Annotated in this window: 822 protein-coding genes, 6 tRNA genes, 1 other RNA gene and 3 pseudogenes (2 of these 832 running past the window's edge); 312 read left to right on the top strand and 520 right to left on the bottom strand. The window is 59.4% G+C overall.

The genetic code is table 11. The features are described 5' to 3' along the window. Both A8C75_RS05055 and A8C75_RS05050 read left to right on the top strand, forming a co-directional pair. Positions 1-664: the final stretch of an FAD-binding and (Fe-S)-binding domain-containing protein gene (locus tag A8C75_RS05055; protein ID WP_067379027.1), read on the top strand. Its footprint begins 2,210 nt before the window's first position; only the last 664 of its 2,874 coding nucleotides appear in the window; its start codon lies off the left edge, out of view; the stop codon is at positions 662-664. 174 nt (positions 665-838) lie between these two features. Further along, positions 839-1,732 (top strand): AEC family transporter, encoded by an 894-nt coding sequence (locus A8C75_RS05050; protein WP_067379025.1) that lies wholly within the window; start codon positions 839-841, stop codon positions 1,730-1,732. Between the two features lie 218 nt (positions 1,733-1,950). Here A8C75_RS05050 and A8C75_RS05045 read toward each other — a convergent pair whose 3' ends face one another. The 11 genes from A8C75_RS05045 to gyrA form a co-directional block, all read right to left on the bottom strand. Continuing rightward, positions 1,951-2,238, bottom strand: a complete 288-nt coding sequence (locus A8C75_RS05045) for a ComEA family DNA-binding protein (RefSeq protein WP_067379021.1) — start codon at positions 2,236-2,238, stop codon at positions 1,951-1,953. A gap of 85 nt (positions 2,239-2,323) precedes the next feature. Then, complete coding sequence (gene pyrF / locus A8C75_RS05040; protein ID WP_067379017.1) at positions 2,324-3,037, bottom strand: orotidine-5'-phosphate decarboxylase; 714 nt, start codon at positions 3,035-3,037, stop codon at positions 2,324-2,326. 289 nt (positions 3,038-3,326) lie between these two features. Further along, the gene (locus tag A8C75_RS05035; RefSeq protein WP_067379015.1) at positions 3,327-3,632 is read right to left on the bottom strand and encodes a LapA family protein; all 306 of its coding nucleotides are present in this window, start codon (positions 3,630-3,632) and stop codon (positions 3,327-3,329) included. Positions 3,633-3,667: 35 nt separating this feature from the next. Beyond that, positions 3,668-3,961: an integration host factor subunit beta gene (ihfB, locus tag A8C75_RS05030; RefSeq protein ID WP_067298806.1), complete on the bottom strand. Its 294-nt coding sequence runs from the start codon at positions 3,959-3,961 to the stop codon at positions 3,668-3,670. 108 nt (positions 3,962-4,069) lie between these two features. Further along, positions 4,070-5,752, bottom strand: coding sequence for a 30S ribosomal protein S1 (rpsA, locus tag A8C75_RS05025; protein WP_067379013.1), 1,683 nt, complete (start codon positions 5,750-5,752; stop codon positions 4,070-4,072). A 28-nt stretch (positions 5,753-5,780) separates the two neighbouring features. Then, positions 5,781-6,479 carry a (d)CMP kinase gene (gene cmk / locus A8C75_RS05020; RefSeq protein ID WP_067379009.1) on the bottom strand — a complete coding sequence of 233 codons (699 nt, stop codon included), beginning with the start codon at positions 6,477-6,479 and terminating at the stop codon, positions 5,781-5,783. Further along, on the bottom strand, positions 6,479-8,692 hold the full coding sequence (locus A8C75_RS05015; RefSeq protein WP_067379002.1) for a bifunctional prephenate dehydrogenase/3-phosphoshikimate 1-carboxyvinyltransferase: 2,214 nt from the start codon (positions 8,690-8,692) through the stop codon (positions 6,479-6,481). Before A8C75_RS05015 ends, cmk begins: the two co-directional genes overlap by 1 nt. Further along, positions 8,689-9,792 (bottom strand): histidinol-phosphate transaminase, encoded by a 1,104-nt coding sequence (hisC, locus tag A8C75_RS05010; RefSeq protein ID WP_067378991.1) that lies wholly within the window; start codon positions 9,790-9,792, stop codon positions 8,689-8,691. The genes A8C75_RS05015 and hisC overlap by 4 nt, the downstream gene beginning before the upstream one ends. 22 nt (positions 9,793-9,814) lie before the next feature. Beyond that, positions 9,815-10,918 (bottom strand): prephenate dehydratase, encoded by a 1,104-nt coding sequence (gene pheA, locus A8C75_RS05005; RefSeq protein WP_067378988.1) that lies wholly within the window; start codon positions 10,916-10,918, stop codon positions 9,815-9,817. 24 nt (positions 10,919-10,942) lie between these two features. Further along, positions 10,943-12,025 carry a 3-phosphoserine/phosphohydroxythreonine transaminase gene (serC, locus tag A8C75_RS05000; RefSeq protein WP_067378984.1) on the bottom strand — a complete coding sequence of 361 codons (1,083 nt, stop codon included), beginning with the start codon at positions 12,023-12,025 and terminating at the stop codon, positions 10,943-10,945. A 67-nt stretch (positions 12,026-12,092) separates the two neighbouring features. Next, positions 12,093-14,750 carry a DNA gyrase subunit A gene (gene gyrA / locus A8C75_RS04995; protein ID WP_067378980.1) on the bottom strand — a complete coding sequence of 886 codons (2,658 nt, stop codon included), beginning with the start codon at positions 14,748-14,750 and terminating at the stop codon, positions 12,093-12,095. Between the two features lie 214 nt (positions 14,751-14,964). Between gyrA and ubiG the strand changes: the two genes are divergently transcribed. From ubiG to A8C75_RS04980, 3 genes are read left to right on the top strand one after another with little or no spacing between them, the layout of a single operon-like run. Further along, positions 14,965-15,681 carry a bifunctional 2-polyprenyl-6-hydroxyphenol methylase/3-demethylubiquinol 3-O-methyltransferase UbiG gene (ubiG, locus tag A8C75_RS04990; protein WP_067378977.1) on the top strand — a complete coding sequence of 239 codons (717 nt, stop codon included), beginning with the start codon at positions 14,965-14,967 and terminating at the stop codon, positions 15,679-15,681. Between the two features lies 1 nt (position 15,682). Further along, a complete protein-coding gene (locus A8C75_RS04985; RefSeq protein WP_067378974.1) occupies positions 15,683-16,369 on the top strand; it encodes an HAD family hydrolase in 687 nt (228 codons plus the stop codon). A gap of 30 nt (positions 16,370-16,399) precedes the next feature. Next, the gene (locus tag A8C75_RS04980) at positions 16,400-17,140 is read left to right on the top strand and encodes a YciK family oxidoreductase (protein WP_067378971.1); all 741 of its coding nucleotides are present in this window, start codon (positions 16,400-16,402) and stop codon (positions 17,138-17,140) included. A gap of 173 nt (positions 17,141-17,313) precedes the next feature. Here A8C75_RS04980 and rluB read toward each other — a convergent pair whose 3' ends face one another. The 4 genes from rluB to A8C75_RS04960 all read right to left on the bottom strand — a co-directional run bounded on the left by rluB (position 17,314) and on the right by A8C75_RS04960 (position 20,316). Then, the gene (rluB, locus tag A8C75_RS04975; protein WP_067378968.1) at positions 17,314-18,165 is read right to left on the bottom strand and encodes a 23S rRNA pseudouridine(2605) synthase RluB; all 852 of its coding nucleotides are present in this window, start codon (positions 18,163-18,165) and stop codon (positions 17,314-17,316) included. Between the two features lie 74 nt (positions 18,166-18,239). After that, on the bottom strand, positions 18,240-18,635 hold the full coding sequence (locus A8C75_RS04970; protein WP_067378964.1) for an H-NS histone family protein: 396 nt from the start codon (positions 18,633-18,635) through the stop codon (positions 18,240-18,242). Between the two features lie 166 nt (positions 18,636-18,801). After that, positions 18,802-19,422, bottom strand: a complete 621-nt coding sequence (locus tag A8C75_RS04965) for an L-threonylcarbamoyladenylate synthase (RefSeq protein WP_067378961.1) — start codon at positions 19,420-19,422, stop codon at positions 18,802-18,804. Positions 19,423-19,479: 57 nt separating this feature from the next. Then, a complete protein-coding gene (locus A8C75_RS04960) occupies positions 19,480-20,316 on the bottom strand; it encodes a PHP domain-containing protein (RefSeq protein ID WP_067378958.1) in 837 nt (278 codons plus the stop codon). Between the two features lie 69 nt (positions 20,317-20,385). Between A8C75_RS04960 and A8C75_RS04955 the strand changes: the two genes are divergently transcribed. The 3 genes from A8C75_RS04955 to A8C75_RS04945 all read left to right on the top strand — a co-directional run bounded on the left by A8C75_RS04955 (position 20,386) and on the right by A8C75_RS04945 (position 22,065). Further along, complete coding sequence (locus A8C75_RS04955) at positions 20,386-20,928, top strand: septation protein A (protein WP_067378955.1); 543 nt, start codon at positions 20,386-20,388, stop codon at positions 20,926-20,928. A gap of 30 nt (positions 20,929-20,958) precedes the next feature. After that, positions 20,959-21,258 carry a YciI family protein gene (locus A8C75_RS04950; protein ID WP_067378953.1) on the top strand — a complete coding sequence of 100 codons (300 nt, stop codon included), beginning with the start codon at positions 20,959-20,961 and terminating at the stop codon, positions 21,256-21,258. Positions 21,259-21,450: 192 nt separating this feature from the next. Continuing rightward, on the top strand, positions 21,451-22,065 hold the full coding sequence (locus tag A8C75_RS04945; protein WP_067378952.1) for an OmpA family protein: 615 nt from the start codon (positions 21,451-21,453) through the stop codon (positions 22,063-22,065). A 314-nt stretch (positions 22,066-22,379) separates the two neighbouring features. On the opposite strand, the gene purL is transcribed toward A8C75_RS04945, so the two are convergent. Then, positions 22,380-26,282 carry a phosphoribosylformylglycinamidine synthase gene (purL, locus tag A8C75_RS04940; RefSeq protein WP_067378949.1) on the bottom strand — a complete coding sequence of 1,301 codons (3,903 nt, stop codon included), beginning with the start codon at positions 26,280-26,282 and terminating at the stop codon, positions 22,380-22,382. 108 nt (positions 26,283-26,390) lie between these two features. Here purL and mltF point away from each other — a divergent pair, with 108 nt between their 5' ends. Next, positions 26,391-27,854, top strand: a complete 1,464-nt coding sequence (mltF, locus tag A8C75_RS04935; RefSeq protein WP_067378946.1) for a membrane-bound lytic murein transglycosylase MltF — start codon at positions 26,391-26,393, stop codon at positions 27,852-27,854. Between the two features lie 79 nt (positions 27,855-27,933). Here the strand turns inward: mltF and tadA are convergent, their stop codons facing one another. The 3 genes from tadA to guaB form a co-directional block, all read right to left on the bottom strand. Further along, the gene (gene tadA, locus A8C75_RS04930; protein WP_067378942.1) at positions 27,934-28,467 is read right to left on the bottom strand and encodes a tRNA adenosine(34) deaminase TadA; all 534 of its coding nucleotides are present in this window, start codon (positions 28,465-28,467) and stop codon (positions 27,934-27,936) included. A gap of 202 nt (positions 28,468-28,669) precedes the next feature. Then, positions 28,670-30,250, bottom strand: a complete 1,581-nt coding sequence (gene guaA / locus A8C75_RS04925; RefSeq protein WP_067378939.1) for a glutamine-hydrolyzing GMP synthase — start codon at positions 30,248-30,250, stop codon at positions 28,670-28,672. A 262-nt stretch (positions 30,251-30,512) separates the two neighbouring features. Continuing rightward, positions 30,513-31,982, bottom strand: a complete 1,470-nt coding sequence (gene guaB, locus A8C75_RS04920; protein WP_067386995.1) for an IMP dehydrogenase — start codon at positions 31,980-31,982, stop codon at positions 30,513-30,515. Positions 31,983-32,215: 233 nt separating this feature from the next. On the opposite strand from guaB, the gene xseA reads away from it, so the two are divergent. The 4 genes from xseA (at position 32,216) to A8C75_RS04900 (ending at position 36,155) form a co-directional block, all read left to right on the top strand. Beyond that, positions 32,216-33,568 carry an exodeoxyribonuclease VII large subunit gene (gene xseA, locus A8C75_RS04915; protein WP_067378936.1) on the top strand — a complete coding sequence of 451 codons (1,353 nt, stop codon included), beginning with the start codon at positions 32,216-32,218 and terminating at the stop codon, positions 33,566-33,568. Beyond that, a complete protein-coding gene (locus A8C75_RS04910; RefSeq protein WP_084783767.1) occupies positions 33,568-34,443 on the top strand; it encodes a peptidoglycan DD-metalloendopeptidase family protein in 876 nt (291 codons plus the stop codon). Before xseA ends, A8C75_RS04910 begins: the two co-directional genes overlap by 1 nt. 57 nt (positions 34,444-34,500) lie before the next feature. After that, entirely contained in the window at positions 34,501-35,124 is a 624-nt protein-coding gene (locus tag A8C75_RS04905; protein ID WP_067378933.1) for an FKBP-type peptidyl-prolyl cis-trans isomerase, read from the top strand. Between the two features lie 269 nt (positions 35,125-35,393). Further along, positions 35,394-36,155 (top strand): alpha/beta fold hydrolase, encoded by a 762-nt coding sequence (locus A8C75_RS04900; protein WP_067378929.1) that lies wholly within the window; start codon positions 35,394-35,396, stop codon positions 36,153-36,155. A 293-nt stretch (positions 36,156-36,448) separates the two neighbouring features. Here A8C75_RS04900 and A8C75_RS04895 read toward each other — a convergent pair whose 3' ends face one another. The 4 genes from A8C75_RS04895 to kynA all read right to left on the bottom strand — a co-directional run bounded on the left by A8C75_RS04895 (position 36,449) and on the right by kynA (position 40,735). Then, positions 36,449-37,855: a sodium-dependent transporter gene (locus A8C75_RS04895; protein WP_067378926.1), complete on the bottom strand. Its 1,407-nt coding sequence runs from the start codon at positions 37,853-37,855 to the stop codon at positions 36,449-36,451. 139 nt (positions 37,856-37,994) lie between these two features. Then, positions 37,995-39,236: a kynureninase gene (kynU, locus tag A8C75_RS04890; protein ID WP_067378923.1), complete on the bottom strand. Its 1,242-nt coding sequence runs from the start codon at positions 39,234-39,236 to the stop codon at positions 37,995-37,997. A gap of 2 nt (positions 39,237-39,238) precedes the next feature. Then, positions 39,239-39,865 (bottom strand): arylformamidase, encoded by a 627-nt coding sequence (kynB, locus tag A8C75_RS04885; RefSeq protein ID WP_067378920.1) that lies wholly within the window; start codon positions 39,863-39,865, stop codon positions 39,239-39,241. A gap of 9 nt (positions 39,866-39,874) precedes the next feature. Then, positions 39,875-40,735 (bottom strand): tryptophan 2,3-dioxygenase, encoded by an 861-nt coding sequence (gene kynA, locus A8C75_RS04880; protein WP_067378917.1) that lies wholly within the window; start codon positions 40,733-40,735, stop codon positions 39,875-39,877. Positions 40,736-40,854: 119 nt separating this feature from the next. Between kynA and A8C75_RS04875 the strand changes: the two genes are divergently transcribed. Beyond that, positions 40,855-41,760, top strand: coding sequence for a LysR family transcriptional regulator (locus A8C75_RS04875; RefSeq protein WP_227819836.1), 906 nt, complete (start codon positions 40,855-40,857; stop codon positions 41,758-41,760). A 97-nt stretch (positions 41,761-41,857) separates the two neighbouring features. On the opposite strand, the gene A8C75_RS04870 is transcribed toward A8C75_RS04875, so the two are convergent. The 14 genes from A8C75_RS04870 to antA form a co-directional block, all read right to left on the bottom strand. Further along, on the bottom strand, positions 41,858-43,117 hold the full coding sequence (locus A8C75_RS04870; protein WP_067378913.1) for a TRAP transporter large permease: 1,260 nt from the start codon (positions 43,115-43,117) through the stop codon (positions 41,858-41,860). Continuing rightward, on the bottom strand, positions 43,114-43,662 hold the full coding sequence (locus tag A8C75_RS04865; protein WP_067378910.1) for a TRAP transporter small permease: 549 nt from the start codon (positions 43,660-43,662) through the stop codon (positions 43,114-43,116). The genes A8C75_RS04870 and A8C75_RS04865 overlap by 4 nt, the downstream gene beginning before the upstream one ends. Before the next feature lie 54 nt (positions 43,663-43,716). After that, positions 43,717-44,694: a TRAP transporter substrate-binding protein gene (locus A8C75_RS04860; RefSeq protein ID WP_067378907.1), complete on the bottom strand. Its 978-nt coding sequence runs from the start codon at positions 44,692-44,694 to the stop codon at positions 43,717-43,719. A 196-nt stretch (positions 44,695-44,890) separates the two neighbouring features. Then, entirely contained in the window at positions 44,891-46,507 is a 1,617-nt protein-coding gene (locus tag A8C75_RS04855; RefSeq protein ID WP_067378904.1) for an indolepyruvate oxidoreductase subunit beta family protein, read from the bottom strand. Next, positions 46,507-48,669, bottom strand: a complete 2,163-nt coding sequence (locus A8C75_RS04850; RefSeq protein ID WP_067378901.1) for an indolepyruvate ferredoxin oxidoreductase subunit alpha — start codon at positions 48,667-48,669, stop codon at positions 46,507-46,509. Before A8C75_RS04850 ends, A8C75_RS04855 begins: the two co-directional genes overlap by 1 nt. Positions 48,670-48,737: 68 nt before the next feature. Continuing rightward, positions 48,738-49,868 carry an alpha-hydroxy acid oxidase gene (locus A8C75_RS04845; RefSeq protein ID WP_067378898.1) on the bottom strand — a complete coding sequence of 377 codons (1,131 nt, stop codon included), beginning with the start codon at positions 49,866-49,868 and terminating at the stop codon, positions 48,738-48,740. 73 nt (positions 49,869-49,941) lie between these two features. After that, positions 49,942-50,907, bottom strand: coding sequence for a TRAP transporter substrate-binding protein DctP (gene dctP, locus A8C75_RS04840; RefSeq protein WP_067378896.1), 966 nt, complete (start codon positions 50,905-50,907; stop codon positions 49,942-49,944). Between the two features lie 53 nt (positions 50,908-50,960). Beyond that, positions 50,961-52,280, bottom strand: coding sequence for a TRAP transporter large permease (locus tag A8C75_RS04835; protein WP_067378894.1), 1,320 nt, complete (start codon positions 52,278-52,280; stop codon positions 50,961-50,963). Continuing rightward, positions 52,280-52,801 (bottom strand): TRAP transporter small permease, encoded by a 522-nt coding sequence (locus tag A8C75_RS04830; protein ID WP_067378893.1) that lies wholly within the window; start codon positions 52,799-52,801, stop codon positions 52,280-52,282. Before A8C75_RS04830 ends, A8C75_RS04835 begins: the two co-directional genes overlap by 1 nt. 99 nt (positions 52,802-52,900) lie before the next feature. Further along, positions 52,901-53,338 carry an acyl-CoA thioesterase gene (locus tag A8C75_RS04825; protein WP_067378892.1) on the bottom strand — a complete coding sequence of 146 codons (438 nt, stop codon included), beginning with the start codon at positions 53,336-53,338 and terminating at the stop codon, positions 52,901-52,903. Between the two features lie 208 nt (positions 53,339-53,546). Continuing rightward, entirely contained in the window at positions 53,547-53,993 is a 447-nt protein-coding gene (locus tag A8C75_RS04820; RefSeq protein WP_067378889.1) for a MarR family winged helix-turn-helix transcriptional regulator, read from the bottom strand. Between the two features lie 188 nt (positions 53,994-54,181). Further along, complete coding sequence (gene antC / locus A8C75_RS04815) at positions 54,182-55,201, bottom strand: anthranilate 1,2-dioxygenase electron transfer component AntC (protein ID WP_067378887.1); 1,020 nt, start codon at positions 55,199-55,201, stop codon at positions 54,182-54,184. A 39-nt stretch (positions 55,202-55,240) separates the two neighbouring features. Then, positions 55,241-55,729: an anthranilate 1,2-dioxygenase small subunit gene (antB, locus tag A8C75_RS04810; protein WP_067378884.1), complete on the bottom strand. Its 489-nt coding sequence runs from the start codon at positions 55,727-55,729 to the stop codon at positions 55,241-55,243. Then, positions 55,729-57,129: an anthranilate 1,2-dioxygenase large subunit gene (antA, locus tag A8C75_RS04805; RefSeq protein ID WP_067378881.1), complete on the bottom strand. Its 1,401-nt coding sequence runs from the start codon at positions 57,127-57,129 to the stop codon at positions 55,729-55,731. The genes antB and antA overlap by 1 nt, the downstream gene beginning before the upstream one ends. A gap of 255 nt (positions 57,130-57,384) precedes the next feature. Here antA and A8C75_RS04800 point away from each other — a divergent pair, with 255 nt between their 5' ends. After that, positions 57,385-58,398 (top strand): AraC family transcriptional regulator, encoded by a 1,014-nt coding sequence (locus A8C75_RS04800; RefSeq protein WP_067378878.1) that lies wholly within the window; start codon positions 57,385-57,387, stop codon positions 58,396-58,398. Positions 58,399-58,465: 67 nt separating this feature from the next. On the opposite strand, the gene A8C75_RS04795 is transcribed toward A8C75_RS04800, so the two are convergent. The 5 genes from A8C75_RS04795 to A8C75_RS04775 form a co-directional block, all read right to left on the bottom strand. After that, positions 58,466-59,359 (bottom strand): SphA family protein, encoded by an 894-nt coding sequence (locus A8C75_RS04795; RefSeq protein ID WP_067378876.1) that lies wholly within the window; start codon positions 59,357-59,359, stop codon positions 58,466-58,468. Positions 59,360-59,489: 130 nt separating this feature from the next. Beyond that, entirely contained in the window at positions 59,490-60,023 is a 534-nt protein-coding gene (locus A8C75_RS04790; RefSeq protein ID WP_067378873.1) for a flavin reductase family protein, read from the bottom strand. Then, a complete protein-coding gene (locus A8C75_RS04785) occupies positions 60,020-61,264 on the bottom strand; it encodes a styrene monooxygenase/indole monooxygenase family protein (protein ID WP_067378871.1) in 1,245 nt (414 codons plus the stop codon). The genes A8C75_RS04790 and A8C75_RS04785 overlap by 4 nt, the downstream gene beginning before the upstream one ends. A gap of 59 nt (positions 61,265-61,323) precedes the next feature. Further along, entirely contained in the window at positions 61,324-62,112 is a 789-nt protein-coding gene (locus tag A8C75_RS04780; protein WP_067378869.1) for an SDR family oxidoreductase, read from the bottom strand. Next, the gene (locus A8C75_RS04775; RefSeq protein WP_067378866.1) at positions 62,109-63,356 is read right to left on the bottom strand and encodes a dienelactone hydrolase family protein; all 1,248 of its coding nucleotides are present in this window, start codon (positions 63,354-63,356) and stop codon (positions 62,109-62,111) included. The genes A8C75_RS04780 and A8C75_RS04775 overlap by 4 nt, the downstream gene beginning before the upstream one ends. Positions 63,357-63,569: 213 nt before the next feature. Here A8C75_RS04775 and A8C75_RS04770 point away from each other — a divergent pair, with 213 nt between their 5' ends. Then, complete coding sequence (locus A8C75_RS04770; RefSeq protein WP_067378863.1) at positions 63,570-64,580, top strand: AraC family transcriptional regulator; 1,011 nt, start codon at positions 63,570-63,572, stop codon at positions 64,578-64,580. Between the two features lie 99 nt (positions 64,581-64,679). On the opposite strand, the gene A8C75_RS04765 is transcribed toward A8C75_RS04770, so the two are convergent. From A8C75_RS04765 to bioB, 6 genes are all read right to left on the bottom strand, one after another. Beyond that, positions 64,680-64,940: a hypothetical protein gene (locus A8C75_RS04765; protein ID WP_067378861.1), complete on the bottom strand. Its 261-nt coding sequence runs from the start codon at positions 64,938-64,940 to the stop codon at positions 64,680-64,682. Positions 64,941-65,042: 102 nt separating this feature from the next. Then, positions 65,043-65,741, bottom strand: a complete 699-nt coding sequence (bioD, locus tag A8C75_RS04760) for a dethiobiotin synthase (protein ID WP_067378858.1) — start codon at positions 65,739-65,741, stop codon at positions 65,043-65,045. Positions 65,742-65,783: 42 nt separating this feature from the next. Then, positions 65,784-66,587, bottom strand: coding sequence for a malonyl-ACP O-methyltransferase BioC (gene bioC / locus A8C75_RS04755; protein WP_067378855.1), 804 nt, complete (start codon positions 66,585-66,587; stop codon positions 65,784-65,786). Further along, the gene (locus tag A8C75_RS04750; protein WP_067378852.1) at positions 66,584-67,360 is read right to left on the bottom strand and encodes an alpha/beta fold hydrolase; all 777 of its coding nucleotides are present in this window, start codon (positions 67,358-67,360) and stop codon (positions 66,584-66,586) included. Before A8C75_RS04750 ends, bioC begins: the two co-directional genes overlap by 4 nt. Continuing rightward, complete coding sequence (gene bioF, locus A8C75_RS04745) at positions 67,357-68,571, bottom strand: 8-amino-7-oxononanoate synthase (RefSeq protein ID WP_067378849.1); 1,215 nt, start codon at positions 68,569-68,571, stop codon at positions 67,357-67,359. Before bioF ends, A8C75_RS04750 begins: the two co-directional genes overlap by 4 nt. 73 nt (positions 68,572-68,644) lie before the next feature. Beyond that, positions 68,645-69,688: a biotin synthase BioB gene (bioB, locus tag A8C75_RS04740; protein WP_067378845.1), complete on the bottom strand. Its 1,044-nt coding sequence runs from the start codon at positions 69,686-69,688 to the stop codon at positions 68,645-68,647. Positions 69,689-69,784: 96 nt separating this feature from the next. Here bioB and A8C75_RS04735 point away from each other — a divergent pair, with 96 nt between their 5' ends. The 7 genes from A8C75_RS04735 to A8C75_RS04705 all read left to right on the top strand — a co-directional run bounded on the left by A8C75_RS04735 (position 69,785) and on the right by A8C75_RS04705 (position 76,531). Beyond that, on the top strand, positions 69,785-70,492 hold the full coding sequence (locus tag A8C75_RS04735; RefSeq protein WP_067378842.1) for a ComF family protein: 708 nt from the start codon (positions 69,785-69,787) through the stop codon (positions 70,490-70,492). Positions 70,493-70,599: 107 nt separating this feature from the next. Further along, entirely contained in the window at positions 70,600-72,243 is a 1,644-nt protein-coding gene (locus A8C75_RS04730; protein ID WP_067378839.1) for a Na/Pi cotransporter family protein, read from the top strand. 151 nt (positions 72,244-72,394) lie between these two features. Next, a complete protein-coding gene (locus tag A8C75_RS04725; protein WP_067378836.1) occupies positions 72,395-73,141 on the top strand; it encodes a sulfite exporter TauE/SafE family protein in 747 nt (248 codons plus the stop codon). Positions 73,142-73,196: 55 nt separating this feature from the next. After that, positions 73,197-73,910 carry a tRNA (N6-threonylcarbamoyladenosine(37)-N6)-methyltransferase TrmO gene (tsaA, locus tag A8C75_RS04720; RefSeq protein WP_067378833.1) on the top strand — a complete coding sequence of 238 codons (714 nt, stop codon included), beginning with the start codon at positions 73,197-73,199 and terminating at the stop codon, positions 73,908-73,910. Between the two features lie 102 nt (positions 73,911-74,012). Continuing rightward, the gene (gene bioA / locus A8C75_RS04715) at positions 74,013-75,305 is read left to right on the top strand and encodes an adenosylmethionine--8-amino-7-oxononanoate transaminase (protein WP_193788188.1); all 1,293 of its coding nucleotides are present in this window, start codon (positions 74,013-74,015) and stop codon (positions 75,303-75,305) included. Between the two features lie 104 nt (positions 75,306-75,409). Further along, positions 75,410-75,943, top strand: coding sequence for a glycine zipper 2TM domain-containing protein (locus A8C75_RS04710; protein WP_067378830.1), 534 nt, complete (start codon positions 75,410-75,412; stop codon positions 75,941-75,943). A gap of 156 nt (positions 75,944-76,099) precedes the next feature. Continuing rightward, on the top strand, positions 76,100-76,531 hold the full coding sequence (locus tag A8C75_RS04705; protein ID WP_067378827.1) for an acyl-CoA thioesterase: 432 nt from the start codon (positions 76,100-76,102) through the stop codon (positions 76,529-76,531). 64 nt (positions 76,532-76,595) lie between these two features. Here the strand turns inward: A8C75_RS04705 and dnaB are convergent, their stop codons facing one another. The 9 genes from dnaB to A8C75_RS04660 form a co-directional block, all read right to left on the bottom strand. Beyond that, positions 76,596-77,993: a replicative DNA helicase gene (dnaB, locus tag A8C75_RS04700; RefSeq protein ID WP_067298870.1), complete on the bottom strand. Its 1,398-nt coding sequence runs from the start codon at positions 77,991-77,993 to the stop codon at positions 76,596-76,598. A gap of 249 nt (positions 77,994-78,242) precedes the next feature. Then, positions 78,243-78,689, bottom strand: a complete 447-nt coding sequence (gene rplI, locus A8C75_RS04695; RefSeq protein ID WP_067298871.1) for a 50S ribosomal protein L9 — start codon at positions 78,687-78,689, stop codon at positions 78,243-78,245. A 38-nt stretch (positions 78,690-78,727) separates the two neighbouring features. Continuing rightward, positions 78,728-79,576: a hypothetical protein gene (locus A8C75_RS04690; protein WP_067378825.1), complete on the bottom strand. Its 849-nt coding sequence runs from the start codon at positions 79,574-79,576 to the stop codon at positions 78,728-78,730. Positions 79,577-79,591: 15 nt separating this feature from the next. Beyond that, complete coding sequence (gene rpsR, locus A8C75_RS04685) at positions 79,592-79,819, bottom strand: 30S ribosomal protein S18 (protein WP_020681675.1); 228 nt, start codon at positions 79,817-79,819, stop codon at positions 79,592-79,594. Between the two features lie 32 nt (positions 79,820-79,851). Next, positions 79,852-80,265: a 30S ribosomal protein S6 gene (rpsF, locus tag A8C75_RS04680; protein ID WP_067298873.1), complete on the bottom strand. Its 414-nt coding sequence runs from the start codon at positions 80,263-80,265 to the stop codon at positions 79,852-79,854. Positions 80,266-80,476: 211 nt separating this feature from the next. Continuing rightward, positions 80,477-80,887 carry an OsmC family protein gene (locus tag A8C75_RS04675; RefSeq protein WP_067378821.1) on the bottom strand — a complete coding sequence of 137 codons (411 nt, stop codon included), beginning with the start codon at positions 80,885-80,887 and terminating at the stop codon, positions 80,477-80,479. Between the two features lie 21 nt (positions 80,888-80,908). Next, the gene (gene trpC / locus A8C75_RS04670; protein ID WP_067378818.1) at positions 80,909-81,721 is read right to left on the bottom strand and encodes an indole-3-glycerol phosphate synthase TrpC; all 813 of its coding nucleotides are present in this window, start codon (positions 81,719-81,721) and stop codon (positions 80,909-80,911) included. Beyond that, positions 81,718-82,761 (bottom strand): anthranilate phosphoribosyltransferase, encoded by a 1,044-nt coding sequence (gene trpD / locus A8C75_RS04665; protein ID WP_067378814.1) that lies wholly within the window; start codon positions 82,759-82,761, stop codon positions 81,718-81,720. Before trpD ends, trpC begins: the two co-directional genes overlap by 4 nt. A 151-nt stretch (positions 82,762-82,912) precedes the next feature. After that, entirely contained in the window at positions 82,913-83,509 is a 597-nt protein-coding gene (locus tag A8C75_RS04660; protein ID WP_067378811.1) for an aminodeoxychorismate/anthranilate synthase component II, read from the bottom strand. 210 nt (positions 83,510-83,719) lie between these two features. On the opposite strand from A8C75_RS04660, the gene A8C75_RS04655 reads away from it, so the two are divergent. Then, the gene (locus tag A8C75_RS04655; protein ID WP_067378808.1) at positions 83,720-84,820 is read left to right on the top strand and encodes a zinc-binding metallopeptidase family protein; all 1,101 of its coding nucleotides are present in this window, start codon (positions 83,720-83,722) and stop codon (positions 84,818-84,820) included. Positions 84,821-84,938: 118 nt separating this feature from the next. Here A8C75_RS04655 and A8C75_RS04650 read toward each other — a convergent pair whose 3' ends face one another. The 20 genes from A8C75_RS04650 to rpe all read right to left on the bottom strand — a co-directional run bounded on the left by A8C75_RS04650 (position 84,939) and on the right by rpe (position 107,766). Beyond that, on the bottom strand, positions 84,939-85,352 hold the full coding sequence (locus A8C75_RS04650; protein WP_067378806.1) for a DCC1-like thiol-disulfide oxidoreductase family protein: 414 nt from the start codon (positions 85,350-85,352) through the stop codon (positions 84,939-84,941). A 19-nt stretch (positions 85,353-85,371) separates the two neighbouring features. Then, positions 85,372-86,112 carry a calcium-binding protein gene (locus A8C75_RS04645; RefSeq protein WP_157890224.1) on the bottom strand — a complete coding sequence of 247 codons (741 nt, stop codon included), beginning with the start codon at positions 86,110-86,112 and terminating at the stop codon, positions 85,372-85,374. 261 nt (positions 86,113-86,373) lie between these two features. Then, the gene (locus A8C75_RS23555; RefSeq protein WP_157890223.1) at positions 86,374-86,799 is read right to left on the bottom strand and encodes a hypothetical protein; all 426 of its coding nucleotides are present in this window, start codon (positions 86,797-86,799) and stop codon (positions 86,374-86,376) included. A 200-nt stretch (positions 86,800-86,999) separates the two neighbouring features. Then, complete coding sequence (locus A8C75_RS04635; protein ID WP_067378797.1) at positions 87,000-88,034, bottom strand: IS630 family transposase; 1,035 nt, start codon at positions 88,032-88,034, stop codon at positions 87,000-87,002. A gap of 178 nt (positions 88,035-88,212) precedes the next feature. Then, positions 88,213-88,662 (bottom strand): hypothetical protein, encoded by a 450-nt coding sequence (locus A8C75_RS04630; protein WP_067378794.1) that lies wholly within the window; start codon positions 88,660-88,662, stop codon positions 88,213-88,215. 916 nt (positions 88,663-89,578) lie between these two features. Beyond that, positions 89,579-92,734 (bottom strand): NAD-glutamate dehydrogenase domain-containing protein, encoded by a 3,156-nt coding sequence (locus A8C75_RS04620; protein WP_084783764.1) that lies wholly within the window; start codon positions 92,732-92,734, stop codon positions 89,579-89,581. A gap of 61 nt (positions 92,735-92,795) precedes the next feature. Next, a complete protein-coding gene (locus A8C75_RS04615) occupies positions 92,796-93,716 on the bottom strand; it encodes a 5-oxoprolinase subunit C family protein (protein WP_067378785.1) in 921 nt (306 codons plus the stop codon). Then, positions 93,706-94,398, bottom strand: a complete 693-nt coding sequence (gene pxpB, locus A8C75_RS04610; protein ID WP_067378783.1) for a 5-oxoprolinase subunit PxpB — start codon at positions 94,396-94,398, stop codon at positions 93,706-93,708. The genes A8C75_RS04615 and pxpB overlap by 11 nt, the downstream gene beginning before the upstream one ends. Beyond that, on the bottom strand, positions 94,395-95,129 hold the full coding sequence (locus A8C75_RS04605) for a 5-oxoprolinase subunit PxpA (protein WP_067378780.1): 735 nt from the start codon (positions 95,127-95,129) through the stop codon (positions 94,395-94,397). Before A8C75_RS04605 ends, pxpB begins: the two co-directional genes overlap by 4 nt. A gap of 128 nt (positions 95,130-95,257) precedes the next feature. Then, on the bottom strand, positions 95,258-96,565 hold the full coding sequence (locus A8C75_RS04600; protein WP_193788187.1) for a TRAP transporter large permease: 1,308 nt from the start codon (positions 96,563-96,565) through the stop codon (positions 95,258-95,260). Continuing rightward, entirely contained in the window at positions 96,565-97,083 is a 519-nt protein-coding gene (locus A8C75_RS04595) for a TRAP transporter small permease (protein WP_067378775.1), read from the bottom strand. Before A8C75_RS04595 ends, A8C75_RS04600 begins: the two co-directional genes overlap by 1 nt. A gap of 54 nt (positions 97,084-97,137) precedes the next feature. Next, positions 97,138-98,100, bottom strand: a complete 963-nt coding sequence (locus tag A8C75_RS04590; RefSeq protein WP_084783762.1) for a TRAP transporter substrate-binding protein — start codon at positions 98,098-98,100, stop codon at positions 97,138-97,140. Between the two features lie 159 nt (positions 98,101-98,259). Continuing rightward, complete coding sequence (locus A8C75_RS04585) at positions 98,260-99,081, bottom strand: putative hydro-lyase (RefSeq protein WP_067378769.1); 822 nt, start codon at positions 99,079-99,081, stop codon at positions 98,260-98,262. Between the two features lie 113 nt (positions 99,082-99,194). After that, on the bottom strand, positions 99,195-100,091 hold the full coding sequence (locus A8C75_RS04580) for a LysR family transcriptional regulator (RefSeq protein WP_067378765.1): 897 nt from the start codon (positions 100,089-100,091) through the stop codon (positions 99,195-99,197). 285 nt (positions 100,092-100,376) lie between these two features. Further along, positions 100,377-102,059: an electron transfer flavoprotein-ubiquinone oxidoreductase gene (locus A8C75_RS04575; protein ID WP_067378762.1), complete on the bottom strand. Its 1,683-nt coding sequence runs from the start codon at positions 102,057-102,059 to the stop codon at positions 100,377-100,379. Positions 102,060-102,631: 572 nt separating this feature from the next. Then, complete coding sequence (locus A8C75_RS04570) at positions 102,632-103,567, bottom strand: electron transfer flavoprotein subunit alpha/FixB family protein (RefSeq protein ID WP_067378760.1); 936 nt, start codon at positions 103,565-103,567, stop codon at positions 102,632-102,634. Further along, positions 103,567-104,316 (bottom strand): electron transfer flavoprotein subunit beta/FixA family protein, encoded by a 750-nt coding sequence (locus A8C75_RS04565; RefSeq protein WP_067378757.1) that lies wholly within the window; start codon positions 104,314-104,316, stop codon positions 103,567-103,569. The genes A8C75_RS04570 and A8C75_RS04565 overlap by 1 nt, the downstream gene beginning before the upstream one ends. A 403-nt stretch (positions 104,317-104,719) precedes the next feature. Further along, positions 104,720-106,201, bottom strand: coding sequence for an anthranilate synthase component I (trpE, locus tag A8C75_RS04560; protein WP_067378754.1), 1,482 nt, complete (start codon positions 106,199-106,201; stop codon positions 104,720-104,722). Positions 106,202-106,414: 213 nt separating this feature from the next. Further along, on the bottom strand, positions 106,415-107,095 hold the full coding sequence (locus A8C75_RS04555; RefSeq protein ID WP_067378751.1) for a phosphoglycolate phosphatase: 681 nt from the start codon (positions 107,093-107,095) through the stop codon (positions 106,415-106,417). Continuing rightward, on the bottom strand, positions 107,095-107,766 hold the full coding sequence (rpe, locus tag A8C75_RS04550; protein WP_067378748.1) for a ribulose-phosphate 3-epimerase: 672 nt from the start codon (positions 107,764-107,766) through the stop codon (positions 107,095-107,097). Before rpe ends, A8C75_RS04555 begins: the two co-directional genes overlap by 1 nt. A 92-nt stretch (positions 107,767-107,858) precedes the next feature. Here rpe and A8C75_RS04545 point away from each other — a divergent pair, with 92 nt between their 5' ends. Then, positions 107,859-108,875, top strand: a complete 1,017-nt coding sequence (locus A8C75_RS04545; protein WP_067378745.1) for a DUF3530 family protein — start codon at positions 107,859-107,861, stop codon at positions 108,873-108,875. 61 nt (positions 108,876-108,936) lie between these two features. Here the strand turns inward: A8C75_RS04545 and djlA are convergent, their stop codons facing one another. The 3 genes from djlA to A8C75_RS04530 are packed head-to-tail and all read right to left on the bottom strand — an operon-like array spanning position 108,937 to position 111,504. Then, positions 108,937-109,776 carry a co-chaperone DjlA gene (djlA, locus tag A8C75_RS04540; RefSeq protein ID WP_067378742.1) on the bottom strand — a complete coding sequence of 280 codons (840 nt, stop codon included), beginning with the start codon at positions 109,774-109,776 and terminating at the stop codon, positions 108,937-108,939. Next, positions 109,766-110,449, bottom strand: a complete 684-nt coding sequence (gene murU, locus A8C75_RS04535) for an N-acetylmuramate alpha-1-phosphate uridylyltransferase MurU (protein WP_067378739.1) — start codon at positions 110,447-110,449, stop codon at positions 109,766-109,768. Before murU ends, djlA begins: the two co-directional genes overlap by 11 nt. Then, positions 110,446-111,504 (bottom strand): aminoglycoside phosphotransferase family protein, encoded by a 1,059-nt coding sequence (locus A8C75_RS04530; RefSeq protein ID WP_067378736.1) that lies wholly within the window; start codon positions 111,502-111,504, stop codon positions 110,446-110,448. The genes murU and A8C75_RS04530 overlap by 4 nt, the downstream gene beginning before the upstream one ends. A 160-nt stretch (positions 111,505-111,664) precedes the next feature. Between A8C75_RS04530 and A8C75_RS04525 the strand changes: the two genes are divergently transcribed. The 8 genes from A8C75_RS04525 to A8C75_RS04490 are packed head-to-tail and all read left to right on the top strand — an operon-like array spanning position 111,665 to position 120,132. Beyond that, the gene (locus A8C75_RS04525; protein WP_157890222.1) at positions 111,665-114,304 is read left to right on the top strand and encodes an LPS-assembly protein LptD; all 2,640 of its coding nucleotides are present in this window, start codon (positions 111,665-111,667) and stop codon (positions 114,302-114,304) included. Next, positions 114,294-115,595: a peptidylprolyl isomerase gene (locus A8C75_RS04520; protein WP_067378729.1), complete on the top strand. Its 1,302-nt coding sequence runs from the start codon at positions 114,294-114,296 to the stop codon at positions 115,593-115,595. Before A8C75_RS04525 ends, A8C75_RS04520 begins: the two co-directional genes overlap by 11 nt. Before the next feature lie 11 nt (positions 115,596-115,606). Then, positions 115,607-116,620: a 4-hydroxythreonine-4-phosphate dehydrogenase PdxA gene (pdxA, locus tag A8C75_RS04515; RefSeq protein WP_067378726.1), complete on the top strand. Its 1,014-nt coding sequence runs from the start codon at positions 115,607-115,609 to the stop codon at positions 116,618-116,620. Then, the gene (rsmA, locus tag A8C75_RS04510) at positions 116,617-117,441 is read left to right on the top strand and encodes a 16S rRNA (adenine(1518)-N(6)/adenine(1519)-N(6))-dimethyltransferase RsmA (protein WP_067378723.1); all 825 of its coding nucleotides are present in this window, start codon (positions 116,617-116,619) and stop codon (positions 117,439-117,441) included. Before pdxA ends, rsmA begins: the two co-directional genes overlap by 4 nt. Further along, on the top strand, positions 117,428-117,814 hold the full coding sequence (apaG, locus tag A8C75_RS04505; protein ID WP_067378720.1) for a Co2+/Mg2+ efflux protein ApaG: 387 nt from the start codon (positions 117,428-117,430) through the stop codon (positions 117,812-117,814). Before rsmA ends, apaG begins: the two co-directional genes overlap by 14 nt. A gap of 11 nt (positions 117,815-117,825) precedes the next feature. Continuing rightward, entirely contained in the window at positions 117,826-118,683 is an 858-nt protein-coding gene (locus A8C75_RS04500; RefSeq protein WP_067378717.1) for a symmetrical bis(5'-nucleosyl)-tetraphosphatase, read from the top strand. Next, positions 118,676-118,993, top strand: coding sequence for a thiosulfate sulfurtransferase GlpE (glpE, locus tag A8C75_RS04495; RefSeq protein WP_067378714.1), 318 nt, complete (start codon positions 118,676-118,678; stop codon positions 118,991-118,993). The genes A8C75_RS04500 and glpE overlap by 8 nt, the downstream gene beginning before the upstream one ends. Continuing rightward, a complete protein-coding gene (locus tag A8C75_RS04490) occupies positions 118,993-120,132 on the top strand; it encodes a tRNA nucleotidyltransferase/poly(A) polymerase-related protein (RefSeq protein WP_067386987.1) in 1,140 nt (379 codons plus the stop codon). Before glpE ends, A8C75_RS04490 begins: the two co-directional genes overlap by 1 nt. 54 nt (positions 120,133-120,186) lie before the next feature. On the opposite strand, the gene folK is transcribed toward A8C75_RS04490, so the two are convergent. Both folK and folB read right to left on the bottom strand, forming a co-directional pair. Beyond that, on the bottom strand, positions 120,187-120,705 hold the full coding sequence (folK, locus tag A8C75_RS04485; RefSeq protein ID WP_067378711.1) for a 2-amino-4-hydroxy-6-hydroxymethyldihydropteridine diphosphokinase: 519 nt from the start codon (positions 120,703-120,705) through the stop codon (positions 120,187-120,189). Then, positions 120,705-121,061: a dihydroneopterin aldolase gene (gene folB, locus A8C75_RS04480; protein WP_067378707.1), complete on the bottom strand. Its 357-nt coding sequence runs from the start codon at positions 121,059-121,061 to the stop codon at positions 120,705-120,707. The genes folK and folB overlap by 1 nt, the downstream gene beginning before the upstream one ends. Positions 121,062-121,430: 369 nt before the next feature. On the opposite strand from folB, the gene plsY reads away from it, so the two are divergent. Continuing rightward, a complete protein-coding gene (plsY, locus tag A8C75_RS04475) occupies positions 121,431-122,021 on the top strand; it encodes a glycerol-3-phosphate 1-O-acyltransferase PlsY (RefSeq protein ID WP_067378704.1) in 591 nt (196 codons plus the stop codon). Between the two features lie 242 nt (positions 122,022-122,263). Here plsY and tsaD read toward each other — a convergent pair whose 3' ends face one another. Further along, the gene (gene tsaD, locus A8C75_RS04470; RefSeq protein ID WP_067386985.1) at positions 122,264-123,292 is read right to left on the bottom strand and encodes a tRNA (adenosine(37)-N6)-threonylcarbamoyltransferase complex transferase subunit TsaD; all 1,029 of its coding nucleotides are present in this window, start codon (positions 123,290-123,292) and stop codon (positions 122,264-122,266) included. A 249-nt stretch (positions 123,293-123,541) separates the two neighbouring features. Here tsaD and rpsU point away from each other — a divergent pair, with 249 nt between their 5' ends. From rpsU to A8C75_RS04435, 7 genes are all read left to right on the top strand, one after another. Further along, positions 123,542-123,757, top strand: coding sequence for a 30S ribosomal protein S21 (rpsU, locus tag A8C75_RS22940; protein WP_067298946.1), 216 nt, complete (start codon positions 123,542-123,544; stop codon positions 123,755-123,757). A 67-nt stretch (positions 123,758-123,824) separates the two neighbouring features. Beyond that, entirely contained in the window at positions 123,825-124,274 is a 450-nt protein-coding gene (locus A8C75_RS04460) for a GatB/YqeY domain-containing protein (RefSeq protein ID WP_067378698.1), read from the top strand. A gap of 32 nt (positions 124,275-124,306) precedes the next feature. Next, complete coding sequence (gene dnaG / locus A8C75_RS04455) at positions 124,307-126,163, top strand: DNA primase (RefSeq protein ID WP_067378694.1); 1,857 nt, start codon at positions 124,307-124,309, stop codon at positions 126,161-126,163. A gap of 156 nt (positions 126,164-126,319) precedes the next feature. Further along, positions 126,320-128,155: an RNA polymerase sigma factor RpoD gene (rpoD, locus tag A8C75_RS04450; protein ID WP_067378691.1), complete on the top strand. Its 1,836-nt coding sequence runs from the start codon at positions 126,320-126,322 to the stop codon at positions 128,153-128,155. Between the two features lie 159 nt (positions 128,156-128,314). Continuing rightward, positions 128,315-128,391: transfer RNA gene (locus A8C75_RS04445), tRNA-Ile, on the top strand. Positions 128,392-128,975: 584 nt separating this feature from the next. Beyond that, positions 128,976-131,189, top strand: coding sequence for an MFS transporter (locus A8C75_RS04440; protein ID WP_067378688.1), 2,214 nt, complete (start codon positions 128,976-128,978; stop codon positions 131,187-131,189). Positions 131,190-131,348: 159 nt separating this feature from the next. Beyond that, positions 131,349-132,197 (top strand): DNA ligase, encoded by an 849-nt coding sequence (locus tag A8C75_RS04435; RefSeq protein WP_067378685.1) that lies wholly within the window; start codon positions 131,349-131,351, stop codon positions 132,195-132,197. Positions 132,198-132,246: 49 nt separating this feature from the next. Here A8C75_RS04435 and A8C75_RS04430 read toward each other — a convergent pair whose 3' ends face one another. From A8C75_RS04430 to tviB, 25 genes and pseudogenes are all read right to left on the bottom strand, one after another. After that, positions 132,247-134,157, bottom strand: coding sequence for a polysaccharide biosynthesis protein (locus A8C75_RS04430; protein ID WP_067378682.1), 1,911 nt, complete (start codon positions 134,155-134,157; stop codon positions 132,247-132,249). Between the two features lie 46 nt (positions 134,158-134,203). After that, positions 134,204-136,105: an SEC-C metal-binding domain-containing protein gene (locus A8C75_RS04425; protein ID WP_067378679.1), complete on the bottom strand. Its 1,902-nt coding sequence runs from the start codon at positions 136,103-136,105 to the stop codon at positions 134,204-134,206. Positions 136,106-136,182: 77 nt separating this feature from the next. Beyond that, positions 136,183-136,347, bottom strand: coding sequence for a hypothetical protein (locus A8C75_RS23550; protein WP_157890221.1), 165 nt, complete (start codon positions 136,345-136,347; stop codon positions 136,183-136,185). Positions 136,348-136,497: 150 nt separating this feature from the next. Beyond that, positions 136,498-137,673: a DegT/DnrJ/EryC1/StrS family aminotransferase gene (locus tag A8C75_RS04420; protein ID WP_067378676.1), complete on the bottom strand. Its 1,176-nt coding sequence runs from the start codon at positions 137,671-137,673 to the stop codon at positions 136,498-136,500. Between the two features lie 25 nt (positions 137,674-137,698). Next, positions 137,699-138,325: an acetyltransferase gene (locus A8C75_RS04415; protein ID WP_067378673.1), complete on the bottom strand. Its 627-nt coding sequence runs from the start codon at positions 138,323-138,325 to the stop codon at positions 137,699-137,701. Continuing rightward, positions 138,322-138,918, bottom strand: a complete 597-nt coding sequence (locus A8C75_RS04410; protein WP_067378671.1) for a sugar transferase — start codon at positions 138,916-138,918, stop codon at positions 138,322-138,324. Before A8C75_RS04410 ends, A8C75_RS04415 begins: the two co-directional genes overlap by 4 nt. Then, positions 138,918-140,042 (bottom strand): glycosyltransferase family 4 protein, encoded by a 1,125-nt coding sequence (locus A8C75_RS04405; RefSeq protein ID WP_067378667.1) that lies wholly within the window; start codon positions 140,040-140,042, stop codon positions 138,918-138,920. The genes A8C75_RS04410 and A8C75_RS04405 overlap by 1 nt, the downstream gene beginning before the upstream one ends. Before the next feature lie 113 nt (positions 140,043-140,155). Beyond that, a complete protein-coding gene (locus A8C75_RS04400) occupies positions 140,156-141,184 on the bottom strand; it encodes an NAD-dependent epimerase/dehydratase family protein (RefSeq protein ID WP_067386983.1) in 1,029 nt (342 codons plus the stop codon). Positions 141,185-141,465: 281 nt separating this feature from the next. Next, the gene (locus A8C75_RS22935; RefSeq protein WP_084783758.1) at positions 141,466-142,524 is read right to left on the bottom strand and encodes a glycosyltransferase family 4 protein; all 1,059 of its coding nucleotides are present in this window, start codon (positions 142,522-142,524) and stop codon (positions 141,466-141,468) included. Next, positions 142,521-143,450, bottom strand: a complete 930-nt coding sequence (locus A8C75_RS22930; protein ID WP_084783755.1) for a glycosyltransferase family 2 protein — start codon at positions 143,448-143,450, stop codon at positions 142,521-142,523. The genes A8C75_RS22935 and A8C75_RS22930 overlap by 4 nt, the downstream gene beginning before the upstream one ends. A gap of 90 nt (positions 143,451-143,540) precedes the next feature. Continuing rightward, complete coding sequence (locus A8C75_RS22925; protein WP_157890220.1) at positions 143,541-144,797, bottom strand: glycosyltransferase; 1,257 nt, start codon at positions 144,795-144,797, stop codon at positions 143,541-143,543. A gap of 139 nt (positions 144,798-144,936) precedes the next feature. Then, positions 144,937-145,516: pseudogene (locus tag A8C75_RS24230) on the bottom strand (IS5/IS1182 family transposase); the annotation flags it as partial. Between the two features lie 439 nt (positions 145,517-145,955). Continuing rightward, a complete protein-coding gene (locus A8C75_RS04395; RefSeq protein WP_157890219.1) occupies positions 145,956-147,413 on the bottom strand; it encodes an MOP flippase family protein in 1,458 nt (485 codons plus the stop codon). Beyond that, positions 147,410-148,099, bottom strand: a complete 690-nt coding sequence (locus A8C75_RS22920; RefSeq protein ID WP_227819834.1) for a methyltransferase domain-containing protein — start codon at positions 148,097-148,099, stop codon at positions 147,410-147,412. Before A8C75_RS22920 ends, A8C75_RS04395 begins: the two co-directional genes overlap by 4 nt. Positions 148,100-148,105: 6 nt before the next feature. Then, entirely contained in the window at positions 148,106-149,266 is a 1,161-nt protein-coding gene (locus tag A8C75_RS22915) for a TDP-N-acetylfucosamine:lipid II N-acetylfucosaminyltransferase family protein (protein WP_084783748.1), read from the bottom strand. Between the two features lie 11 nt (positions 149,267-149,277). Next, positions 149,278-149,838: an acyltransferase gene (locus A8C75_RS22910; protein WP_084783745.1), complete on the bottom strand. Its 561-nt coding sequence runs from the start codon at positions 149,836-149,838 to the stop codon at positions 149,278-149,280. After that, on the bottom strand, positions 149,839-150,948 hold the full coding sequence (locus A8C75_RS04390) for a DegT/DnrJ/EryC1/StrS family aminotransferase (protein WP_067378661.1): 1,110 nt from the start codon (positions 150,946-150,948) through the stop codon (positions 149,839-149,841). Between the two features lie 252 nt (positions 150,949-151,200). Next, positions 151,201-152,634, bottom strand: coding sequence for an MBL fold metallo-hydrolase RNA specificity domain-containing protein (locus tag A8C75_RS04385; RefSeq protein WP_067378658.1), 1,434 nt, complete (start codon positions 152,632-152,634; stop codon positions 151,201-151,203). A 124-nt stretch (positions 152,635-152,758) separates the two neighbouring features. Beyond that, a complete protein-coding gene (locus A8C75_RS04380) occupies positions 152,759-154,168 on the bottom strand; it encodes a mannose-1-phosphate guanylyltransferase/mannose-6-phosphate isomerase (RefSeq protein WP_067378655.1) in 1,410 nt (469 codons plus the stop codon). Between the two features lie 161 nt (positions 154,169-154,329). After that, positions 154,330-154,857, bottom strand: a complete 528-nt coding sequence (rfbC, locus tag A8C75_RS04375) for a dTDP-4-dehydrorhamnose 3,5-epimerase (RefSeq protein ID WP_067378652.1) — start codon at positions 154,855-154,857, stop codon at positions 154,330-154,332. Next, entirely contained in the window at positions 154,857-155,738 is an 882-nt protein-coding gene (gene rfbA / locus A8C75_RS04370) for a glucose-1-phosphate thymidylyltransferase RfbA (protein ID WP_067378650.1), read from the bottom strand. Before rfbA ends, rfbC begins: the two co-directional genes overlap by 1 nt. Next, positions 155,735-156,634 (bottom strand): dTDP-4-dehydrorhamnose reductase, encoded by a 900-nt coding sequence (gene rfbD / locus A8C75_RS04365; protein ID WP_067378646.1) that lies wholly within the window; start codon positions 156,632-156,634, stop codon positions 155,735-155,737. The genes rfbA and rfbD overlap by 4 nt, the downstream gene beginning before the upstream one ends. 167 nt (positions 156,635-156,801) lie before the next feature. Then, the gene (gene rfbB, locus A8C75_RS04360) at positions 156,802-157,890 is read right to left on the bottom strand and encodes a dTDP-glucose 4,6-dehydratase (RefSeq protein ID WP_067378643.1); all 1,089 of its coding nucleotides are present in this window, start codon (positions 157,888-157,890) and stop codon (positions 156,802-156,804) included. Positions 157,891-158,130: 240 nt separating this feature from the next. Beyond that, positions 158,131-158,634 carry a transcription/translation regulatory transformer protein RfaH gene (rfaH, locus tag A8C75_RS04355; RefSeq protein WP_067378641.1) on the bottom strand — a complete coding sequence of 168 codons (504 nt, stop codon included), beginning with the start codon at positions 158,632-158,634 and terminating at the stop codon, positions 158,131-158,133. A gap of 116 nt (positions 158,635-158,750) precedes the next feature. After that, the gene (gene tviB / locus A8C75_RS04350) at positions 158,751-160,034 is read right to left on the bottom strand and encodes a Vi polysaccharide biosynthesis UDP-N-acetylglucosamine C-6 dehydrogenase TviB (RefSeq protein WP_067378638.1); all 1,284 of its coding nucleotides are present in this window, start codon (positions 160,032-160,034) and stop codon (positions 158,751-158,753) included. Between the two features lie 147 nt (positions 160,035-160,181). On the opposite strand from tviB, the gene mnmC reads away from it, so the two are divergent. Next, positions 160,182-162,173, top strand: coding sequence for a bifunctional tRNA (5-methylaminomethyl-2-thiouridine)(34)-methyltransferase MnmC2/FAD-dependent 5-carboxymethylaminomethyl-2-thiouridine(34) oxidoreductase MnmC1 (mnmC, locus tag A8C75_RS04345; RefSeq protein ID WP_067378634.1), 1,992 nt, complete (start codon positions 160,182-160,184; stop codon positions 162,171-162,173). A gap of 97 nt (positions 162,174-162,270) precedes the next feature. Then, entirely contained in the window at positions 162,271-162,942 is a 672-nt protein-coding gene (locus tag A8C75_RS04340) for a CBS domain-containing protein (protein ID WP_067378629.1), read from the top strand. A 400-nt stretch (positions 162,943-163,342) separates the two neighbouring features. Here A8C75_RS04340 and A8C75_RS04335 read toward each other — a convergent pair whose 3' ends face one another. The 14 genes from A8C75_RS04335 to ccmA all read right to left on the bottom strand — a co-directional run bounded on the left by A8C75_RS04335 (position 163,343) and on the right by ccmA (position 176,307). Next, positions 163,343-164,041 carry a DUF4126 domain-containing protein gene (locus A8C75_RS04335; RefSeq protein WP_067378628.1) on the bottom strand — a complete coding sequence of 233 codons (699 nt, stop codon included), beginning with the start codon at positions 164,039-164,041 and terminating at the stop codon, positions 163,343-163,345. Between the two features lie 72 nt (positions 164,042-164,113). Further along, positions 164,114-164,356 (bottom strand): YheU family protein, encoded by a 243-nt coding sequence (locus A8C75_RS04330; RefSeq protein ID WP_084783738.1) that lies wholly within the window; start codon positions 164,354-164,356, stop codon positions 164,114-164,116. Further along, the gene (locus tag A8C75_RS04325; protein ID WP_067378625.1) at positions 164,329-164,973 is read right to left on the bottom strand and encodes a transglycosylase SLT domain-containing protein; all 645 of its coding nucleotides are present in this window, start codon (positions 164,971-164,973) and stop codon (positions 164,329-164,331) included. Before A8C75_RS04325 ends, A8C75_RS04330 begins: the two co-directional genes overlap by 28 nt. Next, positions 164,939-167,314 carry an NAD-dependent DNA ligase LigA gene (ligA, locus tag A8C75_RS04320; RefSeq protein ID WP_067378624.1) on the bottom strand — a complete coding sequence of 792 codons (2,376 nt, stop codon included), beginning with the start codon at positions 167,312-167,314 and terminating at the stop codon, positions 164,939-164,941. Before ligA ends, A8C75_RS04325 begins: the two co-directional genes overlap by 35 nt. A gap of 94 nt (positions 167,315-167,408) precedes the next feature. Then, a complete protein-coding gene (gene zipA / locus A8C75_RS23895) occupies positions 167,409-169,040 on the bottom strand; it encodes a cell division protein ZipA (RefSeq protein WP_067378621.1) in 1,632 nt (543 codons plus the stop codon). Positions 169,041-169,167: 127 nt separating this feature from the next. Beyond that, positions 169,168-170,421, bottom strand: a complete 1,254-nt coding sequence (ccmI, locus tag A8C75_RS04310) for a c-type cytochrome biogenesis protein CcmI (RefSeq protein ID WP_067378618.1) — start codon at positions 170,419-170,421, stop codon at positions 169,168-169,170. Beyond that, complete coding sequence (locus A8C75_RS04305) at positions 170,421-170,921, bottom strand: cytochrome c-type biogenesis protein (protein ID WP_067378615.1); 501 nt, start codon at positions 170,919-170,921, stop codon at positions 170,421-170,423. Before A8C75_RS04305 ends, ccmI begins: the two co-directional genes overlap by 1 nt. Beyond that, entirely contained in the window at positions 170,918-171,460 is a 543-nt protein-coding gene (locus A8C75_RS04300) for a DsbE family thiol:disulfide interchange protein (protein ID WP_067378611.1), read from the bottom strand. Before A8C75_RS04300 ends, A8C75_RS04305 begins: the two co-directional genes overlap by 4 nt. Positions 171,461-171,474: 14 nt before the next feature. Then, entirely contained in the window at positions 171,475-173,433 is a 1,959-nt protein-coding gene (locus tag A8C75_RS04295; RefSeq protein WP_067378609.1) for a heme lyase CcmF/NrfE family subunit, read from the bottom strand. After that, positions 173,430-173,891: a cytochrome c maturation protein CcmE gene (ccmE, locus tag A8C75_RS04290; protein WP_067378605.1), complete on the bottom strand. Its 462-nt coding sequence runs from the start codon at positions 173,889-173,891 to the stop codon at positions 173,430-173,432. The genes A8C75_RS04295 and ccmE overlap by 4 nt, the downstream gene beginning before the upstream one ends. Then, positions 173,888-174,067 carry a heme exporter protein CcmD gene (ccmD, locus tag A8C75_RS04285; RefSeq protein ID WP_067386979.1) on the bottom strand — a complete coding sequence of 60 codons (180 nt, stop codon included), beginning with the start codon at positions 174,065-174,067 and terminating at the stop codon, positions 173,888-173,890. Before ccmD ends, ccmE begins: the two co-directional genes overlap by 4 nt. An 80-nt stretch (positions 174,068-174,147) precedes the next feature. Next, the gene (locus A8C75_RS04280) at positions 174,148-174,915 is read right to left on the bottom strand and encodes a heme ABC transporter permease (protein ID WP_067378601.1); all 768 of its coding nucleotides are present in this window, start codon (positions 174,913-174,915) and stop codon (positions 174,148-174,150) included. A gap of 10 nt (positions 174,916-174,925) precedes the next feature. Beyond that, a complete protein-coding gene (gene ccmB / locus A8C75_RS04275) occupies positions 174,926-175,645 on the bottom strand; it encodes a heme exporter protein CcmB (RefSeq protein WP_067378597.1) in 720 nt (239 codons plus the stop codon). Next, positions 175,642-176,307: a cytochrome c biogenesis heme-transporting ATPase CcmA gene (gene ccmA / locus A8C75_RS04270; RefSeq protein ID WP_067378594.1), complete on the bottom strand. Its 666-nt coding sequence runs from the start codon at positions 176,305-176,307 to the stop codon at positions 175,642-175,644. The genes ccmB and ccmA overlap by 4 nt, the downstream gene beginning before the upstream one ends. Before the next feature lie 84 nt (positions 176,308-176,391). Between ccmA and fliK the strand changes: the two genes are divergently transcribed. Beyond that, the gene (fliK, locus tag A8C75_RS04265) at positions 176,392-177,588 is read left to right on the top strand and encodes a flagellar hook-length control protein FliK (RefSeq protein ID WP_067378591.1); all 1,197 of its coding nucleotides are present in this window, start codon (positions 176,392-176,394) and stop codon (positions 177,586-177,588) included. A gap of 35 nt (positions 177,589-177,623) precedes the next feature. Beyond that, positions 177,624-177,902, top strand: coding sequence for an EscU/YscU/HrcU family type III secretion system export apparatus switch protein (locus tag A8C75_RS04260; protein ID WP_067378589.1), 279 nt, complete (start codon positions 177,624-177,626; stop codon positions 177,900-177,902). A gap of 397 nt (positions 177,903-178,299) precedes the next feature. Here the strand turns inward: A8C75_RS04260 and A8C75_RS04255 are convergent, their stop codons facing one another. From A8C75_RS04255 to A8C75_RS04130, 26 genes are all read right to left on the bottom strand, one after another. Beyond that, the gene (locus A8C75_RS04255; protein ID WP_067378586.1) at positions 178,300-178,719 is read right to left on the bottom strand and encodes a DUF2802 domain-containing protein; all 420 of its coding nucleotides are present in this window, start codon (positions 178,717-178,719) and stop codon (positions 178,300-178,302) included. Between the two features lie 63 nt (positions 178,720-178,782). Further along, complete coding sequence (locus A8C75_RS04250) at positions 178,783-179,694, bottom strand: flagellar motor protein MotB (protein WP_067378582.1); 912 nt, start codon at positions 179,692-179,694, stop codon at positions 178,783-178,785. Positions 179,695-179,702: 8 nt separating this feature from the next. Continuing rightward, on the bottom strand, positions 179,703-180,443 hold the full coding sequence (locus tag A8C75_RS04245; RefSeq protein WP_067378581.1) for a flagellar motor protein: 741 nt from the start codon (positions 180,441-180,443) through the stop codon (positions 179,703-179,705). A 168-nt stretch (positions 180,444-180,611) separates the two neighbouring features. Beyond that, entirely contained in the window at positions 180,612-181,322 is a 711-nt protein-coding gene (locus A8C75_RS04240) for an RNA polymerase sigma factor FliA (RefSeq protein ID WP_067378576.1), read from the bottom strand. Positions 181,323-181,341: 19 nt separating this feature from the next. After that, positions 181,342-182,148 (bottom strand): MinD/ParA family protein, encoded by an 807-nt coding sequence (locus tag A8C75_RS04235; RefSeq protein WP_067378567.1) that lies wholly within the window; start codon positions 182,146-182,148, stop codon positions 181,342-181,344. A gap of 19 nt (positions 182,149-182,167) precedes the next feature. Further along, entirely contained in the window at positions 182,168-183,871 is a 1,704-nt protein-coding gene (gene flhF / locus A8C75_RS04230; RefSeq protein WP_067378564.1) for a flagellar biosynthesis protein FlhF, read from the bottom strand. 96 nt (positions 183,872-183,967) lie between these two features. After that, complete coding sequence (flhA, locus tag A8C75_RS04225) at positions 183,968-186,052, bottom strand: flagellar biosynthesis protein FlhA (protein ID WP_120785167.1); 2,085 nt, start codon at positions 186,050-186,052, stop codon at positions 183,968-183,970. A 204-nt stretch (positions 186,053-186,256) separates the two neighbouring features. Next, a complete protein-coding gene (flhB, locus tag A8C75_RS04220; RefSeq protein WP_067378556.1) occupies positions 186,257-187,396 on the bottom strand; it encodes a flagellar biosynthesis protein FlhB in 1,140 nt (379 codons plus the stop codon). A gap of 2 nt (positions 187,397-187,398) precedes the next feature. Next, entirely contained in the window at positions 187,399-188,181 is a 783-nt protein-coding gene (gene fliR / locus A8C75_RS04215) for a flagellar biosynthetic protein FliR (protein WP_067378551.1), read from the bottom strand. Between the two features lie 27 nt (positions 188,182-188,208). Then, positions 188,209-188,484 carry a flagellar biosynthesis protein FliQ gene (fliQ, locus tag A8C75_RS04210; RefSeq protein WP_067378544.1) on the bottom strand — a complete coding sequence of 92 codons (276 nt, stop codon included), beginning with the start codon at positions 188,482-188,484 and terminating at the stop codon, positions 188,209-188,211. A 58-nt stretch (positions 188,485-188,542) separates the two neighbouring features. Then, on the bottom strand, positions 188,543-189,292 hold the full coding sequence (gene fliP, locus A8C75_RS04205; protein ID WP_067386977.1) for a flagellar type III secretion system pore protein FliP: 750 nt from the start codon (positions 189,290-189,292) through the stop codon (positions 188,543-188,545). Positions 189,293-189,333: 41 nt separating this feature from the next. Then, positions 189,334-189,876: a flagellar biosynthetic protein FliO gene (gene fliO / locus A8C75_RS04200; protein ID WP_067378539.1), complete on the bottom strand. Its 543-nt coding sequence runs from the start codon at positions 189,874-189,876 to the stop codon at positions 189,334-189,336. 3 nt (positions 189,877-189,879) lie between these two features. Continuing rightward, positions 189,880-190,281: a flagellar motor switch protein FliN gene (gene fliN, locus A8C75_RS04195; protein WP_067378538.1), complete on the bottom strand. Its 402-nt coding sequence runs from the start codon at positions 190,279-190,281 to the stop codon at positions 189,880-189,882. A gap of 77 nt (positions 190,282-190,358) precedes the next feature. Continuing rightward, complete coding sequence (fliM, locus tag A8C75_RS04190; protein ID WP_067378536.1) at positions 190,359-191,339, bottom strand: flagellar motor switch protein FliM; 981 nt, start codon at positions 191,337-191,339, stop codon at positions 190,359-190,361. Positions 191,340-191,356: 17 nt separating this feature from the next. Continuing rightward, positions 191,357-191,881, bottom strand: a complete 525-nt coding sequence (locus A8C75_RS04185) for a flagellar basal body-associated FliL family protein (RefSeq protein ID WP_067378529.1) — start codon at positions 191,879-191,881, stop codon at positions 191,357-191,359. An 81-nt stretch (positions 191,882-191,962) separates the two neighbouring features. Beyond that, positions 191,963-193,591 carry a flagellar hook-length control protein FliK gene (locus A8C75_RS04180; RefSeq protein WP_157890218.1) on the bottom strand — a complete coding sequence of 543 codons (1,629 nt, stop codon included), beginning with the start codon at positions 193,589-193,591 and terminating at the stop codon, positions 191,963-191,965. Between the two features lie 101 nt (positions 193,592-193,692). After that, positions 193,693-194,136 carry a flagellar export protein FliJ gene (gene fliJ, locus A8C75_RS04175; RefSeq protein ID WP_067378526.1) on the bottom strand — a complete coding sequence of 148 codons (444 nt, stop codon included), beginning with the start codon at positions 194,134-194,136 and terminating at the stop codon, positions 193,693-193,695. Further along, complete coding sequence (gene fliI / locus A8C75_RS04170) at positions 194,133-195,518, bottom strand: flagellar protein export ATPase FliI (protein WP_067378523.1); 1,386 nt, start codon at positions 195,516-195,518, stop codon at positions 194,133-194,135. The genes fliJ and fliI overlap by 4 nt, the downstream gene beginning before the upstream one ends. A 15-nt stretch (positions 195,519-195,533) precedes the next feature. Then, entirely contained in the window at positions 195,534-196,286 is a 753-nt protein-coding gene (locus A8C75_RS04165; RefSeq protein WP_067378521.1) for a flagellar assembly protein FliH, read from the bottom strand. Between the two features lie 7 nt (positions 196,287-196,293). Then, on the bottom strand, positions 196,294-197,310 hold the full coding sequence (fliG, locus tag A8C75_RS04160) for a flagellar motor switch protein FliG (RefSeq protein ID WP_067378518.1): 1,017 nt from the start codon (positions 197,308-197,310) through the stop codon (positions 196,294-196,296). Beyond that, positions 197,303-198,985: a flagellar basal-body MS-ring/collar protein FliF gene (fliF, locus tag A8C75_RS04155; protein ID WP_067378515.1), complete on the bottom strand. Its 1,683-nt coding sequence runs from the start codon at positions 198,983-198,985 to the stop codon at positions 197,303-197,305. The genes fliG and fliF overlap by 8 nt, the downstream gene beginning before the upstream one ends. A 37-nt stretch (positions 198,986-199,022) precedes the next feature. Beyond that, positions 199,023-199,370: a flagellar hook-basal body complex protein FliE gene (fliE, locus tag A8C75_RS04150; protein WP_067378513.1), complete on the bottom strand. Its 348-nt coding sequence runs from the start codon at positions 199,368-199,370 to the stop codon at positions 199,023-199,025. A 216-nt stretch (positions 199,371-199,586) separates the two neighbouring features. Beyond that, positions 199,587-200,216, bottom strand: a complete 630-nt coding sequence (locus A8C75_RS04145) for a 3'-5' exonuclease (protein ID WP_067378510.1) — start codon at positions 200,214-200,216, stop codon at positions 199,587-199,589. Next, positions 200,216-202,048, bottom strand: a complete 1,833-nt coding sequence (locus A8C75_RS04140; RefSeq protein WP_067378508.1) for a DUF294 nucleotidyltransferase-like domain-containing protein — start codon at positions 202,046-202,048, stop codon at positions 200,216-200,218. Before A8C75_RS04140 ends, A8C75_RS04145 begins: the two co-directional genes overlap by 1 nt. Before the next feature lie 273 nt (positions 202,049-202,321). Next, positions 202,322-204,121 (bottom strand): sodium:solute symporter family protein, encoded by a 1,800-nt coding sequence (locus A8C75_RS04135; protein ID WP_067378505.1) that lies wholly within the window; start codon positions 204,119-204,121, stop codon positions 202,322-202,324. A gap of 34 nt (positions 204,122-204,155) precedes the next feature. Then, the gene (locus A8C75_RS04130; protein WP_067378504.1) at positions 204,156-204,416 is read right to left on the bottom strand and encodes a DUF4212 domain-containing protein; all 261 of its coding nucleotides are present in this window, start codon (positions 204,414-204,416) and stop codon (positions 204,156-204,158) included. 281 nt (positions 204,417-204,697) lie between these two features. Here A8C75_RS04130 and A8C75_RS04125 point away from each other — a divergent pair, with 281 nt between their 5' ends. Then, positions 204,698-208,639, top strand: a complete 3,942-nt coding sequence (locus A8C75_RS04125; protein WP_067378499.1) for a hybrid sensor histidine kinase/response regulator — start codon at positions 204,698-204,700, stop codon at positions 208,637-208,639. A 511-nt stretch (positions 208,640-209,150) separates the two neighbouring features. On the opposite strand, the gene A8C75_RS04120 is transcribed toward A8C75_RS04125, so the two are convergent. The 5 genes from A8C75_RS04120 to A8C75_RS04100 all read right to left on the bottom strand — a co-directional run bounded on the left by A8C75_RS04120 (position 209,151) and on the right by A8C75_RS04100 (position 216,444). Next, entirely contained in the window at positions 209,151-209,816 is a 666-nt protein-coding gene (locus A8C75_RS04120; protein ID WP_067378497.1) for a response regulator transcription factor, read from the bottom strand. A 291-nt stretch (positions 209,817-210,107) separates the two neighbouring features. Further along, a complete protein-coding gene (acs, locus tag A8C75_RS04115) occupies positions 210,108-212,063 on the bottom strand; it encodes an acetate--CoA ligase (RefSeq protein ID WP_067378494.1) in 1,956 nt (651 codons plus the stop codon). Between the two features lie 357 nt (positions 212,064-212,420). Then, entirely contained in the window at positions 212,421-213,809 is a 1,389-nt protein-coding gene (locus A8C75_RS04110) for a sigma-54-dependent transcriptional regulator (RefSeq protein ID WP_067378491.1), read from the bottom strand. Between the two features lie 41 nt (positions 213,810-213,850). After that, positions 213,851-214,999, bottom strand: coding sequence for a sensor histidine kinase (locus A8C75_RS04105; RefSeq protein ID WP_067378488.1), 1,149 nt, complete (start codon positions 214,997-214,999; stop codon positions 213,851-213,853). After that, positions 214,996-216,444 carry a sigma-54-dependent transcriptional regulator gene (locus A8C75_RS04100; protein ID WP_120785166.1) on the bottom strand — a complete coding sequence of 483 codons (1,449 nt, stop codon included), beginning with the start codon at positions 216,442-216,444 and terminating at the stop codon, positions 214,996-214,998. Before A8C75_RS04100 ends, A8C75_RS04105 begins: the two co-directional genes overlap by 4 nt. A 364-nt stretch (positions 216,445-216,808) precedes the next feature. Between A8C75_RS04100 and A8C75_RS24170 the strand changes: the two genes are divergently transcribed. The 6 genes from A8C75_RS24170 (at position 216,809) to A8C75_RS04070 (ending at position 221,790) form a co-directional block, all read left to right on the top strand. Then, entirely contained in the window at positions 216,809-218,344 is a 1,536-nt protein-coding gene (locus A8C75_RS24170; protein ID WP_067378485.1) for a flagellin, read from the top strand. 72 nt (positions 218,345-218,416) lie between these two features. Then, positions 218,417-218,794, top strand: coding sequence for a flagellar protein FlaG (locus A8C75_RS04090; protein ID WP_067378482.1), 378 nt, complete (start codon positions 218,417-218,419; stop codon positions 218,792-218,794). Positions 218,795-218,823: 29 nt separating this feature from the next. Continuing rightward, a complete protein-coding gene (gene fliD / locus A8C75_RS04085) occupies positions 218,824-220,233 on the top strand; it encodes a flagellar filament capping protein FliD (RefSeq protein ID WP_067378479.1) in 1,410 nt (469 codons plus the stop codon). A gap of 26 nt (positions 220,234-220,259) precedes the next feature. Then, positions 220,260-220,667, top strand: a complete 408-nt coding sequence (fliS, locus tag A8C75_RS04080) for a flagellar export chaperone FliS (protein ID WP_067378477.1) — start codon at positions 220,260-220,262, stop codon at positions 220,665-220,667. Continuing rightward, positions 220,667-221,029, top strand: coding sequence for a hypothetical protein (locus A8C75_RS04075; RefSeq protein WP_067378475.1), 363 nt, complete (start codon positions 220,667-220,669; stop codon positions 221,027-221,029). Before fliS ends, A8C75_RS04075 begins: the two co-directional genes overlap by 1 nt. 227 nt (positions 221,030-221,256) lie before the next feature. Continuing rightward, complete coding sequence (locus A8C75_RS04070; RefSeq protein ID WP_067378473.1) at positions 221,257-221,790, top strand: REP-associated tyrosine transposase; 534 nt, start codon at positions 221,257-221,259, stop codon at positions 221,788-221,790. Positions 221,791-222,575: 785 nt separating this feature from the next. On the opposite strand, the gene flgL is transcribed toward A8C75_RS04070, so the two are convergent. From flgL to flgB, 11 genes are all read right to left on the bottom strand, one after another. Next, on the bottom strand, positions 222,576-223,496 hold the full coding sequence (gene flgL, locus A8C75_RS04065; protein WP_067378470.1) for a flagellar hook-associated protein FlgL: 921 nt from the start codon (positions 223,494-223,496) through the stop codon (positions 222,576-222,578). A 37-nt stretch (positions 223,497-223,533) separates the two neighbouring features. Continuing rightward, the gene (gene flgK / locus A8C75_RS04060) at positions 223,534-225,228 is read right to left on the bottom strand and encodes a flagellar hook-associated protein FlgK (RefSeq protein ID WP_067378467.1); all 1,695 of its coding nucleotides are present in this window, start codon (positions 225,226-225,228) and stop codon (positions 223,534-223,536) included. Between the two features lie 62 nt (positions 225,229-225,290). After that, positions 225,291-226,355, bottom strand: coding sequence for a flagellar assembly peptidoglycan hydrolase FlgJ (flgJ, locus tag A8C75_RS04055; protein ID WP_067386974.1), 1,065 nt, complete (start codon positions 226,353-226,355; stop codon positions 225,291-225,293). 52 nt (positions 226,356-226,407) lie between these two features. Beyond that, positions 226,408-227,496: a flagellar basal body P-ring protein FlgI gene (locus A8C75_RS04050; protein WP_067386972.1), complete on the bottom strand. Its 1,089-nt coding sequence runs from the start codon at positions 227,494-227,496 to the stop codon at positions 226,408-226,410. A 39-nt stretch (positions 227,497-227,535) separates the two neighbouring features. Continuing rightward, positions 227,536-228,225, bottom strand: a complete 690-nt coding sequence (gene flgH, locus A8C75_RS04045; RefSeq protein ID WP_227819833.1) for a flagellar basal body L-ring protein FlgH — start codon at positions 228,223-228,225, stop codon at positions 227,536-227,538. 48 nt (positions 228,226-228,273) lie between these two features. Further along, positions 228,274-229,059, bottom strand: coding sequence for a flagellar basal-body rod protein FlgG (flgG, locus tag A8C75_RS04040; RefSeq protein ID WP_067378464.1), 786 nt, complete (start codon positions 229,057-229,059; stop codon positions 228,274-228,276). Between the two features lie 59 nt (positions 229,060-229,118). Further along, on the bottom strand, positions 229,119-229,862 hold the full coding sequence (locus A8C75_RS04035; protein WP_067378462.1) for a flagellar basal body rod protein FlgF: 744 nt from the start codon (positions 229,860-229,862) through the stop codon (positions 229,119-229,121). A gap of 314 nt (positions 229,863-230,176) precedes the next feature. Further along, positions 230,177-232,060, bottom strand: coding sequence for a flagellar hook protein FlgE (locus A8C75_RS04030; RefSeq protein WP_067378460.1), 1,884 nt, complete (start codon positions 232,058-232,060; stop codon positions 230,177-230,179). A 64-nt stretch (positions 232,061-232,124) separates the two neighbouring features. Continuing rightward, entirely contained in the window at positions 232,125-232,793 is a 669-nt protein-coding gene (locus A8C75_RS04025) for a flagellar hook assembly protein FlgD (RefSeq protein ID WP_067378451.1), read from the bottom strand. 19 nt (positions 232,794-232,812) lie between these two features. Next, positions 232,813-233,244 carry a flagellar basal body rod protein FlgC gene (gene flgC / locus A8C75_RS04020; RefSeq protein ID WP_067378449.1) on the bottom strand — a complete coding sequence of 144 codons (432 nt, stop codon included), beginning with the start codon at positions 233,242-233,244 and terminating at the stop codon, positions 232,813-232,815. Between the two features lie 3 nt (positions 233,245-233,247). Further along, a complete protein-coding gene (gene flgB / locus A8C75_RS04015) occupies positions 233,248-233,652 on the bottom strand; it encodes a flagellar basal body rod protein FlgB (protein WP_067378446.1) in 405 nt (134 codons plus the stop codon). Positions 233,653-233,696: 44 nt separating this feature from the next. On the opposite strand from flgB, the gene flgA reads away from it, so the two are divergent. The 3 genes from flgA to A8C75_RS04000 all read left to right on the top strand — a co-directional run bounded on the left by flgA (position 233,697) and on the right by A8C75_RS04000 (position 235,700). Further along, positions 233,697-234,611, top strand: a complete 915-nt coding sequence (flgA, locus tag A8C75_RS04010) for a flagellar basal body P-ring formation chaperone FlgA (RefSeq protein WP_067378443.1) — start codon at positions 233,697-233,699, stop codon at positions 234,609-234,611. 283 nt (positions 234,612-234,894) lie between these two features. Beyond that, positions 234,895-235,209: a flagellar biosynthesis anti-sigma factor FlgM gene (gene flgM / locus A8C75_RS04005; RefSeq protein WP_067378440.1), complete on the top strand. Its 315-nt coding sequence runs from the start codon at positions 234,895-234,897 to the stop codon at positions 235,207-235,209. Between the two features lie 62 nt (positions 235,210-235,271). Further along, the gene (locus A8C75_RS04000) at positions 235,272-235,700 is read left to right on the top strand and encodes a flagella synthesis protein FlgN (protein WP_067378438.1); all 429 of its coding nucleotides are present in this window, start codon (positions 235,272-235,274) and stop codon (positions 235,698-235,700) included. 113 nt (positions 235,701-235,813) lie between these two features. Here the strand turns inward: A8C75_RS04000 and A8C75_RS03995 are convergent, their stop codons facing one another. From A8C75_RS03995 to A8C75_RS03985, 3 genes are all read right to left on the bottom strand, one after another. Then, the gene (locus A8C75_RS03995; protein ID WP_067378436.1) at positions 235,814-240,382 is read right to left on the bottom strand and encodes an ATP-binding protein; all 4,569 of its coding nucleotides are present in this window, start codon (positions 240,380-240,382) and stop codon (positions 235,814-235,816) included. Positions 240,383-240,433: 51 nt separating this feature from the next. Then, positions 240,434-241,612, bottom strand: coding sequence for a response regulator (locus A8C75_RS03990; RefSeq protein WP_067378434.1), 1,179 nt, complete (start codon positions 241,610-241,612; stop codon positions 240,434-240,436). Positions 241,613-241,961: 349 nt separating this feature from the next. After that, positions 241,962-242,037: transfer RNA gene (locus tag A8C75_RS03985), tRNA-Arg, on the bottom strand. Positions 242,038-242,350: 313 nt separating this feature from the next. Between A8C75_RS03985 and A8C75_RS03980 the strand changes: the two genes are divergently transcribed. The 7 genes from A8C75_RS03980 to A8C75_RS03950 all read left to right on the top strand — a co-directional run bounded on the left by A8C75_RS03980 (position 242,351) and on the right by A8C75_RS03950 (position 249,226). Next, the gene (locus A8C75_RS03980) at positions 242,351-243,208 is read left to right on the top strand and encodes a MotA/TolQ/ExbB proton channel family protein (RefSeq protein ID WP_084783722.1); all 858 of its coding nucleotides are present in this window, start codon (positions 242,351-242,353) and stop codon (positions 243,206-243,208) included. Then, a complete protein-coding gene (locus tag A8C75_RS03975; RefSeq protein WP_067378431.1) occupies positions 243,198-243,590 on the top strand; it encodes an ExbD/TolR family protein in 393 nt (130 codons plus the stop codon). Before A8C75_RS03980 ends, A8C75_RS03975 begins: the two co-directional genes overlap by 11 nt. Further along, complete coding sequence (locus tag A8C75_RS03970; protein WP_067378428.1) at positions 243,587-244,018, top strand: ExbD/TolR family protein; 432 nt, start codon at positions 243,587-243,589, stop codon at positions 244,016-244,018. The genes A8C75_RS03975 and A8C75_RS03970 overlap by 4 nt, the downstream gene beginning before the upstream one ends. Next, a complete protein-coding gene (locus A8C75_RS03965; protein WP_067378425.1) occupies positions 244,015-244,833 on the top strand; it encodes an energy transducer TonB in 819 nt (272 codons plus the stop codon). Before A8C75_RS03970 ends, A8C75_RS03965 begins: the two co-directional genes overlap by 4 nt. Positions 244,834-244,974: 141 nt before the next feature. After that, positions 244,975-247,251, top strand: coding sequence for a TonB-dependent receptor (locus A8C75_RS03960; protein WP_157890217.1), 2,277 nt, complete (start codon positions 244,975-244,977; stop codon positions 247,249-247,251). Between the two features lie 119 nt (positions 247,252-247,370). Next, positions 247,371-248,072: a Fe2+-dependent dioxygenase gene (locus tag A8C75_RS03955; protein WP_067378419.1), complete on the top strand. Its 702-nt coding sequence runs from the start codon at positions 247,371-247,373 to the stop codon at positions 248,070-248,072. A 50-nt stretch (positions 248,073-248,122) separates the two neighbouring features. After that, entirely contained in the window at positions 248,123-249,226 is a 1,104-nt protein-coding gene (locus tag A8C75_RS03950) for an alpha-hydroxy acid oxidase (RefSeq protein ID WP_067378416.1), read from the top strand. A gap of 142 nt (positions 249,227-249,368) precedes the next feature. Here the strand turns inward: A8C75_RS03950 and A8C75_RS03945 are convergent, their stop codons facing one another. The 5 genes from A8C75_RS03945 to pobA all read right to left on the bottom strand — a co-directional run bounded on the left by A8C75_RS03945 (position 249,369) and on the right by pobA (position 254,696). Further along, positions 249,369-250,655 (bottom strand): TRAP transporter large permease, encoded by a 1,287-nt coding sequence (locus A8C75_RS03945; RefSeq protein WP_067378411.1) that lies wholly within the window; start codon positions 250,653-250,655, stop codon positions 249,369-249,371. Continuing rightward, positions 250,652-251,164 carry a TRAP transporter small permease gene (locus A8C75_RS03940; protein ID WP_067378409.1) on the bottom strand — a complete coding sequence of 171 codons (513 nt, stop codon included), beginning with the start codon at positions 251,162-251,164 and terminating at the stop codon, positions 250,652-250,654. Before A8C75_RS03940 ends, A8C75_RS03945 begins: the two co-directional genes overlap by 4 nt. A 73-nt stretch (positions 251,165-251,237) precedes the next feature. Continuing rightward, positions 251,238-252,278, bottom strand: coding sequence for a TRAP transporter substrate-binding protein (locus A8C75_RS03935; RefSeq protein ID WP_067378407.1), 1,041 nt, complete (start codon positions 252,276-252,278; stop codon positions 251,238-251,240). Between the two features lie 243 nt (positions 252,279-252,521). Further along, a complete protein-coding gene (locus tag A8C75_RS03930) occupies positions 252,522-253,442 on the bottom strand; it encodes an MBL fold metallo-hydrolase (protein ID WP_067378404.1) in 921 nt (306 codons plus the stop codon). Between the two features lie 72 nt (positions 253,443-253,514). Next, positions 253,515-254,696 (bottom strand): 4-hydroxybenzoate 3-monooxygenase, encoded by a 1,182-nt coding sequence (gene pobA, locus A8C75_RS03925; RefSeq protein WP_067378401.1) that lies wholly within the window; start codon positions 254,694-254,696, stop codon positions 253,515-253,517. A 327-nt stretch (positions 254,697-255,023) separates the two neighbouring features. Between pobA and A8C75_RS03920 the strand changes: the two genes are divergently transcribed. The 4 genes from A8C75_RS03920 to A8C75_RS03905 all read left to right on the top strand — a co-directional run bounded on the left by A8C75_RS03920 (position 255,024) and on the right by A8C75_RS03905 (position 259,742). Further along, positions 255,024-255,953 (top strand): helix-turn-helix domain-containing protein, encoded by a 930-nt coding sequence (locus tag A8C75_RS03920; RefSeq protein ID WP_067378398.1) that lies wholly within the window; start codon positions 255,024-255,026, stop codon positions 255,951-255,953. Between the two features lie 333 nt (positions 255,954-256,286). Continuing rightward, positions 256,287-257,615, top strand: coding sequence for an MFS transporter (locus A8C75_RS03915; RefSeq protein WP_067378395.1), 1,329 nt, complete (start codon positions 256,287-256,289; stop codon positions 257,613-257,615). Then, a complete protein-coding gene (locus tag A8C75_RS03910) occupies positions 257,612-258,790 on the top strand; it encodes a M20 aminoacylase family protein (RefSeq protein WP_067378390.1) in 1,179 nt (392 codons plus the stop codon). The genes A8C75_RS03915 and A8C75_RS03910 overlap by 4 nt, the downstream gene beginning before the upstream one ends. A 43-nt stretch (positions 258,791-258,833) precedes the next feature. Then, entirely contained in the window at positions 258,834-259,742 is a 909-nt protein-coding gene (locus tag A8C75_RS03905) for a LysR family transcriptional regulator (RefSeq protein ID WP_067378388.1), read from the top strand. Between the two features lie 135 nt (positions 259,743-259,877). Here the strand turns inward: A8C75_RS03905 and pntB are convergent, their stop codons facing one another. From pntB to A8C75_RS03890, 3 genes are all read right to left on the bottom strand, one after another. Continuing rightward, positions 259,878-261,284, bottom strand: coding sequence for a Re/Si-specific NAD(P)(+) transhydrogenase subunit beta (pntB, locus tag A8C75_RS03900; protein WP_067378386.1), 1,407 nt, complete (start codon positions 261,282-261,284; stop codon positions 259,878-259,880). A gap of 10 nt (positions 261,285-261,294) precedes the next feature. Then, positions 261,295-262,857 carry a Re/Si-specific NAD(P)(+) transhydrogenase subunit alpha gene (locus A8C75_RS03895; RefSeq protein WP_067378384.1) on the bottom strand — a complete coding sequence of 521 codons (1,563 nt, stop codon included), beginning with the start codon at positions 262,855-262,857 and terminating at the stop codon, positions 261,295-261,297. Positions 262,858-263,429: 572 nt separating this feature from the next. Further along, positions 263,430-264,107 carry a GntR family transcriptional regulator gene (locus A8C75_RS03890; protein WP_067378375.1) on the bottom strand — a complete coding sequence of 226 codons (678 nt, stop codon included), beginning with the start codon at positions 264,105-264,107 and terminating at the stop codon, positions 263,430-263,432. Positions 264,108-264,427: 320 nt separating this feature from the next. Between A8C75_RS03890 and A8C75_RS03885 the strand changes: the two genes are divergently transcribed. Both A8C75_RS03885 and A8C75_RS03880 read left to right on the top strand, forming a co-directional pair. Then, a complete protein-coding gene (locus A8C75_RS03885; RefSeq protein WP_157890215.1) occupies positions 264,428-265,276 on the top strand; it encodes a VOC family protein in 849 nt (282 codons plus the stop codon). A gap of 6 nt (positions 265,277-265,282) precedes the next feature. Beyond that, complete coding sequence (locus tag A8C75_RS03880) at positions 265,283-266,137, top strand: sugar phosphate isomerase/epimerase family protein (protein ID WP_067378369.1); 855 nt, start codon at positions 265,283-265,285, stop codon at positions 266,135-266,137. Between the two features lie 23 nt (positions 266,138-266,160). On the opposite strand, the gene A8C75_RS03875 is transcribed toward A8C75_RS03880, so the two are convergent. Continuing rightward, positions 266,161-267,081 (bottom strand): LysR substrate-binding domain-containing protein, encoded by a 921-nt coding sequence (locus tag A8C75_RS03875; RefSeq protein ID WP_067378366.1) that lies wholly within the window; start codon positions 267,079-267,081, stop codon positions 266,161-266,163. 126 nt (positions 267,082-267,207) lie between these two features. Between A8C75_RS03875 and A8C75_RS03870 the strand changes: the two genes are divergently transcribed. The 4 genes from A8C75_RS03870 (at position 267,208) to A8C75_RS03855 (ending at position 271,552) form a co-directional block, all read left to right on the top strand. After that, entirely contained in the window at positions 267,208-268,257 is a 1,050-nt protein-coding gene (locus tag A8C75_RS03870; protein ID WP_067378362.1) for a Gfo/Idh/MocA family protein, read from the top strand. A 230-nt stretch (positions 268,258-268,487) separates the two neighbouring features. Further along, complete coding sequence (locus A8C75_RS03865; RefSeq protein WP_067378359.1) at positions 268,488-269,492, top strand: Bug family tripartite tricarboxylate transporter substrate binding protein; 1,005 nt, start codon at positions 268,488-268,490, stop codon at positions 269,490-269,492. 54 nt (positions 269,493-269,546) lie between these two features. Beyond that, entirely contained in the window at positions 269,547-270,017 is a 471-nt protein-coding gene (locus A8C75_RS03860; protein ID WP_067378357.1) for a tripartite tricarboxylate transporter TctB family protein, read from the top strand. A 20-nt stretch (positions 270,018-270,037) separates the two neighbouring features. Further along, complete coding sequence (locus tag A8C75_RS03855; RefSeq protein ID WP_067378354.1) at positions 270,038-271,552, top strand: tripartite tricarboxylate transporter permease; 1,515 nt, start codon at positions 270,038-270,040, stop codon at positions 271,550-271,552. A gap of 115 nt (positions 271,553-271,667) precedes the next feature. Here A8C75_RS03855 and A8C75_RS03850 read toward each other — a convergent pair whose 3' ends face one another. From A8C75_RS03850 to A8C75_RS03825, 6 genes are all read right to left on the bottom strand, one after another. After that, the gene (locus tag A8C75_RS03850) at positions 271,668-273,488 is read right to left on the bottom strand and encodes a sensor domain-containing diguanylate cyclase (protein WP_067378351.1); all 1,821 of its coding nucleotides are present in this window, start codon (positions 273,486-273,488) and stop codon (positions 271,668-271,670) included. A gap of 330 nt (positions 273,489-273,818) precedes the next feature. After that, positions 273,819-275,153, bottom strand: a complete 1,335-nt coding sequence (locus tag A8C75_RS03845) for an MmgE/PrpD family protein (RefSeq protein ID WP_067378349.1) — start codon at positions 275,151-275,153, stop codon at positions 273,819-273,821. Between the two features lie 65 nt (positions 275,154-275,218). Then, positions 275,219-276,244 (bottom strand): glycine betaine/L-proline ABC transporter substrate-binding protein ProX, encoded by a 1,026-nt coding sequence (proX, locus tag A8C75_RS03840; protein WP_067378346.1) that lies wholly within the window; start codon positions 276,242-276,244, stop codon positions 275,219-275,221. Between the two features lie 28 nt (positions 276,245-276,272). After that, positions 276,273-277,235, bottom strand: a complete 963-nt coding sequence (proW, locus tag A8C75_RS03835; RefSeq protein ID WP_067378343.1) for a glycine betaine/L-proline ABC transporter permease ProW — start codon at positions 277,233-277,235, stop codon at positions 276,273-276,275. A 27-nt stretch (positions 277,236-277,262) separates the two neighbouring features. Further along, positions 277,263-278,444, bottom strand: a complete 1,182-nt coding sequence (proV, locus tag A8C75_RS03830) for a glycine betaine/L-proline ABC transporter ATP-binding protein ProV (protein ID WP_067378340.1) — start codon at positions 278,442-278,444, stop codon at positions 277,263-277,265. A gap of 312 nt (positions 278,445-278,756) precedes the next feature. After that, positions 278,757-279,968: an aromatic ring-hydroxylating oxygenase subunit alpha gene (locus A8C75_RS03825; protein ID WP_067378337.1), complete on the bottom strand. Its 1,212-nt coding sequence runs from the start codon at positions 279,966-279,968 to the stop codon at positions 278,757-278,759. A gap of 230 nt (positions 279,969-280,198) precedes the next feature. Here A8C75_RS03825 and A8C75_RS03820 point away from each other — a divergent pair, with 230 nt between their 5' ends. The 5 genes from A8C75_RS03820 (at position 280,199) to A8C75_RS03800 (ending at position 286,588) form a co-directional block, all read left to right on the top strand. Continuing rightward, entirely contained in the window at positions 280,199-281,182 is a 984-nt protein-coding gene (locus A8C75_RS03820; protein ID WP_067378334.1) for a LysR family transcriptional regulator, read from the top strand. A gap of 416 nt (positions 281,183-281,598) precedes the next feature. Further along, positions 281,599-282,507: a dihydrodipicolinate synthase family protein gene (locus A8C75_RS03815; protein WP_067378331.1), complete on the top strand. Its 909-nt coding sequence runs from the start codon at positions 281,599-281,601 to the stop codon at positions 282,505-282,507. Then, a complete protein-coding gene (locus tag A8C75_RS03810; RefSeq protein ID WP_067378328.1) occupies positions 282,507-284,000 on the top strand; it encodes an aldehyde dehydrogenase in 1,494 nt (497 codons plus the stop codon). The genes A8C75_RS03815 and A8C75_RS03810 overlap by 1 nt, the downstream gene beginning before the upstream one ends. A 91-nt stretch (positions 284,001-284,091) precedes the next feature. Further along, the gene (locus tag A8C75_RS03805; protein ID WP_067378325.1) at positions 284,092-285,438 is read left to right on the top strand and encodes an NAD(P)/FAD-dependent oxidoreductase; all 1,347 of its coding nucleotides are present in this window, start codon (positions 284,092-284,094) and stop codon (positions 285,436-285,438) included. A gap of 40 nt (positions 285,439-285,478) precedes the next feature. Then, positions 285,479-286,588: an FAD-binding oxidoreductase gene (locus tag A8C75_RS03800; protein ID WP_067378323.1), complete on the top strand. Its 1,110-nt coding sequence runs from the start codon at positions 285,479-285,481 to the stop codon at positions 286,586-286,588. 570 nt (positions 286,589-287,158) lie between these two features. On the opposite strand, the gene A8C75_RS03795 is transcribed toward A8C75_RS03800, so the two are convergent. Continuing rightward, positions 287,159-289,039, bottom strand: coding sequence for a bifunctional sugar phosphate isomerase/epimerase/4-hydroxyphenylpyruvate dioxygenase family protein (locus tag A8C75_RS03795; protein ID WP_067378320.1), 1,881 nt, complete (start codon positions 289,037-289,039; stop codon positions 287,159-287,161). Between the two features lie 240 nt (positions 289,040-289,279). On the opposite strand from A8C75_RS03795, the gene pcaQ reads away from it, so the two are divergent. The 10 genes from pcaQ (at position 289,280) to A8C75_RS03745 (ending at position 299,033) form a co-directional block, all read left to right on the top strand. After that, positions 289,280-290,233: a pca operon transcription factor PcaQ gene (gene pcaQ, locus A8C75_RS03790; RefSeq protein WP_067378317.1), complete on the top strand. Its 954-nt coding sequence runs from the start codon at positions 289,280-289,282 to the stop codon at positions 290,231-290,233. An 83-nt stretch (positions 290,234-290,316) separates the two neighbouring features. Next, positions 290,317-291,501, top strand: a complete 1,185-nt coding sequence (gene pcaDC, locus A8C75_RS03785; RefSeq protein WP_067378313.1) for a bifunctional 3-oxoadipate enol-lactonase/4-carboxymuconolactone decarboxylase PcaDC — start codon at positions 290,317-290,319, stop codon at positions 291,499-291,501. Between the two features lies 1 nt (position 291,502). Continuing rightward, a complete protein-coding gene (pcaH, locus tag A8C75_RS03780) occupies positions 291,503-292,201 on the top strand; it encodes a protocatechuate 3,4-dioxygenase subunit beta (protein ID WP_227819832.1) in 699 nt (232 codons plus the stop codon). A gap of 3 nt (positions 292,202-292,204) precedes the next feature. Continuing rightward, positions 292,205-292,804 carry a protocatechuate 3,4-dioxygenase subunit alpha gene (gene pcaG / locus A8C75_RS03775; protein WP_067378308.1) on the top strand — a complete coding sequence of 200 codons (600 nt, stop codon included), beginning with the start codon at positions 292,205-292,207 and terminating at the stop codon, positions 292,802-292,804. A gap of 13 nt (positions 292,805-292,817) precedes the next feature. Then, positions 292,818-293,648, top strand: a complete 831-nt coding sequence (locus A8C75_RS03770; RefSeq protein WP_067378306.1) for a 3-oxoadipate:acetyl-CoA acetyltransferase — start codon at positions 292,818-292,820, stop codon at positions 293,646-293,648. A gap of 94 nt (positions 293,649-293,742) precedes the next feature. Continuing rightward, a complete protein-coding gene (locus A8C75_RS03765; RefSeq protein WP_067378303.1) occupies positions 293,743-294,600 on the top strand; it encodes a CoA transferase subunit A in 858 nt (285 codons plus the stop codon). 13 nt (positions 294,601-294,613) lie between these two features. Further along, positions 294,614-295,384 (top strand): CoA-transferase subunit beta, encoded by a 771-nt coding sequence (locus A8C75_RS03760; RefSeq protein WP_067378300.1) that lies wholly within the window; start codon positions 294,614-294,616, stop codon positions 295,382-295,384. Positions 295,385-295,394: 10 nt separating this feature from the next. Beyond that, positions 295,395-296,606, top strand: coding sequence for a 3-oxoadipyl-CoA thiolase (gene pcaF / locus A8C75_RS03755; RefSeq protein ID WP_067378297.1), 1,212 nt, complete (start codon positions 295,395-295,397; stop codon positions 296,604-296,606). A 113-nt stretch (positions 296,607-296,719) separates the two neighbouring features. Then, positions 296,720-298,051, top strand: coding sequence for a class-II fumarase/aspartase family protein (locus tag A8C75_RS03750; RefSeq protein ID WP_067378294.1), 1,332 nt, complete (start codon positions 296,720-296,722; stop codon positions 298,049-298,051). Positions 298,052-298,097: 46 nt separating this feature from the next. Then, positions 298,098-299,033, top strand: a complete 936-nt coding sequence (locus A8C75_RS03745; protein ID WP_067378291.1) for an AEC family transporter — start codon at positions 298,098-298,100, stop codon at positions 299,031-299,033. 378 nt (positions 299,034-299,411) lie between these two features. Here the strand turns inward: A8C75_RS03745 and A8C75_RS03740 are convergent, their stop codons facing one another. Further along, complete coding sequence (locus tag A8C75_RS03740; protein ID WP_067378288.1) at positions 299,412-300,077, bottom strand: GntR family transcriptional regulator; 666 nt, start codon at positions 300,075-300,077, stop codon at positions 299,412-299,414. Between the two features lie 353 nt (positions 300,078-300,430). Beyond that, positions 300,431-301,282, bottom strand: a complete 852-nt coding sequence (locus A8C75_RS03735; RefSeq protein ID WP_067378284.1) for a shikimate dehydrogenase family protein — start codon at positions 301,280-301,282, stop codon at positions 300,431-300,433. A 590-nt stretch (positions 301,283-301,872) separates the two neighbouring features. On the opposite strand from A8C75_RS03735, the gene A8C75_RS03730 reads away from it, so the two are divergent. The 4 genes from A8C75_RS03730 (at position 301,873) to aroQ (A8C75_RS03715) (ending at position 305,241) form a co-directional block, all read left to right on the top strand. Further along, positions 301,873-302,892: a DctP family TRAP transporter solute-binding subunit gene (locus A8C75_RS03730; protein WP_067378282.1), complete on the top strand. Its 1,020-nt coding sequence runs from the start codon at positions 301,873-301,875 to the stop codon at positions 302,890-302,892. A 78-nt stretch (positions 302,893-302,970) separates the two neighbouring features. Continuing rightward, on the top strand, positions 302,971-303,432 hold the full coding sequence (locus A8C75_RS03725) for a TRAP transporter small permease (protein ID WP_067288151.1): 462 nt from the start codon (positions 302,971-302,973) through the stop codon (positions 303,430-303,432). Between the two features lie 85 nt (positions 303,433-303,517). Next, positions 303,518-304,786: a TRAP transporter large permease gene (locus A8C75_RS03720; RefSeq protein ID WP_067378279.1), complete on the top strand. Its 1,269-nt coding sequence runs from the start codon at positions 303,518-303,520 to the stop codon at positions 304,784-304,786. A gap of 17 nt (positions 304,787-304,803) precedes the next feature. Further along, the gene (aroQ, locus tag A8C75_RS03715) at positions 304,804-305,241 is read left to right on the top strand and encodes a type II 3-dehydroquinate dehydratase (protein WP_067378276.1); all 438 of its coding nucleotides are present in this window, start codon (positions 304,804-304,806) and stop codon (positions 305,239-305,241) included. Positions 305,242-305,309: 68 nt separating this feature from the next. On the opposite strand, the gene A8C75_RS03710 is transcribed toward aroQ (A8C75_RS03715), so the two are convergent. The 4 genes from A8C75_RS03710 to aptA all read right to left on the bottom strand — a co-directional run bounded on the left by A8C75_RS03710 (position 305,310) and on the right by aptA (position 309,791). Next, positions 305,310-305,810 carry a Crp/Fnr family transcriptional regulator gene (locus A8C75_RS03710; protein ID WP_067378274.1) on the bottom strand — a complete coding sequence of 167 codons (501 nt, stop codon included), beginning with the start codon at positions 305,808-305,810 and terminating at the stop codon, positions 305,310-305,312. A 144-nt stretch (positions 305,811-305,954) separates the two neighbouring features. Then, positions 305,955-306,593, bottom strand: a complete 639-nt coding sequence (gene folE / locus A8C75_RS03705; protein ID WP_067378272.1) for a GTP cyclohydrolase I FolE — start codon at positions 306,591-306,593, stop codon at positions 305,955-305,957. Positions 306,594-306,925: 332 nt separating this feature from the next. Further along, positions 306,926-308,416, bottom strand: coding sequence for a CoA-acylating methylmalonate-semialdehyde dehydrogenase (locus tag A8C75_RS03700; protein WP_067378269.1), 1,491 nt, complete (start codon positions 308,414-308,416; stop codon positions 306,926-306,928). A gap of 31 nt (positions 308,417-308,447) precedes the next feature. Further along, a complete protein-coding gene (gene aptA, locus A8C75_RS03695) occupies positions 308,448-309,791 on the bottom strand; it encodes an omega-aminotransferase AptA (RefSeq protein ID WP_067378266.1) in 1,344 nt (447 codons plus the stop codon). 180 nt (positions 309,792-309,971) lie between these two features. Here aptA and A8C75_RS03690 point away from each other — a divergent pair, with 180 nt between their 5' ends. After that, positions 309,972-310,904, top strand: a complete 933-nt coding sequence (locus A8C75_RS03690; RefSeq protein WP_067378263.1) for a LysR family transcriptional regulator — start codon at positions 309,972-309,974, stop codon at positions 310,902-310,904. Positions 310,905-310,925: 21 nt separating this feature from the next. Here A8C75_RS03690 and A8C75_RS03685 read toward each other — a convergent pair whose 3' ends face one another. The 3 genes from A8C75_RS03685 to A8C75_RS03675 form a co-directional block, all read right to left on the bottom strand. Then, the gene (locus A8C75_RS03685; protein WP_157890214.1) at positions 310,926-312,050 is read right to left on the bottom strand and encodes a YeeE/YedE family protein; all 1,125 of its coding nucleotides are present in this window, start codon (positions 312,048-312,050) and stop codon (positions 310,926-310,928) included. A 13-nt stretch (positions 312,051-312,063) separates the two neighbouring features. After that, complete coding sequence (locus tag A8C75_RS03680; protein ID WP_084783714.1) at positions 312,064-312,552, bottom strand: DUF302 domain-containing protein; 489 nt, start codon at positions 312,550-312,552, stop codon at positions 312,064-312,066. A 177-nt stretch (positions 312,553-312,729) separates the two neighbouring features. Beyond that, entirely contained in the window at positions 312,730-313,419 is a 690-nt protein-coding gene (locus tag A8C75_RS03675; RefSeq protein ID WP_227819831.1) for a nucleotidyltransferase family protein, read from the bottom strand. 554 nt (positions 313,420-313,973) lie between these two features. On the opposite strand from A8C75_RS03675, the gene A8C75_RS03670 reads away from it, so the two are divergent. The 4 genes from A8C75_RS03670 to A8C75_RS03655 all read left to right on the top strand — a co-directional run bounded on the left by A8C75_RS03670 (position 313,974) and on the right by A8C75_RS03655 (position 318,344). Then, entirely contained in the window at positions 313,974-315,476 is a 1,503-nt protein-coding gene (locus tag A8C75_RS03670; protein WP_067378257.1) for an NCS1 family nucleobase:cation symporter-1, read from the top strand. A gap of 107 nt (positions 315,477-315,583) precedes the next feature. Continuing rightward, positions 315,584-317,026 (top strand): dihydropyrimidinase, encoded by a 1,443-nt coding sequence (gene hydA, locus A8C75_RS03665; RefSeq protein WP_067378254.1) that lies wholly within the window; start codon positions 315,584-315,586, stop codon positions 317,024-317,026. A 45-nt stretch (positions 317,027-317,071) separates the two neighbouring features. Beyond that, the gene (locus tag A8C75_RS03660; protein ID WP_157890213.1) at positions 317,072-317,515 is read left to right on the top strand and encodes a DMT family transporter; all 444 of its coding nucleotides are present in this window, start codon (positions 317,072-317,074) and stop codon (positions 317,513-317,515) included. A 274-nt stretch (positions 317,516-317,789) separates the two neighbouring features. Then, entirely contained in the window at positions 317,790-318,344 is a 555-nt protein-coding gene (locus tag A8C75_RS03655) for an inorganic phosphate transporter (protein WP_067378248.1), read from the top strand. Between the two features lie 341 nt (positions 318,345-318,685). On the opposite strand, the gene A8C75_RS03650 is transcribed toward A8C75_RS03655, so the two are convergent. Genes A8C75_RS03650 through A8C75_RS03630 form a run of 5 tightly spaced genes read right to left on the bottom strand, consistent with a single transcriptional unit; the run spans position 318,686 to position 323,703 of the window. After that, positions 318,686-319,036, bottom strand: coding sequence for a cytochrome C oxidase subunit IV family protein (locus tag A8C75_RS03650; RefSeq protein WP_227819830.1), 351 nt, complete (start codon positions 319,034-319,036; stop codon positions 318,686-318,688). Positions 319,037-319,046: 10 nt separating this feature from the next. After that, a complete protein-coding gene (locus A8C75_RS03645; RefSeq protein WP_067378245.1) occupies positions 319,047-319,763 on the bottom strand; it encodes a heme-copper oxidase subunit III family protein in 717 nt (238 codons plus the stop codon). Between the two features lie 4 nt (positions 319,764-319,767). Continuing rightward, positions 319,768-320,442 (bottom strand): cytochrome c oxidase subunit 3, encoded by a 675-nt coding sequence (locus tag A8C75_RS03640; RefSeq protein WP_067378242.1) that lies wholly within the window; start codon positions 320,440-320,442, stop codon positions 319,768-319,770. Next, entirely contained in the window at positions 320,439-322,208 is a 1,770-nt protein-coding gene (gene ctaD / locus A8C75_RS03635; RefSeq protein ID WP_227819829.1) for a cytochrome c oxidase subunit I, read from the bottom strand. The genes A8C75_RS03640 and ctaD overlap by 4 nt, the downstream gene beginning before the upstream one ends. A gap of 40 nt (positions 322,209-322,248) precedes the next feature. Beyond that, positions 322,249-323,703: a c-type cytochrome gene (locus A8C75_RS03630; RefSeq protein ID WP_067378239.1), complete on the bottom strand. Its 1,455-nt coding sequence runs from the start codon at positions 323,701-323,703 to the stop codon at positions 322,249-322,251. A gap of 640 nt (positions 323,704-324,343) precedes the next feature. Here A8C75_RS03630 and A8C75_RS03625 point away from each other — a divergent pair. Continuing rightward, complete coding sequence (locus A8C75_RS03625) at positions 324,344-325,456, top strand: tryptophan 2,3-dioxygenase family protein (RefSeq protein WP_067378236.1); 1,113 nt, start codon at positions 324,344-324,346, stop codon at positions 325,454-325,456. Beyond that, positions 325,449-326,648: an aminotransferase class V-fold PLP-dependent enzyme gene (locus A8C75_RS03620; RefSeq protein ID WP_067378233.1), complete on the top strand. Its 1,200-nt coding sequence runs from the start codon at positions 325,449-325,451 to the stop codon at positions 326,646-326,648. Before A8C75_RS03625 ends, A8C75_RS03620 begins: the two co-directional genes overlap by 8 nt. A gap of 79 nt (positions 326,649-326,727) precedes the next feature. Here the strand turns inward: A8C75_RS03620 and A8C75_RS03615 are convergent, their stop codons facing one another. The 12 genes from A8C75_RS03615 to cofG form a co-directional block, all read right to left on the bottom strand. After that, entirely contained in the window at positions 326,728-328,122 is a 1,395-nt protein-coding gene (locus A8C75_RS03615; RefSeq protein WP_067378230.1) for an NAD(P)(+) transhydrogenase (Re/Si-specific) subunit beta, read from the bottom strand. Then, positions 328,103-328,444, bottom strand: coding sequence for an NAD(P) transhydrogenase subunit alpha part 2 (locus tag A8C75_RS03610; RefSeq protein ID WP_067378227.1), 342 nt, complete (start codon positions 328,442-328,444; stop codon positions 328,103-328,105). Before A8C75_RS03610 ends, A8C75_RS03615 begins: the two co-directional genes overlap by 20 nt. Further along, on the bottom strand, positions 328,444-329,613 hold the full coding sequence (locus A8C75_RS03605) for an NAD(P) transhydrogenase subunit alpha (RefSeq protein WP_067378225.1): 1,170 nt from the start codon (positions 329,611-329,613) through the stop codon (positions 328,444-328,446). Before A8C75_RS03605 ends, A8C75_RS03610 begins: the two co-directional genes overlap by 1 nt. Beyond that, complete coding sequence (locus A8C75_RS23545) at positions 329,576-329,887, bottom strand: hypothetical protein (protein WP_157890212.1); 312 nt, start codon at positions 329,885-329,887, stop codon at positions 329,576-329,578. Before A8C75_RS23545 ends, A8C75_RS03605 begins: the two co-directional genes overlap by 38 nt. Before the next feature lie 56 nt (positions 329,888-329,943). After that, complete coding sequence (locus tag A8C75_RS03600) at positions 329,944-331,176, bottom strand: Zn-dependent hydrolase (RefSeq protein WP_067378221.1); 1,233 nt, start codon at positions 331,174-331,176, stop codon at positions 329,944-329,946. 166 nt (positions 331,177-331,342) lie between these two features. Beyond that, positions 331,343-332,347 (bottom strand): TIGR03842 family LLM class F420-dependent oxidoreductase, encoded by a 1,005-nt coding sequence (locus tag A8C75_RS03595; RefSeq protein ID WP_067378218.1) that lies wholly within the window; start codon positions 332,345-332,347, stop codon positions 331,343-331,345. Between the two features lie 36 nt (positions 332,348-332,383). Further along, on the bottom strand, positions 332,384-333,055 hold the full coding sequence (gene npdG / locus A8C75_RS03590; protein ID WP_067378214.1) for an NADPH-dependent F420 reductase: 672 nt from the start codon (positions 333,053-333,055) through the stop codon (positions 332,384-332,386). Positions 333,056-333,161: 106 nt separating this feature from the next. Then, positions 333,162-334,040: a coenzyme F420-0:L-glutamate ligase gene (gene cofE, locus A8C75_RS03585; protein WP_227819828.1), complete on the bottom strand. Its 879-nt coding sequence runs from the start codon at positions 334,038-334,040 to the stop codon at positions 333,162-333,164. Next, entirely contained in the window at positions 334,028-334,669 is a 642-nt protein-coding gene (cofC, locus tag A8C75_RS03580; protein ID WP_067378211.1) for a 2-phospho-L-lactate guanylyltransferase, read from the bottom strand. Before cofC ends, cofE begins: the two co-directional genes overlap by 13 nt. Next, entirely contained in the window at positions 334,666-335,661 is a 996-nt protein-coding gene (cofD, locus tag A8C75_RS03575) for a 2-phospho-L-lactate transferase (protein ID WP_067378208.1), read from the bottom strand. Before cofD ends, cofC begins: the two co-directional genes overlap by 4 nt. Further along, positions 335,658-336,899: a 5-amino-6-(D-ribitylamino)uracil--L-tyrosine 4-hydroxyphenyl transferase CofH gene (gene cofH / locus A8C75_RS03570; protein WP_084783709.1), complete on the bottom strand. Its 1,242-nt coding sequence runs from the start codon at positions 336,897-336,899 to the stop codon at positions 335,658-335,660. The genes cofD and cofH overlap by 4 nt, the downstream gene beginning before the upstream one ends. A 14-nt stretch (positions 336,900-336,913) precedes the next feature. Further along, entirely contained in the window at positions 336,914-338,044 is a 1,131-nt protein-coding gene (gene cofG, locus A8C75_RS03565; RefSeq protein ID WP_227819827.1) for a 7,8-didemethyl-8-hydroxy-5-deazariboflavin synthase CofG, read from the bottom strand. Here cofG and A8C75_RS23540 point away from each other — a divergent pair. Further along, complete coding sequence (locus A8C75_RS23540) at positions 338,043-338,228, top strand: hypothetical protein (protein ID WP_157890211.1); 186 nt, start codon at positions 338,043-338,045, stop codon at positions 338,226-338,228. The two genes, cofG and A8C75_RS23540, sit on opposite strands and share 2 nt — an antisense overlap. 103 nt (positions 338,229-338,331) lie before the next feature. Here the strand turns inward: A8C75_RS23540 and A8C75_RS23535 are convergent, their stop codons facing one another. Then, on the bottom strand, positions 338,332-338,619 hold the full coding sequence (locus tag A8C75_RS23535) for a hypothetical protein (protein WP_157890210.1): 288 nt from the start codon (positions 338,617-338,619) through the stop codon (positions 338,332-338,334). A 458-nt stretch (positions 338,620-339,077) separates the two neighbouring features. Between A8C75_RS23535 and A8C75_RS23530 the strand changes: the two genes are divergently transcribed. The 3 genes from A8C75_RS23530 (at position 339,078) to A8C75_RS03555 (ending at position 341,656) form a co-directional block, all read left to right on the top strand. Then, positions 339,078-339,701, top strand: coding sequence for a hypothetical protein (locus tag A8C75_RS23530; protein ID WP_157890209.1), 624 nt, complete (start codon positions 339,078-339,080; stop codon positions 339,699-339,701). 110 nt (positions 339,702-339,811) lie between these two features. Further along, complete coding sequence (locus tag A8C75_RS03560; RefSeq protein ID WP_084783707.1) at positions 339,812-340,597, top strand: endonuclease/exonuclease/phosphatase family protein; 786 nt, start codon at positions 339,812-339,814, stop codon at positions 340,595-340,597. A gap of 24 nt (positions 340,598-340,621) precedes the next feature. Beyond that, the gene (locus A8C75_RS03555) at positions 340,622-341,656 is read left to right on the top strand and encodes an IS630 family transposase (protein ID WP_067378204.1); all 1,035 of its coding nucleotides are present in this window, start codon (positions 340,622-340,624) and stop codon (positions 341,654-341,656) included. 361 nt (positions 341,657-342,017) lie between these two features. Here A8C75_RS03555 and A8C75_RS03550 read toward each other — a convergent pair whose 3' ends face one another. Further along, complete coding sequence (locus A8C75_RS03550; RefSeq protein WP_067378201.1) at positions 342,018-342,677, bottom strand: TetR/AcrR family transcriptional regulator; 660 nt, start codon at positions 342,675-342,677, stop codon at positions 342,018-342,020. Between the two features lie 91 nt (positions 342,678-342,768). After that, positions 342,769-344,382, bottom strand: a complete 1,614-nt coding sequence (locus tag A8C75_RS03545) for a tetratricopeptide repeat protein (protein ID WP_084783705.1) — start codon at positions 344,380-344,382, stop codon at positions 342,769-342,771. Positions 344,383-344,906: 524 nt separating this feature from the next. Here A8C75_RS03545 and A8C75_RS03540 point away from each other — a divergent pair. Further along, positions 344,907-345,830: a histone deacetylase family protein gene (locus A8C75_RS03540; RefSeq protein ID WP_067378195.1), complete on the top strand. Its 924-nt coding sequence runs from the start codon at positions 344,907-344,909 to the stop codon at positions 345,828-345,830. Positions 345,831-345,928: 98 nt separating this feature from the next. On the opposite strand, the gene A8C75_RS03535 is transcribed toward A8C75_RS03540, so the two are convergent. The 6 genes from A8C75_RS03535 to A8C75_RS03510 all read right to left on the bottom strand — a co-directional run bounded on the left by A8C75_RS03535 (position 345,929) and on the right by A8C75_RS03510 (position 351,648). Beyond that, positions 345,929-347,257 (bottom strand): purine-cytosine permease family protein, encoded by a 1,329-nt coding sequence (locus A8C75_RS03535; RefSeq protein ID WP_067378191.1) that lies wholly within the window; start codon positions 347,255-347,257, stop codon positions 345,929-345,931. Positions 347,258-347,353: 96 nt separating this feature from the next. Then, a complete protein-coding gene (locus A8C75_RS03530; RefSeq protein WP_067378188.1) occupies positions 347,354-348,331 on the bottom strand; it encodes a 5-oxoprolinase subunit C family protein in 978 nt (325 codons plus the stop codon). Next, the gene (locus A8C75_RS03525) at positions 348,321-349,202 is read right to left on the bottom strand and encodes a 5-oxoprolinase subunit B family protein (protein WP_067378185.1); all 882 of its coding nucleotides are present in this window, start codon (positions 349,200-349,202) and stop codon (positions 348,321-348,323) included. The genes A8C75_RS03530 and A8C75_RS03525 overlap by 11 nt, the downstream gene beginning before the upstream one ends. A gap of 1 nt (position 349,203) precedes the next feature. Continuing rightward, a complete protein-coding gene (locus tag A8C75_RS03520) occupies positions 349,204-350,595 on the bottom strand; it encodes an acetyl-CoA carboxylase biotin carboxylase subunit (RefSeq protein ID WP_067378183.1) in 1,392 nt (463 codons plus the stop codon). A 12-nt stretch (positions 350,596-350,607) separates the two neighbouring features. After that, on the bottom strand, positions 350,608-350,856 hold the full coding sequence (locus tag A8C75_RS03515) for an acetyl-CoA carboxylase (RefSeq protein WP_067378180.1): 249 nt from the start codon (positions 350,854-350,856) through the stop codon (positions 350,608-350,610). Between the two features lie 33 nt (positions 350,857-350,889). Then, complete coding sequence (locus tag A8C75_RS03510) at positions 350,890-351,648, bottom strand: 5-oxoprolinase subunit PxpA (RefSeq protein WP_067378178.1); 759 nt, start codon at positions 351,646-351,648, stop codon at positions 350,890-350,892. Between the two features lie 120 nt (positions 351,649-351,768). Between A8C75_RS03510 and A8C75_RS03505 the strand changes: the two genes are divergently transcribed. Then, complete coding sequence (locus A8C75_RS03505; RefSeq protein WP_067378175.1) at positions 351,769-352,683, top strand: LysR family transcriptional regulator; 915 nt, start codon at positions 351,769-351,771, stop codon at positions 352,681-352,683. A 108-nt stretch (positions 352,684-352,791) separates the two neighbouring features. Here the strand turns inward: A8C75_RS03505 and A8C75_RS03500 are convergent, their stop codons facing one another. The 12 genes from A8C75_RS03500 to A8C75_RS03445 form a co-directional block, all read right to left on the bottom strand. After that, positions 352,792-354,093 (bottom strand): sodium ion-translocating decarboxylase subunit beta, encoded by a 1,302-nt coding sequence (locus A8C75_RS03500; RefSeq protein ID WP_067378172.1) that lies wholly within the window; start codon positions 354,091-354,093, stop codon positions 352,792-352,794. Between the two features lie 16 nt (positions 354,094-354,109). Continuing rightward, positions 354,110-355,894, bottom strand: coding sequence for a sodium-extruding oxaloacetate decarboxylase subunit alpha (gene oadA / locus A8C75_RS03495; protein ID WP_067378169.1), 1,785 nt, complete (start codon positions 355,892-355,894; stop codon positions 354,110-354,112). Positions 355,895-355,949: 55 nt separating this feature from the next. Then, positions 355,950-356,207 (bottom strand): OadG family protein, encoded by a 258-nt coding sequence (locus A8C75_RS03490; protein WP_067378167.1) that lies wholly within the window; start codon positions 356,205-356,207, stop codon positions 355,950-355,952. A 322-nt stretch (positions 356,208-356,529) separates the two neighbouring features. Further along, the gene (gene thiI / locus A8C75_RS03485) at positions 356,530-357,993 is read right to left on the bottom strand and encodes a tRNA uracil 4-sulfurtransferase ThiI (RefSeq protein WP_067378164.1); all 1,464 of its coding nucleotides are present in this window, start codon (positions 357,991-357,993) and stop codon (positions 356,530-356,532) included. 548 nt (positions 357,994-358,541) lie between these two features. Then, positions 358,542-358,618: transfer RNA gene (locus A8C75_RS03480), tRNA-Arg, on the bottom strand. A gap of 25 nt (positions 358,619-358,643) precedes the next feature. Next, positions 358,644-358,720: transfer RNA gene (locus A8C75_RS03475), tRNA-Arg, on the bottom strand. A 47-nt stretch (positions 358,721-358,767) separates the two neighbouring features. Continuing rightward, positions 358,768-358,844, bottom strand: a tRNA-Arg gene (locus A8C75_RS03470). 12 nt (positions 358,845-358,856) lie between these two features. After that, positions 358,857-358,944: transfer RNA gene (locus tag A8C75_RS03465), tRNA-Ser, on the bottom strand. 59 nt (positions 358,945-359,003) lie between these two features. Further along, entirely contained in the window at positions 359,004-359,195 is a 192-nt protein-coding gene (gene csrA, locus A8C75_RS03460; protein WP_067288377.1) for a carbon storage regulator CsrA, read from the bottom strand. A gap of 229 nt (positions 359,196-359,424) precedes the next feature. Then, on the bottom strand, positions 359,425-360,660 hold the full coding sequence (locus A8C75_RS03455) for an aspartate kinase (RefSeq protein ID WP_067378161.1): 1,236 nt from the start codon (positions 360,658-360,660) through the stop codon (positions 359,425-359,427). A gap of 113 nt (positions 360,661-360,773) precedes the next feature. After that, positions 360,774-363,371, bottom strand: a complete 2,598-nt coding sequence (gene alaS / locus A8C75_RS03450) for an alanine--tRNA ligase (protein WP_067378159.1) — start codon at positions 363,369-363,371, stop codon at positions 360,774-360,776. 171 nt (positions 363,372-363,542) lie between these two features. Then, the gene (locus tag A8C75_RS03445; protein WP_067378156.1) at positions 363,543-363,995 is read right to left on the bottom strand and encodes a regulatory protein RecX; all 453 of its coding nucleotides are present in this window, start codon (positions 363,993-363,995) and stop codon (positions 363,543-363,545) included. 196 nt (positions 363,996-364,191) lie between these two features. On the opposite strand from A8C75_RS03445, the gene A8C75_RS03440 reads away from it, so the two are divergent. Further along, positions 364,192-364,755 carry a thioredoxin family protein gene (locus tag A8C75_RS03440; RefSeq protein ID WP_067378153.1) on the top strand — a complete coding sequence of 188 codons (564 nt, stop codon included), beginning with the start codon at positions 364,192-364,194 and terminating at the stop codon, positions 364,753-364,755. Between the two features lie 61 nt (positions 364,756-364,816). On the opposite strand, the gene A8C75_RS03435 is transcribed toward A8C75_RS03440, so the two are convergent. Together A8C75_RS03435 and A8C75_RS03430 are read right to left on the bottom strand one after the other, a co-directional pair. Next, positions 364,817-365,794, bottom strand: a complete 978-nt coding sequence (locus A8C75_RS03435) for a calcium/sodium antiporter (protein WP_067378150.1) — start codon at positions 365,792-365,794, stop codon at positions 364,817-364,819. 484 nt (positions 365,795-366,278) lie between these two features. Next, positions 366,279-367,406 carry an FAD-binding oxidoreductase gene (locus A8C75_RS03430; RefSeq protein WP_269465729.1) on the bottom strand — a complete coding sequence of 376 codons (1,128 nt, stop codon included), beginning with the start codon at positions 367,404-367,406 and terminating at the stop codon, positions 366,279-366,281. A 320-nt stretch (positions 367,407-367,726) separates the two neighbouring features. Here A8C75_RS03430 and A8C75_RS03425 point away from each other — a divergent pair, with 320 nt between their 5' ends. The 3 genes from A8C75_RS03425 to A8C75_RS03420 all read left to right on the top strand — a co-directional run bounded on the left by A8C75_RS03425 (position 367,727) and on the right by A8C75_RS03420 (position 370,772). Further along, positions 367,727-369,013, top strand: coding sequence for an aromatic ring-hydroxylating oxygenase subunit alpha (locus A8C75_RS03425; RefSeq protein WP_067378147.1), 1,287 nt, complete (start codon positions 367,727-367,729; stop codon positions 369,011-369,013). Between the two features lie 784 nt (positions 369,014-369,797). Next, complete coding sequence (locus A8C75_RS23525; protein ID WP_157890208.1) at positions 369,798-370,178, top strand: GreA/GreB family elongation factor; 381 nt, start codon at positions 369,798-369,800, stop codon at positions 370,176-370,178. A gap of 393 nt (positions 370,179-370,571) precedes the next feature. After that, entirely contained in the window at positions 370,572-370,772 is a 201-nt protein-coding gene (locus tag A8C75_RS03420; RefSeq protein ID WP_067378144.1) for a hypothetical protein, read from the top strand. A gap of 290 nt (positions 370,773-371,062) precedes the next feature. Here the strand turns inward: A8C75_RS03420 and A8C75_RS03415 are convergent, their stop codons facing one another. The 3 genes from A8C75_RS03415 to A8C75_RS03405 all read right to left on the bottom strand — a co-directional run bounded on the left by A8C75_RS03415 (position 371,063) and on the right by A8C75_RS03405 (position 374,316). After that, entirely contained in the window at positions 371,063-371,734 is a 672-nt protein-coding gene (locus tag A8C75_RS03415; protein ID WP_067378141.1) for a glutathione S-transferase, read from the bottom strand. Between the two features lie 658 nt (positions 371,735-372,392). Further along, positions 372,393-372,647 (bottom strand): hypothetical protein, encoded by a 255-nt coding sequence (locus A8C75_RS03410; protein ID WP_067378138.1) that lies wholly within the window; start codon positions 372,645-372,647, stop codon positions 372,393-372,395. A gap of 85 nt (positions 372,648-372,732) precedes the next feature. Further along, positions 372,733-374,316 carry a BCCT family transporter gene (locus A8C75_RS03405; RefSeq protein ID WP_067378135.1) on the bottom strand — a complete coding sequence of 528 codons (1,584 nt, stop codon included), beginning with the start codon at positions 374,314-374,316 and terminating at the stop codon, positions 372,733-372,735. 1,320 nt (positions 374,317-375,636) lie between these two features. Between A8C75_RS03405 and A8C75_RS03395 the strand changes: the two genes are divergently transcribed. From A8C75_RS03395 to A8C75_RS03345, 11 genes are read left to right on the top strand one after another with little or no spacing between them, the layout of a single operon-like run. Beyond that, a complete protein-coding gene (locus A8C75_RS03395; RefSeq protein WP_067378129.1) occupies positions 375,637-376,824 on the top strand; it encodes a LuxE/PaaK family acyltransferase in 1,188 nt (395 codons plus the stop codon). Positions 376,825-376,849: 25 nt separating this feature from the next. After that, positions 376,850-377,230 carry an iron-sulfur cluster assembly scaffold protein gene (locus A8C75_RS03390; RefSeq protein WP_067378126.1) on the top strand — a complete coding sequence of 127 codons (381 nt, stop codon included), beginning with the start codon at positions 376,850-376,852 and terminating at the stop codon, positions 377,228-377,230. Beyond that, positions 377,227-378,408, top strand: coding sequence for a cysteine desulfurase family protein (locus tag A8C75_RS03385; protein ID WP_067378123.1), 1,182 nt, complete (start codon positions 377,227-377,229; stop codon positions 378,406-378,408). Before A8C75_RS03390 ends, A8C75_RS03385 begins: the two co-directional genes overlap by 4 nt. Positions 378,409-378,421: 13 nt before the next feature. Next, positions 378,422-380,131, top strand: a complete 1,710-nt coding sequence (locus A8C75_RS03380) for a fatty acyl-AMP ligase (RefSeq protein ID WP_067378120.1) — start codon at positions 378,422-378,424, stop codon at positions 380,129-380,131. A gap of 16 nt (positions 380,132-380,147) precedes the next feature. Beyond that, a complete protein-coding gene (locus A8C75_RS03375; protein ID WP_067378117.1) occupies positions 380,148-380,420 on the top strand; it encodes an acyl carrier protein in 273 nt (90 codons plus the stop codon). Then, positions 380,420-381,487, top strand: a complete 1,068-nt coding sequence (locus A8C75_RS03370) for a flavin-containing monooxygenase (protein WP_067378114.1) — start codon at positions 380,420-380,422, stop codon at positions 381,485-381,487. Before A8C75_RS03375 ends, A8C75_RS03370 begins: the two co-directional genes overlap by 1 nt. Before the next feature lie 14 nt (positions 381,488-381,501). Further along, positions 381,502-383,835, top strand: a complete 2,334-nt coding sequence (locus A8C75_RS03365; protein ID WP_067378112.1) for an efflux RND transporter permease subunit — start codon at positions 381,502-381,504, stop codon at positions 383,833-383,835. After that, positions 383,825-384,637 (top strand): outer membrane lipoprotein-sorting protein, encoded by an 813-nt coding sequence (locus tag A8C75_RS03360; protein ID WP_067378109.1) that lies wholly within the window; start codon positions 383,825-383,827, stop codon positions 384,635-384,637. The genes A8C75_RS03365 and A8C75_RS03360 overlap by 11 nt, the downstream gene beginning before the upstream one ends. Before the next feature lie 5 nt (positions 384,638-384,642). After that, positions 384,643-385,830, top strand: coding sequence for a hypothetical protein (locus tag A8C75_RS03355; protein ID WP_067378106.1), 1,188 nt, complete (start codon positions 384,643-384,645; stop codon positions 385,828-385,830). 9 nt (positions 385,831-385,839) lie between these two features. Then, positions 385,840-386,637, top strand: coding sequence for a 4'-phosphopantetheinyl transferase family protein (locus A8C75_RS03350; protein WP_067378102.1), 798 nt, complete (start codon positions 385,840-385,842; stop codon positions 386,635-386,637). Between the two features lie 46 nt (positions 386,638-386,683). Beyond that, a complete protein-coding gene (locus tag A8C75_RS03345; protein ID WP_067378099.1) occupies positions 386,684-387,364 on the top strand; it encodes a MaoC family dehydratase in 681 nt (226 codons plus the stop codon). Between the two features lie 379 nt (positions 387,365-387,743). On the opposite strand, the gene etfB is transcribed toward A8C75_RS03345, so the two are convergent. The 7 genes from etfB to gbdR form a co-directional block, all read right to left on the bottom strand. Continuing rightward, positions 387,744-388,520: an electron transfer flavoprotein subunit beta gene (gene etfB, locus A8C75_RS03340; RefSeq protein WP_067296686.1), complete on the bottom strand. Its 777-nt coding sequence runs from the start codon at positions 388,518-388,520 to the stop codon at positions 387,744-387,746. Positions 388,521-388,549: 29 nt separating this feature from the next. After that, positions 388,550-389,788 (bottom strand): electron transfer flavoprotein subunit alpha, encoded by a 1,239-nt coding sequence (gene etfA, locus A8C75_RS03335; protein WP_067378097.1) that lies wholly within the window; start codon positions 389,786-389,788, stop codon positions 388,550-388,552. Beyond that, on the bottom strand, positions 389,785-391,731 hold the full coding sequence (locus A8C75_RS03330) for a (Fe-S)-binding protein (RefSeq protein WP_120785233.1): 1,947 nt from the start codon (positions 391,729-391,731) through the stop codon (positions 389,785-389,787). The genes etfA and A8C75_RS03330 overlap by 4 nt, the downstream gene beginning before the upstream one ends. Positions 391,732-391,833: 102 nt before the next feature. Then, positions 391,834-393,897, bottom strand: coding sequence for a dimethylglycine demethylation protein DgcA (gene dgcA / locus A8C75_RS03325; protein ID WP_067378092.1), 2,064 nt, complete (start codon positions 393,895-393,897; stop codon positions 391,834-391,836). Between the two features lie 140 nt (positions 393,898-394,037). Next, positions 394,038-394,568 (bottom strand): 4-vinyl reductase, encoded by a 531-nt coding sequence (locus A8C75_RS03320; protein ID WP_067386949.1) that lies wholly within the window; start codon positions 394,566-394,568, stop codon positions 394,038-394,040. A 127-nt stretch (positions 394,569-394,695) separates the two neighbouring features. Next, positions 394,696-395,673, bottom strand: coding sequence for a dipeptidase (locus A8C75_RS03315; protein ID WP_067378089.1), 978 nt, complete (start codon positions 395,671-395,673; stop codon positions 394,696-394,698). A gap of 563 nt (positions 395,674-396,236) precedes the next feature. Beyond that, on the bottom strand, positions 396,237-397,373 hold the full coding sequence (gbdR, locus tag A8C75_RS03310) for a choline metabolism transcriptional regulator GbdR (RefSeq protein WP_067378086.1): 1,137 nt from the start codon (positions 397,371-397,373) through the stop codon (positions 396,237-396,239). A 424-nt stretch (positions 397,374-397,797) separates the two neighbouring features. Here gbdR and A8C75_RS03305 point away from each other — a divergent pair, with 424 nt between their 5' ends. Then, positions 397,798-398,688 carry a LysR family transcriptional regulator gene (locus A8C75_RS03305; RefSeq protein ID WP_067378082.1) on the top strand — a complete coding sequence of 297 codons (891 nt, stop codon included), beginning with the start codon at positions 397,798-397,800 and terminating at the stop codon, positions 398,686-398,688. 93 nt (positions 398,689-398,781) lie between these two features. On the opposite strand, the gene A8C75_RS03300 is transcribed toward A8C75_RS03305, so the two are convergent. Continuing rightward, complete coding sequence (locus A8C75_RS03300; RefSeq protein ID WP_067378080.1) at positions 398,782-400,158, bottom strand: L-serine ammonia-lyase; 1,377 nt, start codon at positions 400,156-400,158, stop codon at positions 398,782-398,784. Between the two features lie 373 nt (positions 400,159-400,531). Here A8C75_RS03300 and fdhA point away from each other — a divergent pair, with 373 nt between their 5' ends. Further along, positions 400,532-401,728 (top strand): formaldehyde dehydrogenase, glutathione-independent, encoded by a 1,197-nt coding sequence (gene fdhA / locus A8C75_RS03295; RefSeq protein WP_067378076.1) that lies wholly within the window; start codon positions 400,532-400,534, stop codon positions 401,726-401,728. 395 nt (positions 401,729-402,123) lie between these two features. Here fdhA and A8C75_RS03290 read toward each other — a convergent pair whose 3' ends face one another. The 9 genes from A8C75_RS03290 to A8C75_RS03250 form a co-directional block, all read right to left on the bottom strand. Then, on the bottom strand, positions 402,124-403,101 hold the full coding sequence (locus tag A8C75_RS03290) for an ABC transporter permease (protein WP_067378072.1): 978 nt from the start codon (positions 403,099-403,101) through the stop codon (positions 402,124-402,126). Continuing rightward, on the bottom strand, positions 403,098-403,889 hold the full coding sequence (locus A8C75_RS03285) for an ATP-binding cassette domain-containing protein (RefSeq protein ID WP_227819826.1): 792 nt from the start codon (positions 403,887-403,889) through the stop codon (positions 403,098-403,100). The genes A8C75_RS03290 and A8C75_RS03285 overlap by 4 nt, the downstream gene beginning before the upstream one ends. Before the next feature lie 4 nt (positions 403,890-403,893). Then, positions 403,894-404,871: an ABC transporter permease gene (locus A8C75_RS03280; RefSeq protein WP_227819825.1), complete on the bottom strand. Its 978-nt coding sequence runs from the start codon at positions 404,869-404,871 to the stop codon at positions 403,894-403,896. Between the two features lie 226 nt (positions 404,872-405,097). Beyond that, entirely contained in the window at positions 405,098-406,123 is a 1,026-nt protein-coding gene (locus A8C75_RS03275) for a substrate-binding domain-containing protein (protein WP_067378069.1), read from the bottom strand. Between the two features lie 392 nt (positions 406,124-406,515). Beyond that, positions 406,516-407,265, bottom strand: a complete 750-nt coding sequence (locus A8C75_RS03270) for a creatininase family protein (protein ID WP_067378066.1) — start codon at positions 407,263-407,265, stop codon at positions 406,516-406,518. 10 nt (positions 407,266-407,275) lie between these two features. Then, entirely contained in the window at positions 407,276-408,250 is a 975-nt protein-coding gene (locus tag A8C75_RS03265; protein WP_067378063.1) for an aldo/keto reductase, read from the bottom strand. 111 nt (positions 408,251-408,361) lie between these two features. Then, a complete protein-coding gene (locus A8C75_RS03260; protein ID WP_067386944.1) occupies positions 408,362-409,603 on the bottom strand; it encodes an NAD(P)/FAD-dependent oxidoreductase in 1,242 nt (413 codons plus the stop codon). A 105-nt stretch (positions 409,604-409,708) separates the two neighbouring features. Beyond that, positions 409,709-410,026 carry a MocE family 2Fe-2S type ferredoxin gene (locus A8C75_RS03255; RefSeq protein WP_067378060.1) on the bottom strand — a complete coding sequence of 106 codons (318 nt, stop codon included), beginning with the start codon at positions 410,024-410,026 and terminating at the stop codon, positions 409,709-409,711. 36 nt (positions 410,027-410,062) lie between these two features. After that, entirely contained in the window at positions 410,063-411,154 is a 1,092-nt protein-coding gene (locus tag A8C75_RS03250; RefSeq protein WP_067378057.1) for a fatty acid desaturase, read from the bottom strand. A 156-nt stretch (positions 411,155-411,310) separates the two neighbouring features. Here A8C75_RS03250 and A8C75_RS03245 point away from each other — a divergent pair, with 156 nt between their 5' ends. After that, positions 411,311-412,339, top strand: coding sequence for a LacI family DNA-binding transcriptional regulator (locus A8C75_RS03245; protein ID WP_067378054.1), 1,029 nt, complete (start codon positions 411,311-411,313; stop codon positions 412,337-412,339). 117 nt (positions 412,340-412,456) lie between these two features. On the opposite strand, the gene aroQ (A8C75_RS03240) is transcribed toward A8C75_RS03245, so the two are convergent. The 6 genes from aroQ (A8C75_RS03240) to A8C75_RS03215 form a co-directional block, all read right to left on the bottom strand. Next, the gene (gene aroQ, locus A8C75_RS03240; RefSeq protein ID WP_067378051.1) at positions 412,457-412,885 is read right to left on the bottom strand and encodes a type II 3-dehydroquinate dehydratase; all 429 of its coding nucleotides are present in this window, start codon (positions 412,883-412,885) and stop codon (positions 412,457-412,459) included. Between the two features lie 30 nt (positions 412,886-412,915). Continuing rightward, positions 412,916-413,731 (bottom strand): shikimate dehydrogenase, encoded by an 816-nt coding sequence (gene aroE, locus A8C75_RS03235; RefSeq protein WP_067378048.1) that lies wholly within the window; start codon positions 413,729-413,731, stop codon positions 412,916-412,918. Beyond that, positions 413,728-414,993, bottom strand: coding sequence for a CaiB/BaiF CoA transferase family protein (locus A8C75_RS03230; RefSeq protein WP_067378045.1), 1,266 nt, complete (start codon positions 414,991-414,993; stop codon positions 413,728-413,730). Before A8C75_RS03230 ends, aroE begins: the two co-directional genes overlap by 4 nt. Before the next feature lie 162 nt (positions 414,994-415,155). Further along, on the bottom strand, positions 415,156-415,635 hold the full coding sequence (locus A8C75_RS03225) for a MaoC family dehydratase (protein WP_067378042.1): 480 nt from the start codon (positions 415,633-415,635) through the stop codon (positions 415,156-415,158). A 41-nt stretch (positions 415,636-415,676) separates the two neighbouring features. Then, entirely contained in the window at positions 415,677-416,075 is a 399-nt protein-coding gene (locus tag A8C75_RS03220) for a VOC family protein (RefSeq protein WP_067378039.1), read from the bottom strand. Positions 416,076-416,098: 23 nt separating this feature from the next. Beyond that, positions 416,099-417,025: a ketopantoate reductase family protein gene (locus tag A8C75_RS03215; protein WP_067386942.1), complete on the bottom strand. Its 927-nt coding sequence runs from the start codon at positions 417,023-417,025 to the stop codon at positions 416,099-416,101. Between the two features lie 244 nt (positions 417,026-417,269). Between A8C75_RS03215 and A8C75_RS03210 the strand changes: the two genes are divergently transcribed. The 5 genes from A8C75_RS03210 (at position 417,270) to A8C75_RS03190 (ending at position 422,212) form a co-directional block, all read left to right on the top strand. Then, positions 417,270-418,178, top strand: a complete 909-nt coding sequence (locus A8C75_RS03210) for a LysR family transcriptional regulator (protein ID WP_067378036.1) — start codon at positions 417,270-417,272, stop codon at positions 418,176-418,178. Positions 418,179-418,462: 284 nt separating this feature from the next. Continuing rightward, complete coding sequence (gene dctP, locus A8C75_RS03205) at positions 418,463-419,467, top strand: TRAP transporter substrate-binding protein DctP (RefSeq protein WP_067378032.1); 1,005 nt, start codon at positions 418,463-418,465, stop codon at positions 419,465-419,467. A 14-nt stretch (positions 419,468-419,481) separates the two neighbouring features. After that, entirely contained in the window at positions 419,482-419,994 is a 513-nt protein-coding gene (locus tag A8C75_RS03200; protein ID WP_227819824.1) for a TRAP transporter small permease, read from the top strand. Further along, positions 419,991-421,286, top strand: coding sequence for a TRAP transporter large permease (locus tag A8C75_RS03195; RefSeq protein WP_067378026.1), 1,296 nt, complete (start codon positions 419,991-419,993; stop codon positions 421,284-421,286). The genes A8C75_RS03200 and A8C75_RS03195 overlap by 4 nt, the downstream gene beginning before the upstream one ends. A 65-nt stretch (positions 421,287-421,351) precedes the next feature. Further along, positions 421,352-422,212: a shikimate dehydrogenase family protein gene (locus A8C75_RS03190; protein ID WP_227819823.1), complete on the top strand. Its 861-nt coding sequence runs from the start codon at positions 421,352-421,354 to the stop codon at positions 422,210-422,212. Between the two features lie 98 nt (positions 422,213-422,310). On the opposite strand, the gene A8C75_RS03185 is transcribed toward A8C75_RS03190, so the two are convergent. Further along, positions 422,311-422,475, bottom strand: coding sequence for a DUF1328 domain-containing protein (locus A8C75_RS03185; protein WP_067386938.1), 165 nt, complete (start codon positions 422,473-422,475; stop codon positions 422,311-422,313). A gap of 402 nt (positions 422,476-422,877) precedes the next feature. Here A8C75_RS03185 and A8C75_RS03180 point away from each other — a divergent pair, with 402 nt between their 5' ends. The 8 genes from A8C75_RS03180 (at position 422,878) to cls (ending at position 430,476) form a co-directional block, all read left to right on the top strand. Then, complete coding sequence (locus A8C75_RS03180; RefSeq protein ID WP_067378023.1) at positions 422,878-424,326, top strand: sensor histidine kinase; 1,449 nt, start codon at positions 422,878-422,880, stop codon at positions 424,324-424,326. Then, positions 424,319-425,731: a sigma-54-dependent transcriptional regulator gene (locus A8C75_RS03175; RefSeq protein ID WP_067378020.1), complete on the top strand. Its 1,413-nt coding sequence runs from the start codon at positions 424,319-424,321 to the stop codon at positions 425,729-425,731. Before A8C75_RS03180 ends, A8C75_RS03175 begins: the two co-directional genes overlap by 8 nt. 286 nt (positions 425,732-426,017) lie before the next feature. Then, on the top strand, positions 426,018-426,860 hold the full coding sequence (locus A8C75_RS03170; protein WP_067378016.1) for a BON domain-containing protein: 843 nt from the start codon (positions 426,018-426,020) through the stop codon (positions 426,858-426,860). A gap of 82 nt (positions 426,861-426,942) precedes the next feature. Further along, a complete protein-coding gene (locus A8C75_RS03165) occupies positions 426,943-427,221 on the top strand; it encodes an ElaB/YgaM/YqjD family protein (protein ID WP_067378013.1) in 279 nt (92 codons plus the stop codon). A 3-nt stretch (positions 427,222-427,224) separates the two neighbouring features. Continuing rightward, positions 427,225-427,644: a hypothetical protein gene (locus A8C75_RS03160; protein ID WP_157890207.1), complete on the top strand. Its 420-nt coding sequence runs from the start codon at positions 427,225-427,227 to the stop codon at positions 427,642-427,644. Further along, positions 427,631-427,885, top strand: a complete 255-nt coding sequence (locus A8C75_RS23520; RefSeq protein ID WP_157890206.1) for a hypothetical protein — start codon at positions 427,631-427,633, stop codon at positions 427,883-427,885. The genes A8C75_RS03160 and A8C75_RS23520 overlap by 14 nt, the downstream gene beginning before the upstream one ends. A gap of 36 nt (positions 427,886-427,921) precedes the next feature. Next, positions 427,922-429,064 (top strand): AI-2E family transporter, encoded by a 1,143-nt coding sequence (locus tag A8C75_RS03155; RefSeq protein WP_067378008.1) that lies wholly within the window; start codon positions 427,922-427,924, stop codon positions 429,062-429,064. Positions 429,065-429,069: 5 nt separating this feature from the next. Further along, positions 429,070-430,476, top strand: coding sequence for a cardiolipin synthase (cls, locus tag A8C75_RS03150; protein WP_067378005.1), 1,407 nt, complete (start codon positions 429,070-429,072; stop codon positions 430,474-430,476). Positions 430,477-430,482: 6 nt separating this feature from the next. Here the strand turns inward: cls and A8C75_RS03145 are convergent, their stop codons facing one another. From A8C75_RS03145 to A8C75_RS03125, 5 genes are all read right to left on the bottom strand, one after another. Continuing rightward, complete coding sequence (locus tag A8C75_RS03145; RefSeq protein ID WP_067378002.1) at positions 430,483-431,757, bottom strand: cation:proton antiporter; 1,275 nt, start codon at positions 431,755-431,757, stop codon at positions 430,483-430,485. A gap of 294 nt (positions 431,758-432,051) precedes the next feature. Next, on the bottom strand, positions 432,052-432,771 hold the full coding sequence (locus A8C75_RS03140) for a YebC/PmpR family DNA-binding transcriptional regulator (RefSeq protein WP_067377998.1): 720 nt from the start codon (positions 432,769-432,771) through the stop codon (positions 432,052-432,054). A gap of 181 nt (positions 432,772-432,952) precedes the next feature. Continuing rightward, a complete protein-coding gene (locus A8C75_RS03135) occupies positions 432,953-433,375 on the bottom strand; it encodes a DUF1353 domain-containing protein (protein WP_067377995.1) in 423 nt (140 codons plus the stop codon). 280 nt (positions 433,376-433,655) lie between these two features. Beyond that, positions 433,656-434,021, bottom strand: a complete 366-nt coding sequence (locus A8C75_RS03130; RefSeq protein ID WP_067377993.1) for a DUF817 family protein — start codon at positions 434,019-434,021, stop codon at positions 433,656-433,658. 167 nt (positions 434,022-434,188) lie between these two features. After that, positions 434,189-435,166, bottom strand: a complete 978-nt coding sequence (locus tag A8C75_RS03125) for a LysR family transcriptional regulator (protein WP_067377989.1) — start codon at positions 435,164-435,166, stop codon at positions 434,189-434,191. Between the two features lie 165 nt (positions 435,167-435,331). Here A8C75_RS03125 and A8C75_RS03120 point away from each other — a divergent pair, with 165 nt between their 5' ends. The 5 genes from A8C75_RS03120 to A8C75_RS03100 all read left to right on the top strand — a co-directional run bounded on the left by A8C75_RS03120 (position 435,332) and on the right by A8C75_RS03100 (position 439,815). Next, on the top strand, positions 435,332-436,639 hold the full coding sequence (locus tag A8C75_RS03120) for an NAD(P)/FAD-dependent oxidoreductase (RefSeq protein ID WP_067377986.1): 1,308 nt from the start codon (positions 435,332-435,334) through the stop codon (positions 436,637-436,639). Positions 436,640-436,731: 92 nt separating this feature from the next. Continuing rightward, positions 436,732-437,082 carry an ethanolamine utilization protein EutQ gene (locus A8C75_RS03115; RefSeq protein WP_067377982.1) on the top strand — a complete coding sequence of 117 codons (351 nt, stop codon included), beginning with the start codon at positions 436,732-436,734 and terminating at the stop codon, positions 437,080-437,082. Positions 437,083-437,225: 143 nt separating this feature from the next. Then, positions 437,226-438,266 (top strand): GlxA family transcriptional regulator, encoded by a 1,041-nt coding sequence (locus A8C75_RS03110; RefSeq protein WP_067377980.1) that lies wholly within the window; start codon positions 437,226-437,228, stop codon positions 438,264-438,266. 77 nt (positions 438,267-438,343) lie between these two features. Further along, positions 438,344-438,778: a GFA family protein gene (locus A8C75_RS03105; protein WP_067377977.1), complete on the top strand. Its 435-nt coding sequence runs from the start codon at positions 438,344-438,346 to the stop codon at positions 438,776-438,778. 167 nt (positions 438,779-438,945) lie between these two features. Continuing rightward, positions 438,946-439,815: a tetratricopeptide repeat protein gene (locus A8C75_RS03100; protein WP_162272095.1), complete on the top strand. Its 870-nt coding sequence runs from the start codon at positions 438,946-438,948 to the stop codon at positions 439,813-439,815. A 135-nt stretch (positions 439,816-439,950) separates the two neighbouring features. Here the strand turns inward: A8C75_RS03100 and purU are convergent, their stop codons facing one another. From purU to A8C75_RS03065, 7 genes are all read right to left on the bottom strand, one after another. After that, complete coding sequence (gene purU, locus A8C75_RS03095; RefSeq protein WP_067377974.1) at positions 439,951-440,817, bottom strand: formyltetrahydrofolate deformylase; 867 nt, start codon at positions 440,815-440,817, stop codon at positions 439,951-439,953. A gap of 111 nt (positions 440,818-440,928) precedes the next feature. Then, positions 440,929-441,612 (bottom strand): sarcosine oxidase subunit gamma, encoded by a 684-nt coding sequence (locus A8C75_RS03090; RefSeq protein WP_067377970.1) that lies wholly within the window; start codon positions 441,610-441,612, stop codon positions 440,929-440,931. Then, on the bottom strand, positions 441,605-444,640 hold the full coding sequence (locus A8C75_RS03085) for a sarcosine oxidase subunit alpha (RefSeq protein ID WP_067377967.1): 3,036 nt from the start codon (positions 444,638-444,640) through the stop codon (positions 441,605-441,607). The genes A8C75_RS03090 and A8C75_RS03085 overlap by 8 nt, the downstream gene beginning before the upstream one ends. A 12-nt stretch (positions 444,641-444,652) precedes the next feature. Next, positions 444,653-444,940: a sarcosine oxidase subunit delta gene (locus A8C75_RS03080; protein ID WP_067377963.1), complete on the bottom strand. Its 288-nt coding sequence runs from the start codon at positions 444,938-444,940 to the stop codon at positions 444,653-444,655. A 14-nt stretch (positions 444,941-444,954) separates the two neighbouring features. Further along, on the bottom strand, positions 444,955-446,208 hold the full coding sequence (locus tag A8C75_RS03075) for a sarcosine oxidase subunit beta family protein (protein ID WP_067377960.1): 1,254 nt from the start codon (positions 446,206-446,208) through the stop codon (positions 444,955-444,957). 97 nt (positions 446,209-446,305) lie between these two features. After that, a complete protein-coding gene (gene glyA / locus A8C75_RS03070; protein WP_067377957.1) occupies positions 446,306-447,565 on the bottom strand; it encodes a serine hydroxymethyltransferase in 1,260 nt (419 codons plus the stop codon). A gap of 377 nt (positions 447,566-447,942) precedes the next feature. Beyond that, a complete protein-coding gene (locus tag A8C75_RS03065; RefSeq protein ID WP_067377954.1) occupies positions 447,943-448,866 on the bottom strand; it encodes a DMT family transporter in 924 nt (307 codons plus the stop codon). Positions 448,867-449,015: 149 nt separating this feature from the next. Here A8C75_RS03065 and A8C75_RS03060 point away from each other — a divergent pair, with 149 nt between their 5' ends. Beyond that, positions 449,016-449,483: an Lrp/AsnC family transcriptional regulator gene (locus tag A8C75_RS03060; RefSeq protein ID WP_067377951.1), complete on the top strand. Its 468-nt coding sequence runs from the start codon at positions 449,016-449,018 to the stop codon at positions 449,481-449,483. A gap of 4 nt (positions 449,484-449,487) precedes the next feature. Here A8C75_RS03060 and A8C75_RS03055 read toward each other — a convergent pair whose 3' ends face one another. From A8C75_RS03055 to A8C75_RS24225, 7 genes and pseudogenes are all read right to left on the bottom strand, one after another. Further along, entirely contained in the window at positions 449,488-449,883 is a 396-nt protein-coding gene (locus A8C75_RS03055; RefSeq protein WP_067377949.1) for an MAPEG family protein, read from the bottom strand. A 72-nt stretch (positions 449,884-449,955) separates the two neighbouring features. Then, positions 449,956-450,654 carry an HAD family hydrolase gene (locus A8C75_RS03050; RefSeq protein WP_067377946.1) on the bottom strand — a complete coding sequence of 233 codons (699 nt, stop codon included), beginning with the start codon at positions 450,652-450,654 and terminating at the stop codon, positions 449,956-449,958. Between the two features lie 100 nt (positions 450,655-450,754). Further along, positions 450,755-451,801, bottom strand: coding sequence for a recombinase RecA (gene recA, locus A8C75_RS03045; protein WP_067377943.1), 1,047 nt, complete (start codon positions 451,799-451,801; stop codon positions 450,755-450,757). Between the two features lie 139 nt (positions 451,802-451,940). Beyond that, complete coding sequence (locus A8C75_RS03040) at positions 451,941-452,420, bottom strand: CinA family protein (RefSeq protein ID WP_067377940.1); 480 nt, start codon at positions 452,418-452,420, stop codon at positions 451,941-451,943. Between the two features lie 151 nt (positions 452,421-452,571). Next, the gene (locus A8C75_RS22895; protein ID WP_157890204.1) at positions 452,572-453,738 is read right to left on the bottom strand and encodes a ComEA family DNA-binding protein; all 1,167 of its coding nucleotides are present in this window, start codon (positions 453,736-453,738) and stop codon (positions 452,572-452,574) included. Positions 453,739-454,021: 283 nt separating this feature from the next. Further along, entirely contained in the window at positions 454,022-454,366 is a 345-nt protein-coding gene (locus A8C75_RS23875) for a TetR family transcriptional regulator C-terminal domain-containing protein (RefSeq protein WP_067377937.1), read from the bottom strand. An 89-nt stretch (positions 454,367-454,455) separates the two neighbouring features. Next, positions 454,456-454,557: pseudogene (locus A8C75_RS24225) on the bottom strand (TetR/AcrR family transcriptional regulator); the annotation flags it as partial. Positions 454,558-454,861: 304 nt separating this feature from the next. Here A8C75_RS24225 and mutS point away from each other — a divergent pair. Together mutS and fdxA are read left to right on the top strand one after the other, a co-directional pair. Then, the gene (mutS, locus tag A8C75_RS03025) at positions 454,862-457,444 is read left to right on the top strand and encodes a DNA mismatch repair protein MutS (RefSeq protein WP_067377934.1); all 2,583 of its coding nucleotides are present in this window, start codon (positions 454,862-454,864) and stop codon (positions 457,442-457,444) included. An 85-nt stretch (positions 457,445-457,529) separates the two neighbouring features. Further along, positions 457,530-457,853, top strand: a complete 324-nt coding sequence (gene fdxA, locus A8C75_RS03020) for a ferredoxin FdxA (protein ID WP_067377931.1) — start codon at positions 457,530-457,532, stop codon at positions 457,851-457,853. 94 nt (positions 457,854-457,947) lie between these two features. Here fdxA and rpoS read toward each other — a convergent pair whose 3' ends face one another. The 26 genes from rpoS to rpsB form a co-directional block, all read right to left on the bottom strand. Further along, positions 457,948-458,982: an RNA polymerase sigma factor RpoS gene (gene rpoS, locus A8C75_RS03015; RefSeq protein ID WP_067377928.1), complete on the bottom strand. Its 1,035-nt coding sequence runs from the start codon at positions 458,980-458,982 to the stop codon at positions 457,948-457,950. A gap of 47 nt (positions 458,983-459,029) precedes the next feature. After that, positions 459,030-459,890 (bottom strand): peptidoglycan DD-metalloendopeptidase family protein, encoded by an 861-nt coding sequence (locus A8C75_RS03010; protein ID WP_067377925.1) that lies wholly within the window; start codon positions 459,888-459,890, stop codon positions 459,030-459,032. 29 nt (positions 459,891-459,919) lie between these two features. Next, a complete protein-coding gene (locus A8C75_RS03005) occupies positions 459,920-460,861 on the bottom strand; it encodes a polyprenyl-phosphate transporter (RefSeq protein ID WP_067377922.1) in 942 nt (313 codons plus the stop codon). Between the two features lie 10 nt (positions 460,862-460,871). Continuing rightward, positions 460,872-461,510 (bottom strand): protein-L-isoaspartate(D-aspartate) O-methyltransferase, encoded by a 639-nt coding sequence (locus tag A8C75_RS03000; protein ID WP_227819996.1) that lies wholly within the window; start codon positions 461,508-461,510, stop codon positions 460,872-460,874. A gap of 26 nt (positions 461,511-461,536) precedes the next feature. Continuing rightward, on the bottom strand, positions 461,537-462,289 hold the full coding sequence (gene surE / locus A8C75_RS02995; RefSeq protein WP_067377916.1) for a 5'/3'-nucleotidase SurE: 753 nt from the start codon (positions 462,287-462,289) through the stop codon (positions 461,537-461,539). Then, entirely contained in the window at positions 462,282-463,352 is a 1,071-nt protein-coding gene (gene truD, locus A8C75_RS02990) for a tRNA pseudouridine(13) synthase TruD (protein ID WP_067377913.1), read from the bottom strand. Before truD ends, surE begins: the two co-directional genes overlap by 8 nt. Continuing rightward, the gene (ftsB, locus tag A8C75_RS02985) at positions 463,349-463,642 is read right to left on the bottom strand and encodes a cell division protein FtsB (RefSeq protein ID WP_067292974.1); all 294 of its coding nucleotides are present in this window, start codon (positions 463,640-463,642) and stop codon (positions 463,349-463,351) included. Before ftsB ends, truD begins: the two co-directional genes overlap by 4 nt. A gap of 280 nt (positions 463,643-463,922) precedes the next feature. Next, a complete protein-coding gene (gene eno / locus A8C75_RS02980) occupies positions 463,923-465,218 on the bottom strand; it encodes a phosphopyruvate hydratase (protein ID WP_067377909.1) in 1,296 nt (431 codons plus the stop codon). Between the two features lie 40 nt (positions 465,219-465,258). Then, positions 465,259-466,884 carry a CTP synthase gene (locus A8C75_RS02975; RefSeq protein WP_067377907.1) on the bottom strand — a complete coding sequence of 542 codons (1,626 nt, stop codon included), beginning with the start codon at positions 466,882-466,884 and terminating at the stop codon, positions 465,259-465,261. A 230-nt stretch (positions 466,885-467,114) separates the two neighbouring features. Beyond that, on the bottom strand, positions 467,115-468,452 hold the full coding sequence (gene tilS / locus A8C75_RS02970; RefSeq protein ID WP_084783687.1) for a tRNA lysidine(34) synthetase TilS: 1,338 nt from the start codon (positions 468,450-468,452) through the stop codon (positions 467,115-467,117). Positions 468,453-468,471: 19 nt separating this feature from the next. Continuing rightward, positions 468,472-469,428, bottom strand: coding sequence for an acetyl-CoA carboxylase carboxyl transferase subunit alpha (gene accA / locus A8C75_RS02965; RefSeq protein WP_067377904.1), 957 nt, complete (start codon positions 469,426-469,428; stop codon positions 468,472-468,474). Between the two features lie 124 nt (positions 469,429-469,552). Beyond that, positions 469,553-473,047 carry a DNA polymerase III subunit alpha gene (dnaE, locus tag A8C75_RS02960; protein WP_067377901.1) on the bottom strand — a complete coding sequence of 1,165 codons (3,495 nt, stop codon included), beginning with the start codon at positions 473,045-473,047 and terminating at the stop codon, positions 469,553-469,555. A gap of 6 nt (positions 473,048-473,053) precedes the next feature. Further along, complete coding sequence (gene rnhB / locus A8C75_RS02955) at positions 473,054-473,671, bottom strand: ribonuclease HII (protein ID WP_067377898.1); 618 nt, start codon at positions 473,669-473,671, stop codon at positions 473,054-473,056. Continuing rightward, positions 473,672-474,826 carry a lipid-A-disaccharide synthase gene (gene lpxB / locus A8C75_RS02950; protein ID WP_067377895.1) on the bottom strand — a complete coding sequence of 385 codons (1,155 nt, stop codon included), beginning with the start codon at positions 474,824-474,826 and terminating at the stop codon, positions 473,672-473,674. Between the two features lie 6 nt (positions 474,827-474,832). Continuing rightward, positions 474,833-475,603 (bottom strand): acyl-ACP--UDP-N-acetylglucosamine O-acyltransferase, encoded by a 771-nt coding sequence (lpxA, locus tag A8C75_RS02945; RefSeq protein ID WP_067377892.1) that lies wholly within the window; start codon positions 475,601-475,603, stop codon positions 474,833-474,835. A 3-nt stretch (positions 475,604-475,606) separates the two neighbouring features. Continuing rightward, positions 475,607-476,047, bottom strand: a complete 441-nt coding sequence (gene fabZ / locus A8C75_RS02940; RefSeq protein WP_227819822.1) for a 3-hydroxyacyl-ACP dehydratase FabZ — start codon at positions 476,045-476,047, stop codon at positions 475,607-475,609. Beyond that, positions 476,044-477,096, bottom strand: coding sequence for a UDP-3-O-(3-hydroxymyristoyl)glucosamine N-acyltransferase (lpxD, locus tag A8C75_RS02935; RefSeq protein ID WP_067377886.1), 1,053 nt, complete (start codon positions 477,094-477,096; stop codon positions 476,044-476,046). The genes fabZ and lpxD overlap by 4 nt, the downstream gene beginning before the upstream one ends. Before the next feature lie 6 nt (positions 477,097-477,102). Then, positions 477,103-477,600 carry an OmpH/Skp family outer membrane protein gene (locus tag A8C75_RS02930; protein WP_067377883.1) on the bottom strand — a complete coding sequence of 166 codons (498 nt, stop codon included), beginning with the start codon at positions 477,598-477,600 and terminating at the stop codon, positions 477,103-477,105. A 9-nt stretch (positions 477,601-477,609) separates the two neighbouring features. Then, entirely contained in the window at positions 477,610-479,931 is a 2,322-nt protein-coding gene (bamA, locus tag A8C75_RS02925; RefSeq protein WP_067377880.1) for an outer membrane protein assembly factor BamA, read from the bottom strand. A gap of 45 nt (positions 479,932-479,976) precedes the next feature. Further along, a complete protein-coding gene (gene rseP, locus A8C75_RS02920) occupies positions 479,977-481,329 on the bottom strand; it encodes a sigma E protease regulator RseP (RefSeq protein ID WP_067377877.1) in 1,353 nt (450 codons plus the stop codon). Between the two features lie 18 nt (positions 481,330-481,347). Next, a complete protein-coding gene (locus A8C75_RS02915) occupies positions 481,348-482,154 on the bottom strand; it encodes a phosphatidate cytidylyltransferase (RefSeq protein ID WP_067377874.1) in 807 nt (268 codons plus the stop codon). After that, entirely contained in the window at positions 482,147-482,911 is a 765-nt protein-coding gene (gene uppS / locus A8C75_RS02910) for a polyprenyl diphosphate synthase (protein WP_067377871.1), read from the bottom strand. The genes A8C75_RS02915 and uppS overlap by 8 nt, the downstream gene beginning before the upstream one ends. A 52-nt stretch (positions 482,912-482,963) precedes the next feature. Then, on the bottom strand, positions 482,964-483,521 hold the full coding sequence (frr, locus tag A8C75_RS02905; RefSeq protein ID WP_067377867.1) for a ribosome recycling factor: 558 nt from the start codon (positions 483,519-483,521) through the stop codon (positions 482,964-482,966). Then, a complete protein-coding gene (pyrH, locus tag A8C75_RS02900) occupies positions 483,511-484,269 on the bottom strand; it encodes a UMP kinase (RefSeq protein ID WP_067377864.1) in 759 nt (252 codons plus the stop codon). The genes frr and pyrH overlap by 11 nt, the downstream gene beginning before the upstream one ends. 88 nt (positions 484,270-484,357) lie before the next feature. Continuing rightward, the gene (gene tsf, locus A8C75_RS02895) at positions 484,358-485,218 is read right to left on the bottom strand and encodes a translation elongation factor Ts (RefSeq protein ID WP_067377861.1); all 861 of its coding nucleotides are present in this window, start codon (positions 485,216-485,218) and stop codon (positions 484,358-484,360) included. A 114-nt stretch (positions 485,219-485,332) separates the two neighbouring features. After that, a complete protein-coding gene (rpsB, locus tag A8C75_RS02890) occupies positions 485,333-486,064 on the bottom strand; it encodes a 30S ribosomal protein S2 (protein ID WP_067377858.1) in 732 nt (243 codons plus the stop codon). A 267-nt stretch (positions 486,065-486,331) separates the two neighbouring features. Between rpsB and map the strand changes: the two genes are divergently transcribed. The 3 genes from map to A8C75_RS02875 all read left to right on the top strand — a co-directional run bounded on the left by map (position 486,332) and on the right by A8C75_RS02875 (position 490,218). Beyond that, on the top strand, positions 486,332-487,102 hold the full coding sequence (gene map, locus A8C75_RS02885; RefSeq protein ID WP_067377855.1) for a type I methionyl aminopeptidase: 771 nt from the start codon (positions 486,332-486,334) through the stop codon (positions 487,100-487,102). Positions 487,103-487,123: 21 nt separating this feature from the next. Further along, positions 487,124-489,814: a [protein-PII] uridylyltransferase gene (locus A8C75_RS02880; protein ID WP_067377852.1), complete on the top strand. Its 2,691-nt coding sequence runs from the start codon at positions 487,124-487,126 to the stop codon at positions 489,812-489,814. A gap of 107 nt (positions 489,815-489,921) precedes the next feature. Beyond that, complete coding sequence (locus A8C75_RS02875) at positions 489,922-490,218, top strand: DUF1244 domain-containing protein (RefSeq protein ID WP_067377849.1); 297 nt, start codon at positions 489,922-489,924, stop codon at positions 490,216-490,218. Between the two features lie 24 nt (positions 490,219-490,242). Here A8C75_RS02875 and A8C75_RS02870 read toward each other — a convergent pair whose 3' ends face one another. Then, entirely contained in the window at positions 490,243-490,710 is a 468-nt protein-coding gene (locus tag A8C75_RS02870) for an LPP20 family lipoprotein (protein ID WP_067377846.1), read from the bottom strand. Then, complete coding sequence (locus A8C75_RS02865) at positions 490,707-491,417, bottom strand: FlgO family outer membrane protein (protein ID WP_067377843.1); 711 nt, start codon at positions 491,415-491,417, stop codon at positions 490,707-490,709. Before A8C75_RS02865 ends, A8C75_RS02870 begins: the two co-directional genes overlap by 4 nt. A gap of 397 nt (positions 491,418-491,814) precedes the next feature. Here A8C75_RS02865 and A8C75_RS02860 point away from each other — a divergent pair, with 397 nt between their 5' ends. Both A8C75_RS02860 and A8C75_RS02855 read left to right on the top strand, forming a co-directional pair. Beyond that, entirely contained in the window at positions 491,815-493,011 is a 1,197-nt protein-coding gene (locus A8C75_RS02860) for a flagellar assembly protein T N-terminal domain-containing protein (RefSeq protein WP_067377840.1), read from the top strand. Positions 493,012-493,352: 341 nt separating this feature from the next. Next, positions 493,353-493,553 carry a hypothetical protein gene (locus A8C75_RS02855; protein ID WP_067377837.1) on the top strand — a complete coding sequence of 67 codons (201 nt, stop codon included), beginning with the start codon at positions 493,353-493,355 and terminating at the stop codon, positions 493,551-493,553. 174 nt (positions 493,554-493,727) lie between these two features. Here A8C75_RS02855 and A8C75_RS02850 read toward each other — a convergent pair whose 3' ends face one another. After that, on the bottom strand, positions 493,728-494,384 hold the full coding sequence (locus tag A8C75_RS02850; protein ID WP_067386930.1) for a YiaD family glycine zipper/OmpA-like lipoprotein: 657 nt from the start codon (positions 494,382-494,384) through the stop codon (positions 493,728-493,730). 310 nt (positions 494,385-494,694) lie between these two features. Here A8C75_RS02850 and A8C75_RS02845 point away from each other — a divergent pair, with 310 nt between their 5' ends. Then, a complete protein-coding gene (locus tag A8C75_RS02845) occupies positions 494,695-496,605 on the top strand; it encodes a beta-ketoacyl synthase (RefSeq protein WP_067377834.1) in 1,911 nt (636 codons plus the stop codon). A 41-nt stretch (positions 496,606-496,646) separates the two neighbouring features. Continuing rightward, complete coding sequence (locus A8C75_RS02840; RefSeq protein WP_067377832.1) at positions 496,647-497,036, top strand: hypothetical protein; 390 nt, start codon at positions 496,647-496,649, stop codon at positions 497,034-497,036. A gap of 26 nt (positions 497,037-497,062) precedes the next feature. Here A8C75_RS02840 and A8C75_RS02835 read toward each other — a convergent pair whose 3' ends face one another. The 4 genes from A8C75_RS02835 to A8C75_RS02820 form a co-directional block, all read right to left on the bottom strand. After that, on the bottom strand, positions 497,063-497,869 hold the full coding sequence (locus tag A8C75_RS02835; protein ID WP_067377829.1) for a TatD family hydrolase: 807 nt from the start codon (positions 497,867-497,869) through the stop codon (positions 497,063-497,065). A 95-nt stretch (positions 497,870-497,964) separates the two neighbouring features. Then, complete coding sequence (locus tag A8C75_RS02830; protein ID WP_067377825.1) at positions 497,965-499,551, bottom strand: peptide chain release factor 3; 1,587 nt, start codon at positions 499,549-499,551, stop codon at positions 497,965-497,967. Between the two features lie 595 nt (positions 499,552-500,146). Then, entirely contained in the window at positions 500,147-501,238 is a 1,092-nt protein-coding gene (locus tag A8C75_RS02825; protein WP_067377822.1) for a peptidoglycan-binding domain-containing protein, read from the bottom strand. Positions 501,239-501,421: 183 nt separating this feature from the next. Beyond that, a complete protein-coding gene (locus A8C75_RS02820; protein ID WP_067377819.1) occupies positions 501,422-502,054 on the bottom strand; it encodes a TetR family transcriptional regulator in 633 nt (210 codons plus the stop codon). 134 nt (positions 502,055-502,188) lie between these two features. Between A8C75_RS02820 and A8C75_RS02815 the strand changes: the two genes are divergently transcribed. The 5 genes from A8C75_RS02815 (at position 502,189) to A8C75_RS02795 (ending at position 509,795) form a co-directional block, all read left to right on the top strand. Next, positions 502,189-503,391, top strand: a complete 1,203-nt coding sequence (locus A8C75_RS02815) for an efflux RND transporter periplasmic adaptor subunit (RefSeq protein WP_269465728.1) — start codon at positions 502,189-502,191, stop codon at positions 503,389-503,391. A 16-nt stretch (positions 503,392-503,407) separates the two neighbouring features. Next, positions 503,408-506,551: an efflux RND transporter permease subunit gene (locus tag A8C75_RS02810; protein ID WP_067377813.1), complete on the top strand. Its 3,144-nt coding sequence runs from the start codon at positions 503,408-503,410 to the stop codon at positions 506,549-506,551. Next, positions 506,544-507,914: an efflux transporter outer membrane subunit gene (locus A8C75_RS02805; protein ID WP_067377810.1), complete on the top strand. Its 1,371-nt coding sequence runs from the start codon at positions 506,544-506,546 to the stop codon at positions 507,912-507,914. Before A8C75_RS02810 ends, A8C75_RS02805 begins: the two co-directional genes overlap by 8 nt. 83 nt (positions 507,915-507,997) lie before the next feature. Next, the gene (locus tag A8C75_RS02800) at positions 507,998-509,266 is read left to right on the top strand and encodes an ATP-binding protein (protein ID WP_067377807.1); all 1,269 of its coding nucleotides are present in this window, start codon (positions 507,998-508,000) and stop codon (positions 509,264-509,266) included. After that, positions 509,253-509,795 carry a response regulator transcription factor gene (locus A8C75_RS02795; protein WP_067377805.1) on the top strand — a complete coding sequence of 181 codons (543 nt, stop codon included), beginning with the start codon at positions 509,253-509,255 and terminating at the stop codon, positions 509,793-509,795. Before A8C75_RS02800 ends, A8C75_RS02795 begins: the two co-directional genes overlap by 14 nt. Positions 509,796-509,831: 36 nt before the next feature. Here the strand turns inward: A8C75_RS02795 and A8C75_RS02790 are convergent, their stop codons facing one another. The 4 genes from A8C75_RS02790 to A8C75_RS02775 are packed head-to-tail and all read right to left on the bottom strand — an operon-like array spanning position 509,832 to position 513,542. Beyond that, entirely contained in the window at positions 509,832-510,500 is a 669-nt protein-coding gene (locus A8C75_RS02790) for an energy-coupling factor ABC transporter permease (protein WP_067377801.1), read from the bottom strand. 21 nt (positions 510,501-510,521) lie between these two features. Beyond that, positions 510,522-510,971, bottom strand: a complete 450-nt coding sequence (gene rimI, locus A8C75_RS02785; RefSeq protein WP_067377797.1) for a ribosomal protein S18-alanine N-acetyltransferase — start codon at positions 510,969-510,971, stop codon at positions 510,522-510,524. Beyond that, positions 510,964-512,001 (bottom strand): uracil-DNA glycosylase family protein, encoded by a 1,038-nt coding sequence (locus A8C75_RS23515; RefSeq protein ID WP_157890201.1) that lies wholly within the window; start codon positions 511,999-512,001, stop codon positions 510,964-510,966. Before A8C75_RS23515 ends, rimI begins: the two co-directional genes overlap by 8 nt. Then, entirely contained in the window at positions 512,001-513,542 is a 1,542-nt protein-coding gene (locus A8C75_RS02775; protein ID WP_067377791.1) for a 2-isopropylmalate synthase, read from the bottom strand. Before A8C75_RS02775 ends, A8C75_RS23515 begins: the two co-directional genes overlap by 1 nt. A gap of 325 nt (positions 513,543-513,867) precedes the next feature. On the opposite strand from A8C75_RS02775, the gene A8C75_RS02770 reads away from it, so the two are divergent. Continuing rightward, complete coding sequence (locus A8C75_RS02770) at positions 513,868-515,022, top strand: MalY/PatB family protein (RefSeq protein ID WP_067377788.1); 1,155 nt, start codon at positions 513,868-513,870, stop codon at positions 515,020-515,022. Between the two features lie 8 nt (positions 515,023-515,030). On the opposite strand, the gene epmA is transcribed toward A8C75_RS02770, so the two are convergent. Both epmA and efp read right to left on the bottom strand, forming a co-directional pair. Then, a complete protein-coding gene (gene epmA, locus A8C75_RS02765) occupies positions 515,031-516,005 on the bottom strand; it encodes an EF-P lysine aminoacylase EpmA (RefSeq protein WP_067377785.1) in 975 nt (324 codons plus the stop codon). A 126-nt stretch (positions 516,006-516,131) separates the two neighbouring features. Continuing rightward, complete coding sequence (efp, locus tag A8C75_RS02760) at positions 516,132-516,695, bottom strand: elongation factor P (protein ID WP_067377782.1); 564 nt, start codon at positions 516,693-516,695, stop codon at positions 516,132-516,134. Between the two features lie 120 nt (positions 516,696-516,815). Here efp and epmB point away from each other — a divergent pair, with 120 nt between their 5' ends. Together epmB and A8C75_RS02750 are read left to right on the top strand one after the other, a co-directional pair. Continuing rightward, entirely contained in the window at positions 516,816-517,835 is a 1,020-nt protein-coding gene (gene epmB, locus A8C75_RS02755) for an EF-P beta-lysylation protein EpmB (RefSeq protein WP_067377779.1), read from the top strand. Between the two features lie 124 nt (positions 517,836-517,959). Further along, positions 517,960-518,496 (top strand): hypothetical protein, encoded by a 537-nt coding sequence (locus A8C75_RS02750; protein ID WP_067377776.1) that lies wholly within the window; start codon positions 517,960-517,962, stop codon positions 518,494-518,496. Positions 518,497-518,580: 84 nt separating this feature from the next. Here A8C75_RS02750 and A8C75_RS02745 read toward each other — a convergent pair whose 3' ends face one another. Further along, positions 518,581-518,907, bottom strand: a complete 327-nt coding sequence (locus A8C75_RS02745; protein WP_067377773.1) for a DUF1820 family protein — start codon at positions 518,905-518,907, stop codon at positions 518,581-518,583. 200 nt (positions 518,908-519,107) lie between these two features. On the opposite strand from A8C75_RS02745, the gene miaB reads away from it, so the two are divergent. From miaB to A8C75_RS02715, 6 genes are all read left to right on the top strand, one after another. After that, positions 519,108-520,457 (top strand): tRNA (N6-isopentenyl adenosine(37)-C2)-methylthiotransferase MiaB, encoded by a 1,350-nt coding sequence (gene miaB, locus A8C75_RS02740; protein ID WP_067377770.1) that lies wholly within the window; start codon positions 519,108-519,110, stop codon positions 520,455-520,457. Positions 520,458-520,516: 59 nt separating this feature from the next. Beyond that, positions 520,517-521,527: a PhoH family protein gene (locus A8C75_RS02735; protein ID WP_067377768.1), complete on the top strand. Its 1,011-nt coding sequence runs from the start codon at positions 520,517-520,519 to the stop codon at positions 521,525-521,527. Continuing rightward, on the top strand, positions 521,524-521,979 hold the full coding sequence (ybeY, locus tag A8C75_RS02730) for an rRNA maturation RNase YbeY (RefSeq protein ID WP_067377765.1): 456 nt from the start codon (positions 521,524-521,526) through the stop codon (positions 521,977-521,979). The genes A8C75_RS02735 and ybeY overlap by 4 nt, the downstream gene beginning before the upstream one ends. 12 nt (positions 521,980-521,991) lie before the next feature. After that, positions 521,992-522,834, top strand: coding sequence for an HlyC/CorC family transporter (locus A8C75_RS02725; RefSeq protein WP_067377761.1), 843 nt, complete (start codon positions 521,992-521,994; stop codon positions 522,832-522,834). Between the two features lie 15 nt (positions 522,835-522,849). After that, positions 522,850-524,415 carry an apolipoprotein N-acyltransferase gene (gene lnt / locus A8C75_RS02720; protein WP_067377759.1) on the top strand — a complete coding sequence of 522 codons (1,566 nt, stop codon included), beginning with the start codon at positions 522,850-522,852 and terminating at the stop codon, positions 524,413-524,415. 114 nt (positions 524,416-524,529) lie between these two features. Further along, positions 524,530-524,850: a carboxymuconolactone decarboxylase family protein gene (locus tag A8C75_RS02715; RefSeq protein WP_067377756.1), complete on the top strand. Its 321-nt coding sequence runs from the start codon at positions 524,530-524,532 to the stop codon at positions 524,848-524,850. Positions 524,851-525,308: 458 nt separating this feature from the next. On the opposite strand, the gene A8C75_RS02710 is transcribed toward A8C75_RS02715, so the two are convergent. The 4 genes from A8C75_RS02710 to A8C75_RS02695 are packed head-to-tail and all read right to left on the bottom strand — an operon-like array spanning position 525,309 to position 528,000. Next, positions 525,309-525,740 (bottom strand): YqaA family protein, encoded by a 432-nt coding sequence (locus A8C75_RS02710; RefSeq protein WP_067377752.1) that lies wholly within the window; start codon positions 525,738-525,740, stop codon positions 525,309-525,311. A gap of 12 nt (positions 525,741-525,752) precedes the next feature. Continuing rightward, a complete protein-coding gene (locus A8C75_RS02705) occupies positions 525,753-526,451 on the bottom strand; it encodes a gamma-glutamyl-gamma-aminobutyrate hydrolase family protein (protein WP_067377749.1) in 699 nt (232 codons plus the stop codon). Continuing rightward, positions 526,430-527,425, bottom strand: coding sequence for an amidoligase family protein (locus A8C75_RS02700; RefSeq protein WP_227819821.1), 996 nt, complete (start codon positions 527,423-527,425; stop codon positions 526,430-526,432). The genes A8C75_RS02705 and A8C75_RS02700 overlap by 22 nt, the downstream gene beginning before the upstream one ends. 29 nt (positions 527,426-527,454) lie before the next feature. Beyond that, positions 527,455-528,000, bottom strand: a complete 546-nt coding sequence (locus A8C75_RS02695; protein WP_067377746.1) for a zinc ribbon-containing protein — start codon at positions 527,998-528,000, stop codon at positions 527,455-527,457. Positions 528,001-528,146: 146 nt separating this feature from the next. Here A8C75_RS02695 and leuS point away from each other — a divergent pair, with 146 nt between their 5' ends. The 6 genes from leuS to A8C75_RS02665 all read left to right on the top strand — a co-directional run bounded on the left by leuS (position 528,147) and on the right by A8C75_RS02665 (position 535,112). After that, positions 528,147-530,741, top strand: a complete 2,595-nt coding sequence (gene leuS / locus A8C75_RS02690; RefSeq protein ID WP_067377743.1) for a leucine--tRNA ligase — start codon at positions 528,147-528,149, stop codon at positions 530,739-530,741. A 15-nt stretch (positions 530,742-530,756) separates the two neighbouring features. Continuing rightward, positions 530,757-531,242, top strand: a complete 486-nt coding sequence (locus A8C75_RS02685; protein ID WP_067377740.1) for an LPS-assembly lipoprotein LptE — start codon at positions 530,757-530,759, stop codon at positions 531,240-531,242. Beyond that, on the top strand, positions 531,239-532,267 hold the full coding sequence (holA, locus tag A8C75_RS02680) for a DNA polymerase III subunit delta (RefSeq protein WP_067377737.1): 1,029 nt from the start codon (positions 531,239-531,241) through the stop codon (positions 532,265-532,267). The genes A8C75_RS02685 and holA overlap by 4 nt, the downstream gene beginning before the upstream one ends. Positions 532,268-532,811: 544 nt before the next feature. Continuing rightward, a complete protein-coding gene (locus tag A8C75_RS02675; protein WP_067377735.1) occupies positions 532,812-533,258 on the top strand; it encodes a VOC family protein in 447 nt (148 codons plus the stop codon). A gap of 116 nt (positions 533,259-533,374) precedes the next feature. Further along, complete coding sequence (locus A8C75_RS02670; RefSeq protein WP_067377732.1) at positions 533,375-534,184, top strand: transglutaminase-like domain-containing protein; 810 nt, start codon at positions 533,375-533,377, stop codon at positions 534,182-534,184. 76 nt (positions 534,185-534,260) lie between these two features. Beyond that, the gene (locus A8C75_RS02665; protein WP_067386926.1) at positions 534,261-535,112 is read left to right on the top strand and encodes a transglutaminase family protein; all 852 of its coding nucleotides are present in this window, start codon (positions 534,261-534,263) and stop codon (positions 535,110-535,112) included. Between the two features lie 459 nt (positions 535,113-535,571). On the opposite strand, the gene A8C75_RS02655 is transcribed toward A8C75_RS02665, so the two are convergent. From A8C75_RS02655 to lhpI, 3 genes are all read right to left on the bottom strand, one after another. Then, positions 535,572-536,849: an NAD(P)/FAD-dependent oxidoreductase gene (locus A8C75_RS02655; protein ID WP_067377727.1), complete on the bottom strand. Its 1,278-nt coding sequence runs from the start codon at positions 536,847-536,849 to the stop codon at positions 535,572-535,574. Next, positions 536,849-538,333, bottom strand: coding sequence for a Na+/H+ antiporter NhaC (nhaC, locus tag A8C75_RS02650; RefSeq protein ID WP_067377725.1), 1,485 nt, complete (start codon positions 538,331-538,333; stop codon positions 536,849-536,851). The genes A8C75_RS02655 and nhaC overlap by 1 nt, the downstream gene beginning before the upstream one ends. A gap of 186 nt (positions 538,334-538,519) precedes the next feature. Continuing rightward, positions 538,520-539,476 (bottom strand): bifunctional Delta(1)-pyrroline-2-carboxylate/Delta(1)-piperideine-2-carboxylate reductase, encoded by a 957-nt coding sequence (gene lhpI / locus A8C75_RS02645; protein WP_067377722.1) that lies wholly within the window; start codon positions 539,474-539,476, stop codon positions 538,520-538,522. 125 nt (positions 539,477-539,601) lie between these two features. On the opposite strand from lhpI, the gene A8C75_RS02640 reads away from it, so the two are divergent. Further along, a complete protein-coding gene (locus tag A8C75_RS02640; protein WP_067377719.1) occupies positions 539,602-540,399 on the top strand; it encodes an AraC family transcriptional regulator in 798 nt (265 codons plus the stop codon). Between the two features lie 128 nt (positions 540,400-540,527). Here A8C75_RS02640 and lipA read toward each other — a convergent pair whose 3' ends face one another. The 13 genes from lipA to A8C75_RS02575 form a co-directional block, all read right to left on the bottom strand. Beyond that, positions 540,528-541,508: a lipoyl synthase gene (gene lipA, locus A8C75_RS02635; protein WP_067377716.1), complete on the bottom strand. Its 981-nt coding sequence runs from the start codon at positions 541,506-541,508 to the stop codon at positions 540,528-540,530. A 7-nt stretch (positions 541,509-541,515) separates the two neighbouring features. Beyond that, positions 541,516-542,166, bottom strand: coding sequence for a lipoyl(octanoyl) transferase LipB (gene lipB, locus A8C75_RS02630; RefSeq protein ID WP_067386924.1), 651 nt, complete (start codon positions 542,164-542,166; stop codon positions 541,516-541,518). Then, complete coding sequence (locus tag A8C75_RS02625; protein WP_067377713.1) at positions 542,166-542,438, bottom strand: YbeD family protein; 273 nt, start codon at positions 542,436-542,438, stop codon at positions 542,166-542,168. Before A8C75_RS02625 ends, lipB begins: the two co-directional genes overlap by 1 nt. 3 nt (positions 542,439-542,441) lie before the next feature. Further along, entirely contained in the window at positions 542,442-543,296 is an 855-nt protein-coding gene (locus A8C75_RS02620) for an aminotransferase class IV (protein ID WP_067377710.1), read from the bottom strand. A gap of 60 nt (positions 543,297-543,356) precedes the next feature. Next, positions 543,357-544,577 carry a D-alanyl-D-alanine carboxypeptidase family protein gene (locus A8C75_RS02615; protein ID WP_084783681.1) on the bottom strand — a complete coding sequence of 407 codons (1,221 nt, stop codon included), beginning with the start codon at positions 544,575-544,577 and terminating at the stop codon, positions 543,357-543,359. Positions 544,578-544,645: 68 nt separating this feature from the next. Then, the gene (locus tag A8C75_RS02610; RefSeq protein WP_067377707.1) at positions 544,646-545,530 is read right to left on the bottom strand and encodes a septal ring lytic transglycosylase RlpA family protein; all 885 of its coding nucleotides are present in this window, start codon (positions 545,528-545,530) and stop codon (positions 544,646-544,648) included. Further along, complete coding sequence (mltB, locus tag A8C75_RS02605) at positions 545,527-546,585, bottom strand: lytic murein transglycosylase B (protein ID WP_067377703.1); 1,059 nt, start codon at positions 546,583-546,585, stop codon at positions 545,527-545,529. The genes A8C75_RS02610 and mltB overlap by 4 nt, the downstream gene beginning before the upstream one ends. 13 nt (positions 546,586-546,598) lie before the next feature. Next, entirely contained in the window at positions 546,599-547,741 is a 1,143-nt protein-coding gene (gene rodA / locus A8C75_RS02600; protein ID WP_067377699.1) for a rod shape-determining protein RodA, read from the bottom strand. Positions 547,742-547,781: 40 nt separating this feature from the next. Beyond that, positions 547,782-549,704: a penicillin-binding protein 2 gene (gene mrdA / locus A8C75_RS02595; RefSeq protein WP_067377696.1), complete on the bottom strand. Its 1,923-nt coding sequence runs from the start codon at positions 549,702-549,704 to the stop codon at positions 547,782-547,784. 7 nt (positions 549,705-549,711) lie between these two features. Continuing rightward, the gene (gene rlmH, locus A8C75_RS02590) at positions 549,712-550,179 is read right to left on the bottom strand and encodes a 23S rRNA (pseudouridine(1915)-N(3))-methyltransferase RlmH (protein WP_067377693.1); all 468 of its coding nucleotides are present in this window, start codon (positions 550,177-550,179) and stop codon (positions 549,712-549,714) included. 5 nt (positions 550,180-550,184) lie between these two features. Beyond that, on the bottom strand, positions 550,185-550,526 hold the full coding sequence (rsfS, locus tag A8C75_RS02585; protein ID WP_067377690.1) for a ribosome silencing factor: 342 nt from the start codon (positions 550,524-550,526) through the stop codon (positions 550,185-550,187). Between the two features lie 6 nt (positions 550,527-550,532). Then, positions 550,533-551,201: a nicotinate-nucleotide adenylyltransferase gene (gene nadD, locus A8C75_RS02580; RefSeq protein WP_067377687.1), complete on the bottom strand. Its 669-nt coding sequence runs from the start codon at positions 551,199-551,201 to the stop codon at positions 550,533-550,535. Positions 551,202-551,207: 6 nt separating this feature from the next. Beyond that, positions 551,208-552,464, bottom strand: coding sequence for a glutamate-5-semialdehyde dehydrogenase (locus A8C75_RS02575; protein WP_067377684.1), 1,257 nt, complete (start codon positions 552,462-552,464; stop codon positions 551,208-551,210). 258 nt (positions 552,465-552,722) lie between these two features. Here A8C75_RS02575 and A8C75_RS02570 point away from each other — a divergent pair, with 258 nt between their 5' ends. Continuing rightward, a complete protein-coding gene (locus A8C75_RS02570) occupies positions 552,723-554,402 on the top strand; it encodes a hypothetical protein (protein ID WP_067377682.1) in 1,680 nt (559 codons plus the stop codon). Positions 554,403-554,504: 102 nt separating this feature from the next. Here the strand turns inward: A8C75_RS02570 and parC are convergent, their stop codons facing one another. From parC to ffh, 21 genes are all read right to left on the bottom strand, one after another. Beyond that, on the bottom strand, positions 554,505-556,760 hold the full coding sequence (gene parC / locus A8C75_RS02565) for a DNA topoisomerase IV subunit A (RefSeq protein ID WP_067377679.1): 2,256 nt from the start codon (positions 556,758-556,760) through the stop codon (positions 554,505-554,507). 33 nt (positions 556,761-556,793) lie between these two features. Continuing rightward, a complete protein-coding gene (parE, locus tag A8C75_RS02560) occupies positions 556,794-558,692 on the bottom strand; it encodes a DNA topoisomerase IV subunit B (RefSeq protein ID WP_067377676.1) in 1,899 nt (632 codons plus the stop codon). A gap of 16 nt (positions 558,693-558,708) precedes the next feature. Continuing rightward, positions 558,709-559,338, bottom strand: coding sequence for a YqiA/YcfP family alpha/beta fold hydrolase (locus A8C75_RS02555; RefSeq protein WP_067377673.1), 630 nt, complete (start codon positions 559,336-559,338; stop codon positions 558,709-558,711). Positions 559,339-559,385: 47 nt separating this feature from the next. Further along, positions 559,386-560,171 carry a metallophosphoesterase gene (locus tag A8C75_RS02550; RefSeq protein WP_067377670.1) on the bottom strand — a complete coding sequence of 262 codons (786 nt, stop codon included), beginning with the start codon at positions 560,169-560,171 and terminating at the stop codon, positions 559,386-559,388. A gap of 38 nt (positions 560,172-560,209) precedes the next feature. Continuing rightward, positions 560,210-560,650, bottom strand: coding sequence for a DUF1249 domain-containing protein (locus A8C75_RS02545; protein ID WP_084783679.1), 441 nt, complete (start codon positions 560,648-560,650; stop codon positions 560,210-560,212). A gap of 11 nt (positions 560,651-560,661) precedes the next feature. Then, positions 560,662-561,282, bottom strand: a complete 621-nt coding sequence (locus A8C75_RS02540; protein WP_067377664.1) for an NUDIX domain-containing protein — start codon at positions 561,280-561,282, stop codon at positions 560,662-560,664. Between the two features lie 82 nt (positions 561,283-561,364). After that, on the bottom strand, positions 561,365-563,134 hold the full coding sequence (locus A8C75_RS02535; protein WP_067377660.1) for a GGDEF domain-containing protein: 1,770 nt from the start codon (positions 563,132-563,134) through the stop codon (positions 561,365-561,367). A 101-nt stretch (positions 563,135-563,235) separates the two neighbouring features. Beyond that, entirely contained in the window at positions 563,236-565,995 is a 2,760-nt protein-coding gene (locus A8C75_RS02530) for a sensor domain-containing protein (protein ID WP_162272094.1), read from the bottom strand. A 242-nt stretch (positions 565,996-566,237) separates the two neighbouring features. Next, on the bottom strand, positions 566,238-566,420 hold the full coding sequence (locus A8C75_RS02525; RefSeq protein ID WP_067377653.1) for a hypothetical protein: 183 nt from the start codon (positions 566,418-566,420) through the stop codon (positions 566,238-566,240). A gap of 54 nt (positions 566,421-566,474) precedes the next feature. Next, a complete protein-coding gene (gene recJ, locus A8C75_RS02520) occupies positions 566,475-568,211 on the bottom strand; it encodes a single-stranded-DNA-specific exonuclease RecJ (protein ID WP_084783675.1) in 1,737 nt (578 codons plus the stop codon). A gap of 4 nt (positions 568,212-568,215) precedes the next feature. Next, positions 568,216-569,013, bottom strand: coding sequence for a YdcF family protein (locus A8C75_RS02515; RefSeq protein WP_157890200.1), 798 nt, complete (start codon positions 569,011-569,013; stop codon positions 568,216-568,218). Positions 569,014-569,082: 69 nt separating this feature from the next. Beyond that, on the bottom strand, positions 569,083-570,477 hold the full coding sequence (gene thrC / locus A8C75_RS02510; protein WP_067377650.1) for a threonine synthase: 1,395 nt from the start codon (positions 570,475-570,477) through the stop codon (positions 569,083-569,085). Between the two features lie 10 nt (positions 570,478-570,487). Further along, positions 570,488-571,789, bottom strand: a complete 1,302-nt coding sequence (locus A8C75_RS02505) for a homoserine dehydrogenase (protein ID WP_067377648.1) — start codon at positions 571,787-571,789, stop codon at positions 570,488-570,490. Positions 571,790-571,993: 204 nt separating this feature from the next. Further along, entirely contained in the window at positions 571,994-572,740 is a 747-nt protein-coding gene (locus A8C75_RS02500; protein ID WP_067377644.1) for a DsbC family protein, read from the bottom strand. A gap of 74 nt (positions 572,741-572,814) precedes the next feature. Further along, positions 572,815-573,750 (bottom strand): site-specific tyrosine recombinase XerD, encoded by a 936-nt coding sequence (gene xerD / locus A8C75_RS02495; RefSeq protein WP_227819820.1) that lies wholly within the window; start codon positions 573,748-573,750, stop codon positions 572,815-572,817. 7 nt (positions 573,751-573,757) lie between these two features. After that, positions 573,758-575,203, bottom strand: a complete 1,446-nt coding sequence (locus A8C75_RS02490; protein WP_067377641.1) for a hypothetical protein — start codon at positions 575,201-575,203, stop codon at positions 573,758-573,760. 164 nt (positions 575,204-575,367) lie between these two features. Beyond that, positions 575,368-575,724, bottom strand: a complete 357-nt coding sequence (gene rplS, locus A8C75_RS02485; protein ID WP_067286209.1) for a 50S ribosomal protein L19 — start codon at positions 575,722-575,724, stop codon at positions 575,368-575,370. 22 nt (positions 575,725-575,746) lie between these two features. Further along, the gene (gene trmD, locus A8C75_RS02480; RefSeq protein WP_067377639.1) at positions 575,747-576,496 is read right to left on the bottom strand and encodes a tRNA (guanosine(37)-N1)-methyltransferase TrmD; all 750 of its coding nucleotides are present in this window, start codon (positions 576,494-576,496) and stop codon (positions 575,747-575,749) included. A gap of 3 nt (positions 576,497-576,499) precedes the next feature. Further along, positions 576,500-577,027, bottom strand: coding sequence for a ribosome maturation factor RimM (gene rimM, locus A8C75_RS02475; protein ID WP_067377636.1), 528 nt, complete (start codon positions 577,025-577,027; stop codon positions 576,500-576,502). Between the two features lie 24 nt (positions 577,028-577,051). Beyond that, complete coding sequence (gene rpsP, locus A8C75_RS02470) at positions 577,052-577,303, bottom strand: 30S ribosomal protein S16 (protein WP_067377634.1); 252 nt, start codon at positions 577,301-577,303, stop codon at positions 577,052-577,054. Between the two features lie 178 nt (positions 577,304-577,481). Next, positions 577,482-578,876, bottom strand: a complete 1,395-nt coding sequence (ffh, locus tag A8C75_RS02465) for a signal recognition particle protein (RefSeq protein WP_067377627.1) — start codon at positions 578,874-578,876, stop codon at positions 577,482-577,484. 177 nt (positions 578,877-579,053) lie between these two features. Here ffh and A8C75_RS02460 point away from each other — a divergent pair, with 177 nt between their 5' ends. Both A8C75_RS02460 and A8C75_RS02455 read left to right on the top strand, forming a co-directional pair. Next, positions 579,054-579,848: a cytochrome C assembly family protein gene (locus A8C75_RS02460; RefSeq protein ID WP_067377621.1), complete on the top strand. Its 795-nt coding sequence runs from the start codon at positions 579,054-579,056 to the stop codon at positions 579,846-579,848. 89 nt (positions 579,849-579,937) lie between these two features. After that, on the top strand, positions 579,938-581,224 hold the full coding sequence (locus A8C75_RS02455; protein ID WP_067377618.1) for an HlyC/CorC family transporter: 1,287 nt from the start codon (positions 579,938-579,940) through the stop codon (positions 581,222-581,224). 43 nt (positions 581,225-581,267) lie between these two features. Here the strand turns inward: A8C75_RS02455 and A8C75_RS02450 are convergent, their stop codons facing one another. From A8C75_RS02450 to A8C75_RS02440, 3 genes are all read right to left on the bottom strand, one after another. Next, a complete protein-coding gene (locus A8C75_RS02450) occupies positions 581,268-581,576 on the bottom strand; it encodes an MTH1187 family thiamine-binding protein (RefSeq protein WP_067377615.1) in 309 nt (102 codons plus the stop codon). A gap of 12 nt (positions 581,577-581,588) precedes the next feature. Beyond that, positions 581,589-581,780 carry a DUF1289 domain-containing protein gene (locus tag A8C75_RS02445; RefSeq protein WP_067377612.1) on the bottom strand — a complete coding sequence of 64 codons (192 nt, stop codon included), beginning with the start codon at positions 581,778-581,780 and terminating at the stop codon, positions 581,589-581,591. Between the two features lie 122 nt (positions 581,781-581,902). Then, a complete protein-coding gene (locus A8C75_RS02440; protein WP_067377609.1) occupies positions 581,903-582,499 on the bottom strand; it encodes a CoA pyrophosphatase in 597 nt (198 codons plus the stop codon). 142 nt (positions 582,500-582,641) lie between these two features. Here A8C75_RS02440 and A8C75_RS02435 point away from each other — a divergent pair, with 142 nt between their 5' ends. Beyond that, entirely contained in the window at positions 582,642-583,196 is a 555-nt protein-coding gene (locus A8C75_RS02435) for an NUDIX hydrolase (protein ID WP_067377606.1), read from the top strand. A 30-nt stretch (positions 583,197-583,226) separates the two neighbouring features. Here A8C75_RS02435 and A8C75_RS02430 read toward each other — a convergent pair whose 3' ends face one another. Next, positions 583,227-584,189, bottom strand: coding sequence for a LysR family transcriptional regulator (locus A8C75_RS02430; RefSeq protein ID WP_067377604.1), 963 nt, complete (start codon positions 584,187-584,189; stop codon positions 583,227-583,229). A 213-nt stretch (positions 584,190-584,402) separates the two neighbouring features. Between A8C75_RS02430 and A8C75_RS02425 the strand changes: the two genes are divergently transcribed. Both A8C75_RS02425 and oadA (A8C75_RS02420) read left to right on the top strand, forming a co-directional pair. Next, positions 584,403-585,818, top strand: coding sequence for an acetyl-CoA carboxylase biotin carboxylase subunit (locus A8C75_RS02425; protein ID WP_067377601.1), 1,416 nt, complete (start codon positions 584,403-584,405; stop codon positions 585,816-585,818). Positions 585,819-585,935: 117 nt separating this feature from the next. After that, entirely contained in the window at positions 585,936-587,729 is a 1,794-nt protein-coding gene (oadA, locus tag A8C75_RS02420; protein WP_067377597.1) for a sodium-extruding oxaloacetate decarboxylase subunit alpha, read from the top strand. A 23-nt stretch (positions 587,730-587,752) separates the two neighbouring features. Here the strand turns inward: oadA (A8C75_RS02420) and A8C75_RS02415 are convergent, their stop codons facing one another. Continuing rightward, the gene (locus A8C75_RS02415) at positions 587,753-588,655 is read right to left on the bottom strand and encodes a DMT family transporter (RefSeq protein WP_067377594.1); all 903 of its coding nucleotides are present in this window, start codon (positions 588,653-588,655) and stop codon (positions 587,753-587,755) included. Positions 588,656-588,868: 213 nt separating this feature from the next. On the opposite strand from A8C75_RS02415, the gene A8C75_RS02410 reads away from it, so the two are divergent. Together A8C75_RS02410 and A8C75_RS02405 are read left to right on the top strand one after the other, a co-directional pair. Continuing rightward, positions 588,869-589,477 carry a MarC family protein gene (locus tag A8C75_RS02410; RefSeq protein WP_067386915.1) on the top strand — a complete coding sequence of 203 codons (609 nt, stop codon included), beginning with the start codon at positions 588,869-588,871 and terminating at the stop codon, positions 589,475-589,477. Positions 589,478-589,583: 106 nt separating this feature from the next. Further along, positions 589,584-589,772 carry a hypothetical protein gene (locus A8C75_RS02405; protein ID WP_067377590.1) on the top strand — a complete coding sequence of 63 codons (189 nt, stop codon included), beginning with the start codon at positions 589,584-589,586 and terminating at the stop codon, positions 589,770-589,772. Between the two features lie 38 nt (positions 589,773-589,810). On the opposite strand, the gene A8C75_RS02400 is transcribed toward A8C75_RS02405, so the two are convergent. The 7 genes from A8C75_RS02400 to grpE form a co-directional block, all read right to left on the bottom strand. Beyond that, the gene (locus A8C75_RS02400) at positions 589,811-591,772 is read right to left on the bottom strand and encodes a putative bifunctional diguanylate cyclase/phosphodiesterase (RefSeq protein WP_067377587.1); all 1,962 of its coding nucleotides are present in this window, start codon (positions 591,770-591,772) and stop codon (positions 589,811-589,813) included. 232 nt (positions 591,773-592,004) lie between these two features. Next, complete coding sequence (locus tag A8C75_RS02395) at positions 592,005-592,322, bottom strand: YqfO family protein (protein ID WP_067377584.1); 318 nt, start codon at positions 592,320-592,322, stop codon at positions 592,005-592,007. Between the two features lie 137 nt (positions 592,323-592,459). Further along, positions 592,460-593,263 carry a 4-hydroxy-tetrahydrodipicolinate reductase gene (gene dapB, locus A8C75_RS02390; RefSeq protein WP_067377581.1) on the bottom strand — a complete coding sequence of 268 codons (804 nt, stop codon included), beginning with the start codon at positions 593,261-593,263 and terminating at the stop codon, positions 592,460-592,462. A 45-nt stretch (positions 593,264-593,308) separates the two neighbouring features. Next, positions 593,309-594,112 (bottom strand): serine O-acetyltransferase, encoded by an 804-nt coding sequence (gene cysE, locus A8C75_RS02385; RefSeq protein WP_067377579.1) that lies wholly within the window; start codon positions 594,110-594,112, stop codon positions 593,309-593,311. Positions 594,113-594,162: 50 nt separating this feature from the next. Further along, the gene (dnaJ, locus tag A8C75_RS02380) at positions 594,163-595,287 is read right to left on the bottom strand and encodes a molecular chaperone DnaJ (protein WP_067377576.1); all 1,125 of its coding nucleotides are present in this window, start codon (positions 595,285-595,287) and stop codon (positions 594,163-594,165) included. 110 nt (positions 595,288-595,397) lie between these two features. Further along, a complete protein-coding gene (dnaK, locus tag A8C75_RS02375) occupies positions 595,398-597,320 on the bottom strand; it encodes a molecular chaperone DnaK (RefSeq protein WP_067377574.1) in 1,923 nt (640 codons plus the stop codon). Between the two features lie 120 nt (positions 597,321-597,440). Beyond that, positions 597,441-598,019 (bottom strand): nucleotide exchange factor GrpE, encoded by a 579-nt coding sequence (gene grpE, locus A8C75_RS02370; protein WP_067377570.1) that lies wholly within the window; start codon positions 598,017-598,019, stop codon positions 597,441-597,443. A gap of 186 nt (positions 598,020-598,205) precedes the next feature. Between grpE and recN the strand changes: the two genes are divergently transcribed. Then, on the top strand, positions 598,206-599,873 hold the full coding sequence (recN, locus tag A8C75_RS02365; RefSeq protein ID WP_067377567.1) for a DNA repair protein RecN: 1,668 nt from the start codon (positions 598,206-598,208) through the stop codon (positions 599,871-599,873). A gap of 424 nt (positions 599,874-600,297) precedes the next feature. Here the strand turns inward: recN and fur are convergent, their stop codons facing one another. Beyond that, a complete protein-coding gene (gene fur / locus A8C75_RS02360) occupies positions 600,298-600,723 on the bottom strand; it encodes a ferric iron uptake transcriptional regulator (protein WP_067377564.1) in 426 nt (141 codons plus the stop codon). Between the two features lie 76 nt (positions 600,724-600,799). Between fur and A8C75_RS02355 the strand changes: the two genes are divergently transcribed. Further along, entirely contained in the window at positions 600,800-601,135 is a 336-nt protein-coding gene (locus A8C75_RS02355) for an outer membrane protein assembly factor BamE (RefSeq protein ID WP_084783670.1), read from the top strand. A gap of 72 nt (positions 601,136-601,207) precedes the next feature. Here A8C75_RS02355 and A8C75_RS02350 read toward each other — a convergent pair whose 3' ends face one another. The 3 genes from A8C75_RS02350 to A8C75_RS02340 are packed head-to-tail and all read right to left on the bottom strand — an operon-like array spanning position 601,208 to position 603,347. Then, the gene (locus tag A8C75_RS02350) at positions 601,208-601,513 is read right to left on the bottom strand and encodes an RnfH family protein (RefSeq protein ID WP_067377562.1); all 306 of its coding nucleotides are present in this window, start codon (positions 601,511-601,513) and stop codon (positions 601,208-601,210) included. 23 nt (positions 601,514-601,536) lie between these two features. After that, on the bottom strand, positions 601,537-601,968 hold the full coding sequence (locus tag A8C75_RS02345; RefSeq protein ID WP_067377558.1) for a type II toxin-antitoxin system RatA family toxin: 432 nt from the start codon (positions 601,966-601,968) through the stop codon (positions 601,537-601,539). 14 nt (positions 601,969-601,982) lie between these two features. Beyond that, positions 601,983-603,347 carry a sodium-dependent transporter gene (locus tag A8C75_RS02340; RefSeq protein WP_067377556.1) on the bottom strand — a complete coding sequence of 455 codons (1,365 nt, stop codon included), beginning with the start codon at positions 603,345-603,347 and terminating at the stop codon, positions 601,983-601,985. A 235-nt stretch (positions 603,348-603,582) separates the two neighbouring features. Between A8C75_RS02340 and smpB the strand changes: the two genes are divergently transcribed. The 6 genes from smpB (at position 603,583) to A8C75_RS02310 (ending at position 609,940) form a co-directional block, all read left to right on the top strand. Then, positions 603,583-604,056, top strand: coding sequence for an SsrA-binding protein SmpB (gene smpB / locus A8C75_RS02335; RefSeq protein ID WP_067377553.1), 474 nt, complete (start codon positions 603,583-603,585; stop codon positions 604,054-604,056). Between the two features lie 128 nt (positions 604,057-604,184). After that, positions 604,185-604,543, top strand: a transfer-messenger RNA (tmRNA) gene (ssrA, locus tag A8C75_RS02330). A 518-nt stretch (positions 604,544-605,061) separates the two neighbouring features. Continuing rightward, a complete protein-coding gene (locus A8C75_RS02325) occupies positions 605,062-606,174 on the top strand; it encodes a phosphoribosylaminoimidazolesuccinocarboxamide synthase (protein WP_067377550.1) in 1,113 nt (370 codons plus the stop codon). A gap of 577 nt (positions 606,175-606,751) precedes the next feature. Next, positions 606,752-607,720: a tripartite tricarboxylate transporter substrate binding protein gene (locus tag A8C75_RS02320; protein ID WP_067377548.1), complete on the top strand. Its 969-nt coding sequence runs from the start codon at positions 606,752-606,754 to the stop codon at positions 607,718-607,720. Between the two features lie 158 nt (positions 607,721-607,878). Then, positions 607,879-608,388, top strand: a complete 510-nt coding sequence (locus A8C75_RS02315; protein WP_067377545.1) for a tripartite tricarboxylate transporter TctB family protein — start codon at positions 607,879-607,881, stop codon at positions 608,386-608,388. 34 nt (positions 608,389-608,422) lie between these two features. Next, positions 608,423-609,940: a tripartite tricarboxylate transporter permease gene (locus tag A8C75_RS02310; RefSeq protein ID WP_067377542.1), complete on the top strand. Its 1,518-nt coding sequence runs from the start codon at positions 608,423-608,425 to the stop codon at positions 609,938-609,940. 160 nt (positions 609,941-610,100) lie between these two features. Here the strand turns inward: A8C75_RS02310 and A8C75_RS02305 are convergent, their stop codons facing one another. The 7 genes from A8C75_RS02305 to A8C75_RS02280 all read right to left on the bottom strand — a co-directional run bounded on the left by A8C75_RS02305 (position 610,101) and on the right by A8C75_RS02280 (position 622,600). Further along, positions 610,101-614,999 (bottom strand): NAD-glutamate dehydrogenase, encoded by a 4,899-nt coding sequence (locus A8C75_RS02305; protein WP_157890199.1) that lies wholly within the window; start codon positions 614,997-614,999, stop codon positions 610,101-610,103. Positions 615,000-615,371: 372 nt separating this feature from the next. Beyond that, the gene (gene hutU / locus A8C75_RS02300) at positions 615,372-617,045 is read right to left on the bottom strand and encodes a urocanate hydratase (protein ID WP_067377536.1); all 1,674 of its coding nucleotides are present in this window, start codon (positions 617,043-617,045) and stop codon (positions 615,372-615,374) included. A gap of 11 nt (positions 617,046-617,056) precedes the next feature. After that, positions 617,057-618,028 (bottom strand): formimidoylglutamase, encoded by a 972-nt coding sequence (gene hutG, locus A8C75_RS02295; RefSeq protein ID WP_067377533.1) that lies wholly within the window; start codon positions 618,026-618,028, stop codon positions 617,057-617,059. Beyond that, positions 618,021-619,286, bottom strand: coding sequence for an imidazolonepropionase (hutI, locus tag A8C75_RS02290; RefSeq protein WP_067377530.1), 1,266 nt, complete (start codon positions 619,284-619,286; stop codon positions 618,021-618,023). Before hutI ends, hutG begins: the two co-directional genes overlap by 8 nt. 25 nt (positions 619,287-619,311) lie before the next feature. Further along, the gene (locus A8C75_RS23510; RefSeq protein ID WP_157890198.1) at positions 619,312-619,461 is read right to left on the bottom strand and encodes a hypothetical protein; all 150 of its coding nucleotides are present in this window, start codon (positions 619,459-619,461) and stop codon (positions 619,312-619,314) included. A 138-nt stretch (positions 619,462-619,599) separates the two neighbouring features. Continuing rightward, positions 619,600-620,925 (bottom strand): tetratricopeptide repeat protein, encoded by a 1,326-nt coding sequence (locus tag A8C75_RS02285; RefSeq protein ID WP_067377528.1) that lies wholly within the window; start codon positions 620,923-620,925, stop codon positions 619,600-619,602. A gap of 352 nt (positions 620,926-621,277) precedes the next feature. Continuing rightward, positions 621,278-622,600: a YjiH family protein gene (locus tag A8C75_RS02280; RefSeq protein WP_067377525.1), complete on the bottom strand. Its 1,323-nt coding sequence runs from the start codon at positions 622,598-622,600 to the stop codon at positions 621,278-621,280. 285 nt (positions 622,601-622,885) lie between these two features. On the opposite strand from A8C75_RS02280, the gene hutC reads away from it, so the two are divergent. The 8 genes from hutC (at position 622,886) to manD (ending at position 632,727) form a co-directional block, all read left to right on the top strand. Beyond that, on the top strand, positions 622,886-623,596 hold the full coding sequence (hutC, locus tag A8C75_RS02275) for a histidine utilization repressor (protein WP_067377523.1): 711 nt from the start codon (positions 622,886-622,888) through the stop codon (positions 623,594-623,596). Between the two features lie 370 nt (positions 623,597-623,966). Beyond that, positions 623,967-625,340 (top strand): MATE family efflux transporter, encoded by a 1,374-nt coding sequence (locus A8C75_RS02270; protein WP_227819819.1) that lies wholly within the window; start codon positions 623,967-623,969, stop codon positions 625,338-625,340. A 552-nt stretch (positions 625,341-625,892) separates the two neighbouring features. Continuing rightward, on the top strand, positions 625,893-627,026 hold the full coding sequence (locus A8C75_RS02265; RefSeq protein WP_067377520.1) for an ABC transporter ATP-binding protein: 1,134 nt from the start codon (positions 625,893-625,895) through the stop codon (positions 627,024-627,026). Between the two features lie 53 nt (positions 627,027-627,079). After that, on the top strand, positions 627,080-628,006 hold the full coding sequence (locus A8C75_RS02260) for an ABC transporter permease (RefSeq protein ID WP_067377517.1): 927 nt from the start codon (positions 627,080-627,082) through the stop codon (positions 628,004-628,006). 15 nt (positions 628,007-628,021) lie between these two features. After that, a complete protein-coding gene (locus tag A8C75_RS02255) occupies positions 628,022-628,903 on the top strand; it encodes a carbohydrate ABC transporter permease (RefSeq protein ID WP_067377514.1) in 882 nt (293 codons plus the stop codon). 96 nt (positions 628,904-628,999) lie between these two features. Continuing rightward, entirely contained in the window at positions 629,000-630,550 is a 1,551-nt protein-coding gene (locus A8C75_RS02250; RefSeq protein WP_067377512.1) for an extracellular solute-binding protein, read from the top strand. Between the two features lie 128 nt (positions 630,551-630,678). Next, positions 630,679-631,428, top strand: a complete 750-nt coding sequence (locus A8C75_RS02245) for an SDR family NAD(P)-dependent oxidoreductase (RefSeq protein WP_067377510.1) — start codon at positions 630,679-630,681, stop codon at positions 631,426-631,428. A gap of 72 nt (positions 631,429-631,500) precedes the next feature. Beyond that, complete coding sequence (gene manD / locus A8C75_RS02240; protein ID WP_067377506.1) at positions 631,501-632,727, top strand: D-mannonate dehydratase ManD; 1,227 nt, start codon at positions 631,501-631,503, stop codon at positions 632,725-632,727. A 354-nt stretch (positions 632,728-633,081) separates the two neighbouring features. Here the strand turns inward: manD and A8C75_RS02235 are convergent, their stop codons facing one another. Continuing rightward, positions 633,082-634,857, bottom strand: coding sequence for a sodium:solute symporter family protein (locus A8C75_RS02235; protein ID WP_067377503.1), 1,776 nt, complete (start codon positions 634,855-634,857; stop codon positions 633,082-633,084). 104 nt (positions 634,858-634,961) lie between these two features. Then, complete coding sequence (locus A8C75_RS02230; protein ID WP_067377501.1) at positions 634,962-635,294, bottom strand: cupin domain-containing protein; 333 nt, start codon at positions 635,292-635,294, stop codon at positions 634,962-634,964. A 299-nt stretch (positions 635,295-635,593) separates the two neighbouring features. Between A8C75_RS02230 and A8C75_RS02225 the strand changes: the two genes are divergently transcribed. The 8 genes from A8C75_RS02225 to A8C75_RS02190 all read left to right on the top strand — a co-directional run bounded on the left by A8C75_RS02225 (position 635,594) and on the right by A8C75_RS02190 (position 646,859). Further along, positions 635,594-637,753 (top strand): heparinase II/III domain-containing protein, encoded by a 2,160-nt coding sequence (locus A8C75_RS02225; protein WP_067377498.1) that lies wholly within the window; start codon positions 635,594-635,596, stop codon positions 637,751-637,753. 3 nt (positions 637,754-637,756) lie between these two features. Then, positions 637,757-639,934, top strand: a complete 2,178-nt coding sequence (locus tag A8C75_RS02220; protein WP_227819818.1) for a heparinase II/III domain-containing protein — start codon at positions 637,757-637,759, stop codon at positions 639,932-639,934. Beyond that, positions 639,931-640,899 (top strand): 2-dehydro-3-deoxygluconokinase, encoded by a 969-nt coding sequence (kdgK, locus tag A8C75_RS02215; protein WP_067377492.1) that lies wholly within the window; start codon positions 639,931-639,933, stop codon positions 640,897-640,899. Before A8C75_RS02220 ends, kdgK begins: the two co-directional genes overlap by 4 nt. A gap of 69 nt (positions 640,900-640,968) precedes the next feature. Further along, entirely contained in the window at positions 640,969-641,745 is a 777-nt protein-coding gene (locus A8C75_RS02210; protein ID WP_067377489.1) for an SDR family NAD(P)-dependent oxidoreductase, read from the top strand. 228 nt (positions 641,746-641,973) lie between these two features. After that, positions 641,974-642,723: a FadR/GntR family transcriptional regulator gene (locus tag A8C75_RS02205; protein WP_067377486.1), complete on the top strand. Its 750-nt coding sequence runs from the start codon at positions 641,974-641,976 to the stop codon at positions 642,721-642,723. A gap of 311 nt (positions 642,724-643,034) precedes the next feature. Next, complete coding sequence (locus A8C75_RS02200) at positions 643,035-643,856, top strand: HAD-IIB family hydrolase (RefSeq protein ID WP_067377483.1); 822 nt, start codon at positions 643,035-643,037, stop codon at positions 643,854-643,856. A gap of 21 nt (positions 643,857-643,877) precedes the next feature. Continuing rightward, positions 643,878-645,104: a glycosyltransferase family protein gene (locus tag A8C75_RS02195; RefSeq protein ID WP_067377480.1), complete on the top strand. Its 1,227-nt coding sequence runs from the start codon at positions 643,878-643,880 to the stop codon at positions 645,102-645,104. Positions 645,105-645,131: 27 nt separating this feature from the next. Further along, a complete protein-coding gene (locus A8C75_RS02190) occupies positions 645,132-646,859 on the top strand; it encodes an alpha-amylase family glycosyl hydrolase (protein WP_067377477.1) in 1,728 nt (575 codons plus the stop codon). 70 nt (positions 646,860-646,929) lie between these two features. Here A8C75_RS02190 and A8C75_RS02185 read toward each other — a convergent pair whose 3' ends face one another. After that, the gene (locus A8C75_RS02185) at positions 646,930-647,397 is read right to left on the bottom strand and encodes an Hsp20 family protein (protein WP_067377474.1); all 468 of its coding nucleotides are present in this window, start codon (positions 647,395-647,397) and stop codon (positions 646,930-646,932) included. A gap of 108 nt (positions 647,398-647,505) precedes the next feature. Next, on the bottom strand, positions 647,506-648,768 hold the full coding sequence (locus tag A8C75_RS02180; RefSeq protein WP_227819817.1) for a cyanate transporter: 1,263 nt from the start codon (positions 648,766-648,768) through the stop codon (positions 647,506-647,508). Between the two features lie 109 nt (positions 648,769-648,877). Here A8C75_RS02180 and A8C75_RS02175 point away from each other — a divergent pair, with 109 nt between their 5' ends. Continuing rightward, positions 648,878-649,732 carry a LysR family transcriptional regulator gene (locus A8C75_RS02175; protein WP_067377468.1) on the top strand — a complete coding sequence of 285 codons (855 nt, stop codon included), beginning with the start codon at positions 648,878-648,880 and terminating at the stop codon, positions 649,730-649,732. A 127-nt stretch (positions 649,733-649,859) separates the two neighbouring features. Next, positions 649,860-650,582 carry a TorF family putative porin gene (locus tag A8C75_RS02170; RefSeq protein ID WP_067377465.1) on the top strand — a complete coding sequence of 241 codons (723 nt, stop codon included), beginning with the start codon at positions 649,860-649,862 and terminating at the stop codon, positions 650,580-650,582. 51 nt (positions 650,583-650,633) lie between these two features. Here the strand turns inward: A8C75_RS02170 and A8C75_RS02165 are convergent, their stop codons facing one another. After that, on the bottom strand, positions 650,634-651,524 hold the full coding sequence (locus A8C75_RS02165) for a DMT family transporter (RefSeq protein WP_067377462.1): 891 nt from the start codon (positions 651,522-651,524) through the stop codon (positions 650,634-650,636). 181 nt (positions 651,525-651,705) lie between these two features. On the opposite strand from A8C75_RS02165, the gene A8C75_RS02160 reads away from it, so the two are divergent. From A8C75_RS02160 to A8C75_RS02145, 4 genes are all read left to right on the top strand, one after another. Beyond that, positions 651,706-652,113 (top strand): PA2779 family protein, encoded by a 408-nt coding sequence (locus tag A8C75_RS02160; protein ID WP_084783667.1) that lies wholly within the window; start codon positions 651,706-651,708, stop codon positions 652,111-652,113. A gap of 2 nt (positions 652,114-652,115) precedes the next feature. Next, positions 652,116-653,123 (top strand): PA2778 family cysteine peptidase, encoded by a 1,008-nt coding sequence (locus tag A8C75_RS02155; protein ID WP_067377456.1) that lies wholly within the window; start codon positions 652,116-652,118, stop codon positions 653,121-653,123. A gap of 86 nt (positions 653,124-653,209) precedes the next feature. After that, positions 653,210-653,413 (top strand): hypothetical protein, encoded by a 204-nt coding sequence (locus tag A8C75_RS02150; protein WP_067377451.1) that lies wholly within the window; start codon positions 653,210-653,212, stop codon positions 653,411-653,413. Between the two features lie 192 nt (positions 653,414-653,605). Beyond that, complete coding sequence (locus tag A8C75_RS02145) at positions 653,606-653,911, top strand: c-type cytochrome (RefSeq protein WP_067377448.1); 306 nt, start codon at positions 653,606-653,608, stop codon at positions 653,909-653,911. Between the two features lie 106 nt (positions 653,912-654,017). On the opposite strand, the gene A8C75_RS02140 is transcribed toward A8C75_RS02145, so the two are convergent. Together A8C75_RS02140 and pomA are read right to left on the bottom strand one after the other, a co-directional pair. Then, positions 654,018-654,950, bottom strand: a complete 933-nt coding sequence (locus A8C75_RS02140; RefSeq protein WP_067377445.1) for a flagellar motor protein MotB — start codon at positions 654,948-654,950, stop codon at positions 654,018-654,020. 7 nt (positions 654,951-654,957) lie between these two features. Beyond that, entirely contained in the window at positions 654,958-655,719 is a 762-nt protein-coding gene (pomA, locus tag A8C75_RS02135) for a flagellar motor protein PomA (protein WP_067377442.1), read from the bottom strand. Between the two features lie 169 nt (positions 655,720-655,888). Here pomA and A8C75_RS02130 point away from each other — a divergent pair, with 169 nt between their 5' ends. From A8C75_RS02130 to A8C75_RS02120, 3 genes are read left to right on the top strand one after another with little or no spacing between them, the layout of a single operon-like run. Continuing rightward, positions 655,889-656,131 carry an exodeoxyribonuclease VII small subunit gene (locus A8C75_RS02130; protein WP_067286079.1) on the top strand — a complete coding sequence of 81 codons (243 nt, stop codon included), beginning with the start codon at positions 655,889-655,891 and terminating at the stop codon, positions 656,129-656,131. Positions 656,132-656,134: 3 nt separating this feature from the next. After that, a complete protein-coding gene (locus tag A8C75_RS02125) occupies positions 656,135-657,019 on the top strand; it encodes a polyprenyl synthetase family protein (RefSeq protein ID WP_067377438.1) in 885 nt (294 codons plus the stop codon). Next, positions 657,019-658,797 carry a 1-deoxy-D-xylulose-5-phosphate synthase gene (locus tag A8C75_RS02120; RefSeq protein WP_067377435.1) on the top strand — a complete coding sequence of 593 codons (1,779 nt, stop codon included), beginning with the start codon at positions 657,019-657,021 and terminating at the stop codon, positions 658,795-658,797. Before A8C75_RS02125 ends, A8C75_RS02120 begins: the two co-directional genes overlap by 1 nt. A gap of 565 nt (positions 658,798-659,362) precedes the next feature. Here the strand turns inward: A8C75_RS02120 and ribA are convergent. The 14 genes from ribA to glyA (A8C75_RS02050) form a co-directional block, all read right to left on the bottom strand. Continuing rightward, entirely contained in the window at positions 659,363-660,013 is a 651-nt protein-coding gene (gene ribA, locus A8C75_RS02115) for a GTP cyclohydrolase II (protein WP_418287453.1), read from the bottom strand. A 70-nt stretch (positions 660,014-660,083) separates the two neighbouring features. Then, a complete protein-coding gene (locus A8C75_RS02110) occupies positions 660,084-661,466 on the bottom strand; it encodes an ATP-binding protein (RefSeq protein ID WP_067377432.1) in 1,383 nt (460 codons plus the stop codon). After that, positions 661,463-662,122, bottom strand: a complete 660-nt coding sequence (locus A8C75_RS02105; RefSeq protein ID WP_067377429.1) for a response regulator transcription factor — start codon at positions 662,120-662,122, stop codon at positions 661,463-661,465. Before A8C75_RS02105 ends, A8C75_RS02110 begins: the two co-directional genes overlap by 4 nt. A 14-nt stretch (positions 662,123-662,136) precedes the next feature. Continuing rightward, positions 662,137-662,439 (bottom strand): PepSY domain-containing protein, encoded by a 303-nt coding sequence (locus A8C75_RS02100; RefSeq protein ID WP_067377426.1) that lies wholly within the window; start codon positions 662,437-662,439, stop codon positions 662,137-662,139. Positions 662,440-662,684: 245 nt separating this feature from the next. Then, positions 662,685-663,023 carry a PBPRA1643 family SWIM/SEC-C metal-binding motif protein gene (locus A8C75_RS02095; protein ID WP_067377423.1) on the bottom strand — a complete coding sequence of 113 codons (339 nt, stop codon included), beginning with the start codon at positions 663,021-663,023 and terminating at the stop codon, positions 662,685-662,687. 75 nt (positions 663,024-663,098) lie between these two features. Continuing rightward, positions 663,099-663,566, bottom strand: coding sequence for a phosphatidylglycerophosphatase A family protein (locus tag A8C75_RS02090; protein WP_067377421.1), 468 nt, complete (start codon positions 663,564-663,566; stop codon positions 663,099-663,101). A 14-nt stretch (positions 663,567-663,580) separates the two neighbouring features. Continuing rightward, positions 663,581-664,573, bottom strand: a complete 993-nt coding sequence (gene thiL, locus A8C75_RS02085; protein ID WP_067377418.1) for a thiamine-phosphate kinase — start codon at positions 664,571-664,573, stop codon at positions 663,581-663,583. A gap of 11 nt (positions 664,574-664,584) precedes the next feature. Further along, positions 664,585-665,061: a transcription antitermination factor NusB gene (gene nusB, locus A8C75_RS02080; protein ID WP_067377417.1), complete on the bottom strand. Its 477-nt coding sequence runs from the start codon at positions 665,059-665,061 to the stop codon at positions 664,585-664,587. A 7-nt stretch (positions 665,062-665,068) separates the two neighbouring features. Continuing rightward, complete coding sequence (gene ribH / locus A8C75_RS02075; protein WP_067377414.1) at positions 665,069-665,542, bottom strand: 6,7-dimethyl-8-ribityllumazine synthase; 474 nt, start codon at positions 665,540-665,542, stop codon at positions 665,069-665,071. Between the two features lie 12 nt (positions 665,543-665,554). Further along, positions 665,555-666,670, bottom strand: coding sequence for a bifunctional 3,4-dihydroxy-2-butanone-4-phosphate synthase/GTP cyclohydrolase II (gene ribBA, locus A8C75_RS02070; RefSeq protein ID WP_067377410.1), 1,116 nt, complete (start codon positions 666,668-666,670; stop codon positions 665,555-665,557). Positions 666,671-666,694: 24 nt separating this feature from the next. Continuing rightward, positions 666,695-667,381, bottom strand: a complete 687-nt coding sequence (locus A8C75_RS02065) for a riboflavin synthase (RefSeq protein ID WP_067377407.1) — start codon at positions 667,379-667,381, stop codon at positions 666,695-666,697. Then, complete coding sequence (ribD, locus tag A8C75_RS02060; protein ID WP_067377404.1) at positions 667,381-668,532, bottom strand: bifunctional diaminohydroxyphosphoribosylaminopyrimidine deaminase/5-amino-6-(5-phosphoribosylamino)uracil reductase RibD; 1,152 nt, start codon at positions 668,530-668,532, stop codon at positions 667,381-667,383. The genes A8C75_RS02065 and ribD overlap by 1 nt, the downstream gene beginning before the upstream one ends. Further along, on the bottom strand, positions 668,532-669,008 hold the full coding sequence (gene nrdR, locus A8C75_RS02055) for a transcriptional regulator NrdR (RefSeq protein WP_067377401.1): 477 nt from the start codon (positions 669,006-669,008) through the stop codon (positions 668,532-668,534). Before nrdR ends, ribD begins: the two co-directional genes overlap by 1 nt. Before the next feature lie 264 nt (positions 669,009-669,272). Continuing rightward, positions 669,273-670,529, bottom strand: coding sequence for a serine hydroxymethyltransferase (glyA, locus tag A8C75_RS02050; RefSeq protein ID WP_067377399.1), 1,257 nt, complete (start codon positions 670,527-670,529; stop codon positions 669,273-669,275). A 330-nt stretch (positions 670,530-670,859) separates the two neighbouring features. On the opposite strand from glyA (A8C75_RS02050), the gene ettA reads away from it, so the two are divergent. Both ettA and A8C75_RS02040 read left to right on the top strand, forming a co-directional pair. After that, positions 670,860-672,518: an energy-dependent translational throttle protein EttA gene (gene ettA / locus A8C75_RS02045; RefSeq protein ID WP_067377396.1), complete on the top strand. Its 1,659-nt coding sequence runs from the start codon at positions 670,860-670,862 to the stop codon at positions 672,516-672,518. 176 nt (positions 672,519-672,694) lie between these two features. Further along, the gene (locus A8C75_RS02040; RefSeq protein ID WP_157890197.1) at positions 672,695-673,015 is read left to right on the top strand and encodes a hypothetical protein; all 321 of its coding nucleotides are present in this window, start codon (positions 672,695-672,697) and stop codon (positions 673,013-673,015) included. Positions 673,016-673,090: 75 nt separating this feature from the next. On the opposite strand, the gene radA is transcribed toward A8C75_RS02040, so the two are convergent. Beyond that, on the bottom strand, positions 673,091-674,464 hold the full coding sequence (radA, locus tag A8C75_RS02035; RefSeq protein WP_067377390.1) for a DNA repair protein RadA: 1,374 nt from the start codon (positions 674,462-674,464) through the stop codon (positions 673,091-673,093). 149 nt (positions 674,465-674,613) lie between these two features. Between radA and A8C75_RS02030 the strand changes: the two genes are divergently transcribed. Further along, on the top strand, positions 674,614-675,885 hold the full coding sequence (locus tag A8C75_RS02030) for an O-acetylhomoserine aminocarboxypropyltransferase/cysteine synthase family protein (protein WP_067377387.1): 1,272 nt from the start codon (positions 674,614-674,616) through the stop codon (positions 675,883-675,885). A gap of 65 nt (positions 675,886-675,950) precedes the next feature. Here A8C75_RS02030 and can read toward each other — a convergent pair whose 3' ends face one another. Both can and hemE read right to left on the bottom strand, forming a co-directional pair. Then, positions 675,951-676,613: a carbonate dehydratase gene (gene can / locus A8C75_RS02025; protein ID WP_067377384.1), complete on the bottom strand. Its 663-nt coding sequence runs from the start codon at positions 676,611-676,613 to the stop codon at positions 675,951-675,953. 39 nt (positions 676,614-676,652) lie between these two features. Beyond that, positions 676,653-677,717, bottom strand: coding sequence for a uroporphyrinogen decarboxylase (hemE, locus tag A8C75_RS02020; RefSeq protein WP_067377382.1), 1,065 nt, complete (start codon positions 677,715-677,717; stop codon positions 676,653-676,655). Between the two features lie 229 nt (positions 677,718-677,946). On the opposite strand from hemE, the gene A8C75_RS02015 reads away from it, so the two are divergent. The 4 genes from A8C75_RS02015 to putP all read left to right on the top strand — a co-directional run bounded on the left by A8C75_RS02015 (position 677,947) and on the right by putP (position 684,377). Further along, the gene (locus tag A8C75_RS02015; RefSeq protein ID WP_067377379.1) at positions 677,947-678,717 is read left to right on the top strand and encodes an AraC family transcriptional regulator; all 771 of its coding nucleotides are present in this window, start codon (positions 677,947-677,949) and stop codon (positions 678,715-678,717) included. Positions 678,718-678,942: 225 nt separating this feature from the next. Beyond that, a complete protein-coding gene (gene putA / locus A8C75_RS02010) occupies positions 678,943-682,053 on the top strand; it encodes a bifunctional proline dehydrogenase/L-glutamate gamma-semialdehyde dehydrogenase PutA (protein WP_067377376.1) in 3,111 nt (1,036 codons plus the stop codon). Positions 682,054-682,082: 29 nt separating this feature from the next. Further along, positions 682,083-682,787, top strand: coding sequence for a hypothetical protein (locus A8C75_RS02005; RefSeq protein ID WP_067377373.1), 705 nt, complete (start codon positions 682,083-682,085; stop codon positions 682,785-682,787). Positions 682,788-682,886: 99 nt separating this feature from the next. Then, positions 682,887-684,377, top strand: coding sequence for a sodium/proline symporter PutP (gene putP, locus A8C75_RS02000; protein WP_067377370.1), 1,491 nt, complete (start codon positions 682,887-682,889; stop codon positions 684,375-684,377). On the opposite strand, the gene A8C75_RS23505 is transcribed toward putP, so the two are convergent. The 11 genes from A8C75_RS23505 to pilM all read right to left on the bottom strand — a co-directional run bounded on the left by A8C75_RS23505 (position 684,359) and on the right by pilM (position 699,328). After that, a complete protein-coding gene (locus A8C75_RS23505; RefSeq protein WP_157890196.1) occupies positions 684,359-684,508 on the bottom strand; it encodes a hypothetical protein in 150 nt (49 codons plus the stop codon). The genes putP and A8C75_RS23505 overlap by 19 nt on opposite strands. 128 nt (positions 684,509-684,636) lie before the next feature. Further along, the gene (locus A8C75_RS01995) at positions 684,637-686,070 is read right to left on the bottom strand and encodes an FAD-dependent oxidoreductase (protein ID WP_067377367.1); all 1,434 of its coding nucleotides are present in this window, start codon (positions 686,068-686,070) and stop codon (positions 684,637-684,639) included. Between the two features lie 128 nt (positions 686,071-686,198). After that, positions 686,199-690,653 carry a glutamate synthase large subunit gene (gltB, locus tag A8C75_RS01990; RefSeq protein ID WP_067377365.1) on the bottom strand — a complete coding sequence of 1,485 codons (4,455 nt, stop codon included), beginning with the start codon at positions 690,651-690,653 and terminating at the stop codon, positions 686,199-686,201. A 429-nt stretch (positions 690,654-691,082) separates the two neighbouring features. Next, the gene (locus A8C75_RS01985) at positions 691,083-692,759 is read right to left on the bottom strand and encodes an AAA family ATPase (protein WP_157890195.1); all 1,677 of its coding nucleotides are present in this window, start codon (positions 692,757-692,759) and stop codon (positions 691,083-691,085) included. A gap of 8 nt (positions 692,760-692,767) precedes the next feature. Further along, the gene (gene aroB / locus A8C75_RS01980; RefSeq protein WP_067377360.1) at positions 692,768-693,856 is read right to left on the bottom strand and encodes a 3-dehydroquinate synthase; all 1,089 of its coding nucleotides are present in this window, start codon (positions 693,854-693,856) and stop codon (positions 692,768-692,770) included. A gap of 27 nt (positions 693,857-693,883) precedes the next feature. Next, the gene (gene aroK / locus A8C75_RS01975) at positions 693,884-694,402 is read right to left on the bottom strand and encodes a shikimate kinase AroK (RefSeq protein WP_227819816.1); all 519 of its coding nucleotides are present in this window, start codon (positions 694,400-694,402) and stop codon (positions 693,884-693,886) included. A gap of 17 nt (positions 694,403-694,419) precedes the next feature. Then, entirely contained in the window at positions 694,420-696,474 is a 2,055-nt protein-coding gene (gene pilQ / locus A8C75_RS01970) for a type IV pilus secretin PilQ (RefSeq protein WP_227819815.1), read from the bottom strand. Between the two features lie 79 nt (positions 696,475-696,553). After that, entirely contained in the window at positions 696,554-697,126 is a 573-nt protein-coding gene (locus A8C75_RS01965) for a pilus assembly protein PilP (RefSeq protein WP_227819814.1), read from the bottom strand. After that, complete coding sequence (locus tag A8C75_RS01960) at positions 697,110-697,706, bottom strand: type IV pilus inner membrane component PilO (protein WP_067377353.1); 597 nt, start codon at positions 697,704-697,706, stop codon at positions 697,110-697,112. The genes A8C75_RS01965 and A8C75_RS01960 overlap by 17 nt, the downstream gene beginning before the upstream one ends. Beyond that, positions 697,706-698,257, bottom strand: coding sequence for a PilN domain-containing protein (locus A8C75_RS01955; RefSeq protein ID WP_067377351.1), 552 nt, complete (start codon positions 698,255-698,257; stop codon positions 697,706-697,708). Before A8C75_RS01955 ends, A8C75_RS01960 begins: the two co-directional genes overlap by 1 nt. Positions 698,258-698,266: 9 nt before the next feature. Beyond that, the gene (gene pilM, locus A8C75_RS01950; protein ID WP_067377349.1) at positions 698,267-699,328 is read right to left on the bottom strand and encodes a type IV pilus assembly protein PilM; all 1,062 of its coding nucleotides are present in this window, start codon (positions 699,326-699,328) and stop codon (positions 698,267-698,269) included. Between the two features lie 214 nt (positions 699,329-699,542). Here pilM and A8C75_RS01945 point away from each other — a divergent pair, with 214 nt between their 5' ends. After that, entirely contained in the window at positions 699,543-701,855 is a 2,313-nt protein-coding gene (locus A8C75_RS01945; RefSeq protein ID WP_227819813.1) for a penicillin-binding protein 1A, read from the top strand. Between the two features lie 383 nt (positions 701,856-702,238). On the opposite strand, the gene A8C75_RS01940 is transcribed toward A8C75_RS01945, so the two are convergent. Together A8C75_RS01940 and rpmE are read right to left on the bottom strand one after the other, a co-directional pair. Further along, the gene (locus A8C75_RS01940) at positions 702,239-703,510 is read right to left on the bottom strand and encodes a malic enzyme-like NAD(P)-binding protein (protein ID WP_067377343.1); all 1,272 of its coding nucleotides are present in this window, start codon (positions 703,508-703,510) and stop codon (positions 702,239-702,241) included. A gap of 535 nt (positions 703,511-704,045) precedes the next feature. Next, entirely contained in the window at positions 704,046-704,261 is a 216-nt protein-coding gene (gene rpmE / locus A8C75_RS01935; protein ID WP_067377339.1) for a 50S ribosomal protein L31, read from the bottom strand. Positions 704,262-704,467: 206 nt separating this feature from the next. On the opposite strand from rpmE, the gene A8C75_RS01930 reads away from it, so the two are divergent. The 8 genes from A8C75_RS01930 (at position 704,468) to A8C75_RS01895 (ending at position 713,418) form a co-directional block, all read left to right on the top strand. Beyond that, complete coding sequence (locus tag A8C75_RS01930; RefSeq protein WP_067377336.1) at positions 704,468-706,678, top strand: primosomal protein N'; 2,211 nt, start codon at positions 704,468-704,470, stop codon at positions 706,676-706,678. A gap of 164 nt (positions 706,679-706,842) precedes the next feature. Further along, positions 706,843-708,603: an arginine--tRNA ligase gene (argS, locus tag A8C75_RS01925; RefSeq protein WP_067377331.1), complete on the top strand. Its 1,761-nt coding sequence runs from the start codon at positions 706,843-706,845 to the stop codon at positions 708,601-708,603. Between the two features lie 4 nt (positions 708,604-708,607). Continuing rightward, on the top strand, positions 708,608-709,279 hold the full coding sequence (locus tag A8C75_RS01920; RefSeq protein WP_067377328.1) for an SPOR domain-containing protein: 672 nt from the start codon (positions 708,608-708,610) through the stop codon (positions 709,277-709,279). 275 nt (positions 709,280-709,554) lie between these two features. Then, positions 709,555-710,085 (top strand): ATP-dependent protease subunit HslV, encoded by a 531-nt coding sequence (hslV, locus tag A8C75_RS01915; protein ID WP_067377326.1) that lies wholly within the window; start codon positions 709,555-709,557, stop codon positions 710,083-710,085. Positions 710,086-710,108: 23 nt separating this feature from the next. Beyond that, positions 710,109-711,440 (top strand): ATP-dependent protease ATPase subunit HslU, encoded by a 1,332-nt coding sequence (hslU, locus tag A8C75_RS01910; protein ID WP_067377324.1) that lies wholly within the window; start codon positions 710,109-710,111, stop codon positions 711,438-711,440. Between the two features lie 81 nt (positions 711,441-711,521). After that, positions 711,522-711,899 carry a gamma-butyrobetaine hydroxylase family protein gene (locus A8C75_RS01905; protein WP_067291926.1) on the top strand — a complete coding sequence of 126 codons (378 nt, stop codon included), beginning with the start codon at positions 711,522-711,524 and terminating at the stop codon, positions 711,897-711,899. Positions 711,900-712,001: 102 nt separating this feature from the next. After that, the gene (ubiE, locus tag A8C75_RS01900) at positions 712,002-712,760 is read left to right on the top strand and encodes a bifunctional demethylmenaquinone methyltransferase/2-methoxy-6-polyprenyl-1,4-benzoquinol methylase UbiE (RefSeq protein WP_067377321.1); all 759 of its coding nucleotides are present in this window, start codon (positions 712,002-712,004) and stop codon (positions 712,758-712,760) included. Between the two features lie 22 nt (positions 712,761-712,782). Then, entirely contained in the window at positions 712,783-713,418 is a 636-nt protein-coding gene (locus A8C75_RS01895) for a ubiquinone biosynthesis accessory factor UbiJ (protein WP_084783664.1), read from the top strand. A 54-nt stretch (positions 713,419-713,472) separates the two neighbouring features. Here the strand turns inward: A8C75_RS01895 and A8C75_RS01890 are convergent, their stop codons facing one another. Continuing rightward, positions 713,473-713,886 (bottom strand): CopD family protein, encoded by a 414-nt coding sequence (locus A8C75_RS01890; RefSeq protein ID WP_067377319.1) that lies wholly within the window; start codon positions 713,884-713,886, stop codon positions 713,473-713,475. 145 nt (positions 713,887-714,031) lie between these two features. On the opposite strand from A8C75_RS01890, the gene A8C75_RS01885 reads away from it, so the two are divergent. Together A8C75_RS01885 and A8C75_RS01880 are read left to right on the top strand one after the other, a co-directional pair. Next, entirely contained in the window at positions 714,032-714,865 is an 834-nt protein-coding gene (locus A8C75_RS01885) for a pirin family protein (RefSeq protein WP_084783662.1), read from the top strand. A gap of 157 nt (positions 714,866-715,022) precedes the next feature. Then, positions 715,023-716,900, top strand: a complete 1,878-nt coding sequence (locus A8C75_RS01880; RefSeq protein WP_067377314.1) for a di-heme-cytochrome C peroxidase — start codon at positions 715,023-715,025, stop codon at positions 716,898-716,900. Between the two features lie 82 nt (positions 716,901-716,982). On the opposite strand, the gene A8C75_RS01875 is transcribed toward A8C75_RS01880, so the two are convergent. The 3 genes from A8C75_RS01875 to A8C75_RS01865 all read right to left on the bottom strand — a co-directional run bounded on the left by A8C75_RS01875 (position 716,983) and on the right by A8C75_RS01865 (position 719,839). Then, positions 716,983-717,726, bottom strand: coding sequence for an SDR family NAD(P)-dependent oxidoreductase (locus A8C75_RS01875; protein WP_067377312.1), 744 nt, complete (start codon positions 717,724-717,726; stop codon positions 716,983-716,985). Positions 717,727-717,873: 147 nt separating this feature from the next. Next, on the bottom strand, positions 717,874-718,536 hold the full coding sequence (locus tag A8C75_RS01870; protein WP_067377309.1) for a fumarylacetoacetate hydrolase family protein: 663 nt from the start codon (positions 718,534-718,536) through the stop codon (positions 717,874-717,876). A gap of 109 nt (positions 718,537-718,645) precedes the next feature. Next, on the bottom strand, positions 718,646-719,839 hold the full coding sequence (locus A8C75_RS01865; protein WP_067377306.1) for an MFS transporter: 1,194 nt from the start codon (positions 719,837-719,839) through the stop codon (positions 718,646-718,648). A gap of 263 nt (positions 719,840-720,102) precedes the next feature. Between A8C75_RS01865 and A8C75_RS01860 the strand changes: the two genes are divergently transcribed. The 3 genes from A8C75_RS01860 (at position 720,103) to serA (ending at position 722,833) form a co-directional block, all read left to right on the top strand. Next, positions 720,103-720,999: a LysR family transcriptional regulator gene (locus tag A8C75_RS01860; protein ID WP_067377302.1), complete on the top strand. Its 897-nt coding sequence runs from the start codon at positions 720,103-720,105 to the stop codon at positions 720,997-720,999. 112 nt (positions 721,000-721,111) lie between these two features. Beyond that, the gene (gene ppnP, locus A8C75_RS01855; protein WP_067377299.1) at positions 721,112-721,393 is read left to right on the top strand and encodes a pyrimidine/purine nucleoside phosphorylase; all 282 of its coding nucleotides are present in this window, start codon (positions 721,112-721,114) and stop codon (positions 721,391-721,393) included. A gap of 207 nt (positions 721,394-721,600) precedes the next feature. Beyond that, the gene (gene serA, locus A8C75_RS01850) at positions 721,601-722,833 is read left to right on the top strand and encodes a phosphoglycerate dehydrogenase (protein WP_067377296.1); all 1,233 of its coding nucleotides are present in this window, start codon (positions 721,601-721,603) and stop codon (positions 722,831-722,833) included. A 55-nt stretch (positions 722,834-722,888) separates the two neighbouring features. Here the strand turns inward: serA and A8C75_RS01845 are convergent, their stop codons facing one another. Next, positions 722,889-723,884 carry an alpha/beta hydrolase gene (locus A8C75_RS01845; RefSeq protein WP_067377293.1) on the bottom strand — a complete coding sequence of 332 codons (996 nt, stop codon included), beginning with the start codon at positions 723,882-723,884 and terminating at the stop codon, positions 722,889-722,891. Positions 723,885-724,021: 137 nt separating this feature from the next. On the opposite strand from A8C75_RS01845, the gene A8C75_RS01840 reads away from it, so the two are divergent. The 8 genes from A8C75_RS01840 (at position 724,022) to A8C75_RS01805 (ending at position 734,372) form a co-directional block, all read left to right on the top strand. After that, on the top strand, positions 724,022-727,252 hold the full coding sequence (locus tag A8C75_RS01840) for a mechanosensitive ion channel domain-containing protein (RefSeq protein ID WP_067377290.1): 3,231 nt from the start codon (positions 724,022-724,024) through the stop codon (positions 727,250-727,252). Continuing rightward, positions 727,245-727,715 carry an acyl-CoA thioesterase gene (locus tag A8C75_RS01835; RefSeq protein WP_084783658.1) on the top strand — a complete coding sequence of 157 codons (471 nt, stop codon included), beginning with the start codon at positions 727,245-727,247 and terminating at the stop codon, positions 727,713-727,715. The genes A8C75_RS01840 and A8C75_RS01835 overlap by 8 nt, the downstream gene beginning before the upstream one ends. Then, complete coding sequence (locus A8C75_RS01830) at positions 727,693-728,064, top strand: DUF4870 family protein (RefSeq protein WP_067377288.1); 372 nt, start codon at positions 727,693-727,695, stop codon at positions 728,062-728,064. The genes A8C75_RS01835 and A8C75_RS01830 overlap by 23 nt, the downstream gene beginning before the upstream one ends. Before the next feature lie 193 nt (positions 728,065-728,257). After that, positions 728,258-730,438: a malate synthase G gene (locus A8C75_RS01825; RefSeq protein WP_067377285.1), complete on the top strand. Its 2,181-nt coding sequence runs from the start codon at positions 728,258-728,260 to the stop codon at positions 730,436-730,438. 224 nt (positions 730,439-730,662) lie between these two features. After that, entirely contained in the window at positions 730,663-731,157 is a 495-nt protein-coding gene (locus A8C75_RS01820; RefSeq protein ID WP_067377282.1) for a hypothetical protein, read from the top strand. 99 nt (positions 731,158-731,256) lie between these two features. Beyond that, positions 731,257-732,102, top strand: coding sequence for an NAD-dependent protein deacetylase (locus A8C75_RS01815; protein ID WP_067377279.1), 846 nt, complete (start codon positions 731,257-731,259; stop codon positions 732,100-732,102). 105 nt (positions 732,103-732,207) lie between these two features. Continuing rightward, a complete protein-coding gene (gene dbpA / locus A8C75_RS01810; protein ID WP_067377276.1) occupies positions 732,208-733,584 on the top strand; it encodes an ATP-dependent RNA helicase DbpA in 1,377 nt (458 codons plus the stop codon). Positions 733,585-733,706: 122 nt separating this feature from the next. Further along, the gene (locus A8C75_RS01805; protein ID WP_227819812.1) at positions 733,707-734,372 is read left to right on the top strand and encodes a 2OG-Fe(II) oxygenase; all 666 of its coding nucleotides are present in this window, start codon (positions 733,707-733,709) and stop codon (positions 734,370-734,372) included. Between the two features lie 104 nt (positions 734,373-734,476). On the opposite strand, the gene A8C75_RS01800 is transcribed toward A8C75_RS01805, so the two are convergent. The 4 genes from A8C75_RS01800 to A8C75_RS01785 all read right to left on the bottom strand — a co-directional run bounded on the left by A8C75_RS01800 (position 734,477) and on the right by A8C75_RS01785 (position 739,175). After that, positions 734,477-736,021: a bifunctional GNAT family N-acetyltransferase/carbon-nitrogen hydrolase family protein gene (locus A8C75_RS01800; protein WP_067377273.1), complete on the bottom strand. Its 1,545-nt coding sequence runs from the start codon at positions 736,019-736,021 to the stop codon at positions 734,477-734,479. Positions 736,022-736,138: 117 nt separating this feature from the next. Further along, entirely contained in the window at positions 736,139-737,236 is a 1,098-nt protein-coding gene (locus tag A8C75_RS01795) for an ABC transporter permease (protein ID WP_067377269.1), read from the bottom strand. Continuing rightward, a complete protein-coding gene (locus A8C75_RS01790; protein WP_227819811.1) occupies positions 737,236-738,222 on the bottom strand; it encodes an ABC transporter ATP-binding protein in 987 nt (328 codons plus the stop codon). The genes A8C75_RS01795 and A8C75_RS01790 overlap by 1 nt, the downstream gene beginning before the upstream one ends. Further along, entirely contained in the window at positions 738,219-739,175 is a 957-nt protein-coding gene (locus A8C75_RS01785; protein ID WP_067377267.1) for an HlyD family secretion protein, read from the bottom strand. Before A8C75_RS01785 ends, A8C75_RS01790 begins: the two co-directional genes overlap by 4 nt. Before the next feature lie 632 nt (positions 739,176-739,807). Here A8C75_RS01785 and A8C75_RS01780 point away from each other — a divergent pair. From A8C75_RS01780 to A8C75_RS01770, 3 genes are all read left to right on the top strand, one after another. Next, a complete protein-coding gene (locus A8C75_RS01780) occupies positions 739,808-740,695 on the top strand; it encodes a DMT family transporter (RefSeq protein WP_067377265.1) in 888 nt (295 codons plus the stop codon). Positions 740,696-740,750: 55 nt separating this feature from the next. After that, positions 740,751-741,671, top strand: coding sequence for a DMT family transporter (locus tag A8C75_RS01775; protein WP_067377262.1), 921 nt, complete (start codon positions 740,751-740,753; stop codon positions 741,669-741,671). A 154-nt stretch (positions 741,672-741,825) separates the two neighbouring features. Then, positions 741,826-742,341: a disulfide bond formation protein B gene (locus A8C75_RS01770; RefSeq protein WP_067377259.1), complete on the top strand. Its 516-nt coding sequence runs from the start codon at positions 741,826-741,828 to the stop codon at positions 742,339-742,341. Positions 742,342-742,427: 86 nt separating this feature from the next. On the opposite strand, the gene leuA is transcribed toward A8C75_RS01770, so the two are convergent. The 3 genes from leuA to A8C75_RS01755 all read right to left on the bottom strand — a co-directional run bounded on the left by leuA (position 742,428) and on the right by A8C75_RS01755 (position 747,143). Beyond that, positions 742,428-744,110, bottom strand: coding sequence for a 2-isopropylmalate synthase (gene leuA, locus A8C75_RS01765; protein WP_067377256.1), 1,683 nt, complete (start codon positions 744,108-744,110; stop codon positions 742,428-742,430). 652 nt (positions 744,111-744,762) lie between these two features. After that, the gene (locus A8C75_RS01760) at positions 744,763-746,169 is read right to left on the bottom strand and encodes a sodium:solute symporter family protein (protein ID WP_084783654.1); all 1,407 of its coding nucleotides are present in this window, start codon (positions 746,167-746,169) and stop codon (positions 744,763-744,765) included. A 50-nt stretch (positions 746,170-746,219) separates the two neighbouring features. Beyond that, positions 746,220-747,143 carry a LysR family transcriptional regulator gene (locus A8C75_RS01755; protein WP_067377253.1) on the bottom strand — a complete coding sequence of 308 codons (924 nt, stop codon included), beginning with the start codon at positions 747,141-747,143 and terminating at the stop codon, positions 746,220-746,222. A 245-nt stretch (positions 747,144-747,388) separates the two neighbouring features. On the opposite strand from A8C75_RS01755, the gene A8C75_RS01750 reads away from it, so the two are divergent. The 5 genes from A8C75_RS01750 (at position 747,389) to A8C75_RS01730 (ending at position 753,823) form a co-directional block, all read left to right on the top strand. After that, the gene (locus A8C75_RS01750) at positions 747,389-748,396 is read left to right on the top strand and encodes a TAXI family TRAP transporter solute-binding subunit (protein WP_067377251.1); all 1,008 of its coding nucleotides are present in this window, start codon (positions 747,389-747,391) and stop codon (positions 748,394-748,396) included. A gap of 116 nt (positions 748,397-748,512) precedes the next feature. After that, complete coding sequence (locus A8C75_RS01745; protein ID WP_067377242.1) at positions 748,513-750,597, top strand: TRAP transporter permease; 2,085 nt, start codon at positions 748,513-748,515, stop codon at positions 750,595-750,597. 71 nt (positions 750,598-750,668) lie between these two features. Continuing rightward, on the top strand, positions 750,669-751,937 hold the full coding sequence (locus A8C75_RS01740; RefSeq protein WP_067377240.1) for an NAD(P)/FAD-dependent oxidoreductase: 1,269 nt from the start codon (positions 750,669-750,671) through the stop codon (positions 751,935-751,937). Between the two features lie 75 nt (positions 751,938-752,012). Continuing rightward, entirely contained in the window at positions 752,013-752,744 is a 732-nt protein-coding gene (locus A8C75_RS01735; protein ID WP_067377237.1) for an aspartate/glutamate racemase family protein, read from the top strand. A gap of 128 nt (positions 752,745-752,872) precedes the next feature. Further along, positions 752,873-753,823 carry a LysR family transcriptional regulator gene (locus A8C75_RS01730; protein ID WP_067377234.1) on the top strand — a complete coding sequence of 317 codons (951 nt, stop codon included), beginning with the start codon at positions 752,873-752,875 and terminating at the stop codon, positions 753,821-753,823. A 169-nt stretch (positions 753,824-753,992) separates the two neighbouring features. Here A8C75_RS01730 and A8C75_RS01725 read toward each other — a convergent pair whose 3' ends face one another. The 6 genes from A8C75_RS01725 to A8C75_RS01700 all read right to left on the bottom strand — a co-directional run bounded on the left by A8C75_RS01725 (position 753,993) and on the right by A8C75_RS01700 (position 761,474). Further along, positions 753,993-754,697, bottom strand: a complete 705-nt coding sequence (locus A8C75_RS01725; protein ID WP_067377231.1) for a glutamine amidotransferase-related protein — start codon at positions 754,695-754,697, stop codon at positions 753,993-753,995. 27 nt (positions 754,698-754,724) lie between these two features. Further along, the gene (locus tag A8C75_RS01720; RefSeq protein ID WP_193788185.1) at positions 754,725-755,894 is read right to left on the bottom strand and encodes an iron-containing alcohol dehydrogenase; all 1,170 of its coding nucleotides are present in this window, start codon (positions 755,892-755,894) and stop codon (positions 754,725-754,727) included. A gap of 60 nt (positions 755,895-755,954) precedes the next feature. Continuing rightward, complete coding sequence (locus A8C75_RS01715) at positions 755,955-757,346, bottom strand: aldehyde dehydrogenase family protein (RefSeq protein WP_067377225.1); 1,392 nt, start codon at positions 757,344-757,346, stop codon at positions 755,955-755,957. Between the two features lie 63 nt (positions 757,347-757,409). Continuing rightward, positions 757,410-758,789 carry a glutamine synthetase family protein gene (locus tag A8C75_RS01710; protein WP_067377222.1) on the bottom strand — a complete coding sequence of 460 codons (1,380 nt, stop codon included), beginning with the start codon at positions 758,787-758,789 and terminating at the stop codon, positions 757,410-757,412. 90 nt (positions 758,790-758,879) lie between these two features. After that, a complete protein-coding gene (gene eat / locus A8C75_RS01705) occupies positions 758,880-760,313 on the bottom strand; it encodes an ethanolamine permease (RefSeq protein ID WP_067377220.1) in 1,434 nt (477 codons plus the stop codon). Positions 760,314-760,580: 267 nt separating this feature from the next. Next, positions 760,581-761,474: a LysR family transcriptional regulator gene (locus tag A8C75_RS01700; protein ID WP_067377217.1), complete on the bottom strand. Its 894-nt coding sequence runs from the start codon at positions 761,472-761,474 to the stop codon at positions 760,581-760,583. A gap of 235 nt (positions 761,475-761,709) precedes the next feature. Here A8C75_RS01700 and A8C75_RS01695 point away from each other — a divergent pair, with 235 nt between their 5' ends. From A8C75_RS01695 to A8C75_RS01685, 3 genes are read left to right on the top strand one after another with little or no spacing between them, the layout of a single operon-like run. Continuing rightward, the gene (locus A8C75_RS01695; RefSeq protein ID WP_067377214.1) at positions 761,710-763,119 is read left to right on the top strand and encodes a sodium/glutamate symporter; all 1,410 of its coding nucleotides are present in this window, start codon (positions 761,710-761,712) and stop codon (positions 763,117-763,119) included. After that, complete coding sequence (locus A8C75_RS01690) at positions 763,120-764,748, top strand: amidohydrolase (protein ID WP_067377211.1); 1,629 nt, start codon at positions 763,120-763,122, stop codon at positions 764,746-764,748. Further along, the gene (locus A8C75_RS01685; RefSeq protein WP_067377208.1) at positions 764,735-765,718 is read left to right on the top strand and encodes a CobW family GTP-binding protein; all 984 of its coding nucleotides are present in this window, start codon (positions 764,735-764,737) and stop codon (positions 765,716-765,718) included. Before A8C75_RS01690 ends, A8C75_RS01685 begins: the two co-directional genes overlap by 14 nt. Before the next feature lie 73 nt (positions 765,719-765,791). Here the strand turns inward: A8C75_RS01685 and A8C75_RS01680 are convergent, their stop codons facing one another. The 14 genes from A8C75_RS01680 to A8C75_RS01615 all read right to left on the bottom strand — a co-directional run bounded on the left by A8C75_RS01680 (position 765,792) and on the right by A8C75_RS01615 (position 781,264). Further along, complete coding sequence (locus A8C75_RS01680) at positions 765,792-766,253, bottom strand: hypothetical protein (RefSeq protein ID WP_067377207.1); 462 nt, start codon at positions 766,251-766,253, stop codon at positions 765,792-765,794. A gap of 65 nt (positions 766,254-766,318) precedes the next feature. After that, on the bottom strand, positions 766,319-767,785 hold the full coding sequence (locus A8C75_RS01675; RefSeq protein WP_067377204.1) for an NADH-quinone oxidoreductase subunit N: 1,467 nt from the start codon (positions 767,783-767,785) through the stop codon (positions 766,319-766,321). Beyond that, positions 767,782-769,299, bottom strand: a complete 1,518-nt coding sequence (locus A8C75_RS01670) for a complex I subunit 4 family protein (protein ID WP_067377200.1) — start codon at positions 769,297-769,299, stop codon at positions 767,782-767,784. Before A8C75_RS01670 ends, A8C75_RS01675 begins: the two co-directional genes overlap by 4 nt. Next, positions 769,296-771,110 carry an NADH-quinone oxidoreductase subunit L gene (gene nuoL / locus A8C75_RS01665; RefSeq protein ID WP_067377197.1) on the bottom strand — a complete coding sequence of 605 codons (1,815 nt, stop codon included), beginning with the start codon at positions 771,108-771,110 and terminating at the stop codon, positions 769,296-769,298. The genes A8C75_RS01670 and nuoL overlap by 4 nt, the downstream gene beginning before the upstream one ends. Before the next feature lie 126 nt (positions 771,111-771,236). Continuing rightward, the gene (gene nuoK, locus A8C75_RS01660; protein ID WP_067377194.1) at positions 771,237-771,557 is read right to left on the bottom strand and encodes an NADH-quinone oxidoreductase subunit NuoK; all 321 of its coding nucleotides are present in this window, start codon (positions 771,555-771,557) and stop codon (positions 771,237-771,239) included. A 6-nt stretch (positions 771,558-771,563) separates the two neighbouring features. Continuing rightward, positions 771,564-772,070 (bottom strand): NADH-quinone oxidoreductase subunit J, encoded by a 507-nt coding sequence (nuoJ, locus tag A8C75_RS01655; RefSeq protein WP_067377192.1) that lies wholly within the window; start codon positions 772,068-772,070, stop codon positions 771,564-771,566. 174 nt (positions 772,071-772,244) lie between these two features. After that, positions 772,245-772,760, bottom strand: coding sequence for an NADH-quinone oxidoreductase subunit NuoI (gene nuoI, locus A8C75_RS01650; protein ID WP_067377189.1), 516 nt, complete (start codon positions 772,758-772,760; stop codon positions 772,245-772,247). Positions 772,761-772,792: 32 nt separating this feature from the next. Then, the gene (gene nuoH, locus A8C75_RS01645; RefSeq protein WP_067377184.1) at positions 772,793-773,737 is read right to left on the bottom strand and encodes an NADH-quinone oxidoreductase subunit NuoH; all 945 of its coding nucleotides are present in this window, start codon (positions 773,735-773,737) and stop codon (positions 772,793-772,795) included. Further along, positions 773,730-776,528, bottom strand: coding sequence for an NADH-quinone oxidoreductase subunit NuoG (nuoG, locus tag A8C75_RS01640; protein WP_067377182.1), 2,799 nt, complete (start codon positions 776,526-776,528; stop codon positions 773,730-773,732). The genes nuoH and nuoG overlap by 8 nt, the downstream gene beginning before the upstream one ends. Positions 776,529-776,597: 69 nt before the next feature. Beyond that, positions 776,598-777,881, bottom strand: coding sequence for an NADH-quinone oxidoreductase subunit NuoF (gene nuoF, locus A8C75_RS01635; protein WP_067377180.1), 1,284 nt, complete (start codon positions 777,879-777,881; stop codon positions 776,598-776,600). 3 nt (positions 777,882-777,884) lie between these two features. After that, positions 777,885-778,409 (bottom strand): NADH-quinone oxidoreductase subunit NuoE, encoded by a 525-nt coding sequence (nuoE, locus tag A8C75_RS01630; protein ID WP_067377177.1) that lies wholly within the window; start codon positions 778,407-778,409, stop codon positions 777,885-777,887. A gap of 18 nt (positions 778,410-778,427) precedes the next feature. Then, the gene (nuoC, locus tag A8C75_RS01625; protein ID WP_120785165.1) at positions 778,428-780,209 is read right to left on the bottom strand and encodes an NADH-quinone oxidoreductase subunit C/D; all 1,782 of its coding nucleotides are present in this window, start codon (positions 780,207-780,209) and stop codon (positions 778,428-778,430) included. Between the two features lie 12 nt (positions 780,210-780,221). Beyond that, complete coding sequence (locus A8C75_RS01620) at positions 780,222-780,854, bottom strand: NADH-quinone oxidoreductase subunit B (RefSeq protein WP_067377175.1); 633 nt, start codon at positions 780,852-780,854, stop codon at positions 780,222-780,224. After that, positions 780,851-781,264 (bottom strand): NADH-quinone oxidoreductase subunit A, encoded by a 414-nt coding sequence (locus A8C75_RS01615; protein ID WP_067377171.1) that lies wholly within the window; start codon positions 781,262-781,264, stop codon positions 780,851-780,853. The genes A8C75_RS01620 and A8C75_RS01615 overlap by 4 nt, the downstream gene beginning before the upstream one ends. A 355-nt stretch (positions 781,265-781,619) precedes the next feature. Here A8C75_RS01615 and A8C75_RS01610 point away from each other — a divergent pair, with 355 nt between their 5' ends. From A8C75_RS01610 to A8C75_RS01600, 3 genes are all read left to right on the top strand, one after another. Beyond that, positions 781,620-781,970: a hypothetical protein gene (locus A8C75_RS01610; protein WP_227819810.1), complete on the top strand. Its 351-nt coding sequence runs from the start codon at positions 781,620-781,622 to the stop codon at positions 781,968-781,970. Positions 781,971-782,001: 31 nt separating this feature from the next. Next, positions 782,002-782,856 carry a c-type cytochrome gene (locus A8C75_RS23500; RefSeq protein ID WP_227819809.1) on the top strand — a complete coding sequence of 285 codons (855 nt, stop codon included), beginning with the start codon at positions 782,002-782,004 and terminating at the stop codon, positions 782,854-782,856. A 77-nt stretch (positions 782,857-782,933) separates the two neighbouring features. Further along, positions 782,934-783,671 (top strand): DUF6969 family protein, encoded by a 738-nt coding sequence (locus tag A8C75_RS01600; protein WP_067377168.1) that lies wholly within the window; start codon positions 782,934-782,936, stop codon positions 783,669-783,671. A 53-nt stretch (positions 783,672-783,724) separates the two neighbouring features. Here A8C75_RS01600 and A8C75_RS01595 read toward each other — a convergent pair whose 3' ends face one another. Beyond that, positions 783,725-785,053: a Glu/Leu/Phe/Val family dehydrogenase gene (locus A8C75_RS01595; RefSeq protein WP_227819808.1), complete on the bottom strand. Its 1,329-nt coding sequence runs from the start codon at positions 785,051-785,053 to the stop codon at positions 783,725-783,727. A 130-nt stretch (positions 785,054-785,183) separates the two neighbouring features. Continuing rightward, complete coding sequence (locus A8C75_RS01590; protein ID WP_067377162.1) at positions 785,184-786,020, bottom strand: LysR family transcriptional regulator; 837 nt, start codon at positions 786,018-786,020, stop codon at positions 785,184-785,186. A gap of 127 nt (positions 786,021-786,147) precedes the next feature. Here A8C75_RS01590 and A8C75_RS01585 point away from each other — a divergent pair, with 127 nt between their 5' ends. Both A8C75_RS01585 and A8C75_RS01580 read left to right on the top strand, forming a co-directional pair. Then, positions 786,148-787,920, top strand: coding sequence for a SulP family inorganic anion transporter (locus tag A8C75_RS01585; RefSeq protein ID WP_067377159.1), 1,773 nt, complete (start codon positions 786,148-786,150; stop codon positions 787,918-787,920). An 87-nt stretch (positions 787,921-788,007) separates the two neighbouring features. Then, positions 788,008-788,955 carry a L,D-transpeptidase family protein gene (locus A8C75_RS01580; RefSeq protein WP_067377156.1) on the top strand — a complete coding sequence of 316 codons (948 nt, stop codon included), beginning with the start codon at positions 788,008-788,010 and terminating at the stop codon, positions 788,953-788,955. A gap of 119 nt (positions 788,956-789,074) precedes the next feature. Here the strand turns inward: A8C75_RS01580 and A8C75_RS01575 are convergent, their stop codons facing one another. Both A8C75_RS01575 and A8C75_RS01570 read right to left on the bottom strand, forming a co-directional pair. Beyond that, entirely contained in the window at positions 789,075-789,350 is a 276-nt protein-coding gene (locus tag A8C75_RS01575) for an Lpp/OprI family alanine-zipper lipoprotein (protein ID WP_067377153.1), read from the bottom strand. A gap of 99 nt (positions 789,351-789,449) precedes the next feature. Continuing rightward, positions 789,450-790,058: a L,D-transpeptidase family protein gene (locus A8C75_RS01570; RefSeq protein WP_084783651.1), complete on the bottom strand. Its 609-nt coding sequence runs from the start codon at positions 790,056-790,058 to the stop codon at positions 789,450-789,452. A gap of 161 nt (positions 790,059-790,219) precedes the next feature. Between A8C75_RS01570 and A8C75_RS01565 the strand changes: the two genes are divergently transcribed. The 8 genes from A8C75_RS01565 (at position 790,220) to A8C75_RS01530 (ending at position 799,882) form a co-directional block, all read left to right on the top strand. Next, entirely contained in the window at positions 790,220-791,113 is an 894-nt protein-coding gene (locus A8C75_RS01565) for an AraC family transcriptional regulator (protein ID WP_067377150.1), read from the top strand. Between the two features lie 175 nt (positions 791,114-791,288). After that, on the top strand, positions 791,289-792,176 hold the full coding sequence (locus A8C75_RS01560; protein ID WP_067377147.1) for an AraC family transcriptional regulator: 888 nt from the start codon (positions 791,289-791,291) through the stop codon (positions 792,174-792,176). Between the two features lie 143 nt (positions 792,177-792,319). Beyond that, positions 792,320-793,354, top strand: a complete 1,035-nt coding sequence (locus A8C75_RS01555) for an NAD(P)-dependent alcohol dehydrogenase (RefSeq protein ID WP_067377144.1) — start codon at positions 792,320-792,322, stop codon at positions 793,352-793,354. Between the two features lie 372 nt (positions 793,355-793,726). Then, positions 793,727-795,064: an ABC transporter substrate-binding protein gene (locus A8C75_RS01550; protein WP_067377141.1), complete on the top strand. Its 1,338-nt coding sequence runs from the start codon at positions 793,727-793,729 to the stop codon at positions 795,062-795,064. A gap of 218 nt (positions 795,065-795,282) precedes the next feature. Beyond that, positions 795,283-796,125, top strand: a complete 843-nt coding sequence (locus tag A8C75_RS01545; RefSeq protein WP_227819994.1) for a carbohydrate ABC transporter permease — start codon at positions 795,283-795,285, stop codon at positions 796,123-796,125. A gap of 114 nt (positions 796,126-796,239) precedes the next feature. Continuing rightward, positions 796,240-797,073, top strand: coding sequence for a carbohydrate ABC transporter permease (locus A8C75_RS01540; protein ID WP_067377134.1), 834 nt, complete (start codon positions 796,240-796,242; stop codon positions 797,071-797,073). Positions 797,074-797,143: 70 nt separating this feature from the next. Beyond that, on the top strand, positions 797,144-798,253 hold the full coding sequence (locus A8C75_RS01535) for an ABC transporter ATP-binding protein (RefSeq protein WP_067377131.1): 1,110 nt from the start codon (positions 797,144-797,146) through the stop codon (positions 798,251-798,253). Positions 798,254-798,403: 150 nt separating this feature from the next. Continuing rightward, positions 798,404-799,882, top strand: a complete 1,479-nt coding sequence (locus A8C75_RS01530; RefSeq protein WP_067377128.1) for a mannitol dehydrogenase family protein — start codon at positions 798,404-798,406, stop codon at positions 799,880-799,882. Positions 799,883-799,961: 79 nt separating this feature from the next. Here the strand turns inward: A8C75_RS01530 and fba are convergent, their stop codons facing one another. The 4 genes from fba to tkt form a co-directional block, all read right to left on the bottom strand. Beyond that, the gene (gene fba, locus A8C75_RS01525; RefSeq protein WP_067377124.1) at positions 799,962-801,026 is read right to left on the bottom strand and encodes a class II fructose-bisphosphate aldolase; all 1,065 of its coding nucleotides are present in this window, start codon (positions 801,024-801,026) and stop codon (positions 799,962-799,964) included. A 130-nt stretch (positions 801,027-801,156) separates the two neighbouring features. Beyond that, positions 801,157-802,317: a phosphoglycerate kinase gene (locus tag A8C75_RS01520; RefSeq protein WP_067377121.1), complete on the bottom strand. Its 1,161-nt coding sequence runs from the start codon at positions 802,315-802,317 to the stop codon at positions 801,157-801,159. A 54-nt stretch (positions 802,318-802,371) separates the two neighbouring features. Continuing rightward, positions 802,372-803,391, bottom strand: a complete 1,020-nt coding sequence (locus A8C75_RS01515; protein WP_067377118.1) for a type I glyceraldehyde-3-phosphate dehydrogenase — start codon at positions 803,389-803,391, stop codon at positions 802,372-802,374. A 49-nt stretch (positions 803,392-803,440) separates the two neighbouring features. Then, positions 803,441-805,435 (bottom strand): transketolase, encoded by a 1,995-nt coding sequence (gene tkt / locus A8C75_RS01510; RefSeq protein WP_067377115.1) that lies wholly within the window; start codon positions 805,433-805,435, stop codon positions 803,441-803,443. A gap of 291 nt (positions 805,436-805,726) precedes the next feature. Here tkt and metK point away from each other — a divergent pair, with 291 nt between their 5' ends. Next, positions 805,727-806,917 carry a methionine adenosyltransferase gene (metK, locus tag A8C75_RS01505; RefSeq protein ID WP_067377112.1) on the top strand — a complete coding sequence of 397 codons (1,191 nt, stop codon included), beginning with the start codon at positions 805,727-805,729 and terminating at the stop codon, positions 806,915-806,917. A gap of 229 nt (positions 806,918-807,146) precedes the next feature. Here the strand turns inward: metK and A8C75_RS01500 are convergent, their stop codons facing one another. The 4 genes from A8C75_RS01500 to A8C75_RS01485 all read right to left on the bottom strand — a co-directional run bounded on the left by A8C75_RS01500 (position 807,147) and on the right by A8C75_RS01485 (position 811,899). Beyond that, positions 807,147-808,232, bottom strand: coding sequence for a BMP family ABC transporter substrate-binding protein (locus tag A8C75_RS01500; protein ID WP_067377108.1), 1,086 nt, complete (start codon positions 808,230-808,232; stop codon positions 807,147-807,149). Positions 808,233-808,314: 82 nt separating this feature from the next. Continuing rightward, a complete protein-coding gene (locus tag A8C75_RS01495) occupies positions 808,315-809,241 on the bottom strand; it encodes an ABC transporter permease (RefSeq protein WP_067377105.1) in 927 nt (308 codons plus the stop codon). A 5-nt stretch (positions 809,242-809,246) separates the two neighbouring features. Beyond that, on the bottom strand, positions 809,247-810,344 hold the full coding sequence (locus A8C75_RS01490) for an ABC transporter permease (protein ID WP_067377102.1): 1,098 nt from the start codon (positions 810,342-810,344) through the stop codon (positions 809,247-809,249). Beyond that, a complete protein-coding gene (locus tag A8C75_RS01485; protein ID WP_067377099.1) occupies positions 810,337-811,899 on the bottom strand; it encodes an ABC transporter ATP-binding protein in 1,563 nt (520 codons plus the stop codon). Before A8C75_RS01485 ends, A8C75_RS01490 begins: the two co-directional genes overlap by 8 nt. Before the next feature lie 368 nt (positions 811,900-812,267). Here A8C75_RS01485 and A8C75_RS01480 point away from each other — a divergent pair, with 368 nt between their 5' ends. The 11 genes from A8C75_RS01480 to A8C75_RS22870 all read left to right on the top strand — a co-directional run bounded on the left by A8C75_RS01480 (position 812,268) and on the right by A8C75_RS22870 (position 822,841). Further along, the gene (locus A8C75_RS01480; protein ID WP_067377096.1) at positions 812,268-813,002 is read left to right on the top strand and encodes a 16S rRNA (uracil(1498)-N(3))-methyltransferase; all 735 of its coding nucleotides are present in this window, start codon (positions 812,268-812,270) and stop codon (positions 813,000-813,002) included. Between the two features lie 80 nt (positions 813,003-813,082). Then, positions 813,083-814,033: a glutathione synthase gene (gene gshB, locus A8C75_RS01475; protein WP_067377093.1), complete on the top strand. Its 951-nt coding sequence runs from the start codon at positions 813,083-813,085 to the stop codon at positions 814,031-814,033. A gap of 8 nt (positions 814,034-814,041) precedes the next feature. Further along, the gene (locus A8C75_RS01470; RefSeq protein ID WP_227819806.1) at positions 814,042-815,019 is read left to right on the top strand and encodes an energy transducer TonB; all 978 of its coding nucleotides are present in this window, start codon (positions 814,042-814,044) and stop codon (positions 815,017-815,019) included. A 33-nt stretch (positions 815,020-815,052) separates the two neighbouring features. After that, positions 815,053-815,622 carry a YqgE/AlgH family protein gene (locus A8C75_RS01465; RefSeq protein ID WP_067377090.1) on the top strand — a complete coding sequence of 190 codons (570 nt, stop codon included), beginning with the start codon at positions 815,053-815,055 and terminating at the stop codon, positions 815,620-815,622. Positions 815,623-815,939: 317 nt separating this feature from the next. After that, positions 815,940-816,416 (top strand): Holliday junction resolvase RuvX, encoded by a 477-nt coding sequence (gene ruvX, locus A8C75_RS01460; protein ID WP_067377087.1) that lies wholly within the window; start codon positions 815,940-815,942, stop codon positions 816,414-816,416. Beyond that, the gene (gene pyrR, locus A8C75_RS01455; RefSeq protein ID WP_067377084.1) at positions 816,397-816,906 is read left to right on the top strand and encodes a bifunctional pyr operon transcriptional regulator/uracil phosphoribosyltransferase PyrR; all 510 of its coding nucleotides are present in this window, start codon (positions 816,397-816,399) and stop codon (positions 816,904-816,906) included. The genes ruvX and pyrR overlap by 20 nt, the downstream gene beginning before the upstream one ends. 14 nt (positions 816,907-816,920) lie before the next feature. Continuing rightward, positions 816,921-817,931 carry an aspartate carbamoyltransferase catalytic subunit gene (locus tag A8C75_RS01450; protein WP_067377081.1) on the top strand — a complete coding sequence of 337 codons (1,011 nt, stop codon included), beginning with the start codon at positions 816,921-816,923 and terminating at the stop codon, positions 817,929-817,931. A 20-nt stretch (positions 817,932-817,951) separates the two neighbouring features. Further along, the gene (locus A8C75_RS01445) at positions 817,952-819,223 is read left to right on the top strand and encodes a dihydroorotase (RefSeq protein WP_067377078.1); all 1,272 of its coding nucleotides are present in this window, start codon (positions 817,952-817,954) and stop codon (positions 819,221-819,223) included. A 435-nt stretch (positions 819,224-819,658) separates the two neighbouring features. After that, on the top strand, positions 819,659-820,081 hold the full coding sequence (locus tag A8C75_RS01440; protein WP_227819805.1) for a putative pterin-binding protein: 423 nt from the start codon (positions 819,659-819,661) through the stop codon (positions 820,079-820,081). A 29-nt stretch (positions 820,082-820,110) separates the two neighbouring features. Next, entirely contained in the window at positions 820,111-822,072 is a 1,962-nt protein-coding gene (locus A8C75_RS01435) for a putative bifunctional diguanylate cyclase/phosphodiesterase (protein ID WP_067377072.1), read from the top strand. Positions 822,073-822,127: 55 nt separating this feature from the next. Next, positions 822,128-822,841, top strand: a complete 714-nt coding sequence (locus tag A8C75_RS22870) for an SDR family NAD(P)-dependent oxidoreductase (RefSeq protein WP_157890194.1) — start codon at positions 822,128-822,130, stop codon at positions 822,839-822,841. On the opposite strand, the gene A8C75_RS01420 is transcribed toward A8C75_RS22870, so the two are convergent. The 4 genes from A8C75_RS01420 to A8C75_RS01405 form a co-directional block, all read right to left on the bottom strand. Next, on the bottom strand, positions 822,722-823,243 hold the full coding sequence (locus A8C75_RS01420; protein WP_067377063.1) for a 2-amino-4-hydroxy-6-hydroxymethyldihydropteridine diphosphokinase: 522 nt from the start codon (positions 823,241-823,243) through the stop codon (positions 822,722-822,724). The genes A8C75_RS22870 and A8C75_RS01420 overlap by 120 nt on opposite strands. Positions 823,244-823,388: 145 nt before the next feature. Then, positions 823,389-824,639 (bottom strand): MFS transporter, encoded by a 1,251-nt coding sequence (locus A8C75_RS01415; RefSeq protein WP_084783647.1) that lies wholly within the window; start codon positions 824,637-824,639, stop codon positions 823,389-823,391. A 225-nt stretch (positions 824,640-824,864) separates the two neighbouring features. Beyond that, entirely contained in the window at positions 824,865-826,031 is a 1,167-nt protein-coding gene (locus tag A8C75_RS01410; RefSeq protein WP_067377060.1) for a PilT/PilU family type 4a pilus ATPase, read from the bottom strand. A gap of 27 nt (positions 826,032-826,058) precedes the next feature. Beyond that, positions 826,059-827,093 (bottom strand): type IV pilus twitching motility protein PilT, encoded by a 1,035-nt coding sequence (locus A8C75_RS01405; protein ID WP_067377057.1) that lies wholly within the window; start codon positions 827,091-827,093, stop codon positions 826,059-826,061. Between the two features lie 93 nt (positions 827,094-827,186). On the opposite strand from A8C75_RS01405, the gene A8C75_RS01400 reads away from it, so the two are divergent. From A8C75_RS01400 to hemW, 8 genes are all read left to right on the top strand, one after another. After that, positions 827,187-827,900, top strand: a complete 714-nt coding sequence (locus tag A8C75_RS01400; protein WP_067377054.1) for a YggS family pyridoxal phosphate-dependent enzyme — start codon at positions 827,187-827,189, stop codon at positions 827,898-827,900. Further along, the gene (gene proC / locus A8C75_RS01395) at positions 827,897-828,721 is read left to right on the top strand and encodes a pyrroline-5-carboxylate reductase (RefSeq protein ID WP_067377051.1); all 825 of its coding nucleotides are present in this window, start codon (positions 827,897-827,899) and stop codon (positions 828,719-828,721) included. The genes A8C75_RS01400 and proC overlap by 4 nt, the downstream gene beginning before the upstream one ends. A 96-nt stretch (positions 828,722-828,817) precedes the next feature. Next, complete coding sequence (locus A8C75_RS01390; RefSeq protein ID WP_067377048.1) at positions 828,818-829,360, top strand: YggT family protein; 543 nt, start codon at positions 828,818-828,820, stop codon at positions 829,358-829,360. Between the two features lie 263 nt (positions 829,361-829,623). Continuing rightward, positions 829,624-830,790 carry a homoserine O-succinyltransferase MetX gene (gene metX, locus A8C75_RS01385; protein ID WP_067377044.1) on the top strand — a complete coding sequence of 389 codons (1,167 nt, stop codon included), beginning with the start codon at positions 829,624-829,626 and terminating at the stop codon, positions 830,788-830,790. 1 nt (position 830,791) lies between these two features. Next, positions 830,792-831,382 carry a methionine biosynthesis protein MetW gene (metW, locus tag A8C75_RS01380; RefSeq protein WP_067377042.1) on the top strand — a complete coding sequence of 197 codons (591 nt, stop codon included), beginning with the start codon at positions 830,792-830,794 and terminating at the stop codon, positions 831,380-831,382. A gap of 14 nt (positions 831,383-831,396) precedes the next feature. Next, positions 831,397-831,858: a DUF4426 domain-containing protein gene (locus tag A8C75_RS01375; RefSeq protein WP_067377038.1), complete on the top strand. Its 462-nt coding sequence runs from the start codon at positions 831,397-831,399 to the stop codon at positions 831,856-831,858. Further along, entirely contained in the window at positions 831,855-832,472 is a 618-nt protein-coding gene (gene rdgB / locus A8C75_RS01370; protein ID WP_067377035.1) for an RdgB/HAM1 family non-canonical purine NTP pyrophosphatase, read from the top strand. The genes A8C75_RS01375 and rdgB overlap by 4 nt, the downstream gene beginning before the upstream one ends. Before the next feature lie 131 nt (positions 832,473-832,603). Continuing rightward, on the top strand, positions 832,604-833,743 hold the full coding sequence (gene hemW, locus A8C75_RS01365) for a radical SAM family heme chaperone HemW (protein ID WP_067377032.1): 1,140 nt from the start codon (positions 832,604-832,606) through the stop codon (positions 833,741-833,743). A gap of 6 nt (positions 833,744-833,749) precedes the next feature. On the opposite strand, the gene A8C75_RS01360 is transcribed toward hemW, so the two are convergent. From A8C75_RS01360 to lptM, 6 genes are read right to left on the bottom strand one after another with little or no spacing between them, the layout of a single operon-like run. Next, on the bottom strand, positions 833,750-834,475 hold the full coding sequence (locus A8C75_RS01360; protein ID WP_067377028.1) for an HAD family hydrolase: 726 nt from the start codon (positions 834,473-834,475) through the stop codon (positions 833,750-833,752). Next, entirely contained in the window at positions 834,468-835,370 is a 903-nt protein-coding gene (gene xerC, locus A8C75_RS01355) for a tyrosine recombinase XerC (protein ID WP_067377025.1), read from the bottom strand. Before xerC ends, A8C75_RS01360 begins: the two co-directional genes overlap by 8 nt. Further along, positions 835,370-836,056 carry a DUF484 family protein gene (locus A8C75_RS01350; RefSeq protein WP_067377022.1) on the bottom strand — a complete coding sequence of 229 codons (687 nt, stop codon included), beginning with the start codon at positions 836,054-836,056 and terminating at the stop codon, positions 835,370-835,372. Before A8C75_RS01350 ends, xerC begins: the two co-directional genes overlap by 1 nt. After that, positions 836,053-836,883, bottom strand: coding sequence for a diaminopimelate epimerase (dapF, locus tag A8C75_RS01345; protein WP_067377020.1), 831 nt, complete (start codon positions 836,881-836,883; stop codon positions 836,053-836,055). Before dapF ends, A8C75_RS01350 begins: the two co-directional genes overlap by 4 nt. A gap of 14 nt (positions 836,884-836,897) precedes the next feature. Next, positions 836,898-838,157, bottom strand: a complete 1,260-nt coding sequence (gene lysA / locus A8C75_RS01340) for a diaminopimelate decarboxylase (protein ID WP_067377017.1) — start codon at positions 838,155-838,157, stop codon at positions 836,898-836,900. Between the two features lie 14 nt (positions 838,158-838,171). Continuing rightward, positions 838,172-838,321 carry an LPS translocon maturation chaperone LptM gene (lptM, locus tag A8C75_RS23280; RefSeq protein ID WP_120785162.1) on the bottom strand — a complete coding sequence of 50 codons (150 nt, stop codon included), beginning with the start codon at positions 838,319-838,321 and terminating at the stop codon, positions 838,172-838,174. A 110-nt stretch (positions 838,322-838,431) separates the two neighbouring features. On the opposite strand from lptM, the gene cyaY reads away from it, so the two are divergent. Next, complete coding sequence (cyaY, locus tag A8C75_RS01335; RefSeq protein ID WP_067377014.1) at positions 838,432-838,755, top strand: iron donor protein CyaY; 324 nt, start codon at positions 838,432-838,434, stop codon at positions 838,753-838,755. Between the two features lie 605 nt (positions 838,756-839,360). Here cyaY and waaA read toward each other — a convergent pair. Further along, positions 839,361-840,641, bottom strand: a complete 1,281-nt coding sequence (gene waaA / locus A8C75_RS01330) for a lipid IV(A) 3-deoxy-D-manno-octulosonic acid transferase (RefSeq protein ID WP_067377011.1) — start codon at positions 840,639-840,641, stop codon at positions 839,361-839,363. A gap of 3 nt (positions 840,642-840,644) precedes the next feature. Then, a complete protein-coding gene (msbA, locus tag A8C75_RS01325; RefSeq protein WP_067377008.1) occupies positions 840,645-842,405 on the bottom strand; it encodes a lipid A export permease/ATP-binding protein MsbA in 1,761 nt (586 codons plus the stop codon). A gap of 247 nt (positions 842,406-842,652) precedes the next feature. Here msbA and lpxL point away from each other — a divergent pair, with 247 nt between their 5' ends. From lpxL to A8C75_RS01290, 8 genes and pseudogenes are all read left to right on the top strand, one after another. Next, positions 842,653-843,612 (top strand): LpxL/LpxP family Kdo(2)-lipid IV(A) lauroyl/palmitoleoyl acyltransferase, encoded by a 960-nt coding sequence (gene lpxL / locus A8C75_RS01320; RefSeq protein ID WP_067377005.1) that lies wholly within the window; start codon positions 842,653-842,655, stop codon positions 843,610-843,612. After that, entirely contained in the window at positions 843,609-844,613 is a 1,005-nt protein-coding gene (locus tag A8C75_RS01315; RefSeq protein ID WP_067377000.1) for a hypothetical protein, read from the top strand. The genes lpxL and A8C75_RS01315 overlap by 4 nt, the downstream gene beginning before the upstream one ends. Further along, a complete protein-coding gene (locus A8C75_RS01310; RefSeq protein ID WP_067376997.1) occupies positions 844,610-845,623 on the top strand; it encodes an N-acetylneuraminate synthase family protein in 1,014 nt (337 codons plus the stop codon). The genes A8C75_RS01315 and A8C75_RS01310 overlap by 4 nt, the downstream gene beginning before the upstream one ends. Then, positions 845,620-846,771, top strand: coding sequence for a UDP-N-acetylglucosamine 2-epimerase (neuC, locus tag A8C75_RS01305; RefSeq protein ID WP_067376994.1), 1,152 nt, complete (start codon positions 845,620-845,622; stop codon positions 846,769-846,771). The genes A8C75_RS01310 and neuC overlap by 4 nt, the downstream gene beginning before the upstream one ends. Then, positions 846,771-847,469 (top strand): acylneuraminate cytidylyltransferase family protein, encoded by a 699-nt coding sequence (locus A8C75_RS01300; protein WP_067376991.1) that lies wholly within the window; start codon positions 846,771-846,773, stop codon positions 847,467-847,469. Before neuC ends, A8C75_RS01300 begins: the two co-directional genes overlap by 1 nt. Positions 847,470-847,515: 46 nt before the next feature. Continuing rightward, a complete protein-coding gene (locus tag A8C75_RS01295; RefSeq protein ID WP_067376988.1) occupies positions 847,516-848,196 on the top strand; it encodes a sulfotransferase family 2 domain-containing protein in 681 nt (226 codons plus the stop codon). A gap of 245 nt (positions 848,197-848,441) precedes the next feature. Next, positions 848,442-848,688 (top strand): annotated as a pseudogene (locus A8C75_RS24220) (ISAs1 family transposase). A 39-nt stretch (positions 848,689-848,727) separates the two neighbouring features. Continuing rightward, positions 848,728-849,117 (top strand): ISAs1 family transposase, encoded by a 390-nt coding sequence (locus tag A8C75_RS01290; protein WP_067376985.1) that lies wholly within the window; start codon positions 848,728-848,730, stop codon positions 849,115-849,117. Positions 849,118-849,313: 196 nt separating this feature from the next. Here the strand turns inward: A8C75_RS01290 and A8C75_RS22855 are convergent. The 11 genes from A8C75_RS22855 to A8C75_RS01225 all read right to left on the bottom strand — a co-directional run bounded on the left by A8C75_RS22855 (position 849,314) and on the right by A8C75_RS01225 (position 860,084). Next, positions 849,314-850,866, bottom strand: a protein-coding gene (locus tag A8C75_RS22855) for an IS3 family transposase (RefSeq protein WP_120785161.1) whose coding sequence is annotated in 2 segments (ribosomal slippage) — positions 849,314-850,404 and positions 850,404-850,866 — 1,554 coding nt in all. Because the reading frame shifts where the segments join, the coding sequence is not laid out codon by codon here. Positions 850,867-851,260: 394 nt separating this feature from the next. Next, positions 851,261-851,860, bottom strand: coding sequence for a glycosyltransferase family 29 protein (locus A8C75_RS01270; RefSeq protein ID WP_067376979.1), 600 nt, complete (start codon positions 851,858-851,860; stop codon positions 851,261-851,263). A 107-nt stretch (positions 851,861-851,967) separates the two neighbouring features. Then, entirely contained in the window at positions 851,968-853,011 is a 1,044-nt protein-coding gene (locus A8C75_RS01265; protein WP_067376976.1) for a polysaccharide pyruvyl transferase family protein, read from the bottom strand. A 7-nt stretch (positions 853,012-853,018) separates the two neighbouring features. Continuing rightward, entirely contained in the window at positions 853,019-854,020 is a 1,002-nt protein-coding gene (locus tag A8C75_RS01260) for a hypothetical protein (protein ID WP_067376973.1), read from the bottom strand. A gap of 436 nt (positions 854,021-854,456) precedes the next feature. Further along, positions 854,457-854,873, bottom strand: a complete 417-nt coding sequence (locus A8C75_RS23855) for a glycosyltransferase family protein (protein WP_067376970.1) — start codon at positions 854,871-854,873, stop codon at positions 854,457-854,459. A gap of 39 nt (positions 854,874-854,912) precedes the next feature. Further along, positions 854,913-855,188: a hypothetical protein gene (locus A8C75_RS23850; protein ID WP_227819804.1), complete on the bottom strand. Its 276-nt coding sequence runs from the start codon at positions 855,186-855,188 to the stop codon at positions 854,913-854,915. Positions 855,189-855,243: 55 nt separating this feature from the next. Then, entirely contained in the window at positions 855,244-856,272 is a 1,029-nt protein-coding gene (locus A8C75_RS01245; RefSeq protein ID WP_067376964.1) for an ELM1/GtrOC1 family putative glycosyltransferase, read from the bottom strand. Next, on the bottom strand, positions 856,269-857,297 hold the full coding sequence (locus tag A8C75_RS01240; protein WP_067376961.1) for a glycosyltransferase: 1,029 nt from the start codon (positions 857,295-857,297) through the stop codon (positions 856,269-856,271). Before A8C75_RS01240 ends, A8C75_RS01245 begins: the two co-directional genes overlap by 4 nt. Beyond that, positions 857,294-858,109 carry a polysaccharide deacetylase family protein gene (locus A8C75_RS01235; protein ID WP_067376958.1) on the bottom strand — a complete coding sequence of 272 codons (816 nt, stop codon included), beginning with the start codon at positions 858,107-858,109 and terminating at the stop codon, positions 857,294-857,296. The genes A8C75_RS01240 and A8C75_RS01235 overlap by 4 nt, the downstream gene beginning before the upstream one ends. After that, positions 858,106-859,206, bottom strand: coding sequence for a glycosyltransferase family 4 protein (locus tag A8C75_RS01230; protein ID WP_067376955.1), 1,101 nt, complete (start codon positions 859,204-859,206; stop codon positions 858,106-858,108). Before A8C75_RS01230 ends, A8C75_RS01235 begins: the two co-directional genes overlap by 4 nt. Then, positions 859,203-860,084 carry a mitochondrial fission ELM1 family protein gene (locus tag A8C75_RS01225; protein ID WP_067376953.1) on the bottom strand — a complete coding sequence of 294 codons (882 nt, stop codon included), beginning with the start codon at positions 860,082-860,084 and terminating at the stop codon, positions 859,203-859,205. Before A8C75_RS01225 ends, A8C75_RS01230 begins: the two co-directional genes overlap by 4 nt. A 352-nt stretch (positions 860,085-860,436) precedes the next feature. On the opposite strand from A8C75_RS01225, the gene A8C75_RS01220 reads away from it, so the two are divergent. Then, complete coding sequence (locus A8C75_RS01220) at positions 860,437-861,432, top strand: branched-chain amino acid aminotransferase (protein WP_067386880.1); 996 nt, start codon at positions 860,437-860,439, stop codon at positions 861,430-861,432. A gap of 414 nt (positions 861,433-861,846) precedes the next feature. Here the strand turns inward: A8C75_RS01220 and glnE are convergent, their stop codons facing one another. Together glnE and A8C75_RS01210 are read right to left on the bottom strand one after the other, a co-directional pair. Further along, positions 861,847-864,771, bottom strand: coding sequence for a bifunctional [glutamate--ammonia ligase]-adenylyl-L-tyrosine phosphorylase/[glutamate--ammonia-ligase] adenylyltransferase (gene glnE / locus A8C75_RS01215; protein WP_067376950.1), 2,925 nt, complete (start codon positions 864,769-864,771; stop codon positions 861,847-861,849). A 96-nt stretch (positions 864,772-864,867) separates the two neighbouring features. Beyond that, on the bottom strand, positions 864,868-865,947 hold the full coding sequence (locus A8C75_RS01210) for a CYTH domain-containing protein (protein ID WP_067376947.1): 1,080 nt from the start codon (positions 865,945-865,947) through the stop codon (positions 864,868-864,870). A 193-nt stretch (positions 865,948-866,140) separates the two neighbouring features. Between A8C75_RS01210 and A8C75_RS01205 the strand changes: the two genes are divergently transcribed. The 4 genes from A8C75_RS01205 to argA all read left to right on the top strand — a co-directional run bounded on the left by A8C75_RS01205 (position 866,141) and on the right by argA (position 870,779). Beyond that, complete coding sequence (locus A8C75_RS01205) at positions 866,141-866,821, top strand: TIGR00153 family protein (RefSeq protein ID WP_067376944.1); 681 nt, start codon at positions 866,141-866,143, stop codon at positions 866,819-866,821. 24 nt (positions 866,822-866,845) lie between these two features. After that, the gene (locus A8C75_RS01200; protein ID WP_067376940.1) at positions 866,846-868,111 is read left to right on the top strand and encodes an inorganic phosphate transporter; all 1,266 of its coding nucleotides are present in this window, start codon (positions 866,846-866,848) and stop codon (positions 868,109-868,111) included. Positions 868,112-868,264: 153 nt separating this feature from the next. Beyond that, on the top strand, positions 868,265-869,434 hold the full coding sequence (gene argE, locus A8C75_RS01195) for an acetylornithine deacetylase (protein ID WP_067376937.1): 1,170 nt from the start codon (positions 868,265-868,267) through the stop codon (positions 869,432-869,434). A 1-nt stretch (position 869,435) separates the two neighbouring features. Next, on the top strand, positions 869,436-870,779 hold the full coding sequence (argA, locus tag A8C75_RS01190; protein ID WP_084783636.1) for an amino-acid N-acetyltransferase: 1,344 nt from the start codon (positions 869,436-869,438) through the stop codon (positions 870,777-870,779). 35 nt (positions 870,780-870,814) lie between these two features. Here the strand turns inward: argA and A8C75_RS01185 are convergent, their stop codons facing one another. From A8C75_RS01185 to A8C75_RS01170, 4 genes are read right to left on the bottom strand one after another with little or no spacing between them, the layout of a single operon-like run. Beyond that, positions 870,815-872,191, bottom strand: a complete 1,377-nt coding sequence (locus A8C75_RS01185; RefSeq protein WP_067376934.1) for an ATP-binding protein — start codon at positions 872,189-872,191, stop codon at positions 870,815-870,817. Continuing rightward, positions 872,191-872,877, bottom strand: coding sequence for a response regulator transcription factor (locus tag A8C75_RS01180; RefSeq protein ID WP_067376932.1), 687 nt, complete (start codon positions 872,875-872,877; stop codon positions 872,191-872,193). The genes A8C75_RS01185 and A8C75_RS01180 overlap by 1 nt, the downstream gene beginning before the upstream one ends. Beyond that, on the bottom strand, positions 872,874-873,218 hold the full coding sequence (locus tag A8C75_RS01175) for a PepSY domain-containing protein (RefSeq protein ID WP_067376928.1): 345 nt from the start codon (positions 873,216-873,218) through the stop codon (positions 872,874-872,876). The genes A8C75_RS01180 and A8C75_RS01175 overlap by 4 nt, the downstream gene beginning before the upstream one ends. Positions 873,219-873,254: 36 nt before the next feature. After that, positions 873,255-873,833: a glycine zipper 2TM domain-containing protein gene (locus A8C75_RS01170; protein ID WP_084783634.1), complete on the bottom strand. Its 579-nt coding sequence runs from the start codon at positions 873,831-873,833 to the stop codon at positions 873,255-873,257. Positions 873,834-874,043: 210 nt separating this feature from the next. On the opposite strand from A8C75_RS01170, the gene ilvD reads away from it, so the two are divergent. The 3 genes from ilvD (at position 874,044) to bfr (ending at position 877,031) form a co-directional block, all read left to right on the top strand. Next, positions 874,044-875,891, top strand: coding sequence for a dihydroxy-acid dehydratase (ilvD, locus tag A8C75_RS01165; RefSeq protein WP_067376922.1), 1,848 nt, complete (start codon positions 874,044-874,046; stop codon positions 875,889-875,891). Between the two features lie 341 nt (positions 875,892-876,232). Further along, on the top strand, positions 876,233-876,427 hold the full coding sequence (locus A8C75_RS01160) for a (2Fe-2S)-binding protein (RefSeq protein ID WP_067286538.1): 195 nt from the start codon (positions 876,233-876,235) through the stop codon (positions 876,425-876,427). A gap of 127 nt (positions 876,428-876,554) precedes the next feature. Beyond that, positions 876,555-877,031, top strand: coding sequence for a bacterioferritin (gene bfr, locus A8C75_RS01155; RefSeq protein ID WP_067376919.1), 477 nt, complete (start codon positions 876,555-876,557; stop codon positions 877,029-877,031). A 531-nt stretch (positions 877,032-877,562) separates the two neighbouring features. Here the strand turns inward: bfr and A8C75_RS01150 are convergent. From A8C75_RS01150 to ectA, 6 genes are all read right to left on the bottom strand, one after another. Then, positions 877,563-878,807: an EAL and HDOD domain-containing protein gene (locus A8C75_RS01150; protein ID WP_120785160.1), complete on the bottom strand. Its 1,245-nt coding sequence runs from the start codon at positions 878,805-878,807 to the stop codon at positions 877,563-877,565. Positions 878,808-879,055: 248 nt separating this feature from the next. After that, complete coding sequence (locus A8C75_RS01145) at positions 879,056-880,486, bottom strand: aspartate kinase (protein ID WP_067376912.1); 1,431 nt, start codon at positions 880,484-880,486, stop codon at positions 879,056-879,058. Positions 880,487-880,552: 66 nt separating this feature from the next. Further along, on the bottom strand, positions 880,553-881,479 hold the full coding sequence (thpD, locus tag A8C75_RS01140) for an ectoine hydroxylase (protein ID WP_067376909.1): 927 nt from the start codon (positions 881,477-881,479) through the stop codon (positions 880,553-880,555). A 93-nt stretch (positions 881,480-881,572) separates the two neighbouring features. Continuing rightward, positions 881,573-881,968: an ectoine synthase gene (locus A8C75_RS01135; RefSeq protein WP_067376906.1), complete on the bottom strand. Its 396-nt coding sequence runs from the start codon at positions 881,966-881,968 to the stop codon at positions 881,573-881,575. Between the two features lie 13 nt (positions 881,969-881,981). Continuing rightward, the gene (ectB, locus tag A8C75_RS01130) at positions 881,982-883,259 is read right to left on the bottom strand and encodes a diaminobutyrate--2-oxoglutarate transaminase (RefSeq protein ID WP_067376903.1); all 1,278 of its coding nucleotides are present in this window, start codon (positions 883,257-883,259) and stop codon (positions 881,982-881,984) included. Between the two features lie 11 nt (positions 883,260-883,270). Further along, the gene (ectA, locus tag A8C75_RS01125; protein ID WP_067376900.1) at positions 883,271-883,786 is read right to left on the bottom strand and encodes a diaminobutyrate acetyltransferase; all 516 of its coding nucleotides are present in this window, start codon (positions 883,784-883,786) and stop codon (positions 883,271-883,273) included. A gap of 322 nt (positions 883,787-884,108) precedes the next feature. On the opposite strand from ectA, the gene A8C75_RS01120 reads away from it, so the two are divergent. The 4 genes from A8C75_RS01120 to purT all read left to right on the top strand — a co-directional run bounded on the left by A8C75_RS01120 (position 884,109) and on the right by purT (position 889,613). Further along, complete coding sequence (locus A8C75_RS01120; protein ID WP_067376897.1) at positions 884,109-884,606, top strand: MarR family winged helix-turn-helix transcriptional regulator; 498 nt, start codon at positions 884,109-884,111, stop codon at positions 884,604-884,606. A gap of 55 nt (positions 884,607-884,661) precedes the next feature. After that, positions 884,662-885,288, top strand: a complete 627-nt coding sequence (locus A8C75_RS01115; RefSeq protein WP_067376894.1) for a M15 family metallopeptidase — start codon at positions 884,662-884,664, stop codon at positions 885,286-885,288. A gap of 172 nt (positions 885,289-885,460) precedes the next feature. Then, positions 885,461-888,031 carry an ATP-dependent chaperone ClpB gene (clpB, locus tag A8C75_RS01110; RefSeq protein ID WP_067376891.1) on the top strand — a complete coding sequence of 857 codons (2,571 nt, stop codon included), beginning with the start codon at positions 885,461-885,463 and terminating at the stop codon, positions 888,029-888,031. A 406-nt stretch (positions 888,032-888,437) separates the two neighbouring features. Next, positions 888,438-889,613 carry a formate-dependent phosphoribosylglycinamide formyltransferase gene (gene purT, locus A8C75_RS01105; RefSeq protein WP_067376888.1) on the top strand — a complete coding sequence of 392 codons (1,176 nt, stop codon included), beginning with the start codon at positions 888,438-888,440 and terminating at the stop codon, positions 889,611-889,613. A gap of 474 nt (positions 889,614-890,087) precedes the next feature. Here purT and A8C75_RS01100 read toward each other — a convergent pair whose 3' ends face one another. Next, positions 890,088-890,324: a GlsB/YeaQ/YmgE family stress response membrane protein gene (locus tag A8C75_RS01100; protein WP_067376885.1), complete on the bottom strand. Its 237-nt coding sequence runs from the start codon at positions 890,322-890,324 to the stop codon at positions 890,088-890,090. 93 nt (positions 890,325-890,417) lie between these two features. Here A8C75_RS01100 and A8C75_RS01095 point away from each other — a divergent pair, with 93 nt between their 5' ends. Together A8C75_RS01095 and A8C75_RS01090 are read left to right on the top strand one after the other, a co-directional pair. Next, entirely contained in the window at positions 890,418-890,831 is a 414-nt protein-coding gene (locus A8C75_RS01095; protein WP_067376882.1) for a hypothetical protein, read from the top strand. Between the two features lie 28 nt (positions 890,832-890,859). Continuing rightward, complete coding sequence (locus A8C75_RS01090) at positions 890,860-891,189, top strand: DOPA 4,5-dioxygenase family protein (protein WP_067376879.1); 330 nt, start codon at positions 890,860-890,862, stop codon at positions 891,187-891,189. Here the strand turns inward: A8C75_RS01090 and A8C75_RS01085 are convergent. The 5 genes from A8C75_RS01085 to A8C75_RS01065 form a co-directional block, all read right to left on the bottom strand. After that, positions 891,183-892,085, bottom strand: a complete 903-nt coding sequence (locus A8C75_RS01085; RefSeq protein WP_067376876.1) for a carbon-nitrogen hydrolase family protein — start codon at positions 892,083-892,085, stop codon at positions 891,183-891,185. The genes A8C75_RS01090 and A8C75_RS01085 overlap by 7 nt on opposite strands. After that, entirely contained in the window at positions 892,082-892,726 is a 645-nt protein-coding gene (locus A8C75_RS01080) for a GNAT family N-acetyltransferase (protein ID WP_227819803.1), read from the bottom strand. Before A8C75_RS01080 ends, A8C75_RS01085 begins: the two co-directional genes overlap by 4 nt. Positions 892,727-893,272: 546 nt before the next feature. Further along, the gene (gene arsJ / locus A8C75_RS01075; protein WP_067376873.1) at positions 893,273-894,493 is read right to left on the bottom strand and encodes an organoarsenical effux MFS transporter ArsJ; all 1,221 of its coding nucleotides are present in this window, start codon (positions 894,491-894,493) and stop codon (positions 893,273-893,275) included. Between the two features lies 1 nt (position 894,494). Then, positions 894,495-895,508: an ArsJ-associated glyceraldehyde-3-phosphate dehydrogenase gene (locus tag A8C75_RS01070; protein WP_067376870.1), complete on the bottom strand. Its 1,014-nt coding sequence runs from the start codon at positions 895,506-895,508 to the stop codon at positions 894,495-894,497. Positions 895,509-895,881: 373 nt separating this feature from the next. Continuing rightward, a complete protein-coding gene (locus A8C75_RS01065) occupies positions 895,882-896,226 on the bottom strand; it encodes a metalloregulator ArsR/SmtB family transcription factor (protein ID WP_067376867.1) in 345 nt (114 codons plus the stop codon). A gap of 262 nt (positions 896,227-896,488) precedes the next feature. Between A8C75_RS01065 and A8C75_RS01060 the strand changes: the two genes are divergently transcribed. Then, positions 896,489-898,705: a putative bifunctional diguanylate cyclase/phosphodiesterase gene (locus tag A8C75_RS01060; protein ID WP_067376864.1), complete on the top strand. Its 2,217-nt coding sequence runs from the start codon at positions 896,489-896,491 to the stop codon at positions 898,703-898,705. After that, positions 898,702-900,618 (top strand): sensor histidine kinase, encoded by a 1,917-nt coding sequence (locus A8C75_RS01055; protein ID WP_067376861.1) that lies wholly within the window; start codon positions 898,702-898,704, stop codon positions 900,616-900,618. The genes A8C75_RS01060 and A8C75_RS01055 overlap by 4 nt, the downstream gene beginning before the upstream one ends. Before the next feature lie 93 nt (positions 900,619-900,711). Here A8C75_RS01055 and A8C75_RS01050 read toward each other — a convergent pair whose 3' ends face one another. From A8C75_RS01050 to A8C75_RS01025, 6 genes are all read right to left on the bottom strand, one after another. Continuing rightward, positions 900,712-901,479: a hypothetical protein gene (locus A8C75_RS01050; RefSeq protein ID WP_067376859.1), complete on the bottom strand. Its 768-nt coding sequence runs from the start codon at positions 901,477-901,479 to the stop codon at positions 900,712-900,714. Positions 901,480-901,489: 10 nt separating this feature from the next. After that, positions 901,490-902,215: a tyrosine-protein phosphatase gene (locus A8C75_RS01045; protein WP_067376856.1), complete on the bottom strand. Its 726-nt coding sequence runs from the start codon at positions 902,213-902,215 to the stop codon at positions 901,490-901,492. Between the two features lie 259 nt (positions 902,216-902,474). Continuing rightward, a complete protein-coding gene (locus A8C75_RS01040) occupies positions 902,475-904,709 on the bottom strand; it encodes a GumC family protein (RefSeq protein ID WP_067376853.1) in 2,235 nt (744 codons plus the stop codon). Between the two features lie 2 nt (positions 904,710-904,711). After that, positions 904,712-905,254, bottom strand: coding sequence for a polysaccharide biosynthesis/export family protein (locus A8C75_RS01035; protein WP_067376850.1), 543 nt, complete (start codon positions 905,252-905,254; stop codon positions 904,712-904,714). A gap of 78 nt (positions 905,255-905,332) precedes the next feature. Further along, positions 905,333-906,499: an outer membrane beta-barrel protein gene (locus A8C75_RS01030; RefSeq protein ID WP_067376848.1), complete on the bottom strand. Its 1,167-nt coding sequence runs from the start codon at positions 906,497-906,499 to the stop codon at positions 905,333-905,335. A gap of 81 nt (positions 906,500-906,580) precedes the next feature. Further along, the gene (locus A8C75_RS01025) at positions 906,581-907,075 is read right to left on the bottom strand and encodes a hypothetical protein (RefSeq protein ID WP_067376845.1); all 495 of its coding nucleotides are present in this window, start codon (positions 907,073-907,075) and stop codon (positions 906,581-906,583) included. Between the two features lie 381 nt (positions 907,076-907,456). Here A8C75_RS01025 and A8C75_RS01020 point away from each other — a divergent pair, with 381 nt between their 5' ends. Beyond that, positions 907,457-908,848 (top strand): O-antigen ligase family protein, encoded by a 1,392-nt coding sequence (locus A8C75_RS01020; protein ID WP_227819802.1) that lies wholly within the window; start codon positions 907,457-907,459, stop codon positions 908,846-908,848. 599 nt (positions 908,849-909,447) lie between these two features. Continuing rightward, positions 909,448-909,981, top strand: a complete 534-nt coding sequence (locus A8C75_RS01015) for an REP-associated tyrosine transposase (protein WP_067376843.1) — start codon at positions 909,448-909,450, stop codon at positions 909,979-909,981. 221 nt (positions 909,982-910,202) lie between these two features. Here the strand turns inward: A8C75_RS01015 and A8C75_RS01010 are convergent, their stop codons facing one another. From A8C75_RS01010 to A8C75_RS23495, 10 genes are all read right to left on the bottom strand, one after another. Next, positions 910,203-910,580, bottom strand: a complete 378-nt coding sequence (locus A8C75_RS01010; protein WP_227819801.1) for a VanZ family protein — start codon at positions 910,578-910,580, stop codon at positions 910,203-910,205. An 89-nt stretch (positions 910,581-910,669) separates the two neighbouring features. Next, positions 910,670-911,746: a UDP-glucose 4-epimerase GalE gene (gene galE / locus A8C75_RS01005; protein WP_067376837.1), complete on the bottom strand. Its 1,077-nt coding sequence runs from the start codon at positions 911,744-911,746 to the stop codon at positions 910,670-910,672. Between the two features lie 482 nt (positions 911,747-912,228). Then, the gene (gene cysQ, locus A8C75_RS01000) at positions 912,229-913,008 is read right to left on the bottom strand and encodes a 3'(2'),5'-bisphosphate nucleotidase CysQ (protein ID WP_067376834.1); all 780 of its coding nucleotides are present in this window, start codon (positions 913,006-913,008) and stop codon (positions 912,229-912,231) included. A gap of 320 nt (positions 913,009-913,328) precedes the next feature. Then, positions 913,329-915,236: a sulfate adenylyltransferase subunit CysN gene (gene cysN / locus A8C75_RS00995; RefSeq protein ID WP_067376831.1), complete on the bottom strand. Its 1,908-nt coding sequence runs from the start codon at positions 915,234-915,236 to the stop codon at positions 913,329-913,331. Beyond that, entirely contained in the window at positions 915,236-916,135 is a 900-nt protein-coding gene (cysD, locus tag A8C75_RS00990) for a sulfate adenylyltransferase subunit CysD (protein WP_067376828.1), read from the bottom strand. Before cysD ends, cysN begins: the two co-directional genes overlap by 1 nt. A gap of 284 nt (positions 916,136-916,419) precedes the next feature. Continuing rightward, a complete protein-coding gene (locus A8C75_RS00985; protein WP_067376825.1) occupies positions 916,420-917,166 on the bottom strand; it encodes a WecB/TagA/CpsF family glycosyltransferase in 747 nt (248 codons plus the stop codon). Further along, positions 917,153-918,349 carry a glycoside hydrolase family protein gene (locus A8C75_RS00980; RefSeq protein WP_269465727.1) on the bottom strand — a complete coding sequence of 399 codons (1,197 nt, stop codon included), beginning with the start codon at positions 918,347-918,349 and terminating at the stop codon, positions 917,153-917,155. The genes A8C75_RS00985 and A8C75_RS00980 overlap by 14 nt, the downstream gene beginning before the upstream one ends. Before the next feature lie 26 nt (positions 918,350-918,375). Further along, complete coding sequence (locus A8C75_RS00975; protein ID WP_067376820.1) at positions 918,376-920,553, bottom strand: bi-domain-containing oxidoreductase; 2,178 nt, start codon at positions 920,551-920,553, stop codon at positions 918,376-918,378. A 33-nt stretch (positions 920,554-920,586) separates the two neighbouring features. Beyond that, positions 920,587-921,714, bottom strand: a complete 1,128-nt coding sequence (locus A8C75_RS00970; RefSeq protein WP_157890192.1) for a phenylacetate--CoA ligase family protein — start codon at positions 921,712-921,714, stop codon at positions 920,587-920,589. 269 nt (positions 921,715-921,983) lie between these two features. Then, on the bottom strand, positions 921,984-922,746 hold the 3' portion of the coding sequence (locus tag A8C75_RS23495; RefSeq protein ID WP_157890191.1) for a phenylacetate--CoA ligase family protein. It continues 551 nt past the right edge of the window; 763 of the gene's 1,314 nt are visible here — the last part of the coding sequence; its start codon lies off the right edge, out of view; it ends in the stop codon at positions 921,984-921,986.

Raw genomic sequence — 922,746 nt, 5'->3', positions numbered from 1 at the left:
AGCCCTGCTACAAAAAGCCGGATATGAGGTGATTTATCCACAGGAACTGGAAGGACAGTGCTGTGGCATGCCGTTTCAGTCCAAGGGCATGTTCGAGGCCGCCGACTTCAAACGCGACGAAACCGCCGACATGCTGCTCGCCGCCAGCGAAAACGGCGCCCTGCCGGTGTATTCGGACACCAGCCCCTGCAGCCTGCGACTGAAGGAGTTGCTGGACAGCCGTATCCGCCTGTTCGACAGCGTGGACTTTATCGACCAGTTCCTGCTGCCGCGCCTTGAATTCCAGCCGCGCACTGAGCCCGTAGCCTTGCACGTCACCTGCAGTGCGAGCCGCATGGGGCAAACCGAGGCGCTTAAACGCATCGTCGGCCAGTGCACCACCAAACTGGTGATACCGGAGAACATAGGCTGCTGCGGCTTTGCCGGCGACAAGGGCTTCACCACCCCGGCACTGAATGCCTCAGCGCTGCGCACCCTGAACCAGGCCGTACAGGGCTGCCAACAGGGCGTATCCACCAGCCGTACCTGCGAGATTGGCCTGACGCATCACAGCGGTATTGATTACCACTCGATTGTCTACCTGCTGGATGAATGCTCCCGCGCCGGGGCGCCTCAGGCACAGGCTGCAACCCAAGAGACACCCCCGCCTATTCAACAGGCTTGATTCAGGCAAAACAGGGACAGTACCATGTCGCACTCAGGCTACAATCTGTAGCCCGGGTACGGCGTGCCTAGATCGCGTTTACTGCACCGCCTGATGTGATGCCGCCTGCCCCTCATACCGAAGCGACCTGCGTCGACCGGTGCCACCGCTTTTACTGCCCAGGGAAAAATATCAATGGACGACGCTTCTCTCCTGCTACTGGAACGCATTTTCCAGGTCGTCTTCCCGCTCGTCGCCATTGTCACCGTGGGCTATTTCTATGCGCGCCGCATTCACACCGACATGTCGGTGGCCAACCGCGTAAACATGGATGTCTTCACGCCGGCCCTGATACTGTCCGTCATGGCGGACCAGTCCTTTGATCTGGCACTCTACCAGCCGCTGGCGATCGCAGCGGTCTGCGTGGTCATTGGCTCCGGGCTCCTGCTGGCGCCGTTTTGCCGCCTGATCGGCATTCACCCCAAGACCTTTTTACCCCCCATGATGTTCAACAACAGCGGCAATCTCGGGATTCCACTGGCCGTGCTGGCCTTTGGTGACTATGCCCTGCCCGCGGCTGTGGTGCTTTTTCTGGTGGAAAACACCCTGCATTTCACCCTCGGCATGTACATGCTCAACCCCCGCACGCATCCACTTTCAATGCTGCGTATTCCCATGATCCTCGCCGCCATCGCAGGTCTGGTGATCAGCAGTGCAGGCTGGGTACTGCCCGTCTATGCGAAAACCTTTATCGACATGCTGGGGCAGATCGCCATCCCGCTGATGCTGTTTTCGCTGGGCGTACGCATGCTGAGTATTGATTTGTCGAACTGGCGCAGCGGTGTCATAGGCGCAATCCTGTGTCCGCTCAGTGGGATTCTGATGGCACTGGCAACGCAGCAGGTCATGCAGCTGGATGATACCCAGTTCCGCTATCTGATTTTGTTCGGCGCCCTGCCGCCGGCACTGCTGAACTACCTGGTGGCCGAGCGTTACAACCAGGAGCCGCAGCAGGTGGCATCCATTGTACTGCTGAGCAATATTGCCAGTCTGGTGATCATTCCGCTGACGCTGGCCTTTATTCTCTAACCACCGCGCCTGCTTTCGCCTCTGCGCATGACCGCCAGGGATGGTGGAAATCCTGAAAATGCAGGAGCACTTTTCAGGGAACGGCCATGCGCCCGCAGGATACATACATCCCTGTAAACCCCACTCCTGCGCATCCATGCGCCCGCGGGATACATACATCCCTGTACATAAAAACGGCACCTGTGCAGGTGCCGTTTCATTTGCGAGCCGGGGTAACGCTACTTGGCAGGCGCCGACGTCACGCTAATCAATTCCCGGTTCTTATCTACTGTTGATGCGCCTATGCCCTTTACTGCACTGAGTTCATCAACACTGCCAAAGGGACCCTTGCTATCGCGATAATCCACAATGGCCTGGGCCTTGGCAGGTCCGACGCCAACCATCACGCTGGATAACTGCTCAGCAGTGGCGGTATTGATATCCAGAGTATCCGCTTGAGCCACAGAGAGAGGCACAAAAGCGAGGCAGAACGTCAACAGCAGGGCACGCAATATTCGAGAGTTCATATGAACCTCCTTGTTATTTATTTAACAGCCAACGTACCTGTTAGGCTGTTAAATAGGGATAGCACAGAGGTCGAATTTGCGCCACTCAGCCGCGAAGTTGAGCCAGCTCCTGCTGAATGCTTTCGAGCACCGCCAGCGGATCTGCCGCCTGGGTTATAGGCCGCCCAATCACGAGATAGTCACTGCCGGCCTGCACCGCCTGCGCCGGCGTCATGATGCGGCGCTGGTCACCGGCATCCGCATTGGCCGGGCGAATGCCTGGTGTTACCAGCTTGAAATCGGCGCCGATCAAGCCGCGCAGCGGCCCCACTTCCTGGGCCGAACAGACCACGCCATCCAGACCACTGCGCTCGGTGAGCTGAGCCAGTCGTTTTACATGCTCAAGCGGCTCGATATCGATACCGATATCGCAGAGATCCTGCCGCTCCATGCTGGTCAGCACGGTAACGGCAATCAGCAGCGTCTTGCTGCCGGCAACACTGTCGATCTCATTGCGCGCGGCTTCCATCATGCGGCGCCCGCCCGACGCATGGACATTCACCATCCAGACGCCAAGCTCGGCCGCGGCCCGTACCGCCTTGGCGGTGGTATTGGGTATGTCGTGGAACTTGAGGTCGAGGAACACATCAAAACCGCGGCCTTGCAGTGTTTCCACAATTGCCGGCCCGCTGCGGGTAAACAGCTCCTTGCCCACCTTGAGCCGACACTGCGCCGGATCGAGTCGTTGCGCCATTGCGATGGCCTGGGCCTGATCGGGGTAGTCCAGCGCGACCAGTACCTGTTTTGAATCCGTTGCCATGAAACCCTCGTGTGTTAGCGTTCACTCTGCCATCAGGCCGGTATGCAGCGGCCATAGAATGCCGCGCGGCGCCTATTATACAGCCAAAAGTGCAGTTTGCAGGCTCCATTGTACACAAACAGAATCGTGCCTCGGCGCGAGCACAGATGCTTAGATTTAGACGATGAAGAGAGGCCATGAACAGAGGGGGTATCAAGCAGGGAGGGAATAACAGAGGTGAGCCAAAAGCACAGCAGAATCAAACACAGGGATCTGAGTCGCCTGTGTTTGATTGCGACCTATAGAGCCATCAGACGCTGTCTTTGGCCACCAGAGCACGCTGCTGCTCCAGATCATGCTGCGCCACGGCCAGGCGCTTGCGGGCCGAACGCAGGCGGGTTTTGAGACCCAGCACGGCGACACTGCTGAGCAATATCCCGAGAATGCCGCCGCAGACAAAAGCGGCAATCAGCCAGAGCGACAGGCTGGCCTGGGGCAACTGCACCAGGATCAGGTCAATCGAGACCTTGTCGGTATTATGAATAGTGAAGAGTATCCCGACGAACAGGACAACGAGACACAAAACAACGAGTAGTAGCGTTCTCAACCAGCGCACCGGATCAAGCCTCCAACAGGCAGAGTAGATAAACTCTAGTATTCAGACAGACTGTCATTGACCTGCTCCCGCAGTTCCTTGCCAGGTTTAAAATGCGGCACATGCTTGGCCGTCAATGGCACCGACTCACCGGTCTTGGGATTACGTCCCACCCGAGGTGCGCGGTAGTGTAACGAAAAACTGCCAAAGCCGCGAATCTCGATCCTGTCACCATGCGCCAGCGCCTCGGTCATATGATCCAGCATCGTTTTGACGGCAAGCTCGACGTCCTTTACAGATAGCTGATTATGACGATCTATCAGTCGTTCAATCAACTCTGACTTGGTCATGACAACTCTCCCTAAAGATTCAGGCTATTTGGCAAGCCTTCATTCCACTGGCGCTTGGCCGCCATATACCGGTGATACAAACAGGGAGAGCCAAGCTCTCCCTGCTGATCAACTATCCGACTTGTTCATTTGCGCCTTGATCAGGTCACCAATGGTCGTCGGGCCGGCGGATACCACCGGTTGCTCCTGAACCGTCTTGAGTGCCTGTTGATCAACCCTGGCATCGCGTTGCTTCTGCGACAGCTGGATACTGCGATTACGCCGATCCACATTGATAACGGACGCTTCAACCGCATCACCCACCTTGAAATGGGCCGCCAGGTTGTTGCCGTGCTCAACCGATACATCTCCCGCCCGCAACACACCGGTGATGCCGTCTGCCAGCTGCAGGCTAACCTGCCTGGCATCCACCTCAGTCACAGTTCCGGTCACAAGCGCGCCCTTGCCGAACTGCGCGGCAAAGTCTCCAAACGGATCCCCCGCCAGTTGCTTGACGCCCAGCGCAATACGCTCGCGCTCGGTATCGATCGACAAGAGCACGGCGGTCAAGTCGTCACCCTTGCTGAGGGTTTTGGCGACCTGCTCGCCCGGCAGATCCCAGGACAGATCGGACAGGTGTACCAGGCCATCGATACCACCATCCAGGCCGATAAAGACGCCAAAGTCGGTAATGGAACGAATCTTTCCGCTCAGGGTATCGCCCTTGCTGTATCTGCTGGCAAAAGCCTGCCACGGATTGTCGCGGCACTGTTTCATGCCCAGCGAGATACGACGTCGATCGGTGTCGATATCGAGCACCATGACTTCGATCTCGTCGCCCACCTGCACCACCTTGGAGGGGTGCACGTTCTTGTTGGTCCAGTCCATTTCGGACACATGCACCAGACCTTCGACACCGGCCTCGATCTCCGCAAAGCAGCCATAGTCGGCCACATTGGTGACCCGGGCGCTTGACCTTGTACCGACTCCATGGCCATCCATCAGCGTCAGCCAGGGATCCTGACTGAGCTGTTTCAGCCCCAGGGATACACGATTGCGCTCGGTATCAAATCGCAGCACCTTGACGTCGATCTCATCGCCAACCTGCAACACTTCGCTCGGATGCTTCACCCGCTTCCAGGCAATGTCGGTAATGTGCAGCAGCCCATCCAGACCACCCAGGTCTATAAAGGCACCGTAATCGGTCAGGTTCTTGACGATACCCTTGATAACGACGCCTTCCTTGAGCTGCGACAGCAACTTGTCGCGCTCCTCGTTGTAAGAGGCCTGCAGTACCGCACGACGGGATACCACTATATTGTTGCGCTTGGCGTCCAGCTTCACCAGCTTGAATTCAAGCTCCACACCTTCAAGGTGGGCGGTATCACGAATGGGGCGAATGTCGACCAGCGAGCCCGGCAGGAAGGCCTGTACGGTATCCAGATCCACGGTAAAACCACCGCGCACCTTGCCGACGATCATGCCTTTGACGACCTCGTCGTTCTCGAACGCCTGCTCCAGCAGATTCCAGCTTTCGGCGCGCTTGGCCTTCTCGCGGGACAGCATGGTGGCGCCAAAGCCGTCTTCAACCGCTTCAAGTGACACCTGCACGGTATCGCCGACGGCAATCTCCAGCTCACCCTGCTCATTGAAAAACTGCTCTCGGGGAATAAAGCCTTCAGATTTGAGGCCCGCATGCACCATGACAAAGTCATTTTCGATCGCGACCACTGTTCCCGTGACGATGGAGCCAGGCGCCATCTTCAGGTCCTTGAGGCTTTCCTCAAAGAGTTCGGCAAAACTTTCGCTCATTACCGCCCCATCCTCACAAAACAGAAACCTACCAGGTCAAACCCTTGTGTCTGGCCTGATCCATAACCACCTTCAAAACCTCGTCAATACTCATCTGGGTTGAGTCCAGAATCACCGCATCGCTCGCGGGTTTCAGCGGCGCCACGGCGCGGTTCATATCGCGGTCGTCACGTGCTTGAATATCAACCAATATCGTATCAAGGCTAGCACCGAGACCCTTATTTATCAACTGGTTATAACGGCGCCGCGCACGCTCTTGCGCACTGGCATCCAGATATATTTTCAACTCGGCAGCGGGGAACACCACCGTGCCCATGTCGCGCCCGTCTGCGATCAGCCCTGGGGCCTCGCGAAATGCACGCTGGCGCTCCAGCAAAGCCTCGCGCACAGGCCCACAGGCAGCCACCCGGGACGCATCGGCGCCGGCTTCTTCGGTACGAATCTGCTGGGTCACTTCTTCGCCTTCAAGCAGCACCTGCACCTCATTCTCTTCACCGCGCGGCACAAACTTCACATCCAGATGCGCCGCCAGCACCACCAGCGCTTCCTCGTCATCCAGCGCAACGCCGTGATGTCTTGCCGCCAGTGCTGTCAGTCGATACAGGGCACCGCTGTCCAGCAGATGCCACCCCAGCTGGCGCGCCAGCAGGCGGCAGATGGTTCCCTTGCCTGAACCACTGGGACCGTCAATGCTGATTACCGGCACGCTCAATTGCTTCGAGACCATCAGTCCCTCTCCTTACCTATTCTGAACCCCGCCTGACAGGCGAGGGCAACAAACTCGGGGAATGCAGCCTCAAGACAGGCACATTCCGTAATATGAACTTCGCCGCTGGCACGCAGCGAGAGGGCCGCAAACGCCAAGGCGACACGATAGTCGCCAGAGGCACTGAGCTCACCGCCACCGATGTGGCCTCCTCTGACGCAAACACTGCCAGCGCCCACCAGAGCCTCAACGCCCAGCTCATCCAGCCCTGCCACCAGGGCCTGCAGCAATGCATCCAGCCCGTAACGCAGCTCACCGATGCCGCGAATCCAGGTGGTGCCCTCGGCACAGGCGGCAGCCGCCATCAACAGCGGCAGCTCATCACTGGCGCGAGCCAGCAGTGCGTCCGGAACCTCGATGGCTCGCAATGGACGGTAACGTACGCGAAGATCCGCAACCGGCTCGCCCCCCACCTCGGTGGCATTATCGAATGTGATATCTGCCCCCATCAGACGCAGTATCTCGATCAGGCCGATGCGAGTCGGATTAATACCCACATGTTCAAGCAGCAGCTCTGAGCCCGGCGAAATCGCCGCGCCGACGATAAAAAATGCCGCCAGGGACATATCACCCGGCACATTGATCCGGGCCGCCTGCAACTGGCCACCGGCCTGCAGCGCCACCTGCCCCCTGGGGCGATCCAGCGTCCAGCCCAGCCCCTGCAGCATGCGCTCGGTATGATCGCGGGACGGCGCAGGCTCGATGACCGTCGTGGTACCACTGGCGTAGAGCCCGGCCAGCAACAGCGCCGACTTGACCTGGGCGCTGGCCAACGGCAACTGCTGCGCAATACCCTGCAGCGACTGGCCACCGCGAATCTGCAGCGGAGGCAGGCAACCATCTGCAGTATCTATCTGCGCGCCCATCTGACGCAGCGGCCGCACCACCTGCTCCATCGACCAGCTCGACAGCGAAGCGTCGCCCGTCAGCTCGGTATCAAAACTCTGGCCCGCCAGCACACCGCACAGCAGTCGCATCGACATGGCCGAACGCCCCAGATAGAGCGGACCCGGCGGCGGCTGCAGACCCTGCAGACCAACGCCGTAGATCTTCACGGCACCCTGGTGAGGCCCTTCGATCACCACCCCCATATCGCGAAACGCCTGCAGCGTGGCGAGGCTGTCTTCACTTTCAAGGAAGCCCTCGATCCGCGTGATACCTGTCGCCAGGGAGCCCAGCATGATGGCCCGGTGCGAAATCGACTTGTCGCCCGGCAGCCGTACCTGGCCTGCCAGCGCAGATCCCTGCTGCGCCCGATAACTGACCGCAGCGCTGTGCTGTTTCTGTGAATAGGCGGAGCTCGACAATATGCGGCTGAAATGATCCCGCGACGCCTTGGCGCGGGTGAAAATACCCAACATCGCCTGACTGTCGGCCGAACTGATGGCATGGCGCAGCTTTTCGACACCGGCACTGAAGCGATCCAGCTGTGCCAGTATGGCATCACCATTGGTCAGGCAGATGTCATGCCACATGGTGGGGTCTGAAGCCGCGATGCGGGTAAAGTCCCGAAAGCCGCCGGCAGCATAGCGAAAGATATCGGTATTGGCCGCTTCTGCGGCCAAGGTGTCGACCAGGGAGAACGCCAGCAGATGCGGCAGATGACTGGTCGCGGCCAGTACCTGATCATGCCGCGCCACCTCCATCTGCAGCACCTCGGCGCCGACGGCCTGCCACATGCGAGCAATCACCAAAGTGGCTTCAGCGGAGGACTCGGCCGTTGGCGTGAGGATCACCTTGTGACGCTCGAACAGGTGCGCATCGGCCGCCGCCACACCGCTTTTCTCAGACCCGGCAATCGGGTGACCGGGGACAAAGGTGGCGGGCAAGCTGCCGAATACCGCTTCGGCCGCCGCCACCACATTGCCCTTGGTACTGCCGACATCGGTCAACAGGGTATGCGGGCGCAGCGCCGTACTGATGTCTGCCAGCACCGCATCGGTCGCCTTGACCGGCACCGCCAGCACCACCAGATCGGCGGCGGCGACAGCCTGGCGCAGATCATGTGCCGCCTCGTCAATCACGCCCAGCGCAAGCCCGGCCTCGAGCTCAGCGGTATTACGGTCATAACCAACCACTCGCTGGCAGTAGCGTCGATGCTTCAGCGCCTTGGCCAGGGAACCGCCTATCAGCCCCAGGCCGATAACCAGTACGTTGTTGATGGGAAACCTCACGCAGACAAAACCTCTTCGAGCACCTGCAGACAACGCAGATTCTGTGCCAGGAGGCCTATGCTGATGCGCAGATGATCCGGCATCTGATAGTTGGCCACCGGGCGCACAATAACCCCGCGCTCTAACAGCTGCTGATAAACCGGCCCCGCCGGGCGCCCCAGGCCGACACAGACAAAGTTGCCCGCCGAGGGAATCACCGCCAGCCCCAGACGCTTCAGCCCGTCTATCAGTTGACGCATGCCGGCGCGATTAGTCTCCAGCGTACGCGCCAGGTACGCCCGATCCTGCAGCACGGCTTCGGCCGCCGCCAGCGCCGGCCCCGAAACATTGAACGGCTGGCGCACCCGGTTCAGCAGATCCGTAATCTCTCTGTTGGCGGCGGCAAAGCCGACCCGCAGGCCCGCCAGTCCCCAGGCCTTGGAGAAGGTTCGGGTCACAACCAGGTTCGGATAGCGTGCCAGCAGCTCAAGGCCATCGGGAAAGTCAGGATCTTCGCTGTATTCGGTGTAGGCCTCATCCAGCACCAGCACTACAGACACAGGCAGCGCATCCATAAAGGCACAGAGCTGCGCCCGGCTTAACCAGGTGCCCGTAGGATTATTGGGGTTGGCGATAAACACCAGGCGGGTGCGTTCGGTCACGGCCGCCAGCATGGCATCCAGATCATGCCCCCAGTCCCGCGCCTCGGTCACCACCGCCGTGGCGCTGCTGGCCTGGGTAATGATCGGATACACCAGAAACGCATACTGGGAGTAGACCACCTCATCGCCTGGGCGCAGAAAAGCCCGGGCAATCAGTTCCAGTACATCATTGGAACCATTGCCCAGGGTAATGCAGTCTGGGCTAAGGCCGTAGTGCTGCTGCAACGCCTGCTTCAGACGATAGCCGCTGGCATCGGGATAAAGGTGCAGTTCGGCCAGCGCCTGCTGCGCCGCGGCCAGGGCGACAGGGCTTGGGCCAAGGGGGTTTTCATTGCTGGCCAGTTTGATGATGTCGGTCAGGCCCAGCTCGCGTTCGAGCTCCTGCGCCGGCTTGCCGGGGACGTACGGCTGTAGCCCCTGCACACCCGGGGTAGCCCGGGCGATAAAATCACAACCCATATTGCGACTCCTGCGATGACGCTTACAACACCGCCTGCGGGTAAGATCCAAGGAGCTTGAGTTCAAGCGACTCCGCCTCCAGATCCTTGAACAACGCCTGCACAGGCGCATCAGATACATGGCCTTCGAAATCGATATAAAATACGCTGCTCCAGGGCCCCGACAGGGTACGGGTTTCGATCCGCGTCAGGCTGATGCCACGCAGGCGGAACGGTGCCAGCAGATCATAGAGTGCGCCCGGCTTGTCGTGGGCGCATACCAGAATGGAGGTCTTGTCGTGACCACTGGGGCCGACATCCTGGCACCCCAGAATCAGGAAGCGACTGCTGCTTTCGGCCTGATCCTCGATATTGCGCACCGCAACCTGCAACGGGTACAACTCGATGGCCAGCTCGCTGCCAATGGCGGCAGCCAGACCAACATCGGTTTCGATCGAGGCCTGGCGCGCAGCATCGGCATTGGTCGCTACTGCGACCCGCTCCACCGAGGGATAATGCGCGTCCAGCCAGCTACGGCACTGGGACAGCGCCGACTGGGTGGCATAGATCCGGGTGACGGCATTGCGATCAATAGTCGGGCGCACCAACAGGTGATGGTGGATGTTCAGCTCCACCTCGCCGACGATCGACAGCCGAAAACGCGAAAACAGGTGCAAGGTGTGGTTAACCATGCCTTCACTGGTGTTTTCGATCGGTACCACGCCATAGTGCGCGGTCCCTGCTTCAACCTCGCGAAAGACCTCATCCAGCGACGCCAGGGGCGCAGTAATCGCCGACAGGCCAAAGTGTTTCACCGCCGCCTGCTGGGTAAAGGTACCCTCGGGCCCCAGGAAGGCGATCCGCATCGGCTGTTCCAGCGCCAGACAGGCGGACATGACCTCACGGAACAAGCGTGCGACATCCCGCTCAGGCAAAGGCCCGGTGTTGCGCTCCATCACCCGACGCAGCACCTGGGCTTCGCGTTCGGGCCTGTAGAACACCGCATCGCGGCTGCCCTGATACTTCTGCTTCACCTCGGCTACCTGTTGAGCACAGGCCGCACGCTGGTTAAGCAGCGTCTGAAGCTGCTGATCGATCTGATCGATCTGATCACGCAGAACCTGCAGTTCCTTTTCCTGGTCACTCATGGCTATGCCACTCTCATATCTGACTTAAGCGTGCTGCTGCGCAAATGTCTGCATGAACTCAATCAAGGCATCCACAGCGGCTTCAGGCACCGCATTGTAAAGACTCGCCCGCATGCCACCCACTGAACGGTGCCCCTGCAGGTTAAGCAGACCCGCAGCTTCAGCCTGCTCTAGGAACATGCCATCCAGCCCGGCGTTCGCCAGGGTGAAGGGCACGTTCATCCAGGAACGGCAGTCCGGTGCTATGGGGTTGGCGTAAAAGCTGCTGCTATCTATATAGTCATAGAGTTTGGCCGCCTTGCGACGGTTCACCGCTTCGATAGCCGCCACACCACCCTGGCGCTTGAGCCACTTAAACACCAGCCCCGCCAGATACCAGCCGAAGGTTGGCGGTGTGTTGTTCATGGAGTCCGCACCGGCATGCACCTGATAATCGAACATGGCGGGCGTTGCTGCCGCCGCCTTGCCGAGCAGGTCTTCGCGCACGATTACCACTGTCAGACCCGCAGGACCTATGTTTTTCTGCGCACCGGCATAGATGAGTCCGAAACGGCTGACATCAATTTCCCGGGACAGAATACTGGAAGACATGTCCGCCACCAGCGGCACCGATCCGGTGTCCGGAATATAGTTGTACTCGACACCACCGATGGTTTCATTCGGTGTGTAGTGTACATAGGCAGCATTGGGATCCAGCTCAAGCTCGTCCTGGGTCGGCACGCGCGTGAACTGCTCGGATTCGGTGCTGCCGGCAATACGCACATAGCCATAGCGCCGGGCTTCAGCGATACCTTTCTTGGACCAGATACCGGTATTGATATAGTCAGCGCTGGTCTTGTCGCCCAGCAGGTTCAGCGGCACCATGGCAAACTGACTGGTCGCGCCCCCCTGCAGGAAGAGCACCCTGTAGTTGTCCGGAATGGACATAAGGTCGCGCAGATCCTGCTCGGCCTGCTCGGCAACCGACACAAAGGCATCGCTGCGATGGCTCATTTCCATGATCGACAGCCCCTGGCCATGCCAGTCGAGCATTTCATCACGGGCCTGTTCCAGGACCTCTGCCGGCAACGCCGCGGGACCAGCACTGAAATTGTATTTGCGACTCATGTTCTCGCTCACACTCGATCCAAGGTTACAGATAATAAGGCGACGGCCCCGAAGGGCCGCCGCGGGATTACGCCTCGGTGTCAGGCGCAGGGGCCTGCTCTGGCGCATCGCTGCCCTGATCGGCATCCACGACTGTGGATTCGCCATCAATCGTTTCGCCATCAAGCTCCTCGCTACCTTCCGGCAGTTCGACTTCTTCCGGCTCTTCGATACGGGCCAGGCCGACCAGGGTTTCATCTTCGGCTACCCGAATCAGCATTACGCCCTGGGTGTTGCGGCTCAGCTCCGAGATTTCCTCGGTACGGGTGCGAACCATGGTGCCGCGATTGCTGATCAGCATCACGTCATCCCCGGTAAACACCTGCACGGCACCTGCCAGTTCGCCGTTGCGATCGGTACACTGCATCGCAATCACGCCCTGACCACCACGTCCCTTACGGGGGAAGTCTTCCATGGCGGTGCGCTTGCCAAAGCCGCGGGCCGATGCCGTCAGCACCTTGCCTTCAGGCTGCGGAATGATCAAGGAAATCACCGAGGTACCCGGCTGCATGCGCACACCGCGTACACCGCGCGCCAGACGACCCATGGCGCGAACGGCATCTTCCTCGAAACGCATCGCCTTGCCGGCGCTGGTCACGAGCAGAATGTCGTCTTCACCGGTGGTGATGGCGGCACCGATCAGGGTGTCGCCCTCATCCAGCCCCAGCGCAATCAGACCACTGGTACGCGGACGGGAGAAGCTGTTGAGCGGTGTTTTCTTCACTGTACCGTTGGCGGTCGCCATAAAGACAAAACGGTCTTCGCGGTATTCATTTACCGGCAGGATGGTGGTGATACGCTCACCCTCTTCCAGCGGCAGAATATTCACGATCGGACGACCACGGGCCGCGCGGCTGGCCTGGGGAATTTCAAACACCCGCAACCAGTACACCTTGCCACGGCTGGTGAAGCACAGAATGGTATCGTGGGTACTGGCGATCAGCAGATGTTCGATGAAGTCTTCATCTTTCATCGTCGTCGCCGACTTGCCACGACCACCACGGCGCTGCGCCTGATAGTCCGTCAGCGGCTGGGTCTTGGCATAACCGCCGTGGGAAATGGTCACGACCATGTCTTCGACGGTAATCAGATCCGCCACCGTCAGGTCACGACGCGAAGCCGTAATCTCGGTGCGACGCTCGTCACCGTACTCTTCCAGCACGGCTTCCAGCTCTTCGCGGATGACTTCCATCAGGCGGGTGTGAGATCCCAGAATTTCCAGCAGTTCGGCAATGCGCTCCAGCAGTTCGCGGTATTCACCGATCAGCTTTTCATGCTCCAGCCCGGTCAGGCGGTGCAGACGCAGATCCAGAATCGCCTGTGCCTGAACCGGCGACAGGTGATAGCGCCCTTCGCGCAGGCCAAACTGCGGCTCGAGATCGTCCGGACGGCAGGCGTCTTCGCCGGCACGCTCGAGCATTTCCAGCACGTTGCCAGGCTCCCAGGCCATGGCGACAAGACCTTCTTTCGCCTCAGCCGGTGTCGGCGAGCGCTTGATCAGCTCAATGACCGGATCGATATTGGCCAGTGCAACCGCCAGACCCTCAAGGATATGACCGCGTTCACGCGCCTTGCGCAGCAGGTACACCGTACGACGGGTGACCACTTCGCGCCTGTGGCGAACGAAGTTTTCGATCAGCGACTTGAGATCCAGAATCTTCGGCTGGTTGTCCACCAGGGCAACAACGTTGATGCCAAAGACGCTTTCCATCTGCGTCTGGGCAAACAGGTTGTTGACCACTACCTCGGGTACTTCACCGCGACGCAGTTCGATCACGATCCGCATGCCGTCCTTGTCGGACTCGTCCCGCAGCTCGGAAATGCCTTCCAGGCGTTTTTCCTTCACCAGGTCGGCGATCTTTTCGATCAGTCGAGCCTTGTTCAGCTGGTACGGAATCTCGGTGACGATAATCGTCGAACGGTGAGTCTTGGGATCTTCTTCCACATGGTGCTTGGCACGCACATAGATACGACCGCGACCCGTGCGATAGGCTTCCAGAATACCGGCACGACCATTGATGATACCGCCGGTCGGGAAGTCCGGCCCGGGGATGTATTCCATCAAGTCATCAACCGTCAGCGTGCTGTCATCGATCAGCGCGATACAGCCGCGCACGACCTCGGACAGGTTATGCGGCGGTATGTTGGTCGCCATGCCCACTGCTATACCGGATGAACCGTTTATCAGCAGGTTGGGCACACGGGTCGGCAGCACGTCGGGAATCTGTTCCGTGCCGTCATAGTTGGGCACAAAGTCGACGGTTTCCTTGTCGAGATCCGCCAGCAGATCATGGGAGATCTTGGCCATGCGGATTTCGGTGTAACGCATGGCTGCCGCGGAATCACCATCGACGGAGCCGAAGTTGCCCTGGCCGTCGACCAGCGGATAGCGCATGGAAAAATCCTGCGCCATTCGCACAATAGTGTCGTACACGGCACTGTCGCCGTGGGGGTGGTATTTACCGATCACGTCACCAACGACACGAGCGGACTTTTTATATGGTTTGTTCCAGTCATTGTTCAGTTCGCTCATCGCGAACAGCACTCTGCGATGCACAGGCTTGAGGCCGTCGCGCACGTCTGGCAACGCCCGACCGACAATCACGCTCATGGCATAATCCAGGTACGACTGTTTCAGCTCGTCCTCGATATTGACTGGCAGAATCTCTTTGGCTAGATCACCCATTCGTCTCAGCTTTCCTTAGATCCGGTCTGCTCGATAGGGCCGGTATTCCGGCGTTTTTAACCGGGCGAGTATACCACAAAGCAATGCAAAGATTCCCTTAAAAAGAAGGCGTTGCGTCAGACCCCGTTGACAGCAGCCGGGCCCGACCTGTATTCACTTCAAGCCCGATGCTAGAATGACCGCCATCCTTTTACTGTCAGCGAAAACAGCCACCATGACCGATTCGCACAACCGCAACATTGATCCGGACGAGATCGCCAAATTTGAAGAACTGGCGAGCCGCTGGTGGGACCGCAACAGCGAGTTCAAGCCACTGCACGATATCAACCCGCTGCGCGTGGGCTACATCGACCGCATCGCGCCCCTGGCTGGCAAGCGCGTGCTGGATGTGGGGTGCGGCGGCGGCATACTGTCGGAATCCATGGCGCAGCGAGGCGCCGAGGTTTCAGGTATCGACATGGGCGAGGCGCCACTGAAAGTTGCCAAACTGCACGGCCTGGAAAGCGGCATCATGATCAATTACCGCCAGGTCACCGTGGAACAACTGGCCGACGAAGCCCCCGAGAGTTTCGATGTTATCACCTGCCTGGAAATGCTGGAGCATGTACCGGACCCGTCATCCATCGTCAGCGCCTGCGCCCGCCTGACCCGCCCCGGTGGCAAGCTGTTCTTCTCGACCCTGAACAAGAACCCGAAAAGCTATCTGTTCGCCATCCTCGGCGCCGAGCACCTGCTCAAACTGGTCCCCAAGGGCACCCATGATTTCAACAAGTTCATCCGCCCGTCCGAGCTTGGCCGCTGGATACGCGAAGCCGGGTTGCGCCTGAATGATGTCACCGGCATGACCTACAACCCCCTGACCAAGGTGTACAAACTGGATCCCAGGGATGTGGATGTGAACTACATCATGGCCGCGAGCAAGCCCGAATAAGATGACCCAGCCCGACACCCCACTGCAGGCGGTACTGTTCGACCTGGACGGTACCCTGCTCGACACAGCGCCGGACTTTATCTGGGTGATCAACCGCCTGCTGGCCCAGGAGCAGCATAGTGCGCAGGATTTTGATGCGCTGCGCCAGCAGGTATCCAACGGCGCCACCGCCATGGTCTGCACGGCGTTCGGTCTGCCGGAGGACCACCCCAGAGTTGCCAGGCTGCGCCAGCGCTTTCTGGATATCTACCTTGAACACCTGGCCATCAAGACCGAGCCCTTCGCGGGCATCATGCCGCTGCTCGACTGGCTCGAGCACTGCGCCATTCCCTGGGGCATCGTTACCAACAAACCGGAACTCTACACCCACAAGCTACTGCAGCGACTCAACCTGCATCACCGCGCCGGCACCATTATCTGCCCCGAGCAGGTACAGCACCGCAAGCCCCACCCGGAATCCATCTGGCTGGCCTGCAGGGAACTGGACTGCACACCAGAGAACAGCGTCTATGTCGGCGACCACATCCGCGACATCGAAGCCGGGCGCCGGGCAGGACTCAGCACCATTGCGGCACTCTACGGCTACATCGGGCCCGACGAGGACCCGCGCGACTGGCGCAGCGATCACAGCGTTGATCACGCCGATGCCATCAAACCCCTGCTACAATCCCTTTATCGCCTGAGTTGAACCCGGCCGCCGGCCCGTGAAGGAAGTTTCATGTTCGAATACAAAGCTCCTGAAAACCTGCTGCAAGACCGCATTATCCTTGTCACCGGCGCAGGTGCAGGCATCGGCCGCGCCGCCGCCCTCGCCTATGCAGCCCTGGGGGCTACTGTTGTGCTGGTTGGGCGCACACTGGAAAAACTGGAGCAGGTGTACGACGAAATAGAAGCCGCCGGCCACCCTCAGCCCGCCATAGTGCCATTAAACCTCGAGAGCGCGACCGAGCACGAATATCAGGAACTGGCCAACACCCTGGAGCAGGAGTTCGGCCATCTGGACGGACTACTGCATAACGCCAGCCTGCTGGGCCTGCGCACCCCCATAGAATCCTATGATCCGGTGGTATGGAACCAGGTCATGCAGGTGAACGTCAATGCAGGCTTTATGCTGACCCAGGCCCTGATACCCCTGCTCAAGGAAAGCCAGGATAGCTCCATCGTCTTCACAACCTCCAGCGTTGGCCGCACCGGCAAGGCTTACTGGGGCGCCTACAGCGTATCAAAGTTTGCCACCGAAGGGCTGGCGCAGATTCTGGCGCAGGAACTGGAAAACACCAGCAACACCCGCGTTAACTGCATCAACCCCGGCGCCACCCGCACCCAGATGCGCGCCAGCGCCTACCCAGCCGAAAACCCAGAGACCAACCCCACGCCCGAGCAGATCATGCCGCTGTACCTGTATCTGATGGGGCCGGACAGCAAGACGATCAACGGCCAGTCACTGGATGCCCAGTAAGCCGCAATTCTGATTGTGCAGGGTGTAAAGCGATCTTGAACGGGAAACGGCCTGACCTTTAAAGGGAACCCGGGCCGGACATAAAGCAGAAGCGGTAAGCGGTAAGCGGTAAGCGGTAACTTTGCAAAAAAGCGGTGCGATCCGCAACGGATAGCACCGGGCACTCATATCACTTATTCGCCCGAAGGCTTGCGACGACCACCTACCTCACGACGGCTGCGCTGGCGCTTGTAACGGCGCTCCAGCACTTCCTTCTCCTTGGTATCGAGTTTCACCGGCCGCTTCTCTTTCAGCTCCAGCATCTTGCCAAGATTGGTGATTTCCTTGGGCGCCAGTTCTTTCCAGGTACCGACGGGAACGTCGCTGGGCAGGAATAGCGGCCCGTAGCGCACGCGTTTGAGACGGCTGACCTGAATGCCCTGGGATTCCCACAGGCGACGTACTTCACGGTTGCGGCCTTCCATCACCACACAGTGGTACCACTTGTTGGCACCCTCACCGTCAAAGAACTGCACATCGGTAAAGCGCGCCATGCCGTCTTCCAGCAACACGCCCTCTTTCAGGCGGGCCAACATGGCCTCATCAACATTGCCCAGCACACGCACCGCGTACTCACGATCGATCTCGGCAGACGGATGCATCATCGCATTGGCCAGATCGCCATCGGTGGTAAACAGCAGCAGACCACTGGTATTAATATCCAGACGACCAATGGCAATCCAGCGCCCCTGGTTCAGCGGCGGCAGATGGCTGAATACGGTCTTGCGACCTTCAGGATCGTGGCGCGTCGATATCTCACCCAGAGGCTTGTTATAAATCAGTACCCGGCGCTGACTTTCGCGCTCGAATACCAGTTTGACCTCGCGGCCATTCATCAAAACCTGAGCCTTAGGCCCAATACGATCGCCAAGCGTTGCCGTTGCACCATCAATGGTGAAACGACCCTCGCCGATCCAACGCTCCATCTCACGACGTGAGCCCAATCCGGAGCGCGCCAGTACTTTTTGCAGTTTTTCATCTGACATTTGACGCTTCCTTTAAAACCAAAAAAGCCCCCCATGATTGTCGTGGAGAGCTTCGACGAATAATAGCACGTAACCTATTTGATAAGGGTATCTTCCTTGGTGACACCATGCTTTTCAAAGTACTCATTAAACGCCACCGGTGTACGACCACGCCCCGACCACTCATGCACTGTACCGCCGGCACCCTTGATACGATATTTCGCCTCAACCTTGCGCTTGGGACCCTCCGAGGCCTTGATCGCCTTCAAGTCATCCAGCCCGATACCCGCATCATCCATGCGCTTGCGAATCTCGGCAATTTTTTTCATCCTCTGCTGTTCGGCAGCCTGCGCCTGAGCTTCTTCAGCATGACGTTCCTCAAGTATTTCATTCAGGTCCGCCAGTACCTTTTCGACATCAGCAACAGACATATCCTGACACTGCTTGCGCAGTGAGTTTTTGCGGGTGAGGACTTTCACAAAATCAGACATGGGCCGGGCGCTCGCAAATTAGAGAGAATGGATAAGGCAATTATCGTTCTAAAACTATTAATTTCAAGTAAAGCGGCCTTAATTAAAGCACCATCTCATTTAACCACCCTGAAACCGCACCGCCCCAGTTACCCGAAAGTAAATGGCGCAGCGCAGCAAAACCGCCTCAGGCAAGAGTACCTATTGGCCCCGCGCCCTGGCGAATGATCTCCGGCACACCGTCCACCAGATTAACCACGGTTGTAGCCTCAACGCCGCAATAACCACCATCGATAACCAGGTCGACACTGTGCTGCAGCAAATCACGGATCTCATAAGGATCCGCCAGCGGCTCAACATCCCCCGGCAAAATCAGGGACGTGCTCATAATAGGCTCACCAAGGGCTTCCATCAGCGCCAGTGCAATTGGATTATTGGGAATACGGATACCAATGGTGCGGCGCTTGGGGTGCATCAGCCGGCGCGGAACTTCGCTGGTCGCATTCAGGATAAAGGTGTAAGCCCCAGGCGTATGCGCCTTGATGAGGCGATAGCACTGATTATCCATCTTGGCGTAAGTACTGATTTCACTCAGATCCTGACACACCAGCGTAAAGTTATGCTTGTCATCAAGCTTGCGAATACGCTGAATGCGCTCCATCGCCGACTTGTCACCCAAATGACACCCCAGGGCATAGGCACAATCCGTGGGATAGACGACAACCCCGCCTTGCCTGATTATCTCGGCCGCCTGCTGAACCAGACGCTTTTGGGGATTTTCCTGATGTATCTGAAAAAATTGACTCACGATTAGCCTGCCTGTCCTGATTCCCTCTCAAGGCGCAGTGTAGCCCAGCACAGAGGACTAAAGAAGAGAGGACAACACATGCCGGCACTCAGTATCCGGCGGCTGAAAACGCCCAAGTTCCACCCAGGGCTTGCCTGGCTGATGAAAATCACTGCCGGCTGATACCATCAGATCCATTTTACGGGCAATCTTTTGCAATTCCCGCTGATGCTCCGGCTTTATACCCGAATAACTCACTTCAATACCGTCGCCACCAGCAGCAATAAAATCCGTCAACAGAGAGCGCAACCGAGTAAAGGTAAGGCGATACTTGGTAGGGTGCGCCAATATTCCCACGCCCCCGGTATAGTGCAACAAATCCAGCGCCACCGACATGGCCGGCCAGGCCATCTGCACATCCCCTACCTTTCCGGTACCCAGATAGTTTTTAAACGCCTGCTGCTCGGTTTCACAGACACCGGCGGCCACCAGAGCCATGGCAAAATGCGGCCGCCCCACCTGACCGCCCCCCGCCAGCTCCAGCACAGCCGGCAACAGATCCGGCAACTTGCGGCCAATCAGCCTCTTGGCGATACGCTGCGCCCGATCCGTTCGCAGTTCCGTCAGGCCCTCAAGGTAACGCTGCAGCGACGGCGCCGTCGGATCAAAACCAAGACCCACCAGATGCACGACCCGGGAACCCCAGCTGGCCGTAAGCTCAACCCCCGGCAACAGACGTATATTGGCCGCCTGGGCCACCACCGAAGCCTGCTGTAGAGCAGCAACACTGTCATGATCAGTGATCGCCAGCACCTCAACCCCCTGATCCGCCGCCCTGGCCACCAGCTCGACAGGACTCAGCACACCGTCGGAAGCCGTCGTGTGACAATGCAGATCATATTTCGGTAATACCATTACAGGGTCCGGTTTATAAGTCATGAACAGGCCTTTATACTGGGGCTCCACACAGTAGACATCAAGCCCATGAAACTTTTACTCGATTTTTTACCCATCATCATCTTCTTTGCCGTCTACAAGACCAGCGGGGACATCATCCTGGCAACCGCCGTGCTGATCCCGGCCACCATGCTGCAGATGCTGTACACCTGGATACGCACTCACCGTATCGAGAAAATGCAACTGGTCACCCTGGTACTGGTGGTGCTAATGGGCGGGGCCACCGTCATTTTTCAGGACAAGACATTTATTCAGTGGAAGCCCACCGTCGTTAACTGGCTCTTTGGCGCCGTATTTCTGGGCAGCCAGTTTATCGGCAAAAAAACGGTTGTGCAGCGACTCATGGATGCCAATATAGCCCTGCCAGCACAGGCGTGGCGCAACCTCAACATCGCCTGGGTTATATTCTTCATCAGCATGGGCATTGCCAACCTTGCGGTGGCCTACTCTCTGAGTGAAGAAGCCTGGGTAAACTTCAAACTGTTCGGTATGCTTGGACTCACTTTTGTATTTATCCTGGCTCAGGGGTTCTACATGTCCCGGCATATCCAGAGCGACACCCCAAAATAACGCATACAAAAAAAGAGGAGTACCGGTAACATGTTTTACGCAATCATGGCCGAGGATAAACCCGATAGCCTGGAGCGACGACTGCAGGCACGGCCCGAGCACCTTGCCCGCCTCGAACAGCTTAAGAATGAAGGACTTCTGCTCGTAGCCGGGCCACACCCGGCAATTGACAGTGAAGATCCGGGCCCAGCAGGTTTTACTGGTAGCCTGGTTATTGCGCAATTCAGTTCGCTGGAAGCGGCACAGACCTGGGCCAATGAAGACCCCTATATAAAGGCAGACGTATACGCGCGCGTTACGGTAAAACCTTACAAAAAAGTTTTACCATAATCACACAATCTGTATGTTAGTATGTTGCCGATTAGCTATACCGTAACCGGTAGCTGTCTACAGCTGTGAAAAGTACCCCTGGCCACCACGGACGTTGACGGTTACATTCAACCATCATTCAGGAACCGTGGGAGAGAATTTGGGCTATTTTTATAGACTGACCACCCACAACAGGCACAAGGAAATCTTACTATGAAAAAGTTTGCCCTCTCCGCCGGTGTCGCTTTGGCTATGACTTTGTCTGCCGTCGCCCAGGCGCACCCAACCAATCAAGGCTACGTTGAAGACTCTTCCGCCACTATCTGGCGCAACAGCTTCGGTGAATGCTGGCACACCGGCTTCTTCACCGAAGCAGATGCCACAGTTGAAGGCTGCGACGGCTACCAGGCCATGGCTAAAGCCGAAGAACCCGCTCCGGCTCCGGTTCCCGCCGCGCCAATGATGGTCAGCGCTGACAAAAAATTCAGCCTGTTCTTCGACTTCGACAGCGCCAAGGTTGAAGAAGACATCAGCGCCATCGTTAACTACATTGGCTCCATGTCCAAGCTGGACAACGTAGATCTGGTCGGTAACGCTGACTTTATCGGCAACGCCGATTACAACCAGCGTCTGGGCCAGCGTCGCGCTGAAGCCGTTGCTTCCGAGCTGCGTGCTGCCGGCGTTGATGGTGGCAAGATCAGCGTCAGCTCCCTGGGCGAATCCGCACCTGTCGCCAGCTGCTCCGGCCGCGGCGCTGCTCTGATTGCCTGCCTGCGCGCAGACCGTCGTGTAGACGTGCAGATCTCCGGTGACAAGAAAGACATGTAATCTTTCTTAAGCGGTAAAAAAGCCGGCATCTGCCGGCTTTTTTTGTGCCTGTGATTCCAGCTCGCAGCTGCAGACCCCATGCGCTAGTAGGATGACCGCCAGGGATGGCGGGACTATTGTTATTGCAGGAGCAAATAACAATAAAGTACGTCCCTGTAAACCCCGCTCCTGCGCATCCATGCGCACGCGGGATACATACGTCCCTGTATAAACCCTACTCCAGCGCATCCATGCGCCCGTAGGATAAGTACATCCCTGTACAAAAAACGGCAGCCCGAGGGCTGCCGTTTTAGTTTCGAGCGAGGGAAAGCGGTTTAGCCAACCCAGACGCGGGCATTGCGGAACATGCGCATCCAGGCGCCGTCTTCTTCCCAGGCGTCCGGCGCCCAGGAGTTCTGCACAGCCCTGAACACACGCTCCGGATGCGGCATCATGATGGTGACACGGCCATCCGCCGTGGTCACACCACCAATACCGACCGGCGAGCCGTTCGGGTTGGCCGGATACTGCTCGGTCACGCGGCCATAGTTATCCACATAGCGCAGCGCAATGTCTCCAGCACCCTGCAATCCGATCAGGTGCGCTTCGTCACGGAACTCCGCACGGCCCTCACCATGGGCAATAGCGATCGGCATGCGCGAACCCTGCATCCCCTGCAGCAGAATGGACGCACTCTGCTGCACCTCCACCATGGCGACGCGGGCTTCGAACTGCTCGGACATATTACGCACGAAGTGCGGCCAGAGTCCTGCGCCCGGAATCAGCTCATGCAGGTTGGATAGCATCTGACAGCCGTTACAGATACCCAGCGCAAAGGTATCGGTACGGTTGAAGTAGGCTTCGAACTGCTCCCGCGCGACAGCGTTGAACAGTATCGACTTGGCCCAGCCTTCACCGGCGCCCAGTACGTCACCGTAGGAGAAGCCGCCGCAGGCCACCAGGCCCTTGAACTCTTCCAGCGTGCGACGCCCGGAAATGATGTCACTCATGTGCACATCCACCGCCGCAAAGCCGGCCTTGTCAAAGGCCGCCGCCATCTCCACCTGACCGTTAACGCCCTGCTCACGCAGCACCGCAATGCGCGGACGCGCACCGGTATTAATGAAAGGCGCTGCCACATCTTCGTTCTGATCAAAGCTCAGCTCGGCATGCAGACCAGGATCCGCCGCATCCAGCAGGGTATCGAATTCCTGCTGGGCACATTCGGAGTTATCACGCAGCGCCTGAATGCGGTAGGAGGTTTCAGACCAGACCCGCTGCAGCTCAATGCGTGCAGCGCTGTACACTTCTTCGTCATCGAAGTGAATACACAGCTGATCGTCGTCATTCAGCGAACCTATAACCTTGGCAATATCGCCCAGACCCGCAGCGTTAAGCTCCGTCAGTACGGTTTCGGTATCAGCCCTGGAGACCTGCACCACGGCACCAAGCTCTTCGGCAAAAAGCGCCGCCGCGATTTCGGATGCATCCGCCGCCAGCAGATCAAGATGCAGATCCACACCGGCATGACCGGCAAAGGCCATTTCAGCCACGGTCGCAAGCAGACCACCATCAGAACGGTCATGGTACGCCAGCAGCAGATCCTGCTCGTTCAACTCCTGAATGGCGGCAAAGAACGCTGCCAACTGATCGGCATCATCCACATCCGGTACCGACTGACCGACCTGGCTATACACCTGCGCCAGCGCAGACAGTCCCAGGCGGTTCTGGCCGTTACCCAGATCCAGCAGGATCAGATCGGTTTCGCCCTTGTCGGTACGCAGTTGCGGCGTCAGTGTCTTGCGCGCATCCAGCACCGGCGCAAAGCCGGAAATAATCAGCGACAGTGGTGCAGTAACGCTCTTCTGCTCGCCATTGTCATCCCAGACAGTACGCATGGACATGGAATCCTTGCCCACCGGCACGGTAATGCCCAGCTGCGGGCACAGCTCCATGCCAACGGCACGCACTGTGTCATAGAGTTTTTCATCTTCACCCGGGTGACCGGCAGCACACATCCAGTTGGCCGACAGCCGCACTTCGCCGATCTCGCCAATGCGCGCCGCCGCCAGGTTGGTCAGGGTCTCGCCGATGGCCATGCGCCCGGAAGCCGGGCCATCCACCAGCGCCAGCGGCGTACGCTCGCCCAGCGCCATGGCTTCACCAGCATAGGTATCGTAGGCCGAAGTGGTGACGGCACAGTCCGCCACCGGCACCTGCCAGGGACCGACCATCTGGTCACGGGCCACCTGGCCGGTAATGGAGCGGTCGCCAATGGTGATCAGGAAAGACTTGGAACCCACCGCCGGCAGACGCAGCACGCGCTCAACCGCTTCACCCAGCACGATACCATCGGTCGAGAACTCGGCCACCTCGTAGCTGCTGCGCTGCACGCTGCGGTGCATCTTCGGCGGCTTGCCGAAGAGCACGCTCATCGGCAGATCCACCGGCTTGTTATCAAAATGCGTATCGCCAAGCGTCAGGTGATGCTCTTGCGTCGCCTCACCGACGATGGCATAGGGGCAGCGCTCACGGGCACAGATAGCTTCGAAGCGCGCCATGTCCTGCGGTTGCACCGCCAGCACATAGCGTTCCTGCGCCTCGTTGCACCAGATGGCCAGCGGCGTCATGCCAGGCTCGTCACTGTTGATATTGCGCAGCCCGAAATCACCGCCGCGACCGCCGTCCTTTACCAGCTCGGGGAAGGCATTGGACAGACCGCCCGCGCCGACGTCATGAATAAAGGCGATGGGGTTGACGTCGCCCATCTGCCAGCACTGATCGATGACTTCCTGGCAGCGGCGCTCCAGCTCGGGGTTGCCACGCTGCACCGATGCAAAATCCAGATCTTCGGAAGAAGTGCCGGAGGACATGGACGATGCCGCCCCGCCGCCCAGACCGATCTGCATGGCAGGCCCGCCGAGGCACACCAGCTTGGCGCCGGTCTGGATCTCGCCTTTTTCGACATGATCCCCACGGATATTGCCCAGACCACCCGCCAGCATGATGGGCTTGTGGTAACCACGCACTTCCTCGCCGGCAGCACCGTTGACGCGCTGCTCAAAGGTACGGAAGTAGCCCGTCAGGGCCGGGCGGCCAAATTCGTTGTTGAAAGCCGCACCACCTATGGGGCCTTCGAGCATGATATCCAGCGCCGAGACAATGCGGTCCGGCTTGCCGTACTGGGATTCCCAGGGCTGCACAAAACCTGGGATATTCAGGTCGGAAACGCTGAAACCGGTCAGACCCGCCTTCGGCTTGCCGCCACGCCCCGTCGCACCTTCGTCGCGAATCTCGCCACCGGAGCCCGTTGCTGCACCCGGGTGGGGCGCAATGGCGGTCGGATGGTTGTGCGTCTCAACCTTGATCAGGATGTGGATATCTTCCTGATTGGCGCCATATTCGCGGCTTTCAGCATCCGGGTAGAAGCGTCCGGCCCGGCTGCCAACGATAACAGCGGCGTTATCCTTGTACGCCGATAGCACGCCTTCACCGCCCAGTTCGTGGGTGTTGCGGATCATCGCAAACAGGGAACGATCCTGCTCTTCACCGTCGATATCCCAGGAGGCATTGAAGATCTTGTGACGGCAATGTTCGGAGTTGGCCTGGGCAAACATCATCAGCTCGACGTCGGTCGGATTGCGATCCAGCCCCTTGAAGCTGTCGACCAGGTAGTCGATCTCGTCGTCGGCCAGTGCCAGACCCAGAGCCGTATTGGCCTGAGCCAGGGCATCACGCCCACCGCCCAGCACATCAACGCGACTCAGCGGCTGTGGCACGTCCTCCACAAACAGCTGCGCGGCTTCGTCCAGCGAACCCAGCACGGCTTCAACCATACGATCCTGCAGCTCTGCACGAATCAGCGCACGATCGGCTTGATCCAGCGCCTGGGATGACTGAATATAGTACGCCACACCACGCTCGAGGCGCTTGACGTCAGACAGACCACAGTTGCGGGCAATGTCGGTCGCCTTGGAGGACCAGGGTGAAATGGTGCCGGGACGGGGAACCACCAGCACCAGTTCACCCTGGGGCTCACCGGCTTCGGCTTTGGGGCCGTAACGCAGGATACGATCCAGTACATTACGCTGGCTATCCGCCAGCTCCTGCTTGAGGTCGGCAAAATGGATGAACTCGCCGTAGAGCGCCGTAACCGCTGCAACTTTGGATTGCAGGGCTGACAGCAGCTTTTCGTGACGGAATGCAGAAAGAGCGGGCGCTCCACGCAGTACGAGCATGTCGTTTTCGAGCCTCTTGAAAGTATGCCTGGACGGACAGGGATTACAGAAAAAACAGGCCCTGAATTTTACCGAAACAGCCCTACGGATACCAGAAAAGCCCGAACTATGTTGCTGAACCTTCATCGCCGCAAAGATGCCCTTATCCTGCTCAGCCTGCTTGTTTTGCTGAGTTTTCCGGCACTTGTGAGCTACAACAGCCTGACGCGACTGGAAGTTATCCAGGAACGCGGCGTGCTGCGCCTGGCGACCCGCAACACCCCCAGCGACTATTTTCTCGACAAGGGCGAGCCCTCCGGCTTCGAATATGAGCTCGCCCAGGCCTTCGCCAGCGAGATAGGCGTGCGACTGGAACTGCAGATCCCGGACAACTTCTCCGACCTGCTGCGTCAGGTACGCGAGCGCAGCGCCCACCTCGCCGCCGCCGGCCTGACCATCACCCCCGAGCGTCAGCAGGACTTCAGCTTCGCACCGCCCTACATGGAAAGCGCCGCCAACCTGATCTACCGCGTCACCCAGGGCAAGCCCGCCCCCACCTCCATCAAGGACCTGATCGGCAAGCAGATCCGCGTGGTCGCCAACTCCAGCCACAGCGAACTGCTGCGCCAGTACCAACAGGACTTTCCGGAGCTGAGCTGGGAAGAAACAGACGCGCTCAGTGTCAACGACCTGCTGGAACAGGTGCACAACCAGGAGATCGATTACACCATTGCCGACAGCATCCGCTTCGACGGCCAGTACTCCTTCTTCCCTGGCCTCGAAAAAGCCTTTGCACTGGAACAGCCCCAACCCGTCGCCTGGATGCTGCCCAAACTGCAGGACGGCTCCATGCTGGAAGCGCTGAACCAGTTCTTTGCCAAGGCAGAAACCCGCGAACTGATTCGCCAGCTGCGGGAAAAATACTTCGAGCGCAGCAACGCCCTCAATTACTTCGATACCGTCACTTTCAAGAAAGACCTGCGCGAGCGCCTGCCGGAATACGAGCAGTACTTTTACATCGCCGAACAGGAAACCGATATCGACTGGACCCTGCTCGCCTCGGTGGCCTACCAGGAGTCACACTGGAATCCGGCGGCGGTCTCCCCCACCGGCGTAAAGGGCATCATGATGCTGACCAATGCCGCGGCCTCGGAAGTGGGCGTGGAGGATCGCACCGACCCCATCCAGAGCATCATCGGCGGCGCCCACTACCTGATCAGCGTAAAGAACCAGATTCCCGAGCGCATCCCCGAGCCCGATCACACCTGGATGGCCCTGGCCGGCTACAACGTCGGCTTCGGCCACCTTGAAGATGCCCGCATCCTTACACAGCGCGCTGGCAAGAACCCCGATAGCTGGGAGGATGTCGCCAAACACCTGCCCCTGCTAACCAAGGAAAAATACTATAGCACCGTGCGCCTGGGGTACGCCCGCGGCTATGAGCCCGTGCTCTACGTCAACAATATCCAGAAATACATCGACCTGCTGCGCTGGGAAAAACAACTAGACCGTATTCGCCAAAACCGCGACAACACAGTATCGGAACCCAGCCCCGGCGAGGCCGTACTGGAAACCCTGCCACCAACACTTTAAGCGCTTCACCGGAGCCCAGCCCCGGCGAAACGCTGATCAAAAGCCGCAGGAAGACCGTCCGCCCTATCACTCTGCGCGCTCAGCCCTGCCCATCGCCCGGCGCAGCCTCCGGAAGAGCCCGCGACGCCTGCTTCTGAGCCCGCTTCTGTTCCCGGCGACGGTGAAAGAAATCACTGATGCGCTCGCTGCACTGCTGCGCCCTTATACCGCCCTCTACCACAACGCCGTGATTCAGCCAGGCCTGCTGCAACAACTGGCCGTTGCTGACCACAGCACCGGACTTGGGCTCAGTGGCGCCAAACACCAGCCGACGGATGCGCCCGTGCACTATGGCACCGGCACACATGGTGCACGGCTCGATGGTGACATACAGGTCCGCCCCCACCAGACGGTAATTGCCGATCGCCGCCGCCGCCTCGCGCAGCGCCATGATCTCGGCATGGGCGGTGGGATCATGGCCGCTGATGGGCCTGTTCCAGCCACGGCCGATAATCTCGCCATCCAGTACCACCACGGCACCGACCGGCACCTCACCGGCGGCATCGGCCTGCATGGCCATCAGCAGCGCCTCATCCATCCAGCGCTCGTCGATCGTTCGCTGCTCGTCAACCATGCCCTCTCCTGCCGCCGCCCCTGCGCATCCCTGCGCTCGCGGCATACTGTACATAAACCCTGCTTTTGTGCATCCGTGCACACGCAGGATAAATACATCCATGTATAAACCCTGCTTTTGTGCATCCATGCACACGCAGGATAAATACATCCATGTATAAAAAAGCCCGCAGCAGCGGGCTTTTGGATCACTTAGTTAACGATCATTCCCACTCGATAGTGGCCGGCGGCTTGCTGGACACATCATAGGTCACGCGGGATACCTGCGGGATCTCGTTGATCACGCGGCTTGATACGGTTTCCAGCAGCTCGTAGGGCAGGTGCGCCCAGCGGGCAGTCATGAAATCGATGGTTTCGACAGCGCGCAGCGCGATGACGTATTCGTAACGGCGACCGTCACCCACCACACCCACGGACTTCACCGGCAGGAAGACAGCAAAAGCCTGGCTGGTCTTGTGATACCAGCCGGCGTTGTGCAGCTCTTCAATAAAGATGGCATCCGCCTCACGCAGGATATCGGCGTATTCCTTTTTGACTTCACCCAGAATACGTACGCCCAGACCCGGACCCGGGAAGGGGTGACGGTAGACCATATCGTAGGGCAGGCCCAGCTCCAGACCTATCTTGCGCACTTCATCCTTGAAGAGTTCGCGCAGCGGCTCAACCAGTTCAAACTGCATGTCATCCGGCAGGCCGCCCACGTTGTGGTGCGACTTGATCACGTGCGCCTTGCCTGTCTTGGAGGCCGCAGACTCGATTACGTCCGGATAGATAGTCCCCTGCGCCAGGAAGTTAACGTCCTTCAGCGTGGTGGCTTCTTCATCGAAGACTTCGATAAAGGTGTTGCCGATCAGCTTGCGCTTCTTCTCCGGGTCATTTTCACCCAGCAGACGGGACAGGAACTTTTCCTGGGCATTGGCACGGACCACGCGCACACCCATGTTCTGGGCAAACATGTCCATGACATGATCGCCTTCGTTCTTGCGCAGCAGGCCGTTATCGACAAACACACAGGTCAGCTGATCGCCAATCGCCTTGTGCAGCAGCGCCGCCACAACAGACGAATCCACACCCCCAGACAATCCCAGCAGAACCTTCTGATTGCCAACCTGGGCACGCACCTTGGCGGTCAGGTCGCTGACAATGTTCGCCGCCGTCCAGAGGCCGTCGGTGTTGCAGATTTCACGCACGAAACGCTCGAGGATGCGACCACCCTGCTTGGTGTGTGTCACCTCAGGATGGAACTGCACGCCATAGAGCTTGCGCTTGGGATCGCACATGGCTGCCACTGGCGCAGAATCGGTGGATGCGATGATCGCAAAACCTTCCGGCAGCTCGGTGACCTTGTCGCCGTGGCTCATCCACACATCCAGAATCAGCGAGCCGTTGTTGGCCAGATGATCCTCAATACCTTCGAGCAGACGGCTCGGGCTGCCGGCAAGGCGTACCTTGGCATAGCCGAACTCGCGCTTGTCGGAAGTCTCAACCTTGCCGCCCAGCTGTTCGGCCATGGTCTGCATGCCGTAGCAGATGCCCAGCACCGGAATACCCAGGTCAAACACGGCCTGGGGCGCACGGGGCGAATCATACTCGGTGACCGATTCAGGACCGCCGGCGAGGATAATACCCACAGGGGCGAACTCGCGGATGGCCGTTTCGTCCATATCCCAGGGATGAATTTCGCTGTACACACCGATTTCGCGAACCCTGCGCGCGATCAGCTGGGTGTACTGGGAACCAAAATCCAGGATCAGGATGCGTTGTGCATGAATATCTTGTGTCATTCGACAGTGTCTCCACCGGTTGCCGGGCAACTAATGCACTAGGAGACTGGCCAACAATACTCAACCTGCTGCGAACCACCTGAGTTTGGCTGTTTTCTGTGCTGTTTTTCGTTAAATAGAACCACTATTCGCCTCAAAACATCACCAAAATCAGCTCAAATCAGTCGGCTCTCGCTACGGCCAGCATTATCGGACAGCCTCCTGGCAAAAAAAAAAATGGAGCGGTCAGTTGCCACCCCATTTGTCGGAGATGTTACAAGGTTTAGCCGACGCGGTAGTTCGGCGCTTCCTTAGTGATGCTTACATCATGTACATGGCTTTCGTTCATGCCGGCACTGGTGATGCGCACAAACTGCGGCACCGTACGCATGACATCAATATTGGCGCTGCCGGTATAGCCCATGGAGGACCGCAGACCGCCCATCAGCTGATGCACAACACCCGCCACCGGGCCCTTGCAGGGCACGCGACCTTCGATGCCTTCAGGTACCAGCTTCTCGACACCTTCAGAGGCATCCTGGAAATAACGGTCCGAAGAACCGGAGGTCTGCGCCATGGCACCCAGGGAACCCATGCCACGGTAGGACTTGAACGCCCGCCCCTGAAACAGCTCCACTTCGCCCGGCGCTTCATCGGTACCGGCCAGCATGGAGCCGACCATGATGCAGGATGCTCCAGCCGCCACAGCCTTGGCCAGATCGCCAGAGAAGCGCACGCCGCCATCGGCAATAACCGGGATGCCGCGCTCGCTCATTACTGCGGCAACATTGGCCACGGCGGTAATCTGCGGCACACCAATACCAGAGACGATACGGGTCGTGCAGATGGAGCCCGGACCAATACCCACCTTGACGCCATCGGCACCGGCGTCCGCCAGGGCAATGGCCGCAGCGGCGGTCGCGATGTTGCCACCAATGACCTGCACCTGCGGGAAGGTCTTCTTGACCCAGGCCACGCGATCAATCACGCCACGGGAATGCCCATGGGCCGTATCGACGATAATGACATCAACACCGGCCTCAACCAGCGCCGCAACGCGGTCTGGCGTATCGGCACCGGTCCCCACAGCCGCGCCCACGATCAGGCGACCCTGGGAGTCCTTGGCGGCATTGGGATAGGCCTTGGCCTTGTACATGTCCTTGACGGTCATCATGCCGCTGAGCTTGAAGGCATCGTCAACCACCAGAATGCGTTCGATGCGGTGCTTGCGCAGCAGGTTGCGAACCTTGTCCGGGTCAGCCCCTTCCTTCACGGTCACCAGGCGCTCTTTGGGCGTCATGATAGTGGAGACCTTGGCGTCCAGGTACTGCTCGAAACGCACATCACGGCTGGTGACGATACCGACCAGCTCGCCATCATCCACCACAGGGAAACCGGAGTAGGTCAGGCGTTCGGACAGCGCACGCAGCTCGCCCACGGTCATATCAGAGTGGCAGGTGACCGGATTATTGACGATGCCGGCCTCGAATTTCTTCACCCGGCGCACTTCGTCAGCCTGCTGCTCAACGGTCAGGTTCTTGTGAATGATGCCGATGCCGCCTTCCTGCGCCATGGTAATCGCCAGACGCGCTTCGGTAACGGTATCCATCGCCGCCGACGCCAGCGGGATATTCAGCTCGATCCCCCGGGTCAGGCGCGTCTTGAGGGATACATCCTTGGGCAATACCTCGGAGTATCCGGGCATCAACAGAACGTCATCAAAAGTGAGCGCTTCTTCAACGATTCGTAACATTATCAGCAGCCCATAGTAGCGTGAAAGGAGCATAAAAAATGAAACGCGCAATTATACAGATATCACCGACAAAAGTACAAAAACGATTAACCTCTGACCAGCCTGTATCCGGGCCAGGCGGCTCTCTCTGGCCGCCGTCGCACACAGGCTAACACAGACGCAACCGACAACCGCTTATCCCGGTGCGAATACGCCCTATTGCGACTTGTTCGGCGCCTCCTTAAGATGCAGCCATGATCCTAAAAGCCCAGACCCACGCCCTCTCCGTTTCCGACCTTAACCGGCAGGCCCGATCCTTGCTGGAAAGCTCGTTCATGATGATTCAGGTACAGGGGGAAATATCGAATTTTGTGCGCCCCAGTTCCGGCCACTGGTATTTCACCCTCAAGGATGAACGCGCCCAGGTGCGCTGCGCGCTGTTTCGCAACCGCAGCCAGTTCCTGAAATACCGCCCCAGGGATGGTGATCAGGTCATGGTGCGGGCCAAGGTATCCCTTTATGAGGGCCGTGGCGAATTCCAGCTGATCTGCGATTACATGGAAGAAAGCGGTGTTGGCCAACTGCAGCAGGCATTCGAAGCCCTGAAACTGCGCCTCGACGCCGAGGGCCTGTTTGACCAGGCCGGCAAGCAGCCTTTGCCAGCGCACCCGCGCCACCTGGGCGTGATCACCTCGCCCACGGGCGCCGCCATCCACGATATTCTCAGCGTGCTGAAGCGCCGTTTCCCCGGCCTGCCCGTCACGCTCTATCCCAGCGCCGTACAAGGTGCGGAAGCGGCCCCCGCCCTGGTGCGAGCGCTGAAATTGGCCCAGCAACACGATCAGTGTGACGTGATTATTATTGGCCGCGGCGGCGGCTCACTGGAGGACCTGTGGCCCTTTAATGAAGAGAGCGTGGCCCGTGCCATTCACGCCTGTCGCATCCCCGTCGTCAGCGCCGTGGGCCATGAAACCGATATATCGATCAGCGACTTTGTCGCCGACCTGCGCGCCCCCACTCCCTCCGCCGCCGCCGAGCTGTTGACCCCCGATCAGCGCGAACTGCAGCTGCGCCTCGACCAGGCACGCAGGCGCCTGCAGGCACGGCTCGGACAACAGCTGCAGCAGTATCAGGAACGCCTGATCGCACTGCAGCGCCGACTGCGTCACCCCGGGGAGCGCCTGCGCGAACGCGCCCAGCGTCTGGATGAGCTGGAACTGCGCCTGCGCAAGGCCGCCCTGCGCCTGCTCAGCGACAAGCGCACCCGGCTCGAACGCCAGCAGGCTCGGCTGGTACAGAGTCGCCCGCAGCGCCAGATTGCCCAGCTGCGCCAGCACCTGGCCGCCCTGCGCATGCAGTTGGAGCGCCAGATGCACTACCTGCTGCACGACAAGCGTCTGCGCAGCGCCGCCATGGCCGGCCAATTGAACGCCGTGAGCCCGCTGGCCACGCTGGAGCGTGGCTACGCCATAGTGCAGGACAACCGCGGCCAGGTCATCGACGATGCCAGCCTGCTTGCGGTTGACGACCTGATCGAAACCCGCCTGGCCAAAGGCCGCGTGCACAGCCGGGTTACCGCCACCCTGATGCCCGACGAGAACCGCTAATGCCCGCACCGCTTTCCAACCGGATATCCAAACAGCTTTTGCTGCCGGTGTTGCTGCTCGGCAGCCTGCTGACGGCCCACGCCGCCAGCGCCGACAGCCGACTTCCGCAGGAGTCCCGCGTACCCGGCGGCGTGGCCCTGGTGCCCTTCCAGGCCGCCGCCGCGCCCAGGGTCAGCTATCAGGATGCCCGGGTACTGGTGGTACCGAACCCCGCAGCCGGCCCCGACCAGTGGCTCGCCGTCGTCGGCATCCCCCTGGACGCCGATGCCAGCGCCTCGCAGCAACTGGATATCAACGGCAAGGCCCTGGCTTTCGATATCAAAGACAAGACCTACAAGGCGCAGTACCTGACCGTTAAAAACAAACGCCATGTAGACCCGGATCCGGAGGACCTGAAACGCTGGACGCGAGAAAGAGCCGAGATGGATGCAGCCTTCAGTTACTGGTCTGAACCCGCAGCTCCGGTGCTGCATTTCGCCTTGCCGGCAGACGGGCGCTTCAGCAGCCCCTTTGGCCTCAAGCGCTACTTTAACCAGCAGCCGCGCAACCCCCACAGTGGTCTCGATATCGCCGCCCCCGAAGGCGCACCTATACGGGCACCGGCGCCAGGCGTCGTGCGCGCCACCGGCAACTACTTTTTCAACGGCAATACCATTATTGTCGATCACGGTTTTGGCCTCAGCAGTCTCTACTGCCACCTCAGCCGTATCGATGTAGCGCCGGGCCAAAGCATGGCCGCCGGCGAACAGCTGGGGCTGGTTGGCAAGACTGGCCGCGTCACCGGAGCCCACCTGCACTGGAGTCTTAGCCTTAACAACGCACGGGTCGACCCGTTGCTGTTTGTCAACGAGCAGCCATTTATCGACAAGAAATAAAGCGCCGCTTGTGGTAGCCTGCCCGCTTTTAAAATCACAGAACCGACAGGGTTATGCATGTCTGAACTGAAACTGGAAACACTGGAACAACACGCGAGCTACGGCATTGGTCGCCAGATGGGCGATCAGCTGGCACAGGGCGGCTTTGAAGGCCTGGATCTGGATGCGGTTGCCACCGGCATCAAGGATGCCTACAACAACCTGGAACTGCGCGTTGAAGTTGCCGACATTCAGGCGGCTTTCAATGAGATCAATCGTCGTCTGAGCGAGCAGAAAGAAGCCGAAGCCAAGGAATTTTCCGCTGTCGGCGAAGCTTTCCTGAGCGAGAACGGCCAGCGCGACGGTGTTACCACCCTCGAATCCGGCTTGCAGTATGAAGTTGTTAACGCCGGCGATGGCAGCGTTAGCCCGACAGCCGACTCCAAGGTGCAGGTTCATTACCACGGCACCTTCATCGACGGCAAAGTCTTCGACAGCTCCTACGACCGTGGCCAGCCGGCTGAATTCCCGGTCGGCGGCGTTATCGCAGGCTGGACCCAGGCTCTGCAGCTGATGTCCAAGGGTGCCAAATGGCGCCTGTACGTGCCTTATAACCTGGCCTACGGTGCTCAGGGTTCCCCCGGTGGCATCCCGCCCTACGCCACCCTGATCTTCGACGTAGAGCTGCTGGAAATCCTCTGATCCGGCCCCGCGCCTGATCGAGTCGCGTTACCGCGCTCCCGCCTGGCAGCCTATCGGGCTTGACCGATCGTAGCGAGGGAAAGGCCGATTTGAGGCAGTTTTTGGGCTCTTTTGAGGCGAATAGTGGTTCTATTTAACAAAAAAGAGCACATAAATTGACCAAATTCGGCTTTTCCGCAGTAGATCAGTGTTAAGTCCGACAGGCTGCTAGCGGGAGCCATTCCCCGTACAACCCGCTCTGGTGCCGAGCCAGAGGCACGGAGCCATCCATGCAATTGCATCACCAGATTCAAGGCCAGGGCGAGCCCCTGCTCATCCTGCACGGCCTGTTCGGCAGCCTCGACAACTGGGGTAGCCAGGCAAAGGCACTGGCAAGCGACTACCAGGTCATCAGTATCGACCTGCGCAACCATGGCCGCTCCCCCCACGACAATGAGATGACCTACGCCGCCATGGCGCAGGACCTGATCGAACTGATGGACAACCTCGGTATCGACAGCGCCCGGGTACTGGGTCACTCCATGGGCGGCAAGGCCGCCATGCAGCTGGCACTCAGCGCACCTGCGCGCGTCAACAAACTCATAGTGGTGGACATAGCCCCGGTGCAGTACCCCGACCACCACAGCGATGTTTTCAGCGGGCTCCAGGCGATCGACCTGTCGACGGTAAAATCCAGAAGCGACGCCGAAAAACAGCTCGCCCCCCGCATCGAGGATGCCATGGTACGGGCCTTTCTGCTGCGCAACCTGTACCGCACCGAGGCCGGCCAGTTCGACTGGCGCTTCAACCTGCAGGCCCTGCACCGCGGCTACCCGAACATCAGCGCCCCACCGACAGGCGCGCCCTTTGCTGGCCCCACCCTCTTCATCAAGGGCGGCAACTCGGACTACATCCAGCCCAGCCACCGCGATGCCATTCTCGGCCTCTTCCCGGCCGCGGGCTACAAGGTTGTGGAAGGTACCGGTCATTGGCCCCATGCAGAGAAGCCGGCCCTGATGACACGCTTGATACGAAACTTCCTGCAGGAATAACCAGACAAGTCACTGACGCCTGCCAGTGCCCGAAAAACCCGCACTGGTGACGCGGCTGATTCAAGGCTTTTTGCAGGATTAAGCCGGAATTAACCCAATAGGCCACAGGCACTCTCACATGCCCGAAAAACCGGCACTGATGACCCGACTGATACAGACTTTTCTGCAGGATCAAGCCGGCAGGCTAACCCGGAAATTAAAGCAAGCTCAAAAAATCGCCTCCCCTGGGCGAAGCCTGCGATATTTCACAGGCACTCCCCCGGGCTGAGTTCCCTCGATAACCTCATAGCCCCTTACAAAACCCCAATGGCGTTGAGGAAGATGGCGACGATCCCGACCGGCACCACATAACGAATCAGCCAGCGCCAGAGGCTATAACCAAGCCCTGTGCCCACCTCTTCGCCAGTCGCGGCACGGGTCATTACCCAGCCGGTAAAGATCGCCATCGCCAAACCACTCAGCGGCATAATCCAGCCGCTGGTCAGGTAGTCCAGCACATCAAAGAACGTCTTGCCGTACAGTCTGTGCTCCTGCCAGAGATTGAAGGAGAACACCGACCCCAGGCTCAGCAGCCAGATGCCAGCGGCGGTCATCAGCCCGGCCCTGAGCCGGGACAGACCGCGCTTTTCGGTCAACCAGGAAACTGCCGGCTCCAGCAGCGAGATTGCCGATGTCAGGGCCGCAAATGACAGCATCACAAAGAAGAGCACGCCCACCAGCTGGCCGAGGGGTAACTGCCCGAAGGCGAGCGGCAGGGTGACAAAAATCAGCCCAGGGCCCGCCCCCGGTTCAAGACCGTTGGCAAATACGATCGGAAAGATCGCAAGACCTGCTATCAATGCCACCAGGGTATCGAGCAGGCCTATTGTCAGGATGGTCCTGCCCAGCGAGACCTGCTTGGGCAGATAGGAGCCGTAGGTCATCATGCCGCCGCCGGCCAGGCTCAGGGAAAAGAACGCATGGCCGAGCGCCACCAGTACGCTGGTGCCGGTCAGCTTGCTGAAATCCGGATTGAACATGAAGGCGAAGCCCTGTCCGAAAGATCCGGTCGTCATCGAATAACCCACCAGCAGCAACAAGATCAGCAGCAGCCCCGGCATCATGATGGTGACGGCCCGCTCCAGTCCCTGCTTGACGCCCTTGATGACAATGGCCGCAGTCACCGCCAGCACCAGGGTCCCCCAGAGCGTCGAGGCTACGGGGTCGCTCACCAGACTGTTGAACAGTGCGCCTATGTCGTCACTGGAGGCACCGGTAAAAACGCCGCTACCGGCATTGAAGATGTAGGCCACGGCCCAGCCCGCCACCACCAGATAGAAGCTCAGCAGCACAAAGCCGGTCATGACTCCGACCCAGCCGACCAACTGCCAGCGCGGGCTCACACCGGCTTCCAGCGCCAGGGCCCGCATTGCATCCGGCGGGCTCTGTTTGCCGCGCCGGCCAATCAGCACCTCGGCCATCAGCAGCGGAATACCGATCAGGGCGATGCAGCCGAGATAGAGCAGCACGAAGGCACCGCCGCCATTTTCACCGGTGATATAGGGAAACTTCCAGATATTGCCCAGCCCCACGGCCGAGCCTGTGGCTGCCAGGATAAAGGCCAGCCGGGTCGACCACTGGGTCCGCCCACGCTCAGGCGCAGCCTGGTTCAGCGAGGCCGCCGCTGCAGCTGCCCCCTCAAAAGTACCGTTGTTACTCATGCTTGATGGTTCCTGATCTTATAGTTATGTGCAGGAGCGCCCTTACGCCGCACGGGCGGCGCATAAAACGCAGGCGCCCGTTCTGCGGGCGAATCAAATGGGGGCTGGCCGCTCGCGTGCAGGCGAGCTCCCGCATGCCTCAGGTCACGGCGGTCAGACTCTTGAACGCAGGCCGATCCCAGTCGCGGGTCGCCATAATGTCGACCAGTGCATCGACACAGTCCCAGAGATCCACAAAGCGGACATAGAGCGGCGTAAAGCCAAAACGCAGGATATCAGGGGCGCGGAAGTCACCAATGATGTTGCGCGCAATCAGTGCCTGCATGATGGCGAAGCCCTGCGCGTGCGTCAGTGATACCTGGCTGCCCCGTAACGCAGGATCCTTCGACGAGGCAATACCAAAGCCGTAACCACCCAGGCGCTGCTCCGCCAGCTCGATAAAAAGCTGCCCCATCTGCAGTGATTTTTCGCGTACCAGCGTCATATCGGCCGAGGCCATGATATCGACCCCGATCTCAAGCAGACTGGCACCGATCACAGGAGTGGTACCGCACAGCATGCGCTCGATTCCCGGGGCGGGTTCGTAGTCGTCACGCATCTGGAAAGGGCTGGCATGGCCAAACCAGCCGCTCAGGGGTTGCTGCAGCTGCGCCTGATGGCGTTTGGCGACGAACAGGAAGCCCGGTGCACCGGGGCCGCCATTGAGGTACTTGTAACCGCAGCCGATGGCAAAGTCGGCACCGACGCTGTTCAGCGCCACAGGCACGGCACCGGCGCTGTGGCTCAGATCCCACAGCACCAGCGCTCCCACTTCATGGGCACGGGCCGTGATCGCCGCCATGTCGAACATGCTGCCGCTCTTGTAGTGCACCTGGGTCAGCACCAGCAGCGCGGTATCTTCGTCGATGGCCGACAGAATCTCGTCGCGGTGCACCGTATTCAGCTGCACACGACCGTCCATAAAGGCTTCAAGGCCCTGCAGGATATACAGATCAGTGGGGAAGTTGCCCGGCTCAGACAAAATCTTGCTGCGCCCGGGGCGCAGCTTTACCGCCGCCGCCGCCAGCTTGAACAGGTTAACCGAGGTGGAGTCCGCCACCACCACTTCGCCAGCATCTGCGCCAATCAGGCCGGCAATTTTGTCACCAACCCTGCGCGGCAGGCCCACCCAGTCAGCGGTGTTCCAGCTGCGGATCAGGCCCTGCCCCCACTCCTGCTCCACCACATCCCGTGCCCGCGCCTTGGCCGTTTTGGGCAGCACGCCGAGCGAATTGCCATTGAGGTAGATATGCTCGGCCGGCAGCTCGAATTCTTGCCGAAAACCGGCCAGCGGATCCTGCTGATCCAAAGTGGTGAAGTGATCACGCGTCAGTGTTGTCATGCTTAAATGCTCCTTAGCAGGGCTCGCACGGGCGAGGCATCAAGTGTGTCCAGTTTCAAAGGCGGCGCGATCAACTCGTAGGGACCGGCGGGGACCCCGTCGAGCACCAGGCCTTCGAGGATCGCCATGCGGTGACGCCGCACCGCCCGGTGCGCATCCAGCGTCTTTGAGTTCTGCGGGTCCAGCGACGGGCTGTCGATACCGATCAGGCGGGCGCCGCGTGCGGCAATCAGATCGATGGTCTCGGGCGCGACGGCGGTGAAGTCCGCCGGCCAGTGATTGTGGGGGAACTGTCTGAAGGTACGCAGCAGCACCCGCTCTACCCGCGCGGGCAACTGATCGGCAATATCCTCCGGGCGCACCAGTGCGCCCGACACCGTCGCATCGATCAGCACGCAGGGGCCTATGTAATACTCGAGGCTCACCTCGGCAATCGGCAGACCCTGCGCATCGTAGTGCAGCGGCGCATCGGCATGGGTGCCGGCATGGGTCGAGAGGCGAAAGCGCCCCACATTGACCGGACAGCCATTTTCCAGCACCCAGTGCGGATCGGATTCAAATGCGGTATCGCCGGGCCAGACCGGCAGGCCCGCACGCAATCTTTGTGATATATCCCAGAGCTTGCTCACTGGCGGGCCTCAGACCGAGGTCCGCACGGACCAAAGTTCCGGGAAGAACTGCAGGTCCAGCGCCTTGACCAGATATTTCACGCCGGCGGTGCCGCCGGTTCCGTGGCGATAGCCGATAATGCGCTCCACCGTTTTCATGTGACTGAAGCGCCATTTCTGAAAGTTGTACTCCATGTCCACCAGCTTCTCGGCCAGCTCGTACAGATCCCAGTATTTAGAGGTATTGCGGTAGATCTCGGACCAGGCCGCCTCGACCTGCGGGCAGGCACTGTAGGGCTCGGACCAGTCGCGCTGCAGATGGCTGGCGGGAATATCGAAGCCGCGCTTTTGCAGCAGTGCCAGCGTGATGTCGTACAGGCTCGGCGCCTTGAGTACCGCCTGCAGATGTGCGTAATGCTGCGCATGGGCGCGGTGCGCCTCGATCATGCGGGCATTCTTGTTGCCCAGCAGGAACTCCAGTTCACGGTACTGGTAGGACTGGAAACCGGAACTCTGGCCCAGATCATCGCGAAAACTCGCGTAGTCCGCCGGTGTCATGGTCACCAGTACTTCCCAGGCATTGATCAGCTGTTCCTGGATGCGGGCAACGCGACTCAGCATCTTGAAGGCAGGCCGCAGATTATCCTCGCGGATATGCTTCGCAGCGCCATAGGCCTCGTGCAGGCAGAGCTTCATCCACAGTTCCGAGGCCTGATGGATAACAATGAACAGCATCTCGTCATGCTGGTCGGAAACCGGATTCTGGCAGGCCAGCAGCGGCTCCAGCGCCAGATACTGGCCATAGCTCATGTTCTGATCCCAATGGACCTTCTCGTCGTCCAGATTAACCTGCTGCCTGTCCGCCGCCTGTGCCCTGCATCCATCGCTCATCGTTCGGTACCCTTGCTGTTATTGAATTGTTGTTATTGAGTTGCAGTGAGTTTACGTAGCGCAGATTTGCATGTAAATTTCATAAAATTCCCACTTTCTATTAGTTTTTTACATACTTTATGAGCACCAGAGTCAGCACCCGCCATCTGCAGATGATCCTGGCGATCGCCACCTCCGGCAGCGTTTCCGAGGCCGCCGGGCTGATCGGGCTGACACAGTCGGCGCTGAGTCACCGCATCCGCGAAGCCGAACGCCTGCTCAATACCGAACTTTTCTACAGGCGCCACAAGAAGCTGATCCCCACCAGCGCCGGCAAACGCCTGTTGCAGTCGGCGCGGGTGGTGCTGGGAGAGCTGGAACGGGCAGAAAACGATATCAACAAGCTGTCGGTGGGAATCGAACATGTGGTGCGAATCGGCAATGAAGCCTATGGCAGCTATCACTGGCTGCCGCCCTTCCTGACCGGCTTTATGGGCGCACACCCGAGCATCAGCGTCGAAATCATTCCGGATGTGTCGATGGACCCCTATACGGCACTGCGTAACGGCAGTATCGACCTGTCGATCGTGTCGGGAACGGTGGTACAGACGGGTTTCCGCACACTGAAGCTGTTCCGGGACGAGATGGTGGCGGTATTACCAGAGGGCCATAGCGGCGCAGACAAGGACTGGCTATCGCCCGAAGAAATCGCCGACAACACCTATATCACCTACCACACCAACCCGGGGCCGGGTCGGGAGTACGAGCAGCTGTTCAGCCACTATCAGCTACTGCCCCGCAGGGTAATCCGCGCCGGCGTCACCGAAGCTGTGGTGGAGTTTGTGCGCGCGGGCGCAGGCATCACCATCATGCCGACCTGGGCCCTGAAACCCTACCTGCGCCACGGCGGTCTCAGTACGGTAAAAGTGACCAAAGCAGGACTCTATCTGGACTGGCAGGTGGTACTGCGCAAGGACGAGCGTCTGGATTCACCGATCACGATGCTTGCCAAAGCGCTGAAACAGGCCGATTTGAAACACTTCTAGAGCGCAATCCCCTGCCCTTAACGCGGCAAAGGCTGTCGCCGTTCATCGACAGCCAAACAGCCTTAACCTTGACAGCACTGTGTGATCAGACTCGCCGTCACAGCAGCAGGGTCACCAACTCGCCTTTCCAGCTCAGCAGCACCAGGGTCAGCAAGGTCGCGATCAGGAACGGCCAGAGGGCGCGGAAAATCCGCATGGGCGGCTCGCCGGTCATGCTGGAGGCAATAAAGAGCCCGGCACCCACCGGAGGTGTCAGCAACCCCAGCACCAGGGTCAGGCACACCACCACGCCAAACTGGTACGGGCTGATGCCGTACTGCTGCTGGGCGATGGGCAGCAGTATGGGCACCACCAGAATCAGCGCGGCGATGCCGTCAATCACCATGCCCACCAGCAGCAGAATGCCCACCACCATCAGCAGAAAGATAAAGGGGTCCGCCGTCTGGGCCGCAATCCAGACGGCCGCGTTCTGGGGAATTTCCTCAAATACGATGACCCAACCGAAGACACCGGCCACGGCGATCAGCATGATCACCATGCCGGAGTTGAAAGCTGTGCGTTTTAGAATGTCGAACAGGCGGGAATACTGCAGATCCCTGTAAACATACTTGCCGATCAGCAACGCCCCCAGGGATGCCAGTGCCGCCGACTCGGTGGGCGTTGCCAGCCCCGCAAGGATGCCACCGATAATGATCAGCGGTATCAGCCCGGCCGGAATACCCGCCAGCAGGTACTGCCGGGCCTGCTGGCGCGTGGGCCACTCGCCCCTGGGGTAGCTGTGCACCAGCCCCATCAGGCTGATGGCGACAAAGAACAGCAACGCCATGATCAGCCCCGGCACTATGCCGGCAATAAACATCTCCGCAATGGGTACCTGGGCCAGCACACCAAAGAGCACAAACAGCATCGAGGGCGGGATAATCGGCGACAGCAGACCGCCGGCCGCGGTAATGGCCGCGGCATAGGACTTGTCGTAGCCTTCCTTTTCCATCGCCGGCACCATGGCGCGGGACATGATGGCAATCTGGGACGCCGCTGACCCCATGATCGCCGCCATCATCATGTTGGCCACCAGGTTGATATAGGCCAGGCCGCCGCGAAAACCGCCCACCAGGATGCGGGCCAGGTTGACCAGGCGCGAGGTTAGCCCCCCCTCGTTCATCAGCTCGCCCGCCAGCATGAACAGCGGAATGGCCAGCAGACCATAGCTTTCGACGGCGCCAAAGAGTTGCTGGGCGTAGGAATCAAACAGCACCGCATTGCCCGACACTGCGATGTACCAGAGTGCGCTGAGGGCCAGCACCAGCGCAATGGGGACGGCGCTGAACAGCAATACCGAAAAAATCACCAAGGTCATGCGGCTTCTCCCGCCAGGGCCGGTCGCGCGCCCAGACATTCAACCAGATTACTCAGGGCATGCAGGCTCAGTGACACCGCAAAAAAGGGCAACGCCAGCCAGATCCAGAACTTTTTCAGTCCCAGGGTGCTGGTGTTTTCGGCATAGATAAAATTGAAGGTCTGGGCTTGAAACGCCTGCAGATCAAACCCCGACTGGGCCAGCGTGACAGGGTCATACCAGCGCAGACACAGCCACAGCAGCACCAGGGCAAAAACCAGGATCACCAGATCGCTGAACAGCGACAGCGCTCTGCGCACGGCCGGCGTGCAGCTGTCGGTCAGCAGGGTCACACTCACCCCCTCACGCTGTTTCAGCAACACGGCGGTCGTCAAAAAGGCCATCCAGACCATGCAGTAAATCGCCAGCTCATCCACCCAGTAAATGGCATGCCCCAGGGAGCGACTGGCGATATTCAGCAGTACCAGCAGGGTGACAGCCCCTGCCAGTACCGCGGCCACCCTGGTTTCCATCCGGGCAACAGTATTCGAGACCTTGTGCAACATGGCATTCTCCTGCGTGCCCCCGACCCCGGGGGCAGTTTGGGTGTGCAGCGTCAATCAGCTGCCCTTGATATCAGCCGCGGCCTTGCGCAGGGACTCCAGCGCCGGCGCCTTGGCCGACCAGGTTTGCTCCCAGACTCCGATCGCCTCGCTGAAAGTGCTGCGATCCGACTCGGTGATGGTGATATCAAGCCCGCGCAGCTGCGCTTCCTGATCCTTTTCCTGTGCCTGGAAACGGGCGATGACAGAGTCCAGCTGCACCTTCATGCTGCTGCGAATCAGGTTCCTGTCGTCCTCGCCCAGCGAGCGCCACAGACGCCCGGAGACCACCCCCACCATCGGAAACATCATATGGTTGGAAATCATCAGGTTATCGGCGCGTTCATAGAATTTGAGAATCAGGATGGAGTCGAAATCCATGTCGATGGCATCGACCTGACCGTTGGCCAGGGCATCGTAGACCGCCGGCAACGGCAGGGGTGTCGGCGCGGAGCCCAGGGCCGCATAGAAGTCGCGGATCGGCTCAAACGGCGTTATGCGCAGTTTTTTGCCCTTGAGATCCGCAGGGCTCGCCACGGTTTCGCGACTGAGCACCTGACGCATGCCCGCCATGCCGTAGCCGATACCCACCAGACCTGCGCCTGCGGGCAGCTGATCCAGCAGACCGACAGCGGCATCGGAGCGCAGCAAGGCCGCAGCCTGATCGATATCGTCCACCAGGTAAGGCGCGTAGAGGGCACCAAAGTCCGGTACCCGGTTGGATATTTCGGCGATCGTCAGAAAGGCCATGTCCAGGGCGCCGGTTTGCAGTTGTTGTACCATCTGGGCTTCATTGCCCAGTTGCTGCGCCGGGAAAACCGAGACCCGATGCTCCCCGCCGGACTTTTCATTCAGCGCTGTGGCGAAATCGTTAGCCGCCTGGGTCCAGATATGGGGTGGTGGCGTTATCAGTCCGAGACGGAAGTCCTGGGCCTGGGCCGTGACGGCGGATAGCGCCAGCGACGTCGCCAGCAGCAGGGGTTTGAAGTCGATCATGGTGAGCTCCATTGTTGTTATAGGCAGCCTCTGCCCACGAACAAGCAACGGGGCAGTCTGTGCTGTCTGGCACCCGGCTTACGCCTGCGGGCCAGATACAGCTATCAGACCAGAGAGCGCCGGCATCGAACTATCCCGATACTTCACGATCCCTATCCGTTTTTAACCCCAATGGAAACTCGGATTCCGGCGCTACCTACCGGGCCGCCGCATCAACATACTGCGAAGCGCAGCCAGCGCTGTCCTGCTGCTTGCCTGGCAGTGGCTCGAACAGGTGCCCTAGCTGATAACGCTGCAGGGCGGCGTCAAGCTCGGAGCCCTCTTCACTTTGCAGCGCGGCGGCCTTGAGGCTGCGCAGGATCTCACGGGCATCGGAACGACCACCGAGCGCCCGGGCCGCTGCCGAAATCGCCCTGAAACTGCGCAGCCCCCGCTCCCGGGTTTTGCTGTAGCCCTTGATCAGCTCCGGCAGTGCCGCCACTTCGCAGCCCAGGTCATAGTCTGCCACCAGCGTGGCCTCGAGCTGCTCCAGCCAGGCATCAATCTGTGTCTGCTCGATAGCATCACGCAACGAAAAGCGCCTGAGTGGGCGTAACTGTGCCACCAGGTACAGCGACACAAAACCGCAGAGGCTCTGGGTCGAGAGCTTTTTCGGGCCGGCGAACAGGACTTCCAGCAGCCGCCCCGCCCAGCCGGTGCGCAACACCCAGCGCCCGACACCCGCGGGCAGTGTTTCGGCGATTTCTTCGAGCCGCGGGTGCATGAACTCGGTGAAGTGGGAGACCTGGTCCGCATCGATACCCACCTCGTCGTACAGGCGCTCAAAACGCTGCGAGCGCGTTTTGATATCCGCCACCCGGATCGTATCCTCATAGGCCATCCAGAGCCCCAGGGTGCGGGCTGCCACGGTACTGCAGCGCCCAGCCTCTTTGCCCCCGGCATCCGCCCCGGCTTCCAGGGCCACCAGCCGCTGCATCCGCTGGACATAGCGCCTGGCGTAACGCAGGTCGCTGTGATCCAGCATTCTGCGCACCCCTTCCTGAATCAGCGGTTGCAGCACGAGCGCAAAGTCCCGCTCCACGTCGGCCAGCAGCTGGCGAATACCGCCGTCCTGCCCCCCGTAGTGCCAGCCCGGTGCAACAGCACCGGGAACCACAGGATTTTCCGGCTTGCGGTTGGCCTCGGCCTGCGTGGCACCGGCGGCAAAGGCGGCAAGGCTGGCATCCACCCCTACACCGCCCCGGCGTATGGCCTGCTCAAATTCCTCCCGCCCAAAAGGCAACACGCCGCTGCCATGGATGGCACCAAACAGCACCGCGCTCACAACGCTGCGGCATTGCTCGGCCAGGGCTGCCATATCAAAACAGATATAGCGCTGCGCCATTTCCGCCGCCGTGACATGCACCGAGTCAGAGTCGGCGATGGCATTGCCCATGGATTCCTTTTCCGCCACGGCATAGGCCCGGTGCGACGAAGCGATCAGGGTGGTGCGATCCGGCGTTACAAAGCCCCGCTGCAGGGCACGACCGGCCTCCATCAGCTCAGCCGCGACCACCAGGTCCACATCACCGCTGGCCGGTGACAGCGACAGCACGGGCCGCCTGGTATCGGCATCGCCCGGCTGCGGCCGGAACAGCTCCAGATAGTAGATGGTCGCCCCGGTACGCTGGGCCACGCCCGGCACCGAGGTGGTCTGGGCGTGCCAGTTCGCCGCCTCCGCCATGCCTACTATCCAGTCGGCCAGCACACCACCGCCCTGCCCGCCCATGGCGGTAATGGCAATATTGAAACGCTGTTTATCGAGTGTTTTCATCAGGCCGCTCCATCCAGCTGGTAGATTTCATGGCGCCTTTGCGCCCTTTTCTGCAGCCTGCGAATCACGCTTTGGGACAGGCGACGTCTGAAGGTCTCCCAACGGCCGGCATTGCGCACCACTTCCACCCGCACAAAGGACGGGCAGAGAATGTCAGCGTGCACGTTTTCCCCGCACAGGCCGCAGCCGACACAGCTGCTGTCGATGCGTGTCACCGGGTCCGAGCGCCAGGGATCGGGGTTTTCCTTCACCGTCAGGGACGGGCAGCCCGACAGACGGATACAGGCCCGATCACCGGTGCAGGTCTGCTCATCAATGGCAAAGCGCGCCTCGGTCACCCGCTTGCCGGCTTTTAAATCCGCGCGCTTGTTGCGCTTTTCCCGCCGCTGCAGGTTCAGCATGCACTCGGACTGCGCCACTATCACCTTGGGCCCCTGGCCCTTTGTGCTGACCGCCTCGCGCAGCGTCTTGAGCATGGCCGTCACATCGTAGGTGCGGGTCAGGGTCCGCACCCACTTCACCCCCACGCCCTCAACCGCGCGGGAAATCGGATTATTAGTCGCCAGGTTCGCATTCGCGGCCCGGGATGACAGAATATCCTGGCCCCCGGTGGCGGCGGTGTAGGCATTGTCGATAATCAGATTGACGCCATCGCTCTTGTTGAAGACCGCATTGCCGACCCCGCTGGTCAGGCCGTTATGCCAGAAGCCGCCATCCCCCATGATCGAAATCGCGGGCTTGTCGGAGCTGACATTGAAGGCCGAGGCCGAGGCACTCCCTAGGCCATAACCCATGGTGGTGGCGCCCAGGTTAAAGGGCGGCAGGATCGAGAACAGGTGGCAACCGATATCACAGCTGATATGAAAGTCGCCGCGCTCCTTCTGCAGAAGCTTGATGGCGGAGAAAATCGGCCGCTCCGGACAACCGGTACAAAAGCCCGCCGGGCGGGCCGGTACCACGTCGGTCAAAGTCTCCACTGACAGAGACCGGGCCGGCACGAAGGACAGCGCAGTTTCGTGCTGCAGCAAGTCCGTGGTCTGGGCCTGCAGGAAGTTGCGGAGACCGGCCTTCACCACATCGGTGGTGTATTCACCCACCCGTGGCAGCACCGCCTTGCCCTGCAGCAGCGTCTTGCAGCCGGCCCGGGCGAAGAGGGTATGAAGTTCATGCTCGATAAATTCAGGGTTACCCTCCTCCACCAGCAGCACCGCAGACTTGCCTTGCGCAAAGCGCAGCAGCTCGTCATCAATCAGCGGAAAAGCCACGTTCATCACATAGAGCGGGATCTGCGACTGACCATAGGCATCCGCCAGCCCCAGGTGCTCCAGGGCACGAATCACGGTGTTGTAGCTACCGCCCTGCAAAATAATGCCGATATCCTCGCGGCTGCCGGGAAAGAACTCGTTCAGCTCCTGCGCCTTGATAAACTCGATGGCCGCCGGCAGGCGCGCTTCGATCTTTTCCCTTTCGTGCACAAAGGTAGACGGTGGCAACACCACCCGGCTCAGGTCCCGCTTGGGATTCTGCAGCGCATCCTGCAAGGTAAATTCGGCCTTGCGGTTGTCCTTGGCCACAAACTGGCCATGCACATGGCAGGCGCGAATGCGCATCTGCAGCATGACGGGGGTGTTACTGGCCTCGGACAACTCGAAGCTTTTCTCAACCATATCAACGATGCTCGGCAGGTTGGGCCTGGGGTCGAGCAGCCAGATATGAGACTTCATCGCAAAGGCATGGGTACGCTCCTGCATGATGGAAGAGCCTTCGCCATAGTCCTCGCCGATAATGATCACGGCACCACCGGTCACGCCGCCTGATGCCAGGTTGGCCAGCGCATCGGAGGCCACATTGGTGCCTACCGTTGACTTCCAGGTCACGGCGCCGCGCAGCGGATAGTGCACCGATGCCGACAGCATGGCGGCTGCGGTGGCTTCACTGGCACTGGTCTCGAAGTGAATGCCCATATCATCGAGAATTTCTTCCCGCGCATCGGCCAGCACATCCATCAGATGAGAGATGGGCGAGCCCTGATAGCCCCCGACATAGGACACGCCCGACTGCAGCAGCGCCTTGGTCACCGCAAGGATGCCCTCGCCGTGGAACAGCTCGCCTTCGCCTGCGTGCAATTTCTTCACTTCACTCTTGAACGATCTTTCCGCCATCTGGCCTGTTCTCCCGCACCGATCACGCGAGCCTGTCGGCTCACGATCAACATTAGTAAAAGCCGCTTTCAGCCCTGCCAGTGCCTGAGCCCGGCGATATCCGGGCAGCAGAGCATCTGCATTGCGTTGTTCAGTTCATCCTCCAGCATGCGCATCACATGATCAGCCCCCGCCGGGCCCAGGGCCGCAACGCCATACATGAAGGTGCGCCCCAGCAGGGCAAAATCAGCCCCCGCCGCAATGCCCCTTGCCACATCGAGACCCGAGCGCAGGCCGCTGTCCAGAATCAGCGGGAAATCCGGCCCCACCGCCTGGCGTACCGCCGGCAGTACCGCCAGGCTCGACGGGCAGGCATCCAGCTGTCGCCCGCCATGGTTCGACACGACGATGCCATCCACCCCCAGATCGCGGCAGCGCAGCGCATCCTCGGCACTGAGCACCCCCTTCACCACCAGGGTGCCGGGCCAGCGCTGGCGGTAGGCCTTGAGCCGCGCCCAGGGCACCCGCCCGGCGATCTTCGCCGGCAGGTAGTCATTGGAATGGCGCCGATAGGGCTCCAGATTGCTGAAGGCCGGTACGCCCCGGCGGGCACTGCTGAGCGCCCAGTGTGGCCGACGCATGATATCCAGCAAGGTACGGGGGCCAAGTTTGGGCGGCAGCGAAAGACCGTTGTGCATGTCCAGCTCGCGGCGCCCGCCCACCGGCACATCAACGGTGACCAGCAGCACCTTGTAGCCCGCCTCGGTGGCACGCTGCATCAGGCTCTGTTCCACCGCCTCGTCACTAAAGGGGTAGAGCTGGAACCAGGCCATGTCACCGGCAAGCCGCGCCACCTCTTCAAGGCTCGACGTGGCAAAAGTGCTGGCCGCAATGGGGCAGCCCGCGGCCTTTGCCGCCCGGGCAAGGGCTGCCACCGCCCCCGGCCAGACCAGGCCATCCAGACCTATGGGCGCCACTCCGAAGGGCAGGCGGTAGCCTTGCCCGAACAGGGACGTACTCAGATCAGGCCCGTCACCGGCATTAAAATAACGTGGCGCCAGTTCCATCTGCTCGAAGGCGGCGGTATTGCGCAGCAGGGCGCTCTGGCGTCCGCTGCCGCCCTGCAGATAATCAAACACAAATCCGGGCAGGCGCTGCCGGGCCCGTCGCTCCAGATAGGCGGAGGACGGAAAACGCTGCATCAGGCGGGTTTCAGGCATAGCTCAGCCTCCATTGCCATATTGTCGTATCCGTTCAGGGACCCAGGCCCGGCGGTTGCCCGCCGGGTGAATATCAGCTGCCAAAACTGGCCTTGAGCTGCTGCGCATACTGCGGGCTGAGCTCTTCCACCGCCTGCCAGCCGGCACTCTGAGACAGCGCCTCAAACTGATCCGCCTGCGCAGGCGCCAACTGGATGGCTTCGATGCCGGCATCGGCCTGGTGCTGCTTGTCGGCCTTTGCATCTTCACCGGCCCCCTCGTTGAGGGATTCAATCCAGGCTACCTGCTGGCGCATGAATTCACGCTGCGGCTGATCGAGCTTTTCCCAGCTCGCCTGATTCATGAACAGACTGACTTCCACGTTGTAGAAGCCGGGTTCAACGCGGTAACGGGTCTTTTCCTGCCAGCCCAGATCGAAAATACCGACAGAGGGCCAGCCATAGCCGTCCACCACGCCCCGCTCCAGCGCCGTAAAGACTTCACCGGGTGCCACCTGCAAAGGCGTGGCGCCCAGGGCCTGGAAGAAGGAGCGGTATACCGGTACCCCCCGCAGCTTGAAGCCGGACAGATCAGCCGACTCAACCTTTTTGTTGGTATAGATATGGTATTGCAGGCCATCGGACAGACGCGCCAGCCATACCATGTTGGCCTTGTCACGGTGGATCTGATCCATCAGCGCATAGCCGCCATTGGCACGCAGCTCCGACATGGGCTTGCGGGTGAGGGTCATGGCGAGGGATTCAGGCACCATGTTGGCGTGGAAAACGCCGGTGCTATTGGCGATATCCACAATACCGGCGCGCACCGCATTGCCAACCTCAAACGGCGGCATGGATTCAGGACCGCCCATGACCTGAATCTGTACCAGGCCCTTGCCCTGCTCGTTCACGCTGCTTACAAACTGTTTGAAACGCTCGTTGAAGTAGGTGTCCTGGCCAAAGGCCGTGACCGCCTTGAGGGTAACTTCCTGCGCCTGGGCCAGCCAGGGAACACAGACCAGCAAACCGCCGCATAATGCTTTCTTAAAATTATTCGTCATGGGGTTTCTCCAGTTAATTTATTGCACGACCAGGGAATCAGGGGTGTCGTGTCCTACCCCATCAGATTGGGTAGCCCGGTTGCCAGCCAGGGCATCAGCAGAATGCAGCTCAGCACCAGCAACTCGATCAGCAGGAATGGCACCGCCGACGCATAGATCTGGGTCAGGCGAATGGACGGCGGTGCCACGCTTTGCATCACCATCAGCAGCAAGCCAAAGGGCGGCGTCAGCAGACCCAGCTCCATGGCAATCAGCATCATGACGCCGAGCCAGATCGGATCTATACCGGCGGCCGCAGCCAGGGGCATAAAGAACGGCAGGGTAATCATCATCATGCTGACCTGATCGATGACACAGCCCATGACCAGAATCACCACCAGCATGCCGACCACCAGCCAGAACGCCGACAGCTCGTACTCACCGACCAGCGACAAGAGGCCACCGGTGGCACCGGAAAAGCTCAGCTGCTGGGAGAAGGCCGTGGAGGCCACCAGCACAAACAGAATGATCACCGAAATACGCGCTGTTTCGACCAGCGCCCGAATCAGCTTGGCCTTCGTCAGAACGCCGTAAGCCAGGGTCGCCAGTACCGCCGCCAGGGCACCGATGGCCGCCGATTCCGTCGGCGATGCCCAGCCCGCCAGCATGCTGCCCACCACGGCGACAAAGATCCCCAGCAAGGGCACCACATCCCGCAGAAACGGCCACCAGCGCTCCCAGCGTGTTTCGCGGACCTCATCAGCGGTATCGTCCTCGCGGCTATTGCCGTACAGGCAGGAACGCACAATAACGAATCCAAGAAAGCCCGCCGCCATCAGCAAGCCCGGCACTATGCCGCCGATCAGCAGACCGGAGATAGACACACCCGCCAGGCTGCCCAGCATGACCGCCAGCGCCGAAGGCGGAATCAGCATGGCGATGCCGCCCACGGCCATAATGGGCCCCATGGCGACCGTCGGGTGATAGCCACGCTTGAGCATTTCCGGCAGCAGGGCGCTGCCCATCATCGCCGTATTGGCGATGCTGGAACCGGACAGCGCCGCAAACAGGGTGCCGCCGAGAATCGAGACGATGGACAGCTGGCCCGGCACCCTGGCGATCAGACGCTCGATGCTCGAGATGGCGCGATAGGCCAGACCACTGTGAAACAGCACCTCCCCCATCATCACAAACAGCGGAATCGGGGTCAGGGAAAAACTGCTCACAGACCCCACAGAGTTGCGCACCAGCTGGCCTATGCCGGCCTCAGCACCCATAAACAGCCAGGCACCGAGCAGATTCACCCCAAGAAAAGCGAAGGCAACCGGCATGCCAATCAGCATCAAGCCAAAGAGCGTGCCCAGCAATACCGTCAACGCCAGATACCAATCCATCAGTGGGCCTCCTTCACGGCCGGAGCGGGATCAAGCAGACGGCGCACAAACTCCACCGTCAGCAGCACAAAGCCCGCGATCATGGGCAGGTTCAGCCACCACTGGGGAAACACCAATACCTTGAACACCAGCCCGCCCTGGCGCGCCGTATCCAGGGTGACTTCCAGGCTGTACCAGCTCAGTACCGCGCATATGCTGGCGCCCAGCAGGCTGAGACCGCGCTCGAACAGCCCGCGCCAGTGCGGGGGCATCAGCTGCAGCGCAAGGTCGATGCGAATATGGTCGCCGCAGTACAGCAACCAGGGGGCGGCCAGCATGGTCGCCGTCATCAACAGGTATTCCGAGGCTTCCACCGTCCATGGCAGCGAGAAGCTGGTTATGTTGCGCAGCGCTATATCGGTGCATACCAGCAGCGCCATAAGCGCGAACATCAGCGCCGCCAGCAGGCCACAGCCGTTAAACAGCCCATGGTAAAACCGGTTGACGGCTATCGTATCCGGCAGTTCAGTCACCCTATCCATGTCTTCGCTTCCGTTATTGTTATGGTTTCCCGCCACCGCAGCGTCCGGTAACGGCCTGTTCGCAGTAGGTCAGTGTTAAGCCTGGCAGGCTGCCAGGCCTCAGCCCGCAGGGGCCGGCGCCACTGCCGGGGCAGCTTGATATTTCAGCAACTGCTGGCGAATCTGCGGCGGAATCGAGACCTTGCCCACCCGCTCACCAATGGCGCTAAAGCACAGCACCAGCTGCGCTTCCAGAATGGCCTCCCCCTCGCGCCAACCGCTGATCCTGACTTCGAACGAGCTGTCACCGACCCTCAGGCACGAAAGCAGCAGCGACAGCCGGTCCGCCTGGCGGCAGGGTTTTGAAAAAGTGATGTTGAGATTTACCGTCGGTACACCGGCACCGAAGCGCGCCTGCATATCGCTGAACGCAAAACCCATAGCCTGAAACCAGTCTTCCACAGTGTCATTCAGGATTTCCAGGTAGCGCGGGTAAAACACGATTCCGGCGGGGTCACAATGCCGGAAGCGAATGACTTCTTCCTTCTGAAAAACCATGGCTTTGTCCTGTATGCGTTAATTCGAAAACGTTATTAAACCGGTGGCATTTTATGTCTGTAGAACCGGTCTAATACTGTGGCGCAGGATGCGCCGCCATTGGCCAACGGCCAATGCGAGCCCTTGAAAATCCAGGGATTTCACAAATTCCGCCCGATTTTCAAGGGCGATGATGAAACAGGGCGGGACGACCTGTTTCATCGCCAGGTTAATAGCCGGCTCTGTCTTTCAGAATCCGGCTCATCAGCACCAGCTGGCGGTGCAACTCACCCATATCTTCATCACCCAGCCCGCCGAGCACCTCGGTAATCCAGGCCTTGTGGACAGCTGCCATGCGCTCAAACGTATCCCGTCCCAACAGCGTGAGGCTGATCAGCTTGACGCGCCTGTCGTCCGCCTGCGCCTGGCGCTGCACCAGGCCATCGCGCTCCAGCCGGTCCACCACCCCGGTGATATTGCCGTTGGAGACCTTCATCCATTGCGACAGGGCCGACATCTTCTCGGTCCCGCCGGCGTGCTGCAGCGCGGCCAGCAGGTCGAACTGCGGCAGGGTGACATTGAACTCCTTCAGCAGCAGGGCCCGCAGTTCCTGCTCGATCAGTGCGGTGTTGGACAGCATCCGAAACCAGGTTTTCAGTGATAGTTCGTCTCTCATCGGCCCCTGCTCCCGCCAACCCGCACCGCGCCCTGGCTGTCAGCCTTGCGGTGCTCCTGCGGGAATCTCCTTTGCGGTTAAATTATTCATACACTAATATTTTAAGGTTAAAGTATCTAGCTAAAAATATACTCCGTCCTCACCCCTGATGCGCAAGAACGGAGCGCCCTGGCCATGCGCAACACGGCTCAGCTGGCAGAAAATTTCTCGAAATACACCTGGCAGTTCGCCATGGCCCGCTGATCCAGCCACTGCTTGACCGCTTCAACCATGGGCGGTGGTCCGCACAGGTAGGTATCCACCTCGCCGTCGTTGAAATGACTGTCCTCGAACAGGTCCGTCACCACGCCAACGGGGCCCTGCCAGTCTTCGCTCTCCCGCATCACAATGCGGTGATAGCTGAACCCCGGCAACTGTTCGGCATAACGCTGCAGACGTTCCAGCTCGCACAGGTCCTGCGCCTGGGTCACCCCATAGAACAGGGTCACCGGCTGGGTGCAGGCACCGGGCTCTGCTGCCATCTCGTCAAGCATGCCCAGGAAAGCCGAGAGTCCGGTGCCACCGGCCACCAGCACCAGCGGACGGCTCACCTTGCGCAGGTAAAACGCACCCAGGGGCGCCTTCAGCCGGATACGATCCCCGGGCGCTGCCCGCTCGCGCAGGTAATCACTCATGGCTCCCCGGGGCAGCAGCCGAATCAGGAACTGCAGGCCGTTGGTCGCATTGGGCGCGCAGGCGAAGGAATAGGAACGCCACTCGTCGGTACCCGGCACCTGGACGTGGGCGTACTGCCCCGGCAGAAAGTCGAGCTGCTGATCCAGCGAAGCCGCATCGATATGCACGATGGCGGTGGAGTCGGACAGCTGCTCGACGCTCTGCACCACAGCCTCAACCTCCAGCGGTCCGGCCGAGGTGCAGAGGGTCGACTCAAAGTCGAACTTTACCGCGCAGTCGGAGCTGACCCGCATCTGGCAGGCCAGCACCGCGCCCCGCGCCAAATCGGCCTCGGACAGCGCATCTTCATCCACGTAATCCAGGCTGTAGTCGCCGGACTCGCAGGTGCCCTTGCAGGTAGCGCAGACGCCCTCGCGGCAATCCACCGGCAACGTGATGCCCTGGCGCAGAGCGGCATCCAGCAACGGCTCGTTGGCATTAACACCGACAAAATGGGTCCGTCCGTCGGTAAAACTCAAGGCTACTTTGTGCATGGCGCACCCCCTTGTTTCTGTCCGTCACTTGCGTGCCGATCAGACGTGATAGAAGTCCAGTACGTGGCGAATCTTGTCGTTCAGCAGCACCACCTGCTTCCTGCGGATACGAAAGCTGTCGCCCTCGGCGCGCAAGCGGTATTCGACCCGGCCAAAGAACACCTCGGCCTCGCCAAAGCGGTAAAAATGGGTCGCCCAGTTGGCCTTCACCAACCAGCTGCCATCATCCTGCGGCTGTGCCTGTACATTGCTGACAAGGTGCAAGGTGCGCGGCATGGGGGTACAGGCCGCCGATTTGCCGGTGCGAATGCGAAATACCCTATCTTCAAGCCCGGCACGGCTCGGGTAGTAAATCAGTGACATTTCCCGTCTGGGATTTGTGGTGTGGACATGCTCCGACTCCCACTGCGGCATATGAAACTCGGCGTCCTCGTCAAACAGCGCCAGGTATTCATCCCACTGCTGACGATCACAGAGCTCGGCCTTCTGGTACAGAAACTGTTCAATGCTGTGCAAGGTCGGGTTCATCAGTTGCTCTCCTCTGCCTGGCGAGTCTTGGCGGCCAACCCCTGCAGCAGGTAGCGCTGCCAGGTGGAATGCTGATTCACGTACAGGCCTTCCTGGGTAAATTCGGTGCCGGTCAGCACCGGCCGGATACCCAGCGCCTCGGTATTGGCCGTGGGGCCCGTGACCCAGTTTTCACAACCGCGGGAAATGTCGCTCCAGCGCTCGGCGCGGCCCTGGAACCCCTTCTGGGCTTCGCGGAATTCCACCAGATCATCCGGGGTTCCCATGCCGGACACATTGAAAAAGTCCTCAAACTGGCGGATGCGGTTCTCGCGGTCGGCGTCGGACTCATTTGTGACACCCAGGCACAGACTGTGTACCTCGGTCTTGTTCCAGGCCACCGGCCGCACTATGCGCAGCTGGGAGCTGATCTGATCCATAAAGAACAGGCTGGGGTAGATATTGAGGTTGCGCAGGCGGTGCATCATCCACTGTGCCCGGGCCTCACCGAACTCTGCCACCAAGCGCGGCATAACGCTGGCATAGCCGGGGCGAACTTCCGGGTTGGGCATGTCGCTGAACAAAATGGTGTGACCGTTCTCGAACGCAAACCAGCCGTCATCGGTGTCCTTGTCGCCGGCGCCCAGCTTGCTGTAGTCCAGCGTCTTGCTGTTGTCCGCGGATTCCTTCTTGGACTCTTCCTGCTGACGATGCTGCACCGTGGCAACGTAGTTGTAGTGCACCGTGCTGACGTGATAGCCGTCCAGACCGTTCTCGTTCTGCAGCTTCCAGTTGCCATCGAAGGTGTAGGACGAGGCCCCCGGCAGCACTTCCAGCTCAGCCGTCGCGGACTGGGCCACCATCATGTCAAAACCGATGCGGGCATCACCGAGGAAATCCTCCAGCGACACATCAGACTCGGTGTTGAGGTTGATAAAGACAAAGCCCTTGTAGCTGCTGATCAGCGCCTTGCGCAACCCGCGGCTGGTCTTGTCGAAATCCTGCGGATACTCGTCCGGCGCCTTGACCTTCACCAGACGGCCATCGGACTTGTAACACCAGGCATGGAAGGGGCAGGTAAAGGTGGACTGGTTGCCCTTGCACACCCGGGTCAGGGTGGCGCCGCGATGCTGACAGGCATTGACCAGCGCATTCAGCTCGCCCTTGCCGTCACGGGTAATGATCATGGGCTGGCGCCCGGCCTGCATGGTGAAAAAGTCGTTTGCATTGGCAATCTGGCTTTCATGGCAGGCATAGATCCAGGTGTTCTCGAAGATCAGCTCCATCTCCAGGTCAAACAGTTCCTGGTCGGTAAACATTTCCCGCGCTATCTTGAAGACGCGCTCATTCGGGCGGAAGTCAAGCGCGCCCTCAATCTGTTCGCGCCAGGCGTTCAGCTTTTGCGTATTATTGTTGCTCACGGTCTTGCCTCCAATCGCGGCCAGTTCGAGCCTGTTTCAGCCCGCTCATTCAGTGCCTCCATGAAAACAGAGAGCAGGGATAGCGGGCTATCCCGATATTGTGTGAGCTCTATCCGTTTTTTCACCCCCGCTCTAAAAACCGGGATAAAACCCGCAGGATTGACGCCGGGGACAGGAAAGTGGTATTTTTCCGAAGCGCTAAGTGATGATAAAAACGATTAGAACTCATAAAAAACTGACTTAAGGTAACGCGCTATGCTGGGTATTCAGAATCTGGTCGAAGGCCGTATAAAGGATGCTATCAGCACAGAAATACTCGATGCTGAAGGTGCCCGATCCTGGATGGAAAGCATTTGCGGCCCACATTACCTGAAAGTAAAAAACACCAAATCCATTCGATTCCGACATGTGGGCAATGTTTTAACATCCACTACCACAGCCATTGGTCATATTGAATATGGCACCGATGTGACCGTTGAAATCGATGACTTGCAGAGCAGCTACAGTATCAGTTTGCCCGTCAGCGGATTTCAGGCACTGGAAGGTCCCAGCCTGCAGGCCCAGTCGGACATCACCCGGGGCGTCATTATCTCCCCGTCTACCGCCTGCCGCCTGCATATCAGTGGCAACTGCCGCAAGACACTGGTGCGGATATCCCGCCAGGCCATGGAAACGGGGCTGGAAAACCTGCTGCGACGCCCGGTGACCGAACCCCTGGTATTCCAGACCCAAATGGATGCCGCCATAGGTGCCAACAGCGCTTGGTGGCGCACCATCCGGCACATCGAGAACGAACTTCGAAGCACTAACGGGCTCTACAACAGCTCACATTTTATCCGCGAAATGGAGCAGGCGCTGATCAAGGGCATTATTATCTCGCAGCCCAACAATTACTCCCAAGCCATTGAAAACGCCACCTGCACATCGATGCCGGCCTACCTTTCACGCACGATCGAATTCATCAAAAAACATGCCCATGACGATATCAGTATTGAAGATATCGAGCAGGCCGCCTGCGTTTCACGCAACAAACTCTATAACGACTTCAAGAAGTATATTGGTGAACCGCCAACATATCACCTTAAAAGAATTCGACTGGAAGGCGCACGCCAGGACATTCTGACCGACAGCGCCAACGAGAATATCTCGTCCATCGCCATGAAGTGGGGATTCTCCCACCTCGGTCGTTTTTCCGTGGACTACAAAAAACAGTTCAATGAATCCCCCTCTGAAAGCATTCAACGTATCAAGAACGCAACATCATTTTGAAAATCATAATTCAGCACTAAAAAGGCCGACAATATGTCGGCCTTTTTGAATAACACTTAAAATATGTTCAAAAGGGTAATACAGCCTTAATCCAGAAAGCATCGCCCTGCGGCCTGTTTTCAACCGCCATTTCCTTTTGGTACTTGGCGGTTACAAAAAATCCTTTGCCGTTATCGAACTTGATTGACGGTCCTATGGCAAACGCCTGCCCCTCATTGCCGATATCCAGCCCATTGAGCTTATCGCTGCTGACCTGCCGGTAGGCATAGCCCCCCAGGCCAAGCACCCAGCCGGGGCCAACCCCATAGCCCAGCGCATAATCGAGATGCAGCTCCTGGCCCGACTGGTAGCCCGTGGCGTCATTTTCAAAGTTGTAGTCATACATCAACTTGAGGTCCCAGTTAACGCCTGCTGGGTTGATATGGGAGGCGGCATATACAGCCTGCATAGACCAGTAATTGCGCCCGATATTGGCCAGGTTACCGGCCCGGTAACTGCCCGTCGGCACGAAGACATCGATGCCCACCGCGCTGTGCAGATTGGCGCTGTGGTGGTAGGCCAGCAATGCGGTCAAATCCAGATCACCCGCACCGCGGGCGCTGTCGCTCATGCCATTGACCGAAACATCCAGATCAACCAGCGGCAGCAACGCCGCATACACCAGCTGGCCACCCAGCACACTTTGGTCCGTCACCCAGAGCAGTCGAGGTGCCACCACCTTAGCCCGCAGGCGAAAATCAATGGGCAGACTGTCGCCGCGGGCGTCATTCAGGCTGTCGGCCGCATAATGGCTGGCATAGATCAGCGGGTACACACCCGGCGGGGGCAAGGCGCCCACCAGATAGTTCTCTGCCCCCATGGGATAACTGGAACCCCCGCCTTCAGTGGCCTGTACAGACACTGAAAAGGCGAGTGCGCCCGTCGCGAGGCCAAGACCTGCGCGCGTCAAATATGTCTTCATGATGATGTATCCGATTTTTCTTATTGGGTCAGCTGTCCGCGGCCCCACGAGGATCGGCACAGGGACAGGCTGTTATGGATAGGTCTCGCACGGGGCCTGGCGTTGAGACCCAGACCAGGGCGAGAGGTACTCAGGCACAGAGCTGACCGAAAGCGCCCCGGTAAAACAGTAGCGGGTCACCTTCTCGGGTGCTGAACGCTTCGACTCGTCCCACAATCAGAAGATGATCCCCCGCGATACGCGTGAACTCGACGCTACACTCCAGCTGCGCCAGGCTCTCGTCGATCAGTGGAACCCCGGCCCGGCTAACGCCATGGGACACACTGGCGAACTTGTCATCCGCAGCCCTTGCAAACGTCATCGCCAGCGCATCCTGCTGCCGATCAAGTATATTCACCACGAAGGGCCGCCCTTGCCCAAAGACATCAAGGTTTGGGGATTTCAGCGCCAGACTCCAGAGAATGAGCGGCGGGTCCAGCGACAGCGACGAAAAAGAGTTGGCAGTAATGCCGATGGGTTTCCCATCTTCCCCCTGTGCTGTTACCACTGTGACCCCGGTGGCAAACAAGCCCAGGGTGTTGCGCAGTTCCCGACTGTCGAGAATAGGTCCTGCTGGCATTTCGTCGGCCAAGGCAACGGCGGCCGATGTCTTCAGAGTGGTCATTTCAGGCCCCTTTTCAGCTGTTCGTTAACAAAGTGATCGCAGGACTCAGGCTCCAGCCACCAGGGCATGAAATCCGGCGGATTATTGAAGCCATTGGCAATGCTCGCCGCCAGGGCCGGCGAGCGCTGTGCAGCGCCGAGCAGGTTTAAAATATGCTCGGGCGGTGGCAGCAACAGACTATTGGTCCAGCTCACGACATCCTGGGCGTAGCGCCAGTAAGTCTCGAAGGTCTGCTGCATCCAGGCCGTATCGAAGGGCGCATCGCCGCGGGATAATATTGCCTGCAGATACACCCGGCTGCATTTGGCACCATTGTTGGACCCCTGCCCGGTAATCGGATCGTTCACCACCAGGGTGTCGGCGATGCCGAACACCGCTCGACCCGATGGCAGTGTTGCGACCGGCTTGCGTACCGTGGGGGCAAAACGACCGGCCAGAATGCCATTGTCGTCGGTGAGCTGCACATCCGTGCAGCGTTCTGCCTCGCCCGGTGCATAGGTACGGATGATTTCAAGACTCCTGGCCAGGTGCTGCGCGGGACTCGATACATCCTGCCAGCAGTCCATCGGACCGCCGGGGATACCCTCGAACACCATGATTTCACAGGGTCCGTTTAGCGTCAGAGCCGGAAACACAAAGTACTCGCCGACACCGGGTATCAGGTTGAACGCCACGCGTGAATAGGGTTCGGCGGGCGCCATGCCCTGCACGTAAGTTAACGCCAGTGCCCGCTGCGGCTTGTCGAACACAGAGCGCTCGGCATCGCGCTCGAACAGCCGCACGATCTCGCCCTTGCCTGCGGCAATCAGCACCAGATCATGGGACGCCGCCAGCTCTTCCAGTTCGTCGATACCGGCATCTCGAATCACCAGCTCACCTCCAAGACGAACAAACTCATCCATCCAGACCGGCATTTTCAGGCGCTGATCCACCGATTGAGCTGGCTTGTCGAGACGCGCCGACCAGTTGATCAGCGCCTGACCGGCCCGTTCAGAATCAGGTACCGTCATGCCAATACCCTGTACCGGCGGACAGTCGTTTTCCCAGAAGTTAATCCCCAGCGCGCGCTCCGTTTCAAGCGCATTGTCGAACATGCACTGGCTCGACATCACCCGGCCTGCACTGATCTGCTCCCCTGTGCGATTGGATATCAGGGTGACCTGATACCCCTGCTGCAACAGGCCAATCCCGGTCTGCAGTCCGGACTGACCGGCCCCCACGATAGCGATACGTCGCGTCATAATGATCTCCAGAAACTTTTTTTGTTGTAAGCAACGCCAAATGGCGACTGCTGGTACGCTCAGCCCGCAAGCTTGGGAATCGCCGGGTCACGCTGCTCCGGGCCCAGTGCCCCGTAACCGCCATCGACGGCATAGTCAGCGCCGGTGACGAAGCTGGCCTGGTCTGAACACAGAAAGAGCACCACGGCGGCCACTTCCTTCGGCTCGCCGAGCCGGCCCAGCATATGGAAGTCCGCCGCGACGAGGTCCGCCCGGGGACGGTCACCACCGCTGACCTCGCTGATCACCCGGGACCAGGTCCAGCCCGGGGACACAGAGTTGACACGAATACCGTCGTCGGCAAAGTCCAACGCCATACTGCGGGTCAGGTGCTTGATAGCCGCCTTGCTGGCCGGGTAGAGCCAACGTCCGGTCTGAGCCACCTGTGCCGAAATGCTGCTGAAATTCACGATGGCGCCACCGCCGCGCCTGCACATCAAAGGATGCACGGCTTTGGCGGCCATCACGGCGCTGACCAGGTTTACGTCCAGTGCCCTGAGCCAGTCCGAGCGCGGTGATGCGGCCCCGTCATCCAGGTAGCTACAGGCCAGATTGACCAGGCAATCGATGCCATCGAAACGTGCTTCAGCCTCATTGATGGCCCGGCTCAGCTGCTCGTCGCAGCAGATATCGGTGGCAATAAAGTGCGCCTTTGAGCCCAGGCGGTCGGCCAGGGCAGCGCCGGACTCGGCGTCAATATCGAGTACCGTGACATTGGCGCCGGCGGCGACAAAGGCTTCTGTAACGGCCTGCCCCATCAGCGTCGCACCGCCGGTAATCACGACACTTCGTTCATTAAAATCAGTCATGCGCTCTTCCCCGACTGATGGGCACTCTGGGCCCATTTGGCCATCAGGCCATTGGATTCAAGGGTCTCATCCAGCAACTTGGCAGCGGTTTCACGCCCGGCCACCGGCAGGCCGGCGGGATCGAGCACGCCGATTTGCACCAGCACCGAGGCCTGATCCCAGTAGATATGCTCGTGATAGAGCTTGTCGCCGCGGAACTTGACGATAGCCACCAGCGGAATCTCGACCCGCTTGCCGGTGGGGGCTATGCCCGGCAACAGCCAGTCGATTTCACGGTCATGGGTAAAGCTGAACAGCACTTCATCGACGATCTGGGTCGCGCCTATGGTGCGGGAGATCGGTAACAGTTGCGTGTCGTCCGGGTTGGAATCCACAAAATGGTGCTTGTAGAAACGGAACAGCTCGGTCGCACCGACGCCGCCGGTCAGAGTCGGAATATGGTTGACGTAGGGTTCAGCCACCATGGTCGCCATGGTCGCCTCCACATTGCGGCTGGAAAACTCGTATTCACAGTGTTTGTCCCACAGCATCGAGAGATCATAGTTGGGCCCCATTGCCTGGCGAAATGCGGTCACCGAACGCTGGTGCGCCATCAGCGCCGAGGGCTTGTGATAATGCTCCGACGCCGGCCGGGCAAAGGCATGATCCACATCAGGGTAGGTATAGAGTTCAATATTGTCCCGTTCCTGCAGCGCAACACAGATATCCTGGCGAGCAGCCGTCGGGCAGAACTCATCATTGCCAGCGAAGTGCAGCACCAGACGCCCTTTGATATTCGTCGCCTCATCGAGGTGATTTTCGATACCCATGCCGTAATAACCGACAGCCACATCAACATCGCAGCGACAGGCGCTCAAATAGGCCAGACGGGCACCGAGACAGAAGCCAAGGGTGCCCACCGCACCGCTGCACTCGCTGCGCTGACGCAGCGCCTGGACAGTGGCATCGATATCATCAATGCCAAGGTCCTGATCGAACGCCTGATAGAATCCAAACGCCTTCTGCCAGTCCTGCTGCGTGTAGCCCAATTCGACACCGGCCTTCTGACGCCAGAACAGATCCGGCACCAGCACCACATAGCCCTCCTCGGCGTAGTAGTCCGCAATCTGTCGCATGGTGCCGTTGACACCAAAGATCTCCTGCAGCAGCACTATGCCGGGGCCACTGCCGCACTCGGGTACTGCCAGATACCCCTGGAAAGCTCCGCTGCCGTCCTTTGCCCTGATCTCGATCGATGTACTCATACTGGTCTCCTGGATAGATATTGAGTTGCGCAGCTACATCCTAAGTACCCGGGAGGCGTGGACACGAGCCGCTGCGTGCGCCGACTATCCATTGTGTGCAGAAAACTGTGCAAGGATCGCCGCCCGCCAGGCCCGCTCGCTTATACTGGCGACAGAATAAACGACCGCGGGCACAAGCCTCGACGGCCAGAACAATAAAAACGAGACCACGCCATGACGAGAACTACATTGTCGCCATTGCTGAGATCTGCCCTGCTGAATAACGCCCGCCAGTTGATTTTCTGCTCTCAGGATCTGGATGAGACCCGGGACCGGGTCGGTGCTGTCTTCAAGCCCCACCGCCTGCAGGCACTCGGCAAGACAAAGGCTATCGACTCGCGACTGCATCATGTCCCTATCCAACGGGTATCCCTGAACCGCCTCAGGTACGGCGCTGATGTGCAAATCGAACCCGAATGCCTGGAACAGTTTTTCCTGATCCAGATGCCGTTGCAGGGCGAGGGAGAAGTTCAATGTGACGGCGAGCGCGTCGATCTGGATCACAGACGGGGTGCTATCCTCAACCCCGCGCAAGCGCTGGTCATGCGCTACAGCCAGGGCTGTGATCAGTTAATGCTGCGTATCGAACGCGAGGCGCTGGAACAGGCCTGCAGTCGAATTATCGGCCGGCCGTTGCCCCGGCCTCTGGCATTCGAGAACACACTGGACTGGCAGCAGGACGCCAGCTGGATGAACATGCTGCTGTATCTGGTGCGGCTGCAAAAAGAATCGCCCGAAGGCCTGCAAGAACCCCTTATCGCCCAGCAGCTTGAACAGCTGATCATCAGTACTCTGCTCTGTGTACAGCCGAGCAATTATTCGGATGCACTGCGTCAGAATGATCGCCGTCTGGCACCACGACACGTCAAGCGAGTGGAAGAGCATATGGCAGAGCACGCCAGCGAGCCGATGGCTCCAGCGCAACTGGCGGAGCTGGCCGGCGTCAGCCTGAGAACGCTTTACGCCGGCTTTCGGGAATTTCGCAATCAAAGCCCCATGGAATATCTGCGCCAGATACGCCTGCAAAATGTGCGGCACGATTTACTGCACCACAGCCAGGCAAAAACGGTGACCGAGCTGGCCATGGGGTGGGGCTTTACGCATATGGGACGTTTTAGCCGGGACTATCGTTTGCTTTACGGCGAAAGCCCCAGCGAAACAAAACGCAGGACAGGCCGCTTGTGACACAGGGTCAGCGACCTGAGTGCAAGCAATTAAAAACGGAGAGTGAAAGAGACAGCGGCTGACTCATACAAGCAGGGGGTGCAGCGCCCGCCGCAGCGGTCAGGCGTGGGTATCGATAATGGCGCCGAGAACACCTTCAAGGTCGTTTGATTCTTTAACTGCGGATACCACCTGGGTGGTCGGGGCTTGGTGCCCGGACGATGCCGAGGTCTCAGCCACCTCATCGGGTGTGCGGCCGCTGGCCAGCTCCGCCTTGTCGGCCTTGCCGGAACCGATCATATCGCCGGCGACTTTCTGCACATTGTCGATGCCGCGATTCAAACCGAGCAAACCGGACTGCGGCGCTGATGTAACGTTCATATCGGTATCTCCCTGGCTATCTGCGCGGATTTTCCGGGGCGCAGACTACCGCCCCAGTATAGTGCGCACCTCGCTGCCGGGCCAGTACTGTACAAACTTTGTTCAGCCCCTGACGTCAGCCAGCAGCGCCGACAGATCCAGGCAGTCCGCCACCGCCTCAGGTGTCGGGTTCGCCAGATAAGGCACCTCCCCCAGCAGCGGCGCCTGAAACAGCCCGCGCAGTGTCGCCAGGTTGTCCTCATAACAGGCCATATGCGGGTCGATACGATTCGCCACCCAGCCCGCGATGCGCAGGCCATCACGCACTATGGCTTCGGCGCTCAGCAGCGCATGGTTGATGCAGCCCAGCTTCATGCCGATGACCAGAATGACCGGTGTTTCCAGCAGCTGCGGCACCCGCGACAGCATTTCCCGCCCGTTCAGCGGCACCCGCCAGCCGCCAGCCCCCTCGATCAACAGCAGATCAGCGCGCTGCATCATGCTGCCGCGACAGAGCGCCGCGATACGATCAGCCGACAGACTACGCCCAACCTGGGCGGCGGCAATATGGGGTGCCACGGCCGCCGCCAGGGTGATGGGATTGACCGAGTCATACCCCAGCTTGATCGAGGCGGCCTGCTGCAGCTTCAGCGCATCGTCATTGCGCAGCCCCTCGGGCGTTTCCTCCGAGCCCGCTGCGACCGGTTTGAGGCCGATGGTCTGCAAGCCCAGCCGGTTGGCGGCCTGCAATATGCCGGTGCTTACCAGGGTTTTGCCGGCATCGGTATCGGTGCCGGCGACAAAGAAATTATGCTTGGCCATGTATGTGTATTCCGTTAGGCCCGGGCAAGGCCCGGCAAGAGATCAGTCTTTTTGCAGCTGCAGATAATAAACCTGATAGGTCGCAGGAAGCAGGCCATCGGCGTCGCGGTGCTGCTCGTAGGCAGTCTTGAATGCCTGCACCCGCGCCTTGCCGGTAAGGCCTGCGGCCTGGCCCTGGTTCATGTTGTGCGCGCCTATACCCTTGAGTTCAGAGGTCAGCTGGCGCAGCTGGGTATAACGCAGCACGCGGTTTTCGGTGCAGCAATCCTGCAGACGCAGCCCTGCTGGCAGGCCTTCGAGCAGCTGTTCGCGGGGCATAAAGCGATTGACGTGCATGTCACCATCCACCCGCGCCCAGGCATCGCGCAGCTCGTGCAGGGTATCAGGCCCGAGCGTTGCCACCACAAAGCGCCCACCGGGACGCAGCACCCGTGCGATCTCGGCAAAGAGCCGCGCCGGCTGCTCACACCACTGAATCGCCAGGCTGGAAAAGATCAGATCCAGGCTGTCACTGGCCAGCGGCAGGGCTTCGGCATCGCCGCACACCCAAACGGCATGGGGGTCCGGCCTATGCTGGCGCGCATAGGCCAGCATGCCCTGGGCCAGATCCAGACTGACGAGCTGGCTGGAGGCAAAGCGCTGGCGCAGCAACGGCGTAAAATAGCCGGTGCCAGAGCCCAGATCCAGCACTCTCCCGGGTTCTGCCTCAGAGCCGCCTGGGGGCAACAGCTCCAGCAGCTGATGACCGATCTGGCGCTGCAGTTCGGCCGCAGCGTCGTAGGTCAGGGCCGCACGGCTGAACGAGTCCGCGATACGGTGCTTGTCGAGCAACGCAGCCGCATTCACAGCTGGGCTCCGACAAACGCTATCAGGTCTTCGACAAAGCGCGCCCGGTGAGAATAGAACGGCAGATGTCCGGCACCCGGATAAAGGCGCACCTGGGCCCGCGGTTGTAGTTGCTGCAAGGGCACCTCGATACTGGCCGGCACCAGCTGGTCATCCCCCCCCAGAATATGCAGCGCGGGCTGTGTCAGAGCGCCCAGGGTGCGGCGATAGTCGCCGGCCAGCAACTGCAGAGTATCGCCAGGGGCTGCCGGCTCCGACTCTGCCAGCAGCGCCTTGAGCGCCCGCAAAGTGTCCCGCGCGCCCTCTCCACGACTTTGCAACAGGGCAAAGCTTGCCAGGGTACGGGCTGGGTCGCTCTCCAAGGCGCGGACAAAACCGTCGAAAGTGTCTGGCGCCATGCCACAGGGCCAGTCGTGCTGTGCCACAAAGCAGGGATTGGAAGCCACGGTCACCAGGCCGCGTACCCGCTCCGGCGCCTGACGCGCCGCCTCCGCCGCCACCAGCCCACCCAGAGACCAGCCCAGCCAGATGGCGCTTTCAGGCCGCCGTTGTTGCACCGCCTGCAACACCTCGGCGGCAAGCGTCTGCACACTACAGGGTCCCGCCAGTGCAGGCGAACGCCCAAGGCCCGGCAGATCCACCTGTACTGTATCGAAATGCTGCTGCAGCGCTGGCAGCACCGGCTGCCAGACACCGCTGTGCAGACCCCAGCCATGCAGCAACACCAGCAGGGGCCGCCCGCTTCGAGGGCTGAATTCGATATGCAGACTCATCCCGGGAGGGCTCCGTGCGCCTGCGTACTTGTCACCTGCGCTCCAATCACCTGTGCACCTATCACTTGTCCGAGCGCCTCAAGCAGCTCATCGACCTGGGCTTCGGTGTGACTGGCGCTGAGAGTGACGCGCAGGCGAGCACTGCCCACCGGTACCGTGGGCGGGCGTATGGCGCCGACAAAGATGCCCCGCGCCTCTAGTCCTGCGCTGATGGCCATGGCCGCATCGGCCTCGCCGATCAGAATGGGCTGGATAGGTGTGGGGGATGCCATCAGGTTAAGGCCCAGCTGCTCACAACCAGTGCGAAAGCGTGCAATAAGCGCGTTCAGATGCTCACGGCGCCAGTCTTCGGCCTCCAGCAGGCGCAGGCTCGCAAGGGAAGCACAGGCCACCGCAGGCGGCATGCTGGTGGTGTAGATATAGGTACGGGCAAACTGGATCAGGGTTTCGATCAAAGCGCTGGAGCCGGCCACGAAGGCGCCGGAGGTGCCGAACGCCTTGCCCAGGGTGCCGACCAGTACCGGCACCTCGTCCTGGCCCAGGTCAAAGTGATCGGCAATGCCTCGGCCGCCACGCCCGATGCAGCCAAAACCATGGGCATCGTCCACCATCAGCCAGCCGTTCTCTGCCCTGGCAGCAGATGCCAGCGCCGGCAGCGGCGCCAGATCGCCATCCATGCTGAAGACGCCATCGGTCACCACCAGCTTGCGTCGACCGGTGGTTTTAGCCAGGCGCTGCTCAAGACTGGCAACATCATTGTGCAGATAACGCTGAAAACGGGCGCCGCTCAGCAGGCCTGCATCGAGCAGGGAGGCGTGGTTTAAACGGTCCTGAAAGATCGCATCGGCTTTGCCCAGCAGGCCATTGATGGCGCCAAGGTTGGCCATGTAGCCGGTGGAGAACAGCAGCACCCGCTCGCGACCGGTGAATTCGGCCAGGGCTTCTTCCAGTGCATGGTGAGCACGGCCGTGGCCGTTCACCAGATGGGAGGCACCACCGCCAACGCCGTAGCGATCGGCGCCCTGCTGCAGCGCGCGCACCACCTCGGGATGGTTGGCCAGGCCCAGGTAGTCGTTGGAACAGAACGCCAGATAGCGCTTGCCATCGACCTGCACCTCGGGCCCCTGGGCGCTGTCGAGCACGCGGCGGCGGCGGTACAGGGCATCACGTTCACGCTGATCCAGCTCGGCCTGCAACTGATCAAAGGACATGGGTCACTCCAGCTATGGCCCCCAGCCGCGCCTGTATGTTCAGCGCGCGACTGGGGTCAGAGGCACAAGAAAATCAGGCGGGGTAGAAGCGCGGACTGTCCTGATTGGTCTGCACCTGCTGCATCAGCTGTTCCTGCTGCGTCTCGTCGGACTCGGAAATCCGCTGCTCGGGATTGATGCCCAGGCGCTTGAACAGCTGCAGATCGCTATTGGTATCCGGGTTCGGTGTGGTCAGCAGGCATTCGCCGTAAAAGATCGAGTTGGCGCCAGCAAAGAAGGTCATGGCCTGCATTTCGTCGCTCATGCTCTCACGCCCGGCGGACAGGCGCACATGGGACTCGGGCATCATGATGCGGGCGACCGCGATGGTGCGAATAAAATCGAGGCGGTCCAGATCCTTGGCGTTTTCCAGCGGCGTTCCCTTGACCTTGACCAGCATGTTGATGGGCACGGACTCGGGGTGATGCGGCAAATTCGCCAGCTGACTCAGCAGGCCGATACGGTCGGTGGCGGACTCACCCAGCCCCAGGATACCGCCGCTGCACACCTTCATGCCGGATTCGCGCACATGGTGCAGCGTATCCAGGCGATCCTGATAGGTGCGGGTAGTAATAATCTTGTCGTAATACTCGGGCGAGGTATCGAGGTTGTGATTGTAGTAATCCAGCCCCGCCTCAGCCAGGCGCTCGGCCTTGTCTTCATTCAGCATGCCCAGGGTCATGCAGGTTTCAAGGCCCAGTTTCTTGACCTCGCGCACCATCTCGGTCACATAGGGCATGTCCTTTTCAGCCGGGTGCTTCCAGGCAGCCCCCATGCAGAAACGGGTGGAGCCGGCCGCCTTGGCGGCGCGGGCCTTCTCCAGCACCTTGTCGACCTGCATCAGACGTTCTTTTTCGAGTCCGGTGTTGTAATGGCCGCTTTGCGGGCAATACTTGCAGTCTTCCGGACAGGCGCCGGTCTTGATCGACAACAGGGTGCTGACCTGCACTTCGTTGGGGTTGAAGTGCTGACGATGCACCGTCTGGGCCTGAAACAGAAGATCATTGAACGGCAGTTCGAACAGTGCGCGAACTTCCTGCTGGGTCCAGTCGTGACGAACAGCGGCCTTGGCTTGCATCTTGGCGAATCCCTATCAAAAATTCTGTCAGGCGCAACCGGGCGCCACGTGAAGTCTAGGCAGCCATAATAAACCGACAGAAGGATCTGTCAACCAATGCATAAACTACTGGTAAACCTTAGGTTGTTTTTTAGTCAATCATGCAACCTGTGCTTGCAGCATCCACAGGCCCGCGCCGGCCTCTGCCATCGCTGTCTTGCAGACATGCCCCGCATTGCGCCCGCCTGTCAGCGTTGCGCCCTGCCCCTTGAAGGCAGCGACGGCCTGATCTGCGGCCGCTGTCAGAAGCGACCACCCCCCTTTGACCGTACCTTCGCTGCCTTCGCCTATCGCTTCCCCCTCAACCAGCTGATACCCCTGATCAAGTACCAGGGCCAGACCGGACAGCTGGGCTGGCTGGCCGACGGCCTCGCCGACCACCTGCAACACTGCGACGGTGAACTGCCACAGGTGTTGATACCTATCCCCCTGGCGCCATCAAGGCTGCGCCGGCGCGGCTACAATCAGGCTGCCTTGCTGGCCGGGCGCCTGGGCAGGGATCTCGGAATACCGATTGATCTGCGCAGCCTGGCCAAACCCAAGGAAACCGCGCACCAGATGGAACTCAAGGGCGAGGCCCGGCGGCACAACCTCAGGGGCGCCTTCAGCTGGAGTGGCCCGGCCTATGATCATGTTGCCCTGATCGACGATGTCATGACCACCGGCACCACTGTGAGTGAAATCAGCCGACTGCTGAAAAAAGCAGGTGTGCGCCGGGTGGATATCTGGGTGCTGGCCCGCACACCCTCACCGGGCGATCACTGAAGATTCAACAATCGGTTTGAAGCAAACACCAAAGCACGCCTACGCTTTAATGTACCTCGGGCGCCTGATTGGAAGACACCGAGCCTCAGTCAGTAAGGAGGCTATACATGCAATTCACCCTGTTTGGAGACCTTGTCGGCGGTATCGGATTATTCCTGCTGGGCATGCACCTCATGACCCAGGGGCTGCGCAAGGCAGCAGGCTCGTCACTCAAGCAGATTCTGCGCACCGCCACCCGCTCACGTCTGCGCGGACTCGTTTCCGGCACTCTGATCACCGCCATGGTGCAATCTTCCGGCGTCGTGACCATCGCCACCATCGGCTTCGTCAACGCCGGTCTGCTCACCCTGGCCCAGTCGGTATCGGTCATCTACGGCTGTAATATCGGCACTACCATGGTCGGCTGGCTGATTGCCCTGATCGGCTTCAAGATCAAGATCAGCGCCCTGGCCCTGCCACTCATCGGCGGCGGCATGCTGCTGCATCTGGCCGGACGCGGCCGCCTGGCCCATATCGGCTTTGCCCTGGCGGGCTTTGGGGTCTTCTTTATCGGACTGGATTTTCTCAAGGGCGCCTTTGCCGGCATCGAGCAGCATCTGGACCTGTCGGCCTTTGGCAGCAGCGGCCTGAGCCTGATGCTGTTTGTCGCCGCAGGCTTCGCGCTTACCCTGCTGATGCAGTCCTCCGCCGCCGCCCTGGCCATCACCCTGTCCCTCACCGCATCCGGCGCCATCCCGCTGGCCGCCGCCGCCGCCATGGTGATCGGCGCCAACGTCGGCACCACCTCCACCTCTATCATTGCGGTACTCGGCGCCACCTCCAACGCCAAGCGCATCGCCGCCGCCCATGTCCTGTTCAACCTGATCACCGGCCTTGTCGGGCTAGGGCTGCTGCTGCTGCTAGCCCCCTGGGTTAACCACATTGATGCCGCCCGCTTTGATCTGGTGCTGTTGCTGGCGCTGTTCCACTCACTGTTCAACCTCGCAGGCGTGGCCCTTCTCTGGCCCCTGACCGACCGCCTGGTGGCAATTCTGGAACAGCGTTTTCGCAGCCAGGAGGAAGACGAGGGCCGCCCGCGCTATCTGGACGAAACCCTGGTACAGATGCCATCCCTGGCCATCGAAGCCATGGCCAAGGAGATGACACGCCTGGACCAGATCTGTTCGCGCATGGCGCGCGAGGCCATCAGCTCCAGTAATGGCGATACCAGCCACCTGCGCGCCCAGCAGCTGGGGGTGGATCAGCTGGCCGGCAAGATCGGTGCTTTCTGCCAGCGCATTGCCGAAAACGATATCAGCAGCGAAGTCAGTGGCATTCTGCCGACAGCACTGCGGCTGGTGCGCTACCTCAACGAAGTCAGCCGCCTGTCGTGCCTGCTGCCAGGTTACTATGATCGCTTTGAGGTCATCGCCGACGAAGCAACAAGGCGCGACGTGCACCAGTATCAAAAGGCCAGCATCGCGCTGATTGATGCCTGCGAAATCGACGACAGCGTTGATCGCGGTGCCGACAGCGCACATCTGCTGCTGCACCAGCTGGAGCGTCAGTATCAGAGCCTCAAGACATCCATCCTGCTGGCCACCACCGAACGGCGCCTGTCGCCGGAAGATACCGTTCAGCTGCTGGATGCCCTGAGTCACATCCATCGCCTGGCCGAACAGGCCGAGAAGGTATCCCGTTACTGGAGCGGTATCACACCGCTGCAACATCGTGATGCGGCGCACATCGCAGCGGCTTCGCCACAGCACTGAGCTGAATGGCCCCGCAGGATGCACTGCCCAGGAAAGATATGCGGCCCGAGGCAACTTCAGGAGTTCGGCAGCCTGCCTTGGTACCTTTACAAGGCCCGGCGTCCGGCCTTAGGATAAGCGCCCGCCCAGCCTCGAACGGACTCGCCTGCCCATGATTCAGGATCCCTTTTTCTATCTGGTCGCCATCCCGGCGGTGCTGATTGTCGGTATATCCAAAGGCGGCCTGGGCGGAGGTCTTGGCCTGATCGCAGTGCCCCTGCTGGCCCTCGCCGTACCACCCACCACCGCCGCCGCCATCATGTTGCCGATCCTCTGCCTGATGGACCTGGTGGGGTTGTGGAAATTCCGTGGCAAGGGGGATGCCCGCTGCCTGAAAACCCTGCTGCCGGCGGCGCTGGTTGGCATAGTGCTGGGAGCACTGAGCTTTCGCTACCTCACCGATGATCACATCCGCCTGATCGTCGGCACCATTGCCATCAGCTTTACGCTCAACTATTACCTGCGCAAAAGCAGCCAGCAGCCGCGGCAACAGAACCTGGCCCGTGGCAGCTTCTGGGGAGCATTGTCGGGTTTCACCAGTTTCAGTGTGCATGCCGGCGGCGCCCCGCTGAATATCTACCTGCTGCCCCTGCGGCTGGAAAAGCAGGCCTATATCGGCACCACCATCGTTTTCTTCGCCGCCGTCAACTACATCAAGCTGATCCCCTACGGCATGCTTGGCCAGTTCAATACCGACCTGCTGACCACCTCCGCCGTGCTGGCAGTGCTCGCGCCCGTGGGGGTACTGACCGGCGCCTGGCTGCAGCACCGCATCAACGAAGGTGTTTTTTACCATCTGTGTTATGGCTTTCTGATGCTGGCCGGCATCAAGCTGTTTTACGATGTGTTCAGTCACTGATGCCAAAAGGCGAGCCTGTTATACTGCCGAGCTTTAATGCCTTGAATGACGACTGATGCAGCCCATTGAATTTCAGCCCATCGGACTTATCCACAGCGGCTACAAGGAAAAGTTCGGTATTCCGCGCCAGCCAGGCCTGGTGCACTCCGTCGGTGCCACCCTGGAACTCCTGCCGCCCTATGGCAACCGCGAATCGGTCCGCGGACTCGAAATGGCCAGTCATATCTGGCTGCTGTTCCTGTTCAGCGAATGCGTCGACAAGGGCTGGAGCCCAACGGTGCGCCCACCGCGTCTGGGGGGCAATCAGCGCATCGGCGTTTTCGCCACCCGCTCCCCCTTCAGGCCCAATCCCGTCGGTCTCTCTCCGGTACGGCTGGACGGCATCCGCTTTGAAGGCGATCGCGTGCTGCTCTATATCAGCGGTGCCGACCTGCTGGATCAGACCCCGGTGTTCGATATCAAGCCCTACCTGCCCTACTCGGACCGTATCGACAGCGCCACCTTCGAGCTGGCCGGGCGCATCGAGCTGCTGGATCTGCCGGTGCATTTCAGCGAGCAAGCGGAGCACTTCTGCAGTGATTACGAACGCCGCCGCCAAGAACCGCTGCGCCAGCAGATCGAAGACCTGCTGCGCTGCGACCCGCGCCCGGCCTATCAGAAAAAGCAGGCCGAGCGCATCTACGGCATTCGTCTGCATGATCTGAATGTCCGCTGGAGCATCGATCAGGACAAGATCCGGGTTCTGGAGATCCGGCCCCACGCCGACTGACGCTCAGCCACCACAGACAGAGCCGCAGGGCCAGATCGGTGCTTGCGCCCGGGTGCGTTGCTCGCTTTAATAGCGCTCATTATTTATCCACAGGGAGTTTTCATGCCCAGCCCAGAGATTACATCTGAACAGATAGCATTCGATCAGCAGCACATCTGGCATCCCTACTCGTCGATGATCAACCCGCCACCGGCCTACCCGGTGGTGGCCGCCAAAGGTGTGCGACTGGAGCTGGCCGATGGCCGCCAGCTGATCGACGGCATGGCGTCCTGGTGGTCGGTCATTCACGGCTATGGCCACCCGGAGCTTAATGCCGCGGCCCATGCCCAGATTGATCGCATGAGCCATGTCATGTTCGGCGGCATCACCCATGAGCCTGCCATCGAACTGGCCCGACGCCTGGTAGAGATGACCCCGGAGGGGCTCGACAAGGTATTTATCGCCGACTCAGGTTCGGTGGCGGTGGAAGTGGCGATCAAGATGGCGATTCAGTACTGGCACGCCAAGGGCCTGCCGGCCAAGCACCGCCTGCTGACCATTCGCAGCGGCTATCACGGCGACACCTTTGGTGCCATGTCGGTGTGTGACCCGGTCGGCGGCATGCATGAAATCTTTACCGGTGTACTGCCGCAGCAGTTCTTCGCCCCGCGCCCCGAAATCCCCTTCGGCGGCGACTGGGACGAGGCCGACATCAGCGCGCTGGAACGCCTGCTGGCCAAAGAGCACGCGCACATTGCCGCCCTGATCCTGGAACCCATAGTCCAGGGTGCCGGCGGCATGCGCTTCTATCATCCCGGGTACCTCAAGCGCGCCCGCGCACTCTGTGACGAGTACCAGGTGCTGCTGATTGCCGATGAAGTCGCCACCGGCTTTGGCCGCACCGGCAAGCTGTTTGCCTGCGAGCACGCCGGCATTACCCCCGACATTCTCTGCGTCGGCAAGGCCCTGACTGGCGGTTACATGACCCTGGCGGCCACCCTGACGCGCAGCGATATAGGCGAAACCATCTCCGCAGGCGGCGCCGGCTGCTTTATGCATGGCCCGACCTTTATGGCCAACCCCCTGGCCTGCGCCGTCGCGGCCACCAGCCTGCGACTGCTGCAGGAGGGAGACTGGGCCGGCAATGTCGCCCGTATCGAGCGCGGCCTCAAGACCGGTCTTGCCCCCGCCGCCGAACTGGCAGGCGTGGCCGAGGTGCGTTGTCTGGGCGCCATAGGTGTGGTGGAGATGAAAGCCCCGGTGAACACCGTGGCCATCCAGAAGGAGTTCGTCGCCGAGGGCATCTGGATCAGGCCCTTTGGCAAGCTGGTCTATGTGATGCCCCCGTATGTCATGAACAATGAGGACCTGGCAAGCCTGACCAGCGCCATGGTGCGGGTACTGTCCCGCGCCTGACCCGGCCGTTCAACTCAGGTACAGGCACTTTGGACTATGCTGTGTAGTCAAAGATATTCAGACCGCAGAGGTAGCCCGACAACCTTTGCCCGGGAGATACAAAGATGAACAAATCGATGCTCGTAGGTACAGTGCTCGGCGCCGTCCTCGTCACCGCCGGTGGCGGCTTCGCCGGATATCAGATGATGAACTCGGCTCCCGCCGAAGCCGAGGTGCTCAAGGTCACTGAAGCCTACAAGACCACCAAGGTGCCACGGGAAGTCTGCGAAGACCGCGTTGTCACCCGCCAGGCACCGGTGAAGGATGAAAACCGCGTTGCTGGCTCCGTCGTCGGTGCCGTCGTCGGCGGTCTGCTGGGCAAGCAGGTTGGCGGTGGTAACGGCAAGAAGCTGGCGACCATCGCTGGCGTCGCCGCCGGGGGTTATGCCGGCAATCAGGTACAGAAGAACCTGCAGGAAAAAGACACCTACAGCACCACCGAACGGGTCTGCAACACCGTAACCGACAGCCGCAAGGACCTGATTGGCTACGATGTCGAATACCGCATCGGCGAACAGGTGGCCTCGGTGCGCATGGATCACAACCCCGGCAACAGCATCCCGCTCAAGGATGGCCAGCTGGTGCTGAACGCCCAGTAAGACCACAGCATATCGCGTACACAGGGGCCCTTCGTCGGCCCCTTTTCTGTGTTTGGCGACAGGCTGCGGCGCTCGCCTGCAGCTTGCACCTCAGGCTCGACCCAAGCGCCTGTTTTCATTATGCTTTAATGACATGGGTCTGCAGCGGAAACAGCAATGCCACGTATCAAGATTGAGATGCCAGAGCACTTTACCTTTACCACCGAAATGCCGGTACGCATCAGCGATATCAATTACGGCGGACACCTGAGCAACGACTCCATCGTTTCCCTGATTCACGAAGCCCGGGTGCGCTTTCTGGCACAGTACAACTATGGTGAACTGAACGTCGAGGGGGTGGGCATGATCATGACCGACTCGGCGGTGATCTATAAGGCAGAGGGCTTTCACGGTGACGTGCTGCAGATCGATGTCTGCATCAGCGACTTCAACAAGTACGGCTGTGATTTCTATTATCTGCTGAGCAACAAGCAAACCGCGGTGGAGGTGGCCCACGCCAAAACCGGTATGGTGTTTTTCGACTACGAAGAACGCAAGGTCACGGCCGTGCCGCAGAAATTCCGCGACCGCATGCAGAAAACCACCTGACCCCAGATACGGAAACAGCCCTGGTCAGGGCTGTTAACAGAGGCAGACGCTTTAACAACCGGCATCAGCCGCCGTCAAAGCCGCCGTATTCTTCGTAGTGCTGCGGCGCCAGATTCTCGAAGCGGGTGTACTTGCCGATAAAGGCCAGTCGCGCGGTGCCGATGGGACCGTTTCGCTGCTTGCCGATAATGATTTCGGCGATCCCCTTCTGCTCGCTGTCCTCGTTGTAGACCTCATCACGGTAGATAAACATGATGACGTCGGCATCCTGCTCGATGGCGCCGGATTCACGCAGGTCGGAGTTCACCGGGCGCTTGTTGGGGCGCTGCTCCAGCGCTCGGTTAAGCTGCGACAGCGCCACCACCGGGCACTCCATTTCCTTGGCCAGGGACTTGAGGGAACGGGATATCTCGGAGATTTCTGCCGTGCGGCTTTCCATCTTGGTGCCCTTGATCTGCATCAGCTGCAGATAGTCGATCATGATCAGGGCCAGATCGCCGTGTTCGCGCTTGATACGCCGCGCCCGGGAACGCATTTCATTGGGGCTTATACCGGCCGTGTCGTCGATATAGAGCGGCTTGTCCCGCAGCATATTGACCGCCGTGGTGAGACGCGGCCAGTCTTCCTCTTCCAGCTGACCGGTACGCACCTTGGTCTGGTTAATGCGACCAAGGGATGACAGCATACGTGTCACCAGCTGGTCGGCGGGCATTTCCAGGCTGAACACCAGCACCGGACGGCCACTGAGCATCAGGGCATTTTCCACCAGGTTCATGGCGAAGGTGGTTTTACCCATGGACGGACGCGCCGCAATGATAATCAGATCCGATGGTTGCAGACCCGTGGTGCTCTCGTCCAGATCATCAAAGCCGGTGGACACCCCGGTCATGGCCTCGGCATTGTTGAACAGCATGTCGATGCGCTCAACGGCCTTTTTCAGCAGCGGATTAACCGGCTCAGGGCCACCCTGGTTCGGCCGGCTCTCGGCGATCTGAAAGATCTTGCGCTCGGCATCGTTGAGCAGATCCTCCGGCAGCATCCCCTCGGGATTGAAGGCACTGTCGGAAATTTCCTGGGACACCGAGATCATCTGGCGCAGCAGGGCGCGGTCACGCACGATCTCGGAATAGGCGCGAATGTTCGAGGCACTAGGCGTGTTGCGCGCCAGCGTCACCAGATACTCCAGCCCGCCACCGGCTTCAAGTTCACCGACCCGGTCGAGCTCTTCCTGCACCGTCACCACATCGACCGGCTGACTGGCATTGATCAGCCTGTCCATGGAGCGGAAAATCAGACGATGATCCCGACGGTAGAACAGATCTTCGGTCAGTATCTCGGACACGGTATCCCAGGTGCTGTTGTCCAGCATCAGCCCGCCGAGTACCGACTGCTCCGCCTCTATGGAGTGCGGTGGCAGCTTGATACTGGCCAGATCATCATCATGCAGTTCTGAAAAGTCCATCGTATAACCTACAAGCCGAAAACAGGGGTCTATCTATCGCTGAGCCGTGCCTCTATACCCACTCCTGGTGCCAGGCATCACCAATGCGCCGCTCCTGCGCATGAGCGCCAGGGAAGGCGTGAATGCCGTTTTTGCAGGAGCAAAAAACGCCCCATGCGCCCGCGGCATACCGTACATCCTGTACATAAAAAAAGGCACTGCGCAGTATTCTACGCAGTGCCTTTTCAGCAAACAAATTGTCAGACGAAATTATTCGCCAACAACGTTCAGCTTGATTGTCGCATTCACTTCAGCGTGCAGCTGCAAGTTGATTTCGAACTCGCCAGTCGTGCGGATAGCACCTTCTGGCAGACGAACTTCACTTTTCTGAACAACAACACCGGAGCCGGAGATCGCATCAGCGATATCGCGAGTACCGATAGAACCGAACAGCTTGCCTTCGTCGCCAGCTTTGGCAACAACAGACAGTTCCAGTTCGTTCAGCTGCGCTGCACGCGCCTGAGCGTCGCTCAGCTTGGCGGCAGCAGAAGCTTCCAGTTCCGCACGACGTTCTTCGAACTTCGCGACGTTGTTTTCAGTGGCAGATACAGCCTTGCCCTGAGGAACCAGGTAGTTACGACCGAAACCGGCTTTAACGTTAACCTTGTCACCCAGGTTACCCAGCTTGCTAACTTTTTCGAGCAGAATAACTTCCATCTCGTAAACCTCTTTGTTCTGCAAATGTCATTGCAGTACTAAGTCTTGGCCGGTATGCGTCGACGGATATCGACCAGGCTGTCTATCACAGCCAGCAACACCAGCATCGTAATCAGGTAAGGACCCAGCACCACGACCGCCATGTAAAACATGAACAGCCAGGTACCCCCTACTTTCCGTTTGGCCACGCTGCCGTGAACCAGTGCCAGACCGGCAAATACCAGCGGCAAAACCAGTAATGGCAACCAGTGCACCATTACGAGACCGAACTGTGGCCCCAGGACCAGCACCGCCATGACAGCCAGTGTCAGTGACGGGCTCAGTCTGAGCCGGTGAAATTCCTCGCGGAAGCCACCGGGGTTGTACAGTACCGACTGCCACCAGCGTGCCAGCACTAGACTGGCCAGCATCATTGCTGCATGGGAGGCACTAAGGCCACCGGCAAGCAACTGATACCAGCCATCGGCACCGAGCTCGGCGCCTGGCACTGTCGCCTGCGACTGTGCCAGCAGTTCCTGCACAACCTCGACCAACTGCCCCAGAACCTCGCGCAGCATCTGCTCAAGAGCAATGCCGGCGATTACACCCACGGGTATCAGAACCGCAAGGGTGCTGCCCCAGGACACCGTCCGTCTGAGTATCACTGCAAGTACGTAAGTACCCAGGATAACCAGAGCGGGGGTCGGATCTCCGATCAGCCCCCAGGCTCCGGCCGGAAGCAAGCTCCAGGCCAGGAGTCCGGCACCCTCGCTGGTCCCTCTTCTGAGGGTGACCAGGCCGACGGCCGCTGCGCTGATCCAGTACATCATCGGCAGCATGGTGGCGATAAACACCACCAGTATCGCCTGCGAGCGGCCGCGCATTATCAGCTCAGCCAGCTTGCGCATGACGACTAACCCGGCTTACAGGTGGCTATCGGTGTACGGCAGCAGAGCGACAAAGCGCGCACGCTTGATCGCAGTCGCCAGCTGACGCTGGTAGCGCGCCTTGGTGCCGGTGATGCGGCTGGGTACGATCTTGCCTGTTTCGGTGATGTAACCTTTCAGGACTTCCAGATCTTTGTAATCGATCTCTTTAACACCTTCCGCCGTGAAACGGCAGAACTTGCGGCGACGGAAAAAACGAGCCATGGGATTTCTCCTCAATCAAATAAAAGGTGGGGTTACTCGGCAGCAGCTTCTTCAGTCGCTTCAGCCGGTTTCTCTTCCTGCCTTTCTGGCCGGGAATCTTCACGACGTGGCTTGCGCTCTTCGCGGGATTCAGCAGCTTTGATCGGAGAAACTTCAGTGATCGCTTCTTTACGACGGATGAACATGTTACGCAGAACGGCATCGTTGTAGCGGAACATGTTTTCCAGCTCGTCCAGAACTTCCTGGCTGCATTCTACGTTCATCAGAATGTAGTGTGCTTTGTGAGCATTGTTGATTGGGTAAGCCAGCTGACGGCGACCCCAGTCTTCCATGCGGTGGATCTTGCCGTCAGCACCTTCGATAACGCCGGTGTAACGCTCAACCATCGCAGGAACCTGCTCGCTCTGGTTCGGGTGAACCAGAAATACGATTTCATAATGACGCATTGGAACTCCTTTCGGTTTTACAGCCTTCGACGAGCTCTTAAACAGGGAAAACCTGTGTATGCACGCGAAAGCAAGGAGGTTAATGAAGTACAAATGGACGCGGAATTATACGCAGATCACACAGCAGATGCAATGCAGCCAGATAAAACCGAAGGCATGGCCTTCGGCTTCTCTGTTTAAGCCGTAAGCTTTAGGCTTCGGACTTTGAACCTTAAACGTCGAGCTCGATGATCTCGTAGCTGTGGCTCATTTTGACGCCGCCCTTCTCCAGCATCAGCGATACCGAGCAGTACTGCTCCGCCGACAGCTGCACCGCACGCTTGACGTGGGCTTCCTTGAGCTTGCGCCCCGTCACCACAAACTTGAGATGAATGGCGGTGAACACCGCGGGCACGGTATCGGCGCGTTCGGCGTCAATTTCCACTACACAGGCGGTGACATCCTGACGGCTCTTGCGCAGGATCGCCATGACATCGACGCTGCTGCAACTGCCAAGGCTGGCCAGCAGCAATTCCATCGGCCGCGGACCTTCTTTCAGGTCACGGTCCAGCATCACATCAAAACCGGAACCGGTAGTCGCCTTGAAACGATCATCACCCGCCCACTGAACCTTGGCACTCATTGTCATCTTCGCAGCTCCCTATCAGTCAAACAGTTCAGCCAGCTTCAGACCCGGGTCTTCGGCACGCATAAAGGTTTCGCCCACCAGAAAGCTGTGCACGCCGTGCCCACGCATCAGGGCCACATCGGCAGGCCCGGTAATGGCGCTCTCGGTCACGACGATACGATCGGCCGGCACCTGATCCAGCAGTTCGATGGTGTTGTTCAGCGACACTTCAAAGGTGTGCAGATTGCGGTTGTTGATGCCCACCAGGCGGTTGCCGAGCCCAAGAGAGCGCTCAAGCTCTGCCCGGTCATGCACCTCAACCAGCACATCCATGCCCAGCTCCAGCGCCAGGGCATTCAGATCCGCCATCTGCTGATCCTGCAGTGCCGCTACTATCAGCAGGATGCAGTCCGCCCCTATGGCCCGGGCTTCATATACCTGATAGGGATCGACGATAAAGTCCTTGCGAATCACCGGCAGACTGCAGGCGGCGCGGGCCTCCTGCAGGTAGGCTTCGCAACCCTGAAAGTAATCGAGATCCGTCAGGACCGACAGACAGCTGGCGCCGCCACGCTCATAGGAGCGGGCAATATCGGCCGGCACAAAAGGATCACGCAACAGCCCCTTGGACGGGCTGGCTTTCTTCACCTCGGCGATCACCGCCGAGCGACCGGCGGCAATGCTGCGCGCCATGCTGTCGACAAAACCGCGGGGATCGGTGGCAGAGCCCTGCTGATCGGCGATACGCAACTTGAGATCGCCGATCGATACCTTCGCAGAGCGCTCGCTGACTTCCTCGGCCTTGCGGGCCAGTATTTTCTTCAAAACCGTGGGCGTATCGTTGCTCATGCCTGCTCCTGCGCCAGTTGCTGACTGAAGGCCGCCAGCTGCTCCATTTTTTCCAGCGCCGCGCCGTTTTCCAGCTGCTCCCGCGCCAGGGTCACACCCTCGGCCAGGGTTGCCGCCACACCGGACAGGTAGATGGCCGCACCGGCATTGAGCGCAATAATATTGCCGGCCTTGCGCGCCGCGGTGTTGTTGGCGTTTTTAAAGGCATCCATGATCAGGCGCAAGGAGTCCGCCGAGCTGCTGACTTCAAGCCCGATCAGGCTCTGGCTCTCGATGCCGACATCTTCCGGCATCAGGCTGTATTCGGTTACCACGCCATCTTTCAGCTCCGCCACATGGGTATGGGTCGCCAGGCTGATTTCATCCAGCCCATCGTGGGCGTGCACCACCATCACATGCTCGCCGCCGAGCTCGCGCATGACCTCGGCCATGGGGCGACACAGGGAATCGCTGAACACGCCGATCAGCAGGCGCTTGACGCCGGCCGGGTTGGTCATGGGCCCGAGAATATTGAACAGGGTACGGATGCCGAGCTGACGCCGCGGCCCTATGGCGTACTTCATGGCACTGTGGTGACTGGGCGCGAACATGAAGCCCACGCCGACATCTTCCACACAGCGCGCCACACCGGCGGCATTGAGGGTCAGATCGACGCCACAGGCTTCCAGCAGGTCAGCGCTGCCGCTGGAGGACGACACGGCCCGGTTGCCGTGCTTGGCCACACTGGCGCCGGCGGCGGCGGTAACAAAGGCACTGGCGCTGGAAATATTGAACAGGTTGGCGCCATCGCCACCGGTGCCGACGATATCCACCAGGGGGCCTGCATTGATATGCACCGGCGTCGCGAGGTCACGCATGACCTGAGCCGCACCGGTAATTTCGTCGATGGATTCGCTCTTCATGCGCAGTGCCACCAGGAAACCCGCGATCTGGGCTTCAGTGCACTGTCCAGTCATCACCTGCTGCATGACCTCGATCATTTCACTGCGTGTCAGATCCAGATGGTCGACCACCTTGGCGATCGCTTGCTGAATGTTCATTGTCTCTCCTTAGCAGGCTGCTAAAAAAACCTGCATGGCCAATCCTGCGTTAAAAATCCGTTCAAAATCCTCATTTACACCGCGTAAACTGCGGTTTTTCACGGATGTTTGCCTTGTCTTGACTGCTTCGCCAACGTATTTCAACACCCTGCTAGGCCGCCTGTGGACGGCGACGCTTGAGAAAGTTGGCCAGCAGTTCATGTCCCTGCTGTGTCAAAATCGATTCGGGATGGAACTGCACACCTTCGATATCCAGGCTGCGGTGGCGCACGCCCATGATTTCATCGAGAGTGCCATCGTCATTCTGGGTCCAGGCCGTCACTTCCAGGCAGTCGGGCAGGGACGCCTGCTCGATCACCAGTGAATGGTAGCGGGTCACTTCCAGCGGATTGGCAAGGCCTGCAAAGACACCGCTGTCGTTGTGATACACCATGGAGGTTTTACCGTGCATCACCTGCTTGGCGCGTACAATCTTGCCGCCAAACGCCTGGCCAATACTCTGATGGCCAAGACAGATACCGAAAATGGGCAGTTTGCCGGCGAACTGCTCGATGGCCGGCACTGACACCCCCGCCTCTTTGGGCGTACAGGGGCCAGGCGATATCACCAGCTGCTCCGGGTTCATGGCGTCGATCTGCTCCAGGGTAATTTCGTCATTGCGAAACACCCGAACATCAGCGCCCAGCTCACCCAGATACTGCACGACGTTGTAGGTAAAACTGTCGTAATTGTCGATCATCAGCAGCATATAGCACCCAATCTGTTGATACGTATAAAGCCTTATTCGTCCGATCCGCGACCATGGCATTGCCTGCGAATCAAAAGCGCCATTGTGCGCCTACGCCGAACCCGACGGGAAATAATACACGACTTCGCCGGCTTTTCCTCTTGCCGACACAGGGAAAGCTATTGCGGGGACCTTGGTGCGGCTACACTGCCTGCACATCAGGAGCCTGACATGAAACTATTCACCTGCCAGCATTGCGGCCACACCCTCTACTTCGACAATTTCAGCTGCATTCGCTGCCAGCACGAACTCGGCTTCCTGCCCGATAAAATGGTGCTTTCAGCCCTAAAGACCCACGACGATCACTGGGTTGCCGTTGATGCCGAACCCAGTGAGGCCGGTTATCGCAAGTGTGTTAACTACAGCGAACACAACCTGTGCAACTGGATGATCGCGGACAGCGATCCCTGCGAGTACTGTGTGGCCTGCCGCCTGACCCAGACCATTCCGGATTTGAGTGTCGAGGGTAACAAGACCCTCTGGCACCGGCTGGAGGCGGAAAAGCGCCGCCTGGTATTCAGCCTGATGCGCCTCGGCCTGCCCCTGGAACCCAAGCCTGAACCCGATGCCGAGGGGCTGGCGTTTGCCTTTCTGGCGGATGACCTGAGCAAGGCGTTTCACGAAGACGACGAGCGTGTAATGACCGGTCATGCCGCCGGCCTGATTACGCTGAATATCGCCGAGGCCGACGATGCCATCCGCGAAGACATGCGCCAGCAGATGGCCGAGCCCTACCGCACCCTGCTGGGCCATTTTCGCCATGAGTCAGGGCACTACTACTGGGACAGACTGGTACTGGATAGCGACTGGCTGGAGCCTTTTCGAACCCTGTTTGGCGACGAGACGCAGGACTACCAGAAATCCCTGCAGCATCACTACGAGAAAGGTGCGCCCGCCGACTGGCAAAACAGCTTCGTCAGCACCTATGCCAGCAGCCATCCCTGGGAAGACTGGGCCGAGACCTGGGCTCACTACCTGCATATCGCCGACACCCTGGAAACCGCCCGCGCCTTTGGCCTGAGGGTAAAGCCCCGGGTGGAAGAAGCCGAAGACCTGAGCACAGGCGTGCCCTTCGATCCCTATCGCAGCAAGAATTTCGAGCCATTGATAGAACAGTGGTTGCCGGTCACCTACGCCCTCAACAGTCTGAATCAGAGCATGGGCCAGCCCGACCTCTACCCCTTCATCCTGGCGCCGGACGCCATAGAAAAGCTGTCCTTCGTACACCGGGTCATACTTGATCAGCGCGAGCGCAAAGTGCAGTCGGCTTAGGTTAGGGCACCTGACTCGCGTTTTATCGGAATCCGGTCAGCCGTCGGCCTGGGATTCGTGATTTGTGATTCGTGATTCGTGATTCGTGATTCGTGATTCGTGATTAGAAGATGGGCAATTAGAAACGGTCGCGGCCTGCGCGCTGCAGATTGTTGATCCGGGACTTGCCCATCAGCTTCAGCACCCCGTTACGACAGCTGCGCAGCAGCGGATAGAGCAGCGCCGAGCGGCGCTTCGAGCGGAAGATCCAGTAATTCAGGCGATTAAACGCGCCCGAGCGGCTGCTGAGCAATGCCAGCCGTTCGATGGCATCAGCACCGTAATAGAGCCGTTCACCCATTTTCAGCACCATGCCCTGGTCGATATCCAGCCCGGCTGCCGTGACCTCAGCCATCAGTATGGTCCTCTCTTCGGCAGTGTCGCGGGCATTGACCAGCCGCAGCGTCCCCACCGCCGCCCGAATACGCACCAGGCGACAGTAGTGCTCACAGAAGGGGCATTGCTTGTCGTAGATCAGCAGGAGTTCGCGCATCGACTTCCCATAAATATATTCACACCGCCACACTCAGTACTTGGTCGACTGTACCGGAATAAAAAAGTCGGGAGTAGTAGATCCCGACTTGGTAGCCCCAGTCGTAATCGCTGACCACGTCCTGGCCGTCGCCGCGGTTGAACACATAGGTGTCGCTGCCGGTCCAGCCTTCCAGCCGGTCGTTGCCTTCGCCGCCGATCAGGGCGTTACTGTTGCCGGCGGCGGTCTGGGCGTTGTAGCTGCGGTAGGTATCGGTGCGTGCCACCCGCAGCAGGTCGTCGTCGCTGCCACCGTGCAAATAGTTGGAACCGGAGTGGGATGCAGTGACAACGTCATTGCCAGTCCCGGCGAAGACCTCGTCATTACCCGCCCCCGTATTGACAATATCGTCGCCGGCGCCCGCCAGCATGAAATTGTCAGAGGCTGTTCCTGTCAATGTTTCAGCCGTCAAAGTGCCGGCAATATAACGCTCATTGTCAAATGGGGTATCACCCAGCACGCCGAGACTGGGCAACGTGTCGATGCTGGCCTGTACGAAGTCTCTGAGGCTCCAGCTCGAGCTGTTATTATCCAGCACTGTGGCCAGATCGAAGGCGTCATAGACCTTTTCACTGTCGAGGCTCAATTCGGCTGTTAGCAGCTGCTCCATCTGCGAGAAATCAAATAGCAGTTCTTCGCCTGACCACTGGACACCGATTGCATTCATATAGGGTGACAGGCGTGTCTGAGCCAGGAGGCCGCAGTAAACTGAGTTGGCCACTCGATGGGCTCCTCTGGCTCGCCCCGTCGACTCAACCGGGATATCATTGCTTGCTGGCGCGCCAGGTTGAAACCTGCGGCCAGCAACTCGTATTCCAGCCGCTGCCGGTCTGCATTAGTCTGGGAATTATCAAACTCCACCAGCACCTGGCCCTTACTGACCGGCTCCCCATCCCAGCCTATGGGCTGCTTCGGGCAAACGAATTGCATTATCGGATGCATGAAGCTTTCGAAAGTAAATGCAGTCATCTTATTTTCGTTCTTATTTTATGGAAATAAAATTGTTTATTTTCCAGTTTTCACTCTCTTTGACTAATCGTACGCTAATGCTGGCCGACTTTTTCTCAAACCTGACGACCACTGTACAATCAGAATAGTTCCTTTCTACACTTTCATGCTGAGCAATGCCTTTATATAGATCGCAATCAGGATCACCATCTATATAAGCTAGGTCTCCAAGCTCGACCTTCCCTTTCCTAACAATTTCATCTGGTTTTAGGCCAGAATGTTTATTAAGCCAAATAGATGCTCTTGCCGTTAGTCTTGATGAACTCCAAGGTTGAGCTACATCTAGCAGTGCTTCTGAAACATAATTTTCCACCTCATTTATTGCTAGCTTTGCCCTAACCAAGGCGCTGCTGGAATATAGCGCCACAACAACTCCAAGCACAACTATAATTCTTATCATAACTGAGCTATTCCTTCATTGTTCAGTCTGTAGAATGAGATAAAAGCCCTAACCTACGCACCATATAAACTTTATAAAAAAGACCTTAACGAATTTATTAATACTGACATAGCCCAGTATACAGTGATGTACAAAATCACAGAAAGGACTATTTAACCCACCACCCATTTTGATATTAACCCGGCGGATAAATACATCGATCATGCGGCATACCGAATGTGTCCTGCCCGGAAATAGGTTTTTACCCGTTCTGGCCGACGTTGCAATGTGAGCATGCACGATCGAGTGCGTTTCTTCAGGTCGTCAATCGAACGAACCGCCGGACCGCTGTGCACCATGTTCTTCAAATCGCAGTTCAAGTATTCATCCGGGTTCAGTTCAGGCGAGTACGCGGGCAAAAAGAACACTTCCAGATAGCGCTTCACGGGCTTCTTTGCGAGCCAGCGCTTCACTATCTTGGCATGGTGGACGCGCAGGTTATCCAGAATCAGAAACACTTTGCCGGGCGTAGATTCGATCAGTGCCCGAAGAAATTTGATCAGAACCTTGGCGTTCATCATCGATTCGTACAGCATGAAACGCACGGTCCCCTGGTTGGTGATCGCCGAGATCATATTCAGTGATACGCGCTTGGCCGGCAGTGGCTGCACGGGCGTTTTGCCGATCGGAGCATAGCTACGGCCATGCTGGGTTGTATTCTTGATCCCGGTTTCATCACCCCAGAAAATCTGCGCGTTCTCTGCTTTGGCGCGCGCCTTGATTTGCGGATACTCCTCTTTTAGCCAAGCATCGACCCGGGCCGGGTTCTGTTCCCAGGCTTTCTTTAGCGGCTTCTGCGGCGAGAAGCCCCAGCGCTTGAGGTAGTCTCCCAGAGTCCGAACCGGAATGTCGATCCCCCAGAATTGCTTGATTAGCTGAGCGATAGCACGCCGCGTCCAGAGCGCAAAACCCAGTTTGTACTGATCCGGCATCTGGTCTTTAACCGCCTCAATGACACGCTGCTCCTGCGCCTCGGTCAGGCGACGCGGTTTGTTCTTGGGGCCCCGTTTTTGTACTGTCAAGGCCGCCTTGCCGCCGGCTTCATAACGCTGGTACCAGCGTCCAACAGTATCGGGGTGAACATTGAGCAGCTGCCCGATTTCACGGAAAGTTTTGCCTTTCAAACGGAGTCGAATGGCTTGCTGCCTGAGAAGTTCCTGTTGCTCTGTGCTGAGCTTGCGTGCGTCGGTATTCATGCGCACATTATATCAGACCTAAATTGCCGCCGGGTTAATATAAATATGTAGATCGCCAAAATAGAAAATGCAACTTAAACAAATAAAAACACTAAAAAGATCATGTTTTTCAAACACGGCAACTCATACAGAAAGACCAATAATTAAGAAAATAATTTTCTTGATAAACAATGAAGCATCACTCATATCGAGATTCACTCTGCATAGCCGTGGTCTTTTCGTAGGCTGTATTGAAGCCTGTAACCAGCTGCACCAGCCCATATCTGATATTAACCCAATCATCCAGCAGCGGCCGTGGAAAAGTGACCAGTATCATGACCTCAGGACTGAAATTGAATCGGGTATTACAAGACGGATAGGAAGCGTAACCATCTTTCATGCAGCTGAAGTACTGTTTATCTTTACTGTTATTATTTAGTATGATGAATTCATACCCTTTATTACGACTGTCATATATTTCAAACTCACCCAAGGTATTTATTGTTTCCGGTAGAACATGGTTAATTAAATGCTCATTGATTATTTGATTTACCGCCTTGGAGCTATTATAGCTTTTGAAATAGAATAATATTTTTTTCCCTTCGCTAAGGCCTGTGGTTTTAAATATTTTCTCATTACTTTCGTTCATTGGTTCAAAATTGGGATAGAGTTAATGCAAGTTAGGCTCATATACGACCCCATCTCTGATTTTGCTATAAGACCACATGTAGTTTTTGGGTATTATAAATCGGTGATTTTCCACTTCAAATATGTAGTCTTTGCTTTTGACTGATGGCTTGTACCAGCCAGACTCCTGCCACAGATACAGTACAAAACCACCGAAAAACAAAACGGCGGCCACACCAAAGGCGATATAAAACAGAGTCTTAAAACTGCTTAGCAAGCCGTTTAGAATACGTATCAGCATATCCGTCACCAGAAAGCTGAAAAGTCAGGGCATTCACACCCTCTATCGCATAGATGAGCCGTATCCGGGACAGCCTTGGGGGCCTTCAGGCGCTCTGTATTGCGCCGATGAAATCCAGCGATGCAGTAACGGATTAACACCTTGGGACTAATGCTCCGTACAACGCCCAAGGAATTTCGCAGCACCCGGGTTTTCCCGGCAGCGCCTGTATGGTGCCTTGTCGCCAAACGAGCTTTAAACAGGGTTGGATCAGGCGGAAATTGCCGGCAACAGGCAACTGGGCGTAAATAATGAAGGCCGGAATCCCTGCCTTCCCGGCAGGACTCAGGTGTATCTGATCGCTTTGACACAGACTACATTCCTTGTAGCAACTGAAAATCCTATGGCGACCTTAAACCAAAGCCGCCCGACAACACAAGTGCCCAGGCGCAGCAGGCTGCTTCCTTCATTGGTTATGTTCAGGGCTGCTAAAGCGCAAAACAATGAGGGCCAGGACCCAAAACGCAGCATCGCAATCCGTGCTGCGCTTTGGGGCTGTAAAGAACCGACAGCGGTCGATGCTTGCTGGAGGCAGGCCCCAGCCACAAGACGCAGGCCCCAATGATTCCATTCATACGGGCACAGCTAGTCTACTGCGTCAGTCACCCAGCTGATTGACCAGACAGCTCATCATCGCCAGATGCTGACCCGTCTGGGATTTCGCTTCAGCGACGCTGCCCCGCAACTCACCAAGCGTGGCGCAGCTTTCGATCAGGTCAGCAAACTCACCCTCGCCGCCACAGGCGCCGCTGGCCTGCAGCAGCGCCAGCACCCGGCGTCGCACCGCGGCATCCAGAGTCTCGCTCAGCTGCTGTTTGCTTTTGCGCTGCCATTTGTCGAACGCAGGCAAGCTGTCCAGGGCGCGGCGCAGCCAGAACAGATCCAGAGAGTCGTTGAGGCAGAACCAGGCGCTGGCGGCCACTGGCACGTCGCATCCGGCCTGCTGGGCGATGGCGGCGATATCAAAGCCAAAATACAGCCGCTCAAGCTCGGCGACCCTGGACTCCAGCAACCCATGAGGCCCCTGGGTCGCGCCATCCATGCCAGGCATACGCCCGCGGGTGTCGTCGATAGCCCGACGGAAACGCGCCGCGATCACCGCTGTCGGCTGCGACCAGTCCGCATGTTTGAGCAGCCAGTAGGTCGCCCGCTCCACCGGATGATGCATGCGCAGCTGCAGATCCATCTGCTGCCGGTTGCTGATGCCGGCATCCAGCCCATCGATATCCCGCGCCAGATCGGCGATACCCAGGGCTTCGCGCGCCACCGCATAGGAACGAATCCAGCGGGCGCAGTCGGTTTTAACCTCTTCCAGCAACAGCAGGCAGAAGCTCGACCCCATGCGATTGATGACCTGGTTGGTCAGCTGGGCGGCGAGTATTTCCCTGCGCAGCGGGTGATGCTCAATATCGTCGCGGTAGTTGTCCCGCAACAGGGCCGGGAAATACTGCAGCAGGGATTCGGCAATGATAGGGTCGTCGATCAGGTCGGTATCGATAAGCTTTTCGAACAGCCGACTCTTGCTGTAAGCCAGCAATACCGCAATTTCGGGCCGGCTCAGGCCTTCCTGGCGGGCGATGCGCTCGGCAATTTCAGCGTCGTCCGGCAGACATTCGAGCTGGCGGTCCAGCCGGCCTTCGCGCTCCAGCAACTGGATCAGCTGCGCATGCTTGCCGATAAAGGCCGCCGCCGTCTGGCTGGACTGACTCAGCATCTTGCTCTGGGCGTAGTTGTTGCGCAGCACCAGCGCCGCCACCTCATCGGTCATGGCATCCAGCAGCTCATCCCGCGCCGGCGCCGCCATGACGCCCGCGCGCACGCGCTGATCCAGCAGAATCTTGATATTGACCTCATGATCGGAGCAGTCGACCCCGGCCGAGTTGTCGATGGCATCGGTATTGATCAGGCCGCCACGGCGGGCGAACTCGATACGGGCGCGCTGGGTCAGCCCCAGGTTGCCACCCTCCACCACCACCCGGGCACGCAGCTCGGTGGCGGCAAGGCGCAGGCCGTCATTGATGCGATCCCCCACATCGAGATCGGTCTCGTCGCTGGCGCGCACATAGGTGCCAACGCCACCGTTCCACAGCAGATCCACAGGCGCGCGCAACAGCGCTGCGATAAGCGCGTCGGGCGAGAGATACGCAATTTCATCGCTGATGCCCAGCGCCTGCTTCATGGGCAGGCTCAGGGGGATTTTCTTGCTCTGGCGGGAGAACACGCCACCACCGGGGGATATCAGGGCTGCGTCGTAGTCACTCCAGGCCGAGCCTTCGAGGCCGAACAGCCGCTGCCGTTCGGCAAAAGACGTAGCAGGATCGGGCGTCGGATCGACAAAGATATGCCGGTGGTTAAAGGCTCCCAGCAAACGGATCTGATTCGACAGCAGCATGCCGTTGCCGAACACATCACCGGACATGTCGCCGATACCCACGACACTGAACGCCTGACGCTGGGTATCCAGCCCCAGCTCGCGAAACAGCCGCCTTGTGGACTCCCAGGCTCCGCGGGCGGTAATGCCCATTTTCTTGTGGTCGTAGCCCTTGGAGCCGCCGGAAGCAAAGGCATCGCCGAGCCAGAAGTCGTACTCGGCGGCGATGCCATTGGCCAGATCGGAAAAACTCGCCGTACCCTTGTCGGCGGCCACAACCAGGTAGCTATCATCCGCGTCATAGCGCACCAGGTGCTGCGGTGGCACCACCTGGCCATCGACACGGTTGTCGGTGAGATCCAGCAGGCCGCGGATAAAGGCCGAATAGGCCAGGCGCACCTTGGCTGCACGCAGAGCCGGTTCAGTATCGGTGCCCAGCGCCTTGCAGACAAAACCGCCCTTGGCGCCGGTGGGCACGATCACGGCGTTCTTCACCATCTGCGCCTTGGCCAGCCCCAGCACTTCTGTGCGGTAGTCCTCCATGCGCTCGGACCAGCGCAGACCGCCCCGCGCCACCTTGCCACCGCGCAGGTGCACCCCTTCCACGGTGGGGCCGAAAACGAAGATTTCGAAGGCCGGCACGGGCTTGGGCATATTGCGGATGCGCCCCGGCAACAGCTTGAACGCCAGGCAACGCTGCGGGTCGGCCCAGACCGCGGGATTGAAGAAGTTGCTGCGTACCGTGGCACAGATCACATCAACGAAGGCTGTGAAGATGCGGTCGTCGTCCACCGAGGCCACGCCGTCGATCTGGGCCAGCAGCGCCCGCTGCGCGCTCTCGAGATCACCCTCACTGCCCTGGGCGGCGGGGTCGAATTTGAGATGGAAATATTCCACCATGGCGCGGGCCAACTGCGGATAACGGCACAGTGCGCCCTGCATGTAGGCCTGACTGAAGGGCAGCTTGATCTGCAGCAGATAGCGGGCCAGAGCGCGTAGCAGAATACAGCCGCGCAAATCCAGCGCGCAGAGGGTAATCAGGTTATTGAAGCCATCGTTATCCACCTCATCCGTGGATACCGCCAGCAGCGTCTGGCAGAACTGCTGCTGCATCGCCCGACTCCCTACCAGCTGCGCACCCCGGGGCTGCAGACTCAGCTCAATCACCCAGTCGCCATGCTGCTGCGTGCTGGCGGAGCTAATGACATCAACCCCCAGGTTTTCAACGATGGGCAGCAACGCCGACAGGGTCATAGGCGCCCCCTGCCCCGCAACCGCTAGCCTCAGGTTTTGCTCGCCCGGCCTGAGGACTAGGAACTGACTGCGGACGATGCGCGCAGGCGCGGGCATCTGAGATGTGCTGGCATCCATAGGTATTTTCATGCTCTGCCCCGATAGTATTCAGGCGTTAAGGACGACGTCAGGAGGTAAAGCTATTCAGACATCAAAGCCCGAAGCTGTGATTGAAGATCATGCGCTGGGCTTCGGCCTCGGACACATCCATGGGGCGAAAACGCACCCGGGCACCGGGCCCGCGCTGGGCCAGCTGGGCCGCCCCCAGGGCGCTGATACAGCCGATTTTGGGATAACCGCCGATGGTCTGGCGATCCCGTAACAGCACTATGGGCTGGCCATCACTGGGAATCTGGATGGCGCCAAAGGCGATGCCTTCCGAAATGATGCCGTTGCGCCTGGGCTGAATCGCATCGCCGCTGAGCCTATAGCCCATGCGGTCCATGTTCTGGCTCACCTTATAGCTGGCGGAAAAGAATTTCGTGCGCTGCACTATATCGAACTCATCATGCTGATAGCCCGGCATCACGCCCAGCTCCAGCGGGCTGTCGTAGTCGGGGATGGCCCAGGCGGGCACCCGGGCGTCAATCGCCGTGCGGTTTGGCTCAAAGGGCAGGATATCCCCGGCCTTGAGCTTGGCGCCGGTACCATCGCCACCGCCCAAGCCTTCGCGGCAAACGGTGGCACAACTGCCCAGGCGCGCCTCGGCCTGAAAGCCCCCCGGCACCGCCAGATAAGCCCGCAGTCCGGTAACCGGGGTCGCGAAAGTGATCTCGTCGCCTTTGCGCACCCGCCGCGTGCACCAGGGTGCCAGCGGCGCACCGTTGATACGCGCCCCCAGGTCCGCCCCCGCCAGGGCGATGCAGCTATCGGCCTGGCAACGCAGCTGCAGCAGCCCATAGGTGATTTCGAGCTGTGCAGCACCCGGCGCGTTGCCCAGCAGATGGTTCGCCCAGACAAAGGCATGCTCATCCATAGGGCCGCCGCTGGTGACCCCCAGGTGCTGATAGCCAAAGCGCCCGCCATCCTGCAACAGACTCAGAATGCCCGGATTAATAACCTCAAAGCTCATCGAACTGCCCTCCCAGACTCAGGTATTCCTGCCTCGACACCGGTTCGAAGCGCACCCGATCACCGACTTCCATCAGCGCCAGCGAACGGCTGTTCCAGTCGATCATCTGCCGCGGTGTGCGGCCGATAAGCTGCCAGCCCCCCGGCGTAACACTGGGATAGATGGCGGTCTGGTTGTCGGCAATACCGAGGCTGCCGCGGGGTACTTTCAGTCGTGGCGTGGTCTTGCGGGGCATGCACAGGCGCGGGTCTGTATTGCCCAGAAAGGCAAAGCCCGGGCTAAAGCCAATCGCATAAACGCGGTAGCTGACACTGCTGTGCAGGGCGATCACCTCATCGCTAGACAACCCCAGATGCTGACAGATCGCAGCCATATCCAGCGCCACTTCCTCGCCGTAATAGACCGGCAATACCAGCTCGCGCACCTCCAGAGGGCTATCATCGGCGAGTTCCAGCCGCTGCATCAGCACCCGCAGTCTGGACTGCATGCCCAGGTGGTCGATCCGGCGCAGATCAAAGCTCAACAGTATCGAGGTATAGGATGGCACCAGATCGATCACACACTCCGCCAGTTCGCGGCGAATGCCATCCAGCACCAGGCGCACGCGCTGGGCGATGGCATCACAGATCTCGTCACCCAGGCTGATCAGCAGAGTGTTTTCGTTAACGCTTTCCAGTTTCATCGGCCAGGTCTCAGGAACTGCAGCCGCTGCACCACCTGCAGCGCCAGCGGATTGTCGCCGTGAATGCACAGGGTGTCGGCCTGGATGGGCACCCGCACGCCATTAATGGAGGTAACACTGCCATCATTGATCATCTGCGTTACCTGCTGCTCGATCGCCTCACAGCTGTGATGCACAGCGCCTGGCACCGAGCGGGATAGCAGCCGCCCCTGGTCGTCGTAGGCGCGATCCGAAAAGGCCTCGAACCAGAGTGTCAGCCCCAGCGTTGCAGCCTGGGCCCGAAAGCGCTCGGCATCGGGCGTGGCCATGATCACCAGTGGGCACCGCGGGGCGTAATCCAGTACCGCCTGCATCACCACCGCCATGGTGGCCGGGTCTGCGATCATGCGGTTATAGAGCGCACCGTGGGGTTTTACATAATCGATACAAGCCCCGTTCACGCGGCAGATGCCGTCCAGGGCGGCAATCTGATAGACAATCAGCGCGCGCAGCTCATCCGCCGAGCACTGCAGATCGCGCCGGCCAAAGCCCAGCAGGTCGGGATAACCGGGATGGGCACCAATACTGACGCCGCTGACCAGGGCCAGCTTGACGGTTCTGTCCATGGTGAGCGGGTCCGAGGCATGGAAACCGCAGGCGATATTGGCCATATCGACAAAGGGCATTACCTGTTCGTCCATGCCCATCACCCAGCTGCCAAAACTTTCACCCATGTCACAATTGAGCTTCATTGAGTTTCTCCAGGCACAGCCTTGCCGTAGCCCCGCAAGGGTGCGCAGAACAGGGCAAGATCAGAAAATTAATCCAGGCTGATGCAGGGCTGTACCGCCAGGCGGCACAGCCCCTGTACGTTATATCACTAGCGCTGCGACATGGTCGTCGGCAGGTAGGTCACGATCTCGGGAAACCAGCTGATCAGCACTATGGCAAACAGGATCAGCAGGAAGAACGGCAGTGCCGCCCGGGCCACGTAGAGGATGTCCTTGCCAGTGAGCGCCTGAATCACAAACAGATTGAAACCCACCGGTGGCGTGATCTGGGACATTTCCACCACCAGCACTATGTAGATACCGAACCAGAGCAAATCGATATTGGCCTGCTGCACCATGGGCAGAACCACAGCGACAGTCAGTACCACCACCGAGATACCGTCCAGAAAACAGCCCAGTACCACAAAGAGCAGCGTCAGTGACATCAACAGCACCACCGGCGAGAGCGCCATGTCGCCAATCCACTGCGCCAGGGCGCCGGGGATGCCAAGAAAGCCCATGGCCAGCGTCAGAAAATGCGCACCGACCAGAATCAGCCCGATCATGCAGGAGCTCTTTACCGCCCCCAGCAGACTGCCGAGAAAGCTCTCGCGATCCAGGCTGCCGGTCACCAGGGCCAGAAACAGTGAACCGAAAACCCCCAGTGCAGCCGCTTCGGTCGGTGTGGTCAGGCCACCATAGATGGAGCCCAGCACGAAGCCGATAAGGGCGACAATAGGCAGCAGCTGTTTCAGCGCCTTCAGTTTGACGATAAAGGGTACGCGGTCGGAAGTGTTGCTCGGCAGCTCATCCCTGTTCAGCAGCGCCCACACCATGGTATAGCCCATAAAGAGCACCATCAGCAGCAAGCCCGGCAAGGCACCGGCGATAAACAGCCGACCAATCGACACCTCGGCGGCCACGCCGTACACGATCAGGATAATGGAGGGCGGTATCAGCAGCCCCAGGGTGCCGGAGCCGGCCAGGGTTCCCACCGCCATGCGCTCGCTGTAGCCCTGGGCCTTGAGTTCCGGCAGGGTCATGCGGCCAATGGTGGCGGCCGTGGCGGCGGAAGAACCCGATACGGCGGCAAAGATGCCACAGCTGAGCACGTTCACATGCAGCAGTTTGCCCGGCAGGCCACTCAGCCAGGGCGACAGCCCCTTGAACAGGTCCTCCGACAGGCGGGTGCGAAACAGCACCTCCCCCATCCAGATAAACAGCGGCAAGGCGGTCAGAGACCAGGAGGTACTGGCGCCCCAGCTGGAGGTGGCGAACAGCAGGCCGATCTGGTCGTTGCCGGACAGCATGAGCCCCAGCACCGCCACGCCTGTCAGCGCCAGCGCCACCCAGATACCCATGGCGAGCATCAGCAGCATGCTGACGGCCAGTACAATCGATAGCAGCGTCATATCCATCAGACTTCCTCCAGATTGAGTTCATTCTCATGGGTCTGATAGGCCGGTACCCGCCCTTTCACGACACAGACAAGGCTATCCAGAATGGCCAGATTCAGCGCCAGCATTCCCAGCGCCAGTGGCACCTGCGGAATCCATATAGGCACCGGAATATAGCCGTAGGAGACTTCCTCGAAGACGTAGGACTCCCACACCATATAGATGCAGTGCCAGGTCATGTAGCTAACCAGCACCAGGGCAAACAGCAGTACCAGTAATTCCTGCAGGAAGCGCACCCGGGACGAGCAGCGCTGAATCAGCAGCGTAACCCTGATATGCCCGCCTTCGTGAAAGGTATAGGCCAGGCCGAGGAAGGTGGCGCCGGCCAGGGCATAGCCGGAAAAGTCTTCCGCCGAGGGCACGATAAAGCCGAACAGCCTACCGACTATCTGGGCCAGGATGATGAGCATGATGACGACCAGACAAAAGCCCGCCAGGTAGCCCGATGCCAGATACAGTTTTTCTCGAAGTGAGTGCATAACAGGCGCCTCGCTGAACAGGCTCCACAATCGGAGCCTGTGACACTGAAATTACTAGCGGTAGCTGGAGAGGATGGCGCCAACGTCATCCGGAGACTCGGCCTTCCACTCATCGATCATGATGTCGCCGATCGTCTGCAGTTCAGCCATCAGCTCGGCGGAAGGCTCTGCCACCTGAATACCGTTCTCGGCCAGGGTTTTGGTATCCTCGGCCGCCGTGACACGCACACGCTTCCAGCCTTCGCTTTCGGCTTTGGCGGCGGCATCCAGAATAATCTGGCGGGTCTTGTCATCCAGACGCTTGAACGCCCGCTTGTTCACGACCACCACGTTCTTGGGAATCCAGGCACGCACATCGGTGAAGTGCTCCAGGTAATCCCAGGCCTGGCCGTTCACGCCGGTGGAGGGTGACGTGATCATGGCGTCGATAATACCGGTGCTGAAGGCCTGGGGAATGTCCGGCACCTGCACAGTGGTCGGGGTGGTATGCATCAAATCCGCCAGGCGGGAAGTCGACGGGCTATAGGCGCGCATCTTCAGGCCACTCAGGTCTTCCAGCCGGTTGACCGGCGCCTTGGTGTAAAGGCTCTGGGCCGGCCAGGCAACGGTGTACAGCAGGGTCATGCCGTCTTTATCCAGCTGCTTTTCGACTTCGGGCCGGGCCGCCGCCCAGAGTTTCTCGGCATCATCAAAGGTGGTGGCCAGAAACGGAATATTGTCGTGTTTGAACACCGGATGGGTATTACCCATGATGCCAATAAAGACCTCCCCCAGCTGCACCTGACCGGTTTTCACCGCCCGCGGTATTTCCGGATGCTTCACCAGGGAAGCGCCCGAATGCACGGTAATATCCAGTTCACCGGCGGTATTGGCCTTGATTTCCTCGGCAAATTCACGCGCGATCTGGGTCGGCAGATTGGCATCGGCGTAGGGCGTGGGCATATGCCACTTGTCGGCCTGAACCGCAGAGGTCGCAAGGGTACCCAACAGCAGCATGGCGCTGGCTAATTTTTTCATCTTGATGCTCCAGTTTTCATTGTTATTAAAAAGTACCGGATCTCATCCTGAGCCGGATAACGATTACCTCTGGACGACAACATTCCTGCTATCAATAATAGCTGTCGGCATTAAAGCTCACTGGGTTACCGGGAAAGGTGGCGCTGCAGCGTGCAGGCCTCAGAGAATCGCAAGTTCTGCATTAAGAAGATCGGTGATCAGCATCTTGCCGGGCACATGGGTGATGCAGATAGGCGGTTTGGCATTGCCCACGGCCACCTGGGGCGTCACACCGCAGGCCCAGAAAACAGGCAGCTCATCGCCACGCAGCTCAACCGCATCGCCAAAGTCAGGCGCGGCCAGGTCTGCAATACCGATCAGTGATGGATCACCCAGATGCACAGGCGCACCGTGGGCCTTGGGCAGCCGGGTGGTGACCTGTACCGCGCGAATGGCGTCGCTGGCGATGAAAGGCCGCATGGACACCACCATGTCACCGTGGAAACGCCCACCGGGCACGGTCGGGATATTGCTGCGGTACATAGAAACGTTCAGGTCCATGTCGATATTGCGCACCGACAGGCCGGCCTGCTGCAGGGCATCTTCAAAGGAAAACGAGCAGCCCAGCACGAAAGCCACCATGTCATCCTGCCAGAGGCTAGCGATATCCGTCGGGGTTTCAACCAGCTCGCCGTCGCGAAAAATATTGTATTCGGGTACGTCGTGACGAATATCGATATCCAGCCCCAGGCCCGGCAGGGCCGGATTACCCACCTCGGACACGGCGATCAGCGGACAGGAAACCGGATTGTTCTGACAATAGGTGAGAAAGTCACCGGCCCAGTCGGCGGGCAGAATAACCAGATTGCCCTGCACCAGACCCGGCGCCAGGCCGCTGGTCATGGCACTGTGCTCGCCGCGGCGAATAGCCTGACGCAAGGCACTGGATTCGCCCAGCAGGCGCTCTTTGTAATCGGACAGACTGCGTTGCAACCTGGACATGGCGGGAACCTCTGCTGGTCTTGTTATTGTGTCTTCTGCTAAAGACTCTACTCCAGTCAGAAAAAATTTCTAATTATCATTTTATTGCCATGTTAATAAAAAAAATTGATCAACTAAGCCGTTACGGCGGTCGTGGCTACCCTAACCGCCATCTGTGCCGCGAGCTCCGCCAGCGGATTGCACGGCACTGTAGGATAGGAGGCCGTAAAGGCCAGGGCGCTGGGCGTCCAGTCTACCTCGACCCTTTTCAGGGTACCGGCGGCCAGTTCCGCGGTGATCATGACCTCTGGCAAGGTCGAGACACCCACGCCATCCAGGGTCAGACGGTGGCAGGCCGCCAGTGAACTGGATGAAAAAAAACGCACCGGCGGCCCGTCCAGCGCCCGGAATTGCTGGCTGATCTCGGCAAAGGGTTTGGTGCTTCTGGCATAGGTAATAATCGGCCAGCGCGTCAGCTCGTTGAGCACCACCGGCCGCTGCGGCAGATCCAGCCCGGGGCTGGCAACCCACACCAGCGGGAAGGTGCAGAGTTCAAGGTCAGCGATATTGGGGTCCGAGACGGGCCCCATCAGAAAGGCCAGATCCAGCGAGCGCTCCAGCAAGCCCATGCGCAGGTTGCTGGTCACATCCACGGTCAATTCGACTTCCAGATTGGGCATATCGATATGCAGGCACCGCAGAAAATCGGGCAGCCAGGTATGGACGATGGTTTCAGATACCCCCAGGCGCAAAATGCCGCCCAGCGCCAGTGACAGGTTGGCACGCTTGCGCAGCTGTTCCGACATGAAAATGATCTTCTCGGCGTAGGGCAGTAGCTCCTTGCCCTTGGCCGTGAGGGCGACGGGGCCTGGCCCTACCTCGCGTACAAACAGCTTGGCGCCGAGTTCCTCCTCCAGCGCGGCTATGCGCGACGAGATCGCCGGCTGCGTAGTGCACTGGCGTTCCGCCGCCTTCCTGAAGCTTCCGAGGGTCGCTACCCAGACAAAGGTTTCCAGACGTTTGAAGTTCATCAGATTCCCCTTCGAAATAAGTTCAGCGCCGCAAAGGTGCGCTCTTTGGGGAAAAACAGCAAGACGCGCCGGCCAGGCACGCTCAACCGTAGCCTGATTTTACGAATTCCGGGAAATGAGCCCCAGGCGAATTTCGGTGCACCACCAATCCACCAATTACCAATGACTACTTACCAATCTTCGTGATTCGTGATTCGTGATGTCAGCTTACGGCTTACGGCTGAAAGCTGCCGGTTTACCAATTACCAATTACCGGTAGCCCGGTCGCTTTCTCGCCCCTTGCCCCTACATATTCGGGTAAGTCGGGCCGCCGCCGCCTTCTGGCACCACCCAGGTGATGTTCTGCGACGGGTCTTTGATATCGCAGGTCTTGCAGTGCACACAGTTCTGGGCGTTGATCTGAAAGCGCGGGCCGCTTGCCTCTTCCACCACCTCGTACACCCCCGCCGGGCAGTAACGCTGCGCGGGCTCCGCCCAGGTGGGCAGGTTAGTGCCAATGGGGATGCTGGCATCCCTCAGCTGCAGGTGGCTGGGCTGGTCTTCTTCATGGTTGGTGTTCGACAGGAACACCGATGTCAGTTTGTCAAAGCTCAGCTTGCCATCCGGCTTGGGGTAGTCGATCTTCTGGCTCTGAGCCGCAGGCTGGAGCTGGGCATAATCCGCACGGGTATCGTGCAGGGTGACGGGCAGCTTGCCGCCGCACAGGTTCTGATCGATGAAGTTGAAGGCGCCCCCCATCAGAGTGCCGAACTTGTGCAGCGCAGGGCCAAAGTTGCGGCTGCGATAGAGCTCGTCGTAGAGCCAGGAGGCCTTGAAAGCATCGGTGAAAGCGGTGATATCCTGGCCGGCGCTGTCGTTTTCACCCAGGGCTTTGAACAGGCTTTCGGCGGCCACGATGCCTGATTTCATCGCCGTGTGGGTGCCCTTGATCTTGGAGAAGTTCAGGGTGCCGGCATCACAGCCCAGCAGCAGTGCGCCCGGCATGGTCATTTTGGGCAGCGAGTTGAAGCCACCCTTGGTGATGGCGCGGGCGCCGTAGGACACGCGCTTGCCACCCTCCAGATACTGCGCAAACAGCGGATGGTGCTTCATGCGCTGGAATTCATCGAACGGGCTCAGCCAGGGGTTGCTGTAGTTCAGATCAACGATCAGCCCCACCACCACCTGGTGGTTGTCGGCGTGGTACAGGAAGAAGCCGCCACTCGTGCCTTCCTGCCCCTTGCCCGTCAGCGGCCAGCCGGAGCCGTGCAACACCAGGCCCGGCTGATGCTTGGCGGGGTCTATATCCCACAACTCCTTGATCCCCAGGCCGTAGTGCTGCGGATCGGCGTCCTTGTCGAGCGCAAACTTTTCGATCAGCTGCTTGCCCAGGTGGCCGCGGCAACCTTCGGTGAACAGGGTGACCTTGGCGTGCAGCTCCATGCCTTGCGTATAGCTGTCTTTGGGCTGGCCATCGTGGCCGATGCCCATGTCGCCGGTGGCGATACCCTTAACGCTGCCGTCTGCGTGATAGAGCACTTCGCTGGCAGCAAAACCCGGGAAGATCTCTACGCCCAGGGCTTCGGCCTGCTCCGCCAGCCAGCGGCACAGATTGCCAAGACTGGCGACATAGTTGCCATGGTTGTGCATGGTCTTGGGCACCAGCGCATTGGGGATGCGCCGGGCAGAGGTCGCATCACCCAGCAGGTAGATCTGATCTTCGGTGACTGCGGTGGTCAGGGGCGCGCCGCGCTCTTTCCAGTCAGGAAAGAGTTCGGCCAGGGCGCGGGGTTCGATCACGGCACCCGAGAGTATATGGGCGCCGACTTCGGAGCCTTTTTCCACCACACAGACCGACAGCTCGCGTTCGGCGTCCTGCGCCTGCTGCATCAGGCGAATGGCGGCGGACAGACCCGCAGGGCCCGCACCTACAATCACCACATCGAATTCCATCGATTCGCGTTCAGCAGCGTTCACGGCTTCGCTCATGGGGACTTACCTCTTGTTATGCTGTGTAGTGGAATTAGAAAATGGGTGGGTAAATTGCGTCTGTAAAAATAGATAAATGAATAAATAGCTGTACCAGGCAAAAAAACAGGGGCCGGCAACTGAGGCCCGCCCCTGAAGGCACAATGTTGAACAGATACTTGAATATTACAGGCTGGCTTCCAGCTCAGGCACGGCCTCGAACAGACCTACAACCAGGCCGCAACTCGAGAGCGCCACCTGGAAGCTTTACAAGCTCGCTTCCAGCTCAGGCACAGCCTCGAACAGACCTACACAACCAGGCCGCAACTCGAGAGCGCCACCTGGAAGCTTTACAAGCTCGCTTCCAGCTCAGGCACAGCCTCGAACAGACCGACAACCAGGCCGCAACTCGAGAACGCCACCTGGAAGCTTTACAAGCTCGCTTCCAGCTCAGGCACAGCCTCGAACAGACCGACAACCAGGCCGCAACTCGAGAGCGCCACCTGGAAGCTTTACAAGCTCGCTTCCAGCTCAGGCACAGCCTCGAACAGACCGACAACCAGGCCGCAACTCGAGAGCGCCACCTGGAAGCTTTACAAGCTCGCTTCCAGCTCAGGCACAGCCTCGAACAGGTCTGCGACCAGACCATAATCCGCCACCTGGAAGATCGGCGCCTCTTCATCCTTGTTGATCGCGACTATCACCTTGGAATCCTTCATGCCGGCCAGGTGCTGGATGGCACCGGAAATGCCCACAGCAATGTACAGCTCGGGCGCGACAATCTTGCCGGTCTGGCCGACCTGCATGTCGTTGGGTACAAAGCCCGCATCCACTGCCGCGCGGGACGCGCCCACGGCCGCACCGAGCTTGTCGGCAACCTTTTCCAGCAGGGCGAAATTCTCGCCGTTGCCCATGCCGCGACCACCGGAGATAATGACACGCGCCGCCGTCAGCTCAGGACGGTCCGACTTGGCGACTTCTTCACCGACGAAGCGCGACAGCGCAGCATCATGTACCGCCGTCACGGCTTCAATAGTGGCAGAACCGCCTTCAGCAGCCACCGGGTCAAAGGCCGTGCCACGCACTGTGATGACCTTGATGGCATCCAGCGACTTCACCGTGGCAATGGCGTTGCCGGCATAGATCGGGCGTTTGAAAGTATCGGCCGACTCGACCGCAACGATATCGGACAGCTGACCCACATCCAGCAGGGCTGCCACGCGGGGCAGCAGGTTCTTGCCGGTGGTGGTGGCCGGCGCCAGCACATACTCAAAGCCAGCGGTCTTGGCCAGCTCTGCCACCAGCGGCGCGACGTTCTCCGCCAGCTGATGCCCATAGGCGGCATTGTCGGCCAGCAGAACCTTGCTGACGCCGGCAACCTTTGCAGCCTGATCGGCTACGGCCTGACAGCCTTCACCCGCCACCAGCAGAGCCACATCGCCACCGATGGCAACGGCTGCAGCAACGGTATTAAGCGTGGCCGGTTTCAGGATGCTGTTATCGTGTTCCGCAATAATCAGGGTCGCCATCAGATCACCTTCGCTTCGTTTTTCAGTTTTTCCACCAGCTCGGCCACCGAGCTCACCTTGATACCACCCTTGCGTTCGGCCGGCGGCTCAACACTCAGCAGCTCGATGTGCGCGCGCAGCTCCACACCCAGATCCGCCGGCGTTTTCACCTCCATTGGCTTCTTCTTGGCTTTCATGATGTTGGGCAAAGACGCATAACGCGGCTCGTTCAGGCGCAGATCGGTGGTAACGATGGCGGGCAGCTTCAGACCCAGGGTCTGCAGGCCGCCGTCGACTTCACGGGTCACCAGAGCTTCATCACCCTCGATCTTCACTTCAGAGGCGAAGGTACCCTGGGACAGGCCCGTCAATGCCGCCAGCATCTGGCCGGTCTGGTTGTTGTCGGAATCGATCGCCTGCTTGCCGAGAATCACCAGACCCGGCTGCTCGTCGGCCACGATCTTGGCCAGCAGCTTGGCGACGGACAGGGATTCGGGGCTGTTTTCGGTTTCAATATGGATACCACGATCAGCACCGAGCGCCAGCGCCGTGCGAATCTGCTCCTGCACCGCCTTGGGGCCTATGGAGACGACGATCACCTCGGTCGCCACGCCGGCCTCTCTGAGCCGCACCGCCTCTTCCACCGCGATCTCGCAGAAAGGGTTCAGCGACATCTTGACGTTGGCCAGATCCACATCGCTGCGATCCGCCTTGACGCGTACCTTGACGTTGTAGTCGAGGACACGCTTGACCGTTACCAGTACTTTCATGCTGTTCTGCCTTTTCGCATTACTGTCCAGGCCCACACCCGCAAGGGGCGGACCGCATCGATAACATGAACTTGTGCCTACCTGGCCATAAGGATAGAACCAAACAGGACACTCGCTCGCCCATAGGGCATGCCAGCCACAAAAAAATACGCTTCAAGCGCCGCTGGCCGGTAAGTCAGTGTCATGCAGTGTCGCGCGTAGTCGCGTATCGGACAATAACAAATGGAGCCTATTAATTGACATATGAGGCCAGCAGCACAAAAACCCGCGGCCACACAGGTGAAACAAGGGAACATCACAGGTTCGAATACCGACAAGCGACAGACAAAGACAGGCAAAAAAAACCGGAGCTCAGGGCTCCGGTCTTGGGTTCAGTGCTGCGGTCTGCGCAGCAGCAGGCCTGTTAGAGGTTATCGAGGCCCTGCTCCACCATGGCCACGGCACGGAAAATGGCCCGCCCCTTGTTCATGGTTTCATCCCACTCGTTCTGGGGTACCGAATCGGCCACGATACCGGCGCCGGCCTGAATGTGCAGGGTTTTGTCCTTGATCACCGCAGTGCGAATCGCGATGGCGGTATCCATGTTGCCATTCCAGGACAGGTAGCCCACGGCGCCGCCATAAACGCCGCGTTTCACCGGTTCAAGCTCGTCGATAATTTCCATCGCCCGCACCTTGGGCGCACCGCTGAGGGTGCCGGCCGGGTGGGCCGCACGCAACACATCCATGGCACTGACATCATCGCGCAGGCGGCCATTCACGTTGGAGACGATATGCATCACGTGGGAATAGCGCTCTACCACCATTTTCTCGGTGAGCTGCACCTCGCCTACCCGGGCCACGCGCCCCACATCGTTGCGCCCCAGATCGATCAGCATCAGATGCTCGGCCAGCTCTTTGGGGTCCGACAGCAGATCCTGCTCCAGCGCCCGATCCTCGGCCTCGGTTTCACCGCGGGGGCGTGTTCCGGCGATGGGCCTGACGGTCGCAATACCATCCTCCACCCGGGCGAGAATTTCCGGCGATGACCCCACCACATGGAAATCATCCAGATTCAGCAAATACATGTAAGGGGACGGGTTCAGGCAGCGCAGTGCGCGGTACAGATCCAGCGGCCGGCTCTCGAAGGGAATCGACATGCGCTGGGAGATCACCGTCTGCATCATGTCACCGGACAGGATGTATTCCTTGATACGGGCCACCGCCGCCTTGAAGGCATCTTCACCAAAGCTGGACTTGAACGCAGTCTCATCAACATGACGCGCAGGCGCAGCCTCGGGCGGCCGCGGCGTGGCGGTGCGCAGCCTGGCCACCAGCTCATCGAGCCTGGCTTCGGCACGGGAAAGTGCATCCGGCAGCGCAGGATCGGTATGACAGATCAGAATCAGCTTGCCGCTGAGATTATCGAACACCACCAGCTCATCGGACACCATCAGCAGGATATCGGGCGTGCCTATCACATCCGGCGGGGCCGTCGCCGCCAGGCGCTTTTCGATATAACGCACTGTGTCGTAGCCAAAGTAACCCACCAGGCCACCATTGAAGCGCGGCAGATGGGGTAGATCCGGTACCCGGTAGCGGGCCTGGAACTGCTCGACAAAATCCAGCGGATCTTCCACCTCCAGCTGCTCGACGATGGAACCGTCGGTACTGATGCTGACCTCATGGCCGCAGACCTTGAGCAGGGTACGGCACGGCAGGCCGATAATGGAGTAACGCCCCCACTTTTCACCGCCCTCGACGGACTCGAACAGATAGCTGTAGGGCGCGTCGGCCAGTTTCATGTAAGTGGAAAGCGGGGTGTCCAGGTCGGCCAGTACGGTGCGCATCACCGGAATACGGTTGTAATTCTGCGCGGCCAGATCGGAAAACTGTTCAGGCGTCATTTTGCTGCCTCAAAAAGTGGGTATGAAGGTGTGTCAGGCGGGAATTACAGACGCCATCGCCAGCGCGACTCCAGCTGCAATACGCCGAGTCGAAAGCCCATTTGATGAAGCACAAAGAATAGATTCACGGCTGAAAGTTGTCAGTCAAATCAGAATGTTGGAACCATACGATATAGCAAGCCCGAGGGCCTGCGCAACCGCTGCCACAGCGACTCACAGCAGCGCATCCAGCCGCGCCACTATCAGATCAGGCGCGCTGGCCTCGATAGGTTCACCGTGGTTGTAGCCATAGGGCACGCCCACCACCTTGCACCCGGCAGCCCGGGCGGCACGGATATCGTTGCTCGAGTCCCCCACCATCAGGGTAGTGGCAGGCGTGGCGCCGCACTGTTCGATGGCGCTGAGCAGCATGGCGGGATCCGGCTTGCAGCTGGGCAGGCTGTCGCCACCGATCACCACATCAAAGTAGCCATCGATCCCGAGCCCCTGCAGCATGTCACCGGTAAAGCGCATCGGCTTGTTGGTCGCAACGCCAAGACGAATACCCCGCGCCCTTAGACCATCCAGGCATTCGCTCACACCGGGATAGAGTGCACTCAGTGCCGCGGTGGACTCGCCGTAGAACTGCAAAAAGAGCTCATAGGCCTGCTCGAAGCGCCCCACTGGCAGGGTGGCATCGGCTATATCCAGCTGCCCATGCAAGGCGCGGCGCACCAGCGTCGGTGCGCCATTGCCGACCCAGTCCCGCACCCGTGCAACGCCGGCAGGCTCAAGCTCGAGCGCCGCCAGCATGCGATCAATGGCCAGGGCCAGATCCGGCACGCTATCCACCAGGGTGCCGTCCAGATCGAACAGCACCAGCGCGGGGTCACTGCCTCCGAACAGGCTGCGCATCAGGACACCTTCGCCAGCTCGGCACGCATGGCTTCGATAGTCGCGCGGTAATCATCGGTATTGAAGATGGCGGAACCGGCGACAAAGGTATCGGCACCGGCGGCCGCGATCTCGGCGATATTGCCAATACCGACACCACCATCCACTTCGAGGCGGATATCCAGGCCACTGGCGTCGATACGCTGGCGCACCAGCCGCAGCTTGTCGAGGGTAGAGGGAATGAACTTCTGACCGCCAAAACCCGGGTTAACGGACATCAGCAGAATCATGTCCAGCCGATCCATCACATGGTCAAGGTAATGCAGCGGTGTCGCGGGATTGAACACCAGGCCTGCCTGACAGCCGCCATCACGAATCATCTGCAAGGAGCGATCTATATGCTCCGAGGCTTCGGGGTGGAAGGTGATAAAGCTGGCACCGGCCTCGATAAACTCGCCGATCATGCGATCGACCGGCTTGACCATCAGATGCACATCGATAGGCGCCTTGATGCCGTGCTTTCGCAGCGCCTTGCAGACCATGGGGCCAATGGTCAGATTCGGCACATAGTGATTGTCCATGACATCAAAGTGCACAATGTCAGCACCTGCCGCGAGTACATTTTCAACCTCCTCACCCAGGCGGGCAAAGTCGGCGGACAGAATGGACGGGGCTAGTTTGTAATCGGCCATGGTCAGACTCTTTGTGAAGGAAATTTTCAATCGGCGCTATTGTAACCAAGCAAGGCCTTGCCTGCGACCGGGCAGTTCTGAATAATCCGGACATGAAGCCAATACTCTGCGCCCTCACCCTGAGTCTCCTGCTGCCCGCCGCCCTGGCTCAGGCCGCTGCATCCACTGCCCAGACGACTGTCGAAAGCGACCCCGAAGCCAGCCCAGCTGTCGCCCTGCGTGAACGGGTCGAGCCGACACCGCAGCAACAGGGCATGCTCGACCTGGCCCGCGCCCTGGCGCTGGCGCCGGAAACCGAGGCCAACTGGCTTGAAACCAACAGCGACCGCAGCCTGACGCTCTATCAGCCCGCCAGCCAGGCCGACCCCACCGGCGCCGTGATTCTGCTGCCCGATGAGCACAGCCACCCGGACTGGCCGCAGGATCTGCATCCGCTGCGCACAGGCCTGGCGCGCCACGACTGGGATACTCTGGCGGTTGCGCTGCCGCGCAGCGCCGCCATGCCCGTACCGCCGCGCCGTTTTTCATCCAGCAACAGCGCAGCCGTCAGTGGTGCAGAACCCAGCGTCACCGACCAGACAGATCCGCAGAACACAGCCGATGCCACAACGCAGGACACCGAAATCACACCTATGGAGCTGTATGCAGAGCGCGTTATTCGGATATGCGAAGCCGCCATCCGACACCTTGAGTCCCGCCAGCACGACTATCTGATCTTTCTGGGCACTGGCACGGGCGCGACCTGGGCGGCACTCTGCGCCCAGGAGTTCCAGCAAAGTCACCGCTTAGGTCTGGCCCTGCTGAATGCACGCCAGCCCGCCGCGCAGGGCGCCCCCCAACTGACCCAGCTGCTGACGGAGCTGAGCCTGCCGGTAGTGGATATTTATCAGATAAGTTATATGGCGAGCGAGGCTGCCCGCCTGCGCGGCAATAGCGCGCGCCGGGCGCTGCTTGAAAGCTATCATCAGGGAACACTGCCGGAAATACTGCCCGCCGATAACGGCGCCCTGCTGGTGCGCGAAGTGCGCGGGCGCATCAAGCGCTACCTGATGCCCCCGCCGATGGTTAACCAGGATGCTGAGCCCGCCGAGCAGCAGCCGGGGCGCTAAATCCCCCAGGCGCGTTCAGCCCGAACGGGCTCCGATAGCTCATATCAAGCTGTTTCTTTTATCAGGCGGCTTTGCGGGCGTTTTTGACGCGATCGTAGGCGGCCTGAATTTCCTGGGTTTTTTCCTTGGCCAGCTGCATCATTTCCGCCGGCAAGCCCTTGGCCACCAGCTTGTCAGGATGATGCTGACTCATCAGCCGGCGGTAGGCTTTTTTCACCTCGGAATCCGACGCCGACTCGCCCACACCCAGCACGCCATAGGCATCTTTCAGCAGCTGCGGCTCGGCAAAGCCCTGCTGATGACTGTTAAAACTGTGTTCGCCGTACGCCTGCTGCGCCTGCATGCGGGCGATCAGCGCCGCCACTTCACGCTCGGTCATCATCAGCTGCTGACATACCTGACGCACCAGCGCGAGCTCCGCCGGGCTAATGCTGCCATCGGACATCGCCGCCTGCAGCTGAATTTCAACAAACATCAGCTTGAGCGGCACATTGTAGCGAATCATCGCCGACAGGGGCCGCAGCACTTCGGCGATATCGAAATTCTCGTGCTTGCCCTCGTTGAACAGGCCTATCGCCTCTTCACGCCGGGTCTGATCCAGATTCATGCGCGCCATCACATCCCGCGCATAGCGAATCTCGTTTTCCGTTACCCGGCCGTCGGCCTTGGCGATCTTGCCCATCACGGCAAAGGTGGCGCGAAAAAAAGCCTCGCGCGGATTAAAGCGTCGCAGGCTGCCCTTGAGCCAGCGATCCAGCATAAAACCGATACCAGCGCCAAAAACCAGCCCGAACAGCCCACCGCTGAACAGACCAATCAGACCACCAATGACCAGCCCGGTACGGTGCTGACGCACGCTGTCGGCCAGCCCTGCCCCGAATTGCTCCGGATTAATTGCCATCTGGGTGCTTCTCCCTCAAATCCCTGTCTAGCTGTTGCAGTCGTTCGACGGTGCCCACATCCACCCAGCAGCCGTCATGATATTCACCAGTCACCCGCCCCCGCGCGATCGCATCGCGCAACAGCGGCGCCAACGCAAAGGCGCCGGCCGTGCAGCCGGCATAGAGCGCTGCCGACTGCACACTGACCCCGCTAAAGGTATAGCGTTCCATCCCCTGAGCCTCGATACGCCCCTGTGCCAGGGCAAAATCACCCGCGGGATTGTGTTCAGGGTTGTCCACCAGTACCAGATGAGCCTCGCCGTTGAGCGCGCGGGGCAGGCGACTGAGCGGATAGTCCGTGAAAACATCACCGTTTACCACCACAAAGGGGCCGCCGTGCGGGGAAAGCCAGTCGAGCACACGAAAAATACCGCCGCCGGTTTCCAGCGGTTCACCTTCGACGGAATAGCAGATATGGGCACCGTAGCGCGCGCCATCCCCCAGATAGGCCTCGATCTGAACGCCGAGCCAGGCGTGGTTGATGATAATTTCGTCAAAACCCGCCGCCACCAGCCGCTCTATATGGTATTCGATCAGCGCCTTGCCGCCGACGCGCAGCAGCGGCTTGGGCGTGGTCAGCGTGAGCGGACGCATCCGCGCCCCCAGCCCCGCCGCCAGTATCATGGCTCTCATCGTTGCAGCCACCGCCTGATCGCATCGGCATCAAACTGGCCCGACGCCACCATGGCCGGTATGACCCGCTGGCGCAGCCACTGGGCCTGGGCATCAAATTCGGGGTAGGCGTCGGCCACCTGCTGGATATAACCCAGGGTACGGGGCACATCAACCAGGTAATTCGATTTGCCGTCACGCAGTTTCAGACGGGCAAAAATGCCCACAGCCTTGAGGTGGCGCTGCATGCCCATCAGGTCAAACCAGCTGCGAAACAGCTCATCGTCGTAGGTTTCCATCAGCCCCTCGCGCGCCAGCACCTGGCCGAAGCGAGCCATCCACTCGTACACCTTGCCGGGGGGCCAGTCGATATAACAATCGCGCAGCAGGGATACCAGGTCATAGGTGACAGGCCCAATGACCGCGCCCTGAAAATCGATCACGCCGGGCGTTGTTTCCCGGCTCACCATCAGATTGCGTGAATGAAAGTCCCGGTGCACGCATACCTGGGGCTGCGCCAGGGCTGAATCCGCCAGCGCAGCAAACAGCTGATCCAGCAGGGTCACTTCGGCGGCTTCCAGCTCCAGCCCCAGCAGCTGTTCGACAAACCACTCGCGAAACAGGCCCATCTCGAAGGTGAGCATTTTTGCATCGTAACGGGGCAACGCCACACCGCGCCCGAGCGTGACGCACTGCTGTATGTGCGTCAGCGACACCAGCGCCTTGGCATAGAGCGCTTCAGCATTGCTCGCATCAAGCACATCCAGATAGAGGGTATCGCCCAGATCCGACTGCAGCATGAAGCCCTGGGCCAGATCACAGGCGTGAATACGTGGCACATGAATATTCAATGGCGCCCAGGCCCGGGCAATCGCAACAAACTGACGCGAATCCTCGGTCTCGGGTGGCGCATCGACGGCAACCCAGGTCAGATTGTGGCTATGAACCCTGAAATAGCGCCTAAAGCTGGCGTCTCCGCTTACTGACGTCAGGCGCCAGTCAGGGGCGAGATCCAGCCCCAACTGCTCAAATGCCCGCGTCACCCACGCTGTCAATTCAACCTGACGCTGGTCCATACTTGGAATCCTCTAGCACTGTCTCTTGCGAATGATTTATCATTCCACGTTTGGATTTAGGCTGGCACTCATTTGAGGGTGCCTCAGAGCCTCCTATGGTACCGGTGTTTGGCAAGAAACAGGAACCCGTGCTCGCAGGCTTGCAACTGGATGTGACTGAATGCCTTTCTTACGACGCTCTGCTTATAAACTCTCACTGGCGATTTCATCCGCCTTGTTTGCACAGATGTCTGCCGCCCAGACGACAGAGGCGGCGGGCTGGGATTGCGCCCAGACGACCCAGGGTCAATGGGAATGCGGCGCAGGCGCGGCCAGCGCCAGCACGCCCGCCGCGACTAGCGCCCCTGCTGCGCCGGCACCTGCTGCTGTGCCGGCGCCACCGGCCGCCGCCGTGACGGTCGCGCCCGAAACACAGGCCCCTACTGAGGTGGCCCCGACACCGGCACTCGCGCCTGCTGCCATCCCTCTTGCGCGTCCGGCTTCTGCGTCACAGGAAGCCGCGCCTCAGGAAACGGCACCACAGCAAAGGGCGCAGACAGCGGCAGCCGCTGAACTTGCCCGTGCGCAACAGCAACAAATCGACAACCCCTATGCCCATCTCGACTGGTACCCCTACGCCCCTGGCGAGCACACTGGCTTGTGCCGGGGCCGTTATATAGAGCCGGAAATGGACGTCGCCGATGGCGACACGCCGTTCAACCTGCAACGTGTACTGATCGCCGCATCCAGTTCCCAGAGTGAACTGGGCGGCCTGACTCAGCTCGAAGGCGGTGTCCAGGTCACCCAAGGCGGACGACAGCTGAGCAGCGCCTACGCGGAATACGACCAGTTTACCCAGCTGGTACGCCTTGAAGGCGACGTCAGCTACCGCGAGCGCGGTCTGCTGCTGGTCAGCGACGCCGCCCAGACCAACCTCAACAACCTGGAAACCATTTTTTCCCAGTCGGAGTATGTGCTGCATCCCCAGCATATCCGCGGCAATGCCGAGCGTATTCTGCGCCTTGAAGACGGCCGCATCCGCATTGAAGATGGCTCCTACACCCAGTGCGAACCGGGCAACAGCAGCTGGCAGCTGGCAGCCGACAGCATAGTGCTGAACCCCAACACCGGCTTTGGTGAAGCCCGCGGCGCGGTGCTGGAGATCCTGGATGTGCCGGTGCTGTACATGCCGTACTTCTACTTCCCGATCGATGACCGCCGTGTCTCCGGCTTTCTCTATCCAGCCATCAGCTACTCCAGCAGCGAAGGCATCGACATTGCAGCGCCCTACTATTTCAACCTGGCGCCCAACTACGATGACACCTTCACACCGCGGCTGCTGAGCGAACGCGGCCTGATTCTGGAGAACGAATTCCGCTACATGAATCGCTGGTCCCAGACAGCCCTGAGCAACGCGGTACTGATCGACGACGACAAGACCGGCGAAGACCGCTGGCTGCTGGGTGTCGATCACGAGGGCACACCCTGGACGGGCTGGCAGAGCTACATCGACTACACCGCGGTCAGCGACGTGGACTATTTCGACGACCTGGATCCGACCAATCTGGATATCGGTTATACCAGCCATCTCAACAAGCTCGGCGAGCTGCGCTACGACACCCAGGACTGGAGCTTTATTGCCAGAGCCCATGGGTACCAGTCCCTCACCAGCAGTGAAAAATCGCCCTACCGCCGCCTGCCGCAGTTCCTGTTTGAAGGCCAGGTACCGGAGCTGCCCGCCGGACTTGAAGCCGGCTACAGCGCCGAGTACGTGCATTTTGACCGCGACAGCAGTGACCCGCTGCTCAGCCTGGCCGACCAGGTACAGGGCGATCGCGTCCACCTGAGCCCAGGCGTCAGCCTGCCGCTGGAAAGCAGCTGGGGCTACGTCAAGCCTGAGGTAAAACTCTGGAGCACCCAGTACCAGCTCGACGACCAGCTGGCAGGGCTGGATCAGAACCCCAGCGTCAATACATTCATCGCCCGCGTGGATTCAGGCCTTACCTTCGAGCGCCAGGCAAACTTTGACAGCCGCAGCTACACCCAGACGCTTGAGCCGCGCTTGCTCTACCTCTATGTACCCGAGGAAGACCAGACCGACATTCCGGCCTTCGATACCAGCGAGCTGGATTTCCGCTACGACAGCCTGTTCCGCAGCAACCGCTTCAGTGGCCGCGACCGCATTGGCGACGCCAACCAGTTCAGCCTGGGCCTGGCGAGCAATTTCTACGATGACAGCGGCCGCGAGCGCTTCGGCATGGCACTGGGTCAGGCGTACTACTTCGATGACCGCACTGTACAGCTCGACAGCACCACAGCTGCGGATACCGAAAGCACATCGAACTTCGCCGCCAAGATCGACTGGAGCCCTACACCGGACCTGCGCATCAGTCACGACAGTGAACTCGACAAGGACGACTTCGGCGCCGTGGCCCAGAACTACCGCCTGACGTTCTCACCCGACGACGATCGCCTGATTTACGCCAGCTACCGCGACCATGAAACCGAACGTCAGCAAGCCGATTTTGGTCTGCGCTGGCCCATCAATGCACAGTGGAACCTGCTGGCACGCTGGCGCGAAGACCTGATGGAAAGCGAAACCCTTGACGCCCTGCTGGGGGTCGAATACAAGGACTGCTGCTGGAAGGTACGCCTGGGCGTACGTCAATGGGCTGACGACAACGACGGCACCCGCACCACCAATGAAGCCGTCATGCTGCAGTTTGTACTTCGTGGTCTGGGATCTGTCGGCGACGACAATACCACCCTGTTTATCAGAGAAATTACCGGATTTAACGAGGATAAGGATAATGAGTTTTAAGCAATCCCTGCGCCGCTGCGTGCTGCCGCTGCTGTCCGCGACACTGCTCAGCGCCAGCGTCAGCGCCCAGGCCGAGCTAGTCCTGCTCGACCGCATCGTTGCCATCGTCAATGACGACGTCATCATGCAGAGCGAGCTGGACAACCGTTCTGCGGTTATCCGCGCCCAGCTGAGTGCCAACCAGACCCGCCTGCCGTCCGAGGAAATCCTCAATCGCCAGGTGCTCGACCGCCTGATCATTGACAACATCCAGCTGCAGATCGCCGAGCAGCAGGGCCTGAAGATCTCCGACCGTCAGCTCAACGAAACGCTCGAGCAGGTCGCCAGCCGCAACGGCATGACGCTGGCGCAGTTCCGTGAAGCCCTGATCGCCGAAGGCCAGGACTACAACTCGGCCCGCGAGCAGATTCGCGACGAACTGCTGCTGACCCAGGTACAGCAGAGCAGCGTCAACCGCCGCATCCGCGTATCCGAGCAGGAAGTGCAGAACTTTCTCGCCTCCGAACAGGGCAAGAGCGCCATCAGCCCCGACTACCTGCTCAGCAACATCCTGATCGCCATTCCCGAGCAGGCGACACCGCAGATGCTCAGCAGCGCCGAACGCAAGGCACTGGATATCTTCCAGCAGCTGCGCAAGGGTGCCGACTTCGCCGAAGCCGCCGTGGCCAACTCCAATGCCCAGAACGCCCTGAACGGCGGCGATCTTGGCTGGCGCAAGGCCTCTGAACTGCCCGAGGTGATTGCCACCATCGCCAGCACCCTGGCGCCGGGCGATTTCAGCAAGCCGGTGAAAACCTCATCGGGTTACATCATAGTGCAGCTGCGCGACAAGCGTGGCGGCCAGTCTGCCCTGGTTGAACAGACACAGGTTAGCCATATCCTGCTCAAGCCCACCGAAATCCGCAACGCAGCCCAGACCCGCAGCGCCATAGAAGACCTGTCGGTACGCCTGCGCAACGGCGAGCCCTTCGATCAGCTGGCCCGTCAGTACAGCGACGACACCGTCAGTGGCTCACTCGGCGGCGACCTGGGCTGGACCCAGGACGGTCAGATGGTGCCTGAATTCGAACAGATCATGAAAAACACCGCCAATGGCCAGATCAGTACGCCTTTCGAGTCCCGCTTCGGCTGGCATATTCTCTGGGTACGGGACAGGCGCACCCAGGACATGGGTGACGAAATGCGCGAAAACCGCGCCCGTTTCAGCATTCGCCAGCGCAAGTTCAACGAAGAGCTGACCACCTGGTTGCGGGAAATTCGCGCCCAGGCCTACGTTGAGCTGAAGATCTGAGGCCGCCGCACGTGACATCCCAGACTGTAAGGCGCCTGGCGATCACGCCGGGCGAGCCCGCCGGCATTGGCCCGGACCTCTGCATCCAGATCGCACAGCAGAGCCACCCCCATGAGCTGGTCGCCGTGTGCGACCCGGATCTGCTGCGCCTGCGCGCAGAGCAACTGCAACTGCCGCTTAGCATCGAACTGTTTGATCCAGCAGCAGCCCCGGGGCCGAGCCTCGCCCGCACCCTGAAGGTCTTGCCAGTACCCCTGGCCGCGACCGCCAGGGCCGGGCAACTCGACACCCGCAATGCCGCCTATGTGCTGCAAACGCTGGAGATCGCCACCCGTGGCTGCCAGCAGGGCCTGTTCGATGCACTGGTCACAGCCCCGGTACACAAGGGCGTGATCAACGATGCCGGCGTGCCCTTCAGTGGACACACCGAACTGCTGGAGCAGCTTACTGGCAGCGACAAGGTCGTGATGATGCTGGCCACCGAGGGCCTGCGTGTCGCCCTGGCCACCACCCACCTGTCATTGCGCGATGTCGCCGATGCCATAACAGCACCCTTGCTGGAACAGGTGCTGCAGGTGCTGCAGCACGACCTGATCCACTCGTTCGGCATAGCGGATCCCCATATACTGGTGGCGGGTCTCAACCCCCACGCCGGTGAAGGCGGGCATCTGGGGCGCGAAGAAATCGACATTATCGAACCTGCGCTGGAGCGCCTGCGCGCCCAGGGCATGCATCTGAGCGGCCCGCTGCCGGCCGACACGCTGTTTAACGAAAAATATCTGAGCCAGGCGGATGCCGTGCTGGCGATGTATCACGACCAGGGATTGCCCGTACTCAAGTACAAGGGTTTTGGCAACGCCGTCAATATCACCCTGGGGATGCCGATCATCCGCACCTCGGTTGATCACGGCACCGCCCTGGACCTGGCTGGCAGCGGCACCGCCGGCTGTGGCAGCCTCAAGGCCGCCATCGACTGCGCCGCGCTAATGGCCAGCCACCGCCATCTTACCCCTGAGGATTCATGAGTAAAAAACCCGCTGGCCACAAGGCCCGTAAACGATTCGGCCAGAACTTCCTGCATGATCAGGGCATTATTCGCCAGATCATACGTTCAATTTCGCCGCGCGAAGGCCAGCACATGGTCGAAATAGGCCCGGGCCTCGGCGCCCTGACCGAAGAGCTGCTGGCTGAAGCCAATGCGCTGGATGCCATAGAGCTGGATCGCGACCTGATCCCGATCCTGCGCACCAAGTTTTTCAACTACGAAGACCGTTTTCGCATCTTCGAAACCGATGCGCTTAAGTTCGACTTCGCCGAGCTGCGCACTGACGACCGGCCGCTGCGGGTCGTGGGCAACCTGCCCTACAACATCTCAACGCCGCTGATCTTTCACCTGCTCAGCCATGCCGGCCTGATCCAGGACATGCACTTCATGCTGCAAAAGGAAGTGGTCGACCGTCTGGCATCGGAGCCCGGCACCAGCGATTACGGCCGCCTTGGCATCATGACACAGTACTTCTGCAAGGTTGAGCCGCTGTTCCTGGTGCCCCCGGGTGCCTTCAATCCGGCGCCCAAGGTGGACTCCGCCATTGTCCGCCTGACGCCGCATACAGTACTGCCGCACCCGGCCATCAGCGAGCGCATGCTGCAGGATCTGCTGCGTACCGCCTTCAGCCAGCGCCGCAAGACACTGCGCAACAACCTGCGCACTCTGCTGGATGCCGAGGCCCTGACGGCGCTTGAAATAGATCCGGGTCTGAGACCCGAGCGGCTTACACTGGCAGAATTTGTTAGAATCAGTGATTACCTCAGCGGTATCGAAGCGGAACATCATGGAGCCGAGTAAATTGGGTGACAACGTTCAGATCGACGTCAAGACAAACTACCTCAGCGAGCAGTCGGATCCCGACAGCAAGCGCTTTGTCTTTTCCTATCACATCACCATCACCAACAAGGGCGCGCACAGCGTTCAGCTGCTCAGCCGTCGCTGGCTGATTACCGATGGCAACGAGCACGTGCAGGAAGTGGCCGGTGAGGGCGTGGTTGGCGAGCAGCCCATGATCGAGCCCGGCGCCAGCTACAGCTACACCAGCGGCACTGTGCTGGCGACCCACGTCGGCAGCATGCAGGGGCACTATCACATGCGCAGCAACGACGGCCATGAATTCGACGCCCCCGTCGTTCCCTTCACCCTCGCCCAGCCTAACGCGCTGCACTGAGCCGCGCTGCCATGGCCACCTATGCAATCGGCGACATCCAGGGCTGCTTTGACCAGCTGAAGAGCCTGCTGGAGTGCACAGGCTTTAGCGACACCGACCAGCTCTGGCTGGCCGGTGACCTGGTCAACCGCGGCCCCAAATCCCTCGAAACCCTGCGCTTCGTCCGCAGTCTGGGGGATCGGGCCCGGGTGGTGCTGGGCAACCACGACCTGCACCTGCTGGCGATCCACTATGGCGTGACCCAGCCCAGACGCAGTGACACCCTGGGCCCTATCCTGGGCGCGCCCGATCGCGAAGAACTGATGCACTGGCTATTGCAGCAGCCGCTGCTGGTGCACGACGACGCCCTCGACTATGTCATGGTGCACGCCGGCATACCGCCCGACTGGTCGCTCAAGCAGGCCTGCAATCGCGCCCGGGAAGTCGAAGCTGTGCTCCGGGGGCCCGAGGCCGAAAGCTTTTTCCAGCACATGTACGGCAATACGCCGGATCGCTGGAGCAAGGAACTACAGGGCTGGGACCGACTCCGGGTGATCACTAACTACCTCACCCGCATGCGCTTTTGCGACAGCGAAGGCCGGCTGGATTTCGCCGCCAAGGGTGGCCTGGAAACCCAGCCCAAAGGCTTCAAGCCCTGGTACAGTCATACACGCAAGGCAGATGCGCAGCGCATTATTTTCGGCCATTGGGCCGCGCTTGAAGGCGGCCTGCAGCATCCGCAACTGTTCTCCCTGGATACCGGCTGCGTCTGGGGTAATCGCCTCACCGCCCTGCGGCTGGAAGATCAGCGCTATTACTCCTGCGATTGCAGCGTTAACCGCAGACCCACATCCGGCACCGCCAAGAAAAAGGTACTTTCCAATGGATGAGTTCAAATGCATCTCGGGCCAGCAAGCCCTGGCCCTGATCGAAGAAGGCGCCGCCATCGTCGATATTCGCGACTCCGACAGCTTCACCCAGAACCACATCACTAATGCGGTACAGCTGAATAACGAGAATCTGCAGGATTTCATTCGCGACAGCGATATGGACAAGCCCTTGATCGTCTGCTGCTACCACGGCTTTAGCAGCCAGAACGCCGCCGCCCAGCTGGCCCACGTCGGCTTTGATGCCGTCTACAGCCTCAATGGCGGCTTTGAAGCCTGGCAGGCAGAACATCCGGACAAGTGCAGCCGCTGATGCAGATCTACCTGGTGGGGGGCGCCGTGCGCGACCGGCTGCTCGGCTACCCCATCTATGACCGTGACTGGGTTGTCGTGGGCGCCAGCGCCGAGCAGATGATCGCCCAGGGCTACAAACCGGTCGGCGCCGACTTCCCGGTGTTCATCCACCCCCACAGCGGTGAGGAATACGCCCTGGCCCGCACCGAACGCAAGTCCGGCCACGGCTATGGTGGTTTTGTCTATTACGCCAGCCCCGATGTCACTCTGGAACAGGACCTGTTGCGCCGCGACCTCACCATCAACGCCATGGCCGAGGCGCCCGACGGCAGCTTGAGCGACCCCTATGGCGGACAGGAAGACCTGCAAAAGCGCATCCTGCGCCATGTATCCCCCGCCTTTGCCGAAGACCCATTGCGAGTGCTTCGCGTCGCGCGCTTTGCCGCCCGTTATGCCGCGCTGGGTTTCAGCATCGCCGATGAAACCCTGGCGCTGATGCAACAGTTATCCACAGACGGTGAGTTGGGGTATTTGAGTGCAGAAAGGGTCTGGCAGGAATTCGACCGGGCGCTGGGCGAGCCCTCGCCGGCGGTATTTATCGACGTTCTGCAGCGCTGCGGTGCACTCGACAATCTCTTTGGCGAATTCACCGCCCTGCAGGGCGATCCGGCCTGGCCGGCGCTGGCAGCACTGCTGCCACAGCTGCCCTCGAGCTGCGAGCGCTTTGCAGTACTCTGCTGCGCGGCGCTGCGCATAGCCAGCATCGAAGCAGACGCCTCGCGCCAGCACATAGAAGCACTCTGTCTGCGCCTCAAGGCCCCCAAGGCTTTCCGCGATCAGGCCCTGCTGGTGTGCGCTCAGTACGCGGGCCTGCTAAGACTGTCCCAGGCCGATGGTGACACCCGCCTCGACGTCGCCAGCGGGCTCGACCTGTTGCGCCGCCCCGAGCGCATCGCCAGCCTCGCCCGCTGCTTCGACACCCTGGCCGCCTGGCTCAATGTCGATGCACCCGCTGCACAGCATTCCCTGCAGGCACTGCACGAGGCACTGACCGCAACGGCCCCGGCCGAGCTAATGCGCCAGGGGTTCAAGGGCAAAGCGCTGGGGCAAGAGTTGAAACGCCGCCAGCGTGACGCCTGCGCCCGAATCGAGCTGTAGTTAACGGCGTCAAGCTTTAAGCTGCGAGTTTTAAGCTGCGAAAAGCGAGAGGAGTTAGACCTTCGCCCGGGAGAAACTGCGCCCCTGCCAGACAAAGTCCACCGCCCAGAGTCGTTGCTTTTGTTTGTCATACTGCTGCCAGAGTGCGGCATAGGACAGCCCGTTCAGCGGATGCAGCCCCTGGGGCGCGATTTCCGCCAGCGGCTGCAACACAAAGGCATTGAACAGAATTTCGGCCCGGGGCAACTCGACCCCCTCGACCCGCCCGCAGACGTCATCATAGGTCAGGATATCGATATCCAGCGTACGACCACTGAATTTGGGCCCCTGGCGGCAACGCCCGTTACGATCCTCAATGGCCTTGATTTCCCGCGACAGCTCGCCGACCGCCAGGGTCGTCTCGAAGCCCGCCACCAGGTTATAGAAATGATCACCGGCAAAGCCGACCGCCTCGCTCTCGAACACCGAAGACAGCGTCAGCTCGCCGAAGGATTCTGCCAGCCCGTCCAGCCCGGCTGCAATATTGTGCTCGCGCTCGATATTGCTGCCGATACTGACATAGACCTGTGCCATCAGAACGCCTCTCCCCGCTCAATCAGCACACCAACATCCCGCGCCCCGCGAATGGCACCGGGCTTGCCCAGACGCAGGCGCAACCAGCGCACGCCGAACTCCTGCATGACCAGCTGCGCTATCTCTTCGGCCATGGTTTCCACCAGCAGAAACTCGCTGCCCTCGATAAAGGCAATCAGGCGCTTGGAGACCGACTTGTAGTTCAGGGTGTTGCCAATATCCTCGGTGGCCGCAGCCTCACGAATATCAGTGCCCATTTCCAGATCCAGACTCACCGCCTGGCGAACTTCACGCTCCCAGTCGTAAATGCCGATCACGGTCTGCACCTGCAGCTCGCGTATGTAAACTATATCCACGTATGACCCAATAAATTACTGATTTAGATATGGTTTCAGCGCCACCGACAATAACTGTCAGCTTTGTTTTCCAGGCCTGGCCCGCGCAGCCGTAATCCAGCCTGGACCACAGCCAAAGTACACAGGACCTGGGCCCCACTTCAAGGCCGCTAGTTTAACACCGACTGCACCCCGTTGGCGTACAGACGCACCAGATCCTACCGCCGGCCCAATCAAGGCTGCAACTGCATGCGCCTGTCAGCAGTTGTCTCAGGCACCGGGATCAGGCAACAAGCCGTTGATTCAACACAGTATCCAGTCTGTTTGTATCTCAGCGAGTTTGGTATTAGGGTATAGAATCACACCGTTGAACAACCCGCGGACAGACCCATGCCGGGATCGGAAACCCTGTTGCCCATACTGCTTGCAGCCCTTGCCTATCTGCTGGGTTCAGTGCCGACTGCAGTACTGGTGTGCCGCAGCATGGGGCTTGCAGACCCGCGGCAGCTTGGCTCCGGCAACCCTGGCACCACCAATGTCCTGCGTCAGGGCAATCGCACCGCCGCCGTGCTGACACTGCTGGGCGATGTCGCCAAGGGCGCTCTTGCTGTACGCCTCGCCCTTTATGCAGACCTTGGCTCGATACAAACCGGCCTCTGCGCCCTGGCGGTATTGCTCGGGCATATATACCCGCTGTTCGGGCGCATGCGCGGCGGCAAGGGTGTTGCCACCACCTTTGGCCTTTGCCTTGCGCTGAGCCCGCCGCTTGGGCTCATAGCTCTGGGCGTCTGGCTGCTGCTGGCGGCCATCGGTAAAACAGCATCGCTGGCATCGGTGGGCACTGCTCTGATCACGCCGCTGGCAACCTTTATGCTGCTACCCGAACAGCTCGCGGCCATCAGCCTGATCTGCCTGCTACTGGTACTGCGCCACCGCGACAATATTCGGCGCCTGCTTGGCGGCCAGGAACACAGGCTTTAGCAGTTACCGGAGTCGCGAGTGACCGGTGATTGGTGATTGGTGATTGGTGATTGGTGAATCGTAATTGGTAAACCGGCAGCTTTCAGCCTTAAGCTGACAGCTTTAAGCTTACGGCTGAAAGCTCTAATCACGAATAACGAATTACAAAGCCAGATTTAACCGGATAGGGGTCGGGAATATGACCCCTTTCACCTTTCACCTCGCCTCTTTAACCTTGCTTCGTGCCCCTTGCCCCCTGCACTTCAGAGCGGCGGCAGCGTATCCATCGGCCAGCGCGGGAACACACTGATTTTCAGATCATTCGACTGGCCCGCCAGCAGTCGCTGGCAACCGGCGAACGCGATCATGGCGCCGTTGTCGGTGCAAAAACGCGGACGGGCATAGAACAGGGTCGCCCGCTGTCGCCGCACCACTTCATCGAGCTTTTCACGCAAACGCGTATTGGCGCTGACCCCGCCTGCAATCACCAACTGATGCAGGCCGGTCTGTTGCAGCGCACGCTTGCACTTGATGGCCAGGGTATCCACCACAGCCTCCTCAAAGGCAACGGCGATATCGGCCTTGCTCTGGGGATCGAGCTGACCGTCAGCATCGCGCAACTTATTGGCGGTGTTCAGCGTAAAGGTCTTGAGGCCGGAAAAGCTGAAATCGAGCCCCGGCCTGTCGGTCATGGGGCGGGGGAAGCGAAAGCGGGTGGCATCGCCGTGACGGGCGAGCTTGGCGATCTCGGGCCCGCCGGGATAATCCAGCCCCAGCATCTTGCCGGCCTTGTCGAAGGCTTCACCGGCGGCATCATCAAGAGACTCACCCAGCAGCTCGTAGCGACCTATGCCATCGACCCGCACCAGCTGGGTGTGCCCGCCGGACACCAGCAGCGCCACAAACGGAAAGGCCGGCGGCGTATCTTCCAGCATCGGCGCCAGCAGGTGACCTTCCATGTGATGCACGCCCAGCGCCGGAATACCCAGCCCCAGCGCCATGGCACGGGCGGTGGACGCGCCCACAATGAGCGCCCCTATCAGGCCAGGTCCCGCGGTATAGGCAATGGCATCGAGTTCCGACTTGTCCATCCGCGCCTGCGCCAGGGTCTCGCGCACCAGCGGCAGCAATTTGCGCACATGATCGCGGGATGCCAGCTCCGGCACCACACCACCGTACTCGGCGTGCATGGCGATCTGGCTGTAGAGCGCATCGCCCAACAGACCCTGCTCACTGTCATAAATTGCAACGCCGGTTTCGTCGCAGGATGTTTCGATTCCCAGTACTCGCATCAGTATCGCCGCCAATCGCTGTAGATGATTCGCCCAACCGGCCTGCCTCCAGGCCACAATGGGCGCATTATCACCCAAAAATGCCTCAATATCACCGCCTGGACTTTACAGCCAGCCCCCTGCGATATAAAATTTTGCGCCTTCATCAAAGTTGTGAGAACTGTGGCCACTGCGTGGTACCCGTTTCAGGCCGCGATGAAGAGGTAGAAAAGTCCTACGTAACCCTAGTAACAGCAAGGTCCAAGATAGATGCCTAGCGTAAAAGTTAAAGAAAACGAGCCATTTGACGTAGCCCTGCGTCGTTTCAAGCGTTCCTGCGAAAAAGCCGGTGTTCTGGCTGAAGTACGTCGTCGCGAGTTCTACGAAAAGCCCACTTCTGTTCGCAAGCGTAAAGCTGCTGCAGCCGTTAAACGTCACATGAAAAAGGTTTCCCGCGAGCAGGCTCGCCGCGTACGCCTTTACTGATCGACTGGAGTTGAACGTACATTCAGTCTGTTCCATCGACTAGCAACCGCTCTATAGAGGATGTTTGATGTCTGAACTCAAGCTCAAAATCAGTGCCGAGATGAAAGCTGCCATGCGTGCCAAAGACAAGGCTCGTCTGGGAACCATCCGCCTGATGATGTCTGAGATCAAGCGCATCGAAGTTGATGAACGCATAGAACTGGATGATACCCGCGTGCTGGCCGTGCTCGACAAGATGCAGAAGCAGCGCCGCGATTCAATCTCGCAGTTTGACACAGCGGGTCGCCAGGATTTGGCAGACCTAGAGCGCCAGGAGCTGGAGGTGATTAAAACTTTCCTGCCGCAACCGCTGACAGAACAGGAGCTGGCCGACCTGATTGCCCAGGCCATTAGTACAACCGCTGCCCAGTCTATGCAGGACATGGGCAAGGTGATGGCGATTATCAAGCCACAAATTCAGGGGCGTGCCGATGGTGGCGCAGTCTCCAAGCTCGTAAAAGCCCAGCTAGCCGGTTAAACTCCCGCTGAATCTTTCTCAGCAGGTCCGCAATGGCAGGTCGTATCCCGCAATATTTTATCGACGACCTTCTGGCCCGCGTCAATATCATTGACGTCGTCGACGGCCGCGTTGAACGTCTCAAGCGCGCCGGCAAGAACTACTCCGGGCTCTGCCCGTTCCACAAGGAAAAGTCACCCTCCTTCAGTGTCAGCCCCGAGAAGCAGTTCTACTACTGTTTTGGATGTGGCGCCGGCGGTAATGCCATCGGCTTCCTGATGGAATACGATCGCCTCGACTTCCCCGTCGCCGTGGAAGAGCTCGCCCGCCTGGCCGGCATGGAAGTGCCGCGCGAAAACAACAGCCCACAGCAGGCCCAGCGCGAAAAGCAGCTCAAGGACCTCTATGGCATTCTCGATGAAGCCGCGCGTTTCTATCAGCAGCAACTGACCCAGCATCCCCAGCGCGACAGCGCCGTCAGCTACCTCAAGGGGCGCGGCCTCAGTGGCCAGGCAGCCAAGGCCTTCGGTATTGGCTATGCCCCGCCCGGCTGGGACAACCTGATGCAGGCGCTCGGCGCCGACAAGCAGCGCATCGAAGCGCTGGAACAGGCCGGCATGCTGATCCACAACGAAGAGCGCAACAGCCATTACGACCGTTTTCGTGATCGCATCATATTTCCGATCCGGGACATGCGTGGCCGCGTTATCGCCTTCGGCGGCCGGGTACTGGGGGACGAAAAGCCCAAGTACCTCAACTCCCCCGAAACCGAGACCTTCCACAAGGGCCGTGAGCTCTATGGCCTCTACGAAGCGCGCCAGACCAACGCCCAGTTGCAGCGCCTGCTGATCGTCGAAGGCTATATGGATGTCGTTGGCCTGGCGCAGAACGGCATTCACTACGCCGTGGCCACCCTGGGCACCGCCACCAGCGCCCAGCATCTGGAGCGGCTGTTCAAGGTCGTACCCGAAGTCGTGTTCTGTTTCGATGGCGATACCGCTGGCCGCAAGGCCGCAGAGCGGGCGCTGGAAACCACTTTGCCGGTGATCCGTGACGGCCAGGAAGCGCGCTTTCTGTTTCTGCCCGAAGGCGAAGACCCGGACAGCCTGGTGCGCACCGAAGGGAGAGATAACTTCCAGACCCGCATCAATCAGGCGCTGCCGCTGTCAGAGTATTTTTTCCGCTCCCAGACCGAACAGGCCGATCTGGAAAGCATGGACGGGCGTGCCCGCTTCAGCACCCGCGCCCTGCCGCTGATCCGCGCCATGCAGCCGAGCCTGCTGCAGCAAATGATGCTTGAGCGCATCTGCGAGATCACCGGCCTGTCGCTGGAGCAGATCAACAGCGTGATCAATTTGCATCAGGTCACCACAGACACGGCCGCGCCTGAACGCCCGCAGCAAGCTGCGCAGCCCGCCCCCTCAGGCTCCCGCTCAGCCGGACCGCAGAACCAGGAGATGCCCAGTCGCCGGCCGCGACCACGTAACCCGACGGGCAACCTGGATCTGTGCGACAAGGCGATTTCCTGCCTGCTGCACTTCCCCCGACTGGCCGCCAGCATTCCGGCAGCCAGCGAATTGCAAGGCATGGCGGAGCGCAATGCCGACATGCTGATCGCCCTGGTGGACTACCTGCAGAAAACGCCCAATTCATCCCTCGGCACCCTGGTGGTCGACTGGCAGGAAGATCCGCAGCGTTCAGCCTGGCTGATGCTGCTGAACGAAATCGCCCACAACACCCCATTGGCGGACGGCGCCGAACGCGAACTGCAGGACGCCGTTAGCCGCCTGCTGCGCGAGCGCCGGCCGGAAATGGAACTGGATGCGCTGCTGAAAAAGAACCGCCAGTCCCCTCTGACCCAGGCCGAAAAGCAGCGCCTGACCGCACTCCTGGCGAGCCGACAAAATTAATCTTGGCCGGCGTGCAACTCCCGCCCCACAAATCTGGTCTATTTTTAATGGATAGCGCGTCGAAAACCGGCGCCAACTGGATTTAAATCATCTTCGAATGTATAATATCGCGCTCTCTTTTACGCCACCTATCTTTCATCTTCTCGTAGGGCCTCTATGACAGATACCTCTCAGCAGCAATCTCGTCTCAAGGAACTGATCGCCCGAGGCAAGGAACAGGGTTACCTGACCTATTCCGAGGTAAACGATCATCTGCCAGAAGATATCGCTGATCCGGATCAGGTCGAAGACATCATCCGCATGATCAACGAACTGGGCATCTCGGTTACCGAGGTAGCACCGGACGCGGAAACGCTCCTGATGACCGAAGGCGACTCGGCCGAAGAAGCGGACGAGGATGCGGTTGCCGCCCTCGCCGCTGTCGACTCCGACGCCGGACGCACCACCGACCCGGTGCGCATGTACATGCGCGAAATGGGTACCGTCGAACTGCTGACCCGCGAAGGCGAAATTCTGATCGCCAAACGCATAGAGGAAGGCATTCGTGAAGTCATGTCCGCGCTGGCATGCTTCCCGGGCTCGGTTGAAACTCTGCTTGGGGCCTATGAGGTTACCCTGCTGGAAGAAGGTCGCCTGAGCGATATCTTCAGCGGCTACATAGACCCCGACGAAAGCAACTTCGTACTCGAAGTGCCTGAGACCGAAGAAGTCGACGAAGAAGACGATGACGACGATGATGACGACGACAGCGATGACGACGCCGAGGAAGAAAAGGACCGTGGTCCCGACCCCGAAGAGGCCCGTCAGCGTTTCGCCAACCTGCTGGACAAGCTTGAAGCCGTAAACCTTGTCATGGTCGATGCTGATCGCAATTCCCCGGAAGGCCTTAAGGTTCTGGCAACCCTGGGCGAAGCCTTTTCGCCGATCAAGCTGTCACCGCGCTACTACGAACTGCTGGTTACCCGCGTACGCGCCTGCGTTGCCCGCATCCGCGAGCAGGAAAGGTCCATCATGCGCATCTGCACCCAGCGTGCCCAGATGCCGCGTCGCGACTTTATCAAGGCATTCCCGGGCAACGAATCCAATACCAATTGGTTCGAAGAAATCATTGCCACCGGCCCCGTCTACGCCGGCGCCATGCAGCGCAACCTGGTTGACCTGAAACGGGCGCAGAAGAAGCTGATTCAGATCCAGGATGAGGCCAAGATCGACCTCACCGAAATCAAGGAAATCAATCGTCGCATGTCGATTGGTGAAGCCCGCGCCCGCCGTGCCAAGAAGGAAATGGTCGAGGCCAACCTGCGTCTGGTTATTTCCATCGCCAAGAAGTACACCAACCGCGGTCTGCAGTTCCTCGATCTGATCCAGGAAGGCAACATCGGTCTGATGAAGGCAGTGGACAAGTTCGAATACCGTCGCGGTTACAAGTTCTCGACCTACGCCACCTGGTGGATTCGTCAGGCGATTACACGCTCCATCGCCGACCAGGCACGCACCATCCGTATTCCGGTGCACATGATTGAGACCATCAACAAGCTCAATCGCATTTCCCGCCAGATGCTGCAGGAAATGGGCCGTGAAGCCACGCCTGAAGAACTGGCCGAGCGCATGGACATGCCGGAAGACAAGATCCGCAAGGTGCTGAAGATCGCCAAGGAGCCGATCTCCATGGAAACACCGATCGGCGACGATGAAGACTCCAGCCTTGGGGACTTCATTGAAGACATCACTCTGTCTTCACCGGTCGATTCCGCTACCGGCGAAGGTCTGCGTGAAGCGACCCGCGAAGTTCTGGCCGGCCTCACCGCCCGCGAAGCCAAAGTGCTGCGCATGCGTTTTGGTATCGACATGAACACCGACCACACGCTGGAAGAAGTCGGCAAGCAGTTCGACGTCACCCGCGAGCGAATCCGCCAGATCGAAGCCAAGGCGTTGCGCAAACTGCGTCACCCCAGCCGCTCCGATCACCTGCGCAGCTTCCTCGACGAGTAGGCCGCACAAGGCGTAACGCACCACAAAAAACCGCAGCCCAGGCTGCGGTTTTTTATTGTCACCAAGAAGCTACGATTCTTTATGGGCAAGAAAACCGCAGGAATTTCAAACGGCTATTGGCTCCGGGTACCGCAGCCGTTATAATTCGCCCTCGTTGACGGGCCCATAGCTCAGTTGGTTAGAGCAATCGACTCATAATCGATTGGTCGCAGGTTCAAGTCCTGCTGGGCCCACCACTTCTTTCAGTCGCGCTGAACCTCAGCGGACTATTCAATCCTCGAATCACAGATTCGAGTCGCACAAAACGATCAAAGCGGTGCTTTGAGAAAATCTCATTTTGTTGCTCTGCTGGGCCCACCACTTCTTTCAGTCGCGCTGAACCTCAGCGGACTATTCAATCCTCGAATCACAGATTCGAGTCGCACAAAACGATCAAAGCGGTGCTTTGAGTAAAACGCGTTTTGTTGCTCTGCTGGGCCCAGCATGTAATTGCATGTTTCCGTAGGAGCGGCGTCCCGCCGCGAACAGCCGCAGAGCTTCCTCGCGAGGTATCATGCCCGAGGTTGGGTGCGCATCTCCTACGGGCGTTCAGGCCCACCGCTCCTTGCTTTCTCTGTGTGCAACTCTGCTCACCTGCGCCCTGAGTCCCGACTGCATCGCTCGATCCTGCTTTCATCGATCAGCCCACCAGTAGGCTATTATCCCGCCCGCTGAACTGATTGCAGATATATTTGCTGATTGACTTCGCCATGTTTGACTTCCCCTGCCGGCAAAACTAGATTGCCCTGTCCTTATCCTCATCTTCGTTTGGAAGCCTTTAGTGATCCTCACCCTGTTGCCCCTGTTTTCGCTGTTGCTGAGCTGCTTCATCATGATGCTCGGCTTCGGACTTATCGGCCTGTTACTGCCCGTGCGCATGGGCATTGAGGGCATGGGTACGGACACCATCGGTCTGGTGCTGTCGATGTATGCCGTCGGCATGCTGCTCGGTGGACTTTATAGCCGTGTGCTGATTATTCGCGCCGGCCATATACGCATGTTTGCCGCCGTTGCGGCCCTGGCCGCCATCAGTATTCTGGCCTGCGGCCTGTCGACCAATCCCTGGCTCTGGGGCGCCATGCGCATGCTGATGGGCTTTTGCATCGCCTGCACCTTTGCCGCCATCGATAGCTGGCTGAGCGAAAGCGCCACAGCCAAGACCCGTGGCCGCATACTGGCGGCCAACCAGATCGTCATCATGGGCGCCTTTTTTATCGGCCAGTTCCTGCTGAACCTGGCAGACCCAGGCACCCAAACCCTGTTCATGGTGGCCGGCATGCTGCTGGCGCTGGCGCTGGTGCCCATCGTCATGAGCCGCAAGTCCGGCCCTGCGGTGGCGGATATCCGCTCCATGTCGATGCTGGATCTGTACCGGTTATCACCACTGGGCGTGGTGGCCTGCTTCTTCTGTGGTTTGCTTTACAGTGGTCTGCTAAACATGCTGCCACTGTTCGCCAGCAGCAATGGGCTCAGCGGTTTTGACCTGTCGCTCTTCATGGCGTCCGCCATCTTCGGCGCCTTTATACTGCAGATTCCAGTGGGCTTCCTGTCGGATCATTTCGACCGTCGAAGCGTGCTCTTCGTACTGTTGCTGATCACTATCGGTGCCTGCCTGTCGGTGCCGCTGCTGTCCGGGCTCGACAGCCGCTACCCGCTGATGCTGGCGATCGCCATCACCACCGGCATCATCGCCTGCATCTACCCCATGAGCATTTCCGAGACCTTCGACAAGGTGCTGCAGAATGACATGGTCGCCGCCATGGGTGGCCTGATCGCAATCTATGCACTGGGCAGCATCATAGGCCCCTATGCGGCATCCCTCGCCATGAAGCAGTTCGGTAACAATGCCCTGTTCCAGTTCCTGGCGGTACTTGAAACTCTGCTGGTGATCTTCGTTATTTATCGGATGAAAGTCCGTCACGCCCTGCCGGTGGAAGCGCAGGAAAAATTTGTTATGCATGGCCTGACCGGCTCCAGCTCTATCGAGATAGACCCGCGCTTTGAATACCACGCCCCTGAGCAGCCGCTGAGTGAAGCCGCTGCCGTCGCTGTGAAGGTGGCGCAGAATAATCCGGCCGCCGCCGTGCGCATGGCCGTCGCCCTGGCAGAAAGCGCCCCGCAGGAAGCGGCCCAGCTGGCGGTTGCCCTGAACCAGGTAGAGAAAGTCGATATAGCAAGGCTCTATGCAGCCATTACCACGGCAGCCCCCGAGCTGAGCCTGGATATCGCCGAAGCCCTGGCCACCGCCTCACCGGAGAGTACCGACGAGCTGGTGACCTGGCTGGCCCGCGAGCGCCCCGAGCAGTTGTCGGGCATTCTGGTGGCTATCGCAGAAGCCGTGCCGGAACATAGTATGGACATCATCGGCAGCGCCGCCGAGTCCTTCGCTGAAACCCACGCCGAAGACGCCTCTGAAATAATGCTGGATCTGGCCGAAACCTATGCCAGCCACCTGTCCGAAGGGCTTGAGGAAATGCGTCCCGTTGACCGTGCCGCAACCTACCCGGAACATCAGGCCGCCGACCTCTATACACGCCTGTACGACGTCATGCCGGAACATGCGGCAGATCTGGCCTATACAGTGGCTGAAGCCATGCCTGAAGCCGCCACCGAAGTGGCCGAGGCCTATGTGCACAGCCTGATCGACGAGCCCGAGGAAGACACTGCGGCCAAAGGCCACGAGAATGAAGTAACGACCAGCGATACTGCTGAAGATATAGCGCTGCAGGAAGCCGAGACGCTGGAAAACAATGAGCGCGTGGCCGACGCCTTCAGCGACTACATCAGCCACAGCAGCGAGAGCATGCCGGACCAGACCATCGATGTCGCCGCCATGATGGTGGAATCACGCCCGGATCTGGCGTCCGATGTCATCGAACAGCTGCAGGCGATGGAAGGCTTCGAGGAGCGCCTGTCATCCAGTATTGAAGATAAGCCCCAGGACAGTATCTTCCCGGACTACGAACCTGACCCGGAAAAGCCCGCCAAGCCCTGAGCTCTAAGCTCTAAGCTCTAAGCTCTAAGCTCTAAGCTTCGAGCTGACAGCTCGCAGCTGTGAGCTGTGAGCTGGCAGGCTCTGCTGCAAGCCGCTAGTCTGTTTGCAGATGCCACGGATTCGGCATCGGCTCGACTAAGTTTCACGGAGGAAACCATCATGCACCCAACTAGCCTGCTATTTGGCAGCACCCTTGTCCTTGTCCCCGCCATCATCAACGCCGCTCCTGCGCCCCTGATGCTGGCGAGTGAGGCGATTACAACAGCGCACCTGTCCAGCCTCGACCTCAGCCAATACAGCGTCAGCGAAAAACTCGATGGTATTCGTGCCTACTGGAATGGCCAGCAGCTGCAGAGCCGCAGTGGCTACCCGATCAGCGCTCCGCCCTGGTTCACCCAGGGCTGGCCCGCCACGCCCATGGATGGCGAGCTCTGGATCGGCCGTGGCCGCTTTGCAGAAGTATCAGGCATCAGCCGCAGCTATAAAGCCGATGACCGGCTCTGGCGCCAGGTACAGTATCGGGTGTTTGACTTGCCGGCCCAGCCGGCAACCTTTGATCAGCGCCAGCGAGCCCTGCAACGGCTGCTGGAGCAGATAGACCAACCCTGGGTGAGCATCATTGAACAGCGCTTGCTGGGCAGCCAGAAGCAGCTTGAGGCCTATCTGGCGCAGGTCAGCGCCGAGGGTGGTGAAGGCCTGATGTTACAGCGGCGCGACGCGCTCTATCACATCGGCCGCAGCAGTGATGTACTCAAGTACAAGCAGTATCAGGATGCGGAAGCTGTGGTGACGGGATACCAGCCTGGCAGCGGCAAGTACGAGGGGATGGTGGGTGCCTTGCGAGTGACAAACGATGCGGGACAGCAATTTAGCCTAGGCTCAGGCCTGAGCGATGCCCAGAGGCGTGACCCGCCGCCGCTGGGCAGCCGTGTCACCTACCGCTATAACGGACTCACGGCCGGCAAGCTGCCCCGCTTCGCCCGCTTCCTGCGCATAAGGCTCGATTAACCACGCGGGTTCGCGGCGGGATGCCGCTCCTACGGGAATCATGACGCCCTTAATGCAGTTGCGCCGGCAGATGCAGCGCATCACGGATCTCATGCTGGGGCTGATAGCCGCTGACATGACGCAGCAGCAGTGCCCGGATACCGGCGCAGTCGTAGGTGTCGCAGCAGGCCTCGATCTGCTGCAGCACAGGCGCCAGCTGTGCCTGGGATAGCTTCTCTTCGTTGGCCTTCATGATCATCGGGTGCGGCGTACCGGCAACATCATCGCCGATAAGCAGCTCTTCGTAGAGCTTTTCGCCGTCGCGCAGGCCCGTGTATTCAATGCCGATATCACCGCCTGGGCAGTCCTCGTCATTGACGGAGAAACCCGCCAGGCGAATCATCTGCTCCGCCATCTCGCGTATCTTCACAGGCGCGCCCATATCCAGCACGAACACATCGCCGGACTGCGCCATGGCACCGGCCTGGATCACCAGCGCAGCCGCCTCCGGGATGGTCATGAAATAGCGCGTCATTTCAGGATGCGTCACGGTAAGCGGGCCGCCGGCAACGATCTGCTGGCGAAACAGCGGAATCACCGAACCGGAGGAGCCCAGCACATTGCCAAAGCGCACTATGGCGAAGCGGGTCTGGTGGCCGGGCTCCGCCGCCAGCGCCTGCAGCACCAGCTCCGCGCAGCGCTTGGTCGCGCCCATCACATTGGTCGGGCGCACGGCCTTGTCCGATGAAATCAGCACAAAGTTCCTGACCCCCGTCGCCTGCGCCGCCAGCGCTACAGCCCGGGTGCCCAGCAGATTGTTGCGCACCCCCACCACCATGTTGCGCTCAACTATAGGCACATGCTTGTAGGCCGCCGCATGGTAGAGCGTCGCCACCCGGTAGTGACTCAGCGTGCGCTCCAGCAGCGGTTGTTCCGTCACTGAACCCAGTACGCCGGCCAGCTCCACACCGCTGGCGAGGCAGAGCGGCGTCAACTCCTGCTCGATCTGGTAGAGGCCGTACTCGGAGCTGTCCAGCAGCACCAGGCGCTTGGGCTGCTGAGTCAGGATCTGGCGACACAACTCCGAGCCGATCGAGCCGCCGGCCCCGGTCACCATCACCACCTGGTCGCGGATATTCGCCGCCATGAGATGCGGATAGGGTGAGACCTCTTCCCGCCCGAGCACATCGGCAATTTCGATTTCGCGGATATCGCTCAGGGCCACCTTGCCGCTGGCAATGTCCGACAGCCCCGGCAGTGTCAGCACCTTGACCGGCAGGGTTTCCAGCAGTGTCAGCAGCTCGCGGCGCCGCGTCCGCCCTGCCGACGGCATGGCAAGCAACACCTCGGCCACCTCAAAGCGATCAATCAGCCGCTCCAGTTGCTCCGGTGGATAGATCACCAGCCCGTGTACCTCGAGCCCCGCCAGCGCCCGGTTGTCATCCACAAAGGCCACGGCACTGAGCTCACTGGAGCTTTCGAGCGCCGTTGCCAGCTGACGCCCGGCGGAACCGGCACCATAGATGATCACCCGGTCGGTGGTGGCAATGCGATGCAGGCCACCGGGGAACTGCTGCAACAGCAGCCAGCGCGCCAGCAGGCGACTGCCCCCGATCACCACCAGGGCAATAAACCAGTAAATCGGCAGCACCGAGCGCGGCACCCGCATATCGAAGCCAATCAGATAGGTCACCGCCGCCCAGACCAGTACAAACAGCGAGACCGCCTTGACCACGGTCCAGAGCGCCCGCGGGCCTATATAACGCGTTACCGCACGATAGAGCCCAAGGCGCACAAACACCGGCAGGGCGACGACAGGCGCAATCAGGTAGGCGGGCCAGTGCGCAAAGCCCATGGCATCCCATTCCCCGTAACGCAACGCAAAACTGAGCCAGCAGGTAATCACCAGCGCCAGCACATCGAAGATTAGAAACACCAGCCGCTTCTGGTTGCGCGACAGGGACAGCACTTCATTCAGCATGCGTGTATCCGTTACGGGGTGGCCGACGCCTTAATGCGTCGGTGTATCAGGGCAGGCTTCTGGAAAGCTTTTTCAGCCAATCCAGCGCGCCCTCGGTCGTTTCCCAGGTGGCCCGCATGGCATCGCGGTACAGCCAGGCCTGATCTTCGCCTCCCAGGGTTATGCCGTATTCGTCCAGCTCGGGCTGGCGAATGCGCTTGAGGCAGAGATAACGCGCAACATAGGGCAAATCCGCGTGGGCTTCACGCACCGCCGCCTCTGCGCCGGCCAGATCACCGGTGCGAAACAGCGCCAGTACCTTGCCATAGCGCGTTTGCGGCGCCATATCCTCTTCATAGCGCTGCGCCAGGGCAAGCGCGTCCTGATCGCGCCCGGCCATCAGGTAGGCATCCATCAGCTCCCAACGCAAACCATGATTGTCTTCAGCATTAAGCCGGACTATCCACTCACTCAGCTCAACGGCCTGGGCATCGCGGCCGGTCTCATTCAGCAGGGACACCAGCCGCGCCAGCGCCCGCAACGCCGGCCTGTTCTCCTGCATAGCCCAGGGCAGATGCGTATCTTCAGCCACAGCAGCGGCAAGAATCGCGTGACTGCGGCGCAGTACCCGCTCCAGCAACTGCTGTGCCGCAGAATCGCCCCAGAACTGTTCATCCAGCAACAGCGCCGCCAGATCATCCAGTATCGCGAGATCATCCCAGGCCGCCGGATAGCGGCTAAGAACACCCATCCAGCGATCGAACAGTTCCGACTCCCAGGGATCAAGTTCATCAAACCCATGGGGGGCTGTACCTGAGGGTGTATCAAGCGGGCACACCTTGGCCCAGCGTGAACGCACGGACTTCAGCGAGGAGAGCTCAATCAGCATGGCGGCAGAGTCCGGCTGAGCCCCTGGCTCCTCAAGCGGCATCACCTCGAGCTGATAGGCCGGCACCGCTCTGCTCTGTTGCTGCTCGATCCAGCGGTACAGCTCCAGCAGCTCTTCGGCCCCGGAGAGCTGCAGCATCATGCCCACCGGATCTTTCATAAAGCCATTGAGCAGCTCGACCTGGGGGTCATCCTTGTACAGGCCTGCGCGCAGCAGCTGGCGGCGCCAGAACTCGGCCCGTGGCGGTATTTCACTCAGACGCCCACCCGCCATCAGCAGCTGCACCTCCAATACACCCAGGCTATCGCTGTGGGGGGTATCGCGCTGGGCCTTCTGAAACGCCTGCCAGGCAGCCTTGTCGTCACCTTCATCCATCAGAATACAGGCCAGACGCTGCCAGGCACCGCCGCGCAATACCGACTTGGGCGCCTGCTCTACCAGCGTATCCAGCAGCCCCCGCTTCTTGCGGTGGAACCCCAGGGCATCGTAGCAGTTGCACAGCAGATTCAGCGCGTAGTCGTGCAGGTTGCCGGACTTGCTGGCATGCTCGAGCGCCACCATGGGCTCCAGCAGCGCCGCCGACTTGCGATACAGCTGCCGATCAAACAGCTCAATGGCGGCCTCGAGCAAACCTTCCAGCGGTACCTGCCGGCTGGCAACCGCCTTTTCCAGCAGACCAAACTCCTGCAGTGCCGGAATGGCAAACACCCACACCTGCTCACTTTCGAGCGTCAGCGAGAAACTGCCCGTCAGGCGCTGACAGCATTGCTTGAACTTGGCGCCGGAGCCACAGGCACAGGGATCATTGGGTTTAAGCTTGGGCAAGGGACGCGGTTTGAAGTGATTGCCAGGCAAGGGCATGAACTGCCAGATCTCCCGCGCCAGATGCCCCGTCAGGGCCGCAACCGTACCGGGTGCCAGGCCCTCATCGAACATGCTGGGCGCGCAGTAATTGTCAAAATTTTGCCGCAGCCACTGGCTGAATAACTCGAAATCTTCGACACGGAAAATCTCGCGCGCAGCATCCTGCAGCAGGGACTCAAGTTGTAGCGGCTCATCATCGGGTTCGAACGGATGCACAGTCAACCTTCAGTAATATCAGGAATAATGGAAGCGGACGCCAGCATAGCGACTGTAGCCATAGGGCGCAAAGGCAATCAGCGCCGCGCCCTTTGCCCAGAGGCAGCGACCTGCTCGGCGGCACCGGCGCTGAAGTACAAAGCCAGCACAATCAGGGGCCCATAGGCCAGCAACATCGCCAGCAGCGGCCCCACCCACCCGATCACACAGAGGGATGCCAGTGGCAGCAGCCAGCACATCAAATGCAAAAAACTCAGCCCACATCTGGATGTGCGAAAACGCCACTATCGCGCTAAGCATAGGGAATCCAAATTCAGATCTACTGCCTCATTTAACTATCCTATGGATATTGCTCTTATTTTCACTCGAAGGGCGCAAAATACCTGTGAGCGTTATCGGGCCGCCAGGTTCATGACTTCCTCAAGCACGGCACAGGTCTTGTCGATTTCATCCGGCCTCAACGTCGGATGCACAAGAAACATCAAACAGGTTTCACCAATTTCCTTGGCGATGGGCAACGGCTTCGCAGGCCGCCACCCTGTGTCATCAAAGGCCTGCTCGCGATAAACCTCCGAGCATGAGCCCGTGTAGCAAGGAACACCTCGAGCGACTATTTCAGCCAGTATTCGGTCCCGGCTCCACCCCGGCTGCAAGTCAGAGGGCTCGACGAACACATAGCATTTATACCAGGCATGGCAAATATGCGCTGGTACGGCAGGCACTCGCAATCCGGGCAACTGACGGGCGATATCGAGGATGCGGTGTGCATTGCGCTGGCGAACCTCCTGCCACCCCTGAAGCTTCTTCAGCTGTAGCCGGCCAATCGTCGCCTGCATTTCCGTCATTCTCGCATTAGTGCCAAAACTCTCGTGCAGCCACCGAAACCCTGGCGGATGATCCTGACTGAATACAGCCTTTCTGTTTTTCCCATGATCCTTAGACGACCAGAGACGCTCCCGGAGCGCCGGATCGTTGGTTGTGATCATCCCACCCTCCCCGCCCGTCGTGACGATCTTATCCTGGCAAAAAGACCAAGCGCCGACATGCCCAAGCGTGCCGACACTTTTTCCCTTGTAGAAAGCCCCATGTGCCTGGGCGCAGTCTTCAATCACCTTAAGATTTTTTGAGCTGGCAAGCTGCAGAATCGAATCCATATCACAGGGCCAGCCGGCAAGGTGCACACAGAACAAAGCTCTGGTTTTGGCCGTCAGAACTGGCGTTATAGTGTCTACGGTAATGTTTTGAGAATCACGGTCTACATCAGCAAAAACAGGCACAGCCCCGACCGAAACAATTGCCGAAACGGAAGCAATGAACGTACGGCTCGTCACGATGACTTCGTCACCGGCACCGATATCCAGCGCCTGCAACGCGAGCTCCAGTGCAACAGTGCCATTCGAAACCGCCACAGCAAACTGGCAGCCTACAAGGTTCGCAAACTCTTCCTCGAAAGCCTGCCCCTCGTTACCCGTCCAGTAATTGACCCTGTTGGACAGAAGCACTCGCTTGACCGCCTCAGCCTCTTCGTCGGTGAAACTTGGCCAGGGTGAAAACGGGGTATTGAGCAATTGCTGTCTCCTTTAAAGCTTTGAATCAGGCCGATCCGACAATCCGGGCCGGAACACCTAGCGCAGTACAACGATCAGGTAAGTTCTGGACAACTGCAGCGCCTGCGCCTACAACCACCCCGTCTCCAATACTTACAAGTTGCTTCACAGAGGCCCCAATACCGATCCAACTTGCTCGACCTACTTTAACTCCTCCCGCCAAGTGCACCCCCGGACTCAAGTGCACGCCATCACCCAACTCACAATCGTGATCGACCGTAGCTCCTGTGTTGATAATGCACCCCTTGCCCACATGGGCATCAACATTGATCACAGCGCCGGCCATGACCACAGAGCCGGCTCCGATCGATGCATAGCGGCTAACGGACGCCTGCGGATGTATTAGTGAGACCAACGCCCCCCCGCTTTCGGCAAGAAGACGTTGTTTATCCAGGCGTACAAGATTGTCTCCAATCGCTACGATTACCCCGTCATAGGCCGCGACCGCAGCAGTCAACGCCCTAGTATCCCCCTCTACTCGCCATTGGCCCGCCTTCTCCAGCCCGGGCCAGGCATCGTCGAAGAAGACCGTTTCCCCCCAACCAACCAGCTCGGCCATATCGGCCAGGACCTTACCGTGCCCGCTGGCGCCAAGTATTGCCAACCGTTTCACGAATCACTTCCTCTGAACTTCTCGCAGGTCGCCTGGCCTTGCGCATTGATTCCTTCTCGCGAAATGACCTTCTTGACGGTGAGCAACAGGATCTTGAGATCCAGCCATAATGTTCGGTGGTCCACATACCAGACGTCGAGCTTGAATTTTTCTTCCCAGGACAGGTTGTTGCGCCCATTCACCTGGGCCCAGCCGGTAATGCCTGGCCGTACTTCGTGGCGACGCCGCTGCTCTTGGCTATAGAGCGGCAGGTATTCCATCAACAGCGGACGCGGCCCGACAAGGCTCATATCGCCTTTCAGCACGTTCCAGAGTTCTGGTAGTTCATCGAGGCTAGTCGAGCGTAACCAGAGCCCAAAAGAATCGAGTCGTTCGTCGTCTGATAGTAACCTGTTATTCGCATCTCTCGCACCGCACATCGTGCGAAACTTTAGTAGCAGAATAGGTTTACCGTGTAGGCCTGGACGAGGTTGTCGAAATAGTATCGGGGGGCCAAGCTTAAGGCGAATTAGAATAGAGATCAAAGCAATAACAGGGGAAAACAGACATAAAATGCAAAGTGCAAATATAATGTCGACAAGACGCTTAAACATCAGACCCCCATTTCTTTTAACATTACTTCATTGATGAGCTTAACATCATACTTTCCTACCGCAATCTGTCTTGAACAGTTACCCATTTCTGCCATCAATTCCGGATCGTCAATGAATCGTTGCATTGCACATGCAAGCTTATCTACTGACTTAACAGGTACCAGGAAGCCATTTTTTCCCTCAACAACTGTTTCGCGACAACCTGGCGCATCTGTTGTGATGATGGCGCGTCCCATAGCCATAGCCTCCAATACCGTGCGTGGAGTACCCTCCCGATAAGATGGCAATACATAGACATTACAACAGGCGATGACGGACCTGACATCCTCCAATCGACCCAAGTACTCTATGACCCCCTCAGAAATCCATGCATCTAACTCTTGCTGAGTAATCGCATCCGGATTTTCATCTATCCAACCCACCAAGCTGAAAACTACTTCAGGATATCTTTCACGGACCCATCGCGCGGCTGAGACATACTCGCGCACTCCTTTACTACCAAGAAGTCGAGCAATTAAAAGAAAACGGGGAATAGTCGGCAAGGGAACAACTTCAAAGCGGGTCAAATCTACCCCTGAACCGTTAACTACTATCGACGGTGTCATAGGCTTAATTATCCCAAGAGAACGAAACAGCGCCTGATCATCTGGATTCTGAAAGAAAACCTTCTGCGTACCTTTTAGTGCCAGGGTATACAACTGTTCCACCAAAAATCGTAGACTAGAACGACGAGCATCATTTATTTTCTGATCTTGAAAGGCGTACCCCAGCCCCGTGATCAATGCAAACCGATGAGGTACTTTTGACAACAAAGCAGCAAGAGAGCCATAGATAACCGGTTTGATCGTATAACTAAGAACAAAATCCGGTCGGATATTATTCATCAAGCGCCATAGGCGCCACAAACTGTTTAAATCACTCCATGGACTCATATCAGTCCGACGTAATGGTATCTCATGAACGCGCAGCCCTTTCAATTCCAACTGTTTACGTAGTGGACTACCGAAATAAAGGTCAGGAGCAGCAACATGCACAACCATACCTCGAGCAATCAATGCCTCAATCAACGCACCTCTGAATCCAAGAATCGACTCAGGAAAACTTGAAATAACTAGAAATATCATCCCCACAAAAACAACTCAAACAACATAGATAACCGCCCGCGACAAATGATATTTAACATAGCTATCACAATTTTTCTGAAGGAATAACTTCAGCACTTTTCAAGACTATAGTTTCACCTTTCCTTAAGATACTCCATATACCAAGGCATAGCCTGCGCCAACCCCACATGAATATCAAATTCTGGCGAATAGCCTAGCAGACGCTTCGCCTTGCTTATATCCGCGTGGGAATGGCGAACATCCCCCTTACGGAATTCGCAATAAGCAGGCGATTTTGTGTAAAAAACCTCATGACCGGCCAGATTACAACGAATGAGCTCAAATAATTCATTAAGACTTGTCCGAGCCCCAAATGCAATATTGCAAATCTGGTTTTGTGCAGAAGATGTAGACATAGCTGCCAATATTCCCGCCTGTATGACATTGTCTATAAAACAAAAGTCGCGACTCGTTCCACCATCCCCATAAATATAGATATCTTCACCTTCTATCATCGCAGCCGTCCACTTCGGGATAACGGCCGCATAGGCACCATTAGGATTCTGACGCTTTCCAAAAACATTAAAATAACGCAAACCTATACTGTTAAAACCATAGGTACTCGCGAATACCGCCGCATATAACTCATTTACATACTTTGTTAATGCATATGGAGAAAGGGGGTTTCCAATTTCACCTTCTACTCTGGGAAGTACTTTTGAATCCCCATAAGTAGAACTGGATGCGGCATAGGTAAAATTTTTGACATTCGAGTCCCTCGCAGCCACCAACATATTAAGAAAGCCGTCGATATTAGTAGCATTAGTGCTTATTGGGTCATCGATTGAGCGCGGGACTGAGCCCAAGGCCGCATATTGCAATACATGATTTATTCCTTCGCAAGCCATGCGACAGTCGTCAAGATCTCGAAGATCCCCTTCTATGAACTGAAAGCGTGCCCACTGTTCAAGGCTTACATCGTCGCAAACCTCATCAAGATTTCTCTGAAATCCGGTAGAAAAATTATCGATACCTATGACATGTTGATTAAGCTTCAGAAGTGCTTCCAGCATATTAGAGCCAATAAAACCAGCCACTCCCGTAACAAGCCATTTTCTTGGCTTCTGTCTCAACTCTGCTTTTATTTTTTGGTAATGAGTCATCTGCGTTTCCTTTCGACACAGTCCAATAAATTTGAAAAGCATATCGCTCGTTTCCATATGTAGAAGCCGAGCTAAAAAATAAAATTTAAATATTCCTGAGCCGCTTTAAACATACTACGTGACTATTTATAGAATTTATTATCGATTTCATCGTTTGTCGACCCTAAAGCTTTTAGACTTCATGCTTTAAAACCAAAAGCTTCACTTATTTAAAATAAAATTACAATTTCTTATAAACACCAGACCGATGTTTTCCAGGACCTAGAATTTATATATCTTAACTAATAAGACACATCTTGTAAAAGTGCTAGTAATCTCGGCGCTTGTATTTGAAGCGAGTACAACCGTTCTACCTTATCGCGTCCATTTTCCCCTAAACTTACACGTTTACTTTTATCTTTTAGCAAAGTTAAGAGAGCTTCTCGCCATTGTGCCAAATCTTCAGGTAGATAACCGTTAACATCCGGCTCTACGATGTTTTTATTTACACCAACTGGCGATGAAACTACCGGCACGCCACATGCCATATATTGAATTAATTTGTAACCACATTTTCCGCGTTCCCAAGGCGAATCATGTAATGGCATGATACCGACATCAAATCGCTGAATCAACTCAACTTCCGTTGCTTCTGACCATGGCCAAGCTTCTATTGGCATATCCTTTAACTGTTCCGGCCTAGCCCCAACCGCAACAAAACGTACATCAAAATCATTTCTAAGAGACAAAAATACATCTTTCAAGGGGAACAAGTAGTGGCATGTTTTAGGGGTTCCAATCCAGCCGATAATCAGCTTATGTTGGGTTCGTTGCTCCCGTACCTGATAACGTTCCAAATCAACAACAGACGGTAATATTTCAACTCGACTCGCCCCAGCGGCTCTGGCCCTTTGTGCCAGATATTCATTGCCGGCAATGACCAAACTGGCGTGCTTCATTACGGAATCAATCTTGCGAGTAAAAAGTGCGCGAATCGGCCATCTTGGATGCTTATCATACCTGTGAAAAAGCGCATCGTCATAGTCAACTATATATTTCACTCCTGTTTTTTTCAGAAGGAATTCAAACCACGATGGCATAAAAGGGAATAGCTCTTTTTCGATAATAACCAAGTCATATTTGATACCCGAAATTACGCTGAACAAACGTTTAACGTACCCTCGACACACTTCCGGCCAACTCTGTTTTCCCTTGTACAGAGCATCAAGGTATCGGTTTGAAAGCAAAGGCGATACGGTTAGTTCGATACCTCTCTGTCGCAGATAGGGAAGATACTGCAAAAATCTCACCCGGCTACTAGCCCCATGCGTACCATAGCGTGAAAGCAAAAGAATTTTCATTGGCCTGATCGATCTCTATTTTTCAACATACCTGGCAAGGCAGAAAATAACATCTGGTATCCAGAAAACGTATTCTTTATCCCCTTCCAATCTCTTCCCAAGAAACAATATAATGTTCTAGTGAACGGTTCAACCAGACAAGTAAGTAATAGAAGGGTCCAAGATTCCCAAGTTGAAAAATGCTTAAAACCATAGAGCAAACGACTTCTCAAAGAATAAAATAATCGTTTATCCTTTACCTGATCGGATGTGCCTCCACCCGCATGAAAAGCCTGAGCACCCGCCAAATATACACTCTTCCAACCAGCCTGATGTGCTCGGCAGGAAAAATCCAAATCTTCCAAGTAAACAAAAAAACGTTCATCAAAGCCGCCTAATTGTTCAAAAAGACTACGACGTACTAGATAAAATGCACCAATAACATGGTCAACTTCTCGAGTATCATCGTGTGACCATTCAGACATAAAGTAACTGGTTTTTGGCAGAAATCGGTTAAGTCCAATAGTATTAGAAAAGAAGTGCATAAGAGTTGGGAACCGTGTGCATGAACGAGCTACGTGTGCCTGATCATCTATCAACTGGACACCACAAACACCGATTTCAAAATTCTCTGCCAACTGCATATAGGCAAGTGACTTAAATATAGTATTTTCAAAGACCCTGGCATCGGGATTTAAAAAAAGCAAAAACTCACTTCTAGCCTTCTGCGCCCCCAAATTGCATGCTCTACCAAAACCTAGATTAGCGCCTGCACGAATCAGAGTTACTAAAGGAATTCCCTCAAGACAGGATTCGGACCCATCAACAGAACCGTTGTCGACAACGATAATCTGACTCACTAAACCTGCACCATACTTAACAACGGAATTGACACACTCATGAAGTTGGTCTCCAGAATTCCAGTTGACTATTACTACTTGGATCATCTAAAGGCCACCATAAATTTAAATCAAATAACCGATATTTATACAAAAAATTTAAAAAAACAACTTGTTAAAATAATCTTTTATTAAAAATCAAATGAAATCAACACATCTCAAAAATATACGGGAAGTATATTCTTCGCTATATTCTACCGGCGAGATACCACTTAAAAATCCAGAAGATGCAGTTATAAAATCGCGCACAACTTTATCGGATGATTCAGCATCCCCAAGAATATCAAAAAGAAAAGACTGAGGTAATTTTTTACAGATATTCCAAGTTGCACTTCCCACATAGGTTACAACTAGTATCGGCTTTTTCTCTGGTATATATTCAAATAATTTACTGGGTATTGCAGCATAAGACGCACATAACAATAAAAATCCATCAACGCTATTAAGCATTGATATAATTTCCGCTCTTACAATCGGTCCTTCCAACGTTAATAGCCAGTTATTTTCCTCGAATTCAATGCGATAAGGGTTAATTCGTTCAATCTCATCTGTGGAAAGATCACCTATAAATCGAACCATCGCGCTTCCAGTTAGTTTTTGAGCTGCATTCAGTAATGGGGAAAGTAATATTTCCGGAGACTGTGTACTTCGCGAACCTATAAATCGGCCTGTATGAACAAAAACCAGCTGATTTGAATCTGTCCTGCGTACTGAAGGATTCATCTTCGATAATGTATGCGGATACGAATTCGTCAACACATTTATTTTTGAAGACATATGAGGAAATCTTTTACAAAGTAATAGTTTCCAAGTATCAGAAGTTACAAAGACTGCAGCCGCATCGGATAAAATTTTCCGCTCATGGCGGGATTCTAGCCAACGGCGAACACTCGGCTTACTAAGAAAGGGCTTCAGAGGCTCATCTAACCAACCATCTCGCATATCAATAACTAATGGTATTCTTGTCTTTTTAGACAGTAAAAAAGCACAAATATGAGCCGACTCAGGAGGGCTTGAAGATAGAATAAAAGAGGCACCTTCCATTACCTCCAATACACCAGAATTTCTGGCAGCAATCCTAGCCCAAACCACCCCAGGATCCGGATTAAAAAACAAGTACGCCAATGATCTTCTAACTTTACTCGGTTTCCGCGGTGATTGTACAATCACTTCGTTCGAGTTAACGTCTCGATATAAGCCTAAAGGGTCTCTTACACTAACTTCCACTCCCCAGTTTTTCTTTTCAGTTCTGTTTTTTCTAGCAGCCTTAACTACTACTACACTATAATTAGCAGCATTCAACCAACGTATAAAACGATCAATTCTGTTGTTTCCAACATTCCCTGGCTGTCCCCAAAAAGGGGCAATTATTACAGCGACTTTTCCTTTAATCATACATAACTCAAAAACAAAAAATACATAATCACCCCTAAAACATGGCGCTTCAAGCAATAGAGTCCATTCGTTCCGGATCACTTTTGAGTGCTGTCAGCACGCGTACTAGCATATATCGCGACAACGGGCGACATTTTATCGGTGTGAAATAAAGCCACCACAGAAACTTGCGCAGTATCTGACCACAGGCGCTCGGCAGTACGTTAAGCACATCGCCTAGAACACTTTTCAGGAAGCACTGTTTCATCTTGCCATCTGATTTCAAGTGCCTGATGATCGGTTCGAAACTGTTGCATCGTCGCACCCAGCGCTTCTCCGATTCCGGCACACAGTGCTTCTGCCCCGCGATAATTATCCGAGTGTCATCACTCGATAGCCACTGTCAAAAAAGCAGGTATCGGGCTGCGGCCCGGTAATGTTTCTACTTGCAGCAATTGGTCTGCCACGTGTGCGCGTCATACGTATTGCTGAGTAGCCGCGGGTTCCGATGATGAAGGAATCCTTGGCGGTGACTGCAATGCCGGCTTTAACGCTGAACTTGTAGCGCTTGTACAGTTTCGCATGCCCGTATCGGCCATCGTCGGCATCAGTTCGTTGAAAAACGTTTTGTAGGGCTGCCGCAGCGTGAGCGTCAAATCATGCACAACACTGTTCAGTAGCTAACGTGCTTTGTGGTAAAGCTTAGCTTCCATCGGAAAGTTGATGTTCTTCTCTGCTACCAAAGCTCTGCATCGATCCGATCCCAGCCAATAATCTGTCTCAGGAGTTCCAGCGCATGTGCCAGATTGACGATGTCTTCCAAGATCGGTTTGAACAGCTTATTCTGAGGTTCTCGAGTTTCCTTTCTCTGTTTCATATTTCAACAATTTCGAAACCTTTCGGGCCATCAAGCGTGAAAATGAAGGTGTTTAACAGTTAAAATAACATTATTATCAACCACAAGCCAATAGGTTGAGAGCTTTTCAGGGAAGACCATGTAGTCGCGTACTTTTAAAACTTACGGTTCGCCTCTACATTTTTTCAGCATCGGAGTAAATAAAACTTTCACCCTCTCTTGCCAACCCATTGCGCTACAATACTTCAACAGTTCTTTGCAGATGCCAAAGTCGATATTAAAATAACAAGACTAGATTATATAAACTCATCCATTTAAAATCACTATTTCAGTATAACTATACCCTGTATAGGCTTGAGCAGCCGCGCCACTTCTATTATCCAATCACGGTTTAAAAAATAACTAAGCGTCATATACAAAGATGCTGAAAAAACGATACCTAACGCTAGTTTTAAAAAAGAGCTCTCAATATGGTTTAAAAAATAATAGACAAACGAAGTACTTAAAAAAGCGATAAAAAACGGCCGCAGCGTCATTATCGAATAATCCAATAATCGAGCATGACACAAAGGCCTAATCAAGATATACCAGCCGGGAATAAACAATGCCGCAGCTAAGCCCAGCAATGCCCACGCCAAACCTAAGGATCCAAAGTGGGAACCTCCCCACAAAGTAGGTGGCACAACTACGAGCAAGCCAAGGTTCCACCGGAGCGACAGATCGGCACGCCCCATGCCCAGTAACAAACTGCCTGCAGGATTACCGACAGAACGAAAAAAACCCCATATCGCTAGCAATCGTAACAGGCCAGCAGCGGCTATCCATTTGTCACCCATTAATACCTGAACTACTTCGGGCGAAAAAAAAGCAATACCCAGATACAGCGGTGCATTTGTTGAGGCGGTCATATTCAAAGTTTGAAGATAGACTTTCCGGACCTTTGGCAGATCAGACTGAATTTCAGCGATAAGCGGAAAGCCAACTCGAGTTACTATTGGATTTACAGTGTTCTGAATTTGAAAAATCAGTTGACGTGGCACGCTATAAAAGCCCAACGCCGCAGCTGCAAGCATTCGGCCACCTAATATAAGGTCCACGTTTCTGTTTATTTCGTTAACCATATTACTGATGACCAAGGCACTACCAAACCCCAAGTAGCTTTGAACATCCGCCACTCTAAAGTGCCACATCGGTCTCCAGCCATGTGCCAGAAAAATCCACGACAACAGCATCCCGCTAGACGCCGCAACGATAGCGCCCCAAATAAGCGAATAAACACCAAATCCAGATTTAGCAACTGTTACCGCCACAGCAAACCCAAGAACTGCGGCACCTACCTCAATAAATATCACCGGCCCAAATTCCAAAGCCTTTTCCGATGTCATCCGTATTTGTTGGCCCAGGGCACTCAGCACAAAGGTCATAGCTGCCAACATTATTAGTGGAACCAGGCGATCATCATCGAAAAAGCCAGCTATAGCTGGACTCAAAATCATAACAAAAGCAGTCACCAACACGCTAAGGCCAACATTTAGCCAAAAGAGGCTGGAACGTTGCTCAGTTGTCACATCCTGTCGCTGTACATAAGCAGCGTTAACCCCCATATCCGAAAAAATGTATGCAAAACCCAATACAAGGCTCACAATAGACATAAGCCCAAAATCTTGCGGTGATAACAAACGCGCCAGCACCCCAATCTGAGCCAACTGTAACAACGCTCGAGCGACCGATGCCATTGCAGTCCAGCGTACAGCCGAGTAAGCTCTACGCTTAAGACTCAAGCTCTTTTCGCCGTGACAAAGTAACCACATGATTCCAAAGCCCAGTTACGGTCCAGCCTGTCTAATATAGGTGCCATTTTCTGTCCTAAATACCAGCATGGTAATAGACATGCCTTAATAATCCAACGTAGCGGCTCTGGACCACGGATTAAGCGACAGGTAAAATAGTTCCATTTAAGTATTGTGGTAGTGAAATAGCCGGCTTGCGCCTCAACAACAACATCGCTAAAGCCAGCCTTTTCAAATAAATATTTTAGTCCATATGGCGTATAGCGGAAAAAATCATAAGGAGCCTCATGTATCCACCACTGCCAGGGAACCTGCAGAATAATATTTCCGCCAGGTTTCAATATTCGAAAGGCTTCGTTAAGCATAATTTGTGGTTCACAGAGGTGTTCCATTACAGATAATGAAACCACGGTATCTGCAACTTCTGAATCTATCGGTAGAGGTTGGTTAAGATTGGCGACAACATCAGACATTGTATCGTGTAAACTATCGGTCCAATCTACCGCGATGTATTGTTGAACGTGCCCCAAGAAAAAATCTTTATAAGGTGCTTCGCCTGCGCCAAGATCGTATAAGACTCCGTTATACAAACGCGTATGCATTTCCAAAAAACGATCATTTATATTGTAACCAAGCCAATTGTGATAGCCGCGATTAATGTGATTCTTGCTGACCAATGAGAACTACTCGTTAACAGTTTTTATAAATTTAACTACGTTTTCTTCAATGATATCCGCGCCCCAAAATTGTTCTATCACCTGTCTATTTTTATTCTTCTGACCTTCATCAAGCTTACAATCAATATCTTCATCGACTTTACCAATATCATTTACATCAAAAACATATGCACCGCGATCTCTTAAAAAAAATCCGACATTACTATTATTACTTAAATAAAGTTTTCCACCGTTATAAAGAACAAAACCAATATTACCCAAAGCCTGTTGACGATAATGATTCATTATCGCAACCGAACACGTTCCAATTAATTTATTATACTCAAAAAGAGACATAAATTTGACTATAGGATAAAAATTCGAACCAAGTAACTCTCTTCCTTTATTCAAAACAGCATTACGGTAAGCCGTATCACCATAACACAGCGGCACAATTATTTTACGGTCCGCCAAATCACATTTAGCCAATGTACGAAATACTTCCATATGGTTGTTAGTAGGCGTCGCGGAATTACCGACCAAAATATTCAACCTTTCTTTACTGCTAGAATTAAGAGTGAATGTTTCATTTACGCCTCCATAATTCAGTTGTACATATGAGGCGGAAAAATCATCTCCCAAACAACTTTTCAGAATATAAAAATCATTAGGGATTGGTGAGGAAAAAAAATCTACCCGCCTAATTGCTGGCATCAGATTAAAACGTTGCAAATAAATTCGACGCAACGGTCTTAGAATCATTTTGATAATAGACCAGGGATTCCCCCTTGTCTCTTTTATTTTCATTATCCGTACAGCTTTTTTTGTTTCAGGACCTAAAAGAGAGCTCTCACCACCTGGTAATAAATGATAATAATCGGCACCCCACCCACTCCAGACAATTTTTATATTATCAGGCGCAGCTTTAATCATCTTCGTACTTTCAAATGTGAGGAAGTGCACTACTAAAACATCACAATTTGAGAGATCATCTAACATGATTTTAGAGTTAAAATAAGAATAATCTACTTTTCTAAATGGATTGACTTTAAAAACATGAACCAAACTATCAACTGAATAAACACCATAAACAATATAGCGATGATTGTGTTCTATACCAGAATATTTCATCGTATCAGCAAAAAAATCAATAAATTTTTCATCCTGAACCAGATGGATAAATCTCATATTTAAATTGATTAACCTTGAGTAAATATTTTTTCCAACGCAAGTAGGTCGCGTTTTCTATTTTTAATCCATTTCACCGGTACACCAGTATAAATTCCGAACGCTTTGCAACTCTTAGCCACCAAGCTTAACGCGCCTACGGCAACACCTTCCTCAAGAGTAACTCCAGGAAGAATCACGCTACCTGATCCAACAATGACATGCCTACCCACAGTAACGGCCGCATGAGTAACGTTGGTAAATTGCTCGGGAACCATTGGGTTGGTCATACTTGCGCCACTATAGTCGTCATTGCTACTGTATATTGAAACCTTTGATGAAATATTACTAAAATCAAGAAGTGTAATTTTCTCTCTACCTATAAGAGAGCTAAATACGGCAATGTGTACATAACTACCAATTTCAATTCCGCCCATTCCTGCAGATAGCACACAAAAATCATCAATACGAACACTATCTCCTATAAATATATTTTCACAGTTATAATAAGAGGCTTTGTCAGAAAGATAAGAATTTGATCCCACGTACGAAAAGCCCATCTCCGAAATTTTTTCTTGGGTAAGGTATCCCATTCAAGAGTTCCTTAGAACATTGATAATATTCGCCATGTCTTTTTTATCGAGCAATGGATAAATCGGCAAACAAATAACTTTATTCGAGACTGAATTAGCCACGGACAAATTACTAATTCGAGCAGACTCCATGCCCCGATACATAGGAAATTCACTGATCAATGGATAAAAATATCGACGAGAATAAATATTATGATCCTTCAATTTATTATAAAGCTCATCTCGACTCAAGGGAAACTCATCTTCCACAAGAATGGGAAAATACGAGTAATTGGCCGTCACCTGATCACTCCCATCATAAAAGGTAATTCCCTTTACATCCTTTAACGACTCCCGATAAATCCTATCGATTTCGCAGCGTTTCGCTAATGCCTCGTCAATGTACTTGAGTTGAAGAAGTCCAAAAGCCGCATTAATCTCACTCATTTTTCCATTGATACCCGGAGCAACGACCGTAACTTCATCCACAAATCCAAAATTTTTAAGGTGATCAATGTGGAGTTTCGTTTTCGCATCTGGGCATATAATGGCTCCGCCTTCAAATGTATTAAACACCTTCGTCGCATGGAAGCTCAGTATACTTAGGTCGCCGTGACGCAATATGCTGCCGCCACTGTCCTTAACTCCAAAAGCATGAGCAGCATCATAGATTACATTTAGATTGTAAGCATCAGCTATCTTCTGGATAGCAACCACATCACAGGGGCGACCGTAGCAATGTACAGGCATAATCGCGGTCGTCTCTGGAGTGATTGCTGCTTCGATTTTTGATGGATCCAGGTTGAAACTATGTGGATCAATATCGACGAAAACCGGTTTGATTCCATTCCACAGTAAGGAATGTGCCGTAGCTACAAAAGAATATGGTGTTGTGATTACCTCACCGGTTACCCTTAGTGCCTGCAAAGCAGTAAGTAGTGCTATCGTCCCATTATTGAAAAGTGCGATATGCTCTACACCTAAATATTCAGATAGCGCCTGTTCAAGCTGTTCATGCATTGGTCCAGCATTCGTGAGCCTTTTGCTATCCCAAATACTTTCAAGATACGGAATAAACTCATCCAGAGGTGGCAAGCTGGGTTGCGTTACATAAACTGGCCTATCGCTCATTCTGATTCATCCGTAAGATATAATGAAATTTAGGCAATTAATACATTTGAACATAGGAAATAAAAACTCAATCAATGAACGAGAGTAAATAACGCGTCGCGCCGTTCAAATCCGTACTATTCGCATCCTAATTCGACAACAGTCGTTTTTAACATTCAGTTTTCGGACACTCACTCCTGTTGGCTTCACTGCGATACACGCCGTGACTTGCCGAAGGTCGGCGAGTCGCGGCGGCTATCCTCCGCACATCACCTACTCAATCAACACCTCAAGCCCGCGCTCGTCATACAGTCCCCTGATCTTTTCAGCCAGCACCTGTTTCGCCTGCGCCTCACCGTGGATCAGTCGTATTCGGCTGGGCCACTGCTGCATTCGGGTGACGAAGTTCAGCAAGTCCTGCTGGTCGGCGTGGGCGGAGTAGCCGCCGATGGTTTCAATGCCGGCGCGGATGTCGATGCGTTCGCCATCCAGCTCGACATAACCGCCGCTGGGGCCATGGGTCTGAATGGCATTCCCTGCGGTGCCACGAGCCTGGTAGCCAACGAAGAGTACATTATGGCGCGCATCGTTCAGCATGGCCTTGAGGTAGTTGACGATGCGCCCGCTGCTGCACATGCCGCTGCCGGCGATAACAATGGCAGGGCGTGCGGTATCGGCCAGATGGTGCACGGTTTTCAGATGCTCATGGTGGCTGTCGATGGTCAGCAGTTGCTCGAATCCCAGCGGCTTGCGCCCGGACTGCAGGCGCTTGTGGGCTTCTACATCCCAGTAGGGCTGCAGGGATCGATAAACACGGGTAAAGCGACTGGCCAGCGGCGAATCCAGAATAACGGGGAGCTCTGGCCAGTCAGGCTGCGGTTCGATGCGTTTCAACGCGGCCTGAACGCTCTTGCTGCGATGGATGATATCTTCCAGTTCGTACAGCAATTCCTGGGTGCGGCCAATGCTGAAGGCCGGAATCAGTACGGTGCCCTTGTCCTGCAGCGCCCGCGTAATGGCGCTTTCGAGCCTTGCGCGGCGGCTGCGCCTATCCTGATGCACGCGGTTGCCGTAGGTGCTTTCCATCACCAGGGTATCCGCTCGCCGCGGTGACTGGGGCGGCGGTAACAGCGGTGCATGGGGCGCCCCCAAGTCCCCGGAGAAGACCACAAGGTGTTTTTCTGCACTATGGCGGTTGTGCAGGTCGCATTCGACATAGGCCGAGCCGAGAATATGGCCGGCGCGCTGCAAGCGAATCCGGCACAGCATCCAAGGCTCGTCTATAAGCGTAAACCAGGTTTTATAGGGTAACGGTACCAGCCGTTTGCTCACCTGGCTGATAAAGCGCTCGACCTGCTGCTGATCACGGCTGATGCCCAGCTTGAAGGCATCCTCCAGCACAATCGGCAGCAGTTTGGCCGAAGGTTCACTGCACAGGATGGGCCCCTTGAACCCCGCCGCCATCAGGTACGGAATACGCCCGACATGATCGATATGCACATGAGTTGCCACCAGTGCCCGAATTCCCTTGAGCGAAAATTCCACCGCCAGCCGATCTGCACCGTTGCGACCGTCACCCGAGGTTTCAGCCCCCTGAAACAGGCCACAGTCGATCAGCAGGCTCTGATGCTCATCGATGTGCAACTGATGGCAGGAGCCGGTGACACCGTCTCTGGCGCCGTGGTGAATGATTTCAGGGTAGTCCATGGCGTTAATCCTTTAACCTGCGGGTTACGCTCGACTCGGTATAGATCACTTATCCACGGCCCTCGAGGCTCGCGCTACCACCTCAGGACTGAGCGTAATTCAAAAGAACGACCACTCTTTTAACTTATCGTCCGTAAACATCATCCAGTCTTATAATGTCATCTTCCCCCAGGTACGAGCCTGTCTGAACTTCAATCAGATCCAGTGGTATTTTCCCTGGGTTTTCGAGCCGATGTACTTCCCCTATCGGAATATAGGTAGACTGGTTTTCGCTAACTAAATAAGTTTTATCACCTCTGGTGACCCGAGCCGTGCCATTGACGACGACCCAGTGCTCGGCCCTGTGGTGATGCTTTTGCAGTGAAAGCTGCTCGCCGGGTTTCACACGGATATGTTTTACCTGAAAGCGTTCACCATGGTCAATGGACTGATAATTTCCCCAAGGGCGATAAACTCTGACTTGGTCAGCCGCTTCGGTTCTTCCTGCGCTTTTAAGCTGTTCAACAATCTCCTTAACATCCTGAACATGATCTTTAGAGGCGACCAACACAGCATCTGGGGTCTCCACAAGCACCAGGTTATCAATACCTACCGCACCAATCAGTCGTCCTGAGCTGCTAATGTAAGAGTTCGTAACATTGGATAGAAAGACATCGCCTTTAAGCACATTACCAGTTTCATCTTTTATACCAAGATCCCAAATAGCAGACCAGGAACCAACATCACTCCAGCCGGAATTCAGCGGAACCATCACAGCCTGACTTGTTTTCTCCATCACTGCGTAATCAATAGATATATTAGGAGATCTTTCAAATTCTTCATTGTTTAAGCGGATAAAATCGAGATCTGTACGCTCGCCCTGCAAAGCGGTTTCACAGGCAGCGACTACGTCCGGCTGAAAGATAGTCAACTCTTCGATATAACGAGAAGCACGGAATAAAAACATACCACTATTCCAGTAGTATTCACCGGAATCTATATAGGACTGCGCAGTAACTAAATCCGGCTTTTCAGCGAATGACTCAACAGATAAAACGCCATCACCCGTGTCTGGCCCAGTGCGGATATAGCCATAACCGGTCTCGGCATAAGTAGGCATTACACCAAAGGTAACCAAACTCCCTTCTTTTGCAGAAGCAGCCGCCTTTTCAATCGATTGGTGAAATGCATCTCTGTCTTGAATCACATGATCCGCAGCTAACACAAGAAGCAATGGATCCTGCCCTCTGCGTAGCAAATGCAAGGCCGCCAAGGCCACGGCGGGAGCCGTATTCCGTGCAACAGGCTCGAGTAAAATACCGCTATGAGCGCATTCAATCTGACGCAGCTGTTCTGCCACCAGAAAGCGATGAGATTCATTACAGATAAACAAAGGTGGCTCAATGCTCTCAATACCCTCCAAACGCTGCACGGTATCCTGAATCATCGATGTACCATTAACCAAAGACAAAAACTGCTTTGGACAATTACTCCTGGATGCGGGCCAAAGACGGGACCCCGAACCTCCAGACATGATGACAGGTAATAGTTTCATTGTTTTTTTTATCAACTAAACCTCCTGCTAGCTTCCTTACCCAATGTCACAATGGACCGCTGCCAGTGCTGGAAAGCTATCACTTCTTCCATAAATTACTGTAGTGGCGTTTTATTCAAAATCATAAAAATTAAATGTTCACTCACGCAAAATGTCGGAAATTACACCTGCAGTAAAAAGCTACCCTTGCTGTCTTTGATCGACAACAACGGATCAGAACTTGGCCACTCAATCCCAATTCCCGGATCATCCCACCGGATACAGCGTTCATGCTCCGGTGCATAGTAATCCGTGCACTTGTACTGCAGTTCCGCCTCTTCCGAGCTCACATAAAAACCGTGGGCAAAGCCTGGGGGTACCCAGAGCATCTGCTTATTGGCTTCGCTGAGATAGACGCCGACCCATTTTCCGAAGGTTGGCGAGCTTTGGCGGATATCCACGGCGACATCAAATACCTCACCCCGGGTGACCCGTACCAGCTTGCCCTGTGGCCGCTCAACTTGGTAATGCAGCCCGCGCAATACCCCCTGCTTTGAGTGGCTGTGGTTTTCCTGCACGAAGCTGTGGGCGCCGCACTGGGCTTCGAACTCGTTCTGGCGAAAGCATTCCATAAAGAAGCCGCGTTCGTCTTCAAACACCTTGGGGGTTATCAGTACGACATCGGGAATTTCGAGTGGAGTGAACTGCATCAGCTGTTTTCCTGTACCAGGTTCAGCAGGTACTGGCCGTAACCGGTTTTGTTTAGCTCTTCTGCGTACTTGCGTACCTGCGATGCCGTGAGCCAACCCTTGTAGAAGGCGATTTCTTCGAGGCAGGCGACTTTCAGCCCCTGGCGCTGTTCTATGGTCGCAACGAACTGGCCCGCATCCAGCAGGGAGTCATGGGTGCCGGTATCGAGCCAGGCAAAGCCGCGGCCGAGCATTTCCACGTTCAGGCTCTGATCCTGCAGGTAGTAGCTGTTGATATCGGTGATTTCCAGCTCGCCACGGGGCGAGGGGCTTATCGACTTGGCGATGTCGATCACGCGGTTGTCGTAGAAATAGAGGCCGGTCACGGCGTAATTGGATTTTGGCTGTCTGGGTTTTTCTTCGATGCTGATGGCGCGCCCTGCGCTATCGAACTCCACCACACCGAAACGCTCGGGGTCCGACACATGGTAGCCAAACACAGTGGCGCCTTCAGCTCGGCTGTCGGCGGCGCGCAGCTTGTCGGTAAAGTGCTGCCCGTAAAAGATATTGTCACCGAGAATCAGGCAACAGTTGTCGCGGCCGATAAAGTCTTCACCAATGATAAAGGCCTGCGCCAGACCATCCGGGGATGGCTGTTCGGCATACTCCAGCGTTATGCCAAAGCGGCTGCCATCCCCCAGCAGATGCCGGAAATTGGGCAGGTCTTCGGGGGTGGAGATGATCAGAACCTCGCGTATGCCCGCCAGCATCAGCACCGACAGCGGATAGTAAATCATCGGCTTGTCGTAGATCGGCAGCAGCTGCTTGGATACGCCCAGGGTGATGGGGTGCAGACGGGTACCGGCGCCGCCGGCGAGAATAATGCCTTTGCGTTGCGTCATACATTACTCCCTGTCATTTGCTGCAGCAGGCGGGACACCCCGTTCTGCCAGTCTGGCAGGCAAAGGCCAAAGCGCTCTTGCAGCTTGTGGGTATCGAGTCTGGAGTTTAGCGGGCGCTGCGCCGCAACGGGGTAGTCCTGGCTCGCAATCGGCGTTATAGCCCTCACCGCCAGGGTTGCGCCCTGGCTACGGGCCTGGTCGACCAGATAGCAGCCATAGTCGTACCAGCTGGTTTCGCCGCCCGCCGCCAGATGGTAGAGCCCGCCGAGATCCGCATTCGACTGGGCACTGCGCAGTGCATGGGCCGTAACATCCGCCAGCAGATCCGCGCCTGTGGGTGCGCCTATCTGATCGTTTATCAGGCTCAGCTGCTCCCGTTCACGGGCCAGACGCAGAATCGTCTTGATGAAATTATTGCCATGCAGGCCATAGACCCAGCTGGTGCGAAATATCAGGTGCCGGCAACCACTGGCGGCAATGGCCTCTTCACCGGCCCGCTTGCTGTGACCATAGACATTCAGCGGCGCTGCGGTATCGCTTTCGAGCCAGGGGCGCTTGCCGCTTCCATCGAAGACATAGTCGCTGGAGTAATGTAGCAACCAGCTATCAGTCCTGCGCATTTCATCCGCCATCAACTGTACCGCCCGGGCATTGATCAGCATCGCCTGGGCCTGTTCCGTTTCGGCCCTGTCCACCGCTGTATAGGCGGCGGCGTTCACCAGCACATCAGGCTTCACCCGGCGAATGCTATCACGCAGGCCATCGAAATCGGCCAGGTCGCCGACAAGCCCGTTCGTGCCGTTGCGATCCAGCGCGACAAGCTCACCCAGCGGCGCCAGAGCGCGTTGCAGCTCCCACCCAATCTGACCGTTCTTGCCGAGCAGCAGGATTCTCATGCCCAGGAGCCTGCCGGACTTAACACTGATCTACTACGGAAAAGCCGACTTTGGTCATTTCTTGCACTCTTTTTCGTTAAATAGAACCACTATTCGCCTCAAAATAACTCAAGAACTGCCTCAAAGCGGTCTTCCCCTCGCTGCGATCGGCTAAGCCCGGCAGGCTCCTAGAGCCTTCCGCCATACTGGCTGTCGATCCACTGCTGGTAGGCCCCGCTTTTAACGCGGGCGATCCAGGCAGGATTATCCAGATACCATTGCACGGTCTTGCGCAGCCCCGACTCAAAACTTTCCTCTGGCACCCACCCCAGTTCGCGCTGAATCTTGCTGGCGTCTATGGCGTAGCGCAGGTCATGGCCCGGGCGGTCCTGTACCCGGGTGATCAGCCCGCTGAAACCCTGAAGATTGCCGCTGGCGCGGGACTGACGATTGTCCGGTACCAGTTCTTCCAGCAGCTCGCAGATACTGTGGATAACGTCCAGATTCTGTTTCTCGTTCAGGCCGCCAATGTTGTAGGTCTCACCCACCTGCCCCAGGCTCAGTACCCGGCAGAGCGCCCGGGCATGGTCTTCCACGTGTAGCCAGTCACGCACCTGGTCTCCCTTGCCATACAGCGGCAGGGGTTTGGCCTCCAGTGCATTGAGGATCATCAGCGGTATAAGCTTTTCAGGAAACTGGCAGGGGCCATAATTGTTGGAACAGTTGGTGATCAGCGTCGGCAAACCGTAGGTGCGCTGCCATGCCCGCACCAGATGATCGGAGCTGGCCTTGCTGGCCGAATAGGGCGAGCTTGGCGCATAGGCGGTGGATTCAGTGAACAGGGCATCGGTACCGGCCAGATCACCGTACACCTCATCGGTGGAGACATGGTGAAAACGAAAGGTGCTTTTGTGCTCGGCATCCAGCCCCAGCCAGTAGGTCTTGGCGACTTCAAGCAGGCTATAGGTGCCCACAATATTGGTTTCGATAAAGGCCGCGGGGCCGTCGATGGAGCGGTCCACATGGCTTTCGGCCGCAAGGTGCATCACGGCATCAGGGCTATGGCGGGTGAACACCTGCTCCAGCGCTGCGCGATCACAGATATCAACCTGTTCAAACGCATAACGGTCGCTGCGGGAAGTCCCACCCAGGGAATCCAGATTGGCGGCGTAGGTCAGCTTGTCGACATTGACCACCTGATCCTGCGTCTTCTGTATCAGATGACGGATCACGGCCGAGCCGATAAAGCCTGCCCCGCCGGTAATCAGTATTTTCATCTGAATGTTTCTCCTGTGGGACTACGCCTGCAAGAAGCCTCCCGAGGGACCTTTTATGAAAGCAGACTTATGACAGCATGTTCTGGAAACGTCTGTTGCAAGCGCTTTGCGAGATCCTATTGCCGGCGTGTCATGGGCGAATCGGCGTCAGCCGCAAAGGCTTTAAGCACGCTACCGCCCCGGGATTGACCGTCAATTTCCCGAGAACGCAGCCTGACCAAGTGCTGCCCGAAGGCAGACTCAGGCCTGGCGGATGTTGGCCAGCGGCATAACCAGTCGCTGGTTTCGTTGCATCAGATTGAGCAGTATAACCACCCGTTCGGTGCCATCGTAGCACTCAAACAGGGCATCAAGTTCGGCAAAGGCACCGTCCGATATACGTACCGGGTCACCGGGTTTCAGCAGGGTTGCCGCAGGCTGTTTTTTCTCACCGGCCACACGCTTGCGCAACTGGTCGACAATGTCGTGACCAACCGGCAGCGGGGTATCGTTGAATGTGACCAGGCGACTGACGCCGCGGGTCGAGCGGATAGGACGCCAGTTATCGGCGATCTGATCCAGATAAATAAACAGGTAACCGGGGAAAAGAGGTTCAGACAGCTCGCAGCGCTTGCCGGCTCGGATTCGTTCAACAGTCATGAAAGGCGCGAAGCAGTCGAAGCCCTGGAACTCCAGGTTCTCCAGAGCACGGGTGTCCTGCCGAGGCTTGGTTTGCAACAGGTACCAGGCGCGCTTTACAGCCATTGCGCTCTCCGTGTTCAGATTCCGTTTCGAGCGAGCCGAACAGCCAGAATCAGATGTCGACGCTTGTTTCTGGCTTGAGTATGAGTGGATCGCCAAAGGTTATCCACTGCGTTGAATTACAGGCGTTTATCCACCTGATCCAGCGCCAGCATTCCTTTCACATCAAACAATACACTGTGTTCCCTGTCCCTGCACAGCCCGCGGATGCGTTCTGCCCCCATATCCTGAAACTCTCGATGGGCCACGGCCAGCACCACGGCATCAAACTGACCCGGCTGCAGATTTTCAAGCAGATCAAGGCCATACTCCTCACGGGCCTGATGCGCAGAAACCCAGGGGTCGTGCACATCCACATGGGCGCCATAGGACTCAAGCTCGCGTACTACGTCAATGACCTTGGTATTGCGGATATCGGGGCAGTTTTCCTTGAACGACAGCCCCAGAATCAGCACCTTCGCATCGGCTACATGCACACGCCGCTTGATCATCAGCTTGACCACTTCTTCGGCCACGTATTGGCCCATACCGTCGTTGATGCGCCGTCCCGCCAGGATGACATCGGGGAAATAGCCCGCTGCCTGCGCCTTGTGGGTGAGGTAATAGGGGTCAACGCCTATACAGTGTCCGCCCACCAGGCCTGGGCGAAACGGCAGAAAGTTCCACTTGGTGCCGGCGGCTTCCAGTACCTGAGCGGTATCGATCCCCAGCTTGCCGAAGATGATCGCCAGCTCATTCACCAGGGCAATGTTCAGATCACGCTGGGTATTTTCAATCACCTTGGAAGCCTCGGCCACCTTGATGCTGCCCGCCTTGTGGGTACCTGCGGTAATAACGCGGCGATACAGATCGTCGACAAAGTCAGCGACCGCAGGCGTGGAGCCCGAGGTGACCTTGACGATACTGGGAAGGCGGTGCTGCTTGTCACCAGGGTTGATGCGTTCGGGGCTGTAACCGACGAAGAAATCCTGGTTGAAGGTCATGCCGGATGCCGTTTCCAGCTCGGGCACGCAGACCTCTTCGGTCGCACCGGGATAAACGGTGGATTCATAAATGACGACGGAGCCTGGCTTCAGGACTGAGCCTATCGCCTGGCTGGCGCGGCGCAGAGGCGACAGATCCGGCTGCTTGCTTTCATCGACGGGCGTTGGCACTGTGACGATAAAGACATTGCACTGTGCCACATCCGCCAGGTCCGCACTGAAGCCCAATTTACTGGCGGTGCGCAGCTCCTCGGGTTCGACCTCAAGGGTACTGTCCTTCCCGCTGCGCAGCTCATCGACCCGCCCGCGATTGATATCAAAACCGACGGTCTCGAATTGCTTCCCAAATTCGACCGCCAGTGGCAGCCCTACGTAACCCAGACCCAACACACAGATCCTGATGTTATCCAAGTCCAACATTCTTTACGCCCTTGTGCTCGGAATTTCGCAAAGCAGGTATCATAGCAGCCACAAGCGGATTGCGGGTAGCCGTGAGTTAGTGCTAAACCTGCGCCGCCGCTGCCAAGAACCCCGAACCGGATTCAGCAAACCCGTGACCCAAATACTGTGACTCAACTTCAGCACGCCGTCATCGACTGGAAACTGCCCAGGGCGCGGTCCACCCGCTTCGATGAGGACTATTTCAACAGCGACACGGGCCCGACTGAAGCCCGCCATATTTTCGTGGATGGCAACCGGCTTGGCCCGCGCTTCGCGGCCCTCACACAGCCTCATTTCAGCATTGCCGAAACCGGCTTTGGCAGCGGACTCAACTTTCTCGTCACGCGGGCGCTCTGGCTGCAACAGGCACCACACAACGCCCGGCTGAACTACATCGCGCTGGAGAAATACCCCTTAACGCTGCAGGATCTTAGCCGCGGCCTCGGGCACTGGCCGGAATTCGCCAGCGCCGCCACGCAGCTGACCGCGCAGTACCCGCCCCTGCTGGAGGGATTTCACCGCCTGGAGTTCGATAAGGGCCGCATCAGCCTGACGCTCATATTCGCCGATGCCACCCAGGGCCTTGCCGAGTTCGAAGGCCCCGTGGATGCATGGTTTCTCGATGGTTTTTCACCTGCCACAAACCCGGATCTCTGGTCCGAGGCGCTGTTTGAGCAGGTCGCGCGCCTGAGTCACAGCGGCACCACACTGGCCGCCGCTCGCACCGAGAGCTGTGTGCAGCAGGGCCTTGCGACAGCAGGCTTTGATATCAACCAAGCAGCGGGGCTTGATCGCTCAGGCCAGATGCTAAGCGGCATCCATAGCGGCCACTTTGCCCCTGACAACCCGCCTGCCCGCACATCCATCAGCCCCTGGTTTGATCGCCCCAGGCCTCGCCCAAGGCCAGAGTCCGTGCTGATCCTGGGCGCAGGTCTGGCCGGCTGCTGTGCGGCCTACGCGCTGGCCCGCCGGGGCATCCCGGTCCGAGTACTGGAAGGCAGCGGCCAGGCGGCCAATGGCGGGTCCGGCAATCGACAGGGCGCGCTCTACGCCAAACTGCCGGTGCGCCCGACCAAACAGGGGTTGCTGCACAGCACCGGGCTCGACTACAGCCGCCATCTATTGCAACAGCTGAGCGCAGAAGGGTTACTGCCAGCACACAGCTGGCAGGCCTGCGGACTGCTGCAACTGGCTCAGAGCGACAAGGAAGCCAATCGCCAGGGTCAACTGCTCGACGCCGGTGCTTACCCCACGACTCTGGTGCATGGGGTCAGCGCCGCCGAGGCCAGCTCACTGGCAGGCAGCGACACGCCCCACAGCGGCCTGTTTTTCCCCACTGCCGGCTGGGTATCGCCGGTGGACCTGTGCCAGGCGCTGCTGCAGCATCCGCTGATCAGCCTTGAAACCGAGGTGACTGTAGAGGCATTGGAATATCAGCAGGACGCGCAGCGCTGGCAGGCCCTATGCGACAGCGGCGAGCGCTATCTGGCCGCGGCGGTCATCGTTGCCACCGCAGGGGCCGCCAAGGCACTGCCTCCCCTCGCCCAGCTGCCGCTCAAGTCCATTCGCGGCCAGGTCAGTGAAGCCCCGGCGCCGGCGACAGAACCTGCGCTGCGGACCGTGGTTTGCGGCGATGGCTATATTCCGCCCGCCATGAACGGGACTTACTGCTTTGGCGCCACCTTCGACCTGCACGACAGCGATACCGATATCCGCGACCAGGATCACCAGAGCAACCTCGCCACCCTGAGCAAAACCCTGCCGGCCCTGGGTGCAGCACTGGCACAACAGCCGCTGCAGGGCCGGGTGGCGTTTCGCTGCTCCACGCCGGACTATCTGCCCATCGTCGGACCCGCGCCCGATGCCGAGCGTTTCACAGAAGACTATGCGCGCCTGCGCCAGGACCGAAAGTGGCGCTTCGACACTGAACCCTGCCATTACCCCGGACTCTATGTGAGTGTCGGCCACGGCTCCAAAGGGCTGTTGACCTGCCCCATTGGCGGCGAACTGCTGGCGAGCCTGATCTGCAATGAACCGCTGCCACTGGGACGCACCCTCACCGAGGCGCTAAGCCCGGCACGCTTTATCATCAAGAATCTGATCCGCGGGTCGATATAGTGGGAAGTGGTGAATGGTGGAAACCCACTCTGAGGATGAATCGTCCGCCCGAGGACCGGGGCTCTCAGCCACACCGCAGCTACCGCGAGGAGGCAATATGGCACTTGTCATCTACGATCAGGGGTACCGGATCCAGACCCCGGTGCGGGCGCTGTTCAAGCCCGGCGGCGTCGACAGCATCGAACCTATCAAGGCCACCCATGCCGCTGCCGGGGAAGAACAGCGCGTGGAAACCGAAGCCGAGCGTTTCAAACTGCCGGACTCGGCTCAGCGCAACAAGACCCAGACAGGCACCCGATCGACACAGCAGCCCGCCCAGCGCGCCTATGCAGCCAGTGAGAAATCCGCTGAAGACACCGCTGCACAGCGCAAGGCACCGCAGCTGCTAGCCGCCCAGATAATGACAAGCCCGGTGCAGCACATAAGCCCCGACACCCCCATAGGCGAAGCCCGCGAGCGCATGCGGCGTCTGCATATTGAACACCTGGTTATCATCTCGGCCGAACAGCGCCCGCTGGCCATGCTCAGCAGCCGGGATTTGCACCAGACGGCGCTGCCACCGCAAAGCCCGGTCGCCGCCATTCATGGCCGCCACCTGCTGGCAGCATCCCCCCAAACCGATGCATCGCACCTGGCGGCAAGTTTTGTCGAGTTTGATCTGGGCGCTATGCCCATCGTCGATACAGAGGACAAGCTGGTCGGTATTGTGACCCGCACCGACCTGCTACGCCTGCTGATTACCGGCGCTCACATCGAAGGCTGGGCCTGATTCAGGACGAAGTGGCAGAGGAAAGGGCGAGGTGAAAGGTGAAAGGTGAAAGGTGAAAGGTGAAAGTAGCAAGCGGATTCGTGATTCGTGATTCGTGATTCGTGATTCGTGATTCGTGATTCGTGATTCGTGATTCGTGATTCGTGATTCGTGATTCGTGATTCGTGATTCGTGATTCGTGATTCGTGATTCGTGATTCGTGATTCGTGATCAGCGTGCAAGGCCAACCCACCAATTACCAATAACTATTTACTATTTACTAATAACCAACGGCAAGGCACGTGATTCGGGATTAGTTATTCGTAATTCAAAGCACTCAAGCCGACCGCTCTTTCTTCTCTCCCTTGCGCCTTTTACCTTGCACCTTTAACTTACTCGTCCAACCGGCTCTTTCCCTGTTTCAGTGGCGCGGGCGTTCGCCCGGCAGGGCCCGGCTTGAGCCTGGACTAGAACCAGAGCCTGAACTCGAGTGCAGCGGCGCGACCTCATCGCCACCGCCGCCAAAGAGCCGCGTCAGGAAACGAAACACCCGCTTCACGCCACGCCAGACCTTGGGCAGCAGCCACACCAGCAGCAGCACGAATACAATGAGACCGGCGATAAACAGCCAGGGGTTGTACAGCGCCGCCCAGATACCGCCGACGACCATCACGTCTTCAGCCACGGACGCCGTCCAGTTACTGAAGGGTTCCGGCGAGGTATTGATCAGCACCCGGCTGCCGGCCTTGGCCGCATGGGTCGCAGTCGCCAGCGAGCCGCCCACAATGGCGGCGGCCAGTTCCACCGGCAGGCCAATCTCGCCCACGGCCCCCGCCGCCAGCGCAGCGCCTGCGGGAATACGGATAAAGGTATGCAGGGTATCCCAGCCGGTGTCGACGCCCGGTATCTTGTCGGCGAAAAACTCGACGCAGTACATCAAGCCCGCGGCCATCAGCACCATGGGGTCGCCAACAACCTCGAGCCCAGGCGGCAACACTATATTGCCGGTGTTGGACAGCACCCCCAGCATCAGCAGGGTGGCGTACAGATTGATACCACTGGCCCAGGCCAGGCCCATGGACAGGGCAATCATTTGGGTGATTTGCTCTAGCTGATCCATAGCGCCTCCGATTTAGGCAATGAGTAAAAAAGGGGAAAGCGTCCGCTCAATAAATATGACCACGGAACAGGCTTATTTTTCCAGCTGGTCCTTTGCCACTATATTGCACAGCCCTGTACTTTCGCTGAACAGTATAACCACCTGGCCGCGCTGCAGCAGCTGGCGCACCTGCCCTATCCGGCTCGCCAGGGGCGTTTCCTGCTCACCGTAGTCGGTACCATCACGGGTGACAAACTCGCTGATCAGGTTATCCAGAGTCTCGGGCGATAACTCACCATGGGGAATAATCACCACCAGCTCCAGAGTCGCCGCCATTCCCAGCGACTGGAATCCACCAGCTCGGGGCAACGCTGCAGCTCGTCACTATATTGTCTGGCTCTTGCCGCCACGCGCTCGGCTTCCTTCTCGATCCAGATACCCTTGTGCACGCCCTGGCTGTAGGCACCGGGTCCCAGACGGTAGGCCAGATAAAGTGCATCTACCTGCTGGATATCCAGCTGCAGCATCTGGCGATTGCGTGCCACACCCCAGCCGAGGAAGTCCACCGCATCCGCGATGTCATCGGTTGTGGCCGACCAGTTACTCTCGGCAATGCGGTACTCATCCCAGGTATTGCCGAAGGGCAGCACATGGCGCTTGCGCCCGCCTCCCAGCGGCGGCTCCAGCAGCGCCAGGGCGACCGCAGGTTCCAGCCCCCACTTGCTCCGGGTATCCTGCAGCGCCACACGCAGCGGGCCCTGGCGTTCGAGCAGCGTACAGGTTGCAGGTGTGGCCATCTCGACGGTAGCAGTCTCGACGGTGGCAGCCTCGCTACCGCCTGCCCAGCCGGGGGCCCAGGAGGGCGTGACAGATGCGCATCCGGCCAGCCAGACGACAGGAGCCAGCAGGATCAGGCGTTTAATGGGTAATACCGTAGTGCTGGAGCTGTTCAACGAATTCTCCTTCATCAATCACTTTGACCGCCAGTGACTGCGCCTTTGCCAGCTTGGAGCCGGCACCAGGACCTGCAACCACACAGTCGGTTTTTGCGGATACACTGCCCGACACCTTGGCGCCGAGCGATAGCAGATAAGCCTTGGCCTGATCCCGCGTCATGAGTTCCAGGGTCCCGGTCAGCACCCATGTCTGACCGGCGAGGGGTTCAGCCGCCGCCTCGGATTCATCGGCACGCTCGGCTTCGCAGCTCCAGTGCATGCCAAACGCCAGCAGCTGCGCTTCGATGGCCCGCGCCTGCGCACACCAATCAGCGTCCTGCAGCTTGTGGCGCAGGTTGAGACAGGCAGCCTTGGACAGTTTGGGCACGGCGTCCAGCTGAGCAGCATCCGCCTGCAACAGGGCCTGCAGCGAGCCAAAGTGATGGGCCAGATGCTGGGCCATCACCGGGCCGACCTTGTCGATCTTCAGCTTCACCAGCAAATCAGCCAGGGTTACGCTGCCGCGCAACACAGCCCCCAGCTCACCACTGCCCTGGGGCACTACGCCGAGCTCCGCCAGGTCCGTAATCACCTGACGGTTATGCTCATCGCCAAAGAATCCGGCGATCTCCCGCGCCACACCCAGCCCTACCTCGGGCAGGCAGGTCAGCAACAGCGGCAAGGCCGCTGCGACGCGTTCCAGGCTGCCCAGATTCTGTGCCAGCACCCGCGCCGTGCCTTCACCCACTTCGCTGATACCCAGGGCATAAATGAAGCGCGGTAATGGCACCTGCTTGCTGGCCTGAATCGAATGGTACAGGTTGGCTGACGAGACTTCAGCAAAGCCTTCCAGCGTCATGAAATCACTGATACCCAGGCGGTACAGGTCGGCCGGTGAGCGCACCAGTTCACGCTCGACCAGCAGCTCAACGCTCTTGTCTCCAAGACCGTCGATATCCAGGGCGCGCCGCGAGACAAAATGAATAATGGCCTGGGACAGCTGCGCCCGGCAGGCGAGACGCCCGACGCAATGAAAGCCGGTGCCATCAACCAGCTCTTCCTTGCCCTTTACCATGCGTACCAGCTGGTTGCGCACAACCTGAGAGCCACATTCGGGGCAGGTCTCGGGCACAGTGACCGGCGTCTCTGCACCGCTGCGTCGCTCGGTCACCACCTGCACCACCTGGGGAATCACATCCCCTGCCCGGCGCACCACCACTGTATCGCCAACACAGAGCCCCAGACGGGCGATTTCGTCCATGTTGTGCAGCGTGGCGTTGCTGACCGTCACACCACCGACAAACACCGGCTCCAGTCGCGCCACCGGCGTCACCGCACCGGTGCGACCCACCTGAAACTCCACCGCCAGTACTTTGGTCATTTCTTCCTGGGCGGGAAACTTGTGGGCGATGGCCCAGCGCGGCGCCCGGGAGATAAAGCCCAGCTGTTCCTGCTGCGCCCGATCGTTCACCTTGAACACTATGCCGTCAATGTCGTAGCTCAGGCTGTCACGCCGGGCGGCGAGATCCTCGTAGTACTCCAGGCAACCTTCGGCACCCTGTACCAAGCGCATGTGCGCATTGATACGAAAGCCCCAGCGGTGCAGCAACTGCAGGGTTTCGAAATGTCCCTCAGGCAGTACTGCGTCATCTGAGACGATACCGGTGCTGTAGCAGCACATCTCCAGCGGCCTGTCCGCCGTAATGCGGGCATCCAGCTGACGCAGGCTGCCGGCGGCGGCATTACGCGGATTTACAAAGGTTTTTTCGTCCCGCTCGCGCTGGCGTTCATTCAGCGCGTCGAAACCGGCCTTGGGCAGGTAAATTTCGCCTCGCACTTCAAGTCTCGCCGGCCAGTCGGTGCCATTGAGCTGCAGCGGCACACTGCGCAGGGTGCGCACGTTCTGGGTGATATCCTCACCGGTGGTGCCATCTCCCCGCGTCGCGGCCCTAACCAGCAGCCCGTCTTCATAGAGCACGCTGACGGCAATACCATCCAGCTTGGGCTCACAGGCAAAGGCGATCTCATCACCGCTGGATAACTTGAGGCGCTCCTGCACCCGGCGTACGAAGTCGCGCAGTTCCTGGGCATTAAAGGCGTTATCCAGCGACAGCATCGGTATTTCGTGCTGTACCTGGCTAAAGGCCGACAGCGGCCTGGCGCCAACCCGCTGGGTCGGGGAACTTGCGCTAATCAGCTCGGGATGTTCGGTTTCCAGTGCCTTGAGGCGCTGAAACAGACGATCATATTCGGCATCCGGCAACTCGGGGTCGTCGAGCACATAGTAGCGGTAGTTATGGTGATTAAGGGCATCACGCAGTTGCCGCAGCTCCTGCTCAATCGTTACAGCCGAACACATGGAATCAGAGTCATCCTGAAAAGAAATTGTGGGACAGGGAGAGGGCCTGAAGCGGCGGGCTCAGCGCGGCTATAAGCGCGCAGGCGGCTCAGGCTCAGACGCGCGAGCCGCCCCGGCGGGACCGGTTGTGCATTTCGAAATCACGAATGCGCTGACGATAATGTTCCTTGGTCTGCGGGCGCAGCACCGAGCGATTTTCATCCAGCAGGTCACCGTCAAGATGCCGCGCCAGTGTCTCGGCCGTCGCCAGCATGCACTCAAAGGCATTCATCACATCCCGTGGCTCTCGCATGGACATGAAAAAAGTCACGGCCTGGGTGGTCATCTCATCGATGGTCGCCAGATCAAAGGTGCCGGGGTTGACCGCGTTGGCCATGCTGAACTGCACCGGCCCTGTGTCACTGCCATCCTCGTGGCGATGGAAAATATCCATGTCACCGAAGTGCAGATCACAGGCGCTGATGATCTTGTACAGCAAGGCACCGGGCAAGCCCTCTGGCACACTGGAAACAACGGTGATAACCAGAACGCTGTCCGGGTTCGGCGCAGCCGCCGAGCTATCGCCCGTGCGCGCCTGAGGCGCTGCAGGTTCGGCGGCACGCCCACGGCTGCCTGCTGGCTCAGGCTGTTCCGGTGCATTGCCGAACAGCAAATCCTGCTGGGGCGCAGCCGGCGCTTTCGAACTGGACGACCCCGCTGCACTCTCGGCCGAAGCGCTGGCGCGTTTGGGCTGACGATTGCGCTCCATCAGCAGCGGAATCGGTTTTTCCAGGTCCAGTGCTGGCGCTACGGGCAGATCATCAAACAGCGGGTCGGTTTCGCCCATCTCCGGTGAAAAACCCCGGGAGACGTGCTGAGGAACTTCCTCAGCGGGTTTCTGTACCGCGCTTTGTGGATAATTTCGCCCAGAGCCCGCCGCAGACTTGGCATCAGCAGCTTCAGGCAACTTGGCATCAGCACTTGCTGCGTGACTGTCGTCAGCTTCAGGCTCCAACGCCGCAAAAGACGCCCTGCGCGGTGCCGGATAGTCTTCCTCTGTCGGTTCGTCAAACAGGGGGTCTGCATCAAAAGAGACGTGGCTTTCAGCCCGTGGCGCAGCTGCCGGCGGTACCGCTGCCTGATTAACAGCGACCTGGTTAGCAGAGGCGTGCTCAACGGAAGGCCGGGCAGCAGGGGGCTGCACAGCAGACTGAGCATCGCTGTCGGGTTCAATGCGCTGCTCGACGCGGGACTCTGTACCCGCCTGCCCGTCGGCCTCTGTGCCAGCGCGCAGCGGTGCACGGAAATCCGATGCCCCACGGGCCTGAGGCTCGAGTGCTGATGACTCAGGCGCCGACGCACGCGCGGGCTCAGCCACGCGGGGCTGCCCCTGCTGGCGAGACTCGGCACTAAAGCCGAAGGTCGGCTCAATACGTTCAGCGGGTTCCGTTGCCGACTCATCCGCAGCCTTGGCCGTGGCGGCCATTTTCGCGGCATAGGCAGCACCGGGCTTGCGCTTGGGCACAAACTCCGGCACCTGGCCACTGATGGGTCTGGCACCGCCGTAAGGCAATTCAGGATTGCTCGAAGGCTCCACGGGCTCTTCCGGCAGGTCACGCAGCTTGCGATCAATATCCATGCGCAAACTGTTGCGGCCACCACGCACACGACGCCAGCCATCAAAGATGATCAGCGCAATGACAATCACACCGCCGACGACAAGCCACTCTCTGAGGCTGATCTCCATAAATCCGCTGCTATCTCAAAGTTTTTTGACTGGCGCCCAGTCGAACTCTGGCCACCGACTACTTTATCTCGCCAGAGCGACTAGGTCGCCCCGGCAATAACAGATGCAACTATAGACCGAGCGACGACTACTCCACAACCTGATCAATAACCAGATCAATCGCTTGCGTCTGTCCACGCACCGAAACAGGACTCAGAATCGCGAACAGATCACCCGCTTTGGGCTCAGGTGTGCCCGTCAGGGAAATGCGCGCTCCAACCTCGACCTCATCCACACCAGACAAGCGCGCCTGGGGCGTCATCGCCAGGGTATCATCAAGCACCACTTCCAGCGGCAAGTCCGATACCTTGAGCTTGACCGCCGCCAGCGGCATGCGTCCTCCTACCGGGCGGGCGAAGATGAAGACTGCCTGATCCGGTTCCAGGGTCGCGCCAAGGCCTTCGGCCAGGCGCACCGCCAGTCGAATTTCCGCAGGCTCGATGCCTGCAACTTCAGGTACAGGCTCGCCCAGCGCCCGCAGTTCCTGCTGGGCACGACTAATACCGGCACGCAGTGACTCAGCCGCGGAAGGCTCAGCCTGGGCCAGCGCCCGGGACCAAAAATCGATGGCTTCGGCATAGCGCTGCTGTTCGAACGCATCTATGCCCAGCAGCCCCAGGGCGGTTATTTCGCCGGGATTACGCTGCAATGTGGCCGCCACCTGCTCGCGCACCGCGTCATTCATCTTGCCACCATTGGCGAAATACAGCGCCTGGGCGTACTGTCCCATAACACCAATATACTGCGGCGCATCCTGCGGCAGCCGCGCCAGCACCTGCTTGAAGGCGGCGATGCCGTCGTCGTAGCGCCCCGCCCCCATGTAGGTGGTGGCCAGCAGATACCAGCCCTCGACATTTTCCGGCGTGACCTCCAGTTCGTGCTCCAGTCGCGACAGGGCTTCCTCCAGCGTCGGCGTACGGCCCTCAAACGGATCTGGCTGCGCCTGACGTTCCAGCGCCAGCTCAAGCCGCGGGGCACTGCCAAGCTTCGCATAAAGCCCCAGTGAACTGATCACCAGCAGCACCGCCATCACGGACACCGTGATCACCTGCATGCTACTGATTTTCGACACCCGCAGCGCGGCTTCGGTATCGCCCACGTCCTGCAGCAGGCTGCGCTCAAGCTCCAGCTTCAGCTCATCGAACTCGGGCTGGGCCAGATTGCCCTGGGCCTTTTCTTCCTCCAGCTCAGACAGGCGCTCGCGATAGATATCGATATTCTGCCGGTCACGATCCTCGGCCACTTCCTGCTGCTGCAGCCTGCGCGCACGCAGCAGGGGCAACAGCACTATGCCCAGCGCACAGAGTGTCAACAGAGCTATTCCGGTCCACAGACCCACCATTATTTCTCATCCTGTTTAAGCAATTCATCCAACCGCTGCCGCTCGGCGTCCGACAAAGGCTCCACCGGCTCAAGCGGGCCCGGCTCCGAGCTCGCAGAGACACCCGGGCGAGGCGCTTTTTTGCGCCTGCGTGTCATGACCAGTACGACCAGCGCCCCTATGGCCAGCAGGCCAAAGGGGCCATACCAGAGCACCAGCGTCTGGGCGGTGACACGCGGGCGATAGAGTACAAACTCGCCATAGCGCGCCACCATGAAGTCGACGATGTCCTGATCCGAATCACCCTGTTGCAGCATGCGGTGAATCTCGTTACGCAGATCCTGGGCAATGGGCGAGTTGGAGTCGGCGATATTCTGGTTCTGACATTTGGGGCAGCGCAGTTCGGCGGTCAGACTGTAAAAACGCTCCCGGGTCGCCTCATCGCTGAACTCGAAACTGTCGATGGCAGCCAGAGCCGTCAGCGGCAACCAGAGCAGCAACGCGATTAACAGATGCCTCATGAGCCGCTCCCCTCCAGATCCTGCATCAGGCCGCGCAGCTTGGCCCAGACCTTCTCGTTAACCTCGCCCACATGGCGATAACGGATAATGCCATCCTTGTCGAGAATATAGGTTTCAGGCGCACCATAAACGCCGAGATCTAGCCCCAGCAAACCCTTGTCATCGTAGATATTGAGGACATAGGGATCCTCGTAACGGGTCAGCCAGTCCTGTGCCTTGGCACGATCATCCTTGTAGTTGATACCGTAGATGGTCACGCCTTCGTTACGGGCGATACGGTTGAGCTGCTCGTGCTCCTGCTTGCAGGTCGGGCACCAGGTGGCCCAGACATTCAGCAGCGCAGGCTTGCCCTTGAGCTGTTCCTGGGTCAGCAGAGTGTTTTCGTCGAACACCGAGCTGAGGCTGAAGGCAGGCACGGGCTTGCCGATCAGCGCCGAAGGCAGCTCGGCCGGATCCAGCTGCAAACCGCGCCAGAGAAACGCAGCGACCGTCACGAAAATGACCAACGGAATAAAAACCAGCAATCGTCTTAGCATCATCAGAATCCTTGATATCAGGCCGCGACAGGCGCCTTGCGGCGCGCCTGTTTGCGATAACGCGGGTCTGTTGCGGCCAGCAGGCCTCCGAGGGTCATCAGCAGACCGCCCAGCCAGAGCCAGCGCACAAAGGGTTTGTGCTGCACGCGCACAGCCCAGGCACCATCACCCAGGGACTCACCCATGGCCACATAAAGGTCGCGGAAAAGACAGCCATCGATGGCAGCCTCCGTCATGACACTGCCCCGTGCCTTGTAAAAGCGCTTCTCCGGGAACATTTCACTATAGGCTTCGCCGTTTTTCAGTACCCGGATGCGGGCCATGTCCGATACATAGTTCGGACCCTGCTGCTCGCGCACACCATCAAAGATGAAGGAATACTGGCCGAACTCGACCTTGTCACCCGGCGCCATGCGCAGATCCTGGGCTTCGCTGTAGAGCGACACCATGGTAACGCCCACCACTACGGCGGCGATGCCAGTATGGGCCACGACCATGCCGCAATAGCTGCGTGACAGACTGCGCAGGCCATCGCGCAAGCGGCGCTTGCTGCGCACCTTGGCGTACAGATCACGCAGCTGGCTGAAGAATACCCAGTAGGCCAGCGCCATAGCCGCGGCCGCCACCAAATTGAAGCTGCCATCCATCAGCAAGGGGGTGGCAATGCCGCACAGAATCGCCAGCACGGCCGGCAGCCAGAGCACCAGGGAGATCTGCTTAGCCTGGCTTTGCTTCCAGCGCGATACGGTACCCACGCTCATAAACAGCACCAGCAGCGACATCAGCGGCACAAACAGGCTGTTGAAGTACGGTGGTCCGACCGAAATCTTGCCCATGCCCAGGGCATCGATCAGCAACGGATAAAGCGTGCCCAGCAGCACCATCAGACAGACCACGACCAGCACAATGTTATTGACCAGCAGCATGGTTTCCCGGGACAGCAGCGCAAAGCTTGAATCGCTCTTCACATGAGCCGCCCGCAGCGCATACAGCAGCAGCGAACCACCGATGGAAATGCCCAGCAGCGCCAGCACGAAGAAGCCACGCTCGGGGTCCGTGGCGAAGGCGTGGACCGAGGTCAGCACGCCGGAGCGCACCAGGAAAGTACCCAGCAGGCTCAACGAGAACGCAAAGATGGCCAGCAACACCGTCCAGCTTTTGAAGACACCGCGCTTTTCCGTCACCGCCAGGCTGTGTACCAGAGCCGTACCCACCAGCCAGGGCATGAAGGAGGCGTTTTCGACCGGATCCCAGAACCACCAGCCGCCCCAGCCAAGCTCGTAATAGGCCCACCAGCTGCCCAGGCCAATACCCAGGGTCAGAAAGGCCCAGGCCATGACGGTCCAGGGTCGCGACCAGCGCGCCCAGGCGGCATCCAGCCGACCGCTCAGCAGTGCCGCTATGGCAAAGGCAAAGGCCACTGAGAAGCCGACATAGCCCATATAGAGCATCGGTGGGTGGATGATCAGACCTATATCCTGCAGCAGCGGGTTAAGGTCACTGCCCTCAAGCGGGAAGCCTGGCAACAGGCGCTCGAACGGGCTCGAGGTCAGCAGAGTGAACAGCAGAAAGCCCACCGAGATCATGCCCATTACACCCAGTACGCGGGCAAGAATTTCCAGCGGCAAATCGCGACTCTTGGCAGCCACCGCCCAGGTCCAGCCCCCCAGGATCAGCACCCACAGCAGCAGCGAACCTTCGTGCCCGCCCCAGACCGCACTGAACTTGAAGTAGCTCGGCAGCAGGGTGTTGGAGTTGCCCGCCACATAGGCCACCGAAAAATCATCGGTCAGAAAGGCATAAATCAGGCAGGCCATGCTGATGGTCAGAAACAGGAACTGCCCCCGCGCCAGCGGTCTGGCGTACCCCATCCACAACAGGTTGTTGGTACTGGCGCCCACCATCGGCACCACCGCCAGCAGGACCGACATGCACAGCGCCAATATCAGCGCGTATTCACCCAGTTCAGGAATCATTTGTTAAACACCTCAGGCTCTGGCGTGGGCATGGTACCGGCCGCCTTGAGCGCTTCAGCCACTTCAGGCGGCATGTAGTTTTCATCGTGCTTGGCCAGCACTTCGACCGCGGTAAAGACACCGCGCCCATCCACCGAACCCTGGGCGACTATGCCCTGACCTTCGCGGAACAGGTCGGGCAGGATACCCGTGTATTCAACCGCCACGGTTTCGGCGAAGTCCGTCAGTTCAAAACGTACCATAAGTGATTGCGTATCACGGATTACGGAACCTTCAACCACCATGCCACCGGCACGAATGCGGGTGCCTTCAGGCACTTCACCGGCCGCGATCTGAGTGGGCGAGTAGAACAGGTTGATGTTCTGGTTGAGTGCGAACAGGGCCAGTCCAACAGCCACTGAGACACTCACCAGAATGGCCAGCACAATGACCAGTCGACGCTTGCGCTTGGGATTCATGACAACCCTTTCTCCCGTCGCACAAGGCGCGCCTGCTGATTAAGGAGCTGACGCGTCTGGCGCAGCGGCTGCACCACATTGAACAACAGGATCGCCAGTGCTATGCCATAGGCCAGCCAGACGTATAGCCCGTGTCCGCCCATCCCGATGAAATCTGCCATACTTTCGAACTTCACGTTCACCTCAACAACTTGCATTCAAATTCGGTCTGCCTGTTCGCAGGAATTTGTAGTTCCAGCTATCCGGCAGGTTTCGCTCAGCGTGACTCGACCAGCGCCTGCACCCAGGAGCTGCGTCTTTCACGGCGAAGAATTTCGTGGCGCAGGCGCAACATCAGCGACACTGCAAAGAAACAGTAGAACCCCACCACCATCACCAACAGCGGTAGCCACATTTCAGGCGGCATGGTCGGTTTTTCGGTCAGTTTGAAGGTGGCGGGCTGGTGCAGGGTATTCCACCACTCCACCGAGTACTTGATGATCGGAATATTCACCAGCCCCACCAGCGCCAGCACCGCCGTGGACTGCGCCGCAGTAGTATCATTTTCGATCGCCGAATGCAGCGCCATCACGCCCAGGTACAGAAACAGCAAAATCAGCATGGAGGTCAGGCGCGCATCCCAGACCCACCAGGAACCCCAGGTGGGCTTGCCCCAGATAGCACCGGTGGCCAGGGCCAGCAAGGCCAGGGAGGCTCCCAGCGGTGCGCAGGCCTTGGCGACCATGTCGGCCACCTTCATTTTCCAGATCAGACCAATGGCGCCTGCCAGCGCCATCATCATGTAACAGGACTGCGCCAGTATGGCCGAGGGCACATGGATATAGATGATCCGAAAGCTGTTGCCCTGCTGATAGTCCGCCGGCGCAAACAGCAGCGCCCAGACAGTACCGCCGAGCAGCAGCAGCAACGCCAGCACACTGAATGCCGGCAGCAATTTGCCGGTAATGTCATAACACCAGCGCGGTGACGCCAGCTGATAGAACCAGCGCGGCATCCAGTTTTTATCGGTTTTATTCTTGGCCATAAACAATCAACTATCCGCTCACAGAAATTCGTAAAGCTGCCCCGATCGCCAGCGGCGCCAGCACCACACCCAGTGCCAGCATGGCCCCCAGCAGCGCCAGATAACCCGCCAGTGGCAGGCCCGTCACCGCCGCCTGTACCGCCCCCGAGCCAAAGATCAGCACCGGGATATAGAGCGGCAGTACCAGCAGCGAAATCAGCACGCCGCCCTTGCGCAGGCCCACCGTCAGCGCCGCCCCTATGGCGCCGATCAGGCTCAGCGTCGGCGTCCCGAGCAGCAGACTCAGCATCAGCCCGCCCATGCCGTCCGCTGGCAGAAACAGCATCAGCCCCAGCAGCGGTGCCATCAGCGTCAGCGGCAGGCCGGTCATTATCCAGTGCGCCAGCACCCGCGCCAGCACAATCAGTATCAGCGGCTGCGGGCTTAGCAGCGCCTGCTCCAGGGTGCCGTCCTCAAAATCAGCCCGAAACAGGCTGTCCATCGACAGCAGCGTGGCCAGCAATGCAGCCACCCAGACCAGCCCTGGTGCCAGCAGCGCCAGAAAACCGGGCTCCGGACTCACCCCCAGGGGAAACAGGGTCGCCACCATCAGAAAAAAGATCAGCGGGTTCAGCAGATCACTCTTGCTGCGAAACGCCAACAGCAAATCACGCTTCAATGCCGCCCGAAACACGCCGACAGCGGAGGGTCCCCGCGCTTTGGCCGGCTCATTAGTCGCTATCTCGCTCATGAAGTTCCAGCCAGTTGATCCAGATTCAGTCGACGCAGCCCGTCGAGGTGCAATTCATGGTGTGTGGTGAGGATAACCGTGCCGCCGGCCGCGGCATGACGCAGGATCAGTTGTTCCTTTTGCGCCACGCCCTTTTTATCGATCGCGGTAAAGGGTTCGTCCAGTATCCACAAGCTTGCCTGGCTCAGATAGAGCCTTGCCAGGCTCACCCGGCGGTGCTGCCCGGCGGACAGCATATGGCAGGGCACATCCTCGTAACCGGCCAGCCCCACCTGGCGCAGCGCCGCATCGATGGAGGCGCTATCCGTGCCCGGTTGCAGCGCAGCATACCAGCCCAGATTCTCCTGCGGTGTCAGGGTCGCCTTGACGCCCGGCAGATGGCCGAAATACAGCAACGCCTGACGATACTCATCGACCACCTCGTCCATGGGCTCGCCGCGCCAGTAAAGTTCGCCCTCATAATTGCGCGACAACCCACTGAGAATGCGCAGCAAAGTGGTTTTACCACTGCCGTTCTGCCCCTCGATCTGCAGAACCTCACCGGCACCGATTTCGAACGAAAGACCATCGAACAGAACCCGCTCATCGCGCTCGCAGTAAAGATTCTCAACTTTCAACACAGGCTCAGACTCCCCAATCGGCGAAAGCGCTATACTCCCCATGCCCGACCATATGCATAAAACCCGCCATTATATACAAATAATCTAATGCAGGCGCCGTGCATTCAACCCGTCTTTGGAGCCATTTTGATACCTACTTTGGGCCCCAACCTGTTGCAGACCCAGCCGTCCGTCGAACCGACTCTGGCACGCCTGCTCCCCGCCGGTGGCCAGCTGGCGGCAACCGTGCTGCAGGCCAGCACCGATGCCAGCGGCATCCGCCTGCAACTGCAGCTGCAGCGTGCAGGCCAACTGCTGGAGCTGAACACCCAGCGCGCACTAGCGGCCGGCACTGCCGTTGTGCTGTCACGCAACAGCGCGGGCCAGCTGCAACTCAGCCTGACCGCCGAAACGCCGGCCCGTCCACCAGCAACCCCCAGCAGCCAGCCCAGCAGCCAGCCCGCCCCCCCTGCGACTGCGACTGCGACTGCGACTGCGACGCTGGACAGCCTGCTGCGTACCAGCCTGCCGCGCCAGCAACGTTTTGGCGACGTACTCAATCAGCTACTGCAACAGGCACAACCGGGCACGGCGGCCGCCACCCAGGCGGCGCGCCAGCTCAGTCCCGTCGTACAATCCCTGCTGCAGATATTCGGCATTACACCTGGGCTACGTGATTCAGGCCTGGCCGTGCGCCGCAATATAGAGAAAGGCGGATTTTTTACCGAAGCAAACCTGGGCCGCACAGCCACCCAACCCAGCGGCACAAAGAGCACCGCCCCCGGCAATACGGGCAGCGCCACTACGGACCTCAAGGCTCAAATGGGCCAGCTGCAACAGCTGGCAGACGCCCTGCCACCCCAGGCTCGAAAGCAGATGCACAAGCTGCTGGGCGACCTGCTGGCCCGCATCACCAGCTCGCAACTGAACAGCGCCAGCCAGAACAAGGATCTGCCGGACGGCACCAGCGAGCGCCACCTGGCGCTGGATTTGCCGGTGCGCCTTGGTGAGCGCATGGAAAACGTGGAGTTACGGCTCAAACGCTACCGCGCCCGCCGGGGCGAGGACCCAGCCAGCAGCCACTGGCTGGTGCGGCTGCATTTTGATCTGCAAGCCCTGGGACCGCTGGAAGCTGAACTGCGACTGCGCGATGATAGCCGCATGAGCGCCCGTTTCTGGACACCGGAGCCGGAAACCGCCCGACTGATAGAGCAGCGCCTGCCTGAATTTGCCCGCAACCTGGGCCGCCAGGGTATAGAGCTCGACGATCTGGGCTGTCACCAGGGCACGGCACCGCGCGGTGAAACCGGCATTCGCCGCCAGCTTATCAACCTTAAGACCTGACCCAGGAGAATCTGGAAAGATGGCAACCTGAGACGATGAAACCGATCAAGCCTGAAGACAGCGCCATCGCGCTGGGGTACGCCCCAGGCCAGCGGGCACCGGAAGTACTCGCCAAGGGCCGCGAGCTGATTGCCGAACAGATCATCGCCCTGGCCGAGGAGCACCAGATACACATTCACAAAAGCCCGGAGCTGCTGGAGGTGCTGATACGGCTGGAACTGGGTGACGAAATCCCCCAGGCGCTTTACCAGGCCATTGCGGAGGTCATCGCCTTTGCCTACCAGCTCAAGGCCGAGCCGCCGCTGCAACCCTGATGTTTGCGGGCCTGGGGAGCAGGCGCAAGGTTAAAGTGAAAGGTGCAAGGTGAAAGGGAGAGAAAGGCAGTTCGTAGCCTGATGAGCGAAGCGAATTCCGGGAAAGGAGCCCCAGGCGAATTTCGAGAATGTGGCCATTCAGGCTGCGTGATTCGTGATTCGTGATTCGTGATTCGTGATTCGTGATTCGTGATTCGTGATTCGTGATTCGTGATTCGTGATTCGTGATTCGTGATTCGTGATTCGTGATTCGTGATTCGTGATTCGTGATCAGCATGCAGGCTACGCCGACCAATGACCAACCACTATTTACCAATTACACGTCACCAATTACCAATTACCAATTACGATCCACCATTCACCATTCACCAGCGATCAGCGATCAGCGATCAGCCGCCTAGCGTGACGGCTGGGGCAGCGACTCGGTGGACTGCAGCTCGCGGTGCAGCAGCGCCATCAGCTCGGCTTCGGGCCGGCCTATGCCGCAGCTTTTCACCAGATCATCCACATTGCCACCCATCTCCATCAAGCGCGCCGCCTGATTGTAGGCCAGCACGCCAGGGTCGCGATTTTCCAGTTCCTGCTGTTTTTCAACGGTAATGTTGAGCCTGCGTTCGGCGTCCATCAGACGTCGCCCCATGCCAATGGAGCCACTGGTCATGGATCGAATCTCGTTGCGCAGTACGTTGACCAGCGCCTGTTGCTGTCGCTCGTAATAGCGCATACGCCTGTACAGCATGATGCCCGCCCCCGTCCCCGCCAGGGACAAGAGCGCAAAGCCAAGCCAGAGTAGTGTTACTTGAGTCACCCGAACCATCCAGTCTTGCTGTCAGCGCTCAAGGATACTCGATCCCGCCGCCCGCGGACAACGGCGCGGCTATCAGCGCTGCGCATCGGGCTGTACCTCGGCACGACGAAAGAGTACACCACCATTTTCGGTTTCAAGCTGCTCAATGGCGGGCAGGGGCGGCGCCTGTTCGGCATCCAGCAGTTCGCTGACGGTATCAGTGCTGATCTGCTGACTGCCAAAGGAGGACACCGCCCGGCGTACCCGCTTGTCGCGGGACACCACGATCAGCACGCGCCGGTTCATGCCGCGCCCCTCTGCGGTACGGTTGCTGTAGGCCGGCTGATATTCCCCATAGCCTACCGCCGCCATGCGCTGGGGGCTGACACCATTAAGCGCCAGAATGCGTACCACGGCCGCAGCCCGGGCGGCAGACAGCTCCCAGTTGGAGGGATAGAGGTCGGTCGCAATGGGTTGATTATCGGTAAAGCCTTCAACATGAATCGGGTTTTCGAGCCCGCGCAACAACTCTGCAATCTTGCCCAGCAGCGCATCGGCTTCTATTTCCGGCAATGCATCGGCGCTGCCAAACAGACGTGATGCGCGCAGCTCGATCGACAACCAGAGGTCGTTACCGTCGATTTTCATGCTGCCCGCCTCTATCTGGGGCGAAAACCTGCGCTGCAACTCGGCCTGCAGACTGCGCAGCTGTGCGGTCACCGCAGCATCGGCGGGGTCGATTTCAATAGCAGGGGCATCGGGTCGTACGGCGTTGCCAATGGCCAGATCACTGGCGGCATCCTGGGTGGTCGCGCCCGCTGGGCGGCCGGAACCCTCGAAGACGCCGGACAGCGCATCGGAAATGGAGCGATATTTCTCCTCGTTCACCGAGGAAATGGCATACATGACAATAAAGAACGCCAGCAGCAGCGTAATGAAGTCGGCGTAGGACAACACCCAGCGATCCTGGCGCGTATCATCAATCGGTGGCATCCGACGCGCCATAGTTTCTCCTACCCCAGATAGCCTTGCATACGCTGGCGAATGAGTTGCGGGCTCTGCCCTTCGGAAATCGACAGCAGGCCTTCGAGCATCATTTCCTGGTAGCGGTAACGCGCCAGCACCAGACTCTTGATCTTGTTGGCCAGCGGAATCAGCAGCAGGTTGGCCAGGGCCACACCGTAGATGGTGGCCACAAAGGCGGTGGCGATACCCGCACCCAACCCCTCAGGATCCTGCAGGTTGCTCATCACCTGAATCAGGCCAATAACGGCGCCAAGAATACCCAGCGTCGGGGCATAGCCGCCCATGCTCTCGATCACCCGGGCCCCCTGCAGGTCACGCTGCTCCTGGGACACCAGCTGTATCTCCAGCATGCCGCGAATGACGTTGGCGTCCTTGCCATCCACCAGCAGCTGCAGACCACTGCGTACCACGGGATCCGACTCGGCTTCAATCTCCGCCTCCAGCCCCAGCAGCCCAAGTTTGCGGGTGCGCTGACACCACTCCACCACGCGCTCGATTCCGCGCTCGAAATCATAGCGGGGCCCGTTTACCAGCCAGCGCATCAGCCAGAGGGCACGGCGAAACTCATTACTGGGGGTCTGAATGGCCGCCGCCGCCAGAGTGCCGCCAACAACGATCACCACCGCAGGCCCGTTAAGCAGCTGCTGAATCTGGCCACCATCCAGATAATGACCGCCCGCAATGGCGACGACGGCGAGTAACAGTCCTGCAACGCTCAGGCGATCCATGCACAAGGCTCCGTTAGAAAAAGTAGGCCGCAGCAGAACCTGCCTGGCGCTAGATAAACGTACTGGCTGTCATGCGCCTTATAAGCGCACCCGGGCAGCCTGTGCAGTGATTTGTGGTTATCGGCCAAGATCTGCAAATATCCAGTGTTAGTCCAACCCAAACTACAACTAACGCCAGTCTCGCAGGCGGCCCTTCAGCCGATGCGCCGCCTGACTGTGAATCTGGCTGATGCGCGACTCACTCACGCCCAGCACCTCGCCAATTTCCTTCAGATTGAGCTGCTCGTCATAGTAAAGCGCCAGCACCAGCCGCTCGCGTTCCGGCAACCCCTGGATGGCCTTGGCCAGCGCCTGGTTGAAGACATTCTTTTCAACCTGATGCTCGGGTTCGGGATCATCCGCCACAAACTGCTCGCCGGCACTCTCGTCGTCTGGCCTTTGCAGTTCTTCAAAACTGAACAGACGGCTTTCCATCGAATCCTGCAGCAGGCCGTGGTATTCGGTCACGCTGATGTCCATCTCGGCCGCCACCTCGGCATCGGTGGCATCGCGCCCCAGGCGCGCTTCAAGCTGATGGATGCTGTCGGAAATACGCCGGCTGTTGCGATGTACCGAGCGCGGCGTCCAGTCACCGCGGCGCACTTCATCGATAATGGCGCCGCGAATGCGAATACCGGCGTAGGTCTCGAAACTGGCACCCTTGGCGGGATTGTATTTGCGGGACGCTTCCAGCAGACCGATCATGCCGGACTGAATCAGATCGTCCAGCAGAACACTGGCCGGAAGGCGGGCAAGCAGATGGTAGGCAATACGCTTAACCAGCGGCGCATACTGCGTGATCAGATCCTGACTAGAGGTAAATTCCAGCTGGTTATACATGGAGCCTCTTTATTAACTGCTAGCTTCCCTGCACCAGGCGCTCGACAAAGAATTCCAGGTGCCCACGCGGCGTTGTCATCACCGGCCAGCCATCGACCCGGTTGGCAAGCTGACGATAGGCAAGCGCCGCATTACTGCTGGAAAACGCTTGCAAAACAGCTGTTTGCCGCTTAACCGCCTTGCGTACCGCCTCATCATAAGGGATTGATCCGACGTATTGAAGCGTTACATCAAGGAATCGATCCGTCACCGTCAGCAGCTTGTTATACATGTTGCGACCTTCAGACTCGCTGCGCACCATGTTGGCCAGCACCCGAAAACGCGTGACCTTGTGATCCCGATTCAGCAGCTTGATCAGCGCATAGGCATCGGTAATGGAGGTGGGCTCGTCACACACCACCATCAGCACTTCCTGGGCGGCGCGCAGGAAGCTGATCACCGACTCGGATATGCCCGCCGCGGTATCAATCACCAGTACATCGATTTCGTCGGCGATATCGGTAAAGGCATGAATCAGCTCGGCATGCTCATGCACACCCAGGGCCGCCATGGATTGGGTACCTGAGGATGCCGGTACTATGCGCACGTTTTCGCCCGCCTGCAACATCACATCGGACAGCGCACAGTCCCCGGCCAGCACATCGGATATATTGTATTTGGGCCTCAGGCCCAGCAGCACGTCGACGTTGGCCAGCCCCAGATCCGCATCCAGCAGCACCACGCGACGGCCCATCTGCCCCAGTGCCAGCGACAGATTTACCGAAACGTTGGTTTTGCCAACACCGCCCTTGCCGCCGGTGACAGCCACTACTTTTACTGGATGCATAATCTGCTTCTTCCCTGGGTCATCCTGCCCGACCTATAAAACTCAGATCCGGACCTTCGTCCGCCTGCTGTTCACGTTCCTGCGCTTTCTGCGTCGTCACCACGGCACGGCTCACCAGATCATGACGCCGCGCCACCCCTATATCATCGGGAATCTTCTGACCATCGGTTACATAGGCAATAGGCAACTGTTTCTCGATCGACAGCGTCAGCGCCTCGCCCAGACTGCCGGACTCGTCGAGCTTGCTCAGTACGCAGCCGCTCAGACCCAGCGTCTGATAGGTATTGTAGGCACTTTCGATCACCCGTTTCTGGCTGGAACATGACAGCACCAACAATTTTTTAAGCCGCAGCGACACACCCTGCAGCAGCTCGATCTGCGCTGCCGTATGGGGCTCGTCGGCGCTCATGCCGGCGGTATCAATCAGTACCAGGCGCTTGCCCTTGAGTGAGTGCAGCACTTCATCCAGCGAATGATTTTCATCCACCACCCGCACCGGCACATCCAGAATGCGGCCAAAGGTACGCAGCTGCTCATGGGCCGCGATGCGGTAGGTATCCGTGGTCACCAGCGCGAGACTGGCACTGCCGTACTTGAGCACGTAGCGTGCTGCCAGCTTGCCGATCGTGGTGGTCTTGCCCACTCCGGTGGGACCGACAAAGGCCACCATGCCACCGCGCTCGATAAACTCTTCCCCGACCACCGGGATGGCATCGGACAGGCGCGCCAGACTGCTGCGCCAGGCCTTGTCGATTTCAACATCCTGCTCAATGCTCGACACCAGATGGCGCACCACCCGGGGCCCGATGCCGAGACTGTCGAGCCTGCGACTGAGGCGCACCTGGGCCTGCGGCATGGCAGCGGGTTGAGCGGCCGGTGGCGGAGCCGGCTGGGATGGCGCGGGCTGAATGGGTGCCGCTGGCGGCGCCTGCATCTGAGGCTGCATCTGAGGCTGCGCCTGGGCCTGCAACTGCTGCTGCAGCATGACTTTGAGCTGCTGAATCTCATCCTGCATGCTGAGGATGCGCTCATGATCCTGCGTGTCCCGAGAATTGCGAGAGCTCCGGGATTCCCCTGGATACTCGGCTGCCGCCGGCCCCTGAGGTGCAGATGCTGACTGCGGCCGCAACTGCGGCTCGGAGCGCAGTTGCGCCGCTGATCTTGGTGCCGGTTCTTGCCGTGGTTCAGGCCCTGGCGCAGCTTCAGGCCTGAAGGTCGGTTCAGGCCGGGATCCAGGGGCGAAGGGGTCAGCCTCAAAACCGCTGCCTTCAAACGGTGGCGCTACCACCTCAGCGCGGGATTTTTGCCGCTGCTTGAGGGATTCCAGAATACTGCGCAGATCCTCGTCATCATCCTGGCCGATCTGACGATTACGCATGACCCCCATATCCGGCTCCATCGCAACACCGCTCTGTTGCTGGGCCGAGGCGATACGCGCCCTGACCTTGCGCATTTCGTCTTCCAGCACGCCACCCTGGCGCCCGGCGCCCGAACGATCAGCACCGGTGAGCGTCTGCACCTGTTCGTCACGCCGGCGGCGCTCCTGGCTCTGGCGCTTGAACTCGGCCTGGGCCGCCTCGTATTCCTGTTCGTGGGCGGCAACCACTTCAACACCGCCGGCCACACGGTGATTGGAGACAATGACCGCATCGGGGCCGATCTCTTCCCGCACCCGTCGCATCGCCTGGCGCATGTCAGGGGCAAAAATGCGTTTTACTTTCATAGTCGTCCTCTGAGTAAGGCGTTGCAGGGCCAGCTTCGCGTTCTGGCAGCCTGCCGGGCTTGGCCGGGCGCAAAGCCAGACCGCCAACAGGCGGGATTAACCACCCTGTCCGCCCACGGTCGCCACTATGGTGACTTTCTTGTTTTCCGGTATCTCCTGATAGGAGAGTACATGAATCCGGTGGTTTCCATAGCGCACGAACTTCGCCATCAGCGGCCGCACCGGTGCCGCCACCAGCAATACCGACGGTTTACCCGCCATTTCCTGATTCTGCGCCGTCGTGGCCAGAGACTGCTGCAGGCGCTCGGCCATACCGGGCTCCAGCACCAGACCGTCGCCAGCGCCCTGATTCTGCACCGAGTTGAGCAGCATCTGCTCAAGCTTGGGGTCGAGGGTAATCACCGGCACCTCATCGGAGTAACCGTTGATTTCCTGCACGATCAGCCGTGACAGCGAGACCCGTACCGCCGCGGTCAGCGCCATCGGATCCAGGCTGCGGCCCACAGCCTCGGCCAGGGCTTCTGCGATACTGCGAAAATCCTTCAGCGGCACCTGCTCCATCAGCAGGTTCTGCAGTACCCTCAGCAGGCCGCTGATCGACAGCTTGGCCGGTACCAGTTCATCCACCAGCTTGGGTGAGTGCTTGCCCAGCATGTCCAGCAGCTGCTGCACCTCTTCATGCCCGAGCAGTTCATGGGCATGGTTCTGCAGCAGCTGATTCAGATGCGTGGCAACCACGGTACTGGCATCCACCACCGTATACCCCAGCGACTGCGCCTGCTCCTTTTGCCCGGTTTCAATCCAGACCGCTTCCAGACCGAAGGCCGGATCCGTCACGGCGACGCCCTTGAGGGTACCAAACACCTGGCCCGGATTGATCGCCAGCTCACGATCGGGGTAGACCTCGGCCTCACCCACAATAACCCCCATCAGCAGAATGCGGTAACCACCTGGCACCAGGTCCAGGTTGTCGCGGATATGTACCGAGGGCACCAGAAAGCCCAGATCCTGCGACAGCTTGCGCCTGATGCCCTTGATGCGCCCGAGCAGCTGACCACCCTGCAGCTTGTCCACCATGGGAATCAGCCGGTAACCCACTTCCAGGCCGATCATGTCCACCGGCATCACATCATCCCAGTCGAGTTCTTTCTGTTCATCCACAGGCACCGCCGTCTGGGTACGCGCCAGTTCCTGCTTGCTCGTCTGTTCCTCCTGCGCCTCCCGCGCCTGGCGACGCAGAATCATCCAGGCGATAGCACCGGCGGCGGCGGCAAGCGTCAAAAAAGCGACATGTGGCATGCCGGGCACTATACCGATCACACCCAGCAGGCAGGCGGCGACAATCAGCGCCCGGGGTGCCGAGAACATCTGCTGCAGGATCTGGTTGCCCATATCCTGGGACGAGTTCTGCCGCGTTACCGTAATCGCCGCTGCGGTGGAGAGCAGCAAGGACGGAATCTGCGCCACCAGACCATCACCAATGGTCAGCATGGAGTAATACTGAATCGCCAGATCAAAGCTCAGGTCATGCTGCAGCATGCCGATGGACAACCCGCCCACCAGGTTGATCACCAGGATCAGGATACCGGCAACCGCATCACCGCGAACAAACTTGGAGGCACCGTCCATGGAACCGTAGAAGTCGGCTTCTTCGGTCACTTCCCGCCGGCGCAGCTTGGCCTCTTCCTGCGTAATCAGACCCGAATTGAGGTCCGCATCCACCGCCATCTGCTTGCCGGGCATGGCGTCCAGTGTAAAGCGAGCGCTTACTTCCGAAATACGCCCGGCGCCCTTGGTCACCACCACAAAGTTGATAATCACCAGGATCAGGAACACCACTATGCCGACCACATAGTTGCCGCCGATCACCACCTGACCGAAGGCCTCGATCACCTTGCCCGCCGCATCTCCGCCCTCGTGACCATAGAGCAGCACCACCCGGGTAGAAGCCACGTTCAGCGCCAGCCGCAGCAAGGTGGCCACCAGCAGGATGGTTGGAAAGACGGTAAATTCCAGCGGCCGCAGCGCGTACACGCAGACCAGCAGCACCACCAGCGACAGCGCTATATTGAACGTGAAAAAAACGTCCAGCAGGAAGGGCGGGACCGGCAGCGTGACCATGCCTATCACCACCAGCAGCAGCAGCGGAACCCCCAGGTTGCCCTGGCTGAGGCTGCGCATGCCGTTGCTTAAGAAGGTTCGATCCAATCGACTACCCGTCAATATTCAGTCACAGACAGCCGAAAACCGGCTAAATGTCGCTGTATTCAGACTCAATGGAAACAAAACTCAAAATATTGACGCCTGTATTTCCAACCAGAATAAGTAATGCAATAAACTAGCCAATTAACTGACAACCCGGGCTTTTCCTCCTGGACGCTGCGTTTAATCATCGAAGCGCAGGTCATCCGGAATATCCAGATCATCATCCCGTACCTGGGTAGGCGCCACCGACTCGCGCTTGCGGTAGCTGCGCAGCTGATACACATAGGCCAGCACCTGGGCCACGGCCTTGAACAGACCGGCGGGAATTTCCTGATCCAGCTCCGCATGCTGAAACAGGGCTCGAGCCAAGGGTGGCGCCGACAGCATGGGCACTTCATGCTCCACCGCCAGCTCACGAATCCTGAGTGCGACAAAATCGGCGCCCTTGGCCAGCACCACCGGCGCCCGGCCGGACTCAGGATCGTATTTCAGTGCCACCGCATAGTGGGTCGGGTTGGTAATGACGACATCGGCCTCGGGTACCTTGCCCATCATCTGACGCTGGGAAATTTCGCGCTGCAGCTGGCGAATGCGTCCTTTCACCTCGGGCTTGCCCTCGGTGCTTTTCATCTCGTCCTTGACTTCCTGCAGCGTCATTTTCATTTTCTTGCTGTAGTCGTACAGCTGAAAGGGGACATCCAGCAGCGAAATCAGGATCAGGCTGGCGCTGATCAGCAGGAAGGTCCAGATGACAATATCCACCGCATCACTGATGGCCGGCACCACATCCTGCGATCCAAGCCCCAGCAGCCTTGGCTGCATGACCTTGAGCACCAGGATGGCAATGGACGCCACCAGCAGAAACTTGGCCAGCGCCTTGACCAGCTCCACCAGGGCCTTGAGGGAAAACATGCGCTTGAGGCCGGAAAGCGGGTTTATTCGGCTCGCCTTGGGCTGTATTGATTCGCCGCTGAAATTCCAGCCCCCCAGCGCAAGAGGGCCGACAATCGCCGCCAGCAGCACCAGCCCGAAGAAGCCGGACAGCGCCATCAGCGCATCAAACATGGAGCGCGCCAGATAGGCCACCATCATGGAGGAGTCGAACAGGGCTTCACGTTCCAGCGAGAGGTTACCCGCCATCATGTCCCGCATGCGGTTGGCAACAAGGTCGCCAAATATCAGCGCACTGGCGGCGGCGGCCAGCAACAGCACAGTAGCGCCCAGCTCTTTTGAACGGGGTATATCGCCCTTCTCCCGCGCCTCTCTTATTCGCTTGGGGGTAGGGTCTTCGGTTTTCTCCTGACCGGTTTCTTCAGCCATGCTCAGCCGCCACCCAGGAAAGTGATGCTGATCAGCTCCAGCGCATACTCGGCGATGCGCTGATACTGCCCCAGAAAACCGCCCAGGCTGACCCAGGCAATCAGCAGCCCCATCAGCATGGTAAAGGGGAAGCCGATAGCGAAGATATTCAGCTGGGGCGCGGCCTTGGTGATAATGCCAAAGGAAAAGTTGATGATCAGCAAGGCCGTCACCGGCGGCAGCGCCATCATCAGGGCGGCGGCGAACATCCAGCCACCGGTGCGCACTATTTCAGAAAAGATCTCCGGACTCAGGCCCGACATACCTACCGGGATCTGCTCGAAACTGCGCGCCAGCACATCGATCATCACCAGATGGCCATTCATGGCAAGAAACAGCAACATCACCAGCTGCAGATAGAACTGGCTCAGCACCACCACCGAGACGCCATTGACCGGATCCGACACCGATGCAAAGCCCAGCCCCATCTGGGTTGAGATCAGCTGCCCGCCCACAACAAACACCTGCAGCAACAGCTGCACCATAAAGCCCATGGCGGCGCCAATAAGGATCTGCTGGGCGATCACCAGGTAACTTTCGACGGAAAAGGCTGCAAAGGATGGCATGGGCGGCAGCACTGGCAACAGCAACACTGTGACCCCGATCGCCAGCCCCAGGCGAATGCGCGGCGGCACCAGACCACTGCCGATCATGGGAATGGCCATAAAGAAGGCGGCGATACGAAACAGAGGCCAGAGGAAATCTGCCACCATCTGCTCGATTTGCAGCAGCCCTATATCGAACATCAGCGGTCTCCCGGACCCGGCATCTCGCTATCCGACCTGAATCATCTGGGGAATGGCATCGAAGATGAGGCGAAAGTGATCCAGCAGACGGGTCACGATCCAGGGGCCGGCCCACATCACCATGCCCAGGGTAATAATCAGACGCGGCAGAAAGCTCAGCGTCTGTTCGTTAATCTGGGTGGCAGCCTGAAACATGGAGACCATCAGCCCCACCATCAGGCTCGGCAGAATAATAACGCACACCAGCAACACCACCAGCCAGAGCGCCTCGCCGAAGAGATCGAGCATCAGTTGCGGTGCCATGACGTCCTCCTGTGTATGCCGTTAACGGCAGCTAAAGTGATAGTCGCGCAGAGCGCCATCAGAGCCCGAAGCTTGTCGCCAGGGTCCCAACCACCATAACCCAGCCATCCACCAGCACAAACAGCATGATCTTGAACGGCAGCGAAATGATAACCGGCGACAGCATCATCATGCCCATGGCCATCAGTACACTGGCCACCACCAGATCGATCACCAGAAAGGGGATAAACAGCATAAAGCCGATCTGGAAGGCGGTTTTGAGCTCACTGGTCACAAAGGCCGGCACCAGCACGGTAAAGGGGACCTCATCAATCGAACTCACCCGCGGCGTCTTCGACAGCCGCATAAAGAGCTCAAGGTCACTTTCGCGGGTTTGCATGGTCATGAAATCACGAAAGGGCGCCGCCGCCGCCTGTGCCGCTTCCAGCGGTGCGAGCTCCCCTTTCATATAGGGCTGCACGGCGGCGATGTTCACCCGCTCGATCACCGGCGTCATGATAAACAGGGTCAGGAAGAGCGCCAGCCCCATGAGCACCTGATTCGATGGCGTCTGCTGCAGCCCCAGCGCCTGACGCAGTATGGCAAACACCACGATAATGCGGGTAAAGGCGGTCATCATCATGATCAGTGCCGGCAGGAACGTCAGCATGGTCATGAGCGCGAGAATCTGAATTGTCACGCTATAGCTGGTACTGCCGTCATCCGCGGTGATGATGTTAACCGCGGGTATGCCTATATCTTCAGCAGCTGCGGGCAGTGCCAGCAATACCAATAAGGGCAACAGCAGCAGTGGCCAGAATCGTGTCATCCGGGTGATGACCATCGTCGAAATCCAGACTATGGACGCGGTCATTGACGCTCCTTGCGTTCCAGCACTTCACGCAACCTGGCGCCGAATCCGGCACCGGGGTCAGTTTCCACCACTGGCTCATCGAAGCGCTCCAGCAGGCTGACCCTACCGGGTGCGACGCCCAGCAGCAGCTGCCGGCCTCCCACTTCGATCAGTACCGCCTTTTCCCGGGTGCCCAGCGACAGGGCAGCGACAATTTTCAGATGATGCCCCTGGACCCCAAGGCCGGTAAAACGCTTAACCAGCCAGAGCACCAGCAGTATCGCCATGATCACGATTACCAGCCCCATCAGCAGCTGGCCAAGCATGGCGAAAGATACCGGATCCTGCATCGCCGGGCGTGCCATGGAACCGGGCGCCAGACTCAGAGTTGACCCCAGTGCGGGCTCTGCCTGCAACGGGGCCTGGGCTTGGGATACCACGCCTGGCACGGCACCTGACACAGCTCCGGCGACAGTGCTTGAGGCCGCAGAAGCAACGGCCTGGGCCAGTGCTGCAGGTGCCGCCAGTGCGAAAAGCAGGATTACAAAGAGACGCCGCATCCTTTAGCGCAGCTTCTTGATGCGTTCTTGCGGGCTTATCACGTCCGTCAGGCGAATGCCGTAACGCTCGTTCACCACCACCACCTCGCCGTGGGCGATCAGGGTACCGTTCACCTTGACGTCCAGCGGCTCGCCGGCCATGCGACCGAGCTCAATCACGGAGCCCTGGCTCAGTTGCAGCAGATTGCGGATGGCAATCTCGGTGTTACCCACTTCCATGGACAGGGTCACCGGGATATCCAGGATCACATCCAGTTTGGGGTCGCCCACCGGGGTGGACTCGTCTTTCAGCTCATCGAGTTCGACTGCCCGTGCCGCGGCACCGCCGGCTTGTTCATCCATGGCGGCGGACCATTCGTCACCCTTGCCCTGAGGGTCAGAACCCGCGTCCTTGTTATCACTCATCTGTGCAGATACTCCAAAGCCCGCCGGCGGCGGCCTGTCAGCCTGTGGATAAAACCGTACCCGGATGCCGGGCCGGGCTAGTCGGTTGCCTTGACTTGATCAATGATTTTTACCGCCAGGTTCGATCTGGACACCCCCAGGCGGCAGCTAAAGGTGGGAACGCCTGCGGCACGCAGGATCAGCTCCTGCGGAATTTCCACCGGAATGACGTCGCCGACTTCCAGCGCCATCACATCCCGCAGGGTCATGTCCCGCTGGGCCAGCTGCAGGTTCAAATCCACATCGGCCGACATAATGTCACGCCGCAGGGCCTGCATCCAGCGCTCGTCACCCTCGCGCTCGGCGGGCTGAAAGCTCGATACCAGCAGGTCGCGGATGGGCTCCAGCATCGAATAGGGCATGGTGACCTGCAGCTCACCGCTGCCGCCCTCCAGATCGACCTGAAAGGTGCTGACCACCACCACTTCAGTCGGACTGACCACATTGGCCATGGCCGGATTCATTTCGTGTCCGATATGCTCGAAGTGCAGATTCATCAGCGGACGCCAGGCCTCTTCAAGGTCGGCAAACAGCTGACCGAGTACCTTGCGCACCAGCCGGGTTTCGGTTGGGGTAAAATCCCGCCCCTCGATCTTGGCCTGACGACCATCCCCCCCGAAGAAGTTGTCGACCAGCTTGAACACCAGCTTGGCGTCCAGGATAAACAGGGCCGTGCCCTTGAGCGGCAGGGCTTTCACCAGATTCATGCTGGTCGGCAGGTAGAGCGTATGCACATAGTCGCCGTACTTCATGACCTGCACGCCGCCGACCGTCACATCCACGGTGCGGCGCAGCAGGTTGAACAGGGTCAGACGGGTGTGACGGGCAAAACGTTCGTTAATCAGCTCCAGCGCCGGCATGCGCCCGCGCACGATCCGCTCCTGGCTCGCCAGGTCGTAGGACTTTACACCACCGGATTCGAGTTCCTCTGCCTCATCGCCGGTGCCGATGTCACCATCGTCCACGCCGTGAAGCAGGGCATCAATCTCATCCTGTGACAGCAGATCTTTAACCGACATGCGTGCTGCCTATTCCGTTACTGCATGACAAAATTGGTAAACAGCAGCGCTTCCACACCGGGGCGCCCTGCCTTTTCCTGCAAAATTCCCTGCAGCAGCTCCAGCGCCTCGGTGCGCAACTGGATCTTGCCATCCATGGTCTGTAACTGTTCGAACTTCTGGGTCGAGAAAAGTGCGTTCAGCCGGGCCACGATCAGCGGCATGTGCAGCGTCAGCACATCAACCACTTCCTGATCACGGCTCTTGGCTTCGATATAGGTCTGCAGAAAGTGCCGTTTGCCATCATCCGAGGCCAGGGTCACCACAAACATCGGCCGGCCTTCGAGGGTGCGTATCTTGGTATAGAGCGCCTTGGCCTTGACCACAGGCGCCGCCGTGTCACCCCCGGCTGGGGCCGTATCGCTACCGGTAAACATGAAGAAGGCCGCGACACCGCCGCCACCGATCAGCAGTGCCAGCAATACTGCCGCCACCATCATCAGGCGACCCGACTTTGCCGACTTGCCCGCTGCCCCATCTTCCACTGCATTATCCTGTGCCATCTGTCTCTCCACCTGCCCGGAGGTCTAATATAACACACTGATTTTAAGGCTCTATCAAAGACTCAACCCGGGTTTTCCGCCTCAGGCGTAATCATCCACCAGTGACCGGCTGGACGCCGCCACGGGCACCACCGTTATGGCCGTATCCTCATCCTGCTCGGCCATCAGCCCAGTACCCTGGCCGGCATCGGGTGCAGAGCGTTCGCGCCGCTCTGAATCATCGGCCACCGAACTGCTTTCAAGATTGAGCCCCTGCTCTGCCAGCATCTCGCGCAGGCGCGGCATCTGCTGTTCCAGCGCATCCCTCACCTGGGCGTGGGGCGAGCTAAAGCTAAGGCTCGCCTGATCCTGATTCAGCTGCAGGCGCACATGCAGAGTGCCCAGTTCCGGCGGATCCAGCCGAATTTCGGCCACCTGCAGACTGCCCGCCGTCATTAGCAGTACCCGCTCCGAAATGGCCTGCCCCCAGGCGGCATTACCCTGTGACAGGCCCAGCGAAAGCCCGGGCGGCATACTTTGCAGCTGCGCCGGTAGCGGATTCAGCGGCTGCGCCGCCCGAGTTCCTTCAGCACCGGTTCGCAGCACCCCTGCCTGCAGGGTACTGTCATCGCCCTGATCGGCGCCCGCTTCAGCTGCGCCTGCGAGGCGCACCATCGCATCCGCCGCACTCAGGCGCACTCGGGTCTGCTCTGCACCGGCATCAGCGTTCTGCGGTGCAAGACCCGGGTTAGGCGTAACAGAAACAGGCGCTAGCTCAGCGCCCGGCAGGCGCGGCGGTGAGCCCGCCAGCACAGGCTCAGTATTCAACCCTGGCGTAGCAGCCGCCGGTGCGGCCTCAAGACGCTGTTCTGCATGTTGAACTTGCTGGGCTTGCTGCGCCTGCAAGGCACGAATTACCGCCGGCGGCAGTGCCTGGCCGGCCTCACGCTGAATCGCGCTCATCAGGGTCTGAATATCCACAGGCGGCGCACTGGCCGCCGCTGCATTCGCGCTAACCGCGCCCGCGATATCCACGGCTGAATTATCTACAGCCGGTGCCCGCGCCGCGCCATCGCCATCGCCATCGCCATCGCCATCAACTGTGCTGATATTTGCGCTCTCAGTCGCCACTGCAACTTGCGGCACAACCCCAACCCAAGGCCCGCTTTCATCCTGCACGGCTAAGGGCGCCCTGGCCCCGGACGGCGACAGCAACGGCTCAGCCGCCTGATCCATCTCTTGCTTCGCAATCTGACCGGCCGACTCTAAAGCCGACGACAATGCAGCATCGGCATTGGCTTGCTGGATAGAGAGTTCAGACTCAGCCACTGGCTCAGCCCTGGCAGGCACACCATTGATCACCGCACTCCCCTCGGCCGCACGGGCCTGGGCCTGTAGCGATGCGGGCGCAAAGCCCTGCTCCCGACGCATTTGCGCGGAGGCTCGTGCATCCGCCCCAACACTCCCCTCAATATCTGCGCCCGCCTCAGCGGCAACATCGGTGCTGGCTGGATTATCCCCAACGCCTGGCAGGCTCTTGCCGCCGCTGTTTTCAGCGGGCTCTGTCGCCTGGGGCTGCGGCAATTTTTCGCCGCCGGCACGCTCTGCGGCCAGTACGCCGGAAAAATCCACAACTCCGGGCGCTGAAGGCGCAGAGCCAGCGCCGGCGGCTGTCACAGCGGGCCTGGACAACGAAGTGACAGAGATGACAGGCGATAAAGGGGCAAGCATGGCAGCTCCAGAGTAATAGCAACTGCGGCTATCCATGCAGATTGCAGGCCAACCCGTCACAATGGCTGGTTGAGCCTGGCGACTGGCAGCGGAACACGCCATCAGATGAAGGGTGTGCGCACCCGCTGCGAGCGCTCATCGAGTTCCTTTTGCAACTGTTTTTCCGCCTCGGCGCGCTCCTGAGTCAGAGCACGTTCAGTCAGGTTTTTCATCGCGCACTGGTGGCCGTACACCTGACGCCAGTATTGCTCGACCTGTTGCAACTGCTCGGCGTTGGTTTTCATGGTCTCGCGGTGCTGGCGAATACTGGCTTCGATTTTCTCCACAAAAGCCCGCGCCATCAGCATCTGACCCACAGCGACACCCGCCTGCCCCTGCTGCTGAAACTGCTGCTGGTATTCACCCAGGAACTGTTCGAGCTGCAGCAACGTCGCCTCACCCTGATTCACCCGCGCCTGACTGTCGGCCAGAAACTGGTCCGCCTGGCGCTTTTTTCGCTGCGCCAGATCCTGCAGCAAGGCCATGCGCTGGGAGCGCTTTTTCATCGCCGTACTCCGGCAACAGGCGTGACAGCGGCGGGATTACCCATGCTGGGCTTGGGCGGTGGCGACAGCACCATCGACAGCTCCTGAATGCACTGCGCCATGGGTTTCGCCTCATTCAGGCTCTGCTGCAGAAAACTGCGCAGCACCGGCATGCGCTCGATGGCGAAGTCAGTATCTGCATCACTGCCCTTGCTGTAGGCACCCACGGTAATCAGGTCTTCGTTCTGCTGATAACGCGACATCAGCTGCTTGAAACGCATGGCCAGCGCCAGATGCCCCTCACCCACGATAGCGGGCATCGCCCGGCTGATGGAGGCCTCGACGTCGATGGCGGGATAGTGGCCCTGCTCGGCCAGGCGGCGCGACAGCACCACATGACCATCCAGAATGGCCCGGGCAGCGTCGGCTACCGGATCCTGCTGATCGTCGCCTTCGGTCAGCACCGTATAAAAAGCCGTGATGGAACCGCCCCCGGTCGCGCCATTGCCCGCCCGCTCCACCAGACGCGGCAGCTTGGCAAACACCGACGGCGGATATCCCTTGGTGGCCGGCGGCTCGCCCACCGCCAGGGCGATTTCGCGCTGGGCCTGGGCATAGCGCGTGAGGGAGTCCATCAGCAGCAGTACATTACGCCCCTGGGCGCGAAAATATTCGGCAATGCGGGTCGCCAGCTGCGCGGCCCGCAGGCGCATCAGGGGTGAGTCGTCGGCAGGGGATGCTACCACCACCGAGCGCGCCAGACCGGCGGCCCCCAGGTTGTGTTCGATGAATTCCTTGACCTCGCGGCCACGCTCCCCGATCAGGCCCACGATGATGATGTCGGCCTCGGTATAGCGGGTCATCATGCCCAGCAGCACCGACTTGCCCACGCCACTGCCGGCAAACAGGCCCAGACGCTGGCCACGCCCGACGGTCAGCAACGAATTGATGGCGCGAATGCCCACATCCAGCGTCCGTTCGATGGGGTGGCGATTCAGCGGATTGATAACTTCACCGCCCAGGGAGACACGCTCGGTAGCCTCGATCGGGCCCTTGCCATCCAGCGGCTTGCCGACGCCGTTGAGCACCCGCCCCAGCAGGCCGGGCCCCACATCCACCTGGCCTGCGCCGCCCAGCGGTGTGATGCGGGCACCCGGTTGCAGGCCATCGATACTGTCCAGCGGCATCAGGTAAATGCGATCTCCGGAAAAGCCCACCACTTCAGCCTCGACCCGCACACCGGGGCGCACCTGAATCTCGCAGTTGTCGCCGATGGCGACCTGCAGACCCACGGCTTCAAGCGTCAGACCAATCAGGCGGGTGATGCGACCTTCCACCAGCGGGCGGACGGCGCTGTACTTGAGATCCAGATGGCGTTGCATGCGCTGCAGCAGACGGGACATGGCGTCAAATTTCCGTCATTTGGCGCTGTCATCGGGGCCAGACTCAGCCAGACGTGACAGCAATTGATCGGCAGCCTGGCGAAAACGGCTCTCTATACTGCTATCCACCCGGCAGTTGGCGGTCTTGATCACACAGCCGCCGGCGCTGATGCCGGCATCGGGTACCAGCTCGCGATCATCCCGCGCCTCCACCAGCGGCTGCAGCAGCACTTCGTCTTCCGGATTCACATGAATCCGCACGGCGCCGCCTTCGCTGGGCAGCTGCGCCAGGGCTTCCTGCACCGCCTGCAAAATCAGCGCCGGCTGGCTGCTGAGTTCATGCCCGGTGACCGCCCGGGCCAGGGAGGTCACCAGGCTCAGCAGGCACTGCTCCAGCTGCTCGCTTTGCTGGGCCAGCGGCGCTTCGAGCTCACCCAGCAACTGCGACAGACGTGCGAGGGAGCGATCAATCTCGACCTTGCCCTGCTTCAAACCTTCTGCATGGCCCTTTAAGCGCCCCTCTGCGAGTCCCTTGGCGAGCCCTTCGCGATAACCTTCATCCAGCCCTTCCTGGCGCGCCTCATCGGTAATGCGCTCCAGTTCCGCCAGCGTCATCTTGGCGCCGCCAAACAGCTGCTCCTCGGGCTCCAGCTGCTCCTCCACCGCTGACGCCTGCCGCTGTACCAGCGCCACCAGATGCTCGCCCTGCACACTGGGCAACTGCCAGGGCAGCACCAGACCCACATCGGCGGCGGGGATACGTGTCGGCTTTTTGTCAGATGGGTTCATGACGGCCTCAGATCAGTTCCTCGCCACCGCCGGCGAGCATGATCTCGCCCTCATCGGCCAGGCGACGTGCCACTGTGAGGATTTCCTTCTGCGCCGCTTCCACTTCGCTGACCCGCACAGGCCCCTTGGCCTCCAGATCATCACGCAACAGCTCGGCGGCACGCTTGGACATGTTCTTGAATATTTTCTCCTGCAGTGCCGTATCGGCGCCCTTGAGCGCGATAACCAGCAGGTCGGTGGAGACTTCGCGCAGCAGTACCTGCACGCCCTTGTCGTCCAGATCCTGCAGGTTGTCGAAGACAAACATCAGATCGGCGATCTGCGATGCCAGGCCTTCATCGGCCTCGCGAATGCCATCCATCACCTCGGCCTCCACGCTGCTGTCGATAAAGTTCATGATGCTGGCCGTGGCCTTGATACCGCCGAGGGTGGACGTCTGGCTGCTGGAGCCGCGGCCGGTGAACTGCGCCTCGAACATGTCGTTCAGCTCCTGCAGCGCCTGGGGCTGAATCTGATCCAGCGCCGAGACGCGCATCAGTATATCGAGCCGTACCCGGTCGTCGAAGTAGGTCAGCACATGGGCTGCCTGATCAGGGTCGAGGTAAGCGATCACTACCGCCTGAATCTGCGGATGCTCGAAGCGGATGACTTCGGCGATCTGGCGTGCTTCCATCCAGCGCAGCGTATCGAGCCCCGACGTATTGGTGCTCATGAGGATACGATCGATCAGGGTCTTGGCCTTTTCCTCACCCAGCGCCTGATTCAGCATGGCGCGAATATAGCGGTCATTATTGATGCCAATGCCGGTCTGATCGCTGACCACATGCATGAAGTCCGACACAACGGCCTCAACCTGCGACTGCGGCACGTTATTCAGGCGCGTCATGGCATAACCAATGCGCTGCACTTCCTTGGGGCCCAGATGCTTGAGCACCTCGGCCGCATCCGCCTCGCCCAGACTGATCAGCAGTATCGCTGCCTTTTCAATATCATCCAGGGCGCCGCCCCCGGCGTCATCACTCATGTTCCGCTACCCATTGCCGTACCGCCTGCGCCACCCGGGCAGGATCCTCGGCCACCATACTACGAATGGTATTGATCTGATATTCGAAGCTTTCATTCGGCGTGGCCAGAAAGCTCTCTTCAGTGCTGCCAAAGGTCACCCGGTCATCCGCCACATCGGAGCTTTCGAGCCCTTCAAGCTCTGCGGCCACGTTACCGCTGCTGCCAAGACGCGGCTTGCCGTCATCTGTTGTCGGCACCGCCAGATTCTTCAATATCGGGCGCAAGACGCCGAACACCAGCAGCAGCACAAAGAGCGCGGCCATCACCTGCTTGACGATATCCCACAGCCAGTCCTGCTGCCACAACGGGGTGTCGGCCGCCTCCACAAAGGGCTCGGTGGCGGCGAAGGCCGAGTTGATCACATTCACGCTGTCGCCACGCTGGGGCGAAAAGCCCACGGCATCCTGCACCAGAATCCGCAGCCGTTCGAGTTCATTCTGGGACCAGGGCTGGCGCTGCCCACCGCCCTCTTGCGAACGTGCTGCGGGCACATCATCCACCACTACAGCGACGGTCAGGCGTCGCACACGGCCCATTTGCTGGCGCGTATAGCTGATCGAGCGATCCAGCTCATAGTTGCGCACCGCCTGCTGCCGACTGCTGCCCGACAGCGCGCCGCCGGCGCCTTCACCCGCCGCACCATTGGCGACCTCCGGCACTGTGCTGGGGCCTGGCGGCTGATTCGACAGCGCACCCGGCACACCACCGGCGGCCTGGCCACCGGCACGGTTTTCCTCGACGGTCTGCTCGCTGCGCAGCGATGGCAGATCCGGATTAAACAGCTCGCTGGTCTGCTCCACCGCATTGAAATCGATGTCCGCCGACACTTCGGCACGGTAGTTACCCAGCCCCACCACCGGCTGCAGAATGCTGTTGACGCGGTTGAGCAGGGTTTCCTCGATCTTGTGGGTGTAATCCAGCTGTTTGCCGGCCAGCACCACATCCTCATCCACATCGCGGGTATTGAGCAGCCGCCCTTTCTGATCCACCACCGTGACATCGCGCACATCCAGTTCCGGCACCGACGAGGCCACCAGGCTGGCAATGGCGGCCACCTGGTTGGGCTCGATACGCCGGCCGGCAAAGAGTTCAACGAACACCGACGCGCTGGGCTTGCGCTCATCGCGGATAAAGACGGTACTTTTGGGAATGGCCAGATGCACCCTGGCGCTGCGAATGGCGACCAGGCTGGCAATGGTGCGGGACAGCTCACCTTCCAGGCCGCGGCGGTAGCGGGCGTTTTCCATAAACTGGCTGGTGCCCAGGGTCTGTTCCTGATCCAGCAGCTCAAAGCCCACGCTCTTGTCCGCGGTAAAGCCCTCGGCGGCCAGTTTCAGGCGGGCCTGATGCACATGTTCCTGCGGCACCAGTATGGCGCGGCCGTCGGCATCGAACTTGTAGGGGGTGTTGTACAGGCGCAGCTGCTCGATCACCTGATTGGCGTCGGCAAAGGACAGGTTGGAAAAGAGTACCCGATAATCGGGCTGTTGCGACCAGAGCACCACGGCGAAACCGATAGCAACACTGGCAGCCAGGCCCACCATCAGGCCTATCTGCCGAAGAATGCTGAGACTGCTGAAGCCGGCCATCAGACCACGCTTGCCGCCTTCGAGTTGCGCCGGGGTATTATCCATTCAAGTGAAGCCGCCCTGATTCCTGTTGGATCCCGTATTACATCGGCATCTTCATAATGTCTTCATAGGCCGAAACCAGCCGGTTACGCACCTGAGTCATGGCCTCGAATGAAACCGACGCCTTTTCCATGCTGATCATGACCTGGGGAAGGTCTACCGCAGGATCGCCCTGCTCGTAGGATACTGCCAATTTTTTGGCATCTCCCTGTAAGCCGTTCACATTGTCGACGGCACTCTTCAGCAACTCACCGAAACCGGTGCGATCCACACCTTCCGGACCCTGCTGTACACCCGGCGCCTGAATCGGCGAGACCCCTTGCTGTGCCTGAGCCTGCATTGCTCGCATCTGCATCAGTACGCTATTGATATCGGCGCGTTCAACCATTGCTGTCTCCCCCGACCAACCTGGCAGCATTTTGACATTATATGTCGCTTTTCCACCACAGCAAGCCAGCCAGGGGGCAAATGCGACAAAATGCTGTCACCAGAACGTCAATAAGTTAGTTATCGACAGGGAATAAAGCAAATACCACGCCAATAGCATGATTTAAAATTGACGGCACGCTACAAACCCGCCAGAGCCGCCATAAATCATTCAATTTCAGTGGCTGGCACTGGGGGCTTCGCCGTGCTTGAGGCGCACATACATCAGCGCCACTGTGATGGCATCCCCGAGGGCCGTATGACGTTCGATGATAGGCACGTCCAGGCGGGAGGCCAGAGTGTCAAAACGCAGATCCACTGTGCCGCCAATGGATTTCCACTTGATGATGTCGTGATAGACATGGGATAGCTCGATGGTCTTGTTGGGCAGACCAAAGCCGTAACGCGGGCGCAGATACTTGTCGAGCATGCGCACATCGAAGCTGACGTAGTAGCCCAGAATCGGTCTGTTGCCGACAAACTCCAGTACCAGCCGTAGCGCCTCGTCGATCTCGATGCCATCTGCCAGATCCGTGGCACGCAGCTTGTGGATCTTGATTGAATCGGCGCCAAGACTCGCCGGCGGCTTGAGGCGAATGTCGAGCCGCTCGCTGGTCAGCACCCGGGTGCCGCGTACCCGCACCGCGGCGATCGAGAGAATCTCCGCCTCGGCCACATTGAGACTGGTGGTTTCACAATCCAGCGACACCACCTCATCCCCCCGATACGGTTCGAACAGAGCACCGTGGATGCCACGGCGATGCTCGAGCCGGTCCTTGAGTCGGCGCAGGGTTCTGGGAATGTACATCAGCCCTCCAGGCGATAACGCAATGTCAGATGTTTCTTGAAGCTTTTGACGATATGCAGCGCATCACGCAGCAGATCCCGCTCCATCTTGTTCAGCAGCGGCAACTCGATCAGGTTGGGCGTTGGATCCTGGCCGTCGTCACTGGCCTCGAGCCTGCGCATCTGCTGACGCAGGCGCAGCTGTATAAAGAGCGCTAGCGCCTCAGCCAGCTCCGCACCCTGTTCGGCCTGCAGCTGCCCCAGCTCCACCAGTGCATCAATACGGCTGAACGTATTAGTGGCCAGTACCCGATATTCCAGCGCCATGGCACGGATGCCGTGTACCACAGGGAAAATGCCACCTTTCTTGATATCCAGCTGAGCCTTGTCCCGCAGGCTGCCAAAAAACGTCAGGGGTGTGTCGAACGCCAGCGCTGCGCGGGTGAAGTGAGAAAAGAATAGGTCGTTATTGCGCAGGTGACGCAAAAACCAGTTACGCCCGGCCTTGAAGAGCGCAGGATTGCCCGCCACGGGTTTGGCGTCCACGGCAATAGCCAGGTTCATCACGGCATCGCCTTCGCAGGACTGGGCCCAGTCACTCAGGTTTTGCGTCCAGTCCCCCAGCGAATTTACCCAGGCAGGGTTCGATACCATGATATTGCCGGGGCACGGCGGAAAGCCGAACTCGATCAGCCGGGCGCTGAAGCGCTGCAGCGTCTGTTGCATATCGGGCCAGCTCAGGCCATCGCGGTAGATGACGGCGTTGTCCTGGTCGGTCTTGAGAATCTGTTCACCCCGCCCCTCGGAGCCCATCACCACCAGACAGACGTGGGGCTGCATGTCCGCCGGAATCATCAGATCAAACAGCTTGGCCATGATACGACCGTTCATGGCCGCCAGCAGGTCCATGGTAAAGCGCACCTTGACGCCGTGGGACACCAGCGACTTGATCAGGCTGTTCAGGCGCTGCGCCGCATCCTGCAGCTCCTCTTCGCTGCGGGCGCGCTCAATACGAAGACCTATTACATGGGAGTGGCTGGAGAAATAACTCAGAATATCGGTCAGCGCGACTATGCCCACCAGGGTCTGCTGGCGCATGACCACCAGGCGTTCAATATGCTGCTGCGTCATGATCACCAGGGCATTGAACAGGTAATCATCGGGGCTTACCGAGATCAGACGATAGTGGGCTATCTGTGCGATATCAGTACTCTGCGGCAGGCTATCGAGAACCAGCGCTTCCAGCAGGTCCGTCTTGGTGATCATGCCGTAGCGATTACCCTTTCGCACCAGCACGCAATCGGCCTTGTGGGTGCGCATCAGCACAGTGGCCTCGCTAATGCTGGTACCTTCGTCGACGATCAGCGGCTCCTGCACCAGGCCGCTGCTGACCTTGGCCAGCATGAACTCGGCCATGTCCTGATCCTGATCATGCTGCGCCACTATCTCGGATTTGACCGCCAGATTCTGCGCGAAATAGTCCGCAAAGAGCGAATTGCCGGACACAAGTTCCAGCAGCACCCGCGTCGGCAGTATGTGGCAGATGGTTTCTTCCACCGCGACAAAATTGTGAATAGCACGACCACGGATGGCCGACCAGCCGCCAAAGTAGTCATCCGCCTGATAGTGCACGAACACCTGCTCGGGCACGTCGCTACCATCGGCGCGGCGCTCTTCGCTCTCGCTGACACAGCCCTTGAGGATGATATAGACCCCCTCGGACTCGCCGCCGGCCACGACTATGGTTTCGCCCTGCTGGTAGTAGGCGATATCCAGGCTCTGCAGCAGCAGCGCCTGCTCAGCCTCACTGAGCAAACTGAAGGGCAAATTGCTGATATTGAATGTCGAAGACATACGTACTCCTGTCTGACATTGCCAGGCAGCCTGCCGGCTGCTCATGACAACCCCCTGAAAGCAAAAAGGCACACCCGCATAAGCCGGTGTGCCTTTGTCCCTACTATTAACCTGGCGGACAAATAGATTCCCTCCCTATTTGTCCATCACGCCATCAAAACGGGCGCAGGTGCGTGGACATGCTGGTTTTGCTGGCGTTCGCATTGGCCTACGGCCAATGATGAAGCGTCCCTGCTTCATATATTAACCCGCCGGGTTAATAGCTCAGATCGGTTAGTGCGCGTGCGCTTCACCCGCTCCGCGAGGAATGCGGATGTTCTCGACAATCGCCTGGATTTCAGCCGAAGGCGCGGGCGTCATCGACGACACCAGGAACGCAGAGGCAAAGTTCAGGATCATGCCGACAGTACCGAAACCTTCCGGAGAGATACCGAAGAAGTAGTCATCCGGGCTGCCACCCATGAACTTGAAGTAGATGATGTATGCCATGGTCGATACCAGACCCATCAGCATCCCGGTCACAGCACCCTCAGTATTCATGCGCTTGCTGAAGATACCCATCAGCAGCACCGGGAACACCGAAGCACAGGCCAGACCGAAGGCCAGCGCCACCACCTGGGCCACAAAGCCCGGCGGGTTGATCCCGAAGTAGCCGGCGATACAGATCGCCACGATAGCGGCAAGTCGGGCGTACAACAACTCCTGCTTGTCGGTTATGTTCGGATTAATGGTTTTCTTCATCATGTCATGGGCGATCGCCGTCGAGATAACCAGCAGCAGACCTGCCGCCGTCGACAGCGCCGCCGCCACCGCACCGGCTGCCACCAGCGCTATGACCCAGGCCGGAAGATTGGCAATCTCGGGGTTCGCCAGCACCATGATGTCACGGTCGACATAAACTTCGTTGGCAAAAGGCGCGCCATTGACCGCCGCAGGCTCCATTTTCGGGTTGCTGACCATACGCTGACCAAACTCGCCGGCACCGTCTGTGAAGTTGGGCTTGCTGCCTTCAAAGGCATCACCCGCCGCATACTGCACCTTGCCGTCACCGTTATGATCGTACCAGCCGATCAGGCCCGAGGTTTCCCAGTTCTTGAACCAGCTCGGCATTTCCGTATAGGTTGTACCGGCATTGTCGGCGCCATTAATCGTATTGATCAGGTTCACGCGGCCAAAGCCTGCCACACCCGGGATAGAGGTATACAGAATGGCGATAAAGATCAGCGCCCAACCGGCAGAGGTACGGGCATCCTTCACTCGCGGCACGGTGAAGAAGCGCACTATGACGTGGGGCAGGCCCGCGGTGCCCGCCATCAGCGCAACGGTAAAGAACACCATATCGATGGTCGACTTGCTGCCATCCGTATAGGCCTTGAAGCCAAGTTCCACCGACAGCGAATCCAGCGTTGCCAGTACCGACTGACCCGTCCCCAGGGTTGCACCCAGACCAATCTGGGGCAGGAAATGACCGGTAATCTGTGCCGACAGGAAGAAGGCTGGCACCGTAAACGCCAGGATCAGCACGCAGTACTGTGCCACCTGGGTGTAGGTAATACCTTTCATGCCGCCCAGCACCGCATAGAAGAATACGATGGCCATGCCCAGCAGTACGCCTGTATTAACATCCACATGCAGGTAGCGGGAGAACACGATACCCACACCACGCATCTGTCCCGCCACATAGGTAAAGGAAATGACGATGGTACAGAGCACAGCAATCATGCGCGCCGTGCTGCTGTAATAGCGGTCACCGACAAAATCCGGCACGGTAAACTTGCCGAACTTGCGCAGGTAGGGCGCCAGCAGCATGGCCAGCATTACGTAACCGCCGGTCCAGCCCATCAAATAGGCAGAACCATCACGGCCAACGAAGGAAATAATCCCGGCCAGAGAAATAAAGGAGGCTGCAGACATCCAGTCCGCCGCCGTGGCCATGCCATTGGCAATCGGGTGAACACCGCCGCCTGCCACGTAAAACTCTTTGGTCGATCCGGCCCTGGCCCATATCGCGATACCGATATAGAGCGCAAAGGATCCCCCGATAAAAAGGTATGTGAGTAAGTCGAGACTCATAATAATGCCGCCCTTCTAGTGTCTTTTATCGTTGTTATTCGTGAACGTCATATTGTTCGTCAAGCTTGTTGGTACTGAACACATAGGCCCAGATCAGGATGACGAAAATAAAGATAGAGCCTTGTTGCGCAAACCAGAATCCCAGCGGGAAACCGAAGAATTGAATGGCATCAAGCTGGTCAACAAACAGAATGCCGCAACCGTAGGAGGCGATGAACCAGATCGCAAGATAGGTCCAGATGATGCGCAGGTTCGCGCGCCAGTAGGCAAGGGCTTTTTCAGGACTCAGGGACATAGCACCATTCCTTTATTGTTGTTAGCAGGATTAATTAAAATCAGGACAGATTCAATCTAGCAGAGCGCTATGGATTAAAAATCCCCGACTTTAGTCCAAGTCGGCCCTGAAACAGCGCAGCTACAGCAGCAAGAATGACTGCAGCACCCGCCATACGGGCGTTTCGCTCAGAAATACATTTAGCGATCCCGGTGCAAGGCAACAGGTTATACAATAGTCGTACGGCAAAGTTCTGCAAATAAGCAGAGACTGTAAAGATCAACACTGAGACAGCGGCGCCTATGTTTTCCGGCTGGACGATAATACTGATTTCACTGGCGTATGTAGGCCTGCTGTTTGCCATCGCCTATTACGGCGACAGCACCCGCAAGGGTCGCTCCTACGCTGCCAATCCGGTTATTTACTCGCTGTCTCTGGCGGTGTATTGCTCATCCTGGACCTTTTACGGTGCCGTGGGCCGGGCCGCCTCCAGCGGCTGGGAGTTTCTGGCCACCTACCTGGGCCCCTTTCTGGTATTTATTTTTGGCTGGCGCGTGCTGGAAAAAATGATACTGGTGAGCAAAGAACAAAATATCACCTCCATCGCCGACTTTGTCTCGTCCCGCTACGGCAAAAGCCAAAGTCTCGCCGTGATGGTCACGGTGATCGCGGTGCTGGGTACCATTCCCTACATAGCGCTGCAGCTGAAGGCCGTGGCCATCAGTTACGATGCTCTGGCACCCGCGGCCAGCGATGCCCTAAGCAAGGGCAATGATACCGCCCTGTTCGTGGCCCTGCTGATGGCGGTCTTCGCCATCCTCTTTGGCACCCGCCATATAGACGCAACTGAACACCACGAGGGCATGGTGCTGGCGGTGGCGTTCGAATCCATCGTCAAACTCACTGCCTTTATTGCCGTCGGCCTCTTTGTCACCTTCAATGTCTTCGAAGGCCTGGACGACATGCTGTTCAACCTGGCCAACCAGCTGAGTTACAACGAAAATTTCGGCAGCCTGCTAAAAGACAGCTTCCTCACCGAGACCCTGCTGGCCTGCGGTGCGGTGCTCTGCCTGCCACGCCAGTTCCACGTCAGCATTGTCGAAAACACCGATGTCGCCAACCTGCGCACCGCCCGCTGGCTGTTCCCGCTCTACCTGGTGGCGCTGGCCGCCTTCGTATTGCCGATCTCGGTGGCGGGCTACATGGTGTTTGGCTCCCAGGATGTCGATACCGACACCTTTGTACTGATGCTGCCCCTGGCCGCCGATTACAAGGCGCTGGCGACCCTGGCCTTTATCGGCGGCCTCTCGGCCTCCACCAGCATGGTCATAGTCGCCAGCGTGACGCTGTCTACCATGGTGTGCAATGACATCGTCATGCCGCTGCTGCTGCGTACACCGCGCCTGAAGCTCGCCGAAAACAGCGACCTGGGCGGCCTGCTGCTGCAGGTACGCCGCATCACCATTGTGTGCCTGCTGCTGCTGGCCTACTTTTATTACCGCATTCTGGGGGACCGCGGCTCCCTCGCCTCCTTCGGCCTGCTGGCGTTTGTTGCCGCCATTCAGTTTTTGCCCGCCATTCTGGGCGGCCTCTACTGGAAACGTGGCGCCCGTTACGGCGCTCTGGCGGGGCTTGCGGGCGGCTTCTGCCTCTGGGTTTACACCCTGGTAATTCCCACCCTGATCGACGCCAGGCTGATCTCCGACGCCCTGCTGCCCGCGGGCGCCGCCGCCGGTGGCTGGCTATCCCCCACAGACCTTTTGGGTCTGCGCAGCTGGACGGGGCTGGACCCGCTCAGCCACGGCGTGATCTGGAGCCTGGCCGTCAACCTCGGGCTCTATGTGCTGGTGTCACACTACAGCGGCTCGCGCCTGGTGGACCGCATCCAGGCCAGCGCCTTTGTCGATGTCTACAGCAAGGAGCTGCAGGACCCCTCACGCCATTACAGTCAGGTCACCGTTGGCGATCTGCAGACCCTGGCCGAGCGCTTTCTGGGCGCCCATCGGGTGCAGCAGGCTTTTGCCGGTTTCTCGACCCAGCATGGCGAAAAGCCGCCGTTGTCGGGTGACAAGGCACCGGCGGAACTGATCCGCTTTACCGAACGCCTGCTGGCCGGCGTGATCGGGGCATCCTCGGCCCGTATCGTGCTGGCCTCGGTGCTGCGCGGCAAGGAAATGCAGATTGGCGATGTCGTCACCATCGTCGATGAGGCCTCCAAGGCACTGCGCTTCAACCGCTCGCTACTGCAATCCACCATTGAGCACGTCACCCAGGGCATCAGCGTGGTGGATCAGCAGCTGCGACTGGTGGCCTGGAACCGGCGTTACCTGGAAATGTTCAAGTACCCTGAGGGCCTGATCTGTGTCGGTCGCCCTATCGAGGAAATATTCCGCTACAACGCCTTGCAGGGTGAATACGGTGACGGCGATATCGAGGCACTGGTGACGCAGCGCATGGGCAGCCAGGTGAGCCACGCCCCCCACCTGTATGAGCGCCACCGCCCCGATGGCACTGTACTCGAAATTCTCGGCAACCCCATGCCCAACGGCGGCTTTGTCACCACCTACGCTGATATTACCAATCACAAGCGCACCGAGGCTGCACTGCGTGAAAGCGAACAGAATGTGCGCACCTATACCGACAACGTGCCCATCCTGATTGCCTACCTGGACCCGCAGCGGCGCTTTCTGTTCGTCAACAAGGCCTACGCCGACGCCTTTGGCATCGATCGGCACCATGTACAGGGGCTGGCCTACGAAACGGTCCTCAGCAAGGCCCAGGTCAGTAACCGTGATCTGTATATCGAGCAGGCACTGCGCGGCCAACGGGTGCGCTTTGAGTCCCTCATGCCAAGCCAGATTCCCAGCGACGCGCCGCGTTACGCCGAAGTCACCTATATCCCCCACTTCGACGAGCAGCACCAGGTCGTGGGCTATTTCACGCTCTATCAGGACATCACCGAAAGGCGCACCGCGGAGCTCGCGCTCAAGGAAACCAATGAAACACTGGAAGAGCGCGTGCGCGAGCGCACCCTGGCACTGTCGACGGTCAACCGCGAGCTGCGCAAGGAAAACACCATTCGCGCCCTGATCGAGGACGAGCTGCGCCAGGCCAAGGCCGAAGCGGAAGCGGCCAACCTCGGCAAGACACGCTTCCTGGCTGCGGCCAGCCACGACCTGTTGCAACCGCTCAATGCCGCGCGCCTATTTAGCTCGGCCCTGGCGCAGCAAAGCCATGATCAGAGCACTCACCAGCTGGTGGACAATCTGGATTCATCCCTCAAGGCGGCGGAAGAGCTGATCACCACCTTGCTGGATATTTCCAAGCTGGACGCCGGCGCCCTGGCCGCCAATGTGACCGATTTCTGCATCAGCACCATGCTCACCAACCTAAGTACCGAATTCAGCCTGCTGGCGGCCGAAAAACAGCTGCAGCTGCACTGGTGCAATTCGCAGCAGGTGGTCGCGTCCGACCAGGCACTGCTGCGCCGCATTCTGCAGAATTTTCTCTCCAATGCCATTCGCTATACCCAGCAGGGCAAGGTACTGCTGGGCTGCCGGCGCCACGGCGACAGGCTGCGCATCGAGGTCTGGGATACGGGTGTGGGCATTGCCCCGGACAAGCTGGATGAGGTGTTCGAGGAATTCAGGCGCATCGACAACCCGCGCCACAGTCAGGTGAAGGGGCTGGGCCTGGGCCTTGCCATCACCGAGCGTATCGCCCGCATTCTCGGCCATCGCATCGAGGTGCGCTCATGGCCCGGCAAGGGTACGGCCTTCAGTATCGAAGTGCCCTTTGGCGACCCCGGCAAGGCCGTGCGGCAGAAAACCGAGCAACGGGGCTGGATTCGCAGCAAGGGTCTCAATGGCGTGCGGGTGCTGGTGATCGACAACGAACCCAAGATCCTCGAGGGCATGCGGGCACTGCTCAATGGCTGGTCCTGCGAGGCCATCACGGCGCTGTCGGTGGATGAAGTGCGGCAGCAGCTGAACGGCACCGGCTTTGAGCCCGATATCATTCTGGCCGACTTCCACCTGGGGGAAACCTATACCGGACTCATGGCGCTTGAAGCCATGCAGGCCTTCTGGTCCAAACCCATACCTGCGGTCATCATCACCGCCGATCGCACCGACAGAGTCAGCGATGAAATTGCCGCCAGGGGCGTGCACCTGCTGACAAAACCGGTGAAGCCCGCAGCGTTGCGCGCCATGATCAACAAACTGATCGCCAGCGATAAGGGCTAGAAGCAAGCGGCAAGCTGACAGCCTTAAGCTGTCAGCTTACGGCTTACGGCTTACGGCTTACGGCGGAAAGCTGCCGGCTTATCAATATCCAAGCACCGCGATCACCTCGATGGGTTTCGCTGCGCTCCACCGCATCCAACAAGGCTCGATTCACCAATTACCAATTACCAATTACCAATCTTCGTGATTCGTGATTATGAGAGCGGGTTCAAGGGGCAAGGTAAAAGGGGCAAGGGAGAGAAGAGCAGGCTGCGGACGTTGGAGTGTAGGTAACCTGGAATGAGCCTGCGAATTCCGGGAAAGGAGCCCCAGGCGAGTTTCGGTGCAGCGCCAATCACCAATCCACCAATCACCAATGACTAATGACTAATGACTAATGACCAGTCTTCGTGATTCGTGATTAGAGCCTTCAGCCGTAAGCTTAAAGCTGTCAGCTTACGGCTTACGGCTTACGGCTGAAAGCTTCCGGCTTACCAATTACCAATTACCAATCACGAACGGCGACTGTCGACTATTTCAACTCGGTCTTGGGCGGCTCAACGCCAAGACGCTGCGCCGCAATGACCGCCTGGGTGCGGCTGTTAACGCCGAGCTTGCGCAGAATGGCGGTCACATGGGCCTTGATGGTGGCTTCGGACACGCTCAGCTCATAGGCGATCTGCTTGTTCAGCAGACCCTCGGTGAGCATGGTGAGCACCCGGAACTGCTGCGGCGTAAGCGATACAAGCGCCTGGGCAAAGCGCTGATCCTCCGGCTCGACCTGATCGAAACTGTCGGCGATTTCCTGCGGCAGCCATTCCTCTCCCTGCAGTACCGCCGTAATGGCCTCGGCAATGACCTCCAGCGGTGCCGACTTGGGGATAAACCCCGAGGCGCCATATTCGATGGCCCGCTGCATGACATGTACTTGTTCGCTGCCGGATACCACCACCACCGGGATGCCCGGATTCTGCCCACGCAGAAACACCAGTCCGGAAAAGCCATTGGCGCCTGGCATGTGAATATCCAGTAATACCAGATCGGCGTCCGGATGTTTGTCCACCGCGTCCTGCACCGCCGCCAGCGTATCGGCCTCGACGATTTCCACCCCCGGCACAGCCTGGGATACCGCTTGCTTCAGTGCGGCCCGAAACAGCGGATGGTCATCGGCGATGATGATTTTTTGCGCTAACTGCATGCGGTGTCTCCATCTGCGTACCCGTTACCGGGTTTTATTATATGCCAAACCGCAATCAATCCGGCTGTCGGAAAACCTGCCTGACAGTCTTTGCAGACAGTTCCTGGCGGCCGTTCCTGGCAAGAACGCGCCAGCCCTGGAGGCGACTTTGCACCTGCGGTACGAGCCTGACTTTAAAGACAAAATGCCGCCACGACCAGAGGCCGGGAGGCATTTATGCAACTGAAATACAGTTATTTACGAAGTAGCACAGGCCGACGGCCGCTGACAGGGCTGTCAGCGGCCGTAGTTTCAGGCCTTGCGATTCAGGCGATTTTCGATCAGATCATCCACCACGGTCGGGTCGGCGAGGGTCGAGGTATCGCCAAGGGCGCCGTAATCGTCTTCGGCAATCTTGCGCAGGATGCGGCGCATGATCTTGCCGGAGCGGGTCTTGGGCATGCCGGGTGCGAACTGGATCAGGTCCGGCGAGGCGATGGGGCCTATTTCCGAACGCACCCAGGTACGCAGTTCTTTGAGCAGTTCGTCGGATGCATCAAAGCCAGACTGCAGGGTGACATAGACATAGATGCCCTGGCCCTTGAGATTATGGGGATAACCCACCACCGCCGCTTCCGCCACCGCAGGATGCGCCACCAGCGCGGATTCCACCTCGGCGGTGCCCATGCGATGGCCGGAAACGTTGATCACATCATCGACGCGGCCGGTAATCCAGTAGTAACCATCGGCATCACGGCGGGCGCCATCACCGGTGGTGTAGAAACCCTTGAAGGTGCTGAAGTACGTCTGGGAGAAGCGCTCGTGATCACCCCAGATAGAGCGGCTCTGGCCCGGCCAGGAATCCTTGATCACCAGGTTGCCATCCGCGGCACCTTCCAGTTCCTTGCCCTCGTTATCCACCAGCGCAGGCAGTACGCCAAAGAATGGCCGCGTCGCGGAACCAGGCTTGGTATTGATGGCACCCGGCAGCGGCGTAATCATGATGCCGCCGGTTTCGGTCTGCCACCAGGTATCAACGATAGGGCAGCTGTCCTTGCCGACTACGCGGTTATACCACTCCCAGGCTTCGGGGTTGATAGGCTCGCCGACGGAGCCCAGCAGGCGCAGGCTCGACAGGTCGGCATTGCCCAGTACATCCTCACCCTGCTGCATCAGCGCACGGATCGCCGTGGGGGCGGTATAGAACTGATTGACCTTGTGCTTCTCGATCACGCGGCCAAAGCGGCTGCTGTCGGGATAGTTCGGCACGCCTTCGAACATCAGGGTGGTGGCACCGTTAGCCAGCGGGCCGTAAACGATGTAGCTGTGACCCGTCACCCAGCCCACATCGGCGGTGCACCAGTAGATATCGCCAGGCTTGTAGTCGAACACGTATTCGTGGGTCATGGCGGCATACACCAGATAACCACCAGTGGTGTGCTTGAGACCCTTGGGCTTGCCGGTTGAACCTGAGGTATAGAGGATAAACAGCGGATCTTCCGCCAGCACAGGTTCAGCTTCACACTCTGCCGAGGCCGCTGCAGTAATATCGTGATACCAGACATCGCGGCTGTCGTCCCAGGCCAGCTTGTCGCCGGTACGCTGCACCACCACCACTGTCTTGACCAGTTTGGCCGCCGCGGGGTCCGTCAGGGCCTTGTCGACATTGGCCTTGAGCGGCACAACCTTGCCACCGCGCAGGGAGAAATCAGAGGTGATCACCACCGTCGATTCGGCGCCGTCGATACGATTGGCCAGGGCTTCGGGCGAGAAACCACCAAACACGACTGAGTGCACCGCACCGATACGGGCACAGGCCAGCATGGCGACGGCGGCTTCCGGAATCATCGGCATGTAGAGGGTAACCACATCACCTTTTTTGACACCCTGCCCACGCAGCGCATTGGCCAAACGGCAGACGCGACCGTGCAGGTCACGGTAGCTGATGTGTTCGGATTCGCTCGGGTCGTCGCCTTCCCAGATGATGGCCGTCTGATCACCGCGCTCTTCAAGGTGGCGATCCAGACAGTTGTAGGAGGCGTTCAGGGTGCCGTCTTCAAACCAGCGGATATCCACGTTATGCAGGTCGAAGGAGGTATTCTTCACCTTGGTAAAAGGCGTAAACCAGTCCAGGCGTTTGCCGTGCTCGCCCCAGAACGCATCCGGGTCATTGATGGACTGATCATACATTGTCTGGTATTTGGCGTTATCGATGTGCGCCTTGGCGGCGAACTCCGGATTCACCGGATGTACCTTGATATCACTCATTGAAATGCCCTTAAGATTGCTTGTTTTAATTATGTGATCCTGGATGCGTACAAGCAGCCGATCGAACTTAACTCTGACCTACTGCGGAAAACCCGACAAGTTGCTGGACGCTGAAAACGGATCTATGGCGTAGTGTTATACAGACTTCACTACAGTGCCCTGAATTAGACATTGGTATATCCCGGCCCCTAAACCGGGCCTCTGAAGCAGCCCACTGCGCCACACCAGAGCGCCGCAGCACCCAGCCCGAGCGGCCTGCAGAGCTGTACCCCTGAGCGTCCGCCCCAGTGCCAACCATAGTACTAAAAGACTAGCTCAGCCTGGCCCGGACGAACTAGTTTCGGCCTGACCACAGCTCTATTCACTCAGCGCAAAGCCGCTCTCGCGCATGCGCGCCAGCTTGTAGCGCAGGGTGCGCGGGCTGATGCCCAGTCGCTCGGCGGCATCCTTGCGGCTGCCGCCGGTCTGCTGCAGCGCATCTACGATAAGCTGAAACTCATGCTGGCGCAGATCAGACCCCAGCTGGCCGGCATCTTCAGTTTCGCCGCCACTGTCAGCCATGGCAGTGCCGTTGTCTTCGGCCGAAGCTTGAGTCGCGGCAAACTGACTGATACTGATGGCCCCCGGCGACAAATGCAGGTCGGCGGCCTGGATGCGAGGGCCGGTTTGCAGGATAAGCGCGCGCTGCATGACGTTATCCAGCTCGCGCACATTGCCGGGCCAGCCATGCTCCAGCAGCAACTGGCGCGCCTCGGGGCAGAGGCTCGCAGGCACGCGGTGCATCTTGGCGCAATGCTTGGCCAGCAGGCGCTCGGCCAGGGGCAGCACATCCCCTGGGCGCTCGCGCAGCGGCAACCACTGCAGCGGGAAAACATTCAGACGGTAATAAAGGTCTTCGCGAAAGCGGCCTGCAGCAACAAAGGCCTCAAGCGCGCGGTTACTGGTGGCCAACACCCTGACATTGAGCTTGATGGCCTTGCGCCCGCCGATACGCTCGACTTCCTGCTCCTGCAGCACGCGCAGCAGCTTGGCCTGGAGCCCGAGGTCCATTTCGCTGATTTCATCCAGCAGCAGGGTGCCGCCGTTGGCCTGTTCAAATTTGCCGGCATGGCTGCTGTAGGCGCCGGTAAAGGCGCCCTTTTCATGCCCGAACAGCGTGGCTTCGAGCATGTTTTCCGGAATGGCGGCGCAATTGATGGCCACAAAGGGCTGATCGCTGCGAGCCGAGTGCTGATGAATATACTGCGCCAGCACTTCCTTGCCGGTGCCGGACTCGCCGGTAATCAGCACCGTAGAATCCGTTTCGGCCACGCGTCTGGCCAGCTGCAGCAGCTGCCGGCTGCCGGCATCCTCGGCGATGGGCGGCTCGAACGCCGATACGCCGGCAGCGCCTGCGTGCAGCCTGAGGGTTTCAATCAGCTGTTCGGGCTCGAAGGGTTTCATCAGATAGTCGACGGCGCCGGCGCGAATGGCCTCCACCGCCTTCTGCACCTGGCCAAATGCGGTGATCAGCACCACCGGCAGGCAGGGGTGGGATTGCTGCAGCCGGGCCAGCAGAGCATGACCATCCAGCCCCGGCATGTTGACATCGCTGACCACTATATCCACCGCCGCCTGCTTGAGCCGCTCAAGTGCCTGGAGGCCATCGCTGGCCTCCAGATACTCGAAACCCGCCAGCGCCAGGGTATCGGCAAGAGCTTCACGCAGCGCTTGATCATCTTCGACTATCAATACCCGAATACTCATATATCCCTTATTTCCATCTAGTAGCTGGCGCTACGGCGCCCTCAGGCATTCGGTAACGACTGACCGGCATCGGCCATATAGGGCAGCAGCAGCATTGCACAGGTGCCCTGCCCCGGCGCCGATTCGAGTTCAAAACTGCCGTGGTGGCCACGGGCAACCACCTGAGCCACCGCCAGCCCAAGGCCGGTACCGTGGGACTTGGTGGTATAAAACGGCTGCATGGCCTGGGCCTTGGTCTGCGAATCCATGCCGGGGCCTTTGTCTATCACCTCGAGGCGTAAAAAGGCAGCATCAGTGCGGGCACGTATGGCCAATTCCGCACCGGTGCCACAGGCCTGCAGGGCGTTGTCCACCAGGTTTTGCAGGGCGCCCAACAGGGTTTCACGGTTGCACTGCAGCCAGATGCCGGGCGCATCATTCTGGCAGTCACAGTCGGCGTCGTGACTCGACAACGGCACATCAAGCATGTCTTCGATGGCCCGGAACAGCTCTTCGGTGCTGATGCGATCATCGAGGCGCGTTTCACCACGGGCAAACACCAGCATATCCCGCACCTGCTGCTCCAGATTCACCAGGCGCGACTTCACCTTGCCGGCAAAGCGCACCCGCTGGCTGTCTTCCAGCACCGGACGGTTCAGATGGGCGGTATATAGCAGTGCCGCCGACAGCGGCGTACGAATCTGGTGCGCAAGAGACGCCATCATGCGGCCCATTTCCGACAGCCGCTGATAATGGGACAGGCGTGTTTGCAGCAGCCGTGTTTCGGTCTGGTTGGTCAGTAGCACCAGCTGACCCGGCTCGTTATCCATGGCGCGGGTCGCCAGCTGTACCCGCCGGCCATCCTGCAGCGAGACTTCGTGACCATCATCGCTGCGCGGTGCAAAGCTGCGTCTGATAATCTCGATCCAGAGTTCCCCCTGCAGCGGCTCGCCCAGCAGATCCTGCGCCGCCGGATTGACCTGGGCCACGCGGCCATCGCTGTCGATCAGAATCACGCCGGCGGGCAGCAGATCCAGCAACTTGCGCATGCGCTCTGCCAGACCCGCTGTATGCTCCAGCTCACCCACGCGGGTCACACGCTCGCGCGCCAATTCATTCCTGGCCGCGGCAAGCTCTGCTTCGAGCGCGGCGATGCGGTTTTCAGCCGCGGCCAGTGCCTGGGGCTGAGTTGAGGTTATGGCCTCAGTCATTTGCGCGAGATTCCATATTTGCGCATCTTTTCCACCAGCGTCGTGCGTCTTATTTGCAGCAGGTCGGCGGAGCGAGCGACGACGTTATCGCAGCTGTCCAGTGCCTGTTCGATAAGGCGCTGTTCAATGGATTCAAGATGACTTTTCAGGTCAATACCGGCGTCGGGCAGCCGGGCCAGATCGGGCCCAACTGCCGCTGCGCCCGTCTCGTTTGAAGCGTCGCTGGCAGATAGGGCGGCGCCCGCTTTGGCACGGCGATAGCGCCCGGGATTAGGCTCATCGATAAGGCGAAACTTCTCCGGCAGCTCGGATACCCCCACAACACCATCGGGATGCATGATGGCCATGCGCTCAACCAGATTGGCCAGCTCGCGGATATTGCCTGGCCAGGGATAACGCTTGAGCGATTCGATGGCCACTGGATGAAACATTAGCTGGCCGAAGCCCTGGTGATTCAGACGCTTGACCAGCGCACTGATCAGCTGCGGAATATCCTCGCTGCGCTCGCGCAGGGCCGGCAGCTCTATGGGGAAAACATTAAGGCGATAATAGAGGTCTTCGCGGAACTGACCCTCGGCGATCATCTGCTCCAGGTTCTTGTGGGTCGCCGCCAGAATGCGCACATCCACATCCAGCGTCTTGCTGCCGCCCACCCGCTCGAACTGGCGTTCCTGCAGCACCCGCAGCAGCTTCACCTGCATGGGCAGCGGCATATCGCCGATTTCATCCAGAAACAGGGTGCCGCCCTGGGCCAGTTCGAAGCGCCCGGCGCGGTTAGAAATGGCGCCGGTAAAGGCGCCCTTTTCGTGGCCAAAGAGTTCGCTTTCAAGCAGTTCCGCCGGGATGGCGCCGCAGTTTACCGGCACGAAGGGGCCCTTGCTGCGCAAGGAGTGCTCATGCAGGCTGCGCGCCACCACTTCCTTGCCGGTACCGGACTCGCCGGTAATCAGCACGCTGACATCGCGCTCGGCGACCTGCGCCATGATGCGCCGCACCTTTAACAGCGACTCGCTGGCCCCCACCAGGTCCGGAAAAAGCCCGACCTGATCGACATGGCCCGCGCCACACTGTTGACGATACACCAGGGCCGCATGCAGCAGATCCGCCAGGGCGTTGTAACTGGGCGTGGGCGCCAGAGCGCCCACCAGCATGGCCTGCAGCTCATCCGCAAGCGAGGCCTGCTCACTCCAGTCAGCCAGCAGAATCACCGGCATGGCGCCATCCTGGCGCCGCAGCTCGGTGAGCAATTTGCCCAGCGACAGCGGCAGACGGCATTCACCCAGCAGAATCACCGAACACTGTACCGGTTCATCGCCGCGTTGCAGCCAGGAGACAAAATCCGTCGCCTGACACTGCAGGCCGACAAACTCCAGCACCTGCACAAGGCGCTCGCGCCGCGGCACGTCGTCTTCGATCAGCTGTATCTGAACACCTGGCAGCATCATCCTTCGCCGGCACCTGAATTTTTGATAGTCAAATTTATGACATCCCACAGCAAGGTACAACCGCAACTGTCACATATTTTTGACACTTGTCTCATTCAGGTAACGGGTACCCGACACAACAGACCCGCACAGCCTGCAATTTGCGGGCGGAACAAGGGCCTCGGTGCCGCCCACACTGACCCCGCTGCGAAACACTCACAACAAATATGGCCCCGGCCAAAAAAATTTCTAAAGTTCCCCTGTAAAGCGCCGTTAACACATTCACACCGCACTCACACCGAATCGGGATCTCAGGATCCCTACGTATGACCCAGAACCCCTCCTGCCAGATTTGAACGGCCACGGAGGTAAAAGGAGAACGACCATGGCTGTTATCAATACCAATATCGCGTCCCTGAACGCCCAGCGTAACCTGATGAAGTCCGAAGGCGATCTGCAGACGTCACTGCAGCGTCTCTCCTCGGGTCTGCGTATCAACAGCGCCAAGGACGATGCGGCAGGTCTTGCCATCTCCGAGCGTATGGGATCCCAGATCCGCGGCCTGAACCAGGCGGCACGTAACGCCAACGACGGCATTTCCTTGGCCCAGACCGCTGAAGGCGCCATGAGCGAAATCAGCAACAACCTGCAGCGTATGCGTGAACTGGCGGTTCAGTCCCGCAACGCCACCAACTCCGCCGATGACCGCGTTCAGCTGCAAAAAGAAGTTATCCAGCTGAAAGAAGAAATTGATCGCGTCGCCAACCAGACCTCCTTTAACGGCACCAAGTTGCTGGACGGCAGCTTCACCATGCAGGCCTTCCAGGTGGGCGCCAACCAGGGCGAAACCATCAACATCACCGGCATCGCCGATTCCAACATCGCAGCCCTTGGCGGCTGGACCAGCGTTGCAACGCCGGCAAGCCCGATTACCGGTGCGGCACCGGCAGGTGGCGGCGCAACTGCTGCTACATCCGGATCCGGTGTTTTCGATGCATCAACACTGCTAGCTAACTTTGGTACTGAAGAAGTTAGCTTTGATGTGACTGATGGCACCACGACTACAGCCGTGACTCTGAGCGCTGATTACTCTGGTGCAGGCGGTATAGACACATTAGTGACTGACCTCGGCACAGCTCTTGGCGCTGACTTCGTAGTAACCAACTCTGGCAACGATGTAACGATCACCAGTGCTCTAACTGGTGCGGGTACAGAAGTATCTGTAGCAAACTTTAATGCCGATGCTGACGGCAACACAACAGACTCCGCTGTTACAGCCTTTCCTGCAGTTACTGGTACTGATGGCACCGATGCGGTCGCAGATACGTTCGACGCCCTTTCCGGCAGCGCCTTCACCCTGAACGGCACTAACATTGAAGTGGGCGCAGCAGCCGATGCGGCTACCCGCCTGACCGATCTGGTATCCGCCATCAACGCCGAGACCGGTACCACCGGCATCAGCGCCGAAGTCACTTCCGGTGCCCTGACGCTAACATCCCTGGGTGGCACCGGCGATATCAACGTTGGCGGCACTGACTCTGCCGTGGTACTGGCCCAGACAGGCCTGACCGTAGCGGATAGCCTGGCAACGCCTGGCACCACTCAAACCGGCTTCGCCAGCCTGGATATCTCCACCGTGACCGGTGCAGACAATGCCATTCTGGCCATGGACGGTGCGCTGAACGCAATCAACTCGGCCCGTGCGGATCTGGGTGCGATTCAGAACCGCTTCTCGTCCACCATCGCCAACCTGCAGACCAGCTCCGAGAACCTGTCGGCCTCCCGCAGCCGGATCGCCGATACCGACTTTGCGTCCGAAACCGCAAGCCTGACCCGCGCACAGATTCTGCAGCAGGCCGGTACCTCCATCCTGGCCCAGGCCAACACCCTGCCACAGTCAGTGCTGTCGCTGCTGCAGTAACGGCTACTCGCCCTAAGTAGATACACTTGACGGGGGCCTTTGGGCCCCCTTTTGATTCAAGGAGATTCAAGCATGAATATCATCTCCCCCGCATCAGCCCAGGCACCGGGCGGTTCTGTCAACAGCGCAGCCGAACGCAGCGCCCCTGCACGGGATAGCGGCACCATCGCCCCCCAAAGCAGTAACAGCGACAGCACAGCGGTTGCCACCGAGAATACCCAACTCACGGTACAGGAAGTCTCCGAAACCGTAGAGGCACTTAACAGCGTGATGCAGCAGATGGAGCGCGGCATCAGTTTTCAGGTGGACGACCAGAGTGGCCGCCAAGTGATCCAGGTGATCGACCGGGACTCCGGTGATGTGATAAAACAGATGCCCTCGGAAGACCTGCTGAAACTGATCAGCCATATGCAGGAAATGCAAAATATCCTGTTCGACGAAACCGTTTGAAACGCATACCGATACCGGGAGCTTAAATCATGGCCATTACCACAACGGGCTACGGCTCAGGCCTGCCTATCAGCGACCTGGTATCACAGCTGGTCGCCGCCGAAGGCAGCCCAACCGAAACACGGCTGAATCAAAAGGAAGCCAGGCTGCAGTCTGAGCTCTCTGCTATCAGCATTCTCAAAGGTGCCCTGTCCAGTTTTCAGGCCAGTTTTGCCAAACTGCAGGATGCCAGCAACTTCACCAGCCGCTCCCCCAGTAGCTCGAATACTGATATCGCCAGCATGACGGCGAAGGAATCTGCCAGCCTTGGCAGTTACAGCCTGGAAGTATCTCACCTTGCCAGTGCCCACAAGCTGGTTGGACAGCAGGACTACAACAGCGGCGATACCGGCAGCCTGAGTTTTGGCAACGCCGCCGGCGACAGTTTCAGCGTGGATATTGCCACCGAAAATGCCACCCTCGAAGGTGTGCGCGATGCCATCAACGGCGCCTCGGACAATTTTGGCCTCACCGCCACCATTCTGAACCTTTCCAGCGGCCCGCGCCTGGTGCTCACGGCCAACGACACAGGCGAAGAAAACCGCATCACCTCGATCAGCAGCACCAGTACAAGCGGTGATCTGTCGGGCTTTGACTACAGCTACGCTAGCAACCTCGATCCGCTACTGGACGGCGACAGCAGCAACTACGATCAGGTGCGGGCCGCGACTGATGCTGCCTTCACGCTGGAAGGCCAGGCACTAACCTCGGCCAGCAATACAGTCGATTCGGTTATTCCCGGTGTCACCCTGACACTGAAAGACACCACCGAAGCCGACAAGCCCGTTGCCCTGACCGTAGGCACTAATACCACCGGTATCAAAACGGTGATAGAAAGCTTCGTAAAGGCCTACAACAGCCTGCAAAGCCTGATAAGCGAGCAAACCCGTTACAATGCCGAAACCGGTCAGGCCGGCAGCCTGCAGGGCGACTCTCTGACCCGTACGGTACAGAACCAGTTACGCAGCATGATCTCCGGCAGCTACAACGACGGCGGCGCGATCAGCAGCCTGCTTGACCTGGGCATGACGACCAATACGGATGGCACCCTGAAGCTGGACAGCGACAAGCTGAAAACCGCATTGGCGGACAACTTTGAAGCTGTGACGGCGTTTTTCTCGGCTGAAAGCGGCCTGGCGAACCGCCTGGACACCAGTCTCGATACCTATCTGCAAAGCGATGGTAGCTTCGCCAGCCGTACCGAATCGATCAGCACCCAGATGGCCAAGCTCGGCGATGACCGTGAATCCCTCGATATTCGCATGAGCGCACTTGAAGCCCGCCTGCTGAGCCAGTTTAATGCAATGGACGCCATGGTCGCACAGCTCAGCAGCACCGGCGACTTTCTGACCCAGCAGTTGGAAAGCATCAGCCAGATCAGTAACTTCAGAAATAAATAACGTTATTCAGAGCGGAACGGACCCAGATGAACAGACTTCAGGCCACCAAAGCCTACCAGCAGATCAATATCAGTTCCGAAGCCCAGGGCGCCTCGCCACACCGCCTGATCGGCATGCTGCTCGAAGGCGTACTTAAGCGTCTGGCCGAGGCCAAAGGCGCGATCGAGCGTAAGGACAACGCCGCCAAGGGTGAAACTATCGGCAAGGCCATCAGCATTATCGGCGAACTACAGGGCTCGTTGCGGGATATCGAGACCAATGAAGTGGCCGGCAACCTGGATCGGCTGTACGACTACATGACCAATACCCTGGTGCAGGCCAACCTGGAATCCTCCAGTGAAAAACTCAACGAAGTGGCGCAACTGATTATCGAAATCAAGGCGGGCTGGGATGCCATAGGCACCCCTCAGGCCGGTACCCCAGAGCCCGCCTGATGGCAACCGTGGATGATAAGCCGGGCGAATCAGCCTACGCACATTTGAACGAACAGCAGTGGCGCGCGCAACACGCCATTGCTGTGGCCTGCTTTGACGAACTGCGCCAGCTGGCACAGCAACCCATTACCGAGCCGCTAGATCCCGCCGCCCTGCTTGAGCGCTGGAACGCCAGTATCCGGTCACTGGATATCAGCCAGCTGGCCGACGACCCCGCTTTTGCCCCGCCCCTGCTGCAAGAACTGGTAGCGATGAACACTGAATTGCAGTCACTGTTCAGCGCCCGTCGCAGCGCCATCAGCGAAGCCCATAACAAACAAAAAAAAGCCCACGCCGGCATTAATGCCTATCGCGGGCTTTAATACCTTTGCGGATGCGTAAAGGCTTCGCTGCAACAAAAGCACGTTCGGTAACCGGTGTGATGCCGTACCCGTAGGGTGGAATGAGCCTGCGAATTCCACCACTCGAAAGCAGCGCCGCTGGGGGCAACCACCGAGGTATCGGGTAAACGGTGCGATTCGCTGCACTCATCGGCACCCTACAGGCGCCCTACGGTACATTGCGAAAAATGCCAAAAAGGAGGACAAGGATGTCCAAGTACCTGCGGCTATGGAACCTTGGGGGCTGCTATTTCTTTACCGTCAATCTTCAGCAACGCCGCAATAATGATCTTTTGATCCGGCACATCGATACCCTGCGCGAGGCCGTGCGGCATGTACGAAGCCGGCATCCGTTTATTATTCATGGCTGGGTGGTGCTGCCGGATCACCTGCATTGTCTGATCGAACTACCCGCCGGGGATTGCAACTATGCCATCCGCTGGTCTCTGATCAAAAGCCGTTTCAGCCGCAATATCCCTCCATACGAGCGACGCTCGAAAAGCCAATCCCGGCGTGGCGAACGCGGCATCTGGCAACGCCGATACTGGGAACATGCAATCCGCAATGAACAGGACTACCGGGCGCATCTGGATTACATCCACATTAATCCCTTAAAACATGGTCTTGTTGAACGCGTATCAGACTGGCCCTATTCGACCTTCCACCACAGTGTCGCCAAGGGGCTCTATCGCGAAGACTGGGCAGATGACTGCCAGGCACGCCAACTGGCCTATGACGATTAACAGAAGGCATGCGAATGCGTAAACGATGCATTCCCCTGCATTGAGAGAAATGGCGGATTATCACGGTGTAGTGCTATACCCGTAGGGTGGAATGAGCCTGCGATTTCCACCACTCGAAAGCACTGCCGCCCGATGCAATCACCGAGGCACCGGGTAAACGCCGGGGTCACGGTGGTAAACGGTGCGATTCGCTGCGCTCATCAGCACCCTACGGCCCCCTGCGAAGCCGTGCATTGCGAAAAATGGCGGATTATCACGGTGTAGTGCTATACCCGTAGGGTGGAATGAGCCTGCGATTTCCACCATTCGAAAGCACCTCTGCTGGATGCAGCCGCCGAGGTATCGGGTAAACGCCGGGGTCACGGTGATTCGCTTCGCTCATCAGCAGCCTACAGGCCCCCTGCGAAGCCGTGCATTGCGAAAAATGGCGGATTATCACTGTGTGATACCGTACCTGTAGGGTGGAATTAGCCTGCGAATTCCACCATTCGAAAGCACCTCTGCTGGATGCAGCCGCCGAGGTGTCGGGTAACTGCCAGGGCACGGTGGTAAACGGTGCGATTCGCTTCGCTCATCAGCACCCTACGGCCCCCTGCGAAGCCGTGCATTGCGAAAAATGGCGGATTATCACGGTGTGATACCGTACCTGTAGGGTGGAATGAGCCTGCGAATTCCACCCTTCGAAAGCACCTCTGCTGGATGCAACCGCCGAGGTATCAGGTAACTGCCGGGGCACGGTGGTAAACGGTGCGATTCGCTACGCTCATCAGCACCCTACAGGCCCCCTAGCGGATGTAATCGAACAGACTTAGCCCGCTGACTTTGCTGAAGCTGGCGTAGGCCGCTTCCAGTGTTGTCTTTTGCAGGGTCAGGCGACTGATGGCTTCGTTGTAATCCAGGTCCTGAAAGGACGACAGGGTTTCCTGGGTCAGCAGGGTGTAATCCTCGTTCACGAGCTGCTGCTGATCCAGCGCGTTCATGCGCGCACCAATGGATGTACGGCCACGGATATTCGCATCCTGAGCGCTGTCGATTGACGTGAGGGTATCCCCCAGCAAAGTTTGCATCTGCGCCCGCCCGGCTTCTGTGCTGGTATCTATATTCTTCAGACCATTGCTCAGACCCAGTGCGATATTGAGCGGATTTTCGGGCTCAAACAGCTGCGCACCAGAGTCGGTGGAAGCAATGCGGTTATCTGGCCCTATCTGGATAAAGCGCTGCTCGGCATCGCCCTGAAACTCATAGCGCTCGGTGACATCATTAAAGCTGTACGCCTGCTTGTCGCCCTGAAAACCAGAAAACAGATACTCGCCCTGCACATCCCTGGTGTTCATCAACCCCTGCATCTGATCGATGATACCGTCCACCTCGGTGGCAAGGGCAGCACGATCCTGTGAGCCCAGTGCCGCGCTGCCTGCCTGAATGGTAATTTCCCGCAACCGCACAGCATTGTTGAACAGCTCATCCAGAGTCGTTTCCTCAAAACTGAGGCGACGGTTGCTGACATCAATATTGCTCTGGAACTGGTCAGTACGGGCCAGCTCCTGCTCCAGCTTGATAATCTGGCTGGCTGCCAGCGGATCATCCGAGGGCTGCAGCACCCGCTTGCCGGTGGCGATCTGTTCCTGAGTCTTGATCAACGCGCTGTTGGCCCGACTGAGGTTATCGACGTTGTTCAGAAAAACTTGCTGGGTGGATATGCGCATTGTTGCTCCTCCTCATCTGCTGTCTGGAAACCAGCCGCTAAATCGCGGCCAGCAGTGAGTCAAAGATCGTCTGGGACGCCGCGATCAAACGCGCCGACGCCTGGTAGGCCTGCTGGAACTGCACCAGCCTGGCCGCTTCCTCATCGAGATTGACGCCGCTGAGACTGGATTTGGTCTGCAGGTTGGCATCCAGCACCGCCTTGCTGGACTGGGTGGTGATCTGGGCGGTGGCCGTAAGACTGCCGACACGCTCGATCTGGCGGCCGTACTGCTCCTGGTATGAACCGCCCCCCACCAGCTTGGCAAACTGCAGATCGGACATGGCCAGGGCATTGCGGTTGTTGGACACGCCACCTGCGCTGTCGGCCAGGGCCAGACCTCGACCGCTGCTCAGCTCCAGCGCAAACTCGGAAGCACCACTGCGGGTGGGCTGGATCTCGAACTTGTCGCCCTTTACAAAGCGCGCGCTGGAATCCAGATCCAGCCGAAAGCCATCGACCTGCAGCGTCAGGCTGCCGCTGCTGGCATCGAAATAAAACTCCTGGTTCGCATCCACACCCGCGGCACCGCTTTGGCTGCTGAGCTGGTTGCTGTTCCAGCGCACGCCATCACTCAGGCGCGTCACGGTAAAGCTGCTGTCGGTATTGAACACCAGCTCATAGGCAGAGGCCTTGAGGGCACCGGTATCGACAATATCCACGCGGGAAGTCGCATTGCCGGCGTTGCCGCTGTCCACCAGTACCCGGTCAGTCGCCGCCGCACTGGCATTAATATCGGCGAACAGGCGCTGACCGGCATTGCCATCCAGATCCAGCCCCTGCAGCTGCTGGGCATTCATGCTGGAGGCGAACACCATGGCGATAAGGCCCATTTCGTCCTTTGTCTTGTCCAGCACATCGGCGCGGTAATCGAGCAAACCACCGATCTGGCCACCACTGAGCTGGCCACTGATATCACTGAGGGTACTGCCAACCTGCAGCGCGATATTATGCTGACTGGGGTCCAGGCTGTCCTGTATCGTCAGCAGCCGGCTGGCACTGCCGCCTACCACCAGCGGCTCGCCGTTACCGATAAACAGGTTCATCTCGCCATTGGGCTGCGGCACTGTGGTGAAACCGACATAGCCGGCCAGAGACTCCATCAGGCGATCACGCTCATCCAGCAGTTCGTTGGTTGAGGCGCCAGAGGCCGTGGCCAGACGTATCTGATCGTTAATCTGCGCCAGCCCCTGACCCAGACTGTTAACCTGAGCCACGGAGCTTTCGACCTGGCCGTTGATCGTATCCTGCTGACGCGTCAGGCTGGCGTCCAGATCCTGAAAGCGGCGCACCAGCGCATCGGCCTGGGCCAGAAAGAGCTCACGGTTGGCCAGGTTGCTCGGATCATCCACAGCGCCCTGCAAGGCCGCGAAGTAATCATCCATGGACTTGGAAATGCTGGATACATCCGAGGCCAGCATATTGTCGAGCTGATTCGCCAGCTGCTCGAATGCCAGGGCACTGTTATAGGCCGAGGTATCAGACATGATCTGGCCGGTCAGAAAATCATTGGCCATGCGCTGTACATCACGCACCTGGACGCCACTCAGGTTATCCCGCGCAACCAGATCCGCCCGTTGCATCGAGTAGCCCGGCGTATTGACGTTGGCAATATTCTGCCCGATCACCGATAGCGCGCTGGTGTTGGACTGCAGCGCCTGGGTACCGATGTTCAACAGATTGAAACTGGACATTGACTCTCTCCCTTGCGGCGCCAGACAGAACGCGCCACTAGATTCTTAGCGGCCGACCGCGGTTATTCTTGAGCCGAATCTGCTCGCGCCTGCAACAGCAGTTCACTGTCGAAGATACGCCCGATTTTTTTGGCGTAGGCCGGATCCGTGGCATAGCCCGCCGCCTGCAGCTCCTGCAGATACGCCTCTGGATCGGCGGCTTTCTCCAGCGCCTGGCGGTAGCGCGGGTTCTGCTGCAGAAAGCTGACATAGTCTTCAAAGCTCTGTTCGAAGGAGCCGTAGGCACGGAATGCCGCCGACTCGCGCACCGCCACACCACCGCGGTATTCCAGCGTGCTGATCCCTACGCGCTCGCCCTGCCAGGCGCTGTCTGCCTTGATATTGAACAGGTTGCGGCTATTTCGGCCACTGCTGTCCCGGCTGATATGCCGGCCCCAACCGGTTTCCAGCGCCGCCTGGGCCACCAGCACCTTGGGATCGACGCCAATCTCCGGCGCCAGCCGCTGCGCCAGCGGCAGCAGGGTCGCAACAAACTCGGCGGGGGTTTCAAAGGTCTCGGGGCCTGCAGCGGCGCCGCTCCTGGTCGCCTCGGCTGCTGCATCTGCTGCCGGCGCCGAACCGACCTGGGGCCCAGGCGCATAAGGTGAGGTGACATGGGGTGGCAACTCCGCCGCGTCAGACGGCTGCGAAGGCTGCAATTGCGCCAGCGCCGCCAACTGAGCCCCGCCACCGAACGCCCGCTTGAGCATGCGTTCGGATTCATCCAGCGGCCGCAGTTCAGTTTCATCCTGCTCGGCCGGCATATTGAGCTGCTGACCCAACTGCTTGACCAGCACCTCGGCCAGCCCCATGCCCTTGCCGGTGGAGAGTTCCAGCGTCATCTGCTGATCGAGCATGTCCTGATAGAACTTCACATCGCCGCTGTTAAACGGGCTGTCTTCCGCCAGGGAGGCGTTGGCTTCGCGCATGCTCTTGAGCATCATGCTCATGAACATCTGCTCGAACTGCTTGGCCACCTGGGCCAGCGCTTCAGGGCCATCACTTTTGGCATCGCGCTTGAGCTGCGTCAGCTGACTCAGGTCGGTATAGACCTGCGCCTTGCTGCCAAGACCGTTACTGCGTTCCATCAGATCCACGCTCCCATAAAGCAAGTCTTAACGGGGTGCCGGCCATGACGGCTCATATCACCACCAGCTCGGCCCGCAGGGCACCCGCCTGCTTCAGGGCTTCAAGAATCGCCATCAGATCGCCCGGCGCCGCGCCCACCTGGTTTACCGCCGCGACTATATCCTGCAGCGAGGTGCCCGGCGCGAACTCGAACATGTGGCCCGAGCCCTCATCCACCTCGATGCCGGTGCGCGGTGTCACCACGGTCGCTCCGCCGCTCAGGCCCTCGGGCTGATTGACATCAAACGCCTCGGTAATGGACACCGTCATGCCACCGTGGGTGATGGCCACCGGCGAAATGCGCACATTCTGGCCGATGACAATGGTGCCGGTGCGGGAGTTGATAATGACCCTTGCCACTTCTTCGGCCGGCTGCACTTCCAGGTTTTCCAGCACCGACAGATAGGACACCCGCTGCGACGGATCCCGCGGGGCGCGCACCTGTATGGAAGTGGAATCCATCGCAACCGCCATGTCCGGGCCCAGCAGGCCGTTGATCTGTTCGGCCACGCGCCTGGCCGTGGTGAAGTCACCGTAGTGCAGGTTCAGGGTCAGGGTATCGCTCTGGGCAAAAGCGCTGGGCACGGCGCGCTCAACCGAGGCGCCATTGGGAATGCGCCCGACGCTGGGCACATTCACCGACAAACGCGAGCCATCCCGCCCCTCGGCGCCAAAGCCCGACACCACCAGGTTGCCCTGGGCAATGGCGTAGACGTTGCCATCGGCGCCCTTGAGTGGCGACATCAGCAGACTGCCGCCGCGCAGGCTCTTGGCATCCCCAATGGCGGACACGGTAATGTCGATGGTCTGGCCAGGCTTGGCAAAGGCCGGCAGTTCGGCATGAATCGCCACGGCGGCAATGTTCTTGGACGACGGATTCTGGTTGGCCGGCAGGATCACGCCGAAATTCGTCAGCATGTTGCGAAAGGTCTGGGAGGTAAAACTGGTCTTGTCGCCGGTGCCATCGAGCCCCACCACCAGACCGTAGCCCACCAGCTGGTTGCTGCGCACACCCTGTACCGAGGCGATATCCTTGAGGCGCTCGGCCTGGGCCGCAGACACCAGCAGGCACAACAACACCGCTGCAATAACCCGATTCATCATGCGCTTGAACATTCGCTGCACTCCCCCTGACGGCTGTTAAAACAGCCAGAACGGGCTGATAAAGAATTTGCCCAGCCAGCCCATGACATTGGAGTCATGCACGGCACCGGTACCACTGTAGGCAATGCGCGCATCGGCCAGTTTGGTCGATGACACCGTATTGTCGGCCGCGACATCCCGCGCCCGCACCATGCCGCTGACACGGATATATTCATCGCCCTGGTTCAGCGTCAGCCACTTCTCGCCTTTTACCAGCAGCAGGCCGTTGGGCCTCACCTCGTGCACCGTGACCGTAATGCTGCCGCTCAGGCTGTTGCTCATATCCGAGCTGCCTTCACTGGCAAAGGCGCTGTCACTCTGGGCCGACAGACTCAACGGACTGCCAAAGGCGCTGAGGCCGCGGCCAAACAGCTGTGGCTGCGGCAGATTGATCTGATTGCTTTTGTCGACATCGGTCGAGGCGGACTTGGTCGACTGGGTCTTTTCAGACAGCAGTACGGTAATCACATCGCCGATCCGCAGCGCACGGCCATCACCGTAGAGGTTAATGCTGGTCGCCGCCTGGTAGATAGAACCGTTGGCCGGGGGTACCGTCTCGTAGGACTGCGCAGGGATGGGCGCGAAGTACGGATTATCCGGTTTCGGCGCCTTGGTTACACAGCCGCTGAGTACCAGCACCAGCGCCGCCAGCAGCAAGCTGCGTGTCATCATCATGGCTTCTGTCATCCCCTGCACCTTATCGACTGCACCTTTCACCTTGCCCCCTTCAGCCTGTTACAGCTGCTGCGTCACGAAGGACAGCATTTCATCGGCGGTGGAGATAACCTTGGAATTGAGCTCGTAGGCCCGCTGCGTGGTGATCATGTTCACCAGTTCTTCCACCGCATTGACGTTGGACCCCTCCAGCATGCCCTGCTGCAACAGGCCAGTGCCGCCATCCCCAGGCTGCGCCACCACGGGAGCGCCACTGGCGGCCGTTTCCAGAAACAGGTTCTGGCCGATGGCCTGCAGACCCTGGGGGTTAACGAAGTCCGCCAGCTCCAGCTGGCCGATCGTCTGCGGATTCGCATCCCCCGCCACCGTCACCTGCACGGTGCCATCCAGACCTACGCTGAAGGTCTGCACTTCGGCGGGCAGGGTAATGGCCGGTTCAATCTGGAAGCCTTCGGCGGTCACCAGCTGATTGTCGCCATTGAGATGCAGCTGGCCATTGCGTGTATAGGCAATCTCGCCGCTGGGCTGCACGACCTGCAAAAAGCCACGGCCATTGATGGCCACATCGAAGGGCTCATCGGTGACCTGCAGGTCGCCGGTTGAAAACAGCTTCTGGGTGCCCACTGTGCGCACACCGCTGCCCAGCTGCAGACCCGAGGGCAGCTGGGATTCCTGCGCCGACTGGGCGCCGGGCTGGCGCTTGATCTGATACAGCAGATCCTCGAACACGGCGCGGTCTTTCTTGAAACCCACTGTGGCGACGTTGGCCAGGTTGTTGGAGATGACCTTGAGCGCCGTATCCTGCGCGCTGAGGCCTGTCTTGGCGACAAACAAAGCACCATTCATAGCATTAACTCCTTGGCATTTTACCGGTAACAGCCATCAGACTGTTGCCAGCCACTGCGTTAGCTGAGCTGCAGGATACGGGCCGCAGCACTTGAATTTTCTTCGGCGGTTTTCATCAGTTTGACCTGCATTTCGAACTGGCGGGCCAGGCTAATGATCTCGGTCAATTCGTTCACCGCATTGACGTTGCTCGATTCCAGATAGCCCGAGCGCAGGCTCACATCCTGCGACGGCGGCAAGGGGGCGTTGCCGGGGACATGCATCAGACCGTCCAGCCCCTTGAACAGGGCGTCGTCGTCGGGCTTCACCAGCTTGATGCGATCCACCAGCAGCAGCTCGGCGGCCCCTTCACCCAGCGGGCGGGCGCTAATGGTACCGTCGTTGCCGATATCAACCTTTTCCGAGGGCGGGATCACAACGGCAATGCCGCCGGCACCCAGCACCGGCAATCCGCTGCCTGTCACCAGCTGGTTGGCGGCATTGATCTGCAGCTCTCCGGCACGGGTATAGGCCTCGGTGCCGTCCGGTGCCACCACCGCAATCCAGCCTTCGCCGTTGATGGCAACGTCCAGATCCCGTCCGGTCTGCATCAGAGTGCCAGTGCCGGTATCAGTAGCGGGGCGCTCGGTCATGGCATAGACCCGGCTCGGCAGCCCCTCGCCAAACACCTGCATGGCGCGGGCCTGGGCCAGATCGGTCTTGAATCCGGTGGTGGTTGCGTTGGCCAGGTTGTTGGCATGGGCCTGCTGCGCCACCATGCTTTCGCGGGCTCCGCTCATTGCCACATACAGCACTTTGTCCATCGACCGCTCCTGCTGGGAAAACCGTTGCCGCTTTCGCGACCTTTACGGATATAAAGCAATTGCTGTGCCATACAGCCAGGGCAGGCGGAGAAAGGAGAAAGGAGAAAGGAGAAAGGAGAAAGGTGAAAGGTGATGTGATTCGTAATTCGTGAATAGTCATTGGCAAAGCGGCCACAGCGGAGCGCTCCGCGCTGACGAATAGCCAATTACCAATTACCAATTACCAATTACCAAGAAAAGGATACTGCAGCCAGATACCAAAAAGCGGCGCAGGGACTGCTCCCGCGCCGCTTGTTAACCGCCAGCTAAACCGATCAGATCTGCAGAATGGTCTGCGTTACTGTATTCAGGGTTTCCAGGGTCTTGGAATTGGCCTGGAAGTTGCGCTGCGCCTCAATCAGGCTTACCAGCTCGGCCGACAGATCGACGTTGGACTGCTCCAGCGCCGCCGAGCGCAGACTGCCGCTAAGACCCGAACCCGGTGGGTTGACGATCGCAGACCCCGAATCCAGCGTCGCTGTCCATTCAGTGCCGCCGCTGGAGCGAAGGCCCGCCTGGTTTTCAAAGGTCGCGATGGCCACCACACCCAACTGCTGATTCTGGCCGTTGCTGAAGGATGCAATCATTTCACCGTTGCCGCCAAAACTCACCCCTACCAGGTCACCCTTGGTGTAACCATCCTGATTCTGCGTCTTCACGATCGAGGCAGACGCAAACTGGGTGGTGTTACTCATGTCCAGTCGGATTTCGGTTTCGGCATTGGCGGGGTCAGCGCCGGCAATAGTGATGCCCGGTACACTGCCGCCGGCCAGGAACTGCTGGCCGTTAATGCTGTTCAGCAGGCCGCTGCTGGGATCAAAGGTAATCAGCACAGGTCCAACCTCGGACTGCTGAGACGCAAAACCCGCCTCACCGGGATCCACCACCTTGCCGATATCCAGCAATTCCTCGCCATTCAGGTAGGCGTACATCTGGTACACGCCCTGGAAGGAGTTGTCCCCCGGCGTTACCGCCGGCGCACCTATGATGGCACCCGGATCACTTACCGCCAGCATACCGTCGGCAATATCACCGGAGGCCGCCTTGAAGGTAATGATCAGTTCGCCGTTGTTGGCGTCATAGATCACGGACTCGACATCAGGGTTGAGATCCTTGATCGCCCCCTGACGCGAGGCCAGGGCGGCGCCCATCTGATCCTGAGTCATGCCCGAATCCAGGGCGATCTCAACACCTCCAATCTCGACCACCGTATCCGCTGCCAGCGGGCCTGCCGCCACGCCATAGGTATGGGCTTCGTTGGCCGCCAGCTGCGCCGAGCTGATGCCCGAGAAGCTCACGCCAGCATCGTTATTCACCACCTGCAGCTCATCGATATCAGTGGCCGAGGCGTTCATGCGTACCACCAGATTGGACCCGCTGATACTGATATCGGCGATACGCGGATCGGCATTGATCAGCGCCGCCGACTCGGCGGCGGAAATACCGTCGCTGGGATCAAAGGTGTAGCCCGAGATGGTGACAGAGTTTGGCAGGGCATCGAACTCCAGCGTCTGCACTTCGCGCACCGGGGGCTGTTCCACCATGTTCAGCTTGACGGTATGTTCGTTACCCAGGCTGTCGAAGGTACGCACCGTGGTGCTGTAGGTGAAGGACGAAGGTTCGTCCTTGCTGTAGGGGGTCAGCAGCTTGGTGGCATCAGCGCGCGAATCAATATTGACCGACAGATCTATATTGGTGGTCGCCTTGGGCGGACTCTCCTTCTGGGTCACGGCCAGATTGCCCACCGGCAGCAGGTTGCCCTGATCATCGATGCCGTAGCCCTGCAGGTTCTTGCCGTCCTTGGAAACGATGTTGCCGCTCTTGTCGAGCTCAAAGGCACCGGCACGGGTGTAGGTCACACTGCCCTGGCCGTTGTCGAGCTGGAAGAAGCCCGAACCGTTAATCGCCAGATCAAGGTTATTGTTGGTGAATTCGATGGTACCGGCGCTGAAATCCTGGGCGATATCGGACACCGTCACGCCGGAGCCGGCCGTATTGCTGGATCCCGCCCCCACCACGGCAGTGGCATAGATATCGGCGAACTCGGTGCGCGAGGACTTGAAGCCCACTGTGCTGGAGTTCGCTATGTTGTTGCCGGTGACATCCAGATCGGTGGACGCCGACTTGAGCCCGGTAATTGCCGTATTGAAACCTGCCATGCTGCTCTCCTGTGGGGTGCCTGCCGGCTGCGCTGAGTCAGATTCAGCTCAGCCTAGGCGACGCCTATCCGAGTTGCTTGATATCGTTGATTCCGGCGGAGCCGACATCCGTATTTACTTTCATGCCGATGCCGTTCTGGCCCAGCGTCACGCTATTGATGCGGTGCCCCATGTACAGATCCTGGGTTTTGACCTCGCCATTCACCTGGGCCTGGGCCACAACGCGATACTGACCGGGCGGCGTATTCTGGGTGCCACTCCAGACAAAGCTGTGATCACCCGCGCTCTGGGCACCCATCTGCTGGGTATCCACCAGCACGCCGTTGCGGTCGTAAATCGACACCCAGACATTCGATGCGCTGCTGTCCAGAGACAGCAGCCCCTCAACCTTGCCACCCTCAGGCAACACCGCCAGATCCGTTTTGACGTAGGCCTGCTGCCCCACCATTGAGGACGCCTGCAGCGCCGCCTGGCTGCTCATCAGCGACTGGCCGAGCTGATCCACCGAAGTACTCAGATTGGCGATGCTCTCGACCGTACTCATGCTGGCGATCTGCTGCATGAAGTCGGACGTATCCGCAGGGCTGGTCGGATCCTGATTTTGCAGCTGGGCGATCATCAGCTTCATGAACATTTCACTGTCCGACTCGTCGGCGCTGGTCGCCTTGCTGTTACTCTGGTTGGTCTGGTTAATCTGATTGAAAATATTGTTGTTGCTGTCAATGGTGCTCATGACCGGTTACCTCCCAGGCCTACTGCCCCAGCTGCAGGGTGCGCTGCAGCATCTGCTTGGCTGTATTCATGATGTCCGCGTTGATCTGAAAGGAGCGCGACGCCGAAATCATGTCGGCCATCTCCTCCACCACATTTACATTGGGGTAGAAAATGAAGCCATTGTCATCGGCCATCGGATGATTCGGGCTGTACTCCTGGCGCAGTGGCGCGTCGCTTTCCACCACCTCAGCCACATGCACGCCAACCCCCGCCTCAAGCCCAGGAGCGGCAAAGGACTGCATGGCCTCTGGCGCGCGCACCTCGAACACCGGCTTGCGCGCGCGGTAGGTTTCACCGGTGCTGGAGCTAATGCTCTCGGCATTCGCCAGGTTACTGGCGGTGGTGTTCAGGCGTACGCTCTGGGCGTTCATTGCGGAGCCCGCGATACTGAATACGTTGGATAGTGACATCGCTTAGTTCCCGGTGATGGCCTTGCTCAAACCCTTGAACTTGCGGTTCAAAAAGTCGAAGGAAGCCTGATAATCGAGGGCGTTTTCGGTATAGCGCGCCATTTCTTCCTGCACCTCAACCGTATTGCCATCAATGCTGGGCTGGGTCGGGGTGCGGAACATCATGTCTGCCGCCAGGGATGACGGATCAGACGTCAGCTGCTGGTGCCCGGCCTGGGTTGTCTGCATCGCAAGACCGCTGGCCGGCGCCTGCGCACCCTTGAGCATGCTGGCGAAATCCAGGTCACGCGCCTTGAAGCCAGGGGTATCGGCATTGGCGATATTGTTGGACAAAACCTCCGCCCGGCGGGCCCGCAACAGTGTTGCCGACTCGTGAATCCCCAGTGCGCTATCGAAGCTGATGGTCATCCGATTGCCTCTTTTCATGACTGCCAATCATTAAAGCAATCAACATGCCAAAGCCGAAAACCCCAGTAACCGCGGGCTTTGCGTATTTTTGTGGCAGCCTGGGCGGCAACCTTTTACCGCTCAATACCGGCCGGCGGCAAAGCGGCAATCCGCGTCTGCCGCTGCGGTTTACAGCCCAGGACAGACCTGACATCATCGACGGGCGCTGCAGCATCTACCTGCAACGCCCGCTTTGCCCATTCACTCAGGAAATCCCTGTGACGCGTCTTTCTCTTTCTGCCCTCGCCCTGTGCGCCAGCCTGCTCCTCTCTACGATGACCCAGGCCGATACTTCCGCCGCCGCCGTCGAGAACAGCGCCCGCGACTACCTGACCGAACTGTACCGACAGCAGAATCCCGACGCCCAGATAGACGTGCACATCAACCCGGTCAGCACCCGCCTGCGACTGCCCGACTGCGCCTCCCCCCTGACAGTTGAAGTCCCCAGGGGCAGCGGCAGCCGCATTACCACCAGGGTTGCCTGCGACGGGCCGCAGCACTGGGCGCTTTTTGTGACGGCCAAGGTCGGCATACTGCACCAGGTCATCATCACCCGCCGCCCGGTGGGCCGTGGCGAAGTGCTTGGCAATAACGATATCGAAAGCCGCCTGCTGGATATCAGCGACGAAACCCGCGGTTACTACCTGGCGCCAGAGGATGTCATAGGCCGCAGTGCCAGCCGCCACCTGCCCAATGCCAGTATCCTCAATGCTGGCATGCTGACCAACAGCACCCTGATTGAGCGCGGCGACAGTGTCATTATCGAAGTCCGTACCGGCGCCATGCACCTGCGCGCCCAGGGCACCGCCCTGGAAGACGGCGAGGACGGCGCCCAGATTCGGGTGCGCAACGACCGCTCCGGGCAGGAGATCAAGGCCCGGGTGGTGGCCCGCGGCCTGGTACGGCCGCTGGCGCGCTAAAGCAGCTGAAAGCTGAAAGCTGAAAGCTGAAAGCTGAAAGCTGAAAAAGATGGTGGCCGCCGGCACGAATTACGAATCACTATTCACGATTTACCAATCACCAATCACCAATCACGGCTCCTTGAACCTAATGCCAGCCCATGACCGCGGCGCCTGTCTGGGATATACTGCAGCGAGGTAACGCCACTGTGATGACAGTGATAAAAGCCTTTGGAAAAAGTACTAAAGTTTTGCCCGATACATCCGATAAACCTCATCAGAAGCGAAATTGAGGATCAGCAGGATGGTTATTGATTTCACGGGGCTGCCGCCGAAAAGCCAGGCCAGCGGAACCCGTGCCCAGACAGACAACAACCGCGTTGGCGATCAGGCCCAGCCGCAGACGCCGTCCGCCCCCAGGGCCGGCAGCGCTGCCGAGGTCCGGCTGAGCGAAGCCGCCCAGGCGCTGCAGGGTGCCGACAAGGCGCTGGCGGATACGCCCGAGGTGAATGAAAGCCGGGTGCAGGCACTGCGCAGCGCCATCGAATCGGGTAGCTACGAAATCAACTACGAGCGCCTTGCCCAGCGCATGGTCGACTTTGAGAGCACACTGGATTGACACCCCTTTCGATACCGCATCAGAACGCCTTTGACACCCTGACTCATCAGGGTGTTGTCGTTTTGACCGATCTGCAGGCCCAGCTTGAGATCGAGTTCGCCGCCCTCTCGCAGCACAACCTCGAAGATCTGCAACAGTCCACCGCCAGCAAGCAGCTGCTGCTCGAACAGCTCGCAGAATCAAGTGCGCAGCGCGAACAGCTCATGACACAGTGCGGATACAGCGCAACGCCGGACGGCATGGCACAGTGGTTTGCAGCCCTGCCGGAAGACGTGCGCCCCGCCAGTGAAACCCTGTGGCAAAGACTGCAGCAGGCGCTTGAGCAGATCCAGCGCCTGAACCTGCGCAACGAACAGGTACTGCGCCGCAGCAGCCGCAACAACGACCAGTTGCTGGCACTGCTGCGCGGACAGAATCAGCGCCACACCCTGTACGATGCCAGCGGCGGCAAGGGCCAGCTTTCAGCCCAGAATCGTCTCGGCAAAGCCTGAGGCGATTCCTGCGATTCAAGTCTGCTGCCCCCAGCCCCTGCGCTAAAGACCAGCCCCAAATAGCTCCGAACTGGCTGCCCGCACAGCTAGGCGAAAGCAGCTGTGCCGGCGGATCAGAGCGCTGCGATGCGCTGATCCACCTCGTTCATCTGCCCCCTGAACAACGGAATAAGACCATCAACCCTGGCCATGTCCTGGTCGCGGGCGGCGTCTTCCAGCTGCTCACAGTACTCACTCAGGCGTATAGCACCGACCGAGCGGGCGGATGACTTCAGCTTGTGGGCCATGGCACTGACACCCTCAGCCTCACCATCCGCATAGGCCTGCAGCAGCTCGACGGAGGTCTGCAGACCGTAGTGACGAAAATCCTGCAACAGTTCCAGAATGGCTTCGGGATCATCCCCCACCAGCGCCGCCAGCTCGGCGGTATCCAGCACCGCGCTCGCGGTTTCGCTCTCCGCCATGCTTTCCATTGCAGGCTCGTCTGCAACGGCCGCTTCAACTTCGGCCCCAGTAATTGCCATAGCCTCAGCTGCCCCTGCCTGCAGCAAGGCCCTTTCTGCCAGCTCTGATGTTGTGACCGGCTGCGCGGCATCAGGCTCATCGGCGGCGTCATTCGCATGCGCAGCAGCCGCAGCGGCGCTCGGCATCCACTTGTCCAGCATGGCGCGCAGCAGTTCCAGCCGGGCCGGCTTGCTGAGGAAATCATCCATGCCGATATCCTTGCAGCGCTGCGCCTCGCCCTTGAGCGCGTTGGCGGTCAGGGCAATGATGGGCAGGCGCGCCTTCTGCGTCTGCTCGGCCCGCAGCGCCTTGGTCAGCTGATAGCCGTCCATCTCCGGCATATGCAGGTCGGTCAGCAACACGGCGTAGTCACCCTGGCGCCACAGCTCCAGCGCCTCGATGCCATTGCCGGCAATATCGGCGGTATAGCCCAGCAGACCCAGCTGATGCATAAGTACCTTCTGGTTCACCTTGTTGTCTTCTGCCACCAGAATCAGGCGCCCCTGCTGCAGCGCTTCCTCACGGGTCGGCAGCACATCGGCTTCCACAGCCTCGGCCTGGCCCCATTTGACCGGTTCGAGTATCTCACGCCGGCTGGCATAGGTTACGGCGGCCAGCAGCATCTCCCGTGACAGCACATTACCGTCCACCTCAACCCGGTTGGGCCGCGCCTGGCGTGGATAGCGCCGTTTGCCACGTTCGATCTGCACGAACACCAGGTCCTGGCCGGGGGCAAGGTCGGCCGCCAGTTCAAAGCCGGGGATATCCCGCGCCTGGCGTTCGATATCCACCACCCAGATATAGAGTCCGTCGCCCTGCTGCAGCTGCCAGCGCTGCGCCTCTTCCAGGCTGCTCACCCTGTCGGTAATACAGCCTGCGTGCTGCAGATACAGCTGCAGGTCGTCCGCCAGACTCTGCGCCGACCCCACCAGCAGGCAGTTCAGCCCCGCCACCTTTGACTCGGTGACAGCCATGTCCTGCACCTCCGGCAGGCGCTCCAGCGGCAGCGACACACTGAATACTGAGCCTTCACCGGGTGCACTCCTGACCTTGATATCACCCTGCATCATGTTCACCAGATGCAGCGAAATCGCCAGTCCAAGCCCGGTACCCCCGAAACGGCGCGTGGTGGAGGCATCCGCCTGCTTGAACGCGGTAAAGAGGCTGGCCTGGGCTTTTTCGCTCATGCCAATGCCATTGTCGGCCACCTGCAACAAAACCCGCACCTGCTGCGCCGATTCCTGCTCCAGCGAGACGCGTACAGACACCTGGCCGCCGTCGCCTTCGCTGGAAAACTTGATGGCGTTGCTGGCCAGATTCAGCAGCACCTGGCGTATGCGCAGCTCATCCCCCAACAGCAAGGGTGCAAGCTGCGGATCGGTAAACATGCGCAGCTCCACCCCCCGGTTGCTGGCCTGGTTATCCACCATGGCACAGCACTGCTCCACCAGCGCGGTAATGGAGAAAGGCGCCGGATCCAGTTCCAGATGGCCGGCTTCGATCTTGGAAAAATCCAGAATGTCGTCAATGATGCTCAGCAGCGACAGGCCGGAAACGCGAATCAGATCCACCATGCCTTTCTGCTTGGGTTCCAGCCGGGTCTGCTCCAGCACATCCACCATGCCGATCACGCCGTTCAGCGGGGTACGTATCTCATGGCTCATGGTGGCCAGAAACTGGGATTTTGCCTGGCTGGCCTGTTCGGCCCCCTGCTGCGCCTGCTGCAACTGCTCGGTACGCGCCAGCACACGCTGCTCCAGCTGATCATTCAGCTGCTTGAGCGCAACCTCGGCCTGCTTGCGCAGGGTGATGTTTTCATGGGACAGCACCACCCGCAGGGCGCCGCCTCCCACCCGGAAACGGCTGACCTTGCACAGAAACCAGTGCTGCTGATCGGCACTGTGACAGGCATACTCAAAGGCACCCTGCTGCCGCGTGCCCTGCATGACCGCCTGGATCAGTGCCGCCGCCCCTGTGCCCTCCTGCTCTGCCGGGCCACAGACACTGAAGTAATTCACTCCGCGGCGGATAGGCCTGCTCTGGCGCCAGTTGCTTTCAACAAAGCTGCGCCAGGACTCGTTGCAGGTAATCAGGCCGCCATCGGCATCCAGCACCACTATATGCACATTGAGCGCATTGATCAGCGCACGCATAAAGCCCTCGCTGACCCGCAGCTGGGCCGTGCGTGCCGCGACACGCCGCTCCAGGGTGGCGTTGGCCTCATGCAGCTGCTGCTCGCTGGCCTTGAGTGCCAGCTCGAGCTGTTTCTTGTCGTGGATGTCGGTATGGGTGCCGGAAATGTACAGCGGCTTGCCGCTCTCGCCCCGACTCAGGGCGCCGGCACTGGTGCGGATCCAGCGCCAGTCTCCCGTGGCGGTACGCAGCCGGTGATCGTGCTCATAATCCTCGCAGCGCCCATGCAGCAGATCATCCATGGCCTGCTCCAGTACCGGCTTATCGTCCGGATGTACCAGCTCAGCCCAGGTCTCGTAGCTGTGTTCCAGCTCATCGAGCCGGTACCCCAGCATACTGGCCCAGCAGCCGCTGTACTGAATTTCGTCCCTGACCAGATCCCAGTCCCAGAAGCCGAGCCTGCTGCCATCAATGACCCGCTGCAGCCGCGCCTTGGCCTGGGTCAGCTCGGCGGTGCGATGCGTTACTTCGTGACGCACCCGCGCCTGCTGCCCGGCGGAAAGAAAGGTGAGCAGGGTCGCGAACAGCGCCGCCAGTACTGCCGCGATCAGGTAGATTTTGACACTGGCACTCTGCCCCGGCCGCCAGGGCGCCAGTGACCAAAGCTCCAGCAGCATGTCCTCGCCCTGACCGGCGTGCAGCTGGTCGGTCCAGCCAGGCACTGTGTCCTGCGGCACCTGGCGCTCAAACAGCACCTGGGAAACAGGCGCTGCGGCCAGGGCCATGCCAAAGCGTACGCCTATCGTATCGCCGGCCAGTGCAGCCGCAGGCTCCAGCGACAGCGCACCCAGGGCAAAGCCCCGCACGCCGGCTCGGCGCTCTTCGAGGCTGGCACTGCCAATATCCAGGTCCCTGTGGTAGACGGGCACAAAGAGTAAACGGGTACCGCCAGACTCCAGCTCAGAGTGCAACACCTGAGCTGGCTGGCCGCTCTGCGCCGCCCTCACAAGGGCTGCGTTTACGCGCGCATCAACACTAAAATCCAGCCCGGGCTGCACCTTTTGTGCATCGGGGCCTGCGGCAAACTGCAATCGAAAACCGCCTCCCGGGGTATCGGGCTCGGCCCAGCCGAGCCAGAGCACGCCCTCGGCACTCAATGCCCGCTGGGTGAACTCGCTGAAGGTAGCGGCGCTTAGGTCCCGGCTGGAGGCAACATAGGCCGCCGCCATCATGACGGCATTTTCCTGGCTGACATAGAGGCCGCTTAACTGGGTACTCAAGTCCTGCCCTTGAACCGCCAGATCCGCCTGTTTTTCAAGCTGTTCGCTGCGCGCCAGCCAGTAATAACCGCTCAGCACCAGAGCCACCGTAAGCAGCGGCAGCATCAGCACCAGGCCCGCTCGCACCTGCTGATGGCGCCGGTACAGCACCCAGGCCATGATCAGCGGCATAATCAGCAGAACGCCAAGACTGTCTCCGGCCCACCAGCTGAACCAGATTCCGCTCAGCGCTGCGAAATCCGCCGTGCCAAAGCCAAAGCGTGCCGCCGTTGCGATACTGGCGGCCACCAGACAGACCACAGGCACCAGCAGTATCGACGGGATCAGCAGCGGAGTCTGGTCATAGTGTCGGATAAGCCCCCGGTACAAGGGCTGCAACACCCTCGCACCGATCATGGCCTGCAGCGTCGCGCCCAGCGCCGCCGCTGTAGCGACCAGCAAGGACGGCAGGTTGCCAGGGTCGCCCAGCTGGCTCAGACTGATCACCCCGGAGCCAAGGGCTCCCAGCGCAATGCCGGGCCAGCAGCTACGGCCATACATCAGCAGCGCAGCTATCGACAACCCCGCCATAGGCCAGATAAAGGCCAGTATTGAGTCCGGTGACAGCACGCGCAGTGCCAGCTGCGCCAGGGTCACATAAATCAGCGCAATGGCGAGTATTCGAGCGGGACGCGGCCAGCTGGCAATAGAGCAGGCAGACAGCGGCCTGGCCGCCGCCGATTGGGCAGTATCCGTCTGGGCAGTGTCCGGAGAAGTCGGGGTCATCGTCCTTGCCTCGTCATAACACGCGGGTGCGCGCCAACAGCGGTTTCAGGGTCATTCCATATGCAGCAGGGTACTGAACTTTTTCAGCAAAACGGCCTTGTCGAAGGGCTTGACCACAAAGTCACAGGCACCGGCCTTAAGGCTTTCAACCACCACATCTTTCTTGCTGTGCCCGGTGATCATGACCACAGGGATGCTGGCAAATGATTCAATGGCCTTGATGCGCCGCGTGGTTTCAATGCCACTGAGGTCCGGCAGGCTGATATCCATAAAGATCAGTTCAGGTCGACGCCTGTGTATGGCCGCCATGGCCTCCTGACTGGACAGTGCAAACATCAGTTCAACACCTGCATCCTTGAGCAGGCGTGCCACCAGCTTGTGCTGAAAGGCATCATCATCCACCACCAGCACCAGCGGTTTGCGCGTCTCGGTGAGCTGTTGCAGCCCACGCACGGACTCCATCTCAGGTGCCATATTCTGACGAAACTGTTTTGCCCAGTCGCTGACCGGCTGCAGCGCGCTGGATGCGGTACGCAGATGCACATCAATCTGCTCGGTTTGCAGGCGCGCAAACTCGCTCTGCAGCAGCTCCAGCACCGAGATATCCACCCCTTCAGCCTCACGCAGCTGCTGCTGTCCCTGGGTCGAGAAGCGGGACGCAAAGCCATCCAGCGCAACGCGGATATCATCGCCGGACTGCTCCACCACCTGCTGACCCGCTGCGATATGCTCGCTCCCCTGGGTAAGACTCATCTCCAGCAGCGCTTCGAGCCCGGCGATACGCCGCGCCTGGGCGGCAAATTCACTGGTGGTGGGCGTCTCGGCTTCGTTTAGCGCTACCTGTCGCAGCGCGTGATGCACTTCCATCCCCAGGCGCGTGGCGTCATACCCCAGCGGCCAGAACAGCACATAGCTTGAAAAGTGATCCTTCTTGCACAGGCTGTACACTTCCTGCAACTCGGCCTTGTTGCACAGAATCAGGGTTCTGTGAGGGTGTGCGTGGGCGCGGGCGCTGAGGCGATAGAGCCCCAGGTAGTAGCTTTGGGCACGAGCCAGTGTCGGGAACGCCAGCACCAGAACGGCGGGGCTGTGCTGTTCAAAATCCTGCACCGCCTTGTCCGGGTCGGTGGAGATAAATACCTGATCAAATTCCTTGCACAGCAACTCACGGACGATATTCGTATCATCCACGTCTTCAGCAGCAACCAGAATATTTTTATTGGCACTCATGCGACATCTTCTTGCAGGGCATTGAATGTACAAAGAAAGATAGCACGCACCCAGCATCCGACGGCAGAATCAATGTCAACAAACAGCCCAAAACTGATGGGATACCCCGCCAGCACGACCAATCAGGCAAATACGGAAACATAATCGGAAATACAGCGATCCCATCCCAGGTCTGGACAGGGAGTGCCTGATGGCTGGAAAACAACCGTATATAGAGTCGAGAAAGAACACGCAAAGCAGGAAACAAGCCAGTATCGCACTAACAACGGCATTGCAGGGACGCAACACAGTTAAAACACTCGAGACCACCGCCGCCGAGGGCAACGCCCGTCAGGCGTCTGGCGTTAAATGGTCTCCCCGCAGGGACTCGAACCCCGATCTAAGCCTTAGGAGGGCCTCGTTCTATCCAGTTGAACTACGGAGAGAGACATAACGTCTGCGCTGCGCAGGGCGCCAGAGCGACTTGTTTGCAGCGCGGGGAATGCTATTGCATTCGTCCTGCGGCGTCAACCGATGCATCGCCCGCGCGGCTCTGTACCTTTATTAGATAGCTCGCACTTAAGCCCTGTTCCCCGCCAGGCCCCATTCCCAAGACCTGATACCGGTAAAAGTTCCCCCCCCCTTTCTCAATTAAAAGTCGAGAATAGTCCAATTCATTGTTGAAATCTAAATAATAACGATTATCATTGGCAACACTATTTCAATGATTGATCGTCGGAGCTCAAGGTGGAACCCTCAATGGAGACAGCAACAACGCCAATACAGCAGGACGCTACCCTAACCGGTGACCTGGCCGCAGCCCCCTCTGCGCTGAACGCGACTCTTCCCACAGGACTGACCACCGATACCGGCGCCACCTTGCCGAGCGTAACTGACGCCACAGACCTGCTGAGCACAGAGTTCCCCCTGGCAGATCCGACCGCCCTGCCCCCAGGCTTTCTCGACCAGTTGCAGCAGTTCCTCAACGTCGGCGGGCCTGTCGTCTGGATCCTGCTGGGCTTCTCCGTTATTGCCCTTAGCATTGTGTTGCTCAAGATCTGGCAGTTTACCCTGCTGCGGCCCGAGTCCAGCCCACGACTGGAGTACAGCCTTGGACTCTGGCGCGCCGACCGCACCGACGAAGCCCTGGAGGGACTCAAGGGCCAGGGCCCCATATACGAACTGGTGGCGCTGGCCATGGTCGGACTGCAAAATGGTGGCGACACGCCGCTGCTGCGGGACGAACTGGAGCGGGTCGCCACCCTGCGCCTCAATCAGCTGCGTGCCTTTTTGCGCCCGCTCGAGGTTATCGCCATGCTCAGCCCGCTGCTGGGTCTGCTGGGCACCGTACTGGGCATGATCGGCGCCTTCCAGCAGATGGAAATCGCCGGCAACCAGGTCGATCCGTCCGTGCTGTCCGGCGGTATCTGGCAGGCGCTGCTCACCACCGCCGTAGGTATAGCCGTGGCCATTCCGGTGACCCTGGCCCACAGCTGGCTGGAACGCAAAACCGAGCGCGTCGCCGCCCTGATGAGCGATTCGGTCACCCGGGTCTTTACCAGCGCCCCGGCACTGCAGCACCAGGCCGCCAGCGAGGCGTTGCGCCGTGCGGCTTGATCTGACATTGCCTGCGCGCCGGCGCGCCATCAGCCTGACGCCGCTGATTGATGTCGTCTTTATTCTGCTGCTGTTTTTCATGCTGTCATCCACCTTTACTCAGTGGCGTCAGCTTGATCTGGCCGTGCCCGGTACAGGCGCAGCAACACCGCCTGTACAGCATCAGGTCCAGCTGTTGTCCGAGGATGGACGCTTTCGACTCGATAACCTGGAGCTGAACCTGCAGGACAGGGGCGCACTGGACCGACAGATCAGTCAGCAGAGCGATGACCTCTTTGTGATCAGTGCCGACAGCGGCATTGCGACCCAGACCTTGATCGAGCTGCTGGATGCCCTGAAAGCCGCTGGCGCACGACAGCTGTCACTGGCGCAGACACCATGAAATTCACTCCCCAGACAAGCCCCCGCGCGACGAACCGGGATGACAACCTGATTCCGCTGATTAACGTCGTGTTTCTAATGCTGATCTTTTTTATGGTGGCGGGGAAAATAAGCCGTTCCGATGCCATTGCCATTAACCCGCCGGCATCGACAAGTGAAACAACCGCTCCCAGCGAAGAGCCGATTAATATCCTGCTTTCAGCGACAGGCGTGATTTACATGGATGATATGGAACTGGAATCCGAGCAATTAACCCATGCCGTCACCACTGCGCTTGATAACAGCCAGGATCCGCAGGCGCTGTCGATATTACTCAAGGTGGATGCCGCCACACCGGTGGATACCTTGCTGCAGACCCTGGAGCAGATAAAGGCCGCCGGCATGCTGAAAATATCCCTCGCGACCCGTGTTGCGGAGCGCCCGGCATGATCCGTCCACAGCACTGGATCCTTGCGCTGGGCCTGGCCCTGGGCGTGCATCTGCTTACCCTGGGCCTGGTACTGGCCCGCGAACCGGCCGAAGGTGCCCGCGCGCCGGGAGAACAGGGTATCGAGATAGATCTGGGCATGCTCGGCGACCTGGGTTCGGAGACACAGAACAAGCAGGCGGCTCAGCCCGAACAAACACCCGAGCCCCTTGCGCCACAGGCGCTTCCGACACCGGTGCCCGACGTGCCCCCCGCGCCTGAAGCAGAGCTCGTGCCTTTGCCTGAGCCTGTTAACGCCAGACAAACACCAGCGCTTGCGGTCAAGGCGCCAGAGCCCAAACCCGAACCTAAACCGGCGCCAAAACAAAAGCCAAAACCCGTAGCGCCCCAGTCGCCGCCAACGCCCAAGGTCAAAGCCGTACAGGCGGCATCAGCCGCCCCCAGCAGTACCCCGGGCAAGGACAGCAGTGACAGCCGCCGCATGACCACCGGCAGCCAGAATGCACTGAGTTCCGGCGGAAATCCGGGGGCCGAGCAGTCCTACTATGCATTGATCGCCGCGCGCCTGGCGCAGCACAAGCGCTACCCGATTCGGGCCCGTAAAAAAGGTGAGGAAGGAACCGCCCGGCTGTTTTTCATACTCGATCGCCACGGCAGCGTTATTGAATACCGTCTGAGCGAAAGTTCCGGTTTTAAAAGCCTGGACCGCGCCGTGATCGACATGCTTAAAAGCGCAACGCCGCTACCGGCATTCCCGGCGGACATGACGATGGACACGCTCACAATTAATATCCCGGTGGCCTTTTCAATTAACTGAAAAGATCCCCTGAAAGCCAGCTCCATTTCAAGCAATTCCCTGTAAAGCGGGCTGAAACTTCAGCCATAAACAAACCCCAGGCATGGCTGCCCAGATCGCGGTGGCCGGGTATTTCTGTGCCTATTTTCAAGGAAAGCAACAGTGTCAGAAGCAATGTCCGACAACAGCAAACCCGGGCTCGGCAACTCGAATTCCGCCATCAGGGGAGCACTCAGCCTGCGCCGGGAACGGGATTTCAGCCGCAGCGCTACCCTGGCCGGCAGTCTGACCCTGGTAATCTCAACCGCCATGATAGGTTCGGCTCATGCCGAGGAAGTCTCGCTGGATACGCTGGTTATTGAAGACGGCCGCATCGCCGCCGATGCCAACCCCTATGCCGAGCCCAACGCGCCCTACAAGGCCAAACGCAGCGCCGACAGCCGCCATGTGCGCGACATCGCCGACACGCCTCAGACCATGACGGTCATTACCAAGGCCGTGATCGAGGAGTCCGGCAAGACCGAACTCAAGGATATCCTCAGCGCCCAGCCTGGCATTACCCTGGGCACTGGTGAGGGCGGCAACTCCTTCGGTGACCGCTATATTATCCGCGGCTATGAAGCCCGTAACGACATCTACACCGACGGTCTGCGTGATCCGGGCCTGATCACCCGCGAAACCTTCGCGCTGGAACAGATCGAAATCGCCAAGGGCCCGAGCTCCACCTTCGCCGGCCGCGGCTCCACCGGCGGCGCGGTCAACAGCGTCACCAAGAAAGCCTCGCTGGACGATGATTTCAGCAGCGTACAGGCAGGTCTGGGGACCGACAGCTACCAGCGTTACAGTCTGGATACCAACAAGGTGGTCAGCGATGACCTGGCGCTGCGCTTCAACGCCCTCTACACCGATGCCGACATCCCCGACCGGGCGCCGGCCAGCGAACAGCGCCAGGGCGCGCTCATCTCCGGCGTATTCCAGGCCACCGATGATCTGGAAATCTCCGCTGATTACTACTACTTCCGTGGCAACGACAAGACCGACGGCGGCACCTTCCTCACCGACGGCAAACCCGACAAGCGCGTGCAGTACGTCGGCCAGGACGGGCTCGACTTCCAGGACACCGCCGCCGATATCGCGACGCTGAAACTCGACTACCAGCTCAGCAATGAACTGCGCCTGGAAAACAAGACGCGCCTGGGCTCCACCAGCAACGACTACATTATTTCCACCTACAGCACGCGCAGCGGCAGCCTGCGCAACTTCACCGGCTGGCAGGAAAATGACTACCTCGGCAACCAGACCAACCTGATCCTGGATACCCGCCTGGGCGGCATGCGCCACACCCTGATCACCGGCATCGAATATGCCAGCGAAGATACCAAGGGCGGCAGCTACAGCGTCACCACCGACAGCGTCTCGATTGATCCCTACAACCCGGACAACAGCAGCTGGGTGGGCTCCACCAGCCGCAACAGCGCCGCTACTGACCTGAATCTGACCACCCTCTCGGCCTACGTGATGGATACCGTCACCCTGAACGACGACTGGGAGCTGTTCGGCGGCCTGCGCTACGACCGTTTCGACTATGAGCTTTGGGCGGCGGAAAAAACCAACCGCGATGGCTCGGTCACCCCCGAAACCACCTACCAGTACAGCGATGGCTTTGTGAACGGCCACCTGGGTGCGGTCTACTCGCCCTGGGAGCACGGCAATGTCTACGCCAGCTGGAGCACCTCGTCCAACATCAACGGCGGCGAATCCGACGCCGGCACCAGCTGCGGCTACGGTGGCCTCTGTACCGATGCCGACGGCAACTTCAGTGCCGCCGAACCCGAGCAGTCCGTTAACCTGGAGCTGGGTACAAAATGGAATCTGATGGACGAACAGCTGCTGCTCACCGCCGCTATATTCCAGACCACCAAGGATGATGTGATCGAGGACAACGGCGACTCCTACGCCAGCGGCGGCCACCTCAATACCGGCAAGAACCGGGTCGAGGGTATTGAACTTGGGCTGTCCGGCAACCTCACATCACGCCTCAGCGGCCAGTTCGGCGTCGCCTTCATGGACTCCGAAACCCTGGATTCCTACAACGCCGACAACATCGGCAAGCCCAAGGCTAACTTTGCCGAGCAGAGCGCCAACCTGCAGCTGCGCTACCAGGCCACGTCTCAGTTTGCCTTCGGCGGTACCGCCACCTACTCCAGCGAAATCTTTGGTGGCCAGCCCGATGCAGCAGCGCGCACCAGTATTGAGCTGCCGGATTACTGGGTGTTCGATGCCTTCGCCAGCTACGCGTTCAGCCCACAGTTGAGCCTGCGCGCCAACATCCAGAACCTGCTGGATGAGGACTACTACACCGCAGTTTACCGCGGCGGCAGCATCGTCTACATCGGCGATGGCCGCTCTGCCAACCTGAGCCTGAACTACAAGTTCTAAATACAGATTGCAGCATTTCCCCGCCCGGCAGACCCGTTAATAACGCGACTGTCGGGCCTTTTTTGACCTGCTCCTTTATCCTTGCAGTTTTTCCCTTTCACCTGTGTAACGGAGGCCACTTGATTACCCCCATAGGCTCACTGCTTGGCAGCACCCAGCTGGCCCAGATGCGCACCCTGCTCGACCGTGCCGACTGGGTGGACGGTCGCAGCAGCGCCGGGGCCCAGGCGCTTGAGGTCAAGCGCAACCGGCAACTGCCCGCCGACAGCCCGCTGGCACAACAGCTGGGCGACCTCATACTGGCGGCCCTGTCGCGCCATCCCACTTTCATTTCGGCGGCCCTGCCCCTGCGCATCATGCCGCCATTGTTCAACCGCTACGAAGCAGGCGAAACCTACGGCCTGCATGTGGATAACGCCCTGCGCTTTATTCAGCCGACAGGCCCCGGCCAAGGCGCTGCCATCCCGGTTCGCACCGACCTCTCGGCCACCCTGTTCCTGACCGACCCAGAAGACTACGACGGTGGCGAGCTGGAGATCGAATCCAGCTTCGGCGCCCAGAGCATCAAGCTTGCGGCCGGCGACCTGATTCTCTACCCCGCCAGCAGCCAGCACCGCGTTACGCCCGTCACCCGCGGCAGCCGCAGCTGCGCCGTATTCTGGCTGCAGAGCATGGTGCGCGACAGCAGCCAGCGTGAAATGCTGTTCGATCTCGACCAGAGCGTACAGTCGCTCGGCAGCGAGCTTGGCCAGGCCCATGACGATGTGATGCGCCTGAGCGGGCTCTACCACAACCTGATTCGCCAGTGGGCCGAGACCTGAGCTCTCCTAGCCCCTCCAGCCCCGCCGTCAGCACAGCACGGAAAACCAGCATGCATGAACCCCTGAGCCAGATCCCCGCCGACCTCGTCAGCCTGTGCGATTACGAACGTTACGCACGCCAGCTGCTGCCCCACAGCCTGTTCGAGTACATCGCAGGCGGCGGTGCCGATGAGCTGACGCTGCAACGCAACCGCACGGCGCTCGACCGCATCCAGCTGCTGCCCAGGATACTGCGCGACGTCACCGCAGGCGCCACCCACACCCGGGTGCTGGATGAAGATCTGCGCCACCCCATACTGCTGGCGCCGGTGGCCTTTCAGCGCATGGTGCACCCGGACGGCGAACTGGCCACGGCCCGGGCCGCCGATGCCCTGGACACCCCCATGGTGGTCAGCACCCTGGCCTCCCACAGCCTGGAGGATGTTGCCGCCCAAACCCAGGCTGGAAAATGGTTTCAGCTGTATTTTCAACAGGATAGCGACTTCACCCTGTCCCTGGTACGCCGGGCCGAACAGGCCGGCTACAGCAAGCTGGTGGTCACGGTGGACGCGCCACTGCACGGCATTCGCAACCGTGCCCAGCGCGCCGGTTTCGTGCTGCCGGATGATGTCGAGGCGGTGAACCTGCGTGAGCGCCCACCGCTGCCCCGGGCCGTGCTGGAGCCGAGCCAGAGCATCGTGTTCCAGGGCATGATGAGCGAAGCCCCCGGCTGGGAGCAGTTGGAATGGCTATCTCGCCACACCCGCCTGCCGATTATCGTCAAGGGCGTGCTGCACCCCCAGGATGCCATCCGCGTGGCTGGCATGGGCCTGGCCGGCGTAATCGTCTCCAACCACGGCGGCCGTGGGCTGGACTGCGTGCCCTCCGCCATCGAGATGCTGCCGCAGATACGCGCCGCCACGGGGCCCGACTTTAGCCTGCTGCTCGATGGCGGCATCAGCCGCGGCACCGATGTGTTCAAGGCCCTGGCGCTGGGCGCCAATGCCGTGCTGCTCGGCCGCCCGCAGATCTATGCACTGGCCGTCGCCGGCGCCGTCGGTGTTGCCCATATGCTGCGCGTGCTGCGCGAAGAGCTGGAAGTGACCATGGCCCTGGCCGGCACGCCGTGCATCAGTGATATTACGCCCGAGACACTTTATCAAAGCCGTTTCTGACAGCGGTTATTGAAGGTAACGCCTAAAGCGCCAAAACGAAAAAAGCCCCCGCCACGGATCCGAAGATCCGCCGCGGAGGCAACCACAATGATCTCAATTCAGACCGGTAAAAAGCAGCCCAGCGGTACTGAAGCGATGGTGATCAGACCAGCCCCAGCGCCAGCACCGGGAACAGGATCAGCAGAATCAGGCGCAGTACATCCGACAGCACGAACGGAAATACGCCGCGAAAGATCTGCCCCATGGGCACGTCCGGTGCCACGCTTTTGATGACGAAGACGTTCATGCCGACTGGCGGAGTTATCAACCCGAGCTCCACCGTGATGACCGCCACTATGCCGAACCAGACCGGATCAAAACCTGCCTCCAGAATCAGCGGCAGTACCACCGGCACGGTCAGCAGCAGCATGGCGATGCTGTCCATGACGCAGCCCAGCAGGATAAATAGCAGCAGCACGGCAAAGAGCACGCCGTAGGGCGGCCAGCCCAGCTGACTCACGGTTTCTGTCAGAAAGAAGGAAATACGCGACACCGAGAGGAAGTAGCCGAAGATTTCCGCCCCCACGATCATAAAGAAGATCATCGCGCTCAGCGCCAGCGCCTCCTCCACCGCCGCCATAAAGCCCGCCCACTTCATGCCCCGGTACAACGCCACCAGCAGGGTGGCAAAGGCGCCTATGGCGGCCGCTTCCGTCGGGGTGAAGATGCCTGTATAGATACCGCCGATAATGATCGCAAACACGAACATGAAAGGTACGAAGCCCCACATGCCGACGATCTTCTGTTTCAGCGTGGTCGGCTCACCGGCCCGCGCCAGTTGCGGATAGAAGTACACCAGCAGGGCAATGGTGGCGCAGTAGAGCAGCAGCCCCAGAATGCCGGGTATTAGGCCTGCAATAAACATGTCGCCCACCGACTGTTCGGTGATCAGCGCATAGAGCAGCAGGGCGATACTGGGCGGAATCATGATCCCCAGGGTCCCGCCCGCCGCCAGGGTGCCGGTGGCCAGGGAGTCGGCATAACCGTGCCTGCGCATCTCCGGCAACGCCACTCGCGCCATGCTCGCCGCCGTGGCCACCGAGGAGCCAGAAATGGCAGAAAAGGTACCGCAGGCCGAGACCGCCGCCAGTGCCATGCCACCACGCCAGCCGCCGAACAGGGAGCGCGCGGCATTGAACAGCTCGCTGGACATATTGGCATGGGACGCCAGCACACCCATCAACAGAAACATCGGAATAGGGCTGAAGCTGTAGTTGCTCAGGGTTTCAAAGGGCCCGGCCTCCAGAATAGCGAACGCCGGATCAAAGGCGACGATGGTGCCAAAGCCGATAACCCCGGTGGCCGCCATCGCCAGGGCGATAGGGCAACGCAGCGCTATCATCACCAGCATCAGGCCCATGCAGACGAGACCGATCAGGGGTGCACTCATGCCGTTACTTCCTTCTTGCCCATTAATTCCAGAATCCCGCAGCTAAAGCCGCGCAGGGCCAGTACCGCCAGCGCAATGGCGGACACCAGATACATGGGCGCCAGTGGCAGCAGCAGGTCCTGGGTCAGCTCGCCGCTCATGCGGGAGGCCTCGGCGGCCTCAAGAAAGCGCCAGCACAGCAGGGCGCCGAACACGCCGAAGCAAAAGGTGTAGAAACCATCGAACCAGCGCAGCTGGGATGCCGGCATCTTGTGGGTGAACAGATCCACCACTATCTGGCCCTTGTCGACGGTATGGGGGAAGGCAAACAGCATGGCAAACAGCAGGCCGTACTTCACCAGCTCGATACCGCCGACGAAGGTCAGGTCCACCGCGCCCTCGGTCATGGCAAACAGACTGCGCGCAGCCACATCCGCCACCACACTGAACATCATCATGACCAGCAGCAGGCCGCTGATCCGGTACAGGATCAGCGCCATCGTATCGATTGCCTTGATCAGCCACTTCATATCGCATACCTCGCGCCAGGGATTGAATACCACAAGGCCGCGCCCTCAGTGGAAGGAGCGGCCTTGAGCGGCCTTAGTTGTCGCAGCTGAGGCTGAGCTCTTTGGCGCGGGCGAAGACATCCCGTGCGGCCAGGCCGCGACCTTCAAGGTCGGCCAGGTAGCCTTCGGTGGCCTTGTCGAGTACGGGCTTCCAGGCTGCATTCTCAGTGCCGCCTTCCAGCGTAATAATCTCGTGACCTTCAGCAACGGCTTCGGCACGTCCCTTGGCGTCGAGTTCATCAAACTTGACCGCCTGCTTCTGTGCCCACTCCTTGCCGGAGTGCTGATCAACGATCTGCTGCAGATCGGCCGGCATGCCGTCGTAGACACCCTTGTTCATGGTCACCACGAACGACAGCGTATAGAGGCCCAGTTCCGTGTGATATTTCGCCTGTTCATTCAGACGAAAGCTGGTCATGGCTTCCCAGGGCATGGCAACGCCATCAATCACGCCGCGCTGCAAGGAGGGATAGGTCTCGGGTGCCGGCATGCCAACCGGCTGAGCTCCCAGACCTTCCAGCATATCGGCGACCACTGTGGTCGGGCGGCGAATTTTCAGCCCCGCCAGATCTTCAGGCGTCTTGATGGCTTTCTCGCGGCTGTGAATATCGCCAGGGCCGTGGGTAAACAGAAAGAGCACATGGGTATCGTCGTATTCGCTGCTGATCAGGCCCTCGTCGTACAGCGACTGGATCACGCAGGAGCCCTGGGTGGCGGTCTTGGCCAGCCCCGGCAGCTCAACCACCTGGGTCAACGGAAAACGGTTGGCGCTATACCCCTGCACGGTGGCGGTGATATCGGCGATGCGATTCTTCACCGCATCGTAGCTCTGGGGCGCCTTGGCCAAGGTCTGGGAGGGGTAAAACTCAACCTTGATGCGGCCATCGGAGGCGGTTTCCAGCGACTTACCCCAGGCTTCAAAGCCTGCATGCACGCCTGAGCTCGCCGGCCAGAAATGGGCAAAACGCAGATTGAAGTCGGCGGCCATGGCATTACTGAATGGCAGCAGGCTCAGCAGCGCCGTGGCAGCTGCAGTTTTGGCGCTTGTCTTGGCAATTGTGGTCAATTTTTTCATGGGTTTACCTGTCTATTGTTGTTATAGCAATGGCGCCACAGCCGGGCTGTCTGACTCGACAGAACCCTGCTCGAAAACGGCGCTCCTCGCTCGGAGGAAGAGCGACTCTGCAAGCAGAAAGTCAACTCTATTCAAAGACTTTGGCCTTGTGCCTGGCGGCATTCAAGCTAAGTCCTGCCGGTGTGTTTCACTAATGATTTTATTGCCTTGTCACATATCACTTTCGATATGCGAACCCTGCCCTCAGAAAACATCCAGATCCTTGGCCAGCACCACCTTGCCGTCATAGCCCTGCTGCACTTCTGTCAGGGTAGACTCGATCGGAGCACCGTAATGCAGCACATGGGTCAGCACCAGTACTCCAGGCTTTGCAGTGGTCGCCAGTTTGGCCAGCTCGCTGGTTTTGGTGTGGGAGCTGCCATGATAGCGCTGCCAGAATTCAGGCAGTTTCGACAGACCCGCTTCATTGATCACCTCATGCACCAGTACATCGGCACCTTTGGCTATTTCGGCGAGCTTTTCGCTGTAGGCGGTATCGCCGGATATCACCACCACCTTGTCGGGCGTGGTGATCTTGTAGCCAAAAGCCGGCTCAATACTGCCATGGGGCACACTGAAGGCTTCGATCCTTACGTCGCCATCCTGCACAACCCAGCCACCCTCGCTGTACTCATTCACCTTGACCTGATAGAAGGTCGGGTTTTCGACCGGCTGATGGCCATCGGTGCGCAGCTCTATATCCCGCGCCAGCATGGCATAGTAGCCATCGGTCATTGCCTGCAGGCCGGTGGGGCCATAGGCGTTCAGCTGCTCGGTGCGCCGCCACCAGTAGGTCGCGGCCAGTTCCGCGTAATCCAGCACATGATCACTGTGCAGATGGGTCAGAAAGACATGCTTGATGTTGGTCGGATAGAGCGCCTTGATACCCTTTTTCTGCGCCGCTTCGATGGCGCGCTGCACCATGCCACCGCCGGCATCAAACACATAGGCCTGGTCGTTATAGATGACCGCGGCCGAGGGGCCTGAACGGTCAGCATCCGGCACGGGCGTGCCGGTGCCAAGGATAACGACATCGGTCTGCGCCTGGGCCGAAGGTGCCAGCAAAGGCAGGACGGCCAGGGTCGCAAAGAGCAAGACGGATAATTGAGTTCTGAGCTTTATCATTGTTGTACTCCTCTCATGAAAGCAGACTAGCAGCCTGTCGGGCTTGGTCGGTCGTGAATCCGTTGATAAGCGTTATTCGATCGCTTCGTAAGGCAGGCCGACGTAGTTCTCGGCGATGGTGCGACGACCGGCATCGGACTGGGTGTAGTACTCAAGCTCGGCCTGCTGCATGCGCTGGGAAAAGGCATCACCATCAAAACGGTGCAGCAGGGAGGTCATCCACCAGCTGAAACGCTCGGCCTTCCAGATGCGACGCAGGCAGATCTCGGAGTACTTCTCCAGCAGTTCGGGGCGGTCTTCCTGATAGTTTTTGCGCATGACGTGGTACAGGGTGTAGACATCACTGGCGGCCAGATTCAGCCCCTTGGCGCCGGTGGGCGGCACTATGTGGGCGGCATCACCGACCAGAAAGAGGTTGCCGAATTTCATCGGCTCTGCGACAAAGCTGCGCAGCGGCGCGATGCTTTTCTCGATCGACGGGCCCGTCACGAGCTGCGCTGCAGTCTCCTGCGGCAAACGTGACTTGAGCTCGCTCCAGAAACGCGTGTCGTCCCAGGCATTGATGTCAGTGTCGAGCGGCGCCTGTATATAGTAACGACTGCGGGTCTCGGAACGCTGGCTGCACAGCGCAAAGCCCCGCTCGTGGTTGGCATAGATCAGCTCGTGTGCCACCGGCGGCGTATCGGACAGTACCCCCAGCCAGCCGAACGGATAGACGCGTTCGAAAATTTTCAGCTTGTCCTGGGGCACGGACTTGCGCGAAACACCGTGGTAGCCGTCGCAACCGGCGATGTAGTCGCACTCAAGCTCCACCGTCTCGCCATCCTTGACGAAGGTAACGCGCGGACTGTCGCTGTACATATCGTGCAGCTGTACGTCGCTGGCCTCGTAGATACTTTTAGCACCGCATTTGGCACGGGCTTCCATCAGGTCGCGGGTCACTTCGGTCTGGCCGTAGACCATCACGGTCTTGCCGCCGGTCAGACCCTTGAGATCTATACGCTCACGGCGGCCACTGAACGCCAGTTCAAAACCATCGTGTACCAGCCCTTCGCGATCCATGCGCCCGGATGCCTGCGCCTCACGCAGCAGATCCACTGTCCCCTGCTCCAGTACACCCGCGCGGATACGCCCCAGCACATAGTCCGGGCTGCGGGCTTCCAGTATCACAGTATCGATGCCCTGCAGATGTAGCAGCTGCCCCAGCAAAAGACCCGAGGGGCCTGCTCCGATAATCGCAACCTGGGTTTTCATGGCATGATCTCCACTGTGATTTTTATTCGTTGCGGCTGCAGCCGTACCGGGCCGAGCCGTTGATATGCCTCTATAGTCGGCCTATGCAGCGATTGAAGGAATTCACATTTCCCGTAAAAACTTGTACTTTTCGTTCATGATAGCCTTCCAGCCATCAAGGCAACGCAGCTACCCTGCGCTTCAGCCTGCGCTGCTTATGATAGAAACCATAGGCCGCTTGCAGGTATTTTCAAGATCAGCAGAAGGCAACCCAAAGACGCCCAAGCTGTACTTTTACGCAGGACGCCACCCCAGCGATTCCTTCAATCAATACAGCAGGCCGGTCCCGTGACAGCACCCACCCGTTCCCGCACAGCCTCAGACCAGGCGCAGATTCCGCACTTCAGCCTCTATGGCGAAGCCGGCACCATTGAAGACCCGGCCTTTGTGCATATTGAAAACATCACCAGCCGCAGCAGCGTGCATGGCTGGGTCATCAAGCCACACCGCCACGGTCGCATGTTTCAGATGATCTGCATGTTTTCAGGCGGTGTAGAGGTCCAGCTGGACGAAAAGGTACATAGGCTGGAAGGCCCCTGGGCCATCACCATTCCGCCCGGTGCCGTGCATGGGTTTCGTTTCGAGCCGGACACCCTCGGCATGGTGCTGACACTGGCCGAGCCCATGCTCAGCGATGCATCCTACAGCCGCAGCCAGCCCTATTTCGAACCCCTGCTCAGCACCCCCATGACCATCGCCTTCGAGCAGAACGGGCCACATTTCGCGCAGCTGCAGCACTTGTTGCGCCAGATCGACTGGGAGTTTAACCGCCCCGATACCGGCCGCGCCCTGATGTGCGAATGGCTGGCCCAGGCGGTACTGATGACGCTGCGGCGCCAGCTTGACCTGCACGGCCTGTCGGCAGAATCGGCCAGCACCCCCAGCGCCACCCTCGCCGCCTTCCGCCAGCAGGTCGAGGCGCATTTTCGCGACCACAGGACCGTGGTCGAGTACGCCGACAGCCTGGGCACCTCAGCTGCCCGGCTCAACCGCCTGTGCAAGCAACTGCTCGCCAAGACCGCCAAAGCCGTGCCACAGGAGCGCCTGCTGCTCGAAACCAAGCGCCGCCTGATCTATACCCGCAGCAACCTGGATGAAATTGCCTACGACCTGGGCTTCCAGGATCCGGCCTATTTCTCCCGCTTCTTCAAGCGCGCCACCGGCCTCACCCCCGGCCGCTTTCGCAGCGAAAACAACTTCGATACCACGCCGGAATAAACTAAATTTATGAATAATAGTTATATACATAACCAAAAATAGACAGCCGCCACCGAGCTCGACCCACCGACACTTTCACTACCGTATCGCCGCCCACCCCGCCGCTTCGACCTAACAATCACCAAAATACGTCCTACTTAAAGCCACCAAAGCAGATCCAAGCAACATCCCTAAAGCCGTACATTTCAATTTAAATACCCGCCACAGAAACACATTTTAACGAATACCAATAATTTTTAGTTCAGAGCCAATTCCTGCGCGCTCTGTATTATCGAAAACCAGCATGCTGACAATTTCATTCCATATGTATCCAATAACAAGCAGGAAAAGACTATGAGCGGCACTCTGGAAGTAACCTTACCGCTGGGGGAAACGGCTTCGGCCCGACCCGCCAAAACGGCACGTAAAAACGTAATCGCCATCTCGGTCGGCAATGGCCTCGAGATGTATGACTTCACCGTCTACAGCTTTTTCGCCGCCGTCATCGGCCAGCTGTTTTTCAACGTCGAAAGCCCGGCTGTCGCCTTGCTGCTATCGCTGGCCACCTTCGGCGTCGGCTTTGTCATGCGTCCCCTCGGCGCCGTGTTGATTGGCAACTACGCCGACCGCCACGGTCGCAAGGCGGCCCTCACGCTGACCATAGCGCTGATGACACTGGGCACCGCGCTGATCGCGCTAACACCTACCTATGACAGTATCGGCCTGGCAGCAACAGTGCTGCTGGTATTGGGGCGGCTACTGCAAGGCCTCTCGGCCGGTGGCGAGATTGGTGCCGCCTCCGCCGCCCTGATGGAATCGGACAACCGTCACCGCCGCTGTTACATGGTCAGCTGGCAGCTCGCCAGCCAGGGCGCAGCCGCACTGGCCGGTGCCCTGGTGGGCTTTGCCATTAACGGCCTGCTGGAAGAAAATGAGATCCTCGCCTGGGGCTGGCGGATTCCGTTTATCCTCGGCCTGCTTATCGGCCCGGTCGGGCTCTATATACGCCGCAACCTGGACGAAACCCACACGGGCACCAGCACCGAGGCATCGCCCATCAAGACCGTGCTGAAAACCCAGTGGCGCACCATCATCTGCGGCATGCTGATGATCTGGGCCGGTACCGCCTCGATGTATATCGAAGTGTTTTACATGCCGACCTACCTGATCCGCGAGCTCAACTACCCAGCCACCACCGCCTTTGCCGTTGCCGTGCTCGCGGGCCTGACACTCTTTATCCTGCCTCCGATACTGGGCCGTTTTTGCGACCGCCTACACAGTCGCAAGACCCTGCCATTGATCGGCCTGGCACTGACCTTCGTCCTGATCTACCCGGCGTTCGCGCTGCTGCACAACACCACCGCCCTGTGGCAGGCACTGCTGATTATCGGTGTACTGATCACCCTGTTCGCTACTGTCTCGTCCTCCCTCTTCGTACTGATCATGGAAGCCTTTCGCCAGCAGTATCGTGCCAGCGGCATGTCAGCCATCTATGGCTTCGGTGTCACCGTCTTTGGTGGATTCACGCCACTGCTGGTCTCGATGCTGATCGTCTGGAGTGGCGACAAGATGGCGCCGGCCTATTACCTCATGCTCGCGGTAGTAGTGAGCAGCATTGCCATGTGGCGCTTTCCCACACCAACCCGTGCAGACAATCAGCACACAGCAGGAGCCCTCCAATGACCCGACTGATTGAAAACCCCGACTTCCTGCACAGCTGCGCAGAATTCGTGCGTATTCGCCAGGATATCCATGCCCATCCGGAACTCGGCGCCGAGGTGCCGCGCACTTCCGCGCTGGTCGCCCGCCTACTGCAAGACTGGGGCTACGAGACCCACACCGGCATCGGCGGTCAGGGAGTGGTCGGCGTACTACATAACGGCACCGGCAGCCGCAGTATCGGCCTGCGGGCCGACATGGATGCCCTGCCTATGCAGGAGCGCACCGGCCTAGCCCATGCGAGCACTATCGATGGTCGCATGCATGCCTGTGGTCACGACGGTCATACCGCTATCCTGCTGGCAGCGGCCCAGTATCTGGCCCACAACCGCCACTTCGACGGCACCCTTAACCTGATATTTCAGCCCGATGAAGAAGGCCTGAGCGGGGCCAAGGCGATGATCGAGGACGGCCTGTTCGAGCGCTTCCCCTGCGATGCGGTCTATGCGCTGCACAATATGCCGGGCAAGGAGGTTGGCCACGGCGTCGCCAGGGCCGGCGTCTTCATGGCCTCGTCGGATCGCGTCGAAATTCGCCTGCAGGGCAAAGGCGGTCATGCCGCCCTGCCCCATCTTTCGATCGACCCGACTCCGGCCCTGGCCAGCATAGTGCTGGCACTGCAAACCATCATTTCACGCAACCTTGACCCCATAGAAGCGGCGGTACTCAGCATCGGCAAGCTTGAAGCCGGCACCGCCTCCAATGTGATACCGGATCAGGCTTCGCTAACACTATCAGTGCGTGCTCTCACGCCCGAGAGCCGGGAACTACTGGAAAAACGCATTCGCGAAATAGTCCAGGGTCAGTGCAGCGCCTATGGCATCGATGCTCATATCGAGTACCACCGCCTGGTACCACCACTGCAAAACAGCGCTGAGCAAACCCAGCTGGTGCACGACTGCATCAGTGATGTCCTGGGCGCCGATTTTGTAGAGGGAAGTGAGGCCCAGCCACTCATGGGCAGCGAAGATTTTGCCTGGATGCTGAAGGAAAGGCCGGGGTGCTACTTCCTGCTGGCCAACGGCACCGGTGACTGGGTCGGTTGCTCAGTACACAACCCCCACTATGATTTCAACGATCGACTGGTGCCGCTCGGTGCCGCCTGCTGGGTCGAGCTGGTCAACCGCTATCTTTGCTGACCTCGACAGGTGACCTGCAGCTAGCCCGGTGTAGAATAACGCCATGAAAACCCATCACTTAAGAGCTTTTCTGGCGGTTCACGAAGCCGGCAGCCTGCAGGCCGCCGCACGGCAACTGCATATAACCCAGCCCGCTCTGAGCAAGGCGATCAAGGAGCTGGAAAACCAGTATGGCGTCAGCCTGTTCAACCGCAGTGCTCACGGCATCACCCTGACTCCCTATGGCCAGCGCCTGCTCGGCTATGCCCGCCTGATGCAGGAAACGGCTCGACGGGCACAGCAGGATCTGGAAAGCATGCAAGGGGCGCTGAACAGCGAAGTGACTATCGGCATAACCCCGGTGTCGTCGCTGCTCAAGCCGCTGGTTGGCAGTCTTAACGAATTTCAGCGCCGCCACCCCGCTGCCAAACTGCGTATTCTGGAGATGCGCCCGGCGCAGCTACTGGAACAGCTGCGCCAGGGCGGCATCGACTTCGCCATCACATCCCAGGTGCCCGTGATGGAAAGCGCACTGGAATGGCAACCCATCTGCCGCATTCCCAATGTCGTAGTGGTACGCAAGGATCACCCCTTGCGCAAGACAAGGTCGCTGCGCGCATTGCAGCAGACCGGCTGGATCACCCTAGATCCGCCGCAGGATCAGAGCACCTATTATTACCAGCTATTTGCTGTCAATGGCGTGCCGCTACCGACCAGCGTGCGGGAATGCACCTCAATGACGCTGGCGCGCATGCTGCTTCAAAGCACCGACCTGGCTGCGCTTTACTCCCTCGAAGCGCTGGAATTCGACCATATCAAGGCAGAGCTGAGCATAGTACCGCTGGTCGAAAACATTCCCGACAGCCTGATTTCAATGGTGACACCCAAGCGCGACATCATGACCCAAGCCGCCACAGAGCTGTTCCGAATCCTGCTTGAGGATATGCGCAAACGCTATCCGGAATTTTCATAGGCTCTGTTAGCCTGTGTAAATAGGACCTGACAGGCTGTCGCTCCTATTGAGCCGCGCCCATAAAAAATGCCAGTCAATGGACTGGCATTTTTTATCGTCTAGCCCTCCTCGCGAAGGGCGCACCTTTCGCCGCTTTTAGTGACTCAGGAACTTCAGCACCGCATCGACGCTTTCCTTCGCATCGCCGAACAGCATGCGCGTGTTGTCCTTGTAGAACAGCGGGTTATCAACGCCGGCGTAGCCGGTACCCATGCTGCGCTTGAGCACGATGGTGGTCTTGCCTTTCCAGGGCTCCAGCACCGGCATGCCGGCAATGGGGCTGTCAGGCACTTCCTGCGCCGCAGGGTTAACGATGTCATTGGCACCGATCACGATGGACACATCCACCTTGGAGAAGTCACCGTTGATTTCGTCCATTTCGTAGACGATATCGTAGGGCACCCGGGCTTCGGCCAGCAGCACGTTCATGTGGCCCGGCATGCGCCCGGCCACCGGGTGAATACCAAAGCGTACGTTGACGCCCTTGTCACGCAGCTTCTTGGTGATTTCGTAGACGATATGCTGCGCCTGCGCCACCGCCATGCCGTAACCCGGCACTATCATGACTTCACGGGCGTTTTCCAGCAGGTCTGCCGCTTCTTCCGCCTCTATCGGTTTAACATCACCGGCTTCGCCGGCAGGACCCGCCGCGGCGCCGCTCTTGCTGGCGCCGGTGCCAAAACCACCGAGGATGACATTGACGAACTTGCGGTTCATCGCCTTGCACATAATGTAGCTGAGGATGGCACCGCTGGAACCCACCAGGGCACCGACCACGATCAGCAGGTCATTGCCGAGCATGAAGCCCATGGCCGCTGCGGCCCAGCCGGAGTAGCTGTTGAGCATCGACACCACCACCGGCATGTCGGCACCACCGATGGCCATGACCATGTGCACGCCGAACAGCAGCGCCAGCAGGGTCATCAGGAGCAACCAGACGGTACCGCCACCCAGGGCGGACTGCTGGACGAAGAGCACACCAAACCAGATCGACAGTAGCAGCAGGCCTACGTTAAACAGATGCCGACCCGGCAGCTGCAGTGGCTTGCCGCTGATCTTGGCGCTGAGCTTGAGGTAGGCCGCCACCGAACCTGAGAGGGTCACGGCACCGATGAGGATGCCGATATAGGTTTCAACATCGTGAATGGTTTTCTCGACACCGCTGATGTCAGCGCCGTGATCCAGCGCATTGGCAAAACCGACGCACACCGCCGCCAGGCCCACCAGGCTGTGCAGAATCGCCACCAGCTCCGGCATCTGGGTCATCTCGACCTTTTTCGCCAGATACCAGCCGATACCGCCGCCGGCAAGCATGCCAACAATGAGCGCGAAGCGATTGTCGGTGACCAGGCCGAAAATGGTGACGACCAATGCCAGCCCCATGCCCAGCATGCCGTAGAGATTGCCCCGGCGCGCGCTTTCCTGGTGGCTGAGGCCACCGAGCGCCAGGATGAACAGTGCACTGGCACCGATATAGGACGCTGTGATTACACCTGTACTCATCGTATTGGCCTTATTTCCTGAACATGCGCAGCATGCGCTGAGTCACGGCGAAACCACCGACTATGTTGATGCTGGTGATAAACACCGCCAGCGTCGACAGCACCACGACCAGCGTGCTGTCGCTGGAGATCTGAATCAGTGCCCCTATAACGATGATGCTACTGATAGCGTTGGTCACACTCATCAGCGGCGTGTGCAGCGAATGGGACACGCCCCAGACCACCATGTAGCCGACAAAACAGGACAGCACGAACACCGTCAAGTGGCCGATAAAGGCCGGTGGCGCCACGGCACCCAGGCCAAACAGCACCAGGCCGGCGACTGCCAGCGGTATCAGGAAGGCCAGCGGGTGCGCCGGTTTTGCAGCTGGCTTTGGCATCGCGGCCTTCGCCTTGTCGCCCATATCCGCCTTGGGTGCGGCGGAAATACGCGGTGCAGGCGGCGGCCAGGTGACATTGCCTTCCTTCACCACTGTGGCGCCACGGATGACTTCGTCGTCCATGTTGACGACGATTTCGCCGTCCTTCTGCGGGCACAAATCGGTCAGCAGATGGCGCAGGTTGGTGGCGTACAGCTGGCTCGACTGAGCCGCCAGGCGGCTCGGCAGGTTAGTATAGCCGATCAGGGTAACACCGTGGCGCACCACCACCTCGTTGGCGACGGTCAGCTTGCAGTTGCCACCCGCCTCGGCCGCCAGATCGACGATCACGCTGCCGGGCTTCATGCAGGTGACCATGCCTTCGGTGATCAGCTCGGGCGCAGCGCGGCCCGGGATCAGCGCCGTGGTGATGATGATATCCACCTCCTCGGCCTGGGCCGCGAACAGCGCCATCTCGGCCTTGATGAACTCGGCGCTCATGGTCTTGGCATAACCGCCCTCGCCGCTGCCATCCTCATCCTTGAAGTCCAGCATCAGGAACTCGGCGTCCATGCTCTCGACCTGTTCCTTCACCTCGGGACGGGTATCGAAAGCACGCACGATGGCGCCCATGCTCTTGGCCGCACCTATGGCTGCAAGACCCGCGACACCGGCACCGATGACCAGCACCTTGGCCGGCGGAATCTTGCCGGCGGCGGTGATCTGGCCGGTAAAGAAACGGCCAAAATGCTGCGCCGCCTCAACCACCGCACGATAACCGGCGATATTGGCCATGGAGCTCAGGGCATCCATTTTCTGGGCGCGGGAAATACGCGGCACTGAATCCATCGCCAGCGCCGTAACACCGCGCTCAGACAGCGCCTGCAGCAGCTCGGGGTTTTGCGCAGGATAGAGGAAACTGATCAGGGTCTGACCCTTGCGCAGCAGTTCAACGCCATAAAAACCCAGCTCCGGATGCTGACTGGGCGGGCGCACCTTCATAATAATATCGGACGAACGCCAGAGTTCTTTCGGGTCTTCGATAATCTCGACGCCGGCTTCGCGATACTGGTCATCGTCGAAATGGGCGGCTTCGCCTGCTCGGGTTTCAATCGCCAGGCTAAAGCCCAGCTTTTGCAATTGGCCGGCCACCTCGGGGGTAAGCGCAACCCGCTTTTCCCCTTCGTCGATCTCTTTAGGGACACCTATTCGCATCTCTTTTTACACTCCGCAATACCAAAGGTTTTCAAAAACGGACGGCGCTGCCCAAAGCTGGACAAGGCACCTGAAATTCGCGTACCGGCCATAGACGTACGGTCATTGCCGTACAGACAGCTGATGTCACTCGATTATGCCGTGATTCGGACGCCACCATCTCACCAATAACGACACCTGATTGTCTTTGAACAAGGTGGCCAACAACTCCTGACGACCGAGCTGGGGTCTAATTTAGCTTAATGTATGTGTTTCAATTGTTTCAGTCGAGGGGGAATTGTAACTTTTTTAGTTATTTTTTAGGATTAGTCCTTTAGCCATAATAGATTTCTTATAGCTGCAATAAAGTTCGTCTTTTCCATAATTATATTTCCGACTTTTCCGGCCACAACCCCATTATATATAGCAGAGATTAGGCAGACTTTTATCGACCCAGGCCACACGGGAAGCTATTTAAACTGACCGACTGGTTAATTAAAGGTAATTAATGTTTAAAGTTGGGTGACAATCCATATCACCCAACAGGACGCTCCTGCTTTTCAGGAGCGCTAGGCCGAGTATTGTCCAAGAGGCTACCCGTCTGCTTTTGTATCCGGAAACAGGGTTTCGACGACGCGGCTATTGGAGTGCTCGATATGCGCGCGCAGTAACTCGCAGGCGGCCTCTTCATCGCGGCGAAAGGCCGCTTCCATGATCAGCTCGTGCTCGTCTACTTCCGCGGGGCCTTCGCGCAGATTAATCAGGGACAGGCGACGAAAGCGCTCGGACTGATCATATAGTGTTGAGATGAAACGCAGCTGCCATTTGGACGGGCACTGGGCGATCAGCGCCATGTGAAAACGGCGATTTTCGCGAATCAGCTCACCAGCCCTCTCCTTTAATTGCCCCTGGGCTGCGCGGCGCACGCTCAGTTCACGGTGCCTAGCACCAGCAATACCTGCTTCCCAATCGAGGTCGCCGTGGCGGATGGACTGGCGAAACGCATCCACTTCCAGCATGACACGCAGGCGCGCCACTTCCAGAAACTCCTCCACCGACACCGGCGCTGCCCAGTAACCGCGCTGGCCCTTGCGAACAACCAGCCCCTCCGCCGCCAGGCGGGAAAGAGCTTCACGCACCGGCGCTGCGCTGGATTCATAGCGAGCCGACAGGTGACTGATGGACAGCTTGCTGGCAGGCTCAATGGAGCCATCCAGAATGTCATTGCGCAGCTGCTGACAGGTGCTGCTGTTCTCGTCGTCAGTGTTCATTGCTGTACCGGTCTGGGCCTGCGCAGGAACGCGGCACCCTTTGTTCAAGTAGGGGCCTAAGCTAACAAGATCGGCATTGAAAGCCAATCGCCGCATTTCAATGAAGTATTGCGGCTGCGACAAGTAACATCACATATAAAAATAGATATTATTAAACTAATTAAGTAGTATTTAACAATAAAGATATGGCACTTGATCGCGATATCAAACCAGCCCTGCCCGAGCCCCGCTGCACAACCGAGCGCCTATACTGCAGTGGCTGCGCCGCCGGACAGCGCCTGCGAGACCAGGTTGAATCACCCCAGGGAGACATCCAGCACATGTCGGACACCAGTACCAAGACCGTCACTGACACCTCTGCCGTGCGCATTGAGGGTCTGGAATTTGTTGAATTCGCCGCGCCCGATCCTGCACAGCTGGTGAGTTTTCTGGAGCAACTGGGATTTAGGGCCTGCGCCCGGCACCGCAGCAAGGATGTCACCCTGTACCGTCAGGGAGAGATCAATTTTATCGTCAACGCCACCCCTGGCAGCTTTGCCCAGTCTTACGCGCAGCAGCACGGTGCTTCCATTTGCGCCCTGGCGCTGCGGGTTAACGATGCCAACAGCGCCTACCAGACCCTGCTGGCACGGGGCGCCTGGGAGGCCAGCACGACAGCAGGCGTGATGGAACTCAACATCCCGGCGCTGGAGTGCATCGGCGGCAGCCAGATTTACCTGATCGACCGCTACGGTCAGGACCTCAGTATTTACGATATTGATTTCAAGGCCCTGCCAGACACTGAAGTCCCGGCAGAACAGCTGCAGCAGGTCAGCGGGCTGACGCTGTCAGTCTGTGCCGGGCGCAGCCCCGAATGGAGCGACTTCTTTTGTCAGCTATTCGGATTCAGCGCCACCGAACCTGACCTTGTCACCAGCCCCGATGGAGTACTGCAATTGCGGTTTCAGGAACTGGACGGCGAGCACAGAGATCTTGCCGACGAAGGCTTTGCCAGTATCGAGCTCAGCACTTCGGACCTGGCCGGTACAGAGGCCCACTTCAGCGCTAGCGGGCTACAGTTCAGGCCCGCAGGCCCTGCGAGTACCCAGACAGGCACACAGCCAAACGACTGTTATGCCGTGCAGCACCCGCTGTTCGATTCCAGCGTCAATTTCTTTATCGGCCGGTAAGTATCCATGACTCAAGGCGACAACAGCACAGTACCGCATTTTTCCATCAGCAGCCTGAGCCTGACCGGCACCCTGGACGCCAAACTCCAGGCCATAGCCGCGGCGGGCTTTGATGCCGTCGAACTGGGCGCACTGGATTTGTCGGGGGCCAAGGATGGCCTCAGCGGCTCGATAGAGCGCATCCGCAGCAGCGGCCTGCGCATCAGCGCGCTGCAGGAAGTGCGTGACTTTGGCGGGCACTCAGGCCGGATCATGGCCTACAAGATTGAGCTGGCCAAAACCTACCTGCAACTCATGGCTCGCCTGGGCTGTCGCCTGCTGATCGTCACCCCCGCCACCTCGTCCCACGCTTCGGTGGATATAGACCGCATGGCGGCGGACCTGCGCACCCTGGCGACACTGGCAACGCTGCGCGGTATCCGTATCGGCTTCAAGCCGCTGGCCTGGGCCCACGATGTGCACAACTATCCGCTGGCCTGGGACATTATCAAACGGGCGGGCAACACCAACCTCAGCCTGGTGATCGACAGCTTCCACCTGCTGGCCCAGGCTCAGGGTCCTGAGTCCCTGGCCGAGATTCCTGTTGAGCGTATCAGCCTGGTGCAGTTGTCGGATTTTGCCATGAGCGCCATTCCGGCTCTGGAAGACCAGATCGATATCGCCCGCCATGCCCGTCTTTACCCGGGGGAAGGCAGCCATGGCCAGAGCATCCGTGAACTGATTCGCTACTGCCAGGGTATCGGCTACCGGGGGGATTATGTGTTCGACGTTTTCAACGACAAGTACCTGGCCCAGGCACCGCAGGATGCGCTGCAACACGCCACCCAGTCACGCCAGTGGCTGCTCGACGGGCTGGACTGAACCTCGCTCGCAACCCCCTCAATTCACATGGTATCCAGCGCAAAGGGACCGACTCTCAGCTTTTCAACCAGATAATCGACACAGACTTTCATTCGCGCCGAATGGCTCAGGCGCGCCTGTGTAACGGCCCAGATATCAACCTTGTAACTGTATTGCGGCAACACCCTGACGAAGCTGCCATCGCGCAAACTGGCTGCGGCGTCCCACTCTGATAACAGAATGACGCCCTGGCCATCCAGCGCCCAGTTTTTCACCACATCGCTGTGATGAGAACGCAGCACATTGCCGGACACACGAACGGTTTCAAGGCCATTGGGCCCATTCAGCCGCCAGGAACCGAAGGGATAGTCCCCATCCCGAAACAGCATGCACTGATGCTGACTCAGGTCGGTCAGGACCTTGGGCGTACCCTGTCTTGCCAGATACTCCGGTGTGGCACATAAAATCCGGGCCGATTCCACCACCAGCTGCGACACCAGATGGGGCTCATCAACGCCGCCGGACCTTATGTCGATATCGATACCCTCTTCCAGCAAATCCACCCGGCGATCCACCAGCTCCAGCCATACATCGAGCCCAGGATGATCCCTTACCAGCTGCGACAGGATGGGCGCGACATGATTGCGCCCCAGCCGCAGGCTGGTGCTGATGCGCAGGCTCCCGGTCGGTGAGGTCTTGCTGTTCGCCACATCCCTGGCCATGGCCTGGGTAGCATCCAGAATTTTGCAGGCCCAGGCATGGGCAATCTGCCCCTCGGGGGTGATCTGAATGCTGCGCGTGGTGCGATTAAACAGCCTGGCGCCGAGCTTGGTTTCAAGGTCCGCAATGCGCTTGCTGACATAGGGCCCCGAATAACCCAGCTCCTTCGCCGCCTCGGTAAAACTGCCGCACTTGACCACCGCGCAGAACACCGACAGGTCGACCAGCTCCCAGTTATTCTTCATGTTTTGCTATCAATGATTAAACAATTCGCCCAATTATAAACCGATTACCTTGATGTAGCATGGTAACCAGATCAGCGAAAAAGCAATTCTTTGATATCAATAAAATAAAAATGGACACCGCAGAAGATGACTCCACTCAAGATTGCCGTTGTCGGTGCAGGCATCATTGGCAAAGCCCATATGGATCTACTGGTCGCGAGCGAAGATTGCATGCTCGCGGCGGTGGTAGATCCCTGTGCAGACGCCAGAACCATGGCCCAGAGCTATGGCACAACCTGGTTCGCATCACTTGATGAGCTGTTAAACCACGGCAGACCCGACGGCATCATTCTGGCCACGCCCAACCACCTTCATGTCGAGCAGGGACTTGCCTGCATCGCCGCCGCAGTGCCGGTACTGATCGAAAAGCCGGTCGCCCACACCCTGGAAGAAGGCGCCAAATTACTGAATGCGGCGCTATCGGCCAAGGCCAAGTGCCTGGTGGGTCATCACCGCTACCACAGCCCCATTATTGCCAAAGCCAAACAGATCATCGACGAGTATGTTCTCGGTGATCTGGTGGCCGTCAGCGGCAGCGCCATGTTTTTCAAGCCCGACGCCTATTTCGAGCAATCCCCCTGGCGCAGCCGCAAGGGCGCCGGCCCCATTCTGGTCAACATGGTGCATGAGATCGGCAACCTGCGTTATCTGTGCGGCGAGATCCTGGAGGTACAGGCCATGGCATCCAGTGCGCAGCGTAACTTCGAGGTTGAAGATACGGTGGCTCTGAGCCTGCGTTTTGCCAACGGCACCCTGGGCTCGTTCATCTTGTCCGATACCGCCGCCTGTGCCCGCAGCTGGGAGCAAAGCTCCCATGAGAACAAAAGCTACGCCCACTACCCGGATGAAGACTGCTACCTCATCGCCGGCACTCAGGGCTCCCTGGCAATCCCCACGCTGCGCATGAAGCGCTATCCAGGCCAGGCTGAACGTTCTTGGTGGAAGCCCTTTGAGTGCTCTACGCTCAATGTGGAACGCCTGGATCCGCTGGCCCAGCAACTGGTGCACTTTTGCGCCGTCATTCGCGACCAGGCGTCGCCTCTTGTCAGCATTGCGGATGGCTTGCAGAACCTGAGGGTAATCGAAGCCATCAGCCTGGCAACCCGTACCGGTGGCAGCGTTCAGATATCAAACTGAGCAGCTGACAGGGCCTCCAGCGCGAGGAAAACAGATTCGACAAATAAACATAGATAGGACTTAATTTAATTAACTGATACCAATAACATATATAGAATAAAGAATATAAACCATGCGTATTGTTATTTTACATAGGCATACCGGTAGAGATATAACATATATACGATTTTGCTCCACCCCCGAGCCACTGCCACGCGCACGCCGGGTTCAATAACAAAAAGGAAACCACAATGACTCACTCCATCAAGAAAGCCCTCGTCTGCAGCGCTCTGGCAGGCCTTTTGTCTACCGGCCTCCAGGCCGCCGATTTCCCCGAGAAAAACCTTCAGGGCGCCATCATGTGGGGCGCTGGCGGTGCGACCGATAACGTCGCCCGTGCCGTGACGCCGCTGGTTGAACCGCTGCTCGGCGGGGAGATCGTACTGGTGAACAAGTCCGGCGGCGCCGGTGCCATCTCTACCAACTACGTCAATTCACGCCCCAGCGATGGCTACACCCTGCTGTACGGTGCGGAAAACCCGCAGCTGCACAAGGTGCTGGGCCTGTCCAAGCTGGATTACGCCGACTTCTACCCGGTGAACATTCTGGCCCGTGGCGTGGTGGTCATTGTCGCCAACAACGACAAGCCCTGGACCTCGATGAAAGAACTGGTTGCCGATGCCCAGGCCAACCCTGGCACGGTCAAAATGGGTTCAACCGGCCCCGGCGGCCTGCCCTTTGTGGTCGGCGCCATGCTGAAAACCGCCACCGACTTTGATGTTCGTGCCGTCCCCTTTGACGGCGAAGGCCCCGGCATCACCGCCCTGCAGGGCGGCCATGTCGACTTCATGCCGGCCGGCCTTACCGCCGTACGCGAACATATCCGCGCCGGTCGTGTAAAAGCCCTGGCGGTACTGTCCGATACACCGGTAGCAGGTCTGGAAGAAATTCCGCTGATCACCGCTGACCTGCCGGAATTCAAAAAATTCCTGCCCTGGGGGCCCTTCTACGGCGTCTTTGCCAAGCGTGATATTCCAGAAGATGCCAAGGCCAAGCTGACCGATGCCTTCCAGCAGGCCGCTGCCACCGAGCAGTTCGGCAAGTTCATGCAGGATTTCGGCGCCGTGGTCACCAATATCAGCGGTGACGAAGCCGATGCTTTCCTCAAGCACTGGCAGTCCGTCACTGCCTGGTCGCTGGAAGCCGTAGGTGAAACCAAGGTGTCACCGGCCGAGTTTGGCATCGCCAAGCCCTGATCCCGCAAGCTCTTCCACAGGGCACCCCTGCCCTGTGGACAAGTGGTACTCCCTATGAAAATTGCACGCAAACTTCACCCCGGCGAAGCGGTGATCAGCTGGTTGTTGCTGGCGTTCAGCGCTTTCGTTTTGTATCAGGCCATCGCCATTTCAGGCTTCTCGGGCCTCAGTACCCCCGGCGCCTTTCCGGTGGTGTCCTCCGCCATCATGACCGGCGCCATGCTCTGTCTGGTGGTGCAGAACTGGCGCATCGCACGCCGGATACCGAAACAGGACAAGCCACCTGCCTGGCGCGTGATCAACGAGTTGATGCCGTTGCGCATCGTGCTGTTCACCGCACTCATCGTGGCTTACATGTTCCTGTTGCAGCCGCTGGGCTTTCTGATCAGCACCTTTTTGTTTTTGTGCTGCGGCTTTATCTACCTGCGCGGCAGCACACCGCTGCGCAGCATTCTTATCGCCGCCGTCGCTGTTGTCGTGATTTACGGCCTGTTCAACTACCTGTTCCGGGTTGTCTTGCCCTGAGCTGAGTAAGGAGTGTTCTGATGGCTGATTCCATGTTCGGTTACTTTATGATGTCCTGGATGGACCCCTCGCTGCTCGGGCTTACCGCCCTGGGCACCCTGGCGGGGATCTATGTCGGTGCCATTCCGGGTCTGTCGGTCACCATGGCCGTATCGATCCTGATTTCCTTTACCTTTTCCTGGGACGTGAACAACGCCCTGGCGCTGATGGTCGGCGTCTATATCGGCGGTGTTTATGGGGGTTCCCGTTCTGCCATTTTACTGAATATTCCAGGTGCGCCATCGGCCATCGCCACCGCCTTCGATGGCTTCCCGCTGGCCAAGCAGGGCCTCGCCGGCCAGGCCATCGGCGTCACCACTGTCGTCTCGGTTATCGGTGGTTTTATCGGCATTCTGGTACTGGCCATCGCCGCACCACTGGTGTCGGATGTGGCGCTGATGTTTGCCCCGCGCGACTATCTGCTATTGGCGCTGATGGGACTGCTGCTGGTGGCGAGCCTGTCGGGCGAGTCCATGGCCAAGGGCATCTTCTGTGCCGCCTTCGGTGCCTGTATCGGCATGGTGGGCATGGACCCGATGACCGCGGAAGGCCGCTTTACCTTCGATACAGTGATGCTGCTGGGCGGCATTCCCTATGTGGTCGCCATGATCGGCTTCTTCGGTGTCTCCGAGGCCCTGTTCCAGCTGCACCATATAGGCCTCAAACCCATCAAGCAGGATGTCTCCAAAATCATTCCATCCTGGTCGGTGGTGCTGAAATACCTGCCCCTGTCGATCCGGACATCCTTTATTGGCGTCTTTATCGGCGCTCTGCCCGGCACCGGCGGCGATATTGCCTCCCTGATGGCCTATGACCACGCCAAGCGCTCGGTAAAAAATCCGTCCAAACCCTTTGGCGAAGGCGCTTACGAAGGCCTGGTGGCGCCGGAATCGGCCAACAATGCCGCCGTCGGTGGTGCCTATATTCCGATGCTGACACTCGGCATGCCGGGTGATGCAGTGACCGCCGTCATTATCGGTGCACTCTATATCCACGGCCTGAAACCAGGCCCGATGATGATGATCGAAACCCCGCACCTGTTCTGGTTTACCGTAGGTAACCTGACCCTGGCCAACATCTTCCTGCTGATCTTTGGCCTCACCGGCATCAAGATTTTTGCCAAGATGGTGGAAATGCCCAAGGGGCTGCTGTTGCCACTGATTATTATTCTGTCGGTAGTGGGTGCCTATGCCATCAACAACAACATTGCCGATATCTTCTGGCTGCTGGGCTTTGGGGTCTTTGGCTACTTCCTGAAGATGGCCGGGTTCCAGGTGGGGCCTATTATTCTCGGCGTGATCCTGGGCCCCCTGATGGACGTGTCCTATAGACGGGCGATGATCTCGGTGGGGGACAGCACGCTGGGCCTCATGCACGAACTGGTGACCAGCCCGATCTCGCTGATCCTGACCCTGGTGGTCACCTGGCTGATCATCAGCCAGACAGCGCTGCCGCGTCTGATCAAGGCTCGCTTCTCCAGAGGAAAAGCCACTTAAGCAACACTGTCGAACAGGCCGTTTTTTTGGGGCTTTCCACCATCCCTGGCGGTCCCCTGAAATGTGCTCCTGCATTTTCAGGATTTCCACCATCCCTGGCGGTCATCCTGCAGGCCTAGCCGTTCTGCAGCTGTTCAAAGTGAGGTACGGCAGGCTCCGCCATATTCGCGGCACAGACACGGTTGCGCCCCCTGTTCTTGGCCTGGTAGAGCGCGGCGTCGGCGCGGGCCAACACGGCCTCCAACGTATCCACGCCGTCTGTCAGCTGCGAGACACCAAAGCTGGAGGTCACTGTCACCGCCGCACCACCTGCTCTGCCCGCCGCCCTTCCTTCCACCGCCACCTGGCAAGCCTGCACCGCAACCCGCAGCCGCTCAGCCATTAGCAAAGCGGACTCCTGTGGCGTCTGTACCAGGATCACGGCAAACTCCTCGCCCCCCATCCGCGCCTTGATATCCGAATCCCGCAGTACTCTGGTGAGCGTCAGGGCCACTTCCCGGATGACCTTGTCCCCCACCCCGTGACCGAAGCCGTCATTCACCGTCTTGAAGCTGTCGATATCCAGCATGATGACGCTAAGCGGATGCCGATGACGCAGGGCCCGCCCCACTTCTTCATTGCCACGCTCAAAAAATGCACGCCTGTTCAGCAAGCCTGTCAGGGAATCTTCCCGTGCCAGAATCTCGGCCTGGTGCCTTGAGGCTTCCAGTTCCCGCGTCCGCTCCAGTACCTTGGACTCCAGCTCGTTCCTGGACTTTAACGAGGCACTCAGCTCGCGCTTTTCGGCGCTGAGCTTTTCATTGCGCAGAATATTGATTCGGTCCGCCAGCGCAAAGGCCAGCAGCACTGTCTGCGAGATCATGCCGAAACGGGTCGCGCCAATGGAAAAAGGATCGGACGGCATAATGCCCGTGAAGCGCAGAATGGCGCCTATAACCGTGAGCGACCAGATGGTCCAGGCCAGCGTATAGCCGCGGGCGATCTGATGACCCTGATACCACAGCCAGGCACCGAGCACGGGAAACAGCCCCAGCAGCAGTCCGATCAGCAGCGTCAGCTTGACTGACACGCCACGATAGCCGGTGAATAACAGCAGCGCGCTGACTGCAGTCAGAGCAATCAACCCCAGCAGGATGCGATCAAAGCGCGGAGCCCTGACCCGGGTTTCCAGAAAGCTGCGGCTGAACTGCACCGCCAGCATATAGAACAGAATCACCGCCATATTGGGGATGGTGTCAGACAACTGCGGGCTGAAATGCCACAGATAACGGTATCCAAGCCCGCTCAGGGACAGATAGGTCAAGGTGGCCGCCGAAGCGTAAAGCAGATACCAGAAGAATGGCGCCTCGCGTACAGACAGTATCAGGAAAAGATTGTAGAGGATGACCAGCAGGGTGGCGCCAAGGAAAACGCCAAGCCACAGGGCCTTGGTGTGCTGCTGCTGCGCAAAGGCCACCGCCGTGGAGGCCTCCTGGTATACATTGATAATGCCGGCCGAGTCGTAGGCAAAACGGATATAGATTTCGCTGCTCGCGCCCGGTGCCGTCAGGTAGGAAAAGCTGAATGTCTCGCTCGCAGGGCGCTGCGCCTCAAAGGGGCGGTGGTCGCCGGCCAGCTGCGTGACGACAGTACCCTCTGGCCGAACCTCGTAGCTGTCGACGTAGTCAGTGGTGTTGTGGGGTACATTCAGAACCCAGGCGACGGCTTCGCGCCCAGGATTTTGAGCCTTCAGTCGCACCCACCAGGCGGATGAGGATACTCCAAAGGCCGTCCTGCCCGTGGGCAACGGGACAAACTGTTGTCGCAGGGAATCACTGCGAACCTCATCCACGGTGAGCGCACGGCCAGGATCTTCCAGCACTGACAGATAGGGCGCGAGCTGCACGACCTGCATCACCGGCTGCAGCACCAGCAGGGCACCAGACTCAGCGCCCAATCCCACCCCAGGAAAAACGCCCAATAGCAGCATGACCAGTGAGCAAAGCCATGCCCGGGCTGTCACTGCCGAAGCACGGCGTTGGCCGCACAGCATCACGTCAGATTCACGCTGCAATTTATGCCTAGCCGAATGTTTATACACCAATACATCAGCATCCATATCAACGCGTTGGGGTCGATTGTTCGCCAATATAGCATTGTTATATAACAAACCGACAAGCCGGATGGCTGCAGATAGCTCCAGCTAAAAGGTGGCAACCAGGCGCACCTTTACACCGCAAGCCCCCTGGCTACTAGTTGCTGAGCGGCAGGGCCTCTACCGGAAAACTCAGGCGTTCAGCACCTGCTCCAGCAACCCACTGCAATCCGGTGCCTGCTCCAGAGTGTCGACGGCCGCAATGATGGCGTCGATACGGGCCTGGTCGAAATTGACCAATGCCAGGCGCTGGAACTTGTCACGGAACTCCGCCCGGGTCATGGCGGTGGCGGGGTCGCCCTTGGCGGCGGTCACAGGACTCTGCAACACCTGGCCATCCTTCAGGCTGATGCTCACCCTGGAGAGGATCTCCCCGGGGAAGCGTGCCGACAGATCCTCGGCTTCAACGATGTCGATCCGCCTGCTCACAGCCAGAATGTCCTCGGCATGAATCGCATCCCCGGTGACCTCATTGGGGCCCACCTGGCCACGGCTGATCAATGCCGCCAGCGGGAACGCCAGACCGTACTGGGCTTCATCGGCATTGGCCGGGAAATGCCCCTGCAGGCGCATGGATTCGTGGAAGGTTTCAACCCGCACCTGCTCAATGTCGCTACCCTTGATATCCCCGTGCTCGGCCATCAGTGCCGTAACAGCGGTCAGTGCCGGCTGCGCCCAGCGACATACCGGCCAGGGCTTGAAGTACTGGGCATCAATCTCCCAGCGCTGTCCCAGACCCTGCCAGCAGTGTTTGACCCCATCGGCTTCAACCGTTGCCGCAGGCGCCCCGGTAATGCCTGCCTGGGCCATAAAGAGCGCGTTCAAACCGGCGTAGGCACCGGCGCCATGGGCGTCCCGCAGCATGGTCGGGAAGTCCACCAGGCGCATCATCGGGCAGCGCGGACCGAAATACTCGGCAATGCCCAATGCATGCAGGAAGGTGTCTTCATCCAGCCCCAGCAGGCGGGCACCGCCACACACCACACCCAGCCCCGAAAAGGCACCGGATGCATGGTATTCCGGCGCCGTATCCATCAGTGCGACACCTGCACGCAGGGCCGTTTCATAGCCAACGGTAAGGGCGGCCATAAACTCGGCACCGCTGATGTCGCGCCCCTGTGCACGACAGGCATCCACCAGCGCCAGCAACGCCGGCACTACAGTGGCACCGGCATGGCCCTTGGAGGTGAAGTGACCTTCATGGGCATCGAGGCTATCGATGCAAAAGCCCCCTACCCAGGCCGCCCCCAGCGGATGCACTGGCCTGCCATCAAACAGCAGACGGCTGCTGAGCCGGCCAGGCAGGTAGTGCTCGGTGGCATAGGCCCTGATGCTGGTGGTGGTGTGGTTGTGCCGCGCACCTGCCGCCACGCCGAGTATATCCAGCAGCGCGGTGCTCATCAGGTAGCGGGTATGGGCGGGAACCTCGGCAAAGCTCAAATCCTGAACAAATCGATACAAAGACATGGTGCTATCTCAGCCTGAAGACAAAAAAAGGGGCCCGAAGGCCCCCAAAAAGACCTGCCTGGTACTCAGTTGGACGCGGTGCGTGCCTGGGTCAGCCAACTATCGAACTGGTCACGGTGCGCGGCTATCCATTCCTGGGCGTGACGCTTGATATCTTCAACGGACTTTTCACCGTCCTGCATCTTCAGGTTCTGGGCGCTTTCGTCAGCGGTGGAAATCTGCACCTGGGACAGGAAGGACCTGGCCGCCGGATGCGCTTCAGCAAACTCGCGCCCCATCACGGCCATGACCTGGTCGACGGCAAAGCCGAGGTTCTTGCCTTCGTAGGAGGTGTTGATGTCGTTCTTGCCATCGGGCAGATCGGTGTAGGGCACTTCCAGCCAGACCACGTCTTCACCTTCCACCAGTACACCGGCGATCCACTGCGGCACCCAGGTAAAATACAGCACCGGCTTACCTTCCCTGTAACGGGCGATGGTATCGGCCATCAGGGCGAAGTAGGAGCCGCGGTTATGGGTCACGGTGTCTTCCAGGCCGTAGGCCTGCATGTGGTGGTCGATAATCAGCTCGCAGCCCCAGCCCGGGTTGCAGCCGGTGAGATCGGCCTTGCCGTCGTCGTTGGAATCGAACAGCTTGGCGATGTCAGGTTTTTTCAGGTCGGCAATCGACTTGATGTCGTACTGTTCAGCGGTTTTCTTGTCGATCAGGTATCCCTGCAGAACGCCCGGAATAATACTGCCGGTCTTGATCATGGTCTCGTCGCCACCGGCCTTCTGGTAGAAGGTATCGTGCAGCTTGTCCCACAGGTGCACGCTGAAGTCGGCATCGCCGTAGGACAGCGCCATCATCATGGTGGCGTATTCGGTCTCCTTGGGCTCTTTAACGTCATACCCCAGTTCCTTCAGGCCGGCGATGGCCACCTCACCGCGAAAACGCTCTTCGGCGATGCTCGGGAAAATCGGCGTTACAGACTCACCCTTGCCGGGCAGCTCGCTCGCCTGGGTTGCACCGCTGAGCAAAAGGGCGCCGAGGGAAACGGCCGCGGTGACACTGCGGGTGCGACTAATAAATGTATCGAGTTGGGTGCGCATGGGCGTACTCCTGGTTGTGTTTCTTGTTTTAAGGGTTGGTTCGTACTGTTGTGTTGCGGGTACCGCGAAGGCTGCGAAACAGGCGCACACAGATACCAACGGGACCGCTTTCGTACCAGCGCAGGGTATTGCTGACATCGGAGCGCTCACCGATAGCCTGGGTCAGGCGATCGAGGAAGATGGCCAGCAAGACCAGGCCCACACCACCGACGGTGGCAAGCCCCATGTCCAGACGGCCGATACCACGCAGCACCATCTGGCCAAGCCCGCCCACGGCGATCATGGAGGCGATTACCACCATGGACAGGGACAGCATCAGCGTCTGGTTCAGGCCCGCCATGATGGTGGGCATGGCCAGTGGCAGCTGTACCTTGAACAGCATCTGCCGTGGCGTACAGCCAAAGGCGCGGCCGGCTTCCACCTTGTCGTCCGGCACCTGGCGGATGCCCAGGTTGGTCAGGCGCACCAGCGGCGGCAGCGCAAAGATAATGGTCACCAGCACACCCGGCACATTGCCGATACCAAACAGCATGACCACCGGTACCAGGTAAACGAAGGCCGGCAGTGTCTGCATGGCATCCAGTGCGGGGCGCACGAAGCGCTCGGCCCGGTCACTGCGGGCACAGACAATGCCCAGGGGCACACCGAACAGGGCACAGAAAAAGACCGAAGTCAGTACCAGGGACAGGGTCGTCATGGACTCGGACCAGACCCCGATCAGACCCAGGAAAAACAGCGTGATGGCGCAGAACACACCCATGCGCTTGCCCGCCAGCTGCCAGCCCAGCAGGCTGCCCAGCACAATGCCGATCAGCGGCGGTGGTGACTGCAGGGTAAATTCGATGCCGTTGAGCACCTGGTCTATGGGCCAGCGAATGGCACGGAAAAAACCGCGGAAGTTCTGTACCAGATAGTTAAGTATGGATTCGACCCACTCTCCCAGCGGAAGGTGGAGATACTGAAACGGATCAAGCAAGCTGAATTCAGACATCTGACGTCCTCTTGAAAACTGGCGGTTTTATTGATGGCTCAGCGTCTGCAGCAGCAGGCTTTTCGAAATGGTGCCCAGGAAAGCCCCCTGGCCGTCCAGCACCGGCAGCGGGTAAGCCGTGTCGGCCACCAGCGTCATCACCTCGTGCAGCGGCGTATCACTGCGGATGCTCAGGGGTTGAGCCACTTTCAGCGCATCCAGCGCGGCCATGTCCGGCGCTTGCCCGGCGAAATCGCCACCGGTGACGATGCCCTGCAACTGTTCCTGGTCATCAAGCAGATAACGAAACTGAATATCGGCGGAGGCATCCAGCAGGCTGACGCTGCCGTTCAGTTTGATCAGGCTGCGCGGGTCTTTGTGCGCAATATCGCCGGCCTTGAGGATCTTGGAGATATCCACACCCTTGAAAAAGGTTTCGACGTAGTCATCGGCAGGGTTGCGCAGAATCTCCTGCGGGGTGCCGATCTGGACGATACGCCCGCCTTCCATGATGGCGATGCGATCGCCAATACGAATGGCTTCATCCAGATCGTGGGAGATAAAGATGATGGTGCGTTCCTGTTCCTTTTGCAGCCGGATCAGCTCGCCCTGCATCTCGTAGCGGATCAAGGGATCCAGCGCCGAGAAGGCTTCGTCCATCAGCAAAATGGTGGGATCATTAGTCAGCGCCCGGGCCAGGCCCACGCGTTGCTGCATGCCGCCAGACAACTGATGCGGGAAGCTGGCACCGTGTTCACCCAGGCCCACCTGGGACAGCGCATCCTGGGCACGGCGATGGCGCTCGACTTCAGGTACACCGGAGATCTCCAGACCGAAAGCGGCGTTTTCCAGCACACTCATATGGGGCATGAGCGCGAAGGACTGAAACACCATGCTCATGTCCTTGCGCCTTACATCCAGCAGATCCTTGTCCGCCAGGCGGGTAATATCTCGGCCGTTCAGCGTGATACTGCCGGCGGTAGGTTCGATCAGACGGTTGAGCAGTCGCACCAGGGTGGACTTGCCGGAGCCCGACAACCCCATGATGACAAAAATTTCGCCTTTGCGAACCGAGAAGCTGGCATCGAAAACACCAATAACCTGACCGGTCTTTTCGAATATCTCGTTTTTGTCCGCGCCTTTTTCCAGCATTTGCATGGCAGTATCGGGTTCATTCCCAAATACCTTGTAAACATTCTTAATGCTGAGAATTTCATCTGTCTTAGTCATGTATCCCTCGTTTCACTTTTTATTCCGCAGGGTTCATGGCAAAAAAATACAACCAACAAAACTTTTACCGAGCCTTGTTACTTGCAATAAACCAGTACGTTTTTGTTATTTGCTACACAATAATTTATGGCGTTATGGGCCTAGCGTCCAACGACATTTGTGGCGTTTAAATCATAACCTTGCGTTATGGTGATATTTTCCGACGAGCCTTGGTGGAAACCCGCCAACAGGGAAAAGGCTGTGAAAACCGCAAAGGTACTTCACTGCCCTGCGCCCAGCTGGCAAGCCGGCGCAGGGGCTCCAAAGACAGGATTAGTCGGCCAGTTTTTTCTGCATGGTGGCGCAGTACCAGTCAACGAACTGGCAAACACCGTTCTCTGCCAGGTCCGAGAAGGGGCCCGGAATATAGGATGGCGAACTGACACCCCTGAAGGTTTCCTCCACCAGCTGGCGATCCTGGTCATTGGTGGCCAGCCAGACCTTGGTGAGGTTATCCAGGTCGTAATCCTTGCCCTCTTCGGCGCTGGCCGGCACCAGCCACTTGGTGGTTACCAGGGTTTCACCCGCGCCCAGGGGCAGGATACGGAAGCTCAGGGCATGATCGCCCAGAAAGTGATTCCAGGTAGAGGGATAGCGGAAATACAACAAGGCACCAATGTTTTCCTCATCGGTGTTATCCAGGCGCCCATTGACCGCAGGCTTGCCGTTCATGGTGTAGCTGACGGCATCCTTGAACAGCGGAATGCGCGTCATGCGATGGTAGCCGTTCGGGTCCATCACCAGCCGACTCGGCAGACCGGCGGCCTCGCAGCGATCCCAGTAGGCCACCAGCTCTGCGCTTTCGGCACCGCCGACACCGGCCACGGCCAGGTTTTCCATAAAGGAGTTCAGCAGCTCCGGGTGCGCACCATCACAGTGATAGCACTCGCGATTGTTCTCGAATACCAGCTTCCAGTTGCCCTTTTCTACCAGGTTGGACTCGAAAGCCACCTTGCAGTTATCCAGGTTGTGGGGCTCGATAAAGGGCGCGACTTCTGCGCGGAATGCTTCAAAATCCGGCGCCTCTGGGGCAACACAGACATAGATATAGCTGTTCACCACCTCACAATGCACCGGTTCCAGGCCATGATCATCGGTCTTGAAGTTCTCGCCCATATTGGCGGCAAACAGCAGCTTGCCATCCAGGTCGTAGGTCCAGCGGTGGTAAGGACACACCAGCTTGGCCACCTTGCCCTGGGCCTGGGAGCAGATACGGGAACCGCGGTGACGACAGGCATTGTGGAAGGCACGCACATCACCCTTGGCATCGCGCACCACCAGTACCGGATACTTGCCGATCTGCAGTGTCAGGTATTCGCCGGCTTTGGGAATCTCGAAGCTGTGACCGGCAAAGATCCACTCCTTGTGCCAGATCTGCTCCAGATCCTGCTCATACACGTCGGCATCCGAATAGAGCTCGCTACTCAGGGCATGGCGTGGCTTGCGCTGATTGATCAGGGCCAGTGTCTTCGCTTTTGTTGTCATTTCCTCACTCCAGTCACAGCGGGGCTCGCGGTTATTGTTACGCCGGCGTGGCGTTCTGACCTACAGGGTCTGAATCTGTTACTCGTCTGTCCCCGCGTGCTGCTTTATGGCAAGCTGCTTTGGGAACGCGCCGTGGCGCCAGCCGGCGTTTTTATCATGGCAACCAGTCTAGAAGCGCCCCTCTATCGGGCAAAGCGACTTTTTATCAAGGTTATTAAATACGTATCGTTATGGTTAAACACGCAGAACCGGACAAGGTATTGGTCAAGATGCCCTCACTCAGAGCAGTGAGGTCATTTGTGGCGGCCGCCAAATATCAGAATTTCACCCGCGCGGCCGAAGCCCTGTGTGTTACCCAGGCGGCCATCAGCCGGCAGATTCGCGAACTCGAGGCCAGCCTTGGGATCGAACTGTTCAAGCGCTCCGGGCGTGCGGTGGAGCTGACCGAAGCCGGCGCCATCTTCTACGATGCGGCCTACCTGTCCTTCGTCAATATCGCCCAGGCCGCCGAACGCGTGCAGGGGCTTGGCAGCAGCAAGAAGATGCTGACCATCTGCTGCACGCCGGCCTTTTCCGCGCTCTGGCTGTCCCGTCGCCTGCCGGCATTCTTCACCGCCAACCCGGATATCGACCTCAACGTCGTGACCACGGAAAACTTCCTGCAAATGGAGCCCGGTGTCGCACCGGACGTATTCATCAACAAGGTCGCCGACCCTCGCGAGGGCTACCACTCAATCCCGCTGTTCCATGACCTGATCTATCCGATCTGCACCCCCGAGTACCTGCGCCAGCACCCGGAAGTGGCGAGCCTTGAGGGGCTGCGCGATAGCGTGTTGCTGAACCTGAGCCCCTATGGCCGCTCCCAGGTGGCGGAACACCTGGACTGGAACGTCTGGTTCTCGTTTTTCGAGATAGGCGCCAACGCCCGCATTGATGACAGCTACCACCTGTTCAATGCCAATGACTACAACATGCTGATTCAGATGGTGCTGAACAACCAGGGCGTTACCCTGGGCTGGCACCACCTGGTAGCCCCTCTGCTGGCCGACGGCCGCCTGGTGGCACCGGTTACACCGGTGGTGGAGCTGAAGGAAAAACTGCATTACCTGACCTACGCCGACAACAAGACCCACAATGAAGCCTTCTGCCTGTTCCGTAACTGGATGCTGGCGTGCATAGAAAAAGAGCACACGGCGGTATCTGCGACCGAGTAGCCGCCCGCCGGCAAAACCCTGTCGCCACTGCGGCACCCGATTGCCTTCGCCTTTCCATGGGCTGTTTTCTGGGGCCCTGAGTGCAGGCTCTGCCGGGCAAAGAACGCACCCCCCCTGTAAAACAGTCCTCGAGCCACCCCGCGGTGGCTCCGTTTTTACTTAGCGCATCAAGGCTTCCTGCACACCACTCGCCAAGGCTCCCGGGTAGCCATTGGCGGCACAGCAGCACCGGGGCGTAAGCGGGGTTTGCTACCCTCTGGAGGCTGATAACCTATCGTTATGCTATTTGCGATAAAAAGGTTGATTGTGGCTTTTCCACTCCCCTCTTAGAATTTTCCCATCCGCGGTTTATCAGGTTTATACCTTTTAACTTCGCGCCAATTCGGACACGACAATCATAACGAAGGTTAAATAATATGCACTTCGAAGGAATTTACACGCCGGTAATTACGCCTTTCAAGGCAGACTATTCCATCGATTACGATGCCTATGCAGCCCATGTACAGTATCTGCTTGAGTCCGGCGTTCAGGGTCTTATGATTGGCGGCACCACGGGCGAGTATTATGTAGAGAGCCACGAAGAGCGTGTTGAATTACTGAAAATTGCACGTCAGATCTGCGGCAATAACTTACAGATCATCTTCGGAACCGGATCAATCGACCCTGCAGCCTCGGTGAAGCTGGCAGAAGCGGCTGTCAAACATGAGGCCGATGTTATTCTGGTTGCAACGCCGCCCTATTCGCTGCCGACGCAGCAGGAATTGGCACAGCACGCACTGACAATTGACCGCGCAGCCAACCTGCCCATCATGCTTTATAACTATCCAGACCGGATGGGCATAAACATGGACGCCGAGTTCTTTGACCTGATTTCCGAATCATCCAATTTCTGCGGCATTAAAGAGAGCTCTGGCGACATCAACCGCCTGCATATGCTGATGAATGATTACCCGAACATCCAGGTTGCCTGCGGCATGGATGACCAGGCACTGGAATTTTTTGCCTGGGGTGCCAAAAGCTGGGTTTGCGCCGGTTCCAACTTCCTGCCCAAAGAACACGGTGCACTCTATACCGCCTGCGTGCTGGAAAACGACTTTGCCAAAGGCCGTCGCATCATGGCAGCAATGATGCCGTTGATGAGCGTGCTGGAACAGGGCGGAAAATTCATTCAAAGCGTCAAACATGGCGTAACCCTGGACGGCCGCTTTGCCGGCGACGTCCGCAAACCGCTACTGGGCCTGAGCGATCAGGAGAAAACCGCCATGGCTCAGGTGGTTGAACAGTTGAAACAGAATATCGCTGACATTGTTTCGGAGGCCAAGTAATGACTGCCCTGCTGACTGTTGAAGAATATAAAGCAATTGCTGCCCAGCTGACGCCTCCCTCCATGAGCTTCGTTAATGGCGGCTTCCGGCCCTCCAGCAACGGGGAAACCATCTCCGTAACGAACCCGGCCACCGGCGAGCTGATTACCCAAATTGCGGCCTGTACGGTTGCCGATGTCGATTTTGCCGTTGCCAAGGCACGCGCGGCATTTGACAGCGGCGTCTGGAGCAAGCGTCACCCAACGGAGCGCAAGAACGTATTGCTTCAGTTCAGCAAACTGATTGAGGAGAACGCCAATGAGCTGGCTGTGCTGGAAAGCATCGATTCCGGCAAGCCCATTCTTGACTGCGTCACCATCGATATTCCGGAAGTGGCACACACCATCAGCTGGCACGCCGAGCTGATGGATAAAATATACGACCAGACAGCACCGGTCGGTAACGACGCCGTCGCCATGGTGGTACGTGAACCCGTTGGTGTTGTTGGCGCCGTACTGCCCTGGAACTTCCCGATCCTGATGCTGGCGTGGAAAATCGCGCCCGCACTGGCAGCGGGCTGCTGCATGATCGTAAAGCCTGCCGCCCAGACGTCACTGACGGCGTTGCGTGTTGCCGAGCTGGCAACCCAGGCCGGCCTGCCCGATGGCGTGCTGAATATAGTGACCGGCAGCGGCAGTGTCGTGGGTGAGGCGATTGGCAGCCACATGGACATCGACATGGTGACCTTTACCGGCTCAACCCAGACCGGCCGTCGTTTTCTGCGCTACTCGGCCGACTCCAACATCAAGGAAGTGGTGCTGGAACTCGGTGGCAAGAACCCCTGCATCGTGCTGGATGATGCCGAAGACCTGGATAAAGTTGCCGCCCAGGTTGTCGCCGCCGCCTTCTGGAACATGGGTGAAAACTGCTCGGCGGGTTCCCGCCTGATTGTTCAGGCAGGCATCAAGGACAAGCTGATGGAGCGGGTGCTGCACCACGCCAAAGACTGGAACACCGGCGATCCTCTGGACCCGTCAAACCAGCTCGGCGCCCTGGTCGACAGGGTACATTTTGGCAAGGTCTGCGAGTACCTGGATATCGCCAAACAGGAGGGGCACACCCTTGTCCTGGGTGGTGACACCCTGAATGGCTGCTATGTCATGCCGACTATCTTTGACGGCGTGAAAAACAGCGATCGCCTGGCGAAAGAAGAGATTTTCGGACCGGTGCTGTCTGTTATTACCGTCAGCAGCTACGAAGAAGCCATTGCCGTCGCCAACGATACCGAATACGGCCTGGCGGCCTCGGTATTCACCGCCAACGGCAAGACATCCATGCGTGCGGCTCAGGCGCTGCGTGCCGGCACAGTCACCGTGAACTGCTTTGGTGAAGGCGATGTATCGACCCCCTTCGGTGGTTACAAGCAGTCGGGCTTCGGGGGTCGCGACAAGTCCATTCATGCACATGACCAGTTCACCCAGCTGAAAACGATCTGGATTGACCTATCTGACTGATGGTTAAAGGTTCTAACCGGGCGGGCAATAGCGCCAAGGCCATGGCACATGGCGTTAGCAGTTACCCGGCCCCGGTTCAGAAGGACAGACTATGACCAAGACTATAAAAGTAAAGCGCTTGCCCGTGGATCCAGGCCCCGCAGCCTGGAACAGCATCTTGACGCCTGCATCGGAGTATCCACGCCTGAGCGGGGATATAACGGCTGACTGGGTCATCGTGGGTGGTGGTTTCACCGGTATCGCCGCAGCCCGCAGGCTGTCGCAACTGGTAGGGAGCGAATCGATCGTGCTGCTGGAAGCAAAACGCCTGGCCGACGGTCCCGCCGGGCGCAACAGCGGCTTTATGATCGACCTGCCCCATGACCTGAGCTCGGAGACCTATGCCGGTGCCCACGACAACGACCTGCGGCAGATTAAGCTAAACCGCGAAGCTATCCGCTTTGCCGGCGAAATGGCCGCTGAGTATGGCATGCCAAAAGCCGTCTTCAACCCATGCGGCAAAGTCACCGCAGCGGGATCATCCCGCGGCGAACAGCATATTGCCAGCTACCAAAAGCATTTGACGTCCCTGGGTGAAAGCTTTCACTTGATGAATCATGCTGAAATGAAAGAGTGGGCAGGTACTGACTTTTACCGCAGCGGATTGTTTACCCCCGGTGTGGTCATGATACAACCGGCGGCCTTTATTCGTCAGGCGGCAGCAGGCCTAAGCAGCAAGGTCAGCATTTATGAAAACAGTCCTGTCACCAGTATGCAGGTCGGCGCTGTACACAAGCTGGTCACCCCCGACGGCGTGGTAAAAGCCAAGGGGGTTATTCTGGCGGTCAATGGTCATATCCAGTCGTTCGGTTTCTTCCCGAAAAGGCTGCTGCATGTATTTACCTATGCATCCATGACCCGGGCGCTGACGCCCAGGGAAGTGACGCGTTTGGGTGGTGTCAGTGACTGGGGAATCCTGCCCGCCGATCCGATGGGCACAACCGTACGTCGCAGCTCTGGCTTTATGGGCAGCGGGGACCGGATCGTGATTCGTAATCACGCGACGCTGAACCAGTCTCTCGAAACCTCCGCCAAGGATATGAAAAAAGCAGCCAAATTGCAGGATCGCTCTTTTGAGAAGCGCTTTCCAATGCTCAAAGGGGTTGAGATGGAACATCGCTGGGGAGGACGACTGTGTCTTTCCTGGAATTCGATGCCCGCCTTTGGCGAAGTTGAACCCAGGGTCTGGGCAGCCGCCTGTCAGAATGGTCTGGGGACGGTGAAAGGCACCCTGTCCGGCATGATGGCCGCTGAGCAGGCCGTGCTCGGCAGCTCGCCACTGCTGACCCAATTTCTGGATCACCAGCAACCCAGGAAGCTTCCACCCGAACCTTTTCTGTCCATGGGCGCCAACATGACCATGCGCTGGAAAGAGTGGCAGGCCGGCATTGAAATGTAACTCTCCCGGCGCGAGCCGGGACGCTGAACAGGTAAAATCGATGACCCACTTCAATACGAGCGAGTTTCTGGACCCGGTCCGCACCCAGACCTGGAGCAACGGCCGCCACCTGGTGCGCTGCGTACGGGTCATCCGTGAAACCGCGGACGTTTGCACCTTTACCTTCAGCCTGGGCCAGCCGGTGCTGTTTTTCTTCAAGCCCGGGCAGTTCGTCACCCTGGAGCTGGAGATTGCCGGCCAGCGCGTGATGCGCTCCTACACCATTTCCAGCTCGCCCTCGATTCCCTACAGTTTCTCGATCACCGTGAAGCGCGTCCCCGGCGGAGAGGTCTCCAACTGGCTGCACGACAACCTGCAATCCGGCGACCAGATTGCCGTACATGGTCCGGTAGGCCAGTTCAACTGCCTGGACTACCCGGCCGAGAAAGTCCTGCTGCTGTCCGGCGGTGTGGGCATTACCCCGGTCATGTCCATGGCGCGCTGGTGGTTTGATACCGACACCGATGTCGATATTGCTTTCGTGCACAGCGCCCGCACCCCGGGGGACGTGATCTACCGGCACGAGCTGGACTACATGTCCTCGCGCATCGGCAATTTCCAGCTGCACCTGGTGTGCGAACACCACGACGTCGGCCAGGTCTGGGGCGGCTACCGCGGCCGGGTCGACATCAACATGCTGAAGCTCATTGCCCCGGATTTCCTTGAACGCGAAGTATTCTGCTGCGGCCCCGAGCCCTACATGAAGGCCATTCGCACCCTGCTGGAGCAGGCCGGTTTTGACATGCGCCAGTACCACGAGGAGTCCTTCGACGCCACGCCTGCGCGGGATGTGCGCCAGGCCGAGGTGCATGCCGACGAAGCCCAGCAGGCGGAACTCGTCGAGCTGGAGATGGTCCGCGTCAACTTTGCCGACTCCGGCCAGAGCGTCGAGGTCGCCCTTGGCTGCAACCTCAACGAGGCCGCCGCCGAAGCCGGCATCAATATTCCCAAGGCCTGCGGCATCGGTATCTGCGGTGCCTGCCGGGTGCGCATCATCGATGGTCGTTCCAGCATGGCGCACAACGGCGGCATCAGCGCAGAAGAAATCGAACAGGGCTATGTGCTGTCCTGCTGCACCCAGGTCGATGGCGACCTGCAGGTCGAGTTCTGATAACCGGGTGCTTGCTGCAGGCTCCGACTTTCCTCAAAAAAGGGTTCTTCCAGTTTTAGCGAGCAAGTGGTGCTGGGCAGGTAAACGAATGCACCGCCTCCGTGTAGAGATGTCTAGTCAACCAAGCATCACAATGGTCGGATAGCCCCTGTTTCGCCCTTTTGGGCGCCTTACTTTTCTTTGCTCGTGCGAAAGAAAAGTAAGCAAAAGAAACACGCCCTAAGAAGCCTTCACACTGCGCGCTGGAACGATTTTCCGGGCGCCTGCCTTCAAGGTGAAGAGCCTGCACGGCTTTTATCGGATCTGCGGCTCGGCATCCCTGCCTCGCCCCTGAAGGGCCTGATCGAAAAATAGCCCCAGTGCTCGCCGGCTTCTCACGGGGCCCGGGTGCCGCCCTCAACTATCTGGAAATGCTGCGGAACCGATTGAGGCGATATTGACAGCCCAAGTAGCGAAGCCATGACAAACTTTGTGCCATGCGCACCTCACCCGCCCTGCTAACCAATAACCAATAACTAATCACAAATTACAAATTACAAACCACAAATAACTAATGGCCTTAACAGCCGATCAAAGCCCCTCGTCGCGGCGGTACTGCCGGGCCTGGGAGGCCATGCGGATATGGGCATTGGCTTCGCCGTAACGGTCATAATTGCCAATACGTTGCACCACTTCGAAAAAGACACCGTGGGCTTCGCGGGTATAGAAGTGGAAGAATTCGCCGTCGTCATTGCGATCATACAGAATGTTCAGGCTGCGCAGGCGGGCCAGTACGTCGGGCTCAGGCGCAAAGCGTGCATCCAGATCACGGTAGTAGTTTTGCGGAATGGGCAGCAACTGCTCAGCGCCCACCGCAGTAGCCGCCGCAAAGATATCCTCGCAGGCAAAGGCGATCTGCTGCACGCCTGACCCCTTGGCCTTGTGGATAAAGCGCTGCGCCGAGGCTTCCCGCGCGGCGGTCATGTTAAGCGGTATGCGCACCCGGCCATCCCGGCTCTTGGCCACGCGGCTCACCACCAGGCCATAGATATCCGGCAGGTCCGTACTGGCTTCAACCTCGAAGCCGAACAGCGATTTGTAGAAAAAGGACGCCGACAGGAAGTCGGTATTGGATACCGTCTGGCCTATATGATCGATGCGCTGCAGCCCGACACTGGACTCGCCGGTATCGTCCAGCGCCACAAAGTCGATATCGAAAAAGCGGAACTTGCCCGGGCGTTCGACAAAGTACACCAGGCTGTCACCTATGCCGCGGATGGCCGGAATGTTCAGCTCGCCGGGGCCGGCCTGATTGGCAAAACGACTGCTGCGGTAGCGCTCGGTGCGCGCCAGCATGGCGCCCAGATCGGTGGTGGCAAAGGCCAGGGCACAGATAGACACGCCGTGGGCCTGGTAGTGCTCATGGGCCTGGCTCAGAGGTTCGCGGTTCAGCACCAGGTTGATGTCGCCCTGGCGCATCAGGCTGACATTCTTGGAGCGGTGGCGGTGAGTTTCGCGAAAGCCCAGACTCTGCAGCAATGCCACCAGCTCGGCGCCACTGTCACCTTCGACGGCAAACTCGATAAACTCGACATCGGTGATCTCGGGCTGCGGTGCCGGGGCCGCCGCGGGCTCAAGTGCAGCTGCCTGTGCGGGCGTAGCGCTGGTCTGCTCGTCGAGCCAGATCAGTGAGCGCATGCCGTCCACAGCCTTTTCCAGCGGCGACGAGGAGCGGAATTCATCATTAAAGATTTCATGGGACAGGTAATCGTCAAAGCCCTTGTCCTTGAGGCACTGCACGAACTCCACCACCGGCAGGTCGCCCTGTCCCGGGAAGCAGCGAAAATGCCGGCTGTAGTGCAGCACTTCCATCTGCAGCCGTGGCGCATCGGCCACCTGCACCAGGGCTATCTTGTCGATGGGAATCTCGTCGCGCAGCACATCCAGGGTATTGCCGCGGGCAAACATATGGAAGGTATCCAGATTAATGCCCAGATTCGGGTGATCGGCGCGTTTGATGATATCCCAGGCAACGTCGTAATCCGCCACATGGCGGCCCCAGGCCAGCGCCTCGTAGCCAATGATAAAGTCCTGCTGGCGAGCCAGTTCCGCCAGTTCGTGCAGATCGGCGGCGGCACGGTCGCGATCATCGATCACATGGGGCGACACGTTGCTGCAGATCAGCAGTCGTTTGGTGCCCAGCTCATGCATCAGCTCGAACTTGCGCTGTGCCCGGTAAAAGTTCTGCGTGCGCCAGGGTTCCGGCATTGCCTCGAAGTCGCGAAACGGCTGCAGGGCAATGATTTCGAGCCCCAGATCTTCCGCCATCAGGCGTAGATCCCGCGCCGTGCCATCGAACTGAGTCAGATCGTTCTCGAAAATTTCCACGCCATCAAAGCCCGCCTGCGCCGCGGCGCGCAGCTTTTCCTGCAGTGAACCTGAAATCGTGACCGTCGCGAGTGCCGTTTTCATGCTGTATTCCTGAAGATGCCTGGGCCGTTGCCGCGCCCATACATTGGCGCAGGCGGCTGAAATTTGTCATTGCGACCACACTACTCTGGTGATGCCGCGCTGATAAATGAATAATGCGCCTACTTAAATATCGAATTCGATATGATATGAACTACATTTAGCTATCTAAAACGCAGAATAGCTATGCGTTCAACGATTTATAAAACACCCTATACTTTAGACGAACTATCGGAGTATTCCATGCTTGAGAACCGCATCAAGTACCGCCACCTGCAGTGCTTTCTGGAAGTTTCACGCCAGGGCAGCGTCGGCGGTGCGGCCGACGTGCTGGCGCTGACCCAGCCTGCGGTGTCGAAAAAGCTCAAGGAACTGGAGGAAATGCTGGGCGTACGGCTGATGGAACGCAGCAAGAAAGGCGTGGAACTGACCCAGTTTGGCGAGGTGTTTCTGAAATATGCCGGCGCCAGTGTCGCGGCACTGCGCGAAGGCACCGACAGCATTGCCCAGGCCCAGCAGCGCGGCAAACTGCGCCTCAGTATCGGCGTGCTGCCGACGGTCGCCACCAGTATTCTGCCAAGGGCCGTACAGCGTTTTCGCCAGGGCGGCATCGATGTCACCCTGAATCTGCAGACCGGGCCCAATGCGCTGCTGCTAAGCCAGCTTCGCGTTGGCGAACTGGATCTGGTGGTCGGCCGTCTGGCCGAACCCGAACTGATGGCGGGGCTCTCCTTCCAGCACCTCTATTCGGAGCGCATTGCCTTTGCGGTACGCCCAGGCCATCCGCTGTTACAGAACCCTGCGCTGAATGTGCGGGATCTGGGCGCCTACCCGGTGCTTTACCCGCCCAAGGATTCCATCATAGCGCCCACCGTTGAGCGCTATCTGATTAGCCAGGGCATAGGTGCACTGCACGACCGCATCGAAACCGTGTCCGATGGTTTCGGCAAGGAATACATCCGCCAGACCGATGCCATCTGGATCATTTCCAGGGGGGTGGTGGCGCGGGAAATTGCCGATGGCATTTTCAGTGAACTGCCACTGGATACGCGGGAAACCCTTGGCCCCGTGGGCCTGACAACAAGGGCCGATACCATTGCATCCCCCGCGTTGCAGTTGCTCATGAACGCAGTGCGGGATGTAGCCCTGGCAATTAAAGCTACTGACCCCGACACACATATCAATAAGAATATATAAAAACCATTAAACGTCATTTTACATATCGGAAGAAGTTTAAGAAAGTAGAGACATAAGCTGCAACCACACCAGGGTCAATGACTATGCACAGCCTGTCGCTCAACGGAGAATTCATCCACTACCAGCTGGACGGTCCATCGCATTTGCCGCTGCTGGTTTTTTCAAATTCACTGGGGACCGACCTGCGGGTCTGGGACCCTCTGCTGCCCGAACTCAAGGACCAGTTCCGCTTCCTGCGCTACGACAAGCGCGGCCACGGCCTGTCGTCCTGCCCGCCAGCGCCCTACCAGCTCGATGACCATATCGACGATCTGATCGGTCTGCTGGATGCTCTGGAACTGAGCCAGGTCACGCTCTGTGGCCTGTCGGTGGGCGGTCTGATCGCCCAGGGCGTCGCCGCCAAACGCCCGCAGCTGGTGAAAAACCTGATCCTGTGTGACACCGCCCACAGGATAGGCCCCGCGTCCGGCTGGGATACCCGCATCGATACGATACGTGCGCACGGCCTGGAGTACATTGCCGACGCCGTGATGGAACGCTGGTTTGCCGCCTCCTTCCGCCAGGAAAAAACCGCCGAAGTCGCCCTGTGGAGCAACATGATGGTGCGCACCCCGGTGGAAGGCTATATCGGCACCTGTGCCGCTATCCGCGATGCAGATCTGACCGCAAGTTCCGCCGCGCTGACCCAGCCCACGCTTTGCGTGGTGGGCGACGAAGACGGTGCCACGCCGCCGGACCTGGTGCGCTCCACCGCCGAGCTGATCCCGGGTGCCCGTTTTGAAATCCTCGCCAATGCCGGCCACCTGCCCTGCGTTGAACAGCCCAAAGCCCTGGCCGCACTGATCCGCGATTTCCTCGCCGAGGTGACCGAGCCCCTGAGCCGCTACGAGCAGGGCATGCAGGTTCGCCGCTCGGTGCTGGGCAACGCCCATGTCGACCGCGCCGAAGCCAACAAGACCGCCTTCGATCAGCCCTTCCAGAGCTTTATCACCGAAGGCGCCTGGGGCTCGGTCTGGAGCCGGCCTACACTGAGCAAGCGTGATCGCAGCCTGATCACCATTGCCCTGATGGCGGCCCTGGGCCACGACGAAGAGCTGGCCATGCATATCCGCGCCACCGCCAACACCGGTGCGACGCTGGACGAAGTCCGTGAAACCCTGTTGCACCTGGGCGTCTACGCCGGTGTACCCGCATCCAATGTCGCCATTCGCATCGCCAAGGAAACCTACACCGGCATGGGAATCGCTATTGATGGAGGTAAGAACTGAGATGAGCACCCTAACCAAGCGCGACTGGGCCAGCCATGCGGCTTATATCAGCCCCGAATACAAATCCACCCTGCTGCGCGGCGTATCGCAAAGCCTGGTCGACATTGACCCCGAGCTGTCCGAGCTGACCGGCCCCGCCTACGGCGCCGAAGTGCTGGGACCGCTGGACCATGACCTGACCAAAAACGGCCAGGTCAATGGCGAGCCCCAGGGCGAGCGTATCGTGGTCACCGGTCGCGTGCTGGATGAAAACGGCAACCCGGTCGCCAACACCCTGGTGGAAGTCTGGCAGGCCAACGCCGCCGGTCGCTACGTGCACAAGGCCGACCAGCATGACGCGCCGCTGGACCCGAACTTCCTCGGCTCCGGCCGCTGCCTGACCGACGCAAACGGTTGCTACCGCTTTTACACCATAAAGCCCGGTGCCTACCCCTGGGGCAACCACCCCAACGCCTGGCGCCCGAACCATATTCACTTTTCCCTGTTCGGCCCGTCCATCGCCAGCCGCCTGGTGACCCAGATGTACTTCCCGGGTGATCCGCTGCTGGCGCTGGACCCAATCTACGCCTCGGTGCCGGCCGGTGCCCGCGAGCGCATGGTGGCGGACTTCTCGATCGATGTGACCGAAGAAGGCTTTGCCCTGGGATATATCTTCGACATCGTGCTGCGTGGCGTGAATGCCACCCCAATGGAGGACTAATTCATGTCACTGAAGCAGACACCGTCCCAGACCGTAGGCCCCTACTTCGCCTATGGCCTGACCGCCGAGCAGTACCACTATCCCCAGAGCCAGATTGCCACCGGCGCCATGGCCAGTGACGAGACCCTGGGCGAGCGCATCCGTATTGTCGGCCAGGTATTCGACGGCCAGGGCCAGCGCGTCAACGATGCCATGATCGAACTCTGGCAGGCCAATGCCGCCGGGCGCTTCAATCACCCCAACGATGCCCGTCAGTCCCGCCCGCTGGACCCGAACTTCAAGGGTTTTGGCCGCGTCGGTACCGGCACCACAGTGGACAACAGCTTTCGCTTTGACACCATCAAGCCGGGGGTGGCCCAGGCGGGCCTGGCACCTTATATCTCGGTGATCGTATTCATGCGCGGCCTGCCGAACCATGCCTACACCCGGCTGTATTTCAGTGACGAGGTCAGCCTCAACGCCGAAGATCCGGCACTGAAGAAGGTCGATGCTGCCCGTCGCGACACCCTGATCGCCACGCGCCACGAAACGTCCACCGGTGTGGAATACCGTTTCGACATCCATATGCAGGGCCCGCACGAAACCGTGTTCTTTAATTTCTAACAAGGATAAAGCCATGACCCGCCCCTGTATCATCAGCGTTGCCATCACCGGTTCCCTGCCACAGAAAGCCAATAATCCTGCGGTGCCCATCACCCCGGCCGAGCAAATAGAGTCGACCCACGAAGCCTTCGAGGCCGGTGCGACCCTGGTGCACCTGCACGTACGCAACGAAGATGGCAGCACCTCGTCGGATCCGGCACGCTTCGCCGAGGTACAGGAGGGCATCCGCAAGCATTGCCCCGGCATGATCATTCAGTTTTCCACCGGCGGGCGCAGCGGCCAGGGCGACGAGCGTGGCGGCATGCTGCACCTCAAACCCGATATGGCATCCCTGGCCACGGGTTCGGTCAACTTCGGTTCCATCGTCTATGCCAACTCGCCGGCGCTGATCGATGATCTGGCCGAGCGCATGCTGAAGTACGATATCAAGCCCGAGATCGAAGCCTTCGACCTGTCGATGGTGTTCAACACGGCCAAGCTGGTGGAACGCGGCCTGATCAAGGCGCCGGTGCACCTGCAGTTCGTGACCTCGATTCCGAACGCCATTCCGGCCAACCGCGAAGTGCTGGAGTTCATGATCAAGCAGTACGAAAAGGTCTGCCCCGGCGGCACCTGGACGGCCGCGGGCATCGGCAGGCATCAGCTCGAACTCAACAAGTGGGCGCTGGAGCTGGGCGGGCATGTCCGCACGGGGCTGGAAGACAACGTGCGCTTTGACAAGAACACCCTGGCCAAGAGCAACGCCCAGCTGGTGGAGCGCCTGGCCGGCATGGTGGTCGATCATGGTCGCACCGTCGCCACCCCCGCCGAGGCCCGCGCTCTGCTCAGCCTGCCTGCAGCCTAAGCACCCCAAAAAATAACCGCTTTATCTGCACCGACAGCGGGGCTGCGCGCCCCGCTGCCAACACCACTGCATTCGATTATCGGAGGATCATTCCATGACCCTGTTTGTTTCGTTAAAAGAAGCGATCGCCGCCAACGTCTTTGACGGCGACGTGGTTGCACTGGAAGGCTTTACCCACCTGATTCCCTACGCGGCCGGACACGAAATCATCCGCCAGCAGCGCCAGGATCTGACCCTGATCCGCATGACGCCGGACCTGATCTACGACCAGCTGATCGGCATGGGCTGCGTCAAAAAGATGATCTTCTCCTGGGGCGGCAACCCCGGTGTTGGCTCCCTGCGACGTTTTCGCGATGCCTACGAAAAGAGCTGGCCCCACAAGCTCGAAATCGAGGAGCACAGCCACGCCGCCATGGCCAATGCCTATGAAGCGGGCGCCGCGGGCCTGCCCTGCGCGGTCTTTCGCGGCTACCTGGGCGCAGGTCTTGCCGAGGTGAACCCCAATATCCGCTTTATCGAATGCCCCTTCACCGGCGAGCGTCTGGCCTCGGTGCCATCGATCCGCCCCGATGTCACCATCATTCATGCCCAGAAAGCCAACCGCAAAGGTGATGTTCTGATCGAAGGCATCGTCGGGGTACAGAAGGAAGCGGTGCTGGCCGCGAAACGCGCCATCGTCACGGTGGAAGAAATCGTCGATAACTTCGACGACGTTCACCCCAATGCCTGCGTACTGCCGAACTGGACACTGAAAGCCGTGGTGCAGGTACCGGGAGGCGCCCACCCGTCCTATGCCAAGGGTTACTACGAGCGCGACAACGCCTTCTACAAGGCCTGGGACCCGATCGCCAGCGAACGCGAAGGCTTCCAGGCCTGGATGCAGGAAAACGTGCTGAACCAGGGCCCTGAAGTTTTCGCCAGCCGCGTTGCCTTTACCCAGGCCCAGAAGTAACAGGAGCCACCAGATGAATTACACAGCAACCGAAATGATGACCGTGGCCGCGGCCCGCGCCATCCGCAACGACGATGTCTGCTTCGTCGGTATTGGCATGCCGTCCGCGGCCTGCAACCTGGCCCGCCTGACCCATGCCCCCGACGTCACCCTGATTTATGAATCTGGCACCATCGGCACCAAGCCCGATGTACTGCCGCTGTCCATCGGCGACGGCGAACTCTGCGATACCGCCGTCACCACAGTGGCGGTACCGGAAATGTTCCGCTATTGGCTGCAGGGCGGACGCATCTCCGTCGGCTTCCTGGGCGCCGCCCAGCTCGACAAGTTCGGCAACCTCAACACCACCGTGGTCGGCGGTGACTACAACAATCCGAAAGTCCGCCTGCCAGGCGGCGGCGGCGCCCCCGAGATTGCCACCTCCTGCGGCGAGATCTTTATCGTCATGAAGCAGTCGTCCCGTGGCTTTGTGGATAACATCGATTTCATGACCTCCCTGGGGCACGGCAAGACCGGCACCGAGCGCGAAGCCCTTGGCATCAAGACCCGGGGCCCGAGCCGCCTGACCACGGACCTGTGCATCATGGAAACGGACCCCGACGCCAAGGAGTTCATCGTCACCTCCATTCACCCGGGTGTGACCCGCGAGCAGATCGCAGAAAATACCGGCTGGGCAATACGCTTTGCCGACCAGGTGGTCGAAACACCGGCACCGAATGACACCGAGCTCGGTGCGCTGCGCGCCCTGAACGAACGCACCGCCCGCGCCCACGCCGGTAAATAAGGAAGCCCCCATGACCGTTGCCTATATCTGCGACTACGTGCGCACCCCCATCGGACGCTTCGGCGGTGCTCTCGCCCAGGTGCGCCCGGACGACCTGGGTGCCGTACCCCTCAAAGCCTTGCTGGAGCGCAACCCCGGGCTCGATCCCCAGGCCATCGACGATGTGATCTTCGGCTGTGCCAACCAGGCTGGCGAAGACAACCGCAACGTGGCGCGCATGTCATCACTGCTGGCCGGCTACCCGACCTCCGTGACCGGCACCACCATCAATCGCCTCTGTGGTTCGGGTATGGACGCCATCCTGATGGCGGCCCGCGCCATCAAGGCCGGTGAAGCCGACCTGATGATTGCCGGCGGCACCGAAAGCATGACCCGCGCCCCCTTCGTGATGCCCAAGGCCAGCAGTGCTTTCTCGCGTACTAACGAAGTGCATGACACCACCATCGGCTGGCGCTTCGTCAATCCGAAGATGAAGGCCGAATACGGTGTTGATTCGATGCCGGAAACCGGCGAGAACGTGGCCGAGCAGTTCGGCATCAGCCGCGCCGACCAGGACGCCTTTGCGCTGCGCTCGCAACAGCGCGCCGCCCGCGCCCAGGCCGCCGGCATCTTCGCCGAAGAAATCGTGCCGGTAAGCATCCCGCAGCGCAAAAAGGGCCCTATCCTGTTTGCCCGGGATGAACATCCCCGTGCCGACACCACCGCCGAGATCCTGGCAAAGCTCGGCACGCCCTTTCGTGCCAACGGCAGCGTCACCGCCGGCAATGCCTCGGGCGTCAACGACGGTGCCGCCGCGCTGATCATCGCTTCTGAAGCGGCGGTAAAAAAATACGGCCTGACCCCGATCGCCAAGATTCTTGGCGGCGCGACGGCCGGCGTCGAGCCGCGTATCATGGGTTTTGGCCCGGCACCGGCGAGCCAGAAACTGTGCCAGAAGCTGGGCATGCGCATCGAGCAGTTCGATGTGATCGAACTGAACGAGGCCTTCGCCTCCCAGGCACTGGCCACACTGCGCGATCTCGGGCTGCCGGACGATGCCGAACAGGTGAATCCCAACGGCGGCGCCATCGCTCTGGGGCACCCGCTGGGCGCCTCGGGTGCGCGCATCACCGGCACCGCAGCGCTGGAACTGAAGCGCCGCGGCAAGCGCTATGCCCTGGCCACCATGTGCATCGGTGTGGGCCAGGGTATCGCCATAGCATTGGAAGCCTGTCGGACTTAACACTGATCTACTGCGGAAAAGCCCGACAGGCTTCTCGAAGCCGTTTAAACTTTTTACCGAGCCGCCGGCGACAGGATGTCGCCGGTTCGGTTTTTATCGACAATGGAGACAGCATGATTCAGGTATCCCCCTTCGACTCCGGCCTCTACCAGACCCTGCTGTCCGACACCGAGGCCGGGCTCTGGCTCAATGACCAGGCCCAGCTTAGCGCCATGCTCAAGGTCGAGGGGGAGCTGGCCATGGCCCAGGCCGAAGCCGGCCTGATACCCGCAGACGCCGCCGCCGCCATTGCCGCGGCGGCGGCGTCCCTCATTCCAGATCCCGCCAGTCTGGCCGCCGGTACGGCCTCTGCCGGTGTGCCGGTGCCGGCCCTGGTGAAGGCACTGAAAGATGTCCTGCCAGCCGAACAGGCACGCTGGGTACACTTTGGTGCCACCAGCCAGGATATTGTCGATACTGCGCTGATTCTGAACTGCCGCGAACTGATCGCACTGCATGAAAGCCGCATCAGAGCACTGATTGGTGCCCTGGCGGACCTGGCCGAGGCGCACCGCAACACCCTGATTGCCGGACGAACCCGCACCCAGCAGGCCGTACCCATGAGTTTTGGCTTCAAGGTGGCACAGTGGCTCTCGCCCTTGCTGCGCCAGCTCGAGCGCCTCGAAGAACTGAAACCCCGACTGCTGAAAACCCAGCTCGGCGGCGCCGTGGGAACCCTGGCCGCCATGGGCGACAAGGCCGATCTGAGTGGCCAGATCCTGGCCCGCCGGCTGGATCTGGCCTGCGGCAGCAACTGGCATACCCAGCGCGATGCCCTGGTGGAACTGTCTGGCTGGCTCGGCCTGTCCACCGGGGCTCTGGGCAAGATGGCTCAGGACTGGCTGCTGATGTCGCAGACCGAGGTGGGCGAAATCCGCTTCAGCAATGGCGGTGGTTCCTCCACCATGCCGCAGAAATGCAATCCGGTGAACGCCGAAATCATTCTTGCCATGGCGCGCCAGAACGCAGGCCTGGTCGGCCAGATGCACCAGGCCATGCTGCACGAACACGAGCGCAGTGGCAGCAGCTGGGCACAGGAGTGGCTGGTACTGCCACAACAGCTGATGGCCACCGCCGTGGCACTGCGCCACGGCCTTGAAGCGCTGCAGTTTATCGAGATCAATGCTCCGTGCATGCTGCGGAATCTGGGCGCCTTTAACGGCGTCATCTACGCGGAAGCCGCCACCTTCGAGCTGGCCCGCAGCATGCCCCGCGACCAGGCGGCGCAGCTGCTCAAGGATGCCTGCCAGCAAGCTATCGCGGGCGATGAGCATCTGTTCAAGATAGTGGCGAGGCTCAGCGGTGTGCAGCTTGATGTTGCCCAGATGCAGCAACGCCTGCTGGGCGACGGTGCCACCGGTGTCTGGCTCGATACCCTGCTGCAACAAGCGCACGCCCTGCGCTAATACCCCCCAACAAATCTGCTGATACCCTGTTGCCACGGAGGCACCCATGCTGGCTGTACTGTCCACCACAGCGCCGATCTTTATGCTCATTGCGCTGGGCTTTGTCGCGGTGCGGACACGGCTGATGCCCAGCGACGCCATCCCCGGCCTCGGCCGCCTGGTGATGTATTTCGCCATGCCGGCGATGATTTTCAGCACCCTCACCAACATGAAGTTCGACGAGGTCATAGACCCGACCTATATGCTGGTGTATGGCCTGGGCTCTGCCCTGGCGCTGGCGGCGGGTATCGGGCTGAGCAAATTACTGTTCCGGGATTCCATCGCCGCAGGTGGCGTAAAAGGGATCGGCATGGCGCTGTCCAACAGTGCCTTCTTTGGCTATCCGGTGCTGCTGCAGGTGTTTGATGATCCGCCCACCAATGCCTTCGCCATGGGTCTGATGATCGAAAACATGCTGATTCTGCCGCTGGCGCTGGTGCTGATTGAGTACGGCGTCGGGCGCCAGAACGGCACGACTCTGGCGAGCGCCTGGAAGTCGGTGCTGGTGCGGGTCATGCAAAACCCGCTGATCATCGCCATAGTCGCAGGCATTGTGGCCTCGGCCATCGAACTGCAGTTGCCGGCGGTGGTCAACCAGAGCCTTGACATGCTCGCCGGCGTTGCCGCTCCGGTGGCACTGTTTGTGGTCGGTGGCTCCCTGGTCAACAGTTCGCTGCGCGGCAGTGTGTCTGAAATCAGCATGGTGGTGGTGGGCAAGCTGGCGCTACACCCGCTGATGATGGTGTTACTGATCTGGCTGCTGCCGGACTTCGACCCGCGTCTGCAGCTGGCCGCGGTACTGATGGCCGCCATGCCGATGATGAGCATCTACCCGATCATCGGCGGCAATTACGGCTACCGCAATCTCTGCGCCAGCATACTGCTGGTCACAACGGTGCTGTCCTTCGTCACCATCACCCTGACACTCAAGCTGCTGCTCTAGAGCACTTTCATCTTGCCTCGCCCCATTGCGATCATTGAGACGAGATTAAGGTGGCCCTGTTGGAGCCTGTGCAGGCTGGGGTATCAGAGCGGTTTGATGACGCGTATTGCGCCTTGCTGGCGCGTTACTTTCTTTGCTCGTGCAAAGAAAGTAACCAAAGAAACACAAGCCCCGATGAAGCCTATTCGCTGTGCTCTGAGATCATTCGGCGGGCTGCGCTGACGGTACATCCATGTACCTCATCGCAGGCGCATCAGTCCCTGTTGCGCCCCTTCGGGCCTGATCGCCGAATGACCCCAGTGCTCGCCGGCTTCATGAAGGGGGGAACAAGAGCCGCGCTGATGTTTCTGTGGCAAAGGGCTGCTAGCGCCTTTGCGCTCAAAGCGGCAGTTCGCTGCCCTTGTTTATGTGCTCAGTGAGCAGGGCCGCTGCCGCCTCAAACTTGTCATTCAGCATAAGATCCACCAGTTGCTGATGCTCGCCGGCCACCGCTTCGCCGCGAAACGGCCGTTTTTTCAGCGCCAGTACCTGGTAGCGCATGAACAGCTCCAGCACAGAGCCGTGATAACGGATCAGCTGGCTGGAGCCGCAGTTGGATACGATGGTCATGTGAAAATCGCGGTCGGCTTTTTCCCAGTCGCGCACATGGCTGCTTTCGTCTTCCATCATCAGTTTTTCCATGCAGCTCAGGCGGTAATGCGCGCTGATCAGCGCAGATTTCCAGTCCATGCGGTTTTGGCTGTTGGCCATGGATTTCTGCAGCCCGAGGATTTCGAGCTGCACGCGCAACTCAATCAGCTCGTCCAGATCGGACACTGAAACCGGGTTCACCCGAAAGCCCTTCTGGTCCTCAAAGGCGACAAAACCATCGGAAACCAGCCGCATCAGGGTCTCGCGCAGCGTATTCACGCTGACCCCGTAACTGGCTCTCAGCACATTGAGTTTCAGCTTCTGGCCGGGGCCCAGCTTGCCGGTGACGATGTCGTTGCGCAGACTATCGTAGGCCGTCTGCCCAACCAGTTTACGGTCCGCTGCAGTATTCATTCTCGTTGCTCACAGATATATGACAATCAGTATTTCACCCGATACTACTCTAAATAAAGGCTGTTTTCCGGTGCAGTTACGCTTTAACCCATTCTGCGCCGCTGAAACCAAGGCCCCCACCCAAGATGGGTTACACCGCCCCAGCTTATGTAGATGTGCGGCAAGACCCACGGGGCGGTTTCTCCCATCCTGCGACTGCGTCGTTTTTCCCCTTTAATCAGCCAAGAGCCAAAAAAAGGCCGCGTCAGACGCGGCCTTGCTCTATCAAGAGCTGCACGGAAAACTGCATGATGCAGCCCCGGCCAAAAACACACGCCCGCACAGGCGGGCATGCGCGACACAACCATCAGAAATCAGGCGATCAAATCACTCTGGATATCGAATTTCAGTTTAAAGCGCGCCAGCACCGCCTGAGCATCGGCACGCACGCCGGTAAAGATTTCAAAGGCATCGATGCCCTGGTAAATGAACAGATCAAAGCCCGAGACGATCGCCAGGCCTTTGGCATGCGCCTGCAGCAGAAACTCGGTATCGATGGGCGTATAGACCGCATCAAAGGCCCAGCGCTGCGACCCGATCAGTTCTGCGGCAATAGGCAGACCCGGCGTCTTGTAATGCCCGACCGGTGTGCAGTTCACCAGACCATCGGCACTGGCGGCGGCCGCCGCAACATCCTCAGGCGCCACGCTTGCGGCCTTGAAGCCGGCTGCGTTCAGTGCCTGGGCCAGGGATGCCGCGCTGGCGGCATTAAGATCCGCCACCAAGACTTCAGTGGCACCGACTTCAAAGAGCCCGAACGCCACCGCACGCCCGACACCGCCTGCGCCTATCAGCAGCACCCGACCTGCGGCCTGTTCGCCCACACGCTGGCGATAGCCACGGATGAAACCGCTGTAATCCGTATTGTGCGCGGCCACTGCACCGCTCAGGTTGAGCGTATTGGTGGACCCCACCAGCCGTGCACCCTGATAGACCTCCCCCGCATGGGCAACCGCCAGCTGCTTGTAGGGGAAGGTCACATTGGTGCCGCGATAACCCTGTTCACGCAGGCTGGCAAGAGTCGCGACAAAGGCGGCTTCGCTGGCATCCGCCGGTTCATGCAGCTCATAGCTCACCGGCAGATCATACATTTCACCCAGCATGATATGCAGGGCGGGCGAGCGGGACTGGGCAATGGATTGTCCGATCAGACCAAGCTTGAGCATTTTTATTCTCCACAGCGGCAACGTATCCGCCGAACTATTCAGGGACCGCAGAGATCCGGGACAGCAGCACCCTCGGGCGCACCTATCAACCGGAACCGGCAAGGGAAGTCCCGTCACCGACTGCGTTTTCAGATGAACAGATAATAGTCACCTCAACCGAGAATCGTCAATCTATATGATATTTTCAAAAATATAGGTTATTTTTACCCAAGGCCCTGAAACCCGCATGTTTACTGGCCTGACTCACAGATCACGGCCAAACATATCGATAATGGAATATAAAATGAACAAAATATCATTCTCTATATTGACCTGGATATTTAACGACAGGCAGCCGTAGCCGAGCGACAGATAGTCCCACGAACGCCTTGAAATCAAGGGCTTGAACACGACAGCAGCGTCGCAAGACCCCAATCCAGGATTGATGCATAAAATATAGGGTATTTTTGATTTAAACCTACGAACTTGACGATACTCAATACTGTTGCTAGCCTGCATTTCAATCGCAGGGCACGCCCTGATGAGCATGAGTACTCACAACAACAAGTGATCGCGGATTCATACTGACATCCGTCTTTGGAGAGAGAAGCATGAAACTTTCAACAAAAAAAATAACACTGGGACTTGCCACCGCCGCGGCCATCTTTGCGCTGCAGACACAGGCCGCTGATATCGAACTGACCCTAGGTCACGTCGATCCCCAGGAATGGACCACCTCCAAGAAAGGCGCCGCTTCCAAGGTCTTCAAGGATCTGGTTGAAGCCGAGTCCGGTGGCCGCATCGCCGTGAACGTATACCCGGCCGGTCAGCTCGGCGGTGAAACCGACCTGCTGCAGTCCGCCCAGGAGGGCACCCTGAGCATGGCCATGGTATCCGGCGCCTACTCCAAGCTCTGCGCCGAAGCCTCGGTACTGGAAATTCCCTACCTGTTCCCGTCTGCTCCCATTGCCTGGGAAGTTCTGGACGGTGAATTCGGCAAGGCGCTCGGTGAGCACTGCCTGCAGAAAACCGGCCTGCGCACCCTGGCCTACGCCGAAACTGGCTTTCGCAACTTCACCAACTCCAAGCGCCCTATTAGCGAACCCAAGGATCTGGAAGGCCTGAAAATCCGCGTCATGACGACGCCGCTGTACGTCGAGATGGTCAAGGCCCTGGGTGGCGAGCCAACCCCTATCGCCTGGCCTGAAGTCCCCTCAGCCCTGGCAACCGGCGTAGTTGATGGCCAGGAAAACCCTGTCAGCGTCATCTATGGCAACAAGTTCTACGAAATGCAGAAGTACATCAGCCTGGATGGTCATGTATACGGCACCGACTTCATACTGATGAACGACGAGCTGCTGCAGAGCCTGAACCCGCAGGATCAGGCCATCATCAAGCGCGCCGCCAAGGTTGCAGGCCTGGTCGGCCGTGCCATTCAGCAGGTCAACTCCGCTGAAGGCCTGGCCAAGCTGGCCGAGAACGGCATGGAAATCACCGTGCCCAATGCCGAGCAGATGGCCAAATTCCAGAGCGCCGCTCAGCCCGCCGTAATCGAATGGCTCAAGGGTGAAATTGATCCGACCTGGATCACCAAGGCCCAGGATGCGGTAAAAACCGCTTCTTCAAACTAGTCTTTTCCTGCATGCAAACGCCGGAGGCCCTGAGCCTCCGGCGTTTGCACAGCTACCTGTTTTCCGGGATCACAGCTTATGAAGCTCTTCTACAAGAAAGTCCTGTCCTGGCTGACAGGCAGTTCACTCTTTATCGTCTTTGCGGTGGTGCTGGTCAGCAGCATGAGCCGCTATACCCTCAATGCCCCCATTCTCTGGAGCGAGGAAGTCGCCAAGTTCGCCATGATTTACGGCGCCATGTTTGGCAGCATCCTGTGCTACCTCGAAGGAATCCATATCAAGTTCAGTTTTGTGGAAGACAGTGTGCCAGCCTCCGTGCGCCGAGTGCTGGCCATTGTGGTCGACCTGGTGTCCCTGGTGGCCGGTGGGGTTCTGGCCTGGTCCGGTTACCTCTTTGTCCTCAAGCGGGGTGCCATCCTGGCGCCTGGAACCGGTTTGCCGATGTACCTGTTTCAGTCCGCCATGATTGCCGGCGGCATCGGTCTGGTACTGGCGGCACTGATCAAGCTGTCAGAGCATCGCGCCGGCACCCCGGCCTGACACCCACGCACCCGCACATCTGAACAAGAGCCAAGGCGTTGCTCAATCCCCCCCCTGAGCGACGCCCAATAGAGCGAATAAGACTATGGTTGGATTTCTGATACTGTTCGTACTGCTGGCGATCGGCAGCCCCATCGCCTTTGCGATTCTGCTGGCCGTGTTTGGGCATGTGTCCCAGACGCCGTTTTCCTTTGGTCTGGTCAGCCAGCGCATTTTTTCAGGCCTCGATTCCTTCGCCATTCTGGCCATTCCGCTGTTCGTGCTGGCGGGCGAACTGATGAACGAGAGCGGCATCACCGGTCGCATCATCACCTTCGCCAATGCCCTGGTCGGCCACATGAAGGCAGGCCTGGCCCAGGTGAATATCTGGGCGTCGGTGATCTTCGCAGGATTGTCCGGCTCCGCCGTGGCGGACACCTCGGCGCTGGGTCGCATCTTTATTCCCACCATGGAAAAGGAAGGCTATCCACGGGACTTCGCCGCCGCCCTGACGGCCGCCTCCTCCGTGATAGGCCCCATGATTCCCCCCAGTATTCCGGTCATTATCTACGCCCTGATCACCACCGGCGTGTCGGTACCGGCGCTGTTTCTGGCGGGTGTAGCGCCGGGCCTGCTGCTGGCCATTGGCCTTTCGATCTATGTGCGCTTTTTCGCCGCCCACTATGCGCCGCTGCGTAAAAAGCTGTCGAACAAGGAACGTTTCAAGGCCTTTTTCGACGCCCTGATCCCGCTGTTCATGCCGGTCTTTATTGTGGGTTCCATCATTACCGGCGTCGTCACACCGACGGAAGCGGCAGCACTGGCCGCGGGCTATGCCCTGGTGGCCGGCATGTTCGTGCTCAAGAGCCTGAAACTGAGCCAGCTGCCGCACATTTTCACCCGCGCCATGCGTGACTCGTCGATCATTCTGATCATTATCGCCGTGGTGGCGGCGGCCAACTGGATGCTGACCTTCTCCCGCGTACCCCAGACCATCAGCAGCTTCGTGCTGGAAGAAATTTCGAGCCCCTGGGTATTCCTGATCGCGGTGAACCTGATTCTGCTGGTTGTCGGCCTGTTCCTCGAGGGCATCGCCGCCATGCTGATTCTGCTGCCAATCCTGCACCCCATCGCCATGAGCCTGGGCATTGATCCGACCCACTTTGGCATAGTCGTGATCTTCAACCTGATGATCGGCCTGGTGACACCGCCCATGGGTATCTGCCTGTTCGTGTCCAACTCCATTGCCAATGTGGGCATGGGGGCTATATCGCGCCGTATCATGCCCATGTTCCTGGTTGAACTGCTGGTGCTGATTCTGATCACCTTTATCCCGCAGACGGTGACCTTTATCCCCAGGCTCTTTGGCTACTGATAATAGGAGTGTTTGAGATGAGCAAGTGCATTTATGTGCTGAACGGCCCGAACCTGAACCTGCTGGGCACACGCCAGCCTGAAGTCTACGGTCACGAAACCCTGGCGGATGTGCAGCAGCGCCTGCTTGAGCGGGCGGCGCAGCTGGGGTTTGAGATAGAATTTTTCCAGAGTAATAGTGAGGGGGATATCATCGACAAGATTCACGAAGCCCGCAGCCGGGCCGACGGAATCATCATTAACCCGGCGGCTTACAGCCACACCTCGGTGGCGATTCTGGATGCGCTGAACACCTTCGAGCAACCGGTGATAGAGGTGCATATTTCCAATATTCACCGCCGCGAAAGCTTTCGCCACCATTCCTTCGTTTCGGCACGGGCCGAGGGGGTGATTGCGGGCCTGGGTACCAAGGGCTATCTGCTGGCGCTGGAGCATTTCGTCGACGCCGGCCAATAGAGCCCGCTGGCTGTACAGGCCGCCGGGCAACCGGCGGCGCCCCTCTCTCCCCTCTTCCTGCTTATTTCTTAATTGCGCCCGCTGGCGATCAGTACACTCTGATCGACAATCACTTCGGCCAGCATAATCACCGTACGCGCCATCTCCCGCGACAGATTGATCATCAGCAGGCCAAAGTCATCCGGCGCTTGCAGGTGCAGCTCGAAAAACTGATCCGAAGAGATATGTACCAGGGTTACAGGATTCTGCGCCACGCTGGTCGACCAGTGATCGTGCAGGCCTATCATGTCGACAAAGCCGAGCTGTTCCCCCTGGCGGTACAGTCGAGTCAGTGCATCCCGGTCGTGATGGTGCATATAGAGGGCGATGGAGCCCTTGAGAATAACGTAGAAACCGCCGACCTTGTCGCCGGGGCGGTACAGCACTTCGCCCTGGGAGAGCTCAGATACCTGGCCGTTTTGGAGCAGACTGAGAATAGTGCAGTCCTGCAGGGCGCCGAAGGTCGACAGGGCTCGGAAGTAATCAGTCCCCCAACGCTGCCACAGATCATTACCCGCTATAGTGCGCATCACTCATGCCCCGCTTTGGAGACCGCCAATATCTCTGTAGGCAGCGCGGCAGGCTCAGAGTTTCCCCCAGGCCCGCCCCCAGCAGCCTGCCGAACTTAACACTGCTCTACCGCGGAAAAGCCCAGCAGGCTGCTAGTACCGCATTCAGCCGAGGAATTCGGCTCTTGTGCGGGCGTTGCTTTTAAAGATGCCGCCCAAGGCCGTGGTTTCGGTCTGGGAGTTGGCATCCATGACCCCGCGGGACTTGACGCAGTAGTGTACCGCGCTGATGCTGACGGCCACGTTGTCTGTCTCAAGCAGCGTCTGCAATGCCACCAGAATCTGCTGTGTCAGACGTTCCTGCACCTGCGGACGCTGGGCGAAGAAGCGTACGATACGGTTGATCTTGGACAGGCCGATAATGGTCTGATCCGGAATATAGGCCACTTTGGCCACGCCATCGATCGTCACGAAGTGGTGTTCGCAGGTGCTGACAACACTGATGTCACGCACCTTGACCATTTCCTCCACCTGCATCTTGTTCTCGATCAGCGCCATCTTCGGAAAACGGGCGTAATCAAGGCCGGCGAAGATCTCGTTAACATACATCTTGGCAATACGGTGCGGTGTTTCCGCCAGGCTGTCATCACTGAGATCCAGCCCCAGCGTGCCGACCACTTCGGTCATCAGGCTTTTGATCCGTTCGTACTTCTGCTCGCTGCTCATGCCGTTCTCCAGCAGCGGGGTCTCCAGGCCCCGTGCAATCAGCACTTCGCGAACAATCTTCGCTTCATTGGATATCATTTTTCCATCCTGGGTGTGGCGGGAATGCGAGAGTTCCCAGATTCGGATTCCCGTACCTTTGCACTTTTTATTAGATAGAGCAGTTTTCTGTGTGAAACCTGCACGGTGGTCCAGTATCAGAACCGCAAGGGGTTCTGGCTTATGTTAGTAACGCGATATTAACAATCGGCAGCGCCGCTGAATACTCTATATAAGAAAACCGGATCAGATTGCTCTGATCCGGTTCAATTCCGGTGTTTTCAATAGCCTGGAAGCACGCCTGATCAGCTATAGCCCCAGCTTGCACCCGGCAGCACCATTAGTGCTACCGGCAGGTTTTAGCGTGCTACAAATCAGGACGGAAACGCGAACTGCGCACCTTCACGCACACCCGCCGACGGCCAGCGCTGGGTGATGGTCTTGCGCTTGGTGTAGAAGCGCACCGCATCGGGGCCATAGGCATGCAGGTCACCGAACAGGGAGCGTTTCCAGCCGCCGAAGCTGTGGTACGCGACAGGGACCGGCAGTGGCACGTTGATGCCGACCATGCCCACCAGGATGTTGTCGCTGAAGTAGCGTGCCGCTTCTCCATCACGGGTAAAGATGCAGGTGCCGTTGCCATATTCATGGTCATCAATCAGGTCCATCGCCTGCTGCATGCTATCGACGCGCACCACCAGCAGCACCGGGCCGAAGATTTCTTGCTGGTAGCAGGTCATCTCGGGGGTCACCCGGTCAATAAGGGTGCCACCGACGAAGAAGCCGTTTTCATAGCCGCTCACTGTTGGCCTGCGGCCATCGACGACGATCTCGGCGCCCTGCTCCTGGGCACTGTTGATAAAGCCCACCACCTTTTCCTGGTGCGCCTTGGTGATCACAGGACCAAAGTCATTGCTGCTGTCGCTGAAGGCACCGACCTTGAGGCTCTGCATCTGCGCCTGCATCTTGCTGACCAGCGCATCGGCGGCGGCGTCACCCACGGCAACGGCAACCGACAGCGCCATGCAGCGCTCGCCGGAGGAGCCGAAAGCCGCGCCCGTCAGGGCACTGACGGCGTTGTCCATGTCAGCATCGGGCATAACGATGGCGTGGTTCTTGGCGCCGCCCAGGGCCTGGCAACGCTTGCCGTTGGCACTGGCCTGGGAATAGATGTACTCGGCGATGGGCGTGGAGCCGACAAAGCTTACCGCCTGCACACGCTTGTCCTGCAACAGGGTGTCCACTGCTTCCTTGTCACCGTTGACCACGTTCATGACACCGGCGGGCAGGCCCGCTTCCAGCAGCAGTTCGGCAATAAACAGCGTGGAGGACGGGTCACGCTCGGACGGCTTGAGCACAAAGGTGTTACCGCAGACGATGGCCATGGGGTACATCCACAGCGGCACCATGGCCGGGAAGTTGAACGGCGTGATACCGGCGACAACGCCCAGCGGCTGGAACTCGCTCCAGGAGTCGATCGCAGGCCCCACATTTTTGCTGTGCTCACCCTTGAGCAGCTCGGGCGCGCCACAGGCGTACTCGACGTTCTCGATACCGCGGGACAGCTCGCCCATGGCATCGTGGGAAATCTTGCCGTGCTCTTCACCAATCAGGCGGCAGATTTCTTCGGCATTCTGTTCCAGCAGTTCCTTGAAACGGAACATGATGCGGGCACGCTTTTGCACCGGCGTGTTGCGCCAGGCCGGGAAGGCCGCCTGAGCCGCGGCTATGGCTTCTTCCACTGTGGCCTTGCTGGCCAGCAGAACCTGCTTGTCGACCGCGCCGGTCGAGGGATTGTAAACGTCCTGGCTGCGGCCGGAACCTGTGTGTGCAGTACCGTTGATCAGATGTCCGATGGTTTTCATGCGCTTGCCTCTATAAAGGTGTGGTAGTCGTTTAGTCGAGTTCGGCGAAGGCGTCGCCCAGGGCATTGATCACCCGGTCAATCTCTTCGCGCTCGACGATAAAGGGCATCCCCAGCTGGATGGTGTCGCCGCCGTAGCGCACGTAAAAACCTTTTTCCCAGCATTTCATGGCAATTTCATAAGGCCGCCGCGCAGGCTCGCCCGGGTAGGATTCAATCTGCAACGCACCGGCCAGGCCGTAGTTGCGAATATCACTGATATAGCGCGTGCCTTTGAGGCTGTGCAGCGCGTTTTCAAAGATCGGGCTCATTTCCTTCACCCGGTCGATCAGGTTGTCATTCTGCAGCACGTCCAGCGATGCCAGGGCCGCGGCACAGCCCACCGGATGACCGGAGTAAGTGTAGCCGTGGGGCAGCTCCATCATGTAGTCCGCCCCACCCTGCTCCATGAAGGTCTGGTAAATCTCGGTCTTGGCGACCACCGCCCCCATGGGGACAGCGCCGTTGGTCAGCTGCTTGGCGACGTTCATCATGTCCGGCACCACACCGAATTCTTCGGCACCGGTCATGGAGCCCATGCGGCCAAAGCCGGTGATGACTTCATCAAAGATCAGCAGAATGTCGTGCGCATCGCAGATTTCCCGCAGGCGTTTCAGGTAGCCCACTGGCGGCGGCAGCACACCGGCAGACCCGGCCATTGGCTCGACGATCACCGCCGCTATATTGGAGGCATCGTGCAGCGCGATCAGCTCCAGCAGCTCATCGGCACGTTCTGCACCTTTTTCCGGCATGCCGCGGCTGAACAGATTCTCTTTCAGCAGGGTATGGGGCAGATGGTCGGCATCCACGCCCTGGCCGAAGAGCGCCCGGTTGGCCCCTATGCCACCAACGCTGAAACCACCAAAGTTGACGCCGTGATAGCCCTTGGCGCGACCGATGAGCTTGATCTTGGAGGGCTTGCCTTTCTTGCGCCAGTAAGCGCGGGCAATCTTCAGCGAGGTATCGGCGCTTTCGGAGCCGGAGCCGGTAAAGAAGACGTAATCCAGCCCTTTGGGCGTCAGTTCACGAATACGATGAGCCAGCTCGAAAGCCTTGGGGTGGCCATACTGAAACGCCGGTGCATAGTCTAGCTCGCGCAGCTGTTTAGACACCGCCTCGGCGATTTCGGGCCTGTTGTGGCCGGCACCGCAGGTCCACAGACCCGACAGACCATCGAAGATGCGACGGCCATCGGCGGTCTTGTAGTAGGCACCCTCGGCGCCAACGATAATGCGCGGGTCAGCCTTGAACTGGCGGTTGGCGGTGTACGGCATCCAGAACGCATCCAGCTGCTCGGGACTCAGGCCGGCGGTTTTATCGTGCTGCGACTCAGACATGGCATACCCCTTGTTATTCATATGGCGATAAAGGTTAGGTGACTCGGTATGAATCGAGTGTGCCCAAGCTCCAATGTAAATTAAACCCAAACGTATTAACCTTCACACAAGTAATTACTTAACTTAAACCGGCGCTTTGTTTTATCCTGCTAGCTGTCCCCCGTGCTGAGGAACTGCACCATGAAAACCCGCAAGCCCGTCCTGCCCGGCCAGCTGAGTGATACCGACCTGCGCCTGCTGCGCATCTATCGCAAGGTGGTGGAGTGCGGCGGTTTTTCGGCGGCAGAGGTGGAGCTGAATATCAGCCGGGCGGCCATCAGCATTGCCATGAATGATCTTGAAAGTCGCCTGGCACTGCGGCTGTGTCAGCGCGGGCGCAGCGGCTTTGCCCTGACGGAAGAAGGCGCCGAGGTATACGAGGCCACGCTGCAACTGCTGGCGGCGATCGAAGGTTTTCGTACCCGGGTCAATGGCCTGCACGCCCAGCTCAAGGGGGAGCTGAATATAGGCATCACCGATAACCTGGTCACCATGCCGCAGATGCATATCACCAACGCCCTCAATGCCCTGAAAAAGCGCGGCGACATTCGCATCAATATCCGCATGATCCCCCCCACCGAGATCGAGCTTGGAGTACTGGACGGGCGCCTGCACACCGGGGTGATCCCGGCGCTGAAAACGCTGCCGGGGCTGCATTACCGCCTGCTGTACGAAGAAGAGTCGCTGCTCTACTGCAGCCATCAGCACAGACTTTTCGATGCAACCGGCATCAGCGCCAAACAGCTGGCGGCCTGCGACGCCGTACTGCCCGCCTACGCCCAGACCGCCCAGGTTAAAACCCTGCACGAGCCCCTCAAGGCCGCAGCCTCTGCCACCGATCGCGAAGGCATCGCCTTTCTGATTCTCACCGGCCAGTACATTGGTTTTCTGCCAACCCACTACGCCGAGCGCTGGATAGGTGAAGGTCTGATGCGGGCATTGAATCCGACGCAATACCGCTATATCACCCAGTACAGCGCCATCACTCGCAAGGGCGCACCCTCGAATCTAGTGCTGGAAAGTTATCTGGAAGAACTGGATCTACTGATACAGGCAGAAGCCGCCCAGGCCTAAGCGGCACCGGTAACGATGACCTTATTGAGCCCCTTGGCCGAAAAAGAGCGGCCGCAGCTGCGCGCCCAGCCAGACACCCGGCAGCACAGCCACAAACCAGAGCCAGCCATGCAGGCTGGTGGAGGCAATACCCGAGACCAGGGCGCCTATGGTGCAGCCAAAGGCAATGCGTGCACCGTAACCCATCAGCAGGCCGCCAATAATGGCGGCGATCATGGCGCCAAACCTGAGATCCCAGCGCCATGCCCAGCGCCCCGCCGCAAGCGCTGCACCCAGAGCCCCGAGCACCAGACCGATATCCATCAGGGAGGTCACATCCTGCAGCAGGTCTCCGCTCAGGGCCGAGGACTGAAACGGCGCCTGCCAGAAAGGCGCGCCGGCCGGATCCCAGCCCAGCTGCGTGGCGACCTTGGCACCCCAGAGCGCATAGGCCCAGGTGATGCTCCAGGGATGGCCGGCCAGCGCCAGGGTCGCCATGTTCAGCAATGCCAGCGCAAGAGCGCCGACCCACAGGGGCCAGACTGCGCGGGAACGATTGGCCACATCCGGGCGCAAGCCCGCGAGCCACCAGAGTGTCGCGATCAGGATCAGTTGCAACAGCGCCGCCGGCCACCAGCCCAGCACCTGACCCAGTACCACCGCGTTGATGCCCGGCAGACTCTGCCACCAGCCCATCTGCAGGCTGGCTAGAAAGGAGCCGGCACAAAAGGCGACGATCACCAGCAGCATGCGGCCATTGCCGGCACCCAGGCTATAGAGGGTGCCGGAGCCACAGCCTCCGCCAAGCTGCATGCCAATGCCAAACAGCAAGGCACCCAGCGCCACCTGCATCCCGATGGGAGCACCCGAGCCAGCCAGTGGCTGCCCGAAGGCCTCACCCAGGGACAACAACGGTGCAAACGCCAGCGTCGTCAGGCCTATTAGCGCCAGCGGGGCGCGCAGCGCCCGGGTATCAAATTCCAGTACGAAACGGCGCAGACTGGCGGTAAAACCGATTTCGGTCAGTACCAGTACTGCACCCATCAGCAAACCGACGCCAAAAAGCGCCAAATGACGTACACCACTGGCGCCGAGCGCGGCCAAGCCCAGGCCTGCTACAAGCAAGGCCCAGGCCGCCACCCGGGGCAGTCGACCTGCCGGTGACAATTTAAGACCCTGCCTACTCGGTGGCGTCACGGGCAATAGCAGCAAAAACCGCGTCCAGCTCCTGCGCCATTTCATCCAGCGCGGGGCTGGCATAGGGGGCAAAGGTGCTGCTCGGTGTCGCCCAGCTCAGGCGGGTGCTGCCATCGGCGTTTTCGGTCAGATAAAAGCGCAGCGGCGCCTCTATGCCAGCGGCCACGCTAGCCTCCAGCATGCGCACGGCATAGTCATTGCGATAGACCCCCACCACCAGGTTGCCGGGAATGCTGACACCCCGTGAGGCTGCACCCTTGCTGGCACTGGCCCGGGTGACCACCACCATCTTGTTCGCCACCACCGCCGCATCCAGGCGTTCAGCCAGTTGCGCAAAACTCTGGGAACTGTCGATACGGCGCACTTCATCGGCGGCCTGGGCCTGCAGTGATGGCAGGCTGAATATGATTGTGGCTGCGGCCAGCCGCAGGCGGCGTTGCAGGTTGAACAGCGAAAAAAGCTTCCGGGTCATCAGACTGCCTCCATTTTCTTCAAGGACACGAACGGTAAATCGTTACGTACAAGCATCGGCCGGCGCCGTAAAATGCACGGCTGGCGCGCTCATACTCTAGAAGACGAAGCTGAGCCAGAACTGAAAAAGCCCAGGCGCAGTACCTGGGCAAGAAACTCCGACGGAAAATTTTCTAAATCAGGAAGCTGGCCGGGCAGACAAATATTCAGAGGTACCCATGCTTTGATAGCGCTCGCGCAACGCTGCCAGGTCCTCTGGCCTATCCGCATCCATCAGCACACCGGGGTCATCAACCTTGATACGCATACAGGCCTCTGGGTGGCGCTGGATCACAGAGCGTGCGCCCGCTTCGTCTTGTAACTGTGACAGCTCACCCCAGAAGTCACGCCCGAATATCACCGGGTGCCCGGCCTCGCCCTGATACGCAGGGCGGACGATGCGATCCGCCGCAGCATGCTCGATCAGCATGGCGAAAGTCCCGGACGTGATGCAGGGCATATCACCCAGCAGCACCGCCGCCGCTATTGCCTGAGGCGCGCGCAGCGTGCTGAATCCATCCGCAATACTGAAACCCAGGCCTTGATCGGCATGAACGGAACGGACAGTCGTCACAAGCACAGCGCCCACCGGCAATGCCGTTGCTGGCTCCAGCCCCAGTTCTGCCGGATCATCGTCACTTCGAATCACCACCCGCACGCTATCGAATACCGCCGCCATGGACTGCACAGTGGCGACCAACAGGGGGGAATTTTGTAGCAGCATTTCACGCCGTTTGTCAGTGCCAAAGCGTCGCGCCCGGCCCGCCGCCATCACCAGCGCCACCACTCTATTGGCTTTATCTGCGTCCCTGATTTGCGGTTGTTCCACTGCAGTCTCAGTGCTATTTGCCATCGTAAATTTCTGCCTTGAGTTCAGAGGCCCAGTATAGCCTTCGGGCACGGTCGCACTTAGCGCCCCTTCTCTTTGGCTTGCTCCGACCCTCAGTTTTATTTTTTGACCTTTTGGAAAAATTATCTTGCCCGGTCTGTTTTCAGGTTATATATTGACCAAAAGGTAAAACAACAATAACAACACAGCCAGGGACTCGTGTCCGATCAACCAGCGTTTAGCGGTTGCAGACAAACACCCAGGCTTGGCAAGACGGAGACAGGATCGTGTTCAGAACCTTATACCGCACCGCTACTCTCCTGCCCTCAGGCTACATCGCCGGCAGTACCCATAGCTCCACCCGCCTCCGTAATCCTGTGCCGCCCGACACTGCCCGGTACAGCAAACTGATGCCTGCACCTGGCAATTACCAGATGATAACCAGCACAGTGCACTGAGCAACACTCGCAAACCCCGACCTCCGAGCGATACCCGACTGCCTGGCTGCGTCCAGACGGCACCGGTAATACTTATAACAAAAAAGAGGATGCATCATGAGCACCGAGTCTCCCCGTACCTCAACCGCCGTCCAGGTGGGCGAGTTCTACGAACTCAATACCGGCCCAGACGTGCGTAACAGCGCCCACTATAACGAGGATATAGCCCCCACCAGAATCAGCGAACGAACCTGGTCGACCTGGAACGTCGCGGCCCTCTGGGTCGGCATGGCCATTTGCGTACCCACCTATACCTTGGGCGGCGTGCTCACCGCCTACTTTGGCCTGTCGGTGAGTGAGGCCCTGATCACCATCCTGCTGGCCAACGTGGTGGTACTGATTCCGCTGACGCTGAACGCCTACGCCGGCACCAAATTCGGCATCCCCTTTCCGGTGTTGCTGCGTTCGTCCTTCGGTGTTTTGGGCTCCAACATCCCCTGCCTGATTCGCGCCCTGGTGGCCTGTGGCTGGTTCGGTATCCAGACACTGTTCGGTGGCGTGGCCATCCATATCCTCTTCTCGACACTGATTCCCGGCTGGGAGAGCCTGGGCGGCACCGGCGAGGTGATCGGCTTCTTCATGTTCCTGGTGATGAACCTGTTTATCGTCATCAAGGGATCGGAATCCATCAAGATCCTGGAAACCCTGTCCGCACCACTGCTGCTGAGTGTGAGCATAGGCCTGATGATGTGGGCCATGCCCCAGGTATCCATGACGGAGCTGCTGGCCATCCCGGCCAACAGACCCGAAGGCGCGTCTTTCTGGGGGTACTTCTTCGGTGGTCTCACCGCCATGGTGGGTTTCTGGGCCACTCTATCGCTGAACATTCCGGATTTCAGTCGCTACGTTAAATCACAGAAGGATCAGATTGCCGGCCAGATCATCGGCCTGCCCCTGACCATGCTGTTCTTTGCATCGCTCGGCGTTATCCTCACCGCCGCCTCCGCGGGTCTGGTGGGCGAAACCATTTCGGACCCGGTCAATCTGATCGGCAAGATCGACAGCCCCTTCTGGGTCGTGATCGCCATGATCATGATCATCATCGCGACCCTGTCCACCAACACCGCGGCCAATATCGTCTCGCCGACCAACGATTTTCAGAACATAGCCCCCAAGAAGATCAATCAGACCCGCGGCGTGCTGCTGACCGGCGCCCTGGGCATAGTATTGATGGGCTGGGAGCTGCTGAAAAAACTCGGCGTCATCGAGTCCGATGTCAGTGTCGAGGCCATGTATACCGGCTGGCTGCTGGGCTACTCCAGTCTGCTGGGGCCTATCGCCGGCATCATGATCGTGGATTATTTCGTTATCAAACGTCAGTTCCTCAACCTGCCTGAACTGTACAAGACCCATGGCATCTATAGCGGCTTCAACCCCGCCGGCCTTACCGCCTTCGGCATACCCGTGGCGCTGACGCTGTTTGCCATCAGCACCGGCTACCTGAACTGGTTCTATCAGTACGGCTGGTTCACCGGCTCCATTCTCGGCGGCCTGGTGTACTGGATTGCCGCCAGCAAGCAGGCCGCGCCCGTCACCCAGGGCCTGGCACAGGGTAACTGAAACCAGACGACGGTCGAGGCGCCCTGTACCGGGCGCCGGCCGACATACGCCTGGCGACTGATTGTTTCTGGCTTTTGATTGTTTACATAAGAAGGAAGGAGAGACCCATGTCCATCGTGATCCGTGGTGGTACAGTCGTGACCGCCGACCACAGCTTCAGGGCCGACGTCTATTGTGAAAATGGCCTGATCGCCGCCATAGGCGAGAATCTGCAGGTACCCGCCGGAGCAGAGGTTATTGATGCCAGCGGTCAGTACATCATGCCAGGTGGCATCGATCCCCATACCCATATGCAGCTGCCCTTTATGGGCACCGTTGCCACCGAGGACTTTTACACCGGCACCGCTGCGGGCCTGGCGGGCGGCACCACAAGCATTATCGACTTCGTGATCCCGGCCCCCGGCCAGCGCCTGATGGAGGCCTATGAGCAGTGGCGCGACTGGTCCGCCAAGTCAGCCTCGGACTACAGCTTCCATGTGGCCATTACCTGGTGGGACGACTCTGTTGCCGCCGACATGGAAACCCTGGTCAAGGATCATGGCGTTAACAGCTTCAAGCACTTCATGGCCTACAAGAACGCCATCATGGCGGACGACGAAATTCTGGTGAAGAGCTTTCGCCGCTCGGTGGAGCTCGGCGCCATGCCCACGGTGCATGCCGAAAACGGCGAACTGGTGTTCCAGCTGCAACAGGAAATGCTGGCAAAAGGCCTCACGGGCCCCGAAGCCCATCCGCTGTCGCGCCCCCCCATAGTGGAAGGCGAAGCGGCGAACCGTGCCATCCAGATTGCCCAGGTGATGAATGTGCCTATCTATATAGTGCATGTGTCCTGCAAGGAGTCACTGGATGCCATTACCCGCGCCCGCAACGATGGCCAGCGGGTCTACGGTGAAGTCCTGGCCGGCCACCTGGCCATCGACGACAGCGTGTACCGCAATGAAAGCTTCGAGTTTGCCGCCGCCCATGTAATGAGCCCGCCGTTTCGCTCCAAACAGCACCAGCAAGCGCTGTGGCAGGGCCTGCAGGGCGGCAACCTGCAGACCACCGCCACCGACCACTGCTGCTTCTGTGCCGAGCAAAAAGCCGCCGGCAAAGATGACTTCACCAAGATCCCCAACGGTACGGCCGGCATTGAAGACCGCCTGGCCATACTCTGGGATGAAGGCGTCAACAAGGGCCGCCTGACCATGAATGAATTCGTTGCGGTTACCTCCACCAACGCCGCCAAAATCTTCAACCTTTACCCGCGCAAGGGCTCGGTGTCCGTGGGCGCCGATGCGGACCTGGTGGTCTGGGATCCCGCCGGCACCCGCACCATCTCGGCCAAAACCCACCATCAGAATATCGACTTCAATATTTTCGAAGGTCGTACAGTGACCGGCATTCCCAGCCATACCCTGAGTCAGGGCAAACTGGTCTGGTGTAACGGCGAACTCAGGGCCGAGAAAGGCGCCGGCCGCTATCTCCACCGTCCCGCCTTTACACCGGTGTTTGACGCCATGGCCAAAAAGCGCGAACTCGATGCACCTGTGCCGGTGAAGCGCGACTGATATGCTCAGCGCGCCCTATCAACAAACAAGTGAATGGAGGTTTGCATGAACTGGTTGGGAGTCCCGCTGACGCTGCTGGCCGGTGCCATGCTGGCACTGCAGATAGGCGTCAACAGCACCCTGGCCCGCAATGCCGGTTCCGCCCTCTGGGCGTCCGGCGCCTCCTTTGTCGTCGGCAGCCTTGCCCTTGGGCTCTGCTACCTGGGTCTGCGACTGCCCTGGCCCGGCGTCGAGGCACTGCGCGCAGCACCCGCCTGGTCCTGGACCGGAGGTCTGCTAGGGGCCTTCTATGTCACTACCCTGATCATTTTTGCGCCGCGCATAGGCGCAACTCTTGCGCTGGCACTGGTCATCGCCGGCCAGCTGACCGGCGCCCTGCTGCTGGATCGCTTCGGCCTGTTCGGCTTTGCTCCCCAGGCCATTACTCCGGGTCGCCTGGCCGGCCTTGTTATGATTCTGGCAGGCGCCGTCCTCGTACGTCGCTTCTGATCCCCCGAGCTGCAACACTGCAACGGGCTGGCATGCCCGCCGAGGCAGCACCCGCCCTCTGCCCTGACTTTGCGCCGCCTCAGATGATCCTAAAAATAAGTTATAAATCAAATAGTTAATATAATACATGAGTACTTATTGAACAGCTTCCTACTCTCCACAGGCTGCTATACTTATAAATGGTATAAGCAGTAGCAAATAGATAGCTACTTGCCAGCGCCGCAACAATCTTTTGAGACAGAGGGATCTCAGCCCAACTCGCTGGAGGTGTGTCATGAACCGGCACTATTACATCAGTGACGATCTCGACGAACTTGAAACCGTCGAGCACGAACTGGAAGCCAAGGGTATCAGCACGGAACAGATCCATGTGCTGAGCGAAAATGAAGCCGCAGTCGAACAGCACCACCTGCCGGAGGTGGCATCGTTCATGAAACAGGATGTTGTGCACTCCGGTGAAATAGGTGCCATCATCGGTGTTGTGCTGGCCGCGCTGCTGCTGGGCATCGCCTACGGCATGGGCTGGACTGAAACCGCCGCAGGCTGGATTCCTTTCGCCTTCCTCGCGGTCATCATCCTGGGTTTTTGCACTTGGGAAGGCGGTTTCTTCGGCATCCAGGAACCCAATGCGCATTTTCGTCGTTTCAAACGCCTGCTAAAACATGGCAAGCATGTCTTTTTCGTCGATGTCGAACCTGAGCAGGAAAGCATTCTGGATCAGGTGGTGAAACAGCATCCGCGCCTGAAACTCGCCGGCACCGGCGATGGCACTCCGCACTGGGTGGTCGCCTGGCAGCAGAAATGGCATCAGTTCAAACGCACAATCTAGTGTACTGCTTCGCTCTTAGAGGCGCTTTTAGCGAGTCGCCAGGAGGCTGGCCGCACGGCGCATTTTCGAAGGTATAGTGGGCCTATTTCGAGGAAATGCAACACCGCGGACGACCTTCTGGCGGCTCGCCCACAGGGAGCGCGCCAATTCGCGCCCTGCTGCGTTACCGCCCTTGGCAAGAGCCCCACTATTACCGGCGAACGGCGCCTTGCCGGACACGAATTGGCGGGCTCTATAAGCACCCATTAGGGCGAAGCAGTACACTAGCAGCCTCAAAAAAAGCGAAACCCGGCCGGCAGCACAACCCCGGGTTTCGCTCTGCCCCACCCGGTCTAGTCGCCCTAACCGCCGCTCGCGCCGAAAAACAGCAACCGGCTCAGAAAGACATAATCTGCCTCTATTGCCATCATTCCCACCAGTACCAGCAGGCACAGAGGGGGCAGCAAAATGGCATAGATGATGGCCAGCCGCTCCCACGCCATATGCATGAAGATCGACACGATCAGCCCCGCCTTGAGCAGCATGAACAGAATAATCAGCACCCAGCGCAAATGGCCCTGGAAATGAAAATAGTCCACCAGGTACGACAGGGTGCTGAGTACGAACAGCAGACCCCATATTTTCAGGTACAGGCTAATTGGATGCTGCTGCCCCTGTTTATGCTCTTGTATATGCTCCTGCATGGATTCCATTGCCGGCACCTCACCATAAATAGAAGAACGCAAAGATAAAGACCCACACCAGATCCACGAAGTGCCAGTAGAGCCCGGCGATCTCGACGGCCTGGTAGTTACCGCTGCTTTCGTAATGCCCCCGTATCACCCTCAGCGCCACGGTACTGAGGTAGATCACGCCTATGGACACATGCAGACCGTGGAAACCGGTGATCATAAAAAAACTGGCGCCAAACTGGGCCGCGCCCTCGGGATTTCCCCAGGGCCTGACCCCCTCTGCAATCAGTTTGCTCCACTCAAACGCCTGCATGGCGACAAAGGCCGCCCCCAGCAGCGCGGTCGCCAGCATCAGCAAGGCGGTCCTGACGCGGGCGCGGCGATAGCCGAAATTGACCGCCATGGCCATGGTTCCGCTACTGCTGATCAGCACAAAGGTCATGATGGCTATCAGAATCAGCGGGATGGAATGACCGGCAATGGTCAGTGCAAAGACTTCACTGGTATTGGGCCAGGGAGCGGTAGTGGTCATGCGCACGGCCATATAACCGATCAGGAAGCAGGAGAAAACAAAGGTATCGCTGAGCAGGAAGATCCACATCATGGTCTTGCCCCAGGACACCCGTCTGAAGGCCTCCTGATCCGAAGACCAGTCGCTATAAAGCCCCTCCCAGCCCTTAGAAGCGATATCCGCGGGGCGAGAATCCGATGCCGGGGCTACAGAAGGCCCCCCTGAGTGCACGGCCATATCATCACCTCAGGCCACACAAGGCGGCGATTGCTCGATAGGTTTCAGGGCTGCTGGTCAGGACCGCGAACAGCAGCAGCCAGAGCGCCAGCAGGTAGTGCCAGTAAATCGCGCATAAAGACAGGCTTGACTCCAGTTGAGCCAATGGCAGGCCGCGACCGTAACGCCAGAGCGTTCTGCCCCAGGCGACCAGCCCCCCCAGCAGGTGCAAGCCGTGCAGCCCCGTCAGCAGAAAAAAGAAGCTATTGGCCGGATTGGCCGAAAAGCCATAGCCGCGGGCTACAAAGGTACGCCACAGCCACAGCTGGCCGGCAATAAAAGCCAGTGCACAGATGCCACCGAACACCAATCCGGCCAGGCTCTCACCCCTTAGCCCCTGCCCTGCGGCCACCCGCCCCCACTGCAGCCCCAGACTGCCCATCACCAATACCAGAGTATTCAGCCACAGCAGCCCGGTACGGCTGAGGGGCGCTACCGATTCGGTCAAAGGCTGCCAGTCGGCGATCTGGGAGCGGGCAATAAAGGCGATCAGGAACAGCAGGAAAAACGAGCTGACAACCGCCAGAAAAATGCGCAGCCCAACGACAGCAGTACGATCACGCGCCTGCTGGCCCTGCTCCCCCGGTGCGCCAAAGCCCGTCGCGAAGCCATTTTCCGCTTTAAACAGCAGCCTGTTCATGGTGTTTCACCCTGGGTGCGGGCGCCCGATGCCAGTGCGGTCAAATCCTGCTCGGAACAGGTCTGGGGCACGAAATCCTGTGCCACACCCGGTACGCTGTAATCGTAGGCCCAGCGATGCACCACCGGCAATTTCTCGCCCCAGTTACCATGAGCCGGCGGCGTCTGCGGTGTCTGCCATTCGAGGCTGGTGGCATGCCAGGGATTCGGGCCGGCCGGTGCGCCCCGCCACGCACTCCAGAACAGGTTAAACAGAAACAACAGCTGGCTCACGCCGACAATGAGTGCCGCCACCGTGATAAAGGCATTCAGGTCCTGGGCTGACTGCGGAATGAACTCGTAGCCTTCGTAGGCATAGTAGCGCCGCGGCATGCCCAGAAAACCCAGGTAGTGCATCGGGAAATAGATGGCGTAGGTGCCCAGGAAAGTGATCCAGAAATGCAGCTTGCCCAGGGTATCGTTCAGCAGCCGACCGGTGACTTTCGGGAACCAGTGATAGATGGAGCCGAACACCACCAGGATCGGTGCGACCCCCATGACCATATGAAAATGAGCCACCACAAAGTAGGTATCCGACAAGGGGATATCCACAATCACATTGCCCAGAAAAAGCCCCGTCAGCCCGCCCACCAGGAAGGTCAGGATAAAGGCCAGAGCGAACAGCATCGGCACCCGCAGATGAATATCACCGCGCCACAGGGTCAGCACCCAGTTGTACACCTTGAGCGCCGTCGGCACCGCGATGATAAGGGTGGTGGTGGCAAAGAAAAAACCGAATTTGGGGTTCATGCCACTGACATACATATGGTGCGCCCAGACCACAAAGCTGAGCACGCCTATGGCCACGATCGCCCACACCATCATGCGATAGCCGAAGATATTCTTGCGCGCGTGGGTGCTGATCAGGTCGGACACCAGACCGAAGGCCGGCAGTGCCACTATGTAGACTTCCGGGTGACCGAAAAACCAGAACAGATGCTGAAACAGAATAGGGCTGCCGCCTTCATACGCCAGGGGTTGCCCGAGCGAGATCATGGCCGGCATAAAGAAACTGGTGCCCAGCAGGCGGTCGCACAGCATCATGATGGCACTGACAAAAAGTGCCGGGAACGCCAGCAGCGCCAGTACTGTCGCCATGAAGATGCCCCAGACGGTCAGCGGCATGCGAAACAGCGTCATGCCATAGGTGCGCGCCTGCAGCACCGTGGTGACATAGTTCAGCCCGCCCATGGTGGCGGCCACAATAAAGATCGCCAGCGACACCAGCATCAGCACTATACCCCACTCGGTGCCGGGGGTTCCCTGGGTGATGGACTGCGGCGGGTAGAGCGTCCAGCCGGCGCCGGTCGGGCCGCCGGGGACGAAAAAGCCGGCCAGCAGCACCAGCACCGACAGCAGATAAAACCAGTAGCTCAGCATGTTGAGATACGGGAAAACCATGTCCCGAGCCCCCACCATCAGCGGAATCAGGTAGTTGCCGAACCCGCCCAGAAACAGCGCCGTCAGCAGATAGATCACCATGATCATGCCGTGCATGGTCATCGCCTGATAGTAAGCCGCAGGGTCCATAAACCCGAGACTGCCGGGGAAGCCGATCTGCATGCGCATCAGGCCCGACAATACCAGCGCGATCAGGCCGACAAAGATAGCCGTAAGGGCATACTGAATAGCGATGACCTTGTGATCCTGACTCCAGATATAGCGCGTCAGAAAGCTGCGCGGTTCATGCACGGCTTCACGTTCGGCTTGCTCTGCATAGGCCATCATGTTCTCCCCGTGGCAGGGCGCAGGCATGCGCCGGCCACTTTCAAGGTGATTCCTCTGCTGCGGCGGCCACCGGGTCTGCCTGGGCAGCGATAAAGGCGCTTAACGCCTGCAGCTCGGCCTCACTCAGGCTGTAGGCCGGCATCACGGATGCAAAGCCTTTTACCGTTTGAGCCGCCGGGGTCTGAATCGATGCGCGAATATAGTCCTGATCGACCCGCACTTCAGTGCCATCGGCCAGGGTTTCCATGCGGCCAAAGAGTCCCCGCCAGCTGGGGCCGACACCGCGACTGCCATCAAGACTGTGGCAGGCCAGACAACCCAGGGTTTGGGCCAGTTGCTGCCCCTGGATTGCAAGCTGCGCCTGCGGTACTGCAGCCCCTTTGGCGCCCGCGCTGTCACTCAGTGATCGTATCAATGCAATCAGGCCATCAAGCTCTGCATCGCTCAGCTGATAGGCCACCATCACAGGCGCGTAGCCCTGCACGAGACGGGCAGCGGGCTGCGCAATGGACTCTTTCAGGTAGTCCGTATCAACCTGCACCTGAGTGCCATCACTGAGGGTTTCCATCCGGCCGTAAAGCCCCTGCCAGCCGGGGCCCAGGCTCTTGCTGCCATCCTGGCTATGGCAGGCGATACAGCCATGGCGCTGCGCCAGTTCGCGGCCAAGCTCCACTGCGGGGTCGGGCGCAGCGCCGGTTGCCTGCTGTTCGATGAGCTGGGCAAAGGTGGGCTGTTGCTGTAGCCACTGCTCGAACGCCTGGGGTGTTTCAGCCACCATCCGGCCCCGCATGCTGTAGTGCCCCAGACCGCAAAACTCGGCGCAGAGTACGTCGTAACTGCCGGCAGTGGTGGGCGTAAACCAGAAATAGGACACCAGACCCGGCACCATATCCATCTTGGCGCGAATCTGCGGAATATAGAAATTGTGTAATACATCCTTGGAGCGCAGCAGCACCTTGACCGGCAGATCAAGGGGCAAATGGACTTCATTTGCACGGATGATCACGTCATCCTGGCCTGCGGCATCGTCCGGGTTCAGCCCCAGCGGATTGGCCGCACTGATCCAGCCAACCCCCGATGTCCCCAGATGACCATCGAGCCCGGCAAAACGGTAGGCCCACTGCCATTGCTGCCCCACCACCTCCAGCTCATAGGCATCATCCGGCACCTGCACGAAATTGTTGTAGACCAGCAAACCCGGAGCGAGCAGACCGGCGATGGCGACGGTGGTCAGTCCCATCAGCCACCATTCCAGCTTGCTGTTGTGCGGCTCATAATGAGCTCTGGCACCCTTGCGGTGACGGAAACGAATCAGGGCGACGGCCATGAACAGCGTAATGGCAACGAAGAAAAAGCCGGTGATCAGCAGGGTAAGAAAAAGGGTGTCGTCAATCGAGCCCCAATTAGAGGCAGCTTCGGTCGCACGCCAGGGACTCAGCAAATGAAAGAGTATTGACGCGGCGACGATAATGATAAAAACAATTGCCAGTGCCATCAGTGATCAACCCCGGGCGCTGCCGTCGGATGAACAAACCAGGCATGACTATCTACAACACGGCCGAAGTCTTCGAGGTTACCGCAACGTCCGACGAATCAAACAAACTCCTAGAAGCGTAGTGTTGAAGCGCTACTTATGCGAATCCCGCCAGGCTCGCAACACCCGGTGTTATCCACTGACGGGCATCAGCGTCCGCAGCTGAAATCCCTCGTACAACGCCGCTCCTGTCACGGCCTGCCCTCGTTGCGCCATACAAAACCGCTGTGGAAAAGCTCTGCACAAGTTTTCACAGCACCAGTATCGGCTTCTCCTGGGGTTAATTTTTCCAAGGTACAGCGCAGATATTGTGCACCGGGCCAGATCCTTTTAAATACGGGCATTTCCATCAAGTGCACGGAGCTTGCGCACAGGCTATCAACAGCCTTGCTCAGTGCTTTTGTGGGTAAAACCCACAGGCAATTCGCAGTAATTTATACATAAGCAGTTATCCACACCCACTTTCCTTCGCCGCCTGGCAGAGCTCCCTGCCTCAACCCTCCCTATACTTGAATCGACGACCTGCAGCCAGACAGGCAGCCGGAAGCTGCGGCTAACGTCTATCAAGCTCAGGGAATCAAACATCAGTTCAGGAGGCAGCATGACGACAGAGGCACAGCCGTCGGATCTCTATTACGGGGATTACCTGCAGCTCGGGCGACTGCTCGGCGCCCAGGCACCCCTGAGTCGCCGGCAGGGCTCTGAAGCCCATGACGAGATGCTGTTTATCATAGTGCACCAGACCTATGAGCTCTGGTTCCGGCAGATTCTGCATGAGCTCGATGCCGTGCTGCAGGCTTTCTCAGCGGCGCGACTCGATGAACGCCGACTGGCAAGCATCTGCGCCAAGCTGGAACGGATCAGCGTTATACAGCACCTGCTGGTCGAGCAGATCAGTGTGATCGAAACCATGGCGCCGCAGGATTTTCTGGAGTTTCGCGATCTGCTGGTGCCGGCCTCCGGCTTTCAAAGCCTGCAGTTTCGTGCCATCGAGATAAAGCTCGGGCTGCGCGAGCAGGACCGTACCGCCTTCAGCGCCTGCGCCTTCTATCAACGCTTCAAACCCGCCGACGCCCGCTACCTGCGCGCACTGCACACAGAACCCAGCCTGTTCGACCAAGTCGATGCCTGGCTGGCACGCATGCCATTTTTGCAGGACAAGCACTACGACTTCTGGTCCAGCTATCGCAACAGTATCGAAGCAAGCCTTAGTGCCGACCAGCAGCTGATCAAAACACACCCGCAGCTCTCTGCCGACGACAAAGAGCGACAGCTGGCGCAACTGACGCAAACCCGGCAGCAGTTCGACTGCCTGTTTCTGCCCGAGGCCTACGAGTCGCAGCGGACACAGGGTCTGGTACGGCTATCACACCGTGCCATTCAGGCCGCACTCTTTATCTATCTGTACCGCGATGAGCCACTGCTGCAGCAGCCCTTTGGCTTGCTGAAACTGCTGGTGGAAGTGGATGAACAACTGACCGCCTGGCGTTATCGCCATGCCCTGATGGTACAGCGCATGCTCGGCCGCCGCATAGGTACCGGCGGCTCCTCGGGCCACGATTACCTGCGCACAAGCGCCGAGCGGACGCAGATATTTGGCGATTTTTTCAACCTCGCCTCCTACCTGCTGCCCCGCTCCAAACTGGCACCGCTGCCAGCAGAACTGACCCGGCTGCTGGATTTTCATTTCAGCACCCTGCACCGCGATGCCTGACGCCGATGCTGGCTATAAAAAATACTACCGCCGCTTCCTTGAGGCCCATCCGGATCAGCTGCATTTTACCGCTCACAGTCACCACTACTGGCCGGATGTGACGCGCGAGGCGATGCTGCAATACTGGGATGATGCCGCACTGCAGGTCGATGACAAATGGGCCTGGCTGCACACCTACCTGATGCCCCGGCTGCAGCAGCGTATCGGCACACTGCTTGGGTCAAACAGCCCGCAGCAGCTCTGTTTCGCCCCCAGTACGCACGAACTGCTGGTGCGGCTGCTTTCCTGCCTGGCACTGAATCGCAAGGTGCAGATTCTGACCTCGAGCGCGGAATTTCACAGTTTTTCGCGTCAGATACGCCGACTGGAGGAAACCGGCTGGTGCCAGGTCACCCGTATTGCGAGCGAACCCATAGACGAATTCGCGCCCCGCATGCTGGCCGCACTGCGCCAGCAATCCTGGGATCTGCTGTTTTTCAGTCAGGTATTTTTCGACTCTGGCCTGGTGGTTACCGATCTGGCCAAAATCACGGCGGCGGCCCCGCGCACCTGCCTCGTCGCAATCGACGCCTACCACGGCTTCGCCGCGCTGCCATTTGCACCGGGGCCGCTGCTGAAACGCGTGTTTTACCTGGCCGGCGGCTACAAATATGCCCAGGGAGGCGAGGGCTGCTGTTTCATGCATGTACCGCCGGACTGCAAACTACGCCCAGCGATCACCGGCTGGTTTGCCGATTTCGAACACCTCGACCAGCCGCATAACCGGATTGACTACGCCACGGACGGCCGCCGCTTCGCCGGTGCCACCTTCGACCCAACCGGCCTTTACCGGCTGGATGCAGTGCTGGGCCTGTATGAACGTGAAGGGATTGGCATCAGTGCACTGCATGCCCATGTCAGCGCATTGCAGCAACGCTTTCTTGCGGGCCTGGAGCAGCCGGTTGCATGTTTTCAGGGTGGGCGCTGGATCCATGAACCAGGACGGCCCCACGGCCACTTTCTGGCCATTGAACTGCCGGGAGCGCGCGCCGCCACACTGGTGCAGCAACTGAAGCAACAGGGCATCCACAGCGACCGTCGCGGCCAGCGCCTGCGCTTCGGCTTTGGCGCCTATCACGATGACAAGGATATAGACCGGCTTTTAGACTGCCTGCGCACGCTTCCCGCACCGCCGCCGCCCAAGCCGCGGTGAGGGCACCGCGCTGCCGATCATACCGGACAAAAAGGGGGCTGCCCCTGCGGCCAGCCCCCTTGCGTTAACGACACGTCTCTCAAACCGTTTCGTTCACCGCCGCCGTCAGCTCCATGATGGCTTTCTTGCCATCGCCAAACAGCATCAGGCAGTTGTCCCTGGCAAACAGCGGGTTGGGCAGGCCTGCAAAGCCCGGGCTCAGGCTGCGCTTGACCACCACCACGGTGCGCGCCTTGTCGACGTTCAGGATCGGCATGCCGTAGATAGGACTGCCCTTGTCCTCCCGCGCCATGGGGTTGGTGACGTCATTGGCACCGATCACTATGGCCACATCCGTCTGCTCGAACAGCGCATTGACCTCCTCCATGGACTGCATCTTGTCGTAGGGCACCTCGGCTTCGGCCAGCAGTACATTCATGTGACCAGGCATGCGCCCCGCCACCGGATGCAGGCCGTAGATCACTTCAATGCCGCGACGTTCCAGCGAGTCGGCAAGGTCGCGCACCGCGTGCTGCGCCTGGGCCATCGCCAGACCAAAGCCCGGCACTATCACCACCCGGCGGGCGCTCTCGAGCAGCATGCTCACCTCCTCCGGCGAAGACGACTTCACCTTGCCGGCATAGACTTCATCGGCATCCATCACAGGTCCGCCGGCCTCTCCCATGGAGCCGAACAGCACACCGCTGAGCGAGCGGTTCATGGCCACGCACATGATGCGGGTCAGGATAATGCCCGACGCCCCCACCAGAGCGCCGGATACCACCAGCACGCTGTTGCCCATAATGAAGCCGGCAGCCGCTGCCGCCAGCCCCGAATAGGAATTCAGCAGGGCGATCACCACCGGCATGTCGGCGCCGCCAATGGGCATCACCAAAGTGACCCCCAGCACCAGCGCCAGCACAGTGAGCAGTATCAGCGTACTGCTGTCACCGCTGCCGCTGATCAGTGAGCCCGCCAGCGCCAGCACGGCCACAAAGAGCACCAGATTAAAGCCACGGATGCCCCGAAATCCCAGTGGCCGACCCGGCAGCAGCTCCTGCAGTTTGGCAAAGGCCACTGCACTGCCCGTCAGGGTCACGGCACCGATCAGCAGCGTGATGCAGATGGCCACCAGAGCCACCAGCCCCAGGGGGCCATCGGCTCCCGCCAGGCCCAGAAAGCTTGCCGCCGCCACACAGAGGGAGGCTCCGCCACCAAAGCCGTTGAGCAGCGCCACCATCTGCGGCATCGCCGTCATCTGGATACGGGTCGCCAGCAGGGTGCCGATAAGCGAGCCCAGAATCACGCCACCCAGTATCCACTCATAGGACAGAATAGATTTGTCCAGCAGGGTGACCAACACCGCCACCAGCATGCCGATGGCGGCCATCTGGTTGCCGCGCACGGCGGTGCGCGGCCGGGTCAGCCCCTTGATGCCGCCGACGAACAGCATGGCTGCCAGCAGATAGAAACCATCAACCAGGAACAGATTCATGACTCACGCCTCCCTTGGCTGTAGTGGGGGTGGATACCTTGCGGGGCTGGAACATCCGCAGCATTCGGTTAGTTACGAGGAACCCGCCCACGACGTTTATCGTCGCCAGAGTCACGGCGATCATCCCAAGTACAGGGACCCAAAGACCGTTGCCATCGCCTGCGCCCGCTGCCAGCAGCGCACCCACCAGGGTGATACCGGAAATGGCATTGCTGCCGGACATCAAGGGGGTGTGCAAGGTCGCAGGCACCTTGGTGATGAGCTCGACGCCCAGAAACACCGCCAGCACGAAAAGTGAAATTTGCAGTATCAGGATTTCCATCAGGCCACCTCCTCCAGCACCCGTACACCCAGGCCCAGGCCCAGGCGTTCACGAATACGCCCGGCACAGATCTCGCCCTGGTGGGTCACCAGGGTGTCGGCAACGATTTCATCGTCAAAATCCAGCTGCAGGCGCGCGTCCTTGTCCAGCAGGTGCAGCAACAGATTTTCGATATTGCGGCCGTGCATCTGGCTGGCATGCATGGGCACGCTGGCCGCCAGATTCAGCGGCCCCATCAGGGTAATCCCATGCACTTGCTGTGTTTCACCGGCCCGGGTCAGCTCGCAGTTACCACCGCGCTCCGCCGCCAGATCCACGATCACGGCGCCTGGCTTCATCGCCGCCACCATCTCGGCGCTGATCAGCACAGGTGCACGGCTGCCGGGGATCGCGGCCGTGGTAATGACGATGTCCTGCTGTGCCAGTACGGCGGTCATCTGCTCGCGCTGGCGCGCCAGGAAGTCCGTCCCCTGTTCGGCGGCATAACCGCCCTGGCCTTCGGCCGCATCCGTTGGCAGGTCCAGCTCTATGGGCCGTGCACCGACGGAAATAATCTGCTCCCGGGCCGCCGGGCGCACATCATAGGCTTCCACCACGGCGCCCAGGCGCTTGGCCGTGGCCGCCGCCTGCAGGCCGGCAACACCGGCGCCCATAATAAAGACGCGGGCCGGATTCAAAGTGCCGGCGGCGGTCATCATCATCGGGAAGATGCGCGGCGCCGCTTCGGCTGCCATCAATACAGCCTTGTATCCCGCGATGGTGGCGATGGACGACAGCACATCCATGCTCTGGGCGCGGCTGATGCGCGGCACCAGCTCCAGCGCCAGCAACGACAGTCCACGCTCGGCCAGGGCTTCGAAGCGCGCGCTATCGCTCAGCGGATCCATCAGCGCAATGCACAGCTGACCGGCACTGAGGCCGTCGAGATCCGCATCGCGGCTGGCATTCACGCACAGCAGCACTTCACTGCCGGCGATCGCCTCGCCCCGCGACGCCACTATGGCGGCACCGGCATCAACATAGAGCGCATCGGCAAAGCCGGCCTCTACGCCTGCGCCAGACTCAACCCTAAGCTCGCAGCCACGGGCACAGAGCGCCGCAACATTGGCCGGCGTCAGCGCAACGCGCCGTTCACCGGGGTACAAATCCCTGAGTACAGATAATTTCATTATTTTTCTCCTGTACGATTATTATTTTATTGCGAGAACAAACGATTAAAACAGCGTGCACCACGCCATTAAATGCGGACCATAAATTTAAATATAAATAATGAATCAAAAACGAATAAACCCGGAAAAACCAATTAAAAATCACCAACCAAACTTTTCCTCTTTCTATCTTTCCTTTATCATTTTTAACTTTCTCCTTTCTCCTTTCCTTTCTTCTTTCACTAATAACTAATAACCAATCACCAATAACCAACCACCACACTTTACCTTTCACCTTTCACCTTTAAACCATAACCCGACACTCCATGCCGGGTTATGGCTGGAAAGGCCTCAGTCGTTGGCGCGCTCCAGTACCGCCTGCAGCAGTACGTTGCAGCCGGCGGCCAGGTCTTCCGCCTTGGCATTTTCCGCCTCGTTGTGGCTGATGCCGTTTTCACAGGGCACGAAGACCATGGCGGTCGGGGCTACACGGGAGATATAGCAGGCATCGTGGCCGGCACCGCTGACGATATCGCGGTGGCTGTAGCCGAACTCTTCAGCCGCCTGGCGCACGGAGTTTACGCAGGCGGTATCGAAGGGCACCGGCGGCGAGTACCAGATCTGCTCGAACTTCATTTCAAGTCCCAGCTCGCCAGACACCCGATCCGCAATTTCGCGCAGCTCCTGATCCATCTTGGCCAGCACCTCGGCATCCGGGTGACGGAAGTCCACGGTAAAGAACACCTGGCCCGGAATCACGTTGCGCGAATTCGGGAACACCTGCACCAGGCCCACGGTGGCGCAGGCGTTGGGCTGGTGATCCATGCCGATGCGGTTCACCGTATCGATCAGGCGTGCAGCTCCTACCAGAGCGTCACGGCGCCTTGTCATGGGCGTGGGACCGGCGTGGGACTCTTGCCCGGTCAGGGTGACCTCATACCAGCGCTGCCCCTGGGCATCGGTCACCACGCCGATCTGCTTGTCTTCATCCTCCAGAATCGGGCCCTGTTCGATATGGGCCTCGAAGAAGGCCTTGAAAGGACGACCACCCACTTCTTCGGGACCAGCATAACCAATGCGTTCCAGTTCCTCGCCCATGGTCTTGCCATCCAGATCCGCCCGGCTAAGGCCGTACTCCAGATCGAAGACACCGGCGAAAACACCGGATGCCACCATGGCCGGCGGGAAGCGTGAACCTTCCTCGTTGGTCCAGACCGAGGCCTCGATGGGCGCGCGGGTCTCAATGCCCTGATCGTTCAGGCTGCGAATCACTTCCAGCCCCGACAGCACGCCGTAGATACCATCGAACTTGCCCCCCGTGGGCTGGGTATCCAGATGGCTGCCCATAACCACCGGCGGCAGGGAGTCGTCCTGACCTGGGCGACGGGCGAAGATATTGCCCATTTTGTCGATGCGGATGCTGCAGCCGGCGTCCTTGCACCAGCTGACAAACAGATCACGGCCCTGCTTGTCCAGATCCGTCAGCGCCAGACGGCAGACGCCGCCTTTTTCGGTGCCGCCGATCTCGCCCATCTGCATCAGGCTGTCCCACAGGCGCTGCTGATTAACGGTAATCTTCTGCATGATTAGACTCTCTCACTCAGCTCTGTCAATTCTGAACATTCCACACCCGCAAGGCTCAGCAGGTGCAGCGAAAACAAGGGGGGCAACACAGTGCCCCGCTAGCAACATCAAGGATCGCAGTTATTATCAACCTGACGATTTAATACGACTTTTTACAAATCAAATATTAACCTTTGAAATGCGGGATAATATGTTCGCCGTACTGGGCGATAATATTTTCCTCGTCACCGTTATCCAGATAGATATTGAACTGGGTGGTGCCCGCTTCCTTCAAATGGTTCAGCTTGACGATATGCTGCTCGGCCTCACCCAGTACGCAGAAACTTTCAACAATTTCTGGCGTGATGAAATCCAGGTAAGGGTTATCACTCTGGCCATGCTTGGAATAGTCGTAGCCTTTGCGCTTCTCGATATAGTCGGTCAGGCTCTTGGGCACCAGGCCACTGTCGGTACCGTACTTCTCAACGATATCGGCCACATGGTTACCCACCATGGCCGGGAACCACTTGGTGGACTCAACACAGCTCTCCCGGTCGCCGAAATAAGCCGGCGCTGCAGCGATGATCTTGAAGTTGGACATATCACGACCGGCCTCGACGCCGGCAGCGATGGCCTGGTCCGCCAGCCACTTGATCAGCGCGGGTTCACCGATCTGCAGAATCACGCCATCACCCACCTCTCCTGCGGTTTTCAGCGCCATGGGGCCGTAAGCACCTATATAGACTGGCAGCTCGTAGCCTTCAGCCCAGGGGAACTGCACCGGCTCCGGGCATTCGCCGTACATGACTTCCTCACCACGCACCATGGCTTTCACCTTGGTGGTGAACTCGGCCACGCGGGCCAGAGTCGCGGGTTTCTTGCCCATCACGCGCACCGAGCTGTCGCCGCGCCCCAGACCCACTTCAAAGCGGCCTCCGCTCTGCTTGGCCAGGCTGCCAAAGAGGCTGGCTGCCAGCGACCAGTCACGGGCATTGGGGTTGGTGACGCAGGGGGCGAACTTGATGCGCGAGGTATGCTCCATGCACATGGCGATGGCCGGGTAGCATTCGCGCCACAGGATATGGGAGTCGTAGAACCAGCAGTAGTCAAAGCCGGCGTCCTCGGCCTGTTTCACCAGTGTGCGGGCGCGATCGTGGCTGACAAAACCTTTAAAGCAGATACCAAATTCCATAGTCACTCTCCTGGGTCTTTGTTTTTATTGAAAAAATTAATGAGCGTCGGGTGGGCAGATACGAATACCGGCGTGGGTAAAGGGCACCTTCTTGGAAATATTCAAACGGATAAGAATGGGTGTGATGGCCTCGATGCAGCGGGCGCTCTCGGCCGGGCCGCAGTTGTAGGCGGCCACATCCAGCTTGCGGATCAGCTCGATCACCTTTTCCTTGGCCGCCAGATCATTGCCGCACACCAGCACATCGCAGTTGATGCTGTGCTCCAGATCATTCAGTACCGTGGCCGATACGTTATGCAGCGCGCCCACCACCGGGATGCTCTCCCCCAGCAGCGCCTGGGCCGCTTCAGTGGCGGAACCCGCCGCCGGCATGGCCACGCGCTTGGGATCGCCCTGGGCCAGAGGCACGGCGATATCGATCAGTACCTTGCCCACCAGCAGATCCTTGATGGACTCAAGCGTGGCATCATGGGCGCTGTAAGGCACCGCCAGAATCACCAGTTCATCGGCCTGCGCCACCGCGGCGCGAATATCATGACCGCTGATCGCAGCTGCCGCGGGGTTCAGCAGAGCGCCAAGCTCTGTGGCTGCATCTGCCGCACGGGCCGCCTCACGCGAGCCAATTGCGACCTCTATACCCGCACGGGCAAAACGCAGTGCCAGACCCCGGCCCTGCGGACCTGTACCACCCAGAATTGAGATTTTCATCGAAACCTTTCCTCTTGTTCTTGTTGGTTCAAATTGCTGTCGGTTGAGCTTTTTCGTTTCAAGCAGCAGTCGTTGCGACCCACCAGGCCCTTGGGGCCCGCAGGGTTTAGCGAAACAGGTCTTCCTGTTGCGGACGCACCAGGTCACGCGCAGAGCTGTTGTCCGGGGTCCAGTCGATGCCGCGGAACAGAATCGCCGGGGTCTTGCCATCCTTGCTCATCAAGAGACCCGAGGCCGCCGCGAGCTCATCGGCCAGGGCCGGTACCGTGACCGAAAGCTCGCGCCCGAAGGCATCGCGCTCGCCCACCAGATCGATCTGGCTCGGCACCTTGGCAAGCCCCACCGCCACATTCACCAGCCCCATGCGCCAGGGCCGTCCGAAGGTATCGGTAATCACCACGCCCAGACGCACACCGCTGGCACGCTCCAGCAGCGCGCAGATTTCCCGGGCGCTGCGGTCCGGATCTTCCGGCAGCAGGATGACGGTTTCCTCGGCGCCGACATTGGATTCATCCACCGCGGCATTGGCGCAGATAAAGCCCAGCCGATGCTCGGCGATCAGGGTGCCTTCGAGCTGGCCGGGGCGCTTGATGGCCCGCACCACACGGCTGGATTCCCCCAGAATTACTTCGACCTTGCGCGGATCCTTGTTCAGCTCCAGCCCAAGCTGGCGTGCTTTCTCCCCCGGTACCACATCGGCCAGGCGCGTGATCCGGCCTTCGGCCTTGGAGACCACCTTGTGGGCGATCACCAGGATGTCGCCGTCCTGCAGGCTAAGCGCCGCCCGCTCGATGGATTCGAGCAGCAGCGCGGCCAGATCATCCCCCGGCGCTATGTCCGGAATACCCGGCAGTACCTGCATGGCAATGCGGGTACTGGCCGCAGGGCGGGCCGCCCTGGCGGCACGGTGCACCACAGCGGGGTCAGTCGGGGCAGCGCTGAACGCCATGCCTTGTGCTGTATTGTTCTGTATTACAGATTCCATAGGGTCACCAGTTCCCGCGGCAGATCGCCGCTGTGTTGATGCATCAGGCTGTGAAGATCATCCGGGGTATCCAGATCGAAACGCATATGATCAAAGTGCAGCAGCTCACAGGGCACCGACCGCTTGAGTGCCGCCCCCTGATGCGCTGCGCTGGAATTCGGGCCAAAGCAAAAGGGCACCACATCCGGCGGCGTGGTCAGCAGTGCATTAGTGCCGGCGTCACTGGCCGGGCAGATCAGCACCGAGGGCGCAGGTCTTGGCTGGCACAGCAGAGTGCGAAACTCGTCGGCATCAAGCCGTGCTATATCCGCCGGCACCAGCAACTGGGAATCAAAGCCGTGCTTTTTGCTCCAGTGTGCCGCCAGTGCCGCCGCCCCCGACAGCCCCGCCGGGCGCAGCTCGCGCAGCACAGAAGCACCGTAGCCGCGGGCCAGTTCACCGATGGCGGCAGAAGCCGTGACCACCAGCAGTGGATAATCCGGAAAATGCGTGCCAAAAAAGCTCAGGGTGCGTTCGCACAGGCGCCGGGCCAACTGGCTGCGGTCTGTATCGCCCAACACCGGACGCAGGCGCGACTTGGCACTGGCGAAATCCTTCACCGGGATCACGATCAGGGTTTTCAGGCTCATGCCGACACCCGCTCAGGCTGATCCAGTTGCGACGCCAGTCCAGTTCCGGCCAATCCAGCGATGGCCAGCAGTTCTCGGGCCAGGCATGCCTTGTCGGCATCGCTGCTCATCAGTGTCTGGGTCACCAGCGTCTTGAGCCCGCGCGCCTGCAAGGCCGCCACGTCGGCGCTATCACTGACATCAATTACCAGGCTATCGATCAGACCGCGGTAACAGTCGGCCACGCCCAGGTTGCTGCAGCTGTAACCCGCCGCCTTGAGCATGCGGTTCGCAGGCCCCTTCACCGTCTGGCCGCCGATCAGTGGCGATACCGCAACCCGGGTTGCGCGGGTCTTCTCCAGCGCATTGCGGATAGCCGGCAGCGCCAGGATCGGACCTATGCTCACCAGGGGATTGCTGGGCGCAAGAATCAGCAGGTCCGCATCGCGGATGGCCGCCAGCGCCTCTTCGGTTGGGCGTGCCTCCTCCAGCCCCTGAATTCGCAGCTCCAGCACCTCGGGGCGGCACTGTTCGCGCACAAAGTACTCCTGGAACGACAGCCAGCCGCGGGCGGTTTTGACCTCGGTCTGCATGCGGTCATCACTGGGCAGCAATATATTGGCCGTTACTCCCAGCGCGCGGGCGATGGTCTGGGCAATGGCGCTCGGGCGCACACCCTGGCGGCGCAGTTCGGTGCGATAGATATGAGTGGCGAAGTCCTGGTCCCCCAGGTACATCCAGTCATCGGATCCCAGGCGGGCCAGGCCTTCCAGGGTGCGGCTGGTTTCATTCGCCAGCCCCCAGCCCTTGCTGCGGTCAATCAGCCCGGCCAGGCTATAAGTGATGGTATCTATATCCGGCGAGACCCAGAGGCCATGGAATTCCTGATCATCCGCCACGTTGCCGATGATCGACAGCTGACCGGGCTGCAGTATCGCGGCAAGCCCTATGGCCAGTTTGGCGCCACCGCCACCGCCGGCCAGCAGGGTGATTTTCGGCGCCTGGGCACTCATGCCATGCCTCCGGCCAGCAGCGACTGGGGCAGCGCTTCAAACGCAGCATCAGACGCAGCGGCGCGGTCGAAAATTTCCAGCGGACGGTAGAGCGTATTGCGCCGCACCGGTTCGCGGCCCATGGCACGCATCATGTCGATCAGTTCCTGCGGCTGCATTTCCTGGCCATGTTCGCCACCGGCGGCACGGGAGATGCTTTCGTTCATCAGGGTGCCGCCCAGGTCATTGACGCCGGCGGCCAGCATCTGCTGCGCAAGGTCGGTACCAAGCTTGACCCAAGAGGCCTGGATATTATCGATCCAGCCATTGAGCATCAGGCGCGCCACGGCGTGCATGCGGATATGCTCGTGTCGCGTGGGGCCGGGGCGCACGCCCGCCACTTCCAGATAGAGCGGCGTCTTGTAGTGGATAAAGCCCAGCGGCACGAATTCGGTAAAGCCGCCGGTCTTCTGCTGGATGGTACGCAGCAGCGCCAGATGTGCCGCCCAATGCTCAGGCCCATCGATATGGCCGTACATGATGGTGGCGGTAGTCGGCAGGCCCAGGCGATGGGCGGTCTGGATAATCTCGACCCACTGCGCGGTAGTGAGTTTGTCCTTCGTCAGCTGCTGGCGAATCTCGGTATCCAGAATCTCGGCGGCGGTACCCGGCATCGAGCCCAGGCCGTGATCCATCAGGTCCTGAATGAAATCGGCGTAGGACATCTTGCTCTTGCGGGCACCAAACCAGATTTCAAACGGCGAGAAAGCGTGTATATGCATGCCAGGCAGCACGCTCTTGATGGCCTTAAGCATGTCGCGGTAGAAATGCACCGGCAGATCCGGGTGCAACCCGCCCTGAATGCACACCTCGGTGGCGCCTCTGTCCCAGGCTTCCTGGGCGCGGCGCACGATTTCATCCAGATCGAAGAATTCGGCCTCGGGATCATCCTTGCGCTTGGCAAAGTTGCAGAACTTGCAGCCCATGTAGCAAACGTTGGTGTAATTGATATTGCGCGTAATCACGAAGGTGGCGCGATCACCAACGCGCTGCCGGCGCACGGCATCGGCGGTGGCGGTGAGCGCATCCAGCTCGGCGCCTTCGGTGCCAAAGAGCACCACGCCTTGCGCTTCGCTCAGCTCCTCACCGTTCAGGGCCTGCTGCAAAATGGCACGGACTTCTGTGCTCACAGCCGGGTTGAAAAGCTCCTGCGGCACCCGAGGTGCCAGCGCGATCTTGTGGGGGACAGCGGCATTCATGGCTTTTCTCCTGTTCAATGACATTGCGCCAGCGCCAGACCATCGCCACGGGCGATGCCAGCCAGGCGGGCGGCGATGGGGCCGGCGAAGAAGCGATCCGGGTATTGCTGATAGTGCGGGTACACCGCCAGACGCTCCTGCAGACCGTAACCGCAGTCCGCGGTGGCGCTGCGCAGGGATTCAATCTGCGGCCAGGCACGTTCCGGATTGATGTGATCCAGCGTAAGCGGTGAAATGCCGCCCCAGTCATTGATGCCCGCGGCTATATAGGCGCCGAAGCGCTGCTGCAGATTAGGCGGCGCCTGTATGCTGATGCTCGGGTCCAGCAGCAGGCGGGCCAGCACCAGGGTGCGCACCATGTCGTTCAGATCCGGTTCCGGATGATTCGCCATGGCGGTACCGGGCTTGGCACGGAAGTTCTGTACGATAACTTCCTGAATATGGCCGTAGCGGCGGTGCAGATGATTGATGGTGATAAGGCTGTCGACCCGTTCGGCCCAGTTCTCGCCAATACCGATCAGAATGCCGGTGGTGAAAGGCACGCCCTGCTCGCCGGCGCGCTCCAGGGTACGGATACGCTGCACTGGCACCTTGTCGGGGCAGGCATAGTGAGCTTCGCCACGCTGAATCAGGCGACGGCTGACGTTCTCGAGCATCATGCCCATGCTGGCACTGACGGGCTTGAGCTTGTGGATATCCTCGTCCGACAGGGTGCCGGCATTCACATGGGGCAGCAGGCTGGATTCCTCCAGCACGCGTTCACACATCTGCGCCAGGTAATCCACCATGCTGCTGTGCCCCAGCTGCGCCAGTGCTTCCCGGGCCTGTGGATAACGCAACTCGGGCTTCTCGCCGAGGCTAAAGAGCACTTCCTTGCAGCCCAGGCGCTCACCTTCGTGCACCACGGCCATGACTTCATCGGGCGTCATGACGCGGGCATTGGGGGAGCCGGGTTTCTGAACAAAGGTGCAGTAGCCGCAGTCGTCGCGGCACATATTGGTCAGGGGTACAAAAACCTTGCGTGAATAAGTCAGAGTCCGGCCCCAGTGCGTATCACGCACGGCGGCTGCCTGCAGACCTAAGGTCTTGAATTCTGCGTCGCTCGCCTGTTCCAGCGCCAGCGCCTGTGTGCGGGTCAGCATCATGATCACAGCCTCCGTTATTGTTTTTGGTGGGGCCTGGAGCCTGTCGGACTTAGCACTGGTCTACTGCGGAAAAGTCGATTTTGGTCATTTTTCGCACTCTTTCTTGTTAAATAGCCCCGCTATTCGCCTCAAAAAAGTTCAAAAACTGCCTCAAAACGGCCTTTCCCTCGCTACAACCGGCTAAGCCCGAAAGGCTCCTAACATTGTTCCGGTCAAAGGTCGCTGTGCCTGCACAACAACTTTTTACCAAACGGTAAATTTAATCTACATCAATTTTTGCCAAGTGGTCAAATATTTTTTACAGATGTCGGAAGGCAAGGAGCAAGAACGAGCTGGAAGCTGGAAGCTGGAAGCTGGAAGCTGGAAGCTGGAAGACAGATTATGACGCTCGTCGGATAGCGGGTGTTGTCTTTCTGACGACCGACTTTCCTTTTGACGCGACAAGGACTGCCTGCAAGGGAAAATGCAAAGGAAACGCGCCCCAAGAAGCCGGCCTGCGGCAACACTGCACGCCGTGAAAATTCTCCGGTCCAGCAACGCCACACCCCTGTGGTGATGCGGGTTTCGGCATTCATATCGAGCCCCTTCGGATTGTTTGCAGGACTTTCCCGGTGCTCGCCTGCTTCAAAAGGGTTTTGGGTGCCAACTGAAACTTCGATGCAATAATCAGAAATTTTAGCACTCCATTATTTAGTAAACTTCGGTCACCCCCGACAGTATTCCTACAGCCCACCCAACAAGCTACAGGCATACATCGAGAATTCCGAAAGAGCATGTACGATTTTCTACAGTCAGCTACTCGATTTACAGTGGCGGACGATGAAAAAGTTTCCTAATATAAAAGCAAAATGTAGTTGTGCCGCTTTTGAATACGCTGCAGAGCCATGAGTCTAATTCCATATATTGTCTTTCAACGGATGAAAATAGCTATGATACTTCGTCATCTACTGTATTCCTTTAGTAAACCCTAGTATGGGTCTTATAGCATCTGCGTAAATGCGCAAGCTCAGCATTAGAATAAATAGAGGCTTTCATGGAAATTACACCTTCATCAGAAATACTTAGTATCGTTGCTTTGATCATCGCGCTGTCGTCTACAGTAATAAATTATTTAGTTTTAAAAATCCAGAGGGAACCCGAAGTGGTTATATATGCTTTGCATGACGAACGGAGCCCTTCATTCATAAACCTTATTATTGAGAACTCAGGATCAGGTGCAGCACAAGATGTAAATTTTACTAGCAGCAGAGCTATACCATCTCGTGCCTTCGGCTTTGAGAATGCAAAACAACCAGAGTACATGACTGAAGGTCCTCTAATCAAAGGCATCCCTTCATTTTCTAAAAGCGAACGACGGATTATTACGTGGGGGCAATATGGAGGTCTAAAAAAAGGACTTGGCGAGGACATCATTGACATAACCGCCACATACTACAGTCGACCACCCTTAAGTCTAACGCGTCAAAAACACACAACCATTTCTAGAATCGATCTACGTTCGTTCGAGGGCACGAATGCGTCGGATCATAATTGGGACAAGCAGACCGCTCAAAGTCTTGAGAAAATATCTAAAACCCTAGCTAGTATTACCAGTGTTGGAAATCAATCGTTAAACATATCTATTCGTACCGACAACTCAGACAATAAAAATCTCTAACATGGTAGTAAAATTCTCACTTTTATTCACGGCACTCGGAGTCCCAAACAACGTTATGGAAGGACCATTCCTTAAATCTGCCCCTGTTTCCGGCGTTAACGGTATAGCATATGAAAATTGTAAATTGGAATTGTAATTGTAACGGTGCATTGAGAAAAAAGCTGGACGAGGCCAACAGTTTTGACGCCGACTTACTAGTTATCCAAGAGTGTGAGAACCCAGAAAAGTCCAGCCCCGAGTATAGAGACTGGGCTGGTGATTACCTTTGGATAGGAGAATCTAAAAATCGAGGAATTGGTATATTTCCAAAAAAAGGGAATTTAGTTAAAAGCCTCAATTGGCAAGGGGATTTTAAACTCACTGAGTTAGACAGCAGCAGTACGGCACTTCGATGGAGCACAGATGAATTAAAACTATTTTTACCATTTACTATCAACGATTATCTTACAATTTTGGCAGTCTGGACAAAAGGCAGTAATGACCAAGCTTTCGGATATATGGGACAGTTCTGGAAATACTTGCAGATCCATCGGGAAGAATTATCGGGAAACAGCACAATCATTCTTGGTGACTTTAATAGCAATGTCATATGGGATAAACCTGACAGGTGGTGGAACCATTCTGATGTCATATCGGAGCTTGATGCAATAGGTATTCAAAGCCTTTACCACAGTCAATTTAGTGAGGCACAAGGAAAGGAAAGCAGACCAACGTTTTTTCTCCACCGAAATCCCGAAAAGGCTTATCACATAGATTATATTTTCACGTCAGAAGACATTTCCAGAATCAGCAGCCTTGAGATAGGTAACCACAATGACTGGATAACGGTTAGTGATCATGTACCTTTTGTTTTTAATATAGATAGTTCATCAGCTATTAACCCGGCGGACAAATAGGCATAGATAGAGTATAATCCGTGCATGAAAAAATTAGACACACGGAAAGTCTCTTCTGAGCTTCAGCAACACAACCGCGACTTGGCTATCCGGCTGTTTCAGCAAGGTCACAAAAGGGCAGAAATCGCGGAGATTATAGGTGTCCACTATACCGTTGCCTGCAGCTGGATCAGGGCCTGGAAGCTGGGCGGTGAGCAGGCGATAAAGCTTGGACAAAGAGGCCGGAGGCCCGAAGAGCAGCGGCGTCTAACCGGTGCTCAAGAGTCTATTTTGAAGAAGCTGATTTGCGACAAAAACCCGGACCAAATGAAACTGCCTTTTGCGCTCTGGAATCGCAAAGCGATACAGGCGGTAGTCAAGCAAATGTGGAATGTTCGTATTGCAATCCGCACCATCGGGGACTACCTAAAACGCTGGGGGTTCACGCCCCAGAAGCCCGCAAAACGGGCCTATGAGCGTAATCCGAAGGCGGTAAAAGACTGGTTGGATAGCACCTACCCGGGGATTAAAAAACGCGCATCTGTAGAAGGTGCAGAGATCTATTGGGGCGATGAAACAGGTATCCGTAACGACTGCCAACACAGTCGTGGGTACGCCCCGAAAGGGGAAACCCCGGTCGTCGAAATCAACGCCAAGCGGTTTTCGACGAACATGATCTCAGCGGTCAATAACCGAGGCACCGTCCGCTTCATGATGTATGGAGAGAACATGACCGCAAAAGTGCTGCTTCGGTTTATGAAACGGCTGATTAAGGACGCTGAGCGAAAGGTCTTTCTCGTTTTGGACAATCTTCGAGTTCATCATGCGAAGCTGGTGAAGGCGTGGCTGGTTCGGCATGCAGACGAAATAGAGGTTTTCTATTTGCCTGCGTACTCGCCGGACCTGAATCCGGATGAGTACTTGAATGCTGACTTGAAAGCCGGGATCCGCAGTGCGGCACCCGCTAGAAATCAAGCGGATTTGGCGGGTAAGGTGCTGAGTCACATGCGGATGCTGCAAAAGATGCCAGAGCGAGTTGCGAAATACTTTGAGCATCCGGCGATCAACTACGCCTCCTAGAGGTATTTGCCCGCCGGGTTAATAGCTAAGGAAATTATCGGCATTGAATTTCATAATCTATAACTGCTGGCGGAAAAGGTGAAGTTGGCAGCCTCCCCCTTATGAAGCCGGCGAGCACTGAGGTCAGGCGGTGAATTGGCCCGAAGGGGCGCAACAGGGACTGTTACGCCTCCGATGAGGTACATGGATGTACCTTCAGCGGAGCCCGCCGCATGAGCTCAGAGCGCAGCGAAAAGGCTTCATCGGGGCGTGCTTTCTTTGGTTACTTTCTTTGCACGAGCAAAGAAAGTAACGCGCCAGCAAGGCGCAACACAAACCATCAAACCGCTTCGATGCCAACGATTGCACGGGCTTCAACGCATCACCCCTTCAACCCAATCCCCTTCAAAATCACATGGGTCAAAAAATCCCCCGCCCGCGTAAAATCATCCGCCTCCAGACTCTCCTTGCCCAGCGACAACTCAATCTGCGCCGAGAAATCCGCATAGGTCTGGGTCGATGCCCAGATGGTAAAAAACAGATGCTCAGGTTCGATGGGATCGACAATCCCATCGGCAATCCAGCCTCTTACCAGGGCAAGATCGGCTTCAAGCTGGGGCAACAGCCGCTCACGCAGATATTCTTTCAGGTGCGGCGCGCCATTGATGATCTCGTTGGCAAACACCTTGGAGCCGTTGGGGTGGGTGCGGGATATTTCAAACTTGCCGCGAATGTAGTTTTCCAGCATGGCGGCGGGGTCTTCACCGGCCTGCTCCAGCAGCGTCATTTTCTCGAGCCACAGATCGAGAATCGTCTTCAGTACCTGGCGATAGAGAATTTCCTTGGAGGTAAAATAATAAAGCATGTTCTGCTTCGACAGCCCGGCCTGCTCGGCGATAGCTTCAACCGAAGCACCGTTATAGCCGAACTGTGCAAACACGTCTTCCGCCGCTGCCAGTATGCGGGTTTCATGGGCTTCCCTGATGCGCGAACGCCGCTTGGGTTTGATCTCTTCGACCGCTGGGGTGCTGTTCCCTGTCATTCACTCTGTTCCGCTGCTGTTACTCAAAAACCTGAGGGAATTTTACCACATGGTCCAACCTGGCGCTGAAGCGCCTGCGCCACTCGCGTTGCTAGCGCAGCAGTGCACCCAGGCTGCCCTGGGGCAGCTGCTCCACGGGCAGGGTCCGCAGGCGTTGAAGCAGCATCTGCCGGACCTGCACATCGCCTTTCGTCGACAGGGTCGCACAGAGGTGCAGGTATCGATCCACCATGCGCAGGCGCTCCTCGCGGCGCGTTTCGGTATCACGGCCAGATTCCAGAAACAGCTGGGCGAGATTGAGCAGCGCCGCCGCATTGGCGGGATCGTATTCGATGGCCATGCCGAAGTAGCGCAGCGCCTGGGGTATCTTGCCGACGCGGTACTGCTTCACGCCCAGGCGGTTGACCTTCAGACTCATGGCCGGATCCCGCTTGCCGGTATCCGGCGGCACCTGCGCCAGCAACGGCGTATCGGGCTCCAGCAGCGGCACCTTGTCGGCACTCACCCGCAGCTGTTCGCGCTTGAGATCCAGCGGTGTGTCCAGCGCCCGGTTCAGGGTCTCGGCCTCGCGCTCCATGCGTTCGGCTTCAAGCGTCTCACCCAGATCCTCGAACAGCTGGCGGCGCAGCAGCGCCACCTGGATCTTGCAGCGACTATCCCGTGGAAACTGGAACAGCGCCTGATTGAGTGACTGATCAAAGGCATCACGCAGCAGCACCGCCTGGCGCGCATCGGCATCGGCCAGCGCCAGGCGCTGGATATTGGCCAGCTTCAGGAAGGGCTCGGGGGAGCGATAAACACTGTGACGCCCCAGCACAATGGACTTGCGATAGGCCGTCTCGGCACTGTCCAGGTTACGTGTCTGGGTCGAGACCCGGCCCAGTTCCATCTGCCGCGGAATACCCAGCGGACTGCGTGCGGTGGCATCCACCAGCGCTTCGCGGGCAGCAGGCAGCTCGCCCAGGCGCTCGTGCACTATGGCCAGCAGATCATAGGCACCGATCAGCAACGGATAATGCTCGATCAGGCCTTCCAGCACGCCAATGGCATCACGCAACTGACCCAGGCCCGCCAGGGCTTCGGCCAGGTGCAGCCCGGCTTCCTTGTCTTGGCTCTGCCAGTAACGGGCTTCAGACAGCACTCGCGCCTCCTGGAAACGGCGCGCCTGAATCAGCAGCTTGCCCTTGACCTGCTGCACATAATCAAACAACGGATCATGCTTTGGCACCCGCTCATCACAGGCCGCAATGGCGCGGGGCAGATCACCCATTTCCAGCGCCATATCCACCGGGCGCAACACCGCTTTGCGACACACCAGGCTATCGAGGCGCAGTTTGAGTTCATCAATGCTGAAGGGCTTGGTGAGCAGCACATCGGGGCGGCTGTCGATGGCATGCAGCACCATTTCCTGGCTGGCGTCGCTGGTCATGAAAACCCAGCCGGCGCTGGGTTTCATATAGCCCCGGTAACGGGCCTCTTCGAGAATCTGGATACCGGAGACTGCATCACTGCCGTTATGACCGAGCAGAATCAGATCGAAACCGCCTTCGGAGATCAGGCTGAACACCCGATCATTGATGCTCACGGCCTGAATATTGTGCACACCCAGGCGACGCAGCATATGGAAGATCGCCGAGCGGACATTGCCGCTGCTATCGATCAGCAGCACCCGCTTGTCTGAATAGTCGACCTTCCTGTTCGTCACCGGACGCGGATTCCTTAATACGGCCATTGCAATAGCCGAGTATAAGAGGCCGGCGAGGAACACGAAAGGCGTACCGCGATCCGACCCTCAAATAGATCGCCATATCGGCTTATACCTAAAGCTCGTGTACTGCTTCGCTCTTAGAGGCGCTTTTAGCGAGTCGCCAGGAGGTTGGCCGCACGGCGCATTTTCGAAGCCATAGTGGGCCTATTTCGAGGAAATGCAACACCGCGGACGGCCTCCTGGCGGCTCGCCCGCAGGGAGCTCGCCAATTCGCGCCCTGCTGCGTTGCCGCTCTTGGCAAGAGAACCACTATTACCGGCGAACGGCGCCTTGCTGGACACGAATTGGCGGGCTCTACAAGCACCCATTAGGGCAAAGCAGTACACTAGCAGCCAGCGGCGCGGTGATTCGCTACACTCAGGCCCTTAACTCGGGCTTTGAACCTCGCACGATAGAGCCAGGCCACGCCCAAAGCGCCATAGCTGCACCCATAAAAACGATAACGACAAGAGAAAGCCTGCATGACCACCGCATTCATCTCCCACGCTGACTGCTGCCTGCACAATATGGGACCGGAACACCCCGAAAGCCCGCTGCGCCTGCTGGCCATCCGCAAGGTGCTCGAGCGCACCGGCCTGATGCAGGAACTGGCAGAGTACAGCGCTATCCCGGCCAGCACCCTGCAGATTGAGCAGGCTCACAGCCGCCAGCACCGCACCGGGCTTGAACGGCAGCAGCCCGAAGCAGGCATTTTCCACGCCGATGACGATACCGCGCTCTGCCCCTATACCCTGAATGCCGCCACACTGGCGGCGGGCGCCAGCATCCAGGCCACCGATCTGGTGCTCAGCGGCGCCCGCACTAATGCCTTTTGCTCCATACGCCCGCCCGGGCACCATGCCGAACAGAATCTGGCCATGGGATTCTGCTTCTATAACAATGTGGCCATAGGCGCCCTGCATGCGCTGCAGCAGCCCTCGGTACAGCGGGTCGCCATCGTCGACTTCGACGTGCACTACGGCAACGGCACTGTGGATATCTTCAAGGACAGGCCCGAAGTGCTGGTGTGCTCGACCTTCCAGCACCCCTATTATCCCGAGCGCTACCAGGATATTCAGCGCGACAACATCCTCAACTGCCCACTGCCGGCCTACAGCAAACCGGCGCTGTTTCGCCATGCGCTGGAAGACCGCTGGCTGCCTGCACTCCAGGCCCACAAACCCGATATCATCTTTATCTCCGCAGGTTTTGATGCCCATCAGGAAGACCCCATGGCGGATCTTGAACTGACCGAGGATGACTACCGCTGGGCCACCCAACTGCTCACTGATCTAGCCCGCCAGTGCTGCAACGGCCGCATAGTCTCGGTGCTGGAGGGCGGCTACAACCCGGTGGCACTGGGCTTTTCGGTGCAGGCACACCTGGAGGTACTGGCGGGGTACTGAACTGAAAAGCGCCAGCCGCTGAACTCGGCCAGCGACTCGATAACACATAAAAAAGGGCCGTCGGCCCTTTTTTATTCCTGCAGCTGTTCGCCTGTGTATCAGGAGGCGGCGACAGCCTCCTCGGCTTTCCTGCGCCCCTGCAGCGCCCCATAGATCACCAGGGACAGCACAAAGGTTGCCGGCGCGGCCATCGACGCCCAGCCCGACTCGAGGCTCATGAGCCCAAAACCAAGCCCAGTACCGCAGAACCAGGCCAGCAGCCCCACGCCATTGAACACCGGTACCGCGGCGTCGGCCCGGTCATTGCGGGCGGCAAAAAAGATATGCGCCAGCGCGACGCCGACCCAGGCCACGACGAAAACGCCCTGGTAGGCCAGCGCCTGCAACAGGTAGGCGAAGACATCCGCCAGCATCAGGCCGTAGACCACGGCGCCCACCACCAGCGACCAGATCAGGCGGGAGTAGCGCAGCCCCAGCAGGTTCTCGAAAAATGCCTGCATGTTTACGGTTGCCAGGTAGTAGTTGGCGGTATTGATGCGGGTCTGGGTCACCCAGACAAACAGCAGCCCCCAGATGCCCAGCAGTTTAAGTATCGCCAGGACCACCGAAACCTCACTCAGGGCGCCCTCCTGGGGCATGCTGGCAGCAAGATAAATGCCGATCACGCCGTTGAGCAGAAAGGTCACCAGATAGAAAGGCATGCCAAAATTGAAGCGGGCGTGGTAGCTGCTATCCTGCGCTTTGCCGAAACGGGCGTAGTCGAAGGTGTAGAGCATCAGCACCCAGACGCCCATGTAGTAGGTGAAGCAGTTCCACCAGCCGTACTCAGGCACGGTTTCCGGCCCCAGCTCCAGCCAGTCGGCCTGGTAGCCGTAGACGTTAATGGATACCACCACCGCCAGCACCAGACCCGCCAGATAGAAGGGCAAGAGCACACCGTTGAACTTGTCGAGCCAGTTTTGCACGCTGCCGAAAATCAGCGGCACGCTGTAGAGCACGACAATCAGCGCCGCCAGCTTGTACGGCAGTGACGGAAAGATGCTGTTCAGCGCCACCGCGATCACCGAGCCCTCGAAAACGGCGTAATAGATGGCGGTCGAGAAGAAAATCAGGGTCGCCAGTGACGCACCGGCGCTGCCGAACAGGCGCCGCGAAAACAGCGCCACCGACAGGCCATTGCTGATGGCGTAACGGCTGATGATGCCGTTGATCACGCCGTAGCTGACCACCGACAGCGCCATGCCGATAATGGCATTGCGTGCCCCGTAGCTCAGGGCCAGGGACGCCCCCACGACGATATAAAACATCGCACTGCAGACGGCCCACCAGGCCATGGTCAGGGAAAACCGGCCCATGCGTGCCGTAGCGGGCACGGGCAGGGTCGAAAGGTCGAGTTCGTTTGATTGTTTTTGTGACAAACCAGCCATTTCATACCTCCAATCAGAAATTCGGGCACAAAGAGGCCCTGTACGGCTCCGGCACTGTGCCGGAACCGCAGGAGCGCACTTGTTCCCAGGGGTTACTCAGTTGTTCAGCAGGTGTTCCAGCCGGGCAAGCCGTTGACGTGCGTCCTGCCGCGCGGCCAGCGCCTCGTCCATGCTTACCCGGGTAAAGCGGGCACGGTGATTCGGTTGCAACTGGGCGATCAGATCCAGATCGGTGCTGATCACGGTGCCGATGGTGGCGTACCCGCCGCCCGAGACGGCATCACGGTGCAGCACTATGGGCTCCAGCCCCGCCGGCACTTGAATGGAGCCGATGGGATAGCAGGCATCGACGATATTGGAAGGGTCGGACCCGGCCCCAAAGGGCTGTTCCCGGGGTACAAAGGCGAGCGGATCGCCGCCCTTGAAGCGGTAACCGATCCGGTCCGCCTCGCTGCCGACACTCCAGCAGTCGGCGAAAAAGCTTTCGACGGCCTCCGCGGTCAGGCGGTGGATATAGAGCCCGGGCAATACCCGCAGCAGTACTTCCTTGTCCAGTGCCGGCATCAGCGAGCGGGGCAGCGCCATTCCTTCCCGGGCACGCTCGCCCGCACCGCCCGTTGCCAGCAGATCACCGGCCAGCAGACGCCGGCCCTGCACGCCACCCAGCGCGCCCAGCGTATAGGTGGCGCGGCTGCCAAGCACCATTGGCACCTCGATAGCGCCGGCCACGGCCAGGTAGCTGCGGGCGCCGGCCTTGGGATAGTCAAAGCTCAGCACCTGACCGGCCCGGACCCGAAAAGAGACATCCAGTGGCATGTCGTCGCCGTCCAGCCGCGGCTGCATGCGAGCACCGCACACGGCCACCAGGGCATCCGACTGAAACTCGAGCTCAGGTCCCATCAGGGCGCACTCGAGCACCGCGGCGTCCGGCGCATTGCCCACCAGCAGATTGGCGGTCTTCATCGAATACTGATCCAGCGCGCCGGAGGGCGGTATCCCCAGATGGTAATATCCCTCACGGCCAGCGTCCTGCACCGAGGTCGCAAGACCCGGTTTGATCACCTTAATCGACATACAACACCTCCTGCAGCTGCTGCTTGTAAGCATCGGGATCGGCACTGAACTCATCGAGATCGAAGCTGACATCACGGATGCGCAGGTTGAAACGCCCCTCCTCGACCTCGACCAGGATACGGTCATAGGTTTCACGATCGACGGGCTTGAACTGCACTATGTCGCCGGCACGGAAGAACACCATCGACGTCTGCAGATAGGGCATGGCCTGCTGCGGATCGTAAATCGGTGCCGGCGTGACGCCGAACATCTGATAGCCGCCGGCGCCTCGCACCGAGTAGATGCAGCCAAAACAGCCGCCATGGCCCAGGGTCTGCTTCGGCGTATCGGTGCGGGGGCGCAGATACTTCGGCACTTCGAGCTGATGCTCCCGATCGACCATCTGGAACATGAACGGCAGCCCGGCGACAAAGCCAACCATGGAGACGAACCAGGGCGTCCCGCTATGGGCATCGATAAAATCCTGCACCTCCTGGTAGCCGTTGATGCGGGCGGCATATTCGAGGTCCGTCGCATCCGGGTCCTGGTGACGGTCCCGAAAACGCATCAGGGTTTCGTGGGTCCAGGGGTCGTTGTAGAGCACCGGTATCTCGACAATGCGCGTCTGCAGGCGCCGCGACCCGCCCACCGTTTCCTCCAGCGAGCGGACCTGCGTCAGCAGATCATCGGGATGAAGCAGATCCGGATTAAAACGTACCTGGAAAGAGGCGTTGGCCAGACAGATATCCAGCACGCCGGGAATGGCCGCCTCCTCGATGACGCGCGTCATTTCCATGCCCCGGAAAAACGCCTCCAGAGACATAGATTCGGCGACTTCGGCAAAGAGATGCTCATCTCCTCCAAAGCTATAGCGGATGGCTTGCTGTGACATTTCAGACCTCCTCTGCGAGCGCTTCACCGAGGCTTGCACCCTGTTTCGAGAGCCAGACCTCCAGGGTGCCGGTATCAAATCGACCGGCCAGAACCTCAGCATCTTCCAGCAGCCTGCGGTGCAGCGGTATCGTTGTGGCCATGCCGGTCAGCCGCGTCTGCGCCAGGGCCGTGGCGGCCCGCGCAAAGGCCGCGGCGCGACTGTCGCCATGCACCACCAGCTTGGCCAGCAGCGAATCGTAGTACGGCGGTACCCGATAGCCCTGGTACAGGTGACTCTCGACACGGATCCCCTCCCCCTGCGGCCACTGCAGTTCATCGACCACACCGGGACAGGGAAAGAAGCCGCGCTGCGGATCTTCGGCATTGATGCGCATTTCGATCGCCGCCCCGTGCAGTTCGATGTCGTCCTGCTGCAGCCGCAGCGGTTCGCCGCCTGCGATACGCAGCATCCACTGCACCAGGTCAACGCCTGTGACCATCTCGGTGACCGGATGCTCCACCTGAATGCGGGTATTCATTTCTATAAAAAAGAATTCGCCGCTGGTCTCGTCAAACAGATACTCCAGGGTGCCGGCACCGCGGTAATTCAGCGACGCGGCCAGCCTGACTGCGCTTTGGCACAGATGATGACGCAACTGCGCATCCAGCGCAGGCGACGGCGCCTCCTCGAACACTTTCTGACGACGGCGCTGCAGCGAACACTCGCGTTCGAACAGGTGCACGCAGTGTTCACCATCGCCTAGAATCTGTACTTCTATATGCCGCGCCCGCTCTACAAAGCGCTCCAGATAGACGGCACCCGAACCGAAGGCGGCTTTCGCCTCGCTCTGGGCAATCTGAAATTCGCGCACCAGCTCATCGGCATCTTGGGCAAGGCGAATACCCCGCCCACCGCCACCAGCGGAGGCCTTGATCAACAGCGGATAACCAATCGACTGGGCAACCTGCAAGGCCGTCTCTATCGACTCCAGCTCGCCATCGGAGCCCGGTACCACCGGCACGCCGGCGGCCTGGGCCGTGCTTCTGGCGCAGGATTTGTCACCCATCTGGCGAATGGTCTGAGCATCCGGGCCGACAAATATCAGGCCGGCCTTGACCACGGCCTCAGCGAAGTCGGCATTTTCGGACAGAAAGCCATAGCCCGGATGAATGGCGTTGGCGCCTGTATTGCGTGCCGCCTGCAGCAACGCCTCGACATTGAGATAGCTCTGATCGACGCGGGCTGGCCCTATGACCTCGACCTCATCGGCCAGGCGTGCCGGCAGGGAATCGATATCGGCCTCGCTGCAGGCCGCCACTGTGGGAATGCCCAGCGCCCTGGCCGCGCCAATAATGCGCACCGCTATTTCGCCCCGATTGGCAACCAGCAGCTTGGTAATCTTGTTATTCATACTGATCGCTCCTCAGCTGTCACTTTCGATCAGGGCAACCAGCTGCCCGGGTTCCAGCGGCTCGCCATCGGCAAGGCTGAAGCTGGACAGAGTGCCGGCATAGCCGGCCCTGAGCTCGGAAAACTGCTTCATCACCTCTATCAGGCCTATCACTGTATCGGGCTCCACCCGGTCCCCCTCCTGGGCATAGCTAGGCGCATCGGGCGCGGCGCGGCGATAAAACACGCCGGGCAACGGGGAATTCACTTCGTACTGGGCCATGTGGACCTCCTTATTATTGGTAAAAAACTTGAATCAGCGCGGCGCACGCACGCGGATATCCGCCTGCTCCAGCCGCTCACGGGTCGCCTGCATCAGCCCCAGCGCACCGGGACTGTCGCTGTGAATGCAGACCGAATCAAAGACAACCGCAATATCATCGCCCTCGACGGTACGCACTAAACCCGTCTGACAGGCTCGCAGCACCTTGGCCGCCACCTGCTCCGGGTCCAGCGCTGCGACCCTGCGCGTGAAAACGATGGAGCCGCTGCGGTCATAGTCCCGGTCGCCATAAAACTCACAGACCACCGGCTGCCCTGCCGCGGTCGCCGCCTGCCAGATCGCCGTACCCTGCATGCAGTAGAGCAGCAGTTCCGGCTCCAGGCGGCGCAGGTGCGCCACCAGAAGTTCTGCAGCCTCCTCATCCCGGGCCAGGTGCATGTACAGCGCGCCGTGGGGTTTGAGGTGCTGCAGCTTGAGACCACGCAGGCGGGCGAATTCACGCAGCGCACCCAGCTGGTAGAGGATGTCGTCGGTCACTTCCTGGGCCGACGCCTGAATATGCCGGCGCCCGAATCCCACCAGATCGCGGAATCCCGGATGGGCGCCGATGGCGACGCCGTGGTGTTCGGCATACTCGACGGTGGTGCGCATGGTGCCGGGATCGCCGGCATGAAATCCGGTGGCGATATTGGCGGAACTGATCAACGGCATCAGCTGCTCATCCACTCCTCCGCCAAAGGTCCAGGGGCCAAACCCTTCGCCCATGTCTGAATTAAGATCTACTGAGTTCATCGCTATGCTTCCGGGGTTCTGTAATTCGGTGACAAATTCACTATATTCCCCGGGTATAAGCTTAAAAAGATCTATTTTTTGATAGGGTATTATCTGAAAAATCGATAATGGAATTACACTATGGCCATCACGCTGCGTCAGATCCGTTACTTTGTCGCCACCGCCGAAGTGGGTCAGATCTCCCAGGCGGCACTGCATCTCAATATCTCTCAATCGGCGGTCACCAGCGCGATCAAGGAACTCGAGGGCACCCTGGCGGTGCAACTGTTCAGCCGTTCGCCCCAGGGCATGAGCCTGACCGACAGCGGCCGCCACTTTCTCAATCATGCCTACACCGTCCTGCGCAGTGTCGACGATGCGCTGAACATCCCCCACGCCGACAGCGACACCATCGGCAGCCTCAGCCTGGCCGCCAGCTACACGGTGCAGGGCTACTTTCTGCCGTTCCATCTGCAGCGCCTGTCACAGTGGTATCCAAATATCCAGATCGAGCTTTTCGAGCAGGAACGTGCCGACATTGAGCAGAGTCTGGTCGACAACCGCTTCGATATGGCCGTTGTTCTGACCGCCAACCTGACCCATCCGGAGATCGCTTCGGAGACGCTTTTCAACTCGGAACGCAGGCTCTGGCTGCCCAGCCATCACCCGCTCAGTCGCAACACCAACCTGAGCCTGGCCGACATAGCCACCGAGCCCTTTATCATGCTGACGGTCGACGAAGCCCACCAGAGCGCCATGCGCTACTGGGAGCAGAGCGGCCATAGCCCGAACGTCATCCTGCGCACCACCTCGGTGGAGTCGGTACGCAGCATGGTGGCCAACGGCCTGGGGATCTCGATCCTGTCGGACCTGGTATACCGGCCCTGGTCTCTGGAAGGACGCCGCATTGAAACCCGCTCGCTGGATGAAGTGCACCCCATGAGCGTCGGGCTGGCCTGGCGCCGTGACAAGGCGTTCACGCCGGCGATGCATGGTATTAGGGAGTATTTCAGGCAGGCGTTCGTGGCACCGCAACTGAACACGGTGCGGCGCTGAAGCGGTAGTGCTGTAAAGCGGTAGAGTGCCGCAGGTCGAGAGCAGGTTATTTCAGTCATAAAAAAGGGCCGTCGATGACGGCCCCTTTTTTATCCAGCAGCTTGTCGTTTAGCCGACAAACTTGATCATCACACCGGCTGCCACCGCAGAACCGATAACGCCAGCGACGTTCGGGCCCATGGCGTGCATCAGCAGGAAGTTCTGCGCGTTGGATTCAAGCCCCAGCTTGTTGGATACGCGGGCGGCCATAGGCACAGCCGAGACGCCGGCGGAGCCGATCAGCGGGTTGATGGCGTTGCCACCGGCCATCTTGTTCATGACCTTGGCCATCAGTACGCCACAGGCGGTACCTATACCGAAGGCGATGATACCCAGCACCAGGATACCCAGCGTCTGCACATCCAGGAACTTGTCGGCGGACAGCTTGGAGCCGACCGACAGGCCCAGGAAGATGGTGACGATGTTGATCAGGGCGTTCTGGGCGGTATCGCTCAGACGATCCACCACACCACATTCGCGCATCAGGTTACCGAAGCAGAACATGCCCAGCAGCGGTGCGGCATCCGGCAGCAGCAAGGCGACCAGAATAAGCAACGAAATCGGGAACAGGATCTTTTCCAGCTTGGTCACGTGACGCAGCTGGCTCATCTTGATCTTGCGCTCGGCCTCAGTGGTGAGAGCACGCATGATCGGCGGCTGAATCAGCGGCACCAGCGCCATGTAGGAGTAGGCAGCGACGGCAATCGCACCCAGCAGCTGGGGCGCCAGCAAGGTGGTGACGTAGATGGCGGTCGGGCCGTCGGCACCACCGATGATACCAATGGCCGCGGCGTCCTGAATGCTGAAGTCCATCACCCCCAGAGTCGTCAGGCCAATGGCACCGAGCACGGTGGCGAAGATGCCGAACTGCGCTGCCGCGCCCAGGAACAGTGTCTTGGGATTGGCCAGCAGCGGACCGAAGTCGGTCATCGCGCCCACGCCCATAAAGATCAGCAGGGGAGCCGCACCTGAGGCAATTGCCACCAGGTAGAAGTTGTACAGCATGCCGTTGCTGTAACCGCCATCCTGGGCCACCAGGGAGGCTGTCGCATGCACTGAAGGTGCAGAGACATGGTAGGCATGCAGGATTTCATCGGGGTCTGTACCGACAACATTCAGCACCGACGCCAGGGCCTGCATCAGCTCCGGCTTGGCGAAATGTACCGCGTTTTCAACCGCCGAAAAGGCCAGACCCGCCTCGGGTATGTTGGCCATGATGCCACCGAAGCCGATCGGCACCAGCAGCAGCGGCTCAAAGTTTTTGTTGATCGCCAGGTACAGCAGCAACAGGCCGACCACGATCATCACAAACTGGCCGCCGGAGATATTGTATATCCCCGAGGCGGTCAGCAGAGTTATCAACTTATCCATCTGGATCCTTCCCCGATTACGCCAGGCTCAGGAGGGCATCACCCACCTGAACGGCATCGCCTTCCTTCACGTCGACGGCAACCACGGTTCCGGCGCGGGCGGCGCGGACTTCGGTTTCCATCTTCATGGCTTCGAGGATCACCAGCACGTCACCTTCCTGCACGGCCTGACCCACACCCACTTCCACTTTCCAGATGTTGCCGGCCAGCGGTGCGGGCACGTCTTCACCCTCAGCAACAGTCGGAGCGGCAGGCGCAGCAGCAGCGACCGGAGCCTTGGAGATTGCGGAGATGTCACCACCTTCAGCGACCTGGACCACGTAGTTCTGGCCGTTAACGGTGATGGTGTAAACTTCCGGGCCGGATTTCTTCGGTGCAGCCATGGTCTGAGCGTCCTCTAGAGTCGGTACTGGTTCAAATGCGTCGGGGTTGGCGCGATTTTCCAGGAATTTAAGCCCAATCTGCGGGAACAGGGCGTAGGTCAGAACATCATCAATTTCGTTGTCGCCCGTCGCCAGGCTAATGCCTTTTTCCTGGGCCTGCTTGCGCAGCTCAACGGTCAGCCTTTCAATCTCGGGCTCAAGCATGTCGGCCGGACGGCAGGTAATGGGGTCCTTGCCATCCAGTACACGGGCCTGCAGCTCGGCGTTGTAAGGCGCAGGAGCGGCACCGTACTCACCCTTGAGGATGGCCTGCACTTCCTTGGAAATGCTCTTGTAACGCTCGCCCATCAGGACGTTGATGACCGCCTGGGTGCCCACGATCTGCGAGGTGGGCGTAACCAGCGGGATCAGACCCAGATCTGCGCGCACGCGCGGAATCTCGGCCAGTACTTCGTCAAACTTGTCGGCAGCGCCCTGCTCGCGCAGCTGGCTTTCCATGTTGGTCAGCATGCCACCGGGCACCTGGGCAATCAGGATGCGCGAATCTGTGCCGCGCAGGGAGCCTTCAAACTTCGCGTACTTCTTGCGTACGTCGCGGAAGTAGGCGGCGATTTCTTCCAGCAGCTCCAGGTTCAGACCGGTATCACGGTCAGTACCGTCCAGGGTAGCCACCACGGTTTCAGTCGCGGTGTGGCCATAGGTCATGGACATGGAGGAAATGGAGGTATCAACGCGGTCGATGCCCGCTTCAATGGCCTTGAGCAGCGTCATGTCTGCCAGGCCAGAGGTGGCATGGGACTGCAGCTGAACTTCGAGCTGAGTCTGGTTCTTCAGGCGCGATACCAGGTCAAACGCCTCGTAGGGCTTGAGGATGCCGGACATGTCCTTGATACAGATGGATTCCGCACCCATGTCTTCCAGGGTCTTGGCGTAATCCACCCAGTTGTCCAGGGTGTGAACAGAGCTGGTGGTATAGGAGAGGGTGCCCTGGGCATGCTTGCCGGTCGCCTTGACGGCCTTGATGGCAGCGGCCAGGTTGCGCGGATCGTTCATCGCATCAAAGATGCGGAATACGTCGACGCCATTGGTGGCAGCACGCTCAACAAAGCGGGCAACCACATCGTCGGCGTAGTGGCGGTAGCCCAGCAGGTTCTGGCCGCGCAGCAGCATCTGCTGGCGGGTGTTCGGCATGGCCTTTTTCAGTTCGCGGATGCGGTCCCACGGATCTTCGCCAATATAGCGAATGCAGGAGTCAAAGGTGGCACCACCCCAGCTTTCCGTAGACCAATAGCCGACCTGATCGAGTTTGTCGGCAATAGGGAGCATGTCGTCCAGGCGCATGCGGGTGGCCAGCAGAGACTGGTGACCATCACGCAGTACCAGTTCGGTAATGCCTAAGGGTTTCTTTGCATCGGACATGTTTAAAGGGCCTTTTGTCGAATGAATGCATTTATTCTTTTCATTACCACTGCCGTCAGTTAGAGCGGAACTTGTGTACCGCTGCACTGATCACGGCGACCAGCTCGTCATTGTTGGCGGCTGGAGCACTGACAGAGGCCGACCCGGCGGCCGTTGCACGCTTTTTAGCCGGTTTAATCTCTGGCGCGGGGGCATATTTCGTAACAATCTTGGACATAAGCCCGGTGACGAATACCAGCAGCGTCAGGAAAACGAACACGAACCCCATGCCGAACACCATCAGCTCGAGGCCTTCGGAGAGCAGATTATCCATCGTTGGATACTCCTTGTGTTAATCCAGTCGTTGTCTAATTAGCTGCAAATTCTCTTATTTTTCAGGAATTTAGCAACAATAAAGATCGATTTCCGAACAATTTGATCGGATTCAATTTAGCCGGGAATGCCTAGTCCCGGCAACATAAGCGAACGTATTTTAGACAAATTAGGGGAAACAGGGGAGACAGGAGTCGACTGCATAATTTATGGCAGACATTTAAGAAAACTTATAGCTGACCCTATTTCGATTAAACTCAGCTTTTGCATGACCGAAAAAAGGCGCCCCCAGGGCGCCTTTCTGCGATGTTTCCACCCTGCCCTCAGACGCTCTCGGGACGGAACACCTTGACGTTGGCAAAGCCCTTTTCCTGCAGGTGATGCGCCTGCACCTGGCTCATCACTCCCTTCTCGCAGTACAGCAGGTATTCGCGATCGGTATCGAAGCTTTCAACTTCAGTGCTCAGCTTGAAAAACGGGATAGTCAGGATTTCGCAGCCCGGCATGTTGAGCGGCTTCTTTTCCTGCTCGTGGCTGGCGCGGATATCCACGATCACCTGGTTGGCGCCGACCCGGGTCAGAGCCTCCACCGCAGCATGGGCATTGATATTCTCGACGATCTCGTCGATGGGTATCACCTGCACTTTTTTCAGCGCCTGTTCCAGTACTTCAAAATCGAAGTTGGCCTCTTCCTCCAGCACCCGCTCCATCTTGCCACGGGTGGTGGGGCGGTCCGAAATCACGCCGCAGTACTCGGGCATGCTTTTGGCAAATTCAAAGGCACCGATCTCCTTCGACAGGTCGATAATGTCCTGCTTGTCGGAGGTCACCAGCGGTCGCAGCACCAGCTTGTCGGTCGCCTTGTCGATCAACGCCAGGTTGGTCAGGGTCTGGCTCGACACCTGGGCCACGCTCTCGCCGGTCACCAGGGCATCGATTTTCATGAAGTCGGCGGCGCGCTCGGCTGCCCGCAGCATCATGCGCTTGAGAATGACCCCCATGTAGGAGTGATGCACATTCTGCAGCAGCTCGCCGATCACCTCTTCGAAGGGCACGGTCACAAACTTGACCCGGGCACTGGAGCCATAACGCTGCCACAGGTGCAAGGCCACCTGCTTGACGCCGATCTCGTGGGCATGGCCGCCGAGATTAAAGAAGATGAAATGGGTTTTGCAGCCGCGACGCATGGTCATGTACGAGGCCACCACCGAATCGAAACCACCAGAGATCAGCGACAGTACCGGCTCCTGGGTTCCCAGCGGGAAGCCGCCCAGCCCCTTGTGGCGCTCGGTGACGATAAACATGCGGTCGTCCACGATCTCAAGGTCGACCCACACCTGCGGGGTGCGTACATCAACGCCGGCTGCTTCCGTATGCTGATTCAGACCGCCACCGATATAGCGTTCCATATCCACGGAGGTGAAGTCATGGTTGCGACCGCTGCGTTTAACCCGCACTTTGAAGGTCTTGCCACGCAGAAGCTCGGCGTAGGCGTCCCTGGTGCGCTCGTAGGCGTCATGGAAGTCGACCAGCGGAAATTCCCTCACCTCAAGAAAGGCATGCACACCGGGCGTGCGAGACAGCACAGAGACGACCTCATCACGCAGGTGCTCAGTGCCGGGGGCGCACACAACATCAATCTTGTCCCAGTTGTTGCGCACCTTGATCTGCTCATCGACACGACGCAGGGTGACTTCCAGGTTGGTCCCCAGGCGCTGAATCATGCGCTTGCGCACAGGGCGGCTCTTGATGGTAATTTCGGGAAACAGCTTGACGATAAATTTCATGTCGCGGACCAGGAAAGCAGGACAGGGAAAACGGAGGCCCCCGATTATACCGGATCGAACGCCGCGAGTCAGAAGCTTAGACGTGAGAGCTGGAAGCTGTGAGCTTTAAGCTGATAGCTGTGGAGAACAGGGCAAGGTGCAAGGTGCAAGGTGCAAGCAAGATAGAACGCCAAATGCCGTTATCTAGCGCGAGCCAGGAAAACAGATTGGGAGCGAAGAACAGGAAAAACAGGGTATTGATGAATACCAGAGGAAAATCTGTGAGCTGTGAGCTGTGAGCTTTAAGCTGATAGCTGAAATATTGCCCTGGTGGCTGCTGCCGGTTCAGGACTCTCTCGGAATGATCTGCTTTAGAAACACTACATTCTTGCGTAGTGGTGCGCCCGGCACGATTGGAGCATGTGACCGTCTGGTGGCGCCTGCGGCGACTAAATAGTCCAGGTACTCTATCTGGAGTGATATCCAGTTTTGAGATTAGGGTTCGTCGTCAGACTGAGATTTTACTGGGGTATGGAAATCTGCTTTAGAAACACTACATTCTTTCGTAGTGGTGCGCCCGGCACGATTCGAACGTGCGACCGCCTGGTTCGTAGCCAGGTACTCTATCCAGCTGAGCTACGGGCGCTAAAGCAGTGAGGTTGTTACAGGAGTGGTGCGCCCGGCACGATTCGAACGTGCGACCGCCTGGTTCGTAGCCAGGTACTCTATCCAGCTGAGCTACGGGCGCTTCCTGTATCCCCTCTAAGGGACAAACTCGTTGACGTATTTTTCAAGTGGTGCGCCCGGCACGATTCGAACGTGCGACCGCCTGGTTCGTAGCCAGGTACTCTATCCAGCTGAGCTACGGGCGCCTACCTGAAAAATGGCGGTGAGAGAGGGATTCGAACCCTCGATACCTTGCGATATACACCCTTAGCAGGGGTGCGCCTTCAGCCACTCGGCCATCTCACCTCGACAACGGGGCGTACTATACGAGATTGATTTTCAAAAGAAAAGGGGTTTCTTAACTTTTATTCCTGATCTTCCTGGTCGCCGGATTTTTCGCGCTGGATGCGCTGATAAATCTCTTCACGATGTACAGAAACATCCTTGGGTGCATTGACACCGATGCGCACTTGGTTACCTTTTACGCCCAGCACGGTAACGGTGACGTCATCGCCTATCATCAGTGTTTCGCCCACGCGGCGGGTAAGAATCAACATCTATTGGATCTCCTTAAGCTTTCCTAGAGTACTGCAGGCCGGAGGGAGGCATCAGCCAGCTTTCCTGGCGCGGCCGCCCGTTATTCCCTATCCCGTCGAATCACAGCCTTGCAGGCGGTGCCCAACCCGATTATCGCAGCCGCAGATAGTACAGTAAGTCCCTGTAAACTGTTGCAATAACCGGGTTCAGCATAGGCCGAATTAACTATAGCCTACTTCAACAAAGCCACTATTCGCTAACCGTATCGGCCTTGTCCAGCTCAAAGGCGGAATGCAGCCCGCGTACGGCCAGCTCAAGGTACTTCTCTGCGATCACCACAGACACCTTGATCTCCGAGGTCGAGATCATCTGAATGTTGATGTTGTCCTGCGCCAGGGAATCGAACATCTTGGTCGCCACACCCGCGTGCGAGCGCATGCCCACACCGACGATGGATACCTTGGCGATCTTGTTGTTGCCGACCACCTCACGGGCACCCAGCTCCGCACAGACCTGACGCAATATAGCCTCGGCCTTGACGAAATCATTGCGGTGCACCGTGAAGGTGAAGTCAGTCGTTTTGTCGGCGGCCACGTTCTGCACGATCATGTCGACTTCGATATTGGCACGACTGATCGGCCCCAGAATGCGTGACGCCACGCCTGGAATATCAGGCACGCCGATCACGGTCAGCTTGGCTTCGTCGCGGTTGAAAGCGATACCGGAGATCACTGGTTTTTCCACTGTATCCTCATCCTCTATGGTAATCAGGGTGCCCGGGCCATCCACAAAGCTGGACAGCACACGCAGCGGCACTTTGTACTTGCCGGCGAATTCGACCGAACGAATCTGCAGTATCTTTGAACCCAGGCTGGCCATTTCCAGCATTTCTTCAAAGGTAATTCTGTCCAGACGGGTCGCGCCCTCAACCACCCGGGGATCGGTGGTGTAGACGCCATCCACATCAGTATAGATCTGGCACTCATCGGCCTTGAGCGCCGCTGCCAGAGCCACACCGGTGGTATCCGAACCGCCGCGCCCCAGGGTGGTAATGTTGCCCTTGGCATCCATACCCTGGAAGCCGGCGACAACCACAACCCGACCGGCAGACAGATCTGCCCGCATGCCGTCGACTTCGATATCCTGGATACGCGCCTTGGTGTGGGCACTGTCCGTCAGGATGCGCACCTGACCACCGGTGTAAGAGCGGGCGCTGAGGCCACGCTTTTCCAGCGCCATGCACAGCAGCGCAATGGTCACCTGCTCACCGGTCGATACCAGCACGTCCATTTCCCGTGGGCAGGGTTCGTCCTGGATGGCCTTGGCCAGCCCGATCAGGCGATTGGTTTCGCCACTCATTGCGGACAGCACAACCACCAGGTCGTGCCCCTCGTCGCGAAAGCGCTTTACCTTGTCCGCCACCGCTTCGATTCGTTCTACAGTACCCACGGACGTCCCGCCGTATTTCTGTACGAATAGAGCCATCTTCTGTCTAATCCTTTCACCGCCAGCTCGGCGGCCCCTAGTGCCTAGTAATGACAAAACAGAGCGCAAGGATCATCAGCGGGTGATGCTGCTCGCGCTCTGCCTGCTACCTGTTAAAGCGTGGATTCCAGCAATGCCGCTACCGAGGCCAGAGCCGCCGGCAGTGCTGCCACATCGTTACCCCCACCCTGGGCCATATCCGGGCGACCACCGCCCTTGCCGCCCACCCTGGCAGACAGATCACGAATCAGATCGCCGGCCTTGACGCGACCGGTCAGGTCCTTGGTGACACCCGCCACCAGGCTGACCTTGTCGTCCTGAGTCACGGCCAGCACGACGACTCCGCTACCCAGCTTGTTCTTCAGCTGATCCAGCGTATCGCGCAACGCCTTGGGCTCAATGCCGCTCAGCTGCTCTACCAGCACCTTCACGCCCTTGATCTCAATCGCCTTGCCGAGCAGCTCGCCGCCCTGCAGGCTGGCCAGTTTGCCCTTGAGCTGTTCCAGTTCCTTTTCCAGGGTACGGTTGCGGTCCACCAGACCCCGAACCTTGTCGGTCAGGTTGTCGCGCCCGCCCTTGGTGAGGCTGGCAATGGTGCTGCAGGTCGCATCCAGCGACTCAACCCAGGCCAGGGCACCGGCACCGGTCACGGCTTCGATACGACGCACGCCCGAGGCGATACCGCTTTCGGCCACGATCTTCAGCAGACCCAGGTCACCGGTACGCTGCACATGGGTGCCGCCACAGAGCTCGGTGGAAAAGCCATCGGTGCCCATGCTCAGTACGCGCACCTGTTCATCGTACTTTTCACCGAACAGCGCCATGGCGCCACGGGCCTTGGCTGCATCTATATCCATGATCTCAGTGCTTACGCCACTGTTGGCACGGATCTGGTCGTTGACCATGTCTTCCACGGTCTTGAGCTGTTCGGGCGTCAGGGCCTCGAAATGGGCAAAGTCAAAGCGCAGGCGCTCGGCATTGACCAGCGAGCCCTTCTGCTGCACGTGCTCGCCCAGCACCCGGCGCAGGGCTTCGTGCAGCAAGTGGGTACCTGAGTGGTTCAGCGCCGTCGCCTGACGGTTGGCGGCATCCACTTCAGTGGTAACCGTATCGCCGAGCGCCAGCACGCCTTCACTGACCAACCCCTGGTGCAGGTGGTTCTTGCCTTCCTTGCTGCAATCACTCACATCGAACAGGCCGCGATCCCAGCGCAGTGCGCCGCGATCACCCGCCTGACCGCCAGACTCGGCGTAGAAGGAGGTATTTGCCAGCACCACCACGCCGGACTCGCCCGCCGACAGCTGCTGTACCGCTTCGCCGTCCTTGAACAGCGCCACGACTTTGGAGCTGTCCTGCAGTGCGCTGTAGCCACTGAAGGTGGTTTCACCGTCCAGGTCCAGCTTGTCGTTATAGTCCACAGAGAAAGAGCCGGTGGCACGGGCGCGTTCGCGCTGCTGTGCCATGGCATCCTCGAAGCCCTGCATGTCCACACTCAGACCCGACTCGCGGGCAACGTCGGCGGTCAGATCCACCGGAAAACCGAAGGTATCGTACAGGCGGAACAGGGTTTCACCTGGAATCACGCTACCGTCGAGATCATCGATCGCCTGCTGTAACAGACGCATGCCGTTGTCCAGGGTGCGGGCAAACTGCTGCTCTTCTTTCAGCAGCACACGCTCGATCTGACCCTGCTGCGCCACCAGCTCCGGATAGGCTGCGCCCATTTCCGCCACCAGCGCCGCCACCAGGGTGTGGAAAAACGGCTCGGTTGCGCCCAGCTTGTTGCCGTGACGCACGGCGCGGCGAATGATGCGACGCAGCACATAGCCACTGCCTTCATTGGAGGGCAGCACGCCATCGACAATCAGGAAGGAACAGGAACGGATATGGTCGGCAATCACGCACAGTGACTTGTGCATCAGGTCATCGCTGCCCACCGCCTTGGCGGCAGCCTTGAGCAGGCTCTGGAACAGATCGATCTCGTAGTTGCTGTGCACGCCCTGCAGTACCGCGGCGATACGTTCCAGACCCATGCCGGTATCCACCGACGGGCGCGGCAACGGTACCATGGCGCCATCGGCAGAACGGTTGTACTGCATGAAGACCACGTTCCAGATCTCTATGTAACGGTCGCCGTCTTCATCCGGGCTGCCCGGCGGGCCACCGGCCACATCGGGGCCATGATCGAAGAAGATCTCGGTACAGGGACCGCAGGGACCGGTATCACCCATGGCCCAGAAGTTGTCTTCATCCAGTTTGGAGAAACGTTCGGGGTCAATGCCAATCTCGTCTTTCCAGATGCGCTCGGCTTCATCATCGCTGTGGTGCACGGTCACCCACAGGCGCTCTTTGGGCAGACCAAAGACTTCAGTCAGCAGCGTCCAGGCAAAGCCAATGGCTTCACGCTTGAAGTAATCGCCGAAGCTGAAGTTGCCCAGCATTTCGAAGAAAGTGTGATGACGCGCCGTATAGCCCACGTTATCGAGGTCATTGTGCTTGCCGCCGGCGCGCACGCAGCGCTGCGAGGTCGTGGCGCGGTTGTAGCTGCGCTTGTCGCTGCCAAGGAATACATCCTTGAACTGCACCATGCCCGCGTTGGTGAACAACAGGGTCGGGTCGTTAGCGGGAATCAGCGAACTGCTGGAGACAATTTCATGCCCCTGCTGATTGAAGTAATCCAGGAAAGCCTGGCGAATTTCGGCACTCGTCATGTATTTCATTAGCACGAACCGCTACAGATGGTTGGTTGCTCAACAGGAATCAACGTGGCGCTGTATTTCCGGCTCAAAACCCGATCAAAATACCACGCAAAAATGGCGAAGCAGTATATAACGTGGGTAAAAATTGTACGAACTTTTTCCGAAAAGCCCCGTGCTCCGGGGTTATTCATCATCCGTCTGCTGCAATGCATAGCGCGCCTGATCCAGGTTGTATCCACGCCCCAGCAGATAACGCATGCACTTGGCGTAGTGTTTGCGATCCTCCTGCGTCACAGCGCCAAAACGTCGCCGGGCCAAATCCCGCGCCTGTTCGAACCAGTCGATCCCCTCCGCTTCCAGGCTTTGCTGCCAGAGCTCGGCGCCAATACCCTTGCGTCCCATGTCACCACGGATGCGCATGGGGCCGAACCCCTGCGCCGCCTTGTTGCGCAGATAGGCCGCAGCAAAGCGCGCATCGCTCAGGTAGCCGCCGGCCTCCAGCGCATCCAGCGCCTGGGCCAGCAACTCAGGCGCTACTCGGGCGCCTATTTTCTGCTCCAGCTCCATACGGCTGTGCTCGCGCCGCGCCAGTAGCCGCACCGCGGCGCCCTTTACCTCGCCCAGGGTCTCGAGCATCTTTGTGTTCGCCTTGTCAGCGCGCAAAATTCACCTCTTTGTTTCGCTTCGTCAATCCACCGCACCGGCTCGAAGCTCAGGGACTGCATGGTAGAACCTCAATTCCGTCAGTACCAGTGGCGCAACAACCGAGCCGGGCATTAACTGCTGCTACTATTATTGCAACCTTGCCCTAACTGACGTGCCGGAGATTGCAATGAGCCTCACCGCTTCCACCATGATGCCACTGGGCACCCCCGCGCCGGACTTCAGTCTGCTGGATGTGCGCAGCGGCCAGCAGACCACGCTGCAGGAGTGCGCCGGCGCACAGGGAATCCTGATCGCCTTTATCTGCAACCACTGTCCCTATGTACGCCATATCGAAGATGAACTGATTGAACTGGCCTGGGACTACCAGGCCCGCGGCATTGCGGTGCTGGCCATCTCGGCCAACGATGTGGAGAGTTCGCCCGAAGACGGGCCCATGCGGATGCAGGATCGCGCTTCGGCCAAAGGCTATCCGTTCCCCTACCTCTATGACGAAACCCAGGAGGTCGCCAGAGCCTATAACGCCGCCTGTACGCCGGACCTGTTTCTGTTCGACGGCCAGCTGAAATGCGTCTATCGGGGCCAGTTCGACGCATCCCGCCCCGGCAACGGCATTGAGGTCAGCGGCAACGATCTGCGCCGCGCCTGCGATGCACTGCTGACTGGGGACTCGATAGACCCGAATCAGACCCCCAGTGTCGGCTGCAACATCAAGTGGAAAGCCTGCACCTGACCAGCCCCTGATCAAACCTTTCCAGTTCAGTCGTTAAACTCAGCCCCTCAGCGAGCCAGGCTCAGGCCGCCGCCACTATGGTCGACACCAGATAGCCGGTGTAGATCAGGTAGGCCACCAGCAGTACCCCGCCTTCATAGCGATTGATACGCCCCTGCTTCTTGCCAAAGCGGTACCCCATCAGGAAGAGTGCCAGCGTTAGCCCCATGGTCAGACCCCAGTCGCGGTACAGCACCACCGATTCCACGTCCAGCGGATGAATCGCCGCAGCGATACCGACCACCGCCAGAGTATTGAACAGGTTGGAGCCAATCACGTTGCCCAGCGCCAGATCATGCTCACCCTTGCGCATGGCGGCAATGGACGAGGCCAGTTCCGGCAAGGAGGTACCGATGGCCACGACCGTCAGACCTATGATGAGATCACTCACGCCCAGCGACTGCGCAATGGACACCGCGCCCCACACCAGCACTCGGGAGCTGACGATCAGCAGCACCAGACCGACCAGCAACCAGATGATAGCGGGCTTGAGCGCCATGGTCTTGACGTCCATTTCCGCATCCATGTCTGTTCCCAGGCTATCGCCACGCTGGCGCATGCCCTGAAAGATCGACCAGCCCATAATGGCGAAGAAGGCCAGCAGCAGAATCAGCGCATCCATGCGGTTAAGCTGACCATTGATCAGCAGCAGGCCGCTGAGCAGAGTGACGGCCGCCAGTATTGGCAGTTCCTTGCGCAGAATCTGCGACTGCACCGCGATCGGGCTGAACACCGCCACCAGACCCAGGATCAGGGCTATGTTGGTAATGTTGGAGCCGTAGGCATTACCCAGCGCAAGGCCGGGGTTACCCTCCATCGCCGCCAGTGCGGACACCACCATTTCCGGGGCCGAAGTACCAAAGCCTATGACCACCATGCCGATCAGCAGCGGTGGCATGCCGGCGTGGCCGGCGGTTGCAGCGGCGCCATCGACAAAACGGTCGGCACTCCAGACCAGCAGCACCAGGCCCAGAATGATCGCAAGAATCGGCAGCATCATAGTCCGGTCTCCAGGCCAGGGGGCGTGACAAAGGCGATAACAGGCGCACTGATCAGGCGCACAGCGGGTGTAAAGAGCTGAAAGTAATGATTCATGGTATGACTGTCGGGGGCCGGCGCTGGACACAGAGACACACCAAAAGAGCCGGCCCCGGTGCTTTTGATCTATCTCAGGTCTCATCAGCCCGAATTCGGACATGATCGCCACAGGTCATGAGGACCCGGAGATTGTTGACGACCATCCTGGCTGGCAGCGTGTCGGGCTTTTGCGCACTAGATCAGTGGTAAGTCCGGCGAGCGGCCAGGGCCAGGAGACTACTCCCCTAAGTGGGCGGGAGAATAGCAGAGTCGCCGGCATAAATGAATCGACCGCAGGCGGCGCTCTCCAGGCGACAGTTCAACAAGGCTAGCCAAAACGACAGCCCGGAAACGACAACAGGGCCGCGAGGGCCCTGTTGTTATCTAACGCAGCTGAACAGGCGTTATCAGTATTCCACCACCACGTCGCCCTGGGGCACGCTGCAGCAGGACAGGATGTAGCCTTCAGCCACATCTTCATCGGTAATGCCGCCGTTGTGGGACATTTCCACGTCACCGGACACCTTCATGACCTTGCAGGTACCGCAGATGCCCATGCCGCAGGCCTTGGGAATGTGCAGCCCGAGCTTGGCCGCCGCCGCATGCACGGTTTCCCCCGGTACGATCTGGACACTCTTGCCGGTGCTGGAGAAGTCGACCCGCAGCATGTCCGACGCCATGATGGCATCGGCATCTTCCTGCGCCTGCTCGGCGAACTCGGCCACTTCTTCCTTGACGTCCAGCGGCGTCGCACCGAAGGACTCTTCGTGGTAGTGCTTCATGTCGAAGCCCAGGTGCTCCAGCATGTTCTTCACGGCACGCATATAGGGCGTCGGGCCACAGCAGAAAATCTCGCGCTCCATGAAATCCGGCGCCATCATGTCCAGCATGGCGTGATTGAAGAAACCACGGTAGCCACCCCAGCTCTGACCGGACTCCTGCTTCTCGCACACCAGATTGAGTTTGAAGTTGGAAATGCGCGCGGCCATGTTCTCCAGCTCGCGCTGATAGATAATATCCCGTGGTGTGCGGGCGCTGTGCACAAACACCATATCCACATCGGCGTTGGTATCGAAGAACCAGCGCGCCATGGACATCACCGGCGTAATACCGACACCGCCAGACAGCATCAGCATTTTTTCATTGGGGAAGTCGATGCAGTTGAACTGCCCCACAGGGCCATGCACCGCAAGCTCTACACCGACATCCATGTGCTCATGCAGCCAGTTGGACACGACACCACCGGGCACCCGCTTGACGGTGATCGAGAAGCTGTAGGGTACCGAAGGCGCGCTGGAAATGGTATAGGAGCGGAAGATCTGCTCACCATTGATTTCCAGCTCCAGGGTCACGAACTGCCCGGGCTTGAAAAAGAACATGACCGGCTGTTCGGCCATAAAGCAGAACGTCAGCACATCCGGGGTTTCCCGAATCGCATTGACGCAGCGCACCACGTGACGGCCGTTGCTCCAGGTCTGGGTCGTTACCGGATTAAGCGCATCGGTATTCACCATGCTCACATTGGGATAATTCATGAGGCTTCTCTCGTGTTGTCCGCAGACTTGGGGGCAATTATTATGGCGCCATTGTCATCCCGTCCGGGCGTCGCCGTTTAGCTATTTGCGACAAAAATTTACCTGAACACACCACTCCTGACACCCGCAGCTGGCCCGACGTCGAAAAGACAGCGATTACGTGTCGCAAACAGGTAAATAGTGATGGCTGGCTTGGCGCACTATGCACTCCATGGAAGCCTGTATTTATGGCCCATTTGCGGGACAGCGAACAGACCTAAACAAGATTCTCACAGGACGGCCCATTGGGGGCTGCGCCGGTGACTGAGGATTAGCACCAGATGAACCAGCACGACCTTCTTAACATCACCTACGCCAATGCCGAAACCGCTCGCGTAGAGATGGATCGCCTGCTCAAGGGCCGCAAACGCAACTACTCGCTGCCGCGCCCGCTGTATAACGACCCGCACATGTTCCGTATCGAGATGGAAGAGATCTTCCAGAAGGAATGGCTGTTCGTGGGCATGACCAGCGAGGTGCCGAAAAAAGGCGATTACTTCACCCTCGAAGTGGGTCAGAACCCGGTTCTGATCATTCGTGATGGCGACGGCCAGGTGCGGGCTTTCCACAACACCTGCCGCCACCGTGGATCGCGTCTGTGCAGCGCCGAGCGCGGCAAGGTCGCCAACCTGGTATGCCCGTACCACCAGTGGACCTACGACCTGAAAGGCAACCTGCTGTTTGCCGGCTCCGACATGGGCACCACCTTTGACAAGTCCGAGCATGGCCTGAACCCGGCCCACTGCCGCACCGCCGGCGGTTTTATTTTCGTCTGCCTGGGCGAAGAAGCCCCGGACGACATGGCTCCGCTGCTCGCCACCCTGGATGAGTACATGGAACCCTACGACATGGAAAACACCAAGCTGGCGGTGGAAACCCATATCGTTGAGGACACCAACTGGAAGCTGGTGATCGAGAACAACCGCGAGTGCTACCACTGTGCCGGCAGCCACCCGGAACTGCTGAACACCCTGCTGGAATGGGACGATACCCACGACCCCCGTGCCGATGCGGAATTCCTCGCCCACTACAAGCGCCAGTCCGCCGAGTGGGACGCCGAAGGCATTCCCCACGAGCACCGCAGCCACGGCCTGCGCAACCGCATCGTGCGCATGCCGCTGCGTGAAGGCACCGAGGTCATGACCCTGGATGGCTCCACCGGCTGCAACAAGCTGATGGGACGCATCAAGAACCGCCAGCTAGGCTCCATGCGCATACTGCACCTGCCCAATTCCTGGAACCATATGCAGAGCGATCACGTCATCGTATTCCGCGTGCTGCCGATTTCCGCCCAGCAGACCCTGGTGACCACCAAGTGGTTCGTGCACAAGGATGCGGTGGAAGGCGTGGATTACGATGTTGCCAAGCTGCGCAAGGTCTGGGATGCCACCAACGAGCAGGACAAGCGCCTGGCGGAAGAAAACCAGCGCGGCATCAACTCAATGGCGTACCAGCCGGGCCCCTACTCCGAAACCTACGAGTTCGGCGTAATCAACTTCATCGACTGGTACAGCGACAAGCTGCAGGAACACCTGGGCGAATCAGCACCAGCGAAAAACGAAGGCTGAAAGCTGAACATTATGAAAAAGCCCGCAGGCATTGAGCCTGCGGGCTTTTTTGTGGTTTGGCGGAAATGTGCAGGGGGCGGTGAGCGATGCGAACCGCACCGGCTTATGTTGGGGCTGCGCGACTATGCATCAGCACTACTGACTTCATCAGGGACGCATTCTTCAAAGTAAAAAAACCTTGGCCTGCATCCCACGAATATGGCAGAGCGGCTCTTGTTCCCCCCTATGAAGCCAGCGAGCACTGAGGTCATGCGGCGAATTGGCCCGAAGGGGCGCAACAGGGACTGTTGCGCCTCCGATGAGGTACATGGATGTACCTTCAGCGGAGCCCGCCGCAGGGGCTCAGAGCGCAGCGAAACGGCTTCTTCGGGGGCGCACTCTTCAAGGTAAAAAGCCTTGGTTACTTTATTTTCGCGTGCAAAGAAAGTAACGCGTCAGCAAGGCGCAACACAAACCATCAAACCCCTCCGATGCCCCAGCCTGCACAGGCTTCAACACAACCTCCATAGTCTCGCCTCACCATCATAACCAGATCAACCTGGCAACGACCCGCCGACCGGAACGATTCGCTTGGGTAAACGGCCTGGATTTTTGGCCAGACTACCTGTACCGGACATGGCTTGATTTTTATTTTTTGCAGGGTATGATCCTTTTAAATATTAATTCTTTGGCGATACTGAATATGTATTTATTTTCCGCGAAAAACTTGGCCTTCCTGACTTAAGCCGGAGAGTAAAAAACTCTCCGGCTGATTCGCTACGCTTATCATCTCGGAGGGTTTTATGTGAACTGCTATACTCCTGCGTCTTTTAAAAGTATTTCTGATCGTTTAAGTTACTACTTTATTACCGAAGAAGGTTCCAGTTATACGAGCCCTCTCAATCTATTGGTTGCTTTCAGCAGACTAGAACAGCTTTGCCATGGGGAACCAGGGCAGATGCCATCTGCAGGCCCCGGCTCAAATCTTTTGGTCAAGCTACTGCAAACAGGGGAGAAGTCAACGTTGAGACTGGTAAGCCCTGCAGAGGCCGACCCCACGACACAACGAATATCTGTATTGTCGCCGCTTGGATCTGCCCTGCTCGGCAGGGTGCCGGGGGAGATATTCAAGGTTCGCATCTTCGGCTCGACACTTGATTTTGAGCTGCTTTCAATCCTGGATTAATTAATAGTAGGAGGATACTGCTTTGAAGACTTTCGGATGCCTTGCGCACCTCTCCTTTTAAACATATATCAGATTTTAGACTGGCTAATTTTTCAGTAGAAAGAATCTATTTTTAAATTAACGGAGAAACCGAAATGACCAAAGGCAAGGATAAAAAGCAGGCAACCAAGACGTTAAAGGAAAAACGTCGCGAGAAGCGCGACAAGAAAAAAGATGATGCCTAAAGCCTAAGCGCCTCAGCATTGGGCCTTCATTGGAGCGAAGGCCCAATGCGAACATCAGCCGCTACCACTAGAATCTAATTTTTCCGCGCAGGCCTGGCTTGCAGGCCGCGAGGCGAGGCTCCTGTGCAAGTCTGCGCTTGATTTCAACGGGCTCAATCAAGGATCGGAAATGGCTTATTTAGAGTACGATTTCGATGAACTCCAGGATGAGTTCGGTATTACCTTTGGGCTGGGCATCGACATTGATGCCCAGTACGAAGCCTTCAAAAACTATTCAGCTTACGGCGGGCAAGAGGAGAATAGTGTCACAAAAAACCTCATTTTGAGCGATAGCAGCAAGGAACTATTGGGATTCAGAATCGGAGTTTAGCAACATTAGCATGCGTGCTATGCAGCATCTATGGTGCATCAGAAAAGCACTCAGGCTGCTCAAAAAATAGCCCAAAGGGGGTCAACCCCCTCCTTTCTCATAACACTGCCATGCCCTTCCAGAGTATTTTTGATGAAGTCGGCTGCACCTGATGACTGTGGGTAACGCCAAATATGCAGGCGACTCCTGACATCCGGCGCAGCTGCTTTTTGGGAATGGCAGCAAGCCTGGGGCAGACCAGACCTTAAGTGGCATGAACAGCTATAAAGACCTGCACTGCAGATCAATATTTATAGCGAATCCCCCGGGAACAGCGTCACCCCGTCACCCAAGCTCCATTGTGGATACTTGCGCATCACGCCTATGAACAGCTCCGACGCCAACCAGTCGCTCAGCCACTGCTTCAGCGCAGCGTAGCCGCAGGCCTCAAACCAGACCGGATCAACCAGGGCGAACTGGCGAATAAAGGGGAATATGGCCGCATCGGCCAGCGAGTAACCGGGTGACAGCAAACCCGCGCCCTGTTGCAATCCGTCTTCCAGCGTCTGCAGAAAGGGCTCGGCCATGGCCCGATATTCATCGGCTGAACGCTCAGGATAGCGGTCGGCGTACTTGTACCTGTCCAGCGCCCACTTGAACTCGCCATCGTTGCGACTGATCAGCGCTGCGGTAGCCTTGGCATCTGCCCCCGACAGCCAGTGCCCGGGATCCTGCTGCCCCAGGGCCCAGCGCATAATGTCGATACTTTCTGCAATCACCTGCCCGGTCTCTGGAAAGCGGCCATCGTCTGGCAGCTGCAGCACAGGCACAGTGCCCTTGGCCGAGATCGCCAGCATCTGCGCAGGCTTGTCCCGCAGCACCACTTCCCTCAGTTCACAGCGGATACCGGCACGGGCCAGCGCCAGTCGGGCACGTATCGCATAGGGGCAACGGCGAAAGGAGTACAGAATAGGAAGCGACACAGCAGGCCTCGGTCTTGGTGATTAATGCGGCTATTGCACGGCAATAGAGCGCAGAGTGCAACCGCGCGCACGGGTTCGACTAGAGCATTTTCACGAAACACTTATCTGTCGAGGTTGCTTTGAGTGCTTCCTTACTTCGAGGCGCCCGGATATGGGTCGAGGCAAGAGGAAAGTACTTTGGGTAAAAGGTGCGATTCGCTTCGCTCATCAGCACCTACGAAAGCATCCATTGCAGCACCGGCAACAATGCGCCGACTGACGTCCTTTCCCTTTCCCTTTCTCCATCATCAGTTACATATCCGGACTTGGTACCACTCCAGCGGGGCGTCATAACGGCTCTTGTTCCCCCTTATGAAGCCGGCAAGCACTGAGGTCATTCGGCGATCAGGCCCGAAGGGGCGCAACAGGGACTGATGCGCCTGCGATGAGGTACATGGATGTACCGTCAGCGCGGCCCGCCGAATGATCTCAGAGCACAGCGAATAGGCTTCATCGGGGCGTGCTTTCTTTACATACTTTCTTTGCACGAGCAAAGAAAGTATGTCGCCGAAAGGCGAAATCTGCGCCAACGCAGACACGAAAAACCCGGGCAGGCGCGAGCCTGTCCGGGTTGGGTAGCGAGATTAATTGCCTGAGGGGCGACAGGACTCTGAGCTGGTTAGCGCCCCAGCACAGGCACCAGATACTGATCGATGGCACGGGCAACGTCAGGCAGCAAAATTTCACGCTGTTGACGCAGCTCATGCACCAGCGCCTTGGCCTGGGGCAGGCTCGAAGCCCCCTGCGGCTGCGCCAGCCAATTGAGCAACTGGCGACAGCAATGCTCGGCATCCACATTCTGGTCAACGGGAATCCCCAGCCGCACCAGACGCTCACGAAAATCATCCTGATCGATCAGATCGGCATACATCATCTCTGCGTTCTCCCTTTGGCTGGCAAATCAAACGGGCGTCCTGCCACTAGTACCAGCGGTCGACACCCTGCGCCAGCTTTTTTACTTAATAAACTTCTGCTTTCAAACCTTTATAAAGGCTCAGGCACATCAGCATCAAGACCAGCGTGAACGGCAGGCCGGTGGTGATGGCCGCCGCCTGCAGTGCGGTCAGGGCTTCGGAGCCGCCACCCACCAGCAGTACTGCGGCAATAATGCCCACCAGGGAAGCCCAGAACAGACGCTGGATCATGGGTGCGTCGGTTTTGCCACCGGAGGTGATGCTGTCGATCACCAGGGAACCCGAGTCGGCCGAGGTGATAAAGAACACCAGTACCAGCAGCACGGCGATCGAGGACATCACCATGCTCAGCGGCATGTTCTCGAACATCTGGAACATCGCCAGGGAGACATCACCGATGCCGTTGGCCAGCTCACCGATACCGGCTTGCGCCTGCCCGATCGCCGTGCCACCAAAGGCGCCCATCCAGAGGGCCGTCACCAGGGTTGGCACCAGCAATACGGCGGTCAGGAACTCGCGTACGGTACGGCCACGGGACACACGGGCGATAAACATGCCCACGAATGGCGACCAGGACACCCACCAGGCCCAGTAGAACACTGTCCAGCCGTGGAACCAGGTACCGTCTTCACGGCCCACCCAGTTGCTCAGCGGAATGATGTTTTCAACATAGCTGCCCAGGATGCCCCCAACCGAGCGGAATACTTCCAGCGTCGGGCCCACGACGATCACCAACGCAATCAGGCAGGCCGCGATCACCATATTGATGTTGCTCAGCAGCTTCACGCCGCCATCCATGCCGCGCGCAACGGACATCAGCGCCACGGCGGTCACACAGACGATCACCACGATCTGGGTCGTCAGGCTGTTTTCGATGCCAAACAGGTAGTTCAGGCCACCGGACGCCTGTTGTGCACCCAGACCCAGCGACGTTGCCAGACCAAAGATGGTCGCCAGCACCGCCAGGATATCGATCACATGACCGATAGGCCCCCAGCACTTCTCACCCAGCAGCGGGTAGAAGGCCGAGCGGATGGTCATCGGCAGACCCTTGTTGTAGCAAAAGAAGGCCAGTGACAAGGCAACAACGCCGTAGATCGCCCAGGGATGCAGACCCCAGTGATACATGGTTGCGCCCAGCGCCAGATCCGCACCTTCTGCGGTTCTGGGCGCCACGTTCAGCGGCGTGCCGTACCAGTCTGTGTAGTAGGCCACAGGCTCCGCCACACTCCAGAACATCAGGCCGATGCCCATACCGGCGGCAAACAGCATGGAGAACCAGGACATGGTCGAGTACTCAGGCTTGGCCTTGGCACCGCCCAAACGAACCTTGCCCACTGGCAGTACGATCAGCGCCAGGCAGAACAGCACAAAAAGGTTGCCGCCGATCATGAACAGCCAGTCGAAATTATCGATCGACCAGCCGCGTGCGCCGGTCAGTGCGACCTTGGCTTCAGCAGGGAACAGCAAGGTACCTACGATAAACAGCAGAATAAGGCCTGCACTCACGCCAAATACGGGATTATGGACGTCCATCCCCATAATCTGTACGTTGTCCTGACCCAACTCATAATCCGTATCGTACTCATTTTCTGCAACAGCACTGTCGGTTTTTAAACCCGCGTTCATTCAATACTCCTCACCCGTGTCGGGCTCGATATTATTTTGTCGTTATTGTTATATTTCGCGACATAATCTCTGCGAAATTCATTAACCCTAATAAAGGACTAAAACAAGCCTCCCGCAGAACTAAGCTGGCACTATGGGGACTCCATATTACAAACAAGCGCCGACGCCAGTGTTCTGATAGCGACATCAGCATTGCCAATATCCCCCCGTGGCGACATCGGGAACCTGTAAGCGCCACCCTTGCTATCAGACCCCGGCCCCTTTTCGGCCCATTCACTGACGTTATTCACCTGCTGGGCAAGCAACTTACCTACCCGGCTGCCCTTCACTCGACATAACGGGCGCAGCTGCACAGCCCGCATTAGGCCCTCTCTCTCGGCGGAATGCCCAACGATGAAGCATCCCTGCTGCACGAATTCCCCGGGTTGATGCTCACCACACACCACCACGTCGCCCAAACCACATTGCCGCTTCTTGCCACTGCGGCTCAGCCAAGCTTGCGGGCCTGACGGAATCAACCCGGGGTTTTGGCTTAGAGCACCGGAAGTCTCGAGTACAGGTCCGCACGGCGGGAGCTGACCCAACCCGACGCGATCGGGATGACACTACCGACAGCAGGTCAAAATCAGAATTTTCGGAACAACCAGAAGTGCCTGCATTTAAATAGTGCAAACAGCGGCACGAAAAAATGCCAACCATTACCCGTTATCTATTACCAAAACTACCTAATTTAAACGAAAATTCAAAAACAAAGCACAAAACAGAACAACAAACACACAGCTGTTCAAAACTAGAAATAACGATAATTTCGGAAACAAAAGACGTGAAATCCATGAAAAAATATTCGCTCGACCGTCAATACTTACGTACGCGAGTGACTTTAAAAATTCATTTCAAACAGGCGTTTAAATATTTGACTTTGAATTGACCGTTCAATACCCTTTTGCCCTGATCGCAGTGCGCACCAGGATGCGCCGCGGCCAAACAACTAAAAAGTGTGAAATGCGAGGAGCCGTTGCTAACGGGTCCAGGGAAGCAAAGCGAGAATGCTATTTACCTTATTTAGCCCTTCCAAGATTGGTCACATTGCCGGGTGCAAAACGGCGTCTAGAGCCAGAACCCGTGGCCTAAGCGTCCGTGCACCACTTCCGATCGTCAGTCCTGCAATCAGGCAGCACCCCAGTATCGAGCCGCCAGGCGCAACGGCACCCAGGCCGTTGCCCGGCCGTCCCATCGCGGGGGTTGCCAAGCAAAATAAGAAAGCACCTGGGTACCGACGATAAAAGCCATATCCCCACAAGACTTTTAAAGGAGACTAAAATGTCGGCCGAACTGCAAAGCATGCTAAAGAAAAATGGACTGGACCCTTTGAAGGTTGCTCTTTCATCGGTGTCGGAACTTTATTCCATGTCCGACGAAACCCTGCTGGAATTTAAAACCGGCTTGATCCGCGACGCCTTCCATCTCCATTACGCAAACAACGCCTTTTTTCGATCTGCCTGCGACAGTAAAGGTATAACGCCTGAGTCCATCGAGGCGCCGGAAGACCTGATCAAAATACCGCTTATTCCCATTGAGCTATTCAAAGCCAATGACAGTCACAAGCTGCTTTCCGTCAGCCTGCGCGACATCGAGCTGGAAATGCGCAGCACCGGCACTTCTGGCATCCCGAGCGTATCCCGCCGCTGCAGCGATACGGTCGACAACGCGGTCATGGGCATCTATGCGATGTACCGCGAGTTCCTGGAAATTTCCAAGGGGGCAGGCCTGTACCTCTGCCCATCGACCGAGGAAATTCCGGAAATGGGCATGATCAAGGCGCTTAACATGCTGGCCGGTCTGCTCGATACCCACCGTTTCATGGTCCGGCAGGAGTCGTTCAAGCCCGAAGACGCGCTGGCGCAGCTCAATGACTGGAATCACAAGTTCAGTCGCCACATCATAGGCCCGCCCTTCCTGATCAACCGCTTCATCAGCTACCTCAAGGCCACCAACACCCGCCTCAAGCTGGACAAGAGTAGCTATGTCATCACGCTCGGCGGCTGGAAACGCTTCTCGGGCCAGATGCTGTCTCGCGCCGAATTCAACCAGGAATGCATGGAATACCTGGGGGTCGAGGAAAGCCAGATCCGCGATATCTATGCCCTGGTCGAATCGAATGTCGTCGCGATTGACGACGAACATGGCGTCAAGCACGTATCTCCCTTCATCCACTTTTCGGTGCGCGATCCCAAGCAACTGGACCGCGAAGTCGCCCCGGGAGAAATCGGCCAGCTGGCGATTCTCGACCCCCTCGCCCGCTCGACCCCTGGCTTCATGCTGACCGAGGACCTGGTCCGGCTGCTGCCCGAGCCCAGCCGCTCCGGACGTAGCGGACAGCGCATGCAGTACGTGATGCGCCTGCCCGAGTCGAAGGAGTTCGGTTGTTGCGCCGTCAACCTGGACAAGCGCCTGGACGATCTTGAGGCTGCGCCGGCCGCCGCCGACAACTGTCCAATTGTCGCCTGACCGTACGCTGACAGGGAGCTGCTGCATGTACAACGACATCATTATCGACAACTTTTCCGATCCGGCCCACGTCGGCGACATCGACGGGCCTGCTTACGAGTACGAGATCGGCAATCCGGTGTGCGGAGACCGTATCCGTATCCAGATCAGTGCCACTGACGGGCAAATTGAGCGGGCCCGGTTCAGAGCCTGGGGCTGCGCCACTTCGGTCGCGACGGCGAACATCTTCTGTGCCTCACTCAACGCTCAGCCGCTGCAGCGGCTCGCGCAGCGCAGTGATCGCGAGATAGAGGCCATGCTCGGTGAGCTTGAACCGTCTCAGCACCACTGCGTCGAAATTCTGCAGCAGCTGCATCAACGGCTGTTGGCACAGGTCGAACGCGCTAGCCGGGAGATTCCGGCATGACCCAGACAGACGCGATCAAAGGCTATTTCGACTACAACGCCACCACACCGGTGTCCGAAGCCGCGGCCCAGGCGATGAGCGCCGCGCTGCGGCGCTTCGCCAATCCATCGGGGCGTACAGCGCCCTCGACCAGCAACCGCGAGCTGATGCAGAGCTCCAAAGAAAGGGTCGCGCGCCTGCTGGGCACCGAGCCTGCGCACGTTTTTTTCACCTCCGGCGGTTCCGAGTCCAACAACTGGGCGATCAAGGGCAGCCTGCTGAATGACCTGCCCCGCGCTGGCCACATCCTGACCACCGCGCTTGAGCATCCGTCGGTGCTCGAAACCATCCGTTATTGTGCCCAGCAGTTCGGCTTCGAGGTAACCTGTCTGCACCCGGATGCCAGCGGTGCCGTCTCCGTCGATGCTATGGCCGTCGCCATCCGGCCCGACACCCGCCTGATATCGATGATGTATGCCAACAACGAAACCGGTGTTATCCAGCCGGTCGAGCAGGTGGCAAAACTCGCCCGCAAGCGCGGCATTCCGTTTCATGTCGATGCGGTTCAGGCAGTCGGGAAACGGGCCTTCAATGTCGAGTCGCTGGGAGCCGACTTCGTTTCCTTCTCGGCGCACAAGTTCTACGGTCCCAAGGGAATCGGCGGCCTCTACGTCCGCAATATTGAGCGCCTCTCACCGCTGATCCACGGCGGCGGCCAGGAAATGGCGATGCGATCGGGCACCGAAAATCTTGTCGCCATCGCGGGTCTTGGCGCCGCCGCCGACGAGTGTTACAGGGAACTTTCAGCCTGGGATCAACACAGCCTGGCGTGCAAGCAGCGATTAATCGAGCGACTGAAGCACGCCGATATTCAGACCCACATCAATGGCGCCAGCACCTACGAGGCCGCCATTTCCAACACTCTCAACCTGTCGATCCCGGGTATCAGGGGCGAGGCACTCGCCGTTCTGATGGAAAGGAAGGAAGGCATGGTGGTGTCGATCGGATCCGCCTGCAGCAACAACAAGACAAAACAGCTATCCCCTGTCCTCCTGGCCATGGGCCTGGACGAGGAGAGAATTCAGAGCGCGATCCGGATCAGCTTCGGCCGCTTCACGCGCCTGGACGACATCGATCGTTTCGCCACCTCCCTTGAGCGCCGGGTGAAACAGCTGCAGGCCATGGGCTTCGGTGGATAGAGGAACGATGAAAATGAAGGATCAACCTGCCCCGCCGCTGCGTTTCATGGAGGCCTTCGACGGCCATGTCGCCCGCCATGGCGATCAAACCGCCTGCGTCTTTCAACCCCAGGGGACCGATACCGCCCGCTCACTGAGCTACGCGGAACTGAATCGGCAGGTGCTCGACCGGGCGCGCCTGCTGGTAGAGCGCGGGTACAGCGGCCAGCCGGTGGCGCTGCTGTTCCCCAGCGGGCTCGATTTCGTCGTCAACTTTCTCGCCTGCCTCGCCGCCGGCGCCGTTGCCGTGCCCCTCAACCTGAGCCGTAACGCACAGCAGCTTGAACGCACCCTGCGCATTCTCGAGGATGCCAGGACCCAGGCCATCCTCACCACGGCCCATAGCCGGGCACTGCTGGCGGAACAATTGGCGCAACTGCCCCAGGTCGACCTGCACGGCCAGGACTGGATCGACGAACACCAGACGGGCCCCGCGGACCCCCTCCCGTTGCCACCGCCTGACCCTCGCCAACTGGCCTTCGTCCAGTACACCTCGGGCTCCACCGGCCTGCCCAAGGGCGTCATGGTCAGTCACGCCAATATCGTCGACAACCAGCTGGCGATTCAGCAAGCCTGCGGTCATGAGCCCGGCCTGATCGCCGGCGGCTGGTTGCCCCAGTTCCACGACATGGGCCTCATCGGCCATCTGCTGCAGCCGTTGTTCCTGGGCGGCACCTACGTCTTCATGCCGCCGATGAACTTCGTGCAGCGCCCGCGCCGCTGGCTCGAGCTGATCTCCCATTACCGAATCCAGAGCTCAGCCGCGCCGAACTTCGGCTACGAACACTGCGTCAAATTCATTGCCGAGCGCGAGGACCTGTCCGGCCTCGATCTGAGTTGCTGGACGGTGGCGCTGAACGGCTCGGAACCGGTCAGCGCCGACACCATGCACGCCTTTGCCGACCGATTTCAGGCCCATGGCTTTGATTCTGCAGCCTTCTTTCCCTGCTACGGCATGGCGGAAACCACCCTGTTCGTTTCCGGGGGACCGGCGGGCTGCGGTATCGAGACCCTGACGTTCGAACCCGCAAGCTTTGACCGTGGCCGCCTGCATCCGGCTGCCGAGGGGCGCCGGGTAGTCAACTGCGGCCTGGTCACGCCACAGCTGGACCTGAAGATCGTCGACCCCGCCAGCGGCAGCCTCTGCGAGGCCGACAGCATTGGCGAGATCTGGATCAGCGGCGCCTCCGTCGCCCAGGGCTATCTGAACCAGCCCGAAATCAGCGCTCAGCAGTTTCGGGCCCAGCTGGTGCCTGCCGACAGTCGGTACTACCTGAGAACAGGGGATATGGGCTTCCTGCACCAGGGCCGGCTGTTTGTCACCGGACGCATCAAGGAAATGCTGATCCTGCGGGGGCGCAACCTGTACCCCTACGATATCGAGCGCAGCTGCAACAGCCATCCCCACGCCGCCGGCAACAACGGCGCCTCGGTATTCACGCTGGAGATCGACGGCGAAACCCGACTGGCGGCGATCGTCGAAATTCGACGCAACGCCTTTCTCAATGAGGATCACGCACAGCTGCGTCTTGAGCTGCGCGAGGCGGTGATGGCGGCGCACGATGTGGCCCTAGATCGGCTGCTGCTGGTCAAACCCGGCGGTATTCCGAAAACCACCAGCGGCAAGGTCAAACGCACCGCCTGCCGGGAACTGATCACCGCCGAACGGGCGCTCCCCGCCTAGACCTGAGGAAACCAAGATGACAACCAAGCTTTGCACGGCAACACTGGTGGAACAGATCGCCAGCTTCATTGCAGCCAAGACTCCCGAGTTCTCAATCGATGCACACCGGGATACGTCCTTTTCAAGCCTGGGCCTGGACTCTGCGGACCATGTGCGCCTGTCGACCCTTATCGAAGATCAGCTGAGTGTCGAAGTCGATCCGACGCTGGCATTCGACTACCCGACCATCAATGCCCTGATCGCGCACCTGGAGCAGCGTTTCGGCACTCAGGCCGGGGAGCCTAGCTGATGCCGCCGTACGATTGCATTGTCATCGGCGGCGGCCAGTTCGGTCTGCATACCGCGCGCAGGCTGCAGCAGGCCGGCTTTAGCTACCTGCTGCTGGAGCGGGACCGGATCGGCGACACCTGGCGCAAGCGGCTGGAGGGTATGCAGCTGTTCACCTCGCGTCAGTTCTGCGCCCTTCCTGAGCTGCCGTTTCCCGGTGATCCGGAGGGCTTTGCATCCGTGGCCGAAATGGCCGACTACCTGAGTCAGTACGCACAACATCACAAACTGCAGATTCAAGACCAGGCCAAAGTCGTCAGCCTGGAACGTGTCGAACCGGCAGGTTTTCTGGTCAAACTCCAGGATGGCACCGAGCTGCGGGCCAGCAGTATCGTCAACGCCACCGGTGCCAACCAGCTGCCCCAGATGCCGATGATGGGCCAGCAACTCGATGCCAGCGTCCGGCAACTGGACGCCGGACTCAGTTCCACCGCCTCGATCGCCGACCGCAGCACCGTCGCCGTCGTTGGCGACGGCGCTAGCGGCCGGCAGATCGCCGACCGGCTGGCAAAGCGCTGTACAGTGATCCTGGCGACCGGTTCGCCCCGGGGCCTGACACCCAACCGGATACTCAAGCGCGATATCTTCTGGTGGCTCGACAAGCTGCGGATCCTGTACGCCGACAAGAACAGCCTGGTGGCCCGGATACTGAAAAAGCGCAACCCGGTCCCCTGCGGCGACTACAGCAATCGCCACCTGCAGGCCCGCGGGGTCGAGGTCGTCGGCCGGGCGCTGGAATGCTCGGGCCGGCGCCTGCGCTTTAAAGGGGACCAATGGCGCGACGTCGACTGCGTCATCTGGGCCACCGGTTACCGGGACGACACCCAGTGGCTGAATCTGCCCCACTGCATCGGTGCCGACGGCTTCGTCGAGGACTACGGCAAGACCCCGGAGCCCGGCCTGTTCGTGGTGGGCCGCAAATGGCTCAGCTGCCGGGCCTCGGAGCTGGTGATGGGCGTCGAAGCAGACGTCGACAGGATCATGGCGCCGCTGCGCAGCTTTTTATCGAACAGGGAAGACGCGCTTTGAACGCAGGAAAACGGATGCACTGGCTTATGGAATCCCGCGCCAGCCGCTGGCTGATGGCACTGGTGCTGCTGCTGACCCTCGTGTCGGCCGCCGGTCTGACACGCATGGGACTGGCCAGCGACTACCGCATTTTCTTCGATGAAGACGACAGCGACCTGCTGCGCCTGGAGCAAATGCAGGATACCTACAGCACCACCGACAACGTCTTTATCATGATCGAGCCACCGGCCGATGACGGCGTCTACAACGCTGATACGCTCAGGCTGGTGCATGAACTGACGCAGGCACTCTGGCGCCTGCCCCATGTTTCACGCGTCGATTCGCTGACCAACTTCCCCTACAGTTCGGCCGACGGTGACGACATCCTGATCGAAGAGTTCGTCTACGAACTCGACGAAATCACCCCCGAGCGGATCGCCTTCATCGCAGCGGCCGCCGGCCAGGAGCGAGACCTGGTGGGCAACCTGGTGACGGCGGATGGCCGCTACACGGCTATCAACGTCACCACCCGGCTGCCGGGTCTGGACAACAAGGCTGAAGTCCTCGCCGTCACCGACGGCGTCGATGAACTGGTCGCAGTGTACCAGGCGGCCAATCCCGGGCACCATTTCTACCAGACCGGGGTGGTGGAAATGAACGGCGCCTTCTTCAAGGCGGCGAAGAAGGACTTCGTGACACTGATTCCGCTGATGATCGTTTTCGTGCTGATCAGCGCCGGTCTTATCCTGGGGTCGCCGGCCGCAGCCGGCGCCATTCTGGTCATCGTCGTGCTGGCGCTGTGCGGCTCCCTGGGCATGGCCGGCTGGCTCGGCATTCGGCTGTCCGCGCCCTCTGTCTCGGCCCCGATCATCATGTTCACGGTGATTGTGGCCTCGGCCATCCATATTCTCAGCTACATCAAGCGCCAGATCGCCGCAGGCCTGCCCCGGCATGACGCGGTACTGCAGTCGTATCAGCGCAATATCAAACCCATCACCGTGAGCCACCTGACCACCATAGTCGGCTTTCTGGCGATGAACTTCAGCGATTCGCCGCCGTTCAGGGATCTGGGCAATATAGTGGCGCTGGGGGTGCTGTTTTCGCTGCTTCTGACGGTCACAGTGCTGCCGCAACTGTTGCTACGGCTGCGGTTTTCAGCCCGAACCACTGCCACCACCCGGTTGTTCGAGCGAATGAGCCGGTTGTCCGACTGGGTGATCCGGCGCCGGCGTCCGGTTCTGTGGCTGATGCTGCCGCTGGCACTGGCTATTGCAGCGCTCAGCCCGCTGAACGCGCTCAACGACGACCTGATCCGCTACTTCGACAAGTCGCAGACGTTCCGCGCCGATTCGGAACGGATCGATGCGCATTTTTCCGGCATCTACACCATCGACTATTCGCTCTCGGCGTCGCAGCAGAGCGGCATCTTCGAGCCCGGGTTCCTGCGCTTCCTGGGGCAGTTCGATGCCTGGCTGCTGGAGCAGCCGGAGGTGGTCACGACCTCCAGCCCGCTGCACCGCATCAAGGACCTGAACCGCCTGATGAACGGAGGCGACGCGGCCTTTTATCGCCTGCCGGCCGACGCCACCACCGCCGCCCAGCAATTCCTGCTGTACGAGATGTCGCTGCCGTTCGGCCGCGACGTGACCCACCAGGTCAGCTTCGACAAGTCCGCGGCGAAACTGACCGCGCGGTTACAGAATCTCAGCTCCCTCGGGCTGATAGCCTTCGAGGAGCGGGCACAAGGCTGGCTCTGGCAGCACCAGCCCGCGACGATCGAGATCTACCACAGCAGCCCCGCCGTCATCTTCGCGCACATTGGCGAGTCCAATATCATCAGCCTGCTGCAGGGCGCATCCCTGGCGTTCGTGGTGATTTCAATCATGCTGATGCTGGTCTTCGGGTCCTTCTACATCGGCCTGCTCAGCCTGATTCCCAATCTGTTGCCGGTCGCGGCCGCCTTCGGATTCTGGTATTGCATCAACGGTCAGATTTCCATGGGCCTGGCCGGTGTCTCGGCGATGGCGATTGGCATTATTGTCGACGACACCGTGCATTTCATCTACCAGTACATCAATGGCCTGAAGCGCGGCCTGACGCCCGAAGACAGCGTGCGGGAAACCTTCAGCAAGACGATGGGCGGCATTGTGATCAGTTCGCTGCTGCTGGTCGCAGGCTTTCTGTTGCTGTCGACCTCCGCCTTCGAAAAGAACGCCCAAATGGGCATGCTGACCAGTATCACCATCGTGCTGGCGCTGCTGTTCGACCTGCTACTGCTGCCGGCACTGGTGCTCTCGTTTCTGCGCCGGGTACCGACCTCGGCGGCCCGATACTTTCGCAAAGCAGAGGAGCTTCAGGATGCGAATTGATTTGCGGCGACCCCGCGCCACGCTGCTGCTGTGCGGCCTGCTGAGCCTGCCGGCCAATGCCGCCCAAAACCAGACCGACCCAGGACGGCGGGTGGCCGAGGCGGTGGAAAACCGCGACCTGGGCTACGGCGACAGCGTCGCCGAGCTGACGATGACTCTGCGCAACCGGGCTGGCAATGAAACCACCCGCGAGCTCGAAATCCGCCTGCTCGAAAACCCGGAGGGCGGCGACAAGTCGCTGATACGCTTTGACTTTCCGGCCGATATCCGGGGCACGGCCCTGCTCACACATCCGCAGCCAGACGCCGCCGCCGACGAACAGTGGCTTTACCTGCCGGCCAATGCGCGCATCAAGCGGATATCATCTCGCAACAAGAGCGGCGCCTTCGTCAGCAGCGAATTTTCGTTTGAAGACCTGGCCGACAAGCAGATCGACGACTTCAACTATGCCTATGTCCGGGAAGAGGCATGCGATGACGGCAGCGGCGCGAACGCGCTCAGGTGTGATGTCATAGACCGCATGCCCGTCGACACGCACTCCGCTTACAGCCGGCAGCGGGTCTGGGCCGACCAGCAGGCCCGGCGGGTCCTCCGCATCGAGTATTTCGACCGCCGGGGCACGCTGCTCAAGACCTTTACCGCAGAGAACTTTCAGCTCTACAGCGACCGTCACTGGCGACCGATGCAGGTGGCGATGCACAATCAGCAGACCGGTAACGAAACGATCCTGAGCTACAGGAGCATCCGTTTCGGCAATGGCCTCTCGGACGAAAACTTCCATCGCAATACGCTGAAGGACTGATCAGGATGGGGTTTCTTCGCTCATCGGCTCAGCCACTGCTGTGCCTGTGCCTGCTCGCGCCACCGGCTCTCGCCGACGGCGCCATCGACAGCCACTCGGTGGACATCGCCGCCAGCTACCGCGCCTTCGCCCATGGGGCCGCGTCCCCGGCCGACGCGGGCGATTACCGCCGCTCGCCAGGTCTGCAGGGCCAGATGGACGCCAGCGGTCGTATTGGCGACGCCGACCTCAAGCTGCGCCTGTTCGGCAGCTGGGATGCCGAGGACGAGAGCCGCCGCTATGCCGATATCCGTCAGGCCAGCGCACAGTGGCGCCATGACCGGCTCTCGTTCAGTGCCGGTGTCGGGACCTTTTTCTGGGGCGTTTCTGAGTCCATCAATGTCGTCAATGTGCTGAACCAGGCGGACCTGCGCCAGGCCGTCGATGGCAAGGACAAGTTGGGGCAGACCTTCGCCTCAATGAGCCTGCGGTTCGACACCGGCGAGCTGTCGCTGTACTACCTGCCGACCTTTCGCGAACGCGAGTTTTCGCAGCGCCCGTCATTCGGGCTGCCGGTCTCGGATCACGCCCAGTTCGAGAGCTCCGACCACGGCGGCGAGCTCGCGCTGCGCAGCCAGCTGTACCTCGGTGATCTCGAAGTCGGGCTCGGCTACTTCAAGGGTACCCGTCGGGCACCGCTGCTAATAAGCAGCGGCAGCGCCAGGGAGCTGACACCCTGGTATATCGAAACCGAAAACCTGCTGCTGGACGCACTCTATCTGGTCGATGATACGATCCTGAAGCTGGAAGCCAAAACTGGCCGCGAACGGGGCCAGGGGTTCTTCAGCGCCAATATCGGCCTCGAGGTGCCGGTATATTCGCTTCCGGATGGCCTTCAGGACCTGTCGCTGATCGCCGAGTACCTGATCGATGACCGGGATGAGCAGGCCGAAAGCCTGGGCCAGAACGATCTGTTCATCGGGCTCAAATCAACCTTTGGCGATATCGGCAACAGCCAGTTTCGGGGCCTGGTCAGCTACGACTTCGACAGCCATGCCAACTACCTGGATCTGAGCCTGAACCACCGCCTGAACGACTATGTCAGGATCGAAACGCGGGCGCTGCTGTTCCTCAACGCCACGCCCGAGGATAGCTGGCTGTACCCGGTCCGGGACGAGGATTTTATCGAAATCAAGCTGCACTATTCGTTCTGATTCCCGACCATGCAGACACAGGCACCCGGCGATATCCGCATCTGGCTTGCGACCACCAGCGCATTCGCGCCGCTGCTGGCACTCAACCCGGCGCCTATTTTCGCCACGCTGAGCGTCGCAGAGTGCGCCCGCTACCGGGCCACCGTCAGCCGTGAGGCCAGCCTCCACTTTCTGCTCGGCCGTTACCTGCTGCGCCATGCGCTGTCCGCCGAGAGTGGCGGGCAAATAGCCCCCGCCGCCTGGGAGATCACCACCGCCGGCCAGGGCAAGCCCAGGGTGCTGCACCAACCCGCGCCGGGCTTCAGTATTTCCCACAGCGATGGGGGCGTGGCCGTCGCGCTCAGTCGCAGGCTTGAGCCGGGGCTGGATATCGAGCCGATCAGCCGGGATCTTGGCGCAGGTATCTGTACCCGGCGGCTGCTGAGCCCCGTACAATACAGGGCACTGCAGGCGATACCGACGGCTGAACGGGGTGCGCTGCTGGCGCGGGCCTGGTGTATCAAGGAAGCCGTGTCAAAGGCATTCGGCCTGGGCCTGCGGCTTCCCTTCGCCGAACTCGACTTCGATCTGGCGCCGCCGGAGGCGGCAGAGCCTTCCTGCTGGCAGCGGGGAACACGACTGGGCCAGGGCAGCTTCTGGTTCCGTCTCCCCTGTCTGCAGCGCTACCGACTCTGCCTGGCACTGATCGCCCCAGCGCAGGGCCCGCCCGAATTGCCCGGGATATCGCTACTGCCCTTTGCCCGCCCTGGCAGCAGGACGGTCCCGGCACCCCACACAATGCTGGCGACCGATCTGATATCGCCATAGCCGGAGCCGGCTTGCCGCTCCGGTACCACCCAGACAGGATCTGATGATGGACGTTTTCGAATATATCCGCGAGAAAGAACGCTCGATCAGAGTGCGACTCGGCCGTCTTGATCTCAAAAACACGTCCGACGCTCACCTGCGCCAGCTGTCCTACTTCATCAGCCACTCGCTGAACAACACGCTGAACAACTCCTGGGTGTCGAGAATCCATCTGATTCTCGACCCTGCCGGCGGTCGCGACCTGCAGGCCGTGAAGAACCCCAAGGTGGCCGACTTCTATCACGAGTGGCAGGCGCACATCGGCCATGAACTGTTCGTCGGTCACTGGATGACGATCGATCAGTCGCGCATCGACCGTTTCGCCGATGTGACGGGGGACCGCCAGTGGATTCACACAGACCCGGAACGTGCCCGCAACGAATCACCCTTCGGTGGCACCATCGCCCACGGCTTTCTGATCCTGTCGCTATTGCCGGACCTGACCGATACCGTCAATCCGCAAAGGCCCCCCTACCCCGAGGCCCGCATGGTAATCAACTGCGGCCTCAACCAGGTTCGTTTCCCGCATCCGGTCAAGGCTGGCAGCCGAATCCGCGCCCGCACCAGCCTTCAGTCCCTGGTACCGTCCAAGCGCAGCGTGGAAATGGTTAACCAGATCAAGGTGGAGGTCGAGGGCTCGGGGCGCATCGTCTGCGTCGCCGACTCCGTCCTGAAACTCTATTTCTGAAGCTGGATGGCGGAAAATTCGTTATTGCAGGAGCAAATAACGATAAATAGGTCCATGTATAAAAAAATCCGGGCAAGTGCCCGGATAAAAGCCGTAATTGGTACACAAGATGAAGGTGAATATTGCAAACACCTGAGCCTAACGGACGCTGGAGAAAGTCGAATAAGCGACCTAACTGCAGCTCCTCTGGAGCAATACGATAACAGTGATAACAGGAATATCCGGTGAATGGTGAGTTCACCCTGAGCAGATATAACCTGCGCCACCGTGGAAAGATAATACCGCTGATTTACTTAAGTGGAATGTCTGAATTCGTCACCGGATATTCTTTTTACGACAGTTACCGACTATTAATCGGTAACTGTCGCAATAACGACAATTATCGAATCACGCCCTCTTCGAGCAGCAGATCAAAAATGGCCTGCGCCTGTTCTACCGCTGGCTGATCCTTGATAATGCGCCCGCCGGTGCCCTGAGACTTGGCCGTGGCCGCCTTGAAACGCTCGGCAGCCGTCGTGGCCTTGACCTTCTTGAGGCGTTTTGGCCGCTTGCGCGCAGGTGCATGCTGCCACTGGGTACGTTCGCTATCGGCGGTTTCAACCCAGGGCATGGCCTCAAGCTGCGCACGGCGACCCGGCCCATAGGCACTCTGGCGCCCTGCCGTCGCCGCCATATCAACACTGGCCACGAAAGGCAGACGCACCTGAATGGCCCGGCGCTGCCCGCGCGGTAACGCCTGCAGAATCTGTGCTTCACCGTTTTCTATGCTGACGATATCGGCAATACGTGTCACCAGCGGCCAGCCCAGTTTCTCGGCCAGCAGATAAGGCGCCATGCCGGAAGACTCGCCGCTTTCGGCGCGCACCCCGGTCAGCACCACATCGGGGCGATGCTCATTAAGGTAATCGCCGAGGGCCACCACCGCATCGGCATCCGCCGACTGCTGCAGTATCCGCAGGCTTTTCAGCCCCATGCCGGCATACTGGCGCAGAGACTCATCCGCCGCATCACCGGCATGCAGTACCTGCACCCGCTCACCGGCCAGACGCAGACCCAGCTCCACGGCGCGTGCATCCTGCTCGGCGCGGCGCGCACGGCCCGACTTGGGGTGCTGCCCGATAGACACCAGGGCAACGATATTGAGATCAGATGACATGTTCGACCCTCCCGTTGCGGTCAGTCTGTTCAGGCTGCATTTTCAGCCGCTCCGAGCCGGTAGTCCTGCGCCAGCTCTATCAGGTGCTGCAGCACTGCATGACTGTCACCAATCACGCTCAGATCCGCGCGCTTGACCATGTCACAGCCGGCATCCAGGTTGATGGCCACGACCTTGTCGCACTGGCCAATACCCTGCATGTGCTGAATCGCACCCGAGATACCCACGGCCAGATAGACCCGTGCGGTAACCCAGGTACCTGAGGCACCCACCTGGCGCGGGCGTGGCATAAAGCCATCGTCCACCACCACGCGGCTGGCCCCTTCCGTGGCACCCAGCAGTTCGGCCGCCTGGTGGAACTGATCCCAGTCGCGAATACCGTTGCCGGCGGAGAGAATAAACTCGGCCTCGGCCAGCGGAATGGCGTTGGGATCCACCGCTACCTGACCACGGTCCTGAATGCGCACCAGGCTCTGGGCAACACTGCAGGGTTCCAGCACCCGCGCTTCGTGGCGTGCTTCATCCACAGGCTCGGCACATTCCTCGGCCAGTAGCAGCAGGCGCGGCGTGGCACGGGTGATATCCGTGCGCCCGCCGGCACCGCGGCACAGGGTCTGCTGCGTATCCACCTGCCAGGCCTGGGTTGCCGGACGCTCGCCCAAACGCGCCGCCAGACGACAACCCAGTTCGTTACCGCCGTTGATGCTGTCCGGGAAGAGCCAGTAGCGGGGCGCAAAGTTGCGTTCCACTTCAACCAGCGCCGCCAGGCGCTGTTCCGGGCTGTAGCCCTCATATTCACTGCCGTCCAGCTGCAGCAGGCGGTCAACGCCGGCCAGGCCGAAGCCCTCTTCCTTGCTCTCGCCGAACACCACCGCCAGCACGGCGCCGCTGCCCTCGCTATCGCGGATCAGCTTGTGCGCCTGACCGAGCACATCCTTATCGTGGCTGCCCAGGCGACCACCCACAATGTCGAGCACCGTGACCACGTAAAAATCAGGCGCATCAACAACATGCAGTGGCAGTTCAACCACCTGAGCGGCCTTGGCTGCTCCGCGGCGACCGCCGACAGCAGCGGCGCTGCCACCGAGCCGGTCAATGCGCTTGATACCGTTGGGGCCGATAAAGCCGACGCCGTGGGGGTTCTTGCGCAGCAGGCCCGAAGGCCCGCGCACTTCACCGGTGGCTGCCGTCATGGCCGCGTGCAGCGGATGCAGACGGTTGCGGGCTATCCACTCGGCACGGGGATCTCTGCGAATCAGATCACTCATGACATCACCTCAGCCACCCGGGCAGCCTTGGGGGCCGGCGCGCGTTCGATCAGCGCTTCGGACACGAGTTCTACGATATCCTTGATCACTGGCCGCGGCTCCACCACCCCTTCCAGCATGGCGGTACACTGCTGGCAACCCACCGCCACCAGCTCTGCACCCACGGCACGGGCATCTTCCATGCGCATGTCGGCAATACGGCGCTCACCCGGAATATCGGTGATAGGCGCGCCACCGCCACCGCCACAGCAGCGACTACGGAATCCGGACCTTTCCATCTCGGCCAGCTCAATACCCAGCGCCTTGAGCAGATCGCGGGGAGAGTCGTACTCGCCGTTGTAACGCCCCAGGTAGCAGGGATCGTGATAGGTCACGGTACCGCCCTTGAACGCATCCAGCTGCAGTCGACCCTGCTGGACCAGTTCGTTGATAAAGGTGGTGTGGTGCAGCACTTCATAGTCGCCGCCCTTGCCGTTTGGATAAAAGTCGCCGTACTCGTTTTTGAGTACATGGAAGGCGTGCGGATCTGTAGTAACAATGCGCTTGAAGCGGTATTTGCTCAGCACCGCTATATTGCGTTTGGCCAGACTCTGGAAGGTGGCATCGTCACCCAGCCTGCGGGCCACGTCGCCACTGTCGCGTTCTTCATCACCCAGCACGGCAAAGTCCACGCCAGCCGCCTTGAGCACCTTGACGAAGGCGCGCAGGATACGCTGGCTGCGCATGTCAAAGGCACCGTCGGATACCCAGAACAGCACCTCGGCCTGTTTCACATCGGCCATCAGCGGCAGGTTCTGATCCGCCGCCCAGTTCATGCGCCCGGCCGGATCAAAACCGTTGGGGTTGTCGGTGGCGATCAGGTTCTCCAGTATCTCGGCACCCTTGTTGGGAGTGTTGCCCTTTTCCATGGTCAGGAAGCGGCGCATGTCGACGATGGCATCGACGTGCTCGATCATCATCGGACATTCTTCAACACAGGCACGGCAGGTGGTGCAGGACCAGAGCGTATCCGAATTCACCAGACCTTCAGTGATGGTCTGGCCCGGGCCGCCGACGGCATGGCCGAGTTCAACACCGGGATAAGGGCTGCCGGCAAACTTGGCATCGGTGCCTCCGGCCAGGCCAATCACCATGTCCTGGATCAGCTTTTTCGGGTTCAGCGGCTGACCGGCGGCGTAGGCCGGGCACACGGCTTCGCACTTGCCGCACTGCACGCAGGCATCAAAGCCCAGCAGCTGGTTCCATTTGAAGTCCGTGGGCTTTTCCACACCCAGCACACGGGCCTGCAGATCGACCGGTTTCAGGCCGGTGGAACGGCCACCGTTAAAACGCTCCGGACGACGGTGAAACGCCAGATGCAGGGCACCGGCGAAGGCGTGCTTCATGGGCCCGCCCCAGGTCATGCCGAACACCAGTTCGCTCAGGCCCCAGGCCACACCGACCAGCAGAATCAGCGCCAGCACCCAGCCACCAAAGGCTTCAGGCAGAATGCCCGCCGCCGGCAGCGTGAGGATAAAGAAGCTCACCGAGAACATCAGCAGGCTCTTGGGCAGGCGCATCCAGGGGCCCTTGGACAGGCGCGACGGCGGATTAAGCCTGCGTTTGAACACAAAGACGGCACCGGTAAACATCAGCACCGAAGACGCCAGCAGCGCCCAGGCCAGCCAGCGGCTTTCCAGCCCGAACAGATGCACCAATATGATCAGCAGCATGGACAGCACAAAGCCGCCCGCCGTGGCCACATGGGTATTGGACATGTACTTGTCGCGCTCGACCACATGGTGCAGATCCACCAGGTAGCGTCGCGGCATGGCCATCAGGCCAGCCAGAAGATTGACCGACTCGGGCTGACCGGCGCGCCACAGGCTGGCGCGTTTAAACGCACCGGCCAGGGCCAGGGCCAGCGCCGCCGAAATCAGAACAGGGAGTAACCAGTCGAGGATCATGCGTCACCCTCACCAAAACAGGGAGCGACAGGCCGGGCCCGTCGCAAAATTAGGAAGCCAATACAGCAGGCCGGGCACGTAAGCCCGGCCAGAACCGTGTTAGAGGTCTTTGCACAGACGCAGGGCGTCGTAGATGGCGGCGTGGATATTGCGCTGTGATACGCAATCCCCCAGACGCCACAGGATCATGCCCTCGCCGGACTCGGACAGTATCGGCTGCGCCTGACCCGCGAACAGGGTCTCGTTGTCGATCTGACCCTTGTTGCGCGACTCGCCCTTGAGCTCGTAATACAGCTCTTCGTTGGGGCGAGTACCGTTCTCGATCACCACCTGATCCACCACGCGCTCTTCCTGGGCACCGGTGTACTCGTTCTCGAGCACCGCCACCAGTTTGTCGCCTTCGCGGTACACCTTCTCCAGCAGCATGTCGGAGGTCATGATGACTTCCTTCTCGTACAGGCTGCGGTAGTAAGTCGGGAAGGTGGTGCCGCCAATGCCAACACCCGGCTTGATATCATCGGTCACCAGCTCGACCAGTGAGCCCTTGGAGCTCAGATAGTCCGCCGCCGACATGCCGGTGAATTCGCAGATGGTGTCGTAGATCAGCACGCTCTTGCCCGGCTCCACGGTGCCATTGAGGATATCCCAGCTGGATACCGACAGGCCTTCGGCGGCGCCCCAGTGCGGGTTCTGCTCCATGAAGGGACGACCGCCGGTGGCCAGAATCACCACATCGGCTTTCAGGTCCTTGATCATGTCGGCATTGGCCGCGGTACCCAGGCGCAGGTCCACGCCCAGACGCTCGATTTCCATCGCCAGCCAGCGGGTGATGCCGGCCATCTGGTCGCGCTGCGGCGCCTTGGCAGCAATGGTGACCTGGCCGCCCAGCTCGTCCGCACGTTCGATCAGGGTTACAGCATGGCCGCGTTCGGCCGCGACACGGGCCGCTTCCAGACCGCCGGGACCACCGCCGACCACAACCACCTTGCGTTTGGTGCCGGTGGTTTTTTCAATAATGTGCGGCATGCCGCTGTATTCACGCGACGTCGCGGCGTTCTGGATGCAGAGCACGTCCAGACCCATGTACTGGCGGTCGATGCAGTAGTTGGCACCGACGCACTGGCGGATCTGATCCACCTGGTTCGCCTTGACCTTGGCAATGAAATGCGGATCGGCGATGTGCGCCCGGGTCATGCCGACGAAATCGACGTAACCGGCTTCCAGGATACGCTTGGCCTGGTTCGGATCCTTGATGTTCTGGGCGTGAATGACCGGAACCTTGACCACTTCCTTGATGCCGGCCGCCAGGTGCAGGAAGGGCTCCGGCGGATAGCTCATGTTCGGAATAACGTTGGCCAGGGTGTTGTGGGTATCACAACCGGAACCTATAACGCCGAAGTAATCCACCATGCCGGTGGCATCGTAGTAGGCGGCGATCTGTTTCATGTCTTCGTGGTTCAGACCATCGGGATGGAACTCATCGCCGGTGATACGCATGCCCACGGCGAAGTCCGCACCCACCGCCTCGCGTACAGCTTTGAGCACTTCAAGCCCGAAACGCATGCGATTCTCAAAGCTGCCGCCCCATTCGTCGGTACGCTTGTTCACGCGTGGCGACCAGAACTGGTCGATCATGTGCTGGTGTACGGCGGACAGCTCAACACCATCCAGACCGCCTTCCTTGGCACGCACGGCGGCCTTGGCGAAGTCGCCAATAATGCGCCAGATTTCTTCCGGCTCCATGATCTTGCAGGTAGCGCGGTGCACCGGCTCACGAATGCCGGAAGGTGACATCAGATTGACCCAGTTTTCACCGTCCCAGCGTGAACGACGCCCCATGTGGGTAATCTGGATCATGATCTTGCCACCGTGCTTGTGCACGGCATCAGCCAGATTCTGGAAGTGCGGGATGATGCGATCGGTCGACAGGTTGACCGAGCTCCACCAGCTCTGCGGGCTGTCGATGGACACGACGCTGGACCCGCCGCAGATGCACAGACCACAGCCACCCTTGGCCTTTTCTTCGTAATACTTCACATAACGGTCGGTGGTCATGCCGCCATCGGTGGCATAAACCTCGGCGTGGGCGGTACTGACCACACGGTTGCGAATGGTCAGCTGATTGATCTTCAGCGGCTGGAACAGCACGTCGTACTGGGACATGGCGACACCCCGTAACTCTTATTGATGACCGCAGCCTTGGGCTGCGGCACTGTCTTAAATCTGGCACACAGCAGCGCTGCGGCAATATGGAACCGGCGCCGAACGCCGGTCTGCTCTTTTTTGTACAGGAGCTGTGCCTTTTAGAGCGGGCTCACTTCGAAGATGCCGTAGTCACAGCCCTCTTCTGCCGCGCACTGGGTCTGTACCGCAACGGTACGTACCGGATAGCCCAGGCTCTGCGCGATCTGATCCATGGCGCCGGCAAACCAGCCGGTGAACATGTAATCGACCTTGCGATTCACCTGGCCGTACTGGTAAACGAAGGCGGAGTTTTCCAGCCGTACGCGGGCGGTGCCCTTTTCCAGGTCCAGCTCTTCGGTGATGAAGAAACCCCAGCCGCGCTGGGACAGACGCTTCATGTAGTGCTCGAATACAGCCGCGCCCGAGAGGCCATGGGCCTCGGCTTCCTTTTCGCACCAGTGCCAGGCGGACTTGTAACCGGCCTTGTAGAGAATGTCGGCATAACGCTCAGCACCGATTTCTTCCTCAATACCCATATGGTTATTGACGAAAAAGTGGCGCGGCACGTACAGCATTGGCAGCGCGTCTGTTACCCAAACGCCGGTTTCATCATCAACCTGGATCGGCATTTCCGGTGCATGTACACCCATGGTTTCAATCTCCAACTGAATTCTTTGTTGCGTAGGGCGGAACGCGCGACGCGGTTCCACCGAAAATTTGAACTGAGCTGTAAGCTGTAAGCTTCAAGCTTACAGCTGCTTTTCACTTACAGCTTTCTTACTCGCCCCAGACGTCGCCCAGAACGCGCACCCAGTTCTCGCCCATGATCTTGCGCACTGAGGCTTCATCGAAGCCGCGACGCAGCAGGGTTTCGGTCAGGTTGCCGAACTCACCCACGGTGCGGATGCCTTCGGGGTTGATGATCTTGCCAAAGCGGGTCAGGCGACGGGCGTAGCCCTTGTCGTGGGTCAGCATTTCAAAGAACGCCTGATCGTGACCCTGGGTAAAGTCGGTACCAATACCCACCTGGTCGATACCGGCAATGTTGACCACGTATTCGATGGCCTCGGCGTAATCGTCGATGGTGGATTCGATGCCTTTTTTCAGGAAGGGCGCGAACATGGTCACACCGATAAAGCCGCCGTGATCGGCAATGAACTTCAGTTCTTCGTCGGACTTGTTACGCGGATGATCTTTCAAACCGGACGGCAGGCAGTGGGAGTAGCACACTGCTTTTTTGGATTCCAGAATCACTTCTTCGGAGGTTTTGCTGCCAACGTGGGACAGGTCGCACATAACGCCAACGCGGTTCATTTCCGCCACGATTTCGCGGCCGAAATCGGACAGGCCACCGTCACGCTCGTAGCAGCCGGTGCCTACCAGGTTCTGGGTGTTGTAGCACATCTGCACTATGCCAACGCCGAGCTTCTTGAAGACTTCGACATAGCCGATCTTGTCTTCATAGGCATGGGCGTTCTGAAAACCGTAGATGATGCCGGTCTTGCCTTCCTCCTTGGCACGCAGAATATCGCGGGTGCTGTGAACAGGACGCAGCAGATCGCTGTTTTCAGTGATCAGCTGGTTCATCTCAACGATGTTGTTGACCGTATTCTGAAAGCCTTCCCAGATGGACACGGTGCAGTTGGCCGCCGTCAGGCCGCCCTTCTTCATGTCTTCAAACAGTTCGCGGTTCCACTTGGCGATAATCAGACCGTCAATAACGATCGAATCCTGATGCAGTTCAGCTGCGTTCATCGGTTTCCCCCAAAGTTCAGATGCCCGCAGTTGGTGCCGCAGGAGTTCGTTCAGATGCCAGACCGGGAGCGCAGCACAATGACGGCGATAGCGGATAGCAGCAATGGAGCCAGTCTAGCCCTTCGCCGCCCAACCAGAGGTACTGAAAACGACTCGCTGATTGCTAAAAGCGCCAAGCACCGACAAAGCCGCGCAGCCCCCGTATTAGCGTGCTTTGCGCCGACTCATGGCGGATTGAGCAACATTCAGCAAGCAGAATACACTGTTCTGAAAACGTCACGTCGATTGAATGGTGATTGGTGATTGGTGATTGGTGATTGGTGATTGGTGATCAGCATAATGAACTGCGAACCACGAATTGCCACTTACGAATAACGACTAACGCTAAGCTGCAAATCCACAGAGCCATCTCCGCCCGTGACGCCCGTGAAAAAAGCCCCGCAACGCAAAACCCCGGCACGGGGCCGGAGTCGCAGGCAATTGGCATGAACTCGCTCACGACGAATCACGCATCACCAATAACGAATGACTCGAAACTCGAGTGTGCGCACGACTCGCAACAGCTATTGCAGCGTTACAGAGCCATAGCTGGGTTCGGACTGGGCTTCGGTAAGCGCGGTCAGGGCGGTGGACGAGACCACATCACCCAGGCCACCGAAGACCGTGCCCAGGTTGCGAGACATGGGATCCATCAGCACCTCGGCGCTGCGCGCCACCCGCATGCCCATGCGTTCTTCACGGGGCGGAATGCCAATGTGTTCGCGGTAGCACTTGCTGAAATGCGGCGTCGAAACAAAACCACAGGCCGAGGCCACTTCGATAATCGACATCGACGTCTGCTTCAGCAACTGGCGCGCCTTGGTCAGGCGCAGCTTGAGGTAATAACGCGATGGCGAACACTGCAGGTATTTCTGGAACAGGCGCTCCAGCTGGCGCCGTGACAGGCCCACGTAACAGGCCAGCTGATCCAGCTCGATCGCCTCCTCCAGATTGGCCTCCATCAGGGACACCACCTCCACGAGCTTGGGCTGGGTGGTGCCCAGCACATGGCGCAGCGGTATGCGCTGGTGATCGGTTTCATTGCGGATGCGGTCGCAGATGAACATTTCCGAGATAGCGGCGGAAAGCTGGTAGCCATGCTCCTGCTTGATCATGTTGAGCATCATGTCCAGCGGCACTGTGCCGCCGCTGCCGGTGAGACGATCACGATCGACCGAGAACAGGCGGTTGGTGCAATTCACCTTGGGAAAGGCCTCCTGCAGCGAGGCGATGCATTCCCAGTGGGCGCTGCACTCGTAGCCGTTCATCAGCCCGGCTTCGGCCAGCGCGTAGGCGCCGGTGCAGATACCGCCGAGCTTGCGCCCCTTGCGGCCCATGGACTGCAGCCAGGACAGCTCACGCTTGCTGTAGCTGCGGGTAATATTGACGCCGCCGGCCACGACTATGGTGTCCAGGTCAAACGGATCTGTCATGGCGCCATCGGGGGTAATCTGAATGCCATCACTGGCACGCACCGGCTCACCGTCTTCGGTGAGGGTATACCAGTTGTACAGCTCCTTGCCGCTTAACTGGTTGGCCATGCGCAGGGGTTCTATCGCGGATGCCAGCGAAATCATCGTGAAGTTTTTAAGCAGCAGAAAACCGATGTTGCGGCTTTTCGGCTCGGTCGCGGCGCGGGTACCCGGGATGGAATCGTTCATCATTGGCTCCTTCAGCAACACGCCCGTTGGTGTCGGCTGCTGAATCACGGCTAGCAATTGCTATGCCTGTTTTTCTTATAATCACCACCGCAATCCAGATCACCTATCGGCGGCCTTGTTGCGGGTTGTGCATGTTTTATGACCGCGCATCCGGCTTAAAATGCCGCGGCCTGCAGTCGGCGGGGCTCAGGCGCCGACTGGCTCCTGCGGCGATACCGCAAGAGGCCCTGACTTTAGTCGTTTTTGGGGCAATGGGAAGCCATCAATGTCACCTATACTGCAAATCATTATTGCTACTGAGCAATACACACAAAAAACTGTTATTTTTTATCGGTTTGAAAGAGAATCGGCGCCCACCAAAAAAGGCCGGCAGATCGCACCACCCACCCTCTAATGCACCCTAACAGAGCAAAGGCAGGCCTCCATGCACCGCTGGGAAAGTATTGAAGCCTTCATAGAGGTCGCCCGCCTGGGCAGTTTGTCGGCCGCGGCCACCAAACTGCGCGTGTCCAGCTCCCATGTCAGCCGCCTGCTGAGCCACCTGGAACAGCGCCTCAACACCCAACTGCTGGTGCGTACCACCCGCCGTGTGACCCTGACCGAATCGGGCCAGTGGTTCTTCGAGCAGAGCCAGACCCTGGCCGATGGTTTCAGCGATGCCGAGCAGCAGATCACCAGTTTCAGCAACGAACCCCACGGCCTGCTGCGCATCAGCTGCGGTTCCACCTTTGGCGAGCGTTACATAGGCCCCATGCTGACCCGTTTCATGCAGCAGCAGACACGCCTGAGCCTGGACCTGAACCTGACCAACCGTGCGGTGGACCTGATCAATGAAGGCTACGATCTGGCCATTCGTCTGGGTACGCTGAAAGACTCCAATCTGGTGGCGCGCCGCCTCAGCGACAGACGCGAATACATCGTCGCCACGGCAAGCTATCTGGCCGCCAAGGGTACGCCCCACAGCCTGCTGGACCTTGCCGGGCACAACTGCCTGCGTGGTTCGACCGCCACCTGGAGTTTCTGTGTTGCAGGCCAGCGCAAGGACGTTCGCGCCAACGGTAACTGGCACGCCAACTCGGGCGTATTGCTGCTAGAGGCCGCACTGCAGGGCCTGGGGCTGGCCTGCCTGCCCGACTATATTGTCGAGCCGCACCTGAACAGCGGCGCCCTGGTCAGCGTACTGGACGAATTCCGCTGCCAGGACAGCGCCATCTGGGCGGTGTACCCGCGCAGCCGTCACCTTTCACCCAAAGTGCGTCACTGCATCGATTACCTGGTGGAAGCCTTCGAGAACCCCGACTGGCGCAAGCTATGAGTAACAAGCAGCTAGGAGAAAGATGAAAGGAAAGAAAACGACTGCGAGCTCGCTCCTGCCTCTTTCACCTTTCACTTTCTTCTTACTACCGGCTTAACACTCGATGGCATTCACCGCCAGACCGCCACGGGACGTTTCCTTGTACTTGTCCTGCATGTCGCGGCCGGTTTCCAGCATGGTGCGGATGACCTTATCCAGCGAGATAAAGTGCTCGCCGTCACCGCGCAGCGCCATCTGAGTCGCATTGATGGCCTTCATCGCTGCTATGGCGTTGCGCTCGATGCAGGGCACCTGCACCAGACCACCGACGGGGTCGCAGGTCAGACCCAGGTTGTGCTCCAGCCCGATCTCGGCGGCGTTTTCCACCTGTTCAGGCGTACCGCCCATGACTTCGGTCAGGCCCGCAGCCGCCATGGCACAGGCGGAACCCACCTCACCCTGACAGCCCACTTCGGCACCGGATATGGAAGCGTTCTTCTTGCACAGGGTGCCCACGGCAGCAGCGGCCAGCAGGAAGTCGACTACGTCTTCTTCGGTGGCCTGATCCTTGAAGCGCATGTAGTACATCAGCACCGCCGGGATAATGCCCGCTGCACCATTGGTCGGCGCCGTGACCATACGCCCACCGGCGGCGTTTTCTTCATTCACCGCCAGCGCGTAGAGGTTAACCCAGTCCATGGCGCGCAGCGTCGAGCTGATCACGTTAGGCGCCTCAGCCCGCTGCAATGAACGGTTCAAGCCCGGAGCTCGCCGGCGTACCTTGAGGCCGCCCGGCAGTATGCCTTCCTGCTCCAGCCCCTTGGCGACACAGTCCTGCATGGCCTGCCAGATAAGCTGCAGCCCGGCGCGGGTTTCAGCTTCCGGCCGCCAGACCTTTTCGTTTTCCATCATCAGCTCACTGATGCGCAGGCCGTGCACCTTGCACAGGCGCAGCAGTTCGACGGCATTGTTGAATTCGTAGGGCAGGCTGACCTGATGCACCAGGGGGGCACCGGCCATGGCTTCCTTCTCATCGATAACAAAACCGCCGCCCACCGAATAGTAGGTGTTGCTGAACAGCAGTTCGTCCTGGCCGTAGGCGCTCAGGCGCATGGCGTTGGGATGGTAGGGCAGGCATTCTTCCAGCAGCTGCATGTCGCGAGCCCAGTCAAAGGCGACAACACGCTTGCCCATCAGCCGCAGTTCACCGCCGCTTTTCAGCGCCTCAACGGTGGGATCAATGATGTCCGGATCAATAGTCGCCGGGCGCTCACCCATGAGCCCCATGATGATGGCCTTGTCGGTACCATGACCAATGCCGGTAGCACTCAGCGAGCCGAAGAGTTCAACCGTCAGGCGTGACACGTCTGGAATCAGCGCCATGCCTTCAAGGTGGGCCGCAAACTCGGCGGCGGCACTCATGGGACCCACGGTATGGGAGCTTGAAGGACCGACTCCGATCTTGAACAAATCAAATACGCTGATACCCATGATGCCTCCGGCAAAACTGTCGTTATTATGAGGGGAAGCAGGCACTGGTACGCATTTCCCCCTGCCGTCGAGCGGCGGGCAAGGCAATACTGACAGTCCTGTTCATATGACATGGATTATCTGCCCTGGGCGCCCCGCGCACTTGTCAGGCTGCGACCTTTATCTAGCTATAAAAAACGCAATTGCACCGCCATGTCTCAATTAGGCATGTAGGCGACTCATACAGACACATCCGCAGTCACGCGAAGCACTAGGGTAGCAGGATGGATTCAGGCAGCCGCTGCGACACCGTCATTGCCCGCAACAGCACAGAGTCTGCAACAGGCCCGTCCATACCGGCTTATATACATAAAAATCAGAAGGAGTGTTGTCAATGAGCAGCAACGCAAACCGCGGTGTCGTTTACAAAGGCGCCGGCAAAGTCGCCGTTGAATCCATCGCCTACCCGGAACTTGCCATCGGCAACCGCAAATGCGACCACGGCGTTATCCTTAAAGTCGTCACCACCAATATCTGCGGCAGCGACCAGCACATGGTGCGCGGACGCACCACCGCCGAAGAAGGCCTGGTACTGGGTCACGAAATCACTGGTATCGTGGTTGAGTGCGGCCGCGACGTCGAATTCATCCAGCAGGGCGACCTGGTGTCCGTGCCTTTCAACATTGCCTGCGGCCGCTGCCGCACCTGCAAGGAAGGCAAGACCGGTATCTGCCTGAACGTAAACCCGGCGCGCCCAGGCGCTGCCTACGGTTACGTCGACATGGGCGGCTGGGTCGGTGGCCAGGCCGAATACGTCATGGTGCCTTACGCTGATTTCAACCTGCTGAAATTCCCGGATGCCGACCAGGCCATGGAGAAGATCCGTGATCTGACCCTGCTGTCCGACATCTTCCCCACCGGTTTCCACGGCTGCGTCACCGCAGGCGTAGGCCCTGGCTCCACGGTGTACATCGCCGGTGCCGGCCCCGTGGGTCTCGCCGCTGCCGTATCCGCACACCTGCTGGGTGCCGCCTGCGTTATCGTCGGCGACATGGTGGAAGACCGTCTGGCCCAGGCCCGCAGCTTTGGCTGTGAAACCATCGACCTGACCCAGGAAGGCGATATGGCCGACAAGATCGAGGCCATTCTGGGCGAGCGTGAAGTCGATGCCTTCGTTGACTGCGTCGGCTTTGAAGCCCACGCCTGTGGCTGCAACCACGGCAAGGAAGCGCCGGCGACTGTACTCAACTCCGCCATGAGCCTGACCCGCGCCGGCGGCCAGATCGGTATCCCCGGCCTCTACGTGACCGAAGATCCCGGTGCCGTGGATGACGCCGCCAAGCAGGGCGCCCTGAGCATGCGCTTTGGCCTGGGCTGGGCCAAGTCCCACAGCTTCCACACCGGCCAGTGCCCGGTCATGAAGTACCACCGTCCGCTGATGCAGGCCATCCTGTTCAACAAGGTGAAGATTGCCGACGCGGTTAACGTGGAAGTTATCAGCCTGGATCAGGCGCCCAACGGCTATGCCGAATTCGACGGCGGCGCCGCCAAGAAGTACGTTATAGATCCGCACGGAACTGTTGCAGCCTGAGGCTGACCGGTAACAAGGGGAAATCAGCTGTAAGCTGTAAGCCCTGAGCCAAAAGGATTCAACTGAAAGCCCCGCCGGGTTTAACCGGGCGGGGCTTTTTTTTGTCACCCTGATATAGCCACACAGCCTGCACACCTAAAGCCTCAGACACCGGACAGTATCGCCCCGAAAAGCAGGCAAAAAAAACCCAGACAGAAGTCTGGGTAAAAGCCTCAGGAATTGAGGTACAACTCGGTAAAAACATAAAACCTGATACTACGAAACATCCACATTAACGCAACAGCGCATATACTCGTTTAAAACCTTCACCGCTATCACTCAAACCAATACTTTACAGGCTGTTAGCCTAAGTATGAATAAGCCCTGTTCTTTGGGCATAAATACAATGCCGGGCGCTATTTTCCCCGCAGCGCCCAGTCTCGCAATGCCCGATCACCCACGGCCGCCGCGACAACAATAATGCCCAGCAGCAACTGGAACCAGGTGGTTTTAATACCATTTACGATCAAAAAGCTCTGAATCGATGAGAGCGCAAAAGCACCGGCGATAACACCAACCAGGGATATGCGACCTCCAGCCAGGGCGGTACCACCCAGTACGCAGGCGGCGATAGCTTTCATTTCCATATACTGGCCCATACCACTGTCGGCTACACCGATTTTACCGGCATCCAGAATACCGGCAATGCCCGCCAGGAGTCCGCACAGCATAAAGGCCATGATCTTGTAGCGATTAACGCGAATCCCGCGCGAGCGCGCACTGGCCGCCGAGCCGCCCAGGGCCAGCAAACGGTTACCCTGGGGCGTCATGTACATAAAGACAATCAGTACCAGCATGATCAGCAGCATCCACCAGACGCCGGTATTCAGACCCAGAAGATCACCGCCCCCCAGCATCTGGTAGTCCAGCACAGACCGCTCCTTATAGGGAATCGCAAACGAGAACCCTTCATTCAGGGCGATAGTCAGGCCACGAAAGACCATCAGGGTACTGAGGGTGATAATCAGGGATGGCGCCTTGAAATGCGTCACCAGGAAGCCGTTTAGCGCTCCAATGGCCGCACCGGCAATCATGGCAAGAATGGCCGCCGGCACAAACCCCAGCTCAGGGGCCATACCCAGATAAGTCAGAGCGCTGAAACCAAATATAGAGCCCACTGATACATCAATTTCACCGGTCACCATCACCAGGGAGGCGCCCAGCGCCATAATGCCCAAGGTGGCGCTGACCTGGGCAATAGAGGCAAAGTTGTAGTAATTGGCCCAGCGATCGCCGGAGTAGAGGGTAAAGACGACCACCAGCACGAGGCAGACAAGTAAAATGCCAACCTCCGTGTGGCGGCGAACAAGGGCTTTGGACTGTGACAGTATCATACCGTCACCTCCGCCTTTTCAACCACGCGGCCGCCCTGACGAATAACCTGTTCGAGATCATCCGCCGTCATTTCGTCTTTGCGGACATCGGTAATTTTCTCGCCGTTTTCCATGATGATCACGCGGTCAGCCAGCTTGTGTACCTGGAAAATATCGTGGGTAATATAAATCACCAGCAGACCCTGATCGCGCAGCGACTTTGCCAGTTCATTGACGTGCTCGCGCTCGCGCACAGACAGATGGTTGGTCGGCTCGTCCATGATGACAACGCGGTTCTTGAACTCAACCGCACGACCGATCTTTACCGACTGACGCTCGCCGCCGGACAGCGCTTCAACCTCATCGTCCGCCGAGACATTTTCCCGCAGGCCGAAGGAACGAATTACCTTGGTACTGGCTTCACGCATTTTATCAAAATCAAGAAACGGAATACCGAAGCGGCGCTTGATGGGCTCGCGTCCCAGATAAAAGTTGCGTGCGATAGACAGGTTGTCGCACAGCCCCACGGACTGCTGAATGGTTTCAATACCGAACTCAATCGCATTAGCCGGCTCAAATTCTTCGACCCTGTTTCCATCGAGATAAACTTCACCGCTCGTCGGCGTATGAATGCCACAGAGCACGCGGATCAGCGTGGTTTTACCGGCACCGTTATCCCCCACCAGACCGATGAGTTCGCCGCCATAGAGTGAAAGAGATACGTCTTTCAGCGCATGAAACTGACCGAAATACAGATCAACATTTTTACATTCAATAAGCGGCGTATTAGGCGTCATTTTGCTATTCATTTTATTATTCTCCGTGCGTCGCGTGACCGGCCCAGCGAGCCAGTAACTGATTGAATATCAGTGATGCAATCAAGACCAGGCCCACAAAGGTGATATACCAGGACGAGGGTGCCCCCAGACTAATGAGCTGATAACGCACACTGGTAATGATGAAGGCGCCCAGCATGGCGCCCAGCAGGGAGCCGCGACCGCCCGTGAGCACACAGCCGCCGATAACCGCAGCGGCGATTGCTTCAAGCTCCATCAGCGTACCCAAAGTCACATGGGTCTGGGGCCGGTCAGCCAGGGTAAGAATGGCGGCAAAGCCCGCCAGTGTAGAACACATCATGAAAGCCGCGGTCTTGACACGCGGCACCCGGATACCCTGCCCCCGGGCGGTATTGGGATCTCCACCCACCGCCAGCAGGTGGTTACCGAAACGGGTTTTCCACAGCAGTGTAGAAAACACCAGCAGCACCAGCAGGGCCCAGAACACAGCCACTTCAATGCCAAAGAGCTCGCCACCGAAAACACTGGTCAGCCAGTGATGCTTGGCCTCCACCGGCAAGGAGCGCATTTGCCCGCTGGTCCAGATATGAATGATGCCACGAATGGCAAACAGCCCTCCCAGGGTCACGATCATGGATGGAATCTTGCCCCTGAGCGTGACAAACGCCTGAATATAGCCCAGCGATGCCGCAATCAGCAGAGCGGAAATCATCGCGCCCGGCACACCCAGATACTCTTCGAGCATGATGAAGGACACACCGGTCAAGCCGTAGACAGAGCCCACCGACAGGTCTATTTCTTTCACCATGATCATGATCGCCTGGCCAACAGCCATGACGCCAAGGATAGCGGTAAACTGGATAATGTCGGGCAGCGCATGCCCTGACCACCAGTTACTAAAATCAATAAGGGAGAAAATCAGAAAGATCGCACAAACACCAACTATTGCGCCAAAATCAGCACGTTTCGCGTAACGCTGCATCAACATTTTCATTATTATAATCCCGAATTATCCGAACGAAGCTTCCGGAAGAATCGTCGCCTGAGCGTAAAACCTGCTCACGAGTTTTTTATATACGCCTGAAAAACCGATAAGAACTGAACCCAGACCAGGTATCCGCCAACCCCTGATAGAACAAGGTGGTTAACCCTCAGACACCGACAAGAAGCAGGGATGCAGGGGAGCCTTGTGCCCCCACAGCACCCAGGTGTCGGAGGCGTTACTGCAGCCAGGCAGAATTATCTTCGGAGCCTGCGCCAAATACCGCGGTGGACAGCTTGTCCATCTGCTCGAGGTTGTTCATGTCAACCATGACCGGGCCGGTAATGATGTCCGACTGGGCGTCGTAACCCAGCTCATGGTGCCAGTAGAGCCATTCCATCGGGATATAGCCCTGCAGCCAGAATCCCTGCTCGGAGGCCACCAACAGATGACCATCCTTGATACCGGACAGTGCAATCGGGCCTACACCGACCGTCATGATGGTCATGCCCTTGTCGTCGACATCCGGGTCCAGACCAAGATCATTCGCCACTTCCCAGGACCAGGGCGCGGTGAAGTCACCCATGTTGAGGATATAGTTCGCGTCGGGATGGGAGGACAGATACGCCTTGAGGTTGTTACGAAACTTCGCCGGATCAACGTCGGTAAACAGGTATTCAGCGGTGGCGCCCACTTCCTTGAACGCATCCTCAATGCCCTTGCAGCGCTGGCGCAGCCCTTCATGATCCGCCGAGATCATGGCACAGACAACCTGCTTGGGCATCGGCACCTTGCCTTCCTTCGCCCTGGCAATGGCATACTGGCCCGTTTTCAAGCCTGTCAAGTATTCGTCACCGCCGACATACATCATGTAGGGAATGCGCTCGCCTTCAGGGCGACCATCGGCAGCGTTGAACGCCACCACCGGAATCCCCATGTCCAGAGCACGGCGAATGCCGGCTTCCAGCGCGTTGGCATCGGTAACCGGGATCGCAATACCATCGGGCCTGGAGGCGATGACCTGATCCAGGTTGCGGGCAAGTTCCTGCGCCGAGTAGGTTTCACCGCCGATGTACTCGGTTGTGACATTGGGGTATTTTTTCTCGAACTCTTCCAGCGCCAGCGTCAACCAGTTCATGTTCGGATCCTGGGCACCGATATGGGACACCATGACGAAACGATAGTCTTTTGCCATGGCTGCAGTCGCACTCAGGCAGAGGGCGGTGACCACAAGGCCGGTTTTAACCAGTTTCGAAAACTTCATTATGTATAACCTCGTTGCTTGCTTTGTTGTTGTTGTAAGGCAGTGCACGTCGAGAAAGGCGGGTTGAGCATTCAGTGGTATTCAGGCGGGGCCCCGCCGCTATCACCTCATTCAGCCCCGGCCATTCTGTTCAAACATCATGCGGGGCATAGTTTCCTTATCCCAGCTCAACCAGACGTCAGTCTCCGCTGACCCCAGGATCGCCTTCAGCGCCATCCCTTTCGATTCTAGGCACTTTAAACTTTCACACAAGACGTGAATGATATGTTTTATCAAAACACATCATTAACACTTCTTTTAAATTCAGCGTCCCACAAGGGCCACTGACGCGTAGCAGCGAACGTCTCGTACAGCGCCGGCGCCACAGCTGCGACAGCGCACGGTACAGAGCACTACCGAACCGACCCAAACGCCTGCTGCACCCGCGCACCCAGCCAGCCCACCATGGCATCCAGTAGCAACGGCGCGCCTTTGGGGTCATAACCACGCGGATCGGGGCCGAAGATTCCGTGCAGCGGGTGCTGTGGATCATGCCGCTGTGCACCGAAAGGGCTTTTACCCCGGTCAGCATCCGGCAGCCCTTCCTCTAGTGGCGGCAGCCTGCTCACATCCACACGATCCGGCCACAGCGAGGCCAGCAGTGTGGTTTCAAACATGCCGGCATGATCGGGTTCGATCGGTATGTCCTCACCCATGTTCATTGCCAGCGCGAGCACCTGCATTGAATGACCCTCATCATTCCATTGCGCCGCGATATTCTCGATCATGCGTATCTGTTCAGGCGCAAAGTGCCCGGAAAAGAGCACGGCAAGCTGCATACCAAAATCCCGCAATCGCACCAGCGAATAACGCAACAGCGCTGCAATTTCCGCCTCGCCCTGCATCATGATGGTAAAGGGATAGTCACCATGCCCCCCGCCGGTACCGTAATACAGCGGCGGACACACCAGACCGCCGTCGCGCAAGGCCACATGCAGACAAACCCCCTGCGCGGTCAATGCATCCAGCCCTATGGGCAGGTGCTCTGCGTGCCACTCGTAGGTACCCAATGGCATAAAAACCACCGGTCGCTCCGCCATCGCCGCGCGGATTTCATGCGGCATCAGGAGTTCGATCTGTACAGGCTGGAATTCGGGCGTCATTGTTCAGCTCTCACTTGTAATAGTTGCGAACCCACAGATGTTCGGCCAGCTGCGCCTTAAGCGCCGCAGGAAAAGCGGCGCCATCGGAATAGACCGCGTTCATGTTGACTTCGGCCGGGTTCGTCATGCCGGGAATGACTGTTGCGACCCTGGGCTCACTGAGGATATAGCGCATGGCGGCTTCGGCCAGCGTCGGATAATAGGGCGCACAGAGTGCCTTGAGCTTTTCCACCCGTGCGAAGGTATCCCCGAAGCGCTCATCCCTGAACAGTAAATGCGGCACCGATCCAGGCGCCCAGGCGGCATAGGTATCCCGCGTCCAGCTACCGGTCAGCGACCCCGAATCCAGCGGCACACGGGCAATAAACGCCGTATCCGTCTGCCCACCCGCCTGGAACAGCGCCCCGGCCGGGCGCTGCTCGAACAGGTTGAACACCACCTGAATTGACGCGGCGAGCCCAAGTTTCGCCAGGTCGATGCCTTCCTCGGGACGGTAGTCACGAATGGACACACCGATCTGATCGATCTTGCCTTCCTGGCGCAGCGCGTTAAGCGTTTCAAGCCAATCCAGCGCCTGGGTACCGTCGGCCACCCAGCAGTGCAACTGAAACAGATCCAGGCGTTCAACCTGCAAACGTCTGAGCGACTGCTCGACATTGTTACGCAGGTGCCACTGCGGGTAGCGGCCCCGCATCTGAGGCGCATCATCGTCGGGATCCGGCCAGACCGTCGGCTGAGCCTTGGTGGCGACATAGACCTTGTCGCCTTGCCACTGCTTGAGCGACTGGCCGATCACCTCTTCACTGTGGCCATGACCGTAGAGCTCGGCCGTATCCACAAAGTTAATACCCTTTTCGTAGGCATACAGCAGCGTCCTGATGGACTCGGCGTCATCCACCGCGCCCCAGTCGCCACCAATCTGCCAGGCGCCAAAGGCGATCTCACTGACCTGCCAGTCGGTGCTTCCAAATTTACGATACTGCACAAGCAATTCCTCCCACGTTCTGATGACACCGACACCGGCACGGCGCGTCTGTCCTGCCCTCAGAGCTGAAAGCTCAAAGCACCCAGACTGCCGCGCCAGGCGACGGCATTATTAAGCCTTGAGCAAAGCTTTGAGACTGATAGCCGGGTTGCTCAGCGCCTCTGGATCCAGGCATTTGCCGCTATCGATAAGCCGCTCGCCCAGCTTGATATCCCGCGCTATAGCGTTACCCCGGGCAAAGCCACTCACTGCAACCAGGCGGTTATCGGCGTCAAGGTCGAACAGCAACAGGGCGTTATCCGGCAGGTCCCGCTGCACCCGCCGTGCGCCGAGTGCGCCATCCCCGGCCATTTGCAGACCGCAGTCGAACTGATCGGACCAGAACCACAGACGGGCCTGATACGCTTCGTCCCGCCCCAGCAGATTGCGCGCCACCAGGTGCGCCTGTGCTTCGGCGTTGCGCCAGGTTTCGTGGCGCACCTGCTGCTGCGATTGCGGGCAGGGAAACTCGCAGACATCGCCGATGGCATAGATATCCGCAGCACTGGTCTGCAGCCGATCGTTGACCCGGATGCCATTGCCCATATCCAGCCCGGCCAGCTGTGCCAGCTCGATATTGGGTTCGATACCCACACCGACAAGGACCAGGTCACAGGGGATACGGGAGCCATCCTGCAACCTCACCGCCTCGACAGTCCCCTGCCCTTCGATGGCTTCGATACGACTGCCCAGCAAGACCTCGACACCCCTGGCACGATGCAGGCTCAGCAAGCGCTCGGACAACTGCGGCGGCAGTACGCGCTCGGCCAGCCGAACTGACGCTTCCAGCACGCAGACATCGCAGCCGAGTGTCCGCGCAGAAGCCGCCACCTCCAGGCCGATAAAGCCGCCACCGATCACCACCAGCCGGGGCCGGCCCGCCAGCGCAGAGCTGAGGCGGGCCGCATCGGTCAGCGTCCGAAGAACATGTATCCCGTCGAGCTCGATCCCGGGCAAAGCGACCTGCCGGGCCCGGCCACCGGTGGCCAGCACCAGTTTGTCGTAGTCCAGCCGCGTAGCATCGCTGAAACGGATGCTATGGGATTTGGGGTCGAGTCCTGTGACTCTGGTACCGAGCTTCAGCTCTATGCCCAGACCGGCATAGTCGACATTGCCATCCAGGTAGCAGTCCTCGGCGCCGGCCTGCCCCAGCAGCAACTGTTTGGACAGCGGCGGACGCTCATAGGGGGAAAAAACCTCCTCGCCGATTAGCGTCAGCGCACCCTCATAACCTTCCTGGCGCAGCGCCAGGGCCAGTCGCCCGCCGGCATGGCCGGCCCCGATAATCACAATGGGCTTGTTGCTGTTCGTCATTTGCATGCTCTCCCGAAACGGCAGGGACAATAAGGATCCTGATCCTGGCGCCGCGCCCCCAGCAGGGAGATGCATCAGCGTCTGCACGGGCCAGGCTCACGGCGATCACTCGACCTGCATTAGCACCCGACTGCCATCCACCTTCACCGGATAGGTCTGCAGGTTAATGCAGGCCGGCGCCCCCTGCGCCTTGCCGGTACGGTAGTCGAAGCGGCCATTGTGCTTGGGGCACTCAATGATGTGATCCATCACCAACCCGTCTGCCAGATGCACCTGCTCGTGGGTACAGTTGCCATCAGTGCCAAAGAACTCATCATCGGCAGACCGATAGACAGCAAAGGTTCGGTCGTTGTAATCGAAACGCATGACATCTTCTTCATCGATATCCTCTGTCCCGCAGACATCTATCCAGATATTGCTCATGATGCACTCCCGCTACTGTATTTATTGTTATTGAATTCAGGCCATTTCCGGCGCCGGGCTTGCCGGCGCGGCCGACGGGGCAGCCGCCGCAGACACCGGCTCGGGCACGGGACGCCGCACGAAATACTCCGGATCCTTGCGCTGGCGCAGCACCGCAGGAATGATTTCGCGGTAGGCCGCCCACAGACCGGGATACGCCGGTGCGCATTGATCCTTCATCAAGGCATGCAACTGCGGCAGCGCGTGATAAGGCACCATCGGGTACATGTGATGTTCAACGTGATAGTTCATGTTCACGTACATGAAACGGAACACCGGGTTCATCAGGATGGTGCGGCAATTGTGCCGATGATCCAGCACATTCTCGGCCAGCCCGGCATGCTGGGTGAGGTTAAACAGCTGGCTCAGGACCCCGCCATACAGCCGCGGCAGTACCACAAAGATCGCGGGCAGAATGCTGCCACTGGCGACACAGCTGGCCACAAGCGCAATAAGAATAAGCACATAGATACGACTGGAGATGATCAGTTTCGGCCACTCTGTCTCCGGCACTATGCTACGCGTCTCGGCATTCAGGCTGCCACCGGCAACACGCAGCAGCCGGGCAACTTCAAGCGGCGCAAAATGCAGATCAAACAGGTCAACAATCGCGACCCAGAGCTTGGGCGGCCGCTGCACCGCAATCTCCCGGTCACTGCCAACAATCAGGGTGTCGGTATGATGGCGCACATGACTCCAGCGCCAGTAGACGGCTTCATGCAGTGTCATAAAGGCGGTGAGCTGATAGAAAACATCATTCAGCCAGCGCGTTTTGAACGGCGTGCCGTGGGACAGTTCATGGGCCCAGTGATCGCTCACCGAGTACAGCAGCCCGTAGGCCGCAAAGGCCGGTATGCACCAGAGCGTACCCCAGGTTAAGAAGCCGGCCACACCCGCTGTGACCAGTAACAGCAGCCAGAACCCTAATTGCAGCAAGGCCGGCCGGTCGCTACGCTTCATCAGCTGTTTGAGCTGCTTGCGGCCGATATCGCAGGAAAACCATTGTGCCGACACCAGTCCGCTCTCGAGCGCTTGCCTGCGGCCAGGCCCGGTAAGACTGTAGTCACGCCAGGCAGTGTTTTTTATCATTCTTTGCACCCCTCATCAGTGATTGCTTGGATTGACGTTGCAGCAATATGGATAAACGCCAATGCCCTCATGAGTGACCGATTATATAACTCCGCATTGCCCAGGCAATGATGCAGTGATATTATTTATCAAAATACATCATTATAGGACCCTTCCATGAAGACTCCCACCCTGGCAGATGTCGCCAAGAAAGCCGGCGTCGGCATCGCAACCGTCGACCGCGTCGTCAATGGTCGGGTGAAGGTCCGACCGGAAACCGCCCAGCAGGTACTTGAGGCAGCAGAAGCCATCGGCTATAGAGGCGCAGGTATCATCAGGCGCAGGCTGGAGGAGGAAGCGCCGGAGCGCCGGCTGGGGTTTATTCTGCAAAAGCGCAGCACCCCTTTTTACAAGGCCTTGGCTGAGGAACTGATTCGCGCGACCGAAGCATCCAAAGCCATTCGCGGCACCCCTGTAGTGGAGTTTATAGATGAGCTGAAGCCCCAGAATGTTGTGGATGCCATGCACAAACTGGCTGCCAAAGTGGATGCGCTGGCGGTGGTCACCGCCAATCACCCGGCCGTCTGCCTGGCCATCGATCAGCTACACGCCAAAGGCATCCCCACCTTTGCCCTGGTCTCAGACCTCACTACCGAGCTGCGGGCCGGCCATGTCGGACGCGAGAACAGAAAAGCCGGCAGAACTGCGGCCTGGAGCATTGCCCGCCTGAGCAAAAAGCCCGGCAAGGTGGTGGTGTTGCTCGGCAGCCACAGTTATCTTTGCCAGGAAATCTGCGAGATCAGTTTTCGCTCCTACTTTCGCGAAAATGCCCCCCAATTCCAGGTACTGGAAACGCTCGTCAGCCGGGAAGACCCAGAACAGGCCAGGGCTTCCATTCAGGCACTGATCGAAAACAATGCTGACCTGGTGGGCATCTATGTTGCTGGCGGCGGTATTGAAGGCATTATCGAGGTGCTACGCAAGACAGACCCAGCCACCAGGCCTTTCGTGGTCTGCACCGACCTGACAGAGGAAACGCGCATCGCGCTGATCGACGGCACCGTGGATCTGGTGCTGTCCAATCCGCGGGATGTGATCGCAGAAAGGCTGGTGGAGGCCATGGCGCGAGTACTGGACCGGGGAATGGGCACCGAGCCCATACAGATACCGGTGCCACTGGAGATCTATACCTCCGAAAACCTTTAACCTGGCCATACAGTGCCCCCAGGCAGCCGGCCAGCAGCGACACGGCATTAGCAGGCTGTAGAAACACTACTTGCGTTAATCAATAGCGCCTTGCGTCCAGCGGACCTTCCTGGCCTGTCAGCTGGCGAAATAGTCCAGCGCGAGCATATATCCCAGGGTCCCCATGCCGGCGATCACGCCCTCGGCCCGCGCCGATACCCAGGAATGGTGCCGAAAGGCTTCACGTTTGTGGATGTTGGATATATGGACTTCGATCACCGGCGACTCGAAGGTGTTCAGCGCATCCAGAATGGCCACCGAGGTGTGGGACAGTGCCGCCGGGTTGATGATAATGCCGGCGGCTTTATCACGCACCTCATGCACTTTTTCAACCAGGGCGCCTTCAAAGTTACTCTGGAAAAACTCGATTTCCAGGTCCAGCTGCGCCGCCCGCGCGCGCATTTTATGCTCCACGTCGGCGAGTGTTTCATGACCGTATATCTCGGGCTGACGCTTGCCCAGCAAATTGAGATTCGGCCCATTGAGTACATAGATCAGCTTGTTCATGCTTACCAGCCTTGCAGTGTTGGAACAGGATCAGACGAGCGGAATCGTCAATTTATGGATCAGGCCACGGGTATCGGGGCGCATGCCGCGCCACCACAAAAAAGCTTCAGCCGCCTGCTCCACCAGCATGCCGACACCGTCCGCCAGCTGATGTACGCCGGCGCCCTTGGCCAGGCGCAGAAACGGCGTCAGTCCCTTGCCATAGGCCAGCTCATACGCCAGCCCCTGGGGTGAAAAAACGTCAGCCGGTACCGGTGGCAGATCGCCGCGCAGGCTCGCAGAGGTGGCATTGAGCACAATATCAAAGCGTTCGCCCACCAGATCGGCATAGGTCATGATCGTGAAGTTCTCGACATCGGCGAACTGCTGTCGCAGCGCCTGAGCCTTTTCCAGCGTGCGGTTAACCATCACCAGCTGCGCCGGATTCTGCTCCAGGAGCGGCAACAGGGCACCGCGCGCGGCACCACCTGCGCCCAGTATCAGTACCCGGCGCCCCTTGAGTTCAAAGCCCAGATTGCGCTGGATATCATTCACCAGCCCAACGCCATCAAAGTTTTCCGCAAAAACCCGGTCTCCCTCAAAACGCATGGCGTTGACGGCGCCGGCGAGCCGAGCCCGCTCGGACAGGTCCGTCGCATAGGCAAACGCATCCAGCTTGAACGGTGCCGTGACATTCATGCCCTTGCCACCCTGCGCCCGGAAACGGTCAACCGCCGGCGCAAAGGCCTCCGCCTCGATCGCCACATAGGTCAGGCTCTGGGCGGTTTCCCCGGCAAAGGTCTCGTGGATCAACGGCGATTTGGTGTGGCTAAGCGGATTACCTATCAGTGCATATTGATCGGTCATGCTGTTTCTCCCAGGGTATCCAGTCCGAGTTCACTGACTTTGTCTTCGCTGTACAGCACGCCATCACGAATCAGCGCATCGATGTCACCGGCGGCATAACCGAGGCTGCTGGCGATCTGGCGGTTATGCTGCCCCAGCAGCGGCGCCGGGGTTTTCTCGGTGGTGTCGCAACCGGAAAAGCGGAACGGCAGGTTGGCGAGCCTGACCTTGCCGACCACCGGATGCTCCTGTTCCAGCACCATGCCACGGGCCTTGATCTGCGGATCGGCCAGCACTTCGTCGATGGTCTGCACCTTGGCGCAGGGCACATCGATGGCATCCAGATCCTGCAGACAGGCAGCCACACTCTTGCCTGCCACCCAGGCCCGTACCACCGGCAGAATATCGAGGCGGTGCTCGTTGCGCCCGGCGGCACAATGGAATCGGCTATCTTCGGCAAAGGCGGCGTTGCCCGTCTGCTCGGCCACCAGGCCCGCAAAGCGCTTCCAGGCCACATCGACCTGAGCCGCAATCACCAGATCGCCGTCGGTGGCCGAAAAGACCCCATACAGGGTTGACGTCGGCAGATCATGACCGGTTTGCTGCGGAATTTCCTCGCCGTTGGACAGCGTGTAACACTGCACGGCGTATTCATGCATCGACACCAGGCAGTCATAGAGTGCCATGTCGATATGTTGTCCCTTGCCGGACTTGACCCGCCCGAGCAGCGCCGCGCAGATGGATGCCACACCGTGTATGCCGGTGTACATGTCCCCCAGCGCCACCCGCAGCAGCGGCGGCGCTTCGCCGGGCTCTCCGACCATCGCCATGATGCCGCTCTTGGCTTCGGCAATAAGACCGAAACCGGCGCGGTGCGAATCCGGCCCGGTATGGCCGTAGGCCGATACCGAGCAATACACCAACCCGGGATTAATCTCTGCCAGGGCTTCGTAGCCAAGGCCCAGTTTGTTCAGGGCACCTGGACGGTAGTTTTCGACAAACACATCGGCCGTCTCGATCAGTTTTTGCATCATCTCGAGACCCTTGGGATCCTTGACATTGATGCACAGCCCCTGCTTGCCCATGTTCTGTTGCATAAAATAGCCGCTCTGCCCCTCGATAAAATAGGGGTGAGCCCGGCCGGCATCGCCTTCGCCGGGGCGCTCGACCTTGATCACTTCGGCGCCCATGGCCGCCAGGCAGCGTGACAGGTAGGGGCCCGCCAGAAAATGGCTGTAATCGATAACACGGATGCCTTCGAGCGGACGTGCTTGTGTCGTCATGTGTCAATTCCTCTAGTGTTTGATGCCAGCCCTGGGCACGCCTGCCCGCTGTATTGATAAAAGCGGAAACGCAGCAGTGCCGGGGCCTGGGTTTCGTGGCCTGAAGCACCCGCCGGTGCGGGACAGCCGGTGTGGGTCTATAAGGGCCGTGTTGATTCGCGCCTAAAAGGCACCGGGACGACGCGGCACCATCAAACGGTGTTCGCCGCGGTGCACCACCTCATCGTGCTGATTGATCAGCTCCGAGGGCAGTATCACGATGCCCCAGCCCGGACGGCTGTTGGAGGCGCGCATGCCGGTCACGCTAAAACGCACCCGTAGTACGTCACCAATCTTGATCGGCAGCACGAAATCCCAGGTCCAGCCCAGGGACATACCCGGGACAAAACGGTATTCGCTCTGTGTCTTGAGGCCATCGGCGATGGACAGCCCCAGCAAACCATGGGCGACGCGAGTGCCGAACGGCGTGGTCTTGGCATACTCCTCATCGACATGCACCGGGGTAAAGTCACCGGTCAGCTCGGCGTAGGCATTGATACGCGCTTCGGTGACCTCATAGGTCGGACTCAGACAGACATCCCCCTCGCTGGCGTCATCCCAGTAACGTTCGGGGGTGCTAAAACGGTTGTTATTCGAACTCATATGCGGGCTCCGGGTCGTTGCAGTGTGAAAGGGATACGCGATCAGGCACGCGGATCAATCGCGAGCACAGTAGCCACGGCGGTGCCGCTGGCCTGAATAAGCTCAACGGCCAGGCCATCCGGTAATTGCAGCCAGTTGGGGCCCTGGGGCAGTTCGGTGACATTCCAGCCCCGAGCTTGCTGCAGTGCTGCCTCCAGGTCTTCCACCATGATGCCCAGATGGGCCAGCCAGCCGCTGTCATTGCTCGGCGGCGCATCGAAGTCGGGGGTCGCCATGAGCTGAATACCGCCAAGCGTCCAGTACTGACGCGGATTTTCCGCCGGGCCATCGACTTCACGCAGGGTCTGCCCCAGCACTTCGCGGAAGAAGCGAATATGCCAGTGAATATCGCGCACCCGTATCGCCACATGTTCGACGTAGGATTTATTGCTATAAGCCATTGTTTTAACTCCGCATTACCAAACTAAACCGCAAGACGCCGTTCGATGCCCTTGATACAGGCGACCAGCGTGCTGTTGACCGGGGTGGCCACACCGCAGCGCTCCCCCCAGCGCACCACCGCACCATTGATAAAATCGATTTCAGTTTTCGACCCCTTCTCCAGGCTCTGCAGCATCGAGGTCTTGAATCCGGCCGGCAGCCCGGCACCGGCCATATCCCAGGCCTGGCGCGGCTCGGTCAGCGACAGCTCAACGCTGTTGGCCCGGGCCACCGCCATGGCTTCAGCCACCGCCGCCGTCGCACAGTCCGCAATCTCGTCAACCGAATAAAGATCGCCGTAGCCCAGCCCCGTAATGCCCGCCAGCGCACCGGTGGCGACGTTAATCAGCAACTTGTCCCAGATGGTGCCCAGAATGTTCGGACTGACGGTTGTCTCCAGCCCCGCCCGATTGAACACAGCGGCGATCGCACTGACCCGCTCAGAGACAGACCCGTCCAGCTCACCGATGATGGTTTGCTTGCCGCGCGTACCTATAGTGATACGGCCAGGTCCGGTCATCACGCCACCGACATAGGTCTTGCCGGCCAGCACCCGATGCGCCCCCACGGCGGCCACCAGAATATCCTCGTGGCCCAGGCCGTTTTGCAGCGACAGTACCTGGGTATGCTCGCCAATCATCGGCGCGGCCGACGCTATGGCCGCCGCGGTATCATAGGATTTCACCAACACGATGATCAGATCGACGATGCCGACATCGCTGCTGTCCAGCGCAGCCTTGACCGTTACGCGACGCTCAACACCCGCATCCAGCATGCGCAGACCCGATGCGTTCATCGCATCGACATGCGCCCGGGAGCGGTTGATCAGCCAGACATCCTGGCCAGCTTCAGTCAGTACACCGCCGATCGAACAACCAAGGGCACCGGCCCCCAGTACACATATTTTCATAGTCGAGCCTCTCGTCTCTGGCGCCAGAACAAACGCCATTGCAGTGACCATCACGATAAGGCCCGCGGCCATCATCGTAAATTCAATAAAAAACATAATATGCATTGTGTTTTTTTATAGTCATCGACAGACGCAGAACAAGACGCCGCCCTAACGCGGCCCGAACAAAGAGTCCGGGCGCGTTGCATTCCAATTATTAATTATGAAATGATCTGGCGACCTCATATTGCGAATTCACATAGATATGACATCTGAAACCGATACCCGCCTCGTTGACGTCAAGCTGCTGCGGCTATTCGATCTGCTCTACAGCACCGGCAGTGTCACCCGCTCGGCCGAACTGCTGGGCCAGAGTCAGCCCACGGTAAGCATCTGGCTGGCGCGCCTGCGCAAGGAGTTGAACGATCCACTGTTCGTACGCTCGGCCGAAGGCATGCTGCCCACCCCCCGCGCCGACGAACTCATCGGCCTGGCCCGCGATGCACTGGATTCACTGCGGCGGCTCTCCGCCTGGGAACCTGAATTCGCGCCGGCAACGGCCCAGCGCGATTTTCGTATCTGCATGACCGACGCCAGCCATATCACCCTGCTCCCACGACTCCTGGCCCATGTGCGCGCCACCGCGCCAATGGTCCGGCTGGAAGCCGTGCGCATTAATGATGACACCGCAAAGCTGCTGCAATCCGGCGATGTCGATCTGGCGCTGGGGCTGCTGCCAGGACTCGAATCCGGGTTCTATCAGCAGGTGCTGTATCCTCAGGACTGGGTTTGCCTGGTGAATCGCCACCACGCGCGCATTCAGGATACCTTTACACGGACGGACTACAGCGCCGAAGGACATATAGGTATAGTGTCCGGCACCGGCCACCTGCTGCTGGACGATGCCATGAAACAACAGCAGATCGAGCGCAGGATTTTGCTGAAACTGCCCGGATTTTTGGGATTGGCCGCGATCATTTCCACCACCGACCTGATCGCGACCATTCCGCGTCATATTGGCGAAACCCTGGCCCGTAGCTGGGCGATTGAGGTCTATGACTGCCCGGTGCCGATCGCGTCGTTCACGGTCAAGCAGCACTGGCATGCACGCTATCATCAGGACGCCGGCAACCGCTGGCTCAGAGCAACCTGCGCAGCGCTGTTTCAGCGCTGAGTTGCCGGATTAAAACACGCCCTGCTCCCGCATTTCCCGCTGAAACAGACAGTGCCTGAAAACGCCTCTATGCAGGCAACCTGACGCACAGCGCCTGGTGCCGAAACCCGCCCGCACCATCATTAGATCATCACATAAATATTTAACACTCTATGTATTTTCACAATATTCGTTATTGAATTTCGAATATTGTGGGCCCGATTTCACCATGTAACTATCGGCTCAGGGTTTGCCCAGGCAACGAAAGCACGCCTTTATAAACATAATAAATCGGAGTACTGACTATGAAAGCAACGGGTATCTTTGCAAAAGAAAGCCTCAAGCGCATTGTTACCGCAGCCACCATTGCAACGGTTATCGGCGTATCTTCCCTGGCCCAGGCCGCCGAAATTAAATTGCGCATGTCGGCCATTGCATCGGCCACGGATCAGCGAGCGGTGGCCATGACGGAAGTCTTCGCGCCGGCGATTGCCTCTTTCGCAAACTTCGAAGGCCATTGGAACAGTTCTCTGTTCAAACAGGGCACCGAAATTGAAGCCATTGCGCGCGGCAACCTGGAAATGACCATTACCTCGGCGCAGGAACTGGCCGAGTTCTTCCCCGAGTTTTCAATTTTTAGCGCCGGTTACGTGCATCGCGATGCCGAGCATCAAAAGCGTGTCTTTGCGGCCGACTTCATGTCCCCGCTGAAACAGAAAGTCGAGGATGAACTGGGTATAAAACTGCTCAGCGTCATGTACCTGGGACGTCGTCACGTCAATCTGCGGACCGAGCAGGACGTTAAAACCCCCGCGGATCTGGCCGGTGTGAAACTGAGAATGCCGGGCTCCGATGCATGGCAGTTCCTGGGCCGCGCCCTGGGCGCCAACCCGACCCCGATGGCCTTTAGCGAGGTGTACACCGCACTGCAAACCGGTGCCGTGGATGGACAGGACAACCCTCTGCCCACCGACAAGGATGCCAAGCTGTACGAAGTCACCAAGCAGATAGTACTGACCAGCCATCTGGTGGATCTGAACTATATCGCCATCTCGAACAAAGTCTGGAACGAACTCACCGCTGCGCAGCAGGCTACCCTGCAGCAAGCCGCCGATGACGCCGCCGAAAGTGGCCGTCAGAAACAGCTGAAACTCGAAACCGATCTGGTGCAGTTCTTCAAGGATCAGGGACTCAAAGTCTACGAACCCGATCTGAAAGCCTTTCAGACCACCGTGCAGGCGGCCTATCTGAACTCGGATTACTCCAAAGCCTGGACACCGGGCATGCTTGATAAAATCAACGCCCTTTAAAAGGATTGTCAGCCGTGACCAATAGATTAAATTGGATAAAAAACGCGGCTGACAGCATTGCGGCAACAATGCTTGCCGCAATGTTTATCACCTTCGGACTGCAAATCGTATCGCGTTATCTTTTTAATGCACCGCTCGGCTGGACAGTAGAAGTCTGTCTGACACTTTGGCTTTGGCTGGTATTCTGGGCCAGCGCCTTTTGTGTCAAGGAGAGTGACCACATCCGTTTTGATGTGCTCTATCTGGCCGCCCCCCACAAGGTTCAGCGGATATTTTCAATCATTGCAGCCCTGGGTGTTATCGTCGGCTTTTTATATTCTTTTCTGCCCACCCTGGATTACATCCTCTTCTACAAAATAAAGAAAAGCGCGATCCTCAGGATCCGCCTCGATTATGTATTCAGTATCTATGGTGTTTTTGTTCTGGCCCTGATTGTTCGCTACAGCTGGCGTCTGATCGCCCATCTGCACCCGGGACTTTACAAAAAATACTGCGAAAAAGACGACCAGGAGCATGACTACTCATGAGTGCTGAATTTACATTTTGCCTGCTGGTGGTCTTTACCCTGGCGGCACTGGGGATGCCTGTCGCATTATCCATGATTATTGGCGCCATCGCCTACCTGATCAGCAGTGGCCAGGACGTGGCGCTCGCCGGTGAACAGATCATCCAGGGCGTCTACAACAGCTTTATACTGCTGGCCGTGCCGCTGTTTATCGTCGCGGCCAATATCATGAATGCCGGCACCGTGACCGAACGCCTGCTGAACTTCTGTGTGGCCATGGTCGGGCATCTGCGCGGAGGCCTGGGCCATGTCAACGTGGTGGCCAGCCTGATTTTCTCCGGCATGTCCGGTTCCGCCGTGGCGGATGCTGCAGGCCTGGGCAAGGTCGTTATCGGCATGATGACCAAGGAAAACCGCTACCCACCGGGCTATGCCGCCGCCATTACCGCGGCCTCCGCCACCATAGGCCCTATCATTCCGCCGTCGATCCCCATGGTGATTTTTGCCCTGGTCTCCGATGCCTCCATCGGTTACCTGTTTATCGCAGGGCTGGTGCCCGGCCTGCTGATGGGCGCCGTACTGATGGGCATGAATAGCCTTCAGTCAACACGCCTGAAGGTGGTGAAGGAGCCCCGCATTGCCCTGCGCGCGATTCCAGGGATCACATGGCGGGCCTTCCCGGCACTGATGATGCCCGCCATTCTGCTCTATGGCATCTACGGCGGCGTCACTACGCCCACCGAAGCTGCAGCGGTTGCCGCCGCCTACGCCCTCTTTCTCGCCGCCGCGGTGTACCGTTCCATCAGCTGGAAGGATCTGGTCAACGTATTCAAGCACAGCGCGGTTTCGTCAGCATCCGTCGGTCTGGTGATCAGCGCCGCACTGATCTTCAACTACATCGTCGCCACCGAAAACATTCCGACTCAGGTCGCCGAGCTGCTGACCGCCTGGAACCTGTCGACCTTCGAGTTTCTGCTGCTGGTTAACCTGATCTACCTGGTGCTGGGCTGCCTGCTGGATGCCACCACCGTGATTCTGGTCATAGTGCCGCTGCTTATCCCTGCCTGCCGCGAGATGGGTGTCGACATGGTGCATTTTGGCGTAATCACGGTCGTCAACCTGATGATCGGTCTGGTAACGCCACCTTACGGCATCCTGCTGTTCGTCATCAACGGCACCACCAAGATTCCACTGGCCGCCATTATCAAGGAAGTGATGCCCTTCGTCGGGGTGCTGATTCTGGCGCTGCTCGCCATGACGGCGCTGCCTGATGTAGTGCTGTTCATGCCTCGACTGCTGGGCTACGCCGGTTAGCTCACCGCAAGCGCCGCAGCTCGCCTCGCAGCTCAACACATTCACAATTCGAACAGGAAACAGTCATGATAAAACTCGGGCTCATTGGCAAGGGTATTCTCAAGTCTCAGGCGCCGGATTTGCACTGCCGCCTTGGCAAGCTGGTCGGACAGGTCAGCAGTTACGATCTTTTCGATGGTAATGAAACCGGCTTTCGCGGCCTCGAGGGCTCGCTTGGTTTCATGCGTGAGGCGGGCTACCAGGGCACCAACATTACCTTCCCGTTCAAGGAAGCCGCGCTGTCACTGGCCGACACCATTGGGGAAAGCGCGCGCAAGATTGGCGCCACCAACACCCTTATTCTGGGTGAGAGCATCCAGGCCGAGAATACCGATTACACCGGATTCATGAGCGCGTATCGCTTTCGTTTCGGCCAGACCACGCCCGGCGAAGTATTGCTGATCGGCGGCGGTGGCGTGGGCCGCGCCGTTGCGGTGGGCCTGGTGGATCTGGGTGCGAAAGCCATCTACCTGGCCGAAACCGATGTAGAGCGGGGGCGCAAGCTGGTAGAGGAACTCAAAGGGTTCGGCGTGCAGGCATCACTGCTGGATACCAACGCTATCAATAGCACCATTCCCAAGGTACAGGGGGTGGTTAATTGCTCGCCCGTAGGCCATGTGAATCATCCTGGCTGCCCAATCGACGTGAGCCTGCTGCAGCCGCAGCAATGGGTATTCGACGCCGTCTATGTGCCTGCCAATACGGAGTTTTTGCAAGGTGCCCGCAAGGCCGGCTGCAAGCTTCTGTCAGGCGTTGATCTTTTCGTGTTTCAGGGCCTGGACGCATTCAAGTTCTTTACCGCCAGCCTTAATTTGACCAACAGCCTCGACCGCGAGGCGAAATCGCTACACAGCTATTACATGGAAAAGCTGTTTAATACCATCTGACGCCTCTGTCACCGACAAAACGCCCCGTTCTCACGAAAGGGGCGTTTTTATACAGTCATCACCGCTGCTCACCTCATGGTGACCGGCGGCCACGCCATTCAAAACGGCGGCCGTCGTCCTGCAATAAAGAACACTATCGACAGAATCAGGCCCACGACAAACAGTATCCAGGCGATGTTGACCGCCGTACCGGCAATACCCGAAAAGCCCAGTACAGCCGCGATAATCGCAACAATCAGAAAAGTTACTGCCCAGCCAAACATAGCAATCTCCTTATGTTTATTGACGGGATAGATGCCAAAACCGTGCATATATCCATCAGGCACAATCGATGCCAGTTCGCTATGCTGTTCACTTTCAAAGATAATTTTTCCAGTGCCCGCTGCAATGCTGAGGCAGCGGGTGATAGGCCCCGCTTTGCGGGGTCTTATCCCGACGCCCGGGGCATATGCCCCTTGTCTGTCTTAGCGTTCGCCCTTCTGTGCAACTTTTTCATATTGATATTAATTAGTTATGGATCTGGCACCAAGGGTGCATCTGTTTCAAGTCAAGCACGGCATAACCGCCTTATAGACCCATATGGCTACACTGGTTAGCAGGACGCAGATGTTGTGCCACAACAGCCACCGCCGCAGGGTAACCTGCAACCACAGGACTATGTTCACATGCGAGGACTGCCATCTTTACTGACAGGTTCTGTCTGGCCGCTGTCGGCAACAGCCCTGCTGTTGCTCATCGCCAGTTTCGGACTGCTGACCTACGGCGCGTCACGCAATATCGAGCGCATCCAGCCCCTGAAAGGCCATCTCACCTACGTGGTGGCGATCGAGCAGGCAGCGGGGGACGTCCGCACCCAGCGGGTCAACCTGCTGGAAGCCGAAGACGGATACCTGGACCCCGGCAGTTTTGATGCACTCTTGCAGCAACTGCACGAACTGGCTGCATCCGACGCCTACCGCATGGATACGACCCCCGCCAGCATTGAACATGCGCTAAAACAGCTGGTGCAGTTCGACGGTTACAGCCCGGTTCCCCTGGATACGGCCTCGTCCGCGCTGCGCGGCGCCCTGAACCAGGAGCTGCTGGCCCACGAAATACTGCTCAGTGCTTTCCAGAGCGGGGCCCGGCGCGAACTCTTCATCGCCTTTGGACTGGCTATTGGCCTGCTGCTGATCTCTGCCCTGCTGTGGGCCCGGGTACGCCAGCGCGTCCTCAGGCCCCTGCATAACCTCAGCAGCCAGATGACCTTGCTGGCCCGACACGACTTCAGCGAACTGCCGGTGGAAGAGACAGATCCAATGCTGTTCCCGATGATCCAGAAATATAACCTCATGGTGCAGCGCCTGAAGAAGCTTGAACAGGCCCAAAAGCTGCGCCAGGACAGCCTCACCCGGGAGGTGCGCAGTGCCACCTACATGCTGTTGCAGCAGCAGCGCAGACTCTCCCAGGCCGAACGTCTGGGTGCCATCGGAGAAGTCGCGGCGGGGGTCGCCCATGAACTGCGCAACCCCCTTACCAGTGTCCAGATGGCGCTGGAAAACCTGCGCCAGGATGTCCAGGGAGCCGACCTGGTTGAACGGGTCGAGATGATCAATGACGAGGTTAAGCGCGCCACCCGGCAACTTAATCAGTTGCTGGACCAGGCCCGACAGCGGCCCGAGGTTCCGGTCATGCTGGATGTCCGCGAAGAGTGCGAGAGCCTGATCACCCTGGCCGCCTACCAGCTGCACGAAAATGTCAGCATTGACTCAGAGGTCACGGAAAAACTGCGCTGCCTGCTGCCCCACTCCCAGCTGCGACAGATGCTGCTGAACCTGCTGCTCAATGCCGGGCAAACACTGGGCAGCAACCATGGCCAGATTCTGCTGCAGGCAAGGCGCCAGGAGCAGATGCTCGAGATCACGGTCAAGGACAGCGGGCCGGGCTTTTCCCAGGCCATGCTGGAAACCGGTATCCAGCCCTTCTGCTCCTGGCGCGCCGGAGGCACCGGCCTGGGGCTGGTCATGGTGCGCCGTTTTACCGCTGATCTGGGCGGCGAACTACGCTTAAGCAACCGCAACGAGGGCGGCGCCTGTGTAACCCTGAGGCTGCCGTACAAAGAGGCCGATGACTAAATCCCTGCTGATTATTGAAGACGAGACCCTGCTCGGGATCGAACTTAAACGCCACTTTCAACGCGAAGGCTGGCGCGTCATGCTGACCGAGACCCTGGACAGCGCCCGCCACGAGCTGTTCGACAATGGCCTCACTCCCACCGTAATCCTGTCCGACATGAACCTGCCGGATGGCAATGCGCTGGACCTGCTCGAGGAGGCTAGCGGTCAGACGAGCGGCAGCGAATGGATCTTTCTCACCGGCTACGGCACCGTGGCCGACTCCGTGCGGGCGCTGCGTCTGGGCGCCTATGACTACCTGGAAAAGCCTGTCGATTTCGACCGGCTGGACCTGGTCATCAGCAGTGCGACGCGCAGCGCGACGGCACAACGGCGCCTGCGCGATCAGTTTTCCGCCGGCCGGCGCCGCTTCACGCCGGACAGCTTCGTGGGCCAGAGCGAGGCCGCCTCACAGCTGCGCACTATGTTGACAAAGCTGGCCCAGGCCCCCTTCTCCACCCTGATACTCACGGGTGAAACCGGTACTGGCAAGGGCGTGGCGGCGCGCATACTGCATCACAGTGGCACCCGCCAGGATGCCCCCATGGTGGAGGTCAACTGCTCAGCGCTGCCCAAGGACCTGCTGGAATCCGAACTCTTCGGCCATGAAGCGGGCGCCTTTACCGGCGCCAAGGGCCGTCGACGGGGTCTCTTCGAGCAGGCCGACGGTGGCACCCTGTTTCTCGATGAAATCGGTGAAATGCCCGCCGATCTGCAAGCCAAGCTGTTGAAAGTTATTGAAGAACAATGCTTTCGCCGGGTCGGCGGCGACCGCGAGATCAGCGTCGACGTGCAGTTGATCGCCGCCACCAACCGCAACCTGCAGGGCTGCATTGAAAGCGGCGATTTCCGCGAAGACCTCTATCACCGCCTCTGTGTGTTTGAGCTGCAGATGCCGCCCCTGCGCGAACGCGTTGAGGATCTGGACGCCCTGGTGCCCTTGCTGGTCGACGAATTCAACGCCAAGGCGGGCAAGAATGTGCGCCACATCAGCAGCAGTGTCTGGACCCGCCTCAAAGCCCACCGCTGGCCCGGCAACGTGCGCGAGCTGCGCAATGTGATCGAGCGCTGCGTGCTGTTTGCCGACGACACTGAACTGCCGCAGCAATGGCTGCAACTGCAACCCTCGACGTCGGACCAGGCGGAACCAGCCGCTAGCGCAGCGCCATCAGCAGACCCCCGCTATCTCCAGGTGCCGCTCGACGGCAGCATGGGGCTGGATGACATGGACAGTTTCATTATCAGCGCGGTACTGGAGCGCAATCAGCACAATGTCACCGCCGCCGCCCGACTTTTGCATACCACCCGCGACACCCTGCGTTACCGCATCCAGAAGTACGGCATCATCCTGTCCGACGAAGCCTGAGCGGGCCGCGACAACTCGCACCGGATAAGGGGGATATGTCACTACTGGCGCTGGGGCATTTCCCCCACCGGGGCATATCACCATCCACGAAAACAACACAACTTATTGTTATTAAACATAATTAATAGTTGGCACTCATACTGCAGTACAACTGTCAGGCCTGCCCTTTTTCATAACGTCACAGGCACCCCTGACCGGGCAGACCGGTCTGTGACACCGCTGCGACGCAACGATCGACCAACCGGGCACCGCAGCGGATCGAACCGAACCATCGGAGGCAAATGCCATGAAACGTTTTCCCATAAAATCCATCGTCGCCGCCTGCGCCATCGCGTTGGCCAGCGCCCCTCTTCTCGCAACCGCCGCAGGCGACCCGCCGTCGGATCTCTGGGCCAAGGCATCGCTGACCACGACCTATACCCTCAACCGTCACCTCAACCCTTTCGATATCGAAGCCGAGGTCAATGATGGCGTCGCCACCCTGCGCGGTACCGTGGAAAGTGCTGTCGAGCGCGATCTGGCCGAGGAACTTGCCCGTGGCATCGATGGCATCACAGAGGTCAATAATGAGCTAATGATCGATGCGGATGTTCCCGCTATGCACGCCAGCCAGGCCGGGGAAGGCACAGAACGCAGCTTCACCCGCAAGGTAGAAGATGCCAACCTCACCGCCAAGGTGAAATCTCAGCTGCTATGGAACAGAACCACCAGTGGTCTGGCGATCAATGTCGATACCCGCAATAGCAAGGTGATGCTGTCCGGCAATGTCGACTCCCAGGCCGAAGCCGAACTGGCCGAACAGATCGCACTCAATACTCACGAAGTTAGCAGCGTGGATAATCAGCTGACCGTCGGAGGCGAGGAGGCAACGCTCACCGGCAAAGCGGAGGCCAAGTCGAAAGAAGTCGCTAAACAGGTCAGCGACGGCTGGATTACCGCCAAGGTGAAGTCGGCACTGCTGTATAACCGCAATGTCGACGGCAGCGATATCGATGTCGATACCAAAGAAGGCGTCGTCAGCTTGCATGGCCAGGTCGACAGCGAGTTCGAACGGGAGCTGGCCATTAGCGTCTCCAGCAGCGTCAAGGGAGTGAAGTCAGTCACTGCAGAGCTCACCACCGGCAGTTGATCTGAACTACAGTGATTAGGGCGGCACACTCGAGTGTGCCGCCAATCTGGATATTCTCCGGATATAAAGGAGGGGAAACATAATGAGCAAACCGAATCCCGTCGACAGCGAAGCCTCCGTGCAGGAGAGTGAAACCCTGTCCCGGCGCGTCGCCGACGACCTGCATGAGCGCATAGAACAGGCCGCCAAGGTGGGCGAAGAACTTGAGCACGGGCTGCACGAACGCGGTGAACAGTTAACCGACAAGAGCCGCGACCTGAGCACAAACCTCACGCAGATTGTCCGCGATAACCCCTGGGCGGTCGTGGGCGGATCCGTGGCCCTGGGTATCCTGATCGGCGTACTGACACGACGCCGCTGACCCATGAAACAGTCAATGCACGCTGACCCCCAGGACGCAGCCGATTCCGCCACGCCCGAATCCTTGTCACTGATAGAAGCGGCGGCCGGCGTTTTCGCCACCACACGCCAGCACCTTGCCCAACTGCTCACACTGCTCACGCTGGAGGCCCGCTACGCCGGCCTGATGCTGGGCATGACCCTGGCTATGGCGCTTATCGGTGCCCTGGCGGCGTTCAGCGCCTGGGGGCTGTTGCTGGCGGCAGCCCTTGGCGGGCTGCTGGCTCTGGGCTGGAGCTGGAGTCTGGCGCTCGGCAGCCTGGCGCTGGCCAACGTTGTACTGGCGCTGATCTCGCTGTGGCTGATGCGCCGCGCACTGACGCGCATCAGCCTTGGGAGTACCCGGCAGGCGCTGGGGCTGGACTTACCGAATGATGCCGACTAGAGCGCAACTGCGGCGCCAGGAGCAGCAGGTACGCCAGGCGCGGCAGCAGGCGCAACAGGCACGGCAGCAGTTGCGACAATCGATCCGCACAGGGGCAACCTCGCCCCCCGGTCTGATCGCGGGCTTTGCCCTTGGATTGAGTATCGGCCGCTCAGTGGCTGCCCCCCCTGGCGAGGGCAATGGATCTGCTCGTACCCTTCATCTAGTGCGTTTGTTACTGCCGTTGCTGCGTCTGTTATGAACGCGCTAGCGGCACCCGAACGGCGCGAGGAAAGACATGACAGCTTCCAAAAAACCGCTCCCGGACCCCGCCACGGCCGGAGACACTAACGGGAATAACCGGCACTCAGACCCCGCCATCCCGGCCCGTGCCCAGGACAACACGGGCTGGAGCCGGATCGAAACCCGCCTGCTGATCGCCCTGACCCTGCTGGCGGTGGTCTATACCCTGGCGCTGGCTCAGCTGTTGCTGGTACCCATCGCCCTGGCTTTTCTGTTGAGCCTGGTACTGGCCCCGGTCATGCGCTGGCTGGTACGGTTACGGATTCCCCGTCCCCTGAGTGCAGCCGTCATCGTGCTGTTACTGCTGTCAGGACTCAATTACGGCGTATCGCAATCCATCGATCCGGTCAGCGCCTGGTTCGAACGGGCGCCCACACTGCTCAAACAGCTTGAGCGCAAGATCAACCCGATCAAGAAAACCGTCGAAGACATGGGCAAGGCCGCCGATCAGGTAGACCGCATCGCGTCAGTCAACCCGGCCCAGACCGTTGAGGTCAAGGGCATCAGCTTGTCGGAGATGATGTATTCCAACGCCCGCGGGCTGGCGACCGGCGCCGTCACGACCACCCTGTTGCTGTATTTCATTCTTTCCTGGGGGCCGCTGATGCTTAAGCGCATCAGCCACCTGCCGAACAGGGAGGGCCGGCGCGACCACTTTATCGAACTCTCCGTGATCCTGGAGGCGGAGATATCCAAATACCTGTCCTGCATCACCCTGGTCAATTTCGGCCTGGGCTGCGTTGTTGCCGCCGCCCTGTACCTGTTCGGCATGCCCAATCCCCTGTTATGGGGCGCAGTCGCTGGCCTGCTGAACTTTATCCCCTACCTCGGCGGGCTGGTCACGGCGCTATTGCTCGGCGCCACCGCCCTGCTGACCTTCGACGGCCTTGCCCTTCCCGCCATGGTGGTGGCTGCTTTTACTCTGCTCACCATCATCGAAGGGCAGATTGTCACCCCGCTGGTTCTGGGTCACCGCCTGTCCCTCAACCCCCTGATGGTATTTCTCAGCGTCCTGTTCTGGTTCTGGCTCTGGGGTGTGGCCGGTGCGCTTATGGCGGTACCGATGCTGATCACGCTCAAGCTGGTGGGTGACCGGGTAGAAGCGCTACGGCCTATCGCCGTTATCACCCAGCGCTGACCGCCATGAAGCACCATGCCCCCCAGAGTAGCTGGCTGCTGTTCGGATTTGCCTTCAGCCTTGTCGCCGGCTGCAGCACGAGCCCAAGACTGGAAACCGGGCAGCAGGAACCCCAGCCCGTCGTCCACCCCCTGGTGCTGATCGATGGCGGGCGGCGGGCGGCAAGCCCGCGGGAATACCAGGACCTGCTGGAAGAGGATGCCCCCGAGGCCGACACCCAGGTCATGCTCGATCAACTGATCAGCCTGTCCCAGGAATTGAGTGGCAGCGCCCTGGTCGCCGGCAACGATGCCCGCCTGCTGATCGACGGCCCCTCTACCTTCAAGCTGATGTTCGAGGATATGGACCAGGCCCGGGAAAGCATCCATCTGGAAACCTTTATCCTTGCAGACGCCGCCATTGGCCAGGCACTGCTCGAACGGCTGATCGCCAGCCGCCGCAGAGGTGTGGACGTGCGCCTGCTGATCGATGCCGTCGGCAGCTTCGACCTGCCCGCAGATTTCATCGAACAACTGCGCGATCAGGGCATTGAGCTGCGCAAGTTTCACCCGGTGAATCCCGCCGTGGACCCGCGTATCTGGCGCAGCAACAACCGCAATCACCGCAAGCTGCTGGTCATCGACGGCAAGGTCGCCTACAGCGGTGGCATCAACTTCTCCGGCGCCTACAGCCAGGGATCATTCTCGGCGGCCTCGAGCGAGGACAAGCCAGACCAGGCCTGGCGCGATACCCACCTGCGCATCGTAGGCCCGGTGGTGCACCAGTTTCAGCGCCAGTTTCTGGCAATATGGAACAAGGACTTGCCAGAGCCCGAGCAGCTGACGAGCAGCGGTCATTTCCCCACCATAGAATCACTCGGCAACATAATGGCGGGGGTGATCACCAGCAGCGGCGGCGACAGTGACGAATTCGATATCTATGCCATCCTGGCCGCGGCCATCAGCCATGCACAGGAGAAAGTCTGGATAACCCAGGCCTATTTCGCCCCGGATGAGCCTTTTATCGACATCCTCAAGGCTGCGGCCCAGCGGGGCGCCGATGTGCGCCTGTTGCTGCCGGGCATGACGGATGTCCCCTTGCTGATCCAGGCATCCCGCTCCAGCTATGAGGATTTGCTGGCAGCCGGGGTTCGCATTTACGAGCGTAACGGCTCAGTGCTGCACGCCAAGACCCTGGTCGTGGACAGCGTCTGGAGCAGTATCGGTTCAACCAACCTGGACTACCGCAGCTTCGTGCATAACTACGAACTCAACACGGTGATTATCGACCAGGACTTTGGCCGCGCAATGGACAAACTGTTTCTGGTGGATTTGCAGCACGCCGACGAAATAAGCCTCCAAGCCTGGCGGCAACGCCCGCTACTGCAACGGCTCAAAGAGGGGCTGGGGAATCTATTCCGGCGCTGGATGTAAACGCACTTATTCGCGGGAGCGGCGCCAGAATTTGCGCATCATCGGCTTGACGCTGAGGCCATGCACCAGGATCGACAGCGCAACCACCACCAGCGTCAGGTGAATCAGCTCGACCGCCAGCTCTTCGCCGATGCCATGCTCTATGGCGTACATTAGATAGTAGAGCGAGCCGATGCCACGTACACCAAACCAGGACGCCAGACCGCGTATCCGCCACGGAGTCCGGCTACCCGCCAGGCCCACCATCACGCTCAGGGGCCGTGCGACGGTAAACAGGAATAACGCCAGCGCCGTGGCGCGCCAGCTCCAGGAGTCGAGAAACAGCATGCCGCCGATCAGCAGGATCAGTACCAGCTCGGACAGCCGCTCAAGGTGCTCCTTGAACACCAGCGAGCCTGCACTGACACGCGCCGACGCAGGCTCAACCTGCAGCTGCGGTGTCTCCGGCGCCCGCTCCAGCTCCGCGCCTGCGAATTTCAATTCGGTCTGGCGCAATACCACGGCCGCGAAGAAAACCGCCAGGAAGCCCCAGGCATTGATCCACAGACAAATGCCGTACACCAGACCGATCAGCCCCAGACCCAGAAAGTCATTCAGCAACTCGATATGGTGCCCGCTACGGCGCACGTACAGACTCATGCGGGCGAGCCCCCAGCCGGCCACCCCACCCACAATGACCGCAGCCCCGGTGGCCCAGAGCACATCCAGCAGCCACCAGCGCTGCCCGAAGGTCCCCAGATCGTGCAGCCCGAGCAGCCCCAGACCCAGCATGACGAACGGGAAGGCGCTGCCATCATTCATCCCCGCCTCACAGGTCAGGGTAAAGCGCAGCCGGTCCCGATCCTCGGCATGACGAATCTGCACTTCGGTTGCCAGCACAGGGTCGGTCGGTGCCAGTATGGCCCCCAGCAGCACGGCCGCTCCCAGTGATAGCCCTAAAACGTAATGGCCAAACCCGGCCACCAGCACCACGGTCACCGTCATGGAGACAAAGGCCAGCAGCACCGGCGCGCGCCAACGCGCCAAGCTGACCGGCACCGGCATTTTTACACCGGCGGAAAACAGCGAAATCAGCACCACCACTTCGGTGAGCACTTCCAGCAGGGCCGATTGTTCCAGCGGGTTGAAATGAAAAAGTCCAAAGCCGGTTGGACCCACCAGCAGACCCACGGCCAGATACAGCATCGCCGAGGTCACCGCAAAACGCTTCATCAGCGGCGCGGTCAGCCCCATGGCGAGCATAAGCGCGCCTACAAGTACAAACCAGCCGGCGCTATTCATGGTGGTGAATCAAGACCTTGCGGACGCAAACAGCGTTATCGGTCAAAAGGCGGGGCATTTTCATCCGTGGCATCCTTATCAGAAGCGCTCCCGGCAGGGAAGGCACGCTCAGTATAGACGCACCGGCAGCCGACCCCGACCAAGACTCTGAGCAGGACCCCAAGCCAGGTCCCGGGCGCTCGCGCAGGGTTCAACGCCGGCACACGGGTTTAACTGAAAAGCCCCGACCGTTCACGCCTTGCGGGGTCTTTTTTGGTCTGGTCCGTTCAGCCGCCTTTAAACAGCCTGGCGGCCCTATGAAAGTTCGACATTGTGGTACACCTGCTGCACGTCATCCAGATCGTTCAGCATGGTCAAAAATCTCTCAAACAGGGCGACATCGTCCCCGCTGACTGTGGTAAAGGCGTGGGGGATAAACTGGATTTCATCCACATCGAAATCCAGTTCGCCACAGCGATCCAGCAGGGCCATCTTGGCCTTGAAGTAATCGGTGTTGGGGGCGAATACCGTAATTTTGCCGTCTTCATTCTCAATGTCCGTCACATCGACGTCGGCCTCCATCAGGGCTTCGAGCACCGCCTCTTCATCATCGTAGGCGAATACGAAAATGGCCGCGTGATCGAACATATGGCTGACACTGCCCGGCGTGCCGATCTTGCTTTTGGTCTTGGTAAAGGCCTGGCGCACATCACCGAAGGTACGGTTGGGGTTATCGGTGAGGCAGTCGATAATGGCCATGCTGCCACCGGGGCCATAGCCTTCATAGCGCGCCGCCGCGTAATCCTCACCCCCACCGCCTTTCGCCTTTTCGAGCGCCTTGTCGATAACATGACTCGGCACCTGGTCTTTCTTGGCGCGCTCAATCAGGCTGCGCAGGGTCAGATTGCCGGCAGGGTCAGTCCCTCCCGACTTGGCGGAGACATAGATCTCACGACCATAGCGGCTATAAACCTTGGCCTTCATGTCAGACGTCTTGGCCATCGACTCTTTGCGGTTCTGATAGGCTCTGCCCATGCGGCTAATGCTCCGTAATGATCACAAAAACAGCGATTCTACTGGCAAGTGCGCTATCTGAACAACGCAGAAATGCGAAAGATGGCGAACGTCAGCACGCGAAACCCGCCGCCGACAGCAACCACAAAAACCCCGCCAGCGTTACTCTGATGGGGCTTTTGTCCGGAGATTCAATGTCAGACTACCTGGGCGCGTGCTTCAGATCTTTGGTGCTTTCAGGTTTCGTCGCCGGCTTTCCAAGTTTCTTCAGTGCCTCGTAGTAGATCTGGGCCACGGGCGCCGGCACTCCATCTTCCTTGGCCAGTTTTTTGAACAGTTTGTCGGCCTTTTCCTTATGCTCCCTGGCACTGAGGCTCTTTTCCCGCATCAGCTGGTAGAGCGCGTCGTGCACCAGTGAGGCGCGCAGGTTGAAGGGTGTGTCGATCACCGGACCCGAGGTGCCATCCCAGGCATAACCGGCTTTTACCTGCAGGTTGCCCTGGCGGTCGAGGGAGATAAACATCGAGTCTATATCCGCCTCGGGCTTGATGGGAATCTTGAGTTCGTAATTTTCAGCCAGCTGATACTTGTAACCCGAACGATAGACTATGCCCTTATCTGCCATGGGAAACTCCCTTTGCACATGATGCCCTCCCCCGCCGATACTTTGTACGACGCGGCCTGGTTCGAAGCCTTAGCGTTAATCATGGCGCAGGGACAGCGGCGAATATCACACCCGCGGTTCGAACTAAAAAACAGTATCCAAACTGCAACACTATTTTTTTATTCATCCGAAAAACGGGACTGCAGTCATAAGCAATAATGCTGACCAGGTACGCTGATTATCGGTAAAGAACAGCTTCAGAAGCTGCGCACAGTATAGGTCAGGCATGTGCCGCTGCCAGTCACGTGCCGGGAGCCTCAGCGCGGCACTGGGGCAGCTCCACCCGGTTAATGGTCGTTACCAGTACAAAGCTGAGCAGCATTAACAGATACCAGGACGAAAGCTTGGCCAGCGACACCGGACTCCAGTCCTGCATCTGATTCGGGTAAATCCATATATTCACATAGGTGGCGATGTTTTCCGCCAGCCAGATAAAGAGCGCCACCAGAAACCAGCCCAGCAACAGCGGCATGGCGCGGTAGTCCCGGTGTACACGATAGTAGACCTGGGTGCGCCAGAACAGCAGCAGAAAGCCGCCAAACATGCAGGCGTAGGCCTGCTTGACGCCAAAGAGTACGAATTCCTTGATAATGGCCGCAATCGTCATAGGCAGCGTCGGCTTCCACAGGGGTAACAGTCGGGCCTGGCATTGGGCGCCCACGGCAATTAACCCAGCCTGAAGAACCACGGCAATGCGGCGCAAACCCTTGCCACCAGGCCCGGCCTTGATGCCAGAACGGGGTTCAGCCCAGGCAACCGCGCCGACAAAAGGCCTCAGACCTCCCCCGCAGCGCCAAACACATCAACTGTCAGCCAGGGTGCGCGCTGCACCAGCCCCTCAAATACCGGGCCCTGCAAAATCCCGCGGATAGCACTGGCGACCTGCTGCGGTATAGACCCCATCTCACCCTCACGCGCCAACAGGTAGAGGGTGCGGGCATGGCGGCTGCGATCCAGCTCCATCACCCGTACATCCTCAGTCAGATAGAGCACCTGGGCCAGGCAAAGGGCGCTGAGAATAGCCCAGCCGTGACCATCGTGGACGAAGTTCATCAGCGTGTGGGTATCATCGGTTTCGTAGCGCACATTGGCCTGCATGCCCATGCGCCTTAGCACCACTTCGCTGTAGGCACCTATATGGGTATGGCGGCCGTATTTGATCATCGGCAGGGCTCTGGCCAGGGATTCAACCGACACAGGCGCTGGCAACCCACCGAGATCCCGCGCCGACACGGCCAGCAGCATGGGGTCGCGGAACAGCTCAAAGCGCTCCAGGCCATCGACACCGGTCAGGGGATCATTGGACACCAGAATATCAATCTCGCGGTCGAGGAAGGCCTGCATCAGTGGCGGCGTCAGACCACTGCGCAGCGTCAGCTGTTCAATAAAGGGACTCAAGCGAGCGATCAGCTTGCTGCCGAACACTTCGGAGCAGGACGTAATCAAGCCAAGACGGCAATGCACCAGCCCCTGGTCTGCCGCACCCCGTACCCGCGCGCTGAGGCGACGCAGTTCACCCAGAATGCCCTCGGCATTCTGTTTCAGCGCATTGCCGGCGGCGGTCAGGTGCAGTGGCCGGCTGCGACGTACCACCAGCGCGGTACCTAATTGATCTTCAAGCTGTTTCAGACACTGGGAGACCGCCGACTGAGTCACTCCGAGGCGACGTGCGGCATCCGTCAGCGAAGGCGATTCCGCAATCACTACAAAGGTATGGAGCATATGGGTATCGAGCAGCCGGGGTTCGGACATGCGGCACCTAACTATTAGTTTAACTTATGAAACGCATTATAGTTGGTACTAAGGAGCCTTTTATGTAGTTACGCTAATAAAAATCCGAAATAATCGCCTCAGATCAAGACACCGGGCCGCTCTGGCGACCCACACGACAATGCACATGCACAACGGACACAGAACATGATTCTTCCCCAATATGACGGCAATTGTGGCTGGTATGAAATGCTTGGGACTGTCACTGACTTCCCGCAGCTGACGCAGGATATTCGTGTCGATGCCGCCGTCATTGGCGGGGGCTTTGTCGGCTGCGCCGCCGTGCGCCGACTGGCGGAAAACCGCCCCGACGACAGCTTTGTGCTGATCGAGGCGCTGAAAGTCGGCCAGGGCGCGTCCGGGCGCAACTCAGGCTTTGTGATAGACCAGCCGCACAAGCGCGATCTGGAGCTCGGTGACAAGGAACTCAAGCGCAAGATGGTGCATTTGAACCGCACCGCCATCGATTATCTGGAAACCCAGATCAACAGCTACAACATTGACTGCCAGTGGTCCAAAGCCGGCAAGTATCAGGGCGCCGTGGGCGCGCGGGGCGAGAAGTTTCTCGACCATTACGAACAGCTGCTGAAAAACTTCGGCGAGACCTACGAGCGCCTCAGCCCGCAGAAAATGCAGGATATATTCGGTACTGACTATTACAGTGCCTGCATCTTTACGCCCGGCGGCACCCTGATGCAGCCCGCGGCGCTGATGCGTGGCCTGGCCGACAACATGCCGGCCAACGTGCGCATCGCAGAACATACACCAGTGCTGGAGATCACCCGCACCGCCAACGGCTTTGTCCTCAATACCGGCAAGGCCCGCATTGAGTGCCGCCAGCTGATTCTGGGCACCAACATCTTTACCGCAGAACTCGGCTTCCTGCGTGATCGCATCCTGCCGGTCATGACCTTTGCCAGCATGACGCGCCCGCTGACCGATGCGGAAATGAAGCTCTATGGCGGCCAGCTCGACTGGGGCCTGACCCCCGCCGATCACGCCGGCACTACCCTGCGCATGACCCAGGATCGCCGGATCATCATCCGCAACTCCTACCGTTATGCCCACGACTACAACACGCCGCAGGAGCTGCTGCCCGGCATTCGCCAGCGTCACCGCGAAGGCTTCGAGGCGCGCTACCCGGCGCTGAAAAATGTGCAGTTCGACTACACCTGGGGCGGCGCCAGCAGCCTGTCGGGCAACTTCGAAACCTACTTTGGCGAGCTCGAAAAGGGCATCTTCGCCTCCGCCTGCGACCAGAGCGTCGGCGCTGCCCGCGGTACCATCTCCGGCATGATGCTGGCCGACATGGCCTCGGGCAAGAAGACCGACCTGCTGAGCAACATGCTGGAAGTCTCGGGCAATCCCTCGCGCCTGCCGCCCAAACCGCTGCTGCACATAGGCGTACCGCTGCGCATGGCCATGGCGCGCTTCGCCAGCCGTTCGGAGCTGTAACCCGCCCACTGTGCTAACAACATGCCCGCGTCCGGCACTTCCACCGGGCGCCTCAATCTCGCTCTTTGCACACGCTTAACAGGTTTTAAAACATGTCCGCCAAACTGATTCATGCCTCCAGCCTCAACTTTCAGCATCGCGGAGGCCCGCCGGGTGCCGCCGCCGTCGCCCGTGCCGTCAGCACCGACATGAGTGCCTCCCTGGGTGCGGGCGTGGCGAAGTTCGATGCCTGCTCCATCGCCTGGACGGTGCTCTACGACGAAGTCGTCTATGTGGTCGATGGCGTCTTTCGCCTCGTCACCAAAGATGGCGTGCTGGAAGGTCAGGCCGGTGACATCATCTGGATACCCGAGGGCACCGAGCTGAAGTACGAAGGCGAGCAGGCCACCATCTTCTACGCCGTCTACCCCGGCAACTGGAAGGCGCTCAACGGCCTGGAATAACCCGGCCTTAATCACCGCCTGCGACCCGCCCCGCGGCGGGCCGCAAAACCCCACCTCCGCCTGCGAATAGCGCTGCCTGCCCGCGCACAGGCTTTGCTATACTGGTTGCCCGGTTTCTTGACGACCTGTTAGCGACCCAGCCTATGACAAACCAGCACCGCCAGCGCACCTTCGACAGCCGCTTCAAACGCAGCAACCAGGCGTACCTCAAGGAAAGCGAGACCAGCTCGGCGCCTGCCATTCGAATTGGCTTCGTGCTGCGTGAGCACTTTTCCATGATGGCCTTTACCGCCGCGGTGGATGCCATCGTCACCGCCAACCTGCTGAGCAGCACGCCGCTGTACAGTTTTCGCACCCTGAGCCTGGATGGCAGCGCTATCCGCAGCGATCTTGGAATCGAAATTTCGGTGGACGGCGCCCTGCAAAGCCAGAGCTCGAGCGAACTGGACATGCTGTTCGTCTGCGGCGGCCTGCGCTGCAATCTGCAGCCAGACCGTGCACTGCAGGATCGGCTGCGGGACGCCGCCCAGCATGGCCTGATCCTGGGCGGTCTCTGGAATGGCAGCTACCTGCTGGCCCAGGCCGGCCTGATGGATGGCTATGAGTGCACGGTACATCCCGAAAGCCGCGATGGCCTGCAGGAAACCTGCCCGCGGGTCACGCTGTCGGCCAATCCCTATGTCATCGACCGCGAGCGCGTCTCCTGCGCCGGGGCCAGCAGTGCCCTGAGCATGATGCTGGCGGTCATCGGCCAGCACTATGGCAATGAAGTGGTACGCGGTATCGAAGAGATCCTCAGCTGCGACAAGATCGGCGAAATCCCCGAACGCCCCATGCCCTGTACGGCCATAGATCCGGCTCTGCCGGAACCGCTGCAGGCGGTGTTGCAGCTGATGGAAGCCAATATCGAGGAACCCCTGGGCATGGAGGAACTGGCAGGCCTGGTCAACCTGTCGCGCCGCCAGATCGAGCGCCTGTTCCACCGCTATATCGACAGTACTCCCTCCAAGTACTACCTGGAGCTGCGTATCACCCGCGCCCGGCGTCTGCTGCTGCAGACCAACGAAACCATCGCCGCTATTACGGTCGCCTGTGGTTTCGTCAGCACCACCCACTTCAGCCACTGCTATCGCGACTATTTCGGCCAGTCACCCAGCCAGGCACGGCAGAACCGCGGCCGCTGAGGCCGCTGTAAATTCCAGCTTATCCACAGGCTGCTATAGTAAGTCGGACTCTCACTCCAACCTGCCGGAGCCTGACCATGCCGGATACTCAGCCCGCCCAGGGCCACTGCCTCTGTGGCAAGACCTCGATCAGCGTACGCAAGATGCAATTGGATGTCGGCGCCTGCCACTGCAGGCAATGCCGCCGCTGGACCGGTGGCCCGCTGCTGGTCAGCGGCTGCGGTACCGACGTCACCCTTGCGGGTAGCGACTATATCGGTGTATTTCGCTCATCCGACTGGGCGGAGCGCGGTTTTTGCACCGCCTGCGGCAGCCACCTGTTCTATCGTCTGATTGAAAGCCGGCAGTATTTCGTACCCGTCGGCCTGTTGGAAGACAACCCGAACCTGGTGCTGGGTCACCAGGTATTCATCGACGAAAAGCCGGCCTTCTACGCCTTCGCCAATAGAACCCGAGACCTCACCGGTGCCGAGGCCTTTGCGCAGTTTGAGGCGGACGCTGATTCCGACTGATGCTAGCCTTGCAAGGAAACCGTCAATCACAGCCCTGCCGCCGCTGACTAGCACTGTTATTTTGCGCAGCGCGGCGCCAGATTTTTTCAGCCTTGCTCTGATTTGCTATTTTTATAACATTCACTCCAATGAATGCTGCACCTCGCTGTCAAAAAGGGACTCCCGCCATGTTCAACCGGCCAGCAACATCCACAGCCCCCGGCAAGCCTGCTCGACGCACCAGGGCCGCCTCAGTGACCATAGCTGCCAGCCTTGGCACTCTACTGCTACTGCTGACTCCCCCCACCTTTGCCGCCGAGCCCGGCGCCGACTTCATGACTGGCTTCAACGCTTACGAAAACGGTGACTACGCCCAGGCACTGGCGCACTTTACCCCCCTGGCCGAACGGGGCGACTCTGCTGCCCAGTACAATCTTGGGCTTATCTATTCCGAGGGACTGGGCGTAGCTGAGGATCCGGTAACCGCCGCCCGCTGGTTTACACCCGTGGCCGAGAAAGGCAACAGCCGGGCACAGTTTATCCTCGGTGGCATGTACGAACGCGGCGAAGGCGTGGGGCAGAATCACGACACCGCGACACTCTGGTATCTCAAGGCGGCGGAGCAGGGACATATGTACGCCCAGTATCACCTGGCAGGCAAGTATTACGCCGGCCGCGGCATCGCCCAAAACCTGCCGGCGGCAGCGCAGTGGTACAGCCGCGCAGCACAGCTTGGGCACGTCAATGCGCAGTTCAATCTGGGACTGATGTACGAACAGGGCCTGGGCTTGGCCAAAAACGAGCGCAGTGCCTTCAAGTGGTATCAGCTCGCCGCCGAGCAGGGATTCGCCAGTGCCCAGACGAACCTGGGGCTGATGTACCTGGAGGGACGTGGCGTAAGCCAGGATTTTCAGCGCGCCTACAAGTGGCTGAGCATCGCCAGAGCCAGCGGAGCCCATCATCCGGCGCTGGAAATACTGACCGACAAGCTGAGTATTAACGAAATCGCCCAGGCACAGGAGCAGGCCAGAAGCTGGCAGACGGAACACAGCCGGTAATAGCCGCAGGGGGCGCGCGGGACCAAGGAGTCATGAAAAAGGCGGCAGGAGGGCCCCGAACCTGGCGTTTTGGGGGAGCTCTAAGAGCGGTTGCCAGGCCCGGGGTGAGGGTTGTATCAGATGTCGGGAGCGCCCTTAGTCGGAAAAGACTACGGTGCGCTGACCCAGCACAAAGACACGTTTTTCGATGTGATAGCGGATGGCTCTGGACAGGGTTACACGCTCAATGTCCTGACCCTTTTCCACCAGATCTTCCGGATACTGGGCATGATCCACCGGCTGAATGCCCTGGGTGATGATAGGCCCTTCATCCAGATCGTTGTTGACATAATGTGCCGTGGCACCCACCAGCTTGACGCCCTTGGCCCAGGCCTGATGATAGGGCTTGGCGCCCTTGAAGCCCGGCAACAACGAGTGGTGAATATTGATGGCCCAGCCATCCAGTTTGCGGCACAGATCCGGTGACAGCACCTGCATGTAGCGCGCCAGTACCACCAGTTCTGTATCGTATTGCTGAATCAGCTCCCATACCTGAGCTTCCTGCTCGGCCTTGGTATCCGGCGTAATGGGCAGGTGGTGGTACGGAATGCCATGCCACTGCGCCAGGGGTTCCAGATCCGGGTGATTGGAGATAATCACCGGGATTTCGATATTCAGCTGACCGGTACGAAAGCGGTACAGCAAATCATTGAGGCAATGATCGTATTTGGATACCAGAATCGCCACCCGGGGCTTGTGCTCCGGCGTGCGCAGCTGCCACTCCATATCAAAGCCCGCAGCCCGCTCAGCAAAGGCGCCATTAAAGGCCTCTTCGCTGAAATTGTCATCCTCGGGGCGGAACTCCACCCGGATACAGAAACGATCCAGTTCGTGATCGTCAAAGGACTGCATTTCCAGCACATAGTTGCGGGTTTCGGCCATGAACCGGGTCACCACATCAACGGTGCCCAGGCGGCTCGGACAGTGTGCCGTGAAGATCCACGGTTTCAGTTTTGCTGTCATATCAAGTCCTCGTTAGCCGCAGCCCGAACAAGCAATGCGTCCGGCCTGCGGTTTCCTCGGGTATCAGGCTTGCGCCTTTTCCCTTGCTCCTTGAACCTTTCCCCTTGCCACTCAGTCTTTCACGACCAAGCCAAACTCGGCACAGGCATCCTGCAGCCAGAGCCACAGGTAATCGGCGAAGCTGCGTCGAATCACCAGTTCCCAGCTTTGCTCGCCGGTGCGACGGATCACCGCCTGGCTCTTGGCAAAAACGGTGGTCACGACCTTGCCGACCGGGAAGTTGCGGTCATGCACGTCGTAGGGCGTGGACTTTTTCAGTACCGCGCGGGCATCAGGGCCGGACAGTTCCAGTACGGTCTGACCACCGCTGACATTGACGATGGCGACATGGCCGCTCATGGCTTCGCGCAGGCGGTTTTCCAGCGCGAAAGCCTCCCTGCCCGGCAGGATCACCAGCCACTCGTCCGGTGCGATCCAGCGCACCGACAGGGCGCCGTCTTCGGCCGCCGTCAGCGGCTGCGTCGGCAGATCAAACCCCAGCACGGCCCTGGCGCCGGCCAGGAAGCCGGCATTGTCCTGGCTACCGCGGATCACCAGGTGACCCAACAGCTTGTGTTCCTGCAGCGTAACGCCACCGGTTTTGGGCCCCTGTTTTGCCACTGTGGCGAGGTCCGCGTGATAGAGCGGCGACTCGGCACGGATACTGGCGTCGGCCAGCTGATCCATCAGGGCAACAGCTGCGACGGGGGCCGCTTCAACTGCGGCCGGCTTGGTTGGTGCAATGATGTCAGACATTTTGACGCTCCCCCTTGGGATCCAGGAACACCGGGTTGCAGATTTCGGCTTCGATCACACGGCCATCGGCCAGCGGGTAGAACACGGTTTCGCCCATACGGTTGTGGCCGTTGCGGACAAAGCCCATGGCCACGGAATGACCCAGGTTGGCGCTGTAGTAGCTCGAGGTCACATGACCCAGCATGGTCATGGGGATCGGCTGTTTGGGGTCATTGACCGCCTGGGCGCCTTCCGGAATCACGGTCTTCGGCTCGCGGGTTTTGAGGCCTACCAAATGCTTGCGATCGGTGCGGACACAGTCTTCACGGGCCATGCCGCGCTTGCCGATGTAGCTGAACGGCTTGGCGTTGGACACACACCAGCTCATGCCCAGATCGATCGGGGTCACGGAACCATCGGTATCCTGACCTGCAATAATGAAGCCCTTCTCAGCACGCAGCACGTGCATGGTTTCAGTACCATAAGGCGTCAGGTTGAACTTGGCACCGTGCTCGAACAGTTTTTCCCATACGTGCAGACCGTAGTTGGCCTGAACGTTGATTTCATAGGACAGCTCACCGGTGAAGGAAATGCGGAATACCCGCGCCGGCACGCCGGCCACATCACCCTGGCGCCAGTCCATGAACTTGAAGGTATCACGGTCCAGATCGATATCGGTCAGCTCGCTCAGCAGTTTGCGGGCGTTAGGGCCGGAAATCGTCATGGTGGCCCAGTGATCGGTTACGCTGCTGAAGTAGACTTCCAGCTCCGGCCACTCGGTCTGATGATAGAGTTCCAGCCATTCCAGTACCCGCGGTGCGCCGCCGGTTGTGGTGGTCATCAGGAAGTGATTGTCGGCCAGGCAAGAGGTTACTCCATCGTCGAATACCATGCCGTCTTCACCACACATCAGGCCATAGCGGCACTTGCCGACCGGCAGCTTTGCCCAGGCGTTGGTGTAGACACGGGCCAGGAACTCACGCGCATCCTTGCCCTGAATATCGATCTTGCCCAGCGTAGAGGCATCGAGGATACCCACGCTTTCGCGGGTTGCCTTGCACTCGCGATCCAGTGCCTGCTGCATGGTTTCGCCGCCCTGGGGGAAATACCAGGGACGCTTCCACTGGCCCACGTCCTCGAACAGCGCGCCGTTGGATAGATGCCACTTGTGCATGGCACTGAAGCGGTTGACGTCGAACAGCGCACCGCAGTCACGACCGGCCACGGCACCAAAGGTCACAGGCGTGTAGTTGGGACGGAAAATGGTGGTGCCGGTCTGGGGGATCGTCTGGTTCAGCGACTTGGCAGCAACCGCCATGCCGTTGATGTTACCCAGTTTGCCCTGATCGGTACCAAAGCCCATGGCGGTGTAACGCTTGACGTGCTCGATGGACTCAAAGCCCTCGCGCGTCGCCAGCTCGATACCAGCCGCGGTAACGTCGTTCTGGTAATCAACGAACTGTTTCGGTGCCCGCGACGTCGGCTTGGTGTGCGGTATGTGGTAGAGCGCCATGGCTTTGCCTTCGCGCACTTCCTCGGCCAGCGGCAGCGGCATCTCCTTGAGAGCGGCCTTGGCGGCATCACCAAAGCCTGCGGCTTCACAGGCAGCAGCGCCGGCACGGGCGCCCTCTTCCAGCACCGCCTTGAGGCTGTAAGTACCATTGATACCACCGGCACAGTGCTGCTTCTGCACGGTTTTACCAGGCACAAAGCCAATCACATCATCGCGCCATTCGGGGCGGCTGCCGGTATGGCAGGACAGATGAATAACGGGGCTCCAGCCGCCAGAGCTGGCAACGGTATCGCAGCTCAGGCGTTCAACCGATCCTGCCAGCGCATCGCCGGTGGCATTCAGCGGTGCTATGGATACGCCAGTCACACGCTTGCTGCCCTGCACTTCAATCACGCCGGAACCGGCAATGATCTTAAGGCCACGGGACTTGGCCGCGTCAATGCGATCGCCCTTGGGGTTCTGACGCGTATCGACAATGGCCACCACCTTGCGGCCGGCGTCGTGCCAGTCCAGCGCCGTCTGATAGGCATGGTCGTTGGTGGTCATCAACACCAGCTCTTTACCCGGCACGACCGCATAGCGATTGATATAGGTCGATACGCCCGCAGCCTGCATGCAGCCCGGCACGTCGTTGTTGCCAAATACCAGCGGACGCTCGTGGGCGCCGGTGGCCAGCACAACCTGGTTGGCACGTACACGGTGCATGCGCTGACGCACCTGACCTGCCGGTGCCTGGTCGCCCAGATGATCGGTGCAACGCTCGTGGATGGTGAGGAAGTTGTGGTCGTGGTAACCGTTCACGGTGGAACGGGGCAGCAACAGTACCTCGGGGTACTGTTTCAGCTCTGCAACCACAGTGGCAACCCACTCAGCAGCCGGACGGCCATTGAGAGTTTCACGGGTATCCAGCAGGCAGCCACCGAATTCGCTCTGCTCATCCGCCAGCATCACGCGGGCACCGCTGCGGGCTGCAACCAGCGCCGCCGCAAGACCGGCAGGACCTGCGCCCACGATCAACAGATCGCAGTGATGGTTAACCTTGTCGTACATATCCGGATCACGTTCGGTGGACGAACGTCCAAGGCCCGCGGCCTTGCGGATAAACTTCTCGTAGGTTTCCCACATTGACTGTGGGTACATGAAGGTCTTGTAGTAGAAACCCGGCGGCATCATGCGCCCGCCAACCTTGCCGACATAGCCCATCAGGTCGAGGTCGGCATTGGGCCAGCCATTGGTGGCACTGCACACCAGGCCGTTGAACAGGTTCTGCTGAGTGGCGCGCACGTTGGGCACCTGGGTGGCTTCAGTTGCACCAACCTGCAGGACCGCGTTGGGCTCTTCGGCACCGGCGGCAATGATGCCGCGCGGGCGGCTGTACTTGAAGCTGCGTCCGACGATATCAACGCCATTGGCCAGCAGGGCCGAGGCGACGGTATCACCTTCAAAACCGGGGTATTGACGACCGTTGTAGCTAAAATTCAGCGCCTTGGCACGGTCAACGCGTCCACCGGAGGCGAGACGATTTTTCTGGCTCATTATGTCCGCTCCTTAGCTGGCGGCGACCACGGTCGGCCGCTCCCCGATTTTGTAGACTTCTTTGATTTCGTAACTCACGGTGTCGCGCGTCATATTGAAGAACTTGCGACAGCCGGTAGCGTGTATCCAGAGTTCATGATGCAGACCACGGGGGTTCTTGCGCATGTAGAGATACTCGCCCCATTCGTGGTCAGTGCAGTTGTCCGGATCCAGCGGCCGGGCCAGGTGAGCCTGACCCTTGGCATGAAACTCTTCTTCTTCGCGGTGTTCGCCACAATGCGGGCAGTAGATATAGAACATCGTTATAACTCCCGTTAGTGTGCGACGCCGGCAGCGCCGTGTTCGTCGATCAGCGAGCCGTTGTGGAAACGGAACATGGAGAACGGCTTGGCCAGCGGATGGGCTTCACCCTTGGCCAGGGTCGCCGCAAACACATTGCCGGAACCCGGCGTCGCCTTGAAGCCGCCGGTACCCCAACCGCAGTTGAAGAACAGGTTCTCAACCGGCGTATCGGAAATGATCGGACATGCATCCGGGCAGGTATCCACGATGCCGCCCCACTGGCGGTTCATGCGCACGCGGCTGAACATCGGGAACAGCTCGATAATCGCCGCCACCGTATGCTCGATGGTGGGGTAGGAGCCACGCTGGCCGTAGCCGTTGTAGCCATCGATACCGGCGCCTATAACCAGGTCACCCTTGTCGGACTGGCTGATATAACCGTGTACGTGGTTGGACATGACCACGGTATCGAGGATCGGCTTGATCGGCTCGGATACCAGGGCCTGCAGCGGGTGACTTTCCAGCGGCAGGCTGAAACCGGCCATGCCGGCCAGCACGCTGGAGTTACCGGCCACCACGCAGCCTACGCGATCAGCGCTGATCACGCCGTGACGGTTGGTGTTTACGCCAGTGATGGCACCGTCTTCGATGACCATGTCGATCACTTCGGTCTGCTGAATCAGGTCGACACCAAGCGCGTCGGCGGCACGGGCAAAGCCCCAGGCCACAGCATCATGACGGGCGACACCGGCACGCGGCTGCCAGGAGGCGCCCATAACCGGATAGCGGGTATTGGCGGAGCAATCCATGATCGGCACGATTTCCTGCACGGACTTGGCGTCCAGTACTTCACCGTCGATGCCGTTCAGGCGGTTGGCATTTACACGGCGCTCGATATCACGCATGTCCTGCAGTGTATGGCCCAGGTTAAGCACGCCGCGCTGGGAGAACATGACGTTGTAGTTCAGATCCTGCGACAGACCTTCCCACAGTTTCATCGCGTGCTCGTACAGGTGCGCCGCTTCGTCCCACAGGTAGTTGGAACGTACGATAGTGGTGTTACGGGCCGTGTTGCCGCCGCCCAGGTAACCCTTCTCGATCACTGCGACATTGGTGATGCCGTGTTCCTTGGCCAGGTAATAGGCTGTTGCCAGACCATGTCCGCCGCCGCCGACGATGATGACATCGTACTTTTTCTTCGGCGTCGGATTGCGCCATACGCGCTGCCAGTTTTCGTGGAAATTCAGGGCATGTTTCAACAGCCCGAAACCGGAATAATGCTGCATAGTGCCAGCTCCCCCTAGACTCCCGGTCAGACCGGGATAATTCATGCATGTGTGATGCTAAAGCCGGGCACCCGCAGGTGCCCGCAGCGAATCAAGCTTAGCGGTACGCCGGAAAGTCCGCACACAGAGCCTGGACCTTGTCTTTTACTGCAGCGATAGCGGCTTGGGCGTCGCCGGCCTGCATGGCATCCAGAATGTCGGCAATCCAGCCAGCCAGAGCTTCACACTGCGCTTCCTTGAAGCCGCGGGTGGTGATCACCGGCGAGCCCAGACGCAGACCCGAGGTCACGAAGGGTGACTGCGGATCGTTAGGCACGGCATTCTTGTTGACGGTGATGGAGGCACGCCCCAGAGCTGCGTCTGCGTCCTTGCCGGTCAGGCCCTGCTTGATCAGGCTGAGCAGGAACAGGTGGTTCTCGGTACCGCCGGAAACGACATCGTAGCCGCGATCGATAAACACCTGGGCCAGGACCTTGGCGTTCTTGACCACCTGAGTCTGGTATTGCTTGAATTCAGGCTGCAGCGCTTCCTTGAACGCCACGGCCTTGGCAGCAATCACGTGCATCAGCGGGCCGCCCTGGCCACCCGGGAATACGGCGGAGTTCAGCTTTTTCTCGATATCCGCATTGGCCTTGGCCAGAATCAGGCCGCCACGGGGGCCGCGCAGCGTCTTGTGAGTCGTTGTGGTAACCACATCGGCGAAAGGTACCGGGTTGGGGTATTGATCCGCAGCGATCAGGCCGGCGACGTGGGCCATGTCGACGAACAGGAAAGCGCCCACTTCGTCGGCGATTTCACGGAAACGCGCCCAATCAACAACCTGGGAGTAGGCAGAGAAGCCCGCCACGATCATTTTTGGCTTGTGCTCACGGGCCAGGCTTGCAACCTGATCGTAATCAATCTCGCCGTTTTCAGTCAGACCGTACTGCACGGCGTTGTAGATCTTGCCGGAGAAGTTGACGTGGGAGCCGTGGGTCAGGTGACCACCGTGGGCCAAGCTCATGCCCAGCACGGTATCGCCCGGTGCGCACAGCGCCATGTAAACAGAGGCGTTGGCCTGGGAACCGGAGTGCGGCTGCACGTTGGCGTAATCAGCACCGAAAAGCTCCTTGGCACGGTCGATGGCCAGCTGCTCAACCACATCGACGTATTCGCAGCCACCGTAGTAGCGCTTGCCCGGGTAGCCTTCGGCATATTTGTTGGTCAGCTGCGAGCCCTGCGCCTGCATCACCAGCGGGCTGGTGTAGTTTTCAGAGGCGATCAGTTCGATATGATCTTCCTGACGCTGTACCTCAGCGGTCATGGCCGCCCACAGGTCTGCATCGAAATTCTGAATCAGGTCATTATTATTAAACATCTAAAAATCTCCTCGCCAGGACATTCAGCCGGGAATTGAGTACAAGGTTTTAGTGGCGCGCAGCGCGCACCGGGATTCAGGTCAACAGATCCACCGCCACAGCGGTGAAAGTTGAGATCAGGACAGGCAGCTCCCCCACAGAACAACGCGTCATGGAACCGATAGTAGCCCTCAACTCCCAAGGGAAAGTGTTCACCGGCGTCCTGATGATATTCATTTACGACACCGACCTGGGTCGCTGTCGCACATAAGCAGACTTTCGCGGCAGACAGACAGGTCGCAAATGGGCAAGGAGCTAGATGAAAGCAGAAAGGCAAAAGGGGAAAGTGAAAAGCAAGCGGCAAGTGCCCGAACAACAGGCACTGCGCAGATGAAGGTTACAGAGCCTGTATCAAGGCAACAGGGCGGCGCGCCAGCACGCCGCTGGCCAGCAGCACGCCGGCCATAATCACGGTCACGCCTGTCAGGGTCGACGGCGCCAGCGTCTCTCCTAGTAGCGGGATAGCCGCCAGTGCTGCCAATGCCGGCGTGAAAGAGCCCAGCGCTGCGGTCTTCTCAGCTCCAAGTTCGCGAATTGCGACGCCATAACTAAAGCCGCCAACGATGCCGGCACCCAACCCCTGGGTCAGCAGATAGGGCCAGAGTTCAGCCCAGCCAACCGATAGCAGTTTCGATTCCACCAGCCCAAACCCCATCAATACAAGCAGCCCCAGGGAGGACACACAACACAGCAGCGCCGTGGCCTGCAGGGCGCCAACACCCAGCACCCGCAGACCCAGGGTATAGAACGCCCACAACAGGCTGGCACCGAGAAACGCCAGATGACCACGCCAGTAACCGGTATCCATTTCGAACAGACTGGTGCCCAGCAACAGCAGCACTCCGGCAAGAATGACACTAAGCCCCAGCAGGCGACGCCGCGGCAGGGGTTCACCAAACAACAGCACCGCCAGAGCCGTGACAAACAGGGGAGCTGTACCCGGCACCAGAGCGCCGGCATGGGCCGCCGGCGCAAGAGCGCTGCCCCAGGACATCAGATAAAAGAATGGCAGGCCGCCCAGCAACAGCATCAGGCCATGGCGCCTGCGGATCTGGCGAATACCCGAGCCACGCTTTAGCAGCCAAGGCACAAAGCACAGGGCCGGCAGACCAAAGCGCAGCAGTGCAAGATCCGTCGCCGTAAGCTGCGACTGACTCTCGGCCCGCAGCGACAGCAGAAAGCCGACCCAGATCAACAGCGTTACGGCCATGGCCGCCAGTCCCTTTGCATTCACCAGCGGTTCGCCGCGATATTGCTCCATGATCCCTGCCTGTGCCGGATATTTTGAGGCCTTATTATCGGGCAAAGACGCAAAACGAATCGTGCCGACTTGCTTGCAAAAACAGCCAATTTGGGATGATTATGGCGTCAGAGACTCTATTTTTAGCAATAACGGTTAACAAAAGCCCCATGACTAAAAAAGCCGAACTGGACAGCATCGACCTGAAGATACTGCAGGCCCTGCAACGCGATGGCCGCCTCAGCAATGCCGATATCGCCGATGCGGTCGCCCTGTCACCCTCTCCCTGCCTGCGGCGTCTGCGCCGGCTTGAAAGCGACGACGTCATTCAGGGCTACAGGGTCCAGCTCAACCGCCAGGCCATAGGTCTTGGCATGACCGTCTATGTGCAGGTCAAACTGCAGGATCACGGTATCGAATCCGTTGCGGGCTTTGAGCAGGCACTGTTGGGCATGCCCCAGGTTATCAACGCCCATACGGTATCGGGCTCGGCCGACTACCTGCTCGAAGTTGTCGTCAGCGACCTGCCCGACTACGACCGCTGGGTGCGCCAGATACAGCTGTTGCGCATGGTACGGGAAATCGAAAGCAACTTTGCCTTGCGCGAAGTCAAAGCCCAGGCCCCCTTGCCGCTGTAACGACTTAACCCGGGGCTGCGGCCTGAAACACAATATACAACGAGCACAAGATGGCGCCGCCAAAGGCCAGCGAACGCGGCCCTGAAAGATTGGCGAGATAGAAAACGGCGTGCGCAATGCGGCAGGCCAGAAAGATCAGCGCCACCAGGCTCAGCGCCGTCAGGTCAGCGCCGCCGGCGTAGGCGATCAGGCAGGTGGCACTGAAGATCATCAGCGCCTCCCAGGCATTGGCCTGGGCCGCATGGGCACGGGCACCCATGCCCTCCAGCCGAGCCTGCTGCTGGCGCGGATTATGATTGTCAAAACGCTCGAACTGCCGCATGCGACAAACATTGGTCACACCGGCCAGCACGACCGGCAACAACGACACTATAAAAAGCACATACAGAATAACGGGCATGGCAGATCCCTCTTGGTTAAATAGCCCCCGTGGAGGCTTCTGCTATCTGTACGCTCAGCGCCGGCTTTTGTATCAGCCTGGCGGCAAATTCCCCCACAGTATCTGCTGCAGCTCGGTGAGATCCGCCACCACCGGGATACCCTCTGCAAAGGGGTTGGCGCCCTTGACCACACCGACAAAGGGCATGCGATTGTGTTCGGCCGCAATGTAGTCAACCCGGCCGTCGCCTACCATCAGACAGCGCGACGCATCCAGCCGGTGGGTATCGAGCAGCTCGGCAATATTGATCTCCTTGTCCACCGGAGTGCCCCGCACCCCGGCAAAGTAGCCCGCCATGCCGCGGGCCTTGATCACCTGTACCAGCTCGGTTTCAGGCGTGCCGGACACCACGAACAGCGGCAGGCTTCGCGCCTGCAGCAAGCGCAGCAGCGCATCGGCACCAGCCACCTCCGGCGAATCGATCACCGCGCCCATACTGCGCTCGGCGAACTGCTGACACAGGGCCGCCAGCGCCTCTTCGCTCAAGGGCTCCTGCAGCATTTCGCTATAGACATGGCGCAGCTTGGTACTGCGCGACCGTCCTGTGTTGTGCACGAAGAACGCCAGAATCTGCTGTCGCAGTGCATCGCTGCGCTCAGGGAAGAGCGACAGGAAGGTTTCAGCCTTGATATCCAGCGACTGCGCCAGGGCATCATCAAAATCAAAAAATATCGCCTGCAAGTTCTCCAGCGCCGGTACTGCACGCACTGCAACGACACCGCTCACGTCCATATCTACCACCAGCAGACTCCTCTTATTAATAAACGAGCACAAAAAAGGCTCCACCAAGGAGCCTTTAAAGTATCAACTTAATACACAGGGGTGCCTGCGATCAAAATTTCAGATCTTCTGTTTCGCTGACAGGCTCTTCCGCCTTGGTCTTGGGCGCGGGCTTGGCCAGCAGTTTCTCGCGAATGGCATTTTCAATCTCGGTGGCGATTTCGCTGTGCTCTTCGAGATACTTGGCCGCATTGGCCTTGCCCTGGCCGATCTTGTCGCCCTTATAGGCATACCAGGCGCCGGACTTGTCCACCAGCCCCTGCTGCACGCCCAGGTCAATCACCTCACCCATGCGGTAGATACCCTGACCGTAAAGAATCTGGAACTCGGCCTGACGGAAGGGCGGCGCCACCTTGTTCTTCACAACCTTGACGCGGGTTTCATTGCCGACAACTTCATCACCCTGCTTCACCGCACCAATGCGACGGATATCCAGACGTACGGACGCATAGAATTTCAGGGCATTACCACCGGTGGTGGTTTCCGGCGAGCCGAACATGACACCGATCTTCATGCGAATCTGGTTGATGAAGATCATCATGCAGTTGGTGTTCTTGACGTTACCGGTCAGCTTGCGCAGCGCCTGGGACATCAGACGCGCCTGCAGGCCGACGTGGGAATCACCCATCTCGCCTTCGATTTCAGCCTTGGGCGTGAGTGCCGCCACTGAGTCAATGACGATCATATCCACAGCGGCGGAACGCACCAGCATGTCGGCAATTTCCAGCGCCTGTTCACCGGTATCCGGCTGAGACATCAGCAGATTATCGACATCGACACCCAGTTTCTCGGCGTAGATCGGATCCAGCGCGTGCTCGGCATCAATGAAGGCACAGGTCTTGCCTTGGCGCTGGGCCTGGGCAATCGTCTGCAACGTAAGGGTGGTTTTGCCCGAAGACTCAGGCCCATAAATTTCAACGATACGCCCGTAGGGCAGGCCGCCAATGCCCAGTGCGATATCCAGCCCAAGGGAGCCGGTCGAGACCGATGGAATGGCTTCACGGGGCTGATCGCCCATGCGCATAACCGCACCCTTGCCGAACTGACGTTCAATCTGCCCCAGTGCCGCGTCGAGCGCTTTCTTTCTATTCGCGTCCATTTTCCACCCCTTGCGCTTAGTCGGATACAGCACTCTGGTGCCAAACCGGATACTGTATGTTTGGACAGTATTATTCCAGATCGCTTTCGGAATGCAACCTCTTTGAGTGCTTTTTATACTGCAGACACCAATCGCCCCTTCAGGCCTTTTCGAGCTGCTTCAGCAGGCCGCGCAGAGCGATTTCTACCGCCTGGCGCCGCACCGCTGCACGATCCCCCGCCAGCAGGTGACATTGCGCCTCAGTCGGCAGGCCTTCACAGGCCCAGCCGAACCAGACAGTCCCCACGGGTTTCAGCTCACTGCCACCGCCGGGCCCGGCTATACCGCTGATGGATACTGCCAGTTGCCCGCCGCTCTGGCGCCGCGCACCTTCTGCCATGGCCCGCACCACCGCCTCGCTCACCGCCCCCTCCTGCTCTATCAGCTCAGGCGCCACGCCCAGCATGCGAGTCTTGGCAGCATTGGAATAGGTCACAAAACCTGCGTCGAACCAACCCGAACTGCCCGCCAGGGCCGTCAGCTCCTGCGCCACCCAGCCGCCGGTGCAGGATTCCGCCGTTGCCAGCATCCAATGGCGCGTCAGCATCCGCTGCGCGATCTGTTCCACCCACTGTTGCATAGATACCCTCCAGTAAGGCGCCTGATATCGACTCACGACTTACGAATCACAAATTACGGCTCACGAATCACGAATCACGAATCACGAATCACGAATCACGAATCACCCAAGATGCCAGCCGCACTCGCGCAGTGCAACGACCAGTCCCGACTCAGAGACTCAGAGAGGGGCGAATGCGCGCCAGGGTCAGCCGGCCAATGCCGCGCACCTGCAACAAGGCATCCAGGCTAGCGTGAGGACGGTCGCTGATGATGGCGGCCGCCAGGCGTGGCGAGATGCCCTTTATCAGCGCCAGCTCCCGGGCGCTGGCACCGTTCACCGACACTCGACTGGACGCCCGCTTCGCAGGGACAGGCGTTTTAGTATCGGCAGCAGCGTTAAAGGCCGCGGCCGGAATCTCCACCGGTTCGCACGCGGGTGTGTCGGCGCCCAGATCAACCGTCGATTCCGCCACCAGCGGACTACGCATAGGTTCGGCAGCAACCGGCACATCTGTAACTTTCGCCTCAACGCGTTCAGACGCCAGGGTCGGCGCGGGGGGACATTCAGCCGCCAGCTCAGCCGGTACTCCGGACTCAGTCGGCGGCGACGGCAGGACGCGGTAATCGCGGGTCAGAAGGCCAGCTTCAGTCCACTCGCGCAACATCAACACCAGGGATCCGCCATTAAGCGGTACCTGGTTCAGGGCAAAGCCAAAACGGTTGTGCAGCGATTCAAAGCCGCCACACAGCGTACCCAGTGCCCTGGAGGCCAGCCGCGTGCCGCTGAATGCGCCGCCCCGGTAAGACTCATCAAGTACCCAGAGCTCCAGACAGAGGGAGCCGGATCGGTTGCTGGCCTGGCGCGGATTAAGAATGCGATCAACCAGCAGATTCGCATGATCCCCTCCCACCTCGCAATGAACCTCACCCAGTATCATCGGCTGGCTGAAGGCCTGACGGTTGGCGAAGTTGGCGTAGTCGTGCAGCTGCACATCACCATTGCCGCCCACACCAACCAGCGCCAGCACCATGGCATAGTCGTCCTGGCCCGCCGGCGGCAGCGCCAGTGCGGTCTCAAGAGCAACAACGGCTGCCCTGCCCTGGGTATCGATTGGGCATTCGGCGATCTTGATACCCTGCAGCGCGCCGCCCTCATGGCGAGAAGAGCAGGCCCAAAGCTGCAGCAGGCAAGGGCGCTGACTGAAGGCATACGGGTCTGTGATGGTAAAACCGGCACCCAGCTGCGCACGATCGCCCTCGATCCGATAATGAATATCGCCGTTGAACTGGACCACCGGGTGATGCACTGGATTGTATGGGTAATATTGATTGTACATGGGAGCGGCTCTGAGCACTGGGGCGGGGAAATGCGCAGTATTGTAAAGATTTGGGTGGGTAATTGAATGACAGACTGTCGGCATTTGACAATAAATTAAAGATAGGCGCAGATGCCGTCATTTAGTCGCCGACTTTCCGCACATCAGCACCCTATTAGTGCACTAATATCCTCATCAACAGCAGGCGCGGTAATTCAATCCCTTACGCCCAGATGGCAAAAAGGGCGCCATGCGCCCTGATATCGAAAACCAGTAGATATACCAGACGAGCTGGGGGTAATAATCAGGCCTCGTAACCTGCAAAGAGGCGCCCGATAACCGCTTCAATCGCAGTGTTCTCGCCACCACAGGCCTTGTAACTGCGCAGGCCCATCAATTGAATCTGCAGATAGCGCGCCAGCTCCGCCACAGGAGTACTCGCAATCAGCGTGCCGCGCTGACGGTCGCCTTCGACCAGACGGGTAAACAGCTGCTTCATGCGCTGCAGATGCAACCCCGCATGCGCATACAGTTCATCATTCTTGCCATCGAGCTCCATGCGCGTTTTGACCAGCATGCAGGATTCTGCACAGGCTCCCACCTGCGACTCAAACAGCACCTGACGCACAAAGGCCTTGAATCCTGCCACGAAGGATCCTTGTCCTCGACCCGCACCAGCAATTCGTTCGCCATGCCGTCCGCGTAGGCGTCCAGCGCTTCCCGAGAGAACCCGGCCTTGTTGCCAAAAGCGGCATAAATGCTGCCGGGGTGCATATTGAGCGCCTGCTGCAGATCCCGCGTCGAGGTTCCGCCAAACCCTTTCTGCCAGAAAAGCGCCATGGCGCTCCTGACCACAGTGTCACGATCAAATTTGGCGATATGAACCATCTGAATAACCTGCTTGCGAATATGCGGCCAGTACATCTTGAGTGCTTATGGCGCTGCAAAACGCAGCAGCCCAGCAGGCCGGCACCGCCGAAGCTTGTTGTCAGAAATACGGCCGCCTCCAGAACAATGTGACGCACTGAATGCGCGCTTCGCTTCGAATCGCCGGCTTAATCACGTAAAATGCGTGGCCCATTGTTATCCACGCAACTCAGGCCATATCCAGCCTGAGGGTTCAACCCAGGCCACGACTATTCCCATGAGCATTCAGCCCGGCAATCTCGACCAGCACACTCCCATGATGCAGCAATATTTGCGTCTCAAGGCAGACCATCCGGATCAGTTGCTGTTCTATCGCATGGGCGATTTTTACGAGCTTTTCCACGACGATGCCCGCAAGGCATCGGAGCTGCTCGGCATATCGCTGACCGCCAGGGGCAAGTCCGGCGGCAATCCGATTCCCATGGCGGGCATTCCGTACCACGCCGCCGACGGCTATATCGCCAAGATAGTGCGTGCCGGCGAGTCGGTGGCCATCTGCGAGCAGGTCGGGGATCCTGCCACCAGCAAGGGGCCGGTGGAGCGCAAGGTCATGCGCATCGTCACTCCCGGTACCCTCACCGACGAATCACTGCTGGATGAACACCGCGACAATCTCATCGTGGCGCTGGAAAAGCAGGAGTCCGCGATTGGCCTGGCCATACTGGACATGAGCGCCGGGCGCTTCAGCCTGATGCAGGTCGGTGACGATGACAGCCTGCGGGCCGAACTGGAACGCCTCAAGCCCGCCGAGATTCTGTATAACGAGGACAGCACGCTCGGCGCCCTGCTGGAAACGCGCCCCGGCCAGCGTCCCCAGGCGCCGTGGAATTTTGAACTGGATACGGCCGAACGCCTGCTGTGTCAGCAGTTCAATACCCATGACCTGTCCGGTTTTGGCTGCGACCATCTGCCGGTGGCACTGGCGGCGGCGGGTTGCCTGCTGCAATACGCCCGCGATACCCAGCGCGGCACCCTGCCGCATATTCGCCGCATTCAGGTTGAACAGCAGAACGACAGCGTACTGCTGGATGCCGCCACAAGGCGCAACCTGGAAATCGACCTGAACCTGGCCGGGGGGCGCGAGAATACCCTGGCGGCGGTGATGGATCAGGCCCGCACGCCCATGGGCAGCCGCATGCTGCGACGCTGGCTAAATCGCCCGCTGCGCTGTCGCAATACCCTGTTGGCGCGCCAGCAATCTATCCAGTGGCTACAACAGGATTACCGCTACGAGGACATTGGACCGCAGCTCAAGCAGATCGGCGATATCGAACGCATACTGTCACGCATTGCGCTACGCTCGGCCCGCCCGCGAGACCTGGAGCGGCTCAAGCACGCCCTGGCCATACTGCCGGGGCTGCAACAGCAAATTCGCACCGACGACTGCGCCCATATCACTGAGCTTGGTCTGCAGATCAGCGAATTCCCGCAGCTGGCCGAACTATTGCAGCGCGCGGTTATTGATAATCCGCCGGTGGTTATCCGGGATGGCGGCGTGATTGCCGAGGGTTATGACAGCGAACTCGATGAGCTGCGCGCCATCAGCGAGAATGCCGGCGACTATCTGGTGAAGATCGAAACGCGAGAACGCGAAGCCACCGGCATCAGCACGCTTAAAGTCGGCTACAACCGGGTACACGGCTACTTTATCGAGACCTCCAAGGCCCAGGCCAAGGACGTACCGGTGGACTATATACGCCGCCAGACACTGAAAAATGCCGAGCGTTTTATCACCCCGGAGCTGAAGGAATTCGAGGACAAGGCGCTGAGCGCCAAGAGCCGGGCACTGGCGCGGGAAAAGGGTCTCTACGAAGAATTGGTCGAGACCCTGGCCGAACAGCTGGCACCACTGCAGGACTCGGCCGCCGCCATCGCCGAACTCGATGTGCTGACCAACCTCGCTGAGCGGGCGCTAAGCCTGAACTTCAGTGCACCACAGCTGGTGGAAGAACCCGGCCTGCATATCGAAGGCGGGCGCCACCCGGTGGTGGAAGCCGTGATGGACGATCCTTTCGTTGCCAATGACCTGCAGCTGGATCCCGAACGGCGCATGCTGATCATTACCGGCCCCAACATGGGCGGTAAATCCACCTATATGCGCCAGGCTGCACTCATCACCCTGCTGGCCCATATTGGCAGCTATGTACCGGCGATCTCAGCCCGCATCGGCATTGTCGATCGCATCTTCACCCGCATGGGCTCGTCGGATGACCTGGCCGGTGGCCGCTCCACCTTTATGGTGGAAATGACCGAAACCGCCAACATCCTGCATAACGCCACGCACCAGAGCCTGGTACTGATGGACGAAGTAGGCCGCGGTACCAGCACCTTCGACGGCCTGTCGCTGGCCTGGGCCTGTGCGCGCCACCTGGTAGGCGAAGTGAAGGCGCTGACGCTGTTCGCGACCCATTACTTCGAACTGACCAGCATGCCGGAGCAGTCCGCCGGGGTGTTTAACGTGCACTTGACCGCCGTGGAGCACAACGACCATATCGTCTTCATGCACGAGGTGCGCGAAGGCCCCGCCAGCCAGAGTTATGGTCTGCAGGTGGCGCAGCTGGCGGGCATTCCCCGCAAGGTGATCCAGCAGGCGCGCAATACCCTGATCAGCCTGGAGAAAGACTCGAACCAGCTGCAGCAGCGCCAGACGCAGAAAAACGCCCCGGTGCAGAACGACATGTTCGTCGAGGCACCGGTTAATCCCGCCGTCGAACGCCTGCAGACACTGAACCCGGATGATCTGAGTCCGCGCGAAGCCCTGGAAATGCTCTACCAGCTCAGAACCCTGGCCGGCGCCTGAGCCTTGCCACCCCGTGCCATTGCGCGCACGGGGTGATCTATACTGTCAGCCACTATCAGGCCAATCTGCCACGGGAGGTCCAAGCATGACTTTTGTCGTAACCGAGAACTGTATCAAGTGCAAATACACCGACTGTGTCGAGGTATGCCCTGTCGACTGCTTTTATGAAGGGCCCAATTTTCTGGTGATACACCCGGACGAGTGCATCGACTGCGGCCTCTGCGAACCGGAGTGCCCGGCCGATGCGATTTTTCAGGATGATGACCTGAGCGACGAGCAGCAAATCTATGTGGAGCTTAATACGGATCTGGCGGAGATCTGGCCCAATATTTCGCTGAAAAAGGCCGCACCTGCGGATGCCGATGACTGGAACGGCAAGCCCGACAAACTCAAGCTGCTGGAGCGCTAACGACCTCTAGCCATTTATTTCAGACGTAAAAAACGGGAAATGGCATTGAACCCATTTCCCGTTTTTTATGCCTCGGCACTTTTCGCCTTGAACCTTACTTCAGCAGGTCTTCGCCGGTCAGGCCGTTCTTCTCGACGATCTCGCGCAGCTTGCGCAACGCCTCAACCTGAATTTGCCTTACCCGTTCGCGGGTCAGGCCAATCTCACTGCCCACCTCTTCCAGCGTGCTCATCTCGTAGCCACGCAGACCAAAACGTCGCGACAGCACTTCAGCATGCTTATCGGGCAGCGCATTGAGCCATTTCTCGAGGTTGCCGCTGATATTGGAGCTCTGCAGCAAACTGGCCGGATCACAATTTTCCTGATCAGGAATGGTGTCCAGCAAGGATTTGTCGTAGTCCTTGCCTACCGGGATATCCACCGAGCTGATACGCTCGTTCAGGCCCAGCATCCGCTCCACGGTTTCCACCGGTTTGTCGACCTTGGCGGCAATTTCCTCGGCGGAGGGCTCATGGTCCAGCTTCTGGGCCAGCTCTCGAGCCACCCGCAGATAGACATTGAGTTCCTTGACCACATGGATGGGCAGACGAATAGTGCGCGTCTGGTTCATGATGGCGCGCTCGATGGTCTGGCGAATCCACCAAGTGGCATAGGTCGAAAACCGGAAACCGCGCTCGGGGTCGAACTTCTCCACCGCACGGATCAGGCCCAGGTTGCCCTCTTCAATCAGATCCAGCAGGGACAGGCCACGGTTCAGATAGCGCCGGGCGATTTTAACCACCAGCCGCAGGTTGCTCTCGATCATGCGCTTGCGGGATTTTTCGCAGCCCTTGAGCGCAAGACGGGAGAAATAGACCTCTTCCTCCGCCGTCAGTAATGGCGAGAAGCCGATTTCATTGAGATAAAGCTGCGTCGCATCCAGCGATTTGGCATTCATCAGATCCTTGTGGGCGAGGCTACCGCGCCCGCGTCCACTGTTCAGAAATGCGGGTTCCTTTTCGTCTCTGCTCTCCGCCGACACTTCGGTGTCGTTGGAATCTGCATCGTCGTCATTGGAATCGTCGCTTTCAAAACCGCGTTCAAAAACGTCTTCAGGCACGTCATAATCCTTGTTATTAACGTTTTCCATACACCCAACCCCACTGCCAGACAGGCATCGATGTTTCTTATTATGTTCTAACGTTTGGGCAGGTACCGCAACGGATCAACGGGTTGTCCATCCCGTCTAATTTCAAAGTGGAGCATATCCCTGGCAGCTCCGCTGCTACCTACTTCGGCTATTTTGTCGCCGCCATTAACCATATCATTTTCTTTGACGAATACGCGACTGTTATGCGCATAGGCACTGAGGAACTCCTGGTTGTGATTTATGATCACCAGAATTCCGTAACCGCGCAGACCGTCACCGGCGTAAACCACCCGCCCAGGGCCCGCGGCAATCACCGGATCACCCGCCTTGCCGGCGATATTAATACCCTTGGTCGCGGTACTGGAAAAACCGTTCAGCAAGGGCCCTTCGGCGGGCCAGCGCCACGTCAGTTTCTGTGCAGGGACAACCTGTGGCTTGGCGGGTGCACGCACCAGGGTAGCCGGTGCACGGGGCTTGTCCGGCACTGAGGCGGTGTTGCTGCCAGTGGAGCCCACCTGTGGGGCGCCACTGCCCGCACTGTCGCTAGCATAGGCACTGCCACTGCCACCAAGAGGCGTCACCACTAGAGGCAGGCTAGCGCCGACCGGTGATGTTTTGGTGACAGTGGGTTGTACAGACTGCAGACGCAGCGTCTGACCTACATAGATGAGGTAGCGCGAGTCTATATTATTGAGGCGGGCCAGGGCGCGATAATCCAGGCTGTAACGCCAGGCGATGGAATAGAGGGTATCGCCCTTGCGGACCCTGTAAGAGCCGGATTCAGGTAACGGGCGACTGTTGCTGTTGCTAGTCTTGCTATTGATGGAGCGCTCTGCCACAGGCGCATAGCCGCCGCTACAGGCCGCAAGCCCGAAGATGACAATCAGAACAAGAACGCACTTTCCCATTCCCTGCGTCACTGCAAGCCCCTAGTGTGTCATGGTCGGTTCGCCCGGCCAATCCGGTCCATCAACAGTACCAGCACCACGCCGAGAAGCATCAGGCCAAGCGCTGCACTCAGCCCTGGATCCTGCCCTGTCAGCATTTCAAAGCTTCCCGGCATCACATTTTCCTGCACCAGCGGCACTTCACCACCGTGACGGTTAATGGCGTAGGCGGTGGTGTACTTCCAGGGCCATACCTTGCCCAGGGAACCCAGCATAAAGCCTCCCAGCAGCGCCAGCGTAGTAGTGCGGTGATGGGAAAAGGCCCAGTCCAGCACCCGGGAGAACGCCAGCAACCCGACGGCACAGCCGGCGCCAAAAAGCCCCAGCGTCAGAAACTGCAGTCCCAGGATGGCCTGCATGATGGGCGTATACATGCCCAGCAACAACAGAATGAAACTGCCGGAGATACCCGGCAGAATCATGGCGCAGATGGCAATCATGCCACTGAAAAACACAAACAGCGGCGTGGCTTCCAGTGCCGAGGGCGTGATCTGGGTCACGGCATAGGCCACCACGGCGCCGGTGGCAAAAGACACCAGCAGGCTGCTGTGCCACCTGGGCACCGCGCGGCACAGACTCCACATCGAAGCGACTATCAGGCCAAAGAAAAACGACCACAGCAGCGGCGCATGGGTATCAAGCAGAAACAGCACCAGCCGCGACAGGCTCAGCAGGCTCAGCAAAATACCACTGAACAGCACCAGCAAAAAGGTGCCGTTCACGTGCTGCCAGGCCGCGGCCGGCCCCCGGGTAAACAGCAGCCGTAGCGCGGCTATATCGAAACTGCGCAGTGAGTGGATAAGTTCTTCGTAAATACCGCTAATGAAGGCGATGGTCCCACCGGATACACCCGGAACGGCATCGGCCGCCCCCATCAACATTCCCTTTACGGCCAGCAACAGGTATTGAAACCCATTACGCGACTGCTTCATGCTTGATTCCTTAACGAATAGTGCCACTTACCAGGGGTACGAACTTTACCGCCAGCAATTCCTGAGTATCGAACTGATTCTCGCCGGTACGCCGAATACGCTTGAGCTTTTGCCCGCCACTGCCACCCACGGGTATGACCAGACGCCCACCGATAGCCAGCTGCATCAGCAACTCTTCAGGGACTACTTCCGGGGCCGCCGTCACCAGAATGCCATCAAAGGGCGCTTGGGCAGGCCAGCCCATGCCACCGTCACTGTGCCGCAACTTGGCATTGTGCAGCTTCAGCAGACTCATGCGTTTACGCGCTTTTTCCTGCAGCGGCCGAATACGCTCAAGGCTGTATACATGCCCCACCAGCGGCGCCAGCACAGCGGTCTGGTAGCCAGACCCGGTCCCGATTTCCAGCACCTTCTCGCAGGGGCCGTCCTCAAGCAGCAGCTCGGTCATGCGCGCCACTATATAGGGCTGGGAAATGGTCTGGTTAAAACCAATGGGCAGCGCCGTATCTTCATAGGCACGGTGCGCCAGAGCTTCATCGATGAAAATATGCCGCGGCGTATCCCGAATCACATCCAGCACCGCCTCGCTGGCGATGCCCTGCTCGCGCAGGCGCTGGATCAGGCGCTCACGGGTGCGCCTGGAGGTCATGCCTATACCCTGCAGGTTTACATCACTCACTGCGGCTCCTCTAACCAGGCTGCCAGACTGTCCATGCCGACGTACTGGGTCATGTCGATCTGTATCGGCGTGATGGACACAAACCCCTGCTCCACAGCATAGAAGTCCGTTCCAGGCTCGCGATCCGCCACCTTACCTGCACCGGCGACCCAATAGCGCGTACAACCGCGCGGATCCACCGATGCCACCGGGCCGCTGGCCATTTCACGATGACCCAGGCGCGTCACATGCACGCCCTTGATCTCGCTCATAGGCACATCCGGCACGTTGACGTTCAGTACCGTGCGCGGCGCCAGTTTCAGACTGTCGATATCGCGCACCAGATTCGCCACCACTTCCGCCGCTGTGGCGTAGTGCTCAGGCTGATGACCGGCCAGAGATACCGCTATGGGCGGCAGCGACATCGAGCGCCCCTCAGTGGCCGCCGCCACTGTACCCGAATAGAGTACGTCATCGCCGAGGTTGGAGCCGGCATTGATACCGGATACCACAAGGTCCGGCACCATGCCGAAAATCCCACACACGCCCATATGCACACAATCGGTCGGCGTACCGTTCAGGCTGATAAAGCCGTTGTGGTGGTGGTGGGCCTCGAGCGGGCGATCAAGGGTCAGCGAGTTGCTGGCGCCGCTGCGATTGCGATCCGGCGCTATCACCTGAATCTCGGCTACCTTGGCAAGGGCCTCGGCCAGTGCGGCCAGGCCTGGCGCATAAACGCCATCATCATTGGAAATCAGTACTTTAATCATCAGTGCTCTGGCCTGTCGCGGGGCGCGATACACGAAAATGGCACAGCTCCCGTAGCACGCTGGTGGCAAAAGCACCCGCCGGAAGCTCGAATTCAAGCCAGCATTGTCGGTCAGATTCGCGTTGCATCGCAAGTCCCTGTGGCCGCAGCCGCAGACTGCGACGTTCCGAGCGCAACCCCAGCTGGGTCAAATCATCGATCAGGGACTGCCATGCAGCCAGGGTTTCAGTTTCCCAGAGCGCCGCCTCACCGCCAAGCAAACGCCCGGCCAGGCCCGGCATGGGGCCGGTCAGATCCAGATCGGCGCCGGCCAGGCGCAACGCAAGATCATCCAGCTCAGCCTCGGCTGCGAAGCAGCTGTTAGTACCATCCAGCATCAGCACATCGCCGGGCATAATGCTCGCCCAGCGACCCTGTGCAATACGCTGACTCAGCAAATGGTTGAACAGCCAGGAGCGCACCGCCGACAGGTACAGACCTTTTTTGTGGCGCTGGCGCTCCTTCAGCTCACCGCGAATGAGGGCAACACCCTTCTGAATATTGCCAAACCCGAAACCAAAACGCTGCTCACCGAAGTAGTTCGGCACACCCTCGGCAAGCTGTGCAAAACGCTGCTCCAGAGCATTCATATCGCTGACTTCAGTGAGCCGTAGACGAAAGCGATTGCTGCGGTGCACACCCAGTCGAAGCTTGCGCGGATGACGCACAGCCTTGAGTACTTCAACGCTGTCACCGCCAAACAGACTCCAGGTCATGTTGCGGTGCACACCCAGGCGAATGCAGAACCATTGTTCGGTAATGGCGTGGCGATCTTTCTTGCCGGAATAACTGACTTCGCGCGGTGACACCTGGCAGAAACCCGCCAGCTGGCGAGCAACCCAGTCGGTGTTTTCGCCATTCTTGCGGATATACAGGAAAACGTGCTCGCCTTCGCCCTCGGGCTCAAACCCGAGCTGTTCGAAAACCTGAAAATCGGCATTTTCATGCCGTATCTCGGCGCTCACTGTGGGCTCACCATTGAGCCAGCGAAAATCGGTGGGGAACTGCAAATTATCAGGGGTCATTGAGCGGATCCGCTACGGGGTTCAATCAACTGAATAAAGGTTTCATCCTCGCGAATCATGCCCATCTCACTGCGGGCACGTTCTTCCAGCGCGGCCAGGCCCTTCTTCAGGTCCTGTACTTCTGCCTCCAGCTGACGATTACGCTCCAGCAGTTTTTCGTTATCCTGCTGCTGCGTGCTGATGGCCTGGCGCAGCGCCAGCACCTCCCGCAGATTCGCCTCGCCAAACCAGAGACGGTACTGCAGTGCAAGCACCAGTACCACCAGGAGGGTTATGAGCCAACGAAACAAGATGCACTCCAGCGAGATCCCGACCTGAGCCGGATAGAAAAGATGACATTTAATGGGTGAATGTAACACACTCGATGCCGCAGTCCCGCCCTTCTTGCCCTGCGCTCCCAGAGGTCGGGCAAAGGCCCCTGATAGAAATACGGGGGCTAGGTGCAGGGACAGGGAGTTGCGAACAACTCGAATTCAGCCTATGGAAAAAAACGCCCCGTTACCCTAAGCGGTAACGGGGCGTCCTATCTGCAAGCGCCCCCTTAAGAGATACGCCTGCGGCAAAGCCGGCTTACGCCTGACCCTTGATTTCTTTCAGGCCCTTGTAGGGCGCCTGACCTGCGAGTTCTTCCTCGATGCGCAGCAGGCGGTTGTACTTGGAGACGCGATCGGAACGGCACAAGGAGCCGGTCTTGATCTGGCCCGCCGCCGTACCCACGGCAAGGTCAGCGATGGTGGTGTCTTCGGTTTCACCGGAGCGGTGCGAAATCACCACGCTGTAGCCGGCATCCTTGGCCATCTTGATCGCATCCAGGGTTTCAGACAGCGATCCTATCTGGTTGAACTTGATCAGGATGGAGTTGCCGATGCCCTTGTCGATGCCTTCCTGCAGGATCTTGGTGTTGGTGACGAAGAGGTCGTCCCCGACCAGCTGTACCTTGGCGCCGATTTTGCGCGTCAGGTAGGCCCAGCCGGCCCAGTCGGACTCGTCCAGACCGTCTTCGATGGAAACGATCGGGTAGGTGTCGGACAGCTGTGCCAGGTAATCGCTGAAGCCTTCGGAGTTGAAGGTCTTGCCTTCGCCAGCCAGGTTGTACTCGCCGTTCTTGTAGAACTCGGAGGCCGCGCAATCCAGCGCCAGGGTCACGTCCTTGCCCAGGCTGTAGCCGGCATTGGACACCGCTTCCTGGATCACCACCAGGGCTTCCTCGTTGGAGCCCAGGTTAGGTGCGAAACCGCCTTCGTCGCCCACAGCGGTGTTCAGGCCGCGGGCCTTGAGCACGGCTTTGAGGGCGTGGAAGATCTCGGCGCCGCAACGCAGGGCCTCGGCGAAGCTCGGGCTGCTCACCGGCTGCACCATGAATTCCTGGATATCGACGTTGTTGTCGGCGTGCTCGCCACCGTTGAGGATGTTCATCATCGGCAGGGGCATGGAGTACTGGCCGGCGGTGCCGTTGAGTTCAGCGATATGGGCGTAGAGCGGGATACCCTTGACCAGAGCCGCCGCCTTGGCCGCGGCCAGGGACACGGCCAGGATGGCGTTGGCGCCAAACTTGGACTTGTTCTCGGTGCCATCCAGCGCCAGCATGATGTTGTCCAGCGCGCGCTGATCGGTGACATCCTGGCCCAGCAGGGCTTCACGGATAGGGCCATTGATGGCAGCCACGGCCTTGAGCACACCCTTGCCCAGGTAGCGGGACTTGTCGCCGTCACGCAGTTCCAGCGCTTCGCGCGACCCGGTGGAGGCGCCGGACGGTGCGCAGGCGCTGCCCATCACGCCGCACGCCAGAATGACGTCAGCTTCAACCGTCGGATTACCGCGTGAATCCAGTACTTCGCGCGCCTTGATATCTGCAATCTGTGCCATTTGGATCAAACTCCTAGCTTATTATGTATTCTGAAAACCGTTACTTGGCCTGCTGGGCCAGCGCGGCCTGTATAAAGCCGCTAAAGAGGCCATGACCATCGCGGGGTGACGAAGTGAATTCCGGGTGGAACTGGCAGGCAACAAACCAGGGATGATCCGGCACTTCAACCACTTCCACCAGCTCGCCATCGGCGGAGCGGCCGGAGATGCGCAGCCCTGCTTCTTCCAGCTGGGTCACGTAGTTGTTGTTCACTTCATAACGATGACGGTGACGCTCGACAATACGGGTCGAGTCATAGGCGCGGGCCACATGGGAGCCTTCCAGCAGCTGGCACTCCTGGGCACCCAGACGCATGGTGCCGCCCAGATCCGTGCTTTCGTCACGTACTTCGACATCGCCCTCGGACGTCGTCCACTCGGTAATAAGACCGATCACCGGATGCGCGCTCTTGGGTTCAAATTCGGTGGAGTTGGCGCCGACGAGACCCGCCACGTTGCGGGCATATTCAATCACCGCAACCTGCATGCCCAGACAGATCCCCAGATAGGGCACCTTGTTCTCGCGAGCATACTGTACGGCCATGATCTTGCCTTCCACGCCACGCTCGCCGAAACCGCCCGGTACCAGGATTGCACTAACGCCCTTGAGGACATCAACGCCTTCCTGCTCAACGGTTTCAGAGTCGATATAGCGAATATTGACCTTCTTGCGAAACTTGATGCCAGCGTGAGAGATGGACTCGATCAGCGACTTGTAGGCATCCAGCAGTTCCATGTACTTGCCGACCATGGCAATGGTGACTTCACCTTCTGGGTTCAGGTGCGCATCGGCCACCTGATCCCACTCGCTCAGATCCGCCGGCGGGCAATCCAGGTGGAAGCGTTCAACGACGATATCGTCGAGGTTCTGATCCTTGAGCATGCGCGGAATGCTGTAGATGGTTTTGGCATCCGGCAGGGAAATAACAGCGCGTTCTTCCACGTTGGTAAACATGGACAGCTTGCGGCGGGACGAAGCCGGCAGCTCCTTCTCGGAGCGGCACACCAGAATGTCCGGCTGAATACCGATGGAGCGCAGCTCTTTCACCGAGTGCTGTGTCGGCTTGGTCTTGGTTTCGCCGGCGGTGGCGATATAGGGCACCAGGGTCAGGTGCATGAAGAGCGCACGGGAGAAGCCCAGCTCGGCCTTCAGCTGACGCACAGCTTCCAGGAACGGCAGGGACTCAATGTCACCCACGGTGCCACCGATTTCAACCAGTGCCACATCTGCATCGCCGGCACCTTCGATTACGCGACGCTTGATCTCGTCGGTAATGTGCGGGATCACCTGAACGGTACCGCCCAGGTAGTCGCCGCGGCGTTCCTTGAGCAGCACGTGCTGATACACACGGCCGGTGGTGAAGTTATTGCGACGGCCCATGGTGGTACGAATAAAGCGCTCGTAGTGACCCAGATCCAGGTCAGTTTCGGCGCCATCTTCCGTCACGAATACCTCACCATGCTGAAACGGGCTCATGGTCCCTGGATCGACGTTGATATACGGATCCAGCTTGAGCATGGTGACTTTCACACCTCGGGCCTCAAGAATGGCGGCCAAGGAAGCGGATGCAATGCCTTTGCCCAGCGAGGACACAACACCACCGGTGACGAAAATGTAACGCGTCATGCAAAACCTGTATGGTCGAAGGTTGAAAAAATGCGGGAAAATTACGAGCACGAGATGGGGCCACAGGATAGCAAAAGCCCCCCTTGCAGACAATCGGAACCTTGCCCGCTACTACAGCCAGACACAGGTCACGTGCCTCCCAGGTGCCGAAACTTTTATCCCAAACACGCTACCCCAGATCACGCCATGCCCAAACATGCTTGCGCCGACTCGCCGCACAAGGCTGGCGCCTAAGCGGGATGCCAGCCAGCACTATAGCCCTGATTACCGCACTCGGCCTGCCAGCCTTCACAGACCCAGAGTCCCGGCACGGCGACAATCTCGTCACCACACACAAACAGAGGCCATGTATCGCGCAGCCAGGGTAGCACCCCGTACTCCTGAAACAGTTTTTTAAGCGGATGAGAGCCACTGCGCCCCGCGGGTCGACAACGCTCACCCTCACGCCTGTAGCGCACAGTCACCTGCTCCAGCGTACGCAGAACAAGCTTCTGCTGCTCCCTGTGCACCAGGATGGAATGGTCTTCAGCCCGCGTCGCGACAATCGACAGGCGCCCGTGCTGCAATGCTATATCACCCGGTGCAAGCCTGATCTGTGCCAGCATCTCAGCGCTGGCGGCCTGGGGCTGCGCCAGCAGGAAGAGGTCACCGCGATAACGCCGCAGACTGTATGCACCGATCCGCAGTTGCGGCTGCCGATCCTGTCCGGCCCGCAGCACGTCCTGCTCGATGCGTGCCAGCAGCGGCCCATTGACAATGACCCCGCTAGCGGCGGTCAGCCAGTGGCGCAGCAGGTTACGCTGGCGCGGTAACGACAGGGCGCTCAGCGCGGCGCCTGTCAAGCCGCCCTGCGGCCCCCGACAGGCCTCTAGATCGTCCCGCGCCAGCTCCTTCAGCAGCTCGGCACTTTCATCCAGCAGCCCCGCACTCAAGCCCATGCGCGCCTGCACGCCTGGCCAGCGTTCGATCAGCGGCGCCATAACACGGTGGCGGATAAAATTGCGGTCATAATCGATCGCACTGTTGGACGGATCGTCCACCCAGCTTAAACAGTGCTGTCGAGCCCAGCGCTCGAGTTCCGCACGCCTCACATCCAGCAGCGGGCGCAGCAGTTGCGCCTCGCCAATGGCTCGTTGACGTGGCATGCCCGCCAGACCCTTGGGGCCGGCACCACGAATAAGGCGCAGCAGCAACGTTTCAGCCTGATCATCACTGTGATGCCCCTGCAGCAGCAGGTCGCCCGGTCGAAGTTCCCGCGCGAATGCATGGTACCGGGCGTCGCGTGCATCCGCCTCTGAAGCCGAGGCAGGCGCTACATTCAGCACCCGAATCGCCAGCCCCAGCGCCTGTGCCTGGGCCACGCAGTGCGCCGCCCAGGCATCGGACTCTGATTGCAGGTGATGATTGACGTGGAGCAACAGGATGCGGGATGGGTCCAGCACCCGGGCGGCCAGCTCGACCAGCACCCGGGAATCCAGACCGCCACTGTAGGCGATCAGCCAGCGCCGGACATGATGCTGCTCAGCCAGTTGTCGCTCAAACGTCTGCAGCAACCCATCAGCTGGCATCAGCGCGCCTCAGAGACAATCAGTCGCGGCTAAGACCATAGGACATCAGGCGCTCGTAGCGACGCTCCAGCAGCTCTTCGATCGGCAGGGCTTCAAATTTTTCCAGAGCCGTCAGCAGCTCCAGCTTCAGATTCGCTGCCGTCAGGGCCGGATCACGGTGCGCGCCGCCCAGCGGCTCGCTGACCACATGATCCACCAGGCCCAGCTCATGCAGACGGCCGGAGGTAATCCCCATGGCCTTGGCCGCATCGGCCGCGCGCTCGGCGCTTTTCCACAGGATGGACGCACAGCCCTCCGGGGAAATAACCGAGTAAGTGGAGTACTGCAGCATCAGCAGCTTGTCGCAGACACCGATCGCCAGGGCGCCGCCGGAGCCGCCTTCACCCACAACGGTGGAGATAATCGGCGTTTTCAGGCAGGACATCTTCGCCAGGTTGAAAGCGATGGCCTCGGACTGACCGCGCTCTTCGGCATCGATACCGGGATAGGCACCCGGGGTGTCGATAAAGGTCAGCACCGGCATCTTGAAGCGCTCACCCATCTCCATGATGCGCAGCGCCTTGCGGTAACCTTCCGGACGCGGCATGCCGAAGTTGCGACGAATCTTTTCCTTGGTCTCGCGGCCCTTCTGGTGACCGATCACGACCACGGGTTTGCCGTCCAGCCGGGCGATACCACCGACGATGGCGGCGTCATCGGAAAAATGCCGGTCGCCGTGAATTTCATCGAAGTCGTCGAAAAGGTGACTGACATAATCGAGGGTATAAGGGCGCTTGGGATGACGCGCCAGCTGCGAAACCTGCCAGGCGGACAGGTTGGAGAAGATGGACGCGGTCAGATTGCGACTCTTCTCCCTCAGTTTGCCAAGCTCTTCCGACAGGTTGATGTCGCTGTCATCGCCGACATGACGCAGCTCTTCGATCTTCGCTTCCAGTTCAGCAATGGGCTGTTCGAATTCGAGGTAATTCGGGTTCATTCGCGTCTGCTTCCGCTCTGCAATTCGGTTACTTGAAGATCATTCTTGAAGAACAACAAACGGGCAATTCTACCCGTTGAGTCCTGTGATAACCACCCCGCACATGACCAGGCAGCGACCGGCCTCAATAGCGCAGCGCCACCGCCCCTGCGCCAAAGCGATCCAGCAGCTTGAGCACCAGGTCATCACTGGCCTGTACCTTCCAGCTGTCACCGAAGGGCAGACAGGCCTCGGCATCGGGGCGCCTGTAGCGCAGCGTCACCGCCATGCTGCCATTGCCGCGGTGACTCTTCAGCACCTCGACCAGCTCGCGCAGCCGGCGGCCACCGAGGCTCTGACTGTCACCACTAATCTCCAGGCAGCGGGCATACTGCGCCCTGGCTTCGCTGATATCCATCACCCGGCTACCCTTGACCTTGAGGCCACCGTTGTAGTCATCCTGCAGCACTTCACCTTCCATGATCAGCACTGCATCCTTGTTCAGCTTGCTGCGGGCCAGCTCGTAAGCCTCGCCATACAGGGTCACATCGATGCGGGCGCTGCGATCATCCAGGGTGACAAAACAGAGCGAGTCGCCCTTCTTGGTTTTCTTCAGCCGCAGATCCACCACCAGACCCGCCATCTTCTGCTGCCGCCCCCGGGCCGGCTGCACATCGGAAATTTTCTTGCTGATAAAATGGCTCAGCTCTTTCTGGTACTCATCAATGGGGTGGCCGGTCAGATATAACCCCAGGGTGTCCTTTTCGCCGGTCAGGCGTTCCTTGTCGGTCCACTCTCGTACGCGACTGTAGTCGGCGTAGGGATCGCGGGCCTCTTCCACCGGCATTTCACCAAACAGGTCGAACATGCCGGCGTCCTGATTGCGCGCGCTCTGATCCGCCGCCTTGAGGGCATCGGGGATGGACTCAAACAGCACAGCGCGACTCGCGCCCAGGCGATCCAGGGCGCCGGAGCGCACCAGCGCTTCCATCACGCGCTTGCTGAGCTTGCGGGCACCCACACGCTGGCAGAAATCGAAAATATCGCTGAAATCCCCCTGACCATCCTTGCGCGCCTGCACTATGGCATCGATGGGGCCTTCACCCACGCCCTTGACCGCGCCCAGGCCATAGACAATTTCCCCGGCCGGGTTGACGGTAAACATGTATTCACTGCTATTTACATCCGGCACCGCCGGCGCGAGGCCCATGTTGCGGCACTCTTCGATGAAGATAACCACCTTCTCGGTGTTCTGCATATCGGAGGAAATAACCGCCGCCATAAAGGGCGCCGGGTAGTGCGCCTTGAGCCAGGCGGTCTGATAAGACACCAGTGCATAGGCGGCGGAGTGGGACTTGTTAAAACCGTAGCCGGCGAATTTTTCCACCAGATCGAAGATGTTACCCGACAGGTCGCGGTCGATGCCCTGCTGCTCACAGCCTTCCAGGAAGATGGCGCGCTGCTTGGCCATTTCTTCGGGTTTTTTCTTGCCCATGGCACGGCGCAGCATGTCGGCGCCGCCGAGCGTATAGCCCGCCATGACCTGGGCGATCTGCATGACCTGTTCCTGGTACAGGATGATGCCGTAGGTCGGTTCCAGCACGGGCTGCAGGCTATCGAGCTGGTAATCCACGTGCGGCCAGGCCATTTCGGCGCGGCCGTGCTTGCGGTTGATAAAGTCATCCACCATGCCCGACTGCAGCGGCCCCGGCCGGAACAGGGCCACCAGGGCGACAATATCCTCGAAGCGGCTGGGTTTGAGGCGCCGTACCAGGTCCTTCATGCCGCTGGACTCTAGCTGGAATACCGCCGTGGTTTCGGCGCTCTGCAGCAGATCGAAGGTGGTCTTGTCTTCCAGATCAATCAGCGTGATATCCAGCGGCGCTTCGCCCGCCGGCACGCGGATCTTGTTGATCGTTTTCAGCGCCCAGTCGATGATGGTCAGGGTCCGCAGACCCAGGAAGTCGAACTTGACCAGCCCGGCTTCCTCGACATCGTTCTTGTCGAACTGGGTTACCAGACCCTCGCCAGCCTCGTCGCAGTAGGTGGCGGCGAAGTCCGTCAGCTTGGTTGGCGCTATAACCACACCCCCGGCGTGCTTGCCGACACCGCGGGTCACCCCTTCCAGCTTGTAGGCCATCTCCATGATTTCCTGTGCTTCTTCGCTGGACTCCACGAATTCGCGCAGCTGGGATTCCTGCTCCCAGGCCTTGCCAAGCGTCATGCCGACTTCAAACGGAATCAGCTTGGAGAGCCGGTCCGCCAGACCAAAGGGCTTGCCCTGCACACGGGCAACGTCGCGCACCACCGCCTTGGCCGCCATGGTACCGAAGGTGATGATCTGAGACACCGCATCGCGACCGTAGGTACGGGCCACGTAGTCGATCACCTTGTCGCGGTTATCCATGCAGAAGTCGATATCGAAGTCGGGCATGGAGACACGTTCCGGGTTCAGGAAGCGCTCGAACAGCAAGTCATATTCCAGCGGGTCCAGATCGGTAATCTTCTGCGCATAGGCCACCAGGGAGCCGGCACCCGAACCACGCCCCGGCCCCACGGGTACGCCGTTCTCCTTGCCCCACTTGATGAAGTCCATAACGATGAGGAAGTAGCCGGGAAAGCCCATCTGGATGATGATTTCGAGCTCGAACTCGAGCCGGTCTATATACAGCTGGCGCTTGGCATCGTAGTCCGGATCGGTACGGTCAAGCAGAATCTCCAGCCGCTCTTCCAGGCCATCGAAGCTCACCTGACGGAAATAGTCATCCATCAGCATGCCTTCGGGCACAGGGAAGCGCGGCAGGTAGTAAGTGCCCAGCTCAATCTCGACATTGCAGCGTCGGGCAATCTCGACGCTGTTGGCTAGCGCCTCCGGAATATCGGCGAAGAGTTCATGCATTTCCGCCGCCGAGCGGAAATACTGCTGATCGCTGTAATCCCGCGGCCGCCTGGAGTCGTCCAGAGTACGGCTGAGGTTGATGCAGACACGCGCCTCGTGGGCATCAAAATCCTCTGCCTTGAGGAACATCACCTCATTGGTGGCGACCAGCGGGCAATCGGTTTCGTGGGCCAGGGCAACACTGGCGTGCACCAGATCCTCCTCACCCTGACGCCCCGTGCGCTGCACCTCCAGATAATAGTTATCCGGGAATATCTCCATCCATTCGCGCAGCACGGCAATAGGCGATACCTTGTCCGACTGCATGGCCCGACCCACTTCCCCCAGACGCCCGCCGGACAGCGCGATCAGGCCCTCTGAGCGCTCACGAATCCAGGCTTTCTTCAGAATCGCCTTTTCACCGACGATATTCTGGCCTTCGGCATAGGCCTGGGACACCAGCTCCATCAGGTTGCGATAGCCCTTGCCATTGCGCACCAGCAGCGTCATGCGATGGGGCTCGCCCGCGGGATCTGCCTCGTTCATGACATGCACATCGACGCCACAGATGGGCTTGATGCCGGCGTTCAGTGCAGCCTTGTAAAACTTGATGGTGGCAAAGAGGTTGCTCTGATCGGTCACCGCCACCGCCGGCATGCCGGCGGCCTTGGCTGCCGCGACCGCTTCCTTGACCCGCACCAGCCCATCAACCAGGGAGTATTCGGTATGCAGACGCAGGTGAACGAATTGGGGTGTCGCCATGGGGTCTCAGTCTCCGGGTTGCAGCAGTTCACGCACGGGGCGAAAACTGCGGCGATATTCAGGCAGGGGCCCCAGACGGCGCAGCGCGGCCAGATGGGCCGGCGTCGGGTAACCCTTGTGTTGCGCAAAACCATAGTCGGGATGCAGACGGTGCAGATCAGCCATCTCCTGATCTCGCACCACTTTGGCAATAATCGAGGCGGCACTGATCGCAGGCACCTTGGCGTCACCCTTGATCACGGCCTCGCTCGGACAGGCCAGCTGCGGGCAGCGATTGCCGTCGATGAGGGCAAAGTCGGGCTGTATGGATAACCCTGCCACCGCGCGCTGCATCGCCAGCATGCTGGCATGCAGAATATTCAGTTCATCAATTTCGGCCGGGCTGGCCGAGGCCACGCACCAGGCCAGCGCCTTGTCACAGATTTCGCTGTACAGCGCCAGGCGCTTCTTTTCGCTCAGCACCTTGGAGTCCGCCAGCCCCAGGATCGGACGTGAAGGGTCCAGAATAACGGCAGCAGCCACCACATTGCCGACCAGGGGCCCGCGGCCAACCTCATCGACACCGGCCACATTCTTGTCGGCGCCCTGCTCTACTTCGAAAAAATCAAATTCCTGCCGCTGCATTTACAACGACCTGTCGGCGAGCAGCTGCACGATCGCCTCGGCGGCGCGCTCGTCGGCATCGCAGTTGAGCTGGGCATGTATCTCGGCGAAACGTTCACGCAGCATGGCGGCATGGGCCGGATCTTCCAGCTGCTGCAGCAACAGTGGCCCCAGCACCTCGGGGCGCACTTCATCCTGCAGCACTTCAGGCACCAGGGGCGCATCGGCCAGCAGGTTGGGCAGGGAAATAAAGCGGCTCTTGATCAGCCGTGACAGTATGCGGTGCGTCAGCCCGGCCATGCGATAGGCCACCACCATGGGCTTTTTCAGCAGCATGGCTTCCAGGGTCGCGGTGCCTGAGGCGATCAGAATAACATCGGCGGCCTGCATCAGGCTGCGGGACTGCTTCAGATACAGCTCGACCTGCAGATCGGCAAACTCGGTGTCGATCAGCTCGCGCAGCGTCTGCAGCCGGGTTTCGTTCGCCGCCGGCAACACAAAGCGCAACTGCGGCCGGCGCTGCTTGAGCCAGCGGGCCGTTTCCAGGAAGGGCCGCGCCAGATACTTCAGCTCGCCGCCACGGCTGCCGGGCAGCAATGCCACGACCTCATCCTCCACCGCCAGGCCGAGCTGCCCACGCGCCTCGGCGGTATCGGGCTGCAGCGGAATCTGGCTGGCCAGGGGGTGACCGACAAAACAGACACGCTGACCATTCTCCTGATAAAAGCGCGCCTCAAACGGAAACAGCGTCAGCATCAGATTGGTGGTCTGCAGAATCTTGAACACACGTTTGCGCCGCCAGGCCCAGACCGATGGGCTGACATAATGCACCGTGGGGATGCCTGCGCGACGCAGCGCACCTTCCAGGTTAAGGGTAAAGTCCGGCGCGTCTATACCGATAAACAGATGCGGGCGCGTGGCGGTGAAGTGCTGGCGCAAGTTACGGCGAATACCCATCAGTTCAGGCAGCCGGCCGAGCACCTCGACCAGCCCCATCACCGACAGACGCTCCAGTGGATAGAGCGAGCGGCAGCCCGCGGCAATCATCAGATCACCGCCGATACCTTCGACTTCAAGATCGGGGAAGCGCCGGCGCAACGCTTCAATCAGACCGGCTCCCAGGATGTCCCCCGAAGCCTCTCCGGCAACAATGCCGATACGCAGTGACTGCGACACCGGCCGCTACCGGATGATGCCGCGGGTCGAAGCCTGCAGCGAATCAATCAACAATTGCAGTTCCGGGCAGTTGCTACGCATCTGCTCCAGCTGTTCCAGCGCCTGTTCCAGCGTCAGACGCTGGCGATAGATCACCTTGTAAGCCTGACGCAGGGTGCGCAGCGCCTCGGGCGAATAACCCCGGCGGCGCAGGCCTTCGGTATTAATGCCGTGCGGCGTCGCTGTATTGCCGGTGGCCATGACATAGGCCGGAATATCCTTGAGCACCACACTGCCGGCACCGCACATCACATGGGCGCCTATATGGCAGAACTGATGCACGGCGGTAAAACCGCCCAGAATGGCGTGATCGCCCACGTGCACATGGCCTGCCAGCGCCGCATTGTTGGCCAGGATCACATGGTCGCCCACCATGCAGTCATGGGCCACATGAGTGTTGGCCATGAAGAGGTTATGACTGCCGATGCGGGTCAGGCTCTGATCCTGCACAGTGCCACGGTGCACAGTCACGCCTTCGCGAAAGATATTGTGATCCCCCACTTCGAGCCGCGTCGGCTCACCGGCGTACTTCTTGTCCTGGCACTCCTCACCAATGGAGGCGAACTGGAAGATACGGTTATGTCGCCCGATCCGGGACGGGCCCCGGACAACCACATGGGGGCCTATAACCGTACCTTCACCGATTTCTACATCGGGTCCGATGATACTCCAGGGTCCGACCTCCACGTCGGACGCAATCTTGGCACTGGCATCAACAATGGCGTGGGAGTCGATCAAGGGTTACACCTTTCTATCTGCACACAGAATGGTTGCGGAGCTGACGGTATCGCCGTCGACGGAGGCACGGACAGCAAATTTCCAGATGCCACGACGCTCGGACAGTTTGCGGGCTTCCAGACGCAGCTGGTCACCGGGTACCACGGGACGCTTGAAGCGCAGGTCGTCAGCACCAACGAAGTAATAGATTGAACCGTCCTGGGGCTTCTTGTCCATGGTTTTGAAGCCAAGGATGCCCGCCGCCTGCGCCATCGCCTCGACGATCAGCACACCCGGCATGACAGGATGGCCAGGGAAATGGCCGTTGAAGAACGGCTCGTTAACCGTAACATTCTTGATCGCGACGATGGACTCACCCACTTCCAGCTCAAGCACCCTGTCAACCAGCAGAAAAGGGTATCGGTGAGGCAGATACTCCCGGATTTCCTTAACGTCCATCATCATTCTTTATGACCTTCAATAGAATTAAGCTCGATTGTCTGTTCCAGTTTTGCAACGCGCCGGGCGAGTTCATCCAGCTGTTTGAAACGCACTACATTGCGCTTCCAACTCTGGTGCGGTTGCAGTCCCGTGCCTGACGAATAGGCGCCAGGCTGGGAAATCGACTTGCTCACCAGCGACATCGCGGTGATATGGGTACCGGCGGCAATTGTCAGGTGACCGGTAATGCCCGACAGGCCCGCGATAGTGCAGCGCTCGCCGATTTTAGTGCTTCCGGCAACAGCGGTACCGCCGGCAATGGCAGTATCCGCGCCTATGTGCACGTTGTGAGCGATCTGAATCTGGTTATCCAGTTTCACACCGTCACCAATAAAGGTGTCGTCCAGCGCGCCTCTGTCAATGGTCGTGCCGGCACCGATTTCGACATCATCGCCAACGGTGACGCCGCCCAGCTGACAGATTTTCACCCAGCGGCCAGATTCCGGGGCAAAGCCAAAACCATCAGCCCCCAGTACCGCGCCTGAGTGAACAATGCAGCGCGCCCCCAGGGTGACGCTATCATACAGCACCACACCGGCCTCGACCCGGCTGTTTTCACCGATACGACAGGAGGCACCGATCACGGCATGGGCACCAATGAAAGCACCCGCAGCGATCACCGAGCCCGCGCCTATCACCGCCTGGGCACCAATCTCGGCGCCGGGATCCAGCTGCACGTCCGCCGCCAATACCGCCGTGGGGTGAACACCTGGCAGCAGCTCGCTGCGCCAGTCAAACAGCTGACTCACCCGGGCATAGGCCAGATAGGGGTCATCCACCAGAATGGCCACCTGGGACACCGAGTCCAGATGCTCCGCACGCACCAGTACGGCACCGGCCTGGCTTGCGCGCAGCTGCGGCAGATAACGTCCATTGGCAAAAAACGAAAGCTGGCCTGGGCCAGCTGATTGCAGGGTCGCGAGGCCGGAAACCCGGTAGTCCGGATCTCCCTGCACCTCGCCGCCGATCAGGTCGGCGATGTCCTGAAGCCTGATAGTTCGAGTAGCCGCCATCGGGGCCTAGAGCTTGTTCAGCTGTTCGATGACCAGAGGCGTGATATCCAGTTCGGTACGGATAAACACCGTCGCCTGCTTGGCCAGCACGACATCAAAGCCCTTTTGCTTGATCAGGTCGCGAATAACCTGATCCAGCTTGGGACGCATCTCCTGCAGGAAGTCGCGCTCACGCTCGGCCCTTTTCTGCTGCAGCTCCTGTCCCATTTTCTGATACTGGCCATAGGCCTTCTGGAACTGCAGTGCGAGTTGCTTGGCATCATCGCTGGATTGCAGGCCCTGATTCTTGCGCAGCTTGTCCTGCAGCCCCTTGGCCTGCTTCTCCATCTCGACAACCTGCTTTTCCTCGGAGGCCAGCTCGCGCTTGAGGCCTTCCCGGAAAGTGGCGGCCGCCTTGGATTTCAGCAAGGCCTCTTCAACACTTAATACAGCAATGGATTCAGCCGCTGCCTGCAGCGAAAACACAGCAACCAGCACCAGCAGCATGCCACGAATTGCGTTCATCATAGGTCCTTAAAATGTCTGCCCAAGAGCAAACTGGAAGAATTCAGTATCGTCACCGTCCTGATCATTCAGCGGTACCGCCAGCGCAATCGACAGCGGACCCACCGGCGTCAGCCAGCTCAGACCCACACCCACCGAGTAGCGAATATCGCCAAAATCGACACCCTCGGTACAGTTGCTCGCACCCGCCAGGCAGTCGGTGGTAAAGACATTACCGGCATCCATGAATGCCAGGGTACGCCAGCCCGTCTGGTCGCTGATAAAGGGCGTCGGGAAAATCAGTTCCAGCGAGCCCACCACCAGGACGTTGCCGCCGAAGGGGTCTGCGTCGGTGCTGGAGTCACGTGGCCCCAGGGAGTTGTTCTTGTAACCACGCACGGTTTTCAGGCCGCCGGCATAGTAGTTCTTGAAGAACGGATAGGCGTTACCCCCCAGGCTATCGGCATAGCCGATACGCCCGCCGGCACCCAGCACCCAGGTCTCGACACTGTTCAGTGGCTTGAAGTACTCGCTGCGGTACAACCCTTTAATGTACGTCAGATCACTGCCCGGCACCGCCGCTTCGAGTGACAGGCTCTGGGAGTAGCCACTGGTCGGGAAGATGCCACGGTTGAGGTGGTTATCCGTCCAGGATGCCTTGAGCAGCCAGTTCAGATAAGTATCGTCCCCTTCCTCTGCAATAAAGGTCGTGATCTCCGGTGCCGTTGAGTCAAAGGTGTTGATGCTGATGGATTCAAAACCAGCCCCAAAACTCAGGCGCTGATAGTCATCAATCGGGTAACCGAAGTTCACCCCGGCACCGTATTCATCGGTGGTGTAGCTACTGACGTCGTCTTCGTCGAAGTCTCGCTCGCGGTAGAAAACATCGAAGCCACGGCTGACGCCATCAACGGTGTAGAACGGATCCGTATAGTTGAAACTGTATTCAGTCAGGGTCGAGCTGTTGGACAGGTTAAAGCCCACCTTCTTGCCGCTGCCAAAGAAATTGTCCTGCTGTACGCCCAGCTGCAGGATTATGCCATCGCTCTGGGAGAAACCGACCGCGGCAGTAAACTGACCCGACGGTTGCTCAGCAACGGTGTACTCCACATCCACCTGATCATTGGTGCCGGGCACCGGACGCGTCTGCACATCCACCGACTTGAAGTAGCCGGTACGGGACAGCCGTTCCTTGGAATTCTCGATCTTTTCGGCAGAGGCAATGCCCGCTTCCATCTGGGTCAGCTGCTGACGCACCACTTCATCGGCGGTAGTGGTGTTGCCCTTGATCAGGATACGGCGCACATAGGTACGCTGACCCGGCTCGATGAAGTAGCGCAGCGAAACCGTATTGTCGTCCTCATGCAGCGTGGGCACGGGGCTGACGTTGGCAAACATGTAGCCGTTGTCACCCAGCTTGCGCACCAGGCGCTCCTGGGAGTCGGTCATGCGCTGACGCGAAAAGACCTGTTCGGATTCAACCTGCAGTTCGGCTTCGAGCTCTTCGCGTGGCACTGCCATGGTGCCGGCAAGATCGACATCCCGCACCCGGTACTGCTCGCCTTCGGTGACGTTAACCGTAATGTAGACGTGTTTTTTGTCGGGCGAGATACTGACCTGGGTCGAGTCGACCGCGAAATTGATGTAGCCGCGATCCAGATACCAGGAACGCAGGCGCTCAATATCACCCGACAGCTTTTCCCGCGAATAACGATCGTCATCCGTGATAAAGCTCCAGAAGCTCGGCAGTTTCAGCTCGAACAGCTGATCCAGCTCTGCGTCGTCAAACACACTGTTGCCAACCACGTTGATGTGCTGAATGGTGGCGACTTCACCTTCGCGAATATCGATATTCAGCGCCACCCGGTTGCCCGGCAGAGGCTCAACGTCTGCGGAGACGGCAGCGCCGTAGCGCCCCTGAGCGACGTAGAGGCGCTGCAGGTCCAGCTGAATGCGATCGAGTGCCGCACGCTTGAAGACTTCGCCTTCCTGCAGACCGCTCTGCTTCAGACCCTCGAGCAGATCCTTCTCCTTGAGTACCTTGTTACCCTCAAGGCGGATCAGGCTCACCGACGGCCGCTCTTTCAGGCGCAGTACCAGCACATCGCCGTCGCGCAGCAACTCGACATCATCGAAATAGCCGGAGCCGAACAGCTGCCTGGACGCCCGCGTAAGATCGTACTGCGAGACCAGATCGCCGGTGGCTATCGGGAAGTTGCGAAACACGTTCCCGGGCTCAATCCGCTGCAGTCCTTCCAGACGGATATCGGTTACGGTAAAAGGTGTGATGGCGGCGTGCGCCAGACTCCCCCAGCATATCAGGGAGAAAAGAAGCCCCAGTCTGAGTTTCATGAACTACTTCTTATTCCGTCGAAAAAACAGGCAACCATGCCATTTCTACAGCCGCATCAGGTCATTAACGATTGCAACTGCCATCAGGGTAAACAATAAAGCCATACCGATCCTGAGCCCGAACATCTGCACCCGTTCGCTGACGGGTTTGCCTCGCAATGCCTCAAGCCCGTAGTAAAACAGGTGTCCACCATCCAGCATCGGGATAGGGAGCAAATTCAACACCCCAAGACTAATACTCAGATATGCCAGAAAACTGACAAAGGACTCAAGCCCGGACGCCGCCGAGGCCCCCGCCACTTTAGCAATGGTGATCGGGCCGCTCAAGTTTTTTACCGAGATCACACCCTCGAGCATTTTCCAGATGGACTCAAGGGTTAAACCTATCATTTGTCCGGTTTTGGCAACCGCCACACCCAGCGCCTCTACAGGGCCATAACTCAGCGTGCGCTCCATCTCCGCCGGCCAGCTGATCGCCTGCACGCCTGCCCCTATATAGCCGATGGGGCCCGCCTCGCTGTCACGCGCTTCCGGTGTCAGCGCTATATCGAGCCGACCGCCACTGCGCTCCACCACCAGCTGCAGTGGCTGGCCGGCACTGGCGCGCACCCGCTCAACCAGTGCCATCCAGTCGTCGATGGCGTCACCGTCAATGCTCAGTATCCGATCACCGCTGCGCAGACCTGCAGCCGCCGCCTGACCGCCGTCCAGTAGCTGACCGAGAATGGCCGGCACCGGCGGCTGATAGGGTCGCAGGCCCAGTGCACGCAGCGGGCTCTCGCGCTCGACATCGACCTGCCAGGCATCCAGCCGCACCGGATAAGTCACAGGCATAGTGGCATCGTCATAGCGCACGCGCAGGGACAGGGTCCGACTGTCACCAATATGGGACGCCAGACGCAGATTCAGCTCTTCCCAGGAGTGCAGGTTGTTGCTATCGAGCCCCACCACTTCGCCGCCGGGCTCAACACCGGCCTCATAGGCGGGCGTACCTGGCAGAACCTGACCGATCACCGGCGCTACTGCACTTACACCAACAACGTACATGGCCCAGTAGGCCAGCACGGCAAACAGCAGATTAACCACAGGACCGGCCGCCACTATGGCACTGCGCGCCCACAGCGGCTTGTTGTTGAAGGCCTGGGAGCGCAGGGCTTCGGGAACAGCCTCCTCGCGTTCGTCCAGCATGCGCACATAGCCACCCAGCGGTATGGCGGCCACCACATACTCGGTGCCCTGGCGATCACGCCGGGACCAGAGTGGCTTGCCAAAACCCACGGAAAAACGCAGCACCTTGACGCCACAGCGCCGGGCGACCCAGAAGTGCCCCCACTCATGAATGGTGACCAGCAACCCCAGGGTAACAATGGTGGCTAGCAAGGTATGCAGAATACTCATCACAACTCCACGCTGGCTTCAGGCAATTAACCACATCCCAAGCACAAATACGGGAGCGGCGGCCGTCAGGCTATCGATTCGATCCAGTACACCACCGTGCCCTGGCAACATGCAACCACTGTCCTTGATACCCTGATGACGCTTGAGCATGCTTTCGAACAGATCACCCAGCACGGACGCAAGACCGGTGCACAGGGACAGCACGACGAGATAGACCAGCTGCGGCAGTGGGAGTTCACGGGCCAAGCCATAAACCGCGCCGACCAGCACGCAGCACAGCAAGCCGCCCCAGAGACCCTCGCGGGTCTTGCCAGGGCTGACATTGGGCGCCAGCTTGTTGTGCCCCCAGGTCTTGCCGCTGATATAGGCACCGATATCCGATGCCCATACCAGCAGCAGCAGCAACAGGATCAGCACGCCGCCCTGATCGAGCCGCTTGAGCTCAACCAGCGCAAACCAGCTACTGATCAGCACCAGATAACCGATAGCCAGCCGGCTGCTGCGGGCATGCCAGACACCCACGCCCGGATAGTTCACCACCCAGTACAGCGCCAGCAGCCAGAAGATAACGCTGAGCAGCATCAGCAGCTGCACCGGCACCCAGGGCTTGATAAGAATACAGAGCCCGAGCAGCACGCCCAGGCCGCCACTGAAGATCAGACGGGATGACAGCCGCTCAAAGCCTGCCAACTGACTCCACTCCCAGGCCCCCAGCAGCATGGCCGCCGCCACAAAAAGCTCAAAACCCGGCAGCGGCAGCAAAAATACGCCCGCCAGGGTCATCGGCGCCAGCACCAATGCCGTAAGTAGTCGCTGTTTAAGCACCGCGTTCCGCCTCTATCTGTTCACTGGTCTTGCCAAAGCGGCGCTGACGGCCACAATAGTCTCTGATGGCCGCGTTCAACTCTTCCTTGCCAAAATCAGGCCAGAAACAGTCCGCAAAATAGAGTTCGGTATAGGCCAACTGCCAGATCAGGAAGTTGCTGATTCGCTGTTCCCCCGCCGTGCGTATGCACAGGTCAGGCCTGGGCTGATCCGACAGCATGCAGTAGCCATCGAACAGCGCCTCATCCACCGCATCAGGATCCAGGGTACCAGCGACGCAGTCGCGGGCAACCGCAGCGGCGGCCTGAGCAATATCCCAGCGCCCGCCATAATTGGCAGCGATATTCAGATTGAGGGTAGTGTTGCCGGCCGTGAGCGTTTCAACTTCTTCCATCTTGCGCTGCAAGGAAGCGCTGAAGCGACTGCGATCGCCAATAATGCGCAGACGAATGCCGTTCTTTTCCAGCTTGCGCGCCTCACGCTCGAGCGCACGCAAAAACAGTTCCATCAGCCCTTTGACCTCAAGCGCCGGACGGCGCCAGTTCTCGCTGCTGAATGCAAACAGGGTAAGAGATTCCACGCCCTGTTCGATACAGCCTTCGATCACCTGACGCACGCTCTCGACGCCCGCGCGGTGGCCCGCAAGGCCTGGCAGGCGACGGGCTTTGGCCCAACGGTTATTGCCATCCATGATGATGGCAATATGACGTGGCAACTCCGTGCCCAAAGTATTATTGGAAATATTATTCACCGACATAAGACAATACGCGGGGCACCCGACACCCAGGTACCGGGCGCCCCGGTGGTCATCAAATTTCCATCAAGTCCGTTTCTTTCTGCTCAAGCAGCTTGTCTACTTCAGCTACGTACTTGTCCGTGAGTTTCTGCACCTGGTCTTCGGCACGACGGCCTTCGTCCTCGGAGACTTCCTTGTCCTTGAGCAGGTCCTTGATCGTGCCATTGGCATCGCGTCGCACGTTGCGAACCGATACACGGCCGTTCTCCGCTTCCTGACGCGCCTGGCGGATATAGCCCTTGCGGGTTTCTTCAGTCAGCGCCGGCATTGGCAGACGGATGGTATCGCCATTGGTCGAGGGGTTAAGCCCCAGATCGGATTTCATGATCGCTTTTTCGATCACGCTGACCATCTGCTTTTCCCAGGGATTGATTGCCAGAGTGCGGGAATCTTCCACACTCACGTTGGCTACCTGGGTTATAGGTACATCGCTGCCGTAATAGCTGATGGTCAGCGAATCCAGAATACTCGGATGAGCACGTCCGGTACGAATACGTTTGAAGTGATCAACCAGAGACTCGATGCTCTTGGCCATGCGGACTTCTGCGTCTTTAACTATTTCATTCAGCATATTTTTCTCCTACTCCTTCAGCGCCGTCTATCAGAGTGCCTTCTTCACCACCTACAACCAGATTGACCAGTGCACCGGGTTTGTTCATGTTGAACACCCGTACCGGCATCTGATGGTCGCGTGTCAGACAAATGGCCGTGAGATCCATGACGCCGAGCTGCTTCTCGATCGCTTCGTCATAATTGAGATGCACGTAGCGCTTGGCCTTCGGATCTTTCATGGGGTCTGCGGTATAGACGCCGTCCACCTTGGTCGCCTTGAGTACCACATCCGCTTCCACCTCGATGCCCCGCAAACAGGCGGCGGAGTCCGTGGTAAAGAAGGGATTGCCGGTACCGGCGGCAAAGATCACGACATCGCCCTGATTCAGGTAGCGCATTGCATTGCGACGGTCATAATGATCGACAACGCCACTCATGGGAATCGCAGACATGACACGGGTATCGATATTACTGCGTTCCAGCGCATCACGCATTGCCAGCGCGTTCATCACGGTGGCCAGCATGCCCATATGATCTCCGGTGACCCTGTCCATGCCGGCCGCGCTCAGCGCCGCACCACGGAACAGATTGCCCCCGCCGATAACCATACCGACCTGCACGCCGATACCGACCAGCTGGCCGATTTCAAGCGCCATGCGGTTCAGCACCTTGGGATCAATACCGAAGTTATCGTCGCCCATCAGGGCTTCGCCGCTCAACTTGAGGAGAATACGTTTATATCTGGAGTGTCTGTCACTGGCAGGCATCTAGAAGTCTCCGCTCAAACGAGATCAGGTCAGTGTAGCAAGGAGGAAGATTGCGCCAGACAGGCGCAATCTGTGTCACAAAGCGTGATCAGCCTTTCAGCTGAGCAGCAACTTCTGCAGCGAAATCGGTCTTTTCGACCTCGATGCCTTCACCCACTTCAACGCGGACGAAAGACAGGACTTCACAGCCCGCCTGCTTAACCAGCTCACCGACTTTCTGCTCAGGGTTCTTGACGAACGCCTGCTCAACCAGGCTGTTCTCGGCCAGGAACTTGGCGATACGGCCCACAACCATCTTCTCGGCGATTTCTGCCGGTTTGCTGGCCATGTCCGGCTGCGCCAGAATGATTTCTTTCTCTTTGGCAACCACTTCAGCCGACATGTCTTCCTTGCGGACAACCTGCGGGTTGACGGCAGTCACGTGCATGGCGACATCTTTGGCCAGTTCAGCTTCACCGCCGCTCAGGGCAACCAGTGCCGCCAGCTTGTTGGTGCTGTGAACGTAGAAACCAACGGTGTTGCCTTCAACCAGAATGGCGCGACGAACAGAGATGTTTTCGCCGATTTTCTGTACCAGAGCTTCGCGGGCGGCATCCAGTTCACCAACCATCAGCGCAGCAACGTCGGTCTGCTTGGAGGCGAAAGCCTGCGCCAGAACCTTGTCAACAAACGCCAGGAAACCGGCATCGCGCGCAGCGAAGTCAGTTTCAGAGTTAACTTCGATAGCAATAGCGTAGCTGTTATCGTCGGCCACTTTAACGGCAACAACACCATCAGCCGCTGTACGGCTTGCTTTCTTGGCAGCCTTCATACCGGACGCTTTGCGCAGATCTTCGATCGCAAGCTCGATGTCGCCGTTCGCTTCAGCCAGTGCTTTTTTGCACTCCATCATGCCCAGGCCGGTACGCTCGCGCAGTTCCTTGACCAGCGCAGCAGAGAAGTTAGCCATGTCGTTTTTCCCCATCTATTCACGTATTAACGCATTGATTCAAATTCAAAAAAGGGGAGCAGAGCCCCCCTTATGCAAGTACGAAGAGACTATTCAGTCTTTTCGACAGGGCGATTACTCGCCCGCCGTCTCTTCTACTTCAACGAATTCGTTTTTAGCACCGCCCTGTTCAGCACCTTCGACGCAAGCATCAGCTGCAGCCTTGGCGTAGATCTGAATGGCGCGCAGAGCGTCATCGTTGCCCGGGATGACATAATCAATGCCGTCCGGGTTGCTGTTGGTATCAACAATACCGATAACCGGGATACCCAGCTTGTTGGCTTCGTTGACAGCAATGCGCTCATGATCAACGTCGATCACGAACAGTGCGTCCGGCAGGCCGCCCATTTCCTTGATACCACCAATGGAACGTTCCAGCTTTTCCATTTCGCGCTGACGCATCAGTGCTTCTTTCTTGGTCAGCTTGGCGAAGGTACCGTCAGCAGACTGGGCTTCCAGGTCACGCAGACGACGGATGGACTGACGAATCGTCTTGTAGTTAGTCAGCATGCCACCCAACCAGCGATGGTTGACATACGGCATGCCTGCACGGCTGGCTTCTTCCTGGACGATCTTGCTAGCTGCACGCTTGGTACCAACGAACAGGATCTTGTTCTTGTTGGTGGCCATACCTTTAACCACATCCAGGGCGCCATTCAGGGCCGGCAGGGTGTGCTCGAGGTTGATGATATGAATCTTGTTGCGTGCGCCGAAAATGAACTTGGACATTTTCGGGTTCCAGTAGCGAGACTGGTGACCAAAGTGAACGCCTGCCTTAAGCAGGTCACGCATAGTGACTTTTGCCATCTGATAAAACTTCCTAAATTTTAATGGGTTAAACCTCCACGTATCCCAGCATCCAACCGCGAGCGGCACCCTGGAAACTGTGTCGATACGTGTGTGGCGATATTCCCCAAAGCTAGGGCGCTTTTAGGGAGGCGGATTTATACCATAGCGGAGGTCGTTTTTGAAGCGCGGCTTTCGCTCGGGGAGCATATTTCGCTACAATCCCAGTACTTGGCCGCAAGCGAGCATTGTCGGCAACACATGAATGAAGAATCACGACGAGACGCCATGACTATCAGCATCAAGACACCCGAAGACATCGAAAAAATGCGCATTGCCGGTCGCCTGGCCGCAGAAGTGCTGGAGATGATCGAGCCGTTCGTAAAGCCCGGCGTCACCACCAATGAGCTGAACCAGATCTGTCACGACTATATCGTCAACGAGCAGAAGGCCATTCCGGCACCGCTAAACTACCACGGTTTCCCCAAGTCGATCTGCACCTCCGTCAACCAGGTGGTCTGCCACGGCATTCCCAATGACAAGGCGCTGAAAAACGGCGACAGCATCAATATCGACATCACCGTCATCAAGGACGGCTACCACGGCGACACCAGCAAAATGTTCCCGGTCGGCAAGGTCGCACCCCATGTTGAACGCCTGGCTGAAGTGACCCAGGAATGCATGTACAAGGCCATCGCCCTGGTCAAACCCGGTGCCCACCTGGGTGACATCGGCCACGTGATCCAGCAGCACGCCGAAGCCAATCACTATTCAGTGGTCCGCGAGTACTGCGGCCACGGCATCGGCCTGGAGTTTCACGAAGACCCCCAGGTACTGCACTACGGTCGCCCGGGCACAGGCGTGGAGCTGCGCGAAGGCATGATCTTCACCATCGAACCGATGATCAACGCCGGCAAGCGCCACGTCAAACTGTCCAAAAAGGATGGCTGGACCGTCGAAACCATTGACCGCCGCCTCTCTGCCCAGTGGGAGCACATGATCCTCGTCACCGCCGATGGCCATGAAGTTCTGACCCTGCGCACTGAAGAATCACTCTGATCATTCATCTAGAGGCTGCCCATGTCGACCCCCACCCCTGACGACACCCCGCTGCTGGATGTTGCAGCTTTTCAGTGCGCACTGGATGCAGCCCGCTCCCCGGTACCGATTTTCAAAAAAACCATCAGGGACGCCCAGGAGCGCATGCACAAGCGCTTTCGGGACGGGGAAGATATCCGCAAGCTTATCTACGGCCGCGCCTGGATCATTGATCAGGTTCTGTGCGCCGCCTGGAACCTGTTCGAGTGGCCGGACGATCAGCACATCGCCCTGGTGGCTGTGGGCGGCTACGGCCGCGGCGAGCTGCATCCACATTCGGATGTCGACATCCTGATACTGTTCAACGGCATCGAGGCCGAGTCCGCCCAGGACAGCATCAGCGGCTTCCTGACACTGCTGTGGGACATGTCGCTGGACATCGGCTCCAGCGTTCGCAGCGTGGACGAATGCTACGAAGAAGCCCGCAGCGACATTACCATCGCCACCAACCTGATCGAGTCACGCACCCTGGTGGGCAACCCCCAGCTGCAGCTCGACACATACGAGCGCGTGACTTCGGAAGGCGCCTGGACCGACCGCGAATTTTTTATCGCCAAGCTCAACGAGCAGCGTGACCGCCACGAGCGCACCAACAACACCGAGTACAACCTCGAACCCAACCTCAAGACCTCCCCCGGCGGCCTGCGCGACCTGCAGACCATCGGCTGGGTGGCCAAGCGCCACTTTGGCGCCACCTATATTCGCAATCTGGTGGATCACGGCTTCCTGACCGAGTCCGAGCTCGACATCCTCAACAAGGGCGAGCTCTACCTCTGGACCGTGCGCTATGCGCTGCACATGCACTGCAAGCGCCGTGAAGATCGCCTGCTGTTCGACCACCAGCGCACCCTGGCCGAGTACTTTGGCTACAAGGATCAGCAGGGCGCTCTGGCCGTCGAGCAGTTCATGAGCAAGTACTACCGCATCGCCAAGGCCATGTCGGAGTTCAATGACATGCTGCTGCAGTACTTCGATGAAGCCATACTCAAGGCCGACGACGAACAGCTCATCAGGCCGCTGAACAAGCGCTTTCGCATCCACAATGACTATATAGAAGTGCGCAGCCCGACGACCTTCACGCGCCACCCCTTCGCCCTGATGGAGCTGTTTGTCCTGCTGGCCCACAACCCGGCCATCAAGGGCGTGCGAGCCTCCACCATCAAGCAGATTCGCGACCATCGCCACCTGATTGATGACGATTTCCGCACCGATATCCGCAACACCTCGCTGTTCATGGAACTGCTGCGCTCCCCGGATGGCGTCTCCACCGAACTCAAGCGCATGAACCGCTACGGCATCCTCGGCCGCTACCTGCCGGAATTCGGCGAGATTGTCGGCCAGATGCAGCACGACCTCTTCCACATCTACACCGTGGATGCCCACACGCTCAAAGTCATTCAGAAGATGCGCCAGCTGCGCCACAACGACTACCGCGAACAGTTCCCCATCGCCCACCGCATCGTCAATCAGCTGCCCAAGATAGAGCTGCTCTATATGGCGGGCCTCTATCACGACATCGCCAAGGGCCGTGGCGGCGACCATTCGGAGCTCGGCGCCGAGGATGCGCTGAAATTCTGCCAGAACCACCACCTGGGCAAGTGGGATTCCCACCTGGTGGCCTGGCTGGTACGCAACCACCTGCTGATGTCCATGACCGCCCAGCGGCGTGATATTTCGGACCCGGAAGTGATCCACCGCTTTGCCAAGCATTGCGGCGATGGCGTCCACCTGGATTATCTCTATGTGCTGACCGTGGCGGACATTAACGCCACCAACCACACGCTGTGGAACAGCTGGCGCGCCACCCTGCTGCGCCAGCTCTACACCGAAACCAAGCGGGCGCTGCGCCGCGGGCTGGAAAACCCGGTCAATATCGAAGACCGCATCGAGGAACTGCAGACCGACGCCCTCGCCGCCCTGCGCCGCAAGGGCATTCACGACAAGGATGTGCAGGAGCTCTGGAGCAATATAGGCAACGACTACTTCCTGCGCGAAGATGCCAATAATGTCGCCTGGCATACCGAGGCCATTCTGGAGCACGGCCGCAACAAGCTTCCGCTGGTACTGGTGAAGAAAACGTCCTACCGGGTGTACGAAGGCGCGACCGAGATCTTCATTTACAGCGAAGACCTGCCCAACCTCTTTCCCGCCACAGTCGCAGCACTGGATCAGCTGCACCTGAGCATCCAGGATGCACGCATCATCCTGACCGACGACGGCCGCACCCTCAACACCTATTCGGTGCTGACCGAAGACAACCTGCCGCTGTCGGAAAACCCCGACTATCTGGCCAACATCAGACACACCCTGGTGGAGGAACTGGATGACCCGGACGACTTCCCGGACATCATCCAGCGCCGCGTACCCCGCGCCCTCAAGCTGTTCGCCACCCCGACCCGGGTAACCATCAGCAACGACCCTGTCATGCAGCAGACGGTACTGGAAGTCAGCAGCCCCGACCGCCCGGGTCTGCTGGCGCGCATTGGCAGCATCTTTGTCGAATTTGGCATTTCGGTACGCAAGGCCAAGATCGCCAGTATCGGCGAGCGCGTGGAGGATTACTTCTTTATCACCGACGCCAACGAGCAGCCCATCAGCGACCCTGAGTTGTGCCACCAGCTGCAGGACACCATCTGTCGCCAGCTGGATGAACAGGTCCAGCAGGAACACTGAGTCCGCCTCAGAGCCTAGATCGAATGCAACCCTGTACGCCGGAAGCCCCCGGCGTGCATTCCAATCCGACATACGCCGGAACAACAGGCACCGGCACAGGACATATCATGAATAAGCAAACCCGCACCGAGATTGAAGCCGCCGTTTTTCGCCGCCTGCTTGAACATCTGGATAATCGCAAGGACGTGCAGAATATTGACCTGATGAATCTGGCGGGCTTTTGCCGCAACTGCCTGTCCAAGTGGTATGTTGCCGCCGCCGACGAACAGGGGGAAAGCGTCGATTACGAACAGGCCCGCGAACGGGTCTACGGCGAGCCCTACGCCCAGTGGAAGGAAAAGCATCAGGCTGAAGCCAGCGCTGAACAGCTGGCCCAGTTCAAGCAATCAGCCCCGAAAGACTGATCCCCCGACGGAGCGCTAAACATCTTAGCGCTCCGACACCACCCAGGCCCGCTGCACCTGGCTCAGATCCAGCTCCAGGATGGTGGCATAGGTATCATCCTGCACCGGGTAGGACTTCACCACCCGGGCACCGCGCACAATGCCGGACACAGCCGCGCGAAAGCGGTCATTCTGCATCACCATGTCGTTGACCTGAGTCGTTCCGTACAGGTACTGCCCGTGCACCACTGCGGCCAGCTCCTGATAGGCGCGCAGCTTGGATGCCCGCATGGCCAGCAGCACCCGGTGCTGCTCGGTCTGCCCGGGCTGCAAGCTGATGGGAGCATAGCCGGTCGCCGTCACCAGTTCGGGCGCCCGACGCTCAACCTCCTGCGGCCGGCCTGTATAATGCGCCGATGACGCCTGCCAGCCATGCTGCACCGAACTGCAGCCCATCAGCAACGCAAGCGCAACGCCTGCCAGGCTCAGCCTGACTCCAGCCGTCATGTTCATTGTTTCAACCCCACAGGACCACGGCCATTCTCGATAATCATGCCGGCCTCCAGCGCCTGCAATGGATCAAACCCTGGCAGCGCACCCTCGAGGCGTGCATCCGGCACATGGGTCTGCCCGCTGGCGAGTACCTGACGCGTGGTGGTATCCAGCACCCGCGCATTCAGCACTATGCCGTCGGGATAGCGGGCGTAAGTACCGGTCAGCACGAAATAAATACGATTGCGACTGAACAGCACCGACAGGTTCTGCCGCGACAGTGGCGCCTTTTCGGTGGTGGTAAGACTCAGGGCGCGGTAGTCGATCAGGTTGTACTGCGCCTGCTGCATCTGATAAATGAAGTTCTCCGCCACCCGCTCTCCCAGCAGATCCCTGGCCGTTTCCGCCGTATCAGTGCCCAGCTCAACAAAGGGCAGTACCGCCATGGGCAGGCGCTTGACGCGATGCTCCCGCAAGCCGATCGACAGCTGGCGCACCATCTGCGCTACGGCCTCGCTCATGGGGTCCGTCAGCGCCTGGGACTCCAGCAGGCTCAGGGGTGCACCGCGGGACACCCCGCCCGCACCGACCGAGCCCTCGGCACCAAGCTCGCGCAGCTGCGCCACGGCGCCATCACCGAAGGACTCCACCTGCACCGCCACGGGAGGACGCTCTTGCATGGCACAACCCGTCACCAGCAGCACCAGTGCCCCAGCCAGTCGTTTCATTCTTGTCATCCGTCATTGATCCGCAGCCAAGTTAGTGTACTGCTTCGCCCTTCAAGGCACTTTTAGCGGCTCGCCCGAAGGGAGCTCGCCAATTCGCGCCCTGCGACGTTGCCGTTCTTGGCAAGAGCCCCACTATTACCGGCGAACGGCGCCTTGCCGGACACGAATTGGCGGGCTCTATAAGCACCCATTAGGGCGAAACAGTACACTAGCACAATGCCCGCCGGGGTTAACCCCTCCAGCCCCTGAACAACCCTGCGCGACCTCCCTGTAGCGTCAAACAACGCCGATTGCAGTACGGCTTACTATTTAAAGCCGCGAGGCCGCTACGGCATAGTTTGCAAGGCGGGTTCAAATTGCATACCTTTGCCCCAAGAGTATCGGCCCGAGAGCGCACATGTTTAGTCTTCTGTTACGCATCACAGGCCTGGCGGTTCTGCTAAGCCTCGCCACCGGCACTCAGGCCCAAAGCATGCAGGCCGAAGGACGCGCCATGATAATGGGCTCCGACATCGCCTCGGCGCGGCGCGCCGCCATCCAGGATGCGACCGAACAGGCCGCACTCCAGGCCGCCGCCTATATCAGCGTCAACCAGCAGATCAACGACGGCATACTGGAAGTCGACAACCTGCACATGGCCTCCCTTGGCAAGGTACGCAACGTGCAGTTGCTGGACGAAAGACGCCAGGACAACTGGCTTCTGGTGCGCATCAGCGCAGATGTCGATATCGCTCAGGGCTGCAGCAACGGCAGCAGCCACCAGTACCGCAACCGCCTGGCCGTGACCGCATTTGTACTGCAGCGCCCACAGGATGCGAACCTCGGCCAGCTCGGCAATATCGAACAGGCACTGGCGCTTGAACTGACAGAGAAACTGAACCTGAACCCGCGCCTTGAGGCGCTCAATGCGGGCAATACCCGCCTGATCGACAACCCCCTCAGCGCCCCCACCCGCCAGCTCGACAACGGCCGCCTGCTGACCCTGCTGCCACAAAGCGCACAGTTCGGCCCACAGTACCTGGTCTCGGGCGTGGTACGCGATCTGTCCATGCAGACCCCGGCGGTGCACAGCGAGCAGAATATCCTGAAACACTGGTTCAACCGCGCCCAGCCACAGGATGACCGCTACCTGCGCAGTTTTGCCATCGACCTGTTTGTACATGATGCCCTGTCCGGCGCCCTGCTGTTCAGCCACCAGTACCAGACCCAGGGACTGTGGAACCTGCCGATGGAGCAAAACACCGGCTTTGCCAGCGCGGCCTTCTGGCAACAGGATTACGGGAGCAAAACCCGGCTACTGCTAGAGCAGGTCGGCCGGGAGTTGGGCGAAGAACTGGCCTGCCTGCCCTTTCGCGCCCCCATATCCCGCATCGAAAACAACCGTATCTGGTTTGACGCCGGCACCAATGCCGGCATCAGCACTGGCGACAGACTCAGCCTGCTGCGCCTTGACCGGCTGCGTGACAACAGCCTTGATAACAGCCGCCAGACGTTCATCGTCGACGATGTACAGCCACTCTCCGCCAGTGGCACCCTTGGCAACAGCAGCGAAGTTTTCAACATCCAGCGCGGCGACCTTGTCGGCAGCCAGTAGGGCTTTGCCCAAGTGTTCAGGTCGCTGAATAACGACAATAGGCCCGGCCCGGTTTTTTCCCTATACTAGGCGGCTGTTTGACAATACTTAACCTACTGCGAACCATCTGAGCTTGGCTGGTTTTCGCGCTGTTTAGCGTTAAATAGAACCACTATTCACAAGCTACATCCCTGTAGCTTGCCCGGTGGGCAGCTAACGCTGTGTAAATCGGCTATCCTGCCGATTTATCGCCTTAAAACATCGCAAAAACCAACTCAAATCAGCCGGTTCTCGCTACGGCTAGCATCCTCAGACAGCCCCCTAGGCCGCTTTACCCACCCCGGATCAGGATTGTAATCAAGATGCAACAGACTGAAATGTTCGCCTTGCTGGAACGCAAAATCGAAGAAATGCTGGAAGAAGTTGAGCTTCTGCGTATGGAAGTCACCGAACTGCGTGATGCCAAGGATGCGCTGGAAGCCGATAAATCCGAATCGACCCGCCGCCTGCAATCCCTGCTGGCCCGTTTCGAATCCACTCAGGCCGCGCAGTCAGCCGCCTGAGACGCACGCGCACGACGGCAGATCCCGCATCTGCCGGACACAAGCCCTGCTCCTGCGCGTCCATGCGCCCACAGGATAAGTACATCCCTGTACAAAAAAGGGCCCGATCAACAGACCGGGCCCTTTTTTATTCACCGTTCAGACTAACGGTGGACACTGATCAGCTATCAGCTATCAGCCCGCGGCGCCGCGAATATAGACTTCCACGCGACGGTTCTGTGCACGCCCTGCAGCCGAGCCGTTGTCTGCCACCGGGTAGCGCGGACCATAGCCCTGGGTCGTCAAGCGCAACTGGGACACGCCACGACCAACCAGATAGCTGGCGACACTGGCGGCGCGCTGTTCAGACAGGCTCTGGTTGAACTCGAAGGAACCTGTGCTATCGGTATAACCGTTCACACCCACGGCACTGTCCTTGTACTTGTTCAGCACCAGCGCCACATCGTCCAGCACGGCATAGAAGCCCGTATCCAGCTGGGCACTGCCGGTCTGGAAGGTAATATTGCCCGGCATGATCAGGCGGATGTCATCACCCACACGCTCAACACCGACACCAGTACCATCCAGCTGCTGACGCAGCTCCATTTCCTGCTTGTCCATGTAGGCACCAACACCACCGCCCACAGCACCGCCAACCAGAGCACCGATCAGGGCACCCTTGCCGCGATCCTTGCCGCTGGATACGGCGGCGCCCAGCAGGGCGCCACTCACGGCGCCAATGCCCGCGCCCTTAGTGGCGTTCGCGGTTTTTTCTTCCCGGGAATAAGGGTCAAGAGTCGTGCAGCCCGCCAGCACGCCCACCAACATCGTCGCTGTAATTACTTTTTTCATCATTGAGAGTCCAACTCCAGCTGTTACGCCCGATTTGCGGGCGGCTCAGGATCCATTCTAAACGTGCTGCATTAACAGCTACTGAAGCCCCTGGCAGCGCATTTTCGCCGCATGCCAGCAGGCCCCGCCATAACCCCTTTAGCATAGGTTCTTTGTACCGGCTGGCAACCATGCACCGCTATTTATTGACCTCCTGAGCGGCGCTACGGGGGGATTAGCGCTAGTCAGTCCGGCGAACAACCGATAAAATGTCACCGCTTGACCCTGTCCTCTTTAAAACCCAGCGCCCGTTCTAACCGAGGAGTCCCCTTTGTCTCAGCTGCCTGTCATTGTCGGTTTTGGTGGTATCAATCCGGCCGGTCGAGCCTCATCGCATCACGCCTATCGCCGCGTGATTCTTGACAAGCTTGATGCTGACAGCCGCCAGCAAACGCTGCTCAGCCTGGCGACGCTGATGAACCTGGCCAGCTACAAGGACGATCAGTACCTCAACGCCAGCGGCGAAGCCCTCCCGCTGGAGGATTTGCTGATGCAGGTAGGACAACAGGTCATTGACAACACCCTGATTCGGCGCATTCACCCCGACTGGTTTGATGTCGATGCCGTGATGTTCAATCGCCCGGCCGATATTCAGGGCACCGATGGTCAGCTGCGCTTCCAGCTGCGCAGCCGCCACATGCCCCAGCAAGTGCCGGACAATTGGGAAGTGCGCCCCCTGGGGCCAGGCCAGATGGAAGTGACCATCAGCGGGCGCTGCGAAGTCATATTCCCCGACAGCAAGACCGCCCAGGTTCAATCCGCCGGCATGCTGCCGACCGGCTTCGCGCCGGGTACTCTTTACCAGTCGCGCAACCATCCGCGCAACCTGCAGATGACCGTCTTTGCCGCCTCCGATGCCCTGCAGTCCAGCGGTGTGCCCTTTGAGCGTATCGCCGCCAGAGTCAGGCCCGACCAGATCGGCGTCTATGCCAGCAACTCCATCGGTCAGCTGGACGACTTCGGCTTCGGCGGCCTGACCAAATTCCCGGCACTGGGCAGGCGCACCACCTCCAAGCAGATGCCACTGGGATATGCCCAGATGCCAGCTGACTTCGTCAACGCCTACGTACTGGGCAATGTCGGCGTCACCGGCGGTGCTCTGGGCGCCTGTGCCACCTTCCTCTACAACCTGCGCAATGCCGTCAACGACATTCGCAGCGGCGCCCGCAAGGTTGTTCTGGTGGGCGGCAGCGATGCCCCCGTAACGCCGGAAATCATCGAAGGCTTTCGCGCCATGGGCGCCCTGGCCGAAGACAAGGACCTGCTGGCGCTGGACGGCCTGAGCACACTGAGTGACGACGACTACCGCCGCGCCTGCCGCCCCTTCGCCAACAACTGCGGTTTCACCATTGGCGAATCAAGCCAGTTCGTGCTGCTGATGAGCGACGACCTGGCGCTGGAAATGGGCTGCCAGATCTTCGGTTCAGTGCCCGATGTATTCGTTAACGCCGACGGTCACAAGAAATCGATTTCCGCCCCCGGTATCGGCAACTACCTGTGCATGGGCAAAGCAGCCGGCATGGTGCGCACCCTGCTCGGCGACGAAGCCCTGCGTCAGCGCAGCTTTGTACAGGCCCACGGCACCAGCACGCCGCAAAATCGCGTGACCGAGTCCCATGTACTGAATGAAATTGCCCGCGCCTTCGGCATCGAATCCTGGCCTGTGGCGGCGATCAAGTCCTACCTGGGCCACTCCCAGGGCACCGCCGGTGGCGATCAGCTGAGCATGTCGCTGGGCACCTGGCAGTACGGTTTTATTCCCGGCATTCACACCACACCGCAGATTGCCGACGACGTTAACAGCAGCAACCTGCTGTTCCCGCACCAGCATCTGGAGGTTGGCCCCCAGGGCATGGACGCCGTTCTGCTCAACGCCAAGGGTTTTGGCGGCAACAACGCCAGCGCGCCTGTGCTCTCACCCACTGTTACCGAACAGTTGCTGGAACGCCGCCACGGCGCCAAGGCCATGACCCACTGGCGCCAGCAGCGCGAAGCCGCCATTGCCGCCTCCGCCGCCTATGAGGATGCCGCCAGCAAAGGCCTGAGCCGACCGATCTATCGTTACGACAACGGCGTACTGGAAGGCAGCGACCTGCAGATCAGCGACCGCGAAGTGCGCCTGCCCGGCTACGAACAGGCCGTCAGCCTGGTCGAAGACAACCCCTTCAAGGACATGTGCTGAGGCGTTGCGCCACGGCACAGATATCACAGACAGGAAACTCCATGCGCCTCGTAACTCTCTTCGCCCTTGCCCTGACACTGAGCGGCTGCCTCGCCCTTGAAACCAAACAGGAAGATTTTTACACCCTGGACACGCGCTACCTGCAGCTGTGCCGCGGCACTTCGAACACCTGCCTCGAACTGGCGTTGGTCGCACCCGGCATCGCCCTGGCCGATCCCATCGAAGAAGCCTACGGCCAGCAGCTAACGTCACCCAACTACCCCCTCAGCCTGGCAAAAATGATGCTGGAGCCCGCCGATGGCAGCTACAGCGCCAAGCCTGCGGATGAGAGTGGCCGCTACTATGTACTGCCGATCAATGACAAAACCACCGTAGCCTGGAATACGCTGAACAACATCTTCGACTGGATTTACCCGGACGACAACAACTAAGAGCCACCCCTGCCGACTCTCCGGCCTCAGCCACCGGCCAACCCCAGTACCGCACAGGCATTGTGCGTCGTCTGGCGGGCAATCTGCCTCACAGGCTCTGCCCGCAGCTGCGCCAAAACACCCAGCACATCCGCCACGCGTTCTGGCCGGTTAGGTTCCTCACGCCAGCCAGACAGCGGCATATCCGGGGCGTCAGTTTCCAGCACCATGGATTCGAGCGGCAGGGTCGCCGCCAGATGACGCAGCTTGGTGGCACGCCCGTAACTAAGCACACCTCCAAACCCCAGCTTGAAACCCAGATCAATATAGATGCGCGCCTGCTGCTCGCTGCCGGAAAAGGCATGAACTATGCCGCCGCGCGGCAACTTCAATCGCCGCAGGGTTTTCAGCATCGGGTCATGGGCCTTGCGCACATGCAGCAGTACCGGCAAGTCAAACTGCCTGGCCAGCAGCAGCTGCTGCTCGAGCAATTGCTGCTGAGCCTGCGCATCGCTATCAGGGATAAAGAAGTCGAGCCCAATTTCGCCGACGGCCAGAGCCTCACCTTCAGCGAGGCGCTGCTGCAGCAGGTCGAGGTGTTCAGGCCTATGTTCGGCCATAAAACAGGGGTGCATCCCCAGAGCCGGGTATAGCAGAGGATAGTGTTCGCAAGCCTGCGCGTGGAGCTGGCACAGCTGCAGCAGGCGCGGCCAGTATTGCGCCGTCACGCCCGGCAGCAAAATCTGACGAATACCGGCGCTGCGGGCATTGCGCAGCGCCTGATCACGCCAGCCACCGAAAGCGTCAAAATCCAGATGGCAGTGACTGTCAAACAGATCCAGGTCGGATTGCATGATCACCTCCCCTCTGTATCAGTGACGAGCCCTGCTTCCTATGCACAAAAGTACAAAGCCAGCACCGCCACAGGGCAGGTATCGGCATCTGCGCATCAGTGCTCGCGAGTGGCCCTAAATGCGATATCCGGCCAGCGCTCCTGGGTCAGGCTCAGGTTGACCCGTGTCGGCGCCAGGTAGGTCAGCAGACCACCGCCATCAATCGCCAGATTTTCGTACCCCTTGCGGCGGAACTCCTCCAGCATCTTGTTATCACTGCATTCGACCCAGCGCGCCGTCTGCACAGTGACGGCCTCATAGACGCAGTCAACCTTGTACTCATCCAGCAGGCGGTAGACTACGACCTCAAACTGCAGCTGACCGACCGCACCCAGCACCAGGTCGTTGTTCTTCAATGGCTGAAACAGCTGCACCGCGCCCTCTTCCGACAGCTGCTGCAGACCTTTTTGCAGCTGCTTCATTTTCATCGGGTCCTTGGGCCGCACGCGGCGAAACATTTCTGGTGCGAAGTGCGGAATACCGGTGAATTTCAGATCCTCACCGGCGGTGAAGGTATCGCCGATCTGAATAGTGCCGTGGTTATGCAGGCCAATGATATCGCCCGACCAGGCCTCTTCAACGTTCTCGCGATCACCGGCCAGAAAGGTCACCGCATCGGCGATCTTCACATCCTTGCCAATACGGGTGTGGCGCATTTTCATGCCCCGCTCGTACTTGCCCGAGCACACGCGCATGAAGGCAATGCGGTCGCGGTGCTTGGGGTCCATGTTGGCCTGTATCTTGAAAACGAAGCCACTGAAGTTCGCCTCATCGGCTTCCACCGGACGAGTCTGCGTCTGGCGCGCAGCAGGTGCCGGCGCCCATTCGACAAAGTCATGCAGCATTTCCCGCACACCGAAGTTGCTCAGCGCGGTGCCAAAATACACCGGCGTCAGCTTGCCCGCCATAAACGCTTCCCGATCCCACAGATGGGTTGCGCCGCGCACCAGCTCCATTTCCTCGACAAAGTCGTCGTAAGTATCGTCCAGCAGCTCACGCGCCTCAGGCGAATCAATACCCTTGATACGGATATCATCGGATAGCACTGCATTCTTGCCAGGCTCAAACACGTGAATTTCATCGGTGTAGAGATTATAAACACCCTTGAATTCCTTGCCCTGGCCAATCGGCCAGGTGATAGGCGCCGCCTGAATGCGCAGCACTTCCTCAATTTCATCCAGCAGTTCGATGGGGTCGCGAATGTCTCGGTCAAGTTTGTTGACGAAGGAGAAAATCGGCGTATCGCGCAGGCGGCAGACCTCCATCAACTTGATGGTGCGATCCTCGACACCCTTGGCACCATCCACCACCATCAGCGCCGAATCCACCGCCGTCAGGGTACGGTAGGTATCTTCCGAGAAATCCTCGTGCCCCGGGGTATCCAGCAGATTGACGGTGCGGCCATTGTACGGAAACTGCATCACCGAAGAGGTGATGGAAATACCACGTTCCTGCTCCATGGTCATCCAGTCAGAGGTCGCGTGACGATCGCTTTTCTTGCCCTTGACGGTACCGGCCTTCTGGATCAGCTGACCCAGCAGCAACAGTTTCTCGGTAATGGTGGTTTTGCCCGCATCCGGGTGCGAGATGATGGCAAAGGTGCGTCTGTTCCCGACGGCGCGGGCAAGCTCAGCTGCTGACATAGGTAGATCTTTCACTCTGATTGCCCCACCCCAATGACACACGGAACTACAAGGCCGACAGGAAGGGTGCGGGATACTTAAGGAATAACCCGTCATTTTCTCCGATCTTGGGTGTATACACAATCAGCGGCCTGACATTAAGCCAATTTTTCCTGTACGCCAGCGACAACGCAACCTCGTAACGGCGCGACCAAGGCTGCAGGGAGGCGCAGGCGCAGCAGGCCCCCATAGACACAACCAAACGCCCGAGAGCAGAAGACAGGGAAAAGGAAAAAGGGACAGCAAGAGGCAAGAAAGCAGATGGGAAAATATTAAAAGGGTGCGAGGACGGGATTTATTACAGTGACACACGCAAAAAATATTGATTAACACATCCGTAACATTCAAATGTATTAATCCTGCGACTTAACAAGAACAGCAAAAATTCTTAATCATTGATTTTCAGAAACCCAGGCCCAGTACGCCCCTTGTTACCGCAAAGGCCTTATAGTCGCGAGAGATGACGAAAAACCTTGCTTTGCAGAAGCAAGGGGTCTTAATTCATCTTCATAACGGACAAACAAGCAGGAAACCTGCTTGTCCGCCCGGTTAATAATCAGTGAGTTTCAACACCCAACTGCTGAAGGCTTTCATAGGTCAGGGCACCGACTGCCAGCGCATTGGCGACCTGATATTCTTTCAGCGCATCAATAGTCCTCGTTCCGACAATGCCATCAAGCCGACCAGGGTAATAGCCTCGATCCAGCAGTTTGCGCTGAACAATCTTTATCAGGTCCTTCGTCATATCAGCGTCGCACACTGCCCGACGGGAAACGACCTTAGCCTCACCTTCGTAGCGAGTAACGACCATTGACTTGGTCACCGGCGGAACATCGTTCAGTGTCACCGACTCAGCACTCACCAGATTCTCTACATCCAGGCGCTCTGTCTCCGGCTGCACATCGACACTGACCGCCTGGGCCGGCGCTACCACGACCCAGCGGGTCACTTCCTTGGTCTCGGCCGGCTCAACGATCATCCGTGTCATTTCAGGTTTAATGAGCTCTTTCCTGATGATTTTCCTGGTCTTTTGCGGCACCAGACTGGAGCAGAAAGCCTGCACGCCGGTGCCCTTCGAAAATTGCGTACCCGAGGTTTCACAGGGTTCCATTACGGATCGCGCCTGCTCAACGACCACTTCAACTTCTTTTTGGGCGTAGACTGCGGGCTCGACCTTATAGCGCACAACTTCAGGCCGCACTACAACCTGCTCGATTACCTGCTTGTACTTGGCCGGAATTATTTTATAGGTTACCGCACCCTCACGCGTAACAACGGTCGTAAGCCCACGCTTCAATTCCGCCGGCGTCACCGTTATTTTTGTCGTGGAGTCCTGCATCAGAACATCAATGTTGTCTTTGACAGCCTTGTGTTTGACCTGAGCATAGACCCAGCACTGCCCCGGAGAAATACCGGACAGACCGCCAGCATCCTGATCCAGGTTCGCAATAGATGTATCCACATCGTCTGAATACGCCAGATAACGATCAGTGGGCGTATCAACAGGCGCTACCGACTGATTGAGCGTCGGAGCAGGCACTGTACTGACATTACCCCCTGCCGCGCGCTCCGGCTCTGCACGAACAAGAAAAGGCCCGCATCCAGACAAGGTGAAAGAAAAAATCAGCACCAAACCTTTCTTAATCATTCTGAATACGTCCTGTAATCCATAAAATCCAATCTCAAAAAAACATCCGCAATAGCAGTAGAGGCCACAACTGAACCCGGCAGCCCCTTGCCTGGCTCCCGTATCAGCGAATGCCCGGACGGCGCAGCAAGCTGCGCAACTATATCATCAGAAGACACCATTGTAAGCGCCGAACACGGCCCCTTATCGGCTCGCCCCGAAGCCCTGACGCAGCATGACCAGTATCGCATCAACAATGACCGGCGCCTCCGCCTGCATATCCACCTCGTTGTCGTCAGCGAACCAGTTGGCGATCAGTCCATCGACCATGGAATGCAGCATAAAGGTCGCAAGCTCCACGGGCAGATCCGCCGGCAGCTGCCCCTGGTTCACCGCATTAGTGAGGATACGCGCAGTGCGGGCCCTAAACTGGCCGTGCATCAGCTGCATGTGGGCACCGATTTCGCGCAGCTCACCATCCAGTTCGTTGCGATTGATCATCAGCCGAAAAATATGCTGATGCACCGGGTCGCTGACGACCATTTGCAACAACAGCATTATCAGTTCACGCAGCTTTTCCACAGGCTGTGGTTCCTGCGGGTTTTCGCTGAGTTCAGCCAGCTCATCCAGCGGATTGCGCAACTGCGCCCAGAGCGCCTCAAACAGCTCGACCTTGTTTTTAAAGTGCCAGTAGAAAGCCCCCCGGGTAACACCCGCGGCCGTGGCGATATCCGACAGCGTGGTGCGGGCAATGCCCTTCTCGCAAAACTGCTCCAGCGCAGCCGCCATCAGGCTGTTGCGGGTTTCGAGCGCTTCTTCTTTTGTGCGACGCACCATAACCAATTCCGTCGTCAGTTTATTTACATACATACATGTTTGTATGTATCATACGCCTCTATTAACGGACTGCCAATCTGCTGCCGCCGCAAAAATTTGCAACCGCGCAGCGCAACCAAACAGGGTGCACCATTTTGAACACACCAATCCGTCGTACGCTGACCATCGCCGTGCTGGCCGGCATCCTGCTCACTGGCTGCGATAATTCAGGCCCCGCCAATGCCGGCATGGGCGCCCCCATGGCCATGGAAGTGGACGTGACAACACTGCACAGCCAACCGGTCAGCCTGACCACCGAGCTGTCCGGTCGAACCAGTGCCTACCGCATCGCCGAAGTACGCCCCCAGGTGAGCGGCATCATTCTTGAGCGCCTGTTCACTGAAGGCTCGGACGTCAAGGCAGGCCAGGTGCTGTATCGCATAGATCCGGCCAGCCACAAGGCCGAGGTCGCCATTGCCGAGGCTGCCGTCGCCAGGGCCCGCGCGTCCGAAAGCAGCGCCCGCCTCAAGGCGAAACGCTATGCCGAACTGGTCAAGACCAATGCCATCAGCACCCAGGATCATGACGACGCCCAGGCCAGCCTGAAGCAGCAGCAGGCCGAGATTGCCTCAGCCCAGGCACAGCTGGATGCCGCCCGCATCAATCTGGCGTACACCGAGATCAAGGCTCCCATTGCCGGGCGTATCGGCAAGTCCGCCATTACCGAAGGCTCCCTGGTTACGGCCCAGCAGAGCCTGGCCCTGGCCAGCATTCAGCAGCTCAACCCGCTCTATGTCGATATGCGCCAGTCCACCATCGAGCTGCTGCGCCTCAAGCGCAGTCTGGCCGATGGCAGCCTGGTCACGGTCGCAGGTGACAAGGCTGTCATCACCCTGCTGCTGGAAGATGGCTCGAAACATGATCAGCAGGGCTTGCTGCAGTTCGCCGACGTCAGCGTCGATGAGAGCACCGGCATGGTTAACCTGCGCGCCGAGGTTCCCAACCCGGATCTGTTTCTGCTGCCCGGCATGTTTGTACGCGGTGAACTCACCGAAGGCGAACGCCCCCAGGGTCTGCTGGTGCCTCAGGTGGCCGTTACCCGCACCCCCAACGGCCACGCTACTGTCCTGACGGTGGATGCAGAAAACACTGTAGACCTGCGTGAGATAGGTATCAGTCGTGCCATTGGTGATCAGTGGCTGGTTGAGTCTGGCCTGGAAGATGGCGTTCGCGTCATCACCGCCGGCACCCAGAAAGTGCGCCCCGGCATGACCGTGCGTGTCAGCACCCCGGATACAGCCAAGAACGATAGCCAGCAGAACGGCGCAGCGGCCAACCCAGTCGCCAGCCAGCACTAATCAGGAGCGCGCCTTAATGGCCAGATTTTTCATAGACCGCCCTATCTTTGCCTGGGTTATCGCCATCGTCATTATGCTGGCAGGGGCGCTGTCGATCCTGACACTGCCCGTGGCCCAGTACCCGACCATCGCGCCGCCGACGGTCAAGATCAACGCCAGCTATCCGGGCGCATCGTCAACGGCGGTGGAAAATTCGGTCACCCAGGTGATCGAGCAGAACATGACCGGACTGGACAACCTGAGCTACATGTCGGCCCAGAGCGATGCCGCCGGCAACGCGACCATTACCCTGACCTTCGCCAGCGGTACCGATCCCGATATCGCCCAGGTACAGGTGCAGAACAAGCTGCAGCTGGCCACCCCGCAGCTGCCCCAGGTGGTGCAGGCACAGGGCATAAAAGTATCCAAGTCGTCTACCGGATTCCTGATGGTTGCCGCCCTGATCTCCAAGGACGGCAGCATGAACAGCCAGGATCTGGGTGATTACATGACGGCCACCCTGCGCGAACCACTGAGCCGCATCGAAGGCGTGGGCGATGTCACCGTCTTTGGCAGCCAGTACGCCATGCGCATCTGGCTGGACCCCAACAAGCTCAACAGCTACAGCCTGACACCGCAGGATGTGCGCAGTGCCGTCCAGTCGCAGAACAGCCAGGTCGCCATTGGCGAACTCGGCGGCCTGCCGGCGGTTGAAGGACAGCAGTTCAGCGCCACCCTTATGGGCCAGGCGCGCAAAAGCAATGTTGAGGAATTCAACAACCTGCTGCTGCGCGTGAACGCCGATGGCTCCAAAATCTATCTCAGGGACGTGGCGCGGGTCGAACTCGCCGGTCAAAGCTACGGCACCGCGGCTTTTTACAATGGCCAGCCGACCGCCGCCGTGGCGATTCAGCTGGCAACCGGCGGCAACGCCCTGGATACCGCAACCGCCGTGCGGGCAAAGTTCGTCGAGCTATCCGAGTTTTTCCCGGCTGAAATGGACGTGGTGTACCCCTACGACACCACGCCTTTCGTGAAAATTTCCATCCAGGAAGTCGTACAGACACTGTTCGAGGCCATAGTGCTGGTGTTCCTCGTCATGTACCTCTTCCTGCAGAATTTCCGCGCCACCCTGATTCCCACCATCGCGGTTCCCATAGTGCTGCTGGGTACCTTTGGCGTGATGGCGGCTTTCGGGTTCTCGATCAATACCCTCACCATGTTCGGCATGGTGCTGGCCATCGGCCTATTGGTCGACGATGCCATAGTGGTGGTAGAGAACGTCGAACGCATTATGGCGCAGGAAGGCCTGTCACCCCGCGACGCGACGCGCAAGTCCATGGGGCAGATTACCGGCGCCCTGATCGGCATTGCACTGGTGCTGTCTGCCGTCTTCGTGCCCATGGCGTTCTTTGGCGGCGCCACCGGCGCCATCTACCGCCAGTTCTCCCTTACCATCGTATCGGCCATGGCACTGTCTGTACTCGTCGCCATGGTGCTGACACCGGCCCTGTGCGCGACCCTGCTCAAGCCCGTGGATAGCCATGCCCACGGCAACAAGCGCGGCTTCTTTGGCTGGTTCAATCGCATATTCGATCGCGGCACCCAGGGTTATACCAATGGCGTGCGGCGTATCGTCAAGCAGAGTATCCGCTATGGCCTACTCTATCTGGGCCTGATCGTCGTGCTGGCGGTGCTGTTCGTGCGCCTGCCCAGTTCTTTCCTGCCAAACGAAGACCAGGGCGTGTTTTTCAGCCTGGTGCAGCTGCCGGCCGGTGCCTCCCAGGAACGCACCAAGGCTGTGCTTGATCGCACCCGCATCCATCTGCTGGAGGCGGAAAAAGAAAATATCGAATCCGTACTCACGGTGGCCGGTTTCAGTTTTGCCGGTAGCGGCCAGAACGCCGGCATCGTCTTCGTCAAACTGAAGGACTGGGACCTGCGCAAGGCACCGGGGCGTGATGCCGACTCCATTATCGGCCGCACCATGGGCTTTCTGATGGGCATCAAGGAAGCCAATGCCTTCGCCTTCAACCTGCCGCCGATTCCGGAACTGGGAACCGCCAGCGGCTTCGATTTCTACCTGCAGGATCGCGCCAACCTCGGCCACGATCGCCTGATGGAGATCCGCAATCAGCTGCTGGGCATGGCGGCACAGGACCCTGCGCTGATGGGCGTGCGCCCCAACGGCATGAACGATACGGCCCAGTTTGAGGTCAAGATTGATTACGACCGCGTGCTGGCACAGGGCCTGGATATCGACGACATCAACGATGCGCTGTCCATCGCCTGGGGCTCGGCCTATATCGACGACTTTATCGACCGCGGCCGGGTGAAAAAAGTCTATCTGCAGGCCGATGCTCCCTTTCGCATGACGCCCGAAGATCTGAGCCTGTGGCATGTGCGCAACAGCAACGGCGACATGGTGCCCTTTTCAGCCTTTGCCAGCACCCAGTGGAACTACGGCTCGCCGCGCCTGGAGCGTTACAACGGCTCACCGGCGGTGAATATCGTCGGTCAGGCAGCCCCTGGCATGAGTACCGGTGACGCCATGGACGCGGTCGAACGCCTGGTCGGCCAGCTCCCCGCCGGTGTCGGTATCGAATGGACCGGCCTGTCGCTACAGGAACGCATGGCGGGAGATCAGGCACCGGCACTCTACGCGCTGTCGATTCTCATCGTCTTCCTCTGCCTGGCGGCACTGTATGAAAGCTGGACCATCCCGTTCTCGGTCATCATGGTGGTACCACTGGGGGTACTGGGCGCCGTAGTGGCGGCCTTTGTCTACAACCTGTCCAATGATGTCTACTTCCAGGTCGCCCTGCTCACCACCATCGGGCTCTCGGCCAAGAACGCCATCCTGATCGTGGAGTTCGCAAAGCATCTGCACGATCAGGGCACCGGCCTGGTGGAAGCCGTGATTGAAGCCGCCCGCATGCGTCTGCGCCCGATCCTGATGACCTCTCTGGCCTTCATCCTCGGCGTACTGCCGCTGGCCATCAGCACCGGTGCCGGTGCCGGCAGCCGCAACGCCATCGGTATTGGCGTTATGGGCGGCATGATCGCCGCCACCGTGCTGGCCATATTCTTTGTACCCCTGTTCTACGTGGTGGTGATGCGCATGTTCGGACGCCGCAGTGCACCGATCACGGCCACCACCGAGGTCGCGACGCATGACTAAACGTCTGATTGGCCTGTGCGCGGGCGTGCTATTGCTTAGCGCCTGCTCCCTGGCGCCGCAGTATCAGCAACCGGCCACGCCCGAAGGCGCGGCCTGGCAGGCTGCAAAGACCCTTACCGAAATCCCGCAGCCCAATGAGGTTTTTACCGACCCTGGGCTGCAGCGACTCATCGGCCTGGCACTGGAAAACAACCGCGACCTGCGCCTGGCGGCGCTGAATGTGGCGGCTTTTGAGGCCCAGTACCGCATCAGCCGTGCGGCCCTGCTGCCAACGCTGGATGCCAGCCTGGCTGGATCGCGCCAGCGCCTGCCGGCGGATGTTTCCGGCAGCGGTGCCGCCGCCATTAGCAGCCAGTACAGCGCAGGCATCGGGCTGACGGCCTATGAGCTGGATTTTTTTGGCCGTATCCGCAACCTCAAGGACCAGGCATTGGAGCAGTACCTGGCCCAGCAGCAAAACCAGCACAGCGCTCGCATCGGGCTGGTGTCGGCGGTGGCCTCGGCCTACCTGACGCTGGTGGCGGATCAGGATCTGCTGCAGCTCAGCAGCTCCACCCTGGAAAGTGAGCTGCAAAGCCTGACCCTGATCCAGCAGAAGCAGCGCCTGGGTGTCGCCTCCGAACTGGAGCTGGCCCAGAGTCGCATGACGGTGGAATCCGCCCGCGCCAGCGAAGCCCTGTACCAGCGCCAGGTCACCCAGGACATGAACGCCCTGACCCAGCTGCTCGGCACCCAGTTGCCGGCAGATCTGGATCTGCCGGCGGGCCTGACGGATGTGGAGATCGCCGCCACACCGGCACTGGCGCCCTCGCAACTGCTGCTACAGCGGCCAGACATTCTGGCCGCCGAACATCAGCTGCGCGCCGCCAATGCCAATATAGGCGCGGCCAAGGCGGCGCTCTTTCCCAGCATCAGCCTGACCACCAGCGCAGGCTCCCTGAGTCCGGATCTCGGCGGCCTCTTTGCCGGCGGCTCCGGCACCTGGCTGATGGCGCCGGCACTGAACCTGCCGCTGTTCGATGGCGGCCAGCGCGCCGCCAATGTCGAGGTCGCCAAGACACAACAGGAAATCGCCGTGGTCAGCTATCAGCAGACCATTGAAACGGCCTTTCGCGAAGTTGCCGACAGCCTCAACACCCAGGCCCAGTTCGACCGCCAGCTGACTGCACAGGCAGCCCAGGTGGTTGCCGGCGAGCGTTATCTGCAACTGGCAGACCAGCGCTTTGAACAGGGGGTCGACAGCTATCTGACGCGCCTGGATGCGCAGCGCTCCCTGTTCAGTGCCCGCCAGCAACTGGTCAACACCCGCCTGGCCGAACTGAACAACCGCATCAGCCTCTACAAAGCCCTGGGCGGCGGCTAGACCACACACCTGCCCCGGGCGCTCCGGGGCAGGTATAATGCCCGGCTCAGCCTGCCCCGACGCAGGTATATCCGGAGCCCAGCGTGCACGGCAATCGTCAACAACTGCTGCAACTAACCTACCTGCGCACCCTTGCCCTGTTCGGGCTTGGCGGCCTGTTGCTCTATGCCGTCTATGAGCTGGACGCCCGGCTGCACAGCTGGCAGGCCGTCACCACCCTGCTGGCCATGACGCTGGTCAATGCCGTTACCTACGCCCGGCTGCATTCCCGTCTGCCGGTCACCAATCCGGAACTCTTTGGCCAGCTGACTGCCGATGCCGCCCTCTACGGCGCGCTCTTCTACCAAACCGGCGGCGCCAGCAATCCCTTTATCTTCATGCTGCTGGTGCCGCTGATCATAGCCGCCACCACCCTGCCGTGGCGCTACACCTGGCTCATGGCCGCGCTGATCGTGGCGATCTACGGCTCTCTGCTGCAGCACTACATCCCCATCTGGCCAGAACAGCACGGGCATTCAAATCCGGGTACCTCGCTGTTCGACCTGCACGTCACCGGCATGTGGCTGAACTTTCTGCTCACAGTGCTGCTGATCGGCTGGTTTGTCGCCCGCATGCACGAGAACATGCTGCAACAGCAGCATCGACTCGAGCGCCAGCGTCAGAAGCGTATCGAGGATCAGCAGCTGCTGGCACTGGCGACCCATGCCGCCGGCACCGCCCACGAGCTGGGAACGCCTCTGGCCACCATGCAGGTACTGCTGCACGAAATGGCGCTGGAGCACCAGGCATCACCGCAGTTACTGGAGGACATTCAGTTGCTGCAAACCCAGGTCGACAGCTGCTCCGAGCGCCTGCGCAGCCTGGCCCACTCGGTACGCGACGAACAGGACAACATCCAGCTCATGGGGGTCGACAGCCTGCTGCGCGAGGTACTGGAACAATGGCTGCTGATGCGCCCGCAGATAACCTACGCACTGCAGCTAGACCCGGGCGAAGCCCCGCAGATGCTATGCTCGATCTCGCTGCGCCAGGCGCTGCTCAATCTGTTGAACAATGCCGCCGATGCCTGCCCGGACAATATCCGCATCCAGCTGAACTGGGATGCCGGCAACTGCTGGCTGCGCATCCGGGACCGCGGACCGGGCCTGCCACTGGAGCGCAGCGAGGATCTGGGTAAACCCTTCGTCACCACCAAGGGTCGCGGCCTCGGCATTGGCCTGTTCCTGACCACCAGCACCCTGGCCAGCATCGATGGCGAGGTACGGCTCTACAACCATCCCGAGGGCGGTACCCTGACCGAAGTCCGGCTGCCCCGCCACCCCCGCCACAGGCAGTCCGATGAGCACGATTGAACAGCGGCATTTTCTTATCGTCGACGATGATCCCACCTTCAGCCGCATACTGGCCCGGGCCATGCGCCTGCGAGGCTATGACGTCCAGCACGCGCAGAATGTCGAGCAGGCACTGCAATGCCTGCAGACACAGCTACCGGATCAGGTGACAGTGGATCTGAAAATGGAGGGTGCCTCGGGTCTGACGCTGATCCCGCACCTGCGCGCCGCCAGCCCCTCAATGCGCATCCTGGTACTGACCGGCTACGCCAGCATCAGCACGGCAGTGGAAGCCATCAAGCTTGGCGCCAGTAACTACCTGCCAAAACCCGCCAATGCCGACCAGATACTGGCCGCACTGGCACAGCAGGATGGCGATCCCGACATGGAGATCGACACCCAGCCCATGTCGGTCAGCCGGCTGGAATGGGAACACATTCAGAAAATACTGGGGGAGCACCAGGGCAACATATCCGCCACCGCCCGGGCACTGGGCATGCATAGGCGCACCTTGCAGCGCAAACTGCTAAAGCGCCCGGTCAGCCGTTAGGACTGTGGATAAACGACTGAGCGTTACTGCCAGCCGCTACTGATCGTCGATATAGGTGCGGGCATTGAAGCTGCGAATCCAGTCGGGATAGAACACCATCATGCCGGTCATAAGGATGCCGTTGAGCAGACCTTCGGGAAACATGATTAGCGGCAGCAGCATTACATATTCCTGGCTGATCCGATCCCATGGATACACCTCCAGCCACCACAGCAGCAGTGCCGCCGCGAGGCCCGCCAGCGCCACCGCAACAGCCGCGCCCAGAAAGGCGCAGCAGAACAGATACACGAAAAAATTCTTTGCCAGGCGCGCCTCCACCAGCCGCAGAATGCCAAGACTGGCCAGCGCCGGCAGCAGGATGGTGCAAATACCGTTAAAACCAAAACCCTGCCAGCTTTCGAGCCCGACCCAGGTCACCCCCAGCAGTGCCAGGGTTGCCGATATGATCGCCAGATCCCAGCCGAACATCAGCGTAAGCGTAGTCATGCCCAGAAAGTGAATACCCAGCCCTGGTGAAATGCCGGCGCGCAAGGTCCAGAGCAGCGTCAACGCCACTGTACTGCCGAAAAAAAGATGCTGCAGGCGCCGGTTACCCAGCAGTACACCCCAGGGCAGACGCCACAGGGCCAGCAACAGAAACAGCACGAACAGGGCGTGAAACCAGAGCGGAGCTGCGCCTGTCAGCAGGCCGTCGATGATACTCATAGAGGTTATCTCTTGTCGGCCTCAAGCGCCTGGGCGAACACTCATCAATACCGCGTCCTCATGACCGGTCGCCGTGGGGTAATAGCCACTGCGACGCCCATCCTCGACAAACCCCAGGGCACGGTAGAGCCCCAGCGCCGGCTGATTGGAGACCCGGACTTCAAGCATCAGGCGCTCGATGCCCAACCGTGCCAGCTGCACCTGCGCCTGCATCAGCAGCTGACGCGCAAGACCTGCACGCTGATACTGCGGCGCCACACCAATTTGCAGCACCTCGGCCTCATCCAGCACATGACTTAACAGCACAAAGCCCTGCAAGTCACCGTCACAGAAGAGGCCAAGATTAAGCCCCCGGGGATGTACCAGACGCGCGTGCAGCATGTCCTGGCTCCAGGGCGGATCAAAGCACTGCGGCTGCAGCCGGTTAAGGCTTGCCAGATCAGCCAGTTGCAGCGCTCGAATCTCAGCCATCGACGGGCGGCGCTTGCGTCAGGTGGCGCATCAGCGGTTGCAGATCCCGCCAGACATCCCGCTTGCACCCCGGCACCTGCAGCATTTCACTGAGGCTCGCGGTGGCCAGCGCCGACACCTGGCTGCGCGGCCTGAACAGCATGCCGCGCATGCCGTCACCGCCCTCGGGGGACTGCAGCAACAGACGCGCCGCCGCGTCACCCAGCAGCAGCACAAAGCGCGCCGGCGATTGCTGCAGCATCAGGTCGAACTTGCGCTGTACCGCCGTCTGGGCCTGATCCCAGCCCTGGTCAAGAGAACGGCTGGTAAAGGCTGGCCAGGGCAGCAGCTGCGCCCGGGGTGGCTCCGCTGCTGGCATGCCAAGGGCACGCCAGAGCGACATCGCCAGACGCAGGTGGGCGGGACTGAAGCCCCCGCGCGACTGCGGTGGCAAGGAGTCGATAATCAGACCATCACCCATGGACAAAAACGCCAGCTTGAACTCCGGCACAAGCTGAGGTTCAGGACGCCGCGCACGCGGCACAGCCTCTGGCTGCACAGGTGCAGCGGATGCTGTTGGGGCAGACGGCGCTATGGAAGGAGCAGCAGAGGGAGCAACAGATGCAGCCTGGGAGTTGGCCTGGGGGGCTCGTGCGACGGCTGCGGTTGCTGGTGATGGAACCGCACGGGGCGGCGCCACAGCGGGGCTTGCGGGTGTTGCAGGCCTTGCGGGCGCAGTTTTTGAGACTGTGTCTAAACCTGAGCCTGAGCCTGGCGAAGCATCCAGACTGTCCAGCAGCGCAGCACGGCCGGCACCGCTGCTGCGACCGGCAGTCGAAACGGCGCCAGCGTCGGGGGCAACGTCATCGATGTCCGACTCCGGACTCTCGCCATCATCCCAGGCGTCTGTTGCGCCCTGCTGAAACTGCCACACCCAATCAGCAGATGGCCGGGCACCGGCCAGGGGCTCCCGCGGGAGCCAGCTGCTGATGCCCATCGCCTGCAGATACTGGTGGCGTAGCTGTTGTGACTGCAAATCCTGAGCGTTCATCACACCTGCGGGTGGGCCTTCTGAACGTTGGCCTCAAGCAGATTCAGCGCATGCACATAGGCCTTGGCCGAGGCGATAATGATATCGGTATCGGCGCCCAGCCCATTGACGATACGCCCGCCCAGTTCCAGCCGAACGGTAACTTCGCCCTGGGAATCGGTGCCGCTGGTAATGGCATTAACCGAGTACAGCTCCAGGCTCGAGCCCGACTGCACCATGGACTCAATCGCCTTGAAGGTAGCATCCACCGGGCCCGATCCCACCGCCTGCGCCGACTGCTCCTGACCGTTGACCATCAGGGTGACGCTGGACTCCGGCACTTCGCCTGTCTGGGAGGTTACCCTCAGGCTGCTCAGGCGGTAGGTTTCGTTACCGGCGGTGGCACGGGTATCGGACACCAGCGCCATCAGGTCTTCATCGAAGATCTCGTGTTTCTTGTCCGCCAGGTCCTTGAAACGGGCAAAGGCATCGTTCAGTTCGGCTTCGGACGCTACACTGGTGCCCAGCTCTTCAAGGCGCGCGCGAAAAGCGTTACGCCCGGAGTGCTTGCCCATCACCATGCGGTTGGTGTGCCAGCCAACGGATTCCGCGGTCATGATTTCATAGGTTTCACGGTGCTTGAGCATGCCATCCTGGTGAATGCCCGACTCGTGGGCAAAGGCATTGGCGCCGACAATGGCCTTGTTGGGCTGCACCGGGAAACCGGTCACGCTGGACACCAGCTTGGATGCCGGCACTATCTGGGTGCTATCAATATTGGTGGTCACGCCCAGGGTATCGTGGCGGGTACGGATCGCCATGACGATCTCTTCCAGCGAGGCATTACCGGCACGCTCACCCAGACCATTGACGGTACATTCCACCTGCCGCGCACCGGCCGACACCGCCGCCAGGGAGTTGGCAACCGCCAGCCCCAAATCGTTATGGCAGTGTACCGAGAAGATCGCCTTGTCGGCATTGGGGATATTCTGAATCAGGCGGGCGATGGTTGCGGCAAATTCCTGCGGCACCGCATAACCCACGGTATCCGGAATATTGATGGTGCGGGCACCGGCATCGATAACCTGCTCGATAATGCGGCACATGAAATCAAATTCGGAGCGGCTGGCGTCCTCCAGCGAGAACTCAACATCGTCCATCAGGTTGCGCGCCCGGGTAACGGCCTTCACCGCCTGCTCCACCACCTGATCCGGCTGCATCTGCAGCTTGTACTTCATGTGGATCGGCGAGGTGGCTATAAAGGTATGAATGCGCCCGGAGTTGGCGTTGCGCAGTGCCTCGCCGGCGCGGTCTATGTCCTTGTCCAGCGCCCGGGACAGGGAGCAGATGGTGCTGTTGCGCACCGTATCGGCAATCGCCTTGACCGCCTCGAAGTCACCCTGACTGGCGATGGCGAAACCCGCCTCTATAACATCGACGCGCATTTTCTCAAGCTGGCGAGCAATACGCAGCTTTTCATCCCGGGTCATGGAGGCGCCGGGGCTCTGCTCGCCATCACGCAGGGTGGTATCGAAAATGATGACTCTGTTGCTATCACTCATCGGGAAGTCTCCAAATCGGTTGCGGCGTCGCCCGGTTGTTGCCATCACAGGCGGGATGCGGCCTGGTCTGCTCACAGGATACTAATATAAAGGAAAGAGGGGAGGAAAAATCAGGCCACCGCCGCTCATCAAGTCGCTCAGCGCGCTCCGATTACAGCACTGCGAGCCCCTGTTCAGGTCCCTTCCAGGGCCCGCAATCACTGCGATAACAGGGTGGAATGGAGGGCCTGGCTGCTCCGGTTCGTAACTATAACGCCACGTTGACTATTTGCAACCCGGTGCCGCTACAATGGTCCGCAACCCAGGTTCACGCAAAAGGTGCAGCATGGCCCCCGAAAATTTTGACCGTATTATCGATCGCCGCGATACCGCCAGCGAGAAATGGGAAAAGTACCGCGACAGCGAAATACTGCCCATGTGGGTCGCCGATACCGACTTCATGTCGCCGCCGGCCGTCATCGAAGCGCTGCAGCAGCGTATCAGCCACGGCGTCTTCGGCTATACCCAGACGCCGGCCGAGCTTAATCGCCTGGTGATCGAGCGCATGCAGCGACTCTATGACTGGACTATCAACGTCGACTGGCTGGTATGGCTGCCGGGCCTGGTGTGCGGCCTCAATCTCAGCTGTCGCAGTGTCGGTATCGACGGTGACAGCGTGCTGGCGCCCAAACCTGTCTACCCGCCCTTCATGACCGCGCCACGGCTGTCATCACGCCAGCTGATCACCGTCCCCATGCAGCAACAGGGGTCACGCTGGACGCTGAATCTTGACGCTCTGGAAGCCGCCATTACCCCCGACAGTCGGCTACTGCTGTTCTGCAACCCGCACAACCCCGGCGGCACCTGCTACAGGCGTGATGAACTGGAGCGTCTGGCAGCCATAGTGCAGCAGCACGACCTGATCGTCTGCTCCGATGAAATCCACTGCGATCTGATTCTGGAGCCTGGCGTCGAGCACCTGCCGCTGGCCTCAATCAACAACGCTATCCAGGCCCGCAGCATCACCCTGATGGCACCCAGCAAAACCTACAATATCGCGGGCCTGGGTTGCTCTTTTGCCATCATCCCCGATCCTGAGCTGCGCAAGGCCTTTAGCCGGGTACGCAGGGGCATAGTGCCGGACGTCAACCTGCTGGGCTACACCGCAGCCCTCGCCGCCTACCGCGATGGCGATACCTGGAACCGGCGCCAGCTCGACTACCTGCGCGGCAACCGCGACTACCTGGTGCGGGAAATCAACAGTATTCCGGGCCTGCGCATGGAGCCGGTGGAAGCCACTTACCTCGCCTGGATAGATGTCTCTGCCGCCAAGCTCGAGAACCCGGCGCACTTCTTCGAACAGGCGGGGGTTGGCATGTCACCGGGGCGGGATTTTGGCGATGACCGCTATATGCGCCTCAACTTCGGCTGCCCCCGCGATCTGCTGGAAGAAGCCGTACGCCGCATCCGCAGCGCCCTGCTGAATCACCTGCCGGCGTAAGGCGGGACTCAGGCCCTGTCGAACGGAAAGGCGATCACATCGCGGATCGACAGGGTTTGCAGCGCCAGCATCACCAGCCGATCCACGCCCAGGGCGACGCCGGCACAGTCGGGCAGCCCCTGCTGCAGCGCACTCACCAGCCGCTCTTCCAGCGGGCGCTGCGGCAGGCCAAGGCTGGCACGACTACTCTGATCCGCCTCCAGCCTGTGTGCCTGCTCGGCAGCATCGGTGAGTTCGTGGTAGCCGTTGGCCAGCTCCATGCCCTGGATAAAGAGCTCAAAGCGCGCCGCCACCGGCGTGCCGTCTGCACCGGGTCGCAGCCTTGCCAGCGCGGCCTGGCTGGCGGGAAACTCATGCACGAATACAGCGCCCTGCCCGGCCAGCGCAGGCTCGATCAGATGGGACATCAGCAGATTCAGCCAGCTGTCCCTATCATCATCTTCCATGGCCACATCCAGCGACGCCCGCGCGCAGGCCTTCAGTTGTGAAAGCGGGGCCCTTAGCGGATCCAGCCCCAGCTGCTCCTGAAACAGCGCCCTATAGGTGACGCGACGAATCGGCGGCAAGCCCAGCACAGCACACACCAGCGCCTCGACCTCATCCATCAGCGCAGCGTCGTCAAAATCCGGCCGGTACCACTCCAGCATGGTGAATTCCGGATTATGCCGCCCGCCCGACTCACCGTTGCGATAGGCCCGCCCCAGCTGATAAATGGCGCCGGAGCCCGCCGCCAGCAGCCGTTTCATGGCGTACTCGGGGGAGCTTTGCAGATAGAGCGGCTGTACTGGTCCGCCCGGGAAGGGCGCATAGGCCGCTTCAATGCTGTCAATAAAGGGGTCGCTGACGGCACGGTGCGACAGTGCCGGCGTTTCCACTTCAAGCACATCCCGCACGGCAAAGAAGTCGCGGATAGCGGCCAGAATCTGCGCCCGACGACGCAGGTTTTCAATCGATGCGCTCGGGCGCCAGTCTTGGGCTTTCATATAACAGCAGTCTTGGTTAAAGAATCAGGCCTTTTGGGCACAATAGCGGCGGTGTCGGAGGACACCAGAGTCCACAAACGACAACGGCAGCCTAAGCTGCCGTTACTGAAAACTCGCAGGCCTGCATCAGGCGCGGCTGACGTAGCCACCGGTGCGGGTATCGATTTTCAGAATATCGCCTTCTTCGATAAACAGCGGTACGCGAACCACGGCGCCGGTGCTCAGGGTTGCCGGCTTGGAGCCGCCCTGGGCAGTGTCGCCCTTAACGCCGGGATCGGTTTCCGTTACGGCCAGCTCAACAAAGTTGGGCGGTGTAACGGAGATCGGGTTGCCGTTCCACAGCGTGATCATGCTGCGGTCCTGTTCTTTTAGCCACTGGTGCGCATCGCCCACGGCATTCTTGTCAGCGGCGAACTGTTCGAAAGTGGCAGGCTCCATGAAGTGCCACATCTCGCCGTCGGAGTAGAGGTATTCCATGTCGCGGTCCATGACATCAGCGCCTTCCGCCGATTCGTTGGACTTGAAGGTCTTTTCCCAGGTACGGCCGGAAATCAGGTTGCGCATTTTTACACGGGTGAACGCCTGACCTTTACCCGGTTTGACGAACTCGACGTCCGTCATGGTGCAGGGATCACCGTCGAGCATGATTTTCAGGCCGTTCTTGAACTGGTTCGCAGAGTAATTTGCCATATAGGGGAAGTCTCGGGACTCGATTAGCTAACTGAAGACCGGGCGCTGCCCGAAAATTGACAGTCATTCTACTTGAAAGCAGAATGCGATCAAATTCCCTTCTTGCGTCCGCGATCCCTGATGAATCTTCCGGTAACACTGCTCGATGACTGGCAGCAGCTGCTCAGTCATACCATTGACGATCCCGCCGAGCTGCTGCGCCTGCTGGAACTTCCCGATGCGCTGCTGACACCTGCCCTGGCTGCAGCCGGCGACTTCCCGCTACGAGTGCCCAGGCCCTATCTCAACCGTATCCGCAAAGGCGACCCGGATGATCCTCTGCTGCGCCAGGTGCTGCCGCTTGGCGCCGAGCGTCTGCAGGTGCCGGGTTATGTCACCGACCCGCTGGCAGAAATGGCCGCCAATCACCATGATGGCCTGATCCACAAGTACAAGGGACGGGTACTGCTGATCCTCACCGGCGCCTGCGCCATCAACTGCCGCTACTGCTTTCGGCGCCACTTTCCCTACGACGACAATCGCCTGGGGCCGGAACAGTGGCAGCAAGTGCTGGCGTATCTGCACCAGCAACCACAGGTCAATGAAGTCATTTTCTCCGGCGGTGATCCGCTGGCCACCAGCGACAAGCGCCTGGCCCGCATGATCCGGGATCTGGCCGAGATTCCCCACCTCAGCCGCATCCGCGTGCACAGCCGGCTGCCGGTCGTGATTCCCCAGCGGGTGACGGATAGCCTGGTCGAGGCTCTTACCGGTACTCGCCTGCAATCTGTAATGGTGCTGCACGCCAACCATGCCAACGAGATCGACACCGAGGTGGATCTGGCCGTCAACCGGCTCAAGCGCGCCGGCCTGACCATGCTGAACCAGTCGGTGCTGCTGCGCGGCGTGAACGACAGCGTTGAAGCATTACAAGCACTCAGCGAGCGACTCTTTGCCGCAGGCGTACTACCCTATTATCTGTTTGTACTGGATGCCGTGGCGGGCGCCGCTCATTTTGATGTCAGCGACGACGAGGCAAAAGCCTTGATGCAGGCACTGCAGGCCGAACTGCCCGGCTTTCTGCTGCCGCGCCTTGCACGGGAGATTCCGGGGCGCCCTTCGAAAACCCTACTGGCGCTCGGAGGAGACAGTACCGCCTGAATCGGCTTCATGCGACAATCTGAATTCGCCGCATGCAGTAACGCATGACACTGCAGACGCAGCGCACTATAGCTACCACAGCAGGAATAATAATCATCATGGATCTACGCAGGAGCCTGTTCAGATGAAAGCCTGGAAACTCTTGGTTGTCGCCGCCGGCGCCGTAACGCTGGTCGGTTGTGGCAACATGTTCAAAAAGGCCACCCCCGTAGCGGAGCCCGAGCCAGAACCTGTTGTGTATGTCCGCCCCATTCCCAAACCCGTTGTGCAGATACACGACTTTCGCGCCAGCAAGCCCGGCAGGGGCGGCCTGACCGATGCGCACATCAGTTTCAGCAATGTCTCCGACCAGACCTTCCAGTTTGTGATGTTCAAGACCACGGCCTATAGCGCCGAGGGCAAAATCATCAACGCCAAGAAAACCAACAGACCCGATACCTGGCTGCGCGTTGCCGGCCCCTTCCGGCCTTTCAGCAGCGCCGGCGAGCACAAGTGGGACAAGATCTGGAGTAACAAGAAGGCAACCTGCTTTGAGGTCGAGGGGGTCGAGATCATCTACATGAACGGCGCCAACGAGTTTTACAACGAGAGTCGCCTGGGCGAAATTCTCGATCCCAGTCTGAATAACAGCTGCCGTCCTTCTCTGGCACAACAGCAGTAACAGACTCCGAAACGATGAATTTCAGGGTTGCCGGCCTGCCGGCGGCCCCGCTGCCATCTTGATAACCCTTAAGCGTGCGAGCCGCTAGCGATCCCTGCGTGGTGGTATCGACAACGGGAAGGCCGTAACACTGCCACGCGCTTCGCTGATCTTGGGCACCCCTTGCTGACGGACTTCGTCGATACGGATGATGGCCTGCATCGGGATATAAGATCGCTTTACATCCCCGAACTGCTTTTTCAGTTTTTCCTCGCCTGGATCCACCAGCAGCTCGGAACGGCTGCCAAAGACAAAGTCCTCGATCTCGATAAAGCCCCACATCTCGCTCTGGGACACATGGCGCGCATAGAGCTCGTACACCTGATCCTGATTGATGAATTGCACCCGATACATTCGTTCGTCACTGGTCATGGTCTGTACTGCTGCTAACTGTATTACGCCTTATAATGAGGGCGAAATCGCGCGATACAAGGCTGCTCAAAATCTAGGCAGCCCCGCCTGCTTTCAGTATAATGCGCGGTCCTTTCGGGGACGGGTGCAGTCCTGTTGTGTAAAGCGGCAGGCCAGACCCGGCTCCCCAGAGCAACCCGTTTAATCAATACAGGTGAGAAATGGCGAAGAAGCTGTTTATCAAAACCCATGGCTGCCAGATGAACGAGTACGATTCGTCCCGTATGGCAGATCTGCTGGGTGAAAGCCATGCGCTGGAGCTGACAGACAACCCGGAAGATGCGGATGTGCTGCTGCTCAACACCTGTTCGATACGTGAAAAAGCCCAGGAAAAGGTGTTCCATCAGCTCGGCCGCTGGCGCAAGCTCAAGGATCGCAACCCCGACCTGGTAATAGGTGTGGGCGGCTGCGTCGCCAGCCAGGAAGGCGAAGCCATCTATAAGCGTGCGCCCTATGTGGACATGATCTTTGGCCCGCAAACCCTGCACCGCTTGCCGGAAATGATCGATCTGACCCACCAGGGCCAGAAAGGCGTGGTGGATGTCAGCTTCCCGGAAATCGAGAAGTTCGATCACCTGCCCGCCCCCAAGGTCGAGGGTGCCGAAGCCTTCGTATCGGTGATGGAAGGCTGCAGCAAGTACTGCACCTTCTGTGTGGTGCCCTACACCCGTGGCGAAGAAGTCAGCCGCCCGCTGGACAGCGTACTGGCGGAATGCCAGGAACTGGCCGAACAGGGCGTGCGTGAAGTGAACCTGCTGGGGCAGAACGTCAATGCCTATAGCGGCGCTACGGCCGATGGCGATAGCGCGGACCTGGCCGAGCTGATCCGGCGGGTTGCCGCCATAGACGGCCTCGACCGCATTCGCTTTACCACCTCCCACCCGGTGGAATTCAACGACAATCTGATCGACGCCTACGCCGACGTACCGGAACTGGTCAGCCATCTGCACCTGCCGGTGCAAAGTGGCTCGGACCGCATACTGATGGCCATGAAACGCGGCCATACTGCGCTTGAATACAAATCCAAGCTGCGCCGTATTCGCAAGCTGCGCCCGGAGATCAGCTTCTCGTCGGACTTTATCGTCGGCTTCCCCGGCGAAACCGAAGCGGATTTTGAGGCCACCATGAACCTGATTCAGGACATCGGCTTCGATAACTCATTCAGCTTCGTCTACAGCCGTCGCCCGGGCACACCGGCCGCCGACCTGCCGGACACTGTGTCGGAAGACACCAAAAAGCTGCACCTGAAGATTCTGCAGGAGCGTATCATCCAGCAGGCGATGGGGATTAGCCGTCGCATGGTGGGCAGCGTGCAGCGCATTCTGGTGAACGGCTACTCAAGGAAAGACCCGGGCGAACTGTCGGGACGCACCGAGAACAACCGCGTCGTCAACTTCCGTTCCACCAATCCGGACTTGATCGGCCACTTTGCCGATATCCGGATTCTGGAGGCTTACGCCAACTCGCTTCGCGGGGAACTGATCAGCTCGGAGCTTGATCAAACGCACTGAACGCGAACTCTGTAACCGCAGGGTGAGTTATCCCCTGCGCTTACTGACTAGGAGCTAAATTGAACACTGCGCAAACGCTACGCCTGACCCTCGAACCTGACAATATCGAACACCTGGCCAACCTCTGTGGCCAGCTCGATGAGCACATCAAACTGATAGAACAACGCCTGCATATCGAAATCCGTAATCGCGGCAATCACTTTCAGCTGATTGGCGATCTGGAAATCGTGCGCGTTGTCGCCGAAATGCTGCAGAACCTCTACAAGGAAGCCGGCGCCGGCGTACAGCTGACGCCCGAAGCCGTGCACCTGCAGTTGCAGCAATCCGGTGTCGAGCTGCTGCAAAACCGCATCGACCAGGGCAGCGCTGGCGGCGACGTCAGCATCCGTACCAAGAAGGTCCATATACGCCCGCGTGGTGAAAACCAGCAGCAGTATGTGCGCGCCATCCGCAGCCGCGACGTCAACTTCGGCATAGGCCCCGCCGGTACCGGCAAGACCTATCTGGCCGTAGCCTGCGCGGTGGAAGCGCTGGAGCGTGAAGAAGTCAGCCGCATTCTGCTGGTGCGCCCGGCGGTGGAGGCGGGCGAAAAGCTCGGTTTTCTGCCCGGCGATCTGGCCCAGAAAGTAGACCCTTACCTGCGCCCACTGTACGACGCCCTCTATGAAATGCTGGGGTTTGAGCGCGTCACCAAACTGATCGAGCGCAACATCATCGAAGTGGCACCGCTGGCCTATATGCGCGGACGCACGCTCAACGGCTCCTTCGTGATTCTGGATGAAAGCCAGAACACCACCCGCGAGCAGATGAAGATGTTCCTCACCCGCATCGGTTTTGGCTCTACCGCCGTGATTACCGGTGACATCACCCAGGTCGATCTGCCCAAGCACATCCAGTCGGGCCTCAGGCACGCCATGGAAGTACTCGGGGATGTCGAGGAGATTGGCTTTACCCATTTCTCGGCCAAGGATGTGGTGCGTCATCCGCTGGTACAGCACATAGTGCGCGCCTACGAACGCTATGAGCTGGAACAGGCCAACGCCTCGGCGTCAGGAGTCCACCCGTCTTGAAACCCAGCATAGAAGTGCAACTGGCCACAGAAGCGGCCGATATCCCCGGGGAAGCGCAGTTCCAGATCTGGGTCGAGGCCGCCCTTAAAGGCCGCTTCGATGGCGGTGAACTCTGTGTTCGCGTGGTCGATAGCAGCGAGAGTCAGGCGTTGAACCTGCAGTACCGTGGCAAGGACAAGCCCACCAACGTACTGTCCTTCCCCTTCGAGGTGCCTGAGGGTATCGAACTCGACCTGCTCGGTGATCTGGTCATCTGTGCCGAGGTCGTCGCACATGAAGCTGCTGAGCAGCAAAAGCCCCTGCTCGATCACTGGGCGCATCTGGTTATTCACGGAACCTTGCATCTGCTGGGTTACGATCATATAAAGGACGAGGATGCCGAAGAGATGGAAGCACTGGAACGGCAATTGCTTGCCGACCTGTCCATCCCGGATCCTTACCAGGAACGCTAATCGAGGAACACCATGAGCGTTGACCGATCGGGGGGCCAACCCCGAAGTTGGTTTGGCCGCCTTGCGCAGGCCTTTGCCGACGAACCCCGCACCCAGGAAGACTTGCTCTATCTGCTGCGCGAATCCGTAGAGGACAATGTCCTCAGCCTTGAAGCCCTCGGTATTATCGAGGGCGCCATGCAGGTAGCCGAAATGCAGGTGCGCGACGTCATGGTCCCGCGCTCGCAGATGGTGGTGGTGCAGGTAGAGCAGTCGCCGCGCGACTTTCTGCCCCTGATCATCTCCAGCGCCCACAGCCGCTTCCCGGTGATAGGCGAAAGCCCCGACGAAGTGCTGGGTATTTTGCTGGCCAAGGAGCTGCTGCCGCTGATTCTGGAAGATAACAGCGACAACTTCGATATCCGCAACGCCCTGCGTCCGGTAACGGTGATTCCCGAATCCAAGCGCCTCAACACCCTGCTGCAGGAGTTCCGCGCCACGCGCAACCACATGGCGGTGGTGGTGGATGAGTACGGCGGCATTGCCGGCCTGATCACCATCGAGGACGTGCTGGAACAGATCGTCGGCGAAATCGAGGATGAAACCGACATTGACGACGATGACGGCAATATCCGCCCGTTCGACGACAATGGCTACATCGTCAAGGCACTGACCCCCATTGAGGACTTTAACGAGTATTTCGATGTTGGCCTGTCCGACGATGACTTCGACACCATAGGCGGCCTTGTCACCCAGCGCTTCGGCCATCTGCCGCGCAAGGACGAGAGCGTTGAGCTGGACGAATTCACCGTCAAGGTACTGTCCGCCGACAACCGCCGCATTCGTCTGCTGCAGGTCAGCCGCCAGTCCCGTTAATCCCGGATATCCCCTATGTTTGCGATGGATCGTGCTGTCCCGCTCTGGCTTAGAGCGCTGGCAGCCGCCCTCGCCGGTGGCCTGACGCCACTGGCTTTTGCCCCCTTTGGTCTCTGGCCGCTGGCGCTTGGCGCACCGGCACTGCTATGGCTCTGCCTGCGGGAGCAGTCCGCCCGCCGTGGGGCCTGGTTGGGCTGGCTGTTTGGGCTGGGCTTTTATGGCGTTGGCATTTCCTGGGTCTATGTCAGCATTCATACCTACGGCAATGCCTCGGCATGGCTGGCTGGGCTACTTACCGCTGCCTTTGTTGCCGCACTGGCGCTGCTGGGCGCCGCCCAGGGCTGGATGTACGGCCGCCTGTTTGGCCGTGGCGGCGGCCAGTGGCTCGGTTTTGTCGGCCTCTGGCTGATCTGGGAATGGGTGCGCAGCTGGTTGCTGACCGGCTTTCCCTGGCTCTACCTGGGTTACCCGCTGATCGACACCCCGCTGGCACTCTGGGCACCGGTGGGCGGCGTCTGGGCGCTGAGCCTGATCGCCGTACTGCTGGGCACAGGTCTGGTGCAACTGCTGCTGGCACGCACGACCCGCAACCGTGTGCTGACGGCAACGCTGCTCAGCCTGCCGCTGGCCGGCATCGCCCTGCTGCCGCTGAGCTGGACACAGACCTCAGGCGCGCCACTCAAGGTCGCACTGGTGCAGGGCAATATTCCGCAGCAGATGAAATGGGAATCGGGCCGCCTGCTCGACATCATCAGCCACTATCAGCAGCTGAGCCTGCAGGCAGGCCAGGTTGATCTGCTGATCTGGCCCGAAACCGCCATCCCCTCGACCCTGTACCGGGCCGAGCGCCAGCTCACACCCTTTGTCGAGGCACTTGCGCGCAGCGGCACCGGATTTATCTCGGGCCTGCCCTCGGTGGTGCAGGACAACACCGACCCTGCCCGCAGCATTTACCACAACAGCCTGGCGATCCTGACGCCCGAGCCCGCGGTTTATCACAAGCAGCGACTGGTACCCTTTGGCGAGTATGTGCCGCTGGAATCCTGGCTGCGCGGCCTGATCGATTTTTTCAATCTGCCGATGTCGGCCTTTAGCCTGCCCCAAAACGAACAGCAGCCGCTGCCGTTCGGGCCGCACCGCATAGCCGCAGCCATCTGCTACGAGATTGCCTACCCGGAGCTGGTACGGCGTTCAAGCCTGGATTCCGACCTGCTGCTGACCGTATCCAACGATACCTGGTTCGGCCGCTCCATAGCACCCGATCAGCATCTGCAGATCGCCCGCATGCGGGCACTGGAAAACGGTCGCTGGCTGATCCGGGCCACCAACAATGGCATCAGCGCACTGGTGGACAGCCAGGGCCAGATACGCGCCCAGGCGCCGCGTTACCAGAGCGCCGTGCTGGTTGATCATGTGCAGGGCATGCGCGGCCTGACACCCTATCAGCGCAGCGGCGTCTGGCCGGCACTGCTAATCGCTGTACTCTTGTGCAGCCTGGCGCTGCTCTCCCGCCTGCGCGCATCACGCCCGAACTCCCAAAGCGCCTCCCATACCACTTCGCGCATAAACCCGCGCCCCTGAGAAAAACCTGCCCAGCCGTGTTCGCGCAGCCTGACAGCCCGTAACCTGCCAGGCTGCTATGCTGCAAGACATAGGGTCTAAGGTGAATCGCGGGATCAATCAGGAGGGGCCACCATGGCCGAGTCAAAGCTTCCGAAAAACTATGTCCAGTTTCGCAGCCGGTACAAAAAGCTGGCCGGCGCACTGGATAACCTGGGCAAGGCGGTACGCGAGGAAGGTCCGCTGGATGAGAAAAGCGCCCAGCTGATTCAGCTCGCCGCCGCCGCCAGCATCCGCTCCGAAGGCGCCGTGCACAGCCACTGCCGCCGCGCGCTGGACGCCGGTGCCAGCCCAGATGAAATCCGCCACGCCATATTGCTGCTGACCAGCACCCTGGGGTTTCCCGCCATGATGGCTGCACTGAGCTGGGTAGAAGACGTGCTCAACGCGGACTAACGCGCCAGCATCCCACCGATATGTCAGAGCGGCTCTTGTTCCCCCTTATGAAGCCGGCGAGCACTGAGACCATGCGGCGAATTGGCCCGAAGGGACGCGACAGGGACTGTCGCGTCTGCGATGAGGTGCATGGATGTACCTTCAGCGGAGCCCGCCGCAGGGGCTCAGAGCGCAGCGGAAAGGCTTCATCGGGGCGTGCTTTCTTTGGATACTTTCTTTGCACGAGAAAAGAAAGTATCGCGCCAGCAAGGCGCAATAGAGACTGTCAAACACCCTCGAAGTGCCCGCCAGCGCTGCAGATCCAAGCTCCAAGCTCCAAGCTCCAAGCTCCAAGACATGCTGGGTTATCCATTTCATTGAACTGAGCTGTTACCCCTCTCATTGTTAAATGAGCCAGGTGGTTCGCAGCAGTGAGTATTGACGGACAGACTCCCAGAATCGCCTCCCGCATCAAGGGGCTAAAACAACAGTGCATCCGCGAACAGGATCACCACCAGGTAACGTAGCCCCTTGCCGATACCCACCAGCACCACGAAGTAACTCAGCCGCACTCGCATGATGCCACCGATAAAGGTCAGCGCATCACCGCCGATCGGCAGCCAGGCAAACAGCAGGCTCCAGACGCCAAAGCGCTGAAACCAGCGCTGCGCCCGCTCCAGCTCCCGTGCCTTGAGGGGAAACCAGCGCCGCTCGCGATAATGCAGCATATACTGCCCCAGCCACCAGTTGAGCACCGCGCCCAGGGTATTGCCCGAGGTGGCAACCAGCCACAGCCAGGCCCAGTTGCCTGGTTGTTCGGACAGCAGAATTGCCAGATAAACCTCGGAGTAAAACGGCAGAATGGTGGCAGCAGCGAATGCGCCGCCAAACAGCAACAGATATTCAGTCATAATCCATCAGGGTCAGTCATCAAGGGATTCGGGCTCGCTCAGTCGCGCACAGTCTATCAGATAGCGAAACAGCCGCCGCTGCCCCGCCAGATAGGACAGATATTCCGGATGCCACTGCACCCCCAGAATCAACCGCCCCTGTTCGCACTCCACCGCCTGGACAAAGTTGTCCAGATCCCGCGCGGCGACCACCAGCCCCTGCCCCAGCCGATCGATGGCCTGGTGATGCAGACTGTTGATGGACCAGCGTTCACGTCCCAGCACCCGGCTCAGCACACCCCTGTGCGCACTCAGCGCCGTCTTGCGCGGCAAGGGTGTGCGGAAGTTTGAGGTCTGGCAGCGCAGACCGCGAATATCGCCATGCAGCGAGCCCCCCAGCACCACATTGATCAGCTGGGCGCCGCGACAGATACCCAGCAACGGCAAGCGAGTCTGCAGGGCGTGTTCAATCATTTCTATTTCAAAGCGATCCCGCTCAGGGTCGATCGGCGCTCGGCCGTCATCATGCCCGCCGTACAGCGTCGGATCTATGTCATCCCCGCCGCCGATAACCAGGCCCTGCAGACGGTCGTGACTGTGCTGCTGATAACGGGATGGTGTCAGGCGCAGTGCCTGCCCACCGGCCAGCCAGATCGCCAGACTGCTGGCCCACCAGGCGAAGGCAAGTCCGCCATCCGGGCCTGTAACCCCTATGAGGGGTCGGCCAGCCACAGCTCCACCTTTTCAGACCAGGGTGCTATCCAGTCCGGCAGCGCCCGCTGCCGGTGAACCAGATAATCTCGGCACAGTGCGTCCAACCGCGCGGGGGCCTGTACCAGTGCTTCCACCTGCTGCCAGTCCTGCCAGGCATCCAGCAGGCGCCACTGGGGATTGTCGATATCGGAATTGGGCAGACGGTAATGCAGCGTGGGCCTTGCATTGACCTTTTCATCCGGCACCGCAGCCTTCACCGCTGCCGGATCAAGCCAGGCCAGCAGCGGCAGCATGTCGAGCGCCCGGTTTCGCGTCGGGTTCAGGGCCAGATAATCGCGGATCAGGCCGTCCTGGTCCGGCCAGTAGTCGCTCTGCAGTACCTGCTCGCAATACTCCCGCGAAAAGGGCTGAATAAAGGGGCTCAGGCGTCGTACCAGTGCCGTCTGCTCCCGCGCACCCAGCCAGTCATGCAGGCACAGATAGGCCTTGAGATAACGCACCAGGGTGTGGCTATCCAGCGCCGGCAGTTCGGGGTTGAAGTGCACCCCGAAGGCATAACGGGCGGCACCGTGGGTGCCCAGGGCACCGGCCTCGCGCAATGATTGCACCAGGCTTTCCAGCACCTCCAGGCGGGAAAAGGGAATCGGCGGACAGACGATTTCAAAGGGCACCAGGTTGCTGGCTACGGCCGCCAGCGCCTCAGTGGCCAGGTTCTCCAGTTCGCTGCTGTGACCGTGGCTCTGTTCGCGACCGAGCTTTTTGAGATAGCGCAGGTCCAGCTCCAGACTGAAGCGGCCAAATTCGGTGCCCGCCACGCGCTGCTCACACACCGAGACCCGTTCGACCCGCCCACCGAAGGTAGCCTGAATACAGCGGGCTATATCGTCCAGCTCTATACCGGCCAGCTCGATCTCGACGCCGACGCGCCGCTCCTGGCCCTCACGGGTGAAGTTATGCGCAGGCGTCATAAGAGCACCCACGCGCTTGTGCATGACAGGACATCCTTAAACACCGCTGCGCCTCAGGCCCCGGACCAGGGTTTGGATATACGTCGGAAGAAGCCCTTGCCGCAGGTCTGGCAATCCTCGATGCGAGAGGTTTCAGTCAGTTCCTGAGTCGCGCCACAGTTCAGGCAGGCCAGAGTTCCCACTGTGGCAATTTCGCCACTGAGATAGTCATCTTCGCCGTGGGACAGGCGTTCCCGCAGCGCTTCCTGATCGATGCGGGTCCGATCCGCCAGACCCATCAGCAGCTCACCCAGACGATGCTCCAGAATATTCAGATCAAAATGCAGCCAGGCCGCGATGCCGGCACCGGTTTCATGGGCATAGTAGCCCAGGCGCTTGAGATCACGTTTGAGATAAGCCGTGAGCAGATCCATCTCGTCACGGGTCATTTCTTCGGCGGCCAGCTCCAGCTTGGCTGCTTCCTCTATGCGTTCCTGCAAATAATCCCAGGAACGGATCTCGGCGTTCTCAAGATCGGCCAGTAACCGTTTAAGAATACGGTCGTAGGCCGTGGTGGCCTTGTCGTGTTGCTGTTCCTGCTTGCGGGGATCATCAGTCATATCGTCTCCTAGACCGGGCGCATTCCACTGTTGATGGAGTAGCTTCTATTGTATGCTATGCCGCATGTCACGAACTTTCCATTGAACCAATAGCCGGCATTTCCAGATGCCGGTTTTATTGTCAGAGAATGTCGATTCCTAAATCCATGAACGAACAATACCAGCCCGGGGACATCGAGTCCCAGACCCAGGCATACTGGGATGAGCACGATAGCTTTCGCAGCGACGAAGACCTCACCAAAGAAAAATTCTACTGCCTGTCGATGTTTCCGTATCCCAGCGGTCGTCTGCATATGGGGCACGTGCGCAATTACACCATTGGTGATGTCGTCTCGCGCTACCAGCGCATGCAGGGCAAGAATGTCCTACAGCCCATGGGCTGGGACGCTTTCGGCCTGCCGGCTGAAAACGCCGCGATCAAAAATAATGTCGCACCGGGCAAGTGGACCTACGAAAACATCAGCTACATGCGCAACCAGTTGCAGCAGATGGGGTTTGGTTACGACTGGAGCCGCGAAATCGCCACCTGCCACCCGGAATACTACCGCTGGGAGCAATGGTTCTTTACCCGGCTGATGGCCAAGGGCATGGTCTACAAAAAGGAATCCGAGGTTAACTGGGATCCGGTCGACCAGACGGTACTGGCCAACGAACAGGTGATCGACGGCCGCGGCTGGCGCTCCGGCGCTCTGGTTGAGCGCAAAAAAATTCCGCAGTGGTTCCTGAAAATCACCGACTACGCCGACCAGTTGCTGGACGATCTCGACAAGCTGGAACACTGGCCGGAACAGGTGCGTACCCAGCAGCGCAACTGGATCGGACGCTCCCAGGGCGTGGAGCTGAAGTTTCAGGTCGCGGGCAATGGTGAACTGGAAGTCTTCACCACCCGCCCGGATACCCTGATGGGTGTCACCTATGTGGCCGTAGCGCCGCAGCATCCGCTGGCGCTGCAAGCCGCCGAGAAGAACCCGGCGCTGGCCGCCTTCCTGGAAGACTGCAAGCACACCAAGGTGGCCGAGGCGGATCTGGCCACCATGGAGAAAAAAGGCATGGCGCTGGGTCTGGAAGCAACCCACCCGCTGACCGGTGAAAAGGTACCGGTCTGGACCGCCAACTTCGTACTGATGGACTACGGTTCGGGTGCCGTGATGGCGGTACCGGCCCACGACCAGCGCGACTGGGAGTTTGCCCACAAGTACGGCCTGCCGCTGCGCCAGGTTATCAAGCCGCTGGATCCCGCCACCCCGATCGATATCGAGCGCGAAGCCTTCACCGACAAGGGCGTGCTGATCAATTCCGGCGACTTCTCCGAGCTCGAATTCGAGCTGGCCTTCAAGGCCATCGCCAAGGAACTCGAGCGCAAGGGCAAGGGCCGCACCACCATCAATTATCGCCTGCGCGACTGGGGTGTCTCCCGTCAGCGCTACTGGGGCACGCCCATTCCGGTGATCAACTGCCCGTCCTGCGGCCCGCTGCCGGTGCCGGAAGACCAGTTGCCGGTGGTGCTGCCGGAAGATGTCGACTTTGACGGCGTCGGCTCGCCGATCAAGAAAATGGACAGCTTCATCCAGACAACCTGCCCCGGTTGTGGCGGTGCGGCCGAGCGTGAAACCGATACCTTCGATACCTTTATGGAATCGAGCTGGTACTACGCCCGCTATGCCTGCGCCCGCAGCGACAACGCCATGCTGGATCCCGAACAGGCCAACTACTGGCTGCCGGTGGATCAGTACATAGGCGGCATCGAACACGCCATCCTGCACCTGCTGTATTCGCGCTTCTTCCACAAGCTGATGCGCGACGAAGGCCTGGTCCAATCCGATGAGCCCTTCACCCGCCTGCTGTGCCAGGGCATGGTGCTGGCCGATACCTACTACCGCGAAGACGAAAAGGGCGGCAAGATCTGGATCGCGCCCACCGATGTCGACACCGAAACCGACGACAAGGGCCGCATCATCAGCGCGCGCCTGAAGGCCGACGGTCTGCCGGTGGAACAGGCTGGCGTTTCGAAGATGTCCAAGTCCAAGAACAACGGCATAGATCCGCAGGTCATGATCAACAAGTACGGTGCCGACACCGTGCGCCTGTTCATGATGTTTGCCGCCCCGCCCGAGCAGTCTCTGGAATGGTCCGACTCCGGGGTTGAAGGCGCACACCGCTTCCTCAAGCGCTTGTGGAAACAGGTACACGACCACCTGCAGCAGGGCCAGGACGTGGCCGCGCTGGATACCGCCAGCCTCAGCAACGAGCAGCGCGACCTGCGGCGCAAGGTGCACGAGACCATCGCCAAGGTCAGCGACGATATCGAGCGTCGCCAGACGTTCAACACCGCCATTGCCGCCGTGATGGAACTGTCCAACAGCATCGGACGCTTTGTCGATGTCAGCGAACAGGGCCGTGCCATCACCCGGGAAGCCGTACTGGCGGCTACCCAGTTGCTGTCACCCATAGTGCCGCACATTACCCACCACCTCTGGCAGCAGCTCACCGGCAGCAACGACCTGCTGCACACGCCCTGGCCACAGGTGGATGAAAGCGCCCTGGTGCGTGCATCGCTGGAAATGGTAGTACAGGTCAACGGCAAGATGCGCGCCAAAATCAGTGTCGCCGCCGATGCCGATGAAGATGTGATTCTGCACACCGCCCTGGCGGACGAAAATGTGCGCAAGCACATGGCCGACAAGCAGCTGCGCAAGAAAATTGTAGTGCCGGGTAAACTGGTCAATATCGTTGTAGGCTAAGGACGGGAGAAGGCAATGACTGTGCAATTGAGGCTGATACTGCTGATCGCAACCCTGCTGTTAAGCAGCTGTGGCTTTCAGTTGCGCGGCAGCGCCGAAGTCCCGGTCGCGATGCGCGAACTGGCGCTGCAAATGCCTGCTGGGCGCAGCGCTCTGCGACTCGAACTGAGCCGCACGCTGCGCAGCAACGGCATCGAACTGGCCGCCGTCGCACCCTACACCCTGGAAATTCTCGACGAGAAACAGGGCCGCCGTGTCGCCTCACTGGATGAACGCGTCAAGGCCGACGAATACGAATTGCGCACCGAAGTGCGCTTCCAGATCACCCAGGGCGAACGCTTCCTGATAGCGCCGACCGCGGTACGCACCGAACGGGTCTATACCTACGACGCCGATGCCATTACCGCCAAGAATGCCCAGGAAGCCCTGCTGCGCCGCGAAATGCAGCAGGATATTTCGCGCCAGATCCTGCGTCTGTATATCGCCGCCGGTCAGCCATGAAGCTGAAGCCGGAACAGCTCGGCGCCCGCCTGAAACAGGCTGTGGCGCCGGTCTATCTGGTCACCGGTGACGAACCCCTGCTGGCCGAGGAAAGCTGCGACCTGCTGCGCAAGACATTCCTCGAGCAGGGCTTTACCGAACGCGAAGTCCTGCACGTCGATGGCAGCTTCAAGTGGGAATACCTGCTTGAATGTGCCAGCGCCCTGTCACTCTTTGCCGAACGCAAGATCATCGAACTGCGTCTGGGCAGCCAAAAGCTGAACAAGAACGCCAGCGAGATGCTGCAGCACTATCTGGTCAACCCTGCGCCCGACAACGTACTGCTGATCACGGCCGACAAGCTCGATGCCGGTGCCAAAAAAAGTGCCTGGCTCAAGGCCGTCGACAAGAGCGGCGTGATCGTCGAACTCTGGCCGGTGGAGCCTGCCCAGCTGCCTGAATGGATCCGCCGCCGTGCGGTACAGATGGACATGCGCCTGGACGACAGCGCGGTGGAAGTTCTGTGTCAGCGAGTGGAAGGCAACCTGCTGGCGGCGCGCCAGGAAATGAGCAAGCTACAGCTACTCTACCCCAACAAAACCCTGAGTGCGGACGACGTTATTGATGCCGTCTCGGACAGTTCGCGCTTCGATATCTTCGGCCTGACCGATGCCGCCCTGGGCGCTCAGCCCCAGCGTGTCACCCGCATTATCCAGGTACTGCGTCAGGAAGGCACCGAACCCGCCGTGGTGCTCTGGGCCCTGGCCCGGGAGATACGCACCCTGCATGCCGTACAGCGCGGTCTGCAACAGGGAACCGGCTTCGACAACCTGTGCCAGCAGCAGCGCCTGTTCGGCAAGCGCAAGCAACTGGTACGCAGCACCACCAAACGCCTGTCGCCTGCGACACTCGAAAACCTGTTGCAGCAGGCCGCCGAGGTGGATCGACTGATCAAGGGCGCCCGCGCCGGAGACCCCTGGCTCACCCTCACCTCGATTCTGCTACACCTGGCCGGTACCGCCCTGCCGCTGGATGCCACCGGCTAACCCATTGCCACCCCGCGTTATTCATTCGAATACCCCCATAGCCAATCCCCATATTCCGTGCCTTTTCCCGCGCTTTGCCCTGCCTTTGCAGCGGTGATTATCCGCTGATCAAAAAACAGCCTGTTTCCCGTCCACCCCGTGCGGCAGCACTTAACCCAGTTACCCATAAGTTACGCACAGGTCTACCCCGAAAAACTGTGGATAAACTTAAAAATCCTAATCGGAAAAGTTTCCGAATGGGCTTGACAGCGAACCTTTGACCAGCCCGTTTTTCTGCACATATACACAGCGCAAGTTGCTGAAAAACTGACTTTTTTGTCGTTCAAAAAACGCACGCATCAGGCAATACGCCGGCTCTGCGCTGTTGTGGATGGGTACTCATACCTTATGCACAATCTTATACACAGTATTCGGGGATAAGATTACAGACCGGCGCCCGCTCAGAGTTTTCCAGTACAGTAATCTTGTCCACACACAGGCCCGATCAACAGCCAGGGTGTATAACTAATTAGGATCCAGACGTTCATTAGCTTGGGAGTACTCCATGCCCGCCGCCGCCCGAATTACCCACATAGCCCTGCACGTTACCGACATGGCTGCCTGCGTTGCCTTCTACCGTCAGTTCTGTGGCATGCAGCTGATCCACGAACGCCACAGCCATACGCAGACCATCAGCTGGATGGCCGAACCCGGGCGTGAGCGTGACTTTATTTTCGTACTGATGAATGGTGGTCAGGATCTGCGGCTACCGGACAACGACTACCGTCATTTCGGCTTCGCGCTGAAGAGCCGTGACGCCGTCGACGACATTGCGCAGCAGGCGGCCGATGCCGGCTGTCTGGTCTGGGCACCAAGGGACGAACCCTTCCCGGTGGGCTACTACTGTGGTCTGCGCGATCCTAACGGCAACTATGTTGAGTTCAGCTACGGCCAGCCACTGGGACCCGGGGCAGAAGACTTTGACAGGCTGCAGGAGGGCAGCCCCAACTGAATCTCTTGCTGCCCTTGCCGGGGCCCAACAAAGGAGTACGTTACGCAGGTGCAAAACCTGTACAGTTAACAGGTTATCAGGCGATTTATGCCGACATCTTTCAAAGGAAGAGGCCTATGTGGTTAAGAACCAGCTGTGATCTGACCTTCGACATTACGGTGCCAACACCCTTTGTACTGATGCTGCGTCCCCGCAGCGGTGCCCAGCAATGGATTGCCAGCGAACAATACAAACTGGTCCCCAGTGTGCCTGTGTTCGAATTCACCGATAACTACGGCAATCTGTGCCAGCGCCTGATTGCCCCACCCGGCGCCTTTGGCATTCATACCGCAGCCGAGGTCATGACGTCGGACCATATAGACCGCGCCCCCCGCGCCCGCTTCGTCGAAATACAGAACCTGCCCGAGTCCGCACTCAACTACCTGCTGCCCAGTCGCTATTGTGAATCAGACCGTTTTAGCCAGATGGCCAACAGTATCACCGCAGGCTACGCACTGGGCTACGATCAGGTGGCCGCGATCGAAGCCTGGTTGCGCGACACTATTGCCTATGAGCCCGGCAGCAGCGATATCCAGATTTCGGCGACCGAGGTTAACACGCGGGGATATGGCGTATGCCGTGATCTGGCACACCTGGGCATTGCGCTCTGTCGCAGCCTGAGCATCCCTGCGCGCATGGTGGTAGGCTACTTGCATAATCTGGAGCCCATGGATCTGCACGCCTGGTTCGAGGCTTATGTCGCCGATCGCTGGTATACCTTTGATGCCACCCAGGCCCAGCTGCACGGCGGCTACGTTGCCATCGGCTATGGCCGGGATGCCGCCGATGTCGCCGTCTACAACCAGTTTGGTCCGGCACTCTATCCCCGGCAACAGCAGGTGCAGGTGCAGCAGATTGATGAACAGGGATATGCCCACGGAGGCTGATCCTGCTCAACAGCTGAACGCCAGCAACAGAAGTTGCCTGATTAACCTCGCTCAGCACCCACTTCGGGATTACATTATGCAGCGCTACAAGATCGTGCATCACACCTACTACAACTTCTCCGACGAGGTCTCGCTGGGCGAACACACACTGCTGCTGCGACCGCGCGAAGACCATGAACTGCGCATCCAGGCGTTTTCCCTCGACATCAGCCCGGCGGCCACGCTGCTGTGGCACCGCGACGTGGAAGACAATTCCGTCGCCCTGGCCAGTTTCAGCCAGCCCTGCCGCCAGCTGGTCGTCAAAAGCGAAGTTATTATTCAGCAATACAACGAAGCCCCTCTGGATTTCCTGGTGTCGGACTACGCACTGAGCTACCCGTTCAGCTACCAGCCCAATGACGAACCTATGCTGGCGCCCTACCATACGCTACCCGATGTACACACCAGCGCCCTGCTGCGCGCCTGGATCGGCAACTTCTGGCAAGCAGGAGAGAATATCCAGACCTACAGCCTGCTGCAGCGCATCGCCGAGCATATTTACCAGACTCTGAGTTATCGCGTGCGCGAAGAACCCGGCGTACAGAGCGCCCGCCAGACGCTGGAATACGGCACCGGTTCCTGCCGCGACTTCGCCGTGCTCTTTATGGAAGCCGCCCGCTACCTTGGACTGGCGGCCCGCTTTGTCAGCGGTTACCTGCACGCAATACTGTCTGCGGACAGCAACGGCGCCACCCATGCCTGGGCCGAAGTCTATTTGCCCGGCGCCGGCTGGAAGGGGTTTGACCCCACCATCGGCAAGATCGCCGGCACCGACCATATCGCCGTCGCCGTCGCCCGCCTGCCCCATGCGATCCCCCCCATCGCAGGCTCCTACCGCGGCAGCGCCACCGCCACCCTGGATGTCGGTGTCTGGGTAACCAAAGTTTAGGGTCGGCGGGTGATCTGGCGTTCAAAAAAGCCCGCAAGTCCCCTAACAGGCTGTTGGAAAGCATTAGCGAGGCAGCTAGCGCAATAAATGAGGGAGCTTATGGCTTTACTCACCAGGGCATTAACCGAAAGGAAGCAGAAGCTCATGACCAACGACCTTATCAATTAAGTCATAAGGGACTTTGTACTGTTTTCCCTTGTACTTGACGAGCGCATATTCAAAGCACATTTTTATAATGGTGCATTCAATAATATTAGCGCCATCGGTTATACGAACGATATTGTAGGTATGCAGTTTAAGGGCCATTATAAATCCTGTTTTTTAGTATGACCTTTCACATTCCATCCAAACTGAACGAAGCAGCTTAGTGGCCCCGGCAAGCCATTCCAATGGCTGCGGCAGAGGTCTTTGCGGCCCGACCGCCAGACTCGGTGAAAAGCCCCCACTTTAGGCGCTAACTTAGAAGCGATCGACGCGATAGGGTTGCGGATCAATTGGCGGCGCCTCCCCCGACATCATGCTGACCACCAGCTCTGCGCTGATTGCCGCCTGGGTCAGGCCCAGGTGCTGGTTGCCGAAGGCGAACCACAACCGCTCGTGCAGCGGGTGCCGGTCGATCACCGGCAGCGAATCCGGCAGCGTGGGGCGGTGTCCCATCCATTCCCGTGTCTTGAGCGCCGGATCCGCCAGTGCCGGCAGCAGCGCCTGACTGTGATGACGCAACACCCGGAAACGGCGTGCGAAGGGCTTGAGTTTGAGGCCGCCGAGCTCGGTAAAGCCGACTGCGCGCAGACCGGAGTCCAGCGGACTCATGACGAAACGCCGCTCCGCCGACCCGATCGGCCTGTTGAGCCCCGTACCCACACCCTCGATGCTCAGGTGGTAGCCGCGCTCGGCTTCCAGCGGTACCTCAATACCGACGCCCTGCAGCAGCGGTTTACTCCAGGCACCGGCGCAGACCAGCACCTGGTCGAAGTGCAGCACCCCCGTGCCGGTCTGCAGGCCAACACCGTCATTGTCGGGCACCAGCTTCTCGACTGCCTGCTGCACGAACTCTCCGCCCCGTGCCTGCAGAGCCTTGAACAGCTCCAGACACAGGCTGTAGGGGTCACGTACCTGGCAGGCATCGGGAAAATAGAGTGCATGGCTGACAGTGCCGGCCAGCGCCGGCTCCAGCTCGGCCAATCGGGCACCTCGCACCAGTTCCGTGCGGATATTCCACTGCCGTAGCTCCTCGGCATGACGGCGGGCAACATCAAGCCGGTTAGACGATTCCCACACCAGCAGATAGCCGGATCGGCACAGCTGTGCGCTGGCACCGATATCCTTGAGGCAGCGTTGCCAGGCCGGAACTGCCGCTCGATTGAGTGCGACCAGTCCATCCCGCGAGCGGGCGACTTGCGCCGGGCAGGCCGCCATGCCGAAGCGCAGCAGCCAGGGCAGGATACGATGCAGATAGCGCAGCGGCAGCGCCAGCGGCCCGCGGGGGCTGAACCACAGGTGCAGCGCTGAACGCAGTGTCTTCCCGGTGGACAACGGGTTGATCAGCTCGGTGGCGATATATCCAGCATTGCCGAAGGACGCGCCCTTGCCGGGTGCCTCCCGATCAATCAGGGTGACCCGGTACCCCTTGCGCTGAGCTTGCAGGGCACAACAAAGTCCCACAACCCCGGCGCCGATGATGGCGACGGTCGCAGGTTCGGAGCCGGTACACGATGCAGAATCAGGGACCTGCATCAGATGACTCCTGCGGCGTTGCTGGCTAGCTCAGTGGTCGCCGGTTCGCCGTTTTGCGGATCGGCATCATCGGACTCGGCGCGTCGGGAGAACCAGCCGGTCTGGGCATAGATAATCCCGATGGCCGGCGACAGCCAGCAGGCAAAGGCCAGCGGCGCATACAGCATATTGCTGAAATCGCCGGACACTACCGTCAGTCCCAGCGCGCCTATGACAAAGGCACCGCCGGCATTCCAGGGAATCAGTGGCGACACCAGGGTACCGCCCTCCTCAATCGCACGGGACAGGTTGAGGCGGCTGTAACCGAGTTTGTCGTACTCGGGCCCGTACATGCGCCCCGGCAGTGCGATCGACAGATAGACATCGCCGGACACGGCGTTGGTCGCCACCGACGTCAGGATGGCATTGGTCTGCAGGCCGCGAAAGCCCCGAGTCCGACGCATGATGGCACTGACCACCGATTCCAGACAGCGGGTCCGCTCCAGGGCACCACCGAAGGCCAGCGCGAACATCATCAGGGTCACCACCCAGGTCATGGATGTGACACCACCGCGGTTGAGCAGACTGTCCAGCGCCTCGGAGCCGGCGTTGATCTTGAAGCCGCTGTGGGCGAAGGTGAATATTTCGTTAAGGCCGTAGCCATAGTTGATGACGGCCACCAGCGCGCCAAGCGCGAAGCCGGTAAAGAGCGCCGGAATCGGCGACACCTTGAACAACGCCAGCATCATGACAGCCACCAGAGGCAGCAGCGGCAAAACGCCGAGGTCAAAATGACTGGCCAGCCCGTCCTTGTACAAACTGATTTGCTCGAGCTGGGATGCATCCACGCTGGACTGTCCGCCGACCAGGAAGTAGATGACGAAAGCAATGACCATGGCCGGAATCGTGGTGGGCATCATGTTGCGGATATGATCGAAAACATTGGTTTCGGTGACGGCTGCAGCCAGATTGGTGGTATCGGACAGCGGTGAAATCTTGTCACCGAAAAAGGATCCGGACACTACAGCGCCCGCCGTCCAGTACAGCGGAATACCAAAAGCCGTGCCAATACCGACCAGCGCGAGGCCGATAGTGCCGACTGTGGTCCAGCTCGAGCCGATCGACAGCGAGACCACAGAACACAGCAGCATCGAAGCCGCCAGGAACCAGGACGGATCGATCAGTTCGAGGCCATAGTAGATCAGCAGCGGTACCGTGCCGCTGGCGATCCAGGTGCTGACCAGCATGCCGACAATGATCAGGGTCGCAATCGACGGCATCGCGACATGCAGCACATGGAAGGCGCCGGATTCGATGTCCTTCCAGCGCCAGCCCTGGGACCATCCCACCAGCCCGGTGATGGCAAATCCGACGGCCAGGGCTATATGGGGTGTGAAATCGTCGTAGTAAAAGATCTGCAGACCCAGCAGGCCAATGGTCAGCACTATGGGTATCAGTGCGACCCAGAGGTTGGGCATTTCGATTTGCGGGGCTTGTTGTTTCATGTCCGGAACTCCTCACGATGAGTGATCTCGCTTCTCACCGTTATGCCATTGTTGTTTTAATAAACCCTGCTCTTGCACATACTGTGCTCGCAGATAACCTCCAGAAACGGAGGGAATCCTGAAGCCGCAGGAGCGAACTTCAGGAATAAAAAAGGGCCCTTCATACAGGAAGGACCCAAGAGGCATTCAGCTCTGAGTGCGGTACGCCAGAATGGCCGCTGCAAGGTCTTCACGCGAATCCCCGACGGACTTGAACAGGGTAATGACAGTGTCGGGATCCGCCAGCGCGTTACGCCCGGCGTGCCGGCCCCGACACAGGTCGGCAAGTTCGCCCCGGATGCAATCGGGCGTAATCACGCCTTCGCGGATCGGAATGATCAGATCGCCGGTTTCACTGAGCGCACCGGCCCGGATATCGACGAAAATCTGGCAGCGCTGCATGGCGCTGTTGTCGGTTTCGCGCATCGTCGGCGTGAAGCTGCCAACCAGATCGAGGTGGGCGCCGGGCTTGAGCCAGTCACCCAGCACCAAGGGTTCGGTGGCAAGGGTGGCGCAACTGATGATATCGGCCTCGCCGGCGGCCTGCTGCAGCCCGTCGGCGCGACAAACATGGGCATCGATATCGGCGCTGCGCAATTCGGCCACCAGCGCCTCGGACGCCGCCTCATTTCGATCCCAGACGCGGACCCGGCTGATCGGCCGCACGCTCATGTGGGCCGGGATCAGCCGACGTCCCATGCGGCCGGCACCGACCATCAGCAGCTCGCGGCTGTCTTCGCGGGACAGAAAACGGGATGCCAGCGCGGACGCCGCCGCCGTGCGGCGGGCCGTCAGCTCGTTACCCTCGAGTTGCGCCAGCGCATGGCCTGTCTTGCCGCAGCTGAGCAGGTAATGGCTGCTCAGGCCCGGCATATGGCGAGCACTGTTGCCGGGAAAGACCTTGACCTGCTTGACCCCCAGATATTCCCCCGGGATCCAGGCCGGCATCAACAGCAAGGTCGCTTCCACCTCACCGGGAACCTCGACACCATGGTGATGACGCACCGGAGAACAGACGTCGTCGCGGGAAAAGATATCGCGAAGCGACTCGATCATGAGGTTCCAGGGCAGCGCATCACGGACCTGCTCGGCGTTCAGTTGCATATCGGCTTCTCCCGTTGGTAATCTGTCTTACCATGGTAACGAAACCGACATCCTTGCCATTGACCCAGACTCTGGCATTCCATACCCAGACTACGAAACTCCCCCCATCCAGCGCGGATTCGTCGATGAAGAACAGCCAGGCGCGACGCAATCTGATCGCGCGACAAAGTGGCGAGCACAACCATGACCATGCCCAGGTTCTGATAGGCTGGCGCGGCCGCATGGACTGCCGCTTCGACGACACCGCCGGGCGCCTGGCCAGCGGCCGCGCCGCGCTGGTGCCGGCCGGTGCCGGTCACCTGTACGCGGGCCTGAGCGACGATAGCGAACTGCTGGTGATCGACGTTTCGTTCGTCGATCCCTATATAAGATCGCTGGAATCCGCCTGCGACCTGCAGTTCAGCGACACCCTGTTCCAGCGACCTGAGATCATTACGCTGGATGCGGTGACACTGCCGCTACTGGATTTTGCCGCCACCCAGCTGCAACAGGCTCAGCAACCGGGCAAAGCCCTGGTCAGTTGCCAGCTGGTATCGCTGTTCATGACACAGCTCTGTCAGCTCTATTCATCCGACAGTGCCCGGCTAGCCCGGGCACGCCTGGATATCGCTGAACTGAACCGTTTTATCGACCGCCGCCTCGCCGAGCCGCCGAGCAATGCGGAGCTGGCGAGCGCCATGAACCTCAGCGAAAGTCATTTTTACGCCCTGTGCCAGCGTCAGCTCGGCGTTACGCCACAGCACTACCTGATGCACCGCCGCCTGCAACAGGCGCAGTACCTGCTACTCAACAGCCGCATGCCGCTCGCAGCCCTGGCGCTGGAAGTCGGCTTTGCTGATGCATCCAGCTTTTCCCGGGCTTTCAAGCACCACTTCAGTGAAACACCGGGCGCCGCCCGGCGTTCCATGCAGAACCTGCGCTAGGCCGCGCAAGACACCTTTTCTGCGCGATCAGGTCTCCAACGCAATAAAGTGCACCCAGCAAAAAGGAGCCCGCAGGCTCCTTTTCAACATTCAGCTATCTAGATTCAACCCACAGGGGTCGTCTGGATTTAACCGACTTTCTCACCCTTGGCCTGCAGATCGGCATGGTAGGACGAACGCACCAGCGGGCCAGAGGCAACATGGGAGAAGCCCATTTCCTTGGCCTGACGGGCAAATTCGTCGAACTCATCCGGTGTTACGAAACGGTCGACCGGCAGATGACTGCGGCTTGGCTGCAGATACTGACCAATGGTGATCATGTCGACATTGTGTGCCCGCAGGTCACGCATCACCTCGACGATCTCTGCATTGGTTTCGCCCACACCCACCATCAGGCCGGACTTGGTGCGAATACCGGGCTGACGCTGCTTGAAGCCTTCGAGCAGATCCAGCGACCATGCGTAGTCGGCACCCGGGCGCACCTGCTTGTACAGACGCGGCACGGTTTCCATGTTGTGGTTGAAAACGTCCGGCGGCGTGGCACTGAGAATTTCCAGCGCAACATCCATGCGGCCGCGGAAATCCGGCACCAGGGTTTCGATCTCGATAGACGGCTGACGCTCGCGGGTTTCGCGTACGCAGTCGGCGATATGCTGGGCACCACCGTCACGCAGGTCGTCGCGGTCAACCGAGGTGATAACCACATAGCGCAGACCCAGGTCCGCAATGGCGGTGGCCAGCTCGCGGGGCTCGTCGGCGTTCAGCGCATTGGGGCGACCGTGGGCCACGTCGCAGAACGGGCAGCGACGGGTGCAGATATCACCCATGATCATGAAGGTGGCGGTGCCATTGGTGAAGCACTCGCCGATATTCGGGCAGCTGGCCTCTTCACAGACGGACGACAGCTTGTGTTCGCGCAACTTGGACTTGATGCGCTGCACCTCGGCCGAGTTTCCCATGCGAACCCGCAACCAGGCCGGCTTGCGTGGCATTTCATCTTTTTCGGTGGGAATGACTTTCACCGGGATGCGGGCAACCTTTTCGGCGCCGCGAAGCTTGACACCCTGCTCGACGCGCGCGCCAGCGGTTTTGCTATCAGAACTTGCCATACAATCGCTAATCCAATCTGGTTCTGCGGGATACCGAAGTATACCCGATTTTGTTGATCAAAATATCACCCATACGGCTGACAGCCCCGGCACTGTCCAGCCCCGGCACCAGACTAGCCAGCTGGGTCATGGTCATGCCAGCATAACCGCAGGGATTGATGCGCAGGAAGGGCTCCATGTCCATGTCCAGGTTCAGGGCCAGGCCATGGAAGGAACAGCCACGGCGCACCCGCAGGCCCAGCGAGCAGATCTTGGCATCACCCACATAGACACCGGGCGCATCGGGCTTGGGGTAGGCCTGGACGCCGTATTCGCCCAGCAGCGTCACCACGCTCTGCTCCATCAGGTCCACCAGATCACGCACGCCCAGGCTTTTGCGACGCAGGTTCAGCAGCAGGTAGACCACCAGCTGACCGGGGCCATGGTAGGTCACCTGGCCGCCACGGTCGGCCTGTACCACCGGAATGTCACCGGCATTGAGCACATGCTCGGCCTTGCCGGCCTGTCCCTGGGTAAACACTGGGTCATGCTCCAGCAGCCAGATTTCATCCGGCGTCTGGTCATCACGGCTGTTAGTGAGATCCTGCATCCGCTGCCAGGTGATGTCATAGGGCACTTGCCCCAGGCTGCGCAGAATCAACGTATCGGCAACGGCCATCACATGACCATTTTAACGCGACCGGACGACTTCAGATCCTGGTGCATCTGTTCCAGCTGTTCGGCACCGGTGGCGGTAATGCAAAAGCGCACTGACTGAAAGGTGCCCTTGTTGCTGTCCTGCACCGTGACGCTGGCGACATCGAGATCAGGCGCGTACTTAAGCACTGTTTCGATGACGTAGTCCCGAAAATCGGTGCTGTTCACCCCAATAACCTTGATCGGGTAATTGGGGCAGGGAAATTCAATCTTGGGGGGTTGCTGTTCGCTCATCACTCACTCCCCCGTCATCAGCTGCTGCTGGTAACGGGCCAACAATTCAAACATTCGAGCCCAGACGGGCCCCTTGTTACCGCTGCCAATGGGGCTATGATCCACCCTTGTCACCGGCACTACACCGCGAGTCGAACTGGAGATCCAGACTTCATCGGCGCTCATCAGGCTATCGTAATCGATATCCACTTCCTGATACTGCATGCCATTGGCATCGGCCAGGCCCAGTACCAGCTCCCGGGTAATTCCGCCCAGAATATCGGAGCTGCGCTTGGGCGTATAAATCACGCCCTGACGCACCACAAAGAGATTGCAGGAGGTGCCTTCGGTCAGTACACCATCGCGCAGCAGCAGTGCTTCATCCGCCCGGTGATCACGCGCCTGCTGCAACACCAGAATATTGGGCAGCAAGCCTGTGGACTTGATATCACAGCGATGCCAGCGCAGATCCGCCGTGACAATGGCACTGATACCCACCACATCCTCAGCCGGCACCGCGGCGAAATTGCGCACCGGCGCACAGCAGGCAAAGACAGTGGGCCTGAGGCTGGCATCATAGCTGTGGCTGCGGCTGCCGCAATCACCACGGGTCACCTGCAGATACACCGACATGTTGCCACCACCGTTACGCTGCACCAACTCATCCATCAGCCCGGCCCAGTCGGTGTCGGCCTGAATGCGCACCGCCCGCAAGCTGTGCTCCAGCCGGGCTATATGCTCCTGCAGCCTGAAACCGATGCCGCGAAAATAGGGCACCACCTCATAAACACTGTCACCGAACAGAAAGCCTCGATCGAAAGGCGACACTGTCGCCTTTTCAGAGGCCATGAACTGACCCTTGAGATATACGATATTCATCGGCATCCGCCTCCTCAATCCGCCTTCAAAGCAAAGGCGGCGGGGTCAGTGGGTACTTGTTTAGCCAATCAGGCTGAGGAAGAACAGCAGGATGCTGTGCCAGATACGCTTGAGCAGGCCACCCTCGGCGACATCTTCCAGCGCAACCAGCGGTACTTCGCGCACGACTTCACCGTTGAGCATTACCCGCACGCGGCCATATTCCTGCCCCTGCACGACCGGAGCCTTAATCACGCGATCCACATCCAGCGCAGCTTCCAGCTGGTCGGTCTGGCCCCGCGGTACGGTAACCGCCAGGGAATCTGCCAGGCCCAGGCGTACTTCACCGCCCTGACCACCCCAGACAGTGGCGCTATTCAGCGGTGTGCCGCCATCGTACAGCTTGTGAGTGCGGTAGTAGCGGAACGCATAGGCCAGCAACTTCTGGGTTTCCTGCGCGCGCGACTCTTCACTGGTGGTGCCGAGCACCACGCTGACCAGACGCATGTCATCGCGCTTGGCCGACGCCACCAGACAATAGCCGGCTTCTTCGGTGTGGCCGGTTTTCAGGCCGTCAACCGAGTCGTCACGCCACAGCAGGCGGTTGCGGTTGGGCTGGCGAATTTCGTTGTAGGTAAAGTACTTCTCGGAATAGATCGGGTAGTTTTCCGGAAACTGGCGAATAATCGCCCGCGCCAGTATAGCCAGATCGCGCGCCGTGGACATATGCTGATCCGCAGGCAGCCCGGTGGCATTGCGGAAATAGGTGTTCTTCATGCCCAGCAGGCCTGCATGCTGGTTCATCAGGTCGGCAAAGGCCGACTCGCTGCCGGCGATGTGCTCCGCCACGGCAACCGAGGCATCGTTGCCCGACTGAATAATGATGCCCTGCAGCAGGTCAATCAGCTTCACCTGGGTACCTTCACGCACGAACATGCGCGAACCTTCGGTACGCCAGGCCTTTTCGCTGATCAGCACCATATCATCCTTGGAGATGTTGCCCTTGGCCAGCTCGTACTCGACGATATAGGCGGTCATCATCTTGGTCAGGCTGGCGGGGGCAAACTGCTCGTCTTCCTTGTCGGAGAGCAGAATCTCGCCGGTTTCGGCATCCATCACCAGATAGGAGGTAGCCGCAATCTGGGGCGACGCCGGAATCAGCTCGGCCGGCGACAGTGTCGGGGTCGCATTGAGCGTCGGGGTTGCGTTCAGGGTAGGCGTTTCAGCCTGTACGGGGCCAGCGACAAGAAGTGAACAGAGGAAAAAGCCGCATAGTCGGGTGTATATCGGTCGTTGAGCCATGATTCTCGTTATCAGTCTGCGGAAAATTGGGTGCAGGGTAGACGTCTTGGAAGACTAAAAGTTCTACTCTACTCAGGCGATAGGGGTAAGTCCACCGGACGGGCGGCGGTGTAACCGGCATCGGCCAGCTGGCGCATCAGGCGCGCTTCGGTTTCGCTGTCAGGCACGGGCCCCAGCTGCACCCGGTACAGGGTGCGGCCTTCCTGGGTCACGGGTGACACCCGCAGGTTCAAACCCGCAGACAACTGCCCAATATTCTGCTCGATGCGCTCGATGGCCGCACGGTCCGAGAAGGCTCCCACCTGCAGATAGCGCCCGGGTCCTGGAGCCACTTTTTTCCCGGCTGTCAGGGCGGGGGCCGCAGCGAGCATCGCGCGCGGATCCAGCACTTCGAGCGAGACACGGGCCGTGCCCTCGCCCATCATGTCCAACCGCGACGCCGCCGCGTAGGACAGGTCAATCACCCGTCCTGCATGGAAGGGACCGCGGTCATTCACCCGCACCACGACCTGGCGGCCGTTATCAACATTGGTCACCCGCACATAGCTCGGCAGCGGCAGCGACTTGTGCGCTGCCGTCATACTGAACATGTCGTAGACTTCGCCGTTGGAGGTTTCGTAACCGTGGAACTTGCGACCGTACCAGGAGGCGGTGCCCTGCTCCTTGTAGCCCCGCGCTTCCTCGATGATATGGTAACGCTGCCCCAACACCTCGTAAGGACTGCGATTCCCCCTCAGGCTTTTGGGCTCCAGCCGCGGCACTGCATCGGGCACCTTGGACACATCCACCATTTCCAGCGGCGCCTTGTCGTGCTTCATGGCATAGCGACCGGCATTGGCTTCGGGTACGGGGGTCCCGCCGGTACTGTCTTCGGTCTGTTTTACCGTAGACGAACAACCGGCCAGCAGCGCTAGCACTACTACCAGAGACAGGCGTACTTGTGTGAAACTCACCCCTGCTTGCTCCCCCGGTAGGCCGCACCGATCATCTGGCTGAGCTCATGCACCGCCATGCCATAGAGCCGGCTGTGGTTGTAACGGGTGATGACGTAGAAGTTATGCAGACCAAAGCGATATTCGTCACCTTCGGCCATCTCCAGCTGCATCAGGGTCGCCTTCTGTGTCTGATCCAGGTCCTTGCGGGTGCTGATGCCGCGCTCGGCCCACTGCGCCAGGGTAAGGTCCGGCTTGAGATCGGCATTGAACCAGCTGCTGTCTGCGGTGCCATTGATCACCACATTGCTGGTCACAGGCTCACCCTTTTTCCAGCCGTGGCGGGCGAAGTAGTTGGCAACGCTGCCGATGGCATCCACCGGATTGCTCCAGATATCACGCTTGTTGTCGCCATCGAAGTCCACCGCATAGGCGCGAAAGCTCGACGGGATAAACTGACCGTAACCCATGGCGCCGGCGTAGGAGCCCTTGAGTGACAGCGGATCAACCTTTTCTTCCTGCACCAGCTGCACGTATTCCTTCAGTTCGCCGCGGAAGAAGGCGCCGCGCTTGGGATAGTCAAACCCCAGCGTCGCCAGCGCATCGATCACGCGGTAACTGCCGGTAATACGGCCGTAGCGGGTTTCAACGCCGATAATGGCGACGATCACCTCAGCCGGCACACCGAACTGCTGCTCGGCCCGGGCCAGGGTATCGGCGTGCTCGCGCCAGAACTGAAGGCCCTGGTCGATACGTTTCTGTTCAATAAAGATCTTGCGGTACTCGCCCCAGGTGAGGCGCTTTTCCGCCGGGCGCGACATGGCCTTGAGAATAGACTCCTGGCGCTGCGCCTGATCGAGCAGGCTGACCAGGTAGGCGCGATCCACTCCTTCGGCCACCATCTCGTCGATCAGCCCCAGCGCCTCGGGATGCTGCGAATAGCCCTTGCCGGCAGCGGCCGCCGTCACCGGTGTCGGGGCTGCGTCCTTGCTGACATGACCAACCGCTGTTGAAGCACAGCCGGTTTGCAATACCAGCGCCAGTGTAACCAAAGCGGGAACCAAAACTTTTTGCATACTAAATCCCTGTTTAACGACGCAGCATCTGCCGATGGGTATGAACCGACATCATAATGCCGAACCCTGCCATCAGCGTCACAATAGAGGTACCGCCATAACTGATCAAGGGCAGCGGCACACCAACCACCGGCAAGAGTCCGCTGACCATGCCGATGTTTACAAATACATACACAAAGAACGTCAGAATAATGCTGCCCGCCACCAGACGGCCAAAGCTGTCCGGCGCCCGGCTGGCGATGATCAGGCCGCGGCCGATCACCAGCAGATACAGGAACAGCAGAATCAGCACACCGATCAGCCCCATTTCCTCGGCAATGACCGCGATAATGAAGTCGGTGTGGGACTCGGGCAGAAAGTCCAGCTGCGACTGGGTGCCGGCCATATAGCCCTTGCCCCAAACCCCGCCCGAACCTATGGCGGTCTTGGACTGGATAATATTCCAGCCACTGCCCAGCGGATCGCTCTCGGGGTCAAGGAAAGTGAGTACCCGCTGACGCTGATAGTCTTTCATCACCATCCAGAGCCCCGGCAACGCAGCCCCGGCCGCCAGCATGGCGGCCAGCACGTAGCGCCAGAGAATGCCCGACAGCAGCAGCACGAAAATGCCGGAGGACGCAATCAGCAGCGAGGTACCCAGGTCCGGCTGTTTCATGATCATGACCGACGGAATGCCCAGCAGCACCAGCGAGACAATAATGTGCAATGGCCGCGGTGGCAACGGCCGGCTCGAAAGATACCAGGCAATCATCAGCGGCAGCACCAGCTTGGTGATTTCCGATGGCTGAAAACGGAATCCCGGCAGTGCCAGCCAGCGCTGCGCACCCTTGGCACCCACCCCGACCAGCAACACCGCCAGCAGCAACAGCACGCTGGCGGCAAAGATCCAGGGCGCCCAGCGCGCCAGATGCCTCGGATTAACCTGAGCCAGCACAACCAGCACCAGCAGACCCGCCCCCATGCGAATCGCCTGCCGGCTGACGTAACCGATGTCCTGCCCGGAGGCGCTATAGAGCACGAAAAGCCCGAAGCCGCACAGCATGAGCAGAAACAGCAGCATCCAGGCATCCAGATGGGTATGGGACCACCAGCCTGGGCGCTTCGCCAGATGCTGGCCGGACTCCGGCATGGTGCGCTGAAAATCACGCAGACTCATGCTAGCTCTCCCAGACCTGCAACAGAGGCCGATTCGATCATCATCGTGATATTTCCACTTCCTGCAGCACTTCTTCCTCCATGGGATCTTCACTGGGATCTATACCCAGCAGCCAGGCATCCATGACCTGACGGGCTATGGGCGCAGCCGTACTGGAGCCGCCACCACCGTTTTCCACCACCACGGCCACGGCGATCTGGGGATCATCCGCCGGCGCAAAGGCGAGGAAGAGCGCATGGTCATGGTTTCGCTCCGACAGTTTGGAGGCATCGTAGCGTTCATCCTTCTTGATACCCACCACCTGGGCAGTACCGGTCTTGCCAGCGATGATATAACCCGCATCCTTGCCGGCCTTGCGCGCGGTACCGCGCTCGCCGTGCATAACATCCACCATGCCCTTGATCACCTGCTGCCAGTAGGCATCGGACTTCAAGGTCACGTCTTCAGGCACGGGTTGAGCGTCATCCAGCGTCGGCATCTTGATGCTGATATCACCTTTTTCACCCTGGGTACGCACGCCCTGCAACAGCTTGGGCTGCACCCACTTGCCGCGATTGGCCAGCACCGTGGCGGCCGTCGCCAGCTGCAGCGGCGTGGCGACAAAAAAGCCCTGACCGATGCTCAGGTTGACCGAATCGCCGGGATACCAGGGGCGATTGCGGGCATTGCGTTTCCATTCCTTGGAGGGCAGCACCGCCGGCACCGCTTCGGGCAGATCGAGACTGGTGACAGCGCCAAAGCCAAAGCGACCCAGGTAATCCGACATCTTGTCGATCCCCATGCGGTAGCCGACATCGTAGAACCAGACGTCACAGGACTGGGCCAGCGCCAGATTCAGGTCCACCCGGCCATGGCCGCCGCGCTTCCAGTCGCGGTAGCGACGCCCGCCCTGACTGAGGGTAAAGAAGCCCGGATCCCACACCGTATGACTCGGTGATACGGTGCCTGAATCAAGCGCCGCCAGGGCAATCAGCGGCTTAATGGTCGACGCCGGCGGGTAACCGCCGCGCAGCGCACGGTTGAACAGCGGCAGGTCGGGCGAGTCCCGCAGCGCGCTGTAGTCTGCGGTCGAAATACCGGTGACAAACAGGTTGGGGTCATAGCCCGGTTCGCTCACCAGCGCCAGAATTCCACCCGTTTTGGGATCTATCGCCACCACAGAAGCACGACGGCCATTGATTAGCCGTTCGGTAATCTGTTGCAGACGCAGATCAAGGCTCAGCACCAGATCATCCCCCGGCACCGGATCGACGCGTTCCAGCACGCGCAACACCCGGCCACGGGCATTGGTTTCGACCTTCTGGAAACCCACCTCTCCGTGCAGCTGCGGTTCGTAGAATTTCTCGATACCCAGCTTGCCGATATAGTGCGTGGCGGCGTAGTTATTGGCCTCCACCCGCTGCAACTCGGCCTCGTTGATGCGCCCGACATAGCCCAGTGCATGTACCACAGCCTCACCGTAGGGGTAGTAACGGATCAGATCCGCCTCGACCTGCACACCTGGCAAGCGGTGATAATTGACGGCAATGCGGGCGATTTCCGGTTCGGTAAGCCGAAAGCGTACCGGTACCGTCTCGAACGGACGACGGCGCTGGCGGTAGCGCTTGTCAAAGCGCTCCAGCTCGGACTCGGTAATGGGAATCAGCTCCTTGAGGACTTCCAGCGTGCCCTCAAGGTCCCGCACTTCTTCCTTGAGCACCGTCACGCTGTAACTGGGGCGATTTTCGGCCAGCAAAACGCCATTGCGGTCATAGATCAGACCACGGGTCGGCGCCACCGGCTGCAGATGCACCCGGTTGTCCTCCGACATGGCGGCATAACGGTCGTACTGCACCACCTGGAGAAAGTAGAGCCGGCCTATCAGCACCGCCACCAGCACCACCACCAGCATAAAGGCCAGCATTGCCCGGGCACCAAAGGTGCGGCTTTCCTGGCTGTAATCCTTGAAGCGTTCGAAGGCCATGAAATCGCTATTTGTGGTAGGGGTGACCCTGCAAAATGGTACAGGCGCGGTAGAGCTGCTCTGCCAGCAGCACACGCACCAGCGGATGGGGCAGCGTCAGGGCCGACAGCGACCAGCGCTGCTCAGCCGCTGCACTGCAGCGGGCATCCAGACCGTCCGGACCGCCGATCAGCAAGGATACGTTTCGCCCCCCCATGCGCCAGCCTTCCATGTTCGATGCCAGCTGCTCGGTCGACCAGTTGCGGCCTTCCACCTCCAGCGCCACCACCAGATCTCCTCTGGGGATAGCCGCCAGCATCTGATCACCTTCCTGACGCTTGGCCCGGGCGAGATCCGCGCCCTTGCCCCTATGACCCAGTGGCAACTCCACCAGCTCCAGCGTCAGATCCGCCGGCAGACGCTTGGCGTACTCATCGTAGCCCTGGGTGACCCAGCCGGGCATCTTGCCGCCAATGGCAATCAGACGTACTTTCATCGCCGTTACTCTGCTGCCTTAGCCGCGTCAAAGCTCCACAGCCGCTCCAGATCATAGAAGCTGCGGGCATCCGGCATCATGACATGGACAACGATATCGCCCAGATCCACCAGCACCCAGTCACCGCCGGTCTGGCCTTCGGTGCCAAGCGGTATCACGCCCGCTGCTTTCGCCGTGTCTATCACGCCCTGGGAAATGGAGTTCACATGGCGATGGGAGGTTCCGCTGGCGACCAGCATGAAGTCGGTCACGCTGGATTTGCCCTGCACATCAAGTAACACGACATCTTTGGCTTTCATATCTTCCAGCGCGGTTTGCGCCAGGGTGACCAGTTGATCAATCCGCATCTTGGGTTAACTATCCTCTTCAATCACGTAAAGTTTGTGTTGTTGCATATAGTGCCAGACGGGGTCTGGACACAGGTAACGGGGTGACAGCCCCTTCGCCACCAACTGGCGAATCTGGGTGGCCGAGATACTCAGCGGCGTCAGTTCGTGCATCAGCACGTGGCCGCAGGGTAACCCCAGCACAGTACCCAGCGAACGGGTTTCGTGGGCACGGAGGAAACGGCGCATCCGTTCATCCGGCTCGTATACATAACCGGGCCGGCACACCACTATGATGTGGCAGTAATCCGGCAGCTGTTCCCAGCCATGCCAGCTGGCCAGCCCAAGGTAGGCATCCATTCCCAGCACCATGCACAGCGGCCGGGCGGGTCCGATCTCGGCCCGCAGCGACTGCAGCGTGAGCAGACTGTAGGACGGTTGGTCCGACAGCACCTCACGCGCATCCACCCGCAGGGCAGGCTCGTGTTCCACCGCCAGGCCTACCATGGCCAGACGCTGTTCCGACGAGCAGCCAGGCTGCTCGCGGTGCACCGGGACCTTCGAGGGGATCAGGCAGACCTGTTCGACTCCCATCCACTGCTGGATCTCCAGCGCGGTGCGCAGGTGGCCATTGTGCACGGGATCGAAGGTGCCGCCCATGAAAACCAGGGCATCCGCAGGGCCGGTAGCGGTCATGTCCGTTTACTGACGGATATGACCATCACCCAGCACCACGTATTTCTGCGACGTCAGGCCTTCAAGGCCGACCGGGCCACGGGCATGAATCTTGTCCGTGGAAATACCAATTTCGGCCCCCAGGCCGTACTCGAAACCATCGGCAAAGCGCGTCGAGGCATTGACCATCACCGAGCTGGAATCCACTTCCCGCAGGAAGCGCCGCGACTTGGTGTAGTTTTCAGTGACGATGGCATCGGTATGGTGGGAGCCATACTGGTTGATATGGCTGATGGCCTCATCCATGCCGTCCAGCACGCGGATCGACAGAATGGGGGCCAGGTATTCGGTGGACCAGTCTTCCTGCGTTGCCGCCAGAATCTGCGGCAGCAGCGCGCGGGTGCGTTCACAGCCGCGCAGCTCGACACCGGCCTGCTCATAGGCGCCGGCCAGCTCCGGCAACACCTTGGCGGCCACACTGCTGTCGACCAGCAGGGTTTCCATGGTATTGCAGGTGCCGTAGCGGTGCGTCTTGGCATTGAGGGCGATATTGATCGCCTTGGAGATATCCGCCTCACTGTCGATAAAGACATGGCAGATACCGTCCAGATGCTTGATCACCGGTACCCGGGCATCACGGCTGACCCGCTCGATCAGGCCCTTGCCACCGCGGGGTACTATAACGTCGACGTACTCCGGCATGGTGATCAACTGACCCACGGCGGCACGGTCGGTGGTCTCGACCACCTGCACGGCGGTCTGCGGCAGCCCGGCGCGCTTGAGGCCCGCGGCAATGCAGGCCGCAATCGCCTGGTTGGAATGAATCGATTCCGAGCCACCGCGCAAAATGGCGGCATTGCCGGACTTCAGGCACAGACTCGCCGCCTCGACCGTCACATTGGGACGCGACTCATAGATGATGCCGATCACGCCCAGGGGCACGCGCATCTTGCCGACCTGGATACCGCTGGGGCGATAATTCATATCGGTGATACCGCCAATGGGATCCGCCAGTGTCGCCACCTGACGCAACCCCTCGACCATGGTATCGATACGTGCCGGTGTCAGCTCCAGGCGGTCAAGCATGGCTGCATCCAGGCCATTGGCCCGGGCGCTTTCCAGATCCTGCTGATTCGCGCTCGCCAGAGTATCGCGTCCTGCCTCGATGGCCTCGGCCATGTACAGCAACGCCCTGTTCTTGATGCCGGTTTCAGCACGTGCCATCAGCCGCGACGCCTCGCGTGCACGCTGACCCAGCTCGATCATGTATGCCTCTACGTTCATGCCCTGCCCTTAACTCCGGTCGTTAACCTGCGCATTATACCGTCCGGAACCCGGATCTTGCATGAAGGATTTCACTTTTGCTGCAAGCGCCGAAAGCGACACCCAAACCGATACACCAACAGGCCACTGCAACCGGTGTTTTAAATGACCTTTGAGTGCGCTGCAACATGCAGCCCGGCAGCACTGTGCCGGCCCCGGTTGAGCTGTTATGATCGGTTTCGTCCAATTTCCACGCGCCTCTGGATAACCCAGCACACTATGTCCGCAGTCCAGCCCCATATCACCTCTATTCCGTCCCCGTTGCGTCGTCGCCTGCTGCTGCAACTGGCCATGATCCTGACCTGTGGCCTGCTGCTCAGCAGCGGCTATCTCTGGTTCAGCGCCAGCAAGGATGCCCAGGCACAAACGCTGGCATCCGGCGGCAAGCTGATGCGCCAGTCCGCCGTACTGCTGCAACCGCTGCTGCTGGCCGACGACCGCGTCAGCCTGAACTACCTGATCAACGAGCTGGGCGACCAGCCCGAAGTGCGCGGCATCGCACTCTATAACCAGACCAACGAGCTGGTCGCCCGCAGCGGTGAAGCCGAAGGACCGCTGGAACGCGAGCTGATGCTGGAACGCGAGCAGCAGCCCCTGGGCCGCATGCTGTTCTGGCTCGATCCGGCCCCCGCCCGGGAGCAACGCCTGGGGCAGCTGACCCTGGTGGCCATGCTCTGGCTCGGCAGCGCCCTGGTGGCCCTGCTGACCCTGGCCATGACGCTGAACCCCCGCCCTCCACGGGAATCCAGTGATGCCGAACAATACGATGAAATTCTGGCAGATGCCGAGCTGGAAGAGGAGGCAGGCACAGCGCGGGATACGGAACCGATGAGCGGGCTAAACCCAGCGACCTTCCCGGCGGAAGGTTCGGCTGAGGCAAAGCTGCAACAGGACAATGCCGAGACTGAGGATGATAACCGGCGTTACGACTTCCCGGCCGAAGATGCAGACGCATCGGCCGCAGCCGATGAGGATTATCAGCCCCTCAACGACACCGACGACTTTGGCCAGAATAGTGATCAATACGACGATCAGGACGACGCTTCAAACAAACGCCGACAGCCTGAGCGGGAAGAGTCCGGCTTCGAGGGACTGCTGGATCTGCTGCGGCCGGTGAAGGAACGCCTGATGCCCCGTTTCATGCCTTCGGCGCCGCAGCCGGATGAATCCGAACGTCCCCAGGAACCCCGTTTTATCGACGAGGATCTGGAGTTTGACGACGATGAATCGGCTGCCGCCGAACCCGAGCGCCCGAGCGCGCCCAATCCACTGCGCGAACGCGCCGAGACTCAACTGGGTCTGTACAGCTTTGAGCACGAACTGGAACTTAGACTGGCGCCGGATGAAGCCAGCTATCTGCTGCTGATCGATGCCGCCAGTGGCCATGCCGAGTATGTCGATGAAGACGAACGCACCGAGCTGCTGACCCACTACCGCCAGTTCGCCCATCAGATCGCCGCCATTTACAGTGGCGACATCGAACCCCAGGACAACGGCGACGTGCGCATCTGGTTCCGCCAGCCCACCGACGACGACGCCCACGGCGCCAATGCGCTCTGTGCCGCCAAGCTGTTCACCCTGCTGTACCGGGCCTTTAACCAGGGCCGTATTCGTGGTTTCCAGCCGGTACTGAACCTGCATATAGCACTGGTCCGCGGTAACTGCCTGAAACCCGCACTGATGCTGGAAGAAGTCCAGTTCCTGACTCGCAGCACCCAGAGCAACGAACTGATCAGCCACACGGCGCTGACCGAAGTACCGGACCTGAAGGACAATCTGCTGGAGCACGCCGATGTCAGGCGCGAGGACGAAGACAAGGTGCTGATCCATCGCCTGAGCGAGGATTACGAGGAGCTGCTGCAGCGCCAGGCCAGCCACCTGATCAGCAAGACCGGCTGATCTCAGCCGGACGCACCCCAGGCCAGACAGCAAAAAGGCGCTGACGACACAGAGGTCGCCAGCGCCTTTATCGTATGTCAGGGCGCGTGCAGCCGCTGCCCTCTACTCGTCTCCCTCCACTTCCAGACGATCAACCCGCTGATAACCCCGTGGCAGCTTGTTGCCGCGCCGGCCACGCTCACCACGATAGTGATCGATCTCCGCCGGCTTGAGCTTGAGGTGCTGCCGCCCGGCGTGCACCACCAGCGCCCGGTCCGGATCCAGCGTGATCAGTGCGGTCAGATACTCTTCCCGCGCCTTGGCCCGCGCCCCCGGAATATTGATGATCTTGTTGCCCTTGCCCCGCGCCAGCTCCGGCAGATCCGCCACCGGGAAGACCAGCAGCCGGCCTTCATTGGTGACCGCCGCCAGCAGATCCCGTGCTGCATCCTTCACCAGAATAGGCATCAGGGTCAGGCTCGCCTCCGGCAGTGTCAGCGCCGCCTTGCCGTTCTTGGTTTTGCTGCTCAGATCAGACACCTTGGCGACAAAACCATAGCCCGCATCCGAGGCCAACAGCACCCTATCGTTATCTTGCCCCGAGAACATGCCTTCAATGGTCGCCCCCTTGGGCAGCGACAGCTGGCTGGTCACAGGCTCACCCTGTCCCCGCGCCGACGGCAGCGTATGGGTATCCAGGGTATAGCTGCGCCCGGTTGAGTCGAGCAGCAGGGTCGGCTGATTCATGCGCCCGGCACAGGCCAGCTTGAAACTGTCACCGGATTTGTAACTCAGGCCTTCGGCATCGATATCGTGCCCCTTGGCGGCACGAATCCAGCCCTGTTTGGAAATCACTACCGTCACCGGATCGGCGCTGAGCAGATCCTTCTCGCTGAAGGCCTGGGCTTCGTTGCGCTGCACTATGGGCGAGCGGCGGTCATCACCGTACGTCTTGGCATCGTCCTTCAATTCATCCTTGATGAGCTTGCGCAGGCGCGAATCTGAACCCAGGATTTCCTCGATACGCTTGCGCTCGGCCTCCAGCTCGTCCTGCTCGGCACGGATTTTGAACTCTTCGAGCTTGGCCAGGTGGCGCAGCTTGAGCTCCAGAATCGCTTCGGCCTGGCGCTCGCTGATATTGAAGCGCCGGATCATTTCGGCCTTGGGCTCCTCCTCGTAGCGGATAATGGCGATCACCTCGTCGATATTGAGGTACGCAATCATCAGGCCTTCGAGCAGGTGCAGCCGGTCCAGCACCTTATCCAGGCGATACTGCAGGCGGCGGCGTACCACCTGGGTACGCCAGCTGAGCCACTCGGTCAGGATCTGACGCAGATCCTTCACCTGGGGCCGGCCATCGATACCTATCATGTTGAGGTTAACGCGGTAGCTGCGTTCCAGATCAGTGGAGGCAAACAGATGTGCCATCAACTGGTCGATATCAACGCGGTTGGAGCGCGGAATAATCACCAGCCGGGTGGGGTTTTCGTGATCGGACTCATCCCGCAGATCCGCCACCATTGGCAGTTTCTTGGCCTGCATCTGGGCCGCGATCTGCTCCAGAATCTTGTTGCCTGAAACCTGATGCGGCAGCGCCGTGATCACAATTTCACCCTGTTCACGGATATAGACCGCACGCATACGTACCGAACCGCGACCGGTTTCGTAGAGCTTGCGCAGCTCATGGGCCGGGGTGATGATTTCGGCGTCCGTGGGCATGTCCGGCCCGGGAATGAATTCGCACAGCGACTGCACATCCGCCGAAGGATGGTCCAGCAGATGCAGGCAGGCACTGGTCACTTCACGCAGGTTGTGCGGCGGTATATCCGTCGCCATGCCCACGGCAATGCCGGTGGTGCCGTTGAGCAGCACGTTGGGCAGGCGCGCCGGCAGTACCGCCGGCTCCTGCAGGGTGGCATCAAAGTTGGGCAGCCAGTCAACCGTACCCTGGCCCAGCTCGCGCAGCAGCAGCTCGGCATAGGGCGCCAGGCGCGACTCTGTATAGCGCATGGCGGCAAAGGACTTGGGATCATCCGGCGAGCCCCAGTTGCCCTGGCCATCAACCAGCGGATAGCGGTAGCTGAACGGCTGCGCCATCAGCACCATGGCTTCGTAGCAGGCCGAATCGCCGTGGGGGTGGAACTTGCCCAGCACGTCACCGACGGTACGGGCCGATTTCTTGTACTTGGCCGTGGCCTTGAGGCCCAGTTCCGACATGGCATAGACGATGCGGCGCTGCACCGGTTTCATGCCATCGCCAATATGCGGCAGCGCACGGTCGAGAATGACGTACATGGAATAGTCCAGGTAGGCCTTCTCGCTGAAATTCTTTAACGACAGCCGTTCGACGCCGTTTTCAAACGTGGTTTCTGTACTCATTTTAAGCTTCCGTCCGGGCACCCGTGCCCGTCATCAGATATCGGCCAGGTTGCCCTTGATCTCGAGCCAGCTCTTGCGATCCGGCGAGCGCTTCTTGGCCAGCAGCATATCCATGGTTTCGTCGGTGTCGTCGCCTTCTTCCGTATCGATAGTGAGCTGCACCAGGCGGCGGGTATCCGGCGCCATGGTGGTCTCACGCAACTGCAGCGGATTCATTTCACCCAGACCCTTGAAGCGCTGTACGCCAATCTTGGCGTTTTTGCGCTCGGCACGAATGCGCTCGATGATGCCGTTCTTCTCGTCCTCGTCCAGGGCGTAGAACACCTCCTTGGCGACGTCGATGCGAAACAGCGGCGGCATGGCCACATGAATATGGCCGGCGGCCACCAGCGGGCGGAAATGACGCGCAAACAGTGCGCACAGCAAAGTAGCTATGTGCAGACCGTCGGAGTCGGCGTCGGCAAGGATGCAGACCTTGCCATAACGCAGACCGGTGAGATTGTCGGAACCGGGTTCAACGCCGATAGCCACGGAGATATCGTGAATCTCCTGCGACCCCAGCACCTCGCCGGAGTCCACTTCCCAGGTATTCAGTATCTTGCCACGCAGCGGCATGATGGCCTGGAATTCGCGGTCCCGTGCCTGCTTGGCCGAGCCCCCGGCCGAGTCGCCCTCCACCAGAAACAGCTCGGATTGCATGGCGTCGCCGCCGGAGCAGTCCGCCAGCTTGCCCGGCAGTGCCGGCCCCTGGGTCACCTTCTTGCGTACCACTTTCTTGTTGGAACGCAGACGGCGCTGGGCATTGCTGATCACCAGCTCCGCCAGCTGTTCGCCCTCTTCCACATGGCGGTTCAGCCACAGGGAAAAAGAATCCTTGATGGCACCGGAAATAAAGGCGGCAATCTTGCGCGACGACAGCCGTTCTTTCGTCTGACCGGCAAACTGTGGATCGCGCATTTTGGCCGAGAGGATATAACAGCAGCGCTCCCACACATCATCTGCGCTGAGCTTGACGCCCCGGGGCAGCAGGTTTCGGAACTCGCAGAACTCGCGCATGGCTTCGAGCAGACCGGTTCGAAAGCCGTTTACATGGGTGCCGCCCTGGGCCGTGGGAATCAGGTTGACGTAGCTTTCGCCCACCATGTCACCACCGTCCACCAGCCACTGCACCGCCCACTCCACCGCGTCTTCTTCACCGGTAAGGCTGCCGCTGAAAGGCTCAGCCGGCAGCGCCTCGAAGACCTGAGTCGAGCCCTTGAGGTAGGCCACCAGGCCATCTTCGTAATACCACTCTTCCTTCTCGGACTTGGCATCACTCTGGTCGACAAAGGTGACCCGCAGCCCCGGGCAGAGCACCGCCTTGGCCCGCAGTACATGCTTGAGACGCGGCACGCTGAATTTCGGGCTGTCGAAGTATTTCGGGTCCGGCGAGAAGCGCAGGCTGGTGCCGGTATTGCGCTTGCCACAGCTGTCGATGACTTCGAGTTCAGACACCTTGTCACCATCGGCAAAGCCGATGCGATAGACATTGCCGTCACGCTTGACCTGCACTTCCAGCAGGCGCGACAGCGCATTGACCACAGACACACCCACGCCGTGCAGGCCGCCGGAAAACTGGTAGTTGTCGTTGTTGAACTTGCCGCCGGAATGCAGCCGCGTGAGGATCAGCTCAACGCCGCTGACTTTCTCTTCGGGGTGGATATCCACCGGCATGCCCCGGCCGTCGTCGCTCACGGTCATGGAGCTGTCCTTGTGCAGCACGACGTCGATCTGTTTGGCGTGGCCGGCCAGCGCCTCATCGACGGAGTTGTCGATCACCTCCTGGGCCAGGTGGTTGGGACGGTCGGTTTCGGTATACATGCCCGGCCGGCGTCTTACCGGATCCAGACCACTGAGGACTTCAATCGCCTCGGCTGTGTATTGTGTCGCCATCGGTTGCGGATTCCTGTCAATGCGATAGCTGGGAGAAGGGTAAAGCTACGGCTTCGGGCAACTCGATGCGCCCGGCCGCAAAGGCGAGAATCGCCGGCAGCAGATCCTCGAAACGGTCAAAACCATGACTGCCTCCGGGCTGCACAAACTGCACGCAGCCCGCATAACGGGCCACCGCCTCGCGATAATCCAGAGTTTCATCTCCCGTCTGCTGCAGCAACAGATAACGTTCCGGCGCATGCAGCTCGGGGCAGACCAGCACCTGCAGCTGGGCCAGATGCTCTGGCGTCAGCTGGTAGTGTTCGTGGGTATAGAGATTTTCGTTGTCGCCCAGCCAGCCGGCCAGCAATACCTGGGGCGCGACGGCCGGGTTCACCAGCACGCAGCGACAATGCGGGTATTTTTCCACCAGCGCGGTGCTGTAAAAGCCCCCCAGTGAACTGCCCACCAGCAGCACGGGCTGCAGCCTGTCGGCCAGCAGTGCTTCGAGCTGCGCCATGGCCTCTGCCGGCCAGTGCGACAGGGCCGGCACGCTGTAGTGCGCCGCCAAACCCTCACCCTCGAGGTAGTCACCCAGGATGCGGGCCTTGATAGACGCGGGGGAACTGTTAAAGCCGTGAACATAGATAAAATGGGTCTGCGTCATCCCCGCTCCTTGCTGATACTACTATGGCGGAACCATACCGGAGGGGCCTAGTTGACGCAATCCGGCAGCTCTACGCGACACAGCCTTGCCTCTATGCGGCCATCATCCTGCAATTCGTAATAACGATACCCGGGACGCGCCAGCGCGCCATCGGTTTCAAGCTGAAAATTTTCACAGCCCGCCTCAAACTGCATCGCGGTGGAGGGCGCAGCAAACAGCTCTATCTGGCCGCGCTGCAGATGCTGCTGCTGATGCACATGACCGAATATCAGCCCGCGCACCTGTGGATAACTATCAATGATGGCCCACAACTGCGGGGCATTGCCCAGCATGATGGCATCCTGCCAGGCGCTGCCAAGAGCCACGGGATTGTGATGCAAGGCGATAAACACCCAGCGCTGGCCGGCACTTTGCAGTTGCTGGCGCAACCATTCCAGCTCCCCGTCGGACAGGCTGCCACTACCACGGCCATCAGGGTGGGCGCTGGAGTCCAGCAGCAGAATACGCCAGTAGTCGCTGTCGATCAGCTTGCAGCCCAGCGCCGGCTCCTGCGCCTCAAGCGCCCGCATGGATCCAGCCACATCATGATTGCCCGCCAGCCAGTGGCGCTGCGCGGCCAGGCCTTCAACAGACGCCAGCAGCCGCTGGTAGGCATCGGGTTCGCCATGGTGGGTCAGGTCACCGGTCAGCAGCAGCAGGTCGGCCTTTGCAAAGCGCTGGCGCGCATCGGCGGCCACAGCCTGCAGATGGCACAAAGGATCAATACCACGGAACAGACCGCCGGGGTCCGGGCTTAGATGGCAGTCACTCAACTGCAACAGGCGAAGGGGCATTTTGGACAGCTCTTCAGACAGTGCTATTACACCGCTTTTTAAACAAAGACGGGTTCATTGTGGTGACCATGGTTCAGGCAATGGTTCAACCACTCACCCAGATAACCGTTGAGCTGCGCCTTTTCATCGGGATGGTGCATGTCACGGTTGGGATAACCATAGACACCGGATAGCTGACGCCGGCTCTTCTGGCAGATGACTTCCGCCATGGTGGCATCGTGGTACAAGCGCACCACCAGCGTGGGGGTTGTCAGCCAGCTCGACCCACTCTCGTGCAGCTGCTTTACCAGCACCGTAGAGGTGTAGGCGAAGCGTTCCTCCACTTCGAGGCGCACCACGACCTGATGCGCTTTCCAGTACACCTGGAATTCGCGATGATCGCAGACATCCAGGTCCGGCAGCAGCTTCATCATGCGCGCGTAGTTGGCCTCACACTGGGCCATCTGCCGCGACAGGTCGGGTACATACTTGCGTCTCATGGCGGCTCCCGTTACACCCACTGCTGTTCGAGTCGCGGGCTGTGCATTTGCAGCCATTGTATCGCAATGATCGCCGGGGCGTTATCGATCACCCCATCCCGCACCAGCGCACAGGCGTCGTCCAGCGACAGCACATGCACGAGAATGTCCTCACCTTCTTCCGCCAGGCCATGAACACCCCCGGCCTGACTGGCATCCACCTGGGCACAAAGCAGATCAATATACTCACGGGCGGCGCCTGGACTGGGCGTAAAGCGACTGATGGGTTCGATAGCCCCCAGCTGCAGGTCGGCTTCCTCCACGGCTTCACGGCGCGCAACATCCGCGGCGCTCTCCCCCGGTTCCACCAGACCCGCCACCAGCTCGAGCTGCCAGGGGCCCCGCGGATGATCCAGGGTGCCGACACGAAATTGTTCGATTAGCACCACGGAACGCAGCACCGGATCATAGGGCAGTATACAGACAGCATCACGGCGCCGGTAAAGCTCGCGCTGAATGCTGGCTTCGCCGCCCAGAAAACAGCGGTGCGTCACCGTTACGCGGTCGAGTTTGAAAAAGCCATGATGCAGCGCTTCGTCGGCGCTGATGTGAAAATCAGCGACGCCAAAACGGGGTTTCCAGCCGCCAGCCATATCTGCGCTCCCGTTGCGAAACGCACACTATAGCAGAGATCATCAGCGGCACCGGACAGAGGCTGTGTTGAGGGAATGCCCTTCAGAGGGCGCGGCGCGGGGACAGATACAAAGGACCCAGGCGGGTGGTCTTGGCGGCCTTCTTGGCCTCGGCGGCAAGCTCCGCCACTTCCCCAAAGCCGGGGCAGCGATAAGGGTCTGGGTGCACCACGCCGACGGCGAGCCCCAGCAATTCATGGAACTGACGGCCGCCTTCGCGCCCCTGCGCCCAGATACCGCCGTCCTTCAAATGCTGCGGATCATAGAATTCACTTACCGACTGGCCGAACTCTTCCAGAATGCGTTCACAGGCCGCTCTCCAGAGTCCGTGGCGGAAGATCACCACGAAATCGTCACCGCCGATATGACCCACGAAGGTATCAGGTGCACTGGCATGGCGCGCCAGCAGATCGCCGAGGTGTCGTATCACCCGATCACCCCGGGCATAGCCGTAGCGATCGTTATAGGCCTTGAACTGATTCAGGTCGAAATAGGCCACGTGGAAATCACAGGCGCCCTCGAGCAGGCGATCAAGTTCCTCGTTCACCGGCACATTGCCCGGCAGCAACGTCAGCGGATTGGCATAGCGGGCCGTGCGAATCTTGAGCTCGGTAATAGTGCGCAACAGATCACGTACATTGCCCATGCCCAGATAGCTGCCATCCTGAACGATAAGAATATCCTGCTGCATCAGGCTGGATTCCTGCTCGGTCAGCACCTGCGATACCTGCTCCAGCGGCATGCCCACCTCAACCGCCAGAAAATCACGCTGCATGATGTGGCTCACAGAACGCTGCTCATACAGCGCCCGACCATACTGGCTGGAATAGAGCTCCCACAGCTCCTGTCGACGCAGCACGCCCACGGGCTGGCCATCATCCAGCACCGGAATCAGGGTCAGATCCGGGTGCTGGCGCAGCAGCACACTGGCGGCATCGATCTTGTCGTCCAGCGTCACCGCCGGTGCAGACCTGAGCAGTACGGCGGCGGTTTCGGCACGCTCATTATCCCGACTGGCACGCCTCGGCGTCATGGCGATATGGCGGCACGCCGCCGCCGCGACCGGCAGCGACTGGGGCTTGCCCAGCAAAAAGCCCTGGCCAAAACCGACACCCAGCAGCTGCAGCGTATGCAGCTCCCCGCGGGTCTCAATCCCCTCGGCGACGACACGACAGCGGGTGCTGTTACCTATATTGATAATGGATTTGACGAACTCGCGTTTCACGCTGTTCTGATCAATACCGCGCACAAAGTGCTTGTCGATCTTGACGTAGGCTGGCTGCAGCTCCGACCAGAGCCGCAGCCCTGAATAACCGGAGCCAAGATCGTCGATAGCAATGCCAAAGCCCATGTCCTGATAGTGACGCACGGCGGTCTGCGTCAGGCCGCAATGATCAAACGGATGCTGCTCCGACAACTCGATAACAATGCTGGCCTGGGGAATTTTCAGCTGCTCGAGCCATTCCAGCGTCAGGCCCTGGGGGTGACCCGGCATGCCGAGCAGGGACGCATTGATATTCAGAAACAATTTGCCGGCGGGGCGCAGTTCGGCAAAACGCTGCAACGCCAGGCGCCGGCACAGCAATTCGAGTTCCGCCAGGCGGCCCTCGGCCAGTGCGGCTGCGAACAAAGGCCCCGGCATCTGCATGGCGCTGTCCTGGGGGCCACGTATCAGCGCTTCATGGCCGATCACTTCACCGCTCTGAAGATCGACAATGGGCTGAAAATAGGGGGTCAGGTTTTCATCCCGAATAATGGTGTCCAGCACACTGAGTTCGTTCGCCACGGGCGCTGTGTGAAGGCTTGACTGCATGCGTTATTCACCGGGAGCTAGCGACATTCTGGCCGCCAGACTATGCCCGATTAATGACAGATTCATGACAGCAACAGAAAACCCTGTCCGCCGCCTGCGACTCAGTCGGTCAGCTCCACCTCAAGCAGCTGTAGCACGGACTCCAGCGGCATAGGGCGCGCCAGCAGGTAACCCTGCCCCATCTCACAGCGGTTCTCCCGCAGGAAGGCCAGCTGCGCCGGGGTTTCGATACCTTCCGCCACCACTTTGAGCCCCAGCTTGTGGGCCATGGCGATAACCGCGGCGGCAATTTCCATGTCGTTGCGATCATGGGGAATATCGCGCACAAAGGAGGCATCCACCTTGAGCTGATCCACGGGTAACTGCTTGAGATAGCTCAGCGACGAATAGCCGGTGCCAAAGTCATCGATAGACAGCGTCACCCCCAGGTCCTTGAGCGCCCCCAGAATTTCAAGCACCCGGCTGATATCATCCATGATCATGGACTCGGTGATCTCGAACTCAAGGTAGCGCGCCTCGAGCCCACTGTTCTGCAACGCCAGACGCACCGTATTCAACAGGTTCGGGTCACGGAACTGGCGCAGCGACAGGTTCACCGCCACCTTGACGTCATGCCCCTGCTCGACCAGATGGAAACCGGCCCGACAGGCTTCGTGAATCACCCAGTTGCCCAGCGGCACAATCAGACCCAGCTCCTCGGCCACCGGAATAAACTCGACCGGTGAAATCCAGCCACGTTCCGCATGGTGCCAGCGGATCAGGGCCTCCATGCCCACCAGCTGCAAGCCGCCCAGCAAATTCCACTGCGGCTGATACACCAGGGTGAAGTGCCCCTCCTCCAGCGCGGTGCGCAACTCGGCTTCCATCTGCGCCCGCCGCATGACTTCCTCATTCATTTCGCGGGTGAAGAACTGATAGTTATTGCGCCCCTGGCGCTTGGCACGGTACATCGCCAGATCTGCGTTCTTCATCAGTACAGACCAGGTATCACCGTCATCAGGCGCCAGCGTGATACCAATACTGAAGGTAATCAGCACTTCATGTCCGGCCACAGGTATAGGCGTCAGCAGTGCGTTAAGCAGCTTCTCCGCCACCTTTTTGGCCTGTGCCAGACCGGTCACCTGGGGCAATAGTATGATGAATTCATCACCGCCCAGGCGCGCAATAATATCGGTCTCGCGCAGCGTCACCCGCAGATGTCCGGCGATCGCCTGCAGCAACCGGTCACCGACATCATGCCCCAGGGTATCGTTAATCTGCTTGAAGTTGTCCAGATCCAGGTAGAACACCGCCAGCTGCTGGCCGGTACGGCGCACCTTGCGCAGCTCCTGGTCCAGCTGCTCGCGGAACAGCCGCCGGTTACCTAGCTGAGTAAGGGGGTCGTAGAAGGCGAGCTGCTCGATCTGCGCCTGGGAATGTTTCTGGGCGGAGATATCCTCACTGATGCCGATAAAGTGGGTTACGCTGCCATCTTCGTCCAGAATTGGCGACACCGATAGCGCCGACCAATAGAGCGCACCGGACTTGCGACGATTGCGGATTTCGCCGTGCCAGTCCTGCCCCGCCAGCAATGCCTGCCACATGCTGCGGTACACCTCGGCATCGGTCTCGCCGGATTTCAGCAGCGATGGCCGCTGCGACAGGGCTTCCTCGACGCTGTAGCCGGTGACGTCACAGAATTCTTCGTTAACGTATTCAATAATGCCGCTGGCGTCAGTAATGACTACCATGCTGGAGCTCTGTTCCACCGCCCGCGACAGCTTACGCAGCTGATCTTCGCGCTGGCTGCGCTCCACCGCAAGACTCACCAGCCGTGCCGCCTGCTCCAGCAGCTTGATCTGTGCCGGCGTAGGCCCACCGGCTTCGGGCGAGTACAGGCATAAGGTCCCCAGGACTTCACCGTGGCTGCCCAGCACGGGCTCCGACCAGCAGGCGACAATATTGGCGCGGGCAACAAGTTCTACAAAAGAGGTGAAATAGGGGTGTTCCTGCGCATTCTCGACAAGCACCCGTTTGCCGGTGGCGGCGGCCGTACCGCAGGCACCCACGCCTTCGGCCGCAGCCAGTCCATCTGAAACTTCGCGAAAATAGTCGGGGAGTGAAGGTGCCGCCGTGGAGCGCAGCAATCGATCCTTGTCCAGCAGCATGACCGAGCAAAGCAGGCCGGGGTAGGCCTGCTCCACCGTTTCGACCAGCCGCTCAAGTACCGTGGTCAGGGCAATACCGCGCAGCAGGCAATCCAGCGTCATGTTCTGCAGCCGCGTGATGACCTCTTCCTGACGCTGCTCCGTAATGTCGCTGCCAATGACAAGCAGCGCCGGCTCCTGCGCCCCCTGAACCGGCAGGCGGGTACGCAGAAAACTGACCAGGCGCGGCCGGCGCCCGGCACCATGCACCCAGTCTTCACTCCGGAAGATGCCGTCGGTCTTCAGCGCACGACGCTCCTGCGCCGAGATGCGCTGTCCGTCGGACACCGAGAATATGTCACCGCTGGTTTTCCCTAACAGCACCTCAGCGTTCAAACCGGTGAATTCTGCGAAGGCGCGATTGCAATCCAGATACTGGCCACTGGCGCTCTTGATCGAAGCCGCCTCGGGCAGGGCATCGAAGATGGCTCTATAACGATACTGGCCGGCTTCGAGTGCCCGCAGTTGCACCTGCTGCTGCCGGCTGCGATAACAGACGCTAGCCAGCACCGCCAGGGTCAGCGCAAGCATCACCAACAGTGCGGCCATCACAGGCGCGGGATTCTCAAGTACGTCGGCCGCCATTGAGGCCGATGGCCATAGCATCGGCGCAACAGCAGACACCAGGATAAGACCTGGATAGGGCATGCGGCGTTGCGCTATACAAGCAGACATCTTCCTGCGTCCTGCTGACATCAACGGCTCCTGACTTGATTGAGCCCACAGGGCCCGGTCGACTTCGGCGCTACGATGCGGCGGCAGAGCAAGACTCTGCAATCAAATACCCCAGCAGATCCCATCTGGTTTCATCCGTGATTAAGCCATCCTGCACATCCTGCATGATGTTCACGCTCACCGCAAACCTGCATGATCAATCCGCCCGCCATCGCCGCCGACAACGCACAGAGCAAACGGCATTAGAGCTTGCAGGCACCGCCGGCGCAATCGTCAAAGTCCATGTTGTCCAGCTCTTCGCGCTCGGCCTGAGCCTGACTCAGACGCTGCAGCAGCTCACCCTCGGCACCTGCGCCCGCTTCAACACCCGCCCTGGCGAAAACCGTCAGCAGGGTGTTGAGTTCATTCAGCGTCAAATCATTCATTCTCGTACTTCCTCTTGTCACCAGATTCGGGAGCCTGGATGGCCCCCACATTAATTAGCTGATCGCTTCGAGGTGATCCACCATCAGCTGCAGATTGCGCTGGCCGCGAAATTCATTCACGTCCAGCCGATACACCACCCGCACCCGCTGCACCGACGTGTCTGGCCAGAGCGCCGTATCAATATTAAACCAGATGGCATCGATCGCGAGCCCGGTGGCCGGCTCCATCAGCACCAGCTTCAAATGTCGCTGCCCAACAATGCGCTGCTGCAGCAGACCGAAGTCACCATCGAACAGTGGCTCCGCAAACTGCTGCCCCCAGGGTCCGCCTTCTCGCAGCACTTCAGCCAGCTCAATGCTCAGATCGGCGGCACTCAAGGCGCCATCTGTCAGCAGGCGTCGCGTAAGGGCTTCTTCATCGAGCTGCTTTCGCACCTGCTCATCAAAGGCCGCACTGAAATCGGCAAAACGTGCCGCATCCAGCGTCATGCCCGCCGCCATCGCATGGCCGCCAAACTTGTGCAGCAGGCCGGGATAGCGCGCGGCTATGGCATCGAGTCCGTCGCGGATATGGAAACCGCTGATCGAGCGCGCCGACCCCTTGATCTCGCCATCATCGCCAGGGGCAAAGGCAATTACCGGGCGATGCACCCGCTCCTTGATGCGCGAGGCCAGGATGCCAATAACACCCTGATGCCAGCTTTCATCGTACAGGCAGAGCCCCACGGGCAGCGCAGTCTCATCCAGCTCCAGTCGCGCCAGCGATTGCAACGCCTGCTGCTGCATCTCCTGCTCGATACCGCGACGCTCCTGATTCAGCTCATCCAGGGTGCGGGCAAGCTCCAGCGCACGATCAGGGTCATCGGTCAGCAGACATTCAATGCCGATAGACATATCTTCGAGCCGGCCGGCGGCGTTGAGGCGCGGTGCCAGGGCAAAGCCAAGATCACTCGCCACCAGACGCGACTGGCTGCGGCCCGACACCTCAATGAGAGCATGCAGCCCAGGACGCGCCTTGCCAGCGCGGATACGCTGCAGGCCCTGGTGCACCAGCACCCGGTTGTTGTGCTCCAGCGCCACCACATCGGCCACAGTCCCCAGCGCCACCAGATCCAGCAAACTGGCGAGGTTCGGCGCCGGCAGGTTACGCTGTTCAAACCAGCCGCGGGCTGTAAGCGCCCGGCGCAGCGCGATCATGACGTAAAAAATCACCCCGACACCACAGGTCGACTTGGCAATAAAGCCGCAGCCCGGCTGATTGGGATTGACGATGGCGCAGGCCGCTGGCAGTTCGCTGCCGGCCAGGTGGTGATCGGTGACCACCACATCCATGCCACAGGCATTGGCGCGGGCCACCCCCTCCAGGCTGGAAATGCCGTTATCCACCGTCACCAGCAATTTGGGCCCCAGCTTGCGCGCCACCTCGACAATTTCGGGACTCAGGCCATAGCCGTACTCAAAACGGTTGGGCACCAGGTAGTCCACCTGGGCTGCGCCCATCATGCGCAGCGCCAGCACCGCCACTGCGGTACTGGTGGCACCGTCGCAGTCAAAGTCGCCGACAATCAGTATGCTCTCGCCGGCGCTAATCGCCTTTACCAGCCGGGCCACCGCCGCATCCAGCCCCTGCAGACCGGAATCCGGCAGCAGTTCTGAAAGTGAGCGCCCCAGATGATTCAGCGACTGCACACCACGGGCGGCATAGATACGCGCCAGCACGGGGTGGGTTTCGCTGAAAACGGGCAGGCTGCTATCCGGCGCCGGGCGCCGTTCGATCTGTATATCCGTCATGGCATCAGGCCTCGGGTGCCGGGAAAAACGCAGTGGTTCGCCCGGTGAGGTGGTAGATCAGCAGACCGGTCCATTCCCGCACGCCCACCACCAGATCACGCAGATTGAGGGCGAACTGCACCCGCACCAGATCACCGCTACTGATGTAGTCCACCGGATAAGGCACAAGCTGCCAGCCGAGCTGTCGATAGATACCCACGGAGCGCGGCATATGGAAGGCTGAGGTGACCAGCAGCCAGGGTTGCTCCGGTACCCCGCCCAGCAGACGGGCACTGAAAAGCGCATTTTCCCAGGTATTGCGTGAATCACGCTCGAACAGCACCGGCCGCTCGAACAGGGATGCCGGCAGTGTCGCCAGCCAATTCTGGGCGACATCGGCGCCGCGGTACTGTGCATCCAGCACCGCGGCAGAGCCGCCACTGAACACCACCTGGGCGTCAGGATAGCGCTGCATCAGCTCTGGCAACACCATCAGACGCTCGGCCGCACTGTTGAACTGGCTTTGCTCCCAGCGCGCACTCAGGTCGGCATCCTCGCCGCCGCCCAGCACCATGATGCCCGCCACCGACTCGGGCAGTGCCGCAGGCTGAAAGCGTGACTCCAGAGGCTGCAACAGCAGATTGCCCAGGGGCAGCAGCATAAGACTCAGCATGGCCAGCGCCAGCAAGCCCAGCAGCGCCCGACCCCAGCGACGGCCTAGCCAGACACCGCAGGCCGCCAGCAACAGCAGCAGAACCAGCAGATTATCCGGCTGTACCGCCAGCCACAGGGTCTTGGAAATGAGGAAGAACAGATTATCCATGCAGCGACAGCCGATGGGCAGCGCCACAGGCGCTGCCCATCGGATTCAGCACATCAGGCGCTGGGGCTATCACGCCTTGTGAACATGGGAGGCCAGGAATGCCTGCACCACGGACAGGTCATTGGCCAGCACTTCATAGTGCTCGGGGCGTTCAAACAGATCCGCCATGCCTTCTGGCAGCTGCGGCGATTCGAGACCCGCCTTGATCACCGGCTCCGGGAACTTGACCGGATGGGCCGTCGCCAGGGTGATCATCGGAATGCTGCGATCACGGTTGCAGTCGCGCCCGGCCTGCAGGCCAATGGCGGTGTGCGGATCCAGCAGATAGCCGGTTTGCGCATGCACCTCACGAATCAGGTTGCAGGTGGTTTCGTCGTCGACCGCCTGGCTGTCGAACAGCTCGCGGACCTTGGCCCAGCGTGCTGCGTCGAGCTGTACGGCATCGGTACGAAAACGCGCCATCAAATCAGAAATGGCCGCGCCATCACGGTCGTACACATCGAACAGCAAACGTTCGAAGTTGGACGACACCATGATATCCATCGACGGTGACAGCGTGTGCACCAGCTCGCCGCGGCTCATGTCGTTACCGGAAATGACCCGGTGCAAAATGTCGTTACGGTTAGTGGCAACCACCAGCTGAGCGATGGGCAGACCCATCTGCTTGGCCAGGTAGCCTGCGAAGATATCGCCGAAGTTGCCGGTCGGCACCGAAAAGGCCACCGGACGCTGCGGGCCGCCCACGGCCAGCGAGGCTGCGAAGTAGTACACGATCTGGGCCATGATGCGGGCCCAGTTGATCGAGTTGACGGCGCCGAGCTTCAGTCCCTTGAGGAAGGCCTGATCGGCAAAACTGTCCTTGACCATCTGCTGGCAGTCATCGAAGTTGCCTTGCAGCGCGATATTGAAGACGTTATCGGCCTTCACGGTGGTCATCTGGCGACGCTGAACCTCAGACACCCGCTTGTGGGGGTGCAGGATAAAGATATCCAGATGGTCACTGTGACGGCAGCCTTCGATAGCCGCAGAGCCGGTATCACCGGAGGTGGCACCCATGATGACCAGGCGCTCGCCGCGCTTGGCCAGCACATGATCCATCAGGCGGCCCAGCAGCTGCAGCGCGAAATCCTTGAATGCCAGGGTCGGACCATGGAACAGCTCCAGCACCCATTCATTGCTGCCCAGCTGCACCAGCGGCGCCACGGCGCTGTGATCAAAAGCGGCGTAGGTTTCATCCACCATTTTCTTCAGATCAGCATCATCGATGCAGTCACTGACGAAGGGCTGAATCACCTTGAAAGCCAGCTCGTGGTACGGCAGTGCCGCCCAGGATGCGATTTCTTCGGTGCTGAAGGTCGGCAGCATTTCGGGCACATAGAGGCCGCCATCGCTGGCAAGGCCTGCCAGCAGCACTTCTTCGAAGTTAAGTGCAGGCGCCTGGCCCCGGGTTGAAATATATTTCATGCTCGTTTCCTCAATCCTTCAGTAACTCGACACGGATGCGGGTTACCTTGCCAAGGATATCGTCCAGCGCCTCGATCTGGGCCAGGGCATCGTTCATCACCCGCTCCTTCACCCGCTGGGTCAGGATAATCACCGGCACCTGTTCGGCAGTGGTTTCTTTCTGGATGATGGCTTCGATATTGATACCGCTGTCACCAAAGATCTTGGTGATGTGCGCCAGTACGCCTGGACGTTCGATGGCGTGAATGCGCAGATAGTAGGCTGTGTGGATTTCTTCCACTGGCAACACCGGCAGATCCGACAGTTCACTCGGCTGGAAGGCCAGATGCGGCACTCGATGGCCCTGCTCGGATACCAGCATGCGCACCACGTCTATGACATCGGCTACCACGGCGGACGCCGTAGGCTCGGCACCTGCGCCGGCACCGTAATACAGCGTCTGACCCACGGCATCGCCATCGACCATGACCGCATTCATTACGCCTTCAACATTGGCCAGCAGCAGCTGCTTGGGGATCAGCGTCGGATGTACACGCAGCTCGACACCCGCGTCCGTACGACGGCTGATACCCAGATGCTTGATGCGATACCCCAGCTCGTCGGCATAGGTCACGTCGTCCTGGGTGATAGCGCTGATGCCTTCGGTGTAGGCCTTATCGAACTGCAGCGGAATACCGAAGGCGATGGAGGCCAGTATGGTCAGCTTGTGGGCTGCATCAATACCCTCCACATCAAAGGTCGGATCGGCTTCGGCGTAACCCAGCGCCTGGGCTTCGGCCAGTACATCGGCGAAGTCACGGCCCTTCTCACGCATTTCGCTCATGATGAAGTTGCCGGTGCCATTGATGATGCCCGCCAGCCAGTTGATCTGGTTGCCGGCCAGGCCTTCACGGATCGCCTTGATAATGGGGATACCGCCGGCGACCGCCGCTTCGAAAGCCACGATGACGTTATTTTTCTGCGCCGCTTCAAAAATCTCGTTGCCGTGCACCGCGATCAGCGCCTTGTTGGCGGTAACCACATGCTTGCCGTTTTCGATCGCCGTCAGCACCAGCTTGCGGGCAACATCATAGCCACCGATCAGCTCAACCACGATATCGATTTCCGGATTGGTCGCAACCGCGAAAATGTCGGCGGTAATGTCAATGCCGCGGGTATCAGCGTTCGGGTTTTCACGCCGCGCTCCCACCTGGGCTACGACTATATTGCGGCCTGCACGACGGCTGATTTCGTCTCCATTGCGCTGGAGTACATTGAAGGTGCCGCAGCCTACGGTGCCAAGACCGCAGATACCAACTTTAACCGGTTTCAAATCAATACCTCACTCGCTGTTGAGTCGATCCGGATGACCTTTCGTCATCCGCGGTAAAAATGGGTGGGTATTATAACGGGTGTTGGACCTGACTTGGATAGGGATATACAGAAGATACAGGATGAATTTGCCGAACGGCAGATCAGGGAAGGACAAACAGACAGCAAGTGACACGACTAAACCGTGCCACCTGCAGACGCAATTTTACTGCGCCAGACCGAGCATCTGAGCCAGACGCGCCGCCGGCATGTAGCCCGGAACCAGGCTGCCGTCTTCAAAGACCAGCGCAGGCGTACCGGTTACACCCACCTTCTGCCCCAGTGCGAACTGATCCATTACCGGCGAATCGCAAACCTGAGCCTCGATGGTTTCACCATTTTTAACCTTGGAGAGGTTCTCGGCACGCTGATCCGGCGCCGAACACCAAACCGACTGCATCTTGGTAAAGGCTTCAGAGCGTTCGCCAGCACGCGGGAAGGCCAGGTAATCCACCTGAATACCCATGGCATTCAGCTTGGGAACTTCTTCATGCAGCTTGCGGCAGTAGGGGCAATCGACATCGGTAAACACGGCTATCGTCGCCTTGACCTCACCCTCTGGCTTGAAGGAGATGCGATCTTTCGCATCGACACCCTCGATAAGAGCAACCCGCTGGGTATTCAGACGCGCTTCCGTCAGGTTTACAAAACCCTTGTCATCACTCAGCTTGTAGAGCTGACCCAGCATGAAATACTCGCCTTTGGGGTCGGAATAAAGCACTTCGCCGGTACCCAGAACCACTTCATAGATACCCGGAATTTGCGCCTGGGTAACGGATTCAACCGGAATACGGGCATCAACCTTCATCAACTGCTGGGAAATGATCTCGGTAATCCCGGCATCAGCCTCGGCTGCCTGCAACGTGCCACTGAAGCCCAGCACCAGAAGGGCACTCAGGATAGATTTATGCATAAAAACCCTCAATATCAGTCGATGTTTATAGACCCTCTCAGACGAGACAGGCACTAATAAGTTCCCCGGCGCCGCTAGCCCCGCGGATGGTGCTGACGGTGCACGGACTGCAACCGGTGCTGCGCGACCTGAGTATAAATCTGCGTGGTAGAAAGGTCACTGTGCCCCAGCAGCATCTGCACTACTCGCAGATCAGCGCCATGATTCACAAGATGGGTGGCGAAGGCATGACGCAACACATGGGGAGACAAGGGCTTGTCGATACCGCCGGTCAGAGCATGCAGCTTGATGCGATGCCAGAATGTCTGGCGCGTCATCTGCTGCCCGCGCCGACTGGGAAACAACACCTCAGACCCGGCTTCAATCAGCTCCCGCCGCGCCTGCGCCAGATAACGCTGTAGCCAGTACACAGCCTCATCACCCAGCGGCACCAACCGCTCCTTGTCACCCTTGCCAACCACCCGCACCAGCCCCTGGCGCAGGTTCACCTGACCACAGGACAGGCCCACCAGCTCCGACACCCGCAAACCGGTTGCGTACAACACTTCCAGCATGGCCCGGTCCCGCAACCCCAGCGCATCATCCAGCGGCGGCGCTGCCAGCAGCTGCTCAACGTCTTCCTCGGTCAGGGTTTTGGGCAGGGGGCGGGCACGGCGCGGACTGTCGATCTGCAGCGTCGGATCATCCGTCAGGCGCTCCTCGCGAATCCAGTAGCGGTAAAAACCACGCAGACAGGACAGCAGGCGCGCCGTGGAGCTGGCCTTGAGCCGGGCTTCGAGTCGCCAGTCGAGATGGCGCCGCAACAGCGACCGATCGGCCTCAAGCAAGGCAGCACCCTGATCATTGAGCCAGCAGGCAAAAAGACTGAGATCACGCCGGTAGGACGCCAGCGTGTTGGCACTGAGACCCTTTTCAAGCCAGATAGCATCGATATAGCGCTCTATGGCGCGCTGATCAGCCACATCCGGCGAGCGCCGGCGCAGACGGCCGTCGCCTTCGACATCAGCCACGGTACCCTTAACGCCAGACGGACAGTTCTGCGACCTTGTCAGCCGCAATCGGGAAAATTGCCACTCCGCGGTCCAGACGCTGTTCTACTTCCAGGTTGCCCCCGGCCACCCGCACCAGAGTGCCCTCGATACGACGCCCAAAATAGGTACGCAGCTTGACCTTCTGCCCGGCATAACCGTGCACCTGCTGCACCGCGGTGGGCTTGTAGGTTTTTTCCGCAGCCTTCGCCTTGACCACTATCCCCGGCATAACCTGAACCACATCAGGATCAATAATGACAGCCACCTGCCCCGGCTCAGGCCTGGGCTGCTCCAGCTCGATCACCAGGTCTTCCTGGGGGGCGCGCTTTTCAACCACACCGGCGGTCAGATTTTCAGACTGGAGGGCGTCACTTGACAAGACCTCAGCCGCAGCATTGGCGGCAACAGCTTCACCCGGATCCAGCGACCAGTTAATACTGCTCAGATCCTGACTCACGCCATTGACAGAAACCCGGATATTAAGGAGATCAAGCAGATCCTCGGGCGAGGAAATCGTCGCCATGGATTGAGCTCCAAAGCCCGGCGGCGGCTCGGCGGCCACCTGCAATATCGCCCGCGGCTGCTGCAGGTCCGCGTAGGCCTTCAGCAGCAGCTCAGGCACCGACCAGCCGAGCTGTTTGAGTTCAGAGTGCACCATCTCGCTATGACGCTGGGCATATTCATCAGGCGCGTAACCACCACGCTGAGCACAGAAACGATTGCGCCTGGCGTTGTAGCCCAGGTCGCTGTAATCAAGCGAGACGCGTTCCAGCGTCGGCTGCGCCTGCACCAGCGAGCCGATAGAAAGTACGTTACTGGCCAGGGACAGATCGACATAAAAGCTGGTTTGCGCCATGTCGGCAACGCTGACATCGGAGCGCAGACGCAGCGACTGGGTGCGGGGCATAAAGTCCATCGCCACCAGCATATCCATATTCAGGCGCTGGTACTTCATCGCCCGGGTGGTTGCCAGATCAAAGCGTTGCACATCACCACAGGCGAGGGCTTCAAAACCGGTACCCTGCTGCGGCACAGCAAAGGACTGCCCCATGGCTTCCCACTGCGCCAGATAATCGGCATCGAGGTTCATATCCAGACCCGTGATCGACAACGCCATATGCTCGGGCCAGCTGCCCTCGCGCAGGGTCTTCTCGGCATCGAGGTAGAACAATGGATCAGGCGCCTGGAACAGGACTGAGCCAATCAGTACAGAATCCTTGCTGCCCACCGGCGTTACCTGCACACCGGCAATGCCGGCACTGCCATCAAGCCCGGCAACAACGCGTGCATAGGAGATCTTTGCGTAAGGTGCCGCAGCGTCGACCATGCGATCAGCGGAGCTTTTTACCTGATACCAGTAATACCCATAAGCACCACCGGCTATTAATGCCGGTATCAGCAAAAATCCCAGCAACCTAAACAACTTCCGCATAACTGCAGCTCCTTTTGTAGTCTGTCAGTACCGGCTTACAGAGATTTTAATAGTAGGCATCATAGCGACAAATGGCGAACAGGCCAACGACAGAGCCATTTAAGCCCAGACGCAAAAAGGGCGACCCGAGGGCCGCCCTTTTAGAAACTGGTATGAGCCGAGGCTCAGCCCAATTTTTCCTTGATACGTGCAGACTTGCCGCTGCGCTCGCGCAGGTAGTACAGCTTGGCTTGACGCACGTCACCGCGACGCTTGACACCAATGCTGTCAACAGTCGGGCTGAAGGTCTGGAAAGTACGCTCAACGCCCACGCCGTGGGAGATTTTGCGTACGGTGAAGGCAGAGTTCAGGCCGCGGTTACGCTTGCCGATCACAACACCTTCAAACGCCTGCAGACGCGTACGGGCGCCTTCAGTCACTTTAACCTGCACGACAACGGTATCACCGGGGCCGAATTCAGGGATCTGCTTACCCATCTGCTCAGCTTCGATCTGCTGAATGATAGAGATTTTGCCGCTCATAGCTCGCTCCTAGAGTGAGTACTCAACCGTCGGACCTCTGGGTCTCACGGATGTATTCGTTTAACAACGTCTGCTGCTCGCGATCCAACTCGAGGCTTTCCAGCAGGTCCGGGCGCCTTGTCCAGGTTCGGCCCAGTTGCTGTTTCAGGCGCCAGCGCCTGATTTCCTCGTGATTGCCGCCTAGCAGCACCTCGGGTACTTGCATTCCGTCAAACTGTTCCGGTCTCGTGTAGTGCGAGCAATCCAGCAACCCCTCGCTAAAGGAGTCTTCGGCAGCGGAGCTCTGATGACCCAGTACACCGGGCACTAGCCTGGATACTGCATCGATCAGCGTCATGCTCGGCAATTCGCCGCCACTGAGGACAAAGTCTCCCAGCGACCACTCTTCATCGATTTCGGTTTCCAGCAGGCGCTCGTCGATACCTTCGTAACGTCCCGCCACCAAAATCAACTTCTGCCGTGCCGCCAGCTCACACACACCGGCATGATCCAGCCGACGCCCCTGGGGCGACAGATAAATCACTGTCGCTCCTTCGCCAGCAGCGCTGCGCGCAGCCTGTATCGCATCCCGCAATGGCTGAACTTTCATCAGCATGCCAGGACCGCCCCCATAGGGACGGTCATCGACAGTACGGTGCTTGTCCAGAGCATAATCCCTGGGATTCCAGCACCGGACATCAATCAGCCCATTGCGCACCGCCCGTCCCGTGACCCCGTAAGCCGTTACAGCTTCAAACATCTCGGGAAAGAGGGTGACTACACCAAACCACACCGCCTAAAACTCCGGATCCCAGTCGACCCGAATGCTACCCTTAACCAAATCAATTTCCTTGATCACCTGATCCGGCAAGTAGGGAATCAAACGCTCGCGGCGATCAATACTCTCTTCGGTGCCCCGTACGATCAAAACATCGTTGGAGCCCGTTGCGATCAGGTGCTCTACCTTGCCCAGCAACTGGCCAGACACGGTATATACCAGCAGGTCTTCGAGCTGCCTCCAGTAGTACTCACCGGCTTCCAGCTCAGGAAGACGGCTGCGTTCGACCAGAATTTCAGCACCGCAGTAAAGCCGTGCCACGTCCCGATCATCTACTCCAGCCAGCTTGGCCACCAGGCCTTTGCCATGAACCCGGCCACTTTCAATCTCGACGAATTTTATTTCGTTTCCGATCTTCAGCTGCCAGGGGGCATAGTTCAGGATGTTTTCCATCGGCTCGGTACTGGAATGAACCTTTACCCAACCTTTGACGCCGTACAGAGTTGTAATCTTGCCCAGCGTTATAAGAGAACTTGTGTCTTCCATCCTTCGACCCGGCCCAACCTTGCGTTACTTAGCTGCTTTCTTTGCTTCTTTGATCAGCTGAGCAACACGCTCGGACAGGCTAGCGCCTTTTTCCTGCCAGTACTGAACACGCTCCAGATCGACACGCAGGCCTTCTTCCTGACCGCGTGCAACCGGGTTGAAGAAACCAACGCGCTCAATAAAGCGACCATCACGCGCATTGCGAGAATCGGCTACGGTAAGGTGATAAAACGGACGCTTTTTGGCGCCGCCACGAGACAGACGAATTGTTACCATGTGCATGGTCCCTTTATTTGCGCGGGTTTTAGGATCGCCCGCGGTTTCAAATCCGGGCTACACCGGGACTAACCCCATGCAGCTACCGGGCCTACAAAATCAGGGCCGAGATTTTACGTCAAACAAGGCCCCGACAAAAGCATTTTGTGGATAAATATTAAGCAACAGCAAGGATGCATTACATGCGGGGGAAGCCGCCGCCACCGCCACCCATGCCCGGCGGCAACATGCCCTTCATACCGCGCATCATTTTGGCCATGCCACCCTTGGTGGAAAATTTCTTCATCATCTTGGCCATCTGCTTGTGCTGCTTGAGCAGGCGGTTAACATCCTGAATCTGCGTCCCCGAGCCCAGCGCGATACGACGCTTGCGTGAACCGGAGATAACATCGGGATTGCTGCGCTCGCCGGGGGTCATGGAATTGATGATCGATTCCATCTGATGCATGCCCTTCTCCGCCTTGGCGGCATCAGCAGCCTGACCCATCTGGCCCATTTGCCCCATACCCGGCAGTTTGTCGAGCATGCCGGCCATGCCGCCCATGTTCTTCATCTGCTGAATCTGCTGACGGAAGTCCTCCAGATCAAAACCCTTGCCCTTCTTGATCTTCTGGGCAAATTTCTCGGCCTTGTCCTTGTCGATCTTGCGCTCGGCTTCCTCGATCAGGGACAGCACGTCCCCCATGCCAAGGATGCGCGACGCAACACGATCAGGATGGAAAGCCTCGAGTGCGTCGACCTTTTCGCCCACACCGATAAACTTGATCGGTTTGCCGGTGATATAGCGCACCGACAGTGCGGCACCGCCACGGGCATCGCCGTCCGCCTTGGTCAGAATCACACCGGTCAGCGGCAGCACATCACTGAAGGCCTTGGCCGTGGTCGCGGCGTCCTGGCCCGTCATGGCGTCGACCACGAACAGGGTTTCCACCGGGTTAATGGCGCTGTGCAGACGCTTGATCTCGTCCATCATGTCGCCATCGACATGCAGTCGGCCCGCCGTATCCACCAGTACCACATCGTGATGCTGGATTTTGGCGTGGGCAATCGCGGCCAGCGCGATCTGCACCGGGTCCTGATCGGCGCTGGACGGGAAGAAATCCACCGCCACTTCGCTGGCCAGCATTTCCAGCTGCTTGATCGCCGCGGGACGGTATACGTCTGCCGACACGACCAGGACCTTTTTCTTGTCGCGCTCGCGCAGCGTGCGCGCAAGCTTGGCGACGGAGGTGGTCTTGCCCGCGCCCTGCAGGCCCGCCATCAGCACGATCGCCGGCGGCTGGGCCGCCAGATTAAGTTTTTCGTTGGCCTCGCCCATGATCTTGACCAGTTCTTCCTGGACGATCTTGACGAACACCTGGCCCGGCGTCAGGCTCTTGCTGACTTCCTGACCGACAGCCCTGTCCTTGACGCTGTTAACGAATTCCTTGACCACCGGTAGCGCGACATCTGCCTCCAGCAACGCCATACGCACTTCACGCAGCGTGCCCTTGATGTTGTCTTCGGTGAGTTTCGCCTGACCGGTAACGGTCTTGAGCGTTTTCGTGAGCCGATCTGTCAGATTCTCAAACATATCCTGCCTCTGTTTTTCTCCACCGGCCGGGCCGAATCGGGCCCCTGAAGCGGCGAGGGAGACGCCTTGAACTTGCAAAGGATGCGCATTATACAGCAGGGCTCAGGAGGGCGGCACCTCATATTTCACGCCCTCCTTTTTTGTGACACACTTAGCGCCTTTCCATGGAGGTCCCGGATGCTGCCGACGTCGATACTTGTTGCCGTGCTGTTCTACCTGGCTGCAACCCTGTTGCAGTGGCAAGTATTGCAGGGTCAGAAGCGACCCGCACGCAACCTGATCCGCGGGCTGGGGCTGTGCGGCATCACCGTACACGCACTGGCGGTGTATCTGGTGGTACATCAGGGCCCCGGACTCAACCTCGGCTTTTTCAGTGTCGGCAGCCAGATCAGCTGGCTGCTGGCGGCGCTCGTTTTGCTGAGCAGCTCGCGCCAGCATATCGACAACCTGTTTATCGGCGTCTTCCCCCTTGCCATAATTTCCCTGCTCACCGCCACCCTGGACCCGGACACCAGCCTGCAGCGCAATTATGGCCCCGGCCTGATCGCGCACATCCTGCTGTCCATACTGGCCTACAGTATCTTTACGCTGGCAACACTGCAGGCGCTGCTGCTGTGGCGCCAGAATACCGCGCTCAAGCAGCACCATACCCGCGGCCTGGTGGCCAGCCTGCCGCCGCTGCAGACCATGGAGCGCCTGCTGTTTGAAATGCTCTGGACCGGCATCATTCTGCTGTCGGCCTCACTGGTCAGCGGTTTCTTCTTCGTCGAGGATTTCTTTGCCCAGCACCTGATTCACAAAACCACGCTGTCGATTCTGGCCTGGTTTGTCTACGCCATTCTGCTGGCCGGCCACAGCCTGCTGGGCTGGCGCAGCCTGCGTGCCATCCGCTGGACCATCGGCGGTTTCATCGCCCTGATGCTGGCATTCTTCGGCTCAAAACTGGTCTTGGAATTCTTTCTGCCGGGCTAGTCCAGACTCATCCCGCGCAGCTCCCTTGACAGCCCCCTCGGCGGGCCAGACAATGGACGCCCTATTGGCTAGTCTAAGGTTCACCCGTCTTGGAAGACGCATCGATAAGTACCCTCGTCGGGATTCTCATCTTCCTCATCTTTTGTTCGGCATTTTTCTCCAGCTCTGAAACCGGCATGATGTCGCTCAACCGCTACAGACTGCGGCATCTGGTGAAAAACAAGCACCGCGGCGCCCGCAAGGCCAGCCGCCTGCTGGAAAGGCCCGATCGACTGATTGGCGTCATCCTGATCGGCAACAACTTCGTCAACATCCTCGCCTCCGCCATCGCGACCGTGATCGCTGTACGCCTGTGGGGCGACGCCGGCATCGCCATCGCCACCGCTGGACTGACGCTGATCATCCTGATTTTCGCCGAAGTGTCCCCCAAGACAGTTGCGGCCATGTTCCCCGAACGCATCGCCTTTCCGGCGTCCTATGTGCTGCTGCCACTGCTGAAGATCACCTACCCGCTGGTGTGGGTCGTCAACAGCATCACCAACAGTCTGCTGCGCCTGTTCGGCGTCAAGGTTGGCGAGGGCAACAACCACCTGCTCAGTACCGAAGAACTGCGCACCCTGGTGCACGAGGCCGGCGCTCTGCTGCCACAGACCAATCAGTCGATGCTGCTCGGCGTGCTGGAGCTGAACGATGTCACCGTCAGCGACATCATGATTCCGCGCAACGAAGTTGAAGGCATCGACCTGGATCACGACCTGGAGCAGCTGCTGTACCAGCTGTCCCACACCAGCCATACACGCCTGCCGGTTTACCACGGCGATATCAACAAGGCCGTCGGCACGCTGCACATGCGCAACCTTGCCCAACTGATTCAGCAGGGTCAGGTTACCAAGACCTCCATTTTGCAGGTGGTGCGTGAAGCCTATTTCGTGCCCGAAAGCACACCACTGCATACCCAGCTGCTCAACTTCCAGAATGAAAGCCGCCGCATTGGCCTGGTGGTGGACGAATACGGTGATATTCTCGGTATCGTTACGCTGGAGGACATTCTGGAAGAAATCGTCGGCGAACTGTCAGCCCAGAACAAGGCCAGCAATCAGGAAATCCACCTCCAGGAAGACGGCAGTTTCTTTATCGAAGGCACGGCCTACATTCGCGAGATCAACAAGAGTCTGGGCTGGGACCTGCCCACCGACGGCCCCAAAACCCTCAACGGCCTGATCACCGAAAATCTGGAATCCATTCCGGATGCCAATGTCTGCCTGGAGCTGAACAGCTACCGCTTTGAAACGCTGCAGATCAGTGACAATCTGATCAAGACAGCGCGGGTCACCCGCTATCACTCGGACCCGCACAGCGACGAAGACGAGTCCTGACCGCCGCCGGCACCTGACAGCGACGCCAGCCAGAGGGTCTGAACTACTGCGCCGGCGCCAGCTTCTGCTCTACGCTGCTGATCTTGTCGGCCATGGTCTGATCCCGATCGGTACGGGTTCCCACACGCATTGAGGTCGATACGCGGGGCGCACCCATTTCGTGCAGCACTTCATGACAGCGCCGTACAGCGGCAAATACCGCCTCCCACTCCCCTTCCACATTAGTGCCATAGGCATGCATCTGATGACTCAGACCCGCATCCTGAAACACCCGCTGGCAAGCCGCCACATGGGGTGATACCGACACCCCGACGCCCAGCGGGACAACACACAGATCGATCATTACGTTCATGCTTTAGGTTTCCTAACAGACTTCGCCCTTTTCACGCCGCCGGATCAAAGCCAGCACCGCACGCTTTTCATCGTTATCCAGTACGCCCCACTCCGCGATCTCCATCGCATTGCGCAGGCACCCGGTGCACAGATTGCGCTCACCGGGACAGCAGGCACCGACGCAGGGGCTGCGTATCGGGCGCTCTTTCTCAATCGTTTCCATAAGACTCCACTAATCTGCACAACCAAAATACGGCTAGTAACCCGCAGGGTTACTGCATGAAACAGGGATGTTTCATCTCTGGACCTTCCCCCCAGAAATGGTGGCCCAATGCGAACACCAGGTTAATAGCCACCCGGCTCATGCTCCGGGCGAGGCTTCATCGGGATACCGGCATCAAAACCAACGTTCAGCAACTCCACCAGCATGTAGGCGGTCAGGCCCCAGATAACGTAACCGTTGTACTCGTAGGCTGGCACATAGTGTGTCATGCCACGAAAACGCACAATATCGGTACGCTGGCGCCGGTCTTCCATAAAGAAACTCAGAGGCACCCTGAAAAGACTCTCAAGCTCCGCAGGGCTGGGCGTAAGCATCACATCCTGCGGCACTATCCCGACCCAGGGCGTCACCTGTAACTGATGCTTGGACATGACCTGACCCAAAGGCCCCAGCACCTCCACCAGCCCGGGCTCCAGACCGATTTCCTCCTGCGCTTCGCGCAATGCCGTATAGAGCAGGTCCGGATCGGTATCGTCCTGCTTGCCGCCAGGGAAGGCGACCTCCCCTCGGTGGGTCGACAGATGGGAGGCACGCCGGGTGAGGATGACGTGTGGCTCAACCTCATCCGTCAGGGCAATCAACACACTGGCATTGGGACGTTCGGATAAGAGGCGACGTGGCCGGTAGTCGGCCAGGCGGCGGCGCAGCAACTCAAGCATGAGGTCATTCTTCAGCGAATAGTAACGCCATGATAACGCGGTGCAGGGCCAAAAATGAATGCCAAAGCACCACAACGACCAGCAGCCTTGTCGCCGACAAAGGCCTGCCATTAGAATGGGGGCAATCAGAAGAGGACATGCCTTGAATTATTGCAGCGATTGCGGGCACAGCGTCAGCCAGAGTATTCCGCCGGGGGACAACCGCCCGCGCCATGTATGCGACCGCTGCGGCACCATCCACTACCAGAATCCGCGCATCATCGCCGGCTGCCTGCCGGTGCTGGGTGATCGTGTACTGCTGTGCAAACGGGCCATAGCACCGCGCATTGGTTACTGGACACTGCCGGCCGGCTTTATGGAAAACGGCGAAACCACCGAACAGGCCGCCGCCCGCGAAACCCTTGAAGAAGCCCGCGCCAAGGTCAGGATTGGCGACCTCTACACAGTGACATCCATCATCCATGCCAACCAGGTACAGATGCTGTATCTGGCCGAACTGAAAACACCGGAATTTGGCCCGGGAGAGGAATCTCTGGAGGTCGAGCTGTTTACCGAAGATGAGATTCCCTGGGAGGACCTGGCGTTCCAGACGATTCACAACGCCCTGCGATTCTACTTCGAAGACCGTCGCAACAACCGCTTCCCGCTGCGCCACCTGGAGCTGGACACGCCCAGGGGCAGGTACATGGCCTGCTAAGCCTCAGTCACCAGGCCCCGTGGTCCGATACTATTCGGGGCCGCGTGGGCCGTAGAGGTTTTCAAACTGGGTTTTGATCTGGGCCAGATTGTCACGCACATAGGCCACAAAGGCCTCCGCCACCGGCGTCAGGTGTTTGCTGCGCGGATAGACGGTGCACCAGGATCGACGCAGCGGAAAGCCGGTCACATGGGCCTGCTGCAGCAGGCCGTTATCCAGTTCCAGCTGCACACTGAGGCGCGGCATCACCGCCACCCCCAGCCCCGCCAGCACACCGTGCTTGATGGCGGCATTGGAGCCCAGTTCCATATAGCCATTCAGCGGCAGGCGGTGCTCGGAACAGAAAGACTCCAGCGCCCGGCGCGTGCCGGAACCCTGTTCGCGCAGCAGCAGCGGCTGCGCCAGAAAGGTCGCCAGCGGCACCGACTTTTTCTTGCCCAGCGGATGCCCCGCCGGTACCAGCGCGATCAGCTCGTTATCCAGAAAAGGCATAAAGGTGAGGGAGCGATCCTCAGGCACCATGCCCATGATCACCAGATCATCGTGGTTTTCCGCCAAGCGCTCGATGGCCTGGGCACGGTTAACCACCTTCATCTTGACCTCAACCTTGGGGTACTGTTTCAGAAATCCCGACAGCAGATGGGGCACCACATACTGGGTGGTACTGACCGCCGCCAGACTGAGGGTGCCGGAGACAGTTCCCTCAAGCTCGGACAACTGCATCTGCAGCTCCTCCAGCTCGCCAAATATCTGCCGTACGCTGCTCGCCAGCTGATCACCGGCGGCGGTGGTATAAAGTTTTTTGCCGACGTAATCGAACAATGGTTGCCCCAGAGCCTGTTCAAGCTGGCGTATCTGGGCACTGATGGCCGGCTGCGTCAGCCCCAGCTCAGCGGCTGCACGGCTATAGCCTTTCAGACGATAGACCGTAGAAAAAACCTGAAGCTGGCGAAATGAAAGCCGGTTCAGCAGCTGTGGCAGCGAGTAAGCCATACGAATCTCTCAACAGTTAACACCGGAAAACTACCGGATTCTCACCGAACAATCCCCTTGCCGGGGGATTTTGACACAATGTATAAGCCAAAAATTATACAAAAACAAAAAAATATCAATTTTTAATTAACATTGCAGCTGTACTACCTTAAAACGGTCGCTGGCGCACCACTTCCATCTTCGCATGTGCGCTCCCGCTGACGGAGGAACTCAATGTTCAAAAAGCTGTTGATCGCCAACCGTGGCGAGATTGCCGTCCGAATTGTCAGGGCCTGCGCAGAAATGGGCATCCGCTCGGTTGCAATCTTTACCGAACCCGACCGCTACGCCCTGCACGTCAAGCGTGCCGATGAGGCTCACTTCGCCGGTACGGACCCGCTGGCGGGCTACCTGGATCCGCGCCGCATTGTCAGTCTCGCGGTGGAAACCGGCTGTGACGCCATTCACCCGGGTTACGGTTTCCTGTCCGAAAACGCCGATTTCGCCCGCATCTGCGCCGAGCGCGGCGTTGCCTTTGTCGGCCCCAATGCCGACGTGATCTCCCGCATGGGCGACAAGACCGCTGCGCGCAGCAGCATGATCAGCGCCGGCATTCCCGTCACCCCAGGTTCAGACGGCAACCTGGCCGACCTCAAGCAGGCACTCAGCGTGGCCGAGCACGTCGGCTACCCGGTTATGCTCAAGGCAACCTCCGGCGGCGGTGGCCGTGGCATCCGCCGTTGCGACAACCCAACGGAGCTGCGCGCCCAGTACCCGCGCGTCATTTCCGAAGCCACCAAGGCCTTTGGTTCGGCCGATGTCTTCCTCGAAAAGTGTATCCTGGATCCCAAGCACATTGAGGTGCAGATCCTCGCCGACAGCCAGGGTGAAGCCATTCACCTGTTCGAGCGCGACTGCTCCATCCAGCGGCGCAATCAGAAGCTGATCGAGATCGCCCCCAGCCCACAGCTGACACCGGAGCAGCGCGCCTACGTAGGCGAGCTGGCGGTGCGCGCCGCCCGCGCCGTGAACTACGAAAACGCCGGCACCGTCGAATTCCTGCTGTCGAACAACGAAGTGTATTTCATGGAAATGAATACGCGCGTGCAGGTCGAGCACACCATTACCGAACAGATCACCGGCGTCGACATAGTGCGCGAGCAGATTCGTATCGCCGCCGGATTACCGCTGCAATACCGCCAGCAGGACATTCAGCACCGCGGTTATGCGCTGCAGTTTCGCATCAATGCTGAAGATCCGAAAAACAACTTCCTGCCCAGCTTTGGCAAGATCACCCGCTACTACGCTCCCGGCGGCCCTGGCGTGCGCACCGATACCGCCATCTACACCGGCTACACCATTCCGCCCTACTTCGACTCCATGTGCCTGAAACTGGTGGTCTGGGCACTGAACTGGGAAGACGCTCTGGACCGTGGCGCCCGCGCCCTGGCCGACATGCGTCTGCAGGGGGTGCGCACCACCGCGCCCTATTATCAGGAAATTCTCAAGTGCCCGGATTTTCGCAGCGGCGTGTTCACCACCAGCTTTGTTCCCAACCATCCGGAACTGCTGAACTATTCGGAAAAGCGCCACCCCAGCGAAATCGCCCTGGCCATCGCCGCCGCTATCGCCGCCCATGCCGGACTCTGAAGCCCGGATGCGCTGCAGTAAAAACAGCAGCACAAGTCACACGCGAGCCCTGAATTCAGAATTGGTACTGCGGGCGGTAATTGAACAAACCGCCGGGCAGTGCCCAGAGGAACGAAAATGAGCAAAGTTAATGTAACCGACGTTATTCTGCGCGACGCCCACCAATCCCTGATCGCAACCCGCATGCGCACCGAAGACATGCTGCCCATCTGCGACAAGCTGGATCAGGTAGGTTACTGGTCACTGGAAGTCTGGGGCGGCGCCACCTTTGACGCCTGCGTGCGTTTTCTCAAGGAAGACCCCTGGGAGCGCCTGCGCCAGCTCAAGGCCGCGCTGCCCAATACCCGCCTGCAGATGCTGCTGCGCGGCCAGAACCTGCTGGGCTACCGCCATTACGCCGATGACGTGGTCGAAGCCTTTGTCGAGCGCGCCGCCGCCAATGGCATCGACGTCTTTCGCATCTTCGATGCCCTGAATGATCTGCGCAACCTGGAAACCGCCATCAAGGCGGTGAAGAAGGCCGGCAAGCACGCCCAGGGCACCATCTGTTATACCACCAGCCCGGTTCATACCACCAAGCTGTTCGTCAAACAGGCCAAAGCGCTGCAAAAAATGGGTGCGGACTCCATCGCCCTCAAGGACATGGCCGGGCTGCTGACGCCCTACGCCACCTACGAGCTGGTGAAGGCGCTGCGCAAGGCGGTCAAACTGCCGATCTTTATTCATTCCCACAACACCGCAGGCCTGGCCGCACAGTGCCAGCTCAAGGCCATTGAAGCGGGCGCCGAGCATATAGACACCGCTATCTCAGCCTTCGCCTCGGGCACCAGCCACCCGGCCACCGAATCTCAGGTCGCAGCACTGCGCGACTCTCCCTGGGATACCGGGCTGGACCTTGAGCTGCTACAGGAAATCGGCGATTACTTCCGCGAAGTGCGCAAGAAGTACCATCAGTTCGAGAGCGAGTTTACCCGCGAGGATGTCGGCGTACAGATCAACCAGGTGCCGGGCGGCATGATGTCGAACCTCGCCAACCAGCTCAAGGAACAGAATGCCCTGGGACGCATTCGCGAGGTTTTCGCCGAGATTCCCCGCGTGCGCGAAGACCTGGGATTCCCGCCACTGGTAACGCCGACATCCCAGATAGTTGGCACCCAGGCGGTACTCAACGTACTGTCGGGCAAGCGCTACAACACCATCACCAACGAGGTGAAGCGCTACCTGGCGGGCGGTTACGGTCAGCCGCCGGCGGAGGTCAACAAGGAGCTGCAGAAGCAGGCCATCGGCAATGGCGAAATCATTGAAGGCCGCCCGGCGGACCAGCTTCCGCCCGAAATGGCGCGTCTGAAAAAAGACATTGGTGATCTGGCCCAGAGCCCGGAAGATGTACTTACCTTTGCCATGTTCCAGGACATAGGCCGCCAGTTCCTCAGCGAGCGCCGCGACGGCACGCTGCAACCTGAAGTACTGCAGAGCATCGACAGCAAGACCCGCACAGTCGATGAGGGCGTGCCCACTGAATTCAAGATCGACCTGCACGGCGAAACCTACGAGATTGCCGTAACCGGTGTCGGCACCCTGGATTCAGGCAAGCGGCATATTTTCATGACGCTGGATGGCATGCCCGAGGAAGTGGTGTTTGAACCTCTGAATCTGTATGTGGCAGGCGCTGCCAGCGCGCGTGCCAAAGCGACGAGCCCCGGTCATGTTACCACCTCCATGCCGGGCAACATCGTCGATGTACTGGTCGCCGTGGGGGACAGCGTCAGCGCGGGCCAGGCCATACTGGTAACCGAAGCCATGAAGATGGAGACCGAGGTTCAGGCGCCGATTGCCGGCACTATCAAGGCCGTGCATGTCGCCAAGGGCGACCGCGTGACACCGGGCGAGGTTCTGATCGAAATCGAGTAGACCGCAGCACTGCCACCCTTCTTTTAGCCCGCCACCGCCCGGGTCGCCGACCGCGACTCGGGCCATTGACTCAGCATTACTCCGCCAATAATCAGCGCCGCAGCCGCCAGCTGCTGAACATTCAGGGTTTCGTGCAACAGCACATAGGCCAGGACAACGGTAAATACCGGAATCAGGTTGATGTACGCCGACGCCTGGCTGGCCGGAATCCAGGACACGCCGAGATTGAAGAGCCCGTAGGCAAAAATATTCACCACCAGTCCCAGATACAGGATCGCCAGCACCGCCTCGGGTACCCAAACGGTCGGCATTTCAACTCCCGGCATCGCCAGCGCCGGCACGAAGAACAGCGTGCCGCAAAACGACTGCAACGCCGTCAGTAACCAGGGTGAATAGCGTGACGACAAGCGCTTGAGGCACAGGGTATAGACCATGGCGCATAACATGGCGCAAAACTCGAGGAAGTTACCCAGCAACGGATTAGGCGCCACATCCGATACCAGGGCTGCAAAACTGAGCCAGAGCGCGCCGGCGACCGCCAGGGCAAAGCCCAACCAGGCCTGCAACCGCAGGCGCTCACGCAGAAAGAACCAGGCACCCAGAGCAACCAGCAGCGGCAGCAACGCGGTGATCATGCCGGCCTGAGCCGCACTGGTGTACTGCAGCGCGCTGGCCTCGAACAGGAAATACAGACAGGGTTCCGCCAGCATCAGCAGGCCGATAAACTTCCAGTCGCCGGCACAGTAATGCACAGGTCCGAAGCGTCGCCACACCCACACGAAGCAGCATGATGCCACCAGCATGCGCCCCGCCAGCACCACCATGGGATCGTAGTGGCGGAACGCCAGCTTGAGGGCGATAAAGGCACTGGCCCACAGCAGCATGGCCAGTGTCAGACAGAGAATGGGCGTGATACGGGACGACATAACAGCAATATCCAATAACGGCGTCGCGAAAACAGGCAACGATCAAAAGAGACGGCAAGGAAATCGGGCAGGATAACGTGCCTCGCGATGAATGAAAGTTAATTATTCTGCAGCTGCATCAGTAATACTGATGCGCTGCATCTGCATTAGATACAGGTATACCCCTATGGCGTGATAAGATGCGCGCCGTCCCCACTTATGAGCCCTGTCGCAATGAGCCTGCTGGTTACCACCTGGATCAAGTTTCTGTTCCTGTTCGCACCCTTCTTTGTGGTCTCGATGTTCCTGTCGCTGACCCGCAACGACAGTCGCACCGAGCGCCGCTCCATTGCCAACCGCGCGGTTCTCGCGGCCTTTTTTATCTGCCTGATGCTGTTTTTCTTCGGCAGCCCCATGTTTGATGCCCTGGGCATCACACTGGATTCGTTCCGCGTGGGGGCCGGCGTACTGCTGTTTTTATCCGGCGTGAGCCTGGTGCGCGACGGCGTGCGCGTCAACGCCGAGCTCCCCCACGAGCAGCGCGACGATATTGCCGTGGTGCCGCTGGCAATGCCCACCATCGTAGGACCCGCCACCATAGGTGCGATTCTGGTATACGGCGCCGAACTGCAGGGGCTGGACATGATCTTTGGCATCGCCGGCATGATGCTGGCGCTGGGCTGCCTGCTGGGTTTTCTGCACATGGCCACCGCCATGGAGCGCCTTTTGGGCCGTACCGGGCTGAATATTCTCAGCAAGGTCACCGGCCTGATCCTGGCGGCTATGGCATCCCAGATCGTACTCACCGGCATTCACGGTTTTATCCAGGCCAACGCTTTCTGAGCGCACGGCCGGTCGCCCTCAACCCCATCTCCGTCTAGTATTCAACACAGGGAGCGACCTGCGCGGGCGGGCTGTGGACGCTGAGACAATAACAGGACAGACGACGATGCTGCGGCTCATGATGGTACTGGCAATCATTGCGGTCGGCGTAGTGAGCATGAAAAGCTGCGATGCCGCCGTAGCCCTGAAAACCGAACAGACCCTGATGCGCAAGGAGCACATCAGGGAGAAGGTGCAGCAAAGCGAAGACTTGGTGCGCGAACGGCTGCAGCAGGGCGAGCGCCAGAGCGAATAGGTTTGTGTGGCACTAATGGCAGAAAACGCTCACTTTCGTTACACCGGTACGGATTCCAGCTTGAGCGGCGCGCGTTCATACATGGCTGCAGCCGCCAGACGCGCCGTCATCTGCCGCGCGGTCAGCGGTTTGGCATACAGATATCCCTGCCCCGCCTCGCAGCCCAGGGATGCCAGGTAGTCCTGCTGCTGCACCGTCTCGATTCCCTCGGCCACCACACTCAAGCCCAGATGCCGGGCCACATCCAGCATGGCCTTGATGATGACACTGTCGTCCGCATCCTCCGGCAGGCCACTGACAAAAGAGCGGTCAATCTTCAGCTTGTCGATCGGGAAACGCTTCAGGTATGCCAGACTCGAATGACCAGTACCAAAGTCGTCCAGCGCCACGCTGACCCCCAACGCCTTGAGTTGCAGCAACAGCTGCGCCGCCTGTTCAAGATCCTGCATCAGCGCGGTCTCAGTCACCTCAATCACCAGCAGACGCGCCTCAAAACCTGTTTCCTGCAAGGCAGCCGCCACCTTGGCCGGCAGCTCCGGTCGAAACTGGCAGGCAGACACATTCACCGCCACCGGCATAGCGATGCCCTGAACGAGCCATTGCGCACCCTGTTCGCAGGCATGGCGCAGCACCCAGTCACCGATTGGCCCGATCAGACCGGTCTCCTCGGCCAGCGGAATAAAGTCTGCCGGCCCCATGGGCCCAAGCGCGGCAGAATGCCAGCGCAACAAGGCCTCTGACCCCGACAGCGTACCGCGGCCCAGATAGTACTGCGGCTGATACGCCAGGCGGAATTCATTGCGAACCAGCCCCTGACGCAGGGCATTTTCAAGCTGCAGCCGCTTGGACACACGACTGTTCAGCGCCGGCATGAAAAACTGATATTGATTACGCCCCTGCACCTTGGCGAAACTCAGTGCGGCATCGGCGTTGCGCAGCAGGGTCGAATAGTCACTGCCATCCTGCGGATAGACCGCCACACCGATACTGGGCGTCACCACCAACTCCTGCCCCTGCTGTGTTACCGGCTGCGCTATCTGCACCAGCAACGCCTGAACCAGCGCCGCGACCCGCAGCATCGAGGCCTCGTCCGGCAGCAACACCGCGAACTCATCCCCGCCCTGGCGACACAGCATGCCATCCGACGGCATCAACCCGACCAGGCGGCCGGCAACGCTTTGCAATACCCGATCGCCGATCGCGTGCCCCAGTGAATCATTGATATTGCGAAAGCGATCCAGATCGATCAGCAGCACCGCAAGCACCCGCTCGGGAAAGCGCTCCAACTGCGCGATAGCCTGACTGACCTGCTCCTCAAACAGGTGCTGATTGGGCAGCTCGGTCAGCGTATCGTAGCTGGCCAGATAACTCAGCCGCTCCTGCACACGCTTGCGCTCGGAAATATCACGGAAGGTGGCGATATAGTTTTCAATCTGATTATCGGCATTGCGGTGCACATTGATGGATAACCACTCGGGATACACCTCACCACTCTTGCGCCGGTTCCACACCTCCCCCTGCCAGCAGCCCTGCTGTTCAAGATCCTGCCACAGCTGGCGATAAAAGCCCTGGTCGTGCCGCCCAGACGACATAAAAGACGGGTTGCGCCCTATGGCATCCCGGGCACTGTAGCCGGTGATCTCGCAGTAAGCGCCGTTGACTGCCTGAATCCTGTTGTTGGCATCAGAGACGATAATGCCCTCTCGCGAGGCCTCGAATACCCGTGCCGCAACCTGCAGCGCCTGGGCATTACGGGCCAGCTCCTGCTCACGCCTCTTGATATCCTGCTGGTAGCGCGCAAACAGTGCCTTGATCCAGCGGGCATGGCAGAGCAACACCAGCAAAGTCACCGCTCCCGCCAGATCGAGGGCGTCGCGGCGATCCAGATGATTGCTGCCAACCAGGTAACCCAAAACCACCAGCAACAGGAGCAGAACAGTACCGGTCAGGCCCACAACAAAATAACGGGGCAGCACGGTAGCGTCGGTACGAAAGGGCATCTTTGGGCCAGCAATTAATGGATGGGATAACGCGGGGATATAACCGTCGCTGAAAAGTCCTGGTACGCACCGCAGCCACTCACACAAGCAGCCACGCAGCGCAGACACCCAAAAGCGAACGGCGACAACACTAAACTCCCTTGTAGCAGGCTATCAGCAAGGCTGTCGAACGCTATTCGCTGTTTAATTGATCAGGATCAACAAGTTGCCAAAAGAACCGAGCAGCTCGACTTCAATCATCGAACGACTCGAGACGCCAGGCATCGAATGCCACTTCCTCGTAGGGGTGCGCCAGCTTCAGGGTGGCTACGGCAAGACGAATCAAACTGTCGTCGCATACCATTTCCACCTTCCATTCACTGAGCTGCTCCAGCTCGCCCTGGTGCCCAATATGCGGATTACTCCCCGCGAGCGGTCGAAACTGCCCCGTGCCGCGGGTTTGCCAGCAGCAACTGTCGTAGTCACCGATGCGACCAACACCTGCATCAAACAGCGCCTGCTTGACGCTCTGAAGATTCTCTTCCGGCACATAAAAACACAGCTTGTACATACGCCTCTCCCCCTGCTTGCGGCCACCCCTTTCACCAGCCCCCGCAAGAACGTCGCCTAAGTCCAGCCAGAGTCCAGACCCAACAAACACAAAAGGGAGCCTCTGGGCTCCCTTTTACTCAATGCTCAAAACCGATTTTAGCGCAGACCCAGCACGTCCTGCATATCGTACAGGCCAGGCTCACGCTGACCCAGCCACAGGGAAGCCCGCACGGCCCCCTTGGCAAAGGTCATGCGACTGCTGGCCTTGTGGGTAATCTCGATGCGCTCGCCTTCAGTGGCGAACAGAACCGTATGATCACCCACCACATCACCGGCACGAATGGTCTCGAAGCCGATCTCCTTGCGTGAACGCGCGCCCGTCTGACCTTCACGGCCATAGACGGCACATTCCTTCAGATCCCGCCCCAGTGCATTGGCCACGACTTCACCCAGGCGCAGTGCTGTGCCGGAAGGCGCATCCACCTTATGACGGTGATGTGTTTCAATGACTTCGATATCGTAATCATCCCCCAGGGTTTTGGCGATGAGATCCAGAACCTTGAAGCAGACATTCACGCCCACACTCATGTTGGGCGCAAACAGGATGGCGATCTGGGTAGCACGCACTTCCAGCTCGCCCTTCTGTTCGTCGTTCAGGCCCGTGGTACCGACAACGATCTTCTTGCCGTGCTGGGCACAAATAGCGACGTTATCCATGGTGGTAGAGGGCGTGGTGAAGTCGATCAGTACATCGAAGTCATCCAGCACATCGTTGATGTCGCCCACCAGTTTGACCCCCAGGCGCCCAACACCGGCCAACTCACCTGCATCGGCGCCCAACAGCGAGCTGCTGGGCTCTACAATGGCGGCGCTCAGCTCGACGCCTTCAGCCAGATGCAGCGCCTCGATATTGGTCTTGCCCATACGCCCGGCTGCACCGGTTACTGCTACTCGAATCATGTTTACAGAATCCATCGTCGAAAAAGGGAGGGCGAGCTGTGGCAGCTAGCAACCGTCCTTGGGGAAAGACTGGTTCATGTCCAGCGCCGGCTTGTCACAGCCGGGATGACCCACCACCCGGGCCGGTACACCCACCACAGTGGTATGGGGTGGTACATTCTCCAGCACCACACTGCCGCCACCCACCTTGGCGCCGGCACCGACTTCGATATTGCCGAAGATCTTGGCGCCGGCCGCGATCAGCACACCTTCGCGAATCTTGGGGTGACGGTCGCCAGTGTCCTTGCCGGTACCGCCGAGGGTCACGTTCTGCAGGATGGAGACATCGTTCTCAACCACACTGGTTTCACCGATAACGATGCCGGTGGCGTGGTCGAACATGACGCCGTGGCCAATACGCGCCGCCGGGTGAATATCCACCTGCATCACCGAACTCACACGGCTCTGGAAATAGAGCGCCAGGGCGCGACGCCCCTGTTTCCAGAGGTTGTGGGACACGCGGTGGGTTTGCAGTGCAGAAAAGCCCTTGAGGTACAGCAGCACAGTGCAGAGACTGTCGACCGCAGGGTCACGGGTCTTCACGGCCATCAGGTCGAGGCAGGCGCAGTGAATAATGCCCGGATCGTCGGCGTAGGCCTGCTCGATCATCTCGCGCAGCGAAACCGCCGACATCACCTCGTCGGCAAGCTTTGAGGCCAGCAGGAATGACAGCGCCGAGGCCAGATCCTTGTGACTGATAATGGCGGCATGATAGAAACTTGCCAGAAAGGGCTCACGCTCTATCTCAAGCCTGGCTTCCTGCTGAAGCCGGGCCCAGAGCGCGGCGGGTTCTATGGCTACAGAGTTCATAGCTCCCCCTTGGATGCGAAACACGGGCGCCGATCAGGCGCCCGGTTTGATCAGGTCATATCTTCGAAGAACTGTTTCACAGAATCGAAGAACGAATTTTTTTTCGGGCTGTGCTTCTTGCCACCTTCGGTTTCCTGCTGGAAATCCTTCAGCAACTCTTTCTGACGACTGGTGAGGCTCACCGGCGTTTCCAGCACCACACGCACCAGCAGATCACCCACAGGACCACCGCGCACCGGGGTTACCCCCTTGCCACGCAGACGGAACAGCTTGCCGGTTTGGGTTTCAGCAGGTACCCGCAGCTTGACCCGGCCATTCAGGGTCGGCACTTCGAGTTCACCGCCGAGGGCCGCATCCACGAAGCTGATCGGTATCTCGCAGTATAGATCGCGCCCGTCGCGCTCGAAGATCGGATGCTGGCGCACGTTGACCTGCACATACAGATCCCCGGCCGGCCCGCCGTGACTGCCCGCCTCACCTTCACCGGAAAGACGAATGCGATCGCCGGTATCGACACCTGGCGGAATTTTCACCGACAGCGTCTTGACCTGCTCAACCCGGCCCTGACCACGGCAGCTGCCGCAGGGCTCGGAAATTACCTTGCCCTCGCCACGACAGGTCGGGCAGGTCTGCTGCACCGAAAAGAAGCCCTGCTGCATGCGCACCTGGCCATTACCGCCACAGGTACCACAGACCTTGGCACTGGTGCCAGGCTTGGCGCCGGAACCATTACAAGGCTCACAGCCGACCAGTGTAGGGACACGAATCGATTTCTCGACACCACGCACGGCATCCTCAAGGCTCAGATCCAGGTTGTAGCGCAGATCGGCACCACGCTGCACGGAGCTGCGACGACGGCCACCACCACCGCCACCGAAAATGTCGCCGAAGACATCGCCGAAAATATCGGAGAAACCGCCGTCAAAACCACCCTGGCCTCCGGCACCCTGCTCAACACCGGCATGGCCATACTGGTCGTAGGCGGCTTTCTTCTGCGCATCGGACAGTACTTCGTAGGCCTCGTTGACCTCCTTGAACTTGTCCTCAGATTCGGCGTCGCCCGGGTTACGGTCCGGGTGAAACTTCATCGCCATGCGCCGATAGGCTTTCTTGATATCGCGGTCGGCCGTGTCTCGCGACACGCCCAACACTTCGTAAAAATCTCGTTTGGACATAAGCGGGTCTGTCATGTTGCAGCGGTTGGCTCCACCGGGAGCCGGACACGACAACGCGGGCTATTGCCCGCGCTGCCACATTTCAGAGTATTGCGAAGCGACTCAACGACTTACTTCTTGTCGTCTTTGACCTCTTCAAACTCTGCATCGACAGCATCTTCGCCGGGCTTGCCGGACGCTTCTTCACCTGTCTGCTCGCCTTGCGCTTCTGCTGCGGCATCGGCATACATCTTCTGCGCCACACCGGAGATAGCTTCGGTCAGGGTAGCGACCTTGGTATCGATACCTTCCTTGCTGTCGCCCTTGAGGGCTTCTTCCAGTTCGGCAATGGCTTTCTCGATCTGCTCTTTCTCTTCCGCAGTCGCCTTGTCGCCCGCTTCGGTCAGCGTCTTGCGCGCCGAGTGAACCATGGCGTCGCCCTGGTTGCGCGCCTGGGCCAATTCTTCGAACTTGCGGTCTTCATCGGCATGGGACTCGGCGTCCGCTACCATCTGATCGATTTCGTCATCCGACAGACCGGAAGAAGACTTGATGACGATGGACTGCTGCTTGCCGGTTGCCTTGTCCTTGGCGGACACATTCAGGATACCGTTGGCATCGAGGTCGAAGGTGACTTCGATCTGCGGCACGCCACGGGGCGCCATCGGGATGTCAGCCAGATCGAAACGGCCCAGCGACTTGTTCTGCGCCGCCTGCTTGCGCTCACCCTGCACCACGTGAATGGTTACAGCGTTCTGGTTGTCGTCTGCGGTAGAGAACACCTGCGACTTCTTGGTCGGGATGGTGGTGTTCTTCTCGATCAGTCCTGTAGCTACACCACCCATGGTTTCAATACCCAGGGTCAGCGGCGTTACGTCCAGCAGCAGCACGTCTTTAACATCACCGGACAGTACGGCACCCTGGATCGCAGCACCAATGGCGACGGCTTCATCGGGGTTCACATCCTTGCGCGGCTCCTTGCCAAAGAACTCGGCAACGGACTTCTGCACCATCGGCATGCGGGTCTGACCGCCCACCAGGATGATTTCATCGATAGCAGAAGCGCTCAGGTCAGCATCTTTCAGGGCAATACGGCACGGATCAAGGGTACGCTTAACCAGGTCTTCAACCAGGGATTCCAGTTTGGAGCGGGTTACCTTGACGTTAAGGTGCTTGGGGCCTGTAGCATCTGCGGTGATGTACGGCAGGTTGACGTCGGTCTGCTGGGCAGAGGACAGCTCAACCTTGGCCTTCTCGGCGGCTTCCTTCAGGCGCTGCAGCGCCAGCGGATCGTGGTGCAGGTCGATGCCGGACTCTTTCTTGAACTCGTCTGCCAGGTAGTTGATCAGCTTAAGGTCGAAATCTTCACCACCGAGGAAAGTATCACCGTTGGTAGCCAGTACTTCGAACTGGTGCTCGCCATCAACATCGGCGATTTCGATGATGGAAACGTCGAAGGTACCACCACCCAGGTCGTAGACGGCGATGGTGCGGTCACCCTTGCCCTTGTCCAGACCGTAGGCCAGGGCAGCGGCAGTCGGCTCGTTGATGATGCGTTTGACGTCCAGACCGGCGATACGGCCAGCATCCTTGGTCGCCTGACGCTGAGCATCGTTGAAGTAGGCCGGTACAGTGATAACGGCTTCAGTCACCGCTTCACCCAGGTAGTCTTCGGCGGTCTTCTTCATTTTTTTCAGGATTTCGGCAGACACCTGGGGTGCAGCCATCTTCTTGCCTTTAACCTCAACCCAGGCGTCGCCATTGTCGGCTTCGACAATGGAGTACGGCACCATCTTGATGTCTTTCTGTACGACATCGTCCTTGAAACGACGGCCGATCAGGCGCTTGATGGCAAACAGGGTATTGGTCGGGTTGGTTACAGCCTGACGCTTGGCCGGCTGCCCTACCAGGATTTCGCCATCTTCGCTGTAGGCAATGATGGACGGCGTGGTGCGGTCGCCTTCGGCGTTTTCCAGCACGCGAGTCTTGTCGCCATCCAGGATCGCCACACAGGAGTTGGTGGTTCCCAGGTCGATACCAATAATTTTACCCATGTGTCTTTGCTCCAGTTCTGCGGTGCCTGTGTTGCAAGGCACGAAATCCGATTAACTTGCTTGCAGTTCTATATAGGGCCGAATATCGCCGTTTCAAGCGCCGGCCCCTAAAGTCTCTGCTTAACTTTTCGAAACCATGACCATCGCCGGACGCAACAGGCGACCATTGAGGGTGTAGCCTTTCTGCACCACCGCGACCACGGTGTTGGGCGCCGTATCAGGCGCATCCACCAGCGACATGGCCTGATGCAGAGCCGGGTCGAAGGCCGTACCCTGCGGATCGACAGACTCGATCTTGAACTTGTTCAGACCCGAGACCAGCATGCCCAGCGTCAGCTCGACACCTTCGCGGATGGCCTGAGTAGCAGCGTCTTCCTTGTCGAAGGTCTCAACCGCACGCTCCAGGCTGTCGACCACCGGCAGCATTTCGTTGGCAAACTTCTCGACACCAAACTTGTGCGCCTTTTCCACATCCTGCTCGGCACGACGACGAACATTCATGAAGTCGGCCTGAGTGCGCAGCAGCTGATCGCGCAACTCATCCATTTCAGTGGTGACAGTCTCGAGTTCCTGAGCCAGGGTTTGAGCATCAGGCAGCTCTGCGGCATCCGCTGTCGCAGCGGCTGCGTCTGTCTGCTGTTCTTCGGCTACCGGCGATTCCAGGATTTCATCCGCCGGATTTTTCTCTTGCTCTGCCATTCCTGTTACCCACCTCAATGCAAAGATGTTTGAAAACATTACTGCTGCTGTATATGGGGTTATTCGCCGGTGATTCAACCGCTACCACAGAAAAAATTTGCTACGCGATGCATCGAAGATTGCAACGGCAATGGAAATGACCTATACAGTAAAAACACTGTATGAAAACACAGGTAAAACACCATCATGCTCAGTCAGCTGACGATCCGCAACTTTGCCATTGTCGAAAGTCTGGACCTGGAACTTGCCGCCGGCATGACCGTTGTCAGCGGTGAAACCGGGGCCGGCAAGTCCATCATGCTCGATGCCCTGGCCCTGGCCCTGGGTGATCGCGCCGAAACAGGCGTGGTACGCACAGGCGCCGAGCGCGCCGAAATCATCGCCAGTTTCAATATCAGCGGCCTGCCCGATGCCACCGCCTGGCTGCAGGAGCAGGATCTCGACCAGGATGGCGACTGTATCCTGCGCCGGGTGATCACCCGTGAAGGGCGCTCACGCTCCTATATCAACGGTCAGCCCTGCCCGGTCACGGCCATCCGTACCCTGGCGAATCATCTGGTGGATATTCACGGCCAGCATGAACACCAGCGCCTTCTCAAGCGCGACTACCACCGTACTCTGCTGGATGAACATGCCGGCCAGAGCAAACAGGCCGGCCAGGTACGCGACACTTTCCTGCGCTGGCGCCGGCTGGACCAGGAACTGAGCAGCCTGACCGAACAGAGTGCCGAACAGGCCGCCCGCATCCAGCTGCTCAGCTACCAAACCGACGAGCTGGATCAGCTTGGGCTGCAGGACAATGAACTCGGCGCACTGGAAGAAGAGCAGAAAACCCTGGCCAACGCCGATGACATTCTGCACACCGGACACCAGCTACTGGAACTCACCGCCGACGCCGAACAAGCCAACTGCCTGAGCCTGCTGGCGCACTGCGAACAACTACTGCACTCGCTCGATGTTCAGTCGCCGGCCCTGCAGCAGGCCGCCGAAATGCTCGGCAGCGCACAGATACAGATAGAGGAAGCCAGCCAGGAGATTCGCCACTATCTGGATCGCGTCGAGGTCAACCCGCAGCGCCAGAAGGACGTCGAAGAGCGCCTCTCCAGCATCTATGACATAGCACGCAAGCACCGCATCAAACCCGAAGCGCTGGTGAGCTTTCACAGCGAACTGAAGCAGGAGCTCAACTCCCTGAGCCGCTCCGATGAGGAGCTCGACCTGCTTGCCCAGGCGGTCACCGCCGCCCGGGAGTCTTACAGCAAGGCAGCTGCACGCCTGAGTCGCGGCCGGCAAAAGGCGGCACGACTGCTCGGCAAGGCCGTGGATGCACAACTGCACGAGCTGGGCATGAATGACGCCCGCTTTGAAGTCAGCCTCAGTCCCTTGCCGCAAGAGCGCCAGGGGACACACGGGCTGGAAGAGGTGGAATTCCTCATCAGCGCCAACCGTGGCCAGCCCGCACGCCCACTTGGCAAGGTCGCATCAGGCGGCGAGCTGTCCCGTATCAGCCTGGCGATTCAGGTCATCACTGCGCAGACCTCCGCCACACCTACGCTGATATTCGACGAAGTCGATGTCGGCATCGGTGGCGCCATAGCCGAAGTCGTGGGTCGCATGCTGCGCCAGCTCGGCGAACGCGCCCAAATCCTGTGCGTAACCCACCAGCCACAAGTTGCATCCCAGGGACACCAGCACCTCTTCGTCAGCAAGATTGCCGGTGATGTGCATACCCACACCCGCATTCGCAACCTGGACAGCAACGATCGCGTGCAGGAAGTGGCCCGCATGCTGGGCGGTATCGACATTACCGAGCGCTCCGTCGCCCATGCGCGGGAAATGCTCGGGGTCGGTTAGGAGGCTGCAGACGCAAAAAAGCCGGCTTTCACCGGCTTTTTTTGTAACTAGTGTACTGCTTCGCTCTTAGAGGCGCTTTTAGCGAGTCGCCAGGAGGTGGGCCGCACGGCGCATTTTCGAAGGCATAGTGGGCTATGTCGAGGAAATGCAACACCGCGGACGGCCTTCTGGCGGCTCGCCCGCAGGGAGCGCGCCAATTCGCGCCCTGCTGTGTTGCCGCTCTTGGCAAGAGCCCCACTATTACCGGCGAACGGCGCCTTGCCGGACACGCATTGGCGGGCTCTATAAGCACCCATTAGGGCGAAGCAGTACACTAGTACGTCTAGCAAACTCTTGCGACCGCTTTTATAACGATGTGAAATGACCGCAGCGGACAACCCTTCCACAGGCGGCAACCTTCACAGCTGTCTGCAGCAAAAAGCGACTAGCGCTTTTCGCAACCATCCTTGCACAGGCCATACAGATACAATGTGCGGTCGGTCAGGCGAAAGCCCAGCTCTTCTGCAATCGCATTCTGACGCCGTACCAGCTCAGGATCAGTGAATTCCCGCACCTTGCCACAACGTACGCAGACCACATGGTCGTGCTGCTGATCACTGGCCAGCTCGAACACCGAATGCCCGCCTTCGAAGTGATGACGCGACACAAGACCGGCCGTTTCAAACTGCGTCAGCACCCGGTAAACCGTTGCCAGGCCGACGTCTTCTCCCTGTTCGATCAACAACTTGTATATGTCTTCAGCGCTAAAGTGATCTCCCTCACCGGCACGCTCCAGAATCTGGTAGATCTTGACCCTGGGCAGGGTGACTTTCAGTCCTGCCTTACGCAGTTCCTGATTTTCAAGCGCCATAATCTTTCTCTATGCTGTTCGCGATTTTGGATGTTAGACTTCATTATCTTTGTTTATGCACCATAGTGGAAGTTTAATGCAGATACGGAAGTTTCTTATCGGCATCACCGCCAGCGTTTTGATCACCGGCTGTGCCGAGTTCCCCGGCGTCCACAAGATTGATATCCCGCAGGGCAACGTCGTTTCACAGGAAATGGTCAATCAGCTTAAGCCCGGCATGACCCGAAATCAGGTCCGCTTTGTTATGGGCACCCCACTGATCACCGATACCTTCAGCCCTGACCGCTGGGACTACATCTACAGCATGGAAAAGGGTGGAGAAACCCGGACCCAGGAAGGTGTATCCCTGTACTTTAGCGGCGACCAGCTGAGCCGCATCAGTGGCGACTACCGCCCCGTTCCCCCTCAGTAGCCGCCTGATTACGGCAGCGCATCCGTCGCTGCCGAGCTTTCGCTTCCCGCTTTACACAGACTCGCTTCAGGCTTAATCCTGCCCGGTGGCCTTTTGGGCTTTCATCTTCGCGGCCCGCTTGGCACGTGCCTCCTTGGGGTCTGCGATTAGCGGTCGATAAATCTCCACCCGATCACCATCACGCAGCACATACTCCCGGGGATTTCGAATCGCCTTGCCGAAAACCCCCATGGGTGCGTGATCGGGATCGATCTGCGGAAACAACGCCACAATGCCAGACTTGATCACCGCATCATGCGCCGTGCAGTCACTTTCCACTTGCAGCGATATGATTTTCTGTTCGTTGGGCAGCGCAAAGGCAACCTCGACTGTAATCATCTGTGTTAGGTCCTTTAATTAACTTAGCCGTATACCTTGTCGGCCCGCGTCACAAAGGCATCCACCAGGGTCGTCGCCACCTGACTGAACACCTTGGACATCGCCATTCCGGTCAGCTTGCCGGCAAAGTCAAAGCTCAGGTCAAGGTGCACCTTGCACGCCTCGTCACTTAGCGGCGTGAAGGTCCAGACACCGCTAAGGGATGCAAAGGGCCCTTCCACCAGCTCAATGATCATTTTCCCCGGACGTTCAAGCCGATTGCGTGTCGTAAAGCTGTACCTCAGCCCGGCCTTGGCCAGATGCAGCGTCGCCACCAACTCAGCCTCCGATGACCTGATCAGCTCAGTGGAGGCACACCAGGGCAGAAACTGCGGATAGGCATCAACATCATTGATGAGATCAAACATTTCTTCGGCTGTATGCAGCACCAGGGCGCTGCGTTCGACACGGGTCATCGGATAAGCGTCCTTCAGGCCAGTTTCTGGTACAGATTAAGTGCGAATATAATCGCCACCGCTACCGGCGCCACGAATCGTACCACGCCGTACCACAGATTGAAGTGCAGTCGATTTTTCATCGCCAGCTCATCCATGATCGCGGTGCGCTGCATAAACCAGCCCACGTAGATCGCCAGAAAGAGCCCGCCGAGCGGCAACATGATATTGGCCGTCACGAAATCGAGAAAATCGAAGGTGGTCATACCCAGAAGCTTGAAATCCGCCAGCACGTTGAAGGACCCCAGACTTAAAACCCCCATCGCCCAGCCCGCAGCACCCAGGATCAGGCAGGCCGGCAAACGCTCAAGCTTGAGCCGTTCGACCAGCCAGGCCGTCGCCGGCTCCATCAGCGAAATGGCAGACGTCCAGGCCGCCACCCCCACCAGCAGGAAGAACAGAAAGCCAAACAGCTGACCCCCGGGCATCTGCCCAAAGGCAACCGGCAGCGTGATGAACATCAGCCCTGGGCCTGCACCAGGATCCAGTTCGTTGGCAAACACGATGGGGAAGATCGCCATGCCCGCCGCCAGCGCAACCAGGGTATCAAGGAAAGCAATCGTCATAACGGTGCCGCCGATAGATGCACTCTTTGGCATATAGGAGCCGTAGGCCAAGATGGCCCCCATCCCCAGGGACAGCGTGAAGAAGGAGTGACCCAGAGCCACCAGCACGCTGTCCCAGGTCAGATCTTCAGGCGCAAAGTGAAACAAAAACTCCAGGCCTTGCGTGAAATGACCGGTCGTAAAGGAATAGCCCAGCAGTAGCGCCAGCAAGGCAAAAAGCGCCGGCATCATGATACGGGTAGCCCGTTCAAGCCCCTTGTTAACACCGCCAACGACCACCAGCATCACCAGCACCACAAATACCGAGTGCCAGGCCAGCATCAGCTTGGGGTCGGCCAGCAGCAGCTCGAACTGTGCTGCGGCCTGCTCCCGCCCCATATCGATATAGTCTCCGCGCACCATGCCGGCGATATAGTTCAGCACCCAGCCGGCCACCACCGAGTAGAAGCTGAAGATCAGGAAGCCCGCCAGGGCCGCCATCCAGCCGATGGCCTGCCAGCCGGTTGAAAGGCCCGATTCACTGGCGGTGACCTTCATGGCATTGACGGGATTACAGCGGGCACGCCGCCCGATCAGCGCCTCGCCCATCATGATGGGCACGCCGACCAGCAGGATGCAGACCAGATATACCAACACAAAGGCACCGCCGCCATTCTCCCCGGTGATATAGGGGAATTTCCAGATATTGCCCAAACCGACGGCCGAGCCGGTCGCTGCCAGAATAAAGATCCAGCGATTGGCCCAGGTACCATGTATCGAGTGCCGTTCCTGCATACTTGCCTCTATAAAAGCTATCAAACCGCGCTGCCTGCGAATGCTGCTGCCTATAAATGAAGCACCGGAGCACTGTCTGCACGCTAACTTCGCAACGCAAAACGGGGCATTCTTCCTATTTTGCCGGATTCAGGCAACCGTTTTACCCCACCGTGGCTGTTTTTTTGCATTCAGCGACCGCGAAACACAACGTCTTGCTTTCCAGCCCGACAGCGCATCGATATAATCGCCCACCATGGCAACCAAGAAATCCAAGAACACCAGCTCGACAATCTGTCTCAACAAGAAGGCACGGCACGAATACAGCATCGAAGAAAAATTCGAAGCAGGTGTCGCCCTCACCGGTTGGGAAGTCAAGAGCTTGCGCGAGGGCCGCGCTCAACTGGTCGACTCCTACGTCATCCTCAAGAACGATGAGGCATGGCTCGTGGGCGCTCACTTCACACCACTGCTCAGCGCCTGCACCCATGTGGTCGCAGACCCCAGGCGCGATCGCAAACTGCTGCTGCACCGTCGCCAGATCGACAAGCTGACAGTAGAAACCCAAGCCAAGGGCCATACCTGCGTGGCACTGGCCATGTACTGGAAAGGCGGCCGGGTCAAATGCGAAATCGCCCTCGTAAAGGGCAAGAAATTGCATGACAAACGTGCCGCAGAGAAAGATCGAGAAGGCGAGCGCGAAAAACAACGCGCCCTGGCAACCCGCTGACCGACCTGCCTGACCCTGCCGGTGCCCACAAGCACCGGCAACGATCGACGTTTTTCACATTCCCGCCCGTCCAAGCCCGTAAAAAGATACCACTCCCGATAGAAAAACCGTATACTGGCCGCATCTACGGGGGTGACTTGGCTTCGACGCTGATTACGAACCCTTGGGTGCATGTCGAGTTTGTAGTGAATCTCGTAAATCCGTCACTACACAGTTATAGTTGCTAACGACGATAACTACGCTCTAGCAGCTTAAGGCCGCTAGCGCCGCTCTCTAAGGTGTCTGTAACTCAGAGGTTTTGCGGTGTCATTGGAGACAGAATCGCCTGGATGCTTTGTCTCAAGCTGAACGGTTAAAACTAAAGAGGCTCGCCCACAGCACCCTGGCTCTCGGGTCGCGACGGGTTAATTTAATTGAGATGCCTAAGCATGTAGATCTTAAGGCAGAGGATTGGCGGACGCGGGTTCGAAACCCGCCACCTCCACCAAATGCCCGTTGATAAAGGCCTGATTTTTCAGGCCTTTTTCTATTCTGGGCCTTCCAAAATACCGCATGTGTCGAAAACGTGTCGCAACAAGACACAGCCTTATTGCATCCTGCAATTGCTCCGGCGTAAATGTGCTTACCACATGGTCTCTCACCAACACTTATTTCCCAAGTCACTCTCGCTCTTACACAAAGCCAGCGACTGGTAAAACTAGCCACCACCCACCGTCTATCTCTACGCATCGGCCATCCACAGGCGGATTCCGACAGGGCCGGCCAGCGCACTATTGCGAGTATTCTCGGGGCTGAATCGCAGCACGGTATCTCTTCATTTATAGCCCCGAATCACCACCCAGCGTCATCTTCGCGATCCAGTACTGCCAATGCCAGGGGTAACCGCACTGCACAAGATGTCAGGGCCGGCCAGATCTGCTACATTCGCGCTCTTGAATTTGCTCGTAACGTGCTTGTGTATCTGCAACTATTAACCCTATCCAACTCGACACAGGACAGCTTGCCATGAGTCTTGCCAACCAAGTATTGGCCGTGAACAATGATCTGCCGATTCGTACCGATCGCCCTGTCCACAGCGGTAAAGTCCGCTCCGTGTACTGGCTGACCGAAGCGGACAGCCGTCGCCTGATCGAAGAAAAAGGCTATGACGTTGTCTCCGACGCCCCCTTGGCCATCATGGTAATCAGTGACCGCATCTCCGCCTTCGACTGCATCTGGCACGGCGAAGGCGGCATGCAGGGCGTACCCGGCAAGGGCGCCGCCCTTAACGCCATCTCCAACCACTGGTTCAAGCTGTTCCGCGAGCAGGGCCTGGCCGATAGCCATATTCTGGATATCCCCCACCCCTTTGTCTGGATAGTGCAGAAAGCCCGCCCGGTGATGATTGAAGCAATCGGCCGCCAGTACATTACCGGCTCGATGTGGCGCGCCTATGCCAAGGGAGAACGCACCTTCTGTGGCATTGAGCTGCCCGATGGTCTGCAGAAAGACCAGCCACTGCCCGAGCTGCTGATCACGCCGTCCACCAAGGGAATTCTGCAGGGTATCCCGGGCGTTCCGGAAGCGGACGATGTGAACGTCTCCCGCAAGGATATCCGCGATCACTACCAGGCCTTCAACTTCCGCAGTGCCGAGGATATAGAGCGCTACGAAGAACTGCTGCGGGACGGCTTTGAGGTGATCAGCACTGCCCTGGCCAAGCTGGACCAGGTCTTTGTCGATACCAAGTTCGAGTTCGGTTACGTCACTGATCGCAGCGGCACCGAGAAGCTGATTTACATGGATGAGGTCGGCACACCTGACTCGTCCCGCATCTGGGACGGCGCTGCGTACCGGGCCGGCAAGGTGGTAGAGCAGTCCAAGGAAGCCTTCCGTCAACTGCTGCTCAATCATTTTCCCGATCCCGATATTCTGCTCAACAAGGATCGCATGGCCGAGCGCCAGGCACTGGCACAGGACAACGCTCTGCCGCAAGAAGTACTGATGCAGGTCTCCGAAACCTATCGCGCCATTGCCGAAAAAATCACCGGCACCCCCGTTGAGCTGCCACAAAACCCCAAGGCGGAAATCATCGCCATCCTGCGCGACCAGTACGACCTGATCGACACAAACGCATAACACCCCGACCGAAGGCACGGGCAATACCCGTGCCCTCGGCGACCAGGCGATCACCGGCGCCATGGCGGTGCGTCGCCATCTTCCAGAACATGACCGCCGACCAATCAACCCTTCGTTCCTCCCTTAACTCCATCCAGCTGGTCCGCCCAAGTCGGACTCAAAGGTTAGCTGACGGACTGCGCCCTGACGCAGACAACGCCACGCCCGAGCGGCAGCCATGTTGCGCTCAACCATCCCTGAAGCCCTTGATATACATTCGTTGCGGACGACTATACTCACGCTGGCAACAGAGCCACAAAAGGACAAATACTTACAAATTCTTACAAGATGGGTTGATTTTATAAGTCATACAATACTATTATTCCTGTCAACGAGAACGGGGGCCAGCTGAAGCCTCAGCTGGAACGGGTCTAGACAGGGGCAGCACAGGCGAGAGCCTTTGCGAAAATCCAGACTATTTCTGCGCTCACCACCGTCACATCTCGCCAATGCACCACACCTGAGCCAGGCTCATCGGCAGGCTATAACCGCCAGCCACCGGGCCATTATAGGCTCTTCATAAAAACAAGAGGTTAGTATGAAATCACGCAAGCTTGTCAGCACATTGGCCAAAGCGATTATCACCAGCACTTTTATACTGGGTTCGATCGCCAGCGCCGCCAGCTATCCGTCCAAGCAGATTGAAGTCATAGTGCCCTATTCCGCCGGTGGCGGCACCGACCTGGTAACCCGGGCTTTTGCCGATGCCGCCAAACAGTACCTCCCCGAAGCCATGGGCGTCGTGAACAAAACCGGTGGCGGTGGCGCTGTCGGCCTGTCTGAAATAGTGCGTGCTCGGGCCGATGGCTACCATATCGGCATGGGTACCGTTGAACTGGCGATGCTGCCGCACCTTGGAATGGTCACTTTCCAGGCCGAGGACTTTGTTCCTATCGCTCGTCTCAATGCCGAACCCAGCGCCATTTCCGTTAACGCCGATTCCCCCTGGCAGACCTATGACGAGTTCATTGCGCACGCCAAGGCTAACCCCGGCGCCATCCGCATTGGCAACTCAGGTACAGGCGCTATTTGGCACCTCGCAGCTGAAGCCCTCGCCGACAAAACCGGCACCCAGTTCAGCCACATCCCTTACGATGGCGCCAACCCAGCGGTTACAGCACTGCTCGGCGGACACATTGAGGCGGTTACTGTGAGCCCGGCTGAAGTCGCCAACCACGTTAAAAACGGCAAGATTCGTATCCTGACGATTATGTCGGATGAGCGCATCGCCGGCTTTGAAGATATCCCGACACTCAAGGAAAGCGGTGTTGATCTGAGCATCATGACCTGGCGCGGTATCGTCGTTCCCAAGAAGACACCTGAAGACATTCAGATGGTTCTGCGTGACGCCGTAAAACAGACCGCCAACGATGACGGCTTCAAGAGCGCGCTGGCCAAAATGAACCTGACCCATGCCTACCTGGATGCGCCTGAGTTTCAGAAAACCATCAGCAGGGATGACGTCTTTTTCAAAGACCTCATGAAAAAACTGGGGCTGGGTAGCTAAGCTTTACTAGATCCACCCTGGCCTGTGCATCTGCACGGGCCAGGGCATCTGACGTTTGAGGCCTGCCGCAGGCGAACCCAGGCGTAGACCCGATCGACATACTATAAGAATCAGGCAGCATAAGATCCGTACCAGGCTGCAGACTAAAGGTACCGCCCATGAGCGCCCAACAGGAAAAAAGCAGTCCTGGCTTTCAGATTCACAGCCGCTGGCTTGAGCTCAGCATCCCGCTGATCACCATTGCCCTGGCGTCTTTTGCACTCTTTACCGCATCATTCTTCCCGGCATCGCTGCTAAAAACCGATGTTGGACCCGCACGCTTCCCCATCGTCTACGCCATTTTGCTCATCGCACTCTGCCTGGGGTTAGTCGTACTTGTATTGCGCAGCAAGAACGCCGCATCAACGGCAAAAATATCCCTGCGAGATTTTCGCACCGAGATTAAATCCGTCGTCGGCATAGTCGCGTCAGTGGTGAATTTCGTGCTGATACCGCTGGTCGGTTTCCTTGTCGCCAACACTTTATATATGACCTGCCTGATATGGCTGCTCGGTTATCGCCACCGTGTCATTACACCTCTGGTGGCCATGGCCATCACCGGTCTCATCTATGTTGTTTTTTACTTCGGATTGAATGTTCCCTTGCCGGAAGGTGAATTAATTGATTAATCCTTCTGCATCCTGCTCGACAGGGAGAATATAAATGCAAGATTTCAGCATGCTCATCAACGGCGTATTGGCGCTGTTTGATCAGCCCATGTCACTGCTGTTCGCCGTACTTGGCGTCACCCTGGGAGTACTGCTGGGCATACTTCCTGGCCTTACCGCGACCATGGGCGTCGCCATACTGCTGCCCTTTACCTTCGGGATGGATCCGGTACCTGCACTGCTGATGATTTCAGGTGTGTACTTCGGTGGCATCTATGGCGGCTCCATCACCGCGATTCTGCTGAATATCCCGGGTACGCCCGCCGCCGCCGCCACAGCGCTGGACGGCTACCAGCTCACCCGCCAGGGCAAGGCCGGTGTTACCCTTGGCACCGCGACTCTGTCGTCCTTTATCGGTGGCACCATCAGCATACTTATCCTGATATTCATGGCCCCGCTACTGGCTGACTTTGCGTTAAAGTTCAGCGCCGCAGAAAACTTTGCACTGGCTGTTTTCGGCCTTAGCATCATCGTCAGTATCTCCAGCCACTCCATGCTCAAGGGCTTGATCGCAGGTGGCATCGGGCTGCTGATCGCCACCGTGGGACTGGATCCGATGAGCGGCTATCCGCGCTTCACCGGCGGCTTTAACGAACTCATGAGTGTGCCCTTTATTCCGATCATGATCGGCCTCTTTGCCGCATCGGAAGCCTTCAAGTCGCTATCCGAAACCCAGGCCGCGCGATCCAGCGCCAGTGCCATCGGTCGCATCATCCCAAGCTGGAGTACCTTTAAGGGCCTGATTCCCACGATTCTGCGCTCGGCGGGCCTGGGCAGCTTTATCGGCTCCATACCCGGCGCCGGCGCCGATATCGCATCCTTTGTGGCCTATAACGAGGCCAAGCGCTTCAGCAAGAACAAGGAGAATTTCGGCAAGGGCGAGTTGCAGGGCGTTGCCGCCGCTGAATCCGCCTCCAATGGCTGTACCGGCGGCGCCCTGCTGCCCATGCTGACCCTGGGCATTCCAGGCGATGCGGTTACAGCCGTCATGCTTGGCGCCCTGGTGCTGCAGGGTCTGCAGCCCGGCCCCATGCTCTTCGCCGAACACGGTGAGCTGGTATTTACGGTCTTTGCCGGCATGCTGTTTTGCTACCTGGTACTGCTGGCCATCGGGCTCGCATCCTTGCGAGTAGTGGTAAAGATCATTCGCATCCCCAAGGCGATACTGACACCGACCATTCTGTCGCTCTGCGTGGTGGGCACCTACGCCATCAACAACAGCGTGTTTGATATAGGCATCATGCTGGCGGCGGGTATTGCCGGCTACTTCATGCAAAAACGTGACTTCCCGCCCTCACCCATCGTGCTGGCACTGATCATGGGACCCATGGCGGAAAGCAATTTCAGGCGGGCCCTGTCTCTGCAGGGCGGCAGCTATGACTTCCTCTATACCCGCCCGATCACAGTCGTGCTGCTCAGCATCGCCCTGATCACCCTGAGCTACCCGATTTATCGCAAGCTGCGCAGCAAACCCAAGGCAGAGGCAGCGGCGGATACGATTTCAGGTCACTAAGCCACCAATATGGCGTTAATGATCTGTTGATGGCACAAGCTATCGCTTACGCCAGAGACAAAACAAACAAGGCCTCCTTGCGGAGGCCTTGTTTGTTTTGGAGCCTGATGAAGCCATTGCTCAAGCTGGCCCAGCGATCCCTCGCCAGGCCTTATCTCTGTCAAACCTGACCGACTGCACCTGACTCCAGCTGTGCCAGGCGTTTCAGTTCCTGCAGCAGCACACTGAGCTGAACAAAGCTGGGTGCCGGGCTTGCCTGCAAGGTCTCGATCATGACAAGCAGAGTAGCCGCACGGGTACGCAGAGCGCTGAACCAGGTCGCGGCATCACCATGCTGATCTGTGGTTTCGGCTACCCGCCAATGACGACCCAGTTCAGATAGCCGCTGACTCAGCTCAGCCATGAGGGACGCACGCGCCTGGCGCTGCCAGCTGTCGCCAGCCGGCAACCCCCGGATGCTATCCCGCAGCCAATGCAGCTGCAGTAGCTCCTCCAGCTGAAAGTAGGCATTAGCCGCCCTCTCCGGCCCCAGGCCTTGATTCGAACTCATTCGCAGGATATCCAGCCCGGCCAGCACTATGGGAAGCCGCGCGACGCCCTCGGCCAAGGCACGGGGCACACCCTGAGCCATAAGCGCATCGGCTTTGATGGTTTGACGCTGCTGCTGCAGACCTCGGCAACTGCGCTCAAGACCTTGCTGCAGGCGCTCAAGGGTTGCGGCCATATCCGTCAGCGCCTCGCCGCTGCTAAGCAGCCAGCGACACACCTGTTCCATCTGCTCGTGGATACTGCCCAGCAAATCCCGCTGCACGCCATAGGGTACATCTGTGCCCAAGGCATCGATGGCATCCCAGAGAAACTCTGCACCCAGCAGCTGTTTTGCAATGCTATAGGCACAGAACAGTTCCAGCGGCCTGGCCCGCAGTTCATCCTGCAGCAGGGCCGCAAAGGGGGCGCCCATGCGGTTCACCAGCTCACCGGCACACTGGGTTGCGAGGATTTCGTGCCGCAACGGATGTTGCTGAATCAACTGCGGGTATTGCTGCGCCAGCTGGGCGGGAAAGTAAGCTGCCAGCCCGGCACCGAAGCCGCTGTTGTCAGCCAGCTTCGCCGCCAGCAGCTGGCCGGACAAGTGCAGCTTGCTGTAGGCCACCAGCACCGCAAGTTCCGGCCGATACAGACCTTCCTGACGCGTAACGCGCTGCGCCAGCTCGCGGGCATCGGGCAGGTGTTCGAGTTGCCTATCGAGGCCGCCCTCAAGCTCCAGTGTGTGCATCAGCTGCACATAGCTGTCCAGATCCGCTGCGCCGTCCACCGCCTGGCTCAGCAACGCCGCCTGGCGGTAGTTGTTATCCAGCACTCCCTGGGCGACAGCGGTATCGAGCTGCGCCAGCAAGTGGTTACGCGCATCTAGCCTGAGCCCGGTTTCATGCACCGCCTGATTCAGCAGTACCTTGATGTTCACTTCGTGGTCCGAGCAGTCAACGCCGCCGGCATTGTCGATGGCGTCGGTGTTGATCAGGCCGCCTGCGCGGGCATATTCGATGCGCCCAAGTTGCGTCAGCCCCAGATTGCCACCCTCGGCCACCACCTTGCAGCGCAGCTCGCTGCCATTGATGCGCACGGCATCGTTGGCCCTGTCCCCCACGCTGGCATCGGTTTCACTCTGCGCCTTCACGTAGGTACCGATGCCCCCGTTCCAGAGCAGATCCACAGGGGCCTGCAGAATATGGCGAATCAGCTGCGCCGGCGTGATCACATCGGGCGCATCAGTGATGGCCAGCGCCTGGCGGATCTCAGGACTTAGCCGGATTTGCTTGGCACTGCGCTCAAACAGACCACCGCCCGGCGAAATCAGCGCGCTGTCGTAGTCGCTCCAGGCAGAGCCTCGCTGCTCGAACAGGCGCTTGCGCTCAATAAAGCTGGTTGCGGCATCGGGTGCAGGATCAATAAAGATATGGCGGTGATTGAAGGCGGCCACCAGACGTATGTGCCGGGACAGCAACATGCCATTGCCAAACACATCGCCGGCCATGTCGCCTATGCCGACAACGCTAAAGTCCTCCCGCTGGCAATCACGCCCCTGCTCGCGGAACAGGCGTTTGACCGACTCCCAGGCACCCCGGGCGGTAATGCCCATTTTTTTGTGGTCGTAGCCGTTGCCGCCACCCGAGGCAAAGGCATCGCCCAGCCAGAAACCATAGTCCTTGGAGATGGCGTTGGCTATATCGGAAAAAGTTGCGGTGCCCTTGTCGGCGGCAACCACCAGGTAAGGGTCATCATCGTCGTGACGCACCACGCCATTCGGTGGGACCACCTCGCCGTCCACCAGGTTATCCGTTACATCCAGCAGGGCGCGGATAAAGGTCTGATAACAACCGATGGCCTCCTGCTGCATGGCAGCCGGGTTATTCTGCCCCAGGCGCTTGCAGAAGAAACCGCCCTTGGACCCTTGCGGCACTATGACCGCATTCTTGACCATCTGGGCCTTGAGCAGCCCCAGTACTTCGGTGCGGTAGTCTTCACGCCGGTCAGACCAGCGCAGGCCGCCGCGAGCGACCTTGCCGCCCCGCAGGTGGACACCTTCAACGCGGGGCGAATAGACAAAGATTTCAAACAGCGGGCAGGGCTTGGGAATAGCCGGGATACTGCCGGGACTCAGCTTGAGGGACAGATAATCCCTGTACAGACCCTTGTCGCAGCGCTGGAAGAAATTGGTCCGCGTTACCGCCTGAATAACGGCCAGAAAAGCACGCAGAATGCGGTCTTCATCAAGACTCTGCACCCCATCCAGCGATTCCTCCAGTACATCAAGCCGGTGCTGCAACGCCCCGTGCGAAACCCTGTCGGGATCATGGCAGGGGTCAAAGCGGGCCTCGAACAGCCCACTCAGCATGGCGGCTATATCATTGTTACGCGCCAGCGTATCCTGCAGATAGGACTGGGAAAATGGCAGTTTGATCTGCCCCAGATAAGCGCCGATGGCGCGCAGCACCACAATCTGACGCCAGCCGAGGCCCGCCGCCGCGACCAGGCGGTTATAGCCGTCGTTCTCGGCCTGCTGGCTCCAGAGCGCTTCAAATGCGGCCTCAAAGCGCGTTTTCAGATCAGCGTTTTGCAATTCAGTCATGGTCGCATCCGGCAGCAGCGCGCTAACGCCGAAGTCCAGAATCCAGCCGGGCTGATCCAGCACCACAGAATCGGCAGCAGAATTGCCAGAAGAGCCGCCAGCGCCATCGGTGCGCTCGGTCAGATGGCAGGGTCGGGCCTCGAGCACGCGCACGCCCAGATTCTCCAGAATGGGCAGTACATCGGATAACACCGGTGCAGGGCCCCAGCCATAGAGCTTGAATTGCCAGGCGGTCGCGGCGCCAGTTTCAGCACCGCTGAGCACGCAGGCGAGCCTGGGCTTCGCCGAAGAGTCACCGGGCACAGGCTCTAGCGCCGCAAGGCGCAGGATGTCAGCCACCGCGCAGGCCGGTGCCGTATCGGCACGATAACCCGCTGGCAAGCGCGTGGCGTAACGCTCAAACAGTGGCCCGACACGGCCCTCTCCCGCAACGGCGGCCAGCGCGCTACACAACTGCTCATCCCAGCTCAATAGCGCCTGGCTCAGGCGGGCTTCAAGCGCCTGGCTGTCGATCTGCAGCTGGCGTGCATCCCGGGTGTGAATACGATACTGAATGGCCACCAGCAGGCCATCAAGATCACCGACCCGATACTCGGCATCAAGCCCACCCAGCGCCTGCAGCAAGATGTCCTGCACGCGACGGCGCATACCGCTATTGAATTTGTCACGTGGCAACAGCACCTGGGCGCTGACGAAGCGGCCGTAAGCATCCAGCCGGGTGAACAGCCGCAGCCGCGGACGGTCATGGGCCTCCAGCATGCCGCACAGAGTTTCCTGCAGATCTTCAAGCGTACTTTGCAGCAGCTCGTCCCGGGGATACTGATCCAGAATGCGTTCGAGCAGGCGCGCGCGAAAACTGTCAGCCGGGGCATTGATGGCGGCCTTTAACTGGGCGAGTCGAAAACGCAGCAGCGGCACCTCGCTGGCGGCCGTGCCATAGACCCTCGCATCATAGAGACCAAAGAAGCGCTGTTCGCCGATCACCTGACCATCGCTGCCGTACTGTTTCACACCCACATAATCCAGGTGACCTTCACGCACCACAGGGGCACTGTAGGTCGATTTGGTCAGCATCAGCGGGTTGGCGTTGCACATCAGGCCAGAGAGGTAGGCCGACAATTCAATCTGCTTTTTCTCGACGGGGAAGTGACGCTCGAAACGCAGAATGCCAAGCCGGCTGGCGGCATCCAGTGACAGCTGGCATCGATCCGCCGCGATGAAGCTCAAGCTGTAGCTGGCAGCGCCTACCAGGGTAAAGTGACCGTCCCTGAGCCAGCGCAGGTAATCCAGCGTTTCCTGTAGCTGAGCATTATCCGGCTGTACGCCAGACAGCCGCTGCGCCGTGGCATTGATGGCATCGCTCAGGCGCTGTCCCATAGCCGCGGCATCACACGCCAGCATGCGCACGTCTTCGATGACTTCAGCGAGACGCTGCTCAAGCGCCGTGCGCCTGGCAGCCTCGCTCAGGTGCTCGATCTCGAAGCGCACTATGGCTTCGCAGTTCGCGCCGGCACAGGGTGCCTGCAGTGAGACCAGCCGTCCCTGTGTATCGCGCTGCACCGCGACCACCGGATGAATCACCTGCTGCACGGCAATGCCTGCGCATTGCAGCGCCAGACCAAGTGAAGCCACCAGGTGGGGCCTGTCCTCCAGGACAACATCCACGATCGAATGACTTTTCAGCCGGGTCGCACCGCCCCCTGGCTCGGTACCAAGCGCGGCAGGCTCGGGATTAAAGACGCGTACAAGCGCCTCTGATGCCTGACGATATTCAATAAAGCCGAGCAACTCCGATACCGATGCCAGCTGCGCACTCGCATCGCGGCTGGCCAGCGCCTCAGGGTCTATACCCTCGAACAGCAGCCTGCACAGGGATGCCAGTTGCGACGCCCGTGGTTCCTGAGTCTGGTTTTGATCGGAGATTGCCATCAGCATGCTGGCAATGGCTTGTTGTTTTCTTTTTGCCGCTTGGACTATCACTTTTGTACCGCCCTCAACCCTTGGATTATTCCACACAAACAACTTTCAAGAGGTAAACGGTGCGGGATCGGCAGCGGCCCAGCAGACAGGCCGCGCGGGGCTCTGAATTCAGGGCTTGCCAGGTTCCCATTCGATTGCGGCCTCACAGGCCTGAAGGCGGCAGTCGAATGAGTACTTGAAACAAACAGACAGTTAAAAAAACGGCTGGCGGATATGTGCGTATCAGCGCCAGCCGGTGCGTAAAGAGCAATACCAACAACAAAGGATCTGCAAAGCAGACAGAGGCGACGCCACGCCGCCTCTGTCTGTATCGCGGGGGACTTAGCCTTCGAGCATGGGCAGGTCGAGGCCCTGCTCTTTGGCGCAGTCGATGGCCAGGTCGTAACCGGCGTCGGCGTGACGCATGACACCGGTACCCGGATCATTGCGCAGCACGCGGCCCAGACGCTTGTCCGCCGCTTCGGTGCCATCAGCCACTATGACCATGCCAGCGTGCTGGCTGAAGCCCATGCCGACACCGCCGCCGTGGTGCAGGGAGACCCAGGTGGCGCCGCCTGCCGTGCTGAGCAGTGCATTCAGCAGCGACCAGTCGGAGATGGCATCGGAGCCGTCTTTCATGGCTTCGGTTTCGCGGTTGGGGCTGGTCACGGAACCGGAGTCCAGGTGGTCACGGCCAATAACGACCGGTGCCTTGAGCTCGCCGTTACGTACCATTTCATTGAACGCCAGCGCCAGACGGGCACGGTCCTTCAGGCCAACCCAGCAGATACGTGCCGGCAGACCCTGGAAGGCGATGCGCTCGCGCGCCATGTCCAGCCAGTTGTGCAGGTGGGCATCGTCCGGAATCAGTTCCTTCACCTTCTGATCGGTCTTGTAGATATCTTCCGGATCACCGGACAGCGCCACCCAGCGGAAGGGCCCTATGCCTTCGCAGAACAGCGGACGAATGTAAGCCGGCACAAAGCCCGGGAAGTCGAAGGCATTCTCGACGCCCTTCTCTTTCGCCATCTGACGGATATTGTTGCCGTAGTCGGTGGTGGCGGCACCGCGCGCCTGCAGCGCCAGCATTGCCCGTACCTGCACGGCCATGGATTCCTTGGCAGCATCCACCACTGCGGCTTCATCTTTCAGACGCATTTCGGCGGCGTATTCCATGGTCCAGCCCTGGGGCAGGTAGCCGTTCAGCGGGTCATGGGCGCTGGTCTGGTCGGTGACTACGTCCGGCGTAATGCCGCGCGCAACCAGTTCCGGGAACACATCGGCGCAGTTGCCCAGCAGGCCTATGGAAATGGCCTGGCCATTGGCCTTGGCGTCGTCGATCATCTGCAGCGCTTCGTCCAGGCTGTAGGCCTTCTTGTCGACATAGCGGGTACGCAGACGGAAATCGATGCGGGTCTCGTCACACTCAACGGTGATGCAGGAGAAGCCGGCCATGGTGGCGGCCAGCGGCTGAGCGCCACCCATGCCGCCAAGACCACCGGTCAGCACCCAGCGTCCGGACGCATCGCCACCGAAGTGCTGTTTGGCCATGGCGACGAAGGTCTCATAGGTGCCCTGGACTATGCCCTGGGAGCCGATGTAGATCCAGGAACCGGCGGTCATCTGGCCGTACATCATCAGGCCTTTCTTATCCAGCTCGTTGAAGTGTTCCCAGGTCGCCCAATGGGGTACCAGGTTAGAGTTGGCGATCAGCACGCGGGGCGCATCGGCGTGGGTCTTGAACACGCCCACCGGCTTGCCGGACTGGACCAGCAGGGTTTCGTCATCCTCAAGGCGCTGCAGCACTTCCACGATCTTGTCGTAGCATTCCCAGTTACGGGCGGCGCGACCGATGCCACCGTACACCACCAGTTCTTCCGGGCGCTCGGCCACGTCGGGGTGCAGGTTGTTCATCAGCATGCGCATGGCGGCTTCGGTCAGCCAGCTCTTGCAGGTAATTTCGCTGCCGGTGGGTGCCTTGATGACACGGCTGGTGTCGCGACGGGTATTGGTCATTTTTATAGGCCTCATTTAACAATACAGTGGAGAAGACGCGCGGCTACTCGGGCGGTCCAGTTATCAATATCGAAAGTCGGGTTATATTCCGCGACATCGGCAAGTGTGAGTTTTCCGGTTTGCCGGACTGACTCAATCAGGGGTTCCAGAACATCCAGACCCAGGCCCCGGGGCGCCGGTGCACTGACGCCAGGCGCAATACTCGCCGGCAGTACATCCAGGTCTATGGTCAGGTACAGCAGGTCACAGTCATCCATAAAGCGTTCGAGCTGCGTACGGGCCTCATCCAGCTGGTTGAGCCCCATGTCGCTATCGCGGCGATAGCTGACATTCAGTTCATCCGCGCGCCGAAACAGCGCGGATGTATTCGACAATTCACTCACGCCCAGGCAGCAATAGCGGAAATCCCAGCCCTGCTGCTCGCAGCGCTGCGCGATCTGGTAAAAGGGTGTGCCGGAGCTGCAGCCATGAGTGTCCAGGCGCAGATCAAAGTGGGCATCGAAGTTGATAATGCCGATACGCGGCAGTGCCTGGCCTGCGCGCGCCCGGGATTCGCAGTGCTGCGCCAGCCCCAGCCAGCTGCCGTAGGCCACTTCGTGACCGCCGCCCAGCACCAGCGGGAAGTGCCCGGCGGCCAGACAGTGCTGCACCCGATCGGCCAGGGCCTGGTGCGCGCTTTCAAGCTGCTCGGCCTGGCACACCACATTGCCGGCATCCCAGGCGGCACGCCTGGGGTCCCAGGGCATGTTGGCCAAAGCCTTGCGCAACAGGTCCGGCGCCTGGCAGGCACCCACACGTCCCTTGTTGCGGCGCACGCCTTCATCGGAACAGAAACCCACAATCGCCAGGCCTGCGGGGCTTTCGTCCTGCAGCGGTGCAATCACCTGGTGCAGGCGCGTGGCGAGTTGCGCCGGCTCGTCCGCATCGATGCGGCCGCTCCAGAGGTCGCTGAAATTTTCCAGGCTACAAGCAGGATCAAACATTGTGCACCTCCCCTGCCAGGATGCGTTCGCGCACCAGATTGACGCCAAACTGATAGGCGAGTTCTGCCGGATGATCGATATCCCAAAGCACCATATCCGCCTGCATGCCGACCTTGAGCTCACCGACCTTGCCCTCTAGCCCCAGTCCCCTGGCGCCAAAACGGGTACAGCCGGCCAGGGCTTCTTCCGGTGTCAGGCGGAACAGGGTGCAAGCCATGTTCATCGCCAAGCGAATGGACGCCAGCGGTGAGGAGCCTGGGTTCAGGTCCGTCGCCACCGCCATGCCGACGCCGTGCTGACGCAGCAGGTCGATGGGCGGCACCCGGGTATCGCGCAGGAAGTAAAAAGCGCCCGGCAAAAGGGTGGCAACAGTGCCGGATGCGGCCATGGCCTGGACGCCCTCTTCGTCGAGCCACTCCAGATGATCAACGGACCAGGCGCCGTAGCGGGCGGCCAGCGCAGCCCCATGCAGATTCGACAGCTGTTCGACATGGGCACGGATACCCAGACCATGCTGCTGCGCGGCCTTGAACACGCGCTCGCACTGGGCCGGTGAAAAGGCGATGCTTTCGCAGAAGACATCCACCGCATCCACCAGGCCTTCAGCCACGGCGGCCGGGATAATCTCGTTGCAGATCAAGTCGATATAGCCATCGGCGTTGTCGGCAAACTCCGGCGGCAGCGCATGGGCGGCCAGCAGCGAGGTCGATACCCGCACCGCGTTGCGCTCACCCAGCCGGCGTGCCGCCCGCAGCATTTTCAGCTCATCTTCAAGGCTCAGGCCATAACCGGACTTGATCTCGACCGAGGTCACGCCCTCGCGCATCAGCGCCTGCAAGCGCGGCTCGGACAGGCGAACCAGCTCCGCAACGGTGGCGCTGCGGGTGGCACGCACGGTAGATATAATGCCGCCACCATTGCGGGCGATCTCTTCGTAGCTGGCGCCCTTGAGGCGCTGCTCGAACTCCTGCGCCCGACTGCCGGCAAACACCAGATGGGTATGCGCATCCACCAGGCCCGGCGTCATCCAGCCACCGCGGGCATCGATAATTTCGGCCGATACCGCAGACGCATCAAAGGCAGACATGGGGGCTATGGCGGCTATACAGCCGTCACGCACGCCTATCGCCTGGGCAGCCAAGGCACCGTAGCTCGCCTGGACAGCGGCATCGAAGGTCGCGAGGTTTGCATTGATCCAGATTCGCTCACAGGTATCGAACACTGCGTTCACCTTGGGGTTAATAGTTTGTATATACATATGTATATCACAAGAATTTGGGAGGTCAAATCTTTTCTTGCGAAAAGTTCTGACTCAGGTTGCCGTTGTTAAGGTTATTGTTGGCTGCAACGCCAGCGCCGACACGGGTTTCGGGCACGTTCTGGGTAAGCTGCACTGTGCCCTGGCAATCGACATCCCGCGCTGCCAGAAACATATGTATATATCTGTATTTTTGAGACGCACCAAGGCCAGTGCCTGCTTGGGCACCGGTCATCACTTACGGGAAAAAGGCACGATCAAACCTTGCCGGTTATCCGATCACGGGTAAACCATTTGCGGCAGGTCCACCTATTCAATGGCTCCAGCTTTGGTGCAGCCGAGTCAGAAAGCCGCGATTTACACGGCTGTGTGGCTTCAGTGCCTGCCGTTCGTTGACCAGGGCCTCGGCCAGGTGCTTCATGCCGCCGCGCACCGCCGCTTCCGTCAGGGTCCAGTCAATAATGTCCCGCTGCGCATGGCTGCCACCAAAACTGTTGACGATAAAGCGCGCGCCCTGGAGCCGCTCCGCGGCGGTTGCGTAATCCCCCCGCCAGAAGGCAACAAAGCCTTCCACCAGCGGCAAGCCGGTATGCCGGGCCCAGCGTGCAACCTCCGGCGCCTCGCCCTGCTCTGCGCGAAACGCGGTGACTATGCGTTCGACATCCTGGTCGCGCCCGCTCCCCAGATAGGCCATAACGGCATGCCAGTCGTTGAAGGGATAGAGCCTGCCATCGGCATGCTGATCCCAGACCTCTGCCAGTTCCTGCCAGCGATCCGACAGGTCACGGCCGAGCAGTGACAGTCGCCACAAGAGCGCAGACGCATCGACCATATCGAGTGCCACCTGGCTGCGATCTGCACGGACAGGCCCATCGTAGAGCCTGAGCGCCTCGTCGATATTTCCCAGGTCCAGATGATAGAGCGACAGGTGCCACCAGTTGTGGACGCGGAAAAAGTTGTCCTCACCGGACCAGCAGGCTTCACGGGTACGCATCCAGCCAACTCCGTCCTCGGCCCGCCCCTGCATCTCCATCACATGGGCGACAGCATGGTGGGCCCAGCAATCCAGCGGCTCGAGGGCGATTGCCTGGCGCCCTGTCGCTTCGGCGCGGCCATAGTCGCCGCACTCTTCCAGCCCGAACGCATACATGCCCTGCACAATCGAATAACCCGGAACCGCCGCCGACCACTTGGGCAGTACACGGGTGATACGATCCCGCAGGTTCCGGCCGCAGGCCCGGTAGAAATCCATCAGGTGCCCGCACTGGAGCCCGACCAGATCCAGCGGATAGTTGATATTGTGTTTGTCGAGCGCCAGCGCCGCCGCCGTCCAGTTGCCCGCCAACAAAAGTTCCAGCACGCCGATATGGGACATCTCGCGCTCGTCCAGCGACAACGTTTTGGCGCGCGCGAGAATCGCCTGGGCCTCCAGGGTGGCATCAGGTTCCGTCGCCACGCCATACAGATAGGCCTTGAGAATATGAGCCATGGCAAAATCGGGTGCGGCCTGTATAGCGCCATCAATCAGACCTATCGGGTCCCCCCGATAGAGGTTGAAGGCACGGTTGGCCCCTTCATAGAGATCCAGCGCCGCGGTGGTGGCGCCGGAAAGTGAGTTGCCCTGCAGATCGGATACCATAGCTGCAATCTCCTGCGTCTGTGCCGACTCTGCGGTCGTCGTCACCTGAGGGCGCCGTCAGTGATAGGCCGGCCGATTGGATGGATGAGCTATGGATAATGTTAGGACGCTTGTCCTGTAAAAGCAGAGTTTAAAGACTCCGTACTTGCTCGAAGTAAGCACCGTCACTTCGGCCTCATCTCCATGGCCGAGGCTGTTCTGGCCAAAATCCAGACCATGTTCAATGCCTGTCAATCTGGCCGGCCCCCGGAGCAGCAGCCGTCGGGATACGCCCGGGACACAAGCAAAAAAGTCCGCAACGGCTAAGGCTGCTGCGGACTTTCGGGTACATGGGGATGCCAGCGCCAGGCTGCTAGCTCAGCAGGTGCTGCGCATAGAAGGCAAAGGGGGCCGACAGCAGGATGGTCAGCGCTACGCGCTGGTACCAGATCATCAGCATCTGGCGGATGGTCAGCGGGATCTCGGTCGAGAGGATGCAGGGAATCGATGCCGAGAAGAACAGGATCGATGAAATAGCCACAGCACCGGTGACGAACTTGCTCGCGATGGCGCCGTCGGCCATCAGCAGCGCCGGCAGGAACATTTCCGCCAGGCCCGTGGCCGAGGCCTTGGCCACCAGCAGGGCATCGGGCAGCTGCGCCAACGCCGTGAACGGGTAAAACAGGTAGCCCATCCAGTCGAACAGCGGCGTGTACTTGGCCAGCAGCAGTCCGATCAGGCCCACGGACATGATCGAGGGCAGGATGCTCATGGCCATCAGCACGCCTTCGCGCAGGTTGACGCCGATATTGGTCAGCAGGGGCTGCGCCTGGCGATTCGCTTCAAGCCCTTCAATCAGCGCCTGCTTCAAACGCGAATGTTGCAGCACCTCCGACTCAGGCGCGGCGGCGGTATCATCCATTTTCGACAACGGGAAGATCCGCACCGTGATGGCGGTCACCAGGAAGGTGACCAGCAGCGTCGACCAGAAGAACAGGTTCCAGATATCCATCAGCCCCAGGGTCTTGGCCACGATCACCATAAAGGTGGCCGATACCGTGGAGAAGCCGGTGGCGATAATGGCCGCTTCCTTGGCGGAATACTGGCCGGACTTGTACACCCGGTTGGTAATTAGCAGGCCGATGGAGTAGCTGCCGACAAAGGATGCCACCGCATCGATGGCGGATTTTCCCGGGGTCTTGAACAGCGGCCGCATGATCGGCTGGCACAGCACACCGATCAGCTCCAGCAGGCCGTAGCTGATCAGAAAGGCCAGGAAGATCGCACCCAGGGGCACGATCAGCCCCACCGGGATCACCAGCTTGTTAAACAGGAACGGCAGCATGTCCTTTTCAAACAGGGCCGCGGGCCCGAACTCGAAATAGGCCATCAGCGACACCAGTACGCCGCCGAGCTTGAGGAAGGAAAACACCGTCTGGGTACGGCTATCGCGCCAGGTGCCGCGCACGAAGGGATAAAGCCCGCCGGCGACAATGATCAGCAACGCATAGATAGCCGCGCCGCCGGCCTGATTGCCACGAATCCAGGAGACGATGTGATCGAGTGGAATGGTGGACTTGCCGCCAAACTCCACCGGCACAAAGAAAAAGAAAATACCCAGCGCGCTGAATAGCACCAGCTTGAGCACAGACAACGGATTGGAGGACGTCACGTCCAGAGCCTCGTTCGTGTTCATTAATTTTGCCTGTCTTATTGTAGGAAGTTTCGCCCAGGCCCGTCTCAGATGACGCCCTCACCCGGCAAAACCCCAGAAACTGATGCCCGCACAGGCGGACCTCAGGCGGTAGCAATTCCTTTTGTATGTATATGTATATACATAATCAAACCAAACGTAAACTCCTTTGTGCATTTTCCTGCCCAGGGCGGCGCCTTTGCCAGCCCCTGGCCAGACCGGGGCCGCGTTGTGACAAGGCATCGAAGTATATACAATCGTGGGTTTCAGGATCCTTGGGGATATCGGGTGAGCAACAAGCCGCGCTACCAGCAGATCAAGAGCTTCATCCTCGACGGGATCAAGCAGCAGACCTACCGCCCGGGCGGCAAGATTCCGACCGAAAACGAGCTGGCACAGCAGTTTGCCGTCAGCCGCATGACCGTCAACAAGGCCATCCGCGACCTGGTCCAGGACAACATGCTGGTGCGCTACCCTGGGCTTGGCACCTTCGTCTCCGATGCCAAGGCCGAGTCGCCACTGGCCGATATCAAGAACATTGCCGAAGAGGTACGCCAGCGTGGCCACGACTACAGTTGCCGGGTCATCAAGCTGCGTGAAACCGCCGCCAGCGAATCGGTGGCCATGCAGATGGGCATACCCATCGGCACGCCGGTGTACCGCTCGGTGATCGTGCACCTGGAAAACGACCTGCCGATCCAGCTGGAAAACCGCTATGTGATCGCAGCATCGGTGCCGGGCTACCTGGAACAGGATTTCAGCCAGCACACCCCCAACGAATACCTGTCCAGAATGTGCCCCATTTCCAGCATCGAGCATATCGTCGAGGCCGTGCTGCCGAGCGAGCAGGTGCAGGAGCTGCTGGATATCGATGCCAACACCCCCTGCATTCAGGTCAACCGCCGCACCTGGTCCAATAGCCGCCTGATCAGCTTCGCCAGCCTCACCCACCCCGGCACCCGCTACAAGCTGCGCTCCATCACCACCCTCAGCGCCTAGCGCTCAAAATCCCCGCCGGGCGGCAAGCACAGGCACACCCAGCCATCCTTGCCGTCACCCAGCCCCTCCCTCGACGACCTGAATACTCGGCCCGAGCCCATTCTGCGGACCCTCTACGCTTATAAAAATTTGTTGTATTGTAGGACAAATGAAATTAACGTATACGGCAGTTCTGACTTCGAAACACCCTTACGCCTGCGGACCCATGGATGAATCGGGGCTGCTTCAACTTTGGCTATTTTCCGAAACAGGCGCGCCATAGCGAACGCCATAAATACGCCTGTCCGCGCACCCCCGCCCGTTTCTACTCTGTGCTGAACACCGGGGTTGTGCGCCAGGCGGATCATCCAGATAGCGACAGGACCTGCCGGTGCCCATACTCAGCAATAACATAAAAAACAACTTTTCACTGGCCTGGCCTCTGGCGATCAACGCCGTGCTGATGCAGTCCATGCTGATGATCGATACCCTTCTCGTGGCGCCACTGGGCGAACATGCTTTGGCCGCCATGGGCATCGCCACGACCATCATGGCCTTCATGCTGGGTATCCAGCACGCCCTGTCCAACGGCACCCAGCTGATCCTTAGTCGCGCACAGGGCTCTGGGCAGCAGCCGGCCATATGCATTGCATTCTGGGCAGGCCTTGGCATCAACCTCGCCGCCGCGTTGCTCTTCTGGTGCACCATTAGCGTCTTTGGCCAGCAACTGGTTGCCCTGGTGTCGGACAACCCCGATTTGCAGCTGCAGGCCCACGCTTACCTCGCGACCATCAAGTACATCCTGATCGCGGCCAGCATAACCCAGGTACTGAGCGCATTTTTCAATGCCCGGGGCAATACTCGAATCCCCCTCAAGGGTTTTGTGCTGGAGCTTCCCGTCAATGTCATCATCAGCTACGGCCTGATTAACGGCCTGGGAGTCATCCCCGCGCTGGGCCTGCAGGGAGCCGCCTGGGGCAGCCTTGTGGCCATCGGTTTCAGACTGCTGTTTCTCGCCCATATGCTGTACCAAAGCGGCAACCTGGGCCGCAACGCCCCCGGCGCCCGCCGCATCATGCCCCACGTCATGCGCCACCTGCAGGAGATCGCCCCCATCGCGGCGAACTTTATCATCCTGTCCGTGGGCATGACCATCTACCAGCTCATCTACGCCCAGCTGAGCATTTACGATTACGTTGCCATTACCCTGGTATTTCCCTGGATTCGCATCGGCACCCAGTTCATTACCGCCTGGGCCCAGGCGGCAGCCATCACCATCAGCCAGGCGCTTGGCAGCGGGGACACCGGCCAGCTGGGTTATTTCATCCGGGAGTGCACCCGGGCCGCCCTGCTGGCATCGCTGTTTATTGCCCTGGCTTTCTACCTGTTGAGCCAGTCAATGCAGCTGATCTATCCGGCTATTGAACCTGCGACCCTGACAGCCCTGGCAAGCATTGCCCCCCTGTATATATTTCTGCCCATCGTGCGGACCTACAACACCCTGTGCGGCCACATCCTGCGCTCCATCGGTGAAAGCCTGCAGGTACTCAGGATTCATTTCGTGACGCAGTGGCTCATCAGCATTCCGGCCTGCGCCATCCTGGTGATCGGCTTCGAGGCATCCATTTTCTGGGCATTCGCCATGATCCCGGCGGAAGAGCTGCTCAAAGCGCTGCCGTTGAGCCGACGCCTGCGTCGCAACGCCAGCAGCCTGGCCACTGGCGCGGCAATACCCTCTGTGCAAACGCCGACCCGGCGCCCCTGAGGCAGGTCCCGTTCTCCCCTGCTGAAATCTCTTCGCAACGACCGTCTGAGCGCCGGCGCCGCCTTCGCCAGGCGGCCACGAAAACATATTGTCTTACTATATAATTTTGAATTTGAAACTTGCCCGTTCAAAAGAACAGTAATTTATTTTTTAAAAACAACAATTTAGTCTAATACAATTGACATTACCAGCTGGCTTTACAATCCATATTCTCGGTGATATTGTATGACAATAAAGCTGCTGACTCGACGCTAACAATAAGACTTACTGCGAGGGCACCATGCACTACAGCACCCAGACCACACCGCATCCGCGCTCCGCCACCCGGGCAACTTCCACCCGCGCGGTTATCCCACTTCGAAGCAATCACCCAGACACGGCAGTTGCCGCCAGAAACGGTGTTGCCTGCAGCCGACGCCGTCACCCAGGCAGGTTGCGCATCAGCCAACCTTATTCAAGTGCAGCCGCCAGGGTAAAACCTGAAACCCGCGTTGCCTGATCCAGGGCCGCCAGCCCCCGACACAATTAAAAAAACAATTGGACATAACGCCCATGAACTCAATAAACACCGCCCTGTCGTTATCAAAAGTCTCCCTGAAAAAGGTGTACAAAAGGTACGGAAATATCGAAGTCGTCAAGGGAATCGACCTTGAGATCAGTGATCACGAGTTTGTCGTTCTCGTGGGTCCCTCCGGCTGCGGAAAATCAACCACCCTGCGCATGATCGCGGGCCTGGAGGAAATTTCCGAGGGCACCGTCAGCATTGGTGATCGCGTCGTCAACCGGGTGGCACCAAAAGACCGCGACGTCGCCATGGTGTTTCAGAATTACGCCCTGTATCCCCACCTCAGCGTCGCCGACAACATTTCCTTTGGCCTGAAACTGCGCAAGGCATCCAGGGAACAAATCGGCCAGGCGGTGACAGAGGCCTCCGGCATCCTGGGACTCGACAAGTACCTGGATCGCAAACCCTCAGACCTCTCCGGTGGCCAGCGCCAGCGCGTTGCCATGGGTCGTGCCATCGTGCGTCATCCGGAGGTCTTCCTGTTTGACGAGCCACTCTCGAACCTGGATGCAAAGCTGCGCACCCAGATGCGGGCCGAGATCAAGCGGCTGCACAAGCGCCTGCAGGTCACCACCGTATACGTCACCCATGACCAGGTGGAGGCCATGACCCTGGCCGATCGCATCGTCATCATGCGTGATGGCAACATCGAACAGATCGGTAGCCCGATGGACGTGTACCTCAATCCGGCCAATACCTTTGTCGCCAGCTTTATCGGCAGCCCGCCAATGAACCTGCTTGAGGGCACGGTTATCTGCCACGCCGATGGCACCTACTCCGTTGATGCCGGCTGTGGCGAGCCGGTGCCGGTCCCGCCCCGCCAGGGCTTTGAGGCGCAGTCAGGACAGCAGGTCTTGCTGGGCTTCAGGCCCGAGGACCTGGACGTGGATGCCGACGCTCACCCGGGCTCTGCCGCGCTGAACTGCAGCGTCGATCTGGTGGAGCCGCTGGGCGCTGAAGCACTGCTGCACCTGCAGATCGCCGGCCAAAGCGCGGTTGCCAAAACCACCAGCCATGGCCGCAGTGCCGACATGTCCGGTATCGCCGCGGCAAGCCGTGTCTACGCCAACCTGGATCACCTGCACATCTTCGATCGCGCCTCCGAGCTGTCGATCTACTGAGCGCGAGCCGCACTCATACCTTCACCATGAAGCCTGATTCAAACGAGGGTGCTATGTCATCATCCAATAATAAAATATCGGCGCTGGGCCAGACCCTTCGCACCGACTGGCAGCTCTACCTGCTGCTGGCGCCAATGGTTATCTGGTTTATCGTGTTCCTGTATACCCCCATGGCGGGGCTACAGATTGCATTCAAGGACTTCAGCCTGTTCAAGGGAATTTATGGCAGTACCTGGGTGGGATTCGAGCACTTCCAGACCCTGTTCAATGACGAGCTGTTCCTGCGCTCCATTGGCAATACCTTTCTGATCAGTCTCTACAGTCTGCTTTTCGCTTTTCCGATGCCGATCATACTGGCGCTCATGTTTAATGAACTGCACCATGCCGTGTTCAAGAAAACAGCCCAGACCATCGCCTACCTGCCGCACTTTATTTCCGTCGTTATCGTTGCCGGCATGGTGGTGAGCTTTCTGTCACCGACCACCGGTATTGTTAACCTGGTGCTCGAATACTTCGGCTTCGAAAAAACCTACTTCCTGACCAACCCGGAATATTTCAGACCCATTTTCATTGGTTCGACCATGTGGAAGGAAGCCGGCTTCGAGTCCATCGTTTACCTCGCGGCCATTGCCGGCGTCAATCCGTCGCTCTACGAATCGGCCCGGGTCGATGGCGCCAGCCGCTGGCAGCAAATCTGGCGCATTACACTGCCCAGTATCCTGCCCACCATCATTATCATGCTGATTATCCGCATCGGTAATCTGGTCGAAGTGGGTTTCGAGTACATCATCCTGCTGTACCAGCCGGCGACCTTCGAGACCTCGGACGTGATCAGCACCTTTATTTACCGGGTCGGCCTGCAGGGCAGCCAGTACGATATTGCCACCGCCGCCGGTCTCTTTAACGCCGTTATCGCCTTTATCCTGGTGTATTCAGCCAACCGGATAAGCCGAAAACTTTCATCGTCTTCGTTGTGGTAAGGGTGGAGAATTACTATGTCAGGTTTTAATCTTTATTCACGCGGCGACAAGGTATTCGGCGTTGTCAACGCGACCCTGCTCACACTCTTTGTGCTGAGTACGCTCTATCCGTTTATCTATATAGCGGCATCGTCCATCAGCTCCGGCCTGGCAGTCACATCCGGTGATGTTCTGCTGCTGCCCAAGGATATTACCTTTGCCGCCTATGACCGGGTGCTCAGCGATCCGGTGTTCTGGACTTCCTATGCCAACACCCTGTTCTATACGATATTCGGCACCCTCGTCAGCCTGGCAATCATTATTCCAGGCGCCTATGCCCTGTCGCGCAAGCGCTTGATCGGCCGCCGCTACCTGAATTTCTTTGTCGCCTTTACCATGTGGTTCCACGCCGGCATGATCCCCTTCTTCCTGAACATCAGGGACCTTGGGTTGCTGGACTCGCGCATCGGCATACTGATTGCGTTTGCCTGCACCGCGTTCAATATCATCCTGTTGCGCAATTTCTTCGAATCCATACCGGAATCCTTCGAAGAAGCCGCCAAGATGGATGGCGCCAACGAATTCACCCTTCTATGGAAGGTCTATATCCCGCTGTCCAAGCCGGCCCTGGTGACCATTGCGCTGTTCTGTATCGTTGCTCGCTGGAACGGTTATTTCTGGGCCATGGTGTTATTGCGCGACGAAGACAAGATCCCCTTGCAGGTATACCTGAAGAAAATAATCATCGAGCTTAATATGGATGACCAGTTCGCCAGCTCGCTGATCAACAGTGATTATTCTTTCGAGACCATCGTTGCCGCCATTATCGTTGCATCGATTATCCCGGTACTGGCTGTTTATCCTTACCTGCAGAAGCACTTTAACAAGGGCATCATGATGGGAGGCGTCAAGGAGTAATACTCACTGTTTCCTGATGCCGTTTTTAAACAATAAATTCAGCGTCGCTACACGCACATACACCCGAACAAAAACAGTAATAATCGGAGAATAACAATGATCAAGCGTCTGTTACCCATGCTTGTTGCAGGAATTGTCAGTGCATCCCTGCCCGCCACCGCCGCTGCGGCAACTGAAGACTATCGCATCAGCGAGAAGCCGCTGGAAATGACCATCCACATGCACTTTCGCGACAAGTACGCCTGGGATGAAAACTGGCCCGTGGCCCGCAAGGCGGCGGAACTGACCGGCATCACCCTCAAGGGGGTCGCCTCCCGCGTCGGCACCAACAGCCAGGAGATGTTCAACCTGATGATGGTGACCGGTGACCTGCCCGATGTCGTCGGGGGTGATGCGCTGAAGGACAACTTTTTCAAGTACGGCATGGAGGGCGCCTTCCTGCCGCTGAATGACCTTATCGACGAACATGCGCCGCACCTGAAGCAGATGCTGGCGGATAATCCCGCCATCAAGAAGGCCATTACGGCGCCCGATGGCAATATCTACTACATCCCCTACATTCCGGACGGGAAGGCGGCACGCGGCTATTTTATTCGCCAGGACTGGCTCGACAAGCTGGGCCTGCAACAGCCGCAGAATGTCGACGAACTGCATGCAGTGCTGACGGCCTTTCGCAACCAGGACCCCAACGGCAATGGCAAGATGGATGAAGTGCCCTACTTCGCCCGCCAGTGGCCGGAACTGATCCGCCTGGTCACCCTGTGGGATGCCCGCTCCACCGGGTCCGATGCCTACCACGAGTTCTACATCAAGGATGATACCGTGCGCTTTGGCTACGCCGACCCCGAATACCGCGTGGCGATGCGCAACCTGGCGCAGTGGTACAAGGAAGGCCTGATTGACCAGGAGGTCTTTACCCGGGGCGCGCGTTCCCGCGAATTCCTGCTGGGCAATGACCTGGGGGGCATGACCCACGACTGGTTTGCCAGCACCTCGGGTTACAACGAGTCCCTCGCTGACAAGGTGCCGGGCATCAACCTGGTGCCCTTCGCGCCGCCCGCCAGCCCTACGGGCGTGCGCATGGAGGAGAACGGCCGCATCGAGGTCAAGCCCGATGGCTGGGCCATCTCCCATGCCAACGAACACCCGGTCGAGACCATCAAGTATTTCGACTTCGTCTTCACCGATACCGGGCGCAAGCTGTTCAATTTCGGTGTCGAGGGCGAACACTGGAACCTGGTCGACGGCAAGGCAACCTACACGCCTGAAGTGCTTGGCTCCGACAAGCCCGTCAACGCCCAGATGTGGGAAATTGGCGCGCAAATTCCCGTTGGCTTTCACATGGACTATGCCTACGAGCGCCAGTGGACCAACGACATAGCCCTGGCCGGGATCGACCTGTATGAAAAGGAGAATTACATCATTCCGCAGTTCAGCGGCATCGCCATGACCGTTGAGGAACGCAAGGTCTACGACAAACACTGGCCCAATATCCTCACCTACATGCTGGAAACCCAGCAGGCCTGGATCCTGGGATCGAGGGACGTCGACGCCGACTGGGACAGCTACATGCAGCGGATCAACGACCTGGGCTTCGAAAAGGTCCAGGCGGCGCTGCAGTCGGGTTACAACCGGCAGTACCGCTAATTCCTGCAGCCACCTGAACAGCAGAAGCCCGCCCGGGTGCCGCAAGGCCCCGGGGCGCTTTTGCCGCGCAATACACAAGCAGTCCCGGCCTGGCGCCGGGGCGCAGTTACCACACACGGAGCAAAAATATGAACCTTAAAAACAAGGTAGCCATCGTCGCCGGTGGCGCACGGGATCTGGGCAAGGCCTGCAGCCTGCGCCTCGCCGCCGAAGGTGCAAAGGTCGTGATCGGTTACCATGGCAGCGACCAGGGCGCTGAAGAGACCCTGCGGGAAATTCATGCCGCCGGTGGCACCGCCATCGCCGTCAAGGCCGACCTGACGCAGGAATCCGGCGTAGCCAGGCTGGTTGCCAGCTCCCGGGAAGCCTTTGGCGATGCGATCGACGTACTGGTCTTCGTGACGGGTGGCCTGGTGGCACGCAAAACCATGGCGCAAATGGATCTGGGCTTCTGGAACCAGGTCATGAATCTCAACATGACGTCCATGTTTCTCTGCACCCAGGCCGTGATTCCCCACATGCCCGAGGGCAGCACTATCGTAACTTATTCCTCCCAGGCAGCCCGTGATGGCGGCGGTCCCGGTGCCATTGCCTATGCCACCGCCAAGGGCGCGGTCATGTCTTTTACCCGCGGCCTGGCAAAGGAGCTGGGGCCGCGCATCCGGGTTAACGCCATCTGCGCCGGCATGTTCGACACCACCTTCCACGACACCTTCACCCAGGACGAGGTCCGCAGCAAGGTTTCGGCAAGCAGCCTGGTCAAGCGCGAAGGCCGCCCCGGGGAAGCCGCCAGCCTCACCGCCTTCCTCGCCAGCGATGAATCCGGCTTCATGACCGGCAACTGCGTCGATATCAACGGCGGCATGCTGTTCAGCTAGGCCCCCCGGGCGCGTCCTGCGTTCTGGATCTTGTTAGACAACGGCCTGTATAAACAACCAAGGAAACAGCCCATGAAAATAACCGCTGCAGAAGTCTTTGTCGGCGGCCCCGGCAAGAACTACGTCACCCTGAAAATCATGACCGACCAGGGGATATACGGTCTCGGCGATGCCACCCTCAACAACCGGGAAACCCTGCCGGCGGCCTACCTGCAGGACTACCTGATTCCCTGCCTGATCGGCCGCGACCCGCGCAACAGCGAAGATATCTGGCAGTACTTCTACCGCGGCGCCTACTTCCGGGGCGGCCCGATCGCCATGGCGGCCTACGGCGCCATCGATATGGCACTCTGGGATATCAAGGCAAAGCTCGCCGACATGCCGCTGTACCAGCTTTTTGGCGGCAAAAGCCGCGAAGGGGCCCTGGTCTACGCCCATGCCCAGGGGACTGATCTTGAAGAACTGCTGGACTCCATCGCCGGCTACCAGGAGCAGGGCTACAAGGCCGTGCGGGTACAGTGTGGCATTCCCGGCATGCCCAGCGCCAGCTACGGTGTTTCGGCCCAGAAAGGCAAGGCGCACAACTACATCACGGATTTTCAGGGTGATGCGCCCCACGAAGAAATCTGGGATACCGACAAGTACCTGCGCTTTATCCCCAGGGCGCTGGACCGAATTCGCGGCCAGTTCGGTGACGAGCTCAAACTGCTGCACGATGTGCACCACCGCCTGCTGCCCCGGGAAGCGGCACAGCTGGGCAAGGAACTGGAGCCGTACCGGCTGTTCTGGCTCGAAGACCCGACACCGGCCGAAGACCCCGCAGCGCTGCGCCTCATTCGCCAGCACACCACCGTTCCCATCGCCATAGGCGAGGTATTCAATTCCCTCTGGGACTGCAAGCAACTGATCGAAGAGCGCCTGATCGACTTCATCCGCATTTCGGCGACTTACGGTGGCGGTATTACCCACCTCAAACGCATTGTCGATCTGGCAGCACTGCACGAAGTACGCACGGGCTTTCACGGCGCGCCCAGCCACTCACCCATCTCCATGGCCGCCCAGGCCCACCTCAATGCCTGGGCACCCAACTTTGGTATTCAGGAATATCTGGTGCTGGACACCCCGGAATGTGACGCCCTCTTCCCGTCCGAACACCGGGTCGAAAACGGGCTCTTTCATGTCAGCGATCAGCCGGGCCTGGGGGTGGATTTCGATGAAAGCGAGGCCAGGCGTTACAGCTACAAGCGCGGCTTCCATCCGGTCGCACGGCTCGAAGACGGCACCCTGTGGAATTATTAACCTGACTGGCAAGCAGGTTTCCAGCCATACCGGCACCTGACCTGCGACTGCACAGCATCCTGCGCAAGCCCGCAGTCCTTAGCCCCGCATTCTGCGGGGCTTCCTGTTGCCGGCACGGCATCAGACACCCCAGGTCCCAGCACGGCAACGCCCCTGGCCTGACCTCCAAGCGGCTCCAGCGCCTGCAGCAAGCAGCTATTGTCCGCCCGGTAGGCATTGGGCTGCACCAGCACTGCGCGCTCCAGGCCAAGCCTGCGCCTCCTTGTTCATGATCTTTGCAGGTGAACAACAAAAAAACCGGAACAGATAAGGCATCGGTTCCGGTTCGGTTTCAACGGTTAATCAATACCGCAGTTAGACGTTAGTGGCCCCCTTGGGCAGAGCGTCCTGTTCATAACTTTTATCCACAGCGTTGAACAGCAGCAGGCCGACCGCAAAGACGATAAAGCCACAGGCAAGAAACACCATGCGCCCCCAGAACGGATTCGGTATCGCCACCAGCGCCATGATGAAGACACCCAGCACCGAAATCATGCGGCCCAGCAGCACTCTTTGCCGGTTATCCAGTTGCTGCTGTTCAGTCGACTCATTGACCAGGGGCGTATCGAGGTTATGGAAGAACTTGTCCACATCCTGCTGACGACCCGCTGCCAGTCCCCGGTAGAAAAAGACCGACAGACAGAAGAAGCCACCGGTAATCACCAGGTGCGCCATCAGGCTAATGGCGATTGAAAGGTCGCTCCACTCCCGACTGGTAAAGGCCACATCCAGCCCGAAAAACTGCTCAACATGCTGTGCCTGCAACACGAAGCCGACAAAGTAGGACACCAGGCCCCCGACGACCAGGGTGCCCCAGCCTGCCCAGTCGGGCGTTTTCTTGATAAAGAAGCCGAACAGGCCCGGGATGATCATCGGAAAGCTCAGCAGGGCGCCGACATACATCATGGCATCAAACAGGCTCAGCCCCTTGAGGGAGTTGATAAAGAGTGCCACCAGTATGATCATGCCGCCGAAAATGGCCGAGGTGATCTTTGACACCAGCAACAGCTCTTTCTCTGTCGCCCTGGGGCGCAGCAATGGCTCATAGAAATTCTTGACCAGAATACCGGCATTGCGGTTCAGGCCGGAATCCATCGAGCTCATGGTTGCGGCAAACATGGCCGCCAGCAAAAGCCCGACCATGCCCGCCGGCATATAGAGTTCAACAAACACCAGATACACGGCGTCCGCCGCCTTGCTGCCCATCTCCGGGTGAAGCTGGTTCATGTCCACGCCCGTACCGGCCAGGAACCAGGACGGAATAAACCAGATAAAAGGCCCGATAATCATCAGTACGCAGGCCAGCAGCGCTCCCTTGCGGGCATTGCTGGAGTCCTTGGCCGCCAGGTAACGGTAGGCATAGAGCATGTTATTGTTGATAGCGAACTGTTTTATAAAGATAAAAACGGCCCAGATCGCGAAAACGCTGAAATAGTTAAGATCGGATCCGGCAACAAAGTCCCGCGGGAAGCGTTCAATCACGGGGGCTATGCCGCCGGCTTCGACGATACCCATAACGGCACAGATCAGCGTCACCGCCATGATGACCACCATCTGCATAAAGTCAGAGGCAATGACCGCCCAGGCGCCACCGGTCACGGACATGACCAGCACGACCAGGCCGGTAACGACAATGGTGGTGGTCATATCCACATCCAGCACCGCCGTGGTGATGATTGCCAGGGCGTTCAGCCAGATTCCGGCCTGGACAATCGTCGTCGGAATGTTGAGCCAGGCGAACACCTGCTCATTCTTGCTGCCAAAGCGAAGCCGCACCGCATCGATCACGGTAACGACGCGTAACTGCCTCATTTTAGGCGCGAAATACAGATAGTTCATAAGATAGCCAAAGGCATTGGCCACAAAAATCAGGGCCACAGCCAGACCATCGTTGTAGGCCTTGCCGGCGGCACCGGTAAAGGTCCAGGCCGAGAACTGGGTCATGAATGCGGACGCACCCACCATCCACCACAGCATCTGGCCGCCACCGCGAAAATAGTCACTGGTGGATTTGGTAAGGCTTCTGAACACCCAGCCAATCGCGATCAGAAAAACGAAATAGATAATAATTATAAGTATATTTAAATCCATCACCGGGTCTCACTGTAATAATTTTTATTAAGCCTCTACCGGGCTTGCGGGCTTTTTGACACCCGCGATCACGCATGGAACGCTGTGCAGAACTTCGCCCTAGGCTACAGAAACTCCCTGCGCTGGGGCGAAAACACGTCCAGCAGAACACTGCCATCCTCCAGTGACAGGGCACCGTGGGACAGATTTTTCGCTGCCGTATAGGCATCGCCTGCCCTCAGGACACGGACTTCGCCATCCACATTGACTTCAAAGCTGCCGGCAACCACAAAGGCGACCTGGTCGTGCTCCTCATGGGAATGAATCGCGCCCACGGCTCCCTTGGCAAAGCATACGTGTACGGCCATCAGCTCATCGGTGTAGCCCACAATCTTGCGCTTGATGCCGGCGCCCAGGTCCTCCCAGGGGTGCTCTGAATCCAGAAAAAATGCGTTCATTTTATCCTCTTTCAATTATGGGGCAGCCGGAGCGCCGCCGCCTGACAGACATTGCCAAAATAGTATCCCAAAAATAACTTGTAATACAATATAGTCTGCCTGAATCACTATCAGCACAGACCTGGACACACAAACGCAAGGCTGAAAAAGAACATAAAACCCATAAATAACAATAATATATAGGCAATAATAAGCATGTTGTCGCCAGATGCCACCCTTCTGAAATGAGTGCCGGAGTTGACCGTCAAGTAATTTTGTAATACAAATAAGCGAAACATACTTATAAGAAAGAGCGCCCCATGCCTGAAATCGACTCCTACCCGCTGTTCAGCGGGACTCAAATCGCCCCGCTACGCGCCCTCATCACTGCCGGGGACCTGCCCGCCGATGGGTTCTTTGCCACCAGCCTGGCGCAGCTTCAGGCCCGCGTAGACCCTGCACTCAAAGCAAAGCTGGATGTGCCAGGGCATGGCGAAGCGGGCAGCTACGCCCACAACCGCCACAGGGACAACGCACACACCATTGAAGCGGCCGGGCGCCTCTACCAGATGACCGGCAACCGCGACTATGCCCGCCTGGCCACCGAGATCCTCGGGCTCTACGCCGAGCGCTACCCGGCCATGCCCTACCAGCAGCAAAAAAACACCAACCCGCCCGGGCGCCTGTTTCACCAGATTCTTAACGAACACATGTGGCTGCTTTACGCCGTACTGGGTTACAGCCATGTGCGCGAAACCCTCCCCGAGACCCAACGGCAGGCGATCGAAAACAACATCTTCCATCCGATGATCGAGATGTTCACCGTCACCTACCGCCACGACTTCGATCGCATCCACAACCACGGGCTCTGGGCGGTCGCCGCCGTGGGTATCTGCGCCCTGGTACTGGGCGAGGACAGGGTGCTGGATCAGGCCATTTTTGGGCTTGAGGGCGACAGTATCAGCGGCGGCTACCTGGCACAGATCAAGCGACTGTTCGCACCTTCCGGCTACTATATTGAAGGCCCCTACTATCACAGGTTCGCGATTCGCCCCCTGTGCCTGTTTGCGGAGGCGCTGCACCTGCACCGCCCTGAGCTGGACATTTATGGCTTCCACGACCAGGCCATCGGCAAGACCATCAGGGCCCTGCTGATGACCAGCTACCCCAATGGCCGCTTTCCCGCGCTCAACGATGCCTCCCTCAGCATGGATATAAAGGATGAAGGCGTGGTCATTGCCGTCGCCGTGCACCATGCCCGCTACGGCCACTGCGATGCCCTGGTGGGCACGGCCCGCCAGCAGGGTCAGGTCTGGCTTTACCCCTGCGCCTTCGAGCTGGCCCAGGCGGTCGATGCGGCCCCATCTGAACAGGAGCAACGGCCGTACTGGCCCAGCGTCGAGCTGAACGAAGGCATGCAGGGGGACCGCGGCGCCCAGGGTTTTCTGCGCCAGCGCCAACATGGTGATATCACCCAGGCGGTGATGAACTACGGTCAGCACGGTATGGGGCACGGCCATTTCGATACCCTGGGGCTGACCCTGTTCAGCCGCGACCAGGAGGTGCTGCGCGAATACGGCTTTGGCCGCTGGGTCAATGTGGAAACCAAGTTCGGCGGCCGCTACCTGGATGAGAACAAATCCTGGGCGCGCCAGACTGTGGCCCACAATACCGTGGTGGTCGACCAGGGATGCCAGAACGCATTCGACGTCGCCCTGGCCGACAGCCACCACGGCGAAAGACATTTTTTCTCCGGCACCGGGCCGGTACAGGCCATGAGCGCCTTTGCCAACCAGCATTACGCCGGCGTCGGCATGCAGCGCACGGTGCTGCTGCTCGAGCTGGACGCGCTGTCCAGCCCGTTGCTGATCGACCTCTTTCGCCTGAGTTCGGAGCAGACACACCAGTACGATTACCCGGTGCACTACCAGGGCCAGATCACCCACAGCAACGTCGACTTGCAGCCGACGGAGCGCCGCGTACTGGGCACAGACAACGGCTATCAGCACCTGTTCGACCTGGCCAGGGGCCCAACGCCGCAGTGCCTGAGCCTGACCTGGCTGCAGGACAACTGCTTCCACACCTGGCTCGCCGCGGCCGAGGGTGCCGAGCTGATCCTGGCCCAGACCGGCGCCAATGATCCATCCTTTAACCTGCGCCGCCAGGACTGCCTGCTGCTGCGCCAGCACGGCCGGGATCATCTGTTTGCCTCGCTGTTCGAGACCCACGGCCAGTTTGATGAAGCCAGCGAGCACTGCGAGGGCGCCCGGGGCGCCATGCAGCATATCGACATTCTGGGCCACAACGACCAGGGCTCGGTCGTGGCCATTCGCGGCGAGGCTGCAGGCGCGCCCTTTCTCATGACGCTCATGATCAGCAACAGGGCGGACGTATGCCCCACCACGGAGCACCGTCTGTTCTTTAATAATACTGAGTACCACTGGCAGGGTTACTTCGCCGTGGTCACAAATAAGGAGTAATACGTGGACACCTATCAGCCATTGCTCATGAGCGTCGAGGAAGCAGCCCAGCTGCGCCGGCACCTGCACGCCGCCGAGACCCGGGACGACCTGCTGGGACGCGCCATCAAGCGTGACATCAGGGCACTGGAGCTCTACCTGCAACTCCCGCCTGAAGTACCAGGCCACGGCGAAGCCGGTGGCTATGAGCACAACCGCCACAAGCAGAACTACATCCACCTGCACCTGGCCGGCAAGCTCTGGCTGATTACCCAGGAGCCGCGTTATCGCGACTACGTGATCGACATGCTGCAGCGCTATGCCGATGTCTATCCGCAGCTCAGGCTCAACACCAGCAAGGATACCAACCCGCCGGGGCGCCTGTTCCACCAGACACTGAACGAAAACATGTGGTTGCTCTACGCCTCCGATGCCTACAGCTGTGTCCATGCCTGCCTGAATACCGAGCAGCGCCTGCATATCGAGAACAATCTGTTCCGCGAAATGGTGCAGCTGTTTACCGAAACCTACGCCCACGATTTCGATATCGTGCACAACCACGGCCTCTGGGCAGTCGCAGCCGTGGGTATCTGCGGCTATGCCATCAATGACCAGGGCATCGTCGACAAGGCGCTCTATGGCCTCAAGGGCGACAGCGTCAGCGGCGGTTTTCTGGCCCAGCTCGAACAGCTGTTTTCGCCCGATGGCTATTACATGGAAGGCCCCTACTACCACCGTTTCGCGCTGCGCCCACTGCTGCTGTTCGCCGAGGCGATCGAACGCCGCCAGCCCCAGGTTCGGATCTATGACGTCAAGCAGCAGATCATCAAGCGCACCTCCCTTGCCCTGATGTCGACCGCCTTCCCGGACGGTACCCTGCCGGCGCTGAATGACTCATCCAAGACCATGGGCATCAGCGACGAAGGGCTGATCATCGCCACCAGCCTGTGTTACCAGCGCTACGGCGCCGACCCCATGCTCGTCGCCATGGCACAGCATCAGCAGCAGGTCTGGGTTGGTGCGGCGGGCCTGCAGCTCGCCCGCGCCGCCCGCGACCAGGCCCCCATGCCACTGAACTGGGGCAGCTTTGTTCTCAACGACGGCGCCGAAGGCGAGCGCGGTGGCCTGGGGATACTGCGGCATCAGGACAAGACCGATGACCTGCACATGGCGCTGCTCTGGTTCGGTCAGCACGGTAGCGACCACAAGCTGCACGCCGCCCTTGACCACGGCCACTTCGATGGCCTGCACCTGAGCTGGTTTAACCGTTCCCAGGAAGTGCTGAACGACTATGGCTTCGGCCGCTGGGTCAATATCGAGCCCAAGTTTGGCGGCCGCTACATCCCGGAAAACAAGAGCTACTGCAAACAGACCATCGCCCACAACACCGTGGTGGTGGATGAGCAGAGCCAGAACCGCGGCGATACCGCCACCGCCGAGCAGCGCTGGGGCGAGCTGCATTTTTGCGTCACGGACCACCCCGCCGGCCAAGGCATCAGCGCCCGGGCCCAGGGTTACTACGAGGGTGTGGACATGCAGCGCAGCGTATTGATGCTGCAGCTGGAGGGTCTTTCGGCGCCGGTACTGCTCGACCTCTACCGCCTGACCAGCACCGCCGAGCACCAGTATGACTATGCGCTGCACTACCAGGGGCAGATCATCCATACGGATTTTGACATCAGCGCCAGTCCGCAGCTGTCTGCGCTGGGCGCGGCCCATGGCTATCAGCACCTGTGGGAACTGGGCCGCGGCCACATCAGCGGCGAGACACAGTCGGCGCAGGTCAGCTGGCTGATGGGACACAGCTACTACAGCATCAGCACCGCCCTGCCTGCCGGTGGCGACGTCATTTTCTGCCGCATCGGCGCCAATGACCCGCAATTCAACCTGCGCAGCGAGCCGGCTCTTGTCATCCGCAGCCGTGGCCGGGATCAGCTGTTTGCCACGGTACTGGAAACCCATGGCCATTTTGACGAGTCGATGGAAATCTCCGAAAACGCCCGCGGCGATATCGAGCGTGTCGAGGTCATCGGTCACAACCAGGCAGCCTCGGTGGTGCGCCTTAAGCGCCGATCCGGCCAGAACCTCGTCGTGATGCTGAGCAACAGCAGCGACGTTGAAGGCCCCCACAGCGTGGAATTCAATGGCCAGCTCTACCGCTGGAACGGCGCCTTCGCCACCCGCCCGGAGACTGAAGCATGACAGCAGCCACGGACAAGAAAGCCAGCATCGCCCTGATTGGCGAATGCATGATCGAGATTCAGCAGCACGCCAACGGCACCATGGTGCAGGGCTTTGCCGGTGACACCCTGAATACCGCCGTCTATCTGGCGCGCCTGATCCGGGAACACGGCCACAGGGTGCAGTACGTGACAGCCCTGGGAGATAGCGATCGCTTCAGCCAGGCCATGCTGCAGCAGTGGCAGGCGGAAGGCATCGGCTGTGACTATGTACGCCGCCTGCCCGGCAAGCTGCCCGGGCTCTATAACATTGATGTCGACGCCAACGGTGAGCGCTCTTTCACCTACTGGCGGGGCGAATCCGCTGCGCGGCAGCTGCTGGAGGGCGACGCTTTCGACCCCCAGCTGGAGTCCCTGCTCAGCTTTGACTACCTCTACCTGTCGGGTATCTCCCTGGCGATACTGCCGGATGCCAGCCGCCACAAGCTGCTGGCGTGGCTTGTTCGTGCCAGAGCCCATGGAGCCCGGGTCTGCTTTGACAACAATTACCGCCCGCGCCTGTGGCGCGATGCCGCCCAGGCGCGTCACTGGTATGAGCAGGTGCTGCGGATTACCGATATCGCCCTGCTCACTTACGAAGACGAATGCATGCTCTGGGGCGACAGCAATGTCGAGCAGGTCTTTGCCCGCTGTCGTGACCTGGCCATCGGCGAAGTCGTCCTCAAGCGCGGCCACGAGCCTTGCCTGGTAGAAACCAGCGCCGGCCGCCAGAGCATTGCCGCCATCGCCGTAGAGCCACACCTTGTGGTCGACACCACCGCCGCCGGCGATTCCTTCAGTGCAGGCTACCTGGCCGCCCGCTTGCAGGGCGGCTGCACGCCAGCAGACTGCGCCACCCTGGGCCACCGCATCGCCAGCACCGTTATTCAGTACCGCGGCGGGCTGATTCCCCGGGATGCAATGCCGGAAATAGGCACGGGGGATTGAACATCTCGCAATAATGTCTTATTGTACGACAAAATAAACCAGCAACATTCACAGATACAGGAAACCAGCATGTTTAAGGATCTCGAAGGCAAGCGCGTTCTCGTCACCGGCTCCACTGCAGGTATCGGCTTCGCCGCTGCTGCTGCATTCGCCAAGGCCGGCGCCAGGGTTGGTATCAACAGCCACCAGAACGATGCCACCGCCACTGCTGCCCTGGCCGCTCTGCAGGAATGTGGCGGCGAAGTCGCCTACTTCCAGGCCGACGTCACAAAAAGCGCCGAATGCGAAAAAATGGTGGCGGATTTTGTCGCCAAGTTCGGCGGTATCGATGTGCTGATCAACAATGCCGGTGGTCTTGGTGGCCGCTCCAAGGCAGAAGACATTGACGATGAGTTTTACGACCGTGTCATGAACCTCAATGCCCGTTCGGTCATCATGGTCACCAAATTCGCGATCCCGCATCTGCGTGCATCCGCCGCCGCAAGTGGCCTGACCAGCTGTGTGATCAGCACCGGTTCCATCGCCGGCCGCGAAGGCGGTGGCCTGGGTGCCAGCCTTTACGGCGCATCCAAAGCCTGGCTGCACAACATCCAGCGCAACTGGGTCAAGGAACTGACCAAGGACAATATCCGCTTCAATATAGTCGCGCCGGGCACGATCGACACCGCCTTCCATGACGACAAGAGCACCGAGTTGAAAACCAATATCGCCAACTCCATCGCCATGGGCCGTTTCGGCACTATCGATGAGTGTGCACCGTCCTACCTGTTTTTCGCGTCCCATATGGCCAGCGGTTATGTCACCGGCCAGATCCTGGACGTCAATGGCGGCCAGATGTGCCCCTGATGAGCACCCATTCCTGCGGGCACTGCCTGCAGGAATGCACAGGACCCAAGCTTGCTTCGGGCCGCTGTGCACCCGGCCACCGGTCCCCGACGAACGTCAGGTCCGGTTGCCGGGCCCCTGATCGCCTACCGGCCTCCAGGCCCGGACCCGGCCAGCTGGAAAGGTTTCGCTTGTGAACCCTATGACTGTATAATCCTACAATATTGTATGATTAATTGAGGTAAAGGCATGGCAGCGCAATTTGCACTGATCTCGGGATCGAGTCGCAACCTTAATGTTCAGGTTGCCCGCGAGATAGCTGTCAAAATCCTGTCCGGCGAAGTCAAGGAAGGCGCCATCATTGGTGGTGAAATCGCCATGTGCCAGCAGTTCGGCGTCAGCCGTACCGCGCTGCGCGAAGCCATCAAGCTCCTCACGTCAAAAGGCATGGTTGAGTCCCGCCCCAAGGTCGGCACACGCGTTTGCTGCCGTACCCACTGGAACATGCTGGATGTGCAGCTGCTGGAATGGCTCGCCAGCATCGAAACGACCGACGATATCTACCAGGAATTTCTTGAGTTGCGCCGGGCTATCGAGCCCGAGGCTACCGCCCTGACAGCGGAGCGCGCCACCAAGGAGCAGCGTATTGAGCTGACAAACATTTTCCACCGCATGGTCGAAGTATCGGAAAACTTTGATCAGGACGCCTGGACAGTTGTCGACAGTCAGTTCCATCGCATGATCTTCATTTCCACCGGCAACAGCTTCTACGTGCCCTTCGGCAACGTACTGACCAGCATGTTCAAATGGTTTATCCGCTTCTCGTCCAAGGAAGGCGGCGTTTGCCTGAAAGAACATCGCGCCATCTACGAGGCCATCATGTCCGGCGACAGCGTCAAGGCCCGCCAGGCCAGCCTGTCACTGATGCAGAGCCACAAGCATCGCCTGACACCCGACGAACAGCAGAAAAAACTCGAAGCCGCCGCGCTCTCCGTATAGAGAGCGTCTGTATCCTGCTTCCCGTCTTATAGACCCATCTCGTAGCATCCTCTCGAGAAACAGCCCGCGGGCACAGACGCCCGTCCGTCTATCTGGGCGCCTGATCATCGCTGCACCCCGGCGCCATAAAAGCGAACCAAAGCGGTCCCGTCTGCGCACCAATTCAGGGCGCGACTAGGCCTGAGCTGTGGATAACTTTCGCTGAAGGGCCCTGATGCGGGGTTGCGCATCACTTGTGCAACACTGGCACTTAACTTGCTGTATCTAACTCAACGCGGACAGCCCCTGTCGGTCAACGAGCCAGGATAAGCATGACCCGATTACTGATATCCACAGACCTCGATGGCACCCTGCTGGATCACTACAGCTACAGCGCTATGGCAGCAGAGCCTGCGTTACAGCGACTGCGCCAGCTGCAAATACCCTGGGTGCTCAACACCAGCAAGACACTCGCGGAGCTTGAGCCTCTGCGCCAACAGCTCGACAACAGACACCCCTTTGTCGTCGAGAACGGTGCCGCCGTTTATATCCCCCTCGACTCCCCCCTGGCACCGGATCTGGCGACGGACCCCGACGGGCGCTATCGCTGCAAGACCTTTGGCCCCAGCCGCCGCCGGATTCTGCTGGCACTGGAGCCGCTGTCACGCCGTTATCGCTTTACCGGCTTTGCCGCCCTGACAGCCGAGCGTCTCGCCAGCCTGACGGGGCTGGACCCCGATGCAGCCCGCCAGGCGATGAGCCGCCAATTTACCGAGCCCCTGATCTGGGAAGACTCCCGCGGCGCGCTTGAGGATTTTGCCTCTGAACTGTCACTGCTGAACTTTCAGGTGCAGCGCGGCGGCCGCTTTACCCATGTCATGGGGCGCTGCGACAAGGCTGACGCCATGGCCTGGCTGATCGAGCAATACCAGGCTCTTTGGGGCGAATCGATCAAGTGCATGGCACTGGGTGATGGCGACAACGATATCGGCATGTTGCAAAGAGCCGACCTGCCGGTGCTGGTGCGCTCGCCCGCCCATTCCCCGCCGCCGATTCCGGAACGCAAGGATGTACTGCTAACTCGACTGCAGGGGCCGGCGGGCTGGAATGACGCTGTCCTCAACACCCTGCAACAGCTGGATCTTGGTACCTAGATCACAACAAAAGGATTCCCCATGGGCGATTTTTACCAGAACGGCATCATCACCACCCTGCATAACCTGTCTCAGCGGCCGCTCGAAGAGCTGGAGCGCGAGCTGCTGGCCTTCTCCAGAACGCGCCCCATGGCGCTGATATTGCCGTGCCTGTATTCCGAGCTCGAAGGCGAGGCCATGCCCAATATACTCCGCCATCTCAAACAGGTGCCCTACCTGTCTGAGATCATCATTGGCCTGGATCGTGCCACTGAAGAGCAGTATCGCGCAGCGCTGGAATTTTTCTCGGCCCTGCCACAGCCGCATCGGGTGCTCTGGAACGACGGCCCGCGCCTTAGAGCCATCGACCGCTCACTCAAGGGCGAGGAACTGTCCCCGCAGCAGCCGGGCAAGGGCCGCAATGTCTGGTTCTGCATGGGCTACACCCTGGCCGCGGGCCGGGCGGAGTCCATCGCCATGCACGACTGCGATATCCTCACCTACGACCGCGAACTGCTGGCTCGGCTGATCTATCCCGTCGCCAACCCCAACTTCAACTACGAATTCTGCAAGGGCTTCTATGCCCGCGTGGCCGAGCACAAGATCAACGGCCGCGTCAGCCGGCTGCTGGTCACACCCTTGCTGCGGGCGCTGAAAAAGGTGTTCGGCAATCTGGATTACCTGGAGTACCTGGACAGCTATCGCTATCCACTGGCGGGTGAGTTCTCCTTCCGCCGCGATGTAATGAACGATATCCGCATTCCCAGCGACTGGGGGCTGGAGATCGGCGTGCTCAGTGAAATGACGCGTAACTACTCCAACAACCGCCTCTGTCAGGTCGATATCGCCGACGTTTACGACCACAAGCACCAGGATCTGTCGCTGGATTCAGACGAAGCCGGGCTGTCCAAGATGTCGATCGACATCACCAAGGCCATCTTTCGCAAGCTGGCTACCAATGGCATCGTCTTCAATCAGGAAACCTTCAGAACCATCAAGGCGACCTATTTCCGCATTGCACTGGATTTCGTCGAAACCTACCGCAATGACGCCGAAATCAATGGCCTGAAGCTGGACATCCACCTGGAAGAACAGGCGGTCGAGCTCTTTGCCGGCAATATCGTCAAGGCCGGCACCCACTTCCTCGACAACCCGATGGAGGCGCCTTTTATTTCCAGCTGGAACCGGGTTCGCAGCGCCTTTCCGGGCGTACAGCAACAGCTGATCGCGGCCGTCGACGCCGATATGGCGGAATTCGGCCGCCGGTAAAATCAACCCAGACCCAGGGAGCAGCCCATGACACCACTGCAACAACGGCTCGCAGGACACCTGCAACTGCTGTATCCACAAAGCGATGTCATGGAACTGGCTGACCAGTGCCTGGCGCAGTTCGGCCTGGGAGCGGACGCCAGCGCACCTGTCCCCCATCGCAACCTCTGGGATGAGCGCGACGTCATGCTCATCAGCTATGGCGACAGCCTGCGCAGCGAGCACGAAGCGCCCCTGCAGAGCCTGACCCGCTTCGTGCGCACGCAACTGCATGGCTGCATCTCCACGGTGCACCTGCTGCCCTTTTTCCCTTACAGCTCGGACGATGGCTTCAGCGTGATGGACTACACCACGGTGAATCCGTCCCTGGGCAGCTGGGAACAGATCAGCGGCCTCAGCCAGGACGTCAAGATCATGGGCGACCTGGTGATCAACCACTGCTCCAGCCGCAGCCTCTGGTTCGAGAACTACAAGGCCGGCATAGAGCCCGGCGCCAGCTACTTTGTTGAAGCCGAGCCCGATACCGATCTGAGCGCCGTCGTGCGGCCCCGTACCTCGCCGCTGCTGCGCGCGGTCAAGACAGCCGCCGGCGAGCGTCACCTCTGGTGCACCTTCAGCCACGACCAGCTGGATCTCAACTTCCAGAACCCCCGCGTGCTGCTGGAATTTCTGAAAATCATTCGCCTCTATCTGGACAACGGCATTCGCTGGTTCCGCCTCGATGCCGTTGCCTTCCTGTGGAAAACCCCCGGCACACCCTGCGTTAACCTGCCCGAAACCCATGAGCTGATCCGGCTGCTGCGCCTGCTGATCGAACACCTAGCCCCGGACGCGGTCATCATTACCGAAACCAATATTCCCAATCAGGAAAACCTGACCTATTTCGGCAACGCCAACGAAGCCCACCTGATTTACAACTTTTCGCTGCCGCCCCTGCTGATCAATACCCTGCTGACCGGCTCCTGCACCCACCTGAAAAACTGGCTTATGACCATGCCACCGGCACAGCACGGCACCACCTACCTGAACTTCATCGCCTCCCACGACGGTATAGGCCTGCGGCCAGCCGAAGGACTGCTGAGCGACTGGGAGCTGCAAAGCCTCATCGCCACCCTGCAGCGCTTTGGCGGCCGTATCAGCGCCCGCACCACCGCCAGCGGCGAGTCCAAGCCCTATGAGATCAATATCAGCCTGTGGGATGCGCTGCGCGGCACCAGCAGCCAGGGACCGGACCCGTGGCAGTTTGCCCGCTTTGTCTGCGCCGCCGCCATCATGGCCGCGCTGGAGGGCATACCGGCGTACTATATCCACAGCCTGGTGGCCACGGGCAATGACAACGAACGGGTAGAAAATACCGGTAGCTACCGCGCCATCAATCGCCATATCTGGCAGCAAGATGCGCTGCAACAGGCACTCATCGGTGACACGCATCACGCCCGCGTGTTTGATGCCATGCGCGCTCTGCTGCGCCTTCGCCGTCAGCAACCGGCGTTTCACCCCAACGCTACCCAGTACACCCTGCACACCGGCGAGGCGCTGTTTGCATTCTGGCGTCAGAGCATCGATCGTCGTCAAAGCCTGTTCGCGGTCTACAACATCAGCGACCAGCCGCAGTCATTCAACCTCAGCGAACTCAACCTGATCGCCACCGATGACTGGGTCGATCTGATCAGCGGCGAGGCCCATAACGACCGTATGGCGCAGATTACGCTGATGCCCTATCAGTATCTGTGGCTGTCCAACCGCCGCAGCTGAACATGAAGAGGCCACCCGCAGGTGGCCTCTTGAGACTGCTCCGTCGGACTGCACGCAAGCTAGTCTCGCCTCAGGCCGCCTGGCCACCGGACTTGTCGTGTTCCAGCACCGATGCGCCTTCGTCGATCGTGATAGAGCGCGGCTTCATGGCTTCCGGCAGCTGGCGCTGCAAGCCTATGGTCAGCAACCCGTTGTTCAGCTCGGCGCTGATGACCTCAACATGGTCGGCGAGGTTGAAGCGCCGCTCGAAGCTGCGGGTCGCAATGCCCTGATAGAGGAAACGGCTGTCAGTGCCCGTGTCGGCCTTTTTGCCAGCGACGCTCAGCACACTGTTTTCAACCCTGATATCCAGCTCCTGCTTGCTGAAGCCCGCCACCGCCAGGCTGATGGAATAACGTTCATCATCGAGCACCTCGATGTTGTAGGGCGGGTAGCCGCTGGCAGAGGTGTCGGCCCGCAGCGAGCTGTCCAGCATGGCTGCCAGTCGATCAAAGCCGATACTGCTGCGATAGAGCGGAGAAAAATCGATCGTATTCATGACATATCCTCCTTCGGAGCGACAGGAAACAAAAACAACCTTGCAGGCAACCGATCCCATCGAGACCCGGCCCCTGCACTTATTACATAAGAACGACGCGGCACAGTTTCAAGCCCCCAGGCGCGTCATGCTGCGCCCGTAACCGGCGGGATTAAAGCGCACGCTCACCAGCAGCATGCCAAAGGCAATGGCCCCGTGCAGCCACCAGGCATCAGTAAAATCACCGCCGCCATCACGCAGCGCCCCCACCAGCCAGGGGCCGACGGCGGTAATCAGGAAACCGATACCCTGCACAAAGGCCGCCAGGGCGCCGGCGGCGCGGGCACCCGGCAGATGATCAAGACTGACAATCAGACAGAGGGAAAAGCAGCCTCCCAAGCCAAAGCCCGCCAGCGCGACCCACAGCAGGGGCGCGACCTGGGGCGCCAGGGCAAAGCCCGCAAAACCCAGCAGCTGCAACAGCATGACCACATAGAGTCCGACGCGCCTATCGAGCGAGCCGCGCACGCTCAGAGGCATCAGCAAGGCTGCGGCGGCCTGAAACAGTGCCATCCAGGCCAGCAGGCTCCCCGCCGACTGTGCATCCACCCCCTGATCAACATAAAAAGACGGCAACCAGGCCACCAGGCTGGCATAACCGCTGTTGGCCAGGCCGAAATAGAGCGCCAGCAACCAGGCCCGCCGACGGCCAAAGCATGCGCGCACCGACACAGCTTCCGACGCAGGGTCAGCGGCCGCGCTGCTCTCTGGCGCTCGCCACAGCCACAGACCCCAGGCCAGCAACGCCGGCAAGGCCCAGATCGCCAGCCCCGGCCGCCAGTCTGCCGTCAGCGTCACCAGCGCAGGACTGACCAGTGCCCCCAGGGCACCGCCGCCCACCAGCGCCGCCGAATACAAGCCCATGGCCAAAGCAATACGCCCGGCGAACCAGCGCTTGCAGACACCCGGCATCAGCGCCTGCACCGTGGCAACGCCGGTTCCGGCCAGTATGGCGGTGAGTATCAGGCTGGTAGCTGAGTCCGCCAGCAAACGGGCGCCGCACCCCAGCGCCAGCAGCAGCAGGGCACAGAGCAGCGTGCGCTGCTCGCCAAAGCGCTGGGCCAGAGCGGCGCCTGCCAGTGCCAGCAATCCCATCATGACAAAGGGCAGGGTCGTCAGGATCGCCGCCATGCCGTGCCCCATGCCAGTATCGGCCTGCAGCGTATTCAGTACGGGCCCGACCGACGTCAGAAAAGGCCGCAGATTCAGCCCCACCAGCAACAGCAACGCGAACCCCCACAGGCCCGCGCTGTGCCCCACAACCGGCGCTGCCGTTGCATCTGCTGCCATGACCAGGGACGCCGGTTGCCCGGCTGGCGGTAGACTATTCATTCACTCTCCGGATTATCAGGCTTTGCTCTTGCTACTGGCTTCAGTCTAAAGGTTGACCGTATTATTCATAAATTAAATATCCAACTAAATATCAGTGGACTATCGAATAATGTTTACGACCCTTGATCCGGTTTTGCTGCGCAGCTTTGTTGCAGTCATCGAAAGTGGCAGTTTCACCCGCGCCGGCGAGCGCGTCCACCTGAGTCAGTCCACCGTCAGCCAGCAGATCCGCCGTCTGGAGGAACAGCTTGGCTGCACGCTGCTGGACCGGCGTGGTCGCTATGTGCAGGCCAGCGAACAGGGGCAGCACCTGCTGGGCTATGCCAGGCGCCTGTTGAACCTGATGCATGAGGCTGTCGAACAGATCCAGGCGGGAGAAAACGCCGCAGAGTTGCGCATAGGCGTGGCGGAGGACTTTTCCGCCGAGCGCCTCACTCCCACCCTGGCCGCCTTCGCCAAAGCCCACCCCAATATCCGGCTGGAAGTCACCAGCGACCTGAGCTCCCGCCTGTGGCAGCAGTTTGGCGCCGGCGCCTTTGAACTGATACTGATCAAGCAGCGCCGTGGCCAGGCCGCCGCTCAAGCCAGCTGGCCAGAGCCGCTGGAGTGGTTCGACAGCGCCCGGGCGCCGACCCAGCTGCAGGACCCCTTGCCGCTGGTGATGTTTCCGCCGGGCGGGCTCTATCGCGACGAGATGATTCATGCGCTGGAAAGCGCCGGCCGGCGCTGGCGCATAAGCTACCTCAGCGCGAGCCTGGCAAGCCTGCGCGCGGCGGTAGCGGATGGCCTGGGCGTCAGCCTGCTGCCCAGTCGCATGGCACACCCCGGCCACCTGCGCCTGACACCGGAGCAGGGCTTTATCGCGCCCAGTTCCATCGAACTGGCACTGCATTACCAGAGCCCGGCACCAGCACGCATCGAGGATCTGGCCAAACGCCTGATCAGGCTGTGTTCAGCGGCCTAGCTCGGCGGCCTGACGCACTCCGATTACCCCCTAAAGGGTATTGAGACGCTGTTCTCAAACAGGCAATAGTGTGGGCCCAGACGCTGCTGTTGCGCGCCTGATCCCACCACAGGATGGACTAACAAGAATGAAAAACCTGCTCGCAAAGACCCTGCTAGGCCTTGCACTCATCACCCCAGCGGCCCTGGTACAGGCCGAAATCAGCGGCAACGTCAGCCTCACCAGCGACTACCGTTTTCGGGGAATCAGCCAAAGTGGTGAAGATCCGGCGCTGCAGGGCGGGCTGGATTACAGTCATGCATCCGGTTTCTTCGCCGGCGTCTGGGGCAGCAATGTGGACTTCTACGCCGCGGGCGATGCCTATGACAACGATGAAAGCGTCGAACTGGATATCTATGCCGGCTACTACGGCGAAATCCGCGACGGCATCAGTTATGACCTCAGCCTGTACCGCTACTTCTATCCCGGCGCCATCACCAGTGCGGATTACAACGAGCTTAGCCTGGGCATGGATCTCGGGCCCGCCCGGCTGGCGTACTGGTACGCCGAAGATTACTTCAACAGCGGCGAGGACTACAGCTATATCGAAGCCAACTACAGTCTGGCGCTGCCGGCGGAACTTGCCCTGGGCATTCACGCCGGCCACTCCTTTGGCAGCTATTTTGACGACCCCGCCGCCGTGGGCCTGGATGAATACAACGACTACAGCCTGACGCTGTCGGGCAACTGGGCCGGCCTAGACATCGCCCTCGCCTATATGAACACCGATATAGACGCCGCCTGGCGCATCAACAGCGGCCACCTCGCCAATCAGGACGCCTGGGTGCTTTCGATCAGCAAGTCACTCTGATGCCGCAGGCCCGCTGCACGCCAGCAGGCTCAGGCACGGCACTTTGCCTGATCAGAGCACATGGCCTGATCGGGTTGCAGGAGTTTTAGCAAACCACTGCTTCCAGCGCGCATTCACCCAGAGTGAGAGTCCTATCACGCCGCCGCCAACAGCCAGACGCCCAAGATCGGCATCACGATTCCAGATCAGCAGATTGACGATCAGACCGGCGGGCACCAGGGCGTTATTCATGATGCCCAGCGTGCCCGCATCCACCTTGCAGGCACCGCGATTCCAGAAGTAGAACCCCAGCCCCGACGCCACTATGCCCAGCCAGCCCAGCACACTCCACTGCAGCAGCGTTGCCGGCAGTTTGTCGGGATTGCCCAGCAGCAGGAAAGACGGTAGCGCCACCAGCAAGGCACCTGCGAAAAAGTAGCCAAAGCTGCGCCAGGCCGGCAGATCCGTGGGATAGCGCCGCATCAGATTGGCGTAGCCCACCTGGCCTGCGGCAAACGCCAGATTGGCCAGCTGCAACAGCAGGAAGCCAGACAGGAAATCGTCACTCAGACCGTCGTAACGAATAATGGCCGCGCCCAGCACCGCCAGTGCCGTGCCGATCAGCGGGGCCAGCGAGAAACGCCGGTTCAGGGCATCGTCGATCAGCGTCACATAAAGTGGCGTGAAAATAGTGAACAGCAGCACCTCCGGCACGCTGAGGTACTCGAACGAGCGGTACAGGCACAGATAAGTGAGACCGAACTGCAGCATCCCCACAACGCTAATCCCGACGCGCAAGGGGGCCGGAACCCCGCGCCAGCGCGTCAGGGGCAGGAAAATAAGCCCCGCCAGCACAATACGGGTGGTCACGGCAAAGTAGCTGTCGACCTGACCTGCGAGGTACTCACCGATCAGACTGAACGAAACCGCCCACAGCAGGGTGACCAATAATAGATTCGTCATATTCCCTTATGTCCTGTCATTACGCCAAAGGTCGACTATTTTAAGGTAACAGGCGCGTAAAACCATGATTGAATTCAACGGGTTCATCCCATATTCATTCACACGCGACTAAGCTTCATTCAGGTGTAAAAACCATAGGCCAAGACCGGCACCTGCCGGTACAGCCTCAAGGAGGTTTTCAATGCTAATGCAGCAATCCCGCATCGTCCGTTCTTTTGTAGCCCATATCATGATGGCCTGCATGCTACTCATCTCGGGTCTGGCCCAGGCCGCCCCCGTATCCACCTCATCCATGATCGCGCCCCAGAGTGTCGCGGCCACCGATGCGGATCGCGAAAAACTGATAACCCTGATTCAGCGCGATGATATTGCAGAACAGCTCAGCGCCTTTGGTGTCGATCCCGTTGATGCACAGATGCGTGTTGCCGACATGTCCGCAGCAGAAGTCGCCGACCTTAACCAGCAGATCGACTCCCTTCCCGCCGGTGCCGGCGTGCTGGGTGCCATAGTGCTGATCTTTATCATCTTCATCATTACCGACATGCTGGGTGCAACCAATATCTTCAACTTCGTGCACCCCGTCCGCTAACTATGCTTAAGCGCCTGAACCCCGCCGTCTTGCTGACGGCGGGGGCTCTTTGCCTGCTCCTGCTCAGCGGTTGTGCTACACGCTTTTCCAGCGACCAGCTAGCCATTTTGTCCGACACCCTGCCGGTGTCCATCGAACTCACCGAAGTCCCGTTTTATCCACAGGAACTCTATCAGTGCGGCCCTGCGGCCCTGGCCACCGTGCTGAACAATGACCAGCTGCGCACCACGCCCGACGCCCTGGTGCCACAGATCTATATCCCCGAACGCGGCGGCAGCCTGCAGATCGAGATGAAAGTTGCAGCGCGGCGTCATGGCATGCTGGCCATGGAAGCACCGACCCAGCTAAAAGGGCTGCTGGCTGAAGTTGCCGCCGGGCGCCCCGTGGTAGTCATGCAGAATCTGGGGCTGGATATCATTCCGCGCTGGCATTACGCCGTGATCGTCGGCTTTGATCTGCAGGCGCAAAACGTCATCCTGCGCTCCGGTACCGAACAACGACGCATCACACCGCTGAAGCTGTTTGAACGCACCTGGGAGCGCAGTAACCGCTGGGCTCTGCTAGCCCTCCCCCCTGGGCAGCTGCCACTGCAGACCACGCCGTTTGACGTCGTACGGGCCACCCTGGAGCTGGAAGCCTCCAATGCGCCGGCCGCACTTCGCAGTCTGCACAGTGCCAGTCAGCGCTGGCCCGATGATTACCTGGTGTCCATGGCGCTCGGCAATGCGGAACTGGCCGCAGGCCATGCCAAGCCCGCCAGCCAGGCATTTCGCCGGGCACTGACCCAAAAGCCCGATGCCGCTGACGCCTGGAATAACCTCGCTTACAGCCTGAATGCCGAAGGCTGTGGTCGGCTTGCGCTGCAGGCGGTCAATTGCGCCGTACAGCTGGCACCCGCCAACAGCGCCTTCCAGGACAGCCTGCAGGAACTCTCTGGTAAAACCCGAGTCTCACGCACAACCTCATCCCAGTGCGTCGCGCTGCCCAGCTGCAGCGCCAGTCAAAACTGAAATAAGCCTGCTGCCAAAACCACCGCAACAAATCTGCAATCAAAATCGCGTATAAATGTGCCTAACAATAATGGAGATATTAGCCAATGGATCACAATAAACTGAGCACCCAGCTCAAACAGCTGCTTAAACAGGGTTATTCGAAAGATGAAATCCGCAACCTGATTATCGCCCCCCGGGCAGCGGTCGAGCAGGCGCTGTGCGAACTTCAATCCCAGCACAACCAGCAACAGCAACAGGCGCGCATACTGCGTGGCCAGGCGGATTTCGCCATTTCCCTGCGTCGCTGAGCAGGCAGAAAACCCAGCCTCGCTCAGCTGATTCAAACGTTCATTCCCGCTCATTAGCGTCTTGCCCAGCCAATGCTCCCGCCGACGTTCAGCCGTCATTCACTGCCAGTAGTCTATTTACAATAGGGAGAGACTGGTCCTAAACTTCGGTTGTTTTTGAGCCGACCTAATGAGCCTTGAGGGATAACAACGATGAAAACAACACTGATCCTGGCAGCAGTTGCTGCGCTTTCCCTGCCCATGACCGCCAACGCCGAGCGCGGCGGAGAAGAAATCTACAACACCAAATGTGGCGTTTGCCACGCAGCGGGCATCGCTGGCGCTCCCAAGCTTGGCAATGCCGAAGAGTGGGCACCCCGTGCCGCCAAAGGCGTCGAGAGCCTGCTGGCCAGCGCCAAAAGTGGCATCAACGCCATGCCCCCCATGGGCACCTGCATGGACTGCTCCGACACTGAGCTGACCGCAGCCATCCAGTACATGCTGGACGCTGCCAAGTAAGCGCCAGCCAAGCCCTACAGGCTGCAGCAGCCATAAAAAAACCGTCGCAAGACGGTTTTTTTATGGCTGGAGATCCGGACTGGAGAGCCCCGGAAAACTGGCTGTATCAGAAAATGTCACCCGGTCGCAGCGCCTGGCCCTCGGTGTCCCCCTCAGGCCTGGACTGTAACGGCAGCAGCGCCTCTTCATCCTTGCCCTTTTGAATCACTATCTCAACCCGACGGTTAAGACTGCGGTTTTCCGGCGTATCATTGGGCACGAGGGCACGGGTCGCCGCCAGACCACTGACCGTGAAGCGCGACTGATCCATGCGGCTGTCGGCAAAGAGTTCGTGTGCAACCGCCAGCGCCCGCGCGGCCGACAGGTCCCAGTTGGACTCGAAGCGCCGGCCCGAATACGGGATGGAGTCAGAGTGCCCCTGCACGGCAACAGTGCCGTTCACGTTCAGCAGGACATCACGGATCTTGGCGATGATAGGAATGGAGTCAAACTTGAGTTCGGCCGAACCCGAGTCAAAAGACCCCTTCTCCTTTACGCGAATGATAATTTTGGCGCCATCGGTTTCCACTTCCACCGAACCATCACCAATTTCTTTCGCCAGTGCCGCGGCAAATTCGATGGCTTCCTGCTCCGCTTCCTTGGCAAGCTGCTTGAGCAGTGCCTCAACACTGCCCCTGAACTTGTCCGGTGTGTCGTTCTCGCCTTCCTTGGAGCGTACATCCAGTGTATTCAGGTCACTGTTGATGGTCATCTGGCGCACTTCGTTCAGCGGTGTTGGCTCCGGCCGCCCCGGGCTGAACTCCTGCGCAATGACAGAAGTACCCTTGGGAATGTCTTCCACCTTGATCTGATTCTGTACGCCAAAGGCTTCGCGCATGGAACCTGCCAGCTGCTTGAACTTGAGCACATCCATTTCGGAAAAGGACAGCAGCAGCACGAAGAAACACATCAGCAGCGACATCAGATCGGCAAAGGTCGCCAGCCAGGCCGGCAGGCCAGGTTCGCAGGGCGGGCATTCACATTCTGTTTGATCGGTCATAGGTCGGCTATCCGGCGGCGGCTACCAGGCGTTTTTTCTCCGGCAGGTAGTTGCGCAGCATCTGCTCGATAACCCGCGGATTCTGGCCGGCCTGAATGGCCAGAAGACCATCAATCACCAGCGCCTGGTTCAGCGCCTCCTGATCCTTGCGCACCGCCAGCTTGTCGGCAATGGGCAGCACCAGCATGTTGGCAATCATGGCGCCGTACAGGGTGGTCAGCAGCGCCACCGCCATGGCCGGGCCTATAGACTTGGGATCACTCATATTGGAGAGCATCTGTACCAGGCCCACCAGGGTGCCGATCATGCCCATAGCCGGCGCCACATCCCCCATGGCACGGAAGATGCGGCTGCCGAAATCGTGGCGTTCGACCGTCAGGCGCATTTCCTTGTTCAGCAGCATGCGCACAATTTCGGGATCATGCCCGTCCACCAGCAGCTGGATACCGCGCTGCATAAAGGCGTTGCCAACTTCCTTTTCTTCCAGCGACAGCAAACCACCCTTGCGCGCGGCATCGGCCAGCTCAACGGTTTCGGTAATGATGTCTTCCGGATTCTGTGACTTGAACATGAACGCCTTGGCGGCGATTTTGCCTGCTGCCAGAAACTGTTGCAGGGTGTACTTCATCAGTACTACCAGCAGAGTTCCGCCGACCACGATCAGCAGCGAGGGCGGGTTGACGAAAATGCCCGCATCACCGCCCAGCACCATGGCCGCGATGACAATGCCCATTGATCCGATCAAACCGACCAGCGTTGCGATATCCACGGGTTTCTCCTTAACTCCGAACAGGCGTATTATCGGCTACGCCGCATGATAACAGAATTTTAATCGAGCACACCTGTGCAGCGATTGTTCGATCCGGGCCTGAGGGCCGGATTGACCCTGTTGCCATGCTCTAGTACTTTTTACGCCTCATTGATCACGGGTAAGCCTGATGCCACGCACAAAAAAGACTCCAGACTTCGAAACCTCGCTGACCGAGCTTGAGCAGCTGGTGAACCGCATGGAACAGGGCGACATGCCACTGGCCGATGCACTGCAGGCATTTGAACAGGGCATTGCCCTGACCCGCGACTGCCAGGGCATCCTCGATCAGGCCGAACAGAAGGTGCGGATGCTGGTAGAAAAAGATGGCGAGCTGCAAACAGTCCCCTTCACCGACCCTGAGGATGCCTGATCCGTGGCTCTGAACTCTCTGCTGCAACACTACTGCCTGCGCGTCGAAAGCGCGCTTGATAGCCGCCTGCAACACCGCAGCATCGAGCCCCGCCTGCAGGAAGCCATGCGCTACGCCCTGTTTAATGGCGGCAAGCGCATCCGCCCGGGTCTGGTCTATCTGTGCAACCAGCTGCTCGACGGGCAGCTGAACGCGGCCGACGCGCCGGCCTGCGCCATGGAGGCCGTGCACAGCTACTCCCTGGTGCATGACGACCTGCCTGCCATGGACGACGATGACCTGCGCCGTGGCAAACCCACCTGCCACATCGCCTTTGACGAAGCCTGCGCCATACTCGCCGGTGATGCGCTGCAATGCAGCGCCTTCGAATGGCTGGCACAGCCTCAGGCCGAACTGCAGCCACAGTTGCAGCTGCGCATGCTGGCCGTACTGGCACGGGCCGCGGGCGATCAGGGCATGGTGGCCGGGCAGGCGTTCGATCTGGCCCATGTCGGCCAAAGCCTGACGCTGCAACAGCTGCAACAGATGCACCGCCACAAGACCGGCGCCCTGCTCACCGCCTCAGTGGAACTGGGCGCCCTGTCCGCCGGTGTCGACAGCGGTGAGCGCTACGAGGCGCTGCGCCAGTTCGGCGATGCCATTGGTCTTGCCTTCCAGGTACAGGACGACATCCTGGATATCGAAGGCGACACCGCTACTTTGGGCAAGCCCCAGGGCTCGGATCTGGCACAGAACAAGCCGACCTTCCCGGCGCTGCTCGGCATGACCGGTGCGCGGGAAAAACTGCAGCAGCTGCACAGCCAGGCCATTGAAGCCCTGGCGCTCTTTGGCAGCGAGGCCGATCCACTGCGCGCCCTGGCCGACTATATCGTCAAACGGGATCACTGATGTTCGAACAGATCCCTCTGCAGCGCCCGGTAACCGCGCTACTCGACAGCATCGACAGCCCGGCCCAGCTGCGCCAGCTCAGCCCGGCCCAGCTGCCGGAGCTGGCCGAGCAGCTGCGCGCCTTCCTGCTGTACAGCGTGGGCCAGACCGGCGGCCATTTTGGCGCAGGCCTTGGTGTTATAGAGCTGACCGTTGCTCTGCATTACTGCCTCAATACGCCTGAGGATCATCTGATCTGGGATGTGGGCCACCAGAGTTACCCCCACAAGATTCTCACCGGCCGGCGCGAGCAGATGTTCAGCATGCGCCAGCAGGACGGCCTGGCACCCTTTCCCAAGCGTGCCGAGAGCCCCTGCGATGCCTTTGGCACCGGCCACTCCAGCACCTCCATCAGCGCAGCGCTGGGAATGGCCCTGGCCGATCAGCTGCAGGGGCGCGCACACCGCTCCGTGGCCGTCATCGGTGATGGCGCCATGACCGCCGGCATGGCCTTTGAGGCACTGAATCATGCCGGTCACACCGGTGCCAACCTGCTGGTGATCCTGAACGACAACGACATGTCGATCTCCCACAACGAAGGCGGGCTGGCGACCTACCTGGCGACAAATCTCAAGCACCGCACCGACAGGAATGTCGCAGCCCCCCTGTTTGAAGCTCTGGAGTTCGCCTACACAGGCCCACTCGACGGCCATGACCTGGACGCCCTGCTGCCGGCGCTGCACAAGGTGCTCAATGCCCAAGGCCCACAGTTCCTGCATATAGTGACCCGCAAGGGCAAAGGCTTCGCCCCCGCCGAAGCGGATCCTGTGGGATACCACGCCATTACCAAGATAGAACCGGTGGTCAAACCCAGTGCCCCAGCGAGGCCTAAGTTTGCCAATATCTTCGGGCGCTGGATCTGCGATCAGGCCGAGCTCGACGCCAAGCTGGTCGCCATCACGCCGGCCATGTGCGAAGGCTCGGATCTGATCGAGTTTTCGACACGTTTCCCCGAACGCTACTTCGATGTTGCCATCGCCGAGCAGCATGCCCTGACATTGGCCGCCGGCCTCGCCTGCGGTGGCATGAAGCCGGTGGTAGCCATCTATTCGACCTTCCTGCAGCGCGCCTATGACCAGCTGGTGCATGACATCGCCATCCAGCAACTCGATGTGCTGCTGACGCTGGACAGAGCGGGCCTGGTCGGCGAAGACGGCGCCACCCATGCAGGCCTGTTCGATATCGCCTGCCTGCGTACCCTGCCCGACATGCTGATCATGACCCCCGCCGACGAGCAGGAACTGCGCGATCTGCTTTATACCGGCTATATGCACCCGGGTCCCGCGGCGGTGCGTTACCCCCGTGGTGGAGGCCCGGGCTTGGTGCCGGGCGCTGGCATGACGCAAATCCCGCTGGGGCAAAGCCGAACTCTGCGGCACGGCAAACGCGCAGCACTGCTCAACTTCGGCCCGTTGCTGCCCCAGGCAGAAACCGCCGCCCAGGCGCTGGGGCTGACCTTGGTGGACATGCGTTTCGTGAAACCACTGGATCAAAGTCGCATTTCTGAACTCGCCGCCAGCCACGGCCTGCTGGTCACGCTGGAGGATCATGCGGTACAGGGTGGCGCAGGCTCTGCGGTGGCGGAATATCTGCAGGCCAGCGGCCTTGGCGGGGATCTGCTTTGCCTGGGTGTACCCGATCGCTGGATCGAACACGCCTCGCGGGCAGAACAGTTAGTAGATTGCGAACTGAGTGCGGATCAGATAATCACGCGTATTGAGGCACGGCTGAACGCCTGAAACACGAGGGGCAAGGAACAAGGTAAAAGGGGGCAAAAAGCTGAAAAGCGAGCCCCTGAGGTCAGCGTCCCAAGGGGGGGCAGGGCCAGGCTAGAGCATTTTCACGAAACACTTGTCTGTCGATCAAGGTTGCTTTGAGTGCTGCCTTACTTCGAGGTGGCAGGGTATGGGGCGAGGTAAGATGAAAGTGCTCTGCCACCGAAACATCAGAGCGGCTCTTGTTTCCCCTTATGAAGCCAGCGAGCACTGAGGTCATTCGACGAATAGGCCCGAAGGGGCGCAACAGGGACTGATGCGCCTGCGATGAGGTACATGGATGTACTGTCAGCGCAGCCCGCCGAATGATCTCAGAGCGCAGCGAAAAGGCTTCATTGGGGCGTGCTTTCTTCGGTTACTTTCTTTGCACGAGCAAAGAAAGTAACGCGCCAGCAAGGCGCAATACGAGCCATCAAACCGCTCTGATACTCCAGCCTGAACAGGCTCCAACAGGGTCACCTTAATCTCATCTCAACTATCGCGGGTCGATGTAAGATGAAAGTGCTCTAGCGCCCAAACCCGCAACCCTTCAATTTTCTTCTTCGTCGTCGCGGAAATGGTGCTCGGTCATCATGTGACCCAGCTTGCCCATCTTGGTGGCCAGGTACTGCTCATTGTGGCGGTTCTTGCCCACCTGCAGCGGTACCCGCTCGGACACAGGCACACCGTACTGTTCCAGCGCCTTTACCTTGCGCGGGTTGTTGGTCATCAGCCTGACCTGCTGCACGCCCAGATGTTCCAGCATCGGCAGGCACATGCTGTAGTCGCGCATGTCGGCGGCAAAACCCAGCTGTTCGTTGGCTTCCACCGTATCGGCACCGCCATCCTGCAGATGATAAGCACGGATCTTGTTCAGCAGGCCAATGCCACGCCCTTCCTGGCGCAAATACAGCAGCACACCACTGCCTTCCTCACTGATGCGCTTGAGCGCTTCCTGCAGCTGAAAGCCACAGTCACAGCGCAGGCTGAACAGCGCATCACCGGTCAGGCACTCGGAATGGGCCCGCGTCAGCACCGCAGTGCTGCCGGCCACTTCGCCGAAAACCAGGGCGACATGTTCCTTGCCGCTGCTTTCGTCCTCGAAACCCACCATGGTGAAGCTTCCCCAGGGGGTTGGCAATTTGGACGACGCAACATATTTAACTGACACAGACCCGATCCTCAGCGAACGAAGGCGCATATTTTAACAGCAGCCTGCACGTCAGGCGACGTTTGGATGATTTCCCTTAGATGGAGGCAGGCAGGAACTTTTACAAGGGGGGTTCTGCACTATCCCGGTGCATGCTGGCAGACAGATCCAGTCCCTGGCGACGCGGCAGCAACAGCCGCACTTCCAGCCCGCCCAGATCCGCCCGCTGCAGATCCAGTTCACCGCCGTACTGACGCACGATTTCAGTCACTATACTCATGCCAAGGCCGTGGCCGGCACGGGACTCGTCCAGCCGCTCACCGCGCTGCAGCAGACGCTCGCGCTGATCCGCCGCGACACCCGGGCCATCATCGGCGATGCGCAGATCCAGGCAGTGTTCATCCATCATGCCACTGACCCGCACCCGGCTCTTAGCCCATTTGCAGGCGTTATCGAGCAAATTCCCCAGCAACTCCACCAGATCATCCCGCTCGCCGGGAAAATAGCTGGTGGCCGAGAGCTGGGTATCGATTTGCAGCTGGCGATCGCGATGTACTGCATGCATGGTGCGCACCAGCTTGTCGAGTTCCTGCTGCAGGTAGATGCGATGCCCCGGCAGGGCTGCACCTGCGATGCGGGCTCGGCGCAGTTCGCGCTCCATCAGATCACGCAGATGCTTCGACTGTTCACGCAGCGGCTCCGCCTGCTCGGGCGCTATACGCTGCAGCGCCTCGATCTGGCGGTCCAGCACTGTCAGTGGCGTCTTGGCGGCATGGGCCAGATTACCCAGTGCATTGCGCGAGCGGGTCAGACGCATTTCCATGCTCTGGACCAGATAGTTGATCTCGGTAACCAGCGGCTCCACCTCGGCGGTATCGGCCGCCGGCAACTGGCGTATGTCACCCTGCTTGAGCTGATTAAGCTGGCCACCCACCCGCACCAGCGAGCGCAGCCCGCTGCGGATCACCAGTATCTGCGCCAGCAGCATGGCGCCGAGAAACAGTGCCACCACCAGCATCATGCCCCAGCGCAAGCGCGCCAGCCCCGACTCAATATGGCTGACGTCCGATGCCAGCAGCATGCGCAGCCGGCGCCCATCCTTGGTGAATACCTCTTCGCGCACCAGCCAGGGCTTGTCATGCATTTTCAGCAGCCGCAGGCCCTGGTTGCCCACCGGCTCGCCGCCCTGCAGCGGAATGCTTTCATCCCACAGCGAGCGCGAGTAATGCCATTTGGGGTCATCCCCCACCTGGAACTGGAAATAATGGCCGGACATCGGCTGCTCGTACACGGGAGCGACATACTGCGCATTGATACGCCAGCCCCCGCTTTCGTCCATTTCAACGGATTTGAGCAGCACATAGGCTTCACTGCCAAGGCTGGCATTGACAAAATCGTAGGCGGTCTGGCGCAGAAACCAGCTGTAGGACACCCAGAGAATCAGGCACAGCGCCAGGGTAATCAGTACAAAGGCGCTGTTGAGGCGGGTCTGAATCGATTTCACGGCCGGAAAACGTAACCCTGGCCGCGCCGGGTCTCGATGCGGTCATGGCCTATCTTCTTGCGCAGCATCTTGATGTAGGCCTCGATAACATTGCTGTCGTTTTCGACGGCGTCATCGTAGAGGTGCTCCACCAGCTGCAGCTTGGACAGCACCCGGGCCGGGTTGTGCATGAAGTAGCGCAGCAGACGGTACTCGGTGCCGGTCAGGCTGACGGGGGCCTGGCCTTCGGGCACCACCGACTGGGTCTTCTCATCCAGCAACAGGCCGGCCACTTCCAGCGCCGCACCGGCCTGTTGATGCACCCGGCGCAGCAGCGCACTCATGCGCAGCAGCAGTTCTTCGGTATGAAAGGGTTTGCACAGGTAATCATCAGCGCCGGCTTCAAAACCGTCGACCCGTTCCTGCCAGGCCGAACGGGCGGTGAGAATCAGCACCGGCAGCGCATTCTTGCGCTTGCGCCAGTTATGCAGCACCTCAAGCCCCGGCCTGCCTGGCAACCCCAGATCAAGCACGGCTATATCGTAGATATCCTCGTAGCCGGCGGCTTCGGCGTCCACGCCGTTATCGACCAGATCAACCGCATAGCCGCTACGGGCAAGCTCGCTCTTCAGGTCCGGGCCCAGTGCCGGGTCATCTTCTACCAGCAGTACACGCATTGCCAACAATCTCCCTAGAAATCGACCAGCTCGCCCGAGCGGGCATTGATATGCAACATGCGCACCACACCATCGGTACCGGCCACTTCGAGCTCATATATATAGACAGTGTCAGTCTGCAACAGCACGCTGTCGAGCAGCTGACCTGCGGACAGCTGTTCGACCCGCTCCATCAGATCCATCATCGAGAGAATTTCACCGGCTTCCACCAGCTTGCGACAGGCTTCCACATCCAGCCGTATGGGTTGCAGGGCGCTCGCGCTAAGCGTGACGCTCAGCAGCAGTGCCGCGAAAAACAGTAATTGAGGTTTTTTCATGGGCCCTCCGATCGACGCACTGATACCTGGCTAGGTCGCTCAGGTCAGGCCGCTCTTGTTCAGCCTGCAGGCTACGCCGCCTGTCTGAAACAAGACTGAATCCAGGATTCTGTGCACTCCTTGGATGTCGCGGATGACGACTGCAAACCTTATAACGACTGCCGGAACAACTGACCAGAAACACTCAAACGACAGCTAGCTGTCTAACTGTTCCTGCACGACCCGGATTAAACTCAAATTTGATCCTAAGCGCCACAGCACTTTTTATACTTAACTCCGCTACCGCAAGAGCAGGGATCATTACGATTGGGTTTGGCATCCAGACTGACGGTTTTCGGCGTATTAATCAGACTCAGCATATCAGCAATATTTTCATCGGCCTCAGCATCGACCCTAATGGTCGCAATGAGCTGATGCTCAAGCAGCATGGCTTCAACTTCGGCTTTGCGCGCTTCGTTTTGAACCGACAGCGCCAGCGGTGAGTCCTCAGTCCCAGGCTTTGCGGCGCGCTTGGTGTTAAAGCCATAACTTGAATGTTTAGGCTTGGGTGTTTGGCGACCTTTAAAGAAAAACTTGTCAGACATGATACAGATCCTGCACAGGAAGAATTAAATTGCGAAATATCACAGCGCTAACGATCAGCAAGACCCGACAGACTGCTAAAAAAGAAACACCAGCAACTGCAGTACCAGCAGCGCATAAATCCCGGCCAGCACATCATCCAGCATGATGCCAAAGCCGCCCTCGACCTTTTGATCGACCATCCGAATCGGCCAGGGTTTCCATATATCGAACAGCCGGAACAGCGCAAATCCAACCAGAATCCAGACCCAGTTAACCGGTACGAACAGCATGGTGATCCAGAAGCCGACAAATTCATCCCAGACGATACCGGGGTGATCATGTACGCCCATATCCCGCGCCGTGCGCCCGCACAGATAGATCCCCAGCCCCGCCGCCACGACCAGCACCAGCAGGTACCCCCACAGGGGCAGCAGCGTCATCAACAGATAAAGCGGAATCGCCGCCAGGGTACCAAAGGTTCCGGGGGCCCTGGGTGCCAGACCGCTGCCAAAGCCAAAGGCCAGAAAATGAACCGGATTGCGCCAAACTGCCAAACCCTGCATCGCTACTCCCGCTATCAGGCGTCATCGCCCTGCGCAAAATGGTTATATCCGCCGCCCTGAGTACTCTCGGCCAGCTGCACACCCCCGTCTTCCAGTCGCAGGCCGGCGCTGGCAGGCAGAATTTCGCCCACACAACACAGCGGCACCCCGTGGAGTTCAAGCTGCGCGCAGAGCGCATCCCAGCGCGCAGCGGGTACCGTAAAGCAGAGCTCGAAGTCCTCGCCACCGGACAGCGCCCAGTCCCGCGCCTGCTCTATATCGGTATAGGCCCGCAGCGCCTTGGACAACGGCAGCTGGCGACGCTCGATACGGGCACCGACGTCACTGGCCCGAAGAATGTGCCCCAGATCCGCCAGCAGCCCATCGGAGATATCGATACAGCTGCTGGCATAATCGGCGATCAGAAGACCGGTCGACAGCCTGGGCTCGGGGGCAAAGAAACGCTGCAGCAAGACCTGACTGCTGGCCGGCAGCGGATCAGGCTGAACCTCGGGGCGCAGCTGGATATCCAGACCTGCACGACTGTCACCGAGGGTGCCGGAGACACAGACAAGATCGCCCACAGCGGCGCCGCGGCGATGCAGCCCACGCCCGGCGGGCACCAGCCCCTGCACCTGCACGCTCAGCGTCAGCGGGCCGCGGGTGGTGTCACCGCCCACCAGACGAATGCCAAAACGCCGTGCACAGTGCCCCAGGGCTGCAGCAAAGGCCGCGAGCCAGGCTTCATCGGCACGGGGCAGCGTCAGCGCCAGGGTGAACCAGGCAGGCTGCGCCCCCATGGCGGCAAGGTCGCTGACAGCAGCCCCCATGAGCCGACTGGCGATATGCGCAGGATCGGTTCCCGCCAGGAAGTGGGTGCCTTCAACCAGGGTATCGATTGAGAGCACCAGATCCATGTCCGGCGGCACCCGCACCTGGGCACAGTCATCACCAATGCCGACGACAATGCTGGCGTCGTTATCGGTCAGGCTGCTGAAGTAATGCCGTATGAGCGCAAACTCGTCCAAGGCGCTGTCCGTCAGCCCTTGCGGGCGCGGATTTCAGCGTAACGTACGCGCTGAGCCAGCTTGTCGAGTACACCGTTGACGTACTTGTGGCTTTCGGTCGCGCCGAAGATCTTCGCCAGCTCAACGCTTTCGTTGATGGCCACGCGATAGGGCACTTCGACCCGCTGCATCAGCTCGTAGGTGCCTATACGCAGCACTGCCAGCTCAATGGGATCCAGATCTTTTACTGCACGATCCAGATAGGGCTCGAAGGCCTTGTCCAGTTCGGATTTGGACTTGGCCACACCGTGCAGCAGCTCGGAGAACATCTGCACGTCAGTGTCTTTCATGTCGTTGTCGACACGAAACTGGGCGTCGATTTCGGTCAGCGGCTGACCGGCAATCTGCCACTGATAGACCGCCTGCAGCGCAAAGCTGCGGGCGGAACGGCGTTTCTCGGTCAGAGAAACCTTTTTGCGCTTGGGGGTAGGAGCAGGAGCGTCGGACATGTTGCGCTTAAACCTCGAGTTGTCGCAGCAGGCTGACCATTTCCAGCGCTGACAAGGCCGCTTCCGCGCCCTTGTTTCCGGCCTTGGTGCCGGAGCGCTCGATCGCCTGTTCGATGCTGTTAACGGTCAGAATGCCATTTGCGACCGGTACATTATATTCCATGGCGACCTGAGCCACGCCCTTGGAGCTTTCGGCGGACACATATTCAAAGTGCGGTGTACCACCGCGGATCACGGCACCCAGGGCGATGATGGCATCGTCTTTCTTCTGAGCCGCGACGCGCTGCACTGCCAGCGGGATTTCGAATGCGCCCGGCACCCGAATCACGCGAATCTTGTCTTCCTCAACGCCATGGCGCTTGAGGGTATCGAGGGCGCCTTCCAGCAGACTTTCCACCACGAAAGCGTTGAAACGGCCGACCACGATAGCGTAGTTGCCGGCACAGCTCACAAAATCACCTTCATATATTTTCACAGACATTGGCAGTCCCACTTAATCTTCGTATGGAATGTATTCTTCGATTTCCAGATCAAAACCGGAGATCGCATTAAATTTCATCGGCGAGCTGAGCAGGCGCATCTTGCCCACGCCCAGGTCACGCAGAATCTGCGAGCCGGTGCCAACCGTAAGATAGGCACCGGAAGCACTGACATTCACCTTGGACTTCTTCGGCCCCTGCAACATCTGCTGCAATGCCGTGCCCAGGTTGATCTTGCTGCCCACATCCAGCAGCAGCACCACGCCCCGGCCTTCTTCCGCCACCTTGCGCAGCGCACGGCGCATGGTCCATTTCACGGTATCGCCCGGGCAGGCACCCACCACATCGCGCAGCACTTCGGTACGAATATGTACCCGCACCAGGGTCGGCTCCGTAGCGCTGATCTCGCCCTGGGTCAACGCCAGGTGCGTGCAGTTCTGGATTTCATCGCGATAGGTCACAAAGTTGAAGTCGCCGAACTCGGTGGGCAATACACCTTCGTCTTCACGTACTACCGTATGCTCGTTGAGCGTGCGGTAGTGAATCAGGTCGGCGATAGTACCTATCTTGAGGCCATGTTTCTCGGCAAATTTTTCCAGATCGGGCCGACGCGCCATGGTGCCGTCTTCATTCATGATCTCGACAATCGCAGACGCTGGCGACAGACCCGCCAGACGCGGCAGGTCGCAACCCGCTTCAGTGTGGCCTGCACGGCTCAGTACACCACCGGGCTGGGCCATCAGCGGGAATATATGCCCCGGCTGAACAATATCTTCCGGCACCGCATCGCCACGTACCGCCACCCGCACCGTATGGGCACGGTCGGCGGCGGAAATACCAGTGGTGACACCGGTGGCCGCCTCGATAGACATCGTAAAGTTGGTCGAGAACTGGGCACCATTGCTCTGCACCATCAGCGGCAGCTTGAGCTGCTCGCAGCGGCTGCGGGTCAGCGTCAGGCAGATCAGACCGCGGGCATGGGTGGCCATGAAGTTGATGTCCTCGGCCCGCACCATCTCGGCGGCAATCACCAGATCGCCTTCGTTCTCGCGGTCTTCATCATCCATCAGGACGACCATCTTGCCCTGACGAATATCCTCGATCAGTTCTTCTGTCGTATTCAGCTGCATCGATATGTTCTCTTATTGGGCGCCTCAGCGCCGGCTGTATCCGTATTCGGCCAGTTTGGCCAGCGTCAGTCCGTCTTGCTGTGCCCCTGTGTCGGTTTGCTCTGCAGCACCCTGGGCGGGTGCAAACTGCAGCAGGCGTTCCATGTAGCGGGCCAGCACATCCACTTCCAGATGCACCGACCTGCCCGGCTGATAAGCGCCGGTAATGGCCTCACCGGCGGTATGGGGCACTATGTTCAGTTCAAAATCAGCACCGTCCACAGCATTCACCGTAAGGCTGACGCCATCGACGGTAATCGACCCCTTGGAGGCAATATAACGCGCCAGGGCCTTGGGCGCCCGTACACGGTACACAATGGAGCGGGCATCTTCGCGCCGCTCCATTATCTGGCCCACGCCATCAACATGACCAGTGACTATATGACCGCCCAGACGGCCGCTGGGCATCATGGCCTTTTCCAGGTTGACCTTCTCCCCCACTGCCAGGCTGTCAAAGCGGCTGTGCGCCAGGGTTTCGCGGGACAGATCCGCCCAGAAGCCATCCCCCGGCAGGGCAACGGCGGTGAGGCAGACGCCGTTGGTGGCAATGCTGTCGCCGAGCTTCACATCACTCAGATCCAGCTCCCGAGTCTGTATATAAAGGCGCATGTCGCCCTGGTACATCTCGATCGCCGCAATCTGGCCTATGGCCTCGATAATGCCGGTAAACATCAAAGCTGCTCCTGTGTCGATTGCGGGTATTGCGGCTTCAGGGTGAAGCGAATATCAGCGCCAAGCTGACGCATCTCTTCCACTTGCAGCGGAATCTGCTGCGCCATGCGCTCAAACGGCAGTTCCAGCAAGGGCCGCGCGCCCGAGCCCAGCAGTTTGGGCGCCATGTAAACGACTATTTCATCCACCAGCTGCGCCGCCACCAGGGCGCCGGCCAGGGTGGCGCCGGTTTCCACCAGCAGCTCGTTGCACTGCTGCGCGCCAAGCCAATCCAGCAGGGCGGCAAGATCGACCCGGCCATCGGCACCCGGCAAACACAGCAGCTCGGCACCGCGCGCAACCAGTGCCGCCGCCTCAGCCTGAGTCCCGCTCTGGCAGGTCACCACCAGAGTGCGGCCCGGCTGATCCAGAATGCGGGCACTGGGCGACATGCGCAGCCGGCTGTCGAGTACCAGGCGCAACGGCTGACGCTCACCGATGGCGGCTGTTTCTTCGGCGCTGAATCCCGCCTCGGCCGGGCGCACGGTCAGGGAAGAATCATCCAGCACAATGGAGTCTACCCCGGTCAGAATCGCCGAGCTGCGGGCTCGCAGGCGCTGTACATCGGCCCGGGCCGCGCTGCCGGTGATCCACTGGGACTCGCCGCAGGCCATGGCCGTGCGCCCGTCCAGGCTCATCGCCAGCTTCAGGCGCACCCAGGGGCGGCCGGTTTCCATGCGGCGGATAAAGCCGGGATTGAGGCTGCGGGCTTCGGCTTCCAGCAGGCCGCTGTCGGCACTGATGCCGACGCTGCGCAAACGCTCAAGCCCGCGTCCTGCCACCTGGGGATTCGGATCCACCATGGCCGCCACGACTCGAGTTACGCCTGCGCGCACCAGGGCATCGGCACAGGGCGGTGTACGTCCCTGGTGACTGCAGGGTTCCAGCGTCACATAGGCGGTACAGCCCCGAGCCCGCTCGCCCGCCATGCGCAGTGCATTGACCTCGGCATGACCTTCTCCGGCGCGCTGGTGATAGCCCTCGCCTACCAGCGCGTCACCCTGCACCAGCACACAGCCCACCCGCGGGTTGGGATCGGTACTGAACAGGCCTTCACGTGCCAGGCGAATGGCCCGCGCCATCCAGGCATGATCCTGTGAACTCCAGCGCATCAGGAAGATCCCTCCTGTCCATCGGTCTGGGACGACAAACGGTCGATCTCTTCCTTGAACTCGTTGATATCCTGAAAACTGCGGTAAACGGAGGCAAAACGGACGTAGGCGACCTGGTCGAGCTTGCGCAGTTCCGCCATCACGGTCTCGCCCACCAGGCGCGATGGCACCTCGCGCTCACCCGTGGCGCGCAGACGCAGCTTGATACGGTTAATGGCCGCTTCTATGGCTTCAACGCCGACAGGACGTTTTTCCAGCGCACGCTGGACACCGGCGCGAAGTTTTTCTTCATCGAAGGGCTGACGCATGCCGTCGGCCTTGATCAAACGCGGCATCAGCAGTTCGGCCGCTTCGTAGGAGGTAAATCGCTCATGGCAGCTGATGCATTCTCGCCGACGTCGCACTTGCTGCCCTTCGGCAACCAGACGCGAATCCACCACCTTGGTTTCATTGGCGCCGCAAAATGGACAATGCATAGGAGAATCCTGCCATTCAAAGAGCGTGTGGGAAGGCGTAAATACGCGGCTTCCGAGGTATAACCGCGCTTGGGCGCGGTGCGGGCAAAGATGCCCATGGTGCCAGCTGACTTTTTGCAAAGTGGCTTTTACAAGCAAAGCTCTGTGCAAAACGCCCATATAGCAAAAGGCGGCTAAAAAGCCGCCTGCGGATTCTACCCGAATTGCTCTGCGTTTTGCACCTGCGCCAGCACTATCGTCGCTGTCGCGGATGCCGCCGCCGGTTTACTTGTAAACCGGGAAGCGCGCGCAGATATCCAGTACCTGCTGCTTGACGCGGGCAATGGTGTCTTCGTTATCCAGATCGTCCAGCAGATCGCAGATCCAGTTGGCCAGATCGGTCACTTCCGCTTCCTTGAAACCACGACGCGTGACGGCCGGTGTACCGATACGCAGACCCGAGGTTACGAAGGGCGAGCGCGGATCGTTAGGCACCGCATTCTTGTTCACGGTGATGTTGGCACGACCCAGGGCGGCGTCCGCATCCTTGCCGGTGATGTCCTTCTTGATCAGATCAACCAGGAACAGGTGATTAACGGTACCGCCGGAGACGATGTCGATGCCGCGGGCCAGGAAGACCTTGACCATGGCCTGGGCGTTTTTCACCACCTGCGCCTGGTAGGCTTTCCATTCCGGCTCCATGGCTTCCTTGAAGCACACGGCCTTGGCAGCGATCACGTGCATCAGCGGGCCGCCCTGGGACTCAGGGAACACAGCGAAATTCAGTTTCTTCTGCAGTTCTTCATCGGCACGGGCCGACAGGATCAGACCGCCACGCGGGCCACCCAGGGTTTTGTGCGTTGTGGTGGTCACCACATCGGCGACTACCATCGGGCTCGGGTAAACGCCCGCCGCCACCAGGCCTGCAACGTGCGCCATATCGACGAACAGGTAGGCACCGACCTTGTCGGCGATATCGCGGAAACGCTGCCAGTCGACAACAAGGGAGTAAGCGGAGAAGCCGGCCACGATCATTTTCGGCCTGTGCTCCAGCGCCAGGCGCTCAACTTCGGCGTAATCGATTTCGCCGGTTTCAGCATTCAGACCGTACTGCACGGCGTTGTAAATGCGGCCGGAGAAAGACACCGAAGCACCGTGGGTCAGGTGACCACCGTGGGCCAGGCTCATGCCCAGAATAGTGTCGCCCGGCTTGCACAGCGCCATGAAGACAGCAGCATTGGCCTGGGAGCCGGAGTGCGGCTGCACGTTGGCATAGGTGGCACCGAACAGTTCCTTGGCACGATCGATCGCCAGATTTTCAACGATGTCGACGTATTCGCAGCCACCGTAGTAGCGCTTGGCGGGATAACCTTCGGCGTACTTGTTGGTCAGACCGCAGCCCTGGGCTTCCATGACACGCGGGCTGGTGTAGTTCTCGGACGCGATCAGTTCGATGTGCTCTTCCTGACGCTGCTCTTCTGCCTGGATGGCAGACCAGAGATCCGAGTCAAATGCGGCGATGGTCATCTCTTTGCTAAACATAGCTGTCCCCAATTGTGCAAAGGCTGTTCGGTGCCACACCAGAACCCCAATAAGGGCCCGAAATTCGAAAGTTTCAAGCCCGGGATTGCTGCAGCACCGCGGAAAAGGGCGCCATTATAGTCGAAACTCCTGCAACTGCGCACTTGAAAGTGGGTCACCGCAACCGGAGGGAGTTTCATGCAAGGCGCCCCAAAGCGCCTGCTAGCAGGCGTTTTGGGGCTAGCGCCGTGCCAGGTACCATAGCCGCTGCAAGATCGGGTTAGCATTCGCTTGCCCCGATCAGCTAAAATCGTCGCCATTGCAGAATTTCAACCGACAGGCTCTGATCCCATGGCTCAATATGTGTTTTCGATGGATCGCCTCGGCAAGGTCGTACCGCCGAAGCGTGAAATCCTCAAGAATATTTCCTTGTCCTTCTTCCCCGGCGCCAAGATCGGCGTACTCGGCCTCAACGGTTCGGGCAAGTCCACCCTGCTGCGCATCATGGCCGGCGTCGACAAGGAATTCATCGGCGAAGCCCGCCCGATGCCCAACCTCAACATCGGCTACCTGCCGCAGGAACCGGAGCTCGACGACAGCAAGACCGTGCGCGAGATCGTCGAAGAGTCCGTTGCCGATGTAAAGGCTGCGTTGTCAGGCCTGGACGCCGTCTATGCCGCCTACGCCGAACCCGATGCCGACTTCGATGAGCTGGCCAAGAAACAGGCTGAGTTCGAAAACCTGATCCAGGCCAAAGACGGTCACAACCTGGAAAACGCCCTGGAACGCGCCGCCGATGCCCTGCGCCTGCCCGCCTGGGATGCCGAAGTAAAACACCTGTCCGGGGGTGAGCGCCGCCGTGTGGCCCTGTGCCGCCTGCTGCTCGACAAGCCCGACATGCTGCTGCTGGACGAACCGACCAACCATCTGGACGCCGAGTCCGTGGCCTGGATCGAGCGCTTCCTACAGGAATACCCCGGCACCGTGGTAGCCATCACCCATGACCGTTACTTCCTCGACAATGCCGCCGGCTGGATTCTGGAGCTCGACCGTGGTCGCGGCATCCCGTACGAAGGCAACTACTCCTCCTGGCTGGAACAGAAGGAAAGCCGCCTCCAGGCCGAAGCCAAGCAGGAAGCGGCCCACCACAAGGCCGTATCCTCCGAGCTGGAATGGGTGCGTCAGGGTCAGAAAGGCCGCCAGGCCAAGTCCAAGGCGCGCCTGAAACAGTTCGAGGAAATGAACTCCCGCGAGTTCCAGACCCGCAACGAAACCCAGGAAATCTACATTCCACCTGGCCCGCGTCTGGGCGAAAAGGTCATCGAAGCCCGCAACATCTCCAAGGCTTACGGCGACAAGGTACTGATCGAAGACCTGAGCTTCTCCATTCCCCAGGGCGCCATCGTCGGCATCATCGGTGGTAACGGCGCCGGTAAATCAACCCTGTTCCGCATGATCAGCGGTGCCGAGAAGCCAGACAGCGGCGAGATCGAAATTGGCTCCACCGTGAAGCTGGCCTACGTCAATCAGGACCGGGATCTGAACGGCGACAAGACTGTTTTCGCCGAGATCTCCGACGGCCAGGACATCATCACCGTAGGCAACTACCAGACACCGTCCCGCGCCTACTGCGGCCGCTTCAACTTCAAGGGCGGCGATCAGCAGAAGCTGGTGAAAGACCTGTCCGGGGGTGAACGCAACCGCCTGCACATGGCCAAGCTGCTGAAAGAAGGCGGCAACGTCCTGCTGCTCGATGAGCCGACCAACGACCTGGATATCGAAACCCTGCGGGCACTGGAAGACGCCATCCTCGGCTTCCCGGGCTGCGCGGTGGTCATTTCCCATGACCGCTGGTTCCTCGACCGCATCTGCACCCATATGCTGGCGTACGAAGGCGAGTCAAAGGTGGAGTTCTTCGAAGGCAACTACACCGAGTACCAGGACGACTACAAGCGTCGCTACGGCAAGGAACACCAGCCCGAGCGCATCAAGTACAAGCGTATGAACTAAGCAGCAACCGCTGCCCTGAAAAGCCACCGCCTCCCCTGGAGCCGGTGGCTTTTTCATACCGGCAGCCAAGGCATTTCTCCACTATGCTTAGCCGACCATCAGGCTCCTCTGGGAAGAATACAAACATGGGTACAACACACTTGAAACAATGGGCACTAGGACTCGCATTGGCAGGCATGTCCGCAGTGACAACGGCTGATGTTGGCGTCGGTGCAGGCTTGACCTACGTATTTGGTGGCAACGGACTGGCACTGGGCATCAAGGCTTTTTCCAGTGACGACGAGGACGAAGCCGCGGCGTCCCTGGGACTGGATTACGTTTTCAGCAGCCGCAGCTGGCGCCCCAACATAGGCGCGACTTACCTGTTCGACAGCAGCTATGTGGATGTTACCGCCGGCTATAATTATGGAACCCGCGCCTGGGATCTGGGGCTTGGCGCGGGCTACGCCGATACCGACGATGACTCGAGCCCCTCCTTTACTCCAGACCCGGACTAGGCCGTTTAACACCCAAGGCGCCCAAGGGCGCCTTTTTATAGCCTGAGCCACATTCAATAGCGACTCAGCCCGCGCTTAAAGTGCATCCAGGGCTTCGGACAAACGCGTCACACCAATAACCTCCATACCCGCTGGCGGCGTTTTGGGCACATTGCCCTTGGGGACTATCGCCCGCTTGAAGCCGTGTTTGGCGGCCTCTCGAATACGCTCCTGACCATTGGGCACCGGACGAATCTCACCCGACAGTCCGACTTCGCCGAAGGTCATCAGTCCCGGCGGCAACGCCCGGTCGCGGTAGCTCGACACCACCGCCAGCAGCAGCGCCAGGTCAGCCCCGGTCTCGAGCACCTTGACACCCCCGACCACATTGACAAAGACATCCTGATCGCCGGTCTGCAGCCCGCCATGGCGGTGCAGCACCGCCAGCAGCATGGCCAGGCGATTGTGCTCCAGCCCCACCGCCACCCGCCGCGGGTTGGCCATATGGCTCTGATCCACCAGCGCCTGGATCTCCACCAGCAACGGCCTTGTGCCTTCCCATACCACCATCACCACACTGCCGGGGCTGGGCTCATCGGAACGACTCAGGAAGATCGAGCTGGGATTGCGCACCTCGCGCAGGCCGTTTTCCAGCATCGCAAAGACACCCAGCTCATTCACCGCCCCAAAACGGTTCTTGTGGGACCGCAGGGTACGAAAACGACTGTCGGACGAACCTTCAAGCTGCAGTGAACAGTCGATCATGTGCTCCAGCACCTTGGGGCCCGCCAGGCTGCCATCTTTGGTCACATGCCCGACCAGCAGCAGCACTGTGCCGGTCTGCTTGGCATAGCGCGTCAGGTAGGCCGCGCTTTCGCGCACCTGCGCCACCGAGCCCGGCGCCGACTGCACATCGGCCATATGCATCACCTGGATAGAGTCGATGACCATCAGCTTGGGCTGATGCTGCTGCGCGATCTGACAGATGGCCTCCACCGAGGTTTCTGACAGCATTTTCAGCTGCCCGGCCTCCAGCCCGAGGCGCTGGGCACGCATGGCCACCTGCTGCAGCGATTCCTCGCCGGTGACGTAGAGCGCAGGCTTCTGAGCCGCCAGATGACACATGACCTGCAGCAGCAACGTACTCTTGCCGGCCCCCGGATGGCCGCCGATCAGGATGGCCGAGCCCGGCACCAGGCCGCCGCCCAATACCCGGTCCAGCTCATTGGTGCCGGTGGAAAAGCGCGGCATCTCACCCAGATTCACCTCCGACAGGCTGACCACCTTGCCGCCGGCATCGCTGGCGCCGGTATAGCCCTCGAACCGGGGCGAGCGCGCAGCCGTGCCCGCCGCCGCCAGGCGCACCTCGGTCAGCGTATTCCAGCTGCTACAAGCGCCGCATTGCCCCTGCCACTTGTTGTAATCCGCTCCGCAGTCATTGCAGACATAGGCAGTCTTGGCCTTGGCCATGGCGAAATCCTCTGAGCCAGCTATCAATGCCGGCATTCTAACCGCTGCCGGGCGTCACACCCAAACGCTGTAGCCCCGGGGTTTCAATACTGCAGCAACGCGTTACACTCCGGACTCTGTTTGCAGCCAACAATAAAGGATTACGAGCGATGAAACTGGAAACAATCGCAGTACACGGCGGCTATGAGCCGGACCCAACGACCCGCGCCGTCGCGGTACCCATTTACCAGACCGCCGCCTACGCGTTCGACAATGCCCAGCATGGCGCCGATCTGTTCGACCTCAAGGTGCCCGGCAATATCTACACCCGCATCATGAACCCGACCAACGACGTGCTGGAAAAGCGTGCCGCCGAACTTGAAGGCGGCGTTGCAGCCCTGGCGGTCGCATCCGGCATGGCGGCAATTACCTACAGCATCCAGACCCTGGCGGAAACCGGCGACAACATCATCTCCACCAGCGAGCTCTACGGCGGCACCTACAACCTCTTTGCCCACACCCTGCCGCGCCAGGGCATCAAGGTCAATTTCGTCAACAAGGACGATTTTTCCGGCATCGAACGCCTGATTGACGATCGCACCCGCGCCCTGTTCTGCGAGAGTATCGGCAACCCGTCCGGCAGCATCGCCGATATCGAAAAGCTGGCCGAAGTGGCGCACCGCCATGGCATCCCGCTGATCGTGGACAACACCGTAGCCAGCCCGCTGTTGTGGCGCCCCATCGAACAGGGCGCCGATATAGTGGTGCAGTCCGCCACCAAATACATCGGCGGTCACGGCAACTCCATTGGCGGCCTGGTGATCGACAGCGGCAACTTCCCCTGGGCCGATCACAAGGATAGATTTCCGCTGCTCAACGAAGCGGACCCGTCCTACCACGGCGTGGTCTACACCGAGGCCTTTGGCCCGGCGGCCTTTATCGGCCGTTGCCGCGTGGTGCCGCTGCGCAACATGGGCGCAGCCCTGTCGCCGATGAACGCCTTCCTGCTGCTGCAGGGCATTGAAACCCTGGCGCTGCGCATGGAGCGCATCTGTGACAACACGCTGCAGATCGCCCGCTTCCTGGAGGGCCACAAGGCGGTGCAGTGGGTGAGTTACGCCGCCCTTGAAAGCCACAAGGATCACGCCCTGGCGCGCAAGTACATGAACGGCAAGGCATCCGGCATTCTCAGTTTTGGCCTGCACGGCGGCCGCGAGGGTACCCGCCATTTCTACGATGCGCTGAATCTTTTCATCCGACTGGTAAATATTGGCGATTGCCGCTCACTGGCGTCAATCCCGGCGGAAACCACCCACCGCCAGCTCAACGATGAAGAGCTGAAGTCTGCCGGCGTGAAACCGGAAACCGTGCGCCTGTCGATCGGCATCGAGCACATTGATGACCTGCTGGCCGACCTGCAACAGGCGCTGGCCAAGGCCTGATATAAAAACAGGAGCGGCCCTCGCGGGCCGCTCCTGTTGAATATTGCCGTGAAAAGGCTGACGAATCAGGGGATTTTCTTGGCAGCGATAGCCTCCACCGCCTGCTGCTGCAGCGCATCGATTTCTTCGGGACTGCTGACACAGAAATTGAGATCCTGCAGCACACCGCTGTCCAGACCATAAACCCAGGCGTGAATACACAGTTCCTGGCCGTTGCTCCAGGCCTCCTGCACCATGGTGGTGTTGCAGACGTTATACGCCTGCTCGATGACGTTCAGCTCGCACAGACGGTCGAGCTTGAACTTCTCGTCACCATTCCACTGCTCGAGAATATCGCGGTACTTGAAGTACACATCGCGCACATGGCGCAACCAGTTATCGATCAGGCCCAGCTGGGACGGTTCCAGCGACGCCTTGACGCCGCCACAACCGTAATGCCCCACCACCATCACATGCTTCACCTTCAGCACCCGCACCGCGTACTGCAGCACGGACAGGCAGTTCATGTCGGTGTGTATCACCAGGTTGGACACGTTGCGATGTACAAAGACATCGCCCGGCAACAGCCCGATGATTTCGTTGGCCGGCACCCGACTGTCGGAACAGCCGATCCACAGGTACTCCGGCGCCTGCTGCTTGGCCAGGGTGGGGAAAAAATCCGGGTTCTGCCTGGAAATACGCTCCGACCAGGCACGGTTCTGCTCAAACAGCTTCTTTAATTGCTTCATGAACGACTCCGTTACAGGACTAATAAATTCAGCTAAGAATCAGGCGTGGAAGCGGCCGCTGAGTTCGTGCACCGCATCCACAAATACGCGCGCCTTTTCCGGGTCCGCAAACTGGTGAATGCCATGACCCAGGTTGAACACATGGCCGTTCCCCTGCCCAAAGCCCGACAAAATGGTCTCGACCTCGGCCCTGATGCGGGCCGCCGGTGCATAAAGCACTGAGGGGTCCATATTGCCCTGCAGGGCGACGCGGTCACCCACACGGCGGCGCGCATCCTGAATATCACAGGTCCAGTCCAGCCCCAGCGCATCAGCACCGGCATCGGCAATCGACTCCAGCCACTGACCACCATTCTTGGTAAAGAGTATCACCGGCACGCGGCGACCTTCGTGCTCGCGCAACAGGCCGGCGCAGATTTTCTGCATGTAGTTGAGCGAGAACTCGCGGTACATGGGGCCGCTGAGCACGCCGCCCCAGGTATCGAAAATCTGTACGGCCTGGGCGCCGGCGAGAATCTGTTCGTTCAGGTAATTGATCACCGACTGCGCCAGTTTATCGAGCAGCGCATGCAGCACTTCTGGTGTGCTGTACATCATCTGCTTGATATGACGGAAATCCTTGCTCGAACCGCCTTCAACCATATAGGTGGCCAGGGTCCAGGGACTACCGGAAAAGCCGATCAGCGGCACTCGGCCACCCAGGGCGCCGCGAATCTCGCGTACCGCCGCCATAACATAGTCCAGGTCAGAGGCCGCATCCGGCACCGGCAGCGCCGCAACATCGGCTTCGCTGCGGATCACCTTGCGAAACCGCGGGCCTTCGCCAGCTTCGAAGTAAAGACCCAGGCCCATGGCGTCCGGAATGGTGAGGATATCGGAGAACAGAATCGCTGCATCCAGATCGAAACGTTCCAGCGGCTGCAGGGTCACTTCACAGGCCAGCTCGCGGTTCTTGCACAAGCTCATGAAATCACCGGCGTGCGCCCGGCTGGCGCGGTATTCAGGTAGATAACGCCCGGCCTGGCGCATCATCCACACCGGGGTTACGTCTACCGGTTCGCGCATCAGCGCTCGCAAAAAACGGTCGTTCTTCAATTCAGCCATCGGGATCAGCCATCAGTTAGCGGGCAAAATAATCGCGCCATTTTAGCGTTTTCCGACAAAAAATGCGCATACAACTGTCATCGCAACCCGCAGAGCCGAACAAGCTTGCGTGGACCGCGCCACAACGGTGTTGCTGAAGTGGCGTCACCGGTATACTGGACTAATTCCTGACCAGCCCGGAGACCCCGGCGAGTCACTCATAACAAAGGCTAACCCGTAACACACCAGCATGGTCAAAGCCGCCGATATTCTCACCCTGCCCGACAGCGCCCACAGCCACGATCACGGCTACCATCAACTCGTCCTCGGGCTGGAGGGCCAAACTGCATTTGAACTCGAAGGGCTTGGCCAGCGGGTCAGCCCGAGTATGGGCTGCGTGGTGCCTTCATCCATTGCCCATGCGTTCTGCGGCATTGGCAGCAACAGCATCCTGGTCATCAACCTGGCCACCAGCCAGAGTGTCTCGCGCGAAGAACGCGAGCGCATCAACCGGCTGTTCGACCAGGCGGCCTACTTCGACATGAACAGCCATCTGCAGGTACTGGCCAATGCGGTCAGCCGGGAAATCCGCCAGTATCCCAATGACCCCATGCTGGCACGGGCCTGCAGCAATATGCTGATTTGCACCCTGGGCAACCATATCGCCACCCGGGCGCCGGCCCGCAAACCCGGCCTGCTGGACCTGGATCTGATCAATGAATACATTCAGCTCAACCTGCAGCGCAAGATCAGCGTGGCACACCTGGCCGCTGTCGCCTGTCTGAGCAGCAGCCAGTTCCACGAGCTGTTCAAGCGCCAGGCCGGCATGACACCGCACCAGTTTTTGCTTATAAAACGCCTGACGGCGGCCCGCACTTTGCTGGAACAGGGCTACTCTGTATCCCATGCAACCGAGCAATGCGGCTTTGCCAATCAGAGTGCCTTCACCCATGCCTTTCGGCGCCATTTTGGCGAAACACCTGCGCGTTACCGTCAGCAAACCGCCTTCCAAACGCCCTGAGACCGGATTTTTCGACAAAACTTCCGGAGCTTCCGGTAAGACCTCAGGCTCGACTGTCACTAAAGTGTGGTTAGTCGCCGATGCACTCGGCACGGCTCGTTATCGCCAGGGAGACGAAACCAAGGACTCCCAGGCCCCTGAGCCAGCCCCCGTGCTGACTTATCCACAGGCTCCCGAAAACCGCAGCCCGTCCTTGTTTAACGCAGGACAGTGAGGTACCCGATCATGTTCAAGGCCATTGATGTTCTAAACCCGGACTTCATCACCCGCCCGTCCGCCGAACTCTGGACGGAAATATCGCCACTCTATGCGATCGATGAAACCCGTTGGCTGCAGGAACTGCTGCCGCTGGCCCAGCCCAGCGATGCAGAGCTGGAACGTACTACCCGGGGCGCGACCGACCTGATCGAACAGGTGCGGGCCGACGACGCCGCCATTCACATGATCGACGCCCTGCTGCTGGAATACAGCCTGGATACCCGTGAGGGCATTCTGCTGATGTGTCTGGCCGAGGCGCTGATGCGCATCCCCGATGCCGACACCGCCGATGCCCTGATCCGCGACAAGCTCAGCGTTGCCGACTGGAAAAAGCACCTCAAGAACTCCGATTCCCTGTTCGTCAACGCCTCCACCTGGGGCCTGTTGCTGACCGGCAAGGTCGTGACCATGGACGAAAAGGACGATGGCACACCGGCCAACGTTATCAACCGTCTGGTCAACCGCTTCTCCGAGCCCGTCATCCGCAAGGCCATGTACCAGGCCATGAAGGTCATGGGTCACCAGTTTGTACTGGGGCGCAATATCGGCGAGGCGCTCAAGCGCGGCCGCAAGTCCCGCGACCTGGGCTACACCTACTCCTTTGACATGCTGGGCGAAGCGGCCCTTACCGACAGGGATGCCGACAAGTACTTCGCCGACTATGTCCGTGCCGTTGAGGCCGTGGGCCGCGATACCTATGGCGACGGCAAGACCGCCAGACCCACCATTTCGATCAAGCTTTCGGCGCTGCACCCGCGTTACGAAGTCGGCCAGCAGACCCGCGTCATGGATGAACTCTACCAGCGCGTACTGCAGCTGATCGACAAGGCGCGCGCACTCGATGTCGGCATTACCATCGATGCCGAAGAGGCGGACCGGCTGGAATTGTCCCTCACGCTGTTTGAAAAACTCTACCGCGACCCCGCCTGCGCCGGTTGGGGCAACTTCGGCCTGGTGGTACAGGCCTATTCCAAACGCGCCCTTGCGGTACTGACCTGGCTGGCGAGTCTGGCTGGCGAACAGGGCGACCGCATCCCGCTACGTCTGGTGAAGGGCGCCTACTGGGACTCGGAAATCAAACTGTGTCAGCAGCGCGGCATCGACGGCTACCCGGTGTATACCCGCAAGGAAGCCACAGATACCGCCTATCTGGCCTGCGCCCGCTTTCTGCTGAGCGCGCCTGTGCGCGGCAAGATCTACCCCCAGTTTGCCAGCCATAATGCCCATACAGTGGCGGCCATCCTGGCCATGTCAGAGCACGACGACTTCGAGTTCCAGCGTCTGCACGGCATGGGTGATGCCCTGTACAACCGGGTGCTGAAAAACCATTCCGTCAGCGTGCGTATCTATGCACCGGTGGGCAGCCACAAGGACCTGCTGCCGTACCTGGTACGCCGGCTGCTGGAGAACGGGGCCAACAGCTCCTTCGTGCACCGCCTGGTCGATGCCCGGCATCCGATTGCCGACCTTATCCACCACCCGGTGGAAACCCTGACCAACCGCGCCTCCCTCGCCAACCCGCATATTCCGCTGCCGCGGGATCTGTACGGTGACGAACGTCGCAACTCGTTCAGCCCCAACATCGAAATCGACAGCCAGTGGGCGCCCTTCAAACAGGCGGTCGATGGCTTTATGCAGCAGCAGTGGAACGGCGGCCCCATCATTGGTGGCAGCCAGCGCAAGACCGAGCAGGTACACCCGGTACTGGCACCGCAGAACCACAACATCCGTGTCGGCGAGATGCACTGGGCCAGCGCCCAGGACGTCAGCGAAGCCCTGGACCTGCTGAGTGACGGTTTTGTCAGCTGGAATGCCACCTCGGTCAATACCCGTGCCGCCTGTCTGGAGCGTCTGGCTGACCTGCTGGAAGACAACCTGGCTGAACTGGTCGCACTCTGTCACCTGGAAGCGGGCAAGACCATTCAGGACAGCATCGACGAAGTCCGTGAAGCCGTGGATTTTTGCCGCTACTACGCCGTTCAGGCCCGTCGCGGCCTGGGACAGCCATTACTGGGCACCGCCTTCACCGGCAAGGACCGTCAGTACCGCCTCGATGGCCGCGGTGTGTTCGTCTGCATCAGCCCGTGGAACTTCCCGCTGGCCATCTTCCTCGGCCAGGTCAGCGCCGCCCTGGTAGCCGGTAACAGCGTTATCGCCAAGCCCGCCGAACAGACCAGCCTGATTGCCTGCCGTACCGTTGAACTGGCCCTGCAGGCCGGTATTCCGGCCAATGCCATCGCCCTGCTGCCGGGTGACGGCGCCAGCGTTGGTGCCCCCCTGACCCGCGACCCGCGCATTGCCGGCGTGGCCTTCACCGGCTCCACCGAAACGGCGCAGCTGATCAACCGTTCGCTGGCCCAGCGCGATGCCGAAATCGTACCCCTGATCGCCGAAACCGGTGGTCAGAATGCCATGATCATCGACTCCACTTCCCTGCCCGAACAGGTGGTGCGCGATGTGGTGCATTCCGCCTTCGCCTCCGCCGGACAGCGCTGCTCCGCTCTGCGCGTGCTGTACGTGCAGGAAGATGTGGCTGATCGCATCATCGAGATGCTGCGCGGCGCCATGTCACAGCAGGTTGTGGGTGACCCCAGCCTGCACAGCACCGACATAGGCCCCGTGATCGATCTCAAGGCACAGCAGGGTCTGCTGGCTCACATCGAGAAACTCAAGGCCAGTGCCCAGCTGATTGGCCAGACGCCACTGCCGCAAAGCGCCAGCCAGGGAACCTTTGTGGCCCCGACCGCCTTCCTGATCAGCGATATCGCTGTACTTGAACGCGAGCAGTTCGGCCCCATCCTGCACGTGGTGCGCTACAAGGCATCCGAGCTCGATAAGGTGATCGATGCCATCAACGCCACCGGCTATGGCCTGACTCTGGGCGTACACAGCCGCAACGAAGAAACCACCCGACACATTGCCCGCCGCACCCGCGTCGGCAACATCTACATTAATCGCGACCAGATTGGCGCAGTTGTGGGTGTACAGCCCTTCGGCGGCCAGGGTCTTTCAGGCACCGGCCCCAAGGCCGGCGGTCCACGCTACCTGCCGCGTTTTACGCGCGAAATTGCGCTCTGAGCCCCCGAATAGCGATAGGAGTGACCACCATGATTAAACAGACTCAACTCGTCCAGGCTGCCCAGTCCGCGCTCAGTGCCTGGGAAGGCTGGAACGGACTCGGCGTTGCCGGCCGCGCCCAGCTGCTGCAGCACTTTGTCGCCCAGCTGGCACAGGAGCAGGCCTCCATGGCCCAGTGGCAGATCGACCAGGCCCTGCGCCTGATCGATGCCCCGCTGGAAATGCAGGGCCCCACGGGCGAGTCCAATCTACTCTCCACCAGCGGACGCGGCCTCTATATCATTGCCGGCGATCAGCGCAGCAGCGAGACGGCCATGGTCGGTCAGCTGGTGGCAGCCCTGATCAGCGGCAACGTCGTACTGCTGGCGCCCGATGCCAGCCAGAACGGCTTTTGCCGCGACCTGCTGCGCCAGCTGAGTGCAGGCAGCTGCCCGGCCGCCGTGGCACAACTGCTCGAAGGTGCCGAGTCGGTACTGCAACTGAGCCTGTGTCCGTCGCTGGCCGGCATTGCCTGCGTGTGCGATGACGACACCGCACGGGAACTGAACCGTCAGCTTTGCAGCCGTGACGGCGTGCTGGTGCAGCTGGTTGCCGAAACCGATGCTGCCGGATTGTCACTGATTGGCAGCGAACAGTATCTGTACCGTTTTATTACCGAGCAGGTCTGCAGCACCAACACCACCGCAGTTGGCGGCAACGCCACCCTGCTGGAGCTGGGGAGTCTGGCCGAATAATTGCAGAATCACTCTGCTCCGCTGGCCATCCTCCGACCGACCGAAGACTACAATAACAACGCTGCCTGTTAAGGCGAGCTATCAACGAGGCGCAAATTTATGATTGAAAACAATGCCGCTATTATCGGCACCTTTATCGTTTACCTGATAATGATGCTAGGCATCGGGCTCTACGCCTACCGGCGCACAGCCAGCTCATCGGATTACTTCCTCGGTGGGCGCTCGCTGGGCCCCTGGCCTGCGGCGCTTTCGGCCGGCGCCTCCGACATGAGCGGCTGGCTGCTGCTGGGCCTGCCCGGCTATGCCTTTGCCGCCGGCATGGAAGCCGTATGGCTCGGCGGTGGCCTGCTGCTGGGAACCTATTTGAACTGGCTGCTGGTGGCCAAGCGCCTGCGCACCTACAGCTTCGAGGCAGACGATGCCCTGACGCTGCCGGAGTTTTTCTCCAACCGGTTTGAAGACAAGAGCAAGATGATCCAGGTGATTTCAGCCTTCTTCATTCTGCTGTTTTTCCTCTTTTACACCAGCTCCGGCCTAGTCGCCGGCGGCAAGCTGTTCGAAACCGTGTTCGGGCTGGATTACAGCATCGCGGTCATTGTTGGCACGGTTGCGGTCGTCTCCTATACCCTGTTCGGCGGCTACCTGGCCGTTTGCTGGACCGACCTGGTGCAGGGTCTGCTGATGGCTGCGGCCCTGCTGATCGTGCCGGTTGTCGCCATGCAGACCGAAGGTGGCATCACCGAGCTTTTCTCGGCACTGGAAGCCAAGAACCCCGAGCTGCTGACCATCTGGAACGACGCCAGCGGCGAACCTCTCACCTGGATTGCCATTGTTTCCCTGGCGGCCTGGGGACTGGGCTATTTCGGCCAGCCCCATATTCTGGCGCGCTTTGCCGGTATTCGCGACAACGCCGCTGTACCTACGGCACGGCGCATCGCCGTGATCTGGTCGGGCCTGGCCATGGCCGGTGCCTTCCTGGTCGGCCTGACCGGCATCGTCTACGTGGATGCCAGCATGGGCGGCAGCCTGGGTGATGGCGAAACCATCTTTATGGTGCTGGTCAATGCCATGTTTAGCCCCGTTATTGCAGGCATTCTGCTGGCGGCTATCCTGGCGGCCATCATGAGTACCGCAGATTCCCAGCTGCTGGTGTCGTCCTCCGCCCTGGCAGAAGACTTCTATCGCAATCTGTTCCGCAAAGATGCCAGCCAGAAAGAGATCGTGATGGTCGGCCGCCTGGCCGTTATCGCCCTGTCGATCGTCGCCCTGGCACTGGCGATGAACCCGGACAGCACGGTGCTGGGCCTAGTGTCCTACGCCTGGGCAGGCTTCGGTGCCGCCTTTGGTCCGACTCTGATCCTGGCGCTGTACTGGAAACGCATGAACCGCGGCGGCGCTCTGGCCGGCATCCTGGTCGGCGGCATCACAGTAGTGGTCTGGAAACAGCTGTCCGGCGGCATCTATGATCTGTATGAAATCGTCCCGGGCATCCTGTTCGCGACCCTGGCAATCATCATTGCAACTCTGGCGACCAGTGCACCACCGGCATCGGTCCAGGCCCGTTTCGACGCTTACAGCAGCAAGCTGTAAGCGTTGATCAGCGCCGCACGCCCGGGCGTGCGGCCACTTGGCAGACGCGGGATCGCACAATCCCGCTCAATGCCGGCTTTAATCTCACGCTCTGTTTGCAGGCAGCCTCCGGGCTGCCTTTTTTTGTACATGGACGTACTTATCCTGCGAGTGCAGGGATGCACAGGAGCAGGGTTTGTGCCAAGCCCGAGCCCCTCAAACTTCTTCATATCCACAAAAAAGCCGCCCGAAGGCGGCTTTAAAAGACAGCGCGGTAGAATCAGACGTCGAGGTAATCCAGGATGCCTTCAGCCGCATCGCGGCCTTCAGCGATGGCCGTTACGACCAGATCCGAACCACGCACCATGTCACCACCGGCGAACACCTTGGCGTTAGTAGTCTGGAACGGGAAACGACCCTCTATCTTGGGCTTCTGATCCGCCTGAACTCGGCCGTCTTCATGCAGCGCAATATCGAAGTCTGCCAACCAGGGGGCAGGACTCGGGCGGAAGCCAAAGGCAACCTGCACCGCATCGACTTCGAGCACTTCCTCAGAACCCGGTACAACTTCGGCGCGACGACGACCGTTCTGATCCGGCTCACCCATACGAGTTGTCACCAGCTTTACGCCGACAACACGACCCGCTTCGCCGACGATCTCAACCGGCTGACGGTTGAACAGGAACTCGACACCCTCTTCCTTGGCATTCTCGACTTCACGGCGCGAACCCGGCATGTTGGCCTCATCACGACGATAAGCGCAGATCACGCTCTGGGCGCCCTGACGAATCGAGGTACGGTTACAGTCCATCGCGGTGTCACCACCGCCGAGTACCACAACCCGCTTGCCCGCCATGTCGATATACTCCGCCGGATCCTTTTCGAATCCCAGGCAATGATTGACGTTGGAAATCAGGAAGGGCAAGGCATCGAAAACACCTTCCAGGTCTTCACCCGGGAAACCACCCTTCATGTAGGTGTAAGTGCCCATACCGAGGAAGACGGCATCGTATTCCTCGATCAGCTGCGCCATGGTGATATCGGTACCGACGTTGGTGTTCAGACGGAATTCAATACCCATCTCGGTGAACATGCGGCGACGACGCTTCATGACATCCTTCTCGAGCTTGAACTCGGGAATGCCGAACGTCAGCAGACCGCCGATCTCGGGATGGCGATCGAATACCACCGGGGTGACACCGTTGCGCACCAGGATATCGGCACAGCCCAGACCCGCCGGGCCCGCACCTATGATGGCGACCTTCTTGTCGGTACGCACCACCTTGGACATATCCGGCTTCCAGCCCATGGCGAAAGCGGTATCGGTGATGTATTTCTCCACCGAACCTATGGTCACGGCACCAAAGCCATCATTCAGGGTACAGGCGCCTTCACACAGACGGTCCTGCGGGCAGACACGACCACAGACTTCGGGCAGCGAGTTGGTCTGGTGACTCAGCTCGGCCGCTTCCAGAATGTTGCCTTCCGAAATCAGCTTGAGCCAGTTCGGAATGTGATTGTGCACCGGACACTTCCAGGAGCAATAGGGGTTGCCACAGTCCAGGCAGCGATGGGACTGATCAGCCACATCCTCCGGCTTGAACGGATCGTAAATCTCGGCAAACTCGTGTTTGCGGACCTCGGCATTGATTTTGCCCGGCCCTTCACGGGACACATCGAGAAACTGGAAATCGTTACTCAGACGGTTAGACATAGTCCCCACCTCTTCTTGGGCACCCGCCAGCGGCGGGCACTCGTTAAACTGTCATCAAAGAATCGCGGCAGATCCGACACAGCTCGACTGTGTGGGGCCTGCCTGACCCGAGGGATAAAGTGGCGTTTTTATTCCGGACGCTTGCGCATGTTATCCAGCAAGGCGTTCAGGCTCGCAGCCTTGGGTTTGACCAGCCAGAAGCGCGGGATGTAATCGAAGAAGTTATCCACAATCTCCTGCCCCCACTGACTGCCCGTTTCCCGGACGAATTCGATGATTACCGAACGCAGGTGGTTCTTGTAGACTTCCATCTGCTCAGTGTGAATACGGTGAATCTCGACCAGCTCGTGGTTGTACTTGTCCACGAAGTTGTTTTCCAGATCCAGCACATAGGCAAAACCGCCGGTCATGCCCGCACCGAAGTTGTAACCGGTCGCGCCCAGTACGGTCACCAGACCGCCGGTCATGTATTCACAGCAATGATCGCCAGCCCCTTCTACCACCGCGTGTACGCCGGAGTTGCGCACCGCGAAGCGTTCACCCGCACTGCCGGCCGCGAACAGCTTGCCGGCGGTGGCGCCATAGAGGCAGGTGTTGCCCATGATCGCGGTTTCGTTGGACTTGAAGGTGACTTCCTTGAACGGATAGAGCACCAGCTTGCCGCCCGCCATGCCCTTGCCGACATAGTCGTTGGCATCGCCTTCCAGGATCAGGTTCTGACCGCCGGCGTTCCAGACACCGAAGGACTGACCGGCATGACCACGGAAACGGAAGGTGACCGGCTCCTCCGCCATGCCATTGTTGCCGTAGCGCTTGGCAATGGCACCGGAGGTGCGGGCACCGACTGAACGGTCGCAGTTGCAGATCGCCAGTTCCCAGTCACCGCCGCGCTTGGCGTCAATCGCCTCGCCCGCCAGTTCCAGCATGGCGCTGTTGAGTTCGCCCTTATCGAACGGCTCGTTGCGGCTCTGCTGTACCGTATGCGGGTACTCGCTCGGCACGCCGCCATCGCTGATGATGGGGCTCAGATCCAGACCTTTCTGACGCGACGTTTCACCTTCGAGCAGGGTCAGCAGGTCAACCCGGCCGACCAGCTCTTCCAGTGTGCGTATACCGAGCTGCGCCATCCACTGACGGGTTTCTTCAGCCACGAAGCGGAAGTAGTTTTTGACCATTTCCACGGTACCGCGGAAGTGGTCCCGGCGCAGATCGTCGTTCTGAGTCGCCACGCCGGTGGCGCAGTTGTTCAGGTGGCAGATGCGCAGGTATTTGCAGCCCAGCGCCACCATCGGCATGGTGCCAAAACCAAAGCTCTCGGCGCCCAGAATCGCGCCCTTGATGACATCAAGGCCGGTTTTCAGGCCGCCGTCTGTCTGCAGACGAATCTTGCCGCGCAGCTGGTTGCCACGCAAAGACTGGTGCGCATCCGCCAGACCCAGTTCCCAGGGCGAGCCTGCGTAATGGATCGAGGTCAGCGGCGATGCCGCCGTGCCGCCATCGTAACCGGAGATGGTGATCAGGTCCGCATAGGCCTTGGCCACGCCGCAGGCAATGGTGCCGACACCTGGACGGGATACCAGCTTGACCGACACCAGGCCTTCTGGATTGATCTGCTTAAGGTCGAAGATCAGCTGTGCCAGATCCTCGATCGAGTAGATGTCGTGATGCGGCGGCGGTGAAATCAGGGTCACACCCGGCACCGAGAAGCGCAGACGGGCGATCAGTTCATTGACCTTGCCGCCCGGCAGCTGGCCGCCCTCACCGGGCTTGGCACCCTGGGCAACCTTGATCTGCATGACATCGGCGCTCATCAGGTATTCCGGCGTAACACCGAAACGGCCCGAGGCCACCTGCTTGATCTTGGAGCGCTTCATGGTGCCGTGGCGCAGCGGATCTTCACCACCTTCACCGGAGTTGGAACGGCCGCCCAGCTCGTTCATGGCCACCGCCAGAGACTCGTGTGCCTCCGGTGACAACGCGCCCAGGGACATGGCCGCGGAGTCAAAGCGCGGGAAGATGTTTTCCACCGGTTCGACCTGATCCAGCGGGATCGACTTGGTATCAGTGCGCAGTGACAGCATGTCACGCAGGGTGGCAATGCCGCGCTTGTTCACCAGATCCGCATAACGCTGATACTTGGCCGGATCGCCGCTGGCTACCGCTTCATGAATTGCCACAACCACATCCGGGTTGTAGGCGTGGTATTCACCATCAAACTTGTACTTCAGCAGGCCGCCGGGCTGGATCGGCTTGCGGGCCGTCCAGGCTTCCTTCGCCAGCTGCGCCTGTTCAAATTCGAAGTCGCTGAAACGCGCGCCTTCGATACGGCTGACCACACCCTTGAAGCACAGATTCACGATCTCGGAGCTCAGACCTATGGCTTCAAACAGCTGGGCACCGCGATAGGATGCAATGGTGGAGATACCCATCTTCGACAGGATCTTCAGCAGGCCCTTGTTGATGCCCTTGCGGTAGTTTTCGTGGGCATCCAGCGGCGCCATCTGCAGCTCGTTACTGGCGCACAGATCGTTCAGCACGCGGTAGGCCAGGTACGGGAAGACCGCGGTAGCACCAAAGCCGAACAGCACGGCGAAGTGATGCGGGTCGCGGGCCGTGCCGGTTTCAACAATCAGGTTGGCATCGCAACGCAGGCCCTTTTCCACCAGACGGTGGTGTACAGCACCCGTCGCCAGCGCCGCGTGCAGCGGCAGCTTGCCCTTTTCAATCTCGGCATCAGACAGTACCAGCAGCACCTTACCGCTGCGTACTTCCTGCTCGGCCCGATCGCACAGATCATGCAACGCCTGTTCCAGGCCTGTAGCCGGATCGTAGTTCAGGTCAATACAGACCACGCCAAAGCCCGGCACATCGTTATCGCGAATACGGTAGAACTTGCTCGCCGACAGCACCGGCGTGGTCAAAATTACGCGCCGCGCATGCTCTGGCGTATCTTCAAACACATTTCGCTCGGCGCCAATGCAGGTTTCAAGCGACATGACGATAGCTTCACGCAGCGGATCTATGGGCGGGTTGGTCACCTGCGCAAACTGCTGGCGGAAGTAGTCATAGAGCGAGCGAATGCGGCTGGACAACACCGCCATCGGCTTGTCGTCCCCCATGGAACCCACCGCTTCCATGGCCGTTTCGGCGAGCGGGCGGATAATCTGGTCACGCTCTTCGAACGTCACCTGGAACATCTTCATATGGGTTTTAACTTCATCGGCCGACATCTCGGTGAACGAGCGCGACTCTTCGGTGAAGTTCATGGTGGTTTCAAGACGCAGTGAGTTCTCTTTCAGCCACTTTTTGTAGGGATGACGCTGCTTGAGGTCGTTATCGACATCAGCGGTATGCAGCACATCACCGGTCTGGGTATCGATAGCCAGAATCTGACCCGGCCCAACACGGCCCTGAGCCACAATATCTTCGGGCTTGTAATCGAATACGCCGATCTCGGAGGCGGTGCAGATGTACCCCTGACGCGTCATGACCCAGCGCGATGGACGCAGGCCGTTACGGTCCAGCATGCAGACGGCATAACGGCCGTCCGTCATGACCATGCCGGCGGGGCCGTCCCAGGCTTCCATATGCATGGAGTTGAACTCGTAAAACGCCCGCAGCTCGGTGTCCATGGTTTCGACGTTCTGCCAGGCCGGCGGCACTATCATGCGCACAGCACGGTAGATATCCATGCCGCCTACCATCAGGAACTCGAGCATGTTGTCCATGCTGGAGGAATCCGAACCACTGGTATTGACGATCGGCTGCAGCTCTTCGAGGTTGGGCAGCAGCTCGGTGGCGAACTTCGGCGACCGGGCACGAGCCCAGTTGCGGTTGCCTTCAATGGTGTTGATCTCACCGTTGTGGGCCAGAAACCGGAAAGGCTGAGCCAGCTTCCAGCGCGGCGCCGTATTGGTGGAGAAGCGTTGATGGTAGGTACAGACCGCCGTTTCAAGTCGCGGGTCAGCCAGGTCCTTGTAGAACACTGGCAAATCTACCGGCATGGTCAGGCCCTTGTAGGACAGTACCTTGTCGGACAGGCTGCATATATAGAAGTCTTCATCGTCGCTGAGGGCAATTTCAGCCTTGCGACGGGCAACGAACAGACTGATCGTCAGTTCCTGTTCGGTTTTGCCGTTGGCATTGATCAGCACCTGCTCGATCAGTGGCAGCGTATCCCGGGCAATGGGCCCCAGGCAGCTTTCGTCCGTGGGAACCACGCGCCAGCCGGCAACCTCCAGGCCCTGAGCCTGGAGTTCGGTATTAAGAATTTTGCGCGCAGCATCTGCCTGCGCCGCCGCTTTGGGCAGAAATACCATGCCCACCGCGTATTGTTCCTGCAGCACAATGCCCAGTTCCTGCTGCACTACGGCACGCAGAAAAGAGTCAGGTTTCTGCATCAGCAGACCGCAACCGTCGCCGGTCTTGCCATCTGCAGCGATACCACCACGATGGGTCATACACGCCAACGCTTCGATGGCCTTCTCAAGCAGGTCATGACTCGGATTGCCCTGCATGTGAGCCATTAGCCCAAAACCACAGTTATCCTTGAACTCACCGGGGCGATACAGACCTTTGCTCATAGCCAATCTCACTTAAAAGTTCTTTTGTATCAATACGTTATCACCAACCTAGTCACCGCAGCCGCACAACTCAGGCAAAAAGGGAGGATCATTCTACACAGCCGCGTGCTTCGGTACAAATTTTGCGCAGTGGCCTGGGTCTTCGAAAACATCACTACAACGAGGCTCAAGCCGCTTCAGGTTCGCAAGCTTTTGGGCACACGTCAGTATAACGCATATGCAGCAAAGTAACGCTGCAGTCATATTTGGAGCCTCACCCGCCTAGGCAAATAACAGCAACAACGGGGGAATCAAGAGAAAAGCATCACGGCATTTAAAATGCTGCACCGCAATATTAACGACGCAGCCTCGACCACAAGGATATTCTCCACCTGCCTACCGAGGGCACTAGAATCAGACGTAGATTCCGAGTAACTGGCGCCACAGAAGCTAGCGGGATGTCTTGCGGATATCCGCCTTTACGCTCTGTATGCTGCGGGCCCAGGGCTTGAGCTTTTGCAATGATTTGGGTAATTCCTGCACCGCAGCGCCAGCCTCCTTTCGACTGCCGTAGCGGCCAATAACCACCACGTGCCACGGCTTGCCCTTGTAGAGCGTGGAAAAATAATTGAAGGCAGCGGGATCCTGCTGATCAGCAATAAAATCCCGGGCGGTTTCCAGCTGGCGCGCCCCCAAAAGCTGCAGTGTATAGCCTTTGTCGGGCCAGCTCAGCAGCTCATCCTCACTTTGCATCCCAGTGGCCTGAGGCAAAGCGCTAGCCGCGCTTTTAGCCACCACAGGCAATCTATTCGCACCAGCGCTTTCTTTTACAGCACCTGAGAGCCGAGCCCGTGTGGCAACTTCAACCATACCCGGTTCTTGCCTGGGCGCTACAGTCGGCTCTGCCGCAACAACCACCTCTAGCAAGTCTGAGTTCGGCTGCGCTGAGCCCCGCACAGCGGGCTGAGCAACAGCCTGAGTAACGGGAATCGTCTCGTGAGCATCAGGCAATAGATCCTGCGCGCTTAATGCCGGCAAAAATACCGGCGCTGCAAGTTTGGTCGAGTCGACTACCGCACCCAGCGCCTGGCGAACCGCCAGATCGGCAACAGGCTCTGCGGGCAACACAGCATCTTTAGCCGGAGCCGGAAACGGCTCAGTGAACTGCGGGCTAGCTTCAATAACATCAATCGGCGTGACCGGCTGATCCACAGACGCCGCTATGACTGGCACAGCCAGCGGCACTGAAACCCGCTCGCTGATGCTGGAGGCGGACTCCGGCTGCCAGTATATCCAGCCTGCCATGGCGACGATAACAACCAGCATCAGGGACGCGCCTCCCAGCACCAGCCCTGATTTGTCCCGCCGCACAGGGGGCGCTTTCGCAGGTTTCACAGGCATTGGAGACTTCAGCCGCAGGGCCTTGGATGCGAGCCGCTCTAGTGAACCCGGCATCCGGTCGCTGCTGCTGACCAGCTGCTGCAGTTTCCGGCTGTCCAGTACTTCCAGTGCCGGATAGCGCAAGCGTATAAAATCGCCCGCTTCATCATCGTCAAAAGGTTGCAGGGATTCCTTATGCATCCGCCCATCCAGCTCCTGGGCCAGACCTGTCGCCTCAAGGCGCTGCGCGATGCTGCGCCCGGCCAAAACTGTGCGGATGGACGCAATACCGGCTCGCTGCAAATTGATCAGCAACTCCAGCGCTTCATCATCCAGCTTCTCGGCATCATCCACCAGCAGCAGCCACTGTATTCCGGCGTCCCGAGCATACTGCGCTTCCCTGTGAATCAGCTCCAGCAGCTGTCCATCGGTCCTGCAATCGGCGATATCCAGGCCACAGTCTGCACACAGCTGGCGCAGCAATGCCGAGGTACCCGTACTTTCCTGCAGCACCAGGTGACACAAACGCCCGTCGCCGGCCTGAGGCCTCAACTGTCGCAGCAGGCTGCTTTTGCCACTGCCGGCTCCACCTTGGACAACCAACAAAAAATCAGAGAAGCGCAGCAGATGATGCAGTTTATCCAGCAGTTGCAGGCGCGATGGCGGCTCAAAATATTCAACGCGATTGTCGCCAACATAGGGCGAGGAAGACGCTGCAGCCACTCCTGCTGCTACCTGCTGGCGCATCTGCCCGTTCACTGCCGTGCCAGAACCAGTTGCGAGCTCAGGGTCTCCAGCAACAACTCAGGTGCGAACTCGGATGTCACTATACCCCTGCCTACGGCTTCAAGCAGTATCAGGCGCAGCTGACCATCAAGCACCTTCTTGTCGACCGCCATCAGCGACAGGAAATCATCTTCTGTCATGCTCGCAGGCGGCAACACCGGCAGGCCGGCAGCAAGATGAATCGCGCTGATGCGCTCGACATCCGCCTCACTCAGCCAGCCAAGGCGGCGCGATAGGTCAGCGGCCATCAGCGTTCCCGCCGCCACAGCCTCCCCGTGCAGCCAGTTGCCATAGCCCTGATTCGCTTCGATGGCATGCCCAAAGGTATGACCCAGATTCAGCAAAGCCCGTATGCCAGATTCCTTCTCATCCTGGGCCACGACTTCTGCCTTGATTTCACAGGAGCGATATATGGCTTTGGCCAGGCACTCGCTATCACCCGATACCAGACGCGGCATCACGGACTCAAGCCAGTCGAAGAACTCGGCATCATAAATAAGACCATACTTGATCACCTCGGCAAGGCCCGCAGACAACTCCCGCGCAGGCAGGGTTTTCAGCACCGAGGTATCGATCAGCACGCACTGGGGCTGGTAGAAGGCCCCTATCATGTTCTTGCCTTTAGGGTGATTAACGCCGGTCTTGCCGCCTACCGAAGAGTCCACCTGGGACAAGAGCGTGGTCGGCACCTGAATAAAGTTCACACCCCGCTGATAGCAGGCCGCCGCAAAACCGGTCATATCGCCCACCACCCCACCACCGAGCGCAATCAGTGTGGTGGTGCGGTTATGCCTAAGCTCAAGCAAACGATCAAAAATCGTATTGAGGTGCTCCAGGGTTTTGTATTGCTCGCCATCCGGCAGGATCAGTGTATCAACCTGATAATCCTGCAGCGTCTGCTGAACCCTGGCAAGATAAAGCGGGGCAACAGTTTCATTCGTTACGATACAGACCTGGCGGCCGCTAATGTGAGGTTCGATCAGCTTTTGCTGCAGCAAGCCTTCGCCAATGTAAATAGGGTAACTGCGCTCACCCAGATCGACGCTTAAATTCTGCACCCGCGAATCACTCCTGTGTAGAAAGAGTCACCTGACCAGACCAAGCTTGGACAACTGACGAAAAATTTCAGAGACGACGGCCTTGGGATGGCGCCTGTCAGTATGCAGGGTTATATCACAGGTCTGCCGATAGAGGGGATCACGCTGACGCAGCAGCTGCTGCAATGTCTCGGCGGGGTTCTCGGTTTGCAGCAGCGGGCGATTCTTGTCCCGCGCCGTGCGCTCGAGCTGTTGCTCAACAGTAGTATGCAGATAAATAACAACGCCATGGGACTGCAGGGCGGCACGATTGGCTTCACGAATGACGGCACCGCCGCCGGTTGCCAGCACGATATTGTCACGTTCGCAAAGGTCGTGAATGACAGACTCCTCACGTTCACGGAAGCCTGCCTCCCCCTCTACATCGAATATCCAGGGAATATTCGCCCCCGCACGGGCCTCTATCTCCCTGTCACTGTCGATAAACTCCAGATTCAGCTCGTGAGAAAGAAGACGCCCTATGGTGCTTTTTCCAGCTCCCATAGGGCCTATAAGAAAGATGTTCAAATTGTACCAAACCCCGATTACTGAACTGCCAGAGACTCCCTGATCAGCTTCGGCGTAATAAAGATCAACAGTTCCGTCTTGGTGTTGGACTGTTCACGCTTGCGAAACAGGCTGCCTATCACCGGAAGGTCTCCCAACAGCGGTGTCTTGCTCAAGTTGTTTACCGTCTCGTTGCGGAAGACCCCGCCGAGTACCACTGTATCGCCATCCGCCACATTGACCGTTGTAGTCAGCTGGTTGGTGTTGATCGACACCTCGCCGTTGGGCAACACCGCACCGACAGAGTCCTGAGTGATATCAAGATCCAGTGTAATGCGATCCCCCGGATTCAGCTGCGGTGTCACCTGCAGCTTCAGGGTTGCATCTTCAAACTGGATGCTGACCTCGCCATCTTCCACCGTCTGGTACGGAATCTGCACCCCGGACTCGATCAAGCCAGGCTTGCCGTTGGTCGTAATGACCTTGGGCTGAGAGACGATCTCCGCCTTGCCTTCAGTCTGCAGCGCAGACAGTTCGGCCGACAACAGGAAGTTATCCCGAATGTAACTAAACACAATGGAAGACTGTGGTGTTACACCCAGATCCACCATCAGATTCGAATTTGCGATATTACCCGTAGTGTCAGTACTGGACAATCCACCGTTAGGTACAGACCCGGCACCGCCATCTATAACGAAAGAGCTGTTCTTACGATTCTCTACCGCCGATGCACCCCAGCGAATCCCCAGGTCTTTCTGGAAATCATTGGAGGCCGATACTATGCGCGCTTCGATCAGGATCTGCGCCACCTCAACGTCGAAGCGCCGCAGTGTATCACGGATTTCTTCGATTTGAGCCGCGGTTTCACGCACCATCAGTACATTGGTTTCATCGTCCGACATGATAAAACCCCGCTCGGAAATCAGCTTGGCCTGCTCGACCCGGGACTTCATTTCGGAGGACTTGCGAAAATCCACCTGTATAAACTCGGTTACCAGGGGCGCAAGCTCCTTGACCTGCTTCTGTGCCTCAGCCTCTTCAAGTTCACGCTGTGCAATATCGGCAGCCGGCCCGATCAGCATCACATTGCCGACAACCCGCTGAGCCAGACTTTTGGTTTTCAGCACCAGATCCAGCGCCTGATCCCAGGGCACGTTCTTGAGTCGCAGGGTAATGTTGCCGTTAACCTTGTCATCAACCACCAGGTTCATCTCCGCAACTTCGGCAATAATCTGCAGAATCGAGCGGATATCCACGTCCTGGAAGTTCAGGTCGATCTTCTCACCGGTGAAGGGAAAGCGCTCTTTCTTGCGTTTCTCGTCTTCAGCGTAGGTGATCGGACGGAAATCCAGCACCAGCTGATTACCGGTCTGATAGGCCATGTAGTCATAGGGCGCAGCACCGGGCTTGACCAAAATGGTTGTGTTGGCACCGCTGGTCATGGCATCGATAAACATGACCGGCGTGGCGAAGTCCTGCACATCAACCCGCTGCTCAAGCGAGCCGGACAACGAAGCACCCAGCAGGTTGATGACGACATTATTGCCTTCTTCAACGATATCAAGGCCGGACTTGTCGTCGGACATCGAGATCAGCACGCGCCCTAGCCCACCATCCATACGTTCAAAATCAATACCCTGCACTCGCGTACCCACAGGGCCTGCCTCAGGCCTGGAACTTTGTACCGATTTTGCAGAACGATCCCGCAATCCGCCAGAAGCAAGGGCCCCGGCGGAACCACCAAACACCATAAAGAGTGAATTACCTTCCGTATAGGTCTGGTAGTCCACCATTTCATTGAGATTGGCGACGATCCGCAAGCGGCCGTCTGTTTCAGCCATGCTCAGACTGTCCACCTGCCCGGTCTTGATATCCAGCTGACGCCGCCCCAGATCATTAGTCGCGCCGGCAAGATCCAGCACCAGACGCGGTGGACTATCGATCACGTAGGCCCTCGGGGACGGCGGCGGCATGTTGAAATCCAGCCGCACTTCCAGCTTGTGCCCCGGCAAGGCGACGAAGGACGAGTCCTTCAGCATCACGCTTTCCGCCCGCACCTGCACCACCATCAGACAACATGCCAGTATCAGCATTAACTGCCACCCAAGACCCCGCGAAACGGAGTTATCCTTGCATATGCTGTATGTCTTCATAACCCTAGCTGTCCTTTGATCATTCTTTTTCAGGCAAGGCGATCACGCGCGGGCGCTTCATCCAGCCCCCCCGTCCATTTTCAATAATTTCCACAAGTTCAAGACCCAGTTCGGACACCTCCTGCACCTGCCCATAATCCAGACCTATAAAGTCTCCATTACTCACGCGATGAATTTCACCTTTGGGGTCCTTCAGCAATGCCCAGAGGTTACCACCATTAAGACTGGTTATGGTTCCCACCATATTCAGGCCATCGACTGGAAAGGACTCAAGGTAGGTTTTAGCGCGCTCGGTATCGGGTTTCAGATCTGATACTGGCCCCAGGTCATCATCTTCAACCACCAGTTCGATCAGCGGCTGGAACGGATCACGCAGGCTCGCACCCTGATAAATAAAGGCCTCGTAGGATTTAAACTCGGGCAGAGGCTTTATTTTCCCGGGTGGTTTCGCCTGGGTTTGCTGCACGTAGGAGCGCAGATCCCCGGTGTCTTCCACCCAGATACAGCCGCTGGCAAGGGTTGCGAGCAGGAATATAAATCCGGCCCTGACAGTGCTGCCCGCGACAGCTGTGTGCTTATTTGGTGTCATCATAACGATACGTCTTCGCCTGGATTGTCATCACCAAAGATCCACTGCCGGGACTAACCTTGAAGTCGTGCAGTGTCACTATTCGGTCAATTGCCGCCACGCCGCTGACAAATTGCCCCAGCTCATGATAGGTACCGGCAACAGAAATATTGATGGGCAGCTCAATATAGAACTTGCTCTTTCGCTCCGACTGCAGCGCAATACTGTTGATCGACAAGCCCGCGCCACGCCCGATATCAGAAATATCCTCCAGCAGACCCGGCACTTCCTTGTCGGTTGGAAGCTGGGTCAAGAGTTCGGAAAAACGCCCCTCGACGTCCGCCATCTGCTTGCGCAATGCCGGCAGGTTTGCCACCTGAAAGGCCTTATTCTGGAATTCCTTTTTAATCGGCGGCTCCTTGGCAATTTCCCGCTCAACCGCTATGTACTGGTCGTTCACATAAAAGTAGATCGCCGCACCGACCAAGGCGCTGAACAGAAAGACATAAACGATCACCTTGACACCTATGGGCCAGTTACCGGCCTCATTGGCATCAAGATTATTAATATCGAAACCTTTGAAGGCATTACTCAGGGCACCCATTATTGCTGCCCTCCATCTTCTTTGGGTTTGGTCAGGGGTACACTCAGGTCAAACTGGCGTACCGCACCTGCGCTTTTGACCTGGGACAGGCTGGGCTCACCGAACCAGATGGAAGAATCCATGCCACGCATCAGATTGGATACATCCCTGTTTTGATCCGCAAGGCCATTGACAGAAACACTTTCACCACTGCGGGATACGGAGGAATAATAAAGTTTGTCGGGTAAAACTCGCACAAGCTCATCGAAATAACGCACCACCAGCGGGCGATTACCCTGCAATTCCTGAATGGCGTTTAGCCTTTCAAGCAGGCGCTCGCGCTGCCGTTCCAGCTCTCGTATTTCTTTAATTTTCTCGTCAAGCTTGGCTATTTCAGCCTTGAGATAATTATTGCGTGCCTGCTGGCGATCCATCTGCACATCAAAATAATAGCTAATCCCAAAAGATACTGCGCCAGCCAGAATGACAGTGAACAACAGATTGGTAATGAATTGCTTCTGCCGTGCGGCATTTCGCTCTTCGCGCCATGGTCGTAAGTTAATCCGCGCCATACGTTATCCCTATTGATCAAATGAGCGCATCGCAAGCCCGCAGGCTTTCGTTAGCAGGGGAGCCTCAGCCTCTAGTCGCTGCTTGTTCAGCTTAGAGCTGATTTTCATTGCTGCAAACGGATTCGCAACAACGGTAGGTATTCCCACTTCCGCTTCCATCAGCGGCTCTATGCCTTCAATGGATACTGCACCACCGGCAATAATCAGCTGCGCCAGTTGCTGCTGCACACCGGAGGAATAAAAAAACTGCATGGATCGCGAGACTTGCTGCGCAATGGTCTGACGGAATGGCATCACCAGCATTTCCCGGATTTCGTCGCTCAACTCATTGTGTCGCAACGCCTGCTCGGCATCGGCTGCCGGCATACCGTACTGCTGCTGAATCGCATTCACCAGATCATTACCACCAAAAGCCTGCTCGCGGCTGTAGATAATGACGCCATCCCTGAAAACATTCAGCGTCAGGGTTGAAGCGCCAACATCCGCCAGCCCTACCAACTCGCCGGGTTTGACCGAATCACCCACGAGGCACGGATAGACCCGTTCCATGGCGTAGGTATCGACGTCTATGATCTCGCATTTGAGACCGGCCCCATTGATGGCCTCTTCCCGCTGTTCGACATCACCCCGCCGGCACGCCACCACCAATATATCGTTAAGGTTCGTGACGCCTTCGACCGGACCTATCACCTCAAAGTCCAGTGAGACTTCATCCAGCGGGTAGGGAATAAACTGATCCGCCTCGATTTTGACCTGTTCTTCAAGTTCGAACTCGTCAAAAAGGTTGCTTATTTGCAATTTCTTGGTGATTACCGCCGATGAGGGAACCGCCGTCACCGCCGAATTCAACTTCAGACCGATTTTACGCAATGCCTTTTCAATCGCATCCGATACTTCGGAAATCTGCTGAATGCTGCCATCGACCACAGTCGACGCCGGTAACGCGACCACAGCGTACGAATTTAATGAGTACTCAGCGCCACTTTTGGACAGCGCCACCAACTTGACCGACGATGACCCGATGTCAACACCGACCCATGCTCCAGATTTGTTTCCTAGCAAGCTCAACACTGCTGTATTCCTTTGCAGACTGCAGGGTTTTCCATCGCACTCACCAACTCTAGCCATAAACCTCGGAAAATAAAACTATGCAATGCTAGAGGCTCCGGGCATGCAACCGATATACTACCAGCTACGCACTAATAGTTTGATAAAAGGTAGCATGGGCGTGTTGATTTCGCTGGCAAAAATATTCGTAAAATTGGCTTTGGCCGGACTCGTCATCGTGCTGCTGGCTGTCGCTGGTGTCTACTATACTCTTGCGCCACAGCTGCCGGACGTTGAGAGCCTGCGTGAAGTTCAGTTTCAGACGCCGATGCGCATTTTTTCCAGCGACAGTAAACTGATAGCCGAATTTGGCGAAAAGCGCCGCACACCCGTCAGCTACGACAGCATCCCTACCGACCTGGTACGCGCCTTCCAGGCCGCCGAAGACAGCCGCTTTTTCGAGCATATCGGCATCGACTTCAAGGGACTGAGCCGCGCCGCATTCCAGCTGGCTACCAGTGGCCATATACAGAGCGGCGGATCCACCATCACCATGCAGGTGGCGAAGAATTTCTTCCTCAGCCGCGAACGCACGTTCAACCGAAAATTCATAGAAATCCTGCTAGCCCTGCGCATTGAGCGGGAGCTAAGCAAGGAAGAAATATTCGAACTTTACATCAACAAGATATACCTGGGACAACGCGCCTACGGCATCGAAGCCGCCGCCGGCGTGTATTACGGCAGCAGCATTCAGGATCTGACATTGGCGCAAATGGCCACCATCGCAGGCCTGCCCAAAGCCCCCTCCACCGACAACCCCATCCGTAACCCGCAACGCGCAATTGAACGACGCAACTGGATTTTGCAGCGCATGCACGGCCTGGGCTACATTTCTGACCAGGCTTTCGAGGAGGCCTCAGCCGCGCCCATTACAGCCCGCTATCACGGTGCGGACATCGAACTGGATGCACCCTATGTGGCAGAAATGGTGCGCAGCGAACTCTTCGAACGCTTTGACGAAGAGCTGTATAACGAGGGCTATCGCGTCTACACCACCCTGGACAGCAAACTGCAGACCAAGGCCACCCATGCATTGCAAAATGGCCTGCTGGATTACAGCACGCGCCACGGTTACAGAGGTCCGGAGTCCCAGCTCGATACAGCTCTAACGCCCGATGCCATCGCGCAAAAACTTGAGAGCATGACGAGCTATGCCAATCTTGAGCCCGCCATCGTCACCCAGGTGGACGACAAGAACATTCAGGCCAGCCTGAAAAACGGCGAAAGCGTTACTGTAGACTGGGATGGTCTTAAGTGGGCACGCAAGTACCGCAGCAACAATTCAATGGGCGCGACCCCAAAAAAAGCCGCTGACATTCTGGCCCCCGGCGATATCGTCCGTCTCTATAAAGACACCGATAGCTGGACCCTTAGCCAGCTGCCGCAGGTCCAGGGCGCCTTTGTCGCACTCGACCCAAAGGACGGCGCCATTCGTGCACTCAGCGGCGGTTTCAACTTTAACCTGAACAAATTCAACCGGGCCACCCAGGCCTACCGTCAGCCGGGCTCCAACTTCAAACCCTTCATCTACGCCGCCGCACTGGACAACGGTTTTACCCCCGCCAGCATGATCAACGATGCGCCCGTAGTATTCCACGACGCCAGCCTGGGGGGCGACTGGCGGCCGCAGAACTACAGCGAGCGGTTCTACGGACCTACACGGCTGCGCGAAGGGCTCTACAGGTCCCGCAACCTGGTTTCCATTCGCCTGCTGCGCGCAGTAGGCATCGATACCACCATCGACTATATCCAGGGTTTTGGCTTTGACCCGCAGCGCCTGCCTCGCAACCTGTCGCTTTCCCTCGGCAGCGCCGACGTCACACCGCTGGAAATCGTCACCGGTTACGCGGCGCTTGCCAATGGCGGCTACAAGGTTTCGTCCTATTTTATCCAGCGCATCGAAGACCAGCACGGCAACCTGATTTTCCAGGCCAATCCCCCCTGCGCCAACTGCAATGCGACCCAGGACACGGACAGCGTTGACACGACCGCAAGCCGCCTCTCACCCAGCGCCCCACGCATCATGGACCCGCGCAACGCCTACCTGATGTACAGCATGCTGCAGGACGTCATTCGCCAGGGCACGGCGACCCGTGCACGCAGCCTGGATCGCAATGACCTGGCCGGCAAGACCGGCACCACCAACGATCAGAAAGATGCCTGGTTCACCGGTTTTAACCGTGACCTGGTCGCTACCACCTGGGTCGGCTTCGACCAGCCAGCGCCCCTTGGCCGCAGCGAATTTGGCAGTACCACAGCACTGCCCATCTGGATCGACTTTATGGAAACCGCGCTGGATCAGACACCCGAAAACGGCCCAGTACAGCCAGACGGCATAGTACGCGTGAAGATTGATCCGGCCACCGGACTGCTGGCATACCCCGGACAGAAAAACGCCATTTTCGAAGTGTTTCGCGCCGAGGACGTACCCGCCAGGTCCACCCAAAACGCCGCAGGCACTGGGCAGATCACCACCGACGATATTTTCTAAGCCTGACTTTTAACCGCCCTGCGGCAGAATCCACCGTATTATCGCTCACAAAAACTGCAGGTACAGCCGAAGGCAATACGCTTGAGAATCAACTCAGGCACCGCGGATCAATGTCGACGCAAAAGACAAACAGAGAACACAGCAGTCCTCAGCGGGCATAACCGCACCGCCTGACACTGGCCGTCACAGCAGGAAAATCACAGCAGGAAAAAGCTTGCCTGAAGCTGGCATCCAGGACTTGGATATAAAAAAGGGGTAATTCCACTGAATTCACTCCAGAGCCTGAGCCTGGAATTCAGAGAACCACCCCTCTAAAGCACCCATCTGCGACATCCTGTTAACCCGATACAGTCTTGCACCGGGTTAACGGGCACCGCAAACGATTACCTCTTCAGCAGATCAGCAACACTTGTCAGCGGGTAATGCGCCGGCAGCGGCAGACGTGCCACGCCGCTATCAATCGCAGCCTGGGCAACCGCCATGGATACTGCGCCGAACAGACGGTTGTCCGTGGGCTTGGGAATGATGTACTGCGGACCGAACTCCAGTGCGTCCAGTTCGTAGGCGGTCAGCACGTCCTGCGGAACCTCTGCCTTCGCCAGATTGGCAAGGGCCTTGACCGCCGCTTCTTTCATGGCTTCGTTGATCTCAGTGGCACGTACATCCAGCGCGCCGCGGAAAATAAACGGGAAGCCCAGGACGTTGTTCACCTGGTTGGGGAAGTCGGAACGCCCGGTCGCCATGATCACATCACTGCGAGTGGCATGGGCCAGCTCGGGGTGAATTTCCGGGTCCGGGTTGGAGCAGGCGAACACGATAGGCGTAGGCGCCATCTTGGCCAGCTGCTCGGGCTTGAACAGATCCGGACCGGACAGACCGACAAATACATCGGCACCATCGATGGCATCATCCAGGGTACGCAGATCGGTTTCAGTCGCAAACACGGCCTTTTCCGGGCTCAGGTCATCACGACCCGAGTGAATCACGCCCTTGCGATCGAGCATGAAGATGTTTTCGACCTTGGCGCCCATATTGATCAGCAGCTTCATGCAGGCAGATGCGGCAGCGCCGGCACCCAGGCAGACGATGCGGACTTCATCCAGCTTCTTGCCGGCGATTTCCAGGGCGTTGATCATGCCGGCCGCGGTGACGATCGCGGTGCCGTGCTGATCGTCGTGGAAGACGGGAATATTGCAGCGCTCGATCAGAGTGCGTTCAATTTCAAAGCATTCGGGTGCCTTGATGTCTTCCAGGTTGATTCCGCCAAAAGTTTCGGCAATGCGGGCCACGGTATCGATAAAGGCCTGTGGGCTCTCGGCATCGACTTCGATATCAACAGAATCAATTCCCGCAAATCGTTTGAACAGAAGCGCTTTGCCTTCCATAACCGGCTTGGAGGCCAGCGGTCCCAGGTTACCCAGACCCAGAATCGCGCTACCGTTCGAAATAACCGCCACCAGGTTGCCCTTGGCAGTGTAACGGTAGGCATTGTCCGGATCCCTGGCGATCTCACGTACCGGCTCGGCAACACCCGGGCTGTATGCGAGCGCCAGATCACGGGCGGATTCGGCAGGGGTGGTCAGTTCTACGCTGATCTTGCCCGGACGGGGAAACTCGTGGTAATCGAGTGCGGCTTTCTTAAATTGCTCAGACATGGTTGCAGGCTCAATAGGCTGATTTATTAGATGAGAGGGGTTATGAATGATATAGAAAACACCTTATACCCACAATAACCCCCAGACAGCATGAAAACGACGCTTTCTGAAGCCGTCAAAAAGCCGCAGACGATGACGACTCGCCACTGCCAAAAATCATAATTTATAGAGTTCTATCAAATAGTTAACCGAGAATCACCAACCCAAAAGCCAGCGCCTGACGCCTATGTCAGACCCCATCAGGAGCTCCGTTTCAACGCCGAATAGCATCCGGATCACCGCAGGATCCAGCAATAAAACAGCCGGTCATCGAGCTCAAGACAAGCCCCGAGCCCGCCCAACCCGACGAAGAAGCCCGCCCGCGTCAGAGTCCGAAAGCAGCCAATGCCGCGCAGAGTGCGCTAACCGAAAGCACTGCAGCTTTATCCCAGAGGCCACGCTGACGCTGCCTCCTCTGATACAAGCCATTAGGCCCAAACGAAAAAGGCACTCCAGATGAGTGCCTTTTGCAAAATTCTTGGCAATGTCTGCCGAATTACTTCGCCAGCTTGAGACCACCGAAACGCTTGTTGAAGCGATCGATACGACCACCGGTAGTGGCGTCTTTCTGCTTGCCCGTGTAGAACGGGTGGCACTGGCTGCATACGTCGACGTGCATGTTCTGGCACATGGTCGAGCGTGTGTGCATTTCGTTGCCGCAGGAGCAGGTTACGGTAACGTCTTCGTACTTAGGATGGATACCAGTTTTCATAACAAGCCTCGATAATCTGTGCCGCTACCCGATCAGCATTTCTGCCGGGCACCGCACCTTCGTTCCATAGAATGATGCCACGGTATTTAGACCGCAACCAGGCGCGGGATTATACGCATAGGTCGGTGTTGTCGCAAGTAATTGCCCCCTTCAATAGAGCCTCTATTACGCCTAAACTAGGGAGCTTCTGAGCCAGCACCGACGCCATGACAATTCTTCGCATCGCCCTGCCGACACCTCTGCGTCGCCTGTTCGACTACCTGCCTCCGGCCAGCGGGCTGGAAAGCATACCCGCTATAGGCGTGCGTATTCGCGTGCCCTTTGGCCGCCGCGAGCTCACCGGCGTACTGATAGAAGTCGCGCAAACATCCGAGTTTCCGCTGACAAAGCTCAAGCCCGCACTGGAAATTCTGGATCAGACGCCGCCCTTGCCGCCCCACCTGCTGGAGCTGGCCTGCTGGGCGGCGGACTATTATCAGCACCCTGTAGGCGATGCCCTGCACCAGGCACTGCCGGTACTGCTGCGCAAGGGCGAGAGCGATCAGCCCAGCCCGCAACTGCGCTGGCATGCGGCACCTGGCATCAGCAGCGACGCCGTAGCACCGCGTGCCAAAAAGCAACGAGCCCTGCTTGAGTGGCTGCTGCAACACCCCGAGGGCCTCGATAACCCGACCATTCGCAGTGCCGGTTACAGCAGTGCGCAGCAGAAACTGCTCAGCGACAGAGGCTTGATCGAAGAGCGCGCAGCAGTCGCCAGCGAGACGATTGCAACTCCCGCTCAGACAGAGCTACTGCGCCAGCCCCTGCTCCCCCTGAACGCCGAGCAGCAACAGGCGCTGGAGGCCATTTTCGAGCGTGATGGTTTTAACCCTGTGCTGCTGCAGGGCATCACCGGTTCCGGCAAGACAGAAGTCTATCTGCAGGCCATCGAGCGTGTTCTGCACCAAGGCGGCCAGGCACTGGTGCTGGTACCGGAAATTGGCCTGACGCCCCAAACCGTGAGCCGCTTTCGCTCCCGCTTCAAGGTCGAGGTCCAGGTACTGCACTCCAACATGACCGACCGCCAGCGGCTGGACGCCTGGCTGCAGGCCCGCTCGGGCCAGGCGCGGGTAGTGATTGGCACCCGTTCGGCGCTGTTCACGCCCCTAAAGACGCCCGGCATCATCATCGTCGATGAAGAACACGACACTTCGTTCAAGCAACAGGATGGCTTTCGCTACTCGGCCCGCGACCTTGCAGTGATGCGCGCCCGCGCTGAAAACATTCCGCTGGTACTGGGCACCGCCACGCCGTCGCTCGAAACCCTGCACAACGCCCAGAGCGGGCGTTACCGCCATGTGCGCCTGAACCAGCGCGCCGGCAACGCCCGTCCACCCGGATTCGAGCTCTACGACATTCGCCAGCAGCCCCTCAACAGCGGCCTGTCGGATGAAGTGGTGCGCCGCATCGGCATTGAGCTGCAACAGGGCAATCAGGTACTGCTGTTTCTGAACAGACGCGGCTTTTCACCGGCGCTGATGTGTCACCAGTGCGGCACCGTGATCGAGTGCGACCGCTGCGATGCCCGCATGACACTGCACCGCACACCGCCGCACCTGCACTGCCACCATTGCGACCATCAGCGCCCCATCCCGCACCGCTGCCCGTCCTGCCATACGTCCGACTTCAAGCCCCAGGGCGCCGGCACCGAACGCACCGAAGGCGTGCTGCAACAGCTGTTCCCCGACACCGATGTGATCCGCGTCGACCGCGACAGCACGCAGCGACGCAACGCCATGCAGGACATCATGGAGCGTGTGCACGATGGCCGCCCCTGTATCCTGGTCGGCACCCAGATGCTGGCCAAGGGCCATCACTTCCCGGCCGTGACCCTGGTGGTGATTCTGGATGCCGATGCGGGCCTGTTCAGCGCTGATTTCCGCGGCATGGAGCGCACCGCCCAGCTGATTCTGCAGGTCGCAGGCCGAGCCGGCCGGGCCGAGCGCCCGGGGCAGGTGCTGATGCAGACACACCATGCCGATCATCCAACGCTGATACAGCTGGTCAATCAGGGCTATGAGGCCTTCGCCACGGCTGAGCTCAAGCTGCGCCAGAACAGCGGTCTGCCTCCTTTTATATACCATGCACTGCTGCGGGCCGAAGCCAACCGTCGCGGCCGGGCCGAAGCCTTTCTGAGCACCCTGTGCAGCGCCCTCGCGTCCGGCGAACTGAACCTCCCGGGTGTCAGCTGGCTGGGCCCCTTCCCCGCCACCATGGAAAAACGCGCCGGATTCTTCCGCGCCCAGCTGCTATTGCAAAGTCATGACAGACGCGCCCTGCAACAGCTGCTGAGCAGCATCACGCCCTTGCTGGAGCAGTCACCACTGGCACGTCAGGTGCGCTGGAGCCTGGATGTAGACCCCGTCGACAATCACTGATCCCAGGGCGGCCCGGCGCCTAAAATCACCAAAACGGCCCAATAGAGTCATGATTACAAAAAATTGACCGCCCGGTCCGTTTACGTGCCCCTTAACAAGCAGGCCCCAACAGGCGATAATGCGCGGTCGATTTTTGTCCAATCCGAACCGGTAACTCACGTCTGATGAAACAACATATTGCGGATCTAATCGATTCTGCGCTCGCCACACTGATTGCAAACGGCACCTTGCCTGCCGATATCCAGACCAATGTCATGGTGGAAAACACCCGTGATAAAACTCACGGCGACTTCGCCTCCAACATTGCCCTGACGCTGGCCAAGCCTGCCCGACAAAATCCGCGACAACTGGCCCAGGCGCTCCTCGATGCACTGCCCGCCTCGGCGCAGCTTGCCAAGACCGAAATTGCCGGCCCCGGATTCATCAATTTCTACATGAAGACCGATGTTGCCAATCAGGTGGTCGCAGCCATCCTCAGCGCCGGTCATGAATATGGCCGCCAGCCCGCCAACAGCGCCGGCCGCGTGCAGGTCGAGTTCGTCTCGGCCAACCCCACAGGCCCGCTGCATGTGGGTCATGGTCGCGGCGCCGCCTATGGTGCGACTGTATCGGACCTGCTTGAGGCCGCCGGAGTACAGGTCGAGCGCGAATACTATGTCAACGATGCCGGGCGGCAGATGAATATCCTCGCCACCAGCGTCTGGCTGCGCTACCTCGAAAACTGTGGCGAAAGTTTCGCTTTCCCGAGCAACGGCTACAAGGGCGCATACATCCACGATATCGCCGCTGACCTGCGCGCGCGTCTGGGCGATACGCTGCACCACAGCAGCGCCATCGTGTTCAGTGACATTCCCGCCGATGAGCCCGCCGGCGGTGACAAGGAACTGCATATCGATGCCCTGATCGAGCGCTGCCGCGCCCTGCTGGGTGATGACGGCTACGAGCAGGTTTTCAGTGCTGGCCTGGACTCCATCCTCAGCGACATCCGCGATGATCTCGGCGGTTTCGGCGTGCAGTACCAACAGTGGTTCAGCGAGCGCTCCCTGACCCATACCGGCGATGTCGACAGCGCCCTGAACAAGCTGCAGGAAAAGGGTTACCTGTTTGAAGAGGACGGCAACCTCTGGTTCCGTTCCACCGCCTTCGGTGACGACAAGGACCGCGTGGTGCGTCGCGCCAATGGCCAGACCACCTACTTCGCCTCCGATATCGCCTACCACATGAACAAGTTCGAGCGCGGCTTCGACAAGGTCGTCAATATCTGGGGTGCCGATCACCACGGCTATATCACCCGCGTCAAGGCGGCCCTGGAAGCCATGGGCTACGACCCGGAACGACTGGTGGTGCGACTGGTGCAGTTCGCCATCCTGTACCGCGGCCAGGAACGGGTACAGATGTCCACCCGCTCAGGTTCCTTCGTCACCCTGCGGGAACTGCGCGAAGAAGTGGGCAACGATGCCTGCCGCTTCTTCTATGTCACGCGCAAGTCCGAGCAGCACATGGACTTCGATCTGGAGCTGGCCAAGTCCGAGTCCAAGGACAACCCCATCTACTACATTCAGTATGCCCACGCCCGTGTCTGCTCGGTGCTGCGCAAGCTCGATGAAGCCAGCTGGTCCTGGGACCAGGCGGCAGGCCTCGCCAACCTTGGGCTGCTGGATACCGAGCACGAGAAGGACCTGATCACCAAGCTGGGCAAATACCCGGAAGTGCTGCAGGGTTCGGCGCTCAACTACGAGCCCCATGTGCTGGCCAACTACCTGCGCGAACTGGCCAACGACTTCCATTCCTACTACAACGCCCACAAGATGCTGATCGACGACGCCGATCTGCGTAACGCCCGTGTGACCCTGAGCACGGCGGTACGCCAGATTCTGGCCAACGGTCTGCAGCTGCTGGGCGTATCGGCACCGGAACAGATGTAACCCCATGGCGTCACGCAAGGACTTTGCCCAGAAGAACAACCGTAGCAGTGGCGCCAGCCGCAGCCGCAGCAGCGCGCCGTCCAAGCCCGCGCCGCGGCGCACGAAAAGCGCCTGGCCGCTGGCGCTGGTCGTGGTCGTGGCGATCGGCGGCCTGGTCTACGGTTTGATGCAGCTGAACAGCTTTCAGTCTGCACCGGCCAAATCACAGGCCAAGACCCTGATTCCGATTCCAGCGCCCGTGGCAGCGAAGCCTGAGCCCAGGCCAAAGACCAGGACGCCGGATACAGCTCCGGTGCCCAAGGCCGCAGTAAAGGAGATATCGGTCGACAGCAGCGAGCCCGAGCCACAGACACGTTTCGATTTCTACGAAATGCTGCCCAAGAGCGAGGTTCAGACGCCCACGGTGGAGGCCTACAAGTCGACACCACGCGATGCCAAGCTGGAACAAAGCTATCTGCTGCAGGCAGGGTCCTTCCGGGATCCGGCCGATGCAGAGCGCATGCGCGCCCAGCTGTTGCTGGCCGGGCTGCCCAATGTGCGCACCAGCAAAAGCGAAGGCAGCAATGGCACCTGGTACCGGGTTCGCACCGGACCTTTTGACAACCGCGCCGCCATCAACAAGGCGCAGAACAAGATGGCCAAGATGCGTATCCAGGCCATGGAAATCCAGCAGTAAGACTCCCGGGGCCCGGGTGCGCAACAGCGTATCGTCGCCCCGGGCGTTTCCCTTTGCCCTATTCTTGGCCGCTAACGCCTCCCTGACTGCCCCCAGCCACCGCTGGCGCTGTCCGACACTGCGCCTTGCTCCCCTCTCTCAAAAATTTTTCACCCCTGCGGTTCACTGCGCATCACAGCGCCTGTTGCAGGCAGCGGGGTATAATTTGCCCGCTACGCTTGAATTTCGCGGCTGCGGCACCATCTTTGCGGGATAGGCTTATTCAGGAGCAACACATGACAACGATCGTATCCGTGCGTCGGGGCGACAAGGTAGTGGTCGGTGGCGACGGCCAGGTATCGCTGGGCAACACCGTAATGAAAGGCACTGCCAGAAAAGTCAGCCTGTTGCCCAAGCATCAGGTTATCACCGGATTCGCCGGTTCCACCGCCGATGCCATCACCCTGCGCGACCTGTTCGAGCAGCAGCTCGACAAGCACCAGGGCAATATTGTTACCGCGGTCACCCAGCTGGCCCGCGAATGGCGCAGTGACCGTGCCCTGCGCAAGCTCGAAGCGCTGATGCTGGTCGCCAACAAGGAACGCACCTTCCTGATCTCCGGCAGCGGCGACATTATCGACCCGGAAGACGGCGTCATTGCGATTGGCTCCGGCGGCAACTATGCCCTGGCCGCCGCCCGCGCCCTGGTCGCCAACAGCGAGCTCCCGGCCCGTGACATCGTTGAGAAGAGCCTGCAGATCGCCGCCGGCATCTGCGTCTTCACCAACGACAATCTGACCATCGAAGAACTGAATTCCGTGGCCTGACGGGCGACCCGAGGAATATAGACATGTCCAACATGACACCGCGTGAAATCGTCCACGAGCTGGACCGCCATATCATCGGCCAGGATGCCGCCAAGCGCTCGGTCGCCGTGGCCCTGCGCAACCGCTGGCGCCGCATGCAGCTCAACGAAGAGCTGCGGGCCGAAGTATCCCCCAAGAACATCCTGATGATTGGCCCTACTGGCGTCGGCAAGACCGAAATCGCCCGCCGTCTGGCCAAGCTCGCCAATGCCCCCTTTATCAAGGTGGAAGCGACCAAGTTCACGGAAGTGGGCTACGTGGGTCGCGACGTGGAAACCATAGTGCGTGATCTGGTCGATATGGCCATCAAGATGGTGCGCGAGCAGGAAATGAACAAGGTACGCTTTCGGGCCGAGGAAGCCGCCGAAGAGCGCATTCTGGATGCCCTGTTGCCCCCGGCCCGCGCCACGGGCAATGAGCCTGCGCCCAGCAAGACAGATAGCGCTACACGCCAGGTGTTTCGCAAAAAGCTGCGCGAACACCAGCTGGACGACAAGGAAATCGAACTCGATCTCGCTCAGCCCAAGGCCGGCGTTGAAATAATGTCGCCGCCCGGCATGGAAGAAATGACCAGCCAGCTGCAGAGCATGTTTGCCAACTTCGGTGGTGACCGCAAGCAGCATCGCCGTCTGCCGGTAAAGGAAGCCTTCAAGCTGCTGGTGGATGAAGAAGCCGCCAGGATGGTGAAGGATGAAGACATCAAGCAAAACGCCATCGACCTCGTAGAACAAAACGGCATCGTCTTTCTCGACGAGATCGACAAGGTCTGCAAACGCTCCGACTCAACCGGCGGCGATGTCTCCCGCGAAGGCGTACAGCGCGACCTGCTGCCGCTGATTGAAGGCTGCACCGTCAGCACCAAACACGGTATGGTCAACACCGACCACATCCTGTTTATCGCCTCGGGCGCCTTCCATCTGGCGCGCCCGTCCGATCTGATTCCCGAGCTGCAGGGCCGGCTGCCGATTCGCGTCGAGCTCAATGCCCTGACCCCTGGTGATTTCCGGCGCATTCTCACCGAGCCCAACGCCAGCATCACCGAGCAGTACCGCGCGCTGATGAAGACCGAAGGCGTCGAGATCGAATTCGCAGAAGATGCCATCGCCCGCATCGCGGAGCTGGCGTTCCAGGTCAACGAGCAGACCGAGAACATCGGCGCCCGTCGCCTGCACACCATGATGGAGCGGCTGCTGGAAGAACTCTCGTTCACGGCCTCTGACCTGGGCGGTGAAAAGCTGTTGATCGATGCCGCCTACGTCGACAAGTACCTGGCCGAATTGAGCCAGGATCAGGATCTGAGCCACTACATCCTCTGATCCGGTCGTAGCGCCCGCGGGCGCTGCTCCAATAAATTGCAGTGGCGGGCACAGTCCCGCCCCAACGCCACAGGTTGTGCGATGAACGAAGTACCGCTTCCCTCCGACATCCGTTTGCACCTCAAGTCACGCACCCTGGAGCTGGTGTATCCGGATGGCAGCTTCGAGCTCACCGCCGAATACCTGCGCGTCCACTCCCCTTCAGCCGAAGTGCGCGGCCATGGCATTGGCCAGGGCGTGCTGCAAACCGGCAAGAAACTGGTGGGGCTCAAACAGGTCGTGCCGGCCGGCAACTATGCCCTCAAGATCGTGTTTGATGACGGCCACGACAGTGGCCTATTTACCTGGGAATACCTCTACGACCTGGCCCACGACTACGACCGTTACTGGAACGACTACCTGCGTCAGCTCGAAGCCGCCGGTGCCTCCCGTGATGGTGGCATGATCGCCAGGGGCTGACAGGCTCCCTGTGCAACAGCATGTAACACCCGGGACAGACAAATCCCCGGGTGGCGCGCTACAATGCGCACAGATTCCGCAAAGGCTTAGTGAACTGTGACCATGAGCGACCACAAGCAAGACAACACCACGGATTTCGGTTACCAGCAGGTACCGGTTGAAGACAAGGCCAAGCGCGTGGCCGACGTGTTTCACTCGGTCGCCACCAAATACGACATCATGAACGACCTGATGTCCGGCGGCGTACACCGGCTGTGGAAACGCCTGACCATCGAGCAGAGCGGCGTGCGCGCAGGCCACCGGGTGCTGGATATCGCCGGCGGTACCGGTGACCTGACGCTGCGCTTCTCCCGCCTGGTGGGGGCAGAGGGCAAGGTCGTGCTGGCGGATATCAACGACTCCATGCTGAAGGTCGGGCGCGACAAGCTGCTGGATCGCGGTGCGGCCGGCAATATCGAATTCGTTCAGGCCAACGCAGAAGCCCTGCCGTTTCCCGACAACTACTTCAATGTCATTACCATCGCCTTCGGCCTGCGCAATGTCACCGACAAAGACGCCGCCCTGAGATCCATGGCCCGGGTGCTCAAACCCGGCGGCAAGGTCATGGTGCTGGAGTTTTCCAAAACCGATAACCCGGCGCTGACCAAGCTGTACGACTTCTACTCCTTTAACATCCTGCCCAAAATGGGTCAGGCGATTGCAGGCGACGCCGAAAGCTACCGCTACCTGGCCGAGTCCATTCGCATGCACCCGGATCAGGAAACCCTCAAGGGCATGATGCAAGACGCAGGGCTCGTACAGTGCAAGTACCAGAACATGACCGGTGGTGTCGTGGCACTGCACACCGGTATCAAGCCCTGACACCAGTGAAGGGAATCACGCCATGCCGCTGAACATGTTCAATGCCGCCCTGATCACCCTGGCCGAGCAGGGCCTAAACAGCCTGCTCAGCCGTGACCCGGTCACCCTGCGGGCGCTGGGCCAGCTCAGCGGCCGCGTGGTGGCGCTGGACATCAGCTCACCGGTGGCCATGACACTGTTCCTGATTCCCAATAACGAAGGCCTGCAGCTGCAGCAACACTATGGCGCTGCAGCCGATGCCGTTATTGCCGGCAGCGCCAGCGCACTCTTGCGCCTGGTGAGCAGCGATGACAAGGCCGCGGCACTTTTTGGCAAGGGCGTAACCATCAGCGGCGACAGTGGCCTGGCCAACCGGCTGCAAAGCATACTGGCCGACACCGATATCGACTGGGAAGGTCTGCTGGCCGATCAGATCGGTGATATTCCCGCCCACCAGGCGGCACGTCTTGCGCGCCAGCAGGGCAACTACTGGCGCCAGACCGGCAGCAGCCTGAGCCACAACCTGGGTGAATACCTGCAGGAAGAGGCCCGTCTGTTGCCACCACGAGCCGAACTCGAAGGTTTTATGGCGGATGTGGATAAGCTGCGCCAGCGCACTGACCGCCTCGACGCACGGCTACAACGTCTGCTCAACCGCCTGCATCCTGAATCAGACTGACAGTCAATAAGCCGCGGCCTGAGGCTTGAACACCAGGCCTGCCCGCGGCTCGCATCAGAACGGTTTGACCACCACCAGAATCAGGATAGGAACGAAAATCAGCAGCGGCAGCTCATTGAAAAGCCTGAAATAAAGCCCGCTCTGACTCAGCACGCCCCCCGCCATGCGCTTGAGATAAACCCTGCACCAGGCGTGATAACCGATCAGCAACGCCACGAACACCAGCTTGGCGTGCAACCAGGCACCGCTAACGCCGTAGCCCAGCCAAAGCCAGAGCCCCAGCCCCAGGGTAAAGACCGCCATCAGGCTCATAAAACCATAGAGCTTGCGCGCCATGATCTGCAGCCGGGTAACATCCTGCCCCGCCGCACGCCCCTCGACGAAGTGCACGAAGATGCGCGGCAGATAGAAAATCCCCGCCATCCAGCTGGTCATCGCCAGAATATGAAAGGTCTTGACCCACAACATAGTGCTCTCCCCCGCTTCGATTGGGCTTCATCATACGAAAAAGCATGCGGAAAAACTGAAGGGTTTGGACAAATATTTCCGCTATTAGCCCCCGCCGCAGCGCTTTAGGATGGCAACATGCACCCTCAATACACAGGAGCCTTACATGACCCTACGTACGCTTGAACGCCGCGCCCGTGCCATGCCGACATCCGATGGCGCCGGCGTGCGCCTGAACCGCGTTATAGGGACGCCAAACCTGCGCAACCTGGATCCTTTCCTGATGCTGGACGAATTCAAGTCCGACAGCGCCGACGACTACATCGCAGGTTTTCCGTCCCACCCGCACCGGGGCTTTGAAACTGTCACCTATATGCTGGCGGGGCGCATGGAGCATCGTGATCACCTGGACAACGTCGGCCTGCTGCAGTCCGGCGGCGCCCAGTGGATGACGGCCGGGCGGGGCATTATCCACTCAGAAATGCCGCAACAGGAAGAAGGTCTGATGTGGGGCTTCCAGCTGTGGATAAATCTGCCGGCGGCCGAGAAAATGTGCCCGGCGCGCTACCAGGACCTGTTGCCAGAAGACATTCGGGAGGTCACCGACGACCAGGGCATCCTGCGCCGCGTTATCGCCGGCGACTCACTGGGCACCACAGGGCCGGTGAGCGGCATCGGTGTAGACCCTCTGATGGTAGACATCCGCATGCCCGCCGACAGCAGCCTGACGCACCCGGTAAAGGCCGGACACCGCGCCTTCGTCTATGTCTATCGCGGTCATATTCAGCTGGGCGACGGTACTCTTGGCACGGGCGAACTGGGCGTTCTGCGCGATGGTGACGCCGTGGCGCTGCGGGCACAGGAAGACAGCGCCCTGATGCTGCTGGCGGCCCGGCCCATCGGCGAACCCATTGTGCAGTACGGGCCTTTCGTCATGAACAGCGAGGAGGAAATCGAGCAGGCGCTGCGCGATTATCGCGACAACCGCCTTACCGCGTAACGGAATCCGGCCTTGGCAGGGACGCCAGTTGGGCTACACTCTAGCAAGTTAAAACGCTTGTTTTAGCCATGCTGTTTACCGGCCATATAACTGATTTTGGCCCGGATTCAAGCACGGCATCAGGCCGCCAGTCACTGCCGTAACAGAGGGATCTGTAATGCCTGCCCTGCGAATTGCGCTCATCTGCTCCACCATTCTGTTTGGCGCCTGCAGCGCCCTGCCGCCCTTTGAGCCGGTAGACCGCGTTGTCTGGCTCGATCAGGGACCCGCCTGGAACAGCGAAAGCCGTGACTGGTATCACCATGCCAGCCAGGGCACCTCCACCCTGCCGATTCCGTTCGAATGGTTCATGGCGCTGGAACAACCTGGCATCAATCCCTTCGGCGAGGGCAAACTGGTGACAGATCCCGACTATCTGGGCCGGCTCGGATTTATCCAGAGCGATATCAGCCGCTTCAACCAGAGCGGCCTGCCGGTGGGCTTTGCCGTCGATTACGGCGTCACCAGCCCGGTGGATGGCCGGCGCTACAATGCCATCGGTTTTACCTGTGCGGCCTGTCATACCGGCCAGATGACCTACCAGGGCACCGCCATTCGCTACGATGGCGGTCCTGCCATGACGGACATCACCCGCCTGACCAACGTACTCTTCCTGGCCATGTTCGAGAATAACTACAGCACGCTGCGATTCAACCGCTTCGCCGCCCGCGTACTGGGCGAGCGCAACACCGACGCCAACCGCAAACAGCTAAAAAAAGACTTCTCCAAAACGCTGATGGAGCTGATCGACATGCAGCTGGCCACCATCGAAGCTCAGGAGCAACAGGCTATAGTGCGTGATATCAACGCCGGTAACGAAAGCCATACCCTCAAGGACATCGCCAAAACGGTCAAAGCCAACCTGAAAAACGTGGAAGGCTTTACCCGTCTGGATGCCCTCAACCGCATAGGTAACCAGGTATTCGCGCTGGACGCCAACCGGCCGCAGAACTTCGTGCCCGTCAACGCGCCGGTAAACTACCCCCATATCTGGACCTCGTCCTGGTTTGAATGGGTGCAGTACGACGGTTCCATCATGCAGCCCATGGTACGCAACGCCGGCGAAGCCCTGGGGGTTGCCGCGCTGGTGAATCTGGAAGAAGGCCCGACACGCTTCGAATCCAGCGTGCGCGTAAAGACGCTGCACCGCATCGAACAGCAACTGGCCGGCACCCAGGCCCCGTTCGAGCACAAGTCATTCAGCGGTCTGCGCGCCCCCAAGTGGCCAGAGAACATACTGCCGGCGATTGACGCCCCTCTGGCAAGCAAAGGCGCCGGGCTCTACCAGCAGCTGTGCCAGGGCTGCCATCTGCCACCGGTACAGTCCGACGCCTTCTGGAGCGAGCGCTACTGGGCCACCCACAACAGCGCCGGCGAGCGTCTGCTGCGCCTCAACATGATCCCGCTGGAGGAAATCGGCACCGACCCCATGCAGTCCAGGGTCTTGGCCGAGCGCACCGTCGACACCCGGGGTCTGGGGATAGATACGCAGGTCTACCAGGGTGAGAACTGCACGCCACTGCGTGTCACTGAAGCCCAGGATGCCTCATTCGCCTATTCCCTCGGCGCCCTGGTGCAGGAAACGACCGACTACTGGTATCGTCAGCACGGTATCGGGGACGCCGAACAGCAAAACCTCAACGGCAACAGACCCAACTGCCTGCAGGCCGGCGCCGGCTACAAGGCGCGTCCGCTGAATGGCATCTGGGCGACAGCTCCCTTTCTGCACAATGGGTCTGTGCCCAATCTCTATGCGCTGTTATCCCCGGTTGCCGAACGCCCGGCGCAGTTCTCCCTGGGCCAGCGTGAATTTGATCCCGTTAAAGTCGGCTACCTGAGCCAGCCCAACGCCAGTGTTTCCCTGCTCGACACCCGCCTTGCGGGCAATTCCAACCGCGGCCACGAGTTCAATAACGGTACAGCCCCCGGCACCATCGGCCCCTACCTGAGCGAGGCCCAGCGCCTGGCACTGCTCGAGTACCTGAAAACCCTCTAAACGGATAAAACTCCCTATAAAACAGGCGCCCGCTATCGCGGGCGCTTTTTTATTATTACAGCGACTCAGCTCGAGGCAGTCGCTACCAGGGCACCTCGCTGCCATCCCAGCTCAGGAAACGGCCACTGGGGCCATTGCGGGCATCGTCCAGCACTCTCAGCAGCTGGTGCACCGAACGCTCCACTGTAAAGAGCTTTTCGGGCGCGACCCTTTTGCTGAAGGGCTCCGACAGATCGGTGGAGGTAGTGCCAGGATGCAGGCAGAGTAACTGCAGATGCGGGAAGCGACGCGTCATCTCGATGGCAGCGGTTTTCATCAGCATGTTCAGTGCCGCCTTTGAAGCACGGTAGCTGTACCAGCCTCCGAGCTGATTCTCGCTGATACTGCCGACCCGCGCCGAAATAACCGCAAACTGACTGGCGCTATGCTGGACCAGCAACGGATGCACATGCTTTAGCAGCAACAGCGGACCCAGCGCATTGACCGTTATGGCGCGCTGCAGCCAGTCGCCCGACAGTTGCGACAGGCTTTTCTCGGGCAAGTGTTCGCCTTCGTGCAAAAGGCCGGCACAACAGAGCGCCAGCGCCAGGGGTTCGTCAAGATGCTGCTGCAGTATGCCGGTAGCCGCAACAATACTCGACTCCTCCGCCAGATCGAGCTGCAGCAGATGCAGCTGACCCGGAAAAGCTGCGGTCAGCGCATTCAGGGTGCCAGCGCCGGCGAAGTCCCGGTAGCTGGCATACACATTCCAGTCGCGCTGTAGCAGTGCCCGCACGAAGCCCTGCCCAATTCCCCGGGTCGCCCCTACCACCAACGCCGTCGCCATCCTGAATCCCCCGCCAAAACTGCCACTGCCTCTCTAGCAGTCTATACGCAGGACGCCAGCCCCGCTGAGTACAGTGGGCAAAAGCAACCCGACCGCTCTTCAGGCAGGGAATCAGGCAGGGTCAGGTCGCAGCCGGCAGGCTAAGTGTCAGAGCACCGCGCTTGTCACCTGCAGCAGCCCCACCAGCTCCACTTCGAGCTGATCACCGGACTGAATAGGTCCGACACCCGCCGGCGTACCGGTCAGCACCACATCACCGGGTTCCAGAGTGAAGTACTTCGAGATATAGCTGAGCAGCGGCAGCACGGGATTCAGCATATAGCGGCTGTTGCCATCCTGACGGGTTTCACCGTTGACGCGCAAGCGGATCTGCACATCCTGCAGACTGCTGACTGCATCCGGCGCGACGAAATCCGACAGCGGGCAGGCGCCATCAAACCCCTTGGCTTTTTCCCAGGGATGCCCCTGGCGCTTGAGGTCATCCTGCAGATCGCGCAGCGTCAGATCCAGTGCCAGGCCGATACCGGCAATCGCCTGGGCGGCCTCGTTCTCGCTGGCCTTGCGCAGACGGCTGCCAATCAGGATCGACATCTCGGTTTCAAAGTGCACCCGCCCCTGATCCGCCGGAATGGCGAAGGGCTCGGCCATGGGCAGCGCTGAGCTGGCGGGCTTGATAAACAGCATGGGCACCGTGGGAATCGGGTTATTCAGCTCGGCGGCGTGGTCAGCGTAGTTGCGCCCGACACAGACGATCTTACCCAACGGCAGATCCGTCGCCGTGCCATCCATAAAACGGTGCTGGTAGTTCATCGCCCTTTCCCCTTGGTTGCTCGCGGCCCGCAGGCCGCACAGATACAGATGTCAAAGCGCAAATCATAACCCCGGCCCGCGGGGCTATCCAGTCGCGTGCGCGGCAACCTCAGGCCAGCACCGGCCGGCGACGCTCGGCCCGCAACAGCAGGAAACTTATCCACAGTGTCAGACAGAACACCGCCAGGGACGCCGCAATGACGCCCGTCCAGCCATGGGCGTGCCAGAAAGGCGCCAGATAGAAGCCGCCGCAGCTGGCCCCCAGGTAATAAAACAGCAGATAGAGCGACGATGCGCTGGCCCGTGCCTGTTCGGCATGGCGGCTCACCCAGCTGCTGGCGGTCGAGTGCGCAAAGAAAAAGCCAAAACTGTTGATCAGAAAACCCACCACTATGGCCGGCAGCGTCGGTATCAGGGTCACAGTGGAGCCAAGCATCAGCAGCACAATACCGATCATCAGGCAGACTGGCTGTGGCAGATGCTGCGCCGCGCGCCCCGACAAGGCTGAGCCCAGGGTACCGCTGAGGTAGGTCAGGAACAGCATGCCGAGGAATTTCGCCGACAGGCCATAGGGCTCGTCCGCCAGCATAAAGGTGGCATAGCTGTACTGGTTGATAAAGATAAAGAAGTTCAACCCTCCCACCAGGTAGGCGCCCAGCAACAGCGGGTTGCGCAGATGCCCGGCCAGATCCCGCAGCATGATGCGCGGGCGCAGTGCTCGCGGACTGAAACCACTGGATGCCGGCAACAGCCAGATCACCAGCCCCAGCAGCACCAGGCTGATGGCGGCCATCACCAGAAAAGCCTGGGGCCAGCCGTAGCTGTCACCCACGAAGCCACCCACCAGGCGTCCGCCGACGCCTCCCAGGGTATTGCCGCTGATGTAAAAGCCCACCGCCAGCATCAGCGCCTTGCGGTCGAACTCATCCCCCATATAGGCAATGGCTATCGCGGGCAGCCCCCCCAGGAAAGCGCCCTGCAGGGCCCGCAATCCCAGCAGCATGGCGTAACTGTCGGCTTGGGACAGCGCCAGGGTGGTCAGAGCCGCGCCCCCCATACTCAGCAGAATAATGCCGCGCCTACCCAGAGCATCGGACAGTGGACCGTAGAACAGCAGCGACAGTCCCAGAGTCAGGGTGGTGACGGTAAAGCTCCAGCCCGCCTGCAACGGCGAAATACCAAAGGACTCCGCAATCATCGGCAGCAGCGGCTGCGTCACATACACATTGGCAAAGATCATCACCGACCCCAGACAGAGTGCCAGAGTCGCCCGCCAGAATGCCCTGCTGCCCGCTTCGATCATTTTCGTACCCACCTGCCAGTAACAGGCTCTAGCAGCCTGTCAGACTTAACATTAATCTACTGCGGAAAAGCCGATTTTGGTCATTTTCCGCGCTCTTTTTCGTTAAATAGAGCCACTATTCGTCTCAAAAGAGCTCAAAAACTGCCTCAAAACGGACTTCCCCTCGCTACGATAGGTCAAGTCCGACAGGCTGCAGCATAACGCTGCCATCTCCATCATAAAAATATATAGTTGTTATCGTACTGATAACGAGTGCTTATCCAATGGATATCAAACCGCTGCGCTATTTCGTCGAGGTGGCACGCCACGCCAGCTTTACCCGGGCGGCTGAGGTGCTGCATGTGGCCCAGCCCGCCGTCAGCATGGCCATTCGCAAGCTCGAAGCCGAACTCGAACTGACGCTGTTCCACCGCAATGATCGCAAGGTCGTTGTTACGGATGAAGGCCAGCGGCTGCTGGAACATGCCAGCCGCATTCTGCAGATGGTGGACGATGCCCAACTCGAAATGCAGGAGTTGCGCGGCCTGACCCGCGGCGAAGTGCGGGTCGGCATTCCTGGCATGCTGGGCTCCTATTACTTCCCCCCCATCCTGATGGCCTTTCGCCACCAGCACCCCAACCTCAGGCTCTCGGTGGTGGAGGCCGGCACCGGTCGGCTGCAGGAGATGTTGCAGGAAGGCTTGCTGGATCTGGCCATCATCGTGGCCGATGCCGTACCCGACGAGTTGGAGTCCAGCGTCTTTCTGCGCCAGCAGATGATGGTCATACTGCCCCAGGATCATGCGCTGGCGCAGCAGTCCCATATCAGCTACGAGGCCTTTTTCAATGAGGAGCTGGTGCTGTTCCAGCAGGGCTATTTTCACCGCAAGGCGGTTGACCAGATCGCCAAACGCGGTAACTGCACGCCCAATATAGGTTTTGAAACCAACCTGCTGCCGCTGATCAAGTCGATCGTCAAACAGGGCTTTGGCATCTCCACCCTGCTGGCCATGGTGCTGCGAGATGACCCGGAGCTTGTGGCGATTCCGTTCGAAGAGCCCGTCTGGCTCGACCTGTCGGTTGCCTGGCGCCGCCAGGGCTATCTGTCCCGTGCCAACCGGGCTTTTGTCGACTTTGTACTGGCTCATTCAGCGGCGGCCGAAGCGAAGGAACAAGGCTGACAGACGGAAGTTGCATATAGCCAAGATCAAGCGCTGCCACTATGATGCTGCCTTTCCTGTTTCCAATTGATCGACAACTCTCTTTCCGGCTTAAAGCACAGAGGATCTCTGCATGTTCCACGTGAATGAATACTTTGAAGGCAAGGTCACATCCATCGGTTTCGAAAACACCGAAGGCCGCGTTACCGCAGGCGTTATGGCCATCGGCGAATACGAATTCGGTACCAGCGAAAAAGAGCGCATGGTTGTGAGCAGCGGCGAGCTGATCGTCAAACTGCCGGGCAGCGACGCCTTTGTCAGCTATCCCGCCGGCACCGAGTTCAATATCGACGCCAACCAGAAATTCCAGCTGCAGGTCAAACAGGCCACCGCTTACCTCTGCTTCTACGGCTGATAGCACACTGCTGGCAACCTCAGTTACCGGTAACCTCGACAGACGGCGCAGCGCCCATCTACGCCGTCTGTTGCGTAAATCTGCTCATCTAAAGTTGAATATAAATCCGGAGTTTGACGCTCAGCCGTCAAACTCATTCATGTAACTTTGTGCTAACATAGCCGCCCTGAAATACCCGCCCGCTAACCACCACACGAGTCGTACAGTATGAGCAAGACCACTTCTCTGGAAAAAAGCAAGATCAGGATTTTGCTGCTGGAAGGCGTCCACCAGTCGGCGGTCGATACCCTGAATGCACAAGGTTACAACAGCATCGAGTACGTCACCGGCTCCCTGCCGGAAGAAGAATTGATCGAAAAAATCAAGGACGTACACTTCATCGGCATTCGCTCCCGTACGCAGTTGACTGCGAAGGTTCTGAGCGCTGCCGAGAAGCTGATCGCTGTCGGTTGCTTCTGTATCGGCACCAATCAGGTTGACCTCAAGGCCGCCACCGAGCTTGGCATTGTGGTATTCAACGCGCCCTACTCCAACACCCGCTCCGTGGCTGAACTGGTACTGGCTGAAGCCATTATCCTGCTGCGCGGCGTGGCGGAGAAAAATGCCAAGGCCCACCGCGGCGAGTGGCAGAAGTCGGCCACCAACTCCTACGAAATCCGTGGCAAGAAGCTGGGTATCGTCGGCTACGGCAGCATAGGTTCACAACTGAGCGTGCTGGCCGAGTCCCTGGGCATGATCGTGCATTTTTACGATGTCGTGACCAAACTGCCGCTGGGCAACGCCAGCCAGATCGCTTCCATGGACGAGCTGCTGGCCACCTGCGACGTGATCTCGCTGCACGTGCCGGAAACCCGCTCCACCAAGGACATGATGGGCGCGGCCCAGTTTGAGAAGATCAAGCAGGGCTCGATCTTCATCAACGCCGCCCGCGGCACCGTGGTCGATATAGACGCGCTCTGTGGTGCACTGGAAAGCGGCCGCGTACTGGGTGCCGCCGTGGATGTATTCCCGGTTGAGCCACGCAGCAACAAGGACGAATTCATTTCGCCGCTGCGTGCATTCGACAATGTGATCCTGACGCCGCACGTCGGTGGTTCCACCATGGAAGCGCAGGAAAACATCGGCTACGAAGTGGCGGAAAAGCTGGCGAAATACAGCGACAACGGCTCGACCATCACCTCAGTCAACTTCCCGGAAGTGGCCCTGCCGGCCCACGCCAAGGTACACCGTCTGCTGCACGTACACCGCAACATTCCCGGTATCCTCAGCGCCATCAACACCGTGTTCTCCGAAAACAATGTCAACATCTCGGGTCAGTACCTGCAGACCAACGACAAGGTCGGTTATGTAGTGGTGGATGTGGACGCCGACTACTCGGAAATGGCGCTGGAAAAGATCCTCGAGATCGAAGGCACCATCCGCGCCCGTCGCCTGTTCTGATAGCACAGCTGAATCCATTGCCTGCACTGCAGGCAATGCCGGCGCCCGCTGATCGTCAGATCCGCGGGCGTTTTTGCATGCGTGGCTCCACGGCAAGCGCCAGGTCGATGCTGTCCAGATAAGCGCCTATGTGGCCAAAGACTTCGCAGCGCAGCTGCGGTGTTTCATTCACCAGATGATGCCGTGCGCCTGGAATCAGCACCGGTTGCAGCGACGGATACAGCCGCTGCAACACCGCCATGTTATGCCGCCAGTCCACAGTGCCATCCTCCTCTCCCTGCAACAGCAGCGGCGTGCCCTTGAGCGGCCCGCTGGCCTCAATCAGCTTGACCCATTCCAGCATGGCCCTGACCCAGCTGACCGCCACGCGGGAGTGCTGCAGCGGATCGTGCTGGCGCACAAAGTGCACAAAGGACGCATCGCCGGAGTTTTCTGAATAGTTACGTTTCACCTGTTTGAGAAAACGGCCGAACCAGCGGTATTTGCGTGCGATCACATCCATCATTACTGGCCGTATCAGCGGCGCCAGATACACCCGTCCCGCCACCCGCTCGGCAACGGCATCACCGCCACGCTGCTGCTCCATCAGGATGGCGGCCCCGGTGCTCTGCCCCATCAGAACCCAGGGGCCCGGCAAGCTGTTTTCGTGGCGCTGCAGCAGTACCGACAGCTGCCGCGCATAGGTCGAGAAATGATCGATACCCAGGGCTGGGCCGCAGGACAGGCCATGACCCGGCAGGTCATAGATGAGCACATTCCAGCCCCGCTGCAGCAGAAAGTCGATCAGATGACGGTAAAGCCCGGCATGATCGGTGTAGCCATGGAGCAACACTGCCGTACCACAGATCGCCGCCCTGGGGCGGAACTGCTGCACCACCAGATCCAGCCCGTCGACGCTTTCCAGTCCGATACTGTACTCAGCGCGCGACATCAGCTCGATCAGGCGATAATGTTCCAGATACGCCTGCAGCTGCGGGGTACAAAGCGTGATATCGTTGGGCTCGAACACATCAAGCCCGTCGCGGATTTGTCGAGGATCAATGACCTTCATGGCATCTCCAGGCCAGGGTACAAACACACTGTAGCGAGAATCCGCCCCTGAGTCCTGTCTGCCACATGTTGAAGTCTATATTGGATATCAATCCGTTAGCGCGAGCGTACCGCGGCGTCCAGGCCATTATCCCCCTATTGCTGATACTCGTCCTGCTGCTGGGCAGCAGCGCCTGGGCCGGGCCCGATGAAGATATAGCGCTGATTACCGAGCGTCTGGCACAGTACGAGGGCAAGACACCAAGCCCCGATGAACAGGCCGAAAAGGACCGCTATCAGCAGGCGCTGGATGCGCTGCAGGACCTGAAGCAGTACGACGCCAGTGCCGCACAGCTGCGGCAAGAACTGGAAACCCTGCCCGACGACATCCGCCGTCTGCGACAGGCACCAGGCGAGGTGACCGACCCGAAGCTCTCGGACACAGATGCGCAGACACTGGAGCAATTGCAACAGCGCCAGACGCTGCAGAAGGCCGGCATGCTGGATCAGCAGCAGGCCCGCGATCAGCTGCAACAGGATACCAGCCGCAATGAGAGCAAGCGGCTTAGCCTGCGTGACCAGCTGGCCCAGCTCAAGCAGACCAGCGAGCCCGCCGCCGATCTGAACAGCAACAGCGAAGCCAGTCAGCTGCTGCAGAACGCCCGCCTGCGGGCACGCAGCGCCCAGATTCAGAGCCTCGAACTGGAACTGCTGACCCTGCCCGGGCGCGCCGAACTGAATGAACTGCAACTGCAGCAGCTCAACCGCGACATCAGCGCCAGCACCCAGCAGTTGCAGCAACTCGAAGAGCTGATCCAGTGGCGCCTGCGCAGCCAGACCGAGAAGACCCTCAGCGAATTGCAGCAGAACAGCCTCAGCGGGCTCGACCCCGTGCTGCAGGCCGCCGGCGAGCAGAACCGCAGCCTGAGCATGGAACTGCGCGATACCCTGGCCGGCATCGAACAGACCAGCGATCTGCGCCGGCAACAGGGTGCGCATCTGGCCCGCGTCGATGAGGCCTACCGCACCATATCCCAGCAGCTGGAACTGGAAATACAGTACGTCGGCACCGAACTGCACCGACTGCAGGCCGGCCTGACACGGCCACTCAATACCACCGGCACCCGCGCCCGCATCAACCAGCTGCGGCTGCAGAATATTCGCCTTAATCGCGACCAGCTCAGCACCGAACAGGAGCTGGGTGGCTATGAAACCTCCGCCGGCCTGCAACTGCCACAGGAAGCCCGCAGTCAGTATCGCCAGCTGCTCACCGACCGCCTGAGCCTGTTCGGCAAACTGCGTGATGCCCGCCTCAGTCTGGTAGCCGAGCTGTCGTCACTGCTGTCGGTGCAGGAAAACATCAATGAACGCATCACCCAGGCCCGTACCCTGATCAGCGAACAGTTGCTCTGGCTGCCCAGCGTCACGCCTATACAGCTCAACTGGTTTGGCGAGCTGGCCGACAGCCGCCGACTGCTGCTGGAGCGCTGGCAGAAGAATACCGCTGAACCCCTGCTGCGCTATTCGTCCCGGCTTGCCCTGCCGCTGCTGGGGCTGGTTCTGCTATGTGGCCTGGCGCTGCTCCTGCTGCGCTACCAGCGCGCCCGACAGCGATTCTGGCACCAGGACATCGGTAATGTGCTGCAGGATCGTTTCGTCCATACCGCCCTGCCACTGGTGCTGGCGCCGGTCATCGCCCTGCCACTGCCGGTACTGCTGCTGATCACCGCACGCTACACGCTCAACCCCGGCCACCCCGACTTCGATGTACTGGCGTTCATGCTGCATATAGCCGCGCTTATCGTCTGGGTCATCCATTTCCTGCGCATCTGGCTGCAAGCACCCCACGGTCTGTTTGTCGGCCACTTCGGGGTCGCGCCTGATCTCGCCCGTGTCCTGCGCCAGCGCCTGTTGCTGCTGGGCCTGAGCTGCGGCCCGCTGCTGCTGGGCATTCTCTATGTCTACGCCACGACACTCGACTCCGAGGTGATGAAATCCGGCCTTGAGCGCCTGCTGATGCTGTCGCTCACAGGCTTCATCACCCTGCTGTGGGGCAGTCTGCTGACCGTCGCCCCCCAGCTCAACCGACTGACCCAAAGCAGTCACTGGTGGTTCAAGGCTGAAGTCTGGCTGGGCACCCTGGTGGGATTCAACTTTATCCTGCTGATCATGATGCTGGTGGGCTATGTCTTTACCAGCCAGATATTCATGATTCTGCTGCTGCTGGTCATGGTGGTCTGCCTGTCGGTTTTCGTCGCCTACGGCCTTGGGCTGCGCTGGTTGCTGATCGCCGAACGCAAGCTGGCCTTCGACCGCGCCCAGGCACGTCAGGCCGAAATAACCGCAGCACGGGAGAAAAACGAGGACGAACCCTCCCTGAGCACCGACTACCTCAACATGCAGGACATCACCGAGCAATCACGCAAGCTGCTGGCGACCACCAGCCTGATTCTGCTGCTGGGCCTGCTGTGGCTGGTGCTGCGTGACTTTCTGCCGGCGCTGGATGTGTTCGACAAGCTGGTGCTCTGGTCCAATATCAGCAGTACCAGCGAAGGCGATGTCCTGACCAGCGTGACCTTCAAGAACCTGCTGTTCGCCGCCCTGCTGCTGGGGCTGAGCATTTTTGCCGCCTCCAACCTGCCGGGGCTGCTGGAACTGCTGATACTGCGCCACATGACCCTGAACCCCGGTACGGGTTATGCCATCACCACCCTTATCAAGTACGCCCTGGTGGTGGTCGGCACCTTTGTCTGCGTCGGCGAACTGGGACTGCAGTGGTCCAAGTTGCAGTGGCTGGTGGCGGCACTCAGTGTCGGGCTGGGTTTTGGCCTGCAGGAAATCGTCGCCAACTTTGTATCTGGCCTGATCATCCTGTTCGAGAAACCCATGCGGATCGGCGATACCGTCACCATTGGCGGTGTCAGCGGCACAGTGACGCGCATTCACATACGCGGCACCACCATTGTCGACTGGGATCGCAAGGAAGTGATCATCCCCAACAAGACCTTTATCACCGACCAGCTGATCAACTGGTCGCTCACCGACCCGACCACCCGGGTGGTCATTCGGGTGGGCGTGGCCTATGGCTCCGATACCGAACAGGCCCGGGGACTGATGGAGGAAGCCGCGCGGGAAACCGAGCGCGTGCTGAGCGACCCTTCACCCGAGGCTTTCTTCACCGGCTTTGGCGCCAGCACCCTGGATCTGGAGCTGCGCCTGTTTGTCAGCGCCATGTCCGACCGCATGGTGGTGACCCACAATGTCAACACCACCATCGATCGCAAATTCAGGCATGCCGGGCTGGAAATCGCCTTCCCGCAACTCGATGTGCACCTGCACCCCGGCGCCAACACCCAGGAACCTACCGCTGGAGACAGCCGCAATGACTGACACCGGAAAACTGCTGCACAGCTGCAGCCTGCCCCTGCGCTGGGGTGACATGGACGCCTATGGCCACATCAACAATGTGCAATATATCCGCTACCTGGAAGAGGCACGGGTACAGCTGCTGATCAGGCTCGGGGCCGCTCTTGAAGGCGCTGCCCAGGCTCCGGTGATCATCAATGTTGGCTACAGCTTCCTGCGCCCGCTGGTCTATCCGGACACGCTGCGCATCGACTGCTTCGTCGCCGACCCCGGACGCTCAAGCTTCATGATCTATTACCATGCCTACGCCGACTCCAACCCTGAGGTGCAGGTCGGCGAGGGCTATTCCAAGGTGGTGTGGATGGATCATGCCAGCGGCCGCTCGGTGCCGCTGCCGGACGCGATCCGGGCCCAGTTGCAACCCCTCCACAGCAACCCAACACCAACACCACAAGGGAGTGCACATGACACAGGATCTATCACCTGACCCCAGCGACAAGTCGGCGACGCAACAGCACGGTGGCAACGCCAGGATCATCTATATTCTGTACCTCGTCAGCCTGGTGGTGGGCATCACCGCACTGGTGGGACTGGTCATGGCCTATGTATACAGATCCGAGGCAACAGACTGCGTTAAGGCCCACTATAGCTGGCAGATCAGAACTTTCTGGATCGGCCTTCTGTATACACTTTTAGGGGCTTTATTGACCGGAATAGGTGTCGGATTTCTGATTTTACTGTTTGCGGTCATCTGGTTCATCGTCCGCTGTGTCAAGGGGCTGCAATGCCTTGAACGGCGTGAAGCACCGGCCAATCCGGGCAGCTGGCTGTTCTGATTCGTCGCCAATTCGGGCTGCACAAACAGCGAAGTTACGCGGGTTTCTAATACTTTAGGCGCGCGGGGGGCGACAGTTTGCCAAAAATCGGGTAAATTACTGCGTCGCACAAAAGACCAAAACTAAACTAATACTGCCCGGTTTCGGGTGCCTCGCCCCGTTCGGGACTGAGATAAGCAAGAGGCAGTACATAATGAGCAACAGGGTACAGAGCGGTAACCTTCAGGTTACCCCAAGTCTATATGACTTTATCAATAACGAAGCGCTGCCAGGCACCGGTGTAACAACCGAGCAATTCTGGACTGCGTTCGATTCGATTGTGCACGATCTTGCACCGCGCAATCGTGAGCTCCTGACCAAACGAGACCAGCTGCAGGCACAGATTGACGCCTGGCACCGGGATCGCAAGGGACAGGCTTTCAATTTTTCCGACTACAAGGCTTTCCTGACCGACATCGGCTACCTGCTGCCTGAAGGCGATACCTTCAGCGTCACCACCAGCAATGTCGATCCGGAAATGGCCACCATGGCTGGCCCCCAGCTCGTGGTTCCGGTCATGAATGCCCGCTACGCGCTGAATGCGGCCAATGCCCGCTGGGGAAGTCTGTACGACGCCCTCTACGGCACAGACGCCATTCCCAGCGACAGCGGTGCCGAGGCAGGCAAGAGCTACAACCCCACCCGCGGCGCCAGAGTTATCGCCTTTGCCCGCGACTTCCTCGACCAGGCCGTTCCCCTGGCCACAGGCTCCCACAAGGACGCCGTCGGCTACAGCATTCAGAACGCTCAGCTGGTCGTCAGCCTCAACAATGGCAGCACCAGCGCCCTGCAGCAGCCGGAACAACTGCGTGGCTTCCGTGGCGAAGACGCTGCGGCACCCAGTGCCATTCTGCTGCTGAACAATGGCCTGCACTTCGAAATCCAGATTGATGCTACCAGCCTGGTCGGCAGAGACGACCCCGCCGGTATCAAGGACCTGCTGCTCGAATCCGCCCTGACCACCATCATGGACTGCGAAGACTCCGTCGCCGCCGTCGATGCCGATGACAAGGTGCTGGTCTATCGCAACTGGCTGGGCCTGATGAAGGGCAACCTGACCGAATCAGTCAAGAAGGGCGACAGCAGCGTTACCCGCAGCCTGAACCCGGATCGCGACTACAGCGCTCTGGATGGCAGCAGCCTGAGCCTGAAAGGCCGCAGCCTGATGTTCGTGCGCAATGTTGGCCATCTGATGACCAACAACGCCATCCTCGACAAGGACGGCAACGAAGTCCCCGAAGGCATCCTGGACGGCATGATCACCACCCTGATCTCCATCCACGATCTCAAGGGCACAGGACCGCTGCGCAACACTACTACCGGCTCCATGTACATCGTCAAGCCGAAGATGCATGGCCCCGAGGAAGTGGCCTTTGCCAACGAACTCTTCGGCCGTGTTGAGCAGGCCCTGGGGCTGGCACCCTTCACCCTGAAAATGGGCATCATGGATGAGGAACGCCGCACCACGGTGAACCTGAAGGAATGCATCCGCGCCGCCAAGGATCGCGTGGTGTTTATCAACACCGGCTTCCTGGATCGCACCGGTGATGAAATCCACACCTCCATGGAAGCGGGCCCCGTCATCCGCAAGGGCGACATGAAGGGCGCTTCCTGGATTCAGGCCTACGAAGACTCCAACGTCGACATCGGTCTGGCCTGTGGACTCCAGGGCCGCGCCCAGATCGGCAAAGGCATGTGGGCCATTCCCGATCAGATGGCCAATATGCTCAAGGCCAAGATCGGTCACCCCCTGGCCGGCGCCAACACCGCCTGGGTTCCGTCGCCCACGGCCGCAACCCTGCACGCCATGCACTATCACCAGGTGGATGTGTTCGCCCGTCAGGACGAGCTCAAGAGCCGTCCGCGCGCCAGCGTCGACGACATCCTCACCATCCCGGTGTCGCAGAGCCCCAACTGGTCCGCTGAAGAGATTCAGCAGGAACTGGACAATAACGCCCAGGGTATCCTCGGCTATGTTGTGCGCTGGGTTGACCAGGGCGTAGGGTGCTCCAAGGTGCCGGATATCAATGATGTGGGCCTGATGGAAGACCGCGCGACCCTGCGCATCTCCGCCCAGCACATTGCCAACTGGCTGCACCACGGCATCTGCAGCCGCGAACAGGTTGTCGAAACCCTGGAGCGCATGGCAGGCGTGGTGGATGGCCAGAACAGCAATGATCCGCTGTACCAGCCCATGGCCGGCAACTTCGCCGACAGCGTCGCCTTCCAGGCGGCCTGTGAACTGGTACTCGAAGGCCGCGAGCAGCCCAACGGCTACACCGAGCCCGTCTTGCACCGTCGCCGCATCGAAGCCAAGGCCAAGGCCGCCGGCTGATCGAGCACAGCTGAAGCACGGATAAAAAGGGCCCGCCAGTCACTCTGGCGGGCCCTTTTTTGTGTCTGCTGACAGTCCCCGTCGGCTCTATCTTTGTCGGTTTCCTGTAAAGCGGGTTCACCGCCACAGGGGCTCTGAACTAAGGTTAGAGGGCGCGCCAGCCCGGACAAGGACATCAAGGTCTGCGCTGCGTACCGCTAGCGCCAGATACCGTCGAGGCCGCCATGCCAGCACCGGAACAGGACCTGCTGCTGCAACTGGATCAGCAGTTGCAGCAGGCCATCGAGACCCGCCAGGTTGAAGTCTATGGTCAGCCCAGCCACCTTTATCACAGTGGCTACTACAGCAACAGCACCAGCCTGTGGAGCCATTCCCCTGCCCTGCTGGAACACCAAAACCGTGGCTACCTGATCACTGCAACGCCCAAGGCCGCGCTGCGCCTGGCCATTCTGCCGGTTCAGGCCATAATCCCGCTGCTGCGAACTTCGATAACGCCTGAAGCCTGTGAGGCAACTGCACCACCGACCGCCACACCCAACCGCCTGGAAGATATAGGCCCAGGACTGGAGCGCCTCTGTACTGCGCTGGAATCCTATTGCCCTTCAATTGGACTGGACGGCTTTGCTACCCTGGCGCTGGAGGGCGGCAATCATTACCGCCACGTACTGCTGTTTCGTCCGCTGGACTCACTGCAGCTTTACGATATAGAACCCCTCTGAGCATTGTGTAATGCGCGCAGCCAAAACGCTGGCCCGACGCCTGTGTTGCACGTACTCTGGGCAAAACTCCGGAACAGACAGCGGACAAACGCCTTTCCCATGCCAGATACGACGCTGCACCACAGCCCCCTGCAACAGCTCGGCGACGAGCTCAACGCCTTTATGACCCGCCATCCACGGCTGTTCGTGCTGTCCGGCGCCGGTATCAGTGCCGACTCCGGCATCCCCGACTACCGCGACCACCAGGGCAACTGGAAACGCCCACCCCCGGTGGATCACCGTGACTTCGTCACCCAGCACAGTTGTCGCCAACGCTTCTGGGCCCGCAGCCTGGTGGGCTGGCCACTGATGGCCCGTGCCAGGCCCAATACAGCCCACCTGGGCCTGGTCGAACTGGAGCGGCGCCAGCAGATCGAATTGCTGGTCACGCAGAATGTGGACGGGCTGCATCAGCGCGCCGGCAGCGCCCGGGTGCTGGATCTGCATGGCCGTTCCGACTCTGTGCTCTGTCTGGGCTGCCAGCTACGCTACAGCCGGGCCCAGGTGCAGCAGCGTCTGGCCGACGACAACCCGGACTTCGCCAAGCTGCAGGCGCCGGCCGCACCGGACGGAGACGCCGACCTGGAGCTGGATTTCAGCCGTTTTCGCCTGCATGACTGCGACCAGTGTGGCGGCATCCTCAAGCCCGACGTAGTGTTCTTCGGCGATCAGGTACCCAAGGAGCGCGTCAGCACTGCCATGGATGCGCTGGCACAGGCCGACGCCATGCTGGTAGTCGGCTCCTCGCTGATGGTGTATTCAGGCTTTCGCTTTTGCCGCCAGGCCGCAGCGCTCGGCAAGCCCATAGCCGCGGTGAATCTGGGCCGCACCCGGGCTGATGATCTGCTCAGTCTCAAGCTCGAAGCCCCTGCGGGGCCGCTGCTGCAGACCTGTCTCGGCGCATAACCGACAGGCCTGTGGCAACACTGGGCAAGTGCTTGTCGCCACACAGCATTGGCGATCCGATTCCGCTATAATGGCCGCTTTCTGACCGGCTACCGAGGCTCCCCGTTGACGTCACTCCCCTTTACCGACCTGCCATTGCCCCAGGCCATGCTCGATAACCTGAGCGCCATTGGCTATCACGAGATGACGCCCATCCAGCAGCAGAGCCTGCCCCTGCTGCTGGAAAACCGTGACCTGATTGCCCGCGCCAAAACCGGCAGCGGCAAGACGGCAGCCTTCGGTATCGGCCTGCTGCTCAAGCTGGAGCCCACCAGCTTCAGCCCCCAGGCGCTGGTACTGTGCCCGACACGGGAACTCGCAACCCAGGTGGCCAATGAACTGCGCCGGCTGGCCCGCTTCCAGGCCAACATCAAGATCATCACCCTGTCGGGCGGCATTTCCATAGGCCCACAGATCGGCTCGCTGGAGCATGGCGCTCATGTAATCGTCGGCACACCCGGGCGCATCCGGGACCACCTCAGCAAGGGCACCCTCAAGCTCGATCGCATCCAGACACTGGTGCTGGACGAAGCCGACCGCATGCTGGACATGGGCTTTCGCGACGAGATCAAGCAGATCGCCCAGACCACACCCTCGAGCCGCCAGACGCTGCTGTTCTCGGCGACCTACCCGGACGGCATCCAGTCGCTCAGCGGCGAATTCCAGCGCGATCCGCAGATGATTTCCCTCGAAGAAACCGAGAGCCCGCTGAAGATTACCCAGCACTTCTTCGAAACCGACCGCGAGTCGCGCATGCAATCGCTGGAGCTGCTGCTGCTGCACTACCGCCCGGAAGCGGCGGTGGTCTTCTGTAATACACGACAAAGCTGCAACGAACTGGGCGCCTACCTCAACAATCAAGGCTTTAGCGCCGCGGTGTTGCACGGCGAGCTGGATCAGCGCGATCGCGACCAGGTACTGGTGCTGTTTTCCAACCGCAGCTGCCCGATTCTGATTGCCACAGACGTAGCGGCACGCGGCCTGGATATCGACGACCTGCCCTGCGTCATCAACTACGAGCTGACCCGTGATTCAGACACCCACACCCACCGCATCGGCCGCACCGGCCGTGCCGGCCGCGAAGGTCTGGCACTGAACCTGGTTATTCCGTCCGAAGGCTACAAGGTCAATGCGATCATGGAAGCCCAGCAGGCGGCGGATCCGGACTTCCTGCCGCTGCCAGAACTCAGCAGCGAGCGTCCGGCGCCAGCGGGCATGGTGACCCTGGCCATCAATGGCGGGCGCAAGAACAAGGTGCGTCCCGGCGATATCCTCGGCGCCCTCACCGGCACCTCCGGCATTGCCGGCAGCAGCGTGGGCAAGATTTTCATCTTCGACTTTGTCTCCTATGTCGCCGTCGAACGCGCGGTAGCCTCCAAGGCACTGGCACAGCTGCAAAACGGCACCATCAAGGGCCGCAAGTACCGCATCCGCAAGTTCTGAGCCTGCACCCGCCCCCACAGCGCCCTGCGGAGCATCCCCCAGGGCGCCATAAACGCTTTCTGCTGCCAATATTGATGGACAAACACCGTTTTCAGGCGTAAATAGTGCGCTTTGGTCAAACATTGAGCACGTACTTGAACGCCATAGTCCTGCCCGACAATACCCTGCTGCTTGATCGAATCGCCGACGACCTGGCGACCACCGGCTACTGCATTTATCCACAGGCACTGCCAGGCTGGCTGACCGACCGCATGTACCAGTACATGCAGGATCTGGAGCAGGAAGATTTCAGACGCGCCGGCATAGGCCGGGATCAGGAACACCAGCTTAACCGCCAGGTACGCGGCGACCAGATTCGCTGGCTGTCGGCCTCAAGGCCCGAGGAATCCGCCTATCTGGCCTGGATGGAAGAACTGCGCATCGGTATCAACCGACGCCTGATGATGGGGCTGTTTGACTACGAGTGCCACTTCTCGCGTTATCCACAAGGGGCCTTTTACCGCCGCCATCTGGATGCCTTCCAGGGACGCACCAACCGTGTACTCTCGACCGTCTACTACCTGAATCCCGACTGGCAACCCGGTAACGGCGGTGAACTGCTGATCTATGCCGATGAAGCGGCGCAAACGCCCATCGAGCGGGTTCAACCCTGCTATGGCACCCTGGTGGTCTTTCTCAGCGACCGCTTTCCCCACGAAGTCCTGCCGGCACAGCGCGAACGCCTGAGTCTGGCCGGCTGGTACCGGGTTAACAACAGTCTGGGCGGTATCGTCGACCCGCCGCGCTGACCGCGCAGCGGCGTCCACAAAAAAGGCGCGGCGCCGGCGCCACGCCTTTTTCCTTTTGCCAGCCCATTGCTAGTCATTGGCAAAGAGCTGGTTATGCAGCCCACTCAGCTGTCGGCCATGCCGCCCTTGTTGCGCATCGTCACCTGATACAGATCATGCCGGCGATCACGCAGATTGGTCACCGAGCCTTCGGCGCGCACCACCTTGAGCTTGTCCAGATCCAGATCCGAGAACATGATCATCTCGGTATTTGGCGTGGTTTCGGACAGCACCGCATCGTGGGGGAACATGAAGTCCGACGGTGAAAACACCGCCGACTGGGCGTATTGCACGTCCAGGTTATCCACACTCGGCAGGTTGCCAACGCTACCCGCGATGCAGACATAGCACTCGTTCTCGATCGCCCTGGCCTGGGCACAATGGCGCACCCGCAGATAGCTGTTCTTGGTATCTGTCCAGAAAGGCACGAACAGGATTTCCATGCCCTCTTCGGCCAGCAGGCGCCCCAGCTCCGGAAATTCGACGTCGTAGCAGATCAGAATGCCGATCTTGCCCGCATCGGTATTGAACACCTGCAGGCCTTCGCCACCTTCGATAACCCAGTCACGCCTTTCGTGGGGCGTAATATGCAGCTTGCGCTGCTCCTCGCAGGTGCCATCGCGGTGACACAGGTAGGACACATTGTAGAGGCGATCATTTTCAATCAGCGGCATGGAACCGGTAATAATATTGATGTTGTAGCTCACCGCCATCTGCAGCATGGCCTCGCGAAACTGCTCGGTATACCCCGCCAGATAACGAATGGCCTCGGTACGCTGCGACTGATTGGTCAGTCCCATCAGGGCGCCGTTGAAAAACTCGGGAAAGAGCACAAAGTCGCTTTCGTACTCCGAGACTGTATCGACGAAGTATTCCACCTGCTGCAGGATGTCTTCCACCGACTCTATGGTACGCATCTGCCACTGCACCACACCGACCCGCACCTGGGTCTTGCGCACACTGATCGGCCGCGCCTCGGGCTCGTAGAGGATGTTGTCCCATTCCAGCAGGGTGGCGTAACCGGCGGACTTTTCGTCCTCCGGCAGATAACGCCGCAGCAGTCGCTTGACAGTAAAGTCATTGGCCAGCTGAAAGCTCAGAATCGGGTCGTATATTTCCTTGCGTGCCACCTTGCCTATATATTCCTTGGCCGACAGCTCGTCGCTGTACTCGTGGTACTTGGGAATGCGGCCGCCCGCCAGAATGCTGCGCAGATTGAACTGGCGACAGAGTTCCTTGCGCGCATCGTAGAGCCGCCGGCCCAGGCGATAACCGCGGTATTCGGGGTTGATCAGCACATCCAGCCCGTAAAGCGCATCGCCTTCGGGGTCGACATGGATTTCCTGGCCACGCCCGATCAGATCGTCATAGGTATGGGGGTTGCTGAACTTTTCGTAACTGACCAGCGCGGTCAGGGCGATGCCCACCACCCGTTCATTATCCACCACGCAGATCTGACCTTCGGGGAATTCATCCACCAGCTTGTGGATAGTGGACTCGGGCCAGGCACCGCCGATATCCGGGTACACCCGATCCATCAACTCCTGAATCTGCGGGTAATCACTGTGGGTGATATTGCGCAAACCTAGCTTGAGATCTTCAAGACTCATACGGACTCCATTCGATTCGACCAGCACTCAGACTAACGACTGCACCTGAAGTTGCAAGCTTGCAGGGCCTTGCCGTCACGCTTAACCCGCAGAGAAACCCGCGACCCGGCTTTGATTCTAATCCAGCCGCTTGCGAAAGCGCAGTACCGCCAGCGTCATGCTGAGCAGAAAAAAACCCAGCAGCACCAGCACATCCGGCCAGAGCTGAACCAGTTCGACACCGCGCAGCATCAGGCCCCGTATCAGCCGGATAAAATGGGTCAGTGGCAACAGCTCGGCTATCAGCCTTGCTGCGCGGGGCATGCCGTCGAACGGGAACATGAACCCCGACAGCAAAATAGACGGCAAGAAGAAGAAGAACGCCATCTGAATCGCCTGAAACTGAGTGCCCACCAGGGTTGAGATCAGCAGCCCCAGCCCAAGATTGGCGGCAATAAACAGCAGCGCCGCCAGATACACCTCCAGCAGCGAGCCATTCAGGGGCACATTGAACAGCTGCGCCCCCAGCAGCAGGATCACCGTGACCTGCACCAGGCCAATCAGGATGTAGGGCAGCACCTTGCCCAGCATCAGCTCCAGCGAGCTGACCGGCGTATTGATCAGCAGCTCAAGATTGCCGCGCTCGCGTTCGCGTACTATGGCCACGGCGGTAAACATCACCATGGTCATGGTCAAAATCACGCCGATCAGCCCCGGCACCACGAACACCGCCGAGCGACGTTCGGGATTGTAAAAATTGCGTACCTCGAACAACGGCACCTCAGGCTCCAGCTGCGCGGCCGTATCCATCCCCAGCGGCATGTTCAGCAGCCGCTGCACCGACGCCAGTATGATGGGGTCGCTGCCATCCACCAGCAGCTGCACCGCCGGGCGCGCCGACTGCTGCAGGCGGCGTTCGAAGTCCGGTGGAATCAGCACTCCCACATGCACCTGACCGCGATCCAGCAATTTCTGCAGCGAGGCGGCACTGTCGACCCGCGCCACTATGCGCAGCACCTGGGAGGCTTCCAGCTGCGATTGCAGCTGGGCGGAGAGCGCGCTGCCCGCCTGATCCGCCACCGCGGCACTGAGCTGGCGTACATCAGTGTTGATGGCGTAGCCGAACATGATGATCTGCAGCATCGGAATGCCAAAGATCATGCCGAAGGTCAGGCGATCGCGCCTGAGCTGGCGAATCTCCTTGGCCAGAATCGCCCAGAGCCGCTGCAGCGCCATCAGGGCCTCAACTCCGATCCGCCGGCCTTGCCGCGACCGCTTTGTGTCACCGCCACAAACACATCCTCCAGACTGGGCGTGGTATCGCAACACTGCGCCTCAATGCCCGCCGCCTGCAACAGCGTGCGCACCTGCTCGGCCGGCTGCTCGACACTGCGGGGCAGCAGCACGCGCTGGCGCATGCCCAGCTGGGTTATGCTGCGCACTCTGTCCAGGCCGCTCAGGGCCCGCTGCACCGCCCGTGGCACAGCGGATTCCACCAGCACGACCGCGCAATCAATGTCCGCCATCAGCTGCAGTGGTGCGCCATCGGCCACCAGCACGCCACGGTCCAGAATCGCCAGCCGGTGACAGCGCTCGGCCTCGTCCATGTAATGGGTCGACACCAGAATAGTGGTGCCCTGTTCCAGCAGCGCAAAAAGTGCTTCCCAGAAGTCGCGGCGGCTCTGGGGATCCACCGCACTGGTCGGCTCATCCAGCAGCAGCAATTGCGGCCTATGCAGTGTCGCCGCCGCCAGGGACAAGCGCTGGCGCTGGCCGCCACTGAGACGGCCGGCAAACTGCCGCGCCAGTTCGCCGAGGTGATACTGCTGCAAGGCCTGCTGGATACGCTGCTGGCGCAGAACCCTGGAGAGCCCATAGATGCGGGCGATGAAATCGAGATTTTCCAGCACCGTCATGTCTTCATAGAGCGAGAAGCGCTGGGTCATGTAGCCAATCTTGTGCCTGAGCCGCTCGGCATCACCGGGCACCTCGTGGCCCAGTACCCGGGCGCTGCCGGCGCTGGGCAGCAGCAGGCCACAGAGCAGGCGAATGGTGGTGGACTTGCCGGAACCATTGGGGCCAAGAAATCCATACACCATGCCCCTGGGCACCTGCAGATCAAGCCCGCTGACCGCCACCAGATCACCAAAGCGCCGACTCAGCCCCCGCGCCTCAATGGCCAGCTCGCCGGTCTCGGCTGACGCCTGCACGGGGCTGGTCACAGGCTCAGCCCATCGAAAACAACCTGTACCGGCAGACCGCCTGGCAGGGTTTCAACACCGGCGCCACTGAGCTGCACCTCCGCCAGATAGCTCAGCCGCGAGCGATCCCGCTCGGTGAGGGCATCAAAAGGCGTAAAGCTGGCATCCGCACTTATATAGCGAATCTCGCCATCGAAGACGCCATCGAGACCATCCACCCGCACCTGGGCGCGACTGCCCTGCTGCAGCCGCGCCCGCATCGGTTCGGGCACATAGACTCTGGCATGGGGCCCCTCTCCTGCCAGCAGCACCGCCACTACCTTGCCCGCCGGCGGACGCTCACCCTGCTCAAAGGGCAGCTCGTCCAGCAGGCCGTCTCGGGGCGCACGCAGCTGCAGTCGCTGCAGCTGGATATCGACCTGCGCCAGGCGCGCCTCGGCCTGCTGTACCCGGGCTTCGCCCTGCAGCAGTTCTGCTGCCGTGCTGCCGTGCAGCAGCTCATCCAGCTCTGCCCGATTCATCCGGGAGCGCGCCCGGCTGCTGCTGGCCTGGGTTCGAGCCAGCTCAAGCGCCTCGACACTGGTCAGGCGCTGGCGTTGCAGTGTTTCCAGACGCTTCAGCTCCGCCGCCGCGTTGTCCGCCTCGGCTTCTGCCCCCGCCAGGCGTGCCCGGGCCGCCTCTATACGTTCAACTCTGGGTCCTCGCCGCAGCTCTGCCAGCCGTGCACTGGCCTCTTTCAGCACAGCCGCTGCCTCGGCCAGACGCGCGCGCATCAGCCGGTCATCCTGTTGCAGAATCAGATCTCCCGCGCTCAGGCGCTGGCCTTCCCGGGCATCGACCTGCAGGATGGGTTCGTTCAGCTCGGCGATCAACTCCACCCTATCCCAGGCCAGCACGCCATTAATACCGTCCTCCTGCGGCCACTGACATCCGGCCAGAACGAAGAGCGCCAAACCAAGCACAACACGTAACATCCAGACCTCCCTAAACAGCCAGCGTCAACAACAGATCCATTCTGCACTCAAGCATGGGCGCTAAGCGCCCCCTTTGCCACAGCCTCCAATAGCCAAGGCGGAGCCTGCGGGCGCGAACACCTTCGCCGGAGTCGTGCAGGGCATCACCGGGCACTGCATTCGGCGCTATGCTGGCGCCACAAGAGTGATGCACAGATTTGGTGCGCAGCGCTGACCCAGGGTTGACCAAATGATCAAAAATGACGCAAGATGTCGGCTCAGCAATCCGGATCAGCAGCATGAACGTCCCGACTCTTATTAGCGCGCACCGCAACCGACAGGCCATCCCGGCCCGCTGGATGTGGCCCCGTGCGGTCGAACGTTAGCCGGTCCTGCAGGGTTCGGTTTTCCCAAGGCCGCAGCGCTCACCGCCTGCGGCCTTTTGTGTACAGGGATGTACGTATCGTTATTTGCTCCTGCAATAACGAATTTCCCGCCCTCCATGGCGGTCCCCTAAAAACTGCTCCTGCGTTTTCAGGATTTCCACCATCCCTGGTGGCCCCCCGCGAGCGCAGGGCTTGTAGATTGATGCAGGATCCAGAGCAACCGGAAACAGGATGTTTTCCGGCCATCACTGAAAAGGAGTAAGAGCGATGTCCGTGCCAAGCGCCTATCTGGCCGTACTGGCTATCTGGGCCACCACCCCGCTGGGAATTGCCTGGAGCAGCGAAACCGTCAACCCGCTTATGGCCGCCTGGCTGCGTATGGGTATAGCCGCAGTACTGGGCTGGCTGCTGGTGCGAACACTGCGACTGGACATGCCCTGGCACCGCCAGGCCCTCAGGTCCTACGCCTTCGCGACCCTGGGTATTTTCGGCGCCATGAGCTCCACCTACCTGGCGGTGCGTTTCGTGCCCTCAGGCCTGATTTCGGTGATCTTTGGCCTGTCGCCGGTGCTCTCGGCCCTGCTCGCCCAGGTACTGCTGCGCGAGGCCCCGATGGCGCCGCACCGCTGGCTGGCCTGTGTTATCGCGCTTTCAGGTCTGGGCTGGATATTTATGGATGATGCCACCCTGAGCCTTGAGACCTGGCCTGGTATTGCACTGTTACTGCTGGCGGTGCTGCTGTTCAGCCTCAGCGCTGTGATGGTCAAGCGCGAGGCCCTGGCGATTCATCCACTGCCACATACCGTGGGTGCGCTCATGCTGAGCCTGCCCTGCTACGGCCTGCTTTGGCTGCTGCTGGATGGTACGGCACCGACTTTCGACTTTAGCAGCCACTCGCCCTGGGCCATTCTTTATCTGGCGGTATTTGGCTCGCTGATCGGTTTTGTCAGCTACTTCTATATTCTCAGCAAACTGCCGCCGAGCACCGTGGCTCTGGTCACCCTGATCACTCCGGTGTTCGCGCTACTGCTAGGCAGCCTGCTTAATGATGAGAATGTAGGCCTGAGTGTCTGGAGTGGAACCGCTGTCATCATGACGGGCCTGGCCCTCTTCTTCTGGGGCCACAGGCTCAGACCTGCACGGCTGCTTTTATAATTCGTGTTAACGCCCGGGGCTGCGCTGCAGCCCCGGGCCGATGAGAGTTTTTACCATGTCAGTAACAAGCAAAACTGCCAGTGTTCCGCTGGGGCACTATGATGATCACGCCAAGGGCATGCTGATTGCTGCCTGCGGCATACTGGTGCTGAGCTTTGATGCCTTGCTGATCCGCCTGGCCGACAGCACATCCTATAACGTGACATTCTGGCGCGGTGCTCTGACCTGCCTGACCACCGCCCTGTTGTGCCTGTGCTGGCGCCAGCGCTGGCCTGCAAGCCCCATGTTCTGGCTTGCAGGCATCGCCATTGCCAGTCTCTATGGCGTGAATACCTGGCTGTTTGTGTTTTCCATCAGCCATACCAGTACCGCCAATACGGTGGTAATCCTGGCAAGCGCCCCCCTGTTCGCGGCGCTTTTTTCCCGCCTGCTGCTGCACGAACGGGTACTGCGCCGTACCCTGATCGCCATAGGCGTGTCTGTGATCGGCGTGATGGTGGTGTTTGCAGGCTCCGACAGCGCCAACAGCCAGAGCATGGGCGATCTTGCCGCCCTGCTGCTGGCCGCCAGCATGGGCATGATGTTCACCCTGTTGCGCCGCTTTCAGGACTTGCCGCGCCTGCCGATCATCGCCCTGGCCGGTGCCATTGCAGCCTTCATCAGCTGGCCCCTGGCGACCCCGCTCACACTGGAGCCTGCCAGTTACGGCTGGCTCGCGCTTATGGGGCTGATCCAGATACCGCTGGCGACCATCCTGGTCATGACGGCCCCCCGTTATCTGCCCTCCACCGAGGTCAGCCTGTTCATGCTGCTGGAAACGGTGCTGGGGCCTATCTGGGTCTGGCTCGCGCTGGGCGAAACCACCACCATACATACTCTGCTAGGCGGCACCGCGATTCTCGGCGCCATCAGCGTTAACACCTGGCTGGCTTTGCGCAAAACACCGGGCAAGGCCCCCCATGGCCTGACAACCTAGAAAAAAATAACGTGCTACAGAGCACAGTAGTGCGGGGCCAACCGGCCAGAAAATATAATGACGCAAATTGGCGTCACTACAAAGGCAAGACCTCTGGAATCTTACGCTGCTTTTGTGTTCAGATAGCGCAACCACTTTGCTTAAGGACGCCCCAATGCTCAACCAGCTATCGACTCTCGGGCGCAGCGCCTGGTACTGGCTGGCGATGATTCTGATCGGCCTGACCGTCGAAGGTATCGCGCTCTATTACCAGTACGAACTGGGCTACGGTCCCTGTGTACTTTGCGTGCATATCAGGCTGTGGCTGGCGGGCTTTATTCTGGCCTGCCTGCTGGGTTTCCTGGGCTGTGGCTGGACTTTTACCCGCAAGCTGGCGCAGCTGCTGGGGTTTGTTGCCATGCTGGGGATGCTGGAGCGCAGCTGGACCACCCTTGGCGTCGAGCGAGGCTGGATCGAGGGCAGCTGCAGCATGGAATCAGGCCTGCCGGCCTGGCTCACACCCGAGACGTGGCTGCCGGAAGTCTTTGAAATCTGGGAGCCCTGCGGCTATACGCCGGAAATGCCCCTTGGCTTCACCATGGCCGAAGTGCTGGTCGTCTTCAGCGCCTTTATGGTCCTGCTGACTGGCTTGATACTGATCTCCCGCGCCAGACGCAAAAGCTTTTTCTGACAGCCGCCGACACGCCCTGAACAAAAAATCCCGTGCAGCGCTGCACGGGATTTTTTTGTTTCAGGTCAGATTTTCAGGTGTCAGGATCAGGCCGCGGCCACTCGCGCCTCACTGCCGCCCCGGGCCAGGGCATCGAGGATCGCATTCAGGGATGCGGTCACTATGTCCTCACTCACCGCCACACCGCTGTAACGACTGCCGTTAATGCCCATCTGCACGAAACTGATCGCCTCGGCGCCTTCACCGTGGGTAGCGCCCAGGGCATGTTCGCTGTATTCCACCAACAGCACTGTTTCTCTCATCTCCCGGTTCAGTGCATCAACAAAGGCGCCAACCACGCCTGTGCCAGTGCCCGTCACCGAGCGGGTTTCGCCCTGCCAGTGAATAGTGGCACTCAGGCTGTCCTGGCCATTATCACGGCTCAGCTGATAGCCCAGAATACGGGCGCCGCTGTCGGCCGGGCGCAGGTAGGTTTCATTGAATATGTGCCAGATCTGCTCGCCGTTCAGCTCGGTGGCCGAGGCTTCGGTGGCCTGCTGTACCCTGGCGCTAAATTCAATCTGCAGCCAGCGCGGCATCTGGATGCCGTATTCGCGCTCCAGCACGTAGGCCACGCCGCCCTTGCCGGACTGGCTGTTGATGCGGATCACGGCCTGGTAATCACGCCCCAGGTCTTCGGGGTCGATCGGCAGATAGGCCACGTCCCAAGAGGCATCGCTCTGACGCCGGGCCAGGCACTTGCGAATAGCATCCTGATGGCTACCCGAAAAGGCCGTAAACACCAGCTCGCCGGCATAGGGGTGGCGCGGATGTACTGGTAACTGGGTGCACGCCTTCACGCACTCGACGATTTCGTCCATATTGGCCAGATCCAGCTGCGGATCCACCCCCTGGCTGTATAAATTCAGCGCCATGGTGACGATATCCATGTTGCCGGTACGTTCACCGTTACCCAGCAGCGTGCCCTCGATACGGTCGGCACCGGCCATGACGCCGAGCTCCGCCGCCGCCACACCGCAACCGCGGTCGTTATGGGTATGCAGGCTGATGATGATTGAGTCGCGCCTGGCGATATGGTCACAGACCCACTCGATCTGATCGGCAAAGACATTGGGGGTCGACATTTCCACCGTGGCCGGCAGGTTGATAATAACCTTGTTGTCCGGTGTCGGCTGCCACACGGCGGTGACCGCGTCGCAGACCTCCACCGCGTAATCCAGCTCGGTGCCGGTGAAGCTCTCGGGGGAGTACTGGAAGACCCACTGGGTCTCGGGCCTCTCTGAGGCCAGCCGTGCCACTGTGTGCGCACCCTTGACGGCAATGGCCCTGATCCCCTCGCGATCCAGCCCGAACACCTGTTCACGCTGCACCGTAGAGGTGGAGTTGTACAGGTGCACTATGGCGCGGCGGGCACCGCGCAGGGATTCAAAGGTGCGCGCAATCAGCTCATCCCGCGCCTGGGTCAGCACCTGGATGGTGACATCATCGGGAATCAGATTATCGGTGATCAGGGAGCGAACAAAGTCAAAGTCCGGCTGGGAGGCGGCGGGGAAGCCCACCTCGATTTCCTTGAAGCCCAGCTTTACCAGCAACTCGAACATGCGGCGTTTTTGCACCACGTTCATGGGCTCGATCAGCGCCTGGTTACCATCACGCAGATCGACGCTGCACCAGCGGGGCGCACGGTCGATGATCTGGTCCGGCCAGCGGCGGTCGGTTTTGCGAATGGGAGCAAAGGGGCGGTACTTGCGGTGATCAAACGAACTCATGCGGTTTCTCCAGCTATCAATACGGATCGCGATTCAGGTCGCGAAGGTGGCTGAGGCCTGGCTCCCGGGCGCCACAGAAACTCCTGGCCCGGCAACCGCATCAAAGTCGTATCGATAGCACCCTGAAAAACGTCATGGTCTGATCCTGATCATCAAAAAAGAGGGATGAAACGCTGAACAGCTCCGCAGGGCTCTGTAGCCTGAATTTCAGGTCCTTGTGGGACCCAGGCGGCGCGGGCGGATCCGACTCTCTTGTGGAGAGTGACGGTCACCGGGTCATCTGCTGGGAGCCCCGGTTGCCGGCACCGCTGAGGGGATCAGCGATTTCGTAGAGCCATTCTAGCGGGGACCCGGGGGTTAATGTGTGCAAAGGCAGCATCAATAACCGGCACTATTGATGATTAAACCCAACAATTTATAAATTTATAGTCAATTAATGCAACGTAAAATCAATGATCATAATTTAATCACTAACAAAGAAGATTTTACATCATTTTTCTAGCTCCCAAAGTTTCAATCACACCAGCCAGCTCTGAATCAACCGCCGTCTCGATAAAAAATCCAGGCCTTGATACCGACAACCAGGGCCGTAAGGATACAGAGCCCCGCCACACCGTAGACAACCATGCCAAACCAATGCATTGCAGCCCCCTTAAAAGCTGGATTCAGGATTCGCGCCCGCGGCGCGGTTTAGACGGTACACCAGCGTAAAGACCAGGCCATTGGCCAGCACACCGGCCATAAGTGCACTCACACCGGTGAACGCCTGCAGATCCTGGGGCGCGCTCTGCCAGATCAGCGTCACCAGAGCGCCGGCCAGCATGGCGCTGATGGCCGAGCGGCTGCATTTGAGATCAAACAGTACACCGGCGACAAAGGGAATCAGTACCGTCGGCGCCCAGAGACTGTAGCTCAGCAGCAGCGCATCGATAATGGAACTGGCATAGAGCGCGAAGATCACCGCCCCTATGCCGATCAGCAGGTTAACCCAGCGTTCGATACGCAAACGCCGCCGCTCCGTCACCCCGGGGTCGATAAAGCGCTGGTAAATATCGCGAACAAAAATGACGGCGGCGGAATTCAGGTAGGAATCGGCGGTCGACATCACCACCGCCAGCAGCGCCGCCAGCACAAGACCCGTGACTCCCACCGGCAGCAGACTGCGGATCAGCGCAGGCAGCGCCTGATCCGGGCTTATATCCGGGTACAGCACCAGCGCGACCAGGCCGATGGTGGTGGTGACAAAATAGAACAGAAAGCCGAAGACCCCCGCCAGGCTGTAACCGAGCCTGGCATTGCCTGCATCGGGGGCCGCCAGCGCGCGCTGGGTATAGGGCGGCACCAGGGTTTCACCCAGCAGGAAGGCAATGAAAATACTGATAAACATGGCGGCGCTGTAGTCGCCCATCAGGCTGAAGTGGCCTTCGGGCAGCCGGCTGATCAGCTCGGCGGGGCCGCCAACAGCCTGCACACCCACCACCATGGTTACCGGCAGGAAGATGGCCAGCAGCAGAAACTGCACCACATCGGTCTGAATCACCGCCCAGAGGCCACCGAGGGTAGAGTAGATCAGCACCACGGCCATGCCCAGCAGAATGCCGCTGCTGACTTCGATGCCGAGCACCGCGTTGAACACCGTGCCCACCGCCAGCGCCTGGGCACCCAGAATGCCGACACAGAACACCAGTGAAAACAGCCCGGTGAAGAGCCGCGCCGGCGCCCCGAAGTGCTGCTCCATGATGTCGCCGATGGTCTGGGCATTCACATAACGCTTGAGCCGAGGCGCTATGTAGAGCCCCGACAGTACCGTGGCAATGGGGAAGGCCGTGGCGGCAAACATGAAGGCGTAGCCATCTTCAAAGGCCTTGCTGGCGCGCCCCATGGAAGCGCCGCCGCCGAGGAAAGACGCCGCCAGGGTGGCAAACAGTATGGGCCAGATGATCCGGTTGCCCGCCACCGCAAAATCCGCGCTGGATTTCACCTTTTTTGCGCTGCTGTAACCGATGTAGATCAGCAGCACAAAGTACCCGGCCAGACCCAGCATATCGTACAGATGCATGCGACAACTCCGATCTATTTAATGAAAGCCAACTCGCTGGCTTTGATCCGTTACCAGAGCGTTAAACGCTGCGGGCTCTCCTGCAAATCCAGTATCCGCCCGTGCAGCTGCTCGGCAAATACCTGGGTAATGCCGGAGCGCGGCAGATCCGCCGGGTACATGATACCGAACTTGAGCCTGATCTCGGGCTCGAAACGCCGGAATACCACCTTGCCGGGCGCCGCATAGCTGCAATAGCTGGCCACCGATATCGGATCCATGATGCAGACACCGAGCCCGCGTTCGACAAAGCGCAGCGCCGGAATAAAAAAGCGCGTCTGCAGGCGCACATTCATGCGCACACCCGCCTGTTCAAAATGCTTTTGCAGATCATGAAAGGTCATGTGGTCCGGGTGCAGCGTAATCATGGCCTCGTCATCGAGCAGCGCGGGCGTGATCAGCTCCTGTGCCGCCAGCGGATGGGCCGCCGGCAGCGCACAGAGGCACGGCAGGGAAACACTGTCGGTATCGACACCCTGATCCCGGCTGGTGATCTCCGCCAGGCCAATATCGTACTGGTTGGACGCAACCCATTCGATGACCGAGGGCGAGGTGCGGGTTTGCAGTGAGACCTGTACCCGCGGGTGCGCCTCGAGAAAATCCGCCACCAGATCCGGCACAAAGAAAGTGGACGGCCCCGGCATGCAGCCGATACGCAGATAGCCGAACTGCTTGTTCTGAATATCACGCACTGTCTGGGAAACATCGTGTATGCGCGAAAAAATCGACTCCACCTCGTCGAACAGGTATTTGGCCTCGGGCGTTGGATATAGCCGTTTCTTGCGCCGTTCAAACAGCTGAAAGCCGATCTCCTGCTCCAGCGCACTCAGCAACATGCTCACCGCCGGCTGAGTCTTGAACAGCTGTTTGGCCGCCTGGGATACGGAGCCTGTGAGCATCACCGCTCGAAACGCTTCCATCTGACGCAGGTTCATGGCCACTCCATTAATATAAAAAAATCTGATCAAGTCGTAAAAAAATACGATTTGTTATTATATTCATCTGATCGAATAATGCACACATCAGGTTCTCTCACAACAACAGAACAACGGAGACCCCATGGACCTATTCGACCCGCCCCGCCGCTCAACCCACGCCCGCCCCCCTAGCGAATAACATCCGGCGGCCCCGTGCCGCACCCGATCCTGCAGCACCAAAAACAACAATCCAGGAGCTCAATATGCGCCTCAAGACCCTTATCGCCGGTACCGCACTGGCCGCCACCACCGCCCTGTCCGGCTTCAGCCAGGCCGCCGAAATGCAGTTCTTTCGCATTGGCAGCGGCAGCGCCGGTGGATCCTACTTCCCCATTGCCGGCCTGATCGCCAACGCCATCAGCAGCCCGCCGGGCTCACGTCCCTGTGAAGACGGCGGCAGCTGCGGCGTTCCGGGCCTGGTCGCCATTGCGCAGTCCTCCAATGCCTCGGTTGCCAATGCCACCGGTGTGCAGACCGGGCAGATGGAATCGGGCCTCGCCATTGCCGGCATCGTCCATACCGCCTACAACGGCGGCGGCAAGTTTGAAGGTCAGGCCAAATACGACAAGCTGCGCGTGATCGCCAACCTGTTTCCCGAAGAAATGCACCTGGTGCTGCCCAAGGGGGCCAAACTGAATTCGCTGCAAGACCTCAAGGGCAAGCGCGTCGGCATTGCCCAGGCGGGCTCCGGCACCCAGGTGGCGGTATTGCAGCTGCTGAGTCAGTTCGGCCTGGACCGCTCCAACATCGACGAAGCCGAGCTGAATAACACCCAGAGCGCCGAGCACCTGGCCGACGGCCAGCTCGATGCCTACTTCTATGTCGCCGGCACACCGGTGGCCGCCATCGTGCAACTGGATGCAACCCGGGGCATGGAGCTGTACTCCTTCAGTGACGAGGAAAGGGCCATTATCGAGAAGGCCCTGCCCTACTACTATTCCGAAACCATCCCCGGCGGCACCTACGAAGGCGTGGACTATGACGTCAAAACGCTGGCCGGCGGCGCCCAGTGGATGACCAACGCCGATGTCTCCGAAGAGCTCGTGTACGACATCACCAAGGCGCTGTGGAATGACAGCACCCGCCAGCTGTTCGAAAGCGGCCATCCCAAGGCCCGCCTGATCAAGCTGGACACGGCTCTGAGCGGCGTCACCATTCCGCTGCATCCGGGCGCCGAAAAGTTCTACCGCGAAGCCGGCGTACTGCACTAAGCCACCGCCCAACACTAAGCGCGCACCCGGTCTGAGCCTGCTCGGCACCGGTTGCCGGCGGCATTATTGTCGCCGCCGGCATGCACCCGGACTCACCTGGCCATGCGAGGTCCAGTATGGACAAGATCAGTATCGAACAGATGCAGGAGCTGGAAGAGCAGTACGACTCCGAACTGCAAACCCGCAAGCTCCCGCGCAAACTGGAACAGGTCTGCGGCGTGCTGTTAGCCCTGTTCGCCCTCTACCATTTCATCACGGCGGGCTTCGGGCTGCCGGCCGATTACTGGCACATGGGCATCCACCTGTCCGGCGTGCTGTCGATGATCTTTATCTACTACGCAGGCTTCAAGTGTCTGGAACGCAAGAACGCCGACCAGAGCAGCCGCGTACCCCTGTACGATTTTGTGCTGGCGGGCCTCAGTGTAGTCGCATCCCTCTATATAGGTTTCACCTGGATGGGGCTGGACCTGAGCTTCGTTGGCCTGGTGCTTGACGAACAGGCGCTGCGTCAGGGAAACCCGGCGCTGTTGGATATCATATTTGGCAGCCTGCTGGTGTTCCTGGTGCTGGAAGCAACCCGCCGCACCCTGGGCCCGGTTCTGCCGCTGATCATTATTCTGTTCGCCTGCTATGCGCTCTTCGGGCAGTACCTGCCCTTCGATATACTGCGCCACCCCGGCGTGAGCTGGAATCAGTTCATCAACAATATCTATTTCCCGGCCGAGGGCATCTTCGGCATTACCCTCTGGGTAGTGTCGACCGTGGTGTTCCACTTTGTGCTCTTTGGCGTTATCGCCCAGCGCATGGGGCTGGGCCAGTTCTTCATCGATATCGCCACCATCGTTGCCGGCCGTTATTCCGGCGGCCCGGCCAAGGTCAGCGTGGTCTCATCGGCCTTTTTCGGCACCATTTCGGGCTCCGCCGTGGCCAATACGGTCTCGACCGGCTCCCTGACCATTCCCAACATGAAAAAGCTCGGCTACCCCGGCCACTTTGCCGGCGGCGTTGAGGCGGCTTCCAGTGCCGGTGGCCAGATTACCCCGCCGATCATGGGCGCGGCGGCCTTTATCATGGCCGAGAACCTGCAGATGTCCTACGGCAGCATAGTGCTGGCCGCCATGACACCGGCCATCATGCACTACATTGGCGTACTGACCATAGTGCACTTCAAGGCCAAGAAACTCGGCCTCAAGGGCTGCGCCAAAGAGGACATTCCCCATCTGCTGGCGGTACTGAAAGACGGCTGGCCCACCATGCTGCCACTGGTGGTGCTGATCGGCGTACTCTTCAGTGGCTTTACGCCCTATATGGCGGCCTTCTCCGGTATCGCCGCCAGCCTGGCCGTGGGGGTGCTTAACCCGCGCAACCGTATTGGCTTTGGCGACATTTTCGATGCATTCAAGATAGGCGCCAAATACGCCCTGGCGGTGGGAGCGGCCTGTTCGGCCGTCGGCATAGTGGTGGGTGTCATCACCACCACAGGCGTGGCTTTTCGCCTCGGCTTTCTGGTGACCAGCGGCGCCCAGGATATAGGCGAGTCGCTGATGGCCATGACCACCTGGCTGCCGTTCGAACTGTTCTCACTGGATCAGGCAACCCTGTTCGTATCCCTGGTGCTGATCGCGCTGTCCTGCATCCTGATGGGGGCCGGCCTGCCCACGGCCGCGCTCTACATCATGCTCAGTGCCGTGGCACAGCCGGCACTGTCTAACCTGGGTGTTCCGGCGCTCGCGGCGCACCTGTTCGTGCTCTATTACGGTGTGCTGTCGGAGATTACCCCGCCGGTGTGCACCTCGGCCTATGCCGCCGCCGGCATTGCCAATGCCAATCCGTTTCGTACCGGCATATCGGCCTTCCAGCTCGGCAACGCCAAGATCATGATGCCATTCGTGTTCGTCTACTCGCCGGCCATGCTGATCGTGCTGGAGGATTACTTCACCTGGTCCGAGTATCTGCTCACCACCTTTAGCTGTATGGCGGGCATCTTCGTGTTCGGTATCGCCATCACCGGCTATGCGCTGCGCAACCTGCCTCTGCTGCCCCGCCTGCTGACCTTTGCCGCCGCCATAGCGCTGATCACGCCGGGCCTGCAGTCCGACCTCTACGGTCTGGCCCTGCTGCTGCCGGTACTGGCGCAGCAGCTACTGGCACGGCGCCAGGACGAAACCCTGGCACCGGCGGCGCGCTGCGCCAATTCCTGACGTCAGTCACCTAGCCGCCATCACACCCGCCCCCTATAGACGCGCCCACAACGGGCGCCAGCAGGTGACTCATGTCCGACCATCCCACTCAGCCTGCCGGCGATGTCCGCCAAGTCGCCGTGATCGGCGCCGGCATCATAGGTCTGTGCAGCGCCCTCTGGCTGCAGCGGGCCGGCCACCGGGTGACCCTGATCGACCAGGCTCAACCCGGGCTCGGCACTTCCTTTGGCAATGCCGGTCTTTTCGCCGACTACGCCCGCCTGCCCTTCACCAGTTTTTCGCTGCTGTGCAAGATGCCCGCCATGCTGCTCGATGCCCAGAGCCCGGTGTCGGTGCAGCCGAGCTATCTGCCCCAGCTCATGCCCTACGGCTGGCATTTCTTCAAGGCCTGCTTCCCGTCCCGCTACAGGCGCGGCAAGCAGGCGCTCACCGCACTGCAGGAGCTGGCTCCAGCAGCTGACCGCAGCCTGCTGGCCCTCACCGGTACAGAGTCTCTGGTGCAGTCCCATGGCTGCCTTGGGCTATTTAGCAGCACCGAGGGCTTTGCCCAGGCCCGCACCCAGGGGCTGCGGGAACGCCGCGAGCAGGGTGTGGAACTGGAGTTCCTTAGCGCCACGCAGGTGCAGCAGCTGGAGCCGAACCTCAACGGCTTTCATGCCGGCGGCGTCTACTATCCCAGAACGCGCCATACCGTCAGTCCGGTGGCGCTCAGCCGTGCCCTGTTTACCCACTTTTGTGACCAGGACGGGCGCTTTGTGCAACAGAAAGTGGATTCGATCCATGCCGATGCCGACGCAGTTGAACTGCGCTGTGGCCTGCAACAGCTGCGGTTTGACCGCCTGGTGATCGCCACAGGTGCCGCATCCAAGGCCCTGGCGGGCCAGTGTGGCGTGCGGGTGCCTCTGGTCTCCGAGCGCGGTTATCACCTGACGCTGGATCTGCCCAGCGATACCCTGACGCGCCCGGTGGGGTGGCTGGATCAGGGCATTTTCCTGACCCCCATGAGCGATGGCATACGGGTGGCCGGCACTGCCGAGTTTGCCGCCTGCCAGGCGCCGCCGGATGAGCGCCGCAGTGCGCTGATGCACACACATGCCGACAGAATGCTCGGAAGGCACACCCAGGTGAAATCCAGCTGGATGGGCAGCCGGCCTTCAACACCGGATTCGCTGCCGGTAATCGGTACGCTCAAAGCCCAGCCCCGCGTGACCCTGGCATTTGGCCATGGTCATCTCGGCCTGACACTGGCCGCCATTACCGGACAACTGGTCTGCCAGCTGATTTCGGATCAGCCCACGGATATCGATCTGACACCCTTTGCGCCGGAGCGGTTCGCCTGATGCCGGCACTGGCACGCCTGCTGCTCGCTCAGGACTCGGTTCGCAACACCTACTCTCACACAGGAGATAAATCACATGATGCTGCGCGGCGGCCAGAACTACTACGGTATTCCCATTGGCGTGCTCAGCCTGGAATCCCGCTTTCCCAAACCCCTGGGGCATATCAAGAACCCGGCGGGCTTTAACTTCCCGCTGCTGTACAAAACGGTACAGGGTGCCACCATCGACCGACTGATCCGCCAGCGTGACCCCGCCCTGCTGCAACCCTTTATCGATGCGGCACGGGAGCTGGAACGTGAAGGCGTACGGGCGATTACCGGCAGCTGCGGCTTTCTGGCACTGCATCAGCAGGACATAGCCGCGGCGGTGTCGGTGCCGGTGTTTCTTTCCAGCCTGATTCAGGTGCCGCTGGTTTCGCGCATGCTGGGACCACAACGCCGGGTGGGCGTCATAGTCGCCAACAGCGAGGCCCTCAGCGAAGACCACCTGCGCGGTGCCGGCATTGGTGCTGAACCGGTCGCCATTGCCGGCATGCAGCACCAGCCCCAGTTCCGTGACGTGATTCTTCAGGGCAACGGCCAGGATCTCGACATGACGCTGTTCGAAGCCGAACTGACCGGCGTTATCAGCACCCTGCTCGAGCGCCACCCCGAAATCGGTGCCCTGGTGCTCGAATGCACCGACCTGTCCTGCTTCTCGCAGAGACTGCAGGCCCGCTTTGCCCTGCCGGTGTTTGACCTCAGCAGCCTGACCCGCATGGTGGCCAGCACCCTGACCCATGCAGGCCAACCCGCCTGGCGCCCCTGAGGCATCCTGAATGCACAATCAATTGAAAACAAAAAGAAATTACAGCATCCCAATGGTTGCCAGCGGCGCTGACAGGGCGATAATGAAAGCCTGATCCAATTGCCTGACCGCATCCACAAAGGGCTTTCATGTCGTCTTCCTTCGGCTTTGACCTGCGTACCCTGGAGGCTTTCGTCCAGATCGCCGAAACCGGCAACCTGACCCTGGCTGGCCAGCGCCTGGGCATGAGCCAATCATCGCTGTCGCAGATGCTTACCAACCTGGAAGCCGAGATGCGCGTCGAGCTGATGGATCGCAGCGTCAGGCCCATGGAGATCACCACCGCCGGGCGCTACCTGTACGACCGCGCCCAGAGCCTGCTGCAGGAAGCCCGCCTTACCAGCCAGAAAATGCGCAAAGCCGACTACAAGCTGCTGCGCCATGTGAAGATCGCCCTGGTGGATTCCATCATCACCGCCGTGGGCAAGCCCCTGATCGACGTTCTGCGCCAGCGTACCCAGAGCTGGGCCGCCATCACCGGGCAATCCCACCTGCATGCCCATATGCTGCTGTCACGCCAGGCGGACATCATCATTTCCGATGACCCCCTGGCCGATCACTCGGACCTGGACCGCCATCGCATTCTGAAGGAACCCTTCGTGCTGGCGGTACCCAACGACTACACAGGCCCCAAGACCCTGGCCGACGTACTGCAGCGACTGGACTTTATCCGCTATAGCACCAGCTCGCTGATCGGCCAGGATGTGGAGCGCTTCCTGCGCCTGGCGCGCCAGGAACCGCCGCTGCGCCTGCAGCTCGACAATTCCTTCGCCGTGGTTTCCGCCGTGGCCAGCAATATCGGTTGCACCATCACCACACCGCTGTGCCTGTTCCAGAGCGGCATTCGCCAGCATCAGGTTACCCTGCTGCCCCTGGGTCATGGCTTTGCCCGCGAGATCACCCTCACCACCCGCAAGGGTGAACTGGGCGACCTGCCCGGCATGATCGCCCGCGACTGCCGGCGCATTCTGCAAGACAGCTTTGTGGCCGAAATCGGCGCCGAATATGACTGGCTGCTGCCGCAAATCAAGCTGGAATAGGGAAAAGCAGGTGCGAGGTACAGGTACAGGTGCGAGGGGAAAGGAACAAGGAACAAGGAACAAGCACAAGACGATCTACGCCGCGAATAACGAATAACGAATAACGAATGACCCATTACATTTCAGAAGAGCCCGCTGCAGAGCTGCAGCGGGCGATGGCTTCCAGCCCCTAGCGGTCGTAAAAGAAATTAATAATCCAGCGCATCACCAGCAGATCATCGACCTCGGCGCTGAGTGAGTGCAGAGCTTCACGTACCCGGTTCGGTGGAATCCGGTTCTGCCGGCTCAGGGTCAGCGCACGGGAATAGTCTCTGGAGAACTCGGGATGACCCTGCACACTGAGCATATGATCCTGGTACTGCAGCATGTAGTAGGGGCAGAAGGCGCTGCTGGCCAGCACCTCAAACCCCTCGGGTAGTGCGCTCACCTGGTCCTGATGACTGACCACCAGGTCGATAGCGGGCTTGTACGGCTCCATCCAGGCCTTGCGACTATCGACCTGGTTGAACGACACCCCTACACCCCAGCCCCGCTGTGATTTTTCGACCTCTCCGCCCAGCGCCCGGGCCAGCAGCTGATGGCCAAAGCAGATACCGGCAAATTTCTTCTTGCCGGCATCCAGGCGCCGGACAAAGCCTTCCAGCTCCGCCACCCAGGCCAGGCCGTCCAGCACACCGTGCCGGCTGCCGGAGGTGATATAGGCATCGCACTCGTCGATATCGACCGGCAGCTCACCGAGCCGCACGTCGTAGACCGCAAACTCAAGCTGCGGATCGACCCGCAGCATCAGGTCGCGAAACATCTGCGGATAGTTGCCGAACGCCGGCTGCAGCTGCTCCTGCACGTCATCGCACTGCAAAATGCCAATTTTCATCACGACCTCCCGTTATCTATCCGCGAATCAGAGCTCGCCACGAATGGCGCGACCACAGAGCGCGCTGTACTGCTCGGCGCTGAACTGAATCGGGTTGCCACCGGCGGACGGATCCTCGGTGGCCATGCGACCGATTTTTTCAAGCGCACTCTCATCAATGCCGATTTCGCCCAGGCTATGGGGGATACCCACCTGGGCACGCAGCTGCAGAACCCAGTTGAGGAAGCCATCGAAGCTCGCATCGGCCAGGCCGATATAGCGGGCTGTGCGCTCGAGACGCTGCGTCACCACTTCACGGTTGGCCTTGAGCACATAGGGCATCAGGATGGCATTGAGCAGGCCGTGATGGGCATCGAACAGCGCCCCCAGCGGATGGGCCAGGGCGTGCATGCCACCGAGGCCCTTCTGAAAGGCCGTCGCTCCCATGGAGGACGCCACTATCATCTGCATCCGCGCCTCCAGATCCGTGCCATCGGCCACGGCACGGGGCAGAAATTCACGCACCAGGCGAATGCCTTCGATGGCAATGCCCTCGGCCATGGGATGCCAGAACGGCGAGCAGAGCGCTTCCAGGTTGTGGGACAGCGCATCCATGCCGGTGGCTGCGGTGACCTTGGGCGGCAGGCCGACAGTCAGCACAGGGTCCAGAATTACGATGCCCGGCAGCATCTTGGGGTGGAAAATGATCTTCTTGATATGCTGTGCGTCATCGGTGATCACCGAGGCGCGGCCCACTTCGGAGCCGGTACCGGCGGTGGTCGGCACCGCCACTATGGGCGCCACACCCTCGGCGTTGACGCGGGTCCAGTTGTCGCCCACATCCTCGAAGTCCCACAGTTCCAGCGTCTGGCCTGCCATCAGCGCCACGGCCTTGGCGGCATCCAGCGCAGAGCCCCCACCAAAGGCGATAACGCCGTCGTGCTTGCCCGCCCGGTAGGCCGCCAGGCCATCATCGACGTTCCTGCCGGTGGGGTTGCCCTTGATCTCGCTGAACAGGCCAATGCGCAAGCCCGCAGCCCGGCACTGCGCTTCGGCCTCGGCCACCATCGGCAGCGCCGCCAGGCCAGGATCCGTGATCAGCAGCGGCGCCTGCATGCCCTGCGCCCTGCAGCACTCGGCCAGTTCGTTGATACGGCCGGCGCCGGCGCGAATGCTGCTGGGGTAGTTCCAGTTGCCGCTCAGATTTTCGTAGTTCATGGTCATATTCTCAGCTTGAGGTGCCCGGCCGCTGGCCGGTCACCGGAATCGGTTGGGCGCTCAGATTTCGGTCTTCAGATGGAACGACTTGGGCCTGGTCAGGTGCTCAAATCCGACGCTCGACAGGGTGCAGCCACGGCCGGAGTTTTTCACGCCGGTCCAGGCCAGGGCCGGATCCAGGTAGTCGCAGCGGTTGATGAAGAAGGTACCTGTCTCCAGTTGCTCCCCAATGGCGACGCCGGCGTCGATATCGCGGGTAAACACCGAGGCGGTCAGGCCGAACTCGGAGTCATTCATCAGTGCCAGGGCCTCTTCATCCGAGCTGACCTTCTGGATGGCGACGACGGGCCCAAAGGTTTCCTCCGTCATGACGCGCATGCCGTGGTTCACGTTCGTCAGCACCTGGGGCGCCAGATAGGCGCTGCCGGGGGCATCCAGCGGGAAGTCGGCGGCATCTATATGGGCCACTGCGCCGGCGGCAACCGCCTCGCTCACCTGGCCGCGGATAAAGTCGGCAGCGCTGGCCCGTACCACCGGCCCCAGGGTGGTGTCGGGATCATCGGAGCGCCCCAGTTTATAGGCCTTGACCAGCGCCACTGCCTGCTCGACGAAACGTTCATACAGCGATTCGTGCACATAGATGCGCTCAATGCCGCAGCAGGACTGGCCGGAGTTGAAAAAGGCACCGTCGACTGTGGTTTCCACCGCATGATCCAGGTCCGCATCGGCCCGCACATAGGCCGGGTCCTTGCCGCCAAGCTCAAGTCCGACGCCGATAAAGCGCCCTGCCGCGGCCCGCTCCACCATTTCGCCCCCCGGCACTGAGCCGGTAAAGCAGACATGGCTGATACGTTCGTCCTGGATCAGGCCCTGGGTATCGCCGTGGGCCAGGTGCAGGTACTGGAACACGCCCTCCGGCAGGCCGGCGGCGGCGAAGGCTTCGGCGAAGCGCTCGGCACAGAGCGGCGTCTGGGCGGAATGTTTCAAAATCACGCTGTTGCCCGCCAGGATCGCCGGAATAATGGCATTCACCGCCGTCATGTAGGGAAAGTTCCAGGGGGCAATCACGAACACCACGCCCAGGGCTTCACGGGTGATATAGCGACTGAAACCGGTCTTTTCCGGCAGCTGAATCGGCTGCAGCGCCTCGGCGGCGGCCGATATCATGTAGCGGGCCCGCTCTTCAAGACCGCCCACTTCACCGGCGGCATAGCGGATGGGCCGGCCCATCTGCCAGCACAGCTCCAGCGCGATCTCGTCCTTGCGGGCGACAAAGGCATCCACCATGCGGCTGCACAGCGCCATGCGCTCTTCAAGCGGGGTGCGTTTCCAGGCTTTCTGGGCAGCGGCGGCGCGGGCCAGCGTCGCCTCTATCTGGGCTGTCGTGGCGTAGTCACGCACCACGTATTCGGAGCCATCGATCGGTGACAGGGTTTTCAGCTGTTTGCTCATATCAATACTCGTCTCAATTCAGGCACCCGTCGCAACGGGCGGATCAGCGGATAACGGCAATGCTTAGATAATTTCGAAGTACCGCTGCAGTTCCCAGTCGCTCACATGCTTGCGGTACTCCTGGCATTCCCACACCCGGGTGGCGGCGTAATGCTCGACAAAGGCCTCGCCGAACAGCTCTTTCGCCGCCTCGGATTCGCGCAGCGCCACGGCGGCCTCATGCAGGGATAGTGGCAGCGCCAGGCTGTCGGGATGGGGCTGGGTGTAGGCATTGCCCTGCACGGCGGCTTCGGGTTCAACTTCGTTTTCGATACCCCAGAGCCCTGCGCCCAGCGCCGCCGCCAGGGCGATATAGGGGTTGGCGTCAGCGGAGCCGAGACGGAACTCCACCCGCTGGGATTTCTCGGAACCCGGAATTACCCGCAGCGCCGTGGTCCGGTTCTCCACCGCCCAGGTCGCATCGGTCGGCGCCCAGAAGCCCGGCACCAGGCGCGAATAGGCATTCACCGTCTGCGCCATCATGGCCAGCAGCTGTGGCATCAGTTTCTGCTGGCCGCCGATAAAGTGACGCTGCTGCCGACTCATATTGTGCGGTTGCGTGGGGTCATGGAACACCGAACCGGAGCCATCCTTGTGCTTGAGTGACATGTGGATATGCCCCGACTGGCCCGGGTAGTCGTTGGACCACTTGGCCATGAAAGTGGCCATCATGTTGTTGCGCTGCGCCCAGACCTTGGTGAAGGTCTTGAACAGCGCCGCCTTGTCGGCCGCATCCGAGGCGTTATCCACAATCAACGCGGCTTCCAGTACGCCCGGGCCGGTTTCGGTATGCAGGCCCTCAATGGGGAAATCCATCTGCCGTGAGAACTCCAGCAGGTCGTGGTACAGCTCGGCGTGCACGGAGTTGCGCAGCATCGAATAGCCATGAAAGCCCGGGGTAATGGGTTTCAGATCGCGATAACCCTTTTCGCGGATCGAGTCAGGTGTCTCGTTGAACAGAAAAAATTCGTACTCAAAGGCGGCATAAGACTCAAAGCCCAGCCGGTCGGCCCGCTTGAGTACCCGCTGCAGCAGGTTGCGCGGACAGATGCTGTCGGCCGGGGTATCGAACTCGCAGATAAACAGCAGCATGTCCTTTTCGAACGGCAGCTCGCGGCAGGTGTGGGGCAGTACCCGCACCGGCGCATCCGGGTAGGCGGTGTGCCAGCCGGTGTATTTGACGCCGACATTCTCATACAGCTGGTCATTGGAATCCCAGCCCAGCACCACATCGCAGAAGGCAAAGCCGCTGTCCAGCGCACTGAAAAACTTGTCCTTGCACATGTACTTGCCACGCATGATGCCATCGACATCATAGAGGCCCACCTTGACGTCGCGCAGGCCGCGCTCTTCCACGATACGTTTGGCATCGGCGATCGTTTTTACATCTCTGGGATTCATCATCTTGCCTGTCCTCGGGGAAGGCTGAACGCATCAGCCCCCGGTTTTTATTGTCGTGTCCGCAGGCCGCTGCGGCCTGCGTGACGCCCGTCCTCAGCTCAATTCGGATTCAGCCCGTGCAATGGCTGCAAACTCTTCCTCCGGCGCCCGGGCCACCAGTCGATGGCGACTGTAAAAGGCGAAATAGGCCACCATCACCGCATAGAAGACACCGCTCCAGATGGCCGCTTCCGTGCTCACCAGAAAGGTGGAGGCGAAGGCCGCAATAGAGAGTACAAAAGCGATACCGGAGGTCACAGAGCCGCCCGGGGTCCTGTAGGGGCGTTCCAGATTCGGCTCCTTGCGGCGCAGGATCATGTGGGACAGCGTCATCAAGGCATAGGAAATGGTTGCGCCGAACACCGCCATGGTGATCATCAGGTCCCCCTCGCCGGTCAGGGACAGTCCAAAACCGATCAGGCCCGGTACCACCAGCGCCAGGGTCGGCACCTTGTTCTTGCCGGTCACCGACAGCCAGCGCGGCAGATAACCGGCGCGGGACAGTGCGAACACCTGGCGTGAATAAGCATAGATAATGGAAAAGAAGGATGCGATCAGGCCGAACAGCCCCACCAGGTTGACGAAGGTCGCCGCCCCCGAGTCTTCACCGTAAACCGCCTGGAGCGCGCCCACCAGCGGTGCGCCGTGATCCTTCATCAGATCGGCACCGGCCACACCGGGCGCCAGAAACAGCACCAGAATGCCGAACACCAGCAGCACGGCCATGGCGGTGATGATGCCGCGGGGCATGTCCTTCGCCGGATTCTTGCACTCCTCCGCCGCCAGGGGCACGCCCTCTACCGCCAGAAACAGCCACATGGCAAAGGGCAGCGCCGCCCAGATACCTATATAACCCTCGGGCAGAAAGCTGCTGGCCCCGGCCGCGGCCGTATTGACGCTGATATCGAACAGGTTATCGACACTGAAATACGGCAGGGTGCCGATGATAAACACCAGAATGGCGGCCACGGCCAGGCCGGTAATCACCATCATGATTTTCAGCGCCTCACCGGCACCCCAGAGGTGAATGCCGATAAAGACCGCATAGAAAGCGGCATAGACCAGCGGGCCATCGAGCCCGAACAGCTCGTTGACATAGCCACCGATAAAGATCGCGATGGCGGCCGGTGCAATGGCATATTCCAGCAGGATGGCAGTGCCGGTCAGGTAGCCGCCCCAGGGGCCCAGAGCCCGGCGGGCAAAGCTGTAGCCGCCGCCAGCGGTGGGCAGCGAGGCCGACAGCTCGGCCAGCGCCAGCACCTTGCAGCTGTACATCAGCGCCATCAGGACGGTGGCGATCAGCATACCGCCAAAGCCGCCCTGCCCGAGACCAAAATTCCAGCCGGCAAAGTCGCCGGAAATCACATAAGACACTCCAAGGCTCGCCAGCAATATCCAGCCGGCGGCACCTTTCTTGAGCTGGCGCTTGTCGAGGTAGTCGCTGGAAACGGACTCATACCCCACCGAAGCGGTCGTCATCTCTGTCATCGAAAAAACCCTCTGCGATCCCGGAGTCCGGGTCGGCCTGTTGTTATTGTTTGCATCGCTCGGAAGCCCGCAGGCCAGCCCGGCAAAACGGGTACGCCAGCTACTTTAGCCCCGGTCGGGCCGCAGCACCTAGGCAGGTTAATGGCGACCAATAGGCTAGTATCGTATTTTTTAATACTACGCTTTTTAGTTTTACTATCAGAAGGTTATACAAAGAGAGATGAGGGTTTTCGGCGCAAAGCACAGGCACTGGAGCAGGTGCCGGCCTCAGTCCGGCGGCGACCAGGCCTGCAGGAAATCGATAAACTTCTGCTGCACCGGCGTAACACCGGCCCTGACCCAGACCGCTTCGGTGCAGACGCGAGCCGTCACCCCCTTGAGCGGGCGCAACACCACCCCTTTGCGGCTGAAGCTGCCGGCACTTTCAAGATGCACGGTCACACCAATATTGGCCGCCACAAAGCCGAACACACCCTCACTGTTATACGCCTCCTGGGCGACATTGGGCAGGAAGCCTGCCGCAATGCAGAGCGCATCGAGCTGGCGCCGGTAATGGGACCAGCGCCGCATGATCCCGAGCACAAAGGGCTCCCGGGCCAGATCCGCCAGTTCCACCTCTGCCTGCCCTGCCAGGGGGTGGCGCAGCGACAGCACGGCGACGAAGCGATCACGCTGTACCACGGCACGATCCAGATCAGGCTCCAGCAGCGGCCCCGTCACAAAACCAAACTCAATAGCACCTTCCTTGAGCTTTTCCAGCTGCTGCCGGGTGGAGCCATAAATCAGTTCGGTACGGATGTCGGGATAGCGGCGGTGAAAGCCGTCCAGAATGGGGGGCAGCTGACCTGATACGGCAAAGTCGGTGTAACCAATACGCAGCTGACCTATATGCCCGGCGGCGGCCTTGCGGGCCTGCTGCACGGCGCTGTCCAGGCGCGCGAAAATGGCTTTGCTCTCGGCCAGAAAGACCCGACCGGCTTCCGTCAGCTCGACACGCCTGTTGGTGCGCAGCAACAGCGCCTCACCTATGAACTCTTCCAGCTGCTGGATAGTGCGGCTCAGCGCCGGTTGGGCCAGGTTGAGACGCTCAGCGGCACGACGAAAGTGCAGCTCTTCAGCCACTGCTTCAAAGGCGCGCAGGTGACGCAGGTCGATTCGCATATTGATACCCCTAAAGCATCATTTGTTATCAAAACGATATTATACAAGTCATATTAAATCCTCTACTTTGAAATAACACCGGCACACAGGTTTACCCCCGTCGATGCAGGTGATCCATCTAGCAATTGGAGGTCATAGATAGAGGGCGCATGGGCGCCTTCCTTGCCGACCAGGCTTAGTACGCTGATTCGTTTTCACAATAAAAACAGAAAAAACCAGACAGACGAGGCTCATCATGGGAAGTACCTTTCACGGCGTTATCGCCTTCGCGCTGCTCGCCAGCATGCTGCTGTGTGGCAGCCTGCTGCGCAACCGTATCGGCCTGCTGCGCAATTCGCTGGTTCCGGCCAGCATTATCGGCGGCCTGCTGGGCTTTATTCTGCTGTCGCTGGAACTGATTCCGGGCTTCAGTACGGCCGACTTCACGGCCCTGACCTTCCACTTTTTCACCCTGAGTTTCATGTCCCTGTGCCTGACTGGCAACAGCAAGGATGCATCCCTGTCCGGCGGTAGTATCGTGCGTGGCGGACTCTGGCTGACACTGATATGGAGCATCAGTCTGGGGCTGCAGGGCGTGATCGGCTATGGCGTCATCGCGGGCTATGACGCCCTGACCGGCGCCGGCGTAAGCGAATGGCTCGGCGCCATCATCACCCATGGCTTTACCCAGGGGCCAGGCCAGGCGCTGACCTACGGCGGCATCTGGGAAAAGGAATACGGCATTGAGAATGCCGCCCAGGTAGGCCTGATCTACGCCTCTCTCGGCTTTCTGGTGGCCTTTCTGGTGGGTGTGCCCATGGCGAAGAACTTTATCCGCCGCGGCCTGAATGCCAACAAGGCCTCCAATATCGACGATGACTTCACAGCCGGTTTTTACTCTGATGAACACAAGCCCGTCAGCGGTCACATGATCTCGCACCCGGCCAACCTCGACTCCTTCGCCTACCACCTGGGGCTGCTGGCCCTGGCCTATGTGCTGACCTATATCTGGCTCGGCGCCATGCAGCCGGTCGTGGCGGACTTTAAGCCCGGCGGTATCAACCTGTCGGTACTCTTCAGCTACAACCTGTTTTTCCTCCACGGGCTGGCGGTCTGCGTGCTGCTGCGCCTGGCCATAGACCGCCTGGGTCTGTCGCACCGGGTCGATGACGAAACCCTGAAACGCATTACCGGCTCGTCGGTGGACTTCATGGTGGTCGGTACCCTGATGAGCATCAAGTTTGCCGTGCTCTACGCTCTGCTGACCCCCATTTTGCTGGTTACGCTCGCCGTAACCGTCACCACGCTGATTGGCTGCCTGTTTCTCGGCCGCCTCAGTGGCAACCTTGGCCGCGAAAGGGCCATCACCGCCTTCGGCTGCTGCTGCGGCTCCACCGGCACCGGTCTGCTGCTGTTACGCATGATGGATGCCAACTTCAGCACCTCGGTCCCCAAGGAACTGGCGTTCTTCAACCTGGCGATCATCGTCACTAACTTTCACATCCTGTTCGTTTTTGCCCCGCTGGTGCCCTCCCTCGGCGGCTGGACCTACCTGATGGTGTTCGGCGGCACGGCACTGTTCTTCCTCGCCTGCGTGCCACTACTGATGAAACGCCGCCCAAAGGCCGGCCAGGCATCCGCAAACCCGATCAAGGAGCCCTGCTAAATGTCCATTACCGTCTTTGCCGCCAGGCGCATCATCACCATGAACCCGTCGCAACCCCAAGCCAGCCATATAGCCGTGCGCGATGGTCGCGTGCTGGCAGTGGGGCCGCTGGAATCCATGCAGGAACTGGGGGACTACAGCCTGGATGAGCGTTTTGCCGACAATATTATCCTGCCGGGCTTTGTCGAGGGCCACAGCCATGCGCTGGAAGGCGCCATGTGGGACTACCTGTATCTGGGGTATTTCCCCCGCACCGACCCCGATGGCCGACGCTGGGAGGGCGCCAGCAGCATCGAGGCCATGCAGCAGTGCCTGCGCGAGGCCGCAGCAGAACTCGCGCCCGACGCGCCGCTGATCGCCTGGGGCTTTGACCCGGTTTACTTCGAGGACGATCGCATTGACCGCCGCCAGCTCGATGCCGCTGTGGATAACCGCCCAGTGGTGATCATGCACGCCAACCTGCACGTTATGACCGTCAACAGCCGCATGCTGGCACTGTCACAGCTCGATCGGCACGCCGGCATCGAGGGCATCATGCTCGGCGACGACGGCCAGCCCAACGGCGAACTGCAGGAAATGGCGGCCATGCACGCCATCTTCGAGACCCTGGGCACGAACCTGTTCGAGGCGGTGGCGGCGCCCGAGACCCTCTACCGCTATGGCCAGGTGGCACGTAATGCCGGCGTCACGACCATCACCGATCTCTACAACCCGCTCACCGATGAGGGTATAGCCGCGCTGCGCCAGGTCACGCAGGATCCGCAGTTCCCGGCGCGGCTGGTGCCGGCCCTGAGTGCGCTGGCCTGGACACCGGAGCAGGGCGTTGAGCGGCTGCAGCAGTGCCTGGAACTGGGCAACGACAAGCTGCACTTTGGCCTGGTCAAGATGATGACCGACGGTTCGATCCAGGGCTACACGGCGCGCATGAAGTGGCCTGGATACCACGACGGCCACGGCAATGGCATCTGGAATGCGCCCCCCGATGCGTTAATGAACATGGTGCAGGTCTATCACCAGGCCGGGCTGCAACTGCATATCCATACCAATGGCGACGAAGCCGTGGAGCTGATGCTGGATGCGGTGGAAAGCGCACTGGAGCTGTGGCCCCGCGCCGACCATCGCCATACGCTGCAGCACTGCCAGATCATCGACCATGCCCAGCTGCGCCGCACCGCCAAGCTTGGCCTGTGCCTCAACATGTTTGCCAACCATATTTACTACTGGGGCGACATTCACCGCGAACGCACCCTGGGGTTTGAACGCAGCCGCCGCCTCGAGCCCCTGGCCTCGGCGCGACGCCTGGGCATAGTGACGGCCATCCACAGCGATGCGCCCGTCACCCCCCTGGGGCCGCTGTTCACCGCCTGGTGCGCCGTGATGCGCCAGAGCGCATCCGGCCAGGTACTGGGCGAACACGAAAGGGTCAGCGTGGCCGAAGCGCTGGACATGATCACCCTGGGCGCCGCCTATACGCTGCGACTCGATCACCTGGTCGGCAGTCTGGAAGTCGGCAAGTTCGCCGATATGGCGGTACTCGGGCAGGACCCCTACGGGGTCGATCCGGCCCGGCTGCGTGATATACCGGTGCTTGCGACCGTACTGGGAGGCCAGGTCCATGCCAACCGCTGAAAGAGTGCCGCTGACCGTTATCAGCGGTTTTCTGGGGGCCGGCAAGACCAGCTGGCTGAACCTGCAGATTCGCCGAGGCCTGCCCCGCGACAGTCTGATTCTGGTGAACGACTTCGGCTCGATCAATATCGATGCCCAGCTGATTGAGTACCAGGACGAGCGCATCCTGCGCCTGGCCAATGGCTGCATCTGCTGCACCCTGGGCGGAACCCTGGCCGAACAGCTGGCCCAGGCCATGCGCATGGAACCGCGCCCCGCCGCGCTCTACATCGAGGCCAGCGGCGTGGCAGAACCCGCCCGCATCGCAGATATCGCCCGGGTGTCGCGCCAGCTCAGCCTCGCTACGGTAGTGTGCCTGGTCGATGCCAGCCAGATGGATACCCATGCCGGCAGCCCCTATACCGGTGCTGTCTGGCACGCCCAGATCAGCGCGGCTGACCAGCTGCACGTTAACCGCCTCGCCAGCGACGACGCCAGCCGCGCCCGTCAACTGACGGTGCTGCGCGCACTCAACCCCGCTGCAAGGCTCTGTCTTGACGGAAATACAGTATCCGCGCAGATCGATGCGGTCATCCCCGCAGGGGCGCCCACGACGGCAACGGCAGCCCTGGGCGCACAAGCCGCACCCGTCACGGCATTCGCACCCAGTCCCGCCTGGCGCTCGGTCAGCCTGAACTATGCCGGCCCCATCGATGCCGCACAGCTCGAAGCCCTGCTGCGGCAATACGCCGATGTGGTGCTGCGCGCCAAGGGCATGCTGAAGCGCCGGGACCAGGACCGCCCCCAGGTGTTTCAGCTCAGCGGAGCGACGCTCAGCTGGCTACCGACCAGGCGTGCTGCGGCGGGTAATCAACTGGTGTGCATCGGTATCAGGGGGGAGCGTTTTGATGCATTGGGCAGGGCGCTGGCGAGGCTCGGGGACAGTAAACCGCCGGCACAGCAGGAGCCGCATAAAGGCGTTGCGCTCTGACCGCATGACTGGCAACAGGCATCGGCATTCTGCAGTAACCGCAGCACTGAATTCAGGGTTGACAGACAGCCTGCTAAATATCGTGCAGCGAATTGAGTGTCTGGGTAAGCTTTCGCCGCTCCAGCGACTCCAGCTGCAACAGATCATCGAGGTATTCAATGGCATGGGCCGCATCGATTTCTTGGCGGGCCCCCTCGAACAAATCCACCAGATACCCATCCACCCTCAGGGCTATCTCGCAGACCTGGTCGGCATTGGGCTTGGGAAACTCCTTTGCCAGCGCCGCCATGAAAGCATTGGGCGCATCCTCGAAGGTGTACTGGATGTAAGTTGCCAGCATCCCCGGCGTACCGGCCCTGAGGCGGTTTTTCACACCGGTTTCCATCTGTTGCTCATGTTTGATCAGGTACTCCAGCACGAGCCTGGCGCGGGCATCCTCGCTACGCTGATCGAGGTCCCGGTACAGGCTGGCCGCCTCGCGATGCACGGCAATGGCGTTATTGACCAGATCAGCCACGGTTTCGAAGTTTTTCATGATACATACCCCCGGAAAAAGCCTGGTGCAATGGACAGGGACACCTTAACTATAAGCAGTTTTGCCTATAAAAGTGGCAGCCATTGCATCACCGGCAGCGGATAGATTCCCAGCAGCAGCAGCAGCAGCGTCAGGCCATACACCAGCCAGCGTCCGTGACGACCGATCAGGCTTGAGACCTGATCATCCTGGCGCAACATAATCAAAATGATGCGCAGATAGTAGTAGAGGCCCAGGGCACTGCCCAGTACCACCACGCCCAGCAGCCACCAGAGCCGGGCCTGGGCGCCGGCGGCAAAGATGTAGAACTTGCCGATAAAGCCGACCGTGAGCGGTATGCCCGCCAACGACAGCAGGATCAGCATGAAACAGCCACCCAGGCAGGGCGCCCGCCAACACAGGCCACGGTAGCGATCGAGCCGGTAGTCCCGGATTTCGTCGCCACCGCCGGACAGCGCGCTGATCATGGCGAACGCCGCCAGGGTCGTGAGGCTGTAGGCCAGCAGATAGAAGGCACCGGCCTGCAGCGCGAGCTCGCTGGAAACGGCCTGCCCGGCAGCCAGAACCACCACCAGCAGGTAGCCCAGATGGGCGATCGAGGAATAGGCCAGCAGTCGCTTCATATCGTCCTGGCGCAGGGCCAGCAGGTTGCCCACCAGGATGGACAGGGTCGCCAGCGCCATCAGCAGGGTGGCAACCTGTTCGATTTGCAGCGCCTGGCTCAGCAGCAGATAACGCAGCAAAACCACCACCAGCGCCCCTTTGGACAGGGTCGCAATCAGCGCCGTGAACGGTGTCGGCGCCCCCTGGTACACATCCGGCGACCACATGTGAAAAGGCACCAACGCCAGTTTGAAGGCCACACCGATCAGCAGCATCGCCAGCCCGACCAGTGGCAGCAAGCTCGACGCAGCACCGTCCACCGGCAGAGACAGATGGGCGAACGCCAACGTACCCGTATGCAGATACAGACAGGCCATACCGAACAGCAGGAAGGCCGATGCCACCGACGAGAGCAGCAGGTATTTCAGCCCGGCCTCAAGGCTTGGCAGCTGCAGCCGGTCCGATGCCGGGGCGCCGCCGCAGGGGTAGGCCACCAGCGCGAAGCTCGCGACACTCATCAGTTCCAGACCGATAAACAGGGCCGCCAGATGCTGTGCCGCCGCCAGTACCAGCGCCCCCAGCAGGCACAGCGCCAGCAGCACATAGGATTCCTCCACCGGCACCGCCAGGTGCTGGCGCCGCCCGAAATACTGTGCCGCCATCAGGCCGACACACATGGCCACCAGGATGAAAAGCGCGGCAAAAAAGCCGAAGAACGCATCGATGCGCAACAGCGGCGTCACCGCAAGGCCCTGTGCCTGGAGATCCAGATTGCCACAGAGCGACAGCAGCGCCCCCAGCAGGCCCAGCTGGTAAACCCAGAACAACAGGCGCCGATGCCGGCAGAAACCCGCCAGCAGCATGGTCACCAGGATGGTCAGCGCCACCAGCAGCAGTGGCAGCAGCGCCCGCAACTCGAGCAGGGTCATGGATGTCGCTCCCTTGATGCCCGGTGCAGCAGCTCGGCACGGCCGGAATTCTGCGCCGGCAGTTCGGCCAGAATGGCTGCGACCGGGCGCTGCACCAGATCCAGCACCGGTTGCGGATGCAGGCCGAACACCAGCAGCAGCAACGCCAGACTCGCCAGTACCGTCCACTCCCGGGGGGAACAGTCATGTACCTTGGCCTCCTTCACCCTGGTGCCCCAGAGGCTGCGCTGCACCAGCAACAGCGCATAGAGCGCGGCCCCCACCAGCCCCAGCATCGCCACCAGCGTAATAGGCCAGTCACGCTGGAAGGCACCGGCCAGGATCAGGAACTCGGCGACGAAGTTTGCCAGCCCCGGCAGCCCCAGGGACGCCAGTGCAAACAACAGGGTAAAGCCCGACAGCCGTGGCAGCACCAGCCAGAGCCCGCCCAGCTCACGCAGATCACGGGTATGCCAGCGCGCGTACAGCATGCCGACGATGATAAAGAGTGCCGCCGTGCTCAGACCGTGCGCCAGCATCTGCATCAGGGCGCCCTGCAGCGCCAGGCCGTTCATCGCATAGATGCCCAGCAGCACGAAGCCCATATGGCTGACGCTGGTGTAGGCCACCAGCCGCTTCATGTCGTGCTGGGCAAAGGCCAGCTTGGCGCCATAGAGAACACCGAGCGCGCCCAGCCCCATGGCCATGGGTGCAAAGTCGGCGCTGGCCATGGGGAACAGTGGCAGCACAAAACGCAGTAATCCATAGGCACCAGTCTTCAGCAGAATGGCCGCCAGCAGCACGCTGCCAGCCGTTGGCGCTTCGGTGTGCGCATCCGGCAGCCAGGTATGCAGCGGCACCACGGGCAGCTTGACGGCAAAGGCGACAAAAAAGCCCAGCATCAGCCAGAAGGCCTGCTTTGGTGCCAGCTGCAGCCGCAACAGATCGCCATAGCCAAAGCTCAGGTACCCGATCTGGTCATAATGCACAAACACCAGGCCGAGGATCGCCACCAGCATCAGCAGGCTGCTGGCCTGGGTGAAGATGAAGAACTTGATGGCGGCGTAGCGACGGTTTTCATGACCCCAGATGGCGATCAGCAGCACCATAGGGATCAGCATCAGCTCCCAGAACACAAAGAATACAAACAGGTCCAGGGCCGTGAACACGCCGATGATCCCGGCCACCGACAACAGCAGATTGCAATGAAAGAATCCGACCCGCTGGTCGATCTCGCGCCAGGATACCAGCACCGATACGGCACCGATAAACAGGGTCAGCCACAGCAGCAGCACACTGAGACCATCCAGGGCGAAATGCCAGCTGATACCCAGGTTCGGCAGCCAGTCGGCCTGGAACTGCAGCCACCAGAGCCCGCCCGCCGGGGCTTCATGGGGCAACAGCAACAGCAGCAGCGCGTCGAGCCCCAGCACCGCAAGACTCAGGACCCGGCTGAGATCGGCATGCCAGCGCTCCGCCAGCCAGACCAGCAGCGCCCCCAGCAGCGGGATCAGGATCAGCAGCACCAGGCTCATAGCGTCACCACCGTCAGCACCAGCACGGCGCCCAGGGCAATACCGGCGGCATAGCGGCGCAGACGCCCGTTCTGGGCGATCGAGAGCCAGGCGTGGCCACGCATGCTGAGCCAAGCCAGGAACTGCACCGGCTGATCGGCCAGATCCTTGCGATTGAGGCGCGCCAGCAACAACAGCGGCCGCACCAGCAGGCCATCATAGAGGGCATCGAAGCCCCAACCGGCACGCCAGCTGCGCGCCAGCGCACTGTCGCTCCAGCGCTGTCGCAAGCCACTGCCATGGCGCCACAGCAGCGCACCCGTCGCCAGCCCCAGCCAGGGCATGACCAGGATGGCGCCATGCACAGCCGCCGGCACCTCGATCACCGCCAGCGGTACAAAGACAGCCTCCAGCGGTTGCGGGATCAGCGCACCCAAGAGTGCCAGCAGGCAGAGCAGCACTAGCGGGACCACCAGCGTCGGCCGCATATCGGGGCGGGGCTCGGTAACCGCCTCGCCGAAGAACAGTTTCAGGAACAGCCGCAGGCTGTACAGCGCCGTGATCCCGGCACCGGCCAGCGCCAGCCACCAGGCCAGACTGCCCCCGTGCAGCCCATAGGCCTGCAGCAGGATCGCATCCTTGCTGTAAAAACCGGAGGTCAGCGGCAGTGCGGCCAGCGCCGCGCAGCCGATGGCAAAACAGAGCGCGCTGAAAGGCAGCCGGCGCAGCAGTCCGCCCATGCGGCGCAGGTCCTGCTCGTGGTGCAGGCTCAGGATCACCTGGCCCGCGGCCAGGAACAGCAGCGCCTTGAAGAAGGCATGGGTCATCAGATGGAAGATCGCCGCCGAAAAGGCGCCGGCGCCCAGGGCAAAAAACATGTAGCCAATCTGGCTGATGGTGGAATAGGCCAGCACCCGCTTCAGGTCATGCTGTACCAGCGCACTGCAGGCGGCCAGGAACAGGGTCAGGGCGCCAATGAGTGCCACCAGTTCCATGACCTGGGGCGACAGCAGAAAGAGGCCCTGGGTCCTGGCTATCAGATAGACGCCGGCGGTCACCATGGTCGCGGCATGGATCAGCGCGCTGACCGGCGTAGGCCCCGCCATGGCATCGGGCAGCCAGGTCTGCAGCGGCAGCTGCGCGGACTTGCCCACCGCCCCGCCCAGCAGCAGCAAGGCCACCCAGAACGACCAGTCCGTCCCCAGCCACTGCAGCTGTGCACGCTCGATGACCGTCTGGATATGCAGGGTACCGAACTGCTGGATCATGATCAGCAAGGCCGCCGCCAGGGCGATATCCCCGACCCGCGTCACGACAAATGCCTTGCGCGCGGCATAGCCATTGCCCGGTTCCTTGTACCAGAAACCGATCAGCAGGAAGCTGCACAGCCCCACGCCTTCCCAGCCGAGGTACAGCAGCAGGAAATCGTCCGCCAGTACCAGCAACAGCATGGCGCCCACAAAGAGGTTGAGATAGCCGAAGAAGCGGGCATAGCCCTCATCACCGGCCATGTACGCAGCGGAATACAGGTGAATCAGCAGCCCGACCCCGGTGATCACGCCCAGCATCACCGCACTGAGACCGTCGAAATAGAGTCCGAAAGAGACGCTCAGCCCCGGGCTGCTGAACCAGGGCAGCAGCCGGATCGTCACCGCCGCACCCTCTGCCGCCACGAAGTCGACGATCAGCATCCCGGACAGCAGTCCCGAGCCCAGTACCGAACCCACGCCCAGCAGGGTCACCAGCCGATGCCCAATACGCCCGCCGACCAGCAGCAGCACCAGGCTGCTGAACAGCGGCAACGCAGGTATCCAGCCCAGCCATGCCGTCATGCGACCTCCTCCACTCCGTCAAGGCGGTCGATTGCTGGACGCTGAACACGCCGGTACAGCCCCGTTTTCAGCCGCCTGTTCCGCTTCGGCCTGATCCCTTTCGCCCATCCGTCCAGATGCCCCATGCTACCCTCGCATGCCGTCAAGGCTGTCGATATCCAGGCTGCGGCGGCGCCGATACAGCTGCACCACCAGCGCCAGCGCAATAGCCACCTCGGCGGCCGCCAGCGTCAGGATCAGGATGAACATCACCTGGCCATCGGCATTACCATGCACCGCACCCGCCAGTACGAACACAAAGGCCGCGGCATTGAGCATCAGCTCCAGCGACATCAGCATGAACAGCAGATTGCGCCTTGTCAGCACGCCGGCCAGCCCGATGCAGAACAGCGCCGCCGCAAACAGCAGGCCATGCTCGACGGGCACCAGCAGTCCTGGGCTATCCATTTAGCCTTACTCCCGTGGTCGATGTTTCAGGGCGCGGGTCAGGTGCCAGGCACCGACGAGCGCGGCCAGCAACAGCATGGATGCCAGCTCCACCAGCAGCAGATAGGGACCGTAGAGCGCGTGCCCCACCGCCACGGCATCGACAGCGGCCGCGTCCCTGCCGACCACCGCTGCCGGCAGCAACAGATAGCCCAGCTGTGCCAGCAGCACGGCAGACAGCAGCGCCGGTCCCCGCCAGATCCGGCCTGCAAGCCAGGCCCGCTCCTGGCCGACAGCACTGTCGCCCTGATTCAGCATCATGATCACGAATACCATCAGCACCATGATGGCACCGGCATAAATGATCACCTCCAGCGCCGCGGCGAAGGGGGCGCCGAGCATGAAGAACATCAGGGCAATGGCCAGCAATGTAACGATCAGGTACAGCAGCGCATGCACCGCATTGACGCCACGAATCACCTGCCAGGCGGCCAGCAGGGCAATGAGGGCACTCAGATCAAACAGTAGTTGCATTCCATCCTCCCAGGAGTGTGTTGGGCTTAACCGATCGTAGCGAGGGAAAGACCGTTTTGAGGCAGTTTTTGGGCTCTTTTGAGGCGAATAGTGGTTCTATTTAACAAAAAAGAGTACACAAAATGACCAAAATCGGCTTTACCGCAGTAGATCAGTGTTAAGTCCGACAGACTCCTATGGCAGCAGACTCTTGACGTTGATCGGCTCGGCTTCCTGGGCCGCTTGCCCCTTGTCCTTGCCCCCGATGGCCTTGCCCGCCACGCGATAGAAGCTGTAGTCGGGATACTTCCCCGGGCCACTGATCAGCAGATCCTCTTTCTCGTACACCATGTTCTGCCGGTCGTATTCACACATTTCAAAATCCGGTGTCAGCTGAATCGCCAGGGTCGGGCAGGCCTCCTCACAGAGGCCACAGAGGATGCAGCGCGAAAAATTGATGCGAAAGAACTCGGGATACCAGCGGCCCTGATCATCCTCGGTCTTCTGCAGGGCGATGCAGTCCACCGGACAGGCCACCGCACAGAGATTGCAGGCAACGCAGCGTTCCTCACCATCCGGGTCCCGGGTCAGCACGATGCGGCCCCGGTAGCGGGGCGCCAGGTAGGGCTGCTGTTCCGGATACTGCACCGTTTCACGCGGCCGAACCGTATGCTGCAGCACCTTCCAGAGCGATCTGAGCTCACTGAACATGGTGGTCTCCTCCCCGTCAGCCGGCGCGGTTACTAAAGCAGTACCCAGCCGGTAACGATCAGATTTAGCAACGCCAGCGGCAGCAGGCATTTCCAGCCAAAACGCATCAGCTGGTCGTAGCGCGGCCGCGGCAAAGCCGCCCGCATCAGTACAAACAGCACCACAAAAACGCCGGTTTTCAGCACAAACCAGAGCCAGCCCGGCAGCACCGGGCCGAGCCAGCCGCCAAAAAACAGTGTCGTCATCAGTGACGACACCAAGATCACGCCGAGATATTCGGCCAGGAAAAACATTCCGAACTTCATACCCGAATACTCGGTATGAAAACCCGCCGTCAGTTCATGCTCGGCCTCCGGCAGATCGAACGGCAGACGATGACTCTGGGCAATACCGGCGATGAGGAACAGCAGCATGCCGAGGAACTGCGGCACACAGAACCAGAGCTCCTGCTGCGCCTCGACGATCCGGCCCAGGCTGAAGGAGCCTGTCTGCAACACCACCCCGAGCAGCGACAGCCCCATGAAGACCTCATAGCTGAGCGTCTGGGCGGCCGATCGCAGCGCTCCCAGCAGCGCGTACTTGTTGTTGGAGGCGTAGCCGCCGAGCAGGATGCCGTAGACGCCCAGGGAGGTCATGGCGAGAAAAAACAGCAGGCCGATATTCAGGTCGACCAGTGGAAAGGCGGGGGTGAACGGAACGATGACAAAGGTCAGCAGCACCATGACCAGGGCGATGGCCGGCGCCAGCACGAACACCGGCCGGTCGGCGAAGGGCGGCACGAATTCATGCTTGCCCAGCAGCTTCAGCATGTCCGCGACGACCTGCAGTATGCCAAAGGGCCCGACGCGGTTCGGCCCGTACCTGTCCTGCCAAAGCCCCAGCAGCCGTCGTTCCAGCCAGGTGAGCAGCGCCGCAGCAACCACCAGCAGTCCCAGCAGCGAAAGCACTCGAAGACCGATTACGCCCAGTTCAGCCATGATCACCTCCGCGATCACCTTCCCGGTCGCTGGCGATCAGCCGCACCGGTGGCGGCAACGGCTGCGCTGCCGGGCGCAGGCTTAACGCCGGTGACTGATCGGTGCCGGCCCGCCAGAATCCGGGGCGTTGCGGTATGGCAAGACTGTCGGCCGGCAGGCTTTTCTCCACCTGCACATAGAGCGTCTGGCTGCAGCCACCATAGTGCAGCTCCAGGCTATCCCAGCTGGTGACGTTCAGCCGGCGGGCACTCTGGCTATCGATACCCAGTACCGCAGGTCCGGCCCGCTCCGCCACGGCGGGTGCATAGCCGCTGAGTTCCTCGGCGGCAAACACCTCATAACGGGGTATCAGCTGCCATTGCGGCGTACCGGCCATGACGGGTGCGGGAACGAATTGCGGTTGATCAAGCGCCCTGAAATCCAGCCGTACCAGCGCCGGCGCATCCCGCCAGTCCGCGCCGACTTCCTGCTGAAAGCGGTTCAGGGCCTGGCCGGAATTCCAGCCGGGTGCCCAGACGCTCGCCCGCGCGGCCCCTGGGCCCGGGACGCCCTCCATCGAGAAGCTGTAGGGTGAATCCGCATCCGCGGGCGGTGGAAATTCGCGCACCTGCTGGTGTGCATGCATCGCGGTACGGCCGCTGTAACGGGCACTCTGGCGCTGGAGCCGCCCCCCCCGCGCAGGCATATCCGCCGCGGGGCCGGCGCGCTCAATATCAGCGAATATGGGCACGGCAGCCGCCAGACTGTGCCGCACCGCATCACTGCTGTGCCAGCGCGCCAGCAGGGCCCAGCGGGCATCCGGGCTTTGCTCTGCCCCATTCAGCTGCCGTATCACAGCCCGGGCCAGCTGCTGCCAGGGCGGTGCACACTCGGTGCTCTGCACCGCCTGGAACCGCTGGGCCATGCCTGAGGCATTGACCAGGGTGCCCTGCTGTTCAAACTGCGTCGGCACCGGCACCAGGGCGTCCGCCCGCTGCACCGTGTCGGTATCGAGACTATCCAGCACCAGCCAGTGGTCGGCGAGGCGGCGCAACCGCGCCAGGGCTTCAGGGGCAAGGCGGCGCTGCAGATCGTTTTCCAGGATCACCAGGCTGCGGGCTTTGCCCTGCGCCCGCGCCTGCTCCATCGCCACCCTGAGCTCATCGAATCCCTGCTGTGCCAGTGCCGCCAGCCCCACGCTGTTGCTTTCCATGGCGCCCACATAGAGCAGCGGCTCGTGCCCACGGTCACGCAGCGCCTGCTCGAGTTCGGCCAGGGCATCGAGCGGGTCCGGCGCCGCGATCCCGCAGCCTGCCAGCAACAGCGGCTGGCGGGCCTGGCACAGCATCGCGGCGGCATCCTCGACCCAGGCCCGCTGCTGCGGATCGGTAATCGCCTCGGTCGCGTCGCCGGCCAGATGGCGCGCCAGGGCCCGGGTCAGACGGGCAATGTCGTCCACCGGTACGCAGAACAGCCGCTCGGTAATATCGTCCAGCGCCGTGCCACCGGGCACCAGTTGCCACAACGGGCTGCGTTGTCCATGGCCCAGGTTGCGTACCGCGGCATCCTGCCAGGGGGCGATTTTCTGTTCTCGAGCCCGGGCGAGGCTGCGGTTACGCACCAGCTGGCGCAGCGACAGGGCCACGCGCGGCGCGGTCGCGGCAATGTCCTCGCCGATAATCAGGGCCGCATCGGCCTGCTCGATATCCCGCAGGGTTGCAAAGCCGGTATCGCGGCGGGCGGCGATACGCAGATAGCGCCGCAGACACTGCAATTCCCCCGCGGCGATACCGGCGAAGAAATGCTCCGGCCCAACCAGGGTACTGAGGGCAAAGTTGTTCTCCAGCGACGCTCGCGGCGAGCCGATCGCGAATACCGCCTGCGCGGGGTCCCGGATCCGCTCGATCAGCCCGGCCAGCAGCACGCCCGCATCGGTACCCTCCGTACCGGTGGCGCTGCGCCGATACCCCTGCCTCAGTCGCTCAGGCGCATTGCTGTAGTCGTAGCCAAAGCGGCCCCGGTCACAGAGAAAATAGCCATTGAGCTGATGCTGGTAACGGTTAGTGATGCGCAGGATGCGGTCATAGCGCTGCGCCGGTGTGGTATTGCAGCCCACCGCACAGTGCGCACAGACGGAGGGCGCGCACTGCAGATCCCATTTGCGGCTGTAGTGGCGGCTGTAGGTACGGTCGGTAAAGACGCCGGTCGGGCAGACTTCGACCAGGTTGCCGCTGAACGGGCTGTCCAGCACACCGTCCTGTTCACGACCGAAATAGACATGGTTGTGCGCGGCCTGGGCACTCAGATCCTGGCCACCGGCATAGTCCTGATAAAACCGTACACAACGGTAACAGGCGATGCAGCGGTTCATTTCGTGGTTGATGAACGGGCCCAGGTACTGGTTACGGTGGGTACGCTTCAGCCCCCGGTAGCGACGCAGGATATGGCCGCTCATTTCGGTCATGTCCTGCAGATGGCACTCGCCGCCTTCTTCGCACACCGGGCAGTCGTGCGGGTGGTTGGTCATCAGGGTTTCGATGACCGAGGCACGAAAGGCGCTAGCCTGGGCCTCGTGCAGGCCGATGCGCATGCCGTCCTGGATGGGCGTCATGCAGGCCACGACCAGGCGACCACGGCTGTCGTTGTCGTCCATATACTGGGTCACCGCGCACTGGCGACAGGAGCCCACCGACCCCAGCGCCGGATGCCAGCAGAAATAGGGCAGATCCAGACCCAGCGACAAGATCACCTGCAGCAGATTGTGCTGCGGGTTAACTGCGTATTCTTTGTCGTCGATCAGGATTTTGCTCATCACGACCTCGATGATGTCGAGCGTGTTCCTAAGCTTAGTCAAAGGTCTGGCTATGCGTAGGAGCCGCGCCTACAACGAGCTCCGATAGGGGCAGCTGTGCTCTGCGATATGCCGTTCGAAATCACCGCGAAAGTGCTTCAGCGCACTTTGCAGCGGCTCCATGGCACCCGGTGCCAGCGCGCAGAAGGTTTTGCCCGGCCCCATGAAACGGCAGTGCTCTGCCAGCGTATCAAGATCCGCGTCGCGCCCCTGGCCGGACTCGATCGCCTCCAGCAACTGGCGGGTCCAGGGCAGGCCATCACGGCAGGGCGTGCACCAGCCGCAGGATTCCTGGGCAAAAAAACGTTCGAGGTTCAATACCATGCCCACCGGACAGGTTTGGTCGTCGAGCACGATCAGGGTGCCGGTACCCATGCGACTGCCGGCCTTGCCGATACTCTCGTAGGTCATCGGCAGGTCCAGGTGCTCCGGCAGCAGGAAGTCGGTGGATCCGCCGCCGGGCAGAAAGCCTTTCAGCTGATAGCCCTCGCGCATGCCACCGGCACAGCCTTCAAAGATGTCCCGTATCGGTGTGCCCATCGGCAGCTCCCAGGCGCCCGGCCGGCATACCCGGCCACTGACGCCAAACAGCTTGGTGCCGCTTTCCTCGCCCAGGCCCAGCCCCTGGTACCAGTCGCTGCCGTGGCGGATGATGTGCGGCACATTGCACAGCGTCTCGACGTTATTGACCACCGTGGGCTGGCCCCAGGCGCCGCTGATTTGCGGAAAGGGCGGCTTGGCCCTGGGCGTCGCGCGCTTGCCCTCCAACGCATTGATCAGCGCGGTTTCCTCGCCGCAGATATAGCGCCCGGCGCTGATGTGCAGGTACAGCTGCAGGCTGTAATCGCTGCCCTGGATATGCTCGCCCAGCAGGCCCGCCGCATAGGCTTCCCTGATGGCAACACGCAGCCGCTTCGCGGCATCAACATATTCACCGCGCAGAAAGACGTAGGCCACGTCGGCCTCGATGGCATAGGCGGCCAGCATCAGGCCCTCGAGCAGCTGGTGCGGATGGCGTTCGAGCAACAGCCTGTCCTTGAAGGCGCCGGGCTCCATTTCGTCGGCATTGGCAACCATGTATTTGGGATGGGGCGCGCCCTCGCCACGCGGCACCAGGCTCCACTTCACGCCGGTGGGAAACCCCGCCCCGCCCCGTCCGCGCAGGTTGGCGTTCTTGACCCGGGTCACGACATCATCGGGACTCATGCCACCGAGGGCCGCTTGCAGGGCCTCGTAGCCGCCCAGGTCGCGGTATTGCGCCAGGGTCAGGGCCGAACCGTCCGGTTTCAGGTGCTGGGTCAGCGGGCGTTCCATGGCCTACTCCTTCGCCTGGCCGGACGCCGGGGGCTGCAGCAGTGCAGCCAGGCTGTCGGGGTCCAGGTCATGGTGGTGCCGGTCAGCGATCATCAGCGCCGGCGCATGGTCGCAGTCACCCAGGCAGGTAATGGGCAGCAGCGTGTATTCGCCGTCCGCGCTGGTCTGGCCAAAGTCGATGCCCAGCTCCTCGCCAATCCGGGCCCTGAGGGCATCGCAGCCCAGCATCCAGCAGGTCACGCTGTTGCACAGGTAGATCACCTGGCGCCCCACCGGCTGGCGAAAAATCAGGTTGTAGAAGGTCGCCACCGCATCGACCTGGGCCGCCCCCAGGCCCAGGTAGTCGGCAATCGCCGCCACGCTGTCGTCGGACACCCAGCCACGGTGCTGCTGCACGATCCGCAATGCCTCGATGCACAGTGCATCGCGCTGCGGATAGGCCTGGGCCTCCTGCTCGATGCTCTCGCGCTCGGCCTGGCTCAGATAGCTATTCGACCAGCCGCGGTCGCGGGCAAAGATTGCGCTCATGTCCAACCTCCCCTCTGTTTACCGATCCACATCGGCCATGACGAAATCGATACTGGCGATAATGGCAATCAGATCGCTGACAAAGAGCCCCCGGCTCAGCAGCGGAATCATCTGCAGGTGGGCAAAAGACGGCGTGCGGATGCGGGTCCGGTACGACTGGGTCGAGCCGTCACTGACCAGGTAGTAGGCATTCATGCCCTTGGTCGCCTCGATCGCCACCATCGCCTCACCGGGCGGGATGACGGGCCCCCAGCTGCTGTTGACGAAATGCTGGATCAGCGTCTCGATATCGGCCAGGGTACGGTCCTTGGGCGGTGGCGTGGTCAGCGGATGCCGCGCCTTGTAGGGCCCCGCTGGCATGTTGTCCAGGCACTGGCGGATGATGCGCAGGCTCTGACGCATTTCCTCGACCCGCACCAGGCAGCGGTCGTAGCAATCGCCGTTACTGGCAGTAACCACGTCGAAGTCGAACTGCTCGTAACCGCTGTAGGGCCGCTTTTTGCGCAGGTCCCAGTCCAGCCCGGTGGCCCGCAGACCCGGTCCGCTGGCCCCCCAGGCCAGGCCCTCGGCCGTGTTGTAGACGCCGATGCCCCGGGTACGGCGTTGCAGCGTGCCATTACGCATCACCATGGCGTCGTACTCGGCCAGCCGGCCGGGCAGGTAGTCGATGAACTCCCGCACCATCCGATCCCAGCCCAAGGGCAAATCCTGGGCCACACCGCCGATGCGAAACCAGGCCGGGTGCATGCGCCCGCCGGTGATGGCCTCGACAATGCCAAACAGCTTTTCGCGATCGGCAAACATGTAGAACACCGGGGACATCTGGCCCACATCCTGGGCAAAGGTGCCGTAGAACACCAGATGGCTGGCAATGCGGAACAGCTCGGCCATCATCACCCGGATCACCTGGGCACGCGGCGGCACCTGAATGCCGGCCAGTTGCTCGACAGCCAGCACATAGGGCAGGTTGTTCATCACGCCGCCGAGGTAATCAATGCGGTCGGTATAGGGGATGTAGCTGTGCCAGGCCTGGCGTTCACCCATTTTCTCGGCGCCACGGTGGTGGTAGCCGATATCGGGCACCGCCTGGATAATTTCCTCGCCATCCAGCTGCAGCGCCACACGGAAGACCCCGTGCACGCTGGGGTGGTTGGGCCCCAGATTGAGGAACATAAAGTCGCTGTCCTCGCTCTGGCGCTGCATGCCCCAGTCTTCGGGCCGGAAACGCAGTGCTTCCTGTTCGGTATCCTGCTTCTCTTCAGTCAGGCTGAACGGCTCCACCTCGGTGGCACGGGCGTAGTGGTCCTTGCGCAGCGGGTGCCCTTCCCAGGTGGGGGGCAGCAAAATGCGGCGCAGGTGCGGGTGGCCGTCGAAACGAATGCCGAACAGGTCCCAGACTTCACATTCGTACCAGTTGGCGTTGGGCCAGATATCACAGATGCTGGGCAGCGACAGTGCCGGCTGCAACAGGGCCACCTTGATCCGGATATCCCGATTGCGGCTGACCGAGAGCAACTGGTAAACGACGGTAAAATCCGCCGGCGGCTGGCCGTCGCGATGCTCACGCTGGCGTTCGTCGATGGCCGTGAGATCGAACAGCATCTCGAACCCCTGGCCCTGCTGCAGATGCTGCAGTAGCGGCCTGAGCTGGTCGCGCTCGACCCAGAGGGTCTCGATACCGTCAACGGTGGATTGCGCGCACAGGGCGCCCTCTTTGAAGCGGGATTGCAGCGCCGGCTGCAGGGGTGAACGGTCTACCCCGTTCAGGGCCAGGCTGTCATCTTCAGGCTGAGAGGGCATGGGCTTGATCCATCACACGCTGTCCGGTGACCGCAGGGTCGTCGCTTGCCGACGCTGTTCTCTCAGGCGGTCGCGCTGGCTGTCCTGCGGGGCCCGGTAAACCTTGTGTCCCTCGACGACCCAGCTCAACGGACGCCGCTCCTGGCCGATCGACTCCTGCAGCAGCATCAGCCCCTGCAGCAGGGCTTCGGGACGCGGCGGGCAGCCCGGCACATAGACATCCACCGGCAGGAAACGGTCGACACCCTGCACCACACTGTAGATATCGTACATGCCGCCGGAGTTGGCGCAGGACCCCATCGATATAACCCAGCGGGGTTCCAGCATTTGCTCGTACAACCGCTGTATCACCGGCGCCATTTTCAGAAACACCGTGCCGGAGATCACCATCAGGTCGGCCTGGCGCGGCGTGGCCCTAATCACCTCGGAGCCGAAGCGAGCGATGTCGTGACGTGGCGTGAAGGCCGTCGCCATTTCCACGTAACAGCACGACAAACCGAAGTTAAACGGCCATACCGAGTGCTTGCGCCCCCAGGACAACAGCTGTTCCAGCTTGGCCGTCAGCACGCTCTGGCGAACCATGTCCTCGTAAGCGCCATCGCGGTCCGTGGCAATGGTATCGGCCTTTGTCAGATGCCAGCTCATGGGTGGCGCTCCTCGTCCTTCAGACTGTGCTGATGCGGCCCCCAGTCCAGTGCGCCTTCGCGCCAGAGATACAGCAGCGCAGCCAGCAGTATCAGCATGAAAATCAGCGCCTCGACAAAACCGGCCAGCCCCACCGCATCGAAGGCAACGGCCCAGGCATACAGAAAGATCACTTCCAGATCGAAGATCACGAACAGGATCGCGACCACAAAATAGTTGATCGACAGGCGCAAGCGCGCTGAGCCTGCCGAAACGATACCCGACTCGAAAGGCTCATCCGTCGCCCGGTCATGATGGCGCGGCCCCAGAAAATGCGAGACCGCTAGCATCGTAGCCGTCAGCAAAAGGACGGCCAGAGTGTAGAACAGCAGCGTCCAGGTATCCTGAGATGTCAAAGAGGTCGCGAACATGGGCTGTACTCTTGCAGGAGAGCGACGCCCTAACTATAGAAGGCCCGCCGCAGAATCGCTCATGCGGCCAGGGCCACCAGTGCGCCGCCGGTGCCAAACCCGGCCGCCCCCGGGCCTTTCTAACTGAGCAACGGAACTTTTTTATCACTTTCAGATGCAATTCAGTTTCAAAGACTAAGGTGAATTCCAGCTTCGCAGCGAAGGGTATTTTTACCCCATGCGAACAACTTGGCCCGCCGCTGGGGCGCCGCCATCCCCTCAGTCACATTCGCACCCGTAAAGGCTGCCTGCTCACTGTGTGCTGTTTCCCAATAGCCACAGCGTGCAGAGCAACAAACGGGTACAGGAGAAAATAATGAAAAACTCATTCCGTGTTCGTGCTCTGGCCCAGGCCGTTACACCGCAGAAAAAAACCATGGTTTACCTGTCCTCTGCACTGCTGGCTGCCGTGCTGAGTACAGCCCCTGTCGCCCAGGCATCCTGCGCCGCCAATCCCTGCGCCGCCAAGAGCCAGACCAATCCCTGTGCCGCGAAAAACCCCTGCGCACTGAAAAAGCCCTGTGCTGCCAACCCCTGTGCAGCTAACCCCTGTGCAGCCGCTAACCCCTGTGCTGCCGCGAATCCCTGCGCCGCCAACCCCTGTGCAGTGAAAAATCCGTGCGCAGCCAACCCCTGCGCTGCCAAGAACCCCTGCGCCACCAAGTAAGCGCAGCAACCCAGAGCCCGAGGAGATAATAATGAAAACAAACTTCCCTATGCGCGCGCTGAGCGCAGCCATTGCGCGTCAGCACAGGCCCGTGGCGTATATTTCTTCGGGCCTGCTGGCGGTGCTGTTGACCACAGCGCCCCTGACCCAGGCGTCTCAAAACGGCTGTTCCGCCAACCCCTGCGCCGTAAAGGCACAGAGCAATCCCTGTGCGGCGAAAAACCCCTGCGCCCTGAAGAATCCCTGTGCTGCCAACCCCTGTGCAGTCAAAAACCCCTGCGCGTCGAACCCCTGTGCAGCCAACCCCTGCAGCGCGAATCCTGCAGCGGCGAAGAATCCCTGCGCGGCAAAACAGATACAGCGACCGGCCGATTACCGCCCCTACCAGGGGGATCAGGTCGCCCTGATTGAGCGTGGCGCCGAGCTTTACCAAGACACCAGCCTGAGCACGAATGGCATGTCCTGCGGCACCTGCCACAACGGCAATGCCGCCTTTCAGGCGAGCTTCGCCGACGCCTTCCCGCACCGGGTCGCCATGGCGGACAACCTCTATGGCATGAAGACGATCCAGCTCGACGAGATGATCCAGCTGTGCATGCTGCAACCCATGGCCGCCAAGCCCCTGGCCTGGGATGGTGAGGAACTGGCCGCCCTGGTGGCTTACACCTCCGCGGTGCAGAAGGGCTTTACACCGGCAGCCGCCAACCCCTGTGCGGCGAAAAACCCGTGCGCGGCTAACCCTTGTGCGGCCAATCCCTGTTCGACCCGCAATCCCTGCGCGGCTAACCCCTGTGCGGCAAAGAACCCCTGTGCCGTAAAGAACCCTTGCGCGGCTAAAAACCCCTGCGCCGCCAAGAATCCCTGCGCAGCCAAGGCGCAGATGTAAGCCCCTGGGTCAGGCCGCGTTTTTAGCTGCCTGGCCTGCTAATCTTTGTCATTTAACCGGCTGTACAGGAAGTTTCGATGTCATCCGATTGGTCCGCAATGTCTGAGGTTGCACTGCAGCCTCCCACACTGGCTGCAACACTTGACGCCAGCGAGCGTGCCGCCCTGCTGCTCGCCGCCGGCCAGCAGCAACAGGCGCTGAAGGCGCTTAGCCGCGGCGGCACCAATGTGGTGGCCGAGATTCTGAAAGGCCAGGGTACCTTCTACGAAATGAACCATTTCCCCGAGGGGGATGTGTTTGACGACCAGAGCCACTGCCAGTACTACTACCATGCCCACCGGGAAGACGGTGAACATGGCCACTTTCACACCTTTGTTCGCCGTCCGGTCATGCCGGCGGATATACAACCGGCGCCAGGTTTTGCCCGCACCGAGCCCTGGCCCGAAGGCGATGACGAGCTGGCCCACCTGATCTGCATCTCCATGGACAGCTGGGGACTGCCGGTGGGACTCTTTGCCACCAACCGCTGGGTCACCGATCAGACCTGGTACAGCGCCGAGGACAGTATCCGCCTGCTGGATGCCTTTGCGGTGTATCACGCCCGCCCCAATCTTGCAGTGAATCAGTGGCTTACTCAGTTTATGCGGCTGCATCGGCCACAGATCGCAGCCCTGCTGCGGCACCGCGATCAGGTCATTGCCGCCTGGCAGCAGGCGCACCCGGAGCGGGATGTAATGGAGGACCGGGAGCTGGAAATCACCGGCTACCTGGCCGTCGACACCGACCGTTGGATCTCGGCAGTGCACGAGACCTGAACCAACGCGGGCGAGCATACTTGAGGCACAGACGCTGCAGCTGTACTCAAGGTTTAATGTTCAGTCATACCTCCATTTTGAAAGTACTCCTTGGTGCCATGGGCCTTGACCGCCTCACCGATGCGGCGCAAGGCCAGTACATAGGCGGCATTTCGCAAGCTTCGCTGTTCCGTTTCAGCGATATGCATGGTTTCATTGAAGGCTGCAGTCATCAGCGTTTCAAGCTCTTCCCGCACCTTTTCAAGGCTCCAGGGATAACCAGAACGATTCTGAACCCACTCGAAATAGCTAACGGTGACACCACCGGCGTTGACCAGCACATCGGGCACGATGGTCAAACCGCGCTCTTCCAGCCCGGCTTCGACTTCAGACCGAATCGGGCCATTAGCAACCTCAACAATGGTTTTGGCTTGAATGCTGTCGCAGTTATGCCGACCAATCACGCCCTCCAGCGCGGCGGGAATCAACAGATCGACATCCAGCGCCAGAAGCTCGTCATTGCTGATTTCCTCATGTTCCACCAGCTGGCACACTGACTGTTCACAGTACACAGCCCGGACTTTTTTGCTGCTTTGCTTCTCTTCCCAGAGGCTTTCAATGTTGAAGCCCTTTGTTGAATAGATGCCGCCTTTTGAATCGCTGATGGCAACGATGTTGTAGCCATCATTTTGCAGCAGGCGCGCAACGTGATAGGCCGCGTTACCGAATCCCTGTATCGCCACGCGCGTCTTGCCGGGCTGCCAGTCGTGCCTGGCCGCCAGTTCCCGAATGCACAGATAAGCGCCCCGGCCTGTCGCCTCTTCCCGCCCCTGGCTACCCCCCAGGGGTATGGGCTTACCGGTAATGACGGCGGGCGCGCGGACACGCTTGATGGCTTCATATTCATCCGCCATCCAGCCCATCACCATTGAGTTAGTGTAAATGTCGGGTGCCGGGATGTCGGTATCGGGTCCGATAAAATCGGCCATGGAGCGCATATAGGCCCGGGATAGTCGCTCAAGTTCCATCGGCGATAGTTCTTTGGGCTGTACCACGACTCCGCCCTTGGCCCCCCCGAAAGGCAGACCCAGCACGGCACACTTGACTGTCATCCACAGGGCAAGTGCCTGCACCTCCGCCCGAGTCACCTGTGGGTGATAACGGATACCCCCCTTAGTCGGACCCAGTACATCATTATAGTGGCAGCGCAAACCACGGAAGTAACGCATCGAGCCGTCGTCCATACGAACCGGTAAAGTCGTCTCCAGGGTCGCAACGGGGTGCAACAGAGACTCCACCACATCCGGCATAATTCCGGCATCTTCGCCCAGCGCGCTTATGCGCGTCAGGGCATCCTGAAATACGTCCTGATCCGACATGATTTTCTCCAGCCGAGCGCTCATCAGATGGCATCCAATGGCACTGGATTATCATCGGTATCGGCGCTGCACTGTACAGCGCCGACAACGGGGCCCGGGGAGCGCGGTTATATCTAGGGGGAATTCCTGCGCCCTGCCTCCGGGACCCCCTCCTTCAGGATAGTCGCTTGAGCAAATCCGCCACCAGCTTGTGATGTTCACCGTGCAGGCCATAGGCGGCATAGGCCTTCATTTCAATGGGCGGCGCCTCATCCACGATGAACAGCCGCTGCTCATCCAGCAGTGGTTTGACAATATCCTGCGGCAGGTAGGCCGCCCCACCGCATTGCAGAATCAGATTGAGCGCCAGTCGGCCACTATTAACCCGGCCCCGGGCCAGCAGGCGTTGCGGGAAATGGCTTTCGTGCAGGCTCGCAAAGGTCGTACCCCACTCCACCCGGACATAACCCTCGCCAATGGCCGCGTCCACCGATAGCCCTTCCCGGCTGGACACCAGTGACAGGCTCACGCTGGCGACCTCCTGCACTGCCACGTTCTGAATGCGCGGTGGCTCGTACATAAAGCCGACATCGATCATGCCCTGCTCCAGCTTTTCCACCACCCGCAACGGCGTGCTTTCCTCGGCCCGCAGCCCGAGGGTCGGGAAATCCCGGTAGATCCCGCTGAGCCAGTCCTGCAGAAAGATGTCCCATAGACTGGCCACACCGGCCACCACCAGCCGTCGCTTGTGCCGCTCGCTCAGGGCCGTGTCTTCAAAGGCCCGCTCCCAGGCACCGAGAATAAAACGGGCATGGCGCTCCATGCGCTCGCCTGCCGGGGTGAGGCCTATCCGATGGTGCTGGCGGGTAAAGAGAGACAGCCCCAGGTGATCTTCCAGCTGTCGAATACGGGCACTGACGGTGGAGGCCGAAACACAGAGGTTTTCCGACGCCCGCCCAAAGTTGCGGGTGCGGCTGACTTCCAGAAAGGTTTTCAGCAACAGGGTATCCATGGGCACTTTCCTTGGCAGCTATTCAACCCATGTTCGATTTTATTGGCCGTTACTTCCAGTATTTTTCGTTTTTCAGGACATTAAAAAGCCTCTACCCTGCCGATTCGAGACCTTTCACGGATATATCATGAAGCCCTGGCTGTCGTTCAATTTCCCCTTCCTGAGCTGGGGACGCAACCTCAACAAGAGCACCCTGACCGCTGACCTTATCGCGGGTATCACCGGTGCCGTTATCGTGCTGCCCCAGGGGGTAGCCTATGCCTTTATCGCCGGCCTGCCACCGGAGTTCGGCCTCTATACCGCCATCATCACGCCGATTATCGCGGCACTGTTCGGCTCGTCCTCACACCTGATTTCCGGCCCCACCGCCGCCATTTCCATCGTCGTCATGAGTGTCGCCAGCGGCCTGGGTGATCTGGACCCAGCGCAATACATCGGCGCCGTACTGACGATTACACTGCTGGCCGGCCTGATGCAGCTGGCCCTGGGGCTGCTGCGCCTGGGCAGCCTGGTCAACTTCATATCCCATACGGTGGTGATCAGCTTTACCGCCGGTGCCGCCATCCTCATCGGCGCCAGCCAGCTCAAGCACCTGCTGGGTATAGCCGTGCCCAGCGGGCTGTCCTTTGTCGAGGGCCTGTCGCAACTGGGTACACAGCTGGGCGACACCAACCTGACCTCTCTTGCCATCGGCCTGCTGACGTTGGTGTCGGCGCTACTGGTGCGCAAATTTAACCGCCGCTGGCCCCACCTGCTGATCGGCATGGCCGTGGGCAGCATCGCCTGCCTGCTGCTCAATGGCGCCGACCAGGGCGTGGCGTTGGTGGGTGCCCTGCCCGGCACCCTGCCACCGCTGTCGCTGCCCGACCTGTCGGCGTCAACCCTGCAGTCGCTGACGTCCGGTGCCTTTGCCGTGGCCTTGCTGGGGCTGATCGAGGCGGTATCCATTGCCCGCGCCATCGGTATCCGCTCGCAGCAGCAGATCGACGGCAACCAGGAATTTATCGGCCAGGGCCTGTCGAATATCGTCGGCAGTTTCTTCTCCTGCTACGCCGGCTCCGGCTCCTTCACCCGCTCCGGTGCCAACTACGACGCCGGCGCCAAAACCCCCATGGCGGCCATCTTCGCGGCGGTCATCCTGGCGGCCATTATCCTGCTGGTACCGGGGCTGACCGCCTATCTGCCGCTGCCCGCCATGGCCGGCGCCATACTGCTGATCGCCTGGAACCTGATCGATTTTCACCATATCAGCCAGATCATAAAATCCAGCCGCAATGAAGCCCTGGTGCTGGTCGTCACTTTCCTGGCCACGCTCTTTGTCGAGCTGGAGTTCGCCATCTACATCGGTGTTTTCCTGTCGCTGGCAATCTATCTGCGCCGCACCTCTCGCCCCACGGTGATGGAAGTAGCCCCCATTCCCGACCATCCCCGTCGCCAGATCAAGAACACCCAGCGCTTTTCACTGCAGCAGTGTCCGCAGCTGAAGATCATCCGTATCGACGGTTCGCTGTTTTTCGGTGCCATCGACCATATACAGCAGCGTATCCGGACCCTGAGCAATACGGGCGATACCAACCGGGTGCTGATCATCGGCAAGGGCATCAACTTCATCGATGTCGCTGGCGCCGAGATGCTGATTCAGGAAGCCCGGCGCCTGCAGCGGCGTGGTGGCCAGCTGATGTTCAGTTCCCTCAAGGGGACAGTCATCGATGAACTGCGCGCCAATGGCTATCTCGAACGAATCGGCGAGGAACTGTTCTACGACTCCCCCGAAGCGGCCCTGGCTGAGTCCGTCGCGGCCCTGAAGCAGGAGGTTTGCGACCACTGTACGGCACGCATATTCCGGGAGTGCGCCACGCCGCCCGCCAGCGGCGAGATGATCGCAGTCAGCCGCCTTTAGCCCCGCCGCAGCCTTGCACCCTGTGCTTCACGGGGTGCAAGGGCATATACTTGAAGCCACCACCGGTTGCGAACTGCGGATTCACCCATGACTCATTCCCCAGCAGGCCACGCTTGCCACACTGTGCTGCGAGCCATGCTGGTTCTGCTCAGCGGCGTGCTCGGCAGCACCTTCACCAGCGCCGAGACCTTTGTACTGCCTCCGCCCGATCAGGACGTCGTCGGCGAGGTACGCATCACCCGTGCCCGTCAGGCCGATACCCTGCTGGATATCGCCCGTGCCTTCAATCTCGGTTACGAGGAAATCGTGCGGGCCAACCCAGGCGTAGACCGCTGGCTACCGGGACCAGGCACCGACGTAATCCTGCCCAATCTGCTGATACTGCCCGACGCACCGCGGGACGGCATAGTGCTCAATGTGCCGGAAATGCGCCTGTACTATTATCCCAAACCTGCCCAGGGCGAGACGCCGGTGGTGATCACTCACCCCGTCAGCGTCGGGCGCATGGACTGGAAAACCCCGCTGGGGAAAACCAGCGTGATTCAGAAACAGGCTGATCCGCCCTGGTATCCCCCCGCCTCCATCAAGGCTGAACACGCCGCCAACGGCGATATCCTGCCCGATGTGGTTCCCGGTGGTCCCGACAACCCGCTGGGCCGCTTTGCGCTGCGCTTAGGCATTCCCGGTTATCTGATTCACGGTACCAACAAGGAATACGGTATCGGCATGCAGGTGACCCACGGCTGCGTGCGCCTCTATCCGGAAGATATCGAACGACTCTACGAGCTGGTGCCGGTGGGAACACCGGTGTACATCATCAACCAGCCAGTCAAGATCGGTCGTCACTTTGATGGTCTCTATGTCGAGGCCCATCCGGCGATGAGCGAGCTGGCCGACACCGATACCAACCAGCAGGCTATAAGCCTGCTGAACATTGCCGCCTCCGCCGAACAGCTACGTGCTGAAATAATTCCCTCCGCCGTGCAGCTGGCGCTGCAGCAGTCCGACGGCATTCCGCTGCGTATCAGCAATTAAAGCCGGCGCACCAAAGGTACTCTGAAGCAATCGCCAGCCGTTCGTCCTGAACATATACGGGGAAGGCGTTTTCGCGCCTTCCCCGTGCTGTAGCGGCTTCGCTGTGGCCTTCGCCGGTGCTATTTCATCATGGACTTCTGGAACATGCGGTTGATTTTTTCCTCGGTCGCCATACTGCGGGCATTGGCTTCGGCGGCCATGGCCCTGGCTTCATTGGCCACCCGCAAAGCGTCATCGGCTGTCGCCTTGGCGCTGTCTGCGGTCGACTGTGTACGCTGCATTTCCTGCTCATGCATCTGTTTCATGCTACGCATGTCACCGGAACTGGCACAGCCAAAAGACAGTGCAGCAAAGGCGACAAGAGCAGATATTTTCAATAGATCACGGGTCCTCATTTAAGACACTCCTGAATCACTGGGAAGGGTAGCAACCGAAGGGGTTGTACGCTCAGCATAGACCAGTGCACCGCAAGCAGTTATCCACAGGTTCGTACACTAGCGGATTTCCACCCGGGTGCCCGCTGCAACCCATTTGACCAAGCGACGCATCTCGGCATCGGTCAGGGCGACGCAGCCGTTAGTCCAGTTGAACAGCCCGTGGACATCGGGGTTGCCGGCTCCCAGCCCGTGGATGCCGATCTGCCCGCCCAGAGGCGTATCCTGCGGGGGTGTGCGCCCGGCATCCAGCGCAGCGATAATGCGGGCGTGGGTCTGACTGTCGATGCGCCCATCCTGCAGCGCCCCCTCTGCATAGTCACGGTTGGGGTAATCCAGACCGATAAAGAGCCCGAAACGGCTCTGACTGTTAAACCAGCCCACCCGAAAACTGCCCAGCGGTGTCTTGTCATCGCCGCGCCTCTGTTTCAGACCTGCGCCAGCCACGCCCAGGGCGACGCGGTCAAAGCGATCCAGCACCCGCTCATCATCCAGCACCTGCAGCGTCTGGGCTTTGGTATCCACCTGCACCCAGACCTCCGCTGCGGCGCTGCCGACCAGGCAACTCCAGAGCACAATTGCCGACAGCCACTGCCCGCCCAAGCCCCCAATATACACCGTCGCCTCCCGGGCGCTGCCTGCCTGATACCTGCCGTATTCTCTCAGCATAGGTAATCCGTTCCTGCCCGACAATGGATGATATTCGGTGACACCGGGCTGCACTTCAGGCCAGAATAAACCGCTGTCCCACCGCGGCAGCGGCTATTCTTGTAATAGTCGTACCGAGAAACACAGCGGCAGAACCTCAGGATCAGTGACGACACGCCAACATGACCGACAAAGCACGCCTTCAGCCAGAATTTGAACGGGTTGACCAGCAGGGAGACGAATCCATCCGTTACCTGCAGCACGGCTATCCCTGCGAGCTGGTGCGCTGGCACTATCACTCGGAATACGAGCTGCACCTGATCAAGGCCACCAGCGGCAAGGTCTTCGTGGGCGACTATATCGGCAACTTCAACGCCAACCAGCTGATTCTGGTGGGGCCCAACCTGCCCCATAACTGGATCAGCCAGCTGCCCGACGGCGAGTCGGTAGATTTAAGAGACCGGGTCATCAACTTCTCCCATGATCTGGTCGAAACCTGCAGCAGTACCTTCCCGGAAATGCAGTCCTTGGCGCCCTTCTGGGAGCGCGCCCAGTACGGCATTGAATTCCTTGATCCCAAGATGATTCACCAGGCCGATGCCCTGTTTGAGGATCTGGCCGGTGCCCGTGGCTTTCGCCGCCTGACCCGTTTCTGGACCCTGCTCGACCTGCTCGCCTCGACCTCGGAATACCGGGTGCTGTCGTCCACCAACTACATTCCCATCGCCGACAAGAAAACCCTTGAGAAGGTCAACGAGGCGGTGCAGTACATTGTTGATCATTACGATCAAGATCTGGCGCTGGAGGATGTGGCCAGTCGGCTGGACATGGGCCCAAGCTACTTCTCCAAGTTTTTCAAGAAAGCTACCGGGCGGCGCTTTATCGACTTCGTCAACGGCTTGCGTATCAATCGCGCCTGCGAGCGCCTGGCCCATACCGACGAGCCCATCACCGATATCTGTTTTTCCGCCGGCTTCAACAATATCGCCAATTTCAACCGCCGCTTCCATGCCGTCAAGGGCATGACCCCGTCTGAATACCGCCGCACCTCGGCCGACCTGCTCTACCGTGGCTGAGCCCAAGCCTGCGCTAGAAGAGGCGGCAAAATAGTACAGAGGGACCGTCACCGAGTATTTGCCAGACAGGCGCAGGGTGACATCCAATGCTGATTCGGCTGCCCCTGTCGCCCGTGCAGCGCTTAATCGCCCCCGGACCACGGGCAGAGTGGCAACCCTGTTCAGGAACCCGCCCATGCATACAGACCCGCAGCGCCAGCCAGACTATGAATGGGTCGACCAGCCCGCCTGTGAATCCATTCATTACATTCAGCACGGCGTCCCCAGCGCGCTGATTCGCTGGCATCATCACCGGGAATTTGAAGTGCACCTGGTGCGTGCGACCTCGGGCAGAATCTTTGTCGGCGACTACATCGGCAACTTTAGGCCCGGCAACCTGGTACTGGTGGCCCCCGACCTGCCGCACAACTGGATCAGCAACCTGGCGGAAGACGAACGGGTGCCCCTGCGCGACCAGGTGATTCACTTCCCCGCCGCCCTGCTGCACGATGCACAGGCCATATTTCCGGAAATGCGCGCTTTCACGCCACTGCTTGAGCGGGCAAAACGGGGGCTGGAATTCACCCATCCGCATACGATCGCGCAGGCTACCGCATTGTTTGACGCCATCGCACAGGCGCGGGGGCTGCAGCGCCTGGTCTGCTTTCTGACGCTGCTCGAGCTGCTGGCCAGTTGCGAACACTGTCACACCCTGTCCAGCGCCTGGCACCGGCCTCTGACCGACGGCAAGCATCTCGACTGGTTGAACAGCGCCGTCGATTACATCCTGCAACACTACGAGCGCGAACTGCCGCTGGACGAGGTTGCGCTCCATATGGACATGAGCCAGACCCAGTTTTCAAAACGCTTCAAGCGTGCGTCAGGCCACAAGTTTGTGGATTTCATCAATATGCTGCGCATCAACAGGGCCTCGGAATTACTGGCCTATAGTGACAACCCCATCACCGCGATCTGCTTCGAAGTCGGCTATAACAACATCGCCAACTTCAATCGCCGCTTTCTCGAACTCAAGGACATGACCCCCAGCGAATACAGGAAAACGGTTTCTCAGCGGGTCCTCTGATCACGGCGGCAAGCCCCTCCGACAAAAAAGTACAGCCCCCCGGCCGCAGCGTATTTTTAGTCCACGGCGAAAAAACATCTAATGGGGTTATCAAACCGGATGTCCGGATAAGCGGCACTGCGCCGAACAACACTGGGGGCTCCATGCAAGCACTGATTTTGGAACAGGCAGGACAACTGTCCATTCGAGATATCGCCATCGACCAGGCTATGGGCCCGGACGACGTCAGGATTGCCGTACGCAACGTCGGCGTCTGTGGCAGCGATGTGCATTATTACAAGCACGGCAGCATAGGGCCCTTTGTGGTGCGCGAACCCATGGTGCTGGGCCACGAAGCCGCCGGCATGGTCATCGCCGTTGGCGACAAGGTCACCCACCTGCAGCCGGGAGACCGGGTCTGCATGGAGCCCGGCATTCCGGACCTCAGGTCTCGCGCCACCCTTGAGGGCAAGTACAACCTGGATCCAGCAGTCAGTTTCTGGGCCACGCCGCCGGTTCACGGCTGCCTGATGCCGGAAGTCGTGCATCCGGCCAACTTCACTTTCAAGCTGCCAGACAACGTCAGCTTCGCCGAAGGTGCGCTGATTGAGCCCTTGGCCACAGGCATGCAGGCCGCCGAAAAAGCCCGAATCAGGCCCGGCGATATCGCTGTGGTCATTGGCGCTGGCACCATCGGCATACTCACCGCCCTCGCCGTGCTGGCCGGCGGCTGCAGCCGCGTGATCATTGCCGATCTGGTGCAGGAAAAGCTCGATATAGCCGCGGCCTACGATGGCATCACGGCGGTGAATATCAGCCGCGAAAACCTGTGCGAACGGGTGGCGCAGCTGACAGACAATTGGGGTGCCCAGCTGGTGTTTGAGGCCTCCGGCAGCCCCAAGGCCTATGCAAAGCTGTTTGAGCTGGCGTGCCCCGGTGGCTGTGTCGTGCTGGTTGGCATGCCGCCTGCCCCCGTGGCCATGGACATAGTCGCCATGCAGGCGAAAGAGCTGCGGCTCGAATCCGTATTCCGCTATGCCAACCAGTTTCCCCGGGCGCTGGCGCTGCTGGGTTCGGGGAAACTGAATATCAAACCCATGGTGTCCTGTGTAATGCCGTTCGAAAAAGGTATTGAAGCTTTCGAACGAGCTGCCCGGGCCGAGCCCGGCGACGTCAAGGTCCAGATCTGTTTCGGCTAAAAGCTACAGCTGCGTGCGTCTCAACCTCATTTAAGCCCCATCTCTCCTGTGGCCTCGAGGGATTCCGTCACTGAACCGAATCCCTCTAGCGTCACCGCCAACCTTGTTTTCGCCCCAGATTAAGTACTTTTATGATGAGATCAGCATAACCACCACCCAAAACCAACCTGCAGCCCAGTAAAACCGGCATATTCGCCATTTTCCAATCATGACAGATGGCAAAAAAGTACATATCCGACTCGACAGGGTATTTGTGCAGACACCCCCATTCGCAGTGTAATGGGCATGTCCTGATGACTGTGTGACCTGGCCGACTCTGCAGTGAGCCACAGCCCCTGGAACAGAATTAGCGAGACATCGACCGACACCATAATGATAAAAGAGGCTCGTAACGTGAAGAATTCACCGATTACCTCCACCCTGCTTGCATCCTCCATTGCCCTGGCATCCCTGGGCGTCAATGCCGCCACTGTGACCATCGGCACCGTCAACAACGGTGACATGATTCGCATGCAGGAGCTGTCCAGCGCCTTCGAAGCAACCCATCCGGATATCACGCTGGAGTGGGTGGTGCTGGAAGAGAACGTGCTGCGTCAGCGCCTGACCACCGATATCGCCACCGGCGGCGGTCAGTTTGATGTCATGACCATCGGCATGTACGAAACGCCGATCTGGGGCAAGAAAGGCTGGCTGGCGCCGATGGATAATCTGCCGGCAGACTACGATGTGGCGGATATATTCCCGTCCGTTCGTAACGGTCTGTCGTCCGAGGGCACCCTCTATGCCCTGCCGTTTTATTCCGAAAGCTCCATGACCTATTACCGCACCGACCTGTTTGAAGCCGCGGGCCTCGCTATGCCGGAACAGCCGAGCTGGGATCAGGTGCGGGACTTTGCCAAGGCGCTGCACAAGCCCGAGCAGGAGCAGTACGGTATCTGTCTGCGTGGCAAGGCGGGCTGGGGCGAGAACATGGCGCTGGTCAGCACCATGTCCAATGCCTTTGGCGCACGCTGGTTCGATGAGCAGTGGAAGCCTGAGTTCGACGGCGCAGAGTGGAAAAACACCGTCAGCTTCTATGTCGACCTGCTGGGCAACTACGGTCCTCCAGGCGCGTCCTCCAACGGCTTTAACGAGAACCTGGCGCTGTTCAACTCCGGCAAGTGCGCCATCTGGGTTGATGCCACTGTGGCAGGCTCCTTCGTGACCGATGCCGCCCAGAGCAATGTAACCGACAGCGTCGGTTTTGCCCTGGCGCCGCAGCAGGTGACGACCAAGGGGGCCGGCTGGCTCTGGTCCTGGGGTCTGGGCATTCCCGCCAGCTCCGATGCCAAGGACGCCGCCACGGCCTTCGTGACCTGGGCAACGTCCAAGGAGTACAGCCAGCTGGTGGCCGAGAAGTTTGGTATTGCCGCCATGCCGCCGGGCAGCCGGGCATCGACCTATGCCAATGCCGAGTACATGGCCGCCGCGCCTTTTGCGGCCAGAACCCTGGAGTCCATGGACCGTGCCAACCCGGATGACTCGACGGTCAAGCCTACGCCTTATACCGGCATTCAGTTCGCGGCCATTCCTGAGTTCCAGTCCATTGCCACCCAGGTCGGCAAGCTGGTATCCGGTGCCCTGGCGGGCAGCATGACGGTCGAAGAAGCCCTGACCAGCTCGCAGTCTGTCACTGAGCGCGAGATGAAGCGCGCCCGCTACTACCAGTAAATGGTTAAGCCTTAAGCTTTAAGCTTTAAGCCTTAAGGCGCAGGACCCCGCAGGCAGGCACCGGTCGGTGCCCGCCTGCCCTGTCGATCCTCCGAATAACTACAAAATGAGCACTTCCCATGAGCATCTCAAGTCTGCAAGCCGAGGGGACGGCTGACGCCTCGGCGTCGCTAACCGTCAAGGCGGAAAAACGCCGACAGAGCCGTCTCAGCCTGGCCATGGTGTCACCGTCGGTGCTGGTGCTGCTGGTCTGGATGGCGGTTCCGCTGGCCATGACCCTGTATTTTTCCCTGATTCGCTACAACCTGCTGTACCCGGGCGATAACGACTTTGTCGGCCTGGAAAACTTTACCTTCTTTCTGACCGACGAAGGCTTTAGCGCCGGCATGACGAACACCCTGCTGCTGGTGTGTTCGGTACTGATTATCAGTGTCGTCGTCGGGGTCCTGATTGCGGTGCTGGTGGACACCCCCTTCTGGGGCCGCGGCATCGTGCGCGTGCTGCTGATTTCACCCTTCTTCATCATGCCCACCGTGAGTGCGCTGGTGTGGAAGAACCTGCTGCTGCACCCGGTGTCCGGGGTCTTTGCGGCCGTGTGGCGCTTTTTTGGCGCCCAGCCCATTGACTGGTTTTCCACCTATCCGATGGAAGCCATCATCATGATCGTGTCCTGGCAGTGGGTGCCCTTCGCCGTGCTGCTGCTGATGACCGCCATGCAGTCACTGGACCAGGAACAGAAGGATGCGGCTCGCCTGGATGGCGCCGGCCCCGTCTCCATCTTCTGGCACATCACCCTGCCGCACCTGGCGCGCCCGATTGCCGTGGTGGTGATGATCGAGACCATCTTCCTGCTGTCGATCTTTGCCGAGATCTTTACCACCACCGGCGGTGGCCCGGGCTACGAGACCACCAACCTGGCCTACCTCATATATAGCCAGGCACTGCTGCAGTTCGACGTCGGCCTGGCCTCGGCCGGTGGTCTGGTGGCGGTACTGCTCGCCAATGTTGCTGCCTTCATTCTGATAAGAATGATTGGCAAGAACTTAACCGACAAGGCCTAAGAGGACACGACCATGATGACTCTAAAACGACGTCACCCAGTGCAGGCCATTCTCATGCGAATGATCGGCGCTCATGCAAACGCCACGCTTACCGACAAGGCTTAGGAGGTCGTGATGCTGACATTAAAACAAGGTCGCCAGCTGCAGACCGTTCTGCTGGGTGCGCTGGCCTGGCTGGTGGCACTGTGCATCTTCTTCCCGATCTTCTGGATGATACTGACCAGCTTCAAGACCGAGATCGATGCTTTCGCCACGCCGCCACAGCTGTTCTTTACGCCGACGCTTGAGAACTACCTGGAAATCGACCAGCGCAGTGACTACTTCCACTTCGCCTGGAACTCGGTGGTCGTGTCCTTCGGTTCGACCCTGCTGGGCATGCTGCTGGCCGTACCTGCAGCCTACTCAATGGCGTTTTTTGAAACCAAGCGCACCAAGTCGACGCTGCTGTGGATGCTGTCCACCAAGATGCTGCCGCCGGTCGGCGTGCTGGTGCCCATCTATCTGCTGTTCAAGGATGCGGGCCTGCTGGATACCAAGACCGGGCTGGTAATCATCTACACCCTGATCAACCTGCCGATCATGGTCTGGATGGTGTACACCTACTTCAAGGAAATCCCCAAGGAAATCCTCGAAGCGGCCCGCCTGGATGGTGCCACCGCGCTGCAGGAGATCTACCGCGTGCTGCTGCCGATCAGCAAGGGCGGCCTGGCCTCGACGGTACTGCTGTCCCTGATCCTGAGCTGGAACGAAGCCTTCTGGTCACTCAACCTCACCGCCTCGTCGGCCGCCCCGCTCACGGCCCTGGTGGCGTCCTACTCCAGTCCCGAAGGGCTCTTCTGGGCCAAGCTGTCCGCCGTATCGACGCTGGCCTGTGCGCCTATTCTGATCTTCGGCTGGCTGAGTCAGAAACAGCTGGTGCGCGGTCTGTCCTTTGGCGCCGTGAAATAAATAACAACAACACGCTGAGCAACGCCGCCGTGACGATCCCGGCGGCGTCCAGAAACACGAGGATTTTCCCATGTCTGATCTGACGATTCGCAACCTGAAAAAAAGCTTCGACGACATCCACATCATCAAAGGCATCGACCTGGACATCAGGGATCACGAATTCGTCGTCTTTGTCGGTCCCTCGGGCTGTGGCAAGTCGACCCTGCTGCGCCTGATCGCCGGCCTGGAAGAAGTCACCAGCGGCCACATCCACCTGGACGAGCGCGACATCACCGACGTGGCCCCGGCCAAGCGCGACCTGGCCATGGTATTCCAGAGCTACGCCCTCTATCCGCACATGACGGTGCGCAAGAACATGTCCTTCGCCCTGGACCTGGCCGGCATCGACAAGGCCGAAGTCCAGCGCAAGGTCGACGACGCCGCCAAGGTACTGGAGCTTGGCCCCTTGCTGGAACGCAAGCCCAAGGCCCTGTCCGGTGGCCAGCGCCAGCGCGTTGCCATAGGCCGCGCCATAGTGCGTAACCCCAAGGTGTTCCTGTTCGACGAGCCGCTGTCCAACCTTGATGCCGCCCTGCGCGTACTGATGCGCCTGGAACTGGCGCGGCTGCACAAGGAACTCAACGCCACCATGATCTACGTCACCCACGACCAGGTCGAAGCCATGACCCTGGCCGACAAGGTGGTGGTCCTGAACGCCGGGCGCGTCGAGCAGGTCGGCTCGCCGCTGGAACTCTACCACCACCCGGTGAACCAGTTCGTGGCGGGCTTCATCGGCACGCCGAAAATGGCCTTCCTCAAAGGCACCGTCAAGGCGGTCAGCAGCAGCGACCTGACGGTAGCCCTGGAGTGCGGCCCGGAGTATCAGCTGCCGCACCAGAGCGCCCGCCTCAAGGTCGGTGATGACATCACCATGGGCATCCGCCCCGAGCATATCGACGTGGTCGCCAGCGATGCCAGCCCGTTCAAGGTACGCCTGGACGTCACCGAGCACCTGGGTGCCGATACCTACTGCTACATCAAGCTGGGCAATGGCGAAATGATGACCGTGCGCGCGCCTGGGGATTTCAGCGCTGACTACGGCCAGCACGCGGCCCTGATCCCGGACCTGTCCCAGGCGCACCTGTTCGATGCCGATGGCAAGACCATCCCGCGCCCGCGCACTCCAGCCCAGGCTGCCTGAGTCAGCGACACCCTTAAAAGTTTTGGCGTCTGCCACCCGCTGGGCCTGGTTCGCCAGGCCCAGCGGTTTTTTATCGCAACCCTTTGCGCTTCTGCCCGCCGTCCCTGTTGTCGCGGCCAGCGACGCTCTGATAAATTCCTGGTGATTCCTGTGAAACTCAACAATGCCACTATCGCTCAGCTGGGCGAACACATAGCGCACCCCACCTATCCACGCCATGCCCTGGGCCATGGCATAGTGCATATTGGTGTGGGCGGCTTTCACCGTGCCCATGAGGCCGTCTATACCGAGCGTTTTCTGCGTCTGACGCAGGATCAGAACTGGGGTATCTGCGGCATAGGCCTGCGCGAGAGCGATAGTGCCATGGCGCAGGTGCTGCGCGAGCAGGATTACCTCTACAGCCTGATGGAGCTGGGTCAAGCCGAGTACCCGCGCGTCGAAGTCATAGGCGCCATCAGCGACTACCTGTTTGCACCGGACAGCCCCGCAGCCGTGCTGGAAAAACTGGCCTCGCCCCAGACCCGTATTGTCTCCCTCACCATTACCGAGGGCGGCTATCTGCTGGATGATCACAGCGGCGAATTCAATTTTGACCACGCTGATATTGTGCATGACCTGGCTAACCCGCAGTCACCACGCACTGTGTTCGGCTACCTTAGCGCCGCCCTGGCAACACGCCGCGAGCGGGGGCTGCCGGCCTTCACCCTGATGTCCTGCGACAACCTGCCCCACAATGGTGACAAGGCGCGCCACGCGCTGTTGAGCTTTGCCGCACGCCACGATCAAGCTCTGGCCAGCTGGATCGCTGAAAATGCCAGCTTCCCTAACAGCATGGTCGATCGCATTACGCCTATCACCACCAGCGCCCACAAGGAGCTGCTGCGCAACTTTGCCGCCATTGAGGATGCCTGGCCGGTGGTCTGCGAGCCCTTTCTGCAGTGGGTCATGGAAGATGATTTCTGCAACGGCCGCCCGGCCTGGGAACAGGTTGGCGTGCAGTTTACCGCCGATGTAGCACCCTATGAACAGATGAAAATGCGCCTGCTCAACGCCAGCCACTCGGCCATGAGCTATCTGGGCTACCTGATGGGCTACAGATACAGCCACGAAGTGATGCAGGATGCCCGCCTGAGCGGCTTTATCCGCCGCTTTATGGACCTGGATGTCACCCCAACGCTTGGCACTATCGAAGGCATCAGCCTAGAGCAGTACAAGGACACCCTGGTTGAGCGCTTCGCCAACCCTCGCATCGGCGACCAGCTGGCGCGTCTGTGCATGGATGGCTCCAGCAAGATTCCCAAGTTTATTCTGGGCACCCTGGAAGAACGCCTCGAAGCAGGCGCACCCGCACACCGCTTTGCCCTGATCCTGGCGGGCTGGGCCTTATATCTGCATAACGCCCGGCAACCCGGCGCTGACTACAAGGTCGAAGACCCGCTCGCCGATCAGCTACTCAGCGCTACGGCAGAAGCCGTTGGGATCAGTGGTCGACTTCTCGGCCTTGAGGAAATTTTCGGCCCGCAGCTACAGCACTCTGTCGGCTTTGTCACCGCCGTCGATACCGCCCTGCAGCAACTGCAGCATCAGGGCGTAACCGCCACACTGGAGCAGGAAACCTGGGCTGCCTGAGCCCGGTTTGCCCGGGCACGCAAAAAGCCCATAACGCAAAAAGGCGACCCTAAGGTCGCCTTTTTCAGTACCCAATGGCTCAGTTCACCTTGGCATTCAGTTCGCCGCGCTCATAGCGCGTGGCCATGTCTTCGAGCGAAATAGCGCGCAGCTTGCTGGCATTGCCGGCGGTGCCGAAAGCTTCGAAGCGGGCTTCGCAGATATCGCTCATGGCCGTCATGGTCGCCTTGAGGAATTTGCGCGGGTCAAACTCGGACGGGTTTTGCGCCAGGAAGCGACGTACCGCACCGGTAGAGGCCAGACGCAGGTCGGTATCGATATTGACCTTGCGCACGCCGTGCTTGATGCCTTCAACGATCTGCTCGACCGGCACACCGTAGGTTTCCGGAATCTCGCCACCGAACTCGTTGATCACCGCCAGCCACTCCTGGGGCACAGACGAAGATCCGTGCATGACCAGGTGGGTGCCCGGAATGCGCTGATGGATCGCCTTGATGCGGTTGATGTCCAGGATATCGCCGGTGGGTGGGCGGCTGAACTTGTAAGCGCCGTGGGAGGTACCGCAGGCAATCGCCAGGGCATCAACGTTGGTTTTGCTGACAAAATCAGCCGCTTCATCCGGATCGGTCAGCATTTGATCGTGGGTCAGGATGCCTTCGGCACCGATACCGTCTTCTTCGCCGGCCTGTCCGGTTTCCAGTGAACCCAGGCAACCGAGCTCGCCTTCCACCGAGACACCGCAGGCGTGCGCCATTTCGACGGTACGACGGGTCACATCAACGTTGTACTCGTAGCTGGTCGGCGTCTTGCCATCTTCACCCAGGGAGCCGTCCATCATGACGGATGAAAAACCCATGGCGATGGAGCGCTGGCAGATGGCCGGCGAGGTGCCATGGTCCTGGTGCATGCACACCGGGATGTGCGGGAATTCTTCAATCGCGGCCAAAATCATGTGACGCAGAAAGTTGGAACCCGCATATTTGCGAGCACCGGCAGAGGCCTGCACTATCACCGGAGAGTCGGTCTTGGCAGCCGCTTCCATGATGGCGCGCATCTGTTCCAGGTTGTTGACGTTAAAGGCTGGAATGCCATAGCCGGTTTCGGCGGCATGATCCAGCAGCTGACGCATGGAGATGAGAGCCATTAGGTCACCCTTAATTTCAGTTCAGAGGATTGCCGCCTGTGGCGGCAACCCGGATTCAGTTCAATGCCCGGCCTGTGCCGGGTCAGTCGCTGACACACAAGTGCATCAGCCCGTTCAATTCAACGTTAGCTCAGCTGCGCGACTCCAGCATCGCCACGGCCGGCAGTATCTTGCCTTCGACAAACTCGAGGAAAGCGCCGCCACCGGTAGAGATGTAGGACACCTGGTCGGCGATACCGTACTTGTCCACCGCCGCTAGGGTGTCGCCACCACCGGCAATGGAGAAGCCTTCGCTGGCCGCAATTGCCAGCGACAGGGTTTTGGTGCCCTCGCCGAACTGGTCGAATTCGAACACGCCAACCGGGCCGTTCCAGATAATGGTGCCGGCGTTCTTGAGCAATTCGGCCAGAGCCGCAGCAGACTGCGGGCCTATGTCCAGAATCATGTCATCGGCAGCCACATCGTCCACCAGCTTGACCGTTGCGGTTGCGGTTTCGGCGAACTCGGTCGCCACCACCACATCCACCGGCAGCGGAATGGAAACCCGCTCCATCAGCGCCTTGGCGATCGGAAGCAGATCATGCTCGCACAGGGACTTGCCCACCGGCTTGCCGGCAGCAGCCAGGAAGGTATTGGCGATGCCGCCACCGACGATCAGCAGATCGACCTTGTCGGACAGCGAATTCAGCACTTCCAGCTTGGTGGAAACCTTGGAACCGCCGACGATGGCTGCCAGCGGACGCGCAGGGTTCAGCAGCGCCTTGCCCAGTGCATCCAGCTCACCGGCCAGCAACGGCCCGGCGCAGGCCTGGGTGGCAAAACGGGCAACACCGTGGGTCGACGCCTGGGCGCGGTGTGCGGTACCAAAGGCATCCATCACGTAGACATCGCACAGCGCAGCCATCTTGCGTGACAGGGCTTCATCGTCTTTCTTCTCACCGGCGTTGAAGCGCACGTTTTCCAGCAGCACCAGCTCGCCTTCGCCCACACTGAAACCACCCTCGGTCCAGTCCTTGATCAGCGGGATCTCGCGACCCAGCAGCTTGCCCAGGTGAGCCGCAACCGGCGCCAGGGAGTACTGCTCGTCATACTCGCCTTCGGTCGGGCGGCCCAGGTGAGACATCACCATGACTTTGGCACCGGCCTTGAGCGCAAGCTCCAGCGTCGGCAGGGCGGCACGGATGCGCGCATCCGAAGTGACCAGGCCGTCCTTGATCGGCACATTGAGATCTTCCCTGATCAGGACGCTTTTGCCGGCCAGATCAAGCTCCGTCATTTTCAGTACGCTCATTGAGTGTCCTACCTATGCTTGTGAAATTTAAAAGCCGTAAAACCGTTTCGATGCCTAGTCCCGCCGATTAAGCCAGTAGCGCGCGACATCCATCATGCGATTGGCAAAACCCCATTCGTTGTCGAACCAGCACAGCATCTTCAGCATGGTGCCGCCACTGACCCGGGTCTGGGTGGCGTCAAACACGCCGGAGCGCGGGTCGCGGTTGAAGTCCACCGAGGCATGGGCCTCGTTGGTGTACCCCAGCAACCCCTGCAGCGCGCCATTGGCGCTGGCGCGCATCAGGGCATTGACCTCTTCAACCGAGGTTTCACGCCGCACATTGACGGTCAGATCCATGGCCGAGACGTTGATGGTCGGCACCCGCAGATGCAGACACTCAAAGCGCCCCGCCAGGTGGGGCAACAGGCGGTCGATACCGCGCCCAAGCCCCGTATCCACCGGGATAATCGACTGCAGCGCGCTGCGCGTCAGGCGCAGATCCGTCTGATGATAGCTATCGATCACCGGCTGGTCGTTCATGGCCGAGTGGATGGTCGTGGTGACGCCATTCACAATGCCAAACTCACGGTCCAGCAGATCCAGCACCGGCACCACGCAGTTGGTGGTACAGGAGGCCGCCGACACTATCCTATGGGACGCCCGCAGCAACTGCTGATTCAGCCCGTAAACGATAGTGGCATCCACCTCGGCCGTCGCCGGCTGTGAAAACAGCAGCCGGCCCGCGCCCTTGGCCAGATGCAGCTCGGCACTGTGGCGATCCTTGAAGGCACCGGAACACTCCAGCACCAGATCCACCTGCAGCTCGCGCCAGGGCAGGTTGCGCGGGTCGGGTTCATTAAGCACCCGAATCCGGTCGCCATCGATCAGCAGGTCGTTGCCATCATGGGACACCGGCAACGGAAAACGCCCATGGGTGGTGTCGTAGCGCGTCAGGTAACTGACCGTCTCGATATCCGCCAGCTCGTTCAGCGCCACCACCTCAAAGTCACGGCGAAAGCCGCACTCATAGATGGCGCGCAGTACACACTGCCCGATTCGGCCGTAACCGTTGATTGCAACGCGATATTTCATCGACATCCGACGCCAAAGGCAAGGCCGGCAAAAGCCGGCCCTGGAACCATTAAAGGATCGATTTTACAGTGTCGACGACATTTTCGACGGTAAAGCCGAAGTACTTGAACAGCTCACCGGCCGGGGCCGATTCGCCGAAGCTGCGCATGCCGACGATAGCGCCGTTCAGGCCCACGTACTTGTACCAGTAGTCCGCCTGAGCCGCTTCCACCGCCACACGGGCGCTGACCTGGGCCGGCAGAACCGACTCGCGGTAGGCGGCGTCCTGGGCTTCAAAACGATCGGTGGAGGGCATGGATACCACACGTACCTGCTTGCCTTCCTTGCTCAGGATCTCGGCGGCATCCATCACCAGACCCACTTCGGAGCCGGTGGCGATCAGGATGGCGTCGGGCTGACCTGTGCAGTCACGCAGGATGTAACCACCCTTGGCAACATTGGCCAGCTGCTCGGCGCTGCGGGCCTGGTGCGGCAGGTTCTGACGCGAGAAAATCAGCGCACTCGGGCCATCGGTACGCTCCAGCGCGGACTTCCAGGCGACGGCGGATTCAACCGCATCGCAGGGACGCCACAGGCTCATGTTGGGGGTGTGACGCAGGTTGGAGATCTGCTCCACCGGCTGGTGCGTCGGGCCGTCTTCGCCCAGACCGATAGAGTCGTGGGTGTAAACGTGGATCACACGCTGCTTCATCAGGGCCGCCATGCGCAGGGCATTGCGGGCATATTCCATGAACACCAGGAAGGTGGCGCCGTAGGGAACAAAACCGCCGTGCAGGGCCAGGCCGTTCATGATGGCCGACATGCCGAACTCGCGCACGCCGTAAAACAGGTAGTTGCCGCTGGCATCTTCACGGCCGATGCCCTTGGCACCGGACCAGAGCGTCAGGTTGGAACCGGCCAGATCCGCCGAGCCGCCAAGCAGTTCAGGCAGCATGGGACCAAATGCATTCAGCGCATTCTGGGACGCCTTGCGCGAGGCAATGGTGTCACCCTTGTCGGCCACTTCCTGAATCCAGGCATCGGCCTTGGCGGAGAAGTCCGCCGGCAGGTCGCCGCTGATGCGACGCAGCAGCTGGTCAGCCAGTTCCGGGAACTCGGCGCGATAGCTGGCAAAGCGCGCATTCCACTCGTTTTCGTCTTGGTTGCCGGACGCGCGGGCATCCCAGTCGTCATAGATGTCCTGCGGCACTTCGAAGGGGCCGTGGGTCCAGCCCAGACGTGCGCGGGTCAGGGCAATTTCGTCGTCGCCCAGGGGCGCGCCGTGGCAGTCTTCCTTGCCTTCCTTGTTGGGGGAGCCAAAACCGATAATGGTCTTGCAGCAGATCAGGGTCGGCTGAGTGCTGTTCTCCTGGGCCTGCTCGATGGCGGCACGGATCTGATCCGCGTCATGGCCATCAACGCCGGCGATGACCTGCCAGCCGTAGGCTTCGAAACGCTTGGGCGTGTCGTCGGTGAACCAGCCTTCCACTTCGCCATCGATGGAGATGCCGTTGTCATCCCAGAATGCGATCAGCTTGCCCAGACCCAGGGTGCCGGCCAGAGCGCAGGACTCGTGGGAAATACCTTCCATCATGCAGCCATCACCCATGAAGGTGTAGGTGTAGTGATCGATGATGTCGTGACCGTCGCGGTTGAACTGCGCCGCCAGCGTCTTCTCGGCGATGGCAAAGCCCACGGCATTGGACACGCCCTGGCCCAGCGGGCCTGTGGTGGTTTCAACACCCGGGCAGTAACCGTATTCGGGGTGACCGGCGGTTTTGGAATGCAGCTGACGGAAGTTTTTAATGTCGTCGATGCTGACGTCATAACCGCTCAGGTGCAGCAGCGAGTAAACCAGCATGGAACCGTGACCGTTGGACAGCACGAAGCGGTCGCGGTCGAACCACTGCGGGTTGGTGGGGCTGTGTTTCAGGAAGTCGTTCCAAAGCACTTCGGCGATATCCGCCATGCCCATGGGCGCTCCGGGGTGGCCGGACTTCGCTTTCTGGACGGCATCCATACTCAGCGCACGAATGGCGTTGGCAAGTTCTCTGCGAGAGGACATTAAAACAACTCCTGGGATTTTAACCCGAACAAGTAAGAGTGTGGAGGACTGAAAATTTGAAAGGCGTAATTTTCGCTTAGTTGCCCTCCGGCATCAAATGGGAATCGATCTTTTTTGCACCTGAATGAGGTAATTTCATATGAATTAGGGAAAATTTCATTAAAAACGCCGGCATTCGTCATGCATTTTGCATCCATCGCCGGTAAAATGCGCGCAATTATGAAATCGCCTGGCCGGTCTGGCACGGGTTCCTTATTAGTTATACCCCTGAAAAGAGGATGCATAGCGCAGATGAGCGAATACGGCTTGTTCACTTCCGAATCCGTGTCTGAAGGCCATCCAGACAAGATTGCGGACCAGATTTCCGACGCAGTACTTGATGCCATCATTGCCGAAGACAAGTACGCCCGTGTGGCCTGCGAAACCATGGTCAAAACCGGTGTTGCCATAGTGTCCGGCGAGATCAGCACCAATGCCTGGATCGATCTGGAGAAACTCGTCCGTGACGTAATCTGCAAGATCGGCTACACCTCCTCCGAGGTCGGCTACGACGGCGAAACCTGTGGTGTTATCAACATCATCGGCAAGCAGTCCATCGATATCGCCCAGGGTGTTGACCGCTCACGCCCCGAAGATCAGGGCGCCGGTGACCAGGGTCTGATGTTCGGCTATGCCTCCAATGACACAGATGTGCTGATGCCGGCACCTATCACCTACGCCCACCGTCTGGTTGAGCGTCAGGCCGAAGCGCGCCGTTCGGGCCTGCTGCCCTGGCTGCGTCCGGATGCCAAGTCCCAGATCACTTTCCGTTACGAAAACGGCAAGCCCTGCGGTATAGACGCTGTTGTACTCTCGACCCAGCACAACCCGGAAGTTCACCAGAACGACCTGCGTGAAGCCGTGATGGAACTGATCATCAAGCACGTGCTGCCGGCCGAATGGATCAGCAAGGACACCAAGTTCCACATCAACCCGACCGGCAAGTTCGTTATCGGCGGCCCAGTGGGCGATTGCGGCCTGACCGGACGCAAGATCATCGTTGACACTTACGGCGGCATGGCCCGTCACGGTGGCGGTGCCTTCTCCGGCAAGGACCCGTCCAAGGTTGACCGTTCCGCCGCCTATGCCGGCCGCTACGTCGCCAAGAACATTGTGGCTGCAGGCCTGGCCGACCGCTGCGAGATTCAGGTGTCCTACGCCATAGGTGTGGCTGAGCCAACCTCTGTTGCCATCAACACCTTTGGCACCGGCAAGATCTCCGATGACAAGATCATCCAGCTGATAAACGCGCACTTCGACCTGCGTCCGTTCGCTATCACCCGCATGCTTGATCTGCTGCACCCGATGTACCTGGCCACCGCGGCCTACGGTCACTTCGGTCGCGACCCCTACGAAATGACGGTGGGCAACGATACCTTCACCGCCTTCACCTGGGAACGTACCGACAAGGCCGACGCCCTGCGCGCCGACGCCGGTATCTGATCCAGATCCTGCGCCTAAGGCGTCGAATCAAAAAAGGGCTGCCATTGGCAGCCCTTTTTTGTACAGGGATGTACTTATCCTGCGGGTACAGGATGTACGAGAGCAGGGTTTATGTTCAGGACGAACGGTCCCTGAAAACTGCTCCTGCGTTTTCAGGATTAGCGCCATCCCTGGCGGTCATGCCGCGGGCACATGGATGTGCATGAGCGGCAATGTTCAGGACGAACGGTTACTTGGGTAATTCGCCTTCAACGCCCTGGACGTAATAGCCCATGGACAGCATGTCCTTGTCGGCCAGTACTTCACCCTCTGCCACCACTATCTCCCCTGCCTGATTCGTCAGAGGACCGGCGAAAGGATGGAGCTTGCCATCGACAATCTGCTGCTTGAGATCCATCACCAGCTGCTGTACATCAGCCGGTACCGCATCGTTCATGGGTGCTATATCCACATAACCTGCCGCCAGACCCTCCCAGACATCCTCAGCCTTCCAGCTACCGTCGATCACGGCACGGGCCTTGGCTTCGTACAGTGGTCCCCAATTGAACACAGCCGCACTCAGGTGTGCATTCTTGCCGTAGAGCGACATGTCGGAGTTGTACCCAAAGGCGTAGACACCCTTGGCTTCAGCCGCCTGGATCGGGCCCGCTGAATCCGTGTGCTGACTGATAACGTCGGCGCCCTGCAGAATCAGGCTTTCCGCCGCTTCCAGCTCCTTGGCGGGGTCATACCAGGAGCTGACCCAGACCACCTTCACGGTGGCGTCGGGGTTAACACTGCGCAGCCCCTGGGTGAAGGCATTGATGCCGCGCACCACTTCGGGAATCGGGAATGAGCCGACATAACCCACCACATTGCTCTTGGTCATCTTGCCGGCAATCACACCTGTGAGATAGCGCGACTCGTAGATACGCCCCATATAAGTGCCCACATTGGCGGCGCGCTTGTAGCCGGTTGCATGCTCAAAGGCCACCTTGGGAAACTGCTTGGCCACTTTCAGGGTCGGGTTCATGTAACCAAAGGAGGTGGTGAAAATCAGCTCATTGCCGCTTTTCGCCAGCTGGCGAATCACGCGCTCGGAGTCCGCACCTTCGGCGACGTTCTCAACGTAGGTCGAGGTGACCTGGTCGCCCAGCTTTTCTTCCATGTACTTGCGGCCCTTGTCATGGGCATAGGTGTAACCCGCGTCACCGGTGGGGCCTATATAGACAAAACCCACCTTCAACGGCTCCTGCGCCAGCGCTGCCGCGGATATAGCCGTTGCCAGCAATAGCGTCGACGCGACACGAACCAAAGCTCCCAATTGCATTGCCATAGATTCCACTCTCCTGCTGTTATTAACCGCTGTTTTGAACTCTTGTATCCACTCTGCCCAGGTTGCCTGCGCCACCGGCCGGCTACTGGGTGCGATGAAAAGGCTTGCCCAGGGACATGGGCGCGTACAGCCGAACCCTGGCCTTGTCGCTCGACAGCAGTACCAGCACCAGGATGGTTACCACATAGGGCAGCATGGCCAGCAGGTTGGACGAAATACTCACGCCCATGCCCTGTACTATAAGATGCAGAATACTCGCCAGACCAAACAGGTAGGCGCCGAACATCACCCGCTCGGCACGCCAGCTGGCAAAGACCACCAGCGCCAGCGCAATCCAGCCACGCCCCGCCGTCATGCCCTCAGCCCAGAGCGGAGTATAGGCCAGCGACAGGTAGCCCCCCGCCAGCCCCGCCATGGCACCGCCAAACAGCACCGCCAGATAGCGCACCCGCATCACCGGCAGTCCGACCGCTGTGGCCGATTCCGGCGTTTCGCCGATGGCCTTGAGCATCAGGCCGGCCCGGGTGCTGCGCAGAAACCAGATCACGCCGGCAAAAAGCCCGAAGGACAGGTACACCAGCACATCATGATTGAACAGCAGGGGCCCGAGCAGCGGAATCTCGCTCAGCAGCGGAATGGGCAGCGCCTTGAAGCCCTGCACTGTCTGGCCGACAAAACTCTCGCCAATAAAGGCACTGAGACCTGCCCCCAGAATGGTCAGCGCCAGCCCGGTCGCCACCTGGGTCGCACTCAGGCCCAGCGCCACCAGACCAAACAGCAAAGCCATCAGGCAACCCGCCAGCATTGCTGCCAACACACCCAGAAACAGGCTGCCGGTGGTTGCGGCAACAATAAAGCCACAGACCGCGCCCACCAGCATCATGCCTTCCTGCCCCAGATTCAGCACGCCGGAACGCTCGCATACCAGTTCACCCAGCGCGACTATCAGCAGCGGCGTACCGGTACGGATCATGGCGTAGAGCACATTGATAATAAAATCGATATCCATGTCGGTCAGGCTCCTTCGGAGGCAGGCGCAGCAGCGCTGGCAGCCGCACGGCCAACCAGACGAATGCGGTAGTGAATCAGGAAATCGCACGCCAGCAGATACAGCAGCAACATGCCCTGGAAGAGTCCCGTCAGCGCCTGGGGCAGGCCCAGTTCGATCTGCACCATCTCGCCGCCCATGTAGACCAGCGCCATCAGCAGGCTGGCCAGCAGGATACCCACCGGGTGCAGCCGCCCCAGAAAGGCCACGATAATGGCCGCGTAGCCGTAGCCCGGCGATACCTGCGGCACCAGCTGACCTATGGGGCCTGTGACCTCAAGCACACCGGCCAGCCCCGCCAGGCCACCGCACAGCATCAACACGAAGATCACCAGGTGTTTTTCGTGATAGCCGGCATAATGCGCCGCCCGTGCATCCAGACCCAGCACCCGGATCTGAAAGCCAACAAAGGTACGACTCAGCAACACCCAGACCACCGCCACCGCCAGCAGCGCGAAGAGCACCCCTATATGCACCCGGGTACCGTCCAGCAGGGTGGGCAACAGGGTCGATTCGGAAAAGAGCGCAGATTCGGGGAAGTTGTAGCCATCCGGATCTTTCAGCGGCCCATGCACCCCATACAAAAGCACATTGAGTGCTATGTAGTTGAGCATAATGGTGGTGAGAATCTCGTTGGTATTGAAGTGCGTACGCAGCAGTGCCGGAATCAGGCCCCAGAACATGCCGCCCAACGCACCCGCCAGCAGCACCAGCGGCAGCACCCAGGCACCCTCGGCCTGCAGCAACTGCAGTGCCGCCCAGCTGCCGATCAGGGCACCGAACAGCAGCTGCCCCTCGGCACCTATATTCCACACCTTGGCGCGATAGCAGACCGCCAGGCCCATGGCACAGAGCAGAATAGGTGCCGCCTTGACCCCCAGCTCCGACAGGCCGTACAGATCGCTTAGCGGCATAACAAAGAACGTATAAAGCCCTTCGAGCGGACTTTGCCCCAGCAACAGAAACAACAGAGCCCCCGAGACCAGCGTCAGCACCGCGGCCAGTACCGGCGACAGATACCCCATCAGACGGGATTCGACCGGCCGCTTTTCCACTTTAAACATGGGATTCTCCCTGTGTTGGCCCAGTGCCCTGCGCGGTGTCAAAATCACCGGTCATCCAGCGCCCCACTTCGCCGATGCTGGTGTCGCTCACCGCTTTCAACGGCGACAGTTCACCATGACAAATGGCACAGATACGGTCGGATATTTCGAAAAGCTCGTCGATATCCTCCGAAACAATAAGAATGGCGGTGCCCGCATCACGCAGCTCGATCAGCGCCTTGTGGATGGCCACGGCCGCGCCTATATCCACCCCCCAGGTCGGGTGAGCGGCCAGCAGCAGCGACGGTTTCTGGCGGATCTCGCGACCGATAATGAATTTCTGCAGATTGCCGCCCGACAGGCTTTTGGCACTGGCATCTATGCCGCCACACTTGACCTTGAAGTCATCAACGATGCCCTGGGCAAAGTCCCGCGTCCGACCCCAGTTCACCAGGCCGTTTTTCACCAGGCCTGCACCAAAAGCCGTGAGCAGACCGTTTTCCGCCAGGCTCATGTCCGGTACCGCACCACGCCCCAGGCGCTCTTCCGGCACAAATGCCAACCCCTGATTGCGCCGCTGTAATGGCGGCAGCAGCGCTATGCGCCCGGCCGGTACACAGATCTGGCCCGCATCCTCGCCCAGGCGTTCGCCACTGAGTGCGGCCAGCAATTCATCCTGACCATTGCCCGCCACGCCGGCAATGCCAACGATCTCGCCCTTTCGCACCCGCAGATTGATGTTTTTCAGCCGGGTACCGAAGGGATCCAGGCTCTTGAGCGACAGGTCCCGCACCACCAGAAAGTCATCACCGCCCTCGCGCTTTTCATAGGTCGTACTGAGGGGGGTGTCTTCCCCCACCATCATGCGGGCGATGCTATGGGCGCTTTCCTCCACCGGCTTGCATTCACCGGTGACCCGGCCGCCGCGCAGAATAGTGGCGTTATGGCACAGGGCCCGCACTTCATTCAGTTTGTGGCTGATAAACAGAATGCTACAGCCCTCTGCGGCGAGCTGATTCAGCGTTTTAAACAGGCCTTCAACTTCCTGCGGCGTCAGCACCGAGGTGGGCTCATCCAGAATCAGCAGTTTGATGTCCTGGATCAGGCAACGCACGATCTCGACCCGCTGACGCGCGCCTATGGACAGCGAATGCACCAGCCGGTCAGGCTCCAGCGCCATGCCATAGCGCTCGGAGACCTCCCGAATGCGCCGCCCCAGCGCTTTCAGATCTCGAGCCTCGCGGGCCGGCAGACTCAGGGCGATATTTTCCGTCACCGTCAGGGTTTCAAACAGGGCAAAGTGCTGGAACACCATGCCGATACCAAGCGCCCGTGCCTGAGCGGGTTCGGCGATGTCAACCGGCCGGCCCTGCCAGTGAATTTCGCCTTCGTCGGGTTTCATCACGCCGTAGATCATTTTCATCAGCGTGCTTTTGCCGGCACCGTTCTCACCCAGCATGGCGTGAATCTCTCCCGGATACAGGTTCAGGCAGACACGATCATTGGCCAGAACACCGGGGAAGCGCTTGCTGATATTGCGCAGGGACAGCCTGGGCTGCGGTTGTGCTGTCGTCATAAAATCGTTCCATCATGGAATTGCCAGGTGGCGCGCACTGAGAATAGTTCATGCGCAGCCCTAGCGCCGAGCCCTGGCGCTACAGTGTCACTCTTGCACAGCAACCACCGTGCCAGCCTCTGCGCGCACCGCCCCTGGGTCGGCGGTACCACGCCTGAATCAAGGGCAAAGCCTGTTACTTTCTGACCTTTTAGTCAATTTCAAACTTTCCAGCGCCATCCCATCCGCTTGCACCGGGTTCCGGCCCCGCAGTAAAAGCGCACCTAAAGGGTGCCCACTGCTCGCTAGCGGGCAGCGCCGAATCGGGGCAGCTCCTCTCACAGCTTGTGGCATAATGCCGCTTTCGAATCTCCACGGAGCCCTGCCGGATGCGTATTCCGCGTTGCCACGAACCCCAGCCCATGAACCCCGGCGATACCCTGCTGCTGAGCGACAACAACGTGCAACACCTGGCCCGTACTCTGCGCATGCGTGCGGGTGATCAGGTCATGCTGTTTAATGGCGATGGCAGTGAGTGTCTCGCCACCGCGACCGAAGTGGACAAGCGCAGCCTGCAGGTACGCATTGAAAGCCAGGAAAGACCCAGCCGCGACAGTGCACTGCAGATACATATCGGCCAAACCCTGTCCCGTGGCGAGCGCATGGATTATGCCGTGCAGAAAGCCACCGAGCTTGGCATGGCGCGCATGACGCCGCTGTTCTCGGAGCGCTGCGAAGTTAAACTCAAGAGCGAGCGCCAGGACAAACGTCTGCGCCACTGGCAGCAGGTGGCCATCAGCGCCTGCGAACAGAGCCTGCGCTGCACAGTGCCGCAGCTGGATGCCCCGGAACCACTGGAGCACTGGGTCAGCAATGTCGAGGCGGACCTAAAGCTGGTGCTGCATCACCACAGCGCCTGCCCCCTGGGCGATCTGCCCCGCCCGTCGTCCATCGCACTGCTCATAGGCCCAGAGGGTGGCCTGACCGAAGCCGAGGTACAGCTGGCCATCACCGCAGGCTTTCAACCCGTGGCGCTGGGGCCCAGGGTACTGCGCACCGAAACCGCACCTGTGGTGGCCCAGGCCATTCTGCAAAGTTACTGGGGTGACTTGAGCGCTGGTTGAATCGTCGGCGGTGCTGGCTGCCACCGCCATCCATCGGTACACTTGCCCTATCAACAGGCTTACACAGGATGCACCCGCGCATGTCCATCAAGGTTGGCATCGTCATGGACCCCATCGAGTCCATCAACTTCAAGAAAGACAGTTCCCTCGCCATGCTCTGGGCCGCCCAGCAGAAAGGCTGGGAGCTGTTCTACATGGAACAGCAGCACCTTTACTCCCGCGATGGCCAGGCGCTGGCCGACATGGCGCCACTGCGCGTGGCCATGGATCCGGACAACTGGTTCACCCGGGGCGCATACAGCACCCGGCCGCTGGCGGACCTGGATGTAATCCTGATGCGCAAGGACCCGCCGTTCAACAACGAGTTTGTCTACAGTACCTACCTGCTGGAGCAGGCTGAGAAGCAGGGCACCCTGGTGGTCAATCCGTCGCAGCGGCTGCGGGACTTCAACGAAAAACTGTTTGCCACCCACTTCCCGCAGTGCTGCCCGCCGGTACTGGTAACCCGCCGCGATGACCTGCTGCGCCAGTTTCACGCCGAGCACGGCGATGTCATCTTCAAGCCACTGGACGGCATGGGTGGCAGCCAGATCTTTCGCATCCAGCCCGGTGGCGTCAACCTCGGTGTCATCATCGAGACCCTGACCAAATACGGCACCGAAACCATCATGGCGCAGAAATACCTGCCCGAAATCGCCCAGGGCGACAAACGTATCCTGATGGTGGACGGCGAGCCCGTTCCCTATGCCCTGGCGCGCATCCCCATGGCGGGCGAAACTCGCGGCAACCTGGCCGCCGGCGGTTCCGGCGAGGGCCGCGAACTGACCGAGCGTGATCGCTGGATCTGCGCCCAGATAGGCCCCACGCTGCGCGAACAGGGCTTGCTGTTTGTCGGTCTGGATGTCATCGGTGACTACCTCACCGAAATCAATGTCACCAGCCCGACCTGTATCCGCGAGCTGGACAAGCAGTTCGGGCTCGACATCGGCATGCAGCTGATGGATGCCATCGAGCGCAAGCTCCAGTCCTGAGGCGCCGTGTGAACAGGCTCACCACTGTGATCCCCGCCACCACCGGCCCTGCGCCGGCGGTGGGCATTATGGACCGGTTTGGCTTTACCCTCTTCGTCGCCATTGCGGTGCACGCCATTCTGCTATTGGGCATCAGTTTCTCGACGGCGGAATACAAGCCCCCGCGCAAGACACTGGATATCACCCTGGCACGCTTCGAGTCCGTAGAAGCCCCAAAAGAAGCCGACTTTATCGCCCAGGCCAATCAGCTGGGCAGTGGCACTGCCGAGACCAAGCGCGCGCCCTCGACGCTCGAGGACGCCCCCTTTCACAGCAACGAACAGCAGCAACAGGCCAGGCAGCAAAGCCTGCCACAGCCCAAAGCCCAGGAAATTGCACCCCAGCCCGTCCCAACACCAGCGCCGGCGCCTGAAATCGCCGAACCAAAACCCGTCAAGGCTACGCCCAAACCACAAAAAGTAGTCACCACCACTGCACCTGCCAAACAGAAGCAGAGCAGCCAGCCTGCAGCAGCAAAATCCGTTTCACCGCCACCGACACCGGGTGTATCGACCTCGCTGCTGGCCCGCAGCCTGGAAATTGCCAGCCTGCAGGCAAAGCTCGATCTGCAACAGGAGCAGTTTGCCAAGAAGCCCCGAGTACGCCGCCTCACTACCGCCGCCACGCTCAAGGGCAATGATGCGGCCTATCTGGATAACTGGCGCCGCGAGATCGAACGCTACGGCAATGATAACTACCCCACCGAAGCCCGCAAGCAGGACATCTACGGCAGCCTGCGCCTGCTGGTATCCATACTGCCGGATGGCAGCGTCCGCAAGATAGAAGTGCTGCAGTCTTCGGGCTACAAGGTGCTGGACGATGCTGCTGTACATATCGTACAGCTGGCAGCACCCTTTCAGGCTTTCCCGGTGGAAATGCGTAAAACCACCGATGAACTTGAAATAATTCGAACCTGGAAGTTTGAGAATCAGACCCGGCTGTACTAAGCCTTAGGTGAACCTCCCAAGCGATGCACGCCGATGTCTTTCAAGACCAGCAGTCTGCGCGACCAGTTCCTGATCTCGATGCCACACATGCACGATGCCCATTTCGAGCATACAGTGACGTACATCTGTGATCACAGCGAGTACGGTGCCATGGGCATTGTCATCAACCGCCCGCTCGACCTGCGCCTGGACGCACTGCTCAAGCATCTGGACACCGACGACGGCCTGCAGGTAAAGGACAACCGCCAGATCTACGCCGGCGGCCCGGTTCAGGAGGAGCGCGGCTTCGTGCTGCACCGCGCCCAGGACAGCCCCTGGCTGGCCACCTATCAGGTGAGTGATGAAATCTGCCTGACGACCTCCATCGATATTCTCGAAGCCATCGCCGCCGGCAAGAGTACGCCGGACGCATTGATCGCACTGGGTTATGCCGGCTGGGGTGCCGGACAACTGGAGCGCGAAATCAGCGACAACGCCTGGCTCAGCTGCCCGGCCACTCTCGACATCCTGTTCAAACTCCCTGCAGAACAACGCCTGCAAGCCGCTGCCTCCACCCTGGGTATCAACCTGGACCTGCTCACCGCCCAGGCCGGCCACGCCTGAGTATCAGGAGGCTGCCCGGCAATACTCAACCTACTGCGAGCCACCTGAGCTTGGCTGCTTTTTGTGCTATTTTTCGTTAAATAGAACCACTATTCGCCTTAAAACACCGCAAAAACCAGCTCAAATCAGCCGGCTCTCGCTACGGCCAGCATTATCGGACAGCCTCCCAACCTTTGACCCTATACCGGTGAACAGTCAAGCAGCTGTTAAGTTGTGACGTCAACTTGGCTATAATGGTGCGCGATTCTGACCCCCGCATCCCGTGCGGGCGCAGGACCTTCTCACCGCCCCCGGGCCATCAAAGATTGCGGGATTAAATGAGCGCAGACTGTCTTCAGGCATTAGCCTTCGACTTCGGAACCAGCCGTATTGGCGTCGCCGTCGGCCAGACCCTTACCGCCACCGCCACCGCCATTGCACCTGTCAGCGCACGCGACGGCATTCCCGACTGGGATCAGATCGACCGCATCGTGCAGGAATGGTCGCCCGACGCCCTGGTGGTCGGCATCCCCCTGAACATGGATGGCAGCATCAGCGACATGGCCCGCCGGGCACGCAAGTTCGCCAACCGCCTGCATGAACGCTATCAGCTGCCGAGCTTTCTGATGGATGAGCGCCTGAGCACACGCGAGGCCAAGGCGATTCACCGCGCCGCCGGTGGCGGCACCAACTACAAGAAGGAATCAGTGGACGGCATCGCAGCACAACTGATTCTTGAAAGCTGGTTTTCCTGCGAGCAACGCATTCCCAGCCAGTCACGACTGGAGGACCTCTATGACATCGGACAATCTTAGTGTCGACGCCTTGCTCGACAACATGGGCCTGCAGCTCAAATCCCTTCTGGAACAGCGCCAGATCAGCAACCCGCTGATCGTGGGCATCCGCACCGGCGGCGTCTGGCTGGCTGAGCGACTGCAGCAGCAACTCGCCCTGCAGGAACCCATTGGCATCCTGGATATTTCGTTCTACCGTGACGACTTCACCAAGAAAGGCCTCAACCCCAGTGTGCAGCCATCCCAGCTACAGGGCGACACCGAAGGCCGCCACATTATTCTGGTGGACGATGTCATCATGTCCGGCCGCACTGTGCGTGCAGCCCTCAACGAGCTGTTCGACTTTGGCCGACCCGCCTCGGTCATCCTGGTGACACTGCTGGACCTGCAACGCCGCGAACTGCCGGTACAGGCCGACGTTGTGGGCGCCACCCTGGTGCTGGGCCCCAACCAGATCGTCAAGCTCAGTGGCCCGCAGCCGCTGGAACTCACCATTCGTCAACGTACCTGATTCGGGCCGATATCATGTTTGAACATAACGATCCCAACCGGATACAGCTCAACAGCAACGGTCAGCTGCGCCATTTTCTGACCACCGAAGGCCTGTCCCGCGAACTACTGACCGAGATTCTCGACACCGCCGACTCCTTTGTCGACATGGGTGCCAAGCAGATCAAGAAAGTGCCGCTGCTGCGTGGCCGCACCGTGGTCAACCTGTTTTTCGAAGCCAGCACCCGCACCCTCAGCACCTTTGAACTCGCCGCCAAGCGCCTGTCCGCCGACGTGCTGAACCTCAACATCAGCACCTCGTCCACCTCCAAGGGCGAAACCCTGAAAGACACGCTGATGACGCTGGAAGCCATGCATTCGGACATGTTTGTGGTACGCCATGCCGATAGCGGCGCGGCCCACTTTATCGCCAGCCAGGTAACGCCTCATGTTGCCGTGATCAACGCCGGCGATGGCCGCCATGCGCACCCGACCCAGGCCATGCTCGACATGCTGACCATCCGCCGCCACAAGGGCAGCTTCGAGCCGCTGACATTCGCCATCGTTGGCGATATTCTGCATTCCCGCGTGGCGCGCTCGCAGATCCATGCCCTGCGTACTCTGGGCGCCAGCGAAATCCGCGTCATAGCCCCCAAGACGTTGCTGCCGCGCCATATCGAAGCCATGGGCGTTAAGGTCTTCACCGACATGCGTCAAGGGCTCAAGGATGTCGATGTCATCATGATGCTGCGCCTGCAAAAGGAACGCATGACCAGCGCCCTGCTGCCGAGCGAGTCCGAGTTCTACAAGCTCTATGGCATGACCACCGAAAAGCTGGCCTACGCCCGCCCCGATGCCGTCGTCATGCACCCGGGCCCGATCAACCGCGGCGTCGAAATAGAATCCGCCATCGCCGACGGCCCCCGCTCGCTGATTCTCGATCAGGTCACCAACGGCATCGCCGTGCGCATGGCCGTGATGTCCATGGCCATGAGCGGCCAGATGGTCGAAAAGCAGCTGCAGCAATCGGCCCCCGCCGCCAACTGACCACTACAGGAAACCACTCGATGAACATCAAGATAGCCGGTGGCCGTGTGATCGACCCGAGCCAGTCACTGGACAAGATCTGCGACCTGTATATCAGTAACGGCGTTATCGCAGCGCTTGGCGATGCACCGGCGGGCTTTGTACCGGACAGCATCCTGGATGCCACCGGCCAGGTGGTTTGCCCGGGGCTGATTGACCTCTGCGCCCACCTGCGCGAACCCGGCGCCACCCACAAGGGCAGCATCGCCCAGGAAAGCCAGGCCGCGGCCGCCGGCGGTATCACCACCCTGGTGGCAATGCCGACCACCAGCCCGATTGTCGATACCCCGGCGGTCGCTCAGCTGATCCAGGACAAGGCCCGCGCTGCCGGCAAGACCCGGGTGCTGCCCATAGGGGCTTTGACCCAGGGCCTTGCGGGCGAGCAGCTTTCGCCGATGCATGCCCTGGCAAGCTCAGGCTGCATTGCTTTCACTAACAGCCGCCGTCCCATTCGCAGCAGCCTGGTGCTGATGCGCTGCCTGGAATACGCCGCCACCCATGACCTGCTGGTGCTGTTTCAGGCCCAGGATGCAGAACTCGCCACCGGCTGCATGCACGACGACACCACCAGCACCCGCCTTGGCCTCGCCGGCATCCCGGAGGCGGCCGAAACGGTGGAGGTGGCCCGCTGCCTGATGCTGGTCGAGCAGACCGGCGCCCGGGCACATTTCGGCCAGATTTCCTGTGAACGCTCGGCCCGCATGATCATGGAGGCGCGCGAACGCGGCCTGAAGGTGAGCGCCGATATAGCAGTGCACCATCTGCTGCTCAGCGACAGCAACGTCAATGGCTTTGACAGCAACTTCCATGTGATCCCGCCGCTGCGCAGCCAGCTGGACCGTGCCGGCCTGCGCCAGGCGCTGCTGGCCGATGGCATCCAGGCCATCTGTTCTGACCACCAGCCGCATGATCCCATCGCCAAGCAGGCTCCCTTTGCCGCCACTGAGCCCGGAATCGCAGGCCTGGAGACACTGCTGTCCCTGAGTCTGATGCTGGTTGAGCAGGACCTGCTGGAACTGCCGCAGCTCATCGCCAAACTGACCTGGGAGCCGGCGCAGGTTCTGGGCATTGAGGCCGGCACGCTCGCAACAGGCGCCCGGGCAGATATCTGCGTGTTCGATCCAGCAGCGCGCTGGACGCCATCGGCGGCCAACACCCGTTCCGGCGGCGCCAACAGTCCTTTTATGGGCATGGAGCTGCGTGGCCAGGTGACCCACACCTTGCTGGGCGGCACTAGCGTGTTTCAACGCTAGTGCAGCCTGTCGGACTTAACACTGGTCTACTGCGGAAAAGCCCGACAGGCTGCCAGGCGGTGACGCGCCGTCCGGCGCCGCCGCCTTCACCCAGATCCACTCACCCCTTCGGGGGCAGCCTGCGGATTGATTTTCTCCTTTAATGTTCTAGGCTTAAGCGGCTTGCCTAACTCAGGGACGATCATGGCCGGATGCCTTCAAATCGATTCAATACCACACTAGGGCCATGCCCTTCCCGACATTCGTTCCCGTCCCTTAACCTGCAAGCGCAGGCCATCGAAATACCCGTGCTTTCACAGCCTGTGCGGCAGGCTGTACTGACCCAACCCTCAGCCAAGAAGGATTACTGAAATGCCTGCTTTCTGTCGATTGATAGTCTCACTGAGCCTGTTGTTTTTCACCGCATTACCAAGCCACGCCGATGAGGCAGTGAACGTGGACAAGCCGATACTGACCCTCAGCGGCGCCATCAGTCACACCAACAGTGACAGTGGCTATGCGTTTGACATGGCCATGCTTGAGCAGCTGCCACAGTACAGTTTCACCACCTCCACCCCCTGGTTCCCGGAGCCACACAAGTTTTCAGGCCCGCTCATGCGGGACATCCTGGCCAAGGTCGGCGCCCAGGGCGATACCCTTACGGCAATCGCATTGAATGACTACAAAGTCAGCATACCTATGGATAACAGCACCCGCTTCAACCTGATCGTGGCAACCCACAAGGATGACAAGCGCATGAGCGTACGTGATAAAGGGCCACTTTTTGTGCTCTATCCCTTTGATAATGAAAGTGAAACCCAGTCGCAGGTATACTACGACAGATCCATATGGCAGCTTAAGGCTATCCACATCGAGTAAACTCGCCGGAGCTACAAAGACAAGCACAGATGCAGTCAAACAAGAGTGTCACTTACTGGCTAATCCTCATAAGCGCCTCACTGCTGCTGGTGTTTTCCGGTGTGCTGTATCTGCAGTTTCACCACAGCCGGGTGCTCAGCAGCACAGTCCAGTACAGTGAAAGCAACGTCAGCTGGAACATTTTCCAGCTGCAATCCGAAGCATTGCGCTTCAACAATGCCATCTATACGGCGGTGCTGGATCCATCCGCCATGGATATGGATTATCTGCGCTTGCGATATGATCTTTTTTACAGCCGTGTCGACACAGTCCGATTCAATCCGGCCACAGACCAGCTGCTCAAAGGCACCCAGTACCTGTCAATAGTGCAGCGCATTGATGATTTCCTGCTAAACAACGAACCCTATTTCGCCCAAGACGACCCCCAGCCACTGAATCAAGCAGCCATAAATTCCATTCTGCAACAGCTTGAGCCCCTTCAGGCGAGCCTGAATGACCTCTCGCTCGCCTCCGTACACAAGTCGGGCCTTCATGCCGAAAACCGTGCCTCTGAAGTCCAGCGCCAGATTGCCATTAGCACCGGGTTGATCGTGTTTCAGCTAGTGCTGACGCTACTCTTCTTCTATATCGTTATTCGGCAGGTCAAGCAGCTGCAGGCCAGCCGGGAAGACCTGAGCCAGCTGGCCAATTACGATCCCCTTACACGCCTGCCTAATCGACGTCTGTTCCTCGACCGGCTGGAACAGGAAATCAAAAAGGCACATCGGACCAAAGACCGTCTGGCGCTGCTGTTTCTCGACCTGGATAACTTCAAGGATATTAACGACACCCTGGGGCACGAAGTCGGTGACTTGTTGCTGCAGGAGGCCGCCCGACGGCTCGGCGAATGCGTGCGTGAGTCCGATACGGTGGCACGCCTGGGCGGCGACGAATTCACCATTATTCTGAGTGATCTGGACGACACCCAACATGTCGCTGGCATAAGCCAGGCGATTTTAAAAACGCTCAGTGACCCGTTTGAACTCGATGGCCGGGAAGGCTTTGTGTCCGCCAGTATTGGCATTACGTTTTACCCCGACGATGCCGACGATGTGAACGCACTTCTCAAGAACGCCGACCAGGCCATGTACGTCTCCAAGGAACAGGGGCGTAACCGCTTCCACTACTTCACCGCCTCGATGCAGGAAGCGGCTCAGACCAAAATGCATCTGATCAATGACTTGCGCAGCGCCTTGGCGAATGAAGAATTCCAGCTGCACTACCAACCCATTATCGAGCTGGCCACCGGTACCGTGCAGAAGGCAGAGGCTCTGCTGCGCTGGAAGCACCCGCTGCGCGGCATGATCAGCCCACTGGAGTTTATCCCTGTGGCAGAAGAAACGGGGCTGATCATCGATATAGGCAACTGGGTCTTCCATGAGGCCGCCCGGCAGACACAACGATGGCGCCAGCAGCACCAGCCCGGCTTCCAGCTGAGTGTAAACACCTCGCCTCTGCAGCTTAGGGCCGATACAAACAGCCTGGAACGCTGGCGCAGAAGCCTCAAGTCCGTTGGGCTGCCCGGCAATGCCCTCGCCATCGAAATTACAGAAAGCCTGCTGATGGATGCCAGCTTTGCCAAGCGCCTCGTTGCGATTCACGCCATGGGGGTTGAGGTATCGCTGGACGACTTCGGTACCGGCTACTCATCCATGTCTTACCTGAAGAAATTCGACATCGACTACCTCAAGATAGACAAGTCCTTTGTTGCCAATCTGCGACCGGGGTCAAGTGACCTGGCCATCTGTGAAGCGGTTATCGTTATGGCCCACAAGCTGGGTATTATGGTCATTGCCGAAGGCATTGAGACACTTGAGCAGCAAAACCTGCTCCGGGCCATGGGCTGCGATTTCGGACAGGGCTACCTGTTCTCCCATCCAGTTCCGGCGGCCATTTTCGAACAGTTGTTCGAAGCCCGCTCCAAGCCCCTCACCGTCACAGGCCAGGGATAAACCAGGCAACAGTCCTTTACTGCGTGACAGCATCAACACTAACGAGAGATTTCAAGTGAACACAGTACTGATTACCGGCGCAAGCCGCAGGCTCGGCCTGTATCTGACCCAGGCCTTCCTTGAGCAGGACTGCAAGGTAATTGCCCTTACCCGCAAGGCCAGCGCAGAACTTGATGCCCTGAGCACGCAAAACCTGCAGGTCGTGCTGGCCGACTACAGCTGCGAAGCCTCCCTCGCAGCGGCCGTCGACAGCATTCGCAGCCACCATGAGGCGCTCTCGCTGCTGATCCACAATGCTTCACTGTTCGAAAAGGACGCCGCCCACAAGGATGACCTGTGCGGTTTTTACGACGAACTCTACCGGGTACACATGCGCCTGCCCGCCTACCTTAACGAAGCGCTCCAGCCACTGCTGTACAACGCAGCACAGCCCGGATGTATCATCCATATCACGGATATTTACGCCGACAACCCCAACCGGGAGTTCGGGCTCTATTGCAGCACCAAGGCGGCATTGGAGAACCTGACAAAATCCTTCGCCAAAAAATATGCCCCCGGTATCAGGGTAAACAGCATAGCCCCAGGCCCGCTCATGTTCCTGCCGAGCCACAAGGACGATGAAAAGAAAATGGTGCTCGATCAAACCCTGCTAGCGGGGGAATCCGGATTCGAGCCCATTCTTCAGGGCATAGGATTTATAGTCGATAACCAGTTTGTTACGGGCAGCAGCGTTAAAATAGATGGCGGCCGGTCGATCGGAAAAATTTGACCCAAAGAGTGCCACGCGGGCCTTATCTGATGATTCACACAACACCTGCTGCAAATAGCTTTCGCGGCAGTTGCTGAAAATATTCAGCGAGAACTCGCGACTGCACAGGATGATATCAATATCGCAGGTACGATCCTTGATACTGCGATTTTTGTCTGTGCGGTCCCGCCCGAGCATTTCTTCCACGCTGCAAAAGAATGCCTTGAGTGACTCCTGAGTCATATCACTTTCAATCACCGCCAGCGTATTGATAAATACCTTGTCGGTGACAATGCACTCGGGCTTGGTATAGGTGCAGGGGTAAACGAACGCCGTAGTGAAATGCTCCAGTAAAACTTCCAGGCACTTCGCAATATTAACCTCAGGATCTATATTGGAGCCAACCGACAGATAGTAATACATATGGTCTCATTCCCTGCCCAATCAGGGCTCTTTATTCTTAGTAATCAAACCGTTGCCATGGACTCACGAGCCAGATACAAGCCTCTGTAACAGGCGCTTCACCTGCGTCCATCAGCTACCAATGCTTGCTTGCAACCGAAAAATACTATGCCGTCACGCCTTTGAGCACCGCTGCTACCTGGCACCGCTGCCATAGCAGCACGACAAGCGCGGCCGTGGCCAGGGCACAGGCGATGAGTACCGCCACAAATCCAACCTGCTCAGCGATAGACCCCATAAAGAAGGCCCCCAGTGCCGGTACCCCAAGACTCACCACCGTCCAGATGCTCAGCACCCGACCGCGGTAGGCATCCGCCACACAGACCTGAATCAGCGCCTGACACCCCGTACCAATCATGGTCACGGCCATGCTGACCAGCATGATCATGAACCCCAGCCCCGCCAGGTCCCGCACCCAGACCACCAGCAGCACTGCCATCGAGCACAGTAGCAAGGAACCAAATACCAGCTGCAACAGGGTGCGCTCCTGTCCACGCATGCGCGACACTATGACCCCACCCAATACAGAACCAACACCGGCAAGCGCACTCAGGCTCGCCAGAGTACCGGCATCACCATTGATAAGGCGGCCCGAAATTGCCGGCAAAAGCTCCATGATGCTGCGACCGATCATGCCGTCCACCATGGTCAAAATCAGTACCAGCCGTATCAGCGGGGAATTGCGAATTACCACCAGCCCCTGGGACATGGCCGAAAGAATGGACTCGGCATGATGCTGCGCGCGCGGAACATGCACCCGGATGCGCAGCAAAAACAGCGACCCCACCCCAAACAGGGCCGAGACCAGCAGGAAGGCTGCTGCGGTGGATACAGAGATCAGCAGCCAGGCGCCCAGCGCCGGCCCTATAATGCGTGAGAGGTTGTAAGTAATGGACGCCAGCCCCACGGCACTGGGCAGAGAGGGCCGCGGCACCAGATGAGGCAACAGCACAAGGCGCATGGGGTGCTGGGCGGCGGAAACCACACCGAGCATAAAGGCCAGGCACAATATCCAGTTCAGCGAGAATACGCCCTGGAAATTGGCAACCGCAGCGCTGACGCTAATCACAGCTTCACTCAGATAGGCCACCAGCATTCCCTGGCGCGGATCAAGACGATCCGCCAGCACCCCAAACACCGGCGACAAAAAGAACGTAGGCAACAGCATGGCGGCGCTGACAGCACCGACCCAAAGCGGTGACTGCGTCAGATCCCAGGTGCTCCAGCCAATCAGAAACCGGGTAATCCAGGTCGCCAGCGTCAGAAAGGCACTGCCACCGAAATAAAGACAGAAAATACGGGATGAAAACGCCGACCGACAGCTCGGTCGGCTTTCAATGCGTCGTTGAAAAGCCATACTTATCCATAGCTTATTATTATCATTACACTCTACTGCTTTCCTGGCCCCTTAGCCATCCGAAAAGGCTTCAAGTCACAGACAACACGCTGTGATTACAGTAACTTACATAAAAACTGTGTTACTCCCAGCCCGCTAGAATCTAGCCGATCAGAAATAAAAATGGAGCCCAGCGGCTCCATTTTTATGGGGTCGTCAATACGACGATTTCAAGCAGATCGAGGGCTACATGGTTTTTATGTCGATATCGCCCTTCTCGTTCAGATAGTCATCCTCTTCCTGCAGCAGGAAGGAGCTATCGTCTGGCGGTGCCGCCAGGTCCGGGTTGGTATCCGCACTGAGCTTGATCATCAAACGCAGGTCGTTGGCGGAGTCGGCATGGGCAAGCGCCGTATCGTAAGTAATGGTGCCCTGCTTGTACAACTCGAACAGCGCCTGATCGAAGGTCTGCATGCCCAGGTTAGTGGATTTCTTGATGACTTCCTTGATCTCATGCACATTGGCCTTGCGAATCAGATCGGAAATCAGCGGCGTATTAATCATGACCTCAATCGCGGCCCGCCGCCCCTTGCCATCAGTGGTAGGCAGCAGCTGCTGCGCCACTATGGCCTTGAGGTTGAGCGACATGTCCATCCAGATCTGACTATGGTGCTCCGGCCCAAAGAAGCTGATGATGCGATCCAGCGCCTGGTTGGCATTGTTGGCGTGCAGTGTCGCCATACACAGGTGGCCGGTTTCCGCAAAGGCCAGACCATGCTGCATGGTTTCCTTGGAGCGAATTTCACCCATCAGAATCACGTCCGGCGCCTGGCGCAGGGTGTTCTTCAGGGCCACATCAAAGCTTTCCGTATCGATACCCACTTCACGCTGGGTAATGATGCTCTCCTTGTGATCGTGGATGTACTCGATCGGATCCTCGATGGTGATGATGTGACCACGGCTATGCCTGTTGCGATAGTCGATCATGGATGCCAGCGAGGTGGACTTACCGGTCGAGGTGCCGCCGACAAACAGAATCAGTCCGCGCTTGGTCATGGCCAGATCTTTCAGCACCGGCGGCAAATTCAGCTCCTCCATTGAGGGGATGTGCGTCGCGATGCGGCGCAGCACCATACCCGGCGAGTTGCGTTGCATAAAGGCGCTGACTCGAAAGCGCCCCATGCCGCGGGCACTGATGGCGAAGTTACACTCATTGGTGCCTTCAAACTCAGCCAGCTGCTTGTCGTTCATGGTGCTGTACACCAGAGAACGCACCTGCGACTGGGTAAGTGGCTCCTTGGTGAGCGGCTTGATGGTCCCGTCTACCTTGATGCTCGGACGGGCGCCCGCGGTCACGAATAAATCCGATGCGTCGCGGTCGATGACTACTTTCAAAAGTTGTGTAAAGTCCACTGCCTGTTACCCCGAGCCTTGTACCCGTCAGAAACCCTGCGGATTCTTTGCTTTTTCCCGCGCAAGGTCGCGCGAAATCAGTCCTTTTTTCAACAGTTCCAGCAACGCCTGATCCAGCGTTTTCATGCCATAGGCCGCGCCGGTCTGGATAGATGAATACATCTGAGCAACCTTGTCTTCACGGATCAGGTTACGTATGGCCGGTGTGCCTATCATGATCTCATGCGCCGCCACGCGGCCGCCGTTGGTCTTCTTGAGCAGCGTCTGCGAGATAACACCCTGCAGCGACTCCGAAAGCATGGAGCGCACCATCGATTTTTCCGCCGCCGGGAAAACGTCGATCACACGGTCGATGGTCTTGGCCGCCGATGTGGTGTGCAGCGTGCCAAAAACCAGATGCCCGGTTTCCGCCGCCGTGAGCGCCAGGCGAATGGTTTCAAGATCTCGCATCTCGCCCACCAGTATAACGTCGGGGTCTTCACGCAGAGCCGAGCGCAGAGCATTCGAAAAGCTTTTTGTATCACGGTGCACTTCACGCTGGTTGATCAGACACTTCTTGCTCTCATGCACAAACTCGATCGGATCCTCGATAGTGAGAATATGATCGGTGCGCTGGTCATTGATGTAATCCACCATGGCCGCCAAGGTGGTGCTTTTACCAGACCCCGTCGGCCCGGTGACCAGCACCAGACCGCGGGGCTGGGACGCCATATCCTGAAACACCTTGCCCATCCCAAGGTCTTCCAGTGTCAGTACGCGGCTGGGAATGGTACGAAAAACCGCGGCAGCACCGCGATTCTGATTGAATGCATTGACACGAAAACGCGCCAGGGATGGCACTTCAATCGAGAAATCGACCTCGAAGTTGTCTTCGTACTCTTTGCGGACCTTATCGTTCATGATGTCGTATATCAGCGACTGGACAGCCTTGCTATCCAGGGCTGGCAGCTTGATACGACGGACATCGCCATCGACACGAATCACCGGAGGCATACCGGCCGTAATATGCAGGTCGGAAGCCCCTTGCTGCACCGCAAACGATAGTAGTTCGGTTATATCCATAGCGTTCGGCACCCGGTACCACTTCCATTGGAGCCCCTATTTCTAGCAGAATAGCCCAGTCAATCCAATGGCCGACGGCGCTAAAAGCAGGGTATGAAAAATATAGTAGACAATATTTGCGCTGTACGCGCACAAATCACTCGCGCGGCGCATCTTACCGAGCGCCCGCCCCAGAGCATACAGTTACTGGCTGTCAGCAAGACACGCCAGGCCGACGAACTGCGCCAGGCGTTCGCCGCCGGCCAGCACGCTTTCGGCGAGAACTACCTGCAGGAGGGCCTGGACAAGATTGCGGCACTGGCCGACCTTGCCATCGAATGGCATTTTATTGGCCCCATTCAGTCCAATAAAACCCGCCAGATTGCCGAGCACTTCCACTGGGTGCACAGTGTTGACCGGCTCAAGGTGGCACGCAGGCTGTCCGAGCAGCGCCCACCCGGCTTGCCGCCCCTGAATGTCTGCCTGCAGGTCAACATCAGCGCCGAGGCCAGCAAATCGGGCTGCCTGCCCGATGCTGTGCTCGAACTCGCAAGGCAGGTTGCGCAACTGCCCGGCCTGCAACTGCGCGGGCTGATGGCCATTCCCGCCGTCAGCACGGATGCGCAACTGCAACAGCAGGCCTTTGCCGCCCTGCGCACCCTGCTGCAGCAACTGCAAACCGAACTGCCGCAGCTGGATACCCTGTCGATGGGCATGTCCGGTGACATGGAAGCTGCCATCGCCGAAGGGGCCAGTATTGTGCGTATTGGCACCGCCATTTTTGGCCCCCGCACTTACCCCTCAAATACCCAGGAAGACTCACTATGAGCACGCAACCAACTGTTGCCTTTATCGGCGCCGGCAACATGGCCCGCGCCATCATCGCAGGACTACTGCACAACGGCTATCCGGCCACCCGTATCTGGGCCACCGGCACTCAGGCAGCAAAACTGGCCGATCTCGATACGCTAGGCATCCACACAGGCACAGACAACAATGCCGCCGCGGCCGCCGCGGATATCCTTATTCTGGCGGTCAAGCCGCAGATGATGAAACAGGTCTGCGCACCGCTGCGCGATGCTGTGATGCAGCGGCGCCCGCTGATCGTTTCGGTGGCCGCCGGCATCGCCTGTGACAGCCTGGATCTCTGGCTGGGCGGCGATAACGCCGTGGTGCGCTGCATGCCCAATACCCCATCCCAGGTGCAAACCGGTGCCAGCGGCCTGTACGCCAACGAGAGAGTCTCGCAGCTGCAGAAGCAGCAGACCGAACTGTTGCTGGGGCACGTTGGGTTGGCACTCTGGGTGGAACGCGAAGAACTGATTCATGCCGTGACGGCCGTGTCAGGCTCCGGACCGGCCTATTACTTCCTGTTCATGGAAGCCATGATCAGCGCCGGCGAAAAGCTGGGGCTGGATCGCGACACCGCCACCGCCCTGACACTGCAGACCGCCCTGGGCGCCGCCCGCATGGCTGGCACCAGCGACCTGACGCCGGCGCAGTTGCGCCAGGCCGTGACCTCACCCAAGGGCACCACCGAGCAGGCCATACTGACATTTCAGCGCGCCGGGCTCGATACCCTGGTGGAGGATGCCATGCAGGCCTGCGCCAACCGCTCCAGAGAACTGGCAGACCTTCTGCGGGACTGACAGCGCATCGCGCTGCCCGCGCGGTTCATTCATCGCGCGAAAGGCTCTATACTTGCCAGCAAATCAACAGCTTGAATCTAAGGCGGCGAAACGGCCATGGGACAGGATCCGATCCTTCTGATCATCCGCACAATCGGCGAACTCTATGCATTTATCGTCGTCTTGCGCTTCTTACTGCAGCTGGCCAAGGTGGATTTCTACAACCCCATCAGCCAGGCCGTCGCACGGCTGACCAGCATTCCACTGGCGCCGCTGCAACGGGTCATCCCCCGGGCGGGCTCCGTGGACCTGTCGGCGCTGGTGCTGGCCTATGGCGTCAAGCTGCTGACACTCTTCCTGCTGCTGCTGGTCGCGGGGCAAAGCCTGCCCATCACCAGCCTGCTGCTGTTTGCCCTCGCCGGCCTGCTGAATACCCTGCTGACCATCGCCTTCTGGGCCGTCATAGGTGCGGTTATCATCAGCTGGATAGCGCCCAACAATTATCACCCTGCCCCCCAGCTGCTCCTGCAGCTGACCGAGCCGCTGTTTGCCCTGGCCCGCAAGGTGATTCCGCCCATTGGTGGACTGGACCTGTCGCCGATCCTGATTTTCCTGGCCATTCAGATCATGCAGTCCCAGGTCAGCCGCCTGGTCATGTAGGATGGCGGCCTAGGCCTGCTACCGCCAGTGGCACGGAGATCACCTGCTACTGAGCCGTCATCTGTGATCCAGGGTTTCAAAGGACGGGGTCTGCGGCCAGCATGGCCACAGTCTGACAATACGCATCAGGCTGCCGGCCCGGATAGCACCGGACATGGGAATCAAGCCCCTGCGCTAAGCCCCTGACCATGCAGTTTTTGCCCCGGGTTATGCGCCGCTTCTACGGTCCGGACCCGGTTACTTCAGCACCTGGATAACAGCTAATGCCAACGTCCATCCCCGCAGACTCGGTCGGTCTGGTCCAGCCGCAACAATTCCAGTTTGACCAGCCACTGGAACTCGCCTGCGGACGCCAACTGGACAGCTACAGCCTGACGGTCGAAACCTACGGCACACTGAACGCCGACCGCTCCAATGCGATTCTGGTGTGCCACGCCCTCTCCGGCAATCATCACCTGGCCGGTTATCACAGCATGGACGACCCCAAGCCCGGCTGGTGGGACTCGGCCATAGGTCCTGGCAAGGTCATTGATACCAACCGCTTTTTTGTCGTCGGGCTGAACAATCTGGGGGGCTGTCACGGCTCCAGCGGGCCCAATCAGCCCAACCCCGAGACAGGTGCGCCCTATGGCCCCGACTTTCCCATCGTCACTGTGCCCGACTGGGTCCAAAGCCAGGCACGTCTTGCAGATCGTCTTGGCATTCAGCAATGGGCCGCCGTGATCGGCGGCAGTCTCGGGGGCATGCAGGCGCTACAGTGGGCCATCGACTACCCGCAGCGCCTGCGTCACTGCATTATCATCGCCGCCGCCGCCAGGCTCTCGGCGCAGAATATCGCTTTCAATGAAGTGGCTCGCCAGGCCATTACGCGGGATCCGCAGTTCCACGACGGTCACTACTACGCCAAACAGGCCATCCCCAAGACAGGCCTGATGCTGGCGCGCATGGTGGGGCATATTACCTACCTGTCGGATGATGGCATGCGGGAAAAATTCGGCCGCGACATGAAAAGCGGCAAGCTGAGCTTTGATCTGAGTCCGCAGTTCGAGATCGAGTCCTACCTGCAGTATCAGGGCGAGCGGTTTTCCGCCGCTTTCGATGCCAACACCTATCTGCTGATGACGAGGGCGCTGGATTACTATGACCCGGCCGCCAGCTTTGGCGACAGCCTGAGCGAGGCGGTGCGCGGCGCGCAGTGCAAGTTCAAGGTTATATCCTTCACCACCGACTGGCGCTTTTCCCCCGAGCGCTCGCGGGAAATTGTCGATGCCCTGATCGATGCCGGCAAGGCCGTCAGCTACGCCGAGATCGACTCACCCCAGGGACATGATGCCTTTCTGATTCCCATACCGCGCTATATGGAAGTGTTCGGCGCCTGCATGGGTCAGGTGGCCGCCGATATACCGTCATCTGCGCAGGAGAGCCGCTGAGATGCGCGTAGACCTGGATATCATTCAGAACTGGATCAGACCCGGCACCCGGGTGCTGGATCTGGGCTGTGGCGATGGCGAGCTGCTGAGCTACCTTGCCACACACAAGCAGGTCGAGGGTTACGGTCTGGAAATCGACCATGACAACATAACGGCCTGTCTGGAGGCCGGCGTCAATGTGATCGAAAAGGACATAGACGAGGGGCTGGCGACGCTTCGCAATGCCAGCTTTGATGCCGTTATCATGACCCAGGCGCTACAGGTCATGCACCGCCCCGACCAGATCATTGACGAGATGCTGCGCATCGGCAAGGAATGCATCATCACCTTCCCGAACTTTGGCCACTGGCGTGCACGCAGCTATCTGGCGCTGCGCGGCAAGATGCCGGTGTCAAAATTCCTGCCCTATACTTGGTACAACACCCCGAACATCCACTTCTGTACCTTCAAGGACTTTGAACGTCTGTGTGTTGAACGCAACATTCATATTCTGGATCGTACCGTTGTGGACAATGAACACCGTGATCGCTGGTGGCTGCGTCTGTGGCCCAATATGCTGGGCGAAATCGCCATCTACCGCATCACCCGATAATATCAGGAGCCCCAATGAGCGCGTTAACATCCACAGTACGCCATACCCTGCAGGGCTTGCTGGCCGGCCTTGCACTCAGCGCAAGTTTCGCCCAGGCCGACCAGTTCGTCGCCTATGGTGACTATGAAGTGCACTACAACGCTTTCAACAGCACCTTCATCGAACCCCAGGTGGCCCAGAGCTACGGCCTGACCCGCAGCAAAACTCTGGCCCTGATCAATGTATCGGTACTGCAAAAAGCCAGCGACGGCAGCAAGACGCCGGTCACCGCCATCGTCAAGGGTACGGCCAGCAACCTGATTGGCCAGAGCAGCAATATCAGCTTCAAGAAAATCGAAGAAACGGACGCGCTCTATTACATCGGCGGTCTGCCCTTTTCCAACGACCAACTGATGCGTATCGCGCTCGACGTCCAGCCGGACCCGAACCAGCCCGCCTACAGCATCCAGTTTGAACAGACCTTCTACGCCGAATGAACACACTCAAGCACCCACGCATCATCCTCGCCAGCGGCAACGCCGGTAAACTGCGCGAATTCAGTCAGGTACTCGCACCCCTGAACATCGAGGTACTGCCGCAATCGGCCTTCAATGTCAGCGACGCCGACGAAACCGGCCTTAGCTTTATCGAGAACGCCATCCTCAAGGCGCGTCATGCCTGTCGCAGCACCGGCTTGCCGGCACTGGCCGATGACTCCGGCCTCGAAGTCGATGCGCTGGACGGCGCACCCGGCATCTACTCGGCACGCTTTGCAGGCCCGGGTGCCACCGATGCCGAAAACAACAGCCGCCTGCTGCACCAGCTCAAGGATGTACCGGATGCCAGGCGCAGTGCGCGCTTTCGCTGCGTACTGGCTTTTATGCGCCACGCCGAAGACCCGACTCCGCTGATCAGTATCGGTACCTGGGAAGGTCATATACTGCATGCGCCCAGAGGTGAACAGGGTTTCGGCTATGATCCGCTGTTTCTGCTGCCAGAACTCGGCCTGAGCTCAGCCGAACTGCCCCGCGAGCAAAAAAACAGCCTCAGCCATCGCGGCCAGGCAGTGGCCCGGCTGGTCGAGCAGATAGGGCCCTACCTGAAGAACTGACGGACTTTAACCGCGACTCATGGGATAATCCGCATTCCGCCACGCTGTTGTGGTCGCGGAATGCGGTTCTCTCACTCACATCAGGGGGAATCGGCCACCGCTGTTTTTCCTCCTATTGAAGCCCTGATCCCATGTCCCTGCAGCTGCCACCTCTGTCGCTCTATATCCATATTCCCTGGTGCGTACGCAAGTGCCCCTATTGCGACTTCAACTCCCACGCCGCCAAGGGAGAACTGCCGGAAGCGGACTATGTTGCAGCCCTGCTGGAGGATCTGGACGCAGAACTGCCCGATGTACAGGGCCGCAGCATCGACACCATTTTTATCGGCGGCGGCACCCCCAGCCTGTTTTCAGCCGCGGCAATCCAGCAGATTCTCACCGGCGTCGCCGCGCGCACGCCCTTGTCCGCCCAGGCCGAAATCACCATGGAAGCCAACCCCGGCACCTTCGAGCAGGAACGCTTCGCAGGTTTTAGGGCCGCCGGCGTCAACCGCCTGTCCATTGGTATCCAGAGTTTCAGCGATGCCCAGCTCAAGGCACTGGGGCGGATTCACAATGCCGATGAAGCCTACCGCGCCGTGGCCAGCGCCCGGGCCATCGGTTTCGATAATATCAACCTGGATCTGATGCACGGCCTGCCGCAGCAGGATCTGGCCGGCGCCATGCGAGATCTGGATACGGCCCTGTCACTGCAGCCCGATCATCTGTCCTGGTACCAGCTCACCATCGAACCCAATACCGAGTTCAATGCCCGCCCGCCCAACCTGCCGGTGGATGAGGTGCTGTGGGAAATTCAGGAGCATGGGCAGGAGAAACTGGCCGCAGCGGGCTTTGCCCAGTACGAGGTGTCGGCCTATGCCCGCAACGGGCGCCAGGCGGCGCACAACCTCAATTACTGGGCCTTTGGCGACTATATCGGCATAGGTGCCGGCGCCCACGGCAAGCTGACCCGCCCTGCAGACGGCCACATCATGCGACGCTGGAAGCAGCGCCAGCCCGCCGCCTATATGGATGTGACCAAACGTCTGGGGGGTGAGAACGCCATTGCCCAGGACGAGCTGGCGTTCGAATTCATGCTCAATGCACTGCGACTGGTGGACGGCGTGCCGCTGCAGCTACTGCAGGCCCGTGCCGGCATCAGCCCGGACAGCATCCGCGTACAGCTCGACCGAGCCATACAGCAGGGGCTGCTGCAGAATGATCCGGCCCACATACGGCCGACCCATCAGGGCCGGCTGTTCCTGAACAATCTGCTGGAAATGTTTCTGTAAGCACGATTAGAGCGTGACGCGACCTGCGGCCTGCTCTGCGATCTCGATCAGCGCCTGGGGGATTTCATTCAGCGCCCGCACGGTTTGTGTCGGTGCAGGGCCTCCGGGCCAGGCCTGGTCGTTGAGATTGACCCAGATGGTCCAGAGGCCCGCGTTGTGCGCGCCTTCGATATCGGCCACCGGATTATCCCCTACATGCACCACCTGCTCGGGACGCAGCCCGGCATGCGCCAGCGCCTGCTGAAACATCAGCGGATGGGGCTTTTCGTGGCCCGTGCTCTCGGCGTTGAACTGGAAGTCGAAATAGTCCCCCAGCCCCACCCGCTTCACATCAGCGTTGCCATTACTCAGGGCACCGATCTGCAGATTGCGTTCGCGCAGCACCTTCAGCATGGTCAGCGCATGCTCGTAGAACTCCACCTGATGACGCCCCTCCAGATACACTTCGAACGCCTGCAACGCCAGCGCCTCGGCCTGCTCTGGCCCATAACCGGCCCGGCGCATACCCTCCTGCAGCAGGCGCAGGCGAATCTGGGTCACGCTGTGGGAAATCTCGGGGTAGCGCGCCAGCACCTCATCGCGCAGACGCGGCAGATCGGCAATGCTGAACTGACGCACAAAGAGCTGCGCATTGCGCTGCAGCCAGTCGAACAGCGAGTTGTTTGCAATCTCGATCACAGGATCAATGGCCCAGAGGGTATCGTCCAGATCGAAGGTGACACACTTAATCATCTTTTTTGCGCGCTCTTGGATGGGCCCTGTCATAAACATCGGCCAGATGCTGAAAATCCAGATGCGTATAGATCTGGGTCGTGGCGATATCGGCGTGCCCCAGCAGCTCCTGTACCGCGCGCAGATCACCGCTGGACTCCAGCAGGTGACTGGCAAAGCTGTGGCGCAGCCGGTGCGGGTGCACCTTGCCATCGGTGGCCTGGTGCAGCCCCCAGTGTTCGAGCCGCTGCTGCACGGCGCGGGTGCTGATACGGTTGCCGCGCTTGCTGATAAAGAGCGCCGGCTGCTCGCCGCGCAACAGACTGCCGCGCAGCCCCAGCCAGACGTCCAGCGCCGCCAGGGCCTTGCTGCCGACCGGCAACATGCGGGTCTTGCGTCCCTTCCCGGTCACGACCAGGCTGGCATCGCGAAAATCGATATCCCCCAGATCCAGACTGACGAGTTCCGCCAGGCGCAGACCGGACGAATAGATAAGTTCCATCATGGCACAATCGCGGGCAGAGACCGCATCGGTCACCGGAATCTGCATCAGATGGGCCGCCTGATCGGTATCCAGTGTTTTGGGCAAGCGCCGGGGTGAGCGGGGTGCACTGATACCCAATGCGGGGTTCTGCTGGCTCAGGCCTTCGCGATTAAGAAAGCGATAGAAGGAGCGGATGGCCGACAGCAGCCGCTGAATGCTTTTGCCGGCCAGCCCCTCGCGGTGTGTTTCGGCGATAAAGGCACGCAGATCCCGCGGCCTGATGCTGTTCCAGTCACTCAGGCTGTTCGCCACGGCATAGCGCAGCAGACGTTCGATATCGCGCCTGTAGTTGGCCAGCGTGTGCCCGGAGTACTGGCGCTCGGTACGCAGATAGCGCACAAAGGCATCCAGCACATCCGGATCGGGCGACATCAGCCCCGGCTCAGGATGCGGGACAGTACCCGGCTCAGCACTTCGCCGACATAGCACAGGAACAGGGTGCCCTGGCTGCTCTGAAAGTAATGCGGATCGTAGCTGCCAATCGCCAGCAGGCCCAGGGTTTCGCCCTGCACCAGCGGAACCACCGCCGCCGACTGAATCCGGAACGCCTGCTCCTGAAACACAAACAGATGCTGCGGCTCCGGCAGGCGCCCGCAGCTGGGCAGGTTGGTTCCCAGCAAGGGCTCCAGCGTCTGGGCATCGGCTTCATTCAGCCAGCGCGCGGCACCACTTTCTTCGCCGTCACCGAGCAGCATCAGGGTTGTGATATCGCCCTGAAAATCGCGGCACAGGCTTTCGTCAATGGCGATGGCGACATCATCCAGGGTTTCACAGCCCAGCAGCGCCAGCACCATGCGCTTGGTCTTCTCGAATTGCACATCGTTGTGACGCGCCACGTCGATCAGATCGGACAGATGGGTGCGCAATTGCTGGTTCTTTTCACGCAGCACACCGGTCTGGCGCGCCACCAGCGACACGGCGGTACCGGTTTCGTGGGGCACGTAGAGCTTTTCCAGCAAGCCTGAGTGACGGGAAAAGTAATCCGGGTTCTGCGCCAGATACTCCGCCACCTGCTGCTCGTCCAGCTCGCCCGGCTGCTGTTTGGCCTGATCGCTCATATGAAAATCTGCCCTTCGTAAACGGTTGTCGCAGGGCCGGTCATCAATACGGATGAACCCTCGCCCGCCCAGCGAATCTGCAACTCACCGCCTGGCAGATGCACGCGCACATCATCACCCAGCAGGCCGCGGCGACGCCCGGCCACAACGGCCGCACAGGCACCGGTACCGCAGGCTCGGGTTTCGCCGGCACCACGTTCATACACCCGCAGCCGAATTTCGCTCGTGGACAGAACCTGCATAAAACCGATATTGGCCCGTGCCGGGAAGCGCTCGTGCCGCTCCAGCAGCGGCCCCAGGGTTTCCACCGCAGCGGTGCTGACATCATCCACCAGCAGCACGCCGTGGGGGTTGCCCATGGAGACCGCGCTGATATCCAGCCACTGATCAGCCACTTCAATGGGATAGGTGATCTCAATGCCATCCGCCACAAAGGGGATCTCGGCCGGCACCAACTCAGGCGCGCCCATATCCACTTCCACCTGGCGGTCTTCCAGCACCCGCAGTATCGCCTTGCCCTTGGCCGTTTCAACGCAGATCACCGGCTTGATGGTCAGACGCTTGTCACGCACAAACTTGGCGAAGCAGCGCGCACCGTTGCCGCAGTGCTCCACTTCAGAGCCGTCGGCATTATAAATACGGTAGCGAAAGTCCATCTTCGGATCCGTCGGCGGTTCCACCAGCAACATCTGGTCAAAGCCGACGCCAAAATTGCGGTCCGCCAGACGGCTCACCAGCGCGGGGGTGATCTTGGCACGCTGCGTGACAAGATCGACCACCATGAAGTCGTTGCCCAGGCCGTGCATCTTGGTAAAACGTACCAACATAGCTGTTTCGCTTCTCAGTAATGATCTTTGGGCAGCAACTGCTCACCGTGCAGCAGGTCACCGATACTTTCGCGCTTGCGCACCAGATGCGCCTGATTATCGCTGACCATGACTTCGGCCGGACGCGGCCTGGTGTTGTAATTCGAGCTCATGACAAAGCCATAGGCGCCGGCCGAGCACACCGCCAGCAGGTCGCCGGGCTGCAGATTGAGCTCGCGGTCCTTGCCGAGAAAGTCACCGGTTTCGCACACAGGACCCACCAGATCGTAGATTTTGCTTTCGCCGTCTTCACGCAGGCTCAGCGGCACGATTTCCTGATAGGCACTGTACAGCGCCGGACGGATCAGATCGTTCATGGCGCCATCGATAATGGCAAAGTTCTTGTCACCGTTGCTTTTGAGGAACTCGACCCGCGTCAGCATGACCCCGGCATTGGCGGCGATGGAGCGGCCCGGCTCAAAGATCAGGCTCAGCGGACGATCGCCCAGTTTTTCAAGCACGGCGCCAATGTAGGCGGCGGCAGACGGTGGCTGTTCGTCGGTGTAGCACACGCCCAGACCACCGCCCAGATCCAGATGTTTGATCTGGATGCCATCGTCGGCCAGCTCGTCCACCAGTACCAGCAAACGATCCAGCGCATCGAGGAAGGGACGCAGCTCGGTCAGCTGACTGCCGATATGGCAGTCCATGCCGACGATTTCGATACTGGGCAGTTCCGCCGCCCGGCTATAAACGCCGCGGGCACGCTCGATGGCGATGCCAAACTTGTTCTCTTTAAGACCGGTGGAAATATAAGGGTGGGTGCCGGCGTCCACGTCCGGATTGACGCGAAAGGACACTTTCGCCGTCATGCCCGACGCTGTGGCAACTTCGCTGACGCGCTCAAGCTCGGCTTCCGACTCGATGTTGAAGCAGTGAATCCCCAGCTCCAGTGCGCGGCGAATTTCATGCGCCTGCTTGCCCACGCCGGAGAAAACCACCTTGGCGGGGTCGCCACCGGCCCGGACCACACGCTCGATCTCGCCCAGCGACACTACATCAAAGCCGGCCCCCAGGCGCGCCAGCACGTTCAGCACCGCGATATTGCTGTTGGCCTTTACCGCAAAGCACACCAGCGCATCACGGCCTTCCAGCGCCTGGGCATAATCCAGGTAGGCCCGCTCCAGCGCATCACGGGAATAAACATACAGCGGTGTGCCGTATTCTTCAGCGATACGCTCGAGGTTCATGTCCTCGCAGTGCAGGCGCCCATCGCGGTACTCAAAGTTATCCATCAATCTGTCCGTTATCAGTTCTGTGCGGGAGCCGGCGGCTGGGCCGATGTCTGCGAGGCGGGTGCAGCGGGATCAACCTGATCCGGCATATAGAGCGCGCCCTTGTTGCCACAGCCAGCGAGCAGCGCGAAGGTTACGAAGAGTATCCAGTTCCAGCGTTTCACGATTGCAGCCCCTATTCCGGCGATTCCAAAGCAGCGATTATACCCGGGATGAGTAGCGGCAGAAACTCGGATATACTGCCGGGCTCCAAGCACAGCGGAACCACAGACCGATGACCGAATCAGAATTCAACGACCGCGTCGATGAAACCCTCATCACCCTCGAAGACCTGCTGGAGGATGTCGACAGCGACCTGGACGTCGAAAGCCATGGCGGCATGCTCACCATCGTCTGCGAAAATGGCAGCCAGGTGATCTTTACCCGCCAGCCGCCGGTCTTGCAGCTCTGGGTTGCAGCACGCAATGGCGGCTTTCATTTTGACTTTGATACATCGCTGCAACGCTGGATACGCGATACCGACAAGGCACCACTGGCCGATGTGCTGAACGAGATTTTCCGCCTGCAGGCGGATGAGGATCTGGCGTTTCCGTTCTGAGCCCAGCGCTCTGAATCAGCCGCCTGGAGCGAAATGGCGGGCAGGCAAGCCGAAGCGGCTTTTGCAGGGTGCTGATGAGCGAAGCTAATCGCACCGTTTACCCAAGCGAATCGCACCGTGCGGCTCTAAGTGAAAAAAGCTGGACTCCTGTGTGTCCTGGATCGCGCTTATTGGCGGAAGCTCCGCTGATTTTTTCGAGCCCGTATTTCGCCTGTTGGCGACATACTTTCTTTGCTTGTGCAAAGAAAGTATGCAAAGAAAGCACACCCCGATGAAGCCTATTCGCTGCGCTCTGAACTCATTCGGCGGGCTGCGCTGAAGGTACATCCATGTACCTCATCGCAGGCGCATCAGTCCCTGTTGCGCCCCTTCGGGCCTGATCGCCGAATGACCTCAGTGCTCGCTGGCATATGGCCATGGATGGCCGGTAGCCAGAAAATGCAGGAGCAATTTTCTGCTCATAAGGGGGAAGCAAGAGCCGCTCTGATGTTTCGGTGGCCGGAGGCTGCTAGAGCATTTTCACCTTACCTCGACCCATATCCGGCCGAAGTAAAGAAACACTCAAAGTAACCTCGGTCGACAGATTGGTGTTTCGTGAAAATGCTCTAGGGCCTCAGCAGAGTCTTCTCGACCTGCTGGTACAGGCGTTCCAGCGCCCCGCGGTTTTGCGCCACAAAGGCCTGGGCCGCAGCGCCCTGCTGCTGGCGCTGCAGAGGATCCGCCAGCAATTCTCGCAGCGCCTGGGTCAGTGCCGCTTCATCGACCACCCGGGTCAGCCCGCCGGCGCTCTCCAGCGCATCGCAAATCGCCTGAAAGTTGAACACCTGCTGCCCCATCAGTACAGGCTTGCCCAGGGCTGCGGGCTCCAGCGGGTTGTGCCCGCCCCGGGGCACCAGACTGCCACCGACAAAAGTAATATCTGCCGCGGCATACAATCCCATCAGTTCACCCATGGTATCGCCGAGGTACACATCGACTGCACCCACCTGCGGCGCCGACTCGCCATGCCCTGCAACCGAATGTCGTGCAACCGACCAGCCGGCTTCCAGACAAAGTTGGTAGACGGGCTCAAAACGCTCCGGATGACGCGGCACCAGCACCAGTAACAGCGCCGGAAACTCTGTACGCAACTGCTCCAGCACGCGCAAGAGCGCGGCATCCTCCCCCTCGTGGGTGCTGCCGGCCACCAGCAGCGGGCGTTCGCCCCACTGTTGCCGCAGGCGGGCACCGGCTTCAAGCCAGTGCGGCTGGGTTTCGATATCAAACTTGATGCTGCCACTGACCGTCAGTTGCGCTGCCGACAGGCCGAGCTCGACAAAGCGCGCGCCGTCATCCCTGTGCTGCGCCACGACCTGGCTCAGGCACTGCAGCATCGGCCGCGTGAGCGCCGCGAAGCGCTTATAGCCTTTGGCCGAGCGCGCCGACAGCCGGGCATTGGCCAGCAGTACCGGTACAGCGGCAGCATGACAGCCGTGGACCAGGTTGGGCCAGAGTTCGGTTTCGACGATAAGGCAGCCGCGCGGCCGGGTGCGCCGCAGAAAACGGGCAAGCGCATCGGGCAGGTCCCAGGGGCAATAGGCATGTTGCACCCGATCACCAAACAGGGCGCGAACGCGCTCGGAACCCGTCGGTGTCGTGGTCGTCAGCAACAAGGGCAGATCGGGCCTGCGCGCCAGTAACAGTTCCACCAGCGGTGCAATGGCCACGGTTTCGCCCACGGACACGGCATGAATCCACAAGGGTCGACTGTCACAGGGAGTCACAAAGCCCAGCCGCTCGCACCAGCGACTGCGATAAGCCGGGGCTCGGCGCCCACGCCACCACAGCCGCAGCAGGATGATGGGCAGAGCCAGGTACAGCAGTGCGGTATAGAGCAGACGCGCCATCAATCAGCTTTCCGCAAACTGCATGCGATGCAGCTGGGCATAGGCGCCATCGCGCTCGATCAATTGCGCATGGGAACCCTGTTCAACGATACGCCCCTGGTCCAGCACCAGAATAAGGTCAGCCTTCTCGACGGTGGAAAGCCGGTGGGCAATGACCAGGGTCGTGCGTCCCTTGATCACCTGATCCAGCGCATCCTGAATATGCCGCTCGGACTCCGTATCCAGTGCCGAGGTGGCTTCGTCCAGAATCAGTATGGGCGCGTCCTTCAAAATCGCCCGGGCGATGGCGATGCGCTGGCGCTGACCGCCGGAAAGCAGCAAACCACTCTCGCCCACTTCAGTGTGCAGCCCTTTCGGCAAACGGCGGGCAAATTCCATCACGTGGGCGGCCTCAGCTGCCGCCTCGATCTGCGCCTCGCTGCAACCGGCCATGGCACCGTAGGCAATGTTCTGGGCGATGGTGCCGTTGAACAGCACAACCTGCTGATTGACCAGGGCGATCTGTTGGCGCAGATTACTCAGCAGATACTGCTCCAGCGGTGTGCCATCCAGCAGTATCTGCCCTGTCCAGCCATCGCCAAAACGCGGCAGCAAGGACGCCAGGGTCGACTTGCCACCGCCGGAACGCCCAACCAGGGCCACCGTCTGGCCCGGCGCTATATGCAGATCCAGGTCATGCAGCACGGGGGCGGCATCCACGCCATAGCGAAAACCCACCTTGTTAAAAATCAGCTCACCGCGTGCGCGCTCCACCCGATGCACACCATCGTCCCGTTCGGGCGTTTCGTCCATGATCGAGAATACCGATTCGGCCGCAGCAATGCCTTTTTGTACCTGCGTGCTAATATCGGTCAACTGGCGCAACGGTTTGGTAATCAGCCCCGCCGCCGTCAGGAAGGCTACAAACTGGCCGGTACTCATGCCCCCCATGACGTCCGGGTGCATTGCCGTATACAGCAGCCCCGCCAGCGCCAGGGCAATCAGGAACTGCACCGCCGGCGTATTGAGCGACTGGGTGACCACCATTTTCATGAACTGGCGCCGGTTGCGATCGCTGGCGTCATTAAAACGATTGCGCTCAAACTCGGTGCCCCCGAAGATGCGCACAATCTGGTAGCCCTTGATGGTTTCAGACGCCGAGCTGGTAATGTCCCCCACCGACTGCTGCAGTCGCCGGCTCAGCTTGCGCATGCGCTTGGACGCAATACTGACCACCACGGCGATAAAGGGTGATGCGGCGATAAAGATCAGCGTCAGCTTCCAGTTCAGGTAGAACAGGTAACCGAAGAGTCCAATGACCGTCAGGCCTTCGCGCAGCAGGGTCTTGATGGCATCGGTAACGGCACCCGTGACCTGCTCGACGTTATAGGTCAGCTTGGCCAGCAACTCTCCACTTGTACTGTGCTGATAGTAACTGCTGGGCAATGCCAGCATACAGTCGAACAGATCCGTGCGCAGACCGTGCACCACCTGGCGCGCCACATGGCTGATGCTGTAGTTGCCGACAAAGGTACCCGCGCCACGCAGGGCAAAGATGCCCAGCACCGCCAGCGCCAGCACACCGCGCTGCTCCAGGGCGCCCTTTTCCACCGCGTTGACCACATGCTCCAGCCACTTGGCCGACAGCGCCTGGGATGCACCGTAAGCGCCAAAAGCCATAAAACTCACGACAAACGCAAACCAGTAGGGTTTTACGTAGACCAGCAGCCGCTGGTAAATTTTCCAGCTGCTCAATTCGGTTGTGGGTGCCTGTTGCTTACTCATCAATGACCGCATCGGTTCGTTATTTTCGCCGCTCATTATACATGGATGACCCGAGGGGCTGTTGACGTTTGCAGAACAACAGGGCGCATTCGCAAACGTCAACAGTCCCTAGTGCAACCTTCGAATGCACAGCGTGATTTTGCCGCAGAAGGCAGACCCCAGGCGATGCTGGAACGCACGGTTTGCCGATCTGCTCCCGCAGCCGTAGAATGCAGCGAACTTCACTGCGAAGAGCTTGGCGAAGCACATGGCGCGCAAAGACTCACCACAGCCCCCCTTCTGGCACCCGCGTTTCTGGCTGACCTGGCTCGGCATGGGGCTACTGTGGCTGCTCAATCGACTGCCCTATGCAGGCCAGCTGGCCCTGGGCCGTACATTCGGGAAAATTCTCTACCGTGTCGCCCGTGGCCGCCGTCATGTGGTCGAGGTCAATGTACGACTGTGCTTCCCTGAGCTGAGCGCGGCAGAACAGCGCCGGCTAACCCGGGAAATATTTCTCAACAATGGCATTGGCGTCTTTGAAACGGCGATGGCCTGGTGGTCACCCAAACAGTGGTTCCGCGACCGCATCATCTTCAAAGGTCACGAACACCTGGACGCCGCCCTTGCAAGGGGCAATGGCGTGATACTGCTGGGCGCCCACTTTTCGACGCTGGATCTGGGCGGCCTGCTGTTCGCCGAGCATTACCCGGTGGATGCCATGTACCGGCGCCATAACAACCCCCTGATGGAAAAGATCATCACCCGCGGCCGCGGCCGCTATTTCGGCCAGGCCATAGAGCGCTCGGATATTCGTTCGGTGATCCGCGCCCTCAGAAAGAACCATATTATCTGGTACGCCCCCGACCAGGATTTCGGCATCAAACAATCCGTCTATGCACCCTTCTTCGGTGTACCGGCGGCCACCATCACCGCCACCACCCGCCTGGTGAAACTCAACGACTCCCCCATCCTGATGCTGGCTCAGCACCGTCTGCCCGATGGCCGCTACGAACTCGAAGTACTGCCGGTCATTGAGCCCTTCCCCAGCGGCAACGAGGAAGCCGACGCCGCACGCATCAATACAGAGCTTGAGCGCGCCATCCGCAAGGACCCTGCCCAGTACATGTGGGTGCACAAGCGTTTCAAAACGCATCCCAAGGGCAAGAATTTTTTATACCGCCCCGGCGCAGAGGCTGTAGATGTGCAGCCGAACGACTCCCCATGAGCGGCAGCATCAACCTGTTCATCTCGCGCACACCCTTGCAGCTGCTTAACTGCACCGAGGCCCGGGACCGCTTTCACCGGGACGGGCCGGAGCAGAATGTTCTGCTGCTCACCTATCGCAAGCCTGCCGACCTGAACCTCTGCACGCCGCTGCTGGATAACCACTGGGACCGCGTCATACCGCTGCGACTCAATCTGTTCAGCCGCTACTTTTACCCTTTGCTGCTGTGGCTGAAACTGGGCAGTCAGACTCGGATACACTGTCTTTACACCGCCTGGCTGAAGCACCTGCACGCACATATTTACAACACCTGGCAGCCGACCCGCACCTGCCTGATTGATGATGGCAATGAAATTCTCATCCTCTCGTCCCGGATCGAAAACGGCGAGTCGCCGGGCGAATCCCGGGAGCAGTTCACCGACCGCTTGCTGCGACGCAGAAGAGCCGTCGCCCAGGGCGTCAAACCCGAGTATTTTTCGCTCTATGAACTCCCCTGGGTGGCGCGCGCGCGGCATATATTGAATGACTACCGCTGCCTGCGCGAAAAAGGTCAGGGCCTTGAACAGCGGGATCTGGTGCTGTTCATTGGCTCCAATACTCACCCAAAACATATCCAGGACCCCAGCCTCTTTACCGAGCTGCTGGAGCGGGTTAGTTCCCATTACGCCGGGCGCAAAATCCTCTATGTGCTGCATCGATACGAGGATGCCGACAGGGTTAAACCCCTGGCTGAGCCACTGGGCTTCGAGGTGGTCAGATTTGCCAATATTCTGGAGTGCGAACCGCTGGTACAGGGCTGGTTGCCGGGCGAAGTTGCGACCTTCAACTCGTCCGCCGCAGACACCTTGCAGCAACTCTATGGCCTGCCGGTCACCATTTTTGAAATCGCGCAGAACAGGCTGGGGCCGAACTCAGACAAGGACAAATGGCGCCAGCTGTATCAGGAACTCGCCAGCCGCCACCCGCGCTTTATCCGCGACAAGGGACACATGACACCATGAAACAACCCACTTTTGTCATTGCCGAAATAGGCCAGGCCCATGACGGCAGCCTGGGCATTCTGCACTCCTATATTGATGCTGTTGCCCAGACGGGTGTCGATGCCATCAAGTTTCAAACCCATATAGCTGCCGCAGAAAGCAGTATCCACGAGCCGTTCCGGGTGAAATTTTCCTATGTCGACAAGACCCGGTACGACTACTGGCAGCGGATGTCCTTCGATGCCGCCCAGTGGGCCGAGATCAAGGCACACTGTGATTCCGTCGGTCTCGAGTTCATGAGTTCGCCCTTCTCCAATGCCGCGGTGGACCTACTGGAAGACATCGGCATCGCGCGCTACAAGGTGGGCTCCGGAGAGGTCAGCAATTTCCTCCTGCTGGAACGCCTCAGCCAGACCGGCAAGCCGGTCATACTGTCCTCGGGCATGAGCAGCTTTAACGAGCTCGACGCCGCCGTCAGCTTCCTGCAGGCGCGCGACATTCAGGTGTCCGTCATGCAGTGCACCACCAGTTACCCGACGCCGGCCGAACGCCTGGGCCTCAATATCATCGGCGAACTGAAACAGCGCTACGGACTGCCCACAGGCCTGTCGGATCACTCGGGCACTCCCCACCCGGCGATCGCCGCTGCAGCACTGGGCGCCGAGCTGGTGGAAGTCCACGCCATTTTCGACAAGCGCATGTTCGGCCCCGACAGCCGTTCATCCCTCAGCCTTGACCAGCTCAGCCAGATGGTGGAGGGTATTCGCATGATCGACACCAGCCTGGCCAACCCCATCGACAAGGATGACCTGACGCCCTACCGGGAACTGAAAGGCATCTTCGAAAAGTCGCTAGCGGTTAACAAGGATTTACCCGCAGGCCACCGCCTCAGCTTTGGGGACCTGGAAGCCAAAAAACCGGCTGGACAGGGCATCGCCGCCCGCGACTGGCAGCAGGTGATCGGGCAGCCCTTGAAACAGCCGTTGTCACAGTGGGCATTCCTCAATTCAAAAGATTTGGATAACGCATGAAACGTAAAGTCTGTGTCGTTGTTGCCAGCCGCGCCAACTATGGCCGCATAAAATACGTCATGAGGGCGGTTCAGGAACACCCTGAGCTGGAACTGCAGCTTATCGTCGGCGCCTCCACACTGCTGGAACGCTACGGACGGGCTGTCGATATCATTCGCCAGGAGGGTTTCGAGCCGGATCGCAGCATTTTTTATGTCGTTGAAGGCGAAACGCCCCTGACCCAGGCGAAATCCACCGGTCTGGGCATTGTCGAACTTTCCACTGCCTTCCAGGACCTGAAGCCCGATATGGTGGTCACCGTAGCGGACCGCTACGAGACCATGGCCACCGCCATTGCCGCCAGCTACATGAACATTCCACTGGTGCATGTCCAGGGTGGTGAAGTCAGCGGCAACATTGATGACCGCGTGCGTCATGCCATCACCAAGCTGGCCGATATCCACTTCCCCTGCACCGAGCAATCGCGCGAGCGCCTGATTCGCATGGGTGAAGACGAGGACCGTGTCTTCAACTATGGCTGCCCGGCCATGGATGTTATCGCCAATGAAGACACCGCCATCAATAACGACGTCATGGCAGGGTACGGTGGCGTGGGCAGCGCCATCGACTGGAGCAAGCCCTATATGCTGATGGTGCAGCACCCGGTTACCACCAGTTTTGGTGATGGCATGCATCAGGTCATGGAGACGCTGCACGCCCTGTGCGAATTCCCGGATCACCAGAAGGTTGTACTCTGGCCAAACTCGGACGCCGGCAGTGAAGACGTCGCCAAGGGCATCCGAAGCTTTCGCGAGCGGGGCGAATCCGCCGGCTTCCACTTTTACCGCAACTTCTCCCCGGAAGACTACGTACGGGTACTGGCGAACGCCAGCGTGTGTATCGGCAACTCGTCGTCCTTTATCCGCGAAGGCAGCTTCCTGGGCGTACCCGCCGTGGTGGTGGGAGATCGACAGCGCAACCGCGAACATGGCCCCAATGTCACCTTTGCCGACTACACCCAGGCGTCAGTTCAGGCCGCGATTACGCGACAGCTGCAGGCCCGGGCCTACGAGCATGACGACCTCTTCGGTCACGGGGACGCCGGCAAGAAAATTGCCGGTATGCTGGCGCAGATTGAGCTGAACTTCGAAAAAGGCAACAGCTACTGATGAGCACTATCGCTGTCATTCCGGCTCGGGCAGGCTCCAAGGGCATCCCGGACAAGAACATCCACCGGGTCAGTGGTGTCAGCCTGCTGGAACTGGCGGTCCGCGCCGGACAGCAGTCGACCCTGATCGACCGCCTGCTGGTGTCGACGGACAGCCCGGAATACGAACAAATCGCGCTCAAGGCCGGTGCCGAAAGCCTGGGCCTGCGACCGCAGACGCTGGCCGGGGACAAGACCACTACCTTCGAGGTGATCGCCGCGCTGTTGGAACAACTGCCGGACTGCACGCAGATCGTGCTGCTGCAGCCAACGTCACCACTGCGGGACGGACAGCTGATCGACAGGGCCATCCGGGCGCTCGAGGACCATCCGGCCGCGGTGACCGTCTGCCGACTGGAGGAGCCCCATCCCTACAAGTTGTTCCGGATCGAGGCGGAGGGCTCGCTAGCCCCCTTTATCGACGGCGCGCGCAGCGATGTGCCACGTCAGTCCCTGCCGCCGGCCTATCAGTTAACCGGCGCGGTCTACGCCATCCGGCGTGACGCCCTGCTTGCGCAGGGCCGCTTCGTGCCGCCGGGCAGCAACGCGATCGAATCCGCGCACTTCATCAACATCGACCGCCCGGAAGACCTAGTGATGTTGGACTACTATGACGCCCAAGGAGCCCTGGCGCACCTGTATTGCCGGATACCGATCTGAACCCTAGGTATACCCCTACACCAGAACCCAAATTCAGAGCCACAGCATGGTCATCAACTCGCACTATCAATTTATTTTTGTCCATATCCCGAAATCGGCCGGCACCAGCGTGATGAAGTCGCTGTCGCAGCTGCGGGGTAACAACAAACGCTGGCTAGCGAATACCAAGCACGAAACCCTAGTCGATTTCGATGCTCAGTTCGAATCGCGAAAGAACCTCTACGACAGAGTCAGGGGCATGAATCCCCGGAACTACTACCGTTTCGGTTTCGTCCGCAACCCCTGGGACCGGATGTCATCCTTCTATCGCTATCTCACCGAAAAGCAGCCGCGGCACGAAATAATGACTATAAGCTCATTCAAGGACTTTCTCATCAAGACCGAGGAGGGATGTGACTGGATACAGACGCTTCATACGATGCGCCCCCAAATCGATTACTTCACCAACACCGATGGTAACCTAAATATCGACTTCTTGGGACACTTCGAGTTTCTGCAGGAGGATCTAGAATTGGTCGGCGAACGCATTGGCTGTCGCATCAAGCTGCCGCACTTGAACAGCTCCACCAACTCGAAACGCGATTACCGCAGCGAGTTCGACAACGAGATGATCGAGATCGTCGCCCGTCGCTTCCGCGAAGATATCGCTCACTTCGGCTACGCATTCGACAATATACAGCCATCCGTTAGATGCAGTAAGGCCCTACGCCGCCCCCGGGCCCTCTAGCATACTGGCATTTTGTGTACGCAGAATTCAGGCACTCAGCTTCAGCAATCCGCATTTTGCGTACCCCCTCTGGTTTAAAGGTATAATCCGGATCTTAGGACAGGCTTGATACACCCATGTACCATGATCCCCTCAGGGCAAACGCATGAACGATTTTTATACAGTTGCATAAGCGGTAGCTTGCATCAACCGCGTGAAAGCGAGATGCAGGCGGGCTTTTGCCCATACCCTTACTTGACCGTATCATGCAGCCCAAAGACCCACGTCAGTCCGTCAAGTGCAGCCACGACCTCGGTGAAGTCGTTTTCATGACCACCTACGCCCTGCTATGCGGGGCCGATGATTGGAACGCCATCGAGTTTCGCGCATGAACGTGAAGACTGGTTCCGCCAGTATTTGCAACTACCGGGCGGCATTCCATCACACGACACCTTTAACAGGGTGTTCTCCCTGCTCGACCCTGCGCAGTTTCGGGCGCTTTTCACGACCTGAGTCCAAGACGTCCTGATCGATACGTCGCTATCAGGCGTTGTGGCGATTGATGGCAAAACCGTACGCGGCTCCCGAGGTCCGCACCGCGTTGCAACTCATATGGTCAATGCATGGGCCAGTGAGGCCGGTATCGCGCTGGGGCAGCTCAAAGTGGATGCTAAGTCCAACGAAATCACCGCAATGCCGGCGTTGCTGGATACATTGGCGATCAAAGGCTGCCTGGTCACGCTTGATGCGATGGGGCGCCAGAAACGCATCGCCAATAAAATCCTGAAAAAGGAGGCGGATTACCTGTTGGCAGTCAAAAGTAATCAACGCAAGCTACATACAGAGCTTTCAACATACTTCGACGACTACTGGAGCGCGCACCCGGATGATGCGCCGGGGACCGGCTTTACAGCCCAAGACACCTACGTCCACGGTCACTAGGAGCAGCGCCGATGCTGGGTCACGCATGCCATGGAAGATGTGCCCGAAGCCGCAGGCTGGAAGGCGAAAACCATCGCCGCCGTGCGGCTGGATCGCCAGACATCCCATAAAGGCACGAGCTTGATAAGGTATTTTATGGCCAGTAAGGTCATGACGGCCGGTGTTTGTCAACGTAGTTGTCGCGCAGACCATTCTGTTATGCAGCCTTATTCTGAGTCGTTTCCTGCTTCTCCGGGTTGAGCATCACCATCCCAACCGGCTGCCAGTTACGCGTGTTGCCTGACCAGCGTTCCGGTCGTTCAGAACGGGCTTGCTGGTACAGCGCATCTCGCCGAGCCAACACTTCATGATCCTGTCCACGATGCCGTTCGGCCGGCGTGACGAAGCGGATGCGACTATGACGATGTTCGTGGTTGTACCAGCGTATGAAGTCTCTCACCCAGGCCCGTGCCTCATCTAGGCTGGTGAAGCCATTATGTGGCCACTGCGGGCAGTATTTCAGCGTTCTGAACAACGACTCCGAGAAGGCGTTGTCATTGCTGACCCGCGGTCGCCCACGCGACGGTGTGATCCCCAGGTCGTACATTTTGCTTAGCAGTGTGACGGACTTCATCGGCGCGCCGTTATCCGAGTGCAGTACCAGCGGCTGATGCAGGCACTGCTCGCTGAGCACGCTGCGTTGCAGCAGAGCTGCGGCCTTATCGCCGCATTCCTGTTCATGCACCTCCCAACCCACGCCCTTGCGACTGTAAAGGTCCTCGATCAGATACAGATAGTAATACTGGCCCCGCACCGGCGAGGGTAAATACGTGATGTCCCAAGACCAAAGCTGGTTCGGCCCGTTCGCAGCGTGCGTCGTGGGTGCCGGATGCCTTTTCGGGCGCTGAACGCGGCCCCGGCGATGCTGCTGATCGGCGGCATGCAGCACCCGATAAAAGCTGCTTTCAGATGCGAGATAACGGCCCTGATCGGCCAGCCGGGGCACGATCTGGCTCGGTGGAAGATGCGCGTATTCCGTGCTGTTGCAGAGCTGCAAGATCGTCTCGCGTTCAGCATCAGTCAGGGCATTCGCCGGCGTGGGCCGCGGCGTGGTCGTGCGACCATCGGCTTTCGGCGCGCCTTCCTGTGTCCAGCGTTGCAGCGAGCGCAGACTAATCGCCAGTTCCTTGCAGGCGACTTGTTTTCGGGCGCCGGCGGCCATGGCTTCAGCAATCCAAGCGACATAGTCCTGCCGGACCGACAGCGCCGTTAGCTGTCCTCGCTGTCGTCCCCCCAGTAGGCATTGAGCTTTTTTCGCAGCACCAGGATCGCGGCCGCCTCGGCCAGTGCCTTGTCCTTGCGTCTGAGTTCACGCTCCAGTTCGCGGATACGTTTCTTGTCGGCCTTGGCCTGTTCGCGATCGAGCTGACGTTGGGCCTTGGCCGTCTGCTGACCCGACAGACAGGCGTCACGCCACGCTTTGACCTGTTGGGGATACAACCCTTTACTGCGGCAGTATTCGCTCAGCTCGATTTCAGACAGCGCGGCGGTCTCAATCACCACCGCCAGCTTGGATTCAGCTGACCAGTTATCCGTTAACTTTTGATCTCCGGGCACCGCAGCACCTCCCGCTTTGGCCTGTTTTCGCCAAGCATACAGGGTTACATCGGAGATGCCTTCCTGGCGGGCGAGCTCGGCCACAGACATATTGTGGGGCGGCAAAAGCTTCTTCAGCAGCGCTTCTTTACGCTCGGGTGAATAACGTCGCATCGCATGACTCTTTCCGTCCCCGGTGCTTTGATTTAGGTGAAACTGATCAGGCGACAACTACCCTGACACCGGGGGCGGCTGACGAAGTGTTACAAGCCATTGGCACGTCGAAAACCAACTGCATTGGGTGCTCAATGTCGCTTTTTCCGAGGATCATTCCCGGGCCCGGCAGGGCCATGCGGCCGAAAATCTGGCGACTGCCCGTTAGATCGCACTGAACCTGCTCAAACAAGACACAACCGAAAAGCTGGAGATCAAAAACAAGCGCAAGGCCTGCGGCTGGAGTGGCCGTTACCTGTTTCACATTCTCGGGTTGATCAAATAGTGTTCATGCGTTTGCCCTGTGCCCCTATACGAGCCCCCCCGGCATAGCCTGGGATTTACTTCGGATTAATTAAGAAAGACGAAACAGCTTGCCACGGTACTCCAGGTCGCTTATGAATTTTTTTTCGCTGTCACCATCATGCGGCCGCGGCGTCTTAAGTTTCTTGCGCAAGAGACCAAACCTTTTCTTATGATAAAACGTATCTGTTTCAAAGAAATCGAATCCAATATAGGAAACTGAAGCACAGGCACAGTGGTTAGAGAAGAAATTAATTGCAATAAGACCGGTCGACGGCCTAGAAGGAGCCTGGGTTTCATACAGTTCCTCCCAGTAGCTCATTGGATGATAAATTAATCGGTCATTTATATTTCTGAACTCGGGAACTCTGTCTCTTTTAGAGGTAGCCCAAACAACCCACTTTGGATCAAACCAAGACACTATATCGGACTCGCTCAACTTTGGAACCGATGTAAAAAGCACATCCGTGCGCGTACCTTGCTGAAACGGTTTTTTTACACGTCCCAAGTTCATTCGAACAACAACGTCAAAACTATCAATCTTGTCTCCGAGACCCAACCCAAAAATCGACTCACTATTCCCTACAATGAGTACTGACTTCCCTGCAACAAAGTTCTTTAATAATTCGATCTTGGATTCTAGCTCATACATTCTAAAAACCTCTTACATCATTCAAAACGTGGTAGCCGCAGTACCTTGAAAAAGAAGACTCTATACTATCAGTGCATATATTGGCGGCCCTGTTGCCGCGCCAGCACTTATGTCGCCGCAACAATAGCGCCGATTTCGCTGAAAATTCGTGCGTTATCTGCTTGGGATGAGATAAGAAAATCGTTGATCAATTGTTTATCACGATCGGACTGGCGCGCCCGCTCGACCAGCTCCGCCGGCCCGTTGGCCAAGACCTCCTCGTGCGACAACATTCGCTCTTGAAGCGATAGCCCAATCTCCTCGAGCAACGCTTCGACTTTCCAGGAGTTGGACCTAATGGCAATGAAAGGAATGCCAGCTTGCAGACAGAAACAGAGCGCATGGAAGCGGTAACAGACGACCGCCTCGTGTCCCGCAAGATAATCAATATAGGCTTGGGGTGTCGATTGCTGGAACATCAGATCCTTGTAATACTGTCGCATGGGCAAGCGCCCGCCGGACAGCTTCAATAGACGGAGGTAGAGCGCTTCTTTCAACTTCCGGCTCCTGTTGTCCTCGCGCCAGGTATGTACGAGGCGCGAACGAATCATCGGCGCGTACGAAACCTCCCTGTGTTGCCGACAATAGCGGTAGGCCTCGGCGGTATACTGCTTGTAAAAGCTGTCGGTTACCGCAAGTCGGCCCTCGACAGCGCGCACCGTCGATCTGACCGGCTTGGAGAAGGTCATATCAGGTGCATAAGCCGCACTGATACCGAAACCACCCAGCTCCGTTTGACTGCGGCGATCCCTGACGTACAGAAGATTCGTGCGCCCCGCGACGGCTGCCATCTCGGCATTATTTCCCTGCCAGAGCGCGTTGATCAGAGCCACCTTCTTGCCTTTGGATATCGCGTATTCGAGCGCCTCAGTCATCGACAGGGAGTAGGGGCGCTCGTGGTGAATGCTGCCCTCTCCGTTTAGCACCACCAGATCGGCCGCATCGACAAGACGTTTATTACTTTCAAGCTTTTCGAATGGCGCGCCCACGGGAATCGTGCCGATAATCTCGTAGTCCGTTTCGCCCAATCCTTCGCGAATATTTTCCATCACCCGAATACAGCCGTGATGATTGGCGTACGAGGTATCGTTGATAAGAACGGTTTTTATCATCTTTGAATTACTCGTTATCACAGGTCGGCGAACCGGCGCTCGAAGGAATTGATTTGGGTATTACGTTTTCCGGAAGGCGGCTATCGATTGATAGATTGGTGATCCGCACACCCCCGGCTATCAGGATCTCAGATGCGAGAGTGAAAGACGGCAATATCTGTGTCATAAAGTTGTCATCCAGATGCGAGACCGCCGAACTGCCGCCTTCACTATAAAAACGCCCTCCGGCCACGCCGACTGAGAAGTCCACACCTGCCAGCAGGATGTTGTCGTAGCCGGCGAAGACACCGAGCTGCAGCGCCGAATAGACCACCGTACTGCCGGTAAAGACCCCGCGAGCTGGGTCATGGCTCCAGCCGATCAACGCCGGGCCGGTGTCATCGCCCAGTTGGAGCCAGTCCTCATGACGAAAACGTGCACGGAATTCGTCCGTTGCTAGCCGCGGCAGCAAGAAGGCCCGGTTGGCCCGCTCCAGTAGGTATAGCGTCCGCCCGTCCAGTAACCCGGCATCGCGTCGTGCGATCGCAGCAATGGCGTGGGACGACAGGTACAGGCTGTCGGCCAAGTCCAGACCCTGCTTGAAGATTTCGAAAGAAGTTTCGATAAAGTTCGGGTCCTGAACGATATAGGCTCGCACCCTCCGCCGCGCCGCCGTACACTTGAGGATGGAGCCGTTGACAACGAAGATATCGCATTCGGTATAGAGACGTTCATCCAGCTCATTGATGGAAGGACCGCTCCCCAGGATCAGGCAGGGCCTCGACTTAGGCATCTCCTGTCTCAACGGCAGCCCCCCCTCTAGGTGCCGCCCTCCTTTCCAGTACACAGTGAAGCAGCTGTTTGAGGTGACGAGATTAAAGTCTGCCCCGCAATGGTGGTTGTGCCGAAAACCCGGCACTAGCGCCTTGCGGTAGAGCTTCGCTGCCAGTTTATGAAAGCCCGACCGTTCCAATCGCTGCGACAGTTTCCAGAGCCAGTATTTTTGTACCCCGGGGGGTGCCTGCATCATCAGTGTCCATTCATCGCATTTAGATTCGTCGGCCCTAGAAACAGCAGTCCAAGCGTCCGGACAGCCGCTCTAACATACCGCCCAGTCGCTCTATACCCGGCCCTCCCGGTAGTGACAGACTCACAGTGGGCCAGCCAGCTCCCGCCCGTATTCTACTGTAAAATCCCACGTATTCGTTAACGATATGCGCCCGACTGTAACCTTCTGCGTACACCAGGCTGGCACCTTCGATCAGCCCCTGCCGGAGATCGGGGCTGGTCAGCACCGAACGGATCGCCCGTCAGCACGCGGGTGTCGTCAACCGGGGTGATTAGCCCGCTGAGACCGTCGATAATAACTTCGCCGGGGCCCTGGGAGTTGGTGGCGATGATCGGGCAGCCGTGGGCCCAGGATTCCATCACGATAGAACCCAGCCACTAGTGACGCGACGGACAGACTAACAGGTCTGCGGTACACATCCGCGCAGTGACGTCATCCCGCCAGCCCAGAGAGTGCACGTGTTTGTCCAGCCCCAGTTTGCTTCACAGCACCTTGAGACTGGCCTCTTCAGGCCCCGAGCCAGCCACAGTATGACATCGGGCAGGCCCACCAGGGAATGCAGCAGCACGTCGAGCGCCTTATTCACATACAGCCGTCCGGCCGCCAGAATCAAGGGGCGATCAGGCGGCGCTTCGAAGCTGTCGCGCGTCAGCGGTTCCACCGGGGTGCCTTCGGCGAAATTGGGGATATGGACCACGCGGTCGACGGGGATGGCGCCGTCGATCAGGTGCTTGCAGATCCCCTTGCTGATACCGACCCAATAGTCGGCGTGGCGGCAGTACTTGAGGTTGAAGTAATGGCCGAGGCGGTTCACCAGCAGGTATTTGTTCGAGTTAGATGTACTGATAATGGCTCAGTTCATCCAAGTCATGACTACCTCGGGTTCGAAAGCGTTCAGGGCCCGCCGGCCCAGCACGTCCAGCTTACCGACGAAGCGGAATCCCTGCGTCGTCACGCCGCGGTTCCTCAACGCTTCCAGTCGATGGGCATGACCGCGAATGAAGGCATGGATATCGAGTTCGGGCCGCTCGCTCAGGCCGGCCAGCAGGCGCACGAAGAAGTTCTCGGCGGCGCCCACAGCGGCGCCCGCCAATACCTGCGCGACTCTAATTGGTGTATTTGTATTCATGGCCTGTCGTCCGTTCCCGAAGATCTGCAGCGACGTTACCCACTGGGTCAACAGCTTACTTTGAATCCAGTGCAAGTTGGCGTTCAAGTGCATCCAGCAGCCGGCCCCTGATGGCCTGACTCGTAGGCGCCTGCCAGCCGAGCGCCGGGAGTGGCTCGACCAGCCGGTGGTGGCGGCAGTAATCGGCCGCAACGAAGCGCTCAAGTGCCCCACGATAACGCGCGTCGGGTTGCGCCTGGCAAGGCTCCAGCAAAACAGTCGGCTTGGCGCTGGCGATGCACTCATTGAGCATCGACATGCTGTCCGCGGTGACAAACACTGCATCGGCGGCGCCCAGATAGGCATTCATCACCTTGCGCGGCGACTCACTCCACCAGACGCTATCCAGCAGCAGAGCGGGATCGATAAGCGCGCGCAACAGGCGCTCTCCGGCCGCTCCGGTGCGCCTCGAGGTCGTCAGTAGCCAGCGACAACCGTCGCGCTGTGCAAGGCTCTCAACCAGTGCCGCCACCTGCTTCCAGGCGGCTTCATCATACTGAAAACCGGCGCCATCACCGCCAATAACCAGCGCATAGACGCGCTCGGAAGCATCAATACCCAGCGTCTGACGCAACTGCACACCGGCCACCGCCTGTTGCTCGATATCCGTCAGCGTGGGCACCAGTTCCATCACCAAATTGTTGCGCTCACCCGTCGGCTCCAGCGTCAGATGAGCCGAGAAATCATGGGAGTGCAGTCGACGCTTTGAGCCCAGAAACACATTTGGAATCCTGTGAATACGTGCCAGAGCTACATTGAGAAAAGAAGTATTGCCACCCGCCGACACTATCAGTTGCATGGAGTTTGCATCAGTATCTGGCATGGCATAAAAATACCGTACCAGCCTCCAGCCCAAAGGCCCCCGGTTTAACAGCCAGGGCAACAGCAGCCGCGCCAGCGCGCGCAGCCGCAAACGGACCTCAATTTCGGTGCACTCGATGTCATAACGGGCAGACATCCACTGCACCAGACCCCGCGCCTGATTGGCGTGGCCCGGCAGGCCATCGCACAACAGCAGTACTCGCAGTGAAGGTCGGGTGTTCATAGCGCGCTCTGGCCCGGCACGCTTTGGTAAATCGCCGCGGTATCAGCCACCATATGCTCCACGGTCAGCACTTTTGCCGCCCAGGCAAAGAGTTCGTCCTGAGCCTGCGCGGTGGCCGGCAGATCCGCGATCACCGCCGTTAGCGCCGCGCTGAGTGCCGGCACGTCATTGACCGGTACCAGATGCTGTTCAGGCAGGACCTCCTCAGCCCCCGGCACCCGGGTAGAGAGCACCGGCAAGCGACAGAGCAGCGCCTCGGCCAGGGCATAGCTGAAACCCTCGCGATGGGACGCGAACACCAGCAGGTCCGCAGCACTCATCATGCCACGGACATCACTGCAGAACCCCGCCAGCAGAGCGCGCCCTTCAAGGCCGCGCTCAACGATCAGCTGTTCAAGACTGGCCCGCTGCGGCCCGTCGCCGACGATAATCAGCTGCCCGTGCTCTGGCTGCCAGGCATTGAGCAGGTTGTCAAAAGCCTTGGTCGGCACCAGGCGCCCGACGGACAGCGTGATTGGCACAGCAGGATCCAGGCCAAAGCGGCTTGCCAGCTGTGCCTTGCCCAGCGCCTCGCCCTGATACGCCTTCATGCCGTTATATACCACCCGCAGGTCCGGGTGATTCAGATTGGCAACCACCCCCTTGCTGACACCGATCACGGTGCGCATATGGCTGAACATGCCGGTGGATTTTTTGCGATTGTGAATAGTGCCTATATGGTAGCCCGGCACCAATGCCCGGATTCGAGCCAGCATCTCCACCGCCTTGTTGGCCTGGGCATGCACGATATCGGGCGCCTCACGACGCAGAATCAAGGCAAGCCGAACCAGCAACAGGGGGTTGCGGCGGCCCCCGCTCAGGTCCAGCGCAATAAACTTCACCCCCGGTGCAAACCGCTCCCGGTACTTTGCATGGCCCACGGCAATGACAGAGTCGGCATGTTCCAGCAGGCCGTTACTGAGTTCGACGAAATGGTTTTCCAAACCGCCCTCTTCGTCTCCGGCCATGATCTGGCAAACTTTCATTTCTTCCATCCTCTTGTGCCGGTGCGCAGGCGCAGGCGAAATGCCAGGCCGTTGTCCTTGCCGGATATCTTGACCCGCCTGAGTTCAAAGCGCCGGCGGTGGATATCCGTGTCGATGCCTTCGACAGTGGTGACTGCCGTGTCAAAGCCCGCCTGCTCGGTGAGGTGTACATCGGTCGCATCATAGATGCCAAAGGGGTAGGCAAACGAACTTGGCGGGGTTCCAAACTGTTGTTCCAGCAGCGCGCGCCCGGCGGTAATTTCATCCTGTTTGCCGACGTCATCCAGCCGCGCCAGGTTGGCGTGGGTGCGGGTATGCGCGCCCAGCTCCCAGCAGCCCGAGTCGAGCATTTCACGTACCTGGGTATCGCTGAGCTTGGGCTCGTGCATCAGCTCACCACTGTCGTGGTGAGCCTTCTTGGAGGTCGACCAGTCGCGCTCGAACCTATCCACCACCAGATAGAGGGTCGCGCGGGCGCCGTACTTTTGCAGTACCGGATGGGCATTGCGGTAGTTGTCCTCAAAGCCATCATCGAAGGTCAGCAGCACGGTTTTGGCCGGCAGCGCAGACGGATCGGCCAGCTCGGACATCAATGCGAAATGCCAGCCGTTTTCCTTCAGCCAGCGGATCTGGGCGTCGAAGCGCGCGGGCAATACCCGCAACTTGTTAAAACGTGCGCCTGGGCGGTGTTCGCTGACCATGTGGTACATCAGGATACGGGGGTGCGAGTTATCCACAGCCGGACGCCACCAGGCATAGCGGTGACTGAAAACGGCGCCGGCCAGCAACAGTGTCAGGCCAAACCAGATCATGGACAGAGCTCCCGGTACACCGCCAGGGTCTGTTCCAGCATAGTGCTCTGCAGGAACACAGTATTCCCGGCGGGGCGCTCGCCTCCATCCAGCAGGGTTTTAACGGTGCCGGCCAGAGCATCCATATCGCCCAGCGGCACGGCGCCTGCAGGATAGAGCGCGGCGAGAATCTCTCCCACGCCGCCGTGGGCATAACCGGCCACCGGCACGCCGAGACTCAGAGCCTCGGCCACGGTGCGGCCAAAGGACTCGGGTTTGGTCGAGAGCGACAGCACCAGATCGGATAAGGCGTAGATATCACGGATATCATCGCGCCCACCGGTCAGGGTGATGTCTGCGCCCAGATCCAGCGCCTCGATGCGGGTGCGAATTTCCTGGGCATAGGCCTGACGCTTGGGATCTTCAGCGCCGACGATCAGACCATGCACCGGCATGCCGGCGGTTTTCAGCACCTGCATCAGGTCGATAAAGTCATTGTGTCCCTTAAGCCTCGTCAGGCGGCCGGGAAGAGTAAGCACCCGCTTACCGACAAGCGCCGGATATTCCGACGTCCAGCGCTCTAGCCAGGCAGGCTCAGGTCTGTAGCCATGGGGGAACTCCAGCGGGTCAATACCGCGGTAGATGCGCCGCACCCGCGACATGTCGGTCTGCGGATAGTTGTCTCGAATGTACCCTTCAACGGTTTTTGATACCGCAATCACCCGCTCACCCCGGCACATCACAGCGCTATAGCCCGACACCGAATGCAGGCCATGTACCGTCGTCACCAGGTGCGGTCGGCTGTCTTCGGGCAGGCCTTTCCAGGCATGCCAGGCCACCCAGGCCGGCATGCGCGAGCGCAGATGCAGGATGTCCGGTTTTTCTTCGCGCAACCAGCGCCGTAGCGCCCAGATATTGCGCAGCGTCCAGGGGGACTTGCGCCCCAGATCCCAGCACAGATGGCGGCTGCCTTCGCGCTCCAGCGGTTCAACCAGGCGACCGCCGGCAGAAATCACGATGGACTCATGGCCCTGCTCCACCAGTGCGCGGGCCACTTCCAGCGTGCCCTTTTCGACGCCGCCGCCCTGCAGGGCCGGTAACAACTGCACGACCTTCATAAAAGAAACCGCTCCTGTAGCAGACGGGCGCAGCGCCCCGCCTCATTGAATCCCTGCGCCGGCGCCTGTAACGGCGCCCCCTGCCATTGGGCCAGCGATGTCACCTGGCCGCGCTCTAACAGGCTCGCGACACCCCGCGCCACACGGCTCTCGGCGGCGGGCTCAAGATCCAGCAGGCCCACCGCACAACCGGCGCTGAGGGCTTCGTAGATCATCGACACGCTGTCGGCGCTGACCCAGCAACACTGCGCCACACCCAGCTGTGCCGGCAGCCAGTCGGCGTCGGTCTGTTCAGGCAACACCAATTCAATATCCGCCATGGCGGCCAGCGCCTGCTGCATCGATACCGGCGTACGTCTGGAGGTCGCAACGCGCCAGTGACGCGGATCCCGCTCACGCAGTTTGTGCAATTGCGCAAGAATCCGGGCCTCATTCCACTGAAAATGTTTCGACGGCCCACCCAGCAGTATCAGGCCATAGCCGGGAGCCTTGGCACCAGGCTGCATCCGATTAAGCGCACCCTGGGTGCTGATCACATTGCCGCGCACCGGCGGGCGGTCATGTTCCGGAATCAGACACAGATCAAACCAGCCCAGCGGCAGGCTGGGGCGCATCAGCACCACGGCAGGGGCACCGCTGGCACGGCGCAGCGCCAGCAGGCTCAGATGGGTGCCGTGACCGGCGCCGATCAGCAGCGAAGGTGTGGGGTGCGGCCATTTCAGTCGCCCCAGCAACGCCTGCATCAGCTGCGAGCCCGACAGCGGTGGTCGGGTTTCGATCACCGCACTGGGCTGCAATGCCTGCACCGCACGGGCCAGTCCCAACGACTGGTTGAGATGCCCTGGTTTGCCGTCGCTGATAATGCAGATGTGGGTCACTGAGCGTCCTGTTGCGAGCCTGCCTTTAGGGGCGAGAGTTGCGGGCGTGGCGACTATGCCATGGCCGTTTGTCCATGCTGGCGAGGCTTGCGCCTGCACCGCCGGCTGACCATGATAATCAAATTCACGTCAAAGACCCACGTCACAGGCACCGAATTTGGCCAGAGCCCGGCAGCAGTAAGGCCCGCAGGCGCGAAATATCACCTCTGGCCCATTTTTTACGCGCCAGACAATTCCATTTTTTCTGAGGATGCTTACAATCTAGCGTCCTGTATTATAGATCTGCGATGGCTCTATCACTCCTGCCTCCGCGAGGACTCTATTTTTCCGCACTTGTTTTAGGATGGTCAGTATGGCGGCTTTCGGCTCACTTTTTATGCCAGAAATGGCGATTTCCTGGTTTGATGGCTCTGGCTGGAGTGAGAGTCAGGTGGTATCGAGCGACAGCATCCAGCTGCACCCTGGCGCTCATGTCCTGCACTACTCCAGCACCTGTTTTGAAGGCCTGAAGGCATTTCGCCATGCAGACGGTTCCATCAAGATTTTCCGGATGGACCAGAACATTGCCCGTTTTGCCCAGAGCGCCGAGCTGCTGGCACTGCCGAGCATTGATGCTGAGGCCACCACCGCCATGATCATCGAGATCGTTGCGCGCTTTGCCGACGAAGTGCCGGCGCCGCCGGGGTCCATGTATATACGCCCGACCCACTTTGGCACCGAGCCTGCCATTGGCAAGGCCGCCGTCCCCTCCCTGACCTCGTGCCAGTACGTACTGCTGTCACCGGTGGGTGACTACTTCGCCGGTGGCGACAAGGCACTGCGCCTGCTGGTCGATGATCAGGGCATGCGCTGCCCACCGCACATGGGCATGGTCAAGAGTGGCGGCAACTACGCCGGCGCCCTGCGCCCGATCATGAAGGCCCGCGCCGAAGCCCAGGCCGACCAGGTACTGTTTTGCCCCGGTGGCGATGTGCAGGAAACCGGCGCCGCCAACTTCCTGCTGATCGACGGCGACGAGATCATCACCAAGGCGCTGGACGAAAGCTTCCTGCACGGCATTACCCGCGACTCCATTCTGACGCTGGCACGGGACCGGGGCATGAAGATCTCCGAGCGCGCACTCAGCATCGACGAGTTGCTTGAGCGCGCCGCCAAACCCGGTTGCGAAGCGGCGTTGTCCGGTACCGCAGCGGTACTGGCGCCGGTGGGCACCCTGATTTACCACGGCAAGGAATACCCGGTCGGCAACGGAGGCGTGGGCGCTACCACGGTCAAGCTGCGCCAGGCACTGAACGATATTCAGTGGGGCAAGGCCGAAGACAAGCACGGCTGGCTCACCAGCATCTGATCTGCGCATCAGCACAGCGCCAACAAAAGCAAAAGCGCCAGGCAGTGATGCCTGGCGCTTTTTGTTTTGGCCCTTGGAGGCTCAGCTTCGCTGCAGGGCGCAACCCCTGCAGCACGGAGGCAGCCTCCGGTGATTCGTGATTCGTGATTCGTGATTCGTGATTCGTGATTCGTGATTCGTGATTCGTGATTCGTGATTCGTGATTCGTGATTCGTGATTCGTGATTCGTGATTCGTGATTCGTGATTCGTGATTCGTGATTCGTGATTCGTGATTCGTGATTCGTGATCAGCGTGCCAGGCACCCCCACCAATTACCAATTACCAATTACCAATTACCAATCACCAATCACCAATCACCCGCGGCGCAGTCGTGGCGCTTTTCCTTTCACCTAGCCCCTTGAATTAGTGCTCCCTCAGCTCCCGGGCTCCATCAGCCCTGTCCAGATGCGGCTCACCGCCGCGCGGTAATCACCCATCTCCGAGGCGGCAATCACGCTCGACTGCTCCTGCATGCTCAGGCGGTGCCCCACCGAACGGTAGGCCTTGTAGGCCTCGCGCAAGCTCTGGGCATCGGCCGCTGAAAACAGGCCCACCTGCTCAGCCGCATCCAGAATGCGGATATTGTCGGTAAACTCCAGCAGCTGCGGATAGCGGCCGCCGTGGGCCAGCACGCAGTACTGCACCAGAAACTCGATATCCACTATCCCGCCCCTATCCTGCTTCAGGTTGAAGACGCCTTGTGCATCGTCGGCCCCAGGCTTGCTGCCCAGGTGATCGCGCATCTTGCTGCGCATGTCACACACCTCCTGCCGCAGCTGGGCCTGGTCCCGCGGCTTGGACAGAATCTCGGCCCGCACCTGCTCAAAGGCCCGGGTCAGGCGCGGACAGCCGGCGACCACCCGGGCCCGCGACAGCGCCTGATGCTCCCAGGTCCAGGCTTCCTTGTGCTGATACTCGGCAAAGGCCTTGAGTGGACTGACCAGCAAGCCGGCATTGCCGGACGGGCGCAGGCGCATATCGACTTCATACAGCAGGCCACCGGCGGTGAAGGTGCTGAGAATATGAATGATGCGCTGCCCCAGGCGGGTGAAAAACACGTTATTGAACACCGGTTTCTCGCCCGTGGTGGACAGGTTGGGGTCCGCATCGTGCAGGAACACCAGGTCCAGGTCCGAACCGTAGGACAGCTCAATCCCGCCCAGCTTGCCGTAGCCCACAATGACAAAGTCAGGATCACAGGGTTCCCCGGGCGCTTTCTGGGGCACGCCATGCTTTTCCACCAGCAGGCGCCAGGCGATATCGAACACCGCCTCCAGAATGCTTTCGGCGGTCCAGGTCAGGTAGTCACTGACCTTCATCAGCGGCAGGGCGCCGGTGATATCAGACGCCGCCACCCGCAGTACATGGGCATTCTTGAAGTAGCGCAGCGCCTCCATCTGCTGCTCGACATCCTCCTGCGGGATACGCAGCAGATGCTGCTGTAATTCGCGCTGCAGCGCCTGTTTGTCGGGCGGCGCATAGAGCGTACGCGGATCAATCAGCTCATCCAGCAGTATGGGCAGGCGCGTCAGCTTGTCGGAAAACCAGGCACTGCCGGAGCAGAGCCTGACCAGCTGGCGCAGCGCCGCCGGGTTCTCGGCCAGCAGCACCAGATAGGCGGAACGGCGCAGCACCGCCTGAATCAGCTGCAGTACCCGCGCCAGGGTTTCGCTGGCGTTGTCCACCGTCGCCACATCCATCAGCAGCTGCGGCATCACGATGCGCAGCCGCTCCAGCGCCACGGCCTGCAGGGTGGCCACGGTACGGGAACTGCGCAGATCATTCAGCTGCTGCAGGCTGCGGGCGGGGTCATCAAAGCCCTGCTCGGTCAAATACTGCGAGGCCGCCTCCGGCTCCAGGGCGTCATCCCAGAGCGCCAGCCACTCGGCCACATCTTCCAGCACCTCGGCATCGGTACTCTTGCTCGGTGCAATCACATCAGCAAAATGACGCCGTACATGGCTGCGATGCAGCTCCAGCTCGGCGCTGAAACTGTCCCAGTCGACCGCGCCCATACTGCAGGCCAGGCGCAGACGGTCTGTACCATCTGCAGGCAGCTCCTGGGTTTGCTTGTCTGCCCGCGCCTGAAGCGCGTGCTCAACGTTGCGCAGGTAGATATAGGCCGCCTGCAGTTCGTCTATCGCATTCTGGGGCATGCCAAACTCGGTCAGCAGCGGCAGTATATTGAGCAGCTCGCGCTGCTGCAGCCTTGTATCCCGCCCACCGCGAATAAGCTGAAACGCCTGGGCGATAAACTCCACCTCGCGAATACCGCCCGAGCCCAGCTTGATGTTTTGTTCCAGGCCCTTGCGCCGCACTTCGCGATTGATCATCTCCTTCATGTCACGCAGTGACTCGAAGGCGCTGAAGTCGATGTACTTGCGGTACACAAACGGGCGCAGCAGCGTCTGCAGCTCGGCACCGGCCGCGATATCGCCAGCCACCACCCGCGCCTTGATCATGGCGTAACGCTCCCACTCCCGCCCCTGATCCTGGTAGTAGCCTTCCAGGGCGCCAAAGCTGCAGGCCATGGGGCCGGCCGAGCCGAACGGGCGCAGCCGCATATCGACGCGAAACACAAAACCGTCGATGGTGATATTGTCCAGCGCCTGAATCAGCTTCTGCCCCAGGCGGATAAAGAAGTCCTGATTTTCCAGGCTGCGCCGCCCGCCCTGGGTGCTGCCATTGCGGGCAAAGCTGAAGATCAGATCGATGTCCGACGACAGGTTCAGCTCGAAGGCACCCAGCTTGCCCATGCCCAGCACCACCATGCGCTGCGGCTGCGTGTGCCCCTGGGCATCGGGGCGCGAATGCGGCGTACCCCATTTGTCACAGGCTTCCTGGTAGAGTTTTTCCAGCGCCAGATCGATGCAGCTATCCGCCAGCCAGGACAGCTCCAGTGTGGTGCGGCGCATGTCGGCCTGGCGGGTCAGGTCGCGCCAGACAATGCGCACCATTTCGCGCTGGCGAAACTGTCGCAGACAGCGGTGCAAACCGGCCTCATCGTTCACCGCCTCCAGCAGAGCCGTCAGTTGTTCGCGGTAGTGGCCGGCGGGGTAGTTCCGCACAAGGTCGCCCCGTTCCAGCAGCCCCTGCAGCAAGCCGGGCGATGCCTGCAGCTGTTCGGCCACATAGTCGCTGCCCAGCAGCACACAACTGAGCTGGCGCGAAAACTCCTGCGCCGTCAGCGGGCCCGATGTGAACGCCAGCGGCTCCAGCACCTCCGCCAGTGCCTGCCAGTGCTGCTCAACCAGCCCATGCAGCGGCTGTGGTATCAGATCAAGTTGCGGTGCCAGCATGCGTTTCCTACTCCCTGAAGCTGCCAAATTTTTAGCTTTATATACCTGCAGAGCTTATCAGAGTCGACGCAGCAGGCCGACCCGCTCAGCCTCGTATCACAAGCCCTGCAACAGAGCACCATAGCCGAGCAACACCCGGCCAGTGGCGGGATCATTCAGCAGCGCATCCAGCTGGCCCGCTGCAGCCGGGGCCTGTGCCCTTGCCCAGGCCTCTGCAGCCTTGTCCAGCCGGCGCTGCAGCCGACGCCAGCCCAGCGCGCCCTCAAGCCCCTGGCATAACTGCGCCAAAGGCACCTGCAACTCGGCCGTGAGCGGCAACAGGGTCGCAAAGCACTGCAGCAGGGCCTGCAATTCCAGACAGGCAACGGCGGCGGTTTCAGCCCCCGGCCAGTCACGGCCTTCCCCTTGACCCAAGCCTTGAGAGCCACGCCAGCCATCGAGACCACGGCTGGCCCGGGTCAGTGCGCGCTGGGCAAGAGCGGCAAAAGTCTCCACTGAGTCCAGTTCGACGGGCTCTAATGGAGGCTCAGGGCGCTCATCCATCGCCCCCAGCAGACGATAACCACGCTCGGCCTTGCTGATATCGCTCAGCAATACCGGCACCGCCTCGGCCAGCAACAGGGCAAGGCCATACAGATCCGCCGCCGAGCCCTGCTTGAGCTCAAGCTCCAGCTCGCACAGCGCCGTCGTCACCGCGGCGCCGCCGGCGGTTGTCGCGCTCACCTGGCCCCGATCCAGCACCAGCTCGATCAGGGCCGGCTCACCACTGACACTCTGTGGCCGCAGCATCCAGGTGGTGCGCTCAAAATCGGTATTAAAGGCCGGCACAATGCGCCGCTGCACCTCGCTCTCCTGTAGCGCCTCGGGCCAGTCCGCCGTCGCCAGCAGGCTGTAGTCCAACTCGGGCGTCGCCAGGTCCCATTCCCACTCGTTGCGCTGATGCAGCCCGCCCCGGCTCGAACCCCGGGTTTTCAGGGTCTGGATGTAGCGCTCGCCCTGCTCGCGAATGCGCAGCGCCACACGGTGCTGCGCCAGCAGGCGATCGGGGGTGTCAAAATACTGGTTATTCAGGCGCTGGCAGGCAGCCGTATCAGACTTCGCCAGTAGCGGCAGAGCCTTGAATGCGGCCGCCTGCTGCGGATCAATACTCAGCTTTAACTCAATTTCTCGCGCCATGAATTCGTCCGCCTCGAAGGATTAGAGGGGGAGTGTAACCGCCCGACAGTGCTCTGTATAAGAGTCGCCTGCGACCCACAAAAAGAGACCTCAGGCATGAAAGTGTTAAAAAAATATTCCACTTTTACTACAACAGCGCTTTATGCCCACTTATACTTGCGCCCGAAGTCGTGACAACCAACAGGGATACCCAATGGTAACCAATAATCCGATCCTGCAGATGTTTGCACGCTCGCCGTTCAAACCCATGCAGGAACACATTGCCAAGGCTCAGTCTTGCGCCCTTCAGCTGATTCCGTTCTTCGATGCCGTAATGGCGGATGACTGGGAAACAGCTGCGGCCGTCCAGCAGCGGATTACTGTACTGGAGCATGAAGCGGATGCGATGAAAAAGGAGGTTCGTACGCACCTGCCCAACAGCATTTTCCTGCCAGTCCCCAGGGCCGATCTGCTTGAACTGCTGCGCATGCAGGACAAGATCGCGAACCGTGCCAAGGACATTTCAGGCCTGATGCTCGGGCGCAAGATGGCGATACCCGCTGCGATCCAGCCGCAGATGAGCCAGTTTGTCCGCAGCGCGCTGCAAACATCCGCCCAGGCTTTGACAGCATTGCAGGAACTGGACGAACTGATTAGCTCGGGTTTCGGTGGCCATGAAGTCAAGTCTGTTGAAGGGATGATCAACAGTATTGACGATCTCGAACACGATGCCGACGATCTGGAACGCGAAATTCGCAGTGCCCTGTTTGCCGTGGAAAAAGAAATGCCCCCGATCGATGCGATGTTCCTGTACAAGGTCATCAACTGGATCGGCGACCTCGCCGACCGCGCCCAGCAAGTGGGCTCCCGTCTGCAATTGCTGCTCGCACGTTAAGCCTTTAGTACCAAGGATTTCCACATGAACATGATTGCACAGCACGGCGATATGATCGTCATCCTTGCCTGCATCTTCGGTTTCTTCATGGCCTGGGGCGTAGGCGCCAATGACGTAGCCAATGCCATGGGCACTTCAGTGGGCTCCCGTGCCCTGACCCTGAAACAGGCGATCATGATCGCCATTCTGTTCGAGTTTGCCGGCGCCTACCTGGCCGGCGGCGCGGTCACAGACACTATCCGCAAGGGCATTATTGATCCGGACCTGCTCGCAGGCTCACCGGACCTGCTGATCTACGGCATGCTCGCCGCCTTGCTGGCCGCCGGCGTCTGGCTGCTGGTCGCCACCCACTATGGCTGGCCTGTATCCACCACCCACTCCATCGTCGGTGCCATCGTCGGCTTTGCCGCCGTGGGCATATCACCGGATGCAGTGCAGTGGGGCAAGGTTTCCAGCATCGTTGCCAGCTGGGTCGTGTCACCCCTGATGGCGGGCGTTATCGCCTTCTTCCTGTTCCGCACCGTCCAGGCGCTTATTCTGGATACCACAGATCCGTTCAAGAACGCCAAAAAATATGTGCCCATCTACATCTTCCTGGTGGGTTTTATCATCGCCATGGTGACTTTCACCAAGGGTCTCAAGCATGTTGGCCTGCACCTGAGCTGGGCCGAAAGTGCGCTCTACTCCGTCGGCTTCGGCATATTCACCATGCTGGTGGGCCTGATGCTGCAGCGTAACATTCAGCCCAATCCGGAAGCGGATCGTGAGTATCACTTTTCCAGCGTCGAAAAGATCTTCGCCGTGCTGATGATGTTCACCGCCTGTGCCATGGCCTTTGCCCACGGTTCCAACGACGTGGCCAACGCCGTAGGCCCGCTGGCCGCCATTGTCGGCGTCGTCAGCGCGGGTGGTGCCGTCGCTCAGAAAACCTCGATGCCGACCTGGATTCTGCTGCTCGGCGGCGCCGGTATCGTTGCCGGCCTAATGATGTATGGCCACAAGGTGATCGCTACCGTGGGCAACAACATTACCGAGCTTACGCCCAGCCGCGGTTTCGCCGCGACCCTGGCCGCCGCTACGACTGTGGTTATCGCGTCCGGCACAGGCCTGCCGATATCCACTACCCATACCCTGGTGGGTGCAATACTGGGTGTGGGCATGGCCCGTGGTCTGGCAGCACTGAACCTGCGGGTCGTGGGGACTATCTTTATCTCCTGGGTCATTACCCTGCCCGCCGGCGCTTTCCTGGCCATCATGTTCTTCTTCATGTTCAAGGGCATGTTTAGCTAAGCTGGTAATCCAAACCTGCTGTACGCAAATGGCGCCTTCGCAGGAAGGCGCCATTTTTGTTTTGGGGACCGGCATCCAGGCCCATGGCCGCATAGACCGGTGCCTGCAAAGCCTGCACAATAGAGCGCATGTCATCTGCCTTCGAGGTCTGTCATGCCCGCCGCCATTCCCGATCTGGTCACCATGTTGCGCGAACTCATCGCGGTTCCGTCGATCAGCTGCTCCTCCGCCGACTGGGACCAAAGCAACCTCGGCGTTATTACCAAGCTGGAAAGCTGGCTGTCGGATCTGGGTTTTAGCACCGAGGTGATGCCGGTGCCCGGCCAGCCCGGCAAGTCCAACCTGATCGCCACCCTGGGTACCGGGTCCGGCGGACTGGTGCTGTCCGGCCACACCGATACCGTACCCTGCAACAGCGAGTTGTGGAAAAGCGACCCCTTCCGCCTCGATGAGCGGGACAACCGTTTTTACGGTCTTGGCACCTGCGACATGAAAGGCTTCTTCCCGATCGCCATTGAAGCGGCACGGCGTTTTGTGGACCAACCCCTCAAGCAGCCGCTGATCATCCTGGCCACCGCCGATGAGGAAAGCTCCATGAGCGGCGCCCGCGCCCTGGCCGAGGCCGGCCGTCCCAAGGCCCGTTATGCCGTGATTGGCGAGCCGACCAGCATCAAGCCCATTTACATGCACAAGGGCATCATGATGGACCTGGTACGGGTCACCGGCCGCTCCGGCCATTCATCGGACCCAAGCCTGGGTGCCAGCGCACTGGAAGCCATGCACAGCGTTATGGGGGAGCTGATCGCCTTTAGACGCGAGCTGCAGCAGCAGTATCGGCAGAGCGATTTCAGCGTCTCGGTACCGACCCTGAACCTGGGCTGCATCCACGGTGGCGACAACCCCAACCGCATCTGTGGCCGCTGCGAGCTGGAGTTCGATCTGCGCCCGCTGCCGGGCATGAGTATCGATGTGCTGCGCGAAGCCATCCACAAGCGCCTGGCGCCCCTGCAGCAGCCCTTCGGCGTCACTATTGATGTCGAAGAACTGTTTCCGGGCATTCCGCCCTTCCAGAACTCGCGCACCTCGGAACTGGTCCTCACCGCAGAACAACTGACCGGCCACCAGGCCGAAGCCGTTGCCTTTGGCACCGAAGCCCCCTTCCTGCAGGACATGGGCATGGATACCATCGTCATGGGCCCCGGCAGTATCGCCCAGGCGCACCAGCCCGACGAATATCTGGCCCACGACCAGATCAACCCCATGGTCGCGGTGCTTGAACAACTGATTCAGAAATACTGCCTGCACGGCACAATGGACGCCTGACGTGACAAACGACATCCAGCAATATGTAAACTGGTTCCGCCAGTCATCGCCCTACATCAACGCTCACCGCGGCAAGACCTTCGTGCTGATGCTCGGGGGCGATGCGGTGGTAGACGCCAATTTCGCCAATATCGTGCATGACATAGTGCTGCTCAACAGTCTGGGCGTGCGCCTGGTGCTGGTGTACGGCTCGCGTCTGCAGATCGAGCAGCGCCTGGCCGAACGGGGCCTGCAGTCGCGCCTGCACCACGACATGCGCATCACCGACAGCGAAACCCTGGACTGCGTGATCGATGCCTGCGGCTACCAGCGTTGCCTTATCGAAGCCCGACTGTCGATGGGGCTCGCCAACACGCCCATGCACGGCGCCCGCATCCGCGTCTGCTCCGGCAACTTTGTCACGGCAAGGCCCTACGGCATCCATGAAGGTGTGGACCTGATGCATACCGGTGAAGTGCGCCGCGTCGACAAGACCGCCATCGCCCGCCACCTGGATCAGGGTGAAATCATACTGCTATCCAATATTGGTTACTCCCCCACCGGGGAAATGTTCAACCTGGCCATCGAAGAAGTCGCGACCGAAGCTGCCAAGGCGCTGGGCGCCGAAAAGCTGATCCTGTTTGGCTCCACCAAGGGCGTATTCGACAGCAGCGGCGAGCTGCGCAGCGAACTGCTGGCCCGCACCGCCGAGCGCATGGTCAAGCAGTACCTTAGCCGCATGGAGTCCGAAGCGCCGGATCAGGAATATACCGAACTGTCACGCCAGCTCGATGCCGCCGTAACCGCCTGTAACCACGGCATACCCCGTTGCCATCTGATCAGCTATCAGGAAAACGGCGCCCTGCTGAGCGAACTCTTTACCCGGGACGGGGCCGGTACCATGGTGGTACGCGAATCCTACGAACAGGTACGCCAGGCCTCGATCGAGGATGTCGGCGGCATTCTGGAACTGATAGCCCCACTGGAGCAGGCCGGCATTCTGGTGCGGCGCTCACGCGAGTTGCTGGAAGCAGAAATCGAACAGTTCACCATCGTCGAGCGCGATGGCGCCATCATCGCCTGCGCCGCACTTTATCCGTTCATCGATGAAGGTATGGGGGAGCTGGCTTGCGTGGCAGTATCCAACCTCTATCGCGGCGGCGAGCGCGGTGAAATGCTGCTCAGCGCCATCGCAGAGGTGGCCCGGGAAATGGGGTTGTCGCAGCTCTTCGTACTCACCACTCGCACCGCGCACTGGTTTGTGGAGCGTGGTTTTGTCGAAGCACCACTGGAGCAGCTGCCCGGCAAGCGCAAAGAGCTGTACAACTACCAGCGTAATTCCAAGGTGTTTATCAAGCCGCTCTAACAGGCAAGAGGTCAGACCGCACTTCAGGCGGTGGTCTAGACGGAGACGGCCGGCAGCAGAATGCGAAAACGGGCACCGCCCAGCGGCGACTCATGGATACTGAGCTCGCCGTTGTAGCTGCTAAGAATATCCACCGCCACCGCCAGGCCAATGCCCTGTCCCGGCGCCGACGTATCGAGCCGCTCACCGCGCTGCAGCACCACATCACGGCGCTCGGCCGACACTCCGGCACCGTCGTCGTCTATATAGATCTGCAGGTTATCGGCATCCTGCAGCCCCACCACCACCCGGACCTTCTGCTGACCGTACTTGCAGGCGTTTTCCAGCAGATTGCCCAACAGCTCCATCAGATCCCGTTCATCGCCGGCAAAACGCAGGCCCTCGGTCAGCTGGTGCTCGATCTGCACGCCCTTGTCACGGTATACCTTGATCAACGCCTGGGAGATACGCTGCACTACGGGCGCCACATCCACGCCAGCGGCAATCTGCCGGCCCTGGCTTTTCACCGCCCGGGCAAGCTGATACTGCACTATCTGCCCCATGCGCTCGGTCTGGTCATTAACGATGTGCTGGTACTCTTCATAGGGCAAGGCTTCCTCAGCCAGACCGCGAATCACCGCCAGCGGCGTCTTGAGGCTGTGCGCCAGATCCCCCAGGGTATTGCGGTAACGCTCGCGCTGACGCCGCTCGCTGTCGAGCAGCAGATTGAGGTTTTCGGTCACCGGCCGCACTTCCAGCGGATAGGCGCCCTCCAGTTTGCGGGCATCGCCGCTTTCGATGCGCTTGAGATCCAGCGCCAGTGCATCCAGCGGTTTAAGGCTCCAGCGCAGAATCACGTACTGCACCAGCAGCGCCAGTACAAACAGCAGGCTGAGCCAGCTCACCAGCTGATTGCGATAGGCCCTCAGCTCGGCCTGCAGCGGCCGGTCGGTTTCCAGCACATTGATCAGGTACTGGTGCTCCCGGCCTGCGCTTTCCCACACCACCGGGTACTGGTAAAGATAGAGGCCGTGCTCGGGCAAATGGGTAAACAGAACTTCACCCGGAGTCAGGGGCGTATCGTGCAGCGCCAGCAGCAGGGAGGCCGACAGCAGCATGCTGGACTCGGAACGCCATTGCAGCGCGCCGCTGCGGCTTTCGATCACGCCATAAAGGCCAGACTCGATCTGTCCGAAACGCGGCTCGCGCAACGCCTGGGGAATACTCAGCCGCCCCTCTTGGAACTCAGCGGCCCCCAGCAGCAGGTACACCTGCAGCTTGAGGCGCTCGCGCTCGGCGGTTTCAAGGCTGTGCAGAAAGGCATTTTGCAGTGCAAACCAGGCGCTGAAGAAAACCACCGGCAGCAGGCTGCAGGAGAAAAACAGCAGACGCGCCCTGAGAGAGCGCACCCGGGGGCGGAGCAGTCGCAGCATCAGTCCTGGGTAACCTGCGCCAGATCAAAGCGATAACCCAGGCCGCGCACGGTCGTGATGGGTTGCAGGGTCTGGTCCGGATCCAGCTTCTGGCGCAGGCGGCGGATAAACACCTCCAGCACGTTGCTGTCACGGTCAAAGTCCTGGTGATACAGATGCTCGGTCAGTTCGGTCTTGGAAATGGTCTTGCCGGCATTCAGGATCAGGTATTCCAGGGTGCGGAACTCGTAACTGGTGAGCTTCACCGGCCGGTCGTCCAGCGTCACCACCCGGCCCGAGGTATCCAGTGCAATGGGGCCAAAGCGCATCACCGGGGTCGCATGACCTGCAGCCCGGCGTACCAGCGCATTCAGACGCGCCATCAGCTCCTCGACATGAAACGGCTTGACCAGATAGTCGTCAGCGCCGGCCTCCAGCCCCTCGACCTTGTCCTGCCAATCGCCGCGCGCGGTCAGGATCAGCACCGGAAACAGCTTCTGCTCTGCCCGCCAGCGACGAATCACCTCGACCCCGGACAGCTTGGGCAGCCCCAGATCCACCACCGCCAGATCGTAGGGATATTCCACCCCCATAAAGGCGGCATCTTCACCGTCGGCACTTTCTTCCACGGTGTAACCGCGACTCTCTAGCGCCGTTTTTAGCTGGCGGCGCAAATCCTTGTCATCTTCGACGATCAGTACTTTCATCCGTCGTTACCCCTGGCATTAATTATCTGACCCGACTGGACATCCACCAGCACATCCCGCACCCGTCCGGCATTGACCAGACGAATGCGGTAGGCCGGGCGTCCCTGAAATTCGATTTCGGTCGCCTTGACCACCTGACCCTTGTATTGGCTGCGAACCAGCTCGACCGCCTGCTGCACGCTCATGCCCCGCTCCGCCACCTGCAGCAGCCGGGCCTGCATTAACGGACCCGCTGTGGCATTTTCAGCCCGGGCAGCCGGGGCCAGCGCCAGGCAGAACATCAGCACACACAAGGTGAGACTGATGCCCGGCAGGCGCCGAAGACTATAGGTTCGCAACATCAAGGTCCGCTCCTTGCTCTATTCTTGTCCGGCCCTTCAGCCATGCCTGTGTGCAGGTGCCACATCCACCTTGACGCGAATGCGCTTGCCGGGATGGTCCGCCGTCGTGGTGTGATACACCTGACCGCGATAACGGTAACTGACGCGGTATCCGGTAACGGTTTCATGATACTCCAGATCCGGTTTTACGGCACAGCGCCGCTCGGTCACTGTTTCGTAACGTTCGTGCCGACGGCCCGCCAGCTGATGCCCAAGGGTGGCGCCTACGGCCACACCCACAACGGTACCCACCTGATTATGGTGGCTGCCACGGCCCAGCTCGTGACCGACGACACCGCCGAGAACGCCGCCGACCAGCGCGCCACCTACGCCATCGCTGCGGCGATGACTATCGGCCCGAACCCGTACCTGCTCATTCCAGCAGACTTCTCGTTCGACCCTTCTGCGCTCACGCTGGATAATGGGGTCAACGTCTACCACCTTGGCGTAATCGTAGCGGTCGTGGTGGCCGTGGTGACGAGATTCGCGCCAGTCGTCACGGTCTCGGGAACCGGCCTGGGCCATGGGAGCCAGCAGCCAGATGGCGATTAATCCTGTACATAGTATGCGTGACATTATCTGCCTCCTTGGTCTCAGGAATGCTTTACTCTGGCACCTACTTTAGACAGGAACGCCTGAATCCGGCATTAACTTGCCAGCCCCGCATTAACACTGTATCCGGCGGCAGTACTGCACCCTAGTTTGCTTCTGTTATACTCGCCGTTTCCACATATAAGTGTGTCGCCAGCCGCGCTGGCGCGCCGCAGCAGCCGAGGACACAAGGTCATGCCGCAATATCGTTCCAAGACCTCGACAGCCGGTCGCAACATGGCCGGCGCCCGCGCGCTCTGGCGCGCAACCGGAATGACGGACGAGGATTTCCACAAGCCGATTATCGCCATCGCCAACTCCTTCACCCAGTTCGTGCCCGGCCACGTCCACCTCAAGGACATGGGCCAGCTGGTTGCGCGTGAAATCGAGAAAGCCGGCGGTGTCGCCAAGGAATTCAACACCATCGCCGTCGATGACGGTATCGCCATGGGTCACGACGGCATGCTGTACTCGCTGCCAAGTCGCGACATCATCGCCGATTCGGTGGAATACATGGTCAATGCCCATTGCGCCGATGCGCTGGTGTGCATTTCCAACTGCGACAAGATCACCCCGGGAATGCTGATGGCTGCCATGCGCCTCAACATTCCGGTGGTATTCGTCTCCGGCGGCCCGATGGAAGCCGGCAAGACCAAACTGTCCGAGCACAAGCTGGATCTAGTCGACGCCATGGTGATTGCGGCTGACGACAGCGCCTCCGACGAGAAGGTCGCCGAGTACGAAAGATCCGCCTGCCCGACCTGCGGTTCCTGCTCCGGCATGTTCACCGCCAACTCCATGAACTGCCTGACCGAAGCCCTGGGCCTGTCCCTGCCGGGCAACGGTACCGTGCTGGCGACCCATTCAGACCGCGAAGAGCTGTTCCTGCAAGCCGGTCGCACCATCGTCGAACTGTCCAAGCGCTACTACGAGCAGGATGACGACAGCGCCCTGCCGCGCAGTATTGGCAACTTCAAGGCATTCGAAAATGCCATGACGCTGGACATCGCCATGGGCGGTTCCACCAACACCATCCTGCACCTGCTGGCCATCGCCCTTGAAGCCGAAATCGACTTCACCCTCAAGGATATCGACCGCCTGTCGCATGTGGTGCCCCAGCTGTGCAAAGTGGCGCCCAACACGCCCAAGTACCATGTCGAAGACGTGCATCGCGCCGGCGGCATCATGGCCATTCTTGGCGAGCTGGACCGTGCCGGCAAGCTGCACACCGATCTGCCCACCGTGCACAGCAGCAGCATGAAAGCGGCGCTGGATCAGTGGGATATCATGCGTAACCCGTCGCCCGCCGTGGTTGAGTTTTTCAAGGCTGGCCCCGCCGGCATTCCAACCCAGACCGCCTTCAGCCAGTCGACTCGCTGGCCCACGCTGGACGGTGATCGCGAGAACGGCTGCATCCGTTCCATTGAACACGCTTTCTCGCTGGAAGGCGGCCTGGCGGTGCTGTACGGCAATATCGCCGAAGACGGCTGCGTGGTGAAAACTGCCGGTGTTGATGACGAGAACCTGGTGTTTGAAGGCCCGGCGCATATTACCGAGTCCCAGGACGAGGCCGTGCGCCATATCCTGGAAGACCAGGTCAAAGCCGGCCACGTCATGATCGTGCGCTACGAAGGCCCCAAGGGCGGCCCTGGCATGCAGGAAATGCTCTATCCGACGTCTTACCTCAAGTCCAAGGGGCTGGGCAAGTCCTGCGCCCTGCTGACCGACGGTCGTTTCTCCGGCGGCACCTCGGGCCTGTCCATCGGACACGTATCCCCCGAAGCCGGTGCCGGTGGCGCCATTGGTCTGGTGGAAAGCGGTGACATTATCTGTATCGACATCCCCAACCGCCGCATCGACGTGAAACTGTCGATGGAAGAGCTGGCGCACCGCCGCGCGGCAATGGACAAGAAAGGCAAGGCTGGCTGGAAGCCGGCCCAGCCGCGTCCGCGCAAGGTTTCGGCGGCACTCAAGGCCTACGCCCTGCTGGCCACCAGCGCCGACAAGGGCGCGGTACGCGACCTGTCCAAACTGGAAGACTAAGCCTCAGGCCCCGGCTGCACTGCAGCCGCAGGGCCGGGTTCGGAACAGTGACATAAAGGCAGCTTCGGCTGCCTTTTTGCATTTCAAGGTGATTGGTAATTCGTGAATCGTAATTGGTAAGTCGTGAGCTGATAGCTGATAGCTGATAGCTGATAGCTGATAGCGATGTTGCGCCGCCAATCACTAATTACCAATTACCAATTACCAATTACCAACAACGATCTAATAGCCAAAACGTATCAAATAACTTTCAAGTTCAGCCCGGTATTAGGTCTTGCCAAAGACGGTTATGATAACTATTATCATTACCATTCCGTATCAAGACACCAACGGGCCGAGCCATGAAAGTCTGTATTTGCAAAAATGTCAGTGACCGCCAGATTCGCGAAGCCCTCGACCGGGGTGCCCGCACTCTGCGTGACGTTTACCGTGAACTGGGTGTCGGCTCTGAATGCGGCAAATGCATTTGCGCCACCCGCGAGATCATCGCCGAGCACCCGTTCCTGCATCTGGCAGACGAGGTCATCGCGGCCTGATTCAGCAGCCGGAAACCCAGTCCCTGCCCATAGCCCTACCCATTGCATTCCCGTGTCCCGTCATCTTTGACAGATCCCCCGCCACCTTCAATACTGTTTGCTGTTCATCCAACGCGGAGACAGTGGCATGAAAGGCGACAAGAAAGTCCTCGAGTATCTCAACAAGGCCCTGTACAACGAACTGGTTGCCATCAATCAGTACTTCCTGCACTCACGCATGTGGAAAGACTGGGGGCTCAAGGCCCTGGCCGATCACGAGTACCACGAATCCATTGATGAAATGAAACATGCCGACCGGCTGATCGAGCGTATTCTGTTCCTGGAAGGCCTCCCCAACCTGCAAAACCTCGGCAAGCTGCGCATCGGCGAAGACACCGAAGAAATGCTGCAGTGCGATCTGGCGCTGGAGCTGGATGCGCTACCGGACCTGCGAGAAGGCATCAAACACTGCGAGAAGGTACAGGACTACACCAGCCGTGAACTGCTGGAAGACATCCTGGAATCGGAAGAGGAACACATAGACTATCTGGAAACCCAGCTGGAGCTGATCAACAAGGTCGGTCTGCAGAACTATCTGCAATCCCAGATGGAAAGCGCCAGCTAACAAGCAGGTGAAAGGGGCAAGGGGAAAGCAGCTGTCAGCTTAGAGCTTTCAGCCGTAAGCTTAAAGCTGTGAGCTTACGGCTGAAAGCTGCCTGTTTACCAATGACGATTCACCAATCACCCGCTCCTGTCATTCGTTATTGGTGATTAGTCATTCGTAGAGCTGCGCCCCCACTGCTCAGGCTTCACGGCTTACCAATTACGATTCACCAATCACCCGTTCCTGTCATTCGTTATTGGTGATTAGTCATTCGTAGAGCTGCGCCCCCACTGCTCAGGCTTCACGGCTTACCAATTACGATTCACCAATCACCCGTTCCTGTCATTCGTTATTGGTGATTAGTCATTCGTAGAGCAGCGCCCCCACTACTCAGGCTTCACGGCTTACCAATTACGATTCACCAATCACCCGTTCCTGTCATTCGTTATTGGTGATTAGTCATTCGTAGAGCAGCGCCCCCACTACTCAGGCTTCACGGCTTACCAATGACGATTCACCAATCACCTTTCACCTTTCACTTTTTTCCAGGTCCTAGCCTTCAGACATGGCCTGCATGACCGACTGCGCCCACAGCAGACTATGGCGATAGGAGACCTCGTAGTAAGACGGATCCACGAGCCTCTGCAGCGCGGCGAACTCACCCCGTTCGTACACTTCAACATCCTGCAGTACCTCTCCCAGCATACCTGCGCGGGTTAGCAGCGCCGCCTTGATTTCCTGCTGCAGCGGCACCTGCTCCATCAGCTCGCTCATCTCGATGTCCAGTAAGGCATCCAGCTGCGACAGCAGACCAACGACGAAGTAGTTCAGCGCATGAGGCCGCCCCATCAGTTCTGCCAGCAGCTCGCACATGCGCCCGCGCACCAGCATGTTGCGGGTCAGCTCATCCGGCTTGCCAGGTTCGGCACCGGCGAGGAACAGAGTGACCCAGCGGCGGATCTGGTCCAGCCCCAGCAACGTGATGGCATGGGACAGGGATTCAACCTCGCGTCTCAGGCTGAAGGCCGCCGAGTTCACCACCTTGAGTATCTTGAACGTCAGAGCCGCGTCATTGACCGCGATCTGCTCCAGCGCGGCCGCCGTGGTGTCCGGGTTCTGCAATTCGGCCAGCAGCTGCAGCAGCACAACCTTGTTGCCGGTGATTTTCCTGCCACGCACTGGAATCGGCTTGCTCAGGAAATAGCCCTGATAGAGCGAAAAGCCCATTTCAAGACACTGTCTGAACTGTTCCTTGTTTTCGACCTTGTCGGCCAGCAGTTCCAGATTATAGGGTTTGAGCTTGCGGATTATTTCCGGCAGTTCCTGCAGCCCCAGCTTGAGAATATCCAGCTTGAGTACATGCACGATGGACAGCAGAGGCTCGAACTTCGGGTTGCTCGGATCATAATCCGCCAGCACCAATCGATAACCTGTCCTGGCCAGCTGCTTCAGGCGCTCCAGCAGTTCGGGCGTCACCTCGGTGTGACCGAGCAGCTCAAGCGCGAAGCTCTCCTTGGGAAGCTCGGGGAAGTTACTGTTCAGCAACACCTTGTCGGTAAGCTTGAGGTAACACGGCAGGGTACGGATTTCGCCATCGCTGCAGACACTGGAATAGCTGTTGGTGATGACCGCCAGGGTTGCTGCATCATCGGTAATCGAGCGATCGACCTCACCGGACTGACTGCGGAACAAGAGTTCAAACGCAACCACATCCTGATTCTTGGTATAAATGGGCTGCCGCGCCAGCAACACGGGCAGTTGGTCTGCGTCATTCAGGGATTTCAGCACTGCGCTCACGACTCGGCACTCCATGTTTCACAGTCGTTTTGGTAAAAAACTGGGCCCATAATGACACTAACGCGCGGCAAAATCGAATTCAGGCCAAGCCTGCCAGCTCTCCTCTGAATATGGCATCCAGCGCTGGCCGCAGAAGCGCAAAAACCCGGACGCGACGTCCGGGTTTTCAACCTGCGGCTAATGCGCTTCCCCTGTTGTTTCAGGGGCTTGCCCCGCATGCCAAGCCAGAGCTTACGCCGGCAGAGCCATCAGGCGGCGGAGATCACATCCTCGTAACCTTCACGCTCCACCAGCGCCCGGTGCAGTACGGCCACGGTCTGGGCATAGTCCTCCTCCCGCACGATACACTGCATCTGCACCTGGCGAATCGACTGGTGTGCGCCCTGCACACTGATGCCCGCTTCGGCCATGGCAGACATCATGCGCGCCAGCATACCCTTGACCTTGAGGTCTGAACCTATGGCGGACACGATAGCCACGTTGTGCACCGTGACCTCTGCATCCTTGTAGCGCTCCTCCACCAGCCGGGCTGCCCGGTTGACCATCTTGCGCGAGCCCGACACATAGTAGGTGATGCTGTTGGCATCCGAATCCTTGTTCACCACATAGAGCTTGAGCTGCTTGAGCAGACGGGTCAGTTCGATGTCGTAGCCGACATCGCCGAGCATCTCCTGATCGAACACCTCCAGCCCGAACACATCCTTGCGCCCGGCAACGATCTCGACACAGGGCCGATCGCTGACGTAGGACTGGCTGATCAGGGTGCCATCATGCTCGGGCTCAAACGCATTCTTGATGCGCAGCTCCACACCGGCGCGGCGCAGCGACTTGGCCGCCTTGGGATGAATCGCCTCCATGCCGAGGTTCGACAGCTGATCGGCCACGTCGTAGTTGGTGCGCCCGATGGTCACCACCTTATCGGTGCCGACCAGCATCGGATCGGCACTGCTAAGGTGGTATTCCTTGTGGATAATGGCTTCGCGGGCCGAGGTCACGGTGGCGATTTCAGCGAAGGTAATCTCGCTGTAGCCACGGTCATAAGTGTTCATCAGGCCAGCCTTGCAATGGGTATAACCCGTGGCAACCGCCAGCTCCGTGGCAGGATCGATGCTTTCGAACCCCTTGCGCACCATATCCTCAAACTCCATGGGCGCATCCTGATGCCAGCCGGTCAGATCCACCATGCGGGCGTTGACGCCACGGCTGCGCAGTGCCAGCACCGTATTGTGCGCACTGTGCGCCTCGCCGATGGCCGCCAGCATTTCACGCACCTTCATCAGATGCTCTTCGAGCTGAAAATGACCATAGGTACAGAGCCGCTGCAGACTCTGCATGCAGTCGCGGGCATCATCGATGCGCTCCTGCACAAAGTGATCTGCGGCGCTGCGCTCATAGTCGGTGTCGAACAGCTCGGCGTTCTTCTGCACCATGCGGCTGCGCACGCCTTCCAGCGCATCCAGCCAGGCATCCTCGCTGTGGGCGTCGGCAAAGCGGGCATAGACACCAGGCTCGCCGGTTTTCTTGTGCTCCAGCAGCAGGTTGGTCATGCCTGAGTAGGCCGATACCACAAAGATGCGGTTATAAAGGGCGTCGTCACTGCGACCACCCAGCAGAATATTCTCCATGACTTCATCAAAGCGGCTCATGGACGTGCCGCCGATTTTTTCTACCGTATGCATACTGATATGGAAAGTCCCTTGAAATTGGATGCCACCGCAGCAACTGCGGCAGCAGGAAAGGAGGGCCTAAGCGGAATCAGGCGCATTTGTTCGCGGCTGTACTTCCAGCGGCGGTACGGGCTCACGCTGCGCAATGAAAGCGGGGCGCGGCGGCTGATCACAAAACGGGGCCTGCAGGCGATTCTCGACGTGATTGAACACAAAGAACAGGTTGTTGCGCGGGGCCGGCGTAATATTGCTGTTGGAACCGTGCAGCGTATTGCAGTCAAAAAACACCACTGATCCCGCAGGCCCGATGGCGGTATCAATGCCGTAACGGCCCACCATGCGACTCAGGCTGACGTCATCCGGCACACCGAACTCCTGCCGGCGCAGCGAGTACTGATAATGACTTTTCGGCGTCTTGCCAACACAGCCGATGTAATGGCGGTGAGAGCCCGGCACCAGCATCAGTGGCCCATTGTTGCTGTCATTGTCGGTCAGCAGGATAGAGGCACTGAGCGCACGCATGCGCGGCATGCCATCTTCCACGTGCCAGGTTTCAAAATCGGAGTGCCAGTAGAACTCCTTGCCGGCAAATCCCGGTTTGAGGTTCATGCGCGACTGATGGATATACACATCGCCGCCGAGGATAAAGCGCGCCAAACCCGCCAGGCGCGCATCCGATGCCAGGCGCGCAAAGAGCCCGCCATGACAATGAATCTCAAACAGGGAGCGCAACGCACCACTTTGGGGTTCACGAATGGCTTTATCCGAGGCCAGCACGGCCGGATCATTGCGCAGGCGCTCAAGTTCCGCGCTCATGGCCGCCACTTCTGCCGCACAAAAGAGTTCGGGGATCACCATATAACCGTCACGTTCGAACTGGGCAATCAGCTCGGGCGCCAGCGGTGCCTCCGCTCTATCCTGCGTATACACCACAGGGTCCTGACGCTCCATCCAGGCAGGCTCAGCCTGCTGACGGGACGGGTACAGATCTTGACGCGAACTCATGAATTCTCCGGCAAATGAAGTGGGGTACAGCCAGTATTCTTTGACCGCCTCCTGACGCCCGGGGGAAAGTTCTGCCCGGGCCTCAGGCGTCAATCAGGCAACGGCATCCGCCTCCAGCGGGTAAACACCGTTTTCGTCGTGTACTTCCAGCCCGTTCAGCGGCGGATTGAAGACGCAGGCCAGCTTGAGCTCGGACGAGGCCCGCAGCAGATGTTCATCGTGCTGGTCCAGGTTGTAGAGCGTGCCCGGGCGAATCGGGTATACCTTGCCATCGGCCAGGGTTTCAATCTCGCCTTCACCGCTGATGCAGTACACCGATTCGAAATGGTTCTGATACCAGATATGCGTTTCGGTACCGGCGTAGATGGTGGTGATATGGAAGGAGTACCCCATGTTGTCCTGCTTGAGCAGCATGCGGGTACTTTCCCAATTGTCAGACACCACGCGGCGTTCGCTCTGCTCGGCTTCCTGCAATGTACGTACGATCATATGCTCAGTCTCCTCAGGATGCCGCGGTGTCGATCTGTTCAGCCATGGCGCCGGCAAAGGCACCTTCCAGAATATCCAGTGCCGTGGTGATCTGCTCATCGGTGACCGTGAGCGGGCAAAGACATTTCACCACTTGGTTCAGGGCGCCGCTGGTTTCGATCACCAGATTGCGGGCAAAGGACCGGCTGCAGACGCTGGCGGCAATGTCGCCGTTCGGACACTCGATACCAATCATCAGACCACGGCCTTTCACGCGCAGTGAATTGGGGCCCTGACGCTGCACGATCGACTGCAGACGCTCGCGTACCAGTTTGGCCTTGCGCTGCACTTCCTCGGCGAAGCGGTTGTCGCTCCAGAAGGCTTCGATGGCGGCGGTCGCCGTGATGAATGCATGGTTGTTGCCACGGAAAGTACCGTTGTGCTCTCCCGGTTCCCACTGATCCAGCTCCTTGCGTAGCACCAGCACGGCCAGCGGCAGGCCATAGCCACTGAGTGACTTGGACAGCGTTACCATATCGGGCTTGATGCCCATCTCTTCAAAACTGAAGAAGGAACCGGTGCGGCCACAGCCCGCCTGAATATCATCCACAATCAGCAGCATGTCGTGCTTGCGGCACAGGCGCTCGAGCTTGCGCATCCAGTCAGCGGAAGCCACATTCAGGCCACCTTCGCCCTGCACGGTTTCCACAATCACCGCCGCCGGGTGGTCAATGCCGCTGCTCGGATCGCTCAGCAGCTTGTCCATATAGGCCAGGGTATTCATCTTGTCGCCCATATAACCGTCGAACGGCATGCGGGTCACATCCCCCAGGGTGACGCCAGCAGCGCCACGGTGGTGCTGATTGCCGGTACAGGCCAGGGCGCCTGTGGTCACACCGTGAAAGCCATTGGTGAAACTGATGATATTGCGACGTCCCTTGACCTTGCGGGCCAGCTTGAGCGCAGCCTCAACCGAGTTGGAGCCGGTGGGGCCGGTGAACTGCACCACACAATCGCCCATGTCTCGTGGCTCAAGGATGACGCGACTGAACACTTCCAGAAAGCTTTCCTTGGCGTCGGTGTGCATGTCCAGGCCGTGGGTCACGCCATCAGACTCTATGTAGTCGATCAACGCCTGCTTCAGGATCGGGTTGTTGTGACCGTAGTTCAGCGTGCCGGCTCCGGCGAGGAAATCGATGTAACGCTCACCGTCTCGCAGTATCAGCTCGGCGCCCTTGGCCTGCTTGAAAACGACCGGGAAAGACCTGCAATAGCTGCGAATAGCGGATTCATTCTGTTCAAAAATATTCATTGTTTCTCCAATTAAGCCTGTGAAGGGATGGGCAGCGCGAAGGGGCCGGCGCGGTACAGCATTTCGTCATCATGCTGACCTGCAAAGTGGGCCTCGCGGGAAAACAGCAGCTGCCTATCCCAGGGGGCATTGAGCACACCGAACACCTTGCGAAACAGGGCTTCGGACGCATCATTGCCGGGTGAAATCGTGGTTTCTATATGGCGTACACCCTGGGGTGCAAGACGCCGGACCAGCGCCAGCAGCATGCGGCTGCCAAGGCCCAGTCCGCGGGCGGTTTCGTCGACCGCCACCTGCCAGACGAAGAGGGTGTCTTCACGTCCCGGAGGACGGTAGCCCGAAATAAAGCCCAGCAGTTGCCCGTCAGGCCCCTGGGCTGCGATCGCCGTATCGGCGAAGTCAGTACATTGCAGCAGATTGCAATAAACCGAATTGGTATCCAGCGGAGCACAGCGGGCGATCAGCTGGTGGAGCCCGTGACCATCAAGACCACTGGGTTTGCGAAACTTTATTAAATCAACTTCCATAGGGTACATAACTTTTCGTATTACGATGCTTTTTATTATAAAACATATCCCAACCAGAACATCAACCGCAGTATGTGGCTAAAAACTAGGCTAATACAGAAAGTTACAGTATGATGTCGCGCAATCCAGGCACAAAAAATAGTTAGCAACACGAAATATTTTTATTGGACAACCAGTCAACCATGCAAAGAAGTACATAGCATTACGATATAGATAGCCTGATCCCGCGCAGCAGCCCAGACGGCAGTCGTTGCTTTATTATCGGCAAGGCCGTAAAAAGACGGCAACAGCCCCTCACCACCGATCCAGCGCCCGAGCCCACATGAGCAAAAGCCAGTCCGCCCTTATCCTGATCCGCCAGATCATTCGTGCGACCGACCTGCACGACAAGCAACTCAGCCGGGTGAGCGGGCTCACCCTGCCGCAGCTGCTGACCATGCAAACGCTGCACGAGGGCGGCTCCATGACCATTGGCCTGCTGGCGCGGGAAATGAATCTGGCCCAGGCCACGGTCACCAGCATCCTCGACCGGCTGGAAAAGAAGCTACTGGTCGAACGCCTGCGCGACAGCCACGACAAGCGCAAGGTGTGGGCCTGCCTGTCCGAGACCGGCACCCGCCTGCTGGCGAACTCACCGACGTCCCTGCAGGACCTCTTTATCAGCAAGTTCGAGGCCATGGAGCAGTGGGAACAGTCAATGGTCATCACCTCGCTGGAGCGTGTGGCGGGCATCATCAACGCACTGGATATAGATGCCGCACCGGTATTTGATATCGGCGATCTGGCGCGCTCCTCCATGGATGGCGACAAACACGACTGATTGCCGCCGCCCCTGCGCGGCGCGGCCCACATCCAGCTAGCACAAGGAACCCGCAGTGAGCCCAGCCCAGCCCTTTGTCGACCTCACCGATCAGCTGCCGGGCATAGTGCTGGACCTGAAGTACTGCTCCAGCGACAACTTCATGGGCACGCCGGTGGATGGTTACGAAGCCCCCAAAGCCTGGCTCACCGAACCCGCCGCCCTGGCGCTGGTCGGCGTGCAGCGGACTCTGGCGCGCTTTGATCTGGGACTGAAAATATTCGATGCCTATCGCCCCCAGCGCGCGGTCGACCATTTTCTGCGCTGGTGCGACAGCCCCTGCGAGGCCGCACTCAAGGCCCGTTACTACCCCAGCCTGGAAAAGGCCGAACTGTTCAGTGAAGGCTATCTGAGCAAAAGCTCCAGCCACAGCCGCGGCAGCACCGTCGACCTGACCATCGTATCGCTCAATAACAGCGACGATCGCAGCGCAGAACTGGATATGGGCACCATATTCGATTTTTTCGGCCCTGAGTCCTGGCTCGACTACGACCGCCTGCCGCTGCAGGCCCGCGCCAACCGCCTGCTGCTGCAACAGCTGATGGTCGACGCAGGCTTCATCCCCTTTCACCACGAATGGTGGCACTTCACCCTGCGCGACGAACCCTATCCCCATACGGCCTTCGATATTCCAATCCGCTAAACCGGCAGCTTTCAGCCGTAAGCCGTAAGCCGTAAGCTGACAGCTTACGGCTGAAAGCTTAAAGCGCCTTGAACCTGCTCTTCCCCCTGCTTTTCCCTTACCCCTTGATGTTCTGTGGATTTGACTCCATATACTGAGCCATCACTGGTCGATTCCGACTTGAGGAGGCTCCATGCGACCCGACAAATTCACCTCCAAGCTGCAGGAAGCCCTGTCCGACGCCCAATCGCTCGCCGTCGGCCGGGACCACAACATGATGGAACCGCTGCACCTGCTGGCGGCCTTTATCGAACAGACGGACGGCTCCATCCGGCCACTGCTGTCCCGCGCCGGCGCCAACCTGCAGGCGCTGACACAAAAGCTCGGCCAGGCCCTGGAGCGCCTGCCCCAGGTACAGAGCCCGGACGGCGAAATCCGCCTGTCGCAGAACATGGCACGGCTGTTCAACCTCACCGACAAGCTGGCCCAGCAGCGCGGCGACCAGTACATCGCCAGCGAACTGATACTGCTGGCCATGTTCGATGACAAGGGCGAGGCCGGCAAACTGCTGCGTGACGCCGGTGTCAGCAAACCCAAACTCGAAGAGGCAATCAATCAGATGCGTGGTGGTGAAAGCGTGCAGGACCCCAATGCCGAGGAATCCCGCCAGGCGCTGGACAAATACTGCATCGACCTGACCGAACGGGCCGAGTCCGGCAAGCTGGATCCGGTCATCGGCCGCGACGAGGAAATCCGCCGCACCATCCAGGTACTGCAGCGCCGCACCAAGAACAACCCGGTGCTGATCGGCGAGCCCGGCGTCGGCAAGACCGCCATCGCCGAGGGCCTGGCCCAGCGCATCGTCAATGGCGAAGTGCCCGAAGGCCTGAAACACAAGCGCGTGCTGTCACTGGACATGGGCGCCCTGATCGCCGGTGCCAAGTTCCGCGGCGAATTCGAGGAACGCCTCAAGGCCCTGCTGAACGAGCTGGCCAAGCAGGAAGGCCAGATCATCCTCTTTATCGACGAACTGCACACCATGGTTGGCGCCGGCAAGGCCGAAGGTGCCATGGATGCCGGCAACATGCTCAAGCCCGCCCTGGCCCGGGGTGAACTGCACTGCGTCGGCGCCACCACCCTGAACGAGTACCGCCAGTACGTTGAGAAGGACGCCGCCCTGGAGCGCCGTTTCCAGAAAATCATCGTCGATGAACCCAGCGAAGAAGACACCATCGCCATCCTGCGCGGCCTGAAGGAACGCTACGAAATCCACCACGGCGTCGATATCACCGACTCGGCCATTATCGCCGCCGCACGCCTGAGCCAGCGCTATATCACCGACCGCCAGCTGCCCGACAAGGCTATCGATCTGATCGACGAAGCCGGCTCGCGCATTCGCATGGAAATGGACTCCAAGCCCGAAGACATGGACCGCCTCGAGCGGCGCCTGATTCAGCTGAAGATGGAGCGCGAAGCCCTGAAGAAGGAAACCGACGAGGCATCACGCAAGCGGCTGGAGGAGCTGGTGCAGAATATCGCCAAGCTGGAGCGCGAGTACGCCGATTTCGAAGAAATCTGGAAAGCCGAAAAGGCCACCCTGCAGGGCTCCCAGCACATCAAGGAGCAGCTGGACCAAGCCCGCGTTGAGATGGAGCAGGCGCGCCGCGCCGGCGACCTGACCCGCATGTCCGAGCTGCAGTATGGCCAGATCCCGGAGCTCGAAAAGCAACTCGCCGCCGCCGACAAGCAGGAGCCCAGGGAAACCACCCTGCTGCGCAACAAGGTCACCGAGGAAGAAGTGGCCGAAGTGGTCTCCCGCTGGACCGGCATCCCCATCAGCAAGATGCTCGAAGGCGAGCGGGAAAAGCTGCTGCGCATGGAAGAGGCGCTGCACCAGCGCGTGATCGGCCAGAACGAAGCCGTAGTCGCCGTCGCCAATGCCGTGCGCCGCTCCCGTGCCGGCCTGTCGGACCCCAACCGCCCCAACGGCAGCTTCCTGTTCCTGGGGCCCACCGGCGTCGGCAAGACCGAACTTTGCAAAACCCTGGCCAGCTTCCTGTTCGACACCGATGACGCCATGGTGCGCATCGACATGTCCGAATTCATGGAAAAACACTCGGTGGCCCGCCTGATAGGCGCCCCTCCGGGCTATGTCGGTTACGAGGAAGGCGGCTATCTCACCGAGGCCGTACGCCGCAAGCCCTACTCGGTGCTGCTGCTCGACGAAGTCGAAAAGGCACACCCGGATGTGTTCAACATACTGCTGCAGGTACTGGAAGACGGCCGCCTCACCGACGGTCAGGGCCGCACGGTGGATTTCCGCAATACCATAGTGGTAATGACCTCGAACCTGGGCTCCGACCTGATCCAGAACTTCAGCGACGATGACGACTACAGCCTGATGCAGGCCGCGGTAATGGAGTCGGTGAGCGCGCATTTTCGCCCCGAAGTCATTAACCGCATCGACGAGGTCGTGGTCTTCCACAGCCTGCGCCGTGAACAGGTGGCCGGCATCGCCGAAGTCCAGCTCGACCGGCTGCGCAAACGCCTGGCCGAACGCGATCTTACCCTCACGCTGACCAGCACCGCCATGGACAAGCTGGTCGAAGTCGGCTTCGAACCCGTCTATGGCGCCCGGCCGCTGAAACGCGCCATCCAGCGCTGGATCGAAAACCCCCTGGCCCAGAGCATCCTCGCCGGCGCCTACCCGCCGGGCCACGAAATCGCCGTGGACGTGGAAGCCGGCGAGTTCAGCTTCCGCTAGCCGCGATGACGCTCAGAGGCTAGGAGCAAGGGGAAAGTTGAAAGGGGGCAAGCAGACCGCGGCCCCCTTCCTTGTTAGTCGTGATTCGTGATTCGTGATTCGTGATTCGTGATTCGTGATTCGTGATTCGTGATTCGTGATCAGGTTACGCCAACCAATCACCATTCACTAATTACCAATGACGATCGGTAATTCGTGAGTAGTAATTCGTAATTAGCAAGAGCAGCCACAATGGGTGCTTCGAATAACCAATTACCAATAACCAATTACCCATCACGGACCACCAGCTTTCCCCTTTCCCCTTTCACTGCTGTTCACCCTTTCACCTGCGTTCTTCTGCCCGGCTAGTCCTCTCCCCGCTCAGGCTCTACAATAGCCACCCCTTTCAGATTCCGGAATTGAACCCATGCTTGGCACTGCCCTCACCCCTGGCGCCACCCGAGTCCTGCTCTGTGGCTGCGGCGAACTCGGCAAGGAAGTGGTTATCGAACTGCAGCGCCTGGGTGTCGAGGTTATCGCCGTCGATCGCTACGCCAATGCTCCAGCCATGCAGGTGGCGCACCGCAGCCATACCATCAACATGCTGGATGGTGCTGCCCTGCGGGCGGTGATCGAACAGGAAAAACCGGATCTGATAGTGCCGGAAATCGAGGCGCTGGCTACAGAGACCCTGCTGCAGCTGGAACAGGAAGGCTTCACCGTGGTACCCACGGCACGGGCTACCCGCCTGACCATGGACCGCGAAGGTATTCGCCGCCTGGCCGCCGAAGAGCTTGAGCTGCCGACCTCCGCCTACCGCTTTGCCGACACCCTGGAAGAATACCGCGACGCCATCGCCGCCATCGGCATTCCCTGCGTCATCAAGCCGGTGATGAGTTCATCCGGCAAGGGCCAGAGCCTGGTACGCAGCCCTGCTGATATCGACGCCGCCTGGGACTACGCCCAGCAGGGTGGCCGCGCCGGCAAGGGCCGGGTGATCGTTGAGGGCTTTGTGGATTTTGATTACGAGATCACCCTGCTGACGGTCAATGCCGTGGACGGCATCCACTTCTGCGCCCCCATCGGTCACCGCCAGGAAGACGGCGACTACCGCGAGTCCTGGCAGCCCCAGGCCATGTCAGCGCTGGCGCTGGAACGCTCGCAGCAGCTGGCGCGCCGCCTGGTGGAGAACCTGGCAGGACGCGGACTTTACGGCGTGGAGCTGTTTATCAAGGGCGATAACGTCTGGTTCAGCGAAGTGTCGCCGCGCCCCCACGACACCGGGCTGGTGACGCTCATTTCCCAGGACATGTCGGAATTTGCCCTGCATGTGCGCGCTATCCTGGGCCTGCCCATCGGCCAGATCAGCCAGCAGGGCCCGAGCGCCTCGGCGGTGATTCTGGGGAACGGCCACTCCAGCAACCTGCGCTTTGACGGTGTTGCCGATGCCCTCGCCGTGCCCGGCACCGCGCTGCGCCTGTTCGCCAAGCCCGAAATTGACGGCCAGCGCCGCCTGGGCGTCGCTCTTGCCAAGGCAGACAGCATCGACACCGCCATCGCCCGCGCACTGGAAGCTGCCGGAAAAATCAAGATAAGCTATTGAGATACAGTGGAAAATAGCCAGGTGAAAGTGGCAAGGTAAAAGGGCGTCATTCGTAATTCAAAGCGCGTAAGCCGACCGCTCTTCCGAATGACTAATGACGCCCGGTTAATGGTGATTGGTCACTCGTGAATTGCAGCCCAACGGTTAGCGCTTGTCTTGCACCTATGACTAATTACTAATGACCAATGACGACCCGTGATTCGTGATTCGTGATTCGTGATTCGTGATTCGTGATTCGTGATTCGTGATTCGTGATTCGTGATTCGTGATTCGTGATTCGTGATTCGTGATCAGGTTACGCCAACCCATCACCATTCACTACCAATGACAGCCGGTGATTGGTGAGTAGTAACTCGTAATTAGCAAGAGCAGCCACGATGGGTGCTCGAATGACCAATTACCAATCACTATTTACCAATTACCAATGACCCGTCACAGGCCACCGGCTTGCCCCTTTCTCCTTTGACCTGCTTTTTACCGCAGCAGGCGGGCGCCGTACAGCAGTATCACGGCGCCGAGGGTCGCGGTGATGATGGAGCCCACAAAGCCGCCACTGCGCACGCCCAGAAGATCAAACAGCAGGCCGCCGACCACGGCGCCAACGATACCCAGTACTATGTTGCCGACCAGCCCGAAGCCGCGCCCCTTCATGATGGTGCCCGCCAGCCAGCCGGCAATGGCGCCGATCAGCAGAAAAATCAGAATGCCCATGCGTCCACTCCCTGTAAAATCAAATCAGGCACCAGTATACACAGCAAACTTATCCACAGCGCAGAACAGTGGCACAGCTTCGAGGACAGATTCATGAGCCCGGCAACATCAATCTGGCAGCGACTTCTGGCGCGGTGGCGTCCCGATCGCTGCCGCAGCCTGATCATGCTGGGCATCGACTCCGGCTGCCACCGCTGGCACGGCGCCCTCAGCGAGGGCAGCGCCTTTCGAATTCGCGTCTTTATCGATGACGAGCCCTGGAACCACCGCACCCGTATCGGCGATGCCCCGGTGCATTATCCCAGCGAACTGCTGGCGCTGCTGCAAAAGCACCGGGCCTGCGCCCTGCTGCAGGTAGAAGACAACGCCCGGCCGGCTATAGACGCTACAATGCTCGATGAAATCGCCCGGCTGAAGATCCCGCTGCTGACGCTGCCGGCACAGCTGCCCCGGGATCCCGCCGCCGTGCTGCGCCAGATGCTGACAAGCCGAGCACCTGAGCGCTGAACTGTCACCCAAGCAACGAGGACATTCCATGACCCCGGCCAAGGCCTTTCACGCCCATGTTTACTTTGATGCCCAGACACAATCGCAGGCCACCGATCTGTGCCAGCAGGCCGGCGAGATCCTTGGGCTGCGGGTAGGCCGGGTACACTGCAAGCCGGTCGGGCCACACCCGCGCTGGAGCTGCCAGCTGTCCGACAGTATCGACAACTTCGGCGCCAGCCTCGCCTGGCTGGCCCAGCACCGCAACGGCCTGACCATCTTCTGCCACCTGGTGACGGATGACGATCTCAAAGATCACACCGACCACGCCATCTGGATGGGCGCCATGCTGCCACTGGATCTGAGTATTTTTCAGTAAGCGCTTTCGACGACCAGCTCGGCGCGTCCGTCCAGCTGCTCGGGCCAGTCGCGCCGGGTCATGACCTGGCCCCGCAGACGCACGTCATGCAGGGCGGCAAAATCCAGCTCGCACAGCAGCCAGTTCGATTGCGCGGTGTTTTCCGACGCGCTCTGGGCCAGCACGCCATCATCCGGCAGACCGTAATCCGGCGGCAGATAGAGCGCCGCCCGGCCGGTATTGATATCCAGCGCTGGCGACCAGGGTGCCAGACCCGCCGTCGGCGCCTGCAGCACCGCCACCTGTCCCTCCAGCGCCCGCGCCTGGCAACCAATGCGTACACGGTGAAAGCCTGCGCGGGTATCGGTGCAGCTCGGCGCCAGAATCAGATCGACGCCAGCCTCGGTGAGCCTGCGTCCCAGCAGCGGAAATTCGGTGTCGTAGCAGATCAAAATGCCGACTCGACCAAAGGCTGTTTCAAACACACGCAGGCCGGAGCCCGCACCAATCAGCCATTGCTCGCGTTCAAAACGCGTCATGATCAGCTTGTCCTGATGCCCGGCCATGCCATCGGGGCCAAACAGCCAGCAGCGGTTACGGTAGATGCCATCCGTATCCAGCACCGCCACCGACCCCGGACACAGCCAGATACCGTGCTCCCGGGCCAGCGACTCGCACAGTGCCAGCCAGCGCGGAATCAGCGGTTGCAGCTGGGCGATGGACGCCTGCAGATCACTGCGTACCGCCTCCGGCAACTGCCCGCTCAGCGCCATGCCGGCATATTCGGGCAACAGCAGCAGGCTCGCGCCCTGGCCCACCGCATCATCCACCAGCGCCCGCAAATGAGATTCATAGCTATCCCAGTCCGGCAGCAGCGCGATAACGTACTGGCAGGCGGCCAGCGTCACGCGGCTCATGCCAGCGTCCTCAGCCAGAACGACAGCGACTTGAGCGACTCGCTCTCCTCACCTATGTCCTTCCAGCTCAATTGGGTGCGCAGCTGAGGTGCATGGCGATAACCTCGTTTGTGCCAGAATCCATTCAGCGGCACATAGTCCGTCGGGCGGCGCGGATGGTCCTCCTCGCGCTCCACGGCGCAAAAGGCACAGACACGCAGCCCCAGCGCCCTGGCATGGCGCTCGCGTTCGGCAAAAAAGCGCACGCCCAGACCCTGGCCGCGATACTCGGATAACAGCACCGACTCGCCGAAATAGAAAATATTCTCGGTAGCGTGCCCGGCGTCCTCAAACGGACGCTTGAACGCCTCGGCCTCATCCGCCAGCGGTACGCCGGTAGCAACGCCCACCACACGCTCGCCATCCAGCGCCAGCACAAACAGACTGCACAGCGACGCCGAATAACGGCTGATATAGTCGCGTTCGTAGTCCAGATCGCCATCGTACAGGTACGGAAAGGCACGAAACACGCTGATGCGCAGCCGCGCCAGGTCCGCCACATAGGGCCCTATATCAGCGCCACGGATGACCTTGACCTGCACGGTTGCGCCCGCGCTTGGGTTATTCTGCATGGGGTCGACTTGCCCGGCGCTGCCCGTCATCGAAACGCTCTCCTGTTACGCCAAAACGCCTGTTATACCACGCTGGCATATCCGCACCTGACTGGAAGCGACATCTGCGTGATTCGTGATTCGTAGTGAGTAGTAATTGGTGATTAGTTATTGGTAATTCGAAGCGTTTATTCTGAAAGTTATTTATAATAACGATTTACCAATGACTAATAACGTCCCGTGATTCGTAGAACATCCGTCTGTTGTAGCTTCCTGCTTTTCACCAATTACTATTTACTAATAACCAATTACGACCAGTGATTCGTGATTCGTGATTCGTGATTCGTGATTCGTGATTCGTGATTCGTGATTCGTGATTCGTGATTCGTGATTCGTGATTCGTGATTCGTGATTCGTGATTCGTGATTCGTGATTCGTGATTCGTGATTCGTGATTCGTGATTCGTGATTCGTGATTCGTGATCAGCGTGCAGGGCCAATCCACCAATTACCAATAACTATTTACCAATTACCAACCACCTGCTTTCACCTTTAACCTTTCCCCTGCTTCCCCCCCTTTAACCTGCTTTCCAACCTTTCACCTTGCCCCTTCTTGGCCACTGCGCGGCAAGCCGACAGACAGCAGTGCGGCCAAGCCGACGAACAGACTCGATACCCAGAGGCAGGCTTCCAGACCTGCGGTTTGGTACAGCCAGCCCGACAGCAGTGTGCCGATCAGGCGCCCCATGGCATTGGCCATGTAGTAAAAGCCCACATCCAGCGAGACTCCGTCGCGGCTAGCGTAGCTGACGATCAGATAGCTGTGCAGGGATGAGTTGATCGCAAAGAGCACGCCAAACAGCATCAGGCCTCCGAGCAGCACAGTGGCGGTATCCAGCCCGGTATCAAGCCCCAGGGCGATGGCCGCCGGCAGCAGCGAGAGCACCAGTGCCCAGACAAAGGCGCTACGCCCGTCCGGCACCCGCCCGGACTTGCGGCCTGTGAACCAGGGGGCAGCGGACTGCACCAGCCCATAGCCAATGACCCAGAGCGCCAGAAAGCTGCCCACGGACCAGTGATCCCAGCCCAGGGACGTCGCCAGAAACACCGGCAGCGCCACCACGAACCAGACATCCCTAGCGCCAAACAGAAACAGCCGCGCCGCCGACAACCGGTTGATCGCCGCGCTCTTGGAGAACAGATCGCGGAATTTCGGCTTGACCCTGGCCCGCCCCAGGTCCTTTTTAAGCAACACAACACTGCCGAGCCAGACCAGCGCCAACATCACCGCCATCACAGCCACCGCCAGCTGAAACCCCAGCAGGCTGAGCAAGGCACCGCCGAGGAAAAAACCCACGCCCTTGAGCGCATTCTTGGAGCCTGTCAGCAGTGCGACCCAGCGATAGAGCGCGCCCTGGGCCTCCCCCGGCACCAGCAGCTTGATGGCGCTCTTGGCGCTCATCTTGTTCAGATCCTTGGCGATACCCGACAGCGCCTGGGCTGCCATCACCCAGGCCACCGTCAGGCTCGGTGCCGGCACTAACAGCATGGCCAGCGCCACCACCTGCAGCGCCAGGCCCAGATTCATGGTGCGATTCAGACCCAGGCGCGCACCCAGCCAGCCTCCCAGCAGATTGGTCACCACGCCGAACAGCTCATAGAACAGAAACAGCAGCGCAATCTGCAGCGGGCTATAACCCAGGCCGTGGAAATGCAGCACCACCAGCATGCGCAGGGCGCCGTCGGTGAGGGTGAAAGCCCAGTAGTTGGCCGTCACCAGCAGATACTGACGCACTCCGTCTGAAAGCGAAGCCAGCATGTCAGGCGCTCTGATCCCGCAGGCCCAGCATGCGCGCCAGCTCCGCCACCCGGTTGGCGTAACCCCACTCGTTGTCGTACCAGGCATAGAGTTTCACCTGGGTGCCGTTGATCACCAGAGTCGAGAGGGCATCAATAATACTGGAGCGCGGATCTGTCTTGTAATCCACCGATACCAGCGGGCGCTCCTCGTAACCGAGAATGCCCTTGAGTTCGTTTTCGGCCGCCTGCTTCAGCAAGGCGTTCACTTCCTCCACCGTGGTGGTACGCTCGACCTCGAACACGCAGTCGGTGATGGAGGCATTGGCCAGCGGCACCCGAATGGCGTGGCCGTTCAGGCGCCCCTTGAGCTCGGGAAAGATCTCGGTAATGGCCGTGGCAGAACCCGTGGTGGTCGGGATCAGACTGGTACCGCAGGCGCGGGCGCGACGCAGATCCTTGTGCGGCGCATCGAGTATGGTCTGGGTGTTAGTCAGATCATGGATAGTGGTGATGGAGCCATGGCGAATGCCCAACCCCTGCTGGATCACCTTGACCACCGGTGCCAGACAGTTAGTAGTGCAGGAGGCTGCCGTGACTATGCGGTGCTGCGCCGGATCGTAGAGGCCATGGTTCACGCCCATCACCATATTCAGCACCCCGGGCTCTTTCACCGGCGCCGTCACCAGCACCCGCTTCACGCCCTGATCCAGATAAGCCTGCAGCAGCGCACGGGTTTTCATCTTGCCGGACGCCTCTATCACCAGATCGCAGCCCGACCAGTCAGTCTCACCGATCACCTTGTTACCACTGGTGCGAATACGCTGCCCGTCTACCAGAATGGCATCAGCCTCGCTGCCGGCTTCATGCTGCCAGCGGCCATGAATCGAATCGAAGGTCAGTAAGTGCGCCAGGGTTGCAGCATCACCCGCAGGATCATTAATCTGCACGAACTCCACTTCCGGCCAGCCCCAGGCCGCTCGCAGCGCCAGCCGCCCCATGCGGCCAAAGCCGTTAATACCAATCTTGATCGTCATAACGTTTTTCCCTCAGGCCGCGTCGCCTGGAATGACCGCCATGGATGGCGGAAATCCTGAAAACGCAGGAGCGGTTTTCAGGAGAGTTTTCGAATTTCGGGACATGTGTTGGTTGTGATTCGCCATTGGTAAATCGTAAATCGTGATTCGCTGGCTATCTGCTGCCTTGTACCAATGACTAATTACTAATGACCAATTACGACCCGTGATTCGTGATTCGTGATTCGTGATTCGTGATTCGTGATTCGTGATTCGTGATTCGTGATCAGCGTGCAGGGCCAATCCACCAATTACCAATTACCAATTACCAATCACTATTTACTATTTACCAATGACGACTTACGAATGACCAATTACGCCCTTTCACCCAGCTTCACCCACACACCGGCCGCCCTCCCATGCTATCCAAACGCTGCTGGCTGGATTCAAGCCACAGACTGTTAGCCGCAAGGGTCGTGGCCAGAACCTCCCGCACCCAGGCGGCCAGCTCCGGATGCAGGCGGTAGTAGATCCACTGCCCCTGGCGCCTGTCCTGCAACAGGCCACACTTGCGCAGCTGAGCCAGGTGGCGTGATATCTTGGGCTGGCTTTCATCCAGCGCACAGATCAGCTCGCACACACAGAGCTCCTGCTCGCGCTGAATCAGCAGCAGCATGCGGGCGCGGGTTTCGTCGGCCAGGCACTTGAATACCTGGGTCGGCGTCAGCTTAGCGCTCATCTTATTGCTCCCATGCCGCTGTGGCGTTACAGCCCGTACCTGAAATTAGATATATGATAATTCACATATATGATTTTTCATATATTTAATTTACCCCGCCATCGTTACCAAACAATGACACCCAGACCCTATGACAGCGTGCAACAGCAGCATCAATCAGGCCATTTTCTGGCACGACAACTACACTCATTTGATGGATACTTGGGTTCAGGCCTGCTACGCGCTACAGAGCCCGGGGAATCATCTGTAAGGGAGTACGGATATGTCGCTCGATGGACCTTTGTTCGCCTTCAAACCTGAAGTCGAAGCCAGTGCTGCACCTGCGCAACAACAGTGGAAAATCCTCAGCGTCGAAGACGATGCCGGCTATCAGGCATCACTGCTTTTCGCGCTGGAATCCCTGGAGGTGCTGGGCCGCAAGGCGCAGCTGCTGTCAGCAGGCTCGGCCTTCGAGGCCACCCAGATCATCGCCCAGAACCCCGATATCAGCGTCATTCTGCTGGATGTCGTGATGGAGGACGACGAAGCCGGTCTGCGACTGATCGGCACCATCAGGGATGTTATCGGCAACGCTGAAGTACGCATCATTCTGCTGACCGGCCAGCCCGGCATGGCCCCGCGCGACGATGTCATGCAGCGCTACGATATCGACGATTACTGGTGCAAGTCCGAACTGACCAACGACCACCTGCTGACCATCCTTACCAGCAATATCCGCACCTGGGATCACCTGACCCAGCTGACCCAGGCCCGCCAGGGCTTGCAGATGGTGATAGATGCCAGCGAATCCATCAGCTCGAAACGGGACCTCAGCAGCTTTACCCACGCCGTGCTGACCGAGATTGGCCATATACTTGGCGTCGAGAAGGGCGGCATCCTCTGTTCCCTGCTGCAGGCCGAAAGCGCGGCCGATAACGCCGCCATTCTGGCGGCAACCGATGATTTCAGGAACCTCGTGGGCCACACCGTCAAGTCCATAGACTCCGGCGAGCTGAGACAGGCCTTTCACGAAGCCGCCCGCCGCCGCGAACATTGCTTCATCAATGGCTATTCGCTGTTCTATTTCAGCAGTTCGGCGGTCGAAAACCAGGAATATCTGGTGCTGATCAAAACACAGCGCCCACTGCTCGACACCGAAGTGAACCTGCTGCAGGTATTCAGCGAAAACATCAGTACCGGCTTTACCAATGTCGCGCTCTACAATCGACTGACCGAGCTGGCCTACAGCGATCCCTTGCTCGGCATTCCCAACCGCAACTGGCTGCTGCGCGAGCTTGGCAAGATGTCGCAGGCCCAGCGCGAGCAGGCCGAACTGGTCGTGCTGGAGATCGATGACTTCACCGACATCGGCATCGCCTTTGGCGAACCTTTCTGCAATGACCTGCTGTACTGCCTGCATCGCCAGCTGGTCGCGGCCCTATCCAGAGATATCGCCATCGCCCGCATTGACCGCAACAGCTTTGCACTGCTGGCCTGCACTAGCCAGAGCCTCGATCAGGCGTTTTTCACCCAGTTCCTGAGCCAGCCACTCATCATCGCCGACGCTGAACATCGCATCGCAGCGACCGTCACAGTGGTGTCACTGCGCCTGCAGGCCAACCGCAAGCCGGACCAGATTCTGCGTCTGGCCGAAAGCACTGTCGAGACAGCCCACAAACAAAAACTGGCCTACCTGGCCTACAACCCCGGCTTTGAACAGGATATCGCCAGCCGTTACGCCCTGCTGAGCGAGCTGCGCAGCGCGCTGTCCCTGGAACAGCTGTATCTGGAGCTGCAGCCCAAGGTGCGTCTGTCCGACGGCAAACTGATTGGATTTGAAGCCCTGGCCCGCTGGAAACACCCCAACGGCCAACAAATCCCCCCCTACCAGTTTATTTCACTGGCAGAAACCTCAGGCCTGATAGGCAGGCTGGATCAGCTTATCCTGCAGCAGACCTGCAGCGCCCTGCATTCGCTCAAGGCCGCCGGCATCGAAGTGCCCATCGCCTTCAACGTCTCCTCCCCGGACCTGATAGAACCCAGATTCTTCAACCGCATGCTGAGCCTGATTCAGGAGGCCAATATCAGCCCCAACCAGCTCGAGCTCGAAATTACCGAAACCCAGGCCGTCAAGGATTACAGCCGCGTCTCACCCCACCTGCGCAAGCTGATATCACTGGGAATGGGGGTCAGTATTGATGACTTTGGCATCGGCTACTCCTCCCTGAGCCATATCACGGATCTGGCCGCCACTACCCTTAAAATCGACAAGTCCTTTATCGACCGGCTTGGCCATTCCCGCGCCGACGAACAGGTGGTGGAGATGATTTTGCGCCTCGGCGAGTGCTTCGGCTTCACCATCATTGCCGAGGGCATTGAAACCGAACCCCAGCGTCTGACCTTGCAGAACCGGGGCTGCCTGCAGGGGCAGGGATACCTGTTTGCACGCCCGATGTCACTGCCCAAAGCCATTGAATGGGCCAGAGCACAGGCCTCATGACCGCCAGACGCGAGCCATCGGTGCGGCAGAAAGCCTTCAGCAACGACCAGCGCTTCATCGCCACCCTGACGGCGATGTTACTGCTGCTGCTGACCCTGCTCGCCGCAGGGGGCTTCTTTGCCTATATAGGGCTCTTCGGACTGCAGATGAATACATTTGAAAACCGCCAGAACCTGCGTGTCGAGCGGGTGATCTCGGCGTTCAGCCGGGAACTCGGGCATATCCGCAACCTGACCCGCGTGCTGCAAAACAGCCCATCGGTGCAGCAGGCACTGGACGCCGGGCAGCCAGCAGACCTGGACGCCCTCGCCGCCAGCTTTGTGCGTTTCGCCCGCGCTGTGCCGGCCATTTCCCAGGTGCGCTGGCTCGATCCCAGCGGTGAGGAGAAGGTACGCATCAACCTGAGCCAGGGGCGCCCTTACCGCGTAGGCGAGGCGGAGCTGCAGAACAAGGCGCAACGCTACTACTTCCAGGAAGCGCTGCGCACCGCGCCCGGGCAGGTTTACCTGTCGAGGCTAGACCTCAACCTGGAACACAACCTCATAGTACGGCCGCTGGAACCCAGCCTGCGGGCCAGCATACTTACAGGCGCACATGACGACCAGCACCCCGGCGTGCTGGTCATCAACATCAATCTGACGGCGTTTTTCGAGCAGCTGCGCTCCCTGTCCGACTCCCGCATGACGCTCGAGCTGGTGGATGAACAGGGCTATTGGCTGCTCCACCCTGAGCGGGAGCGGGAATGGGGCTTGCAGCTGAATCGCCGCGACCAGAACCTTGGCCTGCTCTCGCCAGCCCTGTGGCAATCACTGACCCGCCCTCAAACCGGCGACAACCTGCTGCAGGGTGGCAGGCTCTGGAGTTCTGCGCGCCTGCACTATGATCTTGATGCCACCGACAAGAGCACGCCCGCACATGCCTTTGTGCTGGTTGCCAGCGCCCCGGGGGCCATCGCCAAGATCCGCACCCACCTGCTCACGGCCGTCATCCTGGCGGGCCTTGTACTGCTGGCCCTCGGGCTGGCTGCACTCTATCACCTGTACCGGACCCACCGGGAGCGAGCCCGGCTCAGCGTAGCCCTGGAACAGGAACAGCAACAACTGGTGCGCGCCTACAGCAATCTTGAGCAGTCCCATATTCAGTTGCATGAGCTGCAGGACGAACTGGTGGAGTCACGCCGACTGTCATCCCTGGGGATGATGGTCGCAGGCGTTGCCCATGAGCTGAATACGCCCACCGGCGGCGCCCTGATGGCCATTTCCACCCTGCAGACACAGCTGCAAAAACTGCAGACCAGTGTGCGCGAGGGCATGACCCGCACGGCGCTGGACAGCTTTCTTAGCCACACCGAAAGCGGGCTGCAACTGGCGGAGCAGAACCTGCGCCGCGCCGCCGACCTGATTCGCAGCTTCAAGCGCATGGCGGTTGATCGCAGCCACAACGAGATCAGCCGCTTTGACCTGGCGGAGCTGATACGCGACCTGAGAAATTCCCTCAGCCACCGCCTGAAAAAGTCTCCGATCGGCCTGGTCATGGATATCCACGAACCGCTGCAACTCACCGGCTACCCCGGCATCCTGTCCCAGGTGCTGCAAAACCTGATCGACAACGCCCTCAGCCATGGATTTAAACCCGGACACTCAGGCGAAATTCACGTGACGGCCACGCTTAGCGGCGAGCGGCTGCTCCTGAGTGTCAGCGATAACGGCCAGGGCATAGACCCACAGGTACGCGACGCCCTGTTCGACCCCTTCGTGACCTCCAGGCGCAGCGAAGGCCATACCGGCCTTGGCCTGCACCTGGTGCATCAGTGGGTTTATCAGCTACTTGAGGGATCGATGAGCGTCGAGTCAGACGCGACAGGCACCAGCTTCAGCCTCGATATTCCGCTGGAGGTGAAAGGCGGTTTGTAAATCGTTATTGGTAATTGGTAATTGGTAGAGAGGTCGGGCGGGCTTCTCGAACCACTAATTACTAATCACGAATTACTACTCAATCACGAACCTTTACAGGCAGATCTTGCGGCGGGTCTTGAGCGGGAATGGCAGGGCATCGCACAGCAGTTGCTGCTGGCCGGTGCTTTCCACCAGGGTTAGCAGGCGCCGGGCTTCGGCGTTGCTGTAGGCCACTGTGCGGCGGATGGATTCAAGCGTCTGGTCGCGCTGGGCCATGCTGAGCTGCGGCCAGGCCAGCAGGCCGATTTCCGCCAGCCAGCGGTTGGCGTCGATACGCCAGGGGCCAAGTTCGAAACCCTGCGCAAACGCCCTATCGAACTCGCTATCAAATTCCTGCAAACGCAGTTTTACATAGGCCAGCTGCACCCAGCTGTAGGGCCAGTCCGGACGGGCCGTCACGGCAATGCGATAGGCATCCCGCGCCGCTTGCCGGGAAGGCTCTGCTGCGGCATCGCCAAAGGGTGCGAAGGCATGCTGCCATTCGTAAATGCGCCCCAGACGGTCGTAATGATCACCATCGGTGCCGGGGTAAAAGGTTACCGCCCGCTGTGCCGCCGCCTGCGCCACCGCCCAGGCACGGGGCGCAGGCGTTGTGGCGGATCGGTTCCAGTCCTTGATAAAGCTTTCGGCCTGGTAGCTGGCCATGCCGGCAAGCAGCAGGCGCCCGCCCAGCACTGCCAGGGTCAGGGCAAGCAGCAAAAGCAGCCCCCAGCCCAGCCGGGCAAAGCGACTCGCCGTCGGCGCCGCCGATGGCGATGGCGAGGAGCGGCGGCGGCGTTTTTGTGGTTCCGGGGATACTTGTATCTGCGCCGTACTCATGGGCAATCACTCACTGAAAATGCACCTGGGCGATTTTCCACGGCATCTCGGTCACCAGCGCCCGGGCGCGGGCCTCACCGATCACCTGGGCTGCGGCTTCAACGCCTGCGTGCAGCAGTGGCGGGCGATGTTCGGTGTTGTGGGCATCGGAGGCCAGAATGGTGACACAGTCCTGCGCCAACATATCCAGCGCCACTTCCTGCGCCCGCTCACCGAAATGACCGGCCACGGATGCCGCCGTCAGCTGCGTCAGACAACCCTGATCCAGAAAAGCCTTGAGGCGGGAAGGCGTGCGCATAAAGCCCTTGTTACGCTCAGGGTGCGCAATCATCGGCACTATATCGCGATCGAGCAGCCACTGGGTCAGGCGTTCGGCCCCGAAGGGAATCTCGCCGTGGGGGAACTCCAGCAGCAGCACCTTGCGCCCCTCCCACTCACCGAGAAACGGAATCTGCTTCTGACCTATCCCCAGCATCAGCTCCATGCCAAAACGCACCTCGGCGGCGGTCGCCACCTGCAACTCAATCGCCGCATCCGCCAGGGCCGAGACGAAGCGCTGCTTGGCCGCGGCTATGGTGGCAGGCGTATTTTCGTAGCGCCCGGGATGGATATGGGGCGTACACACCAGGTGCGTAATCCCCTCGGCCACGGCGAGGCGAGCCAGCGCCACCGAGGCTTCGATATCCGCCGCGCCATCATCGATGCCGGGCAACAGGTGGTTATGCAGATCAATCATGCCCATTCAGCCTGTGGTTATCGCATCGTGAATCGTGATCAGCATGCTGGTTTCGCCAACCAATCACCAATCACTATTTACCAATTAATAATGACCAAAAGCAGGTAGTGATTGGTCATTCGTGAATAGTGATTGGTACCCAATCGAACCGGGCACCACGAATTACGAATTACGAATGACAAATGACAAATGACGAATTACCCATCACGCCTTTGCACCTTGAACCTTGCACCTTTTACCTTGGTCCTGCTTTTAATCTCTACGCTTTTTCGCCTTTGCTGTAGCCGTAGTAGTCGTAATAACCACCGTAGTTGTAGCCGTATTTCTGCGCTTTCTTCACGTCTACCTGGTTCAGGATCACGCCCTTCACCGGTGCCCGGTTCTGCAGCAACTGACCCACACCCTTCTGGGCCAGGGGAATGGACGTATCCTCAGACTTGATAACGTAAATCACGGCATCGGCATGGGTCGACAGCACCATCGCATCGCTCACCGCCTGGGTCGGCGCCGAGTCGATAATGATGCGTTCATACTTGTCTTTCAGGTACTCCAGCACCTTGGCAAAGCGCGGCGAAGACAGCAGTTCCAGCGGGTTGGGCGGCACTGTGCCGGCACCCATCACATCGATGCCATCGTGGCTGCTGATGCACTCTTCCAGCTTGGCCGTACCGGCCACCAGGTTGGCCAGGCCCGGCGTACCCACTGGCAGCTCGAAGTTCTTGGCGATACTGGGGCGGCGCATGTCGGCATCGATCAGCAGTACCTTTTCCATCTGCCCCAGAGCGAACGCCAGGTTCGAGGAGACCGAGCTCTTGCCTTCGCCCGGCACTGAAGAGGTGACGACCATGACCTTGTGCGGGTTATCCAGCCCCGACAGCACTATGCCGGTACGGATGGTGCGAATCGACTCGGAAAAGGACTTGTCCTGATCCAGGTTGAACAGCCGCGCGATGGTCTTGCGTTCCTTGCCCCTGATTACCGGCAGAATACCCAGCACCGGCAGGTTGAGCTTGCCCTCGACATCGTCGGTGCTCTTGAAGGTGTTGTTCAGCGCCTCCAGCAGCAGGGTAATACCGATACCGGCAAAGAGCGCCAGCAGACCCGCCAGGGCAACAATCAGGCTCTTCTTCGGCTTGATGGGCGCATCCGGCACCACGGCGCGGTCGACAATGCGCGCATTGGCCGCTTCCAGATCCGAGGTGGCCGAGGTTTCCTTCAGGCGCGTCATGAAAGTGTCGTAGAGCGAACGGTTACCGTCGACTTCACGCTGCAGCTCGCGCAGCTTGAATTCCTTGCGGGTAATGTCCTGAATTTCGTTCTTGTTGCGCTCGAACGAAGACTGCAGCGAACCTTCGTTGGCCACCGCCAGCTGATACTCCCGTTCGATACCGGCCACCACCTGGTCAACCTGGGTTTTCAGGCTGGCCGTGGCGGCATCGAAATCGGAACGCGCGGCCTGCATCTTGGGATGCTTGGGCCCGTAGCGACGCGACAGCTCCTCAACCTTGGAGCGGGTCTTGGCCTGCTCGGATTTGAACTGCTGCACCAGCAGGTTGCTCAGTACCGCCGGCACCGACGCCATGCGCTCCCAGCCGCCACTCTTCATGGACGTTACCTGGCGATACTGGCTCTGGGCTTCGGCGCGCTCACGGCGGGCATCGATCAGGCGATCACCGGTCTGGGACAGCTCACCGGCGGCCGAGGTGGTCACACCCTGGATATCCACCAGGTTTTCGCGGTCACGGAATTCCTGCAGGCGACTTTCAGACTCCTGCAATTTTCCCTTCAGGCCCGACAGACGATCGTTCATCCAGTTGGTGGCGGTCTGGGTCATGTCCAGGCGCGCCTCCAGCTGGCTTTCGATAAAGGAGTTGGCCAGCGCATTGGCCACCAGCGCCGCCGTGCGGGCATCCGCCATTTCAAACTCAACCTTCACCAGCTGAGTCTTGCCCACCGGCGAGATAGTGGTGCGCTCGATAAAGCTGCGCACTACGGCATCGTGGATTTCAGCTTCGGTAGGCGGCAACGGCTCTTCGGCCAGATCACCCGGCAGGGTAAAGGGCAGCAGGCTCTGTAGGTTGAAACCACGCAGCAGGCCAGCGATATCCAGCAGCGGCTCGGGCTGCTGACGCGGGTCGAACTCCGGATGGGTGGTCAGGTTCAGCTCACTGACCACACGCTCCGCCAGGCCGCGGGATTTCAGCAGCTCAAACTGTGTCTGCAGGTATTCGTTGCCCGAGCCATCCAGGCCATAGACCTGCTCGATGGAGACCACCTTGGCGGCCTTCTGCTCGATCAGCAGGGTGGAGGCGGCGCGGTAGATGGGCGTGATGGTCAGTACAACCAGAGCCGCCAGCATCATCACCACCAGGGTCAGGCTGATAATGCTCCACTTGCGGCGCCACAGGGTGTTCCACAGCTGCAGCAGGTCGATTTCGTCGTCGCTGCCGGAATCCTGCAGCAGCGCGCGTTCCTTGATGAGGGTGTTATCCATACTCAGAAAAAGCTCTGGTCAATTGTAATGATGTCGCCCGGCATGATGGCCGTGTCCAGGGATGCACGCGTGGGTGTCCGGCTGCTGTCGTTGTCACGAATGATCATCATCTTGCTGTCGGAGGCGCGTTCGGTAAAACCGCCCGCCAGGGCGATGGCCTTGCGCAGCGTCAGGCCCGGCTTGAACGGATAGCCACCCGGACTTTTTACTTCACCGTTAACGAAGAACTCGCGGTATTCCAGGATGCTGACCGAGACACGGGGATCTATCAGGTAGTCTCCGCTCAGCCCGGCGATGATCAGGCGTTCGATATCAGCGGCGGTCTTGCCCAGCGCCCGCACTTCACCCAGGAAGGGGTAAGAGAAGGAGCCTGCATCGGTCAAACGCAGTTCCGACACGCTCAGGTCCTCCTCACCGAAAATAGTGATGCTGATAACATCGCCCGAGCCCAGCTTGTACTGACTGTCGCCGGCGGCATAAGCGCCCGCGCCAAAACCCAGCATGCACACAAGAACCAGAACCCGGGACAGGTACCGAACCAGCATAGAAATATCTCCTAACGAGGTTTACACAAAGCAAAAAGGGAGGGAATCATTCCCTCCCTTTCAAGTACAGACGGCCGATCAGAAACTCATGGTCAGGCTGGCCTGAACCAGGTTGCGATCAAAGTTTTCCTTGGCGACATTGGAGTCGCGCTCGGAGTACTTGTATCCCAAACCCACGGACAGCCAGCGGCGCATTTCGTAGTTCAGACCCAGGGCGATGGAATCTGTCTCGTCCTTGCGATTCAGGGCGTTGTCGTAGTCTTCTTCGGTGTGGCTATAGTTCACATCGGTAGATACGTACGAGCTCCACTCATGGTTCCAGTTCAGGCTGGTGGTGGTGTTCTCGATGTAGTTTTCTTCCACGCTACCTTCATTGAAGCTCTGACGGGTGTTCAGCGTGAAGGTCGAGTAGGTACGCGGCTGCCAGCTCACGCCAACTTGCCACACAGTGCCGCTCGGGTCCTTGCGGGAAGCGTCGTCAAAATCCTTGCTCTCGTAACCGATCTTGGCTGTACCGGTGGTCTTGGCGGTCGCCTCCCAGGTCAGACCCAGCAGGTAGGCCATGCTGTCGCTGTCCAGGTTATCGAAGGTTACGTAGTCGTAGTCGTTGTACACCACTTCGAACAGGGCACGGGTCTTGGAGGCCAGGCGGTAGTACGCGGTCGCGCTCAGGCTGTCGGTATCCCGTTCCTTGTCCTGGTTCAGGCTGCCGCTGTTGTCGTAGCGTTTCCATTCACGGTTGGCGCCCAGCTCCAGCTGCATGGTGGCGGATTCGGCACCGAAGCCGTAAACACCGCCGACGTTGTAGCTGTGGTACTTGTCATTTTCCACCAGGGATGTGGTATCGCCGGTGTCTTCCTGCTTGCTGTACGCAGCCGCCAGATCCAGCCGGTTACGGCTGTTGAATTCCATATGGGCGTCGGCATTCAGGAAATGATCGGTGTTGTCATCGTCATGGCTGGAATGATAGATCTCGCTGTTAAAGCGGTAGCCCAGCGAGTAGACATTCAGACGATCCTGAGCAGCCAGTACAAAAGAAGGCTCGATGGTGGTAATCCAGCTGGACTCTTCATCGGGGCTCGCCACTTCACGGAAGTTGTCGTCGTAGCTTTCAGACAGCTTGACCACAGGAGTCAGCGTCATACCGCCCAGGCTGAAGTTAGCCGGTTCAATGGCCAAAGCCTGGCCGGAGACCGCCGCTACAATCGCAGCAGGCAGCACTTTACGCAAAAAGGTAACGCTCATCGGATCCATCCTTGCAGAGGCATGGCAAAGTGTAAAAACAGGGAATCGCAGAGGGCCGGTAATGACCGGCCCTGGGGTCTATCAGGCGGACGGGCTGCCGGTGGAGGAAGAACCACCACCGCCGGAACCTGAAGGCACGCCGCTGCCGGTCTGGGCTGAGCCAGTACCGCTGGAACCGGTGTCACCGCCAGTATCACCGGAAGCGGCGGTCGCGGCAGACGTAATCGACGCAGCATAGGCCGGCGCTGCCGCGGTAGCTGCGGAAACAATGGTGGCAGCCTGAGCCGGTGCGGCCGTGACGGCAGCGCTGGTGATGGCAGCAGCCTGAGCCGGTGCCGCCGCAACAGCAGCAGTGACAATCGCTTCTACAGCAGCGGCATCGCCGGCAACAGAGGCCACCAGGGCGCCAATGGCTTCAGCCAGGGCATCGCCCTCAGCGGCCAGTACGGCAGCGGACTGCTCGGCCGTCAGTGCGATACCGGCATCCTGCAGTGCAGTCAGAGTAGCCTGGTCAGCCATGGCCTGGCCGGAGGCCAGAGCGACGGACAAAGATAGAGCGGTGAAAATCTTGCGCATTTTAACGTCCTCGTTATTTGCAAGTAAAAAGCGTGCCCGGCAATCGGATCCTTCAGATCTGGTACGAAGGCAATTCGCACCCGCCTACAACATGGCCAGATAAAAAGCATGCTAAACCGGGCGATTCTAAACACTTAGGTGGTGATTGGCCAGTCATACCGCAACGCAATATAAGCGTAGGCCCACCGCCGCCCGTTACCCGACCAGTAGCGCCCGCCACTGACCGTAAAACATTTGTTTTTCCGCCGTTTAGGTTGGCATCTGCCCACCAGGATCATTAAGATGATCTGCGTTTTCGCACCCAGTTCGAGCCCCGCTGACTCAGCCACGCCTAGCGACTGTAGCCCGTTATAACCCTGCCATTACCTGACGTGACCCAGTATGAGCCTCAAGCCCATGAGCCCGACAGCAGCCCCCCGCGACAAAGCCCTGATGCTAGCCACCCTGGCTTTGCTGGTCTGGCTGCCGCTGCCGCTGGGCAGTAACCAGGAATGGAGCAACGGCCTCTTTGTGCTGCTCACAGCCCTGCTTGGCGGGCTCTGGGGCCTGCAGAAGCTCTATCCTGGTGCCGCCGGCAACAGCGGTGCACGGCAACGGGGCAGCGCACTGCGCAAATCCATCAAGCCGGCACTGCCCCTGTTCGTGCTGCTAGTTCTGTGCCAGCTCTGGGTCTGTGTGCAGCTGATCAGCGGCATCAGCCTGGATACGGGCGCCAGCATCCAGTACCTGATGCTGGGCTGCGCCTATGCCCTGCTGTTTCTGCTCATCGTCGGCCTGTTCCACACCCGGTCTCGCCTGACGCTGCTGCTCGGCGTGCTTGTTGTCAGCGGCACTGTACAGGCGTTTTACGGCAGCTTGATGACACTGTCGGGCATTGAATGGCTGCTGAGCGGCCCCAAAACCAGCTACATCGGTACTGCCACTGGCACCTTTGTGAACCGCAACCACCTGGCCGGCTACCTGGAAATGACCCTGGCCTGCGGTATTGGCCTGTTGCTGGCATTGCGCGACGGTCGCAGTTTTCGCTGGCGTCACCTGCTGGAGCTGCTGATGGGCCCCAAGGCTCGCCTGCGCCTGGCGCTGGTGATCATGGTCATCGCCCTGGTGATGACCCGCTCACGCATGGGCAACACCGCTTTCTTTGCCAGCCTGCTGATCGTGGGCGGCCTCTTCGTGATGCTCAACCGCGAACACCGGCTGCGCAACGGCCTGATCCTGGCCAGCCTGATCCTGATCGACGTGCTGGTGATCAGCCAGTACTTCGGGCTTGAAAAGCTCAAGGACCGCCTGATCAATACCCAGCTGCAGGATCAGGTGGTGAATGGCGAGGTGGTGAGCCGGGCCAACGAAATCCGCGATGACCTATACATCTATGCCTGGCCCCAGCTGCAGCAAAACCCGCTCACCGGCAGCGGCGCCGGCAGCTTTGAAGCCAGCTTCCAGCGTTATCCGGGCGAGGAAATACGCGCTCACTTTGATCACGCCCACAACGACTATCTGCAGTTCGCCATCGAATACGGCGCCATAGGCATGCTGCCACTGGTGTTCTTCGTACTGGGTGCGCTCTACCACGCCCTCAAGGCGCTGTGGCGACGCGAATCCTGGTATCGCAGCGGCGTAGGCTTCGGCGCCGCCATGGGCATCATCGCGCTCATGATCCACTCCGCCACCGACTTCAACCTGCAAATCCCCGCCAACGCCGCCACCTTCATCACCCTCTGCGCCATCGCCGTGCTGGCCAATAGCCATAGTAAGCCACGTAGCCTGGAATGAGCCCAAGGCGAATTCCGGGAAAGGAGCGAAGCGAGTTTCGAGGATGTGCCCAAGAATTTCAGGAGACATCACCACCCTCGCGCCCGACTCAAATTCCGCTGCACTCATTGGCCAGCGGACCGCCAAGGCGACGAAAATCAAACCACCAACGGCCAAAACGCCAGCGCTATGCGCCGGTTGTCGTAATTCGCAACGCTCATTACAACCTACAAAGCCCACGTAGCCTGGAATGAGCGCAGCGAATTCCGGGAAAGGAGCGGAGCGAGTTTCGAGGATGTGCTCACGAATTTCGGGAGACACCACCACCCTCGCGCCCGACTCAAATTCCGCTGCACTCATTGGCCAGCGGACCGCCAAGGCGACGAAAATCAAACCACCAACGGCCAAAACGCCAGCGCTATGCGCCGGTTGTCGTAATTCGCAACGCTCATTACAACCTACAAAGCCCCCACGTAGCCTGGAATGAGCGCAGCGAATTCCGGGAAAGGAGCGGAGCGAGTTTCGAGGATGTGCTCACGAATTTCGAGATATCTCAAAACTCCGGTTCCCCGCCGGCAACAGCTACACTCAAACGGAAAACCACAACGAAGGAGGCATGGATGCCCCGTTTTCGTCGTATATTGCATGCTGGGGGCTGCTATTTCTTTACCGTCACCCTGCTACAACGTCACGGTAATGACCTGCTAACCCGACATATTGATGAACTGCGCGAGGCGGTGCGCTCGGTGCGCCTCCACCATCCGTTCCGCATCCATGGCTGGGTGGTATTGCCCGATCACTTGCATTGCGTCATTGAACTGCCGTCCGGCGATGCCGACTATGCAAAACGCTGGTTCCTGATCAAAAATAACTTCTCGCGCCAGATCCCCCACACCGAACTACGTTCCGCCAGTCGCTTGTCACGTGGCGAACGCGGTATCTGGCAGCGGCGTTATTGGGAGCATTTGATCCGTGACGAACGCGACTATCGCGCCCATATGGACTATATCCACATCAACCCGGTTAAACACGGGCTGGTTGATCATCCCTCAAAGTGGCCCTACTCAACCTTTCACCGGCTGGTGACCAAAGGCATATACCCGGCAGACTGGGCGGACACCGGTCATGCCAGTGAGCTGGATTACAAGGACTAAGCCGAAATGCGCAGGCACATCCAGAGCGCGCGCTGGCAAATCCTCGAAACACATGGATCACCCTCGAAACTCGCCGGGGCTCGTTTCCCGGAATTCGCACACTCCCCTGAAAACCGCTCCTGCGTTTTCAGGATTTCCACCGTCCATGGCGATCATTCCAGGCGACTGCACTGCGCCAACGAGCCCACCCCTTCTCTACAACCCACACCCTGAATCCGTGTTCAACGCCGGGCTACAAGCAAGGCATCAGCAGACACATAACGCCGAACAAAAGCCCAAAAAACCAGCGCCAGCGCAACACCGGCAAGATTCGCCAGGGCATCTTCAAGGCTGTAAATGCGCAACGGCTGCAGCTGATGCTGCAGCCACTCCAGCAAGGGCGCCAGGGCTGCCAGTATTGGCCAGAGCACCCATCCCGACAGGCGCAGAAACGCCAGCCGGCTGCTTAAGCCCAGGGCACCGAAGGCCAGCAGATGGCCCACCTTGTCGGATTGATCAAACAGATCCGGCGGCGGCGCCGCGCGGAAAATGCCGTACAACAGCGCCGCGACACAGCCCAAAAACATCGCCATGCGCAGGTTATAAACAGCTTGTAGCATTCGATGTGTTACTCGTGATTGGTAATTCGTGATTCGAAACATCGTGCTATCAGCTATCAGCTATCAGCCGCGAGCTTAAAGCTGCCAGCTCACGGCTTACAGCTGCCGTCTTCGCTATACCCTTCCGGATTCATGGACTGCCAGCGCCAGGTGTCGGCCATCATCTGATCCAGGCCCAACTCCGCCGTCCAGCCCAGTTCCGCTGCAGCCTTGCTGGCATCGGCCCAGAATGCGGGCAGGTCGCCAGCACGGCGCGGTGCAAAGCTGTAGGGCACCGGGCGGCCGCTGGCCTGTTCGAATGCCCGCACCATTTCCAGTACCGAGCAGGCCTGGCCGGTACCCAGGTTATACGCCTTAACGCCGGGCTGGGTCAGGGCTTCCAGCGCCCGCAGGTGCCCTTTCGCCAGATCCACCACATGCAGATAATCCCGCTGACAGGTGCCGTCAAGCGTGGGGTAATCACTGCCAAAGATCGCCAACTCTGCACGCCGGCCAATCGCCACCTGGGCGATATAGGGCATCAGGTTGTTGGGAATCCCCTGCGGGTCTTCGCCGATAAACCCGCTGGGGTGAGCCCCAATAGGGTTGAAGTAACGCAGCAGGGACACCGACCAGTTAGACGCCTGCAAATCAGAGCCCGATGAGCAAAGGTCCGTCAGCAACTGTTCCACCATCGACTTGCTGCTGCCGTAGGGGTTCGATGTTTTGCCCCGGGGCAGTGTTTCGACATAGGGCACAGGCGCATCTTCGCCATAGACCGTGGCCGAGGAGCTGAACACCAGCTTGAACACCCCCGCCGCCTGCATGGCCTGGCACAGCGTGATAGAACCGCCGACATTGTTTTCGTAATACTCCAGCGGCTTCGATACGCTTTCGCCCACCGCCTTGAGCCCGGCAAAGTGAATCACGCCATCGAATGCATGGGCCCCAAAAACCGCATCCAGCGCTGCACGGTCACGGATATCCGCTTCCACCGCCTGCAGCACGCCAGCCTTACCGGCCTTGCCCGCAACAGTACCGGCAACTATCTGTTCCACTCGCTGCAGCGCCACCGCCGAGCTGTTGCAGTAGTTATCCAGCACCACCACATCATGACCGGCACTGAGCAGCTCAACCACCGTGTGGGAGCCAATATAGCCGGCACCGCCGGTTACTAAAATCTTCATACAATATTCCTAGTTAATAGTAATTGGTGAGTTGTAATTCGTGAATCGTGAATCGTGAATCGTGAATCGTGAATCGTGAATCGTGAATCGTGAATCGTGAATCGTGAATCGTGAATAATGGTCGCTCTACTAATTACCAATTACTACTAACGAATGACAACACGTAATTCAAAGCGCTTATGCTGACCGCTCTTGCCAATTACAATTTACCAATCACCAATGACGTCCCATTATTCGTGATCATCGTGCAGGGAGTTCCCACCAATTACCAATTACCAATCTCGAGCCGTCAGCCGTAAATCAATTCTGGTGATTCACTCGCAGGTCGCAAGTACCAATTACGACTCACCAATCACGAATTACGAATTACTAATCACCACTCACCACTCACCACTCACCACTCACGAATTACCAATTACGAATTACCAATCACCAATCACCAATTACCAATCACGCTTAGTCATTCGCCAGAACCCAACCCGTTAAACAGACCTTGCCTGCACGATGAAATACGGATTAAGCACCTCGGCGGTGTTGGCGTAGCTCAGCGCTGCGCCATCCAGCCGAACGACTTCGCCACCGGCTTCATTCACAACCGCATGGGCAGCGGCGGTATCCCAGAGGGAGGTGAGCCCCAGGCGCGGGTAAACATCCGCAGCGCCTTCGGCAACCAGGCACAGCTTCAGCGAACTGCCCATGGGCACCAACTCATAGTCGCCCAGCTGGGTGAGCCATGCCTCGGTTTCGGCACCGGCATGGGAGCGGCTGCCCACAACACGCCAGGCACGGCCCACCGGCGTACCGGCAACGCTAATAGGCGTCCGTTCGCCGGCATCGTTCACTTTCACAGCACCCAGGCCACGCGCGCCGCTGTAGGTCACATTCAGCGCCGGAGCATAGACCACACCCAGTACGGCTATGCCGTTTTCAACCAGGGCGATGTTCACCGTGAACTCGCCATTGCGCTTGATAAACTCCTTGGTGCCATCCAGCGGGTCCACCAGCCAGTAGCGACCCTGTTCATCGGCGCCGCCGAAGCCTTCGACATCTTCTTCCGACAGGATCGGCAGCGCCGGCGTCAGCGTTGCAAGGCGCGCTGCAATCAGCCGATGCGCGGCACTGTCGGCTTCGGTCAGCGGGGACTTGTCTTCTTTCTCTTCGATACTGAAATCACGGCTGTAGATCGCCATGATCTCGGCGCCCGCATCACGGGCAAGGGTTTCCACAGATTCGAGCAGCGCCCGGGTAATGTAATCAGTCATCTTCTTTCTCAATGTAAATCAATAGCGTGACAAGGCCCAACAGGGCCTGGGGCCGCCAAAAACGTAGCCGGAATGAGCTTGCGAATCATGGGCCACGTGTTGGTTGTGATTCGTGATTCGTAAGTCGCTGGCTGCCTGCTGCCTGTTACCAATGACTAATCACTAATGACCAATGACGAGCCGTAAGCCGTAAGCCGTAAGTTTTAAGCTGTAAGCTTCAAGCTGATAGCTGATAGCTGATAGCTGATAGCTGATAGCTGATAGCTGCTTTCAAGCTGTAAGCTTAAAGCTTAAAGCTGATAGCTGACAGCTCTCGGCTGTCAGTTTTGCAGGATGCCGCACTCGATCAGCTCACCGATAATCCGCTCGGCGGCAGCATCTGCATCCAGCACGGTGGTATCGATGCGAATTTCCGCGGCTTCCGGTACTTCGTAGGCGGAATCGATACCGGTGAAGTTTTTCAGCTCACCTCTACGCGCTTTCTTGTACAGCCCCTTGGGATCGCGCTCTTCCGCCACGCTGAGCGGCGTATCGACAAAGATCTCGAGGAATTCGCCGTCTGCCACCAGGTCCCGCGCCATGCTGCGTTCGGAGCAAAAGGGTGAAATAAAGGCGCTGAGCACGATCAGGCCGGCATCCACCATCAGCTTGGCCACTTCACCCACGCGGCGGATGTTTTCCACCCGGTCGGCATCGGTAAAGCCAAGATCACGGTTCAGGCCGTGGCGCACATTGTCGCCATCCAGCAGGTAGGTGTGCTGGCCGCGGGCATGGAGTTTTTTCTCCACCAGATTGGCGATGGTCGATTTGCCAGAGCCAGACAAGCCGGTAAACCAGAGCACACAGGCTTTCTGGCTTTTGGCCTGCGCCCGTGCCGCCTTGTCTACATCAACATGCTGCATATGGATATTCTGGCTGCGGCGCAGCGCGAAGCGCAACATGCCCGCACCCACCGTATTATTGGTGAGGCGGTCGATCAGGATAAAGCCACCGGTATCCTGGTTATCGGCATAGGCATCGAAGGCAATGGCCCGGTCCAGCGACAGGTTGCACACACCAATGGCATTCAGTTCGAGCTGCTTGGCGGCCAGGTGCTCGAGCGTATTCACGTTAACCTGGTATTTGATTTCGCTGACCTGGGCTGTGACGGTATTGGTACCGATTTTCATCAGGTAACGACGCCCGGGCAGCAGGGCTTCCTCGTGCATCCACACCAGGGAGGCTTCAAACTGATCGGCGGTTTCCGCTGGGGCATCAATGCGGGAAATAACATCACCGCGGGAAATATCCACTTCATCCGCCAGCGTCAGCGTGATCGACTGGCCCGCCACGGCCTGCTCCAGATCACCATCATGGGTAACGATACGGGCGACGGTGCTGGTTTTGCCCGAGGGCTGTACTCGAATGGCATCGCCTGGACGTATAACACCACTGGCAATGCTGCCGGCAAAGCCGCGGAAATCCAGATTGGGGCGGTTAACCCACTGCACCGGCATGCGAAACGCAGAACGCTGCAGCCGCTCGTCATCCAGTTCCACCGCTTCCAGATGCGGCATCAGCGCCGTGCCCTGATACCAGGGCATGCGCTCGCTGAGCGTGGTGATGTTATCGCCCTTAAAGGCCGACATCGGGATAAAGGTGACATCTTCAAAACCAATCTGGCGGGCAAAGGCGCGGTATTCTTCCCGAATGCGGTTAAACACCGCTTCGGAGTAATCCACCAGATCCATCTTGTTGATCGCCACCACAATGTTGCGGATACCGATCAGGGACATCAGGTAGCTGTGCCGGCGTGTCTGGATCAGAATACCCTTGCGCGCATCCACCATCAGAATGGCAGCATCGGCGGTGGAGGCACCGGTCACCATATTGCGGGTGTACTGCTCATGCCCGGGGGTATCGGCGACTATATACTTGCGCTGGTCGGTGGAGAAAAAACGATAGGCCACATCGATGGTAATGCCCTGCTCCCGCTCGGCCGCCAGGCCATCCACCAGCAGGGCAAAGTCGATCTCATCACCCTGGGTGCCGTACTTTTTGGAATCGGCCTCAATGGCACTCAGCTGATCTTCAAACAGCATCTTGGATTCGTACAGCAGACGGCCGATCAGGGTGCTTTTGCCATCATCCACGCTGCCGCAGGTAATAAAGCGCAGCAGGCCCTTGTTCTCGTGGGCTTTGAGGTATTGTTCGATATCGGTCGAGATCAGGTCGGATACGTGTGCCATCAGAAGTAGCCCTCCTGCTTTTTCTTTTCCATGGATGCAGCACTGTCGTGATCGATAGCGCGCCCCTGGCGCTCGGATGTTGTGGTCAGCAGCATTTCCTGAATAATCGCCGGCAGAGTATCCGCCTCGGATTCCACAGCACCGGTCAGCGGGTAGCAGCCCAGGGTACGGAAACGCACTTTGCGCATCTCGGGCACTTCACCCGGTTTCAGCGGCATGCGCTCATCATCCACCATGATCAGGGCGCCATCGCGCTCCACCACCGGCCGCTCTGCGGCGAAGTACAGTGGCACAACAGGGATGCCTTCGAGGTAGATGTACTGCCAGATATCCAGTTCGGTCCAGTTCGACAGCGGGAAAACGCGGATGCTTTCGCCCTTTTGTTTGCGGGCGTTATACAGCTTCCACAACTCCGGACGCTGGCTTTTTGGGTCCCAGCGGTGCTGTTCGGAGCGGAACGAGAAAATGCGCTCCTTGGCGCGGGACTTTTCCTCGTCACGGCGCGCACCACCAAAGGCGGCATCAAAGCCATGCTCATTCAGTGCCTGCTTCAGGCCTTCGGTCTTCATCACATCGGTATGAACCGCCGAGCCATGGGTAAACGGATTGATATCCTGCGCGATTCCGTCCGGGTTGGTATGCACCAGCAGCTTCATGCCCGACTCTTGGGCCATGCGGTCGCGCAGCTGGTACATCTCGCGGAACTTCCAGCGCGTATCCACATGCAGCAGCGGGAACGGCGGCGCCGAAGGCGCAAAGGCCTTCATCGCCAGATGCAGCATCACCGCGCTGTCTTTACCCACGGAATACAGCATCACCGGGTTCTCCGCTTCGGCCACGACCTCCCGCATGATATGAATACTTTCGGCTTCCAGCCGTTGCAGGTGTGTTAACGCCATAGCGATGTTTGTCCTGTTTGAAAACTAAAACAAGCCGTAAGCCGTAAGCCGTAAGCCGTAAGCCGTAAGCCGTAAGCCGTAAGCCGTAAGCCGTAAGCCGTAAGCCGTAAGCCGTAAGCCGTAAGCCGTAAGCCAAGTTTACTATGCAGCGTACCCAACCGTTTTTCCAATGACTAATTACTAATAACCCATTAGGCCCCGTCATTCGTCATTGGTAATTCGTGATTCGAAGCACAAGCACCACCAACTTCACCAATCACCAATCACCACTCACCACTCACCACTCACGAGCTTCCAATCATTCCTTTCCACTTGGCCTTCAACAGCAGCCAGGCAAACTTGGAATTGGTCACCAGGTAGCGCTTCCACATACGGCCCGGTTCCTGAATAACGCGATACAGCCATTCAAGACCCCATTGCTGCATCCACAGCGGTGCGCGCGTCACCTTGCCGGCCACCACATCGAAAGTGCCCCCCACTCCCATCACAAAATCCACACCCAGCTGATCGCGCCAGCGGTTGATAAAGTTCTCTTTACGCGGAGACGTAATGGCAACAAACAGCAGGCGCGCACCTGATGCCTTTATCTTTTCAACCACCGCCTGCTCATCATCCCAGAAGTAGCCATGGTGATAGCCGGCAACAGCCAGGCCCGGGTACTGATGAGCCACCTTGTCCGCCACAGCTTGCACCACATCTTGCTTGGCGCCCAGCAGGAAGACGGGAAAGGCTTCCTTTGCACTCATGGCCAGCAGTTCGTGGAACAGATCAACACCGGCTACTCGTTCCGGCACATCGTGCCCCATGATTCGGGCGCCCAGCACCACACCCATGCCATCGATATTGATAATGTCGCAACTTTCCACGGACTCACGCAGCTGGGCATCGGTGCGCATGTTCACCAGTTTGGCCACGTTCACTACTACATGCTGCACGAAGCGCTGTTCACGAATGCCGTTACGTATCGCCGCCACGGTCTGCCCCATGCTGGCCACATCCATGGGGCAGCCAAGTACGTTAATTCTTCTCATCTTGATTCTCTGCACGGTAGCGGTTGTAGAAAGCCAGCGCATAATAAGCCCAGGCCTGAGTCCAGCGGGCATAGTTGATGCGGTTCGTCAGCCAACGGCTCTTCTGGTATACAAACTGTTTTTTGCCCGGCATATAAAGCTGTTCAAGCGCGCGCGCGATCACCTTTGCACACAACTCTTCATCCGCCGCACTGCCACCCACTTTCAGCAGGGTAAACACCGCCTGGGCAACACTGTGCATATCCAAGGGATAGACATTGTTGTTGTAATACTTGGCGGTACCATCTTCGGTGAAGAAGTGATTTACGTAATAGCGATAGCCTTGCTTGATGGCCTCATCAAACTCACCGGAATCCAGCGCATCGCGCAACAGGCAGAGCGCTTCCAGGTTATAACCCGTGTGAAAGCCATCGATAAACTGGTGATGATGCCGGGCACCATAGACCCAGGAGCCATCTGCACCCTGCTCGCTCACCGACTGGCGTGCAACGTCCAATGCCTGTTCGCACATGGCAGGGTCATTCAGCCTGGCGCCGGCAAAACCCACCCAGGCAGCTCCCCAGAGGCTGGCGTTATGCACAAAGGCGGTTTCGCCCGGAATATAGGCGTAAAAACAACGGCCATCGGCCTCGGTATAGAGGCTATTAACAATAAAGTGCGCCGCATCCAGCGCAACCTCTATATAGCCTTGCTCGGCCGTTGCCTCGCCCAGTGCATATAAAGCACGGGCAACGTAACAGGTGGTGATGATATTCGGCTTGCCGGCCGGCACGTAAAAGGCGCGCGCCTGCCAGTCGAAATGATAGCCCCAGCAGCTGTGCTGCCATTGCTCGCGAGGGCTCCGCTGGGTTAACAGCCAGTCACCCAGCTCTTTGGCTTCGTTTAAATATTGCTGCTCACCGGTGCGACGGTGGTCCTCCAGCAATCCCAGTATAAAAAGCCCAACACCCTTGGGGTTACGCTTCTTGGGCACACGTAGCAAAGGCCGCAGGTTAATCGGGGAGCGCTTGCCCAACTGTAACCAGGCGAGCCGAACCAGTTCACTGCGACCAAAAGGAGTAGCCTGCAGCAACGTGCTGTTCAGGCTGTCAAAGGGATCGTAACCGGCAAACTGCTCGCCACGTATGGCGCCGAGCAGCTGTGAATTAAGGGGTATGAGCGTATTCATGGTATCTGGGGGCATAAAAAGCCCCCTTGCATTCCTTCTGATTACTCGGCCGTCAGTACGGTGGTATCAACGGTCAGCGGCATGCCCAGGGACAGAGACTCCACCGCCATGACCGTGGCCAGACTGGTGCTCATCAGGCATGAATAGTCCACGCAGGCTTTGCCAGCTTTCAGCCCTTCAAGCCAGGCGCTGATCATATGTTTCTGTCCCTTGTCCTGTACGCCGGCTTTCAATCGCGTAGCTTCGGTATCGCCGCTGTACAGGGTGACATCTTTGAAATCGTTGATTTGCGCCGAGCGGCCACCGCCAAACACCTCGATATATTCCTTGGCCATCGCCTTGGCACCGTCGGCGGTATAGGTAATGTTGGCCACGCTGCCATTTTCAAAGGTAAGCGACAGGCACAGGTTGTCGTTCAGCAAGGCGGATTTTTCCGCCTTGCTGGAGCCAACCGCATAGACGGATTTAACGTTACTGCCCACTAGAGCAGAAGCTAGGTCGATGAAATGGCAACCTTCGCCAATCATGCGGCCGCCACCGACTTGCGGATCTTGAATCCAGTGATCGGCGGGGATAACACCCGCATTAATACGGATATTCGCTACCAGCGGGCTTTTCACTCCGGAGAAGTGCTCCACAACCTGCCTAGTAGCGGGGGCAAAGCGACGGTTAAAGCCCACCATCACCTGGGCCTGACCGCAGTCGCCGTAGGCACGGTGAATCTCACTAAGCTCTTCTACCGACATGGCCAACGGCTTTTCAACATACACATGCTTGCCGGCCGTCAAGGCATCGCGCACGGCGGCACCATGGGTATCATGCCGCGTGGTGACCACGATCGCGTCCGTATCGCCCTGCAGCAACTCGGCATAGCTGCCGGCGCAAAAACCAAAACCAAACTGTTTGGCCACGCCCTGGGCCGAGCGGCCACTGGCGGTGACCAGGCCAGAAAAGGTCACCTTGCCGCTGGCCTGCATCGGCGGCAACAGGCTGGCAGTGGCGTAGTTACCGGCGCCATAAAACGACAGCTTGACCTTATCTGCCGCTACCGCCGCCGGGGTAACCTCTATACGCGCAGCCATGTCGGCCAGCTGGCTTGCCGGGTTGTACTGCAGCACTATGCCAAGGTAAGGCTCGGTCTTGTTACCTTCTATCAACTGATAGGCAACAGCGGCATCATCTACTGAATAGCGGTGAGTGATCAGGCTCTTTACATCGACCTTGCCCTGGGAAATCAGCTCAAGGAAAGTAGACATATTTCGCTGTTCGGTAAAGCGCACATAACCCAGCGGATAATCGTTGCCGTTTTCTTCATAGACAGGATCGTATCGGCCAGGGCCGTAAGAGCGGGAGATCACAACGCTGATCTCTTTCTTGAAGAAGTCTTCACGGGGAATATCCATGCGCACCGCACCCACTACCACAACGCGGCCTTTTTCGCGGGTTACTTCACCACACATTTCAATAATGGCATTGCTGCTGGAACCAGCACACACCAGTACAGCATCCACCCCGTGGCCTGCCGTTTTTGCCGCACAGAGCCCGGTCACATCCCCACCGGGCGGAACAGCTATGGCGCCAAAGCCTTCTGCACGCTTAACCAGAGCAGCATCCAGATCGGTCCCAATCACGGTACAACCGTTGGCACGCAACAATTGCACGGTGATCTGCCCCAGCAGGCCAAGACCCACCACCAGAAAGGTTTCACCCAGCTTTGGCTCAGCCAGGCGCACACCCTGCAGGGCAATGGAACCGACAGTAGTAAAGGCCGCTTCTTCGTCCGATACATTCCCTGGCACCTTCACCACCAGATTTTTGGGCACCGCCACAAAATCCGCATGGTTGGCATAATCGGCACCGCCACAGGCAACACGGTCACCCGGCTGCAGCCCCTCTACCAGGCCACCTGCAGCGACTACAGTACCGGCACAGCTATAACCAAGAGGTGAAGGTGAATTAAGGCGGGAGTTAACCGTTTGCAGGGTTTTTGCCAGCCCTTCGGTACGCACCTTGTTAATCACCTGCTTGACCAAATCCGGCCTAGCCTTGGCTTTCTGCAACAGGCTCTTTTTGCCCATATCAATCTTGGTTTTTTCGGTACCGGCGCTGATCACCGACATACTGTTACGCACCAGAACGAATTTATCGTTTAGCGAGGGTACCGGCACTTCATTTATTTCAACTACGCCAGTGCGCAGGGTTTGGGTAACTTGCTTCATTTATGAATCCGTAATAGAGAGTAGAACTGAATGTTAGGAAAGCTGGACGTCAACGTGCCGGGTTTTACCCGCAGGAGTGAGCGGAATGGTAGCGCACTCGACTAGGCTAATATCAAAAAATCCACCCCAGCGATTCAACTGCTGACTGAGGATGTAATCTCTGAACTCAAGGCTTAGCTGGCCATGGCGCGGGACTATGCAGAGCTCAATCTTGCCTGGTACACGCTGACGTATCTGGTAGTGGCGAATCTGTGCCCAGGATGCCTCATCAATGACAATTGACATGCCGGATATCCTGTGACCATCTCGGGATATCAGAAAGTTCTGCTCTCGCCCATCAAGGCCGGTTATTTTCCCGTCGCTGACCAATCCGTAGTCCTTGGTTCGATAGTTGAGCAACGGCATTACATCATTCCATAACGTAGTACCAATTATTTCATGGCTGTCACTGGGATTCTGGGTAATACCATACAAAGGCTCCAATTGGTAGACGATTTCCCTGTCACCCGGGGTATAGGTATAAAAACCGAGGCTAGTGCGCTCATTAAGGCCGTAGTGCACTACGATAGGGCATTGCCAATATCCGAAGAGGATCTCCAACTGCTCAATGGAAACAGGTTCAGAGCCAAGAAATATCGCCTTAACCTGCATCATCTTTTGGGGCTGGAACTCACGTAACAAGTAGGTAAGTTCAACCAAAACGCCAGAATAAGCATGAACAAAATCAAAGCTGTGGCGCGCTAAACCTTCCAGTATCAATGGCATATACAGTCGACTGATATGGTATGGCGAGAGTAATACCGTACGCCCCAAAACCGATACAGGGTGCTCATCGTGCTTCTTGATCCCCTCCGCCGCCAAGCGAAGCGTGCGTGCACGATGCCCTTCGTATCCAAACTCACCCCACCGAACATTGAAGAACAGCTTTTCAATATCGGAAGAAGACTTGGAGCGCCAAACACCAACGCCTCGCCCGGTAGAGCCACCACTCGTTGCGTACTTTGAAAAAAATAACCAAGCGCGTTCATTGATGAAGGCCTTTGGCTCATCCATCAAGGTGTCTTTATCTATGTAAGGTAAAGTAGCTAGAATATTGTAAGGATCTTCATTTTTTATATCAGAAATTTTAATACGAAGAGATCTATAAAAAGGAACATTCATAGATGAAGATAGCAACGTCTCCCTTAACCTCTGAGTAACTAAACATTGCACAGCGTCACTATCAGAAGAAGCCAAAACCAAGCCAAGACGGTGATAGAAACGGGAGTACAAAAACCCGGAAGGTATCAAGTGCCTTAACTTATAATAATATGCTTCTAGAGTTTTCCTCATGAAAAACACTTAGCAAGATAACTTCAATAAATTAATAGGGAGCCCTAACACAATACAACGTAAATCAGACTGATAGGCAAGAATTAGAGCAACTTTATTCATTGCTGTCTCACCAAAAGTTGGACTTTCCCTAGAGCTGTTTTCACCGGGGAGCCGATCTGTGTGAATTTGATATCAAAATAGGAGTTAGAAAAATCAAAAAGCTGAGACCAGTCTCTCACCTGCTCTTTTGATGTAATTAGGATTTCAATGGAACCAGGTGACAGTTGCCGCACCTGAACATGCTCACTATGGCTAAATGCTTTGTGGTGTCGACCAAAAATGAGACCGGTCAAGGAAATACTCCGCCCTTTTTTATCTACAACACTATCGCTATTACGCCCTTCTTTAATACGAAAGCATTCAAGAAAACCATCTTTAAAAGTTGGTTCAATAAGGTCGCCTGTGTCATATCGAATAAAAGGCGTCGCGAAATTATGAGTCGAGGTACCTACCAATCGATAGGAGTCACCTGCAGGAACGGCTTCAGCAAAACCATAACTGTGAAAAGGATAATAAATGCCAGAGCCCGGCTCCCGCTCAGGCGCAAGTACAGCCATTTCCGAATGACCATACCATGAAATAGTCTTAAGCCCGCAATGCTGCTCTATATACTTTCGGTATTGCGGGACTGGATACTCAGATCCTAAAAAAACGCCCTTTACCTTACTTATCAGAATTTCGAAAAGCACGGAATCTACGTTCTCTAACTCACGAAGGAAACTATAAATCGAACTGGGATAGCCATGAATCCACTTGATGTTCCGCTTGGTGATAAGCTCACTGCAAGAATCGATATTTTCCTGAAGCGGCGCATAGGCA

This window comes from Marinobacterium aestuarii (assembly GCF_001651805.1).
Classification (GTDB): Bacteria; Pseudomonadota; Gammaproteobacteria; order Pseudomonadales; family Balneatricaceae; genus Marinobacterium_A; species Marinobacterium_A aestuarii.
The sequence above is the reverse complement of the archived record's forward strand: the minus strand, read 5'-3'. Positions and strand labels throughout refer to the sequence as shown.

Bases quoted from the DNA above. Each gene is read 5' to 3' on its own strand.
- dnaJ (WP_067377576.1), bottom strand. From the start codon at position 595,287: ATGTCCAAACGAGATTTTTACGAAGTGTTGGGCGTGTCGCGAGACACG.
- A8C75_RS03625 (WP_067378236.1), top strand. From the start codon at position 324,344: ATGACGACAGAGGCACAGCCGTCGGATCTCTATTACGGGGATTACCTG.
- cysN (WP_067376831.1), bottom strand. From the start codon at position 915,236: ATGGCACACGTATCCGACCTGATCTCGACCGATATCGAACAATACCTC.
- A8C75_RS02130 (WP_067286079.1), top strand. From the start codon at position 655,889: ATGCCACGCACAAAAAAGACTCCAGACTTCGAAACCTCGCTGACCGAG.
- A8C75_RS02975 (WP_067377907.1), bottom strand. From the start codon at position 466,884: ATGACGCGTTACATTTTCGTCACCGGTGGTGTTGTGTCCTCGCTGGGC.
- A8C75_RS03090 (WP_067377970.1), bottom strand. From the start codon at position 441,612: ATGTCTGACATCATTGCACCAACCAAGCCGGCCGCAGTTGAAGCGGCC.
- A8C75_RS03745 (WP_067378291.1), top strand. From the start codon at position 298,098: ATGCTGGCTGTACTGTCCACCACAGCGCCGATCTTTATGCTCATTGCG.
- A8C75_RS04795 (WP_067378876.1), bottom strand. From the start codon at position 59,359: ATGAAGACATATTTGACGCGCGCAGGTCTTGGCCTCGCGACGGGCGCA.
- cmk (WP_067379009.1), bottom strand. From the start codon at position 6,479: ATGGTCTCGAAGCAATTGAGCGTGCCGGTAATCAGCATTGACGGTCCC.
- A8C75_RS04765 (WP_067378861.1), bottom strand. From the start codon at position 64,940: ATGAACGTTACATCAGCGCCGCAGTCCGGTTTGCTCGGTTTGAATCGC.
- A8C75_RS04255 (WP_067378586.1), bottom strand. From the start codon at position 178,719: ATGGTTCGGGTGACTCAAGTAACACTACTCTGGCTTGGCTTTGCGCTC.
- A8C75_RS03525 (WP_067378185.1), bottom strand. From the start codon at position 349,202: ATGTCACAGCAAGCCATCCGCTATAGCTTTGGAGGAGATGAGCATCTC.
- A8C75_RS02105 (WP_067377429.1), bottom strand. From the start codon at position 662,122: ATGCGTGTACTGCTGGTAGAAGATGACCCGGCACTGGGCCCGGACCTG.
- ilvD (WP_067376922.1), top strand. From the start codon at position 874,044: ATGCCGCAATATCGTTCCAAGACCTCGACAGCCGGTCGCAACATGGCC.
- nuoG (WP_067377182.1), bottom strand. From the start codon at position 776,528: ATGAGCAAAATCCTGATCGACGACAAAGAATACGCAGTTAACCCGCAG.
- pobA (WP_067378401.1), bottom strand. From the start codon at position 254,696: ATGAAAACCCAGGTTGCGATTATCGGAGCAGGCCCCTCGGGTCTTTTG.
- A8C75_RS02015 (WP_067377379.1), top strand. From the start codon at position 677,947: ATGGTCAAAGCCGCCGATATTCTCACCCTGCCCGACAGCGCCCACAGC.
- rdgB (WP_067377035.1), top strand. From the start codon at position 831,855: ATGAACACACTCAAGCACCCACGCATCATCCTCGCCAGCGGCAACGCC.
- A8C75_RS03420 (WP_067378144.1), top strand. From the start codon at position 370,572: ATGGCTTATTTAGAGTACGATTTCGATGAACTCCAGGATGAGTTCGGT.
- aroQ (WP_067378276.1), top strand. From the start codon at position 304,804: ATGAGCAAGTGCATTTATGTGCTGAACGGCCCGAACCTGAACCTGCTG.
- A8C75_RS02715 (WP_067377756.1), top strand. From the start codon at position 524,530: ATGGCCGAGTCAAAGCTTCCGAAAAACTATGTCCAGTTTCGCAGCCGG.
- A8C75_RS01775 (WP_067377262.1), top strand. From the start codon at position 740,751: ATGTCAGTAACAAGCAAAACTGCCAGTGTTCCGCTGGGGCACTATGAT.
- guaB (WP_067386995.1), bottom strand. From the start codon at position 31,982: ATGTTACGAATCGTTGAAGAAGCGCTCACTTTTGATGACGTTCTGTTG.
- glyA (WP_067377957.1), bottom strand. From the start codon at position 447,565: ATGTTTAATAATAATGACCTGATTCAGAATTTCGATGCAGACCTGTGG.
- A8C75_RS03355 (WP_067378106.1), top strand. From the start codon at position 384,643: ATGGGGTTTCTTCGCTCATCGGCTCAGCCACTGCTGTGCCTGTGCCTG.
- tilS (WP_084783687.1), bottom strand. From the start codon at position 468,452: ATGCCAGCTGATGGGTTGCTGCAGACGTTTGAGCGACAACTGGCTGAG.
- A8C75_RS02225 (WP_067377498.1), top strand. From the start codon at position 635,594: ATGCCTGAAATCGACTCCTACCCGCTGTTCAGCGGGACTCAAATCGCC.
- pyrR (WP_067377084.1), top strand. From the start codon at position 816,397: ATGACATCGGACAATCTTAGTGTCGACGCCTTGCTCGACAACATGGGC.
- A8C75_RS02245 (WP_067377510.1), top strand. From the start codon at position 630,679: ATGAACCTTAAAAACAAGGTAGCCATCGTCGCCGGTGGCGCACGGGAT.
- A8C75_RS04125 (WP_067378499.1), top strand. From the start codon at position 204,698: ATGTTTTCCGGCTGGACGATAATACTGATTTCACTGGCGTATGTAGGC.
- dctP (WP_067378896.1), bottom strand. From the start codon at position 50,907: ATGACGAATAATTTTAAGAAAGCATTATGCGGCGGTTTGCTGGTCTGT.
- A8C75_RS01845 (WP_067377293.1), bottom strand. From the start codon at position 723,884: ATGAAGGTCATTGATCCTCGACAAATCCGCGACGGGCTTGATGTGTTC.
- pyrF (WP_067379017.1), bottom strand. From the start codon at position 3,037: ATGGCAACGGATTCAAAACAGGTACTGGTCGCGCTGGACTACCCCGAT.
- A8C75_RS23555 (WP_157890223.1), bottom strand. From the start codon at position 86,799: ATGATAAGAATTATAGTTGTGCTTGGAGTTGTTGTGGCGCTATATTCC.
- A8C75_RS04050 (WP_067386972.1), bottom strand. From the start codon at position 227,496: ATGAATCGGGTTATTGCAGCGGTGTTGTTGTGCCTGCTGGTGTCTGCG.
- A8C75_RS03915 (WP_067378395.1), top strand. From the start codon at position 256,287: ATGAGCGGCACTCTGGAAGTAACCTTACCGCTGGGGGAAACGGCTTCG.
- A8C75_RS01545 (WP_227819994.1), top strand. From the start codon at position 795,283: ATGGTGTCACCGTCGGTGCTGGTGCTGCTGGTCTGGATGGCGGTTCCG.
- kynA (WP_067378917.1), bottom strand. From the start codon at position 40,735: ATGAGCGATGGATGCAGGGCACAGGCGGCGGACAGGCAGCAGGTTAAT.
- A8C75_RS05050 (WP_067379025.1), top strand. From the start codon at position 839: ATGGACGACGCTTCTCTCCTGCTACTGGAACGCATTTTCCAGGTCGTC.
- guaA (WP_067378939.1), bottom strand. From the start codon at position 30,250: ATGACACAAGATATTCATGCACAACGCATCCTGATCCTGGATTTTGGT.
- A8C75_RS01930 (WP_067377336.1), top strand. From the start codon at position 704,468: ATGACAATTCTTCGCATCGCCCTGCCGACACCTCTGCGTCGCCTGTTC.
- ihfB (WP_067298806.1), bottom strand. From the start codon at position 3,961: ATGACCAAGTCAGAGTTGATTGAACGACTGATAGATCGTCATAATCAG.
- A8C75_RS03795 (WP_067378320.1), bottom strand. From the start codon at position 289,039: ATGAAAACGGCACTCGCGACGGTCACGATTTCAGGTTCACTGCAGGAA.
- rfbD (WP_067378646.1), bottom strand. From the start codon at position 156,634: ATGAGAATCCTGCTGCTCGGCAAGAACGGTCAGATTGGGTGGGAGCTG.
- A8C75_RS03040 (WP_067377940.1), bottom strand. From the start codon at position 452,420: ATGCAACAGTGGGTGGAACAGATCGCGCAGCGGATGCTGACGCGCCAT.
- A8C75_RS03670 (WP_067378257.1), top strand. From the start codon at position 313,974: ATGAGCACCGAGTCTCCCCGTACCTCAACCGCCGTCCAGGTGGGCGAG.
- A8C75_RS03390 (WP_067378126.1), top strand. From the start codon at position 376,850: ATGTACAACGACATCATTATCGACAACTTTTCCGATCCGGCCCACGTC.
- A8C75_RS03510 (WP_067378178.1), bottom strand. From the start codon at position 351,648: ATGAACTCAGTAGATCTTAATTCAGACATGGGCGAAGGGTTTGGCCCC.
- A8C75_RS02790 (WP_067377801.1), bottom strand. From the start codon at position 510,500: ATGAGTATCATCGACGGCCTGCTGACAGGCGCAGCTCCGCTCTGGTTT.
- lpxD (WP_067377886.1), bottom strand. From the start codon at position 477,096: ATGGCGGCTACTCGAACTATCAGGCTTCAGGACATCGCCGACCTGATC.
- flgG (WP_067378464.1), bottom strand. From the start codon at position 229,059: ATGAATGGTGCTTTGTTTGTCGCCAAGACAGGCCTCAGCGCGCAGGAT.
- A8C75_RS03010 (WP_067377925.1), bottom strand. From the start codon at position 459,890: ATGGGAAAGTGCGTTCTTGTTCTGATTGTCATCTTCGGGCTTGCGGCC.
- lipB (WP_067386924.1), bottom strand. From the start codon at position 542,166: ATGGCCGTTGCCGATACGTTGATTCTGCGCAGCCTGGGGCAAGTGCCC.
- A8C75_RS04750 (WP_067378852.1), bottom strand. From the start codon at position 67,360: ATGAGTCTGCATATCGAATTCAGCCCTCGAAGCGGGCGGCCCCTGCTG.
- A8C75_RS03555 (WP_067378204.1), top strand. From the start codon at position 340,622: ATGAAAAAATTAGACACACGGAAAGTCTCTTCTGAGCTTCAGCAACAC.
- A8C75_RS02880 (WP_067377852.1), top strand. From the start codon at position 487,124: ATGTCGACCCCCACCCCTGACGACACCCCGCTGCTGGATGTTGCAGCT.
- A8C75_RS04330 (WP_084783738.1), bottom strand. From the start codon at position 164,356: ATGGCGGCGACTCTGGAGCTGGTGGTGATTATTCCCCATGGTGAGTTA.
- A8C75_RS03550 (WP_067378201.1), bottom strand. From the start codon at position 342,677: ATGACAGGGAACAGCACCCCAGCGGTCGAAGAGATCAAACCCAAGCGG.
- fliR (WP_067378551.1), bottom strand. From the start codon at position 188,181: ATGTTCGATATAGGGCTGCTGCAAATCGAGCAGATGGTGGCAGATTTC.
- A8C75_RS04595 (WP_067378775.1), bottom strand. From the start codon at position 97,083: ATGCACTCACTTCGAGAAAAACTGTATCTGGCATCGGGCTACCTGGCG.
- A8C75_RS00985 (WP_067376825.1), bottom strand. From the start codon at position 917,166: ATGAGAAGAATTAACGTACTTGGCTGCCCCATGGATGTGGCCAGCATG.
- A8C75_RS01515 (WP_067377118.1), bottom strand. From the start codon at position 803,391: ATGAAATATCGCGTTGCAATCAACGGTTACGGCCGAATCGGGCAGTGT.
- A8C75_RS23520 (WP_157890206.1), top strand. From the start codon at position 427,631: ATGATGCCGACTAGAGCGCAACTGCGGCGCCAGGAGCAGCAGGTACGC.
- lipA (WP_067377716.1), bottom strand. From the start codon at position 541,508: ATGGCAAGTTCTGATAGCAAAACCGCTGGCGCGCGCGTCGAGCAGGGT.
- A8C75_RS01360 (WP_067377028.1), bottom strand. From the start codon at position 834,475: ATGATTAAGTGTGTCACCTTCGATCTGGACGATACCCTCTGGGCCATT.
- A8C75_RS04710 (WP_067378830.1), top strand. From the start codon at position 75,410: ATGAACAAATCGATGCTCGTAGGTACAGTGCTCGGCGCCGTCCTCGTC.
- bioF (WP_067378849.1), bottom strand. From the start codon at position 68,571: ATGTCCTTTGATCAGTTGCAGGCCGAGCTGGATCAGCGTGAACGTGAT.
- A8C75_RS01245 (WP_067376964.1), bottom strand. From the start codon at position 856,272: ATGAACACCCGACCTTCACTGCGAGTACTGCTGTTGTGCGATGGCCTG.
- A8C75_RS03970 (WP_067378428.1), top strand. From the start codon at position 243,587: ATGAAATTCACTCCCCAGACAAGCCCCCGCGCGACGAACCGGGATGAC.
- A8C75_RS02820 (WP_067377819.1), bottom strand. From the start codon at position 502,054: ATGGTGCGTCGCACAAAAGAAGAAGCGCTCGAAACCCGCAACAGCCTG.
- A8C75_RS01745 (WP_067377242.1), top strand. From the start codon at position 748,513: ATGGACAAGATCAGTATCGAACAGATGCAGGAGCTGGAAGAGCAGTAC.
- A8C75_RS04140 (WP_067378508.1), bottom strand. From the start codon at position 202,048: ATGTCTTCGACATTCAATATCAGCAATTTGCCCTTCAGTTTGCTCAGT.
- rodA (WP_067377699.1), bottom strand. From the start codon at position 547,741: ATGAGTCTGCGTGATTTTCAGCGCACCATGCCGGAGTCCGGCCAGCAT.
- rpsP (WP_067377634.1), bottom strand. From the start codon at position 577,303: ATGGTAACAATTCGTCTGTCTCGTGGCGGCGCCAAAAAGCGTCCGTTT.
- nuoJ (WP_067377192.1), bottom strand. From the start codon at position 772,070: ATGCAACTACTGTTTGATCTGAGTGCCCTCATTGCCCTGCTGGCCGCC.
- A8C75_RS04030 (WP_067378460.1), bottom strand. From the start codon at position 232,060: ATGGCAGGTTTCAATACGGCAATTACCGGGCTCAAGTCGGCGTCCACC.
- A8C75_RS02675 (WP_067377735.1), top strand. From the start codon at position 532,812: ATGCCCGCCGCCGCCCGAATTACCCACATAGCCCTGCACGTTACCGAC.
- A8C75_RS23515 (WP_157890201.1), bottom strand. From the start codon at position 512,001: ATGAACGCTCAGGATTTGCAGTCACAACAGCTACGCCACCAGTATCTG.
- A8C75_RS03055 (WP_067377949.1), bottom strand. From the start codon at position 449,883: ATGCCCGTTATTCTGTATGTGCTTTTTATAGTGTCGTTGTTGCCGGTC.
- pheA (WP_067378988.1), bottom strand. From the start codon at position 10,918: ATGAGTGACCAGGAAAAGGAACTGCAGGTTCTGCGTGATCAGATCGAT.
- hutG (WP_067377533.1), bottom strand. From the start codon at position 618,028: ATGTTTGATCCTGCTTGTAGCCTGGAAAATTTCAGCGACCTCTGGAGC.
- A8C75_RS23540 (WP_157890211.1), top strand. From the start codon at position 338,043: ATGATCACAGCCTCCGTTATTGTTTTTGGTGGGGCCTGGAGCCTGTCG.
- A8C75_RS02195 (WP_067377480.1), top strand. From the start codon at position 643,878: ATGGGCGATTTTTACCAGAACGGCATCATCACCACCCTGCATAACCTG.
- A8C75_RS01830 (WP_067377288.1), top strand. From the start codon at position 727,693: ATGACACAGGATCTATCACCTGACCCCAGCGACAAGTCGGCGACGCAA.
- A8C75_RS03440 (WP_067378153.1), top strand. From the start codon at position 364,192: ATGAGCCTCACCGCTTCCACCATGATGCCACTGGGCACCCCCGCGCCG.
- pxpB (WP_067378783.1), bottom strand. From the start codon at position 94,398: ATGAAACTGGAAAGCGTTAACGAAAACACTCTGCTGATCAGCCTGGGT.
- dctP (WP_067378032.1), top strand. From the start codon at position 418,463: ATGAAAGCAACGGGTATCTTTGCAAAAGAAAGCCTCAAGCGCATTGTT.
- A8C75_RS02840 (WP_067377832.1), top strand. From the start codon at position 496,647: ATGCGCCTCGTAACTCTCTTCGCCCTTGCCCTGACACTGAGCGGCTGC.
- A8C75_RS02205 (WP_067377486.1), top strand. From the start codon at position 641,974: ATGGCAGCGCAATTTGCACTGATCTCGGGATCGAGTCGCAACCTTAAT.
- rnhB (WP_067377898.1), bottom strand. From the start codon at position 473,671: ATGCAGCGGCAGGAATTTGATTTTTTCGAAGTAGAGCAGGGCGCCGAC.
- A8C75_RS01685 (WP_067377208.1), top strand. From the start codon at position 764,735: ATGCCAACCGCTGAAAGAGTGCCGCTGACCGTTATCAGCGGTTTTCTG.
- A8C75_RS04300 (WP_067378611.1), bottom strand. From the start codon at position 171,460: ATGATGCTAAGACGATTGCTGGTTTTTATTCCGTTGGTCATTTTCGTG.
- A8C75_RS01835 (WP_084783658.1), top strand. From the start codon at position 727,245: ATGACTGACACCGGAAAACTGCTGCACAGCTGCAGCCTGCCCCTGCGC.
- dapB (WP_067377581.1), bottom strand. From the start codon at position 593,263: ATGATTCGAGTAGCAGTAACCGGTGCAGCCGGGCGTATGGGCAAGACC.
- A8C75_RS02640 (WP_067377719.1), top strand. From the start codon at position 539,602: ATGAAGAACAGCCAGGCGCGACGCAATCTGATCGCGCGACAAAGTGGC.
- cofH (WP_084783709.1), bottom strand. From the start codon at position 336,899: ATGAATGCCGCTGTCCCCCACAAGATCGCGCTGGCACCTCGGGTGCCG.
- A8C75_RS04575 (WP_067378762.1), bottom strand. From the start codon at position 102,059: ATGAGCGAAGCCGTGAACGCTGCTGAACGCGAATCGATGGAATTCGAT.
- rpsR (WP_020681675.1), bottom strand. From the start codon at position 79,819: ATGGCTCGTTTTTTCCGTCGCCGCAAGTTCTGCCGTTTCACGGCGGAA.
- A8C75_RS02415 (WP_067377594.1), bottom strand. From the start codon at position 588,655: ATGTCGTCCCGTATCACGCCCATTCTCTGTCTGACACTGGCCATGCTG.
- A8C75_RS01230 (WP_067376955.1), bottom strand. From the start codon at position 859,206: ATGAAGGTCGTGCAGTTGTTACCGGCCCTGCAGGGCGGCGGCGTCGAA.
- rseP (WP_067377877.1), bottom strand. From the start codon at position 481,329: ATGAGTATTCTGCATACCTTGCTAGCCACCATTGTTACCCTGGGGTTG.
- A8C75_RS01730 (WP_067377234.1), top strand. From the start codon at position 752,873: ATGTCGTCTTCCTTCGGCTTTGACCTGCGTACCCTGGAGGCTTTCGTC.
- A8C75_RS04690 (WP_067378825.1), bottom strand. From the start codon at position 79,576: ATGCGCAAGCTGGCTGAGCTGATAATGCGCGGCCGCTCGCAGGCGATA.
- A8C75_RS04435 (WP_067378685.1), top strand. From the start codon at position 131,349: ATGCACCCAACTAGCCTGCTATTTGGCAGCACCCTTGTCCTTGTCCCC.
- A8C75_RS03410 (WP_067378138.1), bottom strand. From the start codon at position 372,647: ATGATGTATGCCGATCTGATCGATCAGGATGATTTTCGTGAGCGTCTG.
- A8C75_RS03720 (WP_067378279.1), top strand. From the start codon at position 303,518: ATGGTTGGATTTCTGATACTGTTCGTACTGCTGGCGATCGGCAGCCCC.
- A8C75_RS01035 (WP_067376850.1), bottom strand. From the start codon at position 905,254: ATGCTGGTTCGGTACCTGTCCCGGGTTCTGGTTCTTGTGTGCATGCTG.
- A8C75_RS04380 (WP_067378655.1), bottom strand. From the start codon at position 154,168: ATGAAACTATTACCTGTCATCATGTCTGGAGGTTCGGGGTCCCGTCTT.
- A8C75_RS01015 (WP_067376843.1), top strand. From the start codon at position 909,448: ATGCCCCGTTTTCGTCGTATATTGCATGCTGGGGGCTGCTATTTCTTT.
- flgA (WP_067378443.1), top strand. From the start codon at position 233,697: ATGCCAAAGCCGAAAACCCCAGTAACCGCGGGCTTTGCGTATTTTTGT.
- A8C75_RS02570 (WP_067377682.1), top strand. From the start codon at position 552,723: ATGTCCGCAGTCCAGCCCCATATCACCTCTATTCCGTCCCCGTTGCGT.
- A8C75_RS02430 (WP_067377604.1), bottom strand. From the start codon at position 584,189: ATGGCTTACTCGCTGCCACAGCTGCTGAACCGGCTTTCATTTCGCCAG.
- A8C75_RS02180 (WP_227819817.1), bottom strand. From the start codon at position 648,768: ATGAATAGTCTACCGCCAGCCGGGCAACCGGCGTCCCTGGTCATGGCA.
- proV (WP_067378340.1), bottom strand. From the start codon at position 278,444: ATGACTAAGACAGATGAAATTCTCAGCATTAAGAATGTTTACAAGGTA.
- A8C75_RS03860 (WP_067378357.1), top strand. From the start codon at position 269,547: ATGAAAATTGCACGCAAACTTCACCCCGGCGAAGCGGTGATCAGCTGG.
- A8C75_RS04800 (WP_067378878.1), top strand. From the start codon at position 57,385: ATGCTGGGTATTCAGAATCTGGTCGAAGGCCGTATAAAGGATGCTATC.
- A8C75_RS04895 (WP_067378926.1), bottom strand. From the start codon at position 37,855: ATGAGTAACAACGGTACTTTTGAGGGGGCAGCTGCAGCGGCGGCCTCG.
- A8C75_RS04570 (WP_067378760.1), bottom strand. From the start codon at position 103,567: ATGGCGACCCTGATTATTGCGGAACACGATAACAGCATCCTGAAACCG.
- A8C75_RS02350 (WP_067377562.1), bottom strand. From the start codon at position 601,513: ATGATTACAGTCGAGGTTGCCTTTGCGCTGCCCAACGAACAGAAAATC.
- A8C75_RS03490 (WP_067378167.1), bottom strand. From the start codon at position 356,207: ATGGATAATCTGCTCTCCGAAGGCCTCGAGCTGATGGTGTTCGGCATG.
- A8C75_RS01890 (WP_067377319.1), bottom strand. From the start codon at position 713,886: ATGTTGTGGGTCAAGACCTTTCATATTCTGGCGATGACCAGCTGGATG.
- fliM (WP_067378536.1), bottom strand. From the start codon at position 191,339: ATGTCGGTTAAAGATCTGCTGTCACAGGATGAGATTGATGCCCTGCTT.
- A8C75_RS04725 (WP_067378836.1), top strand. From the start codon at position 72,395: ATGATTCAGGATCCCTTTTTCTATCTGGTCGCCATCCCGGCGGTGCTG.
- hemW (WP_067377032.1), top strand. From the start codon at position 832,604: ATGTCCCTGCAGCTGCCACCTCTGTCGCTCTATATCCATATTCCCTGG.
- A8C75_RS04305 (WP_067378615.1), bottom strand. From the start codon at position 170,921: ATGAGGCATCTGTTAATCGCGTTGCTGCTCTGGTTGCCGCTGACGGCT.
- A8C75_RS02190 (WP_067377477.1), top strand. From the start codon at position 645,132: ATGACACCACTGCAACAACGGCTCGCAGGACACCTGCAACTGCTGTAT.
- A8C75_RS01390 (WP_067377048.1), top strand. From the start codon at position 828,818: ATGGGACAGGATCCGATCCTTCTGATCATCCGCACAATCGGCGAACTC.
- A8C75_RS01065 (WP_067376867.1), bottom strand. From the start codon at position 896,226: ATGAGCGCTAAGCTGACGCCGACCCAGGTATTCAAGTGCCTGGCCGAC.
- A8C75_RS03065 (WP_067377954.1), bottom strand. From the start codon at position 448,866: ATGGAGCAATATCGCGGCGAACCGCTGGTGAATGCAAAGGGACTGGCG.
- metW (WP_067377042.1), top strand. From the start codon at position 830,792: ATGCGCGTAGACCTGGATATCATTCAGAACTGGATCAGACCCGGCACC.
- A8C75_RS04970 (WP_067378964.1), bottom strand. From the start codon at position 18,635: ATGTCTGATTTTGTGAAAGTCCTCACCCGCAAAAACTCACTGCGCAAG.
- A8C75_RS01180 (WP_067376932.1), bottom strand. From the start codon at position 872,877: ATGAAAGTACTGATCGTCGAAGATGACAAGGATTTGCGCCGCCAGCTA.
- A8C75_RS03260 (WP_067386944.1), bottom strand. From the start codon at position 409,603: ATGACGAACAGCAACAAGCCCATTGTGATTATCGGGGCCGGCCATGCC.
- A8C75_RS03215 (WP_067386942.1), bottom strand. From the start codon at position 417,025: ATGAAAATATGTGTACTGGGGGCCGGTGCCCTTGGTTGTTCGATCGGC.
- A8C75_RS01895 (WP_084783664.1), top strand. From the start codon at position 712,783: ATGCCGCTGAACATGTTCAATGCCGCCCTGATCACCCTGGCCGAGCAG.
- A8C75_RS04075 (WP_067378475.1), top strand. From the start codon at position 220,667: ATGGCAACCGTGGATGATAAGCCGGGCGAATCAGCCTACGCACATTTG.
- lhpI (WP_067377722.1), bottom strand. From the start codon at position 539,476: ATGCAACTGAACGCCGAGCAGGTCCGTGATGCGCTGCCCTGGAACCTC.
- A8C75_RS01090 (WP_067376879.1), top strand. From the start codon at position 890,860: ATGACCCCGGCCAAGGCCTTTCACGCCCATGTTTACTTTGATGCCCAG.
- can (WP_067377384.1), bottom strand. From the start codon at position 676,613: ATGAAGCAATTAAAGAAGCTGTTTGAGCAGAACCGTGCCTGGTCGGAG.
- cofD (WP_067378208.1), bottom strand. From the start codon at position 335,661: ATGAGTGCCCAGGCGCCGAAAATCACCCTGCTGGCCGGCGGTGGCGGT.
- A8C75_RS01575 (WP_067377153.1), bottom strand. From the start codon at position 789,350: ATGAGGACCCGTGATCTATTGAAAATATCTGCTCTTGTCGCCTTTGCT.
- A8C75_RS03710 (WP_067378274.1), bottom strand. From the start codon at position 305,810: ATGCGCACTATAGCGGGTAATGATCTGTGGCAGCGTTGGGGGACTGAT.
- A8C75_RS02230 (WP_067377501.1), bottom strand. From the start codon at position 635,294: ATGAACGCATTTTTTCTGGATTCAGAGCACCCCTGGGAGGACCTGGGC.
- plsY (WP_067378704.1), top strand. From the start codon at position 121,431: ATGCCGGGATCGGAAACCCTGTTGCCCATACTGCTTGCAGCCCTTGCC.
- A8C75_RS01735 (WP_067377237.1), top strand. From the start codon at position 752,013: ATGATGCTGCGCGGCGGCCAGAACTACTACGGTATTCCCATTGGCGTG.
- A8C75_RS02685 (WP_067377740.1), top strand. From the start codon at position 530,757: ATGACTGTGCAATTGAGGCTGATACTGCTGATCGCAACCCTGCTGTTA.
- A8C75_RS03345 (WP_067378099.1), top strand. From the start codon at position 386,684: ATGGACGTTTTCGAATATATCCGCGAGAAAGAACGCTCGATCAGAGTG.
- A8C75_RS04600 (WP_193788187.1), bottom strand. From the start codon at position 96,565: ATGGATATGACGCTGCTATCGATTGTACTGGCCGTCAGCATGCTGCTG.
- recN (WP_067377567.1), top strand. From the start codon at position 598,206: ATGCTCAGTCAGCTGACGATCCGCAACTTTGCCATTGTCGAAAGTCTG.
- A8C75_RS01415 (WP_084783647.1), bottom strand. From the start codon at position 824,639: ATGGCTTTTCAACGACGCATTGAAAGCCGACCGAGCTGTCGGTCGGCG.
- nuoC (WP_120785165.1), bottom strand. From the start codon at position 780,209: ATGCCCTCTCAGCCTGAAGATGACAGCCTGGCCCTGAACGGGGTAGAC.
- dgcA (WP_067378092.1), bottom strand. From the start codon at position 393,897: ATGTCCCAGTACGACGTGCTGTTCCAGCCGCTGAAGATCAATCAGCTG.
- A8C75_RS04855 (WP_067378904.1), bottom strand. From the start codon at position 46,507: ATGAAAACACTCGATAAACAGCGTTTCAATATTGCCATTACCGCCATG.
- surE (WP_067377916.1), bottom strand. From the start codon at position 462,289: ATGATTAAAGTACTGATTTCCAATGATGATGGCGTTTATGCGCCAGGC.
- A8C75_RS03375 (WP_067378117.1), top strand. From the start codon at position 380,148: ATGACAACCAAGCTTTGCACGGCAACACTGGTGGAACAGATCGCCAGC.
- ectA (WP_067376900.1), bottom strand. From the start codon at position 883,786: ATGGAAGTTGATTTAATAAAGTTTCGCAAACCCAGTGGTCTTGATGGT.
- A8C75_RS04110 (WP_067378491.1), bottom strand. From the start codon at position 213,809: ATGAGTATTCGGGTATTGATAGTCGAAGATGATCAAGCGCTGCGTGAA.
- dnaB (WP_067298870.1), bottom strand. From the start codon at position 77,993: ATGGACTTTTCAGAACTGCATGATGATGATCTGGCCAGTATCAAGCTG.
- A8C75_RS01445 (WP_067377078.1), top strand. From the start codon at position 817,952: ATGAACATCAAGATAGCCGGTGGCCGTGTGATCGACCCGAGCCAGTCA.
- A8C75_RS02625 (WP_067377713.1), bottom strand. From the start codon at position 542,438: ATGAGCGAACAGCAACCCCCCAAGATTGAATTTCCCTGCCCCAATTAC.
- A8C75_RS02285 (WP_067377528.1), bottom strand. From the start codon at position 620,925: ATGGTATCCGATCTGCAGGGCAACTCACTTTCCGGCGCCACCACCGCG.
- A8C75_RS03505 (WP_067378175.1), top strand. From the start codon at position 351,769: ATGGCCATCACGCTGCGTCAGATCCGTTACTTTGTCGCCACCGCCGAA.
- A8C75_RS04390 (WP_067378661.1), bottom strand. From the start codon at position 150,948: ATGAGCGATAGGCCAGTTTATGTAACGCAACCCAGCTTGCCACCTCTG.
- proW (WP_067378343.1), bottom strand. From the start codon at position 277,235: ATGTCTGAATTCAGCTTGCTTGATCCGTTTCAGTATCTCCACCTTCCG.
- A8C75_RS03820 (WP_067378334.1), top strand. From the start codon at position 280,199: ATGGTTAAACACGCAGAACCGGACAAGGTATTGGTCAAGATGCCCTCA.
- trpC (WP_067378818.1), bottom strand. From the start codon at position 81,721: ATGAGCAACGATACGCCCACGGTTTTGAAGAAAATACTGGCCCGCAAG.
- A8C75_RS02525 (WP_067377653.1), bottom strand. From the start codon at position 566,420: ATGAATGATTTGACGCTGAATGAACTCAACACCCTGCTGACGGTTTTC.
- mrdA (WP_067377696.1), bottom strand. From the start codon at position 549,704: ATGGCCTTCGAACGCTTCAAGGATTACAGCCAGGAAAGCCGCACCTTT.
- A8C75_RS04820 (WP_067378889.1), bottom strand. From the start codon at position 53,993: ATGAGAGACGAACTATCACTGAAAACCTGGTTTCGGATGCTGTCCAAC.
- A8C75_RS04655 (WP_067378808.1), top strand. From the start codon at position 83,720: ATGAAACTATTCACCTGCCAGCATTGCGGCCACACCCTCTACTTCGAC.
- miaB (WP_067377770.1), top strand. From the start codon at position 519,108: ATGGCGAAGAAGCTGTTTATCAAAACCCATGGCTGCCAGATGAACGAG.
- A8C75_RS03540 (WP_067378195.1), top strand. From the start codon at position 344,907: ATGACCACCGCATTCATCTCCCACGCTGACTGCTGCCTGCACAATATG.
- glpE (WP_067378714.1), top strand. From the start codon at position 118,676: ATGGATGAGTTCAAATGCATCTCGGGCCAGCAAGCCCTGGCCCTGATC.
- A8C75_RS02185 (WP_067377474.1), bottom strand. From the start codon at position 647,397: ATGAATACGATCGATTTTTCTCCGCTCTATCGCAGCAGTATCGGCTTT.
- A8C75_RS04635 (WP_067378797.1), bottom strand. From the start codon at position 88,034: ATGAATACCGACGCACGCAAGCTCAGCACAGAGCAACAGGAACTTCTC.
- A8C75_RS03620 (WP_067378233.1), top strand. From the start codon at position 325,449: ATGCCTGACGCCGATGCTGGCTATAAAAAATACTACCGCCGCTTCCTT.
- A8C75_RS01520 (WP_067377121.1), bottom strand. From the start codon at position 802,317: ATGAGCGTACTGAAAATGACGGAGCTTGATCTGGCCGGCAAAAGCGTC.
- A8C75_RS01675 (WP_067377204.1), bottom strand. From the start codon at position 767,785: ATGACCCTGCTCGAGTTGCGGGCGCTGCTGCCACTGCTGCTGGTGGCG.
- etfA (WP_067378097.1), bottom strand. From the start codon at position 389,788: ATGAGTGATCTGATTCGCAGAGATCCCCGTGCCGAGTGGATAGCCCGC.
- rplS (WP_067286209.1), bottom strand. From the start codon at position 575,724: ATGAGCGGCAAAATCTCTATCATTCAGCAGATCGAAGCTGAGCAGATG.
- A8C75_RS02325 (WP_067377550.1), top strand. From the start codon at position 605,062: ATGAGTCTTGCCAACCAAGTATTGGCCGTGAACAATGATCTGCCGATT.
- A8C75_RS03610 (WP_067378227.1), bottom strand. From the start codon at position 328,444: ATGGAAATCCTGATACTGCAAATTTCACTTTTCGTGCTGGCGGTGTTT.
- A8C75_RS04585 (WP_067378769.1), bottom strand. From the start codon at position 99,081: ATGTCCAGGTTGCAACGCAGTCTGTCCGATTACAAAGAGCGCCTGCTG.
- A8C75_RS01540 (WP_067377134.1), top strand. From the start codon at position 796,240: ATGCTGACATTAAAACAAGGTCGCCAGCTGCAGACCGTTCTGCTGGGT.
- leuS (WP_067377743.1), top strand. From the start codon at position 528,147: ATGAACGAACAATACCAGCCCGGGGACATCGAGTCCCAGACCCAGGCA.
- A8C75_RS03160 (WP_157890207.1), top strand. From the start codon at position 427,225: ATGAAACAGTCAATGCACGCTGACCCCCAGGACGCAGCCGATTCCGCC.
- A8C75_RS22935 (WP_084783758.1), bottom strand. From the start codon at position 142,524: ATGAAAATTCTTTTGCTTTCACGCTATGGTACGCATGGGGCTAGTAGC.
- A8C75_RS01485 (WP_067377099.1), bottom strand. From the start codon at position 811,899: ATGACGACAGCACAACCGCAGCCCAGGCTGTCCCTGCGCAATATCAGC.
- A8C75_RS01060 (WP_067376864.1), top strand. From the start codon at position 896,489: ATGTCGCTCGATGGACCTTTGTTCGCCTTCAAACCTGAAGTCGAAGCC.
- A8C75_RS04530 (WP_067378736.1), bottom strand. From the start codon at position 111,504: ATGGACCAGCGTCAGGTTGAATTGACAGCGTGGGTGACGCGGGCATTT.
- A8C75_RS02710 (WP_067377752.1), bottom strand. From the start codon at position 525,740: ATGACTGAATATCTGTTGCTGTTTGGCGGCGCATTCGCTGCTGCCACC.
- A8C75_RS01435 (WP_067377072.1), top strand. From the start codon at position 820,111: ATGCAGTCAAACAAGAGTGTCACTTACTGGCTAATCCTCATAAGCGCC.
- A8C75_RS03185 (WP_067386938.1), bottom strand. From the start codon at position 422,475: ATGTTTGGCTGGGCAGTAACTTTTCTGATTGTTGCGATTATCGCGGCT.
- pcaF (WP_067378297.1), top strand. From the start codon at position 295,395: ATGACCGTTGCCTATATCTGCGACTACGTGCGCACCCCCATCGGACGC.
- A8C75_RS01795 (WP_067377269.1), bottom strand. From the start codon at position 737,236: ATGGCGCTGCAGCGGCTCTGGGCGATTCTGGCCAAGGAGATTCGCCAG.
- flgJ (WP_067386974.1), bottom strand. From the start codon at position 226,355: ATGGAACGCAGTAACGGTCTTGGCAGCAAGGCGCAGGTCTATACCGAC.
- A8C75_RS04565 (WP_067378757.1), bottom strand. From the start codon at position 104,316: ATGAAAGTACTGGTAACGGTCAAGCGTGTCCTCGACTACAACGTCAAG.
- A8C75_RS01220 (WP_067386880.1), top strand. From the start codon at position 860,437: ATGGCGGCTTTCGGCTCACTTTTTATGCCAGAAATGGCGATTTCCTGG.
- A8C75_RS04785 (WP_067378871.1), bottom strand. From the start codon at position 61,264: ATGACGCGACGTATCGCTATCGTGGGGGCCGGTCAGTCCGGACTGCAG.
- truD (WP_067377913.1), bottom strand. From the start codon at position 463,352: ATGACCCCTGATAATTTGCAGTTCCCCACCGATTTTCGCTGGCTCAAT.
- A8C75_RS04520 (WP_067378729.1), top strand. From the start codon at position 114,294: ATGAGTTTTAAGCAATCCCTGCGCCGCTGCGTGCTGCCGCTGCTGTCC.
- thrC (WP_067377650.1), bottom strand. From the start codon at position 570,477: ATGAAATATATTTCAACCCGGGGCCAGGCGCCTGCACTTAACTTCGAA.
- galE (WP_067376837.1), bottom strand. From the start codon at position 911,746: ATGAAGATTTTAGTAACCGGCGGTGCCGGCTATATTGGCTCCCACACG.
- xseA (WP_067378936.1), top strand. From the start codon at position 32,216: ATGATCCTAAAAGCCCAGACCCACGCCCTCTCCGTTTCCGACCTTAAC.
- A8C75_RS03910 (WP_067378390.1), top strand. From the start codon at position 257,612: ATGACCCGACTGATTGAAAACCCCGACTTCCTGCACAGCTGCGCAGAA.
- npdG (WP_067378214.1), bottom strand. From the start codon at position 333,055: ATGAAAATCTCAATTCTGGGTGGTACAGGTCCGCAGGGCCGGGGTCTG.
- A8C75_RS01725 (WP_067377231.1), bottom strand. From the start codon at position 754,697: ATGAAAATTGGCATTTTGCAGTGCGATGACGTGCAGGAGCAGCTGCAG.
- A8C75_RS03230 (WP_067378045.1), bottom strand. From the start codon at position 414,993: ATGACGACACAAGCACGTCCGCTCGAAGGCATCCGTGTTATCGATTAC.
- A8C75_RS03255 (WP_067378060.1), bottom strand. From the start codon at position 410,026: ATGAGCAATATCTGGATAGATGTCTGCGGGACAGAGGATATCGATGAA.
- pyrH (WP_067377864.1), bottom strand. From the start codon at position 484,269: ATGCCTGCCAGTGACAGACACTCCAGATATAAACGTATTCTCCTCAAG.
- A8C75_RS01590 (WP_067377162.1), bottom strand. From the start codon at position 786,020: ATGGATACCCTGTTGCTGAAAACCTTTCTGGAAGTCAGCCGCACCCGC.
- A8C75_RS01350 (WP_067377022.1), bottom strand. From the start codon at position 836,056: ATGAGCGATCAGGCCAAACAGCAGCCGGGCGAGCTGGACGAGCAGCAG.
- fliJ (WP_067378526.1), bottom strand. From the start codon at position 194,136: ATGAAAAAGCGCTCCCAGCGCATGGCCTTGCTGCAGGATCTGGCGCAG.
- A8C75_RS01270 (WP_067376979.1), bottom strand. From the start codon at position 851,860: ATGTATGAGCTAGAATCCAAGATCGAATTATTAAAGAACTTTGTTGCA.
- ectB (WP_067376903.1), bottom strand. From the start codon at position 883,259: ATGAATATTTTTGAACAGAATGAATCCGCTATTCGCAGCTATTGCAGG.
- folE (WP_067378272.1), bottom strand. From the start codon at position 306,593: ATGATATCCAATGAAGCGAAGATTGTTCGCGAAGTGCTGATTGCACGG.
- A8C75_RS03815 (WP_067378331.1), top strand. From the start codon at position 281,599: ATGCACTTCGAAGGAATTTACACGCCGGTAATTACGCCTTTCAAGGCA.
- A8C75_RS04490 (WP_067386987.1), top strand. From the start codon at position 118,993: ATGCAGATCTACCTGGTGGGGGGCGCCGTGCGCGACCGGCTGCTCGGC.
- A8C75_RS03935 (WP_067378407.1), bottom strand. From the start codon at position 252,278: ATGAAAAAATTGACCACAATTGCCAAGACAAGCGCCAAAACTGCAGCT.
- A8C75_RS02865 (WP_067377843.1), bottom strand. From the start codon at position 491,417: ATGAAACGACTGGCTGGGGCACTGGTGCTGCTGGTGACGGGTTGTGCC.
- nuoF (WP_067377180.1), bottom strand. From the start codon at position 777,881: ATGGAACGCCCGCTGACCCAGCACCTGAAACCGGACGGTTCGGCCCTG.
- A8C75_RS01025 (WP_067376845.1), bottom strand. From the start codon at position 907,075: ATGCGCAAGATTTTCACCGCTCTATCTTTGTCCGTCGCTCTGGCCTCC.
- rimM (WP_067377636.1), bottom strand. From the start codon at position 577,027: ATGGAAGACACAAGTTCTCTTATAACGCTGGGCAAGATTACAACTCTG.
- A8C75_RS01465 (WP_067377090.1), top strand. From the start codon at position 815,053: ATGTCTTTCAAGACCAGCAGTCTGCGCGACCAGTTCCTGATCTCGATG.
- A8C75_RS04430 (WP_067378682.1), bottom strand. From the start codon at position 134,157: ATGCTGAATGAAGTGCTGTCCCTGTCGCGCAACCAGAAGCGGCTGGTG.
- A8C75_RS03660 (WP_157890213.1), top strand. From the start codon at position 317,072: ATGAACTGGTTGGGAGTCCCGCTGACGCTGCTGGCCGGTGCCATGCTG.
- A8C75_RS03210 (WP_067378036.1), top strand. From the start codon at position 417,270: ATGACATCTGAAACCGATACCCGCCTCGTTGACGTCAAGCTGCTGCGG.
- A8C75_RS04240 (WP_067378576.1), bottom strand. From the start codon at position 181,322: ATGTATAACCAGCTGGAATTTACCTCTAGTCAGGATCTGATCACGCAG.
- A8C75_RS01960 (WP_067377353.1), bottom strand. From the start codon at position 697,706: ATGGGTGCCCTGAGTAATGCCTTCAAAGGTTTCGATATTAATAATCTT.
- flhF (WP_067378564.1), bottom strand. From the start codon at position 183,871: ATGAAAGTAAAACGCATTTTTGCCCCTGACATGCGCCAGGCGATGCGA.
- A8C75_RS02615 (WP_084783681.1), bottom strand. From the start codon at position 544,577: ATGGCTCAACGACCGATATACACCCGACTATGCGGCTTTTTCCTCTGT.
- A8C75_RS03800 (WP_067378323.1), top strand. From the start codon at position 285,479: ATGACCCACTTCAATACGAGCGAGTTTCTGGACCCGGTCCGCACCCAG.
- A8C75_RS03455 (WP_067378161.1), bottom strand. From the start codon at position 360,660: ATGGCTCTATTCGTACAGAAATACGGCGGGACGTCCGTGGGTACTGTA.
- rplI (WP_067298871.1), bottom strand. From the start codon at position 78,689: ATGGAAGTTATTCTGCTCGAAAAAGTTAGCAAGCTGGGTAACCTGGGT.
- A8C75_RS01585 (WP_067377159.1), top strand. From the start codon at position 786,148: ATGAAGCCCTGGCTGTCGTTCAATTTCCCCTTCCTGAGCTGGGGACGC.
- A8C75_RS01260 (WP_067376973.1), bottom strand. From the start codon at position 854,020: ATGATGCAGGCACCCCCCGGGGTACAAAAATACTGGCTCTGGAAACTG.
- A8C75_RS04250 (WP_067378582.1), bottom strand. From the start codon at position 179,694: ATGGCGCGTCGGATGCCACCGATTGATGATACGCGCCAGGATCGCTGG.
- A8C75_RS02555 (WP_067377673.1), bottom strand. From the start codon at position 559,338: ATGACGCAGACCCATTTTATCTATGTTCACGGCTTTAACAGTTCCCCC.
- A8C75_RS02260 (WP_067377517.1), top strand. From the start codon at position 627,080: ATGTCATCATCCAATAATAAAATATCGGCGCTGGGCCAGACCCTTCGC.
- djlA (WP_067378742.1), bottom strand. From the start codon at position 109,776: ATGGCAATTAATCCGGAGCAATTCGGGGCAGGGCTGGCCGACAGCGTG.
- zipA (WP_067378621.1), bottom strand. From the start codon at position 169,040: ATGGAGATCAGCCTCAGAGAGTGGCTTGTCGTCGGCGGTGTGATTGTC.
- A8C75_RS02450 (WP_067377615.1), bottom strand. From the start codon at position 581,576: ATGAACGTAATGATCGATCTGTGTGTTGTCCCGCTGGGCGTCGGGGTG.
- A8C75_RS02725 (WP_067377761.1), top strand. From the start codon at position 521,992: ATGAGCGTTGACCGATCGGGGGGCCAACCCCGAAGTTGGTTTGGCCGC.
- flgH (WP_227819833.1), bottom strand. From the start codon at position 228,225: ATGACAGAAGCCATGATGATGACACGCAGCTTGCTGCTGGCGGCGCTG.
- A8C75_RS01095 (WP_067376882.1), top strand. From the start codon at position 890,418: ATGAGCCCGGCAACATCAATCTGGCAGCGACTTCTGGCGCGGTGGCGT.
- A8C75_RS02395 (WP_067377584.1), bottom strand. From the start codon at position 592,322: ATGTACAAGCTGTGTTTTTATGTGCCGGAAGAGAATCTTCAGAGCGTC.
- ccmB (WP_067378597.1), bottom strand. From the start codon at position 175,645: ATGAGCGAGATAGCGACTAATGAGCCGGCCAAAGCGCGGGGACCCTCC.
- kdgK (WP_067377492.1), top strand. From the start codon at position 639,931: ATGACAGCAGCCACGGACAAGAAAGCCAGCATCGCCCTGATTGGCGAA.
- A8C75_RS01040 (WP_067376853.1), bottom strand. From the start codon at position 904,709: ATGGATAACACCCTCATCAAGGAACGCGCGCTGCTGCAGGATTCCGGC.
- A8C75_RS01240 (WP_067376961.1), bottom strand. From the start codon at position 857,297: ATGAAAGTTTGCCAGATCATGGCCGGAGACGAAGAGGGCGGTTTGGAA.
- A8C75_RS03995 (WP_067378436.1), bottom strand. From the start codon at position 240,382: ATGACCCCGACTTCTCCGGACACTGCCCAGACGGATACTGCCCAATCG.
- rpsU (WP_067298946.1), top strand. From the start codon at position 123,542: ATGCCTAGCGTAAAAGTTAAAGAAAACGAGCCATTTGACGTAGCCCTG.
- A8C75_RS03360 (WP_067378109.1), top strand. From the start codon at position 383,825: ATGCGAATTGATTTGCGGCGACCCCGCGCCACGCTGCTGCTGTGCGGC.
- putP (WP_067377370.1), top strand. From the start codon at position 682,887: ATGATTGAAAACAATGCCGCTATTATCGGCACCTTTATCGTTTACCTG.
- fdxA (WP_067377931.1), top strand. From the start codon at position 457,530: ATGACTTTTGTCGTAACCGAGAACTGTATCAAGTGCAAATACACCGAC.
- cls (WP_067378005.1), top strand. From the start codon at position 429,070: ATGAAGCACCATGCCCCCCAGAGTAGCTGGCTGCTGTTCGGATTTGCC.
- A8C75_RS04825 (WP_067378892.1), bottom strand. From the start codon at position 53,338: ATGGTTTTTCAGAAGGAAGAAGTCATTCGCTTCCGGCATTGTGACCCC.
- A8C75_RS04980 (WP_067378971.1), top strand. From the start codon at position 16,400: ATGTTCGAATACAAAGCTCCTGAAAACCTGCTGCAAGACCGCATTATC.
- acs (WP_067378494.1), bottom strand. From the start codon at position 212,063: ATGAGTGATATCAAGGTACATCCGGTGAATCCGGAGTTCGCCGCCAAG.
- A8C75_RS01880 (WP_067377314.1), top strand. From the start codon at position 715,023: ATGCCTGCCCTGCGAATTGCGCTCATCTGCTCCACCATTCTGTTTGGC.
- A8C75_RS04850 (WP_067378901.1), bottom strand. From the start codon at position 48,669: ATGGCGGAAAGATCGTTCAAGAGTGAAGTGAAGAAATTGCACGCAGGC.
- recJ (WP_084783675.1), bottom strand. From the start codon at position 568,211: ATGACGGATATACAGATCGAACGGCGCCCGGCGCCGGATAGCAGCCTG.
- A8C75_RS02875 (WP_067377849.1), top strand. From the start codon at position 489,922: ATGAATAAGCAAACCCGCACCGAGATTGAAGCCGCCGTTTTTCGCCGC.
- pcaG (WP_067378308.1), top strand. From the start codon at position 292,205: ATGTCACTGAAGCAGACACCGTCCCAGACCGTAGGCCCCTACTTCGCC.
- A8C75_RS02440 (WP_067377609.1), bottom strand. From the start codon at position 582,499: ATGCTTGAGTTGCTGCGCCGCCGCCTGGCCGACTACCGGCCACGTCGC.
- A8C75_RS02140 (WP_067377445.1), bottom strand. From the start codon at position 654,950: ATGACCGATCAAACAGAATGTGAATGCCCGCCCTGCGAACCTGGCCTG.
- ribD (WP_067377404.1), bottom strand. From the start codon at position 668,532: ATGCGCTGGAGTTCACAGGATCATGCCTGGATGGCGCGGGCCATTCGC.
- A8C75_RS01405 (WP_067377057.1), bottom strand. From the start codon at position 827,093: ATGGATATAACCGAACTACTATCGTTTGCGGTGCAGCAAGGGGCTTCC.
- A8C75_RS04405 (WP_067378667.1), bottom strand. From the start codon at position 140,042: ATGATATTTCTAGTTATTTCAAGTTTTCCTGAGTCGATTCTTGGATTC.
- fliI (WP_067378523.1), bottom strand. From the start codon at position 195,518: ATGTCCCGTCTGCTGCAGCGCATGCAACGCCATCTGGATCTCAAGTAC.
- A8C75_RS02250 (WP_067377512.1), top strand. From the start codon at position 629,000: ATGATCAAGCGTCTGTTACCCATGCTTGTTGCAGGAATTGTCAGTGCA.
- A8C75_RS02210 (WP_067377489.1), top strand. From the start codon at position 640,969: ATGTTTAAGGATCTCGAAGGCAAGCGCGTTCTCGTCACCGGCTCCACT.
- A8C75_RS04335 (WP_067378628.1), bottom strand. From the start codon at position 164,041: ATGGATCAGCTAGAGCAAATCACCCAAATGATTGCCCTGTCCATGGGC.
- A8C75_RS04105 (WP_067378488.1), bottom strand. From the start codon at position 214,999: ATGACTGAGGCCATAACCTCAACTCAGCCCCAGGCACTGGCCGCGGCT.
- A8C75_RS01200 (WP_067376940.1), top strand. From the start codon at position 866,846: ATGAACATGATTGCACAGCACGGCGATATGATCGTCATCCTTGCCTGC.
- A8C75_RS01480 (WP_067377096.1), top strand. From the start codon at position 812,268: ATGCGTATTCCGCGTTGCCACGAACCCCAGCCCATGAACCCCGGCGAT.
- A8C75_RS03870 (WP_067378362.1), top strand. From the start codon at position 267,208: ATGACTCCACTCAAGATTGCCGTTGTCGGTGCAGGCATCATTGGCAAA.
- A8C75_RS01400 (WP_067377054.1), top strand. From the start codon at position 827,187: ATGAAAAATATAGTAGACAATATTTGCGCTGTACGCGCACAAATCACT.
- flhA (WP_120785167.1), bottom strand. From the start codon at position 186,052: ATGCGCAGCCTCAGCCAGGGCAACCTGGGGGTTCCGCTGCTGCTGCTG.
- A8C75_RS03245 (WP_067378054.1), top strand. From the start codon at position 411,311: ATGAAGACTCCCACCCTGGCAGATGTCGCCAAGAAAGCCGGCGTCGGC.
- A8C75_RS03370 (WP_067378114.1), top strand. From the start codon at position 380,420: ATGCCGCCGTACGATTGCATTGTCATCGGCGGCGGCCAGTTCGGTCTG.
- A8C75_RS01995 (WP_067377367.1), bottom strand. From the start codon at position 686,070: ATGTCTAACCGTCTGAGTAACGATTTCCAGTTTCTCGATGTGTCCCGT.
- fliS (WP_067378477.1), top strand. From the start codon at position 220,260: ATGAACAGACTTCAGGCCACCAAAGCCTACCAGCAGATCAATATCAGT.
- bioA (WP_193788188.1), top strand. From the start codon at position 74,013: ATGCCCAGCCCAGAGATTACATCTGAACAGATAGCATTCGATCAGCAG.
- A8C75_RS01495 (WP_067377105.1), bottom strand. From the start codon at position 809,241: ATGGATATCGATTTTATTATCAATGTGCTCTACGCCATGATCCGTACC.
- A8C75_RS02500 (WP_067377644.1), bottom strand. From the start codon at position 572,740: ATGCATAAATCTATCCTGAGTGCCCTTCTGGTGCTGGGCTTCAGTGGC.
- A8C75_RS04280 (WP_067378601.1), bottom strand. From the start codon at position 174,915: ATGGCCAAGAATAAAACCGATAAAAACTGGATGCCGCGCTGGTTCTAT.
- hutI (WP_067377530.1), bottom strand. From the start codon at position 619,286: ATGTATATACAAACTATTAACCCCAAGGTGAACGCAGTGTTCGATACC.
- antC (WP_067378887.1), bottom strand. From the start codon at position 55,201: ATGCACAAAGTAGCCTTGAGTTTTACCGACGGACGGACCCATTTTGTC.
- A8C75_RS03725 (WP_067288151.1), top strand. From the start codon at position 302,971: ATGAAGCTCTTCTACAAGAAAGTCCTGTCCTGGCTGACAGGCAGTTCA.
- A8C75_RS01710 (WP_067377222.1), bottom strand. From the start codon at position 758,789: ATGATGAATCCCAGAGATGTAAAAACGATCGCCGATGCCAAACGTATC.
- A8C75_RS23500 (WP_227819809.1), top strand. From the start codon at position 782,002: ATGAAAACAAACTTCCCTATGCGCGCGCTGAGCGCAGCCATTGCGCGT.
- A8C75_RS04400 (WP_067386983.1), bottom strand. From the start codon at position 141,184: ATGACTCATTACCAAAAAATAAAAGCAGAGTTGAGACAGAAGCCAAGA.
- A8C75_RS03220 (WP_067378039.1), bottom strand. From the start codon at position 416,075: ATGGCTTATAGCAATAAATCCTACGTCGAACATGTGGCGATACGGGTG.
- A8C75_RS01955 (WP_067377351.1), bottom strand. From the start codon at position 698,257: ATGGCGCGGATTAACTTACGACCATGGCGCGAAGAGCGAAATGCCGCA.
- serC (WP_067378984.1), bottom strand. From the start codon at position 12,025: ATGAGTCGCAAATACAATTTCAGTGCTGGTCCCGCGGCGTTGCCGGCA.
- nadD (WP_067377687.1), bottom strand. From the start codon at position 551,201: ATGACCGCTACCGGCCCTGCGGATGCCCTGGTTTTCATGGGCGGCACC.
- cyaY (WP_067377014.1), top strand. From the start codon at position 838,432: ATGACCGAATCAGAATTCAACGACCGCGTCGATGAAACCCTCATCACC.
- A8C75_RS01770 (WP_067377259.1), top strand. From the start codon at position 741,826: ATGCTCAACCAGCTATCGACTCTCGGGCGCAGCGCCTGGTACTGGCTG.
- A8C75_RS03535 (WP_067378191.1), bottom strand. From the start codon at position 347,257: ATGGCTGGTTTGTCACAAAAACAATCAAACGAACTCGACCTTTCGACC.
- murU (WP_067378739.1), bottom strand. From the start codon at position 110,449: ATGAGAGCCATGATACTGGCGGCGGGGCTGGGGGCGCGGATGCGTCCG.
- A8C75_RS01875 (WP_067377312.1), bottom strand. From the start codon at position 717,726: ATGGCGACGGCGTTGGTGGTAGGGGCGACCCGGGGAATTGGGCAGGGC.
- A8C75_RS01860 (WP_067377302.1), top strand. From the start codon at position 720,103: ATGGATATCAAACCGCTGCGCTATTTCGTCGAGGTGGCACGCCACGCC.
- gbdR (WP_067378086.1), bottom strand. From the start codon at position 397,373: ATGAACGATTCCATCCCGGGTACCCGCGCCGCGACCGAGCCGAAAAGC.
- A8C75_RS03500 (WP_067378172.1), bottom strand. From the start codon at position 354,093: ATGGATAAGTTGATAACTCTGCTGACCGCCTCGGGGATATACAATATC.
- tsaA (WP_067378833.1), top strand. From the start codon at position 73,197: ATGCAGCCCATTGAATTTCAGCCCATCGGACTTATCCACAGCGGCTAC.
- flgK (WP_067378467.1), bottom strand. From the start codon at position 225,228: ATGTCCAGTTTCAATCTGTTGAACATCGGTACCCAGGCGCTGCAGTCC.
- A8C75_RS01815 (WP_067377279.1), top strand. From the start codon at position 731,257: ATGCCAGATACGACGCTGCACCACAGCCCCCTGCAACAGCTCGGCGAC.
- A8C75_RS03890 (WP_067378375.1), bottom strand. From the start codon at position 264,107: ATGAACACTGACGACGAGAACAGCAGCACCTGTCAGCAGCTGCGCAAT.
- A8C75_RS03950 (WP_067378416.1), top strand. From the start codon at position 248,123: ATGCATGAACCCCTGAGCCAGATCCCCGCCGACCTCGTCAGCCTGTGC.
- ubiE (WP_067377321.1), top strand. From the start codon at position 712,002: ATGAGCGACCACAAGCAAGACAACACCACGGATTTCGGTTACCAGCAG.
- A8C75_RS22895 (WP_157890204.1), bottom strand. From the start codon at position 453,738: ATGTACAATCAATATTACCCATACAATCCAGTGCATCACCCGGTGGTC.
- A8C75_RS01680 (WP_067377207.1), bottom strand. From the start codon at position 766,253: ATGAAAAACTTCGAAACCGTGGCTGATCTGGTCAATAACGCCATTGCC.
- kynU (WP_067378923.1), bottom strand. From the start codon at position 39,236: ATGACAACACTGACGCGTGATCACTTCACCACTTTGGATCAGCAGGAT.
- map (WP_067377855.1), top strand. From the start codon at position 486,332: ATGACTATCAGCATCAAGACACCCGAAGACATCGAAAAAATGCGCATT.
- A8C75_RS01920 (WP_067377328.1), top strand. From the start codon at position 708,608: ATGGCGTCACGCAAGGACTTTGCCCAGAAGAACAACCGTAGCAGTGGC.
- serA (WP_067377296.1), top strand. From the start codon at position 721,601: ATGAGCAAGACCACTTCTCTGGAAAAAAGCAAGATCAGGATTTTGCTG.
- A8C75_RS02355 (WP_084783670.1), top strand. From the start codon at position 600,800: ATGCAGATACGGAAGTTTCTTATCGGCATCACCGCCAGCGTTTTGATC.
- A8C75_RS02805 (WP_067377810.1), top strand. From the start codon at position 506,544: ATGACTAAACGTCTGATTGGCCTGTGCGCGGGCGTGCTATTGCTTAGC.
- dnaK (WP_067377574.1), bottom strand. From the start codon at position 597,320: ATGGGTAAAATTATTGGTATCGACCTGGGAACCACCAACTCCTGTGTG.
- A8C75_RS03050 (WP_067377946.1), bottom strand. From the start codon at position 450,654: ATGGACGTGAGCGGTGTCGTTGCAGTGCGTGCAGTACCGGCGCTGGAG.
- A8C75_RS03530 (WP_067378188.1), bottom strand. From the start codon at position 348,331: ATGTCGATTAAGGTGATCAAACCGGGTCTTGCGACCTCGGTGCAGGAC.
- A8C75_RS03120 (WP_067377986.1), top strand. From the start codon at position 435,332: ATGATTCTTCCCCAATATGACGGCAATTGTGGCTGGTATGAAATGCTT.
- hslV (WP_067377326.1), top strand. From the start codon at position 709,555: ATGACAACGATCGTATCCGTGCGTCGGGGCGACAAGGTAGTGGTCGGT.
- msbA (WP_067377008.1), bottom strand. From the start codon at position 842,405: ATGAGTAAGCAACAGGCACCCACAACCGAATTGAGCAGCTGGAAAATT.
- A8C75_RS03175 (WP_067378020.1), top strand. From the start codon at position 424,319: ATGACTAAATCCCTGCTGATTATTGAAGACGAGACCCTGCTCGGGATC.
- A8C75_RS03680 (WP_084783714.1), bottom strand. From the start codon at position 312,552: ATGACCCGGAAGCTTTTTTCGCTGTTCAACCTGCAACGCCGCCTGCGG.
- A8C75_RS04730 (WP_067378839.1), top strand. From the start codon at position 70,600: ATGCAATTCACCCTGTTTGGAGACCTTGTCGGCGGTATCGGATTATTC.
- rlmH (WP_067377693.1), bottom strand. From the start codon at position 550,179: ATGAAAGTACGTCTGATTGCCATTGGCGGCAAGATGCCCGGCTGGGTC.
- recA (WP_067377943.1), bottom strand. From the start codon at position 451,801: ATGGACGCGAATAGAAAGAAAGCGCTCGACGCGGCACTGGGGCAGATT.
- xerC (WP_067377025.1), bottom strand. From the start codon at position 835,370: ATGTCGCCCGATCCGGATGTGCTGGATGCCTTTGTGCGCTATCTGCGT.
- A8C75_RS01120 (WP_067376897.1), top strand. From the start codon at position 884,109: ATGAGCAAAAGCCAGTCCGCCCTTATCCTGATCCGCCAGATCATTCGT.
- A8C75_RS02695 (WP_067377746.1), bottom strand. From the start codon at position 528,000: ATGACTGATGATCCCCGCAAGCAGGAACAGCAACACGACAAGGCCACC.
- A8C75_RS04555 (WP_067378751.1), bottom strand. From the start codon at position 107,095: ATGCGCAGCCTGTTCGGAGGCAGTGACCCCGCGCTGGTGCTGTTCGAT.
- A8C75_RS04605 (WP_067378780.1), bottom strand. From the start codon at position 95,129: ATGAAGCTCAATTGTGACATGGGTGAAAGTTTTGGCAGCTGGGTGATG.
- A8C75_RS02040 (WP_157890197.1), top strand. From the start codon at position 672,695: ATGTCCGCAGTGACAACGGCTGATGTTGGCGTCGGTGCAGGCTTGACC.
- uppS (WP_067377871.1), bottom strand. From the start codon at position 482,911: ATGTCGGTGAATAATATTTCCAATAATACTTTGGGCACGGAGTTGCCA.
- A8C75_RS02655 (WP_067377727.1), bottom strand. From the start codon at position 536,849: ATGCAGGTCCCTGATTCTGCATCGTGTACCGGCTCCGAACCTGCGACC.
- A8C75_RS03225 (WP_067378042.1), bottom strand. From the start codon at position 415,635: ATGAGTTCGAATAACAACCGTTTTAGCACCCCCGAACGTTACTGGGAT.
- tviB (WP_067378638.1), bottom strand. From the start codon at position 160,034: ATGTTGGACTTGGATAACATCAGGATCTGTGTGTTGGGTCTGGGTTAC.
- fdhA (WP_067378076.1), top strand. From the start codon at position 400,532: ATGAGCAGCAACGCAAACCGCGGTGTCGTTTACAAAGGCGCCGGCAAA.
- A8C75_RS24170 (WP_067378485.1), top strand. From the start codon at position 216,809: ATGGCTGTTATCAATACCAATATCGCGTCCCTGAACGCCCAGCGTAAC.
- A8C75_RS02545 (WP_084783679.1), bottom strand. From the start codon at position 560,650: ATGAGACGCAAGTATGTACCCGACCTGTCGCGGCAGATGGCCCAGTGT.
- A8C75_RS02425 (WP_067377601.1), top strand. From the start codon at position 584,403: ATGTTCAAAAAGCTGTTGATCGCCAACCGTGGCGAGATTGCCGTCCGA.
- A8C75_RS03005 (WP_067377922.1), bottom strand. From the start codon at position 460,861: ATGAAGCAGTCGCGTAATGGGTTTCAATACCTGTTGCTGGCCGTAAAG.
- hydA (WP_067378254.1), top strand. From the start codon at position 315,584: ATGTCCATCGTGATCCGTGGTGGTACAGTCGTGACCGCCGACCACAGC.
- A8C75_RS04620 (WP_084783764.1), bottom strand. From the start codon at position 92,734: ATGAAAATACCTATGGATGCCAGCACATCTCAGATGCCCGCGCCTGCG.
- manD (WP_067377506.1), top strand. From the start codon at position 631,501: ATGAAAATAACCGCTGCAGAAGTCTTTGTCGGCGGCCCCGGCAAGAAC.
- A8C75_RS03135 (WP_067377995.1), bottom strand. From the start codon at position 433,375: ATGGCAGATAAGGGCATAGTCTATCGTTCGGGTTACAAGTATCAGCTG.
- A8C75_RS02120 (WP_067377435.1), top strand. From the start codon at position 657,019: ATGTTCGAACAGATCCCTCTGCAGCGCCCGGTAACCGCGCTACTCGAC.
- A8C75_RS03285 (WP_227819826.1), bottom strand. From the start codon at position 403,889: ATGAATAGCAAAATGACGCCTAATACGCCGCTTATTGAATGTAAAAAT.
- fliN (WP_067378538.1), bottom strand. From the start codon at position 190,281: ATGAGTGATAACAAGGACGCGGGTTCTGACCCTCAGGGCAAGGGTGAC.
- fliE (WP_067378513.1), bottom strand. From the start codon at position 199,370: ATGGTTGAACGCGCCGATATCAATAGCGTACTGATGCAGATGCGAGCA.
- nuoI (WP_067377189.1), bottom strand. From the start codon at position 772,760: ATGTTCAGTGAGCTCAGATCGCTCTGGAAGGTGCTGCAGCATACGGTT.
- A8C75_RS04945 (WP_067378952.1), top strand. From the start codon at position 21,451: ATGAAAAAGTTTGCCCTCTCCGCCGGTGTCGCTTTGGCTATGACTTTG.
- A8C75_RS03425 (WP_067378147.1), top strand. From the start codon at position 367,727: ATGAACCAGCACGACCTTCTTAACATCACCTACGCCAATGCCGAAACC.
- A8C75_RS04875 (WP_227819836.1), top strand. From the start codon at position 40,855: ATGAGCACCAGAGTCAGCACCCGCCATCTGCAGATGATCCTGGCGATC.
- A8C75_RS04835 (WP_067378894.1), bottom strand. From the start codon at position 52,280: ATGGATTGGTATCTGGCGTTGACGGTATTGCTGGGCACGCTCTTTGGC.
- A8C75_RS02145 (WP_067377448.1), top strand. From the start codon at position 653,606: ATGAAAACAACACTGATCCTGGCAGCAGTTGCTGCGCTTTCCCTGCCC.
- A8C75_RS01375 (WP_067377038.1), top strand. From the start codon at position 831,397: ATGAGCGCGTTAACATCCACAGTACGCCATACCCTGCAGGGCTTGCTG.
- A8C75_RS03275 (WP_067378069.1), bottom strand. From the start codon at position 406,123: ATGAAGTTTTCGAAACTGGTTAAAACCGGCCTTGTGGTCACCGCCCTC.
- A8C75_RS01670 (WP_067377200.1), bottom strand. From the start codon at position 769,299: ATGAGCCTGGTGCTGCTGATCCTGATCCCGCTGCTGGGGGCGCTGCTG.
- A8C75_RS04960 (WP_067378958.1), bottom strand. From the start codon at position 20,316: ATGGTATTACCGAAATATGATCTGCATTGTCACACGACGGCTTCCGAC.
- A8C75_RS02870 (WP_067377846.1), bottom strand. From the start codon at position 490,710: ATGAACATGACGGCTGGAGTCAGGCTGAGCCTGGCAGGCGTTGCGCTT.
- lysA (WP_067377017.1), bottom strand. From the start codon at position 838,157: ATGGATAACTTTGAGTACCGCGATGGGCGCCTGCACTGCGAGGACATG.
- tadA (WP_067378942.1), bottom strand. From the start codon at position 28,467: ATGGTTGACGAGCAGCGAACGATCGACGAGCGCTGGATGGATGAGGCG.
- trpD (WP_067378814.1), bottom strand. From the start codon at position 82,761: ATGAACATTCAGCAAGCGATCGCCAAGGTGGTCGACCATCTGGATCTG.
- A8C75_RS04135 (WP_067378505.1), bottom strand. From the start codon at position 204,121: ATGAGTCTCGACTTACTCACATACCTTTTTATCGGGGGATCCTTTGCG.
- A8C75_RS04790 (WP_067378873.1), bottom strand. From the start codon at position 60,023: ATGACCACTCTGAAGACATCGGCCGCCGTTGCCTTGGCCGACGAAATG.
- folK (WP_067378711.1), bottom strand. From the start codon at position 120,705: ATGGCACAGGTCTATGTCAGTATCGGCAGCAATATCGAGCGCGAGCAC.
- A8C75_RS03515 (WP_067378180.1), bottom strand. From the start codon at position 350,856: ATGGCCCAGTACGAAGTGAATTCCCCGTTGCCCGGCGTGTTTTATCGC.
- A8C75_RS03435 (WP_067378150.1), bottom strand. From the start codon at position 365,794: ATGATGCTGCCGATTCTTGCGATCATTCTGGGCCTGGTGCTGCTGGTC.
- A8C75_RS03880 (WP_067378369.1), top strand. From the start codon at position 265,283: ATGACTCAAGGCGACAACAGCACAGTACCGCATTTTTCCATCAGCAGC.
- aroE (WP_067378048.1), bottom strand. From the start codon at position 413,731: ATGACCGATCAATATGCACTGATAGGTAATCCGCTTAGCCACACCAAA.
- A8C75_RS04545 (WP_067378745.1), top strand. From the start codon at position 107,859: ATGAAGCCAATACTCTGCGCCCTCACCCTGAGTCTCCTGCTGCCCGCC.
- nhaC (WP_067377725.1), bottom strand. From the start codon at position 538,333: ATGAAACAACAAGCCCCGCAAATCGAAATGCCCAACCTCTGGGTCGCA.
- A8C75_RS01185 (WP_067376934.1), bottom strand. From the start codon at position 872,191: ATGCTGCGACTGCTCCGCCCCCGGGTGCGCTCTCTCAGGGCGCGTCTG.
- A8C75_RS00980 (WP_269465727.1), bottom strand. From the start codon at position 918,349: ATGCCCCCAGATACCATGAATACGCTCATACCCCTTAATTCACAGCTG.
- ruvX (WP_067377087.1), top strand. From the start codon at position 815,940: ATGAGCGCAGACTGTCTTCAGGCATTAGCCTTCGACTTCGGAACCAGC.
- A8C75_RS01145 (WP_067376912.1), bottom strand. From the start codon at position 880,486: ATGCATACGGTAGAAAAAATCGGCGGCACGTCCATGAGCCGCTTTGAT.
- ligA (WP_067378624.1), bottom strand. From the start codon at position 167,314: ATGTGTTCGGCTGTAACGATTGAGCAGGAGCTGCGGCAACTGCGTGAT.
- A8C75_RS04120 (WP_067378497.1), bottom strand. From the start codon at position 209,816: ATGCAGTTAGCGCAAAAAATCATCATCGCCGATGACCATCCGCTGTTT.
- rfbA (WP_067378650.1), bottom strand. From the start codon at position 155,738: ATGACGCAACGCAAAGGCATTATTCTCGCCGGCGGCGCCGGTACCCGT.
- A8C75_RS04385 (WP_067378658.1), bottom strand. From the start codon at position 152,634: ATGGACTACCCTGAAATCATTCACCACGGCGCCAGAGACGGTGTCACC.
- cofE (WP_227819828.1), bottom strand. From the start codon at position 334,040: ATGGAATCTGTAATACAGAACAATACAGCACAAGGCATGGCGTTCAGC.
- A8C75_RS02200 (WP_067377483.1), top strand. From the start codon at position 643,035: ATGACCCGATTACTGATATCCACAGACCTCGATGGCACCCTGCTGGAT.
- A8C75_RS03280 (WP_227819825.1), bottom strand. From the start codon at position 404,871: ATGAAAATGTTGATGCAGCGTTACGCGAAACGTGCTGATTTTGGCGCA.
- rpoD (WP_067378691.1), top strand. From the start codon at position 126,320: ATGACAGATACCTCTCAGCAGCAATCTCGTCTCAAGGAACTGATCGCC.
- A8C75_RS03380 (WP_067378120.1), top strand. From the start codon at position 378,422: ATGAAGGATCAACCTGCCCCGCCGCTGCGTTTCATGGAGGCCTTCGAC.
- A8C75_RS04525 (WP_157890222.1), top strand. From the start codon at position 111,665: ATGCCTTTCTTACGACGCTCTGCTTATAAACTCTCACTGGCGATTTCA.
- A8C75_RS01050 (WP_067376859.1), bottom strand. From the start codon at position 901,479: ATGAGTACGGCGCAGATACAAGTATCCCCGGAACCACAAAAACGCCGC.
- A8C75_RS02460 (WP_067377621.1), top strand. From the start codon at position 579,054: ATGCTGCCGACGTCGATACTTGTTGCCGTGCTGTTCTACCTGGCTGCA.
- A8C75_RS03445 (WP_067378156.1), bottom strand. From the start codon at position 363,995: ATGCTCGAGACCCTGGGCGAGGTAAAGGGCGCCGCGGTGCGGCTACTG.
- dnaE (WP_067377901.1), bottom strand. From the start codon at position 473,047: ATGGCGACACCCCAATTCGTTCACCTGCGTCTGCATACCGAATACTCC.
- A8C75_RS03930 (WP_067378404.1), bottom strand. From the start codon at position 253,442: ATGATAAAGCTCAGAACTCAATTATCCGTCTTGCTCTTTGCGACCCTG.
- A8C75_RS02550 (WP_067377670.1), bottom strand. From the start codon at position 560,171: ATGCCCCTTCGCCTGTTGCAGTTGAGTGACTGCCATCTAAGCCCGGAC.
- A8C75_RS01965 (WP_227819814.1), bottom strand. From the start codon at position 697,126: ATGATGACACCAAATAAGCACACAGCTGTCGCGGGCAGCACTGTCAGG.
- A8C75_RS04985 (WP_067378974.1), top strand. From the start codon at position 15,683: ATGACCCAGCCCGACACCCCACTGCAGGCGGTACTGTTCGACCTGGAC.
- aroQ (WP_067378051.1), bottom strand. From the start codon at position 412,885: ATGAACAAGCTGATCTATGTACTCAATGGGCCGAATCTCAATTTGCTG.
- A8C75_RS02255 (WP_067377514.1), top strand. From the start codon at position 628,022: ATGTCAGGTTTTAATCTTTATTCACGCGGCGACAAGGTATTCGGCGTT.
- A8C75_RS23850 (WP_227819804.1), bottom strand. From the start codon at position 855,188: ATGAATACAAATACACCAATTAGAGTCGCGCAGGTATTGGCGGGCGCC.
- A8C75_RS02150 (WP_067377451.1), top strand. From the start codon at position 653,210: ATGGATCACAATAAACTGAGCACCCAGCTCAAACAGCTGCTTAAACAG.
- fliF (WP_067378515.1), bottom strand. From the start codon at position 198,985: ATGGATAATACCCCGGCGCAACTCGAAGGCGGCAAGCGTGGTCTGATG.
- A8C75_RS03300 (WP_067378080.1), bottom strand. From the start codon at position 400,158: ATGGGTATCAGCGTATTTGATTTGTTCAAGATCGGAGTCGGTCCTTCA.
- A8C75_RS03945 (WP_067378411.1), bottom strand. From the start codon at position 250,655: ATGAGTGCACCCCTGATCGGTCTCGTCTGCATGGGCCTGATGCTGGTG.
- A8C75_RS04410 (WP_067378671.1), bottom strand. From the start codon at position 138,918: ATGTTTAAGCGTCTTGTCGACATTATATTTGCACTTTGCATTTTATGT.
- hslU (WP_067377324.1), top strand. From the start codon at position 710,109: ATGTCCAACATGACACCGCGTGAAATCGTCCACGAGCTGGACCGCCAT.
- A8C75_RS01620 (WP_067377175.1), bottom strand. From the start codon at position 780,854: ATGAGCTGGCATCTGACAAAGGCCGATACCATTGCCACGGACCGCGAT.
- A8C75_RS03125 (WP_067377989.1), bottom strand. From the start codon at position 435,166: ATGTCCGAACCCCGGCTGCTCGATACCCATATGCTCCATACCTTTGTA.
- A8C75_RS04780 (WP_067378869.1), bottom strand. From the start codon at position 62,112: ATGACTGATTTTAATGAACGAAGTGTCGTGATTACCGGCGGTGCGACG.
- oadA (WP_067377597.1), top strand. From the start codon at position 585,936: ATGAGCAAAGTTAATGTAACCGACGTTATTCTGCGCGACGCCCACCAA.
- rpe (WP_067378748.1), bottom strand. From the start codon at position 107,766: ATGGCCGATTACAAACTAGCCCCGTCCATTCTGTCCGCCGACTTTGCC.
- A8C75_RS01740 (WP_067377240.1), top strand. From the start codon at position 750,669: ATGTCCGACCATCCCACTCAGCCTGCCGGCGATGTCCGCCAAGTCGCC.
- cysQ (WP_067376834.1), bottom strand. From the start codon at position 913,008: ATGACTGATTACATTACCCGGGCGCTGCTCGAATCTGTGGAAACCCTT.
- A8C75_RS01560 (WP_067377147.1), top strand. From the start codon at position 791,289: ATGCATACAGACCCGCAGCGCCAGCCAGACTATGAATGGGTCGACCAG.
- A8C75_RS04910 (WP_084783767.1), top strand. From the start codon at position 33,568: ATGCCCGCACCGCTTTCCAACCGGATATCCAAACAGCTTTTGCTGCCG.
- A8C75_RS04860 (WP_067378907.1), bottom strand. From the start codon at position 44,694: ATGATCGACTTCAAACCCCTGCTGCTGGCGACGTCGCTGGCGCTATCC.
- A8C75_RS03060 (WP_067377951.1), top strand. From the start codon at position 449,016: ATGACTAAAAAAGCCGAACTGGACAGCATCGACCTGAAGATACTGCAG.
- purU (WP_067377974.1), bottom strand. From the start codon at position 440,817: ATGACAGCAAAACTGAAACCGTGGATCTTCACGGCACACTGTCCGAGC.
- A8C75_RS02305 (WP_157890199.1), bottom strand. From the start codon at position 614,999: ATGGCAATCTCCGATCAAAACCAGACTCAGGAACCACGGGCGTCGCAA.
- A8C75_RS01610 (WP_227819810.1), top strand. From the start codon at position 781,620: ATGAAAAACTCATTCCGTGTTCGTGCTCTGGCCCAGGCCGTTACACCG.
- A8C75_RS02620 (WP_067377710.1), bottom strand. From the start codon at position 543,296: ATGAATATCGTATATCTCAAGGGTCAGTTCATGGCCTCTGAAAAGGCG.
- A8C75_RS03650 (WP_227819830.1), bottom strand. From the start codon at position 319,036: ATGGAATCCATGCAGGAGCATATACAAGAGCATAAACAGGGGCAGCAG.
- A8C75_RS02315 (WP_067377545.1), top strand. From the start codon at position 607,879: ATGAGCGCCCAACAGGAAAAAAGCAGTCCTGGCTTTCAGATTCACAGC.
- fliO (WP_067378539.1), bottom strand. From the start codon at position 189,876: ATGCGGCGTCTCTTTGTAATCCTGCTTTTCGCACTGGCGGCACCTGCA.
- antB (WP_067378884.1), bottom strand. From the start codon at position 55,729: ATGAACCCGACCTTGCACAGCATTGAACAGTTTCTGTACCAGAAGGCC.
- A8C75_RS03735 (WP_067378284.1), bottom strand. From the start codon at position 301,282: ATGCTCAAGCTTGGTCTGATCGGACAATCCATTGCCCAGTCCCGCTCG.
- A8C75_RS01070 (WP_067376870.1), bottom strand. From the start codon at position 895,508: ATGACGATCAAGATTGGTATTAACGGCTTTGGCCGCATGGGGCGGCTG.
- metK (WP_067377112.1), top strand. From the start codon at position 805,727: ATGAGCGAATACGGCTTGTTCACTTCCGAATCCGTGTCTGAAGGCCAT.
- fliG (WP_067378518.1), bottom strand. From the start codon at position 197,310: ATGAGTGATGACGCCGGGGGCGGCGCCCTGGATGATATTGAAAAGGCA.
- A8C75_RS01755 (WP_067377253.1), bottom strand. From the start codon at position 747,143: ATGAACCTGCGTCAGATGGAAGCGTTTCGAGCGGTGATGCTCACAGGC.
- ribBA (WP_067377410.1), bottom strand. From the start codon at position 666,670: ATGCAGCTGAATACGACAGAAGAACTGATCGAGGATATTCGTCAGGGC.
- rluB (WP_067378968.1), bottom strand. From the start codon at position 18,165: ATGTCAGATGAAAAACTGCAAAAAGTACTGGCGCGCTCCGGATTGGGC.
- A8C75_RS03600 (WP_067378221.1), bottom strand. From the start codon at position 331,176: ATGCAGAAGATTACCGTTAATCAGCAGCGCCTGTGGGACAGCCTGATG.
- A8C75_RS02810 (WP_067377813.1), top strand. From the start codon at position 503,408: ATGGCCAGATTTTTCATAGACCGCCCTATCTTTGCCTGGGTTATCGCC.
- A8C75_RS03115 (WP_067377982.1), top strand. From the start codon at position 436,732: ATGTCCGCCAAACTGATTCATGCCTCCAGCCTCAACTTTCAGCATCGC.
- A8C75_RS01695 (WP_067377214.1), top strand. From the start codon at position 761,710: ATGGGAAGTACCTTTCACGGCGTTATCGCCTTCGCGCTGCTCGCCAGC.
- A8C75_RS03845 (WP_067378349.1), bottom strand. From the start codon at position 275,153: ATGTCTTTGTATCGATTTGTTCAGGATTTGAGCTTTGCCGAGGTTCCC.
- A8C75_RS04950 (WP_067378953.1), top strand. From the start codon at position 20,959: ATGTTTTACGCAATCATGGCCGAGGATAAACCCGATAGCCTGGAGCGA.
- ffh (WP_067377627.1), bottom strand. From the start codon at position 578,876: ATGTTTGAGAATCTGACAGATCGGCTCACGAAAACGCTCAAGACCGTT.
- A8C75_RS03770 (WP_067378306.1), top strand. From the start codon at position 292,818: ATGACCCGCCCCTGTATCATCAGCGTTGCCATCACCGGTTCCCTGCCA.
- pcaH (WP_227819832.1), top strand. From the start codon at position 291,503: ATGAGCACCCTAACCAAGCGCGACTGGGCCAGCCATGCGGCTTATATC.
- A8C75_RS01170 (WP_084783634.1), bottom strand. From the start codon at position 873,833: ATGTCACGCATACTATGTACAGGATTAATCGCCATCTGGCTGCTGGCT.
- A8C75_RS03765 (WP_067378303.1), top strand. From the start codon at position 293,743: ATGACCCTGTTTGTTTCGTTAAAAGAAGCGATCGCCGCCAACGTCTTT.
- A8C75_RS04090 (WP_067378482.1), top strand. From the start codon at position 218,417: ATGAATATCATCTCCCCCGCATCAGCCCAGGCACCGGGCGGTTCTGTC.
- rpsF (WP_067298873.1), bottom strand. From the start codon at position 80,265: ATGCGTCATTATGAAATCGTATTTCTGGTTCACCCGAACCAGAGCGAG.
- A8C75_RS04775 (WP_067378866.1), bottom strand. From the start codon at position 63,356: ATGAGTACATCGATCGAGATCAGGGCAAAGGACGGCAGCGGAGCTTTC.
- A8C75_RS01135 (WP_067376906.1), bottom strand. From the start codon at position 881,968: ATGATCGTACGTACATTGCAGGAAGCCGAGCAGAGCGAACGCCGCGTG.
- A8C75_RS04180 (WP_157890218.1), bottom strand. From the start codon at position 193,591: ATGCTTGCCCCTTTATCGCCTGTCATCTCTGTCACTTCGTTGTCCAGG.
- A8C75_RS02340 (WP_067377556.1), bottom strand. From the start codon at position 603,347: ATGCAGGAACGGCACTCGATACATGGTACCTGGGCCAATCGCTGGATC.
- efp (WP_067377782.1), bottom strand. From the start codon at position 516,695: ATGGCAAATTACTCTGCGAACCAGTTCAAGAACGGCCTGAAAATCATG.
- A8C75_RS02280 (WP_067377525.1), bottom strand. From the start codon at position 622,600: ATGAACACGAACGAGGCTCTGGACGTGACGTCCTCCAATCCGTTGTCT.
- flgC (WP_067378449.1), bottom strand. From the start codon at position 233,244: ATGTCACTATCCAACGTATTCAGTATCGCGGGCTCCGCAATGAACGCC.
- A8C75_RS04295 (WP_067378609.1), bottom strand. From the start codon at position 173,433: ATGATTCCTGAACTGGGTGAATACGCGCTGATATTGGCGCTGTGCATG.
- A8C75_RS03195 (WP_067378026.1), top strand. From the start codon at position 419,991: ATGAGTGCTGAATTTACATTTTGCCTGCTGGTGGTCTTTACCCTGGCG.
- A8C75_RS01615 (WP_067377171.1), bottom strand. From the start codon at position 781,264: ATGTTCGCGACCTCTTTGACATCTCAGGATACCTGGACGCTGCTGTTC.
- nuoH (WP_067377184.1), bottom strand. From the start codon at position 773,737: ATGGCTGAACTGGGCGTAATCGGTCTTCGAGTGCTTTCGCTGCTGGGA.
- A8C75_RS04260 (WP_067378589.1), top strand. From the start codon at position 177,624: ATGAAACCGATCAAGCCTGAAGACAGCGCCATCGCGCTGGGGTACGCC.
- rfaH (WP_067378641.1), bottom strand. From the start codon at position 158,634: ATGGCTGTAAAGCGCGCCTGGTACCTGTTGCAAACCAAGCCTCGGCAG.
- A8C75_RS01205 (WP_067376944.1), top strand. From the start codon at position 866,141: ATGGTAACCAATAATCCGATCCTGCAGATGTTTGCACGCTCGCCGTTC.
- A8C75_RS01595 (WP_227819808.1), bottom strand. From the start codon at position 785,053: ATGAGCGCTCGGCTGGAGAAAATCATGTCGGATCAGGACGTATTTCAG.
- A8C75_RS02065 (WP_067377407.1), bottom strand. From the start codon at position 667,381: ATGTTTACCGGCATTATCGAGGCCATAGGCCAGATTGCGGCGATCGAG.
- A8C75_RS01160 (WP_067286538.1), top strand. From the start codon at position 876,233: ATGAAAGTCTGTATTTGCAAAAATGTCAGTGACCGCCAGATTCGCGAA.
- A8C75_RS02775 (WP_067377791.1), bottom strand. From the start codon at position 513,542: ATGAGTGATAGCAACAGAGTCATCATTTTCGATACCACCCTGCGTGAT.
- flgB (WP_067378446.1), bottom strand. From the start codon at position 233,652: ATGACCATCAGCTTCGATAGCGCACTGGGGATTCACGAGTCGGCAACA.
- proC (WP_067377051.1), top strand. From the start codon at position 827,897: ATGAGCACGCAACCAACTGTTGCCTTTATCGGCGCCGGCAACATGGCC.
- A8C75_RS04650 (WP_067378806.1), bottom strand. From the start codon at position 85,352: ATGCGCGAACTCCTGCTGATCTACGACAAGCAATGCCCCTTCTGTGAG.
- aptA (WP_067378266.1), bottom strand. From the start codon at position 309,791: ATGTCTGAGTCGCAGCACGATAAAACCGCCGGCCTGAGTCCCGAGCAG.
- A8C75_RS04900 (WP_067378929.1), top strand. From the start codon at position 35,394: ATGCAATTGCATCACCAGATTCAAGGCCAGGGCGAGCCCCTGCTCATC.
- lnt (WP_067377759.1), top strand. From the start codon at position 522,850: ATGTTTGCGATGGATCGTGCTGTCCCGCTCTGGCTTAGAGCGCTGGCA.
- A8C75_RS01210 (WP_067376947.1), bottom strand. From the start codon at position 865,947: ATGGCGCGAGAAATTGAGTTAAAGCTGAGTATTGATCCGCAGCAGGCG.
- A8C75_RS02830 (WP_067377825.1), bottom strand. From the start codon at position 499,551: ATGTCAGCAGCTGAGCTTGCCCGCGCCGTCGGGAACAGACGCACCTTT.
- ctaD (WP_227819829.1), bottom strand. From the start codon at position 322,208: ATGATGGCCTATGCAGAGCAAGCCGAACGTGAAGCCGTGCATGAACCG.
- A8C75_RS03990 (WP_067378434.1), bottom strand. From the start codon at position 241,612: ATGAGTGCCAATAAAAATATTCTGGTTGCTGCTGAAGACGTGGATGAT.
- A8C75_RS03655 (WP_067378248.1), top strand. From the start codon at position 317,790: ATGAACCGGCACTATTACATCAGTGACGATCTCGACGAACTTGAAACC.
- A8C75_RS02750 (WP_067377776.1), top strand. From the start codon at position 517,960: ATGAAAGCCTGGAAACTCTTGGTTGTCGCCGCCGGCGCCGTAACGCTG.
- A8C75_RS04130 (WP_067378504.1), bottom strand. From the start codon at position 204,416: ATGTCCCTGAGTCCTGAAAAAGCCCTTGCCTACTGGCGCGCGAACCTG.
- A8C75_RS01420 (WP_067377063.1), bottom strand. From the start codon at position 823,243: ATGTATTACTATCTGTCGGTTGGCTCCAATATAGATCCTGAGGTTAAT.
- A8C75_RS03385 (WP_067378123.1), top strand. From the start codon at position 377,227: ATGACCCAGACAGACGCGATCAAAGGCTATTTCGACTACAACGCCACC.
- thiI (WP_067378164.1), bottom strand. From the start codon at position 357,993: ATGAAATTTATCGTCAAGCTGTTTCCCGAAATTACCATCAAGAGCCGC.
- A8C75_RS23505 (WP_157890196.1), bottom strand. From the start codon at position 684,508: ATGTACAAAAAAAGGCAGCCCGGAGGCTGCCTGCAAACAGAGCGTGAG.
- A8C75_RS01905 (WP_067291926.1), top strand. From the start codon at position 711,522: ATGAACGAAGTACCGCTTCCCTCCGACATCCGTTTGCACCTCAAGTCA.
- A8C75_RS03630 (WP_067378239.1), bottom strand. From the start codon at position 323,703: ATGGCACTGGCAATTGTTTTTATCATTATCGTCGCCGCGTCAATACTC.
- A8C75_RS01985 (WP_157890195.1), bottom strand. From the start codon at position 692,759: ATGCGCCAGCAGGTAGCAGCAGGAGTGGCTGCAGCGTCTTCCTCGCCC.
- A8C75_RS03740 (WP_067378288.1), bottom strand. From the start codon at position 300,077: ATGAATACTGCAGCGGACCGTAAACTGGTTGGGCAGACGGCCTACGAT.
- A8C75_RS01700 (WP_067377217.1), bottom strand. From the start codon at position 761,474: ATGCGAATCGACCTGCGTCACCTGCGCGCCTTTGAAGCAGTGGCTGAA.
- ccmI (WP_067378618.1), bottom strand. From the start codon at position 170,421: ATGGTGGGTCTGTGGACCGGAATAGCTCTGTTGACACTCTGTGCGCTG.
- radA (WP_067377390.1), bottom strand. From the start codon at position 674,464: ATGGCCAAGGCCAAGACTGCCTATGTCTGCAATGACTGCGGAGCGGAT.
- A8C75_RS02100 (WP_067377426.1), bottom strand. From the start codon at position 662,439: ATGAAAAAACCTCAATTACTGTTTTTCGCGGCACTGCTGCTGAGCGTC.
- eno (WP_067377909.1), bottom strand. From the start codon at position 465,218: ATGGCACAGATTGCAGATATCAAGGCGCGCGAAGTACTGGATTCACGC.
- frr (WP_067377867.1), bottom strand. From the start codon at position 483,521: ATGCTGAATGAAATAGTTAAAGACGCAGAAGTCCGCATGGCCAAGAGC.
- A8C75_RS03805 (WP_067378325.1), top strand. From the start codon at position 284,092: ATGACCAAGACTATAAAAGTAAAGCGCTTGCCCGTGGATCCAGGCCCC.
- glyA (WP_067377399.1), bottom strand. From the start codon at position 670,529: ATGTTTAGCAAAGAGATGACCATCGCCGCATTTGACTCGGATCTCTGG.
- A8C75_RS01940 (WP_067377343.1), bottom strand. From the start codon at position 703,510: ATGTCTGAGCAATTTAAGAAAGCCGCACTCGATTACCACGAGTTTCCC.
- A8C75_RS03430 (WP_269465729.1), bottom strand. From the start codon at position 367,406: ATGAATTATCCCAATGTGAGCATGGTGAATACCGATGCGCTTAATCCG.
- apaG (WP_067378720.1), top strand. From the start codon at position 117,428: ATGGAGCCGAGTAAATTGGGTGACAACGTTCAGATCGACGTCAAGACA.
- A8C75_RS02090 (WP_067377421.1), bottom strand. From the start codon at position 663,566: ATGCAGGGTTTGGCAGTTTGGCGCAATCCGGTTCATTTTCTGGCCTTT.
- A8C75_RS01690 (WP_067377211.1), top strand. From the start codon at position 763,120: ATGTCCATTACCGTCTTTGCCGCCAGGCGCATCATCACCATGAACCCG.
- ubiG (WP_067378977.1), top strand. From the start codon at position 14,965: ATGACCGATTCGCACAACCGCAACATTGATCCGGACGAGATCGCCAAA.
- A8C75_RS01825 (WP_067377285.1), top strand. From the start codon at position 728,258: ATGAGCAACAGGGTACAGAGCGGTAACCTTCAGGTTACCCCAAGTCTA.
- fliQ (WP_067378544.1), bottom strand. From the start codon at position 188,484: ATGGCACCGCAACTGATGCTCGATCTCTTCGGCGAGGCGCTCTGGCTG.
- rpoS (WP_067377928.1), bottom strand. From the start codon at position 458,982: ATGGAAAACGTTAATAACAAGGATTATGACGTGCCTGAAGACGTTTTT.
- A8C75_RS02320 (WP_067377548.1), top strand. From the start codon at position 606,752: ATGAAATCACGCAAGCTTGTCAGCACATTGGCCAAAGCGATTATCACC.
- A8C75_RS04025 (WP_067378451.1), bottom strand. From the start codon at position 232,793: ATGAGCACCATTGACAGCAACAACAATATTTTCAATCAGATTAACCAG.
- nuoE (WP_067377177.1), bottom strand. From the start codon at position 778,409: ATGAGCGCAATCTTTGCCCGCGACCGCGGCTGGTCGAATAGCTATCTG.
- A8C75_RS03730 (WP_067378282.1), top strand. From the start codon at position 301,873: ATGAAACTTTCAACAAAAAAAATAACACTGGGACTTGCCACCGCCGCG.
- A8C75_RS03895 (WP_067378384.1), bottom strand. From the start codon at position 262,857: ATGCGAATAGGTGTCCCTAAAGAGATCGACGAAGGGGAAAAGCGGGTT.
- A8C75_RS02175 (WP_067377468.1), top strand. From the start codon at position 648,878: ATGTTTACGACCCTTGATCCGGTTTTGCTGCGCAGCTTTGTTGCAGTC.
- rpsB (WP_067377858.1), bottom strand. From the start codon at position 486,064: ATGGCAAAAGTCACTATGCGTGACCTGCTTAAGGCAGGCGTTCACTTT.
- A8C75_RS03080 (WP_067377963.1), bottom strand. From the start codon at position 444,940: ATGTTCTATATCTACTGCCCGCATTGTGGCGAACACCGCGAAGAAGAA.
- A8C75_RS03940 (WP_067378409.1), bottom strand. From the start codon at position 251,164: ATGAAGTGGCTGATCAAGGCAATCGATACGATGGCGCTGATCCTGTAC.
- A8C75_RS03145 (WP_067378002.1), bottom strand. From the start codon at position 431,757: ATGAATAGCGCCGGCTGGTTTGTACTTGTAGGCGCGCTTATGCTCGCC.
- A8C75_RS02170 (WP_067377465.1), top strand. From the start codon at position 649,860: ATGAAAAACCTGCTCGCAAAGACCCTGCTAGGCCTTGCACTCATCACC.
- A8C75_RS04235 (WP_067378567.1), bottom strand. From the start codon at position 182,148: ATGCATCCAGTAAAAGTAGTGGCTGTCACCGGCGGCAAGGGCGGTGTT.
- purT (WP_067376888.1), top strand. From the start codon at position 888,438: ATGCTTGGCACTGCCCTCACCCCTGGCGCCACCCGAGTCCTGCTCTGT.
- dapF (WP_067377020.1), bottom strand. From the start codon at position 836,883: ATGTTGGTACGTTTTACCAAGATGCACGGCCTGGGCAACGACTTCATG.
- A8C75_RS01315 (WP_067377000.1), top strand. From the start codon at position 843,609: ATGAGCGGCAGCATCAACCTGTTCATCTCGCGCACACCCTTGCAGCTG.
- A8C75_RS02030 (WP_067377387.1), top strand. From the start codon at position 674,614: ATGAAACTGGAAACAATCGCAGTACACGGCGGCTATGAGCCGGACCCA.
- A8C75_RS03110 (WP_067377980.1), top strand. From the start codon at position 437,226: ATGACAAACCAGCACCGCCAGCGCACCTTCGACAGCCGCTTCAAACGC.
- A8C75_RS01030 (WP_067376848.1), bottom strand. From the start codon at position 906,499: ATGAGCGTTACCTTTTTGCGTAAAGTGCTGCCTGCTGCGATTGTAGCG.
- A8C75_RS01080 (WP_227819803.1), bottom strand. From the start codon at position 892,726: ATGACGGGCAGCGCCGGGCAAGTCGACCCCATGCAGAATAACCCAAGC.
- A8C75_RS02850 (WP_067386930.1), bottom strand. From the start codon at position 494,384: ATGAAAAAAGTAATTACAGCGACGATGTTGGTGGGCGTGCTGGCGGGC.
- A8C75_RS01600 (WP_067377168.1), top strand. From the start codon at position 782,934: ATGTCATCCGATTGGTCCGCAATGTCTGAGGTTGCACTGCAGCCTCCC.
- A8C75_RS02490 (WP_067377641.1), bottom strand. From the start codon at position 575,203: ATGCGGAAGTTGTTTAGGTTGCTGGGATTTTTGCTGATACCGGCATTA.
- A8C75_RS04340 (WP_067378629.1), top strand. From the start codon at position 162,271: ATGGCACTTGTCATCTACGATCAGGGGTACCGGATCCAGACCCCGGTG.
- A8C75_RS03165 (WP_067378013.1), top strand. From the start codon at position 426,943: ATGAGCAAACCGAATCCCGTCGACAGCGAAGCCTCCGTGCAGGAGAGT.
- rpmE (WP_067377339.1), bottom strand. From the start codon at position 704,261: ATGAAAACTGGTATCCATCCTAAGTACGAAGACGTTACCGTAACCTGC.
- A8C75_RS04955 (WP_067378955.1), top strand. From the start codon at position 20,386: ATGAAACTTTTACTCGATTTTTTACCCATCATCATCTTCTTTGCCGTC.
- rimI (WP_067377797.1), bottom strand. From the start codon at position 510,971: ATGGCTGAGATTCGAGCGCTGCAACTGGCTGATCTGGCAAGCCTTAAC.
- nusB (WP_067377417.1), bottom strand. From the start codon at position 665,061: ATGTCCGACGCTCCTGCTCCTACCCCCAAGCGCAAAAAGGTTTCTCTG.
- thpD (WP_067376909.1), bottom strand. From the start codon at position 881,479: ATGAGTTCGCGTCAAGATCTGTACCCGTCCCGTCAGCAGGCTGAGCCT.
- ettA (WP_067377396.1), top strand. From the start codon at position 670,860: ATGGCTCAATATGTGTTTTCGATGGATCGCCTCGGCAAGGTCGTACCG.
- A8C75_RS04905 (WP_067378933.1), top strand. From the start codon at position 34,501: ATGTCTGAACTGAAACTGGAAACACTGGAACAACACGCGAGCTACGGC.
- A8C75_RS03140 (WP_067377998.1), bottom strand. From the start codon at position 432,771: ATGGGCAGAGCCTATCAGAACCGCAAAGAGTCGATGGCCAAGACGTCT.
- A8C75_RS03980 (WP_084783722.1), top strand. From the start codon at position 242,351: ATGGAGACAGCAACAACGCCAATACAGCAGGACGCTACCCTAACCGGT.
- flgL (WP_067378470.1), bottom strand. From the start codon at position 223,496: ATGCGCATATCCACCCAGCAAGTTTTTCTGAACAACGTCGATAACCTC.
- A8C75_RS03865 (WP_067378359.1), top strand. From the start codon at position 268,488: ATGACTCACTCCATCAAGAAAGCCCTCGTCTGCAGCGCTCTGGCAGGC.
- A8C75_RS03170 (WP_067378016.1), top strand. From the start codon at position 426,018: ATGAAACGTTTTCCCATAAAATCCATCGTCGCCGCCTGCGCCATCGCG.
- parE (WP_067377676.1), bottom strand. From the start codon at position 558,692: ATGGCGACACAATACACAGCCGAGGCGATTGAAGTCCTCAGTGGTCTG.
- cysE (WP_067377579.1), bottom strand. From the start codon at position 594,112: ATGAACTCTGTAGCCATAGAACCCGCCGCGCTCTGGGCCCGGCTTCAG.
- A8C75_RS03290 (WP_067378072.1), bottom strand. From the start codon at position 403,101: ATGATACTGTCACAGTCCAAAGCCCTTGTTCGCCGCCACACGGAGGTT.
- A8C75_RS02535 (WP_067377660.1), bottom strand. From the start codon at position 563,134: ATGCAGTCAAGCCTTCACACAGCGCCCGTGGCGAACGAACTCAGTGTG.
- A8C75_RS03645 (WP_067378245.1), bottom strand. From the start codon at position 319,763: ATGGCCGTGCACTCAGGGGGGCCTTCTGTAGCCCCGGCATCGGATTCT.
- A8C75_RS03520 (WP_067378183.1), bottom strand. From the start codon at position 350,595: ATGAATAACAAGATTACCAAGCTGCTGGTTGCCAATCGGGGCGAAATA.
- etfB (WP_067296686.1), bottom strand. From the start codon at position 388,520: ATGTCATCTGATCTCAATATCGTTGCCCTGGTGTCTATCGGGCAGCAC.
- A8C75_RS02005 (WP_067377373.1), top strand. From the start codon at position 682,083: ATGATTAAACAGACTCAACTCGTCCAGGCTGCCCAGTCCGCGCTCAGT.
- ppnP (WP_067377299.1), top strand. From the start codon at position 721,112: ATGTTCCACGTGAATGAATACTTTGAAGGCAAGGTCACATCCATCGGT.
- ribA (WP_418287453.1), bottom strand. From the start codon at position 660,013: ATGCGCCTTCGTTCGCTGAGGATCGGGTCTGTGTCAGTTAAATATGTT.
- A8C75_RS03250 (WP_067378057.1), bottom strand. From the start codon at position 411,154: ATGATAAAAAACACTGCCTGGCGTGACTACAGTCTTACCGGGCCTGGC.
- cofG (WP_227819827.1), bottom strand. From the start codon at position 338,044: ATGATGCTGACCCGCACACAGGCGCTGGCGCTGGAACAGGCGAGCGAC.
- A8C75_RS03085 (WP_067377967.1), bottom strand. From the start codon at position 444,640: ATGAGCCAGAAAAATCGTCTCGCCTCCGGTGGACGCGTTGACCGTGCC.
- smpB (WP_067377553.1), top strand. From the start codon at position 603,583: ATGGCAACCAAGAAATCCAAGAACACCAGCTCGACAATCTGTCTCAAC.
- A8C75_RS03965 (WP_067378425.1), top strand. From the start codon at position 244,015: ATGATCCGTCCACAGCACTGGATCCTTGCGCTGGGCCTGGCCCTGGGC.
- leuA (WP_067377256.1), bottom strand. From the start codon at position 744,110: ATGAGTTCGTTTGATCACCGCAAGTACCGCCCCTTTGCTCCCATTCGC.
- A8C75_RS03075 (WP_067377960.1), bottom strand. From the start codon at position 446,208: ATGCAGCATTATTCCGGTTTCGGGCTGTTGAAACATGCCCTGAATTTC.
- A8C75_RS01820 (WP_067377282.1), top strand. From the start codon at position 730,663: ATGCCAGCACCGGAACAGGACCTGCTGCTGCAACTGGATCAGCAGTTG.
- pcaQ (WP_067378317.1), top strand. From the start codon at position 289,280: ATGCTTGAGAACCGCATCAAGTACCGCCACCTGCAGTGCTTTCTGGAA.
- A8C75_RS01870 (WP_067377309.1), bottom strand. From the start codon at position 718,536: ATGAACTACCAGCACCGTTTTATGGATGGCACGGCGACGGATCTGCCG.
- A8C75_RS01750 (WP_067377251.1), top strand. From the start codon at position 747,389: ATGCGCCTCAAGACCCTTATCGCCGGTACCGCACTGGCCGCCACCACC.
- A8C75_RS03690 (WP_067378263.1), top strand. From the start codon at position 309,972: ATGAAAACCCGCAAGCCCGTCCTGCCCGGCCAGCTGAGTGATACCGAC.
- A8C75_RS04035 (WP_067378462.1), bottom strand. From the start codon at position 229,862: ATGGACAAAGTGCTGTATGTGGCAATGAGCGGAGCCCGCGAAAGCATG.
- A8C75_RS02835 (WP_067377829.1), bottom strand. From the start codon at position 497,869: ATGCAATCCGACCTGGATCTGTTTGACAGTCACTGCCATCTGGATTTT.
- bamA (WP_067377880.1), bottom strand. From the start codon at position 479,931: ATGAAACTCAGACTGGGGCTTCTTTTCTCCCTGATATGCTGGGGGAGT.
- parC (WP_067377679.1), bottom strand. From the start codon at position 556,760: ATGAGTACAGAAACCACGTTTGAAAACGGCGTCGAACGGCTGTCGTTA.
- A8C75_RS01085 (WP_067376876.1), bottom strand. From the start codon at position 892,085: ATGAGCCGCGTGACGCTGGCCGCCTGCCAGTACGTTATCGCGCTGCTG.
- A8C75_RS01800 (WP_067377273.1), bottom strand. From the start codon at position 736,021: ATGAGTCTTGAAGATCTCAAGCTAGGTTTGCGCAATATCACCCACAGT.
- bioD (WP_067378858.1), bottom strand. From the start codon at position 65,741: ATGGCCAAGCATAATTTCTTTGTCGCCGGCACCGATACCGATGCCGGC.
- fliP (WP_067386977.1), bottom strand. From the start codon at position 189,292: ATGACACGATTCTGGCCACTGCTGCTGTTGCCCTTATTGGTATTGCTG.
- holA (WP_067377737.1), top strand. From the start codon at position 531,239: ATGAAGCTGAAGCCGGAACAGCTCGGCGCCCGCCTGAAACAGGCTGTG.
- A8C75_RS00970 (WP_157890192.1), bottom strand. From the start codon at position 921,714: ATGAATGTTCCTTTTTATAGATCTCTTCGTATTAAAATTTCTGATATA.
- A8C75_RS03595 (WP_067378218.1), bottom strand. From the start codon at position 332,347: ATGGAATTTGGTATCTGCTTTAAAGGTTTTGTCAGCCACGATCGCGCC.
- A8C75_RS02795 (WP_067377805.1), top strand. From the start codon at position 509,253: ATGAGCACGATTGAACAGCGGCATTTTCTTATCGTCGACGATGATCCC.
- A8C75_RS01500 (WP_067377108.1), bottom strand. From the start codon at position 808,232: ATGGCAATGCAATTGGGAGCTTTGGTTCGTGTCGCGTCGACGCTATTG.
- A8C75_RS03640 (WP_067378242.1), bottom strand. From the start codon at position 320,442: ATGAACAGGCTGCTGTTTAAAGCGGAAAATGGCTTCGCGACGGGCTTT.
- hisC (WP_067378991.1), bottom strand. From the start codon at position 9,792: ATGGGTTGTGATTTTATCGCCCGGGCTACCCCGGGTGTGCAGGGGCTA.
- A8C75_RS02155 (WP_067377456.1), top strand. From the start codon at position 652,116: ATGCTTAAGCGCCTGAACCCCGCCGTCTTGCTGACGGCGGGGGCTCTT.
- A8C75_RS01535 (WP_067377131.1), top strand. From the start codon at position 797,144: ATGTCTGATCTGACGATTCGCAACCTGAAAAAAAGCTTCGACGACATC.
- A8C75_RS02530 (WP_162272094.1), bottom strand. From the start codon at position 565,995: ATGTCTGCTTGTATAGCGCAACGCCGCATGCCCTATCCAGGTCTTATC.
- A8C75_RS22910 (WP_084783745.1), bottom strand. From the start codon at position 149,838: ATGGGATACCTTACCCAAGAAAAAATTTCGGAGATGGGCTTTTCGTAC.
- A8C75_RS04870 (WP_067378913.1), bottom strand. From the start codon at position 43,117: ATGACCTTGGTGATTTTTTCGGTATTGCTGTTCAGCGCCGTCCCCATT.
- A8C75_RS04770 (WP_067378863.1), top strand. From the start codon at position 63,570: ATGACGAGAACTACATTGTCGCCATTGCTGAGATCTGCCCTGCTGAAT.
- fur (WP_067377564.1), bottom strand. From the start codon at position 600,723: ATGGCGCTTGAAAATCAGGAACTGCGTAAGGCAGGACTGAAAGTCACC.
- rfbC (WP_067378652.1), bottom strand. From the start codon at position 154,857: ATGCAGTTCACTCCACTCGAAATTCCCGATGTCGTACTGATAACCCCC.
- hutU (WP_067377536.1), bottom strand. From the start codon at position 617,045: ATGACCAATACCCGTCGCGACACCAGCCGTGTCATCAAGGCACCCACC.
- A8C75_RS03855 (WP_067378354.1), top strand. From the start codon at position 270,038: ATGGCTGATTCCATGTTCGGTTACTTTATGATGTCCTGGATGGACCCC.
- A8C75_RS01235 (WP_067376958.1), bottom strand. From the start codon at position 858,109: ATGATCTGGTTTGGCCTGACACTGTTGCTGGCCGGCGCCGTTTTCAGT.
- A8C75_RS01565 (WP_067377150.1), top strand. From the start codon at position 790,220: ATGACCGACAAAGCACGCCTTCAGCCAGAATTTGAACGGGTTGACCAG.
- rpsA (WP_067379013.1), bottom strand. From the start codon at position 5,752: ATGAGCGAAAGTTTTGCCGAACTCTTTGAGGAAAGCCTCAAGGACCTG.
- A8C75_RS02400 (WP_067377587.1), bottom strand. From the start codon at position 591,772: ATGCCCTTTCGTACCGACGCTACCGTGCTGCCCCGTTATTTTGTTGTG.
- A8C75_RS01450 (WP_067377081.1), top strand. From the start codon at position 816,921: ATGTTTGAACATAACGATCCCAACCGGATACAGCTCAACAGCAACGGT.
- A8C75_RS03320 (WP_067386949.1), bottom strand. From the start codon at position 394,568: ATGGGTGTACATGCACCGGAAATGCCGATCCAGGTTGATGATGAAACC.
- A8C75_RS02095 (WP_067377423.1), bottom strand. From the start codon at position 663,023: ATGTCTGACAAGTTTTTCTTTAAAGGTCGCCAAACACCCAAGCCTAAA.
- A8C75_RS03180 (WP_067378023.1), top strand. From the start codon at position 422,878: ATGCGAGGACTGCCATCTTTACTGACAGGTTCTGTCTGGCCGCTGTCG.
- A8C75_RS03155 (WP_067378008.1), top strand. From the start codon at position 427,922: ATGACAGCTTCCAAAAAACCGCTCCCGGACCCCGCCACGGCCGGAGAC.
- A8C75_RS04145 (WP_067378510.1), bottom strand. From the start codon at position 200,216: ATGTACATTCCCAGAACCCTGCGCCGACTCAAGGACCGGCTCGAGCAT.
- clpB (WP_067376891.1), top strand. From the start codon at position 885,461: ATGCGACCCGACAAATTCACCTCCAAGCTGCAGGAAGCCCTGTCCGAC.
- argE (WP_067376937.1), top strand. From the start codon at position 868,265: ATGCCCGCCGCCATTCCCGATCTGGTCACCATGTTGCGCGAACTCATC.
- fliD (WP_067378479.1), top strand. From the start codon at position 218,824: ATGGCCATTACCACAACGGGCTACGGCTCAGGCCTGCCTATCAGCGAC.
- A8C75_RS03100 (WP_162272095.1), top strand. From the start codon at position 438,946: ATGTTCAACCGGCCAGCAACATCCACAGCCCCCGGCAAGCCTGCTCGA.
- A8C75_RS03315 (WP_067378089.1), bottom strand. From the start codon at position 395,673: ATGAACGCAGCTGAACTGCATCAGGATTCGATCGTTATTGACGGTCTG.
- A8C75_RS23530 (WP_157890209.1), top strand. From the start codon at position 339,078: ATGGAAATTACACCTTCATCAGAAATACTTAGTATCGTTGCTTTGATC.
- pntB (WP_067378386.1), bottom strand. From the start codon at position 261,284: ATGAGTACAGGTGTAATCACAGCGTCCTATATCGGTGCCAGTGCACTG.
- A8C75_RS01010 (WP_227819801.1), bottom strand. From the start codon at position 910,580: ATGCTACAAGCTGTTTATAACCTGCGCATGGCGATGTTTTTGGGCTGT.
- A8C75_RS03875 (WP_067378366.1), bottom strand. From the start codon at position 267,081: ATGAAGAATAACTGGGAGCTGGTCGACCTGTCGGTGTTCTGCGCGGTG.
- A8C75_RS02445 (WP_067377612.1), bottom strand. From the start codon at position 581,780: ATGGAAACGATTGAGAAAGAGCGCCCGATACGCAGCCCCTGCGTCGGT.
- grpE (WP_067377570.1), bottom strand. From the start codon at position 598,019: ATGGCAGAGCAAGAGAAAAATCCGGCGGATGAAATCCTGGAATCGCCG.
- pcaDC (WP_067378313.1), top strand. From the start codon at position 290,317: ATGCACAGCCTGTCGCTCAACGGAGAATTCATCCACTACCAGCTGGAC.
- A8C75_RS02930 (WP_067377883.1), bottom strand. From the start codon at position 477,600: ATGAACGCAATTCGTGGCATGCTGCTGGTGCTGGTTGCTGTGTTTTCG.
- arsJ (WP_067376873.1), bottom strand. From the start codon at position 894,493: ATGCTGGCTTCGCTTTCAGACGGAGTGCGTCAGTATCTGCTGGTGACG.
- A8C75_RS01555 (WP_067377144.1), top strand. From the start codon at position 792,320: ATGCAAGCACTGATTTTGGAACAGGCAGGACAACTGTCCATTCGAGAT.
- A8C75_RS01055 (WP_067376861.1), top strand. From the start codon at position 898,702: ATGACCGCCAGACGCGAGCCATCGGTGCGGCAGAAAGCCTTCAGCAAC.
- hemE (WP_067377382.1), bottom strand. From the start codon at position 677,717: ATGGCTGAATTGAAGAACGACCGTTTTTTGCGAGCGCTGATGCGCGAA.
- A8C75_RS01865 (WP_067377306.1), bottom strand. From the start codon at position 719,839: ATGATCGAAGCGGGCAGCAGGGCATTCTGGCGGGCGACTCTGGCACTC.
- A8C75_RS04865 (WP_067378910.1), bottom strand. From the start codon at position 43,662: ATGTTGCACAAGGTCTCGAATACTGTTGCCCGGATGGAAACCAGGGTG.
- A8C75_RS04830 (WP_067378893.1), bottom strand. From the start codon at position 52,801: ATGGATAGGGTGACTGAACTGCCGGATACGATAGCCGTCAACCGGTTT.
- oadA (WP_067378169.1), bottom strand. From the start codon at position 355,894: ATGTCCGATGCAAAGAAACCCTTAGGCATTACCGAACTGGTACTGCGT.
- A8C75_RS02160 (WP_084783667.1), top strand. From the start codon at position 651,706: ATGCTAATGCAGCAATCCCGCATCGTCCGTTCTTTTGTAGCCCATATC.
- rsfS (WP_067377690.1), bottom strand. From the start codon at position 550,526: ATGCGGATTGATCAACTGGTCACCCTGGCGCAAACCGCGCTGGAAGAT.
- A8C75_RS04735 (WP_067378842.1), top strand. From the start codon at position 69,785: ATGCATAAACTACTGGTAAACCTTAGGTTGTTTTTTAGTCAATCATGC.
- A8C75_RS04845 (WP_067378898.1), bottom strand. From the start codon at position 49,868: ATGCCTGAAACCCGCCTGATGCAGCGTTTTCCGTCCTCCGCCTATCTG.
- A8C75_RS00975 (WP_067376820.1), bottom strand. From the start codon at position 920,553: ATGAAGCAAGTTACCCAAACCCTGCGCACTGGCGTAGTTGAAATAAAT.
- A8C75_RS23510 (WP_157890198.1), bottom strand. From the start codon at position 619,461: ATGTTTCTGGCAGCGCGGGATGTCGATTGCCAGGGCACAGTGCAGCTT.
- nuoK (WP_067377194.1), bottom strand. From the start codon at position 771,557: ATGGATAGCCCAGGACTGCTGGTGCCCGTCGAGCATGGCCTGCTGTTT.
- A8C75_RS03105 (WP_067377977.1), top strand. From the start codon at position 438,344: ATGCCGGATACTCAGCCCGCCCAGGGCCACTGCCTCTGTGGCAAGACC.
- A8C75_RS03395 (WP_067378129.1), top strand. From the start codon at position 375,637: ATGTCGGCCGAACTGCAAAGCATGCTAAAGAAAAATGGACTGGACCCT.
- A8C75_RS03605 (WP_067378225.1), bottom strand. From the start codon at position 329,613: ATGAAATTATCTGTACTCAGGGATTTGTACCCCGGTGAACGGCGCGTT.
- A8C75_RS03905 (WP_067378388.1), top strand. From the start codon at position 258,834: ATGAAAACCCATCACTTAAGAGCTTTTCTGGCGGTTCACGAAGCCGGC.
- A8C75_RS01265 (WP_067376976.1), bottom strand. From the start codon at position 853,011: ATGATAAAAACCGTTCTTATCAACGATACCTCGTACGCCAATCATCAC.
- tkt (WP_067377115.1), bottom strand. From the start codon at position 805,435: ATGTCCTCTCGCAGAGAACTTGCCAACGCCATTCGTGCGCTGAGTATG.
- A8C75_RS04590 (WP_084783762.1), bottom strand. From the start codon at position 98,100: ATGAAAAAATTAGCCAGCGCCATGCTGCTGTTGGGTACCCTTGCGACC.
- A8C75_RS04660 (WP_067378811.1), bottom strand. From the start codon at position 83,509: ATGCTGCTGATGATCGACAATTACGACAGTTTTACCTACAACGTCGTG.
- metX (WP_067377044.1), top strand. From the start codon at position 829,624: ATGCCAACGTCCATCCCCGCAGACTCGGTCGGTCTGGTCCAGCCGCAA.
- A8C75_RS02165 (WP_067377462.1), bottom strand. From the start codon at position 651,524: ATGACGAATCTATTATTGGTCACCCTGCTGTGGGCGGTTTCGTTCAGT.
- A8C75_RS03305 (WP_067378082.1), top strand. From the start codon at position 397,798: ATGCACCGCTGGGAAAGTATTGAAGCCTTCATAGAGGTCGCCCGCCTG.
- mltB (WP_067377703.1), bottom strand. From the start codon at position 546,585: ATGCAAAAAGTTTTGGTTCCCGCTTTGGTTACACTGGCGCTGGTATTG.
- A8C75_RS02700 (WP_227819821.1), bottom strand. From the start codon at position 527,425: ATGCACAAGCGCGTGGGTGCTCTTATGACGCCTGCGCATAACTTCACC.
- A8C75_RS01720 (WP_193788185.1), bottom strand. From the start codon at position 755,894: ATGAACTACGAAAATCTGAGCGGCAACTGGAACTACCCCAGCAGCATT.
- proX (WP_067378346.1), bottom strand. From the start codon at position 276,244: ATGCGCACCCAACTCGATACATTTATTAGTCGCACCCGCAGTGTCACC.
- neuC (WP_067376994.1), top strand. From the start codon at position 845,620: ATGAAACGTAAAGTCTGTGTCGTTGTTGCCAGCCGCGCCAACTATGGC.
- A8C75_RS22915 (WP_084783748.1), bottom strand. From the start codon at position 149,266: ATGAGATTTATCCATCTGGTTCAGGATGAAAAATTTATTGATTTTTTT.
- flgM (WP_067378440.1), top strand. From the start codon at position 234,895: ATGGTTATTGATTTCACGGGGCTGCCGCCGAAAAGCCAGGCCAGCGGA.
- A8C75_RS02860 (WP_067377840.1), top strand. From the start codon at position 491,815: ATGTTTAGTCTTCTGTTACGCATCACAGGCCTGGCGGTTCTGCTAAGC.
- nrdR (WP_067377401.1), bottom strand. From the start codon at position 669,008: ATGCATTGTCCATTTTGCGGCGCCAATGAAACCAAGGTGGTGGATTCG.
- A8C75_RS04070 (WP_067378473.1), top strand. From the start codon at position 221,257: ATGTCCAAGTACCTGCGGCTATGGAACCTTGGGGGCTGCTATTTCTTT.
- A8C75_RS01785 (WP_067377267.1), bottom strand. From the start codon at position 739,175: ATGTTACGTGTTGTGCTTGGTTTGGCGCTCTTCGTTCTGGCCGGATGT.
- pilQ (WP_227819815.1), bottom strand. From the start codon at position 696,474: ATGCTGATACTGGCATGTTGTCTGATGGTGGTGCAGGTGCGGGCGGAA.
- A8C75_RS04630 (WP_067378794.1), bottom strand. From the start codon at position 88,662: ATGAACGAAAGTAATGAGAAAATATTTAAAACCACAGGCCTTAGCGAA.
- rsmA (WP_067378723.1), top strand. From the start codon at position 116,617: ATGAGTAAAAAACCCGCTGGCCACAAGGCCCGTAAACGATTCGGCCAG.
- A8C75_RS01580 (WP_067377156.1), top strand. From the start codon at position 788,008: ATGACTCATTCCCCAGCAGGCCACGCTTGCCACACTGTGCTGCGAGCC.
- A8C75_RS04500 (WP_067378717.1), top strand. From the start codon at position 117,826: ATGGCCACCTATGCAATCGGCGACATCCAGGGCTGCTTTGACCAGCTG.
- A8C75_RS03130 (WP_067377993.1), bottom strand. From the start codon at position 434,021: ATGACGATTGCGGCCATTATCAAGGAATTCGTACTCTTTGGCGTCAAG.
- A8C75_RS02515 (WP_157890200.1), bottom strand. From the start codon at position 569,013: ATGGATAATCTGTTCTTCCTCATTTCCAAGACCCTGTGGCTGGCGGTA.
- A8C75_RS03825 (WP_067378337.1), bottom strand. From the start codon at position 279,968: ATGACAACAAAAGCGAAGACACTGGCCCTGATCAATCAGCGCAAGCCA.
- alaS (WP_067378159.1), bottom strand. From the start codon at position 363,371: ATGACGAGTGCCGAAATTCGCCAGGCTTTCCTGGATTACTTCAATCAG.
- A8C75_RS02770 (WP_067377788.1), top strand. From the start codon at position 513,868: ATGGCCCCCGAAAATTTTGACCGTATTATCGATCGCCGCGATACCGCC.
- lpxL (WP_067377005.1), top strand. From the start codon at position 842,653: ATGGCGCGCAAAGACTCACCACAGCCCCCCTTCTGGCACCCGCGTTTC.
- A8C75_RS01300 (WP_067376991.1), top strand. From the start codon at position 846,771: ATGAGCACTATCGCTGTCATTCCGGCTCGGGCAGGCTCCAAGGGCATC.
- A8C75_RS03615 (WP_067378230.1), bottom strand. From the start codon at position 328,122: ATGAATCTGTTCCTGGTTGATGGTTTCTATCTGCTGGCAGCCATGCTG.
- gltB (WP_067377365.1), bottom strand. From the start codon at position 690,653: ATGAGCAAAGGTCTGTATCGCCCCGGTGAGTTCAAGGATAACTGTGGT.
- A8C75_RS03350 (WP_067378102.1), top strand. From the start codon at position 385,840: ATGCAGACACAGGCACCCGGCGATATCCGCATCTGGCTTGCGACCACC.
- ribH (WP_067377414.1), bottom strand. From the start codon at position 665,542: ATGTCTGTGAAAATATATGAAGGTGATTTTGTGAGCTGTGCCGGCAAC.
- A8C75_RS04615 (WP_067378785.1), bottom strand. From the start codon at position 93,716: ATGAGCTTTGAGGTTATTAATCCGGGCATTCTGAGTCTGTTGCAGGAT.
- A8C75_RS02745 (WP_067377773.1), bottom strand. From the start codon at position 518,907: ATGACCAGTGACGAACGAATGTATCGGGTGCAATTCATCAATCAGGAT.
- A8C75_RS01885 (WP_084783662.1), top strand. From the start codon at position 714,032: ATGACCCTACGTACGCTTGAACGCCGCGCCCGTGCCATGCCGACATCC.
- tsaD (WP_067386985.1), bottom strand. From the start codon at position 123,292: ATGCGAGTACTGGGAATCGAAACATCCTGCGACGAAACCGGCGTTGCA.
- A8C75_RS02825 (WP_067377822.1), bottom strand. From the start codon at position 501,238: ATGATTAAGAAAGGTTTGGTGCTGATTTTTTCTTTCACCTTGTCTGGA.
- A8C75_RS22925 (WP_157890220.1), bottom strand. From the start codon at position 144,797: ATGATTAAAGGAAAAGTCGCTGTAATAATTGCCCCTTTTTGGGGACAG.
- A8C75_RS03885 (WP_157890215.1), top strand. From the start codon at position 264,428: ATGTCGGACACCAGTACCAAGACCGTCACTGACACCTCTGCCGTGCGC.
- A8C75_RS02670 (WP_067377732.1), top strand. From the start codon at position 533,375: ATGTGGTTAAGAACCAGCTGTGATCTGACCTTCGACATTACGGTGCCA.
- A8C75_RS03405 (WP_067378135.1), bottom strand. From the start codon at position 374,316: ATGAACGCGGGTTTAAAAACCGACAGTGCTGTTGCAGAAAATGAGTAC.
- A8C75_RS04245 (WP_067378581.1), bottom strand. From the start codon at position 180,443: ATGGATCGCCTGAGCGTTGCAGGACTGTTACTCGCCGTCGTCGCCATT.
- A8C75_RS04100 (WP_120785166.1), bottom strand. From the start codon at position 216,444: ATGATGCTGCCAGGTGTTCAGATACAGCTGATCGAAGACGACGTGCCG.
- epmA (WP_067377785.1), bottom strand. From the start codon at position 516,005: ATGAAAGCCCAAGACTGGCGCCCGAGCGCATCGATTGAAAACCTGCGT.
- cysD (WP_067376828.1), bottom strand. From the start codon at position 916,135: ATGGCGTTAACACACCTGCAACGGCTGGAAGCCGAAAGTATTCATATC.
- glnE (WP_067376950.1), bottom strand. From the start codon at position 864,771: ATGCTGGCACCGCAACTTGATCTGATACCACAGCCGCTGCATGGGCTG.
- A8C75_RS05045 (WP_067379021.1), bottom strand. From the start codon at position 2,238: ATGAACTCTCGAATATTGCGTGCCCTGCTGTTGACGTTCTGCCTCGCT.
- epmB (WP_067377779.1), top strand. From the start codon at position 516,816: ATGAATCTTCCGGTAACACTGCTCGATGACTGGCAGCAGCTGCTCAGT.
- bioB (WP_067378845.1), bottom strand. From the start codon at position 69,688: ATGCAAGCCAAGGCCGCTGTTCGTCACGACTGGACCCAGCAGGAAGTT.
- A8C75_RS23535 (WP_157890210.1), bottom strand. From the start codon at position 338,619: ATGAATGCCGAAACCCGCATCACCACAGGGGTGTGGCGTTGCTGGACC.
- nuoL (WP_067377197.1), bottom strand. From the start codon at position 771,110: ATGACGGCATGGCTGGGCTGGATACCTGCGTTGCCGCTGTTCAGCAGC.
- A8C75_RS03270 (WP_067378066.1), bottom strand. From the start codon at position 407,265: ATGACGCCCGAATTCCAGCCTGTACAGATCGAACTCCTGATGCCGCAT.
- A8C75_RS02540 (WP_067377664.1), bottom strand. From the start codon at position 561,282: ATGGCTGGCGGCTGGAAACCCCGTTTTGGCGTCGCTGATTTTCACATC.
- A8C75_RS04185 (WP_067378529.1), bottom strand. From the start codon at position 191,881: ATGGCACAGGATAATGCAGTGGAAGATGGGGCAGCGGGCAAGTCGGCA.
- A8C75_RS04460 (WP_067378698.1), top strand. From the start codon at position 123,825: ATGTCTGAACTCAAGCTCAAAATCAGTGCCGAGATGAAAGCTGCCATG.
- A8C75_RS02575 (WP_067377684.1), bottom strand. From the start codon at position 552,464: ATGAACGTAGAGGCATACATGATCGAGCTGGGTCAGCGTGCACGCGAG.
- A8C75_RS04580 (WP_067378765.1), bottom strand. From the start codon at position 100,091: ATGAACTTCAAACGTCTGGAAACCTTTGTCTGGGTAGCGACCCTCGGA.
- accA (WP_067377904.1), bottom strand. From the start codon at position 469,428: ATGAACCCGAATTACCTCGAATTCGAACAGCCCATTGCTGAACTGGAA.
- A8C75_RS01295 (WP_067376988.1), top strand. From the start codon at position 847,516: ATGGTCATCAACTCGCACTATCAATTTATTTTTGTCCATATCCCGAAA.
- A8C75_RS03000 (WP_227819996.1), bottom strand. From the start codon at position 461,510: ATGACCTCCAGGCGCACCCGTGAGCGCCTGATCCAGCGCCTGCGCGAG.
- trpE (WP_067378754.1), bottom strand. From the start codon at position 106,201: ATGACGCCTGAACAGTTTTCCGATCTGGCCGCGCAGAATTACAACCGT.
- A8C75_RS01780 (WP_067377265.1), top strand. From the start codon at position 739,808: ATGTCCGTGCCAAGCGCCTATCTGGCCGTACTGGCTATCTGGGCCACC.
- A8C75_RS02405 (WP_067377590.1), top strand. From the start codon at position 589,584: ATGCTGCGGCTCATGATGGTACTGGCAATCATTGCGGTCGGCGTAGTG.
- A8C75_RS02265 (WP_067377520.1), top strand. From the start codon at position 625,893: ATGAACTCAATAAACACCGCCCTGTCGTTATCAAAAGTCTCCCTGAAA.
- A8C75_RS03700 (WP_067378269.1), bottom strand. From the start codon at position 308,416: ATGAAAACCATCGGACATCTGATCAACGGTACTGCACACACAGGTTCC.
- putA (WP_067377376.1), top strand. From the start codon at position 678,943: ATGTTCAAGGCCATTGATGTTCTAAACCCGGACTTCATCACCCGCCCG.
- purL (WP_067378949.1), bottom strand. From the start codon at position 26,282: ATGCTCGTACTGCGTGGAGCGCCCGCTCTTTCTGCATTCCGTCACGAA.
- A8C75_RS03760 (WP_067378300.1), top strand. From the start codon at position 294,614: ATGAATTACACAGCAACCGAAATGATGACCGTGGCCGCGGCCCGCGCC.
- A8C75_RS02855 (WP_067377837.1), top strand. From the start codon at position 493,353: ATGCAACAGACTGAAATGTTCGCCTTGCTGGAACGCAAAATCGAAGAA.
- A8C75_RS01175 (WP_067376928.1), bottom strand. From the start codon at position 873,218: ATGTTGCGAACCTATAGTCTTCGGCGCCTGCCGGGCATCAGTCTCACC.
- A8C75_RS02345 (WP_067377558.1), bottom strand. From the start codon at position 601,968: ATGACCCGTGTCGAACGCAGCGCCCTGGTGCTGCATACAGCCGAAGAA.
- A8C75_RS02310 (WP_067377542.1), top strand. From the start codon at position 608,423: ATGCAAGATTTCAGCATGCTCATCAACGGCGTATTGGCGCTGTTTGAT.
- A8C75_RS01760 (WP_084783654.1), bottom strand. From the start codon at position 746,169: ATGCATCTGTACGATATGCTGGGTCTGGCCGGGTACTTTGTGCTGCTG.
- gshB (WP_067377093.1), top strand. From the start codon at position 813,083: ATGTCCATCAAGGTTGGCATCGTCATGGACCCCATCGAGTCCATCAAC.
- A8C75_RS03365 (WP_067378112.1), top strand. From the start codon at position 381,502: ATGCACTGGCTTATGGAATCCCGCGCCAGCCGCTGGCTGATGGCACTG.
- A8C75_RS01310 (WP_067376997.1), top strand. From the start codon at position 844,610: ATGAAACAACCCACTTTTGTCATTGCCGAAATAGGCCAGGCCCATGAC.
- A8C75_RS02235 (WP_067377503.1), bottom strand. From the start codon at position 634,857: ATGGATTTAAATATACTTATAATTATTATCTATTTCGTTTTTCTGATC.
- A8C75_RS03190 (WP_227819823.1), top strand. From the start codon at position 421,352: ATGATAAAACTCGGGCTCATTGGCAAGGGTATTCTCAAGTCTCAGGCG.
- tsf (WP_067377861.1), bottom strand. From the start codon at position 485,218: ATGGCTAACTTCTCTGCTGCGCTGGTCAAGGAACTGCGCGAGCGTACC.
- A8C75_RS03810 (WP_067378328.1), top strand. From the start codon at position 282,507: ATGACTGCCCTGCTGACTGTTGAAGAATATAAAGCAATTGCTGCCCAG.
- rfbB (WP_067378643.1), bottom strand. From the start codon at position 157,890: ATGAAAATACTGATTACCGGCGGGGCAGGCTTTATCGGCTCGGCCGTG.
- A8C75_RS04675 (WP_067378821.1), bottom strand. From the start codon at position 80,887: ATGAGTGCCAAGGTTCAGTGGGCGGGTGATGATCGTTTCAAGGCGACT.
- A8C75_RS01550 (WP_067377141.1), top strand. From the start codon at position 793,727: ATGATAAAAGAGGCTCGTAACGTGAAGAATTCACCGATTACCTCCACC.
- fba (WP_067377124.1), bottom strand. From the start codon at position 801,026: ATGGCTCTCATCTCCATGCGTCAGCTGCTGGATCATGCCGCCGAAACC.
- bfr (WP_067376919.1), top strand. From the start codon at position 876,555: ATGAAAGGCGACAAGAAAGTCCTCGAGTATCTCAACAAGGCCCTGTAC.
- A8C75_RS04165 (WP_067378521.1), bottom strand. From the start codon at position 196,286: ATGAACCCATCTGACAAAAAGCCGACACGTATCCCCGCCGCCGATGTG.
- A8C75_RS03750 (WP_067378294.1), top strand. From the start codon at position 296,720: ATGATTCAGGTATCCCCCTTCGACTCCGGCCTCTACCAGACCCTGCTG.
- ccmA (WP_067378594.1), bottom strand. From the start codon at position 176,307: ATGGGGAGTATAGCGCTTTCGCCGATTGGGGAGTCTGAGCCTGTGTTG.
- argS (WP_067377331.1), top strand. From the start codon at position 706,843: ATGAAACAACATATTGCGGATCTAATCGATTCTGCGCTCGCCACACTG.
- A8C75_RS03560 (WP_084783707.1), top strand. From the start codon at position 339,812: ATGAAAATTGTAAATTGGAATTGTAATTGTAACGGTGCATTGAGAAAA.
- eat (WP_067377220.1), bottom strand. From the start codon at position 760,313: ATGACAGAGATGACGACCGCTTCGGTGGGGTATGAGTCCGTTTCCAGC.
- gyrA (WP_067378980.1), bottom strand. From the start codon at position 14,750: ATGGGTGATCTAGCCAAAGAGATTCTGCCAGTCAATATCGAGGACGAG.
- flhB (WP_067378556.1), bottom strand. From the start codon at position 187,396: ATGGCTGAAGAAACCGGTCAGGAGAAAACCGAAGACCCTACCCCCAAG.
- A8C75_RS01045 (WP_067376856.1), bottom strand. From the start codon at position 902,215: ATGATTGATCTGCATAACCACCTGTTGCCCGGCATCGATGATGGCGCG.
- csrA (WP_067288377.1), bottom strand. From the start codon at position 359,195: ATGTTGATTCTTACCCGCCGCGTGGGCGAAACACTGATGATAGGCGAT.
- A8C75_RS01570 (WP_084783651.1), bottom strand. From the start codon at position 790,058: ATGCTGAGAGAATACGGCAGGTATCAGGCAGGCAGCGCCCGGGAGGCG.
- A8C75_RS04705 (WP_067378827.1), top strand. From the start codon at position 76,100: ATGCCACGTATCAAGATTGAGATGCCAGAGCACTTTACCTTTACCACC.
- A8C75_RS02410 (WP_067386915.1), top strand. From the start codon at position 588,869: ATGAGCCTGCTGGTTACCACCTGGATCAAGTTTCTGTTCCTGTTCGCA.
- A8C75_RS02665 (WP_067386926.1), top strand. From the start codon at position 534,261: ATGCAGCGCTACAAGATCGTGCATCACACCTACTACAACTTCTCCGAC.
- mltF (WP_067378946.1), top strand. From the start codon at position 26,391: ATGTTGCTGAACCTTCATCGCCGCAAAGATGCCCTTATCCTGCTCAGC.
- A8C75_RS22930 (WP_084783755.1), bottom strand. From the start codon at position 143,450: ATGATCCAAGTAGTAATAGTCAACTGGAATTCTGGAGACCAACTTCAT.
- A8C75_RS01100 (WP_067376885.1), bottom strand. From the start codon at position 890,324: ATGGGCATTCTGATTTTTCTGCTGATCGGCGCCATTGCCGGCTGGCTG.
- dnaG (WP_067378694.1), top strand. From the start codon at position 124,307: ATGGCAGGTCGTATCCCGCAATATTTTATCGACGACCTTCTGGCCCGC.
- A8C75_RS01020 (WP_227819802.1), top strand. From the start codon at position 907,457: ATGAGCCTCAAGCCCATGAGCCCGACAGCAGCCCCCCGCGACAAAGCC.
- cofC (WP_067378211.1), bottom strand. From the start codon at position 334,669: ATGAGCCTGAAAACCCTGATCGTGATCCCGGTGAAGGATTTCGCCAGT.
- fabZ (WP_227819822.1), bottom strand. From the start codon at position 476,047: ATGATGATGGACGTTAAGGAAATCCGGGAGTATCTGCCTCACCGATAC.
- A8C75_RS01490 (WP_067377102.1), bottom strand. From the start codon at position 810,344: ATGTTTAAAGTGGAAAAGCGGCCGGTCGAATCCCGTCTGATGGGGTAT.
- ccmE (WP_067378605.1), bottom strand. From the start codon at position 173,891: ATGAATCCCAAGCGCAAGCGTCGACTGGTCATTGTGCTGGCCATTCTG.
- mutS (WP_067377934.1), top strand. From the start codon at position 454,862: ATGAGCATTCAGCCCGGCAATCTCGACCAGCACACTCCCATGATGCAG.
- waaA (WP_067377011.1), bottom strand. From the start codon at position 840,641: ATGGCGCGTCTGCTCTATACCGCACTGCTGTACCTGGCTCTGCCCATC.
- A8C75_RS01715 (WP_067377225.1), bottom strand. From the start codon at position 757,346: ATGAGCAAACAGCTGAAAACCCTGTCACCGATCGATGGCTCCGAATAC.